Here is an 895500-nt window from a genome sequence, read left to right as displayed (position 1 = left end):
ATTCCGCTGGCCTGCCTGGCGGCCATCCTGCTGCACGTGGCCTGGAACATGGGCGAGTGGCGCGCGTTCGCGCATCTGCGCCGCTTTCATGCGCCCTACGGCGCCACGCTGCTTGCCGTGTTCTTGCTGACTGTGGTGTTTGACCTGACCGTGGCGGTGCAGGTGGGCATCCTGGCTTCATGCGCGGTGTTCATCTACCGCATGGCCCACCTCACCCATGCCGAGCGCCTGAACCCGCCGGAACTGGCCGCAGCCGCGCCGCAGGTGCATGCGTGGCGTCTGCAAGGCGCCTTGTTCTTCGGCTCCGCTACCGCCTTCGAGGAACTCTCGTCGCAACTCCCCGCGCGCGCGCTGGTGCTGGACCTGGCGAGCCTGCTCTACATGGACAGCTCCGGCAAGGAAACGCTCAAGGCGCTGCTCGCCCAGTGCACGCAGCGCGGCGTGCGCGTGCTCATGGCCGGGCTGCGCGGCCAGCCGCTGGCGCTGGTGCAGCGCAGCGGCCTGCATGCGCGGCTTGCGCCCCACCTCTACCCCGATCTGGCCCAGGCGATGCAGGCGGCGCTGGCGCTGGCGGACAGCGCTGAATGAGTCCGCGCGATGTGGGGCATGCCGCATCGGAATCATTGGCGAGACGCAGGGACAGGGTTGCCTTAGACTGGCGCGGCTCTCACGGAAAGGAAGCCCCGATGTCCACCCTCGATCGACGCACCCTTTTGCAACTGGCCGGCGCGGCAGGCCTCGCCTCGGTGCTGTCGCCCGCCCAGGGCGCCGAAGCCGATCTGGCGGCCGCGCGCGCGGAAGGCAAGGCGGTGTTCTACGCCAACATCACCGCGGTCAAGCCCATCATGGAAGCCTTCGGCAAGGACACCGGGGTGCAGGGCGAATACACGCGCATCTCCAGCTCCAAGTTCGTCTCCACCGTGGCGACCGAGGCGCGCGCGGGCAAGCTGCTGGCCGACGTGGTGCAGGCGCCGCTGCCGGTGCTGGAGCTGCTCAAGGCCAACGGCGTGCTGGCGCCCTACCGCTCGCCCGCCGCCGCCGACTACCCCGAGTGGACGCGCCCGGACGACACCATCCAGCTCTTTGGCATCGAGTACGTCTCCTACCTGTACAACACCAAACAGGTGGCGGCGGCGGACGCGCCAAAGAAGTACGAGGACCTGGCCGACGCCAAATGGAAGGGCCGCATCGTCATGGCCGACCCCGCCACGCATTCGTCCACCATCTCGTGGCTGGTGGGCCTGAAGGAGAAGGTCTTCGCCTCCGAGGGCGAGTGGACGAACTTCGTCAAGGCGCTGGCCGCGAACCAGCCGATGTTCGTCGCCTCCTTCGGCCCCACGCCCGCGCCGATCGAAAGCGGCGAGAAGGCGATCGCCATCTCCATGCCCAAGTACATCGTGACCAAGGCACCGGCGCCGCTGGCCTGGGGCCCGCGCGGCGGTGGCCAGCCGCTACTGGGCACGCCGCGCGCCATGGCGCTCACCGCCAAGGCGCCGCACCCGGCGGCGGCTCGCGCCTTCATGGACTACTGGCTGTCGAAGAAGGCCGCCGGCATGCTGGCCAAGGACGTGGGCGAATACGTGGCCGCGCCGGGCGTCTATCCGCCGGTCGAAGGCATGGACCAGGTCAAGGTGCTGGCGATCCGCGACCTGGGCGACGCCGAGATCCAGAAATGGGGCGCCGAGTTCAAGCGCATCTTCAAGGGCTGAGCCCGACCGGAAGCCGCCGATGGAAATCCGCGTCACCGGCCTGACCAAGCACTACGTCTCCGAAGGCCGCGTCGTCAAGGCGCTCGATGGCGTTGACCTGACGATCCCGGCCAAGCGCATCTTCACGCTGCTGGGCCCGAGCGGCTGCGGCAAGACCACGCTGCTGCGCTGCATCGTCGGGCTGGAGACGCCCGACGAGGGCGAGATCCGCATCGGCGGCGACGTGGTCTGGTCGCGCGACCAGGGCATCGCCGTGCCGACCGAGAAGCGCGGCCTGGGCATGGTGTTCCAGACCTACGCGATCTGGCCGCACATGAGCGTGTTCGACAACGTCGCCTACCCGCTCACCGTGCGCGGCATGCCCCGCGCCCAGATCGGCGCCAAGGTGGCCGAGGTGCTGCGCTTCGTACAGCTCGCGGGCTTCGAGGACCGGCCCGCCACGCGCCTGTCGGGCGGGCAGCAGCAGCGCGTGGCGCTGGCGCGCGCGCTGGTGGCCGAGCCGCGCGTGATCCTGTTCGACGAGCCGCTCTCGAACCTGGACGCCAAGCTGCGCGAGGAAACGCGCAAGGAGCTGCGCCGCTTCATGGGCCAGCTGGACATCACCGCCATCTACGTGACGCACGACCGCGTCGAGGCGCTGGCGCTGTCCGACTCGATCGCGGTGATGCGCGCCGGGCGCATCGTCGAGATCGGCACGCCGCGGCAGATCTACTTCCAGGCGCGCCACCGCTTCGTCGCCGACTTCATCGGCCGCGCCAACCTGATCGACGCCACCGTGCGCGGCCACGCCGATGGCGCCACGCAGATAGCCTGCGCGCTGGGCAGCCTGGCCTGCGCGGCCAGCGACTACGCCGCGGGCAGCCCGGTCACGCTGTGCCTGCGCCCCGAGTTCCTGCACGTGCAGGGCGGCGCAGCGCCCGGCCCCAACGTGGTGCACGGCACCATCGAGGCGCTGGACTTCGTCGGCGAGGTGAACGAGGCCGAGATCCGCGTGGGCGATACCCTGCTGCTGGCGCGCACCGCGCCCGACGCCGCTCTGGCGGTGGGCAGCCAGGTGAGCATCCGGCTTGCGCCCGAGCACTGCCTGCTGGTGGCGGCCTGAGCATGGCCATGGACACGCGCCACCAGGGCCTCACGCTGGCGCTGATTCTCATCGTCGGCGTGCTCACCGTGGCGCCGGTGGCGATGCTGGCGCTGGGCAGCGTCTCCGAGGGGCTGGACGCCTTCGGCCAGTTCACGCTGGCCAAGTACGCCAGCGCCTACACCGACCCGGGGCTGTGGCAGGTGCTGGGCAACACCGCCGTGTTCGTCGTCGGCTCGACGCTGCTGGCCACTGCTCTGGCGCTGGTGCTCGCGTATCTGAACACGCGCACCGACATCCCGTTCAAGTTCCTCTTCGGCGTGCTGGCGATCGTGCCGATGATGATTCCGCACGTGCTGTTTTCGGTGAGCTGGGCGCTGCTGGCCAATCCGTCCAACGGCCTGATGAACCTGGCGCTGATGCAGGTCTTCGGCCTGGAGCAGGGGCCCTTCAACATCTACTCGATGCCCGGCATGATCCTGGTCGAGGGCTTGCTCAACATGCCCGTGGCCTACCTGATCATCGCGCCGGCCATGGCCTCATTCGACGTGTCGCTGGAGGAGTCCTCGCGCGTGTTCGGCGCCGGCACCTGGCGCACGCTCGTGCGCATCACGCTGCCGGTGCTGCGCCCGGCCATCCTCGCGGCCTTCGTGCTCGGCGTGGTGCGCGCGCTGGCCTCCTACGCGGTGCCGCGCGTGCTCGGCATGCCGGGCCAGGTGGACGTGCTGGCCACTTATTTGTACGAAATGATCTCGGTGGGCTTTGCGCCCGACTACGGCAAGGCGGCGGCGCTGGGCATGAGCGCGCTGGCGCTGGCCGTGGTGCTCATCTGGCTGTACCGGCGCCTGACCGGCGAGGGCAGCCGCTTCGTCACCATCTCCAGCCGCGGCTGGCGCCCCGCCGTGGTGCCGCTGGGGCGCTGGCGCCTGCCGCTGTTCGCGCTGGTGGCGCTGTTGTCCTTCGTCGTCATCGTGCTGCCGGTGGCGGTGCTGCTCTACACCTCCTTCGTGCCCTATGCGATGGTGCCGGGCAGCGAGGCGTTCGCGCAGATGAGCCTCAAGCACTGGCACGAGGTGCTGCACGATGCCACCTCGCTGCTGGCACTGCGCAACAGCCTGTTCCTGGCGGTGGTCGGCGCCACGCTGGGCGTGCTGCTGTCGCTCTTCGTCGCCTACGTGATCGTCAAGCTGCGCACACGCGGCGCGGCGCTGCTGGAGACGCTGACCTATTTGTCGTTCTCGTTTCCGGGCATCGTGATCGGCATCGGCTTCATGTGGTTCTTCGTGCAGACGCCGCTGTACGCCACGGTGACGGCGCTGCTGATCGGCTACGTCGCCACCTACCTGCCCTACGGCGTGCGCCCGCTGGCCAGCGCCTTCGTGCAGGTGCACGACCACCTGGAGGAATCGTCGCTGGTGTGCGGCGCGAGCCACCTGACGACGCTGCGCCGCGTGATCGCGCCGCTCCTGGTGCCGGGCATCGTCTCGGCCTGGATCCTGATGGCGACCATGTTCCTGCGCGAGCTGACGCTCTCGGTGGTGCTCTCGCGCCCCGGCAGCGAGGTGCTGGCGGTGCAGGTGCTGTCCTTTGCCGACGACGGCCTGTGGGGCCAGCTTTCGGCGCTGGGCATTCTCATGATCGCGATCTCGACGCTGCTGGTGGTCGGCGCGCACCTGCTCGGTCGGCGCTTCGGCGCACGCGCCGGCTGAACGGCGGGCCGGGGCGCTGCAGCTACTTGCAGCGAAGCGGAATTTGCAGGGTTTTTGGCCTCCAGCCCTTGCCAGTCAAGCGTTGTCAGCTATTAAAATGAATAGTCCGCGGCGCAAGGTGCCGTGCGCGCAGCACGCGCCCCTCGCCGGCTCAGTCCACCGGCGGCCCCAGCCGGCGGCGCACCGGGAACAGCTCCCAGCCAACATAGCGCGTCCACAGCCCCCACAGCCCGCGCTCGAAGAACAGCATGACCACCATGGTGGTCAGGCCCAGCGTGATCAGGTAGATGCTGCCCAGGTCCGCCAGCCATTCGCGCAGCAGGAAGTAGGCGATGGTGCCGATGATCGGGCCCTCCAGCGTGCCTATGCCGCCGATCACCACGATGAAGAACATGGTGGTGGTCCAGTCGATGGAAAACGCCGGGTCGGGCGCCACGCGCAGCTTGGTGATGAAGAGCAGCGCGCCCGTCATCGCGCAGACCCCTGCGGCCGCCACCCACACCGCCCACTTGATGCGACCCACGCGCACGCCCAGGCTGCGCGAGGCGCGCTCCGAGTCGCGCACCGCCATCAGCGCCAGGCCCCAGCGCGAGCGCAGCAGCAGGTAGACCGCGAGCGTCGCCCCCGCGCCCAATGCCAGCGCCCACCACAGCGTGAGGCCCATGCGCGTGGCCGCATTCATGCCCATCACCGTCCTGGCCACGCTGGTGCCCGAGCCGCCGCTGACAAAGGGCAGATTGGCCATGACGAGGCGAAACACCTCCGCCACCACCCAGGTGCCTATGGCGAAGTGCGCGCCGCTCAGGCGAAACACCAGCGGCGCCACCAGCGCGCCGGCCAGTGCGCCCACGACGCCGGCAATCGGAATGACCCAGAAGGCGCCCAGCCCCGCCTGCAGCCCGAAGACCACCAGCGCATAGGCGCCCAGGCCGATGAAGCCCTGCTGGCCCACCGACAGCAGACCGCCGTAGCCCGCCAGCAGGTTCCACATTTGCGCCAGCGCCAGCGTGGCCAGCACCTCGATGGCCAGCGCCAGCGTGGCGCGTTCGGCCCACCAGGGCATGCTGGCGATGGCGGCGATGGACAGCACGCCCAGGACGGCGGCCACGCGGGCAGGCAGCAGATCGCGCTTCATCATCATCGGTCCCGCGTGGCAGGGAACAGGCCCTGGGGCCGCGCCCACAGAATGCCCAGAAACGCCAGATGCCCGGCCAGCGTGCCCCAGCCCGGGTCAAGCCGCGAGCCTATGGCCTGGGCCACGCCCAGCACCACGCCGCCGGCCACCGTGCCCCAGAGCGAGCCCAGGCCGCCGATGATCACCGCCTCGAAGGCGTAGATCAGCCGCGCCGGCCCGTCCGAGGGGCTGACCGTGGTGCGCATCACCAGGAAGGCGCCGGCCAGCGCCACCATGGCGCTGCCGAACACCATGGCCAGCGCGTAGACGTGCTTGCGGTTGACGCCCATGAGCGAAGCGGTGTCCGCATCGTCCGAGGTGGCGCGAAACGAGCGGCCCATGGCGGTGCGGCGAAACAGCCACTGCAGCGCCGCGATGCACGCCAGGCCCACGAGCATCACGAGCAGCGGCAGCACGCCGACGTTCACCTGAGCGCCCAGACCCCAGGTGGCCGTGGCCAGCGGCCCCACGTCCACGCTGCGCACGTCGGCAGAGAACACCGCCTGCAGGCTCTCGCGGATCACGATGGACAGTCCGAAGGTCAGCAGCAGCGGGCGCAGCAGGTCGGCGCCCAGCGTGCGGTTGAACACCAGGCGCTGGGCCGCATAGCCGAGGGCGCTGAGCACGCAGACCACCAGCACCACGGTCAGCGCCATCGGCAGGTGCAGGTAGTTGGCGCCAACGATGGTGGCGTAGCTGGCCAGCACGATCATGTCGCCGTGGGCGATGTTGATCATGCGCATCACGCCGAAGCTGATCGACAGGCCGGCCGCAAACAGCGCGTACAGCCCGCCCAGCAAGACGCCCTGCAGCAGGGTGTTGAGCCATTCCGCGATCATGGCGCTGCCCCCGCCACAGCGCCGAAATAGGCCTGCGCGATTTGCTCGCGCGTGAGCTCGGCGGGCGCGCCCGCCAGCACCACGCGCCCTTCGCGCATGCACACCACATGCCGGGCCACGCCCAGAGCCTGGCTGATGTCCTGCTCGACCACGATGACCGAGACGCCCTGCGCGCACACCGTCGGCAGCGCGCGGTAGATGTCGCGCACCACCACCGGCGCCAGGCCCAGGGAGAGCTCGTCGCACAGCAGCAGGCGCGGATTGCTCATCAGCGCGCGCCCGAGCGCCACCATCTGCTGCTGCCCGCCCGAAAGCTCGGTGGCCGGGCGCTGGCGAAAGTCGCTCAGGATGGGAAACAGCGCATACACCGCCGCCAGGTCCCAGGGACCGGGGCGTCGCACATAGGCGCCCATCTGCAGGTTTTCCTGCACGCTCAGGCTGGGAAAGAGCCGGCGCCCCTCGGGCACGAGCGCAACGCCGGCCGCACACACCTGGTGCGCGGGCAGGCCGCCGATGGCGCGGCCAGCGAAGCGCACGCTGCCCGAGCGCAGCGCCAGCGCCCCCGCCAGGGTGCGCAGCAGCGTGGACTTGCCCGCGCCATTGGCGCCGATGATGGCCAGCACCTCGCCCTCGGGCAGGCTGAGGTCGATGCCGTGCAGCGCCTGGAAGTCCCCGTAGCCCGCGGTCAGGCCCTGCACCTGCAGCAGCGCGCTCATGCGGCGGCCTCCTCGGCAAGGTCTATGCCCATGTAGATCTCGCGCACCGCCGGCTCGTTCATCACGTCCTGGGGCGCGCCCTCGGTGACCTTGCGCCCGAAGTCCAGCGCCACCAGCCGAGCGACCACCGCCACCAGCGCATGCACGATGTGCTCTATCCAGATCAGCGTCACGCCGCTGGCATGGATGGCGCGGATGGTCTGCAGCAGCGCATGCACCTCCTGCTCGGTCAGCCCGCCCGCGATCTCGTCGAGCAGCAGCAGGCGCGGGCGGCTGGCCAGCGCGCGCGCCAGCTCCAGGCGCTTGCGGTCGAGCAGCGGCAGCGCACCGGCGAGGCGGTCCGCCTTGTCCAGCAGCCCGGTCTGCTCCAGCACCTGGCGCGCCTGGGCGCGCGCGGCCTTCTCGCCCGCGCCGGCGCCGAAGATCGCCCCCACGAGCACGTTCTCGAACACCGTCAGGCCGCCAAAGGGCTGGGGCACCTGGTAGGTGCGCGCGATGCCGGCGCGGCAGCGCTCCTGCGCGGGCAGCCCGGTGAGGTCGCGCCCGGCAAAGAGCACCTGGCCGCCATTGGGCGGGATGTCTCCAGCTATCAGATTCATGAGCGTGGTCTTGCCCGCGCCGTTGGGCCCGATCACGCCCAGCGCCTCGCCCTCGGCCACCTGCAGGTCGAGCCCATCGACCACGCGCAGCGCGCCAAAGCTGCGGCTGAGCGCGCGCAGCTCCAGCAGCGGCACGCCCGCCGCGGTGTCTGCCACAAGCCCCATGGCCTCAGGCAATCGGCTTGAGTTCGCCGCCCACCGGCACCATGCCGGCCTGGCTGTTTTCCACGATGACGAGATCGAAGCCGTCGCCCTTCTTGTGCCACTGGCCGCCCGCAAGCGGCGTCTTGCTGACCGAGGGCACCGGCCCCCTGGTGAAGTTGACGTGGCCGACGATGGTGTCCAGGTCGCTCGCGCGCAGCGCGTCGCGAATCGCCTCCGGCCCCTTGCCCCCGCTTTGCTTGAGCGCCGCCAGCGCCACCTCGAACAGCGAATGCTTGAAGCCCAGCGTCATGTTCCAGGGCTTGCCCGTGGCCTTGGTGTAGGCGGCGGCCAGCTCGGCCGCGCTCTGGCCGGTGAGCGAGCTCTTGAACGGGTGCTGGGGCGACCACCAGACCTCGACCGACAGCCCGTCGCTGCGCGGCCCGAAGGCCTGCACCGCGGCCGGGAACTCGGTCGCCTTGGCCACGGTGACGATCTTGGGCTTGAAGCCCTGCTGCGCGCACTGCGCCCAGAAGTTGCCGAAGTCCGGCGGCGGTACCACGCCGGTGACGATCTCCACGCCGGCCTTCTTGAACTCGGAGATGTAGCTGGTGAAGTTGTCGTTCGGGCTCTGGTAGCGGCCCGGGTCGACGAACTTGAGCTTCTTGGCGCCCGCGACGGCGGGGAAGCCCATCTTGGCGTCGCCCCAGGCGTTGCCGTCGGGGTCGTTGGGCCAGAGAGCGCCCACGGTGCGGTTGGTCGGCAGCTTGTCCCAGATGCCGGTGAACACGCCGATGATGTCCTCCAGCCCCCAGAAGAAGTGGTTGGTCCACTCGAAGCCCTTCTTGGGGTCGCCGCCGCGGCCGAAGAAGTGCGGCTGCCAGGGCGTGTCGTTGGTCACGCAGGGCACGCCGTTGAGCTCGCACTGGTCGGCCACCGGGTTGGTGGTCTCGGGCGTGCAGCCGGAGACGACGATGTCCACCTTGTCCTTCATGATCAGGTCGCCGGTGACGTCGGCCGCGCGCGCCGCGCTGGACTGCGAGTCCTTGTAGATGATCTCCACCGCGTAGTTCTTGCCGCCGCTCTGGATGCCGCCCGCCACCAGCTTGCGTATCGCCTCCAGCGTGAACGGATCGGGTTCGGCGAAGACCGACAGCGGCCCGGTCTGCGGCGCCACGTAGCCGATCTTGAAAATCTGGGCCGCATGCACCCAGGGTGCGGGCAGCAGGCCGGCGGCAGCGATGCCGCCCAGGGTGCCGAGCGCGCGGCGGCGTGAGGGATGGTTCATCTGTGTGTCTCCTTGTGGTGATGGTTCAGGGCGGCCGCGCGCCTGCGCCGCGGCCCGCCCGCAAGTTCAGCGGCCCAGCTCCCTTGCGCTGACGCCGCCTATGCCCCAATGCTCCTTGGGCACTTCCTGGATGAGCACGCGCACCGCGCTGGCCGGCACGCCCACGGCTTGCACCAGGGCCTGGGTGACTTTCTCTATCACTGCCTTCTTCTGCTCGGGCGTGCGCCCTTCGAGCATGTGGATCTGTACGAATGGCATGGCCGTGCTCCCGCCGGGGTTTCAGACGAAGCGCAGCGACACGCTGCCCATGCCCTGCATCCTGAGCGTGACGTGGTCGCCCGCCTGCACCGCGACGGCTTCGGTCGCGCCGCCCGAGAGGATGAGCGAGCCCGCGGGCAGGCTCTTGCCCCGGCGGCCCAGGTGGTTGACCAGCATGGCCACGGCGGCGGCGGGGTGGCCGAGCACCGCCGCGCCCGCGCCCAGGGCCACGGGCACGCCGTTCTTTTCCAGCACGATGCCGGTGGTGCGCAGGTCCACGCTGCGCGCATCGACCGCGCGCCCGCCGACGACGAAGCGCGCGGCCGAGGTGTTGTCGGCCACCACGCTCTTCAGGTCGAACTTGAAGTCGCGGTAGCGGCTGTCGATGACCTCGATGCCGGGCAACACCACGTCGCTGGCAGCCAGCACGCTGGCGATGCTGCAGCCCGGGCCGGTGAGCTCGGTGCGGGTGACGAAGCAGATCTCCGGCTCGACCTTGGGGTGGATCAGCTCGCTCACCTTCACCTCGCCGCCGTCGGGCACGGTGAATTCATCAGCGAGAAAACCGAACACCGGGTCGGTCACGCCCATCTGGCGCATCTTGGCGTGCGAGGTCAGGCCCGCCTTGTAGCCGGCGATGCGGGCGCCGCCCTTGAGCTTGGCCGCGAGGATGCGGTCCTGGATGGCGTAGGCGTCGTCCCAGTCCATCTCGGGGTGCTCGTCGGTGATCTTGGGCGTGTCGCGCGCCTCGCGCTGGCAGGCGTGCAGGTGCTTGGCAAGCTGGTCCAGGGTTTTGGAAGAAAGGGCCATGAGTTTGAGGTCCGTAGCAAGGAAAAATCAGGAAGCGCGAGCCAGCGCGGTGCTGGCCGCGGCGGCGGGTGAGCCGCGCTGGCGCGCACGCCGCTGCCGATCGGCAAGCGGCGCCAGCGCCTGTTTGGCCGCGTCGTAGGCCTGGCGCACCGCGCCGGGGATGAAGCTGCGCACCTCGTCGAAGCGCCCGGCCTGGGCCAGCGCCAGCGCCTGGCCGCGCACCGTGCGGTAGTGCGCCAGCGCATCGGCAAAGGCACGCGCCGCATCCGCGGCCTGCGCCTTGCGCCCGACGCGCCGCTGCCAGCGCTGCCATGCGGCGTCCAGACGCTGGTCGAGCTGGGCAATGCGCTGCAGCACCGGCGCAAGTTCTGCGGCCGAGGCCGAGTTCATCACCAGGATGTTGCAGGCGCGCATCTCCTCTATGCAATCGGTGAGCACATCCACCTCGCGCTGGCTGGCGAGCAGCGCGCTGGTGTCCTGCTTGAGTTCGCCGATCAGGCCTTGCACCACGCGCAGCTGGGCGTTGCTCTTGCCCACCCATTCGAGCGACTGGCCGGCGGCCGAGGCCAGCCGGCGCGCGCCATCGACCAGGCGCTCGCTCACCGCGTCCTGGGTCTGCGCGGCTTCGGCCATGCTGCTGGCGGCCTGCAGCGTGCGGCCCGAGCGCTCGCGGATGTCGGCCAGCGCGGCGCCGGTCTCGCGCGTGCGCTGCACGCTCTCGTGCACGCCCTCGAGCACGGTCCTCAGGTGCGCATCGGCGGCGCTCGCGCTGCTGGTGATGCCGGCGATCGTCTGCTGGATCTGCTGCGTGGCTTCGCCGGTGCGCACCGCCAGCTTGCGCACTTCGTCGGCCACCACCGCGAAGCCGCGGCCCTGCTCGCCCGCGCGCGCTGCCTCCACCGCCGCATTGAGCGAGAGCAGATTGGTCTGCATGGTGACGTTCTGGATCACCGCCAGCAGCCCCTTGATCTCCTGGGTGTGGCGCATCACCTCGCGAAAGCGCGCATCCAGCCCGTCGGCCGACTGCGCCAGCGCCTCGATGCCCGCGGCCGCATGGTGCAGCAGCGTGTCGCCCTGCTCGGCCAGGCCGTGCATGCTGCTCACCTCGTCGTGCGTGACGTCGGCCGACTGCACCACGGTCTGCACGCTGGCGGACAGCGCATCGACCTCCTGGTGCAGGCCGGCAAGCAGGCTCTGCTGCTCGCGCGAGGCGGCCACCACGCGGGTGAAGGAAGACATCATGCCGGCGTTCTCGGCAATCACCGCAAGCGCATGCCGGTCGGCGCGCGCGACCGCGCTCCGGGCCTGGCTGCCCCGGGGGTGGGTGCGCGCCAGGGCCGCCAGGCAAAGCAGCAACAGGGCCAGCAGCGCCCACGGCCGCAGCGCCAGCCAGGGCACCAGCGGCGACGCCAGCGCGGCGAGCACCAGCGCCAGCAGACCTGCGAGCAAGCGTTTTGCCAGCACGCCGCCCCCTCAGGCCACCTTCAGGCCGCGCTGGCGCGCGAGCGTGAGCGCGGTGTCCTCGATCATGTCTTCCTGCCCGCCGACGCAGCCCCGGCGCCCCATCTCGACGAGGATCTCGCGCGCGGGCACGCCGTACTTCTTCTCGGCGCGCTTGGCGAACAGCAGGAAGGAACCGTAGACACCCGCGTAGCCCAGCGTGAGCGCATCGCGGTCGATGCGGATGGGGAAGTCCATCATCGGCACGATCAGGTCTTCGGCCACGTCCTGGATCTTGAACACGTCCACGCCGGTTTGCACGCCCATCAGGTCGAGCACCGCGACCAGCACCTCCATCGGCGTGTTGCCCGCGCCCGCGCCCAGACCGGCACTGGCCGCATCCACCCGATTGGCGCCCATCTCGATCGCGGTGATGGAGTTGGCCACGCCCATGGCGAGGTTGTGGTGCGCGTGAAAGCCGAGTTCCGTCTCGGGCTTGAGCGCGCCCCGCACCGCGCCGAGCTTGGCGCGCACATCCTCGGGCAGCATGTGACCGGCCGAGTCGGTGACGTAGATGCAGTTGGCGCCGTAGCCTTCCATCAGCTTCGCCTGCTTGACCAGGCCCTCGGGGCTGTTCATGTGGCTCATCATCAGAAAGCCCACGGTGTCCATGCCGAGCTTGCGCGCCATGGTGATGTGCTGCTCGGAGACGTCCGCCTCGGTGCAATGGGTGGCCACGCGGATGGTGTGCACGCCGACCTCGTGCGCCAGCTTCAGGTGATCGACGGTGCCTATGCCGGGCAGCAGCAGGGCCGAAACCTTGGCCTGCTTCATCAGCGGGATCACCGCCTTGAGGTATTGCTCGTCGGTGTGCGCGGCAAAGCCGTAGTTGACCGAATCACCCCCCAGGCCGTCCCCATGGGTGACCTCGATCAGCGGCATGCCGGCCGCGTCCAGCGCGGTGGCGACCGCCTTCATCTGCTCGATGCTGATCTGGTGCTGCTTGGGGTGCATGCCGTCGCGCAGCGCCATCTCGTGCAGGGTGACTTTCTTGCCTTTGATGCTCATGTTCATGTCCTTTCTGTCTTGGCTCCTTCCCCCTTTGGGGGAAGGTCGGGATGGGGGCTTGGGCTCAACCAAGACAACTTGCCTGTGCGAGCGCCGTCAGCCCCCACCCCTGCCCTCCCCCAGCGGGGGAGGGAGAAAATTCGTCAGGCTGCGATGGCGGGCTCCAATTTGAGGCGCCCGGCCAGAATCTCTTCGGCGAACATCTCGGCGGTGCGCGCGGCGGCGGCCGTCATGATGTCCAGATTGCCCGAGTACTTGGGCAGGTAGTCGCCCAGGCCCTCGACCTCCAGGTACATGGAGACGCGCTTGCCGTCGAACACCGGGCCGTTGACCATGCGATAGCCGGGCACGTACTTCTGCACCTCGGCCATCATCTCTTCGATGCTCTTGCGGATGGCCGCCTCGTCCGGCTCGGTCTCGGTCAGGCAGTGCACGGTGTCGCGCATGATGAGCGGCGGCTCGGCCGGGTTGATGATGATGATGGCCTTGCCTTTCTTGGCGCCGCCCACGCGCTCGATCGCGCCCGCCGTCGTGCGGGTGAATTCGTCGATGTTCTTGCGCGTGCCCGGGCCGGCGGACTTGCTCGACACCGTGGCCACGATCTCGCCATAGGCCACTGGCTGGATGCGGCTGACCGCGGCCACCATCGGGATCGTCGCCTGGCCGCCGCAGGTGACCATGTTGACGTTCATCTCCTGCTTGCCCACGTGCGCCTTGAGGTTGACCGGCGGCACGCAGTAGGGCCCGATCGCGGCGGGCGTGAGGTCCACCATCATCGCGCCCTCGGCAATCACCTTGCGCGAATTTTCCGCGTGCACGTAGGCGCTGGTGGCGTCGAAGACGATCTGCACGCCGTCCGCCTTGATGTGCGGCACCAGGCCATCGACGCCCTGGTCGGTGGTCTTGATGCCCATCTCGCGGGCGCGCTTGAGACCGTCGGAGCTAGGGTCTATGCCCACCATCCACACGGGTTCCAGCACCGGGCTGCGCTGCAATTTCGCCAGCAGATCGGTGCCGATGTTGCCGGGGCCGATCAGGGCGCATTTCACTTTCTTGCTCATCACTTCACTCCTTTGTTCCTTGGCGGCTCAGACAAACCGCACCGAGCAGCCGCCGATGCCGCCTATGGTCACACGCAGGTTGTCGCCCGTCTTGACCGGCACCATCGCGCCCAGCGAGCCCGAGAGCACCACTTCGCCCGCCTCCAGCGCGGTGCCATGCGCGCCCAGGGTGTTCGCGAGCCAGGCCACCGCATTGGCCGGGTGACCGAGCGCGGCGGCGCCCGCGCCGGTGGCGACGATCTCGCCGTTCTTCTCCAGCACCATGCCGCAGGTGGTGAGGTCCACGTCGCGCACGTCCACCAGCCGGTCGCCGAGCACGAAGACGCCGCAGGAGGCGTTGTCGGCCACGGTGTCCTGGATCCTGATCTTCCAGTCCTCGATGCGCGAATCGACGATCTCGAAGCAGGCCATCACGCCCTCGGTGGCGGCCAGCACGTCGGCCACGGTCACGCCCGGGCCCTTGAGCGTCTTCCTGAGCACGAAGGCGATCTCGCCCTCGGCCTTGGGCTGGATCAGGCGGCTCATCGGGATGGCCTCGCCCTCGTTGTAGACCATGGCGTCGGTGAGCCAGCCGAAGTCGGGCTGGAACACGCCCAGCATGTCCATCACCGCCTGGCTGGTCACGCCGATCTTCTTGCCAATGACGCGCTCGCCCGCGGCCAGGCGCAGCTTCATCAGCTGCTGCTGGATGGCGTAGGCGTCGGCAAGGGTGATCTCGGGGTGGCGCTGGCTCAGCGGCGCCAGCACGGTGCAGTCGTTGAGCGCCTGGTGCAGCTCGCGGCCCAGTCGCTTGTGGATGGCAGGGGTCATGGTTCTCTCGTCTGTGCGGTTCGGTTCAACGGGGCAGCGGCAGGGGCTCGTCGGGCCCGGCCTCGGCCAGGAAGTCGCCCACCAACCGGGCGAAGCGCGCGGCGTGCTCGATCTGCGTCCAGTGCCCGCAGCGTCCGTAGACGTGCAGTTGCGCCCGGGCAAGCAAGGCGGTGAGGCGATAGGCATTTTCCAGCGGGATGACCTGGTCCTCGCGGCCATGCACGATCAGGGTTTCATGCGGGATGCGGCGGATGTCGGCCTCGCTGCTGGCCAGCGCCTGCACCCAGCGCTGGCGCGGCGCGGGGAACATGGCGGCAAACGATTCCTGAAACCCCGGGCGGATGCTGGCTTCGTAGCGCAGCTGCGCCAGCTCGTCGCTGACCAGCGTGCGGTCGAAGGCGAAGATGTCCAGCAGCGCGCGCATCGCGGCCACCGAGGGCTCGTAGCCCCAGACCGCGTCCAGCCCCGGCGTGATCGGGAAGGACACGCCCACGCTGCCCATGAGCACCAGGCGGCGTACGCGCTCGGGGTGGCGGATGGCCAGCGCCAGCGCCAGCGCCCCGCCGAAGGAATTGCCAACCAGGTCGGCGCGGGCGATCTGCAGCGCGTCCAGCAGCCCCACCGCCTGGCGCACCCAGGCATCCATGCCGTAGACGAAGCCGACCGGGCGCTCGCTGTAGCCAAAGCCCGCCATGTCCGGCGCGATGACGCGCGCACGCTCGGCCAGCGCCGGCATCACCGTGCGCCAGTTGGCCCAGGCCGAGACGCCCGGACCGGAGCCGTGGATCAGCAGCACCGGCGCGCCGCTGCCTCTGTCGTGGTAGTTGGTGCGCAGGCCCGCTGCATCGATGCTGTGGGCGATTTCCGGGTTGGCGGCGCAGGGCTCGGTCATTGCTTTCCTGTATTGCTCATTGTCTTGATAGCTTGCAGCGCTTGCCAGGCAAGCGTTTGAGCCACTTTTTTCTTACAACTTCACCATCACGTTGCGCAGCTCGGTGTAGAACTCCAGCGAGTGCACGCCGCCCTCGCGCCCTATGCCGGACTGCTTGGAGCCGCCAAACGGCGTGCGCAGGTCGCGCAGGAACCAGCTGTTGATCCAGGCCAGGCCTACCTCGATACCCTGGGCCATGCGGTTGGCGCGGCCTATGTCCTGGGTGAAGATGGCCGTGGCCAGGCCGTAGCGGTTGGCGTTGACCTTGGCCAGCACCTCGTCCTCGGTGTCGAACGGCGCGATGTGGCAGCAGGGGCCGAAGATTTCCTCGGTGACCACGCTGGCCGTCTCGCTCAATCCGGTCCAGATGGTGGGCTGCACCCAGCAGCCGTCCTTGAGCGCCTCGGGCATCTCGGGCACGCCGCCGCCGGTGACCACGGTCGCGCCTTCATCGACCGCCTTCTGGTAGTAGCCCAGCACCTTGGCCTGGTGCTCCTTGCTGATGAGCGGGCCGATTCTGGTGGCGGGATCAAACGGCAGCCCGGGCGTCATGGCCTCGGCCCTGGCCTTGAGCGCGGCGACGAACTTGTCGAACAGCGGACGCTGCACGTACACGCGCTCGGTGCCCAGGCAGACCTGGCCGCAGTTTTCGAAGGCGGAGCGCGTGACGGTATCCACCGCCACCTGGAAATCGCAGTCGTCGAACACCACGGCGGCGTTCTTGCCGCCCAGCTCCAGCGACACCGGGCGTATACCCTCGGCCGCGGCCTTCATGATGGCCGTGCCGGTGCGCGTCTCGCCGGTGAAGGTGATGCCGTTCACGTCGGGGTGGCGGGTGAGGAATTCACCGGCCGAATCCGGGCCGAAGCCGTGCACCACGTTGTACACGCCCGCGGGCATGCCGACCGCGTTCATCACCTCGCCCAGCAGCGTGGCCGTCGCCGGTGTTTCTTCCGATGGTTTGACGACCACGGTGTTGCCGCAGGCCAGCGCCGGGCCCACCTTCCACGTCATCAACAAGAGCGGCAGGTTCCACGGACAGACCACGGCGATCACGCCGCGCGGGGTGCGCACGCCGTAGGACAGCGCCGTCTTGCCGTCGTGCGTGCGCATGTTGAAGGACTCGGTCGACACGCTCTTGATGGTGTCGATGAAGATCTGGAAATTGGCCGCGCCGCGCGGAATGTCGACGTGCGAGGCGAGGTGGTTGGGCTTGCCGGTGTCGGCGATCTCGGCCTGCAGGAAGTCGTCGAAACGCTGGTTGATGCCGATGGCCAGCGCATCGAGCAGCTTGCAGCGCTCCACCACCGACATGCGGCCCCAGTCGCCCTTGAGCGCGGCCTTGGCGGCGGCGACGGCGGCATCCACTTCTGGCTGGCCCGCCTCCCAGACCTTGCCGATCAGGCCGTTGTCCACCGGGTTGCGGTTCTCGAAGGTCTTGCCGCTGGCGTTCCTCACGTATTCGCCATTGATGAAGTTCAGAAACTCTTTCATGTACTGCTCTCGTTGTGTTCAAACTGCTCTGAACCGGTCACTGATCCAGACCCAGCGCGGCCAGGCCCGCGCGGGCACATTCGGCGTCCTGCTCGGCCGAGCCGCCCGAGACGCCGATGCCGCCGATGAGCACGCCCGCCTCGCGGATCGGCAGGCCACCGCCGAACACCACGTTGCGCGGGCGCACCGGCATGCCCAGGCGCAGCGCCTCGTCGCCCTTGAGCACCTGGGCCCACTCGGCGGTGGCAAAGCCGAAACCGGCCGCGGTGTAGGCCTTGTCGATGGCGATGTCCACCGAATGCAGAAAGGCGCCGGGCATGCGCAGGAAGGCCGCGAGCACGCCCGAGGCATCGGTGACTGCGGCATTGATGCGTATGCCCAGCTCCCGCGCCCTGGCCACGGCTGCGACGACGGCGGCGTTGGCCGCCTCGGCGGTGATGGCGCGTTGTTCCACACTGTGACTCATGCACGATCTCCAGATGGCAAACCCGTCTCCACGGGGCGCGTTGGTTCACTCCCTTCCCTTTTGGGGGAGGGTTGGGGTGGGGGCCGGGGGCGCATCCAAGCTCCGGAGCTGGTCATGGCCCCCGCCCCCATCCCTGCCTTCCCCCAAAGGGGGAAGGAGAAAAAACCTCAGGTCACTACGCTCAGGAAAGCGTCGTTGAGCTTGCGGTCGTGGTAGAAGATGCCCGCACCCACTTCATCCCAGGTCCAGGTGATGGGCTTCATGTCCGGGTAGTGGTCGTAGCCGCCGCTGAAGGTCTCCAGACGATTGCCCGAGGGTTCGAAGAAATAAATCGTCGTGCCGTTGGTGATGCCGTGGCGCGTCGGTCCGATGTCGATGGACACGCGGTTCTTGCTCATGATGTCGGCCGCGCGCAGCACCTGCTCCCAGCTGCCGAGCTGGAAGGACACGTGGTGCAACTTGTCCTTCTCGCCGTGGCGCACGATGGCGATGTCGTGCGCCTTGGCGCTGCAGGTGAGCCACACGGCCAAGTCGGTCTTGCCGTCTTCCAGCTTGACGCGCTCCACCAGCGTGAAGCCCAGCACCTTGGTGAACAGATCCAGCGCACCTTCGAGGTCATCACCGTAGATCAGGCAGTGGTCCAGGCGGATGGGAATGATGCCCGGCTGGTCGATCACGTCCATGTCGGGGTTGGTCGTGCCACAGGCGCTGCCGACGTCAGCCTTGTCGGCGTACAGCTCGATGGTGTGCCCGGTCGGGATCTTGAAGCGCACACGCTCGCCGGTCTCCAGCAGGTCGCCGGCCGGCATGCGCTCGGTGGCCACCCCGTAGGCCTGCAATTTCTTCTCCAGGTCATCCAGCGTGGCCTTGTCCAGCACCTTGAAGCCGAAGAAGTCCATGCCCGCCTGGTCGGCCTGGCGCAGGATGACGCTGTTGTGGTCGCGCTCGGCGCGGGTCTTGAAATAGGCCCGGCCCTGCTTGTCGCGGCCCTGGTACTGCAGGCCCATGACGTCGGTGTACCACTTCACCGATTCTTCCAGGTCCAGCACGCGTATCTGTGCATGCCCTGGACGCAAAACACCGGTCAATGCCATAGCGATCTCCTTCTTGACTTTCAGGTTGGGTAAACGGGGGTGGTGCCGGTCGTGGGCGCTGGCCGGCAAACGTTTTTCTTCATCGCGCCGAGCACGCTCACGCTCAGGTCGCTGGTGGGTTTGATGCAGCACGAGAGCACGCGGCCCGCGGCCTCGTCTTCGGCGCTCACGTGCGCGCGGCTCATCACCCGCTGCGAGTAGCTGCCCGATTCGACCTGCACCTTGCACACGCCGCAGCCGCCGTTGCGACAACCCACGGGAATGCCCTTCTTGCCCAGGGCTTCCATGCCCTTGAGCACCGAGCGCTCGTCCGGGCAGCGGTAGCTCTCCCCGGTGTCGACGATGGTGACGGTGTGGTAGGCGGGCATTGCTTCAGACCCGGTGGAACAGCGGGCTGCGCACCTGCTGCGCGTCGGCCGCGGAGATGAACTTTTCGGTGTAGATGTCGCGCTCGAACAATCGCCCCTGCATCAAGGTGCTGATGCAGGCTTCGATCATCAGGGGCGGGCCGCACAGATAGGCCTTGTGGCCGCGAAAGTCGTTGCCAAAGTGCGCCTTGGCCGCGTCGTGCACGAAGCCGCGCGCGCCGCTCCAGTCGCTGCCTTCGGGCTCGTTGGAGAGCGCGGCGACGTAGGTGAAGTTGGGGTGCTCTGTCGCCAGGCGGGTGAACTCGTCGTGGTGATAAAGCTCCTCGCGCGAGCGCGCGCCGTTGATCAGCGTGATCGGCTTGTCGCAGCCACTTTCCAGCAGCTCCAGCACCATGGAGCAGGGGCTGGACAGGCCCGAGCCGCCGGCCAGGAACAGATAGCCCAGGCCCTCCTTGTCGTGCGCGCTGCGGCGCACGAAGAAGCGCCCGTAGGGGCCGGCCAGCTGCACGCGCTCGCCCGCCTTGAGCTGCTCGTGCACCCAGCCGGTGCCGCGCCCGCCCGGCACGTGGCGCACGTTGAGCTCGATCTCGTGCGCGCGCGCCGGGCTGCTGGCGATGGAGAAGGCGCGCGCGCCGTGCTCGCCCGGTATCTTCAGGTTGATGTACTGCCCGGCCTGGAATTCGATGGGCGCATCGAGCTTGATCCACACGCCCTTGATGGTGGGCGTGAGGTTCTCGATGCGCGTGACGGTGCCGCTGTAGTCCTGTACCAGCAGGTTGCGCGCGTCGGGTTCCTCGTCCACCTCGGCTTCGATGACCACGTCGGACTCGAGCATGGCGCAGCAGGCCAGGGCCTTGCCCTCTTCGCGCTCGTACTCCATGAGCGCGAAGCTGCTTGCTTCGCCATGGTCGATCTCGCCATCGAGGACCTGGATCTTGCAGGTGCCGCACAGGCCGTGGCAGCAGGCGTGGGGCAGGTAGATGCCGGCCCGCAGCGCCGCGTCCAGGATGGTCTGACCGTCCTCGACGTCCAGCGTCTGGCCCAGGGGTTCGATGGTCAGTTGGTAGCTCATACGACTCGGTTGACTTCTGTTTTCATAGCTTCCAGCGCTTGCCTGTCAAGCGCTGGAGCCATATTTCGCTCAAATTCCAATCAGAAGCAGCTGCCGCCCAGCCCGGTCAGGCCCGGGGTGCGAAAGCGGATCACGCTCTTGTGGCCGATGCCGTTGTCGGCCATGGTCTTGGCCATGTCGGGCGTGAAGGGCCGGCCCGAGCTGAACCACTCGGCCTGACTCCAGTCGACCTTGGCGAAGTCCGGGTGAGCGCCGTACATGTCGGGCAGCACGTTCTTCACGAAGTCGCCGAACACGGTGGCGGGCGGCATGGGCACGCAGTGCGGCGCGCAGAACATCTTGTGGTCTTCCCAGCCCACGTAGAGCAGCGGGGCGGGAAATTTCTCGGGGGCATCCTTCGCTTCAAACTCGTAGGCGCCCAGGGATACGACGGCCATGGTGTGTGTCTCCTTCAATCAGTTCGTGGTGGCCTGGGCGCGCCAGGTGTCGAAGTTCTTCTTGTCCTGCGAGTCGGCGTAGTCCAGGTTGTCGCGGCCGAACTCCATCTTGTAGTAGCGCAGCACTTCCATCAGCGGGTCGAAGTCGGGCTTGGTCGGATCGACGTCCTCGGGGAAGCAGTTGCCCTGGTAGATCTGGTGCACCGGCAGCCAGCTCTGCTTGAACTTTTCGGGTTCGTTGTCGAAGATGTGCTTGCAGCCGTCCGAGCAGAAGTGGTACTTCATGCCCTGGTAGTCGCTCTCGCGGTAGGCGATCTTGGTCGGGTCGTCGGGCTCGGTGAAGAACATCGGCACCTGGCAGACCTGGCACAGCATGGGCAGGGTCTTGTTGTAGAAGCGCCGACCCTCCTTCTGCTCGCTGGCGTAGTGCTCCCAGAGGGGCCGGTAGTACTTGTCGAAGCTGTCCGGGTACTTGGCCGAGAGCCACTTCATGTCCTCTTCGCTCGGCGCCCAGGTGTGGAAGGGGGCGGCGGCGCCGTAGTTGTAGAACACGTTCCACGCCATGTGCGAGAGGTGGTCCTTTTCCTTGCACGCCTGCTCCCAGCCCAGCGGCACCTTCACGCCGTAGCGCGCCAGGTCGCGGAACAGCGCGCCGCCGTTTTCCTCGGCATAGATCTCCCAGGCTTCCTTCCAGCTCATCACGCGCTTGGGCAGCATGTAGTCCATCATCATCGCCACCAGCGTCAGCACGCGGTAGCCGCGCCAGAACCACTTGTCGATCCACTTCTGCACGATGGGCAGGTTGTCCGGGTCTTGTTCGAGCACGAACTTGATGACTTCCAGGCCCAGCGTCATGTGGCGCGATTCATCGGACTGCGCCGAAAAGCCGAAGGCCATCGCGCCCATGTCGCCGTTGTAGGCCGCGCCCGAAATGAAGGGCACGAACAGCAGGTTGGTGAGCACGTACTCGAAGGCGAAGCTGATCGAGAGGATGTACTCGAACGGCCCGGAGGTGACGGCATCCTCGAAGAAGCTCTTCGGAACACTGAGATACCACACGCGGTGGTGCATGTGCTGCCAGTCCTGGAAGCCGTTGTAGTACTTGTTGTAGTTGCTCATCGCGTGGATCTGCGTCTGAGCGTGGCGGATCTCGTCGAGCGACTGCATCTGGCAGGCCACGCGCGGACCCGCGCCCTGGAACTGGCGCCCCAGCATCGCAAAGCCCTTGTGCGACATGTATTCCAGCGGCGAGACGCCCGTGAGGAACAATTTCAGCGTGTTGATGTAGCGCGCGTCGGTCACGCCCAGGTGGCCGTTGTTCTGCGCGAACGCATCGAGGATGGCGTAGAGCTTGCGCTCCTTCTCGCCCTGGTACTTCCAGTAGGCGTCCATCGTCATGCGGAAGGGGTCCTCGAACTTGTCCCAGTCGTGGATCTTGATGCCCTCGTATTCGAGGTAGGGGTAGATGTCCTTGAGCGACTGGTAGCTGGGCGTCCAGTTCAGGTCGCGCGTCATGCGGTTGTAGCGGTCTTTCAGGCCCAGCTTCTTGTTGACTTTCATGTCCATGATCGGTCTCCTTGGGGTGGATGTTTCTGGTGTCGCGGGCGGCTCAGTGCACCCAGCTCAGCACGAACTCGTCGTCGGATTCATCGATGTGGCCGGTCAGCGTGATCAGGTTCACGTGCAGCTCCTGCAGGTCGAAGTCGCGCCCGATCTCCTGCTCGATGGTGCTGCGGCGCACCACCAGGCGCCCGGGCACGTTGATCTTGACCATGGCCGGCTGCTCGTCGAGCAGGGCGCCGGGGTTGTCCGCCAGGATCGCATCGACGATCGGGCGGGTTTCCTCATTGCGCTGCAGCGCGATGAAGACGTTGGGTACTTGGGTCATCTCGTCTGTCTCCTTCTTCGTGAATGCGGGGACGGGCGTTTACACCGCCAGGCCGGCCTTGGCCATGCGGGCGTCGAGCTGGGCGCGCACGCGCGCGAGGGCCTCGCCGGCCTCCTCGCCCAGCGCCAGCTGGGCCACGGGCGCGAGCGCCTCCTGCGCACGCGCCACCCAGTGCGCGTACCACTTTTCGAGCAGCGCCTTGTTCTCCGCGCTTTCGGCGGCGGTGGCCTTGACCACGGCATCGACCCACTTGCTGGTCTCGGGGAACCACTCGGCCGGAAAGCGCGTGAGCATGGAGATCGTCGGGCCGGCACGCTCGTTGAGCTTGCGGTCCACCTCGCGGTAGGCCAGGCCGAAGAGCAGGCCGTCGAGCGCCATGTTCTGCGCCACGAAGTTCTCGAACCAGTCCTTGATGACGAAGCTGTCTTCGACGTATTTGCGCAGCGGCTGCCAGGCCGGGGCGTTGAGCCAGGCGTGCTTGCCCGCCTCCAGCTCGGCCTCGTTGCCCATGAGCAGGCCCAGGCGCGTGAGGTATTGGGCGATGCCGAGCTGGTCCATGCTCGCGTAAAGGCTGGCCTGCGTGATCGCGGTGCCGTAGCCGTAGGCGCTCTGGTAGCCGCCGTTCAGGTTGCCGCCCCACGCGACGTGGCGCAGCGGAATGTAGAAGTCCAGCGCCGCGCGGCGCGCGCCGTCGTCGTAGCTCTCGGCCAGGCCGCGGCTCTCGACGAAGTCGAAGTCGCTCTCGGCCGTCTCCTGCATGCGGGCCCGGGCCTGCGTGTAGCTGCCGTAGTAGTACTGGCGCGGATCCTTGAGCACGTACCAGTCCTTCATCTTGATCGCGGTGCGGCGCTCGTCGAACATCTCGCGCTCGGGATCCCAGGTGGGGCGGTAGTGGAAGTTGGTCGTGCCCTGCACGCCCATGGTCGCCTCGACGTAGCGCGACGCCGCCTTGTCGGCGCCGAGGTAGTCGGCGATGTGGTTGTAGGTCTGGCGCAGCGGCGTGATGCTGACGGTACGCAGGTCGATTTGCATGAAACAGGTCTCCTCGTTTTGCTATGAATGGGGAAGGCGATTCAGGACGGCTGGCGCAGGTGGTGCTCGCGCGCATCGCGCAGGTTCCAGTCCCAGTGCGCATCCAGGCTGTCGTGTTCGTGCTGGGGCAGGCGCCCGTGCGTGGGCTCCACGCCCTGCATCCGGCAGAAATCCTCGAACTCCGCGCGTGGCAGGATCAATTCGACGTACAGGTCGGGTTCGCCCGCGGCAAACTCGAACTCGACCAGACCATTGCGGTGCTCCTCCACGATGCGGATGAAGCGCAGCGACACGTCAAAGTGCTCGGGGGTGGGGGTTTGGGCTGCTTCGGTCATGCCCATGACCATGCAGCTAGCGTGCCAGTTATCGAGAAAATGACCGAAAGCCCGAAAATTCGCGGGTAAACCCCTAAGCCGCCGAGGCCCAAGTTGAGGAAGATCAAATTTCTGCCAAGCCGCTGGCAAAGGCCTTGCGTTTTGAATTGATCATTTGCATCATTGCTGCACTACGGATTTCATGATTTCATCAATTTCCGGTCGCTCAGCACCTCAACTTATCGAGATTTGAACACCCATGCCCGCCACCCTGCCGTCGGATGCCGACCTGCGCCGCCAGGTGCGCTTCTCGTCGGCCGACGGTCGCATCTGGCTTGCCGGCCAGCGCATGGTGTTGATGCATGCGGCCTCGCTCGGCACGCTGCGCCGCGAGATGGTGCAGGCCCTGGGCATGGCGGGCACGCGCCGGCTGCTGTTGCGCGCGGGCTACGCCTCGGGCGAGCGCGACGCGGCGCTGGCACGGCGTTTGCGTGCCAGCGAGGACATTTTCTCGATGTTTGCCGTGGGGCCGCAATTGCACATGCTCGAAGGCGCCGTCCAGGTCACGCCCGAACTGCTGCAGCTCGATGTCGGCGAAGGGCGCTTTCACGGCATCTTCCGCTGGGACCATTCCTGGGAGGTGGAGTCGCACCTGCGCGATTTCGGGCCGCAGAAAGACCCGGTGTGCTGGATGCTGCTGGGCTATGCCTCGGGCTATACCAGCGCCTTCATGGGGCGCCCCGTGCTCTACAAGGAAGTGGCCTGCGTGGGCAGCGGCCATGCGCACTGCCGCATCGAGGGCTGGCCGGTGGCCGATTGGCCCGACGGCGAGGGCGAGCTGCTGGCGCGCGACTACGACAGCGACGCCCTGCCGCCGAGCGAAGGCACGCCCGCCGTCGCCGCCTGGTTCAGCCGCATGCCGGCCGACGACGCGCCCGAAACCCCGGTGGACGCGCTGGGCCCGATGATCGGGCGCTCGCCGGGCTTCACCGCCGCCACCACGCTGCTGCGCAAGGCCGCGGACACCCAGGTCACCGTGCTGCTGACGGGGGAGACGGGCACCGGCAAGGAGCGTTTTGCCCGCGCCCTGCACGCCCTGGGCCCGCGCGCGGCCAAGCCCTTCGTGGCGGTGAACTGCGCGGCGCTGCCCGGCGATCTGGTTGAATCCGAACTCTTCGGCACCGAAAAGGGCGCCTACACCGGCGCCGACGCGGCGCGCGCCGGGCGCTTCGAGCGCGCGCACGGCGGCACGCTGTTCCTGGATGAGCTCGGCGAGCTGCCGCTGCCGGCGCAGGCCAAGCTCTTGCGCGTGCTGCAGGACGGGCAGGTGGAGCGCCTGGGCTCCTCGCAGCCGCGCCAGGTGGACGTGCGCCTGGTCGCCGCCACCCATGTGGACCTGCTGGAAGCGGTGCGCGCCGGGCGCTTTCGCGAAGACCTGTACTACCGCATCAACGTCTATCCCATCCGCATCCCGCCGCTGCGCGAGCGCAGGCAGGACATCGAGGCCTTTGCCCAGCACCTGCTGCAGCGCTTTGCCAGCCAGCACGACAAGCATGTGAACGGCTTCACCGACGAGGCCCTGCTGGCGCTGCGCGAATACGCCTGGCCGGGCAATGTGCGCGAGATGGAAAACCTGATCGAGCGCGGCGTGATCCTGGCCGACGTGGGCCAGCCGCTGCAGGCACAGCACCTGTTTGCCCAGCACGCCCGGCTCACCGACAGCGCCGGCGCGCATACGCTGGAGGCCTCGGGACGGCTGCGCTCGGCCCAGGCCAAACCGGCGGGCGGCGCGCTGCTGGAGCAGGTGCTGGGCCAGGGCCTGGGCCTGCAGCAGATGGAGCGCGGCCTGATCGAGGAAGCGGTGACGCGCAGCAAGGGCAACCTGGCGGCGGCGGCGCGGCTGCTGGGCCTCACGCGCGCGCAACTGAGTTACCGCCTGAGCAAGATCCGAGAAAGCTGAGCGCCATGGCCAAACGCAGCATCACCCCCCACAGCCTTGGCGCCAACGGCCAGAACGGCGGCGCGCGCACGCTGATAGAGCGCGCCTACGAACAACTGCGCGCCGACATCATCGAAGGACGCCTGGCGCCCGGCGAGAAGCTGCGCGTGGAGCACCTCAAGGACCATTACGAGGTCAGCGCCGGCACGCTGCGCGAGGCCATCACCCGGCTGGTGAGCGACGCGCTCGTCGTCGCCGAGGGCCAGCGCGGCTTTCGCGTCGCGCCGATCGCGCTGGAAGAGCTGGAAGACATCACCCGGCTGCGCGTGCAGATCGAGACCGAGGCGCTGCGCCAGTCCATCCAGGCGGGCGACAGCGCCTGGCGCGAGGCGGTGCAGGCCGCCTACGCCGCGCTGTCGCACGCCGAGCCCATCGTGCCCGCGCGCCGGCGCGAATGGGAGCTGCTCAACCTGCGCTTTCACGAGGCACTGCTCTCGGGCCACGCCTCGCCCTGGACGCTGCGCGTGCTGCGCCTGCTCTCGCGCCACAGCGAGCGCTACCGCAGCGTGGGCATGCACCTGCCCGGCAGCCAGCGCGAGGTGCATGCCGAGCACACCGAGATCTACGAATACGCAATGGCCGGCCAGGACGCGCGCGCCGCGCTGGCGCTGGAAGCGCACATCCGCGCCACGCCCGACGCGCTGATCCGCGCGCTGCGCGAGGGCCGCATCACCCTGCCCAGCGCCGACGCCCACCAGGTCGGCGAGGCGCTGCTGGCCTGATTCCGATTCCAGATGATCGACCGGGCACGCGAAGGCGAAGCGCAGACAGGGCTGCTGCCGCACGGCAAGCGAAGCCGACAAAGCGATCGGCTGATCTGGAATTCGAAGGCTGCCTACTGCCCCGCCTGCCGGGTACGCGCCTGCTCGTACAGCGGCTGCACCTTGGGCAGGTTCTTCTGCAGGCTGGCGATGCGCTCGGGCCCCGCCGGGTGGGTGGAAAGAAAACCCGCGCCGCCCGCACCGCTCACCTCGCCCATCTTGCGCCACAGGCTCAGCGCGGCCTGCGGGTCGTAGCCCGCGCGCGCGGCCAGCTCCAGGCCGACCAGGTCGGCCTCGCGCTCGTCGGAGCGGCTGAACTTGAGCGTGAGCAGCTGCCCGCCCAGGTGCGCCGCCATGCGCCCCAGGTCGCCCAGCCCGAGCAGCTGGGCGCCGAGGTTGATGCCGATGTTCGTCGCCTGCGTCTTGGCCAGGCGTTCGCGCGCATGCTCGCGCAGCGCATGCGCCATCTCGTGGCCCATCACCATCGCGATCTCGTCCTCGCTGAGCCGCAGGCGGTCGAGGATGCCGGCATGGAAGACGATCTTGCCGCCCGGCATGCAAAAGGCGTTGACCTCGCGGCTGCGAATCAGGTTGACCTCCCAGCGCCAGGCGCGGGAGCGCTCATTCCATTGCAGGGCGAAAGGGATCAGCTTGCGCGCCACCGCGTGCAACTGCAGCAGCTGCGGATCCTGCATGCGCGCCAGCACCCCTTGGCGGCGCGCCTGCGCCAGCAGCTCGGCGTATTGCTCGGCGGCGGCCCGCTCCAGCGTCTGCGCCGGCACCAGCCGCGCCATGGACGAGGCCGAACCCACGTCCACCTGCGCGAGCGCCGAGCCCGCCCCCAGGCCGCCCAGGCCCAGCACGAATGCGCGCCGTCCCACCATCTGCCGTCTTCCTGCTTTCGTTTCTTGTCTCTTGCCCTGAAACTTCATCGTGCCGCGCCGGCCCTGAGCTCGGCGCGCACCACCATCAACAGCCCAGCGACCACGCCGGCCAGCCCCAGCCAGGCAGCAAGCGGCTGAAATTCGCCGACCACCAGCACCGCCAGCACGAAGGCCGTCACCGGCTCGGCCAGGGCCAGCGTCACGCCGGTGGCGCCCGAAATATGGCGCAGCCCGCTGGAAAACAGCAGATAGGCCAGGCCCGTGCTCACCAGCCCGAGGAACAGCACCACGCCCCAGCTGCCGCCGAGCGCGGGCAGCGGCCCGCTCAGCCACCACGCGGCCGGCACCGACAGCAGCCCGGCGACGCCGAACACGCCGAGGTTGGTCCAGGCCGCGCCCAGATGCAGCACCAGGCCCTTGTTCAGCAGGGTGTAGCTGGCATAGGACAGGCCCGCCGTCAGGCACAGCGCCACGCCCGCGGGCGTGAGCTGCAGCTGCTCGCCCTGCGCCAGAGTCATCAGCGCGCCGCTGGCCACGCTCACCAGGGTGCCCAGCCACCACAGCGGCGGCGGCAGGCGCCGTTGCACCAGGGTTTGGATCAGCCCCGCCCAGATCGGCGCGCTGCCCACGGCAATCGCCGTGCCCAGCGCCACGCCGCTGGCGCGCACCCCGGCGAAAAAACTGAGGTTGTAGGCCGCGATGCACACCGCCGCCAGCAGCAGCCGCGTCCACGGCCAGGGCCCGCGCTGCACCGGCGAGCGCAGCGCCAGCAGCACGAAGAAGCCTGCCGCCAGCGCCACGCGCAGCGCCCCCACCCAATAGGACGACAGCCCCGAGGGCGCGAGCGCCTGCGCCGTGCCGGTGCTGCCCCAGAGCATGGCGGCAAACAGCACCAGCAGAACGCCGCGCGAGGAGGTGGGGGCTGTCGTCATGAAACAGGGGAATGGGGCACACGCCTGGGGCAAGGGGCGAAATATCCCATAAATCGAGAGCGCACCAGGAGTCGCCAGGACTTGCTGATGCAGCCTGAAATGCTAGCTCTCCCATAGCTTTCAGCGCTTGCCCCACAAGCGCTGGAGCCCAATTTCATCCAGATTGAGCCAGAGAATCCCGATCGCGCGACCCGGCCCCTGCATTGCGCGGCCGCTGGCCCAGCTCCGTGCAAGGTCAGCGCGGCGCCGATGGCCAACGGGATGCGGGGCAGTTGCTCGGCCCGCCCCGGGCGGCGAACAGGTGCCGCGCCCCTCGCGGGGCACCTGTTCGCGCAAGCGCCTCAGCTCTTGCGCAGCTCTTGCGGCCTGGTGAAAGCCAGCGCGCGCTGCGGGTTGTTCTTGAGGATGTCGTCGATGACGCCCGCGCTGACCCTGCCTTCCAGCAAAGGCACGACCTTTTCCAGGATGTAGGCGTAGCCACCGCCCTGGTTCATGTACAACTGGTCCTGAATGCAGATGTCATGGGACAGCAGAATGCGCTTGGCGTACTTGTCCCCCCTGGCCGCCAGTTCAACGACCCAGTCGGCGACCTGCTCCGGCCTGGAGCCGCCCATGGCAGAGCCAGGCGCCTGCCCGAGGAAGTCGCGCTCGACGTACACGCCGCGGTCTATCAACCTGACGATCGCATCCATGTCGAAACTGGCGCTGCCGCCGACGTGCGACATGGTCACGTGGTTCAGATCGACGCCTTCTTTCTCCAGGATGTCGAGCACCTCGTGCGCAGCCCGCTCGGTCACGAAGGTGTGCAGGTTGATCGGCGCCCCGGTCAGGCGCGAAGCGCGCGCGGCGGCGGTCACGCTCTTGACCTCGTTGTCGATCAGCGTGTCGGGCGTGGAGAAATCGCCAAGGCCGATCTCTCCGATGACGCCGGAGCGGATCTCCGTCCCCTGCGCGCCGACCGTCACATCGTCGACGATGATTTGCGTCAATTCCTCGACCGTCACCTTGTCCATGTCGGCCGGGTGAAATGGCCGCATATAGACGCCCGCGCCCATGATGACATTCAGGCCGGATTCGTCCGATATTTTCTTCAGCGCGTTCGGATCGCGAGACAGGCCGAAATTCGTCACGTCGACAATCGTGCCACCGCCGAAATCCTTGAAACGCTCAATTTCCTCCAATGCGTCGGGATAATAGGTCAGGCCGCCCGGGTTTCTGTCCGGCGTCAAGACGTTGATATCCGTCGGCTCCGGCACGATATGGTCGAGCGGCGCGAAGTTGATGAAAATATGCTCATGCGGCAAGGTAATGCCCAGTTTGGCCGGCTCCATGGGTCCATTCACGGTCAGCACTTTCCCGCTGATATCCGGCAGGGCATTGCCATCGGACCCGCCGCCGCAGGCAACCAGGGCCGCGCCGACGACCAGCGGCAACCACAGTGTTCTCATTCTCATGCTATCTCCTTGATCATGGATTGAAATGGATGGATACGGTGCGCCGTCCGTCCCGGGAAATTTCGTGAGGCATTTGCCCTATTTCCCACAGCGGACAAAAGAAGTACCGGCTGCACCATTGCACAAGCTCTTGCCATCGATGTCGGGCCCAGCCCGTCGGGCTGCAACATTGCTCTTTTTGCCGATAACCGCCGCGACCGGCTGCAAAAAGCACCGCCCCTCCCCGAACTGCCCCGACTCCGACATGCGAGGTGCATGCAGACCGCCCTGGGGCAATGCATGTGCCCGACAACATGCAGGGAAATCGTCAGAACCAGGCAAGGCCTTCGCCGCAGGCGGCGCCAATCGCCTGGTCTTCCATCCGGCGGAGCCGGTGACAGGCCTTTCGAGACCGACCCCGCAAAAAACGGCCCCCGGGGCGCAAAACGTGCCGCCACGCAAAGAACCACATCCATGGGCCGGGCGCAGCCCGTTCACAGCCCCTCCGCGCCTGGCCAGCGCCTGCCGATAATGGACGGCCCCGCCCGCGCCGGTTCACGCCCATGTCCAGTCCCCCTCCCGCTTCAGCCTCCACGCCCGCATCGGGCGGGCGCCGCTCCTGGCTTGCCGCCTGGCGCGTCTATCTGGAGCCCGCCAGCCTGCGCATGCTCACGCTGGGTTTTGCCGCCGGGCTGCCGCTGCTGCTGGTGCTGGGCACGCTGTCGTTTCGACTGCGCGAGGCGGGCATCGACCGCACCACCATCGGCTACCTCTCCTGGGTGGGCCTTGCCTATGCCTTCAAGTGGGCCTGGTCGCCGCTGGTGGACCGGCTGGCGCTGCCCGGGCTCACGCGCCTGCTCGGGCGCCGGCGCAGCTGGCTGCTGCTGGCGCAGGGCGTGGTGGTCGCGGGCCTCGTGGGCATGGCACTGGTCGATCCGCGCGAGGCGCTCGGACCCATGGTGTGGTTTGCGCTGCTGGTGGCGTTTGGCTCGGCCACCCAGGACATCGCGCTGGACGCGTTTCGCATCGAATCGGCCGACACCGACCGCCAGGCGGCGCTGGCGGCCACCTACCAGACGGGCTACCGGCTCGCGATGATCTGGGCCGGCGCTGGCGTGTTGTGGATTGCGGCGCGCGCCGAGGTCGCGGACGCGGGCGGCTACCAGCTCGCCGCCTGGCGCGCCGCCTACCTGGTCATGGCCGCGTCGATGCTGGTCGGCACGCTCACCGTGCTGCTCTCGCCCGAGCCCGCGCCGCGCCCGCTCGCGCCGGCGAAGAACCTGGGCGAATGGCTCAGGGGCGCCGTGCTCGCACCCTTTGCCGACTTCATCCAGCGCTACCGCTGGCAGGCGGCGCTGATCCTGGCGCTCATCGCCATCTACCGCATCAGCGACGTGGTGATGGGCATCATGGCCAACCCCTTCTACGTGGACATGGGCTACACCAAGGACGAGGTGGCGGCCGTCACCAAGGTCTTCGGCGTGGTGATGACGCTGGCCGGCGCCTTCATGGGCGGCGTGCTCTCGATGCGCCTGGGCGTGATGCGCGTGCTCATGCTCGGCGCGGTGCTCTCGGCCGCCAGCAACCTGCTGTTCGCCTGGCTGGCCACGCGCGGGCACGACCTCACCGGCCTGATCGGCGTGATCTCGGCCGACAACCTCGCGGGTGGCATTGCCTCGGCCGCCTTCATCGCCTACCTGTCGGGCCTGACCAACGTGCGCTATTCGGCCACGCAGTACGCGCTGTTCTCCTCGATGATGCTGCTGCTGCCCAAATGGCTGGCGGGCTTTTCGGGGCAGTTCGTCGATGCCCACGGCTATGGGCCGTTTTTCATCGGCACGGCGCTGCTGGGCTTGCCGGTGCTGGTGCTGGTGGCGCTGGCGGCACGCGCGCAGACCTGCGCTAGCCGATCCCCCTTACCAGCGGCTGACTACTAGGCAAATCCGCGGCAAAGGCCTACAGTACCCCGCCGCACACGCGGTCAAGGGGAGACACAGGACAAATGCAGGCCGGGCCCGCAGGGCGAGTCAGCCTTGGTGCTGGCATGCGGCGCGTGCTGCTCGGCAGCGACGCGCGGCTGCGCCGACCGCTGGCGCTCACGCTGCTGACCTGCGCCGTGATGGCGGCGAGCATCGTGTCCATGGAATGGGTGGCCGCCGCCGATCTGGCGCAGGCCCGGCCGGTGCACTGGTGGGCCTTGGCAAGCGGCCTGTGGGCGCTGGTCTGCTTTGCGCTGATCCGCAGCGGCCGCACGCGCCGCTGGCGCGACCCGGCCTTCACCGCGGTGCAGATCGGCGCCGCCTTCACGAGCAACGCCGCCGCCTACGTGATCGCGGGGCAGGCGCGCGGCATCGTGCTGCCGCTGCTCGCTCTGGTGATGGTGTTTGGCGTGTTCAACCTCAGCGAGCGCCAGATCAAGGCGCTGCTCGCCTACAGCCTGACGCTGTATGCGGTGGCCGGCGCGGTGATCCAGTGGGGCACGCAGGACGCCCCGGCCCCGGCGCTGGCCACGGTCTACATGCTGGCCGTCATCGTGGTGCTGACCAGCAGCACGGTGCTGGCGCTGCGCATCCGCGCCATGCGCCAGCTGCTCAAGCGCCAGAAGCAGGAGCTGGCCAGCGCCGTGCGCCACATCCACGCGCTGGCCACGCGCGACGAACTCACCGGCCTGCCCAATCGCCGCTACATGCAGGAGGCGTTGCGCGTGGCCTGCCTGAGCGCCCAGCGCAGCCGGCGCCCCTTGCTGCTTGCGCAGCTGGACCTGGACCATTTCAAGCAGATCAACGACACCCACGGGCATGCGGTCGGCGATCAGGTGCTCAAGGCCTTTGCCGCCGCGGCGCAAAAAAGCCTGCGCGCAAGCGACGTGCTGGCGCGCTGGGGTGGGGAAGAATTCGTGCTGATGCTCGTGGATACCACGCCCGAGCAAGGCCGGCGCCTGCTCGAGCGCCTGCGTGCGGCGGTGGCGGACGCGGCGCTCACCCTGGAGGGCGGCGTCCGCGTCGCGGTGACGGTCTCGATCGGTGTGGCGCTGCTGGGCGGCGACGAGGCGTGCGGCGCCTTGCTCAAGCGCAGCGACGATGCGCTCTACCGCGCCAAGCGCCTCGGGCGCGACCGCATCGCCTGCGCGGAGCCGGCGCCTCCAGTCTGCGCCGCCGCAGACGCGGCAGCCTGCGCCTGATCGGGCTGCAAGGCGGCACTGGCACCACCCTCGCGCACCAGCCGAAAGCCCACCAGCACATAGCGCGTCTGCGGCGTGTTCCAGTTGCGAAACGCCACGCGCGCATACAGCGGCCAGGTGTGCCAGGAGCCGCCGCGGCGCACGCGCACCTGGCCTTCGCCCGGGCCCTGGGGGTCGTCGAGGGGCGAGCGCGCGTAATAGTCCTCGCCATACCAGTCCGCGCACCACTCCCAGGCGTTGCCGATCATGTCGTACAGGCCCCAGGCATTGGGCGCCAAGCTGGCCACCGGCGCGGTGAAGACAAAGCCGTCTTCACCCGGCGCGGCCTCGTCCCGCCACTGCGGCCAGAGCTGCGCGGTTTCGCGCGCGAAGGTGTTGGCGCTGGCCAGCAGCGCGTCCAGCTCGTCGCCCGCCGGGTAGCGCGTGCGCGTGCCGGCACGCGCGGCGTACTCCCATTCGGCCTCGGTGGGCAGGCGATAGGCCACGCCTTCCTGCTTGCTCAGCCAGCGGGCCATGGCAAGCGCGTCGTTGTAGCTCACGTTCACCACCGGGTGCGCGTCGGTCTGCGCAAAGCCCGGGTTCTGCCAGGAATAGCGCGGATCACGCCCCTCGAAGGCGTCATGGCGCGGGCTGCGCGCGGCGTCGTAGGCCGGGTTGTAGCCATAGCCGCCCGTGCCATCGCGCACCGATTCGGGCACGTAGCCCGAGCGCTGCACGAAGCGGCGAAACTGCCCCACGGTGACCTCGGTCTTGCCCATCCAGAAGGTGCGCGTGATGCGCACGCGGTGCACCGGCGCTTCGTCGGCCAGGCCGCGCAGGCGGCGCATCTCGGCATGCGGATAGACCCGGGCCAGCTGCCCCGGGTCTTCATCGCTGCCCATGAGGAACTCCCCTGCGGCAATGGCGACGAAGCGCAGTCCGAGGCTGTCGACCAGGCCCGTGCCCGGCGTCGGTGGCGCGGCGCAGCCCGGCAGGGCCGCCGCAAGCAGCGCCATGCCCAGCCTCACGGCAAATTGCACAAATCGGCCTGCAGCGCTTGTCCGGCAAGCGCCTCCAGCTATCAATCCAGAAGTCATCTTTTACTCCGGCTTTACACTGGCTTCAACACCGCGAGAAGGCAGGCACGCAGGATAAGGCCATGAGCGCACAGCTGTTGATGATCGAAGACGACCACCGCCTCGCGCAGATGGTGGTGCAGTACCTGCAGCAATCGGCGCTGCAGGTCGAGCACGTGGACAACGCCGCGGCAGGCCTCGCCCGGGTGGAGACCCCGGGCGCACAGACCCTGCCCGACCTGGTGATCCTGGATCTGATGCTGCCCGACATGGACGGACTGGAGGTCTGCCGGCGCCTGCGTGCGCTGCCGGGCAACACCGGCAAGGTACCGATCCTCATGCTGACGGCCAAGGGCGATCCCATGGACCGGGTGATCGGCCTGGAAGTGGGCGCGGACGACTACCTGCCCAAGCCGTTTGAGCCGCGCGAGCTGCTGGCGCGCATCCGCGCCATCCTGCGCCGGCGGGGCGGCGGCGCGCAGCAGGAGGCCAACGTGATGCGTTTCGGCAGCCTGGAGATCGACCGTGACGCCCGCACCGTGAGCGTGGCCGGCGCACCGGCCGAGCTCACCTCCTACCAGTTCGACCTGCTGGTGACGCTGGCCGAACGGGCCGGGCGCGTGCTCACGCGCGACCAGATCATGGAGGCCGTGCGCGGGCGCGAGCTGGAGGCGTTCGACCGCTCCATCGACGTGCACATGGGCCGCATCCGCGCCGCGATCGAGGCCGACGTGAAGAACCCCAAGCGCATCCTCACCGTGCGCGGCGTGGGCTATGTCTTTGCCAAGCACCAGGACTGAGCATGCTTGAGCCGCGTCAACCGGGCGTTCAGCCAGCCAAGGCCCGCTCGCGCTCCATGTCCTCTCCACACCCGAGCCGCGAGGCCTGAAGCCGGGGCGCCTTCCGCCATGCTTGGACCCTTTTCCCGCCGTCTCTATCTGCGCATCTGGCTGGCCACCGTAGGCGGCGTGCTGGTGTTCGCGCTGGTCGTGGGCTGGGCCTGGCGCGTCGCTGCCGAGCACAACGCGCAGACCTTCAACGCGCCGGCCCCGCGCGAGCTGAAACTGAGCGACGCCCAGGGGAAGACCCTGGTGCAAGGCATGGCCACGCGCGAGCCCGGGCCCTGGGAGGCCGGCGTGAGCTACCAGATCGAAGCCGCCGACGGCACGCTCTATACCTTGCAGATGGCCCCGCGCGTGCGCCCTGCGGGGGGGCGCGGCAGCCACCGCAATGGCCCCTTCTGGCTGGCCCCGCCCTATGGTTTTCTCTGGATACTCGCGCTCGTTGGCCTGGCGGTCACGCTGGGCGTTTTCCCCATCATCCGCAGGCTGCTGCAGCGCCTGGAGCGCCTGCAGCGCAGCGTGCAGCGCTTTGGCGAAGGCAAGCTGTCGGTGCGCGTGCCCGAGCAGGGGCACGACGAGGTGGCGCAGCTGTCGCGCCAGTTCAATGCCGCGGCGGCGCGCATCCAGGCGCTGGTGCAGTCGCACAAGTCGCTGCTGGCCAATGCCTCGCACGAGCTGCGCTCGCCGCTGGCGCGCATCCGCATGGGCATGGGCTTGCTGGAGAACGGGCAGCCCTCACCCGATGCGCTCGCCGAGATGCAGCGCAACATCGCCGAGCTCGATCAGCTGATCGACGAGATCCTGCTGGCCAGCCGCCTGGACGCCGGCGCCGACAACGTCGGCACGGTGGAGATGGTGGACCTCGTGGGTCTGGCGGCCGAAGAGTGCGCGCGCGTGGACGCCGAGCTGCAGCTGGACGAAGGCGCCGCCATCCCCGAGCTGCCCGGCATCGTGCGGCTGCTGCGCCGCGCGGTGCGCAACCTGCTGGAAAACGCGCGCCGCTACAGCGAAGGGCCGGTGCAGCTCAGCCTCAGCCGTGGGCCCGGCGTGGTGCGGGTGCGCGTGAGCGACCACGGCCCCGGCGTGCCCCCGGCGCAGCGCGAGCGCATCTTCGAGCCCTTTTACCGCCTGCCCGGCGCCAGCGAGCGCAGCGGCGGTGTGGGCCTGGGCCTGGCGCTGGTGCACTCCATCGCCCAGCGCCACGGCGGCAGCGTGCGCTGCGAGGCCCGCCCCGACGGGGCGCGGGGCGCAAGCTTCGTGCTGCAGCTGCCCCTCTCCACACCCTGAAGCCACTGCCCGCAACGCGGGTACCGCCAGAGCGCAGATGGGCAAGTCCTACCATGGCCGCCCACAGGAGGCTCCATGAAGTTGCTACGCTGGTGCGCCGTGCTGGCGCTGCTGGGCGCACTCGCCCTGGCGGCGGCGCTGGGCCTGGCGCCCAGGCCCACCGATGCCGAGCCGCTGCACTTGCGCGGCGCGATGCAGCAAATGCAGACGGACACCGAAGCCGTGGCGGCCGGCATCCAGCGGCAGGACTGGCCGGCGGTGGCCCGCCATGCCGGGCGCCTGGCCCACCACGCAGAGCCGCCGCCCGCCGAGAAACTGCGCATACTGGGCTGGCTGTTCACCGACGCGCCCGCCTTTCGCAACCACGACCTGCAGGTGAAAGCCGCGGCCGGCCGACTGCAGGCCGCCGCGCAAGAGCACGATGGCGCGGCCGCCGCGAGCAGCTACGACAAGATGCAGCAAAGCTGCGACGGCTGCCACATCGGTTTCCGTGCGAAGTTCCTGGCGCACTTCTACGGCCCGTGAAGCCCGGCCTGGCGGTTTTTTCTCTCCCCTTTCGGGGTCAGGCTTGGGCGAGAGGCTGCGTGACGACGACGGCGGGCCCGCGCGCGCCCGTGGCGCTCACACCAAGCCTTTCCCTGAGGGAGACGGCGCAAGCTTCGCGAAATCCTGCAGCGATCGCCCTTGCGCGGCCAGCAAGGCCTCGACGGCCGCGGTGAGCGGCGCCAGGCGTTCGCGCACCGCCTCGTGCACGGTATCGACCATCACGGCGGTGGTGCGCTCCACCTCGACGTTCAGCACGTCGCCCTCGCGCTTGTGCTCGAACACCGTGGCGCGGCGCGTTTCGGGGATCAGCCAGACTTCGAACCAGCCCGCCTCACGGTCGCATTCGGCCACCGTGAGGCTGGCGCCATTGACCGCGATGTAGCCCTTGGCAAACACATAGCGCATGTGGCTGGCCGGCATGGCGATGCGCCAGACCAGGTTGTTCTCCAGCGCGCGCACCTGCGCCAGGCGCGCGCTGCAGTCGACATGGCCCGACAGCGGGTGTCCGCCGATCTCCGCCCCCTCGCGCGCGGCGCGCTCCACGTTCACCTGCTGGCCCACGCCGTAGCCGCCCAGCGTGGTGACCGCAAGGCTTTGCTGCATCACGTCAAAGCGCGCCCGAGTGGGCGATTCGATCCGTGTCACGGTAAGGCACACGCCGTCCACCGCCACGCTCGCGCCCAGCGTCAGGCCCTCGCAGAAACCGTCGGGAAAATCGATGCTCAGGCTGCGCAGACCGCCGAGGTCTTCAATGGTGGCGATGCGCGCCACCGCCTGGACTATGCCTGTGAACATGGCACCATGCAGAAAAAAGCCAAGGCCCACGATTGTGCCAGCGCCCCCGCCCGCACCGCCACCAGGAGACAACGCCATGCAAGAACACGAACTCGCGCGCCCCGACGGCGAACGCCTGCATGTGGCCGACTGGCCACTGCCCGAGGGCCAGCGGCGCGCCAGCGTGCTGCTGGTGCACGGCCTGGGCGAACACAGCGGGCGCTACGCCGCGCTGGCGCGCCAGCTGCGGGGCTGGGGCTGCGCGGTGCGCGGCTACGACCACTACGGCCACGGACGCTCCAGCGGCGTGCGCGGCGCGCTGCCGCAGCCCGACCGCCTGCTGGACGACCTGGCCGTCATGGTGGACGCCACGCGCGCGGCCATGCCGGCGGGCGAACCCCTCATCCTGCTGGGGCACAGCATGGGCGCGCTGGTGGCCGCCAGCTTCGCGGCGCGCGGACTGCGCCCGCTCGATGCCTGCGTGCTGTCCGCGCCGGCACTGGCGGTGTCGGCCAGTCCGCTGCTGCGCCTGCTGGTGCCGCTGCTGGTGCGGCTGGTGCCGGACCTGCGCATGGGCAACGGCCTGAACCCCGCGGATCTGTCGCACGACCCGGCGGTGGTGGCGGCCTACGTGAACGACCCGCTGTGCCACGATCGCATCAGCGTGCGCCTGGGCCACTTCATCACCGGCAGCGGCGCCGGTGCGCTGGCGGCCGCCCCCCGCTGGCCCGTGCCCACGCTGTTGATGTGGGGCAGCGGCGACCGCATGATCGACCCTGCGGGCTGCCGCCAGCTCGCGCAGCAGGCGCCCGCCGCCGTGCTGCAGGCGCGCGAGTTCGACGGGCTGTACCACGAGATCTTCAATGAACTGGACCGCGGCCCGGTATATGCCGAGCTGCAGCGCTGGCTGGACGAATTCTTGAAGAAAAGAGGCTCCAGCCCAATCCAGGCAAGCGCCAGCAGCTAGCGTTTCAATAGTCTGCCAATTGCGCCGCAGCAGCAAGGGCGGCGGTCTCGCTGCGCAGCACGCGCACGCCCAGGTGGGCCGGGACAAAACCGAGGGCGAGCGCGGCGCCCTCCTCCTGCGGCGTGAGGCCGCCTTCGGGCCCCAGCAGCAGCGACACCACCGGCGCCGGGCCGGCCGCCTCGCGCACCGGGCGCCCGCCCGGCTGCGGCGAGAGCAGCACCCGCCGCCCCGCTGGCCCGCTCCGCAGCGCGGCCTCCAGCGGCAACGGCGCCGCCATCCGGGGCAGGCGGTTGCGCCCGCACTGCTCGCAGGCCGCCGCGGCAATCGCCTGCCAGCGCGCCAGGCGCTTGGCCGCGCGCTCGCCTTCCAGGCGCAGCACGCTGCGCTGGGTGATCACGGGCTGGATGCCGGCGACGCCGAGCTCGGTGGCCTTTTCCACCAGCCAGTCCATGCGCTCGTTGGCCGGCATGCCGACGATCAGGTGCAGCGCGCGCGCCGCCTCGCGCTCGACGGCCGCGTGCGCCTCCACGTCCACCGTCACCTCGCTGCGGCCCATGCGCGTGACCCGCGCGGCCCATTCGCCGCCATGCCCATCAAACAGGGTCAGCGCGTTGCCCGGCTGCAGGCGCAGTACCTGCAGATGGCGCGCGGCCTCCCCGCCCAGGCGCCGCTCGCCCGGCGCGAGGGCCTCAGCGCAAAAGACCCGGGGCATATCCAGATAGATAGCTGCTTGCGCTTGCCCAGCAAGGGTTTGAGGCCGATTTCATTCAAATCCTGCCGAAAGCATAAGCTTGCAGTGCCTGGGTGCCTTCGATCTGGTCGATGAGGCGCAGCAGCGGGGCAAACTCACGGTAGCGCGCGCAGGTGGCGCGGATGTAGCCGATGAAGCGCGGCGCATCCGCCAGGTACCGGGGCTTGCCGTCGCGCAGCGTGATGCGCGCGAAGATGCCGGCCACTTTGAGGTGGCGCTGCAGCGCCATCCAGTCCACCGCGCGGTAGAACTCGCCAAAGTCCGCGCCCCAGCCGCTGCTGCTCGCCGCACCCAGCAGGCCGGCCTTCCTCGCCTTCTCCCAGTAGCGCACCGTGAGGTCGATGACGAAGTCTTCCTCCCAGCTGATGAAGGCGTCGCGCATCAGGCTGGCGATGTCGTAGGTGACGGGGCCGAAGACCGCATCCTGAAAATCCAGCACGCCCAGGCGTTCGCCGGTTTCGCCGCCGGGCCGCCCCAGGGCGACACGCGCGCCCCCGGGGGGCAGCGAACCACGCGCAGCGGCGAGCGCGGGGGCCGCATCCGCGACGATGAGGTTGCGCATCATGTAGTCGCGGTGCACGAAGACGCGCGGCACGGCGAGGTTCTGCGCCACGATGGCGTCAAACGCCCTGGCCAGCACCGCCTGCTGCTTCTCGTCCAGCGCCACGGCGCGGTGGCGCGTCACGTACCAGTCGGGGAAGAGCTGCAGCTCGCGGCGCAGCAGCGCCTCGTCGTAGGGCGGCAGCACGCCCTCGCGGCTGGCCTTTTGCCAGTCGACCAGGATGTCGATGGCCTGCAGGTACCAGGCGTGCGCTTCTTGGGGGCGTTCTTCATCGAGCCGGCTGATCGCCGTCTGCGCGCCCAGGTCGCTGAGCAGCATGAAGCCATGCGCCTGGTCCCAGGCGAGGATCTGCGGCACGCGCAGGCCGGCCTGCTGCATCAACGCCTGCACCGCGGCAAAGGCGTGGCAGTCTTCCTTGTCGGGCGGCGCGTCCATGATGACGAGCGAGGTGCCGTGCGCGTCGTCGATGCGCAGGTAACGGCGAAAGCTCGCGTCGCTGCTGGCCAGACGCAGACTGGGCGCCTGCAGGCCGTGAGCGGCCATGAGCGGCGCCAGCCAGGCATCGAAGGCCTGCTTGCGCGCGCGATCGGTCCATTCGGGCACTGGGGAGGCGGCGGGTGCTGGCATGGCGCTCATGGATAATGGCCGATTGTATGGGTCAGGCACGGCGCCACATGGGCGCGCAGCAGCCTCTCTGGCCCGCCTCTGCGCTGGATTCTTGCCCTCGTGCCGTCGCACCCGCCCGCCCGCCTTCGCCGTCTGTGCCATCTGGCCGCCTGCGCCCTGCTGCTCTGCGGCCAGGGCGTGCTCGCGCAGAGCGGCGCGCTCAAGAGCACGCCGATGCTGCAGGAACAGGCCCCTGGCCCGGCGGACACCCTGCCCACCTTCGTGCGCGGCCAGCATGTCCAGGGGCAGACCGACGTGCGCGTGGGCATCGAAGGCGACGCCGAGCTGCGCCGCGGCGACACCGTCATCCACGCCGACCGCATGGACTACGACATACCCGAAGACCGCGCGCGCGCCAGCGGCCATGTGCGCATCAACCGCGGCGGCAACCGCTACGACGGCACGCTGCTGGATCTGAAGGTCAACGCCTTCAGCGGCTTTTTCACCGACATCGACTACGCGCTGCTGGAAAACGGCGGCCACGGCAGCGCCGCGCGCATGGATTTCATCGACCGCGAGCGCTCGGTGGCCCACGAGGGCAGCTACACCACCTGCCAGAAGGACGACGAGGAAAGCTGGCAGCCGGACTGGGTATTACGCGCGCGCACGCTGCGCATCGACAAGGTCGAGGACACGGGCACGGCCATGAACGCGGTGCTCGAATTCAAGGGCGTGCCGATACTGGCCACGCCCTGGATCAGCTTTCCGCTGTCGAGCAAGCGCAAGACCGGGCTGCTGCCGCCCACGCTGGCGCTGGACAGCACCAGCGGCTTCGTCTACGCCCAGCCCTGGTACTGGAACATCGCGCCCAACCGCGACGCCACCTTCACGCCCACGCTGATGACGCGCCGCGGGCTGGGGCTGGAGACGCAGTTTCGCTACCTCGAGCCGCGCTACGGCGGCGAGCTCGGGCTGAACTTCATGCCCGACGACAAGCTGCGCCAGCGCAGCCGCTGGCTCGCCAGCGTCAAGCACACCGCGCGGATCGGCTCGCCCTGGGGCGACCTGGGCCTGTCGCTGAACGCCCGGCGCGCGAGCGACAACGACTACTGGCGCGATTTTCCGCAGCGCGGCTCCAGCAGCTACAACCCGCTGGACGTGACGGCCGAGCGCCTGCTGCCCGCGGACGCGAACCTGAACTGGTCGGGCGGCGCCCACACGCTGAGCCTGCGCACGCTCAAGTGGCAGACGCTGCAGGACGCGAGCGCGCCCATCACCCCGCCCTACGACCTGCTGCCCCAGCTGCACTGGAGCTATGCGCCCAGCGCGCTGCGCTCGGGGCTGGACCTGCGCCTGGACGCGGACCACACCAACTTCCACGGGGACCGCAGCTTCTACAACCAGCCCAACGCCCGGCGCAGCTACTTCGTCGCCCAGCTCAGCCGCCCCTGGCTCACGCCGGCAAGCTTCGTCACCCCGCGCCTGCAGCTGCACGCCACGCGCTACGGCTTTGACGCGCCGCTGGGCAGCGGCCAGCGCAGCGTCACGCGCGTGCTGCCCACCTTCAGCCTGGACAGCGGCCTGGTCTTCGAGCGCGACGCGCGGTGGTTCGGGCGCGACTTCCTGCAGACGCTGGAGCCGCGCGCCTTCTACACCTACACGCCCTACCGCGACCAGAGCATGCTGCCGGTGTACGACAGCGCACAGACGGACTTCAACTTCGCCTCCATCTACACCGAGAATTCCTTCGGTGGCAACGACCGCATCGCCGACAACAACTTGCTGACCCTGGGCGTGACCACGCGCCTGCTCGACCCCGGCACCGGCGCCGAGGCGGTGCGCCTGGGCATCGCCCAGCGCCTGCGCTTTTCCGATCAGAAGGTGACCATGCCGGGCATGCCGCCGGTGAGCGAGCACCTGTCGGACGTGCTGCTGGGCGCGGGCATCCACTGGACGCCGCAATGGGGGCTGGACGCCGTCTTCCAGTACAACCCCAAGGAGCGCCGCTCAATGCGCGCCACCATCGCGGCGCGCTACACCCCGGCCAAGTACCACACGCTCAGCCTCGCCTACCGCAAGCAGGAAGTGACCGGGCCCTACACGGTGGCCTCGCGCCAGGTGGACCTGGGCTGGCAGTGGCCGATCGGCGAGCTGCTCTCGCTCGCGCGTGAAGACAACGCCCGGCGCTCGGGCGGGCGCTGGTACGGCGTGGGCCGCATCAACTACAGCCTGCCCGACCGGCGGGTGGTCGACGCCATCGTCGGCGCCGAATACCAGAGCTGCTGCTGGACCGGGCGTCTGGTGCTCGAACGCCTGCAGACGGGCCTGGCCAGCTCCAACACCCGCATCCTGCTGCAGCTGGAGCTCAAGGGCTTGTCGCGCCTGTCCTTCGGCAACAATCCGCTCGCCAGCCTGCAACAGAACGTGCCGGGCTACCAGACGCTGGAGAGCGACACCCCCGCCCCCAGCCGTTTCACCCGCTACGATTGAGCGCTTGACACGGCACCTTACGATCCGCCATGACACCACGTGTACGCTTTCTCGCCCTGGGCTGCCTGATGACGCTGGCGCTTGCGGCCTTGCCGCCCGCCTGGGCCCAGGGCCGCACGGCGCCGCGCAAGCCGGCCGCGCCCGCGGCCTCTGCGCCGCCCCCCGCGGCCAAGCCGGCACCTGCAGCCGTCGGCACCGCAGCGGCCGCAGCGGCGGCGCCGGCCAATGCCTCCGCCGTGGCGCAGCCAGCCGACTACATCGTGGCCGTGGTCAATTCCGAACCCATCACCAACAACGAAGTGCGCGCGCGCACCGCCCGCGTGCTCGAGCAGCTGCAAACCCAGGGTCTGGCCACGCTGCCACCGCGCGAGCAGCTCATGCACGAGGTGCTCGAACGCCTGATCAGCGAACGCATTCAGGTGCAACTGGCGCGCGAGGCCGGCATCAAGGCGGACAGCTGGGCCGTGGACCAGGCCGAGCGCTCGGTGGCGCAGCAGAACGGCATCGGCATCGAGGGCCTGCACCGCCAGCTCGCGCAGGACGGCATCAGCGTCGCGCAGTTCCGCCAGGAGCTGCAGAACCAGCTGCTGATGCTGCGCATCCGCGAGCGCGACGTGGAGTCGCGCGTGAAGGTCAGCGACGCCGACATCGACCAGTTCATGCAGCAGCAGGGCGCGGCAGCCGCGAGCGCCCAGGCGCTGAACCTGGGCCACATCCTGATTGAAGTGCCGGAGAACGCCAGCCCCGCCGAAGTGCAGCAGCGGCGCGAGCGCGCGCAGGAAGTCGTCACCAAGCTGCAGGCCGGCGGCGACTTTGCCGCGCTGGCGCGCGAGTATTCGGACGCGCCCGAGGGGCGCAGCGGCGGCGAAACCGGCCTGCGCCCCATGGACCGCTACCCCGAACTCTTCCTGGAAGCGACGGCCAGGACAGCGGTCGGCGACTTCGTCGGCCCGGTGCGCTCGGCCGCGGGCTTTCACATCCTCAAGGTGCTCGAGCGCTCGCGCAGCGGCATGCCCACCATGGCGGTGCAGACGCACGCGCGCCACATCCTGCTCAACACTGGCCCCAAGCTGAGCGAGGCGCAGGCGGCCGCGCAGCTGGGCGAGCTGCGCCAGCGCATCGAGCGCGGGCAGGCGAGCTTTGAATCGCTGGCGCGCGAGTATTCGCAGGACGCGAGCGCGTCGGAAGGCGGCGACCTCGGCTGGTCCTTCCCGGGGCGCTTCGTGCCCGAATTCCAGCAGGCGCTCGACCAGCTGCAGCCCGGCGAGGTCAGCCAGCCGGTGGTGACGCGCTTTGGCGTGCACCTGATCGAGCTGGTGGATCGCCGCCAGGTACAGCTGACCCAGCGCCAGCAACGCGACATGGTGCGCGAGGCGGTGCGCGAGAAGAAGCTCGAAGAGGCCTACGCCAACTGGCTGCGCGAGGAGCGCGCCCGCGCCTACGTGGAGCTGCGCGAGCCGCCGCGGTGAAACACCTGCCGCGCAAGCGCTTCGGCCAGCACTTCCTGGCCGACCTTTCGGTCATCGACGCCATCGTGCGCGCGATAGCGCCGCAGCCCGGCCAGGCCATGGTGGAAATCGGCCCGGGCCTGGCGGCGCTGACCGAGCCACTGCTCGAGCGCCTGGGCGAGCTCACCGTGATAGAGCTCGACCGCGATCTGGCCGCGCGCCTGCGCCGCAACGCGCAGCTCACGGTGATCGAGGCGGACGTGCTGAAGGTGGATTTTTCACCGCTGGTGCCGCCCGGGCGCAAGCTGCGCGTAGTCGGCAACCTGCCCTACAACATCTCCACCCCGATTCTGTTTCACCTGCTGGAGTTTGCCGAACAGATCGAGGACCAGCATTTCATGCTGCAAAAAGAGGTGGTCGAGCGCATGGTCGCGCCGTGCGACAGCCACGACTATGGGCGCCTGGCGGTGATGCTGCAGTGGCGCTACGAGATGGAGGACCTGCTGCGGGTGCCGCCCGCCAGCTTCGAACCGCCCCCGAAGGTGGACAGCGCGGTGGTGCGCATGGTCGCGCTGCAGCGGCCCGCGCCGGTGGACGCGCGGCTGCTGTCCGCACTGGTGCAGGCGGCCTTCAGCCAGCGGCGCAAGCTGCTGCGCCACCCGCTGCAACCGTGGCTGGCGGCGCGCGGCTACGAGGGCGAGTTCGATTTGCAGCGGCGCGCGCAGGAGGTGCCGGTGCACGAATACGTGGCGCTGGCGCAGGCGCTGCAGGCGGTCGCCGGCCCGCACTGAGCTCTCAGGCCGCGTCCACCAGCCAATAGCTGCTGTTGAAGGGGCTGCTCATGCGCAGCGCCAGGGGGGAGACGTCGAGGAGCTTGTCGGTGGGCAGCTTCTCGCCCGTTTCCGCGTCGGTGCGCAGCTCTTGCACGGCCAGGGAGGCGAGCGCACCGGGCTGCTCGGCCTCGTCAGCCCGTTCCGCAGGGCCAAAGGTGGCGGAACGGGCTACAGAAAAGAATAGAAGCAGCGAAACGCGATGCGCCTCTCGCCCCAATATTCGGCAGCGTCGCGGAAGATGTCGAGCAGCTGCTCGCGCGCTTCCTTGTCGAACTTCACGGTGGCCGGAATCTGCTCGAGCACCACCACGAATCCCGGCTGCGGCCCCGCCTTGTGCAGCGGATCGGTCATGCAGTCGTAGAGCGCATCCAGGTTCTTGCCGAAGTGCGCCGGCAGCAGGAACTGCTCGCCCAGCAGATCCAGCACATCCTGCTTGGTCTGCGCATGGGCCAGGTTGGCATAGAGAAAGTGGTGGCCCAGGCGCGCGGCCGTCTCCTGCAGATCGTGCACGCGAAACGCACGGATCGACTGCACGATGTTGGGCCGCACGTTGCGCAGCAAGTTCTCATCGTCCTGACGAAGTGGCATGTCCATCTCCGCTGCTCTTTCTTTCAAAAGTCCAAAAAAGGGTTCGGCCTCGGTCACGATGGGTCTCAAGGCATGAATCGCTGGCATGGTGTGTTCCCGCAACATGGGCGCAGTACTACTGCGCGATCAATCGAAAACTGGCGTAGTGATCGCCGGTGTAGTAGCAGGCATCCGGAGTGCGCGGCGCGCCGCCGCAAACGATGCGCCGCGCGCCCCGACCACGGACTCCCGGGGTGCGCACGGTGTATTCGCGGTAATAACCTCGCCGGCGCGCGGGCAGCTGCCGCTCGTAATTGCCAAACACGGAACCATCCTTGTCATGGGGGAAAGGGCCACCCTGGTGGATGCGCACATAGGTGCTGCGCGCTGGCGCCGGCAGCTCGGCCAGGGCCACGCTTGCCGCTGCCGGGACCACGGGTGCGGGGTGACGGGCGCCGACGGACCCCCACAAGCAGAGGCTGCCCAGCAGCGCGGCCGCGACCCACTGGCGCCCACCGGTGGTGAATGCATTCGACATCGACGACGGCCCTCGACCAACCCGGGCGCCACCACGTGGCTAGGGTTTACCCGAAATCAAAACGTGCTAGTGTGACAAGTTCCTGCTCAAAAATCAAGCGATTGCACGGTTTTTAGGCAATAAGCCCAGGGTTTTCCCGGAGAAAGGGCCGACGATCCCTCACTGCGCGGCGTTGGCATCCGTCACGGTCAAGGCAACCATATTGACGATGCGCCGCACCGTGGCGCTGGGGGTGAGCACCTGTACCGGCGCCGCCGCGCCCAGCAGCATCGGGCCGATCGCGATGCCGCCACCGGCCGCCGTCTTGAGCAGGTTGTAGGCGATGTTGGCCGCATCGATGTTGGGCATCACCAGCAGGTTGCAGCTGCCGGTCATGGTGGTGTTGGGCATCAGCATCTGGCGCGCCTGCTCGTCCAGCGCCACGTCGCCATGCATCTCGCCCTCGACATCGAGCCACGGCGCCTGGGCCTGCAGCAGCTCCAGCGTGCGGCGCATCTTGACCGCGCTGGGCTGCTGGCTGGAGCCGAAGTTGGAGTGCGACAGCAACGCAGCCTTGGGCGTGATGCCGAAACGCAGGATCTCCTCGGCCGCCATGACGGTGATTTCAGCGAGCTGCTCGGCGCTGGGGTCGTAATTCACGTGGGTGTCCACGATGAATACCTCGCGCTCGGGCAGCAGCAGCGCGTTCATGCAGGCATAGGTGTTGACGCCGGTGCGCTTGCCTATCACCTGATCGATGTATTGCAGGTGGTGCGCGGTATTGCCCCAGGTGCCGCAGATCAGGCCGTCGACCTCGCCGGTGTGCAGCAGCATGGAGCCGATCAGGGTCAAACGCCGGCGCATCTCGATGCGCGCGATCGGCACCGTCACGCCCTTCCTCTCGGTCATGCGGTGGTAGGTCTGCCAGAAGCCGCGGTAGCGGTCGTCGTGCTCGACGTTGACCACGTCGTAGTCGCGCCCTTCCTGCAGACGCAGGCCGAATTTCTCGATGCGCTGGGCAATGATGGCCGGTCGCCCGATCAGCGTGGGCCGGGCGATGCGCTCGTCAAAGACGATCTGCGCAGCGCGCAGCACGCGCTCTTCCTCGCCTTCGGAGAAGGCCACGCGCTTGAGCTCGGCCTGGCGCGCGGCCATGAACACCGGCTTCATCATCGTGCCCGAGGCATAGACGAAGGTCTGCAGGTGGTCGCGGTAGGCCTCGATGTCGGCGATCGGGCGGCTGGCCACCCCGCTGTCCATCGCCGCCTGCGCCACCGCGGGCGCAATCTTCATCATCAGACGCGGATCGAAAGGCTTGGGGATCAGGTATTCGGGGCCGAAGGAGAGCTGCTCGCCCGCATAGGCCGCCGCCACCACTTCGCTCTGTTCGGCGCGCGCGAGCTCGGCAATGGCGCGCACCGCGGCGATCTCCATCTCGGTGGTGATCGTGGTCGCCCCGCTGTCCAACGCGCCGCGAAACACGTACGGAAAGCACAGGACGTTGTTGACCTGGTTGGGGTAGTCGCTGCGGCCGGTGGCGATGATGGCATCGCCGCGCACCGCCTTGACTTCCTCCGGCGTGATCTCGGGATTGGGATTGGCCAGCGCGAAGATGAGCGGGTTGGCCGCCATCTTGCGCACCATCTCCTGCTTGAGCACGCCGCCGGCCGACAAGCCGAGGAAGATGTCCGCGCCGTCGATGATCTCGGTCAGCTGGCGCGCCTCGGTCGGCTGCGCGAACTGCGCCTTGGCCTCATCCATCAGCTCGGTGCGGCCCTGGTAGACCACGCCGGCGATGTCGCTGACCCAGATGTTCTCGCGCGGCAGGCCGAGCTTGACCAGCAGGCCCAGGCAGGCCAGCGCCGCCGCGCCCGCGCCCGAGGCCACGAGCTTGACCGCGCCAATGTCCTTGCCCGCCACCTGCAGCGCATTGAGCACCGCGGCACCGACGACGATGGCCGTGCCATGCTGGTCGTCATGGAACACCGGAATGTTCATGCGCTCGCGCAGCTTGCGCTCCACGTAGAAGCAGTCCGGCGCCTTGATGTCTTCGAGGTTGATGCCGCCAAAGGTCGGCTCCAGCGCCGCGATGATTTCGACGAGCTTGTCCGGGTCCTTCTCGTTGATCTCGATGTCGAAGACGTCGATGCCCGAGAACTTCTTGAACAGCACCCCCTTGCCTTCCATCACCGGCTTGCCGGCCAGCGGTCCGATGTCGCCCAGGCCCAGCACCGCCGTGCCATTGGTCACCACGCCCACCAGGTTGCCGCGCGCGGTATAGCGAAACGCCGCGGTCGGGTCCTTGACGATCTCCTCACAGGGCGCGGCCACGCCGGGCGAATAGGCCAGCGCCAGGTCGTGGCGGCTGACCATCTGCTTGGTCGGGTGGATGGAAATCTTGCCGGGCTTGGGGTGTTCGTGGTATTCGAGCGCAGCGCGGCGCAGCACTTCGCGCTTGTCGGCGGCGGAGGTATCGGAAGCGGACATGTCTGGCATGGATGAAGCCCCTTGGTGGCTGGCCGCGCGCGGGCGCCAGCGGTTCAGCATGGTTTTGTATACGTTTTTGTATACGATATTCGCGCTTGGGCGTCAACCGTCGCGGGTAGGCACCGCGAGAACCCGGCGGCGCCCAGCCGATCCGCGCAGCCCGCCGAAGCCGCATACGCAAGGGCGACGGGCCCGCCGGGCAAGGCAGGGGGTCGGCGCCGCTGCGCTTGCGGCCTCAGGCCGTCTGCTGCAGCGATTCTCCCAGCGCGTCGAGCAGGCGCTCGAGCTCGGCCTCGGTGCTGATGAAGGGCGGAGCAAGCTGGATGCTGTCGCCACCATAGCGCACGTAGAAGCCCTTGCGCCAGCACGCCATGGCGATCTCCCAGGGGCGCCGTCCCGGCTCGCCCGGCAGCTGCTCGATGGTAAAACCCGCCGCCAGGCCGTAGTTGCGAATGTCTTGCACATGCCGTGCGCCCTTGAGCCCATGCACCAGGTTTTCAAACACCGGTGCGAGCGCGCGCACCCGCGCCGGCGCATCCTCGGCTTCGAGCAGCTGCAGCGTGGCATTGCCCGCGGCGCAAGCCACCGGATGGGCCGAGTAGGTGTAGCCGTGCGGGAATTCCAGCAGGTAGTCGGGGCCCGCGGTGCGCAGGAAAGTGTCGTAGATCTCCTTGCTCGCCACGCACCCGCCCAGCGGCTGCGCACCATTGGTGACCTGCTTGGCAAAGTTCAGGATGTCCGGCGTCACGCCAAAGACCTCCGAGCCGGTCCAGCCGCCGGCGCGACCAAAGCCGGTGATCACCTCGTCGAAGATCAGCAGGATGTCGTTTTGCGTGCAGATCTCGCGCAGGCGCTGCAGATAGCCCGCGGGCGGGATCACCACGCCGGCCGAGCCGGAGAAAGGCTCGACGATGACCGCGGCGATGGTGCTCGCGTCGTGCAGCGCAATCACGTCCAGCAGCCGGTCTGCCAGCGCCTGGCCGTCGAGCGGCGGCATGCCGCGGTGAAACGAGCCCGGCGGCGGCTGGGTGTGCGGCAGGTGGTCGGCCTCGATGCCCTGCCCGAAGGCCTTGCGGTTGCCCGCCATGCCGCCCACCGAGATGCCGCCGTAGTTCACGCCGTGGTAGCCCTTCTCGCGGCCGACCAGGCGCGTCTTGCCCGCCTGCCCCCGGGCGCGCCAGTAGGCGCGCGCCATCTTCAGGGACGTGTCGGCCGCTTCCGAGCCCGAGCAGGTGAAGAACACGTAGTCCAGGCCCTCGGGCATGTGCGCCTTGATGCGGTTGGCCAGCTCGAACGACGCGGGGTGGCCGAACTGGAACGCGGGCGCGTAGTCCAGCGTGCCCACCGCCTGGCTCACGGCTTGGGTGATCTCCTTGCGGCCGTGCCCCAGGCCCGTGGTCCACAGGCCCGAGAGGCCGTCGAAGATCTTGCGGCCGTCGGCATCGGTGTAGTAGGCGCCCTGGCCGCTCACGATCATGCGCGGCTGCGCCTTGAAGTCGCGGTTGGCCGAAAACGGCATCCAGTGCGCCTGCAGCCACGCCGCATCGCGGCGAGGCGTGGCGGCGGATGCGGGGGCTTCATCCATCACGGCGAAATTCATGGCGGTTCTCCTGTGGTCAAACCTCGGGGCGGGCCCGCGCAAGGCACGCCACCGCGAAAACGTTGATCCGGTGTCGACATTGTGCGCCGTGGCATGCTCGCACGCATGTCAGGGGCCTTCAAGGCCATACCGGCCATCGATCTGGAGCGCTGCACCGGCTGCGGCTGGTGCGTGGCGGCATGCCCGCCGCACGTGCTTTCGCTGCACCCTCTGGAGGAAGTGCCGGGCGCGGCCAAGCGCTCCTTCCTGGACGACGCCGACGCCTGCACGGGCTGCGCCCTGTGTGCCGTGCGCTGCCCCTTCGATGCCATCGCCATGGTGCGCCGCAATCCTCCGAACTGACACAGACCCAGGCGTCTTCGCGGTCACCTGCACTGGTCCGGACAAAACCGGACACGCGGGCGCCATGCCGGGCACGCGGCTTCAGGGTGAAATGGCGGGCACGCGAAAAGAGTGTTCTGCCTTGCCTTAGCATCCCGGTCATGTGTTTCCCGCGGACAGTTCGTTGACGCCAGGCTCTTCCCTTGACGCCGAGGCCCTGCGGCAGTTCGACGCCGTGGTCGCGTCGACGCCGGGCCTGCGCGCGCGCGCGGGCCAGCGGGAGATGGCGCGGCAGGTGGCGCAGACCCTGGCGCAGGCGCAGCTGCGACGTGAGGTGGACGACGGCGAGAGCGCCCAACGCGCCATCGCCGTCATCGAAGCCGGCACCGGCGTGGGCAAGTCGCTCGCCTACGCCGCGCCCGCGATCCAGATGGCGCTGGCGCGCGGCACGCGGGTGCTGATCGCCACCGCCACCGTGGCGCTGCAGGAGCAGCTCGTGCACAAGGACCTGCCCGCGCTGGCCGCCGCCCTGCCCCAGCCCTTCACCTTTGCCCTGGCCAAGGGGCGCGCGCGCTATGTCTGCAAGCTCAAGCTCGAACGCCTGGCGGGGGACGATCCCGCCCAGGAAGACGGCCTCTTCCCGGACGAGGCCGCGCCCGGCGATGCGGAGTCCGCACCGTCGCGCGGCGCGTTCTACAAGGGCCTGGCCGACGACCTGGCCAGCGGCCAGTGGGACGGCGACCGCGACCAGCTCGCGACGCCGCCCGACCCCGCGCTGTGGGCGCCGGTGGCCGCCGTGGCGCACACCTGCACCGGCCGGCACTGCCCGCTGTTTTCCGTCTGCACCTATTACGAGCGCCGCAAGGAGCTGGTGGCGGCGCAGGTGATCGTGGCCAACCACGACCTGCTGCTGTCCTCCATCGGCGCGCGGCTGCTGCCCGACCTGGACAACTGCCTGCTCATCATCGACGAGGCCCATCACCTGCCGAAAACCGCGCTGGCGCAGTTCGCCTGCGAGATGGACGTCTCGCGCCTGGCCTGGCTGCAGCAGCTCGCCGCCCGCGCGCTGCGCGTGGGCACCCAGGTGCGGGTGGACGACGGCAGCGACGTGGCGGCCAGCAGCAGCCGCTTGCGCGTGGCCCTGCAGGACACCGAGCGCCTCGTCATCGACCTGTACGGCGCGCCGCTGCGGGACACCGCGGCCCGCACGCCTGGCCACGGCGCCAGCCACCGCGCGCGCGTGCCGCAGGGGCAGCTGCCCGAGGCACTGTCCACGGCACTCGCCCAGGTGCTGCAACACGCTGGCGACTTTCTGGAGGGCCTGCGCGCCATCTCCAAGGCCTTGCGCGAACACATCCGCGAGGAACCGCACGACGCACGGCGCCTGTCGCAGCTGTATGCCCAGGTGGGCCAGCTCGCACCCCGGCTCGAAGCCGTGCACGCGACCGCTTCCCTGCTGCTGCAGGAGCCCGGCGAAGGCGGCGCCCCGGCGGCCAAGTGGTTCACCCTGCACAGCGACGGCGGCGCCATCGTGGTGCGCGCGCACGCCAGCCCCCTGCTGCCCGGCGCGGCGCTCGCCACGCACTTGTGGTCATCGGTGCGCGCGGCGGTGCTGACCTCGGCCACGCTCGCCAGCTGCGGCAGCTTCGACTTCTTCCTGCGCGAAGCCGGTCTGGCCGATTGCCCGGACGTGACGGCCCTGCAGGTCGCCAGCCCCTTCGACTACCCCCGCCAGGGCACCCTGACGGCCGGCGGCACGCTCGCCGCGCCGCGCGAAGTGGCGCTCTTCACCCGGCAGATGATCGAGGCCCTGCTGCAGGACCTCGCGCGGGTGCAAAGCGGCGCGCTGGTGCTGTTCACCTCGCGCGAGCAGATGCGCCAGGCCGTGGAGCAGCTGCCGCACGCGCTGCGCGCCACGGTGCTGGTGCAGGGACAGCTGCCGCGGCTGAAACTGCTGGCGAAGCACCGCGAGCGCGTGACGGGCGGCCTCGCGTCCATCATCTTCGGTCTGCAGTCGTTTGGCGAGGGGCTGGACCTGCCGGGGCGGCTGTGCGAATCGCTCTTCATCACCAAGCTGCCCTTCAGCCCGCCCGACGAACCCGTGGACGAGGCGCGCGCCGAATGGCTGCGCGCCAGCGGCGGCGACCCCTTCATGGACCTCGTCGTGCCCGCCACCGCCATGCGGCTGGCGCAATGGGTGGGCCGCGCGATCCGCAGCGAGGACGATCACGCGCAGGTGACCTGCTACGACAAGCGCCTGCTGCACACCGGCTACGGCCGCCGCCTGCTGCGCGGCCTGCCCGCCTTCACGCTGCTCGAACGCCCCGCACTGGCCGACGCATCCGAATGACCCCATGCACGTCGCGCGACGCCTTCATCACTTCGGCCACGGACTGGCCCTGATGGCCGCCGCGCTGCTGCTGGGCTGCTCCAGCCCCGCGCCGACGACGCGCGGCGAGGTCCATGGCGCCCCGGCCAGCCAGGGCGAACTGGCGCAATCCGAACTCAACCGCGCGGCGACGCTTGCCATGCACGAGAACCTGCGGAGCCTGATGCGCCTGGCCGACAAGCTCTACCGGCGCAACCCCTCGCAGTGGCGCGCGGGAGGCGCCGCCAGCCGCGAGCAGGCACTGCGGCGCATCCAGACCGCGATCGATTCGCACCAGGCGTGGGCGCCGCTGCAGGGGCGGCGCGACATCGACGCCATGGCCTACGCCATGTCCGGCGAGTTCGCCGGGGATCGCGTCGCGGCCATCGTCCTGGCCACCGCGGACATGCTGATCACGGCGCACGGCGGCAAGACGAGCTTCTACCTGCTCGACGGCATCGATCCGCAGCACGTCTACAACGCCGCGCGCAACGTGGAAACCGCTGCCTGGATCCTTTCGCAGCGGCGCGACGCGCGCGGCCAGCCGCTGCTGCTGGCCAACGAGATCGCACCCGACGGCACGCGCAACCTGAGCTTCGAGCGCGAATTCGGCAAGATCATCGCGCGCCTGGATCTGCTGGCCCAGCTCGCCGACGAGCGCATGCGCCGCGCCGCGATCAACTACGTGCAGAGCCTGCTGGGCGCGGGGCTGCTGCAGTTCCTGCCGGTGCGTTGATGAACGCTCAAGCCACCCATGCGCCCACGCCAATCCGGTAGACGTCATCCATGAGATCGACCGCCGGATCGCGCCTGTTCCTTGCCGGGTACGCCTGCTGCGTGCTTGCCTCGTTGTACCTGTTGGCGTGGTCCGTGCTGCCGCCCCTGCTGATAGACAGCCTTCCCCTGGACGTGACCGAAAGCCTGACCTGGGGCCGCGAATGGCAATGGGGTTATTACAAGCACCCGCCCCTGGCCCCCTGGGTGCTGCATGTGTTCCACATGCTGCTGGGAAAGACCGGTCCGTTTCTGCTGAGTCAGCTATGCATCGCGCTGACGCTGTGGCTGGTATGGCGCACGGCCCTGCGCGTGATGGATCGTGAGCGCGCTTTCCTGGCCGCCGCGCTGACCATGGCGGTGGCCTACTACACACGGCCAGCGCTGGAATTCAACCACAACATCGCGCAAATGCCCTTGTGGGCGGCCCTGGGCTACAGCCTGCTGGCGGCGCTGCAGGACGGACGTCGGCGCGATTGGCTGCTGTGGGGGCTGTGCGCCGGGCTGGGCATGCTGACCAAATATTCCGTGGCGATTCTGCTGGCGGTACAGGGGCTGTACCTGCTGTTCGCGCGGCGACAGGTCTTTTCGCAGCCCGGGCCGTATCTGGCGGCGCTGGTCGGGCTGGCGGTGTTTGCCCCGCATCTATATTGGCTGTGGCAAACCGATTGGCTTCCCATGGCCTATGCCAGCGCGCGCGCCGAGGCCACCACGGCCCATCCTCGCTGGGCGGCCCTTGGCTTCCTGGGCACGCAAGTCTTGAACCACCTGCCTCTGGCGGTGATCGCCCTGCTGGCGCTATCGGGTGCAAGGCGCGCGGGCGCGGCGCAGTGGCGATGGCACTGCCGCTGGCCAGGGTACGTGCTGACGCTGGCCCTGGGATCGGGCGTGCTGGTCACCTTGCTTGGCGTGGTCACGGGTGCGCGTTTGCGCGGCATGTGGGGCGTGCCGATGTGGGCCTTCAGCGCAATGCTGCTGATGGCTCTTTGGCCCCAGTCCTGGCTGGCCCCGGCACGGCCCCGCTTGTTGCGCGGACTGGCGCTTTGGCTGGTGTCCGTTTCGGTCTTGAGCGGCCTGGCCCTGGCCTACGGCGCCCAGTGGCGCCAGCGCCCCGCGCGTACCGATTGGCCGCAGGCGGCCCTGGCGCAAAATGCCCAGCGCACCTGGCAAAAGCTCAGCCACTGCCCGTTGGACGTCGTGGCCGGAGACGACTGGCTGTCGGGCCTGGTCGCGGCCACCCGGGCGAGCGGCCCGTCGGTCCTGATCGGCGGCGACGCCCGTTTATCCCCCTGGGTCACTCCGGAGCGCCTGCGAACGCGCGGTGGGCTATGGCTGTGGCAGACGGGCGATGACCCGTCAGGGCATGCGGCGCTGATGGATCGGCTTCCCGCCGATGGCTCCTGGCACGGCGGCCAATGGCAGTTGCGCTGGCCCCATGACGGCGAGCCCTGGACACTGCACTGGCGCGCCTACGTGCCCGCGGCTTGCGCGCGATGAGACTCGCGCGGGTCGATCAGGATTTCCTGCGCAGGAGGCCGTAAATCAACAGCAGCACGATCGCTCCGACCACCGAGGCGATCCAGCCCGCCGACTGCCCCACCTGGTACCACCCCAGGGCCTGCCCTGCATAGGTGGCGGCGAACGAGCCCGCGATGCCCAGCACGCAGGTCATGATCCAGCCCATCTTGTCGTTCCCGGGTTTGATGGCCCGGGCGATGAAGCCGACGACGAGTCCGATAAGCGCGGTTCCAAGCAAGCTGAGCATGATGAGGCCTTGTGATGTCTGGCAAAACGATGAGGCATCTTACGGCGCCTCATTGGCCCCTGCACTGCAGCGCGCGCCACTCATCGATAAAATTGCCTAACCTTTTCAAGGAGCGCTGCAGCGGGCCATTCGTGCCCGTCAGGCTTGAAAACGCGGATTTCCTCCAACGGCGCTCACCTGTTTACGTCGCGCACGTTCCGCGCAGGTGAGATCGATGTCTGTCGCTGCCCCCCCTCCCATGAAGCTCTCCGGCCTGGAGCCGGTGTTCATCGACGACGATTCGCTGTTCGTCAACGTCGGCGAACGCACCAACGTCACCGGCTCCAAGGCGTTCGCGCGCATGATCATCGCCGAGCAGTACGAAGAGGCGCTGTCGGTGGCGCGCCAGCAGGTGGAAAACGGCGCGCAGATCATCGACGTGAACATGGACGAGGCCATGCTCGACGGCAAGGCCGCGATGGTGCGCTTCCTGCGCATGCTCGGCTCCGAGCCCGACATCGCCAAGGTGCCGGTGATGGTCGATTCCTCCAAGTGGGAGGTGATCGAGGCCGGCCTTCAGTGCCTGCAGGGCAAGGGCATCGTCAACTCCATCAGCATGAAGGAGGGCGTGGAGGAGTTCAAGCAGCACGCGCGCCTCGTCAAGCGCTACGGCGCTGCCGCCGTCGTGATGGCCTTCGACGAGCAGGGTCAGGCCGATACGCTGGCGCGGCGCATCGAGATCTGCGAGCGCGCCTACCGCATCCTGGTCGACGAAGTCGGCTTCCCGCCCGAGGACATCATCTTCGACCCCAACGTCTTTCCCATCGCCACCGGCATCGAGGAGCACGCGCGAAACGGCATCGACTTCATCGAGGCCACGCGCTGGATCAAGCAGAACCTGCCGGGCGCCAAGGTCTCGGGCGGCATCTCCAACGTGAGCTTTTCGTTTCGCGGCAACGACCCGGTGCGCGAGGCCATCCACACGGTCTTTCTCTACCACTCGATCAAGGCGGGGCTGGACATGGGCATCGTCAACGCCGGAATGATCGGCGTCTACGACGACCTGGAGCCCGAGCTGCGCGAGCGCGTGGAAGACGTGGTGCTCAACCGCCGCCCCGACGCGGCCGAGCGCCTGCTGGAAATTGCCGAAAGCGCCAAGGGCGCCGCGCGCGACGAGGGCAAGAAGCTGGAGTGGCGCGGCACTCCCGATGCGCCGGCGCCGGTGGGCGAGCGCCTCACGCATGCGCTGGTGCACGGCATCACCGACTTCATCGTGGCCGACACCGAGGAGGCCTACCAGCAGATCTGCGTGCAGGGCGGCGCCCGCCCGCTGGCGGTGATCGAGGGGCCGTTGATGGATGGCATGAACGTCGTCGGCGACCTGTTCGGCGCGGGCAAGATGTTCCTGCCCCAGGTGGTCAAGAGCGCGCGCGTGATGAAGCAGGCCGTCGCCCACCTCGTACCCTATATCGAGGCCGAGAAAGAGGCGCAAAAGGCGGCCGGCATCGACATCTCCAGCAAGGGCAAGGTGGTGGTGTGCACCGTCAAGGGCGACGTGCACGACATCGGCAAGAACATCGTCACCGTGGTCTTGCAATGCAACAACTTCGAGGTGGTCAATCTCGGAGTGATGGTGCCTTCGCACGAGCTGCTGGCCAAGGCCAAGGAGCTGCAGGCCGACATGGTCGGCGTCTCGGGCCTGATCACGCCCAGCCTTGAAGAGATGCAGCACGTGGCCGCCGAGATGAACAAGGACGAGTACTTCACCAGCCGGCAGATTCCGCTGCTGATCGGGGGCGCCACCTGCTCGCGCGTGCACACCGCGGTGAAGATTGCGCCCAAATACGACGGACCGGTGATCTACGTGCCCGACGCCTCGCGCAGCGTGGGCGTGGCGCAGAGCCTGCTGGGTGAGGGGCGCGCCGATTACCTGGCCGAGATCCAGACCGACTACGCCCACGTGCGCGAGCTGCACGCCAAGAAGAAGCGCGTGCCCCTGTGGTCGCTGGAGCGCTCGCGCGCCAATGCCACGCCGGTGGACTTCACGCATTTCAGGCCCACGGCGCCGCGGGTGCTGGGGCGACGCACCTTCGTGAATTTCGACCTGGCCGAAATCATCAAGTACCTCGATTGGGGACCGTTCTTCCAGACCTGGGACCTGGCGGGCGGCTACCCGCGCATCCTGCAGGACGAGGTGGTGGGCGAGGAGGCGCGCAAGGTATTCGCCGACGGCCAGGCCATGCTCAAGAAGATCGTCGAAGGCCGCTGGGTGCAGGCCAACGGCGTGATCGGGCTGTATCCGGCCAACCGCGTGGGCGACGACATCGAGTTCTATACCGACGAGTCGCGCACCGAGGTCCTGATGACCTGGTACGGCCTGCGCCAGCAGACCGAAAAGACACCGGTCAATGGCGTGATGCGCCCCAGCCGCTGCCTGGCCGACTTCGTGGCCCCCAAAGAGTCAGGCATCAAGGACTATGCCGGCATGTTCGCGGTGACGGCCGGCATAGGGGCGGAGAAGAAGGAGCAGGAATTCCTCGCGCAGCTCGACGACTATTCCAACATCACCTTCAAGGCGCTGTGCGACCGCCTGGCCGAATCGTTCGCCGAATGCCTGCATGCACGGGTGCGCCGCGACCTCTGGGGCTATGCCAAGGATGAAGCTCTGGATCGCGACGCGATGATCGCCGAAAAGTACCAGGGCATCCGCCCGGCGCCGGGCTATCCGGCCTGCCCCGACCACACGGTCAAGAGCACGCTGTTTGCCACGCTGGATGCACCCGAAGTCGGCATCGAGGTGACCGACAGCTTCGCGATGATCCCGCCCTCGAGCGTCAGCGGTTTCTACCTGGCGCACCCGGAATCGACCTACTTCAGCGTCGGCCAGATCGGCGAGGACCAGGTCCAGGACATGGCCGCACGCCGCGGCATGGACCTGGACGGGTTGCGCCAGCGCCTGGCGCAGAACCTGGGCTGATACCGCTCGTCAGAGTCGCAGTTCATCCACCGTCTGCAGGTCGATGATCTGCAGCGCCCCATCGGCCTCAAGTGCGCGCACTTCGGCCAGGATGCTTGCTCCCTCGCTGGGCTTGAAGTGAGACAGGTAGATCGGGAAGCGCCCCCTGGGCTGCAACTGGGCCAGCTCCTGCGCCAGGCTGGAAGGCGACAGGTGCGCGCTCTTGCGCGCCAGCACCTGCTCGCGGTCGCTGAAGGCGGTTTCGATCACCAGCGCGCCGACGCCGGGCGCCTCGGCCTGCAGCGCGTTGACGCGCTGCCAGAAGGCCGGCTCCTGCCCTTCGGTGTCGCCGCTGAACACCCACCACGCGCCCTGGCCGCGCGCCGCATAGCCCACGGCCGGCACGCTGTGGCGCGCGGCCAGCACCTCCAGCGTGATGCCGGCCGCCACCAGCACGTCGCCCACGCCGATGGGGTGCAGCTGCACCATGGGCGCCCGGGTGCTGGGGATGCGCGTGAAGTCGGGCCAGATGACGTCGTTGAACACATGCCGGCGCAAGGCCTCGATGGTCTGTGGCAAGGCGAACACCTGCAGGGGCGCGGCGCGGCGGCTGCCCACGGTATCGAGCAGCAACGGCAGCGCGGCGATGTGGTCCAGGTGCGAATGGCTCAGAAAGACGTGGCTGACCGCGCGCATCTGCGCCACGCTGAGCTCACCCACACCGGTGCCGGCGTCGACCAGCACATGCTCGCCCAGCAGGAAGGCGGTCGTGCGGCAACCGCGGGCGATGGAGCCACTGCATCCCAGCACGCTTACCTTCATGGTTTGCTACCCACACTTCATGCTCATGCCATACAGCCTGCAAACAGCGTGCCGGCGCCCGCCACCGCTCAGCGCGCCGCCCGGGCACTGGGCGGCATTATCCGTGGGGAATGCCCGCAAGAGGCCTCACCGCAGCGTGAACTCCATCTCCACGTCGGCCAGCCGGATGCGGTCGCCGTGCGCGAGCGCGCGGGGTTCGGCCACGTCCTGCCCGTTGACCGAAGGCGGCGTATTGCCGTCGACCTGCGCCAGCACATAACCGTGCGGGCGGTGCGTGATGGAGGCCACCGACTCGCCGGGCTTGCCCAGCGTGGTCACGACCTTGGTCAGCTGCACCTCGCGTCCCGCACCCGGCCCGGTGAGCACGCGCACCAGGGCACTCTGGGGAGCGGATACCGGCGCCGCTACCGCCGCCGGCTGCGGCGCGCTGGCAAAGCGCTGGCGCGCGTCGGCAAAGCGCACCTCGTACTTGCCGATGATGATCTGGTCGCCGTCGCGCAGCAGCTGGCGCTCGACCGGCTGGCCGTTGACGAAGGTGCCGTTGGTGCTTTGCAGGTCTTCGACCTCCACCGCATGCCCCTGCATGTGCAGCACCGCGTGTTCGCCGCTGACGGTGAGGTTGTCGATGACGATATCGTTGTTGGGGCGTCGCCCGAGCGTCGTGCGGGGCTTGACGAGCTCGACCTCCTTGACTACCGCTCCGTCAAGCAGAAAAACCAGACTGGGCATGCAATGTTTCCTCTCTCTTGCGCAATTATCCGGGATCGCCAGGCGCCGCAGCGCCCGGCTCAATGGCGCGCACCAGCAGGACGCTGATGTTGTCGCGCCCGCCCAGGGCGTTGCCCTGCTGTATCAGTCGCTCGGCAAGTCTGGGCAGCGGCAGCGGGTCGCGCAGCAAGATGGCCAGCTCGGCGTCGTCGATGCTGTCGGTCAGGCCGTCGGAGCAAAACAGGAACAGATCGGCGTCCTGCACGGGGAATTCGTTGATCTCCAGCCGAACCCTGGGGTCCACGCCAATGGCGCGCGTGAGCAGGCTGCGCATGCCCGAGCGCTGCGCCTGCTGCGGCGTCATCACGCCCTTGTCCACCTGTTCCTGCAGCCAGGTGTGGTCGCGCGTGAGGCGGCTCAGGCGGCGCCCGCGCAACAGGTAGGCGCGTGAATCGCCGATGTGGCCGATGATGACCCGCTCGTCGCCGAACAGACCGGCCACCAGCGTCGTGCCCATGCCGGCGTAGTGGGCATGCGCCTTCGCTGCCTGGTAGATCGCGGCATTGGCGCGCTCCACGCCCGTGGCCAGCATCTCGCGCACCAGCTCTCCGTCGGCGGCGCCGCCGGCGGCCACCAGGCGGTTGCGCAGCTCCCGGTTCAGGATCTGCACTGCCATCACGCTGGCCACCTCACCGGCGTTGTAGCCGCCCATGCCGTCGGCCACGATGACCATGCGCGCGTCGCGGCTCACGGCCACCGAGTCCTCGTTGTTGCTGCGCACCCGGCCTGTGTCGGTGCGCGCGCAAAACTCGTAGGTCAGGGGCAAGGGCATCGGTCAAGCCGGTCTGGATGAACGGAGGTTTGTAACACCGCCGGGCGCCGGATCTGCAAAAGATTGCAAATCATGCCGCCCCATGCGAAAAAAGCCAGCTGAATGCACAGCTGGCCTTGTCTCCTTCAGGTTCCGCAGCGCTCAGATGAGCGTCTTGAGCAGGCGCCCCATCTCCGAAGGGTTGCGCGTGATCTTGAAGCCGCACTCTTCCATCACCGCCAGCTTGGCCTCGGCCGTGTCGGCACCGCCCGAGATCAGCGCGCCCGCGTGGCCCATGCGCTTGCCGGCCGGTGCCGTCACGCCCGCGATGAAGCCGACGATGGGCTTCTTCATGTTGGCCTTGCACCAGCGCGCGGCGTCGGCCTCGTCGGGGCCGCCGATCTCGCCGATCATGATCACGGCGTCGGTGTCGGGATCGTCGTTGAAGGCCTGCATCACGTCAATGTGCTTGAGGCCGTTGATCGGGTCGCCGCCGATGCCGACGGCGGTGGACTGGCCGATGCCCAGCTCGGTCAGCTGCGCCACGGCCTCATAGGTGAGCGTGCCCGAGCGCGACACCACGCCGATGCGGCCCTTCTTGTGGATGTGGCCGGGCATGATGCCGATCTTGATCTCGTCGGGCGTGATCAGGCCGGGGCAATTGGGGCCGAGCAGCAGGGTTTTCTTGCCACCCTTGGCTTCCTTGGCCTTCATCTGGTTGCGCAGCTGCAGCATGTCGCGCACCGGTATGCCTTCGGTGATGCAGATCGCCAGGTCCAGGTCGGCTTCCACCGCTTCCCAGATGGCCGCGGCGGCGCCCGCCGGCGGCACGTAGATCACGCTCACGGTGGCGCCGGTTTCCTTCGCCGCTTCCTTTACGGTGCCGTAGATCGGGATGTCGAAGATCTTCTCGCCAGCCTTCTTGGGGTTGACGCCGGCGACGAAGCAGTTCTTGCCATTGGCGTATTCCTGGCACTTGGCGGTATGAAACTGGCCCGTCTTGCCGGTGATGCCCTGGGTGATGACCTTGGTGTCTTTGTTGATGTAAATCGACATGAAATGCTCCCGGTCTTACTTGACGGCTTCGACGATCTTGGTGGCCGCTTCGGCCATGGTGTCGGCACTGATGATGGGCAGGCCCGACTCGGCCAGCAGTTTCTTGCCCAGTTCCTCGTTGGTGCCCTTCATGCGCACCACCAGCGGCACCGAGAGGTTCACGGCCTTGCAGGCGGTGATGACGCCGGTGGCGATGGTGTCGCACTTCATGATGCCGCCGAAGATGTTGACCAGGATGCCCTTGACCTTGGGGTTCTTGAGCATGATCTTGAACGCCTCGGTCACCTTCTCGGGGGTGGCGCCGCCGCCCACGTCGAGAAAGTTGGCCGGTTCGGCGCCGAAGAGTTTGATGGTGTCCATCGTTGCCATGGCCAGGCCCGCGCCGTTCACCAGGCAGCCAATGTTGCCGTCCAGGCTGATGTAGGCCAGGTCGAACTTGCTCGCCTGCACTTCGGCCGGATCTTCTTCATCGAGGTCGCGCAGCGCAACGATCTCGGGGTGGCGAAACAACGCGTTGCTGTCGAAGTTGAACTTGGCGTCCAGCGCGATGATGTGGCCCTTGCTGTCGCGGTTGAGCGGGTTGATCTCCACCAGCGAGGCGTCGGTTTCCATGTAGCACTTGTAGAGCTTCTGGCAGACGTCCACGAACTGCGCGGTCGACTCCTGCGGCATGTCCACGCCGCGGGCCAGCTCCTGGCCCTGCGCCTCGGTCAGGCCGACGAGCGGATCGACGAAGACCTTGATGATCTTCTCGGGCGTCTTGTGCGCCACTTCCTCGATGTCCATGCCGCCTTCGCTCGACGCGATGAACGCCACCTTCTGCGTTTCGCGGTCGGTCACGACGGAAAGGTAGTACTCTTTCTGGATGTCCGCGCCGTCCTCGATGTACAGGCGCCGCACCTTCTGGCCTTCCGGCCCAGTCTGGTGGGTGACGAGCTGCATGCCCAGGATCTGGCCCGCCAGGGTCTTGACCTCGTCGATGCTCTTGGCCACCTTCACGCCACCCCCCTTGCCACGGCCGCCGGCATGGATCTGGGCCTTGACGATCCAGACCGGGCCGCCGAGCTTTTGGGCGGCTTCGACGGCCTCTTGCACCGTGAACGCCGGAATGCCCCGTGGAACGGGCACGCCGAAACTGCGCAAGATTTCCTTGCCTTGGTATTCGTGAATCTTCATGAGGGCTCTCTCAATGGAAGGATGGTGTCTTACCCGTGCTGCCGAAGAGCGCTTGCCAGGAGCGCGGGATCGGGTCAGGGGTCGTGGCGCGGCTGCGAGCGCAGGGGCACGACGACCTCGGCAATCGGCAAATGTATCATGTTGCGACGCAACACAGGCAAGGCGCCCGGCACCCGCCTTGCCCCACCGCCCCAAGGAGCACACCCATGGCCAAGGTATTCATTGATGGCGAAGCCGGCACCACCGGCCTGCAGATTCGCGAGCGCCTGCAACAGCTCGCCGGCGTCGAGCTGGTCAGCATAGACCCCCTGCTGCGCAAGGACGCGCAGGCCAAGCGGACCCTGGTCGCCGGGGTGGACCTGGTCATCCTGTGCCTGCACGACGATGCGGCGCGCGAGACGGTGGCCATGGTGGATGCCATCGCCGCCGAGGGCGGGCGGCGCATCAAGATCATCGACGCCTCCACCGCCCACCGCACCGCCGAGAGCTGGGTATTCGGCTTTCCCGAACTCGCCCCCGGGCAGCTCGAAGCGATCCGCAGCGCAGAGCGCGTGGCCAACCCCGGCTGCTACGCCACCGGCGCCATCGCATTGCTGCGCCCGCTGGTGGACGCCGGACTGATCCCCGACGACTACCCGCTGGTGCTGCCCTCGGTCAGCGGCTATTCGGGTGGCGGGCGCAGCATGATCGAAGCCTATGAAAAAGGCGAGGCCGCACCCTACGAGCTCTACGCGCTGGGCCTGTCGCACAAGCACTTGCCCGAGATCATGAAGTACACCGGCGTGAAGCGCCGCCCGCTGTTCGTGCCGGCCGTGGGCAATTTCCGCCAGGGCATGCTGGTGGAGCTGCCGCTGCACCTGGACCTGCTCAGCGGCGCGCCCAGGGCCTCCGACCTGCATGAGGTGCTGGCCGCCCACTACGCCCGCACCAACACGCCCGAGCACTTCGTCCAGGTGCTGCCCGCCACCGAGAGCGGCAAGCTCGATGCGCTGGCCCTCAACGACACCAACCACCTGGAGTTGCGCGTCTACGGCAATGAGGACTACCGCCAGGCGGTGCTGGTGGCGCGCCTGGACAACCTGGGCAAGGGCGCGAGCGGCGCGGCGGTGCAGAACCTGAAGATCATGCTGGGCATGTAGTCTGGTCAGGTTTGCAAGCCAAACAAGGCTTTGACGCTTGCCAGGCGGTCGCCACCAGCTATCAAAAGCAGCTTCACGCCTCGGCCGGATAGAACAGCCGGCGCGTAGCCACCGGCGCGACCGCCTGGGCGATGGCCTGGATGTGCTCGGGCGTGGTGCCGCAGCAGCCGCCGACGATGTTCACCAGCCCCTCGGCGGCGAATTCGTGCAGCAATCGGCTCGTCACCTCGGGCGTTTCGTCAAAGCCGGTGTCGCTCATCGGGTTGGGCAGGCCGGCATTGGGGTAGCAGCTGATGAAGGTGTCGGGCGCGGCCTTGGCCAGCTCCTGGATGTAGGGGCGCATGAGCGCCGCGCCCAGCGCGCAGTTCAGCCCCACGGCCAGCGGGTTGGCGTGGCGCACGCTGTGCCAGAAGGCGGTGACGGTCTGCCCCGAGAGGATGCGGCCTGACGCGTCGGTGACGGTGCCGCTGATGATGAGCGGTAGGCGCTCGCCGGTTTCGTCGAAGACTTCTTCGATCGCGAACAACGCCGCCTTGGCGTTGAGCGTGTCGAAGATGGTCTCGACCATCAGCACATCGGCGCCGCCCTCGATCAGCCCGCTGGTCTGCTCATGGTAGGCCGCGCGCAGGTCTTCGAAGGTGATGTTGCGCGCACCGGGATCGTTCACGTCGGGGCTGATGCTGGCGGTCTTGGGCGTGGGGCCCAGCGCCCCGACGACGAAGCGCGGTTTTTCGGGCGTGCTGAACTTGTCGCAGGCGGCGCGCGCCAGCCGGGCGGCGGCAACGTTCATCTCGCGCGCCAGATGCTGCATGTCGTAATCCGCCTGGGCGACGCTGGTGGCGCCGAAGGTGTCGGTCTCGATCAGGTCGGCGCCGGCGGCCAGATAGCCTTCGTGGATGTCGGTGATGCATTGCGGCCGGGTCAGCACCAGCAGCTCGTTGTTGCCCTTGACGTCCTTGCGCAAGTCCTTGAAGCGCTCGCCGCGAAACTGCGCCTCGGTCAGCTTCAGGCGCTGCACCATGGTGCCCATGGCACCGTCCAGGATCAGGATGCGCTGGCGCAGCAGCGCGGGCAGTTGCTGCGCTCGGGTGTAGGCGGGAAGAGTCATGCGGCGATTGTAGGAAGGCAAGGCTGCGCGCGTGCCGGACAATAGGCGCCGCACCCGGTCACCACGACCCCATCGGATTTTTTGAAAGAAATATGGCTCAAACGCTTGCCCCGCAAGCGCTGGCAGCTATCTTTCGGATAGTTTTCTTGTCTTCTTCACTTTACATCCTGCACGAGGTTTTCGGCTACGAGGCTTTCCGTGGCCCGCAGGCGGACATCGTCGAGCACGTCAGCGCCGGCGGTGACGCCCTGGTGCTCATGCCCACGGGCGGAGGCAAAAGCCTGTGCTACCAGATTCCGGCGATTGCACGCCAGCGCGCGGGGTGCGGCATCACCGTCGTGGTCTCGCCGCTGATCGCGCTGATGCACGATCAGGTGGGCGCGCTGCGCGAGGCGGGCGTGGCCGCGGCCTTTCTCAACTCCACGCTGGACTGGCCGCAGACGCTGAAGGTGGAGCAGCAGACGGCCGAGGGCGAACTCACGCTGCTCTACGCCGCGCCCGAGCGCGTGATGACCGAGCGCTTCCTGGCGCTGCTGGACGGCTTGCACGCGCGCGGGCAGCTGGCGCTGCTGGCCATCGACGAGGCGCACTGCGTGAGCCAGTGGGGCCACGACTTTCGCCCCGAATACCGCCAGCTGGCGCTGCTGGCCGAACGCTATGCGGGCGTGCCGCGCATCGCGCTCACGGCCACCGCCGACGCGCTCACGCGCGCGGACATCCTCGAAGGCCTGCAACTGCAGGCGGCGCGCCTGTTCATCAGCAGCTTTGACCGGCCCAACATCCGCTACCACGTCGAGGAAAAGAAGGAGCCGCTGGCCCAGCTGCTGCGCTTCATCGCTCAGGAACACGCGCACGAGGCCGGCATCGTCTACTGCCAGTCGCGCCGGCGCGTGGAGGAAATGGCCCGGGCGCTGGCGGACGCGGGCGTGCAGGCGCTGCCCTACCACGCCGGCATGCCGTCCGAGCTGCGCCAGGCCCACCAGGACCGCTTCCTGCGCGAGGACGGCATCGTGATGGTGGCCACCATCGCCTTCGGCATGGGCATAGACAAGCCGGACGTGCGCTTCGTCGCCCACGTGGACATGCCGCGCAACATCGAGGGCTACTACCAGGAAACCGGGCGCGCGGGGCGCGACGGCCTGGCGGCCGACGCCTGGATGATCTACGGCCTGCAGGACGTGGTGAACCAGCGGCGCATGATCGACGAAGGCGAGGCGGCCGAGGAATTCAAGGCGGTGCTGCGCGGCAAGCTCGACGCGCTGCTGGCGCTGGCCGAAGCCACGGACTGCCGCCGCCAGCGGCTGCTCGCCTACTTCGGCGAGACGTCCGGGCCCTGCGGCAATTGCGACAACTGCCTGCACCCGCCCGCCGTCTGGGATGGCACCGACGCCGCCCGCAAGCTGCTGTCCACCATCTACCGCGTGCATCAGGCCAGCGGCCTGAGCTTCGGCATGGGGCACCTGATGGACATTGTGCGCGGCCAGGCCAGCGACAAGGTGCGCCAGTTCGGCCATGAAGGGCTGTCCACCTTCGGCTTGGGCGCCGCCTATTCCGAAAGGCAGTTGCGCGCGGTGCTGCGCCAGCTGCTCGCCCTGGGCGCGGCCGAGGTGCGCCGCGTCGTGCTCGACAGCGGGCACGCCTTCGACACGCTGACCCTGGGCGCCCAGGCGCGGTCCCTGCTGCGCGGCGAGCAGCAGGTGCTGCTGCGCCAGTCCAGCGCCGCGGCCCGCGGCAAATCCCGGTCACGGCGCGCGGGCGTGGCAGCCGCGGCGGCCGCGCTCGGCCCCGAGGCCCAGGTGCGCTTCATCAACCTCAAGGCCTGGCGCGCCGAAGTGGCGCGCGAGCACGGCCTGCCCGCCTACGTGGTGTTCCAGGACACGACGCTGGCGGCGATTGCCGAGCGCAACCCGCGCGCGTTGCCCGATCTGGACGGCATTGCCGGCATGGGGGCCAAGCGCCTGGACGCCTACGGCGCGCAGGTCATCGAGGTCTGCCGCTCGGCGCAGGACTGAATCAGGGCGGTTTTTTCGCGATTGTGTTGCGTATTGCACGATTTCCCCGAAAAAACCGCTTGCGCCGCCCCGCGAATTGCAGAACAGTAACGTATTGGTGGGCGTGCGCCCGCCAAGAAGGTTACGGTGATCCGTCGGTTTTCGCGCATAGGGCTTCTTAGGTGATTCACTGGTGGCGGTTTCGGGACTCCGTGGTTCCATTTTTTGTTTATTAGGAGTCCCATTTCATGGGCAACAAACTGTACGTCGGCAATCTGCCTTATTCGGTGCGCGACGAAGATCTGCAACAGGCCTTTGGCCAATTCGGTGCGGTCACCAGCGCCAAGGTCATGATGGAGCGCGACACCGGTCGCTCCAAGGGCTTTGGCTTCGTCGAAATGGGCAGCGACGCCGAGGCGCAGCAGGCCATCAACGGCATGAACGGCCAGCCTCTGGGCGGGCGCAGCCTGGTGGTCAACGAGGCCCGTCCGATGGAGCCGCGCCCTCCGCGTTCCGGCGGTTTTGGCGGTGGCCGCAGCGGTGGCGGTGGCTTCGGTGGCGGCCGCGGTGAAGGCGGCGGCGGTTTTCGCAGCCCCTACGGCGGCGGTGGTCGCAACGGCGGTGGCCGCGGCGGCTACGACGGCGGCGGTTACTGAAACGCGCGCTCTGCTTGAAAAGAGGCTCCTGCGGGAGCCTTTTTGCTGTCCGCGCCGCTCGCCAACCTCACTCCCCCGCGCGCCGCTTGCGCGGCTGCGCGGCCATCAGGCGATCGAACACCGCATCGGGCAGCAGCGGCAAGATGCGCGCAAGCAGCCCCATCTGCCAGGGGATGACGCGGTAGCTGGCGCGTCCGGCTATCGCACGGCGCGCCCGCCGGGCGAATTCCGGCGCATCGAGCAAAAAAGGCATCGCATAGCGGTTGCGCGCGGTCAGCGGCGTGGCAACGAAACCCGGACACAGCGTGAGCACGCGCACGCCGCTGCCGGCCAGCTGGCTGCGCAGACTCTCGCAATAGCTGATCACGGCCGCCTTGCTGGCGCAATACGCCGCATGCCCGGGCAGGCCGCGCACGCCGGCAACGCTGGCCACGCCCACGAGGCGCCCATGCCCGCGTTGCATCATGGGCGCGACGAAGGGCTGCAGCGTCGCGGCCAGGCCGCCCACGTTGGTGCCTAGAAGCTGTTGCAGTACCGCAAGGTCCTCGGCCCGGGCCGGGTCCATGCCGACGCTGATGCCGGCATTGGCGATGACCACGTCGGGCACGCCCTGATGCTGCATGCAGGCCTGCGCGGCCCGCGCGACGGCCGCAGCGTCGGTGACGTCGGCCACATGGATGGTGCAGCGCTCGGACCCTGCGCCGGCGCCCTGGCGCCAGGCCTGCAGCGCTTCGCCCCGGCGCGCCACCAGCGCCAGGCGCCAGCCGTCGGCCAGGTAGCGTTCTGCCAGCGCCTGGCCAATGCCGCTGGAGGCACCGGTGATGAAGACCAGGGGCGCGGGCGCGCTCATCGCGGCGCGGCCCCGGCGCGCCGCGGTTGCACCAGGCCGCGCACGTTGCCATCCATCTTGAGCACGCCGGACTTGTTGTCGTAGTCCATGGTGTCGGCCGTCACCCGGTCGCCGCCCTGGATCAGCGTGACCGGCTCGTGCGACTGCACCCGCTCCTGTTCCACCCAGGCGTGCAATGCCTGGCCCTCCAGGCGCAGCGCCGGCCTGCTACGCTGCCCGGCCACGGCCGGCGCGTTGCGCTCGACCACCGCGTCGCCCAGCAGGCTCACTTCGGAGCCGTCGGCATTGCTCAGGCCGCGCTGCGCGATGGCGGTCATCACGCGGCCATCGGCACCGGTGGAGCGGATGTCCACCTGTTCGATCTCCAGCGTGTCGGTGTCCGGAAAGTGGCGTGCCAGACCCCCTTTGATCACGCTTTGCAGCCGTCCTTCGGCGTCGAAGGAGCGCACTGCGAAGTCGCGCATGTAGTAGTCCGCTTCGTGGCGCGGAGCGCTCTGGGTCTGGGCCGGCAGCGCCTGCGGAGCATTGCGCACCAGCCACCAGGTGCCCAGCGCCAGCAAACCCATGAGGCTCAATGGCAGATACAGCGTGATGCGCTCCCACGCCCGCGGCCAGCTCAGCACCTTCATGGCAGCTGCGCGAGCAGCCGCGCGTAGTGGCCGCCCGCGGTCAACAGCAGGTCGCACAGTTCGCGCACCGCGCCGTGCCCGCCCGCGGCCAGCGTGCGGTAGTGCGCCAGTGCGCGTGCCTGCGCATGCGCCTGCGCCGGCGCGCAGGCCAACTGGGCGCGGCGCAGCAAGGGCAGGTCCGGCCAGTCGTCGCCGATCACCGCCACCTCGCCCCAGCCCAGCGCCAGCTCGGCCAGCAGGGCCTGCGCGGCAGGCAGCTTGGCCTCGACGCCCAGGCGCTGGTGCGTGATGCCCAGCGCGGCCAGGCGCACGCGCAGCGCCGGCGCGTCGCGCCCGCTCACCACCACGGGCGTGATGCCGGCCTGCTGCAGCAGCTTCAGGCCGTGGCCGTCCAGCGAATCGAAGCGCTTGAGCACCTCGCCCTCGCCCGAAAAGTACAAACCGCCGTCGGTGAGCACGCCGTCGACGTCGAGGATGAGGGCGCGCACCGGCTGGGTGCGCAGCAGCAGCTGCGGCGCGAATTCGGGCACAGGCACCAGCGGCGGCAACGGCTCGGCCATCAGATGACCTTGGCGCGCAGCAGGTCGCCGATGTGCACGATGCCCACCAGCTTGCCGTGCGCATCGACCACCAGCACGCTGGTGATGTGGTGCTGCTCCATGAGCTGGGCCGCGTCGGCGGCCAGCGCGGTGGCCGCGATGATGCGCGGCGCCGCATGCATGAGCTGTGCGGCCTGCAGGTGCAGCAGGTCGGCCCCGGCCTCGATGCGCCGGCGCAGGTCGCCGTCGGTGAAGATGCCCAGGGGCGCGCCATCGGCATCGATCACGGCGGCCGCGCCCACGGCCTTGGCGCTCATTTCGCGCATCAGCGTGCTGAAGTCGGCCTGGGGCGGCACGCGCGGCACCTGCTCGCCCGCGCGCATGACGTCGCGCACCAGGGTCAGCAGCCGCCGGCCCAGCGCGCCGCCCGGATGCGAACGCGCGAAGTCTTCGGAGCGGAAACCGCGCGCATCCAGCAGCGCCACGGCCAGTGCGTCGCCCATGGCGATCTGCGCGGTGGTGCTGGCGGTGGGCGCGAGGTTGAGCGGGCAGGCTTCGCGCTGCACGCTGCAGTCCAGCACGATGTCTGCATGGCGCGCGAGCGACGACTGCAGGCCGCCGGTGAGCGCCACCAGCGGCACGCCCTGGCGCTTGAGCACCGGCAGCAGCAGGGTGATCTCGTTGCTCTCGCCGCTGTAGGACAGCGCCAGCACCAGGTCGTCGGCGGTGACCATGCCGAGGTCGCCGTGGCTGGCCTCGGCCGGATGCACGAAGAAGGCCGGCGTGCCGGTGGAGGCGAGCGTGGCGGCAATCTTGCGCCCGACGTGCCCGCTCTTGCCCATGCCCATGACCACGACCCGCCCGCGCGTGGCCAGGATCCGCTGCACCGCGGCCACGAAGGGCGCGCCCAGGCGCTGGCCCATCTGCTCGAGCGCCAGGGCCTCGATCGCGCAGGCTTCGCGCCCGAGCCGCAGGATGCGCGCGGCGTCGACGGGCAGGGTGTCGGTGGCAGGGGTCATGGGCAAATTCTATCGGCGCAGCATCGCACAATAGCGCCTGCCACAGCCCCGACACCGGCCGGCCCGCCGGCCACCACCCCAGGACGCCATGCCCACGCCCAGCATCACCGACTACCTGCGCTCACACATCCGCACCGTGCCCGACTGGCCGGCGCCGGGCGTGCAGTTTCGCGACATCACCCCGCTGCTGCAGGACCCGCGCGTCTTTCGCGTGCTGATCGACACCTTCGTGCACCGCTACATGGACCGCGCTCAGCGTCCGGACGTGGTCGCCGGGCTGGACGCCCGCGGCTTCATCATCGGTTCGGTGCTGGCCTACGAGCTCGGCCTGGGCTTCGTGCCGATACGCAAGAAGGGCAAGCTGCCCTTCACCACGGTGCAGGAAACGTACGAGCTGGAATACGGCAGCGCCACGGTGGAACTGCACGCCGACGCGGTGCGCCCCGGCGACCGGGTGCTGGTGGTGGACGACCTGATCGCCACCGGCGGCACCATGATGGCCGGCAAGAAGCTGCTGGAAAAGCTCGGCGCCGAGGTCTTCGAGGGCGCGGCCATCGTGGACCTGCCCGAGCTTGGGGGCTCGCAGCGGCTGCGCGAAGCCGGTCTGGCGCTGTTTACGCTGGTGGATTTCGGCGGCGGGAACTGAGCGGGCCGGGTTCAGCGCAGCTCGCCGTACTGGGTTGCGCCCAGACGCGAGGCGCGTTCTTCCTCGTCCACGATCAAGGTATCGACGAAACCGTCGGCCGCCGCGCCGCCTTCGCTGCGACCCGGCTGCACCTTGGGCGGAGCCACGGGCGCGGGCGGTGGCGCGGACCTGCGCAGCGCCTGCTTGAAAGCCTCGACCTCGTCCGGCGCGATGGGCTCGAAGTCGGCGTCGTCTTCGGATGCGGGCTCGGGGGCGGAAGGCGCAAGCGGGGCGGGGGCGGGCGCAGCCACCGCCGGCGCGGGCGCCTGGACGGGAGCTGGCGGCGGCTCCGGAGCCATCGCCACCGAGGGCGTGACCACCAGCGGCCGGTCCGGCCCCGCCAGCGCCGTGTTCAGGCGCCAGTAGACCGCCGACACCTCCACGTGAAAACGCGACTTGGCGGTGCGCACCAGCAGCTCTTCCATCTGGCCCTGGCGCGCGGTGTCGGCACCGTAGCCCGGAGCGATGTCTATCATCACCAGGAACTGGCGCCCCTCCGTGTCGAGCGAGAGGACCTTGAACTTGTAGCCCGAGGAGAGCACCGCCGAGCGCACCATGGCATCGCGCACCGCCAGGTACAGATGCTCGCGCCGCTGCGTGCGTTCACTGGCCGAGCGCTCGGCCCCGGCCTGCGCGGCAGGCGACGCATTGCGCACCGCGCCTTTGGTTTTGGACGGGAAAAGCCAGCTCAGCAGCGACATGCTTACCTCTGAAAACGTATGGGTCGGCAGCGGTGCAGTTTAACGTCCGACCCGCGAATGCCCAATCAAGTTGCCGCCACCCGCAGGCGCCGGTTCGCCAGGCGCTTGGCCAGCACGCCGCCGACGGCCATCACCAGCGCCAGGGCCGCGGTCGGCTGGCGGTTGGACAACTCGCCGAAACGCAATGGCGTCAGGCCCCACAGCCGGCTCACGCCATTGGATTGCACCGTGGCGCTGCGTGCCCGGTGCGAAAAGAAGGCCCCCTCGCCCACCACCGAGCCGCTGCCGACGATGGCCAGGCGCACGCGTTGCTTCGCGTCCTGGTAGTGCACGCTCAGCGAGCCGCTTTCGATCAGGTAGAGCGAGCGGTCGGTGCTACCCTGGTCGAACAGCACCTGGCTCGGTCCCAGCTCCAGCGGCTGCAGGTAGGGCGCCACCAGCGCCCACTGGGCCGCGCTGAGCCCGCCGCCCAGGCTGTCGCCCTCGGGCGCCTGCTGGATCGCGCTCACCAGCGCCTGCAGCTGGTCTATGGTCGTCGGGGAGTAGTGCTCGCTGGACATGGCTCCACAAGGTAGCGCGACTGCGCCACTCTGGCAAGCGAAAGCAGTGTCCGCCGCCGCCCACCGGGGAGCGCGTCGCGCCGGCACGACAGCGCGCGCCAGCCAGCACGCCTACTTGCCGATGCAAAAACGCGAAAAAATCGTGCCCAGCAGATCATCGGCGGTGAATTCCCCGGTGATCGCGCCCAGCGCCTGCTGGCCCAGGCGCAGCTCCTCGGCCAGCAGGTCGAGCGCCGGCTCGGGCGCATCCAGCCACTTCAGCGCCTGGCGCAGGTGCTGCCGCAGCGCCTGCAGGGCCTGCAGATGCCGCTCGCGCGCGATGAACACGCCTTCGGGCGCGGCCTGCCAGCCCACGGCCTGCAAGAGCGCGCGGCGCAGCTCGGCCAGCCCCTGGCCGGTGCGCGCCGAGAGCACCACGCCCGCCGTGCCCGACCCCACGACGCCTTCGGGGGCGGCGTCGGCCTTGTTCCAGACGTCGATCACGCGGGTGGCGCGCCCCGGCCCCTGGCCCAGCTCGGCCGCCAGCTGCGCCTCGGCGCGCTCGTAGCCGGCGTCACCGCGGCGCGTCAGGTCGTGCAGGAACAGCAGGGCATCGGCCTGGCGGATCTGCTGCCAGGCGCGCGCGATGCCCATGCGCTCGACCTCGTCGGCGCTCTCGCGCAGGCCGGCGGTGTCGATCACGTGCAGCGGCACGCCCTCGATCTGTATGGTCTGGCGCACCATGTCGCGCGTGGTGCCGGCGATCGGCGTGACGATGGCCAGCTCCGCCCCGGCGAGCGCATTGAGCAGCGAGCTCTTGCCCACGTTGGGCTGCCCCGCGATGACCACGGTGATGCCCTCGCGCAGCAGCGCGCCCTGGCGGGCCTGGCGCAGCACCGCCGCCACCTGTTCCTGCAATTTTGATAGCTGCCCGCGCGCGTCGGCCTTGCGCAAGAAGTCGATTTCCTCCTCAGGAAAATCCAGCGTCGCCTCGACCAGCATGCGCAGGTGCACCAGCGCGTCGCGCAGCACGTGTACCTCGGTGGAAAACGCGCCCGACAAGGATCGCGCCGCGCTGCGCGCCGCCGTCTCGGTGCTGGCGTCGATCAGGTCCGCGACGGCTTCGGCCTGGGCCAGGTCGAGCTTGTCGTTGAGGAAGGCACGCTCGGTGAACTCGCCCGGCTCGGCCAGGCGCAGGCGCGGCAGCACGCCTTGCGCCACCTCCAGGCAGCGCGAGAGCAGCAGTTGCAGCACCACCGGCCCGCCATGCGCCTGCAACTCCAGCACGTCCTCGCCGGTGTAGCTGTGCGGCGCGGGAAACCACAACGCCAGACCCCGGTCGATGGCCTCGCCGCGTGCATCGGGGAAGGGCAGGTAATGCACCTGGCGCGCGGCCAACTCGCGCCCGAGCAGCGCACTTGCGAACGCCGCCAGGCCCTGGCCGGACACCCGCACAATGCCCACCGCGCCGCGTCCGGGTGCGGTGGCGATCGCGGCGATCGGGTCGCCATGGCGCGCCAGCGGCGTCATCGTGCGGCCTTCCACGCCAGCGCCGACGCGACGTAGATCAGCGCGCCCAGCACCAGCGCCAGCGCCGCGAAGGTGAGCCCGAGCACGAAGCCGCGCGCCTGCCCATGCGCCGCCAGCAGGGCGGCGGTGATCGGCGGGCCGATGATCTGGCCCAGGCCGTAGACCGCGGTGATCAGGCTCATGAAGCTGTCCGCCGCCGCCGGCCACAACCGCCGCGCCTCCTGCATCGCATAGAACACCAGCGCCAGGAAGGGCAGGCCCAGCAGCGCGCTGCCTGCCGCGAAGCCCACCGCCGTCGGCCACCACAGGCCGAGTGCGATGCCCAGCGCCTGCACCAGATAGCACAGCGCCAGCAGCCAGCGCCGGTCCCAGCGCTCGGGCGTGCGCGCGCTCAGCACCGCGCCGACGGTGGCGCCGACGCCGAACATCGGCCAGAACAGATCGGGCCAGGGCGAGTCGGGCGCCAGCGCCGTGCGCGCGATCACCGGCAGGAAGGTGGCGGTGACGATGTAGCCCAGCCCCGCCAGGCCATAGCCCAGCGCGTGCAGGCCGCGCGCCAGCCGCGTGCCTGCGGCGGCGCCGGTGTTTTTCGGGACGGCGGACGGTGTGGCGGCCGTGGGCGCACGGAGGTCGGCGCGCCCGCGCATCACCGGCCAGATCGGCAGGCACCAGAGCACGGCCAGCGCACCGAAGACCAGCCAGCCCGTGGCCGCGCGCCAATCGAGCCACACCATCAGGCTCGCCACCAGGCCGGTCAACACGATCCCGAGACCCGGCCCGGCGAAGATCAGCCCACCCATGCCTGGCCGCCCCAGCGCCGTGAGACGCACCATGCACCACGCCGCCACGTTCAGCAGCACGAAGGCGCTGGCCACGCCCGCGGCAAAGCGCAGCGTGGGCCAGCTCGCGGGCAGTGGCAGGGCCATCGCCGCGGTCAACGCCACGGTGGCCACCAGCCCGGCGCGCGCCAAGGGCGCCGGCCCCAGGCGCGCGTAAAGGCCGGGCGCCAGCCAGGGCAGCGCGCTGCAGGCGATGGCCCCCGCCAGGTAACCGATGTAGTTGGCCGTCGCCAGCCAACTGCCTCCGGCCAGCGTCACCACGCCGTCGTGCAGCATCATCGGCAGCAGCGGCGTGAAGGCAAAGCGCCCGACCCCCATTGCCACCGCCAGCGCCAGCAGCCCCGCCAGCGCCACGGCCCAGGGGCGCTGGTGCCAGCGCGGGGCGGTGTGGGCAAGCGGCAGGGTGGGCATGAAGGAGCGGATCGCGCCGTAAGATGGCGGCGGAAATCATCGCATACCAAGGAGGCTGTCGGACCTGGACATCGACGCTCCAGGTCCGACAGGCTCCAAGCCCCTTCTCCAGACCCCTTCGAGACCCGGACCATGACGGCTACACCGCACCTGCTGCAACGCATAGGCATCACGCTTCCCATCATCCAGGCGCCGATGACGGGCTCGGACACGCCCCGTCTGGCGGCGGCCGTCTCGCGCGCCGGGGGGCTGGGGTCGCTCGGCTGCGGCGCGCGCTCGCCCGCCGCGATGCGCGAGGCCGCGGCCGAGGTGCGCGGGATGACCGACCGGCCCTTCGCGATGAACCTCTTCGTTCTTGAAAACCCCGCGCCCGAACCGGCCGAGGTGCAGGCGGCGCTGCAACGCCTGGCGCCGCTGTACGCGCGCTTTGATCTGCCTTTGACGCCGCCCGCGCGCTGGTGCCAGGACTTCGACGCGCAGTGGCAGGCGCTGCTGGAACTCAGACCGGCGGTGGCCAGCTTCACCTTCGGCCTGCTCTCGGCGGCGCAAGTCGAGCAATTGCATCGCGCGGGCTGCCTCGTCGTCGGCACCGCGACGACGGTGGCGGAGGCACTCGCCTGGCAGAACGTCGGCGCGGACGCGGTGGTCGCCAGCGGCGTCGAGGGCGGCGGGCACCGCGGCACCTTTCTCGCACACACGGCGGACGATTGGACGGCGAGCCAGATCGGCACGATGGCGCTGGTGCCCGCATGCGTCGATGCGCTCTCCATTCCGGTGATCGCGGCCGGCGGCATCATGGACGGGCGCGGCATCGCGGCGGCATTGGCGCTGGGCGCGCAGGCGGCGCAGCTGGGCACGGCCTTTCTCGCCTGCCCGGAGTCGGCGCTGGTGCCCGCCTGGCGCGAGGCGCTGGCGCAAGCCCAGGGCAGCGACACGCGGCTGACCCGCGCTTTCTCGGGCCGCTGGGCGCGCGGCATCGTCAACGCCGCGATGCGCGAGCTGGGGCCCGAAGAAGACGCGCTGCCCGCCTACCCGATCCAGAACGCGCTGATGGGTCCGGTGCGCAAGGCGGCCGCCGCCGCGGGCGATGGCGGGCGCATGGCGCTGTGGGCCGGGCAGGGCGTGGGCGCATCGCGGGTGCTGCCTGCGAGAGAGCTGGTGGAGGTGCTGGAAAAAGAGTGGCGCGCGGCATGAGGTGATCAACTTGCGCGAGAACCCCCATGCTCTTGGGACAAACGTCCCCTTCGGTGACCGAAGGGGACGCAGATGGCGGCCCGGGACCGCCTTGCGCCGGGCTTTCAACTTCAGTACAGGTAGACGGCGCCGCTAAGCGGCGCGCTGTTGTCTGCCTGGTCGCCACCAATACCGGCGGATTTGCTGTCTTCTTGGTAGGCGCCCACGGCCATCGTGCGACCGTCGGAAGTGAGGGCAAGGCCTGGGCCGAATATGTCGTCCATGCCAGTGTTACTGGCCTTGACGTAAGCCTGCTGGCTCCAGGTGCTGCCGCTGCGGGTGAAGACGTAGACGGCGCCTGCGCCGAAAGCTGAATTGTCGGCCTGGTTGCCGCCGATGCCGGTGGCCTTGCTCCGTTCTCCCCTGGCACCGACAGTCATGGTGTTTCCATCGGCCGACAGGGCCAAGCTATAACCGAACTCAGCGCCGGGGCCGGTGTTGCTGGCCTTGACGTAAGCCTGCTGATTCCAGGTACCTCCGCTACGGGTGAAGACATAGACGGCGCCAGCGCCGAAGGCTGAATTGTCGGCCTGGTTACCGCCAACGCCGGTGGCGTTACTCTGCTCATAGGCCGCGCCTACGGTCAGCGTCCCGCCATCGGCTGACAGGGCCACGCTTGCGCCGAAGTTGTCACCCGCATTGGTGTTGCTGGCCTTGACATAGGCTTGTTGGCTCCAGGTGCTCCCGCTGCGAATGAAGACGTAGACGGCCCCAGCGTTGCTGGCGGAATTGTTGGCTTGATTGCCGTCGACGCCGGTAGCGTTGCTGTCTTCAAAGATGGCACCTACGGCCAGGGTGTGCCCATCGGCCGACAGCGCAAGGCTGTGGCCGAACATGTCCTCCTCGTCCGTGTTGCTGGCCTTGACATAGGCTTGTTGGCTCCAAGTGCTCCCGCTGCGAATGAAGACGTAGACGGCCCCAGCGTTGCTGGCGGAATTGTTGGCTTGGTTGCCGCCGATGCCGGTAGCGTTGCTGGCTTCGGTAACGGCACCTACGGCCAAAGTGTTTCCATCGGCCGAAAGGGCAAGACTGTAGCCGAACCGGTCGTCCCCGTTGGTGTTGCTGGCTTTGACATAGGCTTGTTGACTCCAGGTGCTGCCGCTGCGGATGAATACGTAGACGGCCCCAGCGTTGCCGGCGGAATTGTTGGCTTGGTTGCCGCCGATGCCGGTAGCGTTGCTGGATTCAGAACTCGCGCCCACAGCCAGCGTGTTGCCGTCGGCTGAGAGAGCTAAAGCGGCGCCGAAATAATCTCCGGTACCTGTATTGCTGGCCTTGAAGTAGCCGATGGCCTGCGTCAGGTCGGGCACCAGCGGCGCGCTCCAGTCGCTGCAGCCGCCGATGTTGCAGGCGCGCACGCGGTAGCTGGCGTTCAGGCGCTGGTGCAGCAACTGGGGTGCCAGGCTGTGCTTGTAGCTGGCGCTCGCCAGCGGGCCACCGATGGGCGATTCGGGCAGGGGGCCGGCGCCGTCGGGGTCTTCGGCAAGCTCGTAGTAGTCGGCGTAGACCGCCGGATCCCAGGTGAACTGGTAGCCCTTGACGTGGTAGCCGACCGACAGGTTGGCGGGGACGGTCGGTTTCGGCGAAACGGCGGGTGCCGGGGCCGGTGCCGAAGGCCCGCCATCGACGGTGACGCAACTGACGCCGACGTGCAGGGCATCGCCCCGCATCGTGCCGTTGCCGCCGGTGATGAGGCACAGGGGGCCGCCGGCCTGGTTGAGCACGGTGATGTTGTATTCCTGCTCCCAAAGCAAGGTTTGCCTGAACTGGAAGGGGCCGGCGGCGTTCAGCGCGATCACCTCGCCGGTGGCGCTGTTGCGCAACTGCACGCTGGCGCCCGCAGGCAGGCTGGCCAGCAGCCCGCCCAGGCGGTAGCTCAGGTCGGTGCAGCTCACCTGCACCGGCGCCGTGCCGGCAGCCAGCGTGCCGCTGGCGGGACTGAGGGCGCAGTCCTGGCCGTCGGGCAGGCGCTCCAGTGCAGCCCGAAGCCGCCCGCAGGGCCGGCATGGAGCGTGCTGAGGCCGTTTTCGGTGAGCGTGCGTTCAACCGGCGCTGCCTGGCCGTCGAGCGTGATGCGCAGGCTCAGACTGCGGTCCGCGCGCAAGCCGCTCAGCTCGGTATCGAGCTTGAAGGTGCCAGCGGATGGCGGAGATGGGGGAAGGGATGGGTCGGTGGCGTCGCCGCCACCACCACAGGCGGAGAGGGCTGCGGCGCTGGCCAGCAGGGCGGACATCAGCCAGCGGCCGACAGGGTGGCGGGGTCTCTCTCTCATGGCGGCGCTCCTTTGCGAATGGATACAGGATTGCGGCCATGGTGGGCCAGCGCGCCGGGCTGCGCCATTCCCCAAAGTGAATGAAAAGGGCGTGCCCGTGCCCGCGCGGCGCCATCGAGAACGCGGCAATGCCCGGGTTCGCCGTCACGCTGCGAATGCGGGCGCCACGCAAGCGCCATCAGATCACCGGGTCGAATCTTCGGGCCTGAATCGGCTTCAGGTCTCGCCACGCTATGGCATGGGCGTGGTGTTCAGCAGCAAGGAAAGCTGGGTGCGGTTCATCACGCCAAGCTCGCGAAAGGCTTGCTTGAGGTATTGCTTGACCGAGCCTTCGGACAGCCCCAGCTCGCCCGCGATCTGGGCGTTGGACAGGCCCTGCGCGGCCAGACGCGCCACGCGCGCGACCCGCGCCGACAAGGCGGCCAGTGCGTCGAGATGACCCCAGACATCGGGCGCGGGCAGCGCGATGGAGGCTGGCGACGGCGCGGCTCCAGCCAGCGCCAGATCGATGGCGGCGCGCAGCCCATCCAGCGGGCCGGATTTGTGCAGGATGGCGCGCACGCTGGGCCAGCGCCGCCACTGGCTGGCGTGCGGCAGGGTGCTGGCGCCGCTGAGGATGATGAGCGGCAGATGGGGATGGGCTTCACACAGGCTGGCCAAACCCTGCCCGGCGCCCATGCCCGGCATGTAGACGTCGACGATGGCGAGGTCGCAACCCGGTGGTTGGGCGGCGGCCTGCAGCAGGGTGGTCAGGCTCCAGGCGTGAACGAATTCGTAGCAGCCCAGCAGGCCCAGCTGCGCGGCCAGCCCTACGCGCACGATTTCGTGGTCGTCGGCCAGCAGGATGCGGATTGGCGTGGTTTGCATGCTTGGCATTTCCGGATCGTGAAGACGCACTTACGAACGAGGCAACTGGGCCAACCAGGTGTGCAGGGTGTCGGGCTTGAGGGGTTTGCGCCAGAAGCGGGCGCCGTGCCGGGTGATGGCGTCGACATCCTGGCTGCTGGCGCCGCCGCTGACGACCGCGGCGGCCAGACCGGGCCAGCGCTGCCGCGCCCAATCGAGCACCTCATGCGAGCGCCTGCCCTGCCCCAGCCAATGATCGGTGATGAGGCCGTGCACATGTAGCGTGTCGGCAAGGCCGGTCTGCGGCAGGGCCGCCTGCGCCTGCTCCAGGCCGGCGCAGATCGTGGCCCGCACGCCCCAGCCCTGCAGCAGGGTGCTCAGGGCCAGCCGCGCGGCCGGGTCGTCGTCGACCACCAGAACGTGCAGGCCGGGTGGCAGCATGGTGCGCTGCAAAGGCGCGGCTTGCGCGGGTTCGGCGGGCACGGTGGCGGTGAGGTCGGCACGTGGCAAGGTGATGGAGAACACGCAGCCGCGACCCCGCTCGCTGGCCGGGTGCAAAAGCACGCGCGTGCCCATCCGGGCGGCCATGCGCTGGGCCACTGCCAGGCCCAGGCAGTGGCCCTTGTTCAGATGGGTACGGTCGTCGTCGTGCGCGCGATAGAACTCGTCGAACACGGTGGCGCGATGGAGCGCGGCAATGCCGGGGCCGCTGTCGCGGACCTCGAAGCGCCAGGCGGGCAAGCCGCTGGCGGTACGGGCGCGGCGCACGGCCAGCATGACGCCGCCCGTCTGGGTGTAGCGCAAGGCGTTGGACAGCAGATTGCCCAGCACACGCCACAGCAGGGCGGGGTCGGCCAGCACGGCGGGCAGGGTGCCGTGCCGGGGCGTGCGCAGCCACAGCGTCAGGCCGCCTCCGCGCGCGCCAGCATGGTGCGCAAGGGCGTCGGCATCAGATGGGCCTGGATGGCCTGGGCATCGATGTGCGCCAGATCCATGATTTCGTCGACCAGTTCGGAAAACTGGGCGACCCCGGTGTTCATCTGCCGCATCAGCGGCGCCTGGCGCGTTCCGGCGAGTTGCTCGCCCAGCGCGGCGCCGAGCAGCTGCATGGCGTGCACTGGCTGGCGCAGGTCGTGGCTGGCGGCGGCCAGAAAACGGGTCTTGGCATGGCTGGCGGCTTCGGCCTGCACGCGGCGCTGGTCCAGCTCGGCCACCAGGGACTCGTTGCGCAGGCGAGTGACCAGATCGTCGAGCATGGCACGCGAGAAACGCTGCGTGGCGCGCAGCAGCACCCACCACAGGATCACCATGTACGCGGCGATGACGGCGTGGCCAAACCCTGGCGTGCGCTGGCCGATCCACAGCAACTGGGCCGCCAGGCCGAGCATCAGCGGCGCGGTGATGGCCCAGACGGCTGGCTGCCAGAGGCAGTACTGCGTCATGACCACCGCCGAGACAATGACCGCCAGCGAAAGAGCGTACAGCATGGCCAGCGGGTCGGACGACATGATGGGCCCGTGCGTCCAGGTGCCAAACGCGACGCCCATCAAGGCCATGCGCCACAGCAGCGAGAAGGGCCAGGTGGCTTGCAGGCTGTCGCCAGACGCCAGCCGGGCCGAAATGCGGCGCTGGAAGAACCAGCGTTCGATGGCCAGTGCGCTGATCGCCAGCGCCGGCCCCCAGGCCCACAGCCAATCGACAAAGGAGACCAGCAAACCGGCCACCAGCCAGACCGCCAGCAAGGTGGCGCGCATGGAGGTGCGCACCCCGTCCATCAAGAGTGCGGCGACCTGGCGCTCCAGCTTGTGCTGTTCGATCGGGTCGTCGCTGACGATGGGGAACTGGCGCAGATGCGCCCACGGCCGCCCCGGCCAGCGCGCGGCGGCAGTGGGCTGGGGCGAGGCAGCGGACGGCATGGCAACGCAGGAAGCGGATGCGCGGGGATGATAGGGCAGTCGGCCGCCCATCCACCCTTCTCGCATTCACGCCAGGTCGCCGCCCAACGCGGCGCTGCGTTGCAAGTTCTCAGCCGCGAAAAAACGCCAGGTACTCTTCGCGCATGCGCTCGCGACTGAAGGTTTGCTGCACGTGCTGCTGGCCGGCAGCCGCCACGTGCTGCGCCAGCGCATCGTCTTGCAGCAGGGCGGCAAGCCGGCGCGCCAGCGCATCGGCATCCTTGTGCGGCACGAGAAAACCCGTCTCGCCGTCGGCGAGCACCTCCTGAATGCCCTCGACGTCCGTGCCGACGCCGCAGCAGCCGCTGGCCATGCCTTCGATCAGGCCCAGGCCCAGGCCTTCGTAGTGGCTGCTGAGCACGCAGAACTTCACCCGGCCCAGCAGCGCCGGCAGCTCGGGCACGTGGCCGAGAAAGCGCACCTGCTCGCGCAGACCCAGACGCGCCGCCAGATGCTGCGCACGCCGACGCCATGAGGACCTGCCCTCGCCCGCGAGATAGATGGTCGGCTTGAAACCCAGCTCGGCCAGGCGCGCGGCCGCGCGGATCAGCGTGAGGTGGTCTTTCTGCGCGGCAAAGCGCGCCGGCATGACGATGGCGTTCTCGCGCTCGTGCCAGGGCAGGCTCGCCGTCCAACGCGCCAGGTCGATGCCGTTGAGCACCACCGTGCACTTGTGCGCCGGGTGGCCGCGGCGCACCAGCGCGTCGCGCACCGCGCGCGAGACGCCGATGATGCGCTCCGTGCGCCGCGCCAGCCACAGCGACTGTCGCAGCCGCCACCAGCCATAGCGCTCGCGCGTGTTGTGCTCCACCTGGATGAGGCGCGCCACCCCGGCCACCAGCCCAGCGTAGCGGCCCCAGAGGTGTTCGCTGAAACCGTGGGCAACCAGCACGTCGGGCTTCCAGGCGCGGCACAGCCGCGCGAGGGCGACGATGGTCGCCAGGTGCGGCCAGCGCGGCACCACGGCGACCTCTATGCCTTGCGCGCGCAGCTGCGCCATGCGCGGCGCCGGGTCGACGGAGCGGCGCCGGAGCACCAGAAAGGTCTGCTGGCCCGACTGCGGCCCGCACAGGTCTATGGCCACCTGGGTGGCACCAGAGAAACCGCCGGAGACGAAGTGCAGCACGCGCAGCGGCGGTGCGCCATTGGGTGGGGAAGGCTGGTCCATGGGCAGGGTCCGGTCGGCGCGCCAGCGGCGGCGGGCATCAGTCGGCGCCGCGATTGTGCCGCAGGCCCATGCCGCTGGCCGCGAGCCATATCGACACCGACAGCAGGTACATCAGGTTGCCGTTGTTGTGCGCAAACATCACCTGCGTGGCGCCAAAACCGGCAAAACCCAGCACCGTCACCAGCCCGCACAGCGCGGCGGCCCGCTGCGCCGACGGCACCGGGGCAGCGCGGTCCCGCCGCTTGAGGGCCTGCCAGAACCACCAGGCAGGCAGGCCGAAGAAGACCAGCAATGCGATCACGCCGGGCAGGCCGCGCTTGGCAAACAGGTCCAGCCATTCATTGTGTGCGTGGTTGAGCATGACCATCTCCGCCGGCGCCTCCCCGCTTGCCACGGCGGCCTGTTGAGCCGTCTCATAGCCTTTTTGGCCGACGCCCCACCATGGGTGCGCCGCGCCCTGGCGCCAGGCGAACCGCCATTCTGCCAACCGCAGCCCTATGGAAGTACCTTCGCCCTCGATCGCAGATGCGGCCAGTTCCGAGACCGCCAGCTGTATGCGCTCGTGCACCGGCGAGATGAAGACCAGGGGCAGACAGAGCATCAGCGTGAAACCCAGCGCCCGGGCCAGTGGCGCCCAGCGACTGCCGCCCGCGCGCGGCAGGCCCAGGTAGAGCACCAGCAGCAGGCACAGGGGCAGCACCACCCAGCCGCCGCGCGTGCCCGAGGCAACGCTGGCCAGCAGGCCCATGGCCGCACCCAGCCAGGCGAGCGCGCGCCACGCGCGCTGCGGCACGTGCAGCGCCCAGATGCTGCACCAAAGGCCAAGCAGCAGCGCGAGGTTGCCGAACTGGATCGCATTGGTATAGCCCTGCGCGCGCGGCCAGTCCAGGCCGGCGGTCTGCCACAGGGCGGTCAGCCCGGCGCCGATGGCGCCCAGCACGCAGCCCCAGAACAGCGCCCAGGTGGCCGGCACGCGCGCGAGTAACGCCGGCAGCAGCAGCAGCACCATCCAGTATTTGCTGACCCGGTCCAACCCCAAGGTGCTGGTGATGAGCTGCCCGTCCTCCACGATGTGCATGGTCCATGCCAGTGCCATCAGCACGATGGCCGCGGCCCATTGCGCCATGGCGCGCGGCACGGCCAGCTCGCCGCGCAGCAGCGCGGGCCAGCGCCACAGCCCGACCAGCAGCAGCATGAAAGCGCCGATGGAATAGCCCGAGCGCACGCTCACCGACAGCGCCAGCAGCGCCCAGACCGCCAGATCGACGGGGCGCAGCGCCGATGCGCTCAGGGGACGCAATTGCACTCAGGGCCTGTCCAGTGCCGTGCCCCGAAAGCACGGCCCGTGGCCGCCATCAGTGCCCACCCTTGAAAACCTCGCCCTCCTTGAGCCGGTAGATGGTGCTGCAGTAGGGGCAGCGCGCCTGGTGCTGGCGCGCGATCTCCAGGAACACGCGCGGGTGGCCGTTCCACAGTTGCATATCGGCCTTGGGGCTGGGGCAATGGATGCCGCCGTTGCCGTCCAGGTCCTTGGCGAGCAGCTCGACGATGGTTTCGGGCATGGCGTTCAGACCCGGGTGAGCCAGTGGGCGTACTTGGCGTTGCGCCCGCCCACGATGTCGAAGAAGGCCGCCTGGATCTTCTCGGTGATGGGGCCGCGCGCGCCGGCGCCGATCTGCAGCCGGTCGTATTCGCGGATCGGGGTGATCTCGGCGGCGGTGCCGCTGAAGAACATTTCGTCGGCGATGTAGCACTCGTCGCGCGTGATGCGCTTTTGCACCACCTCGATTCCCAGATCCTTGCAGATGTGCAGCACGGTGTTGCGCGTGATGCCGTTGAGCGCGCCGGCCGACAGGTCGGGGGTATAGACCACGCCGTCCTTGACGATGTAGACGTTCTCGCCCGAGCCTTCGCTCACGAAACCGGCGTTGTCCAGCAGGATGGCCTCGTCGTAGCCGTCGTCGGTGGCTTCCATGTTGGCCAGGATGGAGTTGGTGTAGTTGCTCACCGTCTTGGCCTGCGTCATGGTGATGTTGACGTGGTGGCGCGTGTAGCTGCTGGTCTTGACGCGGATGCCCTTGTTCATGCCCTCTTCGCCCAGGTAGGCGCCCCAGGCCCAGGCGGCCACCATGATGTGGATGTCGTTGCCCTTGGGCGAGACGCCCAGCTTCTTGTCGCCGATCCAGATGAGCGGGCGCAGGTAGCAGGACTTGAGCTGGTTGGCGCGCACTACCTCGCGTTGCGCCTCGTTGACCTGCTCGATGCTGAAGGGGATGTGCATGCGCAGGATCTTGGCGCTGTTGAACAGGCGCTGGGTGTGCTCGTGCAGGCGGAAGATGGCGGTGCCGCCCTCGGCCTCGTAGGCGCGCACGCCTTCGAAGGCGCCGCAGCCGTAGTGCAGCGTGTGGGTGAGCACGTGGATCCTGGCGTCGCGCCAATCGACCATCTGGCCATCCATCCAGATCTTTCCGTCACGATCAGCGAGCGAAGGAGCTGTGGAACTCATCTGTATCCCCTGTAAACTGAATCAGAATAACCGGGCATTCTACGATCCGCGCGGGCTGGCGCCGGTTTCGGCGCGCTCGATGTGCCAGTGCGTCAGGCGCCCGGCGGAGAATTCGCAGACCACGCGCGCGCCGCCAGCGTCGCGCCAGGCCCAGCGCTCGGGCTGCTCGCCCTCGGCGCCCAGGCGCTCGCCCAGCGCCTGCGCAAGCGCCACCACATGCAGCAGATTGACCCCGCGGCGCAGGCGGGAATGCAGCATCACCGCGCTGGCCACCGTGCCCATGGGGCGCGCCGCCGCGCGGCGCATGACGTGCATAAGGCGCGTGAAGTGCAGCAGCAGCCACAGCAGCGCGCCGCCCGCGCCGGCCAGCACGCCAGGCCAGCCCCAGGCGCGCCAGCACAGCGCGATCAGCGCGGCCAGCGCCAGCGGGGCGGCAAAGCGGCGCAGCGCCATGGCTCAGGCGAGGGTGCGCACCGCGTCCAGGGCCTGCTCCACGCGGTCCACGGCGTGGATGCTCAGGCCCGCAATGGGTTTCTTGGGTGCATTGGCCTTGGGCACGACGGCGACGGTGAAGCCGAGCTTGGCGGCCTCCCTGAGCCGCTCCTGCCCGCGCGGGGCCGGTCGCACCTCGCCGGCCAGGCCCACCTCGCCAAAGGCGAAGAAACCCTTGGGCAGGGGCTTGGCGCGCAGGCTGGAGGTGATGGCCAGCAGCACCGCCAGGTCGGCCGCCGGCTCGCCTATGCGCACGCCGCCCACGGCGTTGACGAACACGTCCTGGTCAAAGCAGGCCACGCCCGCGTGCCGATGCAGCACGGCCAGCAGCATGGCCAGGCGGTCGCGGTCCAGACCGACGGACAACCGCCGCGGACTGGGGCCACCGCCATCGACCAGGGCCTGGATTTCCACCAGCAGCGGGCGCGTGCCTTCCAGCGTGACGAGCACGCAGGAGCCGGGCACGGGTTCGCTGTGCTGGCTCAAGAAAATTGCGCTCGGGTTGGATACGCCCTTGAGGCCGTGTTCGGTCATGGCGAAGACGCCGATCTCGTTCACCGCGCCAAAGCGGTTCTTGATCGCGCGCACCAGACGAAAGCTCGAATGCGTGTCGCCCTCGAAGTACAGCACCGTGTCCACCATGTGCTCGAGCACGCGCGGGCCGGCGATGGCGCCTTCCTTGGTGACGTGGCCGACCAGCACCACCGCGATGCCGCTGGCCTTGGCCAGGCGCGTGAGGTGGGCCGCGCATTCGCGCACTTGGGCAACGCTGCCGGGGGCGCTGGCGAGCTGGTCCGAATACATCGTCTGGATGGAGTCGATCACGCAGACGGCGGGCTGCACCGCATCGACGGTGGCGAGGATTTTTTCCAGCTGGATTTCGGCCAGCACCTGCACGCCGCTGGCCGCCAGGCCCAGGCGGCGCGCGCGCAGCGCCACCTGGGCGCCGCTTTCCTCGCCGCTCACGTAGAGCACCGGCAGGCCCAGGCGCTGCAGCGCGTCGAGCGCCTGCAGCAGCAGCGTGGACTTGCCTATGCCCGGATCGCCCCCGATCAGCGCCACGCCGCCCTCGACGATGCCGCCGCCCAGCACCCGGTCCAGCTCGGCGATGCCGGTGGCCGTGCGCGCGACTTCGGTCGCCTCGATGCTGGACAGCGGCACGACCTGCTGCGCCGGCGCCAGGCCCGCGTACGACGCGCCGCCCAGGCGGTTCTTGCCCGCGCCGGCAGCCTCGGCGGCCGTTTCCACCAGCGTGTTCCAGGCGCCGCAGCCGGGGCATTTGCCCAGCCAGCGCGGGCTGCTGGCGCCGCACTCATTGCAGGTGTAGAGGGTCTTTTCCTTGGCCATGACCGATGCTAGCCGCCCGGGGAAGGATCAATGAATTGATAGCTTTCAGCGATTGTCCACCAAGGTTTTCAGATATAAAAATACCCGAGATCATTGCTACACGAGCGCTAAAAGCTATTGTTTTTGATAATATCTATCGTGGTGCCGCAAGGTGCAGCGCCCGCAGCGCCTCGGGCAGGCTGCGCGCCTGGGGCAGCCAGTGGTCCACCGCCGCGCCCAGGGCCACGGCGCCTTCGTCCACCGCGCCGGCCAGGCCCAGCGCCTCGCCAAGCTGGGCCGCGCCCTGCGCCGCGTCGCCGCCCTGCGCCTCGGGCAGCAGCGCGCGCAGCCCCTGGGCCGCATCCACGCCGGTTTCGGCCGCGTCCAGCGCGTCACCTGCCCGCACGCGGCCAGCGCTGGCCGGCCGCAGCAGCCACAGCGCCCAGCAGCGCAGCACCAGCAGATAGGCGCCATAGCCCACGGCCAGCGCCAGCAGGTAGCGCAGCGCCAGGCTGTGCACGCCCGCCTGGCGCAGCAGCGCCGAACCGCCCCAGGTGAGCGCCAGCGTGAGGGCGCCGATCAGCCAGCCGTGCAGGCGCAGGCTGTGGCGGCGGCGCAGATCCTGCTCCAGCGCCCGGCGCTGCAGGCGCAAGACGCTCCAGCGGCTGCGCGGGGCGGGCATGGCGCAGACCCTCGCGCCCGTCAGTCCTGCACCAGCACCGGCACGCGCGGCGCCAGCGCGCACAGCAGTTCGTAGCCTATGGTGCCGGCGGCGGCGGCCACTTCTTCCACGGCCAGCACGGCGCCGCTGGCGGCGCGCCCCCACAGCGTCACCTCGCTGCCCAGGCCGGCGCCGGGCAGGGCGGTGAGGTCCACGGCCAGCATGTCCATGCTCACGCGCCCCAGCGTGCGGCTGCGCGCGCCGTCGACCAGCACCGGCGTGCCGGTGGCTGCGTGGCGCGGGTAGCCGTCGGCATAGCCACAGGCGACGGTGCCGACCACCATGGGCCGCTCGGCAATGAAGGTGGAGCCGTAGCCCACGCTGTCGCCCGCCTGCAGCTGCTGCACGCCGATGACGCGCGCGGCCAGCGTCATGCCCGGCTGCAGGCCCCAGTGCTGCAGGTCGTGCTCGGGAAAGTCGGGCGCGCTGCCATAGACCATGATGCCGGGGCGCACCCAGTCGGCGCGCACCGCGGCGTCGTGCGCATGGCGCAGCAGCGCGGCGCTGTTGCTCAGGCTGCGCCCGCCGGGCAGGTCGCGCGTGACGGCCTCGAAGGCGGCCACCTGGTGGGCGATGCCGCGCGCGCCGTCGGCGTCGGAAAAATGCGTCATCAGCGTGATCTCGTCGACCTGCGCCAGCGCGTTCAGCCGCGCCCAGGCGCCGCGATAGCGCCCGGGGGCAAAACCCAGGCGGTTCATGCCCGAGTTCATCAAGAGGAAGACGTGGTGCGGCGCCTGCGTCTTGTGCTGGCCGAGCCAGTCGATCTGCGCATCGGTGTGCACCGCGTGCCACAGCGACAGGCGCGAGCACAGCTCCAGGTCGCGCGGCTCGAACACGCCCTCCAGCAGCAGGATGGGCCCGCGCCAGCCCAGCTCGCGCAGCAGCTGTGCCTCGGCCAGGTCCAGCAGCGCAAAGCCGTCGGCGCCGCGCAGCGCATCGAACACCCGGGCGATGCCGTGGCCGTAGGCATTGGCCTTGACCACGGCCCAGACGCGCGCGCCCCGGGCACGCTCGCGCGCGGCTGCAAGGTTGTGGCGCAGCGCGCCGAGGTGAATGGTCGCTAGGATGGGGCGTGGCATGTCTATCCAGGGGCAACGGGGCAAAAGCGCGGGCATTCTCGCACCGGCTGCGCCGGGTGCTGCGTGATATAAACCCGCGCGTCGCTCCACGGAGTTCCCCAAGTTCTACTTCGCCCCCCCGGCCGGGGCGGTCTGCCAACTCCTGATGAAGCGCGGTTTCTACACCATCATGTCGGCGCAGTTCTTCAGCTCGCTGGCAGACAACGCCTTGTTCGTCGTGGCCGTGGAACTGCTGCGCACCGACGGCGCGCCCCCCTGGCAGGCGGCGGCGCTGGTGCCGATGTTCGCGCTGTTCTACGTGCTGCTCGCGCCCTGGGTGGGCGCGTTCGCCGACTCGCTGCCCAAGGGGCGGGTGATGTTCTACAGCAATGCCGTCAAGGCGCTGGGCTGCGTGCTGATGCTCGCCGGCTCGCACCCGCTGCTGGCCTACGGCGTGGTGGGCCTGGGCGCGGCGGCGTATTCGCCGGCCAAGTACGGCATCCTCACCGAGCTGCTGCCGGCCTCGCGGCTGGTCAAGGCCAACGGCTGGATAGAGGGGCTGACGATAGCCTCCATCATCCTGGGCGTGGTGCTGGGCGGCCAGCTGGTCGCGCCCGAGGTGTCCGAGCTGCTGCTGGCCGGGCAGTGGCCGGGCATCGAACTGCCGGCCGAAGGCGCCATCTTCGCGCTGATCCCGGTCTACCTGCTGGCCGCCTGGTTCAACCTGCACATCCCGCTGACGCGCACGCGCCGCCGGCCGATGCCGCGCAACCCGCTGGCGCTGCTGCCCGACTTTCGCGAATGCAACCGGCGCCTGTGGCGCGACAAGCTGGGGCAGATCTCGCTGGCCTCCACCACGCTGTTCTGGGGCGTGTCGGGCAACCTGCGCTACGTGGTGCTGGCCTGGGCGGCGGCGGCGCTGGGCTATGGCACCACCAAGGCCGCGGCGCTGGTGGGCGTGGTGGCGCTGGGCACGGCCAGCGGCGCGGTGTTCGCCTCGCTGCGCATCCGCCTGGACCGCGCGCCGCGCGTGATCCCCTGGGGCATAGGCATGGGCGTGCTGGTGATGGCGATGAACCTGATCGACAGCATCTGGGTGGCCGTGCCCTTCCTGGTCTTCATGGGTGCGCTGGGCGGCTTCCTGGTGGTGCCGATGAATGCGCTGCTGCAGCACCGCGGCCACCACCTCATGGGGGCGGGGCGCTCCATCGCGGTGCAGAACTTCAACGAACAGCTGGCCATCCTGCTGATGGGCGCGGCCTACAGCATCGCCAGCAGCTGGGGCCTGTCGGCCTTCGGCGCCGTCACCGCCTTCGGCGCGACGGTGACGCTGGTGATGTGGCTGATCCAGCGCTGGTACGCCTGGAATTTGCGCGCCTACCGCGAAGAGATGTCGCGCCTGAAGGTGATCGCCCGGCGCGACAAATGATTTTTCATAGCTGCAAGCGCATGACAATCTTGCGTTTGCGGCAGTTTTCATGCACAAGTCCCTGCCCGTTTTCGCCCTGCTGTGCAATGCCCTGATCTGGGGCGTTTCCTGGTGGCCGCTGCGCCGCATGTACGAGGCCGGCCTGCACCCGCTGTGGGCCATCGCCGCGATGTTCGCGCTCATCACCCTCACGCTGCTGCTGCTGCGCCCCGGCGCGCTGCGCCAGCTGCTGCGCGCACCCGGCCTGTGGCTGCTGGTGCTGGTGGCGGGGCTGACCAACGTCGGCTTCAACTGGGCGGTGACCATAGGCGACGTGGTGCGCGTGGTCATCCTGTTCTACCTGATGCCCGCCTGGTCCATCCTGCTGGCCTGGCGCTTTCTGGGCGAGCGGCCCACGCGCGGCGCGATGGCGCGCCTGCTGCTGGCGTTTGCCGGCGTGGTGCTGGTGCTCTGGCCGGCGGACGGCGAGCTGGCGCACTTCACCCGCGGCTTTTCGCTGGCCGATGCGCTGGCGCTGCTGGGCGGCTTCATGTTCGCCGCCACCAACGTCACGCTGCGCCGCCTGCGCGACGAACCCACGCAGGCGCGCGTGCTGGCCATGTTTGCCGGCGGCGCGCTGCTGGGGGGCCTGGCGGCCGCGGCCGGCCAGGGCCTGGGCGCCGTGCCCGCGCTGCCCGGCGCCAACGCCGCCTGGCTGGTGCCGCTGCTGGTGTGGGCCGGGGCGCTGATGCTGGCCAACTGGGCGCTGCAGTACGGCGCCACCCGCCTGCCCGCGGGCACGACGGCGCTGGTCATGCTGTGCGAGGTGCTGTTTGCCAGCGCCTCGTCGGTGGCGGCCGGCGCGGCCCAGCCGACGCTGCGCACCTGGGCCGGCGGGGCCTTGATCGTCTCGGCCTCGCTGCTGGCGGCGCTGCAGGCGCGCCGCTGAAGCCCGCGCCCGCCGCGGCGGGCCGCGTTGCACCGCCGCGGGGCCGGGCACGGCATCCGTGCTACCTCCCTACCCCTTCCACGGCGCTTCCGTGGCGCTTCCCTGCGCACGGCATGCGCCTTCCGGTGCGCCTGCGCGACCGCTGCGCACCCCGGCGCTGCCCCACGCGCAAGGCCCGACGCAAGTGCAGGTCGGTTTATTGTTTCCATAGACGAAACAATGTAATTCGTTTCAGGGTCTTTTTTTAACCAGGGTTAACCCTGAAACTACGAGGCATCGGAGGACGCAACCAAGGTGCTCCGTAAGAAGGCGATCAGGCCGCAGCCGCTTTTGCGACAGCCCGGGCGCCCTGTTTGAACCGTTTTGTCTCAGGAGAAAAAAATGATCCGCATGAACCACACCCTCACCGCTCTGGCCGCTGGCCTGGTGCTTTCGGGCAGCGCCCTGGCCGCCGGCCCGGCCGCGGGCGAAGGCCCCTTCTTCCAGTTCGACAGCCTGCCCGTGGCCAGCCAGCTGCAGCGCGCCGAGGTGCGGGCACAAGCCGCGCATGAGGCGCCCCTGGCCGGCGAACTGCCCGCCGCCCCGCTGCAGCTGGCCACCAGCGTGCTGACGCGCCAGCAGGTGCGCAGCGAAGCCGTGGCGCACAAGCCCGCGGCCGGCCTTGCGCCCTTTGGCATCGCGCTGCCGGCCAGCGCCAGCGTGAAGGCGCGCGCCTCGGTGGCGACGCCGCTGGCGCTGCAAACCCGGCCGGCCGCGGGCAACCTGCCCCTGGCCCAGGCGCCGATGAACGCCAGCACGCTGGCGCGGGCCGAGGTGCGCAGCCATGCCTTGGGCGCCGCGCCCGCCGCCGGTGAGTTCACCGCACGGCAGGCGGCGCTGCCCGCCAGCGCGCTGAGCCGCGCCGAGGTGCGCGCCAGCACCCGCGAGGCGCTGGCCAGCGGTTTTCACGTGCAAAGCGGCAATCTTTCCTGAGGCCACGGCGCGGCGCGACCCGGGCCTCGACCAGGGACGCAGCCGCCGGCCGGCGCAAGAGAGAAATGCCAAGGGCATGCAGCAGGGGCTGCATGCCCTTTTTTCATGGGCGCGCAGCCGCAGGCAATACACCTGGTACGGCAAGGCGAGGCAACGCAGTTGTCTTTTTGCTTGCGAAGCCGCATCAGGCCGGCTGGCCGAGGGTGCGCAGCTGGCGCGCGCGGGCCAGCTGGCGCTGCACCAGCGGCAGCGCCAGGCCGTAGTCGGCGGCAAAGCGGGGCAGCTCACTGCCCGCGGCCTCGAAGGCGCGCAGCAGCGCCTCGGCGCGCGCGTCGTGTTCGCCCGCTTGGGCCAGCGCGGCATCAAGGTCGGCGTCGGCACCGGCGCGCGGGCCGCGCACGCGCTCGGCATAGGCCTCGCGCGTCAGGCCCGAGGCTTCGTAGGCGCGCACGATGCGCTGGCGCAACTGCGGCCCCAGGTCTTCCTGGCTGCGCCGCTGGCGGCGGCGAAACACCTCGACGAGCGCCTGGTACAGGTGCTCCGGCGCGACCGGCTCCACTACCTTGCCCTGCAGGTCGTGGCGCGGCTGGCCGCTGGCCATGGCCACGAGGTAGCGGGTGGAGCGCGTGTGCCAGGCCAGCGCCTGCTTGAGCTCGTCCTTGTCGGGCGCATGCGCGGCCATCAGGTCCTGGAAGATGCCGCGCTTGAGCGGCAGCGGCCGCTCGCCGAACAGGCGCGGATGCCACTGCGCCAGCTGCGCCATCAGGGCGGGCGGCGTGCGCGCGGGCCGGCGGGCGGCCTTGGCGGCGGCGGAGGGCGCGCCGGCTGTGTCGGTACTGTCGGCTGGCGTGGCCGGGGCGGTGTCGGTGGCGGTTTCGTCGGTCATGGCGCGAGTGCTTCGTCCAGCACTTCTATCCAGTGGCGCACCGGGATGTCGGTGCCGTTTTGCAGATGGGTGATGCAGCCGATGTTGGCAGACAGGATGGCCTGCGGCGGCTGGTCCTCGAAAGATTGCGCAAGGTGCGCGAGTTTACGGTCACGCAGCTGGTGCGCGGTCTCGGGCTGCAGCACCGAATAGGTGCCGGCCGAGCCGCAGCACAGGTGCGCCTCGCTGGCCGCCAGGCGCAGTTCGAAACCGAGCGCGCGCAAACCGGCCTCGACCCCGCCGCGCAGCTTCTGGCCGTGCTGCAGCGTGCACGGCGGGTGCCAGGCATAGGGCCGCCCGCCGGCGCGCACCTTGCCCTTGAGCAGCGCGGCCAGCTCGGGCAGCAGCTCTGAAATGTCGCGCGTGGCCGCGCTCACCTTCGCGGCGCGGGCGGCGTATTCGGGGTCGTGGCGCAGCAGGTGGCCGTATTCCTTGACGGTGACGCCGCAGCCCGAGGCGTTCATCACGATGCATTCGACCTCGCCGCTCTCCAGATGCGGCCACCAGGCGTCGATGTTGGCGCGCATCTCGTCCTTGCCGCCCGCCTGGTCGTTGAGGTGGAACTTCACCGCGCCGCAGCAGCCGGCCCTGGGCGCGACCAGGGTCTGGATGCCCGCGGCGTCGAGCACGCGCGCGGTGGCGCCGTTGATGCCCGGCGCCATGCTCGGCTGCACGCAGCCGGCCAGCAGCAGCACCTTGCGCGCATGCGCCGCCGTGGGCCAGGCACCGGCGTCCTGGCGCGGCGGCACCTTCTCGCGCAGGCGCGGCGGCAGAAGGCCGCGCACCGCCTGCCCCACCTTCATCGCCGGGGCGAAGAGCGGCGAGGGCAGGCCCTGGGCCAGCGCCCAGCGCAGCGCCTTGTCCACCGGTTTGCGCCCCACTTTCTCTTCGACCACGCGCCGGCCGATGTCGAGCAGCTTGCCGTACTCCACGCCGCTGGGGCAGGTGGTTTCACAGTTGCGGCAGGTCAGGCACCGGTCCAGGTGCAGCTGGGTCTTGTCGCTCGGCTCCTGGCCTTCGAGCATCTGTTTCATCAGGTAGATGCGCCCGCGCGGGCTGTCCAGCTCGTCGCCCATGAGCTGGTAGGTCGGGCAGGTGGCCAGGCAAAAGCCGCAGTGCACGCACTTGCGCAGGATGGCTTCGGCCTCCTCGCCCTCGGGCGTGCCGGCAAATTCGGCGGACAGATGGGTTTGCATGGCTCAGGCCCTCCCGGTGTTGAAGATGCCCGCGGGATCGAAAGCCTGTTTGAGCCGCTCATGGATGGCCCGCAGGCCGGGGTTTTCCGGGTCAAAACCGGCTCCAGCCCTTGCCCCGACTGCGCCCGCAGCTCTGAAAATCGATGCGCTTCCACCCACGGCGCGCGCAGCGGCGCGCAGGGCCTCCCCCGCAGCCGCACTCGCCTGCACCCAGCGCAGCCCGCCATGCCATTCGACCAGCGGCGCATCCACGCCCGGCGGCAGTGCCAGCACCGGCGCGGTCTGCGGCAGCGACAGGCGCCACAGCGCATGCTGCGGCCGGCGCGCGGCAAACCAGGGCAGGCCGTGGTCGCGGCAGGCGTCCCAGTCGCCCTGCACCTCATGCAGGCGCTCACCGCCCATCTGCTGGCAGGCCGAGCGCACCGCTGCCGCGGCGCCGCGCAGGCGCACGTACAGCACGCCGCGCCCCTCGTCCTGCACCCAGCAGCTGGCGTTCAGCGCCAGCGCCTGGCCGCCCCAGCGGTGCAGTTGCGCGAGCGCCTGGGCCTGGTCCAGCTCGAAGCGCAGCGTGGCCTCAGCCGGCGCCATGGGCAGCACCTTCAGGCTCACTTCGGTGATCACGCCCAGCTGCCCCCAGCTGCCAGCCATGAGGCGCGAGACGTCGTAGCCCGCCACGTTCTTCATCACCTGCCCGCCAAAGCGCAGCAGCTCCCCCTGGCCGTTGAGCAGCTCCACGCCCAGCACGAAGTCGCGCAGCGCACCCACGCTGGCGCGCGCCGGCCCCGACAGGCCCGCGGCCACCATGCCGCCGACGGTGCCGCCGGGTGCGAACTGCGGCGGCTCGAAGGCCAGGCACTGGCCGTGGCGCGCAAGCAGCGCCTGCACTTCATCCACCCGCGTGCCGGCGCGCACGGTGACCACCAGCTCCGTTGGCTCATGCTCCAGCACGCCGGCGAGCGCGCCCACGTCCAGCGCCTGGCCCGACGCGGGCGCACCCAGCGGATGAAAGCCTTTGGTGCCACCACCCCGGATGGCCAGCGGCGTCTGCTGCGCATGCGCCTGGCGCACGCAGTCCTGAAGTTGGGCAAGGGTGTCTGGCATGGGCGCATGGTAGCGCCGGCGCCCTGCCTGCGTGGCAGGCAGGACGGCAGCACCGGGTTTCGCGCCGGGCCCGCAGCAGGCCCCTTGGGACGGCAACGCCGCCTCGCCGGCGCCGGGCGCGCAAACCAGGGCGCCTGGTCCGTCCTGTTGCTTTCACGCATATCCATGCAATGCGCCGCCCCGCCCGCTACAGTGCCGCCACCCCCTGAACAAACCCGTCCCATGAGCCTTGCCCTGGTCCAAAGCCGCGCCCTGCTGGGCCTGGCCGCACCCGCCGTCACCGTGGAGGTGCACCTGGCCAACGGCCTGCCGGCCTTCACGCTGGTGGGCCTGGCCGACGTGGAAGTGAAGGAAGCGCGCGAGCGCGTGCGCGCGGCCATCCTCAACAGCGGGCTGGAGTTCCCGTCGAACAAGCGCATCACGGTCAACCTGGCGCCGGCCGACCTGCCCAAGGACTCCGGGCGCTTCGACCTGCCGATCGCGCTGGGCCTGCTGGCGGCCAGCGGGCAGATAGCCGCCGACCGGCTGGCGGGCTGGGAGTTTGCCGGCGAGCTCTCGCTGTCCGGCCAGTTGCGCAGCGTGCGCGGCGCGCTGGCCACCGCGCTGGCGCTGCGCGGCCAGGGTGAGGCGGCGCGCCTGGTGCTGCCGCTGGACAGCGCCCGCGAGGCCGCGCTGGTGCCCGACGCGCCAATCTACGGCGCCGAGCACCTGCTGGACGTGGTGGCGCAGTTCCTGCCGCCCGGCGCCGAGGGCCAGGCGGGCGAGCCCAGCGGCTGGCAGCGCGTGCTGCCCGCGCCCGTCGCCGACGCCGAGCCCGGCGCGGATCTGGCCGACGTCAAGGGCCAGGCCGCCGCCCGCCGCGCGCTGGAGATCGCCGCCGCCGGCGGCCACGGGCTGCTGCTGGCCGGCCCGCCCGGCTCGGGCAAGTCCATGCTGGCGCAGCGCTTCGCCTCCATCCTGCCGCCGATGACGGTGCAGGAGGCGCTGGAGAGCGCGGCGCTGGCCAGCCTGGCCGGGCGCTTCACGCCCGCGCGCTGGATGCGCCGGCCCACCGGCAGCCCGCACCACAGCGCCAGCGCGGTGGCGCTGGTGGGCGGCGGTTCGCCCCCGCGGCCGGGCGAGATATCGCTGGCGCACCACGGCGTGCTGTTTCTGGACGAATTCCCCGAGTTCGCGCGCAGCGCGCTCGAAGCCCTGCGCGAGCCGCTGGAAAGCGGCCACATCACCATCGCGCGCGCCGCGCAGCGCGCCGAATTCCCGGCGCGCTTTCAGCTCGTCGCGGCGATGAACCCCTGCCCCTGCGGCTTCGCCGGTTCGCGCCAGCGCGCCTGCCGCTGCACGCCCGAGCAGATCGCCCGCTACCAGGGCAAGCTCAGCGGCCCGCTGCTGGACCGCATCGACCTGCACGTGGAAGTGCCGCACCTCCCCGCCGAAGAACTGCTGGACGCGCCCCCGGGCGAGAGCAGCGCCGCGGTGCGCGCGCGCGTGGTGGCCGCGCGCCAGCGTGCCATCGCGCGCCAGGGCCAGCCCAACCAGGCGTTGTCGGGCCAGGCGCTGCAGGACGCGGCCGGCCTGGACGAAGCCGCGAGCCGCTTCCTGCAGACCGCCGCCACCCGCCTGGCCTGGTCGGCGCGCGCCACCCATCGCGCGCTCAAGGTAGCGCGCACCATCGCCGACCTGGGCGGCTCTGAGCACGTGGGCGTGGCGCACGTGGGCGAGGCCATCCAGTACCGGCGGGTGCTGTCGGCAAAGTAGCGGGCCATGCACCCCTGCTCCTCCCGACGCAACCGCTCCCGCCGCGCGCTGCGGCGGGGCGCAACCATTTTTTGACACGGGAATGAACACATGAGAGCCGGCCCCACGCTCGTCATCAAGGCACCTGGCTGCAAGCAGTTGCTGCGCCTGGGGACCCTCGCTTCGGTGAATTTCCTGCGCGCCACCCTGTGGACCGACGGCCAGGACAGCGGGCCGATGTGCCCTCTCTACGACGCGCTGAGAAAGCATCCGACGGAAGGCGTCCTGTTCTGGGTTGACGACTGCGAGGAGGTCGGGCGCATCGAGCGCCCGTACAAGCCTGGGCCGATACGCTGGTTCAGCCATGTCGAGGGCTTCAAGGAACTGCAGGAGCTGTGTCCCGACCCGCCCCCTCCGCCACCGGTGCCCGCCGAGTGGCACGATTTGCCGTATGCGCTGCATCCGTCCGCGATGGACCATCTGGCCGCGCTGGCCCGCGGCCTGGGGGACACGCCGGGCAAGCGCCAATACCTGCGCACGCGTTTCTGGTGGGCCGGCAACGACCCCATCCGCGGCAGCACGGGGCGGCGCCTGAACGGTCTGCATGTCCACAATCTGCAAATATTGATCGGGCTGCTGGATGAAGAGCATCCCCACAAGCGCTGCAGCAAGGCCGAAGCCCTGCGCGAGCTGGGCCGCTTTGACGAGGCGCTGGCGCTGCTGGACTTCGACTTCCCCGAGGGCTTCGGTCACTGGCCAGCGCGCGTGCGCGAACTCGCCTTGGCGGGCAACGCGACGGTGGCGGAAGTTCCCGTCAAGCCCGGCCCCTAGGATGGCGCCGATGCAGGCCATCGCGTTCGACGGGGCGGCTTCGGGTGCCTCCTGGCTTCGCCCGGCCTGCAGGCGCCGGAGCAGCCGCATCGCCGCGCACCCCTGCACACCGCCGGCCGCCGCACGCGTGTCGCGATGGTGGCCACCGCATCCGCAGTGCCCGAACCTCCAGGCCGGGCGCACATCGCGGCGTGGGCGCTTGCCTGCGCAAGCAATGCCCTGGAGCACAACGCGCAGTCATGGCCACCAGCACGCAGTTCATTGACCACCTCACGGAGCAACTGGCGCTCGGCGACCGGTTCACCGTGCGCAAGATGTTCGGCGAGTACGCGCTCTACCTGGATGGCAAGGTGGTCGCCCTGGCCTGCGACAACAGCCTGTTCGTGAAACCCTCCGAAGCGGGAACGCGGCTTGCCCCCACGCTGCCGCGGCGCCCGCCCTACCCCGGCGCCAAGGCGTATCCGGTGGCGGACGAACTGCTCGATTGCCCGCAAGCGCTGCAAGAGCTGTTGGTGCAAACCGCCTTGCTCATGCCTGCACCAAAGCCGCGCAAGCCCGCAGCCGCCCGGCGCCCGCGCGGCAAGGGCCCGCCAGCGCGTTGAACTGCAGCGGGGGGTCGATCGACGTGCTTGCGGCGCAAGGCGCCAGGGGCAGCGCCCGCAAGGGCGGCGGGCGCCGCAAAGAAAGGAATCACGCATGCCCCAGCAGTCTCATCCGCATTCACGCCCGCACGCGCCGCACGGCGAGCACGCGCACCACCGCCCCTACCTGATGCTGTGGGTCAATCTGGCCCTGAGCCTCGTCGTCATGTATGTGGTGATGTTCACCATGATCAATGGCTGGGTCGACTTTCACAACAACATCAACATGCTGTACATGGCGGTGACGATGTGGGCGCCGATGGGCATCTTCATGCTGCTGACCATGGCCGGGATGTACCCCAACCGGCAGGCCAATCTGGCGCTGTGCGTGCTGTTCGCCGTGCTGACGGCGGGCTCCTTCTGGGCCACGCGGTCGCAGGCGCTGGTGCACGACCGCCAGTTCATCCTGTCCATGGTTCCGCACCACTCCGGCGCGATACTCATGTGCCGCAAGGCGGCGCTGCAGGACGCCGAGCTGATCGCGCTGTGCCGGCAGATCGAGGCGGGGCAGCGCGCCGAGATCGAGCAGATGCAAGACATCCTGACGCGGCTTGAGGCGCAGAGCCGCTGAGTTCGCTTGCCCCATCGGGCGCGCATCGGCGGACAATGGCTTGCCCTGCCACCCCCCGCGGCTGGCGCCGCGCGGACGCCGGGCGGCGCCAGCCACAATCGCCGGGAGAACCCATGCCCTACATCCAGCTTGACGTGAACGCCCATTACCCCGCGCCGATGAAGCAGCGCCTGGCCGGGGCCTTGATGGCGAGTTACGCCGAAATCATGGCGACGGACCCGCGGCGCATTACCGTGGCGATCCGGGAACTGGGCGAAGGCGGCATCTGGCGCACGACGCAAGCGGGCGCCGACCCCGAGCCGGCAGCAATGCTGGTGCTGGACATCCGGCGCGGGCGCCCGCCCGAGCAGCGGCTGCGCGTGGCCCGGGCGCTGTGCGCCCATTGCGTCGAGATGCTGGACATCGCACCCGAGCGATTGAACGTGGAATTCACCCAGCACGCGGGCGACGAGATGCTGCACCCGGCGCTGGGCGGCTTCAGTCCCGAGTGGCAACCGGGCGGGCAGTGACAAGCCCGCGCCGCAGGAAGGGGAAGACATGGTCGGAGCGATTGCAACGCTGCTCCTGATGCAGCTGGCGGGCACCTTGCTGGTGCAGTTTCTGCGCCTGCCGCTGCCGGGGCCGGTGCTCGGCATGTTCCTGCTGTTCGCCTGGCTGGCGTGGCGCCGCCAGGTGCCCGAGGCGCTGTCGCGCACCGCGCAGACGCTGCTGGAAAACCTCTCGCTGCTGTTCGTGCCCGCCGGCGTGGGCATCGTCGCGCATTGGCATGAAGTGGCCGGGCAGGCCGGACGCATCACCGTGGTGCTGGTGCTGGGCGCGGCGATCACGCTGGTGACCACCGCCTGGACGCTGCACTGGCTGCTGGCGCGCGCCCGCGCGCGCGGCCCGCGGGACTAACCCATGCGGCTGAATGCCATCTGGGTCTACCTGGCCAGCCAGCCGCTGCTGTGGCTGGCGCTCACCGTCACGCTGTTCTGGCTGGCGCGACGCCTGTATCTGGCCGTGGGCGGACTGGCCTTGTGCAACCCTGTGCTGGTGTCGATCGCGGCCATCGTCTGCCTGCTGCTGCTGACCGGCACCGGCTACCAGACCTATTTCGACGGGGCACAGTTCATCCACTTTCTGCTGGGGCCAGCCACGGTGGCGCTGGCGGTGCCCCTGGTGCAGCAGTTGCCGGTGCTCAGGCGCAGCCTGGCGCCGCTGTCGGTGGCGCTGCTGGTGGGCGCGCTCGCGGGCATCCTGTCCACGGTGGCGTTGTGCTGGCTGCTGGGCGTGGACGGGCGCACGCTGCTGTCGCTGCTGCCGCGCTCGATCACCACGCCGATCGCCATGGGCGTGTCCGACCAGATCGGCGGCAGCGCGGAGCTGACGGTGGTGTTCGTCGTGATCACCGGCGTGCTGGGCGCCGCCTTTGGCGTGCCGCTGCTGGGCCGCCTGGTGCGCAGCGACCCGGTGGCCGGCGGCTTTGCGCTGGGCGTGACGGCGCACGGCATAGGCACGGCGCGGGCGTTTGAAGTGAATGAACAGGCCGGCGCCTTTGCCGGCCTGGGCATGGGGCTCAACGGCGCACTGACGGCAGTCCTGATCCCGCTGGTGGTGTGGGCGCTGGGCTTGCAGGGCGCGGCCTGAGCCCGCCCGGGTTTCAGCGGCCGGGCAGCGCGAGCCGGGTGAAGCTCCTGGCCTCGCGCACGCTCTGCCCCAGGCCGATCTGGCCCGAGCCGTTGCTGCCCGCCACCCACACGCTGCCGTCTTGCCTGAGCGCCAGCGTGTGCGACCCGCCGGCCGCGATGTGCGCGACACCGCTGGCCACCTGCACGGGAGCATGCCGGTCTGCGGCATCCCCGGTACCCAGACGGCCGCTGTCGTTGTAACCAAAGGCCCAGACCGTGCCATCCTGCGCCAGCAGCAGGCTGTGCAGCTCGCCCGCGCCGACGGCGGCGATGCCACCGGCGCGCAACGGGAACGGCGCATTGCGGTTGGTGTTGCCGCCATCGCCGAGCTGCCCGCCGCCGTCGAAGCCGAAGGCCCAGGCGCTGCCGTCCGTCTTGCGCACCAGGCTGTGCGCGGCGCCGGCGCTGATCTGCGCCACGCCCTCCATGATCTTCACGGCTTGACTGCGATCGGCGCGGTCGCCCGTGCCCAGCTGCCCGTTGCGGTTCTGGCCCACGCTCCACAAGCTGCCGTCGTGCTTGAGGATCAGGCTGTGGGCCTCGCCCGCGCTGGCGGCGCGCACGCCGTCCATCACCTTGACGGGACTTGAGCGGTTGTCGGCGTCAGCCGTGGCCAACTGCCCGAAGGTGTTGCGACCGAAGGCCCAGAGGCTGCCGTCCTGCTTGATGGCCAGGCTGTGCGCACGGCCGGCGGCGAGCGCCACCACGCCGTCCATGACCTTGACGGGCTGGCCCGCCGTGCTGGTGCCGCCGTTGCCGACCTGGCCGAACTCGTTGTTGCCGCAGGCCCAGAGGCTGCCGTCCTGCCTGAGCACCAGGCTGTGCTGCCCACCCGGCGCCACGGCGCGCACGTCGGCCAGCACCTGGACCGGCGTGCGCTTGGCCACCGTATCGCCATCGCAAAGCTGCCCATAGGCGTCGTTGCCCATGGCCCAGAGCTGGCCGTCCCTGGTCAGCAGCATGCCGTGCATGCCGCCGGCGGCGATGGTGGTGACTTTCATGCTTGGGGTCCGGGTGGGCGGCACGGCGGATGCGCCGATGCCAAAGAACAGGGCGAGGGCGCACGCGACGGTGCGTCGGGGTGGCTGCATGGGATCACCTGCCGTTTTCCGGTTCAATCGATCAGCTTCTGGCTGAGCACATCACAACGCCCGCGTGGCCAGCCTTTTTGCGACCAGAGAAATTCGCAGGCGTAGTCCTGCTGCTGGCCGCAGCCGCTGGCGCGGTAGAGGAGAAAGCGCTCATCGATCCATTGCCGGATGCGCGCGGCCTCGGCTTGCTGCGCTTGCCACAGCGCGAGCCGGGCCGGGTCGGCGCGAACGTCGTCGGGGGCTTGCACCGCGTTTGTCATCCGCTTTTTCTCGCGCCTTGCATGCAGCGTGAGGCCTTCGAGTTCACGCACCTGCACACGCTCGGCGGGGCAGGTCTTTGCCTGCATGAACAGATCGCGCGCCGCGTCCATGCGGCTGGTGCAGCCCTGGGTCATCAGACCCGTGAAGAGCAGCAGGACGGGGCGCACCATTTCCTTCGCTCTACAGGCGGCTCAGGATGTCCGCGCGCTTGGCCTCGTATTCCGCGCCGGTCACGAGGCCCTGATCGCGCAGCGCCTGCAAGGCCCGCAGGCGGCTGGCGGCGTCTTGCCCACCGCCCTGGAGGATGTGCGTGCCTCCGTCGATGACGATGGGCCGGCCGTCGCGTGGCTGGTTCCTGGCTTGCTCCAGTGCTTCGCCAACCATTTCGGCCATCTTGCCGCCCAGGGTCTGGCGCAGCACATCGCTCAGCCCGGCGAGGCCCTGCAGCTTCGCGGCGTCATCGACGGACACCGTCGTGCGCATGGTGGTGAAGGCGCCGGGTGGGTTGGTGTGGCCCTGCGGCGACCCGGTGAACGAGGGGCCGGCGGGCGGCGCACCCAGGCCCGGCAGGCTGAAGTCCTGCGCATCGTCGTCGCCCTTGCGCAGGGCGGCGCTGCCCAGCAGGTGCCACAGCGAAGCCAGCGCGAAGAGGGCGGCCGAATACCCCAGCCAGGCCACGCCGATGGTGGCCAGCGTGATGGCTTCACTGCGGCCGTCGGCCTGCGTGCAGGAGATCACATGGCTCACGCCGCGCTGGCCGGGCTTGTACGAGTAGCCCTGCGAGTGCAGCTCGACGGCGCCATCGCAGATCAGCGATGCGGCGGGCAGGACGACGGGCGGGAACACCGCGCCGACCGCGGTGGCGATCATCAGGCCGGCAAACAGGCTCAGGCCCGCGCGCACGATCCAGCGCGCTTTCGGAAACAGGCGGCCCGGCAGCGAGCCGCCGATGCGAAAGCCCGCCAAGCCGAACACGCGGGCAAACACGCGCCGCATCACCAGCGCGACGACAAGCCAGATCAGCACCGGGATCACCAGCCCGGCGAGGCCGAGCCATTCAAAGAGGTGGCTGTCGCTCATCGTGTTCTCTGTTTCAGGGGCGCGGCGTGTCGAGCACCGCGCTGCAGCGCTGCGGACCGAGCCGCTCGCCGCCTTCGGTGATGCCGCACAGGCGCGGGCTGGTCCAGGCGAGCTCGCGCGTCGCGGGGTTCCAGGCCAGCGGCAGGTCGCCCGCCGCGGTCTGGCGGATGCGGTGCGCGCGGCCCGTGGCCAGGTCCAGCCACATCAGGCCGTCGTCGCTCGGGTAGATCAGGTGGCTCTGGTCGTGCAGCAGGTGCTGCAATTCCCAGCCGCCGCGCTGCAGCTCGGCAGTGCCGGGCTGGCCCTGGCGCCGCATGCGCAAGACGAGCCTGCCCCGCCCCTGGTCGCTCAGCCAGATGAGGTGCGGGCCCAGCAGCAATGCGCTGCCTGCGACCAGGCCTTCATCGCCGAGCACCCGGATGGCGGCCACGGCCCGGGGGTCGGCGGCGCGCGGCGGCGGCGCGCGCTCGGCCATGGCGGCATCGGCCGGGCGGCCCTGCAGGCGGGTGAAGCCGATGTCGGGTGCCACCTGGCCGCGCAGCAGGCGGATGCGCGCGCCATAGCGCTCGCGCAAGCAGGCATCGACGGCCAGGTTTGCGCGCGCCTGCGCCAGCGTTTGGCCCGCGATGCAGCCTTGATCGCGCTCGCGCAGCCAGTCGGCCTGCTGTTTTTTCAGGGCGCCCGGGTTGGCGCCGCGATCGAGCGCCTGGCGGTACAGCCCGGCCAGCTCCACGTCGAGCGCCGCCAGCGGCGCGCGCTCGCACAGCAGGTGCTCGGTGGTGCTGCGCGCCCGGGCGCAGTCGAAGCTGGGCTGGGCGTCGGCCGTGGGCGCGGCGGGCGGCAAGGCGGCCGTGCGGGCCACGGCGGGCAGGCAGGCATGGGCCGTGGCGCTTTGCGCGGCGGCCGCATCGCAGCCGTCCTCGGGGCGATAGATCAGGCCCGTGACCGTGGCCAGGCACAGAGCCGGTGCTCGCGGGGCCTGGGGCGTGCCCTTTGCCGCGCCTCGGGATTCGTCGCAGGGGCGCGCGCTGAGCCAGGCCAGCCGGTGGCTCTGCCCGGTTTGCCGCCACGCCAGCGGCATGTCGCCTTTGCTGGTGCCGGGGATGCGCCAAGTCCGGCGCTCCAGCATCTCATGCACTTGCAGCCCCTGGGCCGAGGGGTAGACCACGCTCCAGTTGGCGGCGCGAAACTGGCCCAGTTCAGGCCCGCCGCGCGCCAGCTCGGTGGCGGGCGGCGGCTGGTCTTGCCGGGCTTGCGTCAGCAGGGCGTAGCGGTCTTGGGGCAGCGCGCGCAGCCAGAGCACGCGCTTGGCGTGGACGAGATGGCCGCGCGCGTAGCGGGACTTCGGACGGCTGTCGATGGTGCGACCCAGCAGCCGGACGGTGTCGGCGACGGCGTCGGGGTCATCGGTCAGCTCGTCGGGTGCGTAGCCGATCAGGCCTTGCAGGCGCTCGTTGTAACGCGGCAAGACGTCCTCGGGCAGGCTCACGATCTCCTTCACGCCGCGCGCGACGCTGGCGCTGAAGCGCCGCGGTGTCCAGGTGTCGGCATGCTGCTTGTCGCCGCGCATCGAGGTGATGGTGTAGAGCGTGGGCCCGTCCCAGAACAGATGGGTGCCGGTGGCGAAGACCGCCTCGCCGTTCGGGTCGCCCGCGCCGAGCGCCGGGGTGGCGGGCAGCGCGCGCTCGCCGCGCTCGATCAGCCACACGCGCCGCCCGGCGTCGGCCGCGTCGCAGTTGACTTCGATCGCCAGCATCTGGCCGCTGTCATCGAACGCGCCTTGCGCGGCGATGCAGCCTGGTTGCATCAGGCCGATCTGCCTGAGCAGCGCGGGCGGGACGCTTTGCACTTCGGTGGGCAGGGGCGGCGCGGCGTGTATCGGCGTGGCACAGCAGCCCAGGGCCAGGCCGATCAGCGCGGCGCTCGCGCGGGAAAGACGGGGCGGGTGCGAGGGCATCAGTCGTTCCCGGGTTCGCTCTCGCGCTCCTGCACGGTGCAGCGGCCGCTGCCGGGCATGAGGTCGATGAAGCCGGCGGTCTGCGCGCTCTGGCCGCAAAAGCTGCCGGGCAGCAAATGCGCCATGTTGAGCGCGTAGCCGTCGCCCTCGCGCGTGACGCGCAGGCTGGACGCGCTGTCCGGCTCGTCCGTCCGTCCGTCCGGCCAGGTGATGGTGGTGGCGTCGGCGGCATCGCGCCAGGTGGTGGCGCCGTCCTCGCGGTCGGCGTCCACGGCGCAATTGCCGCCGGGCGTGGCGGCGGTGTAGCTCAGGCCTTGCAGGCGGCCTTGCGCGCCCACGCGCAGCGTGAGGAAGTGGGCGTTGCCGGGCTCCTGCAACGCGCACTCCAGGGTTTTCATGCCGGGCGGCATGCCCGCTTGCGCGCTCGTCGGCAGCGGCACGGTTGGCAACTCCGCGAGTGCCACCGCCTTGCCGGTGCTGCTGACGAGCACCGGCTCGCCCCGGCCCCAGACGATATGCATGGTTTCTTCGTCGCCGCTGTCGTAGCCGCGCACGCTCAAGCGCAACTGGCCATCCACCAGCTCGCCGATGACCAGGCTGCCGCCGCGCTCCTGCACCAGCTCTTGAATGAACCACTGGTCCGCGCAGACCTGGGTCTGCGCCGGGTCCTCGCCCGGCGCGTTGGTGACGGCGGCGGCCATCTCCACCGGCAGCTGTACGGCTGCGGAAAACTGCGCGCCCGCCCGCTGCACGCTGAAGCGCAGCTCGTAGCGCTGGTCGTCGGCGCTGTCGCTCACCTCCAAGCGCCCCTTGCCTTGTGCTTGCCAGGCCTGGGCGGAGACGCAGGCAGAGTCCGGCGCGGGAGCGGTCTCGGCAGGTTTGCCACAGGCGTTCAAACCCAGACAGGCAGCAAGAAGCCAGAGGTGCGAGGGGCGCGGCATGGGCAGGCGCAGCTGTCAAAAACCGCATCCTAGGCCCGGCCGGGCAGCCCGACCAGTGACTTTCGTCACCCGCCGGCCGTTTGCGGAGGGCGATGGCGCGGTGCGGATGCCTCGGCGCCGAAACGCGCTCGGCAGAGTGCGCTGGCGCTACAGGCCCAGGTGCCTGCGGCGCAGGGCCGCGTCCGCCATGAAGCCGGCCATGTCGCCCGCGTGCACCACGCGGCCCTGCTCCAGCACCACCACGTGGTCGGCTACGGCCTGGGCAAAGGCCAGGTTCTGTTCGCACAGCAGGATGCCCATGCCCTGGGCCTTGAGCTCGCGCACGGCACGCGCCATCTGCTCGACGATGAGCGGGGCCACGCCCTCCGAAGGTTCGTCGAGCAGCACCAGGTAGGGCTGGCCCATCAGGGTGCGCGCCACGGTGAGCATCTGCTGCTCGCCGCCGCTCATGCGCGCGCCGCGGCGCTCGGGCATTTCACCGAGATTGGGGAAGAGCGCGAACAGGCGTTGCACCGTCCACGGCGGCAGCGGCGTGCCGCCTGGCCAGCGGCGCGGGCTCTGGCGGCCGGCCTCCAGGTTCTCCAGCACCGTGAGGTCGCCGAAGATGCGCCGCTCCTCGGGCACGTAGCCAAGGCCCGCGCGGGCGATGCGGTGGGCGCTCCAGCGGCCGATGTCCTCGCCCATGAAGTGGCGGCTGCCGCCGCTGCGCGCCATCAGCCCGGCAATCGCCTTGAGCGTGGTGGATTTGCCCGCGCCGTTGCGCCCCATCAGGGCCAGTACTTCGCCGGGGCGCACCGTCAGCGATACGCCATGCAGCGCCTGCGCCGCGCCGTACCAGGCCTGCAGATCGCGCACGCGCAGCAGCGGGGCTCGCTCCATGGGCTGTTCGGCCACGGGCAGGGTGGGCGGTGATCCGGGCGCTTGCAGACCGCTGCCCAGGTAGGCCTGCTGCACCTGGCTGTTGGCGCGCATGGCGGCGGGCGGGCCCTCGGCCAGCAGTTCACCGCGCACCATGACGGCCACGCGGTCGGCATGGGCGAAGACCACGTCCATGCTGTGCTCGGTGAACAGCACGCCGATCTGCCGCTCGCGCGCGAGCTCGCGCACCAGCTGCATCAGCGCGCCGCGCTCGGCCGGGGCCATGCCGGCGGTGGGCTCGTCCATCAACAGCAGGCGCGGCGTGCCCGCCAGGGCCAGAGCCAGCTCCAGGCGCTTGACGTCGCCGTAGGCCAGCTCCCTGCAGGGGCGATCGGCCTGTGCCTGCATGCCCACCTGGGCCAGCAGGGCGAGCGCGTCTTGCCTTCGGTAGCCGCCCGCGCCGCGCCACAGGCCACGCCAGCGGCCATCGTGCGCCAGCAGGGCCATCTGCACGTTGGCCAGGGCGGTGAAGCTGGCGAGGGTTTCAGCGATCTGGAAGGTGCGGCCCACGCCCCGGCGCGCCAGCTCGCGCGCGGCTACGCCGGTGATGTCCGCGCCGTCCAGCAGCACACGGCCCGCATCGGGGCGCAACTGGCCGCCAATCAGCTGGAAGGTGGTGCTCTTGCCCGCGCCGTTGGGGCCGATCAGCGCCAGCAGCTCGCCCGCCCGCACCTGCAGCGACACGCCTTGCACCGCATGCACCCCGCCAAAGGATTTGCGCAGGCCGCTGGCCTGAAGCAGGCTCATGGGCGCACCTCTTTTGCTCTTCTTCTGGAAGCTGCCAGCGCTTGCAGGCTCTGCGTTACACCCGAAATTCCTTGTGGAAATACCAGAATCAGCAGCAGTACCACGCCACCCAGCACCGCCCGCCACCAGGGCAGGGCGCGGGCCACGCTGTCGTGCAGCCAGGTGAAGGCGGCCGCGCCCACCACCGGGCCGGCCAGGGCGTGCACGCCGCCCAGCAGCACCATGACCAACGCATCCACCGAGGCGCTGACGGAGAGCACGTCGGGCGCCACCCCGCCTTTGGAGAAGGCAAACAAGGCCCCGGCCAGCGCCGCCGCCGCCCCGGCCAGCGTGAACGCGGCCCACTGCACGCGCCGCGTGGGCAGGCCCATGGCCTCGGCACGCGGCACCGAATCGCGCGCGGCGCGCAGCGCCCAGCCAAAGGGTGCGTGCAGCACGCGGCGCAGGCCGTAAATGGCGGCGGCGCACAGCAGCAGCACCAGCCAGTAAAAGCCCGCGCCGTCGCTCAGCCAGGCGGGCGGCCACACGCCGGTGATGCCGTTGCTGCCACCGGTGAAGTCGTCCCACTGGAAGGCCACGGCCCAGGTGATTTGCGCAAAGGCCAGGGTGAGCATGGCAAGGTAGATGCCGCTCAGGCGCATGCAGAACCAGCCATAGACCAGGGCCCCCGCCGCGCCCACCAGCACGGCCAGGGCCAGGGCGGCGAGCAGCGGCAGATGGGCCGCATGCACCAGCAGCGCGGCGGCATAGGCCCCGAGGCCGAAATAGGCCGCATGGCCAAAGGAGTGCAAGCCGCCCGGCCCGACGATGGCCTGCAGGCTGGCGGCAAACAGCGCGGCGATGGCGATTTCGGTGAGCAGCACCACGGTGTAGCTCTGGCTGCCTGCCAGCAGCGGCAGCGCGGCCAATCCCGCGATCAGCAACCACCAGGCCCAGCGGCCCCAGGCATCGGCCTGCATCAGGCCGGGCTGGACGGCGTCGCCCCGCACCACGGCATCCGGGCGGCCCATCAGGCCCCAGGGGCGCCAGACCAGCACCACGGCCATGACGAGGAATTCCGCCACCAGCGTGAGCTTGGGAAAGGCCACGGTGAATGGCCCGAGCTGCACCACGCCCAGCCAGATGCACACCGCCTTGAGCTCGGCAATCAGCAGGGCGGCGACGAAGGCGCCGGGCAGCGAGCCCATGCCGCCCACCACCACCACCACGAAGGCGCTGGCCACCATGGGCAGGTCCAGCTCCAGATTGGCCGGTTCGCGCGGCAGCTGCAAGGCCCCGGCCAGGCCGGCCAGCAGCGCGCCCAGGGCAAACACCGCGGTGAACAGCCAGGCCTGCTGCACGCCGAGCGCGGAGAGCATCTCGCGGTCTTGCGTGGCCGCACGCACCAGCGTGCCCCAGCGCGTGCGGCGCAGCAGCAGGGTGAGTGCCAGCAGCACCAGCGGCCCGGCGGCGATGAGGAACAGGTCGTAGGTGGGAAAGCGCCGCCCCAGGATGCTGACCGCGCCCGCGAGCCCCGGCGCGCGCGGGCCGAACAGGTCTTGCGCGCCCCAGAGCCAGAGCGCGGCGTCGCGGATGACCAGCACCAGCGCGAAGGTGGCCAGCAGTTGCAGCAGCTCGGGCGCGTGGTAGATGCGGCGCAGCAGCGCAATCTCGATCAGCGCGCCAAGCAGCCCGACGGCCAGGGGCGCGAGCAGCAGCGCGGGCCAGAAGCCGATCGCGCCGCCGAGCCGCTCCACGCTGCTGTAGGCCACGTACAGCCCCAGCACGTAGAGCGAGCCGTGGGCGAAGTTGACGATGCGCGTGACGCCGAAGACCAGCGACAGGCCGGCCGCCACCAGAAACAGCGTGGCGCCACCCGCCAGGCCGTTGAGCAGCTGGACGAGCAGACCCGACAAGTCCATGCGGCGGCGCGCGCGTGCCGGGCGCGGCTTACTGCGCGGCGGGGCGCAGCTTCTTCACTTCTTCGTCGGAGGGCTGGAACTTCGCGCCGTCTTCATAGCGGAAGTCCACCATCACGCCCTTGCCATCCTGGACTGCCGTGGTGCCCACGTAGGCCCCCATGGTGGACTGGTGGTCCTGCGCGCGGTAGGTGATCTGGCCGAAGGGCGTGTTCACCTGCAGGCCGGTGAAGGCGGCGATCAGCTTTTCGGTGTCGCTGCTGCCGGCTTTCTTCAGGCCCGCGGCGATCGACAGGATGGCGTTGTAGCCGACGACGGAGCCGTTGCGCGGGTAGTCGTTGAAGCGCTTGCGGTAGGCGTCCAGGAAGGCCTGGTGCTCGGGCGTGGTGATGGAATACCAGGGGTAGCCAGTGACGATCCAGCCCACGGGCGCCTCGGCCTTGAGCGGGTCGAGGTAGTCGGGCTCGCCGCTGAGCAGCCCCACCACCTTGCGGCCCTCGAACAGGCCGCGGGTTTCACCCTCGCGCACGAACTTCGCGAGGTCGGTGGCAAACAGCACGTTGAAGATGGCGTCCGGCTTGGCGTCGGCCAGCGCCTGCACCACGCTGCCCGCGTCCACCTTGCCCAGCGGCGTGGCCTGCTCGGCGACGAATTCCACGTCCGGCTGGGCGGCCTTCAGCAACTGCTTGAAGGTGGCCACGGCCGACTGGCCATATTCATAGTTGGGATAGACCAGCGCCCAGCGCTTCTTGTTCAGCTTGGCTGCCTCGGGCACCAGCATGGCCACCTGCATCCAGGTGGAGGGACGCAGGCGGAAGGTGTAGCGGTTGCCCTGCTCCCAGACGATCTTGTCGGTCAACGGCTCGCTGGCCAGGTAAAAGCGCTTCTTCTGCAGCGCGAAGTCGGTCAGCGCCAGGCCCAGGTGCGACAGGAAGCCGCCGGTGAGCACGTCCACCTTCTCGCGCGTGATGAGTTCCTCGGCCGCGCGCACCGTATCGCCGGGGTTGGCGTTGTCGTCGCGCGTGATCAGGACCAGCTTCTTGCCGTCTATGCCGCCCGCGGCGTTCACCTGCTCGACGGCCAGCTCCATGCCCTTCCTGTAGGGCTCGAGAAAGGCCGGCTGCGCCTTGTAGCTGTTGATCTCGCCGATCAGGTAGCGCCCGCTGTCAGCATGCGCCGCGCCCGCCACCATCGCCCATGACGCCAGTACCAGCGCCGTCCACTTGCCCATGTCACTGCCCCCCTTGGACTGCCAAAGTTGCCGGAGGGGTAATGTACTGCGCCGGGGGGCGCCGCCGCGGTTTGAACGACAATTGGGGTTTTCCCGGTTCACGTCAGGCAGGCGACAGGCGCGCGGCGCGCACCTGAGCCCATGCCGCGGCAATACCCTGCCGCGCCTGGCCGTTCACACCCACACAACGATGTTCTTCGAAGAGCGCGTCCTCTCGGTACACCACTGGACCGAGCGGCTGTTTTCCTTTACCACCACGCGCGACCAGGCCCTGCGCTTTTCCAACGGCCACTTCACGCTGATCGGCCTGAAGGTGGACGGCAAGCCGCTGCTGCGCGCCTACAGCGTGGTCAGCCCCAACTGGGAAGAGCACCTGGAATTCCTCTCGATCAAGGTGGCGCACGGGCCGCTGACCTCGCGCCTGCAGCACATCCAGGTGGGCGACAGCATCATCGTCGCCAAGAAGCCCACCGGCACGCTGGTGACCGACTACCTGCTGCCGGGCAAACGCCTGTACCTGCTGGCCACCGGCACCGGCATCGCGCCCTTCATGGCCATCGTGCGCGACCCCGACACCTACGAGCGCTTCGAGCAGATCGTCCTGGTGCACGGCGTGCGCGAAGCGGCCGAGCTCGCCTACCGCGACTACCTCACGCACGAGCTGCCACGCCACGAGCTGCTGGGCGAGCTGGTACGGGACAAGCTGCGCTACTACCCCACGGTCACGCGCGAGAGCTTCATCCACCAGGGCCGCATCAATGCGCTGATCGAAAGCGGCCAGCTTGCGGCCGACCTGGGCCTGCCGCAGCTCGACCCGGCCAACGACCGGGTAATGCTCTGCGGCAGCCCGGAGATGCTGGCCACGCTCAAGGCGCTGCTCACGCGCATGGACTTCGCGGAAGGCAGCACCACGCGCCCGGGCGACTTCGTCATCGAGCGCGCCTTCGTCGAAAAATAGGCCCGCCAGGTGCCTGCGCAGCCTACCTCGCACGGCCTGAACGGCGCCACCGTGGGCGCCCTGGTGGCCAGCGGCGAGGCGTGGCTGCAGGCTGCCGGCGCGGGCTTTGGCCACGGCACCACCAACGCGCACGACGAAGCCGCCTGGCTCGTGCTCTGGAGCCTGGGCCTGCCGCTGGACAGCCCCCTGGGCAGCGGGCCGGATTCCATACGAAATCGGCCCGTAACGCCCGCCCAGCAAGCGCAAGCAGCTTCGCTTTTTGAAGAGCGCATACGCCGGCGCGTGCCCACCGCCTACCTCACGCGCGAGGCCTGGCTCGCGGGCATGCCGTTCTACGTGGACGAGCGCGCCATCGTGCCGCGCAGCCTAATCGCCGAGCTGATGGCCGACGCCGGCATCGACCCCTGGCTGAGCGCACAGACCCGCCAGGTGCTGGACCTGTGCACCGGCAACGGGAGCCTCGCGGTGCTGGCCGCCCTGGCCTGGCCCGAGGTGGCGGTCACCGGCGCCGACCTCTCGCCCGAGGCCCTGGCCGTGGCGCGCATCAACGTGGAGCGGCACGGCCTGCAGGAGCACGTGCGGCTCGTCCAGTCCGACGGCCTGGCACGCTGCCCCGGCCCCTGGGACCTGATCCTGTGCAACCCGCCCTACGTCAACGCGCAAAGCATGGCGCAGCTGCCGCCCGAATACCGCGCCGAACCCGCGCTGGCGCTGGCCGGCGGCGAGGACGGCATGGACTTCATCCGCCGCCTGCTTCGCGATGCCCCGGCTTGCATGAGCGAGGATGCGGTGCTGGTGCTGGAGATCGGCCACGAGCGCGCGCACTTCGAGGCGGCGTTTCCCGAATTGCCGGTGTTCTGGCTGCCGACCAGCGCGGGCAGCGAGCAGGTGCTGCTGATCACGCGCCAGGCCCTGGCCGGCGTGTGATCAGGTCTGGGGCAAGGCTGAAAAATCCCTCGCGCGTCGCGCATCCCGGCCTGCGGCGGCCTGCGACCTTGCAAATCCTCGCAATAGCCCCTGCTATTGCCGCGGTTTGCGCCTTGCAGCCCATTCCATGCCCGGCGAGCACCATCGCGGGGACTGGTTCAAGGTCGCTCTAACCCGGCGCACCCTTGCGCATCGCCGCCAGGCGCCGGTAGATGGTGGCGCGGCTCACGCCGAGCTTGCGCGCCGCTTCGGCCACGCGCCCGCCGGCATCGCGCACCGCCTGGTCGATCAGCGCCGACTCCAGCGCCTTGAGCGAACGCTGCGGCGTCACCGGCGCGCGGTGGCGCCGCTCGGCGCGCAGCTGCAGCCGCAGGCCGGACCACAGCGGCACGGTGCGCGGCCCGTCCTGCGCCGCACCGTCGAACAGTCCCGTCCAGGGCAGCGCGAACAGGTCGGCCGCATGCAGCGGCGCGCCCGCCAGAGTGTGCAGCGCCGGCAGCATCTGGCGCGCGCTGCTGTTGGCGCCAACCACCTGGCCGTCGGCGTCCAGGCACAGCAGGCCTTCGGCGCCGCCGCTGCCCCCGCTGACCTGCCAGCCCTCGGGCCAGGACAGGCGCAGGCGCAGGCTGTGGGGGCGCGCCAGGATCAGCGCGTCCTCGATCTGGCGCGCGGTGTGCGCCACCAGGTGCTGCAGCTCGGGGCGTTCGGGCACGTCCACGCCGGTCACGTCGATCATGCCCAGGCAGCTGCCATCGGGGCCGAACAGCGGTGCGCCGGCGCAGCTGTAGACGCCGGTGTCGGTGAAGAAATGCTCACCCCGGTGCAGCCAGACCGGCGCGCGCTCGGCGAGCGCCGCGCCGATCGCGCTGGTGCCTATGCTCTGCTCGGACAGGTCGATGCCGATGCGCGCGATCGCGTGCGTGGCACGGTTGCGGTGGTCTATGGCGCCGGCCGTCTCTATCACCGTGCCGCGCGCGTCGGTGAGCAGGGCGAAGTAGCGCACCGGCGCGATCTGCCTGGCCAGGCGCTGCAGCCCCGGGCGCGCCAGCGCCAGCAGCTCGGCATGCTGCTCGGCGGCGTCGGCCCCGGCGCGCCGGGGCGCGGGCTCGAACACCACCGGGCGATCGGGCCGGGCGCCGCGCGCCAGGCAGCGCTGCCAGCTGCGCACGATCCAGGCGCGGTCCAGCCAGGCGCCGACCAGTGCATCGGTCAGCTCGGCGCCGCCCTGCGCCAGCGCCCGGCGCGCCAGGGCGATCTGGTTCAGGCGAAGGTCGGAGGAGGTCATGGCCATGGCTTGCGGCCCGAGCGCTGCCGCGGGGCGTCTCATTCTGAGAATATTGCATGCGGGCAGGCGCAGTCTCAGGGTTTGTACTAGGGCTGGGTGGGGCACTTGATCCAAGAATGGACAGTCCACACAGGTTCATGGATCAGAAGGAGACAAGCGCATGCAGATCGAGCTCAAGGTCAACGGACAGGCCGTCAGTGCGGACGTGCCGCCCAACACGCTGCTGGTGCAGTTCATCCGCGAACACCTGCGCCTCACCGGCACCCACGTGGGCTGCGACACCGCCCAGTGCGGCGCCTGCACGGTCATGGCGGACGGGCGCTCCATCAAGTCGTGCAACGTGCTGGCGGTGCAGATGAACGGCTGCGACATCACCACCATCGAGGGCGTGGCTGCGCCCGACGGCACGCTGCACCCCATCCAGGCGGCCTTCAAGGAGTGCCACGGCCTGCAATGCGGCTACTGCACGCCGGGCATGGTGATGAGCTCCATCGACCTGCTGGCGCACCACCCGCACGCCAGCGAGCGGGAAATCCGCGAGCTGCTGGAAGGCAACATCTGCCGCTGCACCGGCTACCAGAACATCGTCAAGGCCATCCAGACCGCTCAGGCGGCCGTGGCCGCCTGAGCACATCAAGGAGACAAGACCATGGGTGCCAATGAATTTGCCAAGCTGCCGCACATCGGCGAATCGCTCAAGCGCAAGGAAGACCTGCGCTTTCTCACCGGCCAGGGCAATTACACCGACGACGTGCAGCTGGACCGCCAGCGCCACGGCTACTTCGTGCGCTCGCCGCATGCGCACGCCACCATCAAGAGCGTGAACGCCGCCGCCGCCAGCAAGATGCCCGGGGTGGTGCGCATCTTCACCGGCGCGGACATCGAGGGCAAGCTCGGCTCCATCCCCTGCGCCTGGCAGATCCACTACCCCGACGGCAGCCCGATGCGCGAGCCGCCGCACCCGGCGCTGGCCAGCAAGAAGGTGCGCTACGTGGGCGACCAGGTGGCCCTCGTCGTGGCCGACACGCACGAGCACGCCAAGAACGCCGCCGAGGCGGTGCAGGTCGAATACGAGGAACTGCCCCCCGTCGTCGACATGCTCAGCGCCAAGGACGGCCCCGCGCTGCACGACGAGGCGCCGGACAACCAGTGCTTCAAATGGACGCTGGGCGACAAGGCCGCCGTGGACGCGGCCTTTGCGGGCGCCGCGCACGTGACGAAGATCGACGTGGTGAACAACCGGCTCATTCCCAACGCGATGGAGCCGCGCGCGGTCAACGTGCGCTACAACCGCTCGACCGACGAGACCGAGCTCTACGTCTCCAACCAGAACCCGCACGTGGAGCGCCTGCTGCTCACCGCCTTCGTGATGCAGCTGCCCGAGCACAAGGTGCGCGTGATCGCGCCCGACGTAGGCGGGGGCTTCGGCTCCAAGATCTACCTGTATGCCGAGGACGTGGCCCTGACTTATGCCGCGCGCGAACTCAACTGCGCGGTCAAGTGGACGGCCGAGCGCAGTGAATCCTTCGTGAGCGACGCGCACGGACGCGACCACCTGAGCCACGCCGAGATGGCGATGGACAAGGACGGCAAGTTCCTTGCCGCGCGCTTTCACACCCACGCCAACCTGGGCGCCTACCTCTCGACGTTTGCCAGCGCCATCCCCACCTACCTCTACGGCACGCTGCTGGCGGGCCAGTACGCCACGCCGCAGGTCTATGTGGAGGTGGACGCCTGGTTCACCAACACCGCGCCGGTCGATGCCTACCGCGGCGCAGGCCGGCCCGAGGCCTGCTATCTGGTGGAGCGGCTGGTCACGCGCTGCGGCTGGGAGCTGGGCCTCACGCAGGACGAGATCCGCAAGCGCAACTTCGTCACGGCCTTCCCCTACCAGACGCCGGTGGCGCTGCAGTACGACACGGGGGACTTTCACGCCTGCATGCGCGACGCGCAAAAGCTCGCCGACGTGGCCGGCTTCGATGACCGGCGCAAGGCCAGCGAGGCCAGGGGCCTGCTGCGCGGCATGGGCTATTCCAGCTACATCGAAGCCTGTGGCCTGGCGCCGAGCAACCTCGCGGGCGCTTTGGGCGCGCGCGCCGGCCTTTTTGAAGCCGGCGAGGTGCGCGTGCACCCCACGGGCAGCGTGACGGTGTTCACCGGCTCGCACAGCCACGGCCAGGGGCATGAGACGACGTTTGCGCAGCTCGTCGCGGCGCGTCTGGGGCTCAACCCGGATCAGGTCGAGATCGTGCACGGCGACACCGGGCGCATCCCCTTCGGTCTGGGCACCTACGGCAGCCGCTCGCTGTCGGTGGGCGGCGCGGCCATCATGAAGGCGCTGGACAAGATCGAGGCCAAGGCCAAGAAGATCGCCGCGCACCTGATGGAGGCCAGTGACACCGACATCGAATTTGCCAACGGCGAATTCACCGTCAAGGGCACGGACAAGAAGATCCCCTTCGCCCAGGTGGCGCTCACCGCCTACGTGCCGCACAACTACCCGCTGGACAAGCTGGAGCCGGGCCTGAACGAGACCGCCTTCTACGACCCGACCAACTTCACCTACCCCGCGGGCACCTACATCTGCGAGGTCGAGATCGACCCCGAGACCGGCGTGGTGCGCGTGGACCGCTTCTCCTGCGTGGACGACTTCGGCGTCATCATCAACCCCATGATCGTCGAGGGCCAGGTGCAGGGCGGCGTGGTGCAGGGCATGGGCCAGGCGCTGTACGAGCACGGCATCTACGACAAGGACACGGGGCAGCTGCTCACCGGCAGCTACATGGACTACACCATGCCGCGCGCGGCCAACTTCCCCAATATCCAGATCGGCCATGTGTGCACGCCGTGCACGCACAACCCCATAGGCAGCAAGGGCTGCGGCGAGGCGGGCGCGATCGGCGCGCCACCGGCGGTGATCAACGCGGTGCTCGATGCCCTCAAGCCCCTGGGCATCGACGACATCGACATGCCCGCCACGCCCGACCGCGTGTGGGCCACGATCCAGCAAGCCAAGCAAGCCTGAAAGGAGCACCCAGATGTACGCATTTACCTATGAGCGCCCAAGCACCCAGGCCGATGCCCTCAAGCTCGCCAAGGCGGGCGGCAAGCTGCTGGCGGGCGGGCAGACGCTGCTCGCCTCGATGAAGCTGCGCCTGGCCGCGCCCGAGCAGGTGGTGGACCTGGGCGGCATCCAGGAGCTGGCCGGCATCCGCAAGGAGGCGGGCGCCATCGTGATCGGCGCGATGACGCGCCACTGCGAGGTGGCCGAGAGCGAAGTGGTGCGGCAGGCCATCCCCGCACTGGCGGGCCTGGCCAGCGGCATAGGCGACAAGCAGGTGCGCGCGCGCGGCACGATCGGCGGCTCGGTGGCCAACAACGACCCGGCCGCCGACTACCCGGCCGCGCTGCTGGCCCTGGGCGCGACGGTGCACACCAATGCGCGCGCCATCGCGGCCGACGACTTCTTCCAGGGCCTGTTCAGCACCGCGCTGGACGAGGGCGAGATCATCACCGCGGTGAGCTTTCCCATCCCGCAAAAGGCGGCCTACATGAAGTTCCCGCAGCCGGCCTCGCTGTTCGCGCTGATCGGCGTCTTCGTCGCGCAGACCGCGGGCGGCGTGCGCGTGGCCGTGACGGGCGGGGGCAACGGGGTGTTTCGCCATGCAGCGATGGAGCAGGCGCTGTCGGCCAGCTTCACGCCCGAAGCCGCGGCCAAGGTGGGCACCGATGCGGGCGAGCTCTCGGGCGACCTGCACGGCTCCAGCCAGTACCGCGCCCACCTGGTTGGCGTGATGGCCCAGCGCGCCGTGGCGCAGGCCTTGGCCTGATCGAGCCGCCCTCACCCCAGCGCTCTCCCAGCGGGAGAGGGCGCAAAGCCGGCCCGGTATTTCGTCCTCGCCCCTTTGGGGAGAGGGAGGGGTGAGGGGCCTGTACGGCTTGAAAACTTTCAAGCCTTTTCGGCCTCAAACGCTTGCCTGGCAAGCGCTGACAGCTCATTTTTCAGAAGTCATTCATGCCCGACACCCCACCCTGCGAATGCAACACCATCGACGAGCTCACCGCAGGGCTGCGCCAGCACGGCTACTTTGCCGACCGGCGCCTGGCGACGGCGGTGTTCCTCGCGCTCAAACTGCAGCGCCCGCTGCTGCTGGAGGGCGAACCCGGCGTGGGCAAGACGGAACTGGCCAAGGCGCTGGCCAGGGTGCTGGGCCGCCCCTTGATTCGCCTGCAGTGCTTTGACGGTCTGGAGCAGCGCGAGGCGCTCTACGAATGGAACTACGCCGCGCAGCTGCTGCATCTTCGTGCGGCTGAAATGACGGCCCCCACGCCTCCTGCCGCGCAAGACGCGCGGCCCGGCGACGGCTTGGGCCTGCACATCGAAACGCTGGAGCAAGAGGTCTATCAGCCGCGCTACCTGGTGCGCCGCCCGCTGTTGCAGGCGCTGGAAACCCCGGCGCCGGGCGCGCTGCTCTTGATCGACGAGATCGATCGCGCCGACGAGCCCTTCGAGGCCTTCCTGCTCGAATACCTGGGCGAATACCAGGTCAGCATTCCCGAGTTGGGCACGGTGCGCGCCAGCGTGCCGCCCGTGACCCTGCTCACCAGCAACCGCACGCGCGAGCTCAACGGCGCGGTCAAGCGCCGCTGCCTCTACCACTGGCTCGACTACCCCGAGCGCGAGCGCGAGCTGGCCATCGTCCACGCCCTGGTGCCCGAGGCGCCACGCCAGCTCACCGAGCAGGTCGCGGCCTTCGTGCAGCAATTGCGCAGCGCGCCGTTTGATGGGCACTTCCAGCGCGCCCCCGGCATCGCCGAAACCGTGGAATGGGCGCGTGCGCTGGTCGCGCTCGACACCCTGGCGCTGGACCCCGAAGTGGTGCAGGACACCGCCGGCATCCTGTTCAAGCAGCGCGACGACGTGGCCGCGCTCAACCAGGCGCTGGCCGCCGAGGTGCTGCAAGTCGCCCTGCCCGACGGCGGGGCGAACTGAGGACGAGCGCATGCCCGCCAGCGCAGCCCCGGCCCCCGACCGCGTCGTCCAGCTCGGTGATGCGCGCCACGGCAAGCTCGCGGGCAACCTCGGCGCGTTCTGCCGCATGCTGCGCCGCGCCGGCGTGCCGGTGGATGCCGCGCGCATGGCGCTGGCCCAGCAGGCGCTGCAATGGGTGGGTCTGGCACGGCGCGAGGACGCCAGCGCCGCGCTCGAAGCCGTGCTGGTCGCGCGGGAACAAGACCGCGCGGTATTCCGCGAACTGTTCGACGCTTTTTTCCGCGACCCCAAGCTGGCCAACAAGCTGCTCGCCCAGATGCTGCCGCGCGCCGATGGCCACGCCAAGGGCCCCAAGCGCCGCCCGCGCGTGAGCGAAGCGCTCTCGCCACCCAAGCCACCCAAGCCCGCGCAAAAGGAAGACGCCGTCGACCTGGACGCGGCCATGACCGCCAGCCAGACGGCGCGGCTGAAGACCGCCGACTTCAACCAGCTCAGCGCCAGCGAATACCAGCTGGTGGAGCGCCTGGTGCGCGACATCCCGCTGCCCCTGCCCACCGTGGCCGCGCGGCGCACCCGCGGCGGCATGCGCGGCGCGCGCATCCACTGGCGGCGCACCTTCGGGGCAGCAGCCCAGTGCGGCGGCGACATCATGGCCCTGCACCGCCTGCAGCGCCGCCGCCAGCCGCTGCCGCTGCTGGTGCTGGTCGATGTCTCGGGCTCCATGGAACGCTACGCCCGCCTGCTGCTGGCCTTTTTGCACAGCGCCACCGCGCGCACCCAGGTGGGCAGCCGGGGTTTGGCGGTGCGCCGCGACGTCTTCGCCTTCGGCGCGCACCTGACCGACCTGAACACCGCCTTTCACCTGAGCGATACCGACGCCATGCTGCTCGTCGCCGGCCAGGCCATCGATGACTTCGCCGGTGGCACGCGCCTGGGGGCATCACTGGCCGAGCTGCGCCAGCACCACTGGCGCCGCCTCGTCGGCCGCCGCACCCTGGTGCTGCTGGTCAGCGACGGGCTGGACACGGGCGAACCGGTGCAACTCGCCACGGAGCTCAGCTGGCTCAAGCGCCACACCCGCCAGCTCCTCTGGCTCAACCCGCTGCTGCGCTTTGGCGGCTACGAGCCCATTGCACGCGGCGCGGCCGAACTGCACAAGGCGGCCGACGGCATGCTTGCGGTGCACAACGTCACCAAACTGCACGAGCTGGCGAACGCCATCGCCCGCCTGCTCCAACACCACTGAACCCGCGAAGGAGACCCCCCCATGGAAATGCAAGGCTCACGCCCGCTTGCCATCACCCAGCAACAAGCCTGGGAGTCGCTCAACGACCCCGAGGTGCTCAAGGCCTGCATCCCGGGCTGTGACAGTATCGAAGCCACGGGCGAAAACGCCTATGCGATCACGATGGCGCTGAAGATCGGCCCGGTGAGCGCCAGGTTCAAGGGCAACATCGCGCTGTCGGACATCGAGCCGCCCAGCAGCTACACGCTGGGCTTCGAAGGCTCGGGCGGGCCGGCCGGTTTCGGCAAGGGCAGCGCCAAGGTCACGCTCACACCGCAGGACGCGGGCTGCGAGCTCAGCTACAGCGCCAGCGCCAGCGTGGGCGGCAAGATCGCCCAGGTGGGCCAGCGCCTGATCGACGGCGTTGCCAAGTCCATGGCCGAAAAGTTCTTCACCCGCTTTGACGAGGAGATGCAGCGGCGCTTCGGCCCGCCGCCCGAGGACGCCGGCGAGGAACCCAGGGAAGGCGGCACACTCAAGAAACTGTGGGGCAAGCTCAAGGGCGGCAGCCAGGAAGACGCCGCCGCGCCCGACTGAAGGCAGGAGGCGCAAGGCATGGAAAACCTCGATCTCACGGTGCTGCGCGCGCTGGCCAGCTGGCGCGCCGCGGGCCAGGACGCGGTGCTCGCCACCGTGGTGCACACCTGGGGCTCTTCGCCGCGCCCCGTGGGCTGCATCATGGCGCTGCGCGGCGACGGCATGGTGGTCGGCTCGGTCTCGGGCGGCTGCATCGAATACGACCTGATCGACCGCTACACCAAGCCCGGTGTGGGCGACGCGCTGGCGCGCACCGGGCCGCCGCAGTTCGTCAAGTACGGCATCACCGCCGACGAGGCCCACCGCTTCGGCCTGCCCTGCGGCGGCACGCTGCAGATCCTGGTGGAATTCAACCCCGAGCCTGCAGCCATCCAGCAGCTGCTGGCGCAGCTCGACGCCGGCCGGCTCATGCACCGGCGCGTGCGCCTGGCCGACGGCGCCGTCACGCTGGAGCCCGCCGAGCACCCGGCCGACCTCATCGTCGGCACGCAGGAGGTGGTCAACACCTTCGGCCCGGGCTACCGCATGCTCATCATCGGCGCCGGGCAGATGAGCGAATACCTGGCCACCATGGCCTTGTTCTGCGGCTTTTCCGTCACCGTGTGCGATCCGCGCGAGGAATTCGCCGGCAGCTGGAGCGTGGCCGGCGCGCGTCTCGTCACCACCATGCCCGATGACACCGTGGCCGAGATGCAGCCCGACGGGCGCACCTGCGTGATCGCGCTCACGCACGACCCCAAGCTCGACGACCTGGCACTGCTGCAGGCCCTTGACACCCCCGCCTTCTACATTGGCGCCATCGGCAGCCGGCGCAACAGCGCCTTGCGCCACCAGCGCATGATCGAGCATCTGGACCAGACCGAGGAAAGCCTGAAGAACCTGCGTGGCCCCGTGGGCATCTACATCGGCAGCAAGACCCCGCCCGAGATCGCGGTCAGCGTGATGGCCGAGATCCTCGCGGTGAAGAACGGCGTGCCGCTGCCGCGCGACATGGACGTGGCCCACGTCAAGGACCTGCAGGAGATCACGCCCAACGACGCGGCCAACGTCTGCTTCGTGATCCATGACGACGCCTGAGGCCGCGCGCCCATGCGGCGCGGTGCTGCTCGCCGCCGGCGCCGGGCGGCGCATGGGAAGCCGCCCCAAGGCCCTGCTGCTGCGCGATGGCGAGCCACTGCTGCTGCGCCAGGCACGCCTGCTGGCTGCGGCGGGCTGCGCGCCCGTCGTCGTCGTGCTCGGCCACCACCGCGAGGCCATCCTGCAGGTGTTGCAAGCTGCCCAGGGCAGCCACCCCCACTTGCAATGGACCACCAACCCCACACCCGAGGAAGAGCCCGCCTCGTCGCTGCGCTGCGGCCTGGCCGCACTGCCCGCCAGCCTCACCACCGTCCTCGTCGCACTGGGCGACCAGCCCCTGCTGGAACTGCCGGACTTCAGCGCCATCCTGCACGCTTGGCGCGCGCGCCAACCGGGCACCGAGCTCGTCGTGCCCACCCACCACGGCCAGCCCGGCCACCCGCTGGTCTTTGGCGCCCTGCTGCGCCAGGCGGTGCAGCAGGGCGACTCCGTGCGCCAGTGGCGGCGCGCCCACCCCGAACGGGTGCAGACGCTCGCCGCCGACCATGCACGCTATACCACCGATGCCGATACGCCCGAGTCGCTGCAAAGCTTGCAGCAAGCGCATGGCGTTGCCTTGACCTGGCCTGCCTGACCCTGCCCCTGCCCCGGTCTTGCCTCACGCCCGCGACCGCTTTGGCATAATGCCCCGCGAGAGACGCGCCGATTTGCACCGCTTGCGGGCGCTTTAGAAATTCCGCTAAAGACGTGACCGACAGCGTGCAAGACCCGGCCCCGTTCTTTGGCGGCGCCGGGTTTTTCATGTCCTTCATCGTCCAGCCTCAACTGATGCAGTTCCCCGGGGAGCTGGCGCTCACCTCGGGCGCCGTGCTCAGGGACTACCACCTCGCCTACGAAACCTACGGCGAGCTCAACGCCGACAAGAGCAATGCCGTACTGGTCTGCCACGCGCTCAACGCCTCGCACCACGTGGCGGGCTACTACCCCGGCAAACCCAAGAGCGAAGGCTGGTGGGACAACATGATCGGCCCGGGCAAGAGCCTGGACACCAACCGCTTCTTCGTCATTGGCATCAACAACCCCGGCTCCTGCTTTGGCTCCACCGGTCCGATGGATATCAACCCGGCCACGGGCGAGGTCTATGGCGCCCAGTTCCCCGTCCTCACCGTGGAAGACTGGGTCAATGCCCAGGCCCTGCTGCTGCAACGCCTGGGCATCACGCAGCTGGCCGCCGTGATGGGCGGGAGCCTGGGCGGCATGCAGGCGCTGTCCTGGACGCTGCAATACCCCGATCGCGTGCGCCACGCCATCGTCATCGCCAGCGCTCCCAACCTGTCGGCGGAGAACATCGCCTTCAACGAGGTGGCGCGCCGCGCGATCGCCACCGACCCGGACTTTCACGGCGGCGACTACTACCGCCACGGCGTCGTCCCCAAGCGCGGTCTGCGCATCGCCCGCATGATCGGGCACATCACCTACCTGAGCGACGACGTGATGAACGCCAAGTTCGGCCGCAGTCTCAGGGCCCCCACGCTCCCCGCTGCGCGTGGTTCGCTGCCCCCCGAGGGGGCTGAGCCGGCTCGGGGCGGCCCAGCGCCGGCTCTGCGCGAGTATTTGTACAGCACGCAGGACGTGGAATTCCAGATCGAAAGCTATCTGCGCTACCAGGGCGACAAGTTCAGCGACTACTTCGACGCCAACACCTATCTGCTGATCACCCGTGCGCTCGACTACTTCGATCCGGCACGCAAGACCGGCGGCAACCTGACCCAGGCGCTTGCGCTCACCCAGGCCAGATTCCTGCTGGTGAGCTTTTCCACCGACTGGCGCTTTGCGCCGGCGCGTTCGCGCGAGACCGTGCACGCCCTGCTGGAAAACCGCCGCAGCGTCAGCTACGCCGAAATCGACGCGCCCCACGGGCACGATGCGTTTTTGCTCGATGACGCCCGCTACATGGGCGTAGTGCGCTCCTATTTTGATGGCATTGCGAAGGAGCTTGCATGAGCGATCACTCCACCATGCAAAGCATCGCCCGCCTGGTGCCCGAGGGCAGCCGCGTACTCGACCTGGGTTGCGGCGACGGCGCGCTGCTGGAGCTGCTGACGCGCGAGCGCGGCTGCAGCGGCTACGGCATAGAGATCGCCGATGCCAACGTGCTCGCCTGCGTGCGCCGCGGCGTGAACGTGATCCAGCTCAACCTGGACGAGGGCCTGGCGATGTTCGCCGACAACAGCTTCGACGTGGTGCTGCAGATCGACACCCTGCAGCACCTGCGCAATGCCGAAGTCATGCTGCAGGAGACGGCGCGCGTGGGCCGCAGCGCCGTCGTCGCCTTTCCCAACTTCGCGCACTGGCCCAACCGCCTGTCCATCCTGCGCGGCAGGATGCCGGTCACCAGCCGCCTGCCCTACCAGTGGTACGACACGCCCAACATCCGCGTGGGCACCTTCAAGGACTTCGAAGTGCTGGCGCGGCGCAACAAGCTGCGCATCCTGGACGCCTTTGGCCTGGATGAGGGGCGCGAGGTGCGCACCTGGCCCAACCTGCTCGCCAGCACGGCGGTGTTTCGCTTCGAGCACGACTGAGCCAAGGCGCTACTGCCACCATGGTTTCGCCCTGAGCCACGGCCGGTGCGGCGGCGGCGCTTCTAGACTGGCCACACCACTGAACCGACCACCCGCTTTTGCACAGGAGTACGCGAACATGCATGAACAACGTCTGGACTACACCAAGGCAGCCCCCGAAGCCTTCAGAGCCCTGCTCAACACCGAGATGCAGGTACACAAGACGGGGCTGGAAGAGTCGCTGATCGAACTCGTGAAGATGCGCGCCTCGCAGATCAACGGCTGCGGCTACTGCCTGGACATGCACAGCAAGGACGCGATCGCCGATGGCGAAAGCGTGCAGCGCCTGGTGCTGCTGTCCGCCTGGCGCGAGGCCCCCAGCTTCTACAGCGAGCGCGAGCGCGCCGCCCTGGCCTGGACCGAGGCCATCACGGAAATTGCCACCCGCGGCGTGCCCGACGAGCTGTACGACGAGGTGCGCGGGCACTTCGACGAAAAGGGCATCGTGGACCTGACGCTCGCCGTGATCGCGATCAACGGCTGGAACCGCATGGCGATCGCCTTTCGCTCCAAGGTGGGCGACTACGTGAGCCAGCGCGGCAAGAAGTAGCCCCGCGCGGGGCCCCGCCTCAGCGCCGGGCGGCAGGCAGGCTGCCGTGCGTCAGGCGCCCGTTCATCATCGTTGCCACCACCGCCACCTTGTGGATGTCGTGCGGCGCCACCTCGAACAGGTTGCGCCCCAGCACCACCAGATCGGCGCGCTTGCCCACTTCCAGGGAGCCGACCTGCTTGTCCAGGCCAATCTGGTAGGCCGGGTCCAGCGTATAGCCCTTGAGCATCTGCGCCAGCGTCATGCGCTGGTCCTCGGGCGGCAGGATGGGCGCGTCGGGCTTGCCGATGAGCTGGCGCGTCATGCCGATCTGGATCACGTCCAGCGGCTTGTAGGTGGAAAAGTAGCCCGCGGCGGCCCAGTCGGTGCCCAGGGTGACGCGCGCACCCGACTCCACCAGCGCGCGCGCCGGATAGACGTTGTTCTCGAAACGCTGCGATCCCAGGCGCAGGCGCAGCACGCCCAGGCTGTCGGGGTCGGCCGTGGCCCAGTTCACGCCCACCTGGGCCAGCACGCCGAGCTTGCCGAAGCGCGGCACGTCGGCCGGGTCAATGCTCACCAGGTGGCAGATGGTGTGGCGCCGGTCGCGCGGCGGGTTGGCCGCCATCGCCGCCTCCACCGCGTCGAGCACGGTGCGCGTGCAGGCGTCGCCGTCGCAGTGCACGTGCACGTTGACGCCGGCCTTGTCCGCCTCGGCAATGAGCGCGTGGAACTGCGCGGTGGGGAAGGTGGTGGCGCCGCGCGTCTCGGGCTTGTCGGCATAGGGTTCGAGCAGGGCCGCGGTCCAGCCGCCTTCGGTGCCGTCGCCCATGATCTTGAGCGCCGCCACGTGCACCAGTTCGGAGTGGATGCGCGCCCTGACCGCCTGCAGCCCGGGCAGCGGCGGCGGGTCGTCCGGCCCGCGCGTGGCGTAGGAGACGCCCAGGCGCATCAGCAGCTCGCCGCGGCGTTCCAGCTTCAGGTAGGCCGAAAGCAGGTCGCCCTGGTCGGCCACCGGCGGCACGCCGGCGTCGAAGCCGCCCGTCAGACCCGCGGCCGCCGCCCTGGGCATCCACTTGCCGACGTAGGCGCCGAAGGTTTCAGGCGTCAGCGGCACCAGCTTGTTCAGCGCCTCCATGTAGGTGGCGGGCTCGACCGCGTAGCCGGTGGGTTCGCCGTCCTTGTCGCGCTGCCAGAAGGCAAAGCCCGGCGCCGGGTCTCTGGTGTTGCGGTCCACGCCCACCATCTCCAGCGCCCGGCTGTTGAACCACATGCTGTGGTAGTCGATGTTGAGCATGTAGGCCGGGCGGTCGGGAAAGATGCGGTCGAGCTCGCGCCGGTCCGGCCCCTCGGGGCCGAACATGTCGGTGCGCCAGCCGAAGCCGCTCACCAGCCCCGCGGGATGGGCGCGCGCATAGTCCTCCAGCGCGCGCAGCATTTGCTCGCGCGTCTCGTGCTGCAGGTCGGCGCCGGCGGTCATGAAGCTGCTCAGCAGCGGGTGGATGTGGCTGTCGATGAAGCCGGGCACGACCATCTTGCCCTGCAGGTCCACCACCCGGGTGCCCGCGCCGATGTGCGCCTTCAGCGCGGCATCGTCGTCCTGGCCGACATAGACGATGTCCTTGCCGCGCACCGCCAGCGCCTGGGCCCAGGGCTGCTGCGGGTTGACCGTGTAGATCCTAGCGTTGCGCAGCACGTAGTCGGCACCGGCCGCATGCGCGGCGACGGCCAGCAGGCAGGACGCCGCCAGGAGGAGGGAGCGGAGCATGGTGTTTACCTTTGCGTGGATCGCCGCTGCGGCGCGGGTCAGGGGGTGGGTCGGAATGACGGCCGGTGGGTCTGCGGCATTCAATGCACGCTGGTTCTGGACAGCAGGTTCAGGACCAGCACGCCGGCGACGATGAGCGCGATGCCGAGGAAGGCCCAGGCATCGAGCGCCTGCCCATGCACCACCCAGGCGATCAGCGCGACCAGCACGATGCCCAGGCCCGCCCAGACCGCATAGGCCAGGCCCACGGGGATGGTCTTGAGCGCCAGCGACAGGAAGTAGAAGGCCAGACCATAGCCCACGACCACCACCAGCGAAGGCAGCGGATTGGTGAAATTGTTGGCCGACTTCAGCGCCGAGGTGCCTAGGACCTCGCCCACGATGGCGATCGTGATGTACCACCAGCTTTGCATAGGGGTGTTCCCTTTTTCTCCGGCGCGGCCGCCAAGGGCCGCAGGTGTCGCGATGATGGCAGAGAAAAGGCCCTGCGCCAGCTGATTTTTCCGTCGGCGCGCACTTCAGTGCGCCAGGCACTGCCCGTCGACGAAGGCGCGCAGGACATGGGGCGCCAGCGGCGTCCAGCGTTCGTTGCGTGTCAGCGGCGCGGTGGCGATCACCGCCACGCGGTCGCTGGCGGTGGTGCAGCTGGCAAAGTCCACGCTCAGCTCTTCGTCACTGAGCTGCGCCACCGTGAACGGGTGCCGGCGCTCGATGTAATGCAGCTGGGTGCTGGCATGCGCCCACAGCGCCTGGCCATTGGAGAGCAGGAAATTGAAGCTGCCGTGCGGCGCGATGTGCGCGGCCAGCTCGCGCAGCGTGAGCGTGAGTTCGGCCACGCTGGGTACGCCGGCGTGCGACTTGGCCAGCTCCTGCATCAGCCAGCAGAAGGCATGCTCGCTGTCCGTCGTGCCGACCGGGTGAAAACCGGCATGCAGGCGCGGGCGGAAGTCCTTCAGGTCGCCGTTGTGCGCAAACACCCAGTAGCGCCCCCAGAGCTCGCGCACGAAAGGGTGGCAGTTGGCCAGGTTCACCTCGCCCTGCGTGGCCTTGCGGATGTGCGCAATCACGTTGCGGCTCTTGATCGGGTAGCGGCGGATGAGTTCGGCCACGGGCGAATCGAGCGCACGCTGGTGGTCCACGAAATGCCGCAGGCCGCGGCCCTCGAAGAAGGCCACGCCCCAGCCGTCGACGTGGTCGGCCGTGCCGCCCGCGCGCCGGGCAAAGCCGGTGAAGCTGAAGGCAAGATCGGTAGGGGTATTGGCGTTCATGCCGAGCAGCTGGCACATGGCACGGATTATCGGGGCAGCGCCCATGGGTATTGCCGGCAACGGCGCCCAAGCGCGGCTGCGCAGCGTCCGCCCGCCCCCGGACGCACGCGGCCGGCCGGCGCGCAACTGCCTTGCAAATAGGCGAACGATCGTGCTTTTCGTGTAAGCTGCGAGTAAGACGTCACACCATTCGTGCCGCCAGCCGCAGCGCACGCAGGAGTCATCATGATGCTAATTGGAGTACCGGCCGAGACACTGGCTGGTGAAAAACGCGTGGCCACCGTGCCCGAGGTCGTGGAAAAACTCGTCAAGCTGGGTTTCTCCGTGGCGGTGCAGTCTGGCGCGGGCGAGGCCGCCAGTTTCAGCGACGAGACCTACCGCGGCGCCGGCGCCCAGGTGCTGCCCGATGCCGCCGCGCTGTGGGCGCAGTCCGACATCGTGCTGAAGGTGCGCCCGCCCACCGAGGCGGAAGTGGCGCAGCTGCGCGAGGGCGCCACGGTGATCGGCTTCATCTGGCCAGCGCAAAACCCCGGGCTGATGGAGCAGCTCGCCGCCAGGAAGGCCACGGTGCTGGCCATCGACTGCCTGCCGCGCACGCTCTCGCGCGCGCAGAAGATGGATGCGCTCACCTCCACCGCGGGCGTTTCCGGCTACCGCGCGGTGATCGAGGCGGCCAACGCCTTCGGGCGTTTTTTCAACGGCCAGATCACCGCCGCGGGCAAGGTGCCGCCGGCGCGCGTGTTCATTGCCGGAGCGGGCGTGGCCGGGCTGGCAGCCATCGGCACCGCGGCCAACCTGGGCGCAGTCGTACGGGCCAACGACACACGCGCCGAGGTGGCCGACCAGGTCAAGTCGCTCGGCGGCGAGTTCGTCAAGGTGGACTACGAGGAAGAAGGCTCGGGCGGCGGCGGCTACGCCAGGGTGATGAGCGAGGGCTTTCAGGCCGCGCAGCGCCAGATGTATGCCAGCGAGGTGAAGAACGCCGACATCGTCATCACCACCGCGCTGATCCCGGGCAAACCCGCACCCAAACTCATCAGCGCCGAGATGGTGCAGAGCATGAAGCCCGGCAGCGTGATCGTGGACATGGCCGGCGAGCAGGGCGGCAACTGCGAGCTCACGGTGCCCGGCGAGGCGGTGGTGCGCCACGGCGTGACCATCATCGGCTACACGGACCTGGCCTCGCGCCTGGCGCGCCAGTCTTCCACGCTGTACGCCACCAACCTGCTGCGCCTGATGGAAGAGCTTTGCAAGGCCAAGGACGGCGTCGCGGTGGTGAACATGGAGGACGATGCGATCCGCGGCCTCACGGTCATCAAGGAGGGCGAGATTACCTGGCCCGCGCCGCCGCTCAAGCTCGCGCCGCCGCCGGCCCCCAAGCCTGCGGCAGCGCCGGTGGCAGAGAAAAAATCCGCCCACGGCAGCGGCGCGCCGATGTCGGGCAAGGCGCTCACCATCGTGTTTGCGGTGCTGGCGGTGCTGTTCTGGGCCATCGGGGCGTACGCGCCGGCGGCCTTCCTCGGACACTTCACGGTCTTCGTGCTGGCCTGCTTCATCGGCTACATGGTGGTGTGGAACGTCACGCCCTCGCTGCACACGCCGCTCATGAGCGTGACCAACGCCATTTCCAGCATCATCGCCATCGGTGCGCTGATCCAGATCGCGCCGCCGGGCGCGGGCATGAACGGGCGGCCGGATACGCTGATTCTCTGGCTCGCCTTTGGCGCGCTGGTGCTCACCGGCATCAACATGTTCGGCGGCTTCGCCGTCACCAAGCGCATGCTGGCGATGTTCCGCAAGTAAGCCCCGCCCTCGCTATCCGAGAAAGAGAACAACCATGTCCGCAAGTCTCGTGACGGTGGCCTACCTGGGCGCTGCCATCCTGTTCATCCTGAGCCTGGGAGGGCTCTCCAACCCCGAAACCTCGCGCCGCGGCAACCTGCTGGGCATGGTCGGCATGGCGATCGCGGTGCTCGCCACGGTGCTGGGCCCGCGCGTGCATGCCTCGGGCATCGCCTGGATCATCGCCGCGCTGGTGATCGGCGGCGGCATCGGCCTGTGGGCCGCGCGCATCGTCAAGATGACGCAGATGCCCGAGCTGATCGCGCTGATGCACAGCCTCGTCGGCCTGGCCGCCTGCATCGTGGGCTTTGCCAGCTACGTCGATACCTCGATCCAGTTCGCGGGCGCGGAGAAGGTCATCCACGAAGTGGAGATTTACCTCGGCATCCTGATCGGCGCCTACACCTTCTCGGGCTCCATCATTGCCTTCGGCAAGCTCTCGGGCAAGATCGGCGGCAAGCCCGTGCTGCTGCCCGCGCGCCACTGGCTCAACCTCGCCCTGCTGCTGGTCATCGTCTGGCTGGGCAGACAGTTCCTGGCCGCGCCCGATGCGCAGGCCGGCATGGCGCCGCTGCTCGCCATGACGGTGCTGGCGCTGCTGCTGGGCGTGCACATGATCATGGCCATCGGCGGGGCGGACATGCCGGTGGTGATCTCCATGCTCAACAGCTATTCGGGCTGGGCGGCGGCGGCCACCGGCTTCATGCTCAGCAACGATCTGCTCATCGTCACCGGCGCGCTGGTGGGCTCCTCGGGGGCGATCCTCTCCTACATCATGTGCAACGCGATGAACCGCAACTTCGTCAGCGTGATTGCCGGGGGCTTTGGCTCCGGCGGCGGCGCGTCGGCGGCCAAGAAGGGCGACGGCGGCGAACCCCAGGGTGAAGTCACGCCGATCAGCGCCCAGGAGACGGCCGAATTGCTGCGCGAATCCAAGAGCGTCATCATCGTGCCCGGCTACGGCATGGCGGTGGCGCAGGCGCAGCACACGGTGTTCGAGATCACCCAGACACTGCGTGAACACGGCGTGCAGATGCGCTTTGCCATCCACCCGGTGGCGGGGCGCATGCCAGGCCACATGAACGTGCTGCTGGCCGAAGCCAAGGTGCCCTACGACATCGTCATGGAGATGGACGAGATCAACGAGGACTTCCCCGACACCGACGTGGCCATCGTCATCGGCGCCAACGACATCGTCAACCCCAGCGCGGCCGAGGATCCGTCGAGTCCGATTGCCGGCATGCCGGTGCTCGAGGTCTGGAAGGCCAGAACCAGCATCGTGATGAAGCGCTCCATGGCCTCGGGCTATGCCGGCGTGGACAACCCCCTGTTCTACAAGGACAACAACCGCATGCTGTTTGGCGACGCGAAGAAAATGCTCGACGAGGTGCTGGCCGCCCTGAAGGCATGAGGGCCGCCAGCGCCTCCCACACCCCATGCACAACGCCCCCGCAGGAGACTCCCCCATGAACGAACGCCCCTGGCTTGCCGCCTACCCGCAAGGCGTACCCGCGGACATCGACGCCTCGCAGTACCAGTCGCTGGTGCAGCTGATGGAAGAGGCCTTCACCAAATACGCCACGCGCACCGCCTACACCTTCATGGGCAAGGACACCACCTTTGCCCAGACCGATGCGCAAAGCCGCCAGATGGCCGCCTACCTGCAGAGCCTGGGGCTGGCGCGCGGCGCGCGCGTGGCGCTGATGATGCCCAACATCCCGCAATATCCCATCGCCATGGCGGCGGTGCTGCGCGCCGGCTACGTGGTGGTCAACGTGAACCCGCTCTACACCCCGCGCGAGCTCGAGCACCAGCTCAAGGACTCGGGCGCCCAGGCCATCGTCATCCTGGAGAACTTCGCCACCACGCTGCAGGCCTGCCTCGGCGCAACGGCGGTCAAGCACATCGTGCTGTGCGCCATGGGCGACCGCCTGGGTCTGCTCAAGGGCGCGCTGGTCAACTACGTGGTGCGCAATGTCAAGAAGCTGGTGCCGCACTTCGAGCTGCCCGGCGCGGTGCGCTTCAACGACGCGCTGGACAAGGGCGCGAGCCTCACGCTGGACAAGCCCGAGCTCAAGCCCGACGACATCGCGCTCTTGCAGTACACCGGCGGCACCACCGGGGTTTCCAAGGGGGCGGTGCTGCTGCACAGCAACGTCATTGCCAACGTGCTGCAGTCGGAAGCCTGGAACGAGCCGGTCATGAAGCAGGTGCCGGCGGGCGAGCAGCCCACCTCGGTGTGCGCGCTGCCGCTCTACCATATCTTCGCGTTCACGGTGAACATGATGCTGTCCATGCGCACCGGCGGCAAGACCATCCTGATCCCCAATCCGCGCGACCTGCCGGCCACGCTCAAGGAGCTGTCCAAGCACACCTTCCACAGCTTCCCGGCGGTCAACACCCTGTTCAACGCGCTGGCCAACCACCCCGACTTCGACACCGTCAACTGGAAGAACCTGAAGGTGTCGGTGGGCGGGGGCATGGCGGTGCAGGCGGCCGTGGCCCAGCTCTGGCTGGACAAGACCGGCTGCCCCGTCTGCGAAGGCTACGGGCTGTCCGAGACCAGCCCCTCGGCCAGCTGCAACCCGGTCACCGCCAAGGAGTTTTCCGGCACCATCGGCGTGCCGATTCCCAGCACCTGGATGCGCATCCTGGACGACGCCGGCAACGACATCACCGCCAGTGGCGAGCCCGGCGAGATCGCGATCAAGGGCCCGCAGGTGATGGCCGGCTACTGGCAGCGACCGGACGAGACCGCCAAGGTGATGACGGCCGACGGCTACTTTCGCACCGGCGACATCGGCACCATGGATGCGCGCGGCTATTTCAAGATCGTCGACCGCAAGAAGGACATGGTGCTGGTGAGCGGCTTCAACGTCTATCCCAACGAGATCGAAGACGTGGTGGCCAGGATGCCCGGCGTGCTCGAGTGCGCGGTGGTCGGCGTGCCGGACGAGAAGACCGGCGAGGCGGTCAAGCTCGTCATCGTGCGCCGCGACCCCTCGCTGACCGAGGAGGCGGTGCGCCAGTACTGTCACGACAACCTGACGGGCTACAAACGCCCGCGCCACATCGAATTTCGCACCGAGGAGCTGCCCAAGTCCCCCGTGGGCAAGATCCTGCGGCGCGAGCTGCGCAAGAAGAAATGAGCGCCGGCCGGCCGCAGCCAGGCGCCCTGGCCCGCCGCGCAGAGCCCGCCCGCGCGTGCCCATAGCCATCGTCAGCGCCCTGGCCGAAGAGCAGGGCAATCTGCTGCAGGCGCTGCGGCAGCCCCAGCGCCTGCGGCACGCGGGGCGCGAGTTCTGGCGCGGGCAGCTCGGCGAGCGCGAGGTGGTGCTGGTGCTTTCGGGCATAGGCAAGGTGGCGGCCGCGACCACCGCGGCGGTGCTGCTCGAATGCCTGCATGCGCGCTGCATCGTCTTCACCGGCGTGGCCGGCGGCCTGGGCGAGGGCGTGCAGGTCGGCGACGTGGTCGTGGCCACGCACTTCCTGCAGCACGACATGGACGCTTCGCCCATCTTCCCGCGCTGGGAGGTGCCGGGCTACGGGCGCGCACTCTTCCCTTGCGACGCTGCCTTGAGCGCTCCTTTGTTGGAAGCTGCCAGCGCTTGCCTGGCAAGGGATAGAGCCACATTTGACCAAGAATTTTCAGCCGCGCGGGGCGCACGCGCCTACCACGGCTTGATCGTCAGCGGCGACCGCTTCGTCAGCACCTCGGCCGAATCGCAGGCGCTGCGCGGCGCGCTCGCCGGCGCCGGCCATGCGGCGCTGGCGGTGGAGATGGAAGGCGCGGCCGTGGCCCAGGTGTGCGCGGACTACGGCGCCCCGTTTGCCGCGCTGCGCACGATCTCGGACCGCGCCGACGACGACGCGCCGACGGACTTCAGCCGTTTCGTGCGCGAGGTGGCCAGCCGCCATACCGAGCGCATCGTGCGGGCGGCGCTGCCACAGCTGCCGCGCTGAGGCGCGCCGTGCGGCCCGGCACTGCGGGGCCGGGCGCGAATCGTCTCAGGCCAGCCAGCCGCGCTTGCGAAAGTACAGCATGGGCACGAGGGCGCTGGCGGCCATCAGCACGATGGCATACAGGTAGCCGTGCTCCCACTCCAGCTCGGGCATGGCGCGAAAGTTCATGCCGTAGACGCTGGCGATCAGCGTCGGCGGCAGCAGCGCGACGCTTGCGACCGAGAAGATCTTGATGATCTTGTTCTGGTTGATGTTCAGGAAACCGACCGTCGCATCCATCAGGAAGTTGATCTTGTCGAACAGGAACTGCGTGTGGCTGTCCAGCGACTCGATGTCGCGCAGGATCTGGCGCGCGTCCTCGAACTGCTCGGCGTTGAGCATGCGGCTGCGCATCATGAAGCTCACGGCGCGGCGCGTGTCGAGCATGTTGCGCCGGATGCGCCCGTTCAGGTCTTCTTCCCAGGCGATGTCGGCCAGCACCTGCTGCGCGTGGCTGTCGGTCATCTGGCCTTCGAGCACCTGGGTACTGACTTTTTTCAGCTCGTCGTAGATGCCCTCGAGCGTGTCGGCAGAATACTCCACGTCGGTGTCGAAGAGGTTGAGCAGCGCCTCCTTGGCGTCGGCGATCAGGCCCGGTGCGCGGCGCGCACGCATGCGTACCAGGCGAAACACCGGGATGTCTTCCTCATGGATGGAGAAGAGTACGCCGCAGCTCTTGAGCTCGGTGTTGTGCTGGTTCAGGATGAAGGCCACGCGCACCGAGCGCGGGTCGTCGTCGTCATCAATGAGGAAGTCGCTGCGGATGTGCAGCTCGCCGTTGTCTTCCTCGTAAAAGCGCGCGGACTCCTCGATGTCGTCGTCCATCGCGTCCTCGGGAATGGACAGGCCGTAGTACTGCGACACCCAGCGCTTTTCCTCGCGCGTGGGCGACTCCAGGTCCACCCAGACGGGCTGGAAGCGCGCGAGCTCGTCCAGCGATTCGATTTCTTCCTGCACCAGCCGGCCGTTGACCAGCGAAAAAACGTTGAGCATGGATGCTGCTCTCCCTGACGATTTGGTGTTGTAGCGATGGCTTGGGGGGCGCTTTCAGGCCCCCGCTCAGGCTATGCGGCCAGGGAGGCTGAAAGCCGCCGACTCGGGCTGGCTTCCACGACAGCTGTCTCCTTTGATGTGCAGCCGGCAATTATCGCACCCGCTCAGGGCGCGCCCTGCTGGCCGGCCAGCGCCATGGCACGCTGCAGGTCCTGCCAGGCGGCGCGCTTGGCCTCGGGGCGGCGCAGCAGGTAGGCCGGCGCATAGCTGACCAGCGCCGGGGTGCCATCGGCCAGGCGGTGCGCGCGCTGGCGCAGGCTTTGCAGCGGCTCGGTGCTGCCGAGCACGCAGGAGGCCGCACTCGGCCCCAGCGCCAGCACGACGGCCGGGCGCAGTGTCTGCAGCAGTTGCGCAAGCTCGCTGCCTGTGCCCGCGCGGCGCACCGTGGCGACATGGACGCCGCCGTGGTCCTTGAGCCCCATGGCGGCGAGCATCTTGTGCAGCAGCGCGCCGTCCTCACCGCCGCCCGGCTCATCGGGCGTGGTGCTGTCCAGCGCAATCAGCCACGTCGGGCCATCCGCGCCCTTGTCCGCCTGCGGGTACAGCGGCTGCGCCGGTCCCAGCTGCCAGCCGCGCTGCACGGCTGCGGCGGCCCTCGGCGTGGCTGCGCCCGGCTGTGCAGGGCGGCCCGCCACAGGTGCGGAGACCGCCGCACGCGCTGGCGCGGGCGACGGCACAAGAGCCGGAGCGAAGGCGGGTGCGGGCGCGTCGGCCGGGGAGCGGGGCGGCGGCAGCCACACCCGTATGCCCATTTCGGCCAGCATGGCGCGCTGGCGGGTATCTAGCGTCATAGCGTCAGGCACATTACCACCGCATCCTCGCGCTGTCCCGCCGCCGCCGGATAGTAGTTGCGCCGCAGCCCCACGCTGTGGAAACCACAGGCCGCATAGACGGCGCGCGCCCGCGCATTGCCCACGCGCACCTCCAGCCACAGGCTCTGCGCGCCGCCACCGCGCGCCCACAGGCCCAGGGCCTGCAGCATCAGGCGGGCGCAGCCCTGGCGCTGACAGGCGGGCGCGACGGTGATGTTGAGCAGGTGCGCCTCCTGCACGCCCATCATGGCGACGAAGTAGCCCAGCATCTGCTCCCCCGCCATCAAGGCCTGGCAGTGGTAGCCGGCGTTGATCGAGTCGAGGAAGTTGCCGCGCGTCCAGGGCTGGGCATAAGTCTGGCTTTCGATGGCCATCAGCGCATCCAGGTGCGCCAGCGTCAGCGGCTCCAGCCGGGCCGGCGCGCTCATGCGGGGCGCGCGGCCTGCGCGGCCGCGGCGCGCTCGGCGCTGGTCTGCGCCACCTTGTCGCGCACGTACAGCGGCAAAGCCTGCTGCGCCGTCACCGCCCGTCCCTGGCGCAGCAGCGCCGGCGCCAGCGCCAGCAGCGCACGGGCCGTGGGCAGTGCCGCCACGTCGGGCGTGCCCGCGGCCAGGGCCTGCCCATGGACGGGCCGGGCGTTGCCCGCACTCGCCCAGCCTTCGGGCACCCGCACCTGGCGGGGCGCGAGCAGCTGCGCGGCCTCGCTCTCGTGCCAGCAGCCGGCTTCGGCCAGCCACACATAGGCGCCCACATAGACTTCACCCATGCGCGCGTCGAGCATCGCCAGCATGCGGCCGCAGCCGTGGGCCATGCGCGCCTCCTCGGCCACCGCCATCAGCGTGGGCACGGGCAGCAGCGGCAGGCCCGCGCCCCCCCGCGCGCCGAAGGCCAGCCCCTGGGCGACGGCGCAGGCCGTGCGCAAGCCGGTGAAGGAGCCCGGCCCCTGGCCGAAGGCGATGGCATCGAGCTGCGCCAGCTCCAGGCCCGCCTGGGCGAGCAGCGCACGGACGGCGGGAATCAGCGTGTGCGAAGCTTGCGCGCCGCCCGCGCCCTCGTGTACCCAGACGCGCTCGCCCGCCTGCACGGCCACGGACAGGGTTTCGGTACTGGTATCGAAGGCGAGCAGCTGCATGGTGCGCCGATTATCCGGTCAGCCCCGCCTCGGCGCCGGGCGCTGGCGCCGGCGGCGAGGCGATGGGCGGGCGCTTCTTTACACTTGCGGCCATGTCCCGGTTTCTGCCTCTGCTGCGCCTGGCGCTGCTCGCAAGCTGCTGCCTGGCGGGCGGCGCGGGCTTTGCCTCTGCGCCCGCACCGACGCCCGCAGAGCCGGTGCACGCCGGCGCGCAGGCCGCATTGCCCGCGCCGGTGCTGGCGGCGCTGCAGCGGGCCAAGGTGGCGCCCGAGGCGCTGTCCGCAGTGGTGCTGCCGGTGCAGGGCGAGAGCGGGCGCCTGCTGTGGCAGGGTGAGCTGCTGCGCAACCCCGCTTCGGTGATGAAGCTGGTGACCACCTATGCCGCACTGGAGCTGCTCGGCCCGGCCTACACCTGGCAGACGCCGGTCTACGTCGACGGCCAAATGCACGGCGACACGCTCAGGGGCTCGGTCTACATCCAGGGCCGGGGCGACCCCAAGCTGGTGGTCGAGCGCGTCTGGCTGCTGCTGCGCCGTCTGCAGGCCCAGGGCATACGCAAGATCGACGGCGACATCGTGCTCGACCGCAGCGCCTTCGTGCTCGAGCCGCACGACGCCGGCGAGTTCGACGGCGAACCCTGGCGCCCCTACAACGTCGCGCCCGACGCGCTGCTGGTGAACTTCAACGCGCTGACGCTGGACTTCATTCCCGACGTGGCCGCCGGCGTGGCGCGCATAGGCCACGAGCCGCCGCTGGCGGGCATGGAGATTCCGGCGACGGTGCCGCTGGCCGCGCCGGGCAGCGCCTGCGGCGACTGGCGCGCGCAGCTGCAGGCCGACTTTGCGCAGCCCGGACGCATCACGCTGGCGGGCAGCTACCCGGCGGCCTGCGGCGAGCGCCTGTGGTCGGTGGCGCCGGCGGACCCGGCCAGCTTTGGCCCCCGCGCCATCGCCGGCATGTGGCGGGCGCTCGGCGGCACGCTCGGCGGCATGGTGCGGCAGGGCAGCGTGCCAGCCGGGCTGCAGCCGGCCTTTGCCAGCACTTCGCCCGCGCTCTCCGAGATCGTGCGCGACATCAACAAGTACAGCAACAACGTGATGGCACGCCAGTTGCTGCTGAGCCTGGCGCTGGAGCAGGGCGGCAGCGGCACGCTGCAGGCGGCGCAGGCGGTGCTTGGCCAGTGGTGGAGCGGGCACGGCGGGCAAGCGCAGGAGCTGGTGCTGGACAACGGCGCCGGCCTGAGCCGCGAAGGCCGCATCAGCGCCCTGGCCCTTGCGCGTCTGCTGCAACAGGCCTGGGCCTCGCCGGTGATGCCCGAGCTGCTCTCGTCGCTGCCGATCACCGGCGTGGACGGCACGCTGCGCCGGCGCAAGGGCCTGGCGCAGGGCGCGGGGCACCTGAAGACCGGCAGCCTGCGCGACGTCGCGGCCATCGCCGGCTACACCCAGGGCAAAAGCGGGCGCCGCTACGTGCTCGTCGCCATCGTCAACCATGCCAACGCGCTCGCCGCGCGTCCGGCGCTGGACGCGCTGGTGGACTGGGTCTGGGCCGAGCGCTGAGCGCCGTCCCCGCGGTTGCCGGCCGCGGGGCAGCCATTGCTGCACAATACGGCGACAGAACAAGACAAGACGAGCCATGGACCCCGCCCATGCGCCGCGCGCGATCCCGAAACGAAGGCCCGCGCCAAGGAGACCCGGCATCGATGCAACCATTGCTGCAAAACCTGGCCGAGATGACCACGCATCGGGACCATCTGCGGCTGGAGGTTTCGGTTCTTTCGACCATCTTCTCGCTCGGGCGCATGCTGCAAGTGCGCTCGCTCGAGCTTTTCTCGCTGGCCGGCACGGTGCGCGTGCGCCCGCGCTGCTGGAGCGAGGACGGGCGCATCGTCTGCAGCCCGCATGAGGCGGCCGAAGACCCCAACACCATGGAGCTCGAACAGATGCCCGAGCTCGCACAGTGCATCCACGAACGCGGTGCCTCGGCCCAGCGCAGCACGCGCGGGGAGCACGTGCTGTGGCTGCCGGTTTGGCTCGGGGACCACGTCGCCACCTGCCTGGAGGTGACGCGCTCGCAGAAGATCACCCAGCACCAGCACGAGGTGATCACCGGCGTGTTTCTGGTCTACCAGAACTACCAGAGCCTGCTGGACTACAGCGAGCGCGACGCGCTCACCGGCCTGCTCAACCGCAAGACCTTCGACGAGCAGTTCGCCCGCTACAGCGAGCTGCCGGGCAGCGACAAGGAAAGCGGCCAGTGGCTGGCGGTGATAGACATCGACCATTTCAAGCTGGTCAACGACCGCTACGGGCATCTGTATGGCGACGAGGTGCTGATCCTGCTGGCCAACCGCCTGCGCGCGCAGTTTCGCAGCCAGGACCGCATCTTTCGCTTTGGCGGCGAAGAATTCGTGGTGCTGCTGCGCTCCATCAGTCTGGAGCACGCGCGCGCCGCGCTCGAACGCCTGCGCGCGGCCATCGAGGCGCATGAGTTTCCGCAGATCGGCCACATCACGATCAGCATAGGTTTTGCCGCAGCCACACCGGACACGCCGGTGGAGATCATCGGCCGGGCCGACCAGGCGCTCTACCACGCCAAGGAGCACGGACGCAATCAGGTACGCTTCTACGACGACCTGGTGGCCAGCGGCGAACTGCAAAGCAAGGTGGCGCACAGCGACATCGAGCTTTTCTGAGAGCCCGGCAGCGCCGGCAAAACCCCAACTGCACGCAAGGAGAACACGCATGCGACGCAAGATGCACTGGATCGTGGTGGTGGCGACGGCTGCCCTGATGGCCGCCTGCGGCGGCGGCAGTTCCGAGCCCGAATTCGGCGCCGTCAAGGTAGCGGGCGACAGCCTGGCCGACAGCGGCACCTTTGGCCTGAAGTTCACCGTGCAGGGCAGCAAGCCCGTGGGCGCGGGCGCCACGCCGATCTGGCCCGAGCTCGTGGCCGCAGACTACGACATCGACCTGTGTCCGCACTACCTGGCCAGTGGTGCCAATACCTTCAGCGTCAACGCCGGCTGCAGCAACTACGCCATCGGCGGCGGGCGCATCAACAACCTGAGCGCGCCGAGCTCGCCGGTTTCCATCACCGAGCAGCTCAAGGCGCTGGGCAGCGCGGGCTTCGGCCAGCGCGACCTGGTGCTGATCGACGGCGGCGGCAACGACGTGGCGGACCTGATCAAGGCCTTCCTGGCCGCATCGAACGACCGCGGCGCCGCCCTGGCCGCCATGCTCTCGACGGTGCTCGACGAAGCCACGGTGCAGTCGCTCCTGTCCCAGGGCCAGAGCGGCATGGCGCAGGCGGGTGGCGCCTACATGCAGGCCCTGGCGGCGCAGTTCGCCGGCACCATCCAGACGCAGGTGCTGGACAAGGGCGCCAAGCGCGTCGTCGTGCTGAACATGCCGGACGTCACGCTGACGCCGCAATTCGGCTTCGTGCTCGCGGCGGTCGCGCAGGCCCAGGGACCGGCGGCGGCCGAGCAATTGCGCCAGCTCTTCGGCAGCTGGGTGCAGGCCTTCAATGCGACGCTCGCCGCGCGCTTCAAGGACAGCAAGACGGTGGCGATCGCCGACTTTGACGCGCGGCTCAAGGCCCTGGTGGCGCAACCGGCAAAGTACCAGTTGAGCAACGTCCTCACGCCCGCCTGCCCGGTGGTCGGCCAGGATGGCTCGGGCCTGCCGAGCTACGACTTCCCGAGCTGCACCGCCGAGGCGCTGTCCAGGCAGACCCCGCCGCCCGGGGCGAGCGGCGGCGCCGACTGGTGGCAGGGCTATCTGTTTTCCGACTCCTTCCATCCGACACCGCGCGGCCACGGCATCCTGGCCGACCTGGTGCGCGAGGCGCTACGCTGAAGCGCCAGGCTCGGGCAGCGGCGGCGCGCACCAGAGCGCGCCGGAAATAGGGCTGCCATGGCCGGCGCCAGCCTGCTCGCCCTGCTCGACGACATCGCGACGCTGCTCGACGACGTGGGCGCGATGGCGCAGCTGGCCGCGCGCAAGAGCGCGGTCATGGCAGACGACGTGGCGGTGCTCACCAAGGTGGCGGCGCAGAAGACCACCGGCGTGCTCGGCGACGACCTGGCGCTCAGCGCCGAGCAGGTCAACGGCGTGCGCGCCGAGCGCGAGCTGCCGGTGGTCTGGGCCGTGGCCAAGGGTTCGCTGCTCAACAAGGCCATCCTGGTGCCGGCGGCGCTGCTCATCAGCGCCTGGCTGCCCTGGCTGATCACGCCGCTGCTCATGGCCGGCGGCAGCTTTCTGTGCTTCGAGGGCATGGAAAAGCTGGCCGAAAAATGGCTGCATCCCACACGCCCGGCCGCCGCCGGCGGCGCGGCACAGCCTGCGCAGGCCGAGGCGCTGGCCGACCCCGCGGCCTTCGAGCGCCGGCGCATACGCGGCGCCATCCGCACCGACTTCATCCTGTCCAGCGAGATCATCATCATTGCGCTGGGCACCGTGGCCAGCGCGCCGATCAGCGAGCAGCTGGTGGCGCTGGTGGCGATCGCGCTGTTGATGACCGTCGGCGTCTATGGCGCGGTGGGCGCGATCGTCAAGACCGACGACCTGGGGCTATGGCTGCGCCGCAAGCCCTGGCGCCCGGCGCAGGCGCTCGGGAGCGCGCTGCTGGCGCTGGCGCCGCGCCTGCTGCGCCTGCTGTCCTGGGCCGGCATGCTGGCCATGTTCCTGGTGGGCGGCAGCCTGATCGTGCACGGCATCGCGCCGCTGAGCCAGGCCATCGAGCAGGCCAGTGCGTCGCTGGCCGCTCTGCCGCTCGGCGGGCTGTGGCGCCTGCTGGCCACGGGCGCACTGGACATGGTGGTCGGCGCGCTGGTGGGCGCGCTGGTGCTCGCCCTGGTGAGCGCGGTGCGCAGGCTACGCCAGCGATTTTCATGATCAAATTAGCCGGGAACGCATACTGCGTTTGCGGTAGTAGCTATATTTATTGAAGCTTACTTGCCTGTGCCCGCCTTGACCTTCTGACGCGCCGCATGCAAGAGCGGCTCGGTGTAGCCGCTGGGCTGGGTCAATCCCTTGAACACCAGGTCGCACGCCGCCTGGAAGGCGATGGACTCGTCGTAGCGGTCGTGCATCTTCCGGTAGAGCGGGTCGCCCGCGTTCTGCTGGTCCACCTTGGCCGACATGCGGGCAAAGGTGGCGCGCACCTGGCCTTCACTCACCACGCCGTGCAGCAGCCAGTTGGCCACGTGCTGGCTGGAGATGCGCAGCGTGGCGCGGTCTTCCATCAGGCCGACGTCGTTGATGTCGGGCACCTTGGAGCAGCCCACGCCCTGGTCCACCCAGCGCACCACGTAGCCGAGGATGCCCTGGATGTTGTTGTCCAGCTCCTGCTGCTTTTCCTCGTCGCTCCAGTTGGGGTTGGCCGTCACCGGCACGGTGAGCAGGCCGGTGAGCAGGTTGTCGCGCTCGGCCTCAAGCGAGGTCTTTTCCAGCTCGCGCTGGATGGCGGCGACATCCACCTGGTGGTAGTGCAGCGCGTGCAGCGTGGCGGCCGTGGGGCTGGGCACCCAGGCGGTGTTGGCGCCCGCCCTGGGGTGGGCGATCTTCTGCTCGATCATGGCCTTCATCAGGTCGGGCATGGCCCACATGCCCTTGCCGATCTGCGCGCGGCCAGCCAGGCCCATGGACAGGCCCACCAGCACGTTGTTCTTCTCGTAGGCCTGGATCCAGGCGCTGGTCTTCATGTCGCCCTTGCGGACCATGGGGCCGGCGTGCATGGAGGTGTGCATCTCGTCGCCGGTGCGGTCCAGAAAGCCGGTGTTGATGAAGGCGATGCGGCTGGGCGCGGCGGCGATGCAGGCCTTGAGGTTGACACTGGTGCGCCGCTCCTCGTCCATGATGCCGAGCTTGACGGTGCTCTCGGGCAGGCCCAGCACCTTCTCCACGCGCGCGAACACTTCGCTCGCGAAGGCCACTTCGGCCGGGCCGTGCATCTTGGGCTTGACGATGTAGACGCTGCCGGTGCGCGAGTTGCGGATGCCGTTGTCGCCCGCCAGGCCCTTGAGGTCGTGCAGCGCGATGGCCGTGGTGACCATGGCGTCGAGGATGCCCTCGGGAATTTCCCCGCCTTCGCCGCCCCAGAGGATGGCTGGATTGGTCATCAGGTGGCCGACGTTGCGCACGAACAGCAGCGAGCGCCCGGGCAGCACCACGTCCTTGCCGTTCGCGCCGGTGTAGCGACGGTCGGGGTTCAGGCCGCGGGTGACGGTCTTGCCGCCCTTGTCAAAGGTCTCGGTCAGCGAACCGCGCAGGATGCCCAGCCAGTTGCGGTAACCGAGCACCTTGTCTTCGGCGTCCACCGCGGCGATCGAGTCTTCCAGGTCAAGGATGGTCGAGAGCGCCGCCTCCACCACCACGTCGGCCACGCCCGCCGCATCGTCCTTGCCTATGGGCGTGGCGCGGTCGATGCGGATGTCCACGTGGATGCCGTTGTTCACCAGCAGCACCGAAGACGGCTGCGCCGCCTCGCCCTGGTAGCCGACGAACTGCGCCGGGTCCTTCAGGCCGGTGCTGCCGCTCGCCAGGCGCACCACCAGCTTGCCGCCGTCGACCGCATAGCTGCTCGCGTCCTTGTGTGAACCGCTTGCCAGCGGTGCGGCCTGGTCGAGGAAGTCGCGCGCATAGGCGATCACCCTGGCGCCGCGCACCGGGTTGTAGCCCCTGCCCTTTTCGGCGCCGCCGTCTTCGCCGATCACGTCGGTGCCGTAGAGCGCGTCGTACAGGCTGCCCCAGCGCGCATTGGCGGCGTTGAGCGCATAGCGGGCGTTCAGGATCGGCACCACGAGCTGCGGGCCGGCCTGGATGGCCAGCTCGGCATCGACGTGCTCGGTCGTGGCCTGCACGCCCTGGGGCGGCGCCACCAGATAGCCTATGGTCTCCAGGAACTTGCGGTAGGCCGCCATGTCGCGGATCGGGCCCGGGTTGGCCCTGTGCCAGGTGTCCAGCTCCGACTGCAGGCGCTCGCGCTCGGCCAGCAGCGCGGCGTTGCGCGGCGCCAGATCGGCCACCAGCGCATCAAAGCCCTTCCAGAAGCCCTCTTGCGTGACGCCGGTGCCGGGCAATACCTCGGCGTTGATGAACTGGTAGAGCTCGTCGGCCACCTGCAGGCCGTGGATGCGAGTGCGTGCGGTCATGTTTCACCCCCTGAAAGACCCGATACAAAATGCCTTGCCCTGGTTGCCAAGGCTTGCATACACTGTATTAGAAATATTTGTGTGAATAAATTCAGTAAATATCCTATAACTAGTGACTTTTTTGCAAAACTCCAGACAATACGAATCCAGAGAAAGCGCAACTTCATTGAATTGATAGCTGGCAGCGCAGCATACACGGGCGCTACAACCGTTTTTCATGGATAAATTCAAGGCCTTTGCCTCATTCGTCTCCATCGCCACGCGCGGCAGCCTGACGGCGGCGGCGCGCGCCGAAGGCGTGGCGCCGGCCATCATGGGGCGGCGCCTGGACGCGCTGGAAGAGCACCTGGGCGTCAAGCTCCTGGTGCGCACCACGCGGCGCATCACGCTCACGCACGAAGGCAGCGCCTTCCTGGAGGACTGCCAGCGCCTGCTGGCCGACGTGGCCCAGGCCGAGGCCAGCGTCTCCGCCGGCGGCGCCAAGGCCACCGGCCACCTGCGCATCACCGCGCCGGCCGGCTTCGGGCGGCGCCACGTCGCGCCGCTGGTGCCGCTGTTTCGCGACCAGCATCCGGAGGTGACGATCTCGCTCAACCTCTCGGACCGCGTGGTCGACCTGGCCGGCGAAGGCTACGACTGCGCGGTGCGCGTGGGCGACCTGCCCGACTCCTCCCTGGTCAGCGTGCGCCTGGCCGACAACCGGCGCCTGTGCGTGGCCACGCCCGGCTATCTGGCGCGCCGGGGCACGCCGCGCCACCCCTCGGAGCTGGCGCAGCACGACTGCCTGGCGCTGTCCAGCGACGCCTCGCAGACCCGCGGCTGGGCCTTTCGCGTGCCGCGCGAGAGCGGCGGCAGCGAGGTGGTGCACATCAAGCCCGGCGGGCCGCTCGATTGCTCGGACGGCCAGGTGCTGCACGACTGGTGCCTGGCCGGCGGGGGCATCGCCTGGCGCTCCACCTGGGAGGTGGAGCGCGACATTGCCGCCGCCCGCCTGGTAGCGGTGCTGGAAGAGTTTGCCGCGCCGCCCAACGGCATCTTCCTGCTGCTGCCCCAGCGCAAGCACCTGCCTCTGCGGGTGCGGCTGTGGATGGACTTGCTGCGCGCGCACTATGCCCGCCCGACCTTCTGGTCAGGGGGGGCTTTGGGCCCGGGCAATACTTCGGGCTCCGCCCCGCGAAAGGACATTGCCCCGTGATACTCGAAAGCGTGCTGGCCTTTGCCCACATCATGGCCTTCATCATGCTGGCCACCTTCATGACCACCGAAACCGCGCTGTGCCGCGCCGACTGGGTCAACCCCAAGGTGGTCGACCGCCTGGTGCGCATGAATGCGCTCAGCCTGCTGTCGGCCGCCATCGTGCTGGCCACGGGCTGGGCGCGCACCTTCTGGGGCGTGAAGGGTTCGAGCTGGTACTGGGCGCAGCACCTGCTGCACGGCAAGATCGCGCTGCTCGTCGCCATGACCGTGCTGCTCTACCTGGCGCGCCGGCACTACCTTGCCTGGCAGGGGCGCCTGGCGCAGGGCGGGCCGCTGCCCGATGCGGCCGAACTCAAGCGCGCGCGCGTGCTGGTGATGTGGTCGGCGCACCTGATGATCGTCGTCGTGGTGCTGGCGGTGCTGCTGGCGCGCGGCGTGGGCACGCGCTGAAACGACGGTCCAGGAAAGACGGCCCAGAGGCGCTCGCGCCCGGGGCCGTCTGGTCTTGCGCGGATTCGGGCTCAGGCGGCCTTGGCCAGGCAGCCCTTCATGAAGGCCTTGCGCTCGTCACCCTTGAGCGCCTTGGTCTTGGCCTCGGCGTTGCAGCTCTTCATCTTGTCCTGCTGGGTGCCGGCGGCCGCCGCAGGCGCTTCCTTCTTCTTGCTCAGGCACTCCTTCATGAAGGCCTTGCGCTCGTCACCCTTGAGCGCCTTGGTCTTGGCCTCGGCATTGCAGGTGGTCATCTTCTGCTGCTGCGCCGTGGGCGCCTTCTTGGCCGGCGCGTCGGCGGCCTGGACGGCAAAGGAAAGGACGCAACTGGCGGCAGCCAGCATGGCAAGCCATTTTTTCATGCAAGTCTCCCAAAGGGTGTGTGTGCTTCCCCGGCGCTCACACGGCGCCGGGGTGGGCGCAGCATAGCGCTGCCGCCGGGCCGCGCAAGCCCCGGGCGACCCGTAAAATCCCTAGCCCTATGCTCAGCGTCAAACAAGAATTGCTCGCGGCGCTGGCCGCCGAACTGGAAAAGCTCTCGCCCGGCGCGGGCGCGCGCGCGGCCTTCGAATCACCCAAGGTGGCGGCGCATGGCGACTGGGCCTGTACCGCGGCGATGCAACTGGCCAAGGCGCTCAAGACCAACCCGCGCCAGCTGGGTGAACGGCTGCAGGCCGCATTGCTGGCAAGCGAGGCCTGCCGCCGCTGGGTGGAGGCGATCGAGCTGGCCGGGCCGGGCTTCCTGAACTTTCGCCTCACGCCGGCTGCGCGCCAGCAGGTGGTGCGCGAGGTGCTCGCCACCAGGGAGCGCTTCGGCTGCCAGCCCGAGCGGGGGGAGAAAATCCTCGTCGAATTCGTCTCGGCCAACCCCACGGGGCCGCTGCACGTGGGCCACGGCCGCCAGGCGGCGCTGGGCGACGCGATCTGCAATCTCTACGCCACCCAGGGCTGGCAGGTGCATCGCGAGTTCTATTACAACGACGCGGGCGTGCAGATCGACACGCTGACCAAGAGCACCCAGTTGCGCGCCCGGGGCGTGAAGCCGGGCGACCCCGGCTGGCCCGAGGCGGCCTACAACGGCGACTACATCCGGGACATCGCCGAGGCCTTCCTCGCGCGCGCCACGGTCAAGGCCGACGACCGCGAATTCACCGCCAACGGCGACATCGACGACTACGACAACGTGCGCCAGTTCGCCGTGGCCTACCTGAGGAACGAGCAGGACAAGGACCTGCAGGCCTTCAACCTGCGCTTTGACGAGTACTACCTCGAATCCAGCCTCTACGCCGACGGCCACGTCGAAGACACCGTGCAGCGCCTGATCGCCCAGGGCAAGACCTATGAGCAGGACGGCGCGCTCTGGCTCAGGAGCACCGACTACGGCGACGACAAGGACCGGGTCATGCGCAAGAGCGACGGCCACTACACCTACTTCGTGCCCGACGTCGCCTACCACATCCAGAAATGGCGCCGCGGCTACGAGCGCGCGGTGAACATCCAGGGCATGGACCACCACGGCACCATCGCGCGCGTGCGCGCCGGGCTGCAGGCGGTGGACCTGGGCATCCCCCGGGGCTACCCCGACTACGTGCTGCACACCATGGTGCGCGTGGTCAAGGGCGGCGAAGAGGTCAAGATCAGCAAGCGCGCGGGCTCCTACGTGACGCTGCGCGATCTGATCGAATGGACCAGCAAGGACGCGGTGCGCTTCTTCCTGCTCTCGCGCAAGCCCGATACCGAATACACCTTCGACGTGGACCTGGCGATCGCGCAGAACAACGACAACCCGGTGTACTACGTGCAGTACGCCCATGCGCGCATCTGCTCGGTGCTGCGCGGCTGGCGCGAGGACTGGGACACCGCGGCGCTCGCGCAGGCCGATCTTGCGCCGCTCACCAGCGAGGCTGCGCAGGCGCTGATGCGCGAGCTGGCCAAATACCCCGACATGCTCGCCGCCGCCGCCGCGGGCCATGCGCCGCACGATGTCAGTTTTTACCTGCGTGACCTGGCGGCCAGCTACCATAGCTATTACGACGCCGAGCGCATCCTCGTCGACGACGAGGCCCTCAGGCTCGCCCGGCTGGCATTGGTGGCCGCCACCGGCCAGATACTGCAAAACGGCCTGGCGCTGCTGGGCGTCTCGGCACCACAAAGAATGTGAACACCATGGGCAAGGCACGACGAAGCGGACAGCGGGGCGGGACGTTTGCAGGCTTGGTCCTGGGCGTGGTGGTGGGTCTGGGCATCGCCTTCGTGGTGGCCGCCTACGTGAGCAAGGTGCCGGTGCCCTTCCTGAGCAGCGGCTCGCGCCTGGCCGACCAGGACGCCAGGGAGGCCGAGCGCAACAAGGACTGGAATCCCAACGCCGGCCTGGTGACCGGTGCCGGCGGCAAGCCTGCGCCGGCCCCCGCGCCGCAGCCGGCCGGCCACGAAACCACCGTGCCGGCGGCCAGCGACGACCCGCTGGGCGACCTGGCGCGCGCCAAGGCCCAGGGCGGCACGCCCGAGTCCACGGCCACCGCTGCGGCGTCCGCCAGCGCCGCGGCCGGCCCCACCGGCAACTACTACATCCAGGCCGGCGCCTTTCGCGCGCCCGACGAAGCCGACGCCCAGCGCGCGCAACTCGCCATGCTGGGCTGGGAGGCGCGCGTGAGCGAGGGCCAGCAGAACGGCCGCGCGGTCTACCGCGTGCGCATAGGCCCTTTTGCCCGGCGCGACGACGCCGACCAGCTCAAGGGCAAGCTCGATGGCGCCGGCATCACCTCCATCCTGGTGCGCGTGAGCGCCAGCCGTTGAGCCCATGTTGAACCTTTGCAGGTCTTGCCGCATCAGAGCGAGCCTGCAGCCCTTTCGGAGCCCCAGCGCATGAACCGTCGCGATTTTTCCCTGGCCGCCAGCGCCGCCCTGACCCTGTCGGCCGGCCTGGCCGTGCCCGCCCATGCCAAGGACGGCAAGTTCGAGGAAGGCATCGAGTACCTGGAGCTGAAGAAGCCCGCCCTCACCGAAGCGCCCAAGGGCCAGATCGAGGTGGTCGAGTTCTTCTGGTACAGCTGCCCGCACTGCAATGCCTTCGAACCCTCGCTGTCGGCCTGGAAGAACAAGCTGCCGGACTACGTGTTCTTTCGCCGCGTGCCGGTGGCCTTCAACTCGAGCTTCGTGCCGCAGCAAAAGCTCTACTACGCGCTCGAAGGCATGGACAAGGTCAACGAGCTGCACGCCCGGGTGTTCCGCGCGGTGCACGTGGAGCGCCTGCCGCTGAACAAGGACGAGCTGATCTTCGACTGGGTCGCCAAGCAGGGCGTGGACGCGGCCAGGTTCAAGCAGATGTACACCTCCTTCACCGTCGCCAACCAGGTGCGCAGGGCGACCGAGCTGCAGGCGGCCTACCAGGTCGAGGGCGTGCCCTCCATGGGCGTGGCCGGGCGCTACTACACCGACGGCACGCTCACCGGCAGCATGGCCACGGTGCTGCAGGTGGTGGATCACCTGGTGCAGCAGCAGCGCAAGGCCTGAACGCGCGGCGGGCCCCGGGCCAACCCAGGCGCGTGCGGCACGCGCCTTTTTTCTTCCCGCGGCCCGGGCGCAGGCGCGCCGGGGGCGGTCGCTACAATCATTTGCAAGAACCGTGCCTCGCCCGCGCCATGAAACACCGCACCGCCCTGTTGCCCGCCGTCCTGCTGCTGCTTGCACTGGCCGCGGGCGCGCGGGCCGAGCGCGCCGACCGCGACCAGCCCATGCACATCGAGGCCGACAGCCTGGTGCACGATGAGGCCAGGCAGACCAGCGTCTTCAGCGGCAACGTCATCATCACCAAGGGCACCATCGTGCTGCGCGGCGCCGAGGTGCAGGTGACGCAGGACGACGCGGGCAACCAGAGCGGCCTGGTCACCGCCGCGCCGGGCAAGCGCGCCTATTTCCGCCAGAAGCGCGACACGCCCAAGGGGGCGCCGGTGGAGATCATCGAGGGCGAGGCCGAACGCATCGACTGGAACGGGCGCACCGAAGTGGTCAAGCTCACGCGCCGCGCCGAGCTGCGCCGCCTGCGCGCGGGCACGCCGACCGACGACGTGAGCGGGGCCGTCATCACCTACAACAACGCCACCGACGTGTTCACCGTCGATGGCGCGCCGCGCCGCGCCGGCGACAAGAGCGACACGCGCGTGCGCGCCACGCTCGCGCCCAAGGAACAGCCGCCCGCGGCCGCGCCGCAGGGCGCCCGGGATGCACCCGAGCTGCGCCCCAGCCGCGCGCTGGACGCACCGCCGCAGTGAACGCGATGAGCAGCCCGGCGACGCCCGCCAGCGCCGACGCATCCAGCCTGCTGCAGGTCCGGCACCTGAAGAAGAGCTATGGCGGGCGCACCGTGGTGCACGACGTCTCGCTCAACGTGCCGCGCGGCGAGGTGGTCGGCCTGCTCGGGCCCAATGGCGCGGGCAAGACCACCTCGTTCTACATGATCGTCGGCCTGGTGCGCTGCGACGGCGGCAGCATCGCGATCGACGGGCACGACGTCACGCGCATGCCCATCCACCGGCGCGCGCACCTGGGCCTGTCCTATCTGCCGCAGGAAGCCTCGATCTTTCGCAAGCTCAACGTGCAGGAGAACGTGCGCGCGGTGCTCGAGCTGCAGCGCGGCGAGGACGGCCGCCCGCTCGCCCGCCCGGTGATCGAAGAGCGCCTGAGCGCGCTGCTGCAGGACCTGCACGTGGAGCACCTGCGCGAGACGCGCGCGCTGGCGCTCTCGGGCGGCGAGCGCCGGCGCGTGGAGATCGCGCGGGCGCTGGCCACGCAGCCGCGCTTCATCCTGCTCGACGAGCCCTTTGCCGGCATCGATCCGATCGCGGTGATCGAGATCCAGCGCATCATCGGCTTCCTGAAGGAGCGCGGCATCGGCGTGCTGATCACCGACCACAACGTGCGCGAGACGCTGGGCATCTGCGACCACGCCTACATCATCAGCGAGGGCCGGGTGCTGGCGCGCGGCGCGCCCTCGGAGATCGTGGACAACGCCGAGGTGCGCCGGGTCTACCTGGGCGAGCACTTCCGGATGTAGCGCGATGAAGGTCGGCCTGTCGCTGGGCGTCTCGCAACACCTTGCACTGACGCCGCAACTGCAGCAGTCCATCCGCCTGCTGCAACTGTCCACGCTGGAGCTGGCCCAGGAGGTGGAGGCCATGCTGGTGGACAACCCCTTCCTTGAACGCGCGAGCGAAGAGGCCCCTGCAGCCGGCGCCCCCGCGCCGGAGCGGCGCACCGAACGCAGCGAGATCGCTCCTATTTCAGAAGCTTTTGACGCAGACCCTGCAAGCTCTGGAGGCCAAAATGATGCCGAAACCCGGAGCGACTGGGAAGGCGACCGCGAGCTCGACCCCAGCGGCAGCGACAGCCCCTGGAGCGCCGACGCCCCGAGCCGGGCCGCCCGGCGCGAGGACGACGAGGGCGAGGCGAGCGAGCACGAGAGCGCGCACGAAACCCTGGCCGAGCACCTGCACCGCCAGGCGCTGCTGCTGCGCCTGACGCGCGCCGAACGCGCGGCGCTGTCCTGGCTGATCGATTCGCTCAACGACGACGGCTACCTCGAAGACGCCATCGAATCGCTGGTCGAAACCCTGGTCGGCCCCGAGAACACCGAATACCTGCTGGAGATGAGCGAGCACTTCGCGCTGGCGCTCAAGCTGCTGCAAAGCCTGGAGCCCGCAGGCGTGGGCGCGCGCGATTTGCCCGAGTGCCTGCGGCTGCAACTGGCGGCGCTGCGCGACACGGGCGCCTGCCCCCGGGCGGTGCTGGAGGCGGCCATGTGCATCTGCGAGCAGCCGCTCGAATGGCTGGCGCGGCGCGACGCACGGCGGCTGGCGCAGGCCTGCGGCGCCAGCGAAGAAGACACGCGCGCCGCCATGGCGCTGATCGCCCGGCTCGAACCGCGCCCGGGGCGGCGCTTTGCCCAGGTGCAGCACAACCTCGTCACGCCCGACGTGATCGTGCGCCGCCGCCTGGAGGGCGGGCAGGTGCGCCTGGACGTGCAGCTCAACCCCGAGGTGGTGCCGCAGCTGCGCGTGCACGACGCCTACGCCCAGGCGCTGCGCCAGCACCGCAAGGGCGAGGGCCACGCCGCGCTGCAAAGCCGCCTGCAGGAGGCGCGCTGGTTCGTCCGCAACATCGAGCAGCGCTTCGACACCATCCTGCGCACCGCGCGCGCCATCGTGGACAAGCAGCAGGCCTTCTTCCTGCACGGCGAGCTCGCCATGCGTCCCTTGGTGATGCGCGAGATCGCCGAGGAGCTGGGCCTGCACGAATCGACCATCTCGCGCGTGACCAGCGCCAAGTACATGGCCACGCCCCAGGGCACCTACGAGCTCAAGTACTTCTTCGGCTCGGGTCTGGTGACCGATACCGGCGGCAGCACCTCCAGCACCGCGGTGCGCGCGCTGCTGCGCCAGTTCATCGCCGCCGAAGACCCGGCGCGGCCGCTGTCCGACGGGCAGCTGGCCGACATGCTCAAGGAGCAGGGCATCGCCTGCGCGCGGCGCACCGTGGCCAAATACCGCGAACAGCTCAAGATCGCGCCCGCCAGCCTGCGCAAGCAAATCTGAGTTCACACTTCCCCCATGGCCCGCGTTCTTTTCGACCTCCCCGACCGCTTCTGCTTCGAGACCACACTGCAGGTCTACATCAGCCACGTCAACCAGGGCGGGCACCTCGATAACGCGCAGCTGCTCAGCCTGGTCTCCGAGGCGCGGCTGCGCTTTTTTCAGGCCATGGGCATGACCGAGGCCAACGCGGGCGGCGCGGGCATCGTCGTTGGCGACATGCTGGCGCAGTACAAGTCCGAGGCCTTTCATGGCGAACAGCTCATCGTGCGCATGCGACCCATGGATTTCAACCGCTACGGCTTCGATCTGGTGTTCCAGATGACCGAATCGACCACCGGCCGCGAGGTGGCGCGCGGCAAGACCGGCATCGTCTTTGTTTCGCACGAAACGCGCCGCGCGACGCCCATCCCGCCGCTGGCGCGCGAGCGGCTCGATGCGCTCCTGGCGCACATGGGACGTCAGCCATGAACCGGTTTGAACTCTTTTTGCCCTGCGCCGCCGGTGTCGAGGGTTTCCTGGCCGACGAGGTGCGTGCGATCACCGGCTGCCCTGACGTGCAGGCGCTGCGCGCGGGCGTACGCCTGGCCGCGCCCTGGCGCACGGTGCTGCAGCTCAATTTGCACAGCCGCCTTGCGCAGCGCGTGCTGGTGCAGCTTGCGTACCGACCGTATCGTGGCGAAGACGATCTGTACGAACTTGCCAGCAGCGTGCGCTGGGAAGACTGGTTTACCGCCCGCCAGACCTTCAAGATCGAGGTGACCGCGCACGCGAGTCCCTTGAAGAGCCTGAACTTCGCCGCGCTGCGCGTGAAGGACGCGGTCGCCGACCGCTTTCGCCAGCAGAGCGGCACGCGCCCCGATGTGGACACGCACCGCCCCGACGCGCGCATCCACCTGCACCTGACGCCGGAAACCGCCACGCTCTCCATCGACACCTCGGGCGAGCCGCTCTTCAAGCGCGGCTGGCGCGAGGACAAGGGCGACGCGCCGCTCAAGGAGACCCTGGCCGCCGCGATGATCGCCGCCTGCGGCTGGACATCTGAGAGCGGCCTGCCGCTGTACGACCCCTGCTGCGGCAGCGGCACCGTCGTCATCGAGGCGGCGCAGATCGCCTGCCGCATCGCGCCGGGCCTGAAGCGCCGCTTCGCCTTCGAGCGCCTGCTGCCGCACGACCGCGCGGCCTGGGATACTCTCAAAAAAGAAGCTCCTGACGCAGTACAGACAAGCACTACACCCATATTTGGAAGTGATATTTCGCACCGCATGGTGGACTTCGCCCGGCGCAACGCCGAGCGCGCGGGCGTGGCCACCGCCGTGCAACTGCGCGGCGGCGACGCGCTGGAACGCCTGCCACCCTGCGAGCTGCCCGGCGTGATGCTGCTCAACCCGCCGTATGGCGAGCGCATCGCCGCCGCCGGCGCCGCCGGGCAAAGCAGCCGCGAGCGCGCGCTGCAAGGCGCCCGCCCCGGGCGCGAAAGCGCGCAAAACAGCGGCGATGAAGACTTTTTCAAGCAGCTCGCCACGCACTGGAAGCGCCATTACGCCGGTTGGCAGGCCTGGATACTCTCGCCCGATCGCGAGCTGCCCTCGGCCATGCGCCTGAAGGCGTCCCGCCGCGTGCCGCTGTTCAACGGGCCGATTGAATGCCGCTTGTTGCGCTTTGACATGGTGGCGGGTAGCGCGCGCGGGCCCAAAGGCCCGGAAACGTCAAGCAAGCCGGACTCACCCGCACCCGTCAGCGCCCCATGAAGCTAGCCGCATCGCGCCCGTGGTCAGGCACTGCCACCCTGGCGGCCGCCGCCGTGCTGGCCAGCCTGCTCACGGCCTGCGCCGCCACCGCGCCCGGTGCGCACAATGAACTCGTGCCGCTCAGCCGGCTTGCCCCCACCGTGGTGCAGGACATGCGCTACTTTGGCGCCAACAACTTCGTCGGCCGTCCCATCGCCGGGTACGAGGCCCCGCAGTGCTGGCTGAGCCAGGCGGCGGCACACTCGCTCGCCCGGGTGCAGCACGACCTCGCCGCGCACGGCCTGGGCCTGAAGGTCTTTGACTGCTACCGCCCGCAGATGGCGGTGGATGATTTCGTGCGCTGGGGCGCGGACCTCGCCGATCAGCGCACCAAGGCCGAGTACTACCCGCGCGTGCCCAAAGATGAGCTGTTCGCGCGCGGCTACATCGCCGAAAAATCCGGTCACAGCCGCGCCAGCACCGCCGATCTGACGCTCGTCGTGCAAGACGCGACGCGCGCCACCCAAGTCATCGCCGGGCCCGTGGCGTTGGGGCAGGAAGTGGACATGGGCACACCGTTTGATCTGTTTGACGAGCACTCGCACACCGAAGACGCCGAGCAGCCGCCCGCGGTGCGGCGCAACCGCCTGTGGCTGCGCGCGCTGATGCAGTCGCACGGCTGGCGCAATCTGCCCGAGGAGTGGTGGCACTACACGCTGGCCGATGAACCCTGGCCACAGCGCTATTTCACCCGGCCGGTACGCTGACGGCGCTTGCACCCGGACCGCCATGCAGGCTGGCACCCCAACCGCCGGACACGCTGCGCTGGTGATAGACACCAACATCGTGCTGGACCTCTGGGTCTTTGAAGATCCGGCCGCTGCCACCCTGCGCGTGCAGCTGGGCCAAAGTGACATGCCCTGGTATGCCACCCAGGCCATGCGCGATGAGCTGCAGCGCGTGCTGGACTACCCGGCGATCGCCCTCTGGCTGGCGCGTGCGCTGCGCAAGCCCCAGGACGTGCTGGCGCAATGGGATGCGCACACCACGCTTGTTGCCGCTGCACTCGAAGCGCCCTGGCGCTGCAAGGATGCGGACGACCAGAAGTTCATCGACCTGGCAGTGCAACAGCGGGCGTTGCTGCTGTCCAAGGACAAGGCGGTGCTGTGCCTGGCCAAGCGCTTGCAAGCCTCTGGCGTGCGCATCGCCCGCACTTTGGATGATGCAACAAGCATAGCTGCCAGCGCCCTGCCACAAAGCGTCAGCGCTGGGTTTCATTAATATTTCACCACGCCCAAGACAAACCCTCTACCATCGCGCCACCCTGACAAAGCAAGGAGAAGACGATGGGGTTTTTCAATTGGAGAGCGGTGCCCACCGAGGTGCTGGCGGGCGGCGGCGTGATCGGCCCGGACGAGCGCCTGCCGTGGAAGGAAACCGGCCTCATGGGCATACAGCACGTGATCGCCATGTTCGGCTCCACGGTGCTCGCGCCCATCCTCATGGGGTTCGACCCCAACCTGGCGGTGTTCATGAGCGGCATAGGCACGCTGATCTTCTTCCTGGTGACGGGCGGCAAGGTGCCCAGCTACCTGGGTTCGTCGTTCGCCTTCATCGGCGTGGTGATTGCCGCCACCGGCTACGCGGGCCAGGGGCTGAACGCCAACATCGGCGTGGCGCTGGGCGGCATCATCGCCTGCGGCGCGGTGTACGTGCTGATCGGCCTGGTGGTGCACGCGATAGGCACGGGCTGGATAGAGCGCTTCATGCCGCCGGTGGTCACGGGCGCGGTGGTGGCGGTCATCGGGCTGAACCTGGCGGGCATCCCGGTGAAGAACATGGCGGCGAACAACTTCGAGAGCTGGATGCAGGCGCTGACCTTCCTGTGCGTCGCCGCCGTGGCGGTGTTCACCCGGGGCATGGTGCAGCGCCTTTTGATCGTCGTCGGCCTCTTGATCGCCACCGTGCTCTACGCGCTGCTGACCAATGGCATGGGGCTGGGCAAGCCGTTTGACGCGTCGGGCATCGTTAGCGCGCCGTGGCTGGGCATGCCGCAGTTTCACGCGCCGGTGTTCGAAGGCGCGGCCATGGTGCTGATCGTGCCCGTGGTCATCATCCTGGTGGCGGAAAACCTGGGCCACCTCAAGGCGGTGACCGCGATGACCGGCAAGGACCTGGACCCCTACCTCGGCCGCGCCTTCATCGGCGACGGCATTGCCACCATGGTCAGCGGCGCGGGCGGCGGCACCGGCGTGACCACCTATGCCGAGAACATCGGCGTAATGGCGGCCACGCGCATCTATTCCACCGCGGTCTTCCTGGTGGCCGCGCTGATCGCGCTGCTGCTGGGCTTCTCGCCCAAGTTCGGCGCGCTGATCCAGGCGATCCCGCTGCCGGTGATGGGGGGCGTGTCCATCGTCGTCTTCGGCCTGATCGCGATCACCGGCGCCAAGATCTGGGTCGACAACAAGGTGGACTTCTCGCAGCCGCGCAACCTCATCGTCGCGGCGATTCCGCTGGTGCTGGGCACGGGAGAATTCACGCTGAAGTTCGGCGACTTCGCGCTGGGCGGCATAGGCACCGCGACCTTTGGCGCCATCCTGCTCAACGCGCTGCTGCGGCCCGCCAGGTAACGCGCGCGCGACAGCCGGCGGCCGCCTGAACTTCTATCATGGGCCGTCTGCATACCCGAAGCTAGCCATGTCCATCTGGAAAAAGACCTTCTCGCTGGAAGAACTCGCCACCTGGCACCGGGGCACGGCCATCGCGCACCTGGGCATCGAGTTCATCGAAATCGGCGAGGACTTCGTGCGCGCCCGCGTGCCGGTGGACGAGCGCACGCGCCAGCCCTTCGGCCTGCTGCACGGCGGCGTGAGCGTGGTGCTGGCCGAAACCCTGGGCTCCACCGGCGCCTACTACGCCAGTCCCGAAGGCCACCGCGCAGTGGGGCTGGAGGTCAACGCCAACCACCTGCGCGCGGCCACCAGCGGCTGGGTCACCGGCACCGCCCGGCCCATCCACATCGGCCGCACGACGCAGGTCTGGCAGATCGAGATGGTGAACGACGCGGGCGAGGCGACCTGCATCTCGCGCATCACCATGGCGGTGCTCTCTCCCAAGTGAAATACGCTTCAAACGATTGCCTGGCAAGCGTTGGCAGCTATCTTTTCAGCTAGCGCCGTCCTGCTGCGAACGCTTGAGCTTTTCACTCTGCCAATAGACTTCCGTGCCGTCGTCCATGCGGTTGAGCACGCGCGAGAGCACGAAGAGCAGGTCCGACAGACGGTTCAGGTACTGGCGCGGCGCGGGCCGCATGTCCTCGCTCTCCTGCAGCGCCACCACCGCACGCTCGGCGCGGCGCGCCACGGTGCGCGCCACGTGCGCCTGGCAGGCGGCGCGCGTGCCCGCGGGCAGGATGAATTCCTCCAGCCGCGGCAGCGTCTTGTTGTAGTGCGCGAGCGCCTCGTCCAGTTGCGCGAGCGCCTCGTCCTTGAGCAGCGCAAAACCCGGGATCGACAGTTCCCCGCCGAGGTTGAACAACTGGTCCTGGATGTCGGTCAGCAGCGCGCGCACGTCCTCGGGCAGGGGCTCGCACAGCAGCAGGCCGATGTGGCTGTTGAGCTCGTCCACGTCGCCCATGGCGTGCGGGCGGCCGCTGTTCTTGGAGACGCGGGTGTTGTTGCCCAGTCCGGTCGTGCCGTCGTCGCCGGTGCGCGTGGCGACGGCGCTTACGCGTTTGCCCATGGCTTCACTCCTTTTGTTCGATCCTGCGATTGTGCGTCCCACCGTGCGTCCCGCCGCGCGCGTCCCTAGAATGGTCGCTCCCGCACCCGGAGACATCCATGAACGCACCCCAGGACAGCGCCCAGTTGCTGCCGCAGATCGCCCCGCGCCCCGTGCCCCAGCCGCTGATCGACGCGCTGAGCGCGCGCTTTGGCGCCCAGTGCTCCACCGCGCTGGCGGTGCGCGAGCAGCACGGGCGCGACGAATCGCCCTTCACCACGGTGCCGCCACCGGCGGCCGTGGTGTTTGCCGAAAGCACCCGGGACGTGGCCGACGCGGTGCGCCTGGCCAGCGAGCATGCGGTGCCCGTCATCCCCTGGGGCGTGGGCTCCTCGCTCGAAGGCCACGTGCTGGCCGTGCAGGGCGGCATCAGCATCGACGTGGGCCGCATGGATCGCGTGCTTTCGGTCAATGCCGACGACCTCACCGTGACGGTGCAGCCCGGCATCACGCGCAAGGCCCTGAACGACGCCGTCAAGGACACCGGCCTGTTCTTCCCGATAGACCCGGGTGCGGATGCGAGCATAGGCGGCATGACCGCCACGCGCGCCAGCGGCACCAATGCGGTGCGCTACGGCACCATGCGCGAGAACGTACTGGCGCTGGAGGTGGTGACCGCCAGCGGCGAGGTGATCCGCACCGGCACCCACGCGCGCAAGAGCAGCGCGGGCTATGACCTCACGCGGCTGATGGTGGGCAGCGAAGGGACACTGGGCATCTTCACCGAGATCACGGTGCGCCTGTACCCGCTGCCCGAGGCGGTGAGCGCGGCGATCTGCTCGTTTCCGAGCGTGGAGGCGGCGGTGCGCACCGTCATCCAGACGATACAGCTGGGCGTGCCGATCGCGCGCGTGGAGCTGATCGACGCCAACAGCGTGCGCGGCGTCAACCGCCACAGCAAGCTGAACCTGCGTGAAGCGCCGCTGCTGCTGATGGAGTTCCACGGCTCGCCGGCGGGCGTGAAGGAGCAGGCCGAAACCGTGCAGGAGATTGCCAGCGAGCATGGCGGCGCGGATTTCGAATGGGCCGACACCCCGGAGGAGCGCACGCGGCTTTGGACCGCGCGGCACAACGCCTACTTTGCCGCGGTGCAAAGCCGCCCAGGCTGCCGCTGCATCACCACCGATACCTGCGTGCCGATCTCGCGCCTGGCCGACGCGCTGCTCGACAGCGTGGCCGAGGCCGACGCCAGCGGCATCTCCTATTTCCTGGTCGGCCACGTGGGCGACGGCAACTTCCACATGGGCTACCTGATCGACCCGGACGACCCGCAGGAGCGCGCGCTGGCCGAACAGCTCAACCACCAGCTGGTGCGGCGCGCCCTGCGCCTGGGCGGTACCTGCACCGGCGAGCACGGCGTGGGCGTGCACAAGATGGACTTTCTTGCCGAGGAAGCGGGCGCGGGCGCGATCGAGATGATGCGCGCGATCAAGCGTGCGCTCGACCCGAAGAACATCCTGAACCCGGGCAAGATCTTCCTGCTCTGAGATGGGCGGGCGGCACGGCCGCCCGCGGCGCTCACATCGCCTCGATGCGCGGGTAAAACTCGCGGTTTTCCTGCTGCATCCGGTCCCACACGGGCTTGAGCGTGAGGTTGGCCGCACGCCGGAAGCCGTCGAAGTCGGCCGCGATCTTGGCGCCGACGTTCCAGTTGCGCGCAAATGCCATGAAGCGCTGGGCGATGTCGGCCATCTCGCGCTCGAAGCGCTGGCTCATGGCCACGATCTGTGGATCCTGCGATTTTTCCAGCGACGGATAGAGGAACTTGTCCTCGGCCGCAAGGTGCAGGCGGATGGTGGTGGAGAACTTGACCAGCGCGGCGGCGATCTCGTCGGCAGCAGGCACACCCAGGCGGGTGAGGTCGCGCAGGCGCTGGATCCCGCTCAGGATGGCCAGGTGGTCGGCCTTGAATTTGTCGATGTTCATGGTGCAGCTCCTCGGCAGGCAGGGTGGTGAGGGGCGCCGTGTTCAATGGCACCCGCTGCGGCGATGCTACATTTGCACACGTTTTTATGCATGCAAATGATTCGCATCCACAAACATTTCAGGGGATTTGCCTGAACACCGCGCACCAGGGCTGCGCCGGTGCGCGCGCCCACTGCTCCAGGCGGCCCCAGAGCCATTGCAGCCCGTCGCGCCCGGGTGACTGCAGGCCGTGGTCGGCACCGGGCAGGGCCACCGCGCAGTAGGGTGCGCCGCGCGCCTGCGCCAGCGCCCGAAAGCGCGCGTAGGCCTGCTGCGGCACCAGAGCGTCGTGCTCGCCCCAGACCTGCACCAGAGGCCAGGGGCCGGCGAGCAGCGGCTCCTGCACCGGCCAGCGCCAGAGCGCGCGCCAGTAGCGCAAGCTGCGGCCTTCGAGGACCTCAGTGTCCGCCCCGCTGCCGGCCTGGGCGCGCGCCAGCGCCTCCCAGGCGCCGGCGGCGCCCAGGCGCTGCGCCTGCAGCCGACCGGCCTCGACCGGGTCCAGGCCGCTGCCCGCTACCAGCACCAGGGCCGCGGGCTGCAGCCGCGCGGCGAGCGGCGCCAGCAGTTCCGCCCCTTCGGAAATGCCCAGCAGCACCAGGGGCGTGCTGCCAGGGCGCTCGGCTAGCCAGTGCCGGGCGGCGGCCAGCGCGTCGGCCTGCCACTGCGGGTGGGCGTCCTGCTGCACGAAGTCCGGCGGGCACTCATGCGCCGCGGTCGTGGCGTCGGCGCGCACGCCGCGCTTGTGCAGCACCAGGACGCGCGCATGCAGCAGCGCGGCGAAATAGCGGTCGGCGATGGCGCCCATGCCGGCGCAGCCCGAGCCGGGCAGCACGATGAGGCGCAGGCGCTCGGGCGCGGCGCGGGCCGGGCGCTCCAGGGCCTGCAGCAGTGCGCCGCCCTCGCCCGGCAGGGCCAATGGCGTAAAGCCGGTGCCGGCAAGCGCCCCCGCGCTGGCCGCCAGCAGCAGCGCGCAGGCCAGCCGGCGGCGCACGGCCCGAAGGCTCAACGCAGGATGAGAACCTGCTCGGGCTGGGGCGCGGGCACCGGCTGGCCGGCCGGGTACACCGTCGGCGCTCCAGGCCGCTGCACGGCCATGCCGGGCGCCGTGAGGCCAAGCTGCGCCATGAGCTGCTGGTAGACGTCCTGGGCGAGCGAGAGCGAGGTCTCGCGCATCACCTTGGCGCGGTTGGGCGGCGCCACGTCACCGCGGATCGAGAGGATCCTGGTGTCGTTGCCCTCGCCCTGGGCCGAGAACGCGGCCTTGATCTCGTGCGTCCTGGTGTGGATCAGCGAAAAGTCCGCGAGCAACTGCAGCCCGTACTGGCGCGTGGCACTGGTCGTGCCCTGCAGCGGCGAGAGCGCGTCGGTGAAATCGATGGAACTGACCGAGCCGAACAGCACGTAGTCGGCGCCCTGGAATTCGCCCTTGCGGATGCGCGCGACGATGTCGGTCACCGAGGGCTGGGCGCGCGGCGCGGCCATCTTGCCGCCCTGCACCTGGCCGAGCACCTGCTCGGCCTTGCTCGCCTGCGGCGCGCCGGCGTCAAAGCCCTTGCCCTGCACCAGCTTGAAGAAGCTGCCCTGCAGTAGCGCGCCCTTGATGTCGTTGGTGTAGCCGGCCAGGTCGCGCTGCTCGATGTAGCTGTAGCGCCCCGCCACATAGGTGCCGCTGTGCTGCTCCGAGGCCTGCAGCGATTCGCTGCCAGAAGATGAATGCGAGCTGCTGAAGCGACCATGGCTCGCGCTGTCACGGTAGTTGCTGCGCGCATTGACCTGGCTGCTGCCCTGGTGCGTGCCGACGATGAAGTACTCGGACACCTGCTGGGCATAGGCCAGGTTGGTCACCGCGATGCGTACCGGCGCGCCGCCGTGCTGCGCCCGGGCCGCGCCGCCGATGCTGCCCGCGGCCATCAGCGCACAGGCCAGGCCCAGAGTGGTTCTGCGTTGCATGGTGGCTTCCTCCCTCAGCGCTGGCTGGTCTTGCGGATTTCCTTCTCGTCCTGCCATTCGATCGTGCCCTCTTCCACGTCGAACATCTTGAGCGTGAACTTGTAGAACACGTCCTTGGTGCTGGCAGACTGCTTGACGATGCTGGTCAGCTCGCCTTCGAGCTGGTACCTGGCCGCGGTCATGCGCCCGAGCTTGGCGGTGGAGCCCTGCTTGTACAGGCCGCTCTGGTTCTGGCGCTGCAGCTCATCCACGCCCTCCTGCATCTCGGCAATCGAGCGGGTGAAACGCACCTTGCCCGACTTGACCAGCGTGGTCTGGATGGAGTTCATGATGTTGGTGGTGTCGATGTACTCGCTGGTCTTGTTCTTCACGCGCGAGATCGTCACCGTGGGGCGGCCCTGGAAGATGCCGGTTTCCAGCAGGCTGCCGGTCATCCGCTCGGCGATCATCTGCAGGTCGGTGGAGCCGAATTCATTGGTCACGAGCTCCACCGCCTTGGCATCGCCATAGTTGACCTGGCGGTCAAAGCGCACCACGGGCGAAGAAACGTAAGTGGTCTGGCAAGCGGCCAGCGTCAGGGTGGCGCCGGCCAGCGCGATGCGCGCGCCTAGGCGAAACGGGGTATTCATGGGCTCTGTCCCTCCTGTGGTTGCGACGCGCTCAGCGCGACTCGACGTTCATTTCCAGGCGCAGATCCACGGCCATGGCGTGCGGGGCCACGCTCTTGATCGTCTGCTGCGCCAGGCCAAGCAGGCGGATCTGCTTCCAGACCTCGCCGTCGCCGACCTGGTTGCCCACGCTGTCGAGCCACTTGAAGCGGTAGAAGACGGTGCGGTCGGGCTGCTCCATGTTGGTCAGATCGGCCTGCACAGTGAGTACGTCGTTGCGCCGCAGCAGGCGCATCTCGGTCACTGCAACGCCCTCGGCCGGCCCGCGCAGCGCCATCTTCGCGGCCACCGCCGGCGGCGTTGCGGGGTCGTGCTGGGCCAACGCCGGCAGGCCCATGGTGGCGGCGCCCACGGCGATGGCGCCGAGTACGGTGCGAAATCGCATGGTGACTCCCTCTCTGGATTGAACCCTATTTGTTCTGCGCGGCGACGGAGCGGCCTGCGGGCTGCGGTGTTGCCGCCACCGACGCGAGCTGGCCGATCTTCGCCACCTCGCCGACCAGCACCCGGTCACCGTAGATGCGCAAGGGTACCAGCGCATACTGGCCGGCGATGTCCACGGTGCCGGTGATCGGCCGGCCGTCGATCGCAAGCTGGTGCGAGCCCGGCGGCAGGTAGCCGCGCGCGACATAGATGCGGCCGGGCAGCATGCGCCACATGCGGTCGTCGGCCTTCTCGGTGGCCACCGAAGCGACGGCGCCGATGAGGGCGCCCAGCAGGCCGGCATTCTTCTGCAGCTGGTCCTGCATCACGCCCTTAGCCAGCGCCCGCGTGAAGCCACGCAGCACCATGCCGGGCATCTGGTCCTTGAGCGCGCGGCGAGCCATCACGTTCACGTCCACCACGAGCTCGAGCGCAAGCTCGTGCTGGTCCATGGAGAGCCGGCCCAGCATGGCGTCCTGCGAGGGCTGGATCACGGGGTAGGAGATGCTCGCCGTCACCAGCCCGCGCCCCGTGGGCACCGGCAGCGTGAAGGCCTGGGGCTTGCGCGCGGGCGCGTCGCCGGCCTCGACGATGAACAGCACGTCGGTCATCTGCTGGCGGCGCTTCCAGGTAAAGCTCGTGCGCTCGTCCAGACCGCGCAGGCCCTCGTCAAGCACCGCCGTGCCGGGCTTGAGCTCGATGGCGTGGCGGTAGCCCGGCGCCGCCAGGTCGGGTTCATTGAGCACTTCATAGAGGAAGCCCGACAGGTAGTGGCTCAGGGCGTTGGAATAGCCGTTCTTGAGCTCCAGCACCTCCGGGTCGTCGAGGGTTTCCACCGGGTAGCCATTGAGCTCCATGCCGCCCTTGGTCGCACCCTTGGACTCGGCTTCGCTTTCGGCCTCGGCGACCTCCTTGGCGCGGAACTCGGCAATCACCGCTTCGCGTTCATGCGTGCGCTTGACGTCCACCCGCGCACCGTCCAGATCACCCAGCGCGATGCGGTTGAGCGCCAGGCGCGTGGTCAGGAAGACTTTTTCGTAGTCCTCGCCCTCGTAGGTCTTCAGGCGTTCGCTGATGAGCGCGGCGCCGACGTTGCCCATGAGCTTTTCGGGCTGGGTCTTGGCGGTGTCTTCCCACTCCCTGACGCGCTCGTCGGCCACGAGGAAGGATGCGGTGCTGGCCGCGTAGCGGTTTTCCAGCCGCAGCAATTCACCACGCTCGAGGTTGTAGAGCAGTGCCTTCTTGTCGTCTTCCGACGGGGCCGAGGCATCGAGGCGGGCGATCGCCGCGGGAACGCCGCCTGCGCGGCTGGCGGTCTGCACTTCACTGGCCAGTTCGTCGTGGCTGGCCATGTTGGCGCAGCCGGCCATGAAGGCCGCAAGACACAGCGTCGCCCAGACGCGGGCCGCCGGCAGGGGGCGTGGGATCCTCATGGTGCTCTCTCCTCTCTTGGGGCCTTGCTTGCGGCGCGCCCCGCGCCCAGCCGGCCCCTTCGACGTTGTTTCCCGCACTCTCCCGGTGCGTGACAGGGCGCCGAGGATACCAATTTTTACCGGTTGCGCAGCGAATATCCCCACCGCTGCCGGCAGGCAATTTCCCTCACCCCCGAGCCTCTTCGCCTGTCGCCAGGGCCGCAAGACAAGGCGCCCGGTAAATCCAGAGAGGGCGCCCTGCAGGCGTACGCACACAGGCATGCTCCCGCACGTCGGGCAGCGCGAATTCCAGGCTGACCAGCCAACTGCCGGGCGCCATCTCGGCGCTCTTGATGAGCGCGCGGCTCATGCTCTCGGGGCGCTGGAACAGGTAGACCAACTGGTAGCCGCTCCAGTCGGCGGCCCAGATGTCCGCGCGGCGCACGCGCGCCCAGGGGCAGCGCAGCGCACACAGCCAGCGCAGCGGCCAGCTCCACTCCAGTCCGTCCAGGCGCGCCTGCGGGTAGGCGCGACGCAGCGCGCGCAGGCCATCGCCCAGGCCGCAGCCGGCGTCCAGGATGCGTGCCCCCGCCGGTAGCGGCGCCACCGTGCCCAGCGTATCGAGAGCGCCGGGCGGTGTGGGAAACAGCGGCGCGTCGCGCCAGGCATGCAGCGGATAGATGAGGAGCAGCATCGCCATCGGCAGCAGCCAGAGCCAGGCGGCAAACAGAGCGTGGCCGCTGAAGGCGAGCGACAGCGGAAAGCCTGCGGCCACCAGAACGCGGCGCCACCAGTGGCGCGCGACCACACTGGCGACGAGGCCCGCGAACGTGGCCAGCAGCATGGCCGCGAGCGCGCCAAGCGCCCGCCACGAGAGCAGGTAGAGCAGCCAGCACAGCGCCCAGGCCAGCAGCGCCGGCACCGGCCAGGGCAGACTGCGGCGTGCCATGGTGCGCCGCCTAGAGGGGATCTGCCGCGCAAGGCGCGCGCGTCGGGGGCGGCGCAGACCGCCCGAGGCTGCGCTGGCACCGGACGCAGGCAGGCGCGCAGGGCATGCCTAGCCGCGCAGCCGCTCGATCAGGCCGGTGAGCGCGTCGAGCGAACCGAACTGGATCGCAAGCTCGCCCATTTCGTCCACCCGCGTACCGCGCTTGACGCGCTTCTTCACGCGCACCTCGACCTCGGCGGTCAGCAGGTCGGAGAGCTCTTCTTCCACTCGGCGGATGTCGCGCGATTTTTCCTTCTTGGGCTTTTGCGGCACCAGGTTGAATTCGGCGCCCAGCTTCTTCACCAGCTGCTCCGTCTCGCGCACCGAGAGCTTGCGCGCCACGATCTGGTTGCCCGCGGTGATCTGCGCGGCCCGCTCCAGTGCCAGCAGCGCACGCGCATGGCCCATGTCGATGTCGCCCGCCATCAGCATGGTCTGCACCGGCGCCGCCAGGTTGAGCAGGCGCAGCAGGTTGCTGGTGGCGCTGCGCGAGCGCCCCACCGCCTGCGCCACCTGCTCATGGGTGTAGCCGAACTCGCGAATCAGGCGTTGCAGGCCCTGGGCCTCTTCCAGCGGATTGAGGTCTTCGCGCTGGATGTTCTCGATCAGCGCCATCGCTGCGGCCGCTTCGTCGCTGACCTCGCGCACCAGCACCGGCACCTCGGCCAGACCCGCGAGCTGCGACGCGCGAAACCGCCGCTCGCCCGCGATGATCTCGTAGCTGCCGGCGTTCTCTCCGGCGGCAAGCCGGCGCACCAGGATGGGCTGCATCACGCCCTGGGCCTTGATGCTTTCGGCCAGCTCATAGAGCGCGCCCTCGTCCATGCGCGTGCGCGGCTGGTAGCTGCCGGGCACGAGGGCGTCGAGCGGCAGCGCAGTGGGCGGGTCATCCCCTGCCGCAGACTGCGGCGCGGCATCGGCAACCTTGGGGCCGAGCAGCGCTTCAAGGCCTCGGCCCAGGCCCTTGGGTTTCTTGCTTGCCATCACTCGTCCCTCATTGCATGCGCTGCACGCGTTGCACCATCTCTTGCGCGAAGGCCAGGAAGGCCTGGCTGCCCCGCGCACCCGCATCGAACACCACGCCCGGCAAACCATAGCTCGGTGCCTCGGCCAGACGGACGTTGCGCGGTATCACGGTGTCGAACACCTTGTCGCCAAAATGGCCCTTGAGCTGCTCACTGACCTGCTGCTGTAGCGTGATGCGCGGGTCGAACATCACGCGCAGCAGGCCGATGATCTGCAGCTCGGGGTTGAGGTTGGCATGCACCTGCCGGATGGTGTTGACCAGATCGCTCAAGCCTTCGAGCGCAAAGTATTCGCACTGCATGGGCACGATCACGCCGTGCGCGCAGCACAGGCCATTGAGCGTGAGCAGGCTGAGCGCGGGCGGACAATCGATGAGGATGAAGTCGTAGTCCTGCTGCACGGCGGCCAGCGCTTGCTTGAGCCGGCGCTCACGCTCCGGCAAGTCGACCAGTTCCACCTCGGCACCCGCCAGTTCGCGGTTGGCGCCCAGCACCTGGTAGCCGCAGGCCTCGGAATCCACGCGCGCCTGAGCCACCTCGGCCTCGCCGAGCAACACGTCGTACACGGTCTTTTCGAGCGCGCGCTTGTCCACCCCCGAGCCCATGGTCGCATTGCCCTGCGGGTCCAGGTCCACCATCAGTACCCGCTGCCCTATCCGGGCAAGACCCGCAGCCAGATTGACCGTGGTCGTGGTCTTGCCAACGCCACCCTTCTGGTTGGCGATGCAGAAAATTCTGGCCATGCTGCTGTCTGTGGAAATCTCTGAACCAAGGGCTGCGCCGCGCCGGCGCGAAGCAACCGAGTGTATGCGCTAAGGCGCCGGCCGCATCCATACGAGGCAACGCTGCGCCTGCAGTTGCGGCACCTGCAGAGGTTCCACGTGGAACACGCGGACCTGCGCGGGCAGAGCGTCGATCTCGTCCTGCGGATGCTTGCCCTTCATCGCCAGCCACACCCCCTCGCCAGGCGCCAGCAGATGGCGCGACAAAGCCGCAAAGTCGGCCAGCGACGCAAAGGCGCGGCTGCAGACCACCTCGAAGCGCCCGTCCAGCGCCTCCACCCGGCCATGCAGCGCATGCAGATTGGGCAGTTTCAGCGCGCCCGCGGCCTGGCGGATGAAGGCCGCCTTCTTGGCCACCGCATCGATGCAGGAGACATCGAGTTCGGGCAGGCAGACGGCGAAGACCACGCCGGGCAGCCCGCCTCCGGAGCCCACGTCGAGCAGCCGAAGCCCGGCCGCCACCTCCCTGCCCTGCAGATGGGCGCGCAGTGGCGCGACGGCGGCCAGGCTGTCCAGCAGGTGGTGGCTGAGCATCTCGGCGGGATTGCGCACCGCCGTCAGGTTGTAGACGCGATTCCATTGCTGCAGCAGCGCCAGGTAAGCCAGCAACTGTTTCTGCTGCCTCGGCTGCAGGTCCAGATTCAGCGCGCACAGCCCGTCGAGCAGCACCTCATGCAAAGACACGGTCATGCGCGCGCGAGCGGCTCAGCCATCTTGCGGAAATGTCCCTTCTTGAGGTGAACCAGCAGCAGCGATACCGCCGCCGGGGTCACACCCGAGATGCGCGACGCCTGGCCCAGAGTGTGCGGGCGATGTCTTTGCAACACCTGGCGCACCTCGAAGGACAGGGCTGGCACCTGGCTGTAGTCCAGGTCGTCGGGCAGCGGCAGGTTTTCATGCTGCACGGCGCGCTGCACCTCCTCCTTCTGGCGGTCGATGTAACCCGAATACTTGGCGGCAATCTCTACCTGCTCGATCACCGCATCATGCAGCGTGCCCAAGGTTTCACGTGAAACATCGGGGCTGGCAAAACGCCCGTCCGAAAGACCCATCAGCGCTTCATGGTCGACGCCGGGACGACGCAACAGATCGAAAAGGCTGTATTCATGCTCCAGCGCCTTGCCCAGCACGCGCTCGCTCTCTTCGGCGGCGACGATGGAGGGGTTGACCCAAGTGGACTTGAGCCTTTCGGTCTCGCGCGCCACCGCGTCGCGCTTGCGGCAAAACGCGTCCCAGCGCACGTCGCCCACCAGGCCCAGGCGCCGGCCAATTTCGGTCAAGCGCATGTCGGCATTGTCCTCGCGCAGCTGCAGGCGGAACTCTGCCCGGCTGGTGAACATGCGATAGGGCTCGGTCACTCCCCGGGTGATGAGGTCGTCGACCAGCACGCCCAGGTAGGCTTCGTCGCGCCGCGGCAGCCAGGGTGCCTCACCCCTGCACTGCAGCGCGGCGTTGAGCCCGGCAAACAAGCCTTGGGCCGCCGCTTCCTCATAGCCGGTGGTTCCGTTGATCTGGCCGGCGAAGAACAGGCCGGCGATGGCGCGGGTCTCGAAGCTGGGCTTGAGTGCGCGCGGGTCGAAATAGTCGTACTCGATGGCGTAGCCGGGGCGCAGGATGTGCGCCTGCTCCAGGCCTTCGATGCTGCGCACCAGCTGGTACTGGATGTCGAACGGCAGGCTCGTCGATATGCCGTTGGGGTAGAACTCGTGGGTGTCCAGGCCCTCGGGCTCGAGAAAAATCTGGTGGCTCTGCTTGTCGGCAAAGCGGTGGATCTTGTCCTCCACGCTCGGGCAGTAGCGCGGGCCGGTGCCCTCGATCACGCCGGTGAACATGGGGCTGCGCTCCAGCCCGCTGCGGATGATTTCGTGGGTGCGGGCGTTGGTGTTGGTGATCCAGCAGGGCATTTGCCGCGGGTGCATCTCGGCGCTGCCCAGATAGCTGAACACCGGCAGCACGCCCTCGTTCACGCCGCCGGGCATGCCGTCGCCCGGCTGCAAACTGCAGCGCGAGAAGTCGATGCTGCGCCCGTCCAGGCGCGGCGGCGTGCCGGTCTTGAGCCGCCCCTGGGGCAGTTGCAGCTCCTTGAGGCGCTGCGCCAGGCCGAGGGCCGGCGGGTCGCCGGCACGCCCGCCCTGGTAGTGGCTCAGGCCCACGTGGATCTTGCCGTTCAGGAAGGTGCCCGCGGTAAGCACCACGGCGCGGGCGCGAAAGCGCACCCCTACCTCGGTCACTGCCCCCGCCACGCGCTCCCCTTCCAGCAACAGATCGACCACGGCCTGCTGGAACAGCCACAGGCCAGGCTGGTTCTCCAGCCGCGAGCGAACGGCCGCGCGGTACAGCGCCCGGTCCGCCTGAGCACGCGTGGCGCGCACGGCAGGACCCTTGCTGCTGTTGAGGATGCGAAACTGGATGCCCGCTTCGTCGGTGGCCAGCGCCATCGCGCCGCCGAGCGCATCGACCTCCTTGACCAGGTGGCCCTTGCCTATGCCGCCTATGCTCGGGTTGCAGCTCATCTGGCCCAGGGTCTCGATGTTGTGCGTCAGCAGCAGCGTCCTGCAGCCCATGCGCGCGCTGGCCAGCGCCGCCTCGGTGCCGGCATGGCCGCCGCCCACCACAATGACATCAAATTCCTCGGGATACCACATGCCCATGCACACCAAAAAACCAGAGGCTGTATTGTCCCACTGCACCGGCTTTGCCGTGTTTCACGTGAAACATACTCTCCATCAATCGAATGACCACGCTTTTTGACCCCTTGGAAACGGGCAAGTTCAGCCTTGCCAACCGCATCGCCATGGCGCCCTGCACGCGCAACCGCTCGCCCGGCGGCGTGCCGGTGGCATTGAATGCCCAGTACTACGCCCAGCGCGCCGACATGGGTCTGTTGATCACCGAAGGCACCGCCATCAGTGCCCAAGGCCAAGGCTATGCGCATGTGCCCGGTCTGTATACGCCCGAACAGCTTGCCGGCTGGCAGCAGGTCACGCGTGCGGTGCATGAGCGCGGCGGCTGCATCGTCACCCAGCTCTGGCATGTTGGCCGCGTGTCGCACACCAGCCTGCAGCCGGGCGGCGCGGCGCCCGTGGCGCCATCGGCCATTACCGCGCAGGCGCGCACCTACATCCTCGACGGCGACAGTGGCGAAGGGCACTTCGCCCCCACTTCGCCGCCCCGGGCACTCGCTACCGGCGAGTTGCCCGCGCTGGTGCAGGACTTCGCCCACGCCGCACGCGCCGCGGTGCAGCAGGCAGGCTTTGACGGGGTAGAGTTGCACGGAGCCAACGGCTATCTGCTCGACCAGTTTCTCAAGGACGGCGCCAACCAGCGCCGCGACGACTACGGCGGCGGCACGGCCGCGCGCATGCGCTTCATGCTCGAGGTGGTGCAGGCGGTGGCGGCTGCCGTTGGCGGCGGGCGGGTGGGCATCCGGCTGTCGCCGGTGACCCCGTCCAACGACATCCGCGACAGCCAGCCGCAGCCGCTCTTCGAGCAGCTCGCGCAAGCGCTCGCACCACTGGGCCTGGCCTACATCCACGTGATCGAGGGCGCCACCGGGGGTGCGCGCGAGCTGGCCGATCGGCCCTTCGACTATGCTGCCTTCAAGGCCGCCTACCGCGATGCGGGCGGACGCGGCGCCTGGATGGTGAACAACGGCTACACGCGCGCGATGGCCATGGAGGCCGTCGCCAGCGGCCGGGCCGACATCGTCGCCTTCGGGCGCGACGCCATCGCCAACCCCGATCTGGTGCGGCGGCTGCGCCATGGCGCAGCACTCAACCCCTGGGACAAGAACACCTTCTACGGGGGCGATGCGCGCGGCTACACCGACTACCCGGCGCTGCCCTCCTGAGCGGCAGCGCCGGGCGCGGCCAGTTCGTCCAGGATGGGACATTCGGGACGCTCGTCGCCATGGCAGCAATCGACCAGTGCCTGCAGGCTGCGGCGCATGTCCTGCAGCGCGGCGATGCGCCGCTGCAGCTCCTGCGCGTGCCGCTGGGCGATCTCCTTGACCTGGCTGCTGGCCCGGCCGCGGTCCTGCCAAAGCCCGAGCAACGCGGCAATCTCCTGCATGGAAAAACCCAGCTCGCGCGCGCGGCGGATGAAGCGCAGGGTGTGCACGTCGGCTTCGGTGTACTGGCGGTAGCCGCTGTCGGTGCGCGCCACCTGCGGCAGCAGCCCGAGCGATTCATAGTGGCGCACCATGCGCGCCGACACACCCGAACGCGCCGCCGCCACGCCTATGGCCACCGGCCAGTGCGCGGCGGCGCGCGCCCTCACTGCGCCACCTCGTAGCCCTCCTCGCGGATGGCGGCGGCGATGGCCTCGCGCGACTTGTCGCTTTGCACATCCACGCGGCCGCTGGGCAGATCCACCTTCACCAGGGCCTCGGTGTCGACCTGGCGCACCGCGTGCACGATGGCGCGCTCGCAATGGCCGCAGGTCATGCCTTTGACGTCAAACTGGTATTGCATGGTTTCCGATCCTCCTGAAAAACCGCGCCCCGGGGGCAGCAGGACACCATGATTCGCCCTGACATTGTGTCAAGGTCAAGCGCGTCTGCAAGCCCGACCGCGGCTTTCAGGGATAGACCAGTATCTTGTTGACCGCCGGAAAGTGCTTCTCCAGCTTCAACGGCAGCTGGTCCATGTACGGCGTGTGGCCCTCCTCGCCCTCGCGCGCCGAGACCATGATGAGCAGCTCGGTGTCCGACATCTTGCGAAAGACGATGAGGAAATCGTCCCAGTCGCTGAAATCGCTGTGCTCCAGCGGCACCGCGAGCTTGCTTTTCTTGAGGAAGTCCTTGACCGCCTGCGCGGTGGCGCTGCCGCAATTGAGGTGCACCGTGGCCGAATGCTCGACCGCGAGCCGCGCGATCTTGCGCCAGTACAGCTCGAAGTGCTCCGACGCCTCTGCCTGCGGCGGCAGGATGACGAAGATGCCGGTGTACTTGCTCAGTGGCGTATCGAGGTTGCAGACCCAGAGCATCTTGCGTGTCTGGTAGAGCACGCTGCCGAACTTGTTGCCGATGAAGCCGGCGAGGAAGCCATTCTTCTGCGGCCAGTTCATCACGATCAGGTCGGCACCGATCTCGCGCGCGGTGCGCCCTATGCCGGTGCCGGGGTTGTGGTCGATGGTGGCCACGACGTTGACCTCCACGTCGGCGCCGCTCGCTTCGGCGCGCACCTCCTCCAGCGCCTGCTTGGCGCGCGCGACGTTTTCTTCAGCCTCGTCGGTATTGGGCACCACCGTCACCACGGTCAGCGGGGTGCTCGCCTTCTTGTCGCGGATCAGCACCGCCAGGCGCACCAGGTTCTCGAACTCGGTGGTCTCGGACAGCGGAATCAGGATCTGCTCGTCGTTCTGGTTGCCGTTGCGCGCGAGCTCCTGCACATCCTCGGGCTTGCTTTCGAGCTTGCGCGCCGCCTTCTCGGTCACCACCGAGGCGATCACGCAGGAAGCCAGAATGATCACGATGATGGCGTTGATCACGTGGTCGTCCACGATGCCCGCGCGGTAGCCGACGATCACCACCGCCAGCGTGGCCGCGGCGTGCGCCGAGCTCAGGCCGAAGATCAGGTCGCGCTGCGGGCCCTTCAAGCGGAAGATGCGCGCCGTCAGGTCCGCCGCCAGGTATTTGCCCGCAAAGGCGGTGATGGTCAGCGCCAGCGCCATCAAGAGCACGGTGAAGCCGTCGAACACCACGCGGATGTCCACGATCATGCCTACGCTGATCAGGAAGAAGGGGATGAAGAGCGAATTGCCGATGTACTCGATGCGGTTCATCAGCGCCGAGGAGTTCGGTATCTGGCGATTGAGCGCCAGGCCCGCGGCAAACGCCCCGATGATGGGCTCCAGGCTCGCCACCTCCGACAGGAAAGCCGACAGGAAGACGATGGCCAGCACGAAGATGTAGTGCGAATGCTTCTGGTGCGCCTGCTTTTCAAAGAAGCGCTTGGCCAGCCAGGGCACCACCAGCGCCATGAAGGCGACGAAGACGATGAGCGAGACGACCAGCCGCATCCAGAACTCGGACGTCAGGCCATCGCCACGCGCGCCCAGAATCACCGCCAGCACCACCAGCACCCCGGTGTCGGTCAGGATGGTGCCGCCCACGGTGATGGCCACTGCCGGGTCCTTGGTCACGCCGTATTTGCTCGCGATCGGGTAGGTCACCAGCGTGTGCGTCGCGAAGATGCTCGAAACCAGCAGGCTGCCCCAGACGTCCATGCCCAGCAGGTAGTGGCAGACCGGAAAGCCCACCGCGAATGGAATGGTGAAGGTGGCCACCCCAAAGACGATGCTGCGGTTGGCATTGGCCTTGAACTCGATCAGGTTCAGCTCCAGCCCCGCGAGGAACATGATGTAGAGCAGCCCTATGGTCGAGAACACGTCGACGAACAGGCTCTTTTCCAGGATGTTGAAGCCATGCGGTCCGATCAATATGCCCGCCAGGATCAGGCCGATGATGTCCGGAGTGCGCACCTTCTCCAGCAGGATGGGCGAGGCCAGGATGATGAACAGGATCAGCGAAAAGATCAGGACCGGGCTTTGCAGCGGCAACTGAAACTGCTCAGCCAGCTTCGCGATGATGGGTTCCATGGGGAAAAGGCGGCCTTGAAAGACCAACGGGAGACAAGCGCGCGATTGTGGCACGGGGGCCGCCGTCAAGGTACTTGACTCTGCCAAGGTGTCAAGGTTTAGTCTGGCCGCCCGGCAACCGTACCGCAAGGAGAAGCGATGAACGTCGCCACCGCAAGCACCACCGCCACCCTGGACCTGGGTGTGGGCGGCATGACCTGCGCCAGCTGCGTCGCCCGCGTGGAGCGGGCGGTGCGCAAGCTGCCCGGCGTGCAGGACGCCAGCGTGAATCTGGCCACCGAATCACTGCACCTGAGCTACGACGGTGCCGAGCCGGACATGGAGCTGCGTGCGCGCCGCGCGGTGCGCAGCGCCGGCTACGAGCCGCGCAGCCTGCAGGAGCAGCAAAGCGAGGCGGCGCGGCAAGGCCCGTGGACCGGATTTTTCCCGGTGGCCGCCGGCTTGCTGTTGTCGGCCCCGCTGGTGCTGCCCATGTTTGGCGACCTGTTCGGCCGCTCCTGGACACTGCCCGCCTGGCTGCAGTTCGTGCTGGCCACCCCGGTGCAGTTCATTCTGGGCGCGCGCTTCTACCGCGCCGGCTGGCATGCGGCCAGGGCGCTCAGCGGCAACATGGACCTGCTGGTGGCTCTGGGCACGAGCGCCGGCTACGGCCTCTCGCTCTGGCTGTGGTGGAGTGCACCCGAGGGCCATGCGCCGCACCTGTACTTCGAAGCCTCGGCCGTGGTCATCAGCCTGGTGCTGCTGGGCAAGTGGCTGGAGGCGCGCGCCAGGCGCCAGACCACCACAGCCATACGCGCCCTGCACGCGCTGCGCCCGGACACCGTGACCCTGCTCACGCCGGACGGCGAGGTGCAGGTGCCGATCGCCGAAATCATGGTGGGCGACCAGCTCGTGGTGCGCCCGGGCGAGCGCATCCCCACCGACGCACTGGTGCGCGAAGGCGAATCGCAGGTGGACGAATCCATGCTCACCGGCGAGCCGCTGCCGGTGCCGCGCGCCAGGGGCAGCAGCGTCACTGGCGGCGCAATCAACGGCGAAGGCCGGCTGGTGCTCGAGGTCAGCGCCACCGGCAGCGAAACCGTGCTGGCGCGCATCATCCGTCTGGTGGAAGACGCTCAGGCCGCCAAGGCGCCGATCCAGCGTCTGGTGGACAAGGTCTCGGCGGTCTTCGTGCCGGTGGTGCTGCTGATCGGGCTGCTCACCCTGCTCGCCTGGCTCTGGGCCGGCGCGGGTCTGGAGACCTCGCTGATCCATGCGGTCGCGGTGCTGGTCATCGCCTGCCCCTGCGCGCTGGGCCTGGCCACGCCCGCGGCCGTCATGGCCGGCACCGGCGTGGCGGCGCGACACGGCATCCTGATCAAGGACGCGCTGGCGCTGGAGCTCGCCCACCGGGTCGCCACCGTGGCCTTCGACAAGACCGGCACGCTCACCGAAGGCAAACCGCGCGTGAGCGCCTTCGTGGCCGCCGAGGGCGAGGACGAGAACGCGCTGCTGGCGGCGCTCGCCAGCCTGCAAAGCGGCAGCGAACACCCGCTGGCGCGCGCGGTGGTGCGGGCGGCGCGTGAACGCGGCCTGCAAGTGGCTGCGCCCGAGGCAGTGCGCGCCGTGCCCGGCCGCGGCACCGAGGGACGGGTGCAGGGCCACGGCTATCTGATCGGCAGCCTGCGCTGGATGCAGGAACTCGGGCTCGCGCTCGGCAGCCTGGACGAGCGCGCGCAGGCGCTGCAGGCCCAGGGCGCGACGCTGTCCGTCATGGCCGAGCGCGGCGCCAACGGCCTGCAGGCGCGCGCCCTGCTCGCCTTCGGCGACGAAGCCAAGCCCGGCGCGCGCCAGGCGCTGGCCACGCTGCGCGCGCGCGGCCTGCGCAGCGTGATGATCTCGGGCGACAACCGCGGCGCGGCCGAGGCGATGGCGCGCCGCCTGGGACTGCGGCCCGAAGAAGGCGAGGTATTGGCCGAAGTGCTGCCCGGCGACAAGGCCGCCGCCATCCGCAGGCTGCAGGCGGGTGGCCAGGTCGTGGCCATGGTGGGCGACGGCGTGAACGACGCCCCGGCGCTGGCCGCGGCCGACGTGGGCATGGCCATGGGCAACGGCACCGATGTGGCCATGCATGCGGCCGGCATCACGCTGATGCGCGGCGACCCGGCCTTGGTGGCCGCAGCGCTGGACATCTCGCACCGCACGGTACTCAAGATCCGCCAGAACCTGTTCTGGGCCTTCATCTACAACGTGGCCGGCATACCGCTGGCGGCGCTGGGCTATCTGAGCCCCGTCGTGGCCGGCGCCGCCATGGCGCTGAGCTCGGTCAGCGTCATGGCCAATGCCCTGCTGCTGCGCCGCTGGCGCCCGCAGGGCGAGAATCAGGCCCCCGGCGCTCCCTACTGAAGTCCCATGCAAGCCCGCGTCCTCGGCACCCTTCACACCGTCCTGCGCGGACCCGCGCGGCCCTACTCGCGCCTGGACGGCCGAGATGGCGGCCTGAGCGGCATCGCCAAGCACGCGGTGGACGGCCCGGTGCAGATCGGCAGCGAAGGGCTTGCGGGCGACGAACAGGGCGACCGGCGCGTGCACGGCGGCCCGGACAAGGCGGTGCACCACTACGCGCTGGAGCACTACGACGTCTGGCGTCGCGAGCTCGGGCCGCTGGCGGTGCTGCAGGCGCCGCCCGCCTTTGGCGAAAATTTCTCCGGCACCGGCGTCACCGAAGCCGGCATTTGCCTGGGCGACCGGCTGCGCGTCGGCAGCTGCGTGCTGCAGGTCTCGCAAAGCCGCCAGCCCTGCTGGAAGCTCAACACCCGCTTCGGCCGCCCCGACATGGCGCTGCGCGTGCAACAGAGCGGACGCACCGGCTGGTACTACCGCGTGCTCGAACCCGGCCAGGTCCAAGCCGGCGACGCGCTGACCCTGCTCGAGCGCCCGCATCCCGACTGGCCGCTGTCGCGCATCATCGGGCTGCTCTACGTGCAGGTGCTGGACTTCGCCCAGCTGCGCGAGCTGGCCCGCCTGCCGCTGCCGCCGTCCTGGCAGAAGCTGGTGCGCCACCGCCTGGAGCGCCAGAGCGTGGAAGACTGGGACCGCCGCACCCTGGGCTGAAGCGCCGTCTGCTGCTACCCTCGCGCCCATGCTTCGCCGCAGTTTCCTGACGTGCTCCTTCGCCGGCCTGCTCGCCGCCTGCGGCGCACCGAGCCTGGCGCCGCCCGGGGCCGAATGGGACACGCTGAGCCCGCCACCGCCCAGCCGCATCACGGATGAAGAGGCGAGCGACATCGCCATCCATGCGCTCGGCCTGGTGGGCACACCCTACCGCTACGGCGGCAACACGCCCGAGGGCGGCTTCGACTGCAGTGGCCTGATCGGCTACGTCTATGGCAAGAGCGCCACCGGCATGCGCCCGCCGCGCACCGTGGCCGGGCTCAGCGGCTATGGCGCGCCGCTGGGCCGCGCCGGTCTGCGCAGTGGCGACCTGGTACTGTTCGGCGGCGGGCGGCCGACGCATGCGGGCATCTACGTCGGGCAGGGGCGCTTCGTGCATGCGCCATCGACCGGCGGCACCGTGCGGCTGGACCGGCTCGACGGCCCTTACTGGTCGCGCCAGCTCACGAGCTACCGCCGCCCCTGAGGACGTCCGCGCCTACCAGTGCACCGCATAGCGCAGTTGCACCAGGTTGATGCCGGGGTTGGGCCGCTTGATGCGCGCATTGGAGATGTGCTGCACGCTGAGCATCAGCTCCTGCTGCCGGTGCTCACCCAGACGCAGGCCCACCCCGAGGTGGGAAGCGAAATTGAAGGCCGTGCTGAAGGACTTGCCCGGCTTCTCGTAGAGGTGGTCCATGAGCGTCACGCCGATGCCCGCCTGCACGAACCAGGCGGACCGTCCGCCGTCCGGCGTCCAGCGCAGCACCGGCGTGAGGCCCAGCAGCCACAGACCGCTGCGCTGCACGCCCCGGTAGTTCCAGTAGCTGGCGTAGGCGTCCCAGTGGCCGCTGAGCGCGCCGCTGCCCAGCTGCCAGCCGGAGGTGTGCCAGGGCAGGGTGGTGCCCAGCGTCAGGATGTGGGTGCCCCCGGCGGAGGCGCTGCCCTGCAGGTAGAGCATGTTCCGCGCGGCGGCCGGCTGGGCCATGGCGCCCGTCGCAAGCAGCCCCAGAAGGGCTGCAGGGAGAAAGCGAAACAGGGGCATGGGGAGCGTGCGGCGAGACTGTCGGGGCCGCTAGTCTACGGCCAATGCCGCTGGCCGGCAGGACGCTCCCCGCGCCTGCCGGCCCGGCGCGAGAACGCGCCTTACGAAGCCGAGGACGCGCCGCGCTGGTGCTGCCCGTGGTGGCGGTCGCCATGGCCCTTGCGCGCGCCACGCATGCCCTGGGCGTCGAACACCTTTTGCTGCTCGGCATTGAGCTGGGCGTAGAAGGCCTTGACCGCTTCATCGCGCTGGTCCATGCGCGCCATGCGCTCCTGACGCTGCGCACGCATGCGGTCAATGCGCTCGGGGGTGCTCAAACCCTTGAGCTCGCCGCGCTGCGCCCTCGCATGCCCGGAAGGCTGCAGGGCCTGCTGAAAGCGCTCCCAGGCGGGCAGCTGCGCATCGGTCAACTGCAGCTTTTCCTTGAGCTTTTGCGCGCGCTGCTCGCGTTTTTGCTGCCAGCGTGCGCGCTGCTTGGCATGGCGCTCGGCGGCCGCGGGGGTGGCGCCTTGCACCTGGGCCTGCGCCTGCGCCTGCGCGGGCACCTGGTCGGCGGCTTGCACGCCGGCAGCGCCCAAGGCCAGGGCCGCCGCGGCCAGCGCGGTCCAGACGGGGGTGGTGAGTTTCTTCATGGTGCATCCTTTGCATGCGGTTGTTGATGGCAGCCAGTGTGCGGCGCGCGTGTAAGCCCACCGTGTGCGCGTGCTGCAGCTGTGTAAAGTTGCGAAAACCGGCAACCGGCCGCCATCCCCGCACCCCGTTTCATCAATAAAAACCAGCTCTATCCCTTTGCTGACAAGCGCTGGCAGCTATCACAAGAGTAGTCCCTTGTTCAAGAATCTCATCGTCTATCGCGTCCATCCCACCTGGACCCCCGACCTTGCAGCGCTGCAGTCCGCGCTTGCCGCCCTGCCCTTCGTGCCCTGCAGCGCCACCCAGGAGCAATCCGCCGGCTGGGTGGCGCCGCGCGGGCAGGAGCATGGCCTGCTGGCTGAAAGCGTCGCCGGGCAATGGCTGCTGTGCTGGCAGACCGAAAGCCGCATGCTGCCCGCCGGCGTGGTGGCCCAGCGCGTGCAGGAGAAGATAGAGGCCATCACCCGCGACAGCGGCCGCGTCCCGGGCCGCAAGGAAAAGCGCGATTTGAAAGACGAGGCCCGCCTGGACCTGTTGCCCCAGGCCTTCACGCAGCGGCGCAGCCTGCGTGTATGGATCGATCCCCGGGCGCGCTTGCTGGCCCTAGATACCAGCAACCAGACGCGCGCCGACGCGGTGACCACGGCGCTGGTGAAGGCGCTCAGCGGCCTTTCCCTCACGCTGCTCGACACGCGCACCAGCCCCCAGGCGGCGATGAGCGCCTGGCTGACCGAACAGGAAGCGCCGGCCGGCTTCAGCATCGACAACGAGTGCGAGCTCAAGTCCGGCGCGGCCGACAAGGCGGTGGTGCGCTACGCCCGCCACCCGCTGGACATCGCCGAAGTGCCCGAACACATCCGCGCCGGCAAGCTGCCCACGCGCCTGGCCATGAGCTGGCAGGGGCGGGTCAGCTTCGTGCTGACCGAGGGCCTGCAACTGCGCCGCCTGGCGCTGCTGGAAACCGAAACCCAGGAAAACCAGCGCAGCGAAGACGACTTCGACGCCAACCTCGCGCTGTTTACCGGCGAACTCAGCCAGATGCTGCCCGCGCTGATCGAAGCCCTGGGCGGCGAGCAGCCCGCCGCCTGAACCGGCACAGCCCACCCATGGCGCTCAACTTCGTCTGGGTCGGCTTCTTTCTGCTGGCCTTTGCCAGCGCCTGCGTGCGCTGGTGGCTGGGCGAGGCGGACATCTTCCAGAGCCTGCTGACCGCCATGTTCGACGGCGCGCGCTCGGGCTTCGAGATCTCGCTCGCCCTGGCCGGCATCATGGCCTTGTGGCTGGGCCTGATGCGCGTGGGCGAGAAGGCCGGCATGGTGGAGCTGCTGGCGCGCCTGGCCCAGCCCCTGCTGCGCCGCCTGTTCCCCGAAGTGCCGGCCGGCCACCCGGCGCAGGGCGCGATGACGCTGAACATCTCGGCCAACCTGCTGGGCCTGGACAACGCCGCCACGCCCCTGGGATTGACCGCGATGAAGGAGCTGCAGACGCTCAACCGCGAGGCCGAAGGCACGGCGAGCAACGCCCAGATCATGTTCGTGGTGATGAACACCGCCGGGCTCACGCTGATTCCCACCTCGGTCATCGCCATCCGCCAGAGCGTGGCGCTGCAGCAGGGCATCACCAGCGGCTTCAACGCCGCCGACATCTTTCTGCCCACGCTCATCGTCACCTTCATAGCCCTGCTGGCCGGCGTGCTGGCCGTGGCCAGCGCCCAGCGCCTGCCCCTGTGGCGCGCGCGCCTGCTGCTGCCGGTGCTGGCCGTGGCGGGCCTGCTGCTGGGCAGCGTGGCGCTGCTCGCGCGCCTGCCGGCCGAGCAGGCCGCGCGCATCGCCGGCACCATCGGGGCGGCGGTGATCCTGGCCATCGTCGCGCTCTTCCTGATCGCGGGCGTGTGGCGGCGCATCAACGTGTATGACGCCTTCATCGACGGCGCGCGCCAGGGCTTCGATGTGGCGATTCAGATCGTGCCCTACCTCGTCGCCATTCTGGTGGCCATCGGCGTGTTTCGCGCAGCCGGCGGCATGGACGCCATCCTTGCGGTACTGGCTTACGCGATCGGCGGGCTCGGCTTACCCACCGACTTTCTGCCCGCCCTGCCGGTAGGGCTGATGAAGGTGCTCTCGGGCGCCGGAGCGCGCGGGCTGATGATCGACGTGCTGCAGACCCATGGCGTCGATTCCTTCGTCGGGCGCCTGGCCAGCATCATCCAGGGATCGACCGAGACCACCTTCTACGTGCTGGCGGTGTACTTTGGCAGCGTGGGCGTCAAGCACACGCGCCATGCGCTAGCCTGCGCGCTGTTTGCGGACCTGGTCGGGCTGGTGGCGGCAATTTTCGTGGGGTATGCAATGCTGCGCTGAAGCGGCAGGCAAGGCGCGTGCGGCGGGCGCCGTTTTCTCTTGAAGGTATTCATTCAAACTAGTCGTAGTAGTAGGGGAGGCCAAAAGCCCGGGACAAGTGCGGAAAGCGCTGGAAATTCAAAGGTTTGGCGCAAGGACAAGAGGGCCTTGCGGCGGGCTGGACGGTGTAGCGGTTTTGGGGACAAGTTGGACCTTGGGCCCAGTCCTGTGGACAAGTGGCAGCTTGTCCCCTTCCGATTCAGGACTTATCCACAGGCCGTGAAAACCAGCCGGGGTGTGGCGTCTTCTGCGCTGAAAATCAGCGCAGTTTGCCCCCATTGCCCGGCCAGTTGTCGTACGCAGCCCAGCCCGAGGCCGGGCACCAGCCAGCTGGCTTCCGCGGGCCAGCCGTTGCTCGGGTGTTGACCCATGCCCGGCAGCGGTGCGTAGCCCATGCGGCGCAATTGCGTTCCCAGGGCCTGCTGCCGCTCGGCATTGGTGGCGGCATCCTGCAGCTGGCTGCCAGGGTTGGCAGCGGTAATGAAACTGCTGCAGCGCACGCGGCGGCGCAGGTGCAGCGCGCGCAATTGCGCGCTGGCCTGGCCTATGCGCAGCACGAAGGGCGCGTCGCCGCCCACCCGGTATTCGGTCTCCAGGTAGGCGGTGCGCAGTTCGGGGGAGATCGCGGTCATGGCCGCGCTGGGTTTACACCCGCTCGAAGATGGCGGCGATGCCCTGGCCGCCGCCTATGCACATGGTCACCAGCGCGTAGCGTCCGCCGGTGCGGTGCAGCTCGGCAATCGCCTTGGTGGTGATGATGGCGCCGGTGGCACCCACTGGGTGGCCGAGCGAGATACCCGAGCCGTTGGGGTTGACCTTGGCCGGATCCATGCCGAGTTCTTGCGTGACGGCGCAGGCCTGGGCGGCAAAGGCTTCGTTGGCTTCGATCACGTCCAGGTCGGCCAGCTTCAGGCCCGTGCGCTGCAGCACCTTTTGCGTGGCCGGCACCGGGCCTATGCCCATGTAGTTGGGGTCCACGCCGGCGTGGGCGTAGCCGACCAGGCGGGCCAGCGGCTTGAGGTTCAGCGCCTGCACGCGCTCGCCTGCCACCAGCACCACGGCACCCGCGCCGTCGTTGATGCCCGAGGCGTTGCCGGCGGTGACGGTGCCGCCTTCCTTCTTGAACACCGGCTTCATGCCCGCCAGCGCCTCCGCCGTGGTGCTGGCGCGCACGTGCTCGTCGGTGTCGAAGACAACGGTGCCCTTGCGCGTCTTGATCTCGATGGGGACGATCTGCTCCTTGAAGCGGCCTGCGGCAATTGCGGCGGCGGCGCGGCGGTGGCTTTCGGCGGCGAGCTGGTCCTGCATCTCGCGGCTGATCTTGTAACGCTCGGCGACGTTTTCGGCGGTCACGCCCATGTGCAGTTTTTGCCAGGGGTCGTGCAGGATGCCGATCATGTAGTCGATCAGCTTGGCGTCGCCCATGCGTGCGCCCCAGCGCGCGGCGGTGTCGAAGAAGGGGCCGCGGCTCATGGATTCGGAGCCGCCGCCCACTGCCACGTCGCAGTCACCCAACTGGATGGCCTGGGCCGCCGAGACGATGGCCTGCAGGCCCGAGCCGCACAGGCGGTTGACGTTGAAGGCCGGGGTTTCTATGGGGCAGCCGGCGTCGATGGCGGCCACGCGCGAAAGATAGGCGTCGCGCACGTCGGTGGGGATCACGTTGCCGATGACCACGTGGCCCACGGCCTTGGGGTCGACCCCGGCGCGCTCCATGGCTGCCTTGACCACGGTGGTGGCAAGCGTGGTGTTGGGCACGTCTTTCAGCGAACCGCCAAAGCTGCCGACCGCAGTGCGTGCGGTACCGACGACGAAAACTTCACGTTGGGACATGGGGAAACTCCATTCATCAGAAATCATTGGCCGCGAAACACCGGTTTGCGCCGCTCGAAGAAGGCGTTGAGCCCTTCGCGCAGGTCGTCGGTGTGGGTACAGGCTTCAAAGGATAGTGCCTCGGCCTGCAGTTGGCTTGCCAGGTCGCGCTCCAGACTCTCGCGCATCAGGCGCTTCATGCGGCCGTAGGCCAGGGTGGGGCCGCTGGCCAGACGTTCGGCCAGCGCCCGCGTGGCGGCGGGCAGTTCGTCCGCGGGCAGCACGCGGTTGATCAGGCCCAGGCGCAGGGCTTCCTCGGCGCCGAGGTTGTCGCCCAGCAGGGCGATCTCCAGCGCATGGCGCAGGCCCACCAGGCGCGGCAGCGCCCAGGAGCCGCCCAGGTCGCAATTGGTGCCGAGATTGATGTAGGCCAGGTTGAATTTGGTGCCTTCGGCCGCGAGGATGAAGTCGCACATCAGCATCAGCGACATGCCGCCCCCGGCGCTGGCACCGTGCACCTGGGCGATGACCGGCGCGTCCATCGCGTGCATCAGCGTGATGGCCTCGTTCAGGGGAGTGAGCAGCGAGCGCACGCCTTCGGTCGGGTTGGCGCGCAGCACGGCCAGGTCGCCCCCGGCGATGAAAGCGCGGCCCGCGCCCTTGAGAACGAGGGCGCGCACGGTCTTGTCGGCGGCGATGCCGCGCAGGGCGGCGAGCAAGGCCTGGGCCATCTCCACGTTCAGTGCATTGAGCGCGTCGGGGCGGTTGAAGGTGAGGGTGACGATGGCTCCGTCGCGCTCGGTCAGCAAGGTGTTTTCCATCTTCATCATCCTGAAAGAATAGCTGTCAACGCTTGCATGGCAAGCGTTTGGGCCGGATTTCGTTCAAATTTTCATGTTGCGGGGTTCTCAGCGGTACAGCGCCTCGATCTCCTCGGCATAGGTCTTGTAGATGCTGGCGCGGCGCACCTTCATGGTGGCGGTCACCTCGCCGTCGTCATGGTCCAGCTCTTTGGTCAGCAGGTGGAACTTGCGGATCTGCGCCACCTGCGCAAGCTTGGCATTGCCGTGGGCGATCTCCTCGTCCACCAGTTGCTGCACCTCGGGCGTTTGCACCAGCGAGCGGAAGTGCGTGAAGGCGATGCGCCGCGCCTCGGCCCATTTGCCCACGGTCTCGAAGTCGATCATCACCAGCGCCGCGACGAACTTGCGCGCGTCGGCCACGATGATGCACTCCTTGATGAAAGGGCTGGCCTTCATGGTGTTTTCGATCTCGGACGGCGTGATGTTCTTGCCGCCGGCGGTGATCATGATGTCCTTGAGGCGATCGACGATACGGATCTGGCCGCCCTCCTCGCGCACCACGTCGCCGGTGTGCAGCCACCCATGGACGATGGACTGCGCCGTCGCCTCGGGGTTCTTGTAGTAGCCGGCAAACACCATGTCGCCCCTGATCTGGAATTCGCCGTTGTCGGCAATGCGGTACTGGACCCCTTCGGTGACCGGGCCGACGGTGCCTATCGCCACGTCGTCGATGCGGTGGCCGGTGACCATGCCGGTGGATTCGGTCAGGCCATAGACCTCGATCAGCGGCACGCCCAGGGTGCGAAAGAAGCGCACCACGTCGGGCGCGATGGGCGCGGCGCCGGTCAGGGCCACGCTGGTCTGGCGCAGGCCGATGAAGTTCTGCAGCGCGCGCAGGATCAGCCAGTAGTACAGGCCGAAGCGCAGCTTTTCGCCCAGGCTCCAGGCCTTGCGCGGCTTGTCCGCCAGCGGCCCGCAGGCCGTCAGGGCGTGCTGGAACAGCCGCTGGCGCAGCGCGCCGGTTTCCTGCATCTTGATGTTGATCGCCGCGTGCAGCTTTTCCCAGATGCGCGGCACGCCCAGGAACATGCTGGGCGCCACCTCGCGCAGGTCTTCCTGCACGGTGCGGATCGATTCGCCGAAGTTCACGGTCGAGCCGAGGTAGATCGGCGTGAAGGTGGTCAGCATCTGCTCGGCCACGTGGCACAGCGGCAGGTAGGACAGGTGCGAGGCGTCCGGGGTCAGGCGCATGCGCTCCACGATGCCCGGCACCACGCCGCGGATGTTGCGCCAGGAGATCATCGCGCCCTTGGGTTTGCCGGTCGAGCCCGAGGTGTAGATCATCAGCCCGATGTCGTCCATCGTCTGGCGCGCCAGCGCCTCGTCGATCAGCGCGGCGTTGGCGCTTTCGCGCCCGAGCTGCTCGACCTCGTCGAAGGTGGCGATCAAGGCGCGCTGCTCGGGCGTGAAGCTGCGCAGGCCCTTGGTCTCGACGACGATGATCTTCTTGAGATGCGGCAGCTCGGCCAGTGCATCCAGCACCTTGTCGGTCTGCTCCTGGTCTTCGCAGACCACCATGTCCACGTCGGCGTGGCCGATGACGTAGGCCACCTCGGGCGAGGGGCTGGTCGGGTAGACGCCGACGGTGATCGCGCCCAGCAGCCCCGCGCCCATCTGCGCCAGCACCCATTCGATGCGGTTCTCCGAGATCACGCCCAGATGCCCGCCGCTGGCCAGACCCAGTGCCGCCAGGCCCTGGGCGAAGTGGCAGGCGCGCTCGTGGTAGCGCTGCCAGCTGCAGGGTTTCCAGATACCGAAGTCCTTTTGCCGGATCGCCACGCGAGTGGCGTCGCGGCGGGCGCGCTCGCGCAGCATCTGCGGCAGGGTGAGTTCGGGGAGATTCATGACAGCCAGCGCTTCCTGCGCTTGTAGTGTTTCAGGTGCTTGAAGCTCTTGGCCTCGCCGCCGCCGCCCATGCCGAGGTAGAACTCGCGCACGTCGGCGTCGCTGGCCAGGCGCTCGGCAGGGCCGTCGATCACGATCTTGCCGCCTTCCATGATGTAGCCGCGGTGCGCCACCGCCAGCGCCACGGTGGCGTTCTGCTCCACCAGCAGCATGCTCGTGCCGCGCTCGGCGTTGATGCGCGCGATGATGGTGAAGATGTCCTCGGTGAGCTTGGGCGAGATGCCCAGCGAGGGCTCGTCCAGCAGCATCAGCGTGGGCTGGGCGATCAGGGCGCGGCCGATCGCCAGCATCTGCTGCTCGCCGCCCGAAAGGTAGCCGGCCAGGCCAGTGCGCCGCTCATGCAGGCGTGGAAAGTATTCGTACACCAGATCGAAGTCAGGTTTTCCGGCGTTGGCCCGACCGGTCAGTGCGTAGGTGGAGGCCACGAGGTTCTCTTCCACCGTCAGGTCTTCGAAGACGTGGCGCCCCTCCATCACGTGCGACACGCCGTGGCGCACCAGCTGCTGGGGCGCAAGGCGCGCGGTGTCCTGCCCCTGAAAGCGGATGCTGCCCGAGGCGAGCAGCCCGTCTTCCAGCGGCAGCAGGTTGGAAATCGCCTTGAGCGTGGTGCTCTTGCCCGCGCCGTTGCTGCCCAAGAGCGCCACGATCTCGCCGCGCGGCACCGCCAGCGACAGGCCGCGCAGGGCCTGCACCACCTTGTTGTAGACCACCTCGATGTTGTTGACTTCGAGGACGAGGTCGGCGGGGCTTGTACTCATGGCATGGCTTCAGGGGTTTTGCCCCTTCCCCCTCGGGGGGAAGGCGGGGATGGGGGTCTTGCGCTGCCGGGGCTGCCTTTCAGCGCTGCTGGCCCCCACCCCGGCCCTCCCCCAAAGGGGGAGGGAGCAAGAAGGTTCAGAGCTTGATCCAGTCGGAGACGGCCACCATCTTCTGCGCCTTCATGTCCGCCTGGTAGACCCGGCCCACGGGAATCGAGTTGCCCGGGATGCTGATCGGCACGCCGATCAGGCCGCCGGTGTCGTAGTCCTTGATGGAGTTGAGCGCCGCCTTCATGGCGTCGCCCGTGAGCGGCTTGCCCGCATCCAGGCAGCGCTTCACGGATTCGAGGAACAGCATGGCCGCCAGCATGCCCTGGGTGTAGGCGGTGCTCTGGTACTCGGGGCGCATGGCGCGGATCTTCTCCAGCATGGGCGCGGGCTCCGTGTCGTAGTAGTAGCGGTAGGGCATCACGCCCATGAAGCCGTCGCCGTCCGGGCCCATCTTCATCACGGTGGAGCTGTCCATGGTCCAGAAGGTGCCCATCCACTTCGTCGTCATGCCCTGCTGCTTGCCCTGGGTGATGAACTCGGGGATGGGCGCGAGGATGTAGCCGTGAAAGATGGTGTAGTCCGGCTTGGCGCGGCGCAGCTTGATGACCTCGCCCGAAACGTCCACGCTGCCCGCCGCCGTCATGATCTTGATAGCCACCGACAGGCCGAGCTGCTTGGCCGCGGCCTCGCTCTTTTCGATCGGGTCGCGCCCGAACTCGGAGTCGGAATAGACGAAGGCCACCTTGGCGCCCGGCTTTTCCTTGGCGATGTGCTTGAGCAGGATGCCGAACATCTCGGTGTAGTCGGGGCCGACGAGGAACTGGTGCGGGTATTTCTTCGGGTCGTTGAGCTCGCTGGCAAACGACGCGCCGGCCATCAGGATGTTGCCGTTCCTCTCCAGCTCGGGGTTGATGGTCTTGGCAAAGCCGGTGGAGTCGCCGTAGTAGACGTTCACCTTGTTCTGGCTGGTGATCTTCTTGAACGCGGCCACCGACACGTCCACCTTGTAGGCCGTGTCCTCGGGCACGTACTTGACCTTGCGGCCCTTGATGCCGCCCGCGTCGTTGATGATCTTCACGTAATCCTGGATGCCGTCGTTGATGCCCACGCCGGCAAAGGCGAACACGCCGGTCATGGGGATGGAGCCGCCGATGACGATTTCATCCGCCCCCTGCGCCAGCACCGACAGCGGCTGCGTCAGTGCCGCGACGCCGCTGGCGGCGGCGCCCAGCATCAGGCTGCGGCGGCGGGTGGATATCTGCTTGTGCTCCATGGCTGTCTCCTTCTCGGATGGGTCGTTGCGCGTGGCCGGGTTCAATTGCGGAAGGGCCACAGGTGGAAAAAGCGGCGCGTGCGCCGCCACATTTCTGCGAGCCCCAGCGGCTCGAAGACCAGAAAGACGATGATCAGCAGGCCGAAGATCACCAGGCGCACCGGCGCCAGAAAAACCGTCAGGTCGGCGCCGCCCGGCAACAGATCGAAGATCAGCTTGAGCAGCTCGGGCACCATGGTCATGAAGGCCGCGCCCAGAATGCTGCCCAGGGTCGAGCCCATGCCGCCGACGATGATCGCCGCCAGAAAAAAGATCGACATCGACAGCGGAAAGCTCTCGGGCGTGATGACCCGGAAGAAGTAGGCGAACAGCCCACCCGCCACGCCGGCGTAGAACGACGACAGGCCGAACGACAGCAGCTTGTACCTGAGCAGCGCGATGCCCAGCACCTCGGCCGAGATGTCGCGGTCGCGGATGGCGATGAAGGCGCGCCCGATGCGCGTGCGAAACAGGTTGGCGGCGCCGAAAAGCATCAGCACCGTCACGGGCACGATCAGCCAGTACAGCCGAAACGAAGTGTCCAGGTCCGTGCCGAAGACGCGCGCCGGACGCATCGACAGCCCCGTGGTGCCGCCGGTGAAGTCGAAGTTGGCGAACAGGAAATGCGCGATGAAGGTGGCCGCGATCGTCACGATGGCCAGATACAGTCCCTTGACGCGCAGCGAGGGCACGCCCACGACGATGCCGCCCAGCATGGCCACCACGCCCGCGGCCAGCAGGTTCAAGGCCAGCGGCGTGCCCCAGCGCAGCTGCAGGATGGCCACCGTGTAGGCGCCCAGCCCCATGAAGGCCGCCTGCCCCAGGCTCACCAGGCCGGTGTAGCCGGTGAGGATGTTCAGCCCCGCGCTGCTGGCGACGTTGATCGCCACCAGGCAGGCCAGGTACAGCCAGTAGTCGTTGGCGAGGAAGGGAAACAGGCACAGCGCCGCCGCACCGATCGCCAGCCAGACATGCTGCGTGCGCGAATCGAACAGCGCCGCGTCGGCGACATAGCTTTCCTTGAGGGTTCCGATGCGCATCAGAGTCTCTCGATTTCGTGCGTGCCAAACAGCCCGTAGGGCCGCACCATGAGGATGAACACCAGCACGATGAAGGTGGCCAGCAGCTTGTATTCGCCGCCCAGGTAGCCGCCCGCCAGGCCCTCCACCAGACCCACGAGCAGGCCGGCGACCAGCGCGCCCAGTACGCTGTCCAGCCCGCCGACGATGACCACCACCAGCACGGTGAGGCCGAACACGCCCATGCTGCTGGAGATGCCGCCGATCGAGCCGACGATGATGCCCGACACCGCCGCCAGCATGGCCGAGACCACCCATGAGAGCGAAAACACCCGCGGCACGTTGATGCCCACCGCATAGGCCGCGGCCTGGTCGCTGGCCGTGGCGCGCAGTGCCACGCCGCCGCGCCAGTAGCGAAACACCAGCAGCACCGCCGCGATGAAGACTGCCGCAATCACCGCGCCCCAGAACACCTTGGGCGCGAGGAAGGCCTCACCTATCGTGATCGCCTGCGTGGGCATGAAGTCGGGCAGCCGGCGCTGGTCGGCCGACCAGATCATCTCCACCAGGCCGACCAACACCGAGCCCAGGCCGATGGTCACCATGAAGGCGGAGATCGGCGGCTCGCCCAGCAGCGGGCGGATCATGCATTGCTCGATCACCGCGCCGAGCACGCCGCTGGCCAGCACCGCGGCGGGAATGGCCAGCCACAGCGGCAGCGCCCACATCGCGGCGAAGGTGAAGAACAGGTAGCCGCCGGCCATCAGCATCTCCCCAATGGCCAGGTTCACCACCCGCGTGGCCTTGTAGACCATGACGAAGGCCAGCCCCGCCAGCGCATACAGGCCGCCGCCCATGACGCCGGTCAGCGAGACCTCGAACAGATAGCCCCAGTCCATCAGGCGGCCTCCGCCCGGCCGGTGGCCGCGGCGCGCAGCTTGGCGCGCAGGCTCTGCACGTCGCCCGAGCCGAGGTAGGCGCGCGCCACCTCCGGGTTGGCCTGCACCTGGGCCGGCGTGCCGCTGGCGATCACCTGGCCGAAGTTCAGCACCACCACGTGGTCGGACAAGTCCATCACCATGCCCATGTCGTGCTCCACCATCAGCACCGTCACGCCCCATTCGGCGCGCACGTCCAGGATGAAGCGCGCCATGTCCTCGGTTTCCTCGCGGTTCATGCCGGCCACGGGCTCGTCCAGCATCAATATTTCCGGCTGCATGGCCAGCGCCCGCGCCATCTCCACGCGCTTTTGCAGACCGTAGGACAGGGCCGAGACCGGCGCGTGGCGGATGTGGTCGATCTCCAGGAAGTCGATGATGCGCTCCTCCACCTCGCGGCGCAGCAGCGCCTCTTCGCGCCGTGCGCGGCCCACGTAGAGCAGGGCGTCGAGCACGTTGGTCTTCAGGTGCGCATGGCGCCCGAGCTTGATATTGTCCAGCACCGTCATGCCGCGAAACAGGGCGATGTTCTGAAAGCTGCGCCCCAGCCCCATCTTTGCCCGCCGCGGCGCCGGCACGCGGGTGATGTCCTGGCCCTTGAACACGATGCTGCCCTGGGCCGGCCGGTAAAAACCCGAAATGGTGTTGAACAGCGAGGTCTTGCCCGCGCCATTGGGGCCGATGACGGCGGTGATGGTGCCGGGCTGCACCGCAAAGCCCACGTCCGAGAGCGCGCGCACGCCACCGAAGGCGAGCGTCACGCCACGGGCTTCAAGCAGGGGGGAGGCGCTTGCGGCCTCCCGGTGTGGTGGGGTCTGCATCTCAGGGTTTGTTCGCGTATGGAAAAATCTACCCGGGCGTAAACTTGTTACTTGAAAGTAAATTCTGGACAAAGTCCCGCCCCAAGGCATCAGGACTTACCCGAATGAGGTCAGGAAGGCGACATGGCTGAACAGCGAAAAGTGCCGCCCCGCAGCGTGGGTGCGCGCGGGCGAGCGGCAGATCCGGCAGCGCACGTGGTTTCCCCCTGGGCCGCGCCGACCGGACGCGCGCAGCAGCGCGAGGCCAAACGCAATGCGGTGCTCACCACCGCCGCCCAGATGTTCAACGAGCGCGGCTTTCACGCCACCTCGCTGGACGACATCGCCGCGCGCCTGCACGTCACCAAGCCCACGCTCTACTACTACGTCAAGAACAAGGACGAAATCCTGCTCGAATGCGTGCGCAAGGGCCTGCACATGACGCTCGACGGCATAGAGGCCTCGCGCCAGGCGGGCGGCAATGCGCTCGATCAACTGCGCGCCTGCATGCAGGTCTATGCCGAGATCGTGGTGCAGCCCTTTGGCATGTGCCTGATCCGCGTGGGCGATGAAGAGGTGCCCGAACCCAGCCGGCGCGAGCTCAGGCGCATGAAGTCGGAGATCGACCTGGCCTTTCGCCGCCTGGTCGCGCAGGGTGTGGAAGAAGGCTCGATCGCGCCCTGCGACCCCAAGATCATGGCCTTCGTGATCGCCGGCGCGCTCAGCTGGATAGGGCGCTGGTACCAGAGCGACGGCGCCTACAGCGCCGAAGAGGTGATAGAGCAGTGCCTGGCGGCGCTGCTCGGCGGCGTGCTCACGCGCCCGCCTGCGCCGAAGCGGGCAGCCCGAAAAAGTGGTCGAACACCCAGTTGAAGACATAGGTGTAGACAAGAAAGAAGACCACCAGCGCGCCTTCCATCACCAGCGCCTGCCAGAGCGTGACGCCAAACCACCAGGCCATCAGCGGAATCAGGATCAGCGCCAGCCCCCCTTCGAAGCCGATCGCGTGCGCCACGCGCCGCGCGACCGAGCGGCCCTTGACCGCCTGGCGCGTCTCCCACCATTCGAAGGCAGCGTTGAAGGAGACGTTCCAGACCACCGCGATGACCGAGGCGGCCACCGCCATCACGCCGGACTCGCCTGGCTGCTGCCCTATGGCGATGAAGAGCAGGCCGGATGCGATGATGGCGATGATCTCGTAGATGGTGACGTAAATCACCCGGCGCCAGGGGCCTTGCAGCCCCGTGGCCTGATGGGAAGCGGACATCGGGCGAGTATAAAAAGCGTCGCGCGCCCCGCGCGGGCGCGCGAGCGACAGCAACTTTTGACGGAGCATAGGCTATGGCAACGCGCTGCACCCTGGTGGGCATGCCGGGTTCGGGCAAATCCACGGTGGGCCGCCACCTGGCGCGGCGGCTGGGCTGCGACTTCGTGGACATGGACCAGCAGCTGGAGCAGCGCCTGGGCTGCAGCATCCGCAGCTACTTCGAAGCCCGGGGCGAAGCCGCGTTTCGCGCGCACGAAGCCGCGCTGCTGGCCGAGCTGGCTGCGCAGCCCGGCCCCATCGTGCTGTCCACTGGCGGCGGCGTGGTGCTGCGCGCCGACAACCGCGCGCTGCTGCGCACGCACTGCGCGCCGGTGTTCTACCTGCGCGCCAACGCCGACGAGATCTTTCACCGCCTGCGCCACGACCGCAAGCGCCCGCTGCTGCAGGTGGACAACCCGCAGGAGCGCCTGCGTCTGCTGTTTCGCGAGCGCGACCCGCTGTACCGCGAGGTGGCGCACTACGTCATGGAGACGCGCCGCGCCAGCGTGCAGGCGCTGGTGAGCCGGGTGCAGATGCAGCTGGAGATGGCTGCGCCGGACGGCGCCGGCGGCCCCGTGCCGGGCTGAGCGCGGCGCCGGCGGGCGCGCCGGTGCGCGGCTTCAGGGCGCGCAGCCGGGTTCGGGCTCTGGTCCGGATTCGGGCTCGCCGGCCCGCGCCAGCGCGCGGCGCACCGTTTCGCCGGAAAACCCGCGCGCCGCGAGAAAGCGCATCTGCCGCGCCCGTTCGCGGGCATCGGCGGGCGCCGGGCCGCCGCCAAAGCGCTTGCGCCAGACCGCCAGCGCGCGCGCCACCTCCGTGCCCGTCAGCTGCTCGGCGCTGGCGCGCAGCAGCTCTTCGCTCAGTCCCTTGCTGCGCAGCTCCTGCAGCACGCGCTGGCTGCCCAGCAGCGGCGCGCGCCGGTGCAGCAGCGATTCGGCCACCCGCGCCTCGTCGATGAAGCCCTTGGCCGCCAGCGTGTCCAGCAGCGCGCTCAGGTCTTCGCCCTCCTGCACATGGCGCGAGAGCTTGGCCATGAGCTCGGCGCGCGAGTGCTCGCGCTGCGCGAGCAGGCGCAGCGCGCGGGCCTTGAGCGTAGGAGGAGATTTCATCTACAAAAAGGAGAGCTGTTTGCGCCTGACCAGCAAGGGTTTGAGGCGGTTTTGACCAGAATTCCAGACCTGTGGGTCTTCGTCCGGGTCCGCGCCGCAGCGGCGCGGGCCGCGGCCTACGGCTCTGCCGCCACCGGTGCGTCCTTGCCCGCCTTGTCGGCTTTTTCGCCCTTCTTGGGCTTGCCCAGCGCGGGCAGCAGCGCGATGCCCAGGCCCTCGCGCACCTTGTTCTCGATCTCGTGGGCCAGGTCGGGGTTCTCACGCAGGAATTCGCGCGCGTTGTCGCGCCCCTGGCCGATCTTCTCGCCGTTGTAGGCATACCAGGCGCCGCTCTTTTCCAGGATGCGCGCGTTCACCCCCATGTCGATGATCTCGCCCTCGCGCGAGATGCCCTCGCCGAACAGGATGTCGAACTCGGCCGTCTTGAACGGCGGGCTGACCTTGTTCTTGACCACCTTGACGCGGGTTTCGTTGCCTATCGCCTGGTCGCCCTTCTTGAGCGTGCCTATGCGCCGGATGTCCAGGCGCACCGAGGCGTAGAACTTGAGCGCGTTGCCGCCGGTGGTGGTTTCGGGGCTGCCGAACATCACGCCGATCTTCATGCGGATCTGGTTGATGAAGATCACCATGCAGTTGGTCTTCTTGATGGTGGCGGTGAGCTTGCGCAGCGCCTGGCTCATGAGGCGCGCCTGCAGGCCGGGCAGGCTGTCGCCCATGTCGCCTTCGATCTCGGCCTTGGGCACCAGGGCGGCGACCGAGTCGACCACGATCAGGTCGACCGCGCCGGAGCGCACCAGCGAATCGACGATTTCCAGCGCCTGCTCGCCGGTATCGGGCTGGCTGATCAGGATGTCGTTGACGTTCACGCCGAGCTTTTGCGCATAGCTGGTATCGAGCGCGTGCTCGGCGTCGATGAAGGCGCAGGTGCCGCCCTGCTTTTGCATCTCGGCAATCACCTGCAGCGTGAGCGTGGTCTTGCCCGAGCTTTCCGGCCCGTAGATCTCGACCACTCTGCCGCGCGGCAGGCCGCCCACGCCCAGCGCGATATCCAGGCCGAGCGAGCCGGTGGAGACGACCTGGATGTCCTCGATGGCTTCGCCTTCGCCCAGGCGCATGATGGTGCCCTTGCCGAACTGCTTTTCGATCTGCGCGAGCGCGGCGGCCAGGGCCTTGGCCTTTTCGGTTTGTGCGGGGGTGGTCTTGCTTGCCGTGTCCATGCTGAACTCCTGCTGAAGGACGGTGAATACTGGATGGTTGAACAGTAGTGTAGGGGTGATAAAAGAAATTTCCACTAATAATTGGTCAGTTTGCCTGACAATCAAGCCGTGCCTGAACCGACCCCGCCCGACGAGCGCTGGCGCCAGTCCCACCTGGGGCGGCTGCTTGGGCATGCCGCCCGGCGCTTCGACGCGCGCGTGCTGCAGCTCATGGCGCGCGATGTGCAGGTGCCGCTGGCGCTGTCCAACCTGGCGGCGCGCGAGAAGGTGGGCGCGGCGCACATCCACATCACGCGCCACCTGTCGCTGCGCGGCGACCGGCTGACCGACCTGGCCGAGCGCGCCGGCATGAGCAAGCAGGCCATGGCCACGCTGGTGGCGCAGTGCGAAGCCTGGGGCCTGGTGGTGCGCGAGCCCGATCCACTCGACGCGCGCGCCCGCATCGTGCGCTTTACCGCCACGGGCCTGGCCTGGCTGGCGGCCTTTCGCGCCAGCGTGGAGCGGGCCCAGGAGGAATTTCGCGCCGAAGTGGGTGACGAGGTGGCCGCGGTGGTTCTGCTCGGCCTGGAAGCCTACGGCGCGGCCGCGGGGCGCTGAACCGGGGGGTGCCGGGCTCGCCTAGAATTTGGGCACTCGAAGGCGCTCCAGCGCCCGCCGTGCTGCCCCCAGCATTTCGCACCAGGAGACAGTCCCGCATGCGCATCCTCATCGCCGAAGACGACCAGGTCCTCGCCGACGCCCTGTTGCGCTCGCTGCGCGCGGCCGGCGCCGTGGTGGACCATGTGGCCAACGGCAGCGAAGCCGACGCGGCACTGATGACCAACCACGAGTTCGACCTGCTGATCCTCGACCTGGGCCTGCCGCGCATGCATGGCCTGGAAGTGCTCAAGCGCCTGCGCGCGCGTTCCTCGCCGCTGCCGGTGCTGATCCTCACGGCGGCCGACAGCGTGGAAGAGCGCGTCAAGGGTCTGGACCTGGGCGCCGACGACTACATGGCCAAGCCGTTCTCGCTGCAGGAGCTCGAGGCGCGCGTGCGGGCGCTGACCCGCCGCAGCCTGGGCACGACCACCAATGTGCTGCGCCACGGCCCGCTGACCTACGACCAGGTGGGCCGCATGGCCAGCATCGATGGCGAGGTGGTGGAGCTGTCCGGGCGCGAGCTCGGCGTGCTGGAAATCCTGCTGCAGCGCACCGGGCGCCTGGTGTCCAAGGACCAGCTCGTCGAGCACCTGTGCGAATGGGGCGAAGAAGTCAGCAACAACGCCATCGAGGTCTATGTGCACCGCCTGCGCAAGAAGATAGAGCGCGGCCCGGTGCGCATCGCCACGGTGCGCGGCCTGGGCTATTGCCTGCAGAAAATCGAGCCATGATGCTGCAAAAATCAGAGGGGCCAGCGCATACCTGACAAGGGTTTGCACCGGTTTTTGCATGAAACGCACCGAGCAGCGCTCGCTCTTTGGCGAGATCCTGGACTGGATGCTCACCCCGCTGCTGCTGCTGTGGCCCATCAGCCTGGCGCTGACCTGGTTCGTCGCCCAGGACCTGGCCAACAAGCCGTTTGACCGCACGCTGGAATACAACGCCTACGCGCTGGCCGAGCTGCTCAGCGTGCAGGACGGGCTGGTGCGCGTGAACCTGGCCAATACCGACGCCGGCGTGCTGCGCGCCGACGAGTCGGACGTGGTCTACTTTCAGGTGCGCGCGCCCAGTGGCGCGGTGCTTGCCGGCGAACGCGACCTGCCCCAGCCGCCGGCCGACGCCCTGGTGGCCGCCGACGAGGTGCAGCTGCGCGACGATGAGCTGCGCGGCGCCGACGTGCGCGTGGCCTACATCTGGGTGCATCTGCCCAAGGCGGACTTCCATCCGGCGCTGGTGCAGGTGGCGGAGACGCGCTCCAAGCGCAGCGTGCTGGCCACGGAAATCATCAAGGGCGTGCTGCTGCCCCAGCTCTTCGTGCTGCCGCTGGCGCTGCTGCTGGTGTGGCTGGCGCTCACGCGCGGCATCAAGCCGCTGCACCAGCTCGAAGACCGCATCCGCCGGCGCAAGCCCGGCGACCTCTCGCCGCTGGACAACAAGGCGGTGCCGCTGGAGGTGGCGCCGCTGGTCGATTCGGTCAACGACCTGCTCGAGCGCCTGCACGAGTCGGTGGCTACGCAAAAACGCTTTCTGGCCGACGCCGCGCACCAGCTCAAGACGCCGCTGGCGGGGCTGCGCATGCAGGCCGACCTGGCCCAGCGGCGCGACACCAGCGCGGAGGAGCTCAAGAAGTCGCTGCTGCAGATCGGCCGCGCCTCGGTGCGCGCCACGCATGCGGTCAACCAGCTGCTGGCGCTGGCGCGTGCCGAGGGCGGCGCGAGCACCCTGCAGCGCCAGCGCCTGAACCTGGCGCAGCTGGTGATCGACGTGGTGCACGACAGCGTGCCGCGGGCGCTGGCCAAGCACATCGACCTGGGCTACGACGGCGCGCCGCCCGAAGCCCCGGGCGTGTGGATGGAGGGCAACGCCACGCTGCTGTCCGAGCTGGTGCGCAACCTGCTGGACAACGCCATCAACTACACGCCCTCGAGCGACGCCAGCCCCGGCGTGGTCACCGCGCGCGTGGTGACCGACCCCTTCGGCCAGGTGCTGCTGCTGCAGGTGGAAAACTCCGGGCCGGGCATTGCCGAAGAGGAGCGCGAACTCATCTTCCAGCCGTTCTACCGCTCGCTCGGACACGAGGCCGATGGCTCGGGCCTGGGCTTGCCCATCGTGCGCGAGATCGTGCGCCAGCACCGCGCCAGCGTGCAGCTGGACCAGCTCCACCCCGGCAGCGCGCAGCCGGGCACGCGCTTCACGGTGCGTTTCGCGCCGCTGGCTCAGCCGCGCGGACTGCCCATCGCCTGACGGCTGGCTGCAGCCTGGCTCCTCAGGTACAAACCTGCAGCGGCGTGTCGTCCCAGCGCAGCGCCAGCGCGTCGAGCTGCGCGCGCAGCGCGGCGGTGGCCGCGGGCAGCACCAGCGTGTAGCGCGGCTGCGCGGCACGCTCCTGCACCACGCGGGCGGTGCGCACCCCGCGCGCCACCAGGTCGGCCAGTCCGCGCTGCGCCGCCTCTTCACTGGCAAAACGCCCGAGCGACAGGCCCGGCTCGAAGGCCGCCCCCGGGCGGTCGAAGGCGAGCTTGAGCGCGCGCAGCTCGGCGCGCTTCCTGGCCAGCGTTTCCTCGTCGGCAAAGCGCCCCATGTAGACCATCCAGCGCGCAGGCACCTCGCCCGGTTCCAGCGTCCAGCTGCCCGCCGGCAGGCTGGCCAGCGCAGTGCGCAGGCCCTGGGCGCGCGCCTCGTCCATGGGTCCGGCCTGAAGGCAGGCCACGGGCTCCGCCGCCACCTGCGCCGGGGCGGGCGGCGTCTCAGCAGGGACCGGGGTCGCCGGCGGCGCGGCGGGCGGCGGCGTGGATCTGCCGGCGGGCAGCAGCTCCAGGTTCTGCGGCGCGATCTGGCGCTGCAGGCGTTCGGGCTCGCCTTCGCTCTGGGGCGCCAGGCCCCAGGGCTGCAGCTGGCCGCTGCTCCAGGCGTAGTAGCCCAGGTTGGCCAGCAGCAGCACGAGTACGGCCAGGCGCAGCATGGCTCAGGCTCCGGCGCCGCAGCTGCTCGCCGGGCGCACGCTCACTTCGAAGCTGGTGATGCGCTGCAGGCCGCCCCGCGTGGACAGCTGCAGCGCGCCATCGTCCTGCACGCCACAGGCCGTGCCCTGCACGCCGTTGCTCAGCTGCACCGCCCGGCCCTTGAGGTAGTCGCGCCGCGCAAAGCGCGGCTGGAAGGGGGCGAAGCCGCTTTCGGCAAAACCGAGCAGCGTGCGCACCACGGGTGCGGCATAGCGCAGCAGGGCCGCGGGGCCGTCCAGGCGCGCATCCAGGTCCTGCAGGCAGGCGGCGGGCGTGCGCAATCCCTGCGCCGGCGGCGGCTGCAGGTTGATGCCGACGCCCACGATGACGCAGCGCCGGCCGCTGCCGTCGGCCATTTCGGTGGTTTCGATCAGTACGCCGGCAAGCTTGCGCCCGTCCTCCAGCCACAGGTCGTTGGGCCATTTGAGCAGGATGCGCGGCTGCCCGCTGCCCTGCGCGGGCCATTGCGGCTGCAGGCTTTCGGCCAGTGCCACGCCCACGGCCAGCGACAGGCCCGACCAGTCGCGCGGCGCATAGGGCAGGCCGATGGAGACGGCCAGCACGTCGCCCGCACCGCTGTACCAGTTGCGTCCCTGGCGTCCACGCCCGGCGGTCTGTTCCTCGGCAATCAGGAGCGTGGGCGCGAGCGTGCCCCTGCGCGCGCGGCGCAGCAGCTCGGAGTTGCTCGAATCGATGCTGGGCGCCACCTCGATCACAAGATCCGGCAGCAGCGGCGCAAGCTGCGCGCGCAGCGCCGCCAGCGGCCAGTCGCCCGCGCTCATGCGCGCCGGCCCCCGGGCGCAGGCTGCAGCGGGCGCCAGCCGCGCTTGGGCGCGAGCATGGTGCCGCGGCAGTGCGGGCTGGCGCAGCGGCAGGCGTACTGCGCCTTGAGCTTCTTGGTGTAGCGCTCCTCGATGATCAGGCCGTAGTCGTAGTTGAGCTCTTCGCCCGCGGCGATGTCGCGCAGCGCGGTGATGAAGATGCGGCCCTGCACCTCGTCGGCCCAGCAGTTGGGCTCGCAGCTGTGGTTGATCCAGCGCGCGGCGTTGCCGCCCACGTTGGCGTCGATCACGTGGTCTTCATCCACGTGGAAGTAGAAGGTGTGGTTGGGCTGGGCCGGGTCGTGCGGATGGCGCTCCTGCGCCTCGTCCCAGGAGATCACCTCGCCCAGGTATTCGATGATGACCTCGCCCTCGGCGATGGCCTGCAGCGCAAACACCCCCTTGCCGTGCACGCCCGAGCGGCGCACCTGGATGCGGCGGCCGCGCGGGGCCTGGGGGCGGGGGGCGGGGGGCTGGGACAAAATCTCTGCTACCTTGTATGCATACACACCTGCGCGCGCGTGCGCGTGGGGCCACACATTGTAGAAGTGCTGCACAAGACACCATGAGCAAACAACTGGTCATTGCGGAAAAACCCTCGGTCGCGCAGGACATCGTGCGCGCCCTCACGGCCACCACCGGAAAGTTCGACAAGCACGAGGACCATTTCGAGAACGAGCGTTACGTCGTCACCAGCGCCGTCGGCCATCTGGTGGAAATCCAGGCGCCGGAAGAATTCGACGTCAAGCGCGGCAAGTGGAGCTTTGCCCATCTGCCGGTCATCCCGCCGCGCTTTGACCTGAAACCGGTGGACAAGACCAAGAGCCGCCTGGCGGCCGTGGTCAGGCTGGCCAAGCGCAAGGACGTGAGCGAACTCATCAACGCCTGCGACGCGGGGCGCGAGGGCGAGCTGATCTTTCGCCTGATCGAGCAATACGCCGGTGGCGCCAAGGGCACGCTGGGCAAGCCGATCCGCCGCCTGTGGCTGCAGAGCATGACGCCGCAGGCGATCCGCGACGGTTTCGAGCGCTTGCGGAGCGAGCAGCAGATGCAGGGCCTGGCGGACGCCGCGCGCAGCCGCTCCGAGGCCGATTGGCTGGTGGGCATCAACGGCACGCGCGCCATGACCGCGTTCAACTCCCAGGGCGGGGGCTTCTTCTTGACTACCGTGGGGCGGGTGCAGACGCCCACGCTCTCGCTGGTCGTGGAGCGCGAGGAAAAGATCCGCGCCTTCAGAAGCCGTGACTACTGGGAGGTGCACGGCACCTTCGCCGCGCAGGCGGGCGACTACCTGGGCAAGTGGTTCGACCCGGCCTTCAGGAAGGGTGACGACCCGGAGGCCCGCGCCGACCGGCTCTGGAACGAAGCCCAGGCCCGTGCCATTGCCGAGGCGGTGCGCGGCCAGGCCGCCACGGTGACCGAGGAGGCCAAGCCCACCACCCAGGCCAGCCCGCTGCTGTTTGACCTGACTAGCCTGCAGCGCGAGGCCAACGGGCGCTTCGGCTTTTCCGCCAAGACCACGCTGGCGCTGGCCCAGGCCCTGTATGAAAAGCACAAGGCTCTGACCTACCCGCGTACCGATTCGCGCCATCTGCCCGAGGACTACCTGGGCACCGCGCGCCAGACGCTGGAGGTGCTCGCTGCCAGCACTTTGGGCCACCTGGCCCCGTTTGCGCGCCAGGCGCTGGAGCAAGGCTATCTGCGCCCCAGCCGCCGGGTGTTCGACAACAGCAAGATCAGCGACCACTTCGCCATCATCCCCACCACGCAGGCGCCGCACGGCCTGTCGGAGGCCGAGCAGAAACTCTACGACCTGGTGGTGCGCCGCTTTCTGGCGGTGTTCTTCCCGAGCGCGGAATTCCAGGTCACCACGCGAATCTCGCAAATCGCCGAGCACCACTTCAAGACCGAGGGCAAGGTGCTGGTCAAGCCCGGCTGGCTGGCCATCTACGGCAAGGAGGCCGCCGTGGATGCCGAAGGTGGCAAGGACGGCGACAAGGGCCAGCCGCTGGTGGCGGTGCAGCCGGGCGAGCGCCCGCTGGCCGCCCAGGTGGATGCCAAGGGCCTGAAAACCAAGCCGCCGGCACGCTATTCCGAAGCCACGCTGCTGGGCGCGATGGAGAGCGCGGGCAAGCAGATCGATGACGACGAACTGCGCGAGGCCATGCAGGAGAAAGGCCTGGGCACACCCGCCACGCGCGCGGCCATCATCGAAGGCTTGCTGACTGAAAAATACATGCTGCGCGAAGGCCGCGAACTCATCCCCACGGCCAAGGCCTTCCAGCTCATGACGCTCCTGCGCGGCCTGCAGGTCAATGAGCTGTGCAAGGCCGAGCTGACCGGCGAGTGGGAATACAAGCTGGCGCAGATGGAAAAGGGCCAGCTCTCGCGCGCCGCCTTCATGCAGCAGATTGCCGAGATGACCGAGCGCATGGTCAGGAAGGCCAAGGAATACGACCGCGACACCATCCCCGGCAACTACGCCACCCTGCAATCGCCCTGCCCCAACTGCGGTGGCGTGGTGAAGGAAAACTACCGCCGCTACGCCTGCACCGGCAAGGACGGGGGCGAGGGCTGCGGCTTCTCGTTTGGCAAGTCGCCCGCCGGGCGCACCTTCGAGGTGGCCGAGGCCGAGCAGCTTTTGCGTGAACGGCGCATCGGGCCGCTCACGGGCTTTCGCTCCAAGGCCGGCTGGCCCTTCACCGCCGAGATCGCCATCGTCGCCGATGCCGAGGCGGCGGGGGGCTACAAGCTGGAATTCGACTTTGGCGACGACAAGAACGAAGGGGAGACTGGTGAGCTGGTGCAGTTTGCCGACGCCTCGCTGGGCGCCTGCCCGGCCTGCGGCGCCGAGGTGCACGAGCATGGCAGCAACTACGTCTGCGCGCGCGCCGTGCCCACGGCCGAGCAGGCCGTACCCAGCTGCAGCTTCAAGAGCGGCAAGACCATCCTGCAGCAGCCGATAGAGCGCGAGCAGATGCAAAAGCTGCTGGCCACGGGCAAGACCGACCTGCTGGACAAATTCATCTCCAACCGCACGCGCCGCCCCTTCAAGGCGCGCCTGGCCTGGGACGCTGGGGCGGGCAAGGTCAACTTCGAGTTCGAGCCGCGCGAAGGCAAATTTCCGCCGCGCAAGACGGCTGCTTCAAAAACAGGAGCTGTTGGCGCAGGCAGGGCGGGCGCTACAGCCAAAAAAGCTGCCAAACCCGCGGCCAAAAAGACCCCGCGCAAGACCACGGCGGCCAGCGGCAAGGCGCCCAGCGCGGCCCTGGCCGCGGTTATCGGCACCGAGGCGGTGAACCGGCCGGCCGCGGTGAAGAAGCTCTGGGAATACATCCGCACCCACGGCTTGCAGGACCCGCAGGACAAGCGCCAGATCGTCGCCGACGAGAAGCTGCGCGCGGTCTTCGGCAAGGAGCGCGCGGGCATGTTCGAACTCGCGGGCATCCTGGGTCAGCATCTGGGGTGATGGCCCATGCTCAGCCGGGGCGAGCGCATCACCTGGGCGGCCGTCGCCGTGCTGGTGCTCGCGGGCGCCGCAGCCGCCTGGCATACGCGCGCGGCCTGGCTGCCCGAAGCCGGCCCCTGGCTTGAGCAGCTGTGGCGCAAGAGCACCCGGCCCGGGCCCGAGAGCCTGCCGCCGGGCAAGCGCCCGGCCGGCGCCGGCGCGCGCCCCGGCGCGGACCTGGAACCTCCCCCGCCGCCGCCGCGCAAGTGCCTCGCGCAGGACGGGCGGGTGGTCTATACCAACCAGCCCTGTCCGGCGGGCACGCGCGAGCAGGCGCTCGACGGCGCCCTCAGCGTGCTGCCTGCGGGCCCGGGCGGCGGTGCGCAGCCGCCTCGGCCCTGAGGGCCGCGCCAGCGCCCACGCCGCGCTGCCGCTACCATCGAGGCGCAAACCGAATCACCATCCCAACCTTGTCGGAGACCCGCCCCCATGTTCAGCCACGTCATCCTGGGCAGCAACGATCTTGAGCGCGCCAAGCGCTTTTATGACGCCTTCTTCGGCGCGCTGGGAGTAGGCCCCGCGGTGTTCGACCGCTACCGCTACTTCTACCGCAGCGGCGGCGGCACCTTCGGCATCACCACGCCGATCGACGGGCAACCCGCCAGCGTCGGCAACGGTGGCACCCTGGGCTTCGCCGCCGCGTCGCCCGAACAGGCCCAGGCCGCGCACGACGCCGCCGTCGCCGCCGGCGGCAGCAGCTGCGAAGACCCGCCCGGCTGGCGCGAGAGCGGCAAGCACCGCATCTACCTGGCCTATCTGCGCGACCCCGACGGCAACAAGCTTTGCCTGCTGCACCGCCCCGCAAGGGAAGCCCACTGAGGAAAGAGACATGACCTGGACCCACCCCATCGCCGCCAAATGGCCGGCCGAATTCCCCGAACGCCTGCAGCTGTATTCCCTGCCCACGCCCAACGGCGTGAAGGCATCGATCGCGCTAGAAGAACTGGGCCTGCCGTATGAGCCGCACCTGGTGAGCTTCGAGACCAACGACCAGCTCTCGCCCGAGTTCCTGTCGCTGAACCCGAACAACAAGATACCGGCCATCCTCGACCCCGACGGTCCCGGCGGCAAGCCGCTGGTACTGTGGGAATCGGGCGCCATCCTGATCTATCTGGCCGAGAAGACCGGCAAGCTGCTCAGCCGCGATCCGGCGCAGCGCTATGAAACCCTGCAGTGGCTGATGTGGCAGATGGGGGGGCTGGGGCCGATGTTTGGCCAGCTCGGCTTCTTCCACAAATTCGCCGGCAAGGAATTCGAGGACAAGCGCCCGCGCGACCGCTACGTCAACGAGTCGCGCCGCCTGCTGGGCGTGCTGGACAAGCACCTGAAGGGCCGCCAGTGGCTGGTGGGCGACGCCTACGGCATTGCCGACATCGCCATCTTCCCCTGGGTGCGCAACCTCATCGGCTTTTATGAAGCCGGCGACCTGGTCGCCTGGGGCAGCTACCCCGAGGTGGCACGGGTGCTCGATGTCTTCCTGGCGCGGCCGGCGGTGCAGCGCGGGCTGAACATTCCGGCGCGCGGCTGAGGCCGCCGCCCGTGGCCCGGATGCGCCGCCGTCGCTGGCTGGCGGGGAGCCTCGCGTGGCTGGCGGGCGCCGCTGCCTGCACCACGGGGCGCGGCGGGCCGCGCAGCGTCACCGTGCCGCTCGAGCGCCTGCAGGCGGCGGTGGACGGGCACTTCCCCCGGCGCCTGAGCGTGCAGGGCCTGCTGGACGTGGTGGTGCAGGCGCCGCGCCTGCGGCTGCTGCCCGCGCTCGATCACCTGGGCGCGCGGCTTGAGCTCGGCGCCAGCGGCCCCTTGCTGGCGCGCGCCTACACGGGCGAGGCCGACCTGGACTTTGCGCTGCGCTATGAGGCGAGCGACCGCAGCCTGCGCGCCACCGGGCTGCACCTGAACGCGCTGCACCTGGCCGAGCTGCCGGCGCCCGCGCAGCAGTTGCTGCGCCAGAGCCTGGCCGAGGGGCTGCGCCAGTCGCTGCGCGAGGTGGTGCTCTACCGCCTGCGCGAACAAGACCTGCTGCTGGCCGACACCCTGGGCCTGCAGCCTGGCGCGATCAGCGTCACGCCCGAGGGCCTGCGCATCGCGCTGGTGGCCAAGGGCCAGACCGAGTAACACGGGCAACAGCGCGAAAGCGGGCGCGCCGCTACCATTGAGGGTTCGTTTGCACGCCGCCCACCATGCCGCCCGCCGCCACTGCCACCCTCGCCGCAGCCAACCCCACGCGCTACCGCGTGCTGGGCGCGATCAGCTTCTCGCACATGCTCAACGACATGATCCAGTCGTTGATCCTGGCGATCTACCCCATCCTCAAGGGCGACTTCAACCTGAGCTTCCTGCAGATCGGGCTGATCACCCTGACCTACCAGCTCACCGCCTCCATGCTGCAGCCGCTGGTGGGCCTGTACACCGACCGGCACCCCAAGCCGCATTCGCTGGCCTTCGGCATGGGCTCGACGCTGTGCGGGCTGCTGCTGCTGTCGGTGGCGCCCAACTTCATCGTCATCCTCATCGCGGCGGCGCTGGTGGGTACCGGCTCGTCGGTGTTCCACCCCGAGTCCTCGCGCATCGCGCGCCTGGCCTCGGGCGGGCAGCACGGGCTGGCGCAGTCGATCTTTCAGGTCGGGGGCAATACCGGCTCGGCGCTCGGGCCGCTGCTGGCCGCCCTCATCGTGCTGCCCCACGGACAGGGCGCGATCGCCTGGTTCGCGCTGGCGGCGCTGGTGGCCATCGCGGTGCTCTGGCAGATCGGCAACTGGTACCAGCGCCAGTTCCTGAGCCGCCCCGCCGCGGCCAGGAAGGTGAGCGAGGCCGCCAGCCCTGTCCCGCACCGCCTGGTGGTGCGGGCCATCGCGGTGCTGCTGGTGCTGATCTTCTCCAAGTACTTCTACCTCGCCGGCATCACCAGCTACTACACCTTCTACCTGATACAGCATTTCGGCGTCTCGGTGCAGGCCTCGCAGATCCACCTGTTCGTCTTCCTGTTCGCGGTGGCGGCGGGCACGCTCGCCGGCGGGCCGATCGGCGACCACATCGGGCGCAAGCCGGTGATCTGGGTGTCCATCCTGGGCGTGGCCCCGTTCACGCTGGCGCTGCCCCACGTGAACCTGATGTGGACCGGCATCCTGATCTTCATCATCGGCCTGGTGATCGCCTCGGCGTTTTCGGCCATCCTGGTCTATGCGCAGGAGCTGATGCCCGGCAAGATCGGCGCCGTCTCGGGCATGTTCTTCGGCTTTGCCTTCGGCATGGGCGGCATCGGCGCGGCGGTGCTCGGCGTGGTGGCCGACAGCCACGGCATCGAGTTTGTCTACCAGATCTGCGCCTTCCTGCCGCTGCTGGGGCTTTTGACGATTTTCCTGCCGACGATAGAGCATCCGCGGCGCAAGGCTGCCTGAGCTTCTCGGGCCTGGCGGCGCCCGTGAACCTGCCGCCCATGCCCGTGTCGTGCTCGCAGCGGCGCACGCCGCCGACCTTGGGCAAGGCGTGGTGATTCGGCTGGTGAGCGCGGCCGCATTGAGAACTTTCCGAGGGCCCGCATTGAAACCCTGGTTTTCCGCCACCGACACCAACGCCAGCGCCAGCGCCGCCTTGGCAGCGCCATCGGACAGACCAGGGCGCGCCCGCAAGCCCGGCCTCGCAAACGCCATCGCCCGGCGCGCCGTCGTGGTGACTTGGCTGTGCGGCCTCGGTGCCATGAGCGCCTTCCTGCCTTCTCTACCCGAAGCGGCCATGCCGGACAGTCTGCGTTGGCTGGCGGGTCTGGTTTCGCATTGGCAATGGTTGTACGCAGGCCTGGCGCTTGCCGGCGCCTTGCTCGCAGTGTCCTTGCGCTCTCGCCGCCCATCCTTGGCCCTGCTGCCGCCGCTGGCCATGGTTGCGGCGGCGTGGTTGCACGCGTCGCCCGGTGCCAGTGTGCGCACCGCGTCGGGCAAGGCCGCCGCCACGCTCACCGTGGCCAGCGCCAACCTGAACTTCGAGCGCAGCGAGCACGCCGCACTCGCAGCCTGGCTGCTCTCGGCAGACGCGCCGGATGTCATCGCACTGCAGGAGTTCACCCCGTCTGCCATGGCCCTGGTGACGCGCCCCGAACTGCTGGCGGCCTACCCCTACCGTGCGCTCGAACCGAGCGAGGATCAATTCGGGCTGGGCGTGCTGTCCAAGCACCCCATCGCCTCGACCCAGAGGGTGCTGCCTGCGGATACCCTGGCGACGCTGAAACTGCGCCTCGTTCTGGATGTGAACGGCCACGGATTGGCCCTGACCGCCGTGCACCCGATGCCGCCCATCAGCTCTGCCTACGCCCGCGAGCGCGATGCAAGCCTGCGACAGGAAGCCGGGCTGCTGACCGGTGGGGGCATGCCCGGCATCCTGTTGGGCGACATGAACGACTCGCCCTGGTCCACCGGCCTGCGGGGCGCCGCCCCCTTGCTGCGCGCCAGCGGCCTTGCACCCACCTGGCCCAATCTGGGCGGCTGGCTTTCCATCCTTCCGCTGGACCATGTCCTCGTAACGCCCGGCCTGCGGGTCGAGGATGCGGCCCTGGGCGCGGATCTGGGCAGCGACCATCGTCCGGTGCGGGTGCGGCCGGCACTGCACAAATGACGGCTGGCCGGCCCTCGCCTGACACAATCGCCCCATCCCCACCTCCTGCAGCCCACCGCCATGCAAATCACCAAAGACTCCGCCGTCACCCTGCAATACAAGCTCACCGACCCGCGCACCGGCCAGACCCTGGACAACGGCCACACCGCCTACCTGCACGGCGGCCATGAGGGCATCTTCCCCAAGGTGGAGCAGGCGCTGGAAGGCCAGGGCGTGGGCCACGCCAGTGCCATCGAGCTGGCCATCGAGGAAGCTTTCGGCCCGCGCGACGAGGCCCTGGTGCTCACCATCCCCAGGAGCGAATTTCCGCCGGGCGTGAAGGTCGGTGGCCACCTGCAGCGCATGGGGGACGACGGCCAGGCGCGCCACTACCGCGTGGTCAAGATCAAGGGCCCCGAGGTGCATCTGGACGGCAACCACCCGCTGGCGGGCAAGGCGCTGCGCTTTGCCTTCAAGGTGACCGAGGTGCGCGCCGCCACGGCGGAGGAAATTGCTCACCGCCACGTGCACGGCGGCCACGGTCACCACCACTGAAAACATAGCTGCAGGCGCTTACCAGGCAAGCGTTTGCGGCCGATTTGACCAATATTCTGGCCAGTACCTAGAAACGTCTGAGCAGCGCCTGGCGCAGCAGGCGCGAGGCGCGGTCGCGGATGTGCAGGGGACTGCTGCCCGGCCAGCGGTGGTGGCGCGCGCGCTCGCAGGCATCCAGAAAGTCGTGCAGGATGGGCGCGTCGTCCAGCGTCACGTCGGCGCGGGTGCGAAATTCCGGGTGCCACTGCGTGGCGGCGATGTAGCCGCGGCCGTGGCGCGCGGTGCGCCGGATGGCCTCGGGCACCTGGTCGGGCATGCTCCAGGCCTCGACGGCGAAGCCCGGCGCCAGGGTCTTGATGCCCTGGTGGTGGATGCTGTTGACCGTGGCCTGCACGCGCCCCGGGTACAGCCGCGCCAGGCGGGTGCGCGGCTCGATGCGGATGTCGTGCACATGGCGGTCGTACTCCAGCGGGTCGCGGTGGCGCTGGGCGCCGGCCAGCTGGCTCTCGATGTCCTGGTAGAGCGTGCCGCCAAAGGCCACGTTGATGATCTGCAGCCCGCGGCAGACGCCGAAGACGGGCTTGCCCGCCTGCTCGAAGGCCTCGATCACCGCCAGGTCGTAGAGGTCGCGCACGCGGTCGCCCTCCCACTCGGGGGCGAGCGCCACCTCGCCGTAGTGACCGGGCCAGACGTCCGAGCCGCCGTGCAGCACCACGCCGTCGAGCCAGCGCGCGTAGTGCTTGAGCGTGACGTCGCCGCGCGCCGTCTCGCCGGTGGGGCAGGGAATGACGACCACCAGCGCGCCGGCGGACATGATCCAGTGCGCGATCGACTGTTCGATGTACTGCAGCGTCTTGCCGGTGAACAGGTGGCGCTGCGGGTCGGCATAGGAGAAGCAGGCCGACAGGCCGATCTTGAGGCGTACCGATTCGGGCATGTCTGCCGTTGTATCACCGCCCGCATGCCAGTGCGCACTGCTGCGGCACTTGCCTGGCGCTTTGAGCGCCTCTGTTGTTTTCGCGTCCGCGACACTGGCGCCGCCGCCGGGACGCGGCCGCGCCGCGCAGACGGTAAGCTAGCCCTGAGCGGCCCGGACCGCGGGCCGTGTGAAAGGAGTCAACCATGCAAGTGCAAGTCAATACCGACCGGCAGATCCAGGGCGGCGAGTCGCTCGCACGCTGGGTGGAGCAGGAAACGCTCACGCGGCTGGCGCGCTTTCGTGAATACCTCACGCGCGTCGAAGTCTTCCTGAGCGACGAAAACGCCGGCAAGGCCGGCGCCAGCGACAAGCGTTGCCGCATGGAAGCGCGCCCCGCCGGGCGCCCGCCCGTGACGGTGACGGCCACCGCCGACAAGGTGGCCGATGCCTTCATCGCCACCACCGACAAGCTGGTGCGGGCGCTGGAGACCGACATCGGCCGTGGCAAGAACCACAAGGGCAGCGACACGATACGCACCGCAGACGGCGAGTGAGCCCCTGTGCTGGCGTGCGCGGGCAGAGGCCGAGCGCCGGCCCAGGCAATCAATGCGGCGGGCAAGAAGAAAGGCCCGTTTCCCCGGCGGGAAACGGGCCTGTGCCAACAGAAACCAGGTTTGGCGGCAATCAGAAGGGAATGTCGTCTTCCATGTCGTCAAAGCCCGAGGCGGCCGGCGGCTGGGGCGCGGCCACCGGGGCGGGCGCCGGGCGCTGCATGGGCGCAGGGCGCGCCGGTGCCGCGCGGCGCGCGGGCGCGTCGAAGCTGCCGGCGTCGCCAAAACCCTCGTCGTCGCCATAGCCGCCCGAGCCACCACCCTGGCCGGGCCGGCTGCCCAGCATCTGCATCACGTCCACGCGGATTTCCGTGCTGTAGCGCTCCTGCCCGTCCTGGGCCTGCCACTTGCGCGTGCGGATGCTGCCTTCCACATAGATCTGGCTGCCCTTGCGCAGGTATTGGCCGGCGATCTCGGCCAGCTTGCCGTTGAACACCAGGCGGTGCCATTCGGTGTGTTCGCGCGCCTCGCCGGTCTGCTTGTCGCGCCACTTGTTGGTCGTGGCCAGCGTGACGTTGGTGACCTGGTCGCCGCTGGGGAAAGTGCGCGTCTCCGGGTCGCGCCCGAGGTTGCCGACGAGGATGACTTTGTTGACCGATGCCATGGGGTGTGTCCTTGGAAGTAGCCCGGGTGATGACGCAGAGAAGCCCGGGCCAATGATGAAGCTGGCGGCCTCTGCCAGACCGCAGGTGCGCAGCATAGCGGCTTTGCGCGGCGCCGTGAACTGCCCGGCGCGGGGCTTCAGCGGGCTGCTTCGCGCCCTATGGGCTTGAGCGGCCAGGTCCAGGCCAGCCAGGCCAGCGTGATCAGCGAGGTGGCGACGAACAGACCCGTGTGCCCGCCCCACTTGACCAGCGCGCCGCCCGCCGCGCCGCCCAGAAACAGGCCGATGGACTGCAGCGTGTTGTAGGTGCCCAGGGCCGCGCCGCGCAGGTTCTCGGGCGCCATGCGCGAGGCCAGGCTGGGCTGCGTCGCCTCCAGCACGTTGAAGCCGCAGAAGAAGACGAAGAGCATGCCCCCCAACGCCCACAGCGGGGCCGCGCCGGCGCCGCCCGCCAGCAGGGCGAAGCCGACCTGGCCGACGAGCACCAGGCCTATCGAGAGCAGCAGCGCCCCGCGCAGCCGGCCGCGGCGCTCCATGGAGAACAGCGCGCCCATGGCGATCAGCGACAGCACGATGGCCGAGAGGTAGATCTGCCAGTGCTGCGCCTTGGGCAGGCCGGCCTGCACCAGCATGGCCGGCACCGCCACCCACATCGACATCTGCACCGTGTGCAGCGCGCACACGCCCAGGTTCACGCGCATCAGGTCGCCGTGGCGCAGCACCTCGGAGTAATGCCCCGGCGGCGCATCGGCAGGGCGCGCCGTTTCCGCCGGCACCACCCAGAGCACCACCACGATGCCCGCCAGCGTGAGCGCGAAGGTCAGCCCGAACAGCCCCGACAGCCCTATCCAGGCGGTGAGCAGCGGCGCGGCCACCAGCGCCAGCGCGAACATCAGCCCGATGCTGATGCCCACCAGCGCCATCGCCTTGGTACGCACCACCTCGCGCGTCTGGTCGGCCAGCAGCGCGGTGACCGCGGCCGATACCGCGCCCGCGCCCTGGATGGAGCGCCCCACCAGCAGCCCCATCAGCGTGTCGGCCAGGGCCGCGATCAGGCTGCCGGCGGCAAAGACGACGAGACCGATGACGATCACGCGCTTGCGCCCGAAGCGGTCGGAGGCCATGCCCATGGGCAGCTGCAGGAAGGCCTGCGTCATGCCGTAGCTGCCCATGGCCAGGCCGACCATGGCGATGTCCTCGCCGCCCGGGTATCGGCCGGCTTCGAGCATGAAGACCGGCAGCACCAGGAAAAGGCCCAGCATGCGCAGCGCGAAGATCAGCGCCAGGCTGATGGACGAGCGCCGCTCGGCGCCGGTCATGCGCCGGTCGGCGGCTTCGGGCGTAAGAGGCTTGGAGGAGGAAGCGGACATGGGCGTGCAGCGCGTGGGCGGGCCTGTCGCCAGCCAAGTCGGCTATTGTCGTTGATAGCGGCCATGTCCCCTGCCGCCATGCTGGCATGCCGTTTGCACCACGCCGGCGCCGTGCGCGGGCGCGCGCCCGTGCGGCAGCACAATGGCACGGGAGCGGCGGCGTCCATGGAACACTTCGTCAACCAAGCGATCGCGCTGCGGCCTGCTTGCCGTCGTCCTCGGCTGCCTGGCCGAAGGGCGAACCGCCGCCCCGCCCCGCGGCCATTTCGCGCACCGGCGGGCGCCCCGCCGGTGGCTGGCGCTGGCGTGGCTCGGGGCGGCCTTCCCGCTGAGCGCCCGGGCATGGCGGTGTCGGCGCCTGTGATAGTTTGCACACCATGAAGAGAAAACGCCCCGCCCCTCGCCCGCCCACCCCGCGCTATCGCCACGGTCACTACCTGGGCCGCCTGCGTCCTGGCGCCACGCCGGGCTCGCTCAGGGACGCAGAAACTCCGGCGCGCGGGGGCGCCAGCCTGAGCCTGTTGCGCTACGACGCGCATGGCATGGTGCAGGAGCAAAGCGCGGTGCAGCCCAATGCCCAGTTGCTGCCCCAGCCCGGCGAGACCGGCGTGAGCTGGCTGCACCTGCAGGGGCGGCCCACGGCGGCGCAGATGCAGGCGCTGGGCCAGGTCTTCGGCCTGCATCCGCTGGCGCTGGAGGACGTGCTGCAGGAAGAGGCCCTGCCCAAATGCGAGGTGTTCGACGGGCAGCTCTTCGTCGTGCTGCAGCTGGTGCAGCGCGAGGCCGACGGCGGCTGCTCGGCCGAGCCGGTGGCCTTCTTCCTCGGCCCGGGCTACGTCATCAGCATAGGCGACGGCCCGAGCGCGCTGTTCGAGCCGGTGCGCCAGCGCATTCGCGGCGGCGCGCACATCTGCAGCTTCGGGGCCGACCACCTGCTCTATGCGCTGATCGACGTGGTGGTGGACAGCGCCTTCGGGCTGCTGCAGCAGCTGGGCGAGCGCCTGGATGCGCTGGAAGACGAGATCCTGGAGTACCCGGGGCGCGAGTCGCGCCGCCAGATCCACTACGCGCGGCGCGAACTGGTGCTGATGCGCCGCGCCTGGTGGCCGCAGCGCGAGGTGATCGCCACGCTCACGCGCAACGACGAGCGCCTGCTCTCGCAGGCCACCCGCGTGTACCTGCGCGACTGCCACGACCACGCGGTCATCGTCGTGGACCTGGTGGAGAGCTGCCGCGAAATGGCCTCCAGCCTGCTGGATGTGTACCTGTCGGCGGTCAACCAGCGCATGAACGACATCATGAAGGTGCTCACCATCATCGCCACCATCTTCATGCCGCTGTCCTTCATCACCGGCGTGTACGGCATGAATTTCGACACCGACAGCCCCTGGAACATGCCCGAGCTGCACTGGCGCTTCGGCTACTGGTATGCGCTGGGGCTGATGGGCACGGTGGTCCTCGTGATGCTGGCGTATTTCAAGCACCGGCGCTGGTGGTAGGCAGCTTTGCGCCCGGGGGCCGATAATGACCGGTTCCCCATGAACGACCTCACCGACCCCCTGACGCCCGCCCACTCCCAGCCGCATTCCGATTCGAGCGAAGGCCTGCCGCTGGCCGCGGCGCTGCGCCGCCAGCGCATCGGCATACGCGGCGCGCGCACGCACAACCTGAAGAACATCGACCTGGACATCCCCAGCCACCAGCTGGTGGTGGTCACGGGGCTGTCGGGCTCGGGCAAGTCCAGCCTGGCGTTCGACACGCTCTACGCCGAAGGCCAGCGGCGCTACGTGGAAAGCCTCTCGACCTACGCGCGCCAGTTCCTCGGGCGGCTGGACAAGCCCGACGTGGACCTGATCGAGGGCCTGTCGCCCGCCATCGCCATCGAGCAGAAGGCCACCAGCCACAACCCGCGCTCCACCGTGGGCACGGTGACCGAGATCCACGACTACCTGCGCCTGCTGTATGCGCGCGCCGGCACGCCCTGGTGCCCGGAGCACGACCTGCCGCTGGCCGCGCAGACCGTCAGCCAGATGGTGGATGCGCTGCTGCAGCTGCCCGAAGGCACGCGGCTGATGCTGCTGGCGCCGCTGGCGCGCCAGAAGAAGGGCGAATTCACCGAGGTCTTCGCGCAGATGCAGCAACTGGGCTACGTGCGCTTTCGCGTGGATGGGCAGATCGTGCAGGCGCAGGAGCTTGCGCCGCTCAAGAAGAACGAGAAGCACGACCTGGACGTGGTCGTGGACCGGGTCAAGATCCGCCCCGACCTCGCCCAGCGCCTGGCCGAGAGCATCGAAGCGGTGCTGCGCGTGGGCGGCGACGGCGGCGCGGGCAGGGTGGTGGCGCTGGACATGGACAGCGGCGCGGAGCACGTCTTTTCCAGCAAGTACGCCTGCCCGGTCTGCAGCTATGCGCTGCCGGAGCTGGAGCCGCGGCTGTTTTCCTTCAATTCGCCCACCGGCGCCTGCCCGGCCTGCGACGGCCTGGGCCAGCAGGAGGTGTTTGACACCGCGCGCGTCGTCGCCCATCCCGAGATCAGCCTGGCCAGCGGCGCGATTGCCGGCTGGGACCGGCGCAACGCCCTGTACTTCGGCATGCTGCAGGCGCTTGCGGCGCACTACGGCTTTGCCGCGGACACCCCTTTCGAACAACTGCCCGAAGCGGTGCGCGAGGTGATCCTGCACGGCTCGGGCGAGGAAGAAATCGCCTTCACCTACTTTGCCGACGGCGGCAAGCCGGTGCTCAAGCACCACCCCTTCGAGGGCGTGCTGCCCAACCTGGCGCGCCGCTGGATCGAGACCGATGCGCCGGCGGTGCGCGAAGCCCTTGCGCGCCTGCGCAGCGTGCGCCAGTGCAGCGAATGCCACGGCGCGCGCCTGCGCCGCGAGGCGCGCCACGTCTTCGTCGGCGAGGGGGCCGCGCGCCGCGCGATCCAGGACATCGCGCGCATGACGCTGCAGGACGCCCACGCCTGGTTTCTGCAGCTGCGCCTGAGCGGCGCCAAGGCCGAGATCGCGCGCAAGATCGTGCACGAGATCGCCACCCGCCTGTCCTTCCTGAACGACGTCGGCCTGCCCTACCTGAGCCTGTCGCGCAGCGCCGACACGCTCAGCGGCGGCGAGGCGCAGCGCATTCGCCTCGCGAGCCAGATCGGCTCAGGCCTGACGGGCGTGATGTACGTCCTGGACGAACCCAGCATAGGCCTGCACCAGCGGGACAACGACCGCCTGATCGCGACCCTCAAGCACCTGCGCGACCTGGGCAACAGCGTCATCGTCGTCGAGCACGACGAGGACATGATCCGCGCCGCCGACCACGTCATCGACATGGGCCCGGGCGCGGGCGCGCACGGCGGGCGCGTGATGGCCCAGGGCAGCTGGCAGCAGCTGTGCGCGGTGCCGGCCTCGCTCACCGGGCAGTACCTGTCGGGCGCCAGGGCGATCGCCGTCCCCGCGCGGCGCACGCCCTGGCTGCCTGGCGAGGAAGCAGGCACCACCCAGGCCATCCGCATCGTGGGCGCCAGCGGCCACAACCTCAAGGACGTGAGCGTGGACGTGCCCGTGGGCCTGTTCACCTGCGTGACCGGCGTCTCCGGCTCGGGCAAATCCACGCTGGTCAACGACACGCTGTACCGCGCCAGCGCGCGCCAGATCCACCGCGCCCAGGCCGAACCCGCGCCGCACGCCGCCATCGAGGGGCTGGAGCTGGTCGACAAGGTGATCGCGGTGGACCAGTCCCCCATAGGACGCACGCCGCGCAGCAACCCCGCCACCTACACCGGGCTGTTCACCCCGATCCGCGAGCTGATGGCCGAAACCACCACCGCGCGCGAACGCGGCTACGGCCCGGGGCGCTTTTCCTTCAATGTGGCGGGCGGGCGCTGCGAGGCCTGCCAGGGCGACGGCGTGGTGAAGGTGGAAATGCACTTCCTGCCCGACGTCTACGTGCCCTGCGACGTCTGCCACGGCGCGCGCTACAACCGCGAAACCCTGCAGGTGCAGTGGAAGGGGCTGAACATCGCGCAGATCCTGGAGCTGACCGTCGAAGACGCCTGGGCCTTCTTCAAGGACGTGCCCGCCATCGCGCGCAAGCTGCAGACCCTGCTCGACGTGGGCCTGTCCTACATCCGCCTGGGGCAGAGCGCCACCACGCTCTCGGGCGGCGAGGCCCAGCGCGTGAAGCTGGCGCAGGAGCTCTCGCGCCGCGACACCGGGCGCACGCTCTACATCCTGGACGAACCGACGACCGGCCTGCACTTCGCAGACATCGCGCTGCTGCTCGACGTGCTCGCGCGCCTGCGCGACGCGGGCAACACCATCGTCGTGATCGAGCACAACCTGGACGTGATCAAGACGGCCGACTGGATCATCGACATGGGCCCCGAAGGCGGCGCGGGCGGCGGCACCGTGGTGGCCACCGGCACGCCCGAGCAGGTGGCGGCGAACCCGGCCAGTTTTACCGGGCGGTATCTTCGTCGGTATCTGGAAAAATCATAGCTGCCGGCGCTTGGCTGACAAGGGTTAGGGCAGGATTTGACCAAAAATCAAAGCAGGCTGCCCTGCACCAATGCATCCACCACCGGCCGCAGCCGCGCACAGTCCAGCAACTGCGCCAGATGGGCGTGCTTGGCCTGCCATTCCCGCACCGCGCTCTCGCCCGGCAGCACGTAGTGCCAGGGCAGGTGCTGGCGCTGTTCCGGGGCCAGCGTGTTGATGCGCTCGCACCAGGTGAGCGCTGCGCGAAGCTTTCCGTGCCGTGGCTCTCCACCCCTCAGCGCCAGTTGTCTGGCACGGACGGTCAGGGCGGTGGAGAGGGCAAGGGGATTTTGAGCATCAGTCATCACAGAGAACCCGCATGGCGCGAATAAACAAATTGTTTAGAATGACGCATGATCGAGAGCTTCGCCAGCGACGAAACCGAGCGCCTGTTTGCCACCGGCAAGTCGCGGCGGTTGCCCCCTGACATCCTGCGGCGCGCGGTGATGCGGCTGGCCCAACTGGATGCCGCCGTGACGGTGGACGATCTGCGCCAGCCGCCGTCCAACCGGCTGGAAGCGCTGGGCGGTGACCGCGCAGGGCAATGGAGCATTCGCATCAACAACCAATGGCGCGTGTGCTTCCGGTTCGACCGGGGCCATGCACAGGAAGTTGAAATCGTCGATTACCACTGAGGAACGAACGCCATGACCACGCCCCACAACGGCCTGCCCGCCATTCACCCCGGCGAATACCTGCGCGAGACGCTGGACGAACTGGGCCTGACCCAGACGGCTTTTGCGCAAGCCCTGGGCGTCTCGCCCATGCGTGTATCGCACCTGCTCAAAGGGGACCGGCCCGTCACCGCCGAGCTGGCCCTGCGCCTGGGCCGCGCCCTGAGCCAATCGCCGCAGTACTGGCTGAACCTGCAAACCAGCTACGACCTGAAAGTGGCGCAGGCCGCCATGAAGGACAGCCTGAAGGCCGTGCGGGAACTGGCGGCGGTCTGACGCCTGAAGAAATCGCACGGCTGCGTGCCAGCAAGCGTGAGCTGGCGGCCTTGGCGTCCGCCGCACCCCGGCAGCAGCCCGCCACCCACTAACGCGGCTCATGCCGGCGCTCCGCTGCCCACGTCCTGCACCCTACGCGCAGCGCGTCGCCATCATTGGCGGCCAAACGCGACATATTGCCCCGGTAGTCCTACCAGACCGAGCGGAACACCTGCCCGTCGCAATCCGGGTCCACCGCCCAGTACTCGATCAGCGTCAGCGGATCGGCATTGGCCACGCGCTCGATGAGGTGCAGCGTCAGGTACCGCAGGCTGGAAAAGCGCAACTGCCCGCGCCGCAGCGCAAGCTGATTCGGGAGGTGATCCTCACCTTTGCCAAGGCGCATGCCGCGGCGCAGGAAGATGCGGCAGACCCGGCGGGGCGAGGCAAATAAAAAGAGAGCTACTAGCCTTAGTCCACATTGATTTTCAGATACAAAACATTCTGAAATTCAATACCAAAGCGCGCTAACAGCTCCTGTTTTTGAGATTCTGCCTTGCTGTGGCCGATGTGCGCCGCCCCCTCCGCCCTCAGGCGTGCGGCGTGGCCCTGGGCCACCTTGGGCGGCGGCCGGTGAGCTGGCTCACGATGGCGGCCTTGAGCGGGGGGAAGTTCTGCGAGGCGCTGAGCACCGCGCGGCGCAGCAGGCGCGCGGGGGGGCGCTCGTCGGTGTACAGGCGCACGATGGCGTTGGTGCCGGCAAAGATGGGCCAGGCGTGCAGGCGGTGGCGCCGTTCGTAGCGCGTCAGCGGCCAGGTGCTGCCGATGTCCAGGCCGCGCCGGCGCGCGAGGCTGAGCGCCTGCACGAGTGTGCGCACGCCCGACAGGCCGATGTTGAAGCCGTGCGCGGTGACCGGGTGCGTGCCCACGGCCGCGTCGCCCGCCAGCGCGCAGCGCGGCCCGGCGAAGTGGTGCGCCCAGACGGCCACCAGCGGGTAGCTGATGCGCTCGCTCACGAGCTGCATGGCGCCCAGGCGGTGCTGGAACTGCGCCGCGATGCGCGCCGCGTAGTCCTCGGGCGCCAGTTCCAGCAGCCGCTGGGCCTGCGCGCCGTCCACCGTCACCACGGCGGAGACCTGCGGGTGGCCGTCCTCGGGGCCCCGCGGCAGCGGCAGGATGGCGAGCGTGCTGTGGTGGTCAAAGCATTCGTGGGTGATCTCGCCGTGGTCTTTTTCCACGCGCATGCGGCAGACGATGACGCTGCGGCCAAAGTCGTGCATCGATGCGCCGATGCCGAGCATGCGGCGCACGCCGGAAAAACGGCTGTCTGCGGCGACCAGCAGCGGCGCCTGCACGCTGAAGGGTCGCTCGCCCTGGGTGAAGCTCACGCGCGCCTGGGCTGCGTCGGTTTGCACCTGCTGCACGCGCGCCTCGGTGACCAGCTCGATGCCCGCGGTGGTCGAGGCGAGCTCCCAGGCGCTGCGGCGCAGCGCGTGGTTGGGCACGATCCAGCCCAGGTTGTCCGCGCCGGTGCCGCCCGCATGCAGTTGCATGGGCCGGTGGCGGCCTACGGCGGCGTTGTGGACCTGTGCTTCGCGCAGCAGCCCGACTTCATGCGCCGCCAGCCGCTGCCAGCTGCCCAGCTGCATGAGCAGCGCGCGGCTGGGGTGGGTGAGCGCAATCTCGCGCCCGTCAAACGCCGGGCTGGCCAGCGCCTGGGCCGGCTGCTGCTCCAGCACGGTGCTGGAAAAGCCGGCGCGGGCGAGGGCGAGGGACAGCGTCAGGCCGACGGGGCCTGCGCCGACGATGAGGACATCACTGTGCTGCATGGCGGACGGGCTTGCGCTAAAGCCCTGATTGTGACCCCCTGGGCGCAAGCCCGCCCGCGCCGCTGGCGGACGCGGCTACCCCAGCGCCGCCAGCAGCGTGCCCTGGCATTCGCCGAAGCCGATGCGCGCGGCGCCCGGCGCCTCGCACCAGCCGCGCAGGATGACGGTGTCGCCGTCGGCCAGAAAGCCGCGCTCTTCGGCCCCGCCGATGTCCACCGGCTCTTGCCCGCCGCGCGCCAGCTCGATCAGCGCGCCGGCTTCGCCCTTGGTCGGGCCGGAGATGGTGCCGGTGCCGATCAGGTCGCCCGGCTGCAGCGCGCAGCCGCCGGCGGTGTGGTGGGCGAGCATCTGCGCCGCCGTCCAGTACTGGTGGCGAAAGCTGGTGCCCGACAGGCGCGCCGGAGCGCGCCCCGCCTGGCGCGCGGCCTCGCTGTGCAGCAGCACTTCGAGCCGGATGTCGATCGCGCCGTGCTCGCGGTTGGCCGGCGCGTCCAGGTAGGGCAGCGGCTGCACGTCGTCCGCGGCGCGCGTCCAGGGCAGGCGGTAGGGCGCGAGCGCGTCCATGGTGACGATCCAGGGCGAGAGCGTGGTGGCGAAGTTCTTGGCGTGAAAGGGCCCCAGCGGCTGCATCTCCCAGACCTGGATGTCGCGCGCCGACCAGTCGTTGAGCAGGCTGATGCCGAACAGGTGCTGCTCGGCCTGCGCCAGCGCGATCGGCTGGCCCGCCGCGTTGCCCGGCCCGACCCACAGGCCGAGCTCGCATTCGTAGTCCATCGCCGCGCAGGGCGCGAACACCGGCGTGCTGGCGCCGCGCGGCAGGTACTGGCCGTGCGGGCGGCGAAAGCGCTGGCCGCTCACGCCCAGCGTGGAGACGCGCCCGTGGTAGGCCTGGGGCAGCCAGCGGAAGTTGGGCGTGACGTCGGCATCGGGGTACATGATGCGCATGCAGTTGCGCGCATGGTCCAGCGAGGTATAGAAGTCGGTGTAGTCGCCGACCTGGGCCGGCAGCGCGTATTCCACGTCCGCCAGCGCCAGCATGCAGGTGCGCAGCGTGGTCTGCTGCGGCGCGCCCTCGCGCAGCAGGGCAAACAGCGCATGGCGCAGCGCGCGCCAGGCCGTGGGGCCGGCGGCCATGAAGGCGTTGAGCGTGGGCTGTGCGGCCGCTTGCAGCGCGGGCGCGGCCTCGGCGCCGACCAGGCCGGTGGCGGCCAGCGCCGCCAGGTCCAGCGCCTGGTCGCCTATGGCCACCGCGCCGCGCAGCGCCTGGCGGCTGTCGCGCGGGCGCAGCAGGGCAAAGGGCAGGTTCTGCACGGGGAAGTCGCAGCCGTCTTCATTGGCCGCGGCAAGCCAGCTGCGGGCGGCGGGGTCGTGGGTGTGGTCCAGGGGCATGGGGAGTATCAAAATAGTAGCTTGTAGCGCTTGATGGACAAGGGTTGGAGCCGGATTTGGCTTGCAAACCGCCTACGGCGAGGCGGCCATTAGCGCGTCGTCGAAGATGGCCACGGCGCGCGTCCAGCCGGCCGAGGCGCCGCGGATCTTGTGCGGGAAGCAGCTGATGTAGAAGCCGCTGGCGGGCAGCGCCTCCAGGTTGTGCAGCTTTTCCAGGTGGCAGTAGCCGATGTCGCGCCCGGCCTTGTGGCCTTCCCAGATCAGGCCGGCGTCGCGGCTTTGCGCGTACTTTTGCGCGGTGTAGACGAAGGGCGCGTCCCAGCTCCAGGCGTCGGTGCCGGTCAGGCGCACGCCGCGCTCCAGCAGGTACATCGTCGCCTCGTAGCCCATGCCGCAGCCGGCGGCGACGTAGTCGTCGTGGCCGTAGCGGCTGCCGGCGCGGGTGTTGACGACGACGATCTCCAGCGGCGCCAGCGTGTGGCCGATACGCCCCAGTTCCGCTTCGACGTCCGCGGCCGTCACCACGTAGCCGTCGGCGAAGTGGCGAAAGTCCAGCTTCACGCCGGGCTGGAAGCACCACTGCAGCGGCACCTCGTCGATGGTCCAGGCTTTTTTCTTCTCGCCCAGCGCCTTGTCCATGGTGCTGTGAAAGTGATACGGCGCGTCCAGGTGGGTGCCGTTGTGCGTCGACAGCTGCACCATCTCCACCGCCCAGACCTCGCCGTCGGGCAGGTCTTCCTGCTTCAGGCCGGGAAAGAACGGCGCCATCTGCTCGAAAGAGTTCTGGTGGTTGAAGTACTGGATCCTGGGCGCGAAGGCCGGCGGATCGGAGATGACGTCGTTTTCCAGGTAGATCGACAGATCGACGAATGTGCGTGCCATGTCAAGAGCTCCTTTGCTTCCAGTGGACCATGGGCAGCCCGGCGACGGGCGCGGTGAAATACGGAATGGTGCTGCCCATGAGGCTGCCCAGGTAGACGGTGCCGAGATCGGGCCCGCCGAAGGTGATGCTGGCCATCCAGGGGGCAAGCGTGCCGCGCGCGGCCAGCATGTCCTCGCTGGTCACGGTGCCAAGAGCCATGTGCTCGAGCAGCCTCTTGGACGCGGCCGGCTCGCCGTCGTCCAGCAGCAGCAGCTTGTCGCCCTCGGGCGTGAGCGCGATGAGCTGATCGACCATCACCAGCGTGCACCACAGGTTGCCGAAGGCGTCGAACGCGATGCCGTCCGGGTAGCCGCCCAGGTGGCTGGGGCCGAAGACCTCGCGCTCGGTCAGCTGCACGCCCTGCGCGCCCTCGATCAGGCGCATGCGCGTGATGCGCGGGCCGGTGGTTTCGGCGATGTAGAGCCACTCTTCGCGCGCATCGAGCCGGATCTCGTTGGTGAAGTAGAAACCCTCGGCCACCACGCGCAGCACGCCGCGCTCGAGCACCGCGATGTAGCCGTCGCGCACGCGCGAGCTGGCCGCCTGCGTCCAGGGGTTCACGCGCGTGGAGACGGTGATCCAGACGCGGTCGTGGCTGTCGCGCAGCACGAAGTTGACCTTGCCGATGGGCTGGCCGTCGATCGCATCGAACAGCACGCGGGTTTCGCCGCCGCGCGTCATCACTTCCAGGCGGTCGGTGCCGAAATTGCTGATCAGGATGTCGCCGTTGGCGGCAAACGCCAGGCCGTTGGGCAGGGTGCCGGTGGTGAACTTGTGTTCGAGCTCGGCGCTGCTTGCGGCGGTATCCGCAAAGCGCGGATCGGCATGCTGGCCGATGAAGCGCTGGCTGCCGTCGGCGGCGATGCGCACCACGCCGCCGCGCGCGTCGGCGGCCCACAGCGTGCCGTCGGGCTCGGCCAGGATGCATTCGGGGCGTTGCAGGTCCCGGCCTGCCGTCTTGATCTGGGCGCGGTCGACGGTGAAGCCGCGCAGGGGGTTGCTTGCCATGGTCAGCCTCCGGGGGTCTTGAGCAGCATCAGGGAAAGTTGGGGCACGAAGATGAGCAGCAGCAGCACCGCCACCATCATCACGGTGAAGGGCGCGGTGCCGCGGAAGATGTCGCCCAGCGTGATGCGCTGGTCCTGCAGCGTGCTCTTGATGACGAACACCGACAGGCCGAAGGGCGGCGTGAGCAGGCCGATCTCGACCGCCACCACCGTCACCACGCCGAACCAGATCAGGTTCAGCCCGAGCTGCTCGGCGATCGGCAGCATCAGCGGCAGCATGATGAGCAGGATGGAGGACGAATCGATGATGGTGCCCAGCAGCACGCAGAAGCTCACGTAGATGATGAAAAAGCCCGTGGGCCCTAGGCCCAGCTGCGTCATCCATTCGACGAGGAACTGCGGCATGCCCGACATCGCCAGCATGCGCGTGTAGATGGTGGCGCAGATGATGAGAAAACTCACCGACACCGTCACGTGGCCGGTTTCCACCAGCACGCTCCACAGCGACTTCCAGTTGAGCTTGCGGCGCAGCACGGCAATCGCCAGCGCCACCGCCGCGCCCGTGGCGCCGGCCTCGGTGGCGGTGAAGAAGCCCGCGTACAGGCCGCCGAGCACCGAGGCGATCAGGAGCACGCTGGGCAGCAGCTTGCCGGCCAGCGTGGTGAGCGGCATCAGCGCCTCTTGCGTCACCGGCTGCGGCGTGCCGCCTGCGTACACCGTGCGCGGCCAGAAGGTGGCCATCAGCACGATGCCTGTCGAATACGCCAGCGCCAGCACCAGGCCGGGCAGGATGCCGGCGGTGAACAGATCGCCCACCGACTGGTTGGCCAGGAAGCCGTAGAGGATCATGAGCAGGCTGGGCGGGATCAGCATGCCCAGCACCGACGAGCCCGCCACCACGCCGACGGCGAAGCGCGGCTGGTAGCCGAAGCGCAGCATCTCGGGCACGGCCACGCGCGTGAACACCGCCGCGGAGGCGATCGAGATGCCGGTAATCGCCGCAAACACCGCGTTGGACGCCACGGTGGCGATCCCCAGGCCGCCGCGCAGGCGGCGCAGCACCTGGTTGGCGACCTCGAAGGCGTCCTTGCCGACGTCGGCGATCGCCACCAGAAAGCCGGTGAGCACGAACAGCGGCACCACGCCGAAGATGTGGCTGGCGATCGCGTCCTGGCTGGCCTGCGCCAGCAGGTTGGCGGCGATGGTCGGGTCGCCGCGGATCAGCCAGACCCCGGCGAACGACACCACCGCCAGCACGATGGCCACGTGCATGCCGGCCCAGATCAGCCCCAGCATGGCCAGCAGCGACAGGCTGGCGACGAGGATGGGGCTCATCATGCGCGGGCCTCCCGCAGCGCGAGCGAGCGGCGCAGATCAAGCCAGGCGAGCAGCACGAAGGTGACGAGCGTGGCCACCATGCCCACCAGCATGATCAGGCGCACCGGCCACACCGGCGCGGTGAAGTCGCCCAGGGCGCCGACGTATTCCTGGATGCGGATGGACTCGACCAGCGGCTCCCACGCGGCCCACAGGATCACCGCCATGAGCAGCGCGCCGACCGCGTGGTAGAGCGCCTGGAGCAGTGCCGCGAGCCAGGGCGTGGTGCGCTTGAGGCGATCGAGCAGCACGTCCGCGCGCGTCATGCGCCCGGCCGCCAGCGTATCGGCCAGCTGCAGGAAGACGATGCCCACGATGGACAGCGACACCAGCTCGGTCACGCCGCGCACCGGCGCGTCGATCAGCTCGCGCCCGAGCACGTCGGTGTTGATCAGCAGCATCAGCGCCACGATCCACAGCGTGCCCAGCGCGTTGAGCAGCCGTGTCAGGCGAGCGAAGCCGCCGGGCAGCGGCAAGCCGTAGGAGTCCGCGGGCACCCCCTGCGCGGTGCTCGTGCCAGGCGTCGTCATCGCATCGGCCTTACTTGGCGGCCCAGTCGCGCGCCGGGTGGGCGCCGGCCTGCTTGAGCCCGTCCATGAAGCCGTTCAGCACTTGGTCGCCGGGCAGACCCTTGGCCTGCAGGTCGGCGGCGAAGGTCTTGGCGATCGGCGGCAGCGTGTCGGCCCAGCGCTTGCGCTCGGCGGCACTCAGTTCGCTGATCGTGGCGCCGGCCTCTTGCATCTTCTTCATCAGGCCCTCGGCGGCGGCGGTCTGCGCGGCGGCAAAGCGCTGGCTGTATTCGGCGCCCACTTCGCGCAGGATCTTCTGCAGCTCGGGCGGCAGCTTGTCGAAGCGGCGCTTGTTGATCGCCAGGCCGCCGGCGTATTGCGCGCCGAAGTTCACCTTGGTGATGTAGGGCGCCACCTCGTGCACCTTGGCGCCCCAAGCGCCGGTGGCAAAGGTGATCACGCCGTTGGACACGCCCGACTTGATGTCCTCGTAGTAGGTGTTCAGGTTGCCGGCCACGGCCACCGCACCGGTGTCCTTGATCCAGTTGGCCGCCGGGCCGGGCGCGGTGATCTTCTTGCCCTTGAGATCGTCGACCGAGTGGATCGGGAAGTTGGTCCAGATGTGGTAGGCGTCGAGCGCCGCGCCGCCCAGGTAGGTCAGGTTGTTCTTGCTCCAGGCCTGGCCCATGGCGGGGATGTTTTCCTGCATGCGGTTGAGCACCTGCGTGACCACGCCGATGTCGTCGGTGCCAAAGGGCGCGTAATAGCTCACGTTCTGGCTCGGGAAGCGCGCCGCCTCGAAGATGGTGCTGACGAAGCCCAGGTCGGCCACGCCGTCGGCGATGCCCTTGGACTCGGCGCCCAGCTTGATCAGGGTGCCCCCCCAGGCCTTGGTCCATTCGATCTTGTGCTTGTTGCCCGCGGCCGCCAGGCGCTTGTCGACCTCGGGGATGAAGAATTCATCGACCAGCTTGACCCACAGGAACACCGGCGGGTGGCCGGCGGCGGCCGTGAGGCGGATGGTCTGCTGGGCGTGCGCGGGGGCCGTCAGCGCGGCGGCGCTGGCCAGCAGTGCGGCGGCGGCGATCAGTCGGCGGGTCATCATGGTGGGGTCTCCTTGGAGGCGGGCGTTGGCAGGGCGGCTTGGATGCCGGCGGTGATGAAATCGATCAGCAGCGGCGCGGCGGCCGCGTCGTTGGGCGTGTTCTCGCCGTTGGACAGGCGCTGCACGCGGTAGTCGACCAGGTGGTGCAGGAGCGCGCCCATCGCGAACTGGTAGGCCCAGGCGGCGCGCGCGCGCGGCCATTCGGGACGCAACTGGTGCAGCGCGTCGATGAAGGCGTGCGCCATCGGGTCGAACATCTCGGCCAGCACGCGGTCGGTGTCGGGCGTGCGGTACATCAGTTCACGCGCCACCAGCAGCGCGTAGTACTCGCCCTCGGGGCTGGCGCGTAGCTGCAGCACCGGTTCGGCGAAGGCCTGCACCACGTCATGCACCGTCGGACGCGGCCCGTCCAGGGCCGCGCGCAGCAGCGACAGGCGCTCGTCTATGGTGGAGCGCCAGTGCGCGAAGATGGCATGGAACATCTCGTGCTTGGCGCCCCAGTAGTAGCCGACCAGCGCGGGCGGCACCCCGGCCTCGGCCGCGATCTGGCGGATCGAGACCGCGTGGTAGCCATATTGCGCGAACAGCTTTTCCGCCGCCAGCAGGATGGCCGCCTTGCGGTCGGGCCGGGAGGCGGCGTCGGGTGCGTGGGCGCGGCGGGCTCGGGTCTGGGGCATGCGGGTATTGGACAGTCGTCCAAACATTTGGACAACCGTACAAACCCTGATTGCCGGCGCCGCCGCAAGCCTTCGGACGCTGCCCGCCTGCAGCGCCGATGCGCGCGCCGGCTCAGCGGCAACTCTTCTGCCCGTTGAAAAACACCCCCTGCCAGGTCCAGCCGGACTCGGTCACCAGCTCGGCCAGCAGGTGCGCCAGCTGCTGCGGCCGGGCGGCAACCTCGCCCTGGCTCTGGCCGAGCGCGACCTGGTCGCCGTGGATGCTCAGCCCCAGCGCACGCCGCGCGGCGGCGCTCGGCGGCGTCAGGCTCAGGCGCGGCGCGCCCAGCACGATGAGCGCGGCCAGGCCCAGCGGCTCGGGCCTGCCCCCCGCGCAGCCACAGCCAGCCCAGCGCCACGGCGCCCAGCACGGTCAGCACCAGCTGCGCCCCGAGCAGCGGCGCATTGAAAGACCGGTTCATCGCGCTCCCCCTTTCATGGCCCAGCGGCCGATGGTGGGGCGGGGGGTCGGGGGACGCAACCCTACTTTTGATAGCTTGCAGCACTTGCGCAGCAAGCGTTTGAGGCCAAAAACAGCATGAATTTCCGAGGTGTCAGGTGCCGTGCGCTGTCACCCAACAGGTGCATCACGCCGAAGCCAGCAAACTCAAGGTCAACCATACCTTGTTGATACCAACCAGCGATCAGCTGCCGTCTTGAGGTTGAAACAGCACCCACGGCTGGCCCGGCCGGTCGGGATGATCGAGCACGCGCGCGGTCAGGTCGTAGACGGCTTGCAGGTTCGCGACGCTGAGCACCTCGCGCGGCGCGCCCTGGCCCTGCACCCGGCCCGCGCCCAGCAGCAGCAGGCGGTCGCACCAGGCGGCGGCCAGGTTGACGTCGTGCAGCACCACCAGCGCGGCCACGCCGTGCGTGTGTGCCAGGCTGCGCACGGCGCCCAGCAGCGCGATCTGGTGGCGCGGGTCCAGGCTGGCGGTGGGCTCGTCCAGCAGCAGCGCGCGGTATTCACCGGGCGTGCGGCAGGCCAGCAGCTGCACCACCACGCGGGCGAACTGCACGCGCTGCTGCTCGCCGCCCGAGAGCGCGCCGTGGCGCCGCCCCGCCAGGTGGCCCGCGCCGGTCAGGGCGAGCGCCTCGTCGGCCAGCGCTGCGAGTGCCGCGGGTGCCAGTTCGGGAAACGGGTAGGCGCCCATGCGCACCACTTCATGCACGCCCAGGTCGAAAGCCAGCGCGGGCGACTGCGGCAGCACCGCGCGCCGGCGCGCCAGCGCCGCCGCGCTCCACTGCGCCAGCGCCCGCCCCTGCAGTCGCACGGTGCCACCAGCGGGCGTGAGTTCGCCCGCCAGCGTGGCCAGCAAGGTGCTCTTGCCCGCGCCGTTGGCACCCAGCACGCCCAGCACCTCGCCGGGGTGCAGCTCCAGCGAAACGCCGCGCAGCACGGTGCGCGCGCCGCGTTGGCAATCGAGTGCGCTGGCCTGCAGCATTTCAGGTGCCCCGGCGCGCCAGCAGCCACAGCAGGAAAGGCCCGCCGACCAGGCTGGTGACGATGCCGATCGGCAGCTCGGACGGGATTGCCACCACGCGCGCCAGCCAGTCCGCCAGGGTCAGCGCGATGGCCCCGGCCAGCAGCGATGCGGGCAGCAGCGCGCGGTGATCGGCGCCCAGCGTCAGGCGCACCAGGTGCGGCACCACCAGGCCGACGAAGCCTATGGTGCCCGTGACGGCCACCAGCGGACCCACCAGCAGCGCCACCAGCAGCACCAGCCGACGGCGCAGCGGCGCCATGGCAAAGCCCAGGTGCTGGGCCTCGCGTTCGCCCAGCAGCAGCGCGTTCATGGCGCGCCAGTCGCGCAGCAGCAGTGCCGACAGCAGCGCGACCCAGGGCGCGAGCGCCGCCACCAGCGGCCAGCGCGCGCTGGCCAGGCTCCCCAGGCTCCAGAAGGTCAGGCTGCGCAACTGCACGTCGCTCGCCTGCCAGGTGAACAGGCCGATGACCGCGCCGCACAGCGCATTGATGGCGATGCCCGCGAGCAGCACCCCGGCCACGCCCGGGCCGCGCCCGCCCAGGCGCCAGGCCGCCAGCGTGGCCGCGAGGCTGCCCACGAAGGCCGCCGAGCCGACGGCCGGCAGGCTGGCCGCGCCCAGCACGATGGCGGCCACGGCGCCCAGCGCGCCGCCGGCGGACACGCCGATCAGCCCCGGCTCGGCCAGCGGGTTGCGAAACAGCGCCTGCATGGCGGCGCCGGAAATGGCCAACCCCGCGCCGACCAGCACCGCCAGCGCCACCCGCGGCAGGCGCACCTGCAGCAGCACGTTGCGCCACAGCGCCTCGTCGCCGCCGCCCGCGCCCAGCAGCAGGGCCGGCATGCGGGGGAGCGGAATGTGCATCGCCCCGCTGCAGGCCGCCGCCAGCGCCAGTGCAAGCAGCGCCGCACCCAGCGCCAGCAGCGCACCCGGGCGGCCCGGCCGCGCCGCACGCACTGCCGGGCGCGGGATCTGCGCGTGCGCCGTCAAGCGGCCCCGCGCGCCGCTGGGCCGAACAAGCCGCTGCGCACCTGCGCCAGCGCCAGCGGCAGGCGCGGGCCGAAGCCCAGCAGCAGCAGGTCGTCGAGCACGATGATGCGACCGCTTTGGGCGGCGGGCGTCATGGCGATGCCTGGCTGAGCGGTGAAGCCGGCCAGGCCGCCGGCGGCGTCGATGGACAGCGTGGAAGTCAGGATGGCATCAGGCTGCGCGGCAGCCACGGCCTCGGCGGAAATAGCCTTGTAGCCCGGCTGGCCGAAGGCATTGGCGCCACCCGCCAGCGTGAGCAGCGCATCGGGCGCGCTGCCCGCTCCGGCGGCCTGCAGGCGCCCGGTGTGGCTGCTCAGGATCAGCACGCGCGGCGGTGCGCCATCGTGCGCCACGGGCCGCGCGGCCTCGTCCAGTTGCTGGCGCAGACGGCGTGCCCGCGCCTGGCCCTCGGCATTGAGCCTGAGTGTCGCGGCCACGGTGTCGATGGCGCTTTCCAGCGCCGAGACCTTGGGCGATGAAGCGACCAGCACCACCGCCACCCCGGCCGCGCGCAGCTGCTCCAGCGCATGCGGCGGGCCGGCCTGCTCCGAGGCCAGCACCAGATCGGGGCGCAGGCTGAGCACGCCTTCGACGGCGAAGCTGCGAAAGTAGCCCACCTGCGGCAGCGCGCGCGCCGCCGGCGGGTACAGGCTGGACTGGTCCACGCCCACCAGGCGCTCGTCCGCGCCCAGCGCGTGCACGATCTCGGTGACCACGCCGCCCAGGCTGACCACGCGCTGTGCCTGCGCCGCGCGTGCGCCCGCGCCCAGCGCCAGCAGCGGGGTGGCCAGCAGAAGACGCCGGCGCAGCCTCATGCCAGTGCCGGCTCGGCGCTGGCCAGGCCGTCGGCCAGCTGGGTCCAGGCTTCGATCTCGGGGCGCCCGGGCAGGCGCTGGCCGAAGAACTGCACGATCTGCCCGCCCTGGGCGTCGTACAGCTCCAGCGAGGTCACCGGGCCGTCGGCGGTGGGCTTCTTCACCACCCAGCTCTCGGCCACCTGGTCCAGGCGCAGGTGCAGGTTGAAGTCCTCGTCGAGCACGTTCAGCCACGGCCCCATGGGTTTGATGCTGCGCACCGGGCCGGAGTGGATCTGCACCAGTCCGGGCGAGCCGACGAAGACCATGATGGGCAGGCCGGTGCGCGCGGCCTCGGTGAGCACGCGTTCGGCTGCGTTCTGGCCGGCGCGGCGCGCGAACTCGCTGCCGGCCACGTGCAGTGCCTGCAGGCGCGTGGTCTTCAGGCGCTTGAGCAGGCCATAGAACTCATGCGGCCCATAGCCCATGGTGCGCCAGCCTTCGCGCAGGGCCTGGGTGTCCACCTCCTCGTCGCGCAGCAGGTGCGACAGCGGGTCAACGACGGGCTGCACCGCCATGCCCGGGGTCTGGTCGGGCGCGGTATGGCGCGCCAGCAGCTGCTGCCAGGCGGCGGCGTCGGTCTGCTCCAGCCGATACACCTTGTGCACGGCGGTGCCGTCGGCGTCGAAGAACTGCAGGCTCTCGCGCCGCTGGCCCTGGCGCTCTTCGGTGACCGCGTAGCCATGCTTGAAGTGCGTGAGGAACACGCGCAGATCGATCGCGCCGCCCACCACGGCGCCCATGGCCTGGCCCAGGTTCACGCCCTCGAACCAGCCTTTTTTCTCGTGCACGCAATGCTCGTTGCGCGTGAGCACCATCACGCGGCCCACGGCGCGCAGGCCGCGGAAGATGTCGCCCCAGTCCTGCGTGTGCAGGCGGGTGACGCCGTCGCCGGTGCGGCAGGCGACGAGTTCGCCTTCGCTCACCGCGAGGCGCTGGGCGATGGTGCGCGCGTACAGCTCGGGCTCGGCGGTGCGCAGCGCGCTCCAGGATTGTTTCAGTGCGGCCGCGGTGGCAGCGGGGGATGCGGTTTCGGTCATGGGGTTTCCTTTGGACGACAGGGTTGGGCACGGCCGCCGGGACGTGGTCGGCGGTGCGTGGCGCGGGTGCGCGCCGGCTTACTTCGGCGGCTGGACGTCGAAGGCGATGGTCCAGGTCTGCGCGCCAGCGTAGGGCGGGTCGGCCGGGGCGTAGGCGATGTCGGTCACGTGCATGCGCGCGTAGCTGTTGCCTTCGCCCGAACGGACCAGCGTGGCCGCCTCGGGGTTGGGTTTGAGCATGTGCTGGTGCAGGCCCACGGCGGTGGCCCCCGCCTCGGTCGGGTAGTAGCTGTACCAGCCGAAATCGAGCGGGTTGGGGTAGGCGCCGCGGTAGTCGGGGCCGAGCAGCGAATGGAAGCTGTCGGCCACCCATTTGTTGGCGGCCGCGGGCACGGCGATGTCGGCGGCGGTCAGGTCGGCCAGGGTGTCGGCCGGCTTGGCGCTGGCAAAGCGCTCGACCACCGGCTGGCCGTCGGCGCCGTAGAAGCCGGCCGGCGTCTTGCCGACGAAGCCGGCCACCTTGCCACTGCCCGAATCGCCGCCGTTGAGCTTGATGTTGTAGCGGTTGAAGGCGATGTGCCATGGGCCGCTGGCACTGGTGATGGTGCCGCTTTGCAGGTCGAGGTAGGCCCAGTCGGTGTCGCTGCGCGCGTCCACCGTGGCGGTGCGCACGTTGGCGGGGTCGGCGCGATCCACCCAGCGCAGCGACACGTAGCCCGAAGCCACGCCGGTCGGTCCGCCGTAGTAGCCCGTCACCTGCAGCGCGTACACCGGCGCCGCGGGGGTGCCGGTGGCGTCGGCCGAGCTGCTGTCGGAGGTGACCAGGAACACCCGGTAGTTGGGGTAGAGCTGGTGGTCGCCCTTGAGGTCGTATTCGAAGGCCGCCGAGGCGATGGCATTGCCGCCCGTGAAGGCGCCGTGCACGCTGTCCTTGAAATAGACCGCGTCGGGCAGTGCGCCGTCCACCGGGTCGATGGTCGCATCCTTCCAGACCGACAGCGCCGTCCAGGTGTGGTCGAACGGCCCGCCGAAGGCGCCGCCCTTGCCGGGGCCGCTGGTGCCGCTGTTGGTCCACAGCGTGGCCGAGCGCCCGCCGCTGGTGACCTTCACGTCCCACGCGCTGCCGGCGCAGCCGGCCACTTCGGCGCCGGCGTCGAAGTCGTAGCACACCGAGCCGCCGCTGTCGGGCAGCACGAACTTCCAGCTTGCGCTCTTGGTGAAGGCGCTCGTGGGCGTCGGCTCGGGTGCGGGGGTGTCGTCGCTGCCGCCGCCGCAGGCGGCCAGCAGTGCGCTCGCCAGGGCGGCGGCGGTGATTGCCAGGGGTTTGCGTTTCATGCCTCAGGTCTCCATGGAAAAAAATCAGGGCGTCTTGCCGAATTCGTGGCGGATGCCGGCATAGACGAAGCGGCCGGCCAGTGGACCAAAGTCGGTCGGGTCGCCGAAGTTGCGCTGGCGGTTGAACAGGTTGTTCACGCCGACGAAGGCGGTTGTCGCCCGGTCCAGCTGGTGGTTGAACATCAGGTCCAGCGTGGTCCAGGCCGGCGAGCGGCCACCGCTGGCGGTATCCACCAGCTCGCTGCTCTGGTAGCGCGCGCGCAGCGACAGCGTGTCCGCGGGACTGGGCTGCCAGTCCAGCCCCAGCCGCAGGCTCTGTCGCGGGCGGCGCGTGAGCTCGGTGCCGGTATCGAGGTTGCGCGTCTGCGTGAAGGTGTAGCCGGCGCGCAGCCTGAGGCCGGCGTGCGCGCGCCAGGTGGCCAGCGCCTCCAGTCCGCGGGTGCGCGCGCGGGCGATGTTCTGGTAGGTGAAGTGGGTGATGCCGTTGACCGAGGTGGCGTTGGCCTCGTCCACCTGGATCAGGTCGCTCACGCGGTTGTCGAACAGGTTCACGTCCAGGTTGAGGCGCTCGCGCAGCGACAGCTGTGCGCCCAGCTGCAGGCTGGTGGACGATTCCGGCTTCAGGTTCGGGTTGCCGATGACCATGTAGCCCAGCGCGCTGTGGTCAAACAGGAAGTAGCGTTCCTTGAGGTTGGGCACGCGGTAGCCGCGCCCGAAGCTGGCGCGCAGCGCGCCCTTCCAGTCCGGGCCATCCCAGAGCTTGGCACGCAGGCTGGCCTTGGGCGCGAAGTGCGCGCCGAAGTCCGAGTCGTGCTGGCCGCGCAGGCCCAGCAGCAGCTCCCAGGTGTCGCTCCACAGGATGTCGTTCTGCGCGAACAGCTCGTTGCTCGCGCGGCGCACGCGCCCGCCGCTCAGTTCGGTGCTGCCGTCCGCGCTCTGCGCCAGGCTTTCGCGGTGCAGGTCCAGGCCGAACTGCCAGAGCTGGTTTCGCCAGGCGGGCAGATCCACCTGTGCGGTGACGTGGTCGGTGCGCTGCGCGGCCTGGCGCGATTGCTGCAGAAACGCGTTGGAGTAGGTATCCGAGTCGCTGGCGTAGCGCTCGGACACGCCCTTGACCTCGGCGCTCAGGCCGCCGTCCCCGCGCCAGCGGCCGCCCCAGCCGAGGCGGTTGCGGGTGATCGCCTCGTCCTTGCTTTGCGGCACGTCGTTGGGCGGCGCGAAGTAGTTGAAGCGCTGGCTGTCGTTCTCCTGGTAGCGGCTGGCGTCCAGCCACAGGCGGGTGGATGCGGCGGGCAGCCATTCCAGCCGCGCGCCGAGCTGGCCGCGGCGCACCGCGTCGCCCTGGCGCGCCCAGGCCGAGGGGTCGATGGCGAAGCCCGCGTCGTGCAGCACGTCGCCGCTGAGGCGGTAGCGCCAATTGACGTTGCCGCCGTCGAGGCGCACGCGCGCATGGCGGCTGGCCGGGTCCAGGCTGCGCCCCGAGGGGTTCTGTCCGTCATGGCTGCCCAGGTCCAGCACCGCCTCGCCCGAGAAGCCGGGCGCTATCGGCCGCGTGATGACGTTGATCACCCCGCCCATGGCCGAGCTGCCGTACTGCGCCGAGGCCGCGCCCTTGACCACCTCGACGTGATCGACCTCGGTCAGCAGGTACTGGCTCAGGTCCACCGTGGAGCCGGTGCTGGCGGTGATCGGCAGGCCGTCGATCAGCACCAGCACCTGGTCGCTGGTCAGGCCCTGCAGCGACACCTCGTAGCCCGACTTGCCGTGCACCTCGCTCAGCTGCAGGCCGGGCACGTCCTCCAGCGCCTGCTTGAGCGTGCGGGCGTGGGTGCGCTGAATTTCGGCGCCGTCCACCACCTCGGTGCGGATCGGCGTCTCGTCCAGCGGTTTTTCGCTGCGTGTGCCGGTGACCACCACGGGCGCGAGGGTGGGCGCGGCCCCGGGCGCGGGGGGCTGCTGGGCGCCGGCCAGCGCGCAGGCCCCGGCGCAGGCCAGCGTGACCGCCAGCCGGGCCGCGGGATGCCTGTCGAGGGGGCGGACGGGGGAGGCCGGCAGCTCGGTCGGGTACATTTGTGAATGCTTATGTGAATGAGAATGATTCTCGATAGTATAACCCTGAATCCCGTGAGGGAATAGGGTTGTTGGCACGGGGCCGCCGTCAGGGCGCGCGCGGCGCAGGGGCTGTCGGGCGCCTCTGCCCCGGGCCGTTCGCCTGCCTGTCCGCGGCTGGCCCGTCGCCGCGGCGCTGGAGGCATGCCCCGACACCGCGAGCGCCGGCCGGTTCGCGGCGGGGCGGACGCTTCCGCATGCCCTGCGCGCCGGGGGGCCTGCAGCCTGCCGTCCTTGCGGGCTGTCCCGAAAAAAGCGTGGACAGGCTCTCAGAGCTTGAGAGGAAATTGTCCGTGCCCGAAAGGCGCGTCAAAACGCCGCCAATCGAGACGCAAAACGCAGTCATGGCTGGGGCCATGGCGAGTATTTGCAACGAAGAGTGGTGGTGTTTTGGCGTGCAGGGCGGGCATGGGGGATTGCCTCTCAAGCTCTCAGACCGGCATCGGCAGGCGCTGGCCGCTGTTGCTCAGCAGTGCGGCCAGTTCGCGCACGCTGTCTTCCAGGGTCTTGCGCAGCGGCCGCCAGGCCAGCCAGCTCAGGTGCGCCTGCAGGGTCGAGGGGCAGTCGTTCTGCGCGGCCGCCACCAGCGTGAGCATGCGCACCTCGTCGGTGGTCAGCGCGTGCTGCCCCGGCGGGTTGACGGTGAGGCAGCGGCGCTGCGCCACCGCCAGTGCGCACAGGAAGGTGCAAAAGGCGGTGAAAACCTCGCGCCCCTGCGCGCCGCAGCCGCAGCGAAACTGCTGCGCGATCAGCGGACAGTCGATGCCATGCACCATGGTCTGGCGCCAGGCGTTGACCAGCATCTGCGCGCAATCGTTGTACCTTGCCTCGTCTTCGTGCCTGGGCGTGGCCTGCATGGTGGTTACCTCGTGGAACTCGCGTAGGGCGTCAATATATATGAGAATCATTCTCATTTCAACAGGGGTTTACCGGCCCTCTTTGCCCGTCGGCGGGTCGCCTGGGCGTCCACGTCGATTGGCAAGCAGGGGTTTGATTTCGATAATCCGGCGATGACCACGCCCCCTGCATTCCCCCCTTGCGTCCCGCTGATCCGCCGCTATCAGGACTGGCTGCGCCGCAGCCGCGGCCTCGAATTCGCCGACTACCACGCGCTGTGGCAGTGGTCGGTCACCGAGCTCGATGCCTTCTGGCAGAGCATCTGGGACTGGGCCGATCTGCAATCCCCCACCCCGCACCGGGCGGCGCTGGGCAGGAACGTGATGCCCGGCGCAGAGTGGTTTCCCGGCGCGCAGGTGAACTACGCGCAGCAGGTGCTGCGCCACACCGATGCCGCCCATGCCGCCGGGCAGCCCGCCCTGATCGCCGAGGACGAGCGCGGCCGCGTGCGCGAACTCTCCTGGCCCGAATTGCGCCGCCAGGTGGCGGCGCTGGCGCTGCACCTGCAGGAGGTTGGCGTGCAGCCCGGCGACCGCATCGCCGCCTATCTGCCCAACATTCCCGAGACCATGGTCGCCTTCCTCGCCTGCGCCAGCATCGGCGCAGTCTGGAGCGTGTGCGCGCCCGACATGGGCAGCCATGCGGTGCTCGACCGCTTGCGCCAGATCGAGCCCAAGGTGCTGATCGCCGTCGACGGCGTCACCTGGGCGGGCCGCGCACTGGAGCGCAGCGACACCGTCGCTCAACTGCGCGCCGAGCTGCCCAGCGTGCAGCACGTGCTGGCGGTGCGCCATCTGCAAGATACTGAAACCATAGCTGACAGCGCAGACTGGGCCAGCGTTACAGCCCGAAATGATGCACAAACCGCGGCGTTCACCCCGCTGTGGCTGGACTTTGATCATCCGCTGTGGATCGTCTATTCCAGCGGCACCACCGGCCTGCCCAAGCCCATCGTGCATTCGCATGGCGGCATCCTCGTCGTGTCCATGACCACCGGCCTGCACAGCGACGTCGGCTGCAGCTACGCGCCGAACAATTTCGGCGAGCGCTTCTGCTGGTATTCCTCCACCGGCTGGATCATGTGGAACATCCAGGTCGGCGGCCTGCTCACCGGCACCACCTGCGTGATCTTCGACGGCAGCCCCGGCGGCCCCAGGGATGCGCCCGACTGGGGCACGCTCTGGCGCTTCGCCGCGCGCCACGGCGTCACCTTCCTCGGTTCGGGCGCGGCCTTCTACGCGGGCTGCGTCAAGGCGGGCGTCGATCTGGCGCAGTGCGGCGACCTGTCGCGCATCCGCGCCATCGGCACCACCGGCTCGCCGCTTTCGCCCGAGGTGCAGCAATGGGGCACGGAGCAGTTCCGGCGCATCGCCAGGACGCCCGCGCAGCAGGACATCTGGTGGTTCAACGTCTCGGGCGGCACCGACTTCGCCGGCGGCTTCATCGCCGGCACGCCCGAATTGCCGCAGCGCCCCGGCGTGATGCAGTGCCGCATGCTCGGCGCCGCGGTCGAGGCCTGGGACGATGCCGGCCGCCCGGTCAAGGGCCAGGTGGGCGAGCTGGTCTGCACCCAGCCGATTCCCTCGATGCCGCTCACCTTCTGGAACGACCCGGGCAAGGCCCGCTACCTGGCAAGCTACTTCGAGATGTACCCGCCGGGGCATGGGCGCAAACCCGGCGGCGGCGACCTCGGCCCCGAGGCCGGCAGCGTCTGGCGTCATGGCGACTGGCTGCGCGTGGGCGACGAGCACGGCGAGGGCGAATGGTGCGTGATCTACGGGCGCTCGGACGCCACCATCAACCGCCAGGGCTTGCGCATGGGCACGAGCGAGGTCTACAGCGCCGTCGAGGCCCTGCCCGAGGTGCTCGACTCCATGGTGGTGGACCTGGAATACCTGGGCCGCGAGAGCTGGATGCCGCTGTTCGTCGTGCTGCGCCCCGGCCACGCGCTGGACGAGGCTTTGACGGCGCGCATCAACGACGCCATCCGCCGCTCGCTGAGCCCGCGTTTCGTGCCCAACGAGATCTTTCAGGTGCCGGAAATCCCGCGCACGCTGTCGGGCAAGAAGCAGGAGCTGCCGATCAAGAAGCTGCTGCTGGGCCAGACGATCGAGAAGGTGGTGAACCGCGAGGCCATGGCCAACCCGGGCTCGCTCGCGTGGTTCGTGGAGTTTGCGGCGCGGCGCGCGTCCGTTTGATAACGTTTGACGTTAATACTGCGGCCCGTTAATATCGGTGCCAATGATCCTCGATTTCCGCTGTTCGGACACGAAAGCGCTCTTCGAGCAAAAAAGGGTGGCGCGTTTCGTCGCCATTGAAGCGGTGGCGCTGCGGCGCCTGGCGCAACTGCACGCGGCGACATCGCTGGACTTCTTGCGCGTGCCGCCAGGCAATCGGCTGGAGGCGCTGCGCGGCGACCGCAAAGGCCAATACAGCATCCGCATCAACAGCCAGTGGCGCTTGTGCTTCCTCTGGTCGGACGGGCACGCTAGCCAGGTCGAGATCGTCGGCTACCACTGAAAGGATTTGGTATGACCACGCATCCCCAATGGCCCCATCCGGGCGAGATCCTGCAGGAAGACTTTCTCGTCCCCATGGGCATCAGCCAGTACCGCATCGCCAAGGCGATTGGCGTGCCTGCGCGTCGCATCAACGAAATCGTCAAGGGGCAGCGCGGCATCACCGCCGATACCGCGCTGCGCCTGGCGGCGTTTTTCGGCACCGAGGCGCAGAGCTGGCTCAACTTGCAGAGCGAGTACGACCTGCGCCGGGCACGCCAGTCGATGCGCGAGGCGCTGGCCGCAATAGAGCGCTATTCGACACAAAGCGCCTGATCAGAGCCAGGTGCCCGAACCCTGCGGCATCTGGATCTGCAGTGCCGGGTCGCCCCCCGTCACCGTCGCGCCGATCAGCATGCTCAAGAGCGAGACGAAGAGGCTGGCGAACAGCGCCGTCCAGAAGCCCGAGAGCCGAAATCCCTTGACCAGCGCCGACACCAGCAGGATGACCAGCGCATTGATCACCAGCAGAAACAGGCCGAAGGTGATGAGGGTCAGCGGCAGCGTGAGCACGATGAGCAGCGGGCGCACGATGGCGTTGGCAAACCCGAGCAGCAGCGCGGAGACGAGCAGCGCGCCGGCGCTGTCGAACTTCACGCCCTTGAAGATGTAGCTTGCCACCCAGAGCGCCAGCGCTGTGATCGCCCATTGGGTGAGAAAAGGCGTGAGGTTCGTGAACATGCCCGCCATGATATCGGCCCGCTGCCGGCGCGCTCAAGCGCTTTTGGCAGCGCGCGCCCGGGCGCTGCGCAGCCACAGCAGCACACCCGCCAGCAGCAGGTAGGCCAGGCTCCACAGAACGCTGGCGGCCAGCAGCGGCGCGGGGCCCTGGCCCCCGATGCGCAGCAGCGCCGCCAGTCCCAGCAGCAGCGCGCCCAGGTAGGCCCAGCGCAGGTGCAAGGTGTTGCCGGTGACGCGGAACATGCGCGTGCGCAGCATCACCGTATGGGTCAGCGTGCCCAGCGCCCCGGCGGTGATCGCGTGCAGCGCGGTGGTGGCCGGGCGCTGCGCCAGCAAGGCGGCGCCGGTCAGCAGCCAGCCGGCAATCAGCCAGAGGTAGCCCGCCAGCAGCGCCAGCAGGTCGGGCTGGTCGTGGCACAGCCAGGCGTGCCAGCGCAGCACGCGCACCAGCGCCAGCGCGGCGGCGGCGAGCAGCAGCGCACCCGCCAGGCGCATGCCCCAGGCGATGCCGCCAGCCGCCAGCAGCACGGCGGCGCCCAGCAGGCACAGCACGGCCAGCTCCAGCGCCGGCTGCACCACGTGCACCAGCGGCGCGCGCCGGGTGCGCACGTGGCCGGCCACCGCCGGAGCCAGAATGCGCCCGCCCATGAAGAACATCAGTGTGCTCAGCAGCAGCACCGCCACCAGCACCGCGCTGTGGCGCCCGCCCGCCTGGCCCGCCAGGTGAAAGGCCAGCAGTGCGAGCGCCAGTGCGCCGATGACCAGCGCCACCGAGCGGTTGCTCCACTTGCTGGCCCTGAGGTAGGTGGGCGCCACCAGCAGCGCCAGCCCGGCAACGAACAAGCCGTTCAGGCCGAAGGCCACGCGGCTGGCCGGGGCCAGCACGAAGGCCAGGCGCGCCAGCGCCCAGGCCAGCAGCAGCAGGGCGCTGCGCCCCATGGTGCCGGGCTTGAGCGTGTAGCCCGCCACCACCGCCAGCGCGAAGCCGAAGAGCATCTCGTGCGCATGCCCCAGCCCGGTGCGCAGCGCCGCCGGAGCGGGCAGCAGACCGATCTGGCCCAGCACCGACCAGGGCAGCACGATGGCGCCGTACAGCGCCGCCAGCGGGAACCAGTAGCTGCCCGGAAAGTGCCAGGCGCTCCTGGCGCCTCGGGTGCTTCGGGCTGCGGGCGGCGCTGCGGCCATGGCCTGGGCGCGCCAGCGCCTACTGCTGGCCCAGGGGCTTGACCTTGCCGCAGTCGGCCGACAGCCACTTGCCCTGCTGGCTGAAGTCCATCTGCTCGGGCTGCCCGTCGGCGGTGGTGCGCATCTTGTACTGGCCGCGGTAGGCGGTGGGGCTGTCCAGGTTCACCGTGCCTTCGCCCGAGCTCGGGCCGCTGCCGTCCGAGCCGGTGCACTGAAAGCTCATCTGCAGCGTCTTGGGGCCGCTGCGCCTGACCTTGTGCGTGCAGTCGTCGCTGGACTTGATCTGGTCCAGATCCACGTCCTTTTGCGTCATGCAGATCTTGACCGTGTGGTTCATCGCGTTGCCGCCCGCGCCCATGCCGTTGGCGCGCATCATCTGCTCCATCTGGCGGCGCTGCTCGGGCGGCATCTTGGCCAGTTCCGCCTGCATCTGCGCCATCGCGGCTTCCAGGCGGCCGCTGCTGGTCTTCATGCTGCCCTGCACCTCCCACAGGCCGGGCTTGAGCTTGATGTCCTGGGCAAGGGCGAGGCTGCTGCCCAGCGCAAGCAGCAGCAGTGTCAAAAGGGCTCGCATGGCGGTCATGGGGTACTCCTGAGGGTGGTGCGGGCGCGCCGCGGTTCGGCACAGCGGGGCATTCTGGCGCAAGAGTAGCGCCGGGGGCAAAACCGCACGGCCTGCGGGCGTGGCCGGCCCGCACGTACGGTCTTGCGCGGCTGCATACACTGGGGGCCTGGACAGCGGCGGGGAAGCACAGGCATGGCGGGTTTCGACTTTGATCTTTTCGTGGTGGGCGGCGGCTCGGGCGGGGTGCGCGCCGCGCGCTTTGCCGGGCAGCGCGGGGTGCGCGTGGCGCTGGCGGAATCGGGGCGCATGGGCGGCACCTGCGTGAACGTGGGCTGCATTCCCAAGAAGCTCTACAGCTACGCGGCCGAATACGCCGAAGGCTTTGCCGATGCGCGCGGCTACGGCTGGAGCCTGCCGGGCGAGCCGGTGCTGGACTGGGAGCTGCTCAAGGCCAACCGCGCCCGCTCCATAGGCCAGCTCAACGCCATCTACGAAAACCTGATGACCAGCGCCGGGGTCGAGCGCATGCAGGGCCATGCACGGCTGGTGGATGCGCACACCGTGCAGGTGCAGCATGCCGACGGGCGCGTCACGCACCACAGCGCCGCCACCATCGTGCTGGCCACGGGCGGCGCGCCCTGGGTGCCCGAGCTGCCCGGGCGCGAGCTGGTCATCACCTCGGACGACATCTTCGACCTGCCGCGCTTTCCGCGCCGCCTGGCGGTGGTCGGCGGCGGTTACATCGCCAGCGAGTTCGCCAGCATCTTCCGCGGCATGGGCAGCGAGGTGGTGCAGTTGTACCGCGGCGAGCAGATCCTGCGCGGCTTCGACGACGAGGTGCGCAACTTTGCCGCGCAGGAGATGGGCAAGGCCGGCGTGGACATCCGCTGCCATGCCGACGTGGTGCGCGTCGAAGCCGCGGGCGAAGGCCGGCGCCTGATCCTCAAGGACGGCAGCGCGCTGGAGGCGGACGTGGTGCTCTACGCGACCGGGCGGCGCGCCGCGACGGCGGACCTGGGCCTGGAGGTGGCGGGCGTGCGCCTGGCCGACAACGGCGCGATCGAGGCCGATGCGCGGTTTGCCACCAGCGTGCCCGGCATCTATGCGGTGGGCGACGTGGTCGGGCGCAAGGAGCTCACGCCCGTGGCCCTGGCCGAGGCGATGGCGCTGGTGGACCAGCTCTTCGGCCCGGCGCCGGGCAAGGCGGCGCGCACGATGGACTACGACAACATCGCCACCGCCATCTTCACCCACCCGCCGATAGGCACGGTGGGACTGAGCGAGGCGCAGGCGCGCGAGCGCTGCGCCAAAGTGCGCATCTACCGCAGCGACTTCCGGCCGCTGCAGCACAGCCTGTCGGGGCGCAGCGAGCGCACGCTGGTCAAGCTCGTCGTCGACGACGCCAGCGATCGCGTGCTCGGCGCGCACATCGTCGGCGCCGACGCGGGCGAGATCATCCAGGGCTTTGCGGTGGCGCTGCAGTGCGGCGCGACCAAGGCGCAGTTCGATGCGACCATAGGCATACACCCGACCAGCGCGGAAGAGTTCGTCACCCTGCGCGAGCTGACGCGCACCTGAGCGCGCTTTCTGCCCGAGGAGCCCCGAACGTGACCCCGACCCTGCTTGACCACCTCGTCGTCACCTGCCACTCGCTCGACGCGGGCGCGGCCTGCGTCGCCCGGCTGCTGGGCGTGGCGCCGCTCGCCGGCGGCGAGCACCCGCGCATGGCCACGCACAACCGCCTGCTGCGCCTGGGCGAGAGCAGCTATCTGGAGGTGATCGCGCCCAACCCGGCGGCGCCGCCCCCCGGCCGCGCGCGCTGGTTCGGGCTCGATGCCTTGCCGCCCGGGGCACCGCCGGCGCTGCGCACCTGGGTGGCGCGCAGCAGCGCGATCGACGGCGCCCTGGCGGCGGCCTCGGAGCCGCTGGGCGCGGCCGAACCCATGAGCCGCGGTGCGCTGAACTGGCTGATCAGCCTTGGCGTCGACGGCGCCATGGTGCTGGACGGGGCGGCGCCGGCGCTCATCGAATGGCAGTGCGCCGAGCACCCCGCGGCCCGCATGCCCGACATGGGCCTGGCGCTGGAGCAACTGGAGATCTTCCATCCCGAGCCCGATCGCGTGTCGCGCCTGCTGACCTCGCTCGCGCTGCAGGCGCCAGTGCGGGTGCGCGCGGGCGAGGCGGCGCGGCTGGTCGCGCACATCCGCACGCCGCAGGGGCTGCGCCTGCTGTCTTCGTCCTGACGGGCAGGCCTGCGGTGCAGATGCAGCTTGGGGTCCAGCCGATGGTTTTTGAGTGCTTTCGGGCTGTAACGCCCTGTGGCCGGGCGCTGACAGCTATATTGTTTGTAGTCAACAAGTCTTGCCGGGGCATGCTGTGACTGGACGCAGGGCGCCGGGCGGGGCCGGCAACCAGGCAAAGGAGTGAAGCGAGATGGCGCGGGATTTCAAGGAAGGTGCAGGCGCGCCGGCGCAGGCGGTCAGCGCCATCGTCGGCACGGGGCCGGGCAATGGCGCGGCGCTGGCGCGGCGCTTTGGCGCGCAGGGCGCACCGGTGGCGCTGCTCGCGCGCAGCAGCGGCTTTTCGGCGGCGCTGGCGCAGGAGCTGCCATCGGCGCGCGCCTATGCGGTGGACGCCGGCCAGCCCGAGCCGCTGCAGACCGCGCTGGCGCAGGTGGCGGCCCGGCAGGGGCCGGTGGGCACGCTCATCTACAACGCCGGCTCGGGCGCCTGGGGCAGCGTCGAAGAGGTGACGGCGTCCGACCTGGAGCAGTGCTGGCGCGTGAACACCCTGGGCCTGTTTGCCGCCGTCCAGGCGCTGCTGCCGGGCATGAAGCGGCTCGGCGGGGGCAACATCATCGTCATCGGCGCCACCGCCTCGCGCCGCGGCGGCGCGGGCGCGGCGGCCTTCGCCCAGGCCAAGGCGGCGCAGCGCACGCTGGCCGAATCCATGGCGCGCCAGCTCTGGCCGCAGGGCATCCACGTGGCGCTGATCGTGATCGACGGCATCGTCGACCTGCCGCGTTCGCGCCAGCGTTTTGCGGACAAGCCCGACGACTTCTTCGTGCAGCCCGCGGCCGTGGCCGAATCCGCCTGGTGGCTGGCGCAGCAGCCGCGCTCGGCCTGGTCCTTCGAGATCGAGGCGCGCCCCTTTGGCGAGAAATGGTGAGCGGCCCCGGCGGCACAGCGCGTACCGCACAGCTTGACGGAACGAAGCCATGGCGCTGGTCGTGATTTCGGTGATGGGCCTGGCCTGGCTCTACGTGGTGCTGCGCGGCGTGCGCCTGCTGCCCCTGGGCAAGGGCGGCAAGCTGGCCTTGTCGCTCGCCCTGCTGCCGCTGGCCGAGTACTACCTGCTGGTGATGCTGGTGGGCGGCAACCTGGCCGACGTCGAGGCGCCGCGCCCGCTGCTGGTGGCGCTGGGCTGGGCCTTTGGCAGCTTCCTGCTGCTGGCGCTGCTGCTGCTCGCGCGCGACCTGCTCGCCGCCGTGTTCGGCGTGCTCTCGCGTTCGCTGGCGCGCGCGCTGTGGCGCAGCGGCGCACTGACGCAGGCCCTCGTCGCATCGGCCCTGCTGCTGGGCGCCTGGGGCAGCTGGCAGGGCCTGAAGCTGCCCGAGATCAAGCGCGTGGACATCACGGTGCCGGGCTTGGGCGCGGCCTTCGACGGCTACCGCATCGCCCAGCTGTCCGACCTGCACGCCACGCGCCTGCTGCCCGCCGACTGGCAGCGCGCGGTGGTGCAAAAGACCAATGCGCTGCGGGCCGACCTGATCGTGATCACCGGCGACCTGCAGGACGGCGCCCCTGCCGCGCGCGCGGCCGACGTCGCGCCGTTTGCCGGACTGCACGCGCCGGACGGCGTGCTGGCCGTGCCGGGCAACCACGAGTACTACGTGGACTATGCCGGCTGGATGGCGGCCTTCAAGGCGCTGGGCCTGAACATGCTGGAAAACCGCCATGTGGTGCTGGAGCGCGCCGGCGCGCAGCTGGTGGTGGCGGGTCTGACCGACCCGCAGGCCGCGGCCTTCGGCCAGGCGCCGCCCGATTTGTCCGCCGCCCTCGCCGGCGCGCCCCGGGGCGCGCCCGTGCTGGTGCTGGCCCACCGCCCGGGCGGCGCGCCCGAGCATGCGCGCGCCGGCGCCAGCCTGCAGCTGTCGGGGCACACGCACGGCGGACAGATCTTGGGTGTCAACCTGCTCACCCGGTGGGCCAACCGGGGCTTTCTCGCCGGGCTCTACCAGGTGGGGCGCATGCCGCTGTACGTGAGCCGCGGCACCGGCCTGTGGCACGGGCTGGTGCTGCGCCTGGGCGCTCCCTCGGAGATCACCGAGGTGGTGCTGCACGCACCCCGATAGGGCCACCGCGGCGGCGTCAGCGCGCCTGCGCCAGCCGCTGGCCCCAGCGCGTGGCGGGCCGCGTAGCAAAGGCCAGCGCCATCATGATGGCCAGCACCACAACGCCGCGCAGCACCAGGATGATCCAGATGTTGGCGCCCAGCGCGGCAATCAGGAGCGTGTCTTCCAGCACCGCGTGGAACAGCGACAGCCAGCACAGCGCCAGCAGCAGCGTGCGGCGGTCGTAGTTCTCGCGCTCGCTCGCTTCGATGATCAGCGCCCCGCCATAGGCCAGGCCCATCAGCATGCCTATGGTGGTGAGCGGCGCGGCCGCCTCGCTCAGGCCGGTCAGGCGCAGCACCGGCGCGAGCCGGCGCGTGAGCCAGCGCGTGAAGCCCAGGCGTTCGAGCAGGTCGAGCAGCACCACCAGCGCGCAGATGATGAGCCAGATCAGCAGCAGCGAGCGCACCGTGCCCACCAGCCAGGGCCAGAGCGCCGGCGGCCCGGCCGGGGCGCCGGCGCCGCTGCCCGACAGCCAGCCGAGCGCGACCGGCTCCTGCAGCCAGCCGCCCAGGTGGCAGGCCCAGGCCACCGCCGCGCCATAGGCCGCGCCGACCACGAGGCGCAGGCTGCCGGTGAACAGCGCGCTGGCGCCGGCGCGGCGCACCACCGCCTGCTCGGTGGGCAGGTTGTGCGCGAACAGCATCATCGCGCCCAGGGCGCTCATCTGCGCCACGGTGAGCTGCATCTCGCCCGACAGCGCCGCCACCACCGCGATGCCGCCGTAGATGTTGGTGATCACCGTCGTGGCCCAGACGATGCCCGCCTGCGCCGGCAGGCCCAGCCAGGCCATGGCGGGCGACAGCGCTTCGCCCGCCAGGCGCACCAGCCCCAGGCGCTCGGCCACATAGACCAGCACCATCACCGGCACCATGATGCGCGCCACCGTGAGGAACATGTGCGTGGCGCGGCGGCCGAGGTCGTGGAGGTAGCGCAGCATGGTGCGGTGGCGGGCAGGTCGTGGCAAGGCCGGCGATTGTCGGCGATGCACCGCGCGCAGGCGCAGGCGGGGGTGCTACATCTTGCCCGGCAGCGCGGTGGCCAGGCCCGGGAAGTACCAGAGGATGACCAGCATCAGCACCATCAGGCAGAAGTAGGGCAGGCAGGCGCGCGCGATCCAGGTCACCTGCTTGCCCGTCATGCCCTGCAGCACGAAGAGGTTGAAGCCCACGGGCGGCGTGATCTGCGCCGACTCCACGGTAATCACCAGGAAGATGCCGAACCACAGCGGATCGATGCCCGCCGCCTGGATGATGGGCAGCACCACCCCCATGGTCAGCACGATGGTGGAGATGCCGTCCAGAAAGCAGCCGAGCACGATGTAGAACACGCCCAGCGCCACGACCAGCATGGCGGGCGAAAGCTGCAGGCTGCCGACGAACTCGGCCAGCTGGCGCGGCAGACCCATGTAGCCCATGGCCAGCGTGAGAAAGGCCGCGCCCGCCAGGATCAGCGCGATCATGCAGTACAGGCGCGTGGCGCCCATGAGCGCATCGCGGAAGTTCTGCCAGGTGAGCGACCTCTGCCAGGCCGAGAGGATCAGCGCGCCCAGCACGCCGATGGCGGCCGCTTCGGTGGCCGTGGCCACGCCGGTGTACATGGAGGCAATCACCGCCACGATGAGCAGCACCACCGGGATCAGGTGGCGTGCCTCGGCGAGCTTTTGCATGAAGCTCAGTTCATCGTCCGCCTTGGGCACCTGATCCGGGTGGCGCAGCGCCCAGAGCATGATCCAGCCGCTGAACAATGCCGCCAGCAGCAGGCCGGGCAGCACGCCTGCCATGAACAGCTTGGCGATCGACAGCTCGGCCGACACGCCGTAGATGATGAGGATGATGGACGGCGGTATCAGCAAGCCCAGCGTGGCCGGCCCGCCCAGCGTGCCTATCACCTGGCGCTCGGGGTAGCCGCGGCGCAGCAGCTCGGGCAGATTCATCTTGCCCACGGTGACGCAGGTGGCGGCCGAGGAACCCGAGACGGCGGCAAAGATGGTGCAGCCCGCCACGTTGGCGTGCAGCAGCCGCCCCGGCAGCTTGTTTACCCAGGGCGCAAGGCCGCGGAACATGTTGGCCGAGAGGTTGGTGCGGTAGAGGATCTCGCCCATCCAGACGAACAGCGGCAGCGCGGTCAGCGTCCAGCTGCTGGTCGAACCCCAGATGGTGATGGCCATGGCGTCGCCCGCCGCGCGCGCGGTGAACATCGCCATGCCGAACCAGGCCACGCCGGCCAGCGTCAGGCCGACCCAGACGCCCCCGGCCAGCATCGCGAAGAGCACCACGAGCAGCGTGGCGCTGGCGGCGATCTCACTCATGGTGTGCGTCCTCCTGGCTGGGTGGCAGGCGCCGGCCCAGCAGCTCCAGCACCAGTTCGTCGCAGAAGGCGATGAAGAAGACGATGGTGCCCAGCGCCATCGGAATCTGCGGTATCCACATGGGCGTGGCGTCGATGCCGACCGAGATGTCGTTGATCTCCCAGGACTGCCAGACCAGCGACACCGAATACCAGGCGAGAAAACCCGCCAGCAGCGTGGCCAGGCCCAGCGCCAGCAGCTCCAGCGCCTTGTGCGCGCCGCCCCGGAGCGCGGACAGCAGCAGCGTCACGCGGATGTGTTCGCCGTGCTTGAGCGTGGAGGCGAGCGCCAGAAAGCCCGCGCCCGCCGTGGCATAGCCCGCATAGGCGTCGCTGCCGGTGGCGGAAAAGCCGAAGAAGCGGCTGGCGATGGTGAGCAGCACCATCAGGAACACGCCCACCATGAAGGCGCCCGCCAGCCAGGCGCTGGCGGTGTACAGGCCGTTGAGCCAGCTGCGCATCGGGGTCTCCCAGGCTGGGCCCGCGCGGGGGCGGGCCCCGGCGGTTTACTTGCTCTTGTTGAAGGCTTCGATCAGCGCCTGGCCGTCGGCGCCGGCCTTCTCCAGCCATTCCTTGATGACCACGTCGCCCACCTTGGACAGGTCGCCCATGAGCTGGGCCGAGGGTTCGATGATCTGCATGCCGCCCTTCTGCAGGGTTTCGAGCGAGCGCTCATCCACCTCACGCGAGGACTTCCAGCCGCGCTCCTCGGCAGCGGCGGCGGCCTTGCGCACGGCATCCTGCTCGGCCTTGGACAGGGCGTTGAAGGCCTTCTTGTTCACGGTGACCGCGTTCTTCGGGATCCAGGCCTGCACCTTGTAGAAGTACTTCAGGTTCTCGTAGAGCTTGTTGTCCGCGCCGGTGGCGCTGGAGGTGATCAAGGCCTCGATCACGCCGGTGGCCAGCGCCTGCGACAGCTCGGCCTCCTGGATGGTCACGGGCTGGGCGCCCACCAGCTCGCCGATGCGCGCGGTGGTGGGCGAATACACGCGCCACTTCAGGCCCTTGAGGTCGGCGGCGGAGTTGATCTGCTTGTTGCTGTAGATGCTCTGCGGCGGCCAGGCCACCGAGTACAGCAGCGTCTGGCCCTGCTTGTCCAGAATGCTTTCCAGGTAGGGCTTTTGCGCCTGGTAGAGCTTGAACGCCTCGTCGTAGTCCTTGACCAGGAAGGGCAGGCCGTCGGCGCCGAAGATCTGCGCCTCGTTCTGGAAGCTCACCAGGAAGAATTCGCCCATCTGCGCATTGCCGGTCTGCACCGCGCGCTTGATCTCGGGCATCTTGAACAGCGAGGCGCCAAAGTGCGGCTGGATCTTGAGCGCGCCATTGGTGGCCTTGGCCACCTCGTCCACGAAGGCCTGGTTGTTCTTGGAGTGGAAGTTGATCGCCGGGTAGGCCGTGGCGAAATCCCACTTGGTTTCGGCCAGCGCCGGGGCGGTGAGCCCCAGGCCGGTACTGGCCAGGGCGGCGGTGGCACAAAAGTCGCGACGTTTCATAGCGTTCTCCATGGCGAGACGGGCGGTACGGAAAGCGGGACGGGCCCGCCGGGCGGTGCGCTGCGCGCGGGCAGCGGCAGAAGGCAAAGATAGCGGGGTGGGGCGGCCCGGTCTATTAGGGTTTTCAACAATACGATCATCGTGTTGATGATGTAAGTTTGAATTGTTCAACGATTCAGGAGCTCACCCCTTGGCCCCCGGGCTCTCGACCCGCTCAGCGCACCTCGCGTGCGTACACCGCCAGCACCATGCGCTCGGACTGCACCAGGTAGGCCTCCAGTTCGCGTGCGGCGGCGCTGGTCTGGCCCTGCATGAACAGCTGCAGCAGCTGCGCATTGTGGTCCACGAAGGGCGCGTGCAGGTATTCCGGGTCGTCCAGCAGCCCGAAGGCCAGGCGCAGCTCGGCCGCGATGTCGGCGAACATGGCCGACAGGCGCTCGCTGTCGCTCAGCGCCACGATGCCCGCGTGAAACGCCATGTTGGCCGAGCCCACCTTGCGCCAGTCGCCGGCGGCGCGCGCGGCGTCGGCGTCTTCCACCGCCTGCTTCAGGCGCTTGTGCGCTGGGTGCAGCGGCCAGGCCTTCTCCAGCGCCTGGCATTCGATGAGCCGGCGCACGCGGTAGATGTCGATGATGTCGGCGATCGAGGGCACGACCACCGACACGCCCCGGTTGGGCTCGTGCAGCAGCAGGCCCTCCTTGATCAGGCTGCGAAACACCTCGCGCAGCGTGTTGCGCGAGATCTGCAGCTGCTCGCTCAGCGCCGCCTCGGACAGGCGCTGGCCGGCGCGCAGCTCGCCCTCGATGAGCTGGCGGCGAATGGTCTCGGCCACGTGGTCGGCCAGGTTGGCGGGCGGGTTGTGGCTGGTGAAGCGGCGGCTGGGCATGGGGCGCGTCCTGCGGTGGCGGGAAATTGTTGAACAATCCAGACGCATTTTGTATCAGGAGCAAGCACACCATGGACATCAACAGCGATTTGGGCGAAAGCTACGGCGCCTGGCGCATGGGCGACGACGCGGCCATGCTCTCCATCGTCACCAGCGCCAACGTGGCCTGCGGCTTTCATGCGGGTGACCCGGCGGGCATCTTGCGCACGCTGCGCGCCGCGGCCAGGCAGGGCGTGGTGGTGGGCGCGCACGTGGCCTACCCCGATCTGGTGGGTTTTGGCCGGCGCAACATGGACCCCACGAGCGAGGAGCTGGTGGCCGACGTGATCTACCAGATCGGCGCGCTGCAGGGCCTGGCCGCCGCGGCAGGCACGCGCGTGGCCTACGTCAAGCCGCACGGCGCGCTGTACAACACCATCGCCCACGATGCGCGCCAGGGCGACGACGTGATCGCGGCGCTGCTGGCCGTCGACCCCGCGCTCACCCTGCTGGCGCTGGCCGGCTCGCCGCTCATCGCCCGTGCCCGGGAGCGTGGCCTCACCGTCGTGGCCGAGGCCTTTGCCGACCGCGCCTACAACCAGGACGGCACGCTGGTGTCGCGCCGCCTGCCGGGCGCGGTGCTGCACGACGCCGAGCAGGTGGCCGAGCGCATGCTCCACTGGGCGCAGACGGGCGAGATCACCGCCATCACCGGCGAGCGCATCCGCCTGCAGGCCGACTCCATCTGCGTGCATGGCGACAGCCCCGGCGCGGTGCAGATGGCGCAGCGCATCCGCGCGCGGCTGGACGCCGCCGGCATCGCCCTCGCGCCCTTTGCCGCACCATGATGCGCATCCTGCCGGCCGGTGACGGCGCGCTGCTGCTGGAGCTGCCCGACCTGGCGCAGACCCTGGCGCTGTACCGTGCGCTGCAGGCCACCCCGGTGGACGGCGTGCGCGAGCTGGTACCGGCCGCCCGCACCCTGCTGCTGCATTACCGGCGCGAGCGCACCACGGCGCAGACCCTGGCCCGCGCGGTACGGACGGTGGCCGCCACCCTGGAAGACCAGGCGCAGCCGGCGCCGCCACCGGACCGGCGCGTGCAGATCGCGGTGCACTACGACGGCGAGGACCTGGCCGAACTGGCCGAGCACCTGGGCCTGACGGCGCGCGAACTGGTGCAGCGCCACTGCGCCCAGCCCTGGCAGGCGGCGTTTGCCGGCTTTGCGCCGGGCTTCGTCTATCTGACGGGCGGTGACGACTGCTTTGCCCGCGTGCCCCGGCGCAAGACGCCGCGCACCCGTGTGCCCGCGGGCTCGGTCGCGCTGGCCGGGGGCTTCAGCGCCGTCTACCCCAAGGCCAGCCCCGGCGGCTGGCAGTTGATAGGGCGCACCGAGGCCGTGATGTGGGACACCGCGCGCCCCGAGCCCGCGCTGGTGCAGCCGGGCTTCGAGGTGTGCTTCGTCGAGGCCGGGCGGGTCGGCGTGGCGCTGGGCGGCCCCTCACCCCGGCCCTCTCCCCAGAGGGGCGAGGGAGCACCCCGCGCCACCGCTACCGGGGTCTCTCTCCCTCTCCCTTTGGGAGAGGGCAGGGGTGAGGGCTTGCCTGAAGAACACAAGCCAAATCCGAAGCAAACCATTGCCAGACAAGCGCTGACAGCTATTGAAATAGTGAATACCGGCCTGCAAACCCTGATGCAGGACCAGGGTCGCCACGGCCTGGCCGGGCTGGGCATTTCCGCCTCCGGCGCGCTCGACCTTGCGGCCATGCGCCAGGCCAACCAGCTGGTCGGCAACCCGCCGGATGCGCCGGTGCTCGAACACCTGCTGGGCGGCCTGCAACTGCGCGCCCACGGCCGCGTCACGCTGGCCCTGGCGGGGGCCGACATGCCGCTCACCCTGCAAGCGCTTGACGGCCGCCGCTGGCCATTGGCCAACCATGCGGCGCTGGCGCTGGACGATGGCGACGTGCTCACCGTTGCCGCCCCGCGCGCAGGGGTGCGCGGCTATCTGGCGGTGCGTGGCGGCTGGCAGATGGCCCCCGAACTGGGCAGCTGCGCGCGCGACACGCTGGCCGAAATCGGCCCCGCCGCGCTGCAGCCCGGCCAGCGGCTGGCGGTGGGCCGTGCGATCGCGGCGCAGCGCCTGAGCGCCTGTGCGCCAGCGCAGGCACCGCGCACCGAATTGCCCCGCCCCGGCGACGAGGTGGTGCTGAACGTGCTGCTCGGCCCGCGCACCGACTGGTTCACGCCCGAGGCCGTCGCGCTGCTGCAGGCCCAGGCCTGGCGCGTCACCCCGCAGTCCAACCGCGTGGGCATGCGCCTCATGGGCGCCGAGCCGCTCACGCGCAGCCGCCACGACGAGCTGCCCAGCGAGGGCACGGCCGTCGGCGCCATCCAGGTGCCGGCCAGCGGCCAGCCGGTGCTCTTCCTGGCAGACCATCCGCTGACCGGCGGCTACCCGGTCATCGCCGTCGTCGCCAGCCACCACCTGGGCCTGGCGGCGCAGATTCCGGTGGGCTGCAGCCTGCGCTTTCGCGCCATCGCGCCGTTTGAGGAGATTCACGAATGATCCGCAAAGTATTGATCGCCAATCGCGGGGAGATCGCGGTGCGTGTCGCCCGCGCCTGCCGCGATTACGGCGTGCGCTCGGTCGCCGTCTATGCCGACCCCGACGCCGACGCGCTGCACGTGCGCGCGGCCGATGAGGCCTGGGCGCTGGAAGGCACGCGCCCGGCCGAAACCTACCTCGACATCGCCAAGCTGCTCGCCGTGGCGCGCAAGAGCGGTGCCGACGCGGTGCACCCCGGCTATGGCTTTCTGTCCGAGCGCGCGGAATTCGCCCAGGCAGTCATCGACGCCGGCCTCACCTGGATAGGCCCGCCGCCCGCCGCGATGGCGCAGCTGGGCGACAAGGTGGCCGCGCGCAAGGTGGCGCTGCAGGTCGGTGCGCCGCTGGTCGCGGGCACGGCGGAGCCGGTGCAAAGCGCCGACGAGGTGCTGGACTTTGCGCGCACGCACGGCCTGCCGATCGCCATCAAGGCGGCGTTTGGCGGCGGCGGGCGCGGGCTCAAGGTGACCTGGCATATGGACGAGGTGGCCGAGCTCTACGCCTCCGCGGTGCGCGAGGCGACGGCCGCGTTTGGTCGGGGCGAATGCTTCGTCGAGCAGTTCCTGGACCAGCCGCGCCACATCGAGGCCCAGGTCATCGCCGACCGCCATGGCCACGTCCTCGTCGTCGGCACGCGCGACTGCTCGCTGCAGCGGCGCAACCAGAAGCTGGTCGAAGAAGCGCCCGCGCCCTTTCTCACGGACGAGCAGAGCGCATCCGTCTGCCGCGCCGCGCGCGACATCTGCGCCGCCGTCGGCTACGAGAGCGCGGGCACGGTGGAATTCCTGCTCGGCCAGAGCGGCCAGATTTCCTTTCTTGAAGTGAACACCCGTCTGCAGGTGGAGCATCCGGTGACCGAGGAAACCACCGGCATCGACCTGGTGCTGGAGCAACTGCGCGTGGCCGACGGCCTGCCGCTGTCCTTTGGCGCCACCCCGCCGGTGCGCGGGCATGCCATCGAGTTTCGCCTGAACGCCGAAGACCCGGGGCGCGGTTACCTGCCCACGCCCGGGCGCATCACGCGCTTCGATGTGCCCGGCGGCCCCGGCGTGCGCCTGGACAGCGGCGTCGCCGCGGGCTCGCTGGTGCCCGGCAGCTTCGATTCGCTCATGGGCAAGCTCATCGTCAGCGGCAGCACACGCGCGCAGGCGCTCGCCCGTGCGCGCCGTGCGCTGGCCGAGCTGCGCATCGAGGGCGTGGCCTCGGTGCTGGCGTTTCACCGCGCTGTCGTCGATGACCCGGCCTTCACCGCCGAGCAGGGTTTCGGCGTGCATACGCGCTGGATCGAGACCGGGATGCAGGCAGAGTTTGAGCCCGCCGCGCGCCCCGGCCCCGAAGACAGCGCGCCGCTCACCCGCACCTGGATGGAGATCGAGGGCAAGCGCCTGCGCCTGGGCCTGCCCGCTGGCCTCGCGCTGCAGGCCGCCGGCGAGCCCTCCGCCGCAGCGCAGGACGAGCGGCCGCAGCAGCCCGGCGATGTGCCCGCGCCGCTGACCGGCAACCTGGTGCGCTGGCACCAGCAGGAGGGCGCCCCCGTCGGCGCCGGCGAAATCATTGCCACGCTGGAGGCAATGAAGATGGAGACGGCTGTCGCTGCGCCCCGGGCGGGCACGCTGCATTGCCTGGCCGACGCCGGTGCATTGGTGCAGGTGGGCGACGTGATGGCGCGCATCGTTTGAAAGATCGCCGCGGTGGCTGCGGCTGTGTGCCGCCCCGCACGGTTTGAAATATCAGGATAAAAAGTGGCGCAAACGCTTGCTGGACAATCGCTGACAGCTACTTTTTTGGTAATGCAAGCGCCGCCGCCCTGTCCCTTGCCTGCATCGGCCGGGTGGCTCCGGTGCCCTCATGCGGCGGCGGGGCGGCGCAGCGCCAGCCACCCCAAGGCCAGGGCCATCAAGACCAGCGCCGGCATCGAGCCATAGTTGAGCCAGCTCCAGCCCTGCGTCGTCACCAGCGCGCCCGAGGCAAACGAGGTCACCGCCATGGTGGCGAAGACGCAAAAGTTGATCGCCGCCTGCGCCCGGTCTTTCTCTTCGGGGCGGTAGGCCTGCAGCGCCAGCGTCGTGGCGCCGGTGAACAGGAAGTTCCAGCCCACGCCCAGCAGTACCAGCGCCGCCAGGAAGTGGTGCAGCGCCACGCCCGACAGCGCCACCGCCACGCACAGCACGTTCAGCAGCACGCCCGCGCCCATGACCCGGAGCACGCCAAAGCGGCGGATCAGGTGCCCGGTGAAGAAGCCCGGCGCATACATGCCGATCACGTGCCATTGCAGCACCAGGGCGGTGGCGCCGAACTCGAAACCCATCACCTGCATGGCCAGCGGCGTGGCGGCCATCAGGAGGTTCATGACGCCGTAGCCTATGGCCGCGCCCAGCGTGGCCACGATGAACACTGGCTGGCGCATGATCTCGCCCATGGGGCGACCCTGGGGCGCATGCCGGGTGCGCACCGGCGCGGGCGGGAACCGGATCAGCGCCATGACCCCCATGGCCAGCAGCGCGACCAGCGCCAGCGTGAGGTAGGCGGCGACGAAGGGTGTGGGCAGCAGGGTACGCGTCCAGGCCGCCATGTTGGGGCCGACCACCGCGCCCAGCAGACCGCCGGCGAGCACCAGCGAGACCGCCTTTTCCTGCCAGTGCGGCCGGGTCAGCTCGGCGGCGGCGAAGCGGTAGAGCTGGCCGTTGGCGTTGTAGTAACCCGCCACCACGGTGGCCAGCATCAGGAGCGAAAAGCTGCGCGTCTGCGCCGCGTAGGCGGCCAGCAGCGCCGAGCCCAGCGCTACCGCCAGCCCGATCTGAAACGACACCGCGCGCCCGTAGTGCGTCTGGGTGCGCGCCACCAGCGGCGCGGCCAGCGCCCCGCCCACCACATAGCCCATGACCGGCAGCGTCGCCATCCAGCCCTCGGGCGCGAGCTGCAGCCCCACCAGCCCGTTGATCGCGATGAAGGTGACGTTGTTCACCAGGAACAGGCCCTGGCACAGGGCCAGCAGCAGCAGGTGGCGGTTCATGCCGAGCCTTTGGCCTGCCCGGGCGCGGCCAGCGCGCCGCGCCGGTTCACCAGCACGATGCCGGCGGCCACCAGCGTGAGCGCGCCCAGCAACGTGGGCGTGACCGGTTCGCCCAGCCAGGCGGCGCCGATCAGCAGCGTGAACACCGGCGTGAGAAAGATGAACACCGACATGCGCGTGGCCGGGTAGCGCGTGAGCATCCACATCCAGACCAGATAGCTCACGAAGGCGCCAATCAACCCCTGCACCAGCAGCGAGAACCAGGCGAAGACGCTGAAGTCGAGCTGCCAGTGCTCGCCCAGCAGCCAGGAGACGGGCGGCAGCACCAGCGTGGTTACGCCCATCTGCCACAGCAGCTGTTTTTCCGGGCGCGCGTGCTGCAGCGGCGAGGCGCGCAACATGCAGGTGGTCAGGCCCCAGAGCAGGCCCGCGACCACCGCCAGCAGATCGCCGATCCAGGCGTCGGCGTGGGCCGCGTCGTCGCCGCGCCAGCCGTCGCCCAGCGCCAGCAGCACGCCGAAGAAGGCGCACACCAGGCCCACCCACTGCAGGCGGTTCAGACCCTCGCTGCGCACGAACCAGGGCAGCACCAGAGCCACCCAGAAAGGCGAGCAGTACAGAAACAGCGTGGCCCGCGACGCGGTGGTGTACTTGAAGGCCAGGAACAGGAAGATGAATTCGCCGGCAAACAGCAGCCCCGCCTGCACCCCGGCGCGCGACACCCCGCGCGGCTGCGCCGGCCCCGCGAGCGAGATGCCGCGCAGCCGGCACCACAGCAGCAGCGCCAGCGTGCCCAGCGCAAAGCGCCAGAAGGCCTGGTAGATGGGCGCCACCTCGACCAGCGTGGCCTTGGACAGCGCCTGCTGAAAGCCCCAATAGAGGCAACAGGCGAGCAGCAGCCCGACGGCCAGGGAGTCGAGCTGGGATTTGCGGATGGCGGGCATCGCGCGATTATCCGGGCGCGCCGCGCGCGCGCCGGGTCACCTGCGTTACCCGCGGCCGGGCCGCCGGCAGGCGCACAGTACACTTGCCGGATTTGCTCTCCCGGCGACCGCTGAGCCGCATTCCATGGCCGTTGAACCATCGGGCCAGGCCCGTACCAGTTTCGATCTCAAGAGCGCCCGGCTGCCCGTGGTGGCGCTGGTGCTCAAGAACACCGACGGCGCGCAGATCGAGGCGGAGTTCGAACGCCAACTGGCCGACGACCAGTCCTTCTTCGATGACGACCTGGTGGTGATCGACCTCGCGCAGGTGCGCGAAGACCCCGCACCCATCGACTTTGCAGCGCTGGTGGCGCGCCTGAAGCAGCACCGCACCTGCCCGGTGGCGGTGCGTGGCGGCAGCGCGGCGCAGATGCAGGCCGCGCTGGCCTGCGGCCTGGCGGCCGCGCCGGAGGCGGTGGAGCGCAGTGTGCCGGCGCATGCGCCGGCATCGCCCCCGGCAAATGCCGCCCCGGCCACCGCCACCGAAGAGGCAAGTCCGGAGCCCGCCGCCGCGACGATGGTGATCGACAAGCCGGTGCGCTCGGGCCAGCAGATCTACGCGCGCGGCGGCGACCTGGTGGTGCTGGCCATCGTCAGCTTTGGCGCCGAGGTGATTGCCGACGGCAGCATCCACGTCTATGCGCCGCTGCGCGGGCGCGCCATGGCCGGTGCCCGGGGTGATGCCGGCGCGCGCATCTATACCACCTGCCTGGAGCCGCAGCTGGTGTCGATTGCCGGCATGTACCGCACCACCGACAATGCGCTGCCCGAGGACGTGCGCGGCAAGCCCGCGCAGGTGCGCCTGGAGGGCGAGAAACTGATTTTCGAGCCGCTGTAAGCACGGCGGCGCAGACACAACGCAAGGAAGTTCCACACATGGCCAAGATCGTCGTCGTCACCTCCGGCAAGGGAGGCGTGGGCAAGACCACCACCAGCGCCGCATTCGCCGCCGGCCTGGCGCTGGCCGGGCACAAGACCGCGGTGATCGACTTCGACGTGGGCCTGCGCAACCTGGACCTGATCATGGGCTGCGAGCGTCGCGTGGTCTACGACTTCGTCAACGTGATCCAGGGCGAAGCCAACCTGAACCAGGCGCTGATCAAGGACAAGCAGTGCGACAACCTCTTCATCCTCGCCGCGAGCCAGACGCGCGACAAGGAGGCGCTGACCATAGAGGGCGTCGAGAAGGTGCTCAAGGACCTGGCCGAGATGGGCTTCGAGTACATCGTCTGCGACTCGCCCGCCGGCATCGAGAGCGGCGCGCTCGCGGCCATGCACTTCGCCGACGAGGCGCTGCTCGTGACCAATCCCGAGGTCTCCAGCGTGCGCGACTCCGACCGCATCCTGGGCATGCTTTCGTCCAAGACCCGGCGCGCGGTCGAGGGCGCCGAGCCGATCCGCGAGCACCTGCTCATCACGCGCTACAACCCCAATCGGGTGGAAGACGGCCAGATGCTGAGCCTCACCGACATCCAGGACATCCTGCGCATCAAGCTGATCGGCGTGATCCCCGAATCCGAAACCGTGCTGCAGGCGTCCAACCAGGGGCTGCCGGCGGTGCACATGAGCGGCTCCGACGTCTCCGAGGCCTACAAGGACGTGGTCGCGCGCTTTCTCGGCGAAGAGCGGCCGCTGCGCTTCACCGATGCCGTCAAGCCGGGCCTGTTCAAGCGGCTCTTCGGCGGGAGGTAAGCGGCCATGTCCCTGCTGTCATTCTTCCTGGGCGAGAAGAAAAAGTCGGCCGCCGTGGCCAAGGAGCGGTTGCAGATCATCCTGGCGCACGAGAGGAGCGGGCGCAACGCCGGCCAGCCCGACTACCTGCCCGCGCTGCAAAACGAGCTGGTGGCGGTGATCTCCAAGTACGTGCACATCAACCCCGAAGACCTGAAGGTGCATTTCGAACGCCAGGACGAGCTCGAAGTGCTGCAGGTGAAGATCGAGCTGCCCGAGACGGCCCGCGGCTGATCAGCGTTTGGGCCGCGCCGGGTAGCTGACCGAAAGGACTTCGAGCGTGCGCGGCCCCGCCGGGGTCTGCAGCTGCACCTCGTCGCCCTCGCGCGCCTTGAGCAGGGCACGCGCCACGGGCGAGACCCAGCTCACCTGCTGGCGCGCGCTGTCCACTTCGTCGATGCCGAGGATGGTCACGGTGCGCTCCTCGCCAAGGTCGTCCACATAGGTGACGGTGGCACCGAAGAACACCTGGTCGCTGCCGGCGTGTACCGAAGGGTCCACCACCTCGGCCTTCTCCAGCCGCCTGGTCAGGAAGCGGATGCGCCGGTCGATCTCGCGCAGGCGTTTCTTGCCGTAGAGGTAGTCGCCGTTTTCCGAGCGGTCGCCGTTGAGCGCGGCCCAGTGCACCACTTCCACCACCTTGGGACGCTCCTCGTCGATCAGCGCGAGCAGTTCGCCGCGCAGGCGCTCGTAGCCTTCGGTGGTGAGGTAATTCTTCGCTCCGGCCGGAATCTGCAGCGCCGGGACGAGGTCTTCGTCCTCGTCGCCGTCACCGTCGTTTTCGCGGGTGAAGGCCTTGCTCATGGCACGGCCTTCACGGCCGCGCCGCGCGGCAGTGCGCCCAGCGGATGCTCGGTATAGAACATGCCGCCGTGGTAGAGCAGCGGCGCCTCGTGCGCGCTGTGGCCGCAGTGCAGCACCTGGCCGACCAGGATGGTGTGGTCGCCCTCCGGGTAGCGGCTGCGGTTGGCGCATTCGAATACCGCGATGGCGCCGCCGAGCACCGGCATGCCGGTGTGCCCGGGCTGCCAGGCTACGTCGTCCCAGCGCTTGGGCCCGCGCGTGGCAAAGCGCACCGCCAGCTCGCGCTGGTGCACGCCCAGCACGTTGACGACGTAGTGCGTGGCCTCGGAGAAAAGCGCCAGCGACGCCGCGTTGTGCGACAGGCTCCAGAGCACCAGCGGCGGTTCGAGCGAGACCGAGTTGAAGGAATTGACGGTGAGCCCGATGGGGCCGCCATCGGGCGCGAGCGTGGTCACGATGGTCACGCCCGTGGCGAACATGCCCAGCGCATCGCGCAGCGCACGCGGGGCCGGCGGCGGCGCGGTGGGTGGGATGGCGGTCACGGAGCGGGCGAGCACATGGATGGCAGGGAAAACAAGTCCTGATTATCCCGAGCTCGCCGCCCGGGCGCAGCGCGCTGCTGCGGGAGACCCTGCGCGGCGCCGCGGCAAAGGCCGCGGGAGGGGGCGTTCAGCGTCCCGGCCGCAGGTTCCACTCGGCGCGGTCCAGGTCGCCGCGTGCCTGGGCAATGCGCCAGTCGAGGTCGCGCAGCTGCTGGCGCAACTGACGGAGCACCGCCTCGTCCTTGCTCAGGCCCAGCTGGCGCTGCAGGCGGTCCTGCTCGGCCTGCAGACGCCGTAGCGCCTGCTCGGCATCGTGGGCGCGCCGGCCCGCGCGGTAGCGCTCCAGAAAGCCGGCTTCGATCTGCGGCGGGCAGGAATTGAGGTAGGCACGCCCGTCGCGGCCCCAGCGCGCGCCGTTTTCCGGCGTGCAAAAACGCGCGATGCCGGCGTTCCAGCCGCTGCGGTACAGCGCCTCGTCGGGCACGACCCCACCTTCGGCACAGGCCTGGCGGATGTCTTCCAGGCGTGCGCGCGGATAGCCGTTCATGGCGTCGCGCATGCCTTGCTCGCCCCAGTTGGCGCTGCGGCATTCCTCCACGCTCATGGCAGCGCAGGCCCCCAGCAGGCCGGTGGCCAGACAGACGGTGGCCAGAGCGGCCAGGCGGACGATCGGCCCGCGGGCCAGGTTCATGCCTGCCATGGCCCTCACCGTACCAGCAGCACCGGCACGCTGCACCTGGCCAGCACCTTGGTGCTGACCGAGCCCATGACCAGCTTGCCCAGCGCCCCGTGGCCCTGCGTGCCCATGACGATCAGATCGAAAGGGCCCGATTCGGCCATGGCCGCGATGGTCTCGGCCACCAGGCCGACCTTGGCAACGGTTTGCACCTGCACGCCCTTGCGCGCCACGAACTCGCGCACCGGCTGCATCACCGCCTCGGCCTCTTCGTCGTAATAGCTTTGCACCAGCTCCTTGCTCAGCGCGCCGCGGGCGCGCGGCGGCAGTGCCGTCTGCACGGTGAGGGCGGTGTACTGGTGCTCGGGGCCGAGCATTTCATCGTGGCTGGCCAGGTAGTCCAGCATCTTGCGGGTGTAGGGACTGCCGTCGACGGCAAGCAGAATTCTCATCGGAGCTCCTGTGTGCGCGGCTGCGCGGGTGGCTTCAACACCTCATCATACGGGCTCCCGCGCCACCTTCAGGGGCGCGCGGCCGTCAGCAGCGCGGCAAATTCGGCATGCGCGATCACGAAGTCAAGCAGCTGGCCGCGCGGCGTTCCCAACTGCAGCCGCCAGTTGCCGGGCACGCCCTCGCGGTAGCGCGCGGCCAGTGACTGCGCCAGGTCTTCGGGCAGGTCCAGCCGCAGTTCTTCGCGGTATTGGCATTGGCCCGAGAGCAGGTCGCGCACGCCGCAGGTGTTGCCGCTCGAGACCTTGGTGAGCGCGACCGTCTGCTCGCCGTCCAAGCCTTCGAAGCGCGCCTTGTCGTAGCCGCGCATCACCTCGTCCACATAAGTGAGCGCGATCACCGCCTGAAGCTGCAGGCCGGCGGACGTGGCGCTGCTGCGCGCGCTCAGGTAGATGAGGTTCTGCTCGTCGGGGTTTTCCTGCGGGTGGGCGCCGCGCGTGCTCCAGACGGCGCCGCCGCCCGGTTCAGTGTCCTTGCCCAGGCGCGCGGCGTAGTAGCTGGCGCGGTAGCGCAGCGCCAGCGCGTCGAACAGCTCGGCGCTGGCGACGGCGCGAAACAGGTACTGCCCGTCCTTCCAGCCGCTGCGCTTTTGCACCAGCGCGTAGTTGTCCATCGCGCCCTTGGCGAAGAAGGCGTGGTAGCTGATCTGCTGCGCGCCGCCGCCCGCTTCCTGCACGCTGCTGCGCTCGGTGCCGCGGCATTGCACCGGCGTGCCGTCGGGCGCGGCCAGGGTGTCGATGCTCGCCTCGCACAGGCCGTCGCTGCTGGTGGTGCAGGACCAGTCGCTGCGGTGTCTGGTCGGGTTCCAGAACGAGCCCAGGCGCGACTCGCACCGGCCCCAGAGCCTGAGCCCCGCCATCGGCAGCTCATCGGCATCGAGGAACAGAAAATGGATCTTGCCCTGCACCAGGGGCGCGGCGGTCTGCGCCTGCGCCGGGCCGGCGAGCGTCAGCAAGGCGGCGGCGCACAGAAAGTAGCGGAAGTTCATCGAAGATCAAGGTGGCGCCCACGGCGCCCGTGCGCCGTGCAAGCCGGCGATGGTAACGACCCGCGCGGCTGCCGGTGCCAGAGAGGCCCGGCCGGCAGGCGGGCCTTTGCCCCGGGGCCCGGGACGACGCTGAACAGGTCCCCGCGATGGCGCGCGCCCGGCCTGCTGACGGGTTGCAAGACGCCAGGCGCAGCGAGCCGAAGCTGTTGCGAAGACTTGCAACGCCGCAGGCTGGGATGCGCGCCGCGCGAGGGGCTTTTTCAGCGTTGCCCCTAGATCGCGCGGATGCGCTCGGCCAGTGCCGCGCGTATCTGCAGCAATTGTGCCGGCAGGCGCTGCGCCAGCCGCTCAAAGTGCGCGTCGTGCAAGGCCAGCTCTTCTTCCCAGGCGCCGGGGTCGATGTGGGTGACGCTGGCGAACTGCGCCTCGGAGAAATCAAGTCCTTGCCAGTTGATTTCGCGGTAGTGCGGCGCGATGCCAAACGGCGTCTCCTGTCCCGCAGCCTGGCCCTCGATGCGGTCGAGCATCCACTTGAGCACGCGCATGTTCTCGCCATAGCCGGGCCAGACGAATTTGCCGTCCGCGCCCTTGCGAAACCAGTTCACGCAGTAGATGCGCGGCAACGTGGCTCCCTGGGCCGCGAGCTTCTCACCCAGGCTGAGCCAGTGCGCGAAGTAGTCGCTCATGTGGTAGCCGGTGAAGGGCAGCATCGCGAAGGGGTCGCGACGCACCACGCCCTGCTGGCCGACGGCAGCGGCCGTGGTCTCCGAGCCCATGGTGGCAGCCATGTATACGCCCTCCTGCCAGTTGCGCGCCTCGGTCACCAGCGGCACGGTGGTGGAGCGCCGCCCGCCGAAGATCAGGGTGTCGATCTGCACGCCCGCCGGGTCGTCCCAGGCGGGATCGAGCGCCGGGTTGTTCGTCGCCGCGCAGGTGAAGCGCGCGTTGGGGTGTGCGGCCTTGGCGCCAGTCTCCCTGGCGATCGCCGGGGTCCAGTCCTGGCCCTTCCAGTCCAGCAGGTGCTCGGGCAGCCGGCCGCTGTCCTTTTCCATGCCTTCCCACCAGACGTCGCCGTCGTCGGTCAGCGCCACGTTGGTGAAGATCACGTCGCGCTTCAGGCTGAGCATGCAGTTGGGGTTGGTCTGCATGTTGGTGCCGGGCGCCACGCCAAAGTAGCCCGCCTCGGGGTTGATCGCGCGCAAGCTGCCGTCGGCCTGCGGCTTGATCCAGGCGATGTCGTCGCCGATGGTCGTGACCTTCCAGCCGTCGAAGGCCTGGGGCGGCACCAGCATCGAGAAATTGGTCTTGCCGCAGGCGCTGGGGAAGGCGGCGGCCACGTGGTACTTCTTGCCCTCGGGGTTTTGCACGCCCAGGATCAGCATGTGCTCGGCCAGCCAGCCTTCGTCCCGCCCCATGGTGGAGGCGATGCGCAGCGCCAGGCACTTCTTGCCCAGCAGCGCATTGCCGCCATAGCCCGAGCCGTAGCTCCAGATCTCGCGCGTTTGCGGGTAGTGGACGATGTACTTGGTGGGGTTGCAGGGCCAGCTCGTCTTGTCCGTTTCGCCCTCGGCCAGTGGCACGCCCACGCTGTGCACGCAGGGCACGAACTGGCCCTCGGTGCCGATCACGTCATGGACCGCCCGGCCCATGCGCGTCATCAGTTTCATGTTCACCGCGACGTAGGCGCTGTCGGAAAGCTCCACGCCGATCTGCGCGATCGGACTGCCCAGCGGCCCCATGGAGAACGGAATCACGTACATCGTGCGTCCGGCCATGCAGCCGTCGAAGAGCGGCTTGAGCGTCGCGCGCATTTCTGCCGGCGCCATCCAGTGGTTGGTGGGTCCGGCGTCTTCTTGCTTCTCGGAGCAGATGAAGGTGCGCCCTTCGACGCGCGCCACGTCGCTCGGGTCGGACCATGCAAGGTAGGAGTTGGGGCGCTTGGCCGGATTCAGGCGCTTGAAGGTGCCGGCTTCCACCAGCTGCCGGCACAGCTGCTCGTATTCTTCCTGGCTGCCGTCGCACCAGTGGATGCGCGCCGGCTTGCACAGCGCCGCCATGTCGGCGACCCAGGCGATCAGGCGGGCGTTCTTGACGTAGGCGGGCGCCTGCACGTGCAGGCCTTGCATGGTCGGTGCGTTCATCGCGGGAGCTTCCTGGAGTTGAAAAACGGTCTTTTCAAAGGAAGCCAGCCCGCCCTGCAGGGTGCGGGGTGAGTCTGGACGCGCGCCGCCTTTGAAAAAAGGGCTTTTCACCTGCCAGCATGCAGCGCATCGGCCGGGTCGAGATCGATTCTAGGAAGTGCGCCCCGATTTGTCCGTCACCACACCCCCAAACCCATGAAAATGATGCATGACCTCATGCACGGCATATGCCCGCCGGACATGAAAAAGCCCCGCGTTGCGGGGCTCTTGTGGGCGGCGCGCGGCGCCTCAGCCGACGGTGACCGCGATCATCGCGAGGATGAAGATCAGCATCGCGCCGTACATCGGGATGATGAAGGGGATCACGTTGGTGACGCTTTCCACCGGATCGACTTCGGTGCTGGTTTCGGGGCTGGGGTTTTGCTCGGACATGGTGCGGCCTCCTGGCAATTCTTGTCGTCTGTAACCCGCAAGTGTAGCGCCAAGCGTGCGCGGACGCCTTCCGCGGGGCTGCCGCGCGTCGGGTCCAACGCCGGCCGTGCGCGTGCCTCAGGTGCTGGCGGTCTGCTGAAACAGGCCACCGGGCAGGCGCGCAACGTTGCCCGCCAGTTCCAGCTCCAGCAGGCGCAACTGCAGGCTGGCCGCGTCCATCCCGGTGCGGGCCATCAGGGCGTCGATGCCGAGCGGATCAAACCCGAGCGCGCGCAGCACCGGGTCCTGCGCTTCGGGCGCGCCCGCTCCGGCTTCCGGGGCGGGCTGCGCCTGCGCCCGCAGGCCCGGCAGCGCGAGTTCTTCCAGGATGTCCTGCGCGGTCTCCACCAGCTTGGCGCCCTGGCGGATCAACGCGTGGCAGCCGCGCGACTGCGGCGCGTGGATGGAGCCGGGTATTGCAAACACCTCGCGCCCCTGTTCGCTGGCCAGGCGGGCCGTCACGAGCGATCCCGAGGCCAGAGCCGCTTCCACCACCAGTGTGCCCCGCGTCAAACCGGAGAGGATGCGGTTGCGCCGCGGAAAGTTTGCCGGCAGGGGCGGCGTGCCCAGCGGGTATTCGCTCAGCAGCAGGCCGCGCTCGGCAATGCGCCGTGCCAGAGCCTGGTGCGCGCGCGGGTAGACCTGGTCGAGCCCGGTGCCCACCACGGCGACGGTGTCCGGGCCCGTGCCCGGCGCCGCTGCCAGCGCGCCCTCATGGGCCGCGCCATCCACGCCTCGCGCAAGGCCTGAGACGATGCACAAACCGGCCTCGCGCAGCGCGCGGCCGAATGCGCGGGCGTTTTGCACGCCCTGGGCGCTGGGGCTGCGGCTGCCGACGATCGCCAGGCTGGCGGCGGGCACCAGGGCGTCGGCATGCAGGCAGGCTTCGCTCCCTTCGGCATAGAGCAGCACCGGCGGGTCTTCGGTGCACAGCAGTGCGTGGGGATAGTTGCCGTCGGCCAGGGTGACGAGGGCGCGGGCGATGCCTGGGCCTGGCGAGGTTTCAAGCCATTGCCGGGTGCGCTGGACCAGGGCGTCCAGTTCGGGGCCGTGATGTCTCGCCAGGGAGGAGGCCTGGGCGCCGTTCAGGCAGTTGCCCCAGTCCGGTACTCCGTGCGCAAAAACGGCCTCTGGCAGGCCGAAGTGGCCGAGCAGCCGCCGCGCCGCCGCAGCTCCCAGGCCCTTGGCCGTGGTCAGGCGCAGCCAGGCCGCGAGTTCACCCGGCTGCATTTCGGCAAGAACCTGCGGCAGGTTTTACTGCTGCGGATTGACCAGGTGGTCACCCACTTGCACCGCGTCGCTCACGCGCAGCAGCAGCACGTAGGAGACGCGCTCGAAGGTGCGAAACACCATGGCGATGCCGTTGATCTCGCTGGGCAGTTTGATGGTGGGCTTGTTCTCGTGGGTCTTGTCCTGCACGCGCTCGCCGCCGCTGAGCACGGTGAGCACCTGCCCCACCTCGATGCCATCGGCCGTGCCGCGGTTGATGGCCACCACCTGGTTCTGGCCGGCGTAGCGCACCGCGGTGCTGCCGTACAGCGACACCACCTGCGCGTCCACCGGTACCTGCGGCGCATGCGGCACGTAGTTGGCAAAGCCCTGCCTGACCGCGGGCAGCAGGCGATCGCCGGGGCGCACCTCCTCCTTGGCTCCGGAGAGGCTGACCGTGGCGGGCACCGGCACGACCTCGATCTTGCCCTCTCCCGCCGGGTTTTCCTGTTCGGACTCGCCGCGCACCAGCGTGGCGCGTGCGACGTACTGCGCCTCGTAGCCGAGGATCTCGCCACTGGCCGGGTCCTTCATCGGCACCAGGTTGCGGTACACCCGCCACTGGCGCGGCGTGTCCGCGTCCAGCTCGACCGGGCTGCCTTCTGCGCCGCGCACGTAGGCCAGGTCGCCATTGCCGATGATGGAATGCGAGCCGCGCGTGGCGACGATGCGCGGCGCCTGCTCGAAGGCCAGTTCCTGCACCACTTCGGGCTCAACCAGGAAGGGCTCGATCAGCTGCGGGTTGAGCGTGGGCAGCGCGCTGTCGGCCAGGCCTTCGTAGCGGGTGCGCGGCGAGATGCGGATGGTCTCCCCGGGTCCGCCGGTGTGCAGCCGGGCGTAGCCGCCGCTGCGCTCCAGGTACAGGGTCTGGCCCGGGTAGATCAGGTGCGGGTTGGCGATGGTCCTGAGGTTCATGCCCCAGAGCTCGGGCCAGCGCCAGGGCTGGCGCAGGTACACGCCCGAGATGCCCCAGAGCGTCTCGCCGCGCTTGACGACGTAGCGATCGGGGGCGCCGGGCGAGAGCTCGGACTCGGGGATGCCGCGGGCGGCCGTCTGCTGCGCGGTGGCGCGCGCCTGGTCGGTGATGGGAAACTTTTGCGCCCATGCGCTACCCGAAGGCAAGGTGCAGAGCAGGGCGGTGGCCAGGAGCGAGGCGGCCACTGCGCCGCGGGCCTGTGTGCTTGTCCGTCCCGCCTTGTTTTTGTCCAGCATGTGAAGATCCCTCTTGCCTGTTTCGTCGCATCGCTGCGCTCGAGCGATGAGCACAAATCAAGAGAGATTCTCGATCCAAGCTCTTGATTGGGCAACGATTATTGCCCCTGAGCCAACGTCCGCGCCCGAAAGTGGCGAGAATAACGACATATTCCACACCCTGCCATGGCCATTCTTCCCATCCTCCGTTACCCCGATCCGCGCCTGCACAAGGTGGCTCAGCCGGTGCAGCAGGTTGACGAGCGCATACGCACGCTGGTGGCCGACATGATCGCCACCATGTACGAGGCCGACGGCATAGGTCTGGCCGCCACCCAGGTGGACGTGCACGAGCGCGTGATCGTGATCGACGTGTCCGAAGCGCGCGACCAGCCCATGGTGCTGATCAACCCCGAGACGCTCTGGCTCAGTGAGGAAAAGCACCTGGGCGACGAAGGCTGTCTTTCGGTGCCCGGCGTCTACGAGCGCGTCGAGCGCTCGGTGGCGGCGCGGGTGCGCGCGCTCGACGCCGCGGGCGAGCCGCGCGTGATCGAGGCCGAGGACCTGCTGGCGGTGTGCATCCAGCACGAGATGGACCACCTCATGGGCCGGGTCTTCGTCGACTACCTCTCGGCGCTCAAGCGCGGACGCATCAAGACCCGGCTGCTCAAGCAGGAAAAGGAGCTGCGCCAGCAAGCAGTGCACGCATGAGGGGCGCGCGCACCATCGCTGGCATGCGGCGGCGCCGGGCGCTGTGTCTGGCGGCGGCCGCGCTGCTTGCGGCCTGCGCCGCGCCGCGCTGGCAGCAGCCGGGCACACCGCTGCCCGAGGTGCTGGCCGCGCTCGGACAGCCCACGCTCACGGTGGCCTTGCCGGGCGGCGGGCAGCGGCTGATCTACAGCAGCCAGCCCGCGGGCCGTCAGGTGCTGCAGGCGGAATTCGACGCCGGCCAGCGGTTCGTGGCCCTGCATCAGGTGATGAACGAGGCGCGCTTCATGGCGCTGCGCCCCGGCGTGGACACGCGCACCACGGTGCTGCAGACCTTCGGGCCGCCGGCGCTGGTGGAGCAGGTGGCCAGCTTCACGGGCGACATCTGGACCTACCGCCTGCTGGAAAACTTCATCGCGCGCCAGGCGCATGTGCACATCGACCCGGCCGGCGTGGTGCGGCGCGTGATGTTCACCGACGAAGAGCCGGACGAACGCTTCCTGCGGCTGCGCTGAGGACCGCCCTGCCATGCGCCTGGCCTTTGCCGGAACCCCCGAATTCGCCCAGCAGGCCCTGCAGGCGCTGCTGGACGCGGGCCTGGAAGTCGCGCTGGTGCTGACCCAGCCCGATCGTCCCGCGGGGCGCGGCATGCAGCTGCAGGCCTCGCCCGTCAAGCAGTGCGCGCTGCGCCATGGCCTGGCGCTGGCGCAGCCGCGCAGCCTGCGCCTGGACGGACGCTACCCCGAGGACGCGGCGCAGGCGCGCGCGGCGCTGCTGCAGGCCGACGTCGACGCCATGGTGGTCGCCGCCTACGGCCTGATCCTGCCGCAATGGGTGCTCGACGCGCCGCGCCTGGGCTGTCTGAACATCCACGCCAGCCTGCTGCCGCGCTGGCGCGGCGCCGCCCCGATACACCGTGCGATCGAGGCGGGCGACGCCGAAACCGGCGTGACCATCATGCAGATGGACGCGGGCCTGGACACCGGCCCCATGCTGCTGCGCGAAGCGCTGCCGATCGCGCCGCGCGAGACCACGGGCAGCCTGCACGACAAGCTGGCGCGCCTGGGCGGCGAGTTGATCGTGCGCAGCTTCAAGGAACTGGCCGAAGGCGGCCTGCAGCCCACGCCCCAGCCTGACGATGGCGTCAGCTATGCGCACAAGGTCAGCAAGGCCGAGAGCCTGATCGACTGGTCGCGCCCGGCCGCGGCGATAGAGCGGCAGGTACGCGCCTTCAACCCCTTCCCGGTGGCGCAGACCGAGCATGGGGGCACTGCGCTCAAAGTCTGGGATTGCGAAATTGATAGCTGTTTGCGCAATAGTGGCGGGCGTTACGGCCATATTTTGCTTGCAAACGAGGCCGGTATCCGCGTGGCCTGCGGCGAGGGCACGGCGCTCAGGCTCACCGCCCTGCAGCGCGCGGGCGGCAAGCGCCTGGCGGCGGCCGAATTCCTGCGCGGTCACCCCATGGCCGCGGGCGACATGCTCGGCGGGCAGCGCGCGTGAGCCGGCGCGCCCACATCTGGCCCGCGCTGCTGCCGCTGCTGCGCAGCCCGCACTACCGCCTGGGCGTGCTGGACATGGCGGGTCTGGCGCTCGGCATCTCCGCCTGGGGCCTGGTCACCGGCGTGGCCATGGTCAAGACCGGCATGGGTGTGACCATGGCCGTCATCATGACGCTCACCGTGTATGCCGGCAGCGCCCAGCTGGCGGTGCTGCCGCTCATGGCTTCGGGCGCGCCGCTGTGGGTCATCTGGCTCACCGCCGCCTGCGTGAACCTGCGCTTCGTGATCTTCAGCAGCCTGTGGCGCGACTATTTCGGTGGGCTGCCGCGCTGGCATCGCATCGCCCTGGGTTATGTGAGCGGCGACGTGATCTTCGTCGGCTTTCTCAAGCGCTTTCCCAAACCCGAGCCCCGGCCCGAGCAGGTACCGTATTTCTGGGGCGCGGCCACGACGCTGTGGCTGGCCTGGCAGCTGTCCTCGCTCGCCGGCATCGTGCTGGCCAATGCGATCCCGCTGCACTGGGGCCTGGGCTTTGCCGGCGTGCTGGCCCTGCTGGGCATCCTGCTGGCGATGCTGGTGGACCGCCCGAGCTGGCTCGCCACGCTCACCGGCTGCAGTGCGGCGGTGGCGGCCTATGCGCTGCCGCTCAAGCTCAACATCCTGCTGGCGGTGGCCGTCGCGGTGGCCGTGGGCCTGGCGGCCGAGGCGCTGGAGCGCAGCCTGCGGCGCAGCCGCCAGCGCGCGGGAGCGCAGACGCCGCCATGAACCAGCCGTGGTGGCTCCTGCTGCTCACCATCGCCGGGCTCACGCTGGTGACGGTGCTCACGCGCGCCCTGTTCCTCATCCCCGAGCGCGAGCTGCCGCTGCCCGACTGGCTGCGCCGCGGGCTCAAGTACGCGCCGCTGGCGGCCATCGCGGCGGTCGTCGCGCCCGAGGTGCTGATGCAGGACGGGCAGTTGATCCATACGCTGGCCGACGCGCGCCTGCCGGCGGTGCTGCTCGCCAGCGCCTGGTACTTCTGGCGGCGCAGCATTCTGGGCACCATCGTGGTCGGCATGGCGGTCTACCTGCCGCTGCACATCCTGCTGGGCTGGTAGCGCCGGGGCTTTCCTACAATCGCCGCGCCCCATACCCATCGATACCGCATGCACATCCTTCGTTTCTCCGACCTCTGCGCCCAGGGCCAGGCCCGCGGCCGGCGCGTGTTCATCCGCGCCGACCTGAACGTGCCGCTGGACGGCGCGCGCATCACCGAAGACACGCGCATCCGCGCCTCGCTCCCCTGCATCCGGATGGCGCTGGAAGCAGGCGCCGCCGTCATGGTCACGAGCCACCTGGGGCGCCCCACCGAGGGCGAGCTCAGGAGCGCCGACTCGCTGGCCCCGGTGGCCCGGCGCCTGGGCGAACTGCTTGGGCGCGAGGTGCCGCTGCGCGACGACTGGGTGGACGGGGTGCAGATCGCGCCCGGCGAGCTGGTGCTGCTGGAGAACTGCCGCGTCAACCCGGGCGAGAAGAAGAACGACCCGTTGCTGGCGCGCAAGATGGCCGCGCTGTGCGACATCTACGTGAACGACGCCTTCGGCACCGCGCACCGCGCCGAGGGCACGACCTACGGCATCGCCGAATACGCGCCCGTGGCCTGTGCCGGCCCGCTGCTGGCCGCCGAGATCGACGCCCTCACGCGCGCGCTGGCAAGCCCCAGGCGTCCGCTGGTGGCCATCGTCGCGGGCTCCAAGGTGTCCACCAAGCTGACCATACTCAAGAGCCTGGCGCAGAAGGTGGACCAGCTCATCGTCGGCGGCGGCATTGCCAACACCTTCCTGCTGGCGGCCGGCCTGCCCATAGGCAAGAGCCTGGCCGAGCCCGACCTGGTGGGCGAGGCGCGCGCGGTGATCGATGCCATGGCTGCGCGCGGCGCGCAGGTGCCGATCCCGAGTGACGTGGTCGTGGCCAAGACCTTTGCCGCCGACGCCGCAGCCAGCGTCAAGCCCGCCGCCGAGGTCGCCGGGGACGAGCTGATCCTGGACATCGGCCCCGATACCGCCGCGCGCCTGGCGGGACAGCTTGAAGCGGCGGGCACCATCGTCTGGAACGGCCCGGTGGGCGTGTTCGAGTTCGACGCTTTCGCCCATGGCACCGAAACCATCGCCCGCGCGATCGCGCGCTCGAGCGCCTTCAGCATCGCCGGCGGCGGCGACACGCTGGCGGCGATCGCCAAGTACGGCCTCGCCTCGCAGGTGGGTTACATCTCCACGGGAGGCGGCGCTTTCCTGGAGGTGCTCGAAGGCCGGCAGCTGCCGGCATTCGAAATCCTCCAGCGCCGCGCCGACTTGCCGGCGCAAGTTGCGAGCGCGTGCAAACAAAACAACACAATCGCCTGAGCGCGCAGGGCAAATCCCCCACGCGTGTTTGCCTTTCACGGGTTTGGTGCTAAAAATGCCGTTCGAGCCCGTGGGATGCGTGTGATTGCACCGTGTGGCGTCATCAATTGGAGGAGAGGATCATGTCCTTGACCAGGGCTCTCACATGGGCTGCCGCCGCTGCCGCCGTCGTGGCACTCACGGCCTGCGAAACCGCACCGATCCCGGTGGCGAAGAACTTCGAATACACCAGCCAGTACAAGGTGCGCTCGGCGGGCCACTGGGACCTGGTGGCGCGCGACGTCGCCGAACAGACCCGGGCCATGCTCGGTTCGGTGGGCGTGGCGGACAACACCGCGTTGCACGTGGTGGCGCCGGCCAACCCCAGCCCCTTCGACCTGGGCTTCCGTGACTTCCTGATCACCGAGCTGGTGCATGACGGCGCCCATGTGCGCGTCGACCCGGCGGCGGCGCTCGCCGTCAGCTACAGCACCCAGGTGGTGCGCCACAACAGCGATCGTCCGCACTTCATTCCAGGGGCCTTCACCATGCTGGCCGGCGGGCTGGCCGCGGCCTATGGCCTGCGTCTGCAGCACGTGGACACCAAGATCGTCGCCGGCCTGGGCTTGGCCGTGGGCCTGGACTATGCCAACAGCATCAATTCGGGCGGCCCGACCAACACCGAGCTGATCCTCACGACGACCGTCACGCGCGACGGCCAGTACCTGGCGCGCAAGACCGACGTCTACTACCTCGAGAACGTGGACATGCCGCTGTTCATGAAGCAGCCGCAGTACTACCGTGCAGTCAACATGAAGGTGGTCTCTCAATGAAACGCGCACTTGCACTGAGCCTCGTCGCCGCCCTGTTCGCCGCGGGTTGCGCCCAGCATTCCACCCAGATCCGCGTGGAGCCCACCTACAAGCAGGCGGCCGAAGCGCCGATGCTGCAAAGCAGCCGCGACGCGGTCAACCGCCTGCTTGCCGGCCTGGACATCGGCGCCACCGGCCCGGGCCCGGTGCTGGTGGCCACGGTGGTCAACGTCAATGACCTCAACCGCGCTGCGCCGCTGGGGCGCACGCTGTCCGAGCAGTACGCCAACGCCATGGCGATGAGCGGTTTCGACGTCAAGGAGATCAAGCTGCGCGGCGCCGTGTTCGTCAAGCAGGACGCGGGCGAGCTGCTGCTCTCGCGTGAAATCAAGGACATCGCGCGCCAGCACAATGCCTCGATGGTGCTCGTGGGCACCTATTCGGCCGCGGCCAATTTCACCTACGTGAGCCTGAAGCTCGTGCGCATGGAAGACAGCCGCATCATCCGCGGCTACGACTACGCGCTGCCGGTGGACCGCGACGTCAAGCAGCTGCTCACGCAGGCGCGCTGAGCGCCTTGCGCCCCCATGCCTGATGGCCGCCTTCGGGCGGCTTTTTCATGGCCGCGGCGCGGCACGCGCGGGCCGCAGCACCGAGGCGATCGCCAGCACGATGAGCGCCATGGCGCTCCAATCCTGCCAATGCAATGCCTCGCCCAGCCACCAGCTGCCGGCGAAGACCCCGATGACCGGAATCATCATCACGCTGAGCGTGGAGGCGACGGGTGGCAACGTGCGCGCCAGATAGAACCAGGCCACCTGCGCAAAGGCCAGCGCCAGCACCGCGTTGTAGACGATGCCGAACCCCGTGGCCGCGCCGGGCCAGTGCCAGCTGCCGGATTCCAGCAGCCAGGCCAGCACGGCGAGCACGCCCACGGTGAGCAGCGTCATCCACAGCGTGAGCGTGATCAGCGGCATGGCCAGCTCGCTGCGGCGCAGCAGCTGCGTGCCCAGCGCCCAGCAGGCCGCGGCGGCCAGCATCAGCGCCACGCCCGTGGCGCTGCCGCCCAGGCTGCCCATCTCGTTGGCCAGCAGCAGCGATACGCCCCCGGCGGCCGCGGCCACGCCCGCCCAGGCGCGCAGGCCCAGCCGGTCGTGGAACAGCAACTGACCCAGCACCGCCGAGAAAATCGGCATGGTGTAGCCCAGGATGGCCGCGCGCCCGCTGGCCAGGCGCGGAATCGACAGGATCATCAGCGCATTCCACAGCACCATGTTCCACAGCGCCAGCCAGCCGAGCTGACCCCAGTGGGCGCGCGCTATCGTCAGGGGCAGGCGCTGCTGGCGCAGCACCAGCACGTAGAGCGGCACGCTCAGCGCCAGCGAGAGTGCACGAAACGTGAGCGGCGGGAAGTCGGCCACGCTGATCTTGAGCACGGGCCAGTTCAGGCCCCAGACGAGGGTGAGCAGCAACAGCACCACGAGCTGGCGGCGGGTGAAGGCGGGCATGGGGCGCGATTGTGCCCGCCGCCCGCGCCCGCCGGCAGTCACCGGCGCGCCTGCCCGGGGTGCGCTTCTCTACAATCGCCGCCCATGGATTTCCTCGAGCTGCTGGGCGCTGCCACGCGCCGCAACGATTCCATGCTGTGCGTCGGCCTGGACCCCGACCCGGCGCGCTTTCCCGCGCAGCTGCGCGGCGACGGCGGCCGCATCTACGACTTCTGCGCCGCCATCGTCGACGCCACGGCCGACCTGGTCTGTGCCTTCAAGCCGCAGATCGCCTACTTTGCTGCCCAGCGCGCCGAAGACCAGCTTGAGCGGCTGATGCAGCACATGCGCGTGAACGCGCCGCAGGTGCCCATCATCCTGGACGCCAAGCGCGGCGACATCGGCTCCACAGCCGAGCAGTACGCGCGCGAGGCCTTCGAGCGCTACGGCGCGGACGCGGTCACGCTCTCGCCCTTCATGGGTTTCGATTCGGTCGAACCCTATTTGCGCTACCCCGGCAAGGGGGCCTTTCTGCTGTGCCGCACCTCCAACCCCGGTGGCGCCGACCTGCAGGCACAGCGCCTGGCGGATGCGCCTGGCCAGCCGCTGCTCTATGAACACCTGGCGCAGCTGGTGCAGGGGCCGTGGAACACCAACGGTCAGCTGGGCCTGGTGGTCGGCGCCACCTACCCCGCCGAAATCGAACGCGTGCGCGCGCTCGCTCCCACGGTGCCGCTCCTGATCCCGGGCGTGGGCGCGCAGGGGGGCGATGTGCGGGCCACGGTGCGCGCGGGCTGGCGCGAGAGCGGCCCCATCGTCGTCAATTCCTCGCGCGCCATCCTCTATGCGGGCGGCGAGGCGGACTTCGCGGCGGCGGCGCGTGCCGCCGCGCAGTCCACGCGCGAGCAGCTCAACGCCGCGCGCGCACTCACCTGAATCGCGCGGGCGCGAGTCGCGTGGCCATGGCGGGCGTGATGCCCTGGGCCCGCAGGCACTCGTCGAGCCGCTCGCCCAGCAGCAGGTTGCGCGCCAGCAGCGCATAAGCCGCGGCGCTCTGGATGCCGTAGCCGCCTTGTGCGGCGAGCCAGAAAAAGCCCTCCAGCGCGTCGTCCCGGCCGATCACGAATTCGCCGTCGGCCACGAAGGAGCGCAGGCCCGCCCAGGTGTGCGTGGGGCGGCGGATCTTGAGCCGGCTCACCGCCTCGATGTGCGCGATGGCCATGGCCACGTCCAACTCCTCGGCCACCACGTCGTGCGGTTGAACCGGGTCGGCGTTCGCCGGTGAGCCCAGCAGTTGCCCGGCGTCGGGTTTGAAGTACCAGTTTTCCGCTACACCGATCGCGGACGGCCAGTGCGCGGCGTCCATGCCCGCGGGCGCGGGAAAGGTGAAGGCGGTGCGTCGCTTGGGGACCAGCCCCACGGGCGCCGCGCCCGCGCGCTGCGCCAGCACATCGGCCCAGGCGCCGGCGGCGTTGACCACGCGGCGTGCCGCCACCGTTGCGCCCTGGGGAAGCTGCAGCAGCCAGTGGTTGTCCCGGCCCTGCAGGCCCAGCACTTCGCTGTCGCAGCGCAGCGCGCCGCCCAGCTGGCGCAGGCCGCGCAGATAGCCCTGGTGCAGCGCGTGCACGTCGATGTCGGCGGCGCCGGGATCGAGCAGGCCTTGCGCCACCACCTCGGGGCGCAGGCAGGGCAGATGCCCGAGCAGCGCCTCGCGGTCCAGGGCCTGCAGATCGGGCGCGTGCGGCTGCAGCTCGGCCCGCAGCGCCGCCAGCTCGGCCTGCTCGCCCGACGTGGCCACATAGGCCACGCCGCGCGGCGTGAGGATGGGGGCGTTGGCGAAGCCTGCAGGAGGCGTCTCGTAGAAGGTGCGGCTGGCGCGCGTGAGCGCGCGGATCGCCTCGGTGCCATAGGTCTCGATGAAGAGCGCGGCCGAGCGGCCGGTGCTGTGGTAGCCGGGCTGCGATTCGCGTTCGAGTACAAGCACCGACACGCCGGCGCGCGCCAGTTCCCAGCCGAGCGAGGCACCCGCCATGCCCGCACCGACGATGGCGACATCCCAGGTCTGCATACGGTTTACTCCTTTTGGTATAGCTGGCAGCGCTTACCTGGAAAGCGTTTGAGCCATATTTCGTTATTATTCATGAACCAGGACCATACTCGCCCCATGAACGACACGACGATCCCCGCGGCCAGCGTGTTGGCCTTCTGGTTCGACGAGAGCACACCTCAGCAATGGTTTGCCAGGGACGAGGCCTTCGACGCCGCGATCCGTGTGCGCTTTGCCGCGCTGCACGAGGCCGCCGCGCGCGGTGAGCTGTGGCGCTGGCGCGTGGATGCGCCGGGGCGCCTCGCGGAGATCATTGTGCTCGACCAGTTCTCGCGCAATCTGCACCGTGGCAGTGGCCTCGCCTTTGCACAGGATGCGATGGCGCTGGTGCTGGCACAGGAACTCGTGGCGCAGGGGCTGGACCGGCGCCTGCCGGTGGTGCAGCGCGCGTTCGCCTATCTGCCTTTCATGCACAGCGAATCGGGCGTGGTGCAGCGGGAGTCGCTGCGCCTGTACACCGCGCTGGCGCAGCCCGTGAACCTCGATTTCGCGCAGCGGCACGCGGACATCGTCGCGCGCTTCGGCCGCTACCCGCACCGCAACGCGGCGCTGGGGCGCGAGAGCAGCGCCGAGGAAATCGCGTTTTTGAAACAGCCGGGCAGTTCGTTTTAGTCCGTTCAAGCCACTGAATGCTGGTACTTACTGTCAACTCGGTGCTCCTTCCGCTCTTGGCGATTAGTCCGTTGAGCCCATTGCGGGGTACGCGTACGCAATGCATCATGTTGACGCTACGTGGCGTTAGTTACATGGACGAAGGAGCGCCGGATGACGACACATTGGACTTTTTCACGAGCCATTGCAGGTGTGGCAATAGGCGCAGCGTTTGCACTGTCTGCTGCAACGGCATCGGCTGCGAGCTGCTCCGCATCCAGTGGCAAGCAAACCATCAACTACGATCTCACGCAAACCATCAGCGGAACACCCGAGGGCTTGTCCGCTACGTATTGCGAGTCCAATAGCAACGACAAGAACACGCTGGACGATCTTGGTTGGACACTGGGGTATTCCACTGACGACGGCTTTGCCGCAGGGCCCGTTGCCGGATTGAATATTTCAGGCATTGGTGCAACTACAGGGCCCGGAGAGTGGGGCATCACATGGAGTAATCCCCCTGTGAGCTATGGCAGCCTCTTGCTCACCATCGTGCAGGGCAATTCATTTGCGGGCTATCTGCTGGATCTGGCGGGATTACCAACACTCAGTGGAACGTGGGAAACGAGCGGGCCGGGCAAGGCCCACAACTCCATATCTCATTTTTCAGTTTGGTACCAGCCGGGAGAGATCCCCCCGGTGTCGACCGTGCCGCTTCCCGGCGCTGCCCCGCTGCTCTTGGGGGCATTGAGTAGTCTGGGCGGGCTCGCCGCCCTGCGTCGACGCAAGACCAAGAAGAACTGAGCCGCCTGGCTTGGCCGATTACGCATGCATGAGGGGCCCTTGATGGCCCTTTTTTTGCGCGAACACGAGCTGTCTAGCCGCCGTCCGAGGCCTCGATCACTCCGCCGCCCAAGCACACCTCGCCGTCGTAGAGCACGGCAGACTGCCCCGGCGTGACGGCCCATTGCGCCTCTGGGAATGCCAATACGAAGCCGTTTTGCTCTGTATTTGATAGCGCGCAGCGCGCATCCTGCTGGCGGTAACGCGTCTTTGCGCTGTAATTGCCGGAGGCAGGCGCGTGGCCCGCGACCCAGCTTGCGTCCTGCGCGGCGAGCTGGTGCGAAAGCAGCCAGGGGTGGTCGTGCCCCTGCACCACAATGAGCGCGTGGCGCGCCAGATCCTTCTTCGCGACGAACCAGGGCGCGTGATCGCCCGCGTCGCGCGCCGACTGGCCGGGCGGCGCTTTGATGCCTGCGCCCTTGTCCTTCACCCCGCCTATGCCCAGGCCCTGGCGTTGGCCCAGCGTGTAAAACGACAGCCCCATGTGCCGCCCAAGCGTGCGCCCCCGGTCATCGATGATGGGGCCGGGCTCGCGCGCGATGTAGCGGTTGAGGAATTCGCGAAACGGCCGCTCGCCGATGAAGCAGATTCCGGTCGAGTCCTTCTTTTTCGCGTTCGGCAGCTTCAGTGCCTCGGCGATGCGCCGCACCTCGGTCTTCTTCAGTTCGCCGACGGGGAACAGGCTCTTGGCCAGTTGCGCCTGCGTCAGGCGGTGCAGAAAGTAGCTTTGATCCTTGGTCGCATCCAGCCCCTTGAGCAGCTCGTGCAGGCCGGTGGTTTCATTGAAGCGCACGCGCGCGTAGTGGCCGGTGGCGATTTTCTCGGCACCCAGGCGCATCGCGTGATCGAGGAAGGCCTTGAACTTGATCTCGGCGTTGCACAGCACGTCGGGGTTGGGCGTGCGCCCGGCCTGGTATTCGCGCAGGAACTCGGCGAACACCCGGTCCTTGTACTCGGCAGCGAAGTTCACGTGCTCGATCTCGATGCCGAGCACGTCGGCGACGCTGGCGGCGTCCAGGAAATCCTGGCGGCTGGAGCAGTATTCATCGTCGTCGTCATCTTCCCAGTTCTTCATGAAGATGCCGACGACCTCGTGACCCTGCGCTTGAAGAAGATGGGCGGTGACGGCGGAATCGACGCCGCCCGACAGGCCCACCACGATGCGGTGCTTGTGCATGCCACGGATTATCGGCGGCCCGAATGCCAATCCCTGCGGCGCATGATGGATGGGATGTGCCGTACCAACCTGATCGTGGAGGGAATCGGCGTCATGCCCGTCGTGCCGCACCACGGGTGGAGCCGTCGGCCACGGTGGCCGGATGCGGTGAGGTGGTCGATGGCGTGCGCAACGGGCATGCCGAGGCCAGGCGTGCGGCCAGGTCTTCGCGCAGGGATTGCAGTGCCTTAATGCGCTGATCGATGTCGGCCAATTTGTTCTGCAAAACCTGCGCGATGTCGGCGCCCGAAACCTCGCCTTGCCAAAATCGGGGGATTTCGCGCCCGATCTCGGACAAGGTGAAGCCGAGTTGTTGGGCGGTCCGGATGTACATGACGAGCGTCAGAGTCTCGGGGATGTACCGACGATAGCCGTTGGGCAGTCTGCGGGAATGGATCAGGCCGAGTTTCTCGTAGAACCGCAGCGTCTCACGAGATAGACCGCTGGCGGTGGCCAATTCGCCGATGAGCATGGATTGCCTTCGAAAACGCTTGACATTGAAGCATGGTCTAAGGTTGACACTGCGGTCTTTGCACTTCACGGGAGCTCGCGATGCAACAAGACCGCTTCATCCGCATGGTACGGTACAGCGCATGGTACGACCTGCTGGCCACCTGGATGTTCGTTTTGCCATGGACATTCATCTGGATTTACACGCTACTCGCCTGGACGGCCAGAAGCTTGGGCCTTCCGGGAGCAATCCCTGAATTGGAGCCCATGCACATATTGTTCGCCAACTTGCTGGGGTCGGTGGTCGTAGTCTGGGCGCTGGCGCGCATTCTTTATCCTTCGGTGGCCTTGGGAAGGCTGGATGCCGTGGCGCGACTGCTTTTCATGACGTGGCAAATCCATGCGGTCTTCTCTGGAGCCAGCGCCATCATTCTCGGGTTCACTGCGTTCGAACTGCTTTTTGGCATATTGCAGCTGATGCCTGTCGAGACCCGGGACGAGGGCGTGCGCGAACAGGGTGCCGCGGCATGAGTCGCGAGGGCGTGCAGAACCATCACCAATCAAGGAGGCCAGTTCTTATGTGGAAGAAAACCCTCGGTGCCCTGCTGATCTTCGTCCTCGTCCTGGCGTCGGCCGTGGCGCTCAACACCTGGCGCAAGGGCTCGCGCCAGTTGGAGGTGGCGCCGCTCGCGCCACTGGCCGTCGACGAAGCGGCTGCGGCGGGGCGCTTGGCGCAGGCGGTCCGGCTCAAAACCATCTCGTCGGCCACGGACGCCGATTTGAGCCGGGATCAGTTCCTTGCGCTGCACGCCCTGCTCGAAAAAGAATTTCCCCGGGTGCATGCCACGCTCCAGCGCGAGGTGGTGAACGGCCTGTCGCTGCTGTACACGTGGCAGGGGCGGGACCCCAAGGCCAAGGCCATCCTGCTGGCCGCGCACCAGGATGTGGTGCCGATCGCGCCGGGCACCGAGGGCGACTGGCAGCAGCCGCCGTTCGCCGGGCAGGTCTTGGACGGCTACATCTGGGGCCGCGGCTCGTGGGACGACAAGGGCAACCTGCTCTCGCAACTGGAAGCGGTGGAGATGCTGATCGCCAGCGGCTACAAGCCGCCGCGCACCATTTACCTGGCTTACGGCGCCGACGAGGAGGTGGGCGGCCACCGTGGAGCGGCCCAGATCGCCGCGCTGCTCAAGAGCCGGGGCGCGCAGCTCGACTTCGTGCTCGACGAGGGCCTGCTGGTGCTCGACGGCGTGATGCCCGGCCTGAAAAGTCCGGCGGCGCTGATCGGCGTGGCGGAGAAGGGCTACATGTCGGTGGGCCTTGATGCCAGCGCCACGCCGGGCCATTCCTCGATGCCGCCCAAGGCGGGCACGAGTGCCATCGCGATGATGGCGGCGGCGCTGAACGCGCTGGAAAATGATCAGATGCCCGCGGCCATCCGCGGCGTGGCCGGCGAGATGTTCGACGTGCTGGCGCCCGAGATGGGCGGTTTTTCTCGCGTGGCGCTGTCCAATCTCTGGCTCTTCGGGCCGGTGGTGCAAAAGCAGCTTGAAGCGGCCGGCAGCACCAATGCCATGCTGCGCACCACCACGGCGCTGACCATCGTGCAGGCCGGCAACAAGGACAACGTGCTGCCCGGTCGCGCCCAGGCCACGGTGAACTTCCGCATCCTGCCCGGCGACACCCGTGACGGCGTGATGCAGCACGTGCGGCAGGTGGTAGGCAAGGTGGCGCCGGCCGGCCAGCTCGAGGCCAGCGTACTGCCCGGCGCCAAGGAGGCGTCCAAGGTGGCGCCCACCGCCTCGGCCCAGTACCGCCTGCTGAACCAGACCATCCGCGAGGTCTTTCCCGACGTGCTGGTGGCGCCCGGCCTGATGGTGGCCGCCACCGATTCGGTGCACTACGAGGGCATCAGCGACCACATCTTCAAGTTTTCGCCGGTACGCGCCGACAGCGAGGACCTCAAGCGCTTTCATGGCACCAACGAGCGCCTGTCGGTCCAGGGCTACGCCGACGCGATCCGCTTCTACCAGCGCCTGATCACGCAGCTCACGGCCGGCCTGTAGCCCCGCGGCGGGGCGCTGGCTCAGCGCAGCACGCTCGGATGGGTGTGCACCAGCGCGAGCGCAAAACGCTGGCCGGCCAGGTAGTCTTCCATGCTCTGCAGCACCAGCGGGCTGCGGTGGCGTTCGGGGCAGGCGCGGATCTCCTCGGGACTGAGCCAGAGCGTGCGCACGATGCCGCTGTCCAGTTCGCGCCAGGGGTGGTGTGCGCCCGCCCGCCCGCAAAAGGCCAGGCGCAGGTAGGTGACGTCCTCACCGGTGCGGGTCTTGGTGAAGCGGTTCAGGTACACGCCCACCAGCGCCTCGGGCGTGAAGTCGTAGGCGGCCTCTTCCAGCACCTCGCGGATGCAGCCCTGGGCCGGGGTTTCGCCCGGCTCCAGATGGCCCGCGGGGTTGTTCAGCTTCAGGCCGTCGCTGGTGTGCTCCTCGATCAGCAGGAAGCGCCCGTCCCGCTCGATCACCGCCGCGACGGTGACGTGGGGTTTCCAGCGCTCGCGCGCGCCCGAGGTCATGACAGGAGGACGGCGCACCGCCTCAGCGGAACTTGGGCAGGTGCAGGCGCGGGGGCACGCCCATGCGGGTGTTGATCACCCACTGCTGCGCGATCGACAGCAGGTTGTTGGTTAGCCAGTACAGCACCAGGCCAGCCGGGAACATGAAGAACATGAAGCTGAAGGCCAGCGGCATGATCCACATCATCTTGGCCTGCATGGGGTCGGGCGGCGCGGGGTTGAGCGCCGTTTGCAGCAGCGTCGAGAGCGTCATCAGGATGGGCAGGATGAAGTAGGGGTCCTTGGTGGACAAGTCGCTCACCCAGCCTATCCAGGGCGCATGGCGCATCTCCACGCTGGACAGCAGCACCCAGTACAGCGCGATGAACACCGGAATCTGGATCGCGATCGGCAGGCAGCCGCCCAGCGGATTGACCTTTTCCTCGCGGTAGATCTTCATCATCTCCTGCTGCATCTGCTGGGGCTTGTCCTTCAGGCGCGTGCGCATTTCCTGGATGCGCGGGTTCAGCGCCTTCATCTTGGCCATGCTGGAATAGGCCTTGGCGTTGAGCCAGTAGAACGCCAGCTTGAGCAGCAGCACCAGCCCGACGATGGACCAGCCCCAGTTGCCGACCACACTGTGGATCTTGTCCAGCAGCCAGTACAGCGGCTTGGCCAGGATGGTCAGGTAGCCGTAGTCCTTGATCAGCTCCAGGCCGGGCGCGAGGTTTTCCAGCGTCTTTTCCACCTGCGGGCCGGCGAACAGGCGGGCATCCACCGCCTTGGCCTGTCCCGGGGCCAGCTCGCCCACGGGCGTGATCGCCTGCACGCGGTAGCAGCAGTCGGGCGCGGCCGAGCCGATGTCGGCGGCGTTCACGTGCAACTGGCGCGGCGTGCCCTCGGGCAGCAGCCAGGCGGTGGCGAAGTAGTGCTGCACCATGGCGATGTAGCCATCGGTGGACTCGGCCGGAATGTCCACCTTCTTTTCCTTGATCTCCTTGAAGGTGATCTTCTGGAACTTCTTGGCGCTGGTATAGACCGCCGGGCCGGTGAAAGTGGAATAGAAGGGCACCGCGCCGTCGGGCTGGTTGCCGTCGCGCACCAGCTGCAGGTACAGCTGCGGCGTGACCGGGGCGCTGCCGGTGTTCACCACCTCGTGGCGCACGCCGATGGCGTAGTCGCCGCGCTGCAGCGTGTAGGTCTTGACCAGCTTGACGCCGCCCAGGTCGGGCGACTCGAAGCGCAGCGTCAGTTCATTGTCGCCCTCGCCCAGCTCGCGCGGGCCCGGGACCACGTGCATGAAGGTCTTGTGGTTGGGGAAGGCCCCGCCGATCAGGCCGGTCTGCGCCACGTAGACATGCTTGCTGTCGTCTTCCAGCAGCACGAAGGGCTGCGGGTCGTCCTGGCTGCCCTGATGGTGCAGCAGCTCGGCGCCCACCAGCGAGCCCCCCTGGTTGTCGAAAGTCAGGCGGAACACGTCGGTGGTCAGGGTCACGCGCTCGTGGGCCACGGCCGGGGCCTCGGGGGCGGGTGCGGCGGCGGGCGTTGCCGCGCTGTCGTCGGTGGCTGCAGCCGGGGTGGGCGCCGCTGCGGGCGGCGTCGGGGCCGCGGCCGGGCTGGCGGAGGCGGCGCTTTGCGTGACCGGGTCCGGGAAGAAGGTGGCGGGCTTGCCGTTGTGGATCTGCCAGCGGTCCCAGAGCAGGACCATGGAAAAGCCAAAGATCACCCACAGGATGGTGCGGCGAATGTCGTTCATGAGGGGTCGCGTGTGCTGGAAGAGGGGGCGTGGGCGCGGTCGCGTTCGCTCAGGCGGGAAAACAGCCGCTGGCTGCGCGGCAGCACGTCCGGCACGGGGTCATGGCCGCCGGCGCACCAGGGATGGCAGCGCGCCAGGCGCCGCAGTGTCAGGTAACTGCCGGTGCCCGCGCCGTGGCGGCGCAGCGCGCCCAGCGCATAGTTGGAGCAGGTGGGCTCGAAGCGGCAGTTGTTGCCCAGCCAGGGGCTGAGCAGCAACTGGTAGCCGCGCACCAGCTTGATCAGCAGGCCTTGCATCATGGTTGCACCGCCGCACGCGGCGCGCGCTCGAACAACTGCACCAGTTCCTGGCGCACCGCCTGCTTGAGTGCGGGCGACGCGGCGCTGGGGAACTTGCGCCGGTCGAAGGCCGTGCGCAGGCGCACCACGTAGGCGGCGCAGGCCAGCTGCGGCGCCGCGTCCGCGCCCAGGGCGTAGATCTGGCGGCGTACCAGGTTGCGCGTCACCGCGCGGCGCGCCCAGCGCTTGGGCACGAGCGCGCCCAGATGGCAGTCGGCGCCGGCAAACAGCGGGTGGGCGCCGTCCAGCCCCAGCGCGTGCAGCGCGAAATGCGCGGTGCGCGCCACCACCGCCGCGGCCAGCACGGCCTGGAACTGGGGGCGGGTTTTCAGCCGATGCATGGCGGCAACGGCATTGCGACAGTGCGGCCGCAGGCGCGTCGGCGTGCAGCCACCCGGCTCAGACGGCCAGGCGCTTGCGGCCCTTGGCGCGGCGTGCGTTGATCACGGCGCGGCCGCCGCGCGTCTTCATGCGCACGAGAAAACCGTGGGTGCGCGCGCGGCGCGTCTTGGAAGGCTGGTAGGTACGTTTCATGTTGGATCCTCGAGGAGTTCGGCGCCGCCCTCTCGCCGGGCAGCGCCTTGCGCGAACGCGGCCTGCGCCGCGGTGCACGCGGGCCGGGCGCCGCAACAGGGCTTTCCCTGCAATTGAAGGGAAACGGGCGATTATCGCAGCAGTCCGGGGGCGCGGCAACTTTTGCAGGCAGGGCGGGTGCCGCCCGGCCCCCGCGCAGCGGACGCTCCAGCTTGTGGATAACTTTGCGCAAGGTTAAAATGGACGGTCTTGCCTTTCGCCCCCTACAACTAGAAGAATCGCCCCGATGTACGAGGGAAATCCCCTGACTCCCAGCGCCAAGCGCCCTGCCCCGGCGGCTGCCTCCCATGCGGGCGAGCAGCTGTGGCAGGCCTGTCTGGCGCAGCTCGCGCAGCAGCTGCCCGAACAGCAGTTCAATACCTGGATCAAGCCGCTCAAGGCCGAGGTGGCGGACGATTTTTCCCGCGTGACGCTGCTCGTTGCCAACCGCTTCAAGCTCGACTGGGTGCGCGCCCAGCACGGGGGGCAGATCGCCAGCGCGCTGCAGGCGGTGTATGGCGAGCCGATCGCGCTGGAGCTCGCGCTCGCGCCGCGCCGCGCCGCGCAGCGCGTGAACGCCGCCGAGCGCCGCGCCGACGCGGCCGGGCCCGCTGGTGTAGGCGCCGAGGCCGCGCAGGCAACGCGCCCTGGCGCAACCCCCGAGACCCCGACGCGCTCGCGCCTGAACCCCCAGCTCACCTTCGCCACGCTGGTGGAAGGCAGCGCCAACCGCATGGCGCGTTCGGCCGCGATGCATGTGGCCGCGCAGCCCGGGCAGATGTACAACCCCTTGTTCATCTACGGCGGCGTGGGCCTGGGCAAGACGCACTTGATGCATGCGGTGGGCAACCAGCTGCTTGCCGACCGTCCCGGCGCCAGAGTCAGCTACATCCACGCCGAGCAGTTCGTCTCCGACGTGGTGCGCGCGGTGCGGCACAACGCCTTCGACGAATTCAAGAACGCCTACCACTCGCTGGACCTGCTCTTGATCGACGACGTGCAGTTCTTCGCCAACAAGGAGCGTACGCAGGAAGAGTTCTTCAACGCCTTCGAGGCGCTGCTGGCCAAGAAGAGCCACATCGTGATGACTTCGGACACCTATCCGAAGGGCCTGGCCAACATCCACGAGCGCCTGGTTTCGCGCTTCGACGCCGGGCTGTCGGTGGCGATAGAGCCGCCCGAGCTCGAAATGCGCGTGGCGATCCTCATCAACAAGGCCCAGGCCGAGGGCGTGGTGATGCCCGAAGAGGTGGCCTTCTTCGTCGCCAAGAACGTGCGCTCCAACGTGCGCGAGCTCGAAGGGGCGCTGCGCAAGGTGCTCGCCTATGCGCGCTTCAACGGCAAGGAGATCTCGATTGCCGTGGCCCGCGAGGCGCTGCGCGACCTGCTCTCGATCCAGAACCGCCAGATCAGCGTGGAGAACATCCAGAAGACCGTGGCCGACTACTACAAGATCAAGGTCGCGGACATGTACAGCAAGAAGCGCCCGGCGAGCATCGCCCGTCCGCGCCAGATCGCGATGTACCTGGCCAAGGAGCTCACGCAAAAGAGCCTGCCCGAGATCGGCGAGCTCTTTGGCGGGCGCGACCACACCACCGTGCTGCATGCGGTGCGCAAGATCGGCGCCGAACGCCTGCAACTGACCGAACTCAACCAGCAGCTGCACGTGCTCGAGCAGACGCTCAAGGCTTGAGCCCGCCTTCCACCACTTCACTCACCAAGGTTCACCGATGATTGTCCTGAAGAGCACCCAAGACAAATTCCTGGCGGTACTGCAAGCGGTCTCCGGCATCGTGGAGCGGCGCCACACCGTGCCCATCCTGGCCAATGTGCTCATCCGCAAGACGGGCAGTGCGCTGCAGTTCACCACCAGCGACCAGGAGATCCAGATCCGCACCACGGTGGAGCTCGGCGGTGACGTGGGCGACTTCGCCACCACCGTGGGCGCAAGAAAGCTCATCGACATCCTCAAGACCCTGCCGGCTGACCAGACGGTGAGCCTGGATTCCGGTCCCTCCAAGCTGGTGCTCAAGGGCGGCAAGAGCCGCTTCACGCTGCACACCCTGCCGGCCGAGGACTTTCCGCTGGTGCAGGAAGCGGCCGCCTTCGGCCCGGCCTTCAGCGTACCGCAGAAGGTGCTCAAGCAGCTGCTCGCCCAGGTGTCGTTTGCCATGGCGGTGCAGGACATCCGCTACTACCTGAACGGCATCCTGTTCGTTGCCGAGGGCAAAACGCTCTCGCTGGTGGCCACCGACGGGCACCGGCTGGCCTTTTCCAGCAGCGAGCTGGAGGTCGAGGTGCCGCGCCAGGAGGTCATCCTGCCGCGCAAGACGGTGCTGGAACTGCAACGCCTGCTCTCGGACGGAGAGGGCGCGATCCAGCTGCAGTTCGCCGGCAATCAGGCGCGCTTCAACTTCGACGGCATGGAGTTCGTCACCAAGCTGGTGGAAGGCAAGTTCCCCGACTACAACCGCGTGATTCCGCGCAACTACCACAGCAGCATCACGCTGGGGCGCGCGCCGCTGCTGGCTAGCCTGCAGCGCTCGGCCATCATGACGAGCGAGAAGTTCAAGGGCGTGCGCCTGAACATCGAGCCCGGCAGCCTGCGCGTCTCCAGCAACAACGCCGAGCAGGAAGAGGCCATGGACGAGCTCGACATCGACTTCGACGGCGAGCCCATGGAGATCGGCTTCAACGTCACCTACCTGATCGATGCGCTTGCCAACATGGGCCAGGAGATGGTGCGCATCGACCTGCAGGACGGCAACAGTTCCGTGGTCTTTCAGATCCCTGGCAACGAGCAGTTCAAGTACGTCGTGATGCCCATGCGGATTTGATAGCTTGAGGCGCTTGCTGCACAAGCGCTGGAGCCCGATTTCTTATGAATACTGGGGGAGCGTGCGCGCCCCCCTGAAGCTGTTTTGATGACCCAAGAAAACCCCGAGAATCACCACGCCGCGCCCCAGGGCCCCGGCAATGCCAGCGGCTACGGTGAGTCCGCGATCCAGATCCTCGAAGGCCTGGAGGCGGTCAGGAAGCGCCCCGGCATGTACATCGGCGACACCTCGGACGGCACCGGGCTGCACCACCTGGTGTTCGAGGTGGTGGACAACTCCATCGACGAGGCGCTGGCCGGCTACTGCGACGACATCGCCGTCACCATCCATGCCGACGGCAGCTTGAGCGTGAGCGACAACGGCCGCGGCATCCCCACCGGCGTGAAAATGGACGACAAGCACGAGCCCAAGCGCTCGGCCGCCGAGATCGCGCTGACCGAGCTGCACGCGGGCGGCAAGTTCAACCAGAACAGCTACAAGGTCTCGGGCGGATTGCATGGCGTCGGGGTTTCGTGCGTGAACGCCCTCTCCAAATGGCTGCGCCTGACGGTGCGCCGCGAGGGCGAGGTGCACCAGATCGAATTTGCGCGCGGCTTCGTGCAAAACCGCCAGATCGAGCTGGTGGACGGCTTCGAGACCTCGCCGATGCGCATCGTCGGCACCACCGAGGACCGCGGCACCAGCGTGCGCTTTCTGCCCGACGTGGAAATCTTCGGCGACAACCACGACTTTCATTACGACACCCTGGCCAAGCGCCTGCGCGAGCTTTCGTTCCTGAACAACGGCGTGCGCATCCGCCTGATCGACGAGCGCACCGGCAAGGAGGACGACTTTTCCGGCGCCGGCGGCGTGCTCGGCTTCGTCAAGTTCATCAGCACCGGCAAGCGCGTGCTGCACCCCACGCCGTTTTGCGCCAGCGGCACGCGCCCGGCGGAAACCTATGGCGGCATCCCCGGCACCGAGATCGGCGTCGAGGTGGCGATGCAGTGGAACGACGGCTACAACGAGCAAGTCCTGTGCTTCACCAACAACATTCCGCAGCGCGACGGCGGCACCCATTTGACCGGCCTGCGCGCGGCGATGACGCGCGTCATCGGCAAGTACATCGCCGACAACGACCTGGCCAAGAAGGCCAAGGTGGAAGTGACCGGTGACGACATGCGCGAAGGCCTGTGCTGCGTCTTGAGCGTGAAGGTGCCCGAGCCCAAGTTCAGCAGCCAGACCAAGGACAAGCTGGTTTCCAGTGAAGTGCGCGCGCCGGTGGAAGACATCGTCGGCAAGCTGCTGGCCGAATACCTGGAAGAAAAACCGCAGGACGCCAAGATCCTCTGCGGCAAGATCGTCGAAGCCGCGCGCGCGCGCGAGGCCGCACGCAAGGCGCGCGAGATGACGCGCAGGAAGGGCGTGCTCGACGGCATGGGCCTGCCCGGCAAGCTGGCGGACTGCCAGGAAAAAGACCCGGCGCTGTGCGAGATCTACATCGTCGAGGGCGACAGTGCCGGCGGCAGCGCCAAGCAGGGGCGCGACCGCAAGTTCCAGGCCATCCTGCCGCTGCGCGGCAAGATCCTGAACGTGGAAAAGGCGCGCTATGAAAAGCTCTTGTCCAGCCAGGAAATCATCACGCTGATCACCGCCCTGGGCACCGGCATAGGCCGCACCGCCAGCGACGACGAGAACGGCAATGGCAACGGCAAGAGCGGCGCCGACGACTTCGACATCGCCAAGCTGCGCTACCACCGCGTGATCCTGATGACCGACGCCGATGTGGACGGCGCGCACATCCGCACTTTGCTGCTGACCTTCTTCTACCGCCAGATGCCCGAGCTGGTCGAGCGCGGCCACATCTATATCGCCCAGCCGCCGCTGTACAAGGTCAAGAACGGCAAGGAAGAGCTCTACCTCAAGGACGGCCCGGCGCTGGACCAGTTCCTGCTGCGCGTGGCGCTGGTGGGCGCGAGCGTCGATACCGGTGGCAGCCAGCCGCGCGTGCTCGAAGGCACGGAACTGGCAGACCTCGCGCGCCAGCACCAGCGTATGGAAGCCATCATCGAGCGCCTCTCGGCCTACATGGACGCCGAGGCGCTGCGTGCCGTGGCCGATGGCGTGGTGCTCGATCTCTCCAGCATGGAGGCGGCCCAAGCCAGCGCCGAGCGCCTGCAGGCCAAGCTGCGCGAGCTCGACACCGCCGGCACCGAAGCCGAGGTGAGCGCCGAAACCGACCCGCGCCACGGCGGCCTGCTGCTGCGCATCAGCCGCCACCACCACGGCAACGTCAAGAGCTCCATCCTGCCGCAGGACTTCGTCACCGGCAGCGACTACGAGGCCTTGTCCGAGGGCGCCAAGAGCTTTGACGGCCTGCTCTCCGAAGGCGCGCGCGTGATGCGCGGCGAGGGCGAGCGCAAGAAAGAAGAAAAAGTCCAGGATTTCAGGCAGGCCATGCGCTGGCTGCTATCGGAAGCTGAGCGCACCACCAGCCGCCAGCGCTACAAGGGCCTGGGCGAGATGAATCCCGAGCAGCTCTGGGAAACCACCATGGACCCCGCCACCCGCCGTATGCTGCGCGTGCAGGTGACCGACGCGGTCGAGGCCGACCAGGTCTTCACCATGCTCATGGGCGACGATGTAGAACCGAGACGGGAATTCATCGAAACCCACGCCTTGCAGGCGGGCAATATCGACGTGTGAGCGCGAAAAATTTTCCACCCGCCCTCGTCCGTTTGGGCTGAGGCTGCGGGTTGGCTGAGCGACACGCCCCCGATTTTCGTCAAATCAGGCTGAGACGCCCTCTGGGCAAGCGCGAACAGCTCCTCTTTCAAGAGCGATTTGCCCGATCCTGTTCGCGGCGCGGGCCGCAAGCGCCGTTCAGTGCTCCGTGCGGTCGTGCTTGCGCCGGCGCCGTAGCGCCGCCGCGCTCCCCAGCGCCAGCAAACCCGCGAGCGTGATCTGGCCCCACTGGGTCAGCGTGGGAATGGCGGAGGGTACGGGCGCGGCCATCAGCGCAAGGATGGCGATGCTGCCATCACCACCCGGCGAGCCGGCCGCCCCCCCGTTGGCGCCGGCGCCGGCAGCGATGCCCTGTGAGCCGCCCGGGTCCGTCCCACCGGGTGGCGTGGTGCCATCCGGGCCTGCACTGCCATTGGCGCCGGACAGGCCTGCACTGCCATTGACGCCTGCGCTGGCGGAACCCCCATCGCCGGCCCGCGGTCGCCGCCGTGCCGCCTGGACTTCGTGGTGCTGAACCGGGCTGCGGCGGCGATCAGCGCCATGGCGCAGGCGAGCTTCGAGCGGCGGGGGCGTGCTTGCATGAAAACCTTCCAGTGGTTGAAGCAATGCAGGTCGCGGTGGCAGGACTCAGTGCATGGGCCCAGGGTCTTGCCAGTCCGCGGCCCGGACCGTTTTCCCTCAGGCGGCGCACACCTGCAAGAGCGCCAGCGCCGGGCGAGTATGCCCGGGCTTGCGCAGGTCTGCCGATGGGCGGTCCATGCAAGGCGCGCGCGCTCCGGGTGCAGCCGGGTCGTGGAGTTTGCCGGCCCTGCCGCAGTTGCCGTCCAGCACCCGCTACGGCTTGTCTTCAGACTGCGCCAGGATGGCGCGCACCAGATTGCGGCTGTGCGCGCCGAAGTGGCGCATCAGCGCGGCGATGCTCGCCTGCAGCGCGGCCTGGGCTTCGGGGCTCTGGCGGGCCATCTCGGCCATCAGGTCGATGCGCCCGCCCTCGATGCCGAAATCAAAGCGCGGGTCGTCCACGTAGCGCGCGGGGGCCGAGGCGAGCATTTGCGCGGTCACCGCCTCGCCCTGGGCCGCGGCTTCGCCCGCGACCAGGTCGCGCAGGCTGGTTTCGCCCCAGGGGCCGTAGCCCGCGTCGCGGGTGCTGTCGTGCAGCACCTGACGCAGCGCCTGGCCGGCGGGGCTGTCCCGGCCGGTCTGGATCATCTGGCTCTCCAGCCGTTCGAGCACGAAGTGCCGGTTGGAGAGCAGCACGATCATGTCGTTCTTGCCGCCCTCCATGCCCGCCAGCGCCAGCAGCTGGATGCCGATCAGGCGCGCGCTGGAAAAGCCTGGCGCCAGGCTGGCGTGGTAGGGCTGGGTGAGGTCTTGCACGTAGTGCGCGGCCAGGCCGGCAAAGCGCCAGCCCCAGTAGGGGTGGCCGCTGCGAAAAGCCAGTTCGGCCAGGCCATGGTACTGGTGTACGCGCAGCAGCGGGAAGGTGCGTTTGAGGAAACCGGCCGCGGCGTAGATCAGCCTGGATTCGTGGTAGTAGCCCATGTGAAACGGCGCCTGCGTGGCGAAGTCCAGCGCCGGGTTGCCGAAGGGCAGCTTGCCGAAGCCGTAGCGCGGGCCCCAGTCGGAGGGGCTGTCCTCGAACAGATTCACGTCCATGCCGTAGTCGGGCTCGTCGCTGGCCGAGGCCAGCACCGCCAGCGGCGCCACTGTCTCGCCGGGGGCCAGGCGCACGAAGTGGTGTTTTTCCCCGTCCTTCTCGCGCAGCGGCAGGGCGCTGACTTCGTCGTGCGGCATGCGCTCGGCCGCAGGGGGCGGGGCCAGAGGGTCGGGCTGCAGGTACAGCGCCAGGCGGCTCTCGGGCGAGACGCGCAGCGCCATCAGGAAGGCGCGGCGCAGCGCCTGCGGCCCTGCGTTCACGATGGCCGGGTCGAAGCGCAGCGCCTCGGGCAGCGGCGGGTAGTGGGCGATGTGCGCGCGCGCCCAGGCATCCTGGGCGGTCAGCAGCTCGGCGATCGGCTGGGCCTCGGCGGCGAGGAAGTCCTCCAGCGGCTCGGCCTTGACCGGGGCGGCCTGTGCGACCTCGGGCAGCACCTCGAAGGCGCGGTAGGCGGCCAGCGCATGGTTGCTCCAGGCCCAGGCGGGGGCGGCGCTGGCCGCCAGCACGGCGGCGGCGAGCAGCAAACGTTGCAGGATGGGCATGGGCGATGGCCTTTCAGGCGCGGGCAAAGGGGCTCGGCGGCGTGGTTGTCGCAGCGGCAAGCATGCTGCGGGCGGCGGTCAATGGTCGCTGGACGGGTAGCCGGTGATCGCGCGCAGCGCCCGGTACAGCGGCTGCAGGCGATCGTACATGCGTAGATAGACCTGGCGGTAGAGCTGCTCGTAGGTCTGCACGTGCTCGGGCTGGGGCTGGAACACGCGGCCGGTGCGCACCATGGCGCGCACCGCGCTGGCGTAGTCCGGGTGCAGGCCCAGGCCGACGCTGGCGATGATGGCCGCGCCCAGGCCGCTGGTCTCGAACAGCTCGGGGCGCTCGGCCGGCAGGTTGAAGACGTTGGCGGTGATCTGCAGCGCCGCGTCGCTCTGCGAGCCGCCGCCCGAGACGCGCAGGCGCGTGATGCGCGCGCCGCCGCGCCGCTCTATGCGCTCCTTGGCCTCGCGCAGCGCGTAGGCCAGCCCTTCGAGGATGGCGCGGTACAGGTGCGCGCGGGTGTGCACGTCGCCAAAGCCGATGATGGCGCCCTTGGCTTCGGGGCCGGGGCGCTTGATGCCGGGGTTCCAGTAGGGCTGCAGCGTCAGGCCCAGCGCACCGGGGGGTACCTGCTCGATCAGCGCGTCGAACAGGCTTTCGGGCACCACGCCCAGGCGCGCGGCTTCGCGGGTTTCGTCCTGGCCGAACTGCTCCTTGAACCAGTTGACCATCCAGAAGCCGCGCGTGATCTGCACCTCGGTGTTGTAGTGCCCGGGGATGGCTGCGGGGTAGGGCGGCACGAAGCGCGTGGCCTCCAGGTAGCGCGCGGTGGTGGTGTTGAAGGTGGCGGCCGTACCGTAGGACAGGCACCCGATCTCGGGCGTGAGGCAGCCCGCGCCCAGCACCTCGCAGGCCTTGTCGGCCGCGCCGGCCACCAGCGGCAGGCCGGCGGGCAGGCCACTGTCGAGCGCCGCCTGCGCGCTGACCCGGCCGATCACGCTGCCCGGCGCCACCAGCTCGGGCAGCATGGCGCGGCGCACCGGCAGCGCGTGCCACTTCCAGTCCCAGGCCGCGGCCCAGCGCCCGCGCCTGTAGTCGAACGGCACATAGCCCACCTGCGAGGCGCTGGAGTCGACCATGCGGCCGCTCAGGCGCCAGTGCAGCCAGCCCGACAGCAGCAGGTAGTGGGCGGTGCGCGCCCAGACTTCGCTCTGGTGCTGGGCGATCCAGTTGGCCTCGGCCTCGTGCTGGAAGTGGCGCACCGTCTCGCGCATGCCCGTGCTGCGCAGCGCCAGTTCCCACCACCAGGGCAGGCGCGCGGCATGGGCGGCGCGGCGCTGGTCCAGCCAGATCATCGAGGGGCGCAGCGGCCGGCCCTGCGCGTCCAGGCTCACCGGCGTGGCGCGCTGCGTGGTCAGGACGACGCCGGCGATCGCCCCCCGGGGCACGCTGGTGCGCTGCAGCAGCTCGCGGGTGGCGGCGCACAGGGTCTGCCAGAAGGCTTCGGGCTCGTTTTCCATCCAGCCCGGCTGGGGCGAGCGGTAGCTGGTGACCGGCACCTGCGCCTTGTCCAGCAGCCGCCCCCGCAGGTCGAAGAGCAGCGCGCGCACGCTTTGCGTGCCGCTGTCGATCGCGAGCACGCAGGGCTCAGGCATGGGCGGGCGCTGGCGCGGGCATGGCCGGCATTGTGTACCGGCGCGGCGCTCAAGTCGGGCGCGCCGCCGCCGATAACATGGCCATGTCCTCCCTCGCGTCCATCGCCCGATCCGGCCTGCAGGCCGCGCATCTGCGCATGGAGGTGAGGGCGCACAACATCGCCAACCTGAACACCCCGGGCTTCACGCCCCAGCGGGTACAGGCCCAGGCGCAGGCGCCGCGCGCGGGCGTCAGCGCCCGGGTGCAAGGCGGCGAGCGGCCCGGCGTGGTGCTGGAAGAAGAAATCGTGCAGCAGCTGGCCGCGCGCACCGCCTGGCGCGCCAACCTCTTCGCGCTGCGCAGCGCTCAGGACGCCACGGGCACGCTGCTCAGGCTGTTTGCCTGAGGGTTGCGGCGCCGGGCCGCGCGCTCCCAGGCTTTTTCATGGAAGAAGAAGGCCACGGCCTGCACCGTCGGCTCCAGCAGGCTGAGCGTGAGCGAGGCCCAGAGGTTGCCGGTGACGGCGTAGGCTACCAGGGCGGCCACGCAGACGTGGATGACGTAATAACTGCCGGTTTTAGCCAGGGTGTGGCCGTGGTGGCGGGCGATGCGGCGGATGCGGGACATGGCGGATTCCTTGGGAGAATACCTGAATGATAATGATTCTCATTGGAAATAGCCATGCATTCTTGCTATCGCGGTGATGGGTAATTTCCGTGCTGCAGCCGTCCGGGGGGCTGTGCCTGCCCATTAGGCGGATGCAGGGCCCCCCGCTATGATGGCCGCCTTCCCGTTTTCCCCCGGAGCAGCGCCATGGCCCTGATGGATTTCCTCAAGAAACAGTTCATCGACGTCCTGCAGTGGACCGAGGACGGCGACGGCACGCTCGCCTGGCGCTACCCGATGCGCGACATGGAAATCCAGACCGGCGCGCAGCTCGTGGTGCGCGAGTCGCAGATGGCGATGTTCGTCAACGAGGGCCAGGTGGCCGACGTGTTCGGCGCGGGCACGCACAAGCTCGTCACGCAGAACCTGCCGCTGCTGACCAACCTGAAGAACTGGGACAAGCTGTTCGAGTCGCCCTTCAAGAGCGACGTCTACTTCTTCAGCACGCGCCAGCAGCTGGACCAGAAGTGGGGCACGCCCCAGCCCATCACCATCCGCGACGCGGAGTTCGGCGCGGTGCGCCTGCGCGCCTTCGGCAACTACGCCTGGCGCATCGTTGATCCGCGCCTGTTCTATACCGAGGTGTCGGGCACGCGCGAGAAATACGGCACCGAGGAGGTCGAGGGCCAGCTGCGCGGCCTGGTGCTGCAGAACATCAGCAACGCCATTGCCGCTTCGGGCGTGCCCTTTCTGGACCTGGCGGCCAACCAGAGCATGTTCGCCCAGGCGCTGGTCACGCAGCTCGCGCCGGAATTTGCCCGGCTGGGCATCAAGATCGAAGGCTTCACGGTGCAGAACCTCTCGCTGCCCGACGAGCTGCAGAAGGTGCTGGACCAGAAGATCGGCATGGGCATGGTCGGCGGCGACATGGGCAAGTTCATGCAGTACCAGACCGCGCAGGCGATCCCCGAGATGGCCAAGGGCGTGGGCAGCGGCGGCGACGGCGGGGGCCTGGCGGGCGCCGGCCTGGGCATGGGCGCGGGCGTGGCCATGGGGCAGATCCTGGCGCAGAACATGCAATCCGCGCTGCAACCCCAGGCACCGGCCGCGGCGGCCGGCTCGGCGGCAGCGGGCGCGGGCGCCGCTGGCGTGAAGGCCGAGGACGTGATGGCCATGCTGGAAAAGCTCGGCGAGCTCAAGTCCAAGGGCATCCTCACCGACGAAGAATTCGCCGCCAAGAAGGCCGAGTTGCTCAAGAAGCTCGTCTGAGCTTTCCTTTCGATAGCTGTCAACGCCCGCTGGACGGGCGCCAGAGCCCGAAAAGGCTGGTAAACGCATGGCCACTTCGCAGCAACGCCACTACAGCGCGCCCTGCCCCGGTTGCGGCGCGCCGGTGGAGTTCCTGAGCGCGCAGTCCAGCTACGCCGTCTGCGGCTATTGCCACAGCACCGTGGTGCGCCGCGGCGAGGTGCTCGCGCGCGTGGGCAAGATGGCCGAGCTGTTCGAGGACCACAGCCCGCTGCAGCTCATGGCCAGCGGCAAGTGGGAAGGCACTGCGTTCACGCTGATCGGGCGCATGCAGTTTCGCGGCGAGGAGGGCGGCTGGACCGAATGGAACGCCTGGCTGGACGACGGCCGGCGCGCAACCCTGGGCGAAGACAACGGCGCCTACGTCTTCACCCAGCCGCTGCAGCCGCCGCCCGCGGACCTGCCCGCGCCCGAGCAGCTCGGCCTGGGCGCGAGACTCACGCTGGCGGGCCAGCGCTGGAGCGTGGCCGCACACCTGCAGGCCCACCTGGCCGCGGCTGAGGGCGAGCTGCCCCGGCTGCCGCCGCCGGGCCAGCAATTCCTGGTGGTGGAGCTGCGCAGCGACGACGGCCAAGTGCTCTCCATCGACTACGGCGGCACGACGCCGCGGCTGGAGATCGGCCGCTCGGTGCAGCTGGCCGAGCTGCAGCTCAAGGGCCTGAAGGACGCATCGCTCAAGCAGGAGCAAGGCCGCCATTTCGACTGCCCGCACTGCGGCGCGCCGGTGCAGGTGCAGCTGCAGAGCACCAAGAGCATCACCTGCGGCTCCTGCCACAGCCTGATCGACCTCAGCGGCGGCATCGGCGCCGAGCTGCTCAGCGCCACGCAGCAGGCGGGCGCGGCCCCCTTGATCGCGCTGGGCAGCATCGGCCAGTTCGAGGGTGTGCCCTGGCAGGTGGTCGGCTACCAGCGCCGCCTGGGCCAGGAACCGGACGACGACGAGCAGTTCGGCTGGGACGAATACCTGCTGTACAACCAGCAAAAGGGCTTCATCTTCCTGGTGGACGCCTCGGACGGCTGGAGCCTGGTGCGCCCCGCCACCGGCGCGCCCAAGCTCGGTGCGCTGGGCGCGGCCGCGTCCTATCTGGGCATGAGCTACGTGCGCACCAGCGGCTACCGCGCCGAAACCGCCTACGTGGCCGGCGAGTTCTACTGGCCGGTGGAGCGTGGCCAGCAGACCGACAACGTGGACTACGCCGCCACCCAGGGCAAGGGCATCCTGTCGCGCGAGAAGAGCGACAAGGAAATCACCTGGTCCTACGGCAGCCGCCTGGCCAGCGCCACCGTGGCCCAGGCCTTCGGGCGCGAAGCCGAGGCCGACAAGTTCAAGCGCGACGAGGTCGGCCCCTTCGTGGCCAGCGGTGGCTCGGGCTGCGGCCTGACCGTCCTGATCCTCATCGTCTTCATCATGGTCGTCATCATGCTCAGCACCTGCACGGATGGTTCATCCTCATCCGGCAGCTACAACCGCAGCTCGGGCGGCTCCTTCGGGGGCTATTCCAGCGGCGGCAGCCACAAGTAAACCTGCAACGGAGGTCTCTCACCATGGAATGGCTCAAACCCGCCGCCTTTCTCGGCTCCATCCTCTACGCCGTCATCGGCGTGGCCATCTTCTGGCTGTGTTTCGTCCTCATCGACAAGATCACCCCGCACGACCTCTGGGGCGAGATCGTCGAGAAGCAGAACCGCGCCCTGGGCATGGTCGTCGCGGCCATGTGCCTGGGCATCAGCATCATCGTGGCAGCGGCGATACATTGATATCGCATTGATAGCTGCAAGCGCTTGCCAGACAAGCGTTTGGACAGGTTTTGACTGATATTTTCATGGCGCAAGCCCCCGCCGCTGCCGCGCCGCCGCGCCCCATCGCCGTGGCGCTGCTGGCCAGCGTCTTCGTGATCGCCGCCTGCGGGCTGCTGTACGAGCTTGCGGCCGGGGCGCTGGCCTCCTACCTGCTGGGCGACTCGGTCCTGCAGTTCTCCACCATCATCGGCACCTACCTGTTCGCCATGGGCGTGGGCTCGTGGCTGTCGCGCTACCTGGAGCGCCAGCTGCCCGCGCACTTCCTGCGCATCGAGCTGCTGGTGGCGCTCATCGGCGGCATGCTGCCCGGGGTGCTGTTCGTGGCCAATGCCTGGCTGCCCGAGGCGTTTCGCCTGCTGCTGTACGGCATCGTCTTCGTGGTCGGCGCGCTGGTGGGGCTGGAGATCCCGCTGGTGATACGCATCCTGCAGCGCGACGTGGCGCTCAAGACCCTGGTCAGCCAGGTGCTCACCTTCGACTACCTCGGTGCGCTGGCGGTGTCGCTGGCGTTCCCGCTGCTGCTCGTGCCCTACCTCGGGCTGATCCGCTCGGGGCTGCTGTTCGGCCTGATGAACGCGGCCGTCGCGGTCTGGGCGCTGTGGCTGTTTCGCCATGAGCTGCCGCGCTTTGCCGAGCACGTGGCGGCCTGCGTGATGGTGGTCGTGCTGCTGGCCGCGGGCATGTGGGGCGCGGGCACCATCACCACGCTGGCCGAGGACCACTTCTACCAGAGCCCGATCGCGTTCGCCGCGACCTCGCCTTACCAGCGCATCGTGGTCACGCACGGGCGGCGCGGCCACCGGCTGTATCTCAACGGCAACCTGCAGTTCGCCGAGAGCGACGAATACCGCTACCACGAGGCGCTGGTGCACCCGGCCATGGCCGCGCACGGCGCGCCCCGGCGCGTGGCGGTGCTGGGCGGCGGCGACGGCATGGCGGTGCGCGAGGTGCTCAAGTACCCCTCGGTGCAGTCGGTCACGCTGGTCGAGCTGGACCCGGCGATGACGCAGCTGTTTCGCGACACGCCCCAGCTCGCCCGGCTCAACCACCACAGCCTGTCGGACCCGCGCGTGCAGGTGGTCAATGAAGACGCCTTCCAGTGGCTGCAGCGGGGGGCGCCCGGCGTCGCCGGTCCGTCCCGGGACGCGGGGACTCCCTCGGGGGGCGGCGAGCCAGCGCAGCGGCGCAGCAGGGGGGCGGACGATTTTTTCGACGTGATCGTGGTGGACTTCCCCGACCCGACCAACTTCGCCATCGGCAAGCTCTACACCAACAGCTTCTACGCGCTGCTGGCCGAGCGCCTGGCGGCCAGCGGCTACGCGGTGATCCAGACCACCTCGCCGCTGATCGCGCGGCGCAGCTTCTGGACGGTGGTGCAGAGCGTGGAGGCGGCGGGTCTGGCGACCACGCCCTACCACGTGCACGTGCCCAGCTTCGGCGAATGGGGCTTCGTCATCGCCAGCCGCCGGCCCTGGCGCATGCCGCCCGGCCTGCCCGGGGGGCTGCGCTTCCTGGACCTGGGCGCGTTGCCCGCGATGCTCGAATTTCCGCTGGACATGGCGCGCGTTCCCGCCGAGGTCAACCGCCTGTCCAACCAGGTGCTGGTGCACACTTACGAGCAGGAATGGGGACGTGTATCGCCCTGAACCAGACCCCTTCCACAAGAGGACACATCCACATGCTTCAATTTGCCGACATCCAGCAGGCCGCCGAGCGCGTGGCCGGGCAGGTGCTCAACACGCCGTGCGTCGAGTCGCGCACGCTCTCCGAAATCACCGGCGCGCAGGTTTTCCTGAAGATGGAAAACCTGCAGTTCACCGGCTCCTTCAAGGAGCGCGGCGCCTGCAACAAGCTGGTGCAGCTGTCCGATGAAGAGCGCGGCCGCGGCGTGATCGCGATGAGCGCGGGCAACCATGCCCAGGGCGTGGCCTACCGTGCGCAGCAGCTGGGCATCCCTGCCACCATCGTCATGCCGGGCTTCACGCCCAGCGTGAAGGTGATGCGTACCCAGGGCTTTGGCGCGCGCGTGATCCTGCACGGCAGCTCGCTGGAAGAGGCGGCGGTGCACGCGCGCGAACTGGCCGCGAGCGAGCAGCTCACGCTGGTGCACCCCTACGACGACCTGGCCATCATGGCCGGGCAGGGCACGCTGGCGATGGAGATGCTCGCGGCCCAGCCTGAGCTGCAGGTGCTGGTCGTGCCGGTGGGCGGCGGCGGCCTGATAGCAGGCATCGCCACCGCGGCCAAGGCGCTCAAGCCATCGATCGAGGTGGTGGGCGTGCAGGTGCAGCGCTTTCCGGCCATGGTCAATGCCATCCAGGGCACGCACTACGAGCAGGGCAGCAGCACCATCGCCGAAGGCATCGCGGTGGGCGCGCCCGGCGTGCACTGCGTGGAGGTGATCCGCGAACGCGTGGACGAGCTGCTGCTGGTGGACGAGGGCGACATCGAGCAGGCCATCGTGCTGCTGCTGGAGATCGAAAAAACCCTGGCCGAGGGCGCGGGCGCGGCCTCGCTCGCCGCGCTGGTGCGCCACCGCGAGCGCTTTGCCGGCAAGCAGGTCGGCATGGTGCTCTCGGGCGGCAACATGGACCCGCAGCTGCTCGCGCAGATCATCGGCCGCGCCATGGTGCGCTCCGGCCGCCTGGCGCGCGTGGTGGTGAGTGCGCGCGACGTCCCCGGCAGCCTTGCGCGCATCACCGCGCTGGTGGCCGAGGCCGGGGCCAACGTCGACGAGGTGCACCACCAGCGCGCCTTCACGCTGCTGGCGGCGCAGAACGTCGAGATCGAGATGGTGCTGCAGACGCGCAGCCGCGAGCACGCCGCCGAGGTCATCGAACGCCTGCGCGCCGCGGGGCTGGAGGTGCGCCAGGTGCAATGAGCGCGCCGCCGGGCACGCCATGCAGCGCCGCCACTTCCTGAGCCTGCCCGCCGCGGGGGCGCTGGCCGCCTGCGCCCCCGCGGCGCGCGAGTTGCCCGGGGGCTATACCGGCATCGACCTGGCGCGCGGCCATCAGCTTCGCGACGCGCTGGCGCGTGGGCGCCTGCCCGCGCCCGCGCGCTCGCTGCGCACCCGCGTGGTGATCGCCGGCGGCGGCATCGCCGGACTGGCGGCGGCGCGCGCCCTGCGCCTGGCCGGCGTGCAGGACCTGGCGCTGCTGGAGCTGGAGGACGAGGCCGGGGGCAACAGCCGAGGCACCGAGGTCGCCGGCGTGGCCTGCCCGCGCGGCGCGCACTACCTGCCGCTGCCCGGCGACGACGCGCGCGAGGTGCAGGACCTGCTCGAAGAGCTGGGCCTGCGCCGGCGCGTGGCCGGGCGCTGGCAGTACGACGAGCGCCACCTGTGCCACAGCCCGCAGGAGCGGTTGTACTGGCGCGGCGCCTGGCACGAGGGCCTGCTGCCGGTGGAAGGTGTCGGCCCCGCGACGCTGCAGCAATACCACCGCTTTGCCCGGCGCGTGCGCGAGCTCTCGGGCGCGGCCCGCTTCGCCATGCCCACGCTCAAGCTTTGGCAGGAAAATCACGGCCTGGCGCCCGCCCATCAAGCGCTGGATGCTCTGGTTTTTGCCGATTGGCTGGAGCGCGAAGGCCTGGACGACGCGCACCTGCGCTGGTATCTGGACTACTGCTGCCGCGACGACTACGGCGCGGACACCCGCGGGGTGTCGGCCTGGGCCGGCATCCACTACTTTGCCAGCCGCCACGGCTTCCAGGCGCCGGGCGAGGCGCTGGACGAAGAGCGCGACGCGGTGCTCACCTGGCCCGAGGGCAACGCCTGGCTGGCCCGGCGCCTGGCCGCGCCGCTGCAGCAGGGCGGCCAGTTGCATACCGGCATCAGCGTGCTGCGCATCCAGGAGCAGCGCCATGGCGTGGCGGTCGATGCGCTGGTGCACGCCAGCGGCGAGCTGCTGCGCTGGCAGGCCGAGCGCTGCGTGGTCGCGCTGCCCGTGTTCGTCGCGGCGCGCGTGCTGCAGAGCCCGCCGCACTTTCTGCGCGAAGCCGCCGCGCGCCTGGCCTGGGCGCCCTGGCTGGTGGCCAACATCCACATCGACCGCCCGCTGCAGGACCGCCCCGGCGCCGCGCCCGCCTGGGACAACGTGATCCACGACGAGCAGATGCGCGGCGGCCTGGGCTATGTCGATGCGGGCCACCAGCGCCTGGACCTGGGCGCGCAGACCGCCGGCCCCACGGTGCTCAGCTACTACCAGGCGCTGGGCGACTGGCCCGATGGCCGCGCGCAGCTGCTCGACCGGCCGTGGACGCATTGGCGCGACGCCATCCTGGCAGCGCTCGCCCGCCCGCACCCCGACATCGCCGAACGCGCCACGCGCATGGAGATCACGCGCTACGGCCACGCCATGGCCATGCCGCGCCCGGGCCTGCAGCAATTTTTAAGTCAAATCGGGCTCCAGCCCTTGTCGGGCAAGCGCTACCAGCTATTGAACGGAGAGCGCGTTCGGCTGGCGCCCACGCCCGCCACCGCGCGCCTGGCGTTTGCGCACGCCGACTGGTCGGGCTATTCGGTGTTCGAGGAAGCCTTCACGCGCGGCACGGCCGCCGGCCTGCTCAGCGCCTGAGGCGCGCCGCTGCCTGGCGGGTGCGGGGCGCGCCGAAAGACGTGCTTCACTGCAGGAGATGGCGCTCCTGCACGCGTGCAGAGGACAGCCCTGGGCATCGATGCTATAAGCGTGGGCAGACGCCCGCGCGCGGCCTGCAGTCGCTTGCGAAGACACCGGGCGCAGGAGACGCCTTTGGACACTCGGGGCATGCAGCTCAGCCTGTCGGCCCACGGCGACGTGGTGCTGCGCATGGAACCCTGCGCCGAACGCGCGCCAGCCACCCGCGCCGGACTGCTCGCCTGGCTTGAAGAGCATGGCTGGGGTGCGCACCGCATCAACGAAGAAGCGCTCGAACGCGTGCTGCGCGAGGGCGCTGACGCCAGTGCGCGCATGGTGTTGATCCTGGCGCACGCGGTGGACGCCGAAGTGCAGGTGCAGGTGGCGCGCGACGCCATGCAGGCCACGCTCGGCATCGTGCCCGCGCAGGGCGGCGCGCCGGCCACCGAGGCGATGGTGCAGGCGGCGCTGGCCGCTGCCGGCGTGGTGGCGGGCATCGACGCCGAGGCCATCGCGCAGGCACTGAACGATCCGGCCGCGCCGCCGCAGGTGGTCGCGCGGGGCGTGGCGCCGGTGGACGGGCGGGACGCGCAATTCCTCGAACTCATCGCCGCCGTGCCTGACCGCACGCCGCGCGTGGACGCGCAGGGGCGCATCGACTACCGCGAGCACGACGGCAACATCGTGCTGGTGGAATCGGGCGCGCTCCTGATGCGCCGCGAGCCGGCCACCGAAGGCACGCCGGGCGTCAACGTGCTGGGCGTCGCCCTGCCCGCGCGGCCCGGGCGCGACGAGCCGTTTGCGCCGCAGCTCAGCGGCGCCGCGGTGAGCGAGCAAGACCCCAACCTGCTGGTGGCCGCCATCACCGGCCAGCCGGTGCTGGTGCGCGCCGGCATGACGGTGGAGCCGGTGCTGCGCGTGGCCGAGGTGGACGTGGCCCAGGGCAACATCCGCTACGACGGCACGGTGCACGTCGAGGGCGACGTGGCCCAGGGCATGCAGATCCACGCCAGCGGCGACATCGTCGTCGGCGGCACGGTGGACGGCGCCCTGCTGAACACGCAGGGCAGCATCATCGTTCAGGGCGGCGTCATCGCGCGCGCCCGCCTGCACGCCGAGTGCGCGGTGCAGGCGCGCTTTGCCGAGGTGTCCTACCTGCGCGCCGGCACCGAGCTGACGGTGCGCCAGAACGCCCTGGGCTGCGAGCTGCACGCGCTCGAGCGCATCGCCGTCGGCGCCGAGGCGCCGCGCCGCGGGCGCCTGGTGGGCGGCAGCGCCAGCGCCATGATGGCGATTGCCGCGCCCCTCATCGGCTCGGTCGATGGCGGGCTCACGCGGCTGGTGCTGGGGGTCAACCCGGTGCTGCAGGCCCGGCTGCAGCAGGCGCGCCAGGACGAGGCCGCGCAGCACGGGCGCGGTGAGAGCCTGCGCAAGCTGATCGAGCAGTTGCGCACCCATGGCGACCCCAAGGGGGTGCTGGAGCGCGCCCAGGCGTCGCTCGAGGACGCGCAGGCGAGCGCGGCCCGCCTGCAGGCCGAATGCGCGCAACTGCAGCAGCAGCTCGAGCGCGCGCGCGAGGCGCGCCTGGAGATCGGCGTGGCGCTGGAGGGCGCGGTGGACCTGAGCCTGGCCCACCAGCGCCTGGCGCTGCACCGCGGCCTGCGGGCGGGCAGCGTGCGGCTGGACCCCGACGGGGTGCTGGTGCACGTGGACGCTCAGGGTTTTTCCGAGCCCCTGCAGCCCTGAGGGAATTACCCTGCCGGGCGCCGAGGAATTCGGTTACCCTTGCGCCCCATGCGATTTTGGCTTGCTCCCCTGCTGCTGGTTTGCGCGAGCAGCGCCTTCGCCGCCCCCGACACCCCGCTCGAAGCCGTAGCCGAGCCGCAGGCCGTCTCGTGGACGCAAGACCTGCGCGGCCATCTGTCTCAGCTCGGCCACGGGGTGGCCGACCAGGCGCAGGACGCGGCCGAGCGCACCGGCGACCTGGTGGCCACCGCCATGGGGTTTCTCGGCGCGCCCTACCGGCGCGGCGGCAGCAGCGCCGAGACCGGCTTCGATTGCAGCGGCTTCGTGCGCAGCATCTATGAGCAGGCGCGCGGCCTGGTGCTGCCGCGCAAGGCCTCGGAGCAGGCCGCCAGAACCGCCAAGATCGACCGCAAAGACCTGCAGCCTGGCGACCTGGTGTTCTTCAACACCATGCGCCGCGCCTTCAGCCATGTCGGCATCTACGTGGGCGACGGCAAGTTCATCCATTCCCCGCGCAGCGGCGCGCGCGTGCGCGTCGAGAGCATGCACCAGAGCTACTGGCAAAAGCGTTTCAACGGCGCGCGCCGCGTAGTCGCCGGGCCGACCGACTATTCCCTGCGGTAAACACCGCGCGGCCCACAGATGCGTTCACCACCGCGCATGGCCTTTGGGCTCATGCGCGCGAGCGTGGCATCGCCCAGCAGCCAGTGGTGCATCAGCGCCGCCGCCGCATGCCCGCCGATGAGCCAGTAGCCCGCGGTGGCGATGGCTTCATGGATCTCCTTGACGCCGGGCGCGAGCAGCTTGTCGGGTGCGATCAGCGCGGGCAGCTGCAGACCAAAGAAGGGGACAGGCGTGCCCTTGGCGCTCAGATACAGCCAGCCCAGCAGCGGCGTGCAGAGCAGGAACAGGTACAGCAGCCAGTGCATCGCGAGCGCCGCCCTGCGCTGCCACTGCGGGCCGGACAGCTGCGGGGGTGCGCCCAGCAGCAGGCGCAGCGGCAGGCGCACCAGCGCCACGACCAGCACGGCGAGGCCCATCATTTCGTGCCAGTGCTTGGCCAGCGCGCGCAGCCCGCTGGTCTTGGGCAGGGCGTCGTGCCATTCGATCAGCGCGTACACCGCAAGCAGCAGCGCCAGCGTGAGCCAGTGCAGGGCGATGAGTGCGCCCGGGTAATGCGTGCGCGGCGGGTGCGAGGTGCGCAGGGGGTACTCCGATGGGTTCATGTTCGTGCGGCTTGAATGCAGCGCATCGTGCGCAGCGGGTGGTGAATGCGTTCGGACTTGTCGTTCATTGGCCATTCACGGGATGTGTGTCGTGCAGCGCGCACCCCAGAGGGCTTAGGCGGAGGCAATCCAGCGCAGCCCTTGGCCCCGGCCGTAGTAGTAGTCGCCCTCGGGGCTGATGACCACCGAGTGCAGCGACACCGGGTCGTGAAAATACTGCCAGCCGTGGCCGATCTCGCCGGATGCGGCCTCGTGCGCCACGGCTTGCCAGGGGCCGGTGGCGATGTGTGTGTGCGGCGCATCGTGGCGCTGGTGTTTTGCGCGGTGGTGGTCGCCCGCCAGCGCGTTGCCGGCGAGCACGGCGGCGGTCAGGGCGGCGGCGGTCAGGGCGGCGGCGGTCAGGGCGGCGGCGGTGGTTCTGGTACGTCGGTTCATTGCACACTCCTTGAACAGGTTGAAGGCCAGTGTGCGTGGCCGGTGGTGAACCAACGCTGAAGTGGGCGTTCATTACCCGTTCATCTGCCACTCAGGCAGGTTTTACCCGGGCGTGCGAGCGCTTGTCGCTCCAATGGCCTGGTACAGCGCTACGCTGTCGCTCAGGCGCTGGGCCTGCGCGGCCACCCGTTGCAGGGCGCTTTGCTGCGCCTGCTGCTGTGCTATCAACAACTGCACTTCACTCACTGCGCCCAGGCGCAGGCGCTCTTCGGCCAGCTGCACGCTCTGGCGCGCGCTGGCGTCGGCGCTCATCAGCGCCTGCTCGGTCTGTGCGTCGTGCTCGATGGCGCGCAGCACGTCGGCCACCTCGCGCAGTGCCTGCAGCACCACGCTCTGGTAGTTGGCGCTGGCGGCATCCAGCGCCGCCATCGCGGCTTGCTCTTCGGAGGGCTGCGCAGCGTTGAACAAGGGCGCGCTCAGCTGCGCGCCCAGCGCCCAGACCGCTGAGGCACCGCCAAACAAGGCCCCGGCGGCAAGCGCCTGGCTGCCCAGACTGGCGCTGAGCGTGAGCTGCGGGTAGCGCCGGGCCACGGCGGCGCCGTGTTCGGCGTGTGCGGCGTGCAGCAGCGCCTCGCTGGCCTGAATGTCGGGGCGCTGGCGCACGAGTGCGGAGGGCACGAGCAGCGGCAGCTCGGCGGGCAGCGTGAAATCGGCCAGCACGAAGGCGGGCACTTGCGCCGTGCCCGGCGCCTGCCCGCAGAGCAGCGCCAGCAGGTGCTCGGTTTGCTGCAACTGGCGGCGCAGCGGCGGCAGGCTGGCGCGGGTTTGCTCGGCCTGGGTGGCGAGCGCCAGCGCCTCGTCGGGCAGGGCCTGGCCCAGGCGTTGGCGCTCATGCGCCAGGTGCAACTGCCGCAATTGGCCAGAGAGCAGCGCATCGCTGGCTTCGACCTGCGCTGCAAGGCGTGCGCGGGTGATGGCGGCCTGCGCAATCTGCCCGGCAAGCATCAGGCGTGCGGCGTCAAGCTCATGGCGGCGCCAGGCGGTGCGGTCGGCGAGTTGCTGCAGGGTATGGCCCTGCACACCCGAAAGATCGAACTGATAGCGCACGCCTACGCTGGCGCTGTACAGGCCAAATTCACGCCCCGTGCCCTCTTGGCCCTGGGAGGCACCGGTGGCGCGTTGCTGCTGCATGCCAAGGCCGGCGTCGACCTGCGGCATCTGCATGCTGTCCGCCTGGGCCTGTTGCCGCGCTTGCGCCTGGGTGAGCAGCGCCTGGGCGGCAGCCAGCGTGGGGCTGGCCTTCAAAGCCTGTTCGATCAGGTCGTCGAGATCGGGCGATTGCAGCGCCCGCCACCATGCTGACTCAGGCGCCTGCACGACGATGATTCGCTGCGCGCCGCTGGCCGCAGGGGCTGTCGCTTCATTGGCAGTGGGCGTGTAGCTTTGCACCGTGGGTGCGGCGGGCCGGGTAAACGGGGCGGTGGTACTGGCGCAGCCCGCGAGCGCGGCAGCAGCCAGCACGGCCGTCAGGGAGCTTGGAAACCGGGGCATCAGCAGCTCCTTCCTTCACCCGCCTCTTCGTGCGTGACGCCGTCGCGGATGTGGTAAATGCGTTTGAAGGTGGGGATGATTTTTTCGTCGTGCGTGACCACGACTACGGCAGTCTGGTAGCGCTGCGCCATCGCGTTCAGGATGCGCACCACGGCCATGGCCCGCTCGGAATCGAGCGGCGCCGTGGGCTCGTCGGCCAGGATCACCGGCGGGCGGTTGATCAGGCCGCGTGCAATCGCCACGCGCTGCTGCTCGCCGCCCGAGAGCAGGGCCGGCATGGCACTTGCGCGGTGCTGCACGTCCAGCGCGGTAAGCAACTCCATGGCCCGCCCGCGTGCCTGGGCATTGGGCACGCCCGCAAGCATGGGCAGCAGCGCCACGTTGTCCAGCACGTCCAGAAACGGAATCAGGTAGGGCGCCTGAAACACGAAGCCGATCTTGTCGCGGCGCAGCGCGCGCAACTCGCGTACCTTCCAGCCGTTGTCGAAAATGGTCTCGTTGCCCAGCGCCATGCGTCCTGTCGTCGGGTCCGTCACCGCGCCCAGGCATTTGAGCAGCGTGCTCTTGCCCGAGCCCGAGGGGCCGATCAGTCCCACCACTTCGCCGGGTGCCACGTGCATGTTCACGTCCTTGAGTGCAAGCACGGCCGAGTCGCCCGAGCCGTAGCGCTTGGACAGGCCGGCTATGTATATGCCTTTGTCCTGGCTCATGTCAGCCTCCGATGGCTTCTGCGGGGTCCACGCGCAGCGCCATGCGGATGGCCACCACGCTGGCGAGCGCACAAATGGCCATCACCGCGAAGAAGCCGATCACCGAATCCTGTGCAATCAAGAGCACGTACTTGGGAAAGATGGGCGCCGACCAGCTGGCGCTGATCTTGCCCACGGCAAAACCGATCATGCCCAGCGCCAGCGCCTGCTGCAGGATCATGGCGGCGATGGTGCGGTTCTTGGTGCCTATGAGCTTGAGCACCGCGATCTCGCGGATCTTGTCCATGGTGAGCGTGTAGATGATGAAAGCGACGATGGCCGCGCTCACGATGGCGAGGATGGCGAGAAACATGCCGATCTGCTTGGCCGAGGTGGCAATCAGCTTGCTCACCAGGATGTCCTGCATCCGCGCGCGGGTGTGCACGCTGAGCTGCGTGCTGCGCTCGATCGCGCTGGCCGTGGCCTCGGGGCTGGCGCCGGCTGCCAGGCGTACCAGGATGGCGTTGACCGAGGTGCTGGCCGATTGGCTGGCGTTGATCGCCTCCAGCAGGCCGGGCACGCCCGGGCGATTGAACGCCGGGTTGGCTGCGCTGCGCCGGCGGGCGGCGAGGATGGCGTCGTTGTCCTTCAGGAACTGCGCCTGCTGCGCGTCTTTCAGCGGGATGAAAACCATGGGGTCGCCGCTGGAAGACACCATGCGCCGGGTCAGTCCTACCACCTCGTAGCGGTGGCGGCGAATGGCGAGCACGTCGCCCAGGCGAAAACCGCTCGCGATGTCGGCCACCGCTTCGTAGTGCCCGCGCGTGATTTGCCGCCCGGCCACCAGATACGGCGGCCAGCCGGGCGTGCCTGCGGCCTCATCGGCGGCAATGCCCACCACCGTGGCGCGCGTGTCGTCTGCATCGCCTTCCTTGCGCACCTGCATGGTGAAGTAGGTGACGTTGGCGGCGCGCGCCACGCCGGGCAGTGCTCTCACCTGGCGCCAGGCGTCGTCGGCGAGGCTGGACGATTCCGCGTAGGGCCCCAGCGTGCCCTGCTGCACGACCCAGAGGTCGGCGCCGCTGTTGTCCAGCAGCGCCTGGCCGTCGTCCACCATGCCGCGGTAGACACCTGCCATCACCAGCGTGACGCCGATCAAGAGGCCCAAGCCGAAACCGGTGAAGATGAACTTGCCCCAGCTGTGCAGGATGTCGCGCCCGGCGAGCGAAATCACGGTTGCACCCCGGCGATGCGCGTCACCTGCTGCACGCGGCGCTCGTCGGTCAGCGCGCGTTCGCTGTGCACGATGACAGTGTCCTCGGCTTGCAAGCCCGCCACGATCTGCACGCGTCCCTGCAGATCGCTGCGGCCGGTTTTCACGGGTACGAAGCGCGCCCGGCCATCGGCCACTTGCCACACTCCGGTTTCACCGCGCCGGTGGTGCAGCGCGGCGTTGGGCAGCACCGGCGTGGCCGCCAGCGCAGGCAATTGCAGCGTGACCTCGGCGAGTTCGCCCAGCGGCGGCAACGGCGTGGGCAGTTGCTCGAACACCACCTTGGCCAGCAGCTCCTCGGTCACCACATCGGCCTTGGGCTCCACGCGCAGCACGCGACCGGTGAGTGGTTCGCTGCGGCGCGAGCGCAGGCGTATCTGCGCGGGCAGCCCCGGCGCAAGCCCTGCGGCGCTGATCTGATCGAGCCGCAGATTGATCCAGAGGCTGGCCGGGGCGATCACCTCCAGCACCGCTTGACCGGCCACCACGGTGCTGCCGGGTTCTGCTTCGCGCGCGCTCACGATGCCGTCCTTGTTTGCCACGAGGCGCAGCTGGCCGCGCTGGGCGCGCAGCGCGGCGATGTCTGCCGTGGTGCGGACAAGGTCTTCGCGCGCCGCAGCCAGGACGGCATCGGCCACGGCCAACTCCTGGCGCTTCGTGAGCAGCAGCTCTTCGCTGGTGGAATGCGCGGCCAGCAACTGGGCGTAGCGCTCGGCTTGCGCGCTGGCAAAACCCCGGCGCGCAGTGGCCTCGCGCAGGGCGGCTTGGCTGCGCTTGCGCAGCGCCTGCAGGGCTTGCAGGCGCTCGTCCAAGTCCACCGGCTCCATTTCACCAAGCACTTGCCCGGCGCGCACCACATCACCCACATCCACATCGAGGTACTTGACGCGCGCGGCCACGGTGGGCCCCAGGCGCGTGGTGTGGCGCGCCTCCACAGTGCCTATGCCAAAAAGCGCCGGGGCAAGCTGAGCGCTCTCTACCCTGGCCTGCGTGACCTGTACCGGCGCCATGGGTCCCGAACGCAGCGCCACCCAGGCCAGCAGGGCGGCCAGGGGCAGCAGCACGGCAAACAGCGCCAGCGTGCGGCGCTTGGGCAGGGCGAAGTTCATTGCGCGGCTCCGGTCATGGCGTGGCGGTAGAGCAGGAACACGCCGGGTGCCTGGGTGCGCATCTGGCGCACGTCGCCTGCCAGCATGGACTGCATCACCAACCCCTGCACCGTGCCGACAAAGAGCAACGCCGCGGCCTGGTTGTCAACGTGTGCGCCGATCTCGCCCTGCTGCTTGCCCTTGATGATCAGGCGCTGCAGGCGCTCGCCATAGTGCTGGATCAGGGTCTGCGCCGCGCGTTTGGGCGCGCTGGCCTCGGCGCGCTGCAGCTCGCCAAACAGCATGCGCGGCACGCCGGGGTGCTCGACGATGAAGCGCACATGCGTCATGAACACGGCCTCCAGCGCAGCGAGCGGCGAGGGCGTGGCGGCAATCGCCTTGTCCACGCGCGCCAGCAGCCGCTCGGCCACCCAGCCCATGACGGCTTCGAGAATCGCTTCCTTGGTGGGGAAGTGCTTGAATAGCGCACCCTGGGTCACGCCCATGTGCCTGGCGATCGCGGTGGTGGAGATCTCGCTCGGATTGTGCTGGCCCGCCAGTTCGATCACCGCCTCGACGGTGGCGGCGCGCCGTTCGTTGGCGGAAAGGTATTGACCGGAAGTGCTCATCGCATTGCTGAAAGAAAGTAAATTATTACTATCTTATGTGGCGCCGAGCTAAGCTGTCAAGCGACGCACGCACTATCGTCGTTCATGCCCGGTTCATGGATGGCGCGCTATACATTGCAGCCATGAACACCATGCGCTTTCCCCTCCTTCGCCGCCTTGCCTTGGCTGGCCTGCTGCTGGCTGCGCTCGGCGGCTCGGGGGTTTTGCTCGCAGGCGATGACGACCACGAACGCGCGCGCCAGGCGCTGACCAGCGGCCAGGTGTTGCCGCTCGCCGAGGTGCTTGCCAGAATGCAGCAGGAGGGTTTCTCCGGCCAGGTGCTCAAGGTTGAATTCGAGCGTGAGCATGGTCGCTTCATCTACGAAATCCGCCTGCTGCAAGCCGACGGCCGTGTGGCCAAGCTGGTGGTGGATGCGGTTGATGGCCGGGTGCTCAAGGTCAAACGCAAGGACAGGGACAGGCACTGATGCGCCTCCTGGTGGTGGAAGACGAGCCCGTGCTGCGCGAGCAACTCGTGCAGGCGCTGCGCGATGCCGGTCACACGGTCGAGGAGACCGGCGATGGCCGCGAGGCGCATTACCTGGGCGACGCCGAGAATTTCGACGCCGTGGTACTCGACCTGGGCCTGCCGCAGATGGACGGCCTCTCGGTGCTGCGCCGCTGGCGCAGCACGGGGCGACGGATGCCGGTGCTCATCCTCACCGCGCGCGGCAGCTGGCAGGAGAAGGTGGAGGGCATGGATGCCGGCGCCGACGACTACCTGGCCAAGCCCTTTCACATGCAGGAGCTGCAGGCGCGACTGCGTGCCCTCCTGCGCCGCCAGACGGGGCACGCGAGCAGCCAGTGGCAGTGCGGCGAGATCGCACTCGATACCCGCAGCGCCCGCGCGGCGGTGGCTGGCCAACCGCTGGCACTGACCAGCCACGAGTTCAAGCTGCTCGCGCTTTTGATGCAGAAGAAGGGGCAGGTGCTCTCGCGCACCGAACTCTCCGAGCACCTGTACCCGCTCGATGAGGACCGCGACTCCAACACCATCGAAGTCTTTATCGCGCGCCTGCGCAAGAAGCTGCCCGAAGGCTGCATAGAAACCGTGCGCGGGCTGGGCTATCGCCTGGTGGAGCCTGCGGCCAGCGGCGCATGAAAGGTTCACTGCGCTGGCGCCTGCTGGTGGGCACGCTCGCATGGGTGGCCATTACCCTTGCGGTGGCGGGTTGGGGCTTGGCAGCCTTGTTTCGCGAGCATGTGATGGCGCAATGGCGGGCGCAGCTGGTGCAGCAGCTCGACCAGTTGAGCGGCGCGCTCGATTGGGTGGATGGCGAGCCCAGGCTGGGCGCAATGGCGGGCGACGCCAGGCTCTCCACCCCGCTCTCGGGCTGGTACTGGCAGATCGACCGTTTGGGCGCGCAGCCGCAAGCCGCCATCGCGCGTTCGCGTTCGCTCTGGGATCAGAGCTTGGCGCTGCCTGCCGCATTGGGCAAGACCACGGGCGACAAGGTTTTGCATTTGAGCGACGCCCAGGGCCATGCGCTGCTGGCGGTAGCGCGTACGCTGGAGCTGCCCGACGCAGATGCGCCGCCCTTGCTTGTCACGGTGGCCGGCGATGAGGCGCTGGTGGCGCAGCCGATTGCGCGCTTCGCCCACTTGTTGTGGATCACGCTCGCCATCCTCGCCACTGGCCTGTTGCTGGCCGTTGCCCTGCAGCTACAGCTGGCGTTGCGGCCACTGGCGCTGCTGCGCCAGCGTCTGGCTGCGGTGCGCGCGGGCGCAAGCGGACAGCTCCCGGGGCAGTTTCCACAAGAGCTGCAGCCGCTGGTGGCCGAGTTCAACCACGTGCTGGCTGAAAACGCCGAGATGGTGCAGCGGGCCCGCGCGCAGGCAGGCAACCTCGCGCACGCGGTGAACACGCCGCTGGCCATCATCGCCAACGCCGCCGAGCAGGACGACAGCGCGCTGGCCCTCCTGGTGCGCGAGCAGGTGCAAAGCGCCCGCCGGCAGGTGGACTGGCACCTGGCGCGGGCGCGCGCAACGGCAGCGGTGCGCGCCACGGGCCTGGCCACACCGGTGCTCGCGCCGCTGCAGGCGCTGCTGCGCACCATGCAGCGCCTGTATGCGGGTCGCGGACTGCGCTTCGAACTGGCCGATGGCGTGCCGCCGGCGCAATTTCGGGGTGAAGCGCAGGACTTGTACGAAATGCTCGGAAACCTGCTGGACAACGCCGGCAAGTGGGCACGCTCGTGCGTGCGGGTGGCGGTGCATTGCGAGGGTGCCCAGCTTGTCTTCACCATCGACGACGATGGTCCCGGCATACCCGAGGCCGAACGCCAGCGCATGTTCGAACGCGGCGTGCAACTGGGCGATGTGCGCAGCGACACGCAGGGCGCGCGCGGGGGCGCCGGCCTGGGGCTGGACATCGTGCGCTCGCTGGCGCAAACCTATGGGGGCGAGGTGCACGCCGGCATTGCGCCGCTGGGCGGCTTGCGCATGTGCCTGAGTCTGCCCGCCAGTACTTGAGCGGATCGGGCGGCAGGCAATTGGTCAGCCCGCGCCCGGTGGCCGGGCGCTGGCCCAGGTGCTGGCAGGCATCGGTCCGGGTTTTCGGCTTCGTCGCTGTCCGGCATGGATGGCTTGCTCGGACGCAGCGGCGCAGCCTTGCGGCGTGAGAGCGCCAGCGCGCCGGATTTGCCGCAAGCCTCAGCTGGCGCGATTCACTGCGTCACTGCGCGAGGCCGGTGTGCTGCTGGCGCCAGCTGCTCGAACGTGCAAGCGGCCCCCAGGCAATCCAGTGCGGCCCGGCGCCGCGGCTGTAGTAGTAGTCGCCCAGCGGGCTGATGGCCACGGCGCGCGGCGTGCCCGGCCCGTTGAAGAACTGCCAGCCGTAGCCGAGTTCGCCCGCCTGCGCGCCGTTGCCCACGGTGCGCCAGCGAAACGTCGGCGCCTTGCTGCCTTGCTGCTGGGCGAGCGGCTCGCTCGTGTGCGCGCTGCCTTGTGCCTGCTCGTCGTTTGGCGCGGCGCAGCCCGCCAGTGCGAGCAGCAACACGCCGGCGATCAAAGGGGTGGTATGCATGGGCAATCTCCTTGGGGTCTGCAAGCGCGAGGGTGCAGGGCGGGCAGCAATCGGCGTGCCCGGCGCGGTCCTTCGCGCGGTCTTGCCCCGCGCCGTCTGCCCGCTGCGGCGCGCTCGGCGCGGCCCGGTCTGGCAGCGCAGCGGCGCAGGCGGCATGATCGGCGCATCGACCATCAAGGGAGCATGCGCATGGATCTGGATATCGCCGGCCGCTGGGCACTGGTCTGCGGCGCCAGCAAGGGTTTGGGACGGGGCTGCGCGCAGGCGCTGGTGGCCGAGGGCGTGAACCTCGTGGTCAACGCGCGCACCGAGGTGCCGCTGATGCAAGCCGCTTCAGAATTGAGAGCTTATGGCGCAGAATGGGCAAGGGCTAGAGACCAAAAACACCCTGAAGTCATCGCCGTGGACTGCGACATCACCACGCCCGAGGGGCGGGACGCGGTGTGGTCCGCCCCCGGTGGGCCGGGCAAGGATTTCGACATCGTGCTGACCAACGCCGGCGGTCCGCCCACGGGCGACTGGCGCGGCTTTTCGGCGCAGGACTGGCAGCGCGCCGTCAACGCCAACATGCTCACGCCGATCGAGCTCATCCGCGCGGTGGTGGATGGCATGGCGGCGCGCGGCTATGGGCGCGTCCTGAACATCACCTCCAGCGCGGTGAAGGCGCCGATCGACGTCCTTGCGCTGTCCAACGGCGCAAGGAGCGGCCTGACCGGCTTCATCGCAGGGCTGGCGCGCTCGGGCATTGCGGCCCGCGGCGTGACGGTGAACAACCTGCTGCCCGGCAAGTTCGACACCGACCGGCTCAATGCCACGCTGGTGGCGGCGGCCGAAAAAACCGGCAAGACGCTCGAAGAAATCCGCCGCAGCCAGACTGCGCAGATCCCGGCGCGCCGCTTTGGCACGCCAGGCGAATTCGGCGCGTTCTGCGCCTTCCTGTGCAGTCCGCTGGCAGGCTACATCAACGGGCAGAACCTGCTGCTCGATGGCGGGCTGTATCCGGGGACGTTCTGAACCGGTTGCGATGTTCCAAGCGTATCTGAACGGAGGTGGGGCAGTGGCAAAACGGAGGAAGCGCAGCACGGCTAAGGACTTGTTCGATTTGGTAGCGGTACTGCCGTGGTGGGTGGGCGTGATTTTGGCGATCTTGGCTTATGTACTGTTGCATCGCTTCGCCGTGGGGCAGGTGGCTGTCGGGGTTTCGATGAATCAGATCGGGAACACCGCTGCCGCTCATCTGCTCGGGGCCTTGGCCTTTTGGGGGCAATACCTTGTTCCCCTGATCTTCCTGGCGGCTGCTCTGGCGTCGGCCCTCAAAAGGCGCAGACGCCAAGGCCTGGTCGCGAGCGCGGCGGCCGATTCTGGCGGTGCAAACTTGCGCGCCTTGGCGTGGAGGGATTTTGAGCTGCTTGTCGGCGAAGCGTTTCGCATGCGGGGCTACACCGTCATCGAGACGGGAGGCGGCGGCGCCGATGGCGGCGTCGATTTGCGTTTGGTCAAAGGGCGTGAAACCTTTCTGGTGCAGTGCAAACACTGGAAGGCATTCAAGGTTCCGGTTCAGGTCGCGCGCGAGTTGTTTGGCGTGATGGCCGCAGAAGGTGCAGCAGGAGGCTTCGTGGTCACTTCTGGCGCGTTTACCAGCGAAGCCCTGGCTTTCGTCAAGGGCTGCAACATCGAACTGATTGACGGGCCCAAACTCAAGGCGATGATCGATGCCGCGCTGCCGACACTTGGTGATCGCACGCAAGATCAACCGGCTGCGACGTCGGCGGCCACGCCCAGCGTGCCGCCATGCCCCCGTTGCAGCAGCCCCATGGTCAAACGCGTGTCCAGGCGGGGTGAGCACGCGGGTGAGATGTTTTGGGGTTGCAGCACCTACCCCAAGTGCCGTGGAACACGCGCGCTGTCGGAGCCTTGAGATTGCTCGCAGTCCAGGTGGAGCGAGCGCCTACTTGAACATGTTGATCGTCGTGATGATGATCGGCATGCCGAACACGTCGATCAGGAAGGCGCCGGCAATCGGCACGATCAGGAAGGCCTTGCGCGAGGGGCCGAAGCGTTCGGTGATAGCGGCCATGTTGGCCATGGCGTTGGGCGTGGCGCCCAGGCCGTGGCCGAGGAAGCCCGAGACCATCACCGCGGCGTCGTAGTTGCGTCCCAGCAGGCGGAACATCACGAAGAAGGCCAGCAGCACGATGAAGACCACCTGCGCCGCGACGATGACGACGAGCGGCAGCGCCAGCTCGGCCAGCTCCCAGAGCTTGATGCTCATCAGCGCCATCGACAGGAACACCGCCAGCGCGACGTCGCCGATCAGGTTGATCTCGTGCATGTTGACGGCCTGCGGACGCACGCGGTCGATCAGGTTGCGCAGCACCACGGCGGTGAACATGGCCCCGACGTAGCCGGGCAGCACGAAGCCCGTCAGGCGCGAGAACAGGTCGCCCAGCGCCACGCCGACGGCCATGCAGATGGTGATCAGGAACACCTGCACCATGAAGGAGTGAAAGCCCACCTCCTGCCGTTCCGCCTGGGTGAATTCCTCGGCTTCCTCGGCGTCGGGCTTGAGGTCGAACTTGCGGATCAGGTACTGCGCCACCGGCCCGCCCGCGAGGCCCCCGGCCACGAGCCCGAAGGTGGCGGCCGCAAGGCCTATGGTCACGGCCGATGGCACGCCCAGAGATTCGATGGTTTGTCCATAGGCAGCGGCGGCGCCGTGGCCGCCCTCCATCGACACTGCGCCGGCCATCACGCCGATCAGGGGGTGGATGCCCATCAGTTCGGCCAGCGTCACGCCGATCACGTTCTGCCCCAGCGCCAGCACGCCGCACATGATCCAGTAGACCACCAGCAGCTTGCCGCCGAGCTTGATGAGCCTGAAGCTCGCGCCCAGGCCGATGGTGGTAAAGAAGGTCACCATGAAGAGCGATTGCAGCGAGGTGTCGAGCACGACGCTCAGCGCGCCGCTGCTCTTGAGCAGCGTGACGGCGATGGCGAAGATCAGCCCGCCGACCACCGGCGCCGGGATGCAGAAGCGGTTGAGCACGCCAATGCGCTTGACCAGCTGATCGCCCATCAGGTACATCGCCACCGCGATGCACAGCGTGGAGACGGCATTGAATTCCATCGGACTCTCCTCGGGTTGAGGCAACGCTGAAAAAGTCCCCGCGATGGTGCGCGCCCAGACTGGGGATGGGCTGCAAGGTGCGAACCGCAGCAACAGCTCAAGCCATTGCGAGGATTTGCAACGCCGCAGGGCGGGATGCGCGACGCGCGAAGGGTTTTTTCAGCGTTGCCTTGGTGCTCAGGGTTGCAGCAGCTGCCAGGCCAGGCGAGCCACGGCGCGTGCGGTGTGGCCGTCGATGTCGTACTGCGGGTTGAACTCGGCAATGTCGGCCAGGCGCAGCTTGCCGCTGGCCTTCACGCGCTGCAGGCAGGCCTCAACCACGGACAGCGGCACGCCGTAGGGCGCGGGGGCCGAGACGCCGGGCGCCACGCTGGCTGGCAGCACGTCGGTGTCTATGGTCAGGTAAACGTGCTCGGCTTCGGCGAGCAGGCGGTCGATGTCGGCCAGGCGCGCGTCCAGCTGGCTCTCCTGCATCTCGGTGTCTTCGCGCCAGTACACATCGAGCTCGTTGGCGCGCTGGTACAGCGCCGGAGTGTTGCTCAGCAACGAGATGCCCAGACAGGCGTAGCGCACCGGCAGGCTGCGTTCGCGGGCGTTCTGCAGGATCTGGTCAAAGGGTGTGCCCGAGTTGCCGGGGCGGCTGGTGCGCAGGTCGAAATGCGCGTCCAGGTTCAGCACCAGCAGCCGCCCGCCGGGCCCCTGGCTGCCGTACAGATGCTCGCGCAGGCCCTGGTAGTCGGCCCAGGCGGTCTCGTGGCCGCCGCCGAGCACCACGAGGCGTGCGCCGCAGCCCAGGATCTGCTCCACGCGCTGCGCCTGCGCGCTCTGCGCGGCTTCCAGTGCGTCGCCCTCGCAGAGCACGTCGCCCGCGTCCCAGAACGCATGCAGCGCATGCGCGGGCAGGTTGGCAAGCGCCCGACGCGCCACCAGCGGCGCCTCGCGGGCGCCCGCGCGACCCTGGTTGCGCGCCACGCCCGCGTCGCTCGCAAAACCGGCCAGCACCGCATCGTCCGGGCCGTAGTCCTCATCGCGGCGCACGATCTGGTGCAGGCGGCGGGTGTCGCCCGACTCGCCCGAGTCGTCGCGGCCCTGCCAGGGGTTTTGCGGTGTCATGGTGCTCCTTTCTCTGCGATGGTAGCGCCGCGCCGCCCGGCCCGGCTCAGATATGGCCGGTGAAGCGGTAACGCTTGGCAGGGTGCCACATGGCCGCTACCGACGCCACCTGGCCCATGGAATAGGTGGTGCGGCGCAGGACCAGGCAGAACTCGCGGGCCTGCATGCGCAGCAGCTGGCGCACCGCCTCGGTGGGGGTGTCGGCCTCGATCTCGAAGTCCACGCCTTGCAGTGGCGCCACCTTCATCAGGTAGGCATTGGGCGTGCCGCGCGTGAAGTCCTGGGCCAGGTAATCGGGCGCGACCCGGGGGTTGACCCAGCGGTCTTCCACCTGCAGCGGCAGGCCGTTTTCGAAATGCACGATGACCGAATGGAACACCGGGGCGCGCGCCGCCAGGCCCAGCCGGTGCGCCAGCGCGTCGCTGGCGCGGGTGCGCTCCAGCAGCTGCAGTTCGCTGGAATGCCGGTGCCCGCGCGCGGCGATCTCGTCGGCGATGTTGCGCAGCTCCACCAGCGTGGCGAGGAACTTCTGCTGCGCCACGAAGGTGCCCGAACCCTGCACGCGCTCGAGCACCTGCTCGCTGCTGAGCTCGCGCAGCGCGCGGTTCACGGTCATGCGCGAGACACCGAATTCGCGCGCCAGCGCCTCTTCGCCCGGGATGGCGTCGCCCTCGCGCCAGCGGCCTTCGTGGATCTGGCGCAGCACGTGCTCCTTGATCACCTGGAAGGCCGGGGCCCGCTTGGGACGAGGAGCGGCGTCGGGCGAGGTGGTCGGAAAATTCATCAGGGTAAACCCGTAATTTGGCGCGGCCGGTGTTGACAGCGACCAGTTTGGCATCTAAATTCGTTTTTCGCGAGATGTATATACAACATGCGTTGAAAACGCGGTCCTTGTATAGGCATTAAACAACGAGTCGGCGCCCCGCGTCCAGAGGTCCATCCCCAAGGAGAAGCTCATGAAGTCCCTGTCCCCCTTTGCTCCCAAGCTGCTGGTTGCAGCGCTGGCCTTTGCCCTGCCCGCGGGCGCGGCCTGGGCCGACATCAAGATCGGCTTCAACGTGCCGTCCACCGGCTTTGCCGCGGCCGACGGCAAGTCGGCGCTCGAAGGCGCGAAGCTCGCGGTGGCCGAGGCCAACGCCGGCGGCGGCGTGGCCGGCCAGAAGCTCGAACTCGTGGTCTATGACGACCAGGCTTCGGCCAAGGAGGCCGTGCCGGCGGTGACCAAGATGATCGAGAAGGACAAGGTGGTGGTGGGCGTTTCCGGCTCCTACTCGGGCTCCACGCGTGCGGCCGCGTCCATCTTCCAGAAGGCGCAGGTACCCTACGTCGTCGCCTACTCCATCCACCCGGACGTGACGCTGGCGGGCGACTACATGTTCCGCGTCTCCGCCATGGGCGAGGTGCAGGGCCGCGGCGGCGCCAAGCTGGTGCAGGAGCTGGGCAAGAAGAACGTGGCCTTGATCACCGTGAAGAACGACTTCGGCCAGTCGCTGGCCGCGGGCTTCAAGGACGGTGCCAAGAAGCTCGGCCTGAACGTGATCAACGAGTACGAATACGGCATGGCCGACCGCCAGTTCGGCCCGCTGGTGAGCAAGGTCAAGGCGGACAATCCCGAGGTCATCTACGCCTCGGGCTACTACTTCAATGCCGGCCCGCTGGTCAGTCAGCTGCGCGCCGCCGGCATCACCGTGCCCATCATCGGCCAGGAGGGCTACGACTCGGAGAAGTTCATCGAGATCGCCGGCCCCGCGTCCGAAGGCACGCTGGTGACCACCTCGCTGGACCGTGACTCCGACTCGCCCGTGACGCAGACCTTCCTGACCGACTACCGCAAGGCCACCGGCGTGGGCGCGGACATGGTGGCCGCGTCCAGCTACACCGCCACGCAGGTGGCGATCGAAGGGCTGAAGAAGACCGGTGGCAAGGGCGGCGCCGCGCTGCGCGACGCGATCGCCGCGGGCAGCTACGACACGCCGATCGGCAAGCTCTCGTTCAATGACCTGCACGAGGTGCAGAAAGACCTGCAGGTGCAGATCGTCAAGGACAAGGCCTTCCACCGCCACAGCGTGATCCACGACCCGGTGCTGCTGGCCCCGCCGACCAAGGCCAAGTAAGCAGCGCGACGCGAAAGGCGCCGGCAGACCATGCTGTATGTCGAACTTGTCGTCCAGGGGCTGGTACAGGGCAGCATCTACGCGATGATCGCCCTGGGCCTGACCCTGGTGTATGGCCTGCTGCGCATCCTGCACGTCGCGCACGCCTCGCTGTTCACGCTGGGCGCCTACGCCGGCGTCTTGATCACCAACGCCAGCGGCAGCCTGGCGCTGGCCTTCGTCGGCGCGGCGCTGATCGCGGGCCTGGCGGGGGTGCTGATGTACCGCCTGGCCTACCAGCCGCTGCTGAGCCAGCCGCCCTTCGTCGCGCTGATCGCCTCGATCGGCCTGTACATCGCCTCCGAGGAGGCGTTTCGTATCGCCTTCGGCGCTCAGGGCCTGTCCTTTGCCACGCCGCAGATGCAGGGCCAGGTGGCGCTGGGCGGTGGGCTGCAGCTCAGCCGGATCGAGATCTGGATGATGGTGGGCACGGTGCTGATCATCGGCGTGCTCGCCTGGCTGCAGTCGCGCACGCGCATCGGCGTGGCCTGCCAGGCGACGGTGACCGACCCGCAGATGGCCGAGTCCTTCGGCATCTCGCTGCGCCAGGTGCGCGACATCAATTTCTTCGTCGGCTCGGCGCTCGCGGGTTTCGCCGGCGTATGGGTGGCGCTGCTCAACAACCTGGTCGAGCCGACGATGGGCAGCGTGCCCTCGTACAAGGCGCTGGCCATCATCGTGCTCGGCGGCCTGGGTTCGGTGCCGGGCACGCTCGCGGCCAGTCTGGTGCTGGGCGTGGTCGAGGCCTTCGGCACGATCTACATCGGCCAGTTTCTGGACCGCAACGCGATCGCGTTCGCCTTCCTGATCGTGGTGCTCATGGTGCGCCCGCAAGGCCTGTTCGCGCGGCGCTGAGGTGATCGGACATGGACTACGAAATCACCTTGCTCACCACCATGGCGATCAGCGTCATCTTTGCGCTGTCGCTGAACCTGATCACCGGCTTTTGCGGCCAGATCAGTCTCGGGCATGCGGCCTTCCAGGGCGTGGGCGCCTACGCGGCGGCCATGCTCGGCAAGGCCGGCTGGCCTTTTCTGGCCACGCTGCCAGTGGCCATGCTGCTGGCCTGCGTGCTGGGCGTCGTCGTCGGCCTGTCTTCGCTGCGCGTGCGCGACGACTTCCTGGCCATCACCACCATGGGCGTGGTCTTTCTCTTCGTCGGCTTCGTGCGCCAGCAGGACTGGCTGGGCGGCGAGATGGGGGTCTCCTCGATTCCGGACCACGGCATGGGCAAGCTGGGTTTCATGGTCTTCGGCATCGTGCTCGCGGCCTTCGTCGCGGGCCTCTCGGTTTACATCCGCCGCACCTGGATGGGGCGGGTGTTCAACGGCATTGCCGAGGATGAGGACACCATGCGCGTACTCGGCATCGACGTGCCGCGCTACAAGCTGGCGGCGTTCGCCATCGGCACGGCGCTGGCGGGCCTGTCGGGCGCGCTGCTGGCCTACCACCTGCAGTTCATTGGTGCGGAGAACTTCGGCTTCATCGAATCGATCACCGTACTCTCCATGGTGGTGTTCGGCGGCATCGGCTCGGTCGCGTGGGTGGTGATCGCCGCGGCGGTGCTCTCGGCGCTGCCCGCGTGGTTCCAGGTCATCGGCGACTACAAGCTGCTGGTCTATGGCGGCTTGCTGTTCCTGATGATGCGCTTTTCGCCGGGTGGCATCGCCGGCCTGGTGCGGCGCGTGTTCGCACCCGGCAAGGCGCGGGAGGGCAAGGCATGAGCGCCCACCCCCTGCTGGCCATCGAATCCGTCACGGTGCGCTTTGGCGGCCTTCTGGCGGTCGATGATGTGTCCTTCACCGTCGCCGAGGGCGAGTTGCTCGGCCTCATCGGCCCCAATGGCGCGGGCAAGACCACCATGCTGCGCGCGATCACCGGCGTGGTACGTCCCACCAGCGGCCAGGTGTTGCTGGACGGCAAGCGCCTGAACGAGCACGCGATCAACGAGCGCATCCGCATGGGCCTGGCGCTGTCGCAGCAACTGGTGCGGCCGCTGCGCGGCATCTCGCTGCAGGACAACGTGGCCATGGCCGCGGCCAGCAGCAAGACGCGCCGCCCGCTGGGTGCGCTGCTGCAGGTGTCCGATGCGCACGAACTCGCACAGGCACGCCAGGAACTGGAGCGCGTGGGCATTGCCCACCTGGCCGAACAAAGCCCGGCAACGCAGCCGCTGGGCGTGCTCAAGCGCTTGGAGCTGGCGCGCGCGCTGGCACTCAAACCGCGCCTGCTGCTGCTCGACGAACCCCTGGCCGGCCTCAATTCCAAAGAGGCGCACGGCCTGGCCGACACCATTGCCGAGATCAATGCCCAGGGCGTCACCGTCGTGCTGATCGAGCACAACCTGGGCGAGGTGCTGCGCATCTGCAGGCGCCTGGTGGTGCTGGACAACGGCCGCAAGATCGCCGAGGGCGAGCCGCAGGCGGTTATGGCGCAGCCCGTGGTGCGCAGCGCCTATCTGGGCAGCGAAACCCGGGCCGAGGAGGAGGCAGACCATGCTTGAACTGCGCGATTTCTCCTGCGGTTACGGTGCGTTTCAGGCGGTGCACGGGCTGAATCTGAAGCTGCGCCCCGGCGCGATCACCGGCTTGCTTGGACCCAATGGCGCGGGCAAGTCGTCCACGCTGATGTGCGTCGCCGGGCATGTGCAGCAGCAGGGGGGAGCCATGCTGTTCGAAGGCCGCGACATCAGCGGCCTGCCCGCCACCGAGCGCGTGCGCCTGGGGCTGGCCATCTCGCCCGAGGGGCGGCGCCTGTTCAAGGACCTGAGCGTGCAGGACAACCTGCGCGTGGGCGGCATGGTGCAGCCCGCCAAGGTGTTCGCGCACGACCGCGACCGCGTGCTGGCGTTGTTCCCGCGCCTGGCCGAGCGCCTGGATTCGCTGGCCGGCAACCTCTCGGGCGGCGAGCAGCAGATGCTGGCCATAGGCCGCGCGCTGATGACGCGCCCGCGCCTGTTGATGATCGACGAGCTCTCGCTTGGACTCATGCCCAAGGTGATCGACCTGTGCTACCTGGCGCTCGATACCCTGCGCGCCGAGGGCCTGACGGTGCTGCTGGTCGAGCAGAACACCGAGCGCGTGCTCAAGGTGGCCGACGACATCTGCGTGCTTGAATCCGGCCGCTCGGTCTGGCAGGGCACGGCCGCCGAAGCCCGCCAGGACCCCTCTCTCACCGAAGCCTACCTCGGCCTGCATTGACCGGCCCCGGCGGCTTCCCTTTTGCCTTGGAGATTCTGATGACCACCGCCAACGACCCTCGCCACGACCCGTCCCGCCACATCCGCGCACCGCGCGGCAGCCAGCTCACGTGCAAGAACTGGCTGATCGAGGCGCCCTACCGCATGCTCCAGAACAACCTGGACGCCGAGGTCGCCGAGCGCCCGCAGGACCTGGTGGTCTATGGCGGCATCGGCCGCGCCGCGCGCGACTGGGCCTGCTTCGACCAGATTCTGGAATCGCTGCGCCAGCTCGAAGCCGATGAATCCCTGCTGGTGCAGTCGGGCAAGCCGGTGGGCGTGTTCAAGACGCACGAGAACGCGCCGCGCGTGCTGATCGCCAACTCCAACCTGGTGCCCAAGTGGGCCGACTGGGAGCATTTCAACGAGCTTGACCGCAAGGGCTTGTTCATGTTCGGCCAGATGACGGCGGGCAGCTGGATCTACATCGGCAGCCAGGGCATCGTGCAGGGCACCTACGAGACCTTCGTGGAAGCCGGTCGCCAGCACTACGGCGGCGATCTGGCGGGGCGCTGGGTACTCACCGCCGGGCTGGGCGGCATGGGCGGCGCGCAGCCGCTGGCGGCCACGCTGGCGGGGGCCTGCTCGCTGAACATCGAATGCCAGCAGGCCAGCATCGATTTTCGCCTGCGCACGCGCTACGTGGACAAGCAGGCCAGGGACGTTGACGAGGCACTGGCCCTGATCCAGCAGCACACGGCGAACAAGGAGGCGGTGTCCATCGCCCTGCTGGGCAATGCCGCCGAGATCCTGCCCGAGCTGGTCAAGCGTGCCAGGGCGGGTGCGATCCTGCCCGATCTGGTGACCGACCAGACCAGCGCGCACGACCTGATCAACGGCTATCTGCCCACGGGCTGGACGGTGCAGCAATGGCGCGCCGCCGCTGCCGACCCCGCGCGGCATGCCGAACTGAAGAAGGCCGCGGGTCAGAGCTGCGCGCTGCACGTGCAGGCCATGCTGGACTTTCAGGCCATGGGCGTGCCGACGTTCGACTATGGCAACAACATCCGCCAGGTGGCGCTGGACGAGGGCGTGAAGAACGCCTTCGACTTCCCCGGCTTCGTGCCCGCCTACATCCGCCCGATGTTCTGCGAGGGCAAGGGGCCGTTTCGCTGGGTGGCGCTCTCGGGCGACCCCGAGGACATCTACAAGACCGATGCCAAGATCAAGGAGCTGTTCCCCGAGAACAAGCACACCCACCGCTGGCTGGACATGGCGCGCGAACGCATCGCCTTCCAGGGCCTGCCGTCGCGCATCTGCTGGCTCGGCCTGGGCGAGCGCCACGTGGCGGGCCTGGCGTTCAACGAGATGGTGCGAACGGGCGAGCTGAAAGCCCCGATCGTGATCGGGCGCGACCACCTCGATACCGGCAGCGTGGCCAGCCCCAACCGCGAAACCGAGTCCATGAAGGACGGCACCGACGCGGTGAGCGACTGGCCGCTGCTCAACGCGCTGCTCAACACCGCCGGCGGCGCCACCTGGGTCAGTCTGCACCACGGCGGCGGCGTCGGCATGGGCTATTCGCAGCATGCGGGCATGGTGATCGTGGCCGACGGGACGGATGCCGCCGCCGAGCGCCTGGCGCGCGTGCTGGTCAACGACTGCGGCTCGGGCGTGATGCGCCATGCCGATGCCGGTTACGAGAAGGCGATGGAAACCGCCCGGCGTTTTGGCCTCAAACTGCCGATGCTGGCCTGAGCACCGGCGCGACCCTTCCATGCATCGCTTCGACCTGAACACCCTCACGAGCACGCCCTGGAAAAATGGTGCGGGCAGCACGCGCGAAATCGTGCGCTGGCCCGCGGGCAGCACGCTCGACGACTTCGAGTGGCGCGTGAGCGTGGCCACGCTGCAGGGCGCTGCGCCGTTTTCTTCCGTGCCCGGGGTTGATCGCCAGACCATGCTGCTCGACGGCGAGGGCGCCCGGCTGCAGGCCGACGACGCCCACCCGCTGTTTGACCTGCGCGAGCCCGGACAGGTGCTTGCCTTTGCGGGCGAGGCGGCGATCACCGCCCGGCCGCACGGCGGCGCCTCGCGCGACTTCAACCTGATGCTGCGCCGCGGCCATTGGCAGGGCCAGATGCAGCGCGTGGCGGGCCCTCGGCAGCCGGGCAGCACGCCCGCGGGGCTGTGCATGGTGCTGGCGGGGCGCTGGCGTCGGGGTGCGGACGTTTTCACCGCCGGCCAGGGGCTGTGGTGGTCGGCGCCGGCGCCGGGCGAGGCGCTGGTGCCCGAGGCAGCGGGCGCGGAAGGCGAACCGCAACTGGCCTGGGTCGCGCTCTCGCCGCTGGCGCCGGCCAGCCTTGGCCGCCAGCACAATGCCGCGCAGCTCACGGTGGAGCCCGGGGGCCTGACGCTTGCGCAACTGCGCGCGCTCTGGCAGCAGCCGCTGCGCGTGACGCTGGCCGCGTCGGCCCAGGCGGCGATTGCGGCCAGCGCCGCCGCGGTGCAGACCATCGTGGCGCGCGGCGAGCCCGCCTACGGCATCAACACCGGCTTTGGCAAGCTGGCCAAGACGCAGATTGCCGACGCGCAACTGGCGCAGTTGCAGCACAACCTCATCCTCTCGCACTCGGTGGGCACGGGTGCGCCGCTGCCCGACGCGGTGGTGCGCCTGGTCATGCTCATGAAGGCGGCGAGCCTGGCGCGCGGCTACTCGGGCGTGCGCCCGGTGGTGATCGATACCTTGCTGGCCATGCTCGATGCCGGGGTGCTGCCCGTCATTCCGTCCAAGGGTTCGGTCGGCGCCTCGGGCGATCTCGCGCCGCTGTCGCACATGACCCTGGCGCTCACCGGCCAGGGCCAGGTGCACTGGGCCGGGCGCAGCATGGCGGCAATCGACGCGCTGGGCGCCGCCGGCATCGCGCCGCTCACCCTGGCGGCCAAGGAGGGGCTGGCGCTGATCAACGGCACCCAGGTGTCCACCGCGCTGGCGCTGCACGGCCTGTTCCTGGCCGAGCGGCTGCTCGACGCCGGCGCCGTGATCGGCGCGCTCTGCGTCGATGCGGCCAAGGGCAGCGACGCGCCGTTCGACCCGCGCGTGCACGCGCTGCGCGGGCAGCCGGGGCAGATCGCGCTGGCCGAGGTCACGCGCGCGCTGCTGGCAGGCAGCGCCATACGCCAGTCCCACCTGGTGGGCGACGAGCGCGTGCAAGACCCCTACAGCCTGCGCTGCCAGCCCCAGGTGCTGGGCGCCTGCCGCGATCTGATCACCCAGGCCGCGCGCGCCCTGCTGATCGAGGCGAACGCGGTCACCGACAACCCGCTGGTGTTTGCCGACACTGGCGAGGTACTCTCCGGTGGCAACTTTCACGCCGAGCCCGTGGCCTTCGCGGCCGACACGCTGGCGCTGGCGATCAGCGAGATCGGCGCGATTTCCGAGCGGCGCATTGCCCTGCTGATCGACAGCACGCTCTCGGGCCTGCCGCCCTTCCTGGTGCACAACGCGGGGCTGAACAGCGGCTTCATGATCGCCCACGTGACGGCGGCGGCGCTGGCGTCCGAGAACAAGTCGCTTGCCCACCCCGCCAGCGTGGACAGCCTGCCCACCAGTGCCAACCAGGAAGACCATGTGAGCATGGCCACGTTTGCCGCGCGGCGCCTGGCCGAGATGGCGGACAACACTGCCGGCATCCTCGGCATCGAATGGCTGGCCGCCTGCCAGGGTGTCGACATGCACCAGCCGCTCAAGACTTCGCAGGCGCTGCAGCGGGCCCACGCCACGCTGCGCGCCCAGGTGCCGTTCTATGCCGAAGACCGGCTGTTTGCTCCTGATATCGAAGCGGCGCGCACTCTGGTGCTGAACGGCAGCGCGGCCGACGGCAACCGGGCGTTGCTTGCGCGCCTGTGGGTCGACTGAAGCGCAAGCGCGGGAGCACCTGTGATGCAAAAACTCTGGCGCAACGCACGACTGGCCACGCTGGCGGGCGAAGATTGGGCCCTGGTGGAGGACGGCGCCATCGTCACCGAGGGCGAACTGATCCACTGGCTGGGCCCGGTGTCGGCCCTGCCCGCGGGACTCCAGCCCGCGCAGGAGATTGACTTGGGCGGCGCGCTGCTCACGCCCGGCCTGGTCGACTGCCACACCCATCTGGTCTACGGCGGCGACCGCGCGCGTGAAGCCGAGATGCGCCTGAACGGCGCCAGCTACGAGGAGATCGCGCGCGCCGGCGGCGGCATACGCTCCACCGTGGCCGCCACGCGCGCCGCACCGGAGGACGCCCTGCTGCAAAGCGCCCGCCAGCGTGCGCAGGCGCTGATGGCCGGGGGCGTGACGACGCTGGAGATCAAGTCCGGCTACGGCCTGTCGCTGGAGGCCGAAGCCAGATGTCTGCGCGTGGCCCGCCGCCTCGGTCGCGAGCTTGCGCTCGAGGTACGCACCAGCTTCCTCGGTGCGCATGCACTGGCCCCTGAATTCGAGGGCTGCGCGGACGACTACATCGATGCCGTCTGTGCCTGGCTGCCCGCTCTGCATGCCCAGGGGCTGGTGGATGCGGTCGATGCCTTCTGCGAAACCATAGGCTTCACCAGCGCGCAGGTGGCCCGGGTGTTCGAGACCGCACGCTCCCTGGGCCTGCCGGTCAAGCTGCATGCCGAGCAGCTCAGCGACCAGGGCGGCGCGCAGCTCGCGGCGTCCTTCGGCGCGCTCTCCGCCGACCACCTCGAGCACCTGGGCAGCGAGGGCATCGCGGCGATGCAGGCCGCGGGCACCGTTGCGGTGCTGCTGCCCGCCGCCTACTACATGCTGCGCGAAACACGCCAGCCGCCGATTGCCGAATTGCGTACCGCGGGCGTGCCGATGGCGGTGGCCAGCGACCACAACCCCGGCACCGCGCCCGGCCTGTCGCTGCTGCTGGCCGCGCACATGGCCTGCACCTTTTTCCGGCTCACGCCGCGCGAGGCCGTAGGCGGCATCACCCATCAGGCGGCGCGCGCGCTGGGTCTGCCCGACCGCGGGGTGCTGCGTGCGGGCCTGCGCGCCGACTTTGCGGCGTGGGAGCTCAACCACCCGAACGAACTCGTCTACTGGTTCGGGCACAATCCCTGCCGCCTGGTGGTGCAGGGCGGGCGCCGGCGCGATTGAAGCGGGGTGCGCAGCCCGCGCACGCAAGCGGCTCGGCGAATGCGGGCTTGTCCTACATGTCAGGACGCTGCAAACGGGGCACACTCGGACTGCGGGCCGCACGCTGCCGGCCCGGTCCCGCGCCGCCGCGCGGGGGTGCATGCCATGATGATTTCACCCGAAGTTTCTCCCACCGCCGCCCCTGCCCCGGGGGCCGGCGCCGAGCGCCGCCTGCGCACCTACCTGGTCGAAGACAGTCCGACGATACGCGAGAGCCTGCAGGCTGCGCTCGATGAGCTCGTGGGCATCACCTTGGTCGGCTTTGCCGGCGATGAGCGCAGCGCCAGCGACGCGCTGCAGCATCCCAAGACCGATTGGGATCTGGCCATCGTGGACATCGCCCTGCACGAGGGCACGGGCTTTGGCGTGCTGCAGGCCTGCAAGGACCGGGACAGCGGCCGCAAGATGGTGGTGCTGAGCAACTACGCCACGCCTGCGGTGCGCGAACGCTGCCTGGCGCTGGGCGCGGACGCGGTGTTCGACAAATCCACCGACATCGACGCCCTGATCGACTACTGCCGCGGCCTGCCTGCCTGAGGCCAGCGGCGCGCGCCGCCGGTCACTGGATCAGGTGGTTCTTGAGCGCGTAATAGGTCAGATCGCTGTTGGAGTGCAGTTGCATCTTCTCGAGCACCCGCGCGCGGTAGGTGCTGATGGTCTTGACCGAGAGCGACAGGGTCTCGGCGATTTCACCCACGGTGGCACCGCGCGCCAGGTGCAGGAAGACCTGCAGTTCACGCTCCGAGAGCTGTTCATGCACCGGCCCCTCGCCCGGGCTGCTCAACTGCTGCGCCAGCAGCGCCGCCACGTTGGCCGATATGTAGCGGTTGCCCGCGGCGATGGTGCGCACCGCGGTGACGATCTCCTGCGGCTCGCATTCCTTGTTGAGGTAGCCGTTGACGCCCATGCGGATCAGGTTGATCGCGTAGTGCTCCTCGGAGTAGGACGAGAGCACCAGGATGCCCAGATCCGGCGCCTTGGCGCGCACCATGGTGAGGGCATCCATGCCGCTGGCCCCGGGCATGGACAGGTCCAGCAACAGCACGTCCATTTCGGTGCTGCGCACCAGGTCTATGGCTTCGCGCGCGCTCGCCGCCTCGCCGACCACGCGCAGGTCAACCTGCTCCGAGAGAAACTGCCGCAGACCCGTGCGCACGATGGCGTGATCGTCCACAATGCCTATCGTGATCATTGCAAGCCTGCCCTCCCGGCGTGTGGCGGCGCCCCCGCGGGCCGCTCGCCCGATTCTATGCAGCCCGGCGACGACACGCTGAATGGGCCGGCGCCGACGCCTGCCCCGCGGCGCCTGCGCGGCACACGTTCGCTGCGCGTGGCGCTGGTGATCGCGGTCACCTGTGCGGTTGCGCTGCTGGCGCTGATCAACCAGTCGTACCAGAAATTCATTGATCTCAACGGCGAGCGCATCGACATCCAGGCGATACGCGAGTCGGTGGACGCGGTCAACAACCAGCTCGATATTGCCGAGTCGGCGCTGCGCGCCATCCTGCTGACCGATGAGCCGGTCTACCACCAGCGCTTCGACCGCACCGAAGGGCATGTGCGCGAATTGCTCGCGCAGCTGACGGCCAGCGCGGCGCATACCCCCTTGGACGCGGGCCCGCTGTCGGCCTTCGGCGTCGATGCGCGCCGACGCATGACCGAACTGTCGCGTGTGGTGCAGCTCGCGCGCAGCGGCAAACCCGAGGCGGCGCTGTTCGCCGGCACCTCCGAGGCCGCGATGGAGCTGCGCGCCAGCGGCGAGCGCATCATGGCCGATGCCGACGCGCTCATCACCGACAAGAATCGCGATTTCGCGCGCTTCGTCAACTATTTCCGGCTGGCCTTTCTGGCGGCGGTCATGGCGCTGCTCAGCGGCTTCGTGCTCTACATCCAGCAGCGCTTCCGGCTGCGCGAGGCCGACCTGCACGAGCGCCAGCTGCTGCTTGCCCAGCGCAACGAGCTGGAGAGCGAGGTGCGCCGGCGCACGCATGCGCTGGCCATGCTCGCAACCTACCTGCAGGAAGCGGTGGAGAACGAGCGCGCCCGCCTGGCACGCGAGCTGCACGACGAGCTCGGCGCGCTGATGACGGCAGCCAAGCTGGACGTGGCGCGCCTGCGCTCGCGTCTGGCCGGCGAGCCTGAACAGGTGCGCGAGCGTCTGGAGCACCTCAGGGACAGTCTGAACCAGGCGATTGCTCTGAAGCGCCGGATCATGGAGGGCCTCTACCCTTCGGCGCTGCGCAACCTCGGGCTGGTGCCGGCGCTGGAGATCTTGCTGCGCGAGTTTGCCCAGGCCTCCGGGCTGCAGATGCAGGTGCAGCTGCAAGCGGTGGAGCTCGACCCCGGGGTGGAACTGACGATCTACCGCATGGTGCAGGAGGCGCTGACCAACATCGGCAAATACGCGCGAGCCGGCCGGGTCAGCGTGGACATGCGCGTCGAGGCGGGCCGGGTGCGCGTGGGCGTGTGCGACGACGGCGTGGGTTTCGACCCGCAGCCGCTGGCGCAAGGTACGCACGGGCTGGCCGGCATGCGCCACCGCCTGCTCTCCTGTGGCGGCGAACTGCAGCTCAAGACCCGCCCGGGCGCTGGCTGCGAGCTCATTGCGCTGATTCCCCTGACCGCCGGCGCTCCCGCCTGAAGCCGACGCTGGCGACGGCGGCTCGGCCGCCCGGCGTCAGACAGCGCCTACAGGGGCGCCGTACCGCGTCCGACGCGGCAAAGCGCGCGCCGCCTATGTTGCGCCGGGCCGTCTCCTCCTATTCTGAAAGCCATGCACAGAGCGCAGTGCGTCAAGCCGCCCGGCATGCGCGCTGCACCATCCACTACAACATCGAACGGAGTAAGCATGAACAAGCTAGAAGCCGCGCACGGAGCCACTGACGCGACATCCCGGACAACGACCGCCGGCATGAGTGCCGCCGACATGGTCGCACCGCTGCGCGAAGACCTGCAGCCGGGGATTGAAGGGCTGGAGCAGAGCGGTCGCCGGCTCGCCCGCCACGGCAAGGCCTTGGCCCGCGACGCCTACGAACAAACCACCGAGACGCTGCAGCAGGCGCATGAGCGCGCCAGCCACTGGGTCGGCGCCCGTCCGTGGCAGTCCACGGCGGTGGCCGCGGCCACCGGGGCCGCTCTGGCGCTGCTGCTGGGACGCCGGCACTGAGGCAGCCACCTACCTACCGAATCACCCTTTGTTCAACGCAGGAGATGTCAAATGAAAGCAATACGTACCGTTCTTCTCGCAGCCATGACGAGCATGGCCCTGGTGGCCACGGGCTGCTCCGTGATCCGCGGTCAGGAAACCGCCAGCGATTACATGGATGACGCCTCGATTACCGCCAACGTGAAGGCCAAGATGATCGAGGACAAGACCGTCGACGCCGGCGCATTCAATGTGCAGACCCTCAACGGCGAAGTGGCTCTGAACGGCTTCGCCAAGAGCGCCGCCGAGCGCGCCCGTGCTGGCCAGATTGCCAGTGCCCAGAAGGGTGTGCGCGCAGTGCACAACAACCTCGTGATACGTCCCGCGAACAAGTAGGCCGTTGCACCGAGGCAAATCCATTCAACCAACAAACGACCAGGAGGTCACATGAACGAAGACACCATCAAGGGCAACTGGAAGCAATTCAAGGGCAAGGTCAAGGAGCAGTGGGGCAAGCTCACCGACGATGACCTGGACGTGATCGCAGGCCGGCGCGACCAGCTGCTGGGCAAGCTGCAGGAACGCCACGGCATGGCCCGCGACGCCGCCGAAGAGCAGGTGCGCGACTGGGAAACCCGCAACCACTACGTCTGGTAAGCAGCTTCCCGCCGGTCTCCCTGCAGGGGGCCGGCGGGCCAGCACGGCCCCGAGCCGTGCATCCCAAACACACGGAGGGCCACCATGCTCAAATGGGCCATCATTTTCGGAATTGTCTCGGTGATCGCCGGGGTGCTGGGCTTCAGCGGTTTGAGTGCCGGCACGGCGTCGATCGCCAAGACGCTTTTCTATCTGTTCGTCGTCATCACGATCGTGCTGATCGTGCTGGGATTCCTCGGCGTGGGCATGGTTGCCTAGCGCTGTCCGGGCTCCGCTGGCCCGATTTCAGTCTCTCTCCTGCGCGCGTCGCCACCCCCGGTCGTCGCGCGCTTTTTTGTGGGCGCGGCCCATGGCCGTCGCCGGTGCCATGACGCCGGTTTTGCGCTGCGCACGAGAGGGGTTTCAACCGCGAAGGCCCTTTGCGGCCCCCGCCCTGCCCCGTGCCGGGCGGGTGGCTGCGGATCAATGCGGCGCGTGCGTGGACATGCGCATCAACACCTGGGCCACCGCCGCGGTGAGTCGCTTGGCGTAGGGCAGGTGCAGGAACTCGTTGGGTCCGTGGGCATTGCTGCGCGGGCCGAGCACGCCGCAGACCATCATCTGCGCCCGCGGAAAACCGCGGCTCAGGATGTTCATCAGCGGAATCGTGCCGCCCTGGCCGATGTAGCCGCAGGGCGCGCCGAAATGTGCCTGGCTGGCTTCGTCCAGGGCGCCCGCCAGCCAGGGGGCCACGGCCGGTGCGTTCCAGCCATTGGCGGCGCCGTCCACATGGAAGGTCACGCGCGCCTGGTAAGGCGCGTTGTCTTCCAGGATGCGCTGCATTTCGGCCACGCAGGCGCCTGCGTCCACCGTGGGCGGCGTGCGCAGGCTGAGCTTGAATGCCGTGTAGGGCCGCAGCACATTGCCCGCATCCTTGAGTGCGGGTAGGCCTTCGGCGCCGGTGACCGAGAGCGTCGGCTCCCAGGTGCGGCGCAGCAGCGCCTGCACCGGATTGCTCGTGGTCGCGAGCGCCTGCTGGCTGCCGCCGGCGCAGTCGTAATGCGCCCAGGGGAAGTTGGATATCACCGAATCGCCCAGGATGGCGGCCGTTGCCTGCGCCTGCGCCAGGCGCTCGGGCGGTACGGGCACATGAAAACCCTCGGGCAGCAGGCGCCCGGTGCGCGAGTCTTCAAGCCGATCGAGCACCTGGCGCATGATGCGAAACGACGAGGGCACCAGGCCCGAGGAGTCGCCCGAATGCACGCCTTCGGTGAGGATTTCGACCTTGAGCGTGCCGCTGGCCATGCCGCGCAGGCTGGTGGTGAGCCACAGTTGCTCGTAGTTGCCCGCGCCCGAGTCCAGGCAGACCACCAGCGCCACTTCGCCCAGGCGCGTGCGCAGCGCGTCCACATAGGGCAGCAGGTCGTAGGAGCCGCTTTCCTCGCAGGTTTCGAACAGGCCGACGATGCGCGGATGCGCCACGCCCTGGCGCTGCAGCTCCTTGATGGCAGCCACGCTGGCGTAGATGGCGTAGCCGTCGTCCGCGCCGCCGCGCCCGTAGAGCTTTTCGCCCTCGATCACCGGCGTCCACGGTCCGAGGTGGCTGCGCCAGCCTTCGAACTCGGGCTGCTTGTCCAGGTGGCCGTACATCAGCGCGGTCTCGCTGCTGGCGGTGTGCGCCGCGGGCACCTCGAAGAAGATCACCGGCGTGCGCCCGGGCAGGCGCACCACCTCCAGCGCCAGGCCCGCCACCTGCTGCTGCTCCACCCAGGTACAGGCGCGGCGCACCACGGTGTCGATATGGCCCTGGGCCTGCCAGTCGGCGGCGAAGGCCGGCGATTTGGCCGGGATTTCGATGTAGTCGCTGATCTGCCGCGTCAGGTCTTCGTCCCAGGCGCGCTCCAGGCGCTCGCGCGCCAGAGTGCTGTCAAAAGTGTGCATGGCTGTTTCTCGTTCTGTCCAAGATGGCGTTCAGGAAGCATGGCGCGAGGGCGCCGCCTGCGCGCCGCGCAGCAGGTGCATGCGCGGCAGCGAGGCGCTCTCCACCCGGTTGCGCCCGGCGCGCTTGGCCGCGTACAGCGCCTTGTCGGCGGTTTCTACCAGGTGCTCGGGCTCGTCGCCCGGTTCGAGCACCTCGGCGCAGCGGCCTATGCTCACCGTGAGGGCGATGCTGTGGCCCAGGTGCGCGCCGGGCGTCCTCTCCACCAGCTGGCGCAGCTTTTCGGCCACCAGCTGGGCGCCTGTGGCCGTGGTGGCGGGCAGCAGCACCAGAAAATTTTCTCCACCCCAGCGGCCCACCAGGTCCTGCTGGCGCAGCGGCTGCTGCAGCAAATGCGCCACGTGGCGCAGCGCCATGTCGCCGCCCGCATGGCCGAAGCGGTCGTTCACCGCCTTGAAGTGGTCCACGTCCACCAGCAGCAGCGCATAGGGCTGGCGCTCACGCACCGCGCGGGCGACGTCGCGCGCCAGGGTGCGCCGCAACTGGCGCCGGTTCGGGATCTCGGTCAATGGGTCGTTGCTGGCCAGGTGCAGATTGACCGCATCGGCCCTGTCCTTGGTCAGCAGGATGAAGCCCAGCGAGGCCAGCACCAGCACCGCATGCGAGCAGATCAGCGCCAGCGCATCGAAGTCGCCACCCTGCAGAAAGCCCGCGCCCGGCGGCGTATGGCCGACGAACCACAGGCCGCGCGCGACCAGCAGCAGCGCCTGCACGCCCAACGCACCGCTCAGCAGCCAGGCGCCGCGCGACTGCGCCGGCCGCTGCGGGCGCCACAGCGCGTGCACCACCAGTGTGATCTGCAGCGACCAGACGGCGCTCGTCACGAGGATGCGCGCTCGGTAGTCCTGCGCAAACCATGCGGCCAGCAAGAATACCGTCAGCACCGGCAGGGCCACGGGCATGCGGGGCAGGGGCCGCGCGTGAAAGCCATGCACTGCGCCCAACAACAGCGCCAGGGCCAGGCTCAGGCTGGCGTTGGATAGCGCGAGCCCCAGGCCGTCCGGCAGCAGCGCGTGGGTCAGCAACAGCACATAGGCCAGCGCGTGGGCCACCAGCGCCAGCGCCCACAACCCCAGGCCTTCGCGGCGCGCGGGGCGCACCACGGCGATGGCCAGGGCCATGGCCGCCGTGGCCACGATGATCATCACGAGCATCGAGGGTGTGTCGAAGCGAAACGGGAGGTTCATGCGGGCCTGGAGGCGCTGCCTGCCACGGGCATCGCGCTCAAGTGTATCGGCAGCGCGGCGCCGCCGTGCGGCCAGCGTGGCGCCAAGCGCCGCGCTCAACCCTGCGCAGGCACCGGCTTGCCCGGGCGCAGCAGCGGCGCCTGCTCGACACTGTTGCGCCCGCGCTCCTTGGCTCGGTACAGCGCCTTGTCGGCCGCATCCACCAGCCATCTGGCGCGGTCGCCAGGCTGCAGCGTGGCGGCGCACACGCCTATGCTGATCTGCGCGGGAATCAGCATGCCCTCGTAGCGGCAGGGCGTGTCCTGCACCAGCGTGCGCAGCTCCTGCGCCAGACGGCTGGCGCCGCTGACATCCGTGGCCGGCAGCAGCAGCAGGAACTCTTCGCCCCCCCAGCGGCCGACCATGTCCTGGCTGCGCAGGCGACTGTGCAGCAGCTGCGCCACGTGGCGCAGGACGGCGTCGCCCGCCAGGTGGCCGCGGCTGTCGTTGATGGCCTTGAAATGGTCGATGTCCACCATCAGCACCGCATAGGCCTCGCGCTGGCGCATCGCATGCTGGGCGTCGCGCTGCAGGGTCTGCTGCAGCAGGCGCCGGTTGGCAATGCCGGTGAGCAGATCGTTGTTGGCCAGTTCGTGGTTGATGGCTTCGGCGCGGTCGCGCGTCATCAGGACGAAGCCGAGCGAGGCCAGCAGCACGACGATGAAGGCCGAGAGGAAGGTGATGCTCTGCGCGGTGCCGTTGCCGCCCAGGCCCTGGACCGCCGTGGGCTGCGAAAGATACCAAATCCCGCGCAGCAGCAGGATCGCGCCCTGCGTGGACAGCGCCAGGGTGATCAGGATGGCACCGCGCGGCTGGTTCGGCCGCGTGGGGCGCCACAGCGCCCAGACGATGAGCACGATCTGGATGCTCAGCATGAAGCTGCTCGTGAGCAGCCGCAGGCGCAGGTCTTGCAGGAACAGGCCGTTGAGCAGCGCCGTGGCTGGTATCGGTGCAAGCAGCCACATCCATGGCTGCGCGCGACCGTGGAACGCGGTCACGGCGGCCAGCAGCAGGGCGAAGGTACCCGCCAGGATGGTGTTGGCCAGCACGATGCTGAGCCAGTCGGAAATCTGGCCGCGCAGCATGAACAGCAGATAGGTGCCGGCGTGCGTGAGCAGCGCCCAGGCCCAGAAGCCCGTGCCCTCGCGCCGCGGGGTGCGCACGAAGGCCATGGCCAGGGCCATGCTCAGGGTGCCGGCAATCACCATCACCATCATGGTCCGGGTATCGAGGGGCGCAAGCGAGGCCATGTCCATGGTCCGTGGGAGCTGTCTGCTGGCAAAAGTGTAGCGTAGCGGTTGCCTGCACGCCATGGCGGCAAAGCGGCGTGGCCACCCGCGCGGCTTGCTTCAGTGCAAGATGGGCGCATGCAAAGACCCGCCTGGCTGCCCGATCCCTTCATCCTGACGCTGATTGCGCTGATCGCCCTGGCCAGCTTCTGGCCGGTACGCGGTTCGGCGGCTCAGGGCGCGACGGTACTGACGAATGTGGCGATCGCGCTGCTGTTCTTTCTGCACGGCGCCAAGCTGTCCTTGGCCGCTGTGCTGCAAGGCCTGGCGCAGTGGCGACTGCAGGGCTTCGTGCTGGCGCTGGGTTTTGTCGCCTTCCCGCTGCTGGGCTGGGCTGCGCAGCCGCTGCTCGTGCCTTTGCTTGGGGCGGACCTGGCACGCGGCGTGCTGTACCTGTGCGTGCTGCCGTCCACGGTGCAGTCGGCCATCGCGCTCACTTCGATGGCGCGCGGCAACGTGCCGGCTGCCGTCTGCGCCGCCGCCGTCTCCAGCCTGGTCGGGGTGTTTGCCACGCCGGCGCTGGTATTGCTGCTCATGGGCTCGGCGGTGCAGGGTCTGGACTTCGGCCAGGCGCTGGCGCGCGTGGCGCTGCAGTTGCTGCTGCCCTTCGTCGCCGGCCAGTGGGCGCGGCGCTGGCTGGGCCAGTGGGTGCAGACGCACCGCGGGCTGTTGCGCCACGTGGACCAGTCTTCCATCTACCTGGTGATCTACACCGCCTTCAGCAAGGCGGTGGTCGACGGCCTGTGGCACCAGTTGCCGGCGCAGCGCCTGGCGCTGCTGCTGCTCTGTTGTCTGGCGCTGCTGGCGCTGGTGTTGTGGGGCTGCCACCGGGCCACGCTGCGGCTGGGCTTCGGGCCGGCCGAGCGCATCACCGCGCTGTTTGCCGCGTCGCAGAAAAGTCTGGCGACCGGTGTGCCTATTGCCCAGGTGTTGTTCGCCGGTGGCACCATGGGGGCCTTGCTGCTGCCGCTGATGGTTTACCACCAGGTGCAACTGATGGCCTGTGCGGCGCTGGCGCGGCGTTTTCAGGCGCGCCCGGCGGTAGCGACCGATCCCGGAGGAATCCCATGAGCTGGCACACCCACGACGTCTTCAACCAGGTCAGCGAGTTGCGCGACTACGACCTGCTGGCCACCGACCCCGCGCTGAGCGAGGCCATCCGGCGCGACGGCGCCGAATGGGCCATGCCGCGGCTGTCCCGCTACGCGCAGTTGCTGGGCCAGACCGACACCTATGAGCTCGCCGCCATGGCCAACCGCCACACGCCCGAGCTGCACGCGTTCGACACCCGCGGGCGGCGCATCGACCAGATCGAGTTTCACCCGAGCTGGCACCAGCTCATGGCCATGTACCGGGAAGAGGGCCTGATCTCGCTCACTTTCAAGGAGCGCAAGGCGGGCCGCTGGACGGCCTGGGCGGCCGGTTTCTATCTGCATGGTCAGGTGGAGCAGGGCACGCTCTGCCCGGCGACGATGACCCAGGCCTGCATCCCGCTGATCAAGCGCGAGGAGACGCTCTGGGCGCAGCTGGGCGCCAAGCTCTACAGCGACGCCTACGACCCGCGCGACCTGCCGGTGGAGCAAAAGGACAGCATCTGGGTGGGCATGGGCATGACCGAGAAGCAGGGCGGCTCGGACGTGCGCGCCAACACCACCGTGGCCACGCCCGTGGGTGCGGGCGGGCGCGGGCAGGAGTATCTGCTGCGCGGGCACAAGTGGTTCTTTTCCGCGCCGATGTGCGACGCGCACCTCGTCGTCGCGCGCGTGGGCGAGGGCGGGCCGTTTGCCTGCTTCTACGTGCCGCGCTGGCGCCCGGACGGCACGAAGAATGCGGTGCACATCCAGCGCCTGAAGGACAAGGTGGGCAACCGCAGCAACTCCAGCAGCGAGGTGGAATTCCACGACGCCTGGGGCATCTTGATGGGCGAGGAAGGCAAGGGCATACGCACCATCATCGAGATGGCCACCTTCACGCGCCTGAACTGCGTGGTCGGCAGTGCGGCCATCTTCCGCCAGGCGCTGGTGCAAGCCATCGCCTACACGCGCGAGCGCCATGCCTTTGGCAAGGCGCTGGCCGAGCAGCCGTTGATGCGCGCGGTGCTGGCCGACATGGCGCTGGAGAGCGAGGCGGCGCTGGTGCTCCTGATGCGCCTGGCACGGGCGTATGAGAGGGACGACACGCCCGCCGAGCGTGCCTGGAAACGCATGATGACGCCCGCCGCCAAGTTCTGGGTCTGCAAGCGCGGCGTGGAGCTGACCGGCGAGACCATGGAGGTGCTGGGCGGCAATGGCTACATCCTGGATGGCATCGTCGGGCGGCTGTTCCTGGAGGCGCCGGTCAATTCGATCTGGGAAGGCTCGGGCAACGTGATGTGCCTGGACGTGCTGCGCGCGCTCGCGCGCGAGCCCGATGCGGCCAAGGCGCTGCTCGCGGAACTGGCCCCGGTCGCCATGGCGGAACCCGTGCTCAAGGCCTTGATGCAATCGCTCGGCGCCCTGCTGGAGCTGCCGCCCGCGGAACTGGAGGCGCTGGGGCGTGTCTTCGTGCAGCAGCTCGTGCTGCTGGCCCAGGGCTGCCTGCTGCGCCAGCACGCGCCCGCCTTCGTGGCCGACGCCTTCATTGCCACGCGCCTCGGTTCGGCCGGAGTGAACGCGCGCGTGGCCGGCGCGGTGGACTTGCGCGGGTTTGACGTGGGGGCGATCTTGCAGCGGGCGCTGCCGCAATAGCCGGCTCCGCGCCGAACGGCGTGCTCAGGCGGCAGGGGGGCGGCGCAGGAAGCTGCCCGACTTGCCCCCGTGCTTTTCCAGCAGGCACACCCCCTCGATCACCATGCCCCGGTCCATGGCCTTGCACATGTCGTAGATGGTCAGCAGCGCCACCTGCACCGCGGTGAGCGCTTCCATCTCCACGCCCGTGGGGCCCACGGTTTCGGCGCGGGCGCTGCATTGCACGGCGCTCTCGCCGTGCAGCAGCTCGAAGTCCAGCGCTACGCGCGTGAGCGCGATCGGGTGGCACAGCGGAATCAGCTCGCTGGTCTTCTTGCTGGCCATGATGCCGGCGACGCGCGCCACGGCCAGCACGTCGCCCTTCTTCGCGTTGCCGGCGCCGATCTGCTGCAGCGTGGCCGGCTGCATGGTGATGCGGCCCGTGGCCAGCGCGACGCGGTGCGTGGCGCCCTTGGCGCCGACGTCCACCATGTGGGCCTGGCCCTGGGCGTCGAAGTGGGTGAGCGGCGAGTCGGTCATGGCGGGGAAACCTTCAGGGGGAGCGGGCATCATACGGTTTTGCCTGCGGGCAGATCCCTGAGCCTGGTGTGAAATATTTCAAGGAAAATCGCGCCCTATCCCTTGTGTGGCAAGCGCTAACAGCTATCTTTATCGTAGTTACAGCAGCGCTGCCCACGCAGAGCCATGCGCAGGCGCTGCCTTCGCTCGGCGATGGCGACGAGATGTCGCTGGCCAGCGAGCGAGCGCTCGGCGAGCGCATCGCCGCCGAGATCTACCGCGACCCGGCCTACGTGCAGGACCCGGTGCTGCAGGACTATGTGCAGGGGCAGCTTGCGCGGCTGATCCAGGCGGCGCTCGCACGCGGCGAGATGACGCCCGAGATGCACGAGCGCTTCGCCTGGAAGGTGATGCTGGTGCGTGAGCGCACGGTCAACGCCTTTGCGCTGCCCGGGGGGTTTTTCGGCGTGCACCTGGGGCTGCTGGCGGTGGTGGATGCGCCCGAGCAGCTCGCCTCGGTGCTGGCGCACGAGCTCTCGCACGTCACCCAGCGCCACATCCCGCGCCTGATCGCGCAGGAAAAGCGCCAGACGCCCCTGATGATCGGCGCGATGATCCTGGGCGCGATCGCCGCCACGCGCAGCCCCGACGCCGGCCAGGCGCTGATGGTGGGCGGGCAGGCGCTGGCGGTGCAGAACCAGCTCAATTTCTCGCGCGGCATGGAGCGCGAGGCCGACCGCGTGGGCCTGTCGCTGATGCAGCCCGCGGGCTTTGCACCGCAGGGCTTCGTGGCGATGTTCGACAAGCTGCAGGCGGCCAACCGGCTCAACGACAACGGCAGCTGGCCCTGGCTGCGCAGCCACCCGCTGACCAGCCAGCGCATCGCCGACATGCATGCGCGCCTGCCGCGCGAGCTGGCGCCGGCCCCGCCCGCGCCACTGGTGCACCTGATGGCGCAGGCCCGCGCGCGCGTGCTGATGCGCCCCGGCGTGGCGCAGTGGCGCCAGTGGCTGGAAGACGGCCAGGACGCCGAGCTGGCCGGCCGCGCGCTGCCCCGGCGCGTGGCGGTACGCACCCAGGCGGTGCTGGCCGCGATGCAGCTGGGCGAATGGAAAAACGCCCGGGCCATGCTGCAGCCGCTGCAGGCCGACCTGCAGGGCGACGCGCCGGCGCTGCAACAGGCGCGCTGGCTGGCCGCCGAGCTGGAGCTGGGTGCGGGCGATGCGCCCGCGGCGCTGCGGGCGCTGGGCCCGGCCAGCGCGGAGGCCACGCGCGCCGAATTGCTGCTGCGCACCCGGGTGCTGCTGGCCAACGGCCAGGGCGCCACGGTGGCCGACGCGCTGCAGACCCGGGTCAGCCTGCACCCGGACGATGGCGGCGCATGGCAGGCGCTGGCCCAGGTGTGGCGCCAGGACGGCCAGCCGCTGCGTGCGGTGCGCGCCGAGGCCGAGGCGCAGGCCGCGCACTACGACTACGCCGGCGCGGTGGACCGGCTGCGCGCCGGGCAGGACCTGGCGCGCAGGAGCGCGGGGGCGCAGGACTACATCGAGGCGTCGATCATCGACACCCGCCTCGCGGCGGTCAAATCACTGCTTGAGGAACAGACGCGCGAGCGCCGACTCGATGACTAGCCCCAGCAGCGAATACAGGAGCGAGCCGATCAGCGCCGCGGCAAAGCCGTGCACCTGAAAGCCCGTGCCCAGCAGGCCGGAGGCGGCCCAGAACATCAGCGCGTTGATCACGAACAGGAACAGCCCCAGCGTGACGACGGTCACCGGCAGCGTCAGGACGACGAGCACCGGGCGCAGCACCGCGTTGAGCAGCCCGATGACGAAGGCCGCGCCCAAGGCCGCGGCGAAGCTGTGCACTTCCACCCCGCTGTACAGGTAGGCCACGCACAGCAGTGCCACCGCGTGCAGGGCCCATTTGATGAGTATGCGCATGGCCTCAGGATAGCATTTGCGGGTGGCGGGTGCGCTCAGCCAGCGGTGGCCTGCGTGGCCCGCCGCTGGCGTGCCAGCAGCCATTTGCCCAGGGCCAGCACCAGCAGCGCGCCCGCCGCGTGGGCGCCGTAGTAGATCGCGGCGCGCATGTCGGCCAGGCCGTCGGCGCCGAGCGTGCCGAACTTGGGTGCCCACAGCCATTGCTGCGGGTGGGTGAAGACCGGGTCACTCACCAGCATGCCGCCGGCAATCCAGCCCAGCAGCATGCCGCCGAGCACGATGACCACCGGAAAGCGCTCCATCAGGCGCATCACCAGCGCGGAGCCGCCGACGATGATGGGCACCGAGATCAGCAGGCCCAGGACGACCAGCACCAGCTCGTGCGACTGGCCGGCGTTCTTGGCCGCGGCGGCGATCGCGATCACGTTGTCCAGGCTCATCACCACGTCGGCGATGACCACGGTCTTGATCGCGGCCAGCAGCTTGTCGCTGCCCTGAATGCCCTCATGCCCCTCTTCCTGCGGCGCGATCAGCTTCACGCCTATCCAGACCAGCAGCAGCGCGCCCGTGAGCTTGAGGAAGGGCAGCGTGAGCAGCGACATGGCAAAGACGATGAGCACCACGCGCAGCCCGATCGCCGCCGCCGTACCCCAGACGATGCCCTTGGTGCGCTGCGCCGGCGGCAGCTTGCGGCAGGCGAGCGCGATCACCACCGCGTTGTCGCCGCCCAGCAGGATGTCGATGACGACGATCTGGCCCAGCGCGATCCAGAAGGGCGCATGCAGGAAAAATTCAAGATCCATGGTTGCTGTGTCCAAAAAAACCCGGTGCCCCGCTTGCGGCGGTGTCTTCCGGTGGGGTTGCGGGTTTTTCCGGCTTGGCCCGGGGGCAAATCACGTGCCTTGCGCACACGGACACCTTGGGCCGGGCACGGATCGCCCCGGGGCCCAAGGGTCTTGCTCGGCGCCGCACGTGCCGCGCCTGACGGGCCGGAAGCGCGCCACGCGCTTCGTGATGACGGCCCTGCCATCCGCCCACGCCGGCACAGGCCGCGGCGGGCGGGGAGCTACTCCCCCTTGAAGGGTCCGCATTAGACCACAGCGCGGCCTATGATGCCCGCATCACCGCATCCCCTCCTCACCGCATGCAGCGCCTGACCCAAGCCCCGAACATCGCGATCGCCACCGTCTGGCGCGATCTGCTGTGCGAGGCGGGTTTTGCGGCGACGGTGCAGCGCCAGTACCTGAGCTCGGCTGCGGGGCAGCTGCCACCCAGCGAATGCCTGCCCGAGATCTGGCTGGAACACGCCGAGCACCTGGCGCAGGCGCGCGCGCTGCTCGATCAATTGCAGCGCCTTCCACAGCGGCGCTGGTGCTGCCCCTCCTGCGGCGAGATGGTGGAGGGCGGTTTTGAGCAGTGCTGGAACTGCGGCGCGCTGATGCCGCGCTGAGGGCCGCGCCTACTGCCAGCGCAGCGGCTCCAGCATGACGCTGGCGTGCGTGTTGCCCAGGGTGAGCACACCCTCCTGCACCGTGGCCTGCAGGGCCATGTTGCGTGCGGCCAGGGCGGCCAGCTCGCGCGCGCCCGCATCGGGCAGGCGCCAGACCTGCAGCTTGCCCAGGCGCGCCAGCTTCGGCCCCATGGCGCGCCACCAGACGTCGGCCGCGTGCTGGTAGGCATAGACCAGCACCGCGTCGGCCTGGCTGCAGGCCTTGAGCAGCGGTTTTTCCTCGGGCTGGCCCACCTCCAGCCACAGGCGGATGCGGCCGGTGAAATCGCGCAGCAGCACGTCGGGCTCGTCCGGGTTGGACAGGCCGGCGCCAAAGCCCAGCTGCCCGTCGCCGCCGCACAGCTCCTGCAGCTGGTGCGCCTGCAGCGCCAGCGCGGCCAGGCGCACCATCATGCGTTCGTCGGTTTCGCTGGGGTGGCGCGCCAGGGTCAGCGCGTGGTCGGCGTAGTAGCCGTGGTCGATGTCGGCCACGGCCAGCTGCGCCTTGAAGATGGTGGATTTGAGCGCCATCGCGGAGAGTTTCTCTAAAACAATAGCTGTTAGCGCGCGTGGGTATTGATTTTCAAAATGTTTTATATCTGAAAACAAGTACCTGAGCGCGCTACCAGCTATGCTTTCAGATGCGCCGTGCCAGCTCGGCCGCCTTGCCGATGTAGCCGGCGGGCGTCAGCGCCAGCAGTCTGTCCTTGTCCGCGCGCGGGATGTCCAGCCCTGCGATCAGCGCATGCAGCGCCTGGGCGTCGACGCTCTTGCCGCGCGTGACGGCCTTGAGCTTTTCGTAGGCGCCGGGCACGCCGTAGCGGCGCATCACGGTCTGGATGGGCTCGGCCAGCACCTCCCAGGCGTGGTCCAGGTCTTGCGCCAGGCGCTCCTCGTTGAGTTCCAGCTTGCCCAGGCCCGTGGACAGCGAATGGCAGGCCAGCACCGCGTAGCCCAGCGCCACGCCGATGTTGCGCAGCACGGTGGAATCGGTCAGGTCGCGCTGCCAGCGGCTGATGGGGAGTTTTTCCGCCAGGTGGCGCAAGAGCGCGTTGGCCAGCCCGAGGTTGCCCTCGGCGTTCTCGAAGTCGATCGGGTTGACCTTGTGCGGCATGGTGGAGGAGCCGATCTCGCCCTCCTTGAGCTTTTGCTTGAAGTAGCCCAGGCTCACATAGCCCCAGACGTCGCGCGAAAAGTCGATCAGGATGGTGTTGGCGCGGGCGATGGCGTCAAACAGCTCGGCCATCCAGTCGTGCGGCTCGATCTGGATGGAATAGGGCTGGAAGGCCAGGCCCAGGCCCTCGGGCTCGGGCGACTCGATCACGCGGCGGGCGAAGGCCTCCCAGTCGAAGTCCGGCCAGGCCGCCAGGTGGGCGTTGTAGTTGCCCACCGCGCCGTTCATCTTGCCCAGGGGCTGCACGCCGGCAATGCGCTCGCAGGCGGTCTGCAGGCGCGCCAGCACGTTGGCGATTTCCTTGCCCACCGTGGTCGGGCTGGCGGTCTGGCCGTGGGTGCGGCTGAGCATGGGCACGGCTGCGTACTGGTGCGCCATGGCGCGCAGCGTGGCGATGATGGCCCGCAGCGCGGGCAGCAGCACCTGGTCGCGCCCGGCCTTGAGCTGCAGCGCGTGGCTGGTGTTGTTGATGTCCTCGCTGGTGCAGGCAAAGTGCACGAACTCCGCCGCCTGCTCCAGCGCCGGGCGGCCCTGGAACTGCGCCTTGATCCAGTATTCGACGGCCTTGACGTCGTGGTTGGTGGTTTTCTCGTACTGCTTGATGGCCGCGCAATCTTCTTCATCAAAATCAGCCACCAGGCCCAGCAGATAAGCGCGGTCAGCTTCGGAAAGAGGAGCAAATTCGGCAAAGCCCGCGTCCGACAAGGCGATGAACCAGGTGACTTCCACCTGCACGCGCCGGTGCATGTAGCCGTATTCGCTCAGCAGCGGGCGCAGGGTGGCGAGTTTGGCGGCGTAGCGCCCGTCCAGGGGAGAGAGCGCGGTCAGGGCAGAGGTTTTCATGGGCGGCGATTGTAGGAGCCGGCCAGCGACGGCCTTGCCCGGCGCCCGAGAAGGCGGGCAAGCTCTCTAGAATGCCTGTTCCATCACAGCAGCGCTCTGTCCGGCAGGGACGGCGGCCCTACATGAAGCTCATCGGAACCCTGACCAGCCCCTACGTGCGCAAGGTGCGCGTGGTGCTGGCCGAGAAGAAGCTGGACTGCCAGTTCGAACTGGACGACGTGTGGTCCGGGGACACGCACATCGCCCACTCCAATCCGCTGGGCAAGGTGCCCTGCCTGGTGCTGGACGGGGGCGACGCGATGTTCGATTCGCGCGTGATCGTGGAGTATCTGGACACGCTCTCGCCGGTCGGGCGGCTGATTCCGGCTCCGGGGCGCGAACGCGCCGAGGTCAAGACCTGGGAGGCGCTGGCCGACGGCGTGCTCGACGCCGGCGTGCTGGCCTGGCTGGAAGCCAACTGGCCGGGGCGCTCGCCGGGCGAACGCAGCAACGCCTGGCGCGAGCGGCAACTGGGCAAGGTGCGCTCCAGCCTGCAGGCCCTGGACCAGGGCCTGGGCGACAAGGCGTTTTGCGTGGGCATCCATCTGAGCCTGGCCGACATCGCCGTGGGCTGCGCGCTGGGCTGGCTCGCGTTTCGCCTGCCCGAGCTCGACTGGCGCACCGAGCACGCCAACCTGGCGCGCCTGCACGACAAGCTGGCCGAGCGCGCGAGCTTTGCCGAAACCCGTCCGCGCCTGGCCTGACAGGACCACGCCCTGGCCCCTGGCGGCGCGCCGGCCCGCCGCGGGCGCGCGCCGCAAACCACAAGGCGCGCCTTCATCTGCTGAAGGCGCGCCTTGGGGGTGCATAAAAAAGCTGCGAAGCGCCCTGAAACGAAGGAAGAGAGGGAGGGAGGAGAGGCCGCCTCAGGATTTCAACCGGACGCGCCGGAAGGCTTCGCAACTGTAAAACGCCAAATTCTTCTGTGTGATGCTAACGCAGAAAACGTTCTGCCGCCGTCCTGTTCTGGGAGCGGGGCCCCAATCCAAAGTTCCGGCGGCGTCGGGCTTTTTTTTGTTTCAGGGAAGTTTCAAAAGTCGCTCCAGTGCAACCTGCAGGCGCAGCTCGTGCGGCGCGAGCGAGGCGACGATGCGGTGCGCCTCCTGCGCGCTGTCGCGCGGAATCGGCTCGCCCGTGGGCATACCCGAGCGTCCGAGCACCACCGCCACGCGCGGCGTGGTGGCGCTGGCACCGCGGCGCAGCACCACCGCCACCTCGTCGCTGGCCAGGCGCACGAAGGCGCCCGGCGGGTACACCCCCAGGGTGCGCAGCAGCGCGGCCCCGGCCTCATCCACCGCGCGCCGCTCGTCGTAGTAGATGGCCTGCACCGCCGCGGTGACCGGCATCGCGTGGCGCGTGGCCCGCGGGGCGATGCGCGCACCGAACACGTCGGCGCGCTGGATCAGCCGGGCCATCTGCTCGCCCGGCGCCTGCGCGGCCAGCGCCGCGCCGGTGGGCGGCTGGTGGTGCAGCGCCACCGCCTGCAGCCACAGCGGGTCGTCCACGCCGCATTCGGCCAGCAGCGCGCGCGAGGCCTGCGCATGCGCCTGGATCTGCTGCAGCTGGCCGGCGGTGAGCGGCTCGGTCTGCAGCGCCAGCGTGTCCTGCAGCGCCGTCATCGCCAGGTTCATGGTCAGCGCCGCCTGGCCCAGCGTGCGCACCCGCGCGGCGGGCCACTGCAGGGTCTGGCGCGCGGTCAGCATGCAGGCGCTGGCCACCAGCAGCGCGTGCGTGGCGCTGTACTGGTGCGGCGCCTGGCCCGAGAGGTAGATCAGCGCCAGCAGCGTGGCGTCGGCATTCTCCTGCCCGAGCTGTTCGAGCTCGAGCACCATGTCCTGCACGCGCTGCACCAGCCGCCCCTGGGCGGGGGTGTGCAGCAGCTGGCTGGCGCGCTGCTGCAGCTCGTGCCAGTCCTGGCGCCCCTGCCCCGGCGCCGCCCTGGGGCTGCCGGTCGCCAGCCGCAGCTTCATCGCCGCGATCTGCCCCAGCGGCGTGTCCTTGCGCAGCATCTGCTGCAGCTGGCCCATGAAGTTGCGGTGGCTGGCCGCGGCCTCGTCGATGTCCACGCAGACTTGGACGCCGCGGCCCTCGATGGCGGCGAGTTCGGCCGGCGAGCCGATGCGGTAGCCGCGCGGCGCCAGCAGCACGCCCTTGGCCGAATGCAGCGCGAAGGGCAGCGGCTGGCCTATGGGCAGCGAGCGGATGTCGATGGCAACGAGGTTCATCGGGCCGCCGGCGCGAGGCGTGGCGCGCGGCTCAGCGCGGGGCGGCGGGGGTGGTACCCGCGTCCGTGTCCGCCCCCGCGCCCGCGCGCCGCAGGCCGCGGCGCAGCCAGTGCTCGAAGTCGTCCACGTAGGTGAACACCGCCGGCACCACCAGCAGGCTGAGCACGGTGGAGGTGAGCAGCCCGCCGATCACCGCCATCGCCATGGGCGAGCGAAAGCTCATGTCCGCCCCGCCCAGGCCCAGCGCCACCGGCGCCATGCCCGCGCCCATGGCCAGCGTGGTCATGATGATGGGGCGCGCGCGCTTGTGGCAGGCGTCCAGCAGTGCCGCGAGCCGCCCCATGCCCAGCTCGCGCTGGGCGGTGATGGCGTATTCCACCAGCAGGATGGAGTTCTTGGTGGCAATGCCCATGAGCATCACCAGGCCGATCAGCGAGGGCATGGAAAAGCTCTGGTGCGCCAGCAGCAGCGCGACGAAGGCCCCGCCCAGCGACAGCGGCAGCGCCACCAGGATGGTGAAGGGCTGCAGCAAGTCCTTGAACAGCGTCACCAGCACGATGTAGATGCAGACCACGCCGGTGAGCATGGCGATGCCGAAGCTGCCGAACAGCTCGGTCATCATCTCCGCATCGCCCACGTCCACCAGCCGCACGCTGGCCGGCATGGCCTGGATGGCGGGCAGCTGGCGCACCGCCTGCGTCACCTCGCCCAGGCCGCGGCTGCCCAGCTCGATCTCGAAGCGCACGTTGCGCGCGCGGTCGTAGCGGCGGATCACCGCCGGCCCGCCCGACAGCGTGAGCGTGGCCACCTCGCCCAGGCGCACCGGGCCCTTTTGCCCCGGCACCTGCAGGCGCTCGAGCACCGAGAGGTCTTCGCGCGCCGCATCGTCGAGGCGCACCACGATGGGCACCTGGCGCTGCGCCACGTTGAGCTTGGCCAGGTTCTGCTCGTAGTCGCCGACGGTGGCCACGCGCAGGGTTTCGGCGATCGCGGCGCTGGTCACGCCCAGGTCGGCCGCGCGGGCGAAGTCGGGCTGCACGTAGATCTCGGGGCGCACCAGGCTGGCGGTGGAGGTGACGCCGCCGATGCCGGCGATGGTGCGGATGCCGCGCTCCACCTCGCGCGCGCTGCGGTCCAGCGCGGCCGCATCGTCGCTGGAGAGCGTGAGCATGTACTTGTCGTTGGAGCCGCCCAGGCCCACGCGCACGCGCGCGCCGGGCAGGTCGGCCATGGCCGCGCGCAGGCGCTCTTCCATCACCTGCTTGGTCGGGCGCTCGCCGCGCGGCGTCATGCGCAGCGTGAGCGTGGCCTGGCGCGGGTCGGCCGCGCCGGCGCCGGTGGCGGGGTCGGCGCCGGCGCTGCCCCCGCCTATGGTGCTGTAGATGGTCTCGATGTGGCCCACCTGCATGGCGCGGCGCGTGGCCTCGCGCACCAGCGCCTCGGTCTCGGGCAGCAGCGTGCCCGGCGGCAGCTCCAGATTCACCTGGGTCTGGGCGTTGTTGTCCGCCGGCATGAAGCCCGAGGGCAGCAGCGGGATCAGCGCCAGCGAACCGGCGAAGAACAGCAGCGCCAGCACCAGCGTGGCGAGGCGGTGGTGCAGGCACCAGCCCACGGCGCGCATGTAGGCACTGAGCCAGCGCGGCTCCGCATGCGCCTGCTTGACCGGCTTGAGCAGGTAGGCGCACATCATGGGCGTGAGCAGGCGCGCGACCACCAGCGAGGCGAACACCGACAGCGCCGCCGTCCAGCCGAACTGCTTGAAGAAGCGCCCCGGGATGCCGCTCATGAAGGCCGTGGGCAGGAACACCGCGATCAGCGTGAAGGTGGTGGCGACCACCGCCAGGCCAATCTCGTCGGCCGCTTCCATGGCCGCCTGATACGGGCTCTTGCCCATGCCCTGGTGGCGCACGATGTTTTCCACCTCGACGATGGCGTCGTCCACCAGGATGCCGACGACGAGCGACAGCGCCAGCAAGGTCAGGATGTTGATGGAAAAGCCCAGGTAGTGCATGCCCACGAAGGCCGGAATCATGGACAGCGGCAGCGCCACCGCCGAGATCAGCGTGGCGCGAAACGAGCGCAAGAAGAGCCACACCACCACCACCGCCAGCAGTGCGCCCTCGTAGAGCAGGCGCATGGAGCTGTCGTACTCCTCCTGCGCGATGTCCACGAAGTCCACCGTCCTGGTGAGCGTCAGGTGCGGGTAGTCGGCCTGCAGTTGCTGCAGCACCTGCTGCACGCCCGCGCCCACCTCCACCTCGCTGGCGCCCTTGCTGCGCGAGATCTCGAAACCGATGACCTTGTCCTGGCCCAGCAGCGCGGCGGCGCGCGGCTCGGCGTGGGTGTCCTGCACGCTGGCGAGCTGGTCCAGGCGCGCCGTGCGCCCGCCGGCCAGCGGAATCTGCAGCGCGGCGATCTCCTCGGCGGTGCGCACCGTGGCCAGGGTGCGCACGGGCTGCTCGTTGCTGCCCAGGTCGGCGCGCCCGCCGGCGCTCTCCAGCTGCACCATGCGCAACTGGCGCGAGACGTCGGCCGCCGTCGCCCCCAGCGCCTGCAGCCGGAGCGGATCGAGCAGCACGCGCACCTCGCGCGTGACGCCGCCCACGCGCGCCACCGCGCCCACGCCGGGCACGGCCAGCAGGCGCCGCTGCAGCGTGTCGTCCACGAACCAGGACAGCGCCTCGTCGTCCCAGCGGCTGGAGGCGATCGCATAGGCCAGGATGGGCTGGCTGTTCAGGTCGAACTTGGCAATGATGGGATCGCGCACGTCCGCCGGCAGGTCGGGGCGCACGCGGGCGACGGCGGTGCGCACGTCGTCCACCGCCTCCTGCCCGGGTTTTTCCAGCACGAATTCGGCGGCGATGGTGACCATGCCGTCGGTCAGCGTGCTGGTGATGTGCTTGAGCCCCTGGGTGGTGGCGATGGCGTTTTCCAGCCGCTGGGCGACGTTGCTCTCCAGCTGCTCGGGCGCGGCGCCCGGCAGCGCGGCGGTGACGATCACCACCGGCAGGTCCATGTCCGGGAAGTTCTGCACCTTCATGGAGCGAAAGGACATCAGCCCCGCCAGCGTCAGCAGCACGAACAGCATGGCCGCCGGCACGGGGTTGCGTATGGCCCAGGCAGAGACGTTCATGGCTTACTTTGTTTTCGTAGCTGCTGGCGCTTGGCTGGCGGGAGTTTGGGCCGGATTTTGTTCAGATTCCTGAACCACCCGTACCAGGTCGCCGTCGTTCAGGAAGGTGCCGCCGCGCTGCACGATGTGCGCGCCTTCGGCCAGGCCCTCGGTCACCTCGATGCGCTCACCCGTGCGCTGGCCGGTGTGCACGCGCCGCAGGATCACGTGGTCGCTGCCCTGCAGCTCGAACACGCTGGGAAAGCCGTCGCGCACCACCACCGCCGACAGCGGCACGGTCAGCGCCTGCCTGTCGCCCAGCACGAAGCGGCCGCTGGCGTACATGCCGGCGCGCAGCCGCGGGTCTGCCGGCAGATCCACGTAGACCAGGGCGTTGCGCGTGTTCACGTCCACCGTCGGCCCGAGCATGCGCACCTTGCCCTGCACCTGGCCGCCACCGGCGGTGCCGACCAGGGCGCGCACGCCCGGCGAAAGCAGCGCCAGGTCGGCGGCGCCGACTTCGGCGCGCCACTCCAGGCGGCCCTGGCGCACCATGCGAAAGAGTTCGGTGCCCGCGCCCACCACTGCGCCCACGGTGGCGCTGCGCGCGGAGACCACGCCGGCGTCGGGCGCGCGCACCTCGGTGTGCGCCAGGCGCAGCTGCTGGGTGCCCAGCTGCGCCTTGGCCGACGCCACGCTGGCCAGCGCGCTCTGCTCGGCGGTGGCGTACTGCTGGATCTGCTGCTGGCTCATCGCGCCGCTGCCGGCCAGCGCGCGGGCGCGCTCGGCATTGGCGCGCGCCTCGGCCACGGCCGCCTCGGCCTGCTGCAGCGCCGCGCGCGCCTGCGCCACGTCGCCCTGCACCAGGTCGGTGGCAAAGCGCGCCAGCACCTGGCCCTTGCGCACCACGTCGCCCACGTTGACCAGCACCTCGGCGATGCGCAGGCCGCCGATCTCGGCGCCTATGCTCGCCTCCTGCCAGGCGGCGATGTTGCCGTTGGCGGAAAAATGCGTGGTCAGCTCGGTGCGCTGGGCGGTGGTGGTGGTGACCGTCAGCGCCGGCTGCGCCTTCGGGGGAGCGTCTTGCGCCAGGCTCGCGCCACAGCCGAGCGCGGCGAGCAGGGCGATCGCTGGGAACAGGGAAGGCGGCATGGGCGGCAAAAAATGCAAAACCGTTAGTGTCGCATGCAAGCCGCATGCCGGGCCGGCGGGCCGCGCCACCGTGCGCGCGGCGATGGCGCCGCGCGCGCCGGGCTTACCAGCCGGCGATGATCGAACCCTTGAACTGGGTGTCGATGAACTGGCGGATCTCGTCGTTGTGGTAGCTCTTGACGAGCTGCGCCACCCAGGGCTGGTTCTTGTCGGCCTCGCGCACCACCAGAATGTTCACGTAGGGGCCGTTGGGCGCCTCCATGGCGATGGCGTCGCGCTTGGGATCGAGCCCGGCGGAGATGGCGAAGTTGGTGTTGATGGCCGAGGCGTCCAGGTCGTCGAGTGAGCGCGGCAGCTGCGCCGCGTCCAGTTCGACGAACTTGAGTTTTTTGGTGTTTTCCACCACGTCCAGCGGCGTGGCCTTCAGGCCCGCGCCGTCCTTGAGCTTGATCAGCCCCTGGGCCTGCAGCAGCAAGAGCACGCGCCCGCCGTTGGTCGGGTCGTTGGGGATGCCGAAGCGCGCGCCTTCCTTGAGTTCGCCCAGCTGCTTGATCTTTTTGGAGTACAGCCCGATCGGGAAGGTCACGGTGTCCGCGGCCACCGCGAACTTGTAGCCACGGTCCTTGATCTGCGCGTCCAGGTAGGGTTTGTGCTGGTAGCTGTTGGCCGCCAGGTCGCCCGAGGCCAGCGCGGCATTGGGCTGCACGTAGTCGCTGAACTCCACGATCTCGATCGCCAGGCCGTTGCGGGCGGCCACCTTCTTGACCTGCTCCATGATCTGGGCGTGCGGACCGGCCGTCACGCCGATCTTGATCGGCTTGTCCTGGGCCAGCGCGGGCTGTCCCAAGGCCAGGGCGCCGGCCAGTGCCAGCGCGGTCTGCAGGAAGGAACGTTTGGAATGCATGGTGGGCACCTTGGAAACAATCAAACACACGATGCTAGCGGTTCATGCTGCGTTGCAAAAAGAATCTTTCGCCATGACCTCATAACCGCCGCGCATGTGCCCGCTCAACGGTGCGACAGGCGGCGCACGGCCCAGTCGCCAAAACTCTGTATGGCCTGCACGAAGACGATGAGAATCAGCACCACCGCCAGCATCACGTCCGGCAGAAAGCGCTGGTAGCCGTAGCGTATTCCCAGGTCGCCCAGCCCCCCGCCGCCCACCGCACCGGCCATGGCCGAATAGCCCGTCAGGCTCACGAAGCTGATGGTCAGGCCGGCCACGATGCCGGGCAGCGCCTCGGGCAGCAGCACCTTCCAGACGATCTGCCAGGTGCTTGCACCCATGGACTGCGCGGCCTCGATCAGGCCGTTGTCCACCTCGCGCAGCGCGGTTTCCACCAGCCGCGCGATGAAGGGCGCGGCCGCCAGCGTCATCGGCACGATGGCGGCCCAGGTGCCTATCGAGGTGCCGGTGACCAGCCGCGTGAACGGGATGATGGCCACCAGCAGGATGATGAAGGGCGTGGAGCGCACCGCGTTCACCAGGGCGCCCACCAGCGCGTTGGCCGGGCGGTGCGCCAGCACGCCGCCCTGATCGGTCAGGCGCAGGAACACGCCCAGCGGAATGCCGATCAGCCCGCCTATGCCGCCGGAGATGCCGACCATCACGATGGTCTCCCACAGCGAGGTGCCGAACAGCGCCAGCATCATGGGCGAAAAATTCTCAAACATGCGCTGCCTCCCCGGCCTGCACCGCATCCACATGGGCCAGCACGCCGCGCGCGTGCAGAAAGTCGCCGGCCCGCGCCAGGTCGGTCGCCGCCCCGCTCACGTACAGCGCCAGCGAGCCGAAGGCCTGCTCCTGGATCTCGTCGATCTGCCCGTGCAGGATGGACACGTCCAGCCCCAGCTCGCGGATCAGGTGCGCCAGGATGGGCTCGTAGGCCTGCTCGCCCGCGTAGGACAGGCGCAGCAGCTTGCCCGTCTGCCCCGCGGGCAGGTTCTGGCTGAGTGCATGCACGCGCGCCAGCACCGTTTCGGGCAGGGTCTGCGGCACGATCTCGTCGATCAGGCTGCGCGTGATCGCCTCGCGCGGGTGGGTGAAGAGCTGCAGCACGCTGCCCATCTCGGCAATTTGTCCGGCGTCGATCACCGCCACGCGCTCGGCAATCTGCTTGATCACCTGCATCTGGTGCGTGATCAGGACCACGGTCACGCCCAGCTCGCGGTTCACGCGGCGCAGCAGGTCGAGGATGGAGCGCGTGGTCTCCGGGTCCAGCGCGCTGGTCGCCTCGTCGCTCAGCAAGACCTTGGGCTGGCTGGCCAGCGCACGCGCTATGCCCACGCGCTGCTTCTGCCCACCTGAAATCTGCGCCGGGTAGCGCTCGGCCAGCTCGGCCAGACCGACCAGCTCGAGCAGCGGCTGCACGCGCGCGCGGATCGCCGCCTTGTCCATGCCCGAAAGCTCCAGCGGCAAGGCCACGTTGCCATACACCGTGCGCGAAGACAGCAGGTTGAAGTGCTGGAACACCATGCCGATGTCGCGCCGCGCCGCGCGCAGCTCGGCCTCGCTCAGGCGCGTCATGTCGCGCCCGTCCACCAGCACCTGGCCGCTGCAGGGGCGGTTGAGCAAGTTGATCACGCGCACCAGCGAGCTCTTGCCCGCGCCCGAGCGGCCGATGATGCCGAAGATCTCGCGCGGCGCCACGCGCAGCGTGATGCCGGCGAGGGCGGTGACGGGCCCTTGCGGGCCGGGGTAGTTCAGCGTGATGTCCCTCAGGTCGATCATGGGCGTGCGGGCAAGGGGCTGCCGGCGCGGTGGGCGCGCGCGGCGGGCGGGGTCGGGCTGATTCTAGAGTGGCTGATGCTGCACCGCAGCAAAGGTGGCATCCCAGAGCGCCAGCACGGTGTGGCGCTCCATCGCCAGCCGATCGGGCGCGACGCGCGTGGCTTCCTCGTTCAGGCGCGCACGGTGCTGCATCTGGCGCAGCTGGCGGTAGGCATTGGCCGCCGCGTGGCCCACGCCCGCGGGCAGCAGGCCGGCCTGCTCGGCACGTTCGAGCAGGCCGATGTTGCCCTTGTTCTCGCGCAGCTCGGGGTGCGCGCCCGAATGCGCGAGCACCAGGTATTGCACCGCGAACTCCACGTCCACCATGCCGCCGCGGCTGTGCTTGACGTCAAACAGCGCGGGACTGGCGCGGTGCGCGCCGTGCAGGCGCTCGCGCATGGCGATGATCTCGCTGGCCAGCCGCACCAGGTCGCGCGGCGCGGTGATCACCGCCTCGCGGATGGCGTCGAAGCGCTGGCGCAGCAGGGGCGAGCCGAGCACGCAGCGCGCGCGCGTCATCGCCTGGTGCTCCCAGGTCCAGGCGGTGTTGCTGCCGCGCTGCTGCTGGTAGGCCGCGTAGGCCTCGAAGGAGGTGACGAGCAGGCCGGAATTGCCATTGGGGCGCAGCTGGGTGTCGATCTCGAACAGGTCGCCCTCGCCGGTCTTCACCGTCAGCCAGGACAGCAGCTTGCGCACGAAGGCGGGGTAGATCTCGGCGGCATTGTCGTCAGCGTCGTCGTAGGCGAAGACCAGGTCCAGGTCGCTGCCGTAGCCGAGTTCCTTGCCGCCGAGCTTGCCGTAGCCGATGATGGACAGTTGCGGCACCTCGCGGTGGCGGCCCTTGAAGTGCTCCCAGCACCACTGGGTCGCCAGCGCCAGCACGCTGTCGGCCAGCAGCGACAGGTCGTCGGCCACCTCCTCCACCGTCAGGCGGGCGTCCACGTCGCGCGCCAGGGTGCGAAACACCTCGGCGTGGTGCGCGCGGCGCAGCAGGTTCAGCAGGCTTTCCTCATCGTCCTCGCCGGTGGAGCGCAAGGAGGCGTGGCGCTCCTGCAGCTCGCGCGTGAAGGCGCGGGCATCGAAGCGCTCGACGAACAGCGCCTCGCTGGCCAGCTCGTCGATCACGCCGGGGTGCTGCTGCAGGTAGCGCGCGGGCCAGCGCGCCGCCCCCAGCAGCGTGAGCAGGCGGCGCAGCACGAGCGGGCGCTCGACCAGCAGCGCCAGGTAGCTTTCGCGGCGCAGCAGCTGCTCCAACCAGTCCAGCAGACGCAGCGCCCCCTCTTCGGTGGCGCCGCCCTCGGCCAGCCATTGGCCGGCCTGGCGCAGGATGCGCATCAGCCGTTCGGTCGATTTGTCGCTGAGCTGGCGCACCCGCGGCTGCTGGTGCCAGTCCTGCATGCGCCGTCCCACGGTGGCCGGCTGGGCTTCGATCACCGCGTTCCAGTCGGCCGGGGGCTCTTCGCGCTGGCGGCAGCCGGGGCCTGAGCAGGTCTTCTTCTGCGGTCCGCCCAGCAGCGCGTCGAACTCGTGCGCCACGCGCTCGCGGTGGGCGTCGAGCTCGCGCAGGAACTCGCAGCTGTCCATGCCCATGGTCTGCGCGATCCAGGCCAGGTCGCGGTCCTGCGTGGGCAGCACATGGGTCTGCTGGTCGTCCAGGTACTGGATGCGGTGCTCGACCTGGCGCAGGAAGACGTAGGCCTGAGCCAGCGCCTCGCTGCTTTCCTGCGGCATCAGGCCGGCGCGCGCCAGGCGCTGCAGCGCCTCCAGCGTGGGGCGGCAGCGCAGCTCGGGGAACTGCCCGCCGCGCACCACCTGCACCAGCTGCACGGTGAATTCGATCTCGCGTATGCCCCCGCGCGAGAGCTTGACGTCGTTGGCCCGCTCGGGGTGGCCGGCGCAGCGGCGCTGCGCTTCCTGGCGGATCTGGCGGTGCAGCACGCGCAGCGCATCGAACACCGCATAGTCCAGGTAGCGGCGGAACACGAAGGGCAGCACCACCTGGCGCAGCGCCTGCACGTTGGGCGAGGCGATGCAGGCCGTGGGCGCAACCACCCGACTCTTGAGCCAGGCGAAACGCTCCCATTCGCGCCCCTGCAGGCGCAGGTAGTCCTGCAGTGCCGCGAGCGACATCGCCAGTGGCCCTGAGTTGCCGTGCGGGCGCAGCGCCAGATCCACGCGAAAGACGAATCCGTCCTGCGTCTGCTCGCCGACGAGGGCGCTGATGCGCCGCACCGCCTGCACGAAGTATTCATGGTTGGAGATGCGCCCGCGCCCGTCCGCCAGCCCGGTGGTTTCCCCGTCGCTTTCGTAGATGCAGATCAGGTCGATGTCGCTGGAGACATTGAGCTCGCGCGCGCCGAGCTTGCCCATGCCCACCACCCAGAGCTGGGCCACCTGGCCATCGGCGCCCAGCGGCGCACCGTGCGCCGCGTCCAGCTGCTGGCGTACCTGCAGGCAGGCACGGTCCAGCGCCAGCTCGGCCAGCGTGGTCAGGGCGGTGCAGATGTCCTCCAGCGGAGCCTGGCGTTCGCAGTCGAGCACCATCAGCCGCTCGACCACCAGTTGACGCAGGATGCGCAGCGCGCCCGCCAGGTCCTGCCCCCGCGCTTGCAGTGCGTCGCAGCAGGCGGCCATGGTGGCGCGTTCGGGCAGACCGGGCGCCAGCAGCGTCCAGACGTCGGCATAGCGCCGGTGCAGGCGCTGGTACAGACGCGAATGGGCGGCAAGACCAGCGGCGCGGACCGTGGTCTGTGGCGAGGGGCCCATGTTCAGGCGCCCCCGTGCCAGCGCGCAAGCGCCTCTTCGGATTCACTGGTGCGGGTCATAATTCCTGACACTGCAATCCGATGTCATGACCGAGGCGTGCCCACACATTCTCCCCGTTGGCTGAGATATCTGGCGAGCACGGCACGATGGGCCCTGGGAATTTTGCTGGCGTTCTGGCTGTTGCTCGCGCTGGCATGGGCGACGTTGCATTGGTGGATTGTGCCGCGTATCGATGATTGGCGTCCGCTGCTGCAGCAACAAGCCCAGAAGGCGCTGGGTTTGCCGGTCAGGGTGCAGGCGCTGCGCGCGCACAGCAACGGCGTGTTGCCCACGCTGGAGTTGCAGGGCGTGCAGCTGCTCGACGCCGGGGGCCGTCAGGCGCTGCAGCTGCCGCGCGTGCTCATTGCGCTGTCGCCGCGCTCGCTGCTGCGTCTGGGCCTGAGCCAGCTGTACGTGGAGGCGCCCGCACTGCAGCTGCGCCGCGATGCGCAGGGCCGGGTGTTCGTCGCGGGCCTGCCGCTTACCCAGGGCTCGGACGACGGCTCGGTGCTGGACTGGCTGCTGTCGCAGACCGAGGTGGTGGTGCGCGGTGGCAGGCTCGAGTGGCTGGACGAGCAACGCGCTTTGCCCGCGGTGCAGCTCAGCGACGTGGACCTCGTGCTGCGTGGCGGTGCCTGGCGCCATGTGCTGCGCCTGGACGCGACGCCGCCTGAGCACTGGGGTGCGCGGTTTTCGCTGCGCGCGCGCCTGCAGGAGCCGCTGTGGGGCCCATTGGGCAAGGCCTGGACAGGCTGGAGCGGTCAGTGGTATGCCGAGCTGCCCGAGGTGGATCTGGTGCGCCTGGCGCCCTATCTCGACCTGCAGGGCGTGCAGGTCCAGGACGGGCGTGGCGCGCTGCGCGCCTGGGCCGACGTGCAGCAGGGGCGCGTGGCCCGCGTCGTGACCGACCTGGCGTTGCGCCGTGCGCAAGTGCAATGGGCCCGCGCCCTGCAGCCTCTGGCGCTGCAGGAGCTGACGCTGCGCGCGGTGGCCGAGCCGCTGGACGACGGCTTGCAGCTCGGCGCCGAGAACCTGCGCGTGCGCACCGGCGACGGCCTCGCCTGGCAGAGCAAGGCGCTGTCCTGGCGTGTGCAGGGCCAGGGGGCGCAACGCCAGCAGCGCCTGCAGGCCGAAGTGCTCGATCTGGCGCTGCTGGCGCGCATCGCCGAGCGCCTGCCGCTGGACGCGTCGCTGCGCGAGGCGCTCGCGCAATACGGCCCCGAAGGTCGCATTCATGACTTGCATGCGCAGTGGCGGGGCGAGGACGACGCGGTTTCGGCCTACGCGGTGCGCGGCCGCGCCTCGGGCCTGGCACTGGGGCGGGACGCGGCCGGCGGTTGTGCGCCCGAGGTCTTCGGGTTGCGCGGCGCCAGCGGCAGCTTCGAGCTGACCGAAGCCGGTGGCAGCGCCGAACTGAGCATTCGCGACGGCCAGCTGCTGCTGCCCGGGGTGTTTGAAGACCCCTGCGTGCCGGTGCAGAGCCTGCAGGCCGGGGTGCGCTGGCAGATCGATGGTGACAGGATCCGCGTGGACAGCGAGAACCTGCGCTTTGCCAACGCCGATGCCGAGGGCCGCGCGCGGCTGCATTGGCGCACCGGCGAGGGCGCGCAGTCGCGCCTGCCCGGCGTGCTCGACCTGTCGGGCACGCTGGTACGCGCCGACGGTACGCGCGTGCACCGCTACCTGCCGCTGGCGGTGGACGCCGAGGCCCGCCACTACGTGCGCGACGCGATCACGGCGGGCGCCAGCAAGGAGGTGAACTTCCGGGTGCGCGGCGATCTTGCCGACCTGCCCTTCGCCAATGGCGAAGTGGGGGAATTCCACATCGCCGCACGGATCAGGAATGCCACGCTGGTGTATGTGCCGCGTGCCCTGCAGGCGCCGGGCGACAAGCCCTGGCCCGCGCTCAGCGGTCTGTCGGGCATGCTGGTGTTCGACCGCGCCAGCATGCGCGTCGATGGTGCCGCCGGCCAGGTGCTGGGCCGCCCGCGCCTGAAGGTGCTGCAGGTCAATGCGCGCATCCCCGATCTGGAGAGCCCGCAGCTGCAGGTGCAGGGTGAAGTGCAGGGGCCGCTGGCCGAGATGCTGGCCTTCGTGCGCGGCTCGCAGGTGGCCGACCTGACCGAAGGCGCGCTCGATCAGATGCAGGCGCGCGGCGAAGCCGCCTTGCAGTTGCAACTGCGCCTGCCGATTGCCGCGCTGCAGCGCAGCCGGGTCGAAGGCCGCATCGAACTGGCGGGCAATGAGCTGCGCCCGGCGCCCGGCGCGCCGCTGCTCACCCAGTTGCACGGCGCGGTGGTTTTTTCCGAGCGCGGCTTCACGCTCGAACAGGTGCGCGGCCAGGCGCTTGGCGGCGCATTGCGCCTTGCCGGCGGCCTGCAGCCGCCGCCCGACGGCGGCGCGCCGCTGCTGCAGCTGCAGGCCAGCGGCAGTGCCAGCAGCGCCGGCCTGCAGGCGGCGGCCGGGGAGGGCGGGCTGACGGCCCGGCTGGCGGCGCGCATGCAGGGCAGCACCGACTACACGCTGACGCTGGGCATGCACCATGGCCTGCCCGAGCTGCTGCTGGTCTCGGACCTGCGCGGCATGGCGCTCGATCTGCCGGCACCGCTGGGCAAGACGGCAGAGCAGACGCGGGCACTGCGCTATCAGAACAGGGTGAGTAACGCGGGCGGCGAACTGCGCGAGCACCTGCAGCTCGACGCCGGCGCGGTGCTCTCGCTCAGCTATCTGCAAAAACCAGGCGCGCCCGGCCAGGCGCCGCAGGTGCTGGCCGGCCAGGTGGTGCTGGGCGAAGGCAGGGCGGTGGCGGGTGCCAGCGGCGTGCAGGCCGTGGTCAGGCTCGACGCGCTGGACCTGGACGCCTGGGAGGCGCTGGAGGCGCCCGCTGCGGGCCCGCGGCCGCCGCGCTCGCCCTGGCAACCCGACACCCTCGACCTGCAGGTGGGCACGCTCACCGTGCGCCAGCGCCAGCTGCATGAGGTCAGCGCCCATGCGCGCGCGCGCGGCGAAAGCTGGAGCGCCGATCTCGTAGCGCGCGAGCTGCAAGGCCAGCTCGCCTACCACGCGCCCGACGCCGCGCAGCCGCAGGGCCTGGTGCGGGCGCGCCTCGCGCGCCTGTCCTGGCCCCGGGCCGAGCAGGCGCAGATGGACCGGCTGCTCGATGCCGAGGCGGGCGAGCTGCCGGCGCTCGACGTACAGGTGCAGGACTTCGAGCTGCACGGACACCATCTGGGGCAGCTCGATCTGCAGGCGGTCAACCGCAACACCGAGGACGGGCAGCGCGAATGGCGTCTGTCGCGGCTGAATCTGGAGATGCCCGAAGCCAGCTTCAGCTCCAGCGGCAACTGGGCGCTGCTGGGCCACGCCGGGCCCGACGCGCGCCGGCGTACGGTGCTCAAGTTCGAGCTCAGGGTGCGCGATTCGGGCGAGCTGCTCGCGCGCCTGGGCATGCCCGGCGTGTTGCGCCGCGGCGCGGGCGAGCTGCAGGGGCGCATAGGCTGGCTCGGCTCGCCGGTGGCGCCCGACTACCCGAGCATGACCGGCGCGATGAAGCTGGACATGCAGTCCGGCCAGTTCCTCAAGGCCGACCCGGGCCTGTCCAAGCTGCTCGGCGTGCTCAGCCTGCAGGCGCTGCCACGGCGGTTCTCGCTGGACTTTCGCGACGTCTTCAGCGCCGGTTTTTCCTTCGACTTCGTGCGTGCCGACCTGCAGATCGAAGAGGGCGTGGCGCGCACCAACAACCTGCAGATGAAAGGGGTGAACGCCGCCGTCCTGATGGAGGGCACGGCCGACATCGCGCATGAGACGCAGGACCTGCACGTCGTGGTGGTGCCCGAGCTCAACACCCTCACGGCCTCGCTCGTGGCCACGGCCATCAACCCGGTGGTGGGGCTGGGCAGTTTCCTTGCGCAGTTCGTGCTGGGCGACCGGCTGGTGAAGGCCGCCACGCGCGAATTTCAGATCGAGGGCACCTGGAGCGAGCCGCAGGTCCGTGCGCTACGCTCGGGTGCGGACGGCGCCGCAACGAACAAGGAGGAACAGCCGTGAAGGTCGCAGCCCTGCAGATGGTTTCGGGCATTGCCCCCGAAGCCAATTTCGCCCAGGCCCGCCCCTTGGTCGAGCAGGCCGTGCGCGCCGGCGCCGAGTTGCTGGTGCTGCCCGAGTACTTCGCCGCCATGGGCCTGCGCGACACCGACAAGCTGGCATTGGCCGAAGCGCCGGGCGCCGGGCCGATACAGCGCTGGCTTGCGCAGACCGCGCGCGAGTATGGCGTATGGCTGGTGGGTGGCACGCTGGCACTGCGCTGCAGCGAGCCGGCGCGGGTGCGCAACAGCTCGCTGGTGTTCGACCCGCAGGGGCGGCAGGTGGCGCGCTACGACAAGATCCACCTGTTCGTGCTCGACCGCGCGGCCGAGCAGTTCGACGAGGCGCGCACCATCGCCCGGGGCAGCGAGCCGGTGCAGTTTGTGCTCACCGCGCGCGACGCCAGCCGCTGGCGCGTGGGCCTGTCCGTCTGCTACGACCTGCGCTTTCCCGAGCTCTACCGCGCCCATGCCGCCGCCGGCTGCGATCTGCTGCTCGTGCCCAGCGCCTTCACCTGGACCACGGGCCGGGCCCACTGGGAGTTGCTGCTGCGCGCGCGGGCCATCGAAAACCAGGCCTACGTGCTGGCCGCGGCACAGGGCGGGCAGCATGAAAACGGCCGGCGCACCTGGGGCCAGAGCATGGTGGCGGACCCCTGGGGCGAGGTGCTGGCGCAGCAGGCCGAAGGGCCGGCCGTGGTCATCGCCGAGCTGGATGCCGCGCGCCTGGCGCAGGTGCGCGGCCAGCTGCCGGCGCTGCGCCACCGGGTGCTGTGATCAGGTAATCAGCCCCGCTGGCGTTCGCCGACGTAGATCTCCACGCGGCGGTTGCGCGCGCGGCCTTCGGCGCTGTCGTTGCTGGCGATGGGTTCATAGGAGCCGCGGCCGTCCACCTGCACGCGCATGGGATTGACGCCGCGGTCGGCCAGGAAGTTGCGCGTGCTGGTGGCGCGCTGCAGCGACAGCGGGTCGTTGATCGCGTCCGAGCCGGTGGAGTCGGTGTGGCCGATGATCAGCACCTCGGTGCCGGGGTTGGCCCGCAGGCTGCGCGCGAGGCGTTCCAGGACCGGGCGGAAGTTGGGCTGGATGTCGGAGCGGCCGGTGGCAAACGAGATGTCGCTCGGAATGTCCAGCTTCAGGCGGTTGTCCGCCGTCTGCGTCACTGCCACGCCCGTGCCCTGGGTGGCCATCTGCATGTCGCGTTTTTGCTCTTCCATGTGCTGCGACCAGATGTAGCCGCCCAGTGCGCCCACGCCCGCGCCTATGACCGCTCCCGTACCCACCGAGCCGCCGGTGACCGCGCCCAGCGCGGCTCCGCCCAGCGCCCCGATGCCGGCGCCGGTGGCGGTGTGGCGCTGGGTGTCGGTCATGTTGGCGCAGCCGGCGAGCATGGCCGCCGCCGCGACGGCGCAAAGAATGGGTTGATGTCGCATGATCAGCTTCCTTTCCTGTTACGTGTCCTCTTCTGGTGGCGATGGGGCGTCGGGGCTGCCGTCGTCCCTGGTGCGCAGCTCGCCGCGCTTGCGCCCGGAAAACATGGTCCACCAGATCAGACCCAGGAACAGCGCCAGTGCCAGCATGGCTTCAAGGAAAATCAGCAGCATGTTGCCCAGCTTAATGCGTCAAGTCATCGTCGCCTTCATTGTAGGAGTCCTGGCCGCTTGTGCCAGCCGCGCGCCCGCGCCGGCTCCCGGCGCGCCCGCGGCGCAGGAGCCCGCACCGGTGCGGCTCGGCCCCCTGGGTGGGCCGCTGGCCGTGCCCGGCACCCTGAGCCAGTACCGCAGCCATTGGGTGCCGGTGGCCTGGGAGGAGCTGCCCGGCTGGCAGGACGATGCGCTGCACGAGGCCTGGGAAGCCTGGCTGCGCAACTGCGAGCGCCCGGCGCCGGCGTTTGCGCCGCTGTGTCCCGAAGCCCGTCGCCTGTCGATCGCCAGCGAGGAAGAGCAGCGCGCCTGGATGCAGGAGCGCCTGCGCCCCTACCGCATCGAGTCGGCCGACGGCAACGCCAACGGCCTGCTCACGAGCTACTTCGAACCCGAGCTGCAGGCCGCACGCGTGCGTGGGGACGGCTACGAGGTGCCGCTGTACGCGCCGCCGCCGGGCCTGCCGGCCAGGCAGCCCTGGTACACCCGCGAACAGATCGAGACCCGTCCCGAGGTGCAGGCCCAGCTGGCCGCCCGCGTGATTGCCTGGGTGCGCGACCCCATCGAGGCGCTGGTGCTGCACATCCAGGGCACGGGGCGCCTGCGCGTGCAGGAGGCCGACGGCAGCACGCGGCTGGTGCGCGTGGCCTTTGCCGGCACCAACAACCAGCCCTACCAGAGCGTGGGCAAATGGCTGCTGGAGCGCGGCCTGGTGCGCGACGCCACCTGGCCGGGCATCAGCGCCTGGGCACAGGCCAACCCGGATCGCGTGCAGGAGATGCTCTGGGCCAACCCGCGCTACGTCTTCTTTCGCGAGGAACCGCTCGATGCGCTCGCGGCCGACGCCGGCCCGCGCGGCGCGCAGGGCGTGCCGCTCACGCCGGGGCGCTCGATCGCGGTCGATCGCAGCAGCATCCCCTACGGCACGCCGGTATGGCTGGCGAGCGACGGGCCGAGCGCCCACCTGGCGCGCCTGGTGATGGCGCAGGACACCGGCAGCGCCATCGTCGGTGCGGTGCGGGCCGACTACTTCGCCGGCTCGGGCGAGGCCGCGGGCGAGCTGGCGGGCCGGCTCAAGCAGAACCTTCGCCTGTGGGCGCTTTGGCCGCGCCAGTAAAATGCCGGGTTTACCTCAATTGCGCGCAGTCTTGCGCTTGTTTTCTCCATGGCCAATGCCCAGCTGATGGCGAACGCGATACGCGCGCTCGCGATGGATGCCGTTCAACTCGCCAACTCGGGCCACCCCGGCGCGCCCATGGGCATGGCGGACATGGCGGTGGCATTGTGGGGCCGGCACCTGCGCCACAACCCGGCCGACCCGCACTGGGCCAACCGCGACCGCTTCGTGCTCTCCAACGGGCACGGCTCCATGCTGCTGTATGCGCTCTTGCACCTGACGGGCTACGAGCTGCCGATCGAGGAGCTCAAGAATTTCCGGCAGTTGCACAGCAAGACCGCCGGCCATCCCGAAGTGGGCGTGACGCCGGGTGTGGAAACCACCACCGGGCCGCTGGGCCAGGGCCTGGCCAACGCGGTCGGCATGGCGCTGGCGGAAAAGCTGCTGGCCGCCGAATTCAACCGTGAAGGCCATGCCGTCGTCGACCACCACACCTATGTATTCCTGGGCGACGGCTGCCTCATGGAGGGCATCAGTCACGAGGCCTGCGCGCTCGCCGGCGCGTGGAAGCTCAACAAGCTGATCGCGCTGTACGACGACAACGGCATCAGCATCGACGGCCAGGTCAGCCCCTGGTACGTGGACGACGTGGCCCAGCGCTTCAATGCCTACCAGTGGAACGTGATCGGCCCGGTCGACGGGCACAACCCCGAGGTGGTCTCGGCCGCCATCGCCCAGGCGCGCGAGGAAACCGACCGGCCCACGCTCGTCATCTGCAAGACGCACATCGGCAAGGGCAGTCCCAACCGTGCCAATACCGCCAAGGCGCACGGCGAGCCGCTGGGCAGCGACGAGATCGCGCTCACGCGCGCGGCGCTGGGCTGGAAGTACGCGCCGTTTGAAATCCCCAGGCGCGTCTACGCCGACTGGGACGCCCGGCGCGCCGGCGCCAGGGCCCAGGCTGCCTGGAACAAGCGCTTTGCCGCCTATGTCAGGGCCTGGCCGGAACTGGCGGCCGAATTCACCCGCCGCATGGCGGGCGAACTGCCCAAAAGCTTTGCCCAGACCGCCGTCGACGCGGTGGTCGAGGCGCACGCCAAGGCCGAGACCGTGGCCAGCCGCAAGGCCAGCCAGATCACGCTGGAGGCCTTCACCGCGAAGATCCCCGAGCTGCTGGGCGGCAGCGCCGACCTCACCGGCTCCAACCTCACGCATACCGCCAGCACGCCGCAGCTGCGCTTTGACAAGGCGGGCGCGGTGGTGCGCGACGCCGAGGGCCGCGGCGGGCGCCACATCAACTACGGCGTGCGCGAGTTCGGCATGGCCGCCATCATGAACGGCATTGCGCTGCATGGGGGCTTCATCCCCTATGGCGGCACCTTCCTCACGTTCAGCGACTACAGCCGCAATGCGCTGCGCATGGCGGCGCTGATGCGCCAGCGCGTGGTGCACGTCTTCACCCACGATTCCATCGGCCTGGGCGAGGACGGCCCGACCCACCAGGCGGTCGAGCATGCGGCCAGCTTGCGCCTGATTCCCGGGCTGGACGTCTGGCGCCCGGCCGACACGGCCGAGACGGCGGTGGCCTGGAGCGTGGCGCTGACCAATGCCGGCCGCCCCACGGCGCTTTTGCTCAGCCGCCAGAACCTGCCCTATCTGCCCAAGAAGGCGGTGGGCGACATCTCGCGCGGCGCCTACGTCCTGGCCGAGCCGCAGGATCTGGGCCTGAAGAAGCCCGCGCAGGCGGTGATCATCGCCACCGGCTCCGAGGTGTCCCTGGCGCTGGCGGCGCAAAAGCTGTTGGCGGAAAAAAAGATAGCTGTTCGCGTCGTATCCATGCCGAGTACCACGACTTTTGATCGTGAAAGCCTCAAGTACAAGAAGCTGGTGCTGCCCGAAGGGCTGCCGCGCATCGCGGTAGAGATGGGCGTGAGCGAGGGTTGGTGGAAGTACGGCTGCGCGGCGGTGGTCGGCATTGACCGCTTCGGCGAATCGGCCCCGGCCAAGGTGCTGTTGCCGCACTTCGGCTTCACCGCCGAGAACGTCGCCGCGACGGTGCAGGCGGCGCTCAGGCGCAAATAGTTTTCAATGGCTCCAGGAGAAATGCAATGACGATCAAGATAGGCATCAACGGGTTTGGCCGCATCGGCCGCAACGTGCTGCGCGCGGCGGTGCAGAACTTCCCGGACATCGAGGTGGTGGGCATCAACGACCTGCTCGAGCCCGAGTACCTGGCCTACATGCTCAAGCACGACAGCGTGCACGGGCGCTTCGATGGCGAGGTTTCGGTCGAGGGCAACACCCTGAGCGTCAACGGCAAGAAGATCCGCCTCAGCGCCGAGAAGGACCCGGCCAGGCTCAACTGGGGCGAGGTGGGCGCCGAGATCGTGATCGAATCCACCGGCCTGTTCCTGACGGCGGAACTGGCGCAAAAGCACATCGACGCCGGCGCGAAGAAGGTGCTGATGTCCGCTCCCTCCAAGGACGACACGCCGATGTTCGTCTTCGGCGTGAACGACAAGAGCTATGCCGGCCAGGCGATCGCCTCCAACGCCTCGTGCACCACCAATTGCCTGGCGCCCGTGGCCAAGGTGCTGAATGAAAAATGGGGCATCAAGCGCGGCCTGATGACCACGGTGCATGCCGCCACCGCCACGCAGAAGACCGTGGACGGCCCTTCCAACAAGGACTGGCGCGGCGGGCGCGGCATTCTGGAGAACATCATCCCCAGCAGCACCGGCGCGGCCAAGGCGGTGGGCAAGGTGATTCCCGAGCTCAACAAGAAGCTCACCGGCATGAGCTTTCGCGTGCCCACTTCCAACGTCTCGGTGGTGGACCTGACCGTGGAGCTGGACAAGAGCGCAAGCTACGACGAGATCAAGGCCGAGATGAAGGCGCAGTCGCAGGGCGCGCTCAAGGGCATCCTGGGCTATACCGAGGACAAGGTGGTGGCCACCGACTTCCGTGGCGATGCGCGCACCTCCATCTTCGACGCCGACGCCGGCATCGCGCTGGACGACAACTTCGTCAAGCTCGTGGCCTGGTACGACAACGAATGGGGTTACTCCAACAAGTGCCTGGAGATGGTGCGCGTGATGCACGCCCGCTGAAGCCCTTGCAGCCCAAAAAAACGCACCCCCGGGTGCGTTTTTTCATGGCCGGGCAGCGCGGGGGCGCTCACCAGGTTTCGCGCAGCACGTCGTTGTAGGCGTGCTCGCCCAGCTGGCGCTGGGACGCGGGCGAGACATAGACCTGGTCGGCAAACTCGTAGGTGTTCACGTCCGCGCCGGGCACCACGGTGGCGCTGGTGCACAGTGCCGAATTGACCTGGTTGGCACCCGTGCCTATGCCGGCGCCGGGGTCCACCGAGGTGCACACCGGGCTGGTGCTGTTGGCAAAGCCGATGTAGTTCCAGGGGCGGTGGTAGGTGTCGTCGATCGGGTTCACGTAGCCGGCCATCTCGATGTAGCGCACGCGCTCGCCCAGCGGCTCGATCTTGAGCAGCAATTGCTTGTTGAACTCATCGCTTGCGCTGGTGAGCAGCGCCTCCTGGTTCAGCGTCCTGGCCCAGGGCGTGCGCCCCAGGCGGTACACGCCGGCCACCACCACGTGCATGCCGGCGTCGTACAGGCGCTGCACCTGTGTGGCCAGGTCGGCGCCGGCCTGGCCTGCCTGGGCCAGGTACTGCGCCTGGCTCTGGCTGCCGTCGAGCACCGCGCGCATGCCGACGATGAGGTCGGCCGTGCCGGCGCTGAGCATCACCATGTCGTCCGGCTGCACGCTTTGCGTGGCAAAGAACTGGTCCACCTGCTCGGCCACGGTGGCGGTCGCCGGGTTGCCTGCCGCATCGGGCTTGGCGCTGATGCGCGCATTGCCCCGGGCATAGCTCAATCCGCCCGCAGCGCTCGAGGCGAGCGGCCGGTTGTAGCGCTGGGCCACCTGCAGCGTCCAGTTGTTCACGCTGCCGTCGTTGACCGTGTAGCGGCCGTTGCCCCCCGCGTCGCCCAGATAGGCCATGCTGTCGCCGAAGGCGATGAGGCGCTGGGGTTGAAAGGCTTTCTCCACGCTGGAGCCGCAGGCGGCGAGCCAGGCGGTCGATGCGCAGGCCACGACGAGCAGGGTGCGGCGCAACCAGAATGCTGGCATGGGGTGATTCTCCGAAGGTTTGGTGGTCGAGTGTAAGGGATGGCTCGCCCGCCTTCAGCCCGCGGCGGCGGCGCGCTGCAGGCGGTCGCGCACGCCGTCCCAGGCGGGAGCGGGCGGCGGCGTCTCGACCCAGATCAGCCGCGCGCCGGCCTCGTCGAAGGCGCGCAACTGGGCAAACAGCGCGTGGGCGGCGGCGCCGGCTTCGTCGGGCATGGGTTGCAGCAGCACCCCGGGCGAGGCCGCACGCAGCGGCGTGCGCGCCCAGACCGCAATGCGCGCGTCTTCGCTTCCCAGCAGGTCCAGCGCCGCCTGCAATTGGCGGGCGTCCATCAGCCGCACCGGTGCCTTGGGTGCATAGTGCATCAAAAGCGTGCCTGAGGCCCGCGGCTGCTGCGCAGGAAGCTCCTCTTTCGAGAGTATTCTTTGGCCGCAGGCGCGCGCCAGCGCCGCCACCTCCAGCACCCCGGGGCGCAGCAGTACCGGCGCGCCGCGCGTGCAGTCGACGATGGTGGATTCGATGCCCACCGCGCAGGCACCGCCGTCGAGCACCAGCAGCGCGTCGCCGAATTCCTGGCGCACGTGTTCGGCCGTGGTCGGGCTTACGCGCCCGAAGCGGTTGGCGCTGGGCGCGGCCAGGCCGTGGATGGGCGGCTGGTGCGCGGCGCAGGCGGCCAGCAGCTGCTGCGCCACCGGGTGCGCGGGGCAGCGCAGGCCCACGCTGTCCTGGCCGCCGGTGGCGGCGCCTGCTATGTCCGCGCGGCGTGGCAGGATGAGGGTCAGCGGCCCGGGCCAGAACGCGTCCATGAGCTTGTCGGCAAAGTCGGGCACGCTGGCGGCGTAGCGGCTGGCGGCGGTGCGGCCCGTGACATGCACGATCAGCGGGTGGTTGCTGGGCCGGCCCTTGGTGCTGAAGATGCTTGCCACGGCCGCGGCGTTGTCGGCGTCGGCTGCCAGGCCATAGACGGTTTCGGTCGGCAGCCCCAGCAGCTCGCCGCGCGCCAGCGCCTGCACCGCGGTGGCGATGGATTCGGGCAGCGCGCCGTCCAGCACCATGGCTCAGAAGGGCGCGATGCCCAGCACCTCGGCGGCGCGCAGCGCGGTGGCTCGCACCGTGTCGATGTGCGCGCCGGTCACCGTCAGGTGGCCCATCTTGCGCCCGGCGCGCGCCTCGGCCTTGCCGTACAGGTGCAGGTGGCAGCCGGGCAGGGTCAGCACCTGTGCCCATGGCGGCGTGCGCGGCGCGCCGCCGCCCTGCAGCCAGAGATCGCCCAGCAGGTTGAGCATGATGGCCGGGCTGTGCTGGCGCGGCGTGGCAAGTGGCAGCCCCGCCATGGTGCGCACCTGCAGCGCGAACTGCGAGCTGTCGCAGCCGTCGATGCTCCAGTGCCCGCTGTTGTGCGGGCGCGGCGCGATCTCGTTGACCACCAGCGAGCCATCCTGCAGCACGAAGAATTCCACGCAGAGCACGCCCACGTAGTTCAGGCCTTCAGCTATGGATTTGGTAGCTGCAAGCGCTTGACCAGCAAGCGTTTGAGGCATATTTCCTTTGTGAACTTCGGTCACGGCCAGGATGCCGCCGCGGTGCAGGTTGCGCTGTACCGGCAGGCTCACGCAGCTGCCGTCCCTGCCGCGCGCCAGCACCACGGAGCATTCAAAGTCCAGCGGCAGGCGCTTTTCCAGCACGCAGGGGGCTTGTTTCAACTGTTGCCAGGCAGCGGCCAGCTCCCGCGGCGTGCCGACCTGCAGCTGCCCCTTGCCGTCGTAGCCCAGAGTGGAGGTTTTCAGGATGCCCGGCAGCAGCTGCGCGTCCACGGCTGCCAGTTGCTCGGCGGTTTCAATCACCGCGTGCGGCGCGACCGGCACGCCACAGCGCACGAAGTGCGCCTTCTCGCGCGCACGGTGCTGGGCCACGGCCACGCTGGCGGCGGCAGGGGCCACGGGCAAGCGGCTGGCCAGTTGTTCCAGCGCCGCCGCCGGCACGTTCTCGAATTCGGTGGTCACTGCGGCGCACAGCCGCGCGAGCTCGGCCAGGCCCCGCGGGTCTTCGTAGCCGCTGTGGATGTGGTGGTGGCTCACGCGTCCGGCGGGGCTGTGCGCGTCCGGATCGAGCACGGCGGTGAAATAGCCCATGCTCTGCGCGGCATGCACGAACATGCGCCCGAGCTGTCCGCCGCCGAGCACGCCCAGCGTCGCGCCGGGCAGGATGGGGTGGCTGCGCGCGGGCGTGCTCATGCCTGTGCGGGGGGCAGCGTCATGGCGCGCGCCGCCTCCGTCTGCTGCGTGCGAAAGGCCTGCAGCTGCGCGCGCAGCGGCGGCGCTTCATTGGCCAGCAGCGCCACGGCGAACAAGGCGGCGTTGGCCGCGCCCGCTGCTCCGATCGCGAAGGTCGCCACGGGCACGCCCCTGGGCATCTGCACGATGGAGTAGAGCGAATCCACGCCCTGCAGCTGGCGGCTGGCCACCGGCACGCCCAGCACCGGCACGCAGGTCTTGGCCGCCAGCATGCCCGGCAGGTGGGCCGCGCCGCCCGCGCCGGCGATGATGGCCTTCAGGCCGCGGCCTTCGGCCGCTGCGGCGTAGGCAAACATCTCGTCGGGCATGCGGTGGGCCGAGACCACGCGCGCTTCATGGGCGATGCCGAACTGCTGGAGGATGGCGACGGCGTGCTGCATGGTCTCCCAGTCGCTGGAAGAGCCCATGACCACACCGATCTGGATGGGGTTCATGTCCGTGGAGAGCGGCGCGCACGACGGGCCGCAGGGCGAAAACAGCGGATTTTAGGGCGCGGGCGGACAAGCGGGCGCGCGCCCGCCGGTCGTGACGGCGGGCGGCCGGTGATCGCGCCTGCGGGATACAGGACAATTCAGGCAGTTTGCGCGGCAGAAGGTTTGCCGCCACCGATTTGCAGGAGCCTACTCATGATCGACGTGACCGTGGCGAACTTCGAGGCCGAAGTCATCACCGCATCCCAGCAGCAGCCCGTGCTGGTGGATTTCTGGGCCCCCTGGTGCGGCCCGTGCAAGACCCTGGGCCCGATCCTGGAGAAGCTGGAGACCGAGTACGCCGGGCGCTTCAAGCTCGCCAAGATCGACTCCGACCAGGAGCAGCAGCTCGCCGCCATGTTCGGCGTGCGCAGCATCCCCACCGTGGTGCTGATGGTGGACGGCCAGCCCGTCGACGGTTTCATGGGCGCCCTGCCCGAAACCCAGGTGCGCGCCTTTCTGGACAAGCACCTGCCCAGCGCCGAGGAGCAGCAGGCCCAGGGCGAACATGAAGAGGCGCAGCAGGCGCTGGAGGGCGGCGACGCCGCCGGTGCGCTGGACAAGCTGCAGGAGGCGGTGCAGGCCGACCCGGACAACGACGAGGCGCGCTTTGACCTCGTGCGGCTGCTGCTGCAGCGCGGCCAGGTCGACGCGGCCCGCGCGGCCTTCGCGCCGGTGGACGCCAAGGCCGAGGGGGTGCAGCGCCTGGCGGCGCTGAAATTCTGGCTGTCTGCTATGGATTTCGTTGCTGAACACGCTGACGGGCCGGGGGCCATAGATCAATTCGACCAGAAGATTGCAGCAAACAAGCGCGACTTCGCCGCGCGTTTTTCCCGCGCCCGCTTCCTCGCCGCCGGGCAGCGCTTTACCGAGGCCATGGACGAGCTGCTCGAGATATTGATGCGCGACAAGGGCTGGGAAGAGGGCGCGGCGCGCAAGGCCTACGTGGCCGTGCTTGACCTGATCGAGCCGCCGCGCGCCAAGGTGGCCGACGGCCAGATTCCGCCCCAGGACCCGGTGGTGGCCAGCTACCGCAGGCGCCTGTCCAGCGTCGTGCTGAGCTGATGGCGCGGCGCCGCGCGGGCGCACCGGCGCTGCTCGCGGCGCTGCTGCTCGCCGCCTGCGCCAGCGCGCCGCCGCCCGATGCGCAGCTCAGCGGTCTGGCGCTGACACGCGCCCCCCTGCTGCTGCCGCCCGATACGGTGTTCGAAGCGGTCCTGCTCGCCTGGCCGCGCGAGGGCGCGCCGCCCGTGGCGCTGGCGCGCCAGCGCATCGAGGACGCCGGTTCGCCCCCCTATGCCTTGCGCCTGCCCTACCACCAGGGCGACATCCGCACGGGCGGCCGCTACACCGTGCAGGCGACGGCCCTGCGCGACGGCCGGCTGCTGCTCGAAACCCGACCCGAGGTGGTGGTGCTGCTCGACCCCGGCCTGCGCCATGTGGACCTGCGCCTGAGCCCCGTGCCCGCGCTGCCCGCGAACGCCCAGGCCGAGGTCGCGCTGACGCAGACCTGGTGGGAGCTGAGCGCGATTGCCGACATGCCCGCGGGGGCTGATGTCCCATCCACCGGCACCGAAGACGCCGACCCGGCTGAGGCGCCGCACCTGCTGCTGGACGGAGCGAGCGGGCGCCTGAGCGGCTCGGGCGGCTGCAACCGCCTGGCGGGCAGCTACAGGCTGCAGGGCGCATCGCTGCGCTTCGAGGGTTTGAGTTCCTCGCTGCGCCTGTGCCTGGGCTCAGGCCTGCGCGAGGCGCTGTTCTTCGAGCGCCTGCCGCGCGTGGCTTCATACTGGCAGCGCGGGCGCACGCTGGAGCTGCGCGCGGGCGACGGCACGCCGCTGCTGCGCTTTGCGGCGCGCCAGGACGGCATGGCGCCGCTGCCGCAGACGCCGCGGCTCAGCCAGTGAGCCGCTCGTAGGCCTCGCGGTATTTGGCGGCGGTTTTGGCGATCACCTCGGCCGGCAGCTGCGGCGCCGGTGCCGTCTTGTTCCAGGGCTGGCCGTCCACCCTGGCCTGCTCCAGCCAGTCGCGCACGAACTGCTTGTCGAAACTCGGCGGGTTCCTGCCGCTGGCCAGCGCCGCCTCGTGCTCCTGCACCGGCCAGTAGCGCGAGCTGTCGGGCGTGAGCACCTCGTCCATCAGCACCAGCGCGCCATCGCGGTCGAGACCGAACTCGAACTTGGTGTCGGCAATGATCAGCCCCCTGGTCAGGGCGTAGGCGGCCGCCTCTTCATACAGGCGGATGCTGGTGTCGCGGATCCTGGCCGCCAGCTCGCTGCCCACCATCTGCACCGTCTGCTCGAAAGTGATGTTCTCGTCGTGGCCCGAGGCCGCCTTGGCCGCCGGCGTGTAGATCGGTCGCGGCAGGCGCGAGGCATTGCGCAGCCCCTCGGGCAGCGGCACGCCGCAGACCTTGCGCCCTGCCTGGTACTCCTTCCAGCCGCTGCCGGCAAGATAGCCGCGCACCACGGCCTCGATGGCAATCGGGCGCAGGCGCTGCACCAGCATCGCGCGCCCTTGCACCTGGGGCAGCTCGTCGGGCGCGACCACGCTCTCGGGCGCCTCGCCGGTCAGGTGGTTGGGGACGATGTGGCCGAGCCGGTCGAACCAGAACAGCGCCATCTGGGTGAGCAGCTGCCCCTTGCCCGGAATCGGCTCGCCCAGGATCACGTCGAAGGCCGAAAGCCGGTCGCTCGCCACCATCAGCAGGCGGTCTTCGCCCACTGCGTAGTTGTCGCGCACCTTGCCGCGCGCGAGCAACGGCAGGGAATGCAGGGACGAGGTGTGCAGGGCGGGGGCAGCGGCGGCGGTCATGGGGGAGAAGAAAAAAGCCGCCGGCATGCGCGGATGCGGCGCGGCGGCGTTGCAGGCAATCCCGCCATTGTGCAGCGTTTTTCGCCGCCGCAGGGCCATGCCCACGTGCACCGCTCGGGCGTCCTTGCCCTGGGCGCGCGCCGGTGCATAGTGGCAGTTCCACGCAGAACGGATTCGTCAGCCGCTGCGGTTTGCACTGCAGTGGCGTTTTTCAGCTGTGCATCACAGGAGAGTTCCATGAATTTGACGATCAGTGGCCATCATCTCGAAGTGACGCCCGCCTTGCGCGGCTACGTTACCTCCAAGCTGGACCGGCTCACTCGGCATTTCGATCAGGTGGTCGACATCAAGGTCTTGCTGACCGTGGAAAAGCAGAAGGAAAAGGAAAAACGCCAGCGCGCCGAATGCAACGTGCGCGTGAAGGGCACGGACCTGTTCGCCCAGGCCAGCCACTTCGACCTGTACGCGGCCATCGACGCGCTCATGGACAAGCTCGACCGCCAGGTGGTGCGCCACAAGACGCGCACCCAGGACCACCAGGCCGAGCTGCGCCGCAGCACGCTGCAGGCCGCGGGCGCCGTAGGCTGAGCAATCCCCCGCGCCCACCGGAACCACCCGGCAACGGGTGGTTTTTTTTGTGTCTGGATGTCTCGCGTCTCAGGGTTTACTCTGATTGTGCATAATTGCCCCCCATTCGCCATGAACCGACTCGCTTCCATATTGCCTCCCGCGCAGGTGCTCGTGGGCGTTGACGTGACCAGCAAAAAGCGCGCCTTTGAGGAGGCGGGCCTGCTGTTCGAGAGCCAGCATGGGCTCTCGCGCGCGCTCATCACCGACAGCCTGTTTGCACGCGAGCGCCTGGGCTCCACCGGCTTGGGGCACGGCGTGGCGATTCCGCACGGGCGCATCAAGGGCCTGAAGGCGCCCATGGCGGCGGTGTTCCAGCTGCGCCAGCCCATAGGGTTCGATGCCCCCGACGAGCTGCCCGTCACTCTGCTGATCTTCCTGCTGGTGCCCGAGGCGGCGACGCAAAAGCACCTGGAAATCCTGTCCGAGATTGCCGAGCTGCTGGGCGACACGCCAACGCGCGAGCGCATCAAGGCCTGCCAGGACGCCGCCGAGCTGCACGGCCTGATCGCCGGCTGGCAGAGCACCCAGGCGGCCCACAGCGCCTGAACCCCAACACAGGCGGCGGCGCACATGCAAGCCAACGTCGTCAGCGCCGATGCCTTGTTCCAGGAGTTTTCCAGCCTGCTGCGCTGGCAGTGGCTGGCAGGCCAGGGCGCTGCCGAGCGCCGCTTCGAAGACGTGGCCGTGCGTGCCGCCAGCTCCAGCGCGGATCTGGTCGGGCACCTGAACTACATCCATCCCTACCGCGCGCAGATCATCGGTCAGCGCGAGGTCGCCTATCTCACCAACGGCAGCGCCGCCGACTGCCAGCGCCGTCTGGCGCGCATCCTCACGCTGGAGCCGCCGGTGCTGGTGCTGGCCGACGGCCAGGCGCCGCCCGGCGAGCTGCTGCGCATGTGCGACCGTGCGCAACTGCCGCTGTTCGCCACCGCCGAGTCCTCGGCCTTCGTCATCGACGTGCTGCGCGGCTACCTGGCCAAGCACTTTGCCGAGCGCACCTCGATGCATGGGGTGTTCATGGACATCCTGGGCTTGGGCGTCCTGATCACGGGCGAGTCGGGCCTGGGCAAGAGCGAGCTGGGGCTGGAGCTGATCACGCGCGGCAACGGCCTGGTGGCCGACGACATCGTCGACCTGTCGCGCATCAACCAGAGCACCATCGAAGGGCGTTGCCCCGAGCTGCTGCAGAACCTGGTGGAGGTGCGCGGCATCGGGCTTTTGGACATCCGCGCCATCTTCGGCGAAAACGCGGTGCGCCGTCGCATGCGGCTGCGTCTGATCGTGCATCTGGTGCGCAAGGAGACGCTGGAGCGCGACTACGAGCGTCTACCCGGCGAGCCGCTGACCCAGGACGTGCTGGGTGTGCCGATCCGCAAGGTGATCGTCGAGGTGGTGGCGGGACGCAACATCGCGGTGCTGGTGGAAGCTGCGGTGCGCAACACCATCCTGCAGTTTCGCGGCATCGACACCTACCAGGAGTTCGTCGCCCGCCACCGTCAGGCGATGCTCGACGGGCATACGGGCCCGAGTTAGCCCGACAAGCGCTTCAGTGGCCGGCCGCGCACTTGGCGCACAGGCCGTAGAGCGACATCGCGTGGTCGTGCACCTGCCAGCCGCGCTGCTTGGCAATCAGCTTCTGGCGCGCCTCGATCTCGTGGTCGAAGAATTCTTCGACCTTGCCGCAGCCGGTGCAGATGAAGTGGTCGTGGTGCTGGCCCTCGTCGAGCTCATAGACCGCCTTGCCACCGTCGAAATTGCTGCGCATCAGGATGCCGGCCTGCTCGAACTGGGTGAGCACGCGGTACACGGTCGCCAGGCCGATGTCCGAGCGCTCCTCCAGCAGCACGCGAAAGACGTCCTCGGCCGTCATGTGCCGCTGCTTGCTCTGCTGGAAAACTTCCAGGATCTTCAGCCGCGGCAGCGTCGCCTTCAGGCCTGTGCTTTTGAGCTCTTCGATATTGCTGGTCATGGTGCGGGACATGTGTCGCCGGCAGACAAAAGCCTGTCGCTACAATGAAACCGATCATAGTCCGGATACCGAAAACCATGTCAGTCACCTTCCGATCGGGCGTCCGCCTGGGCGCCCTTGCCCTGCTTGCCGCGGGTTTGCTGGCGGGCTGTGCCGGTTCGGCAGACCGCCTGGCCAGCATGGTCACGCCCTACCGCGCCGACGTGGTGCAGGGCAATTTCGTCTCGCGTGAACAGGTGCAGGCGCTGCAGCCGGGCATGAGCCGCCAGCAGGTGCGCGAAATCCTGGGCACGCCGCTGATGACCAGCCTGTTTCACGCCGACCGCTGGGAGTACGTCTTCACCATTCGCCGCCAGGGCGTGCAAGACCAGGCGCGCCATCTCACGGTGTACTTCAAGGACGAGCGCTTCGACCGCGCCGAGGGCGACGAGATGCCGACCGAGGAGGAATTCGTCGCCTCGCTAGGCTCCAGCGTCAAGGCCTCGAAGGTGCCACAGCTGCAGGCGAGCGAGGAGCAGCTCGCGCGCTTTCCGAAGAGCGAGACGCCGCCCGACACGGCAACGGCAGCGCCCAGGCCGCCGGCCGGCAGCCATTACCCGCCGCTGGAGCAGGCGGGCCAGTGAAGCCAGGACAAGGCGGCGGGGCGCCTGCCACCGCGGCACACCCCAGATGAGCGAGGACGGCATGACATTCACCACCGCACGGCGCGTCGCTGTGGCCGGAGCCAGCGGTCGCATGGGCCGCATGTTGATCGAGGCGGTGCTCGCCAGCACCGATGGCGTGCTGGCCGGCGCGCTCGACGTCGCGGCCAGCCCGGCCGTCGGCGCGGACGCCACCGCCTTCCTCGGGCGCAGCAGTGGCGTGCCCGTCACCGCCGACCTGCGCGCCGGCCTGGCGGGCTGCGACGTGCTGATCGACTTCACCCGCCCTGAAGGCACGCTCGCGCACGCCAGGGCCTGCGCCGAGTTGGGCGTGCAGATGGTCATAGGCACTACGGGTTTTGACGACGCGGGCAAGGCGGCGCTTGCGCAAGCGGCCGAAAAGGTCGCCATAGTGCTGGCGCCCAACATGAGCGTGGGCGTGAACGTCACGATGAAACTGCTCGAACTCGCCGCCAGGGCGCTGGGCGACGGCTACGACATCGAGATCATCGAGGCGCACCACAGGCACAAGGTGGACGCGCCCTCGGGCACCGCACTCAAGATGGGCGAAGTCATTGCCGAGGCCCAGGGCACGCGGCTGGCGGAGCGCGCGGTCTACGAGCGCTATGGGCACACCGGCGAGCGCCCGGCCGGCGCCATCGGCTTTGCCACCGTGCGCGGTGGCGACATCGTGGGCGATCACACCGTGCTGTTTGCCGGTACCGGCGAGCGCGTGGAGATCACCCACCGCTCCGGCAGCCGGGCCGGCTACGCCCAGGGCAGTCTGCGCGCGGTGCGCTGGCTGGCGGACAAGCCGCGCGGGCTGTTCGACATGTTCGACGTGCTCGGCCTGCGCTGAGCGGCTGCCGGCAAGACGCATGAACGCATTGCAGTGGCTGCGCGAGGCCGACGCCGTCATCCAGGTCTGCGCCGTGGTCCTGCTGGCCATGTCGGTCGCCAGCTGGGTGGTCATCCTCTACAAGCTGCGTCTGATGGCGCAGGCGCGCACCGACGTGGCGCGCGCCGGTGAGGCGCTGTGGGCGGCGCCCGCGTTGGAGCCGGCGCTTGGGCGCATCCGCGCGCTCGATCGCCACGCCCTGGTCTGGCCGCTGGTGGTCGCTGCCGCACAGCTGCAGGGCGCGGGCCGCTCCGACGCGCTGACACACCAGGCGCCGCTGGCGCAACGTGCCACCCGTGCGCTGCGCGGCGCGCTGCATGCGGCGCTGGCCCGGCTGCGCTGGGGCCAGGTGCTGCTGGCCACCGTGGGCGCCACCGCGCCCTTCGTCGGGCTGCTGGGCACCGTCTGGGGCATTCAGCATGCGCTCACGCAGCTGGCGGTCGGCGGTCAGATCAGCATCGAACGCCTGGCCGGCCCGGTGGGCGAGGCGCTCATCATGACCGCGGCGGGCCTGGCGGCGGCGATCCCGGCGGTGCTGGCCTACAACGGCTTTGGCCGCTGGGTCGGCGAGGTTGAGGCCGAACTCGAAGGCTTGGCGCACGACCTGCACGCGCTGGTGCTCGACCCGCCCGCGCCGGAGCGCTGAGATGGCCTTCGGTCGCTTCGCCGAACCGGCCCGCCCGCGCCCGATGAGCGAGATCAACGTCACGCCGCTGGTGGACGTGATGCTGGTGCTGGTCGTGATCTTCATCCTGGCGGCGCCCTTGCTTGCCAGCAGTATTCGGCTGGAGCTGCCGCGCGCCGCGTCCGCCGAGCCGCCCGGGGGTGCCGCTTCCGTGCTGCTGGCCCTGGACAAGGCCGGACAGGCCTACCTTGATGGCGATGCCCTGCCGCCCGAGGCCTTGGCCGAACGCCTGCGGCACATCGCCTCCAGTGAGCCAGACGCCGAACTGCGCCTGAGCGCCGACGCGGCCGTGCCCTATGGTCGCGTGGTGCAAATCGTTGGTGCGGCCCAGGCTGCGGGCTTGACGCACATCGGCTTTACCGCTCTGCCCGAGGAGCGGTAAAAACGATAGCTTGCCCTCAATGGGTTCAAGTGGTTTTTGGCACCGAAACTTGCGGTGCTGCCGTACCGGCCTCGCGCAGCAGGCGCTCCAGCGCCGGCGCGGACAGTGGCGGCGACAACAGGTGGCCTTGTGCCAGCGCGCAGCCGTGGGCGCGCAGGAATTGCTGCTGCGCGCGAGTCTCCACGCCCTCGGCGACCAGGGGCAGGCCCAGGCCGTGCGCGATGTGCAGCATGGCGCGGATGAGGGCGCGGGCCGTGGCGCTGGTCTCGATGTCGCGCACGAAGCCGCCGTCCAGCTTCAGTTCGTCGACCGGCAGCAGATGCAGCGTCCCCAGGTTGCAGCAGCCGGTGCCGAAGCTGTCCAGCGCCAGCGCGATGCCGTGGCGGCGCAGCGCGTGGGCGCTGTTCAGCACCACGGGGTCGGATGAGCACAGGACGTCCTCGGCGATTTCCACCGCCAGGTCCGCAGTCTGCAGACCGTGTGCGCCGAGCGGCTGCGTCAGCCACTGCATCAGTTCGGGCTCGTGCAGATCGGCACCCTGCAGGTTCACCGACACCCGCGGCACGGCCACGCCACGGGCGCGCCAATCGGCCATCTGGCGGCAGGCTTCGCCTACCACCCAGCGCGTGAGTTCGGCGCGCAGGCCGCATTCGTCTGCGGTGCGCGTCAGGCGCTCGGGCGCGATGGCGCCCAGAGTGGGGTGCTGCCAGCGCAGCAGCGCTTCGACGCCGTGCAGGCCGCCACCCTGCATCTGCGGCTGGTAGTGCAGCGCCAGGCCGCCCGCGGCCAGCGCCTGGCGCAGGTCGGCTTCCAGCAGTGACAGGCGGCGGGCCTGGTCGTTCATCGCTGCGTTGTGAAAGCGCCAGCACTGGCCGCCTGCGGTCTTGGCCTGGTACATCGCCAGGTCGGCGCAGTGCAAGAGGGTGTCGGCATCGGCCCCGTCGTCGGGAAACAGGGCGATGCCCATGCTGGCGCGTGGCTGCAGCGTGGCCTGAGGCAACGACACCGGCCGGCTGAAGGCGTTCAACAGCCGCTCGGCGGCAAGGGCCGCCTGGCGCGCGTCGCAGCGCGTGAGCAGCAGCACGAACTCGTCGCCTCCAAGCCGGGCGGCCAGGTCGCTCGCGCGAGCGCTGTCTTGCAGGCGCGCCGCCACGGCACGCAGCAGCGCGTCGCCGGCCAGATGGCCGTGCGTATCGTTGACCTGCTTGAAGTGATCCAGGTCGATGAACACCAGTGCCAGCGCGGCGCCGCTGCGCTGCGCCTCGTGCAGCATGCGCGCGGCCTGCGCATTGAGCATGCTGCGGTTGGCCAGACCGGTCAGACCGTCGTAGTAAGCAAGCTGGTGGATGCGCGCGCGTTCGTGCTCGCGCTCCAGCAGCAGTGTGCACAGGCGCAGGCCGGCGTTGGCAAGTTGCCCGTGCCAGCCGTCCGTGTCCAGGGTCTCGGGGCAATAGAGTGCGAAAACGCCGAGCACCGCGCCTTCGCGGCTGGCGACGGGGTAGGCGTGGCAGGCCTGGAGCCCGTGGGCGACGAAGGCGCCGCCCACGGCGTCCCAGCGCGGGTCACTGGCGATGTCGGCAGCCCGCACGGCCTGGCCGGTGGTGGCGGCCGTGCAGCAGCCGCACCGGGCGCCGCCGGCATGGCCGTCGACGAGGCTTTCGAGCGCCGGCGGCAGGCTGGGCGCGGCAACGATGCGCAGCCGGCCTTGTGCGTCGCGCGCCAACAGCACGGCGGTGCATCCGGGGACGGCCTGTTCCATTTCGCGGCAGAGCAGCCGCGCCGCGTCGTGCAGGGGTGCACCCTGAGCCATGGCGTCGAGTACCAGGTGCTGCAGCGCAGCGTGGTCGCCGACGTGGGTGACCTCGTCCAGGACGACCACCGAGTGCGGCGCAGCGCCACCATCGCCACGCAGCGCGCTGGCACTGACGGCCATCCACCGCGCCGCTCCGTGGGCGGTGTGGATCAGCAAGACGGTCTGCCATTCCTGCCCCGAGGCAATGGCAGCGCACAGCGCCTGCAGCGATGGCTCGTCGGTATCGGGGCCCCGCAGCAGTTCGTCCAGGCGCCGGCCCCGCGCCTGGATGGGGGCGTGGCCGAGCAAGCGCGTGAAACCGGCCGAGACGCCGCTCACGTGCAGCCCGGCGCCGATTGTGGCGATCACGGCGCCGGGTTTCGCCGGCACCGGTGCGCAGCCCGGCACCAGCGCGGTTGCCGATGCAAGGCAGGAGCCGGTCGCCGGCGGCTGGTTCAGCATTGCGCCGCCCTGCGGGTCCGCTGGCGTGCATGCACGGCGCGCGGACATCCATGCGCGCCCGCGCGAAGGCCGGGACGGTCCGGGAAGCCAGAGATCGCGGGCATGATCTGTTAGCAATTGCTACCATCGCATGATAGCAAATGGAGAAATGCCGCATGCTACGTTGCCTCGATGGACGAGAGCCAGATTCAGGAATCGCGCCGTATGCGCTTGGCCGATGCGGTAAACAAGCTGGCCGAAGGCAATGTGGCGTCTTTCGGCCGGCTGCTGGGGTATCGGGGCGGCGCCTTCGTGCGCCAGATGCTGCTCGGTCGGCGCGCCATCTCGGACAAGACGGTGCGCCGCATCGAATCCCTGCGCGGCATGCGCGGCTGGTTTTCACCGGCGCTCGCGCACGCGCAAGAGGACGCGGCGCCGGCCTACGACTATGGCGCGGGGCCTGAGGTGTATCAGCTCTATCCAGTGCAGCTGCGGGTGCGCACGGGTATCGCTGGCTATACCGTGGTGCCCGACGAGAGCGACGAAGACGCACCGCTGTCCCTGCATCGCCACTGGCTGGCGCGGCGGGGCTACCGGCCTACGCGGCTGCTGGCGCTGCGCATGGCGGCTGCAGGGATGGAGCCGGCCCTGCACGTGGGCGATGTCTTCGTGCTGGACACCGCCGAGACCACACTGCGCGATGGCCAGGTGTTTGCCATCAATTTCTACGGCGAGGTGCTGGTGCGCCGCGTGCAACGCGACGGCGACGGCTGGTGGCTGGTGGCGGACAACCTCGACCAGGCGCGCTATCCGCGCAAGGCCTGTGCCGGGCCGGACTGTGTGCCCATCGGGCGCGTGGTCTTCAAACAGGGCGAGAACATATGAAAAACAGAGCTGGTACCGCATGCAGGCATTGGATTTCAGATATAAAAATACCTGAAATCCTTTGTATGCAAGCGTAGGTAGCTATTATTTTAGATATTCGCCTCCCGGGCGGCTGCGGCGCGCACACGTCCTAAAATGGCCGGTTCGCGACCTGCGCGCGCCCGCGCGCGGCGCTTGGCCCCTTCCCAGCTTTCATGCAAGACCGATACGATCCCGCCGCCGTGGAGCGCGCCGCGCACGCCCACTGGACAGCCACCGACGCCTACCGCGTCACCGAGGACGAGCGCAAGCAGAAGTTCTACGCCTGCTCCATGCTGCCCTACCCCAGCGGCAAGCTGCACATGGGGCACGTGCGCAACTACACCATCAACGACATGCTCACGCGCAGCCTGCGCATGCGCGGCTACAACGTGCTCATGCCGATGGGCTGGGATGCGTTCGGCCTGCCCGCCGAGAACGCGGCGCTGAAAAACAAGGTGCCGCCTGCCCAGTGGACCTGGGACAACATCGCGACCATGAAGGGCCAGATGCAGGCCATGGGCCTGGCGATCGACTGGAGCCGCGAGGTCGCTACCTGCGACCCCGCGTACTACAGGTGGAACCAGTGGCTGTTCCTGAAGATGCTGGAAAAAGGCATCGCCTACCGCAAGACGCAGGTGGTCAACTGGGACCCGGTGGACCAGACCGTGCTGGCCAACGAGCAGGTGATCGACGGGCGCGGCTGGCGCACCGGCGCGCTGGTGGAAAAGCGCGAGATCCCGGGCTACTACCTGAAGATCACCGACTACGCGCAGGAGCTGCTCGACCACGTGCAGCCCGGCGGCGACAGGGCGACGTTGACCGGCTGGCCCGACAAGGTGCGGCTGATGCAGGAGAACTGGATAGGCAAGTCCAGCGGCGTGCGCTTTGCCTTCACGCACGACATCCAGGGCGCGGATGGCGAGCTGATCCAGGGCGGGAAGATGTACGTCTTCACCACCCGTGCCGACACCATCATGGGCGTGACCTTCTGCGCCGTCGCGCCCGAGCACCCGCTGGCCGCACATGCCGCCAGCGGCAACCCCAGGCTCGCCGAATTCATCCAGCACTGCAAGGAAGGCGGCACCACCGAGGCCGAACTGGCGCTGAAGGAAAAAGAGGGCATGCCCACGGGCCTCACGGTCACGCACCCGCTCACCGGCGAGGCGGTCGCGGTCTGGGTCGGCAACTACGTCTTGATGGGCTACGGCGACGGCGCGGTGATGGGCGTGCCGGCGCACGACGAGCGCGACTTCGCCTTTGCCAAGAAATACAAGCTGCCGATCCGGCAGGTGGTGGCGGTCGAGGGCGAGGCCTTTTCGCTCGATGGCTGGCAGGACTGGTACGGCGACAAGGCGCGCGCGCACTGCGTCAACTCCGGCGTGCTCGACGGTTTGAGCCACGCGCAGGCGGTGGACAGGGTCGCCGCGCTGCTGGCGGGAAAAGGCCTGGGCGAGAAGAAGACCACCTGGCGCCTGCGCGACTGGGGCATCTCGCGCCAGCGCTATTGGGGCACGCCGATTCCCATCATCCATTGCGCATCCTGCGGCGTGGTGCCGGTGCCCGAGAAGGACTTGCCGGTGGTGCTGCCCGAAGGCCTGGTACCCGATGGCAGCGGCAATCCCTTGAACAAGTGCGAAGCCTTCCTCAAGGTGGCCTGCCCCTGCTGCGGCAAGCCGGCCCGGCGCGAGACCGACACCATGGACACCTTCGTGGACAGCTCCTGGTACTTCATGCGCTACTGCGACCCGAAGAACGACCAGGCCATGGTGGCGGACGGCGCGCGGTACTGGATGCCGATGGACCAGTACATCGGCGGCATCGAACACGCCATCCTGCACCTGCTGTACGCGCGTTTCTGGACCAAGGTGATGCGTGACCTGGGCCTGGTCAAGGTCGACGAGCCCTTCACCCGCCTGCTCACCCAGGGCATGGTCTTGAACCATATCTACAGCCGGCGCAACGCCAAGGGCGGCAAGGACTATTTCTGGCCCAAGGACGTGGAGCACGTGTTCGACGAGGCCGGCAAGATCGTCGGTGCCAAGTTGAAGAACCCGGCAGACAGTGGCGATGGCCTGCTGCCCGTGGGCACCGCCATCGATTACGAGGGCGTGGGCACCATGTCCAAGTCCAAGAACAACGGCGTCGATCCGCAGGACCTGATCGAGAAGTACGGTGCCGACACCGCGCGGCTGTACACCATGTTTACCTCGCCGCCCGAGCTCACGCTGGAGTGGAACGACTCGGCGGTGGAGGGCAGCAGCCGTTTCCTGCGCCGCGTCTGGGGTTTCGGCAGCAAGCTCGTTGCCATGGACATGCAAGCTGCCATCGCAAGCGTGGCGGGGGCTACAGCACTAAAAGATGTGAAATTCGGCAAGGCGGCAAAGGCCTTGCGGCTGGAGATCCACGGCGTGCTCAAGCAGGTGGACTACGACTACCAGCGCATGCAGTACAACACCGTGGTCTCGGGCGCGATGAAGATGCTCAACGCGCTCGAAGGCTTCAAGGCGCTGGAGGATGCGGGCGCCCAGGTGGCGCTGATCGAGGGCTACGGCATCCTGCTGCGCGTGCTCTACCCGGCCACGCCGCACATCACCCATGTGCTCTGGCAGGAGCTGGGCTACGCCGGCGTGCTCGGCGAGCTGCTGGACGCGCCCTGGCCGCAGGTGGACGAGGACGCCCTCAGGCAGGACGAGATCGAGCTCATGCTGCAGGTCAACGGCAAGCTGCGCGGCGCCATCCAGGTCAGCGCCACGGCCGACAAGGCGACCATCGAGCAGGTGGCGCTGGCCAGCCCCGAGGCGCAGAAATTTACCCTGGGCGCGGCGCCGAAAAAGCTCATCGTCGTGCCCGGGCGCCTGGTGAACATCGTCGTCTGAGCGCCATGCCCCAGCGCCGCACCCTGCTTGTCCTGCTCGCCGCCGCGCCGCTGGCCGGCTGCGGCTTTCACCTGCGCGGCGCGCCCGAGTTCGCCTTCTCCTCGCTCTACCTCGCGCCCGGCGGCACCTCGCTGAACCAGCCGCTGATCCGCACGCTGCAGGGCGCGGGCGGGGGCCTGCTGCTGCATACCGACCCCGGGCAGCAGGCCCAGGCCGAAGTGGTGCTGGAACTCTTTGGCGAGCAGCGCAGCCGCACCGTGGTCGGCATGACCACGGCCGGCCAGGTGCGCGAGCTGCAGCTGGGGCTGTCGGTCCATTTTCGGCTTCGGGACCAGCGCGGCGGCGTGTGGATAGGCGACACGCGCCTGGCGCGCACCGAGGACGTGAGCTACAGCGAATCCGTCTCGCTCGCCAAGGAATCGGAAGAGGCGCTGCTTTACCGCAACATGCAGATGGACCTGGTGCAGCAGATCGTGCGCCGCCTGGCGGCGGTGAAGGCGCCGCGCTAGCCGGGGGCGCGCCATGCAGCTTGCCCTGAACCAGCTTGACGCCCACCTGCAAAAGGGCCTCAAACCCCTGTACCTGCTGCATGGCGACGAGCCCTTGCTGCAGCAAGAGGCGCAGGATGCGATCCGCACCGCCGCACGCGCGCAGGGCTATGCCGAGCGCAGCAGCTTCACCGTGAGCGGTGCGCACTTCGATTGGGGTGCGGTGCTTGCGGCGGGCGGCAGCTTGAGCCTGTTTGCCGACAAGCAGGTTATCGAGCTGCGCATTCCCGGCGGCAAGCCGGGCAAGGACGGATCGGCCGCGTTGCAACAGATCGCTGCCGCCGCGCAGGGCAACGACAGCACGCTCACCCTGATCAGCCTGCCGCGCCTGGACAAGGCCACGCGCACCAGCGCCTGGTTCAGCGCGCTGGAAGCCGCCGGCGTCGGCATCGCCATCGAGCCCATCGCGCGCGAGCAGCTGCCGCGCTGGATCGCCGAGCGCCTGGCCGTCCAGGGCCAGCGCGTGGCGGCCGGCAGCGAGGGCCAGCACACGCTGCAATTCTTCGCCGACCGCGTCGAGGGCAATCTGCTGGCGGCGCACCAGGAAATCCAGAAGCTCGCACTGCTGTATCCGCCGGGCGAACTTTCGGCCGGACAGGTCGAATCCGCCGTGCTCAACGTCGCGCGCTACGACGTGTTCCAGCTTGCCGAAGCGGTGCTCGCCGGGCAGGTGGGGCGGGTGCAGCGCATGCTCGACGGCCTGCGCGCCGAAGGCGAGGCCGAGGTGCTGGTGCACTGGGCGCTGGCCGAGGACATCCGCCAGCTTGCGCGGGTGCGCGCCGCCATCGACGCCGGCCGCCCCCTGGGCGCCGCGCTGCGCGAGGCGCGCGTCTGGGGCAAGAAGGAGCGCCTGTACGAGCGCCTGCTGCCGCGACTGAGCGCGCGGCGCCTGGCGCAGCTCTTGATGTCCGCGCACCGCGTGGACGGCATCGTCAAGGGTTTGAAGATACCCGACTGGCCTTCCGACCCCTGGCTCGCGCTGGCGCGCCTGGCGCAGCAGCTCGCCCGAGTGGCGCAGGGCGAGGCCGCCAGGGGCTAGTGCGCCGCCTGGCGCGGGCGATGGCCTCCGGTCGGTGTTTGTGCTCTGGCAAACGCCGGCGGTCGTTGGTATCCTGAGCAGCCATGAGCGATGCACCGTTGCCGCCGCCTGCCGACGACGGCCCCGACGCGCCAGCGCGCGGTGGTCGCAGGCAGGCGCTGCTCGCGCTGCTGCAGCAGGCCGGGCGCATGGCGGGCCTGGGCGTTTGGGAGATCACCACGGGCCGGGGTGTCACGCTCTGGACCGACACCTGCAATACCCTGCTGGGCCTGGCGCCGGGCAGCCCGGTCGATGCCGGGCTCATCGACACCCATGTGGCGCCGCCCTGGCGCGCCGAGCTGCGTGCGCGCCTGCTGAGCGGCCTGCGTGCGGGGGCGTCATGGTCCATGCCGCTGCAGATCCTGCGCGCCGACGGGCGCCTGTTGTGGGTGCTGGTGGCCGCCGAGCCGGCGCTGGAAAACGGGCGCGTGCGCTGCCTGCGCGGCATCCTGCAGGACATCGATGAGGCGCGTCGGCGCGAAGAACAGCTGCGCGAGTCCGAACGCCATCTCTCGCACATCTTTCGCATGGTGCCGCTGCCCATGGGCATCTCGCGGCGCAGCGACAACAAATACCTGCTGGTCAACCCCGCCTGGGAGGCGATGACCGGCATCCACCAGGAAGAGACCAGCGGCCTGAGCGCGATCGAGATGGGCCTGTACGACCCCGAGGACCGCGCGCGCATGATCGCCGCCATCGATGCCAAGGGCCAGCTGGACAACCACGAGATCAAGCTCTACATCCGCGGCGGCCAGCAGCGCACCGTGGTGCAGTCGATACGCGAGCTCGACTACCACGGGGAGCCCTGCTGGCTGTTCTCCGCGCACGACGTGACCGAGCGCATCCGCAACGAAAAGCGCATCCGCGAGCGCGAGGAGCTGCTGTCACTGACCGTCTCGGCCGCGGCACTGGGTCTGTGGGACTGGGACCTGGTCAGCGGCCAGATCACCGGCGATGAGCGCTGGCGCGCCATGCACGGCCTTGCGCCGGGGCGCGGCCCCTGGGCCTGGCCGGCCTGCAGCAGCGGCATCACCGAGGCCGACCTGCAAGCCATAGAGCAGGCGGCGCAGGCCCATGGCGAACACCCGACGCAGCCCTTCGACCAGACCTGGCGCGTGGTGCTGGGCAGCGGCGCGGTGCGCTGGATACGCAATCTGGGCAAGATCGTGCGGCCCGACGGCCAGGGCCCCGGCCTGCGCATGCTGGGCGTGAGCCTGGACGTGACGCAGCAGCTCGAGCAGCAGGAGCAGCTGCGCCACCTGGCGCACTACGACGTGCTCACGCAGCTGCCCAACCGGCTCAAGCTGGCCCAGCACCTGCAGGAGGAAATGGCGCTGGCGCGGCGCAGCGGCTCCCTGCTGGGCGTGGTCTACCTGGACCTGGACCGCTTCAAGCCGGTCAACGACACGCTGGGCCACGACGTCGGCGACCAGCTGCTGGTGGGCGTGGCGCGGCGCCTGGGCGCTGCGCTGCGCAGCGGCGACCGCACCGCGCGTCTGGGGGGCGATGAATTCATCATCCTGTTGCCCGGCCTGAACAGCCGCGGCGACTGCGAACGCAAGCTGCGCCAGCTGATGCAGCGGCTGTGTCGCCCCTACATGCTCGGCGTGCACCAGGTGCGCGTCACCGCCAGCATGGGCTACACGCTGTACCCGCTGGACACGCCCGACGCCGACGCCGACACCCTGCTGCGCCACGCCGACCAGGCCATGTACCAGGCCAAGCAGGCCGGGCGCAACCGTTTTTGCAGCTTCGACGCGCTGCACGCGCGCGACCAGCAGGAGCAGCAGGCGCGGCTGCAGCACTTGGAGCAGGCGCTGCAGCGGCGCGAGTTCGCGCTCTATCTGCAACCCAAGGTGCACGTGGGCACGCGCCAGATCGTCGGCGCCGAATGCCTGATCCGCTGGAACCATCCGCAGGACGGCGTGCTCTCGCCGGCCGCCTTCCTGCCCGCACTGGCCGGCAGCGCGCTGGAGATCGCCTTCGATCGCTGGGTCTTCGACGAGGCCCTGCGCTGCATCGGCCGCCTGCAGGCCGCCGGCTGGCCGCTGGCGCTGAGCGTGAACATCTCCGCCCAGTACCTGCAGCACGAAGGCTTTGCACAGTGGGTGCTGCAGTGCCTGGAGCGCTATCCGCAGGTGGATGCTTCGCTGATCGAGCTGGAGATCATCGAAAGCGCCGCGCTCTACAACATCGAGCACGTCTCGGCCGAGCTCACGCGCCTGCGCGCCAAGGGCATGCGCGTGGCGCTGGACGACTTCGGCACCGGCTATTCGTCGCTGACCTACCTGCGCCGCCTGCCCATGGACGCGCTCAAGATCGACCAGAGCTTCATCCGCGACATGCTCAGCGACCCCGACGACATGACCATCGTGCAGAGCATCATCGGCCTGGCGCAGGCCTTCCATTGCGAGGTGATAGGCGAAGGGGTGGAAACCGCCGAGCAGGCGTGCGAGCTGCAGCGCCTGGGCTGCGCGCTGCAGCAGGGCTACCACTGGGCGCGCCCGATGCCGCTGGACGCCTTTCTGGAATGGGCGCGCCAGTACGCGCCGGCCCAGGGGCAGGGCGCGCGCTGAGCGCGCCGCCTCGGCGATGTCCGACGACGTGCAGGCGCTGGCCGCACTGCTGCGGCGCCATCCGCGCCTCGTGGTGCTGACCGGAGCCGGCTGCAGCACCGAAAGCGGCATCCCCGACTACCGCGATCTGCAGGGCCAATGGAAGCGTCCCGCGCCCATGAGTTTCCAGGCCTTCACGCGCGAGGCGGCGGCGCGTCAGCGCTACTGGGCGCGCTCCCTGGTCGGCTGGCCGCGCATCGCCGCCAGCCGCCCCGGCCCCGCGCACGTGGCGCTGGCGCAGCTGGAGGCGGCGGGGCGGGTGGCTCTGCTGGTCACGCAGAACGTGGACGGCCTGCACCAGGCGGCTGGCAGCCGACGGGTCATTGACCTGCATGGCCGGCTGGACGCGGTGCGCTGTCTGACCTGCGGCCACACGCTGGCCCGTGCGGATTTCCAGGCTCGGCTGCAGTCCGCCAATCGCGGCTGGTTGCCGGCGCACCTGCCACCCGACGTGCGTAGCGCCCCCGACGGCGACGCCTGTCTGGAGGGACTGGACTTTTCCAGCTTCGTGGTGCCCGCCTGCCCGGCCTGCGGCAGCGGCGTGCTCAAGCCCGACGTGGTGTTCTTTGGTGAAAGCGTGCCGCGCGAGCGGGTGCAGGCAGCGATGGCCGCGCTGCGCGAGGCCGACGCGCTGCTCGTCGCCGGTTCCTCCCTCATGGTGTTTTCCGGCTATCGCTTCGCCCGGGCCGCCGCCGAATGGGGCAAGCCCCTTGCCGCGGTCAATCTGGGGCGCACGCGTGCCGATGAATTGCTGGCACTGAAGCTGCGCCAGCCGGTGGGGCAGGCGCTCGGGCAATTGGCCGCGCTGCTGGAAGCGGGTGTCTGACCGCGCACTGCGCCGAAGCACACTGCACTAAGATCGCCCCTTTGACGCGGGGTGCACGGAGCTGGTCCGTGCTGAGAGCACACCCGTTGAACCTGATCCAGATCATCCTGGCGTAGGAACGTCCTCATGAGCCCCTCCCCGTCTTTCGATTCCCTGCAGCCGCGGCAGTTTGCCGATGCCTTGCACGCCCTGCGCGAGCGCGCGCCGCTGGTGCAGTGCCTGACCAACATCGTCGTCGCCAACTTCACCGCCAACGCGCTGCTGGCGGCTGGCTGCGCCCCTGCCATGGTGGACAACGCGCGCGAGGCCGAGGGCTTTGCCGCGATCAGCGCCGGCGTGCTGGTCAACCTGGGCACGCCGTACGAGGAGACCGCACAAGCCATGCGCGCGGCGGTGCGCGGGGCAGAGGGCGCAGGCGTGCCCTGGGTGCTCGACCCCGTGGCCGCGGGCGCCGTGCCCTGGCGCACCTCCATCGCGCTGGAGCTGTTGGGCGCGCACCACCCGGCCGTTGTGCGTGGCAACGGCTCGGAAATCCTGGCGCTCGCCGGCGGCCAGGGCGGCAAGGGCGTGGAATCCACCGCCGCAGCCGACCAGGCGGTCGATGCCGCCGTGATGCTCGCGCGCACGCACGCCTGCGTGGTGGCGGTGAGCGGCGCCGTCGACCAGATCACCGATGGCCAGCGGCTGGTGCGCATCGCCAATGGCCACCCGCTCCTCACGCGCGTGACCGGCGCGGGCTGTGCGCTGGGTGCGTTGATGGCGGCGTTTGCGGGCGTCACGGGCGATGCGCTGCTGGCGGCTGCGGCAGCCACCGCGCTGCTGACCGTGGCGGCGGACGGGGCGGCGCAGTCCAGCCACGGCCCGGGCAGTTTTGCCGTGGCGCTGCTCGACGAGCTGCATGCGCTCACGCCCGAGGCGCTGGCCGCGCGCCTGAAGCTCGCATGACCGCACCGGCGCGCGCGCCGCTCGACCTGCGGCTGTACCTCATCACCGACACTGGCCTGTGCGGCGCCCACGGCGTCGCGCGTACCGTGGCCGAGGCCGTCGCGGCGGGCGCGACGCTGGTGCAGCTGCGCGAGCCGCACGGCAGCGATGCCGAATTCGTCGCGCTCGGGCGCGCGCTGGCGCAGGTGCTGGCAGGCAGCGGCGTGCCGCTGATCGTGAATGACCGCGTGCACCTGGTGGCCGAGATCGGTGCCGATGGCGCGCACGTGGGCCAGGGGGACATGGGTGCGGTGCAGGCGCGCCGCCTGATCGGCCCTGCGCGCTGGCTCGGCCTGTCGGTGCAGACACCGGCCCACTTGCAGGCCGCGTTGGCGCTGCCCGCAGGCACGCTGGACTACCTGGGCGTGGGCCCGGTCTGGGCGCAGCAGACCAAGCCCGATGCGGCGCCCGCCGGCGGCCCCGAAGTTCTGGCCGACATCGCCCGCGCCAGCCCCTGGCCCTGCGTGGCGATTGGCGGTATCGACATCGGCCGCGTGGCGCAGGTGCGCCGCTGCGGCGCGGCGGGCGTGGCGGTGGTATCGGCCATCTGCGGCCAGCCGGATGTGGCGGCGGCGACGCGGCGGCTGCGCGCGGCCTGGGGCTGAACGCCACCTGCCGGTCAACCGCCGGGTTTGGGCTCAGGATTCTTCCCAGAACGCCTCGATCAGCTCGCCCTGGGCGTCCAGCAACCACCACTCGATCACCACGTCCTGCCGAGCAGTGCCAAAAAACCCGAAGCCTCCACGCCGGGCCCCCAGGCGCGGGCAGCGCCACAGCGTATCGCCCGGCTGCATCATCGCCAGCACGTCGCGGCGCAGCGCGGGTGGCACCTGCGGATCGTGCACATCAACCTGATGGTCTTCGCCGTCTCCGATTTCGGAAGGCGTTGCGGGGCGGGGGCGGGTCATGGCGCACTTTCGGTTTGGGTGCGCTGCCGGTTCAGCGCCAGCAGTCGGCGCAGGATGTCCTCGTCAGGCATGTCGTTGCGCCAGTCCGTCCAGCCGTAGACGGCGGCCACGGCAGCATCGAGTTGCGCGTGCGCCTGCGCGAGCCAGGCGGGGCGCAGGTTGTAGAGCTTCGTCAGCGTGCGCGCCTTGAGCGCCTTGGCGTCGGCTTCAGAGAGGCCGGGGCGCGGCGCCATGCGGTCGGGGTAGGGCGAGGTGCTCATGCCCAGCGGCACCACCTCGGGCAGGCCCTGAGTCCATTCGGGCGGGTTGAGCCAGTTTCTGCGCAGCGCGTCGAGCCGGTGCGCGGCGCAGGCGATGGCGCAGGCGTGTTCGCGCAGCGTCGCCGGGGCGGTTGCGGGTGATTTTGAATTGATAGCTGGTTGCGCTTGACTGGCAAGGGCTGGAGGCTGATTTGGCTTGAAATTCTCGAAAGGAACTTCAGGCAGGTCGGCGGGGATCAGCGCGCCGCCTTCGATGGGCTCGGTGCGCTGGTGGGCGGTGTCTGCGGGCGCGAGGCCGACGGGGAAGGGGAAGGTTTCAAAGCAGGTGGTGGGGGTGTAGCGCGGGCGGTCTTCCAACGAGGTGCCCATGCGCAGCGACCAGAGCTCGTGCATGCGGCTGTGCAGGATGCCGAAGGTGGTGTCGTCGGCGCGGGCGATGGCGACGCAAAGGTTCTCTGGAATTTGGCACGCGGGCAGCCACGCGAACAGGCGGTGCTTGGCGACCATGGGCGTGACGATCAAGCGCTCGATGTTCGCGGCCAGCTTGCGCAGCCCGGGGCGAGAGTCGCCGAACAACCACCAGTTCGTCCGGTGCCAGTCTCGCCTGACGTTCACGCGGGTGGGCTTGACGTGCGTCAGCACGTGTTGAAACGGCGTTTCAAACAACGCCGCCTGGTCTTGCGGCATGTCCACGCCAAAGTCGATCACCCAACGGTCTTGCGGGCGCCTTGTGATATCGAGGCCGTTGGCCCACGGGCGAACGACGATGGCGTTGGATTGCCCATGCGGATTGGGCAAGGCCAGCCACGCGCGCGCGACATCGCCCGGTACATCGAATGGTCCGTTTTTTTGCGTGCCGATGAATGAGGCGTCGGCGTTCTCGCGCAAGCGCGTGGCGTGCGTGAGGTCGCTTTCGGGGTGGCTCAGGTTCGTCAAGTCTGAAGCGATCGCTGGGACCTGATCGCCGTTCAAGGTCGCGGCTTGGCTGAAGTGGCCGAATGCCACCAGCGACACGCGCACCGCTGCGCCTTCGTTCACCCATGGCTCGTCGCTCCACGCTTCGAAGATGCGGCTATCCCGCACGATGGCGTCGAGCACCTTGCGGTTGGCGCCGCCCCGGATGGAATTGGTGGCCACGAAACCAGCCGCGTTCAGTGCTTGCCCGGCCATGGCCGCGCGCGCTTTTTCAAACCAGTAGCACACGAGGTCGGCGCCGCCCGGAACGCGGCCTTCGTAGGTCTTGCGCAGCGCGAAGGTGTAGGCCTCGCCCAGCTCCCGGATCATCTTTCGGTCCCCCAGAAACGGCGGATTGCCCACCACCACGTCAGCGCGCGGCCAGGCGGCTTCGATGGGGGTGGGCTGGCCCCCATCCCGGCCTTCCCCCAGAGGGGGAAGGGGCCAAGTCAGCAGCGCGTCGCGGCATTCGATTTGCTCAAGCGGCTCCAGCACCGGGTTGGTCTTGGCGCCGTAGCCGTGGGCGATGCGCCACTGGATTTCGCCGATCCAGACGCTCACGCGGGCGAGCTCGGCCGCGTAGTCGTTCAGCTCGATGCCCAACAGGTTGTGCACGCCGGTCACCAGGTCTTGCTCGCGATCGAGCCCCAGGCGCGCGGCCTCGGTGATGGCGTGCAGTTCCACGTCCTTGAGGGCCTTGAGGCCCATGAAGAGGAAGTTGCCGCTGCCGCAGGCCGGGTCGAGGATGCGATACGCCCGCAGGCGCTCCAGCCATTGCACGAAGCGCTGGTGCGTCTTCTTGTACGCAGCGTCGCCGTTCTTCCTGATTTTGGCCGCAAGCTGGCTCAGGTCTTGCGCCACCAGCGCCCATTCTTGTAGTAGTGGGCGGGTGATGACGGGTTCGGTGATGCGCGCGATCGTCGCCGGGTCGGTGTAATGCGCGCCGAGCTGGCTGCGCTTGGCGGGGTCGAGCCCGCGTTCGAACAGCGTGCCGAAGATGCTGACGTCGATCGCGCTCCAGTTCAGGCTGGCGGCCTTGCGCAGCTCGGTGATGTCAACGATTTCGAGCTTGGGCACGTCGATGCGCGCGAACAGCCCGCCGTTGAACCAGGGGATGTCGTCGGCGCCGTACAGGCCGCCGGTCTGCATGGTGGTGAACAGGCTGGCCAGCCCCTGCGTGAGCCGCTCGCTGGTGAGCTGGCGGTTGCCCACCAGGCGCTCGAACATGCGCGCGGGCAGCAGCCCCACGTCTTCGGCAAAGAAGCAGAACAGGCATTGCGTGAGGAAGTGCGCGACGGCATCGGCGCCGTGGCCGCGCGCGCGCAACTGCTCGGCCAGGGTGGCAAAGCTGCGCGCGGCTTCCTCGGTGATGTCGCGGCTGGTCAGCCGCGGGCGAAAGCTCTCGGGGTCGCTCCAGACGCGGCGCAGCAGCTCGCGCACGGCGGGGTCGGCCAGCTCTTCGATGCGGATGGTGTGCGTCTCGCTCGGGTGGCCGGTGAACTGGGTGTGGATGCGGATGACGAGCCGGTCGCAGACGACGAGCAGCGGCGGGTTGCTGAGCGCCAGGCTGTATTGCAAGAGCTGGCGCAGCGCGGCGTCCAGGTTCTTGCCCGGGGCCTTGTTCTCCCACGCGAAGTGGTCGCGGTAATACACGTCGGCATAGCCGCGCGCCTCGCCGATCACGCGCGAGCGGCGCTCGAACAGGTATTCGTCCGCTACCTCGGGGCTGCCGGGCTTGGGCACGCCCAGCAGCTCGCACAGGCCGAGGAAGTGGCTTTGCGCGCCCTGCTCCTCGTTCAGGTGGGCGCTGGCGCCGCCCGGACCCCATTGGGCGATGAAGTCGGCAGGGGTCATGTCGGAAACATTGTTTCGATAGCTGTTCGCGCTTGTCTGGCGCCACATTCAGGCAAATATCACTTCAACAACCCCCGTCGTCTCTACTTGCGGATCAGGGCCGATCACGATCTGGACTCTGCGCCCCAAACGGGCCAGGCACGCCATCAGCTTGGCCTCGCTGATGCCCCGGAACTGCCCGCGCAGCATGTTCGACAACTTGGGCTGCGGCATGCCCAGCACCTGCGCGGCCTCTTGCTGAGTCCAGCCGTGCGCCTTGATGATCTCCCGGATCTTCGTTACCAGCCTGGCCTTCACCAGCATCTCATCGGCCCCCGGCAAGCCCAGGTCGGCATAGACATTGCCCGAGCCGCGCTCTACCTCGATACCTTCAACGATTCGCTTTTTCATGTTCCAACTCCCGTGCTATCGCCTCGGCCACCTTCAACCGGGCATGAACCATGTCCATGTCTTCCTTGGGCGTAGCCGTGCCGCGCCTGGACTTTTTCTGAAAGCAGTGCAGCACAAAGACCGCCTCGGCGAACTTGACCGTGTACACGGCGCGGTACGTGCCGCCTTCATCGCTTTCCACCACCTCCAGCACGCCCGCCCCGCCAAAGCCCTTGAGCACCTTGGCGGCATCAGCCTTGTCACCCGTCTGGGCCAGATGCAAGGCATATCCGAAAGTGTCTTGCACCTCGCGGGGCATCGCCATCAGGTCTTTCTTGCTTGAAGCGATCCATTCCAGTGGTTTGATGCCTGGTTCGTGCATGCCGACAATTATCTCCATTTGGGTATTGCCAACAAGCGCCGCCCTCTTGCTGCGTGTCAGTTTTTTCGGACGCATTGGCAACGGTACCGGGGCAGACATCCGGTCGCAGCGTCGGGGCTGCCGGGCTTGGGCACGTTGAGCTACTTGTATCGCGGGTTCACATCGTTTCGGGTGGCCAGACATTCGGATACAACGCTGGCGCCGCTTGGCGTTAGCGTGAACGCTTTGCCAAGAGGAGCCGCGCATGCCATCCACCGTTTTCATCACCGGCTGTTCCTCGGGCATAGGCGCCGCCGCGGTGCGCCACTTTGCCGCGCAGGGCTGGAACGTGGCGGCGACGCTGCGCGATCCGGCCAAGGCGCATTTCGAGCCGGGCGCGGGCCGTGTCGAGGCGTTCGCGCTCGATGTGACCGGCGCGGCCTCGGTCGATGCGGCCGTCGCTCAGGCGCAGCAGCGCTTTGGCCGCATCGACGTGCTGATCAACAACGCCGGCTACGGCCTGTTCGGGCCGTTCGAGACCGCCACGCCCGAGCTCGTGCGGCGCCAGTTCGCGACCAATGTCGAAGGCGTGTTCGCCGTCACCCGCGCGGTGCTGCCCGGCATGCGCATGCAGGGCAGCGGGGTGGTCATCAACATCGCCTCGCTCTCGGGCCTGGTGGCGATGCCGCTGTATTCGCTGTATGCGGCCTCCAAGTACGCGGTGGTCGGGTTTTCCGAATCGCTCAGCCACGAGCTTGCGCCCCTGGGCATCCGCGTGAAGGTGTTTGCGCCGGGCGCGGTGGATACCGACTTTTCCGGGCGCTCGCTGGCGCGCACCTGGGAGGGCGACGGCGGGCCGTATGCGCCCGCCATCGCCAGCGTGCAGGCGGTGTTTGCCGCCAACCGCGCGGGCGGCGGCGCGGCGTCGACCCCCGAGGCGCTGGCCCGCGCCCTGTACGGCGCCGCGACCGACGGCAGCGCCCAGGTGCGCTACGTGGTGGGCGCGGACGCCGAAGAGGTGCTGCGCGCGCGCCAGCAGCTGGGGGACGAGGCCTTGCTTGCCGGGCTGCGCCAGCGCTTTGGCCTGGCCGCCTGAGCGCCTGCGCCATGTAGTAAGGGAGTAACACCCGCCGCGCCCGCAGCGCACCAACAATGGGCTTTTGCTGAAAACCCAGGGAGACGAGCGATGGCGGCGAAGAAGATACTGATGGTCTGCGGCGACTATGGCGAAGACTACGAAACCATGGTGCCCTTCCAGGCGTTGCTGGCCGTGGGCCACCAGGTGGACGCGGTGTGCCCGGACAAGAAGGCCGGCCAGCAGGTCAAGACGGCGATCCACGACTTCGAGGGCGCGCAGACCTACAGTGAAAAGCCGGGCCACAACTTCACGCTGAACGCCAGCTTCGACCAGGTGCGCGCGCAGGACTACGACGCGCTGGTGGTGCCCGGCGGGCGCGGGCCGGAATACCTGCGCACCTATCCGGCGGTGGTGGCGCTGGTGCGCCACTTCTTCGACGCCGGCAAGCCGGTGGCCTCGATCTGCCACGGCGCGCAGCTGCTGGCCGGCGCGGGCGTCCTCAAGGGGCGCACCTGTTCGGCCTACCCGGCGTGCCGCGCCGAGGTGGAGCTGGCCGGCGGCACCTATGCCGACATCGCCGTCGATCAGGCGGTCACCGATGGCAACCTGGTCTCGGCCCCGGCCTGGCCCGCGCACCCGGCGTGGATCGCGCAGTTCCTGAAGCTGCTGGGCACGCGCATCGAGCTCTGAGACGGCGGACCAGCCCTCACCCCCGCCCTCTCCGGGAGGGAGAGGGAGCACAACCGGCGCGGCATTTCGCCCTCGCCCCTTTGTGGAAAGGGAGCGAGATGGGGCCGGGTTGGCTCCTCGCCCCTTTGGGGAGAGGTTGGGAGAGGGGCTTGCGGCGCGTGCACAATGCGCCGCAAGCCCGTGACCCGGAGACATCGCGATGTGCCAGATTTTCATCAGCGCCGACCCGCAGCTCTACGACAGCCGCGCGCGCTCGGTGCGCCTGCATGGGGTGGCCACCAGCCTGCGGCTGGAGAACTTCTTCTGGCAGGTGCTCGAAGAGATCGCCGGGCGCGACGGCCTGTCCGTGCCGCAGCTGTGCACCCGGCTCTACGACGAGCTGGTGCAGGAGCGCGGCGCGGTGGACAACTTCACCTCCTTCCTGCGCGTGTGCTGCGGGCGCTATCTGGCGCTGCAGCTGGCGGGTGGCATACCGCCGGACACGCGGGTGGCCATCCGCAGCCTGAACCCGCAGGCGGTGCTGGCGCGCGAGCGCACGGCGCAGGCGGCGCTGCAGCCGGCCTGAGGCGGGTAGGCGCGGACGTGGGCGTTTCGCTTGCCTTTCTGGGCGGCGCCGGCACCGTCACCGGCTCCAAATACCTGGTGCGCCACGGCGGCCAGGCGCTGCTGGTCGATTGCGGGCTGTTCCAGGGCTACAAGCTGCTGCGCGAGCGCAACTGGCAGCCGCTGCCGGTGGCGAGCGCCGCCATCGATGCGGTGCTGCTCACCCATGCACACCTGGACCATTCGGGCTATCTGCCGCTGCTGGCGCGCGGCGGCTTCGCGGGCGCCGTGCATTGCACCGAGGCCACGCGCGACCTGTGCGCCATCCTGCTGCCCGACAGCGGCCACCTGCAGGAGGAAGACGCCGCCTTCCTGAACCGCCACCGCCTGAGCAGGCATGCGCCGGCGCTGCCGCTCTACACCCGCCAGGACGCGCTGCACAGCCTGCGCCTGCTGCGCGCCCAGCCCTGGCATGCGCCGTTTGCGCCGCTGCCCGGCTGGCGTGCCGAGCTGCGCGGCGCGGGCCACATCCTGGGCGCGGCCAGCATCCTGCTGGAGGTGGGCGGGCGGCGCGTGCTGTTTTCCGGCGACCTGGGGCGGCCCGACGACCTGTTGATGCATGCGCCCGAGCCACCGCCCGAGGCCGACGTGGTGCTGGTCGAATCCACCTACGGCGACCGCAGCCACCCGGGCACGAACGTGCTCGACGAGCTGGCTCCGGCGCTCGCGCGCCTGGCCGCGCGCGGCGGCGTCGCCGTGGTGCCGGTGTTTGCCGTCGGGCGGGCGCAACTGCTGCTGCACGCGATTGCCCAGCTCAAGCAGCAGGGCCGGGTACCCAAGGGGCTGCCGGTGTATCTGGACAGCCCCATGGCGCTGGATGCGACCGAGCTGTTCGGCCGCCACCGCGATGCGCACCGGCTGGGGCAGGAGCAACTCGTCGCCATGGCACGCGGCACGACGCTGGTGCGCAGCGTGGAGGAATCGAAGGCGCTGGCCGGCCTGCACGGGCCGCGCGTCATCCTCTCGGCCAGCGGCATGGCCACGGGCGGACGCGTGCTGCACCACCTGGCGCTGCATGCGGGCGAGCACCGCAACATGGTCATCCTCACCGGCCACCAGGCGGGCGGCACGCGCGGTGCGCGCATCGCGGCCGGTGAGGCCAACGTGCGCATGCTCGGGCGCGATGTGGCGATCCGCGCCGAAGTGGTGCAGCTCGGCAGCGCCTCGGCGCATGCCGACGGTGCGCAGACCCTGGCCTGGCTCTCGCGCATGCCGGGCGCGCCGCAGACCGTGTACGTGGTGCATGGCGAGCCGCAGGCCGCGCAGGCGCTGCAGGCACGCATACATGCCGAATTGGGTTGGCGCGCCGAGCTGCCCGAGCATGGCCAAAGCGTCGCGCTTTGAGCCCGCGCCCTTGCAGCGCCGCTCTTGCGCCAGAATCTGCCCCATGAACGCCCTGAACATCGCCGAATACACCGAGACGCTGGGTTTGCAGGCAAAAGCGGCTGCAGCCCTTATGGCATCTGCGTCGGCAGCTATCAAAAACAAGGCATTGCGCACACTGGCGCGGCTGCTGCGCGAAAGCGGCGAGCCGCTGGCCCGGGCCAATGCGCAAGACCTGGCCGCCGCCGAGGCCGCGGGCCTGGCCGCACCCCTGCTGGACCGCCTGCGCCTCACGCCCAAGGTGATAGAGACCTGCGCGCTGGGCTGCGAGCAGCTCGCGGCCATGCCCGACATCATTGGCGAAATCATCGGCATGACGCAGCAGGAAAGCGGCATCCGCGTGGGCCAGATGCGCGTGCCCATCGGCGTGTTCTGCATGGTCTATGAAAGCCGCCCCAACGTGACCATCGAGGCGGCGAGCCTGTCGATCAAGAGCGGCAACGCCGCCATCCTGCGCGGCGGCTCGGAGGCCATCCACTCCAACCGCGCGCTGGCCGAGCTGGTGGTGCGTGCCCTGCAGGAAGCCGGCCTGCCCGGACACGGCGTGCAACTGGTGCAGACCACCGACCGCGCGGCCGTCGGCCGCCTCATCGCCATGGCGCAGTACGTGGATCTGGTGATACCGCGCGGCGGCAAGGGGCTGATAGAGCGCATCAGCGCCGAAGCGCGGGTGCCCGTCATCAAGCACCTGGACGGCAATTGCCACAGCTATGTGGACGAGCCCTGCGACCTGGACCTGGCAGTGAAGGTGGTGGACAACGCCAAGACGCAGAAATTCAGCCCCTGCAACGCCACCGAGAGCCTGCTCGTTGCGCGCGGTGTGGCGCAGGACTTTCTGCCGCGCATGGCCGCGGTGTTCGCGACCAGGGGCGTGCAGATGCGCTGCGATGCCGAGGCCTTGCAGATATTGAAGGAAAAACTGCCGAAAACGCTTGCAGGACAAGCGCTTGCAGCTATCAATGTAGAAGAATTTCTGCAGCCCGCCCAGGAGTCGGACTGGTCCGAGGAGTACCTTGCGCCCATCATCAGCGTGAAGGTCGTCGCGGGGCTCGATGAAGCGATCGCCTGGATCAACCGTTACGGCAGCCACCACACCGACGCCATCCTCACCACCGACCAGCGCCACGCCCGGCGCTTCGTGCGCGAGGTCGATTCGGCCAGCTGCATGGTCAACACCAGCACGCGCTTTGCCGATGGTTTCGAGTACGGCCTGGGCGCGGAAATCGGCATCAGCACCGACAAGTTCCACGCGCGCGGGCCGGTGGGCATCGCGGGCCTGACCTCGCTCAAGTGGGTGGTGCTGGGCGAGGGCGAGGTGCGCAGCTAGCGCCGCCGGGCATGAAGATCCTCATCGTCGGGGCCGGCCGTGTGGGCGCGGGCGTGGCCGAAAGTCTGGTGTCGGAGAAGAACGACATCACCGTGGTGGACCACGACGCCGACGGCCTGCGCGAGCTGCAGCAGCGCCTGGACTTGCGCGGGGTGGTGGGCAGCGGCACCGACCCGCTGGTGCTGGCCGAAGCCGGCGCGCGCGACACCGACCTGCTCATCGCCTGCGCGGCGCAGGACGAGGTCAACCTGGTGTGCTGCAAGCTCGCCTGGATGCTGTTCAACATCCCCACGCGCATCGCCCGGGTGCGCGCCCACGCCTACGAGGACGGCAGCGCGCTGCTGTCCAAGGAGGGCTTCGCGGTGGACCATATCCTCTGCCCCGAAGACCTGCTCACGCGCTACATCGGCCTGCTGGTGCAATACCCCGAGGCGCTGCAGGTGCGCGAATTCGCCGGCGGGCGCGCCTGCCTGGTGTCGGCGCGCGCGCGCATGGGTGCGCCCGCCGTGGGCGTGCAGATCAAGACGCTGCGCGAGCAGATGCCCGAGGTGGCCATGCGCATCGTTGCCATCTACCGGCGCTTTACCGAAGGGCCCGACCGTTTCGTGCCCTGCGGTGGCGACACCTTGATCGAGCCCGGCGACGAGGTCTTCGTGCTCGCCGGGCGCCAGCGCATCGCGCGGGTGCTGGCCGCGCTGCACCGGCGCCAGGACCAGCCGGCCCAGCCTGTGCGCCGCCTGATGGTGGCCGGCGCCTCCAGCGTGGGCGAGCGCCTGGCGCAGGAGCTGGCGAGCCAGCAGGGGCGCTTTCACATCAAGATCATCGAAGAGGACGCCGAGCGCTGCGAGCAGCTGGCCGCGCGCGTGCCCGAGGGCGTGCTGGTGCTGCACGGCGAAGCCTCGGATGAGTCGCTGCTGGAGGAGGAGGGCGTGCAGGAGACCGACCTCTTCCTCTCGCTGTCCGACGACGACGAGAACAACATCATGGCCAGCCTGCTGGCCAAGCGCATGGGCGCGCGCCGCGTGCTGGCGCTGATCAACCGCGACACCTACGCCGACCTGATGCACGGCACGCAGATCGACATCGCGCTCTCGCCCACGCAGACCATCCTGGGCGAGTTGCTCACCTACGTGCGCCGCGGCGACGTGCAGGCAGTGCACAGCCTGCGCCGCGGCGTGGCCGAGGCGCTGGAGGTGGTGGTGCGCGGCGACCGCAAGACCTCGCGCGTGGTCGGGCGGCGCGTGCAGGACCTGTCGCTGCCGCCCGAGGTGCACATCGGCCTGATCGTGCGCGGCCTGCCCGACCCCGAGGCTCTGCCGCCCGCCGACGACGAGGCCCCGCGCGCCCCGCCTGCGGCCGAGCCCGAGATCATCATCCCGCGCAGCCACACCGTGCTCGAGAGCAACGACCACGTGGTCTTCTTCCTGCCGCGCAAGCGCCTGGTGCGGCAGGTGGAAGAGCTGTTTCGCGTGCGCGCCACCTTTTTCTGAACCCTTTGCCCGCGCATGAAAGACCTGGCCATCGTCGCGCGCGTGCTGGGCATGCTGCTGTGCATGTTCTCGGCGGCGCTGCTGCTGCCGCTGGTGGTATCGCTGGCCTGGCAGGACGGGCTGTGGCGGCTCTACGCCGTGTCGGGCCTCGCGATCGCGGCCTGCGGCGGCGCGCTGTGGTGGCGGCTGCGCCGCCAGAGCCGCGACCTGCTGCCGCGCCACGGCATCATCCTGGTGACGCTGTCCTGGGTGGTGCTGCCGCTGGCGGCCAGCCTGCCGCTGTGGCTGGCGCTGGCCTGGGCGGGGCATGTGCTGTCGTTCACGCACGTGTACTTCGAGGCGGTCTCGGCCCTCACCACCACCGGCGCGACGGTGATCGAGGGGCAGGACGCCTTGCCGCTGTCGCTCAATGTCTGGCGCACCTTCCTGCAGTGGATAGGCGGCATGGGCATTCTCATCATGGCCATGGCGGTGCTGCCCATGCTGGGCGTGGGCGGCAGCCAGCTGTTTCGCGCCGAAGCCGCGGGCCCGATCAAGGACGCCAAGCTCACCCCGCGCATCACCGAAACCGCCAACGGCATGTGGGGCGTGTACCTGGCGATCTCCACCGTCTGCGCGCTGGCCTTCTGGCTCGCTGGCATGCGGCCGATGGACGCGCTGATGCACATGTTCACCACCATGAGCCTGGGCGGGCTGTCACCGCACGACGCGAGCTTCGCCTGGTTCAACTCGCCGCTGCTCGAAGCCATCGCGGTGGTCTTCATGGTGCTGGCCAGCTGCAACTTCACCCTGTACTTCGTGGCGCTGCGCCGGGGCAAGTGGTTCGCGCTGTGGCGCGACCCCGAGGCGCGCGCCACCGTCATGGCGCTGCTCGGTGGCGGGTTGCTGGTGTCCCTCATCCTCTGGGCCAAGGGGGTGTATGCGCCGCTGGACGCGCTGCGCTACGGCATGTTCCACACCGTCTCGGTGGCCACCACCACGGGCTTTGCCAGCGTGGACTATCCGCACTGGCCGGTGTTCGTGCCGGTGTTTTTGCTGCTGCTGTCGGGCGTGGCCACCAGCGCGGGCTCCACGGGCGGGGGCATCAAGATGGTGCGCATGCTGATTCTGGTCAAGCAGGCGCGCCGCGAGCTCACCCGCCTGGCCCACCCGCGCGCCATGCAGCCGGTGCTGCTGGGCGGCAGCGTGGTGGACAACCGCATGATCTTCTCGGTGCTGGCCTTCATCCTGGTCTATGGCGCCACGGTGTTCGTGCTCTTCATGGCGCTGCTGCTCACCGACGTCGATCCGCTGACCGCGTTTTCCATCGTGCTCTCCAGCGTCAATTGCACCGGCACCGGGCCGGGCACGCTGGGCATGGATGCGGGCTATGGCCAGCTCAGCGACTTCCAGATGTGGGTCTGCACCCTGGGCATGCTGCTGGGGCGGCTGGAGATCTTGAGCTTCGTGACGCTGCTCTCGCCGGCCTTCTGGCGCGGGTGAAAAAGCCCGCATAGCGGGCCCGGCCGGCTCAGGCGGGGGTTCGCGCAATGGCGCCCAGTTGCTCGCCCATGGGCAGCAGGTGGCGCTTGAGCTCCTCGATCCCTGCGGAGCCGTTGGCTTCCAGCAGAATGTCATTGGGCAGCAGCATGGCCAGCTCGGCGCTGCTGCCATCCTTGGCATAGCGCTCCTGGATGGCGGTCTTGCCCTGGCGGTAGACGCGCTCGATGCTGTCGGTCTTTTCGCTGTCCACCTCCGAGCTGGACCAGGCGGCCAGGCCGATGCGCAGGGCCGGCGAAGCGCCCAGGTCCCTGATCTTGATCTGCACCGTCTGCCCGCCGGCGCCATAGCTGGCGCTGGCGGTGCTCATCTTCATGCCGAGTGCGGTATCGGAGCGCGCTTCGACCTCCGTGCGGGGCAATCCGCCCAGACTTTCGGGCAGGGCCTTGCGCAACTGCTGCGGCTCCAGCGCCTGGGTGGCGCCGCCCAGGCCGAGCGCGGCGCCGATGGCCTCGGTGGCGGCCTTGGCCGCGGCGTCCGCATCGCCCTTGGCCTGGGCCGCTTCGATCTTGCGGCTGGCTTCTTGCATGCCCCGGGTGTCGATCGTGATATCCGTGCCCGGTACCTTCAGCGTGACCGATTCGCCGCCCGCGCCTGCAAGGCCACCGCCCGCCCCGCGGCTGGCTGGCGTGAACACGCTCATGGCCAGACCCACGACGAGGGCGGCGATCACCCCGCAGACGAGCACCGCGCCGGTGTAGCCCAGGGCCTTTTCCTGCGGCGCCTTCATCAATACCGGAATGCCGGTATGGACGAGATAGATGGAGTACAGCGCGGCAAGCAGCCCCAGCATGGACAGCATGGGCAACAGGTTGAACACGCCGCCGAGCATTCCCGCGGTCGATGCATAGGCCACCAGCTTGAAGGCGCTGCCCATGTCCTGGCGCGCCTGAAAGCGCGGCGCGAGCTGATTGACGATCAAGGCCAGCACATAGGCCATGGCGAGCGAGAGCACATAGCCCACCACCATGCTCACCAGCCCCGCCGCGATGGGCGTGCGCACCGTGACGCCGAAGACACTGGCGCCGATCAGGCTGTAGCCGATGAACCCGGCCACGGCCGGGATGGCCGCGAGGTAGATGAGGTAGTTCTTGTAGATGGCCGGTGGATTGCCGTCTTCCGCGTCGATCTGCGGCCAGGTCTCGCGCGGGCGCAGCAGGATGTCGCCCACCCGCTTGAGCAGCGCCGCGCGAGCGCCGGCATCAGAGACGATGTTGTTCATGGATTCCCCTCCAGTCAGACTTCATGGATCCCGGGCATGGCGTGCCGCTTGCCCGCGCTCTGGTACATAACCTCCGCGCCCGGCCTGGCATCAGGCAAACCGTGCGCTGCCGGGGTTTCGGTTTCGCGCCCGAAGCGCCCGCCCGGGCCTTCGAGGTCCTGTCAAGGTTACCCGATGATGCCTGTGCCACCCCGTTGCAGCGCCATGCGCCACCATCTTTCGCTTGCCTGTTCCCTGCGCGACTACGGTTGGCCGGCAGAGAACGCTTTCTACAATGGCGGCCACCCATTCCCGCCACAAGAACACACTCGCATGGTTCCCCACCTCATCACCGCACTGACCGGGCCGATCAATGAACTCGAGCAACGCATGCTCGATGCCATGCCCGCCATCGAGCGCTGGTTCCGTCTCGAATGGATGGAGCACACGCCGCCGTTCTACACCTCGGTAGATCTGCGCAATGCCGGTTTCAAGCTCGCGCCGGTGGATACCAGCCTGTTTCCCCACGGCTGGCACCACCTCACGGCCGAGATGATGCCGCTGGCGGTGCAGGCGGCGATGGCGGCCATCGAGAAGATCTGTCCCGAGGCGCGCAATCTCTTGATCGTGCCGGAAAACCACCTGCAGAGCCCCTCGGACGTGGCCGACCTGGCCCAGTTGCAGCGCATCTTCAACCTGGCCGGACTGAACGTGCGCGTAGGCTCCATCGATCCGGAGCTCAAGAAGGCCACCACTTTTCAGCTCGCCGACGGCCAGAGCGTTGCGGTGGAGCCGGCGCTGCGGGTGCGCAAGCGCGTGGGCCTGCGCCATTTCGACCCCTGCACCATCTTGCTCAACAACGAGCTGCCCGCCGGCCCGCCGGGCATCCTGGAAGACCTGTACGAGCAATACCTGCTGCCGCCCCTGCAGGCCGGCTGGACGGTGCGCCGGCGCAGCCGCCACACGCGCTGCTATGAAGAGGTGGGCAAGCGCTTTGGCAAGATGCTGGGCATTGACCACTGGCTGATCCACCCGATCAGTCACAGCGCCGAGGCCGGCAAGACCAAGGCCAGGCGCATGGAAGCGCTGCGCGCCGCGGTGGACCAGACCTTCTCCAAGGTGCGCCGCAAGTACAAGGAATACGGCATCGGCGAGAAGCCCTTCGTCGTGATCAAGGCCGACGATGCGGGCGATGAAGCCGGCGTGGCCGTGCTGCGCGACGCCAGGGACCTGCCGACGCTGGAAGAAAGCGGCCAGTTGCCGCGCAGCGGCCACTGGCTGGTGCAGGAAGGGGTGCTCACGCAAGAGCGCGTGCACGAGGCGGTGGCCGAGCCGGTGGTCTACACCATGGACCGCTACGTGGTCGGCGGTGTCTACCGCATGCACCCGGGCGAAAGCGCGGGGCTGGGCGGGCGGGCCCGCGGCGCGTCTTACGTGCCGCTGGCCTTCGAGCACAGCACCCAGCTGCCCCAGCCGGGCGAGCGCCCCGGCGCCAGCGCCCCGAACCGCTTCTACATGTACGGCGTGGTCGCGCGCCTGGCGATGCTCGCCGCGAGCTACGAGCTCGAAGCCACCGACCCGGAGATGCTGGAGCTGGCCTGAGTTCGTCGCCCAGGTGCCAGGGCGCCGGCGCCATGCGGCGCACAATGGCGCCCCCACCCGTTCGCGTCTTGCGGCATGTCTGAATCACGCACCTCCCTGCCCACGCTGATGGTGGGCGCCATCGGCGTGGTGTTTGGCGACATCGGCACCAGCGTGCTCTACACCGTCAAGGAGGTGTTCGGCAGCGGCCACGTGCAGTTCACGCCAGGCAATGTCTACGGCGTGCTGTCGCTGATCTTCTGGACGCTGACCATCGTCGTCTCGGTCAAGTACGTGAGTCTGGTGCTGCGCGCCGACAACAACGGTGAGGGGGGGCTCGTCGCCATGCTCACGCTGGCTTCCAGCGCGGTGGCGGACAGGCCGCGACTGCGCGCGGGCATGCTGCTCGTGGGCATTTTCGGCACCTGCCTGTTCTATGGCGACGGCGTCATCACCCCGGCCATCACCACGCTGGGCGCGATGGAGGGGCTGCAAGTGGTATCGCCCTTGCTGGGTGACTATGTCATCGAGCTCACGCTGCTGGTGCTGCTGGCGCTGTTCGTGGTGCAGAAAAAGGGTACGGCCGGCATAGGGCGCTACTTCGGCCCGGTGATGCTGCTGTGGTTTGCCGTGATTGCGCTGCTGGGCGTGCGCCAGATCCTGCACCATCCGCAGGTGCTCTGGGCGTTGCTGCCCGGTCATGCGGCGCGCTTTGCGCTGGACAGTCCCGGCGTCACCTTCATCATTCTGGGCGCGGTGGTGCTGTGCGTGACCGGTTGCGAGGCCTTGTATGCCGACATGGGCCACTTTGGCCGCCGCCCGATCCGCCTGGCCTGGTTCTTCGTCGCCATGCCGGCGCTGGTGCTCAACTACTTTGGCCAGGGTGCGTTGCTGCTGGCCCGCGGACGCGAGGTGGTGGACAACCCCTTCTTTCACCTGGCGCCGCCGTGGGCCACGCTGGCGCTGGTGGTGCTGGCCACGGCGGCGGCGGTGATCGCCTCGCAGGCGTTGATCTCGGGCGCCTTCAGCGTCACCAAGCAGGTGATCCAGCTGGGCTTCCTGCCCCACTTCAAGCTGGTGCATACCAGCGTGCGCGACCTGGGGCAAATCTACGTGCCGCTGGTCAACTGGGGGTTGTTTGCACTCATCGTGCTGGCGGTGGCGATGTTCCGCTCCTCGGGCAACCTGGCGGCGGCCTACGGCATCGCGGTGACGACGGACATGCTGATCACCACGGTGCTGACCTTTTTCGTGGTGCGCTACGCATGGAAGGTGTCGCTGCTGCTGTCGCTGGCGGCCACCGGCGTCTTTCTGGTCGTTGACCTGCTGTTCTGGAGCTCCAACCTGCTCAAGCTGCTGCACGGCGGCTGGTTCCCGCTGGCGATTGCGGCGGGCGTTTTCGTGCTCATGCTCACCTGGCGCGACGGGCGCGAGCTGCTGCACCGTGCGCTGCAGCAGACGGCATTGACGCTGGAGGACTTTCTCGAATCGCTGTTCCTCGCGCCGCCCTCGCGCGTGGAGGGCACGGCCGTCTTCATGAGCGCCGACCCGCGCATCGTGCCCAATGCCCTGCTGCACAACCTCAAGCACAACAAGGTGCTGCACGAGCAGAACCTGTTCGTGAGCGTGCAGCAGCACGAGGTGCCCTGGATAGGCATGGACAAGCGCGTGCAGGTCGAGGCGCTGGGGCACGACTGCTGGCGCGTGGTGCTGCACTACGGCTTCAAGAACGACCCCGACCTGCCAAAGGCGCTGGGGCTGCTTGCGGGTCGCGGCATCAAGCTGGAGCCCATGAGCACCAGCTATTTCCTCTCGCGCCACATCGTCGCGCCCGGCATGGCCACCGGCCTGGCGCCCTGGCGCGAAAAACTGTTTGCCTACATGCACCACAGCGCCACCGCCGCGGCCGAATACCTGAACCTGCCCGGCAATGCGGTGGTCGAGCTGGGCTCCAAGGTGGAAATCTGAATGCGGCGCCCGCGCCCTTCCCTGCACACACTCTCTCAAAGACATGGCATGCGTTGGATCAAGGACCTGAGTTTTTCCGCCCTGGTGGCGGGTTTCGTCGCGGTACTCGTGGGATTCACCAGTTCGGTGGCGCTGGTGTTCCAGGCGGCGCAGTCCTTTGGCGCCACGCCCGAGCAGATCACCTCGTGGATGTGGGCGCTGGGCCTGGGCATGGGTCTGTGCACGCTGCTGCCTTCGCTGTGGCTACGCCAGCCGGTGATGATTGCCTGGTCCACGCCCGGCGCCGCGGTGCTGGCGGCGGCCGGCGCTGCATCGGGCTTCACCATGGCCGAAGCGGTGGGTGCGTTCCTCGTGAGTGCGCTGCTGATCACGCTGGCCGGCCTCACCGGCTGGTTCGAGCGCGTGATGAACCGCATTCCGGACGAGATCGCGTCCGCGCTGCTGGCGGGCGTGCTGGCGCGCTTTGGCATGCAGGCATTCTCGGCGCTGCAGACGGCCCTGGGTCTGGTGCTGGTCATGCTGGCGGCCTATCTGCTGGCGCGGCGCCTGCTGTCGCGCTATGCCGTCATCCTGACGCTGGCGGTGGGCATCATCTGGGCGGCACTGGGCGGCCAGATGCGCTGGTCCGAGGTGTCCTTTGAACTGGCCATGCCGGTCTTCACGGCCCCGAGCTTCACCTGGCAGGCCACCATGAGCCTGGCCCTGCCGCTGTTCATCGTCACCATGGCTTCGCAGAACCTGCCTGGCGTAGCGGTGATGCGTGCCACCGGCTACCCCGAGATGCCGGTATCCAAGCTGATCACGCTTACGGGCGTAGCCACCGCGGTGTTGGCGCCGTTTGGCGGCTATGCACTCAATTTCAGCGCCATTACCGCCGCCATCTGCATGGGCCCGGAGGCGCACCCCGATCGCGACCGGCGCTACATCGCCTCCGCCGCCTGCGGGCTGCTCTACATCGTGGTCGGCATCTTCGGCGCCGTCGTCACCGGGTTGCTTCTGGCCTTTCCGCAGGAACTCGTAGTGGCCATCGCAGGGCTGGCGCTACTCGGCGCGATCGGCGGGGGGCTGGCATCCTCGCTGCGCGAAGAACGCCACCGAGAAGCCGCGCTCATCACCTTCCTCGTCACGCTCAGCGGCGTGACCATCGCTGGTGTCGGCTCGGCGTTCTGGGGCGTGGTCGCGGGCAGTGCAGCGCTCTTTGTGCAACAGTACGGCAGATCGCGCACCGCGTCGGTGCGCTCCTGATGCCTGAACCGCCGCCATGCACCTGCTGTTTGTCGCCGACCCGCTGGAACACTTCAAGACCTACAAGGACACCACCTTCGCCATGATGCGCGAGGCTCAGCGGCGCGGACACCGCGTCGCCGCCTGCGAGCCACGTGACCTGCATTGGCGCACGGGCAGTCAGGTCGAGGCCCGAGTGCGCGAGATCCATCTCACCGGCCGGCCCGACGCCTGGTTCGCTGAATCCGCCACGCCCACCGTGGCGCTCAAGCGCTTTGATGCCGTGCTGATGCGCAAGGATCCGCCCTTTGACGCCGAATACATCTACGCCACCCACCTGCTGGAGCAGGCCGAGCGCGAAGGCGCGCGGGTCTTCAACCGGCCCGCGGCACTGCGCAACCACCCGGAAAAACTGGCCATCATGGAATGGCCCGAGTTCATAGGCCCAACCCTCGTTACGCGGTCTGCCGAGGAAATCCACCGCTTCCACCAGGAGCAGCGCGACATCATTCTCAAGCCGCTCGACGGCATGGGTGGCATGGGCATCTTTCGCGTCGGGCCGGATGGCCTGAACCTGGGCTCGATCATCGAAACCCTGAACAAGGGAGGTGCGCAAACCGTCATGGTGCAGCGCTATCTGCCCGAGATCGTCGAAGGTGACAAGCGCGTGCTGATCATCGGCGGCCAGCCCGTTCCGTATTGCCTGGCGCGCGTGCCCCAGGGCGACGACATCCGCGGCAACCTCGCAGCCGGGGCGCGGGGGGAGGCACGCCCGCTGTCCGATGCCGACCGGCACACCGCCGAAACCATGGGCCATGCACTCGCTCCGCGTGGCCTGTTGCTCATAGGCCTGGACATCATCGGCACCCATGTAACTGAAATCAACGTCACCAGCCCGACCTGCTTTCAGGAGATCACCGAACAGACCGGCTGCGACGTCGCCGCCCTGTTCCAGGATGCGCTGGAAGCGGCGCTGCAGGCCTACTGAAACTTTTTCTCTCCATCTCTTGCGCGTGGTGCAAAACTTGGTATAGAATTCATGGCTTCGCTGATCGCAGCGCCTTTCTTGATCCGGGGTTCTTGCAGTAGGACTTTTGGGGTTGAGGTGGGGTAGGGTTCGTTAACAACACACAGCCGATAAGCGTGGGCGTTTGGTTGGATGCACCTGCGGTGGTGCGCCTGTCTTGGCGGGGAGAGGGTTTGGCTTTTGTGGTGATGGTGGCGTGCAAGCGCTGGCTCACTGCGGGAGGCGATCTCTCCTTGTGCTCGAGCAAACCAAACGCTCATGAGAAAAGGAAGTGAGGATTCACTTCAATTTCCGTTTTTGAGTGAGCAAAGCAAAGAGATCGAACTGTAGAGTTTGATCCTGGCTCAGATTGAACGCTGGCGGCATGCCTTACACATGCAAGTCGAACGGCAGCGCGTCCTTCGGGATGGCGGCGAGTGGCGAACGGGTGAGTAAAGCATCGGAACGTGCCCGGTAGTGCGGGATAGCTCGGCGAAAGCCGGATTAATACCGCATGAGATCCGTGGATGAAAGCAGGGGACCCCTTGTGGGCCTTGCGCTACTGGAGCGGCCGATGTCGGATTAGGTAGTTGGTGGGGTAAAGGCCTACCAAGCCTGCGATCTGTAGCTGGTCTGAGAGGATGATCAGCCACATCGGGACTGAGACACGGCCCGAACTCCTACGGGAGGCAGCAGTGGGGAATTTTGGACAATGGGGGAAACCCTGATCCAGCCATGCCGCGTGCAGGATGAAGGCCCTCGGGTTGTAAACTGCTTTTGTACGGAACGAAAAGTTCTTCTCTAATACAGGAGGGCGATGACGGTACCGTAAGAATAAGCACCGGCTAACTACGTGCCAGCAGCCGCGGTAATACGTAGGGTGCGAGCGTTAATCGGAATTACTGGGCGTAAAGCGTGCGCAGGCGGTCTTGCAAGACAGTGGTGAAATCCCCGGGCTCAACCTGGGAACTGCCATTGTGACTGCAAGGCTGGAGTACGGCAGAGGGGGGTGGAATTCCGCGTGTAGCAGTGAAATGCGTAGATATGCGGAGGAACACCGATGGCGAAGGCAGCCCCCTGGGCCTGTACTGACGCTCATGCACGAAAGCGTGGGGAGCAAACAGGATTAGATACCCTGGTAGTCCACGCCCTAAACGATGTCAACTGGTTGTTGGGGATTCATTTCTTCAGTAACGAAGCTAACGCGTGAAGTTGACCGCCTGGGGAGTACGGCCGCAAGGTTAAAACTCAAAGGAATTGACGGGGACCCGCACAAGCGGTGGATGATGTGGTTTAATTCGATGCAACGCGAAAAACCTTACCCACCTTTGACATGGCAGGAATCCTTCAGAGACGAAGGAGTGCTCGCAAGAGAGCCTGCACACAGGTGCTGCATGGCTGTCGTCAGCTCGTGTCGTGAGATGTTGGGTTAAGTCCCGCAACGAGCGCAACCCTTGCCATCAGTTGCTACGAAAGGGCACTCTGATGGGACTGCCGGTGACAAACCGGAGGAAGGTGGGGATGACGTCAAGTCCTCATGGCCCTTATAGGTGGGGCTACACACGTCATACAATGGCCGGTACAAAGGGCAGCGAAGCCGCGAGGTGAAGCCAATCCCATAAAGCCGGTCGTAGTCCGGATTGCACTCTGCAACTCGAGTGCATGAAGTCGGAATCGCTAGTAATCGTGGATCAGCATGTCACGGTGAATACGTTCCCGGGTCTTGTACACACCGCCCGTCACACCATGGGAGCGGGTCTCACCAGAAGCAGGTAGCCTAACCGCAAGGAGGGCGCTTGCCACGGTGGGGTTCGTGACTGGGGTGAAGTCGTAACAAGGTAGCCGTATCGGAAGGTGCGGCTGGATCACCTCCTTTCTGGACATATACAGAAAAAAACGCAAGAGCAAAAGCAAGGCAGGAGCCACGCAGCGCTGCGCAAGCGCTGGCCAGGCGCCCACACTTATCGGTTGTTGGACAGCACAAGGGGTGTGTGTCGCCAGCGGTCCGGGCCCCGGTGGGCTCGCATGCAGTTTGACCGATTGGGGTCTGTAGCTCAGCTGGTTAGAGCACCGTCTTGATAAGGCGGGGGTCGTTGGTTCGAGTCCAACCAGACCCACCAATCCCTGGGCACAAAAGATCGTGACAACAATGAACGATCAAGATTGCGGATGACAGGCAAGGCGTGAGGAAGGGCAAGTAGCAGAGCGTGCTACACAGCCGGCCGAGCAACGCAGCATGGCGCCCGCCAAGGGGATTAGCTCAGCTGGGAGAGCACCTGCTTTGCAAGCAGGGGGTCGTCGGTTCGATCCCGTCATCCTCCACCAACGCACACACGGGCGTGCAGTGGCAATCTCAAAGCAAGACAAGAGCCTGCTTTGACATTGGCATATGCCAAGAACTGGAAGCTGCAAGGCTTCCCGGCTGTTCCTTAAAAATTCACAGAGTCGAATCAGCGCTGCTGATGGAAAGCATCCGAGAGGATGCGCCGTGCCATCGGCGGCAAGAATTTGATTGCGTCAAAACGAACACGAGATTCGAAAGAAAATCTGTTCAAGTAATGACGAATGGTTCTCGAGGGCACTGCCAGAAATGGTAGAGCCAGGAAGAAAGATTCGCGTTACGGCATGAAACGCGCGAGGTGCGAGACCTCGCAAGTTGACTTGAAAGCAAACCTTGGGGCTGCAAGGCTTCAAAGTTATAGGGTCAAGTGAACAAGAGCATGTGGTGGATGCCTTGGCGATGATAGGCGAAGAAAGACGTGGTAGCCTGCGAAAAGCTTCGGGGAGCTGGCAAACGAGCTGTGATCCGGAGGTCTCTGAATGGGGAAACCCACCCGATGAGGGTATCGGCATCTGAATACATAGGATGCACGAGGCAAACCAGGGGAACTGAACCATCTCAGTACCCTGAGGAAAAGACATCAACCGAGATTGCGAAAGTAGTGGCGAGCGAAATCGCAGCAGCCTTCTAGAGATAGTCAAGCGGTTAGCAAAGCGGCATGGAAAGGCCGGCCATAGTGGGTGATAGCCCCGTATGCGAAAACCGTTTGGTGGTACTAGGCTAGAGACAAGTAGGGCGGGGCACGAGAAACCCTGTCTGAACATGGGGGGACCATCCTCCAAGGCTAAATACTCATCATCGACCGATAGTGAACCAGTACCGTGAGGGAAAGGCGAAAAGAACCCCGGGAGGGGAGTGAAATAGATCCTGAAACCGCATGCTTACAAAAAGTCGGAGCCTCGCAAGGGGTGACGGCGTACCTTTTGTATAATGGGTCAGCGACTTACATTCAGTGGCAAGCTTAACCGAATAGGGAAGGCGCAGGGAAACCGAGTCCGAACAGGGCGTTTTTAGTCGCTGGGTGTAGACCCGAAACCAGGTGATCTATCCATGGCCAGGATGAAGGTGTTGTAACAGGCACTGGAGGTCCGAACCGACTGGTGTTGCAAAACCAGCGGATGAGCTGTGGATAGGGGTGAAAGGCTAAACAAACCTGGAAATAGCTGGTTCTCTCCGAAAACTATTTAGGTAGTGCCTCGCGTATTACCTTCGGGGGTAGAGCACTGTTTAGGCTAGGGGGTCATGGCGACTTACCAACCCTAGGCAAACTCCGAATACCGAAGAGTACAGCGCGGGAGACAGTGCACCGGGTGCTAACGTCCGGACACAAGAGGGAAACAACCCAGACCGCCAGCTAAGGTCCCTAAAATTGGCTAAGTGGGAAACGAAGTGGGAAGGCTAAGACAGTCAGGATGTTGGCTTAGAAGCAGCCATCATTTAAAGAAAGCGTAATAGCTCACTGATCGAGTCGTCCTGCGCGGAAGATGTAACGGGGCTCAAGCCAGTTACCGAAGCTGCGGATGCACAGTTTACTGTGCGTGGTAGGAGAGCGTTGTGTAAGCCTGTGAAGGTGTCTGGTGACGGATGCTGGAGGTATCACAAGTGCGAATGCTGACATGAGTAGCGTTAAAGCGGGTGAAAAGCCCGCTCGCCGTAAGCGCAAGGTTTCCTACGCAACGTTCATCGGCGTAGGGTGAGTCGGCCCCTAAGGTGAGGCAGAGATGCGTAGCTGATGGGAAACGGGTCAATATTCCCGTACCGCTCAATGGTGCGATGTGGGGACGAAGAAGGTTAGCTCAGCCAACTGTTGGACATGTTGGTTCAAGCCTGTAGTCGTGGTCCTTAGGCAAATCCGGGGATCTGAGATGAGGGGTGATAACGAGGGCACTTGTGCCTGAAGTGAGTGATACCCTGCTTCCAGGAAAAGCCACTAAGCTTCAGCCATTGACGACCGTACCGCAAACCGACACTGGTGCGCGAGATGAGTATTCTAAGGCGCTTGAGAGAACTGCGGAGAAGGAACTCGGCAAATTGATACCGTAACTTCGGGAGAAGGTATGCCGCGAGTAGGTGATGCCTGTACAGGTGGAGCCCAAAGCGGTTGCAATAAATCGGTGGCTGCGACTGTTTAATAAAAACACAGCACTCTGCAAAGACGAAAGTCGACGTATAGGGTGTGACGCCTGCCCGGTGCTGGAAGATTAAGTGATGGGGTGCAAGCTCTTGATCGAAGTCCCAGTAAACGGCGGCCGTAACTATAACGGTCCTAAGGTAGCGAAATTCCTTGTCGGGTAAGTTCCGACCTGCACGAATGGCGTAACGATGGCCACACTGTCTCCTCCGCAGACTCAGCGAAGTTGAAATGTTTGTGATGATGCAATCTCCCCGCGGAAAGACGGAAAGACCCCATGAACCTTTACTGTAGCTTTGTATTGGATTTTGAACGGATCTGTGTAGGATAGGTGGGAGGCTTTGAAGGGTGCTCGCTAGAGTGCCTGGAGCCAACGTTGAAATACCACCCTGGTGCGTTTGAGGTTCTAACCTTGGGCCCTGATCGGGCTTGGGGACAGTGCATGGTAGGCAGTTTGACTGGGGCGGTCTCCTCCCAAAGCGTAACGGAGGAGTTCGAAGGTACGCTAGTTACGGTCGGACATCGTGACGATAGTGCAATGGCACAAGCGTGCTTGACTGCGAGACTGACAAGTCGAGCAGGTGCGAAAGCAGGACATAGTGATCCGGTGGTTCTGTATGGAAGGGCCATCGCTCAACGGATAAAAGGTACTCTGGGGATAACAGGCTGATACCGCCCAAGAGTTCATATCGACGGCGGTGTTTGGCACCTCGATGTCGGCTCATCTCATCCTGGGGCTGTAGTCGGTCCCAAGGGTATGGCTGTTCGCCATTTAAAGAGGTACGTGAGCTGGGTTTAAAACGTCGTGAGACAGTTTTGTCCCTATCTTCCGTGGGCGCTGCAGATTTGAGGAGACCTGCTCCTAGTACGAGAGGACCGGAGTGGACGCACCGCTGGTGTACCTGTTGTCACGCCCGTGGCATCGCAGGGTAGCTATGTGCGGAAGAGATAAGCGCTGAAAGCATCTAAGCGCGAAACTCCCTCCAAGATGAGATCTGCCGGGGGCTAGACCCCCCTGAAGGGTCGTTGTAGACCACAACGTTGATAGGCTGGGTGTGCAAGAGCAGCAATGCCCGCAGCTAACCAGTACTAATTGCCCGTGAGGCTTGACCCTATAACCTTGAGGCCCATAACCAAAAACCCCAAGGTACATGCCAAAGACACAATCAAATTCCCAACCGATTCGACTGCTGTGAATCAGCTGCACAAAAAAGGCACCACAACGCCCCCCCGTGCAGCTACCCTTTACGCCTGATGACAATAGCAAGCCGGAACCACCCCTGCCCATCCCGAACAGGACCGTGAAACAGCTTCGCGCCAATGATAGTGCGGAATCCCGTGTGAAAGTAGGTCATCGTCAGGCACCATTTGATCAACAACCCCCTGCCAAAAGCACCCTACAGGTGCAGACAGCAGGGGGTTGGTGTTTGAGGGGCATGAACACCGAGGCATGGCCCCCGCTTGTCTTGGAGGGGAGGTGTTCGGACGGGGCAGGCCTGCCGGCACAGGATCGGCATGGGCCGCCCGCGGGTCAGCACAAATTTTCCTGGCGCGGCGCGCAGCATGTCCAAAAAATCGGCTACAATGCCCGATTGCGCGGAGGAGTGCCCGAGTGGTTAAAGGGGGCAGACTGTAAATCTGTTGGCTTGCGCCTACATTGGTTCGAATCCAATCTCCTCCACCAAAATTTGCGGATGCTGAAGACGTTGGAATCGCGCTTGCGGGCGGTTGTCGCCTGCGGGAGTAGTTCAATGGTAGAACCTTAGCCTTCCAAGCTAATGACGCGGGTTCGATTCCCGTCTCCCGCTCCAGCTTCGGGGCGCCGCGCCTGCGGCGGGCGCCTCAGGCCCTTGTGGCTCAGTGGTAGAGCACTCCCTTGGTAAGGGAGAGGTCGTGGGTCCGATTCCCACCAAGGGCACCAAGTATCGAAGACGGCCGGCGCAGCCGGCGCCATGAACTGATCGGTGTAGTTTTTTCGGAGTCGAAAAGATGGCAAAAGGAAAATTCGAGCGTACCAAGCCGCACGTGAACGTGGGCACCATTGGTCACGTGGACCACGGCAAGACGACGCTGACTGCGGCGATCGCCACGGTGCTGGGCAAGAAGTTCGGCGGTGACGTCAAGAGCTACGACCAGATCGACAACGCCCCCGAAGAGAAGGCCCGCGGCATCACCATCAACACCTCGCACGTCGAGTACGAGACCGCCGCGCGCCACTACGCGCACGTGGACTGCCCCGGCCACGCCGACTACGTCAAGAACATGATCACCGGTGCCGCGCAAATGGACGGCGCCATCCTCGTGTGCTCGGCCGCCGACGGCCCCATGCCCCAGACGCGCGAACACATCCTGCTGGCCCGCCAGGTGGGCGTGCCCTACATCATCGTGTTCCTGAACAAGTGCGACATGGTGGACGACGCCGAACTGCTCGAACTCGTCGAGATGGAAGTGCGCGAACTGCTGTCCAAGTACGAATTCCCCGGCGACGACACCCCCATCATCAAGGGCTCGGCCAAGCTGGCGCTCGAAGGCGATACGGGCGAGCTCGGCGAGCAGGCCATCATGAAGCTCGCTGAAGCGCTGGACAGCTACATCCCCACGCCCGAGCGCGCCATCGACGGCGCCTTCCTCATGCCCGTGGAAGACGTGTTCTCCATCTCCGGGCGCGGCACCGTGATCACCGGGCGCGTGGAGCGCGGCATCGTCAAGGTCGGCGAGGAAGTGGAAATCGTCGGCATCCGCGACACGCAAAAGACCACCGTCACCGGCGTGGAAATGTTCAGGAAGCTCCTGGACCAGGGCCAGGCGGGCGACAACGTCGGCATCTTGCTGCGCGGCACCAAGCGCGAAGACGTCGAGCGCGGCCAGGTCGTGGCCAAGCCCGGCTCGATCACCCCGCACACGCACTTCACCTGCGAGGTGTACGTGCTGTCCAAGGACGAGGGCGGGCGCCACACGCCGTTCTTCAACAACTACCGCCCGCAGTTCTACTTCCGCACCACCGACGTCACGGGCGCCATCGAGCTGCCGGCCGACAAGGAGATGGTGATGCCCGGCGACAACGTGTCCATGACCGTCAAGCTCATCCACCCCATCGCCATGGAAGAGGGCCTGCGCTTTGCCATCCGCGAGGGTGGGCGCACCGTGGGCGCGGGCGTGGTGGCGAAGATCATCGAATAGCAGGAGTACTGCAGGGGTATAGCTCAATTGGCAGAGCGTCGGTCTCCAAAACCGAAGGTTGTAGGTTCGATTCCTACTGCCCCTGCCACCACCGGGTGGCGCCTCTGAAGAGCCCGTCAGCCTTGACGGGCTTCGGCGTCTGTGTGGTGCATTGAATCAGGATAACGAATGGCGACTTCCCAGGTACAAACGGTGTCCAGCGCGGCGGACAAGGCCAAACTGACCTTGGCCGGCTTGCTGGTCGTGGCCGCATTGGCGGGGTTTTATTTCCTCGGCAAGCAGGGTCCGCTGGTGCAGTGGGGTTCGCTGGCGGGCGGCCTGGCGGCGGCCTGCGTGGTTTTCTTCCTCTCCGAAACCGGGCGCCAGCTGATCGCCTTTTCGCGCGATGCCTGGCGCGAGGTGGGCAAGGTGGTGTGGCCCACGCGCAAGGAAACCATGCAGATGACCGCCTATGTGTTTGCCCTGGTGGTGCTGATGGCGGCTTTTCTCTGGTTCACCGACAAGACGCTGGAGTGGGTGCTTTATGACCTCATTCTGGGGTGGAGGAAGTGATGGCTGAGATGAACGAAAACGCCCCGGAGCTCACCGCTGCCGAGGCAGCGCCCGCGTCGCGGCTGCGCTGGTACATCGTCCACGCCTATTCCGGCATGGAAAAGGCGGTGGAACGCAACATCCTCGAGCGCATCAAACGCGCTGGCATGCAGGAGAAGTTCGGCCGCATCCTGGTGCCGACCGAGGAGGTGGTGGAACTGCGCAATGGCCAGCGCCGCACCACCGAGCGGCGTCTCTACCCGGGCTATGTGTTCGTGCAGATGGAGATGGACGACGACACCTGGCACTTGATCAAGCACACCAACAAGGTGACCGGCTTCGTCGGCGGTGCCAAGAACCGGCCGGCGCCGATTTCCGACGAGGAAGTCAGCAAGATCGAGAACCAGGTGCAGGAGGGGGCGGACAAGCCGCGCCACAAGATCGAATTCGTCACCGGCGAGGTGGTGCGCGTCAAGGATGGTCCGTTCACCGACTTCAACGGTACGGTAGAGGACGTCAATTACGAAAAGAGCCGCCTGCGCGTGGCGGTCATGATCTTTGGCCGCTCCACCCCGGTGGAACTCGAGTTCGGTCAGGTGGAAAAGTCCTGATCGCGAATTGGAAATCGGATGGGCGGCTTTACGGCTCGGCTGCGCATCTGTCGAAAGCAAGAGAGCTGATCACCCCCGGGGAGCTTGACGCCAGACCGTCAGGCGCTTGACCCGCAAGGAGTATTCATGGCGAAAAAAATCGTCGGCTTCATCAAGCTGCAAGTGCCAGCTGGCAAGGCCAATCCGTCCCCCCCGATCGGTCCGGCACTGGGTCAGCGCGGGCTGAACATCATGGAGTTCTGCAAGGCGTTCAATGCCCAGACCCAGGGTGTGGAGCCGGGCCTGCCCCTGCCGGTGGTGATCACCGCGTTTGCGGACAAGAGCTTTACCTTCATCATCAAGACGCCGCCTGCGACGGTGCTGATCAAGAAGGCCATCAAGCTGGACAAGGGCTCGGCCAACGCCAAGGCGAGCAAGGTGGGCAAGATCACGCGCGCGCAGCTTGAAGAGATTGCCAAGACCAAGCTCAAGGACATGAATGCCGCCGACGTGGACGCCGCCGTGCGCACGCTCGCCGGTTCGGCCCGCTCGATGGGCGTTGCGGTGGAGGGCGTGTAAATGGCCAAGCTCACGAAAAAGCAGAAGGCCCTGCAGGGCAAGGTGGACAGCGGCAAGCTCTACCCGCTGGTGGATGCGCTCGCCCTCGTCAAGGAAGCCGCGACCGCGAAATTCGATGAATCCATCGACGTGGCGGTGCAGCTCGGCGTGGACGCCAAGAAGTCCGACCAGGTGGTGCGCGGCGCCGTGGTGCTGCCCAACGGCACCGGCAAGGTCAAGCGCGTGGCGGTGTTCGCTCAAGGAGCGAAAGCCGAAGAGGCCACGGCCGCAGGTGCCGACGTCGTCGGCATGGACGACCTGGCGGCGCGCGTGAAGGCCGGCGACATGCCGTTCGACGTGGTGATTGCCGCGCCGGACGCGATGCGCGTGGTCGGCCAGCTCGGCCAGATCCTCGGCCCGCGTGGCCTGATGCCCAACCCCAAGGTGGGCACGGTGACGCCGGACGTGGCCACGGCGGTGAAGAACGCCAAGGCGGGCCAGGTGCAGTTTCGCGTGGACAAGGCCGGTATCGTGCATTCGACCATCGGCCGCCGCTCGTTCGAGACCGACAAGCTGCAGGGCAACCTGGTGGCGCTGGTCGATGCGCTGAACAAGGCCAAGCCGACCAGCAGCAAGGGCGTGTACCTGCGCAAGGTGGCGGTTTCCAGCACCATGGGCCTGGGCGTGCGCGTGGACACGCAGAGCCTGAACGGCTGAAGCGCAAGGAATGGGGGCGCCCTCGCGGGTGCCCCGGAGGTGGGCGGCGCGCCAGCGCGCTGGCCATCCAAGACCGTTGGTGTGCTTGCCGGGAGCACTTAAACCCTGAAGGGCCAACGCAGATGGCGATCCCGCTGAGAACGGAATGAAGGTTCCCCAACAGTTGGTCGCTGCAAACCAAGCGCGCATCGAAGGTTTCACCCCGAGGTGCGCATATGAAGGAGTAGACCTTGAGTCTGAATCGCAGTGAGAAAGAAGCGGTCATCAGCGAAGTGACCGAACTCGCCGCCAAAGCTCAAACGCTCGTGATCGCCGAGTACCGTGGCATCACGGTGGCCGACATGACGAAACTGCGCGCCAATGCCCGCAGCCAGGGCGTTGCCTTGAGTGTTCTGAAGAACACCCTGGCGCGCCGGGCGGTGGCCGGTGGCAGTTTCGACGTGCTGGCCGACCAGATGACCGGGCCTCTGATCTACGGCTTCTCCGAAGACGCCGTGGCCGCCGCGAAGGTGGTGGCCGATTTCGCGAAGACCAACGACAAGCTGGTGATTCGCGGCGGTGCCTTCGCGGGCAAGACCCTGGACGTGAACGGCGTGAAGGAGCTGGCCAGCATTCCCTCCAAGGACGTGCTGCTGGCCCAGCTGTGTGGCTTGCTCATGTCGCCGATCTCCCGCACCGCCGTGGTGCTGGGCGCGCTGGCGACGAAGAAGGGCGAAGGTGCGCCGGCAGCCGCCTGAGGCTGTGCGCACACGGGTATCCAACAACCAACATTCCTAGGAAATCAAAATGGCATTCGACAAAGACGCATTCCTGACCGCGCTGGACGGCATGACCGTGCTGGAACTCAACGACCTGGTCAAGGCGATTGAAGAGAAGTTTGGCGTGAGCGCCGCGGCGATGGCCGCGCCGGCCGCCGGTGGCGCCGCCGGTGGTGCTGCTGCCGCCGCTGAAGAGAAGACCGAGTTCGACCTGGTGCTGTCCGAAGTCGGCGCCAACAAGGTCTCGGTCATCAAGGCGGTGCGCGAGATCACCGGCCTGGGCCTGAAGGAGGCCAAGGACCTGGTGGACGGTGCGCCCAAGACCGTCAAGGAAGCGATGCCCAAGGCCGATGCCGAAGCCGCTGCCAAGAAGCTGACCGAAGCCGGCGCCAAGGCCGAGCTCAAGTAAGACGCACCGCCTGCACCGGGCTGGAGGTCTTGCAAGAGGCCTCCAGCCCTTGGTGCTTGTAGGTGCCCGCGCTGCGAAGCGCACCAGAAAGCGGCCCGCGGGCTGTTTTCTAGTGTCTTTCGCTCTTGTCCGACAACGAAAGACGCCTTGGTTCGGGCGATGTGCAATGCATCGCCGTCCGCCATGGTTGGTAGTGGCCAACCGCCAAGCCCGTGGAGCCCGCAAGTCCACGGGAGCAGTCGTCGAAGACCATCTCTCATGTCTTTGCCCGGAGTATTCATGGCCCCAACATCCACGTACAGCTATACCGAACGCAAACGCATCCGCAAGAACTTTGGCACACGCGAGAGCGTGCTTCAGGTGCCCTATCTGCTGCAGATGCAAAAGGACGCCTACACGGCGTTCCTGCAGGCCGATGTTCCTCCGAAGAAACGCACTGCCGAGGGTCTGCAGGCCGCCTTCCTGTCGGCCTTCCCTATCGTCTCGCACAACGGCTTCGTCGAGATGAAGTTCGTCGAGTACAACCTGGCCAAGCCCACCTTTGACGTGCGCGAATGCCAGACGCGCGGCCTCACCTACGCTTCGGCGGTGCGCGCGCGCGTGCAACTCATCATCTACGACCGCGATGCCTCGACCAAGGATTCCAAGGTGGTCAAGGAGGTCAAGGAGCAAGAGGTCTACATGGGCGAAGTGCCGCGCATGACGGACAAGGGCTCCTTCGTGATCAACGGCACCGAGCGCGTGATCGTCAGCCAGCTGCACCGTTCGCCCGGCGTGTTCTTCGAGCACGATAAGGGCAAGACGCACAGCTCGGGCAAGCTGCTGTTCTCGGCGCGCATCATTCCCTACCGCGGCTCCTGGCTGGACTTCGAGTTCGACCCGAAGGACATCCTGTACTTCCGCGTGGACCGCAGGCGCAAGATGCCGGTGACCATCCTGCTCAAGGCGATCGGCCTGAACAACGAGCAGATCCTGGCGCACTTCTTCGTCAACGACAACTTCCGCCTGATGGACAGCGGCGCGCAGATGGAATTCGTGCCCGAGCGTCTCAAGGGCGAGGTGGCGCGTTTTGACATCACCGACAAGTCGGGCAAGGTCATCGTGGCCAAGGACAAGCGCATCACCGCGCGCCACACGCGCGAGCTGGAGCAGTCCAAGACCACGCACATCAGCGTGCCCGAGGACTTCCTCATCGGCCGCGTGCTGGCGCACAACGTCGTCGACGCCGATACCGGCGAGATCATCGCCAAGGCCAACGACGAGCTGACCGAGGCGCTGCTCAAGACGCTGCGCACCGCGGGCGTGCAGGAGCTGCCCTGCATCCACACCAATGAGCTGGACCAGGGCTCCTACATTTCGCAGACGCTGCGCATGGACGAGACCAGCGACGAGTTCGCCGCGCGCGTGGCCATCTACCGCATGATGCGCCCCGGCGAGCCGCCGACCGAGGACGCGGTGCAGGCCCTGTTTCAGCGCCTGTTCTACAACCACGACACCTACGACCTGTCGCGCGTGGGGCGCATGAAGTTCAACGCCAAGGTCGGCCGCGAGGAATCGACCGGCCCCATGGTGCTGTCCAACGAGGACATCCTGGCCGTGGTCAAGATCCTCGTCGATCTGCGCAACGGCAAGGGCGAGGTGGACGACATCGACCACCTGGGCAACCGGCGCGTGCGCTGCGTCGGCGAGCTGGCCGAGAACCAGTACCGCACGGGCCTGGCGCGCATCGAGAAGGCCGTGAAGGAGCGCCTGGGCCAGGCCGAGCAAGACCCCCTGATGCCGCATGACCTGATCAACTCCAAGCCGATTTCCGCGGCGCTCAAGGAGTTCTTCGGCGCCTCGCAGCTGAGCCAGTTCATGGACCAGACCAACCCGCTGGCCGAGATCACGCACAAGCGCCGCGTCTCGGCCCTGGGCCCGGGGGGCCTGACGCGCGAGCGCGCGGGCTTCGAGGTGCGCGACGTGCACGTCACGCACTATGGCCGCGTGTGCCCGATCGAGACGCCGGAAGGCCCGAACATCGGCCTGATCAACTCGCTGGCGCTGTACGCCCGCCTGAATGAATACGGCTTCATCGAGACGCCCTACCGCCGCGTGGTCGATGGCAAGGTGACCGACGAGATCGACTACCTCTCTGCGATTGAAGAGGGCAAGTACATCATTGCCCAGGCCAATGCGGCGCTGGACGACAAGGGGCGCCTGACGGGCGAGCTGGTGTCGGCGCGCGAGCAGGGCGAGTCCACGCTGGTGTCGGCCGACCGCGTGCAGTACATGGACGTCTCGCCCGCGCAGATCGTCTCGGTGGCGGCCTCTCTCGTGCCCTTCCTGGAGCACAACGACGCCAACCGCGCGCTGATGGGCGCCAACATGTCGCGCCAGGCGGTGCCGGTGCTGCGCCCCGAGAAGCCGCTGGTGGGCACGGGCATAGAGCGAGTGGCCGCGATCGACTCGGGCACGGTGGTGACGGCCGATCGTGGCGGCATCGTCGATTACGTGGACGCGACCCGCATCGTGATCCGCGTGCACGACGATGAGGCGGTGGCTGGCGAAGTGGGCGTGGACATCTACAACCTGATCAAGTACCAGCGCTCCAACCAGAACACCAACATCCACCAGCGCCCCATCGTCAAGAAGGGCGACGTGCTGGCCAAGGGCGACGTAATTGCCGACGGTGCATCGACCGACCTGGGCGAGATCGCCATCGGGCAGAACATGCTGATCGCCTTCATGCCCTGGAACGGCTACAACTTCGAGGATTCGATCCTGATCTCCGAGAAGGTGGTGGCCGACGACCGCTACACCAGCGTGCATATCGAGGAGCTGGTGGTGATGGCGCGCGACACCAAGCTCGGCGCCGAGGAAATCACGCGCGACATTCCCAACCTGTCGGAGCAGCAGCTCAATCGTCTGGACGATTCGGGCATCATCTACGTGGGCGCCGAGGTGCAGCCGGGCGACACGCTGGTGGGCAAGGTCACGCCCAAGGGCGAGACCACGCTGACGCCGGAAGAAAAGCTGCTGCGCGCGATCTTCGGCGAGAAGGCCTCCGACGTGAAGGACACGTCTTTGCGCGTGGAGCAGGGCAGCCAGGGCACGGTGATCGACGTGCAGGTGTTCACCCGCGAGGGCATCCAGCGCGACAAGCGCGCGCAGCAGATCATCGACGATGAGCTCAAGCGCTATCGCCTGGACTTGAACGACCGCCTGCGCATCGTCGAGGCCGACGCGTTCGACCGCATCGAGAAGCTGCTCACCGGCAAGGTCGCCAACGGCGGGCCGAACAAGCTGCCCAAGGGCAGCAAGCTGGACAAGGCCTATCTGGCCAGCGTGGACCGCCACCACTGGTTCGACATCCGCCTGGTCGACGACACCGTGGCCGCGCAGCTCGAATCCATGAAGAACGCGATGGAGCACACGCGCCACGAGTTCGACCTGGCGTTCGAGGAAAAGAGGAAGAAGCTCACCCAGGGCGACGAGCTGCCCGCGGGCGTGCTCAAGATGGTCAAGGTGTACCTGGCCGTCAAGCGCCGCCTGCAGCCCGGCGACAAGATGGCTGGGCGCCACGGCAACAAGGGCGTGGTCTCCAAGATCGTGCCGGTCGAGGACATGCCCTACATGGAAGACGGCACGCCGGCCGACATCGTGCTCAACCCGCTGGGCGTGCCCTCGCGCATGAACATCGGGCAGGTGCTGGAAGTGCACCTGGGCTGGGCCGCCAAGGGCCTGGGCCAGCGCATTGCCGCCATGCTGGAGCAGCAGGCCAAGGTGGCCGAGCTGCGCAAGTTCATGGAGAAGATCTACACCACCCGCGGGCGCAAGGACGGCCTGGCGCTGCTGGGCGACGAGGATCTGCTGGCCATGGCGCAGGAGCTGCGCTCGGGCGTGCCGTTTGCCTCTCCGGTCTTCGACGGCGCGACCGAAGAAGAGATCAAGGAGATGCTGCAACTGGCCTACCCCGAAGAGATCGCCCAGGCCAAGGGCCTGACCGCGCCGCGCACCCAGGCCTGGCTGTACGACGGGCGCAGCGGCGAGCGCTTCGAGCGCCCGACCACCGTGGGCTACATGCACTACCTGAAGCTGCACCACCTGGTGGACGACAAGATGCACGCGCGTTCCACCGGCCCCTACTCGCTGGTCACCCAGCAGCCGCTGGGCGGCAAGGCGCAGTTTGGCGGCCAGCGTTTCGGCGAGATGGAAGTCTGGGCGCTGGAAGCCTACGGCGCGGCCTACGTGCTGCAGGAAATGCTGACGGTGAAGTCCGACGACGTGCAGGGCCGCACCAAGGTGTACGAGAACATCGTCAAGGGCGAGCACTCGATCGAGGCGGGCATGCCCGAATCCTTCAACGTGCTGATCAAGGAGATCCGCTCGCTGGGTCTGGATATCGAGTTGGACCGCTCCTGAGACCGAGTGGATTTAGGTAAAAAGTGAGCTGCTCGCGCTGGTGCGACAAGGGTTTGAGGATGTTTTGCATCTCAAATCGTTGCCTGGCGCGCGCAGACAGCTAGTATTTTGGATGCAAGGGAAAGAGTCACATGAAATCGCTACTCGACCTGTTCAAGCAATTCACGCCCGATGAGCACTTCGATGCCATCAAGATCGGCCTGGCGTCGCCCGAGAAGATTCACTCCTGGTCCTTCGGTGAAGTCAAGAAGCCCGAGACCATCAACTACCGCACCTTCAAGCCCGAGCGCGACGGCCTGTTCTGCGCCAAGATCTTCGGCCCGATCAAGGACTACGAGTGCCTGTGCGGAAAGTACAAGCGCCTGAAGCACCGCGGCGTGATCTGCGAGAAGTGCGGCGTGGAAGTCACCCAGGCCAAGGTGCGCCGCGAGCGCATGGGCCACATCGACCTGGCCGCGCCCTGCGCGCACATCTGGTTTCTCAAGAGCCTGCCCAGCCGTCTCGGCCTGGTGCTGGACATGACGCTGCGCGACATCGAGCGCGTGCTCTACTTCGAAGCCTACGTGGTCACCGACCCGGGCATGACGCCGCTCAAGAAGGGCAGCATCATGAGCGAGGACGACTACGACGCCAAGGTGCAGGAATACGGCGACGAGTTCATCGCCAAGATGGGCGCCGAGGGCATCAAGGACCTGCTGCAGGGCATCGACCTGGAGCCCGAAATCGAGCGCCTGCGCGGCGACCTGACCGGCTCGGAAGCCAAGGTCAAGAAGAACACCAAGCGCCTGAAGGTGCTGGAAGCCTTCAAGAAGTCCGGCATCAAGCCCGAGTGGATGATCCTGGAAGTGCTGCCGGTGCTGCCGCCCGACCTGCGCCCGCTGGTGCCGCTCGATGGTGGCCGTTTCGCCACCTCCGACCTGAACGACCTGTACCGCCGCGTCATCAACCGCAACAGCCGCCTGCGCCGCCTGCTGGAGCTCAAGGCGCCGGAGATCATCGCGCGCAACGAAAAGCGCATGCTGCAGGAAGCCGTCGATTCACTGCTGGACAACGGCCGCCGCGGCAAGGCGATGACCGGCGCGAACAAGCGCGCGCTCAAGTCGCTGGCGGACATGATCAAGGGCAAGGGCGGGCGCTTCCGCCAGAACCTGCTGGGCAAGCGCGTGGACTACTCGGGTCGCTCGGTCATTACCGTAGGCCCGCAGCTCAAGCTGCACCAGTGCGGCCTGCCCAAGCTGATGGCGCTTGAATTGTTCAAGCCCTTCATCTTCTCGCGCCTGGAGGCCATGGGCATCGCGACGACGATCAAGGCCGCCAAGAAGGAAGTGGAAAGCGGCACGCCGGTGGTGTGGGACATCCTCGAAGAGGTGATCCGCGAGCACCCGGTGATGCTCAACCGCGCGCCTACGCTGCACCGCCTGGGCATCCAGGCTTTCGAGCCCATCCTGATCGAAGGCAAGGCCATCCAGCTGCACCCGCTGGTCTGCGCCGCCTTCAACGCCGACTTCGACGGCGACCAGATGGCCGTGCACGTGCCGCTGTCGGTGGAAGCGCAGCTGGAAGCGCGCACGCTGATGCTGGCGTCCAACAACGTGCTCTTCCCGGCTTCGGGCGAGCCCTCCATCGTGCCCTCGCAGGACGTGGTGCTGGGCCTGTACCACGCCACGCGCGAGCGCGTGAACGGCAAGGGCGAAGGCATGGGCTTCATGGACGTGGCCGAGGTGCAGCGCGCGCTGGACGCCGGCGTGGTCGAGCTCACCAGCAAGATCCGCGTGCGCCTGACCGAATGGAACAAGAACAAGGACAGCGGCGAGTTCGAGGCATCCACCTCGGTGGTGGAAACCACCGTGGGCCGCGCGCTGCTGTCCGAGATCCTGCCCCGCGGCCTGGCGTTCTCCAACCTGAACAAGGCGCTCAAGAAGAAGGAAATCTCCAAGCTCATCAACGCGTCTTTTCGCAAGTGCGGCCTGAAGGAAACCGTGGTGTTCGCCGACAAGCTGCTGCAAAACGGCTTCCGCCTGGCCACGCACGCCGGCATTTCCATCTCGGTGGACGACATGCTGGTGCCGCCGCAAAAGGCCGACATCCTGGCCCGCGCCGAGGCCGAGGTGAAAGAGATCGAGCAGCAGTACGTCTCGGGCCTGGTCACCGCCGGCGAGCGCTACAACAAGGTGGTGGACATCTGGGGCAAGGCCGGAGACGACGTCTCCAAGGTCATGATGGACCAGCTCAAGGTCGAAAAGACCCTGGACCGCAACGGCAAGGAAGTCGAGCAGGAGTCCTTCAACTCCATCTACATGATGGCCGACTCGGGCGCGCGTGGTTCGGCGGCGCAGATCCGCCAGCTCGCGGGCATGCGCGGTCTGATGGCCAAGCCCGACGGCTCCATCATCGAGACGCCGATCACGGCCAACTTCCGTGAAGGCCTGAACGTGCTGCAGTACTTCATCTCCACGCACGGCGCGCGCAAGGGCCTGGCGGACACGGCGCTCAAGACCGCCAACTCCGGCTACCTCACGCGCCGCCTGGTGGACGTGACGCAGGACCTGGTGGTCACCGAGGAAGACTGCGCCACGCACAACGGCGCGCTGATGCGCGCGGTGGTCGACGGCGGCGAGGTCATCGAATCGCTGCGCGAGCGCATCCTCGGGCGCGTGGCGGCCGACGACGTGCTGCACCCCGAAACCCGTGCGGTGCTGGCCACGGCCGGCACGCTGCTGTCGGAAGACGTCATCGACGAGCTGGAACACGCCGGCGTGGACGAGGTCAAGGTGCGCACGCCGCTGACCTGCGACACCCGCTACGGCCTGTGCGCCAAGTGCTACGGCCGGGACCTGGGCCGCGGCGGCCTGATCAACCTGGGCGAGGCCGTGGGCGTGATTGCCGCGCAATCCATCGGCGAGCCGGGCACGCAGCTGACCATGCGTACCTTCCACATCGGGGGTGCGGCATCGCGCGCGGCCGTGGCCTCGGGCGTGGAAGCCAAGAGCAACGGCAACGTGGGCTTCAACGCCACCATGCGCTACGTCACCAACTCCAAGGGCGAGCTGGTGGTGATCTCGCGCTCGGGCGAAATCGTCATCCACGACGAGCACGGCCGCGAGCGTGAGCGCCACCGCGTGCCCTACGGCGCGACGCTGCACGTGCAGGCCGACCAGCAGATCAAGGCCGGCACGCACCTGGCGCACTGGGACCCGCTCACGCGCCCCATCATCACCGAGTACGCCGGCCGGGTGAAATTCGAGAACATCGAAGAAGGCCTGACCGTGGCCAAGCAGGTGGACGACGTGACCGGCCTGTCCACGCTGGTGGTCATCGACCCCAAGCGCCGTGGCTCGGCCAAGGTGGTGCGCCCGCTGGTCAAGCTCATCGACGCCTCGGGCAACGAGGTCAAGATCCCCGGCACCGACCACGCGGTGGCCATCGGCTTCCAGATCGGCGCGCTGATCCAGGTGCGCGACGGCCAGGACGTGGGCCCCGGCGAGGTGCTGGCGCGCATTCCGGTCGAAGGCCAGAAGACGCGCGACATCACCGGGGGCCTGCCGCGCGTGGCCGAGCTGTTCGAAGCCCGCAGCCCCAAGGACAAGGGCATGCTGGCCGAGATGACCGGCACCATCTCCTTCGGCAAGGAAACCAAGGGCAAGGTGCGTCTGCAGATCACCGACCCGGACGGCCACGTCTGGGACGAGCTGGTGCCCAAGGAAAAGAACATCCTGGTGCACGAAGGCCAGGTGGTGAACAAGGGCGAGCACATCGTCGACGGCCCGGCCGATCCGCAGGACATCCTGCGCCTGCTGGGCATCGAGGAGCTGGCGCGCTACATCGTCGATGAGGTGCAGGACGTCTACCGCCTGCAGGGCGTGAAGATCAACGACAAGCACATCGAGGTGATCGTGCGCCAGATGCTGCGCCGCGTCGTGATCGACAACCCCGGCGAATCGAGCTACATCCAGGGCGAGCAGGTCGAGCGCTCCGAGGTGCTCAACACCAACGAGGCATTGCAAAAGGACGGCAAGATCCCCGCGACCTACACCAACCTGCTGCTGGGCATCACCAAGGCTTCGCTGTCCACCGACTCGTTCATCTCCGCCGCGTCCTTCCAGGAAACCACGCGCGTGCTGACCGAAGCGGCCATCATGGGCAAGCGCGACGAGCTGCGTGGTCTGAAGGAGAACGTCATCGTCGGGCGCCTGATCCCCGCCGGCACCGGCCTGGCCTACCACAAGGCGCGCAAGGTCAAGGACCAGATGGACGAGGCCGAGCGCCGCGCCATCGAAGAGGCCGAGGCCGCCGAGCTGGCCGCCGCCGGCGAAGACGAAGCCGCCACCGCCCATGACGAGGGCGGCGACGCTGCCCGCTAAGCACGGGTCCAGGCTCTGAAGACAGGCCCGCTGCAGCGCATGCTCGGCGGGCCTTTTTTCGGGCCGGCCCGGTTCAAGCCATGAGCTGGATGCATGTCGCCATCTTCGCGCTCGCCATCGCGGTGTTCTGGATGGTGGGTGCCTACAACCGCCTGGTGCGCCAGCGCGCGGCGGTGCTGCAGGCCTTCGGTGCGCTGGACGCTTTCTACCTGCGCTGGATTACCTTGACCGGCGAATGCCTGGCGGCGCTGCGCGAACCGGAGGGCGACGCCGGCCTTGCCGACGCCCGCGCCGCGGTGGATGCGGCCACCGGCCAGCTGGGGGCGTCGCTCGCGGTGGCGCGCGCGCGCCCGCTGGACGGCGCGGCGATCGCCGCGCTGGGTGCCGGCACCCAGGCGCTGGCCGCCGCCTGGCAGGGCCTGCGCCAGCAGGCCGAGGGCGCGCCGCAGGCAGCGCGCACCGCCCTGGCCTTGTGGGGCCGGCAGTACGAGGCCCTGCGCCAGCAGAGCCTGCCCACGCGTGAGGCCTTCAATGCCGCGGTGCAGGCCTACAACGCTGCGATCGGCCAGTTTCCGGCCAATGTGCTGGCCTGGCTGTTCAGCTTTCGCCGCAGCCAGGGTCTATGATGCAAGAACACCGCGCGCCGCCGCTGTGGCAGCTGCTGAACGCCAGCGCCGCAGCCCTGCGCGCGGTGATGGCGGGCACTTCCGCCACCAGCGCCCTGGCCGCCGTGCCCGCCGCGTTGCGCCCTGCGGTGCAGGCGCTGCTGTTTCAAGCGCTGCGCCAGCTCGGGCGTGCCCGCGCGCTGGCGCGCCTGCTGGCGCAGCGCCCGCCCGCGGCCGATGCGCAGGCGCTGCTGCTGACCGCGCTGGCCCTGGCCTGGGACGATCAGGCCGCGCCCTACACCCCTTTCACGCTGGTGAGCCAGGCGGTGGAAGCGGCCAAGCGCCAGCCGGCCACGCGCGCCCAGGCCGGTTTCATCAACGCCTGCCTGCGCCGCTTCCTGCGCGAGCGCGATGCGCTCGTGGCCGCGACCGACAGCGACGAGGTCGCGCGCAGCAACCACCCCGCCTGGTGGCTGCAGCGCCTGCGCGCCGACCACCCCGAGCACTGGCAGCGCATCGTGCAGGCGAACAACACCCAGGCCTCGATGGTTCTGCGTATTTCAGAGTCAAAAACCACTGTAGCCCAATACCAGCAAGCGCTGACAGCTATCGGTATGCAAGCGCAGACGCTGGGCGGTACGGCGCTGGCCCTGCGGCGCGCGGCGCCGGTGCAGGAACTGCCGGGCTTTGCCGCGGGCTGGTTCGCGGTGCAGGACGCGGCCGCGCAGCGCGCCGCGCCGCTGCTGCTGCAGGGACTGGATCGGGGCGCGCCGCTGCGCCTGCTCGACGCCTGCGCCGCGCCCGGTGGCAAGACCGCCCACCTGGCGGACTGGGCACTGGCGCGGCGCGCTCCATGGACCGTGACCGCGCTGGAGGTGGACGCACGGCGCGCCGCGCGCATCCACGACAACCTGCAGCGCCTGGGCCTGCAGGCGCAGGTGCTGGTGGCCGACGCCGCCCAGCCCGCGCAGTGGTGGCAGGCCGCGGGCGGGCAGCCGTTTGACGCCATCTTGCTGGACGCGCCGTGCACCGCCTCGGGCATCGTGCGCCGCCACCCCGACGTGCGCTGGCTGCGCCGCGAGAGCGACATCGCGCAACTGGCGGCGCAGCAGGCACGCCTGCTCGACGCCCTCTGGCCCTGCCTGCGCCCCGGCGGGCGGTTGCTGTACTGCACCTGTTCGGTATTCCGCGCCGAAGGGCAGGCGCCAGTCGCGGCGTTTCTTGCGCGCAACGCCGATGCGCGGCTGCTGCCCTCGCCGGGGCATTTGCTGCCCGCGCCGGCGCACACCGGGGGCTCGCTCGGGGACAATGCCGAGGGTGAGCACGATGGTTTCTTCTATGCCCTGCTGCACAAGACGGCGCCTTGATGCGCCCCGCCCGTGCCTGCGTGCGCGGGCGGTGCTGGCGGCGCTGCTGTGGTGCGTCGGCAGCTTCGCCGGGGCGCAGACCGCGGCCGCGCCCGGCGCGCTGCAGCTGCAGGTACAGCGCGACGCGCAAGGGGTGTACCTGTCGGCGCTACTACCGCTGCAGCTGCAACCGGCGGTGCAAGACGCGCTGCTCAAGGGCATCGCCATGCACTTCACCGCCGAGGCGCAGATCCTCAGCCCGCGCTGGTACTGGAGCGACAAGCTGGTCGCCGAGGCCCGGCGCTACCTGCGCCTGAGCTATCAGCCGCTCACGCGCCGCTGGCGCCTGGTGCAGTCGCCCGAGCCCATTTCGCCGAGCGGCCTGGGCATCGTGCTGGGCCAGAACTACGACAGCCTGCCCGAGGCGCTGGCCAGCATGCAGCGCGTCTCGCGCTGGCAGGTGGCCGAGGCCGAGGCGCTGCAGGACGACGCCAGCTACACGCTGCGCTTTCACTACCGGCTGGACACCTCGCAGCTGCCGCGGCCGCTGCAATGGGGCACGGTGGGCGGGGCCAACTGGAGCCTGCACTTGCAGGGCAGCGCGGCGGTGCCGCCCCTGGGCGCACCCGCGCCGGAGGCGCCGCCCGTGCCGGCGCAGGGTTCATGAGCATGCGCGAGCAGCGCCCGGCCGGCTCGGCGCGGCGCGCCGCCACCCGGGCGCGCGGCATACGCTGGGCGCTGGGGCTGGGCGCGGGCTTCATGTCGGCCATCGCCATCGTGCTGCTGTTCCTGCTGACGCTGGCGACCAACAACCGCGCGCTGTACGAGCGCAACTTCAACTGGCTGGTGGCGGTCAACGTGCTGGTTGCGCTGGTGCTGCTGGTGGTGCTGCTCTGGGGCGGCGCGCGGCTGCTCGGGCGGCTGCGCAAGGGGCGCTTCGGCAGCCGGCTGCTGCTCAAGCTGGCGGCCATCTTCGCGCTCGTGGGCGTGGCGCCGGGGCTGCTGATCTATGTGGTGTCCTACCAGTTCGTCTCGCGCTCGATCGAGACCTGGTTCGACGTCGAGGTCGAAGGGGCGCTCAACTCGGGCGTGAACCTGGCGCGCGTTACGCTGGAGACCCTCGCCGGCGACATGGCCGCCAACACCCGCAGCGCCGGCAGCCAGCTGGCCAAGGTGCCGGACGCCGGCGCCGGTCTGGTGCTCGAGCGCATGCTCGACCAGCTCGGCGCCTCCGACCTGGTGCTGTGGAGCGCGGCCGGCCAGCCGCTGGCCAGCGCAGGGCAGTCGCTGCTCACGCTCAGCCCGGTGCGCCCCAGCGCGCAGATGCTGCAGCAGGCGCGCCAGCAGCGCGCGAGCTGGCAGATCGAGGGGCTCGAAGACGTCACCCGCGCCTCCGACGCGCCGCATGCGCGCGTGCGCGTGCTGGTGCCGGTGGTCAACCCGCGCGTAGGCCTGCTGGAAGAGCCGCGCTACCTGGAAGCGGTGCTGGAGCTGCCGCCGGCGCTGGTCACCAACGCGGTGGCGGTGCAGCAGGCCAACCGCGAATACCAGGAGCGGGCGCTGGCGCGCGTCGGCCTGCGGCGCATGTACATCGGCACGCTGACCCTGAGCCTGTTCATGGCGGTATTCGGCGCGGTGCTGCTGGCGGTGATCCTGGGCAACCAGCTGGCGCGCCCGCTGCTGGTGCTGGCCGACGGCGTGCGCGAGGTGGCGGCCGGCAACCTCGCGCCCAAGGCCGCGCTGGAGAGCCACGACGAACTCGGCCAGCTCACGCGCGCCTTTGCGCTGATGACCCAGCAGCTCGCGGACGCGCGCCAGCAGGCCACGCACAGCATGCAGGCGCTGGACAGCGCGCGCGCGCACCTGCAGACCATCCTGGACAACCTCACCGCCGGCGTCATCGTGCTCGACCCCGAGGGGCGCATGCGCACCAGCAACCCCGGTGCCACGCGCATCCTGCGCGTGCCGCTCGCGGCCTGGCAGGGCCAGCGCCTGGCCGACGTGCCCGAGCTCGCCGACTTCGCGCTGGCGGTGCGCCAGCAGTTCGACATCTTCCTGGGTAACACCGAGCGCCACGGGCTGGACCACTGGCAGCACGCCTTCGAGCTGCACGGCAGCGCCAGTGCGCCGGCCGGCATGCCCAGCCAGGGCGTGAGCCTGGTGGCACGTGGCGCGGTGCTGCCCGACAACGGCCGGCTGCTGGTGTTCGACGACATCTCGGAGATCGTCTCGGCCCAGCGCACCCAGGCCTGGGGCGAGGTCGCGCGGCGCCTGGCGCACGAGATCAAGAACCCGCTCACGCCCATCCAGCTCTCCGCCGAGCGCCTGGCGCTCAAGCTCGACGGCAAGCTCGCGGACCCCGAGCAGGCCATCCTGGGCAAATCGGTCAAGACCATCGTCGAGCAGGTCGATGCCATGAAGCGCCTGGTCAACGAGTTTCGCGACTACGCCCGCCTGCCCGCGGCCAACCTGCAGTTGCTCGACCTCAACGCGCTGGTCAGCGACGTACTGCATTTGTATGGCGAGGAGACGGCCGCCGTCCCGGTGGTCGCCGAACTGGATCCGCGCTGTCCGCCGATTGCCGGCGACGCCCAGCAGCTGCGCCAGGTGGTGCACAACCTGCTGCAAAACGCCCAGGACGCCACCCTGCAGGCGCGCGGCGCCGGTGCGCGGCAATGCCCGCCGGTGCGCCTGCAGACCGTCTGGAACGAGGCCGGCCAGCGCGTGCGCCTGACGGTGAGTGACGGCGGCGCGGGCTTTCCGGAGCACATCCTGCGTCGCGCCTTCGAACCCTATGTCACCACCAAGCCGCACGGTACGGGCCTGGGCCTTGCGGTGGTCAAGAAAATCGCCCAGGAACACGGCGCGCGCGTGGACATTGCCAACCGCGTCCACGAAGGCGTGATAGAGGGTGCGCAAGTCTCGTTATCATTCGAGGCGAGGCCACAGGCGGCCACCTGACAAGACCGCCAAGGCGAATCGAGAGGGTGCAAACAAAGACATGGCAAATATTCTGGTGGTCGACGACGAATTGGGGATACGCGACCTGCTGTCCGAAATCCTCAATGACGAAGGCCACAGCGTGGACCTTGCCGAGAATGCCGGCCAGGCGCGCAGCGCCCGCGAATCCGCCAGCTACGACCTGGTGCTGCTGGACATCTGGATGCCCGACACCGACGGCGTCACCCTGCTCAAGGAATGGGCCACCAGCGGGCAGCTGACCATGCCCGTCATCATGATGAGCGGCCACGCGACCATAGAGACGGCGGTGGAGGCCACGCGCATCGGCGCCTTTTCCTTCCTGGAAAAACCCATCACGCTGCAAAAGCTCCTCAAGGCCGTGGAGCAGGGGCTCACGCCCGCCGCGCCCGCTGGCGCCAAGGGCAAGGCCGGCGCACGCGGCGGCGCGCACAGCGGCGATGCGGCCGCGGCCACTGCGGTGGCCAGCACCGGCGCGCCGGCCGGTGCCGCCCAGCCCGAGCCAGGCCCGCTGCCCCACCAGGGCTTCGACCTGGACCGCCCCTTGCGCGAAGCGCGCGACGGCTTCGAGAAAGCCTATTTCGAGTTCCACCTCGCGCGCGAAGGCGGCTCCATGACGCGGGTGGCGGAAAAAACCGGCCTGGAGCGCACCCACCTGTATCGCAAGCTGCGCCAGCTCGGCGTGGACCTGGGCCGAGGCAAGCGCAACAACTGAAGCCCGACCGCCCCATGGGCGGCCGTTTTTTGCCCCTATAATCACGCGCTCTGGCCCGGTAGCTCAGTCGGTAGAGCAGAGGACTGAAAATCCTTGTGTCGGTGGTTCGATTCCGCCCCAGGCCACCATTCATCTACGCCTAGTCCCTCCCGACTAGGCGTTTTTGTTTGTGGGTCAAGGACTTAGCTCCAAAATCCCGCTCAGAACGCCCCAGACGGTTCCGTTACATCCCGGAAGTGCCCGTACCCCGATCCGTACCCTAGAGTGATTTCATCGAAATCGACCTTTTTGCGGTACGGGTGCCATGGGACAACTGACCGACACGTAGATCAAGGCCATCAAGCCGGGGCCAAAGAAGTCTTCTTCAACGACGGCGACAACCTGTTCCTGCGCGTGCGCAGCACGGGAAAAGCCTGGGTCTACCGCTACGAGAAAGCCGGCAAGACCATCAAGCTGGGACTGGGGCCATACCCGGCGGTGACGCAGGCGCAGGCGCAGGCGCGCGCCAAAGCCTGCGAGGCCAACAGCCAGCGTGGGAACGGGCTCGACCCCAAGGAAGCCCGCCGGGATCAGGCCGAGCAGGTGCGTGTTGCCCAGCTCAATACCTTCGAGCGCTTGGCGCGTGCCTGGCACGCCAGTGCGAAGAAGGACCGGGAGTGGTCCGAGGGTTATGCCGAGAAGGTCATTCGGCATCTGGAGATTCATGTCTTCCCGTGGGTCGGTGATCGGCCCATCGAGACCATCCCTCCGACCGAGATCGTCCGCTGCCTGCACCGGATCAAGGATCGGGGCAACCTCGAGACGGCCCAGCGCGTGCGCGAGGCTGTGCAGCACGCGTACCAGTATTCGGTCGATGTCGGCGCCCTTGAGCCCGCCAAGAACTTCGTGAACAAGAATACCGGTGGTCTCTTGCGGCGTGCTGAGCTGAGTTGTCCGGAAATTGTTGGCATATTTCGGACAATGTGTGCTTGCTTGGAGTCCGAAAAAAATATACAAATATCGGACATGCCCGATCTCAAATCCCAAATCGCATCCATGGTGTCCGCTGCGCCGCCCGGTAGTGTCTGGACGCCCGCCGACTTCGCCGCGCTGGGCGGCCGCAACGCGGTGGACAAGGCGCTGCAGCGTCTGGCGCTGGCGGGTGAGCTGCGCCGGATCGATCGGGGGCTTTACGACCGGCCCGTGGTCAGCCGCTTGACCAAGAGGCCCACGACGCCCGACTACCGCGCCGTGCTCGATGCCATCGCGCGCCGGGATCAGTTGCGCATGCTGGTCGATGGCATGACCGCCGCGAACGATCTGGGCATGACCGACGCCGTTCCGGCGCGTGTGACCATCCACACCGATGCGCGGCGGCGTTCGATCCAGCTCGACAACCTCGTCATCGAGTTCAAGCAGACGGCGCCCAGCCGCCTTTATTGGGCCGGGCGGCCCGCCATGCGGGTGGTGCAGGCGCTGCACTGGCTCAAGGACACGCTGGGCTCCGACCGGGATCGCGTCCTGCGGCGTCTCGGCAAGATCCTCGCCGAGCCCGTGCACGGGCCTGCGATCCGGCAGGATCTGATCGAGGGCTTCGCGGCGCTGCCCGCATGGATGCGGGAGCTGCTACGTGAACTGCCGAGCTTCGATCCTCTGGCCACGCGGCATGTCGCCCCGAGGGAGCGTTCGCCAGTCACGCGAGGCGTCGTGAGAAAGGCGAGGGTGCCTCGATGAACGAGGCCTTCAACGCCGTCATTGCGGCCGACGATGGGGAGCGGCGCGATCTGTTCCTGGCGGCCTCTACCCGCCTTGGTACGGCAGTGCAGAACGTGGAAAAGGACTTCTGGGTCTGCTGGACGCTCGATGCGCTGTTCAACGGTCTGCCTGCTGGCGGACCGAGGCTGCTGTTCAAGGGCGGTACGTCGCTGTCCAAGGCCTTCGGCCTGGTGCCGCGCTTCTCGGAGGACATTGACGTCACGGTGTTCCGCGATGATCTGGGACAGTCGGTCGACGTTGTTGAACTGGATGCCCTCAGCGGCAAGAAGCTGCGCGCTAGGCTGGATGCGGTTCGCACCGCCTGCCAGGCCTACATCGCGGGTCCGCTGCTGGACCAGCTTGGCGAGTTGGCCGTATCGGTGATGCCGACCGATCGCTTCCGGCTGGAACTCGATGCCGAGGACCGGGACGGGCAGACGATCCTGTTCTGGTATCCGGTGGTCACGGCGCGCGGCGAGAACGGCTACATCCGCTCGGCGGTGAAGATCGAGTCCGGAGCGAAGTCGGCGCTGGACCCGCATGTCTCGGCAACCGTTGTGCCCTATGTCGCGCAGGACCTGCCCGACATGGATCTGGCCGTCGGCGGTGTCACGACCGTCAAGCCCGAGCGCACGTTCTGGGACAAGGTGGTCATCCTCCATGGGCTGCGTCAGTGGCATGAACGCCGCGGCGAGTTGCGCCATGGCGGGCAGCGGGTATCGCGCCACTACTACGACGTGCATCAGATGATGCGGTCTGGTGAGGCGGCGCAGTGGGCGAACGACCACGCGCTCGCACTCGACTGCGCGCGCCATGCACGGCTGTTCTTCGGCAGTACGGACCTGAGGCTGGATGCCGCTGCGCCGGGCTCCTTCACGTTGACGCCGAGTGCGGTGATGCGCGACGCGCTCGCCAGGGACTACGAGGCGATGGCCGGCATGGTGTTCGGCGATGTGCCTCGCCTGGAGGATGTGCTGGAGAGCGTGCGACAGTTGGAAGAAGCCATCAACGTCGCCTCGAACTAGGACCCGGTTCTTGGACGGGTCTTCATAGACCCACTGCGTTGGATAGCCATGCATGCACTACGCATCCAGTCGTGTTTTTGGTACTGTATGAACACCAAAAAAAACAGCCTCTAAAAATAGCTTTCCGAGGGGCTTTCCCCAGATGGTTCCCTCGTCTATCTATCGATTTTTCAAGAGGCTGCCCTCATGCTGGTTAGACAATCTTTTGGGATTGGGTCCCAGGCCACCAAACCAGATAAGGAAACCCCGCTACATAAACACTAGCGGGGTTTTTCTTTTTCCGCCCGCCCTGGACGCGGCTTGCCGGCATTTTGGGTCAATATGGCCCGGCTTGATGCGCGCTTCGGGTTCGCCCGCGGGCCGGCCGGTGGCTGCAACGGGATGGGGTGACCAGGCTGCGCGCACCAAGACCGCCCATACCGGCTTCAACTACCACCTGACCAAACCGATCAATCTGGAAGAACTGGTCCGCATCCTGGAACGCCCCGTTGCCGAGATTCCGCCTGTGGCATCCTGAGCGGGCCGCGTCCCCGCCTTGTCTGAGCGGGACCGGGCCCCTGCGTCAGGCGCGCCGGTCGCCGGTTGCAGCGAAGGCCACCAGCGCCCGCACCCGCTCTTCTATGGAGTCTGCGGCCCGTGCGGAAAGTTGCTGGCCGATGATGGCGCGGGCCAGTGATTCGAACGGTGTGAGCTTGCGGTCGGCCAGGGTGCAGGCGCCGAAACGGGCGACCAGCGTATCCATTACCGGGCAGGCGCGGCGCAGGTGCGCCTGGGCGGCGGCCAGGCTCTGGCGGTTCAGGCGGGCGGGAGCGGGCATGGCGAATTTCCAGCGTGGGCAGAGGGGCCAAAGCGGCCGGCATGCGGTGGTGCACCGGGCCGCCGCAGGGCCGAGGTTACACTCGCGCGGTCATTGGGGAGTAGCCGCGCTTTCCTTGCGGAAGTGGCTGACGTCAACATCCTTGGCCCGCAGGCCATGGCGTCAGCGGTGCGCCACCTGGCAAGACCTTTGACTGCCGTGCACCCGCCCTGGCCGGAGGTGCGCGGCGGTCAATCGTTCTTGATCCGGCCCGGGAATGTGCATGGAAGCTTTCCTCGTCTCCACCGGGGTGGTCGCGCTGGCAGAAATCGGCGACAAGACCCAGCTGCTGGCTTTCATCTTGGCCGCGCGCTTCAAGAAACCCCTGCCCATCGTTTTGGGCATCCTCGCGGCCACCCTGGTCAACCATGGCCTGGCCGGTGCCCTGGGCGCCTGGATCACTGCGGCGGTGGATCCGGGCGTGCTGCGCTGGGTGCTTGGCCTGTCCTTCCTTGCGATGGCCGGCTGGACGCTGGTGCCCGACAAGATGGACGATGAAGAGACCGCCGTCGCGCGGCGCTTCGGGGTGTTCGGTACCACGCTGCTCACCTTCTTCCTGGCCGAGATGGGCGACAAGACGCAGGTCGCCACCGCGGCCATGGCCGCGCACTACGGCCTGCCGTTGCTGGTGGTGCTCGGCACCACGTTCGGCATGCTGATCGCCGACGTGCCCGCGGTGTTCATGGGCGACAGGCTGGCCGCAAAGATCCCGATGAAGCTGGTGCATGGACTGGCGGCGGCGGTATTCGCGGCGCTGGGCGTGGCAACGCTGCTGGGCGCGGGGGCCGGCTGGGGGTTTTGAGGCGGCGCATCAGTCGGGCGCCGCCGGCCGTTCGCCCACCTTGCGGCGTACGTCCAGGTGGATCACGTCCCAGGTCTGCGGCGCCTGCGCATGGCGCACCAGCACGCGGCAGCAGTCGCCCGCCAGGCGCAGCGCAGTTGCTGGCGCCGGCAGCGGCGTGCGCCGCGGGTGCAGCAGGCCGGGCTGCGCCAGGCCTTCGCCCATGCGGTAATCGTGCACCAGGCCGTCGAAGACGGGCTCTGCCTGCGGGTCGTAGGAAAGCTCCCACAGCTCCCGCAGTTGCGAGAACGCGATGATGAAGCTGCGCCGCGCCGGCATGTCCAGCACTTGCAGCACGCCCGAGGGCTGCTGGCCATCGAGCCGCTGCACCGGCAAACTCTTGACGGGGCGCAACCGGGCGTCAAACACCTGCAGTTCGGGGCGCCGGCTGCTTGCCGCCAGCAGCCAGCGGCCGTCCGAGGACAGGGCCAGCTGCTCCCAGGGGCCGCTCTCGCGCTCCTGCGCCAGCGGCTGCAGCGTGCAGCCGTCCAGCCGAGTGATGCGGCCAGACTGCGTCAGCACGTAGTGCCACCTACCGTCCGCGCGGCTTTGCCAGCTCGCGGCAAGCCAGGGCTCTCCCGCGTCGGCGCTGGCTTGCGCCGGCGTGCGGCATGCGGGGGCGGCCAGCGCCACCAGGGGCAGGCAGGCGCACAGCGCAAGCTGGCGCGCGCGTTGCAAGAGGGTCGGGGACATGCGGTCAGGGGCTGGGCAGGCTGCCCGCTTTGTACCAGAGGCGATGCGCCGGGCGCGCTCTGTCGATAATCTGCGCCATCCATGGACAGCCGCCCCTTCCACCCTGCTGGCGATGCACCGCCGCCGTCTGCGCTGCAGATGGCGCTGATCGTGCGGGCGGTGCAGCGCATCGAGCGCGAGGGCCCGCTCGATGATGCCGCCGAACTGCGCCGGGCCTGGGGCGCCGGTGGTACGCGGGCGCGGCAGGTGGCGCTGCGTGCCTGGCTGCTCGGTGACCGCCTGGGCCTGCCGCAGGAGCTTGCGCGCTGGCGCTCCTGGGGCGGCTTCGCGGTGCTGCTGCTGGCGCTGCTGCTGGCGCTGGCGGGCCTGGCCGCGGCCCGCAGCGTGCTCACGCCCGAGCGCAGCATCAACGCGGTGGCGGCCTTCGTCACGCTGCTGGGCCTGCACCTCGTGACCCTGTTGCTCTGGCTCCTGGGCCTGGCCTGGTCGGCGCGCGGCGGCATGCTGTCCATGCCCGGCCCCTCGCTCGGGCGTTGGGTGCTGGCGGCCAGCGCCCGCCTGGCGCCGGGGCGCGGACGCCACGCGCCGCTGTTGTGGCAGGCCCTGGCCGGCGTGCTCGGGCGCGAGCGGCTCTGGCCCTGGCTCGGGGGTCTGCTGAGCCACGGCATCTGGGCGCTGTCGCTCGCCCTCACCTTGCTGGTGCTGGCTTTCGCCTTTGCCTTTCAGTCCTACCGCCTGAGCTGGGAGACCACGATACTCAGCGCCGGTTTCTTCGAGGGCTTCGTGCGCGCCACCGGTGCCCTGCCCGCACTGCTGGGCTGGCCGGTGCCCGGCCCCGAGGCGGTGCTTGCCGCCGGCCGCGGCGCGCCCGCGGACGCGGCCAGCCAGCATGCCTGGGCGATGTGGCTGCTGGGCTGCGTGCTGTTCTATGGCCTGCTGCCGCGCGGGGTGCTGGCGCTGTGGAGCTGGCGGCGCTGGCGCCGCGGCAGCGCGCAGGCGCAGGCCGTGGACATGGCGGACCCGGCGGTACAGGCCATCGTGCGCCGGCTCGATGCGCTGGAGCCGGTGCCGCAGGTGCTCGACCCTGAACACAGGGCCGCCGCCCCCACGACGGCGCAGGCGGCCGCTGGCGCGGTGCCCGGCGCGGGTGCGCCGCTGGTGGTGGGCTTTGAACTGCGCCCGCAGCAGCCCTGGCCCCTGCCCGAGCTCGCCCACCTGGCCAGCGAACGCCTGGACGGCAGCGGCGCACAGCGCGAACGCTTCTTTGCCCGCCTGGCGGCCGAACGCCCGGCCAGCCTGCTCTGGGTGGTGCATGCCGGTGCCAGCCCGGACCGCGGCACCGCCCGGCTGCTGCGCGAGGCCAGCCAGAGCGTGCCACGCATGGCCCTGTGGCCGCTGGGCGAGCCGGGCCGCGAGCGCTGGCGGGCTTGGCTGAAATCTGAAGGTTTTTCGGGTCTGGCGCTTGTGGAGCAAGCGCAACCAGCTATCGAGTGGATAGCAGACCGGGAGCGGCCATGAGTGCGCCCCTGGTGCTTGCCGTGGTGGGCCACACCAATGCGGGCAAGACCTCGCTGCTGCGCACGCTCACGCGCCGGGTGGACTTTGGCGAGGTGTCGGATCGCCCGGGCACCACGCGCCACAGCGAGGCCATCGCATTGCGCGCCGACGGCCAGGTGCTGGCGCGCTTCATCGACACGCCGGGTCTGGAGGATTCGGTCGCGCTGCTTGAATTCCTGCAGCGCCAGCCGGGCCAGACGCGCCTCGCGCGGGTACGCGCCTTTCTTGCCGGGCCCGAGGCGCAGGCCTGTTTCGAGCAGGAAGCCAAGGTGCTGCGCGCCCTGGTCGATGGCGCCGACTGCGCCCTGCTGGTGATCGACGCACGCGAGCCGGTGCTGCCCAAGTACCGCGCCGAGATCGAGATCCTGAGCTGGTGTGGGCGTCCGGTGATGCCACTGCTCAACTTCCTGCGCGAGGCCGGCGGCCATGCGCAGCACTGGCACGCGGCGCTGCAGGAATGCGGCCTGCACGCGCGCGCCGAGTTCGACGTGGTGGCGCCGCTCGATGGCAGCGAGCAGCAGCTCTACACCGACCTGGCCACGCTGCTGCCGGCGCAGCGCGCGCAACTGCATGCGCTGGCCCAAGCGCTCGCCCGCGGCGCGCGCGAACGCGAACGGGCGGCGCTGCGCACCCTGGCCGACACCCTGGTCGACGTGGCCGCCATGCGCCGCAGCGTATCGGCCGCGGACTTTGCCGATGCCGCCGAGCGCGCCGCCGTGGTGCGGCGCTTTCAGGACGAGGTGCGCGCCCATGCGCGGCGTGCGGTTGCGGCCCTGCTCGCGCTGCACGCCTTTCGTCCTGGCGACGCGGAGCTGGCCGAACTGCCGGAGCTCTCCGGCCGCTGGGAGGACGACCTGTTCAACCCGGTGCTGCTGCGCCAGGCCGGCAGCCAGCTCGGGCTGGGCGCGGCCATCGGTGCGGGCCTGGGCATGGCGGCCGACCTGGCGCTGGCCGGGCTGTCGCTGGGCGCGGCCACCACGCTGGGCGCGACGCTGGGCGGCGCTGCCTCGGGCGGCTGGAAGCCCGTGTGGCGCAAGCTGGAAAACCGCTGGCAGGGTGTGCAGGAGATGAGCGTCGAAGACCCGGTGCTGCTGCTGCTGGCCCGCCAGTTGCTGCGGCTGGCCCGGGCGCTGGCGCAGCGCGGCCATGGGGCGGTGCAGGTGCTGCAACTGGCCGATGAAGACGCGGGCGAGCCGCTGTCCGGCGCGCGCGAACTGCTGCGGCTGCTGGCGCCGGCACGCGCCCATGCGCGCTGGGAACGGGGTGCGGGCGCAGGTGGGGCGCAGGGCGAGCAGCGCGAGCACACCGTGCGCGCCGTGGCCCAGTGGCTGCAGCGCCAGCAGGGGCCGGATGCGCCCCTTGTGCCGGCGCCGCCCTGAGGCGTGGCCGGCCGGCTCTTCAGGCCGGCACGCCCATGGCGTCCAGCGCGCGCGACAGGCGCGCCACCGTCGCGTCCACGTCGGCCCACTTGTCCAGGCCGAACAGGCCCAGGCGGAAGGTGTGAAAGTCCGCACCCTCGTCGCATTGCAGCGGCACGCCCGAGGCGCTCTGCACGCCCGCCTGCAGGAATTTCTTGCCGCTCTGGATGTCGGGGTCGCTGGTGTAGCTCACGACCACGCCCGGCGCCTGCCAGCCCTCGGCCGCCACGCTGGGAAAGCCGCGGCGCGCCAGCAGCGCGCGTACCTTGGCGCCGAGCTCAATCTGCTGTGCGCGCAGCGTCTCGAAGCCGCGCTCGCGCGCCTCCTGCATGGTGTCGCGCAGCTGCACCAGCGGATCGGTCGGCATGGTGGTGTGGTAGGCGTGGCGGCCCTGCTCGTAGCCCTCGGCGATCTGCATCCACTTCTTGAGGTCGCAGGAAAAGCTCGAGCTCCTGGTGTGCTCGATGGCGCTGCGCGCGCGCTCGGACAGCATCACCATGGCGCAGCACGGCGAGCTGCTCCAGCCCTTTTGCGGCGCGGTGATCAATATGTCCACGCCGGTCTTGCGCATGTCCACCCAGACCGCGCCCGAGGCCACGCAGTCGAGCACGAAGAGCGCGCCCGCCTCATGAGCGGCGCTGGCCAGCGCGCTGATGTAGTCTTCGCTCAGCATGATGCCGCTGGCGGTTTCCACGTGCGGCGCGAACACCACCTTGGGTTTTTCGGCGCGTATCGCCTGCACCACTTCATCGATCGGGCAGGGCGCCCAGGGTGCTTGCGCACCTTCGCCCTGGCGGCGCGCCTTGCACACCACCGCGCCGCCGCCCAGGCCGCCTTCTTCGAAGATCTGCGTCCAGCGGTAGCTGAACCAGCCGTTGCGCACGATCAGCACCTTCTCGTGGTTGGCGAACTGGCGCGCCACCGCCTCCATGCCGAAGGTGCCGCTTCCCGGCAGGATGACCGCGGTATGCGCCGCATACACCTCCTTGAGCGTGGCCAGGATGTCCTGCATCACGCGCACGAAGCGCTGCGACATGTGGTTGAGCGAGCGGTCGGTATAGACCACGGAAAATTCCAGCAATCCGTCCGGATCGACGTGGGGCAACAGTCCTGGCATCTTCTTGTCTCCTGCGGGTGTGATCGGGTGGTTGAGGCGCTGCACTGTGGCAGTCGCCGGGGTTTTCAGCCGGGGGCATCGGCATGGGCAGGTTCGGTTTGCGCGCTCGCCTGGCCAGCCGGGTAGTGGCGCGCACCGAAGATGCCGCTGCCCACGCGCACCAGGGTGCTGCCGGCGGCAATTGCCGCCTCCAGGTCGGCCGTCATGCCCAGCGACAAGGTGTCAAAGCCGGTGTGCCCGGCCGGCAGGCGCGCGGCGATGGCGTCGAAGACGGCGCGCGCGCGCTCGTGCACCTGACGCTGCGCGTCGAAGTCGGGCAGGGCATCGGGAATGCTCATCACGCCGCGCAGCTGCAAGCGTGGCAGCCTGGCCACGGCGAGCGCGAATTCCACGGCCTCGTCCGCAGCCACGCCCGACTTGGTGGCGCCGCCGTCCACGTTCACCTGAACGCATACGCACAGCGGCGGCAATTCGGCTGGGCGCTGCTCGCTCAGCCGCTGCGCAATGCGGGGGCGGTCAAGCGTCTGCGCCCAGTCGAAGTGGCGCGCGACCAGCGCGCTCTTGTTGCTCTGGATCGGCCCTATGCAATGCCATTGCAGCGCGGGCAGTGGCCGGCGCGCCAGCTCGCCCATCTTGTCCAGCGCTTCCTGGATGTAGTTTTCGCCAAACGCGTGCTGGCCGGCCTGCACCGCCTGGGCCAGCGCGTCCGGTCCGAAAGTCTTGGAGACCGCCAGCAGGCGCACGCCCGCAGGGTCGCGTGCGCAGGCCGCACAGGCCCGCGCGATGCGCCCGCGGATGGCTTGTAGGTTGTCGCTGATCATCGTCATAATGACTGCCAGAGCGTACCCCAAACCGGTTCCAAGAGGGAGCACACGTGGACATCACCCAGCTACTAGCCTTCAGCGTGAAGAACAACGCCTCGGACCTGCACCTGTCCGCGGGCCTGCCGCCGATGATCCGCGTGCATGGCGACGTACGGCGCATCAACGTCGATGCGCTGGACCACAAGACGGTACATGCCATGGTGTACGACATCATGAGCGACGCGCAGCGCAAGATCTACGAAGAATTCCTCGAGGTGGACTTTTCCTTCGAGATCGACGGCCTGGCGCGTTTTCGCGTCAATGCCTTCAACCAGAACCGCGGTGCGGCAGCGGTGTTCCGCACGATTCCGAGCAAGATCCTGACGCTCGAGCAGCTCAATGCACCCAAGATCTTCGCCGACCTGGCGCTCAAGCCGCGCGGCCTGGTGCTGGTGACCGGGCCCACGGGCTCGGGCAAGTCCACGACGCTGGCGGCCATGGTCAACCACCTGAACGAAACCGAGTACGGCCACATCCTGACCATCGAGGACCCGATCGAGTTCGTGCACGAATCGCGCAAGTGCCTGGTGAACCAGCGCGAAGTCGGGCCGATGACGCTGTCGTTCTCGGCCGCGCTGCGCTCGGCGCTGCGCGAGGACCCGGACGCCATCCTGGTGGGCGAGATGCGCGACCTCGAAACCATCCGCCTGGCGATGACGGCCGCCGAAACCGGGCACCTGGTGTTCGGCACGCTGCACACCTCGTCGGCGGCCAAGACCATAGACCGGGTCATCGACGTCTTTCCGGCCGAGGAAAAGGACATGGTGCGCGCCATGCTGTCCGAATCGCTGCAGGCGGTGATCTCGCAGACGCTGTGCAAGCTCAAGGACGGCTCGGGCCGTGTGGCCGCGCACGAGATCATGCTGGGCACCAGCGCGATCCGCAACCTGATCCGCGAGGCTAAGGTGGCGCAGATGTATTCCACCATCCAGACCGGCAACAGCCAGGGCATGCAGACGCTGGACCAGAACCTCACCGAGCTGGTGCGGCGCAACATCATCAGCCCGGCCGAAGCGCGCAGCAAGGCCAAGATACCGGAGAATTTCCCCGGTTGAGGGTCACAGCGCGGTCGCGCACGCGGCCGCCACCGTTTCAGCCCCCAAGGGGAGTCATCAAGCAATGGGAGAGACAGCCATGAAAGGCATCCTCGGCCTGCTCAAGGCGAAGTACGGCAAGACCCCGGAAGACGCGCCGGAGTCGGCGTTTTTCACGACGGCATTCGTGGGCCAGGGGGTGGACGACGCGCTCCTCATTCCCTGGGAGGCGCGCGCCACCGAGATTGGCGCCAAGCGCCTGCCCAAGAGCCGCGGCGGCAAGCTGCTGGAGGCGCTGTGGTCCAAGGACAAATACATGTCGCATCTCGATCAGGACGCGGTCGAGCGCATGGAGCGCTTCTTTCAGTTCGCTTCGGTGCCGCCCAATCGCGACGTGATCCGCCAGGGGGAGTACGGCAACTTCATGGTGGTGCTGCTCAATGGCACCATTGCGGTCGACCGGCTGCAGCCCTGGGGCGAGCAGCTGCGCCTGGCGGAGACGCGCCCGGGCGACATCCTGGGCGAGATGTCGCTGCTGGACAGCGGCATCCGGTTCTCTTCCTGCACCACGCTCACCGACTGCGAACTGGCGGCGCTCAACGCCGAATCCATGGACGAGATGATGGCCAAGGACCCGCAGCTGGCCGCCAGTCTCGTGGCCCTGCTGGCGCGCAAGCTCTCGCAACGCCTGCGCGTGGTGAGCGCCCGCCTGAGCGACCATCAGAACTGATGCTCCGGCCCGCACCGGGCACATGCAAGGAAGGGACAGACCATGGAACGCGATCAGGCAAGCAAATTCATCAACGACCTGCTCAAGCTGATGGTCAGCCGCGGTGGCAGCGACCTGTTCATCACCGCGGATTTTCCGCCGGCCATCAAGGTGGACGGCAAGATGACCAAGGTCTCGCCCCAGCCGCTCACGGCCATGCACACGCTGACCCTGGCGCGCTCCATCATGAGCGACAAGCAGGTGGCCGATTTCGAGCGCACCAAGGAATGCAACTTCGCCATCTCGCCCGTGGGCATAGGGCGCTTTCGCGTCAACGCCTTCATCCAGCAGGGCAACGTCGGCATGGTGCTGCGCACCATCCCGCTGAGCCTGCCGTCCATCGACAGCCTGGGCTTGCCGCAGGTGCTCAAGGAAGTGGCGATGACCAAGCGCGGCCTGTGCATCATGGTCGGCGCCACCGGCTCGGGCAAGTCCACGTCGCTCGCGGCCATGGTGGACTGGCGCAATGAAAACTCCTACGGCCACATCGTGACGGTGGAAGACCCGATCGAGTTCGTGCATGCGCACAAGAACTGCGTGGTGACGCAGCGCGAGGTGGGGCTCGATACCGACAGCTGGGAGGCGGCGCTCAAGAACACCTTGCGCCAGGCGCCCGACGTGATCCTGATGGGCGAGATCCGCGACCGCGAGACCATGGAGCATGCGGTGGTCTTTTCCGAGACCGGCCACCTGTGCCTGGCTACGCTGCACGCCAACAGCGCCAACCAGGCGCTGGACCGCATCATCAACTTCTTCCCTGAAGAGCGGCGCGCGCAGTTGCTCATGGACTTGTCGCTGAACCTGCGCGCACTGGTCTCGCAGCGCCTGGTGCCCAAGCAGGACGGCAAGGGGCGCATCGCGGCGGTGGAGATCATGCTCAATTCGCCCCTGATTGCCGACTTCATCTTCAAGGGCGAGGTGGCCGAAATCAAGGACGTGATGAAGAAGAGCCGCAACCTCGGCATGCAGACCTTCGACCAGGCGCTGTTCGACCTCTTCGAGGCCAACCTCATCAGCTACGAGGATGCGCTGCGCAACGCCGATTCGCTCAACGACCTGCGCCTGCAGATCAAGCTGTCGAGCCAGCGCGCCAAGTCGGGCGACCTGGCGGCGGGCACGGAACAATTCGCCATCGTTTGAAGAAGGAAAATCGCGTCAATGACGGGCAGCATAGAGTCGCGCACATACGCGCAAGTGGCACCGCGCAGGCTGGCATTTCTGGGGCTGGGCGTCATGGGCTACCCCATGGCGGGGCATTTGCTCAAGGCGGGCCATGCGGTTGCCGTCTATAACCGAACCGCTTCCAAAGCGATAGCTTGGTGCGCAGAATACACGGGCGCTGGAGCCGTAAAGCATGCTCAAACCCCGCGCGAGGCCGCCGAGGGTGCCGAGCTGGTGTTCTGCTGCGTGGGCAACGACGACGACCTGCGCTCGGTGGTGCTGGGGGGCGATGGCGCCTTTGCCGGCATGCAGGCCGGCGCAATCTTCGTGGACCACACCACCGCATCGGCCGCGGTGGCGCGCGAGCTGCACGGGGGCGCGCTGGAGCTGGGCCTGCAGTTCGTCGACGCGCCGGTCTCGGGCGGCCAGGCCGGTGCGCAAAAGGGCGTGCTCACGGTGATGTGCGGCGGCGACCAGGCCGCGTTCGACGCGATGCAGCCGATTGCCATGGCCTACGCGCGCGCCTGCACCCGCATCGGCGCCAGCGGTGCGGGGCAGCTTGCCAAGATGGTCAACCAGACCTGCATTGCCGGCATGGTGCAAGGCCTGTCCGAGGCGATTGCCTTCGGCCTGCGCGCGGGCCTGGACATGCCGCTGGTGCTGGACGTGATAGGCAAGGGCGCGGCCCAGAGCTGGCAGATGGACAACCGCGGCAAGACCATGGTGCAAGGCGAATTCGACTTTGGCTTTGCCGTGGACTGGATGCGCAAGGACCTGGGGCTGGTGCTCGACGAGGCGCGCCGCAACGGCGCGCTGCTGCCCGTGACTGCGCTGGTGGACCAGTTCTATGCCGATGTGCAGCAGCGCGGCGGCCAGCGCTGGGATACCTCCAGCCTGATCACGCGCCTGCAGCCCGAGCCCAAGGCCGGCTGAGCGCCGCGGTGCCGCCGGCGGCGCTTGCCCCGGGCCGCGCTGGCCTTCAGTTTTCCGTGCGGATGTTCGTCGCCGGAATCGGCGTGATTGTCACGCCGCCGCTCTCGGCCGGGCTCGTGACGGGCGCGGGCGCGGCAGCAGGGCTGGCGGCGGGCGCGGCTGCCGACCCGGGGACGATCTCGAAGACGCGCACTACCTTGCGCACGCCGTCGATGCTGCGCGTGGCTTCGGTGAGCTGGGCGGCCTGGTACTGGGTCACATGCCCCATCAGGAAGACCTCGCCGCGCTCGGTCACGACCTTGAAGGCGTTGGTGGCCACGAGGTCGTTCAGGTCGATGAGCTTGGCGCGCACCTTGCCGGTGATGTAGGTGTCGTTGGAGCGCTCGGAGAGTGAGGAGTTGGGCATGATGCCCAGCGCATTGACCACCGATTTGACGTTGGCTACCTCGCGCACGATGTTCTGCACGCGCTGCTTGTCCGCTTCGGTGGGCACCTCGCCGGTGATCAGGACCTGGCGGCTGTAGCTGGTGATATTCACGTGCACCCTGTCGCCCAGCGTGTCGCGGATCTGGCTGGAGGCGCGCAGCTCTATGCCTTCGTCTTCCAGTTGGGTGCCGGTGGTGCGCGGGTCGGTGGCCACCATGGCGCCGACGGCGGCGCCGGTGCCAACCACCAGCGGCACGCAGGCGCTCAATGCGCTGGCCAGGCCGGCGCCGACCAGCACGATGCGAAGCAGGGAAGAAAAACGTAGCGTCATGGCAAGGGGCGGTGGTGTGGGGAGGGCGGCGGGCGGTGGATGTCGAAAGTGGACAATCATAGCCACGCGCCGCCCCCGCGGTGTAGCAAACCGTTCCCGCCGCCTCGTCTTCCAGGCTGTCTGCGCTCCGGCTTGCCTTGCCCTGCCGCCGCTGTCCGGCGCCTCCTACGGTTTCAGCCGGAAGGCAGGCCGCATCAGAAGTCCAGCAGGCTCAGGCCCACGCTGAACACCGTGCGCCTGCGGTTGTAGTCCAGCAGGCTGTCGCCATAGCCCGAGAACAGCGCGGTGTGCAGCCGCAGGTTGGAGCTGTCGCCGATGCGGTGCATCCATTCAAGGCGCAGCGAGCCGCGGGCCTGCGCCCGCAGACTGTGGCGGGCGGCAAGCGACAAGGTGTCGTTGGCGCCCAGGTTCCAGCCCAGGTTGAGTTCGGCGCGACCCACGTAGTCGCTGATGTGCGGATTGTCGTCGTTGGCGCTGGCTTCGTGCAGGCGCTGCCAGAGGCGGGCGGTGAGCCACCAGTCCTGGCCGCGCTCCAGCCCCGCCATGAGGTAGACGCGGTTCCAGCTGCGCGACAGCGGCAGGCTCTGGCCGTTGGACTGGTGCACCAGCCCGATGCCGCCGAAGCGCCAGCGCCAGCCCCAGGGCAGTTCGGCGCTGACGGGGTGGATGTAGATGAGCTCGGGCTCGTGGTCGGTATTGCGAAACGGCCGCGAGATGGCGGGGGAAAACAGCTGCCAGTAGGACTGCTGCGTGTAGCCGAACCAGAGCGAATCGAGCGCGCGCTCGCGCCCCTGGGTGAGCAGGCCCTGGGCCAGCTTGGTGCGTACCGACAGCTGAACGCGCATCTCGGTGCGCCGGTAGGGTACGGCGCTGTCGGCGTTGTTCAGCGGGTTGTCCGAGCCTGGCTGCTGGTTCACCGTGTCGGCGGTGACGACGGAGACGCTCAGGGGCCGGTAGCCGCGAAAGCGCAGCGTGCCGCAGTCGCTGCCGCGCTCGAGCTCCCAGAAGCGCGACAGCGTGGTGTAGGAGGCGCTGCGGCAGCCGTCGCCCAGGCCTTGGTCTTCGGGCAGATCCGGCAGGGCGGGAGCATCGGGCGGCTGCTCTGGCCCGCTGGCCATGCCCAGCGCCGGTTCGGGCGCCGGCGGCTGCGTTGCGGCCCCTGCGGCACTCGGCTGGCGGGCGGCCCAGCGGTCGTAGCAGGCCAGGCGCTCCCCGCCGCCCGGCAGCGCCGCGCAGGCCTGCCAGCCGGAATCCGGCCCGCCGCCCGAGGCGCCGGCGGGCGCCGCCGCGGCCAGAGGGCCGAGCATCGCCACGGCAAGGGTGCAGGCGCGAAACATGGCGGGCAGGCCGTGCGCGAGCGGATTCACGGCAGCGCGGCGCCCGCCGCCTTGCGCGCGAATTCGGCGCGCAGCTGGCGCAGCTTCTCGCGCGGGTCCTCGCGCTGCGTGGCACTATCCAGCTGCATTTCGGCAATGAAGCGGCTGGGCTGGCAGGCGACCATCTCGCGGCCCTTCTTGCGCCTGCGCGTCCAGCTCACCACCAGGGTGCGCCGGGCGCGGGTGATGCCCACGTACATCAGCCGGCGCTCTTCTTCCAGGCGCGTGTGCAGCGTCTCGGGCGCGCCGCCGTCCTCGAGGCGAAACGGCAGCATGCCTTCGGTGACCCCGACCAGCACCACGTGCGGCCACTCCAGCCCCTTGGCCGCATGCAGCGTGGACAGCGTCACCATGTCCTGTTCCTGCTCGCGCTCGGAGATGGTGGACAGCAGCGCGATGTTGCGCGCCACGTCCAGCAGGCTGCGCTCCTGCGCCGTCGCACCGGCCGCGACCGCGTCGGCGATCTGCCCGCCCGCGCGCTGGGCCATCCAGTCGCAGAACTCCAGCACGTTGCTCCAGCGCGCAGCGGCCACCTTGTCGCTGTCTTCGGCGTCGTGCAGGTAGCGCTCGTAGCCGATCTCGGAGAGCCATTCGGCGAGAAAGCCGCGCGCCGCCTCGGCGCCCAGGGTGTGGCGCGCACGGTATTCCTGCTCGTTGACCGCGCGGCCGAACTCCGCCAGGCCGTCGCGCGCCTTCTGCGGCAGGGCGGCGGCCAGCGCCGGGCTGAACAGGCTCTCGAACAGGCTCACCTTGCGCTGGCTGGCGAACTCGCCCAGGCGCGCCAGCGTGGTGTGTCCCAGGCCGCGGCGCGGCGTGGTGATGGCGCGCACGAAGGCGGGGTCGTCGTCGTTGTTGCTCCACAGGCGAAACCAGGCGCAGAGGTCGCGGATCTCGGCGCGGTCGAAGAAGCTGGTGCCGCCCGAGACCTTGTAGGGAATGCCCGCCCGGCGCAGCGCCTTTTCCAGCGGCTTGGCCTGGTGGTTGGCGCGGTAGAGCACGGCGAAGTCCTTCCACGCCGGCGGCGGATTGCTTGCCGCGTGCAGCGTCTGGATGCGCGCGACGACGCGCTCGGCCTCATGCTCTTCGTGGTCGCATTCCTGCACGCGCACCGGCTCGCCCTCGCCCAGTTCGGAAAACAGGGTCTTGGGAAAAAGCTTGGGGTTCGGGGCGATCACGTGGTTGGCCGCGCGCAGGATGGCCGAGGTGGAGCGGTAGTTCTGCTCGAGCTTGACCACCTTGAGCGCGGGGAAGTCCCGGGGCAGGCGCTTGAGGTTTTCCAGCGTTGCGCCGCGCCAGCCGTAGATGCTCTGGTCGTCGTCGCCTACCGCGGTAAAGCGTGCCTGCTCGCCGACCAGCAGCTTGAGCAGTTCGTACTGGGTGGCATTGGTGTCCTGGTATTCGTCGACCAGCACGTGGCCGAGCTGGCGCTGCCACTTTTCGCGCACCCCGGCGTGTTCGCGCAGCAGGCGCAGGGGCAGCCCGATCAGGTCGTCGAAGTCCACGCTCTGGTAGGCCGCCAGGCGCTCTTCGTAGCGCTGCATCAGCACGGCCGTCTGCCTTGCCTGCTCGTCCTGGGCCTGCGCCAGCGCCTGGCGCGCATCCAGCCCGGCGTTCTTGAGCGCGCTGATCGCCCATTGCCATTGGCGCGCGGTGGCCAGATCCGTGGCGGCGCCCGCGCAGTCCTTCAGGATGGAGGCCACGTCGCCCGTGTCGAGAATGCTGAAATTGGGCTTGAGGCCCAGCGCCTGCCCGTCCTCGCGCAGCAGGCGCACGCCCAGCGCGTGAAAGGTGCAGATCAGCACCTGGCGCGCGTGCCTGCCCGCCAGGCCGGCGGTGCGCTCGCGCATCTCGGCCGCGGCCTTGTTGGTGAAGGTGATCGCGGCGATGCGCTGCGGCGCCAGGCCGCTGTCGATGAGGTGGGCGATCTTGTGCGTGATGACGCGCGTCTTGCCCGAGCCCGCGCCGGCCAACACCAGGCAGGGGTGGTCGGTGACATGCACCGCCTGGAGCTGGGCGAGATTGAGTGCGGACATGCTGGGCGAAAAACCGCCAATCATACGAGTGCGGCGACTGCGACAATCGCCCACCGTGTTCGCCGTCCTTGCCGTCACCTTCCCGTTCTTCGCGCTCGTGCTCTGCGGCTGGCTCGCGGCGCGCCTGCGCGTGGTGCCGCTCTCGGCCATCGCCGGGCTCAACACCTTCGTGCTGTATTTCGCGCTGCCCTGCCTGCTCTATCGTTTTGGAGCGGGCACGCCGCTGGCGCAGCTGCTGGACCCTGTGGCGGCGGGTGTGTATTTCGGCGTCGCGCTGGTGCTGGTGGCGGCCACGGTGGCGCTGACGCGCCGGCGCTGGGGCTGGAGCGACGCTTCGTTCGCCGCGCTGGTGACGGCCTTTCCGAACTCCGGTTTCATGGGCGTGCCGCTGCTGGTGGCGCTGGTCGGGCCGCACAGCGCGGGCCCGGTGATCCTGACGATCGCGGTCGACATGTGCCTGACCTCCTCGCTGTGCGTGGCCTTGTCGCGCCTGGGCGTGGGCGGCATGCAGGGCATGGCGGCGGCGCTGCGTCAGGCGCTGCGCGGCGTGGCGGCCAATCCGCTGCCGATTTCGATAGCGCTGGGCGCCATGGCCTCGGCCTGGGGCTGGCGCTTGTGGGCGCCACTGGAGCGCAGCGTGGCCATGTTGGCCGATGCCGCCTCGCCGGTGGCGCTGTTCACCATCGGGGCGGTGCTGGCGCGCTCGCAGCTGGACCGCCACGAGGCGGTGGCGCCACGCGAATACCTGCCGCTGGCGCTGGTCAAGCTGCTGGTGCATCCGGCGCTGGTCTGGGCCGGCGGCTGGCTGGCGATGCGTCTGGGCCTGGCGCTGGCGCCCGCGACCCTGGTCGTGCTGGTGCTGGTGGCGGCCCTGCCCAGCGCGAGCAACGTGGCCATGCTGGTGGAGCGCTTTGGTGCGCACACCGGGCGGGTGGCGCACATCATCCTGGTGAGCACCGCGCTGGCCTTCCTGAGCTTTTCGGCGCTCGTGGCCTGGCTGGTCTGACCGGGCCCTGAAGCCGGGCGCCGGCCCCGGCTCAGATGGCCTGCGGGTCCACGTCCACCAGCCAGCGCACCAGGCCCTTGTGGTGCGCGCGTTCGGCGTGCAGCAGCGGCTGCCAGGCCGTCAGAAAGTGCTGCAGCGCGCGGCGGTTGCCGCTTTCCAGCAGCATCTGCGCGCGCTCCACGTTGGCCACGCGCTGCACCGCCAGCGGCACCGGCGGGTAGAGGAAGACCTGCGCCAGCCCCGGCAGCTGCGCCGCGCGGGCGGCCTCCACCGCGGCCTGCAGGAAAGCCTGGGCGGCCTCCTGCGTGCGTGCGTCGGCGCGCAGCAGCGCCTGGTGGGACCAGGGCGGCATGGCGGCGGCTTCGCGTTCGGCCAATTGGCGCGCGGCAAAGGCGGGGTAGTCGTGCTCGCGCAGCGCGGCGAACAGCGGGTGTTCGGGGTGCCAGGTCTGCACCCACAGTTCCGGGGCGCTGCCGTGGGCGGCCATGTAGCCGGCGTCGCGCCCGGCGCGCCCGCCGGCCTGCATCAAGAGGGCGAAGAGGCGCTCGGGTGCGCGGAAGTCGCTGGAAAAGAGCGCACTGTCCGGCTGCACCGCGGCCACCAGGGTGATGCGCCGGAAGTCGTGTCCCTTGGCCACCATCTGCGTGCCCACCAGCACGTCGATGTCGCCCGCATGCACCTGGGCCAGCTGCGCTTGCAGGGCGCCCCTGGCGCGGGTGGTGTCGGCATCGATGCGTGCCACGCGCGCGGCGCGCCGCTCGGGCGTGATGACGTTGCGCAGCAGCTGTGCCAGCTGCTCTTGCAGCTGCTCGGTGCCGCGGCCCACGGGCAGGATGTCGGGATTGCCGCAGTCGGGGCAGGCGCGCGGCACGCCGCTGGCCAGACCGCAGTGGTGGCAGCGCAGGCTGCGGTCCGTCTTGTGAAAGACGCGCGTGGCCGAGCACTGCGGGCAGTCGCTCTTCCAGCCGCAGGCATGGCAGTGCAGCACCGGGGCGTAGCCGCGGCGGTTGAGCAGCACCAGGCATTGCTCGCCACGTTCCACCCGTTCGGTGATGGCGGCGAGCAGCGCCGGGGCGAACACCGCCTTGCGCGGCTGCTGCCCCATGTCCACCAGGCGCAGGCGCGGCAGGCAGGCGGCGCCGATGCGGCTGGGCATGCACAGGCGCCGGTAGCGGGCTATGGCCGGCTCGCTGGCGTGCCAGCTCTCCAGCGACGGCGTGGCGCTGCCCAGGATGAGCTTGGCGCCCGCATCGCGCGCGCGCCAGACCGCCAGATCGCGGGCCGAGTAGCGCGCGCCTTCCTGCTGCTTGTAGCTGGCGTCGTGCTCCTCGTCCACGACGATCAGGGCCAGGCGCGGCAGGCTGGCGAAGATGGCCATGCGCGTGCCCAGCACGATGCGCGCGCTGCCAGTGTGCGCGGCCAGCCAGCTCCCGAGGCGCTGCGGATGCGTCATGCCGCTGTGCAGACTGACGATGGCCGCCTGACCGTACAGGGGCGCAAAGCGCGCGCGAAAGCGCGCCTCCAGCTGCGGCGTGAGGTTGATCTCGGGCACCAGCACCAGCACCTGGTTTTCGCCGTCGGCAGCCAGGGCTGCAGCCACCGCCTGCAGATAGACCTCGGTCTTGCCGCTGCCGGTGCTGCCGAACAGCAGGAAGGGGCCGGTTTGGGCATCAATTTCGGCTGTAACGCTTTCCTGCTCTGCGCTAAGCGCTATGGAAACAAGATTACCCTCATCCGCTTGCGCGCAAGCACGGATGCCTGCGACACGGGCATCGGGCTTGCGCCGCAGGCGCCGTGCCAGTTGCTCGGCGCTGAGCCCACGCAGCGATGGAGGCAAGGCCATCAGCGCGATCTCGCCCAGGTTGCGCTGGTAGTAGCCGGCGGCAAAGCCCACCAGTCGGCGCCAGCCGTCGTCGAGCGGCGCCAACCCCTGCAGTACGGCGGTGATGGCGCGCAGACGGGAGGGCTCGGCCTGCGGCGCGTCTTCGCTGCGCGGGTCCCAAACCACCCCGAGTACCTCGCGCGTGCCCAGCGGCACGCGCACCAGCGTGCCGGCGGGCAGCGGCTCGGTGTGGGTGTAGGTCAGGGTGGCGGCGACGCCGCTGTGGGCGGGCGTCTGCACCACGACCTGCAGCGGGACGAGGAAGGTGGACAAAGCGCTCTGCTGCTATTGAGTTACGACTTCAAAAAGGCCTGCAAGTGCTTGAATTGCGTGGCCTTTTCCGACTATCCACGGCCGCTGTGGATAACTTTGTGGGTATCTTGCGGCCAACCGCCGCCATGGCGCATGTTTGCTGGGTCCAGCGGTTTTGCATGGAAAACAGGCAGTTTGGAAAAGTCTTTCAAATCAGGCACTTAGCTTGCACAGCCGAATCCGGTCCGGCGGACTGCCCAGTGCAGGCCGCTACGCTTTTTTTGTGCATAAGTCCTTCCCCGGCGTCTGTCAAGACTCGGGTTAACCCAGGGGTTTGCGCAGCGTTTTGCCGTATTCGTGCACCGTGTCCACCAGCGTGCTCACATGCTCGGGCGGGGTGTGCTGGCTGATACCGTGGCCCAGGTTGAAGATCTGGCTGGGGCCGCTGCCTTCGGCGGGCACGGGGCCAAAGCTGTCCAGTACCGCGCGCACCTGGCCGGCGATGGCCTCGGGCGGGGCGAACAGCACGTTGGGGTCGATGTTGCCCTGCAGGGCCTTGACGTCGCCCACCAGCGCGCGGGCACGAGCCAGGTTCACCGTCCAGTCCAGGCCCAGCACCTCGCAGTCCAGCGCGCGCATGTCATCAAGCCACAGGCCGCCGCCCTTGGTGAAGACGATGCGCGGCACCGGCGCGCCGTCCGCTCCGGTGCGCTGCAGCAGCGCGAGCACTCTTTGCGTATAGGCCAGGCTGAAGGCCTGGAAGGCCCCATCGGCCAGCACGCCGCCCCAGCTGTCGAACACCATCACCGCCTGGGCGCCGGCGTCGATCTGCGCGTTCAGGTAGCCGGCCACCGCCTCGGCATTGACCTGCAGGATGCGGTGCATCAGGTCGGGGCGGGCGTACATCATGGTCTTGATCTGGCGGTAGTCCTGCGAGCCGCGCCCTTCCACCATGTAGCAGGCCAGGGTCCAGGGGCTGCCGGAAAAGCCGATCAGCGGCACGCGGCCATGGAGCGCCTTGCGGATGCTCGTGACGGCGTCGAACACGTAGCGCAGCTTGTCCAGGTCGGGCACGGCCAGGCGCGCCACGTCGGCCTCGTCGCGTATCGCATGGGCAAAACGCGGGCCCTCGCCCTCGGCAAAGCTCAGGCCCAGGCCCATGGCGTCGGGCACCGTGAGGATGTCGGAAAACAGGATGGCCGCGTCCAGCGCGAAGCGCTCCAGGGGCTGCAGGGTGACTTCGGTGGCGTAGTCCACGTTGGTGGCCAGCCCCATGAAGCTGCCTGCCCTGGCGCGCGTGGCGCGGTATTCGGGCAGGTAGCGGCCGGCCTGGCGCATCAGCCACACGGGCGTGGTGTCGGTGGCCTGGCGCCAGCAGGCGCGCAGGAAGCGGTCGTTTTTCAGCGCAGGGAAGGGGGAGGTCATCCGGCGATTGTCGCAGGGCAGGCCAGCCCGCCGGGGCGGGCGGGCGCTCAGCGCTGGATACGAACGCTGCCCTGCAGGCTGAGCTGGGTGAATTCGTCGAGCAGAATGTCCACGCGCACGTCCCAGAGTCCGGCCACCGGGACCAGCACCGCCGGCGCACGCCAGCGACCGTCGGACAGGGGTTGGGCGTCAGCCCGCAGCGAGGCTATGCCCGCCGCGGGGTTGGAGAGCGTGAATTGCACCGCCTGCGCGGCGAGCGCGTCCGAGGCGCCATCGTCGATGGCCGCCGTGATCGAGACCGGCCCGACGCGCGCGGGGCTGAGCCGCAGCTCGGCCATGGCACGCGCGCCATGCAGCCGCAGCACCTGGGGGCTGTCCGCGGCCTGCGCGGCCTGCGCCAGCGCGCGCGGCGGCGGCGTGAAACGCCACAGCCCCACCACCGCGAGCACGGCCAGCACCAGCACCGCCTCCACCGCGATGGAGCGGCGCAGGCGCCGCGCCGCGCCCGTTTGCCCCTGCAGCACCGCGCCCGTCAGCTGCCAGCGGTGCCAGGCGGCCAGCAGCAGCAGCGCCGCCACCAGCGCGAGCTTGAGCGCCAGCACCCGGCCGTAGTCGGTCGTGAGCAGGGCGCCGGGGCGTCCGAGCTGCACCGACGCCAGCAGCACCCCCGCGCCCACCAGCACCACCAGCGGATAGACGATCCAGCGCGAAAAACGGGCCAGTGTGCGCAGGGCGGCGGTGTCGCCCCGGCGCAGCGCCTGCGCCAGCGGCAGCAGCGCGCCCAGCCACAGCGTGGCCGCCACGCCATGCAGCCAGACCGCGGGGCGTGTGGCCCACTGCGGCGGCGCGGTGCTGGCATGGCCGCTGGCTGCCAGCGCCAGCCCGGTGCAGGCCAGCGCCAGCAGGCTCACGGCGCGCGCCGCGCCCCGCCCAGGCAGATGGCGGGTGAGCCCGGCGAGCAGCAGTGCGGCCGCCGCCAGCGCCAGCGTCAGACCGTAGGGGCTGGCGGCGCCGGTCCGCCAGGCCTGCGCGCTCAGGCCCCGGGCCGCGTCCAGGCCCAGCATGTCGGCGCCTTGCAGGCCGGGGGCCAGACAGACGCCGGCCAAGCCGATGAAGAGCGCCACGCCGACGGCAGGCGGTGGGCGGCCGGGGTTCTGTGCACCATCGGCCACCCAGGCGCGAAAGAACACGCCGCCGACGCCGAAGAAAAGCCCCAGATACACCGCGACGCGCGCCAGCCAGATGGCCGCGGCCAGCGTCCTGGGCATGTGCGCTGCGGTTGCGCCTGCCGACGGCGCGACCCCGGGCGTGCCGATCGAAAACGCCAGCACGCCGCTGACCGGATGCCCGTCGGCGGACACCACATGCCAGGCCAGCGCGTGGCTGCCCTGGCCGAGCGCGGGCAACTGCACCGTGAGCGTGGCCCCCTCGGCATGCACGGCAGGGGGCGCGCTGGCGTGGCCGTCGGCGTCGACGAGCTCGATGCGGGTGGGCGTGACGTCTTCATTGAAGAGCAGCGTGGCGTTCGCGGGCGCCTGCGCCAGCACGCTGGCGTTGGCCGGTTCGGCATGCACCAGGGAGGCGTGCGCCAGCGCCCGCCCGCCCGCCAGCAGCAGCGCGAGCACGAGGGCCAGAGCCAGCAGCCGCCGCACCGGGCTGGTCCGCCCGCCGACGCTGCCGCCCGCGGCCGCGGCCACGCTCATTGCCCTTCTCCACCCGTCACTTTCAGCGCGGGCGCGGGCATTTCGGGCCGTGCGGCCTGGCCGTCGGCGGGGATTTCTATCCACCGCTGCACGCCCTGCTCGCAGGTCTGCACCACCGGGAAGTACAGCACCGTGCCCGGCGGCAGCGACGAGGCGATCTGGCTGCTGAAGACGAACTCGTCGTAATAGGCATCGGGCAGCGGCCCGCCGGACCAGGTGAGTGTGCGCACCCCCTCGCTCAGCTGCGCGCCGTGGTAGCGGTAGGCCTGCGCGTATTTGCCGCGTTGGATCTCGATCTGCCAGCCCGGCTTGGGCTGGGGCTTGACCGCGATGACGCCGGCGGGGATCTGCACGCTCACGCGCACCGTGGCCGAACCCTTGCAGCCGTGGGGCAGGCGCAGCACCGCCTTGTAGCCGCTGCCGGCCTGCGCCTGGGGGGTCTGCAGCGTCACGTGCGCCTGCGCGGTGCTGGCGCACAGCAGTGCGCCGGCCAGCAAAGACGGGGCGGCGAGGGCCGCGGTGCGGATGGTGGGAAGGCTCATGGCTGGCTCCTTGCGTGGGTGAGCGGGTGTTCAGAATTCATAACGCATGCCGGCGTGCAGGCTGCGCCCCGTGCCGGGATAAAAGGTATTGACCGGCGCGGCGCGGGCGTCGAGCACCGGCGCGAAGTCGGCCACGTAGCGCCGGTTGGTGAGGTTGCGCAAGTCCACGTAGAACGACAGGCCGTCGCGCAGTGTCGCGCCCAGCTTCAGTCCCAGCAATGCGTAGCCGGGCGTCTTCAGCGTGTTGGCATAGTCCACCCAGGCGCCGCCGGGTACCCAGTCCAGCGTGGGCGTGACGTAGAAGCCGTCGGCGCGCCTGTAGCTGAGTGTGGTGCGCAACAGGTGGCGCGGCAGGCCGGGGATGGCGCCGTTGCCATGCTGCGCGTCACACTGGAAGCGCAAGTCGCTCCAGTTCCAGGTCTGCTGCAGCACCAGCCTGTCGCCGGCGTGGTCCGCAAGCAGGTTGCGCGCCAGCTCCAGCGTGGCGCCCAGCTCCACCCCCTGGTGCAGCGTGCGTCCGGCGTTGAAGGTGGCGGCGGGCACCGCGGGGTTCACGCTGTACTGCAGCAGCTCGCCGCGCACCTGCGAGCGGTAGTAGCTCAGGTCCCAGCGCAGCGGCCCGTGGCTGCCGCGCGTGCCGATCTCGGCCGTCCAGGCGCGCTGCGCGGCCAGCGGCACGAAGCGGCTGGTGGCGCCGAAGGTCTGCGTCAGGTCGGTGAAGTCGGGCACGTCCTGGCTGCGCGTGAGATTGGCGAACACCTGCAGCTGCGGGCGCGGCTGCCACAGCAGGCCGACTCTGGGGTTCAGCCCGCTGTAGATGGCGGCGTCGCCGCTCGGCGCACCGGCGCCCGGCAGGCCGCGGTTGTCGTAGCGCCGTTCGTGGCGCAGCGCCTTCAGCCCTGCCACCAGCGCCAGCTGCGGCGTGAGGAAGGTGCGGTTCTCCAGATAGGCCTCCTGGTTCAGCGCCCGCTGGCGCGAGTCCAGCGTGGGCGCGCCCGCGGCGCCGCCGGCGTTGGCAAAGCGCAGCGCTTCATAGTCGCCGGCGTACAGGCGTGCGCCCAGGGTCACCTCGTTGCGCATGCCACCCGCCTGCCAGGCGCGGGTATAGCGCGGCGCGATGCCCCAGGTGTTGCCCTTGGTGGTCAGCACCTGGAAGATGGGGTGGAACATGTCGGTGTGGATCAGCCAGCTGTCCACGTCCAGGCGCCCGCCGCCCCAGGGCAGGCTGGTGCGGTTGGCCAGGCGCTGCACGCGCATGTCGCGCGCCTGGTCCTGCGCCACCACGCCGGCGCCGGCCTGGCGCGGGTCGGCCAGAGCGTCCCTCAGGCTCAGCGTGCCGGGCAGCCGCTGGCGCGTGTCGTACGCGCCCAGGTAGAAGCGCGTCTCCGCCGCCGCGCCCAGCCGGTAGCCGAGGTTGGCGTTGAATTGCCCGTAGTCGCCGCGTTCGTGCGCGCGCTAGCCGTCGGCGTGGGTGACGGTGGCGTTGAGCAGGAAGTCCAGATCGCCGCGCACGCGCGAGACCTGGCCGCTCACCTGCCCGCTGCCGAAGCTGCCGCCCGAGAGTTGCACGATGTTGGGCGCGAGCGCCGTGCGGGCCGTCGGGGTGATGAAGTTGACCGCGCCGCCGAGGGTGGACGAGCCCAGCCCCAGCGCGTTGCCGCCCTTGTAGATCTCGGTGGCGCGCAGACCCATGGGATCGATCTCGTAGAAGTCGCCGCTGCCATCGGCCAGGTTGGTCGGGATGCCGTCCTGCAGCAGCTCGATGCCGCGCACGTGGTAGGCGCGCGCAATGCCCGAGCCGCGGATCGACAGGCGCAGCTCCTGCCCGTAGCGGCTCTGGGTGAACACGCCGGGCGCATCCTGCAGCACGTCGCGCAGGTTGGCCTGGTAGCGGTCCGCCAGCGTGGCGTTGTCGATGAAACCGACCGAGCCGGCGGTCTGCTCGATGCGCTGGCGCAGCGCACCGGTGCCGGGCGCGGCGGGCGATCCCGGCTCGGCGCCGGTGACCGTCATCACCGGCAGCGTGGGGGCCGCGTCGGGCGCGGGTGTCTGCGCACCGGCGCAGGCGGCGAAGCCGCACAGCGCCGTCGCAAGTGCGGCGACGCCCGGCGCTCGCCGACGGACGGGTGCGGGCCAGGGGGGTATGGGATGCAGGCACATGAAACTCTCCTCGACCGGGCTGGGCGCGGGCACGGTGGTGCGTCCGCCCGGGGCATGAAAACGCGTCGGATGCCACCCGGGCCGCGCTGCGGGCAGAGCCGGGCGGCCGGGGGGCGCATGGCGAAGCGGCCGCTTCGCGGTGCGCGGATTTCGCTTTCGGCGGCAGGAGGCTGCGGGCTTGCGTTGACGTGCTGGCGCACGGTCTTGGGCTTGCGCGCGGCCGCCCGGCCGAATGCAATCCGGCTCAGGTCGAGGTGGGGGGCGGCCCGCGCGGGGCGGCAAGGAGCAGGAAGCGGGTTCCGGGCAGGCACGCCGGATCGGCCTGCGCCCGCCGCAGGGGCTGGGCGGTCTGCACGCCGGGCAGCACCAGCGCGGTCGACGGCAGGGGCGGGCCGTGGTGCGCGCTGCAGCCGGGCAGGCAACACAGGGCATGCGGACAGGTGGACGGGTCGGGTGCAGGGGACTGCGGCGCGCCGTGGCTTTGTGAGCAGACGTCGCCGGCCCAGGGCGGCAGCCCCGACTGCGCCAGCGCCGGCAGCGGCGCGAAGGCCACCGCCACCGCGTACAGCAGCCACAGGCAGGCGCAAAGGGCGGCGAACCATCGCCGCCTGCCTGCGCTGAAATACCCCGTGGCCGTCAATCTGTCTCCCGTCGCCTGCTGGTGCCGGGGCAAGCGCGCTGGCGTGCCGCCGCCCCTTGGGCCGCCATTGTGCGGGAAAACGCCGCCACCGGCATGCTTGCGCTAAGGTGCGCGCATGCAGCACGACGCCCCCCGCCCCGAGCACCTGCGGCCCACCGCCGTGATCGACAGCGACCATCCGGCCGTCGCGGCCTTCGCACGCGAGCATGCGCGCGGCAATGGTGCGCGCGAGCGCGCCGTGGCGCTGTACCTGGCGGTGCGCGACGACTTCCGCTACGACCCCTACCGCATCGACCTCAGCCTGCAGGGCATGCGCGCCAGCACGGTGCTGGCCCGGGGCTATGGCTGGTGCGTGCCCAAGGCGGTGCTGCTGGCGGCGGCGGCGCGCGCCGCGGGTATCGCCGCCCGCCTGGGTTTTGCCGACGTGCGCAACCACCTGAGCACCGAGCGCATGCGCCGCACCATGCAGACCGACGTCTTCTACTGGCACGGCTACACCGAGCTGTGGCTGGACGGCGCCTGGCGCAAGGCCACGCCGGCATTCAACCTCGGGCTGTGCGAGCGCTTCGGCCTGCTGCCGCTGGAGTTCGACGGCGTGCACGATTCGCTCTACCACGCGTTCGACCGCAGCGGCCAGCGCCACATGGAATACGTGCACCAGCGCGGCAGCTTCGACGACCTGCCGCTGGCGGAGTTGCTGGCCGACTTTCGCCGGCATTACCCGGGCTGGGAAGCGCTGGCCCAGGCCGATTTCCAGGCTGAGGTGCAGCGCGAAGCCGGATCATGAAGCAGCGCGCGGCGGTTTTTCGCGCCGATGGCAGGGCCACGACCACGCGCCGCGGACCGTAAGATGCGGCATCCCTTTCACAGCCCTTCAGGAGCGCGCATGTCTGATCTCAACTCCCTGTTCGAGGCCGCCGTGGCCAATTCCAAGATGCTCAGCGAGCGCCCCGACAACGCCACGCTGCTGAAGATCTACGCCCTCTACAAACAGGCCACCGTGGGCGACAACGCCGAGAAAAAGCCCAGCCTGACCGACCTGGTGGCGCGTGCCAAGTGGGATGCCTGGGCCAAGCTCAAGGGCACCGCCGCCGATGCGGCCAAGCAGCAGTACGTCGACCTCATTGCGTCGCTGCGCGACTGAGCGGCAGCAGCGCCTGCAGGCGTGCGTGGCGCTCGGCTCGCGTCAGCTCGGCCAGCTCGGCGACGGCGGCGTGAAAGCGCCGCCAGTCGCGCCCCTGCTCCTGGAACAGCGCGATGAATGCGGGCACGAGGTCGTCGTAGGCGCCTTGCGCGGCGAAGCTGGCGTTGTTGGCTTCGCGCACCCAGCGATCCAGCGCGGCCAGCTGGGCATCGCTGCTGCCTTGGGCTTGCCACTGCGCGCGCAGGCGTGCGTAGTTGGCGGTGAAGTCGGCAAATACTTCTTTTTTCATAGCTTGTAGCGATGGGCTGGCTTGCGCTGGGGCCGAATTTTGCTTGTAAATGTGGGCCAGGCGTTCGCGCGTCTTTCGGGTCAGCTCGCGCCATTGGGCGCGGCGCTGGCCGGCCGCTGCATGGGCCGCGCGCGCCGCGTCGTCGGCATGCTCGGAGAGCCAGAGCCGCGTGCCCAGACGCCCGACCGCGGTGGCATAGGATTCGTTGAACGCGGTGTCGCCCGCGGCATAGACCTTCTGGTGCGCGAGCTCATGCAGCATCAGGCGCACGAAATCGCCCTCAGGCCAGTTCGCCCAGGTGGACAGCAGCGGGTCGCCGCCCAGCCAGTTGCTGTAGCCCAGGGTGGAGTAGGCTGGCACGCCATAGACGCTGGTCTCCAGGCCACTGGCCGCCAGCCGCGCGGCCTCGGCGCGCGCATCCGCTTCATCGAAATAGCCGCGGTAGCCGACGCAGCCGGTGATGGGGAAGCACCAGGTGTACAGACTCAGTGAATAGGGCGGCGCGGCGACCACGTTCCACACCGCGGCACTGCGCTTGAGCTGTGCATAGCGCGTATAGCTGGCATTGTCGGGCAGCGCCAGCGCGCTGCTGGCAAAGCGGCGTACCCGCAGCGCAAGCGCCAGGCGCTCGCGCAGCGGCGGGGGCGTCTGCGCTTCGGCCACCCAGTCGCTGACCGGGCGCGCCGCGTGCAGCAGGGCCCAATGCCCGCGCAGCGACTGCCAGTAGTAGCCGGCGCTGCTGCAGCCCGCGAGCATGGCGCCCGCCAGCACGGCAAGCGCCAGTCGCTGCCAGCGCCGGTTCATGGCTCGGCCCTCCGATCGCGCACAATCGCGCCATGGGGCAAACGCAAGACGAGACCGGCCTGGCGCAAGGACCCGATGGCCTGCACCGCTGCGCCTGGTGCGCGGCCACGCCGGCCTATCGGCACTACCACGACGAGGAATGGGGCTACCCCGTGGCCGACGAGCGGCGGTTGTTTGAAAAACTCTGCCTCGAAGGTTTTCAGGCGGGCTTGAGCTGGCTCACCATTCTGAACAAGCGCGCGGCGTTTCGCGCTGCCATGGCCGATTTCGAGGCGCCGGCGCTGGCGCGTTTCGGCGCGGCCGAGGTGCGCCAGCTGCTGGCCAACCCGGCCATCGTGCGCCACCGCGGCAAGATCGAGTCGGCGATCAACAACGCGCGCCAGCTGCTGGTGCTGCAGCGCGAATTCGGCAGCTTCGCGCACTATGTCTGGTCCTATGCGCCGCTGGCCGAAGAAGGCCGGCCGGCGCGCATCAGCGTCGCGGCACTGCGCGCCATGACGACTTCGCCCGCCTCGCACGCGCTTTCGCGCGATCTGAAAAGGCGCGGCTTCAGCTTCGTCGGTCCCACCACGCTGTATGCCTTCATGCAGGCCATGGGGCTGGTCAACGACCACGCGCCGGGCTGCGCGGTGCATGCCCGGGTGGCCGCTGCGCGCGCGGCCTTCGTGCGCCCCTGAGCGGCCAGCCCTCTTCAGCCCCCCGCGTGGGTGCGCTTGCCGGGGTTTTTCTTGTAGTGGGTGTGGACGCCGCGCTCCAGGCTGCGGCGCTGCCCGCCGCCATTGCGCACCAGCGGCATGCCGGGCATCGGGGTGGGAGGCGGCGTGCGCTTGCGGTCGGCTTCGGTGACGATTTTCTTGCCCATGGTGAAGTGCTCTTGCGTTGATTGGAAAAAGAACCCTCTATTATGGCAAGGCAGGCTGCGCCCTCGTGCGCGAGGGCCGGATTTGGCGTCTGCCGGTGCAGCGGCTAAGCTGGGGCTTTTTCCGGGTCACCGCCATGCTGTACAAATTCAAGTCGCGCGCCACCTCCGACCTCATCATGCTCGAGCCCGTGGGCCGGCGGGTGCTGGAGATCATCGGCAAATCGCCCGATGCGCCCCAGGGCATCATCACCGCCGAGCAGATTCCCGCGGCCATTGCGGCGCTGCAAAAGGCCGTGCAGGAGGAAGAAAGCGGCCAGGTGGCCCCTCCCGCTGCTGCCGAGGCTGGCGCCGATCCGGCGCAGGAAGCGCAGGAGCCCAGCGAGCGCGTCTGGCTGCGCCAGCGCGTGGCGCCTTTCATCGAGATGCTGCAGACCAGCGCCGCCCATGGCCGCGAAGTGGTCTGGTAGGGCGTGCTTTTCCTGGCCTGCAGGCGCGCACGGGCGCCGGCTGCCGACCCGGGGCCAGGAAGGAATTGGCAACAACGGCTGACCCGCCCGGTGTCAAAATCACCCCTTGTCGCGCGGCTCGGTGCAGCGCGGCCCTACCAGTTTCTGTCTTGCCGGGTGTGCAGGACGCCTGTCCGGGTGCGCCGCGCCCGCCCGCGGGGTATCGCGCCCGGCGGCTGGCGCGCGTCTTGACGGCAGTTTGACGCACCCGGTCTGCCTTTTTGTGGAGCCCCTTCGCCATGCAACGTGAAACCACCGACCTCGCCCCCAGCCTGGACGTGCAGCCCATCAGCCTGGATGTCCTGCAGGAAAAATATTTCAAGAATGGCGAGCAGACGGTGCACGAGCTTTATGCGCGCGTGGCGCGGGCGCTGGCCTCGGTCGAGGCGCCCGAGCAGCGCGCCCACTGGGAGGCGCGCTTTCACGAGAACCTGCAGGCGGGCGCGATCGGCGCGGGCCGCATCATGAGCGCCGCCGGCACCGAGATCCAGGCGACGCTGATCAACTGCTTCGTGCAGCCGGTGGGCGACTGCATCCAGGGCGTCGATGACGAGGGCTTCCCGGGCATCTACGAGGCGCTGCGCGAGGCGGCCGAGACCATGCGCCGCGGCGGCGGCGTGGGCTACGACTTTTCGCGCATCCGCCCGCGCGGCGCCGAGGTCAAGGGCACGCACTCCATGGCCTCGGGCCCGTGCAGCTACATCAACGTGTTCGACCAGTCCTGCTCGACGGTGGAGAGCGCCGGCGCGCGCCGCGGTGCGCAGATGGGCGTGCTGCGCATCGACCACCCGGACGTGCTCGACTTCATCACCGCCAAGCGCACGCCGGGGCGCTGGAACAACTTCAACGTCTCGGTCGGCGTGCCCGATGCCTTCATGCAGGCGGTGGAGCAGGACGGCAACTGGGATCTCGTGCACAAGGCCAGGCCCGGCGCCGAGGTACTGCGCCAGGGCGGGCGCCAGCGCGCCGACGGGCTGTGGATCTACAAAACGGTGCGCGCGCGGGAGCTCTGGGACACCATCATGCAGTCGGCCTACGACTTTGCCGAGCCGGGCATCCTGTTTCTGGACCACATCAACACGGACAACAACTTGGGCTACACCGAGCGCATCAACGCCACCAATCCGTGTGGCGAGCAGCCCCTGCCGTCCTACGGCTGCTGCGACCTCGGGCCCATCATCCTCACGCGCTTCGTGCGTCATCCCTTCGGTTTTTCGGGCGAGGCGGCGTTCGACTTCGCGCGTTTTGCGGAGGTCGTGGCCACGCAGGTGCGGGCGCTGGACAACGTGCTGGACGTGACCTACTGGCCGCTGGAACAGCAGCGGGCCGAGGCCGCGGCCAAGCGGCGCATCGGCGTGGGCTTTACCGGCATGGGCAACACCCTGGCGATGCTCGGGCTGCGCTACGACCGCCAGGAGGGGCGTGACATGGCGGTGCGCATCGCCCAATGCCTGCGCGACAGCGCCTACCGCGCCTCGATAGCGCTGGCGCGCGAAAAGGGCGCCTTCCCCAAGTTCGACGCCGACGGTTACCTGCGCGCCGGCAGCTTTGCCAGCCGCCTGCCCGAGGACATCCAGGCGCAGATCCGCGAGCACGGCATCCGCAACAGCCACCTGCTGTCGATCGCGCCCACGGGCACGGTGAGCCTGGCCTTTGCCGACAACGCCTCCAATGGCATAGAGCCGCCGTTCTCCTGGACCTATACGCGCAAGAAGCGCGAGGGTGACGGCAGCATGAGCGAGTACGTCGTCGAGGACTACGCCTGGCGCCTGTACCGTACGCTGGGCGGCGATGTGCAGCAGCTGCCCGACTACTTCGTCAACGCGCTGCAGATGTCGGCTTCGGACCACGTGGCCATGATGGAGGCGGTGCAGCCCTACATCGACACCGCGATCTCCAAGACCGTCAACATTCCGGCCGACTACCCCTACGACGATTTCAAGGGCTTGTACCTGCAGGCCTGGCATTCGCGCCTCAAGGGCCTGGCCACCTACCGGCCCAACAGCATCCTCGGCGCGGTGCTGGAAGTTCCGGTGCCGAAAAAGGCCCAGGCGCCGGCGCCGGCCGCGGCGCCCGAGCCGCAGGCGCCCGTCGATCCGATGCGCGCCATGATCGAGAGCCGCCCCAAGGGCGGCCTGCCGGCGGTGGCCGAGAAGGTGGAGTACTGGACGCAGGAAGGGCACAAGACGCTTTACCTCATCGTCTCCTTCCTGCCGGTCAAGGACGGGCATGGCGGGCTGGTGGATCGCGCCATCGAGTTCTTCATGCCCGTGGGCCAGAGCAACGAGTCGCAGCAATGGATCACCTCCAGCATGCGCCTGCTGTCGCTGGCCGCGCGTGGGGGCTTTCTGGAGCGGGCGCTGTCGGACATGCGCAAGGTCGCCTGGGACCGCGGCCCGGTGCGCCTGGGCCACTACGCCAAGGCCGACGGCACGCTGGTGCCGCTGTGGCACGACTCGGAGGTGGCGGCGCTGGCCTACGCCATCCAGAACATCCTCGCACGCCGCGCCGACGCGCCCCTGCAGCAGGAGCTGCCTCTGGAAGAACCCGAAGCCCCGCGCGGCCTGCCGCCCGCGATGGCCGGCAAGAAGTGCTGGGAATGCGGCGCGCACGCGGTGATACGCAAGGACGGCTGCGACTACTGCACCCAGTGCGGCGCGCTGGGCAGCTGCGGCTGAGCGGCGCCCCTGATCGACGTGGGGGCGCTCGCGCTGCGCTATGGTCGGGCATTCCTCTTGCCATGGATCTGACATGAATACCTGCTATCGGGCGGCGCCGCCGCGGGAGGCTCGCCATGGGTGATGCCATCCACCAGGCCGGCTCCGGCCTTGATCTGGATCCGCACTGGCGCCTGCGCTACACCTTGCTTGCGCCGCACCGGCTGGGTTTCTCGCTCGCCGTGGTGATGCTGCTGGCGGCCAGCCTGTGGTGGGCGCTGGTGCAGCTGGAGCGCGCAAGCGGCGTGCTCGGCCTGCCGGGCGCGATGCCGGAATTCCTCACGCACGCGGCGGCCATGGGCTTTGGCTTCATGCCGCTGTTCTTCGCCGGCTTCCTGTTCACCGCGGGGCCGAAGTGGCTCGACGTTGCGCCGCTGTCGGTGGCGCAGATCCAGTGGCCGTTGTTCATGCAGTGCCTGGGCTGGCTGCTCTGGCTGCTCGGCGGCCTGTGGAGCCGCCCGCTCGCGCTGGCGGGCTTGGCGCTGGCCTGGGTGGGCCTGGTGTGGATGTCGCTGCTCTACGCCGGCCTGGTGCGTGCCAGCCGCGCGCCCAACCAGCTGCACGGCAAGATGGCGCGCGCGGCCTTCTTCGTGGGCTGCATCAGCGTCGCGGCCCTGGGGCTGAGCATGCTTGCTGGCCGCGACGACCTGGCACGCGCCTGGGCGCTGACGGGCATCTGGGGCTTCATCGGCGTGGTCTTCATGACGGTGGCGCACCGCATGATTCCCTTCTTCACCCACGGCAAGATTCCTGGCGTCGAGGCTTGGCGCCCGACTTGGGTGATGGCGCTGCTGGCCGTGGCGGTGGGCGCGCAGGCGGTGTTCGTCTGGCTGGGCATGCTGCCCTGGCCCGAGGGGCTGGCAAGCGCCGGCCTGTGGCTGCGCGGCGCCTTTGAGTGGGCCATCGGCCTGGTGCTGATCTGGCTGGCGGTGCGCTGGGGCCTGGTCCCGGCGCTGAAGATTCCGCTGCTGGGCATGCTGCACATCGGCTTTCTCTGGCTCGGGCTGTCCAATCTGATCGCCGGCACAGCCGATTGGTGGAGCGCCAGCGCAGGCGCACCGATGTGGCAGCTCGCGGCCTTGCACGCCTTCACCATGGGTTGCCTGGGCTCGCTCATCCTGGCCATGGTCTCGCGCGTGGCGGCCGGGCACAGCGGACGCCCGCTGGTGGCCGGCGCGCTGGTCTGGAGCCTGTTTCTGCTGCTGCAGCTCACGGTGGTAGTGCGCGTGGTCGCGGCGCTGCCGATGGCGGCCGGTGCCGCGCTGCTGGCGCTGGCGGCCGTGCTCTGGCTCGCGATCATGGCCGTCTGGGGGCTCAGGCTGCTGGGCTGGTGGGGCCGCGTGCGCATCGACGGCAACCCCGGGTGATGCTATCCAAGGGATAGCTGCTGACGTACTGTTGACGGGCGCTAGAGCCCTGAAACACTCAAAAAATCAGAGCGTTCCGCCAGCGCCCGGCTGGCGGGCGCGGTCTCAGTGCAGCACCACCGGGTTCTGGGCCAGTCCGGCATAAGCGTCCAGCGCGCTTTCCACCTCGTCCTGCGTCGGCGTGCTGCGCTGCCAGGCCATGATCTGCTGCTGGAACAGCTCGGCCCAGGCGCCGTCGAGATAGACCTCCTTGCCCGAGCGCTTGTCCACGATCTCGAAACCATGGCGCAGCAGCTGGCGTTCGGGCAGCGCTGCGGTCTCGCCGGTGCCGGCGTCGGGCAACGGCAGCATGTGCACCACCACAAAGGATTCCGAGTCGTAGAGCATGTGCATGGCAGTTCCTCCTGTCGCTGCACGGCAGATGGCGGCGGTCCGCCGCGCTTCAATACCGCGACAGTATTCCACGGATGGGCAGCGCCGGCCCGATCAGGGGGTTTCGTGGCCCAGAAGCTGCAGATCGACATGGTCGCCGCCGCCCTGGGCCAGGCGGATGCGCACCGGCAGGTAGTGCAGCGCGCTGCCCAGCCACAGCTCGTCGACCTGGTCGTCGCCGGGCTGGGGCAGGCGCTGCAGCTTGAGCGCCGGCGTCTCGCCCGCCGGCAGCGACAGCAGCTGCGGGCCGATCACGCGGAACACCCAGCGGTCCACGCGGCGCGCGCCCACGGTCTCGAAGGCCAGCTCGCTGCCCGGCGGGTAGTCGGCGGGGGCGGCGGCGATCATTGCCCCGAGCTGCAGGAACACGCTCATCCTGTCCTGCGCTCCCGCAGAGATCGGCGCCTGGGGACTCGCGCCGTCGCTGAAGTGCGCAACGCCGGCGGCAAAGTCCAGCTCCGCGCTGCGGTCCTTGCGCGCTTCATCGACGAAATGTTGCGGTTGCAGGCCGCCCGCGCCCACCAGGCCTTCGCTTTGCTGCGCACGCGAGCCCAGGAACAGGGCGCTGATCTGCTGGCGCAGGCTGTAGTGCTGGCCGTCGGTGAGCCAGAGCAGCTCGCCGCGGGCGCGATAGTCAAAGCCCTTGACGTGGCCCGAGACATCAAAGCGCAGCCGCGTCGGGGGCGCAAAGCTGAGCGTGGGCGTGGGCGCGGGTGTCTGAGCGGGCCCGGAGGCGGCTGCGGCGGCGGTTTCAGCGGCTGCCGCGGGATCGGTGGCCTGGGGCGTGTCCGCGGGGCGCGCCGGCCGGTCCGCTTCTGGGTGCGGCTTGCCGGCCCCATCGGTGTGCGTGGGCGCAGCCGCGTCCGCGCTGGCCAGCGTGCTGCCGCGCGCCGCGGCCAGCTCGGCAAGCCAGGCCTCGTAGGCCGCGTCGTCGCCGGCCTCGTCATGCAGGTCGGTGTCGGCTGCTGCTGCGGCGGGCGCGGGCGCGGGCGCACGGGCGATGGCCTGCGGCTTGCTCGGGGCGCGCTTGCGTGCCGGCGCCGGACGTGCCGGGGGCGCGGCCTTGGCGCGTGGCGGCTCGGGCGCCGCCTGCGCAGGCGCGGCGGCCCTGGCCGGCGCTGGCGGGGCGGCGAGTACGCGCGTGTGCAGCCTGCGCTCGGGCAGCCGGGTGCGGCCTGCCTCAGGCAGCGACAACCAGCCCAGCGCGAGCAGGTGCAGCGCCAGCACCAGCGCGCCCAGCAGCCAGATGCCGTGGCGTGCTCGGGGGGGCGCTAGGATGCGGGATTCGTTCATGGATGCAGGCGGACGGCGCCGGGGACCGCCCGGGCTGTCTCCGGGGAGGAAAACGATGAAGCTGGCAACGCTGCGCGATGGCTCACGCGACGGGCAATTGGTCGTGGTCTCGCGCGACCTCGCTCAGGCCCATTATGCGAGCGGCATCGCCGACTGCCTGCAGCAGGTGCTCGACGACTGGAATTTTCTCGCGCCGCAGCTCCAGGAGCTCTGCGCTCAACTGAATGCCGGCCGCGCGCGCCATGCGTTTGCCTTCGATCCGTCGCTGTGCCTCGCGCCCCTGCCCCGTGCCTTTGGCTGGGCGCGCTGCGACGCCTACGCCGCGGCGGAGCCGGCAGCGGCCGCATGGACGCAGGAGGCGGGCGCACCCCTGCTGCCGCCGCGCGCGAGTTGGCCGATGGGTGATCTGCAGGAGCTGGGCTTTCTCGCCGGCTGGGCCGCGCTCACCGGCGAGTTGGAGCGCGCTTGCACGGCCGAGCAGGCGAGCGAGAGCGTGCGCCTGCTGACGCTGGCGCTGGGCCTGCTGGCCCCGGGCGGGCGCAACCTGCTGGCGAGCGCCTTTGCGCCGGTGGTGCTGACGCCCGATGAGCTCGCGCACGGCTGGCACGCGGGGCGGCTTGCCCTGGGCCTGCAGGTGCAGCTCAATGGGCGCAGCTTCGGGCTGTGCGACATGGCCGCGCAGATGCCCCACGGCCTGGGCGAATGGCTGGCCGCGCTGGCGCAGGCGCGCCCGCTGGCCTGCGGCGCCCTGGTGGGCGCGCTGCCGGTGCGGGACGCGGATGCCGGCAAGGGCCATGGCAGCCTGGCCGACAAGCGTGCGGCCGAGGTGGCCGGCGAGGGGCAGGCGCGCACCCCCTGGCTGCGCGCGGGCGACGTGCTGCGCGTGCAGGCGCGCCAGCCCGGGACGGAGGCCGGCCCGTTCGGCGCGATCGAGTTGCAGATCACCTGAACGACGACCGCTGCCTGGCGCAGGCGGCCTTGGACGGGGGATTGGCTTGGGTTGGCCCCAGGCCTGACCAGGTGAGGCGGTTCAACCCGCCGGCCGCTGGCGCGCGGCCAGCTGCGCCAGGTAGCGCTCGGTGGCGTCGCGCGCGACGGCGACCGAGCCCAGCGCCTTGCCCTGCTCGTCGCAGACGATGGCAAAACTCATGTCCACATAGAGCTTGCGCCCCTGCTTGTGCACGCCGCGCGTGGTGCGCACCTCACGACTGCGGGTGTGGCCGGCGGTGACGGCGTGGCGAAAGCCGCGCCAGTGCGCCTCGCGCAGGTGCGCCGGGATGATCAGGTCCACGCTCTGGCCCACGGCTTCTTCGGCGCTGAAGCCAAAGAGTGCGGCGGCCATCGCGTTCCATACACGTATCGTGCCTTCGGTGTCAATGAAAATGAGGGCGTCGCCCAGGTCCAGGGCAAGGCGCTCCCACGGGGGCGCGCTGACATCGGTGCTGTGCATGTGCGCCATTGTCGCGCAGGGTGCCGTGACCCTGCCGCCGTCAGGCTGTGCCAACCGCGGCAGCAGGCAGCGGCGAATGGCAATGCACCTGGTCGCGCCCGCTCTTCTTGGCGTGGTACAGCGCGGCGTCGGCCTCGGACAGCAGGCGCTCGAGCGTGTCGTCCGGGCGCACGGGCCAGGCGGCGCGCAGCCCCATGCTCACCGTCACGTACAGCGGTATGCCGTCGCGTTGGCCGAAGGGGTGTTCGCGCATCTGGTTGCGGATGCGCTCGGCCACGGCCAGCGCCTGCTCGGCGCTGGCCTCAGGCAGCACCAGCGCAAATTCCTCGCCGCCGATGCGCCCGAACAAGTCCTGCGCACGCAGATTGCGCAGCGCCAGCGCGGTGAAGTGGCGCAGCACCAGGTCGCCCTGGGCGTGTCCATAGCTGTCGTTGATGCGCTTGAAATGGTCCAGGTCGGCCATCAGGATGGCCACCGCGCCGCCTTCGCGCGCCATGCGCTGCACCAGACGCCGGCCGCGCTCCATCAGGGTGCGTCGCGACAGCGCGTTGGTCAGCTCGTCGTGGTTGAGCGCAAAGCGCAACTTGCGCAGGGCCCGCGCGCGCAGCTCGTGCGCCACCGAGACGGTGAGCGGTGCCAGCGAAATCAGGCCCACGCCCACCTGGAACGAAGTGGCGCCATGGATGAGCGTCTGCGAAAAACCCACGACCCCGCCCGCCAGCAGCAGGGCGGTGGCGCTGGTGCAGGCCAGCAGCGTGAGCAGCGCCGTGCCCCATACGCCGTAGCCCATTGCGCACCACACCAGCGCCGGCACCAGATAGCCCACGGCGCCCGGACCCTGCAGCAGATGCACCAGGGCGATGGACACCAGCAAGGCCGCCAGCGGCGCACGCGGCGCCGCTCGCGCGCCCTTGAGCAGCAGCGTCCAGCGCCACTGCCACATCCAGCCTTGCGGCGCCCTCAGGAGCACCGGCAGGATCAGCAGCATGTCGAAGAGCTCGCCGGCAAACCAGCGCTGCAGCGTCGGCCAGAGCGGGGCGCCGAAGAAGTGCCCGCTCGCCAGCGCCCCGGGCAGCGCGCTGGCGAGCGCCGCCACGGCGCTGCCGGCCAGCAGGTGCAGCACCGAATGCTGGCGCTTGAACTCCAGCATGGAGGCGCTTTGCCGGCGAAAGTAGAGCCAGCCCGCGGCCACGCCCAGCAGATTGGCCAGATTCATGCTGAGCGCGACCCCGAAGTCTGAGCCGGTGACCAGGTCGGCCACGAGATAGGCGCTGAACGCCAGCAGCCAGCTAAGCGGTTGCAGCGCAAGCGCACGGTTGCGCAGCAGCAGGCCCAGCAGCAGGGCGTTGGCCGGCCAGATCACCGCGATGTAGCCTGCGGGCCGGCTCAGGATGCCCAGCACGCATGCGACGAACACGACCGCCGTCAGCACCAGCTGATCGCGCGTGGCGGCAGAGACCGACAAGGAAAGAAAGCGCTGGGAGGACATCGCGAACCGCCAGGAAAGCGATTTTGCGACATTTTGCAAACGGCGCCAGTCCGGGCCCCGCTTGCCTGCCCGGGCTGGTATCGGTGCGGCGCCGCGCGCGCCCTCAGACGCCGCGCGCGCGATCGGCCTGAAACTGCGCGCGCAAGGCCGCAAAGCTGCCGGCCTGCAGGGCGTCGCGCACCTCCTGCATCAGGTTCAGGTAGTAGTGCAGGTTGTGGATGCTCGCGAGCATGGGCCCGAGCATTTCGCCACAGCGGTCCAGGTGGTGCAAATAGGCACGCGAGAAACCGCCCCGGCCGCCGTCGTTCCAGCTCACGCCGGCGCTGCCGGCGCAGGTGTGGCAGGTGCAGCTCGGGTCCAGCGGCTGGTGGTCCTCGCGGTGGCGGGCGTTGCGGATCTTGAGGTCGCCGTAGCGCGTGAACAGCGTGCCGTTGCGCGCATTGCGCGTGGGCATGACGCAGTCGAACATGTCCACGCCGCTGGCCACGCCCTGCACCAGGTCTTCGGGCGTACCCACGCCCATGAGGTAGCGCGGCTTGTGCGCGGGCAGGCGATGCGGGGTGTGCGCCATGATGCGCAGCATCTCCTCCTTGGGCTCGCCCACCGAGACGCCGCCGATGGCGTAGCCGGGAAAGTCCATCGCCGCGAGCGCGCCGAGCGACTCCTCGCGCAGGTGCTCGTACATGCCGCCCTGCACGATGCCGAACAGCGCGTTGGGATTGGCCAGGCGCGCAAACTCCTCCTGCGAGCGCCGTGCCCAGCGCAGGCTCATCTGCATGCTCTTGCGCGCCTCGTCCTCGCTGGTGGGCACGCCCGCGGTCTCGTAGGGCGTGCATTCATCGAGCTGCATCACGATGTCGGAGTTCAGCGCCGTCTGGATCTGCATGCTGACCTCGGGCGAAAGAAACAGCTTGTCGCCGTTGACCGGCGAGGCGAAGTGCACGCCTTCTTCGGTGATCTTGCGCATCGCCCCCAGGCTCCAGACCTGAAAGCCGCCCGAATCGGTCAGGATGGGTTTGTGCCACTGCTCGAAGGCGTGCAGGCCGCCAAAGCCCTTGACCACGTCCAGCCCCGGGCGCATCCACAGGTGAAAGGTATTGCCCAGAATGATCTGCGCGCCCATCTCGGCAAGACTCCTGGGCATCACGCCCTTGACGGTGCCGTAGGTGCCCACGGGCATGAAGATCGGGGTTTCGACCACGCCGTGGTTCAGTGTCAGGCGGGCGCGCCGGGCGTGGCTGTGCGGGTCGGTGGCAAGCAGTTCGAAATGCAGCATAGGGGCGAGATTGTCCCAGAGCGGGCGCGCGCCCGCGCTGGCCTACACTGGGGAGCAACGAGATCAACAGGAGGCAGTCATGCTGAGGATACTGGTGGCGGTCGACGGCTCCGAGCGGGCGCTGGATGCCGTGCGTTTTGCACTCAGGCTGGTGCAGGACGGCGCGCTGCGGGCCACGCTGGTGCTGGGCCACGTGCAGGAAGAGGCGTCGCTGCTGGAGCTGGCGACGCACGACGCCGACGCGATCGCGCAGGCCAGTGTCCAGGCGGGGCAGGACCTGATGGCTTCGGCCGTGGCCCTGGTGGCTGCGGCCGGAGTGCCGCTGCAGACCGAGATTGCGCTGGGTTCGCCCGCCGCGGCGCTGGCCGACATGGCCGAGACCGCCGGCTGCGCTCTGATCATCGTCGGGGCGCGGGGCCTCGGGGGCTTGCGCGGTACGCTGCTCGGGTCGGTGTCACAGGCGCTGGTGCGCGACGCCACCGTGCCGGTGACGGTGGTCAAGCACACCGAGCCCGAAGGGGAAGAGGCGCCGGCCTCGGAGCGCGCGCCGCTGTAGGAAGGCTTCAGCCCGGTGCGGCCAGCCGCGCCGTGGCGACCGGCGCCGCCAGAGCCTCGCCAGCCACCGCCTGCGGCTGCAGCTTGAACTGGCGCACCGCCAGCGTGAGCTGGCTGGCCTGCTCGCGCAGCGACTGCGAGGCGGCCGCGGACTCTTCCACCAGCGCGGCGTTCTGCTGCGTCATCTGGTCGAGCTCGCGCACCGACTCGTGCACCTGGCCGATGCTGTCGCGCTGCTCGTTGGCCGAGGCGGTGATCTCCGCGATCGTGCCCGAGACACGGCGCACGCTCTGCACCAGCTCGGTCATGGTTTCGCCCGCCTGGGCCACGAGGCGCGCGCCGTCTTCCACCTTGGCGCTGGAGCTGCCGATCAAATCCTTGATCTCGCGCGCCGCCTCGGCGCTGCGCTGCGCCAGGCTGCGCACCTCGCTGGCCACCACCGCAAAGCCGCGGCCCTGTTCGCCCGCGCGCGCTGCCTCCACCGCGGCGTTGAGCGCAAGGATGTTGGTCTGAAAGGCAATGCCGTCGATCACCCCGGTGATGTCGCCGATCTTGTGCGAGCTCTGCGAGATCTCGTTCATGGTGTCCACCACCCGCGCCACGACCTCGCCGCCGCGCTCGGCCACCTGGGCGGCCGAGGCCGCGGAGCTGCTGGCATGCTGCGAGGATGCTGCGCTGTTTTGCAGCGCCGTGGCCAGCGTGTCCATGAGCGAAGCCGCTTCCTGCAGGCGCGCGGCGGTCTGTTCGGTGCGCTGGCTCAGGTCCTGATTGCCCATGGCGATCTCGCCGCTTGCGGTATCTATGTTGCCCGTCGCTTCCTGCACCCGGCGCACCAGGGCGCGCAGCTCGCCTTGCATGCGGCCCATGGCCTGTACCAGCTGGCCGACCTCGTCGCCGTGCAGCACGTTCACGTCGCGCGTGAGGTCGCCCGCGGCGATGTGCTGGGCCAGCTCGCGCGCACGGGCGAGCGAGACGGTGATCGAGCGCACGCTCGCCAGCGTGAGCGGCACCAGCACCAGCAGCGCCAGCAGCAGCAGCGCGGCGATGATGGCGGACATCAGCGAGCTGCGCGCGTCGATGTCCTGGCGCGCCTCGTCCATGTGGGCGCGCGCCTGCTGCGCCAGTTCCGACAGCAGCTGGTCGCTGGTGTCGGTGTGTTGCTTGAATTCGCCCGCGTAGGCTGCGGCCGCGGCGCCGTCGATCTGCGCGTCCTGCACGCGCTGGAACACCGGGTCTATGCTTTCGGCGTAGGCCTTGAGTTCGCCGAGCGTGCGGTCGACCAGCGTGGTGAATTCGGCGTTGTCCGCCTGCTGGGCGCGCACCTTGGCCAGTTCGGCCTGCATTGCGGCCAGGGTCTTGTGCCAGTGCTCGCGCAAGCCGCCGACCTCCAGCACGTTGCTGGCATTGATGACGATGTCCTGCTCGGCGCGGCGCAGGTCACCGAGCGCGGTGCGCAGGTCCGCCACCTGGGTGAGCGTCTGTACCTGGTTGGCGAACAGGCCCTGCAGCGTGCTGCGCGTGCGGTCCAGCGCCCCATAGCCCAGCGCGCCGACCAGCACCAGCAGCGCCAGCGAAAACACCGTACCGAAGTACAGCCGGGTGCGTATCGAAAAACGGCCTAACAATCCCATGTCTCTTCTTCTCGATCGGACGCGGTCGGGACCGCAGAGGCCGCAAGAATAGCGTAAGAGTGGATCGACTCAGGCGGCGCTGCGGTAGGGCGCGGGCTTGCGCTGCAGCTTGCCGTGCGGCAGGGTGGGCAGGCGCTTGAGCAGCCGGCGGCAGTAGCCGCGTATGCCCAGGCACTTGTTGAGCTCGTCGACCGGCAGCGGACCAGAGACGACGACGATGTCGTTGGCCTGCAGCAGCGCCCCGGCGGCGCGCAGGCGCCGGCGCTGGTGCGCGGCCCAGGACTGGATGCGCACCGGGTTGCCGTGGCGGTGCACCTCGCCGGTGTGGGCGTCGAAGGCGATCGCCACGGTCTCCGTCTTGAGCTTGAAACGGCGCTCGCCGGTGACCTTGCTCGGCGCCTCGCGCATGTCGTAGAGGTAGTAGCTGCCCGCCTTGAGCTCGTATTGCAGGTCCATGGTCGTGAGTCTCCTTGCCTTGATTGTCCAAACGATGGCGCCGTCTGAAGGCGGGTAAAGCAAGGGCAAACACGGGCTTATCCGTGCAAGCGCCGGTAACCTTCGGCAGGGCACCGACGCCGATTGTCGGGGAGGGTGCGCCCGCGGGATGTTTCAACGTGTAGCCCGTAGCGGCATCGCCGCGTGCGGGCGGAGGCAAGCTACCGGTAGTCGCGCGCGTCCTCGATCACCTTGCCGTCGTTGGCCAGGCTCCCGGGGGCGAGCATCTGCACCTCGCCGCGCAGCTTGGTGACTTCGCGCAGGCAGGCGGCGAGCTGCTCGGCCAGGCCGGCAGCGGTCTCGCGCGTCTCCACCTGCAGGGTCATCAGATCGTTGCCGGTCTGGCCGCTGACCACCAGGCGCGCCTTGAGCACCTGCGGAAAGCGCCGGGCCACGTCGGCCACCTGTTCGGGGTGCACGAACATGCCGCGCACCTTGGTGGTCTGGTCGGCGCGGCCCATCCAGCCCCTGATGCGGGTGTTGGTGCGTCCCGTGGGGCAGGCGCCGCTCAGCACGGCGGAGAGGTCGCCGGTGGCAAAGCGGATCAGCGGATGCACCGGGTTGAGCGTGGTGACGACGAGCTCGCCCACCTCGCCCTCGGGCACCGGGTCGCCGGTGCCGGGGCGCACGATCTCGACGATCACGCCCTCGTCGAGCACCAGGCCTTCGCGCGCGCTGGTTTCATAGGCGATCAGGCCCAGGTCTGCCGTGCCATAGCACTGCAGGCCGTGCACGCCGCGTTCGGCCAGCCAGTCGCGCAGCGAGGGCGGAAAGGCCTCGGCCGACACCAGCGCCTTGCGCAGGCTGGGCAGCTGCACGCCCAGCTCGGCGGCCTTTTCCAGGATGATCTTGAGAAAGCTCGGCGTGCCGGCGTAGCCCGCCGGCCTGAGGTCGGCCATGGCCTGCACCTGCTGCTCGGTCTGGCCGGTGCCGCCGGGAAAGACGCTGCAGCCGAGCGCGTGCGCGGCGGTCTCCATCATCGAGCCGGCGGGCACGAAATGGTAGGAAAAGCAGTTGTGGATCAGCTCGCCGGCGCGAAAGCCGGCCGCATGCAGGGCGCGCGCCATGCGCCAGTAGTCGCGCTGGCGGCCTTCGGGCTCGTAGATCGGGCCGGGGCTGGCGAAGACGTGGGACAGCTCGGCGCCCCAGCCCACGGTGGCAAAACCGCCGAAGGCATCGCCGCCGGCGGCGCGCGCGGCCTGCTGGCGCGCGTGCAGTTCGCTCTTGCGCGTGACGGGCAGCTGCGCCAGCGCCGCGCGGCTGGTGATGGCGCGCGCATCCACGCCCGCGAGGATCTGTGCAAACGCCGGCGCATGCTGCTGGGCGTGGGCCACCTGCGCCGGCAGGGCGGCCATGTGCGCAGCCTCGCGCGCTTCGGGCGAGCGGGTTTCCAGGGCGTCGTAGAACTCGGTCATTGCGCTGGTCTTTCCGTGGAAAATTCAATACAAATCGGCCTCAAACGCTTGCTCAACAAGCGCAAGAAGCTATTAAAACAATATTAGGCCAGCCAGCGCTTGCGCCGCTTGTAGCTCTTGACGTCGCGAAAGCTCTTGCGCTCCGCGCCGCCCACGCCCAGGTAGAACTCCTTGACGTCCTCGTTGCTGGCCAGCTCGGCGGCCGAGCCGTCCATCACCACGCGCCCGCTCTCCATGATGTAGCCGTAGTTGGCGTACTTGAGTGCCATGTTGGTGTTCTGCTCGGCCAGCAAAAAGGTGGTGCCCTCCTTGGCGTTGAGCTCGCGCACGATGTTGAAGACTTCTTCCACGAGCTGCGGCGCCAGGCCCATGGAGGGCTCGTCCAGCAGTACCAGCGCGGGCGCGCTCATCAGCGCGCGGCCGATGGCGCACATCTGCTGCTCGCCGCCCGAGGTGTAGGCGGCCTGGCTCTTGCGCCGCTCCTTCAGGCGCGGGAAGTAGCTGTAGACCTTCTCCAGATTGGCGGCGATCTCGGCCTTGCTGGTGCGCGTGTAGGCGCCGGTGTAGAGGTTTTCTTCGATGGTCAGGTGCGCAAAGCAGTGGCGCCCTTCCATCACCTGCACGACGCCGCGCCTGACGAGGTCGGACGGGGTGAGGTTCTCGATGCGCTCGCCCCGGTATTCGATGCTGCCCTTGGTGACTTCGCCGCGTTCGCCCTTGAGCAGGTTGGAGATGGCGCGCAGCGTGGTGGTCTTGCCCGCGCCGTTGCCGCCCAGGATGGCCACGATGCCGCCCTCGGGCACGGTGAGCGAGACGCCCTTGAGCACCAGGATCACGTGGTTGTAGATGACCTCGATGCCGTTGACTTCGAGCATCGTCTTGGCGGGCTGTTCGCTCATCTTGTCTTGTCCGTGTTCAGGCCGTGGATGCGCCGGGGCGGCGCTGGCCGGCCCCGGCGCCGTGGCTTGCGCTCAGTTGGCGCACTGGCGCTGTTCGATCTTGTTGTCGGCGGCGTACTTCTCGGCGAACTGCTTGATCAGCGGATCGATGATCTCGCGGTTGCCCTCGTACCAGTCGCTGTTGATCTTCCACTCCTTGCCGTCCCACACCGACATGCGCGCGGCGTACGAGCCCATGTGCTGGGCGCAGGTGGTCTTCATCGGCTGGATGATGCCGGTGAAGCCCAGCTCCTCGATGCGCTCGGGCGTGAGCTCGAAGTTCTCCAGCGCCCACTGCGCCTGCTCGCCGGTGATGGGCTTGCCCTTGCCGAACTTCTCCTGCGCGATGCGCACGGTCTCGGCCGTGAGCATGCCGGTGATCAGGCCGCGCACGTAGAGCACGTCGCCCACGGTCTTGGCATCCTGCGCCGTACCCTGGCCCTTGGCGTAGAGCGTCTCCTGCACATCCTTGATGACCTTGGCGTCGCGGTTGGCGCTGGCCTGCAGGGCCACGGCGTTGTAGCCCTTGGAGGCTTCTTCCACGCCCTTGACGTCGGACTCGGAGCCGGCCCACCAGAAGCCGTACATCTTGTCGCGCGGGTAGCCCACGGCCTGCGCTTCTTTCAGCGCCGTCGGGTTCATCACGCCGTAGCCCACGTACAGCAGGTAGTCGGGCTGGTCGCGGCGCACCTGCAGCCAGGTGGACTTCTGGTCCAGCCCCGGCGCGGTCACCGCCAGCTTGTTCAGCGTGAAGCCGTACTTGGCGGCGTAGGCGTCGAACACCGGCATGAACTCGTGGCCAAACGGCGCGTCCATGTAGACGTAGTTGATCTTCTTGCCCTTGAGCTTGTCCAGCCCGCCTGCCTTCTCGCCCACCGACTGCATCATCACGTCGGCGGCGACGAAGTAGTTCGGGATCATGGGGAAGACCCACTTGAACACCCGGCCGTCCGCCGCCGCGGGCGTGCCGTAGCCGGCGATGATCAGCGAGATCTTGTCCTCGGGCGCCTTCTTCAGCAACGCGGCCGTCACGCCGGTGGAGATGGACTGCACGATGGCAGCGCCGCCGTTCTGGCCCTTCATGCGTTCATAGCATTCGATGCCCTTGGCGGTATCGAAGGCGAATTCGCACTCCTCGATCTTGAACTTGACGCCGTTGATGCCGCCCTTGGCATTGACCAGCTTGAGGTAGTCGGCGGTGCCGTTGGCCACCGGGATGCCGTTGGGCGCGTAGGGCCCGGTGCGGTAGGAAAAGATGGGAGCGTATTGCTCCTGCGCCACGGCCGGCGCCGCGGTCATGCCCGCTGCAACCGCCAGCGTGGCCAGCAGAGTGTGGATGGGCTTCATGCTTGTCTCCTTCGTAGTGAGTTGCCAGGGGAAAAAAACCTCGATGCCTGCGCGACCTGTCCCCTCAGTGAGGGAAGGGCCACAGCCGCAGCTTCTGCTTGCCCGTGGACCACAGGCGCGCCAGGCCGTGCGGCTCGACGATGAGAAACCAGACGATGAGCACGCCGAACAGCATCAGCTCCAGGTGCGCGGCCTCGGCCGTGCCCAGTTGCATGCCCAGCACGCTGCCCAGCGCCGGCAGGCCCAGGCGGATCAGTATGGGCAGCACCACCATGAAAGCCGCGCCGATGAAGTTGCCCATGATGGAGCCCAGCCCCCCGATGATGACCATGAACAAGAGCTCCAGCGACATGTCCAGTCCGAAGGCGGCGGGCTCCCACGATCCAAGATAGAAAAACCCCCAGAGCGCGCCCGCCACGCCGATGATGAAGCTGCTCACGGCAAAGGCGGTGAGCTTGGCGTAGGTGGGGCGTATGCCGATGACGGCGGCGGCCACGTCCATGTCGCGGATCGCCATCCACTCGCGGCCTATGGCGCTGCGCACCAGGTTCTTGCAGGCCAGCGCCAGCAGCACCAGCAGCGTGAGGCAGAACAGGTACTTGGAGGCATAGCTGTCCAGCGCGATGCCGAAGACGGACACGTCGGGCGCGGTCACCGAGATCGAGGGGCTGTCCATGGTCAACCACTTGACGCGGTAGAACATCCAGTCGGCGAAGAACTGCGCCGCCAGCGTGGTCACCGCCAGGTACAGGCCCTTGACGCGCAGGCTGGGCAGCCCGAAGAGCACGCCGAAGATGGCGGCAAACACCCCGCCCAGCAGCAGCGCGCCTATGAGCGGCATGCCCGGCACGCGCATGATCACGTTCCAGGCGCCGTAGGCCCCCACCGCCATGAAGGCGCCCGAGCCGAGCGAGATCTGCCCACAGTAGCCGATCAGGATGTTGGTGCCCAGCGCCGCCAGCGCCAGGATGACCACCGGGATCAGGATGGCCGAGAACACGTAGCTGCTGGCGGTGAGCGGCACCACGACGAAGGCGACGAGCAGCAGCGCGAGCATGACCCAGCGGTCCTGCGCGATCGGGAAGATCTGCTGATCCGAGCGGTAGCTGGTCTTGAATTGGCCGTTTTCGCGGTAAATCATGTTTATGAGTCTTTTCTGCTTCTAGCCCTTGCCCAGCAAGCGCCACAAGCTATCAAATCGAGGATCAAACGCGGTCGATGATCTTCTCTCCAAAGAGTCCCTGGGGCCGCACCAGCAGCACCAGCAGCGCCAGCACGTAGGCGAACCACACCTCGATGCCGCCGCCGACGAAGGGCCCGAGGTAGATCTCGGAAAGCTTCTCGCCCGCGCCCACGATCAGGCCGGCCACGATGGCGCCGGGCACCGAGGTGAGGCCCCCCAGGATGACCACCGGCAGCGCGCGCAGCGCCAGCGTGGAGATGGAAAACTGCACCCCCAGCTTGCTGCCCCAGACCATGCCGGCCACCAGCGCCGACAGGCCCGCGACGAACCAGACGATGACCCACATGCGCGCCAGCGGGATGCCCACCGACTGCGCCGCCTGGTGGTCGTCGGCCACCGCACGCAGCGCCCGGCCGGTGGAGGTTTTCTGGAAGAACAGCACCAGTGCCGCCACCAGCAGCGTGGCGATCAGCGCGGCCACGAGCTCCTGCGAATCGATCAGGATGCCGCCCTCGAACAGGCCCTGGGCGACGAAGAGCGGGTCCTTGGGCATGCCGATGTCGATGTTGTAGACGTTGCTGCCGAACACCGACTGGCCAAAACCCTCCAGGAAGAAGCCTATGCCTATGGTGGCCATGAGCAGCGTCGCCTCGGGCTGGCTCACCAGGTGGCGCAGCGCCAGGCGCTCCACCAGCCAGGCCAGGATGAGCATCAGCACCGCCGCAACCATGAAGGCGAGCACGTTGGCCAGCACCTTGCTCTCGATGCCGGTCCACTGCGGTATCCATTCGGAAAACCGCGCCATGGCCAGCGCGGCGAACAGCACCATCACGCCCTGCGCGAAGTTGAACACGCTGGACGCCTTGTAGATCAGCACGAAGCCCAGCGCCACCAGCGAATACAGCACGCCGGTCATCAGGCCGCCGATCAGGGTTTCGAGAAAAAAGCCCATCTGCCTGCCCCCGTCTCAAGCCGCCGTGCCCAGGTAGGCACGGATGACGTCTTCGCTCTGCTGCACCTCGGCCGGCGCGCCGTCGCCGATCTTCTTGCCGTAGTCCAGCACCACCACGCGGTCGGAGATGTCCATCACCACGCCCATGTCGTGCTCGATCAGCACGATGGTCGTGCCGAACTCGTCGTTCACGTCCAGGATGAAGCGGCTCATGTCCTGCTTTTCTTCCACGTTCATGCCCGCCATGGGTTCGTCGAGCAGCAGCACCTGCGGCTCCATCGCCAGCGCCCGGCCCAGGTCCACGCGCTTTTGCAGGCCGTAGGGCAGTTGCCCCACGGGTGTCTTGCGGTGTGCCTGGATTTCCAGGAAGTCGATGATGTGCTCGACGAATTCGCGGTGCGCAAGCTCTTCGCGCTCTGCCGGGCCGATGCGCAGCGCCTGCATGAGCAGGTTGCTTTTGATCTTCAGGTTGCGCCCGCTCATGATGTTGTCCAGCACGCTCATGCCCTTGAACAGGGCCAGGTTCTGGAAGGTGCGCGCCACGCCCATCTCCGCCACCTGGCGGCTGTTCATGTGGCTGAAGGTCTGGCCACGGAAGGTGATCGAGCCCTCCTGCGGCGTGTACACCCCGTTGATGCAGTTGAGCATCGAGCTCTTGCCCGCGCCGTTGGGGCCGATGATGGAGCGGATCTCGTGCTCGCGCACGTCAAAGCTGATGTCGGTGAGCGCGCGCACGCCGCCAAAGCGCAGGCTGATGTGCTTGACCTCCAGAATCACGTCGCCGATGGTTCTGGGGCCATTTTGGCCTGTAGCGCCCGACTGGCCTGCGCTTGCAGCTACTGTTGGCATAGCATTGTGGTTCATGCCGCCTTCCTCGTGACGGGGTGGACCTGGGCCTTCAGGATCTTCAGCGTGGCCGATACCGTGCCGCTGCGCCCGTCCTCGAACTTGACCCTGGTTTCGATGAACTGCTCGTCCCTGCCCCCGTACAGGGCGTCGATCAGCACCGCGTATTTCTCGGCCACGAAATTGCGCCGCACCTTGCGCGTGCGCGTGAGCTCGTCGTCGTCGGGATCGAGCTCCTTGTGCAGCACCAGGAAGCGCGCCACCTGGGTCTCGCCCATGCCCTCCTCGGCGGCCAGGTCGGCGTTCACCTGGGCCATGCATTCGCGCATCATCTCCAGCACCTCCGGCTTGCCCGCCAGGTCCACATAGCCGGCGTAGGGCAGGCCGCGGCGCTCGGCCCAGTTGCCCACCGCGTCGAAGTCGATGTTGACGAAGGCGCAGACCTCGTCGCGGTCGTGGCCGAAGCACACCGCCTCCTTGATCTGCGGGAAGAACTTGAGCTTGTTCTCGATGTAGTTGGGCGCGAACATCGCGCCGCTACTGAGCTTGCCCACGTCCTTGGCGCGGTCGATGATGCGCAGCTGTCCGGCCGCGTCGATCAGGCCCGCGTCGCCGGTGTGAAACCAGCCCTCGGCATCGAGCACCTCGGCGGTGTCCTCGGGGCGCTTGTAGTACTCCTTGAGCAGCGCCGCGCTTCTCACCAGCACTTCGCCGTTGTCGGCAATGCGCACCTCGACGCCCGGCGCGGGCTGGCCCACGGCCGACAGTTCCACCTGGCCGTCGCGCTGGATGCAGACATAGGCCGAGGTTTCGGTGGAACCGTAGAGCTGCTTGAGGTTCACGCCGATGGAGCGGAAGAAGCGAAACAGGTCCGGCCCTATGGCCGCCCCCGCGGTATAGGCCACGCGGATGCGCGACAGTCCCATGACGTTCTTCAGCGGCCCGTAGATCAGCAGGTCGGCCGCGCGGTATTTGAGCCGGTCCCAGGCGCCCACGGGCTTGCCGTCCAGGATGTCCGCGCCCACGCGCTTGGCCAATTGCATGCAGCGCTCGAACAGCCAGCGCTTGATGCGCGCCGCGTCTTCCATGCGGATGGAGACCGAGGTCAGCAGCCCTTCGAAGATGCGCGGCGGCGCGAAGTAATACGTCGGGCCGATCTCGCGCAGGTCGATCGCCACGGTGCTTTCGTCTTCGGGGCAGTTGATGGTGAAGCCCACCGCGATCCACTGCGCGACGGAAAACAGGTAGTCGCCCGCCCAGGCCGGCGGCAGGTAGGAGACCACGTCTTCGGCCGGCGTGAGGGCGTCCACTTCCTGCCCGCCGCGTGCGGCCAGCACGAAGCCGGCGTGGCTCAGGCACACGCCCTTGGGCCGCCCGGTGGTGCCCGAGGTGTAGAGGATGATGGAGGTGTCTTGCGCATCGAGCTGCGCCAGCCCCGCCTCCCACGCGCCGGGGTGGGCCGCGTCCCAGGCGCGGCCTTTTTCCAGCAGCGCCTGCACGCTGACGAGGCCGGGCTGGTCGTAGTGGCGCAGGCCGCGCGGGTCTTCGTAGAGGATGAATTCAAGGCCGGGCAGGCTCTCGCGGATCTCCAGCAGCTTGTCCACCTGCTCCTGGTCTTCGGCGTAGGCAAAGCGCACCTCTGCGTCTTCCAGCACGAAGGCCATCTCGCCTGCCACCGCATCCTGGTACAGCGGGATCGGCACGCCGCCCAGGCTTTGCACCGCGATGAAGCCCATGTAGCAATAGGGCCGGTTGCCGCTCACGAAGGACAGGTTCTCGCCGCGGCGAAAGCCCAGCGCCGCCAGGCCGCAGGCCATGTGACGCACGTCGCGCGCCACCTCGGCCCAGCTCCAGGTCTGCCAGATGCCGTACTCCTTCTCGCGCAGCGCCGGCGCCCCGGGGCGCTCCTTGGCTTGCTGCAGCAGCAGATGGGGGAAGGTGCTCGTCATGCCTGTGGTCGGTTCGGTTAACACGTACAGCTACCGATGGTGCGATCTGGTTTGACGGAATTTTGTCTTTGCAACGACAATTTAGGGGTTAATGCCCCCTGGGTAAAACCCTTGGTTTCCGGCCCGGGGCCGGGCAGGCGCCCCCGCTATCCTCAGCCCATGTACGCAGCCTATTTCGGCCTGGAGCAGCTGCCCTTCTCCATCGCGCCCGATCCGCGCTATCTCTTTCTGAGCGAGCGCCATCGGGAGGCGCTGGCGCACCTGCTCTACGGGCTGGACGGCGGGGGCGGCTTCGTGCTGCTGACCGGCGAAGTGGGCGCGGGCAAGACCACGGTCTGCCGCGGCTTTCTGCAGCAGATGCCCGCGCACTGCAGCGCCGCCTACATCTTCAACCCCAAGCTCAGCGCGCAAGAGCTGCTGGGCACGGTGTGCGACGAATTCGGCGTGGCGCTGCCCGCAAACCGGCGCGGGCCGCCCACGATCAAGCAGTGCGTGGACGCGCTCAACGCCTGGCTGCTGGCCCAGCACGCGGCGGGCAAGAGCTGCGTGCTGGTGATCGACGAGGCGCAAAGCCTGCCCAGCGACGTGCTCGAGCAGCTGCGCCTGCTCACCAACCTGGAAACCGACGAGAAGAAGCTGCTGCAGATCGTCCTGATCGGCCAACCCGAGTTGCGCGCGCTGGTTGCGCGGCCCGAACTCACGCAGCTGGCGCAGCGCGTGATCGCGCGCTACCACCTGGGCGCGCTGAGCAAGGGTGAGACCGCGCAGTACGTCGCCCACCGCATGGCCGTGGCCGGCTGGCAGGGGCCGCTGCCCTTTGCCCCGGCGGCGCTGGCGCGCGTGCACGCGCTCTCGGGCGGCGTGCCCAGGCGCATCAATCTGCTGTGCGACCGCGCGTTGCTGGCCGCCTATGCGGGCGGGCACAAACAGGTGGATGCGCACACGGTGCGCGCCGCCGCGCGCGAAGTCTTTGACGGCGCCGCAGAGCCCGTCGGCACCCGGAGCCGTTGGCCTGCGGCAGCGCTGGGGCTGGCGGCAGGCGTGCTGCTGACCGGCGCGGCGCTGGCGCTGTCCGGCCACTGGCCCTGGGGCGGCGCTGCCCCGGGCGCCACGCCCGCGGCCGTGGCGGCGGCCCCGGCGGGCGCGCAAGCCGGCGCCGCCGGCGCGCCATCGGTGCCTGCGGCGGACGAAAGCGCGCTCTGGCGCCGCCTGGCCACCCTCTGGGACGCGGAGCTGCCCGAAGGCGCCTTGCCCTGCACCGGCCCGCTGCCGGGCGCGCTCGCTTGCTGGAGCACCACGCAAGGCGACGAAGCCCTGTTGCGCCGGCTGGACCGCCCGGCGCTGCTGCGCCTGCAAGGCACCGGTGCGCCTGCCGGCTTGGTGCTGCTGCGCACGCTGCACGAGGGCCGCGCACAACTGCTGGACGCGCGCGGGCAAGCCAGCGAGCGGCCCTGGAGCGAACTGGCCGCCGCCTGGAGCGGCGCCGCCTTCACCCTGTGGCGCAGCCCGCCGGGGCTGGATGCGGGCGGCGTCGACATCGCCGCGACCGAATCCGGCGCCCAATGGCTGGCCGCGCAGCTGGATCGCGCGGGCGTGGCCGGCGCGCCGGCGCTGCGTACCCGCGTGCGCCAGTTCCAGCGCGCCCAGGGCCTGCAAAGCGATGGGCTGGCCGGGCCGCTGACTTTGATGCGGCTGAACCGCGCATTGGGTACGGACGGGCCGCGCCTGCTGGCGCCACCCGCCGCACCGGGGGAGCCTTGAGCCATGTCCACGATCCTTGACGCCCTGCGCCGCGCCGAGCATGAACGCCAGCGCGGCAGCGTGCCCAGCCTGCATGCCCAGGCGCCCCTGCTGGCCGGCATGGGCGGCGCGCGCGACCCTGTTCGCGCGCCGCGCTGGCCCTGGGCGCTGGCGCTGCTGGCCACCGCCGCGCTGGCCGCTGGCCTGGCCTGGCGGCTGGCATCCACGCAGCCCGCCGCCGACCCGCAGCCGCGGACCGCCGTCCAAGGCCGTCTGCCTGACGCGTCCGCGTCCGCGTCCGCACCTGCACCGGCTTCCGCTTCGTCTGCGGCGGCAGACGCCGGGGCACCAGCGCCTGATGCCCTGGCCCCGGCCGTGCCGCCGGCGCCACGCAAGCGCGCGGCGGCGCGCAGTGCCGCAGCAGGCACTGCGCCCAAGCCCGCAGGGGTCGCCAGCGCCGCGGCAGCGCCACCGGTGCCGCTCGCCGGCATCCCTGCTGCGCCGCCGGCGCATGCGTCGAAGGCGCCACCGGCGCCAGCCACCGGTTCGGTGTTCGCGCCGCAAGACCTGCCGGCGTCGGTGCGCGCCGCGCTGCCCGGCCTGCACCTGGCGGGCGTCACCTGGTCGGATGATCGGCGCCTGCGCATGGCCATCGTCAACGGGCAGGTGCTGCACGAGGGCGAGGCCGCGGCCCCCGGACTGGTGCTGCAGTCCATCGAGCAGACACGTACCGTCTGGGCGTTTCAAGGTTACCGCGTGGCCTTGCCGGCGCAGTAGGGGAGGGCAGATGCTGGGCGACTCACCGATCTACCAGCGCCGGCGCGCGCCAACCCCGCGCGAGCTGGCCGACATCCCCTGGCTTGCGCGCCTGACGCCCAGCGAGGGCGCGCGCGCGCGCGCCGCGCTGGTGGTCGGCGACGCCTATCCCGGCGACTACGTTTGCCGCACCGGCCGGCCCGTGACCTACTGGTTCGGCATCATCGACGGTCTGCTCAAGATGACCATAGACAGCGCGCGCGGCGATGCGGTGACCATCATCGGCGTGCCTCCGGGCGGCTGGTTCGGCGAGGGCACGGTGCTCAAGCGCGAACCCTATCGCTACAACATCCAGGCGCTGCGCAAGAGCCTGGTGGCGGGCTTGCACATCGACACCTTCCACTGGCTGCTGGACCATTCGATAGGCTTCAACCGCTTCATCATGGACCAGCTCAACGAGCGTGTGGGCCAGTTCATCGCCGCGCGCGAAACCGACCGCCTGCACAACCCCGACGCGCGCGTCGCGCTGAGCCTGGCGGCGCTGTTCAACCCCGTGCTTTACCCCGGCGTGCGCCAGGTGCTGCGCATCACGCAGCAGGAACTGGCCTACCTGGTAGGCCTGTCGCGCCAGCGCGTGAACGAGGCGCTGGCGCGGCTGCAGGACGAAGGCGCCATCCGCGTCGAATACGGCGGCCTGCGCGTGCTGGACGTGCAGGCCCTGCGCGCGCACCTGCAGCCCGAGGTGCGGCCGGACGCGCACGGGCGTTGAGGGCGGCGATGTCGCCCGCGCCGCGGCATTCCCCCTCCCCCTCCGGGGGAGGGTTGGGATGGGGGCCAGCAGCAGTACCGCGCCCACGTCGCCGCGATGGCTGCGTCAGCAGCCCCCATTCCTGCCTTCCCCCCAGAGGGGGAAGGAGCGCCCGGCAGGGCAAAGATCAAATGGGAAATCGGCCCCCAACGCTTGCTGTACAAGCGTTAACAGCTATCGTTTTATAAAATTCCCGTCATGCCAAGCCGATCAGCCCAGCCTGGCAGGCCGCCTGCCTCAAGCGGTTGAAATCGCCGCGCCTGCCCTTATCTGCCACACGCCGTGCCCGTTCGCCGGCCGCAAGACGGTGGCAGCGGGCGCTTTTCTCAGGTCCATTCGTCGTGTCATCCATGAGCAAACAACACCATTCCTTTCAGGCCGAAGTCGCGCAACTGCTGCACCTGGTCACGCATTCGCTGTATTCCAACAAGGAGATCTTCCTGCGCGAGCTGGTCTCCAACGCCAGCGACGCCTGCGACAAGCTGCGCTTCGAGGCGCTGAACGACGCCAGCCTGTATGAGGACGCACCCAATCTGGAAGTGCGCGTCTCCTTCGACAAGGACCAGCGCACCATCACCATCCAGGACAACGGCATCGGCATGAGCGCGCAGGAGGCGATCGACAACCTGGGCACCATCGCCAAGAGCGGCACGCGCGACTTTCTCAGCCGCCTGTCCAGCGAACAGAAGGCCGACGCCACCGAGCAGGGCCAGCTCATCGGCCAGTTCGGCGTGGGCTTTTACTCGGGCTTCATCGTCGCCGACAAGATCACCGTGGAGTCCCGCCGCGCCGGCCTCAAACCCGAAGAGGGCGTGCGCTGGACCAGCGGCGGCGCGGGCGATTTCGAGGTCGAAACCATCACCCGGCCCGAGCGCGGCACCGCCGTCACCCTGCACCTGCGGGGCGACGCCGACGAATACTTGAACGCCTGGAAGCTCAAGAGCGTCATCGGCAAATACTCCGACCACATCAGCCTGCCCATCCTGATGGAAAAAGAGGAATGGAAAGAGGCCGAAAAGGAAGGCGAGCCGGGCGCCATGGTCAAGACCGGCGAATGGGAAGCGGTCAACAAGGCCAAGGCCCTGTGGGCGCGCCCCAAGAAGGACATCAGCACCGAAGAGTACGAGGAGTTCTACAAGGCCATCAGCCACGACTTCGAGAAACCCCTGACCTGGAGCCACAACCGCGTCGAGGGCAACACCGAATACACCCAGCTTTTGTACATCCCGGCCAAGGCCCCGTTCGACCTCTACACCCGCGACAAGCACGCGGGCATCAAGCTGTACGTCAAGCGCGTCTTCATCATGGACGATGCCGAGGCGCTCATGCCCGGCTACCTGCGCTTCGTCAAGGGCGTGATCGATTCGAGCGACCTGCCGCTGAATGTCTCCAGAGAGCTGCTGCAGGAAAGCCGCGACGTGCGCCTGATCCGCGATGGCTCGGTCAAGCGCGTGCTGGGCATGCTGGAAGACCTGGCCAAGCACGACAAGCATGAAGCGTCCACCGACGCCGACGGCGTGACCGACGTGGTGAGCGACGAAGACAAGGCCAAGGAAGGCAAGTACAGCCAGTTCTACGCCGAATTCGGCGCCGTGCTCAAGGAAGGCCTGGGCGAAGACTTTGCCAACCGCGAGCGCATCGCCCGGCTGCTGCGCTTTGCCTCCACGACGGGCGACACGGCAAGCGTGAGCCTGGCCGACTACAAGGCACGCATGAAGGAAGGCCAGGAGGCCATCTACTACATCACCGCCGAGACGCTCGCCGCCGCCAGGAACAGCCCGCAGCTCGAAGTTTTCAAGAAGAAGGGCATCGAGGTGCTGCTCATGACCGACCGCGTGGACGAATGGGCGCTCGGTTATCTGCAGGACTTCGACGGCACGCCGCTGCAATCCGTCGCCAAGGGCGCGGTGGATCTGGGCAAGCTGCAGGACGAAGCCGAAAAGAAGGCCTTTGATGAAGCCGCCGAAACCTTCAAGCCGCTGCTGGCCAAACTCAAGGAAGCGCTGAAGGACAAGGCCGAAGACGTGCGCGTGACCACCCGCCTGGTCGATTCACCCGCCTGCCTGGTCGTCAAGGACGGCGACATGAGCAACCAGCTTGCGCGCCTGCTGAAACAGGCCGGCCAGAAGGCGCCCGAGGTCAAACCCGTGCTCGAAGTCAACCCCGAGCACCCGCTGGTCAAGAAGCTGGACGCCAGCGTGCACTTCAACGACCTGGCGCAAATCCTGTTCGACCAGGCCCTGCTGGCCGAGGGCGGCCTGCCCGAGGACCCGGCGGCGTATGTGAGAAGGGTGAATGCGTTGTTGGTGTGAGCCATTGAATTGCCAATGAATGTCAATAGGGGCCGTGCAGGTTGAAACTGCACGGTCACACAGGTGACAAATGACATAAAGTAAGCCGGTACTGACCATTGTCACGGCTACTGTATATGTCGATAAGAAGCATTCTGGGGGGGTTGGCGCTGCTGCCCTGCGTCGCATTCGCGACGACCACCATCAACCAGTCTTTCGTGCCGGACACGCTCTTTCAGGGCGACCCCAGCACCTACACGGTCAAGATCTGGAACGACAGCACACAGGTGGCGGTGACGGATGTGGCGTTCACCGCGCTGCTCGATCTGCCGGGGGCCTTGCCGGCTCCGAAGATTTCGGTGATCACGCCGCTGGACACCACTATCAGTGGCTGTGGCGCGGGTGCTGCGCTGAACGCCGATCCTGGGACCAACACCGTGCAACTCACCGGCGCCACTGTCGCTGCCGGCACGGGGTCGGGCAGTCCGGGGGAGTGTGTGGTCACCGTGAAGGTGAGCGCGGCAGTGTCGGGCAACCACATTGTCAGCATCCCGGAAAATACCGATCCGACGCCTACCATCTCCGGTTTCACCTACACCGAAAACGGCAAGAAGGAATACAACACCACCGACGCCAAGGCCACGCTGCTGGTGCGTTCCATGGCTGCTCCCAGGGGCAGCAAGACCTTCAGCCCCTCGCCCAGCTTCACCGGTCGCCCCACTACGCTCACCATCACGCTGACCAACCCGAACGTCGGGGAAGGTCAGACCATCCCGCTTACTACCTTTACCGACACCCTGCCCACGGGCATGGTCGTTGCGCCCGTGCCGAATGCGTCGGTGACCTGCACTGGCACCGGGTTCAGCAATGGCACGTTCAGCCCCGGCGTGGGCGACACCGCCGTGACCCTCGCGGGCGGCACCATCGGGGTGAACGGCACCTGCGAGATGAAGGTCGACGTGGTCGTCAACGCGCTCACGCCCGCGAACGCCGCCTCGCAGACGTTTGACAACATCGTGGCCGCGGGCGCCATCGGCAATATCCGCGGACTCAGCAGCCCGACGTTCCACCGGCAGGTACAGGTGAGGCAACCCATCTCGATGGCCAAGTCGTTCACGCCATCGACCATCCCGGTCAATGCGCCCTCGATGATGGAGATCGTCGTCACCAACAATGGCGGCACGGCGCTGACCAACGCGGGTTTCGTAGACAACTTCCCGGCCGGACTCGTGGGCGCGGGTGGCGCGGCTTCGGTCACGTGTACCAGCGGCACCGACGGCATTGCGACGGTGGATACGGTCTCCAACCCGAACAAGGTCACGCTCACCGGCGCCACCGTCGCGGCCAATGGCGGCACCTGCACGATCGAGGTGCCGGTCACGTCCACGACCGAGGGGGCGTACAAGAACGAACTCCCGGCGAATGCCGTCACCAACGACCAGGGCATCAGCAGCCCGGCGATCGACGCCACGCTCAACGCCTATGCGCAGTTGCAGGTGGAAAAGACGGTGACGCCGGCCAACGTGGCGCCCGGTCAGTGGGCCACCTTCACGGTGAACATCCGCAATTACGCCAATGGCCCCGTGAACAACTTGCAGTTCACCGACGTGCTGCCCACCGTGAATGGCCATCCCATGCTGGTGGATGCTTCGCAAGGGCCTGCCGGTTGTGGCATGGGTTTCAGCGGAATCGGCACCAACACGCTCAGCGGCACCAATGGCAGCATTGGCGGCGCCACGATGACGGCGCCGCCATCCCCCGGCCTGTGCACCGTCACCTTCCGCGCGCTGGTGCCCGCGGACGCGGCCACGGGCGAGACATTCGTCAACACTCTGCCGACCAGCACCGCGGCCTCTGGTACCGGCCCTGGCGGGGCGACCAGCAACACCAACACCGTGTCGCGCAATGTCGCGGTGGTAGATGCGGTCGATCTGACCAAGGCCTTCAGCCCGACGAGCATCGCCTCGGGCCAGACCTCGCAGCTGACCATCACGGTATTCAACCGCACGGTGAGCCCGATGACGGCGATCGACCTGACCGACAACCTGCCCGCCGGCCTGGTGCTCGCGGCCAACCCGGCAGCGAGCACCACCTGCGGCGCCGGCGCGCTGACGGCGGTGCCGGGGGACAACAAGATCAAACTGACGGGTGGCTCGGCCCTCGCGCGTCCCGGTGCCAGCGAATCGGCCTCCTGCACCATCACCGCGCTGGTGACGGCGACCGCGCCCGCTACATACACCAACACCCTGCAACCGGCTGATTTCACATCGAGCGCGGGCAAATTCGTCGGCCCCCGCTCGGCCAATCTCGCGGTCACCGCCGGCCTTGCCGCGGTCAAGAGCTTCGTGCCTGCCAGCGTGGGCGAGGGCGGCGTGGCGCGAGCCACGGTCACGCTGACCAACCAGACCAATGGCGTGCTGACCAATGTGTCGATCAACGACACTGGCCTCTCCGGCGGGCTGACGGTGGCCAATCCGGCGAATGCCGCTACTTCCTGTGGCGGCGCGCCGATGATCACCGCCAACCCCGGTGCCACCAGTGTGCGCCTGGACGGGGTGCGACTCGACGGCGCGCAAACCTGCGATTTATCGTTCGACGTACTCGCCAACGGTGTGGGGCCGTGGGTCAACACCATCCCGATCAATCAGATCACCAGTGCCGAAGGGCCGAGCAACGCCGCGCCGGTGACGGCGACTCTGGGTAAGGAAAGTGCCGACCTGTCGCTGAACAAGGCCTTCAATCCGCTGCTTGTCACCGGCAACGAGCCGTCGGTACTGACGATCACTGTCATCAACAATTCGGCACAGGCGATCAACAACGTCTCTTTCACCGACGTCTTCCCCAGCGGCATCCAGGTGTATTCGGCGCCTGATGCGCAAACCACCTGTACTGGCGGCACCGTGGCGGCGACGCCCGGCGGCACCCAGGTCGGGCTGACCGGGGCAGCGCTGGCGGGCAACGGCGCCTGCACGGTCACGCTCAAGGTGACCTCGGTGGCCTACCTGAACCTGACCAATACCATCCCGGCGGGCGCCGTGACCAGTCAGGGCGGCTACACCAATCTCACGCCCACGTCGGCCACGCTGTCCACGCTGCAGGGGCTGGGCGTCTCCAAGGGGTTCGAGCCCACCTACGTCGCTCCCAATGAGGTTTCGCGTCTGAAGATCAAGCTGGTCAACACCTTTGATCCGAACATCCAGAACCCGGTGGTGCTCACGGGCCTGACGTTCACCGACGTCCTGCCCTCGGGCCTGGTGTTCGCCGCCGTGCCCAACCCGGCGGCCACCTGCATCGGCGCGCAGATCAACGTGAACACGCTCACGCAGGCGCTCACGCTCTCGCACGTCACGCTCAGCCCGGGCGCCACCTGCGACGTGGAGGTGAACGTCACCGCCGCCAGCCTGGGGGCCTATCTGAACAACATTCCCGCCGGCGCGATCACGACCGACCAGGGCGTGACCAATCCGACGCCAGGCGAGGCCACGCTGAACGTGGTCGACGGCCCGACGGTGGGCAAGTCCTTCAGCCCGGCGACGGTGACGGTGGATCAGACCTCGCAGCTCATCGTCACGGTGAACAATCCGGCGGCGGTGGCGCTCACCGGCGTGGCGCTGACCGACAACCTGCCGCCGCATGTCGCGGTGGCCAATCCGGCCAATACCACCACTACCTGCACTTCGGGCAGCGTCACGGCTTTGCCGGGTGCGTCCACCGTGTCGCTCTCGGGCGCCAGCATCCCGGCCGGCGGTTCGTGCCAGTTCCGGGCGATGGTGGTCGCCTCCCAGGCGGGCACCTTCAAGAACACCATCGGTGCGAAGGCCGTCACCAACCAGCAAGGCCTGACCAACGGCAACCCGACCGATGCCGACCTGAACGTGCTGGCCCCGCCCGAAGTGAGCAAGCGCTTCGCGCCGTCGCAGATTGCATCGGGGGGCGATATCAGCACGCTTTACATCCGGCTCGAAAACAGCAACGCCACGCCGATCACGCTCACTGCTGCGCTCGTGGACGCGCTGCCCGGCCTGCCTGCGCCTGGTCCTGGACAGATTTCGGTTGCACCCGTGCCGAATGTGAACGGCCATGTGCCGGGTGGTGAAACGGCCTGTACCGCAGGCTCCGTCACTGCGGGGGCGGGTGCCAACAGCATCACCTACGGCAGTGGCGCCACGATCCCTGCTGGCGGCTGCACCATCACGGTGGACGTGGTGGGCTCGCACACCGGCAACTACCTGAATACCATCGCCGCCGGTCAGCTCAAGACCAGCGCGGGCAACAACCCCGAACCGGCCAATGCCACGTTGGGTGTGGATAAACCCGCCGCGCCGACGGTGCTCAAGGCCTTCAACCCTACGCAGATCGCGGCCAATGGCGTCTCGCGCCTGACCATTACGCTGGGCAACCCGAACGCCACGGCGCTGACGCTGGCTGGCGACATGACGGATACCTTGCCCACGGGCGTGCTGGTCGCTCCCACGCCTGGCATCGGCGGGACTTGCCCCGGCGCCGTGACGGCGGCTGCGGGCACCGGTACCGTGGTCTATGCCACTGGTGCCAGCATCCCGTCCGCAGGCTGCACGATCGAGGTGAACGTGACGGCGGCTGTGGCTGGCTCCTACACCAACACCATTCCTGCGGGCGGCTTGGTCACCAATGAAGCTGGCTCCAACCCCACGCCCGCCGTCGCCGGCCTGGTGGTGACTTCGCCAAACAACCCGACGGTGCTCAAGGCCTTCTCGCCCGGCACCATCAACCCCGGCGGCGTCTCCACGCTCACCATCACGCTGGGCAACCCCAATGCCGCCGCGGCCACGCTGACCGCGGATCTGGTCGATACGCTGCCGGCCGACGTATTGGTGGCCGACCCGCCCGCGCTTGGCGGTAGTTGTACCGGCACCAAGGAAGCGGCGGCTGGCGGTGGGGCCGTGACGTACAAGAGCGGTGGCACCATCCCTGCAAATGGCTCGTGCACGATCACGGTGAACGTCACCTCCGCCGCCCCGGGCGGGCCGTATGTCAACACCATTGCGGCGGGTGATCTGAAGACCAGCGTCGGCAACAACGGCGCGCCGGCCACGGCCAATCTGCTCGTGAACCCCGGCCAGCCGCCGAGCGTGAGCAAGAGCTTCTCTCCGGCGTCCATCGCCTCGGGCGGGCAATCGACGCTCACGATCTCCCTGGGCAACGGCAACGCCAAGGCGCTTACGCTCACGAGCGACATGGTTGACACCCTCAACAACATGGAGGCAGTGATGCCAGCCGTGACCACGGGCACCACCTGTGATGCCGCCTCGGTCGAGGTGGCAGCGGGCAACGTGACCTACAAGACGGGCGGCACGATCCCGGCGGGTGGCTGCGTGATCGCGGTGCGCGTGACCTCCTTGACGGCGGGCACGTGGGCCAACACCATTGCGGCAAACGCCCTGAAAACCGATGGCGGCAACAACCCGGTGGGCACGGCGGCTGATCTGACGGTGGTCACTGTCGCTCCCGGCACCACCGCCTCGCTCAGCGGCAACGTCTACCACGACCGCAACGACAACGGCCTGATCGACCCGGGCGAGGAAGGCATAGGTGGCGTGACGATCAATCTGCTGCAAGGCGGCAGCGTGATTGCCACGACGACGACCAACGGCGCGGGTCAGTACAGCTTCACCAACCTGCCGCCGGGCACCTACACGGTGCAGGAAGTGCAGCCGGCCGGCTGGACCGACGGCAAGGACACCGCGGGCAGCAACGGTGGCACGGTGACCAACGACTCCATCAGCGGCATCGTCCTGGTGGGCGGAGACGCAGCGACCGACTACAACTTCGGCGAGCACAAGATCGCCAGCCCGGCGAGCATCCCCACGCTCTCCGAGTGGGGCCTGATCCTGCTGTCGCTGATGCTGGGCCTGCTCGCCTGGCGCCAGCACGCGGGTGCACGCCGCCGGCGCATGTAAACGGCACGCTCGGCAGACGGGAAAACGGCAGACCTTGCGGGGCCTGCCGTTCTCATTTCATCGGCCAGAATACGCCCATGCTGCGCTTCTTCCTGCTCTTTCTCGGCATCCAGCTCTCGCTGTTTGGCGTGAACATGCTCAACTGGGTGCAGCAGCATGCGGTGCTGCCCTGGACGGCGCTGCTGGCGCGCATCAGCGCGGGGCTGGTTACCTGGTTTGACGCCAGCGCGGCCGCGCAGGGCAAGGTGTTGTGGAATACCGCCACGGGGTTTGGCGTGTCGATCGAGCCCGGCTGCAACGGCATCGAGGCCTGCATCGTGCTGGCTGCGGCCATCCTGGCGTTTCCCGCGCCCTGGCGCAGCAAGCTGCGCGGCCTGCTGATCGGCAGCGTGGCGGTGCAGGCGCTGAACGTGGTGCGCGTGATCAGCCTGTTCTACATCGGGCAATGGAACACCGCGGCCTTCAACTTCGCGCACGAGTTTCTGTGGCAGGCGCTGATCATGCTGGACGTGCTCGTGGTCTGGTTGCTGTGGGTGCGCACCACCACGCGCGCCGGGGCGCAGGAAGGCGACGGTCCGCCGCCCAACGAGCCGCCCAACGAGCCACCCGCGGCGCCGCCGTCGCCCCCGCGCCCGGCAGCGCCGCGCGGTCAGGGTGTGGTCAGCCATTCGCCCGACCTGTCGCTGCCCCACGCCCGCGCATGACCGCCGCCGCGCCACCCCGACCTGGCCCCGTGCTGCTGCGCTTTGCCTTGATTGCGGCCGCGGCCATCGTGGTGCTGACGCTGGCCTGGTCCAAAGCCTCACCCTGGCTGTCCTATCCGGTGGCGGCGTTGTCGCACGTGGTGCTGGAACAGGGCGCGCCGATGTGGGTGCGCAGCGTGCACAAGGCGCCCGGCAGCATAGAGGTGGATACGGCGGTGAGCGTGCGGGATCCGCAGTCCGGGCGCCTGGGCGACGTGGTGCTGGAGGCCGACCCCGGCCGCTATGCCTATGGCCTGCCGATCTTCCTGGCGCTGTTGCTGGCCGCCTGGCTGACGCACCGCACGCCGGGGCGCCTGGGGCGGGCGCTGCTGGGTTATCTGTTGCTGTTGCCGGCGCAGGTTTTCAGCCTGGTGATGTATTTGTGGATGCAGCTTGCGGGCGCGGCGCAGTACCAGGCGCGGCTGCTGTTCATCGACCCGTGGCAGCTCGAACTAATCGTCTACGGCTACCAGCTGGGCGTGCTGGTGCTGCCTACGCTGGCGCCGGTGCTGGTGTGGCTGCTGCTTGACCAGCGGTTTTTCAAGGACGTGATCATCCCGGGCTGGAAGCGGCGGCCCTAGCGGCGGCTGCGCCCGCTTGCCAACAGGCCCTGCGGGGCGATGGCAAGCGTGCTAGTGTCCCGCGTCGCCACCGCCGCGAAGGCTGTGTGCGGATTCGCCCCTGGCTTCATGCACGAGGGCGCCAGAAACTCCGTTTTTCGCATTGCATGCTGATACCTGCTTCCTCCCTGCTCGCCCGCATGGCCCCGCGCCACTGGCTGCTGGTGTCCATCGCGGTGGCGGTGCTCACCATCGTGCTCAAGACGCTGGCCTGGTGGGTGACCGATTCCGTCGGGCTGTTGTCCGACGCGCTGGAGTCCTTCGTCAATCTGGCAGGGGCGGTGTTTGCGCTGGCCATGGTCACGGTGGCCTCGCGGCCGGCGGATGAAGACCACCCCTTCGGCCACCACAAGGCGGAGTATTTTTCATCGGGTTTCGAGGGGATCCTGGTCGTGGGGGCGGCCATTGCCATCCTCTGGGCAGCGGTGCTGCGCCTGCTGCATCCGCAGCCGTTGCAACAGCTTTCCTGGGGGGTGGGCCTGGCGGTGCTCAGCTCGGTCTTCAACGGGCTGCTGGCCTGGGGCATGCTGCGCGCGGCGCGCACGCGCCGCTCGGTGGCGCTGGAGGGTGATGCGCGCCATCTGATCACCGACGTGTGGACCTCGGGTGGCGTGGTCGTTGGCCTGTTTGCCGCAGGCGCCACCGGCTGGCATTGGCTGGACCCGGTGGTGGCGCTGCTGGTGGCGCTGAACATCCTGAAAGAGGGCGGCGCGCTGGTCTGGCAGGCCTCGCAAGGGTTGATGGACAAGGCGCTCGCGCCGGGCAAGCTCGAACGCATCGACGCGCTGCTGCAGCGCTACGCCCAGGCCAGCGGGCGGGTGGTGTACTTTGACAGCCTGAACTCCCGGCGCGCGGGCAGCCGCAGCTTTGTGCAGTTGCACATGCACGTGCCTGCCCACTGGACGCTGGGGCGCGCGGCCACGGAGCGCGCCACGGTCGAAGCCGAACTGATGGCGGCCGTGCCGGGTCTGGTCGCCACGATAGAGCTGCTGCCCATAGGCAGCAACACCGTGTTCGAACAAATGGAGGTGCAGGAGTAGGCCGGTGCGTGGCCCACGCCCGGGCTCAGCCTGCTTCAATGCACGGTCTGGGCTTGCTGATCCATCAGGCCGTCGAAGCGCGCGAGCCAGGGCTCGGCCAGCAGGCGGATCTGCGCGTCGTTGCGCAGGATGCGCTGCATGATCCGGCTTTTTTCGCGGCGGTGCGCGGGCGCGAGTTTTTGCGTCTGGGCGTGGTAGCGCAATTGCTCGATCAGCACCGAGCAGGTGCTTTCGCAGCGCACCACCTCGTCCCAGTTTTCCACCTGGGCTGCCTGCAGCATGCGCTGGCTGCTTTCCTCGATGGCCTTGTAGTAGTCGATGAGCGTTTCGGGCATGGCGTGTTCAGGCGTTGGCGACCATGGGATGGTGGATGGCGTGCGGCGCTGCCCCGGCTGCCATGCTTTCGTGGTTGGCGGCCGACGGCTGCTTCATGGCCTTCCAACCCTGGGCGATGGGTTCGATCAGGCGCGCCACTTCCGCCAGCATGGCGTCGTCGTTCTTGACGTTGGCCTCCAGCAGGCGACGCAGCGCATAGTCGTAGACGGTTTGCAGGTTGGCGGCGATCTCGCCACCGTTGTCGGTGTCCAGTGCCGTCATCAGCCCTTCTTCAACGATGCGCACCGCCTTGCCGATGCTCGCGCATTTTGCCGGCACGTCCTGGCGCGCCAGCGCGCCCCGGGCGGCGGCCACCGCGCCCAGCACGCCGTCCAGCAGCAGGCTGACCAGCTGGTGCTGGTCCATGGTGTGCATGCTGGTTTCGACGTTGATGCGCTGGTAGGCGGAAGCGGCGCGGGGAGGGAAGGCGGTGAGCATGGCGGCTGTCCTGTGGCTGTCTTCTAGGCCTGATATCGGCAACTGGCCGGGAAACTGAAGCCCGCCCTCACATCTTCTGCTTGTTCCAGGTTTCCACCTGCTGCGCGATATAGGCGTTGAGCGCGTTGAGCTTGCTCATCTGCGTGTCCAGCGCGGTGTAGCGCGCCTTGAGCAGCGCCTCGGTGCTGTCGGCCCGGTCGTTGATCCGGGCGATCTCCTTGGCGTTGCGCTCCATGGTGGCCTTGAGCTGTTTGTCCTTGGAGGCGAAGAAGCCGTTGGTATCGAGCAGCTGCGCCGTCGCCGCCTTGATCTTCTCGGCCACGCCGTCCACTGTTGCCGCGCTGCCGTCGGCGCCGATGAACAAGGCCTTGACCGCGTCCGGGTTCTTGAGCGCTTCGTCGAGTTTGGCATTGTCGATGGACAGGTCGCCACCCTGGATCATGCCCAGGCCTATGCTCGACAGCGTCTTGTAGGGCCCGGTGCTGCTGGAGATGGATTGCACCACGTTGCGCAGCTGGTTCTGCAGCGTCACGGCGGCAGAGTCACCCTGCAGCAGGCCGCCCTTGCCCGTGGCGCTGTCGAATTTGGTCAGGTCATTGAGCGCCTGGTTGGCGGCGTTGTAGGCCACCACGAAGTCCTCGATGTTCTTCTTGACGGCCTGTGCGTCCTTGCTCACCGTGATTTCGACGGGTGCCGTGGTCAGCTCGGTCACCTTGAAGGTGACGCCGGCAATGGCGTTTTCGAAGGTGTTGGTGCTGGAGCTGACGTCAAACAGCCCGTTGATCCGGGCCATGGCATTGGCGCCCGCATTCGCGCCGGGGTCGCTGGAGAGCCCGTTGGCCAGGCGGGAAAGGCCGGCGCCGTCGTCCATGTCGCCATCGGCATCGGTCACCGACATGCGAAAGCCCGCGTCCTCGCCCGTGGTCTTGCTGCGCAACATCAGGCGCTGGCCGGTCACGTCCGTCACGATGGTGGCGGTGACGCCGGCGTTGGCACCATTGATCTTGCCGGCGATGTCCGACAGCGTGTCGGTGGCGCCGATCTCGATGTTCACCGCGGCCGTGTCGCCGGCCGTGAAACTGCCGCCGTCCCAGCGCCCGATCTCAAGCGTGAGTGAACCCGCGCCCACCGCCTGGTTGCCGGCAAGGGAGGCCGAGGTGGACACCTGGGCCTTGGCCAGCTGGCTCACCTCCACGCTGAAGGTGGTTTCCACGGTGCCGCCGATGGCGGTGGCGGTGATGGCCTTGTCGTTGGATGAGGTGGCCGCCACCGCATTCCAGCCGGTCACGCTGGCCAGCCTGCCTGCGGCCAGTTGCAGCGACGACACCAGCGACTGCAATTGGCCGAAGGTGGAAATCCTGGCTTCGGCGAGCTTGTTCTGGTCGTTCAGGCCGTTGGCGCGCGTGATCGGCAGCTTGACCGCGTCCACCGACGCCTGAATCAGCCCATTGACATCGACGTTGCCGCCCAGGCCGACCCCGATGGATGAAAAACTGGCCATTTCCGCCTCCCTGCACTTGCGCCCGCCGAGCAAGCGGACATTATCAAACCAGCGGGTGCGCACGTGTCCGGGAAAAGCCCGGTGCATCTGCGCTACTTTGCCCCACCTGCGCCGGAATGCGCCAATGCGGCCGGAGCCCCGTGGCCCCTGCCGCATTGCATCAAACGCTCTCCGGGGAGAGGGCCGGGCGCCGTTTCAAACGGCCACCCCGCCCCTCGCCCCCGCGCTGTCTCAGCGCAGCAGGGCCAGTACGCCTTGCGGCAACTGGTTGGCCTGCGCCACCATGGCGGTACCGGCCTGCTGCAGGATCTGGGTGCGCGACAGGTTGGCGGTCTCCGCCGCGAAGTCGGCGTCCAGAATGCGCCCGCGGGAGGCGGACATGTTCTCGGACGTGACCTGCAGCGCGGCGATCGAGGTCTCGAAGCGCGACTGCAGGGCGCCGAGCTTGGCGCGTTCACCGGCGATGTAGGACAGGGCCGAGTCCACGGTCTTGAGGGAGTGCGTAGCCTTGTCGAAGTCGGTGATGTCCAGGTCGGAGACCTTCTTCAGGTCCGAGTTCTGCACGCCGGTGGCAATCACGTTGGTCGTGGTCGAATCGATGCTGAAGGATTTGTCCGAATCCAGCATGATGTAGCCGCTGACAGCCACCGCCACCGCTGTAGTGCCGGTCCCGGTCAGCGTCTGGGCGGAGCCAGCGGCATCGAGCCCACCGCTGCCATCGCTGGCCATCTTCGTGGCCCCGATGTTGCCTGCATTGACTGCGGCGGTCTTGCCCACTGCGATCGTGTCACCGGTCTCATTGGTCAGCACGATGGCCGTAGCGTCCGCATTGAGCGCGGCGATGACTCCGGTCTTGGAAGACTGCTCGTTGATGGCCTGAACGGCGGCGGACAGGCCTTCGGCGCCCTGGGTGGCCGTCAGCGAGAAGGAGATGGTCTTGGCATCGCCCTTGTTGGTGCCGGTCTCCAGCGTCATCGCGTAGGAACCAGCGGAACTGAAAGTCAGTTCCACGGCCGTGCGAGCTGTGGCAGTAACCCCCGTCGACTGGGTCTGCTGATTGATGGCCTGGGCCACGTCCTTGGCGTGTGCCGCCGAGGCCACGTTGACATCCGCGCTTCCAAGCGCGCCGTTGATGGCAATCGTGCCACCCACCACGCCGTTGGAGCTATAGGCGTTGGCAGCAGTGGCGGCGGCTTGGGCGGCTACACCGCCGGCGGCCGTGCCCGACACCTGGTTGTTGCCGTAGACATTGGTGCGCAGGTTGGCCGTGGCCGCCACGATGGTCTGGTTGGCGTTGGCGCCCACCTGGAACCGCTGGGTGCCGAAGTTGCCATCGAGCAGCTTTTGCCCGTTGAATTCGGTGGTTTGCGCCACGCGGTCCAGTTCGGATACCAGCTGATTCACTTCCTGCTGCAGCGCCTGGCGGTCAGATGCACTGTTGGAGGCGTTGGCAGACTGCACGGCCAGCTCGCGGATGCGCTGCAGCATGTCGCCGGCGGCCTTCATCGCGCCTTCAGCGGTCTGCGCCAGCGAAATGCCGTCGTTGGCGTTGCGCGCCGCCTGGTTCAGGCCGCGGATCTGGCTGGTGAAGCGCTCGGAAATGGCCATGCCGGCCGCATCGTCCTTGGCGCTGTTGATGCGCAGGCCCGACGACAGGCGCTGGATGGAGGTATTGAGCGAACTCTGGCTCAGACCCAGGTTGCGCTGGGCGGTCAGCGAGGCGACGTTGGTGTTGATAGTGGCGGCCATTGCAAATTCTCCTTCAAGGAAGCTGATGAATATGGCGGTGTCGCCATGTGGGCCCATGGCTGAATGGCCCAGCCCACAGTGCCCGGAGGGGCCTTCTGGTGGCGGCGGAGGTGTTACGCCCCGTTGCAAGCTATTTCGACCGGCCGGCGTGGAACTTTAGGCCTGAATTTGCAAGCTGCCCGTGGTTTGCCCGGCTTATCCGGCGACTGCAGCGCGCTGGAATTTTCACAATCTGCCCATCTTCCCGTCTTGTCTGCCGGACGGTGTGTTGGCCACCCAGTGCGGACGTACAGCCCTCAGCCATCAGGAGCATGAGCCATGGCCGCGACCATCAATACCAATGTGGCTTCACTGACAGCGCAGCGCAATCTGGGCATCAGCCAGGGGTCACTCAACACATCCATCGAGCGCCTGTCGTCGGGCTTGCGCATCAACAGCGCCAAGGACGATGCGGCCGGCATGGCCATTTCCGAGCGCTTCACCAGCCAGATCCGCGGTCTGAACCAGGCGGCGCGCAACGCCAACGACGGCATTTCGCTGGCGCAGGTGGCGGAAGGCGCGATGAAGGCAGCGGGAGACATCTTGCAGCGGGTGCGTGAACTGGCGGTGCAGTCGGCCAATGCGTCCAACTCAATCAGCGACCGCCAGGCGCTGCAGCAGGAAGTGAACCAGCTGGTGGCCGAACTGGACCGCGTGGCGCAAACCACCGAATTCAATGGCCAGAAGCTGCTGGACGGCAGTTTCGGCACGTCGCAATTCCAGGTGGGCGCCAACGCCAACCAGACCATCGTGGCGGCCACGGCCAACCTGCGCACCAATGTCTACGGCAACAACCAGGTGTCGGGTACGGCCGCCGGCGGTACCGGGGCACAGGCAGCCATAGCGGCGGCAAGCGCTTATGGTTCCAACGGCGTGGCCGCTGGCTCACTGGTCATCAACGGCGCCCTGGGCAGCAGTGAGACCATCGCCGTGGCCACGGGAGCGCACGCCAAGGACGTGGCGCGCGACATCAACCAGCAGACGCAACTGACCGGTGTGAGCGCCACGGCGCGCACCGAAGCGCAGCTGGCTTTCGACACCGCGGGCTCCTACGCCATCACGCTGGAGTCGGACAATACGCCCGACCTCAAGACCATTTCGTTTTCGCTCACCTCGCCGACCGGCTCCGAGGGCTTGTCCGCCGCCGTGCAGGCCATCAACGAGCAATCCTCGAAAACCGGGGTGATCGCCTCCCTGAACAAGGATGCGTCGGCCATCGTGCTGACCAATGCCACCGGCAACACGATTGCGGTCGGGCACACGTCCTCGGACAACGCGGGCATCGTCTCCGTCACCAAGATGGTGGGAGACGGCAGCGGCGGCACCGCCGTCCTGGGTACGCCGCAGACCATGGCAACCAACGCCGGCGCGGTGGCGGTTGCGGTCAGCGGCTACATCACTCTGGATTCGGACAAGTCTTTCAGCGCGGCGTCCACGACCACCAGCGTGCTGGATGGCGCCGGCACGGGTACGCTCAATTCGGACCTCAAGAAGGTCTCCGAGCTGGACATCACGGACTTCTCCAAGGCCACCCATTCGCTCAAGACCGTCGATTCGGCCTTGTCCTACATCGCCGGGGAGCGCGCCAAGCTCGGCGCCCTCCAGTCGCGCTTCGAAACCAGCATCGCCAGCCTGAACATCACGTCGGAAAACATGTCGGCATCGCGTTCGCGCATCCTGGACGCGGACTTTGCGGCGGAAACCGCCAACCTGACGCGCACCCAGATCCTGCAGCAGGCCGGCACCGCCATGGTGGCGCAAGCCAACCAGATCCCGCAGGGCGTGCTGGCGCTGCTGAAGTAGGGCGCCGCGCTGCGCCACTCCGGGTCTGAAACCCGCACCCGGTGCACTACCATGGCGCGGCGGCGCCAGTGTGGCCCGCGCCCGGCGTGAAGACTGCCACCATGAAGCAACACCACCACGACCCCATGGCAGAGCGACTGCAGGCGGCCCGGGCCGGCGGCGACTGGCCCTTGCTCATCCGCCTTTGCCGTCAGGCCCTGCGCAAGAATGGTCGCCACCAGATGGCCCACCGCCTGCTGGGCTTTGCGCTGGGACAAAAAGGTGAAGTCGATGCAGCCCTGCAGGCTTTCGGCAGGGCCGCCATCCTGTATCCGCACGATGCGGAGCTGCTGATCAACTATGCCAACCTGCTGGTCGGCCAGGAGAGGCCACGAGAGGCTCTGCCCCTGCTGGAAGGGGTGGTGCGACTGCGCCCCGAGCGCAGCATCTGCTGGATGAAGCTGGCCCAGTGCTGCTATCCCATCAATCTGCACCAGAGGGGATATGAGGCGAGTGAACACGCACTGAGGTGCGCTGGCGACGACTTGGAACGCGTCAACGCCCTGACACAGCGCGCCATACATCGGCGGGAACTGGGGCAGATACGCGAGGCGGTGCAGGACTGTACCGAAGCCATCGCCCTGGCGCCCCAGTTCGCCGCCAACCATTCCAACCGCCTGCTCTTCATGCTGGCGGACCCCGAGACCAGCCCGCAGGCGCTGACCGCTGCCGCCAGGGAATTCGGCAATACGTTCGAGCCGCAGTTCAAGCCCCACTGGCCCAGCTACGAAGAGCGCCGCGGCGATCCTTGGCGCAGACTGAAGGTGGGCTTCATCTCGCCGGACTTTCGCAAGCATGCGGTGATGTGTTTTGCCGAGGGCATCCTGGCGCAGCTGGACCGTCGCCAGTTCGAGGTGTACGGGTTCTACACCTACCCGCAGGACGACAACGTGACCGAACGGGTGCGTTGCCACGTGGACCACTTCATCCGCCTGCATGACCAGGACGAAGAGCAGCGCGCCCTGACCATACGCCGCCATGCGATCGACATCCTGGTCGACATGAGTGGTCACACCGGGCACCATTCGCTGCTCACCCTGGCGCGCAAGCCCGCGCCGGTGCAGGCTACCTGGGTGGGGTTCGTGGCCACCACCGGCCTGACCGCCATCGACTATTACCTGACGGACGAGGTCATCAATCCGCCGGGGGTGGAGCATCTGTTCACCGAGCGGCTCTTTCGCGCGCGGGGCTTCGCGGCCACCTATCGGGCGCACAGCCGCAATCCGCTTTGGCGCTATCAGCCGCGCTACGCCGTGCAACCCACGCCGGCATTGCGCAAGGGGTTTGTCACTTACGGCTCATGCAACAACCTGGGCAAGCTGACCGACGAGGTGCTGGCGCTGTGGGGAGAGCTGCTGCGGCGCATGCCTGCGGCGCACCTGCTGATCGAAGGCAAGGGGTTCGAGAAACCAGAGTTTGCCGGGGAGTACGAGGCGCGCTGCGCCAGGCTTGGCATTGACGCCAAACGGCTCGTGCTCCTTCCCCTGGATACCGACCGGCAATACCTCGCCTACCACGACATCGACATTGCCCTGGACCCCTTCCCGCTTACGGGTGGTACCACCACGCTGGATACGCTCTGGATGGCGGTGCCTCTGGTGTCCATGGAGGGCACCAGCTCGCCCTCGCGCATGAGCACCGAGGTGTTGACCTACCTGGGCCGCAAGGAGTGGCTGGCCGCAGACAAGGATGAGTATCTGGCCATCGCCATGGGCTTGGCCGCGGATATCGAGCAACTCAATGCCCTGCGCCAGGGTTTGCGTCGCGAAATCGAGCAATCCCCTCTGATGCGCGACGATATTGCGTGCCCGAACTTTGCCCAAGCCTTGCGCACCATGTGGCTGCGCTGGCAGGCGGAGCGTGAACACCCGGGCAACGTGCCTGCTCAAGACCGCGCCGTGGCTGCCTGGGAGGCAGCTTGCCCTCCCACCCTGATGACGGCACCCGTACCTCGTGTAGGGCTGATGGACGGTACCGAGCTGACGCTGCACGAGGCCCATGATCGATTGCAGCAACTGGTCACTTGCGCCCTGGCGAGTTGCACCCGCAAAGACCATGAAGGTGCCAAGGGTGAAATGGCACCGCGCTGGCGCAGCGTGACCGAGTTTGCAGAGCTGGTGTTGAGTGCCGTACCCAACGATCCCGTGGCCTTGGCTTGTCTGGCTGAAGTGGAGCACGCCAATGGCCACACGGAGTTTGCCGTGACCTATTTGCGCTACGCGACCGAGGCCATGGCCTGATCCAAGCGGTGCATGTACCCGGCCGCTTCGGTGATACCCGGCGGCTGTCCCGGGTATCGGGGCCCAAGAGCAGCTTTTGAAGCCTTGTGTCTATCCTGGCGGCCAATCAGACCCTGCCGTCTGAGCTGGACCCCGCAAGGCTTGCAGCATGTCCATTGGCCGGCTCAAGCTGCGGGATGGCGACAGGCAGATGGCCCCGCCGTAACCCCACGACGCCCATAAAAAAGGCATGCCACTTGCTTGAGCTGCCTTGGCATCTTCGGCGCGGTCGCCAACATACAGGGGTGGTGCGGGGGCGGTACCCATCTCATGGCGCAGACGCTGCAGCAAGGCAGTTTTGTCTTGCAAGGCGGGAGCGTAGGAATCCAGCGCATGTACGCCGCAAAAGAAGTTGTCCCAACGCAGGTGTTCGATGATGCGCAGCGCGGGCAGGATGCGCTTGTTGGTCGCTATGTGCAGGCGCAGCGGCAGGTGCCGCAGGGCTTGCAGCATCTCGGGCACGCCGGGATAGACGCGCAACTGCCGGTAACCGACGGCGTCGTAATGGCGTTTGAAATTCTCGGCGAGCACAGGCAGGGCCTGCCCCGACGTGCCCCTTGGCAGCAGCGCGCGCAAGGTCTGAACCAGCGGCGGGCCGATCAGCGTGCCGGTCAGCGGCAGGCGCGGCGCGATGCCGGCCTGATCGAACGCGGCTTGCATGGACGAGAGGATGGAAGGCGCCGAATCGATCAGGGTGCCGTCCAGGTCGAAAACGATGTCGCGCAGGTTCACGTCGATGTGTCTCCTTGCTCCATGTTGCGTCAATCACGCGTGAGTGGCATCAGAGCTTACATGTTGGGAATCAGGTGGCTGCAGAGAAGATTTGTGTTTTGGGTTGTTTGCAATTATTTGAATAATTTTATTGCTGCCATTTAATTCTTTCTTGAATTCAATAGAGGTTGATTGAATTTTAATAATATTAAATCCGCATATACTTAACAAATATTGCATGGAAGAAATAGAGAAAAAATTAATATGCTCATGCCAATATTTTTTCTCCGAGGAGGATATGCATTGATTTTCAACCATGAGTCTCTCGTGCGGCAACTCAATATACAATATTGCCTCGTTATGCATAGCATTACGTATTTCAATTAACACCTCTGATGGATAAGGTACGTGCTCAAGGACATGGCGACAAACAATCAAATCATATGCTAATGATGGAATTTTATTTTTAGAGATATTTTGTGCTCCATGCGTGATCTCTCTATTTCCAATGTCAAATATATCCACATGCGCACCTTTATTGGCAAAGGGTGTATTTATTCCGGTGCCACCGCCCCAGTCCAATATGTTTTTTGGATTGATATAAGGGATAATAAACTCTTCAGCAAGATGCAAAAAATGGTGCTGTGCTTTTAATAATTTATTCCTATCGCGAAAGCCGGGCTCATAAAATTCTCGTAAATCTTCATATTCCTTTCCAAGATAATCGTTATAATAGCGCTCCATTTCCAAATCGCTAAATCGAATATCCAGAAAAAGCAAATCGCATTGCAAGCAATGGAGAGTATTGCATATGCAATAAGCCATTCCTTGCGGGATAGTTTGCATTCCCCAGCTAGCATCAATGGCTACGGGCGGCCAGCCAAGTGCCCGATGCGACACAAATGGCATGAGAATGGCGGGGGATTTTTGAAGATTTGAGCTACCACAACAAATGCATTGTGTGGCAATGCGCTCACGATGTGGCGTAGAAAGTAAATCTTTGGTCACGATTTTTTGTGGATTTTCAAGGTGCGAACAGCGTAGCGCGCGGTTTCGCGCACCGCGTCATCCAGCGTGTAGCGCAGCTCTAGCCCTAGTTCGGCGCGCGCCTTGGCGATGGTGGGGACGTAGCGCTGGCGCAGGCCTTGCGTCGCCGCCGCCGCGATTCGTACCGGCTGGCCCGGCGCCAGCAGGTCGCGCACGCGGTGGGCCAGCGCGGCGATGTCGATGGCCTCGTCCGAGCCCACGTTGTAGGCCTGCCCCGCCCGGCCGTGCTGCAGCAATGCCTCCAGCCAGCACGCCAGGTCGCGCTGGTCCATGTAGGAGCGCACGGGCGTGCCATCGCCCTGCACGGTGATGGGGCCACCCGCCAGCGCATCGCGGATGAAGTTGCCGATGGCGAAGTGCGCCCCCAAAGGCAGATCGCGCCCGACGAAGGCGAAGCAGCGCGCGATCACTATCTCAATGTCATGCTGCTGCGCATACAGCGCGCACAGGTGTTCGGCGCAGCGCTTGGCGACGCCGTAGGCGCTCTGCGCGTCCAGCGGGTCGGGTATGCCGAGGTAGTCCTCGGGGATGCGCGCCATGTCGTGTGGCTGCGGGCCGTAGGCCCCGCCCGAGCTGACGAGCAGAAAACGAGGAATCCGCTGTGCCACCGCGTAATCGAGCAGGTGACGCGTGCCGTCGACGATTTGCGTGGTGCGCTGCAGCGGCGTCAGTTGCGGCCCCAGGGTCGAATCGGCCGCCGCATGCAGCAGGTGCGTGAACCGTGCGCCTGCGGGCAGGCTGGCAGGCACCAGGATGTCGCCCGCATGGAAGCGCAGCCAGGATAGCTCCGCGAATTCCGGGTGCTGGCGCAAGAAGGCCCCAGGGTCGCGGCTCAGGACGGTGACGGCCAGCGCCGCATCACCACGGCTATGCGCCGCCTGCCAATGCCGCAGCAGCGCCTTGCCGAAGAAGCCGGTGCCGCCGGCGAGCAGTAGCTCCATCAGTCCTTGATGCAGTACGCCGTCGGCGTCAGGCACCAGTTGAACTTCTGGAGCCGGAGGTTCAGCTTGCGCTCGGAACGGAATTTGTCGAAGGCCGTGGCTTCGCCGCCCCACGGCGGGAGGCCATATTCGTCAAAAACGACGACGCCCCCCGGAACCACCAGATCCCACAAGGTATTCAGCGTGTAATAGGTCGGCTCGTACAAATCCAGGTCGAAATGCAGCAGATTGATCCGCAGTCCCGGCGTCTGCTCCAAGAAAGGCTCCAGCGTGTCCTGCACGCGGCCCTTGATCAGCCTCGACCGCTCCCGCGCAAGAATGTTGTCCTGGTTGGCCAATGCGCACAGCTCGAAGACCTCCCCCTCCACGGCCTGCGCCGACCATCCGCCGACCTTTTTGTCACTCGCCAGATCCGCCTGCGAAATACCATCTTCCTGCGTGAAATCGGCAAGTCCTTCGAAGGAGTCAAAACCATAGACCTTCTTGGACGTATCCGTCGGGCAAAAGATTTCCAGGAACTTGTGGAATGAGAAAAAAGAAATCCCCCGCGACACCCCGAGCTCGACGATGCTGCCGGGCAGCTCCTGGGTCAGCTTGAACAGTTCATAGTGCGCCAGATAGCGCGTCATCAAGATGCGCTTGGTATAGGCAGGCCAATGGGTCAGCTTGTGCAGGTCGGAATGCGGATAGCGCTGCTGTATCGCCTCGAATTTTTCCCAATACGCCTTGTCTTTTTCCGAATGAACGCCATACATCTGCTCTAGCGGCGCATCGAATTTCGTCAAACCCCAAACACTCATGGCATTCCCCTTTTTACATAATCGATGGTTGTGGAGTTGATGGTTCCCGGCCGGAATTTTTCGCTGATGAAACCAGGATCCATGAAATCCGCGAACCGGAGCTGGACCGTGAACCTCGACCGACGGGTCGATTGAACGGGGACGGACTTGTGCAACACATTGAAGGCAAAGAACAACATGTCCCCTGGATTCATCTCGTTGACATCGACCACGGGAACCGCTGGAATTTTTTCATCAAGCACCACCGCATCCGCATAGGAGTGGTAGTTGCCGCTGGTTTTCGTCTTGAACAGACGGCCGCCGGTATGGGCATTGCTGATGACCTGCAACCCTCCCAGGTCTGGAGTCAAGGGCATGATGGGAACCCAGACCACCACGGCACACGGCGAGCAAATAGAAAACCAATAATCCTGGTGCCAACCGAACAGGTATTTTTCTTCGCCCGAAGAATCAATCCGGCAATTGACGTCGACAAGCGCAGGGAATTGAATCCCGCAGACCGTGTCCAAGTACCGATGCATCGCCTCGGACGAAGCCAGCCGCTGGATGGATGCCAGGTATTTGAACCCGTTGTAGAGGGCGGAAGCACGGCTCCTGTCGCTTTCCCTGTGGAAATTCCACAGCGCGTCCAAATCCTGAAACTCCCCCGCAGCGCCCAAGACATTCCCTACTTTCAGGAGCTCATCGCGTATCGAATCGACGGCTGAAGCTTGGAACGCTTGCTTTTCCAAGTGGAAACCATTGGTTTGAAAATCCTGCATCTGGTTCATAGAAGCATCTCAATCCATCATCCATTTGACGGCCGCAGGGCGCGCAGTGCCAACGCCTGATTCCGCACCCCGGCCACCTCGGCCGGGTCCAGGAAGGGGTGCATGTCGTCGAGCTCGGGCGTGACGAACTGGCCTTGCCCGTCCACGCGCGACTTGATGCGCGGGGCGAATTCCTGCTCGGGGTCAACGTGCAGGTCGATCAAGAGCGGGCCATTGCCGTGCAGCAGGGCGTCCAGCCGGGGCAGATCGGCTTCGGTGGCGATGGTTTCAGCGCGTAGGCCGTAGGCGCGGGCCACGGCGGTGAAGTCGGGGAAATCGACGCCCGACGCCGGCGTAGCGCCGATGACACGGCCAAAAAAGTTCTGGTGCGTCTGCCAGATTGACAGGTAGCCGCGGTTGTTGAGCACCACGACGATCAGGTTCAGCCCCGTGGTCTTGAGCGTTTGCAGCTCCTGGATGTTCATCTGCAGGCTGCCGTCGCCGGCAAAGCAGATCACGCGCCGCGCGCGCCCTGCGGCAGCGGTCGCGGCGCCCAGCGCGGCGGGCAGGTCGTAGCCCATCGATGCCGCACCCGAGTTGCTGAACAGGCGCTGGTCTTTTTGCAGCGCGCCCATCTGGAAGGGCAGGATGCAGGCCGAGGCGTTGCCGCAGACGACGATGTCGTCGGGCCGCAGCTGCTCGAAGATGCGGCTGACCATCACGTAGGGGTTGAGCGGCTGGCCGGGGCGCTGCTGGTGCTCGGCGGCGGCGTTGTAGCGCCGGCCCACGTCCTGGCACCACCGCACCCAGGGCTGGTAGCCGGGCAGCGCGGTGGCGGCGAGCTCTTGTTCCAGCGCGTCCAGAAAATCATTCAGGTCGGCGGCCACCCCCAGATCGGGTTGCAGCGTGGGTTTGCGCAGCTCGGCCTCGTCGATGTCGACCTGGGCCAGCCAGGCGTTCTTGGCGAAGGCCTGCCAGTTGTAGCTGGTCTGGCGGATGTTCAGGCGCGAGCCCAGCACCAGCACGCAATCGGCCGCCTGCAGGCAGAAGTTGCCCGCGCGCGTGCCGATGGTGCCGGGGCGGCCGGCGAACAGCGGGTGGTCGGAGGCGATGAGGTCGTGCGTCCAGGCCGTGGCCAGCGGGATGCCGTGGCGTTCGACCAGCGCCAGCAGGCGGCCTTCGGTGTGCGAGAGTCGCACGCCGGTGCCACCCAGGATCAGCGGGCGGTGCGCCTGGCGCAGCTTGTCGGCGATGAAGCGGCAGGCGGCGCGCAGCGCGTCCGCGGGGGGCTTGGCGGCAGGCGGGGGCGGCGCGGGGATCTGCAGCGCCTCGGTGGACTGCTGGATGTCCAGCGGAATGTCCAGCCACACCGGGCCGGGGCGCCCGCGCGTGGCCTCGGCATACGCCCGAGGCAGCAGGGTTTGCAGGTCTTGCGCCGAGCGCACGAGCCTCGCGAGCTTGCACACCGGACTGGCCATGGAGATGGTCGGACCCTCCTGGTCGCCCAGCTGGCGTAGGCCGTGCACTTGCCGCGGGTCCTGGAAGTCGATGCAGGTCTCGCGCTTGATCTGGCCCGAGAGGACGATCATCGGGATCGAGTCGGTGAAGGCACCGTACACGCCGTTGAGCGCGTTCACCGCCCCCGGCCCGGTGGTCGGCATGACCACCGCCGGCTTGCCAGTGATGCGGGCGTAGCCCTCGGCGGCCATGGCGCAGGCCTGCTCGTGGTGCATGAAGGTGCAGCGCAGTTTGTCATGCCCGCCCAGCGCCTGGTTCAGGAACATGGCGCCGCCGCCGGTGACGGTGAAAACCTGCTCCACGCCCTGCGCGGCGAGCCAGTCGGCGATCTGCTCGGAGACGCGCTTCACCTCACAGGCCCCGGTTCAGGATCAGGCTCTTGAGGCCCGCGTTCTGGCTGTAGGGACCGTCGATGTGCCCGATGGTCAGGCGCTCGTCGGCCGCGATGGGCTGGAGCAGCCGCTCGCCGTTCATCACCTCGCGGCAGGACAGCTGGCCCTTGTGCAGCGGGATGGCGAGGTAGAAATCCTTCTCGAAGTTGTCCTTGTCGAAGACGTAGCCCGGCTCCAGCGGGCGGCGCGCATACACGCCGCGCACCAGGGCGTTGAGGTATTCGGTTTCCTTGCGCGAGATCACGCGCCGGGTGTGGGCCACGCCGCCGCACATTTCCTTGGCCTTGTGAAAGGCCTTGAACCAGACGTCGCACTGCTCGGGCAGCGAGCAGTAGCTGGAGACGGGCACGTCCTCGTACTGGATGTCGATGTGGCGCTCCCAGGTGCGCGCGCCCTTGCCGTAGGAGATCAGCATCGACGAATGCCAGTCGTGGTACTCGTGCGTGGACAGGCCGATGATGTGGCTCGGATAACGGCTCTTGAGGTAATCGATCTGGTCCAGGTGCAGCTCGCCGTCTTCGCTCGGGTAGAGCGAGACGCAGTGGTTGATGGCCAGCGGGATGTCACGCCGCTCGAAGAAGCGCACGATGTCGTCCAGGTCTTTCTCCGACGCGCCGCCGGTGGAGATGATGGTGGGGCGGCGGGTGGAGGCGATTTTCTCGATCAGCGGCCAGTCGTTCATGTCCGAGCTGGCGATCTTGACGATGGGCATGTCGAATTCGACGCATAGATCGACCGAGGCCTCGTCGAACGGCGTCGCCATGGGGATGCAGCTGAGGTTCCTGATCTCGTCGACCATGCGCGTGAAGTCGGCGCGCGAGAGCCGGGTGTCCTCGGTCTTCTTGACGTAGCGCAGCTCCTCGTTGCCCTTGAAATCGGGGTGGATGAATTCATCGACGTCACGAAACTGGAGCTTGATGGCGGCCTTGACGTTGTTGTGGCGCACCACGGCGGCATGGTCACGCACGATCTTCAGGCCGCGCTCAATCCGGCCCCAGTGGTTGTTGGCCAGCTCCAGGACAAACAGGTTTTCGAACAAGTCCCTGTCGCGTTGGCTGATGGATCGCATGGCCTCCCTCCGATTCGGTTATTCAAAGTCGACGCCCAGATAGGCTCTGATGCTTTTGGCGGCAAATTCCAGCATCTCCCGCGTCAGCGCCGGCTGCACGCCGATCCAGAAGGTGTCGTTCATCACCTTGTCGGTGTGCTCCAGCGTGCCGCTCACGCGGTAGTCGCGGCCCAGCATATACGGCTGGCGCGTGAGGTTTCCTGCGAAAAGCAGGCGGGTTCCCACCTTGTTCTGGTCCAGGTAGGTGAGCAGGTCCAGACGCGAAACAGGGGCGTTGTCGCGCAGGGTGATGGGAAAGCCGAACCACGATGGCTCGCTGCCCGGTGTCGCCTGGGGCAGGATGAGGAATTCCTCGCAGTCGCGCAGCCGCTCGTGCAAATAAGCAAAGTGGGCCTTGCGCCGGGCGATGAACTGGTCGGCCTTTTCCAGCTGTGCCAGGCCGCAGGCGGCCTGCATGTCGGTGATCTTCAGGTTGTAGCCCAGGTGGCTGTAGGTGTATTTGTGGTCGTAGCCCATGGGCAGGGTGCCGAACTGCTGGGCAAAGCGCTTGCAGCAGGTGTTGTCCTTGCCGGGCGCGCAGTAACAGTCGCGCCCCCAGTCGCGAAAGCTCTCGGCGATCAATTTGAGTTCATCGTTGTTGGTGAAAACCGCGCCGCCCTCGCCCATGGTGATGTGGTGCGCGGGGTAGAAGCTCAGCGTGCCGATGTCGCCGAAGCTGCCTACCTTGCGCCCCTGCCAGGTGGAGCCGAGCGCGTCGCAGCAGTCCTCGATCAGCCACAGGCCGTGCTGCTTGCACAGTGCGGTGATGGCGTCCAAATTGAAAGGGTTGCCCAGGGTGTGGGCCAGCATGATGGCGCGGGTTTTCGGGCCAATGGCCGCCTCGATCCGGCTGGCATCGATGTTGTAGGTGCCCAGCTCGATGTCGACGAACACCGGCACGGCGCCAAATTGCAGGATGGGGTTGACCGTGGTGGGAAAGCCCGCAGCCACGCCGATGACCTCGTCGCCCGGGCGGATGGCGCGGCTGCCCAGTCGCGGGCTGGTCAGCGTGCTGAACGCGACCAGGTTGGCCGAGGAGCCCGAATTGACGGTGATGGCATGGCGCACGCCCAAAAAGGCCGCCAGCTTGAGCTCGAAGGCGGCGTTGAAGCGGCCGGTGGTCAGCCAGCCGTCCAGGCTGGCCTCGACCATGTATTTCAGCTCTTCTGCACCCAGCAGCTTGCCCGAGGGCGGCACCGGCGTGCTGCCGGGCTCGAAGGCCTGCGGGCGCAGGCTGGCGGCGACGTATTGCTCGACCAGCCGGGCAATGTCGGCGCGAATTTCTTGCGGGGTCATGGGGTTTCCTCGAAGGCACGCAGGTCGGCCAGGCACAGCGTGCGGGCGTCCTGCCCCGCGGCCTGGGCGCGGTACCAGGCCATGGTGCGCGCCACGGCCTCGCCCAGCCCCCAGCGCGGCGCCACGCCCAAGGCGGCGCGGGCCTGGGCGGTTTCCAGTGTCAACCAGCAGGCCTCATGCGGCTGAGAAATGCTTTTTTGATAGCTGATTGCGCTTGATGGGTAAGCGCTGGAGGCCAATTTCAATACAAATTCAACCGTCGCCGCCTCGTGCGGCAGCGGTCCGAAGTTGTAGGCCCCCGCCAGCTCGGGCTGCGCCCAGAGGCGCTCGGCCAGTCTCAGATAGGCGGCCAGCGGTTCGAGTACGTGCTGCCAGGGGCGGGTGGCCTGCGGGTTGCGAATGACCAGCTCCTGCCCCGCGGTCCAGGCGCGCACGGCGTCGGGGATGAGCCGATCCTCGGCCCAGTCGCCGCCGCCGATCACGTTGCCCGCGCGCGCGGTGGCCAGCGCAAGGCCTTGCGCAGCCAGGAAGGCGCTGCGGTAGCTGGCGGCAACGATCTCGGCGGCAGCCTTGCTGGCGCTGTAGGGGTCGTGGCCGCCGAGCGCATCGTCCTCGCGGTAGGGCCAAGGCCATTCGCGGTTGCGGTAGACCTTGTCGGTGGTGACGACCACGGCCACGCGCGCATCCGCCCGGCCGCGCAGCGCATCGAGCACATGGGCCGTGCCCTGCACATTGGTGGCCCAGGTGGCCAGAGGCTCGGCATAGCTCTTGCGTACCAGAGCCTGCGCAGCCAGGTGCAGCACGATCTGCGGGCGCGTTTGCTGCACGATGGAGGCCACGGCCTGCGCGTCGCGGATATCGGCGCAATGGCTGGCCTGCAAGTCGTCCGCGACCCTGGCCAGGGTGAACAAATTGGGTATGCCGACCGGTGCGAGCGACAGGCCCGTGACCTCGGCGCCGAGCTCTGTCAGCCACAGCGCCAGCCACGCGCCCTTGAAGCCGCTGTGGCCGGTGAGCAGCACGCGCTTGCCCCGCCAAAAGGCCGGCGACGGGGCAGGGGTGGCGCTCACCAGCATTTCCAGGGCGCCTGGCCGCTGGCCCAGAGTTCCTCAAGCAGGTTCTTCTCGCGCAGCGTGTCCATGGGCTGCCAGAAGCCATGGTGCTCGAAGGCGCGCAACTGGTCCTGACTCGCCAAGGTCTTCATCGGCATGGATTCCCACGGGCTTGCGTCGCCATCGATGAGTTCGATGACCTCGGGTTGCAGCACGAAGAAGCCGCCGTTGATCCAGCCGCCGTCGCCGGCCGGCTTTTCTTCAAAACCGGTGACCGCGCCGCCCTCGTACGCCAGCGTGCCGAAGCGCCCCGGCGGCTGCACGGCGGTGATGGTGGCCAGCCGCCCGTGCGCGCGGTGAAAGGCGAATTGCGCCGCCATGTCCAGGTCGGCCACGCCGTCGCCGTAGGTGAAGCAGAAGGTTTCGCCGGGGTTGAGGTATTCGCGCACGCGGCGCAGCCGTCCGCCGGTCTGGGTGTTTTCGCCGGTGTCCACCAGCGTCACGCGCCAGGGCTCGGCGTGGCGGTGGTGCACCTGCATGCGGTTTTCCGCCATGTCGAAGGTGACGTCGGACATGTGCAGGAAGTAGTTGGCGAAGTACTCCTTGATGACATAGCCCTTGTAGCCCAGGCAGACGATGAAGTCGTTCACGCCGTGGGCGGAATAAATCTTCATGATGTGCCACAGGATGGGCCGCCCGCCGATCTCGATCATGGGCTTGGGGCGCAGGTGCGACTCTTCGGCGATGCGGGTTCCAAGCCCGCCGGCAAGGAGGACGGCTTTCATGGCGGGCAGCATACCCAGTGCACGGCGCGGGCAAAAGCCGCTGGGATGGGCGAAAACCCGGGTATCTTGCGCGATCGCGCCGCATGTACTTGCGGGGCCTGGACCCTGCAATAGCGCCAAATGGCCGTGCTTTACAGTTCAAGTGAGGGGAACGGCTGCCGATACCCTTGCTAGGATCGGTGCGCCTTTGCGGGGTTTGCGCGCTCAACCAAGTCAACGCTCATGTTCATCATCATCGGCTATGCCGTCGTCTTCGGAAGCGTCTTCGGCGTGTTCGTGGCGCATGGCGGAAACATCCATGTGCTCATGGAGGCCTTGCCGTTCGAGATGGCCACGATCGGCGGCGCGGCGGTGGGGGCCTTCGTGGTCAACAACCAGCCCAAGGTGCTCAAGGGCACGCTGACGGCGCTGCCCAAGCTGTTCAAGGGCAGCCAGTACACCAAGGCGCGCTACATGGAGCTGCTGGCCATGCTCTACGAGATCTTGCAGAAGGCGCGCAAGGAAGGCCTGATGGCCATCGAGGCCGACGTCGAAGAGCCGGAGAAATCCGAGCTGTTCAAGAAATTCCCCACCGTCGGCAGCGACCACCACGTGCTCGAATTCACCACCGACTACCTGCGCATGATGGTCTCGGGCAACCTGAACGCGCACGAGATCGAGGCGCTGATGGACAGCGAAATCGAAACCCACCACCAGGAGGCGCACGGCCCGGTGGCGGCGCTGACTCGTCTGGCGGGCGCGTTGCCGGCCTTCGGCATCGTGGCGGCGGTGCTCGGGGTGGTCAACACCATGGGCAACGTCGGCCAGCCGCCGGCGGTGCTCGGCGCCATGATCGCCTCGGCGCTGGTGGGCACCTTCCTGGGCATCTTCCTGGCCTATGCGGTGGCCGAGCCCCTGGCCGGCCTGCTGGAGCAGCGCAACGAGGACGCGAGCAAGGAGCTGGTGTGCATCAAGTCCACGCTGCTGGCCAGCATGCAGGGCTACAACCCGGCGACGGCCATCGAGTTCGGGCGCAAGGTGCTGTTCTCCGACGTGCGCCCGAGCTTCATCGAACTGGAATCGCACGTGAAGGGCAAGAAGCAGGCCTGAGGCCCGCGGGAGTGCGCCATGGCGGACAACAAGCTGCAGCCCATCATCATCAAGCGCGTGAAGAAGGCGGACCACGGCGCGCACGGCGGTGCCTGGAAGATCGCCTATGCCGACTTCGTGACCGCGATGATGGCCTTCTTCCTGCTGATGTGGCTGCTGGGCTCCACCAGCAAGGGCGACCTGCAGGGGATTGCCGAATACTTCGCCTCGCCGATGAAGGTGGCGATGCAGGGCGGCGACGGCGCGGGCAACAGCTCCAGCGTGATCCAGGGCGGCGGCACCGACCTGGCGCGCGTCTATGGCCAGATGAAGCGCAGCCAGGACAGCGACGCCGACAAGGGCCGCACCAGCCAGCAGGCCCGGCCCCAGAGCATCGAGGCCCAGCGCGCCGAGCGCGCGCGCATCGACGCCCAGCGCATCAAGGAGCTGCAGGGCAAGCTCGAATCGGTGATCACCCAGGACATGGCGCTCAACGAATACCGCTCGCAGATCCGCATCGATGTCACGCCCGACGGTCTGCAGGTGCAGATCGTGGACGAGCAGAACCGCCCCATGTTCGACAGCGGCAGCGCGCTGGTCAAGAACTACATGCGCAGCATCCTGCGCGCCATCGGCGGTGCGCTGGGCGGGGTGGAGAACCGCATCAGCATCGCCGGCCATACCGACGCCACGCCCTACGGCAACGGCGAGCGCGGCTACAGCAACTGGGAGCTTTCCGCCGACCGCGCCAACGCCTCGCGGCGCGAGCTGGTGGCCGGGGGCATGCCCGACGACAAGCTGATCCGCGTGGTGGGCCTGGCCGCCAGCGACCCGCTGCAGCCGCAGGAGCCGCGCGCCGCGGTGAACCGGCGCATCACCATCACGGTGCTCACGCGCGAGGCCGAGGAGCGCCTGATGGGCCATGATCTGCCGGCGCTGGACCTGCCTGGCGGCCCTGCGGAGAAAAACCCGGACAATGCGGCACCTGGGGCTGCCGGGTAAGCGCCGATGGCGGGCAGCGACGGTGGCCGCAATAATCCATTACATGTGTTCGACCGAAAGGGTCCCTAGTGTCCTCAGCCCTTCGTTTCCTGATAGTTGACGATTTTTCGACGATGCGCCGCATCGTGCGCAACCTGCTCAAGGAGAGCGGGTTCACCGAAGCCGATGAGGCGGAAGACGGCGTGGTTGCCCTGCAGAAGCTGCGCAACAGCAAGTTCGACTTCGTCGTCTCCGACATCAACATGCCCAACATGAACGGCTTTCAGTTGCTGGCGGAGATCAAGAAGGACGACGCGCTCAAGCACCTGCCGGTGCTGATGGTGACGGCCGAGGCGCGCAAGGAAGACATTGTCGCCGCCGCCCAGGGCGGGGCCGCGGGCTACATCGTCAAGCCCTTTACCAAGGCCACGCTCGAAGAAAAGGTCACGCTCATCCTCAAGAAACTGGGCCTGTAGGCATGGCGAGCGAGGATCTTGCCGCCACGCCTGCGGCCCTTGACGCCGAGGACGTGCACACGCGCATCGGCCAGCTCACGCGCCAGCTGCACACCGCGCTCTCCGAGCTCGGCTACGCCAACCAGTTGCGCAGCACCATGAGCGAGCTGCCGGATGCGCAAAGCCGCCTGTCCTACATCTCGCGCCTGACCGGCCAGGCGGCGGAAAAGGTGCTGGGCCGCGTGGAGATGGCCAAGGCCATCCGCGACCGCGTGGCCGACGAGGGTGAGCGCACCTTCGACGCGCTGGTGGCCGACCCGGTGGCGGCCGTGGCGCGCGGGCAGATCTACAACTTCCTCGTCGACCTGCGCCAGGCGGGCGAGGAGCTCGACGGCCACCTGACCGAAATCATGATGGCGCAGGACTTTCACGACCTGACCGGCCAGGTGATCGCGCGCGTGGTGAACCTGGCCGCGACCATCGAAGAGCAGCTGGTGCAGCTGGTGATCCAGACCGCGCCGCCGGGCACCATGGTCCAGGCGGCGCCCGCCGAGCCGCCGCGCCTGCAGGGCCCGGTGGTCGAACCCGAGAAGAACCCCGGCGAGGTGGTCACCGACCAGTCCCAGGTGGACGATCTGCTGGCCAGCCTGGGTTTTTGAGCGGGCTGCAGTTTCATCCATCAAATCGGCCGCAAACGCTTGCTGGACAAGTGTTGACAGCTATGATTTTGAAGAAGCCGGCCTTGTGCAGGCTGGGCTGAACAAGGGCCGAGCAGCCCCGCTGTTCGGGCTTTAGCCTTCGCCCCATCTTCCGACAATGGCCTGACCCCACGGGCAGGCCGAGATGGATTCAAGTCAGGACAAACAACTCCCCGCAACCGAGCGCAAGCTGCAGAAGGCGCGTGAGGATGGGCAGGCGCCGCGTTCGCAGGAGCTGTCGCACCTGGCGGTGCTGGGCGTGCTCGGCCTGATGCTGTGGTCCTTCTTCCCGACGCTGCTGGACGTGCTCACGCGCGAGATGGGGCGCCAGCTCAGCTTCGACGCCGTCGCCCTGCGCGCGCCGGCGGACATGTTCACCCGGCTGCAGGCCATGCTGCTCGTGGGCCTGGCGATCAGCCTGGTGCTGGCGCTGCTGGCGGCGCTGGCGGCGGTGGCGGCGAGCCTGGGCTCGGGCGGCTGGATCTGGAGCCTGAAGGCGCTGCAGCCGCAGTTCAGCCGGCTCGACCCGCTGCAGGGCGTGAAGAACCTGGTGTCCAAGCAGAAGCTGTCCAACCTGGGCAAGATGCTGCTGCTGGCGACGGCGCTGATCTACGTGGCCTGGAAGTACATGTCCACCAGCGCCGAGAAGATGGCCCAGCTGGTGCTGCAGCCCGCGGCCCCGTCGCTGCGCGATGCCGGGCAGTGGGTGGGCACGGGCGTGGCGCTGCTGCTGCTCGTCGTGCTGCTGTTCGCGGTGGTGGACGTGCCGCTGCAGCAGTACCTGCACCGCTCGCGCCTGAAGATGAGCCATGAAGAGGTCAAGCAGGAGCACAAGGACTCGGACGGCAACCCGCTGATACGCCAGCGCATCCGCCAGAAGCAGCGCGGGGTGGCCGAGCGCGCCAGTGTCAGCGCCGTGCCGCGCGCCGACTTCGTGGTGATGAACCCCACGCACTACGCGGTGGCGCTGCGCTACGACGAAGCCACCATGGGCGCGCCGCAGGTCATCTCCAAGGGCACCGACCTGGTGGCCTTTCGCATCCGCGACCTGGCCGGCACGCACGACATTCCGGTGCTGCGTTCGCCCATGCTGGCGCGCGCGCTCTATGCCCATGCCGATCTGGACCAACCCATCCCGGCGCAGCTGTACACCGCCGTCGCGCAGGTGCTGGCCTACGTCTATCGCCTCAAGGCCGCGATGCGCGGCGAAGGCCGCATGCCCGATGCCCCGCCGGTTCCCGATGCGCACATTCCGCCGCAGCTCGACCCCCATTCACCCCAGGCGCAACACAGGTAAAACACGATGACGACGCCTTCCATCCAGACCGCCCGGGCCTGGGCCAGCGACAACCGCTCGCTGCTGCAGGGCCTGTCCATTCCGGTATTGGTCGTGGCCATCCTGGCGCTGATGGTGCTGCCCTTCCCGCCCTGGCTGCTCGACACCTTCTTCACCTTCAACATCGCGGTGGCGCTGATGGTGATGATGGTGGCCGCCTACATGATCAAGCCGCTGGACTTCGCGGCCTTCCCCGCGGTGCTGCTGCTCACCACCTTGATGCGCCTGGCACTGAACGTGGCCTCCACCCGCGTGGTGCTGCTCGAGGGCCACACCGGGCCGGGCGCGGCCGGCGCGGTGATCGAGGCCTTCGGCCACTTCCTGATCGGCGGCAACTTCGCCGTCGGCCTGATCGTCTTCGCCATCCTCGTGGTCATCAACTTCATCGTCGTCACCAAGGGTGCCGAGCGCATCGCCGAGGTCTCGGCGCGCTTCACGCTGGACGCCATGCCGGGCAAGCAGATGGCGGTGGACGCGGACCTCAACAGCGGTCTGATCGACGAGTCCGCGGCCAAGCAGCGGCGCCTGGAGATCCAGGACGAGGCCAACTTCTTCGGCGCCATGGACGGCGCGAGCAAGTTCGTGCGCGGCGACGCGATCGCCGGCATCCTGATCCTGATCATCAACATCATCGGCGGCTTTGCCATCGGCATGCTCTCGCACGACCTGTCGGCCAGCCAGGCGGCCAACAGCTACATCCTGCTGGCCGTGGGCGACGCGCTGGTGGCGCAGATTCCGGGCCTGTTGATCTCGGTGGCCGCGGCCATGGTGGTGTCGCGCGTGGGCGCGCGCGACGTGGACGTGGGCCGCCAGATCGTGCAGCAGGTCTTCATGTCGCCGCGCGTGCTGGGCATGGCCGCCGCCATCCTGGTGCTGCTGGGCGTGATACCCGGGATGCCGCACACGGTGTTCCTCATCATGGGCTCGGCCCTGGGCTGGATCGCCTGGATGCTGCTGCAGGCGCAGCGCAAGCCCGCGCCGCAGGAAGAGGCCGCGCCGGCGCCGGTGAGCGACGGCGAGGCGAGCTGGGACGACCTGCAGCCCGTGGACCTGCTCGGCCTGGAGCTGGGCTACCGCCTGATCGCGCTGGTGGACAAGGCGCGCCAGGGCGACCTGCTCACGCGCATCAAGGGCGTGCGGCGCAAGTTCGCGCAGGAGGTGGGCTTCCTGCCGCCCGCAGTGCACGTGCGCGACAACCTGGAGCTCAAGCCCAGCAGCTATCGCATCCTGCTGCGCGGCGTGGTGGTGGGCGAGGGCGAGGCCTTCCCCGGCATGTTCCTCGCGATCAACCCGGGCGGCATCTCCACGCCGCTGATCGGCACGCCCACGACCGACCCGGCCTTCGGCCTGCCCGCGCACTGGATCGACGCGGCGCAGAAGGAAGCAGCGCAAATGGCGGGCTTTACCGTGGTTGATTCGGAAACCGTCATGGCCACCCATTTGTCACACTTGATGCAGGTGCAGGCGGCGCGGCTCCTGAGCCGTACCGAGACGCAGCAGCTCGTGGAACACGTGATGCGCCTTGCACCCAAGCTGATTGAAGAAGTGGTGCCCAAGATGGTCTCGATCACGACGTTCCAGAAAGTGCTGCAGCTCCTGCTGGAAGAGGCGGTGCACATCCGCGACATCCGCACCATCATTGAAACCCTGGCCGAGTTCGCCGGCACCACGCAAGACCCGGCAGAGCTGGTCCGGCAGGTGCGCATCGCCCTGGCGCCGGCCATCGTGCAGCAGATCTACGGGCCGACCAGCGAGCTCAACGTGATCGCCATCGAGCCCGACCTGGAGCGCCTGCTGGTGCAGGCCCTCACCGGCAGCAACGGCCCGGCGCTGGACCCCGGCGTGGCCGACCTGCTCACGCACAAGGCGGCCGAGGTGGCCACCCGGCAGGAAGAGCTGGGCATACCCGCCTGCCTGCTGGTGCCCGACGCCATCCGCAGCAGCATCGCCCGCCTGGTGCGCCGCCTGGCGCCGCGCCTGCAGGTGCTCTCGCACAGTGAAATCCCTGAAACCCATTCCATCCGCATCGGTCCCGTCCTGAAAGGTGCAACGCCATGAACATCCAGCGCTTTCACGCTCCCACTGCACGCGAGGCCTTGGCCAAGGCACGCATGACCTTCGGCGACGGCACGCTCATCCTCTCCAACCGCCCGGTCGACGGCGGCGTGGAGGTGGTGGCCACGGCCGAAGACTCGCTGCCCGAAGCCCAGCCGCGCGCGCAGCTGCAGCCGGCCGCGCCGGCGGCACGCCCGCGCCTGCACGAGCGCGCGGCCGACCTTGCCGCCAGCCCCGTGCGCAGCCTGCAGGGCGGCGAGGGCTTTGCGCGCAGCTCGGTCGCCAAGGACACCGAAAAGCTGGCGATGAGCACGCTGTCCTTCCAGGACTACGTGCGCGAGCGCATGCTGCGCCGCCGCCATGAGGCCTTGCACGGCGCCGACGGCGCAGGCGCTGCCGCGCAAGTGCAGGAAAGCCCGGCCGCCAGCGCCGGCACGCGCCGCCCCGCTGCTGCCGAGCCGCCGCCCGCGCGGGCGCACACCGGTGCGGCCCAGCGGCGCAGCGGCGCGGCCACCGCCCCCACGCTGGCGGCCGGCGCCGGCCAGCAGAACGTGATGCATGAGCTGCAGGCGATGAAGGAGCTGATCGAAGAGCGCTTCAACACCCTGGCCTGGCTGGGTCAGGCGCGCCAGAACCCGGTGCAGTCCAGCCTGATGCTCAAGCTGATCCGCTCGGGCTATTCGCCCGCGCTGGCGCGCGCGATGCTCGAACACCTGCCCGAGAGCCTGCCCGCGGCCAAGGCGCTGCAATGGCTGATGCAGGTGCTCGAGCGCAACCTCAGGACCGATGCGCTGGCCCTGCCGCTGCACGAGGAAGGCGGCATCCACGCTCTGGTGGGCGCCACCGGCGTGGGCAAGACCACCACCGCCGCCAAGCTTGCCGCCATGTGCGCGCGCACCCATGGGCCGGGCAGCGTGGGCCTGATCACGCTGGACACCTACCGCGTGGGCGCGCACGAGCAGCTGCGCCAGTACGGGCGCATGCTCGGCGTCGTCGCCCACCTGGCGCACGACCGCGCGGCGCTGCAGGATCTGCTCGGCCTGCTCTCTTCCAAGAAGATGGTGCTGATCGACACCACCGGCGCCGCGCCGCGCGACCCGCGCCTGCAGGAGATGCTGCAGGTGCTGGACCTGCCCGATGTCAACCGCCTGCTGGTGCTCAACGCCTGCAGCCACGGCGACACCTTCGATGACGTGCTCACCGGCTTCAAGAGCAGCGGCACGCAGCAGGCCATCCTCTCCAAGACCGACGAGGCGGTGAAGCTCGGCCCGGCGATCGACGCGCTGGTGCGTCACCAGATGGTGCTGCGTGGCGTCACCTGCGGCCAGCGCGTGCCCGAGGACTGGGAGGCAGCCGATGCGCGCCAGCTCGTGGCCGCATCCATGCGCAGTTCGGTCAAGTCGGCCTTCGATCCGCGCGAGATCGAGCTCAACTACTTCTTCACCCAGGCCCCGTCCGGCCTGGCCGAAGAGGCGGAGCTCGCGGATGTGGCCTGAGACGCACCAGGCGGCCGGTCTGCTCGGCTTCGCGCGTGCGCCCGGCGTGCGCCTGATCCCCGTGCTCAGCCACCCCGAGGCGACGCTGGAGCTGGAGGTGCTGTGGCAGCTCGCCCTGCGCCTGCAGCAGCTCGGCCATGCCACGCTGGTGCTGGATGCCACCTCGACCGAGCATGGCGCCGAACCCGGCCTGCTGCAGTGGCTGCATGCCGGCGCCGGAGTCCGCCCCGACCCCGCGGGCCAGCCCGTGGTGGCCGCAGCCGCGCACGGCCTGCAGGCGCTGCGGCGGCAGCCCGGCGGTGATGCGCTGGCGCTGCTCGAACCCCTGCTGCGCCCCTTTGCCGCGGTACTGCTCCATGCCCCGCCGGCGGACGTGGCGGCGCTGCTGGGCGCGCGCGGTGCAACGGCCCTGGTGCTGAACGTGCCGGGCGACGCGGCGGTGCTGCGCAGCTATGCGCTGCTCAAGCAGATGGCCGCCTTGCCCGGCCTGGACGCCAGCCTGGCCACGGTGATGGCGGCACCCGCGCAGGCAGAGCGGGCCCAGCGCAGCCTGCAGGCGCTGCGCGAAGGCTGCGCGCGCTGGCTGGGCGCCAGCCCGCGCGCGGTGCTGGTCAACGGCGCGGACGCGCAGGCGCTGGGTGCGCTGGCGCTGCGCCTGATGGAGCAGGCCTGTACCCTCGCGCCGCAGGCCCCGCGCCGCGCCGTCGCCCAGGGTGGCAGCGCCGTGATAACGCGCTACCATGGCCTTTCCGTGTAGCGACTTTGCATGATGTATACCGCCAAGGGCCAGCTCGACCGTGATGCGCTGTTTCGCCAGCACGTCGGGCTGGTGCAGCGCATTGCGCACCACATGATCGCCAAGCTGCCCCCGAACGTGGAGGTGGACGACCTGATCCAGGTCGGCCTGATCGGCCTGAGCGATGCGCTCACCCGCTACGAGGTGACCCAGGGCGTGCAGTTCGAGACCTTCGCCAGTCAGCGCATCCGCGGCGCCATGCTCGACGAGCTGCGCGACAACGACTGGATGAGCCGCAGCTCGCGCAAGAGCCAGAAGGACATCGAACGCGCGGTGCAGCGCGCCGAGCAGCGCCTGGGGCGCACGCCGCTGGAGTCCGAGATCGCCGGGGAGCTCGGCATGGAGCTGGCCGACTACCAGTCGCTGCTGGGCCGGGTGCGCGGCGCGCAGCTCGTCTACCTGGAGGACATGGGCCACGGCGGCGACGAGGACGGCGCGGGCGAGGGTTTCCTCGAGCGCAACGTGGCCGACGAGGGCGCGGACCCGGTGGCGCTGCTGCGCGACCAGGGCATACGCAGCGCGCTGGTGGCCGCCATCGGGCAACTGCCCGAGCGCGAGCAGTTCATCATGGGCATGTACTACGAAGAGGACATGAACCTCAAGGAAATCGCCGCGGTGCTGGGCGTGACCGAGTCGCGCGTATGCCAGTTGCACAGCCAGGCGATTGCGCGCCTGCGCACCAAGATGCGCGGGCATTGAGCGCCGCCGCACCCGCCCTGCAGCGGCGGATGTGCTATTATAATACTAGCTTTCAGCGCTTGCCCAGCAAGCGTTTGGGCTGTATCTGGTTCAAATTTTCAGGAGAGTGAGCGCCAGGCCTGCGCCTTGCCGCTGGCGCCTGGCCCGTAGGTGAGCTCCTGCGTGTGCGGCAGCAGCGAGGCGGCCTGCTGCGCGGTGATCGCCAGCACGCGGGCCAGCTGCTCGCGCGTGCTTGCCAGGCGCGCGCCGACCGCATGCAGGCGCCGCGCGGCGTCCGGTGGCCAGGCGGCGGGTGTGCCGTCCAGCGCGTCGGCGCAGGCGGTCATGGCCTGGCGCAGCGCGTGGGCGCGCTGCTCCAGCATGTGCGGGGGTGAAGCGGGGTCCGCCAGCGCGGCCTGCAACTCGGCCAGCGCGGCTTCGAGGGTGTCCAGGGCAGGGGCGGGGACCATGCCTAAGGGGTGGGTGTGCGCGGGGTGCGGACCCCGGTGCGGGCGGGCATCAGTGGCTGCGTTGCTGCTGCGCGCGCGAGAGGGTTTCGTAGGCGTTTTCCAGCATCTTGTCGGCCACGGCCTCGGCGTTGACGCGGTAGCTGCCGTTGCTGATGGCGGTCTTGATCGCATCCACCTTCTCGGCGTTGAAGTCGGCGTTGGCGCGGCCCACGGCGGCGCCGCGCACGTTGTGCGACAGCGTGACCGGCACGCCCGCCGCCGCTGCGCGCGAGGCCGAGCGCGGCGCGGCCTCGCCTGCCGGTGCGGCGGCGGCCGGCTTGGCCTGCTGCTTGTTGGCCGCGGCACGCGCCAAGGCCTGGGCGGGGTCTGCGTGGTTGTCGATTTTCATGTCACTCTCCGCCGGCCCCGAACCAGGTGCGGGGCCTCTAGGCAGATTAACGGCAGTTGGGGCGCAAGCTTGAGCGTGCGCCGCAAAAAAACGGGTTTCGCATCATAAAGCGGCTTCAATTGTTCCGTCGGCATTCACGATGCCGGTAATCATCTTGCCATTGGTCATGCGGATGCGCACATTTTGCCCGGCCGAGCCGGCCATCATCGCCTGGCCCGACGAGGTGACGGCATAGCCCGGGCCCTGCACCCGCACCTGCACCGGGTTGCCCGCCTTGAACAGGTGGGGCGCGCGCACCATGTGCTGGCGCAGCGTCTGGCCGGCCACGAGCTGGCGCGCGGCCACCTGGCCCAGCCAGGCCTCGCGGCTCGCCACCACGGCGGCGGGCTCGGCCGCCCAGTCCACCTCGGCCTGCACCGCGTCGGCTTCGGTGAGCGCATGGCCGGTGGCGACGTTGCCGGTCAGCACCCAGGCCGGGCCGTAGGCCTGCACCGTCAGCGGCAGAAAGACGTTCCAGCGGGTTTCGCCTTCCAGGCAGCGCAGCCCCAGGCGGGTGCGGCCCCACAGGCGCGCGCCCGGCGGCAGGTAGGGCTCGACCCGCGCGCAGGGCGTGAGGCGCAGGCGCGCATCGAGCTGGCCCACCGTCACCTCCATGCGCAGCGTGGACGATTCGGCGGGCAGTTGCGCCAGCGCCTGGTCCACCCATTGCTGGGTCAGCGTGACCAGGTCCTGGGCGGAGCTGGCCTGCTGCGCCTGCGCGGGGCCGATCAGCACCGCGGCCAGGGCGGCGGCCAGCGCTTGCAAGAGGCGAATCAATGACATGGCGGCAGCTCCTCGGGGCTTGCTTGCGCCGGGGCGCAGAGGCTTTGGGACGCCTGTGACTTTAGGGCCGGGTGCTGCCGCGCAATGCGTGAAACAGCGGCCGGCGCGCTGTCCTTATCGCGCTTTAGAAAAGCGGTGCGGTTTTCATAATCGACGCACGCCAGACAGCCTGCCTTGGCGCCATCCCCGAGAGGCACGCCATGCTCGACAAACTGACTTCCACCCTGAACCTGCACGGCAATGCGCTGCTGCTGCGTTCCGAGCGTCAGCGCGTGATCGCCAGCAACATCGCCAACGCCGACACACCGGGCTACAAGGCGCGCGACTTCCGGTTTTCCGAAGCGCTCAAGCAGGCCGGCGCCGTGCCCGACGAGCGCGCCCCCGCGGCCCGGGGCGTGCGCAGCAGCGGCCACATTCCCCTGCGCCCGGGCGGCTCGGGCGACCAGGCCGGCAAACCCGGCTACGCGCTGCAGACCGAGCCGGCGCTGGACGACAACAGCGTGAACATGGACCGCGAGCGCGCCGCCTTCATGGACAACGCGGTGCGCTACGAGGCGACGCTGCGTTTCATCAACTACCAGTCGCGCACGCTGCAAAGCGCGATCACCGGCCAGTAAGCCAAGAGGCTTCGAGGAGCTGCCATGTCGATGTTCTCCATCTTCAACATCTCGGCCAGCGCCATCGGCGCGCAGGCCCAGCGCCTGAACGTGGTGGCCAGCAACCTGGCCAACGTGGATGCGGTGGCCGGCCCCGACGGGCAAAGCTACAAGGCGCGCCAGGTGGTGTTCCAGACCACGCCCATGGGCGAGGAGGGCGGCGCGGGCGTGCGCGTGTCCGCCATCCAGGAAAGCGACACCCCGGGGCGGCGCGTGCTCGACCCGGCCAACCCGCTGGCGGACGCCGAGGGCTACGTCACGCATTCCAACGTCAACGCGGTCGAGGAGATGGTCAACATGATCTCCGCCTCGCGCGCCTACCAGAACAACGTCGAGGTGATGAACACGGCCAAGGGGCTGCTGCTCAAGACCTTGCAGATGGGGCAATAGAGATGACCATCACCGCCATCGATACCAGCGCGCTGGATGCGGGTGCCAGCACCACCGCCAGCCGCAGCACGACCGGCCCGGCCGCGATGCAGGACACCTTCCTGAAGCTGCTGGTCGCGCAGCTGACCAACCAGGACCCCATGAACCCCATGGACAACGCCCAGATGACCACGCAGATGGCGCAGATCAACACGGTGACGGGCATCCAGGAGCTGAACCTGTCCATGCAGACCCTGGCCGAGCAGTTTTCGGTCATGCAGACGCTGCAGGGCACGCAGATGATCGGCCGCTCGGTGCTGGTGCCGGGCGACCGGCTGGCCCAGGGCGAGGACGGCGCGGCCACCGGCGCCTTCGACCTGGCGGGCGCGGCCGCGTCGGTCAAGGTGGAGGTGCTCACGCCCGGGGGCGCGGTGGTCGCCGCCGTGGACATGGGGGCGCTGGAGCAGGGCCGGCACAGCTTCAGCTGGGACGCCAGCGGCTACGACGGCGACCCGGGCGCCCTGACGTTTCGCGTCGCTGCCACCAACGCGGGCGATGCCGTGGCCAGCACGGCGTTGACGCAGGCCAGGGTCACCGGCACCGGCGCGCAGGCCGGCGCGCTCACGCTGACGCTGGACGACGGCAGCGTGGTCAATTACGCCAACATCAGCGCCGTGCTCTGAGGGCCGGGCCGCATCCATTCACCGACAAGGAGCACACCATGGGTTTCCAGCAAGGCCTCTCGGGCCTGAACGCCTCCAGCAAGAACCTGGACGTGATCGGCCACAACATCGCCAACTCCAGCACCGTGGGCTTCAAGGCCTCGCGCGCCGAGTTCGCCGAGATGGTGGCCACGGCCATAGGCACGGCCAGCACCGGCAACGCCGGCATCGGCGTGCAGGTGGACGCCATCGCCCAGCAGTTCACGCAGGGCAACATCACCGTCACCGGCAACAACATGGACCTGGCGATCAACGGCGACGGCTTCTTCAAGATCCAGCAGCCCGACGGCAGCTACGCCTACACGCGCGCCGGCAATTTCAAGCTGGACAACCAGGGCTACGTGGTGACCAACAACGCCGGCAAGGTGCTGGGCTACCCGGTGGACCCGGACACCGGCCTGCGCAGCTCCAGCACGCCCGAGCCGCTGGTCTTTCCCACGGGCGCGCCGATCCCGGCCAAGCAGACCGAGAACGCCAGGATCAGCTTCAACCTGGACGCGCGCGCCACCGACGCGGCTGGCGATCCCACCGCCACACCGCCGATAGACCCGACGCCGCGCTCGACCTACGGCACCTCGATCAACGTCTACGACAGCCAGGGCGTGGCCACCACGGTGAGCCTGTATTTCGAGAAGAACGGCTCCAACACCTGGGACGTGTACACCGAGCTGGACGACCCGGGCGCCACGCCGCCGGTGGTGGCCACGCCCGTGGGCCAGCTCGTGTTCGACGGCACCGGCAAGATCACCAGCGGCTCGCCGCTGTCGCTCAGCGTGGACCCGGCCAGCGCCAACCCGAACAACCCGCCGACGTCGTTCACCGTCTCGGTGGATCTGAGCGGCTCGACCCAGTTCGGCACCAAGTGGTCGGTCTCCGAATCGACCCAGGACGGCTACACCGCCGGCCAGCTCACTGGCATCAACATCGGCAACGATGGCACCATCATGACCAGCTACTCCAACGGCGTGACGCGCGCCGAGGGGCAGATCGCGCTGGCCAGCTTTCGCAACACCCAGGGCCTGGCCGACATCGGCAACAACCTCTGGGTGGAGACCTACGCCTCGGGCCAGCCCACCATGGGCGCGCCCACCGACGGCGCCTTCGGCTCGCTGCGCTCGGGTGCGCTGGAGGACTCCAACGTCGACCTGACGGCCGAGCTGGTGAACATGATGACCGCGCAGCGCGCCTACCAGGCCAACGCGCAGACCATCAAGACGCAGGACCAGATCATGTCCACGCTGGTCAACCTGCGTTGATGCAACAGGGCTGAGGAGGGCGCGCCATGGACCGCATCATCTACACCTCGATGACCGGGGCCAATGCCTCGATGCAGCGCCAGGCGGTGCTGGCGCACAACCTGGCCAATGCCTCGACCACCGGGTTTCGCGCCGAGATGGCGAACTTTCGCGCCGTGCCCATGCAGGGCGAGGGCGCCAAGACGCGCGTGTTCGCGCTGGAGGCCACCTCGGGCCACCGCAGCGCGGCGGGTCCGGCGCAGACCACCGGCCGCCCGCTGGACGCCATGGCCGTGGGCAATGCCTGGTTCGCGGTGCAGGGGCTGGACGGCACCGAGGCCTATACCCGCGCGGGCGACTTCCAGCTCACCGCCCAGGGGCAGCTGGTGACGGGCAACGGCCTGGCCGTGCTCTCCGACGGCGGCGCGCCCATCGACGTGCCCCAGGGCGCCGAGCTGGTGCTGGGCGGCGACGGCACGCTCACCGCGCAACTGCCGGGCCAGCCGGCGCAGGCGATCGCCCGCCTGAAGCTGGCCAGCGAAACCGCGGATACGCCGCTGCAGCGCGGCGACGACGGCCTGTTTCGCACCGCCGGCGGCGAGCCGCTGGCGCAGGACCCCAACGCCCAGCTGCGCGCCGGCATGCTGGAAGGCTCCAACGTCAACGCGGTGGAGTGCATGGTCGGGATGATCGCCGCGGCGCGCCAGTTCGAGCAGCAGGTCAAGCTGCTGCAGACCGCCGAGAGCGACGACAAGAGTGCCGGGCGCCTGCTCAGCCTCACTGCCTAAGGAGTTTTTGCCATGATGAATTCGCTGTGGATCGCCAAGACCGGCATGACGGCGCAGCAGACCAACCTGGATGTGATCTCGCACAACCTGGCCAACGTCTCGACCACCGGCTTCAAGCGCAACAACGCGGTGTTCGAAGACCTCGTCTACCAGAACCTGCGCCAGGTGGGCGCGCAGGCCGACGAGCAGAACCAGCTGCCCACCGGCCTGCACCTGGGCCTGGGCGTGAACGTGGTGGCCACCAGCCGCAAGTTCACCCAGGGCAGCCTGCAGCAGAGCGAAAACAACCTGGACGTGGCGATCGACGGCAAGGGTTTTCTGGAAATCACCATGCCCGACGGCACCACCGCCTACACGCGCGACGGCTCCTTCAAGCTCGATTCGCAGGGCCGCGTGGTCACCTCCAACGGCCTGCCGGTGGCGCCGGGCCTGATGGTGCCGCCCGACACCAAGAACATCAGCATCGCGCAGGACGGCAGCGTCTCGGTCACCGTGGCGGGCAACCCGCAGCCGCAGCAGATCGGGCAGTTGACCATGTCCAGCTTCATCAACCCCGCGGGGCTCGAGCCCGTGGGGCAGAACCTGTTTCGCGAGTCCGCCGCCTCGGGCGCGCCGCAGCAGGGGCAGCCCGGCACCAATGGCCTGGGCATCCTCAAGCAGGGCTTCGTGGAGAACTCCAACGTCAACGTGGTCGAGGAGCTGATCAGCATGATCCAGACCCAGCGCGCCTACGACCTCAACTCCAAGGCGGTGCAGACCAGCGATCAGATGCTGGCGCGCCTGTCGCAACTGTGAGCGCGATGACGGAGGCCCCCATGCGCGTGCTTGCCCTGTTCCTCCCCGCCGCCATGGCGGCGCTGCTGGCCGCCGGCTGCGCCAGCGTCAACCCCGCGCCGCCGATCGACGTGCTGCCCACCGAGCCGCCGCGCCTGGCGCCGCCGGCGCCGGTCAGCGGGCCGGCCACCGGCAGCCTGTTCAACGCCGCCACCTACCGCCCGGCGATGGAAGACCAGCGCGCGCGCTTCGTCGGCGACCTGGTCACCATAGAAATCAACGAAACCATAGACGCCAAGCAGAACAGCCAGTCCGAGGTGGCGCGCAACGGCTCCAACAGCGGCGGCATCACCGCGCTGCCGCTGGTGCCCGCCAGCATCCTGGGCAAGGCCAGCATAGGCGCGGGCTACGAGAGCGACTTCAACGGCAAGGGCAACACCAGCAGCAACAACCAGTTCAAGAGCAGCGTCACCGCCATGGTCACCGAGGTGCTGCCCAACGGCAACCTGGTGATCGCCGGCGAGAAGCAGGTGGGCGTGAACCGCAGCGTGGACGTGCTGCGCTTCTCCGGCACCATCGACCCGCGCCACCTGCGCCGCGGCGCGGGCGGGCACACCGGCAACGTCATCGACTCGCAGTACGTGGCCAACGTGCGCGTGGTCTCGCGCGGCCTGGGCGAGCAGGCCGAGGCCCAGGCCATGGGGTGGCTGGCGCGCGCCTTCAATTCGATCACTCCTTTCTGAGGGCGGGCGATGCGCGGCATGGGCAGGTGGCGTGGCTGGCTGCTGGCGCTGGTACTCGGCGCCACGGCGCTGGGCGCCGGCGCGCAGGGGCAGCGGCCCGTGGTGGTCTGGCCCAACATCCCGCTGATCCGCGCGGCCGACCTCGCGGAATACGCGCAGGACCGCCAGGCGATCGCCGACCTGCACGCCGGCAAGGCCGAGCCGGAAAAGCTGCTGGCCGCGCTGCAGGCGATGGACGCGCTGCAGACGCATGCGCAGCAGAGCGCCCTGGCGGAGCTCGGGCGCAGCCTGAACGTGCAGCTGATCGCCGAGCTCGACGCCCTGGCGCGGCGCCACGGCATCACCGAGCCGCGGCTGCGCTTCGACTTTTCCGGCATCACGCCCCAGCAGCTGCAGCGCCCGCTGGTGCTGGACGCGCTGCAGGAGCGCCTGGCGCAGATCCAGATGGCCGGCTACATCACCTACACCCGCCTGGACGGCACGCTGGTGCAGGCCACGCTGACGCTGGTGCGGCTCGCCAGCGGCGCGGCGCAGAGTTTTTCCGCCACCGTGCCGGTGCAACTGCTGGCGCGCACGCTGGCGCAGGACGTGTTCGACCACTTCGAGGGCGCGCGCCTGGCGCCGCACCGCCGCCCGGGCGAGGCGGGCCACTGGCTGGCTTCGGCTCCCGGCCATGCCGATCGGCTGGTCTCGCGCGAGGCGGCCCTGGGCTATTGCCGCTCGCAGGGCGCGGTGCTGCCCACGGCGCAGGAACTGCAGGCCGCCGAGGCCGCGGGCTTCTACGGCGGCGGCCTGGCACTGCGCGCAGGCGGCGTCTACCACGTGCAGACCGGCCTGTACGACACCGCCCTGGCCCAGGACGGCGACGCGCGCGTGCGGCCCAACTTCATCGCCAGCGTGCCCAACGGGCTGTACTACTGCCTGCGCCATGCGGCGCCGGCTGCGGCGCGCAGGCAGCGCTGAAAATCACGGTATTTTTGGCCTCAAACGCTTGCTGGGCAAGCGCTGACAGCTATGTATTACATAGTTGGCGGCATAGGCCTGGACGGCGCGCCGCTTCTGTGCGCCGGCGGCTGGCGCACGGTGGAAGCGCCGGACGCGGCAAAGCCGGCAACAGCCCGCCCGAGCGTGCGCTTTTCGGGCTTTAGAAATTTGCCGCCGTGCCCACAATGGGCGCATGAAACCCCTGTCCGCGCGCTCCCTGTTGCCCTGGCTCGTGGCCATGCTCGTGCTGGCCTGGCTGGCGCCGGCGCAGGCGGCGCGGATCAAGGAGATCGCCGCGGTGCAGGGCGTGCGCAGCAACCAGCTCTCGGGCTACGGCCTGGTGGTGGGGCTGGACGGCACGGGCGACCAGTCCACGCAGATGCCGTTCACCGCGCAGGCCATGGCCAACTACCTGCAGCAGATGGGCATCTCGCTGCCGCCGGGCACCACCGCGCCGCAGCTCAAGAACGTGGCCACCGTCGTCATCACGGCCGAGCTGCCGGCCTTTGCCCAGCCGGGCCAGGCGATCGACGTGGTGGTCTCCTCCATCGGCAACGCCAAGTCGCTCAAGGGCGGCACCCTGATCGCTACGCCGCTGCGCGGCGCCGACGGGCAGATCTACGCCCTGGCCCAGGGCAACGTGGTGGTCAGCGGTGCGGGTGCGGCCGCGGGCGGCTCCAAGGTGCAGATCAACCACCTTGCCGCCGGGCGCATCCCGGAGGGCGCGCAGGTGGAGCGCAGCGTGCCCACGCCGCTCAACGAGGGCGACACCATCACCCTGGGGCTGAACGCTTCGGACTTCCAGCTGGCGCGCAAGGTGGCGCTGGCCATCAATGCGCGCTCGGGCCCGGGCACGGCCATGGCGCTCGATGGGCGCACGGTGCAGGTGCGTGCGCCGACGCAGCCGGGTGCGCGCGTGGCCTTCATCGCCGAACTGGAAGAGCTGCAGCTGCCCGACTCCACGCCCGCGGCCAAGGTGGTGATCAATGCGCGCACCGGCTCGGTGGTGCTCAACCAGGCGGTCACGCTCGGGCCCTGCGCCATCGCGCACGGCAATCTTTCGGTGACCATCAGCTCCATCCCGGTCATCAGCCAGCCCAACGCCTTCGGGCAGGGGCAGACCGTGGTGGCGCAGCAAAGCGCCATCACCATCCAGCAGCAGGGCGGGCAGGTGCAGCAGATGCCGGCCGCGCCGCAGCTCGCGGACGTGGTGCGCTCGCTCAATGCGCTGGGCGCCACGCCGCAGGATCTGCTCGCGATCCTGCAGGCCATCAAGGCCGCCGGCGCGCTGAACGCGGAGCTGGAGGTGATCTAGCGATGGGCATCGCTTCCACCGGCATGGGCGCGCCAGGGCTGGCCGCCGACGGTCGCGGTCTGGACGCGCTCAAGCTGCAGGCCGGCACGGGCGACGCCCAGGCCCGGCGCGCGGCGGCGGCGCAGGCGGCGCGCCAGCTCGAATCGCTCTTCATGCGCGAGCTGCTCAAGAGCATGCGCGAATCGACCCGCCAGCTCAACCCCGACAGCGGCAATGAAGGCAGCCTGGCCACGGACCTGTTCGACCAGCAGATGTCGGTGCAGATGGCCGGCCAGCCCGGGGGGCTGGCGCAGATGATCGAGCGCGAGCTCACGCGCCAGCTCGGCGCCAGCGCCGCGGCCAGCGCGCCCGCCGGCTCGGGCGTGCTGCCCAAGAGCACCTTCGGTTTTGCCGGCGCCGCGCCGCCGCCGTCCCCGAGCTTTGCGCCCTCCAGGAGCCGCGACGACTTCGTGCAGCAGCACCGCGCGGCGGCGCAGGCCGTGGCGCGCGAGAGCGGCATACCGGCGGCCTTCATGCTCGGCCAGGCGGGGCACGAGACCGGCTGGGGCAGGAGCGCGATCCGCACCGCGGACGGGGGCAATTCGCACAACCTCTTCGGCATCAAGGCCACGGGTGGCTGGGGCGGCAAGGTGGCCGAGGTCACCACCACCGAATACATCGATGGCAAGCCGCGCAAGCTGGTGGCCAGGTTCCGCGCCTACGACTCGTACGAGGAGTCGTTTCGCGACTATGCCCGTCTGATCACGCAGAACCCGCGCTACGAAAAGGCGCTGGCCAAGGTCGATTCGGTGCAGGGCTGGGCCACCGAACTGCAGCGCGCGGGCTACGCCACCGACCCCAACTACGCCAGCAAGCTCAGCCGCGCCATCCAGAGCACCATGGCGCTGGCGCGCCCGGCCGGCGCCGACCAGGCCTGAAACGGAGCTGAACCATGAGCCTGCTCAACGTCGGCGCCCGCGCCCTGCTGACCAACCAGGTGGCGCTGCAGACCACGGGCCACAACATCGCCAACGTCAACACGCCGGGCTATTCGCGCCAGAGCGCCCAGCTCGTCACCGTGCAGGGCCAGTACACCGGCAGCGGCTACATCGGCCAGGGCGTGGCAGTGCAGACCATCCTGCGCAACTACAACGAGCTGCTCACGCGCCAGGCGGCCATGGCGGGCTCGGTGCAGGCGGCGGACCAGGCGCGCTCGGACAAGCTCAACCAGCTGCAGGACGTCTTCAGCGGCGGCGCCAGCGGCCTGGGCGCGGCGATCACCGACATGATGAACGCGCTGTCGGACGTGGTGCATTCGCCCACCGACCTGACGGCGCGCACGGTGGCGCTCACGCGCATGGACGAGACGGCGGCGCGCATGCGCGCCTCGGCGCAGCAGATCGACGACCTGCAGTACACCGTCAACGAGCAGCTGCGCAACGACGTCGTCAAGATCAACAGCCTGGCAAGCAACATCGCCGGGGTGAACGAGCAGATCGCGCGGGCGCGCGGCAACGGCCAGACGCCCAACGACCTGCTGGACCGGCGCGACCAGCTCATCCGCGAGCTCAACCAGTACATCCAGACCACCCAGGTGCCGGCCGACGACGGCACCATGGGCCTGTTCGTGGGCGGCAGCCAGCCGCTGGTGCTGGGCACGACGGCCACGCAACTCTCCGTCAGTGAAAGCACGAGCTATCCGGGCAGCGGCCAGCTGGCGCTGTACTTCGGGCGCAGCGGCGGCACGCCCATCGAGCTGAACCCCGACATGCTCGGCGGCGGCGAGGTGGCCGGGTTGATGCGCTTTTCCAACAACGACCTGGCCGAGGCGCGCAACCTGCTCGGGCGCATGGCCCAGGCCATGGGCATGGCCCTGAATGCGCAGAACCGGCTGGGCCTGACGCTGGACGGCAGCCAGGGCGGCGACCTGTTTGCGCTGCCTGCCAGCGCCATCGGCTACACCAGCAGCGCCACCGCGGCGGGCAGCGTGAGCTACACCGACGCGACGCAGTTCGCGGCGTCGGACTATGAAGTGCGCTTCACCGGACCCAACGCCGGCCAGGTGGTGCGCCTGTCGGACGGCAAGACCACCGCGTTCACCAGCCTGGCAGATCCGGCGCTGCAGGCCATCGACGGCCTGAGCTTCAACCTCACCGGCAGCGGCAACGCGGGCGAGAGCATCCTGTTCAAGCCCTTCTCGGGCTCGGCCTCCAACGTGCAGGCGCTGGTCTATTCACCGCGCGACCTGGCGGCGGCCAATCCGGTGAACGCGGCCATGGGCACGTCCAACGGCGGCACGCTGCAGCTGCTGGGCCTGCAGGCCACGGGCCAGCCCGACCCGCCCGGCCTGGTGCTGCCGGCCGACGCCGATCCCGCCGCCACCCCCCCGATCGTCGGCGGCGTGCTGCTGGAATTCCACGCCGGCCCGCCACTGACCTACGACGCCTACGACCAAAGCACGCCGCTGCCGACCCTGCTGGCCACGGGGCCCTACGTCTCGGGCCAGCCCATCGACCTCAATGGCTGGCGCATCACGCTGCAGGGCACGCCCCAGGACGGCGACACCGTGACCGTGGGCAACGCGCTCGACCCGCAGTACGGCGACATCTACACCCGCGACGCGGGCAACGCCCAGGCGCTGATGGACCTGCGCGACGTGCAGATGTTTGACAACGCCACGCTGCAGGACGGCTGGGCCGGCGCCATGGCCCAGGTGGGCACGCGCGTGCAGAGCGCGCAGTACGCGGCCGCGCTGTCCTCGGCCATCGCCGACAACCTGGAGGGCGACCGCAGCGCCGTCTCGGGCGTGAACCTGGACGAAGAAGCCGCCAGGCTGATCCAGTACCAGCAGGCCTACCAGGCCTCGGCCAAGGTGCTGCAGGTGGCGCAGAGCATTTTCGATACCCTGATCCAGACCATGGGTCGTTGAGCACGGAGAGCGCCATGAGCAGCAACACCATCCAGCGCGTGGCCAGCGCCAGCATGTACGACAGCGCCATCCGCAACCTGAGCCAGCGCCAGGGCGCGCTGGTGAACCTGCAGGAAAACCTCACCAGCGGCAAGCGCGTGGTGCGCGCCAGCGACGACCCGGTGGCCGCCGCGCAGGCCGAGCGCGCGCTCACCCGCCTGTCGCGCCTGCAAAGCGAGCAGCGCCAGCTGGAGCTGCAGCGCGGCGTCGTGGCGCAGGCCGAATCCACGCTGGGCGACGCCATAGGGCTGGTGCAGGAGATGCGCCAGCTGCTGGTGGCCGCGGGCAATGGCTCACTCAAGCCCGAAGACCGCCAGACCTATGCGGTGCAGCTGCAGAGCCTGCAGGACCAGCTCAAGGAGGTGATCAACCGCAAGGACGTCAACGGCATGCCGCTGCTGGGCGCGCTGGGCAGCGCGCTGGCGCCCTTCGTCGGCCCGGTCTCGGGCGCGGCCGACTACCTGTACAACGGCCTGCCGGGGCAGGCGGGCAGCCAGGGCAGCGGCATCGCCGCGCAGTTCGACGGCCATGCCGCGCTGATGTTCGATCCCCAGCGCGACGGCATGTACGGCGCGGCGATTTCCACCACCAACGCGGCCAACCCCCTGAGCGGGCGCCAGTTCAGCACCACCGAGGTGAAGGTGGAGCACCCCGAGCTGATCCCGCGCAACACCACGGCCGGCGGCCAGCCCTATGCCTACCAGGTGGTCTTCGGCGCGACCACGCTGAACGCGGACGGCAGCTACGACATCAGCTACCAGGTGCTGCGCGACGACGGCACCACCCTGGTCGGCCCCACCACCATCGGCAACCTGGAAGCGGACAAGGCCCAGGAGCTGCCGATCGGTTTCACCGACGGCGGGGCGAGCTTCAGTTTCACCCTCAAGGCCCTGCCGCAGCGCGACGCCAGCGGCGCCCTGATCGCCTCGCCGGAAAACGGCGACACCATAGACATCGCCGCCACGTCCAGCCTGATGGGCACGCTCGACGACGTGATCGGCGGGCTGCGCAAGGCCGGCAACAGCAACGCCGGCATCCAGGCCGTGGGGCAGGCGCTGGCGCAGGTGGACTACGCCATGGACCAGCTGAACAACGTGCGCGGCTACGCCGGCGAGCTGCTCAACCGGGCCGAGCGCATTTCGGGCGACCAGGGCAGCCGCGCCATCCAGCTGGAGGCCGACCGCTCGCGCGCCGAGGACCTGGACATGGTCAAGGGCATTTCGGACTTCCAGAACGCCAGCGTCGGCTACCAGGCGGCGCTGCAGTCCTACGCCATGGTGCAGAAGCTGTCGCTGTTCAACTACATCGGCTGAGGGGTCGCCCGCAGGCGGCGCGCGCCTTGGTTGACAATAGCCGCAGCATCCGCGCGCACGCCCCATGGTTCAATCGGTTCTAGGCAGTCTGGTCCTCGGCTACCGCCCCTTGTGGAACGGGGCGCGGCGCATGGCCGGCGTGCAGCTGTTCGTCGCCGGCGACGACAACGTGCAGGTGGACGCGCTGCACCTGCTGCGCACCATCGAGGAGCTCTGGGACGCCAGCTCCCCGCCGCTGCTGCTGGCGCCGCGCACGCCGCAGATCCTGGCCGAATGGCTGGAGCACGCGCCCCCGGGCTCGCCCTCGATCGAAGTGACCGACGCCTGGCTGGTGGACCCGGCGCTGCTCGCGCGTGCGCGCGCCGCCCAGCGCCGCGGCCTGAAGCTGGTCTGGCACGGGCCGCTGGGGCGCCTGCCCGAGCCCGAGGTGGCGGCGCTGTTTCACACCAGCGTGCTGACGCTGGACGCGCAGGACGCGGTGGCCGCACTGCGCGCCGGCAAGGCGCAGGCGGCGCGCGGCGCCGGCGCCAGCGCCAGCCCCATCATCGCCGGGCAGATCTACGAGGGCGTGGACAGCCGGGCGCTGATGCGCCATTGCCTGGACGGCGCCGGTGCGCTGGCGCTGGCCGGCTGGCCCGCGGACGACGTGCTCTACAGCCTGCGCCACCAGAGCCCGGCGCCGGCGCACGAGGTGGTGCTCAAGCTGCTCAAGGCGATCGATGACGAGCAGTCCATCGACGCGCAGGAGCAGGTGCTGGGCGAAGACCCGCTGCTCGCCTACCGTTTCATGACCTATACCAACTCCGCCGCGCTGGGCCTGCGCACCGGGGTCGATTCGGTGCGCCGCGGCCTGGTGATGATGGGCTATGGCTCGATCCAGCGCTGGCTCGGCGACCAGCTGCCCGGCGCCAGCACCGAGGCGGACCTGCGGCCGGTGCGCGAGGGCGCGGTGCTGCGCGCGCGCCTGGCCGAGCAGCTGATCGAAGCCGGCGTGGGCAAGGAGCTGCGCGCCGAGATGTACCTGTGCGCGCTGTTCTCGCGCCTGGACGCGCTGCTGGGCGAGCCGCTGGGCGCCATCCTGCGGCGCCTGCCGCTGTCCGACCGGGTGTACGACGCGGCGGTGCTGCACGCCGGCCCCTATGCGCCCAGCCTGGACCTGGCGGTGGCGCTGGAGGGCGAGGACGCCGCGTTCATCCGCAAGCTCTGCGAAGACCACGGGCACGACCGCGAGCAGGTCAACCGCTCGCTGCTGCACGTGCTGCGCGCCTGGGTGGTGCCGCGCACCCCGACTGGGGCATGATCGGCCTTTTTCCCCGGGAGCCCTGAGATGCCTGTACGCCCTGCGCTGGCGGCCACGCCGCTGTGCGAACTGCTCGGTTGCCGCTACCCGCTGGTGCTTGCCGGCATGGGCGGCGTGGCCCGCGCCGAGCTGGCCGCGGCGGTCAGCGGCTTCGGCGGCCTGGGCATCCTCGGGATGGTGCGCGAGCCGCTGGCGCTCATCGAGCGTGAAGTCGCCGAACTGCGCCGGCGCACCGACCGGCCTTTCGGCGTCAACCTGATACCGGCGGGCACGGCGCGCGCGCTGCTGCGCTCGCAGGTGGATCTGTGCATCGCCCTGCAGGTGCCGGTGGTCGAGCTGTTCTGGGAGGTGGACGAGCCCACCATCGCGCGCCTGCGCGGCGCCGGCATCGTCGTGCTGCACCAGGTGGGCAGTGCGCAGGAGGCCCTGCAGGCGCAGGCCGCGGGCGCGCACGCCATCGTCGCCCAGGGCGTGGAGGCGGGCGGCCACGTGCGCGGGCGCCAGCCGCTGATGCAGCTGCTGCCCGAGGTGCTGGGCTGCGTGCAGTTGCCGGTGGCCGCCGCCGGGGGGCTGGCCGACGGGCGCGACGTGGGCCGTGTACTGGCGATGGGCGCGCAGGCCGCGGTGCTGGGCACGGCGCTGATGATGACCACCGAATCCTTTGCCCACGAGGTGCACAAGCAGCGCCTGGCGCGGGCCGAAAGCCGCGAGGTGCTGCTGACCGAGGACTTTCACGTCAACTGGCCGCCGCTGGCCGCGGTGCGCGTGCTGCCCAACGCCGTCACGCGCGGCGAGCGCGGCGACCCCTTCACCAGCGCGCCGCAGGTGATCGGCGAGGAAGAGGGCCGCCCCATCTACTGCTTCAGCACCGACTCGCCCCTGCGCTCCATGACCGGTGATCTCGAAGCCATGGCGCTGTACGCCGGGCTGGGCGTGGGGCGCATCAGCGACATCGTGCCCGCGGCCGAGCGCCTGCAGGCCCTGGCCGCGGGCGCGGCCGCGCACCTGCAGCTGGTGGGCGCGCCGCCCCAGCCCCTGGCCTCGCCCGTGTGCTATGCGCCCGAGCAGCAGCAAGAGCAACACGCCCGGCTGGCCGGGCGCCTGGGTGCGCTGCTCGCGCCCGAGCGCGCGCTGGCCGCTGCGCTGCATGCGTTGGGGCTGCAGACGCGCGCCGGGGTGCACGCGCAGCACCTGGCGCCGCTGCTGCAGCTCCAGACGCAGCTGGCCGGCGTGCTGGTGCGTGCGCTGCGCCGGGCCGATGCGCCGGTGGCGGCCGCCGAGGACGGGGCGCCGGCGGCAGCGGCGCAGCCGCTGGCCGCGCTGCTGGCCAGCGCCGCGGCCTTGCAGGCCGAATGGAAGGCGCTGCTCGAGGAGCTCGACGCAGAGCTTGCCCAGCAGGCCCGCGCGCTGCTTGCGGCGCGTGCGCAGGCGCTCGATGCGCTGCTGGCCGCCACCCCACAGGGCTGAAGTGGCTGACCCGATGACCACCGATATCGTGCGAGCAGGGGCGGCACATGCCCTGGGCTGAATTCACCGCGCTGTTCCTGCTGGCCACGGCCATGAGCTTCACGCCCGGGCCCAATACCTCGCTGGCCACGGCGATCGCCGCCAACCGGGGCCTGGGGCCGGCCATGCGCTTCGTGCTCGCGGTGCCGCTGGGCTGGTGCCTGATGCTGGTGCTGTGCGCGGCCGGGCTGGGCGCGGCCGTCACCGCGGCGCCGGCGCTGCGCTGGTTCATCAAGCTCGCCGGCATCGCCTACCTGCTGTGGCTGGCCTGGCGGCTGGCGCGCTCGCGCCGGCTGGCGCAGGCCGACGGCTCGCACCTGTCGGTCGGCTTCTGGGAGGGCGTGCTGCTCCAGTTCGTCAACATCAAGGCCTGGCTGATGCTGCTGGCCATCGTGGCCAGCTGGATCATCGGGCGCGAGGACGCCTTCGCGCGCCTGCTGCTGGTGCTGCCGGTGATGGCCGGCTTTGCCTTCGCCAGCAACCTGGCCTATGCCAGCGTCGGCGCGCTGGCGCGCCGCTGGTTGGCGCACGGCAGCCGGCTGCTGTGGTTCAACCGCGCGATGGGCCTGGTGCTGGCCATCACCGCGCTGTGGATGCTGGGCGCCTGATACGGCTTCGCCCTGCGGCGCCGCGTCGCCGCCGGGACAAGGGGCGCACCTGCGCGTTCGCACAATCGGCGGCCATGGGAACCCTCTACCTCGTGCGCCATGCGCAGGCTTCGCTGGGTGCGAGCGACTACGACGAACTCAGCGCCCGCGGGCAGCTGCAGGCGCAGCGCCTGGGTGCGTGGTGGCAGGCGCACGGGCAGCGTTTTGACGCCGTCTGGAGCGGCACGCTGCGCCGCCATGCCCAGACGCTGCAGGGCCTGGGCGTGGCGCTGCACGGCCTGCCCGCGGCGCAGCGCTTTGCCGCGCTGGACGAATACGACGGCGCCGCGCTGGTGCGCGCGGTCCACCCCGGACCCTTGCCGGCGGTGCAGTCGCCCGAAGGCTTTCGCAGCTACTTTCGCCTGCTGTGCGACGCGCTGGCGCAGTGGATGGCCGGCACCCTGAGTCCCGAGGGCATGCCCGACTGGCAGACGTTTTCCGCCGGCGTGCGCGCCTTGCTCGAACAGGCGCGCGCGCAGCATGCGGGCCAGCGGCTGCTGGTGGTCTCCAGCGGCGGCCCGATCTCCACCGCCATCGCCCAGGTGCTGGGCAGCGCGCCCGAGGTCGGCATCGCGCTGAACATGCGCCTGCGCAACACGGCGGTGAGCGAGCTCGGCGTGAGCGCGCGGCGCCTGGCACTGCAGACCTTCAACACCCTGCCGCACCTGAGCGCGCCCGAGGACGTGGCCCTGCAGACCTACGCGTAAAAGCGGATCGGGTCGGGCGTCCGGCATCGGACGGCCGCAGCCCGCGGGGCGCTCAAGTCCCCGCGGGCAGCGGCAAGCCCTGCAGCTCCACCATCAGCTGCGCCAGCGCCTGCCCCGCGGCCTGCACCAGCTGGCGGCCCTTGTCGGCGCTGGCGGCGCTGGCGTCGCCCACGGCGCCGCTGGGGTTGTAGTCCTCGATCATCCAGCCCAGGCGCACGCTTTTGCCGTTGCCCGCGATGGGGCAGCGCTCTGCCCGGTCCTGCGAGCTCGAGCGCCAGTGGCGCGCCTGCGCCATCCGCACCGTCTCGGGCGCCAGGTGCAGCATCATCGAAGTCTCGACCGCGCCGCCGTGGATGCCGAAGCGCCACTCCTCCTCGCTGAACAGCGCGCGCACCGGCGCGGGCAGCGGCAGGTCAGGCCAGCTGCAGCGCCACACCTGCAGGCCCAGGCGCTGGCGCAGGCTGCGCGCGGCGATGTCCATGGGCGCGACGTTGCCGCCGTGGCTGTTGAACAGCAGCAGCCGGCGCACCCCGGCGCGCGCCACCGCCTCGCCCAGCGCGTCCCACAGCGCCAGCAGCGTGGCCGGCGGCAGGCTGAGCGTGCCCGGGTAGGACAGGTGCTCGGTAGACAGACCGACGTTCTGCGCCGGCAGCACCAGCAGCGCCAGCGTGGGCGGCAGCTGCGCCAGCGCCGCGTCGAGCACGCCCTGCGCCAGCACCGCATCCACGCCGAGCGGCAGGTGCGGACCGTGCTGCTCCAGCGCCGCCAGCGGCAGCACCGCCAGGGTCTGCGCCGCCAGGCCGCTGTCGCGCGCGGCGGCAAAGTCGCGCGTGCCGAGCGCTTGCCAGTAGCGGGAAGGGTAGGGCATGGCGTGCGTGCGGTGCGTCAGGAGCCGTGGTGGTCGTGGGTGTGGGTGGCGTCGTGCTCGTGGCTGGCGCCGGCCGCGCCGTCGGGGGCATTTTGCCGCACCGGCACCTGCACCGTCTGGCTCAGCTTGGCGCCCTGGGCGTCGCGCAGCTGCAGCGTGATGTCGATCTGCGTGCCGGCCTTGAGCGGCTGCCTGAGGTCCAGCAGCATGATGTGGTGGCCGCCGGGCTTGAGCGTGACGCTCTGGCCCGCGCCCAGCTTGAGCGAGGGCACCGGATGCATGCGCATGGTGTTGCCCTCCAGCTTCATCTCGTGCACCTGGGTGACGCCGGCCACCGGGCTGCTGGCGCCCACCAGCTCCAGGTCGTGGTTGGCCTGCAGCGTCATGAAGGCGCCGGTGCCGCCCTGGCCCGGCACGGTGGCGCGCGTCCAGGCGTCTTGCACCTGCACGCGCGCTTCGTGCGCGAGCGCGCCCGCGGGCGCCAGAAAACACAAGGCCAGCGCCAGCAGCGCGGGGCGAATGGAAAAGGAAAGTGCTTGCATGGTGTTCAGGATTCGTTGAAAGACGGGACGGTGCGCCGCCCCGCCGCGGGCCGCAGCCGGGCGGAGTGGACGCGCTGGAATGCGATGGTGCGTTCTCAGGCGCGCGGCGGCCCGCGGGCGGGTGGCACGTCCACATCGTGGCCGCCCGCCAGGGCCGTGGGCCGCGAGCGCAGCCATTGGCCGAGCGGCGGCGCGGCGCAGGGCAGGCCCGCCCAGGCGGGCGGCGGCGGCACCACCGGCAGGCACAGCGGGCAGTCCAGGTGGCTGTGCCCGGCCGGCGCGCTGCCGGTATCCAGGCCGCCCGCGTTCCAGGCGGGGGCGCTGGTGCAGATGTCGGGTGCCATGCCCGACTGCACGCCCGGCGCGGCCGCGGCCGCGCCCAGCGCCAGGGCGAACCACAGCAGCAGCACGCGGCCCGGCAAGCGGGTGGCGCTGCGGCGAAGGCGGGCAAGCAGGCTCATGGCGGGCGGTCATGATACCCAAGCCGCCGGGGTCTCTGCCCTGGTCCTAACATCGGCGCTCCCCGGAACCAAAGCCGGGGCCCGCCCTCCAAGCCGCACCATGTTTGCCCGACTTCGCCTCTTTCTGCCGCGCGCTCTGTTATTGATAGCTGCAACCGCAATCGGCACCAGCGCCGCAGCCCAATTTCAATTGAAGAGTACGTCGGGGGCCGCGGCCGGCAGCGTGGTGACTACGCCGCACGTGCGCGCCGAGCTCGTGGCCCAGGCGCCCGAAGGCGTGGCGCCGGGCAAGCCGCTGACCCTGGGGCTGCTGCTCAGCCACCAGCCGGACTGGCACACCTACTGGCTCAACCCGGGCGATTCCGGCCTGCCCACGCGCCTGCAGTGGACGCTGCCCGCCGGCGTGGATGCGGGCGAGATCGCCTGGCCGCTGCCGCGCAAGATCCCGATCGGCACGCTGGCCAACTACGGCTACGAGGGCCAGGTGCTGCTGCCGGTGCCGATGAGCGTCTCCAGCCTGTTCGCGCCGGCGCCGGGGCAGACGCAGGCGAGCTTCACGGTGCATGCCTCCTGGCTGGTCTGCCGCATGGAGTGCGTGCCCGAGGAAGGCACGCTGACGCTGCAACTGCCGCTGGCGGGCACGACGGCGCTGAACGCCGACGCCTTTGCCGCGGCCGAGCGCGCGCTGCCGGCGCCGCTGGCCCCGGGCCAGAGCACGGCGCGGGTGAGCGAGGACGCGATCGAGCTGCAGGTGCAGGGCCTGCCCGCTGCCTGGCGGGGCCAGGTGCTGGACGTGTTCCCCGAAACGCCCGAGGTGGTGCAAAACGCCGCCGAGCCGCGCCAGCAATGGCAGGGCGAGACCTGGACGGCGCGCGTGCCGCTGTCGCCCGAACGCGCCGCCAGCCCGGCGCTGATGCCGGTGGTGCTGGGCTGGCAGGGCGCGGGCCGGCGCGTGCCGCTGCCGGTGCAGGGCAGTTGGCCGCCGCTGCCCGAATTCCCCGCGCCGCTGCCGGTGGCGGCCGCGGCGGCGGCATCGGCGGCGCCGCCCGCGCTGGCGCCGCGCGCACCGCCCGCGCCCGGCGTGTGGCTGCTGGCGCTGGGCGGGGCGCTGCTGGGCGGACTGTTGCTCAACCTCATGCCCTGCGTCTTCCCCATCCTGGCGGTCAAGGTCGCCGGCTTTGCCCGCCATGCCGACGACCGGCGCGCGCGCCGCGCCGCCGGGCTGGCCTATGGCGCCGGCGTGGTGCTGTCCTTCATGGCGCTGGGCGCGCTGATGCTGGCGCTGCGCTCGGCGGGGCAGGCGGTGGGCTGGGGCTTTCAGCTGCAGTCGCCGCTGGTGGTGGCGCTGCTGGCGGCGCTGTTCACGCTGATCGGGCTGAACCTGGCGGGTGTGTTCGAGGTCGGCATGCTGCTGCCGTCCCGCTGGGCCGCGGCGCAGGCGCGCCATCCGGTGACCGACGCCTTCCTCACCGGGGTGCTGACGGTGGCCGTCGCATCGCCCTGTACCGCGCCCTTCATGGGGGCTTCGCTCGGGCTCACCCTGGGCCTGCCGGCGGCGCAGGCGCTGGGCATCTTCGCCGCCCTCGGCCTGGGCCTGGCCGCGCCCTATCTGCTGGCCAGCTGGTGGCCGGCGGTCGCGCGCCTGCTGCCCCGCCCGGGCGCATGGATGCAAGTCCTGCGCCGGGTGCTGGCCTTCCCGATGTTCGCCACCGTCGTCTGGCTGGTCTGGGTGCTGGGCCAGCAAAGCGGCATCGACGGCGCGGCGGCGCTGCTGGCCCTGCTGGTGGCCATGGCGCTGGCGGTCTGGAGCCTGACGCTGCGCGGCAGCGCACGCGGCGTGCTGGCTCCGCTTTCAATAGCTGTTGGCGCTTGGTTGGTAACGATTTGGGGGCCAAAAATAGTTGAAATGCAGGCCCCGCCTGCGCTGGCAGCTACACAATCTGCAAACGGCTGGCAAGCCTGGCGCGCCGGCCTGCCCGAGGAACTGCTGGCCCGGGGCCGCCCGGTGTTCGTCGACTACACCGCCGCCTGGTGCGTGACCTGCCAGTACAACAAGCGGACCACGCTGGCCAATGCCGAGGTGCGCCGCGACTTCGCCGCCAGGAACATCGCGCTGCTGGAGGCCGACTGGACGCGCCAGGACCCGGCCATCACCGCCTCGATCAACGCCTTCGGGCGCAGCGGCGTGCCACTGTACGTGCTCTACGCGCCGGGCCGCGCGCCGGTGGTGTTCAGCGAAATCCTGGGCGTGCGCGAACTGCGCGAGGCCATGGCCGCGCTTTAAGGCAAGGCTGAAGAAGCCCCTCGCGCGGCGCGCATCCCACCCGGTGGCGGTCTGCGGCGTTACAAATCCTCGCAATAGCTTCGACTATGGCTGCGGTTTGCGCCTAGCAGCCCATCCCCAGGCTGGGCGCGCACCATCGCGGGGACTTCTTCAGCCTTGCCTCAGCCGGGTGGGCCGCTTTCCCGCCGCAGGGCCAGCGCGCGTTCATAGAGCGCGTTGCGCCCTTCGCCGGTGAGGGTCGCGGCCAGTTGCACCGCGCGCTTGAGCGCGAGTTCGGGCAGCAGCAGGCGCAGCACCTCGTCGCCGCGCGACGGCTGGCTGCCTGCGCCGGCGGCCTGCGGGTGCAGCACGATGGCGAATTCCCCGCGGCTGCGCTGGGCGCTGTGCTGCAGCCAGGCGGCGCAGTCGCGCGCGGGCAGCGTGGCGACTTCCTCGAACTGCTTGGTCAGCTCGCGCGCCAGCGTCACGCGCCGCTCGCCCAGCGCGGCCAGCTCGTGCACCAGCTCGCCCATGCGGTGCGGCGCTTCCAGCAGCACGGTGGTGCGCGGCTCGGCGGCCAGCTGCGCCCAGGCGCTCTGGCGCTCGCCCGCGCGCGTGGGCAGAAAGCCGTGGAAGACGAAGCCCTGCGGGGCGTCGGCGGGCGCGACGGCGCCGGCCACGCTCAGGCTGGCGGTGAGGCTGCTGGCGCCGGGCAGCGGGATGCAGCGTACGCCCGCGGCCTGGGCCGCGGCCACCAGGCGCGCGCCGGGGTCGCTGATGGCGGGCGTGCCGGCGTCGCTCAGATAGGCCACGCGCTCGCCCAGCGCCAGGCGCTGCAGTACGGTCTGGGCGGCCTCGGCCTCGTTGTGCTGGTGCAGCGCCAGCCACTGGCCGGCGCGCTTGTCCAGGCCATAGGCGCGCAGCAGCTGCTGGCTGTGGCGCGTGTCCTCGCAGGCCAGCAGGTCGGCCAGCTGCAGCACCTGCAGCGCGCGCAGCGTGATGTCGGCCAGGTTGCCTATCGGCGTGGCCACGACGTAGAGCGCGCCCTGCGGATAATCTTGCGCACCGGCCGCCTCGCGCGCGGCGACAAGGGCAGTGAGGTAGGAGACGCTCAATGGGATTCCTCGGTAACAAGAACGCGGCCGGCCCGAAGCCCACCACGCGCCTGCGCGGCCAGCAGGCGGAAGACGCGGCGCTTGCGCACCTGCAGGCGGCGGGCCTGAAGCTGGTGCAGCGCAATTATCGAACCCCGGGCCGCGGCGGCGGCGAGATCGACCTGATCCTGCGCGACGCCGACGGCACGCTGGTCTTCGTCGAGGTGCGCAGCCGCGCCTCGGCCGGCTTTGGCGGCGCCGCGGCCAGCGTCGGCGCGCTCAAACGCCGGCGCCTCGTCTTCGCGGCGCGCCACTACCTGATGCGCCTGCCGACGCTGCCGCCCTGCCGCTTCGACGTGGTGGCGCTCGGTCCGCAGGGCCTGCAATGGCTGCGCGCGGCGTTTGACGCGCAGTAGTGCGAGGCGCTCGGCCAGGGGTGCTTGCGCGCCGCCGCTACACCTGCATGTTCATGATGTCGGTATAGGCCTGCACCAGGCGGTTGCGCACATGCAGCGTGGCCTGGAAGCCCACCTGGGCCTTCTGGATCGCGACCATGGTCTCTTCGATGCTGACCTTGGGGTTTTCCAGCTGCACCTGCTTTTGCAGCTCGTCGGCCTGGTTCTGCGCCTGGCTCACGGCGCCCAGAGCCCCCTTGAGCGCGCTGGAAAAACCGGCCTCGGGCGTGGCGCCCTGGGGCTGGGCCATGCGCCGCGCCGCCAGCGCGCTGGCAAGCGGCATGGGGGTGGTGGAGATGCGCAGGTCCATGGTGTGCTGCCCGGTCGTGGTGCGAAGTGGCCCTATCCTAGGGCACAGGCGTGCCGGCGGAAGAGGGAACAGCCGGCCAAATCCGCGCCTTATTGGCGCAACGCTGGCAGGGGGGGCGTGAATAATCGTCGCACCGCCCCTGCCTGCCCGGGGCGCAAGCCATTGCCTGGAAAGCCGCACGATGCCCAATGCCGCCGTTGCCGAAATGCCGATCGCCGCGCCGCTGGCGCAGGGGCCGTGGGCGCAGCGCTTTTCCTCGCTCGACCGCGCGGCGCGCCTGCGCCTGGGGGTGGGCCTGGCGCTGTTCGTGCTGATGGCGGTGGCCGCGGCCTGGTTCGCCGCGCGCCCCGACTACCGCGTGCTGTTCGCCAACTTGAGCGACAAGGACGGCGGCGCCATCGTCGCGCAGTTGGCGCAGATGAACGTACCCTACAAATACACCGAAGGCGGCGGCGCCATCATGGTGCCGGCCGACCGGGTGCACGACGTGCGCCTGCGCCTGGCCTCGCAGGGGCTGCCCAAGGGCTCGGTGGCGGGCTTCGAGGTGACCGAGACCAGCCGCTTCGGCGTGACCCAGTTCCAGGAGCGGCTGAACTTCCAGCGCGGGCTCGAGGGCGAGCTCACGCGCTCCATCCAGGCGCTGGCACCGGTGCAAAGCGCGCGCGTGCACCTGGCGCTGCCCAACCAGAACGGCTTCTTTCGCGAGCAGCAGAAACCCTCGGCCTCGGTGCTGGTGAGCCTGTACCCCGGGCGCTTCCTGGACCGCGGCCAGATCGCCGGCATCGTGCACCTGGTGGCCGCGAGCGTGCCCGAGCTGGCGCCGCAGGCGGTGAGCGTGCTCGACGACAGCGGCAAGCTGCTGTCGCAAAACCCTGAGGGCATGGGCGGCGCGCCCACCGGCGAGCAGCTGGCCTATGCGCAAAAGCTCGAGCAGCAGTACACCCAGCGCATCGTGGACATCCTCGCGCCGGTGGTCGGGCGCGACAACGTGCGCGCGCAGGTCACGGCCGACGTGGACTTCAGCCAGACAGAATCCACCATGGAGCAGCACCGCCCCAACCTGGCCGCCGACGCCAGCGCGGTGCGCAGCCAGCAGGTGATAGAAAACGCCGCCAAGCCCGGTGACAAGCTGCCCGCCGGCGTGCCCGGCGCGGTGAGCAACCAGCCGCCGCAAAACGCCAGCGCCCCGGTCAACGGCGCCAACCCCGCGCCCGACGCCGGCGCCCAGGGTGGTGCGGCGGCGGGTGGTGGCAGCGTGGGGCACCGCGAGATCACCACCAACTACGAGGTGGACAAGACCACCAGCGTGACGCGCGCCGCGCAGGGCGTGGTCAGGCGCGTGAACGCCGCCGTGGTGGTGAACTACCGCATGGTGGCGCAGCCCGGCGGCAAGCCCGCCGTGGCCGAGCCGCTGTCGAGCGAGCAGATCGAGCAGATGACCGCGCTGGTGCGCGAGGCGGTGGGCTACAACAAGGAGCGCGGCGACTCGGTCAACCTGATGAACGCCCAGTTCCAGAGCGACGCGCTGGCGCCGGCCGAGCTGCCGCTGTACAAGCAGCCCGAGGTGCTAGAGCTGGCGCGCAGCCTGGGCCTGCCCATAGGCCTGTCGCTGGCCGCGGTGCTGCTGCTGATGGCGGTGGTGCGCCCCGCGCTCAGGGCCGGCCGGCGCGTCGAGAAGCTGCAGGCCACGCCGATGCACAAGGTGGATGCGCTGGCGGCCGAGCAGATCGAGCGCCCGGCGCTGGCCGCGCCCGTGACGCAGCCCGAGCAGCCGCCGACCGAAGAGCAGCTGCGCTTGCAGGAGGCACGCTCGCTGGCCAAGGAAAATCCGGTGGCCGTCGCCAACATCGTCAAAACCTGGGTCAACGGCGAATGAGGCCGGGGCCACTGCAGAGAGAACACCATGGACGAGCAAGGCCTCAATGACGCAGCCGTCCTGCTGATGTCGCTCGGCGAGGAGGAGGCCGCGGAAGTCTTCAAGCACCTCTCGCCCAAGGAGGTGCAAAAGCTCGGCGAGACCATCGCGCGCATGCGCACCATCTCGCACGAGCGCGTGCAGGAGGTGGTCGCGCGCTTCACCAACGAGGCCGCGGCCCAGAGCCTGCTGGTGTCGGACACCGGCAACTACGTGCGCGCGGTGCTCAAGCGCGCCCTGGGCGACGACAAGGCGGCGCTCTTGATCGACCGCATCCTGCAGGGCGGCGACGTCTCGGGCATAGAGAGCCTCAAGTGGATGGACCCGCTGGCGGTGGCCGAGCTGCTGCGCAACGAACACCCGCAGATCGTCGCGGCCATCCTGGTGCACCTGGACCCGGACCATGCGGCCGACATCGTGATGCAGTTGAGCGAGCGCCAGAGGGGCGAGATCATGCTGCGCGTGGCCACGCTCGAAGGCATACAGCCGACGGCGCTCAAGGACCTGAACGAGGTGCTGTTCAAGGTGCTGGCCGGCGGCGACAAGGTGCGCAAGAGCTCGCTGGGCGGGGTCAAGGCGGCGGCCGAGATCGTCAACCTGTTTCGCGGCGGGGTCGATGGCACGGTGCTCGAGAGCATCCGCGAGCAGGACGCGGAGCTGGCGCAAAAAATCATGGACAAGATGTTCGTGTTCGACGACGTGATGAAGCTCGACGACCGCGCCATCCAGACGGTGCTGCGCGAGATCGCCTCCGAAACCCTGGTGGTGGCGCTCAAGGGCGCGCAGCCCGAGCTGCGCGAGAAATTCCTCAAGAACATGTCCACGCGCGCCGCCGAGGCCATGCGCGAAGACCTGGAATCGCGCGGCCCCATCCGCCTGTCCGAGGTCGAGGCGCAGCAGAAGGAAATCCTCAAGACGGTGCGGCGCCTGTCCGACGAAGGGCAGATCGCCCTGGCCGGCAGCGGCGACGACGCCTTCGTCTGACTGCGGGGTGCAAGCACATGCCTGGATCGAACCTGCGCAACTACACCCGCTTCATCCCCGGCGAGGAGATCTCCGAGGCGGTGCGCTGGCAGTTCGGCGCGATCGGGGACGACGGCCTGGAGCTGCTCGATGCCGCACCCGCCGCGGGCGAGCAGGAGGCGCCCCCCGCCCCCGCGCCGGTGGACGAGGCGCAGCTGCAGCAGGCCCGCGATGAAGCGCTGGCCGAGGGCCGGCGCCAGGGCCGCAGCGAGGCCGCCCAGGAATGGCAGCAGCGCCTGGACGACTACGTGCGCGGCCAGGGGCGCCAGGCGGGTGAACAACTGGCCGCGCTGGTGCAGCGCCTGCAGGAGAGCTTCGCCGGCCTGCAGCAGCAGATGGCCGATGAGCTGCTGCAGCTCGCTTGCGAGATCGCGCGCCAGGTGGTGCGCCAGGAGCTGCAGTCCAACCCGCGCGCCCTGCTGCCCGTGGTGCGCGAGGCGCTGGCCACCTTCGTGCAGGACAGCCGTCCGGCCACGGTGCGGCTGAACCCGGCGGACTGGAAGCTGCTCGAATCGCAGCTGCGCGAGGAATTCGGCAACCAGCGCGTGCAGTGGCAGCCCGACCCGGCGGTGCAGCCTGGCGACTGCAGCGTGGAGAGCGCGGGCGCCCTGGTGGACGGCGCGCTGGACACCCGCTGGCGCCGTGCGGTGGGGGCGCTGGGGCTGGTGTCGGCCTGGCGGGAGATGGGCGATGGCGATTGAAGACGCCGGCGCCTGGCAAGATTTCATCGAGCGCGCGCGCGCACGCGCCGCCGAGCCGCAGGCGCTGGCTGCCAGCGGCACGCTCACGCGCCTGACCGGCCTGGTGCTGGAGGCCGCGGGCCTGCGCGTGCCCGTGGGCGCGCAATGCCTGGTGCGCCAGGGCGCCCAGGAGCCGGTGCTGGCCGAGGTGGTCGGCTTCGCCGGCGAGCGCGCCTTCCTCATGCCCGCGGGCGACGTGCACGGCCTGTCCAGCGGCGCCAGCGTCACGCCCGCGCCGGCCTACGCGGCGCCGTTGCGCCTGGGGCCCGAAGGCCCGGCGCAGGAGGCCAGCGGCATCGGGGCGCTGCGCCTGCCGCTGGGCGAGGGGTTGCTGGGCCGCGTGGTCGACGCCCAGGGTCTGCCGCTGGACCATGCGGGCGCGCTGCAGGACGTGGCCGCCAGGGCGCTGCCGCGTGAGCCGATCAACGCCATGGAGCGCGCCCCGGTGCGCGAGCCGCTCGATACCGGCGTGCGCGCCATCAACGCGCTGCTCACCGTCGGGCGCGGCCAGCGCCTGGGGCTGTTCGCCGGCTCGGGCGTGGGCAAGAGCGTGCTGCTCGGGATGATGGCGCGCTACACCAGTGCCGACGTGATCGTCGTCGGCCTGATCGGCGAGCGCGGGCGCGAGGTCAAGGAATTCGTCGAAGACATCCTCGGCGCCGAGGACCGCGGCCGCGCCGTGGTGGTGGCCGCGCCGGCGGATGCGCCGCCGCTCCTGCGCATGCAGGGCGCAAGCTACGCCACCGCCGTGGCCGAATACTTTCGCGACCAGGGCAAGCACGTACTGCTGCTCATGGATTCGCTCACCCGCTACGCCATGGCCCAGCGCGAGATCGCCCTGGCGATCGGCGAGGCGCCGGCCACCAAGGGCTATCCGCCGAGCTGCTTCGCCAAGCTGCCGGCGCTGGTCGAGCGCAGCGGCAACGGCCTGAACGGCGTGGGCTCGATCACCGCCTTCTACACCGTGCTCTCCGAGGGCGACGACCAGCAGGACCCGATCGCCGACGCCTCGCGCGCCATCCTGGACGGCCACTTCGTGCTCTCGCGCGAACTGGCCGAGTCAGGCCACTACCCGGCGATCGACGTCGAGCAGTCGGCCTCGCGCGTGATGGTCAACGTGGTCGGCCCCGGGCACTTCGAGCTGGCGCGGCGCTTTCGCGCCACCTGGTCGCTCTACCGCAAGAGCAGCGACCTGATCCAGGTCGGCGCCTACGTGGCCGGCTCGGACGCGCAGCTGGACGAGGCGATACGCCTGTACCCGCGCATGCAGGCCTTCCTGCAGCAGGGCATGCGCGAGGCGGCGCCGCTTGCGGACAGCGTCGCCGCCATGGCCGCGGCGCTGGACGAGGGCTGAGGCGCGCGGCCATGGCATCGAACCACGCCTTTGAAGTCGCCATCGACCTGGCCGCGCGCCAGCGCGACGCCGCGCGCAACGCCCTGGTGCAGTTGCGCGGGCACCTGGCCAGGGCGCAGACGCAGTTGCACCAGCTTGCCAGCTACGCGCAGGAGACGCGCCAGCGCTGGGGCCCGCGCGAAGGCGCGCAGCTGCAGCCCGAGGTGCTGCGCCACCAGCGCCAGTTCCTGCAGCGCCTGGAGCACACGATGCAGCTGCAGCAGGGCGTGGTGCATGAGCATGAACAGCGCCTTGCGCGCGCGGTGGCGGCGCTGGCCGCGGCCGAGGCGCGTCTGGCCAGCCTGCGCCAGGTGCTGGAGCGGCGCCTGCGCGCGCTGGCACTGCAGCAGGCGCGCCGCGAACAGAAACAGACCGATGAGCTGGCCATGCAGCGCCACGTGCGCGGCGCCGGCCGGCAATTGACCCAGGGGATATGAGCCATGGACCCGCTACGCACGCCACCCGCCCAGCCACAGGCTGCTGCCCAGCCCGCCCCCCAGGCCGGGGCAAGCGCCGAAACCGGCGCCGCCGCCCAGGGCGCGCAGGAGCCGGGGACAACGCGCGAGGGCTTCGCGCTGCTGCTGGCCGCGCTGGGCGAAGGCGCGGCGCAGCCGGACCTGCCGGGCGACGGCGCGCCGGCGCCGGCTTCAGCGCCGCTGGAGCTGGACGCGCCGGCCGATGCCGATGCCCCCGATGCCCTGGCCCCCGATGCCCTGGGTCTGCCCTTGTCCGAGCACCTGGCCTTGCTGCTGCAGCAGGGCCAGCACGCGCAGGCCGAGCGTGCGCAGGCGGCGGGCGCGGCGGATCTGGCGCGTACGCAACCGAGTGAGCAAGTGCGCCAGCAACAGGCCGTGGTGCTCCTGGGACAGGAGCTGCATGCGCAGGTGGGACAAGGGCTGGCGCCGAGTTTGATGACAAAGGAGACAGGCCGGATCGATGCGGCCCAGCCGAGCGCGGTTGGCCCGCGCCGCAGCCCTGGCGCCGCGCCGGGCGCAGCCGCCGGCATGGCCGCGGCCTTGTCCGCGACCGGTGCGCAGACCGCGACGGCTTCGGGTCTTGCGGTGGCCCCAGGCGCTGGCGCGGATGCGGGCGCGGCGCTGGCCGACCTGCCCCCGGGCCTGCAGGCGCTGGCCCAGGGGCTGGAGAAGGCCGCCGAGGCGCAGCCGCGCGTGGCCCTGGCCCCCCTCGCCACCGGCGCACGCGGCGCCGAAGGCGCGCCATCGCCCGCGGTGGCGGTCGCGGCGGCGGCTGGCCTGGACGGGCCGGGGCGCAGCGCCGGCTCCGGCGGCGGCTCGGGCGCGCAGGGCGGCGCACACGCGGGCGGCCAGGGCGCGCTGGCGGCCGCGGCCCAGGCGCCGGGCGGCGCCGACGGCGCGGGCGCGGCGGGGGCGGATGCGGGCCTGGACACCAGCTTCCTGCAGGAGCTCGGCGAGCAGGTGGCCTTCTGGGTGCATCAGAAGAGCCAGCGCGCCGAGTTCACGCTGGACCGCGACGGCCAGGCGGTGCAGGTGCAGGTGGTGCTGGCCGGCGACGTGGCCAGGGTCAGCTTCCTGAGCGACCACGAGGCTTCGCGCCTGGCGCTGGACGCCGGGGTGGAGCAGCTGCGCAGCCTGCTGCAGCAGCAGGGCCTGGCGCTGGCCGACGTGAACGTCGGCGTGGCCGGCGAGCAGGGCGGCGCCGGTGCGCAGCACCCCGGCGGCGGGCGGCCCCCGGCCGGGCGGGGCGGCGGCGCCCAGGCCCGCGTGCTGGCCGAGGGCGACGCGCTGGCGCCGCAGCGCACCCGGGGCGATCGGGCGCTGGACGTCTTCGTCTGAGGCGAAGCGCGCGGGCCCGCCGGCGCGCGCGTAAGCGCCCGGTTTGCAGGCCTATTCTGGCTATCACCGCCCGCCACCCTGCCCAATAATGCGGTCACGGCAAGGGCGCGCACAGGCTGCGGCCGCGCCGACCGAACCCAGGCGCCCGCGCGGCGCGAGAAAGTGTGCACGTGGCCGAAGAAGAAACCGCTCCCCCGGTAGCTGCCAAAGCCAAGAAGAAGTGGCTGCTGATCATCCTTGCGCTGCTGGTGGTGTTGGCCATCGCGGCGGCCGGGGCGCTGTGGTTCATCGCCAAGCAGCGCAGCGCCAGCCTGGATGAGGACGCGGACGAGCCCGTGGCCCAGGTCGAGGACGACAAGACGCCGCCCGCCTTCCTGCCCATGGACAACATGGTGGTGAACCTGGCCGACCCCGGCGGCGACCGTTTCGCCCAGGTGGGCATCACGCTGCAGCTGGACAACGGCAAGACCGCCGAGCGCGTGAAGGCGCACATGCCCGCGATACGCAGCGGCGTGCTGCTGCTCTTGTCGCAGCGCACCTCCGACGAGCTGCTCTCGCGCGAAGGCAAGGAAAAACTGGCCGCCGACGTGCGCGCCGAGGTGCTGGACGCGCTGGGCTACGCGCCGCCCAAGCCGCGCAAGAGCAAGAAGCGCGCGGCCGAGGAGGACGATGACGAGGACGAAGTGCGCCCGCGCAAGCCGGCGCGCGACGGCAATGCGCCGGTGCGCGCGGTGCTGTTTTCCAGCTTCATCGTCCAGTAGCCGCGGGCCGCACCAGGAGAGCACAGACCATGGCCGACTCGTTCTTGTCCCAGGAAGAGGTGGATGCCCTGCTCGAAGGCGTGACCGGCGAGAGCCAGAAGCGCGTCGAGGAAGAGGTGGACGCCAGCGCCATCCGCACCTACGACATCTCCAGCCAGGAGCGCATCGTGCGCGGGCGCATGCCGACGATGGAGATCGTCAACGAGCGCTTCGCGCGCAACCTGCGCGTGGGCCTGTTCAACTTCATCCGCCGCAGCCCCGAGATTTCGGTGGGCACGGTGTCGGTGCAGCGCTACAACGCCTTCCTGCGCGAGATCGTGGTGCCGACCAACTTCAACATCGTGGCGATCCGCCCGCTGCGCGGCAGCGGCCTGGTGGTGTGCGAGCCGTCGCTCGTGTTCGGCATCATCGACACGCTCTACGGCGGTGCGGGCAAGTACCAGACGCGCATCGAGGGGCGCGACTTTTCCGCCACCGAGCAGCGCGTGATCCAGCGCATCGTGGACGTGATCACCAGCGAGTACAAGAAGGCCTGGCAGGGCATCTACCCGCTGGAGCTCGCCTACCAGCGCTCGGAGATGCAGCCGCAGTTCGCCAACATCGCCACGCCCAGCGAGATCGTGGTCTCCACCGCCTTCCACCTGGAGATCGGCGACCTGGCCGGCTCCATCCACATCTGCATGCCCTACGCCACGATGGAGCCGATCCGCGACGTGCTGTATTCCACCGTGCAGGGCGACGCCATCGAGGTCGACCGGCGCTGGGTCAAGGTGCTCTCGCGCGAGGTGCAGGCGGCCGAGGTGACGCTGGTGGCGGAGCTGGCGCGCGCCGACGCCACGGTGGAGCAGCTCCTGGCCATGCGCCCGGGCGACTTCATCGAGCTGGAGCGCCTGCCGCGCATCCGCGCGTCGGTGGGCGGCATCGATCTTTTCGAGTGCCAGTACGGCACGCACAACGCCAAATACGCGATCCGCATCGAGGAACGCCTGTACACCGGCGACAGCGCCGGCACGGGGAATGACTATGGCCACTGAGACCGAAACCCACAGCACCGAGGCCGAGGGCGGCCAGGCCGCGGCCGACGACGCCTTCGCCGACTGGGCCGAGGCGCTGAACGAACAAAAGGCCGCCGAGGGCGGCGCGGGCGCGCCCGAGGCCGAGCAGGGCGGGCCGCTGTCGGGCGGGCCGGCCATGCCCTCCTACGCCGGGGGCGACCCGGGCGTGCACGACATCAACATGGTGCTGGACATCCCGGTGCAGCTGTCGGTGGAGCTGGGGCGCACCAAGGTGCCGATCAAGTACATCCTGCAGCTCGCCCAGGGCTCGGTGGTGGAGCTGGACGCGCTGGCGGGCGAGCCCATGGACGTGCTGGTCAACGGCTACCTCATCGCCCAGGGCGAGGTGGTGGTGGTCAACGACAAGTTCGGCATCCGCCTGACCGACGTGGTCACGCCTTCGGAGCGCCTGCGCCGTGTCAGCCGGGGTTAGTTCGCTGTCGCTGCTGTGGGTGGTGCTGTTCATCGGCGCCATCGCCTGCCTGCCCTGGCTGGCGCGGCGCTGGCAGCGCGGGCGCGGCGCGCCGGCGCTGAGCGCGGGCGGGGCCGGCGCGCGCGTGCTCTCTTCGCTCACCATAGGCCCGCAGCAGCGCGTGGTCACCATGGAAACCGGCAGCGCCGAAGAGCGCGTGGTGCTGGTGCTGGGCGTGACGGCGCAGGCCATCACCTGCCTGCACGTGCTGCCCGCGGCCTCGTTCGCCGGCGCGGTGGCGGCCGCGCGCACCGAGCCTTCGCTGGATTGAGCATGGCCGCGGTACGTGCAGGCAGACCGTGGCTGGCGGCGCTGGCGCTGCTGGCGCTGGCGGGAGCGCAGGGCGCGCTGGCGCAGGAGGCGCCGGGCACGCTGCCGCTAGTGATCGGCTCGGGGCCCGGGGGCAACAGCTATTCGGTGCCGATACAGACGCTGCTGTTCTTCACCGCGCTGTCCTTCCTGCCGGCGGTGCTGCTGCTCATGACCAGCTTCACGCGCATCGTCATCGTGCTCTCGCTCTTGCGCCAGGCGCTGGGCACGCAGGCGGCGCCGCCCAACATGGTGATCATCGGGCTGTCGCTGTTTCTCACGCTCTTCGTGATGGGGCCGACGCTGGACAAGGTCTATCAGGACGCCTACGTGCCCTACACGCAGAACCAGCTGACGTTTGAGGACGCGCTGCCCCGGGCCGAGGCGCCGATGCGCGCCTTCATGCTCAAGCAGACGCGCCAGAGCGACTTCGGCCTGTTCGCCCGCCTGGCCAGGCTGCCCGCCGAGGTCACGGCCGAGACCGCGCCGCTGCGCGTGCTGGTGCCGGCCTTCGTCACGAGCGAGCTCAAGTCGGCCTTCCAGATCGCCTTCATGGTCTTCATCCCCTTTCTCATCATCGACATGGTGGTGGCCAGCGTGCTGATGTCGCTGGGGATGATGATGCTCTCGCCGGTGCTGGTGGCGCTGCCCTTCAAGCTGATGCTGTTCGTGCTGGCCGACGGCTGGAACCTGCTCATGGGGTCGCTGGCGGCCAGTTTTTCCGGCTGACGCAGGAGGCTTTCGATGACCGCGCAATTCGTTCTCACCTTCGGCCACAACGCGCTCATGCTGCTGCTGGCCATTGCCCTGCCGGCGCTGGGCGCGGTGATGGTGGTGGGGCTGATCGTGAGCATCTTCCAGGCCGTCACCCAGGTGCACGAGGCCACGCTGTCCTTCGTGCCCAAGCTGGTGGCGGCGGTGCTGGTGTTCGCGCTGGCCGGGCCCTGGATGGTGAGCACGCTGGTGGACTACCTGCGCACCACGCTGGAGACGATTCCCTCCGTCGTCGGCTGAGGCCGGGCCGCCATGCTGACCTTCGACGAAGCGCAGCTCATGGCCTGGGTTTCGCCCATCCTGTGGCCCTTCCTGCGCGTGCTGGCGATGTTCACCGCCGCGCCGATCTTCTCCACCCGCGCCATTCCCGTGCGGCTGAAGGTGGCGCTGGCCTTCCTGGTGGCGGTGTGCGCGCAGGCGGCGCTGCCGCCCCAGCCGGTCATCGCGCTGGACACGGCCGCCGCCTGGAGCGCGGTGGCGCAGCAGGTGGGCGTGGGCCTGGCGATCGGCTTTGCGGTGCGCCTGGTGTTCACCTGCGTGGAGCTGTCGGCCGAGGTCATCGGCCTGCAGATGGGCCTGAATTACGCCTCCTTCTTCGATCCGGCGAGCAATTCGCAGCGCGGCGCGCTCACGGGCTTCTACAGCAACGTGGCGCTGTGGCTGTTCATCGTGGTCAACGGCCACCTGATGGTGCTGATGGCGCTGCTGCAGAGCTTCAAGAGCTTTCCGCTCGACGGCAACGTGCTGCAGTCGCTCGCGCAGATGCGCCTGCACGAGCTGGGCGCGGGGCTGTTTTCCAGCGCGCTGTGGCTGGCGCTGCCCCTGATCGCGCTGCTGCTGTTCGTCAACCTCACCATGGGCGTGATCTCGCGCGTGGCGCCGCAGACCAACATCTACGCGGTCGGCTTTCCGGTGACCATCACCGTCGGGCTGCTGGGCATCACCGCCACGCTGCCGATGCTGGAGCAGCCGCTGTACACGCTGCTGCAGCAGACCATGGACCTGTTCGGCCCTGGTTGAAAAAAGAGAGCTGAAAGCGCGCTATAGGCAAGGATTTCAGCATGTTTCATATCTGAAACCCTTTGCCATTCAGCGCAAGCAGCTATGCTTTTCAGACGAGCTGGTTGCGTATCGCGTACACCGTGAGCTCGGCGTTGTTGCTCAGCCCCAGCTTGGCCAGCACCCGTGCGCGGTAGACGCTCACCGTCTTGGGGCTGAGCACCAGCTCCTGGGCGATGTCCGACAGGCGCTTGCCCGAGGCGATCTTCACCAGCGTCTGCAGCTCGCGCTCCGAGAGCTGCGCGTGCGCCAGCTCGCGCTCGGGCTGGGCCAGGCTGTCGGCCAGCAGCTGCGCCACTTCGGGCGTGAGGTATTTGCGCCCCTGCATGACGGTGTGCACCGCGGTGATCAGCTGCAGCGGATCGGCCGCCTTGTTCGCGTAGCCGTGCGCGCCGGCCTTGAGCGCGCGCAGCGCGTACTGGTCCTCGGGGTACATCGAGACGATCAGCACCTTGGTGCGCGGATGGCTCTCCTGCAGGCTGGCCAGCACCTCGATGCCGCTGCGTCCGGGCAGGTTCAGGTCCAGCAGCAGCACGTCGCAGGGGGCGTGGCGCAGCAGCTCGCGCAGTTCGGTATAGCTGCCCGCCTCGCCGCTCACGCGGATGTCGGGCGCCTCGGCCAGGGTGTCGCGGATGCCGCGGCGCACCAGCGCGTGGTCGTCACACAAAATCACGTCGATCATGGCGGCGATTGTCCGGTGTCGGCGCCGCCCGCGACCGGCAGGGTCAGCACCACGCAGGTGCCGCGCCCCTGCTGGCTGCTCACGTCCAGCCAGCCGCCGGCGCGCCGCGCGCGCTCGCGCAGCCCGCGCAAGCCGAAGGAGTGGCTCTTGCCCAGCGCGCCGGGCGCCACGCCCATGCCGTCGTCGCACACCTCCAGCAGCATCAGGCCCTCGTGCTCGGACAGCTCCACGCGCACCTGGCGCGCCTGGGCGTACTTCTGCACGTTGGTCAGCGCCTCCTGCACCGTGCGGTAGGCGACGAGCTGCAGCGCCTGGGCGATGGACAGCGGCTGCTGCGGCGCCAGCACGGCGCAGCGCATGCCGGTGCGCCGCTCGAAGGTCTGCGCCAGCCAGCGCACCGCCGCCACCAGCCCCTGGTCGAGCACCGGCGGGCGCAGGTTCATCATGATGCGCTGGCTCGCGCCCAGCGCGTGCTGCAGCATCTCGTTGGCGCTGTGCGCATGCTCGGCCATGGCGGCGTCGCCGCCGGCGTGGCGCGCGATCCAGGCCAGGTCGAAGCGCGCAGCGGTCAGCGCGCCGCCCACGTCGTCGTGGATCTCGCGCGCGATCGCCGCGCGCTCTTCCTCGATCGTCGCCTGCAGGTGCTCGGCCAGCTCGGCCAGGCGCCGCTCGGAAGCCGCCAGCTCGGCCGCCGCCTGTTCGCGCGCGCACCGCGCCTCGGCCATCTCGATGGCGCGCGCGATCACGTGCGGCAGGCGCGCCATGTCGTCCTTGAGCAGGTAGTCGGCAAAGCCCAGGTGCAGCGCATTGACCGCCGCCGCCTCGCCGATGGCCCCCGACAGCAGCACGAAGGGCGGGTGCGCCGCCAGCGTCTGCGCCTGCTGCCAGGCGTCGATGGCGGTGAAGCCGCGCAGCCGGTAGTCGGCCAGCACCAGGTCGAACTGCCCGCCGCGCAGAGCCTGCATCAGCGCCGCCAGCGTGTCCACCTGCGTGAGCTCGTGCGCCACCGGCGCGCGGCGCAGCGCCAGGCGGGCCAGCTCGTGGTCGGCGGCCGAGTCCTCCAGATGCAGCACGCGCACGGGTTTGTTCGCGGTGTCAAAGTCTGCGGGAGTAGCTATCATGTTTGTCATTCAGACTCACAGAGGGCGCGATGCCGCCACAGGTACCTGGGCACACATGCGTCGGCTGCGGGGATGTTAGTCGCTTGCCGGGCCCGGCCCGCCAACCGGGCCGGACTGCCGCGCGGCCACGCTGGAGACATGATGGCGTCAACCCCTGATCCTTCGACCGATCCCGTGCTCGCCATCCCGGTGCTGGTGGCGGCCGACATCCAGGACGCGCTGCTCACCTCGCTGCACGACCTGCACCGCCTGCAGGGCCTGCTGGACCATGCGGCGGGCAACCTGATCCAGCGCTTTGGCGACGCTGACGCGGTGCTCACGCCCGAGCTCACGCAGGCGCACCCGCGGCTGCTGGCGCTGCGCGAGGCGCTGCGCAACGCGATCACCGAGCTGCAGTTCCACGACATGGCCACGCAGCTCGTGGCGCACACCGGCAAGGTGCTCGAAGCCTGCTCCTCGCAGCTCAGCGCCGAGGCCATGGGCTCGGACGAGGGCGAAGAGCCCGCGGTGGTGCAGGGCGTGCCGCCCGAGCGGCCCAACCCCGTCACGCAAAGCGAAATGGACGCCGGCTCCATCGAGCTTTTCTGACTTGTATCAAGACCGTTACCGGTTAACCTACTAACTTCGGAGTGATTGGAGCCCCGCATGCAGTCGATACTGGCCGTCGATGATTCGCCCTCGATGCGCAAGATGGTGTCGTTCACGCTCACCAGCGCAGGATTCAAGGTGGTCGAGGCGGTGGACGGCGAGGACGCGTTCGAGAAGGCCATGGCGCACGACATCGACCTGATCCTGGCCGACCAGAACATGCCGCGCCTCGATGGCATCGGCCTCACGCGCCGGCTGCGCGAGCATCCGCGCTTCAAGGACAAGCCCATCCTGATCCTGACCACCGAATCGAGCGACGTGATGAAGCAGGCCGGGCGCAGCGCCGGGGCCACCGGCTGGCTGGTCAAGCCCTTCGATCCCACGCGTCTGGTCGAGGTGATCCGCAAGGTCATCCGCTGAGCGCGGCCACGGCCGGCCCGCACGTCAACGCACTGAAGCAAGAGGAAAGCAAACCATGGCAGACACCCACGCCCAGACCGGCGCCGGTGGCTCGGACTTCGACCTGAGCCAGTTCTATGGTGTCTTCTTCGAAGAGGCGGCCGAGAACCTCGACCAGATGGAGCAGATGCTGCTGGCGCTGGACGTGAGCGCGCCCGACGACGAGGAACTCAACGGCATCTTCCGCTGCGCCCACTCGATCAAGGGCGGCTCGGCCACCTTCGGCTTTGCCGACGTGGCCGAACTCACGCACAAGATGGAGTCGCTGCTGGACCGCCTGCGCCGCCACGAGCTGCAGCTGACCCCGCCGATGGTGGACGCGCTGCTCGAATCGGCCGACGTCTCGCGCAGCCTGCTGGCGCGCCACCAGGGCGGCGAGCAGGGCGCGGCCGTGCCCACGGCCGAGCTCGTGGCGCGCATCCGCGCGCTGGCCGAGGGCGCGGCCCCGGCTCCCGCGGCGGCCGCGCCCGAGCCCGCGCCGGCGGCTGCGCCGCAGGCAAACCCTGCGCCCGCCCCTGCCGCGGCGCCCACGCCGGCGCCCGCCCCTGCGGCCGCGCCCGGCGAGCGCGCGCTGCAGATCCGCATCGGCCCGCTGCCCCAGCCCGAGCTGGCCGACGCCATCAAGGACCTGTTTCGCGACATCGAAGGCCTGGGCAGCATCGAGGACCTGCCCTCGGACGAGCCGGGCGTGCGCGCCTACGCGGTCAAGACCCGTTCCTCGGACGCGGAGCTGCTCGACCTGTTCGTCTTTCACGTCGCGCGCGAGCAGGTGCAGATACACGAAGCGGGCGCGGGCGCCGCCGCGCCGCCGGGCAGCGACGGCGAACGCGAGGAGTTCGGCTTCTTCGACGGCGCCCCCGGCGCGCCCCGTGCCGGTGGCGCGGCGGCGCCCGCGGCTGCGGGCAGCGAACCCGCGCCGGCAGCGCCCGTGGCCCCCGCCCCGGCAGGGCAGCACAAGGCGGCGGCGCACGGCGCGATCGAGTCGAGCAGCATCCGCGTGGCGGTCAACAAGGTGGACCAGCTCATCAACCTCGTGGGCGAGCTGGTCATCACCCAGGCGATGCTGGCGCAAAACAGCCGCGACCTGGACCCGGCGCTGCACCAGCAACTGCTTGCCGGCCTGGCGGATCTGGACCGCAACACGCGCGACCTGCAGGAATCGGTCATGTCCATCCGCATGATTCCGATGTCCACCGTGTTCAGCCGTTTCCCGCGCATGCTGCGCGACCTGGCCAGACAACTGGGCAAGAAGGTCGAATTCGTCACCCACGGCGAGGCCACCGAACTGGACAAGAGCCTGGTGGAAAAGATCACCGACCCGCTGACCCACCTGGTCAGGAACAGCTGCGACCACGGCATCGAGCTGCCCGCCGAGCGCCTGGCCGCGGGCAAGACCGAGCACGGCACGCTCACGCTGTCGGCGGCGCACCAGGGCGGCTCCATCGTCATCGAGGTGCGCGACGACGGACACGGCCTGTCGCGCGAGAAGATCCTCAAGAAGGCGCGCGAGCGCGGCCTGGACGCGCCGGATTCCATGGCCGACGCCGACGTCTGGAACCTCATCATGCTGCCGGGCTTTTCCACCGCCGAGGTGGTCACCGACGTCTCCGGGCGCGGCGTGGGCATGGACGTGGTCAAGAAGAACATCGCCGCGCTCAATGGCACGGTGGAGATCGACTCGGTCGAGGGCGCGGGCACGCGCGTGTCGGTGCGCCTGCCGCTGACGCTGGCCATCATGGACGGCATGTCGGTCGGCGTGGCCGACGAGGTCTACATCCTGCCGCTGTCCTCGGTGGTCGAGTCCTTCCAGGTCAGGCACGAGGACATCAACACCGTGGCCCAGGGCTCGCAGCTGGTGAAGGTGCGCGAGGAGTACATGCCCGTGGTCTCGCTCGAGCGCATCTTCCAGGTGCCGCGCGCCGAGCCCGGCAGCGGCAACGACATCATGGTGGTGGTCGAGGCCGAAGGCTCGCGCGTGGCCGTGCTGGTCGACGAGCTGCTCGGCCAGCAGCAGGTGGTGGTCAAGAACCTGGAGACCAACTACCGCAAGGTGGCCAACGTCTCGGGCGCCACCATCATGGGCGACGGCAACGTCGCCCTGATCCTCGATACCAGCGCGCTGGTGCGCCGCGCGCGCCACTGAGGCGCGCGGGCAAGGAGAAGCAGCATGAGTGCAGTCCTCAAGAAGATCGAAGAAGCCAGTGGCCCCGGGGCCGGCGAATACCTGACCTTCCGCCTGGGCAAGGAAGAGTACGGCATCGACATCCTGAAGGTGCAGGAAATCCGCGGCTACGAAGACCCCACGCGCGTGGCCAACGCGCCGCCCTTCATCAAGGGCGTGTCCAACCTGCGCGGCACCATCGTGCCCATCGTGGACATGCGCCTGCGTTTCGGCTGCGAGAGCGCCGAATACAACCACCTCACCGTGGTCATCATCCTGAACCTGCGCGAGCGCGTGGTCGGCGTGGTCGTCGATTCGGTCAGTGACGTGATCGAGCTCGGCGAAGAGCAGCTGCGCCCCGCCCCCGACATCGAAAGCGCGATCGATGCGCGCTGCATCCGGGGCCTGGGCGCGGTGGGCGAGCGCATGCTGATCCTGCTGGACATCGAGCGGCTGATGAACAACCCCGACATGGGGCTGGTGCTGGCACAGGCCTGAGCTTTGCGGCGCGCCACCGGCATGCAGGCGCAGGGGCGAGGCAGAGGCGATCGATCGGGCGGCGTGCCATGAAAGGCTACAAGACTTCAGCCAGAAGGGCGGCAGCGCCCGTGGTGCCGCCCATGGCCGCCGCGGCGCCCGAGGCGCCCGAGGCGGGCGGTGCGGGCGAGGTGCGCGAGTTCGACTGGACCACGGCCGACTTCAAGCGCGTGCAGGCGCTGATCTACCAGCGCGCCGGCATCAGCCTGCACGACGGCAAGCACGCCATGGTCTACAGCCGCCTGTCGCGGCGCCTGCGCGAGACCGGCCACAGGCGCTTTGCCGACTATCTGGACTGGCTGCAGGGCCAGGACGGCCCCGAGTGGCAGGAATTCATCAACGCGCTGACCACCAACCTCACCGCTTTCTTTCGCGAGCGCCACCATTTCGAGCATTTCGCCACGCTGCTGGGCAGGCGCCCGGGCGGCCCCTGGCGCATCTGGTGCGCGGCCGCCTCCACGGGGGAAGAGCCGTACTCCATCGTCATCAGCGCGCTGCAGTCGCTCAACGCCGGCGCGCCGCTGCAGGTGCTGGCCAGCGACATCGACTCGCGCTGCATCGAGCTGGCCGAGCGCGGCGTCTACCGCGCCCAGGGCCTCAAGGGCCTGGCGCGCGAGCAGCTGCAGCGCTACTTCCTGCGCGGCAAGGGCGGCAATGAAGGGCTGGTGCGCGTGCGCCCCGAGCTGCGCCAGCCGGTAAGCTTCCTGAGCGTGAACCTGATCCGCGACGACTGGCCGTTTCGCGAGCCCTTCGACGTGGTGTTCTGCCGCAATGTCATGATCTACTTCGACGCCCCCACCCAGCGGCGCGTGCTCGAGCGCATCCACCGCGTGCTCAAGCCCGGCGGCACGCTGTACGTGGGCCATGCGGAGAACTTCAGCGAGTCGCGCGACCTGTTCGCGTTGCGCGGAAAGACGGTCTATGAGCGCCTCTGACGCCGCCCCCGCCGGTGTGGAACGCCGCCGCGCCCCGCGCATCGGAGCGGCCACGCCCGAGCCGGCGCGCGCCCCGGCGCGCACGCCCAGCCTGGATGAGCTCAAGAACGCCCCGCGGCGCAGCGGCGAGGCCGCGTTCTTCTTCTTCGACCAGCGCTTCCAGTTCAACGCGGTCAAGGTGCTGCCAGGCGAGTATTTCGTCTCCAACGAGAACCTGGTGATCCAGACCGTGCTCGGCTCGTGCATCGCCGCCTGCCTGTGGGACAGCCGCTCGCGCGTCGGCGGCCTGAACCACTTCATGCTGCCCGAAGGCAGCGGCGCCGACCAGTCGGGGCGCTACGGCTCGTATGCGATGGAGCTCTTGATCAACGAGATGATGAAGCTGGGCGCGCGCCGCGAAACCCTGCAGGCCAAGATCTTCGGCGGCGGCCAGGTCATGGCCAACTTCACGGCGCTGAACGTGGGTGAGCGCAACACCGCGTTTGTGCAGAATTACCTCGCCACCGAGCGCATACCCATCATTGCCGAGGACGTGCTGGACATCTACCCGCGCAAGGTGGCGTTCTTCCCCGCCACGGGCAAGGCCATGGTCAAGCGCCTGGCGCACGCCCACCCCGACCTGCTGCTTGCCGAGAGAACGCAGGGCAGCGCGGCGGCGGTGGTGCGGGCCCACCACGGTGGCTCGGTCGATCTGTTTTGAGGACAAGGAGTGAGGCTGGAGATGGGACGCAAGATCCGCGTGGTGGTGGTCGATGATTCCGCGCTGGTGCGCAGCCTGCTCACGGAGATCATCAACCGCGAGCCCGACATGCTGTGCATAGGCGCGGCCAACGACCCGTTGCAGGCGCGCGAGATGATCCGCAACCTCAACCCCGACGTGATCACGCTGGACGTGGAGATGCCGCGCATGGACGGCATCGACTTCCTGGGCCGGCTGATGCGCCTGCGGCCCACGCCGGTGGTGATGATCTCCACGCTGACCGAGCGCGGCGCCGAGGTCACCATGCGCGCGCTGGAGCTGGGCGCGGTGGATTTCGTCGCCAAGCCGCGCATCGGCCTGGCGTCGGGCATGACGCAGCTGGCGGCGCAGATCACCGACAAGATCCGCATCGCCGCGCAGGCCCGTGTGCACCGGCTGGTGGCGCCCGCGCCCGGCCCCGAGGGGCAGGCGCCGGCCGGCGCGCCCGCGCGCCCCGGCCTGATCGGGCGCCTGTCCACCGAAAAGATCATCGCCATCGGCGCCTCCACCGGTGGCACCGAGGCGATCCGCGAAGTGCTCACCCGCCTGCCCGCCGACTGCCCGGCCATCGTCATCACCCAGCACATGCCGCCGGGCTTCACCACCAGCTTTGCCGCGCGCCTGAACGGCCTGTGCCAGATGACCGTCAAGGAAGCGCGGGACGGCGAGCGCATCCTGCCCGGCCATGCCTACATCGCGCCCGGGGGCACGCAGTTTCACCTCGGCCGCAGCGGCGCCAACTACGTCGCGGTGGTGGACGACGGCGCACCCGTCAACCGCCACAAGCCCTCGGTGGAGGTGCTGTTCAAGTCCGTGGCCGCGCAGGTGGGGCGCAACGCCTGCGGCATCATGCTCACCGGCATGGGCGACGACGGCGCCGCCGCCCTGCGCGAGATGCGCGACGCGGGCAGCTACAACTACGTGCAGGACGAGGCCAGCTGCGTGGTCTTCGGCATGCCGCGGGAGGCGATTGCCCACGGCGCGGCCGACGAGGTGCTGCCGCTCAGGGAGATTGCCGGCGCGCTGCTTGCCCGCCTGGGCAGCGGCGCCGACCGTCAGCACAACCGCATCTGAGCGCCATGGCTCCGGCGCAATACGTGCGGTTCAGGCACTCCGCGCGGGGAGCGCGTACAGGCCACGGGCCTAGTCATGTTGCTCATCGCGGCTGTCCGCCGCCAGATGGCCGGTGTCGGCCCAGCCGACCAGGGTCAGACCGGTGCCGGGGTTCCACAGCAGGCGGTTGACCGCGGCGTTGGGCAGCTGCCAGGTGCGCGCCGCCTGCAGGTGCTGGCGCGTGGCCAGGCGGTAGAGCATGTCCATCACCCCGCCGTGCGCCACCAGCACGATCTGCTCGCCCGCGTGGCGCGCGGCCAGTTCGTCGACGGTGGCGGCAATGCGCTGGCGCAGCGCGCTCAGGTTTTCGCCACCTTCGGGCGCGTAGTGCGGGTCGCGTTCGCGCCAGCGCCGGGCGTGCTCGGGCGCCTCGGTCTGCACCTGCATGAAGCGCAGGCCCTCGTACCGGCCGAAGCTGCGCTCGCGCAGGCGCGGCTCGGTGACCAGCGGGGCGCCGGTCGTCTGCGCGAGGGCCTGCGCGGTCTGCAGCGCGCGCTGCAGGTCGCTGCTGTAGATGCAGCCCACGGTTTCCCGGCGCAGCGCCTGGGCGAGCCGGCGCGCCTGGCGCAAGCCGGTGGCATTCAGCTCCACGTCCTGGTGACCCTGGATGCGGCCCTGCACGTTCCAGTCGGTCTCTCCGTGGCGAATGGCAATGATGCGGGTAGGTTCTTGCATGCGTGAGCGCGGCTGCAAGCGCAGCGTAAATTGTCAGGATTTTGCTTCTGAAATCATAATGCCTGGCGCTTGAAGGGCAAGCGCCGGAGGTCGTTTTGATGGACAGGTTTTCACTATGAATTCGATAGTGTTTCCGCTTTGGGCAAAGGCCTTGGGTTGTGGTGCCCGGCAGCCCCAAGGGTCAATCAAGAATAAATCTCATTATCATGCGGTCTTTCGCACACCGGGCGGACGCTGCGGACACACGCCGTGCAAACGGGTGCAGCTTCCTGGGTGGGTCTATGGTGAATGATCGCAAAACCGGCGGGCAGACGCGCCGCCGCTGGATGGCCGGGGCCGTGGCCCTGTCCGCGCTCGGGGCGCTGGGCCGGGCGCCGGGTGCGGCGGCGCAGGGCGCGCGCCGCGCCAGGCTCACGCTCTCGGGCCCGTTTGCGCTGGTGTCCTACCCGCTGATGCGCATCGCCGACAGCGGCGCACTGGCCGATTTTGCCGACCAGGTGGAATTCATCGCCTGGAAGAGCCCCGACCAGCTGCGCGCCATCGCCATCGGCCAGACGGCGGACTTCATCGCCGCGCCGAGCAACGTGGCGGCCAACCTCTACAACCGCGGCGTGCCGCTCAAGCTGCTGGACATCAGCACCTGGGGCCTGCTGTGGATGGTCTCGCGCGAGGACGGCCTGCGCACCCTGGCCGACTACCGCGGCAAGGAGGTGGTGATGCCGTTTCGCGGCGACATGCCCGACATCCTGTTTCAGCTGCTGGCGCAAAAACAGGGCATCAAGGTGGGCACGGACATCAAGCTGCGCTACGTCGCCTCGCCGATGGATGCGATGCAGCTGCTCATCACCCGCCGCGCGGACCATGCGCTGCTGGCCGAACCGGCCGTCTCCATGGGCCTGCAGAAAAGCCATTCCTTCCCGGCCAAGGTGATCGCGCCCGACCTGTTTCGCAGCGTGGACTTGCAGCAGGAATGGGGCCGGGTGTTTCAGCGTGCGCCGCGCATTCCCCAGGCCGGCATCGCCGCACTCAAGAGCGTGCATGAAGACGCCGCGCTGCTTGCGCGCTTCGAGCAGGAGCACGCCAAGGCCCTGCTCTGGTGCAAGGAGCACCCGAAGGAGTGCGGCGAAATGGCCGCGCGCCACGTGAGCATGCTCACCCCCGAAGGCGTGGCTGACGCGATTGCCGCCACCCGCGCCACCATGGAGGTGATGCCCGCCCGCCAGGCCCGCGCCGACCTGGAGTTCTTCTACCAGCACCTGCTCGATCGCCAGCCCGGCCTGGTCGGAGGCAAGATGCCCGCTGCCGATTTTTACGGCTGACCGCTGCTCCCGCCCATCCCCATGTCCTTGCTGCGCCGCTGGTTCACCGGCATTCCGGCCTATCTCTGGAGTGGCTGGGGCGCGGTCGCCAGCTTGTTTCTGATGGTTGCCCTCTGGGAGGCCGTGGCCCAGATCTACGGCCCGCTGGTGCTGCCCACGCCGCTGGAGGCCGCTGACACCCTAGCACGCTGGGCAGAGCAGGGCGGCATGCTGTGGCCGGCGCTGGCCATCAGCGCGCGCCGCGCCTTCATGGGCCTGGCGCTGGCGCTGGCGGCGGGCAGCCTGCTGGGTGTGCTGGCGGGCGTGTCGATGACGGCCTCCATGATGTCGCGCCCCTGGGTTACCGTGCTGCTGGGCACGCCGCCCATCGCCTGGCTGGTGCTGGCCATGCTGTGGTTCGGCACGGGCGACGGCACGCCGGTCTTCACCGTCTTCATCGCCTGCTTTCCCGTGGTCTTTCTCGGTGGCCTGCAGGGCGCGCGCACGCTGGAGCACCACTGGCGCGACTTGGCGCGCGCCTTTGCGCTGCCCTGGCACATGCGCGTGCTCGACGTGTATTTGCCGCACGTCATCTCCTACCTCTTCCCCGCCTGGATCGTCGCCCTGGGCAGCAGCTGGAAGGTGGTCGTGATGGCTGAACTGCTGGCGTCCGACACCGGCATAGGCGCCGAGCTGGCCGCCAGCCGCGCGCAACTGGACATGGCCGCCACGCTGGCCTGGATAGGCGCCATCGTGCTGGTGCTGCTGGCGCTGGAATACCTGCTGCTGGAGCCCGTCAAGCGCGAGATCGAGCGCTGGCGCGACGCAGGAAGCGCCCGCGCGGGAGGGCAGCCGTGAGCGCCGCCGCCGCACTCACAGTGCAGGCGCTGTCCCACGCCTTCGGCCCGCGCGAGGTGCTGCAGGAAATTGCCCTGCAACTGCCCGCCGGGCATACCCTGGCGCTGGTCGGCCCTTCGGGCAGCGGCAAAAGCACCTTGCTGCACCTGTGCGCCGGCCTGCTCACGGTACGCGCGGGGCGGGTGGACAACGGCTTTGCGCGCACCGCCATGCTGTTTCAGCAGCCCCACCTGCTGCCCTGGAAGACGGTGCTGGACAACATCGCCCTGGGCCTGAAGGCGCGCGGCCTGCGTGCGCCCCAGCGCTTGGCCCAGGCCCGCGCCATGGGCGAGGCCATGGGCCTGGACGCGCTGGCCCTGGCGCAGTTTCCCGGCCAGCTCTCGGGCGGCATGCAAAGCCGCGCCGCCCTGGCGCGTGCACTGGTGCTGCAGCCTGATCTGCTGCTGCTCGACGAGCCTTTTTCCGCCCTGGACATCGGCCTGCGCGAGCAAATGCACCAGCTGCTGCTGGCCGAGCAGGCGCGCCGCCAGCTTGCCGTGTTGATGATCACCCACGACCTGACCGAAGCCGTGGCCCTGGCCGACAGTGTGCTGGTGCTTGCTGGCTCCCCCGCGCGCATCTGCTGGCGGCTGGACCTGGCCCTGCCCGCGCTGCAGCGCGACGACGACTGGGTGCACCGCCAGACTGCGCTGCTGCTGGCCCAGCCCGTGGTACGCGCAGCCTTTGAACTGCCCCCCGCCAAGCGGGAGGCTGCGCGCCAGCCCGCCGCGGACGTCACCGGCCTGCAGCCCGGCCAGGCCGTATTGCAAACGCCCGCGCTAGACACCCACCGCTGCGAGGTGCCGCTGTGAACGCCATGACTCTGCGCCGCGCCGCGCTCTGGCAGTTGCAGCACCCGCTGTGGCTGTGCCCGTTTCGCCCCTTCTTCGCGCTGGCGCTGATCTGGGCCTGGCTGGTCATGCTGCTGTGGGGTGGCTTTCTCTTCATGGGCTGGCCGCTGCCCGCCGTGCTCGGCGGCCCCTTCGTCTGGCATGCGCATGAGCTGCTGGTGGGCTTTGGCACCGCCGCCATCGCCGGCTTCGTGCTCACCGCCGTGCCGGAATTCACCGACACCCCGGCGTTTGACGCCGCGCCGGTGCGCCGCTTCGTCGCCCTGTGGCTGGTCGGCCGCCTGGCCTTCTGGTGCAGCGGCTGGTGGCCCACGGCGGGCCTGGCCCTTGCGGGTATCGCGCACCTCGCCCTGCTGCTGGGCCTGGCCCGCCTGCTTGCTCCGCGCCTGTGGCAGGACCCGGACCGCCGCCACCTTTCCTTCCTCTGGATGCTGGCCCTGCTTGCCGCGCTGCTGGCCGGGTTTTACGTCGATGCCCTGCGCGCCGGCGAGCCGCTGCGCTGGCTGCACGCCTGGCTGGGTGCGCTGGTGGCTCTCATCATCGTCGCCATGAGCCGCATCTCCATGAGCGTGGTCAACGCCAGCATCGACGCCCAGGTGCTGCTGGACAGGCTGGACCGCCCGCCCTACCTCGCCCGCCCGCCCCGGCGCAACCTGGCCCTGCTGGCCGTGGCGCTGTGTACCGCGGCAGAGTTCATCCAGGCACCGGGGCAGGTCACCGCCTGGCTGGCGCTGGCCGCCATGTGCGCCGTGCTCAACCTGCTCAATGACTGGCACGTGGGCCGCCCCCTGCTGCGCCGCTGGCCGCTCATGCTCTACGGCGTCTACGGCTTCATGGCCCTGGGCTACGGCGTCGGCGCGCTGGCGCGGCTCACCCAGGCCTTCAGCCCCAACGCCGGGGTGCACCTGCTGACCACCGGCGTGCTGGGGCTGAACATCTACATCGTGATCTGCATCGCCGGCTACACCCACGCCGGGGTGGAAAAGGATGGCCGCCCCTGGGTGCTTTGGGGCGCGCTGGCGCTGATGCTGGCGGCCGTGCTGCGGGCACTCGCCTACGTCGCCGCGCCCACGGCCCTGTGGATGGGCCTGGCCGCCGCCCTGTGGTGCGCCGCCTTCGCGCTGCAAAGCACGCGCATGCTGCCGGTGTTCCTGCGCCCGCGCGCCGATGGGCGCGAGGGCTGCGCCGGTGTGCTGGGCAAGCCCGGCTGAAGGCCGCCGGCCTGCAACCTTGATTCGTTTGTGGACAAGCCAAATTTGAATAATGGTGCCCATCGCGCCGCATGGCAGATCCGCCGGCGCAAGGCTTGGTCCGGCCCCTTGAAGCTTGCACTGCCGCTGGTTTTGGCCGCGAACCGTTTTCGCGGCTGAAACCGCTGCTGCAAGTCCAGGCGTCGCCGGGCCCGACCCTCACACTGAGACAGGAGCTTGAAGTGGGTGTTTCTTCGCGTGACCAGGACTTCCCGGCCTTCTTTGCCGACGTGCCCAGCCTCACCGTGCGTGACAAGCTGGCCCAGTTCCTCGGCGCTGCCGTGCACGGCGGTGCCATCACCTACGAATACGCCGACGCGGTGCGCCTGGCCGGCCATTCCTGCCCCACGGTGGCGGGCACCTGGCTGATGGTCCTGAACGGCCTGCGCGCGCTCTACGGCGACGAGCTGCCGGTGCGCGGCGAGATCGAGGTCTTCATGAGCGAGGGGCGCGACAGCGGCGCCAACGGCGTGGTGGCCAGCGTGGTGCAGCTGCTGACCGGCGCCGCGCCGGAAACCGGCTTCCATGGCATAGGCGGGCAGTTTTCGCGCGCCGATCTGCTCAAGTTCGACCAGCCGGTGCAGGGCGTGTTCGCCCTGCGCCGCATGGACACCGGCCGCGCGGTGCAGGTGTCGCTCAACGCCGCCGTCGTGCCCTGGACGGACGAGATGCGCGAAGTCATGCCCAGGGCCGTGGGCGGCTACGCCAGCGATGCAGACCTGGCCCGCTTCGGCGAACTCTGGCAGGGCAGGGTGTGCAAGATGCTCACCGAACACGCCACCGACCCCCAGATGATCCACGTGAGCGACTGGCAGCCGCGCGCCTGAGCCGCCCGTCGAGGCCGCCACAGCGTGGCTACCAATGAAAAACGGCACCGGGCCTGCAAAGCCCGGTGCCGTCCGGTCTGCGGCTTCGCAGCGCTTACTGCACCACTTGCGCCAGTGCGCCCGAGGCGTAGCGCTCGGCCATCTGCGCAAGACTCAGGCCCTTGACCTTGCTGCCCTGGCCTTCGCAGCCAAACTCCAGGTAGCGCGCCTTGCATACCGCCTTGGCCGCTTCACGCGCGGGCTTCATCCACTCGCGCATGTCGAACTTCTCCGGGTTTTCCACCTGGAACTTGCGCACCGCGCCGGTCATGGCCATGCGGATGTCGGTGTCGATGTTGATCTTGCGCACGCCGTGCTTGATTGCCTCCTGGATTTCCTTGACCGGCACGCCCCAGGTCTGCTTCATTTTGCCTCCATGCTCGTTGATGATGGCCAGCAGCTCCTGCGGCACGCTGGAGCTGCCGTGCATCACCAGGTGGGTGTTGGGCAGGCGGGCGTGGATTTCCTTCACGCGCTGGATCGAGAGCACGTCGCCGGTGGGCGGGCGGGTGAACTTGTAGGCGCCGTGGCTGGTGCCAATGGCAATCGCCAGCGCATCGAGCTGCGTGGCCTTGACGAACTGCGCCGCCTCCTCGGGGTCGGTGAGCAGCTGGTCGTGGCTGAGCTTGCCCACCGCGCCTATGCCGTCTTCCTCGCCGGCCTCGCCGGTTTCCAGCGAGCCCAGGCACCCCAGCTCGCCTTCCACCGTGACGCCCACCTTGTGCGCCATGGCCACCACCTCCTGCGTCACGCGCACGTTGTAGTCGAAGGACGACGGCGTCTTGCCGTCTTCCATCAGCGAGCCATCCATCATCACCGAACCGAAGCCCAGCGCGATCGCGCCCTCGCAGACCTTGGGGCTGGTGCCGTGGTCCTGGTGCATCACCATGGGAATGTGCGGCCAGGCCTCGCAGGCGGCGGTGATCAAATGCTTGATGAAGGGCTCGCCCGCGTACTTGCGCGCGCCGGCGCTGGCCTGCAGGATGACCGGCGCGCCCACTTCGTCGGCGGCGGACATCACGGCCTGGACCTGCTCCAGGTTGTTGACGTTGAAGGCAGGAATGCCATAGCCGTTTTCGGCGGCATGGTCCAGAAGTTCACGCATCGAGACTAGGGGCATGGAAAGCTCCGTTGGGTAGTTGCAAAAATCGGGTATTCGTAACGGCCGATTCTAGGAGGCCGGCGCGCATGGCATCGGTGGCGGTGGCCGCAGCCGCTCACCCGGGCAGGGCATGCGCCGCTCAGGCCGGGGTGGCGGCCGGCGCGGGCAACAGGGCCATCAGCGCCTTCTTCATCCCGCTGCCGCTGGGGCTGTCCACGAAGATGCAGCGCTTGCCAGTGCGCTTGCAGTGGTCCTTCACGCGCCAGTAGGCGTCATGGCTGATGCAGCCCGTCTGGCAGATCACGAGGTCCGCCGCCGCCAGCGTGGCGTCCAGCTTTGCCGGGTTGTGCTCCTCGCCGCCGTCGTGGTGCAGGAAGCGCCCGCCGGTCTGCTCGATCAGCTGGCGGTAGACCGGTACGCTGGCCTGGCGGCCGCCGACGCAGAGCACGGCGCATGCGGCCAGCCGCTCGGCCAGCGGGCAGGTGGCGCCAGACCCGTTCCCGCCGGTGGCGCCTTCCGCGGCCGTGCAGGCCTGGCGGCGCTGCAGGGCCTCGCCCAGTTCGTCCGCGCGGCGGCGCCAGCGTTCGGCTTCCTGGCGGGCCTGCAGCAGCGCGCGCTGCAGCTCACCGCGCTGCTCGCTCAGCTGCTGCACTTCCCGCGCCAGTTCCACGCGCGCCTGCAGCCCGGCCGCTGCCGCCTGCAATTGCTGCAGCGCATGGGCCTGTGCATCGCGCGCCAGCAGCTGCGCACGCAACTGCGCGTTGGCCGCCTCCAGCGCCTCGGTGCGCCGCGCATGCTCTTGTGCCTGGCGCTGGGCGCGCAGGGCGCTGGCATCCAGTTCCCGGGCCAGCTCGGCCACCCGTTCCTGCAGGGCTTCCAGGCGGTCGTGCTCCACGCGCGTGGCGGTGCCCACCTGGTGCTGCAGCATGTGCACCTGGCCTTCCATGCGGTGTGCCAGTTCCGCGCTGCAGCGGGCGTGCGTGAGGGTGGCCCAGAAGGGGCCGGCAATGTCCTGGGAGCGCAGCGCCCGCTCCCACCACGCGGCCAGCGCCTGCGTGGTCTTCAGGCGCGCGGCCTGCTGCAGCGCCAGCCGGTAGCGCTGGTCCAGCGTGCGCTGCAGCGTCTGGGCCACGGCGCTGCGGCTCTTGCACTCCGACACGGCAAGGCAATGCAGGTCGTAGTCGTCCTCCAGGGCCTGCCTGTCCAGCGCCTTGCCGAGCACCTTGCGCAGCAGCGGCAGTGGCATGCACACGCCCAGCACCGGGCAGTGGGCGTGGGAGTCGAGCTCCCACAGGCGCTTGCGGCGCGAGCTGCGGTCCGGTGCGACCCGATCTTCCGTGGCCGGTGTGCCCCGTTCGGCCGTGGCCGATGCGCCCGGCGCCCGGGTGAACAAGCCCAGGGTGCCTGTCCAGCCCGGGAGCGTGGTGGGCGTGCTTTGCTGCAGGAGATTCACGGCAGGCTCCTCGTCACGGGCGCCTTACGGGCGCGCGTCCGCCGCCTTGCCGGGCGTGGAGGGCGGGTCCGGCAACCGAGCGGCTGTCGTGCGCGGCGCGGCGCGGATGGCGCTTTCATGCAAACAGGCTTCAGGGCATGGGCCATGGCAGCTATCCGATCTCGGTCAATTAAATGATAACGATTCTCGTTCGTAATTCTACAGTCGGTCCACTTTTGGCGTGGTGCGTACTGCCGGTGCTGGCCGCGGCTGCCGTTGCATCGGCAATAATGAGAACGATTCCCATTTGATTTCATGAGACAGCGCCGCTGGCCGCCGCCTCGCCCCCTTGTATCCACGGCCGTCCCGTGCTCGAACGCCATTACCGCGAACTGCTGAACTTCATCGCCCGCGCCGTGAACAGCCGCAAGGCTGCGGCCGACCTGACGCAGGAGAGCTACGCCCGCGTGCTGGCCGCGCAGCAGTCGGGCCGGCCGGTGCGCAACCCGTGCGCGCTGCTGTACCGCACGGCACGCAACCTCGTGGTGGACCGCTACCGCCGCGCCGAAGTACGCGCCGCGGCCGGCATGGGCGCCTCGCTGGACGACCGGGAACTGGGCCTGGAAGACCTGCCAGGCCCGCCGTCGCGCCAGCCGGACGCCATCGTGGCCGAGCGTGAAAATCTGGCGGCCGTCACCGCCGTCATCGAGCAACTGCCACCGCGCTGCCGTGAAGCCTTCATCCTGTACAAGTTCGACGGCCTGTCCTACGCCGAGATCGCTGCACGCATGCAGATTTCGCCGCGCACCGTGGAAATGCAGTTGCGCATTGCCATGCAGGCCTGCTGGCAGTGCCTGCAGGAGCGCGAAGGCGCCGAAGCGCGCCCCGCACCGGCGCGGGGGCGCAAGAAACGCCCCGCGCCATGACGCGGCGAAAATCCCGCATGGGCCGCTGGCGCGCTACCGTATTGCGCGTCGCTGGTACGTCTACATCCACAGGCAGCCTTCTTTTTCCATGACCGCCCAGCCCACTCCACCCGAACCCGCCCAGTTGCCGGTCAGGCCGTGGTCTTTGTGCCGCATTTCCAGCGGCACGTCGAACATCAGCCGTCCGAGCACCAGGGCCAGTTCTTCACGCAGCGCCTTGTGCTGGCCGGCGTACTCGCGTTGCAGGTCTTTCCTGAACTGGCTGGAGACGAAAAGATCGCGCATCAGCCGCGCGTCTTGCCGGAGGGGAGTTCCAGATCGACGTCGCGGCTGGCCCGCAGGGCCTGGCCGGCTTCGATCTCATCGACCACCGACTGGTTGACCGGGCTCAGGCCCACCTCGAAGGGGATTTGCCGGGTTTTGGCCGTCCTGATGACGGTCATGCGCAGCAGGTCGGAAATGGTCAGGCCCATTTCACGCAGGACTTCCGCGGCGGCCAGTTTGTCGGCCTCGGTCACTCTTGCCTTGACGACGGTATCCATGGGGTTTCTCCTTGAGGGCTTCATTGTGGCCCTCATGTGTCCACGGCGGGGCCACATTTTCCAGTGGCACGCGCAGCGCGCCGCCCGGCTGGCGCACGCCAAAGAGGTAGTGGCTGCCGACGGCTTTGACACGCAGGCGGGGCAGCAAGTGGCCCCAGTCCTTGCAGGGGCCTTGGTCGGCGGCCAGGGCGGTGGTGGCGGTCTGGAACTGCCGGACGTAGGTTTGCCGCTGGGCCTCGCCTCACTTCGCGGCGGTGTGGAGGCTGATGTGGCTCAGGTCGGCACTTGCGCGGCAGGTGAGCGTGTAGGGGCGCTGCCGGGTCATGCCGCGCTGGTTTCGCGCGCTACTTCGTCGGCGATTTCAACGGCGCTGAGCGGCGAGACTTCGCCGCGCTCGGCCTCGGCCAGGCGCTCCAGCAGCAGGGCTTTCAGCTCTTGCAGGGCCTGCTCTTCATCCAAGGACAGCAGCCGCTCCGGCGCATATTGCTGGATGGTCTTGCCCGCCAGCGCGGCCATGGCCTTGCGGCTCTGGTGCTGCTGCTCGGTCACGTCGATGGTCAGGCGGCTCATGGTGCGGCTCTCGCAGGGTGCTGGTGATGGCGTTCACCCTAACCCGCAAATGTGGGTTTGTCGATTTCTTGGCCCGAAAGCGGGTTGGGTATCCGTGAACGGGTATTCCCGAAAAGAGAGCTGCTGGCGCTGATGGCCGTCGTCTTCATCGGCGGGGGCGTGGCGGCGCTGCAGGAGGCGGGCGTCATCGATGCCACGGCGGTGCGCTTCGTTTCGCTGCCGCTACTGGGCATCCACCCGACGGCCGAGGGGCTTGGCTTGCAGGCGCTGGCGCTGGTGCTGATCGCGGGCGGGCTGTGGGCGAACCGCAGGAAAGCGGCGCGGACGCCGGGGTGGCGGAGCTGTCCGCTCTGCGGCGCGAACCGGGGGGGCGCCGGCATTTGCATGGGGCCAGCGCACGCGGCAAGCCTTGACGCGCGCAGGCCGAGCTCCTGGAGCTGGCATCCACCGGGTCCATAGCCCCGTGCGCGTGTCCCGTCGGTTCAAACCATGCCGCTGGTGGGTGCGTCACCCGGCGTGTGCTTGCCCACCCCCATCCCGACGCCCATCCCCATTCCACCACTTCCTCCTCCAGCACCACCACCACCCCGTCCTCCCGAGGCGCCACCTCCCGCCGCCGCGCCCCGCGTACCGCGGGCACCGCCGCCTCCCGCGCTGGGCCGCAAGGGGCCTTGATCGGGGACATGCACGTCGTGCGGGATGGGCTCCAGCCACAGTGCCGCACGGATGAAGTCGCGCAGCGAATGCACCAGTGCTGCCAGGTGCACCGTGCGGCCCATCACCATGTCGTTGGCGGCGGTGGCGGCCAGGCGCACCTGCTCTTCGGTGCCCAGCAGGATGATGTCGGACAGCGCCGCCTCGACCGCGTCGCGGGTGCGCCGCCGGCGTTCGGCCACGCTTTCAGAGGGCAGCGATGGATCGGCCGAAGCGGCGGAGTCGGGTTCGCTGTCTGGTGCCTGGTCGGCGTTGGTGGCGCTGGCTTGGCCGTCGCTGGCGCCATCAGGGGCCGCACCCGCCTCGGTGCGCTGGTCGCGCTTGTGGGCGGGGTCTACCGACAGGTCGCCCGTGAACGAGCCGCCCAGTGTCTTGTAGGCTGCAATCAGCGTGCGCAGGCGCTCGTTGATCTGCCGGTTCTCGCGTTCACGGCGGCGCTGCAGGGTCTGCATCAGCACCAGCCGGATGCCGACCATCAGCAGGGATGCGAGCAGGAGGCCGATGGCGGTAGTCAGCAGAGTGTGCCAAGAGGTGAAGTCGAGAATGTTGCGCATGCGCGGCCCCGGAAAGCGTGCCTGGCAAGTTGAGGGCGTGGCGCCATGCTCCCCGCGCCGGGCGCGAGGCGCCTGGCATGGCCTGCTGCGGCGCGAGCCGGTGCCGGGGTGCGCGCAGTCGTACCCGGTCAGCGCACCTTGCAGATCTTGAGCATGTTGGTGCCGCCGGGCTGGCCCATGGGTTCGCCGCAGGTGATGGCGTACAGGTCGCCCGAGCGCACGATGTTGCGCTCCTTGAGCTGCACTTCGGCCTGGGCCAGGGCGGTGTCGCGGTCTGCGCTGGTGTCCATCAGCAGCGGGCGCACGTTGCGATAGATGGCCATGCGCCGCTGCGTGCTGATCTTGGGCGTGAGCGCGTAGATGGGAATATGCACGCGCTTGCGGCTCATCCACAGCGCGGTGGAGCCGCTGTCCGTCATCGCCACGATGGCCTTGGCGCCGAGGTGCTGCGCCGTGAACAGCGCGCCCATGGCGATGGACTGGTCCACGCGCCCCAGGGCCTGCACGCCGAAATCGGCGTCGTGCTCCAGGTCTTCGGCGGCTTCGGCGGCGGCGCAGATGCGCGCCACCTGCTCCACCGTCTCCAGCGGGTATTTGCCTGCGGCGGTTTCGGCGCTGAGCATCACCGCGTCGGTGCCGTCGAGCACCGCGTTGGCCACGTCGCTGACCTCGGCGCGCGTGGGTACGGGGTTGGTGATCATGCTCTCCATCATCTGCGTGGCGGTGATCACCACCTTGTCCATGCCGCGCGCCGCGCGGATCATCTTCTTTTGCAGCGCCGGCACCGTCGCATTGCCCACCTCCACCGCCAGGTCGCCGCGCGCCACCATGATGCCGTCGGAAGCCTGCAGTATTTCCTGCAGGCGCGGCACCGCCTCGGCACGCTCGATCTTGGCGATCATGCCGGGCTTGTGCCGCCACTGGGCTCCGGCCACGTTGCACAGTTGGCGCGCCATCTCCATGTCGGTGGCGTTCTTGGGAAAACTCACGGCCACGTAGTCTGCCTGGAAGGACATGGCGGTGCGGATGTCTTCCATGTCCTTGGCGGTCAGGGCCGGCGCGCTCAGGCCGCCGCCCTGGCGGTTGATGCCCTTGTGGTCCGAGAGCTCACCGCCTATGACCACGCTGGTGTGCACCGCATCGCCCTCGATGTCTTCGACGCGCAGCACGATCAGCCCGTCGTTGAGCAGCAGCACATCGCCACGGCGCACGTCGTGCGGCAATTCCTTGTAGTCCAGCCCCACGGCCGTGACGTCGCCCGGCGTCTGGCGCGCCGCATCGAGCGTGAAGTCCTGGCCTTCGCGCAGCAGCACCTTGCCCTGCTCGAAAGTGCCGACGCGGATCTTCGGGCCCTGCAGGTCGGCCATGATTGCGACTTCGCGCCCGGCGCGCGTGGAGGCTTCACGCACCATGGCCGCGCGCTCCTGATGTTCGCGCGCCTGGCCGTGGCTGAAGTTCAGGCGCACCACGTTGACGCCGGTAGCTATCATTTTCTCCAGCAAGGAAAGATTGCCGGAGGCGGGACCCAAGGTGGCCACGATCTTGGTGGCCCGTCGTATGTGGGCGGACATGTGCGCTGCTTCCGTGAAAAGGGAGTTGCGGCCATTGTGCCCGGCCCGACCGGGGCCAGGCACGGGCTGCGCCCCTTCAGGCGGCCTGGTGCGTGGGCCTGGGCGCGGCAGCCGGGCGGCGCAGCAGGACGGCCATCAGCAGCCAGTAGGCGGCATAGACCAGCACCGTCATCAGCGAGGGCTGGGCGCGGTAGCCCGTGATGCCGGCCACCAGACCGCCCACGCGCCCCATGTCGGGCAGCAGCCAGGAAGTGTCCCAGATGCCGTCCGCCAGCGTGGGCAGCCATTCCAGCATCTGCAGCTTCTCCACCCCGGTGACGATGAGCGAGGCCGCCAGCAGCAGCAGCAGGATCTCGGTGATGCGGAAAAACCGGGGCCAGGTCAGCACTTTGCCGCCCAGCTGCAGCAGCCAGAAGGTGGCCAGCGCCGCCGCCAGGCCGCCCAGCGCGGCCAGGCCCATCCAGGGCAGCTCGCTCGCGGGCGCGGCCGCCAGCGTTCCGTACAGGAAGACCACGGCTTCGCTGCCCTCGCGAGCGATGGCCAGTGCCGCCAGCACCGCCACGCCCCACCAGTTCTGCTGCTGCAGGTTGCGCGTCAGGCCCTGCTCCAGCTCGCGTTTGAGCGTGCGTCCGTGCGCGCGCATCCACAGCACCATCTGCACGATCAGTGCCGCGGCCACCAGCACCATCAGGGTCTGGAACTGGTCCTGCCAGTCCATCAGCAGCTCCTGCGCGCTGTAGATGCCCAGGCCCAGCAGGCCGGCCAGCAGCAGGCCGGCCACCACGCCGCCCCAGAGCCAGCGGCGGCCCGATTCGGCCCCCGGCGTGCGTGCGAGCCAGCTGTACAGGATGCCGACGACGAGCAGCGCTTCCACGCTCTCGCGCCAGATCACGAAGACGACTTGTTCCATGGCTATTTCATGACGAGGTGGCCCTGCGTCGTCTCCATGTGGAAGTCGTCGAAGAAGGGGTATTTGCCTGCGAGCTTGGGCGGCATGCGACGCGTGCGCGTGGCGCCGGGCGGGATGACGATTTCCACGCCCAGCGAGCGCGACTCGAATTCGGCCGGGGTCTTGCCCGTGTTCACCATCTCCAGCATGAAGCGTTTGCCGGCGGGCAGCTCGATCAGACGGGTGTTCACCGCGCCGTCGTTGAACTCGACGCGTGCGACGGGGAGGTCCTCGGCCGCGGCGGCAGCGGCCCGACCGGCCAGCGCCGCGGCCAGACCCTGCAGCAACCTGGTGTTGAAAGAGCGTCGATGCAGCATGAAAAAGGCTTTCTGTGTTCGGGAAAACGTCCGGACTGTCGATTGTGAGTCAAAAATGACAATGCCATCGATTCGCATTACGGGCAAAAGATTCCCTGAGCCTTGTCTGCATCGGCGCCGACGCCGTCCGCATCGGGCGGCGGCTGCAGTGTCAGTCCTTCATCAGGGCTTCGATCGCCTCGGGCTCGACCGGCACGCCCCGGCTCACCAGTTCGCAGCCCTCATCCGTCACGATGGCGTCGTCTTCGATGCGTATGCCCATGCCGTGAAAGGCCGGTGGCGCGCCGCTGTCCGGGCGCACATAGATGCCCGGTTCTATCGTCAGCACCATGCCGGGGCGCAGGATGCGGCTGGGGCGCCGGAGCAGCGCCTGGCCGCTGAGCGCGTCCGTCTCCTCGCGCGCCTGATTGGCCTCGCCGGGCTCGCCGTAGCTGCCGCAGTCGTGCACGTCCATGCCCATCCAGTGGCTGGTGCGGTGCATGTAGAAGGGGAAATAGGCGCGGCTGGCGATCACGTCCTGCGCATTGCCCACGGTGTTCGCATCGAGCAGCCGCAGGTCCAGCATGCCCTGCGCCAGCACGGCGAGCGCCGCGTCGTGCGGGTCGTCAAAGCGTGCTCCGGGGCGGGTGGCGGCAACCGCGGCCTGCTGGCTGGCCAGCACCACGTCGTAGAGCGCGCGCTGCGGCCCGGTGAAGCGCCCGTTGGCGGGGAAGGTGCGGGTGATGTCGCTGGCGTAGCCATCGAGCTCGCAGGCGGCGTCGATCAGGACCAGTTCGCCGTCGCGCACCGCTGTGTCGCCGGCGCGGTAGTGCAGCACGCAGGCATTGGCGCCGGCGGCCACGATAGAGTTGTAGGCTGGGGCCTGCGCGCCGTGTTCGCGAAAGGCGTGCAGCAGCTCGGCTTCGAGGTGGTATTCGCGCACGTCTTCGCCCTGGCGCAGCATGCGGGCGCTGCGCCGCATGGCGCGCACGTGGCCCAGGGCACTGATCTGCGCCGCCCGGCGGATGGTCTCCCGTTCACCGCTGTCCTTGATCAGGCGCATCTCATCGAGCAGCGCGCAGACGTCGCTCTGGTGCGCGGGGCAGAGCACGCCGGTGCGCGCGCGTGCCCGCACTTGCGCGAGCCAGCCTTCGAGCCGCGCGGCAAGACCGCGGTGCACCGCAAACGGCCACCACACGGTGCGGCGGTTTTCCAGCAGCGCGGGCATGCGCTGCTCGAGTTCCGCGCTGGAAAACGCCTCGTCCACGCCCAGGCTCTGCACCGCGGCCTGTGGCCCCAGGCGGTAGCCGTCCCAGATCTCGCGCTCCATGTCCCTGGGCTGGCAAAACAGGCTGCTGTGGCCGCTGCCATCCAGCACCAGCCAGGCGTCGGGTTCGGTGAAGCCGCTCAGGTAGTAGAAGTAGCTGTCGTGCCGGTAGGGAAAGTCGCTGTCGCGGTTGCGCAGCGCCACCGCCGCCGTGGGTATGAGCGCGATCGCGCCTTCGCCCAGCTGGGCAGCCAGGCGGGCACGGCGCTGTGCGTAGATGGAGGTCATGGGGCCGCATCGTACTGCGCCGACGGGGCGCCGGCCGCGGGCCTTAAACTGCCCGCGCCATGAGTGCCGCCGCGCCGTTTCAGGTTCCCGCGATGCTGCTTGCCGCTGGCCGCGGCGAGCGCATGCGGCCCTTGACCGACACCTGCCCCAAGCCATTGCTGCAGGTGCGCGGACGCCCGCTGCTGCACTGGCATTTGCGGGCGCTGGCTACGGCCGGCGTGCGCAAGGCCGTGATCAATACCGCCTGGCAGGGCGATGCAATCGGTCGGGTGTTTGGTGATGTTTTTGCGCCTTTCCCCTTGATGGACAAGCGCCAGAAGCTATCGATTTCATATTCGAACGAAGGGCGGGATTTTGGCCGCGCACTGGAGACCGCGGGCGGCATCGTCCGGGCCCTGCCGCGCTTGTCCGAGGTGTTCTGGCTGGCAGCGGGCGACGTCTTTGCGCCCGATTTCGACTATCCGGCGCAAGCGGTCGAGCGGTTCATGCACAGCCATGCGCTCGCGCACCTGTGGCTGGTTCCCAACCCCGAACACCACCGCGAGGGTGATTTCGGCCTCTCGGCAGACGGTCGCGCGCTCGATCTGCCGCCAGGCCATCCCGGCCCGCGCCATACCTACAGCACCATCGCCTTGCTGCGCGCGCAGCTCTTCATGCCGCCCTGGTGTGGCCTTGCCTGCGGCAACCCCGAGGGCCGCGCGGCGCCGCTGGCACCGCTGCTGCGCGCGGCCATGGCGGCAGGACGCGTCAGCGCCGAGCTCTACCGCGGCCTCTGGGTCGATGTCGGCACGCCGGCGCGGCTGGCCCAGCTCAACGGCCAGCCTTTCGGGCCAGCGCCTTGAATGTTCACGGCACGCGGCATGCCCTGCGTGTATGGGGGCAGGTCCGCCCTGCGGCGGCACGCCGGGCGCCGGACCGGGTGACGAATACAATTGCCGGTTCGCCGCTGCCCGCGCCGTTTGCCCGGGGCCCAGCCGGCCCACATGACCCCTCCTGGAGTAAACCGTGTTGATTTCTTCCGCATATGCCCAGACCGCGCCGGCCGCAGCCGCCGGCGGTGGTGACCTGATGAGCTCGCTCGGAGGCATGCTGCCTCTGGTGCTGATGTTCGTGGTGCTCTACTTCATCATGATCCGCCCGCAGATGAAGCGCCAGAAAGAGCACCGCAGCATGATCGAGGCGCTGGCCAAGGGCGACGAGGTGGCCACCGCTGGCGGGGTTCTGGGCAAGGTCACGCGTCTGAACGAATCGACGCTGCATGTCGAGATAGCGCCGGGCGTGGAAGTCCAGGTGCAGCGCAGCGCCGTGTCGCAAGTCCTGCCCAAGGGCACGATCAAGTAAACCGCGCCCCGTGCGGGTGCGGCGTGGCCCGGCCACGTCGAGAGAGCATGAAATGAACCGTTATCCGGCCTGGAAGTACGTGATCATCGCGGTCGCGCTGCTCGTCGCGGCGCTGTACACGCTGCCCAATTTCTATGGCGAGGCTCCGGCCGTGCAGGTCTCTTCGGCGAAGGCGACGATCAAGATCGACGCCGCGGTGCTCGAGCGCGTGCAGCAGGCCATCCAGGCGGCGGGGCTGAAGTCCGACTCGGTGGTGCTCGAGGGCAGCTCGGTGCGCGCGCGCTTCGACACGCCCGACGACCAGCTCAAGGCCAAGGACGCGATCGAGAAGGCGCTGATCCCCGACCCGTCGGACCCGCCCTACATCGTGGCGCTGAACCTGGTGTCGCGCTCGCCGGACTGGCTCACCGCGATCAACGCGCGCCCCATGTATCTGGGGCTGGACCTGCGTGGCGGCGTGCACTTCATGCTGCAGGTGGACATGCAGGCGGCGCTGACCAAGAAGGCCGAATCCTATGCGGGCGACCTGCGCACCTCGCTGCGCGAGAAGGGCATCCGTCACGGCGGCATTTCGCGCGAGGGCCAGAGCATCCGCGTGCGTCTGCGCGACGACGCGGCGGTGGCTGCGGCGCGCAATCTGGTCGGTGATCAGTTCCCCGACCTGCAGGTGGCTGTGGCACCCGACGGCGAGGCGCAGCTGCTCACGGCCACGATCAAGCCCGAGTCTCTGCGCAAGGTGCAGGAGCAGGCGCTCAAGCAGAACATCGTCACGCTGCACAACCGCATCAACGAGCTCGGCGTGGCCGAGCCGGTGATCCAGCAGCAGGGGCTGGACCGCATCGTGGTGCAGCTGCCCGGCGTGCAGGACACCGCCAAGGCCAAGGACATCCTCGGGCGCACCGCCACGCTGGAAGTGCGCATGGTGGATGAATCCACCGAAGGCCGTGCTGCGGAAATGGGCACCGGCCCGGTGCCGTTCGGCGACGAGAAGTACCTGGACCGCAACCAGCAGGCGGTCATCGTCAAGAAGCAGGTGATTCTGACGGGTGAAAACCTCACCGACGCCCAGCCCGGCTTTGACGGCCAGACGCAGGAACCCACCGTGAACCTGACGCTGGACGCCAAGGGCTCGCGCATCTTCAAGGACGTCACGCGCGAGAACGTGGGCAAGCGCATGGCCATCGTGCTGTTCGAGAAGGGCAAGGGTGAGGTCGTCACCGCGCCGGTGATACGCACCGAGATCGGGGGCGGCCGGGTGCAGATTTCCGGGCGCATGACCACGGTGGAAGCCAACGACACGGCGCTGCTGCTGCGCGCGGGCTCGCTCGCCGCGCCCATGGAGATCATCGAGGAATACACCATAGGCCCGAGCCTGGGGGCGGACAACATCCAGCGCGGCATCCACTCCGTGGTCTGGGGCATGGCGGTGATCGCCGCCTTCATGTGCATCTACTACCTGCTGTTCGGCGTGTTCTCCACGCTGGCGCTGTCGGTCAACGTGCTGCTCCTGATCGCGGTGCTGTCCATGCTGCAGGCCACGCTCACCTTGCCGGGCATCGCCGCCATGGCGCTGGCGCTGGGCGTGGCGATCGACTCCAACGTGCTGATCAACGAGCGCATCCGCGAGGAGCTGCGCGCTGGCGTTGCACCCCAGTCCGCCATCCACGCAGGCTACGAGAACGCCTGGGCGACGATCCTTGACTCCAACGTCACCACGCTGATCGCGGGTCTTGCGCTGCTGGCCTTTGGCTCCGGCCCGGTGCGTGGCTTTGCCGTGGTGCACTGCATCGGCATTCTCACCAGCATGTTCTCGGCGGTGTTCTTCTCGCGCGGCGTGGTCAATCTCTGGTATGGCAAGAAAAAGAAGCTCAAGAGCATCTCGATCGGCCAGATCTGGAAGCCCGAGGACGGCAGCGAGCTGCGCTCCGTGGCCGGTCGCGGCTACAACAACTGAACCGGCGGGAGCCAGAAACCATGGAATTTTTGGCTCCATCTCCCCATGCGTCGTGCGCATGCGGACTTCCGCCGAAAACGCTGGATAGAGGATAAAAAATGGAGTTCTTCCGCATCCGCAAGGACATTCCGTTCATGAAGTACGCGTTGGTCTTCAACGTGATTTCCTTCGTGACCTTCGCTCTTGCCGTCTTTTTCCTGCTCACGCGCGGGTTGCACCTGTCGGTGGAGTTCACCGGCGGCACCGTGATGGAGGTGGCCTACGAGCAGACTGCCGACATCGGCAAGGTGCGCGAGGCCATCTCCGGCCTGGGCTATCAGGACGTGATCGTGCAGAACTTCGGTACCTCGCGCGACGTGATGATCCGCCTGCCCGTGCAAAAGGGCGTGACCTCCGCGCAGCAGAGCGAGGACGTGATGGCGGCGCTCAAGGCGCAGGATGCCGGCGTCACGCTGCGGCGCACCGAATTCGTCGGGCCGCAGGTGGGTGATGAACTGGTGCACGGCGGCCTGATGGCGCTGGGCATGGTGGTACTGGGCATCGTCATCTATCTGTCGATCCGCTTCGAATGGAAGTTCGGTGTGGCCGGCATCATCGCCAACCTGCACGACGTGGTGATCATCCTGGGCTTCTTTGCCTTCTTCCAGTGGGAGTTCTCGCTCTCGGTGCTGGCGGGCGTGCTGGCGGTGCTCGGTTACTCGGTCAACGAGTCGGTGGTGATCTTCGACCGTATCCGCGAGGCTTTCCGCAAGTTCCGCAAGCTGACGCCGCACGAGGTGATAGACCATGGCATCACCAGCACCATGAGCCGCACGGTGATCACCCATGCGTCCACCGAGGCCATGGTGTTGTCGATGTTTTTCTTCGGCGGCCCCAGCCTGCACTACTTCGCGCTGGCGCTGACCATAGGCATCCTGTTCGGCATCTACTCTTCGGTGTTCGTTGCCGCCGCGATCGCAATGTGGCTCGGTGTCAAGCGCGAGGATCTGGCCAAGGTGCACACGCACAAGGGCGGTGACCCCAACGATCCGAACGCCGGAGCAGTGGTCTGAAGGTCTGGATGGCGGTGTCGCGCTGGTGACTATCGGCAGCGGGTAATATGCGGCTTCCATGGCCTCGACACCTATGTACCGCCCATCCAGCGACCTTGCCGGCGCAGCGCGCCGGCATTTCGTGCAGAGCTTGTGCGACAGCCTGCCGGGCGTGGACAAGGCGCTCTTTGATGCCTTGAACGAACTGGTCGGAGAGGTCGCCACGCACCAGGTGATGCAGCGCCGCCGCGACACCTGGCTGCATTACCGCAGCCACCACCAGAAGTGGGCAGACGGGGTCGCCCAGGCATGGCGTGACGCTGAAGGTGGCGCCCAGCGCAAATCCGCGCCGCATGGGCTCTCCGGCGGCGGGCTCGATGGTCTGCAGCTGGTGAGTGAAGATGCGGTGGAAAACCGCTTGCTCGGTGCGCGGCTTGCGCGTGCGATTGCCGCCAAGGCGGACAGCACGCTGGAGGCGGTGCGCCAGCGCACCAAATACCTCGAGGGTCGTGAGCTCGAGGCGGACGACGTGCTGCGCCCCGAAGTCGCATGCCTGGCGCTGGTGGACCAATGGTTTGACGCCGGCTTGTCGCGCGACGAGCTGGATCTCGTGTTCGATTCGCTCGAAACCGCCCTGACCAAGGCGGCAGTGCCGGCCTATGAAGCGGTGGTCGAGCTCTATGACAAACAAGGCGTGCCCGACCTGGCGGCGCTGCGCAGCCGAGTAGTCCGGCCGCCGTCGGCCACCTCACGCGCGCACGCGGGCGCAGCGGCGGCTTTTGCCGCCAGCCAAGCCGCGACTTCGGGCTATGGGGCGCTGGCCAGTGGCTCCCAGCTCGGTTCGGCGGGGGCGCATCTGGCGCCGCCCCCGGGCATGGTGGCTCCCTCGGCCTACGGCAGTTTTCCCGGCAGCGCCCAGGCGGTCGATGCGGCGCAGGCCTACGGCTGGTCGCAGCTGGACATGACGCGCCAGCGTGCCGAGGAGGTCATGGTGCAGCTGCAGCATTTGCTGATCCAGTCATCGACGGGGTTCAGCCCGGTGCACGCCCCGCCCGCAACCATGGCCTTGTCGCAGGCGCTCGGTTCCATGCAGGTGCAGGCCAATGCCTTCTATGGTGGTGCCGGGCCGCACATGCTGGTTTCCGCCTACACGCCGGTCGCCGTGGCCCAGGCGGTGACCGAAGTGCGCCAGCGCGCTGTCGAACTCAAGGAAAAGGCGGAAACGGCCAGCGAGAAGGCGATCATCGAAATCGTCGCGTTGATGTTCCAGAGCATTCTGGACGAGGATCGCATCCCGCCTTCGGTGCGCGTATGGTTCGCGCGCCTGCAGGTACCGGTGCTCAGGGTGGCGCTGGCCGAGCCCGAATTCTTCAACCAGGTGGACCACCCGGCGCGCAAGCTGATCGACCGCATGGGCTCGTGCGTGCTGGGCTTTGACGCCAATGCGATCAATGGCAGCGCGCTGGAGAAGGAGATCCGCCGGGTGGTCCAGGTCATAGAGCAATATCCGGAGACGGGCAGCAAGGTGTTTCAGATCGTCCACGACGAATTCGAGAAATTCCTTGCCGACTCGCTCGTGAAGGCGCAGAAGACCAGCTCCGAGATCGTGGGTGTGGCCCAGCAGATGGAGCAAAAGGAGACGCTCACCGTCCAGTTCACGATCGAGCTGCGCACCATGCTGCGCGACATGCCGGTGCGCGAGGAGATACGCGACTTCCTGTTTCGCACCTGGGCCGAGGTGCTGGCCATGGCGGCGGTGAAGTATGGGGTGCAGGACAAGGAGACCACGCAGTACAAGCGGGTGGCGGCCGACCTGGTGTGGGCATCGGGCGCCAAACCCAACCGCAGTGAGCGTAACCAGGTGATCCAGATGCTTCCGGGTATTCTCGAACGCCTGCGCCGGGGCTTGGCTCTGGTCGGCATGGAAGGTGAAGCGCAGGACGCGCAAATCAAGGAATTGACCGACACGCTGGCCGAAGCCTTCGTCGCCAAGACGGCGGTGATCGCCCAGGAGCGCATCGACGAGATGGCCCAGCGCCTGGTGGACCTGGAAGACTTCATCAGCGACGAGAGCCTGGGCGACATTCCGCTGAACGCCGAGAACATCGAGCTGCTGCTTGGCATCGATGCCTCCGCCATCGACGTCATCCCGGACACCGATGCGCCGGTTCAGAGCGAGGCGCTCAAGCGCGCCAACGAACTGCCTCTGGGCACCTGGTACACGCTGGACCACAACGGCGGCACCATGCGAGTGCAATACGTCTGGCATAGCCAGCGCAAGCAGTTGCATTTGTTCATTGCGCCGAGCGGGCAGAATTACCTCTTTCAGGCGCGGCGGCTGGCGGCCTATCTCCAGGCGCGGCTGCTCACGCCGCAGGATGTCGAAGGCATCACGGTGCGCGCCACGCGCAACGTGGTGGCCAAACTCAACGCCAACCCGGAGCGTCTGTTGAGCTGAGAGCTCGAGCCAGCGCATTCCTGCGGCGCGCCTTTCCTGCCCGTAGCTCAACTGGACAGAGCAATTGCCTTCTAAGCAATAGGTCGGGGGTTCGAGTCCCTCCGGGCAGGCCATCAGGGTCCGCAGGGTCCCGTTTCGGGACGTGGCTTGCGGGGCCGGGTGCGCGGTGCTAGATTGTCTGCGGGTGGGCGACCACCCCCCGCTTTCCTCCCTGAGCGGGGCCTCGGGCCGCATGCGGCCACAGAGGCTTGTCTGCCCGGCCATGTGCCGGGCTCCTTTTTATGGATGATGCCGCCGCATGCTGTGGGTCAAGTCTTTGCATATCGTTTTCGTGGTCAGCTGGTTCGCCGGGCTGTTCTATCTGCCGCGCATCTTCGTCAACCTGGCCATGGTGGCGCCAGGATCGGTGGCGGAGCGTCAGCGCCTGCTCCTGATGGCACGCAAGCTCATGCGGTTCATGAGTCTGCTGGCCGTGCCGGCGCTCGCATTGGGGCTGTGGTTGTGGCTGGGCTACGGCATAGGCCGGGGGCCTGGCAACGGCTGGCTGCACGCCAAGCTGCTGGTGGTTCTTGTTCTGTTGGTCTATCACGGGTGGTGCATGCTGGAGCTGCGCCGCCTGGCGCAAGGGTCCAGCCGCCATGGCCATCGGTGGTATCGCTGGTTCAACGAGGCCCCCGTGGTGCTGCTGCTGGCCGCGGTGGTGCTGGTCGTGGTCAAACCATTTTGAGCGGCTTTCTACAATGGCGGGCATGAACGATTCCCGATCCGCGCCGTACTATGGGCGGCATATCTTCTTTTGCCTCAATCAGCGCGACAACGGCGACTATTGCTGCGCCCAGCATGGAGCGCAGGAGGCATTTCAACACTGCAAGGGCCGCGTCAAGGACGAGGGCCTTGCGGGCAAGGGCAAGGTCAGGGTCAACAAGGCGGGCTGCCTGAACCGCTGTGCGGGCGCCCCGGTCGCCGTCGTCTACCCCGAAGGCGTTTGGTACACCTATGTGGATCTGGCCGACATCGATGAGATCGTCGAAGCGCACCTCAAGCACGGACAGATCGTTGAGCGTCTGGTGTTGCCTGACGAGGTGGGCCGGTGAACGCCATCGCCCCGCAAACCACGGTCTGATGCGCCATGCAGTCGCAGCGTCTTGAATTGGAAGGCCCCGCCGGGGCGATCGAAGCGGTGCGCAGCGCACCGGACGATGGAACGCAGCTGCGCGGTACGGCGGTCGTCGCTCACCCGCACCCGCAGTTTGGTGGCACCATGGACAACAAGGTCGTCCAGACGCTGGCACGCGCCTTCGTGATGGCCGGATTTGCCGCGGTGCGTTTCAATTTCCGGGGTGTCGGTGCTTCCGCCGGTGCCTACGATGGGGGCCGTGGAGAGTTGGAAGACATGCTCGCGGTCGTGCAGCAGGTCGTTCCCTCAGGGCCGCTGGCCGTGGCCGGCTTTTCCTTCGGCGCCTTTGTGGCAAGCCAGGCACTGCACGCGCTGTGGGAGGAACGCACCCCAACGCATGCAGTGCTGGTGGGCGCAGCCGCCAGCAATTTCGACGTTGCCCAAGTGCCCGAGCCGGCGCGCATGCGGACACTGGTGGTGCACGGTGAACACGATGATGTCGTGCCGCTTGCCGCCGTGTTCGACTGGGCTCGGCCTCAGCTACTCCCTGTCACGGTTGTACCCGGCGGTGCACACTTCTTTCACGGACAATTGCCGCTGCTCAGGGCGCTCGTCGGACGGCACCTGCAGGCCGTGTTCTGACGCTCGCATCGCGGGTGCGGCCCGTTTTTTCTTTCACAGACCCAGGCGCTCGCCCGCTGCGCGAACGCCACGCAACATGAAATTTCCTTTTGCTTTTCTTACACGGTGGGTGGCTCTGCTTGCGCTCGCGCCGCTGCTGAGCTTTGCGCAACTGCCGCCGGCCCCCGAGATTGCGGCGCGCAACTACCTGGTGATGGACCTGACCTCGGGCCAGATTCTTGCCGCCAAGGACATCGACGCGCCCATCGAGCCCGCTTCCCTGACCAAGCTGATGACGAGCTATGTGGTGTTTGACGCCTTGCGCGCCAAGAAGATCACGCTCGACCAGCGATTTTCGGTCAGCGAGCTCGCCTGGAAGATGCCCGGCTCGCGCATGTTCATCGATCCCAAGATGCAGGTGCCGGTGGACGACCTGCTCAAGGGCATGATCGTGCAGTCGGGCAACGACGCGTCCATGGCCTTGGCCGAAGGCGTGGGCGGCAGCGCAGAAAACTTCGTGCGCATGATGAACGATCAGGCCAAGGCGCTCGGGCTCGCCGGCACCTCGTACAAGAACCCGGAGGGCCTGACCGAGGCGGGCCACCATACGACCGCGCGCGACCTGGCGGTGTTGTCCAAGCATCTGGTGCAGGATTTCCCCGAGTACATGCATTACTTCGGGATCAAGCAATACCGCTATGAAGGCACGCCCAAGGCCAACGCCAACAACCGCAACGTGCTATTGTTTCGTGACCCCACGGTGGACGGACTCAAGACCGGTCATACCGCGGCGGCAGGTTACTGCCTGGTGGCGACGGCCAAGCGGGAATTCCCCCAGCTCGGCGAGCGACGGGTCGTGGCGGTCGTCCTCGGCGCCGACAGCGACAACATCCGCGCCAACGAAACGCAAAAGCTCCTGAACTGGGGCTACAGCGCTTTCGACGACGTCAAGCTCTTCGACGCGGGACAGGCCGTCGCGACGCCCCAGCTCTGGAAAGGGGCGCAGAACACGCTCAAGATCGGCCGCTCGCAAGCTACCGTGGTGACGGTGCCAGCCGGCAGCGCCGGAAAGATCACGACGCAGATCGTGCGCCCCGACCCCTTGGTCGCGCCCTACGCCAAGGGGCAGGAGGTGGGCGTGCTGCAGGTGATGCTGGGTGAGCAAAAACTCGCCGAGCTCCCCTTGGTTGCGCTCGAAGCGGTGGAGCAGGCCGGCCTGCTTGGCCGCGCCTGGGACGCGCTGCGCTTGTGGATCAAATAGGCGCGTAGCGCAGCTGCGGCGCCGCGCGGCTGCTATTATTCTGCCGATATCCGCAGCGCCCATCCCGCAGCCCAGGGGCCGAGGAAGGCCGCCAGCGCCAGAATCGCTCCCATCAACGAGAGGTGCGCTGAAACCCCCATGCCGGCCGCGCTCGACTGCACGGCGGCGGCGCCGAAGACGAGCACGGGGATGTACAGCGGCAGCACCAGCAGCGCGAGCAGAACACCCCCGCCGCGCGCCCCGAGGGTGAGCGCAGACATGATGGCGCCGATCAGGCTCAGGGCCGGGGTTCCGAGCAACAGCGACAGTGTGAGCACCGCCACGGCCTCTGCGGGCAGGTCGAACTGCAGCGCCAGGACGGGGGAGAGCAGGGTGAGCAACAAGCCCGAGCTCAGCCAATGGGCCAATATCTTGGCGGTCACCAGCATGGGCAAGGGCGTGGCGGCCAGCAGCATCTGCTCCAGGCTGCCGTCCTGGTGGTCATCGGCAAACAGGCGGGACAGCGACAGCATGGCTGCCAGCAGGGCCGCGACCCAGATCACGCCGGGCGCGATGGCACGCAGCAGCTGCGCCTCGGCACCGATGCCCAGCGGGAACAGGCTGACCACGAGAAAGAAGAAGACGATGGCGGCCGCAGAGTCCGTCTGGCGACGCAGGGCAATGCGCAAATCGCGCATGAACAATTGCCAGATGCCGGTCAGAGGCCCGGCAGGCGCGCCGGCTTGCTGCGCGGGCAGCGGGGCGTCCGTCATAGCGTCAGCACCTGCTGCGGCACCGTGGGTTCGAGAGTCACGCTCTGGTGGCTCGTAAGCACCACCAGGCCACCGCCGGCGACATGCCGCGCAATCAACCCGAGCAGCCACTGTGTCGCCACCTGGTCGAGCGCGTTGAAGGGTTCGTCAAGCACCCACAGCGGTGCGTGGCTCAGTACCAGTCGTGCGAGGGCCGCGCGGCGGCGCTGGCCTTGCGAAAGCGTGCGTACCGGCGCGTGTTCGTGACCTGCCAGGCCGGCCGCCTGCAGAGCGGCGAGAGCCGCGGACGCCTTGGGCCGCATGCCGCTCAGCGCAAGCAGCAGCTGCAGGTTCTCCAGCGCGGAAAGCTCGGGCTTGACACCCGGCAGATGCCCGAAAAACACCAGTTGGCGCCCATATTCCTCACGCAGACGAGCAATGGGCTGGCCCTGCCACAACACTTCCCCGGCGCTGGGTGACAGCAGACCGCAGACCATGCGCAGCAGGCTGGTCTTGCCGGCACCATTGGCGCCTTGCACGCGCAACACCTGACCGGCCGGCAGATCGAGGTGAAGGTCGGAAAAGAGAACACGACGCGCCCGTATGCAGCCCAGACCCACGAGTTGCAGGGCCGCAGTGCCAGCCCGGGCGGCGCGATCGGGCGGCGCGGTTGTAGCGGCCTCCACTTTGGGCGCCCTCAGTGCGCTACGACGCGATCGAGCACGATATGCACGCCGCTGCTGCCGGCGGCCACCCCATCCACATGCCCCTCGATATCTCCCGGCTGCGGCGTGGCGCTGCCACTCTTGGAAACCCGCGCCACCAGATTGACCTGGGTAAAGCGTGACAGCCGCAGCTCTTGGGCCATGGCGCTGCTGTCGTCGAGCGTGAAGGCCACGGGCCAACCCGTGGCGGATACGCGCAGCGCGGCCAGGGGCATGGGCGGACCCTTGGGGGCACGCGCGAAGACGAACAAGGTATCGGTGCTGGCAATCCGGTCGGCGATGCTCGGATCCACCGTGACGGAGCCGCTGATGGCAGCCCCACCGGCGGGGGCGGACGAAGATTGCGCGGTGGGCGCTTCGCCGCGCGCCCGCGCAATCAGCTGATCTATGGTCTCGGCGTCCTTTGCGCCTTCGGGCAACAGGGTCTTGAGGTGCTCCCAGTGCTGCAGCGCCGTCTTCGCGTCGCCCTGCTGCAATGCCGCCAGGCCGGCAAACGCCAGCGCATTGAGGTTGTTCGGGTCGATCTTCAAGGCCCGCTGAACCATGACGGTCGGCTCTCCCGAGAGGTCGCGCCCGTGCGCAACCGCAAGGGTATTGGCGTACTCGACCCACAGGTCGGGACTGTCGTCCACGAGTGCCGTGGCCTTGGCGTAAGCGGCCAAGGCCTCGTCGGCGTGTCCAAGCTGCATGCTCGCGCGGGCCAGCAAGACCCAGGAAGATGCATCCTGGGCATCGGCCGCCACACGCGCCCGCAAGGCCGCGAGCGTGGTTTCATCGGGCGCCTGGGGCGCTGCGTCACTGGCCTGGACGGCGACATGTTTGCTGCTGATCGCTCCCGGTTGCCCCACCGTCAGATAGACGCTCACCGCCAGCAGGGGCAGCGCCACGGCCGTGGCCAGGGCGACGGCCCAATTGGCCTGCTGGCTTGACTGGGCCCGCGCGTGCGCCGCCTGATCGGCCTGCAGCGCCTGGCGCTGCAGTTCCAGGCGCGCTCTCTCGTGTTCGGCCGCGCCCACGTCGCCCGCAGCCAGCGCCGCATCGAGCTCGCGCAGGCCGTCGGCGAGCACCGCCAGATCTTCGCCGCGCTGCAGCGGGCGCTGGCTGCGACGCAGCAGGGGAAGCAGTACCGCACCCAGCGCAGCGAGCACCATGACCGCGGCCAAGGCCACAAAACCGGACATCAATCCTTCTCCTTGGCAAGGCCAAGCAGTTGCTGTGCCTTTTGCTGTTCCTGGGGTGTGAGCGCACCTGGTTCAGGTGCGCCCGGGCGGCTTCTGAGTGCGCGCCACAGCACGAACAGGCCAAGCAGCAGCAAGACAAAGGGCCCACCCCAGAGCAGCAGCGTCTTGGCGCTCAGGCGCGGGCGATAGAGCACGAACTCGCCGTAGCGCTGCACCATGAATTCGCGAATCTGCGCGGGCGTGCGCCCCTGCCCAAGCTGGCTGCGTATCTGCTGGCGCAAATCGACCGCCAGATCGGCATGTGAGGCGGCAATGGTTTCGTTCTGGCACACCAGGCAGCGCAGCTCCTGCGCGATATCCATCATCTGTGCCTCCAGGGCCGGGTCGGCGGCCAGCGTGGGCGCCTCGCTGGCCCAGCCGCTGGCGCCAAGCCAGGCCAGGACGACGAGCATCAGGCGGGCAAGGTAGCTACGCACCGAGCTTCCTCATCAGCGGCAGGATGGTCTCTTGCAGCGCCTCGGGGGTGACGGGGCCGATGTGCTTGTAGCGGATCACCCCTTGGCGATCGATGATGAAGGTCTCGGGCACGCCATAGACCCCGAGGTCGATGCCCACCAGCCCCTGCGTGTCCGAGAAGGATTCCAGATAGGGATTGCCCAGACGCGCAAGCCAGCGCAGCGCGTCCTCGCGCTGGTCCTTGTAGTTGAGCCCGTAGATCAGGATGGACTTGTCGTTTCGAGCCAGATCCACGAGTACCGGGTGCTCCACGCGGCAGGCTACGCACCAGGAGGCCCAGACGTTGAGCATCCAGACCTTTCCGGCCAGATCCTTGGCGGCCACCGTCTGCTGCGGATCGCTCAACTGGGGCAGGGCAAAGGCGGGCAGGGGCTTGTCGATGAGCGGCGAGGGCAGCTCGCGCGGCTTGAGCGTGAGTCCTATACCCAAAAACACCATCAGAACGGCAAATACCGCCAGAGGCACGATGCCTTTTCTCATGGCGCAGCCACCTTGGCCGCACCCGGCAGGGGCAGTGCGCCCGGGGGCATGCCCGGCGTGCCGCCCGCGGCAGCGCGCGCCGGAGCGCTCTGGCGCCGCTTGAGCCGATAGCGCCGGTCCATCACCGCCAAGCCTCCACCCAGGGCCATCATCAAGCAGCCAAACCAGATCCAGTCTACGAAGGGCTTGAAGTACACCCGCACGATCCAGCGGGTGTTGGTCAGTCTGTCGCCCAGCGCCGCATACAGGTCGCGCGTGAGCCCGGGGTGGATCGACGCCTCGGTCATCGGCGTAGGGTTGGCCCCTGCGGTGTAGATACGCCGCTCGGGGCGCAGCGTGGTCACGCTCCGGCCGTCGCGCGTGACGCTGAGCACGCCCACGTCGGCGCTGTAGTTGGGGCCGCGCTTGTCGTGCGTACCTTCAAACAAGAAGGTGTAGCCGGCCAGCGTCACGCTCTCGCCCGGCTCCATGGTCACATCTTTCTCGATCTCATAGCCGTTGACGATGCTTACGCCGACGATGAACACCGCCACGCCCAGGTGCGCCAGCAGCATGCCGTAGTAGCTGCCCGGCTGCGTGCGTACACGCCGGCCCCAGCTCGGCGAGGGGTGGTTCTTGAGGCGCTCGTAGAGGTTGTAGAAGGTGGTGGCCGCGATCCAGAAAGCCAGGAACAGACCAAAGCCCACCAACGGCTTCCAGTTGCCCAGCAGCCACGGGGAGATGAGCGCGGCCAGCAGGCTCACGATGAGCGCCCAGCGCAGCTTGCGCACCAGCGCCATGGCGCGGTCTTCGCGCCAGCGCGTGAGCGGACCCACGCCCATGAGAAACAGCGCCGGGGCGATGAGCGGAACGAATACCGCTTCGAAGTAGGGCGGGCCCACCGAGAGCTTGCCCAGGCCCAGGGCATCGATGATGAGAGGGTACAGCGTGCCCAGCAGCACCGCGGCAAAGGCGACCAGCAGCACGACGTTGTTGAGCAGCAGCATGGCCTCGCGCGAGACCATGGCGAAGCGCGCGCCCAGGCCCACACGCGGTGCGCGCCAGGCAAACAGCAGCAGCGAGCCGCCCACCACCACGCTCAGAAAGGCCAGGATGTAGATGCCGCGCGAGGGGTCGGTGGCAAAGGCATGCACCGAGGTGAGCACGCCCGAGCGCACCAGGAAGGTACCCAGCAGCGACAGGGAGAAGGCGATGATCGCCAGCAGTGCGGTCCACAGCTTGAAGGTGTTGCGTTTTTCCGTCACGGCCAGCGAGTGCAGCAGCGCGGTGCTCACCAGCCAGGGCATGAGCGAGGCGTTTTCCACCGGGTCCCAGAACCACCAGCCACCCCAGCCCAGCTCGTAGTAGGCCCAGGCGCTGCCCACGGCAATGCCCAGCGTGAGAAAGGCCCAGGAGACGGTGGCCCAGGGGCGCGACCAGCGCGCCCAGGCCGCGTCCAGCCGCCCCGCCAGCAGCGCGGCCATGGCAAAGGCGAAAGCCACGACGGTGCCTACGTAGCCCATGTACAGCAGCGGCGGGTGCGCGATCAAACCCGGGTCTTGCAGCTGCGGGTTCAGGTCCTGCCCATTGGCCGCGGCGGGCAAGAGGCGCTCGAAGGGGTTGGAGGTGAACAGAATGAACAGCAGCAGACCCACGGAGATCAGGCCCATGATGGCCAGGATGCGCGCGCGCGTCTCGTCGTCGAGGTTGCGCGAAAACAGCGACACCGCCAGGGTCCAGCACGCCAGGATCAGCACCCACAGCAAGATGGAGCCCTCGTGCCCGCCCCAGACCGCGCAGATGCGGTAGATCAGCGGCAGCTGCGAGTTGGAGTGCTGCACGACGTAGAGCACGGAGAAGTCGTTGACCACGAACAGGTAGCTCAGGCAGGCAAAGGCGCCGGCCACGAAGAGGAATTGACCCCAGGCGGTGGGACGGGCAAGCGCCATCCAGTCGGCGTTGCCGCGTGCTGCCCCGATCAGTGGCACTGTGCCTTGCAAGAGGGCAAGGCACAGTGCCAGCACCAGGGCCAGTTGACCGACTTCGGCGATCATGGCCGCGCTCCGCCGCTGCCCGTCTCCAGCGAGGTGGTCTTGAGCATGTCCGCCACTTCCTTCGGGGTGTAGTTCTCGTCGTGCTTGGCCAGGACTTGCTCCGCGCGAAAACTGCCGTCCGCCTGCAACCGCCCTTGGGTGACTACGCCTTTGCCCTCGCGAAACATGTCGGGCAGCAGCCCGTCGTAGGTGACGGGGATGGCCTGGGCGCCGTCGGTGACGACAAAGTGCACGGCCAGGCTGTCGCTGCTGCGCTGCACGCTGCCTTCCTGCACCAGCCCGCCCAGGCGAAAGCTGCGATCGACGGGAGCCTCGCTGCTGGCCACCTGCGAGGGGCTGAAGAAGAACACCAGGTTGTCCTGGAAGGCGTTGAGCACCAAGGCGCTTGCAACGCCCAGCGCCGCCAGGCCACCAACGATGATCAGCCCGCGTTTGGTTCTGCTTCTCATGCTCTTACTCCATGTGCCGGCGACGGCTGCGAAGCTGCCAGATCTCGGCAGCAATGACCACCATCATCACCGCTAGCGAGCCCCAGACGTAGCGGCCGTAGCCGCCCATGTGCAGGAACTCGGACCAGCTCGACCAGTAAATCATGTGGGGGCTCCGGGGGGCGGCGAGGAAGGGGAGGATTCCAATGGACTTGCTCCGTGCCCTTGCAGTTCCCGTTGCACCCAGCTTGCATGGCGCTCGCGTTCAAGCATGATCAGCCGCACCCGCGCCAACACCACCGCAATGCAGTAGCACCACACGGCAGCCGAGCTGATCAACATGCCAGCCAACATCGGAGTGGCAATGCTCGGGGCGCTGGTCAGGCTCACCGAGGCCCCCTGGTGCAGCGTATTCCACCACTGCACCGAGAAATAGATGATCGGAACGTTGACCACTCCCACCAGCGCCAGAACGGCGGTGGCGCGGTCGGCGCGGCGCTCGTCATCGATGGAGGCATGCAGCGCGAGAAAGCCCAGGTACAGGAAGAGCAGGATCAGCTCGGAGGTGAGCCTCGCGTCCCAGACCCACCAGGTGCCCCAGGTCGGTTTGCCCCAGAGCGCGCCGGTCCACAGCGCCAAAAACGTCATCAAGGCGCCTGTGGGTGCCAGCGCCCTTGCCATCATGGAAGCCAGGCGCGTGTTGAACACCAAGCCTACACCGGCCCAGAATGCCATGGCAACATAGATGACCATGGACAGCCAGGCGGTAGGCACGTGCAGGAAGATGATGCGATAGGCGTCTCCCTGCTGCGCATCGGTCGGCGCCACCGCGAAGCCGATGAACAGCCCGAGCGCACCCAGCAGCACCGCAAGCACCGAAAACCACACCACCGCGCGGCCCGCGAGCGGGTAAAAGCGCGCGGGAGCAGCATATTTGAACCAGTTGATGGAGTTGCGTGGTGCCGTCGGTGCCGTCATGTGACTGGCTTTTGTATCGCGTTGGAGGTAATCCCGTATTGTCTGTGTTTGTCCGCAAAGCCCTCAAAGACCCTTCGTGCAGCTACACCAATGCCCGCGGCGCGCCGTGGGTCCCCGCAGGCCCTGTGGAACAGGCCGCATGCAGAGATTGCATTGGCGCGCAGAGCATAGTACACTTTCGGGCTTTTCCGGATTTCTTTGGCGGTTGGCTTGCGCGCGGCGCGGGTCGTGCCGCGGATTCACGCTTTAGGGACACGTAACTGCATGCCAACCATTAACCAACTCGTGCGCCAGGGCCGCACGGTCGAAGTTGTCAAATCCAAAAGCCCTGCAATGGAGAACTGCCCGCAGCGCCGGGGGGTGTGCACGCGTGTGTACACCACCACTCCGAAGAAGCCGAACTCGGCTCTGCGCAAGGTGGCCAAGGTGCGCCTGACCAATGGTTTCGAGGTCATCTCCTACATCGGCGGCGAAGGGCACAACCTGCAGGAGCACAGCGTGGTGCTGCTGCGCGGCGGTCGTGTCAAGGACCTGCCGGGCGTGCGCTACCACATCGTGCGCGGTTCGCTGGACCTGCAGGGCGTGAAAGATCGCAAGCAGGCGCGCTCCAAGTACGGCGCCAAGCGCCCCAAGGCCAAGTAATACATCGGCGCAAGCCGGCAAGGTGCTGCCCCCTGCGTGGCGCAGGGAGTGGCGTAATGGCCCCGCGTGCCGGGGTCGAGTAAGTGGAGGTCCCGGTTTGGCCTCCGTGGCGCCCGCAAGGCGCCAGCTGAAGCAATCGAAAGGTGAAAAATGCCACGTCGTCGCGAAGTCCCCAAACGTGAAATCCTGCCGGATCCCAAGTTCGGCAACGTAGAGCTGTCCAAATTCATGAACGTGATCATGGAGGGCGGCAAGAAGGCGGTTGCCGAGCGCATCATCTACGGCGCTCTCGAGCTGATCGAGAAAAAGCAACCCGAAAAGAATGCCCTTGAGGTGTTCACCACTGCCATCAACAACGTCAAGCCCATGGTCGAGGTGAAGTCTCGCCGTGTCGGCGGCGCCAACTACCAGGTGCCGGTCGAGGTGCGTCCCATCCGCCGCCTGGCCTTGTCGATGCGCTGGATCAAGGAGGCTGCGCGCAAGCGTGGCGAGAAGTCCATGGCGCAGCGTCTTGCCAACGAATTGATGGAAGCCACGGAAGGCCGTGGCGGCGCCATGAAGCGCCGCGACGAGGTGCACCGCATGGCCGAGGCGAACAGGGCCTTCAGCCACTTCCGTTTCTGAATTTCGCCCCTATTTCCCTCGAAGGCAACAAGCCCGACGTGCCGGTTTTCGGCGGCCGGGCTGTTGTCCGTTAACGAAAGATCATCATGGCCCGCACTACTCCCCTGGAGCGTTATCGCAATATCGGCATCTCTGCGCACATCGACGCAGGCAAGACCACGACCTCCGAGCGCATTCTGTTTTACACGGGCTTGACCCACAAGATCGGGGAAGTGCATGACGGTGCGGCCACGACCGACTGGATGGAGCAGGAGCAGGAGCGCGGCATCACCATCACCTCTTCGGCGGTGACCTGTTTCTGGAAGGGCATGGATCTGTCGCGTCCGGCCCATCGCATCAACATCATCGACACCCCCGGGCACGTGGACTTCACCATCGAGGTGGAGCGTTCCATGCGCGTGCTCGACGGCGCCGTCATGGTGTACTGCGCCGTGGGCGGCGTGCAGCCGCAGTCCGAGACCGTCTGGCGCCAGGCAAACAAGCACAAGGTGCCGCGCATTGCCTTTGTCAACAAGATGGACCGCACGGGGGCCAACTTCTTCAAGGTGCACGACCAGATGAAGACGCGCCTGAATGCGCATCCGGTGCCGGTGGTCATTCCCATCGGTGCGGAAGACGGTTTCCAGGGCGTGGTGGACCTCATCAAGATGAAGGCCATCATCTGGGATGAGGCCTCCCAGGGGATGAAGTTCGAATACCGCGACATACCTGCCGATCTCGTCGATCAGGCCACGGAATGGCGCGAGAAGATGGTCGAATCGGCCGCCGAAGCCAGCGAAGAGCTGATGAACAAATACCTCGAGGAGGGCGAACTCAGCGAGGAAGACATCATCGCCGGCCTGCGCCAGCGCACCATCGCCACCGAAATCCAGCCCATGTTGTGCGGCACCGCCTTCAAGAACAAGGGTGTGCAGCGCATGCTGGACGCGGTACTCGACTTCCTGCCGGCGCCGACCGACATCCCCGATGTCGCCGGCACCGATCCGGACGAGGAGGACAAGAAGCTGACGCGCAAGGCGGACGACAACGAGAAGTTCTCGGCGCTGGCGTTCAAGCTCATGACCGACCCCTTTGTCGGCCAGCTCACCTTCGTGCGTGTCTACTCGGGCGTGCTGACCAAGGGCGACACGGTCTACAACCCCGTCAAGGGCAAGAAGGAGCGCATCGGCCGCATCGTGCAGATGCACGCCAATGACCGCCAGGAAATCGAGGAAATCCGCGCCGGCGACATCGCCGCCTGCGTGGGCCTGAAGGATGTGACCACGGGTGACACCCTGTGCGACCTGAACGCCCACATCATGCTCGAGCGCATGGTCTTCCCCGAGCCGGTGATCGCCCAGGCAGTGGAGCCCAAGTCCAAGGCCGACCAGGAGAAGATGGGCATCGCGCTGTCGCGCCTGGCGGCCGAAGACCCGTCGTTTCGCGTGCGCACCGACGAAGAGTCGGGTCAGACCATCATCGCCGGCATGGGCGAGCTGCACCTGGACATCATTGTCGACCGCATGAAGCGCGAGTTCGGCGTCGAGGCCAACGTCGGCAAGCCCCAGGTGGCCTACCGCGAGACGGTGCGCAAGAGCGTCTCCGACGTGGAAGGCAAGTTCGTGCGCCAGTCGGGCGGCAAGGGGCAGTACGGCCACGTGGTGTTCCGCCTGGAGCCCAACGAGCCGGGCAAGGGCTTCGAGTTCCTCGACGAGATCAAGGGCGGCGTGGTGCCGCGCGAATACATCCCTGCGGTGCAAAAGGGCGTGGAAGAAGCGCTCACCGCTGGCGTGCTGGCCGGCTACCCGGTGGTGGACGTGAAGGTTGCGCTCACTTTCGGTTCCTACCACGACGTGGACTCGTCCGAGCAGGCGTTCAAGATGGCGGCCATCTTCGGCTTCAAGGAAGCCGCACGCAAGGCCGACCCGGTCATCCTGGAGCCCATGATGGCCGTGGAGGTCGAGACGCCCGAAGACTACGCCGGCACGGTGATGGGCGACCTCTCCAGCCGCCGCGGCATGGTGCAGGGCATGGACGACATGGTAGGCGGCGGCAAGGCCATCAAGGCCGAGGTGCCACTGTCCGAGATGTTCGGCTACGCCACGCAGTTGCGCTCCATGACCCAGGGCCGTGCCACCTACGTGATGGAGTTCAAGCATTACGCCGAAGCTCCGCGCAACGTGGCCGAAGCCATCATGGCTGCACGCGCCAAGTGATCCGAATGAAAACGGCTATCAGCGCTTGTCAGTAAAGCGCTGATAGCTATGTTTTTAATAGTATCTTGACGGTCTGCGATTCGGTGCCTCCCGGTGGTCCTGTGCCGGGGGAATCAGCAATCGGGTGCAGACCTTAAACCCTCGCACAGGCATTGCTCTTTTGGAGTTGGAACATGGCAAAAGGAAAATTCGAGCGTACCAAGCCGCACGTGAACGTGGGCACCATTGGTCACGTGGACCACGGCAAGACGACGCTGACTGCGGCGATCGCCACGGTGCTGGGCAAGAAGTTCGGCGGTGACGTCAAGAGCTACGACCAGATCGACAACGCCCCCGAAGAGAAGGCCCGCGGCATCACCATCAACACCTCGCACGTCGAGTACGAGACCGCCGCGCGCCACTACGCGCACGTGGACTGCCCCGGCCACGCCGACTACGTCAAGAACATGATCACCGGTGCCGCGCAAATGGACGGCGCCATCCTCGTGTGCTCGGCCGCCGACGGCCCCATGCCCCAGACGCGCGAACACATCCTGCTGGCCCGCCAGGTGGGCGTGCCCTACATCATCGTGTTCCTGAACAAGTGCGACATGGTGGACGACGCCGAACTGCTCGAACTCGTCGAGATGGAAGTGCGCGAACTGCTGTCCAAGTACGAATTCCCCGGCGACGACACCCCCATCATCAAGGGCTCGGCCAAGCTGGCGCTCGAAGGCGATACGGGCGAGCTCGGCGAGCAGGCCATCATGAAGCTCGCTGAAGCGCTGGACAGCTACATCCCCACGCCCGAGCGCGCCATCGACGGCGCCTTCCTCATGCCCGTGGAAGACGTGTTCTCCATCTCCGGGCGCGGCACCGTGATCACCGGGCGCGTGGAGCGCGGCATCGTCAAGGTCGGCGAGGAAGTGGAAATCGTCGGCATCCGCGACACGCAAAAGACCACCGTCACCGGCGTGGAAATGTTCAGGAAGCTCCTGGACCAGGGCCAGGCGGGCGACAACGTCGGCATCTTGCTGCGCGGCACCAAGCGCGAAGACGTCGAGCGCGGCCAGGTCGTGGCCAAGCCCGGCTCGATCACCCCGCACACGCACTTCACCTGCGAGGTGTACGTGCTGTCCAAGGACGAGGGCGGGCGCCACACGCCGTTCTTCAACAACTACCGCCCGCAGTTCTACTTCCGCACCACCGACGTCACGGGCGCCATCGAGCTGCCGGCCGACAAGGAGATGGTGATGCCCGGCGACAACGTGTCCATGACCGTCAAGCTCATCCACCCCATCGCCATGGAAGAGGGCCTGCGCTTTGCCATCCGCGAGGGTGGGCGCACCGTGGGCGCGGGCGTGGTGGCGAAGATCATCGAGTAATTCTTGGGACGACTGAGGATTATTCATGTCCAAGCAAAAAATCCGCATTCGCCTGAAGGCGTTTGACTACAAGCTGATCGACCAGTCGGCCGCCGAGATCGTCGATACCGCCAAGCGCACCGGCGCCATCGTCAAGGGTCCCGTGCCCCTGCCCACGCGCATGAAGCGTTTCGACATCCTGCGCTCGCCGCACGTCAACAAGACGAGCCGCGACCAGCTGGAAATCCGCACGCACCAGCGCCTGATGGACATCGTCGATCCGACGGACAAGACCGTCGACGCGTTGATGAAGCTCGACCTGCCCGCGGGCGTCGACGTGGAGATCAAGCTGCAGTGAACCCCCGCTGGCCGCCCAGCGCCCCAAGGCGCTGGGCGGCCAGCACTTGTTCTTGCAAAACGATTGGGTTAGAATCGCCGGCTTCGCGCAGAGAGCGTCTTCGCGAAGCTTGAACAACCTTCTTTCACGCGCCGGTGCGAATACGCGATACCTCGCGGATTCGCACCGGCGCAAACGTCAAGGCCAATTGAAGTCGGGACGGTGAAAGTTCTGGAGAATAAACATGAGTCAGAGCAACTCCCTGGGGTTGCTGGGGCGCAAGGTGGGCATGATGCGTCTGTTCGCCGATGACGGGGTTTCCATCCCCGTTACGGTGGTGGACGTCTCGGGCAACCGCGTTACCCAGGTCAAGACCCAGGACAACGACGGCTACGTGGCCTTGCAGGTCACCTATGGTGCGCGCAAGGCATCGCGTGTGACCAAGCCGCAGGCAGGGCACCTCGCCAAGGCGGGCGTCCAGGCGGGGCAGATCATGCGCGAGTTTCGCGTCAGCTCCGAAACTGCGGACAAGTACCCGGCCGGCAGCGCCTTGCCGGTCGCCGACGTCTTCGCCGCGGGCCAGAAGGTGGATGTGCAGGGCACGTCCATCGGCAAGGGCTACGCTGGCACCATCAAGCGCCACAACTTCGGTTCGCAGCGCGCTTCGCATGGCAACAGCCGCTCGCACAACGTACCCGGCTCCATCGGCATGGCGCAGGACCCGGGCCGCGTGTTCCCCGGCAAGAAGATGACCGGCCACATGGGCGACGAAACCGTGACCACCCAGAACCTGGACGTGGTGCGGGTCGACGAGGCACGCCAGTTGCTGCTCATCAGGGGCGCGGTCCCCGGGTCCAAGGGCGGCTTCGTGACCGTCCGTCCGGCCGTCAAGGCGCTTGCAACGAAAGGAGCGAACTGATGCAGCTCGAACTCCTCGATGAACAGGGCAATGCCGCATCCAAGGTGGATGTGCCCGAGACCGTGTTCGATCGTCAATACAACGAAGACCTGATCCATCAGGTCGTGGTTGCCTACCGTGCCAATGGCCGTCAGGGCACGCGTGCGCAAAAGGACCGTCAACAGGTCCGTCACTCCACCCGCAAGCCGTTCAAGCAAAAAGGGACGGGCAACGCCCGCGCCGGCATGACCTCCTCGCCCTTGTGGCGTGGGGGCGGTCGCATCTTCCCGAACCTGCCGGACGAGAATTTCACGCACAAGCTCAACAAGAAGATGTACCGCGCCGGCATGGCTTCCATCTTCTCGCAGCTGGTGCGCGAGGGGCGCCTGGCGGTGGTCGATTCGATCAAGCTCGATTCGCCGAAGACCAAGGCGCTTGCCAGCCGCTTCAAGGCAATGAACCTCGATTCCGTCATGGTGATCGCCGAAGAGGTGGACGAGAACCTGTACCTGGCATCACGCAATCTGAAGAACGTGTTCGTGGTCGAACCGCGCTACGCCGACCCGGTTTCGCTGGTGCACTACAAGAAGGTTCTCGTCACCAAGGGCGCCATTGACCAGCTCAAGGAGATGTTTGCATGAGCACGTCCAAATTCGATGAAGGTCGTCTGATGCAGGTGCTGATCGCCCCGGTGGTGTCGGAGAAGGCCACCATGGTGTCGGAAAAGTCGAACGTGGTGACTTTCAAGGTGCTGCAGGGCGCGACCAAGCCGGAGATCAAGGCGGCAGTCGAGCTGCTTTTCAAGGTGGAAGTCACCGGCGTGTCCGTGGTCAATGTCAAGGGCAAGACCAAGCGCTTTGGCAAAACCACCGGCCGGCGCGACAACGTGCGCAAGGCCTATGTACATCTCAAGGAAGGCCAGGACCTGAACCTGTCCGGGGAGGCGGCATAACCATGGCTGTCATCAAAATCAAACCGAACACTCCGGGCCAGCGTGGCGCGGTGAAGATTTCGCGCAATCACCTGCACAAGGGTGAGGGCTACGCGCCGCTGCTGGAGCCCAAGTTCCAGAAGGCCGGTCGCAACAACCGCGGTTGCATCACCGTGCGCCACAAGGGCGGTGGTCACAAACACCACTACCGCGTGGTGGACTTTGTCCGTGCCAAGGATGGCATCCCGGCCAAAGTGGAGCGTATCGAGTACGACCCCAACCGCTCGGCGCACATCGCGCTGGTGTGCTACGCCGATGGCGAGCGCCGCTACATCATCGCGCCGCGCAACATCGAAGTGGGCGCCACCGTGGTGAGCGGCTCCGAGGCGCCGATCCGCGTGGGCAATACCCTGCCGATCCGCAATATCCCCGTCGGCTCGACCATCCACTGCATCGAGCTCAAGCCGGGCAAGGGTGCGCAGATTGCGCGCTCCGCCGGCACTTCGGCGACCCTGCTGGCGCGCGAAGGGGTTTACGCTCAGGTGCGCATGCGGTCCGGCGAAGTCCGCAGGATCCACGTCGAATGCCGCGCCACCATTGGCGAAGTCGCCAATGAAGAGCACAGCCTGCGTCAACTCGGCAAGGCCGGTGTCAAGCGCTGGATGGGCATACGCCCGACGGTGCGCGGCGTGGCCATGAACCCGATCGACCACCCCCAGGGCGGTGGTGAGGGCAAGACCGGGGAAGGACGCCACCCTGTGGACCCGTGGGGCAATCTGACCAAGGGCTACCGTACCCGCAACAACAAGCGCACACAGAACATGATCGTGTCGCGTCGCAAGAAGTAAGGGGTAGCCAATGTCTCGCTCTGTCAAAAAGGGTCCGTTTGTTGACCATCACCTGTTGGCCAAGGCCGAGAAGGCCGTGGCTACCAAGGACAAGAAGCCCGTCAGGACCTGGTCGCGCCGTTCCATGGTGCTGCCCGAGTTCATCGGCCTGACCATTGCCGTGCACAACGGCAAGCAGCACGTGCCCGTCTACATCACCGATCAGATGGTGGGCCACAAGCTCGGTGAGTTTGCCCTGACGCGCACGTTCAAGGGTCACCCGGCGGACAAGAAAGTCCAGAAGAAGTAAGGAACGACCATGTCTGAAACACGTGCAGTCCTGCGGGGCGTCCGCTTGTCCGTGGACAAGGGTCGTCTCGTGGCAGATCTCATCCGCGGCAAGAAGGTGGACCAGGCCCTCGACATCCTGACTTTCACCCAGAAGAAGGCAGCCGGCATCGTCAAGAAGGTGCTGGAGTCGGCCATTGCCAATGCCGAGCACAACGACGGCGCCGACATCGACGAACTGAAGGTCAAGACCATCTACGTCGAACAAGGCACCACGCTCAAGCGTTTCACGGCGCGCGCCAAGGGCCGCGGCAACCGCATCAGCAAGCCGACGTGCCACATCTACGTGACCGTGGGCAACTGAAGGCGAGAGGAACACCATGGGACAAAAAATTCATCCTACCGGCTTTCGCCTCGCCGTCAGCCGCAACTGGGCCAGCCGCTGGTACGCCGGCAACCGCGATTTCGCGGGCAAGCTGGCCGAAGACATCAAGGTGCGCGAATTCCTGCGTCGCAAGCTCAAGAACGCCGCCGTCTCGCGCGTGCTGATCGAGCGTCCGGCCAAGAATGCGCGCATCACCATCTACTCGGCTCGTCCGGGAGTGGTGATTGGCAAGAAGGGCGAGGACATCGAGAACCTGAAGAAGGAGCTCGCAGTCATGCTCGGTGTGCCGGTGGCGGTCAACATCGAAGAGGTGCGCAAGCCCGAGATCGACGCCAAACTGATCGCCGACTCCATCACCCAGCAGCTGGAAAAGCGTATCCAGTTCCGCCGCGCGATGAAGCGCGCCATGCAGAACGCCATGCGCCTGGGCGCCCAGGGCATCAAGATCATGTCCTCGGGGCGCCTCAACGGCATCGAAATCGCTCGCACCGAATGGTACCGAGAAGGCCGTGTGCCGCTGCATACCCTGCGTGCCGACATCGACTACGGCGTGTCCGAAGCGCACACGACCTATGGCGCCATCGGCGTGAAGGTCTGGGTCTACAAGGGCGACACGCTCGGCCGTGGCGACTTGCCTGCCGTCGAGACCCCGCGCGAAGACGAGCGCCGCCCTCGCGGTGCGCGACGCGATGGCCGCCGCGACGCCCGCGGACCGCGCCGTACTGGCGGCACCAATACGGCGCCCGTGGACGGTAGCGACAAACCCGAAGGTGCTGCTGGCACCGACGCAACCACCGTTAAGCGCGTTGCCAAGGACGCGCCCGCTGCTGCAGCGGCGGACGGCAAAGGAGAATAAACATGCTGCAACCTGCTCGCCGCAAGTTCCGCAAGGAACAAAAGGGCCGCAACACGGGCATAGCCACGCGTGGCAATGCCGTGTCCTTCGGTGATTTCGGCCTCAAGTGCACCGATCGCGGCCGCCTGACGGCCCGCCAGATCGAAGCCGCACGGCGCGCCATTTCCCGCCACGTCAAGCGCGGCGGACGCATCTGGATTCGTGTGTTTCCGGACAAGCCCATTTCCAACAAGCCCGCCGAAGTGCGCATGGGCAGCGGGAAGGGAAATCCGGAGTACTACGTGGCCGAGATCCAGCCGGGCAAGGTGGTTTTCGAGATCGTTGGTGTCCCGGAGGAGCTGGCGCGCGAGGCTTTCCGCCTGGCTGCGGCCAAGCTTCCGCTGCGCACCACCTTCGTCTCTCGCCATATTGGCGCGTAAGGAATTTTCAACATGACGAAAGCTGCTGAACTCCGCCAGAAGGATGAGAGTGCTCTGTTGGAGGAAGTGAAGTCGCTGCAAAAGGCCCACTTTGGCCTGCGCATGCAAAAGGCAACCCAGCAACTGGGCAATACCGCGGCCCTCAAGACGACGCGACGCGACATAGCGCGCGCCAAAACCATACTTGCTGAAAAGCAGGCCGCCAAGTAACCAGGAGCGAACATGACGGAAGCAAAGACATCCCTCAAGCGCACCTTGGTTGGCAAGGTGGTCAGTGACAAGCGTGCGAAGACGGTCACCGTTCTGGTGGAGCGCCGTGTGAAGCACCCGATCTACGACAAGATTGTGATCCGGTCGAGCAAGTTCCATGCTCATGACGAGAACGGCGAGTACAAGCAGGGTGATACGGTGGAGATCGCCGAAAGCCGCCCGCTGTCCAAGACCAAGAACTGGGTGGTGACACGCCTGGTGCAGAAGGCTACTCTGGTCTGAGAGGCCGGTCCCGCTGCCAATGCAGCGGTGGCATGCTCATCGCTCTGCAGACGACCCACCTCGTGGGTCGTTTTTTTTTCCTTGCTGATTCGATTCAGCAACTCGCGGTTCATAGCGGCTATCGCCCGCTCAGCCAGACATCCCATACGCCGCAGGGTCGCGCTCAATGACGGGTTCAGCCCAGGGTCGCTTTCAGATAGTGCGCTCCCGGGTAAGGGCTGTGGTAGTAGGGCGGGATCTCGACGAAGCCCAGCTCTTCATACAAGGAACGCGCGGCCTCCATGTCGTCCAGGGTATCGAGCAGAACCGTGGCATAACCTTGGCGACTGGCCTCTTGCACAATAGCTTCTGCGAGAGCCCGGCCCAGGCCGAAGCCGCGAAACGCCTTGCGCACGTACAGCCGCTTCATCTCTGCCGCGTTCGGGTAATCGCATTCGTCGATCGGGCGCAGAGCGCAGCAGCCTGCAACACTGCCATCCACTTCGGCCAGATACAGGCAGCCGCGGGGCGGGGCGTACTCGCCGGGCAGCCGGGCGATCTCCTCTTCCAGGCCCTGCAGGCTCAGGTCCACCTCCAGAGACAGGGCATATTCCCTGAACAGCTCTCTGGCAAGCGCCATGTCATCTGCATGCGAGGCCACGAACAGGCGGAAAGAGGGGCGCTGCACTTTCTTCGAGGCAAGTGGTCAAGGGCTCGAGTGTAGCCGGCGCCGTCGCACGCCTGCCTCGCTGCGTGCCGTGTTCAGCAGCGGGGTGCAGGCGGGGTGATAATGCAGTGTTACCCTTTTGCCGGCCATGAAGACCTGTATCGTCCTTATCGCTCACGTACCGCTGGCCAGTGCGCTGCGCTCCTGCGTCTTGCATGTGTTCCCCGAATGCGAATCGGAGGTGCTGGCACTGGACGTTCCGCCCTGTGCCCAGCCGGCTGAGATGCGCGACGCTGCGCAGGATCTGATGAACCGCAGCGGTGCGCAGCAGTTTCTCCTGGTGTCCGACGTGGCTGGTGCCACGCCGCACAACATCGCCTGCGGCCTGGTACATGAGCCAACGGCAGGCCTGATCACGGGGGCGAATCTGCCGATGTTGCTGCGGGCCGTCAACTACCGCCATGAAGACCTGGATTCGCTGATCGAACGGGCGTTGGCGGGCGGCAGGCAGGGGATGCTGCGACCGCAGCTGCAAGCGAGCTGCGCTCACCAGTAGCCCAACGTGATCAAGACAAAGGCAACCATCGTCAACAGGCTGGGATTGCATGCGCGCGCGTCGGCCAAGCTGACCAAGCTTGCCAACAGCTTCGATTGCCAGGTCTGGCTCAGCCGAGGCGAGCGGCGGGTGAACGCCAAGAGCATCATGGGCGTGATGCTGCTGGCGGCGGGCATGGGAACGGAAATCGAGATCGAAACCGAAGGCGCGCAGGAAGAGGTGGCCATGCCGGCGCTGCTTGCCTTGATTGCCGACAAATTCGGCGAAGGGGAGTGAACGTGGGCGGCGTATCCGTGTACATGTTCATCGTTTGGATAGCGGGGCGGGAAGCCGCACGAGCGTGACGGTACGTGTGCATGGTCTGGCGATAACGGGAGGTGTTGCGCAGGGCCGGGCTGTGCTGGTGGGGCATAGTGGCTCGCAGATTCGCCGGTATCGTGTCGAAGTGGCGCAGGTCGACTCCGAGTTGGAGCGTTTGCGCAACGCGCGCGATGCGGTTGCGCGGGAGCTCTACGGCCTGCAGGCTTCGCTACCTGGCGATGCCCCGGTTGAACTTTCAGCCATGATCGATGTGCATCTGCAGATGCTGCACGACGAGGTGTTCAAAGCCGCCATCGCTCATTGGATCACGCGACACCACTACAACGCGGAGTGGGCGTTGTCGGCTCAACTGGACGTTCTTGTACGTCAATTTGACGCCATGGATGATCCTTATTTGCGAGAACGCAAGGCGGACCTTGAACAGGTAGCGGAGCGGGTTCAGCAGCACCTGCGCGGAGCAGCACAGCCTGTATCGGATATCGAGGAGGGAGGGGCGCGCATTCTCGTGGCGCAAGACCTGTCGCCGGCGGACTTGCTGAGGTATCGGGAGGGTGCCTTCGCCGGCTTCGCCACAGATGCGGGAGCGCTCACGAGCCATACGGCCATCGTCGCGCGCAGCATGGGGATCCCCGCCGTCGTGGCTGTGCGCGGGATCAGCCAGCAGGTCCGGCCCGATGATTGGCTGATCATCGACGGGGATGCCGGAGTCGTGATCCTGGAGCCTACCGTGGAAGAAAGAGCCGCGTATCGGGAGCGTGAACGCGACCAGATTCGATGCAAGGTGGAGCTTGAAGCGCTTGCATCGGTATCCGCCCGCACGAGTGACGGAGAAGCGGTTCATTTGCTGGCCAACATCGAAGGTCCGGAAGACGTTGCTGCCGCCTTGCACGTCGGTGCTGCGGGCATTGGGCTTTTTCGTAGTGAATTTCTTTTCATGGGGCGCGGCGCTGACCTGCCTTCCGAAGAAGGGCAGTACCACGCCTATCGCGCCGTGGTGCAAGGCATGCGGGGCCTGCCGGTCACGATACGCACGATTGACATCGGCGCAGACAAACCGTTGGATGGCGCGAGTCACCCGCATGCGGACAACCCGGCGCTAGGCTTGCGTGCCATACGCTGGAGCCTGGCCGATCCGGAGGCGTTTCGCACCCAGTTGCGTGCAATCTTGCGCGCGGCGGCCCATGGGCCGGTGAGCGTGCTCTTTCCCATGATTGGCCAACTGGGCGAAATCCACCAGGTGCTGGCTCAATTGCAGCTTGCGCGGGAAGAACTGGCCGCCCGCGCAGACGTGGCAGGGATCGTGCGTGTGGGAGCGATGGTCGAAGTGCCCGCTGCGGCGCTGCTCGCCGACGAATTCTTTCAATACTTTGACTTCCTGTCGATAGGCACCAACGATCTGATCCAGTACACCCTTGCGATCGATCGTACCGATGAGTCGGTGGCATACCTCTACGATCCCCTGCACCCCGCCGTCTTGCGCTTGATTGCAAGAGTGATTGCTGCGGGGGTCCGGTCGGGAAAAGAGGTGAGCGTCTGCGGAGAAATGGCCGGAGACGTCGCGTTGGCGCCCTTGCTGCTGGGTCTGGGCTTGCGCCACTTCTCCATGCAATCCGCGCAAATTCCACTCGTCAAACAGCGCATCTTGCGCAGTGATGCCACAGCGCTGAAGGAGTGGGCGGAACGGGTGATCGCGGCGCCGCAGCCGCGCCTGCTGATGGACAGCTGCCCTTCTTGAATGCGCGAATCGCGCGTGAGTTGGCTGCGCCAGCCATCTCTTGTGCTGGCGGTGCGGGTTGCAGCGGGCCCTTCAGGTCGCGAGGCTGGCACGTACATGCCCTGATTGCCTGCAAGGTTTGATTTGGAGGGCGTACAGCTCCCCGCCGCGCTAGCGCAGCTCTGGCAAATACGCTTCCGTCAACTGCAGGCGCCGCGACGTCACGCGCAGGAAAAGCATCAACAATTTGTTGCCCAGACGCGGCAGCGTGAGCAGGACATCCCGGAATGCGTCGCGCGAAAGTACGACCAGATCGACCGGTTCGCTGGAAATGCACGATGCGCGCAAGGGTTCGTTGTCCAGCATGGCCAGTTCGCCAAAGGTGTCGCCCGGTCGCAAATTGTGCAGCCAGATATCTTTGCCGTTGTCGTCGGTGCGCACTGCCTTGGCCATGCCAGTCAGCAAAATGATCATGTAGGCTGGCGAGCCGCCCTGATTCAGCAGTGTCGTGTTCGTGTGTGTGGAGTACACCGCCATGAAGTTGCACAGCAGCGTCGTCTCGGCAATGTCAAGAGGCTCGAAGAGCGGGGCGCTGACGAAGATGTCATGGATGTCGGCAGCGTAGTCCTGTGCGTTACCCAGGTACTCAAAGTGGGACGGCAGCGCTTCAAGCATTTATGGACAGTCTTGGCGGATGGACTGGTGTGATCCTATCGCCTTCTCCTGGCGGCGCAATAGCTCGATCAGATACCTTTTCCCCGCAGGTGATACCGATCCGGCTGAGCCATAATGCAAAACCGTGAATTGATTTACCTGTCATGGGGCCATCAAACACCATCACCTTTAGCGCCGAGCATCTCAGTCACCAGGGTTTCCTGACCGCCATGGAGCGAGACCTGCTAGCGGGAGATGCGCACTTCCCTACCGGACTCAAGTTGCTTGCCGCATTGCGGCGGGTGCTGGATGACCCCAATGCTTCGATAGCGCAGGTCACCAAGCTTGCCGGCGCAGAGCCGCTTGTGACCGCGCAGATTCTGCGCTTGGCCAACTGCGCAACGTTCAATCCTGGTGGGCGGGAGATCCTCAGCGTGGACAAGGCCATTCAGCGCGTGGGTTTCAACATGGTGCGTACCGCAGCCACTGCAGTTGCGGTGGCGCAAATGCGTGCGCTTGTGGGTGCGCCACACTTCAACGCGATGGCCGATGCCGCATGGCAGCGGTCGGTGCAACTCTCGGTGCTGGCTCGCATGCTGGCGCCTGGTTACGGCGCCGTGATGCCCGATGAAGCGGCACTGTGCGGACTGGTTTCGGATCTGGGTACTTTCTATCTGCTGCAGCGCGCCAGCCATGATCCAAGGTACAGCCTCCCGTCGGAAGAAGCCGTTTTGCGCAATCTGCTGGATTTGCATGCGCCGCAGGTCACCGCACGCCTTGTGCAAATCCTGGACATGCCCGCTGACATCGTGGCGGTGCTCAGCGCGTGGCATCAGAGTCGCGAGGTCGCCGAACGGGCGCAGGCGTTGATGGCCTGCATGCTCCATGCCGATGCTTTGATGCCGGGCGTTTTTGATCGCTCGCCCCACAGCGCCGATGTGCCAGATACCACAGCGTTTGCACCCATGACCGCCGAGCAGGTGGATGAACTCGTCCAACGGGCCACGGCAGCTTTCGATGATCTGCTGGAAGCGCTTGACGGCTGATGAGTAATCTGGGGGGGAACCGCTCCGTACTGCAGCGACGCGGCAATTTCAGCAACGCACTGCAGGCGGCGCTTGACGGCGCCGCCGTGCTGACGATTGCCTACCTGTTGATCCAGCGCCAAATCGGTGCATTGACCGCCCACTACACGGTGCTGGTGATGACGCTGCTCGTGATCATGGGTTTGCTCTACGATCAGTTTGCCATCTACCGCAGCAACTCCAACTTCACCGGCAAAGCCGTTCGGCTGATTCAAGCCTGGAGCCTGGCGTTTGCCGTACTGCTGCTGCTCGGCTTTCTGACCAAGCAGACCGATGTCTTCTCGCGTCGCCTGATCGCTCAGCTGTACGTGCTTGGCTTGTTCGTGCAACTGCTGTTGCACCTCATCGTGCGTTCGCTGCAGAAGTATTTCGTGCGCCACGCGGTCGAAACCGACAACGTGATCATCGTCGGCACCAGCCAGCTGGCCTCCTATCTGCATCAGCGGATTTCGCACAACCCGTGGCTGTCCGAGCGCGTTGTCGGGTGTGTCGCCCTGCAGGAGGATGCCGACAACACCAGCACTTCGCCGGTGGACGGGTTGCCCCCCGTGCTCGGGACGCTAGATCATCTGCTTGAACTGATAGAGCGCCACGGCGTCCGGACGGTGTATTTCGCCATCCCGCTGCATGCATCAGCGGTGGTTGAAGAGCTCTATTTCAAGCTGCTCGATGAGCATGTCGCCATTCATTGGGTGCCGGACATCTTCTCTTTGCGGCTCATCAACCACAGTGTGCGCGAGATCGCTGGCGTGCCCGTGCTCACCTTGTCCGAAACGCCCCTCACGGGCACGAGACGTCTGGTGAAGTCGCTGGAAGACGTGATTCTGGGCTCGCTGATCTGTCTTGCGGCTGTGCCTGTCCTCGGTCTGGTTGCCTTGGCGGTAAGGCTTGACAGCCCCGGCCCCGTGTTCTTCCGCCAGTCGCGCATGGGCTGGAATGGCGCCACATTTCGCATCTGGAAATTCCGCAGCATGTATGTGCATCCGGTGGAACAAGGCGTAGTGCGCCAAGCCACGCGGGGCGACCCCCGCGTCACCCGCGTGGGCGCATTCATTCGGCGCACCAGCCTGGATGAATTGCCGCAGATCTTCAACGTGCTGCGCGGCGAGATGTCGCTTGTGGGGCCACGCCCTCATGCGGTGCAGCACGACCAGGAGTATTCAAGCCGCATCCAGCAGTACTTCGCACGCCACAACATCAAGCCAGGGATCACGGGCTTGGCGCAGGTGCGGGGCTACCGTGGCGAGACACGGGACATCAATGAAATGGTACTGCGCGTCCAGTCTGACATCGAGTACATCAACAACTGGTCGCTGTGGCTGGACCTGTCCATCCTGCTGCGTACCTTCAGTGCGTTCACGGGCAAGAAGGCGTATTGACAGCCTAACGGAATAGTCCCAATGGGCCATTGCTGCCGCCCCCGGCCATGGCTACGCTTGGCCCCGTCTCAGATTAACCTTTTTGCGTAGTGTCTCTCGTGTTCAAGAACGTGATCCGAACCTTGGCTGCTTGCGTCGCCTTGGGGCTGGCTGGTGTGGCAGGCGCGGTACAAGTCAATGTACTTGATTCCTACAGCGTCGCCAGCGGGCAGCCGTTTTCGATTGTCACGACGGCAAGTGATCGTGACGCCAACGGCCAGCCCAACGGGCAGGCCTACACCGCCAACTACTTCTACGAGTTGGTGGCGGGTGCATTCGATACCTTGACCACGTTTGTTCTTGGCTCAACACGCGACGAGACCGTGCCAGTGCGCTATTTCCTTTGGCTGGATACCAATCCGACATTGCGCACGGCGCAGATTGCCGCCATCGGTACCGCCGGCAACGGTCTTGCCCAAGGCGCGCTCGCCGAGACCGTGCCCTATTTGACGGTGGGGCAGGGGTTTCAGTACGCGCTGCAATCAGGCCAGCAGTACGTTTTGCAGGTTCAGAAGAACGTCCCCGGGTGGGAGGCTGTCACCACGGATGTGACAGCGGTGCCCTTGCCTGGCGCGCTCTGGATGTTTGGGGCCGCACTGATGGGGTTCGTCGGTTTTTCCAGCCGCCGCAAGGTTTGACAACAGGTTTTTCAGCTTTTTTGGAGGGCACATGGCACTTGGCAAATTTTTCTGTGGCGCCGCCGTCGTGGCTACGATGGCGTTTGCCGGCGCAGCGCAGGCCAGCAATATCGTGGTGAACGGCTCGTTCGAGAATCCGGTCGTCGCGAGCGGTTCTTTCGTCTACACCGATTTCCTGCCGGGATGGAAGATGACTGGCGACGCAATGGTGGAGGTGCGCAACAACGTGGCAGGCCAGGCGTACGACCAGGACAACTATGTCGAGCTCGATTCCACCAAGAACATGAGCATCTGGCAGGACTTGGCGACGGTGATTGGCCAGACCTACCAGATCAGCTTCATGTACTCGCCCCGGATGAATCAACCCGCGAGCACCAACCCGATCGCAGTCACCTGGAATGGCGTCGCTCTGCCTGGGTCGCCTTATACCGGTACCGGGGGCAGCACCGGCAACGAGTGGGTGATGTATACCTTCAACGTGGTCGCTGATTCGGTGCTCTCGACGCTCAAGTTCAGCGCTGGCGGTACTTCGGATTCATTTGGCGGTGGCCTGGATGCCGTTTCCGTGAGCGCCGTGCCTCTGCCTGGCGCCGCGCTGCTGTTCGGCTCGGCCATGCTCGGTGCGGGCGTGTTGCGGCGCCGCAAGGCCGCCAATGAAGCAGAAGCTGACGCCTTGGCTGCTTGAAGCCGCTCGAGCATCTGTATGATCAGGGGGCGCTCAGGCCCCCTTTTTTGTTGTGTCGAACCTGCCTTCGACGCCGTTCTTGCAAACCACAGGCTTACGCTCATGCGCATCGTCTCATTGCTCAAGCAAACTCTGTTCGTTCTGGCCATCGCCACCATCTGGAGCGGATCGGCGTGGTCTGAGGCTCTGGCTCCGTACACCTTGCATCCAGCGGACAAGCTTCAGGTTTCGGTCTGGCGCGATACCGCGCTGCAGCGAGAGGTGCGCGTGCTGCCTGACGGCAGCATCACGCTGCCTTTGGTGGGCCGCGTCGTCGTGGCGGGCCTGGATACCGACACCGTGGAGAAAGAACTGGTCGAGCGACTCAAGCCCTACATGCCTGATCCCATCGTGACGGTATCGGTGGTTGCCGCCGAAGGCAATGTGGTGTACGTGGTGGGCAAGGTGGCCAAGCCGGGCGTGGTGCCGTTGATCGCGGATTCCACCACCGTGATGCAGGCGCTCAGCCTGGTTGGCGGGCTCGATCGTTTTGCCGACGGCAACGCAGTGCGCGTTCTGCGTCAGGACGCGGGCAAGCACACGGTTCTGGACGTGCGTTACAACGATCTGATCAAGGGCAACGACTTGCAGACCAATGTGGTTTTGCAGGCGGGCGATACGATACTCGTTCCGTGATGGCGCCGCGATCGGCAGCTCCTTTCGCGTTCTGCGCAGCGCTGCTCGCGTGGCCGGTATCGACGCTGCATGCACAGTCCCTGTACCAGCAAAGGATAGAGGTGTCGTCAGGCATCGAGCACGATGCCAACCCCGCCTTGACATCCGTTTCCAAGGGCGGCGTCACCCGCCTGCGTGTCAGCCCCAGCTACAGCCTGCTGCGCCGTGATGGCCCGGACGACTTGAGCCTGAAGCTGGGCGCCACGCTAGAGCAAAGCAGCAATACGGCACTGAGCCGTAACCGCCGCGACGGCACTGCGCTGGGCGAGTGGCAACATGCCAGCGAAAGAACGCTCTACGTGCTGCGTGCCGGTGTGGAGCAGTCGGCGTTGCGCGATGCGCTGCTGCAGGAAACCGGGCAACTGAGCACCACCGATGGCACGCGGACCACGCGCCGCGCCGATGCTACGGCGGTGCACCAGTTGGACGACATTCACATGCTCAGTGGTAGCCTGAGCGCGCGCTGGGATCGCTATACATCGCGCGCGGCCCCTGATGGAAGGCAGTACGGCCTCAATGCCGAGTTCAGCCGTGCGATCGGGCCAGGCAAAGATGTTTATCTCTCTGGCAGTTTGTCCAGTTTTGCCTCTGACCCGCTGGCACCTGGTACATCGGGCAGCCTCAACACCTTGATGCGCGGCCTCTCGATCGGCAACCGCTATGCAGCCCCCGACGACCCCTGGTCATGGGATGTGCGCGTGGGCGCAAGTCGCCTGTCGGGCGCCACGGGCGGCACCCAGGCTACCGCCGTGGGTCTGCTGGGCTACAAGGCGCCGCGCTGGAGCGCGGCTGTCTCGATCGCGCGCCAGCCTGTGCCCGACAGTTTGCGCGGCACCTTCTCACCCAGCCAGCAGGTGCGTGTCACGCTGGACTACGCGTTGACCGAATTCACGCGCGTGGCGCTCGATGCATCGTACAACCGAACCAGGAACACGCAGGTCGACACCTCGCGCGAGCTCGGCCTGCGCGTATCCACCGAACTCAGCCCCGCCTGGAGCATGGCGCTGCAGGTGCGCCGCATTCGCGTCAACCATGATGCGATCGCACTGCCTACACGCGCTGGTTCCACCGTCACCGGGCTGGTGTTTACCTACCTGAACCCGGATTTCTGACGCCAGCCGGCGTCAGCTCATCGTGCCTCCTGCCCAGCGCATGCCCCAAGAAGACTATCAGCCGTCGCTGCGCGACTACATCGCCATTGTTCGGCGCCACTTGCTGCTCATCGTGGCGACTTTTGTCAGCGTCTCCGCGCTGGCCATCGTCGTTGCCTTGCTCGTGCCGCCGGTCTATCAGTCCACCGGCACCATCATGATCGAATCGCAACAGATCCCGACCGATCTGGTGCAGGCCACGGTCACCAGCTTTGCCGATGAGCGCATCCAGGTCATCAAGCAGCGCGTGATGACGCGCGAGAACCTGATGCGCATCATCGACAAATACCAGTTGTTCAAGGATCGCTCCATCACATTCACACCGTCCGAGCAGATCGACGAGATGCGTGATCGCATCGGGGTCACCCTTGTCAACGCCAACCTGCAGGCCGGCAGTCGCGGCTCGGCAACCATCGCCTTCAAGGTTTCCTTTGAAGACCGCCGACCCGATATCGCGCAGCGCGTGGCCAACGAACTGGTGACGCTGTTTCTGAACGAGAACGTCAAGGTCCGTACCGAGCGGGCCACGCAGACGACCGAGTTCCTCACCCAGGAAGCCAACAAACTCAAAGCCGAGCTCACGACCATCGAGAGCCAGATCGCCAGCTACAAGCAAGAAAATGGCGCCGCGCTGCCGCAGAACAGCTTGCTGAGCATGAACGCCATCCAGCGCCTGGAAACCGATCTGCGCACTTCGCAGCGCGATTACAGCGCCGCAGAAGAAGAGGCCCGTTCGCTCGATGTCGAGCTGGCGAGCGCCAAGGCCGCAGTGGCCAGCGCGGCTGCCGCCGTGAGCGGCGGCGTCTCGGCCCCTGGTGGCGCCAATGCCGACGAGCTTGAATTGCAGAAGCTGCGTGTGCAATTGGCGCAGATGCAGGAGCTCTACACCGACAGCTATCCTGATATCCGCATTGCCAAACGCCGCATTGCGGCACTGGAAAAATCCATCGCCGAAGCGGCCAAACAGGCGGCAGCGGCGCCCGCCGATGGCGATCCGGCCACCAAGGCGCTGCCCATGGCCCCCAGCGTGGCAGCGGCACAGATGGTCGTGGCAAAAATCGAGTCGCGCATCAGCAGTGCGCGTTCGCGCATGACGGCACTGCGGGCAGAGCAGGGCCAGTTGCAGGCGCGCCTGCGCGACGCCGAAAGCCAGATGCTCAAGGCGCCGCAGGTCGAGCGCGGCCTTGCGTCGCTCATGCGTGACCACGAAACCGCACAGCGTAAGTACGAAGAAATCCGCGCCAAGCAAATGAGCGCCCAGGTCGCCGAGAACCTGGAGGGTGAGCAAAAGGCAGAGCGCTTTTCGCTGCTGGAGCCGCCCATAGCGCCAGATCGGCCAATCAAGCCCAATCGCAGGAAGATGATTGCGCTGGGTCTGGCGCTGGCCGCCATGGCGTCTGTGGGCATGGTGGTGCTGCTCGAGACCTTGCGCGGCACCGTGCGCGGCGCCGGCGCTTTGACCGCCATCGTCGGGCAGCGCCCGCTGGTCATCGTGCCCTACATCACCATTGCGCAGGAGGGCGTGCGCAAGCGCAAACTCATGGTGCGCGCCGCAGGCGCTGCGCTGGTGGCGCTGGTGGCCGCGTTGGTGGCCATCCATTTTCTGTACATGCCCCTGGATACGCTGGCGCTCAAGGTGCTCCTGCGGCTTTCGTAGATCGGTAGTGCCTCATGGAACGCATCAAACAGGCTCTGGAAAAAGCCCGCGCGCAGGCCGGCAGTAACACCCAGCACGTGCAGCCCGGGCCGAGACGCGCAGCGCCTGCAACTTTGCAACCCGCAGCGCCGCCCCTGGGTGATGGCGGCATCGATGTGAATTACACCCAGACGCAGGTCGTCACGCTCGACCCCGTGCATCTGGAGCGCCAGCGCATCGTCGCATTCAGCAAGACCAATCCCAACAACTGGGCGTTTGATGTCCTGCGCACGCAAATCCTGCAGAAAATGGATGAAAAAGGCTGGCGCACACTGGCCATCACGTCACCCACCGCCGAATCGGGCAAGACGGTGATTGCCATCAACCTGGCGATCAGCGTGGCGCACCACACGCAGCGCACCGCGATGTTGGTGGACTTCGACTTGCGCCGCCCGCGGGTCGGCAGCTACCTCGGCGTGCGCAAGACGCCATCGCTCAACGAAGTGTTGGCCGGCACGGCCCCGGTGGCCGAAGCCTTGATCAACCCTGACCTCCCGCGTCTGGTGGTGCTGCCGACCAACGAACCAGTCCAGCGTGCCGCCGAAGTGCTCACCTCCGCTCCGGTGGCCAGCCTCGTCTCCGATCTGCGCGAACGCTACCAGGACCGCACCGTCATCTTCGATCTGCCGCCGATGATGGCGGGCGACGACGTCATGGCCATCCTGCCGCGCATGGATGCCGTGCTGATGGTGGTGGGCAACGGCAACAGCACGCAACGCGAGATTGAAGAAAGCATGCGCCACATCCCGGCTGGACAGCTGCTCGGTGTAGTGCTGAACAAGGCGGACGCTGAAGTGCGCAGAGGCTACGAGTACGGCTACGGCAATGCGTGAAGGAGCACCATCGCGCTAGCAGGATGTGAAAGGCCAACGGCGACGGCGTGTCCATGTGCTACAAAACGCCATCAGCGCCCTCGTCCAAGACCAACATCCTGTGCTGGAAGCGGCCCTCACTGGCATGCCCGTGGACCTGGCCGTGCAACCGGCCGCGTCATCGACAGCACCCCGGTCACTTCGAGTGCGGCAATGATCACCTTGCGTGAAGGCCTTTCTGTGGTGTGCAGTCACGTCGAGATGGGGCCGGAGGGCTGGCTGCGGGATTCGGTGCTGGTAGAGACAGGCAACTGCATCGACCTCTGAGAGGCCACACCGCCGCAGACCTTGGCGGGTGAGGGCCGAGGCAGCATCTGGTCGGTCGGGCTGCGGCACAATGGTTTTCTTGTTCTATCCCAAAGCCCCTGAAGTCCACGCCCGACAAGCGTGGCTTGTTGTATGAGTGGCAAAACCATGCGCAGAAACTCTTCCCATCTCCTTCATCATCTGAGACTTTTTGTCGTCCCTTTGGTGGTTTTGTTATTGGCATGTGGCGGTGGTTCTGACGAAGCGGCTGCTGGCAAGCCGCCTGCCCAGGTGCAAGGTTCGGCGGGGCAGGTGGGGATCAACCTGCCGCAACTGAGCTACTGGGACCAGAGTTTTGCGATGGCTGACGTGGTGCGCCAGTCCAGCATCACCAACTCGGCGGGCGGCCTCGATGCGGATGGGGCTCCGCTGTCGGACTTCAACCTGTTCGTCAGCTCGACCAATATCGGCGCAGGCACCTACAAGCTGTCGTTTGCCGGGCAGGCGGTTCTAGGTATTAATGCGCAACCCGAGCGCGGGCGCATTGAAAACCAGCGCTACGACGCCGCGAGCAACCTCACCACGGCAGACGTCGTGTTGCCCGGAATCAGCGTACGCAACACTTGGCTCACCTTTCGCGACACCAAGCGCAGTGCCCAATCCAGCACCGCAGATGGCGTGACGAAACTTCACCTGTGGCGTCCCGGGTACGCGCCCAGCAACGACATCGTTTTCACCAGGGAGTTCATCCAGGCGATGCAGACCGTGCAGGTCCTGCGTGCGATGGACTCGCTGAACACCAACACCGACAACGTGACCGTCTCGTGGGCGGATCGGACGCGCCCGGATTACATCGGCAGAACAGACCCCCGAGGGCAATCCATAGAGTGGCTCGTCGCACTGGCCAACGCGACCGGGCGAGACATCTGGGTGAACGTTCCCATCTTTGCCAACGAAGACTACATGACCAAACTGGCGCAATTGCTGCGCTACGGCTCGGACGGCAACCTGCCCTACACCACCGCCCAGGCCCACCCGGCCTACCCACCGCTCAATGCCGGACTCAAGGTCTATGTCGAATACGCCAATGAACTGTGGAACTGGGGCTTTCAGGCCACGCACTGGCTCACGCCCATCGTCGATGCGGCCGCGGCCGACCCCAGCCACCCCATCAACTTCGATGGTGCTGCCAAGGGCAGGGAGAGGGCGCGCTACATCGCCTGGCGCTCGGCCCTGATCAGCGAGAAGTTCCGCGCGGTCTGGGGTGCGGAGAACATGGGCAGTCGTGTCCGCCCGATACTGGCCTCGCAAGTGGGCAATGCCAACGCGTTGCTCTCCGAAGGGCTGATCTGGGCCGCCGGGTATTACAAAACCAATGACCTCTCAGGCATCTGGTGGGGCGGGGGCGGCGCGCCGTACTACGGCGGTGGTTCCGTTGACATCAAAAATCCTACGGCGGTACAAGACTACTTTGACGCGCAGCCAGAGCAGAAGGTCGTTGACAAGATCAAGCTCGATACCGTATGGACCCAGGGTTTTGGCCTGCGCAACGTGGCGTACGAGGGCGGGCCGGAGCCTGGCACGGGTGTGAAGGGAGAGGCAGGCAAGGCGATCGCCAACACGCTCAACACCGACCCGCGCATGGCGCAAGCGATGAGCCGGATGCACGATGCATGGAATGCCAACGGTGGTGACTTGTTCGTGTACTACAACTACACCAGCATGGGAGATCCATGGCGCTTTGTGGACGAGACCAAGAACCCCACGGCCTCGGACACCAGCAGCGTGAAGATGCAATTTCTTGCCAGCCTGGCTACGCGCCCTGTTGCCGCGCTCACCCTGGGCGGCGCGGTGCCGGGCACGGTGGCGCTGCGCGATCCGGCGGCGGAGGTCGTGCACCGGGGAGATTCCAGCGGAAGCTGGGCGAACAATGGTGCGTGGTTGTTGAGGGAAAACGGCGCAAATGCGCACAACGAATTCTTGCTCGTGCCGGTGCGCACAACGCGAGCTGGACGCTACGCCGTGTCGGTGGTGACGCTGGCAAAGAAGGAGCGGCCCTCGCTCGAGTTGCTGGTCAACGGTCAATCGATCGACGTGGTCACGCAGCCTCCTGCGGACGCGGGCGCAGCCGTTGCGTCAAGCGCCGCCGAAGTGAATTTGCCCGAGGGCCTGTCGGTAGTGCGCATTCAACTGAAGGAGGGCGCAGAGGCCTGGCCTCGTGACCTGGTCTTCGCAGCACGGTGAGGGCGGCCTTTGGTCGAGCGGTGCGAGGTCTCGTGACACTTGGATGGCCCGTCCACTAGCTGAACACGCGAGGCTTACTTGAGAAGACTGGGACCACGTGGGACGCTGATCGGCGTGCTTTCGGCGTGGTTGCTGCTGTTCTGCCCGCGCCTGCTATCTGGCATCGACCTCAAATCGCTTGCGTGGCTTGCAATCTCGGCTTTCTTGTTCTGGCCGCTCGCGTTTCGGCGCTGGTCGCTGTGCTTGGCCGTTGTCGTGCTGGCGGTGGCCGCGGTGCTGGATATCTTTCATGTCTACTACTTTGGCAAGCTGACGGACGAATACCTGTTTGCCACGGCGCTGCGCACCACGCCAGCGGAGCTCACCGATTTCTTTTCGATGTTGCCGCTGCGGCCGGTGATGCTCAGTGCGCTGTGGCTGGTCTGGTGCGTGCTGGCAGGGCGGTGGCTGGGCCGTGTGGCGCCGGACGGGCTTCGCGGCCACCGTTTGCTGCGATGGACTTGGTTGGCGCCGGTTCTGGTCTGGCTCGCGTTGGCGGTGGCAAATGTTTGGGGCAGCGACGCGCTGCGCTGGCAGATTCACGACAAGACATACAAGATCTATCCGACGCACCTGGCTTGGTCAGCGTGGAAGTACCACTTGATGGGCACGGCAGTGATGGACCCGCCACTGCTGCCCGAGGCAACCGCAGCGCCCGCGCAGGCGGATACCGTCGTGGTCATCCTCGGCGAAAGCGCCTCTGCACAGCGCTGGTCCTTGTTGGGCTACCAGGGCGACGACACCAATGCGCCGTTGCGCCATCTTGACGGGCTTGCTGCGACCACGGTGCTCGCGCGCGGGCTCAATACCGCCGGTGCGCTGCCCTTTGTGCTGACCGGTCAATCGAGTGTGGACAGCGTCCGCCACCGGGCGCCGTCGTTTCTCGATCTGGCGCACCAGGCGGGCTACAAGGTCTTTGTTCTCAGCAATTCACGCAACGCACCGGTCGCGGACTTCTTCGATCAGGTGCTGCGCCGTTCTACCGCCGTTTATCGGAAGCTGGGGGACGGCGGGCCACGTGACAGCATCCTCACGCCTGCCTACGAACAGGCGCTGGCCGACCCGGCCCCGCGCAAGCTGATCGTGCTGCATACCTTTGGCAGCCACGAGATCGTGCAAGACAGATATCCGCCCGAGCTGGCGGAGTTTGCAGATCCCTACGACAACTCCATTTTCTACACCAGCACGCTGCTCAAGCAGTGGATAGGCATGCTCGACGCCTCCGGCGCGCGCCGATCAGTGCTGCTCTACACCAGTGACCACGGGCTGATCATGCCGCCATGCAGCAGCGACTATCGCCATGGCCGCAGCATGGCGAGCCTGGAGGTGCCGTTTCTGGCGTGGGTCAATGCGGGTGCGAGAGCGCTTTTGCCTGCCTTGCTGCCAAAGGGTGAGCACAGCAATGCGCTGATGGCCGAGGGGGTCATCCGCGCCGTCGGCTACGGCGCTCTGATGCAGCAACCAGGCTGGCCCGGCAGTGCCAACCCCACGTTTGAAGGCCACGACTGGCAGGCCCTGCGCAGGCTGGATGCGTGCACGCTGCGCTGAAATGATCGTTGCCTTTGCCTGCCGGCCCAGGCCTTGGTGGGTGCGCCCGAGCTTGCAATGACTGAATTATCAAAAAAGCTAGCTGTCGGCGCATACCCAGAAAGGGCTAGGGCCATAAAACACCATCAAACGAAGTCCCCTCCACGCTCCTGGGCGCGCTACCCTGCTTGGCGCAGCGCAATCCACTGCACGGGCAGCTTGCCGTCCAGCTCGATCTGGTAGCTGCCATCCTTGTATGTGGCGGGCAGTGCTATCCACTGGTTGAACGGGCCGTTGCGCCAAGCCTTCAAGCCTGCCGGGGCCTTTACCGTAATGCTGCCGGCCAGCGGCTCTACCGCGAAGGGCGCGCGGTTACCTTTCTGGGGCAGCGAGCGTGTGCCGATGGAGACCATCACGTTGGCCGATGCGCCCAGCGCCGCGTCGTCCAGGCTTTGCACCGCCACCGAGGCATTGCCGGTCTGCAGGTTCAGCCGCACGGCGGGCAGACGCAGCTCGGCGCCGCCGATCCAGCCCATCGCCGCCTGGGTGCGAGCTGTGTTGATGGTGTAGGTGCCCTTGGCCCAGTCGCGCGTCAGCTCACCGGTGTCGCTGGTCACTGCTTGCGCGCCTTCGGGCAGCAGTGTCTTGGAAGGGTCCTTGATGACGATGGCCCCCGCCGGCGGCGCGCGGCGCGTGAGCCAGGGCAGCTGCGGCGTGGCAGGCATGGCGATCAAGAGGCGCCCCATCTCCGCGGCCGTGCGCAGCGCGGGGGCGTTGCCCGCAGAGGTGGCCTGGCCAAAGAAGGCCTCGGCGCCCGGGTCATACACATAGGTGGTTTTTGCCGGGTGCACGTCGCCACGCCGATACATCAGCGCGGCCGCGCTCAGCATGGGCAGCAAAGAAGGGTCGTTGTACGAGTGCCAATTCCCGGCGCCGCCGTCCTCGCGCGGGCTCTCCTGGGTGTAGGCGTAGTGCATCAACGCACTCCAGCCCTGGTGTGACGCCATCGCCGCCACCAGCAGTGGCAGCGTGTGCCTGTCGTACGCGGGGAAGGGCTCGGCGTTCCATTCGCTCACCGCCAGCGGCATGCCCACCACCTGCGCCGCCGCCATCCAGTGGCCAAGGGTGGCAGACCAGGCAGGGTCTTTTTCCAGTTGCCCCGGGCCGCCGTAGCTGTGCGCGTCGATCATGTCGCCACTGGTGAGCGCAGGCAAGGAGAACAGCGGGTTGTTGCCCCAGGTGTTGGTGGTGGCGATGGCCTGCCTGGCGCCCAGGTTGCGCAGTTGTCCGATCATGTCTTCGTCAAAACGCTGCTCCAGGTCATTCAAGAAGATCTTGCTCGGCCCCGGCTCCCAACTGCGCCAGGTCTTGTTCTGCGGAAGATCGTGCCGGCGCGCAAAGGCATCGGCCGCGTTCATGTAGAGTTTGCTGTGCAGCGGCACCTTTTTGTCGGGCAGCATCGCGTTGCCGAAGTGGTGCGTCACATCGTCCTCGTTGGTGATCAGCAGCGCAACGATGGCCGGGTCGTCCTTGTACGCCAGGTGGGTGTAGGCGTTGCGGTGCGTCACGTAGGCTTCGTTGAAGCGGCGCATGGCTTGCTGCAGCGTGATGTTCACGTAGTTGAAGCCCTTGATGTCCGCGCTGTCCTTGCCTTTGGCGATCTCGTCAAAGCCGTAGATGTCGTCTCCCCGCTTCACGGCGCGGCCCACATGCAGGTCCAGCCAGATGGCAATGCCCTCGTCCTTCAGGCATTTGATCCACCAGTCCAGCCTGTCCAGCGCCTCGGCATCCAGCGTCTGCGTGTCGGCCGTGGTCTTGGGGTTGCCAAAAACATTGGGGTTGACCCAGGGTGAATCGTGGTGATGCAGCCGCACCAGGTTGTAGCCCAGTTGGGCCATGCGCCGGGCCTGCTGCTGCACCACCTCGCGTGGGGTGTTGAACAGTGCGTAGGCAGTGACGTTGGTGCCCCAGTAGCGGGTCTGCGTCTTGCCCTCGCCCGCGCCCGCGTGCAAGGGGGCAAAGGTCTGGAAGTCTTTGAGTGCCGTGCCCAGCAGATCCGCGGGTGCGGTGCGCACATCGATCGCATCCCTGGGCCACTGCGCTGCCGGCGGGCCGCCCAGGCGCTCGGCCAGCGGTGCCTGCCAGCGGGCGTCCCCCGTCCAGCTCAGCGTCACGGTGTAGCGCTGTTCACCCGCATTGATCGAGCCGTCGTAGAAATAGGCGCGTATCTCGGCCGGGTTGTCGCGTTCAAAAAACACCTTGGGAAGCGCCGGGGAGAAGCGCAAGGTCATTTGTGCCGAGCCTTCGCGCCCCCACTGCCAGCCGGTGTTGCCCGGCAGCAGCGTGGGTTGGCCCATCGCCGCGCCAAAGGTTGGCAGGTCGAACTTGAAGACCGCGCCGCCGCCAATCACGCCCGTTTGCGCGCCGCGCGCGGCCATGCGCAGGTCGTAGGTCAGCGTGTGTTCGTCGGGGCGCTGGGTCTGGGCCATCCAGGCCACGCCCAGATCCGCCGCTTCGCCCGCCAGCCGATAGTCGCCCTGGCCATTGCCCGCCAGAGCGGCGCGCGTGCCCACCCATTTCCACTGGGCGCCCCAGAAGTTCCAGCTCGCCGCCACGCCAGTCTGACCGCCTGCGCTGGCAAGCGGCAGGCCATCGCGTTCGCTGAGTTGAACGTGCCACGTGGGCGCGGCCGTGGCCAGAGCGCTCAGCAGCGTCAGCAAAAAAGCCATCCCTAACGGCAGCAGGCGCATATGCTTGATCCTCCGGATGACAGTATGCGGTCTGTGTGCGGTCGTGTGTGATTGATCACCATTCAGCAGCCATCCGTGCTGAACCACGACGGAGGCTATGTGCGACGTCTGTTCTTGTTCCTGCAAAATGCGCATCCTCCGCCAGAGTTGAGAAGCGATGCATGCGCGCTTAGCAAGCGCGCCGCCTGGGGCCATGAGATCCTCGCGTGCGCTTCCTTGTCCAAGCTAGCCCGCGCTGACCATAGATGACTGTCTGCAATGCCCAATTACCTCAAAGCGTACATCGTTGTCATGGCCGTGGGATGTCTTTGTTATCTCTTGTGGACGAAAGCCGGGAGAACGCTGCAGTTGGACGGCGTGCCGTCGACGGGCCCCAGTTCGGTCAGCAAGCGCTATTTCGTGGCATGGGCGCTGGTGACGTCTGCAGCCTTCTTGGCTTCAAACTATTACGTTTTCATTCTGCTGGCCTTGCTCGTCGTTCCCTTCGTCAAGAACCGAGTGCCCGTGCATGCGCAGGGCGGCCTCTTTGTCGTGCTGCTGCTGTCCGTTCCGTCGTTGGGCCGGGTCATGCAGGGCTTCTTCGGGTTGAACAAGATCGTCGAATTGTCTTGGCCCATGGTCTTGGGCCTGAGCTACCTCTTGTCTGGAACGCGGCGCCGTACGCCTGTCGGCCGGGAGCGCGTTTCGCTGGCGGTGATTTTGCTGTTTGTGTTGATAGCGCTGCTGTCGTTTCGCGACACGACCGTGTCGGATGGATTTCGCGAGACGTTTGTCTATTTCAATCTCATTTTGGTGCCTTATCTCATTGCTAGAAAAACTTCGTTCGAATTGAGAGACGCAAGGTATATTTATTTTGGTTTTACTTTCATCGCAATTATTCTGTCTGGGATGGGAGTGTTTACCATGTTAAAGCACTGGAATGTTTATGATGAATTACGCGGTGCGCTTGATTTGCCCGATTTGATGATTACGACTTATAAATACCGTGGGGGTTTTCTGAGAACTTCCGCAACCGTGGGGGCCATCCATTTGGCGGCGATTGGTAGCTGCGCGATGGTGGTGTTTGCGTATCTTATCAAAGATGTCCAAAAATCGGCAGTGCAAAAGTTATTGTTTTTATTGTTGCTTTTATCGGTGGTTTTTACGTTTTCTCGCGCGCCTTGGATTATAGGTGCAGGGATGGTTGTGTGGTATGCGATACTCAGTTATAGGTCACGCGGGATTTACTATGTTTTCATTGGGGTAATATTCGTTTCCGTGTTGTTATTTGCTACCGGCCTTTTCGATTCCGTGGCTGATGGCCTGATGCTGAAAGATTCTGGCAACGTGGATTATCGGCAACGCTTGTTGGAGCTTGGGATGCAGGAAATCATGCAACATCCATTGACGGGAAATCCCCATTTCATGAGTGCACCTCGCTTGCAGGTACTGCGCCAAGGCGAAGGCATCATAGATATTGTCAATACCTATCTTCAGGTAGGTTTGCAGTATGGCTTGGTCGCCATGGTCTTGTTCGCCGGCCTGATATTTGCTTGGCCGCTTGCGGTCTACCGGCGAGCCAAGCGTGGTGGTGATGGTGAGGTTCTTGACGCCGCGCGGGTCTACATGGTGATTATGGTGGGTCTGGGAATGGTGATATTTACCGTCAGTTCTTTTGGCAAAGGGAGTGTGTTTTTCCCGTTGTTGATGTTCCTGGTTGGGATGGGTCATGGCATCCGGAAAAATTGAACTGCTCATATTTGCGCCAAGTGTTCCACTGGAAGAAACGCCGAATGGTGTGTGCACCTATGCAAGGAATCTGATGGCCCTTTTGCAAGGGCTGGGGGCCATCAAGGCCGGCTTGGTTGCCAAGAGTGGTAGTCCGCCCGGTCTGCAACACGATGGGACATATGGCTACTATCTGTCGCAGCGCTCGTTGTTGCGACGTCTGACCCTCAGGATGTTTGGCGTCGATGCCTATGAATCCATGATGGCATGGAAGTTCGGCCGTTTCGTCAAGAATGGGCCGATGCAAAACAGCCGATGCGTCATCGAAATGGAAGAGGCATTCGGGCAGTCTCGCGCGGTTGCCACGCACGCCGGCGCCCCTGTCGTCGTGAGGCTGCATGGCCCTTGGTTTCTTGTGGGGCGCGCGCAGGGCGTTCTTGATGATGCCCGCTACCGAGCACGCGTTCAGAGGGAAGGGGAAGCCATTTTTTCTGCGGCGGCGGTCTCGGCGCCGTCCCGGTTCGTGCTGGATGCGGTCGAGAAATTTTATGAAAAGAAGATTGACAAGAAAACCGTCTTGCCCAATCCCTTACCGGTTTATGCGAGCGATGAGCAGTGGAAATTTGACCCAGAGAACAAGACCGTGGTCTTCGTCGGTCGGTTCGACAAGGTCAAGGGCGCGGATATTTTCATCGAGGCCATGTTCAAGCTCGCATCCAGGCGGGAGGCGGTGCGTGCGATTTTTGTCGGTCCGGACGATGACCGAATGCAGATCGGCGATGGCACACCGCAAAGTCGGAAGGATTTTGTCGCGTGGTGCGAGGAAAGGTATGCGATCGCCTGCCCCATCGAGTTCCTCGGCAGGAAGAACGGACCTGAGGTGACGCGCATCAGAAAAGCGGCGGCGGTATGCGTGGTGTCCTCGCGCACGGAAATATTCTCGTACGCCGTAGCCGAGGCGTTCGCGCAGGGAGTGCCGACGGTGGCAAGCCGCGTTGGCGGCATTCCCGAAATCATCGAGGACGGGCGCACCGGGCTTTTGTTCGAGAGCGAGGATGCCGATGGGCTGGGCGCATGCGTGCAGGCCGTGCTGGACGCCCCGGAGCTTGCCCTGCGGTTGTCGGAGAATGCCAAGAAGGTTGCGCGCAAAAAGTTTTCGGGGCAAGCCTTGGCCGATGCCTATCTGGCGTTTTACCAAGAAGTGGCCGATGTCCGAGCGGGGGGGGCGTAAGCGCCTGCGATGCGCTGCCGATCGCGCTGACGCCGCTGCCCTTTTTTCGTTTTGCTTGCTGTTTGATGATTCAACTGATTTCCACCGTCTGGCATCACCTTGGCCACAAGCGCCGCCTGCAATTGGCGACGGTGGCGCTGCTGATGGTGGCCGGTGCCTTTGGCGAGGTGTTCACGCTCGGCGCCATCGTGCCGTTTCTCGGCCTGCTCGCCAGTCCCGAGTTCGTGGACAAGGCCCCGTGGTTTGCTCATCTGCTCGATGCGGTGGCGGGTCTCATCGGGGGCACGCGCCTGTTGGCCGCGTCCCTGCTGTTCGGCTGCGTCGCGTTCATCGCCGGGGCGCTGCGCTTGCTCCTCACCTGGGCCAGCAATCGGGTGATCTTTGCCATTGGTACCGACTTGGGTGTGCAGGTGTTCGGCCGGGTGCTGCATCAGCCCTATGCCTACCACTTGGGTCGCAGCAGTAGCCAGACGCTTTCAGCGATGGAGAAGGTCGGCCACCTGACCGCGGGGGCGTTGGCGCCGCTCATGCTGATGATGGTGGCCGCAGTGATGGCGAGCTCGATTCTCGCGGCCCTGCTGTGGGTGGATGCGGTGGTGGCGCTGGTGGCGGGCTGCCTGATTGGCGGGATGTACGTCGGTGTCAGTCTGTGGGCCAAGCGGCGCCTGCAGCACAACAGCGAGACGGTGGCGCGCAATGGCATCCTGCGGTTTCAGTACCTGCAAGAAGGCCTGGGCGCGATCCGAGACATCACGCTGGAGCACAACCAGGAGGTGTATGTGCACCAGTTCGCCTACGTGGATCGCGAGTTGCGTGCGGCCCAGGCGACCAATCTCACGCTGGGCGGCGCGCCCAAGTACGTGATCGAGAGCATCGCCATCATCCTGGTGGTGGCGCTGGCCAACTGGCTGGTGCGCGGCCCTGGCGGTGTGGTGGATGCCCTGCCGGTGCTGGGCGCGCTGGCGCTGGGCGGCCAGCGGTTGCTGCCGCACGTGCAAGTCATTTACAACGGGTACGCGAGCTACCGCGGCAGCCTCGCCACCGTGCAAGAGACGCTGGCGCTGCTGGATTTGCCGATGCCCCGGCCAGGCCCCACCGTGCACGCAAGGACTGGCGTATCCGAGGCGGGGGTTTCCGCCATCGAACTGCGAGAGGTTCGATTCGCCTACGGACCAGACCAGAAAACCGTGCTCGATGGGGTGAATCTGCGCATCAATGCCGGAGAGCGCGTGGGTTTCGTCGGCGTGACAGGCGGCGGCAAAAGCACGCTGCTCGACATTTGCATGGGCCTTCTGCGACCCACGAGCGGCGTGGTGGTCGTCAACGGCGAGCCCATCACCGAGGCGAATTTGCCCTGGTGGCACAAGCGCATCGCCCACGTGCCGCAGGCCATTTTCCTGGTGGACAAGTCGATTGCCGAAAACGTGGCACTGGGCGTGCCCCCCGGCGAGATCGATCATGCACACCTGGCGCAAACGCTGGAGGCGGCCCAGCTCTCCGAGTTCATCCGGCAATTGCCCGAGCGCACGCGCACGCGCGTAGGTGAGCGCGGCATCCAGCTCTCGGGCGGGCAGCGCCAGCGCATTGGCATTGCCCGCGCCTTGTACAAGAAGGCCGATGTACTGGTGCTGGATGAGGCCACAAGCGCACTGGATGGCGAAACCGAGACCAAGGTGATGGATGCGATTTATCGGCTCAACCCCAGCCTCATCATCCTGATGATTGCCCACAGGGTTTCCACGCTGGCGCGGTGTCATCGAATCTTCCACTTGGAAGGCGGATTGATTCGAGAGACTGTATCGAAAGATATCAGGCGAAATTAAATCCAAACGTCTGTTGGACAAATGTAAGCAACTATGGAATATATAGTGGGTAATATTTTGTATAGTCACCCGCTGTAGTTGCGTATTTGTGATTTCAATCTGAATCTCAGAAAATTTGACATGTTGGAACGAAGTTCTGAAGATACGGCCTTGTCAGGGTATGGCTCTGTGTCCGCCTCTCCCGGATTTCTAGCGTTATGGGGCGCTATAGCACACTGAGCATTATTTTGCAGAGCCATCGCCAGCATCCGACATTAAGACCTGAAGGCTTAGAGTTCTTTATCCTTAACAGGTCGTTGAAATACTAGGTTGTCTATTGACTTGTCCAAAATATCAGCCGCCAAAAAAGGAATGCAAGCGATTTTTTCAAGCTTGGCAAAAGATGAGGCGCTCTCAAAAGTGTTGTGTTGTTTCCGAGTATTCCAGTTATAATGCAATAGCCTGCTAGGCCGAGATTGATGAAAATAATTTGGCGAGTAGAAATTGATGAACCAAAAAAAAGAAGTTAATTACAATGGTGTCGAAAAGATATTTTGAATATGAAGATTATGGATTATTGACAAATGGGGAAAATTGCAATCGTCATCATCAATCACAAAACTCCAAAACTTGTGACGGAGTGCCTCGTTTCATTGGTGCGTGAGCGGGATGCTGAAAATCGCTTTAAAATCTATGTGGGAGATGCAGATTCTGGCGATGATTCCTTGAGTATCATTAATTGCTTCATAAAAGAGAAAAATTTCGATTTTGTAACCTGTTTTCCTATTGGAGGGAATTATGGATTTGCGTACGGCAATAATTTTGTTTTAATAAATTATGTTTTGTGTGATAAAGAAATAGAATATGTCTATTTTTTAAATCCGGATACATATATTAGAGCCGGTGCGGTTGATGCGCTCGAAGATGCCTTGCGAATTTACCCGAAAATTGGTGTTGTCGGGAGCCGTCTCGAAAATCCAGATGGAACTGTGCGTGCGTCCGGTTTTCGTTTTCCGACTCCGTGGAGAGAATTTTTTTGTGGTGTGCGATTGTCTTTCTTGGGACGTATGTTTCCATTTACAGAGGTGATGGTTTCGGAACTTGAGAATGCACAAAAGGTTGATTGGGTAACTGGTGCGAGTTTTATGATGCCGCGCACGGCGCTTCAGGAAATCGGCTTGATGGATATCCAATATTTCTTGTATTTCGAAGAGGTTGATCTAATGGCTCGGATGAAAAAGGCAGGATATGAAATATGGCATATCCCCGAAAGCCGCGTCGTCCACCTGCAGGGTCAAGCGACAGGAGTACGTGCGCAAGACGCCGTTAAGCGCATTCCGGATTATTGGTATCAATCCAGATTTAAATTTTTTAATGATTACCACGGGCGTGTTGGTGCTATATTTGCCAATGTGCTCTATCTAATCGGCGATGTGTTCTATAGAATTCATCGTGGCCTGCGATTTAAGCCGATCATGGATCCACCATATCTTTGGCATGACATGCTGACACATGGTTTCGCCTTGCCAAAGGCGAAAGGCACCTCACAGTGAAAAACCCCTTTGATACTCTCGAAACTGTTGGCGTCATTGCATCTAACAGCACTGACTATGTCAGACGGCTACTGTCTAATTTAGCTCAGGGGTTGGTATCCGTTCCGCTGACCGGATCGGGTGACGAAGAGCGTTTGGCTTTCACTCATACCAACATCATTCAGCGTACTGACACGGAAGGAGGATGGATTGCCGAAAAATTCACTTCACGAAGTGGCGATGATGCGGCGCAGATTTCATTTACATCTGGCACACAGGGCAAACCCAAGGCCGTACTTTTGAGTCATGGCAACCTGCATGACGCAGTTTGTCGCGTAACCGAAACGATGGAAATTGACAATGAAATACGGGAGTACGTGGGTGTTCCGGTGTATCACAGTTTTGGTTACGGGCGCTGTCGCGTGGTACTCAATGCCAGCGGGGCATGTTATGTGCCATCAGGCGGTTTTGATTTGGCGGAAATACGGCACATGCTGATTGCCGGTGAAATCAACGCGATTTCCGCCGTTCCAAGTTTGTGGCGTGTGTTTTTGGCTGGGCTTGATCGGTTTGGTGGCGAACTTAAGCGTGTGCGTTGGGTCGAAATTGGCAGTCAATATATGTCTGCGACCGAAAAGGCCGCGTTGCGTTCTGCATTGCCTAATGCGCGTATCGTGCAACATTACGGGCTGACCGAAGCTTCGCGCACGACGTTACAACGGATTCATGAGGAACCCGCTGAGACATTGGGTTCGGTCGGCCAAGTGTCAGGCGCTGTACGTGTGCGTATCGGAGACGACGGGCGCATCGAGATCAGTGGGCCGCACGTTGCCCTTGGCGTGGCCGAAGGTGAGTATTGGAGGGCATTGGGTCACGAAGTTTGGTTGCAAACTTCGGATTTGGGGCGAATTGATGATGGTCGCTTATATTATTTGGGCCGAGCCGACGATGTGATCAATTGCGGCGGAATCAAGCTTTCGCCGGACTTGATGGAAGCGGCTGTCCGCACGGAACTGCTAGCGCGCAATTTGGATGTGGGCGAATTTGCCATACTAAGGCGGCCCGATCCGATGCGTGGAGATGGCATTGGCGTGGTTGTGACGTCCCCGGTTAAGCTTGTTCAGGATACGTTGGTGGATGCGGTAGCGATGCAAGCGGGAGCACAAGGTGCAAATGCACGTGGTGCGATCAGTGTCCATGAAGTGCAAAGCTTGCCTCGGACCGCGACTGGGAAAATTCAGCGAGTAGAGCTCGCGCATGTTCTGGAGGCGCGGCTGACTTTGGAGGAAAGCGGTCGCGACGAAACCAACGATACGTTTAGTCAGTTCTTAGAGCGGCTGGTCGGCCATCCGATATCATTAGACATGCTCTTTGCCGATTTGGATGGTGATTCTTTGATTCATTTGCAGGTTGGCATTGCTCTGGAACGCGCTTTAGGAGACATCCCTGCCGGATGGGAGTCTTGGCCGTTGCGTCGGCTTGTTAGCGTGATTGAAGGTGCTGGCTATTATCATTTCCGTATGGCGGCGGGGGAAAACGCTCCGCCTCTGCCCGATGGCTCGCGCAACATGAATCCGGATAATATTTCTTTCTGGAATTTGGTGCGCGAGGATTACCGGACAAATGAAAAGAAAATTATGAGCCAAGGCTTTCTGATGCTTTTTGTTCATCGGTTCGGTAATTGGCGTATGGGTGTGAGAAAAAAAATTTTCCGGGCACCACTGACGATCATTTATAGGATACTGAATAAAACAGCGCAAATTGTCTGTGGAATTAAGCTTGATTACACGGTCCAGCTTGGGCGTCGTGTTAAACTTGAGCACTTTGGTGGAATGATTTTAGGTGCTCGAAAAATTGGCAATGATGTTATTATTCGTCAAAATACAACATTTGGCATTCGTAGTATTGATGATTTGAATGCTAAGCCAATCATAGGCGATTTTGTAGATATTGGTGCTGGAGCGGTAATTGTTGGAAATATAGAGATAGGTGAAAATACCATCATTGGGGCGAATTCAGTGGTATTTGTTGATATCCCGCCTAATTCGATAGTCATGGGTAATCCTGGGCGCATAATTGGTGTTAATCGGCGCAAAAATCTGGCGGCGTATAGTGAGTCGAGCAAGGTTGACAAAAATGCAGGTAGTTCAAGAGGTTTGGAGTGAACAGGTCAGGGTTGGGGCGTCGGTGGATGGATCGGCAAGGCGCTATAAGCCTTTGTATGGCAATGGTTTAGTTTCCGCATGGGGAACAACATGGAATCAGACGCCTGTGCGGTGCTGGCGGATGCCAGCGCTCAAGTGCCGGATTGGTCCCGCGAGGCACGGCGCCCCGGCGAGTGGAATCCAGGCAAGTGTCTGCTCGCCAGCCTGCGCGACTATCAGCGGCTGGCCGCATCCCCTGGTGCATGGGCGATGTTGTGCAAAAAATGGGCGGTGCTGCGTCATCGGTTCTGGAGCGCGGTGAGCGGGGCCGATATTCCGCTGAACACGCAGATCGGTGGCGGCCTGTTGTTGCCGCATCCCAATGGCGTGGTGATTCACCCTGACGCGCGCATCGGCCCCAATTGCCTGATTTTTCAGCAGGTAACGCTGGGCACACGCGGCGATGGCGGGGCGCCGGTGCTGAAAGGGCACGTGGATGTGGGCGCAGGCGCCAAGTTGCTGGGGGGCATCACTGTGGGGGCGCATGCGGTGGTCGGTGCCAATGCGGTGGTGTTGGTCGATGTACCGCAGGGGGCGGTAGCGGTGGGAATTCCAGCAGTCATTTCAGGTTCTAGCGCCCATGAATAAAGCGCAACAAGCTATTGGAATCGTAGTGATTGGCCGCAACGAAGGCGAACGCTTGCGTGTGTGTTTGCAGTCGGTGGCGTACAAGGCGAACACGGTGGTGTATGTCGATTCGGGCTCGACCGATGATTCCGTGGCGCTGGCGCGCAGCCTGGGTGTGGTGGTGGTGCCCTTGGACATGAGCGTGCCCTTTACGGCAGCGCGCGCGCGCAATGCGGGGTTCCAGGCGCTGCGGCAGACAGATCCTGAAATGGCATTGGTGCAGTTTGTTGATGGTGATTGCGAAGTGGTTGGCAGCTGGTTGTTGGCGGCCAGCGAGTTTTTGACAGAGTCAGGACATGAACGGTACGCCGTGGTGTGCGGCAGACGTCGTGAGCGCCATCCCGCACGCTCGATCTATAACCGGTTGTGCGATGTGGAGTGGGACACTCCGGTGGGCGACGCAAAGGCCTGTGGCGGCGATGCCATGATGCGCACGGATGCGCTGCAGGCTGTGGGCGGCTACCGCGATGATCTGATTGCGGGCGAAGAGCCCGAGTTGTGCGTGCGCCTGCGTGCGGCGGGCTGGAAGGTGCGTCGCCTGGATCAAGAGATGACCTTGCACGACGCCGACATCACTCGTCTAAGCCAATGGTGGCGACGCGCTACGCGCGGGGGTTACGCGTTTGCGCAGGGTGCCTGGCTGCATGGTGCATCGCCTGAGCGGCACTGGGTGCGTGAGACGTACAGCGCGCTGTTTTGGGGTGTCGCATTGCCGCTCATCGTGGCGACGGCGACGTTATGGCTGGGTGCAGGCGCGTTGTTGCTGCTCTTGGTGTATCCGGCGCAGGTGTTGCGCTTGTATTGGCGGCACAACGATTGGGAGCGCGCGTTGTTTCTGGTATTGGGCAAGTTCGCCGAAGGCTGGGGCGTACTGAAGTTTGTTTTCAAGCGCGTGTTGCACCAGCGCCAAACCATCATTGAGTACAAGTGAGCCATGGCCCACTCCGTGCTGACCGCTATCAACGTGCCGGATTTGAGCCCGGTTGATGACGCATTCACACAGTTGCAAACGCGCCATGTGCTGCGCTGGGTGGGTTTGAGCGGGCAACCGGCCAATGCGCTGGAGCGCCGCATCTGGGGCGTGCGGCTGTCGCGCTACCGCGCTGCCGCGCAGGCGGCGCTGCGTGCCGGGCCGCGCAGCTTTGTCATCTCGCATCTGCCCTTGATGACCGCCGCCGTTGCCCATTTGCTGCGTCTGCGCGGCGATGTGCCGCATCTGGGTTTTGCCTTCAATTTCACGCGGCTGCCGACGGGCAGGCGCTTGCAGTATCTTCGGGGTGCTTTGCGACGTGTGGACAAGATGGTGGTCTTCTCTCGTTACGAACAGGGACTGTATGCCGAGCACTTCGGGATCGAGCGCGAGCGCTTTCAACCGGTAATCTGGACGCAAGAGCCGCCGCCGGTGCAGGCCGAAACGGGCTTGGGTGATGTCAGACCCTATCTGTGCGCCATTGGCGACGAAGGGCGAGATTTTGCCTTGCTGATGCAGGTGGCGCGCAGGCTGGGGCCAACCACGAAGATGGTGGTGGTGGCGCGCTCGCAAAGCCTGACAGGCATGGAAGTACCCGAAAACGTCACCGTGCTCACCAACATCTCGCTGGCGCGGACCTGGGCGATTGCGAATGGCAGTTGCGGCGTGCTGGTGCCGTTGCTGAGCCGCGAGACTTGCTGTGGCCACATCACGCTGGTGGGTGCCAAGCTGTTGGGCCTGCCATTGGCAACGACGCGTACCCACGCCGCGCATGAGTATGTCGAGGGGCGAGCCGCTGTGTTGCTTTGCGAGCCTGGCGACGTTGCGGAATTTACGTTACATGCCCAGCGAATGATTGATGATGCGCAAATCATGCGATCGCTCGCAAAATCACAGGTCGCACGCGAGACCGCCATTCACGACCGCAAGCACTGGGCGAGTTGTCTTGACGCATTTATTGAGTGCCAAGTAGTTGGGTCGGTGGAATAAGTTTCCGATCATTCGAAAGAAGATGATGGCATTATCTTTCTTTGACAATTTTGGAAAAATCTGGATCATCAACCTCCCTCACAGGGTAGATCGCCGGCGGGAGATGGAGCGGCAATTAAGGAGGGTAGGGGTATTAGCACATGATCCGCGGATCACTTTTTTCCCTGCCATCAGGCCGGATGATGCGGGTGGCTTCCCCACAATAGGCACGCGCGGTTGTTTTATGAGCCATCTGGCGGTATTGCGTGAAATTCAGACATCCGATGCCAAATTTGCGTTGATTTTGGAGGATGATTGTAATTTCGATTTGCGCGCTGTGAATAATCTGACGAATCATATTCTATTAAAAAACACCATGATGTATGGTGGTGTGCTAAATACGGTCAAATCCCAACCGCAGGGAAAAGAGGGGTTCGTTGCAGTAGGGGCTGATATGGCGCTGATGGGGGCCCACTGCATCGCCGTCGAACCAAAAGTGGCTAAAGACATCGCAGATTATTTTGAGAAAATACTGCGCCGACCACCGGGAGACCCCGAAGGAGGGCCGATGCATGTTGATGGTGCTTATTCGTGGTATAGAAAGATGCACCCCGAGCGTGCGACAGTACTTGCGGTACCCGAAATTGCATATCAAAGAAGCTCGGCTACGGATATACATGAAGGTAGGTCTATCCGTCGATCGATATTGCCTGTGCCGCTGATCTCTTTTTTGAGGAAGATGAAAAACACGGTACGACAAGTTTTCCGATAATGATTGAAGCCAAATGATTACGTTCAGCAAACTTGGAAACTATGGGCGGCTCGGCAACCAACTTTTTCAATATGCCTATCTACGAAGCATGGCGTTGAGATTGGGGACGGATTTTTGGTGCCCTCAGTGGGATGGAGACCGAATTTTCGATTTGCATGATGAGGGGGTTCGAATAAACACCGCGCCTGAAAAGTTGGGTGACTTGTACGATCAGGGGGTGCAGGCCGGGTTTTCGATGTCTGCGTTGATGATCAAAGATGGCGTGGATATTCAAGGATATTTTCAATCGGAAAAATACTATCAAAGTCGCAACGTTATCAGAGAATGGTATAAATTTAGTGAGGCTATCGTTAAAGGAGCGGGTGCTAAATTTGATGTCGGTCAGGCGACTGATTCTGTGAGTATATCACTTCGCTTGGACGAAGATTATGCGAAAACGCGGGAATTTTTTCCAATGTACCCGCCGGAATACTATTCTGAAGGCATCGCTAAGGCGGCGAACGCTCGGCGAGTCTTGGTGTTTGCCGACAGGATTGACTTGGCTAAGAAATTTGCTGAAAAAATTGAATGTGAACTTCCGTTGATGTTTGTCGAAAAATTGAGCCCACCGGAACAACTTTGGCTGATGACCCGATGTACTGAAGGAAACGTGCTTGTCAATTCTACTTTTGCGTGGTGGGGTGGCTATTTGAACGCTAATGAAAATGCGGTGATTGTTGCTCCAAAAGAGTGGGTGCGGCCCGGCGTTCCTGTACCTATTGTGAATATTGTTCCTGATGGCTGGATTAAGATAGATTCGTTACATCCGATTTGGGACAATTTTCAGATCTGGCGAATAACTCATCCCGGAGAGACTTTGAGGAGAGTTTTGAGAAAGTTTGAAAAATAGTGCGCGCCGCCTACTTCGTCAACCAGTACCCCAAGGTTAGTCACAGCTTCATCCGCCGCGAAATCCTGGCGCTGGAGCGCCAGGGCGTGCAGGTGCAGCGTTATGCGCTGCGCGGCTGGGGCGATGCCGTGGCCGATCCGGAAGACGCGGCCGAACAGCCGCGTACACGCTACCTCTTGCGTGGGGGCTTGATGGGCCTGGCGAGGGCCAGCGTGCGTGTGGCGATGACACGTCCGCGCCACTGGGGCCGTGCCTTCATGCTGGCGCTGCGCATGGGCTGGCGCGCCGACCGCCCTCTGCCCTTGCATCTCGTGTACTTGGCGGAGGCTTGCCAGCTTTACCTGTGGCTGGTGGATGCTGGCGTGCGGCACGTGCACGCGCACTTCGGCACCAATTCGGCCGAGGTGGTGATGCTGGCGCACGCACTGGGCGGGCCGGGTTACAGCTTCACCGTGCATGGGCCTGAAGAATTCGACAAGCCGCAGGCGCTGCACTTGGGCGAGAAGATGCAGCGCGCACGATTTGTCGTCGCAATCAGCTCGTTCGGGCGCAGCCAGCTCTACCGCTGGTTGCCGGTGGCTGAGTGGTCCAAGGTGCAGGTGGTGCATTGCGGCGTCGATCAGGCGTTTTATCAGGGGGCCACGCAGCCGGTCCCTTTGACTGCCCGGCTGGTTTGTGTGGGGCGCCTGTGCGAGCAGAAGGGTCAGTTGCTGCTGGTGCAGGCGCTGGCTTTGCTCAAGGCGCGCGGCGTGGGCTGTGAGCTGGTGCTGGCGGGTGATGGCGAGATGCGCGGCGTGGTCGAGGCAGAGGTCGCGCGCCTGGCGCTGCAGGCGCAGGTGCGCATCACCGGCTGGATCGCGTCTGCGCAAGTGCGAGAGGAGCTGCTTGCCGCCCGCGCGCTGGTGCTGCCCAGCTTTGCCGAGGGCCTGCCCGTGGTGATCATGGAGGCGATGGCGCTGTGCCGCCCGGTGCTCAGCACCTATGTGGCCGGCATTCCCGAGCTGGTGCAGCCGGGGCGCACCGGTTGGTTGTTCCCCCCGGGGGATGTGGGTGCCTTGGCCGATGCGATGCAGGCCTGCCTGGCCGCGCCCCCTGGTGAGTTGCAGGCCATGGGTGACGCAGCGCGCGAGCGCGTGCTGAAGCGTCACGACGTGGACGCCGAAGCCGCCAAGCTGCATGCGCTGTTTGCGCGGTACGCGGGGCAGAGGTGATGGGGCAATGGCCTGGCTGATGGTCTTCCTGTGGGCCGCCTTGCTGCTGCTGGGCGTGCCCGTGCTGGTGCTGGCGCTGCAGGTGGGGGCGGCCTGGCCCCGGCGCGCGGATGGTCTGCCGCTGCAAATGCCGGACGTGCCCGTGGGCCCTACGCCCCGCATCGCGGTGCTGGTGCCCGCGCATGACGAGGCGGTGGTGATAGGCCAGACGGTGCGGCGCCTGCGCGACGCGCTGACGCCCCAAGACGTTCTTTGCGTCGTTGCCGACAACTGCGGTGACGACACCGCGCGCATCGCGCGTGAGGCGGGTGCGCAGGTGGCCGAACGTTTTGATGCGCAGCGCCGCGGCAAGGGTTATGCGCTGGACCATGGGGTGCGCCATCTGTCGGCGTTGGAGTGGGCGCCCGATGCGCTCTTGATCGTTGATGCCGACTGCACGGTGGCCACCGCTGGCGGCCTGCACGGCCTGGCGCGGCTGGCACTGGCGCAGGGCAGGCCGGTGCAGGCGCTGGACCTGATGCATGCCCCCGAGGGCGCGGGCCTGAAGCTGCGTGTGGCGGCTTTTGCCTGGCGGGTGAAGAATTGGGTGCGGCCGCTGGGCGCGTTGGCCATGGGCTGGCCGTGTCAGTTGATGGGGACCGGCATGGCCTTTCCCTGGGCCATGGCACGGCAGATGCCTTTGGCCAGTGGTGAGTTGGTGGAAGACATGCAACTGGGCATGGCGCTGGCCCTGACGGGCACGCCGCCGCTGTTTTGCCCGCAGGTGCTGGTCAGCAGCGAGTTCCCCGATGCGGCGTCGGCCGTGCAAAGCCAGCGCCGCCGCTGGGAACATGGCCATCTGGGCATGATCGTGCGCCACGTGCCGCGCCTGTTCGGACAGGCCATTGCGCGGCGCGACGGACGCTTGCTGGCACTGGCGCTGGATCTGGCGGTGCCGCCGCTGGCGCTGCTGGTGTTGCTGCTGCTGGCGGTGAATGCGCTGGCGCTGCTGACGGCCCTGCTGGGTGGCGGCGCCGCACCGCTGGTGCTGGCCATGGCGTGTCTTGCATTGCTGGCGGCGGGCATCCTGGCGGCGTGGTGGGGCTGGGGGCGCGCGGTGGTGTCGGCGCGCGACTTGTTGGCGGTGCCGTGGTATGTGCTCTCCAAGTTGCCGCTGTATCTTGGCTATTGGTTCAAAAGGCAAAAAGAATGGGTGCGTACGGATCGGGAGTGAATGGATCAGGGCTGCTACTGGGTGCCGAGGCATCGGGTTGGAGTGCAAATTGGTGACAATTTGCCACCAATTTGCTAGACTGCGACCGTTGAATTGATGGAGCCTGAACATGACCACCACGGCGCTTGAGCGTGGGCGCATCACGGCCCGTGTGCCGATGGCGGTGCAGGAGACCCTGGAGATGGCCGCCAGCCTGACCGGGGCGACCTTGAACCAGTTCGTCGTCCAGACAGCCTTGCGCGAGGCTGAACGCATCATCGAGCAGGAGCGCGTCATCCGCCTTTCCGTCCGTGACACGGAGGCGTTTCTGGCTGCACTGGACCATCCGCTGCCGCCCAATGCCGCGCTGAAGGCGGCCCTCGAAAACTTCACCGCACGACGCAATGATCAGACTGGAACCCTTGACTGGGCGCCACGACCGAAGCGAGTTTGATTGTGGTGTCGAGGCGCTCGATGCCTGGCTGAAGCAGACCGCGCTGCAACATCAGACCAAGGGGATTTCTCGTACCTTCGTTGCCGTACCTGCTGATGAGGCGGGACTGCGGTCGTGGGCGCAGCTCGGGTTCATGGTTGATGCCTGCAGCATCCTCGGCTTTTACGCGCTGACCTCGGCTTTCGTGCTGACCGATGATCTGCCGGCAAAGCAGGCCAAGCGTTACCCACGCCAGATTCCGGTCACGCGCCTGGGCCGTCTGGCCACGCGAGTCGACATGCAGGGGCAGGGCTTGGGCCGGTTGCTGCTCGCCGATGCCGTGAACCGTGCCCGCACGGCGGCGCAGGCTGTGGGTGGTGCAGGCTTGTTCGTGGACGCCAAGAACGAAGAGGTTGCACGTTTTTACCAACGCTACGGGTTCGCACCCGGCGCTGACCAGCCGCTGAAGCTGTTTCTGCCGCTGTGGTGAATGGTGTGTCATTGGGCGTGGCTTCGAACGGATGCCCTCCAAACACTTCAATGTTGGCAACAACATCATTTCCCCTTTTGAATCAGCAGGCGGCGCTGGCCTGCTTGTCTGGCTCCAAACCTGCATGGCTTTTCTGACGCAATGATGGCCGACCCGTATCCCCCTGTTTCTTCCCCGCTTGTTCAAGCGCCGCCCGCAAGGCAATGCGTGACCGTGGCCGGGCTGCCCTTCGATGTGGTCGATGCCGCAGGTGCCGTCGAACGGCTGTGCGCGGCGATGGTCGATGGCCAGCGCATGTTTTTGTCCACGCCCAATCTCAATTTTCTCGTCGCGGCGCAGCGCGATGCCGCCTTTCGACAATCGGTGCTGGCCAGCGATCTGAGCGTGGCCGACGGCATGCCCGTGCTGTGGCTGGCGCGCCTGCAGGGCACGCCGCTGCCGGAGCGGGTGGCGGGCTCTACGCTGTTCGAGCGCCTGCGCGCGGGCGAGGGACAGGCGCTGCTGGCGCGGCCCATCAAGGTGTATTTTTTTGGCGGCCCGCCGGGCGTGGCGCAAAAGGCCTGCGATGCATTGAATGCCGAAGGCGGGCACATGCGCGGCGTGGGTGCGCATAGCCCGGGCTTTGGCACGGTCGAGGACATGTCTGCGCCCGAGGTGATCGATGCCATCAATGCCAGCGGTGCGGATTTTCTGGTGGTGGCTCTCGGCGCGAAGAAGGGGCAGGCCTGGATCATGCACAACCTCGGCCGGCTCACCGTACCGGTGGTGAGCCATCTGGGTGCGGTGGTGAACTTCGTTGCCGGGACGGTAGAGCGCGCGCCGCTGGCCTGGCAGCGCTGGGGGCTGGAGTGGCTGTGGCGCATACGGCAGGAGCCCGCGCTGTATCGCCGCTATGCGGCCGATGGTCTGGTGTTGCTCAAGCTGATGCTGTGCGCGCTGGCAGGGAAAGCGTTGGGGCCTAAACCGTTGGAGCGGTGAGCCGCGCATCGCGCGGGCGTGCGGCACAATGGCCCGCCTGTTTTGTCGCCCGCCGGGCCGACTGATCTGCACATGACCGCTGATAAACCCTCCCTTGTTCCCGTCATCCTGTGCGGCGGCAGCGGCACGCGGCTGTGGCCGCTGTCGCGCGAGCATTACCCCAAGCAGTTTCTGGCGCTGGGGCAGGAGGGGCGCAGCATGCTGCAGGACACCGCCACGCGGCTCGACGGCGTCTCGGGCGCGATCGCGCGCGCGGCGCCCATCGTGGTGTGCAATGCGGAGCATCGCTTTCTGGCGGCCCAGCAACTGCAGGAAGCGGGCGTGCAGGACTCGCGCATCGTGCTCGAGCCCGTGGGCCGCAATACCGCCCCCGCACTGACGCTGGCGGCGCTGGTGGCCGAGCCGCACGCCGTCATGCTGGCCATGCCGGCCGATCACGTCTTTACCCGGCCGGGTGAATTGCAGCGGGCCGTAGAGCGGGCGTGGCCGCTGGCGGTCGAAGGGGCCATGGTGACCTTTGGCATCACGCCCAGCCGCCCGGAAACCGGTTATGGCTATATCGAGAAGGCCGCGCCGGTGGCGAATGGCGCGGCCTTTGCCATAGCCAGTTTTGCCGAGAAGCCTGACGCCGGACGCGCGCAAGACTATCTCGCGAGCGGCCAGTACCTGTGGAACAGCGGCCTCTTCATGGTGCGCGCCGATCAATGGCTCAAGGCCATGCAGGCGCTGCAAGCGCCCATGCTGCGCGCTTGCCGGGCGGCCATGGCGCAAAGCCGCGAGGACATGGACTTCATCCGCCCGGGCGCGCAGGATTTTGGCGCCTGCCCGGCCGATTCCATTGACTACGCGGTGATGGAGCATCTGCCCGCGCAGCCGGCGCTGGGCGTGCCCGCGTGCGTGGTGCCGCTGGATGCGGGCTGGTCCGACCTGGGCGCCTGGGATGCGCTGTGGGACGTGATGCCGCGCGATGCCAACGGCAACGCCACGCGGGGCCAGACCCTGGCGGTGGACACCCGGGGCAGCCTGCTGCTGTCCGAGACCAGCCTGATCGCCACCGTCGGCGTGGACAACCTGGTCGTGGTCGAGACGGCGGACGCCATCCTGGTAGCGGACCGGCGCAAGACGCAGGACGTGAAGAAGATCGTGGCCGAGCTCAAGGCGCAGCGGCGTGAACTGGTCACGACCCACCGCAAGGTGCATCGCCCCTGGGGCTGGTATGACTGCATCGACCATGGCGAGCGTTTTCAGGTCAAGCGCATCGTCGTCAAGCCCGGCGCCAGTCTGAGCTTGCAGATGCACCACCACCGCGCCGAACATTGGGTGGTGGTGCGGGGAACGGCCGAAGTCACACACGGAGAAAAGGTTTTTCTGCTCTCCGAGAATCAGTCCACCTTCATCCCGCTGGGCCACACGCACCGCTTGCGCAACCCCGGCAAGGTGCCGCTGGAGATCATCGAGGTGCAGTCGGGCAGCTATCTGGGCGAGGACGATATCGTGCGGCTGGAAGACAGCTTTGGCCGGATGGCCGAACTGCCGCAAGACGGCGCGCCTCAGGCGTAGCCGTTGGGGTTCCGGCTCTGCCAGCGCCAATGGTCCAGGCACATCGTTGCCAGCGTGCGTTCGGCCTTCCAGCCCAGATGCTCCCGCGCCAGCGACGCGTCGGCGTAGCAGGTGGCGACGTCACCGGCGCGACGGGGTGACAGTTCAAAGGGCACGGCACGGCCGCTTGCGGCTTCGAACGCGCGCACCACCTCCAGCACGCTGTAGCCCACCCCGGTTCCAAGGTTGATCGCCGTGCAGCCGGGCTGCCTAAGCCACTGCAGCGCCTTGAGATGGCCGAGCGCGAGGTCGGTGACGTGGATGTAGTCGCGCACGCCGGTGCCGTCGGGCGTCGGATAGTCGCTGCCCCAGACATTCAGATGCGCACGGCGGCCCACCGCGACCTGGGCGACGTAAGGCATCAGGTTGTTGGGCGTGCCTTGCGGGTCTTCGCCGATGAGGCCGCTGGCATGCGCCCCCACCGGGTTGAAGTAGCGCAGGATGGCGATGCGCCATTCCGGTTGCGCGTGAAACAGGTCACGCAGCATGTCTTCGATGAAGAGCTTGCTGCGGCCATACGGATTGGTGGCCGAGAGCGGATGCGATTCGTCCAGCGGCAAGCGCTGCGGTTCGCCGTAGACCGTGGCCGAAGAGCTGAAGACCAGCGTGCGCAGCCCGCAGCGCTGCATCGCGCACAACAGGCGGTGCGTGCCGATGATGTTGTTGTCGTAATAGGCCAGCGGCTGCGCCACCGATTCGCCTACCGCCTTCAGCCCCGCGAAATGGATCACCGCGTTGCACTGGTGCTGGCGCAGCGCGGTCTCGATCGCGGCCTGGTCGCGGACGTCGCCTTCAACCAGCTTGGGGGTGGTTCCGGCTATCTGCGCCACGCGGTGCAGCGCCTCGGGGTGGCTGTTGCTGAAGTTGTCGAAAACGACGACCTTGTGGCCCGACTGCAGCAGTTCAACGCAGGTGTGCGAGCCGATGTAGCCGGCGCCGCCGGTGACGAGGATGTTCATGCGGCTATTTTGCTTGTAGCGGCGTGCATGTGAAGCTTGGGCGTGCTACGGATGGCCCCATTGGCCTATGCCGGACGCTTGACGTTCCGGGGTGTACGCGGGCAAGCTCGCTCCTTGGGTTGAAAGCCTAAGAACGGGAGCCTGATTTCAATGAACACGCGGATTGCACTTGACAAGCTGGGGCCGCAAACGGTGGTGCGTGAGCCGTTCCCTCATCTGTGTGTGGATGACATCCTGGATGCGCAGTTTGCGCAGGAGGTGTGGGCTGCGTTCCCGTCGTATCAGGAGGCGCGCCAGAGCGGCAGGGAATTTGCCACGGTGAACGAGAAACGCAAGATTCAGATCACCGACTTTCGCAAGTTCCCGGCGCCGATTCGCGAGCTGCATGACCTGCTTGCCAGCGATGCCTTCGTGGCCCTTGTCGGGCGCATGTTCGGAATCGAGAACCTGCTGGCCGACCCCGATCTCAATGGCGGTGGCATTCACGAAACCAATTCTGGCGGGCACCTGGACGTGCACATCGATTTCAATTTCCTCAAGGAAAAGCAGTGGCACCGCCGGGTGAATCTGCTCTTCTATTTCAACAAGGACTGGAAAGAAGAGTGGGGCGGTTACCTTGATTTGTGGGACAAGGATGTCAAGCAGCGCATTGGCTACTATGCGCCGCAGTTCAACCGCATGGCGGGCTTTGCCACGGGTGCGCAGAGCTGGCACGGTGTGACGCCGGTGGCGTGTCCCGAGGGGCGGATGCGCCAGTCCTTTGCGGTGTACTACTACACCAAGGAGCCGCCGCTGGGCTGGGATGGTCGGCAGCATTCGACCATATTCAAGGCGCGCCCTGATGAGTGGATGAAGGGCAGGGTGGCGATGCCGGCCGAAGCCGCGTTGCGCGGATTGCAGGATGGCGTGCGGGGGCTCAAGCGGGGGGTCAAGGGCCTGATCGGGCGGCAGTAAGCGCTCTTTCGGCACTGCTGGCGGGTTGCTTGTTCCCGAGCCCCGGTGCGGGTTCTGGTGCTTTCCTGATGGCGCAGACCTGCATCAGGTGCCAGCCGTCGCTAGCTCCATCGGCCTATCGCGGTGAACTTCGCGACTCGGATACGCTCGGTTTCCGCTGTTAGCATGCCACTCGCCTGCAGAATCACCTTTGCCACGTGCCTTTTCATTTCCGTCTTCCGCGCAATGAGCAGTTGCTGCTGCTCGGTGTCCTGCTGGCCATTGCGGCGTTCTGGGGCGGGCTGTCCGAGTTGGTGGGCCGCTGGTACCGACAAGAGGAATACAGCCACGGCTTTTTCCTGCCGTTGATTTCGCTGTTTTTGCTTTGGTACCGGCGCGATGTCTTGCGCAAGAGCCGGGGCGCGCCTTCGGGCTGGGGCCTGGTGCTGCTGGTGGTGAGCGCGTTGCTTCTGGTGCTGGGCGAGGTCACCGCGCTGTTTCTGGCGGTGCAGATCGGTTTTTTGATAGCACTCGTCGGACTGGTGTTGTGCTACGGCGGTGTCTCGCTGCTGCGCGTGGCGTGGATGCCGATCGCGTTCTTGCTGTTCGCGATCCCGCTGCCATATTTCATCGATTCGCAGATTTCCTGGCGCCTGCAGCTGATGTCGTCCAGCCTGGGTGTGGGTTTGCTGCGGCTGATGGGCTACGCGGTCTATCTTGAAGGCAACGTGATCGACCTGGGCAGCTACAAGCTGCAGGTGGTCGAAGCCTGCAGCGGCCTGCGCTACCTGTATCCGCTGTTGAGCCTGAGCTTTTTGATGGCCTACATCTATCCGGCGAAGATGCGCTGGCGGGTGCTGGTGTTTCTCTCGGCGGTGCCGATCACGGTGCTCACCAACAGCGCGCGCATCGCGATGGTGGGTGTGCTGGTGGCGCGCTGGGGCAGCGGCATGGCCGACGGCTTCTTGCACTATTTCGAAGGCTGGGTGATCTTTCTCGTCTGCCAGCTCATCCTGATGGCCGAGATCTGGGTGATCGAGCGCTTTACGCTGCGTCGCGGCTTGCTGGAGGTGCAGCAGCAGATTCCTCTACCGCCGGTGGCACGGCCCACGGGGATCTACAGCGCACGTTGGTCACGCCCGCTCGTGGCGGCGATGGTCTTGCTGGCGGCGGGCATGGCGGCGGCGCTCACCGTGGGCGGGCGCACCGAGGTCAAGCCGCTGCGTCACAGTCTGGTCACTTTTCCGCTGGAGCTGGGCAACTGGCGCGCCACCGAATCGTCGCTTTCCATCGAGGTGGAGCAGGCGCTGGGCTTCAGCGACTACGTGCTTGCCGATTACCGCGATGAGGCGGGCGATGTGGTGAATTTTTATACCGCGTATTACGCCTCGCAGCGCAAGGGCGTGTCGCCGCATTCGCCACAGGTCTGCATTCCCGGTGGTGGCTGGGTGATATCGGATATCCATGGCGACGTGATCGAACTCAACGACGGCTCGCCGCTGGAAGTGGTGCGTGTCGTGATCTCCAAGGACAATCGGCACCAGCTCGTGTACTACTGGTTCGAGCAGCGCGGCCGGCGCATTGCCAACGAGTACCTGATGAAGTGGTATCTGCTGGAAGATGCCCTCCTGCGCAATCGCACCGATGGCGCGCTGGTGCGCATGGTGACGCCGATGCGCCCGGGTGAGGCGGCGGGGGCGGCGGATGCGCGGCTCACCGCGTTTGCCCGCGTGGCGGTGCCGCTGCTCGGGCCCTTTGTGCCCAAATAGCGGGTGCGTGGGGCGGGACAAGGTACTCGCCATTTTTTGAATGAAATTGGGCTCTGGCGCTTGTCTGTATTGCGCGATCAGCTATCAATTGACGTATCGGCCCGAGTGATGGGGCCGGGGAGTAAGAGATGCCCAGGCTATCGATGATGAACAGGGGCGGCGTGCGCCGCGGAGTGTCGGCGGCGCTGCTGGCGCTGTCCGCGCTGGCGTTGGTCGCTTGCTCTTCGCCCGAGGAAAAGGTGGCTTCGTTTGCCAAGAAGGGACAGAGCTATTTGCAGGCGGGAGACGTGGTGAAGGCGCGGCTCGAATTTCAGAACGCGCTGCAGATCAACCCGAACAACGTGCCATCGCTCTATGGCCTGGCCGAGATTGCCGAGCGGGGCAGCGACTGGAACCGCACCTACGGCCTGCTGAGCAAGGTGGTGGAACTCGACCCGACAAATCTGGCGGCGCACCTCAAGCTGGGCAAGCTGCTGCTGGCCGCCGGCCAGATGGACAAGGCGCTGACGGCAAGCGAAGCGGCGTCCAGGCTCAAGGCGGACGATGCCGATGTGCTTGCGCTGCGTGCGGCGGTGATGTTCAAGCTCGGGGATCGCAAGGCCGCGGTAGATCTGGCGCAGCAGGCGCTGAGCCGCAACCCCAAGCAGTCCGATGCGCTGGTGGTACTGGCATCCCAGCGCCTGATGGACGGCGATGGGGATGGCGCACTCAAATACCTGGACCAGGCGCTGGCGGACAATGAGCGCGACGTGGCGCTGCAGCTCATCAAGGTGCAGGCGCTGGAGAAGATGTCCAGGCTCGACGGCGCGCAAGAGGTCTTTCGCAAGCTGATTGCGTTCTACCCCGACAACAAGGTGCTGCGCCACATGCTTGCGCAGTTCTTCATGACGCACGGCATGCCTGCGCAGGCTGAAGACACCTACCGCGACATCGTCAAGGCCCAGCCCAGGGACACCGAGGCCAAGCTGGATCTGGTGCGTTTCGTCGGGCAGCTCAAGGGCCCGGCGGCAGCCGCTGCCGAGTTGCAGGAGTTCATCAAACAAGACCCCAAGGCCTGGGACCTCAAGCTGATGCTCGCCAATCTGCGGCAGCAAGAGAACAAGCCTGAGGCAGCGCGGGCTCTGTGGAACGAGGTGGTGGCCGAGGCCGGCAAGGATCCGGCCGGGCTGCGCGCCCGCGCCGCGCTGGCCGCCGACCTGCTGGGCAACGGCAAGCGGGCGGAAGCAAACGAGCTGATCGCGCAGATCCTCGAGGCCGATGCGCGCAATGAACAAGGCCTGTTGCTGCGCGCCGGCGTGGCGCTCGATGAGCGGCGGCTGGACGACGCGGTGGCCGACTTGCGCACCATCTTGCGCGATACGCCTTCGTCGGCGCAGGCACACGCCATGCTTGGGCGCACGCTGGAGATGCAAGGCTCCAAGGACCTGGCACAGGACGAATACGCGCGCGCCGCGCAAGAAGGCAAGTTCGCGCCGCTCTATGCGATGCCTTACGCGGAGTTCCTGATGCGCGTGGGCAAGCCCCGGCTGGTTGAGCCCGCGCTGCGCGAGACCCTGCAGGTGGCGCCGCACTACCTGCCGGCCTACCAGTTGCTCGCACAGTCCTACCTGAATGTCGGCGAACTCGTCTCGGCGCAGAAGGTGGCGGACCTGGTGGCCAAGCTCGGAAACCAGCAGGTAGCGGCCAACCAGCTCCAGGGCGCGGTGGCGGCGGCGCGCAACCAGTTCGACAGCAGCATCGCCGCGTACAGGAAGGCGTATGAACTCTCGCCCGACGAAATGCAGCCCATGGTCGCACTGGTCGGCACCTATCTGCGCGCGGGCAAGCTCAAGGAGGCGCAAGGCTTTTTGCAGTCGGTCATCGCGGCGTCGCCCGACAACGTGGGCGCGCGTCTGCTGCAGGCGCGGCTGGCGGCGCAGTCGGGCGATGCGGCCGGCGCAAAACAAGGCTTTGAGGAAGTGCTCAAGCGGAATCCCGAGAGCGCCCAAGCCTACCTTGGACTGGTGGGTTTGCTCAGCGATGCGGGCCAATTCGACGAGGCCGACGCCCTGCTGGTGCGCGCTCTGGAGCGCATGCCCGGGGACTTTGGCTTGCGCCTTTCGCGCGCCAGCTTGTACGAGCAGCGCGGCAAGGTGGACGACGCGCTGGCCCTGTACGAAAAGCTCAACAAGGAGCGGCCCAATGCCGAGGTGGTGGTCAACAACCTGGCCAGCCTGCTCACCGACGCGCGCACCGACGAGGCCAGCCACAAGCGCGCCTACGAGTTGGCGCAGGGCCTGCGTTCAAGCAACGTGCCGCAGTTCAAGGACACCTTTGGCTGGGCGGCGTACCGGGTGGGCAGGTATTCAGAGGCCGCGACGCCCCTGCGCGATGCCGCCAAGGCCATGCCCGACTTGCCGGTGCTGCACTACCACCTGGGCATGAACCTCTTGGCACAGGGCAACAAGACCGGAGCGCGTGAAGCCTTGCAGCACGCACTGGACCTGGCCACCAGGGGCGCCCCCTTTGCCCAGGCCGACGAGGCCAAGAAGGCCCTGGCCGGGATCTGATGCAAGCATGTACGAAGCTTATTACGGGCTGCGCGAGAAGCCGTTTTCCATTCAACCCGATCCGGAATTCCTCTACCTCGGCAGGCGCCACGCGCTTGCTTTCACGATGCTGCAATATGGCATCCAGAACCGGGCAGGCTTTTCCGTCATTTGCGGCGAGATCGGCTGCGGCAAGACGACGCTGATCCGCCACCTGCTCAATACCTTGGGCGATGAGCTCACCGTCGGCCTGGTCTACAACACGCACAGCGATATTGCCGACCTGCTGGAATGGATCATGCTGGCGTTTGGTCAGCCCTACGAAGGCATGTCGCCGGTGGCGCGCTATGACGCGTTTCAGCGCTTTCTCATCAAGGAATACGCCGCGGGACGACGCGCGGTGCTGATCGTCGATGAGGCACAGAACCTCTCGGCGGGGGCGCTGGAGTCGCTGCGCATGCTCTCCAACATCAATGCAGACAAGGACCAGTTGTTGCAGGTGATCCTGGTCGGCCAGCCGCAACTGCGCGATCTGCTCAAGCAGCCGCAGCTGCAGCAGTTTGCGCAGCGCGTGGCGGTGGACTTCTTCATTCCGCCCCTCACGACGCAGGAAGCGGCGCGCTACGTCCAGCATCGTCTGCACGTCGCGGGGCGCGATGAACCGCTCTTTACCGAAGGCGCGATCGCGCTCATCGCAAAGGCCGCACGTGGCATACCGCGCAGCATCAACATCCTCTGCGACATGGCGCTGGTCTATGGTTTTGGCGCAGACGCTCAGACCATAGACGCGATGTTGGTCGGGGAGGTGTTGGCTGATCGGCGCGACTTCGGCGTGCTCGGGACCACCGACCCCGTCGGTTGACCGCCGGCGATCCGTTTGGCAATGACGTTTCGGCAACAGGATGTAGTCCGATAGGCTCATTGAAAACGATTGAAGCGGTCGATAGCATTCGTCCACTTTCTGTATTTGCGGACGGGTGTCCAAAGGACGAAGAACCATGAACTTTGCCATCAAGAGCCTTGGCGCGTCGTTGTGCGCTGCGGCATTCGTTTTTGCGGCGCCGGCCGTTTCGGCGTCGACCGTCACGATGAAATTTACCGGGGTTGCTCCCGGCATTTCGGGACAGGTGGACACCAATCTCGGTTCGGGTACGCATTGGCAGTCGACGAAGATGGGCGCCCTCAACTGGAATGTGACCGGTCACTCTGGCAGCAGCGTGCTCGATGGCCTGTCGTCGCTGTTGACCTGGTGCATAGAGTTGACCCAGGGGGTCTCGCAAGGGTCGAGCTACACCTACAACGTCGTGGAAGATGTCACCGACAGCTGGGTGAACCAGGTGGAGCGCCTGTACACGGCGAACCAGAGCGCAATCGGCACGAACGTCGGCGCAGCGGCGATGCAGATGGCGATCTGGGAGCTGACGCACGCCGGCGGCGACAACGGCAACGTCACGAGCGGGAACATCAAAACCAGGGCGAACGGAAACGCAAGCGTCTACAACCAGGCAGCGACCCTGGCGAATTCATGGCTTGCCGATCTGGAAAACGCTACCGCGGTCGGCTGGAAGGTGGTCAAGCTGACGAACGACAAGGCGCAAGACCAGATCACGTTCCAGCAGGTGCTTGCTACCCCGCTGCCGGGTGCCGCCTTGATGTTCCTCTCGGCGCTGGGCCTGGGTGGCATGGCGCGGCGCAAGAAACGCGTAGCCGAACCATTGGCAGCCTGAGTTCAGCCGGGTTGCTCCATCCCCGTCAAGCCCGCCACCGGCGGGCTTGCGCACTTTCGGCGGCAGTACTTTTCCTTAGTCCATTCGAGCCATTGCGGTAGTTGGTCGCTTTCGTATACTGCGGATGCATAGATTTTCCTAATCCTTCTGAAGGATGACCATGAAAGCTTTTACCAAGACTCTGGCAGCGTCGCTCTGTGCCGGGGCGCTGTCGCTGGCTGCTGCTTCAGCCTCTGCGGCAACGGTCAATCTCACCGAGACCGGGCAGCTCTTCAACGGCACCGCGCCGGAAATGGTGGTGCGTACGCCCGGCAACCCGGCAACCCAGATGTGGGTGGGCGGTTACACCGAGTTGGTCAACAGCGTCTCGGGCACGTCGCTGTTTGCGGCAGGCCAGTCCATCATTTCGTGGTGTCTGGACGTCGCCTTGGGCAAGGGGACGACGGCGGATTACACGGTCACCGAGGTCACCGGCGACACCACGCCGTCCTGGGTTTCCAAGCTCGGCCAGTTGTTCACGCAGTTTGGCAGCCAGGTGACGGATGTCATCAGCTCTGCGGCAATGCAATTGGCCGTTTGGGAGATCGTTGGGGACACGGGGACGACGGGCACCCCGACTTACTCGCTTGGCAGCGGCAATTTCCAGGCCTCCGCGATGACGACAGGCGATTACATCGCGTCCAGCACCGCTGCACGCGACCTGGCGGAGAGCTGGCTTGGCGCGATGAACGCCAACCCCAATGCGTGGGGCGACGGCTACAGGATTGTCAAGTTGACCTACGGCGATATTCCCGACAAGCAGGATCTCGTGACCTTCATCCCCACGCCGCTGCCGGGTGCTGCGTTGCTGTTCCTCTCGGCTTTGGGCCTTGGGATCTTCTCTCGCCGCAAAGGCGGCACGGACAAAGGCGCCTTGGCCGTCTGACGCATTCAAGATATTGATGAAAAGGCCCGCTGCAAGCAGCGGGCCTTTTCATTTCTGGGTTGCCGCCGCGTGACGATAGGTGTCGATCTTGGCAACGGCCTGAGTGCGGTTCAGCACATCGAGCTTCTTGAAGATCCGTTGCATGTGATTTTTCACGGTGAATGCGCTGATGTCCAGAATCATGCCGATCTCGGGATTGGTTTTGCCTTGGCGCACCCATTCCATGATCTCAAGCTCGCGCACGCTGAGTTCTCCCGCTGGCATCGATGCGGTCGCCACTTCCGCTCCGAGCGGATTCCGACCCCCATTTTCGCGTTCGAGCGGTTGTTTGTAGTACTGCCCAGGCAAATGCGCAATCTGCCGAAATGACGCATCGATGTAAGGGAGCAGGAAGCGCAGGGACGCCAGTTTCTTGTCTCGATCGTCAGGCGCGTCATCGCTGAGCAGCACATACAGGCAGTCGTGACGACCACGCTGATCCTTGATGCCGTGCACGAGCCGGACGTGCATTTTCGTGAACGTGTGGACCGTGTCGTCATCGTCCAGGCGCTGGAATGCGGAATCACCCAGTGTTTCGTTGATGAAAGGTTTGCTGCCGTGCTCGATCCAGCGCTTGAACAATGAACAGGTGAAGGGACGCAAGGCCTCATTGCTGAAGCTGCGCGTGCGCATGCCTTGCAGAGAAGAGACCACATCGTGGCAGACAAGGCCAATCGAGAAATCTCCCCATGCGGCGATGACGATCTCATGCGGCAGCAAACGCTGGACGTCGTTGCGCAGCCAGTTGAATAGCGCGTAGTGGCTGTCCACCTTCAGCGAATGCTGCATGGCTTCCAGCAAATGACCCAATTCTTCAACCGACAACCGGCCCAGCAGCGGCATCCGTGTCGTCCTTCGCGTACGTGTTGTATTCGTGAGAGCCAGAGCGCCCTGCAAGGCGTTCGGGCCGAGAACCTTGCATTATGCGACGGCGCTTGATTTTGAGCCTGCTGTGCGAATTGCAAGGGTACGAAGCGGGGCAGGGCCCATGGGGGAGCCATCCGTCACGTGCGCTCGACGAGCAATTCGGCGCCATGGGTGCGCAGCCAAGTGGCGGTCTCGGGCGTCACGGTGCCTGCGACCAAGGTGGCCAGCGCCAGATGACGCGCCGTTTCCAGCATGGCAATCAACAATTGGCGTGTTCCGGGACTGGTTGACGCGCGCTCGACGAAGTCGCCCCCCAGCTTGACGAACCGCAGTTTCACCTGGTGCAGTTGGTTGAGCGCCATGGGCGATTGATCGAGCCTGCGCAGGGCGACTTCCGCGCCGTAGCGGGCGACCTCCGGGGCAAATTCGGTCACCTCCTCCGTCTCGGCTTGCAGCGCGTAGGCGTCGAACTCGAATACCAGTCGCGCGGCGATCCCCTCCGGTGCCGATTGCAATGTTGTTTTCACTTGCGGGAGGAACGAGGCGGATTGAATGGACGCAAGAGAGATGCGGATGACCAGGGTTTCATGGGTGTTTTGCCGCAGCCAATCGAGAGCAAGTTCGATTGCCTTGAGGTCGAATCCCGCTGAAAGCCCCAGTCGCAGCGCAACTGGCAGAAAGAGTGTCCCGGCAAGGGTGGTTTTGGCATCGGGGTGAGCCATGAGTGTGGCTTCGTGATGCAACACCGGGCCCGTGGCGCGCGACGCGAACGCGCGCAATTGCAGCGAGAGTGCGCCAGGCGTGGTCAGCGCGCTGTGCAGCAGGTGCTGCCATTGACGTTGCGCCTGATGGTCGTTGACGTGGTTTTCACTTTGCAGCGGCGCGTACTCGACCTCGTCGCTGCCGGCGCTTTCTGCTCGCATCAAGGCTTGGTCAAGCCTGGCAAGGGTGCTGCCGACGCTGCCGCCGGGGAGGTAGTCCGTCAGCGCGTAGGCCCAGCGGCAGCGCTCTCCATGCGGGAGCGGGATGCGCAGGCTTTCCAAGGCCTGGCGTATCGTTTCAACCAGCACCAGCGCCTCGGGCCCCGCCAGCTGCGGCAGCAGGACGATGAAATCCGAACCGTTGAGGCGCGCAAACTGCGAACCCGGCGTAGTCGGGGACGATTGCGTGAGGATGTTGCTCACTTGTCTGGCCATCCGGGCAAGCCACGCATCGGTCTGCGCATGGTTGAGTTGCGCGTTGACGGCCAGCAGGTCGCGTTGGCGAAAGAGCATCAAATGCCCCGTCGCCATCTCTTCGTCGGATTCGGCCTCCAGCACGCGGCGCAACTCGTTGATGAAATAGCGCCGATTGGGCAGGCCCGTGACGGGGTCGGTGTGCAATTCCAGTTGCAGTGATTCGATCTGGTCGCTCTGCTCCCGGGCGGTCGCACGCACCCTCTCTCGCGTTGCCTGGATGGCGCTGACCACTGCCGCAAGTTCGCTTACGCGGGCGGGCTCGGAGTGCCCGCTCTCAGCGTGCGCTGAACGGCTGGCTTGTCCGGCGATGGCCATGACCTGGTCTTCGACCTGCTGATGCAGCACCCGGCGAAACCACCGAAGAAGTACGGCCACAAAAATGGCCCATGCCAGTCCGGCGACGATGACCAGCAGGGAAATGCGTGTGCTTGAACGCCATAGCGCGTCGTAAGCGTAGCCGTTGTCTACCGTAAGGCTCAGTTGCCCCACCTGTTTCCAGCCGTCGCTGATGGCTCGTTGCGCTTGCGGCGCACGCAGGGGCAGCAGAGCCACGAACCAGCCCGGTGCCTGGCCGCGGTAGCGTGACTGCGGGGTCTGTCGCCGCTCGAACAGCGACTTTCCGTCCAGGCCCGTGAGCGTGATCGCGCTGAACTTGCCGGTGTCGAACAAGGCCATCATCAGCAAGTCGCGCGTGACCGGATCCTGGTTTGCGGGCTGGGAAAGCGAGAGCGCAAGCGCGGATACCGCGTTGTCGCCTTCGGACTGCAGTTGGCTGTCGAGATATTGCCGCGCCGATGTGACGCTCCAGCCGAGCGTGCCCATCAGGATGGTGGCAATCGCCAGAGTCACGCTGAACAGCAAACGATTGAGCAAAGACATGGAGTAGCCCTTTCAAGGCAAGAACCCTTCCTGCTGCATGCGCGCCAGCAGGTCGGGCCAGCGACTGATGCGATCGGCAGGCGTGGGTTGTCGGCCGGGCAGATAGATGCCCTGGCCGTTGAAGCTGAACACGGGGATGAGATCGGGGCGTTCCGTGGCGGGCAGGATGTCGCTGGTGAGGCTGTCGAGCACCAGCGGTTCGGCTTGCGGGGTGGCGTAGTAGCCCAGCACCATGTGAGCGATGCTTTGCGTGCTGCCGCTTCCGCCGATGCGCGCGCGCACATAGATGAAGCGCAACCTCTCGGTCGGAACGCGCAGATGGAGCAATGAAAAATATTTTCCGATGACGTAGTCGTCGCAATCACCCGCTCGTTTGCCGAGCGACTCCAGCGGCGTCGCCCAGTAGTCGACTTGTCCCCAGACGCTGAGGTCATCGGATGCCACCACGATGCGGTTCCAGAATTCGTTGATGGCGATCAACTGGGCGTTGAGCGGTCGCGCGGCCTGCGTATCAAGCAGCGAGAACCATTGGTGCAAGGCTTGCACGCCGGCCTCCCCGAAGCGCGAGCGCATGCTGCTCTCCAGCCGATCGCGATCCAGAGTGACGGCGTTGGCGCTTGCACTGAAACGCAACACCAGGGAGGCAATGGCACCTGCGCCTGCGCACAGCACCACACGGCGACGCCGGGGGGCGATGTCTGCACCGTCTTCGTCTGCCATGGGTCGCACGATCGGCATGGTGGGCTGGAGATGAGTTCGGCCCGCAAACTGGTGTTGGCGTGGGCGTCGCTCGAATGCCGACGATAGCCGATATGGCGGCTATTGCGAAAGGGCCGTGGCCAGAAGCACCGGCCGACTGCGCACGCGGGGTTCGCGTGCGCAGCGGGGGGACGGCCCCGCGATTCAGCCCTGATCCATGCCGTGCTTGCCTTGGTCGATCACGGACTGAATCATGGTGTTCACGTTGCCTGCCGCGTCGGGCAAGGCGAGGTCAACGGAGCCACCGCCTGCGTCACCTGCGCCCCCGGCTTGGCCGGCGCTGCCTGCATCCCCGCTTCCGGCACCTGCACCTGCGCTGGTATCGCTGCCTCCGCTGCCGGTGTCCGCAGGTGGCGGTAGCAGATGGCCGATATCGTCGGGCTGAGCCGGGTCAGACAACAGATCCGCAATGGCCAGGGGGCCACCTTGTCCGCCGGCGCCATCGTTGCCGCCCGTCGCCTCGTGATCGGTGAGACTGTCGGCAGTCTGCGTGCCTTGGCCGGCATCGATGCCATCGCCCAGTGTGCCCCCGTCGTCAGCGAGCAGGCCATGCAGGCTCGCCGTCGCCATGAGTGGCGCCAACGGAGTGTGTGCTGCGGCTGTTTCGGGAGGCGGCGTGATGATGAAGGCCCCGTCCACGAACTCGGGTTGGCCCACGTCGCCAGTCACCGTCTGGTTCGGGTTCACGACCAGGTTGCCGTTGCTGTCCAGCGTGCGGTCGTCCAGTGTCGCCGTATCCATCCCTGCAACATCGGTGTTGTCAAAGAACTTCAGGTAGGCCTGATCCACCGTGTCGCCGATGCCAATGGCATGTACCTTTCCGCCGTTTTCAGTCAAGGGTGCGAAGGCGTCCAGCGCCAGCTGCATGTCCCTGTAATCGGTAGAGCCGGCAAAGTAATCGGTCTGGCCGTTGTACACCGTCGGGTTGCCGTCGGTAAGGAAGTAGGTGATGTTCTGGAAGTTGTTGTCCGGCGTTGGTGTGGTCTGGCTGCCCAGCCAGCTGGCCGCCGCGTCGAACGCTGCTTCATAGTTGGTCGCACCCTCCGGTGTCAGGCCATTGATGGCATCCACCAGTGCAGACACGTGAGCGGCCACATCACCGGACGTGAGCCCGGTGACGCTGTGCACCAGACTGGCACCGGTGCTGAAGCTGACCAGGCCGATGTTGACCTGTCCGTCGTAAGCCGACAGCGTCGTCACCAGCTGATGCAGCGCATCTTTCGTGATCTCCATCCGGGTTTGTGTGAACCCGGCAGGGGTTTCATCCATGCTCCCTGAAATGTCGACCAGCAGCGCGATGTTGTAGTTGAGAGGCAGCGGTGGCTCGACGGGAGGAGGCGGCGGCTCAACGGGAGGAGGCGGCGGCTCAACGGGAGGAGGCGGCGGCTCAACGGGAGGAGGCGGCGGCTCAACGGGAGGAGGCGGCGGCTCAACGGGAGGAGGCGGCGGCTCAACGGGAGGAGGCGGCGGCTCAACGGGAGGAGGCGGCGGCTCAACGGGAGGAGGCGGCGGCTCAACGGGAGGAGGCGGCTCGACGGGAGCAGGCGGTTCGACGGGAGGAGCAGGCGGCTCAATCGTGGTTTCGTCCACGTCCACGGCCGCTTGCGGACGGGGTATTTCGTCACCCGGCATGCTTACCGGGTAATTGAGCGCGAGCGGCGTGGTGAGCTCGATCACGCTGGCCAGACGCACGAAGGAGTGCTCTCCTCCTCCGCCGCCACCCAGCATGGCAGCCGTGGGATCAAGCTGTGCCAGCGGGTCTTGTCCGGCATTGATCGCGTTGATGACGTCGTTGACGGCCGCATCGCTTGGCTGGGTGACCGAGGCCTCATTGGATGGCGGGGGTGAAACCAGGTCAGCGGTCAGAAGAATGTCCTGCCCTTCGCCTATCGTGACCGATGGCATGTTGTCGGCCTGCACCTGCACGCTCGCTCCCGTGGCGGTGACGATTTCTGCATCAGCGGCGATGCGCATGCCCTCTCGCAGGGGGGTGAGCATGCCATCGGCGCCGCGGACCCAGGCTTGACCGGTGAGATGGGTAACGAGAACGGTGGTTGCAGCGGCCATGGTGGTAATCGTGTGTGGATTGAACTGAATCGCTGCCCTGCGAGCGCTTGGGCCGGGTGGCAGCGCCTTCGCGGGGACGACGGCCGTCATCCTATGAAGGGACGCCCACCCTGTCTATTGGCGCCAGCGCCAATGCGGGGCGAGTGGCGCGAGCTCAGCGGCTGATGCCGTGGACCTTGAGGGCCAGTTGCAGGCGGTCGCTGACTTGCAGCTTTTCGAAGGTGGCGGACAGGTGGGCCCGCACGGTGCGTTCGGTGATGTTGAGTTCTTGTGCGATGTCGCCGTTGCTGCGGCCCAGCGCCGCCCGCTCCGCGACCATGCGTTCACGCGCCGTGAGGGCGGCGGTCCACGCAGCCTCGTGCCATGGCGATTCAACCGGGGGCAGGCGCTCACCCACGTCGGCGAGCAGGCGTTCAAGCAAGGCGCGACCGGTCCAGATGCCGCCGTGGGCGATCGTCTCCAAGATGTGGTTGAGCGCTTTTGTGGGCGTGAGGGCGTGTGCGTAACCGCTGGCCCCCTGGGCAAGCGCGTGGTGACCTTGTTCGACACTTGGGCGGGTGCTCAGCACGAGGATGTGTTGTTGACGAAAGAGGGTGCCGTGAGCACGTTCGGCCCACGCGGGTAGGCCGGGCAGGTCGGCGTCGAGCAAGGCCCAGCGCTGCGCTTGCGTGCACCACGCCTGCAGATCGGCGGCGGTAGCGCCATGTTGCGGTAGCCATCGGTCGTTGCGCAAGGTCTGCCAGTGTCGCCACAAGACGGCGTTGGCGGTCAGCATCAGGATGGGTTCGGCAGCTTGCAACATCGGTGGCAGTGGGGTCAGCGCTCGGTCAGGGCGTTGGCTCTGGCGCGCAGGATGGGCTTGAGCAGGTAGTGCATCAGCGTGCGCTGACCGGTCAGGATGTTCACGTCGGCCTGCATGCCGGGGATGATGGGGCGCGAGTTGTCTCCCACGTGCACGCCCTCGGTGCGTACCTTGATCACATAGTAGGACGTGCCGTGTTCGTCGGTGACGGTGTTGGCGCCGATCTGCTCGACCTTGCCCTTGAGGCCGCCGTAAACCACGAAATCGTAGGCGGTGAACTTGACCTGGGCCTGTTGTCCGTCGTGCAGAAAACCGATGTCCCGCGGGCTGATCCGCACCTCGAGCAGCAAGGTGTCGTCGGCCGGAACGATGTCAAGGATTTCCTTGCCGGGCTGTACCACGCCACCGACGGTATTGGCCATGAGGGTGTTGACCGTGCCGCGCAGGGGGGCGCGAACTTCCGAGAGTTTCACGCGATCGGCCAGCGCCACCTGGCCCTGTTCCAGCGAGGAGAGCTTGGCGCGCACATCCGAGAGCTCGATGCGCGCCTGGTTGCGCACGTTGAGCTCGGCCTCGCGGATCTTGCGTTCGGCTTCGTTGATCGCCGCTGCGATGCGTCCGAGCTGCGCCTCGGCCGATTTGGCCTCGCCACATGAACGCGCCACGTCGCGCTGCAGTCTCAGCAGATCGACCTCGGAGACCGCACCGGTGCTCAGCAGCGGGCGGGTGACCTTGAGCTCTTCGGCCGTGAGTTGGCAGCTGCTCGTGGCTTGGTCGCGGGTAGCCTGGGTCGCGCGCAGCTCCTGCTGGCGCTGGCGCAGCTGGTCCCGTGCAATGCTGACGGTGTTTTCCAGCTCCTGGGAGCGCGATTGCCACAGGCGCCGCTCCATCTCCACGACCTGGGGCGCGTCGCGCACGAGTTGGTCGGGTACGTGAAACGCTTCGCTCGTAGCCAGCGCCGTCAGCCGTGCGGCCTTGGCCTGCAGTGCAAAGCGCTCGACCCGGTTTTCTCCCAGCGAGGCGGTGAAGCGCGTCGGATCAATGCGCAGCAGCACTTGGCCTTGTTCGACCTGTTCGCCCGGGTGCACGAGGATCTCCTGCACGACGCCACCATCCAGGCTTTGCACCACTTGGACCTGACGTGATGGCACTACCTTGCCCATGCCGCGCACGACTTCGTCGATTTGCCCGACGCTCGCCCACACCAGCAATGCGACCACGGCGGCGAGCGAAGCCCAGATCAGCAGCCGCGAACCGCGAGCCTGCTCGTGGCTGGCTGCCCACTGTGCATCCACGGCCAGGTCGCACGTTTGCACGCGCTCGCTCATGCGTGGCCTCCGGCGCGGCCGATGCGCCCCTGCTTGAGCGCGTCGATCACCTGCTGTTTGGGCCCGTCGGCCATGATGCGCCCGCCGTCGATCACCACCAGGCGGTCGATCAGCTCCAGCATGGCCGTACGGTGCGTCACCAGCACGAGCGTCTTGTCCGTGCAGGCCTTGCGCAAGCGCTGCTTGAGTTGCGCCTCACTCTGGTTGTCGAGATTGCTGCTGGGCTCATCGAGCAGCAGCACCGGCGGGTCGTTGATCAGCGCGCGAGCCACGGCGATCGCCTGACGCTGACCGCCCGACAGCGACTCGCCACGCTCGCCTATCGTCATGTCGTAGCCTTGGGGGTGGCGTGCGGCGAACTCGTCGACACCCGCGATGCGGGCGGCATGCAACATCTCGTCTTCGGTGGCCCACGGCGCGCCCATCAGCAGGTTTTGCTTGAGGCTGCCATAGAACAGCATCGCGTCCTGAGGGACATGGCCTATCGCGCGGCGCAGGTCGATGGGGTCGATCTGACGGGCATCCACATCATCAATAAAGATAGCTCCTTGCGTAGGCTGGTAAAGGCCTAGCATCAATTTTTCAATGGTAGTTTTGCCCGAACCTATGCGCCCGATGATGCCGACCTTTTCGCCAGCGGCGATGCGCAGGTTGATGCCTGCGAGCGCCGTCTGCGTGCTGCCGGGATAGTTGAAGCTGACATCGCGCAGCTCCAGCGTGCCGCGCAGGTCGGGGCGGGCCACGTAGTCTTGCGCTTCGTCATGCTCGATGGGCATTTTCATGTAGCCGTCGATCGATTCGAGCGACAGGCGAGCCTGATGGAACTGCATCATCAGGCCCGCCACCTGACCGAGCGGAGCAAGGCAGCGGCCGGCAATCATGGATGCGGCGATGATGCCGCCCATGGACATTTGCTGCTGCTGAATTTCATACACGCCGATGATGATGACGGCGACCGAAACCAGTTGCTGCATGGCGGCGACAAAGCCGACGGTGAAGGCCGACGTGAGCTTGAGCTGGGTGCCTATGTGGGCGATGAACTCGGTGGAGCTTTCCCACTGGCGCTGCACGCTGCCCTGGGCGTTGAGTGTCTTGACGGCTTCCAGATTGGTCAATGATTCCACGAGCAAGGCATTGCGCTGGGCACTGGCCTGGAAGGTCTTGAGAGTGAGCGCCTCCATTCGCGCCTGCGCAACGAAGGACACCATGAGTGCCAGCACGATGGCGACGATGGGCGGGATCAGCATCCACGGCGAGATCCACCACATCGCCAGCAGGAACAGCAGCACGAACGGCAGGTCGACCAGCGTCGTGAGGCTGGCCGAAGCGATGAAGTCACGTACCGACTCGAATGCACGCAGGTTGGAAGCGAACGATCCCACCGATGCGGGTCGTCCCTCCATGCGCAAGTCAAGCACGCGTTCCATGATCTGCGCGCTCAGGCGCACGTCAACGCGTTTGCTGGCGGTATCGACCACGTAGGCGCGTATCGTCGTGAGCGCGTAGTTGAACAGCACGATGAGACCGATGCCCACTGCGAGCACCCACAGCGTGTCGATGGCATTGTTGGGCACGACGCGGTCGTACACGTTCAGGTTGAACAGCGGCAGTGCCAGCGCAAAGAGATTGATCAGCACCGCGGCGACCAGCGCGTCGCGGTACAGCCGCCAGTTGTCGAGGATGGCGGACCAGAACCAGTGCCCGGCGCGTGGGGCCTGGCCTTTGACAAGCGCTCGGCGTTCGAAACGGTACCGGGGCCGCACAAAACACATCACCCCCGTGTAGGCGTTCAGCAGTTCGTCGCGCGGCATTTCGACGGGGCTGGCCGATTCGGGATGCTGGATCAGCCAGCCGCGCTCACCCCTGTCCTCCAGCAGCAGGCAGGCGCGGTTGCCGTGCAGGATCAGGATGGCGGGCAGCAACCCAGGGGGGACGCCCTCAAGCGTTCGGCGCACGATGCGCGTGGTGCAATGCGCGCGGGCGGCGGCGCGTGCCAGCAACGCCGGGGTCAGCCGCTGATCCACCAGCGGCAGTCCACTGGTGAGCGCCTGAGCGGTGAACGGGGCGCCATGCAGGCGGGTGATTTCGACCAGGCAGGCCAGGAGCGGATCGTCGTGCGTGAGGTGTGAAGGCACACGCCAAGCTTCTTCCCGCTGTGCAGGGAAGGTGGTTTCTTCGGAAGCCATGCGTTTGGATTGTGGTGGATCAGAGCAAGGGTTCGTCGTCTCCGATCAGGTCCAGACTGTTGCGCAGGCGTTCGCGCGCTCTCCTGCGCTGGTCGAGTTTGGCCAGCGCTTGCGGGGGCAGGTCGGTCAGGCGCAAGGTGCCGTTGGCCAGCAAGGCGTCAACCAGATCTTCCAGGACGCGGATGAAGTCTGCATCGAGTGCAGACAGCTGCAACAGCTCCGCCTTGGAGGCGTCCTGATCCTTGGCGCTATCGGACACCGCTTGCGCTCTCCGGCCCACTCGGCCCGTGACTCAGTGTTTGCCCGTTTCAGCGGTGCTTGCAGTGGCCGTTGTCGCCGGCACTTGCGTGGCCGTTGTCGCCGGCACTTGCGCCATCGGTGTCAGGTTGCTGATGTCTGGCACGACGCCTTCGCAGGATTTGAGCACTTCGTCGGGCAGTACCAGCTCGTTGTATTCATCGGGTTGTTGGTCGGCATACGGTTGTGCCAGACCCAGCGCCTGAAGAATCTGGCTGGCATTGACCATCCATTGATACTCGTATTTTTTCAGGTCGCTTTCCGCGTTGACCTGCGCGATGCGTGCCTGAAAAAGCTCGTTTTGGGTGTCAAGCAGATCAAGCAGCGTGCGCTGGCCAATCTGGAACTGCTGGATGTACGCCGTATGGACCTTGGAGGTGGCCAGTACGTGTTCGCGCAGAAATGGCAACTGCTGGCGCAGGCGCATGATGTTGTCCCATGCGATGGATAGGTTTTGCTGGACGTTGCGGCAGGTGTAGTCGCGCACGTCCTGCGCGGCATAGCGTTGCGCGGCAGTCTGGCGGCTGCGCGCGTCGTCGGCGCCACCGCGGTAAAGGTTGTAGGTCAGCAAAAGCTGAATGCTCGAACTTTGAATGTTGCCCCGTGGGTCTGATGCCGCGGCCATGGTGCGGTCGCGACCCGTGGATGCGACCAGCTGGAGCTTGGGCGCGTAGTTGGCCTTGGCCATCTCTTGCACCGCCTCGGCAGCCTGCACGAGTGCCTGTTTGGACAGCACCGTGGTGTTCTCGCGCAGCGCCTGCTCGAAGTCCTGCGTCGTGCCGGCGGGCAGCTTGACGACGTCCGTTGCGGGCACCGGGTCAAGCGTGGCTGCCGGGTATTCACCGACCAGGCGGCGATAGCGTTGCGACACGTCGTTGAGGTTGCCGCTTTCGGTCATCAGATTGACCTGAGCCAGCGCGAGACGCGCATTGGCTTGCTCCAGATCGACTCCACGACCAACGCCCGATTGTTGGCGCTGGCGGATCTGATCGAGCGTCGTCTTGTGGACTCCATAGTTGTTCTCGGCCAACGCACGGGTCTGGCGATAGCGCTGCACATCCAGGTAGGCGATGGCCACTTCGTTGGCCAAGGATTCGCTGGTGGCGCGCAGGTCGTAGAACTTCGAGAGCTTGGTGAAACCGTAATTGCGCGTCAGGTTGCTCGTCAGGCCACCGTCGTACAGCAGCTGGGTCAGCGTCAGGCCCCAACCCGGGCGGTTCCAGTCAAACGATGGCGATGCCGGGACGTTGCTGCGCCATTCGTGGCCCACCCAGGCTTGGGCATCGACCCGAGGGCGCCAGCCGGCACCGGCGATGTTCTTGTCTTCAAGCGACGAGGTGAAGTCGTGAAAGCGCGCTTGTACTTCAGGGTGTGAATGGATGGCCTTTTTGACCGCATCGGGTAGCGTCTGCGCCGGCCCCGCTGTCGCGGCAGCTTGCGGTGCGCTTTGCGCGTTGACCATGCACGACAACGCGGCTGTCCCCAACGCTGCGACCACCTGTACCACGATATCCTTCATTACCGCCTACTTTCCATGATTTTTGCCAACGACGTATTTTGCCGAATGATCTGGCCTGCTCAATGGGTCGAAGCGACTAACCGGTGGGCTTCGCACGCGCGCCGTGTGCACGCCAAGACAAGATGCCGGCGCATTGCGCGCTTGCCCTAGGCTCGCTTGGCCGCCACCTCAGTTCGACAGCCGGGCTTGGAGGTGCCGTGCCAGCTGGCGGGCCACGTCGAGCCAGGAGGCCTGCACGCCCGCCGTCGCAAGGTCCACCGTCTGCAATCCGACGTAGCCGCAGGGATGAATGCGCTGGAAGGGCTCCAGGTCCATCGCCACGTTGAGCGCCAGCCCGTGGTAGGTGCAGTGGTTCGCAACCTTGATCCCGATGGCGGCGATCTTGCCCACGTCGGTAAAGTCCGGCACGGGCGGCGGACTGCCGGGCAGGCGCAATTGCGGGCGCTGGGGCAACAGCGCGTGGCTGGCGGGTTCGCTCAGGCGCACGTAAATCCCCGGAGCGCCGGCGACCCGATGGCCGGTGACGCCAAAGTCTGCCAGGGTCCGGATCACCGCCTCTTCGATCCGGTACACGTACTCCTTGACGTAGTAGCCCGCTTGCCGCAGGTCCATCAAGGGGTAGGCAACTACCTGTCCCGGACCATGGTAGGTGACTTGTCCGCCGCGGTTGGTCGCCATCACCGGAATGCCTCCTGCATGCAGTACATGTTCGGGCTTGCCGGCAACGCCTTGGGTGAAAATGGGTTTATGCTCGCAAACCCATAGCGCATCGGCCGTGTCGGAACTGCGCGAAAGGGTGAAAGCCTGCATGGCGCGCAGTGTCGCCGCGTACTCCACCTGGCCCAGCCAGCAAAGCCGGGGAGCAGTCACAGCACGACTTTGACCATGGGGTGCGAGGTCAAGGCCCGGTACAGACCATCGAGCTGTTCCCGGCTCGTTGCCGTCACCGTGACGGTTACCGCGAGGTAGTGTCCCTGGCGACTGGGCCGCAGTTCCACGGTGCTGGCATCAAACTCCGGATCAAAGCGGCGTGCGATCTCCGTCACCGCTCCCACGAACCCGTCCGCGCGCGGTCCCATCACCTTGATCGGAAAAGCACTCGGGTACTGGATGAGGCTTTCCCGTGCTGAGGACGGGTGTTCGCTGCCGACGACCGCGAGTGAGGGGGGTATTTTGGCCATGCGTGCAAGGATAGCAGTGCCCGGCGCCGAGCGCCGCCTCGGCAGCGGGGTGCGGTTTCCGGTGAATGCCCGGTCTGCAACGTCGGAGACCATCGGGTTTTTACGTATAATCGCAAGGTTTTGTAATCCGGTTCGGGTGTTGTGGCCGTGTCCATCGATGCGAGTGAGGGCGGTCCGGGCCGCAGCGGGATTGCAAGCGGGTCTGGGACCGGCAGGTCTTTCGGCGCCGAGGATGACTTCAAGGCCTTGACGCCTGAAGAAGCCAGGCAGTGGCGCTTGCGCCATCCGCAGGTGCCGGTGTCGCGGGCCCTGCGATGGCAGCTGATCATCGGTGTGGTGGCAGCGTCGGCAACGGGGCTGTTGACCCGCCGTCCCGAGCTTGCATGGTCGGTGGCCTACGGGGCCTTGGCAGGCTTTCTGCCCGCAGCCATTGCGGCGGCAGGCACCATGCGCTGGGCTCGGCCGGGGTTTCCGCCGACCGCTGCGCTGGCGGGCCTGCTGTTGTGGGAGGTTGTCAAGCTGGTCTTGACGGCGGGGTTGCTGCTGGCGGCCCCGAGATTTCTGGGTGCGCCGAACTGGCCGGCTTTGCTGATCGGTTTGGTGCTGACAATCAAGATGTACTGGGTTGGTCTCCTCTGGGTCCGACCGCTGAAGTCTGGCAAGGTACAGACGCAGAAAGAGCATACCGATGGCTGTTGAAAACGCTGTGGCATCTACTGTGGAAACGGGACCGACCGCCGGGGAATACGTCATTCACCACCTGCATTTCTGGCAGAACAAGGCGTCGGATGCGGTGTTCGACATGTCGGTGATTCACATCGACACCGTCTTTTTCTCCGTGCTGCTGGCGGCGTTGACCTTCTGGATCCTCTGGGCCGCGGCGCGCAAGGCCAGTTCGGGCGTCCCCGGACGCTTTCAGGCAGCGGTGGAGATCCTGGTCGAGTTCGTCGACAACGAGGCCAAGGGCATCATCAAGAATGCCGAGAGCCGCAAGTATGTGGCGCCTCTGGGCCTGTCGATTTTTGTCTGGGTCACGCTGATGAACACCATGGACCTGCTGCCGGTGGACCTGATTCCAACGGTGTGGGCCTGGCTGGTCGGCCTGTTCGGCGGCGACCCTGCGCACGCCTACATGCGCGTGCTGCCTACTGCGGACGTCTCCGGTGCCATGGGCCTGTCGGTGGCCGTGCTGCTGATTTGCCTGTATTACAACATCAAGATCAAGGGCATGGGTGGCTGGGCGCACGAACTGGTGACGGCGCCTTTTGGCACCAGCAAGAACCCGATCGTCGCGGTGCTGCTCGGCATCGTCAATTTCGCGATGCAGCTGATCGAGTTCGCCTCCAAGACGCTGTCTCACGGTCTGCGACTTTTCGGCAACATGTATGCGGGCGAGCTCATCTTCATGCTGATCGCCCTCATGGGGGGCGCGTTCGCGCTCACCGGTACGGGCATCGGTTTGGCCGTGGGCCATATCATCGCGGGTCTGGCCTGGGCCATCTTCCACATCCTGATCATCATCCTGCAGGCCTTCATCTTCATGATGCTGGCGCTGGTGTACATCGGGCAGGCGCACGACCAGCATTGATCGCGGTCGGCCCCGTGCCGACCGGGATGCATCCTTTCCTTCTCGTTTCCTTTCTCAACCAACCTTGTTCCTTTAGGAGTCATCATGGAAGTTATCAGCTTTGTTGCCCTGGCCGCCGGCCTGATCATTGGTCTGGGCGCCGTCGGTGCGTGTATCGGCATCGGCCTCATGGGCAGCAAGTTCCTCGAGTCGGCCGCTCGCCAGCCCGAGCTGATGGGCGAACTGCAAACCAAGATGTTCCTGTTGGTCGGTCTGATCGACGCGGCCTTCATCATCGGCGTGGGTATCGCGCTGTGGTTCGCCACGGCCAACCCCTTCCTGGGTCAGATCGCCCTGATCGCCAAGTAAGTTCCGGATCGGGTTGGGAAGGGCGGCGCTTCCGTGTGTTGCGCCAGCCCGGCCACTGAGTATCGCGGCTTCGTGCCGCTGCAATCCAAGGAACCAAAGTGAGCATCACCGCTACCCTCATCATTCAAATCATCGTGTTTCTGCTCCTCGTGGCATTCACGATGAAGTTTGTGTGGCCGCCGATTGCCAATGCATTGGACGAACGGGCGCAGAAGGTCGCCGATGGCCTGGCAGCGGCCGACAAGGCCAAGACCGAGCTGGCAGCGGCCAATCAGCGGGTCGAGCAGCAGCTCGCCGAAACGCGCAATGAAAGCGCGCAGCGCCTGGCGGACGCGGAAAGCCATGCGCGCGCCATCATTGAAGAGGCCAAGGCCCGTGCCGCCGAAGAGGGCAACAAGATCGTTGCCGCTGCTCGGGTGGAAGCCGAGCAGCAGGTCATCCAGGCGCGCGAAGCGTTGCGCGAACAGGTCGCCCAGCTGGCCGTCAAGGGCGCCGAGCAGATTCTGCGCAAGGAAGTCAATCCGTCCGTGCACTCCGAATTGCTCACCCGTCTGAAGACCGAGCTGTAGGAAGGGGACGAACATGGCGGAACTTGCCACTATTGCCCGTCCCTACGCGGAGGCCTTGTTCAAGGCCTGTTCGAGCCAGAAGGCCGACTTCGCTGCTGCCGTGCAGTGGCTTGACGAGCTGGCTGCCATTGCGGCGAACCCGCAGCTGCTGCAGATGGCCGAAAGTCCGAAAGTGACGGCGTCGCAAATTCTGGAGATCATGACCGGCGTGGCTCGCAGCAAGCTGCCCGCGAGCGCGACCAACCTGCTGACTGCGGTGGTCGAGAACGGACGTCTGCGCGTTCTGCCGGAAATCGCGGCGCAGTTTCGTGCGCTGGTCAATCAGACGGCGGGTTCGTCGGACGCCCTGGTAGTCAGCGCCTTCGACCTGTCGCCGCAGCAACTGCAGGAGCTGGGCGTGACGCTGGAGAAGCGTTTCGGGCGCAAGCTGAATTTGTCGCTGAGCGTGGATCCGTCATTGATCGGCGGCGTGCGCGTGGTGGTCGGTGACGAGGTGCTTGATACTTCGGTCAAGGCCCGTCTGGAACAAATGAAAGCGACGCTGCTGGCCTGAGGGCGGCGGGCGTGGCAACTTAAGGAAAGAAGGAAAGAGTCATGCAACTCAATCCCGCAGAAATCTCCGAGCTCATCAAGAGCCGCATCGAAGGACTGGCTGCTGGTGGCGACATTCGCAACCAGGGGACCGTGGTTTCGGTGACCGACGGCATCGTGCGCATCCATGGCCTGTCGGACGTGATGCAGGGCGAAATGCTCGAATTCCCGGCCGATGCCGAAGGCCAGCCCAGCTACGGCCTGGCCCTGAACCTCGAGCGCGACTCCGTCGGCGCCGTGATTCTGGGTGGCTATGAACACATCTCCGAAGGCGACACGGTCAAGTGCACCGGACGCATTCTGGAGGTGCCCGTGGGTCCCGAACTGGTGGGCCGGGTGGTGAACGCGCTGGGCCATCCCATCGATGGCAAGGGTCCGATCAACGCCAAGATGACCGACGTGATCGAGAAGGTCGCCCCGGGCGTGATCGCGCGCCAGTCGGTGGATCAGCCTCTGCAGACCGGTCTGAAGTCCATCGACTCGATGGTGCCGATCGGGCGCGGTCAACGTGAGCTGATCATCGGTGACCGCCAGACCGGCAAGACGGCGGTGGCCATCGACACCATCATCAATCAGAAGGGACAGGACGTCACCTGCGTGTATGTGGCGATTGGCCAGAAGGCCTCGTCGATCAAGAACGTGGTGCGCTCGCTGGAGCAGGCGGGTGCGATGGACTACACCATCGTCGTGGCGGCTTCTGCTTCGGAATCGGCGGCCATGCAGTACGTGTCGGCCTATTCGGGCTGCACCATGGGCGAATATTTCCGCGATCGCGGTCAGGACGCGCTCATCATTTATGACGACCTTTCCAAGCAGGCCGTGGCCTACCGCCAGGTTTCGCTGCTGCTGCGCCGTCCGCCGGGACGTGAGGCTTTCCCGGGCGACGTGTTCTATCTGCACAGCCGTCTGCTCGAGCGCGCCGCGCGCGTCAACGCCCACTACGTGGAAGAGTTCACCAAGGGTGAGGTCAAGGGAAAGACCGGCTCACTCACCGCGCTGCCCGTCATCGAGACCCAGGCGGGGGACGTGTCGGCCTTCGTTCCGACCAACGTGATTTCGATCACCGACGGCCAGATCTTCCTGGAAACCAGTCTGTTCAATGCCGGCATCCGCCCGGCCATCAACGCCGGTATCTCGGTGTCGCGCGTGGGTGGCGCCGCGCAGACCAAGCTGATCAAGGGGCTGTCCGGTGGCATCCGTACCGACCTGGCACAGTACCGTGAGCTGGCCGCGTTTGCACAGTTCGCCTCCGATCTGGACGAAGCCACGCGCAAGCAGCTTGACCGCGGTGCGCGCGTGACGGAACTGCTCAAGCAGGCGCAATACCATCCCCTGCCCATCAGCCTGATGGCGGCGTCGCTGTTCGCGGTGAACAAGGGCTTCCTCGATGACGTCGATGTCAAGAGGGTGCTGGCGTTCGAGTCGGGCCTGCACCAGTTCCTCAAGGCCAGCCACGGCGAGCTGCTGGAGCGTCTGGAGAAAAGCCGTGCGTTCGACAAGGAAGGCAAGGATGAGGCAGAGCTGACCCAGGCCATCACGGCGTTCAAGAAATCCTTCGCCTGAGTGCAGGGGGAGATCCGACATGGCAGCAGGCAAGGAAATACGCGGCAAGATCAAATCGGTGGAGAACACCAAGAAGATCACCAAGGCCATGGAGATGGTGGCCGCGTCCAAGATGCGCAAGGCGCAGGACCGCATGCGCGCTGCTCGTCCGTACGCCGAGAAGGTACGTTCGATCGCCGCGCATCTGGGGGATGCGAATCCCGAATACGTGCACCCCTTCATGAAGCTCAACGACGCCAAGGCGGCCGGCATCATCGTGGTGACCACCGACAAGGGTCTGTGCGGCGGCTTGAACACCAACGTGCTGCGCTCGGTCACCAACAAACTGCGCGATCTGCAGGGCGAGGGCAAGGAAGTGCAGGCGGTCGCCATCGGCAGCAAGGGCCTGGGCTTTCTCAACCGCATTGGTGCCAAGGTGGTGTCGCAAGCGACCTCGCTGGGCGACACGCCACACCTGGACCGGCTGATAGGCCCCGTCAAGGTCTTGCTCGACGCCTACGCCGAAGGCAAGGTGAGCGCGGTGTACCTGAGCTACACCAAGTTCATCAATACCATGAAGCAGGAGGCCGTCGTCGAGCAGTTGCTGCCGCTGTCTTCCGAAGAGATGCGCAAGCACAAGAGTGGCCCGGGCTGGGACTACCTGTATGAGCCGGATGCGCAGAGCGTGATCGATGAACTGCTGGTGCGCTACGTCGAGTCCCTGATCTACCAGGCGGTTGCCGAGAACATGGCCAGCGAGCAGTCGGCCCGCATGGTGGCCATGAAGGCGGCGACCGACAATGCCGGCAACGTGATCGGCGAGCTCAAGCTGGTCTACAACAAGACACGCCAGGCGGCGATCACCAAAGAACTTTCAGAAATCGTTGCCGGCGCGGCGGCGGTCTGAATCCGGTTTTACCTATTTTTGGAGCAAACAAGATGGCTCAAGAGAATACCCAAGCAAGCGCTGGCGTTCAGGGCAAGATCGTTCAATGCATCGGCGCCGTGGTGGACGTGGAGTTCCCCCGTGAGCACATGCCCAAGGTCTATGACGCGCTCAAGCTCGAAGGCTCGGCGCTGACGCTGGAAGTGCAGCAGCAGCTGGGCGACGGTGTGGTCCGCACGATCGCGCTGGGCTCAAGTGACGGCCTCAAGCGCGGGCTGATGGTGTCCAATACCGCGGCCCCGATCACCGTGCCGGTGGGCAAGGGCACGCTCGGACGCATCATGGACGTGCTCGGCAACCCGATCGACGAGCGCGGTCCCATCGACCAGACCCTGACCGCCTCCATCCACCGCACTCCGCCCGCCTATGACGAGTTGTCCCCGTCCCAGGAATTGCTGGAAACCGGCATCAAGGTGATCGACCTGGTGTGCCCGTTCGCCAAGGGTGGCAAGGTGGGCCTGTTCGGCGGCGCCGGCGTGGGCAAGACCGTGAACATGATGGAGCTCATCAACAACATCGCCAAGGCGCACTCGGGCCTGTCGGTGTTCGCCGGCGTGGGTGAGCGCACCCGCGAGGGCAACGACTTCTACCACGAGATGAGCGACTCCAAGGTCGTGGTCCAGGAAGATCTGAGCCAGTCCAAGGTTTCCATGGTTTACGGCCAGATGAACGAGCCCCCGGGCAACCGCCTGCGCGTGGCCCTGACCGGTCTGACGATCGCCGAGTCGTTCCGCGACGAAGGCCGCGACGTGCTGTTCTTCGTGGACAACATCTACCGCTACACCCTGGCCGGTACCGAAGTGTCCGCCCTGCTGGGGCGCATGCCCTCCGCCGTGGGCTACCAGCCGACGCTGGCCGAGGAAATGGGCAAGCTGCAAGAGCGCATTACCTCGACCAAGGTGGGTTCGATCACGTCCATCCAGGCGGTGTACGTGCCCGCGGACGACCTGACCGACCCGTCTCCCGCGACCACTTTCGCCCACCTGGACTCGACCGTGGTGCTGTCACGCGACATCGCCGCGCTGGGCATCTATCCGGCCGTGGACCCGCTGGATTCCACCAGTCGCCAGCTCGACCCCCACGTCGTGGGTGAAGAACACTACAGCGTGGCCCGCGCGGTGCAGGGCACGCTGCAGCGCTACAAGGAACTGCGCGACATCATCGCCATTCTGGGCATGGACGAACTGGCCCCCGAGGACAAGCTCACGGTGGCGCGCGCGCGCAAGATCCAGCGCTTTCTGTCGCAGCCCTTCCACGTGGCCGAGGTATTCACTGGAACGCCTGGCAAGTATGTGCCGCTGGCCGAGACCATCCGCGGCTTCAAGATGATCGTCGATGGCGAGTGCGATCACCTGCCCGAGCAGGCGTTTTACATGGTCGGCACCATCGACGAAGCCTTCGAGAAGGCGAAAAAGCTGGCTTCCTGACGGGCGACGAGCCCGGGCGCGGTACGGTGTTTTTACCGTCCTTCGCCTCGGGGTTGTCACTACAGTGAAGCATCCAAGGAGTTTGCATGAGCACCATACACGTGGACGTCGTCAGTGCCGAAGAGTCGATCTTTTCGGGTGAGGCGAAGTTCGTCGCTCTGCCCGGTGAAGCGGGCGAGCTGGGCATCCTGCCCAAGCACACGCCCTTGATCACGCGCATCAAGGCGGGCTCGGTGCGTATCGAGCTCGCCAGCGGCGGTGAAGAATTCATCTTCGTGGCAGGCGGCATTCTCGAGGTGCAACCTGATCGCGTGACGGTGCTTTCCGATACCGCCATCCGCGGTCGCGACCTCGACGAGCAGAAGGCCGAAGAAGCCAGAAAGCAGGCGCAGGAAGCCTTGTCGCACGCCAAGAGCGAGATCGATCTGGCCCGGGCCCAGTCTGAACTGGCCATCATGGCGGCCCAGCTTGCCGCCTTGCGCAAGTTCCGCGAGAAGCGCTGAGCGCGCGCCGTTCAGCCACTGACGAAGGGCCCGCTTTTGCACGGGCCCTTTTTTCATTTGCACGATGGATCCGTAGCCGTTTGTCGCCAACCTCCGGGCATGGGTTTCCGCTGGCTCCCGTGGATATCCGCATGGCGAGCGCTGGTCCATGCGGCGGCCCGAGTGACGCCGTGGGAAAAAGCGGCAGGATGGCTGGGGCAAAATTGCCTGCATGGACGAGATCGTCAAGCGTGCACTCGAGAAGTGGCCTGAGGTTCCCCACTGCTTCGGCTGGCTGGGGTTGGATGCCCGTGGGCAGTGGTATTTGCGCGATGCCTCGGTTCAGGCGTGCGGACCCTTCCCCTTATGCAGGGGCGAGCGCCTGCAACATCAGGGCTTGCTGGATTTCATCGCACGCAACTACCTGCACGACGACAAGGGGCAGTGGTTCTTTCAGAACGGACCGCAGCGCGTCTACGTCGAACTCGAGGCTGCGCCCTGGGTCTGGCGCGTCGGTGCGGATGCGCAGCTGGTTTCCCATACCGGGCAGCGCACGCGCGCCGGACAGGCCATCTGCGATGAACACGGCAGGCTCTATATTGCGACCCCGCTGGGGCTCGGGCTGATGCACAGCCTCGATGTGGTGGTGGCTGCGCAGTTGCTGGAGCAGGGGGTGTGGACAGCGCCAGAGCCGGTCGACGACAGCGCATTGCCCGCGCGCTACCGGTTCGTACGCAGCCCGCAGCAGCAGGGCATTGCGGGAATGAAAAAGCCGGCAGGCTGAGAGCACTGCCGGCCAAGGGCGCGGAGGGCGCGGAAAGCGCACTTACCGGGCGGAATTCACCAGGTATTCAACCGCAGCCTTGAAGTCCGCGTCGGAGGCGTTCGAGCCGCCCTTGGGCGGCATGGCGCCCTTGCCGTGGGTGGCGATTTTCAACACCTCGTCGAAGCCCGCCGCCAGCCGGGGCGCCCAGGCAGCCTTGTCGCCGAACTTCGGGGCGCCAGCCACGCCGGTACCATGGCAGGCTGCGCAGGTGGTGTCGTAAATTTTCTTGCCTGCGGCGGCATGCGCGTCATCTTCAGCGCTGGCCGTCTGCGTGGGGGCGGGCGATGCGGCAGCCGGGGTGGCAGACGATTCCCCGGCCGCCGGCTGTTCGGGGGTAGGCGCAGGGGTTGCGGACGACTCTCCAGCTGCCGGCTTTTCCGCCGCGGCCGAGGCCGCAGGTGCCGGAGCACTCGCGGGTGCGGCAGCTGCCGGCTCGGAAGCGGCGGAGGCGTCGTCGCTCGCCGCTGCGGGTTCTTCGAACTTGGCCCCGGCGGCATTGGCCATGTAGACCACGGCGCGGGCAATCTCGGTGTCGTCGAACTGGCCACCGGCCTGCGGCGGCATGGCGCCCTTGCCCTTGAGCGCGGAATGCTCCAGCGCTTCCAGGCCCTGCTTGATGCGCGGTGCCCAAGCCGCGGCATCGCCGAACTTGGGCGCGCCGGCAGCGCCGCTGGCGTGGCAGGCGGCGCACTGCGCCTTGTAGACCTCTTCAGCGCTGTGCGCGGCACGCGGGCTGTTGTCGCTGACTTCCAGCTTGCCTACTTTCTGGATGCGCTGATCAATGGACTGGGCGCTGTTGTCGCCGCCCGGCGCCATTTTGGGTGCAGAAGAGTAGTAGTACACCAGACCCATGATGACGAATACGGGCGCCAGAAACCCCAGCGAAGCGGCCAGCAGGGTCTGGCCCGGGGTCTTGATCAATCCGTGGCTTGTCTCTTCATTTTCGTTGGTCATTGTTTTCTCGCATTTGACGGACGGATCGCCTGCGCAATCCATTCTCCATTATAGGAGCGTGCCTTTGTTCCCTGCTGCCGGGCAGCGAGCCCACCGGCCCAGGGCTTCAGCCGCGCCCGGTGGCCGCGGTGGTGTCTTCCCCCGCGCTCCATCCTCCGCCCAGCACCTTGTACAACACTACCTGGTTTTGCAGCTGCTGCAGCCGCGTGAGCACCAGTGCCTGCTCGGAAGCGAACAGCGAGCGCTGGGCGTCGAGCAGGTCGAGGTAGCTTGCCACGCCATTGCGATAGCGCAAATCCGACAGTTCGAAGCGGCGCGTGTCCGAGCGCGTCTGCGCCATCTGGGCGTCCAGCTGGTCCTGCAGCGTGGCGCGACCGGCCAAGGCATCCGCCACCTCGCGGAAGGCCGTCTGTATGGACTTTTCGTACTGGGCTACCGCGATCTCGCGGCCGACCTGCGCCGCCCTGAGGTTGGCCTGGTTGCGCCCGGCATCGAAAATCGGCAGTACCGCCTGCGGTGCCAGCGAAAAGGCCCAGCTGCCGCCCTTGAACAGGCCCGACAGTTCGGTGCTGGTGCTGCCGAACTGTGCGGTCAGCGCGATGCGCGGGAAGAACGCCGCGCGCGCCGCCCCTATGCTGGCGTTCGCGCCGATCAGCTGCTGTTCCGCCGCCATGATGTCCGGGCGGTGCTGCAGCAGCTCCGAGGGCAATCCGGCCGGCAGGGGCTGCATGGGCGCGGTCCCCGCCAGGCGCCTGTGGCCGGGCCGGGTCAGGAGCTCGTCCGGGATGGCCTGGCCCACGAGCAAGGCCAGGGCATTTTCATCCAGCATGCGCTGGCGCTCCTGCTGCGCCAGCGTCGCACGCGCCTGTTCAGCCAGGCTTTCCGCCTGGCGCAGGTCCAGCTCGGAACTGACGCCATGGTCCAGGCGCAGGCGCGTGAGCTTGACCGACTCCTCGCGGGTCTGCAGGGTGCGCCGCGACAGGTCCATCAGTTCTTCGTCGGCCACCAGTGCGAGCCACCCGGAGGCGACCGCCGCAACCAGGCTGATCTGGCCGGCCTTGCGGGCTTCGTCGGTGGCGAGGTATTGGGCCAGCGCCTGTTCCTTCAGCGCCGCGATGCGCCCGAAGAAGTCGATCTCCCAGCCCGTGACGGCCAGGCCCGCCTGATAGACCGAGCCGTACTTGTTACCGTTGGCCGGGTTCGGCTGGCGCGTGAAGGTGCCCATGGCATTGACCGTGGGCAATTCCGCGGAACGCTGGATGTCGAACTGCGCGCGCGCCTGCTCGACGCGAAGCATGGCCACGCGCTGGTCGCGGTTGTTTTGCAGCGCCAGCCCGATCAGGGCCTGCAGCTGCGGGTCGGTGAAGTAGTCCTGCCAGCGGATGTCTGCGGCGGCCCTGGCGCCTTGCGCGTCCGCGGGGACTGCACCGGGATAGCTGGTGGGCAGCGGGGCCACTGGGCGCTCGTAGTTCGGAATGAAGCTGCAGCCGGCCAGCACGGCGGCCGCCAGGGCTGTTCCGGCGGCGCGCGTGCGCAGGAAGGGAGTGCTTTGGGTCATGGTTGGATTGCTCTCAGTGCACGTTGCCATGCAGTTGTGCCTGCTCGGCGTCATGGGCCTGCTGGCGCTTGCTGCCTTTGAAATAACTGCGCACCAGTACGAAGAAGACCGGCACGAAGAACACCGCCAGCAGCGTGCTCGTGATCATGCCTCCGACCACGCCGGTGCCGATGGCGCGCTGGCTGGCCGAACTGGCCCCCGTGGCCAGGAAAAGCGGCATCACGCCCAGGGTAAAGGCCAGCGAGGTCATCACGATGGGGCGAAAACGCAGGTGGGCCGCGGCGACGGCAGCCTCGAACACGCTCTTGCCCGAGGCATGCAGGTCCTTGGCGAACTCGATGATCAGGATGGCGTTCTTGGCCGACAACCCGATGATGGTCACCAGGCCGATCTGGAAATACACGTCGTTGGCCATGCCGCGCAGCAGCGTGGCCAGCAGCACGCCAAGCACGCCCAGCGGCACCACCAGCAGCACGGCAAACGGGATCGACCAGCTCTCGTACAGCGCCGCCAGCGCCAGGAAGACGGCCAGCAGCGAGAAGGCGTAGAGCACCATGGCCTGGCCGCTGGCCAGTTTTTCCTCGCGCGACTGGCCGGTCCATTCATAGCCGAAGCCTTCAGGCAGTTGCGCGGCGATGCGCTCCATCTCGGCCATGGCTTCGCCGGTGCTCAGGCCCGGGGCCGGTCCGCCGGCGATCTTCATCGCCGGGTAGCCGTTGTAGCGCACGGTCTGGGTGGCGCCCGTGACCCAGCGCGTGGTGGCGAAGGTGGACAGCGGAACTACCTGCCCCTTGTCGTTGAGCACCGGCAGGTCCAGCACCGCCTCGGGTTGCATGCGTGCGGCGCTGTCCGCCTGCACGACGACGCGCTGCAGCCGCCCCTGGCTGGGGAAGTCGTTGATGTAGGCCGATCCGAGCGCGGTGCCAAGCGCGCTGCCTATGCTGTCGAAGCCCACGCCCAGCGACGCTGCCTTGTCGCGGTCGATGTCGATCTGCATCTGCGGCGCGTCTTCCATGCCGTCCGGACGCACGCCGGCCAGCAGCTTGCTTTGCGCCGCCATGCCCAGCAGCTGGTTGCGCGCTGCCAGCAGCGCCTCGTGGCCCTTGCCGCCGCGGTCCTGCAGGCGGAAGGTGAAGCCGGCGGCGCTGCCCAGTTCGGGGATGGGCGGCGGGTTGATGGCGAAGAGGAAGGCGTCGCGGAAACCGTACAGCGCCATGGTGGCCCGCTGGGCAATGGCCTCGGCGCCGTGTTCCGGGCCGGGACGCTCGTCCCAGGGCTTGAGCGTCACGAAGGCCAGGCCCGCGTTCTGGCCCTGGCCGGAGAAGGAAAAGCCGGCGACGGTGACGATGTGCTGCACCTCGGGCTGGGCCAGCATGTACTCTTCCACGGCCTTGAGCGCCACTTCGGTGCGCGCAATGGACGCACCGGCGGGCAGTTGCACGTTGGTGATCAGGCTGCCCTGGTCCTCGTTGGGCAGGAAGGAGGTCGGCAGCCGGGTGTAGATGAGCGACACCACCCCCACCAGCACGGCGTAGACGATCATCATGCGCCCGCCGCGGTGCAGCAAACGCCCCAGCCCCGATTCATAGCGCGTGGTGGTGCGCCGGAAACCCCGGTTGAACCAGCCGAAGAAGCCGCGCTTCTGGTCGTGTCCTTCTTCCATGGGCTTGAGCAGTGTGCCGCACAGTGCCGGCGTGAGCGAGAGCGCGAGAAAGGCCGAGAAGGCGATGGAGGTGCCCATCGTGGCGGCGAACTGCCGGTAGATGTTGCCCGTCGAGCCCGGGAAGAAGGCCAGCGGCACGAAGACTGAAACCAGCACCACGGTCACGCCGATGATCGCACCCGAGATCTGGCCCATGCCCTTGCGCGTGGCTTCCAGCGGGGACAGGCCTTCCTCGGCCATGATGCGCTCGACGTTTTCCACCACCACGATGGCATCGTCCACCACGATGCCGATCACCAGCACCATGCCGAACATGGTCAGCACGTTGATGGAAAAACCCAGCGCCAGCAGCGTCGCGAAGGTGCCGAGCAAGGCCACCGGCACGACGATGGTCGGGATGATGGTGTAGCGGAATTTCTGCAGGAACAGCAGCATCACCAGGAAGACCAGCGCCACCGCCTCGAACAGGGTCTCGACCACCTTCTGGATGGATACGGAGATGAACACCGAGGTGTCGTAGGGGATTGCGTAGGCCACGCCCTTGGGGAAGAACTGCTGCAGCTCGTCGAGCTTGGCGCGCACGGCCTTGGCGGTTTCCAGCGCGTTGGCTGTGGGCGTCAGCTGCACGCCCATGCCCACGGCCTCGGCGCCGTCCAGCCGCGCGCCACCGCTGTAGTTCTGCGAGCCGATCTCGATGCGTGCCACGTCCTTCAGGCGCACCGAGGCGCCGTCGGTGCGCGCACGCAGCACGATGTCACCGAACTGCTCGGGGGTGTTCAGCTGGCCGCGCACCACGATGGTGGCGGTGGTGGCTTGCCCGGGTACGCTGGGCTGGTCGCCGAGGTTGCCGGCCGGAATCTGCACGTTCTGCGCGCGGATGGCGGCGTTGACCTGGTCGAGCGAGAGGCTGAAACCCTTGAGCTTGGCCGGGTCGATCCAGATGCGCATGGCCCGCTCGGCACCGAACTGCGTCACCGCGCCGACGCCGGGCAGGCGCTGCAGCTCGGGCACGATGTTGCGCGCGGCGTAGTCGTTCAAGGCCTCGATGTTGACGTCCGGCGTCTGCGTGGTCAGCATCGAGAACAGCAGGAAGTTGGAGCGCGACTTTTCCACCCGCACGCCTTGCTGCACCACCACCGCGGGCAGGCGCGGGGTGGCCCGCGCGAGGCGGTTCTGCACGTCCACCTGCGCCAGGTCGGGGTTGGTGCCGGGCTCGAAACTCAGCGTGATCGTGCCGGTGCCGTTGGCCTGGCTGGTGGTTTCGACGTACACCAGACCCGTGGCGCCGTTCATCTCGCGCTCGATGACGGCGAGCACCGAGTCCTCCAGGGTCTGCGCGGTGGCGCCCGGATAGACCGCCGAGATCTGGATCGTTGGAGGTGCGACCGCGGGGTATTGGGCGATCGGCAGTTTGGTGATCGAGACCGCGCCCGCCACCATGATGAAGATGGCGATGACCCATGCAAAGATGGGTCGTTCAATGAAAAACTTGGCCATGTGCTCGGCTCCGGGCGGTCAGGACTTGGCGGCGGGGGCCGCAGCCTTGTCGCCCGCGGCGCCGGGTGCCTTCCATGGCACGGGCTGCACGATCACCGGCTCGCCCGGCTTGCTGCGCGGCAGCTTCTGAAAGCCGTCCACCATCACCTGCTCGCCCGCCGTCAGGCCGTCCAGCACCACCCAGTTGTCGCCCTGGCTGGGCCCGAGCTTGACCGGGCGCGGCGCCAGCTTGCCGCCTTCGCCCACCACCAGCACCGAGTCGCCGGCCGCCGTGCGCGTGACCGCCTGCTGGGGCAGCAGCACGGCGTTGTCCGCCTGCGCCTGCTCCAGCCGCACGCGCACGTACAACCCCGGCAACAGCGCGTGCTCGGGGTTGGGCACTTCGGCGCGAAGCATCACCTGACCGCTGCTCGGGTCCACGGAGAGGTCGGTGAACAGCAGCTTGCCGGGGTGCGGGTAGATGCTGCCGTCTTCCAGCACCAGCGTTACCTTGGCGGCGTCGGCGCCGGCGGCCTTGTATTTGCCGCTGGCCAGCTGGGCGCGCAGCTTGAGGGCGTCGGCCGCCGACTGGGTGAAGTTGATGTAGAGCGGATCGATCTGCTGGATCAGGGCCAGCTGCGTGGGGCTGCCCTGCCCGACCAGCGCACCCTCGGTCACCAGCGCACGGCCTATGCGCCCCGAGATCGGCGCCGTCACCCTGGCGTAGTCCAGGTTGATCTGCGCGGCGGTCACGGCCGCCCTGGCCGCTGCCACGTTGGCTTCGCCTGCCTGGCGCGCGGCCACGGCGTTGTCGTAGTCCTGCTTGCTCACCGCGTTTTGCGCCACCAGCGGCGCATAGCGCTCGGCCAGCGCGCGGCTTTGCGCCAGGCTGGCCTCGGCCTGGGCCAGGCTGGCCTTGGCCTGCGCGACGCTCGCGCGGTAGGGGGCGTTGTCGATCAGGAACAGCTGCTGCCCGGCCTTGACCTCGCTGCCTTCGGTGAAGGTGCGCTTTTGCAGGATGCCGGCGGCGCGTGCGCGGACCTCAGCCACGCGCGATGCTTCCAGCCGGCCCGGCAGCTCGGCAACCAGGCCGACGTCGCCCGGCTGCACCGTCACCACGCCGACCTGTGGCGCAGGGGGCGCATTGCCGCCAGCCGGAGCCTGTGCCCCCGAAGGCTTGCAGGCGCTGACGATCAGGGCGCAGGCCAGCGTCAGCGCCAGGGCGCCGGCGTGCGAGCGCTGGGCGGAGCCGGCCGTGAAAGGCAGTCGAGACATTGCTTGTTTCCAGTAAGAGGGTGCGGCCCGCCGTTCCAGCCCATTGCGTCTGGAAGGGCCGAAAACACCGAAGGGTCTTCGGGCAAGGGCGCGATTATACATACATCAATGAATGTATAATCAAACCCACTGCATCAAACCGCGCATTTTCCCTGTTCCTGAAAAAATTGTCCGATGGCCCGACGCACCAAGGAAGAAGCCGACGCCACCCGGCAGGCACTGCTGGACGCAGCCGAGCGCGTGTTCTACGACAAAGGCGTGGGGCGGGCCTCGCTGGCCGAGATTGCCCAGGCGGCGGGCGCCACGCGCGGCGCGATCTACTGGCACTTCAAGGACAAGGTGGACCTGTTCAACGCCATGATGGACCGCGTCACCCTGCCACTGGAGGCGGCCATGGCCGATCCCCCCGCCGGGCTGGACCCCTTGCAGCGTGTACGCAGCGTGGTGCAGGGCCTGCTGCGCAGCCTGGCCGAGGATGAACACACCCGGCGGGTGTTTGAAATTGCCATGTACCGGGTGGAATACGTAGCCGAACTGGCGGGCGTGCGCGAGCGCCACCAGGCGGCGCTGCAGCGCCTGCACGCACAGCTGATGCGCGACATGACGCTCGCCGCCAGGCAGCAATCCGTGCGGCTGCCGCTGGCGGCGGCCGATGCCGCGCTGGGCCTGCAGGCCTTGTTTGACGGCCTGCTGCAGGCCTGGATCCTGGGCGGCGGCGCATTCGACCTGCAAGAGGCCGGTGCGGCGATGATGGAGGTCTATCTGAGTGGTCTGGGCTTCGCCACCCAGGGGCGCATGCGATAATTTGCGGCTTACTCCCAGCGGCTGTAGCTCAGTGGATAGAGTATTGGCCTCCGAAGCCAAGGGTCGTGGGTTCGATCCCCGCCAGCCGCGCCACCCCTCCTGCCCGCGCCGCCGCTAGCCGCGCAGCGGCAGCAGCGCCCCCAGGGCCATGAACACTCCCCCGCAGGCGCGGTTGAAGCGCCGCCCCGCCCGCGCCAGCCAGGGGCTGATGCGCTGGGCGGCGCTGGCCAGCAGGTATTCGGTCAGCAGTTCGGTGGCGGCAAAGGTGCCTGCCAGGATGGCAAACTGCAGCAGCAGGCTGTGCTCGGCATTCATGAACTGCGGCAGGAAGGCGGTGAAGAAGAGCAGCGCCTTCGGGTTGGTGGTGGCCGACAGCACGCCCTGGCCGAACATGCGCCGGGCACTGCCCGGGCCGGACTGCGAACGTTCCACCAGGGTGACCGGCGGAGCGCGCCAGACCTGGATGCCCAGCCACACCAGGTAAAGGCCGCCGCCCCATTTCAGCACCGTGAGCCATTGCGCGGAGGTACGGATCAAGGCGCCGATGCCGAACATCGACAGCGCGATCACCGCCACGAAGCCCAGCACCCCGCCGGCGATGGTGAACAGCGTGCGCCGCTGGCCGTACATCGCGCCATGCGTGAGCGCCAGCAGCCCGTTGGGCCCGGGCGAAAGCGACAGGCCGATGCTGGCCAGCAGGTAGATCAGCCAGGTATTGAGCGACATCGCGGCTCCCGCTTCTGAAGGGCGCGATGTTAGAGCCTGGGCGATAGCCGGTGGCAGCCGGCTCGCATACAGTTGGTCCATGACCGAAACCGACCGCGCCCTTGCGCTGCAAGGGGCCAGCAATTTCCGTGATCTCGGCGGCTATGCGGCGGCCGACGGCCGGCGCGTGCGCTGGCGCCGGCTGTTTCGCTCCGACCACCTGGCGGCATTGACGAGCGAGGACGCCCAGGCGCTGGCCGCGCTGGGCCTGGCGCGCGCCGTGGATTTTCGCGGCCAGGCCGAGCGTGCGCAGCATGCCTACGCGCTGCCCGGCGTGGCGCAGCTCGCGCTGCCGATAGAGCCGACCGTGGTGCGTCGCTTTCGCGAGCTGAGCGCGCGTGGGGAACTGCTCGATGCAAGCCATGCCGAGCGCCTGATGCACGACACCTACCTGGGTTTCGTGGCCGACGATGCACCGCAGCTTCGGGCCTTCTTCGGGCAATTGCTGGAAGACGGCGCGCCGCTGGTGTTTCATTGCACCGCCGGCAAGGACCGCACGGGCTACGCCGCCGCGCTGCTGCTGCTGGCGCTGGGCGTGCCGCGCGAGACGGTGATGCACGACTACCTGCTGACCAACCGGCTCTACCGCCGCCCGCCCGCGCCGGCCGACGACGCGCGCACGCGCGCGGTGCACGCGGTGATCTGGGGCGTGCATGCGGGCTATCTGCAGACGGCGCTCGATGCGATCGAACGCGAGCATGGTGGCGTACAGACCTATCTGCGCGAACGCCTGGGTCTGAGCGAAGCAGCGCGCCAGCAGCTGGCCCGGCTGTACCTGCAGCCGCCCGCGCGCTAAGCTGGCGGCCTGACGGCCACTTCAGGAGCGAACATGAGCAGCGACACATCCCCCTTCGGCTTCGGGCGTTTCGTGCCCGGTTTCGACTTCCTGCAGAAGCTCTCGGAAGGCGCGGCCAGCGCCATGCCGGCCATGCCGCCGCTGGCCGGCTGGGTCGCGCCGACGCTGAGCCTGCCCGAGATCGACCAGCGCATCCGCGAACTCAAGACCGTGCAGTTCTGGCTGGAACAGAACGCCGGGGCGCTGACGGCCACCATCCAGGCCCTGCAGGTCCAGCGCATGACACTGGCGACGCTGCAGGGCATGAACGTGGCGATGACCGACCTGGCCCGGGGTGCCTTCACTGCGGGCTCCGCCGCGCCCGAGCCTGCTCCGGCGGCTGAGCCTGCGCCTGAACCCGCGGCGCCGGAGCAGGGCGCCCGCACGGCAGCGCAGGCCCGGCCCGATGCCGATGAGGATGCGGCGCAGGCGCCCGCAGCGGCGGGCGTGGACCCGCTGCAGTGGTGGGGCGCGCTGACGCAGCAATTCCAGCAGCTGGCCAGCCAGGCCATGGGCGACGCGAACGCCCAGCAGGCGGCGCTCGATGCCTCGCGCCAGATGACGGCCGGGGCCGTCAAAGCGGCGCAGGAAATGGCTTCGGCGCTGAGCGCCGCGCCGGCGCCCGCCGCCCAAAAGGCGGCCAAGGCGCGCAAGCGGCCGGCCGCCGGCAAGGCCGTGCCCGCCAAGGCGGCGCGCAAGGCCGGCGGGAAGTCCGGCAAATAAACCGGTTTTGATAGCTGGCAGCGCTTGATGGACGGGCGTTAGAGCCCGTTTTGACCATAAAATCAAAAGCGCGGCAGTTCGGGGTGTGCGAGCCGCCCGCCACGCACCAGCATCTTGCCGTACTCGGCGCAGCGCGACAGCGTGGGGATGAGCTTGCCGGGGTTCAGCAAGCCCTCGGGATCGAAGGCATGCTTGAGCGCCAGCATCTGGGCGCGCTCCGCGGGCGAGAACTGCACGCACATGGAGTTGAGCTTTTCCACGCCCACGCCGTGCTCGCCGGTGATGGTGCCGCCCATGGCCACGCTAGTCTCCAGGATGTCGGCGCCGAAGGCTTCGGCGCGCTGCAGCTGGTCGGCGTCGTTGGCGTCGAACAGGATCAGCGGGTGCAGGTTGCCGTCGCCCGCATGGAAGACGTTGCAGCAGCGCAGGCCGTATTTTTTCTCCATCTCGGCAATCGCCAGCAGGATGTCGGCCAGGCGCTTGCGCGGGATGGTGGAGTCCATGCACATGTAGTCGGGGCTGATGCGCCCGCTGGCCGGGAAGGCGTTCTTGCGCCCGCTCCAGAAGCGCAGGCGCTCTTCTTCGCTCTGGCTCACGGCGATGGCGGTGGCGCCTGCGGCGCGCAGCACCTGGCCCATGCGCGCGATCTCTTCCTCGACTTCCTCGCTGGTGCCATCGCTTTCGCACAGCAGGATGGCGGCGGCCGCGAGGTCGTAGCCGGCATGCACGAAGTCTTCCACCGCGCGCGTCATGGGGCCGTCCATCATCTCCAGGCCTGCCGGGATGATGCCTTCGCCGATCACCGCCGCCACCGCGTTGCCCGCGTCGCGCACGTCGGCGAAGCTGGCCATGATGCAGCGGGCGGTCTGCGGCTTGGGAATCAGGCGCACCGTCGCTTCGAGCGTGACGGCCAGCATGCCCTCGCTGCCGATGACGGCGGCCAGCAGGTCCAGGCCCGGCGTGTCCAGCGCCTCGGAGCCGAACTCGACGGGCTCGCCCTGCACGGTGTAGCCGCGCACGCGCAGCACGTTGTGCAGCGTCAGCCCGTACTTCAGGCAGTGCACGCCGCCCGAGTTTTCCGCGATGTTGCCGCCTATGCTGCAGGCGATCTGGCTTGACGGGTCGGGCGCGTAGTACAGACCGTGGCGCGCCGCCGCTTCGCTGATCGCCAGGTTCCTCACCCCGCATTGCACCCGTGCGGTGCGCGCCAGCGGGTCGATCTGCACGATGCGGTTGAACCGGGCCAGCGACAGCGTCACGCCCATGGGGTGCGGCAGCGCGCCGCCCGACAGGCCGGTGCCTGCACCGCGCGCCACCACTGGCGCCCGCAGGCGGTGGCAGGTCTGCAGTATGGCCCGCACCTGCTCTTCGGTTTGCGGCAGGCAGACGAGCAGCGGGCGCTGGCGGTAGGCGGTCAGGCCGTCGCATTCGTAGGGCGTGGTGTCCTCGGGCTGGTAGAGCAGCGCATCGGCCGGCAGGCAGGTGGCCAGGGCTTGCACGAGCTCGCTTTGGCGCGCAGCGCGCTCGGCCGGGGTGGGTTCGGACTGCATGCGGCAACTCTAGCGCAAGCAGGCACGGGTAGCACACAATCCCGGAGTACCGACACCCCGGCCGACGCCGCGCACGCCATGCACTCCGCCGCATCCATAGTTTCCACAACCGTGCGCGGCCCGAAGCTGCTGGGCCTGCTGCCCATGCCGGCGGCCGCAGCGCTGGCGCTGGCCTGGGGCACGCGCGGCGACCTGCCGTGGTGGCTCATCTGGTGCGCCGCCCTGCTGGCCTGCCTCGTGGCCCTGGGCGCGGCATGGCACGGCGGGCTGGGCTTGTGGGAAGCACTGATGGCGCAGGCCGGCGCGATGGCCACCGCTACCGGCGCGCTTGCGCTGCCGTCCTGGCATTGCCTTGCCAAACCCGCTGCCATGGTGTTTGCTATCGCCGCGGTAGCTGCTGGCGCAAGTGGCACAAGGGGAAACGGCCGATTTTCCTTCAAACCCTTGCATGCCTGGCTGCTGCTTGCGCTGGGCGCATCGCTGGCGGGCGACGTCTTCCTCATGCTGCCCGACCGCTTCATTCCCGGCCTCGTGAGCTTTCTGCTTGCGCATCTTGCCTACATTGCGCTGTTTCGCCGGGGCAGCCGCTGGCTGGCCCAGCGCGCGGCGCTCGCGGCCACGCTGGCGCTGGGTGCGGGCATGTACGCCTTCCTGTGGCGCGGCGGGCTGCCGCCTGAATTGCGTCTGCCGGTGGCGGTTTACGTGCTGGCCATCGTGCTGATGGCGGCACAGGCCTGGGCGCGCTGGCAGGCGCTGCGCGGGCCGGCGCCGCTGTGCGTGGCGCTGGGCGCCTGCTGCTTCATGCTCAGCGACGCCTTGCTGGCCACCAGCCGGTTCGTGCAGCCCCTGCCCTGGGCGCCGCTGTGGGTGCTCAGCAGCTACTACGCGGCGCAGTTGCTGATCGTTGCCGGTGTGCTGCGCAGTGCCGACCGGGCAGCGCGCTGAAGTCGCCCTTCCATTGCGGTCGCCGGCGCGCGGGTGGGCCGCGCTGTGCCGGGGCAGATGGGCCTGCAGGCCCTACTTGCCGCTGCGCGGTGGCGCCGGTGCCAGCGCGGCGATGGGCTGCAGGGACGCGTCCGCCAGCCCGGCAAGCAAGGCCTTGCCGCCGGGCAGCACCCGAAACTCGCCGTAGCGCGCCCGGCTGAAGCGCTCGCCCTGGCCTTCGGGGAAGAAGTAGGCGTCGGTCACCAGCGTCCAGCGGCCCTTGAGGTAGCGCAGCGGCAGCAGCAGCTCATCGGCCGCCAGGGGCTCGTCCAGGCGGGCCAGGCGCTGCAGCTCGGCCACCCCCTGCGGGCCGAGCCGCGCCACGGCATGCCGGCGGGCATTCCAGTCGCGCCCGTCGGCTTGTCCAAGCTGCTCGCGCAGCCCGGCTGGCAGCGCAAAGTTGAGCGCCATGTAGTCGCCCTGCATCAGGGAGCGCGGATCGACCGGCGCCAGCGCCACGAAGACCTTTTGCCCCTGGGCGAGGAGCTGCTGCTTGTGGCGCGCGTCCTGGTGCACCAGCGCGACGGCGAGCAGCGCCACCGCCAGCGCCGTGAACGCCGCCGCCCGGCCGCGCCGCCCCGCTGCGGCCTCGCTCTGGGGGGCCGGCGCAAGCGGCCTTTGCCCAGAGGTGCGCGACAGCGCGGCCACGGCCAGCGCCAGCAGCGCGCCGGCGCCCGCGAGCAGCAGGGCCTTGTCGCTCAGCGACCACTGCAGCAGGTAATAGAACTGCGCCAGTTGCGCCAGCAGCACGGCCAGCGCCAGCCACCACAGGCGCCGGCGGCCCGTGCCCAGCGCCACCGTGCCGACCACGGCGGCCGTCTCCACCGGCAGGACCCAGCAGGCCAGCAGGAGCAGCGCATAGACCAGGGCCAGCAGCGGGCGGGCGGCGCGCATTTCGGCGGCCGCCTCGGCATCCGGCTGGCGCCGGCCCAGCAGCCAGGCGGCGCTGGCCGCTACCAGCAGGGTGCGCAGCGCGATGCGGCCGTTGAAGTCAAACAGCGCCGACAGGGTCTCCAGCGGCGACTGTGCGTCCATGCCGACCAGCCCCTGGGCCAGGCCCTGCAGCGCCATCAGCAGCGGAGCCGCCAGCAGCAGTGCCACCGCGGCGCCGTCGGCCAGCGCGCTCAGCCTGAGCGAGCAGGCGCGCGGGCGCATGCGGGCTTGCCTCAGGCACCACAGCGCCCAGGCGGCGGTGAGCAGCCAGAGGTTCAGACTGGCGCCGTCCGCGAGCGAACCCGTGAGCACGCTGTCGACGAGGTTGGCATCGGCATGCAGCCCAAGCGGAATGAAGACAAAGGTCCACGCCGCCGCCATGCCCAGCAGGCGCTGCACCCAGACCACGCGCGCCAGCCATGCCGCGCCCAGCTGCAGCGCCAGCAGGCCCAGCAGCGGCCCGACAAGCGCCGCGTGGTCCTGCGTCCACCAGTGAAGGCCCCAGCTCAGCAGCCACATCACCTGGCCGACGAGCAGCAGGCTGAAGGCCATCTGCGCGGCAAACAGGCCGCGTCGCGTGCGCAGCAGATACACCGCGGCGGCGGTGAGAGCCAGACAACTCAGCAGCGAGCCGGGCGGGCGAAAGATCGCGCCCCAGGACAGAAGCGCCAGCACGCCCAGGCCCAGCACCGTCACCAGACTGGCGCCGAGGTAGCCCAGCACCATCACCGGCCAGGAAGGCTGCGCCCCCTGCTGCGGCCCCTGCAAGGCCTGCGCGGGCAGCAGCCCCTGGGCGACGCCCTGCTGCAGCAGCTGCGCCTGTGCCTGTGCCTTCATGCCGGGGCGTCCCTGGCTTGCAGGCGGTAGAGCCAGCGCATGCTGAGCCCGGTGCTGACCGCCGCGACCAGCGTCAGCGCCAGCATGCGGCCCGCCGCAAAGTCGTTGCCGCCCTGAAACAGCCACCAGCCCAGCGTGCTCAGCCCCATCGCGTTGGCGGCCATCAGCGCCAGCGCCAGCACGCTGTATTCACGCGGCTGGCGGCGCCAGGCCAGCAGCACGGCCCCGGCGACGAGCAGCGCGCACAGCAGGAACTGCGCATCGGTATGGCGGCCAAGCAGATTGAAGATGCCGTCGGCGCTCCAGGCGGTCAAGGCCAGCAGGGCGGCGGTGGACCAGCTCAGCGTCGGGCGCTGCTGGCGCATCAGCCCGGTTGCGGACAAGGCCAGGGGCAGCAGGAACAGCGCCGCCCACAGCAGCAGTTCCAGGTAGCGGCGCAGCGAGGTGGGGCCGTCTTGCGCCCAGAGGACCTGCAGGCCCAGCGGCGCGCCGGCCCAGGCGAACAGGCCCGCGCCCGCTATCAACAGCCACAGCGCCCACAGCCCGTCGTGGCGCGCCAGCAGCGCCCAGGGCAAGGCGAGCAGCGCCCAGGTGGCAAACAGCTGCCAGGCGTCCGCGCCGGTCTGCCAGGTCTGGCCGACGAAGGCGAGCAAGGCGCCCAGCGCCAGCGTCGTCAGCAGCAGCAGGGCGGTGCGCGCACGCGCGAGCAGCGCAAGCAGCACGGCGGGCGCCAGCACCGCCGCCTCCAGCAGGTGCAGCCGGGTCTGCAGCGCCATGTGCTGCCAGTTGGCGGCCACCCAGAAGATCAGCGCCGCGCCCAGCAGCAGCGCCGCCGTCACGGCAAGCCCCCGTTGCAGCCCGGTGCGCAGCTGCGGTGGCGGCGCGTCCAGGCGTGCAAGCTGCCACAGGCGCTCGGCCTGCGCGGCGTCCAGCGCGTGGCGCCGGATCAGCTCTTCGATGAAGGTGTGCATGGGCCGTGGTGGAGCGGGGCGCGGCGCGGCTCAGGGGGCGGCCCGTGTCAGCGGTAGAGCAGCGTGGGCAGCCACATGGTCAGCGGCGACCAGAGCGCGGCGATGACCAGGTCCACCATGGAAACCAGAACCAGCGGCGCAATCGCCCGCGAAACCTTGCCCAGGCTGACCTGTGCGATGCCGCAACTGACAAACAGGCAGATGCCCACCGGCGGCGTGAGCATGCCGATCGCCAGGTTCACCACCACCAGCACGCCGAACTGCACCGGATCGACCTGCATCTGCGGCGTCAGCAGCGCCAGCACCGGCACCACCAGCAGCAGCGCGGCGGTGGTCTCCATCACGCAGCCGATGACGAGCAGCAGCAGCATCACCAGCAGCAGCAGGCCTATGGGCGGCAGCGCCAGCGAATTGACGAAGGTGTTGAGCAGCTGTGCGCTCTGTTGCATCGCCAGCAGCCAGCCGAAGACCTTGGCCATGGCGATGATGAACAGGATGCTGCCTGCCGTCGCCTGCGAGCGGATGACGAGCCGGGGCAGCTCGCGCCAGGACAGCTCGCGGTTGATCACGGTGCCTACCAGCAGTGCGTAGAACACCGCCAGGGCCGCGCCTTCGGTGACGGTGACGATGCCGCCCAGGATGCCGCCCAGCACGATGACCGGCGCGCCCATGGACCACAGCGCCGCGCGCCCGGTCGCGGCCACCTGCTTCCAGGTGAAGGGCTGGCGCTCGCCATAGCCCTTGCGCCAGGAGATGAACACCGCCACCGCCATGAAGGAGAAGCCCAGCAGCGCGCCCACCAGGATGCCGCCGGCGAACAGCTGCGAGGTGGAGATGTTGGTCATGAACCCGAAGAGAATCATCGGGATCGACGGCGGGATGATGATGCCTATGGCCCCGCCCGCCGCGACCACGGCCGCGGCAAAGGCCGGCGGATAGCCCTGGCGCACCATGGTGGGAATGACCACCGCGCCGATCGCCGCCGTGTCGGCCGCGGCCGAGCCCGAAATGCCGGCGATGATGATGGACGCGCCTATGGCCGCCGCCGCCAGCCCGCCCGGCGCCCAGCCCACCAGGCTGTTGCAGAAGTCGATCAGGCGGCGCGAGATGCCGCCCACTTCCATGATGGCGCCCGCAATCATGAACAGCGGCACCGCCAGCAGGTCGAAGGAATCGACACCGGAAAACAGCTGCTGCACCACCGTCTGCCCGAGCGCCGCCAGCGTCACCGAATCGGGGAACACGCCCGGCGTGATGATCAGGCCGATCGCCGGCAGGCCGATGCTCAGGGCAACCGGCAGGCCCAGGGCCATGAGGAAGAACATCAGCCCGAAGAGCAGGACGATGATCATGTGGACGCGGCGTGTTTGACGGGGCCGGTCAGGTCCACCAGCACGTGCAGCAGGAAGATGGCGGCCGAGACCGGCAGCACGGAGATCGGCAGCGACATCGGCATCTGCACCGCGGACGAGGTCTGCTCCCAGGCCTTGAGCGTATAGCCCACGCCGAACCAGGTGATCAGGCCGAAGCAGGCCAGGGTGAGCAGCTGCAGCAGGCGCACGATGGCACCCTCGACCACCGGGCCGAAGCGTGCGCCCAGCCCGGCCAGGCCGATGAATTCCGCGCGCTTGTAGGCCACGGTGGCGCCCAGGAAGCTGGTTGCCACCAGCATGTAGCGGCCCACCTCTTCGGACCAGCTCAGGGAATTGCCCATGTAGCGCGCCACCACCTGGGCAAACAGGATGAGCGAAAAGGCCACGCCGATCATCAGCAGCAGCCACTCCACCAAGCGGTTGGCGTGGTCACTGGCCCGGCGCAGCGCCTCGTGCAGTTTCATGCAGCGTATTGGCCTTCAACCCTTGATGCGCGAGCGCTGATAGCTCATTTTTCGCTAGCAAGAATCTTGTCGACGATGGTTTTGGTGTCGCCCTTGAGCGAGGCGTAGACCGGTTGTGTCCTGGCGCGGAAGGCCACGACGTCGGGATCCGTGACCACCTGCACGCCGGCCGTCTGCAGCGCGGCAAGCTCCTTGGCCTCGTTGTCGCGCACCTGGGCGCGCCCGTAGGCCGAGGCCTGGGCGGCCGCGTCCATGAAGGCCTTCTGGTCGGCCGCGGGCAGCTTGTCGAAGAAGGGCTTGCTGCCGACGAAGACCAGGGCCGAATACACGTGGCGCGTGAGCGTCAGGTACTTTTGCCCCACCTCGCTGAGCTTGGCCGCGGCGATCACCGAGATCGGGTTTTCCTGGCCGTCGAGCACGCCCTGCTGCAGCTGGGTGGTGATGGGCCAGGCCATGGGCGTGGGGTTGGCGCCGATGCCGCGCCAGATCGCCAGGTGGGTGGGCGACTCCATGGTGCGGATCTTCAGGCCCTTGACGTCCTCGGGCTCCTTGACCGCGTGCTTGGAGTTGGTCAGGTTGCGAAAGCCGTTGTCCAGAAAATGCATTCCCACCAGGCCCGCCTTGCCGAAGCGCGCGAGCAGGTCCTGGCCGATGGGGCCGTCGAGCACCTTGTCCGTCTGCTCATAGGAGCTGAACAGGAAGGGCATTTCTATGGCCTTGATCTCGGGCACGAAGGCTTCCACCGGGCCGGTGGTGCACACGCACATCTGCACCGTGCCCAGCTGCAACTGCTGCAGCACCTGGGTTTCGCTGCCGAGTGCGCCCGAGTGGTGGATGATCACCTCGTACTTGCCGGGCAGCTCCTTGTCCAGTACTTCCTTGAACTTCTGCGCCGACAGGGTATGCACGAAGGAGGGCGCGGTGACGATGCCGATGTTGACCTGCACCGGCGCGGCGGCCGCTGTCGTGGCCCAGGCCAGTCCGATGGCGCATGCCGCGGCGGCGAATGTGCGTGATATCCGGTTCATGTTTGCTCCTTTGGTTGGTGGATGCGGCTCTTCGCGGCGCTGTGGATCGGGACCGGAAAGTGATGCTATCACCGACCGCGGGGAGTCATGCGGTGCATCCTAAGCGCGCTTCTGCCGATCAACCGCGATTGTCGCAAGGGCTGCGTGGACTTTGGCGTCTTGCGCTTCGCCCGCGCGTGCCGCATCCGGCCAGAGCCACAGGCCGTCGTACACGCGCGTGGCGGGGCCAAGCATGGACACCGGATGCCCTTCGCCGGGCCAGGTGACCTGCAGCTCTCCGCCCGGCAGCCCCACCGTGACGTCCCGGCCCAGCCAGCCCAGGCGCCGTCCGGCCACGACAGCCGCGCAGGCGCCCGTGCCGCAGGCCAGGGTCTCGCCCGCGCCGCGCTCGTGAACGCGCAACCGGATGCGCTCGGGTGTCAGGATCTGCATGAAGCCGACGTTGACGCGGGCCGGAAAACGCGGGTGCCGCTCCAGCAGCGGCCCCAGCCTGGCCACGGGAGCGCGCCCCAGGTCGTCCACGCGCAGCACGGCATGCGGATTGCCCATGTTCACGACAGCCAGTTCCAGAGCCTCGCCCTCGACGGTGATCGGGTAGCTCAGCGCGGGTGCTGGCGCATCGAAGGGGATCTCGGCCGGCAGCAACCGCGGCACGCCCATGTCCACGCGCACGTCGCCGTGGCCGGTGATGTGCAGCTCGATCGCCCCGCCGCAGGTCTGCACGCGGATGTGGTCCTTGTCCGTCAGGCCCTGCTCGCGCACGAAGCGGGCGAAGCAGCGCGCGCCGTTGCCGCACTGCTCGACCTCGCCGCCGTCGGCGTTGAAGATGCGGTAGCCGAAGTCCACGCTCGCATGCGGCGCGCGCTCGACCAGCAGCAACTGGTCGAAGCCCACGCCGAAATGCCGGTCGGCCATGGCGCGGATGTCGCCGGGCGCGAGCGCGATGGCCTCGCGGGTCGCGTCGAGCACCATGAAGTCGTTGCCCAGCCCGTGCATCTTGGTGAACGGCAGGGGTGGGCGACGGGCGATTGACGGTGTCGTCATGGCGTGGCGGGCAGCGCGCGCTTGTGGCCGCTGGCCTCGAAGGCGCGCACGATGCGCTCGAAGTCCCGGGCGTCGACGTCCTGGCCGTGCAGGAAGGCGTCGATCGCGGTGTAGCCGACGCCGTGCGCGGCCTCGTCGGGCAGGCCGGGCCGGCTGTCCTCCAAGTCGGCCGTCGGCGTCTTGTGCACCAGGTGCTGCGGGGCGCCCAGCGCCTGTGCCATGGCGCGCACCTGGCCCTTGACCAGGCCGGCCAGCGGCTGCAGGTCGCAGGCGCCGTCGCCGAACTTGGTGAAGAAGCCCATCACCGCCTCGGCCGCGTGGTCGGTGCCGATCACCAGCCCATCGCTTGCGTTGGCGATGGCGTACTGCGCCACCATGCGCATGCGCGCCTTGACGTTGCCCAGCACCCGGTCGCGCAGCGCCGGGGGCAGCGGCTGCAGCAGGTCCACCAGCGGCCCCGCGAGCGCGGCGACGCCGGCCTCGATCGGCACGGTGCGCACCTCATCGGCGCGGACGAAGGCGAGCGCGGCCTGCGCGTCGGCCTCGTCGAACTGCGCCTGGTACGGCAGTCGCACCGCGATGAAGCGCCACGCGCCGCCGCCGCTGCGCTGGCGCAGGTCTTGCACTGCGAGCTGCGCCAGCCGGCCCGCGACCGACGAGTCCACGCCGCCGCTGATGCCCAGCACCAGGGCTTGGGCGTGGCTCGCCTGCAGCGTCTGCTGGATGAAGGCGATGCGCCGCGCGATCTGCGCCTGCGCGTCCTGCGGACCGGTGAACGGCGGCACGACGTGCAGGCTGCCGATGATGGCCTGTTGCGCGGGGTGCATGGTCTCAGGCGGCCGCGCCCGGCTGCCAGGCGTCGGGCGCGAAGTGCAGCGTGGCGAAGTGGTCCTGCAGCGTCTCGGCGCGGCGGATGCGCTCGACGCGGCAGTCCGCGGTGAGCAGCAGCTCCTGCGGGCGCAGGCGGCCGTTGTAGTTGAAGCCCATCGCGTGGCCGTGCGCGCCGGTGTCGTGGATCACGAGCAGGTCGCCGTCGGCCACGGGCGGCAGCGGTCTTTGCGTGGCGAACTTGTCGTTGTTCTCGCACAGCGACCCGACCACGTCCACCGGCGCGTCGTGCGCGCCGGCCGGCTTGCCGACGACGTCGATGTGGTGGTAGGCGCCATACATGCCCGGGCGCATCAGCGCCGACATGCAGGCGTCCACGCCCACGTACTCACGGTAGCCGTGCTTGTGGTTGATCGCGCGCGTGACCAGCACGCCATGCGGGCCGGTGACGTAGCGCCCGCTCTCCATGAACAGCGCCGGCGCCCAGCCGTGCAGCGCGTGGAATTGCGTGAACTGCTGGGCGGCCTGGCGGCCCAGCGCCTCGACGTCGAATTCCGGCTCTTCGGGCCGGTAGGGAATGCCCAGGCCGCCGCCCATGTTGACGAAGTCGAAGCGCACGGAGAGTTTTTCACTCAGCGCGCGTACCACGGACAGCAGCATGGCGATGGTCTTGACCATGTAGCGGCGGTCGAGCTCGTTGGACGCCAGCATGGTGTGCAGCCCGAAGCGCCGGGCGCCGCGCGCAATGGCTGCGCGGAAAGCCTCTTCGATCTGCTCGTGCGGCACGCCGTACTTGGCCTCCACCGGGTTGCCGATGATGGCGTTGCCGCTGCGCGCGGGGCCGGGGTTGTAGCGAAAGCAGATGCGCTCGGGCATCCGCGGCACTTTGTCCACCAGGCTGATGTCGTCCAGGTTCAGGATGCTGCCGCCGCCGTCCAGCGCCGCCGCGAACTCGTCGGAGGCGGTGTTGTTGGAGGTGAACATCAGGTCGTCGCCATGCGCGCCGATGCCGCGCGCCAGCTGCAGCTCGGCCACCGAGCTGCAGTCGAAGCCGAAGCCCAGGCTGCGCGCGATGGCGAGGATGCGCGGGTTGGGCAGCGCCTTGGCGGCGTAGTACTCGCGAAAGCCGGGTACGCCGGCGAAGGCGCGATTCAGGCGCTCGCCGGTCGTGCGGATGCCGGCCTCGTCGTAGATGTGGAAGGGGGTGCCGAAGTGCGCGGCGATGCCGGGCAGCAGCGGGTACAGGCGCTGGCGCAGCGATGCGGATGCGGGCATGGGGCTCTCTCGGAGGTCAGGCCAGTGCCTGGGCGATGCGCTGCATCGCCGCTTCGACGTTGGCCTGGCTGTTGAACGCGCTGATGCGCACATGGCGCCGGCCGCAGCGCCCGAAGCCCGCACCCGGTGTGCAGACAACGGCGGCCTTGTCCAGCAGCAGGCCGAAGAACTCCCAGGCGTCGCGCCCGGTGTCGACCCAGATGTAGGGCGAGTTGTCGCCGCCGGTGCAGGGCAGACCCATGGCCTGGAAGCCGGCGCGGATGGTGGCGGCGTTGCGCAGGTAGCCGTCGGTGAGCGCGCGCACCTGCTGGCGGCCCTCGGGCGAATAGACGGCCTCGGCGGCGCGCTGCACCGGGTAGGAGACGCCGTTGAACCTGGTCGTGTGGCGGCGGTTCCAGAGTGCGTGCAGCGATACGGCCTTGCCGTCGGCCTGCCACGCCATGCAGTCCCTGGGCACCACGGCGTAGGCGCAGCGCACGCCGGTGAACCCGGCGGTCTTGGAGTAGCTGCGAAACTCCACCGCCACCTCGCGCGCGCCGGGGATTTCGTAGATCGAGTGCGGCAGGCCGTCGTCACGGATGAAGGCCTCGTACGCGGCGTCGAACAGGATCAGCGCCCGGTACGCGCGGGCGTAGTCCACCCAGGCCTGCAGCTGCGCGCGCGTCATCGTCGCGCCCGTGGGGTTGTTGGGCGAGCACAGGTAGACCAGGTCGACCGGTGCGTCGGGCAGCTGCGGCACGTAGCCGTTTTCGGCCGTGCAGGGCAGGTAGGCGAGTCCTTCGTAGCGGTCCTGCATGGCGGCGCCAGTGCGCCCGGCCATCACGTTGGTATCCACATAGACCGGATAGACCGGGTCAGGGATGGCGACGCGGATGTCGGTGGCGAAGAGCTCCTGGAAGTTGCCCACGTCGCACTTGGCGCCGTCGCTGACGAAGATCTCGTCGGCGGCGATGGGTGCGCCGCGCGCCTGGAAGTCGTGCCGGGCGATCGCCTCGCGCAGGAAGTCGTAGCCCTGCTCCGGCCCGTAGCCGCGGAAGCTGCTGGCCCGCGTGAGCTCATCCACGGCCGCGTGCAGCGCCTGGATGCATGCGGGCGGCAGCGGCTCGGTCACGTCGCCGATGCCCAGGCGGATCAGCTCGGCGTCGGGGCGGCGCTGCTGGAAGGCGCGCACGCGCTGCGCGATGTCGGCGAACAGGTAGCTCGCCTGCAGTTTCTGGTAGTGCGGATTGACGTGGATCATGGAGGGGTGGTTTTCAACGGGGCAGGTCGGTCTGGCCCATGAGGAAGAAATCGATGGCGCGCGCGGCCTGGCGGCCTTCGCGGATGGCCCAGACGACGAGCGACTGGCCGCGGCGCATGTCGCCTGCGGCGAACACGCCGGGTTGGTTGGTGGCGTAGCCCGTGGCTTCGTCGGTGCCGGCCCGTGCGTTGCCGCGTGCGTCGGTGGCGACGCCGAAGCTCGCGAGCACGCTCGCGGCAGGGTGCACGAAGCCCATGGCGAGCAGCACGAGGTCGGCCCGCCAGAGCTGTTCGGTGTTCTCGACTTCGACGAAGCGGCCCGCATCGCTCGTCACCTGCGCCGTCTTGAGGGCCGTCAGGCGCCCCTCCCGGCCGACGAATTCCCTGGTGGCGATGGCGAACTCGCGCTGGCAGCCTTCGAGGTGGCTGGACGAGGTGCGCAGCTTGCAGGGCCAGTACGGCCAGGTCAGCGGCTTGTTTTCCTGTGCGGGCGGCATGGGCATCAGCTCGAACTGCACCACGCTCGCGGCGCCCTGGCGGTGCGCCGTGCCGACGCAGTCGGAGCCGGTGTCGCCGCCGCCGATGACGATGACGTGCTTGCCCGCGGCGGTGATCTGCCCGGGGACCGGGATGCCCGCGTTGACGCGGTTCTGCTGGGGCAGGTATTGCATCGCGAAGTGCACGCCGTCGAGCCCGCGCCCCGCTACCGGCAGGTCACGCGACTGCTCCGAGCCGCCGGTGAGCAGCACGGCGTGGAACTCCTGGCGCAGCTGCTGCGCGGTGATCGTGTGCGCTGCCTGGTGGGCGATCCCGCTGTCCGCGGGCAGTTCGCCCACCAGCGTGCCGGTGCGGATCTGCACCCCCTCGGCCACGAGCTGCTGCATGCGGCGGTCGATGTGCGACTTGTCGAGCTTGAAATCCGGAATGCCGAAGCGCAGCAGCCCGCCGACGCGCTCGTTCTTCTCGAACAGCACCACCTCGTGCCCGGCGCGGGCCAGCTGCTGCGCCGCTGCCAGCCCGGCGGGGCCCGAGCCGACGATGGCGACGCGTCGGCCGGTGCGTGTGGCGGGCGGTTGCGGCCGTACCCAGCCTTCGGCCCAGCCGCGGTCGATGATGGCGTGCTCGATCGACTTGATGCCCACGGGCTGGGTGTTGATGTTGAGCGTGCAGGCGGCCTCGCACGGCGCCGGGCAGATGCGGCCGGTGAACTCGGGGAAGTTGTTGGTCGACTGCAGCACCTCCAGCGCGCGCCTCCAGTCATCGCGGTACACCAGATCGTTGAAGTCCGGGATGATGTTGTTGACCGGACAGGCATGGTGGCAGAACGGCGTGCCGCAGTCCATGCAGCGCGCGCCCTGCTGGCGCGCCTGCCCGGTGCTCAGCGGATGGACGAATTCCTTGTAGTTGCGCACGCGGCTCTCGACGGGGTCGCAGGACTCCTCGATGCGCTCGAGTTCCAGGAAGCCGGTGATTTTTCCCATGGCGGTTCTCGTGTGTTCAGTCAGGCATGGGCCGGTTCGGAGATGTCCGCAGGCGACGCAGTGGCATCCTCTGACCGCGCCTGCAGCGCGCGCCGGTATTCGTGCGGGAACACCTTGACGAAGCGCGCGCGGGCGGCGGGCCAGTCGTCCAGGATGGCCTGCGCGCGCCCGGATCCGGTCCACTGCGCGTGCGCGCGCAGCAGCGCCAGGAGCAGCGCCTCGTCGCTCTGTCCCTCGTGCTGCACGATGCCGGCCGCGTCCTGCGCCTGCGCGCCCAGCACCGGCTCCAGCGCCACCTGCGCGGTGTTGCAGCGCGGGGCGAAGGCGCCGTCCTCGTCGTAGACGAAGGCGATGCCGCCCGACATGCCGGCCGCAAAGTTGCGCCCCGTCGTGCCCAGCACCACGACGGTGCCGCCGGTCATGTATTCGCAGCCGTGGTCGCCCACGCCCTCGACCACCGCGCTGGCGCCCGACAGGCGCACGCCGAAGCGCTCGCCCGCCACGCCGCCGAAGAAGGCCTCGCCGGAGGTGGCGCCGTACAGCACGGTGTTGCCGACGATGATGTTGCAGGCCGCATCGCCGCCGAACGCGCTGCTGGCACGCACCACGAGGCGCCCGCCCGACAGGCCCTTGCCGGTGTAGTCGTTGGCCTCGCCGCTCAGGCGCAGGGTGATGCCCCGGGCCAGGAAGGCGCCGAAACTCTGCCCGCCGGTGCCGCTGGCCTCGATGCGGACGCTGTCGTCGGCCAGGCCCTCGGGGCGCAGGCGGATCAGCTCGCCCGAGAGCAGGGCGCCGACGCTGCGGTGGACGTTGCGCACCCGCGTTTCGATCCGTACCCGTTCGCGGCGCTCCAGGCTTGCGCGCAGGGCCTCGATCCAGGGTGCGTCCAGCGCGTATTCCAGGCGATGGTCCTGGCGTTCCTCGTGGCGGCGCGCGACGCTTGCCGGTGCCGTGGGCAGTGCCAGGACACGGCTGAAATCGAGTCCCCTGGCCTTCCAGTGCGTGATGCCGGGGCGGGTGTCGAGCAGATCGGCGCGGCCGATCAGCTCCTCCAGCCGGCGCACCCCGAGCTGCGCCATGATGCGCCGCGCCTCCTCGGCGACGAAGAAGAAGAAATTCACCACGTCCTCGGGCGTGCCGGTGAAGCGCTTGCGCAGCACCGGGTCCTGCGTGGCCACGCCCACCGGGCAGGTATTGAGGTGGCACTTGCGCATCATGATGCAGCCCGAGGCCACGAGCGGCGCGGTGGCAAAACCGAATTCGTCGGCGCCGAGCAGCGCGCCGATGACCACGTCGCGCCCGGTCTTGAGCTGACCGTCCACCTGCACGCGCACGCGGGCGCGCAGGCGGTTGAGCACCAGCGTCTGCTGCGTTTCCGCCAGGCCCAGCTCCCAGGGAGTGCCCGCGTGCTTGATCGAGGTCCAGGGCGCAGCGCCGGTGCCGCCGTCGTGCCCGGCGATCACCAGGTGGTCCGCCTTGGCCTTGGCGGCACCGGCGGCGACCGTGCCCACGCCGACCTCGGAGACCAGCTTGACCGAGACGTCGGCGCGCGGGTTCACGCTCTTGAGGTCATGGATCAGTTGCGCCAGGTCTTCGATGGAGTAGATGTCGTGGTGCGGCGGCGGCGAGATCAGCCCCACGCCCGGCACCGAGTGGCGCAGCCGGCCGATGTAGCCGGAGACTTTTCTGCCCGGCAGCTGTCCGCCCTCGCCGGGCTTTGCGCCCTGCGCCATCTTGATCTGGATCTGGTCGGCCGAGACGAGGTAGCCGGTGGTCACGCCAAAGCGCCCGGACGCTACCTGCTTGATGCGCGAGCGCAGGCTGTCGCCCTGCTGGAGCGTGTAGTCCGCCATCACCACGCCGTCGCCGAGCAGGCTGCTCAGGCGTGTGCCCTGGGCGATGGTCTGTCCGCGCATTTCCTGGCGGTAGCGCGCCGGGTCCTCGCCGCCTTCGCCGGTGTTGCTCTTGCCGCCGATGCGGTTCATCGCGATCGCCAGGTTCATGTGCGCCTCGGGCGAAATCGAGCCCAGTGACATCGCGCCGGAGGCGAAGCGCTTGACGATCTCCGCCGCGGGCTCGACCTCTTCCAGCGGGATGGCGCGCGCCGGGTCGATGCGCAGCTCGAACAGGCCGCGCAGCGTCATGTGGCGGCGGCTCTGGTCGTTGATGATGCGGGCGTATTCCTCAAAGGTTTCGTAGCGGCCCGAGCGCGTGCCGTGCTGCAGCAGGGCGATCGCGTCGGGCGTCCACATGTGCTCCTCGCCGCGCGTGCGCCAGGCGTAGTCGCCGCCGTCGTCGAGCATGGACGCAGGCGCCGGCTCGTCGCCAAAGGCGCGCCGGTGGTTGCGCAGCACCTCCTCGGCCAGGTCGAAGATGCCTATGCCGCCGATCTGGCTGGTCGTGCCCGCGAAGTGGGAGCGCACCAGCGACTCATCGAGGCCGATGGCCTCGAAGATCTGCGCGCCGCAGTACGACATGTAGGTGCTGATGCCCATCTTGGACATGGTCTTGGACAGGCCCTTGCCGACCGCGTGGATGAAGTGCTGCATCGCCTCGTCGGCCGTCGTGCCGAGCGCGGGGGCCATGTCGCCGACGCTCTGCAGCGCCAGCCAGGGGTGCACCGCCTCGGCGCCGTAGCCGGCGAGCACCGCGAAGTGGTGCACCTCCCAGGCACTGCCGGTTTCCACCACCAGGCCGGCCGCGGTGCGCAGGCCGGTGCGCACCAGATGGTGGTGGATGGCCGAGAGCGCGAGCAGCGCGGGGATGGCCACGTGCTCGCGGTCCATGCGGCGGTCGGTCAGGATCAGGATGTTGTCGCCCGCCTCGATCGCCTCGGCCGCCTTGGCGCACAGCGCGGCCAGGCGCGCTTCCATGCCTTCGCGGCCCCAGGCGGCGGGGTAGGTGATGTCGATCTCGTGGCTGCGCAGCTTGCCGCCGGTGTGGCGGGCGATCTGGCGCAGCCGCGCCATGTCGTCCGTGCCCAGCACCGGCTGCAGCACTTCGAGCCGGATCTGCGGGTTGACCGCGTTGATGTCCAGCAGGTTCGGGCGCGGGCCGATGAACGACACCAGCGACATCACCACCGCCTCGCGGATCGGGTCGATCGGCGGATTGGTCACCTGCGCGAAGAGCTGGCGGAAATAGTGGTACAGCGGCTTGCTGCGCTCGGACAGCACGGCCAGCGGCGCGTCGTCGCCCATCGCGCCCATGCCCTCGCCGTCACCGCGCGCCATCGGCGCGAGCAGGAACTTGAGGTCTTCCTTGCTCATGCCGAAGGCCTGCTGGCAGGCGGTCAGCGCCGCGGGTTGGGCCGGGGCGGCGGGCAGAGCGGGCGCGGGGATGTCGTCGAGCCGGATGCGCACGTTGTCTATCCACTGGCGGTAGGGCCGCGCCGAGGCGTGCAGGTTCTTGATCTCGTCGTCCTCGACGATGCGGCCCTGCTCCAGGTCGATCAGGAACATGCGCCCCGGCTGCAGGCGCCACTTGCGCACGATGCGCTCCTCGGGGATCGGCAGCACCCCGGCCTCGGAAGCCAGCACGACCAGGTCGTCGTCGGTGACGATGAAGCGCGCCGGGCGCAGGCCGTTCCTGTCCAGCGTCGCGCCGATCTGCCGGCCGTCGGTGAACACCATGGCCGCCGGGCCGTCCCAGGGTTCGAGCATCGCGGCGTGGTATTCGTAGAACGCGCGGCGCTGCGCGTCCATCAGCGTGTGCTGCTCCCAAGCCTCGGGGATCATCATCATCACCGCCTGCGCCAGCGGGTAGCCGGCCATCACCAGCAGCTCCAGCGTGTTGTCGAAGGTGGCGGTGTCGGACTGCCCCTCGAAGGTGATCGGGTAGAGCTTTTGCAGGTCGCTGCCCAGCACCGGCGAGCTCATCGATCCCTGGCGCGCGCGCATCCAGTTGAAGTTGCCCTTGACGGTGTTGATCTCGCCGTTGTGCGCCACCATGCGGTAGGGGTGGGCCAGCGGCCAGGAGGGAAAGGTGTTGGTGGAAAAGCGCTGGTGCACCAGTGCCAGCGCCGAGACCACGCGCTCGTCCTGCAGGTCCAGGTAGTAGCGGCCCACCTGGCCGGCCAGCAGCAGGCCCTTGTAGATCACGGTGCGGCACGACATGCTGGGCACGTAGTACTCGGTGCCGTGCGTGAGCGCGAGGGCCGTGATGCGTGCCGACGCGGTCTTGCGGATCACGTAGAGCTTGCGCTCCAGCGCGTCGGGCACCAGGATCTCGGCCCCGCGGCCGATGAAGATCTGGCGCACCACCGGCGCGCTGGCGCGCACCGCGTCGGACATCGGCAGGGCGTCGTCCACCGGCACCTCGCGCCAGCCGAGCAGCACCTGCCCCTCGGCGTGCACCGCGCGCTCCAGCGCATCCACGCAGGCCTCGCGCGAGGCGGCCTCCTTGGGCAGGAAGACCATGCCCACGCCGTACTCGCCCGGCGGCGGCAGCTCCACGCCCTGTTGCCGCATCTGCGCGCGGTAGAAGGCGTCGGGGATCTGGATCAGCAGGCCGGCGCCGTCGCCCATCAGCGGGTCGGCGCCGACGGCGCCCCGGTGGTCCAGGCTCTCGAGGATGCGCAGCCCCTGCGCGACCACGGCATGCGACTTGACGCCCTTGATGTGCGCCACGAAGCCGACGCCGCAGGCGTCGTGCTCGGCCTGCGTGTACAGGCCTCGTGCGTGTGCCATGTGGATTTCCTCGGGGCTGGCCGGGGCTGCGGCCTGCAAGGCGTCGGCGAGGGAGGTTTCCAAAACCGTCAGGGACATGTCGGGGCGCTCCGCATCCTTGATTGAAACGACGTGGTCGTCAGGAAGCCGCGCGGGTGCGGCGGCTCTTTTCAGATCGGTTTTGCAAGGAGCGTGCCAGGCCTTGGCGTGCAGTCAGGGCCTTGTTTTTCCAGGGCTGCCCGCCTTTGGCCAGGTGTTTTGCCTGGTTCCATGCACCATCGCGGTGCATCCCCGCATCAATACCGTGCGTGCATTCATCTATGCATATATCGCATAGTGAGGCCGATGGCGGCGTTTTACCGGGTGTAGGCGCGCTCGCCGTGCGAGGCGATGTCCAGACCCTCGCGCTCGGCTTCTTCCGGCACGCGCAGCCCCACGGTCAGGTCGGCCGCCTTGCAGGCGATGAAAGCCGCCGCGCCCGACCAGACCACGGTGAGCAGCACGCTCTTGAGCTGTACCCAGACCTGCGCGCCCATGGCGAAGGTGTCGGGCGTGGGGCCGCCGGTGCCGCCCAGGCCCTGCGCGGCGAAGATGCCCGTCAGGATGGCACCGGTGATGCCGCCCACGCCGTGCACGCCGAACACGTCGAAGGCGTCGTCCACCCCCAGCAGGTGCTTGAGCCCGCCCACGCCCCACAGGCACAGGGGGCTGACGACCAGGCCCATGGCCATCGCCCCCATCGGGCCGACGAAGCCCGCCGCCGGCGTCACCGCGACCAGGCCCGCCACCGCGCCGGAGGCGGCTCCCAGCATCGAAGCCTTGCCCTTGTGCAGCAGGTCGCCCGCCAGCCACGAGAGCGTGGCCGCCGCCGTGGCCAGCACGGTGTTGATGAAGGCCAGGCCCGCCGTGCCGTTGGCCGCGCCGGCCGAGCCCGCGTTGAAGCCGAACCAGCCCACCCACAGGAGCGATGCGCCCACCATGGTCAGCGTCAGGCTGTGGGGCGTCAGCGCCTCCCGGCCGTAGCCGATGCGCCGGCCCACCATGCGCGCGCCCACCAGCGCGGCGATGCCGGCGTTGATGTGCACCACGGTGCCCCCGGCGAAGTCGAGCGCGCCGTCCCGGCCCAGCAGGCCGCCGCCCCAGACCATGTGCGCCATCGGGACGTAGCTCAGGGCGAACCACAGCACCGAGAAAATGAGCACGGCCGAGAAGCGGATGCGCTCGGCCCAGGCTCCCACGACCAGCGCCACGGTGATGGCCGCGAACGTGCCCTGGAAGGCCACGAACACGTACTCCGGCACCGTTGGCAGCACGACCGAGAGCGTGTCGGGCGCGATGCCGCGCAGGAACAGCCGGCCCGCGTCGCCAAGGAACCGGCCTTCGCCGTGGAAGGCGAAGCTGTAGCCGAAGAGCGCCCACAGCACGCTGACCAGCGCGAAGACGACGAAGACCTGCACCAGTACGGACAGCATGTTCTTGGCGCGCGCCAGCCCGCCGTAGAACAGCGCCAGGCCGGGAATGGTCATCAGGATGACGAGCAGCGTGGAGGTGAGCATCCAGGCGGTGTCGCCCGCGTCGAGCCGGGGTGCGGGCGCGTCGGACGCCCGGGCCAGCGGCACCAGGGACAGCAGCAGGAAGGCGATGGGCGCTCTCATAACGCGTCTGCTCCGGTCTCGCCGGTGCGGATGCGGATGACCTGCTCGAGCGCCGAGACGAAGATCTTGCCGTCGCCGATCTTGCCGGTGCGCGCAGCGCCTTCGATCGCGTCGATCGCACGCTCGACCAGCACGTCGTCCATGGCAGCCTCGACCTTCACCTTCGGCAGAAAATCCACCACGTATTCGGCACCGCGGTACAGCTCGGTGTGGCCCTTCTGGCGCCCGAAGCCCTTGACCTCGGTCACCGTGATGCCGTGTACGCCGATATCCGAGAGTGCATCGCGCACCTCGTCGAGCTTGAAGGGTTTGATGATGGCAGTCACCATTTTCACGATGCGGCTCTCCTTTGAACGGGCTTGTCCGGGTTGGCGAGCAGGGTTTTGAGGGATTCGGGGACCATGGCCATTCCTGTGGGCGAAGCGTGCCCCGTGAGCAGCATGGACCGTGCCAGGCAAGAAAAATTTACAGTGTTTTAGGGCTCTAACGCTTGTTCCATAAGCGCTGCCAGCTACGGTATCGGGAGCGACGTGGCATGTGTCGCGGCGGCGTGCGCGCGCCTGGCGGGCAGGACGGCGCACGGCACGCACCATGGCGGGGAGCCCGGTGCGCACTGTGCACCGATCGGGCGCGCTCAGCCGTCCTGGTCGTCGTCGGCCGCGTCCTGGTGCAGCCCCAGTTCCTTGAGCTTGCGCGTCAGCGTGTTGCGTCCCCAGCCTAGCAGGGCGGCCGCGTCCCTGCGTGCGCCCGCGGTGTGCTGCAGCGCGGCGGTGATCATGGTGCGCTCAAAGGCCGGCAGCGCCTGCCCCAGCAGGTCTTGCGCGCCGTGCGCCAGGGCGTGGGCCGCCCACTGGCCCAGCGCGCGCTCCCAGGCGGCGGTCGAGGCGCCGCCGCCTGCCTCCCCGTCCTGCGCGGCGTGGGGCGCGAGCAGTTCGGGCGGCAAGTCCTCGACGTGGACTTCGCGGCTGGCGGCCATCACCGTGATCCAGCGGCAGGCGTTCTCCAGCTGGCGCACGTTGCCCGGCCACGGCAGCCGTGCCAGGTACTGCTGCGTCGGGGGCAGGAGTGTGCGTGGCGACATGCGCAGCTCCCGCGCCGCCTTCTGCAGGAAGAACGCCGCCAGCCGGGCGATGTCCTCGCGCCGCTCGCGCAGGGCGGGCAGCTGGATGCGGATGACGTTGAGCCGGTAGAACAGGTCTTCCCGGAAGCGCCCGTCCCGCACCAGCGCCTCCAGGTTCTGGTGCGTCGCGGCGATGATGCGCACGTCGGCGCGCACGCTGGCATGACCGCCCACCCGGTGGAAATTGCCTTCCGCGAGCACGCGCAGCAGGCGGGTCTGGGTATCCAGCGGCATGTCGCCGATCTCGTCGAGGAACAGGGTGCCGCCCTGCGCCTGCTCGAAGCGGCCCTGGCGCTGGGCCGTGGCGCCGGTGAACGCCCCTTTCTCGTGTCCGAACAGTTCCGATTCGATCAGGTCCCGCGCAATCGCCGCCATGTTCAGGGCGACGAACGGCCCCGCGCCGCGCGGGCTGTGGCGGTGCAGCGCGCGCGCCACCAGTTCCTTGCCCGTCCCGGATTCGCCGTTGATCAGCACCGTGATCTCCGATTGCGACAGGCGGCCGATGGTGCGGAAGACCTCCTGCATCGCCGCGGCCTCGCCGATCAGCCCATCCGCCTGCCAGACCACCGGCGCAGAGGGTATGGAAACCGCCTTGTGCGCCAGCGCCCGGCGCACCAGCGCCACGGCTTCGTCCACGTCGAAGGGCTTGGGCAGGTACTCGAAGGCGCCGCCCTGGTAGGACTGAATGGCGCTGTCCAGGTCGGAGTGTGCGGTGGTGATGATGACGGGCACGCGGGAGCCGGCCGTCTTCAGGTGCTGCAGCAGCCCCAGGCCGTCCTGGCCGGGCATGCGGATGTCGCTGACGATGGCGTCGGGCCATTCGCCGGAGGGCACCTGCAGCGCCGCGTCGGCGCTGTCGAACGAGCGCGTGGCCAACCCGGCCTGGCCGAGCGCCTTCTCCAGCACCCAGCGGATGGACTTGTCGTCGTCGATGATCCAGACCAGCTCAGGGGTGGGCATGGATAGGGGCTCCTGTGTTGCCGTCCGCGACGCGGCGAAAGGGGATCAGCACTTTGAAGACGGTCTTGCCCGGCCGGCTCTCGCACTCGATCAGGCCGCCGTGCTGCTGCATGATGGCCTGCGCGATCGGCAGTCCCAGGCCCGTGCCCTGCGAGCGCCCGGTGACCATGGGGTAGAACAGCATCTCGCGCAGCTCTTCGGCGATGCCGGGGCCGTTGTCCTGCACCTCGATCAGGCACAGCAGCGGGTAGCGCCGGGTGCCGATGGCCGACTGGCGCAGCACCCGCGAGCGCAGGGTGATGCAAGGCGGCTCGCCCGCGGCGGTGCTCCCCCCGGGGCGCGGCATCTCCAGCAGGGCCTGGGCCGCGTTGCGCATGATGTTGAGCATCACCTGGATCATCTGGTCCGCGTCGGCCCAGACCTCGGGCAGGCTCGGGTCGTAGTCGCGCACCCACCGCAGGGCGTCCCCCACCTCGGCCTGCAGGATGACGCGCACCCGCTCCAGCACCTCGTGGATGTTGACCTCGCGAAAGCTCGGCGGCCTGCGCGCATCGAGCATCCGGTCGGCCAGTGCGCGCAGACGGTCGGCCTCGCCGATGATGACTTGCGTGTATTCGCGCAGCTCGGCGCGGGCGAGCTCGCGCTCCAGCAGCTGGGCAGCGCCCCGGATGCCGCCCAGCGGGTTCTTGATCTCGTGCGCCAGACCCCGCACCAGAGCGCGCGTGGCCTGGTTGGCGGTAAACAGGTTGTCTTCGCGGTTGATGTGCAGGAGCCGGTCCAGCGGCAGCAGCTCGATGAGCAGCTGCGGCGCATGTTCCCGCCCTGGTGGCACGGGCGTGACGACGTAGTCCACCGTGACCGGCAGCGTGCTGCCCAGGCGGTGCAGCCGCGCCTCGCGTTGCGTGTAGGCCTGCTGCAAGTCCAGCGCATGCCGCAGCGCCGCCGCGCTCCAGTCGGCGCCGTCGAAGAACGCGTCCAGCGGCTGTGCGTGCAGGTGGGCGAGGCTGGTGGCCAGGAGTTGCTCCGCCGCGTGGTTGGCGTAGTCCACGCACAGCTGCCCGTCCAGCAGCAGCACGGCTGTCGAGAGGCTGTCCAGCAGGTGTGCGGGCCGGGCCGCCTGCGGGCGGCGCCGGTGCTGGGGATCGACCGTGTTCACGCCTGCTCCGCGCCCTGGGAAAAAGACTCAAAGACTGTAATACATGTCGAATTCCACTGGGTGCACGGCCTGCCGCAGGCGGCTCACCTCGTCCATCTTGCATTCGATGTAGGCCTGCAGCATGTCTTCGGTGAACACCCCGCCCGCGAGCAGGAACTGGTGGTCCGCGGCGAGCGCGTCCAGCGCCTGGTCCAGGCTGTGCGCCACGCGCGGGATGCCCGAGGCTTCTTCGGGCGGCAGGTGGTACAGGTTCTTGCTCATCGCATCGCCGGGGTGCCTTTTGTGGGCGATGCCGTCCAGCCCCGCCATCAGCAGCGCGGAGAACGCCAGATAGGGGTTGGCCGTGGGGTCGGGGAAGCGGCACTCGATGCGCCGCGCCTTCGGGCTCGCGACGAAGGGGATGCGGATGGCCGCCGAGCGGTTGCTGGCCGAGTAGGCCAGCATCACCGGCGCCTCGAAGCCCGGCACCAGCCGCTTGTAGGAGTTGGTACCCGGGTTGGTGATGGCATTGAGCGCGTGCGCGTGGTGGATGATGCCGCCGATGTAGTACAGCGCCAGTTCCGAAAGGTTGGCGTAGCCTTCGCCCGAGAACAGGTTTCGGCCACCCTTGACCAGCGACTGGTGCACGTGCATGCCCGAGCCGTTGTCGCCCACCAGCGGCTTGGGCATGAAGGTGGCGCTCTTGCCGCTGGCGTGCGCGGCGTTGTGCACGCAGTATTTGAGCATCTGCACCTCGTCGGCCTTGCGCACCAGGGTGTTGAAGGCCACGCCGATCTCGCACTGGCCGGCCGTGGCCACCTCGTGGTGGTGCACCTCGATCTTCAGGCCCATGGCCTGCATGGCGGTGCACATCGCGGTGCGCACGCCGCCGAGCGAATCGACCGGCGCCACGGGGAAGTAGCCGCCCTTGACGCGCGGGCGGTGGCCCGGGTTGCCGCCTTGCATGTCCAGCTCGCTGGCCCAGGCGCCCTCGGCCGAGACGATCTTGTAGGCCGCCTCCTGCATCTGCGATTTCCACTGCACCGCGTCGAAGATGAAGAACTCGGGCTCGGGCCCGAAGTAGGCGGTATCGGCGACGCCGGTGGAGCGCAGGTACATCTCGGCACGCCGGGCGATCGACCGGGGATCGCGCGCGTAGCCCTGCATGGTGGCCGGCTCGAGCACGTCGCTGCGCACGATGACCGTGGGCTCCTGAGCGAACGGGTCCATCACGGCGGTCTCGTCGTCGGGCAGCAGCACCATGTCGGAGGCCTCGATGCCCTTCCAGCCCTGGATGGACGAGCCGTCGAACATCTTGCCGTTCTCGAAGGCGTCTTCCTCCATGGCTTCCGCCGGGAAGGTCATGTGGTGTTCCTTGCCCATGGTGTCGGTGAAACGCAGGTCGACCCAGCGGGCGCCGTGCTCTTGGACGAGGGAGTGTGTTTTCGATGACATGGTCGTGCTTCCGTCGGAATTGGGGTGGTCTACCAGGTGGCAACCACTCAAAGCAACAACCATGCCGCGCCGGGCTGGCGGCGCATTTTCGCGGACCGCCGCAGTGCAGCCGGCGGCGCAGCGGTTCATCAGGGTGCGTGCGTGGGCGCCGCTGCACCAATATGGAACACGACCCGATTCAGGCCGACTCGAACAGCCCCCCCGCCGCTCCCGGCGGTTGCAGGCCCAGGTGTCGCCAGGCGGCGAGCGTGGCCACGCGCCCGCGCGGGGTGCGCTGCAGGAAGCCCTGCTGGATCAGGTAGGGTTCGATCACGTCCTCGATGGTGTCGGCTTCCTCGCCGATGTTGGCCGCGATCGTGTCCAGCCCCACCGGCCCGCCGTCGAAGCGCTGCACCACGGCTTCGAGCAGCTTGCGGTCCATCACGTCAAAGCCCTGCGGGTCCACGTCCAGCATGGCCAGGGCGCGCTGCGCGATGTCCTGCGTGATGCGCCCGTCGCCCTTCACGTCGGCGTAGTCGCGCACGCGGCGCAGGAGCCGGTTGGCGATGCGCGGCGTGCCGCGCGAGCGCCGTGCGATCTCCATGCTGGCATCCTGGTCGATGGGCGCGCTCATCAGGCCGCTGCTGCGCGTGACGATGCGCGAAAGTTCTTGCGGCGTATAGAACTCCAGCCGCGCGACGATGCCGAAGCGGTCGCGCAGCGGGTTGGTGAGCATGCCGGCGCGCGTGGTCGCGCCCACCAGCGTGAAGGGCTGCAGGTCCAGCTTGATCGAACGCGCCGCAGGGCCTTCGCCGATCATGATGTCGATCTGGTAGTCCTCCAGCGCCGGGTAGAGGATTTCCTCGACCACGGGCGAGAGGCGATGGATCTCGTCGATGAAGAGAACGTCGTTCCTCTCCAGATTGGTCAGCAGTGCCGCCAGGTCCTTGGGCTTTTCCAGCACCGGGCCGCTGGTCTGGCGCAGGTTGACCCCGAGTTCGTGCGCGATGATGTGGCTCAGCGTGGTCTTGCCCAGGCCGGGCGGGCCGAACAGCAGCACGTGGTCCAGCGCCTCGGCGCGCTTTCCGGCCGCCTTGATGAAGATCTCCAGCTGCTCGCGCGCCTTGGTCTGGCCCACGTATTCATCCAGCAGCTTGGGGCGCAGTGCCCGCTCCAGCGCTTCTTCCTGCGGCGAGGCCGCCGCCGCGGAAACCGTGCGCAGTGCCGCCGGGGGCGCGGGTGCGAAGTCGTCGGTGTGGATGCTCATGTGCCGCGCATTGTCCGTCAGGGCTTGAGCCAGCGGTGCAGCGCCTGCGCGAAGCTCAGCTCGAAGCGACCGAAGTAGTCGCGGCCCGCGGGATTGCTGCAGCTGGAGGTGCCGCCAAAGAGCTGTCCCACCAGATAGCGGCGCTGCCCCAGCGTGATGAAGGCCCCGGCGCCGCTGCTGCCCGGCTCCACCACGCCCTGCTGCCAGTTCACGGCGAGGAAGGTGGCGCTGGTCGCGTCGCCCGCGATGCACAGATTGGTGCTGGTGTTGCACACGCTGTAGCCGGTGAGCGTGCCGCGGCTGAGCTGCTGCAGGTCGCCTTGCGGATGGTGCACGACGGAGACGGCGGTCCCGGGCAGCGCTTCGGAGCCGAAATAGGAGCCGGCGTAGACCACGCCGGGCGGGGCGCTGTCGTTCAGCCGCAGGAAGCTAGTGTCGCTGCCCTCGTCGGCATACAGCAGCGTGGCGCCGCCGGTGCGCTGCACGTGACCCGCCGCGGTGCTGCTGGCGCCGCAGGCGCTGGCGCGCAGCAGCCAGTCGGTGCTCAGCGTGGAGGCCGTGCCCTGGTCGGCGATGCAATGGCGCGCGGTGAGCAGCCAGGGCGTGCCGCTGGAGCCCATGTCGTTCATCAAGGTGCCGCTGCACTGGTAGGCGCGGCCGTCGGCTTCGACGTAGCGCAGGCGCGCGACCGAGCGGCCTTGTTCGATGAATTCCGGGCTGCAGCTGACGCTGGCTTCGCAGCTGCCTGCGGCCTTGGCCAGGCCCAGCTGCTGCTCTGGCGTGACGGTGGTGTGCGAGAGCAGCGGCACTGCCAGACGCACCTGGGCGGTGGGCGCATCGGCCGGGATCTCGAGGATGAGCGTGGCCTGTTCGCCGGCCAGCTCGGGGCTCCAGTAGCGGCGGGCGCTGTCCTCGTCCATGCCGGCTGCGGTGTTGCGGGCGGCCAGGGCCTGCCATTGCGCGGCGGTGCCCAGCTGCGCTTGGCCCGTGGCGTCGACGAACCACAGCCGGGCGTCGGCCGGCAGGGCCTGCACCTGCAGGCCGAGGCGCAGACCCTGCGCGCCCCGGGCCACGAAGCGCAGCGCGGCGATGCGCGTGCCGCGGCCGCTGTCCTGCCAGTGCAGCAGTGCGGTGGTGCGCTCGGTGCTGGCCGTGGCTGTCAGGCTGCGGCCTGTGCCGATCTGCAGTGGCGCGCCCGCATCCGCATCAACTCCAGCCGGCGGCGTTGGCGCGAGCGGTGGCAGCGTCAGCTGCGTGATCTGCGCCGTGGCGGGCAAGGCCGGGGCAGCCGGTTTGGCCATGGGCGCCTGCTTGGCCGCGAGACCCGGGTCGAAGGGCTCGATGCGGTCGGTCGCGGCGGGTGGCGGAGCTGGCGGCTCAGGGGCGGGCGCGGGTGCAGGGGGCTGCGGTGCGGGCGGCGACTCGGAGCTGCCGCCACCGCAGGCGGTCAATGCCAGCAGGCAGGCCAGCAGGGCGAGTCGGGTGGCGTGGGAGTGCATGAAAACTGCGTCCTTCATTTGGCAAGCGCCTTGAGCGCGAGCTTGATGCCTTCGCTCACGCCCACGTCGGGCGGCAGCGCCTTGAGGCTGCTGGCCGCTTCCTTGTCGTTGTAGCCCAGCGCCAGCAGGGCTTGCAGGATGTCGTTCTGGGCCGCGCTGCCCGGCTGGGCACGCGCGCCGATGTCGGCGCCGAGCTTGCCCCTGAGCTCGAGCAGCAGGCGCTCGGCCGTCTTCTTGCCTATGCCCGGCACCTTGACCAGGCGCGCGCTCTCCTGCAGCGTGACGGCCTGGGCCAGGTCGGCGGCGTCTATGCCCGAGAGGATGGCCAGCGCCGTGCGCGGGCCCACGCCGCTGACCTTGATCAGTTCGCGAAAGGTGCGCCGCTCCGCCGCCGTGCCGAAGCCGTAGAGCAGTTGCGCGTCCTCGCGCACGATGAGGTGGGTGAGCAGGCCGATCTGCTCGCCCGCCGCCGGCAGGTTGTAGAAGGTGCTCATGGGCACCAGCACCTCATAGCCCACGCCGTGGCAGTCGATCAAGACCTCGGGCGGGTTCTTCTCGAGCAGCCGGCCCGTCAGTTTGCCTATCATTCACATCCTCTGCCGCCTGAGCGCGGCGCCTGCCGGAAATTATCCGCGTGATCCTGCGCCATACCTTCACCCCCCTGAGCAATCTGCGTCTTGCACATCTGTGCGGCCCGGCCGACGAGCATCTGCGCCAGATCGAGCTGGCGCTGCAGGTGAAGATCTCGCACCGCCAAGAGTACTTCAGGGTGGAAGGCCCCAAGGCGGCGGCCACGCGGGCGATGGAGGTGCTGCAGGCCCTGTACGAGATGGCGGCGCGCCCGCTGCGCCCCGAGCAGGTGCAGCTGCTGCTGGCCAGCGAGGTGGCGCTGGCGCAGGACGAGGATGGGGCGCTGCGCCTGTCCACGCGGCGCAGCGACCTGAAGGCGCGCACGCCCAACCAGAGCGGGTACCTGCAAAGCATCGCGGGCCACGACATCACCTTCGGCATCGGGCCGGCCGGCACCGGCAAGACCTACCTGGCGGTGGCCTGCGCGGTGGACGCGCTGGAGCGCCAGGCGGTGCAGCGCATCGTCCTCACGCGCCCGGCGGTGGAGGCGGGCGAGCGCCTGGGCTTCCTGCCGGGCGACCTGACGCAGAAGGTCGATCCCTACCTGCGCCCGCTCTACGACGCGCTCTACGAACTGATGGGGTTTGACCGCGTGCAAAAGGCCTTCGAGCGCGCGCAGCTTGAAATCGCGCCGCTCGCTTTCATGCGCGGCAGGACGCTGAACAACGCCTTCGTGATCCTGGACGAGGCGCAGAACACCACGCCCGAGCAGATGAAGATGTTCCTCACGCGCATAGGCTTTGGTTCGCGCGCGGTGGTGACGGGCGACGTCAGCCAGATCGACCTGCCGCGCGGCGCCACCAGCGGCCTGGTGGATGCCGAGCGTATCCTCAGGCGCGTGGCCGGCATCGCCATCACCCACTTCACCAGCGCCGACGTGGTGCGCCACCCGCTGGTGGCGCGCATCGTCGATGCCTACGACGCGCAGCGCAAGGCGCGCGCCTGAGACCGTCTTTCCTTTTTTCTTCCCATGATCCTTACCCTGCTCAAATCCAAGATTCACCGCGTGCGCGCCACGCATTGCGACCTGCACTACGAGGGCTCCTGCGCCATCGACGAAGATCTGCTGGACGCCGCCGGCATCGTCGAGAACGAGCAGGTGCACATCTGGAACGTGGACAGCGGCCAGCGCTTCGTCACCTACGCCATCAAGGGCGAGCGTGGCAGCGGCATGGTGTCGGTCAATGGCTCGGCCGCGCGCCGCGCCTGCGTGGGCGACCTGCTCATCATCGCGGCCTTTGCCCAGGTGAGCGAGGAAGAACGGGCCACGCACCAGCCGCGCCTGGTCTTCGTCGACGAGAAGAACCGCCAGGTTTCGCTCAGCCACCGCGTGCCCACGCAGATGATGGATTCCTGATTTTGATAGCTGCCAGCGCTTTATCCACGGGCGCTAGAGCCGTTTTTCATTGAAAATGTCCCTCGCGCAACTGGCCCTGTCCCTGCAGTTTGCCCGCGACGCCGCGCAGCACCGCGCGCTGCTGGCCCGCCACCGGGTGGCGCGCTGGTTGCGCCATGCGCTCGATGCCGACGCCGAGATCACGGTGCGCATCGTGGGCGAGCCCGAAGGCCGCCAGCTCAACGCCACCTACCGCCGCAAGGACTACGCCACCAACGTGCTCACCTTCGACTACCAGCAGCAGCCCGTGGTGGTGGCCGACCTGGTGCTCTGCGCTCCGGTGGTCGAGCGCGAGGCGCGCGAGCAGAACAAGACGCTGCAGGAGCACTACGCGCACCTGCTGGTGCATGGCGCGCTGCACGCCCAGGGCTGGGACCACGAAACCGGCGAGGAGGATGCGCGCGCCATGGAAGCGCGCGAAACCGCCATCCTGCTGCGCCTGGGCTTTGCCGACCCCTATGGGGGCCCTGGGCACTGAACGCCTGGCGCCGGGCTTGATTCCTGCGCGGGCCTGCCTCCCGAACCGACGCCCCCATCGACCACACGACCATGGACATTGCCCTGCTGCTCATCGCCGCCTTCTTCGCCGGCACCCTGAACGCCGTTGCCGGGGGCGGCAGCTTTCTCACGCTGCCCGCGCTGATCGCCGTGGGCGTGCCCTCCGTCACTGCCAACGCCACGGGCACGGTGGCGCTGCTGCCGGGCTACGTGGCCAGCATCTTTGGCTCGCGCGAGGACATGGAGCCCGCGCCCGGGCTGTCGATGCGCCTGGTCATCGTGCTGTCGCTCGTCGGGGGCGTGCTGGGCGCGGCGCTGCTGCTGGTGACCTCCAACGCCGCCTTCAACCGGCTCATCCCCTGGCTGCTGCTGGCGGCCACGGCGATGTTTGCCTTCGGTCCGCAGCTGCGCCGCTGGGCCGATAGCCACCGCGCCGAAGGCGCCCAGCCTTCGCGTGCCAAGGCGGTGGCCGGCTTGCTGCTGGTATCCGGCTACGGCGGGTATTTCAACGGCGGCATGGGCATCCTGATGCTGGCGCTCTTCGGCCTGCTCGGGCAGACGCGCCTGAACGCGATGAACGCGATCAAGAACCTCGTCTCCACGCTGCTGACCGCGATCGCGGTGGCCATCTACGCGGCGGGCGGCATCGTGCAGTGGAAGGAGGCCTTCATCATGATGGTCGCGGCCACGCTGGGCGGCTACCTGGGCGCGCGCGGCGCGCGCAAGCTGCCCGCGCCGGTACTGCGCTGGGGCATCGTCGTCATCGGTCTGGTGATGACGGTGCTGTTCTTCCTCAAGCTCTGATGGCCCCGCGCCGCGCCAGCCAGGCGGGCAGCTCGGCCATGTCGGTGAGCACATCCACCACGCCCGCGTCACGCAGTTGCTCGGCCGTGTTGACCGCGCCGCGTACCGGGCGGTAGCCGACCACGGTGGCGCCCGCGTCCACGCCCGCGCGCACGCCGATGGCCGTGTCTTCCACCACCAGGCAGCGCTCTGGCGCGACGCCCAGGCTGGCAGCGGCCGCCAGGTAGACGTCCGGCGCGGGCTTGCTGCGCGGCAGGTCGTGGCCGCTGAAGACGTGCGGCCCGAACCAGGGTGCCAGCCCGGTCTTGGCGAGTTGCATCAACACCTTGGCGCGGTCGGCGCCCGAGGCGCAGGCGATGCGCCCATCGAGGTGCGCGTGCACCCTCCGCACGGCCTCAAGCGCCCCGGCGATGGGCTCAAGCTCGGCTTGCAGACGCGCGTTGCGCCGCTCGTAAAACGTGGTCATCCAGGCATCGGTCAGCGGCCGGCCGGTTTCGCGTTCGATGCGCGCGGCCTCGCTGCGCACGGCCTTGCCGATGAAGATGTCGAGGCACTCCTGGGGCGACAGTGCCCAGCCGGATTCGTTGAGCATCTGGCACAACACGCCGTTGGTGATGGCTTCGCTGTCGACCAGCACGCCATCGCAATCGAACAGCACCGCGGTGAGGGTTCCCGTCATGCTTTCAGTGTCTCGAATTTGGCGGTGAGGCGTGCATCATCGTTGGTTGCCAGACGCACACCTGGTCTCGCCCGGCCTGCTTGGCAACGTACAGCGCGGTGTCGGCGCGGCGCACGAGTTCGGCGGCGCGCTGCAACAGCGTGTGCGCGTCATCGCCCGCCGCCAGGGCCAGCGGCTGCACGCTGGCCGCGCCGACGCTGATGGTGATGATGCCGTCGACCATACCCTCGCGGTGCGCCATGCGCAGTTCGCGGATGGCCTCGCGCAGGCGCTCGCCCACCGCCTGGGCCTGCTCATCGGTGGCGCCGGGCAGCAGCACGGCAAATTCCTCGCCGCCATAGCGCGCCACCATGTCGCCCGCGCGCCCGGTGGCCGAGGCCAGCGTGAGCGCCACGCGGCGCAGGCATTCGTCGCCCGCCAGGTGGCCGTAGTGATCGTTGTAGGCCTTGAACAGGTCGATGTCGATCATCAGGATCGCCAGCGAGGTGCGCCCGCGCTCGGCGCGCTCCCACTCCTGGCCCAGCGCCTCGTCCAGCGCCAGCCGGTTGGCCACCTGCGTCAGCGGGTCGATGCGCACCTGCGCCTCCAGTGCCGAGCGGTAGCGCTCCAGCGCTTCCTCGGTCTGCTTGCGTTCGGTGATGTCCTGGACGGTGCCGACGATGCGTTGCCGCTGCGTCTCCTGATCCTCGGTGTAGTCGCCCAGCACCTCGATCCAGCGCGTCTGCCCGTCGCCCTGGCGCAGGATGCGGTGCTGCATGTGCAGGGGCTGGCGCGTCAGGATGGCTTGGCGGTTTTTCTCCCAGACGCGGTCGCGGTCGCGTGGGTCAACCCGTGCCAGCCATTGATCGCGCGTGGGTGTCAGGCCGGGTTCGATGCCGAAAATTTCACAAGCCATGGGAGAGGCGCGATAAGTCTTCGCGCTCAGGTCGTAGGCGTAGTAACCGATGGCCGCGGCCTTTTGCGCGGCATCGAGCCACAGCATGTGCTCTTGCAAATCGCGCTTGAGCGTGCGTTCGCGCTGCCACGCGCCGCGCAGCCACAGCAGCGCCAGGCTGCCCGAGAGCAGCAGCACCAGGCTGGCGCCGAGCCCCAGCACCTGCCAGTTGCGCTGCTGCACCTCGGCGAAGGCCTCGGCCGTGTCCATCTTGGAGACCACCAGCCAGGGGCTGTCGGGCACCGCGCCCGCCGTGGCCACCACGCCATGGTGGCGGTAGTCATGCGCGTAGAACACGCCGCGCACGCCGCGCATCAACTGGTCGGAGAGGGCGCCGGCCGCGTGCCCCGTGGCCATGTAGCGCGTGAGTGGCGCGTCGTCCCATTGGCGCAGGGGGCTGGCGTACAGCAATCCCTGTTCATCCTGCTGCACCAGCAGCGATTCGGCGCTGTGGCTGGTGGTGGGCCAGCCCTGCAACAGCGGGTACAAAGTGGTGCTCGCGTCCATCACCAGCCAGACGGCGGCCAGGCTTTGCCCGTCCATGTCGAAGAGGGGAACGAGCATGCTGAAGTAGGCGAAATCGAAGCTGCTGCTCCGGCGCAGGCCGACGATGACCGGCCCTGCCTGCGCGAAGACCTGCGCCAGCGCCTCGGCCTCCACGGCGGGCAGTTGTCCATCGGTGGGGCCCTGTGCGCCCAGGAGCCGTCGCCCCTGGGGGTCGACGAGAAAGGCGCCGCTGTACTGCAAGCGCTCCACCAATGACCGCAGCCGCGTGCGCAGCAGCGCTTCATGCGTCGGGTCACGCTGTTTGAGCCACAGCGAAGCTGCGGTGGCCAGAGTTTCGTCGTCGCTGAGCATTTGCGCTTCCGCCAACTCATGGGCGCGCCACGCGCCAATCGCGCTGATCTGCAACTGGTTGACCGCGTTCAACCCCGCCTCCACCTGGTGGCGGAAACGCACCTCGCGCGCCGCGTAGGTGTTCCACAGCGCCCAGGCCATCACCGCGAACGCCGTGACCAGCAGCAGCGCCCACCCGAACATCGCGTGTCGGGTGGCTGTGTGTCGACGCGGTTGCCAACGCATGATTGTTTCTGGATATTTCAGAATACCGGGCGCGCAGCGTACCATGGTGCATGGGCGAACGAATGCACGCGCATGCTCAGGTGCATGGGTCGCCCGCCATCTCAAGACATGGAGTTTTCGGATGACGGTTGCTCGCTCGGATCATGGAACGCATATCACGGGGGCTGCGCTTGATCGGCGTCAGTGGCTGGCCCGGGCGGTGGCGGCGGGCGCGGCCTCCATCGCTGGCGGGCTGCCCCCGGCGTGGGCCGCCAGCGGCTCGCGCGGCGTCACGCTCAGCACCACGCAGGAGCCCTCCAGCCTCGATCCCACCACCGACGCGCTGGCCGCGGTGGGCGGCGTCACGCACTACAACATCCTGGAGGGGTTGACCAAGATCGAGGAAAACGGCAGCGTCTCGCCGCTGCTGGCCGAACGCTGGAGCACCAGCGCCGATGGCCTGCGCCATACCTTCGAGCTGCGCCAGGGCGTGCGCTTTCACGATGGTGCCGCCTTCACGTCGGATGCCGTGCGTTTCAGCTTCGAGCGCTCGGCCGCGCCCGGCTCGACCAACAAGGCGCGCAAGGCGCTGTTTTCCAACATCGCCCGCATCGAGACCGAGGGCCCGGGGCGCATCCATCTGACCTTGCGGCACGCCGACGCGCAGTTCCTGTTTCACCTGGGCGAATGCACGGCCGTCATCCTGCACCCCCAAAGCGCGGGCCAGGTCGCGACGCAGCCCGTGGGGACCGGCCCCTACCGGATGGCCGAATGGCGCAAGGGCCACAGCCTGCGCCTGACGCGCGTACCGAGCTACTGGGGTGAACGGCCCAGGATGGAAGAGGCGGTTTTTCGCTTCATCACCAGCGCCGACGCGCAGGCCGCCGCGCTCGATTCGGGCGAGGTCGATCTGCTGTTCCAGTTCGCCACGCCCATCGTGCAGCGTTTTCGCGGCAACCCCGATTTCCAGGTGCTGGTCGGCGGCTCCAGCGGCAAGACCATGCTGGCGCTGAACCATGCCCGCAAGCCGCTCAATGACTTGCGGGTGCGCCGCGCGATCACGCACGCGATCAACCGCGAGGCGATCATTCGCCGCGCCTTCGAAGGCCGGGGTGACCCCATCGGCAGCCACTTCGCCCCGACCGACGCGGGCTACCTGCATCTGGAAAACCTCTACCCCCACAGCCCGGAGCGCGCGCGCGCGCTGCTGGCCGAGGCCGGAGTGCGCGTGCCGCTGCACCTGCGCTGCGCCTTGCCGCCCACGCCCTACGCGATCACCGGCGCGCCGCTGCTGGTGCAATACCTGGCCGAGGTTGGCATCACGCTCGAACCCGTCCCCATGTCCTGGAAGGAGTGGCTGGCCGGGCCGTTCAAGGGCGACTTCGATACCACCTTCATCAACCATGTCGAGCCGCTCGATTACCTGATCTACACCGATCCCGACTACTACTTTCATTACGACAGCGCCGCCTTCCGCGAACTGGTGGCGCAGCATGCGACGGCCGCTAACCCGCGTCTGCGCCAGCAGATGTTCCAGCGCATCCAGCGCCACCTCGCGCAGGACGCGGCCAACGTGTGGGTCTACACCCCTCAGGTGGGCACCGTGGTGCGCAAGGGCCTGCGCGGCGCGTGGGTGAATTACCCCATCGTCGCGCACGATGTCGCGGCGTTGTGGTGGGGGTGAATTCAAGCAAAAAGTGGCTGTAACGCAGTACAGTAAAGCGCCACCAGCTATCAATTTGAATAATCAATGCGGCATCTGGTCCGAGGGGGAACCCGTGCCTGCTGCGACAATCCGGGTCATGAACCACACCTATGTGCTGACCTTGTCCTGCCCGGACCGCCTCGGGCTGGTGCATGCCGTCTCGGGTTTCCTGCTCGAGCACGACGGCAACATCGAAGAAGCGGCGCAATACAACGACCCGGCCACGGGCCTCTTTTTCATGCGCGTGCAATTCGCCTGCGAGCGCCACGATCACGCGACGCTCGCCGCGCGCCTGGCCACCTTTGCCGAGCCCCATGCGATGCGCTGGAGCCTGCACGATCTGGCGCGGCCCATGAAGACCGTCATCCTCGTGAGCCAGCAAGGCCATTGCCTCAACGACCTGCTGTTTCGCGTCAGGAGCAGCCTGCTGCCCATTGAGGTCGCCGCGATCATCAGCAATCACCGCGATTTCTACCAGCTCGCCGCCAGCTACGACATCCCGTTCCACCATCTGCCGGTCACCGCGGCGACCAAGGCGCAGGTCGAGCAGCGCCAGCTCGAGATCATCGAATCCGCCGGGGCCGAGCTGGTGGTGCTGGCGCGCTACATGCAGATTCTCTCGAACGACTTGTGCGGCAAGCTGGCCGGGCGCGCGATCAACATCCACCACAGCTTCCTGCCCAGCTTCAAGGGGGCCAAGCCCTACCACCAGGCCCACCAGCGCGGGGTCAAGCTCATCGGCGCCACGGCGCATTACGTGACCGCCGACCTGGACGAAGGGCCGATCATCGAGCAGGACGTCGCGCGCGTGGACCACACCCACACCGTGGAAGACCTGACCGCGCGCGGGCGGGACACCGAAAGCCAGGTGCTGGCGCGCGCCGTCAAGTGGCACAGCGAGCACCGCGTGCTGCTCAATGGCCACAAGACGGTGGTGTTTCGCTAGCTCGACAGTTCTTCCCAGCGCTGCAGCGCCTGCATCAAGAGCTCTTCGATCTGCGCGTCGCGCTGGTGCAGCGACACCGCGCGTGCGTTGTCGCGGCTGTAGAGCGTGCCGTCGGCCAGTTCGTCGCGCAGCGCCCGCTGCTCGGCTTCCAGCGCATCGATCTGGTCGGGCAGTTGTTCGAGTTCGCGCTGCTCCTTGTAGCTGAGCTTCTTCTTCTGCGGCGGCGCCTTGGCGGTTTGCGTGCGTGGCGCGTCGACCTTGGGTGCGGCCGCCGCCGGGGCCTTGGCCGCGGCCCATTGCGCACTGCGCCGGGACTGCGCAAGCCAATCCTGCACGTTGCCTTCGTATTCGCGCCAGCGCCCCTGGCCTTCGCTGGCGATGATGCTGGTCACCACGTTGTCCACGAAGCGCCGGTCGTGGCTGACCAGGAAGACCGTGCCCTCGTAGTTCTGCAGCAGCTCTTCCAGCAGCTCCAGGGTGTCTATGTCCAGGTCGTTGGTCGGCTCGTCGAGCACCAGCACATTGGCCGGGCGCGCGAACAGGCGCGCGAGCAGCAGCCGGTTGCGCTCGCCGCCCGACAGTGAACGCACCGGAGAGTGCGCGCGCGCTGGCGAGAACAGAAAGTCCGCCAGATAGCTGCGCACGTGCTTGCGCTCGCGTCCGATCTCTATCCATTCGCTGCCCGGGCTGATGAAATCCTCCACCGTCGCATCCAGGTCCAGCTGCGCGCGCAACTGGTCGAAGTAGGCCACCTGCAAGGTGCTGCCCAGGCGCACCGTGCCGCTGTCGGGCTGTAGCTCGCCCAGCATCAGCTTGAGCAGCGTGGTCTTGCCTGCACCGTTGGGCCCGAGCAGTCCGACCTTGTCGCCGCGCAGGATGATGGCGCTGAAATCCTGCACCACCCGCTTGTCGCCGAAGGCCTTGGACACATTCTCGAGTTGCGCCACCACCTTCCCCTGGTAACCGCCACTGGCCGAATCAACATCCATCCTCACGCGCCCCAGCGTCTGGCGGCGCTGCGCATGTTCCTGGCGCAGCGCCTGCAGGCGGGCGATGCGGCTCTGGCTGCGGGTGCGCCGGGCCTCCACGCCCTTGCGTATCCAGACTTCCTCCTGGGCCAGCAGCTTGTCGGCCTTGGCGTGAATGAGTTCCTCGCGTGCCAGCTGCTCGGCCTTCTGACGTTGGTAGGCGGCAAAGTTGCCGGGGTAGGAAAGCAGCTTGCCGCGGTCCAGCTCGACGATGCGTGTGGCGATCGCGTCCAGAAAGCTGCGGTCGTGCGTGATCGTCACCACGCTCCCTGCAAAGCCCAGCAGCAGCTCTTCGAGCCAGGCGATGGCATCCAGGTCGAGGTGGTTGGTCGGCTCGTCCAGCAACAGCACCTGTGGCCTGGCCACCAGAGCCTGCGCCAACGCCACGCGTTTTTGCATGCCGCCGGAAAGCTCGCCCATGGGCTGTTCACCAGGCAGATTCAAGCGCTGCAGCGCTTCCTGCACGCGCTGCTCCCAGGTCCAGGCATCGAGCGCTTCGATGCGTGTTTGCAGGTTTGCAAGCTCGACCGCGTCGCTGGTCTGCTGGTAACGCTCGCGCAATGCGATCGCCTCCTGCAGGCCCAGGGCCACGGTGTCAAAGACCGAAGCCTGCGGCTCGAAGCGGGGTTCCTGTGCCACGTAGGCCACCCGCGTGCCTTGCTCCAGCACCAGCGCGCCATCGTCGAGCGTCGCCAGACCCGCCAGCACCTTGAGCAACGAGGACTTGCCCGCCCCATTTCGCCCGATCAAACCCACGCGCTCGCCCGCCTCAAGCGAAAAACCCGCCTTGTCCAGGAGCGGCCAGTGCCCGAAGGCAAGCTGCCCCTCCATCATCGTGATCACTGCCATGCGGCCAGTTTATAGGGGCGGTCCTGATCTCCTGAAACTTTTTCTCTCCATCTCTTGCGCGTGGTGCAAAACTTGGTATAGAATTCATGGCTTCGCTGATCGCAGCGCCTTTCTTGATCCGGGGTTCTTGCAGTAGGACTTTTGGGGTTGAGGTGGGGTAGGGTTCGTTAACAACACACAGCCGATAAGCGTGGGCGTTTGGTTGGATGCACCTGCAGTGGTGCGCCTGTCTTGGCGGGGAGAGGGTTTGGCTTTTGTGGTGATGGTGGCGTGCAAGCGCTGGCTCACTGCGGGAGGCGATCTCTCCTTGTGCTCGAGCAAACCAAACGCTCATGAGAAAAGGAAGTGAGGATTCACTTCAATTTCCGTTTTTGAGTGAGCAAAGCAAAGAGATCGAACTGTAGAGTTTGATCCTGGCTCAGATTGAACGCTGGCGGCATGCCTTACACATGCAAGTCGAACGGCAGCGCGTCCTTCGGGATGGCGGCGAGTGGCGAACGGGTGAGTAAAGCATCGGAACGTGCCCGGTAGTGCGGGATAGCTCGGCGAAAGCCGGATTAATACCGCATGAGATCCGTGGATGAAAGCAGGGGACCCCTTGTGGGCCTTGCGCTACTGGAGCGGCCGATGTCGGATTAGGTAGTTGGTGGGGTAAAGGCCTACCAAGCCTGCGATCTGTAGCTGGTCTGAGAGGATGATCAGCCACATCGGGACTGAGACACGGCCCGAACTCCTACGGGAGGCAGCAGTGGGGAATTTTGGACAATGGGGGAAACCCTGATCCAGCCATGCCGCGTGCAGGATGAAGGCCCTCGGGTTGTAAACTGCTTTTGTACGGAACGAAAAGTTCTTCTCTAATACAGGAGGGCGATGACGGTACCGTAAGAATAAGCACCGGCTAACTACGTGCCAGCAGCCGCGGTAATACGTAGGGTGCGAGCGTTAATCGGAATTACTGGGCGTAAAGCGTGCGCAGGCGGTCTTGCAAGACAGTGGTGAAATCCCCGGGCTCAACCTGGGAACTGCCATTGTGACTGCAAGGCTGGAGTACGGCAGAGGGGGGTGGAATTCCGCGTGTAGCAGTGAAATGCGTAGATATGCGGAGGAACACCGATGGCGAAGGCAGCCCCCTGGGCCTGTACTGACGCTCATGCACGAAAGCGTGGGGAGCAAACAGGATTAGATACCCTGGTAGTCCACGCCCTAAACGATGTCAACTGGTTGTTGGGGATTCATTTCTTCAGTAACGAAGCTAACGCGTGAAGTTGACCGCCTGGGGAGTACGGCCGCAAGGTTAAAACTCAAAGGAATTGACGGGGACCCGCACAAGCGGTGGATGATGTGGTTTAATTCGATGCAACGCGAAAAACCTTACCCACCTTTGACATGGCAGGAATCCTTCAGAGACGAAGGAGTGCTCGCAAGAGAGCCTGCACACAGGTGCTGCATGGCTGTCGTCAGCTCGTGTCGTGAGATGTTGGGTTAAGTCCCGCAACGAGCGCAACCCTTGCCATCAGTTGCTACGAAAGGGCACTCTGATGGGACTGCCGGTGACAAACCGGAGGAAGGTGGGGATGACGTCAAGTCCTCATGGCCCTTATAGGTGGGGCTACACACGTCATACAATGGCCGGTACAAAGGGCAGCGAAGCCGCGAGGTGAAGCCAATCCCATAAAGCCGGTCGTAGTCCGGATTGCACTCTGCAACTCGAGTGCATGAAGTCGGAATCGCTAGTAATCGTGGATCAGCATGTCACGGTGAATACGTTCCCGGGTCTTGTACACACCGCCCGTCACACCATGGGAGCGGGTCTCACCAGAAGCAGGTAGCCTAACCGCAAGGAGGGCGCTTGCCACGGTGGGGTTCGTGACTGGGGTGAAGTCGTAACAAGGTAGCCGTATCGGAAGGTGCGGCTGGATCACCTCCTTTCTGGACATATACAGAAAAAAACGCAAGAGCAAAAGCAAGGCAGGAGCCACGCAGCGCTGCGCAAGCGCTGGCCAGGCGCCCACACTTATCGGTTGTTGGACAGCACAAGGGGTGTGTGTCGCCAGCGGTCCGGGCCCCCGGTGGGCTCGCATGCAGTTTGACCGATTGGGGTCTGTAGCTCAGCTGGTTAGAGCACCGTCTTGATAAGGCGGGGGTCGTTGGTTCGAGTCCAACCAGACCCACCAATCCCTGGGCACAAAAGATCGTGACAACAATGAACGATCAAGATTGCGGATGACAGGCAAGGCGTGAGGAAGGGCAAGTAGCAGAGCGTGCTACACAGCCGGCCGAGCAACGCAGCATGGCGCCCGCCAAGGGGGATTAGCTCAGCTGGGAGAGCACCTGCTTTGCAAGCAGGGGGTCGTCGGTTCGATCCCGTCATCCTCCACCAACGCACACACGGGCGTGCAGTGGCAATCTCAAAGCAAGACAAGAGCCTGCTTTGACATTGGCATATGCCAAGAACTGGAAGCTGCAAGGCTTCCCGGCTGTTCCTTAAAAATTCACAGAGTCGAATCAGCGCTGCTGATGGAAAGCATCCGAGAGGATGCGCCGTGCCATCGGCGGCAAGAATTTGATTGCGTCAAAACGAACACGAGATTCGAAAGAAAATCTGTTCAAGTAATGACGAATGGTTCTCGAGGGCACTGCCAGAAATGGTAGAGCCAGGAAGAAAGATTCGCGTTACGGCATGAAACGCGCGAGGTGCGAGACCTCGCAAGTTGACTTGAAAGCAAACCTTGGGGCTGCAAGGCTTCAAAGTTATAGGGTCAAGTGAACAAGAGCATGTGGTGGATGCCTTGGCGATGATAGGCGAAGAAAGACGTGGTAGCCTGCGAAAAGCTTCGGGGAGCTGGCAAACGAGCTGTGATCCGGAGGTCTCTGAATGGGGAAACCCACCCGATGAGGGTATCGGCATCTGAATACATAGGATGCACGAGGCAAACCAGGGGAACTGAACCATCTCAGTACCCTGAGGAAAAGACATCAACCGAGATTGCGAAAGTAGTGGCGAGCGAAATCGCAGCAGCCTTCTAGAGATAGTCAAGCGGTTAGCAAAGCGGCATGGAAAGGCCGGCCATAGTGGGTGATAGCCCCGTATGCGAAAACCGTTTGGTGGTACTAGGCTAGAGACAAGTAGGGCGGGGCACGAGAAACCCTGTCTGAACATGGGGGACCATCCTCCAAGGCTAAATACTCATCATCGACCGATAGTGAACCAGTACCGTGAGGGAAAGGCGAAAAGAACCCCGGGAGGGGAGTGAAATAGATCCTGAAACCGCATGCTTACAAAAAGTCGGAGCCTCGCAAGGGGTGACGGCGTACCTTTTGTATAATGGGTCAGCGACTTACATTCAGTGGCAAGCTTAACCGAATAGGGAAGGCGCAGGGAAACCGAGTCCGAACAGGGCGTTTTTAGTCGCTGGGTGTAGACCCGAAACCAGGTGATCTATCCATGGCCAGGATGAAGGTGTTGTAACAGGCACTGGAGGTCCGAACCGACTGGTGTTGCAAAACCAGCGGATGAGCTGTGGATAGGGGTGAAAGGCTAAACAAACCTGGAAATAGCTGGTTCTCTCCGAAAACTATTTAGGTAGTGCCTCGCGTATTACCTTCGGGGTAGAGCACTGTTTAGGCTAGGGGGTCATGGCGACTTACCAACCCTAGGCAAACTCCGAATACCGAAGAGTACAGCGCGGGAGACAGTGCACCGGGTGCTAACGTCCGGACACAAGAGGGAAACAACCCAGACCGCCAGCTAAGGTCCCTAAAATTGGCTAAGTGGGAAACGAAGTGGGAAGGCTAAGACAGTCAGGATGTTGGCTTAGAAGCAGCCATCATTTAAAGAAAGCGTAATAGCTCACTGATCGAGTCGTCCTGCGCGGAAGATGTAACGGGGCTCAAGCCAGTTACCGAAGCTGCGGATGCACAGTTTACTGTGCGTGGTAGGAGAGCGTTGTGTAAGCCTGTGAAGGTGTCTGGTGACGGATGCTGGAGGTATCACAAGTGCGAATGCTGACATGAGTAGCGTTAAAGCGGGTGAAAAGCCCGCTCGCCGTAAGCGCAAGGTTTCCTACGCAACGTTCATCGGCGTAGGGTGAGTCGGCCCCTAAGGTGAGGCAGAGATGCGTAGCTGATGGGAAACGGGTCAATATTCCCGTACCGCTCAATGGTGCGATGTGGGGACGAAGAAGGTTAGCTCAGCCAACTGTTGGACATGTTGGTTCAAGCCTGTAGTCGTGGTCCTTAGGCAAATCCGGGGATCTGAGATGAGGGGTGATAACGAGGGCACTTGTGCCTGAAGTGAGTGATACCCTGCTTCCAGGAAAAGCCACTAAGCTTCAGCCATTGACGACCGTACCGCAAACCGACACTGGTGCGCGAGATGAGTATTCTAAGGCGCTTGAGAGAACTGCGGAGAAGGAACTCGGCAAATTGATACCGTAACTTCGGGAGAAGGTATGCCGCGAGTAGGTGATGCCTGTACAGGTGGAGCCCAAAGCGGTTGCAATAAATCGGTGGCTGCGACTGTTTAATAAAAACACAGCACTCTGCAAAGACGAAAGTCGACGTATAGGGTGTGACGCCTGCCCGGTGCTGGAAGATTAAGTGATGGGGTGCAAGCTCTTGATCGAAGTCCCAGTAAACGGCGGCCGTAACTATAACGGTCCTAAGGTAGCGAAATTCCTTGTCGGGTAAGTTCCGACCTGCACGAATGGCGTAACGATGGCCACACTGTCTCCTCCGCAGACTCAGCGAAGTTGAAATGTTTGTGATGATGCAATCTCCCCGCGGAAAGACGGAAAGACCCCATGAACCTTTACTGTAGCTTTGTATTGGATTTTGAACGGATCTGTGTAGGATAGGTGGGAGGCTTTGAAGGGTGCTCGCTAGAGTGCCTGGAGCCAACGTTGAAATACCACCCTGGTGCGTTTGAGGTTCTAACCTTGGGCCCTGATCGGGCTTGGGGACAGTGCATGGTAGGCAGTTTGACTGGGGCGGTCTCCTCCCAAAGCGTAACGGAGGAGTTCGAAGGTACGCTAGTTACGGTCGGACATCGTGACGATAGTGCAATGGCACAAGCGTGCTTGACTGCGAGACTGACACGTCGAGCAGGTGCGAAAGCAGGACATAGTGATCCGGTGGTTCTGTATGGAAGGGCCATCGCTCAACGGATAAAAGGTACTCTGGGGATAACAGGCTGATACCGCCCAAGAGTTCATATCGACGGCGGTGTTTGGCACCTCGATGTCGGCTCATCTCATCCTGGGGCTGTAGTCGGTCCCAAGGGTATGGCTGTTCGCCATTTAAAGAGGTACGTGAGCTGGGTTTAAAACGTCGTGAGACAGTTTTGTCCCTATCTTCCGTGGGCGCTGCAGATTTGAGGAGACCTGCTCCTAGTACGAGAGGACCGGAGTGGACGCACCGCTGGTGTACCTGTTGTCACGCCCGTGGCATCGCAGGGTAGCTATGTGCGGAAGAGATAAGCGCTGAAAGCATCTAAGCGCGAAACTCCCTCCAAGATGAGATCTGCCGGGGGCTAGACCCCCCTGAAGGGTCGTTGTAGACCACAACGTTGATAGGCTGGGTGTGCAAGAGCAGCAATGCCCGCAGCTAACCAGTACTAATTGCCCGTGAGGCTTGACCCTATAACCTTGAGGCCCATAACCAAAAACCCCAAGGTACATGCCAAAGACACAATCAAATTCCCAACCGATTCGACTGCTGTGAATCAGCTGCACAAAAAAGGCACCACAACGCCCCCCCGTGCAGCTACCCTTTACGCCTGATGACAATAGCAAGCCGGAACCACCCCTGCCCATCCCGAACAGGACCGTGAAACAGCTTCGCGCCAATGATAGTGCGGAATCCCGTGTGAAAGTAGGTCATCGTCAGGCACCATTTGATCAACAACCCCCTGCCCGTTTACAATGGCAAACGACAGGGGGTTTGGTTTTTTCTGGATACCCGAGACGTGCAATTGGCGGATGCGCTTTATTCCCAGGGTTTCGGAACTCGCCGGTACTGCCGCGCGTTGATCGAGAGCGGCCGTGTTGCGCTCCATGGGCGAGGTCCGGCGCCGCATACCGTGCGGGAGCCCGGCCAGGAGGTGGACGAAGAAGGCCTGGTGCTGCGCGTCGAAGGCCAGGATTGGCCGTTTCAGCGCAAGGCCTATCTGATGCTGCACAAACCGGCCGGCACCGAGTGCTCCCAACGGCCGCGGGCCCACCCCAGCATCTACAGCCTGCTGCCTGCACCGCTGCGCCAACGGCCGGTGCGGGGCGGCACGCCGGGCGTGCAGGCGGCCGGCCGCTTGGACCAGGATACGACCGGGCTGCTGCTCTTGAGCGACGATGGGCAGTTTTTGCACCGCATGAGCTCGCCCCGGCACCATGTGCCCAAGCGTTACCGGGTCTGGACGCGGCACCCGGTCGACACGCGCCAGACCGATGCGCTGCGCGCTGGCGTGGTGCTGGATGATGATCCCGGGCCGGTGGCCGCCGCCGCGTGCGAGGCTTTGGCCGAGCGCGTGCTCGATCTGACCCTTACCCAGGGCAAATACCACCAGGTCAAACGCATGTTGGCTGCCGTCGGCAATCGTGTCGAACGGCTGCATCGCGTGCAGATCGGCGCGCTGGCTTTGCCGGACGATCTCGCACCCGGCCAGTGGCGCTGGCTGGACGCCGAACAATTGCGCCTGGCTGGCACCGCGGCGCTGCCCTGATTTGGCCTGCGGTCGCGGCCTCCCTAGAATCGGACTGGCGGCCCCGCTCCCGGGGCCTGTTCGAGACTATGTCCGTAACCTACACCATCAGCGACCTGGCGCGCGAGTTCGACCTGACTACGCGTGCCATTCGTTTTTACGAGGACATGGGCCTGCTGCGGCCCACGCGTTCCGGCCCTGGCGGACGTTCGCGCGTGTACAGCGGGCGCGACCGCACGCGCCTGAAGCTGACGCTGCGCGCCAAGCGGCTGGGCCTGTCGCTGACCCAGGCCAAGGAAATCATCGATCTGTACGAGAGCCCGCGCGACACCGGCGCCCAGCTGCGCAAGTTCCTGCAGGTGCTCGGGCAGCATCGGCGCGAACTGGAAGCGCAGATGCAGGATCTGCAGGCCAACCTGGACGAGGTGCAGGAGCACGAGCGCGAGGCCCTGGGTCTGCTGTCCAGGCTGGCGCAGGCACAAGAAAGAAATGCCGGATAATTGACGTTTACGTAAACGTAACTTAACTGCCGGCATCGCCCGGCTTTCAGGAGGACACCATGGCGACTGCACACTCTCTGCCGGGCCTGAACTTTCAGTTGGGCGAGGACATCGACGCGCTGCGTGACGCGGTGCGGGACTTCGCGCAGGCCGAGATCGCGCCCCGGGCTGCCGAGATCGATCACAGCGACCAGTTTCCCATGGACGTCTGGCGCAAGCTGGGAGATCTGGGCGTACTGGGCGTCACGGTGCCCGAGCAGTATGGCGGCGCCAACCTCGGGTACCTGGCGCACATGATTGCGATGGAGGAAATCTCGCGCGCCAGCGCTTCGGTGGGTCTGTCCTACGGCGCGCACAGCAACCTGTGCGTGAACCAGATCAACCGCAACGGCAGCGAGGCGCAGAAGGCCAAATACCTGCCCAAGCTGGTTTCCGGCGAGCACGTGGGCGCGCTGGCGATGAGCGAGCCGGGTGCCGGTTCGGACGTGATCAGCATGAAGCTCAAGGCCGAGGACAAGGGCGGCTACTACCTGCTCAACGGCTCCAAGATGTGGATCACCAACGGGCCGGACGCCGACACCCTGGTGGTCTATGCCAAGAGCGAGCCTGAGCTCGGTGCGCGCGGCGTGACCGCTTTCCTGATCGAGAAGGGCATGAAGGGCTTTTCGATCGCGCAGAAGCTCGACAAGCTGGGCATGCGCGGCAGCCATACGGGCGAGCTGGTGTTCCAGGACGTGGAAGTGCCGGCGGAGAACGTGCTGGGCGGCGTGAACAACGGCGCCAAGGTCTTGATGAGCGGTCTGGACTACGAGCGCGCGGTGCTCACCGGAGGGCCGCTCGGCATCATGCAGGCGGTGATGGACAACGTCATCCCCTACATCCACGACCGCAAGCAGTTCGGCCAGAGCATAGGGGAGTTCCAGCTCATCCAGGGCAAGGTGGCCGACATGTACACCGTGCTGCAGGCGGCGCGCAGCTTTGCCTACACCGTGGCCAAGAACCTCGACATGCTCGGCAAGGACCACGTGCGCCAGGTGCGCAAGGACTGCGCCAGCGTCATCCTCTGGTGCGCCGAAAAGGCCACCTGGATGGCGGGCGAGGGCATACAGATCCATGGCGGCAACGGCTACATCAACGAATTTCCGCTGGGGCGCCTGTGGCGCGACGCCAAGCTTTACGAGATTGGCGCGGGCACGAGCGAGATTCGCCGCATGCTGATTGGCCGCGAATTGTTCGCGGAAACCTGTTGAGCAGCAGTTCTGCCCGAAAACCCATAGGAGAGGCTTGATGCCTACGACGAATATTGCCGATCTGTTCGAGAACAACCGCGCCTGGGCGGCGCAGATGGAGAAAGAGCGCCCGGGCTTCTTCACCAAGCTCAAGGCGCAGCAGAAGCCGCGCTACATGTGGATAGGCTGCTCGGACAGTCGCGTGCCGGCCAATCAGATCTCGGGCCTGGAGCCGGGCGAGGTCTTCGTGCACCGCAACATTTCCAACGTGGTGGTGCCCACCGACCTGAACTGCCTGTCGGTGGTGCAGTACGCGGTGGACCAGCTCAAGGTTGCGCACCTGATGATCGTCGGCCACTACGGCTGCGGCGGCGTGCTGGCGGCGCTGCAGGACCAGCGCATCGGCCTGGCGGACAACTGGATCCGCCACGTGCAGGACGTGCGCGACAGGCACCTGGCGCTGCTGGAAAAGACCCCGGTGCAGTGGCGCCACGACGTGCTGTGCGAGCTCAACGCCATCGAACAGGTGGTGAACATCGCGCACTCCACCGTGATCCAGGATGCCTGGGCGCGCGGACAGAAGCTCGAACTGCACGCTTGGTGCTACGGCCTGAGCGATGGCTTGATCACCGACCTGAAGATGTCCGTGCCCAGCGTCAACGGGCTGCAAGCGGCCTACCGCGACGCCGTCGCGCTCGTAGGCACGCGCGGGCGCGGCTGAACTGCTGCCGGCGGGGCGCGCCATGCCTTCCGAGCGCCTCGATGCCCCGCAGGCCTGGGAGATCGCCCGGGCCATGGTCGATGGCTTCAACCGGCACTACTCGCTGTTTCGGCTGGAATCGGCGCGCGCCAAGCACCGTTTTGAAACACGGGACTGGCACGGCCAGCAGCGCGCCCAGCGCGAGCGCATCGAGTTCTACGATCTGCGCGTGCTCGAATGCGTGCGCCGGCTGAACAAGGAGTTCGATGCCGCCAGCCTGCCCATGGCGCTGTGGCACCAGGTCAAGCTGCATTACATCGGCCTGCTGGTGGAGCACCGCCAGCCCGAGCTGGCCGAGACTTTCTTCAACTCGGTCACGACCAAGATCCTGCACCGCACGCACTTTCACAACGACTTCATCTTCGTGCGCCCGGCGGTGAGCACCGACTACCTGGAAGACCACGCCAGGGACGCGCGCCCCAGCTACCGCGCCTACTACCCGCAGGCACAAAGTCTGCGGGAGACGCTGCGGCGCATCGTCGAAGACTTCGATCTGCAATGTCCCTTCGAGGACCTGGAGCGCGACATGGCGCTGGTGCACTCGGCCCTGGCGCCGCGCATTGCGGCCTTCACGCTGCGCGCCAACTTCCAGATCCAGGTGCTCGCCAGCCTGTTCTATCGCAACAAGGGCGCCTACCTCGTGGGCAAGGTGATCAATGGCTATGCCGAACTGCCTTTTGCCCTGCCCATCCTGCACGCCGAGGACGCCCGCCTGTACATCGACGCGATGCTGTTTGGCGAGGACGACCTGCTGGCGCTCTTCAGCTTTGCCCGCGCCTACTTCATGGTGGACATGGACGTGCCCAGCGCCTGCGTGCAGTTCCTGCGCAGCCTGATGCCGAGAAAGCCCGTGGCCGAGCTGTACAACGCCATTGGCCTGGCCAAGCAGGGCAAGACGCTGTTCTACCGCGAGTTCCTCTCGCACCTGAAGCATTCCAGCGACCAGCTGCGCATCGCGCCCGGCATCAAGGGCACGGTGATGCTGGTGTTCGACCTGCCGAGCTTTCCCTACGTGTTCAAGCTCATCAAGGACAGGTTTGCGCCGCAAAAGGAGACCACGCGCGCGCAGGTGCAGTCCAAGTACCTGCTGGTCAAGCACCACGACCGCGTCGGCCGCATGGCCGACACGCTGGAATACAGCCTGGTGGCGCTGCCGCGCGAGCGTTTTTCCGACGAGCTGATGGCCGAGCTGCTGGCCGAGGCGCCCAGCCAGATCGAGCTCAGCGAACGCGACGGGCGTGAAGAGGTGATCATCCGCCACCTCTACATCGAGCGGCGCATGGTGCCGCTGAACCTGCATCTGAAAGAGCTGCTGGACGCCGGAATCGAGCGGCCCGAGGTCGGCGCGCAGCTCGAGCGCGTCGTCATCGAATACGGCAAGGCGCTCAAGGACCTGGTGGCGGCCAACATCTTCCCGGGCGACATGCTGTGGAAGAATTTTGGCGTGACGCGGGGCGGGCGCGTGGTGTTCTACGACTACGACGAGATCGAGTACCTGACCGATTGCCGCTTCCGCGCCGTACCCGAGCCGCGTACCGAAGAAGAAGCCTTGTCCGGCGAGGTGTGGTACCCCGTCGGTCCGCGCGACGTGTTTCCCGAGACCTTTGCGCCCTTCCTGCTCGGCCATCCTGCCGTGCGGGACATTTTTTTGCGCCACCATGGTGAGCTGCTCACGCCCGAATACTGGCAGGCGCACCAGGAACGCATACGCCAGGGCCACCTCTATGATGTTTTCCCCTATGGCGTGGAGCGCCGCTTCGATACGCACCGCGTCGCGGTGTGAGACTTTCCGTTGATTCCCTCAGGAGATTGAAAATGCAAGATCCCATCGTCATCGTCGGTGCCGCCCGTACTCCCATGGGCGCCTTCATGGGCGATTTTTCCGCGCTCGCCGCGCACGACCTGGGCGGCGCGGCGATCAAGGCCGCCGTCAAGCAGGCCGGCATCGCCCCCGAGAAAGTGGACGAGGTGCTGTTCGGCAACTGCCTCATGGCCGGGCAGGGCCAGGCGCCGGCGCGCCAGGCGGCGCACAAGGCGGGGCTGCCGCGCAGCACCGGGGCGGTGACGCTGTCCAAGATGTGCGGCTCGGGCATGGAGTGCGCCATCCTCGCGCACGACCAGCTGGTGGCCGGCAGCCGCGACGTCATGGTCGCCGGCGGCATGGAAAGCATGACCAACGCACCCTATCTGCTGCAAAAGGGCCGCGGCGGCTACCGCATGGGGCACGACAAGGTCTATGACCACATGATGCTCGACGGCCTGGAAGACGCCTACGAGCCGGGCCGCTCCATGGGCACCTTTGGCGAGGACTGCGCCGCCAAATACCAGTTCACGCGCGAGCAGCAGGACGCGTTTGCGGTCGAGAGCGTCAAACGTGCGCAACACGCGGCGCAAAGCGGCGGCTTCGACGCCGAAATCGCCCCGGTGAGCTTTACCACACGCAAGGGCGAGGTGACGGTGTCTATTGATGAAGGCCCGGCCAAGGCCAGGCTGGACAAGATCGCCTCGCTCAAACCCGCGTTCAAGAAGGACGGCACGATCACCGCAGCATCGAGCTCCAGCATCAACGACGGCGCGGCGGCGCTGGTGCTGATGCGCGAATCGACGGCCAAGGAATTGGGCTGCAAGCCGCTGGCGCGCATCGTCTCGCACGCCACGCACGCGCAGGAGCCCAACTGGTTCACCACCGCCCCGATCGGCGCGACCGAGAAGGCGCTGAAGAAGGCCGGCTGGAGCGTGGCCGACGTCGACCTCTGGGAAGTGAACGAGGCCTTCGCCGTGGTGCCGATGGCGCTGATGCGCGACCTGGAGGTGGCGCACGAGAAGGTCAACGTCAACGGCGGCGCCTGCGCGCTCGGCCACCCGATCGGTGCCAGTGGCGCGCGCATCATGGTGACGCTGCTGTATGCGCTGAAGGCGCGCGGCTTGAAGAAGGGCCTGGCCACGCTGTGCATAGGCGGCGGTGAGGCCACGGCGGTAGCGCTGGAAGTACTTTAGTATTTATTTGATAGCTGCTGGCGCTTGTCCACCAAGGGTTTGCGCCACTTTTTATTGGAAATACGGCGATGGCCAGGGTTTTGATAATGGGGGCTTCGCGGGGCTTGGGGCTGGAGCTGGCGCGCCAGTACCTCGCCGCGCGCGATGAAGTGTTTGCCACGGCGCACAGCGACGCGGGCGTTCAGGCGCTGCAGGGGCTCGGCCTTGCGCCGCTGCGCCTGGACGTGCGCGACGCGGCCAGCGTGCAGCAGTTGGGCGAGCGGCTCAAGGGCGAAAAAATCGACATCGCCTGGCAGGTGGCCGGCGTGATGTGCAGCCGCCGCGACGCGCGCCATGCGCCCAGCCTGCAGGAGTTCGATCGGGTGATGCACACCAACGTGCTGGGCGCGATGCAGACCATTCCCGTGGTGGCGCCGCTGGTGGAAGCGACGCAGGGGCGCTTTGGCTTCCTCACCAGCATCATGGGGCAGGTCGGCAGCGCCAGCGCCAGCAACGCCTGGCTGTACCGCACCAGCAAGGCAGCGCTGAACATGGCGGTGGCCTCGGCGCGGCACAGCTACCCCAGGGCCTTGTTTGCGCTGTTTCACCCCGGCTGGGTCAAGACCGACATGGGCGGCGAGAAGGCCCCTTTGGGGGTGCGCGACAGCGCGACGCGGCTGCGCGTGACGCTGCAGAGCGCGGGCGCCGCCGACAATGGCGCGTTCTTCGACGAGGAGGGCGCGCGCCTGGGCTCCTGGTAGCGGCGTTCAGTGCGCGCCAGGCGGCGTGCCGGCCGGCTTCGGCGCATCACGAATCAGCAGCTGCGCGGCGCGCGCCGCCTGCACGTAGATGCCGGGCAGCTGGTAGCCGCGCCGGGCCAGGGGCTGCAGCCCCACGCCGACCGCGAAGTCCTCGCTGTCCTGCGGCGCGGGCAGCGCCGCGTCGTGCAGGGATCGCAGCGCCAGGCGCCCGGCCTGCTCGCCCAGGCCTTCGGCCGAGGGCGCGATGGCTAGCGCCCCGCCGCCCTGCACGAAGCGCTCGCGCACGCTGATGGCCAGCGGGCCGGCGTTCGCCTCGGTCCAGCGCGCAACCTCCAGCGAATCGACGACGCCAGGCTCGCCCGCCGAGCGCGGCATGCCGGCAAAGCTCAGCACCAGCAGCACGTCGGCCTTGCCGTCCGCGTCACGCACCGCCTGCTGCCACTGGGCGTAGGTGTCCACCAGTTGCACCGGCGCAAGCAGGTGGCGCTGCCAGTCGAAGGCCTGAACCTGGTCGCGCTCGACCTCGCCCGTGGGGTCTGCCATGCCCAGCGCCTGAATGCGCAGCGGCCGTCCTTCCAGCACCTCCAGCAGGTCGCGGATCTGCGCCAGCGGCAGCAGCTCGCGCACGCCGGTGACGTTGGCCGCGCCCGGGTAGCCAAAGCGCTGCGGGTCTTCGCCGGTGGCATAGACCAGGCGCTGCGCCCGCGGGTCCTCGGAGACGTAGCGGTAGCCCAGCCACTGCTGCGCCTCTTCGCCGACGATGAGCAGCACGTCGGGCTTCCAGGAATTGACCACCGCGCGCGCCCGGGCGCTGGCCGCCTGCCATTCCGCGCTGCTCTGCACCTCGGCGTCGGAAAAGCTCATGTAGTGCCAGCGCACGGCCAGCGGCTGGCGGTTGCCGGCCAGCGCGCGCCGCACGCCGCCGTCGAACAGCTGCTCCCAGTTCCCGTCCTCGGAGGAGGTGTGCAGCACCAGCAGCCGCGGCTTGGCGTGGTTGAACGCGATCAGGAGCGCAAACAGCAGCAGCACGAAGGCGCACAGGCAGGCGACGAGGATGCGGCGCGGCGTCATCCGTCCAGCCCCAGCCAGCGCCACCAGGGAATGCTGGCAAACGCCAGCAGCACGCGCACGCCGTTGAGCCACCAGGCGTAGCGAAAGAACAGGCCTTCATCGCAGCGCTGGCGCATGCCCGCGCCCTGCAGCTGCGCAAACGAGGACTGCTGGTGGGGCATGAACCAGATGTCGGAAAACAGCGAGGTCAGGAACACCACGATCCACGGGTGGATGCCGTTGGCCAGCCCTATGGGCAACAGCAGCGTGGCCGCAAGAACCATGCCGGCCGTCGTCGGCAGCGCCAGGCGCAGCGCTACGGTGACGAACAGCGCCAGCAGCGTGAACCAGACCAGGTCGCCGTGGATCCAGCCCAGCAGCGGCATCAGCACCTGCAGCATGGCCTTGTCCAGCTGCAGGTAGCCGATGGCGTCGGTGAAGCCGTCCAGGCACAGCAGGAAGAAGATCGTGGGCCAGTCGATCTTGCTCTGGAAGCCGCTCTTGTCCAGCAGGCCCAGCACCATCAGAGCGACCAGCACCAGCCCCGCCAGCCAGGCGGCCTGCGACTGGTGCCACTGCGGCAGCGCCGCGCCCAGCACGAAGGTGGTGAAGGCCAGCGCCGCCGCCCATTCCGCCGGCTGCAGTGGCCCGAGCGTGGCCAGCTGCGTGCGGATGCGCGCCAGCGGCAGGGCCGTGCGCTGGCCCGGCTGCCAGGCGCGGCGCATGACGAAAAAATGCACCAGCATGAAGCCCAGCGCCACCACCGCCGCGCCCAGCAGCCAGGTGATGCCCTGGAAGTTCAGCCGCACCTGCGCGGGCAGCATCGCGAAGGCCGCGAGGTTGGAGCTCTTGGCCGTGAGCAGCAGCGGCGAGAACAGCGTCGCGCCGGTGAAGGTGGCCACCACCAGCGCGCTGGCCTCGGGTGAATGGTTGCGCGCGCCCAGGCTCGCGTCCATCTCCTTGTACAGCGGCAGCATCAGCGCCAGGCGCGCGTTGGACGACGGCATGACGATGGACAGCACCATGCCGAAGAAGGTCAGCGCCGAGCGGTGCCAGAACGGCGTGTCCGGCAGGCGCAGCAGCGTCCAGAGCATGAGCCGGTAAGCGAGCCCTGAAGCCACCACCACGGCCGACACCGCATAGACCCCGAGCAGCAGGATGAAGGTGCGTGAATAGAACCCGTGCAGTGCCACGCGCGCCGGCACCAGCTCGATGAACAGCATGGCGACGACGGCGATCAGCGGCGGGATGTATTCGTCCACCAGCGCAAACAGCCACATCAGCGCGGCCATGGTGAACAGGCCCAGATAGACCGCCGCCTGCGGGGTGAGCCCGGCCCGCTGCCCCATCCACCAGGCCAGCGGCGACAGCAGCATGGTGGCGAGCCACCCGAGCAGTGCCTTCCAGGGCAGGGGCGCGTCCGCCAAGGCACCGCCCGCGCCGGCAGTGGGGGCGGCAGGCGCGGGCGGCGCCAGTTCCCCCAGGGAGCGGGCCAGTTCCGCCAGCGCAGCCGACTTCAGCTGCGGCCGGCTGGCCAGCAGCGTGCGCAGCGCGCCGCGCTCCAGGCGCAGCGCGCTCACGTCGGTCAGCGCCGTGGCGCTGGCCAGGTAGCGGTTGTCGCTGGCGGTGCCGTCGGCGAAGGCCTCGGCGCCCAGGCCGTCGCCCGGCCCGGCGGTCTGCGAGCGGGTGCTGGACAGCTTGGCCGTGCCGGCGGTGATCCAGTAGTAATGCTCGGACGGCGCGCCGGCCTCGAACAGGCGCTCTCCCGCCTTGAACTGGCAGGCCGTGGCGGCCGCCAGCAGCCGCGCGTGGTCCAGCCGCGAACAGCGGGCAAACAGCGGATGGGCGCGCAGCAGGGCGGCAGTGTCGGCGGGCATGGGCGTCGGGCAAAGGCGGCCGGGCGGACTCGCAAGGCGGGGGCAATCCTACAGTCCCCGGGCGCCGTCTGGCAAAGCGTGGCGCGGCCGCTGCGGTGCTGTGAAAGAATCGGCCTGTTTGCGCGCTGCCCCGCAGCGCCCCCACCTATGCAGGCTGCCCCATGTTGTTGACCCAAGACCAGGAAATGATCCGCGACGCCGTGCGCGACTTCGTGCGCGAGCAGATCACGCCCCACGCCGCGCGCTGGGACAAGGAGCACCACTTTCCGCGCGAGGTGCATCAGGGCCTTGCCACGCTGGGTGCCTACGGCATCTGCGTGCCCGAAGAATACGGCGGCGCGGGGCTGGACTACCTGACGCTGGCGCTGGTGCTGGAGGAAATCGCCGCGGGCGATGGCGGTACCAGCACGGCGATTTCCGTGACCAACTGCCCGGTCAACGCCATCCTGATGCGCTACGGCAATGAGGCGCAAAAACGCGACTGGCTCACCCCGCTGGCGCGCGGCGAAATGCTGGGCGCCTTCTGCCTGACCGAGCCGCACGTCGGCTCGGACGCCTCCGCGCTGCGCACCACGGCCACGCTGGAAGGTGGCGAGTACGTGATCAACGGCGTCAAGCAGTTCATCACCTCTGGCCAGAACGGGCAGGTCGCAATCGTGATCGCCGTGACCGACAAGGCCGCGGGCAAGCGCGGCATGAGCGCCTTCATCGTGCCCACCCGCACGCCGGGCTACACCGTGGCGCGGCTGGAGGACAAGCTGGGCCAGCACAGCAGCGACACGGCGCAGATCCAGTTTGACGACTGCCGCGTGAGCGCCGCCAACCTGATCGGCGCCGAGGGCGAGGGCTACCGCATCGCGCTCTCCGCGCTGGAGGGCGGGCGCATCGGCATCGCCGCGCAAAGCGTGGGCATGGCGCGCGCGGCGCTCGATTGCGCGCTGCAGTACAGCAAGGAGCGGGAGAGCTTCGGCACGCCCATCTTCAACCACCAGGCCGTGGGTTTTCGCCTGGCCGACTGCGCCACGCAACTGGAGGCGGCGCGCCAGCTCATCTGGCACGCGGCCAGCCTGCGCGACGCCGGCCGCCCCTGCCTGAAGGAGGCGGCCATGGCCAAACTGTTCGCCACCGAGATGGCCGAGCGCGTGTGCAGCGCCGCCATCCAGACGCTGGGCGGCTACGGCTACGTGAGCGACTTCCCGGTGGAGCGCATCTACCGCGACGTGCGCGTGTGCCAGATCTACGAAGGCACGAGCGACGTGCAGAAAATCATCATCCAGCGCGCGCTGGCATGAGCCAGGCCTGCCCCTGCGGCCGGTTGGGCGCACGCGGCCAACCCCTGGCATATGCCGAATGCTGCGGGCGCTACCTGGACCACTTCGACACCACGCCCGCGCCCGACGCCGAAAGCCTGATGCGCTCGCGCTACAGCGCCTATGTGCGCGAGGACGAAACCTATCTGTGCGCCACCTGGCATGCAAGCAAGCGCCCCTCGCGCGTGCGTTTCGATGCGGGCGTGAAGTGGCTGGGCCTGGAGGTGCGCCTGCATCGGCAGACGGGCGAGCACGGCGCCGAGGTGCAATTCATCGCCCGTTGCCGGGGTGCAGACGGCAAGGCCACGCGCATGCATGAGCTCAGCCGCTTCGTGCGCGAGGGTGGGCGCTGGTATTACGTGGATGGTGATTGGCGGTAACTCGCCCGGTATTGCTGCGGCGAGCAGCCGGCCCAGCCGCGAAAGGCGCGGGCGAAGCTCTTGTCGCTGGCAAAGCCGGCCGCTTGCGCCACCTGCTTGACGGGGCGTTCGGTGTGGCGCAGCAGGTGTTCGGCCTGGGCGCGGCGCACTTCGTTCTTGAGCTGCTGCAGCGAGGCGCCTTCCTGCTGCAGCTGGCGGTGCAGCGTGCGCTCTGAAAGGTGCAGCGCATCGGCCACCAGCACCGCGCTTTGCAGCATGGCCGGGTCGCTGCCCAGTAACTGGCGCACGCGCGCCACCAGCAGGCGGTCGCGCTGGTATTGCCAGACGGTGAGCGGCAGCGCGCGCTGCAGCATGCGCTGCAGGGCGGCCTCGTCGCGCGCCAGTGGCAGGGTGAGGTGGCGCGCGTCAAATTCCAGGGCGGCCTGGGGCGCGCCAAAACGCACCGGGCCGGGGAACAGCAGCGGGTACACCCCGGCGTGCGGCGGTGCGGCAAACGGGAATTGCACCTGCATGAGCCGCAGGCGCGTGTCGATCAGCCAGCAGGCCAGGCCGTGCAGGTTGCGCAGCGTGGACAGCAGGCACATTTCGCGCAAGGTGTCGCCCCGGCCCAGCGGGCGGTGCTGCGTGATGGCTATGCGTGCGCTGCTGCGTTCGTGGCTCAGGTGCAGGCGGATGTCGTCGGTCAGCAGCGCATGGTGGCGGCACCAGCGCGCCAGTGCCAGCCCCAGATGCGCCGAGGTGATGGAGGCGCGCGCCAGCATGCCGTAGCTGCCCCAGGGCAGGCGACGGCTGAACCAGCCCAGGGCCTCGTCGTCCAGCTCGCGCATGGCGGCGGCGCACAGGCGCTCGAACTGCGGGGCGGTCACGTAGCCGCCGCTGCGGTCCAGCTGGTTTGGCGTGATTTGTGCCTGCGCCAAGGCATCGCCGGGGTCCATGGCACGGGCCTCGTAGGCTCGAAGCACATCCAGGACCAGAGCGACGGGGGTGCGGGCCTGGGGACTGCGTGCGGAGCGGACATCGGGCATGCGCCAGTGTGCATTGGGGTGGCAGGATTTGCAACTTGTCTGGCGCCCCGCAGGGGGCGACAAGCGCTAAAGTCCTTCAGGTGCGGCGCCGGGAGCATCGCCAGGAATATGGGTCAAATCGGCCTCAAACGCTTGCTGGACAAGCGCTAGCAGCTCTCAAAACGATAGATGAAGGACATCCCATGTCGGTTTTGCAAACCAAGCTCAACCCGCGTTCGGCCGATTTCCAGGCCAATGCCCAGGCCATGCGTGCGCTGGTCGATGACCTCCAGGCCCAGGTGGCCAAGGTGGGGCAGGGCGGCGGCGAGGCGGCGCGCAAGAAGCACCTGGGCCGTGGCAAGCTGCTGCCGCGCGTGCGCGTGCAGATGCTGCTGGACCCCGGCACGCCGTTTCTGGAGATCGCCCCGCTGGCCGCGCTGCACATGTACCCCGACCGTGACGGCAGCGACAGCGCGCCGGCGGCCGGTCTGATCGCCGGCATAGGCCGCGTCTCGGGCGTGGACTGCATGATCGTGTGCAACGACGCCACGGTGAAGGGCGGCACCTACTACCCGATGACGGTGAAGAAACACTTGCGCGCGCAGGAGATCGCCCAGCAAAACCGCCTGCCCTGCATCTATCTGGTGGACTCGGGCGGCGCCAACTTGCCCAACCAGGACGAGGTCTTCCCCGACCGCGACCACTTCGGCCGCATCTTCTACAACCAGGCCAACATGAGCGCGCAGGGCATTGCGCAGATCGCCGTGGTCATGGGTTCGTGCACGGCGGGCGGTGCCTATGTGCCGGCGATGAGCGACGAGTCCATCATCGTCAAGAACCAGGGCACCATCTTCCTGGGCGGCCCGCCGCTGGTGAAGGCCGCCACCGGCGAGGAAGTGAGCGCCGAAGACCTGGGCGGGGGCGACGTGCACACGCGCCTGTCGGGCGTGGCCGACCACCTGGCGCAGAACGACACCCATGCGCTGGCCCTGGCGCGCGAGGTGGTGGCGCACCTGAACCACACCAAGACGCCCGCCGGCGCGCTGCGCAAGCCCGCGCCGCCCAGGTACGCACCCGAAGAGCTCTATGGCGTGATCCCCAAGGACACGCGCAAGCCCTTTGACGTGCACGAGATCATCGCCCGCATCGTGGACGAGAGCGTCTTCCAGGAATTCAAGGCGCGCTTCGGCACCACGCTGGTCTGCGGCTTTGCGCACATCGAAGGCATGCCCGTGGGCATCATCGCCAACAACGGCATTTTGTTTTCGGAATCGGCGCAAAAGGGCGCGCACTTCATCGAGCTGTGCTGCCAGCGCAAGATCCCGCTCGTCTTCCTGCAGAACATCACCGGCTTCATGGTCGGGCGCAAGTACGAGAACGAAGGTATCGCGCGCCACGGCGCCAAGCTGGTCACGGCGGTGGCCACGGCCAACGTGCCCAAGTTCACCGTCATCATCGGCGGCAGCTTCGGCGCGGGCAACTACGGCATGTGCGGGCGCGCCTACAGCCCGCGCTTTCTCTGGATGTGGCCCAACGCGCGCATCAGCGTGATGGGCGGCGAGCAGGCCGCCACGGTGCTGGCCACCGTCAAGCGCGACGGCATCGAGCGCAAGGGCGGGCAGTGGAGCAAGGAGGAAGAAGAAGCCTTCAAGACCCCGATCCGCCAGCAGTATGAGGAGCAGGGCCACCCGTATTACGCCAGCGCCCGTCTGTGGGACGACGGCGTGATCGACCCCGCCGACACCCGCCGCATGCTGGCGCTGGGCCTGTCGGCGGCGCACAACGCGCCGATCGGAGACGTGAAGTTTGGCGTGTTCCGGATGTAAACCTCGACCTTGGTGTTGAAATGGATCCGCATTCCCACTTCGCCACTCTGGCCCGCTACAACGCGTGGGCTACGCGCCGTGTGCTGGACGCCGTGGCGACCCTGCCCGAGGCGGACTACCGACGTGACGCAGGGCTATTTTTCAAGAGCATCCACGGCACGCTGGGCCACCTGCTGGTGGGTGAGCATTTGTTGTGGTTTCGGCGTTTTGCCGAGGGCGTATCCCCCCGCGTGGCCTTGAACGACGAAGTCGAGCCCGATCGCACGCGCCTGGCCGAGCGCCTGCTCGAAGGCGCCGCGCGCTGGCAGCCGTTGATCGAAAGCTGGCCAGCGGAACGCTTTGACGGCGCGCTCGACTACACGACGATGCGCGGCAGCGCGGCCTCGCTGCCCTTCGCCGCCACCCTGGCCCACGTGTTCAACCACGGCACGCACCACCGCGGGCAGGTGACTGCGGTGCTCACGGCGCTGGGGCAGCCCTGTCCTGAACTGGATCTGGTCTACATGCTGCAAGAGGAAACCCCGACATGACGACGGCTGTTCATACCGACATGCAAGGCCATGTGGCCACCATCACGCTCACGCGGGCCGAAGTGCGCAACGCCTTCAACGACGAAGTCATCGCCGAGCTCACGCAGGCCTTCACCGATCTGGGCGGCCGCGCCGACGTGCGCGCCATCGTGCTGGCCGCCGAGGGCCCGGCGTTTTGCGCGGGCGCCGACCTGAACTGGATGCGCCGCATGGCCGACTACACGCGGGGCGAGAACCTGGCGGACGCCGCCAAGCTCGCCGAGATGCTGCGCGTGATTTACGAATGCCCCAAGCCCACCATTGCCCGCGTGCAGGGCGACGTGTACGCCGGTGGCATGGGGCTGGTGGCCGCCTGCGACCTGGCGGTGAGCGTGGACAGCGCGCACTTCTGCCTGAGCGAGGTGCGGCTGGGCCTGGCCCCCGCCACCATCAGCCCCTACGTGATCCGCGCCATGGGGGCACGCGCGGCGCACCGCTACTTCCTGACGGCCGAGCGCTTCAGCGCGGCCGAGGCGCACCGCATCGGCTTCGTGCATGAGGTGGTTGCGGCCGAGCAGCTCGATGCCACCGTGGCCGCCTGGCTCAAGGCGCTGACCAGCGCCAGCCCGAACGCGGTACGCGTGTGCAAGCAACTGGTGCGCGACGTGGCCGAGCGCGAGATCACGCCCGCGCTGGTCGCCGCCACGGTGCAAGGCATTGCCGACATCCGCGCCAGTGATGAAGGCAAGGAGGGCGTGCAGTCCTTCCTGCAAAAGCGCAAACCCAACTGGCTGGTGTCTTGAGAAAGTGTGCCGTGTTGTTTCAAGCAAAATCGGCCTCAAACGCTTGCCTGGCAAGCGCTGACAGCTATCGAATTGATGGAATTGCCCCTCTCCCCTCTGGGGAGAGGCCGGGTGAGGGGCTGCAGGCGCTGGATTGGACGGGCGGTGTCCGCCGAGGCCCCGGCCCTCACCCCAGCCCTCTCCCAAAGGGAGAGGGAGCAAATGCCGGGGCGGGCAAGGTTTGAGAAGCCATGAGCACGCCCATCGGCACTTTCGTCCAATGGCTGCACGGCCTGGGCATTCACGTTGCGCCGCAGGCAGCGGACGCGGCAGGGCAGGTCGCGGGCCAGGTGGGCGATGCGGTGGGCCGCGCTGCCGCCACGCTGGACATGCCCGGGCTGGTGGCGCTGGCGGCGGCGTTGGGCTGGGCCAGCGGGTTGCGGCTGTATGCGGTAGTGTTCCTGGTCGGCGGCATGGGCGCCTTGGGCTGGATTGCGCTGCCCGCGGGACTGCAGGTGCTGCAGCATCCGGCGGTCTTGACGGCGGCGGGCTTCATGATGTTCGTGGAATTCTTCGCCGACAAGATTCCCTGGGTGGACAGCGCCTGGGACGCGGTGCACAGCGTCATCCGCATCCCCGCCGGGGCGCTGCTGGCGGCCGGCGTGTTTGGCGCCGATTCGGGCACCCTGGGGCTGGTGGCGGGGCTGCTGGGCGGCTCGCTGGCGGCCACCTCGTTTGCCACCAAGGCCACCACCCGCGCGGCCATCAACACGTCGCCCGAGCCGTTTTCCAATGGCCTGGCTTCGCTGTTCGAGGATGGCCTGGTGGTGGGCATCGTCTGGCTGGCCATCGCGCACCCGCTGTGGTTTGGCGTGGCGCTGGTGGTGATGGTGCTGGTGTCTGCCCTGCTGCTGGTGCTGCTGTTTCGTTTTCTGCTGGCCGTCTGGCGCCGTTTGAAATCCTTCTTCGGCGTGTCGGCGGCGCCTGCGCCATTGAATTGATGAGGAGAAATCCATGTTTGAAAAAATCCTGATTGCCAACCGCGGCGAAAACGGCTGCAACGCAGACGTTTCACCAAATTGCGTGGCACGCGCCAGCGTGCAGCAGGCGATGAGCCGCGGAGGGCGCCATGTTTGAAAAAATCCTGATCGCCAATCGCGGCGAAATCGCCTGCCGCGTCGCCGCCACCGCGCGGCGCATGGGCGTGAAGACCGTCGCCGTCTATTCCGATGCCGACGCGCACGCCAAGCACGTGCTCGCCTGCGACGAGGCGGTGCACATCGGCGGCAATGCGCCGGCAGAGAGCTACCTGCAATGGCAGCGCATCATCGACGCCGCCAAGGCCACGGGCGCGCAGGCCATTCACCCCGGCTACGGCTTTCTGAGTGAAAACGAAGCTTTTGCCCACGCCTGCGCCGATGCCGGCGTGGTCTTCATCGGCCCGCCCGCCAGCGCCATCCAGGCCATGGGCCTGAAGGCCGAATCCAAGCGCCTGATGGCCAAGGCCGGTGTGCCGCTGGTGCCGGGCTACCAGGGCGAAGACCAGGACCCGCAGCTCTTGCAGCGCGAGGCCGACCAGATCGGCTACCCGGTGCTGATCAAGGCCAGCGCTGGCGGCGGCGGCAAGGGCATGCGCGAGGTGTTCAAGAGCGAGGACTTTGCCGATGCGCTCGCCTCCTGCAAGCGCGAGGCGGCCAACAGCTTTGCCAATGACGCGGTGCTGATCGAAAAACTGGTGCAGCAGCCGCGCCACATCGAAATCCAGATCTTTGGCGACACCCAGGGCAACTACGTCTACCTCTTCGAGCGCGACTGCTCTACCCAGCGCCGCCACCAGAAGGTGCTGGAAGAGGCCCCGGCGCCCGGCATGACGCCCGAGCTGCGCCGCCAGATGGGCGAGGCCGCCGTGGCGGCGGCGCGCGCCGTGGGCTATGTGGGCGCGGGCACGGTGGAATTCATCGTCGAGCAACCCGGTGGCTACGCGCACCCGGAGCAGATGCAGTTCTACTTCATGGAGATGAACACCCGCCTGCAGGTGGAGCACCCGGTGACCGAGGCCATCAGCGGGCAAGACCTGGTGGAGTGGCAGTTGCGCGTGGCCGCGGGCCAGCCGCTGCCTTTGGCGCAAGAGCAGCTCGTCATCCACGGCCACGCCATCGAGGCGCGCATCTGCGCCGAAAACCCGGACAAGGACTTCCTGCCCGCCACCGGCACTTTGCATGTGTACCGCAAGCCCGCGCACGTGGCGTTTGAAATCGGCGCGGTGCGCTTTGACGACGGCGTGCGCGAGGGCGACGCCATCAGCCCCTACTACGACAGCATGATCGCCAAGCTCATCGTGCACGGCAAGACACGCCAGGAGGCGCTGGCCAGGCTCGATGCCGCGCTGGCCGCCACGCACATCGCCGGGCTGCAGACCAACGTGCAGTTCCTGCGCCATCTGCTGGCCACAGCCTCCTTTCGCCAGGCGCGGCTCGATACCGCGCTGATCCCGCGCGAGGCCGACCACCTGTTCAACCAGGACCCGCTGGGGCGCGACCTGGTCGTGGCCGCCGCCGTGGCGCAAACCGTGCTGGCCGAGCGCGCCGCCGAAACCTTCGACCCCTTCAGCCGCACCGACGGCTTTCGCTCGCACGGCGTGGCCACGCGCCGGGTCGATCTGCAATACCAGGGCGAGCCGGTCGTCGCCAAGCTGCGCTACCTGGACGATGGCCTGCAACTGCAGGTGGGCGATTCCGAAGCCCGGCCGCTGTCCATCACCGCGCTGCCCGATGGCCGCATCGACCTGCGCTACGGCGACCGGCGCGAACTGGTGCAGGTGCATGCGCTGGGCGAGGAGGAATACGTCTTTGCCACCCACGGAGCGGCGCGCATCACCGAGCTGGACATGCTCTCGCGTGCCGACGAAGGCGCGGCCGAGGGCGGGCGCCTGACCGCGCCCATGCCGGGCAAGGTGGTCTCGATTGCGGTGCAGGCCGGCGACAAGGTCACCAAGGGCCAGGCGCTGGCCGTGATGGAAGCCATGAAGATGGAGCACACCATCGCCGCGCCGCAGGACGGCGTGGTGCAGGAGGTGCTCTACGCGCCCGGCGACCAGGTGGCCGAAGGCGACGAGCTGCTGCGCCTGGGCCAGCCCGCGTGAAACTGCTGCTGCACGACGCCAGCGAAGCCCGCCCCGACGGCTGGCTGGGCGCCTTGCGCGCCGTGCTGCCGCAAGCCGACATCACCGTCTGGCAAGCCGGCCTGCCCAGCGACTGCGAGGTGGCCCTGGTCTGGAACCCGCCGCAGCAGTTGTTTGACGAGCAGCCGCAGCTCAGGCTCATCTTCAACCTGGGCGCGGGCGTGGACCAGCTCCTGGCCTTGCGCCTGCCGCCCCACGCCAAGGTGCTGCGCCTGCAGGACGCCGGCATGGCGGTGCAGATGGCCGAATACGTCTGCCATGCACTGATCCGTTGGTACCGCGAGCTGGATCGCTACGGCGCCCAGCAAGCGCAGGGGCAGTGGCTGCGCCACCCCCTGCAGCCGCGTGCGGACTTCACCGTGGGCCTGCTCGGCCTGGGCGTGCTGGGCCAGCGCGTGGCGCGGGCGGTGCAGGCGTTTGAATTCCCGCTGGCGGGCTGGAGCCGCACGCCGCGCCAGCTGGATGGCATGCGCTGCTTCGCGGGTGCGGCCGGGCTGGACGCCTTTCTGGCCACCACCCGCATGCTGGTCTGCCTGCTGCCGCTGACGCCGCAAACCCGCGGCCTGCTGAACCACGAGCGCCTCTCGCGCCTGCCGCGCGGCAGCTACCTGATCAACATCGCACGCGGCGCGCTGGTGGTGGAAGATGCGCTGCGCGCCCTGCTGGACAGCGGCCACATCGCCGGCGCCGCGCTGGACGTGATGGCCGAAGAACCCCTGCCCGCCGGCCACTGGATGTGGACGCACCCGCGCGTGGTGCTGACCCCGCACATCTCGGGCATGACGCGGCGCGATGCCGCCGCCGCCCAGGTGGCGCAGGCGCTGCAGGCCCATGCCGCGGGTGCGCCGCTGCCCGGCCAGGTCGATCTGGCGCGGGGGTATTGAGGCCGGCGGCAGTGCAGCCCCGGGCCGATCGCCGCACAATCGTTCCCCCATCTCTTGCCATCCGAGTGAACGCCATGTCTCTTCCCTCCCGAGTCCGCCTCATCGACGTCGGCCCGCGCGACGGCCTGCAAAATGAGAAGCAGCCGGTGGCCAGCAGCGACAAGATCGCGCTGGTCCACAAGCTGCAAGAAGCTGGCCTCGCCGAAATCGAAGTCACCAGCTACGTCAGCCCCAAGTGGGTGCCGCAGATGGCCGACAACCACGCGGTGATGCAAGGCATGCAGCGCCAGGTGGGCGTGCGCTACAGCGTGCTGGTGCCCAACCTCAAGGGCTGGGAGGCGGCGGTGCAGGACCGGCCCGACGAAATCGTCGTCTTCGGCGCGGCCAGCGAGGCCTTCAGCCAGCGCAACATCAACTGCTCGATCGCCGAGAGCATCGAGCGTTTTGCCCCGGTGGTGCAGGCCGCGCTGGCCGCCGGCGTGGCCGTGCGCGGCGCGATGAGCTGCACCGTGGGCTGCCCCTACGAGGGCGACATCGCCCCCGAGCGGGTGGCCTACCTTGCCGGTTTGATGAAGGGCATAGGCGTGCAGCGCGTGGACGTGGCCGACACCATAGGCGTGGGTACGCCGCTCAAGGTGCAGCGCGCCATCGAGGCCGTGCTCAGGCACTACGACATCGATCACGTGAGCGGCCACTTTCATGACACCTACGGCCAGGCGCTGTCCAACACCCTGGCCGCGCTGCAGATGGGCGTGTGGAATTTCCAGTCCTCCGTCGCTGGCCTGGGTGGCTGCCCCTACGCCAAGGGCGCGACGGGCAATGTGGCGACCGAAGACGTGGTCTATCTGCTGCACGGTCTGGGCGTGGAAACCGGCATCGACCTGGACAAGCTGGTGGACGCCGGGGCCTTCATCAGCGGCGTGCTGGGCAAGCGGCCCCAGTCGCGCGTGGCCGTGGCCATCCTGAACAAGCGCGCGGGCTGAATCATGACCTTGCATCTCTGGCTCGCCTACCTGGTGGCGGCGATCGCCATCGCGCTCTCGCCCGGGCCGGGCGCGGTGCTGGCTATGAGCCACGGCCTCTCCTGGGGCGTGCGCGCGGCCAGCGTCACCATCCTCGGGCTGCAGGCGGGGCTGGCGCTCATCCTGCTGGTGGCCGGAGCGGGCGTGGGTGCGGTGCTGCTGGCCTCCGGCACCGCGTTCACCGTCGTCAAGGTGCTGGGCGCGGCCTACCTGCTGTGGCTGGGGCTGCACCAGTGGCGCGCCCCCGTGGCGCTGGCAGGCGGGGTGGATGGCGCTGCCGCCCGGACATCGCCCGTCCAGGCACCGCTGCTGAGCGCGCGCCAGCGCTTCCTGCGTGGCCTGCTGACCAACGCCACCAACCCCAAGGGCATCGTCTTCATGGTGGCGGTGCTGCCCCAGTTCATGGCTCCCACGCGCGCGCTGGTGCCGCAATTGCTGGTGCTGCTGGCCACCACCATCACGGTCGATTTCATCGTGATGCACGGCTACGCACTGCTGGCCGCCAGCCTGCGCGGATGGCTCAACTCGGCGCGCGCGCAGCGCACGCAAAACCGCATTGCCGGGGCGGTGCTGATGGCCATGGGCGCAAGCCTGGCCTTTGTAGGTCGGGTGGCCAGAGCGTAAAGGGCGCTGGCCTTGCTCTAAAGTCGCTTCATGGCTGAAACCACTTCCCTCCCCTTGAACGACAGCGTGCAGCGCGTGGTGGCGGCGCTGGCTGCCGCCGGCCACCCCCACGCCCCGCAAATGCTCGACAGCTCCGCGCGCACCGCGCAGGAGGCGGCCGACGCGCTGGGCATCACCGTCGGCCAGATCGCCAAGAGCATCATCTTCCGGCGCAAGAGCGACGATGCCGCCGTGCTCGTCATCACCTCGGGCGACCGGCGCGTGGATGAAAAAAAGGTCAGCGCCCTGGTCGGCCCCACAGGCCGTGCCGACGCCGACTTCGTCAAGCGCGCCACCGGCTTCACCATCGGCGGCGTCTCGCCCGTGGGGCACACCACGGCGCCGGTCACCCTGATCGACCGCGAGCTGCTGCGCTTCGACGAGATCTGGGCCGCGGCCGGGCACCCGAACGCGGTGTTTCGCCTGAAGCCGCAAGACCTGGAGCGCCTGACCGGCGCGCCCGTGGCCGACGTGGTGCAGGCGCCCAAGGCCAGCGCCTGAAAAAGTGTGGCGGCTGGCGCGGCCCCTCACCCCGGCCCTCTCCCCAAAGGGGCGAGGGTGAAATACCGTACCGGCTTTGCCATCTCTTTTCAAAGGGGCGAGGGTGAAATACTGCACCGGTTTGCCCCTCCCCCCAAAAAAGGCGAGGCGAAATACAGCCTCGGTTTTTTTCCCTCTCCCTCTGGGAGAGGGCAGGGGTGAAGGCCTGCGGCCTGTGCGCTACCCTCCTGATGTTCACCGCCAGAGTCCACCCCGCCATGCACGAAATCACCTTCTACCTGGACTTCGTCTCCCCCTACGCCTGGCTCGCCTTCGAGCAACTGCCGCGCACCCTGCAGGGCCTGAGCGCGCATGTGCGCTACCGCCCGGTGCTGCTGGGCGCGCTGCTGCAGCACGCGGGCAACCCCGGCCCGGCCGCCATCGCCCCCAAGCGCGCCTGGACGGCGCGGCACGTCGCCTGGCTGGGGCAGTCGCTCGGCTGCGGGCTGGACCTGCCCCCGCACTTTCCCTTCAACAGCCTGCCCCTGCTGCGCCTGGCGCTGGCGCACAGCCCGGACGGCTGCATCAACCGCTACACCGCGGGCAGCGTGCTGCGCCACGTCTGGCTGGGTGGGCAAGACCCGCTGGCGCCAGAGCGCATCGCGGCGCTCACCCAGGCGCTGGCCGAGCAATGGCAGCCCGAGGGCGACGCCGCCGCCCACGCCAAGGCGCTGCTGCGTGCCAACACCGACGAAGCCGCCGCGCGTGGCATCTTCGGCGTGCCCATGCTGGAGGTGCAGGGCAGGCACTTCTGGGGGCTGGACAGCCTGCCCATGCTGCGCGCCGCACTCGATGGCGATGCGTGGTTCGACGGCCCGGCGTGGGAGGAAGCAGCGCAGCGGCCTTCCGGCGTGCCGGGGATCCAATAGGGTTTCAATCTGCTTTCAAGACAATAGCTGATGGCGCTTGCTGGACAAGCGTTTGATCCGTATTTCATTGAAAATCCATGCCCCTGTCCTGGAACGAAATCAAATCCCGCGCGCTGGCCTTCAGCCGCACCTGGCAGGACGCGGCCAATGAGGACTCCGAGGCCAAGCCCTTCTGGATCGCCTTCTTCGAGATCTTCGGCATCACCGACAAGCGCGTCGCCACCTTCGAACTGAACGTCAAGAAGCACGGTGGTGGCCAGGGATTTGTCGATTTGTTCTGGCCCGGCATGCTGCTGGTGGAGCAGAAGTCGCGCGGGCGCAGTCTGGATGCCGCCTTCGACCAGGCGCTGGGCTACTTCCCCGGCATTCTTGAACGCGACCTGCCGCAGATCATCATCGTCTGCGACTTCGCGCGCTTTCGCGTGCACCAGCTGGCCAGCGGCAAGACCACCGAATTTGCCCTGGCCGACCTGCACAAGCACGTGCGCCTGTTCGGCTTCATCGCCGGCTACCGGGTGCAGGAGATCACCGCGCAGAACCCGGTCAACATCCACGCCGCAGAGCGCATGGGGCGGCTGCACGACGCGCTCAAGGCCAGCGGCTACGGCGGCCATGCGCTGGAGGTGCTGCTGGTGCGCCTGCTGTTTTGCCTGTTCGCCGACGACACCGGCATCTTCCAGCCCGCGCAGGCGCTGCGCCTGTGGGTGGAAGAACGCACCGCGCCCGACGGCAGCGACCTGGGCCCGCGCCTGGCCCAGCTCTTTCAGGTGCTCAACACGCCCGAACACCTGCGCAGCAAGCACCTGGACGAGCAGCTTGCCGCCTTCCCCTACGTCAACGGCCGCTTGTTCGAGGAACCCCTGCCGCTGGCCGACTTCGACGCCGACATGCGCACCGCGCTGCTCGACGCCTGCGCGCTGGACTGGTCGGCCATCAGCCCCGCCATCTTCGGCAGCCTGTTCCAGAGCATCATGGACGCCAGGGCGCGGCGCAACCTGGGCGCGCACTACACCAGCGAAGAGAACATCCTCAAGCTCATCAAGCCGTTGTTTCTCGATGCGCTGTGGGCCGAGTTCCACAAGGTCAGGAACAACCGCAACCGCCTGTTTGAATTCCACAAGAAGCTGCGCCAGCTGACCTTCTTCGACCCGGCTTGCGGCTGCGGCAACTTCCTCGTCATCAGCTACCGCGAACTGCGCCTGCTGGAGCTGGAAGTGCTGCGCGCCAGCTACCAGAGCGGCCAGCAGACGCTGGACGTGCACCAGCTCATCAGCCTGGACGTGGACCAGTTCTTCGGCATCGAGATCGAGGAATTCCCCGCGCAGATCGCACAGGTGGCGCTGTGGCTGGTGGACCACCAGATGAATTTGCGCGTGAGCGAGGAATTCGGCCTGTACTTCGCACGCATCCCGCTCAGAAGCAGCGCGCGCGTGGTGCATGGCAATGCGCTGACGCTCGATTGGAACGAGGTGCTGCCCATGGAGCAGTGCAGCTACGTGCTGGGCAACCCACCCTTCGTCGGGGCCAAGTTCATGGACGTGGCGCAGCGTGAAGACACCCGCGCGGTGTTCGAAGGCATCCCCAACGCCGGCCTGCTCGACTTTGTCGCCGCCTGGTACGTCAAGGCCGCGCGCTACCTGCAGGGCGTTTCAACTCCCTCCCCCTCTGGGGGAGGGCAGGGGTGGGGGCCGACGGCGCCCGCACAACACCCCCCCTTCGCCAGTGCCGCCAGCCCCCATCCCAACCTCGGTGCTGGCGGCGAGACGCCGCCGCTCTTCAGGCCGTCCCGTTCCGCGCAGGCGGAACGGGAGCCGCGGCCTTCAGCCCCAAAGGGGGAGGGGGCAAAACCCCGCGCCGCCTTCGTCTCCACCAACAGCATCACCCAGGGCGAGCAGGTCGGCGTGCTCTGGGGCTGGCTGCTGGCGCAGGGGGTGCGCATCCACTTTGCCCACCGCACCTTCTCCTGGAGCAACGAGGCCAGCGGCAAGGCCGCGGTGCACTGCGTCATCGTCGGCTTTGGTCTGCAAGACGTGGCCGACAAGGTGATCTACGAATACGAGGACATCAAGGGCGAGCCGCTGGCGGTGCCGGCCGCCAACATCAATCCCTATCTGGTGGATGCGCCCGATGTGGTGCTGCCCCGGCGCAGTCGGCCGATTTGTGCCGTGCCCGAGATTGGCATAGGCAACAAACCCATCGACGACGGCAACTACCTGTTCACCACCGAAGAGCGCGATGCCTTCATCGCCAGGGAACCGACCAGCGCGCTCTGGTTCCGGCGCTGGCTGGGCGCGATCGAGTTTCTGAACGGCTACGAACGCTGGTGCCTGTGGCTGGGCGACTGCCCACCCGCCGCGCTGCGCGCCATGCCCGAGGCCTTGAAGCGCGTGCAGGCAGTGAAGAACTTTCGCCTTGCCAGCAAGAGCGCACCCACGCGCAAGCTGGCCGATACGCCGACGCGCTTTCATGTGGAGAACATGCCCGACGCGCCCTATCTGGTACTGCCTGAAGTGTCTTCCGAGCGTCGCGCCTTCATCCCGTTCGGTTTCGAGCAACCCGAAACCCTGTGCAGCAATCTGGTCAAGATGGCACCCGGCGCCACGCTGTTTCACTTCGGCGTGCTCTCCAGCACCATGCACAACGCTTGGGTACGAGCCGTCTGCGGGCGCCTTGAAAGCCGTTACCGCTACTCCGCCGCCATTGTCTACAACAATTTCCCCTGGCCCGATCTACCGCCAAAATCAGAGCCAAATCGGCCTCCAACGCCCGCCCATAAAGCGCAAACAGCTATCGAAACCGCTGCGCAAGCCGTGCTCGATGCCCGCGCCCAGTTCCCCGCCAGCAGCCTGGCCGACCTGTACGACCCGCTGACCATGCCGCCCGCCTTGCTCAAGGCGCACCAGAAGCTTGACGCTGCGGTGGATGCCGCCTACGCCCTGTGCGGCGGCAAGAAAACCTGGAAGAGCGACGCCGAGCGCGTGGCCTTTCTCTTTGAACGCTACCAGCAGCTCACCAGCCTGCTGCCGGTGGGCAAGGCCAGGGCCGGGCGCAAGCGGGCCTCAGCAAGCGGCAGAAGTCCCGAGGTGTGACGTGCCTGTCATCTTCCGCCACCAAGCGTTTCGCTTTTTCTTCTACTCCAACGAAGGCAATCCGCGTGAAGCCATGCATGTGCATGTACGCAGTGGCGAGGGCGAAGCAAAATTCTGGCTGGCGCCGGAGGTCTATCTGGCCGACAGCGATGGCTTTGATGCCAGCACCTTGCGTAAACTGCGCGAACTGGTGGTCGAGAACCAGACTTTGATTGAAAGGGCGTGGAATGACCATTTCGCCTAAAGCCGTGCGGTTTGATGCGGACATGCTGTGGGTCGATTTGTCCGATGGGCGCACCATCGCCGCACCGCTGGCCTGGTTTCCGCGTCTGCTGGGTGCCAATCCGCAGCAACGCGCTCAGGTCGAGCTGAGCCGCTACGGTCTGCATTGGGAGGCTCTGGATGAAGACATTTCGGTCGAGGGTCTGCTCGCAGGGCAAGCCGATCGGACGCGCAGGGTGCAGCACGCGCCGGTGTGAGTCATGCCCACCATCGCGATCTTCTTCGGCATCATCGTGCGCATGTGGCACGACGATCATCCGCCGCCACACATTCACGTTGAATCTGGACCGCATTCAAGGAGCAGATCGTGATCAAGTTGCTTGAGGTCACTTCATTTGGCAAACACCGGCTGGCGCTGGTGTTCAGCGATGGCGTGCATGGCGTTTTTGATGGCGGCGCCTACCTCGCCACCCGCCAGGGGCCGTTGCTTGAGCCTTTGCGCGACGCGGCTTGCTTTGCGCGCTGCTTTGTCGACGCGGGTGCGCTGTGCTGGCCCAACGGACTGGAATTGTCTGCCGCGCGTCTGCATGGCCTGGTGGAAAACGCGCAAACCGCGTGATCGGGCACGTCTGGGGGCGGCGCACCCCGTGAAGTCTTCAGCTTTGGACTTCGCGTGCTCAAAGCTACACTGAAACCGTGGGCCGACGTATCGGCATCCGATGGATCCACACCCGGAGTACGACATGACATCCGCCGTTCAAACCCTCAGTGCACAGGCCTTGAAGTTGCAGCCGAAGGAACGCCTGCAGGTAGTCGAGCAGATTCTGGACAGTCTCGACCAGGCTGATGCGTCCATCCGCGATCTGTGGGCGCAGGAAGCCCAGGCCCGCCTGGCTGCTTACCGGCGTGGAGAAATCGGCGCGGTGGCGTTGCCGGATGTGATTGCGAAGTACGCGATCAGCACCTCTGGCGCATGAGCCTTCGGCTGCTTGAGCCTGCGCAGGCGGAGCTGGATGAAGCCGTTGCGTGGTATGCCGATCAGGCACCGGGTTTGGGCGAGCGCTTTTTGCTTGAATTTTTGCAGGCGCTGCGGCTGACCGAGCAGTTTCCGCTGGCCTGGCATCCGTTGACGCCTGATCTGCGGCAGTGCCGTCTGCGGCGTTTTCCCTACAGCGTGATCTACGCCACAGACGATGCGGGGGTGTTGGTGCTTGCGGTTGCGCACCAGCATCGCAAGCCCGGCTATTGGCGTGATCGGCAGCGCACGCCGTAGCGCATGGGCTTTTCCGTGCGATGGCGTTTGTCTGCTGGCTTGCCACAGCATCGAGTAACCCCAGTTCCAACCCTTCCTGCGTCTACGGCCTAGAATTTTTGCCCCACCCACCCACAGGCCAGCCGCATGTCCCAGGGACGCATCCGCATACGCGGAGCCCGCCAGCACAACCTCAAGAACCTCGACCTCGATATCGCCACCGGCACGCTGACGGTGGTCACCGGCCCGAGCGGCAGTGGCAAATCCAGCCTGGTGTTCGATACGCTGTACGCCGAGGGGCAGCGGCGCTATGTCGAGACCTTCAGCCCCTACGCGCGCCAGTTTCTGGATCGCATGGACAAGCCGGCGGTGGACAAGGTGGAGGGTGTGCCGCCCGCGATCGCCATCGACCAGACCAACCCGGTGCGCTCCAGCCGCTCCACCGTGGGCACGATGACGGAGCTCAACGACCACCTCAAGCTGCTGTTCGCACGCGCCGGCCAGCTTTTTGACCGGCAGACCGCGCTGCCGGTGCGCCACGACAACGTGCAGAGCATCCATGACGAACTGCAGCGGCGCTGCGGATTCACCGCCGGGCCGCCCCAAGGCGAATCAGCCCCCTTGGGGGGCGGCGAACCACGCGCAGCGGGGAGCGTGGGGGCGCATGGCCTCGCGGGCGACCCGCGCATCGTTCTGACCTTTGCCACCGAGCTGCCGGGCGGCACCACGGCCGAGCAGATGCAGCAGTGGCTGTCCGCCAGCGGCTTCACGCGCGTGCAGGCCGAGCGCGAGGTGGAGGGCAAGAAGCTGCTGGACGTGGTGGCCGACCGCTTTCGTTTTTCCAGGGTCGAGCGCGCGCGCGTGATGGAGGCGCTGGAAACCGCGCTGCTGCGCGGCGGCGGGCGCATGGCGGTGTATGTGCTGGGTGAGGAGGGAGAGACGCAGGATATCTGGCGTTTTTCCACCGGCCTGCACTGCCCGGAGAGCGACATCCGCTACGCCGAGCCCATCGCCTCGATGTTCTCTTTCAACTCGCCCGTGGGCGCGTGCGAGACCTGCCGTGGGTTTGGCCGCGTGATCGGCGTGGATTGGGGGCTGGTCATCCCCGACGAAAAACTCACGCTGCGCGCCGGGGCCATCAAGGCCATCCAGACGCCCGCGTGGAAGGAAATCCAGGACGACCTGATGCGCTGGGGTGAGGCCGCCGGCATCCCGCGCGACACGCCGTGGAACAAGCTCACCGAGGCGCAGCGGCGCTGGGTCATCGAGGGCACGCCGGACTACCGCGAGGGCAACTGGAACCGCCAGTGGTATGGCATCCGGCGCTTCTTCGCGTATCTGGAGACCAAGGCCTACAAGATGCACATCCGCGTGCTGCTGTCCAAGTACCGCAGTTACACCCCCTGCCCGGTGTGCAGCGGTGCGCGGCTCAAGACCGAGAGCCTGCTGTGGCGCGTGGGCAGCAAGGAGGATGCGGACGCGGTGCTGGCACCCGCCGCGCGCTTCATGCCGCAGGGGGTGCAGTGGAGCCGGGCGCAGCTGGAGGCGCTGCCGGGGCTGTGCTTGCATGACCTGGTGATGCTGCCGCTGGTGAAGTTGCGGCAGTTCGTGCAGCGGCTGCTTCTTTCTCCCTCCCCCTTTGGGGGAGGGCAGGGGTGGGGGCTGACGGTGCCAAGTTCAGGCGATCTTGTGGATGTGGACGCCGCTGGCCCCCACCCCCACCCTCCCCCAGCGGGGGAGGGAGTCAATGCGCAGGCGCAGGCGCGCGCGCAAATCCTCGAAGAAATCGCTACCCGCCTCAAATACCTCTGCGACGTCGGCATCGGCTACCTCACGCTCGACCGCCAGAGCCGCACGCTCAGCGGCGGCGAGGTGCAGCGCATCAACCTGACCACGGCGCTGGGCACCTCGCTGGTGAATACGCTGTTCGTGCTCGATGAGCCCAGCATCGGCCTGCACCCGCGCGACATGGACCGCATCAACGTGGCGATGCGTCGCCTCGTCGATGCGGGCAACACCCTCGTCGTCGTCGAGCACGACCCGGCCGTGATGCTTTGTGCCGACCGCATCATCGACATGGGCCCGGGGCCCGGCGAACGCGGCGGGCAGATCGTCTTCGATGGCGCCGTGGCTGCGCTGCGCCAGGCCGACACGCTGACCGGTGCCTACCTTGGTGCGCGCAAGTCCGTCGGCATGGGCTTCAAGCGGCTGGTGGCGGAGTCCACGCCGCGCCTGATTCTGGAAGGCGCGCGCGAGCACAACCTCAAGGGCATCACGGTGCAGTTCCCGCTGCAGCGGCTGGTGACGGTGACCGGCGTGTCCGGCTCGGGCAAGTCCACGCTGATTCAGGACGTGCTCGCGCCCGCGCTGATGCGCCACTTCGGCAAGGCTACCGAGGCGCCGGGCCGTCACGACAGGCTGCTGGGCGCGGACTTTCTGAGCGATGCGGTCTTCGTGGACCAGTCGCCCATAGGCAAGACGGCGCGCTCCAACCCCGCGAGCTACGTCGGCGCGTGGGACGGCATCCGCGAGATTTTTGCCGCCGCGCCACTGTCCAGAGAGCGCGGCTACACCGCCGCCAAGTTCAGCTTCAACAGCGGCGACGGGCGCTGCCCGACTTGCGGCGGCTCGGGCTTCGAGCATGTGGAGATGCAGTTTCTGTCGGATGTGTATCTGCGCTGCCCCGACTGCAATGGCCAGCGCTACCGCCCCGAGGTGCTGGAGGTGCGCGTGGAGCGCGGCGGGCGGCTGCTCAACGTGGCCGACGTGCTCGACCTCACGGTGAGCGAGGCGGCGCAGCTTTTTGCCGCCGACGCGGAGGTCAGGCGCGCGCTGGCGCCCATCATGGACGTGGGCCTGGAATACGTGCGCCTGGGCCAGCCCGTGCCCACGCTCTCGGGCGGCGAGGCGCAGCGCCTGAAGCTTGCCGGTTTTCTTGCCGAAGCCGCGCGCGTGCGCAGCAAATCGCGCCAGCCAGTGGCGCGCAAGGGCCAGCTTTTCCTGTTCGACGAGCCGACCACGGGGCTGCACTTCGACGACATCGCCAAGCTGATGCGGGCGCTGAGAAAGCTGCTGGATGCCGGGCATTCGCTGATCGTGATCGAGCACAACCTCGACGTGATCCGCGCGAGCGATTGGGTGATCGACCTCGGCCCCGATGGCGGCGATGCGGGTGGCGAGCTGGTGGCCGAAGGGCCGCCCGAGGAGCTGCGCCAGCACCCGGGCTCATACACCGCGCAGGCGCTGCGCGAGTATGAGGCGGCGCTGGGGGTGGGACTGCAGACGGCGCGTGAGTTTTCACCCCTTCCCCCTTTGGGGAAAGGCAGGGATGGGGGCCGGGGCGTATCAAGGGCGGCGGTTTCTTCTGCAAGCGCCGCTGGCCCCCACCCCCACCCTCCCCCAAAGGGGGAGGGAGACATACAGATCGTCAACGCCCGCGAGCACAACCTGCGGCACCTCTCGGTCAACATCCCGCGCGGCAAGTTCAACGTCATCACCGGCGTCTCCGGCTCGGGCAAATCCACGCTCGCCTTCGACATCCTGTTCAACGAAGGCCAGCGGCGCTACCTCGAATCGCTCAACGCCTACGCGCGCTCCATCGTGCAGCCGGCCGGCCGGCCCGAGGTGGATGCGGTCTATGGCATTCCGCCGACGGTGGCGATCGAGCAGCGCCTCTCGCGCGGCGGGCGCAAGAGCACCGTGGGCACGACCACCGAGATCTGGCACTTCCTGCGCCTGCTCTACGTCAAGCTCGGTGTGCAGCATTGCATCCACGACGGCGCGAAGGTAGCGCCGCAGAGCGTGGAAAGCATCGTCGCGCAGGTGCTGCGCGACTACCGCGGCCAGCACGTCGGCCTGCTCGCGCCGCTGGTGGTGGGGCGCAAGGGTGTCTATACCGAACTGGCCGACTGGGCGCGCCCGCGCGGCTACACGCATCTGCGCGTCGATGGTGAATTCCTGCCGACCACGGGTTTTCCGCGCCTCGATCGCTTCAAGGAGCACAACATCGAACTGCCGGTGTTCAGCCTCGACGTGGTACCCAGGGATGAAGCCCTGCTGCGCGAGCAATTGGAAAAGGCGCTGGCGCTGGGCAAGGGCGTGGTGCAGGTGCTGAGCCAGATGCAGGGGCTGGAGGCCGCGCTGGCGCAGGGCCGGCCCACGGCGGGCATAGGCAGGGTGCAGGTCTTCTCCACCCAGCGCGCCTGCCCGGTCTGCGCCACCAGCTATGCCGAGGCCGATCCGCGACTGTTCAGCTACAACAGCAAACACGGCTGGTGCCCGGACTGCATGGGCACCGGCGTGCAGCTCACGCGCGCGCAGCGCAAGGTGATCGACGAATCCCTGCACGCCGACCGTGAGCTCGGGCGCGAAAAGACCTTTGGCGAGCCTGAGCTGGAAGATCTGGAAGACGTGCCTTGCCCCACCTGCCACGGCACGCGGCTGAACCCGGTGGCGCGCGCCGTGCTGTTCGACGGCCGACCCATCACCGACGTGGCGCAGCTCTCGGTAGCCGACGTGCGCGCCTGGGTGCGGGGGCTCAAGCTCGATGGCCGCGACGCCGAGATCGCGCGCGACCTGCTGCCCGAGATCGAGAGCCGTCTGGCCTTTCTGGAGGAGGTGGGCCTGTCCTACCTCACGCTGGACCGCGGCGCGCCCAGCCTGAGTGGTGGCGAGGCGCAGCGCATTCGTCTGGCGGCGCAGCTGGGCAGCAACCTGCAGGGCGTGTGCTACGTGCTCGATGAGCCGACCATAGGCCTGCACGCGCGCGACAACCGCATCCTGCTGAACGCATTGCAGAGCCTGAGCGACAAGGGCAACACCCTGGTCGTCGTCGAGCACGACGAAGACACCATCCGCAGGGCCGAGCACCTGATCGACATCGGCCCCAGCGCCGGCAAGCGCGGCGGGCGGCTGATCGCCGAAGGCAGCGTGGCCGACATCGAGGCCGCGCCCGATTCGCAGACCGGGCGTTATCTGCTGCATGCGATGCGCCACCCGTTGCAAGCGCGCCGGACGGTATTACCCCCTCCCCCGTCGCAGGAGGGCGCTCTCTTGCTCCCTCCCCCTCTGGGGGAGGGCAGGGGTGGGGGCCAGCCCGGTGCCGCCTCTGGAAAATATCAGTCAAATCAGCCCCAAACGCTTGCCCAGCAAGCGCGATCAGCTATCAAAGCGGAAGCTTCCAGCCCCCACCCCAACCCTCCCCCAAAGGGGGAGGGAGTGGATGCCGCTGCGGTTTTCGCTCCCTCTTCCCCCGCCCTGCGCTGGCTCACCGTGCACGACGCCAGCCTGCACAACCTGCAGCACCTCACCGCCCGTGTGCCGCTCAACCGCCTCGTCGCCATCACCGGTGTTTCCGGCTCGGGCAAATCCACGCTGGCGCGCGACGTGCTGCTGACCAACGTGGCGGCCTGGGTGGCCCAGCGCCAGACCAGGGCCGGGCGCGAGGCCATGGACAGGGACGGCAAGGCACCGCCGCTGATCGGCTGCACCGGCCTCTCGGGCTTCGAGGCGATAGACCGCGTGCTGGAAGTGGACCAGACACCTATAGGCAAGACGCCGCGCTCCTGCCCCGCGACCTACATCGGTTTCTGGGACCTGATCCGCAAGCTCTTTGCCGAAACCCTGGAAGCCAAGGCGCGCGGCTACGCCGCCGGGCGCTTCAGTTTCAACACCGGCGCGGGCCGCTGCCCGTCCTGCGAGGGGCAGGGCATGCGCACCATAGAGATGAGCTTCCTGCCCGACGTGAAGCTGCCCTGCGAGGTCTGCCACGGCGCGCGCTTCAACCCCGAGACGCTGGCCGTCACCTGGCGCGGCAAGAGCATAGGCGAGGTGCTGCGCATGGAGGTGGACGAGGCGGTCGACTTTTTCGCCAGCATGCCCGCCATCGCGCACCCGTTGCAGCTCCTGAAGGACGTGGGCCTGGGCTACCTCACGCTGGGCCAGCCCTCGCCCACGCTCTCGGGCGGCGAGGCGCAGCGCATCAAGCTGGTGACCGAACTCACCAAGGTGCGCGATGACGTGACCCGCCGGGGGCAGAAGACGCCGCACACGCTCTACGTGCTCGATGAACCTACCGTCGGCCTGCACATGGCCGACGTGGACAAGCTCATCCGCGTGCTGCACCGCCTGGTCGATGGCGGCCACAGCGTGCTCGTCATCGAGCACGACCTGGACGTGATCGCCGAGGCCGACTGGGTGATCGACCTCGGCCCCGAAGGCGGCGCGGGCGGCGGGCGCATCGTGGCCAGCGGCACGCCGGAAGAACTGGTGCGCCTGGGCACACACACCGGGCAGGCGCTGGCGCCGGTGCTGGCGCGCGGCTGACTACGCCGTGCGGCCCCCTGCGGCTTCGGCGTGCGCCGCCATCTGGTCGATCGCCAGCGCCGAGTGCGCATAGGCGCCGCCCGCGCGCATTTCGGCCGCGACCCAGATCGCTTCCATGATCTGCCCCTCGGTGGCGCCGGCCTTGAGCGCGCCATCGGTGTGGCCGCGGATGCAGTACGGGCACTGCGTGACGTGCGCCACGGCGACGGCGATCAACTGCTTGGTCCTGGCGTCCAGCTCGCCTTCGGCAAAGGCCGCGGCGCTGAACGCGCGAAAGGCCTCGAGCTGCCGGGGTGCCAGTTCGCGGCGCTTGCGGGCGATCTGGACGTCGCCCAGGCCGGGGTACATCGGGTGCTGCATGTCGCTCTCCTTCATTTGACGTCCAGGCCGCCCGCGCCGAGCAGATAGCCGCGCAGGGCCACGGCGTTGTTCACTTCCTCGTCGTGCGCGCCATAGACCAGCGTGACGACGCCCTTGCGCGCGCGCTCGCGCAGCGCCTCGAAGGCCTCTGGGTGTTCGGCCAGTTCGGCGGCGTAGCGGCGGCGGAATTCCGGCCAGCGCTCAGGGTCGTGATCGAACCATTTGCGCAGTTCGGCGCTGGGTGCCAGATCCTTGTTCCATTCGGCCAGCTGCAGTGCCTCCTTCTTCACGCCGCGCGGCCACAGGCGGTCGATCAGGATGCGTTCGCCGTCGTCGGGCGCGGGGTCCTCGTAGGCGCGCCGGGTGCGCACGTGGCTGGCGGGAATTTTCTGGCTCATGGCGTGGTCTCCACGCCCTTCAGGATACGCCGGCGCGCCGGGCATGTCGCCCCCATGGGCATGGCGCGCGGCCGGGGCGCGCTCAGCTGCGCCAGCGCAGGCGCAGCCAGAAGGTGGGCGGCACGCGCCCGTCCAGCGGGCCCTGGATCGAGGTGACGAGCGACCAGCGCCGCTCGCGCAGGTCCATGGAATGCATCAGGCCCAGCGTCCAGCCCGCCCCTTCGACGGTCTGGTTGGACATCTGCGTGAAGCGGCCGCTGCGATAGACCAGCGACAGCAGCGTGTAGTCGCGCCCGCCATGCTTCCAGACGTTGACCAGCACCCCGGTGTGGCGCGGGAAGCCGGGCAGGGCGTTGCCGGGAAAGTATTCGCCGGTGTTGCGCGAATGGCTCCAGGTGTAGCCCGTCAGCACGCTCCAGCGCGGCGACAGGATGCGGTTGTAGGCGACAGCCACCTGGCTGAGCCTGCCCCGGTCGAACTGCGGATCGCCGTTGTAGGCGTCGATGACGGTCTGCGCGGTCTGGATCAGCGGACCGAGCGAGCCGACCTTGTCGCTGTAGAGCACTTCCAGCGGGTAGAGCATGCTGCCGTTGTCGTACTGTGCATTGGTGATTTTCTGGTGCGACAGGCTCAGCCAGGCAAAGCTGCGCCGGTCGATTTCCCAATCGAGCTGCATGGCCAGCTTGCGCGCCAGGCTGCCGGGGATCTGGTACTGGTAGTCGATCGGGATGGCGCCCACGGACACGGGGGCGAGCGTGTGCGAGGTCGGCGAGTACATGCTTTCGACGTAGGCGAAATGCAGCGCGCGCCCCGGCGCGAAGCGGTAGGACAGGCCCAGGCGGGGGCGCAGCCGGCGCCGCTGGCGGCCCGCGTCGTCGTAGGGTTCGGACAGGTCTTCACCGGTCTGGCCCAGGTATTGGCGATGGCGGTAGCGCATGTTCAGGCGCGGCCAGCTGGCCATGGCCGAGCCGCTCCATGGCCCCTGGCCGTATTCCCAGGCCAGCCAGGGCATGTCGTAGCGCAGCCGCGAGTGCTCGGCACCCGTCACCAGGCTGTAGCTGAGCGCGCTGTCCAGGTCCACGCTGGCCCATTCCCAGCCTGCCGACCAGCGCATCGGGCCCTGCTGCACGGTGTGGCGCAGCATCCATGCGCTGTGCGCGTCCGCGCCGCGGTAGCTGTAGGGCCCGGCCGCCTCGTCGTTCGCGAGGTAGCGGGTGCCAAAGCGCGCGCGGCTCCACTGCAGCCAGGTTTGGCTGTCCGCCGACCAGCGCCAGGAGCCGCCCACGTCGGTGCGACTGAACGGCTGGCGTATGGCGCCGTCGAGCGTGCCGTCGGAGAAGCTTGCGCTGCCGGGGATCCAGGTGCGCGCGCGGTCTTCGTCGTGCAGCAGCAGCAGGCTGAGCCGGTCGCTGGGCTTGATGCCCAGGCCCAGACGCGCCGCGCCCGAATTCATGCGCGGGCTGAAAGGGCCGCCGCGAGGGTGGAAGTCCATCGCGTCCAGGCCCACGCGCCAGGCCATGGGCACGGGCTGGGTGGTCAGACCCCGGTGGCCCAGCTCCACGGCGCCCGTGTGGCGGTCGGGATTGCGCTCGGCGCTCATGCCCGCGATCCATTCGCTGCCTTCCACCGGGAGCACGGGGGCGGTCCTTTCACTGGCGCCAAAGGCAAGCGGGTCGGCCAGGTAGCCCTGGTGCATTTCCGAATCGCGGGCAAAGCTGCTTTCGTAGCGGTCGGCCATGAAGAAGTGGCTGCCGGCCCACAGCGGGTAGTAGGACTGCTGGGCATAGGCGCGCGCCCAGTGTTCCAGGCCGAAGTCGGCCAGTGCCTTGCCCAGGTTGGCCGAGCCCTGGCTGTCGCTCTTGAGCGGCTCCAGCGACTTGAGGTAGGGCAGGCGCACCAGGGCCTGGCGGGCAGCGGCGATCGCCTCTTCGGCCTGGCCGTCGTCGTTGCGCAGGATGGATTCGATCTGCCAGGGCAGCGGGTCGTTCGGGTCGGCCAGGCGCGCCCGCGCCAGCGCGTCCAGCGCCGCCGGCAGGTTGCCCAGCTGGTATTCCGCCACCGCCAGCCAGACCTGCGCCTGGGCGTAGCGCGGCTCGATCACCAGCGCCTTGAGCAGCTGGGTGCGGGCCAGCTCGGCTTCGCCGCGCTGCAGCGCCAGCAGGCCGTCACCGGCCAGCGCCACGTAGTCGTCGCCCGATTGCGCCAGGGCCGCGGCGAAGCCCTCGGCGGCCTCGGCGTGGTGCAGCGCCTGGGTGTCCGCGGTCGCGGCGCGCGCGCGGATTTCGGCGTTGTCGCCCTGGCGCTGCACCGCCCGCGCCAGGGTCTCGCGTGCCGCGGCCAGGTCGCCGCGCTCCAGCAGGGCACGCCCCAGACCGGCTTCGGCCTCGGCCTGCTCGGCTTCACCCCGTGCCTGGGCCACGGCCTGGCGGTACAGTGCCAGCGCGGCCTCGCCCTGGCCCTGCAGGCGCCGGGCATCGGCGTCGGCCAGCAGCAGGGCGAAGGCCTGCGGGGCCTGCCGGCGCGCATCGGCGATGAACTCGCGCGCCTCATCGCCCCGGTCCAGCGCCTGCAGCAGCTGCGCGCGCCGCGCCGCCGCGCGGCTGTCGCGCTGCGCCTGCCACAGCGCCAGCAGGCTCTGCTGCGCCGCCTCCAGCCGGCCGTCCTGCGCCTGCAGCTCGGCGCGCAGGCGCAGCGCCAGTGCGTCGTCGGGGGCCGTGGCCAGGCGCGCATCCACCTGTTGCTGCAGCGCCTGCAGCTGGCCGGCGCGCAGCGCCTCGCCGGCCCGCGCCCGCCAGGGCGGTGCGGCGGCGTCCAGTTCGGGCCACAGCGCCGGCACCAGCGCCGGGGCCATGACCCACTGCACGCGCTCGCGCGGGTTCACCAGCCGGTGCTTGACGGGCGCCTGTCCCGGCGCGACGCTGGCCTGCTCGGACGGGCCGACCTCCACGCTGCCCTGCGCGTTGGAGACCGCTATCAGGCCCGAGAGCACGGTCAGCGTGGTGTGCCCCTGCGCATCCACCTCCACGTCCCAGTCGGTGCCGCGCACCGCCGCCACGGCCGCGGGGGTCTGCAGCTGCAGGCCGGCGGCCTGGCCCTTGGTGCGCGTCCAGATCCGCCCCAGCCCCAGTTCCAGCCGCGTCTGGCCGGGTCGGGCGTCGCAAAGGCGGATGCGGGCCTGCGCGGCCATGCGGATCTGCGTGCGGTCGGCCAGCAGCAGCGCGGCCGAGGACAGCGCCAGCGTGCGCATGTCCGCGCCCGGGTACAGGCGCTGGGAAAGGGTGGCGGCGGTCCAGGGCGCATCGGCCTGTGCCCGGGCCTGCCCCTGACCGCTCAGCGCGACGATCTGCGCCGCCGCGCCGTCGGCATCGGCCACGGCCGTGCAGGGCGGGGTTTGCGCCCAGGCGACGCCCAGACACCCGAACATGGCGGCCCACACGATTGCCAGGCGCTTGCGCATGCGCTTTCCTCGTCGAATTGGAGCGCGTCCACCTTAGGGGCGCGCGGCATCGGCGTCAATAGGACACATCCCTTGCAAAGGGTCACAGTTTGTCGAGCGCCACCGCGGCCGACCAGGGGGCGTCCGCCGGCAGTTGCGCCAGCGCGCGGGCGCGCTCGGCCAGGCGCTGTGCGGCGCGGTCGCTGGGCAGCCGAGCCAGCAGCGCGGCCAGATGCGCCTGGGCCGAGGGAGCGTCGCGCGCATGCAGCGCATCCAGCGCCGCCCGCGACAGGCGGCAGACCTCGGCGTCCGCGCAGGGCGTGAACACCCGCACGGGCGTGCTGCGCCCTTGCACGATGACGTCGTCCAGCGGCCGCAGGGCGATGTCCGGCGGCAGCCGCGCCGCGGTTTGCGCCGAAACCAGGATCCCGGTGCCGAAGGCCTTGTTCGCGCCTTCCAGGCGCGCCGCCAGGTTCACCGCGTCGCCGATGGCGGTGTAGGCAAAACGCTGGCGCGAACCGACGTTGCCCACGACCACACGCCCGGTGTGCACGCCGATGCGCATGCGCAGCGCCGGCAAGCCGCGCGCGCGCAGGTGCTCCGCCAGCGGCTGCATGGCCTGCTGCATCGCGACCGCGGCGTGCACCGCGTGCGCCGCGTGCGCCGCGTCGGCCAGGGGTGCGCCCCAGAACGCCATGATGGCGTCGCCGATGTACTTGTCCACCGTGCCGCCGCTGGCGTGGATCAGCGGCGTCATGGCGTCGAAGTAGGCGGTGAGCACCTCCACCGTCTGTTCGGCGCTCAGGCGCTCGGCCATGGCGGTGAAGCCGGCAAGGTCGGTGAACAGCAGCGTCACCTCGCGCACCTCGCCGCCCAGGTGCAGCAGCCCGGGCTGCTCGACCAGGCGCGCTACCACTTCGGGCGGCACGTAGTGCGCGAACATCTCCCGCGTCTGGCGCGCGCGCCGGCGTGCCGCGGCCCAGGCCGTCAGCGCGGTGGCCGCATAGAGCGCCAGCATGGACGCGGCCGGCCACAGCGGGGCCAGCCACCAGCGCTGGCGGCTGAACAGCCACCAGGACAGCGCCAGCGTGCCCAGCACCAGCGCCGCGGTCAGCGCCGCCGTCGCCCCCGGATGCCAGCGCGCGCCCGCGCCGAGCAGCAGGGCCGCGGCCAGCAGCACCAGTACCATGCCGGCGGCCGCCGGCGCAATGCGCAGCCCGTCGCCCTGCAGGCGGTTGTCCAGCAGCGTGGCCTGCAGCTCGACGCCGGGCATCAGGCGCTCGCCCCCCAGCAGGCCGAAGGGTGAGTTGAAGGTGTCGGCCTGCAGGCCCTGGGACCCGCCGCCCGCAACCAGCGCCTGGCCCACCAGCACCACCTTGCCCTGGAAGAAACCTGCGGGCAGCAGGCCGGGTTCCACGGCCTGGTAGTAGGAGCGGGTGTCGAAACTGCCGCGCGGGCCGCGGTAGGCGATCAGCTCGGCGTTCGCGCCGCCGTCCCGGCCCAGGGCCCGCGCCAGGCTGGCGGAAAAGCTGTCTTCGCCAGCCGGCGGCCGGCGCACGACGAAGTCCTCGTCCGGCTGCACGCCCGCATCGCCCGTGCGGGCGCCCGCAGCCAGCAGCTGCGGCAGCGGCGCCACCTCGGTCCAGAGCAGGGCGTTGGCATTGCGCGCCTGCTCGCGCGCCGAAGCCAGCACCAGTGGCACGCCGGCGCGGGTGGCGCGCGCGATGGCCGCCGCCAGCGCGGCGTCCTGCGCCGGGTCGCCCGAGGGCTCGGCAAACACCACGTCGAAGGCGATGGCGGCGGCGCCGTCCTGCACCAGCCGGTCGATGAGGCGGGCGTGCAGGCTGCGCGGAAACGGCCAGGGCAGGCCGACCTGCTGCAGGCTGGGCTCGTCGATCGCCAAGATCACCAGCGCCGGCGCGCCCCGGCCGGGGGCGGCCAGCGTGCTCCAGAGGTCGAAGGTCTTGAATTCCAGCGCATGCCAGGGGCGCGTGAGCGAGGCGGCCCAGATCAGCGCCAGGGCCAGCAGGGCGACGCCCCAGCGCATCAGGGGCGCGCGCGGCATGCTCGCGTGTGCGGCGCGCGGCCGCTGCCCGGGAGGTGAAGGCCGGTGCGCCGGCACGCCCCGGAGCGCTGGTGCTGGGCCCTGGCGGCGCGGCGGACCATGGCCCGGCGCTACAGCCGAAACAGGTTGGTCGCGGCCAGCGTCAATACCTCGCGGCCGTCCTGCTTGCTCAGCGCCCAGTCCCAGCGCAGCACGCCCAGGCCGGACTTGGAGATGCGCTTGTCCACGACGGTGATGGCCAGGCGCAGCGTATCGCCGGGGCGCACCGGCTGCAGCCAGCGGATGTTCTCCAGCCCCGGGGAGACGTAGGACTCGGAGCCCGCGAGAAAGGCGTCGACCGCCAGGCGCATGGCGATGCAGCAGGTGTGCCAGCCGCTGGCGATCAGGCCCTCGAAGGGGCCGCTGGCGGCCGCCTCGGGCTGGGTGTGAAACCACTGCGGGTCCCATGCTCTGGCGAAGGCGAGGATTTCCTCCTCGCTCACGGTGGCCGGGCCCGCATGCAGCACCTGGCCGACTTCATATTCCGCGAATTTCATCGTGCGCTCCTTGGTTCCTGCGCGATGCTGCCACACTTGCGCGCATGCGATGCGCCCGTGCGGACCTGTCTTGACCACGACGCCCGACTTCTTTGCCGACGAGCTCCCGCTGGCCGGCAGCTGCGCGCCGCTGGGCGTGGCGGCCGTGGTCTTGCGCGGCTTTGCGCTGGCGCGCGTGGACGTGCTCTGGCCGCTGCTGCAGGCGGTCGTCGCCCAGGCGCCGTTTCGGCACATGGTGACCCCGGGCGGTCTGAAGATGTCGGTGCCGCTGACCAGCTGCGGTCCGCTGGGCTGGACCAGCAGCCGCGCAGGCTACCGCTACCAGGGCGCGGACCCGGCCAGCGGCCGTCCCTGGCCGGCCATGCCCGCAGCCTTTGCGGCCCTGGCCCGGGACGCTGCCGCCGAAGCCGGCTTCACCGGCTTCGCGCCCGACGCCTGCCTGATCAACCGCTACCTGCCGGGCAGCCGCCTGGCGCTGCACCAGGACAGGAACGAGCGCGATTTTTCCCAGCCCATCGTCTCGGTGTCGCTGGGCGTGCCGGCGGTCTTCCTCTGGGGCGGCCTGCAGCGCGGCGCACGGGCACGGCGCGTGCCGCTGTTTCATGGCGACGTGGCGGTCTGGGGCGGCGCCGACAGGCTGCGCTACCACGGCATTGCGCCGCTGCGCGAAAGCGTCCATCCCCTGACGGGCAGCGAGCGCATCAACCTCACCTTTCGCAAGGCGGGGCCGGCCTGAGGGCCGGGCGCTCAGACGTTGAACAGGAAATTCATCACGTCCCCATCCTTGACGACGTAATCCTTGCCTTCGGCGCGCATCTTGCCGGCTTCCTTCGCGCCCTGTTCGCCCTGGTACTGGACGAAGTCGTCGAAGGCGATGGTCTGGGCGCGGATGAAGCCGCGCTCGAAGTCGCCGTGGATCACGCCGGCCGCCTGCGGCGCGGTGTCGCCCTGGTGGATGGTCCAGGCGCGCACTTCCTTGACGCCGGCGGTGAAGTAGGTCTGCAGCCCCAGCAGGCCGTAGCCGGCGCGGATCAGGCGGTTCAGGCCGGGTTCCTCCAGGCCCATTTCCTGCAGGAACATCGTGCGGTCTTCGTCGTCCATTTCGGCCATTTCAGCTTCGATCTTGGCGCAAATGGCGACAACAGGCGCATTTTGCTCGGCAGCATAGGCCTGCAGGCGCTGCAGCAGCGGGTTGTTCTCGAAGCCGTCCTCGGCCACGTTGCCCACGTACATCGCGGGCTTGGCGGTGATCAGGCACAGCGGCTTGAGCAGGGGGGCGTCTTCCTTGCTCACGGGCACGCTGCGCGCGGGCTTGCCTTCGTTGAGCGCGGCCTGCAGCGGGGTGAGCAGGGCGACGAGCTTGGTGGCTTCCTTGTCGTTGCCGCTCCTGGCCGCCTTGGTGTGGCGCTGCAGCGCCTTTTCCACGGTGGCCAGGTCTGCCAGGCAGAGCTCGGTCTGGATAACCTCGATGTCGGCGATCGGGTCCACGCGGCCGGCGACGTGCACCACGTTCTCGTCTTCGAAGCAGCGCACCACGTTCACGATGGCGTCGGTTTCGCGGATGTGCGCGAGGAACTGGTTGCCCAGGCCTTCGCCCTTGCTCGCTCCGGCCACCAAACCGGCGATATCGACGAATTCGACGATGGCCGGCACGACGCGCTCGGGCTGCACGATCTGCGCCAGTTGCGCGAGGCGCGGGTCGGGAACTTCCACCACGCCGGTGTTGGGTTCGATGGTGCAGAAGGGGTAGTTCTCGGCGGCAATGCCGGCGCGGGTTAAGGCGTTGAACAGCGTGGACTTGCCGACGTTGGGCAGCCCCACGATGCCGCATTTGAGGCTCATGGCAAGGAACTCCGGGAATCTGGGAAAACCCTCGATTCTATGGACCGGCGCCCGGCCCGCGCCGGCCTGCGCCTGGGCGCCCGCGCGGCCAGGGCCGGGCGGGGGTGGCTCCTACAATCGCCGCCATGGCGCAAAGCTTTGATATCTGCATCCGCGGCGCGGGCATCGTCGGCCGCACGCTGGCCTTGCTGCTGGCCCAGAGCGGCCTGCGCGTGGCGCTGGTGGCGGCGCCGGCGCGCCAGGGCGCGGACGTGCGGGCGTATGCGCTCAATGCGGCATCGCGCGGCACGCTGCAGGCACTGCGCGCCTGGCCGCAACCAGAGCACGCGACGGCCGTCGCGCAGATGCAGGTCTGGGCCGATGGCGAGGGCAGCGTGGCCTTCGACGCCGCGCGCCAGGGCGTGGAGGCGCTGGCCTGGATCGTGGACGTGCCGGCGCTGGAGCAGCGCCTGCAGGACGCCATCGGCTTCCAGTCCCAGGTGCAGATGCTGGACGCGCCGGTGGCCGCGCCGCTGACCGTCGTCTGCGAAGGGCGCGCCAGCGCCGCGCGCGCGCAGTTGGGCGTGGAGTTTGCCGCCACGCCCTATGGGCAGGATGCGATCGCCACGCGCCTGCGCTGCGAATTGCCGCATGCGGCGGTGGCGCGCCAGTGGTTTGGCGCGGACGGCAGCATCCTGGCCTTCCTGCCGCTTGCCGGGAGCCAGGGGAACTCCGTGGCGGTGGTGTGGTCAGTTGCCCATGCCTCATCCTCCCACTGGCTCGCCTGCGACGAGGCGCAATTCCTCGCGGCGCTGCAGGCAGCCAGCCGGCAGGCGCTGGGCCGCCTGGAACTGGCCGCGCCGCGCGCGTGCTGGCCGCTGGTGCAGGCGCGCGCGCTGCGCTGGAGCGGCACCGTGAGCGGCACGCGCGAGCAGGCCTGGGTGCTGGCCGGCGACGCGGCGCACGCGGTGCATCCGCTGGCCGGGCAGGGCCTGAACCTGGGCCTGGCCGACGCCGTGGCGCTGGCGCACACCCTGCGCACGCGCGAAACCTGGCGCGGCCTGGCCGACCTGCGGCCGCTGCGCGCCTACGAGCGTGAACGCAAGGCGCAGGTGCAGCTGGCCATGCTGGCCATGGACGGCCTGCAGCAGCTGTTTGCCCGCGACGGCGCGCTGCCGGGGCGGCTGCGCAACCACGGCATGACGGCGTTCGACCATTGCGCCCCGCTCAAGCGCTGGGCCAGCCGCCACGCCATGGGCGTGGCCTGAATTCATCCACTCGGGCGCGCTGCCCTGCTCAGGAACCCATGAAGACTCTTGCACGCACCATTCCCTTTCTGCTGGCCGCCTTGCTGCTGGGTGCGCAGGCCGCGCATGCGCAGGAGGCGCAGATCCGCAAGACCCTGGGCGAGCGCATCCCGCAGTTGGCGCAGATCGACGAGGTCAGCACCACGCCGATGAAGGGGCTGTACGAAATCCGCCTGGGCACCGACGTCTACTACACCGACGCCAGCGGCAACTTCCTGATCCAGGGCGAGCTGATCGACACCGGCGCGCGGCGCAACCTGACCGAAGACCGCGTGAACAAGCTCACCGCCATCGACTTCAAGTCGCTGCCGCTGCAGGACGCCTTCAAGGTGGTGCACGGCAAGGGCGAGCGCCAGCTGGTGGTGTTCGAAGACCCCAATTGCGGCTATTGCAAGCGCTTCGAGAAGGACATGCAGAAGGTGGACAACGTCACCCTGCACGTCTTCCTGTACCCCATCCTGAGCGCCGATTCGGCCGAAAAGTCGCGCAACATCTGGTGCGCCAAGGACCCCGCCGCCGTCTGGCAGGACCACATGCTGCGCGACGTGGCCCCGCCCGCCGCCAGTTGCGACGTGGGCGCGCTGCAGCGCAACCTGGCGCTGGGGCGCAAGCACAAGATCACCGGCACGCCCACGCTGATCTTCCCGGATGGCTCGCGCGTGCCCGGCGCCATCGCCGGCGCCGAAGTGGATCAGCGCCTGAATGCGCTGGCCAGCACCAAGTAGGGCTTGCCGATTTCGATAGCTGTTTGCGCAGGCCAGACAAGGGTTTGAGAATGAAAAATATCCGAAATCGTTTGTATACAAGCGCTGGCAGCTACGGTTTTTGAAATGGCCACATCTGCCCTGCCGCCCGTGCACTACCGCGTCGACCTGCCCGACCCGCGCACCCACCGCTACCACCTCACGCTCACCATCGCGCGGCCGGCGGCGCGCCAGAACGTCTCGCTGCCGGTGTGGATCCCGGGCAGCTACCTGGTGCGCGAATTTTCACGCCACCTGGTGAAGCTGCGCGCGCGCCAGGGCGGGCGCGCGGTAGTGCTCACGCAGCTGAGCAAGTGCCAGTGGCAGGCGCTGTGCCGCCGCGGCGAGCCGCTGGTGCTGCACTACGAGGTGCTGGCCAGCGACCGCTCGGTGCGCGCCGCCTGGCTGGATGCGACGCGCGGCTTCTTCAACGCCACCAGCGTGTGCCTGCGCGTGCACGGCCAGGAAGAGCAGCCGCACGGCCTGCAGGTGCTGCGCCCGGCCGCCTGCGGCAACTGGCAGCTGGCCACCGCGCTCAGCCCCGTCAAGGCCGCGCGCCACGGCTTTGGCAGCTACCAGGCGGCGGACTACGATGAATTGGCCGACTGCCCGGTGGAGATGGGCGTGTTTCAGAGCCTGCGCTTCGTCGCCTGCGGCACGCCGCACCGCCTGGTGGTGAGCGGCGCGCCGGCGTCGTTTGACAGCGCCCGCCTGCTGCGCGACGTGCGGCGCATCTGCGAAGAGCAGATCCGCTTCTGGGACGAAGACGCCCGGGCGCCGTTCGCGCACTACACCTTCTTGCTCAACGCGGTGGACGAGGGCTACGGCGGGCTGGAGCACAAGAGCAGCACCGCCCTGATCTGCAACCGCCGCGACCTGCCGCGCCTGGGCGAGGCCAAGGCCTCCGAGGGCTACACCACGCTGCTGGGCCTGTTCAGCCATGAGTACTTTCACGCCTGGAACGTCAAGCGCATGCGCCCGAGCGAATTCACGCGCTACGACTACACGCAGGAGAACTACACCGAGCTGCTCTGGTTCTTCGAAGGTTTCACCAGCTACTACGACGACCTGCTGCTGCGCCGTGCCGGCCTGATCGACCAGGCCGGCTACCTCAAGCTGCTCGCCAAGACCATCAACCAGGTGCTGCAGACCCCCGGGCGCCAGGTGCAAAGCGTGGCCCAGGCCAGCTTCGACGCCTGGGTGCGCTACTACCGCCCGGACGAAAACACCCCTGGCACCACGGTCAGCTACTACACCAAGGGCGCGCTCGTTGCGCTCTGCCTCGATCTGTCGCTGCGGCGCAGCGGCCGCTGCACGCTCGACGACGTCCTGCGCGCGCTGTGGCGCACGAGCAAGGGCGGCCCCATCACCGAAGCCGCCGTGCGCCAGCAGCTGCGCCGCTGCTCCGGCCGGCACTGGGGCGACGAACTGCACGCCTGGGTGCACGGTACGGGCGAGCTGCCGCTGGCCGAACTGCTGGCCGCGCACGGTGTGCAGATGCAGGGCGACACCGACCAGCCGGCCCAGCGCCTGGGCCTGCGCGTGCAGGAGTCGGGCGGCGTGCGGGTCAAGCTGGTGCTTGCCGGCAGCGCCGCCGAGCGCGCCGGCTTCATGGCCGGCGACGAATGGCTGGGCGTGGAGGTGGCCGGCCAGGGCTGGCGGCTGAACAAGCTCGACGACCTGGCGCTGTACGCCGGCGCGCAGCCCGAGCTCACCGCGCTGGTGGCGCGCGACGCCCGCCTGCTGCGCCTGGCGCTGAGCTTGCCCGCGCCGCAGGCCCCCGCCAGCAGCGTGCGGCTGGCCGTTGCCGAGCCTGCGCTGGCCGACCAGTGGCTGGGCCTGCCCTGAAGAGCGGCCGCCGCCCGCCATGCGCCGGCCGGGCGCGGCCCGCCGCTCCCGCGGGCCCCGGGCCACTCGCTATATTCAGGCGTTCGAATCGAAAAACACCGGAGTAAACCATGGCCTACGAATGCATCCTCACCCGTGTCGAAGCCGAAAGAGTCGGCGTCATCCAGCTCAACCGCCCCAAGGCGCTCAACGCCCTGAACGACCAGCTCATGGACGAGCTGGGCGCGGCGCTCAAGGCCTTTGACGCCGACGAGGCCATAGGCTGCATCGTGCTCACCGGCAGCGAAAAAGCCTTTGCCGCCGGCGCCGACATCACCATGATGGCCAAGTACAGCTTCGCCGACGCCTACAAGGGCGACTACATCACGCGCAACTGGGAAACCATCCGCTCCATCCGCAAGCCCGTCATCGCCGCGGTCAGCGGCTATGCCCTGGGCGGCGGCTGCGAGCTGGCGATGATGTGCGACTTCATCATCGCTGCCGACAACGCCAGGTTCGGCCAGCCCGAGATCAAGCTCGGCGTCATCCCCGGTGCCGGCGGCACCCAGCGCCTTCCGCGCGCCGTCGGCAAGTCCAAGGCCATGGACATGGCGCTCACCGCCCGCATGATGGATGCGCAGGAAGCCGAGCGCGCCGGGCTGGTCAGCCGCATCGTCGCGCTGGACAAGCTGATGGAAGAGACGCTTGCCGCCGCCATCACCATCAGCGGCTTCTCGCAGATCGCCGTCATGGCCGCCAAGGAATCGGTCAACCGCGCCTTTGAAGGCACCCTGAGCGACGGCGTGATGTTCGAGCGCCGCCTGTTCCATTCCCTCTTCGCCACGCAGGACCAGAAGGAAGGCATGGACGCCTTCGTGAACAAGCGCCAGGCCAAGTTCACCCACCAATAAAATATCGGTCAAATACGGCTCTGGCGCTTGCCGGGCAAGCGCTGGCAGCTATCAATTCAGTGGTGAATCATGGACAAGGATCTCGCGGCCCCGTTTCGCATCGCCTTGCTGATCGACGCCGACAACGCGCCGGCGGAGCTGATCGACGAGATCCTCACCGAGCTCTCCACCCTGGGCGTCATCAACATCCGGCGGGCCTACGGCAACTGGACCAAGCACGCGCTGGAAGGATGGCGCTCGCGGCTGCTGGAGTTTGCCATCCGGCCGATGCAGCAGTTCGACTATTCCCGGCAGAAGAACGCCAGCGACATGGCGATGACCGTGGACGCGATGGAGCTGCTCTACACCGAACGCCCGGACGCGTTCGGCATCGTGTCCTCGGACGCGGACTTCACCCCGCTGGTCATGCACCTGCGCGCCAAGGGAGCCGCGGTGTTCGGCTTTGGCGCGGCGCAGACGCCCAGGCCCTTCGTCAACGCATGTTCCCGCTTCCTGTACCTGGAGGCCTTGCGCGATGCGGCGGCAGAAGCCGAGGCGGACGCCGCCCCCGCTGCCGCTGAACGCGCGCCAGCGGCTGGCGCCAGTGCGCCCGCCCGGCCCTCGCGTTCGGGTGTCCATGCCGATGCGCCCGCTCCCGCTGCAGCGCCCGTCGCCGCGGCGCAACGCATGCGCGTGCCCACGGCGCAACTGCGCCAGGACACCGCGCTGATGAACCTGCTGCGCGACGCGGTGAACGCGATGCAGGACGAATCGGGCTGGGCCAAGGTGAGCGCGGTTGGCACCCAAATCGGCAACAAGGCCAGTTTCGATCCGCGCAACTACGGCTACGCCACCTTGAGCAAGCTGCTGGCGGCGATCGGTGCGTTCGACTTCCGCGACGAGGGCACGTCCCGCGTCAGCGTGCGCGACAAGCGCCACGGCGCCTGACCTGGGCTGCTCCGCCCAGCCCGCGATCGGGCGAGCGCAGGCGCTGGAAGGAAAGCGCAACGACCGCACGCAGCTGCCGGAAAGCGCGGTCTTTTCGGCTAGAATGCGCGCCTTCGGTGGTATAGCTCAGTTGGTTAGAGCGCAGCATTCATAATGCTGATGTCCCAGGTTCAAGTCCCGGTACCACCACCAGACAGAAATAGGAAAGCCCGGCGTGTTCCGGGCTTTTTTGTGCGTACTGCTGGGGCCTCAGCCCGAGGCTTCGCTACCCAGCCGCACCATCCCCGCAGCCGCCGTCTGGTGGCTGGCGTCGTCGATCAGGATGAAGGCGCCGGTGCTGCGTTCGCTGTCGTAGTCGTCCAGCGCCAGGGTGTCGCGCGTGCGGATGCGCACCCGGCCGATGTCGTTGCTGGCCAGCGGACCGTTGTGGGGCACGCTGCGCAGTTCGCTGATGTCGCGCTTGGCCTTCACCGCCGTGATGCGTGCCTGGGTCAGGCGTGCGCCCTGCTTGAGCCAGTACCAGCGCGAGGGGTTGAGCGTCTGGCGGTCCAGCCAGCACAGGTCGGCGTCGAACTCGCGTGCCACCTGGGGCGGCTGGCCACCGGCCACCAGCAGGTCGCCGCGCGAGATGTCGATCTCGCGGTCCAGCGCCACGGTGATGCTGTCGCCCGCGGCGGCGATCTGCAGCGCCTGCTCGCCCAGCTGGATCGCTTGCACCTGGGCGGTTTCGCCGCTGGGCAGCACCGTCACCGCATCGCCCACGCGCAGCGGGCCGCCTTGCACCTGGCCGGCGTAGCCGCGAAAGGCGTGGGTGCTGCTGCCCTCGTGGCGTATCACCCATTGCACGAAGAGGCGGGTGCCTTGCTGCGCGGTGGCGCCTCGGTCCAGCGGCAGGGATTCCAGCAGCGGCAGCAGCGGCTGGCCCTGGTACCAGGGCATGTGCGGGCTGGGTTGCACCACGTTGTCGCCGGTCAGGGCCGACAGCGGCACGCAATGCGGCGTGGCCATGCCCAGGCGCTGTGCGAGCTGCTCGGCGGCCGTGCGGATGCGCTGGTACACCGCCTGATCCCACTGCACCTGGTCCATCTTGTTGATGGCGATGAGGGTGTGGCGCAGGCCCAGCAGTTGGGCCAGCGTGGCGTGGCGCTTGGTCTGGGGCAGCAGCTCGCCGTCTTGCGCGCGCGCGGCGTCGATCAGGATGACGGCGGCATCTGCCGTGGAGGCCCCGGTGACCATGTTGCGCGTGTACTGCTCGTGCCCCGGCGCGTCGGCAATGATGAATTTGCGCGCCGGGGTGGCGAAGTAGCGGTAGGCCACGTCGATGGTGATGCCCTGCTCGCGCTCGGCTTCCAGGCCGTCGGTGAGCAGCGCCAGGTCCAGCGCGTCGGCCGGGGCGCGCGAGTAGCGCGAGCCCGAGATGGCGCTGAGCTGGTCGGCGAACACGCCCTTGCTGTCCAGCAGCAGGCGGCCGATCAGGGTGGATTTGCCGTCATCGACGGAGCCGGCGGTGACGAGGCGCAGCACGCCCTTGTTGCGCGCTTCGGGCCAGAGATCGTTCACGGCGTTCATCAGAAGTACCCCATTTTCTTGCGGCGTTCCATCGACGCCTCGTTGAGCTTGTCGTCCATGCGCGTGGCGCCGCGTTCGGTGATGGTGGTGACGGCGGTTTCGGCAATGATGTCGGTGGGCGTGGCGGCGCTGGATTCCACCGGGCAGGTGCAGGACACATCCCCCACGGTGCGAAAGCGCACGCGCACTTCTTCCACCACCTCGCCCTCGCGCGCGGGGGTGAGCGGCGTGACGGGGGCCAGCAGCCCCTTGCGGCGCACGACCGGGCGCACGTGGCTGTAGTAGATGCTGGGCAGGGCGAGTTCCTCGCGCGCGATGTACTGCCAGATGTCGAGCTCGGTCCAGTTGGAGATCGGGAAGACGCGGATGTTTTCGCCCGGGTGCACGCGGGTGTTGTAGAGATTCCAGAGTTCGGGGCGCTGGTTTTTCGGGTCCCACTGGCCGAATTCGTCGCGCAACGAGCAGATGCGCTCCTTGGCGCGGGCCTTTTCCTCGTCGCGGCGCGCGCCGCCAATGCAGGCGTCGAAGTTGAATTCGGCGATGGCCTCCAGCAGCGTGGTGGCCTGCGCGGCGTTGCGCGAGTCGTTTTCATGGCGCAGCACCACGGTGCCGCGCGCGATCGAATCTTGCACGCTGCGCACGATCAGCCGCTCGCCGAGCTCTTGCGCGCGCTGGTCGCGAAAGGCGATGACTTCGGGGAAGTTGTGCCCGGTGTCCACGTGCAGCAGCGGGAAGGGGAACTTGCCGGGGCGAAAGGCTTTTTCCGCCAGGCGCAGCAGCACGCAGGAATCCTTGCCGCCGGAAAACAGCAGCACGGGCCGCTCGCATTCGGCGGCAACCTCGCGCAGGATGTGGATGGACTCGGACTCCAGCCAGTCCAGATGGGTACGTTGGGGGGCGGTGATGGCAGTCATGGCTTCAGGCGGCAGGGGTGGGGTCGCTGGGTTCGAGGTGGCTGGCGGTGTTGACCGTGGTGTGCAGGCCGCACTCGGCGTTGTTTCTCTGCTCCCACCACCAGCGGCCGGCGCGGATGTCCTCGCCGGGGCGAATGGCGCGGGTGCAGCATTCGCAGCCTATGGAGGCATAGCCCCGGTCGTGCAGGGGGTTGTAGGGAATGCCCAGCGCACGCACCACGGCCCAGACTTCGTCGGTGTGCCAACTGGCCAGCGGGTTGTATTTGTGCAGGCCGAAGGCTTCGTCCCACTGCGCTTCGGGCAGTTCGGCGCGCGTTGCCGACTGTTCACGCCGCTGCCCGGTGATCCAGGCGCTGTGGCCCGCAAGCACGCGGCGCAGCGGCTGCACCTTGCGGATGTCGCAGCACAGCTTGCGCAGCTCCACGCTTTCGTAGAAGGCGTTCAGGCCGTGGGTTTGCACGTAGTGGCGCACGGCCTCGGGCTCGGGGTGCAGCACCTGCACGGTGATGCCGTAGCGCTGCTCGATGGTGCCGACCATGGCCAGTGTTTCCTTGTGCAGGCGGCCGGTGTCCAGCATGAAGACGCCCAGGCGCCTGGGCAGTTGCATCAGCGCGTGGATCAGCAGTGTGTCTTCCACGCCCATGGAGGAGGCGAGCAGCGCGTCCGGGTGCTCTTCGGCGATGCCTTGCAGCAGGGTGAGCAAGGCGTTCCAGCGCTGCGCCAGCGGGGTGGTCAGGGTCGTTGCCATGAAGGTGTCCTTTCTATGCGACGAGCAGCGCGGCGTCTTCGGGCGCGCTGGCTGCGGCGGCGCTGCCCTGCGGCGTCAGCGTCTGGCCAAACCAGGCGAGCTCCTGCCCCAGCGCGGCGACCGCGCCGACGATGAACAAGGCGGGTGAGGCGATGGCGTGCGTGCGCGCCTCGTGCGCCACGCTGGCCAGCGTGGCGTGCAGCGTGCGCTGCCCGGGGCGCGAGCCGTTTTCCACCATGGCGCAGGGCGTGTCGGGTGGCAAGCCTTGCCGCAGCAGCTGCGCGGCCAGCGTGGCCAAGCGTTCCACACCCATGTAGAAGACCTGCGTGTGCTGGCGCGGGCTGCGGGCCTGCTCGGCCGCTTCGCGCCGGTGGGCGGTGGCCAGTGTCAGGGTGTCGGCCAGGCCGCGGTGGGTCAGCGGTATGCCGGCGTAGGCACCGCAGGCCAGCGCCGCGGTGATGCCGGGTACGACTTCGTAGGCGATGCCGTGCGCACGCAGCAGTTGCAACTCTTCGCCGCCGCGCCCATAGACCAGCGGGTCGCCGCCCTTGAGGCGCACCACCGTCTGGCCCTGGCGGGCGTGTTCCACCATCAGCGCGTGGATGCGCCGCTGCGTGGCTTCGTGGTCTTCGCCGGGGGTCTTGCCCACGCTGATGCGCAAGGCGTCGCGCCGGGCCAGCTGCAGGACGTCCTCGCTCACGAGGCGGTCGTGCAGGATGACGTCGGCCTCATTGAGCGCGCGCAGGCCGCGCAGCGTCAGGAGCCCGGGGTCGCCGGGGCCGGCACCGACGAGCAGCACCTTGCCTGGCGCCGGTGGTTCGCCCTGGCTCAGGGCTTGCGTGAGCAGGTCCGCAGCCTGCCGCGGCCGGCCGGCGCGCAGCGCGGCGTGTACCGGGCCGTCCAGCAGCCAGTGGTAGAAGCGCCGCCGCGCGGACAGCTCCGGGCGGGCGCGGCGGATGGCGGCGCGCTGGCCCTGGGCCAGGGCGGTGAGCGCACCGATGGAGGGCGCGACGAGCGATTCGATGCGCTCGCGCAGGCGGCGCGCAATCACCGGGGCGCTGCCGCCCGAGGAGATGGCGATGGTGATGGGCGCGCGGTCCACGATGGCGGGCACCTGGGCGCTGGAGCGCGCGGCGTCGTCCACCACGTTGCACCACAGCTGGCGTGCGGCGGCGGCTTCGGCCACGCCGTGGTTCAGCGCTTCATCGTCGGTGGCGGCGATCACCAGCCACATACCCTGCAGCCAGCGCGGCTCGAAGGCCGTCAAATGCAGTTCGATCTCGCCGCGATCGGCCTGCACCTGCACGCTGGGGTGGGCTGCCTTGGCCACCACGGTGACGTGGGCACCGGCCGAGCGCAGCAGCGCGATCTTGCGTGCAGCGATGAGGCCTGCGCCAACCACCAGCACGCGGCGCCCGCGCAGGTCGAGAAACAGGGGAAAGTGTTGCACGGCGCAGGCTCTCAATACTGGATGGCGGGGCGGCGCTTGGGCGGCTCGACCACCCCGGTGCGCGCCACGAAGTCGCCAAAATGCTCGCCCGGCTGGCGCTCGGCGGCAAAGCGGCCAAAGAGCGCGTCGAGCGAGGCCAGAATCACCTCTTCGCCCACATTCTCCTTGTAGAGCGCATTCAGCCGTTCGCCCAGATGGTCGGCCCCCAGGCGCAGGTCGTACTTGCCGATGGCGCGACCCACGAGGGCGATCTCGCCGATGTAGGGGCGCGAGCACCCGTTGGGGCAGCCGGACATGCGAAAGTGGATGGGCTCGTCACGCAGGCCGTGTTTGGTGAGCAGCGCTTCCATCTTGCGCACGATGGTGGGCAGGTAGCGTTCGGATTCGGCCATCGCCAGGCCGCAGGTGGGCAGGGCCACGCAGGAGATGGCGTTCAGGCTCAGGCCGCTGGCCTGGATGTGGTCATCCAGCCCGTATTCCTTGACCAGTGCATCGATTTGGGCCTTGTCCCTGGTGGCTACCTTGGCGACGATGACGTTCTGGTCGCAGGTCATGCGCAGCTCGCCCTTGTGGATGCGCGCAATCTCGCGCATGCCGCTCTGGCGCGGGTGGCCCGGCACGTCCAACAGGCGGCCGCTGGGGATGCGCAGCGTGAGGTTCCATTGCCCCTTGCCGGCCTCGACCCAGCCGAAGCGGTCGCCGTTGTGCTCGAAGTGGTAGGGCCGGGGCGGCTCGATCTTGAAGGGCAGGCGCGACTGCAGTTCGTCGTGATACCACTGCAGGCCGCGGTCGTCGATGGTGTACTTCAGGCGCGCGTGCTTGCGCTCGCTGCGGTCGCCAAAGTCGCGCTGCACGGCGATCGCGTGCCAGCAGGTTTCCAGCAGGTGCTCCTTGGGCACGTAGCCGATCAGGTCGCCCAGGGCGGCATAGGTCTTGGCATCGCCCGCGGTGGCACCCATGCTGCCGCCGGGGGCGAGGTTGAAGCCCTGCAGTTCATTTTTGTCGTCAAAGATGGCGATCAGGCCGAAGTCCTGGGCAAAGACGTCGATGTCGTTGTACGGCGGGATGGCAATGCCGAACTTGAACTTGCGCGGCAGGTAGCTCTTGCCCAGCAGCGGCTCTTCGTCCTGCGCGCCGTCGCTCACGCGCTCCAGTTTGTCCAACCACAATTCCTTGTAGGCGGTAGTCTGGGGCTTGACGTGGTGCATGAGCTTGAGCGCCCATTCATAGGCCTGTGCCTGCATGGCGGGCACGAGAGGGTTGACCGAGCAGATCACGTTGCGCACGTCGTCGCCGCAGGCGGCCAGCGTGGACAGGCCGGTGGCGTTGATGCCGCCGATCACGTCGCGCAGGCGTTCTTTCTTGATCTCGTGAAACTGGAAGGTCTGGCGCGTGGTGATGCGCAGGCCGCCCTTGGAGTGCTCGGTGAGCGCGTCCAGGTCCAGCCACTGCCGGGGCGTGAGCACGCCGCCGGGCAGGCGCACGCGCACCATGAAGCCGTAGTCCGGCTCCAGCTTCTGGCGGCGGCGCTCGTCGCGCACGTCGCGGTTGTCCTGCATGTAGCTGCCGTGGAATTTCAGCAGCTTGGTGTCGGGCTCGCTGATGGAGCCCGTCGTGCGGTCCAGCAGGCCAAGGTCTATGGTGCCGCGCAGGAAGCGGCTTTGCTCCTTGATGTGCTCAAGGGCAGAGAGCTTCTTGTTCTTGGTGATGGTGAGCGTATCGGTCATGGAAAGGGTGCACAAGGCTGGCGAAGGCGGCGCTGCGCCTTCGCTGAAACAGAAAATCGGATGGCGTTTCGAGGGGCTTGGCGCTCAATAAACGTCGCGGGCGTAGCGGCCCTCGACCAGCAAGGTCTTGACCCAGTCGGCGGCGTCCTCGGGCGTCTTGCCGCCGTGCGTCACGGCAATTTGGGCCAGCGCGCGCTGCACGTCGCCAGCCATGCGTTCGGCGTCGCCGCAGACGTAGAAGTGCGCGCCGCCCTGCAGCCATTGCCAGACTTCACTGCCGTGTTCGATCAGGCGGTGCTGCACGTACACCTTTTCAGACTGGTCGCGCGAGAAGGCCACGTCCAGATGGGTGAGTGCGCCCTCCTTGGCGGCTTGCAGCCATTCGGCCTGGTAGAGGAAGTCGCTGTGCCGATGCGGGTTGCCGAAGAACAGCCAGTTGCGGCCCGTGGCCTCGTCGGCCTGGCGCTGCTGCACGAAGGCGCGAAACGGCGCGACGCCGGTGCCGGGGCCCACCATGATGACGTCACGGGCAGGGTCCGCGGGCAGGCGGAAGCGCTCGTTGGCCTCGATGAACACCGGCACCTGCGCGCCTTCTTGCGCCGCGCTCAAATAGCGGCTGCCCACGCCCCAGCGGGCCTCTCCATCTCTGTCGAACTGCACCAGGGCCACCGTCAGGTGCACCTCTTCATCCACCAGCGCCTGGCTGCTGGCAATGGAATACATCCGGGGTGCCAGCGGCCGGAGCGCGGCGACGATGGCATCGGCGCTCCACTGGGCAGGCCAGGCGCGCAGCACGTCGATGAGCTGCGAGGTGTTGAGCAGCCTGGCCAGCTCCGCGCTGCCTTCGGGCTGCAGCAGGGCCTGGAGCGCCGCATGCCCGCCACGCTCGGCCAGCGCGGCGATGAAGGGGCGGGTGAGCACGGTGAGCTCGCGCCGGTGGCTCAGCCATTCGGTCAGTGCCAGGGTTTCGCCGCCGTGGGTGGCGGCGGTGTCGCCGCTCAGGTTCAGAACGTCCAGCACGCGGTGCACCAGCTCGGGCGCCTGCGTGGGCCAGACGCCCAGCGCATCACCCGGCTGGTAGTGCAGGCCGCTGCCCGCCAGGGACAGTTCGATGTGGCGCACGTCCTTTTCGCTGCCGCTGCCGACGATGCGCTGGTTCACCAGCACCTCGGCCAGGTAGGGCCGCTCGCGCGACCAGGCGGCGTGCGTCGGGCGCAGCGCCAGCACCTCGGCGCCGGCCGCGCTTGGCACGCTTGGTTGCTGGGGGGCCAGCACGGTCCTGGCCTGCTGCAGCGCCTGGGCGGCCCAGGGGGTGGCGACGTAGTCCACGTCCACGTCGGCGTCGGCACGTTCCAGCACGCGCCTGGCGCCCAGGGCGGCCAGGCGTTCGTCGATCTGGCGGCCGATGCCGCAGAAATCGACGTAGCTGGAATCGCCCAGCGCCAGCACGCCATAAGAGAGATGGGGCAGTTGCGGCGCGCGCTTGCCGGTGAGGAATTCATAGAAGCCGCGCGAATCGTCCGGCGGCTCGACCGCGTCGCCCTCGCTGTGCGTGCTGATGACGATGTAGAGGAATTGCTCTTTCTTCAGCTCTGCCGTGCGGTAGGCGTCGGCGCGCACGATGCGTACCGGCAGGCCCGCGGCCTGCACTTCGGCCGCGAGCTTTTCGGCCACGCGCTTGGCGTTGCCGGTCTGGCTGCCGTAGAGGATGGTCAGCTGCTGCTGCACCGCGGTGCCCGCGGCCAGCGCGACCGGCGTGGCGGCCTGCGGTGCATCGGCCCGCAGGCGCGCTGCCGCCCCCGCCATGAAGCCGGCCAGCCACTCCAGTGCGGGGCGGTCCAGCCCCTGCACCAGGTCGGCCGCGGTTTGCGCTTTCTCGCGCGAGATGGGCAGGACGTCGAGTACGGCGTCGGCTATCTGTGTCATCGGGACCCTCTGCTGCTGATTCGTTTGGCACCGCGCGCGGCGGGCGTCTTGTCGACTGTAGTAAGCGGCCCGGCAAAGGGGAAGAATTGATTTCTCATAACCAAAGCAGTCGTATGCATAAGGAAAAAAGTAGCTGGCAACGCAAGCGGGACAAGGGTTTCAGCCCAAAAACACCCTGGAGTTCTGGGGCCGTGCGATGAAGTGCTGGCATCCGCGCGCGCGGATGCGGTCGAACTCCTTGCTGGGCATCACCACTTCGATGATTTCCTGGGTGTCCTCGCGCGTCAGTTCCAGCTGCGCCAGCGGCCCCAGCGCCTGCGCGCGGTGCAGGCTCACGCGCAGCTCGCTGTCGTGCCTGGGGCGGCGCTGCGGCTCGCAGGGCTCGATCTCGATCTCGTGCGGGCGCACGTAGGCGGTGCCGCTGGCGTCCGGGCTGCCCTGGCCTGCGGGCAGGGCAAAGTGCATGCTGCCCGAGCGCAGCTGCCCGCCCTGCACCCGCCCGTGGAACAGGTTCATGTGGCCCAGGAAGCCGCAGACAAAGGCGGTGGCCGGCTCGTCATAGACGGCCTGCGGCGCGCCGCGCTGCTCCACGCGTCCCTTGTGCATGATGACCACCTCGTCGGCCACTTCCAGCGCCTCTTCCTGGTCGTGGGTGACGAAGATGCTGGTCACCTGCAGCTCGTCGTGCAGGCGGCGCAGCCAGCGGCGCAGTTCCTTGCGCACCTTGGCGTCCAGCGCACCGAAGGGCTCGTCCAGCAGCAGCACGCGCGGCTGCACGGCCAGCGCCCGCGCCAAGGCGATGCGCTGGCGCTGCCCGCCCGAGAGCGCGGCGGGGCGGCGGTCGGCCAGCCAGTCGAGTTGCACCAGCTGCAGCAGCTCCATGACCTTCTCGCGGATGCGTGCCTCGCTCAGGCGTTCGCGCCGGGGCTTCATGCGCAGGCCGAAGGCGACGTTGTCGAACACCGTCATGTGCTTGAACAGCGCGTAGTGCTGGAACACGAAGCCCACCTGGCGCTCGCGCACGTCGGCATGCGAGGCGTCTTCGCCGCCCAACAGCACCTGGCCGCTGTCGGGCGGCTCCAGCCCCGCGATGATGCGCAAGAGCGTGGTCTTGCCGCAGCCCGAGGGGCCGAGCAGGGCGGTCAGCTGCCCGTCGGGAAAGTCCAGCGTGACGTCGGACAGCGCCGTGAAGGCGCCGAACTGCTTGTGGATGGCACGCACCGCAATGCTCATGGGAACTCCTTGTGTGCCTGGGCGGCCTGCGTGCGCAGGCGCCATTCGGCCAGCGACTTCAGGCCCAGCGTCACCAGCGCCAGCAGCGCCAGCAGCGAGGCGACGGAAAACGCGGCTGCGCCCTGGTATTCGTTGTAGAGAATCTCGACGTGCAGCGGCAGCGTGTTGGTCAGGCCGCGGATGTGACCGGAGACGACCGAGACCGCGCCGAACTCGCCCATGGCGCGCGCATTGCACAGCACCACGCCGTAGAACAGTCCCCAGCGGATGTTGGGCAGCGTCACGTGCCAGAACACCCGCCAGCCGCTGGCGCCCAGCACCAGGGCCGCTTCCTCTTCCTCGCTGCCCTGCGACTGCATCAGCGCGATCAGCTCGCGCGCCACGTAGGGGAAGGTGACGAAGAGCGTGACCAGCACGATGCCGGGCACGGCAAACAGCACCTGCAGGTCGTGGCGCTGCAGCCACGGGCCCAGCCAGCCGTGCGCGCCGAACAGCAGCACCCAGGCCAGGCCGGCGATCACCGGCGAGACGGAAAACGGCAGATCGATCAGCGTGGTGAGCGCGCCCTTGCCGGGGAATTCGAAGCGCGCTATCGCCCAGGCCGCGCATACGCCGAACACCACGTTGACCGGTACCGCGATCAGCGCGACCAGCAGGGTCAGGCGCAGCGCGGCGAGCGCGTCGGGCTCGGTGACGGCCGCCAGGCTTGCCGCCCAGCCGCGTGCCAGCGCCTCGCTGAACACCGCGGCCAGCGGCAGCAGCAGGAAGATGAACAGGAAGACGAAGGTCAGCGCCAGCAGCAGGCGCTGCAGCCAGGGAGCGCGGACCGCGCCCGCGCGGCGTGGGGCCGTGGTGCGGGACAGGGCCATGCTCATGGCGCGCTCCGGCCCGATGCGTGGCGGCGGCTGCCGGCCTGCAGCAGGTTGATCAGCAGCAGCAGCGCAAACGAGATGACCAGCATCACCAGCGCGATGGCGGTGGCGCCGGCGTAGTCGTATTGCTCTAGCCGCGTGACGATGAGCAGCGGCGCGATTTCCGACGCCATGGGCATGTTGCCCGCGATGAAGATCACCGAGCCATATTCACCCGCCGCGCGCGCGAAGGCCAGCGCAAAGCCGGTGAGCAGCGCCGGCAGCATGGCGGGCAGCAGCACATGCGCAAAGACCTGCAGACGCGAGGCACCCAGGCTGCGCGCGGCCTCTTCGTACTCGGGCGAGAGGTCCTGCAGCACCGGCTGCACCGTGCGCACCACGAAGGGCAGGCCGATGAACACCAGCGCCACGATGATGCCCGCCGGCTGGAAGGCTACCTGCAGGCCCAGCGGAACCAGCCAGCGCCCGAGCCAGCCCTGCGGTGCATACAGCGCGGTCAGCGCGATGCCGGCCACGGCCGTGGGCAGGGCGAAAGGCAGGTCCACCAGCGCGTCGACCAGCTTCCTGCCCGCAAAGCGGTGGCGCACCAGCATCCAGGCGGTCATGCCGCCAAACACCAGATTCACCAGCGCGGCCAGCAGGGCGCTGCCAAACGACAGCTTGAGCGCGGCGAGCACCCGCGGCGTGGCCACGGTCTGCCACAGCGCCCCCCAGCCCGGCGCGCTGGCCGTCAGCGCCACGGCGGCGAGCGGCAGCAGCACCAGCAGACCGAGCCAGGCCAGGGTCAGCCCCAGGGTCAGCGTCTGCCCGGGCAGCACCGGCGGGGTGCGGCGCAGGCGCGGCGCTGCGGCAGGGGCAAGCGTGGTGCTGGACATCGGCGGCCTCAGGTGGATGCGCGGGCGCCGCCCTGGTAGATCTGGTCGAACACGCCGCCGTCGGCGAAATGCCGCTGCTGCGCCTGCGCCCAGTTGCCGGCCACCTCTTCCAGCGTGAAGGTCCGCAGCGGCGCAAAGCCCGTGGCCGGCTGCAGGCAAGGGCGCAGGAAGTAGCGCGCCGCCAGCGCCTGCGCTCCCGGGCTGTAGAGGTAGCGCAGATAGGCCAGCGCCAGCGCGCCGGTGCCGCGGCGCGTGGCCACCTGGTCGACCACCGCGACCGGCAGCGCCGCGCGGATACTGCGCGCGGGCGTGATCAGCTCGAAGCGCCGCGTCCCGAAGGCGCGCTGCGCCAGCAGCGCCTCGCATTCCCAGGCGAGCAGCACGTCGCCGATGCCGCGCTCGACAAAGCTCATGGTGGCTGCGCGCGCCCCGGAATCAAGCACCGGCACCTGGCGAAACAGCTGGCCGACGAACTCGCGCGCCGCCGTTTCGCTGCCGCCGGCGCGCAGCGCGTGGCCCCAGGCGGCAAAGTAGTTCCAGCGCGCGCCGCCGGAGATCTTCGGGTTGGGCGTGAGCAGGCGCAGCCCCGGTTGCAGCAGGTCGTCCCAGCCGCGCACGCCCAGCGGATTGCCCGGGCGCACCATGAACACGATGGTCGAGCCCCAGGGGCAGGCCTGCTCGGGCAGCGCCGTGCGCCAGTCGGTGCGCACCAGGCCGCGGCGCGCCAGCATGTCGATGTCCGGTGGCAGCGCCAGCGACACCACGTCGGCCTGCAGGCCGTCGAGCACCGAGCGCGCCTGCTTGCCCGAGCCCCCGTGCGACCGGTAGATGGTCAGCGGCTCGCCGGTGCGCTGCTGCCACTGCGCTGCAAACGCGGTGTTGGCGGCGGCGAAGAATTCGCGCGTGGCGTCGAAAGCCGCGTTCAGCAGCGTGCGCTGCTGCGCAGCCGCGCTGCCCAAGGGGGCAAGCGCAAGAGGCAGGGCGAGACAGGATCGACGCAGCATGCACGGACGGCGGGGTAGCAAAGCCCGCAAGCTTAGGCAGCGGCCGCGGCAAAACGAACGATTAGTTTGCTTGAACCTTATGTGCGCGGCGCATTAGGGCGACATGCGCATGCGCGCCGCGCAGCCCGGCTTTGCACTCACAGGCCGAGCAGGGGCCACAGCCACACCAGCGCCACGGTCATCACCAGATAGCGTGCGAATTTGCCCACGGCCATGTACAGCACGCAGGGCCAGAACGGCAGGCGCAGCCAGCCCGCCACGGCGCACAGCGGGTCGCCCACCACCGGCAGCCAGCTCAGCAGGCAGGCGCGCGGGCCGAAGCGCTTGAGCCAGGCGAGCGCGCGCGTCTCGGTGCGCCGCCCGCGCAGGTGGTCCACGGCGCGGTGCGCGCCCAGGCCCATCCACCAGCTGATCGCGCCACCCGCGGTATTGCCCAGCGTGGCCACGGCGATCGCCGGCCAGAAGAGTCCGGGGTTGAGCTGCACCAGCGCGAAGACGGCCGGCTCCGAACCCAGCGGCAGCAACGTGGCCGAGACCAGCGCGACGACGAAGACCGTCACCAGGCCGTGCTGCGGCAAGGCCAGCCAGTGGGCCAGTTCGATCATCCAGGCGTCCATGGGCGCTCAAGTGTAGGCCGGCCGCGCGCGACGTCTGCCCAAAAAACGGGCATCTACAATGGCAGGCTTTGCAGGCCGGCGCGCTGGCCCGTTTTGCCCCATGAACCCGCTTTCCATCGGTCCCGTCGTCCTGCCCAACCGCGTGTTCGTCGCGCCCATGGCGGGTGTGACCGACCGGCCGTTCCGGCGCCTGTGCCGCGAGCTGGGTGCGGGCCATGCGGTCAGCGAGATGGTCACCTCGCGCAGGGAACTGTGGGACAGCCTCAAGACCAGCCGGCGCGCCAACCACGAGGGCGAGCCGGGCACCATCGCGGTGCAGATCGCCGGCACCGACGCGGCCATGATGGCCGAGGCCGCGGCCTACAACATCGATCGCGGCGCGCAGCTCATCGACATCAACCTGGGCTGCCCGGCCAAGAAGGTCTGCAACAAATGGGCGGGCTCCGCGCTGATGCAGGACGAGCCGCTGGCGCTGGCTATCGCCGGGGCGGTGGTGGCGGTGTGCGCGCCGCGCGGCGTGCCGGTCACGCTCAAGATGCGCACCGGCTGGAGCGAGGCGCACAAGAACGCGGTGCAGCTTGCGCGCCGCTTCGAGCAGGCGGGCATCCAGATGCTGACGGTGCACGGGCGCACGCGTGAGCTTGGCTACCGGGGTGAAGCGGAATACGACACCATCGCCGCGGTCAAGCAGGCGGTGGCCATACCGGTGGTAGCCAACGGCGACATCACCGGCCCGCGCAAGGCGCGTGCGGTGCTTGCCGCCACCGGAGCGGACGCGCTGATGATCGGCCGTGCGGCCCAGGGGCGCCCCTGGATCTTTCGCGAAGTGGCGCACTTCCTTGACACCGGCGAGGAGCTCGCGCCGCCGCTGGTGGCCGAGGTGCGGCGGCTGCTGCTGGCGCATCTGCAGGACCACTACAGCCTGTACGGCGAATCCACCGGCGTGCGCAGCGCGCGCAAGCACATCGCCTGGTACGTGCATGGCCTGCCGGGTGGCGATGCGCTGCGCCGCCACATCAACCAGGTACAGGAAAGCCGCGCGCAGTGGTGCGCGGTGAACGACTACTTCGAGCGGCTGGAGCAGCAGATGGAGCGCCTGCCGCGCATGAACGAGGCCCCGGCCGTGTCCGAACAAGCCACCGCCGAGGGCGTGCACGCATGAGCCCGGCCAACACCAACATCGAAGCCTGCGTGCGCGACAGTCTGCTGCGCTATTTTGAAGACCTCGGCGGTGAATCGCCCGAGGACTTGTACGAGATGCTGCTGCGGCTGGTGGAAAAACCGCTGCTGGAGGTGGTGATGCAGCACGCCGGCAACAACCAGTCGCGCGCCGCCGAATGGCTGGGCTTGAACCGCAACACGCTGCGCAAGAAGCTGGTGGACCATCGCCTGCTGTAATTTTCTATCGAATTAATAGCTGCTCGCGCTTGTGTGGCGGGCGCTAGAGCCCTATTTTGTTTGAAAGTCTGGAGCCACAAGAGTGACCAATGCATTGATATCCGTCTCGGACAAGAGCGGCATCGTGGACTTTGCCCGGGCGCTGCATGCCCGGGGCGTGCGGCTGATTTCCACCGGCGGCACGGCCAAGCTGCTGGCGGCCGAGAACCTGCCAGTGACCGAGGTGGCCGAGCTCACCGGCTTTCCCGAGATGCTCGACGGCCGCGTCAAGACCCTGCATCCCAAGGTGCATGCGGGCCTGCTGGCCCGGCGCGAGCTGCCGGCCCACATGGCGGCGCTCAAGGACCACGGCGTGGACACCATAGACCTGCTGGTGGTCAACCTCTACCCCTTCGAGGCGACGGTGGCCAAGGCCAGCTGCACGCTGGCCGACGCGATCGAGAACATCGACATCGGCGGCCCGGCCATGGTGCGCAGCGCCGCGAAGAACTGGAAGGACGTGGGCGTGGTCACCGACGCGGGCCAGTACCCCGCGGTGCTGGCCGAGCTGCAACAGCACGGCCACCTGACGCACGCGCTGCGCTTTCAGCTGGCGGTGGCGGCGTTCAACCGCATTGCGCAGTACGCCGGGGCGATCAGCGACTACCTCTCCTCGGTCGAGTTCGAGCCTGAAAAGCTCTCGGACACCTACGTACCGCGGCGCCAGACCTTCCCGGCCCAGAGCAATGGCATCTTCACCAAGGTGCAGGACCTGCGCTATGGCGAAAACAGCCATCAGAGCGCCGCGCTGTACCGTGACCTGTGCCCGGCGCCGGGCTCCATCGTCACCGGCGAGCAGCTGCAGGGCAAGGAGCTGTCCTACAACAACATCGCCGACGCCGACGCTGCCTGGGAATGCGTCAAGAGCTTCAAGCTGCCCGCCTGCGTCATCGTCAAGCACGCCAACCCCTGCGGCGTGGCCGTGGGCACCAGCGCGCGCGAGGCCTATGCCAAGGCCTTCCAGACCGACCCGACCAGCGCCTTTGGCGGCATCATCGCCTTCAACCGCCCGGTGGATGGCGCGGCGGCAGAACAGGTGGCCAGGCAGTTCGTCGAGGTGCTGATGGCGCCCGATTTCACGCGTGAGGCGCTTGCCGTGTTCCAGGCCAAGGCCAATGTGCGCCTGGTGAAGATTGCGCTGCCCGCCGCGGGCGGCGCCAGCGCCTGGAGCCAGGGCCGCAACCTGATGGACGCCAAGCGCGTGGGCTCGGGCCTGCTGCTGCAAAGCGCCGACAACCACGAACTGCAACTGGCCGACCTGAAGGTGGTGACCGAGCGCCAGCCCACGCAGGAGCAGATGCAGGACCTGATGTTCGCCTGGAAGGTGGCCAAGTTCGTCAAGAGCAACGCCATCGTGTTCTGCAAGGGCGGCATGACCATGGGGGTCGGGGCGGGGCAGATGAGCCGGCTCGACTCCGCGCGCATCGCCAGCATCAAGGCCGAGGCCGCGGGCCTGTCGCTCAGGGACACGGTGGTGGCGAGCGACGCCTTCTTCCCCTTCCGCGACGGCCTGGACGTGGTGGTCGACGCCGGCGCCACCTGCGTGGCCCAGCCCGGGGGTTCGATGCGCGACCAGGAAGTGGTAGACGCGGCCAACGAACGCGGCGTCGCCATGGTCTTCACCGGGGTGCGCCATTTCCGCCACTGAGGCGCTGCCCGCCGCGCCGCCGCGGCGCCAGGTCATCGGCCTGGGCCATCTGTTGCTGGGCCTGCTGATCGTGGCCATCTGGGGCAGCAACTTCGTGGTCATCAAGGTGGCGCTGGGCTCCTTTCCGCCCATCCTGATGGCGGCGCTGCGTTTTGCCAGCGCCACCGTGCCCGCGATCTTCTTCTTTCGCCGCCCGCAGGTGCCCTGGCGCAACCTGGCCGCCTACGGCCTGCTGATCGGCGGCGGGCAGTTCAGCCTGCTGTACCTGGCGATGCAATCGCAGATCTCGCCGGGCCTGGCTTCGCTCGTGGTGCAGGCGCAGGTGCTCTTCACCGTGGGCCTCGCGGTGCTGCTGCAGGGCGAGCGGGTGCGGCCCTTCCAGCTGCTCGCGGCCTTGCTGGCGCTGGCGGGCTTTGCGGTGATCGGCCTGCACACTGACGGCACCACGACCTGGCTGGGCATCGTCATGGTGCTGGGTTCGGGCCTGTGCTGGGCGCTGGGCAACATGGTCGGGCGCAGCGCAGGGCGCGTGAACATGCTGGCCTACATGGTCTGGACCAGCGCGTTCTCGGCGCCGCCGCTGGTCGCACTCTCGCTGCTGGTGGAGGGCGGTCCGGCGGTGCTCGGGCAGTCCATGGCCGATGCGCCGCTGCTGGCCTGGGGCGCGATCCTGTGGCAGTCCATGGCCAATACCCTGCTCGGCTATGGTCTGTGGGCCTGGCTGCTGGTGCGCTACGACGCGGCCACGGTCACGCCGCTGGCGCTGCTGGTGCCGGTCTTCGGCATGGCCAGCTCGGTGGCGCTGCTGGGCGAGCCTTTTCCGGCATGGAAGGCGGCGGCCATGCTGCTGGTGATGGCGGGCCTGAGCCTGAACGTGCTCTGGCCGCGCCTGCGCGCGGCCTGGCTCGCGCGCTCAGGCTGAGGCCAGCTGGCGAAACACCGCACGCGCGGCGGCCACGGTCTCTTCGATGTCGCCCGCGCTGTGCGCGCTGCTGACGAAGCCCGCCTCGTAGAGTGCGGGCGCGGTGTAGACGCCGCGCTCCAGCAGGCCGTGGAACAGCCGGTTGAAGCGCGCGCCGTCGCTCTGCAGCACCTCGGTGTAGTTGCCCGGCAGCTCGGGCAGCAGGAAGTAGCCCATCATGCCGCCCTCGCTGTCGCCGCACAGCGCCACGCCCTCGTCGGCCGCCGCGCGCGCGAGACCTGCGATGAGCGCGCGCGTGCGCTCGGCCAGGCGCGCATGGAAGTCCGGCTGGGCCACCTCCCGCAGCGTCGCCAGGCCGCAGGCCGTCGCCACCGGGTTGCCCGACAGCGTGCCCGCCTGGTAGACCGGGCCCAGCGGCGCAAGCTGCTCCATCACCTCGCGGCGCCCGCCAAAGGCCGCCAGCGGCATGCCGCCGCCCACCACCTTGCCCAGCATGGTGAGGTCGGGCGCAAAGCCCGCAATCTCCTTCGCGTACAGGCTTTGCGCACCACCGAGCGCCACGCGAAAGCCGGTCATCACCTCGTCGATGATGAGCAGCGCGCCGTGCTTCGTGCACAGCTCGCGCGCCGCGCGCATGAAGGGGATGCTTGCGCGCACGAAGTTCATGTTGCCCGCGATCGGCTCCATGATCACGCAGGCGATCTGCGCGCCGTGCAGCGCGAAGGCCTCTTCCAGCTGCGCCACGTCGTTGTACTCGAGCACCAGCGTGTCCTGCACCACCACCTCGGGCACGCCCGCGCTGGTGGCGTGGCCGAAGGTCGCCAGGCCCGAGCCGGCCTTGACCAGCAGCGCGTCCGCATGGCCGTGGTAGCAGCCGTTGAATTTGACGATCTTGCTGCGTCCGGTGGCGCCGCGCGCCAGGCGGATCGCGCTCATCCCCGCCTCGGTGCCCGAGCTCACCAGGCGCAGCATTTCGATGGCGGGCATGTGGCGCACGATCTCCTCGGCCAGTTCGCTTTCGCGTTCGGTGGGCGCGCCGAAGGACATGCCCTGGTCGACCGCGCGGTGCACGGCCTCGAGCACCGCGGGGTGGCCGTGGCCCAGGATCATCGGCCCCCAGGAGCCGACATAGTCGATGAGGCGCCGCCCGTCGGCGTCCCAGAGGTAGGCGCCCTGGCCGCGCGTGATGAAGGCGGGCGTGCCGCCGACCGCGCGAAAGGCGCGCACGGGCGAATTCACGCCGCCCGGGATCAGGGCCCTGGCATGGTCGAAGAGGGCGTCGTTGGGGTCTTGGGCATGTGTCATGGTCCGCATTTTCGCTTCAGCCGCGCCGCGGGCGGGCAGCCGGCTCGCTGCGGCCGGTGTTGCACCGATGAGGCGCCGCGGAATTTGCGGCGCGCACATTACGTAGAATCGTTGCAATTGGGAGAAAGCACCTATAAGCTTGCTGAAGCTGCACTTGCGCGATGGTCTTCATGAACAGGTGCAAGAGCAATATCCAAAGGAGCGGGACAAATTGGCGACAGCGACTACCGGTCCCACGATCAAGGTGCTCGTGGTGGACGACAGCAACACGATCCGGCGCAGCGCCGAGATATTCCTCAAACAGGGTGGTCACGAGGTCTTGCTTGCCGACGACGGCTTTGACGCGCTGTCCAAGGTCAACGACTACCAGCCCCAACTCATCTTTTGCGACATCCTGATGCCCAAGCTCGATGGCTACCAGACCGTGGCCATCATCAAGCGCAATCCGCGTTTTGCCGACACCCCGGTGGTCATGCTGTCCTCCAAGGACGGTGTCTTCGACAAGGCGCGCGGGCGCATGGTGGGCTGCCAGGACTACCTCACCAAACCCTTTACCAAGGATCAGTTGCTGCAGGCGGTGCAGCAATTTGGCCGTGTGCAACCAGGAGCTCAGTAATGGCGATCAAGAAAGTGCTGGTCGTGGATGATTCCAAGACCGAATTGGTGTTTCTGTCCGACCTGCTGCAAAAGCAGGGTTATGAAGTGGCCACGGCGGAAAATGCCGACGAGGCCTACCGCGCGCTGGAGACGGCCAAGCCCGACCTCATCCTCATGGACGTGGTCATGCCGGGCAAGAACGGCTTTCAGCTCACCCGCGCGCTCACCAACGACCCCAAGTATTCGGACATCCCGATCATCATGTGCACCAGCAAGAACCAGGAAACCGACCGGGTCTGGGGCATGCGCCAGGGCGCGCGCGGCTACATCACCAAGCCGGTGGACGCGGCCGAGCTGCGCGAGAAGATCAGCGCGCTGAACTGAGCCCACCACACCCTTTGCCATGGCAGAACGCGAAACACTCAAGGACGTTCAGCTGCGCCTGCTCGCCCGCCTGCAGGCGGCCAGCGCCGAAAACGTGGCCGTGGCTTCGTGGCTCGCCGTCGAATGCGCCGACTTGCGGCTCTTGCTGCCGCTGACGCAGGCGGGCGAGATCTTCTCCTGGTCGGGCACGCAACCCGTGCCCCACGCCCGCCCCTGGTTTCTGGGCGTGGCCAATTTGCGCGGCGTGCTCGCCGGCGTGATCGATCTGGCCATGCTGCTGGGCGCGCCGGTGCAGGCGCGCTCGGAGCAGGCGCTGTCCGAATGCGCGCTCGTGACCATGGGAGCGGCGCTGGAAGTCAATGCGGCGCTGCTGATCGACCGTTTTGCCGGCCTGCGCGGCGCCCAGGATTTCGTTGCGACGCAGCCACCGGCGCCAGATGCCTTGCCATGCATGCGAGCGGTGCAGATCAATGCGCGCGACGAACACTGGCAGATCCTCGACTTGCAGACGCTCGCACAGGATGCGGCGTTTTTGAACATCGGCGCTTGAGAGCGGGCGCACCGTCGTGATTGGGGGAGCACTATGTCCTTGGTTGATGCACTGAACAGACTCCTGGGGCGGGCGCCGGCGCAAGCCGAGGCCCAGCCCAGCCGGGTCGATCTCGGGGTGGACCCGCAGCATGGCGAAGGCCTGTCCACGGCGTTTCGCTCGGACGGCGCCGAGAGCATCCGCGGCGAGGGTGGAGAGCCCGCCGCACCGGACGCTGCCTCGAGCGAAGACGACAAGATCACGCTGCCGGTGCTGGGCCGCGCCACTGCGGCGACCCACCAGCGCCACCTGCTGGCCCTGCTCGGCATGGGCGTGCTCGTTCTCGTGCTGTTCGGCGGCTGGCTGGTGCAGCGCGCGCAGACCTCCGCGCGCCAGTTGACCGCCGTGGGTGAAGCCCTGACGCAGTCGCAGCGCCTGGTCAAGGCGTTCGACGAGGCGCTGGGCGGTCGGCCCAAGGCCTTTGAAGAACTGGCCGACAGCTCGCGCGGCTTTTCGCGCAACATCCAGGCGCTCACCAGCGGCAACAGCGAGCTCGGGGTGAAGGCGCTGGGCGCGTCCTTCCGCGCCGAGCTCGAGGACATGCGCCCGATCATGGAGCGTGTGGAGCGCTACGTCTCGGCCATGCAATCGCAGACCTCCACGCTGGTGGAAACGCGCAAGGCCATGCAGGCGATGAACCAGGAGTCGGGCGACTGGCTGCGCGCGGCCCGCGCGGTCGCGGCACGTGCCTACCAGGACGGCGACATCGCGGCCATGGACGCCGCCGGGCGCCTGGCCACGCTGACCCAGCGCATCATCCTGGACGCGAACCTGGTGTATGGCGGCGCCGGCGTCGGCGTGCAGGCGCAGCTCGACGAGGACGTGGCGAACTTCCGTGCGCTCACGCAGCGCAATTCCCAGCTGCTGGTCGGCTCCGACGGCGCGGCGCTGCTGGCGCTGTACGACGAGAACGAGCCGCGCGCCACGCTGCTGCTGGACAGCGCCTCCGAACTCTCGGCCTCGCGCAGCGCGCAGTCGGTGCTGCTGGCCGACGCCGAGCCCGCGCGCGAGTCACTGGAGTCGATCCAGGCCAAACTCACGGCGCAGGCCGGTTACGGCATCAGCGAGATCGCCCTGCTGGCTGTGCTGGCCCTGTTCGTGCTGCTGTGCGGCGTGGGCATTGCACGCGTGCAGCTGCGTGAAAGCGAGCGCCGCCAGCTGCTGTCCGAGCAGCAGCGTCAGGAAGCGCGCCTGCAGGAGCTCGAGGCCAAGCGCATCAACGACGCCAACCAGGCGGCCATCTTGCGCCTGATGAACGAGCTGCAGTCGGTGGCCGAGGGCGACCTGACGCAGGAAGCCACGGTGACCGAGGACATCACCGGCGCGATCGCCGACTCGGTGAACTACACGGTGGAAGAGTTGCGCGTGCTGGTGGGCAGCGTGCAGAACACCGCCACGCGCGTGGCGCAGACGACCACGCAGGTGGACGGCACCTCGACCGAGCTGCTGGCGGCCTCCAGCGAGCAGCTGCGCGAGATTCGCGAGACCGGCCAGTCGGTGCTCGACATGGCGGCGCGCATCAACCAGGTGTCCTCGCAGGCGCAGGAATCGGCCTCGGTGGCCCAGCAGTCCAGGCAGGCGGCCGATGAGGGCCTGAAGGCGGTGCAGAACGCCATCGGCGGCATGAACGCGATCCGCGACCAGATCCAGGACACCTCCAAGCGTATCAAGCGCCTGGGCGAATCGTCGCAGGAGATTGGCGAAATCACCGAGCTGATCTCGGGCATTACCGAACAGACCAACCTGCTGGCCCTGAACGCCGCCATCCAGGCGGCATCCGCCGGCGAGGCGGGGCGCGGCTTCTCGGTGGTGGCCGAGGAAGTGCAGCGCCTGGCCGAGCGCTCGGCGGACGCCACGCGCCAGATTGCCGCGCTGGTGAAGGCGATCCAGACCGACACCCAGGACGCGGTGGCCGCCATGGAGCGTTCCACGCGCGGCGTGGTCGAGGGGGCGCGCCTGTCCGACAGCGCCGGTACCGCGCTGTCCGAGATCGACAACGTCTCGCGCAAGCTCGCCGAGCTCATCGAGAGCATCTCCTCATCCACGCTGCGCGAAGCCAGCCTGGCCAACGGCGTGGCCGAGAACATTCAGCACATCTTCGCGGTGACCGAGCAGACCGGTGAGGGCACGCGCACCACGGCGCACCAGGTGCGCGAGCTGTCCAAGATGGCGGAGGAATTGCGCCAGTCGGTCGCGCGGTTCAAGATTGCCTGATCGCAGGGAAGCCATGCCTCAAGCGACCACACTCGGAGGGCAAGCCATGTCACCCACGGGGGCCCCGCACGCAGCGGTGCGCGACGTTCGTTATGAGGAGCAGGACCTGGGTCCCCTGGCATGGGTACACGCCGAGCTGCGCAAGATGCTGGACGGCGCAGTCAAGCAGCTGCGCCATTTCGCGCATGAAATCGAGAGTTCGGGCGAATCCGACCTTGCATCGCACGACGTCACGCCGCTGCGCAACGTGCGCCTGACGCTGCACCAGTGCACCGGCGCGCTGGTCATGGTGGGCATGGAGCAGACCGCACTGGTGCTGCAGGCCATGGAAGCGGCGCTGCAGCGGCTGACCCAGCAGCCCGAACTGTGCCGCAACGAGGCCGTCTCGATGCTCGAGGGCGCGAGTTTCGCGGTCATCGAATACCTGGACAGCATCCTGGCGGGCAAGAGCACTTCGCCGGTGGCGCTGTTCCCGCAGTACCGCCAGGTGCAGCAGCTTGCGGGCGTGCCGCACGTGCATCCCATGGACCTGTGGCCGGCCGAGCGGCGCATGCGCGAGCCGGTCTTTCCCGGCTCGGTACTGCCCCTGCCCTACAGCCCCGAGGTGCGCACGCATCTGGATTCGGCCGTGCTGCGCATCGTCAAGAATGGCGACGTGGATGCGGCCATGGACATGCAGCATCTGTGCATGGGTTTCGCCGCGGCGCAGCAGCAGACCCAGCCGCGCCTGTTCTGGAAGGCTGCCGCGGGCTTCTTCGAGGCCATAGGTCGACGCTGGCTGCCGGTCGACGCCTACGTCAAGCGCACCACCTCGCGCGTGCTGATGCAGTACACCGCGCTCGCGCGTGGTGACACCGCGCTGGCCGAGCGCCTGCTGCCCGAACTGCTCTTCTTCTGCGCCCAGGCGCGCATGCCCGAGGACGCCACGGGCGTGACCGCCCTGCGCTCGGTGCGCCACGCCTGGGACCTGCAGCGCAGCGCACCGGTCGACTACGAATCGCCGCGCTTCGGCCTGTGCGATCCGGCGCTGCTGGCCCAGGCACGCAAGCGCATTGCGGCGGCCACCGAAACCTGGTCGGCGCTGGCGGGCGGCGACAAGCACAAGATCAAGCTCGCGGCCGACCAGTTCAGCCTGGTCTGCGATTCGCTGCGCAAGCTGCAGCTCGATAGCGAGCCGCTGGCCGAAGCGCTGATGCGCGCCGTGGCCGTGCCGCTGCATTCGGCGCAGCCGCCTGCTCCCGCATTGGCGATGGAGGTGGCCACCGCGGTGCTCTATCTGCAGGCCGCGTTCGAAGAGCTCGACGCGGCGCGCGAACACATGGCCGAGCGCGGCAGCAGGCTGGCCGGGCGGCTCGACGGCGTCACGCTGGGGGGGGAATCCCAGCCGCTCGAACCATGGATGGAAGAGCTGTACCGGCGCGTGAGCGACCAGCAGACCATGGGCAGCGTGGTGGGCGAGCTGCGCGTGACCCTGGCCGACGTGGAAAAGTCGCTCGACCAGTACTTCCGCAAGCCCGAAGATACCGCGGTGCTTGCCCCGGTGCCCGGGGGCATGCAGCAGATGCGCGGCGTGCTGTCGGTGCTTGGGCTGGAGCAGGCCTCGCTGGCAGTGCTGCGCATGCGCGACCTGATCGAGCAACTGATGCTGCACGAAGTGCCGGCCCAGGAGCAGCCGCGCGTGGTAGAGCGCCTGGGCAACAGCCTGGGGGCGCTGGGCTTTCTCGTGGACATGCTGGGTTACCAGCGCGCCATGGCCGCCAAGCTCTTCGTGTACGACGAAGAGCTGGGCGAGCTCAAGATCGTCATGGGCTCCACTGCCCGCACCCGCATGGAAGACAGCCAGGACGACGCCGAGCACGTCCTGGCGGCGCGCGCGAGCGATGCGCCGGAGTTCGAAGTCGATCCGCAATTGCTCGCGCCGACCGAGGCGCCGTCGACACCCGCGGACCCCCTGACGCCGCAGGCCTCCGATACGCCGGCTGCAGAAGCCCCGGGCGCGTCTGCGCTGCTGGACTTGGACTTGCCCACGCTGGACCTGGGAGGGCATTTGGATGCCGCGCCGGCCGCCCCCGCGCCAACGCTGGCGGCCGACGAGGCACCGGCCCCGCTCGTGCCGGCCGTCGCCGATCCGGCGATGGTGCCCGAGCAGGCTGCGGCGCCGCAAGAGCGTGCGAGCGAAACGCCCGCCGCCGAACCCGAGCAGGCGCAGATCGACGAAGAACTGCTGGAGATCTTCATCGAGGAAGCGCGCGAGGTCATCGCCAATGGTCTGGCGGCCGTGCAAGCGCTGCATGAGCAGCCCGGCGACATCGAAGAACAGACCACGCTGCGCCGGGCGTTTCACACGCTCAAGGGCAGCTCGCGCATGGTCGGCCTGCAGGAATTCGGCGAAGCCGCCTGGGCCATGGAGCAGGTGCTCAACGACTGGCTGGTCCACCAAAAACCGGCGTCGGTGGAGCTCAGAACCCTCTGCCACGACGCCTTGCAGGCTTTTGCCGCCTGGATCCAGGACCTTGCGCAGGGTGGTGCCCGTGCCTGGAGCGCCGCGGACTTCCAGGGTGTGGCCCAGGCCATGCGCGCCGAGGGTGTGCTGCGGCCCTGGGTGCATGCCGGGACCGGTGCGAGCGCGGACGCCGCGCACGCCGAAGTCGATGGTGCGGTCGACCCGATGGTGGGCACCGCACCGCTGCCGACGCCCGTGCCCGAAGCGCCAGGCGAGAGTGCGCACGATTCGGGTTTTGGTTTTGCCGACACCCTGATCGAAGGCCCCCTGGATGCCGCAGCCGAGGCCGCGGCGCCAAGCGCATCCGACGTGCCCGGGCACTCCGCGCTGCTGCCCGAGGACCTCTTCGCGCCGGCGACCGAGGCGGGCACGCCGGCGGCCGAAACCGAGCCCGAACCGACCGAGTTTGCGCCGGCGCTGCCGAGCATCGTCGACGGGGAGTTCAAGGAGGTCGGGCACCTGCGCGTGCCTGCCGCCCTGTACAACGTCTATCTGAGCGAAGCGGAGGAATGGTCGGGGCGCCTGGTCGCCCAGGTGCAGGAATGGGCGAGCGCGGTCTCGCCCGCCGTCTCGGAAGAGGCGGTGGCGATGGCGCATTCGCTGGCTGGCAGCTCCGCCACGGTCGGCTTTGTGGATCTGTCCGCTCTGTCGCGCACGCTCGAGCATGCGCTGCAGCACCTGCAACTGCTGGGGCACGTGCCGGCCGAGCACCTGGGCACGCTCAGTGAGGCGGTCGATGAGATCCGCCGCCTGCTGCACCAGTTTGCGGCCGGCTTCCTCAAGGTGCCGCAGGTCGCGGTGCTGCAGCAGCTCGATGCATTGTTGCAGACCGATATCAGCAGCGGCTCGCAGTCCCTGGCGGCGCAGGCGCCGCAGGACGAGGCCGACCTCGAGGAAACGCTGATCAACCGCCTGCAGGAATGGCGCGACTCGCAGATCGGGGCGCTGTCCGCCCCGGCCGAACCCGAGGCGCCCGCGCAGCCCGAGCCGGCCGGTGGGCCCGCACCAGAGGCGCTCATCGAGCCCGAGGCTGACGCCGACGCGATTCCCGAGCATGCCCCGGCTTCCGAAACGGAACCAGATGCTGCAGGCGAGCCCCAAGCTGCATCGGAACAGGACGATCAGGCTGCTCCTGCAATCGAGGCTGCCGCCCCGGCCCTGCTGGCGGTCGACGAGGTGTCCGACGACCCCTTCCAGCACGATCAGGAGATCGACCGCGCCATCGCCCAGGCCATCGCCGCCGATGCCGACGAAGACGAAATCGATGTCATAGACACCATCGATCCCGATCTCTTTCCGATTTTCGAAGAAGAGGCGCAGGAGCTGTTGCCGACTCTGGGCGGCGCCTTGCGCCAGTGGCTCGAGCAGCCGGCCGACATGGCGGCGCGCGCCGAATTGCTGCGCGCGCTGCATACGCTCAAGGGCAGTGCGCGCCTGGCGGGCGCCCTGCGCCTGGGCGAGATGGCCCACCGCATGGAATCGGCGGTCGAGGGGGTCGATGCCGAGTCCGCGACGGTCGCGGACATCGACCCCTTGATGACGCGCTTTGACGGCCTGCAGGCCACCTTCGACGCCTTGCGCGCGATGGGGCAGGAGCCCGCCGAGCCGGCGTCGCAGGCGAGCGCCGGCGCGACCGATGCACCAGAGAGCGCCCTTGGCGCCGACGACGCCCATACCGCAGCCAAGCCGCTGGTGGCCCAGGCGGCGGTAGTGCGGCCGGTGGAGCTGGTGCGCGGTTCCGCGCGCACCGGCGGGGGGCAGCAGGTGCGCGTGCGCTCGCAGCTGCTCGACCGCATGGTCAACGACGTGGGCGAGGTGCTGATTGCGCGTTCGCGCCTGTCCACGCGCGTGCTGCAGATGCGCGGCTCGCTCGACGACCTCAGCGGCAACCTGGAGCGCCTGCGCGCCCAGCTGCGCGACATCGAGGTGCAGGCCGAATCGCAGATGCAATCGCGCCAGGCGCAGTCGCGCGAGAGCGCGGCGGCGTTCGACCCGCTGGAGTTCGACCGCTTCACGCGCATGCAGGAGCTCACGCGCATGATGGCCGAATCGGTCAATGACGTGGCGACGGTGCAGCGCGCGCTGCAGCGCTCGGTGGAAGGCGCGGAAGACGACCTCACTGCCCAGGGCCGCCAGGCGCGCGAGCTGCAGCGCGAGCTGCTGCGCACGCGCATGGTGGAGTTCGATTCGCTCTCCGAGCGTCTGTACGCGGTGGTGCGCCAGGCCAGCCGCGAGACCGGCAAGCAGGTGCGCCTGGACATCGTCGGCGGCACGATAGAGATGGACCGCGGCGTGCTCGAGCGCATGGCCCCGGCTTTCGAGCACCTGCTGCGCAACTGTGTCGGCCACGGCATCGAGTCGGCTGCGGCCCGCGAAGCGGCGGGCAAGCCGGTGGCCGGCACCATCGTGGTGACGGCCGGTTACGAAGGCAACGACGTGTCGGTGGAGTTCCGCGACGACGGCGCGGGGCTGGACGTCGAGCGCATCCGCGAGCGCGCGCTGGCCCAGGGCCTGATCGCGCCGGACGAGGCCATCGACGTGCAGCGCGCGGCCGAGCTCATTTTCCAGCCGGGTTTTTCCACCGCCGCCGAAGTGACCGAGCTGGCCGGGCGCGGCATAGGCATGGACGTGGTGCGCACCGAGGTGCAGTCGCTGGGCGGGCGCATCGAAACCACCAGCACGGCGGGGCAGGGTACGGCATTTCGCATGGTGTTGCCCCTGACCACGGCGGTGACGCAGGTGGTCATGGTGCGCCTGGGCAAGCTCAGCATGGGCATACCCGCAAACATCATCGAAGTGGTGCGCCGCGCCAGCTCCGAAGAACTGGAGCAAGCCTACGCCGCTGGCGCTTACCTGGAGGCGCCGCTGTACTGGGCGGGAGCGCTGCTGCAGGCTTCGGCCGGCAGCACGCAGGCGGCCGAGAAGACGCGCCCCGTCGTCATCGTGCGCAGCGCCTCGCAGCGCCTTGCGCTGCATGTGGACGAAGTGCTCGGCAACCAGGAAGTCGTGGTCAAGAACCTGGGGCCGCAGCTGTCCACGCTGCCTGGCCTGGCAGGCATGTCGGTGCTCGCTTCGGGCGCGGTGGTGCTGATCTACAACCCGGTGGCCCTGGCCACGGTGTACGGCGAGCAGGCGCGTGCGGTGATGCGCTCGCCCGAGGCGCTGCGCGGCAAGGCCGCGCCGGCCCAGGCGCTGCCCGCAGCGACGGCGCTGCAGTCCACCGCGGCCGTGCCTCTGGTGCTGGTGGTGGACGATTCGATCACGGTGCGCCGCGTCACCCAGCGCCTGCTGCAGCGCGAGGGCTACCGGGTGGCGCTCGCGGCCGACGGCCTGCAGGCGCTGCAGCGCCTGCGCGAGGAGCGCCCGGTGGTGGTGCTCTCCGACATCGAGATGCCGCGCATGGATGGCTTCGACCTGGCGCGCGCGATACGGGCCGACGACAAGCTCGCCGACCTGCCCATCATCATGATCACCTCGCGCATGGCCGAAAAGCACAAGGAGCACGCGGTGGCCCTGGGCGTGAGCCACTACCTGGGCAAGCCCTATTCGGACGAGGTGCTGCTCGGCCTGGTGCAGCGTTACGCGGAAATGGAGCAGGCGGTGGCCCAGGACTGAGGCGCCGGGCAAGGCGGTGCGCCAGCGCGGTGCGTGAAAGCCGCGCAGGGTTCAATAAAATGGGTCCATGTCCGCCGATCCGACGACCGTCAACCTGACCAACCATTTCCTGATTGCCATGCCCGGGCTGCGCGACCAGACCTTCGCGCACAGCGTGGTCTATGTCTGCGAGCATGGCGCGGGCGGCGCGCTGGGCCTGGTGATCAACAAGCCGACCAAGCTCGACATGCAGGACCTGTTCGAGCGCGTGGAGCTGTCGCTCGGGCGCGAAGACCTGACGCGCCAGCCGGTGTTCCACGGGGGGCCGATGCAGATGGAGCGCGGCTTCGTGCTGCACGAAGTCATGCGCCCGGAGGTACTCGATTCGCCCCACCCGGCGAGCACCATGGTGGAAATGGAGGACGAGCCCACGCCGTACGCTGCAACGCTGGCCGTACCGGGCGGGCTGGAGATGACTACCTCGCGCGACGTGCTCGAGGCCCTGTCGCATGGCGCCGGCCCACGCCGGGTCCTGGTGATGCTCGGCTATTCCGCCTGGGGCGAAGGCCAGCTCGAATCGGAGCTTGCGGCCAACGCCTGGCTGACCGTGCTGGCCGACCCCGAGGTGATCTTTGAAGCGCCCATCTCCGAGCGCTACGACCGCGCGCTGGCGCTGCTGGGCGTGAGCGCGGCCAGGCTCTCGCCCGAGGCAGGGCGGGCATGAACGCCGGCCCGGGGCGGCCCTTGCCGCCCGCCACGCTGCAGTCCTTCCTGGCCTTCGACTACGGACTCAAGCGCACCGGCGTGGCCACGGGCAATCGCCTGCTCGCGCGCGCCAGCCCGCAAAAGAGCATCCATGCCGAGGGTCAGGCGCGCCTGGAGCAGGTGGCGCGCTACGTCAGGGAATGGCAGCCCGATGCGCTGGTGGTCGGCGTACCCTTTCACCCCGACGGCGCCGAACATGAAAACACGGTGCGCGCGCGGCGCTTCGCTCGCCAGTTGCACGGGCGCTTCGGCCTGCCGGTGTACGAGGTGGACGAGCGTTACAGCACCACCGAGGCGCTGTCCAGCGGCGCGCGCGATGCGGATGCGGCCTCGGCCTGCATCATCCTGGAGCAATTTCTGAGGAGTCTCGAATGAAGCCAACGGCGGCCACCGCCGGCCATCTGGCGCTGGATGCACAGGCGCTGTACCTGCAGTTGCGCGAAGCCGTGCGCCGCATGCTCGAACCGGGCACGCGCCTGGTCGGCATCGCCTCGGGGGGCGCCTGGCTGGCCGAGCGCCTGCAGCCGGAGCTGTCGCTGGCGCACGAGGCGGGCGTGCTGTCTTCGTCTATGCACCGCGACGACTATGCCCAGCGCGGCCTGGCCGCCAGCGTGCAGACGCGCCTGCCCTTCGACGTCAATGGCGCCGACATTCTGGTGCTCGACGACGTGCTCTACACCGGGCGCACGATACGCGCGGTGCTCAATGAGCTGTTCGACTACGGCCGCCCGGCACGCGTGCGCCTGGCGGTGCTGGTGGACCGCGGCGGGCGCGAGCTGCCGGTGGCCGCCGACTTCGCGGCGGCGCGCATCAGCCTGCCGCCCGGGCTGCACCTGGGTCTGGCGCGCACCGCCGAAGGCGACTTTCACTTCGACGTCAAGGAGGTCTGAGCGTGCCCAGTCCGCGCAATCCCCAGCTCAACCAGCACGGCGAGCTGATCCACCTGCTGTCGCTCGACCGCCTGCCGCGCGACATCCTCACGCATATCCTGGACACCGCCACGAGCTTCGTCGGCATGAATGAGCGCGAGGTCAAGAAGGTGCCGCTGTTGCGCGGCAAGAGCGTGTTCAACCTGTTCTTCGAGAACAGCACGCGCACGCGCACCACCTTCGACATTGCGGCCAAGCGCCTGTCGGCCGACGTGTTCACGCTGGACATCGGCCGCTCGTCCACCTCCAAGGGCGAGACGCTGCTGGACACCGTGGACAACCTCTCGGCCATGGCCGCCGATCTGTTCGTGGTGCGCCACAGCCAGTCGGGCGCACCCTACCTGATCGCGCAGCACGTGGCGCCGCACGTGCATGTGGTCAACGCCGGCGATGGCTGGCATTCGCACCCCACGCAGGGGCTGCTGGACATGTACACCATCCGCCACTACAAGCAGGATTTCTCCAACCTGGTGGTGGCCATCGTCGGCGACGTGCTGCATTCGCGCGTGGCGCGCTCGGACATCCATGCCCTGAAGGTGCTGGGCTGCCCCGAGGTGCGCGTGGTCGGGCCGCGCACGCTGGCGCCCGCGGGTTTCGAGAGCATGGGAACGCGCGTCTTCGACAACCTGCAGGAAGGCATCAGGGATGCGGACGTGATCATCATGCTGCGCCTGCAAAACGAGCGCATGAGCGGCGCGCTGCTGCCCTCGCGCGAGGAGTACTTCAAGACCTTCGGCCTCACGCCGGAGAAGCTCGCCTGGGCCAGGCCGGATGCCATCGTGATGCATCCGGGGCCGATCAACCGCGGCGTGGAGATCGACTCCGCCGTGGCCGACGGGCCGCAGGCGGTGATCCTCTCGCAGGTGGCATTCGGCATCGCGGTGCGCATGGCGGTCATGGCCATCGTGGCCGGTAACGACGCATGAGCCCTCTTGTTTTGATAGCTGTCAGCGCTTGCTGCACAAGCGCTAGAGCCTGTTTTTGCTTGAAACCATGAAACTACGCATAGACAACGGCCGCGTGCTCGATCCGGCCACGGGTCTGGACCAGGTCTGCAGTCTGGCGGTGGCCGCGGGGCGCATCGTCGGCCTGGGGCGCATTCCCGAAGGCTTCACGCCTGCCCGGATCATCGATGCCCGGGGCTGCCTGGTGCTGCCCGGCCTCGTGGACCTGGCGGCGCGCCTGCGCGAGCCCGGGCACGAGCACGAAGGCATGCTCGAGTCCGAGATGGGCGCGGCCGCGGCCGGCGGCGTCACCAGCCTGGTGTGTCCGCCCGATACCGACCCGGTGCTCGACGAGCCCGGCCTGGTGGAGATGCTCAAGTTCCGCGCCGAAAAGCTGCACCAGTCGCGCCTGTTCCCGCTGGGCGCGCTGACCCGCGGGCTCAAGGGCGAGGTGCTCACCGAGATGGTGGAGCTCACCGAATCGGGTTGCGTGGGCTTTGCCCAGGCCGACGTGCCGCTGCCCAGCAACCAGGTACTGCAGCGCGCGCTGCAGTACGCGGCCACCTTCGGCTACACGGTGTGGCTGCGCCCGCAGGAGCTGAGCCTGGGCAAGGGCGTGGCGGCCAGCGGGGCGATGGCCACGCGCCTGGGGCTTTCCGGCGTGCCCGTGGCGGCCGAGACGATCGCGCTGCAGACCATCTTCGACCTGGTGCGCGCTACCGGCGCCCGGGTGCACCTGTGCCGCCTCTCCAGCGGTGCGGGCGTGCAGCTGCTGCGCGCGGCGCGGGCCGAGGGCCTGGCGGTGAGCGCCGACGTGAGCATCAATTCACTGATGTTCACCGACGAGGCCATAGGCTATTTCGACAGCCGCGCGCGCCTGGTGCCGCCGCTGCGCCAGGAGGCGGACCGCGCGGCGCTGGCGGCGGCGCTGGCCGATGGTTGCATCGACGCGCTGGTGTCCGACCACACGCCGGTCGTCGAAGACGCCAAGGTGGTGCCCTTCGGCGAAGCCGAGCCCGGTGCCACCGGGCTGGAGCTGCTGCTGTCGGTCGCGCTGCACTGGGCCGGGACGCAGCAGGTGCCGCTGGCGCGCGCGCTCGCGGTGGTGGGCAGCTCGGCCGCGGGCGTGCTGGGCAATGCGCTGGGTACGCTGCAGGCCAGCATGGGCCGCCTGGCGGAGGGCGGCGTGGCCGACCTGTGCATCGTCGACCCGCAGGCGCGCTGGAGCGTCGCGGGTGCCCGGCTGGTCAGCCAGGGTCGGCATACCCCCTTCGAAGGGCAGACGCTGCCGGGGCGGGTGCGCTGGACCATCGTGGGCGGCCAGGTGGCCTACGAGGGGCGCTGAACGGGTCGGCGCAGCCTGCGGCGCGTCGGATCGGCGGGCGTGCCCGGCGTCGCTTCAGGCCTGGCGCGCGAAGGTCACCACATGGTCCACCTGCGGGCGTATGCCTATCCATTCACCCACCGCATGGTCGTGGTGGCTGGGCACGTGGGCCAGCACCACCAGGCCATTGGCCAGCTGCAGCGTATAGAGAAACTCCGAACCGCGAAACGACTTGCGCAGCACCTTGGCCTTGACCGGCGCCGCGTCGTCGTGCACCAGGTCGTCGGGGCGCAGCAGCACGTCGCATTCGCCGCCCGGGTACTGCGAAGGCAGGGGGCATTCCTCCAGGTCGCGCAGCTCGCCCAGCGGCGTGTGCGCGACCACGCCCTGGGCCGACTGCACCAGCGTGGCCGGCGCAAACACGCCGTGACCGATGAAGTCGGCGACGAAGCGCGTGGCCGGGCGGTGGTAGAGCGCGTAGGAGCTGTCCCACTGCTGCAGCTGCCCGTCGCTGAGCACGCCGATGCGGTCGCCAATGGCAAAGGCCTCCAGCTGGTCGTGCGTGACGAAGAGTGCGGTGGCGCCGGCGTTCTTGAGGATGGCGCGCACCTCGTGGGCCAGGCGTTCGCGCAGGTCGCTGTCCAGGTTGGAAAACGGCTCGTCGAGCAGCATCAGCCGCGGGTGCGGCGCCAGCGCCCGGGCCAGCGCCACGCGCTGCTGCTGCCCGCCCGAGAGTTCATGCGGAAAACGCGCCTCGCTGCCGGCCAGGCCCACCAGCTCCAGCACCTCGGCCACGCGCCGCTGCTGCTGCGCGCGCGGCAGCTGATGGATGCCGAAGGCCACGTTGCGTCCCACGTTCAGGTGGGGAAAGAGCGCATAGTCCTGAAACACCATGCCGATACGCCGCACCTCGGGCGGCACGCACAGGCCGCAGCAGCCGACCAGCTCGCCGTCGAGGTGGACGGCGCCCTCGGCAATCGGCTCCAGGCCCGCCACCGCGCGCAGCAGTGTGGTCTTGCCGCAGCCCGAGGGACCGATCAGCACCCCGATCTCTCCGGCTGCAAGGCCCAGGGAAACATGGTCCACGGCGGGGCGCGCCTGGCCCGGGTAGTGCACCTGCAAATCGGAAACTTGAAGAAACATGCAGCGATTCTAGGGATGTGCGGTGCGTAGAATAATTCGCATTTGCAACCGGGAGGCCCATTGACCGTCCACGCCCTGGCAGGCGCGCGCAGCGCCGTGCGCAGCCTGCCTCTGCTGCTGCTGGCCGGCGCATTGATGCTGCCCGTGCTGGCCCTGCTCGGCGCATGGTTGCCCCTGGGGCCTGAAGGCGCGCAGGCCGGCGCGGTGCTGCGCGAGATGGCTGCCACCGTGCTGCCGCAGTACGTCTGGACCACGCTGTGGCTGGGGCTGCTGGTTGCCGTGGGCGCGGCGGTGGTGGGCAGCGCCGGCGCGGTGGCGGTGACGCTGTACGACTTTCCCGGCCGGCGGCACATGGAATGGCTGCTGCTGCTGCCGCTGGCGCTGCCGGCTTACGTGATTGCCTACGCCTATACCGATTTTCTGCAGTTCAGCGGGCCGCTGCAGAGCTGGTTGCGCGAGAGCCTGGGCCTGCAGGGGCGCATGCTGCCCGACATCCGCAGCCTGGGCGGGGCGGTGTGGGTCTTCATCTTTGCGCTCTACCCCTACGTCTATCTGCTGGCGCGCACCGCCCTGGGCGAGCGCGCCGCCCAGCTGGTGGAGGCGGCGCGGCTGCTGGGCGCTTCGCCCGCGCGGCGCCTGCGCAGCGTGGCCCTGCCGCTGGCGCGCCCGGCGGTGGCCGCGGGCGTGGCGCTGGTGCTGATGGAGACGCTGGCCGACTTCGGCGTCACCAGCTACTTCGGCATCCAGACCTTCACGGTGGGCATCTACAAGGCCTGGCTGTCCATGGACGACCGGGTGGCGGCGGCGCAGCTGTCCACCTTTCTGCTGCTGCTGGTGGCCGTGCTGCTGCAGCTGGAGCAGCGCGCGCAGCGGCGCATGCGCTTTGTCGGCAATGCGGTCAACCGCGCGGGCGCGGGCAGCGGCCAGCCGCAATGGCTGCGCGGGCGCCACTGCGTGCTGGCCTGGCTGGTGTGCCTGCTGCCGGTGCTCATGGGCTTCGTGCTGCCGGTGCTGTTCATGCTGCGGCCGCTGGCGGCCGACTGGTCGGTGCTGCCCTGGTCGCGCTTTCTGCAATGGGCCGGCAACAGCGTGCGCCTGGGTGCGATCACCGCGGTGCTGGGCGTGGCGATCGCGCTGCTGCTGGCCTATGCGGCGCGGCGCAACCAAGGCCGGCTCACGCGTGCGGTGGTGCGCCTGGCGGGTCTGGGCTATGCGGTGCCCGGTGCGGTGATCGTGGTGGGCATCCTGCTGCCCGTGGGCTGGATGCAGCTGGCGGCGCCTGGCCTGGGGCTGACGGCGCTGGTGACCACCACGGCCTTCGGCATCGTCTGGGCCTATCTGGTGCGCTTCAGCGCGGTCAGCCTGCAGGCGGTGCAAAGCGGCTATGCGCGCATTCCGCTCAGCATGGACGATTCCGCCCGCATGCTGGGCGCGGGGCCGCTGCGCTTGCTGGCGGGCGTGCACTGGCCCCTGCTGCGGCGCTCCACCGCCGCTGCCGCGCTGCTGGTCTTCGTGGATGTGATGAAGGAGTTGCCCGCGACCATCGTGCTGCGCCCCTTCAACAGCGACACCCTGGCCGTGGTCGCCTACCAGCTGGCACGCGACGAGCGCCTGGGCGAAGCGGCGCTGCCCTCGCTGGCACTGGCGCTGGTCGGGTTGGTGCCGGTGATCATGCTCAGCCGCACGCTGCGCGCGGGCCGCGGCTGAGCGCCTGGCCGCGGCAGCGGGCAAGCGCGCCGCTTGAACCTACACTTCAGGCCATGAAGGTCACGATCTACCACAACCCGCGCTGCAGCAATTCGCGTGGCGCGCTGGCGCTGCTGCGCGAGCGCGGCATCGAGCCCACCATCGTCGAATACCTGCACCACCCCTGGGACCTGGCGGGCCTGAAGGCACTGGTGCAGCGCACCGGCGAGCCGCTGCGCGCGCTGCTGCGCACCAAGGAGGCGGCGTACGCCGAGCTCGACCTGGGCAACCCCGCGCGCACCGAGGACGAGCTCTACGCCGCGGTGCTGGCCCACCCGGTGCTGCTCAACCGCCCCATCGTGCTCACGCCCAAGGGTGCGCTGCTGTGCCGCCCGCCCGAGCGCGTGCTGGAGCTGCTGTGATGGATCGCCTCACCCTGCGCCGGCCCGACGACTGGCATCTGCATCTGCGCGACGGCGCGCAGCTGGCGGCGGTGGTGCCGCACAGCGCGGCGCAGTTTGCCCGCGCCATCGTCATGCCCAATCTGCGCCCGCCGGTGACCACGACCGCGCAGGCACTGGCCTACAAGGCGCGCATCCTGGCTGCGGTGCCGCAAGAGCTGAAGTTCGAACCGCTGATGACGCTCTATCTCACCGATGCGCTGCCGGTGCAGGAGATTGCCCGCGCGCGCGCGGGCGGCATCGTCGCCTGCAAGCTCTACCCCGCGGGCGCGACGACCAACAGCGACGCCGGCGTGACCGACATCCGCAGGATAGAGCCGGTGCTCGAAGCCATGCAGAAGGCCGGCCTGCTGCTGCTGGTGCATGGCGAGGTGGCCGACCCCGAGATCGACGTCTTCGACCGCGAGGCGGTGTTCATCGAGCGCCAGCTGATTCCCCTGCGCCAGCGCTTTCCCGAGCTCAAGATCGTCTTCGAGCACATCACCACGCGCGAGGCGGCGCAGTACGTCGCCGAAAGCGGCCCGCATACCGCCGCCACCATCACGGCCCACCACCTGCTGTACAACCGCAACGCCATCTTCACGGGCGGCATCCGCCCGCATTACTACTGTCTGCCCATCCTCAAGCGCGAGCAGCACCGCCAGGCGCTGGTGCAGGCCGCCACCGGCGGCAGCGCGAAGTTCTTCCTCGGCACCGACAGCGCGCCGCACCCGGCGCAGCTGAAGGAGCACGCGAGCGGCTGCGCCGGCTGCTACACCGCCCATGCGGCCATCGAGCTGTATGCCGCGGCCTTCGAGGCGGCTGGCGCGCTGGAGCGGCTCGAAGGCTTTGCCAGCCTGCACGGGCCGGCCTTCTATGGCTTGCTGCCCAACGAAGAACGAATCACGCTGCGGCGGCAGCCCTGGACGGTACCCGAGCATCTGGCCTTCGGCGAGGGTGAACTCAAGCCGCTGTGCGCCGGGGAGACGCTGCACTGGCGGCTGCAGCCGCCCGCTGGCGCCTGATGCGCGCTTGCCGTCCCGGCCGCTGCCACCCTGGCTCGCCTGGGGGCGCCCGGACGGCGGCTGCAGGCTCCCGCTGGTTCGGGGCTGGACCGCGGGCCCGTGGCAAGGGCGCTGGCGTATGCCCCGATGCCGATAATGCCAGCCCATGCGCCTGCGGCACATAGAAGTCTTCCACGCCATCATGCTCAGCGGCAGCGTCAGCGGGGCCGCGCGCATGCTCAACGTCACCCAGCCGGCGGTCAGCCGCACCCTGCAGCATGCCGAGCTGCAGCTCGGGTTCGCACTGTTCCAGCGTGCGGGCGGGCGCCTGCAGCCCACGCCCGAGGCCCAGGCGCTGTTCCCCCAGGTGGAGCGCCTGTTCGCCCAGCTGGGCGACGTGCAGCGCCTGTCCGCCAACCTCAAGGCGGGGCGCGAGCAGGGCGTGTTGCGGATACTGACCGTGCCCGGACTGGGCCTGGAGGCCTTTCCGCGGGCGGTGCAGCGTTTTCGCGTCCGCCACCCGCGCGTGCTGCTGCACCACCAGACGCTGCACACCGCGCAGATCCTGGCCGCGCTGGTGCTCCAAGAGGCAGACCTGGGCTACGTCTTCAACGTGGGCGCCCACCCGGCGCTGGTCTCTGAGGCCATGGTCCAACAGGACGTGGTGTGCGTGGCGCCCAAGGCCATGCTGCCCGACGAGGTGGTGCGTTCGGGCAAGGTGGCGCTTGCGCAGCTGGCCGGCCTGCCGGTCATCGGCATCGACCACGGCGACCCGCTCGGGCGCGTACTCGGCAGGGCCTTGGATGAAGCGCAACTGCGGCTGGACGTGGTGGTCTCGGTGCAGACCTATCACGTGGCGTTGGCGCTGGCGCACCACGGAGTGGGCGTGGCTCTGGTGGAAGCCTGCACCGCCGTGTCGGCAGACCGCGGCCGGGTGGACGTGCTGCCGTTGCTCCCCGACCTGCATACCGCGGTGCATGCGCTGCGGATGAAGGTGCAGGCGCCATCCCAAGCCATGCGCACGTTCACGCGCTGCATGCAGCAGACGCTGCGGCAGATGCTGGACGAGCGCGTGTAAGCAAGCGCGCCACGCGCCGGGCGCTGCCGAAGGCCAGCGTCAGGCCCAGTGCTCCGTGGCCGGTATTCAGGCAAAGGTTGCCGGGCGCGCCCGCGATCGGGCCGATGACGGGCTCGCCCAGCGGCGTCGCCGGACGCAGGCCGGCCCAGGGCGTAAGCTGATCGTAGCGCCCACCCTGAGGAAAGATGTCGCGTGCCGCAGCCTGCAGCGAGGCGATGCGCACCGGGTCGATCGACCAGTCTTCGCCGGCGAGTTCCGCCATGCCGGCAATGCGCAGGTGCTGCCCGAGACGGGCAAAGACCACCTTGCGTGCCGCATCGGTGACGTTCACGCGCGGCGATGCGGCCCTGCCGTCGCCGGCGGGCACGGTGATGCTGTATCCCTTGAGCGGATAGACCGGAACCTGCCACGCCACGGCCAGGCCCAGCGGGCGCAGCAGCGCCGGCGTGCCCGTTCCCAGGGCCAGCACGAAGGCGTCGGCCGTCTGCACGTTGCCGTCTGCCAGCCGCGCGCCACTGACCCGCCCGCCATGCAGCTGCAGCCGCGTGACGGCCTGGCCGGTGATGAAGTGCACCCCGCGCTCGCGCAACAGGGCGGCGAGCCTTTGCGCCAATGCATGGCAGTCGATCGCACACTCGCCCGGCGTGTAGATCGCGCCCGAGATGCGCGGCGCGTAATGTGCCAGCGCCGGCTCGATGGCGGCGCATTCGCCTGGCGTCACCGCGCTCTGCTGCACGCCCAGCGACTGCTGCAGCGCAAGCTGCTCGCGCGCATGCGCGAAGGCGGTATCGCCCGTGTACAGCACCAGCTTGCCGGTCGCCGAAAAATCGCAGTCGCTCCCTGTGCCCTGGCGGAACGCGTCGAACGCGGCGCGGCTTTCGGCCGCAAGCTGCAGCAGCCGCACGGTGGTGCGGCGCGAGACGCGGCCGCGGCAGGCGGCGAGGAAGCGCAAGCCCCAGGCCCATTGCCAGGGGTCGAAGCGCAAGCGCAGGCTCAGCGGGGAATCGCGTGCAAGCAGCAGACGGGGCAACTGCGCCCAGATGGCAGGGTCGGCCAGTGGCTGGACGTAGGCATAGCTCAACTGGGCGCCGTTGGCGCTGCTCGTGCCCTCGCCGGGCGGCCCGCGGTCGACGACCGTGACCTGCGCGCCTGCCTGCAGCAGTTCCCAGGCCGTCGCCAATCCGACGATGCCTGCGCCCAGAACGCAGACGTGTGCTGGGGAGGGGTGCACGCTTGTCATGGCCGGCCCACTGTAGCCGGCGCGCGGAACGTGTGCCAATACCGTTTGCGCCACCATCCATGACCGCAGATCATGCGCCCAGGGTGTCCGCGGCCTGGGCGCATGGTGCGCCGCCGCATAACCCACGGGCATGGGCGTGGCTCGTAAAAGCATGGCGCAGGCAGCGCGCATGCATGCATACTCTTTTCGGATGGTATGCGGCTGCGGACCCGATTCCCCCTCATTACTGGTTAACCCGATGGGTACTGCAGCCATCTGCCGTTATGGTGTCCGCGTGCCGCTTGACCAGCCTCTTGCCCGCGGGCGGGCCGAGCGGGCCGCCGGGCCTTGCTGGCAGGGGGGCAGCCCTGCCGGCGAGCCGCGGCATCCGGCATGGAAAGCGCTTTTTGCCAACTGAATCGACCACCAAGGAGTCCTGCATGCACGTCCGAACCGCCTTCAAGATCACGACCCAGATTCTTGCCCCCGTTGCCCTGGCCTGCGCCGCACTGGCCAGCGCCCCGGCCGCAGCGCAACAGAAGTTCGTCACGATTGGCACGGGTGGCGTCACCGGCGTGTACTACGCGGCCGGCGGGGCGATCTGCCGCCTGGTCAACAAGGACCGCGCCAAGAATGGCCTGCGCTGTTCGGTGGAGTCCACCGCGGCCTCAGTGTTCAACGTGAACGCCATCAAGGCCGGTGAACTGGATCTGGGCTTTACCCAGTCGGACGTGCAGTACAACGCCGTCAAGGGGCTGGCGCAGTTCAAGGATGGCGGCGCGGTTTCCGACCTGCGTGCGGTGTTTGCCGTGCACCCCGAACCTCTGGTCGTGGTGGCGCGCAAGGAAGCCAACGTCAGCAAGTTCGAGGACTTCAAGGGCAAGCGTTTCAACGTAGGCAACCCCGGCTCGGGCACGCGTGCTTCCATGGAGGAACTGCTCGACGCCATGGGCTGGAAGATGTCCGACTTCGCGCTGGCTTCCGAGCTCAAGGCCGACGAGCATGGCCCGGCGCTGTGTGACGGCAAGATCGACGGCTTCGTCTTCGCGGTGGGCAACCCCAGTGCCAACATCCAGGACCCGACGACGACCTGCGGCGCCAAGCTGGTTTCGCTGAAGGGCGCTGCCGTGGACAAGCTGGTTGCCGAAAAGCCGTACTACGCCAAGACCACCATCGCTGCCGGCCTGTATCCGAACAATCCCCAGGCGACCGACACCTATGGCGTGTTCGCGACCGTGGTCGCCTCGAGCAAGACGCCCGACGACACGGTGTACGCCATCACCAAGGCGGTGTTCGACAACTTCGACGAGTTCAAGAAGCTGCATCCGGCGCTGGCCCATCTGAGCCCCGAGAGCATGATCAAGGACGGCCTGTCGGCGCCCTTGCATGACGGCGCGCTGCGCTACTACAAGGAAAAGGGCTGGATCAAGTAACTGGCCCACCCGGCCTGATTGCGTGAAGGGGCGAAGCCTGTCGTTTCGCCCCTTTTTTGTTGCCCAGCCAGGAGCACGACCATGGCTTCCGAAATGGACAAGGCGCCCGACGCCTTGCAGCAGCTCGTCGCCGAGACCGACACCGGCGGCCGTCAGCCCGAGGGCTTGACCAAATACCTGATTTTCGGCGTGGCGCTGGTCTGGGCGCTGTTCCAGTACTGGTACGCCTCGCCGCTGCCCTTCGCCCTGGGTTTCGGCATTCTCAACGACACCGAGGCGCGCGCCATTCACCTGTCGTTCGCCATGTTTCTGGCGTTCACGGCCTGGCCTGCGTTCAAGCGTTCGCCGCGCAATCGGGTGCCGCTGGCGGATTGGGCCATGGCCCTGGTGGGGGCGTTTGCCGCCGCCTACATGATGCTGTTCTATGCCGACCTGGCCAACCGCCCCGGCAACCCCATCACCCAGGACATCGTGGTGGCCTGCGCCGGCTTGATCTTGCTGCTGGAGGCCACGCGCCGCTCCGTGGGCTGGCCCATGGCGGTGCTGGCGATTGCCTTCATCGCCTACAGCATGGCCGGGCCGTGGCTGCCTGACGTGATTGCGCACAAGGGCGCTTCGCTCAACCGCATGCTGACCCACATGTGGCTGACCACCGAAGGGGTGTACGGCATTGCGCTGGGGGTGTCGGCCACTACCATCTTTGCCTTCGTGCTGTTTGGCGCGCTGCTGGATCGCAGCGGCGGCGGCAACTACATGATGCAGGTGAGCTTTGCCGCGCTGGGGCATTTGCGCGGCGGCCCGGCCAAGGTGGCGGTGGCGTCTTCGGCGCTCAACGGCATGATCTCCGGCTCATCGGTGGCCAATGTGGTGTCCACCGGCATTTTCACGATACCGTTGATGAAGCGGGCGGGCTACGGCCCGGTGAAGGCCGGTGCGATCGAGACCATGTCTTCGGTGGACGGGCAGATCATGCCGCCGGTGATGGGCGCGGCCGCCTTCCTGATGGTGGAGTACGTGGGCATACCGTATTCGGACATCGTCAAGCACGCCTTCCTGCCGGCCATCCTGTCCTACATCGGCCTGTTCTACATCGTGCACCTGGAAGCCTTGCGCATGGGCATGCAGCCGATCGCGCAGCGCAGGCACCGGGCCTGGCGCGATCGCATCGTGCGCAACCTGTTTGGCGTGCTGGGCACGGTGATCGTGGTGGGGGCGCTGTACTACGCCATCGGCGCGATGAAGGCGCTGCTGGGCGCGGCCGCTCCCTGGGCGGTGGGCGCGACGGTGCTGGGGTTGTACCTGGTGGCCGTCTACCAGGCGGCCCAATGCCTGGACCTGCCCACGACCATCGAAGGGGCGGTGGTGGACGGGCACCTGCGCGACACCTGGCCCACCGTGCGTGCGGGCCTGCACTTCATCATGCCCATCGGCATCCTGGTGTGGTGCCTGATGGTGGAGCAGATGTCGCCGCCGCTGTCGGCCTTCTGGGCCGTGACCTCGCTGGCGGTGCTGATGCTGACGCAGCAACCCTTGACCGCGCTGTTTCGCGGCAAGACCCTGAAGGGCAGCTGGCACGAGGGCGGCAACGCGGTGGTGGAAGGTTTTCACAACGGTGCGCGCAACATGATAGGCATAGGCATTGCCACGGCCACCGCGGGCATCGTGGTGGGCGGCATCACGCTGACCGGCCTGGGCCTGCGCATGACCGAGTTCGTCGAGTTCATCAGCCAGGGCAACGTCATCATCATGCTGCTGTTCGTGGCGGCCACCTGCCTGATCATCGGCCTGGGCGTGCCGACCACGGCCAACTACATTCTGGTGGCCACGCTGATGGCGCCGGTGGTGGTGGAGCTGGGCGCGCAGTCGGGCATGGTGATACCGCTGATCGCGGTGCACATGTTCGTCTTCTATTACGGCATCATGGCCGACATCACGCCGCCGGTAGGGCTGGCGACCTTTGCCGCTTCGGCCATTTCCGGCGCCGGCTCCATCGAGACCGGGCTGCAGGGCATCATCTACGCCTCGCGCACGCTGATCCTGCCCTTCATCTGGATCTTCAACCCGCAGCTGCTGATGCTCACCATCGACAACGGCTGGGAGGCCTTGCGCGTGATTCTGGCCAGCGTTGGCGCGATGCTGCTGTTCGCGGCGGTGACCATGGGCTGGTTCCGGGTCAAGAGCCGGTGGTGGGAAGCGGCCTTGCTGCTGCTGGCGGTCACCTTGCTGTTTCGCCCCGACCTGTTCATGGACCGCATGGCGCCGGAGTACACCAGCGCGCCCGCGGCCAGCGTCTACGACGTGGCCCGGGACCGGCCCGACGACGGGCGGCTGATCCTGCGTATCCATGGCATGAACCTCGAAGGCGAGGAGCGCAGCAAGACGGTGGCGGTGCAGCTCGGGGGCAAGCAGGGCGAAGACGGACGCAAACGCCTGGCGCAAGCCGGCGTGCAGCTGGTCCCGCTGGGCGAGCAGTGGCAGATCGGCGCGGTCCGGTTCGGTTCGCGCGCGGCCAAGGGCGGCTTTGAGCAGGGCTGGGACGTGCAGGACGTGCAGGTGCGCACCGACCGGCCTTCCACGCACTGGTTCTACCTGCCGGCGATCTTCCTGGTCTGGCTGGTGTGGTGGTTGCAGGGTCTGCGCATGAAGCCGGTCCCGGCGCAGCCGCGGCTCCCCTGAGGCCGCGGCCCCCGATGCCGGGGGTTATGCATCTGCTGCATGACAGGGGGAAACCCGGGGAAGATTCAATGGGTTTGCGAGATCAGTCCGTGCACAATCGAGGAATCCGTCTACGCGGGAGTCTGCCGGCACCTGCCGGCGCGCGCCGACGGCGGGAACTTTCATTTCAACTTTCAGGAGTCCTCCATATGAAGAAACTGTTGCTCGCGGCAGCCGTGACCTTTCTGGCCAGTGGTGCCGCCTTGGCGCAGGCACCCGACACCCTGGCCAAGATCGGCGAACGGGGCGCGGTGAACCTGGGCGTGCGCGACTCCTCCGGCCTGGCCTTCACGCTGGGCGGCGGCAAGTACGTGGGCTTCCACACCGAGATGGCCGAGCGCATCGTGGACGACATCAGCAAGCAGCTGGGCAAGCCCTTGACGATCAACTACCAGGTGATCACCTCGCAGAACCGCATCCCGCTGATCCAGAACGGCACCATCGACTTCGAGTGCGGCTCGACGACGAACAGCCGCGCGCGCCAGAAGGACGTGGACTTCGCCTACACCACCTACGTGGAAGAAGTGCGCATGGCGGTGAACACCAAGTCGGGCATCAAGTCGATCAACGACCTGGGCGGCAAGACGCTGGCGGTGACCACCGGCACCACGTCGGTGCAGCACATCCGCAAGAAGGCGCGTGACGCCAACCTGGACTTCAAGCAGGTCATGGGCAAGGACCACGCCGACAGCTTCCTGCTGCTCGAGTCGGGCCGCGCCGACGCCTTCGTGATGGACGGCTCCATCCTCGCGGCCAACATCGCCAAGGCCAAGAACCCCAAGGACTTCGCCATCGTCGGCGAGGTGCTCTCGGTGGAACCCATTGCCTGCATGCTGCCCAAGGGCGATGCCAAGCTCAAGAAAGCCATCGACGATTCGATCGCGCGCCAGGTCAAGGACGGCTCGCTGGCCAAGCTCTACGACAAGTGGTTCATGCAGCCGATTCCGCCCAACAACGTGAATCTGAACATGCCCGCGTCCGAGAGCACGAAGAACGCCTGGGCCAATCTCAACGACAAGCCGATGGAAGACTACGGCAACTGAGGATGCCACCGGTGCCCTCGTCCTGAGGGCGCCCAGCGCCCGCCGGGCACGATGCCGGTGGGCGTTTTGCGTTTGACGCTGCGGCGCCCGCACGCCGCGAAAGGAATGCAATGGCCATGGATTGGGAAGTGTTCTGCAAGGACACCCTGGACGGGGTGGTGCAGTCGGGCTGTTTCGGCCACGGCCGGGACATCACCTACCTGGACTGGCTGCTGTCGGCCTGGGGCTGGACGGTATCGGTATCGCTGACGGGCCTGGCGATTGCGCTGGTGGCCGGCTCCATCATCGGGGTGATCAGAACGCTGCCCGCCAGCCCCTGGCTGGTGCGCTTTGGCAATGCCTGGGTGGAGCTGTTTCGCAACATCCCGCTGCTGGTGCAGATCTTCCTGTGGTACTTCGTCGTGCCGGCGCTGGTGCCGCCGATGAAGGCCTTTCCGCCCTTCATCCTGGTGGTGCTGGCGCTGGGCTTCTTCACCTCGGCGCGCATCGCCGAGCAGGTGCGCGCAGGCATACAGGCGCTGCCCAAGGGCCAGCGCTACGCCGGCATGGCCATGGGTTTCACGACAGTGCAGTACTACCGCTACGTGCTGCTGCCCATGGCGTATCGCATCATCATCCCGCCGCTGACCAGCGAATCGATGAACATCTTCAAGAACTCGGCCGTGGCCTTTGCGGTGTCCATCCCCGAGCTCACGCAGTACGCGCTGCAGGTGGGCGAGGAGACCGCGCGGCCGATCGAGGTCTACATCGCGGTGACCATCCTCTACGCCATCTCGGCTTTCGTGATCAACCGCATCTTCGCCTTCATCGAACGGCGCGCCCAGGTGCCGGGCTTCGTCGTCGCCGGCACCGGCGCGGGGGGGCACTGAGATGCTCAACCTCGATTTCTCCTTCCTGAACTGGACCTTCATCCAGGGTTTCATCCTCAAGGGCCTGTGGTTCAGCATCATCCTCACGGTGGTGGCCACCGCGGGCGGCATCTTCTTCGGCACGCTGCTGGCGCTGATGCGGCTGTCGGGCCGCAAGTGGCTGGTGCTGCCCGCGGCCTTCTACGTCAACGTGATGCGCTCGGTGCCGCTGGTGATGGTGATCCTGTGGTTCTTCCTGCTGGTGCCCTTCATCATCGGCCGTCCGGTGGGGGCGGAGTATTCCGCCTTCATCACCTTCATCGCCTTCGAGGCGGCGTATTTTTCCGAAATCATGCGCGCGGGCATCCAGTCGATTCCGCGCGGCCAGGTCTATGCCGGCATGGCCATGGGCATGAGCTACGGTCAGAACATGAAGCTGGTGATCCTGCCGCAGGCCTTTCGCAACATGATTCCGGTGCTGCTCACGCAGACCATCATCCTGTTCCAGGACACCTCGCTGGTCTACGCCATCGGCGCCTACGACCTGCTCAAGGGCTTCGAGACCGCGGGCAAGAACTTCGGCAGGCCGATCGAGACCTATCTGATGGCCACCGTGGTGTACTTCATCATCAGCTATTCGCTGTCTTCCGTGGTCAAGCGCGTCCACGGCAAGATCGCCATCATCCGCTAAAGGAGTCCGGCATGGCCGACCGCATGATCGAGTTGAAGAACGTCTCCAAGTGGTATGGAGCCATCCAGGTGCTCAACGACTGCAACCTGAGCGTGGACAAGGGCGACGTGGTCGTCGTCTGCGGCCCATCGGGTTCGGGCAAATCCACGCTGATCAAGACCATCAACGCGCTGGAGCCGGTGCAAAAGGGCGAGATCGTCGTCAACGGCACCGTGGTGACCGATCCGCGCACCGATCTGCCCAAGCTGCGCAGCCAGGTCGGCATGGTGTTCCAGCACTTCGAGCTGTTTCCCCACCTTTCGGTCACCGAGAACCTGACGATCGCCCAGGTCAAGGTGCTGGGGCGCAAGCTCGACGATGCCAGGGCGCGTGGCCTGAAGATGCTCGACCGCGTGGGCCTGATGGCGCACAAGGACAAGTTTCCCGGCCAGCTCTCGGGCGGTCAGCAGCAGCGCGTGGCGATCGCGCGCGCGCTCTCGATGGACCCGATCGTGATGCTGTTTGACGAGCCCACCAGCGCGCTCGACCCCGAGATGGTCGGCGAGGTGCTCGACGTCATGGTCAAGCTCGCCAGCGAAGGCATGACCATGATGGTGGTCACGCACGAGATGGGTTTCGCGCGCAAGGTGGCAAGCCGCGTGATCTTCATCGACGTCGGCGGCCACATCCTGGAAGACTGCGGCAAGGAGGAATTCTTCGGCCACCCCGAGAACCGCCAGCCGCGCACCAAGGACTTCCTGAGCAAGATCCTGCAGGGTTGAAACCCTCAGAAAAGAGAGCTGCCTGCGCTTGTTGGATAAGGGCTAGAGCCTGTTTTTATTCAAAATGACGCGTGCCAGCTCGGCAAACCCCGCGCCGCGCTCGCCCTGGGTCACGTAGCGCGGCAGGTGCCTGAGCTGCGGCAGAAAGCGCGCGATGTTGGCCACACCCACGCTGTGCGCGAAGTGCTCGAACATGCGCTCGTCGTTGGTTGAATCGCCCACGTAGACCCAGCGCTCCAACTCTGCATCCAGATCGCGCCCGAGCAGCTCGCGCACGATCCAGCGCGCGCCCTCGAGCTTGTCGTGGCTGCCGTACCAGCCGTTGATGTGGATGCTGCTCACGCTGGCATTCATGCCCGCCGCGCGCATCATCGCGACGCATGCGTCGATGGCGTCCTGGGGCAGGTGGGTGAACTCGCTGTGGTCTATGGCGATGTCGCATTCGCGCCCCGCCGAGTCCTGCGCCCGCCGCGCGCCCGGCACCTGAGCCTCTATCGCCGCCAGAACCTCTTGCATGCGCGCGTACTGACGTGCGCGCGTGGCGGCGTCTTGTTGGTATGTTTTTCGTAGCTGCCGGCGCGCGCCCCGCGGGCGGTTAAGGCCATTTTTGTCCTTATTCTCAGGCAGGAGCGCCACGGCGCCATTCTCGGCCACGATCGCATCCACCGGCCAGGTGGTGGCAAAGGGCGCGCTCCAGCCCACGGGCCGCCCGGTGATCGCGATCAGGTGCAGCCCCGCGGCTTTCAGATCGCCCAGCGCGGCCAGGGCGTCGGCGGTGATCGCGCCGTCCGTGGTCAGGGTGTCGTCGATGTCGGTGAACAGGCCCGCGAGCGGGCCGGGGTGCCATTGGTTCAGCGGTTTCACGAAAGCAGCTTCAGCAGAGGGCGCTCCACCCAGCGATACCAGAGCAGGCTGAGCAGCACGATGACGATGGGTAGCGCAATGAGAAAGGCCAGCAGCAGGCGCGGCGACTGGATGTCGAGGTGGAACCGCCACCGGCCGCTGGCGTCGAGCAAGAATGTGTGCAGCAGATAAAGACTGTAGGACGCGTCCCCGATCGCGACCAGCACTCACGGTACCGGCGGCGGCTACCCGCGCGCTCGCCATCACTTCGAATGACGCTGTGGGCCAGCATACCTTGACTGAGGGCTGCGTCAGCGCTCGTCATCCACCAGCGTCGGTGTCAGGGCATCGCGCGGGACGTTGCTGACGTCGTAGTGCAGAAAGGCGATCAGGAACTGGATGCCTATGATCAGCGGCAAGGCGGCGAGCATGACCGTGCCGCTGCTGGCCGCCCGACCAGTGAGCAGACTGTCGAGCCAATGCACGCCGCCGAAGACGGCACCCACCAGACACAGCATGGCGCCGAGCAAGCTGTAGAGGCTGCCGATGTTGAAGTCGCGCAGCAGGTACAGGTAGGCGTAGCGTTTGACCAGCCGCACCGCGTGCTTGCCCAGGAACTCGGGCAGCACCTTCGATACCTTCAGGTTGGACGCCTCCTCGCCATACACCGCATCCATGGGGACGTCGTGCACCACGGCGCGTATGGTGTTGAGGTGGTAGAGCATGTCCGTTTCGAAGAAATAGCGGCGCTCCAGCTTTTGAAGCGGCAGCTTGCGCAGCACCGCCGTGTGCACCGCGGTGTAACCATTGGTCGGGTCCATGGACGACCAGTAGCCGCAACTGAACTTGGTCATCAGCGACAGCACGGCATTGCCGAACAGGCGCACCGGCGGCATGCCACGCAGCGATTCAGGGCGGTAGAACCGGTTGCCCTTGGTGTAGTCGGCCTGGCCACGTGCGATCGGCCGTACAAACTGTGGCAGCAGCGCGGGGTTCATCTGCCCGTCGCCATCCACCTTCACCACGACGTCCATGCCGTCTGCAATGGCCGCTTCGTATGCCGTCACGACTGCGCCGCCGACACCCCGGTTCTCGGCGTGGTAGAGCACGCGCACCCGGGGATCGCGGTTGTTCTCTTCGATGAAGCGGCCGCTGCCGTCGGGGCAGGCGTCATCGACAGCGTAGATGGCCTGCACCTCGGGGCCGATGGCGGCAATCACGCCGAGCACGTGCTCGGTGACCTTGTAGCAGGGGATGGCGACGGCGATGCGCATCGGACGGGGCCCTTCAACTTGTGGAAGCCAGCGCCACGCCGGCCATGATGAGCGCCCCGCCCGCGAGCGTGCGCCAATGCAGCGGCTCTCCCAGAAACATCCAGGCCAGGGTCGGCACGATCAGGAAAGCCAGGCCCATGAACGGGTAGGCAAGATGCAGCGGGGCGTGGCGAAGTATCCAGATCCAGCCGAGGGTGGTGGCACCGTAGAGTGCGAGGGATGCAATGAGCCAGCCATTCAACACCCAATCCATGGTGTGGGCGTCCGCAGGCAAAGCGAGCGCTGCCTTCTTGAACAAGATTTGACCGGCGGAAATGCAAAAGACGCAAAGCAGTGTCGCTAAAACAGTCAGGCTTGGCATGGGCGCTTTCTGCAGTCAGGGGGTGCTCGTCACAGGCTGTCTGGTCGAGCGACTCCGCGGACATTTCTGGCAAGGAAGAGGGTCGCGATTCTGCTGAATGAATCTGATGGGAAACAGCAATAGCGGCGCATAAAAGAAGGCCAGAAGATATCTGTATTCCGCGGCAATCGAGAACAGGAAAATGCCGCCCAATTGAAGCAGCAGCGTACTGCTGATTACCAGCTCGTCCAGATGGCGTTCTTGCAGGGCCCGTTTGAAAACCAGCAGCACGAGAATAATCCCGACAAAAGGGCTCCACAGCACAAAGCGCCAGTTGTAGCTGGTTTCGTAAATCTCATTCAGCGTATTTGGCAATGAACTCAAATTAAAGGGGTTGTACGTTGAGAGTGTGGTGACGCCGGCGAGGCCATGGCGGGCGTTGTCCGGACCGACCATGCCGCCTTGTGCCAGCGCGGAAGCAAGGAATATGTTGATTCGACTGGCGGTAAATGCAGGAATGTTTCGCCACAGGTTGTAGGTAAAAAAATCCGATCGTAGGTGGCGAAAATCAATCCTGCTCATCTCGCGAAACCGAACGCGATCCTGATTGAGGTGCCACAACGTGTCCCAATAGTCGCGATCGTAGAGGCTATCAATATCTTCTTGACTGATGTAACGGTGCATGATCTCCTTGGTACGATCGGTCACCATGTGGCGCGTTTCCCACAAATTCATCGGCCGCGTTTGCATGAAGTTGGTTGTCTCAAACAGAATGAGTGGCCGTAGTGCGCCGTGCCCATGACCCAGATTAGCCACCGTACCGCCCCATTGAATGGCTGCCGACCATGACAAGACGATGGCCACGATTACCCATCGTGAGGTTGTCTTCAGCCGTATTGCCAAATAAAGCATCGGCAGCAAGATGATGATGCCGTTCGCCTTGAAATAACAGGCAGCAGGGAACAAGATCGCAAGCCATGCGATGGACCAGGTGCTCAGGCGTCGATGGCCCAGAATCAGCCAGATCTCAAACAGCAGCGCAACGAAGGCCAGACTGAAGACCGCATCGGGATACAAGCTGCTGCCATAGTTGAGGACATGCGGTGTGCAGGCGACCAGCAGCAGCAAGGCCGTGGCCGTGATCGGATACCTGCGAACGTAAATCCAACCAATAATGCGCGCCAGGGCAGCGACCTGAAGCAGCAACAAGGGCAACACAAGTACTTCGACCCGTTGACTCAGGCCGTAGGTGGCCAAGGCATACAAAAGCCATGCCGGATCCTTGCCGGTATACCGGGGAGCGCTCTGGTTGATGTTGGCGATCAGCGAATAACCGTCCTGACCCAGCGGCCCCGGCCATACGCCGGCATACCAGATGCCGTATGCCAATAATAAAATCAGGGTCGTGCAAAGATAAATCCGAATGATGCGCAGCCTTTCGGCACCCCCTTGACGGGGCAATGAAGACGGCATCATGAGCGTCCCTGCAACGCCAACCCCGCATGCTCGCGCAGCGGGTGAAAGTGGATCTTCGGAAACCGCTCCTGCGCCAGGCGCACGTCATACGGGCTGGTGCACAGGTAGGCCAGCGCGTCGGCCGCGTCGCGGGCCATGCGCAGGGGGTAGGCGTCCTCGAACTGGCGCAGCTCGGCGGGGGTGTCGGCCGTGATCCAGCGCGCGCCGGTGTACTGGCAGCCCTCCAGGCGCACGTCGCAGTCGTACTCGGTCTTCAGGCGGTGCTGCACTACCTCGAATTGCAGCTGGCCGACGGCGCCCAGCAGCATGTTGCCGCCGGCGTCGGGCTTGAAGACCTGGATCGCACCTTCCTCGCCCAGCTGCATCAGGCCCTGCTGCAGCTGTTTGGTGCGCAGCGGGTTCTTGAGCACCACGGTCATGAACATCTCTGGAGCAAAGAAGGGCAGGCCGGTGAACTGCAGCGCCGGGCCGTCGGTGATGGAGTCGCCCAGCTGCACGCCGCCGTGGATGGTAAAGCCGATGATGTCGCCCGCGTAGGCCTCTTGCACCGCCTCGCGGCGCTGGCTCATGAAGGTGACGACGCTGGTGGGGCGCAGCTCCTTGCCGGTGCGCTGCACGCGCATCTTCATGCCCGGCGTGTACTTGCCCGAGGCGATGCGCACGAAGGCGATGCGGTCGCGGTGGTTGGCGTCCATGTTGGCCTGCACCTTGAAGACCACGCCGGCGAAACCGGGGTCTTCGGGGCGGATGGTGACCTCCTCGCGCTGGTGGTTCACTTCCCGGTAGGCCAGGCGTGGGCCCGGAGGGGGCGACATGTCCACCACGGCATTGAGCACCTCCTGCACGCCGAAGTTGTTCACGCCCGAGCCGAAGAACACCGGGGTGAGCTTGGCGGCCAGAAACTGCTCATGGTTCCATTCGGCCGACGCCCCCACCGCCAGCTCCATGCTCTCCAGCGCCTCGTCAAAGGCGCTGCCAAAGCGCCGGCGCAGCGTCCCGGTTTCGCTCAAGGGGATGACCTCGAAGTCCTGCGGGCGTTTTTCCGTGCCGGCCTGAAAGACGGTCATGGTCTGGGTGCGCAGGTCGATGATGCCGCCGAAGCTCTTGCCGTGGCCCACGGGCCAGGTGACGGGGCAGCAGGGCATGCCCAGTTCGCGCTCCACCTCGTCGAGGATGTCGAGCGCGTCGCGCACCTCGCGGTCCATCTTGTTCACGAAGGTGATGATGGGCGTATCGCGCTGGCGGCAGACCTCGATCAGGCGGCGCGTCTGCGCCTCCACGCCGTTGGCCGCGTCGATCACCATCAGGGCCGAGTCGACGGCGGTGAGCACGCGGTAGGTGTCCTCGGAAAAATCCTTGTGGCCGGGGGTATCGAGCAGGTTGATGACGTGATCGCGCCAGCTCATCTGCATCACGCTGGAAGCCACCGAGATGCCGCGTTGCTTTTCGATCTCCATCCAGTCGGAGGTGGCGTGGCGGCTGGCCTTGCGGCCCTTGACCGCGCCGGCGATCTGGATCGCGCCGGAGAACAGCAGCAGCTTTTCCGTCAGCGTGGTCTTGCCGGCGTCGGGGTGGGAGATGATGGCAAAGGTACGGCGGCGCCGGGTTTCTGAGGCGAAGGACACGGGTATTGGGTGTGGAGGCTGCGCGCAGTGCGCCGCGACAAGGCGATGGCGGGCCAAGGCCCGCCCCGAAAGCCCGCGATTTTAGGCGTTCCGTATAATTTGCCCCTTCTCCGAGGAGCGTTGCAGCACCCCCAGCACGCGGGGCGCGAGGCTCGGAAACTCCCCCTTTGCAACGACGCTCACCCACGCTGTGCCGGTGCGGTGAATCGTGATTCCAGATGCTGGCGGCGTGGATCGTTTCATTTGAAGGACCACACCATGAGCGCTGTTCTCTCCGCCACGCCCGATCACGTGATCGCCGATATCTCCCTGGCCGGCTGGGGCCGGCGCGAGATTGCCATCGCCGAAACCGAAATGCCCGGCCTGATGGCGATCCGCGAGGAGTTCGCGGCCAGTCAGCCCCTGAAGGGCGCGCGCATTGCCGGCAGCCTGCACATGACGATACAGACCGCCGTGCTGATCGAGACCTTGAGGGCGCTCGGCGCCGAGGTGCGCTGGGCTTCGTGCAACATCTTTTCCACCCAGGACCACGCGGCCGCGGCGATTGCCGAAGGCGGCACGCCGGTGTTCGCGGTCAAGGGCGAGAGCCTGGCCGACTACTGGGATTACACCCACCGCATCTTCGAGTTCGGCACCAAGGGCGCCAAGGGCGAAGGCCCGAACATGATCCTGGACGATGGCGGCGACGCCACGCTCTTGATGCACCTGGGCCAGCGCGCCGAGAAGGACGCCTCGGTGCTCGCCCACCCCACGAGCGAGGAAGAGCGCGTGCTCTACGCCGCGATCAAGGCCAAACTGGCGCAAGACCCCGGCTGGTACACGCGCAAGAGTGTTGACATCATCGGCGTGACCGAAGAGACCACGACCGGCGTGCACCGCCTCAACGACATGTCGGCCAAGGGCACGCTGCTGTTCCGTGCGATCAACGTCAACGATTCGGTCACCAAATCCAAGTTCGACAACCTCTACGGCTGCCGCGAGTCGCTGGTGGACGGCATCAAGCGCGCGACCGACGTGATGATCGCCGGCAAGGTGGCGCTGGTCGCCGGCTATGGCGACGTGGGCAAGGGCTGCGCGCAGGCCCTCGCCGCCCTGCGCGCGCAGGTCTGGGTGACCGAGATCGACCCGATCAACGCGCTGCAGGCGGCGATGGAGGGCTACAAGGTCGTGACCATGGAATACGCCGCCGACAAGGCCGACATCTTCGTGACGACGACGGGCAACAAGGACGTGATCCGCCACGAGCACATGGCGGCGATGAAGAACGAGGCCATCGTCTGCAACATCGGCCACTTCGACAACGAGATCGACGTGGCCTCGCTGGAAAAATACCAGTGGGAAGAGGTCAAACCGCAGGTGGACCACATCATCTTCCCCGACGGTCACCGCATCACGCTGCTGGCCAAGGGGCGCCTGGTGAACCTGGGCTGCGCAACTGGCCACCCGAGCTATGTGATGAGTTCGAGCTTTGCCAACCAGACGCTGGCGCAGATCGAGCTCTTCACCAGGCCCGATGCGTACGAGCCGGGCAAGGTCTACGTGCTGCCCAAGCTGCTCGACGAGAAGGTGGCGCGCCTGCAGCTCAGGAAGCTGGGCGTTGAGCTCACCACGCTCACGCCGGAGCAGGCGGCCTACATCAACGTGCCCGTGGAGGGGCCGTACAAATCCGACGCCTACCGTTATTGAGGGTGCAGCGCCATGGCTGTACCCCTCAGTTTCGAGTTCTTCCCACCCAAGACGCCCGAAGGCGTGAACAAGCTGCGCGCGGTGCGCCAGCAGCTCTATGCGCTGGCGCCCGAGTTCTGCTCCGTCACCTACGGCGCGGGTGGGTCCACCCAGGCGGGCACCTTCGCCACGGTACAGGAGATACTGGGCGAGGGCGTGGCCGCCGCCTCGCACTTTTCCTGCATCGGCGCCACGCGCGCGGGCGTGCGCGCACAACTCGCGCAGCTGCGTGCCATGGGCGTGAAGCGGCTCATCGCCTTGCGCGGCGACCTGCCCAGCGGCTACGGCACGGGCGGGGAATTTCAGTACGCCAGCGACCTGGTGGCCTTCATCCGCGCCGAGACCGGGCGAGACTTTCAGATCGAGGTTGCCGCCTACCCCGAGATGCATCCGCAGGCGCGCTCGCCCGAGTCGGACCTCAAGGCCTTCGCCGCCAAGGTGCAGGCCGGCGCCGATTCCGCGATCACGCAGTACTTCTTCAATGCCGACGCCTATTTCCGCTTCGTCGACGAGGTGCGCGCCGCAGGGCTGCAGCTGCCCGTCGTGCCCGGCATCATGCCCATCCTGGGCTCCACCCAGCTGCTGCGCTTTTCCGACGCCTGCGGCGCCGAGGTGCCGCGCTGGTTGCGCCTGCGCCTGCAAGGCTTGGGTGACGATGTGGCCAGCATACGCGCCTTTGGCCTGGATGTGGTGGCGCGCCTGTGTGAACGCCTGGTGGCCGGCGGTGCGCCGGCGCTGCACTTCTACACCATGAACCAGAGTGCGGCGACGCTGGAGCTGTGCCGCCGCCTGGGGCTGGGGCGAGGCTGATGCCCGGCGGGCGCGGCGGGCGGCGCAGCGCCGGCCTGGCATGGCTGGCCCTGCTGCTCGCGGCCTGCGCCGTCGCGCCACAAGGTGTGCCCGTGCCGCAGGCGCCAGATACGCCGCGCGCTGCGTCCGGGCTGGATGCGGCCGCGAACGCGCCGATGCCGGCCCCGCGCACCGCAGAAAGCCCACCCTCGGCGCCCGCGCTGGCGGACCAGGCGGCGGCGCAAACCGCGCTCGCCGTGCAGGCCGCACCCGGGGCGCAGGCGCGGCGGACGGCACCCGAGCCGCCCGAGCCGGACGATGACGAGGCAGCCGACGCGCTGCTGCTCGACGAAGGCCTGGCTTCATGGTACGGGCCGGGCCTGAACGGGCGGCGCACCGCCAGCGGCGAGCGCTTCGACCGGCTGGACTTCACCGCCGCGCACCGTACCTTGCCGTTTGGCACCCGGGTGTGCGTGCGCAGCCTGGCCGACGGCAAGGCGGTGCTGGTGCGCATCAACGACCGCGGGCCGTTCTCGGGCAATGGCGAGCGGGTGGTGGACCTGAGTCAGGCGGCGGCGCGCGAGCTCGGCATGACCGGTCTGGGCATCAAGGCGGTGCAGCTGTGGCAGGTGGATGAAGACGGCAGCGGCTGCGTGCCCGCGCTGGGCGCTGCGCCGGCGCCGCCCGCTGCCCGGCGGTGATACGGCGGGCCCGGCTCAGCCGGCTTCCAGCAGATGGCCGGCGTGCCCGTCCTGCGCCAGCAGGCGGGCCAGCGCCGGCAGGGCCACCTGCAGCTGGGCCTGCAGGGTATAGGGTGGATTGACCAGGAACATGCCGCTGCCCGGCAGACCCGGGCGCTGCTCGCTGCCGTCCTCGCGCCGGCGCACGCGTGCCGACTTCACGGTCAGGCTGGCATGCAGCCAGGGCTTGCCCGCGCGCGTGGCCAGCGCCTTCAGGCGCCGCGGCAGTTCGTGCGCCTCGGGGCGCGCAATCACCGGGTACCAGATGGCATAGCAGCCCGTGGCAAAGCGCTTGAGCCCCTCTTGCAGCAGACCGTGCACGCGCGCGTAGTCGCTCTTCAATTCATAGCTCGGGTCGCAGAGCAGCAAAGCGCGGCGGGGCTGCGGGGGCAACAATTTCTTGATGCCCTCAAAACCATCTTCGGAGAGCACGCTGATCTGCCGCTCGGCCTGCAGCTGCGCCACGTTGCGCACCAGCGTGGGCAGGTCGCTGGGGTGGATCTCGAACAGGCGCAGGCGGTCTTGCGGGCGCAGCAGGCGCTGGCTGATGAAGGGCGAGCCCGGGTAGATGCGCAATCCGCCCTGGGGGTTGAAGCTGCGCACCACCTCCAGATAATCCTGCAGCAAGGGCGCCAGCCCAGCGGCCTGCGCCAGGCGCAGGACGCCGTCAACGGCCTCGCCGCTGGTGCGCGCATAGTCGCCATCTAGCCGGTACAGGCCGGCGCCCGCGTGGGTGTCTATCACCGTCAGGCCGGTCTCCTTGTGCGTGAGGTGGCGCAGGCAGGCGATGAGCACGGCGTGCTTGAGCACGTCGCCGTGGTTGCCGGCGTGAAAGGCGTGGCGGTAGCTGAACATAGGGGCGCAATGGTAGCTGCAGCGGTCTCGGGGACGGCGCGCGAGCAGGGCCGATGTGCGATGCTTCGCCTTTGCCGGAAAGGGACGCATGCGCAAGACGATACTGGAGCTGCAGGCTTCGCAGATACGCGAGGTGGCCAACCTGGGCATGGGCAGGCCCGAGGTGTTGCCCTTCTGGTTTGGCGAGAGCGATGAGGCCACGCCCGAGGCGGTCCGCGCCGCGGCCATGGCCTCGCTGCAGGCGGGCGAGACCTTCTACACCCACAACCTGGGCCTGCCCGCGCTGCGCGAGGCGCTGGCGGCCTATGTGAGCGGCCTGCACGCGCCGGTGGCGGCCGAGCGCATCGCCATCACCTCCGGCGGCGTGAACGCGCTGATGCTGGCCGTGCAGGTGCTGGTCGACGCGGGCGACGAGGTGGTGGTGCTCACGCCCGTCTGGCCCAACCTCGTCGGGCAGCCGCAGATCATGGGCGCACGGGTGCGCTGCGTGGCGCTCAAGCCGCGGGCCGATGGCGCCTGGGCGCTGGACCTGCCCGAGCTGCTGGCGGCGATCACGCCGCGCACCCGGCTGCTGGTGCTCAATTCACCGAACAACCCCACGGGCTGGACGCTTACGCAGGGCGAGCAGCAGGCGATTCTTGCGCACTGCCGCGGCACCGGCACCTGGATACTGTCCGACGAGGTGTATGAGCGCCTCTACTACCGCGATGACACCGCCAGCGGCGCGGCGCCCTCCTTCCTGGATCTGGCGCAGTCCGAGGACAGGCTGGTGGTGGTGCAGAGCTTTTCCAAGGCCTTCCTGATGACCGGCTGGCGCCTGGGCTGGATGGTGATGCCGCCCGCCATGGCGGCGCAGATGGGCAAGGTGATCGAGTTCAACACCTCGTGCGCGCCGGTCTTCGTGCAGCGGGGGGCGCTGGCGGCGCTGGCCCAGGTGGACGCGATCACGCCGCGCATCGTCGCCCACATGCGCGCCTGCCGCGACGCGCTGGTGCCCGCGCTGCAGGCGCTGCCCGGCGTGCGCACCAGCCGGTCGCCCGGGGGCATGTATGCGTTTGTGCAGATAGCAGGCTTTGCCGATTCGCTGGCCTTGGCCAAGCGCCTGGTGCTGGAGGCGGGCGTGGGCTTGGCGCCCGGCGCGGCCTTTTCGCCCGAAGGCGAGGGCTGGCTGCGCTGGTGCTTTGCTTCGCGCGACCTGGCACGGTTGACTCAGGGGGTGGAGCGCCTGGGCCAGTGGCTGCGCACTCAGCGCGGCTGATGCGGTTCAGTTCAGGGCGGTGATGCGCGCCTGCGTGGGCAGCGCCATGGGGGCGCTGCCGCTTTGCTGGCGCAGGTAGTCGGCCAGCGCGTCCACGTCCAGCCCGCCGCCCACGATGTCGCGCCCTTCGGCAAACACGCTGAAGTTGTCGCCGCCCGTGGCCAGGTAGTTTTGCAGGCCGATGCGGTAATCCTGCGTGGGCACGATGGCCTGGCCCTTGAGCTGCATCTGGCTGATGCGCTGCCCGGTCGGCTGGCTGCGGTCAAACGCGTAGCTGAAGCCTTGTGAAACCTGCAGGATGCGCGGGCTCTGCACGGTGTTGGTGCCGCTGTCGAACTGCTGCTCCAGCACGGCCTGCAGCTGCGCACCGCTGAGGGTCAGGCTCAGCAGGGTGTTGCCAAAGGGTTGCACGGCGTACACCTGTCCGTAGCTCACCGTGCCATCGCTTGCGGGGACAAGGTCGGCGCGCACGCCGCCGGAGTTCATGAAGGCGATTTGCGCGCCACCAGCCTCCGGGGCTTGCGTGGCGGCCAGCACCGCGTCGGCGGTGATGCGGCCCAGCACGCTTTCGCCGTTGGCCAGCAGCTCGCGCGTGGCGGTGGCGGCCAGCCGCCCGGCGGGTGCGCTGGCCAGCGGGGCGGCTGCTGCGGCGTAGCGGTCTATCAGGCTGGTGACCGCGGGGTCGGCCGGGTAGGCGGGGTAGCTGGTGGCGGCGTCGGCGTCCTTGTTCGCCCTGGCTGCGCGCACCACGTGCTGGCGTGCGCTGTGCGCGATCACGCGGCGCCGGGTGGTGTCCACCGTCAGATTGATTTCGGTCAATTGCGTGCCGTACAGGCCGGCGCTGGTGAGCAGCAGGGGCCTGGCCGGGTCGATGCGGCGGTAGTCGCACAGGTAGGACTGGTGGGTGTGGCCGGAGATGACCACGTCCACCTCGCCCGACAGGCGCTGCACGATGGGCAGGATGTCGCCCGAAAGGCCGGCGCAGCTGGTGTCCTGCAGCGGCTGGGTGCTGCTGCCGCCCTGGTGGATCAGCACCACGATGACGTCGGCCCCCTGCGCGCGCAGCGGTGCGATCTGGGCGTTGGCGGCGTCGGCCTCGTCGGTGAAGCTCAAACCCGCCACGCCGCTGGGGCGCACCATGTTGGGGGTGTTCTTCAGAGTGAGGCCGATGAAGCCCACGCCGATGCGCGCCTTGCCTTCCTCAAAGAATTTCACGCCCGTGGGGGGGAACAAGGTGCCGCCGTCCCCGGTCTGCGTGTTGGCCGCCAGGTAGCGAAACTGCCCGCCCGCGAAGGCGGGGTTGAGTTGGCAGGGTGTCTTGCTGGTGTATTGCGCGCAGCCGCCGTCCTGCATGCGTTGGAGCTCCTGCCAGCCCTGGTCGTATTCGTGGTTGCCGGTGGAGGCGAAGTCCAGGCCGATGAGGTTCAGCGCCTCGATGGTGGGCTCATCCAGAAACAGCGAGGACACCAGCGGCGAGGCGCCGATCAGATCGCCCGCCGCCACCACGGCGGTGTGCGGCTGCGCCGCGCGCCGGGCGGCCACCAGCGAGGCCAGGTAGGCCGCGCCGCCTGCGGGCACGGGCTGGGCCGGTTCGCCTGCCTGGGCGATGTTGACGCTCAGCCCCGGCGGCTGCAGGTTGCCGTGAAAGTCGTTCAGGCCCAGCAGCGTGATCTGCATGCGCTCGGGCTGGACGATGTCCGACGAGCTGCCGCAGGCGGCCAGCCCGAGCAGGGCGGTGGTGGCGGCCAGGCCCAGCAGCCAGCGCTGCGCACCGTGGAGGCGGGTCGTGGCTGGCATGGGTGTTTCGGCAGGTTCCAATATTTGAAAGAAATACGGCTCAAACGCTTGATGGGCAAGCGCTGGCAGCTATCAAATCAGTGAATCCGCATGCCGGGCTGCGCGCCGGGGAAAGGCTCGAGCACATAGATGCCGGGGTGCGCCTTCTCGTCGGCGTGGCTGGCCGCCAGCACCATGCCTTCAGACACGCCGAACTTCATCTTGCGCGGCGCCAGGTTGGCCACCAGCACGGTGAGCTTGCCCTGCAGCTGCTCGGGCTGGTACATGCTGGAGATGCCCGAGAACACCTTGCGCAGCCGCCCCTCGCCCGCGTCCAGCGTGAGTTGCAGCAGCTTGGTCGAACCTTCCACCGCCTTGCATTCGACGATTTTGGCGATGCGCAAATCGACCTTCGCGAAGTCGTCGATCTTGATCTCGGGGGCGATGGCTTCGCCGCCGGGCAGCACTTTTTCTTCCACTGGCTCGGGCAGCGCGAACAGCGCATCGAGCTGCTCGGTGGTCACGCGCTGCATCAGGTGCTGGTACTGGCCTATGGCCTGGCCGGTGCCCAGCAGGGTTTGCGCATCGTCGAACGCAAGCGGCGCCACCTTCAGAAAGGCTTCGACCTGCTGCGCGGTGTGCGGCAGCATGGGCTTGAGGTAGATCGTCAGCAGACGGAAGGCCTCGATGCAGGTGCTGCAGACCTCGTGCAGGCGCTGCTCCATACCTTCCTTCTTGGCCAGCTCCCAGGGCTTGTTGGCGTCCACATAGCTGTTGACCTTGTCGCACAGCAGCATGATGTCGCGCGCGGCGCGGGCGGTGTCGCGCTCTTCGTAGGCTTGCACGATGGCCGGGCGGTGCGCGCGCAGCTCGGCCAGCAGCGCCTCGCCGTCGCTGCCCGGCTGGCCCAGCCGTCCGCCAAAGCGCTTGGCGATGAAGCCGGCGGCGCGCGAGGCGATGTTGACGTACTTGCCCACCAGGTCGGCGTTGACGCGCGCCATGAAGTCATCGGGGTTGAAGTCGATGTCTTCATTCCTGCCGTTGAGCTTGGCGCCCAGGTAGTAGCGCAGCCACTCGGGGTTCATGCCCAGCGCCAGGTACTTGAGCGGATCGAGCCCCGTGCCGCGGCTCTTGCTCATCTTCTCGCCGTTGTTCACCGTCATGAAGCCGTGCACGCAGATCTTGGTCGGCGTCTTGCGGCCTGAAAAATGAAGCGTGGCGGGCCAGAACAGGGTGTGGAAGGTGATGATGTCCTTGCCGATGAAGTGGTACTGCTCAAGCATGGGGTCGGCCATGTAGGCCTCGTAGTCCTCGCCGCGCCGGTCCAGCAGGTTCTTGAGCGATGCCAGGTAGCCGATGGGCGCATCGAGCCAGACGTAGAAATACTTGCCCGGCGCGTCGGGAATCTCGATGCCGAAGTAGGGCGCGTCGCGCGAGATATCCCAGTCGTCCAGCCCCGTGCTGGTGGAGCCGTCGGGGTTGGTGCGCGTGCCGAACCACTCCTTGACCTTGGCGGCCACTTCGGGCTGCACGTGCTGGCCGTTTTGCGTCCACTCTTTCAGGAATTCCACGCAGCGCGGGTCGGACAGCTTGAAGAAGAAATGCTCCGAGGTCTTCAGCTCGGGCTTGGCGCCCGAGAGCGCCGAATAGGGATGGATCAGTTCGGTGGGCGCATAGACCGCGCCGCAGACCTCGCAGTTGTCGCCGTACTGGTCCCTGGCGTGGCAGCGTGGGCACTCGCCCTTGATGAAGCGGTCGGGCAGGAACATGCCCTTTTCAGGGTCGTAGAACTGCTCGATGGTGCGGGTTTCGATCAGGCCGGCCTGTTTCAGATCGAGGTAGATCTGCTGCGCCAGTTCGTGGTTTTCCGGCGCGTCGGTGCTGTGCCAGTTGTCAAACGCGATGTGAAAGCCGTCCAGGTATTCCTTGCGCCCGGCGGCAATCTCGGCGACGAACTGCTGCGGCGTCTTGCCGGCCTTTTCGGCGGCGATCATGATGGGCGCGCCGTGCGCATCGTCGGCGCCGACGAAGTTGACCTCTGCCCCCATCATGCGCTGCGCCCGCACCCAAGTGTCGGCCTGGATGTATTCCATGATGTGGCCGATGTGGAACCTGCCGTTGGCGTACGGCAGGGCGGTGGTGACGAAGATCTTGCGCGCGGACATGGCTGAGGAAGGGGCAGGGCAAAACCGGGCATTGTAGAAAGGGCCCGGCGCGGCCTCAGCGCTCTTCGTCCACGGGCTTGTCGCGGTACATCGCTTCGTCGGCGCAGCGCAGCAGGTCGCTCGGGTTCTCACCGTCGCGCGGAAACAGCGCATGGCCTATGGCGGCGCCCACGCTCAGCGTCCGGCCCGCGGCCTCGCCCTTGAGCGTGCGCAGCGGCGCGCCGATGGCCAGGCGCAGCGCCTCCATCAGCTGAAGCGCCTGGTCGTCGTCGCCCACGCCCTGGGCGACGACGACGAACTCGTCGCCCCCCAGGCGCGCGAGCGCGTCGCCCGCGCGCAGCTGCGCGCGCAGGCGCTGGGCAATCTCGCGCAGCGCCCGGTCGCCGTTGTCGTGCCCCCAGCGGTCGTTGAGCGGCTTGAAGCGGTTGAGGTCGATGAACACCAGCGCGAACGGCACCAGCTGCCCGTCGACCGCGCTTTCCTGCGTCAGCCTGGCCAGCAGGTGGTTGAGTGCGCCGCGGTTGCTCACGCCGGTGAGCGGGTCCGTGAACAGGCTCTGGCGCATGGCGCGGAAGTTGCGCGCCAGCTCGCCGATCTCGTCGCCGCGCTGCAGCCGTATGGGCGCATCCATGTCGCCCGCGCCCATGCGGCGCATCGCGTGGGTGAGGGTGCGCATGTCCCGGGCCACGCCGCCGAAGATGTGCAGGCCTATGGCCAGCGCAAAGCCCAGCACCAGCAGGCCGAGCGCGCCCAGCAGCAACAGGTCGCGGCGCACGCCGGCGAGCATATCCTTGTGCGGCAGCGCCACCACGGCCAGCCAGTTCAGCCCGGCCGAGTCGGTGATGCGCTGCCAGGCCACCTGCACCTTGTCGCCGCCGGCCTCGATCACCAGGTTCGCGCGCCGGCCTGCAGCGCCTTGGCTGACGGCGTCGCGCAGAGCCGCATGGCTTTCCCTGAGCAGGGTATTGGCGCTGCCCGCGGCGTGCACACGTTCGGGCCGCCCGTCGCTGCCGGGGCGCATGTTGGCCGCGCCGGAAATCGCGATCACGGCGCCGTCGGGCTCCAGCAGCATGGCCTGGCCGCCGGGCACCATGGGCAGCTCGTCGACGAAGCGCTGCAGCGCATTCAGGAACAGGTCGGTGGCCACCACGCCCTGGGCCTGGCCGTCGGGGCCGGGCACGCGGCGCGCGCGCGTCATCACCAGGTCGCGCGCGTTGAAGTCGATGTAGACCGGCGTCCAGACGTCGGTGGCGGCCTGCCGGGCGGCCTTGAACCAGGGCCGGGTGCGCGGGTCGAACACCGTCGCCTCGGTGGATACCGCGCGCGCTCGGGCGTCAATGCCGTCCAGCCGGTAGTAGGTGCGCGGCTCCTGCGCGCGCGTCTTCATGCGCAGTTCGGCCTGCGTCGGCGTCAGGCGCAGCAGCCCGATGTTCTGCCCCGCCACGTTGCCGTAGTGCACGTAGTCGCCCATGCGCCCGCTGAGCGACGTGGCGGCCCACAGCCGGGTGCGCAGGCTGGCCAGGTCCTCGCGGATGTCGGGGCCGGCCGCCAGTCCTTCGGGGTAGACCGCCTGCAGCATGGCGCCCGAGTTGTGCAGGTGCGCGCCCACGGCCTGCACCATGCGCTCGACCATCTCCTGCATGAGGTGGCGCGAGAGGTCGGTCGCGGTGCGCGAACCCGACCAGTACCACATGACCCCCAGGCCCCCGGTGAGCAGCGCGATCAGGCTGACGAAGGGCAGGATGAGCGACAGGCGCAGCGTGCGCTGGCGCGGACGCGCCGTCGGGGGCGTCCCGTGCGCGGGTGCGGCTGGCGGGCGCTGGCGCTCAGGCATGGGCCTCCTGCGGGGTCTGCGCGGGCAGGGTCCAGCCGAAGAAGGCCAGCACCTCGTCGCGGCGCGCGGCCACGTCGGCGCGGCCCAGCGCCATCAGCTCGCGCGTGTAGCTCTCTTCGAACAGCAGGTAGCTGGCCAGCGCCGCGCTGCGGATCTCGTCCCGCTGCGAAGACACGCCTATGCTGCCCAGCAGCGTGCGCAGTGCCACCGGCAGGCACTGCACGTGGCGCGCGGCCACGGCATCGAGGCGCTGCGAGGGCGCGATCACCAGCAGCTGCATCGGACGCAGCACGCTGCTGGCGCGCAGGTGCGGCGGGATCAGCGCCAGCGTCTTGTTGATGCGCTGCATGCGCTCCACGTCCACCCACAGCGCGTCCAGGAAGATGTTGGACAGCGCATGCCCCGCCACCTGCGCGAGCGAGGGATAGCCCGAAGACGGCGCGGCCGTGGGGTCGCGCCCCGACTCGTGCATGCGCCCCGCGCCCACCACCAGGATGCGTTCGGCCCCGAGGTGGATGGCCGGCGCGATGGGCGCGGACTGGCGCATGGAGCCGTCGCCGAAGTATTCGGTCGCGCCGTCGATCTCTATGCCCTGCGCCGGAAAGATGAAGGGTATGGCCGAGGACGCCAGCAGGTGCTCGTGGCGGATCTCGTCGCGCACCGAGCGCCGCTGCGAGCGCGCCCAGGGCACCAGCCGGTCGCCCGCCTCGAAGAAGGTGATGTGCTCGCCCGAGCTGTAGCTGGAGGCGGTGATGGCCAGCGCATGCATGTGCCCCTGGCGCATCAGCAGCGGCAGGCGCACCAGCGGCACCAGCTGCTGCAGCAGCTGGGCCAGCGGCGCGTTGTCCAGCAGCGAGCGCGGGCGCATGCGCTTCCAGCGCGCGAGCATCCAGCCCAGCGAGAGCAGCGTGAGCCAGCTGGCGCCGCTGCGCAGCATGCTGATGGAGTCCGAGCGGTAGATGTGGTGGGTGTGAAAGTGGCTCCAGACGCGCGCCACGCGCCGCACCGCGCGGTCGAACTGGTCGGCCCCGCAGGCCAGCGCGGCGGCATTGATCGCCCCGGCCGAGGTGCCGGCCATGACGGGAAAGGGGTTGCCGCGCGCGCCCGGCTCGCACAGCCGGCGCAGCTCGGAGATGCCCTGCAGCACGCCCACCTGGTAGGCCGCGCGGGCGCCGCCGCCGGTCAGCACCAGCCCGGTCAGCGGCGTGTCGGGGCGGGGCGCGCTGGAGGCGTTGGGCAAGCCTTGCATGGAGGGTGGCGGGGCGCCGTGGAGTCAAACCCGCCTCTTATAGGAGATTTGCCTGTTTGTGAACAGTTCGGGCGAATACGGGGTTGCGGTGGGTAAAATCGCCGCCGTCACTGCCCGCACCACGCGATCGGCGTGGTCCGCGCGGCCGTCCACTTGATCCCACCAGGAGCGTGCATGCTGTTCGGAAAATTATTGCCCCGCGAGGGCAATTTTTTTGAGATGTTCAACCAGCATGCCCATTGCATCGTCGATGCCTCCAATGCCTTTTCGGCGCTGGTGGCCAACTACGCCGATCCGCGCATGCGCGAGAAGTACCAGCACGAGGTGGACGACGCCGAGCGCGCCGCCGACCGCGTCACGCACGAGGTCAATCGCGCGCTGCACCGCACCTTCATCACGCCGATCGACCGCGAGCAGATCCACCTGCTCATCAACAGCATGGACGACGTGGCCGACCTGCTGCAGGACACCGCCGAGGCCATGGCCCTGTACGACCTGCAGCATGTGACCGAAGAGGTGGTGCTGCTGTCGGACCTCAGCGCCAAGTGCTGTGCGCTGGTGCAGGAGGCGGTGCAAAAGCTGGGCCGCATCGCCGACCCGGCGGTGACCGAGCAGGCGCTCAAGCTGTGCGAGGAGATCGACCGCCTGGAGGGCGATGCCGACCGGGTGCTGCGCAGTGCCATGAGCAAGCTGTTTCGCGACGCGGTGGACGCGCGCGAGATCATCAAGCTCAAGGAAATCTACGAACTGCTGGAGAGCGTCACCGACAAGTGCGAGGATGTGGCCAACCACATCGAGGGCGTGATCCTCGAAAACTCCTGAACCCTTCCTCCCGCCTTCTGGCCCTCTTCGCAAAGCGCACATGGATACCGTACAGACCGCCCTGTGGGTCGTGACCCTGCTGGTGGCGCTGGCCATCGCCTTCGACTTCATGAACGGCTTTCACGATGCGGCCAACTCGATCGCCACCGTGGTCTCCACCGGCGTGCTCAAGCCCACGCAGGCGGTGCTGTTCGCCGCCTTCTTCAACGTGGTGGCGGTCTTCGTCTTCCACCTGAGCGTGGCGGCCACCATAGGCAAGGGCATCGTGGACATCCACGTGGTGGACACGCACGTGGTCTTCGGCGCGCTGGTGGGCGCCATCACCTGGAACGTCATCACCTGGTACTACGGCATACCCAGCAGCTCATCGCATGCGCTGATCGGCGGCATCGTCGGCGCGGTGATCGCCAAGACCGGGGCCGAGGCGCTGGTGGCCAGCGGCATCTTCAAGATCGTGGTGTTCATCTTCGTCTCGCCGCTGCTGGGCTTTGCGCTGGGCTCCATGATGATGGTGCTCATGGCCTGGCTGCTCAGGCGCGTGCGCCCGCAGCGGGTGGACCGGTGGTTTCGGCGCCTGCAGCTGGTCTCGGCCGGCGCCTACAGCCTGGGGCACGGCGGCAACGACGCGCAAAAGACCATAGGCATCGTCTGGCTGCTCTTGATTGCCACCGGCTACGCCTCGGCCTCGGACGCCGAGCCGCCGCTGTGGGTCATCGGCGCCTGCTATTCGGCGATGGGGCTGGGCACCATGTTCGGCGGCTGGCGCATCGTCAAGACCATGGGGCAGAAGATCACCAAGCTCAAGCCCGTGGGGGGCTTTTGCGCCGAGACCGGCGGCGCGATGTCGCTGTTCCTCGCGACATGGCTGGGCATACCGGTGTCGACCACGCACACCATCACCGGCGCCATCGTCGGCGTCGGCTCGACCCAGCGCGCCAGCGCGGTGCGCTGGGGCGTGGCGGGCAACATCGTCTGGGCCTGGATCCTGACGATTCCGGCCAGCGCCTTCGTCGCCGGCGTGGCCTATCTCATCAGTCTGCAGCTCTACTGAAAAACACCCAAAAAGATAGCTGCCAGCGCTTGTACAGCAAAGGCTGGAGGCGTTTTCGGCCAGTGTGCACCGGCGACGCGGACTGCGCGCGCGGCGCCTATTGCGAGATCTTGCGCGCTTCCTCGATCTGGTACTGCCAGAAATGCTCGAAGCCGAAGGCGATCGTGGCCATCAGCACCGCGGCGCCCACCAGCAGCGCGGCGGCCACGCCGAATACCGTGAGCCAGTAGGTGCGCCCCGCCGGGTGTTCGGCCGGCGCGCCGGGGTTGTGGCGCGCATTCCATTTTTCCTGCGGCGCCAGGCCGTAGACGATGGCGGTGAGCGCGCAGGCCGCGATCACCAGGCCCAGCAGCGGCACCAGCACCCAGCTGAGCTGGTCGTCCACGCCGAGCTGGCGGATGCGCTCCACGCCGAACAGGCCCAGCGCCGTGGGTACGGGCAGCAGCCAGCCCAGCCAGTCGCCCGGCCCGTGCAGATAGAAGCGGTGCAGCCCGAGCGGACCGCCGAGAAATGCCAGCCAGGTGGCGAGGGTCTTGCTTTTCATGGCGGCGATTATTCCCCGAGTTGGCCAGCCGCTATAATGCCGGGCTTTGCTGCGTGTCGCTGGCCGGGTGGCCAGTTGCGTGTCTCAACGCCGCAAGATCCGCCGCCCCCGGCATGGGCAGGGACGCGGCAACCACCCGAAGGATACAAACATGGTCGTCATTCGACTCTCGCGCGGCGGTGCCAAGGGCCGTCCGTTCTTCAACATCGTCGTGGCCAACAAGCGCGAGCGCCGTGATGGCCGCTTCATCGAGCGTCTGGGCTTCTACAACCCCTCGGCCAAGGGCGGCGAAGAAACGCTGCGCGTGGTGCAAGACCGCGTCACCTACTGGAAGGGCGTGGGCGCGCAGCCCTCTCCCACCGTGGAGCGCCTGCTCAAGCAAGCCGCCAAGCAGGCTGCCTGAGCACGGCTTCAGCGGCCAGCACGCACAGCGGGTTCGTCGGCAGGGCTGACGGACCCGTTTTGTTTTCACGCCCGTCCGGCTTCACCTTGCGCGATTGCCACCCATGAACGAAACCCCGCTGCTGCCCGCGGCCTCCCTGCCGCACGACGCCGTCGAGGTCGGGCGCATTGGCCAGGCCTGGGGCGTCAAGGGCTGGTTCAAGGTGTTTGCCCACAGCCCCGAGCCCGAGGCGCTGCTCGCCACGCGCGACTGGTTCCTGCAGGCCGCGACGCAAGGCCCCAAGAGCCCTTTCACCGGTACGGTGCACCTGGCGGTGCGCGAGGCGCGGGTGCACGGCGACGCGCTGGTCGCCAGTGCCGAGGCCATTGCAGACCGCTCGGCCGCCGAAGGCCTGCGCGGTGCGCGCGTGTTCGTCTCGCGCGCGGCCTTCCCCGCACCCGCGGATGACGAGTTCTACTGGGTGGACCTGATCGGCCTGGCGGTGCGCAACCGCGAAGGCCAGGCGCTGGGCACGGTCAAGGGCCTGATGCCCTCGGGGCCGCAGACCACGCTGGTGCTGGAATACGCGGACGAGGAGGGCAAACCGCGCGAGCGCCTGATTCCCTTCGTCTCCGCCTTCGTCGATCGCGTGGACCTGCCGGGCGGGTGCATCGGCGTGGACTGGCAGGCCGACTACTGAGCCGGTGCGCCCGGGCCGCCCATGCGCTTTGACCTCATCACGCTGTTCCCCGAGCTGTTCGCGCCCTTTCTGGCCAGCGGCGTCACGCGCCGCGCCTATGTGTCGGGGCAGGTGCAGGTGCGGCTGTGGAATCCGCGCGATTACGCCGAGGGCCATTACCGCCGGGTGGATGACCGCCCGTTTGGCGGCGGGCCCGGCATGGTGATGCTCGCCGAGCCGCTGGCGCGGTGTCTCGCCGCCATCCGCGCCGACCGCGCCGAAGCGCCCGGGGCGCAGGCGCCGTGCGTGCTGTTTTCACCCGCGGGCCGGCGCCTGGACCAAGCCGGCGTGCAGGCCTGGGCGGACAGCGCGGGCGCCATCTTGCTGTGCGGGCGCTACGAGGGCGTGGACCAGCGCTTCATCGACGCCTGCGTGCAGCAGCAGATCAGCCTGGGCGACTTCGTGCTCTCGGGCGGCGAGGTGGCCGCGATGGCGCTGCTCGACGCGCTGGCGCGCCTGCAGGAGGGCGTGCTGCACGACGCCCGCAGCGCCGTGCAGGACAGCTTCAGCCCCGCTTTGCAGGGCCTGCTCGACTGCCCGCACTACACCCGCCCCGAGGTCTGGCGTGGCCAGCAGGTGCCGCCCGTGCTGCTGGGTGGCAACCATGGCGAGATCGCGCGCTGGCGCGAGCAGCAGCGGCTGGAGCTGACGGCGCGCCTGCGCCCCGACCTGCTTGGCGCACCGGCGCACGCCCCGCCTCCGGCCGGGCGCGGCCCGGCGGGTGGCGGGCGGTGAATCCGCTTGTATAATCACCTGTTTTTTTGATCCTCTGCCCGGCCGGCGCGCCAACGAGCGCCCACCACAAGGCACCATGGTGGTGCCGCAGCCAATCATGGCGCGGACATGATCAAGGGATGCAGCCATGAATTTGATCCAGACCCTGGAACAGGAAGAAATCGCCCGCCTCAATTGCACGATTCCGTCCTTCGCCCCCGGCGATACCGTCATCGTCAGCGTGAACGTCGTCGAAGGCACGCGCAAGCGCCTGCAGGCCTACGAAGGCGTGGTGATCGCCAAGCGCAACCGCGGCCTGAACAGCGCCTTCACGGTGCGCAAGATCTCCAGCGGCGAAGGCGTGGAGCGCACCTTCCAGACCTACAGCCCGCTGATCGCCAAGATCGAGGTCAAGCGCCGTGGCGACGTGCGCCGCGCCAAGCTCTACTACCTGCGCGGCCTGAGCGGCAAGAAGGCGCGCATCAAGGAAAAGCTGCCTTCGCGCGTCAAGGTGGACGACGCCAAGGCCTGATCCCGCCACCGGCAGCCCTGCCTGCAAACCGCTACAGTGCATGTGCCTGTGGCGGTTTTTTTGTTTCACGATGACTCCAGCCCGGTACTCCGCTGGACTACGCCAGAGCCAGATACAGCAGGTTTATCAATCACTTAGGCGAGTTCAACATATGCCGGTGCTTTCTGAAACCTGACCCGGCTTCCGCTCTCATGGCTCCCATGTGGCTCTTGGAAACCGGGCGTTCCGAGGAGTCATCATGGCCAAGATCAAGCTCACCAAAACCACCGTGGAAACGGCGCAACCCCAGGCGCAGGCCGTCGAACTGCGTGATACCGTGGTGCCTGGCTTCCTGTGCAAGATTACCCCAGCGGGCCGCCGCGTGTTCATGCTCCAGTACCGCACGAACGCGGGCGAGCGCCGCAAGCCCGCCCTGGGCCTGTTCGGGGAACTCACCGTCGAACAGGCCCGCGTCATGGCGCAGGACTGGCTGGCCGAGGTTCGTCGGGGCGGCGATCCCGGCGGCGCCAAGGCCGAGGCGCGCAAGGCGCCCACGATGGCCGAGTTGTGCAAGAAGTTCATGGAGGACTACTCCAAGAAGCGCAACAAGCCCAGCACCCGGCGCGGTTATCAGGCGGTCATCGACCGCTGCATCGTCCCGGTACTGGGACGCAAGAAGGTGCAGGACGTGAAGCGGCCCGACATTGCCGCGTTCATGGAAAAGTTTGCCTACAAGCCGGCCGAGGCGAACAACGCCTTCGGCGTGCTGCGCAAGATGTTCAACTTGGCCGAAGTGTGGGGCTATCGCCCGGACGGCACGAATCCGTGCCGTCACGTCCCGATGTTCCCGCCCGGCGAGGAAACCCGGCTCATCGTGGACGACGAGATGGCACTGATCTTCCGCCAATTGGAGAAGCTGGAGGCGGAAGGACTAGAGAACTACGTCATCCCGCTGGCGATCCGCTTGCAATTCGAGTTTGCCGGCCGTCGCTCCGAAATCTGCACGCTCGAATGGAGCTGGATCGACCTGGAAAACCGACGTGTCGTGTGGCCGGACAGCAAGACGGGCGGCCTGTCCAAGCCCATGAGCGCGGAAGCCTATCGGCTGCTTTCGACGGCCCCACGTCGGGAAGGCTGCCCCTATGTCCTGCCGTCACCCAACGATCCGGCCAAGCACCTGACCTTTGGCGAGCACTACGGCGGCTGGTGTCGGGTGCTCAAGGCCGCCGGCGTGCCGCACGTCGGCACGCACGGCATTCGTCACCGCTCGACCACCGACATTGCCAATTCGGGTGTGCCGACCAAGGTGGGCATGAAGCTGACCGGGCACAAGACCGTGGCGATGTTCATGCACTACGTCCACACCGAGGACCAGCCAGTACGCGACGCGGCCGAACTGGTGGCAAGCCGTCGCCAGGCCATCACGGGCGCACGGCAGGCCCAACCGCAGGAGGCCGTGGCATGAAAGACAAGACGCTTTCCGCCCCACCGGCCAAAAGTGCCGCCTTGCCTGCCGGCTACGCCGGCATCCACGGCGGCATCGTGGAACTGCTGGACGCTGCACGCCAAGCGGCGGCGCGCAGCGTCAATGCGCTGATGACGGCCAGCTATTGGGAAATCGGCCGCCGCATCGTGGAAGCCGAGCAACAGGGCAAGCGGCGTGCGGGGTATGGCGAACAGTTGATGGCTCGGCTGTCCGCCGATCTGACCGCGCAGTTCGGGCGGGGATTTGGCGTCAACAACTTGGAGAACATGCGGCGGTTCTTCCTCGCGCATCCCCGTTCCGAGATTTCCCAGACACTGTCTGGGAAATTGGGTAGCCGTCTGCCTCTGGAGAAATCCGAGACGGTGTCTGGGAATTTGAGCCTGACCGTGCTGGCCCAGGCGTTTCCGCTGCCGTGGTCGGCCTATGTCCGACTGCTATCGGTTAAGGACGCCCATGCGCGCCAGTTCTACGAGACCGAAGCGCTACGCGGCGGCTGGAGCGTGCGCCAGCTCGATCGGCAGATCGGTAGCCAGTTCTACGAGCGCACCGCGTTGTCAAAGGACAAGGCGGCGATGCTGGTCAAGGGCGCAGTGCCCAAGCCCGAGGATGCCGTCACGCCCGGCGATGCGATCAAAGACCCGTATGTGCTGGAATTCCTCGACCTCAAGGATGAGTATTCGGAGTCCGATCTTGAAGCCGCCTTGATTCGGCGGCTGGAAGATTTCTTGCTGGAACTCGGCGAAGGATTCACCTTCATCGGGCGGCAGCGACGCTTGCGCATCGACCAGACGTGGTATCGGGTGGATCTACTGCTGTTTCACCGCAAGCTGCGGTGCCTGGTCATCATCGACTTGAAGCTGGGCAGCTTGACCCATGCGGACGTGGGCCAGATGCATATGTACTGCAACTATGCCAAAGAGCAATGGGCCTACCCTGATGAGAACCCGCCCGTGGGTCTGATCCTGTGTGCGGATAAGGGTCACGCGCTGGCGCGATATGCCTTGGAAGGCTTGCCGACGAAGGTGATGGCGGCGAACTACCGCACGGTACTGCCGGATGCCGAACTGTTGCAGAAGGAGTTGGAGGACACGCGGTGCCTGCTCGAATCTCGCGGGACGATCCTCCCCAAGAAGCGCAAGCCATAGCGGGTGTCAGATACGAGGTTGCCAGGTTTCGCTAACGACGCCTGCTTCGCCCTGGCCACGGCAGTTGTCCCGTAAGTTCAGCCAAGCCGCCATCGTCTTCGACGCGTGCACCGAAGCGATTCACTTCGATCTCAGGTAAATCGTCGTTGTCAAACCACAACAGCGAGGTCGTGGTGTCGGTGCGTGCGTAGTGCCTGGAAAGCTCCCAGAGGTCGAGCCCCTTTTCCCAGTTGTCGAACCAGATGTCTTGTGAAACCTCATCCGTTTCGGCAGCACTAATGCCCGAAGAACGTAGTCGGTGAGCCACGGAGCCGACCGGGATGACGGATTTGGGAGATATCCAGGCTCCTGCCTGCCGCAAGCTGGTGGAGCGTGCTGCGTAACGCACAGCACCTCGCTCCATGGTGACGAATGCGCACGGCATATCGCTGAGACTGGCAAACCTTGATGCCGCTGCAGGAAAAGATGTGCCAAACGAGTCAGCCATGCGCTGGATAAGCTCCAGCGATGGCTCTTCCTTGGGCACCAGCGATAGCCATTGCTGATACGGCATCAGCAATTCAGCGGCGAAGGTGTCGCAGGCAATTTCGTTCGGGTGCCGCTTGGCATAAGACCAGGACGGCACCTCTTCGTGACTCGACTCCAAATCGAGCACGATATGCGCTATCTCATGGCATACGGTGAAGCGCTGGCGTTCTTCCGTTTCCAGAGAGTTCACCGTGATGACGTGCTTCCCGTTCGGCTTGGTGATCGTGTAGCCGGACTCCCCCTCTCCAAGCTCATCCTTCCTGACCTTGGCGTTCACTGCGACCACATAGGGCGTCAGGTCTGCTCGGATATCCGACACATCGACCTTCGCCACAAAGGCGCGCGCTTTCTGCCTGACATCCGCTTCATCCATGTTCAGTCGTCCTCGTCCTCGAATGCCTTCTGTATCCGAGCGATCAGAGTCGCAGGATCTGGCCTGACGTTTCCACGATGCCTCACTCCCGCTGCCGCCGAAAAAATGTCGATGCTGATGGAAGGATCGTCTAGCACGAATTCGACAAGGCGGGTATCGGCCTCCGCGTGGTCAACAAGCCACATTACAAGTTCAGCGTCTCTTTCGCCCGGTTTGAGAACCCTCAGTAGTTTCTCGATCAAATCCGGTGACGGATTCGTCTTCTCGCCAGACTCCAGCCGGTGGACATAGGCATGGTCCACCGAAGAGAGTTGACCGATTTCACGTAACGAGAGGGTTCTGCGCTCGCGCAGCGTCTTGAGGGCGACGCCAAGGCCTGTTTGTGACATCCGATCCGTTCCTTGCCGCTACGGGCGGCCGCTGCTAAGCGGCCGCCCTCGCAGCAGTTGTGTTCTGAGGCACCAAGCCCACCATTTGCAGCTTGGCACCAACTCTGATACATTGTTGTCCAGCCAGACAACAGATGTGGGTTCTACGACTCCAGCAAGTTGATTTGGCTTGATGCGCCCGTTGCCTGCAGGAACAACATATTTTGCTACAGCGGGTGCTCATTGGCAACCTGGCCGGATGGCCGGGCTCTCGATAGTTCAACTTCAGGAAATTAGCCATGACAGGCAAAAATCAGCACGTAGTTCCTCACCAGGACGGTTGGGCCGTCAAGGGCGCCGGCAATCAGCGGGCAACCTCCGTGCACGACACGCAGCAACAGGCTATTGACGCCGCACGGGATATCGCACGCAACCAGCACTCCGAACTCGTCATCCATCGCCCGGATGGCCGTATCCGTGACAAGGACAGCCACGGCCACGACTCCTTCCCGCCGAAGGGCTGAAGTGGCATGACGGGCATCCCTACCTACCATGTGCTCGCCCTGTCAGGAGGCGGTTATCGCGGCCTGTACACGGCGACGGTTCTTGCCGAACTCGAAACCGTGCTGGGTCGTCCTATCGCTTCGCACTTTGATCTGATTTGTGGCACATCGGCAGGAGGGATGCTGGCCTTGGGGCTGGCTGCGGAAATTCCGGCCAACGAGCTCAAGGCACTGTTTGAAGACAAAGGCAGCCGCATCTTTGGTTGCCGCAGTCTTGCAAGGCGGCTTCTGGGATTCTGGTTGACCGCAAAGCACGACTCAGCGGGACTGCGAGGAGTGCTAACCGAGCGCTTCCAAGAGGCCACGATCGGCAATTTGAAGCATCGTGTTCTCGTACCGGCAGTCAACTACTCGACGGGTCGTGGGCAGTTCTTCAAAACGCCTCACCATCCCTCCTTTGAGTTGGATCACCGCATGAAGATCGTCGATGTTGCGTTGGCGACCGCCGCCGCGCCCGTCTACTTTCCTTTGGCACGCAACGACCGTGGTGTTTTCGCGGATGGTGGGCTGGTGGGCAACGCCCCTGGCCTGTTCGGGTTGCACGAAGTCAATACATTCTTGGCGCCGAAACAAGATGCGCTAGTTCGAGTCCTCTCCATTGGCACGATGACGATCGGTGCAACTGTCCGCGGCGGTGCCAGCCTTGACCGCGGATTCGGAAAATGGCGCGGGGGGCTCTTCGACCTCGTGATCTCCGCACAGGAGTCGTCCGTGGACTACATGCTGCGGCAGACGCTGGGGAGCAACTATTTCCAAATCGACGACAAGGCAACGCCTGATCAGAGCAAGGACGTGAAAGCGCTGGATAGGGTTTCCGTTGGCGCCACGAATACGCTCAAGGATCGCGGCAACCACGCGGCGCAGCGTGCGCTCGGCGATCCTCTTTTCCAACCGTTTCGAGCGCACCAGGCCGGCGCTCCCATCTTCTATCACGGCCCCAACAAAAATGTTCCGGAGGCCGCGTGCTGAACCTGAGCCCACTCTTCTTCACCACCGTTGACGACGAATCGTGCATGCATGACGAGTTGGAACTGACGCTTGAGCAACGCTCTTGGATAGCCAGCGCACGCACTGACGTCAGGAACTGTCTGCGCACAGGCATCCCCAGGGTGCTGAAAGCGAACGGCTACACCGAGGACGTGCCGCAGCCTCGTTTCTTCACGCAAGGTTCGTGGGCATACAAGACGCTGAACTCGCCGGCACAACATCCGCAGCAGGCGGACGTCGATGATGGCTGCTATCTGCCATTGAGTTTCGTCTCGCAGACGAAGCGCCCCAGCACTGCAACAACCGTGTTCTTTGCTGCAGCGGAAGAAGCCTTGAAGCCGCTGGTCGAGGAAAAGAGATGGAAGCTTGTCACTGACAAGCCGACGTGCATCCGCATCATCATTGCCGCGTATGCCCACATTGATATTCCTTTGTACGCCATTCCCGACGCGGAATTTCTCATGCTTGCAAAGGCTTCGATGGAGCGGTATGGCTACGACTCGCTCACAGAAGCGGTGAACATGGCGGAGCGCGATGCTTGGACGGCGCTTCCCGCTGACGAGGTGCTCCTGGCCCATCGTGAATGCAACTGGATGCCGTCCGACCCTCGGCCCGTAAAAGAGTGGTTTTTGGGTGAAGTGGAGGCCAAGGGGGAGCAGTTCCGCCGTGTGGTCCGCTACTTGAAGGCGTTCCGTGATTGGAGGTGGTCCAGCGGCGGGCCTGCTTCGATCTTGTTGATGGCCGCCGCAGCCCCGCTTTTCGAAAAGCGCGATCGGCGCGACGACCTCGCCTTGCTGGATGTCGTCGCAGCACTGCCAGCCCGGCTGCGTGCGGGAGTGAACAATCCTGTGGAAGAGTCCGAGTCGCTCACGGCAAGACTCGGCAAGGCTGGAGTCGAAGAAGCGGCGAAGGCGTTTGAAGAGTTCGAAAATGTGCTTCGCGGAGCCACCGACGCTGGCAGCCCTTCACAGGCTTGCATTTGGATGCGAGGCGAGTTCGGCCCACGCTTCCCGAACGACCCAGATCGGGTTAAGACGGTATCCGTCGCGGCCACCATTGCCGCGGCCCCGGCCATGGCTGGTCCGAGTGAGCTTGTCGGGCGAACGAAGGCTGGATGAACAGCGCCACTGCGACCGCAGACGTGATCGAAGCCTTCAAGCAGCGAGGCTTCGATTTCGTTGGTAAGACGGATGACGGTTGGTTCAGACTGCATGGGCGGCTGGTGCCGCCGCACGCAGACAAAGGCTGGCCGTGCGAAGTCCATCTTGACCCCACGTTCTTTGACTTGCCTCGCATCCGGCTGCTGGAAATCCCTCCCGAGTTGCCCGCAGCGGTTCCTCATCTTGGTGCAGATGGCGGGCTTTGCTATCTCGCCAAGGGTACGGTCGTTCTAGACATCTACGATCCCGTCGGACAGTCGCTGGCGTGCCTGCAACGCGCAGCCGCCGTGTTCGGGCAGATCCTAAAGGGGGAGATGATTGAGGATCTCGCGGAAGAGTTCTTCGCTTACTGGCACGGCTTGCTTTGCTTCGTGGATATGCAAGGTGAGAATTTGGGGCGACAGAATTGCATAGTCGCGCAAATAAATGGAAATCCGTTGTGGTTCATCACTGACAACGAAGATCGAACTACAAACAAACTGAAGTCGCTTGGCTACCAAGTCACCGATAGAACGGTGCTGACTTACAGGGTAAAGACCGGTGCTCAACCCCGTCCTCTGACCAGCCACTGGCCCCCTAAAACGGTGCGGGATATCTTGGCGTGGCAAAGCACTCTTGACCCTCGATGCCGGCGGAAGATTCACGAGCGTATCCAGGAAGGGGAAAGGAAAAAGGCCAACGGCGTTCTGATCGTCATTGAGTCTCCGTTGATGACGTATGGCTTTGTGGTTCTCTATGACCGCCAGCGTCAGGTCCGAAAGAACAAGCTCGCAGACCGCAGGGATTCCAGCTATGGATTGAAGGTGATACCCATCTCGGTGGTCAGAATCGACGATCGCTACCTTGCCCAGCGGAACATCCCTAAGTCAAAGACGCTTGCAGGTAAGAACCTGGCCGTTGTGGGATGCGGCACGATCGGCGGATATCTGTCAGATATGCTGGTTAAGGCCGGAGCAGGAACATGCGGTGGAAGACTCACATTAGTGGATTTCGATTGCCTTCTTCCGCAAAACATCGGGCGTCATCGCCTGGGATTCCCAGACCTGTTGTCGAACAAAGCCGAGGCTATGGCGAAGGAGCTTAAGCGCTTGGCGCCGGGTGTCGAGATTCGCGCACTTCCCGTGGATGTCAGGCAGGCCCAATTGGGACCACTGGACCTGCTCATCGATGCCACGGGCGAAGAGTCGCTAGGACATTGGCTGTGCGACCACTATCCGTCTCCGATGCCCATGCTGTCGGTCTGGATTGAGGGGCCGGGAACGGCTGTCCGAGCACTCCTGAGGGCGAATACATCTGGCGCGTGCTATCGATGCCTTTGGCATAGCAACAGAAGAGGCGAACTCCGTTCCACCCTTGATCCTCTTCCTGTCATTTTGGCGGGGCATGGATGCGAGGGCTTGTACGTGCCATTCCCTGCTTCGGTGTCGGTGCATGCCGCCAGCTTGGGGGCGGAGACGGCACTTGACTGGGTCAATGGCGTCTATTCCCCTGCGTTGCGCACCAAATTGATCGACCGTTCCCATCAGCTTGCTACGCCCGATTGCGATCCGATCCCGGATTGGGAATGTCCTCTATGCAATTCCTGAATTCCTGGGCGACCAACGACAAAAGAACTCTGCTGCATTTCTCGATGTCCACGCTGGAGATTTTCTGTCAGCATGTTCAGGCCAGTGATGCTGACTGCGAAGCTGGCGGGCTTCTGCTCGGTTCGGTTCATGGTTCTCATATGCTCGTTGAGCAAGCGACCGTTCCCACCGCATGGGACAAGCGGTTTCGCTATTTGTTCGAGCGGATGCCGTTTGGCCACGAAGCCATTGCTCTGTCTCGATGGACTACGAGCCAAGGAACCATCCGCTATCTGGGCGAATGGCACACCCATCCGGAAGATCATCCTCATCCTTCTGGTCTCGATAGGTCGGAATGGAACCGCTTATCAGCAAAGCGTCGGGACAAGCGGCCAATGCTTGCTGTCATCGTCGGGCGAAAATCTCTGTATGTGGAGTTGGCGCCGAGTTCAGGCTGCGGTTCGGTGCTTACCCCGGTGGAATAGCGGCCAATCAAACCAACACCGTCCCGGCGTGCCGCCGTCGGGCTCGCGGGCTGCGCCCCGCGCTTCGTGTCGAATCGCGGCCATTCGGCTTTGATCCCTGACGCTTCCGGCCCGGCTCGCTGATCCGGGCCTGCGCGCTCCGCTTGCCTCAAAGGCAAAAGCGGGGCGTGTGCAGTGGGAGGGTGTGGGCGGTCTTGCTGTTCCCTTCACCGTATCACGGCGTCGGGTAGCAGCGGCGCATTACTGCGCCGCCGCCCCCTAAGAACCGGACGTGCGAGTCACCCCGCATCCGGCTCAAGCCATTCTTCAGCACCACAGGCTGGCACCGAACAGTTTGACGGAACGTTTCGAGGCTCGACGGCGGTCCAAGTATTCAGTCCATGCCGGGTCGAACGGGTTGGCGGCTGCAGGGATTTTGACGTGGCGCGTGATTGCCACCGTCATCGCACGAAAGAGCTGGATACCAACAGTTTTGCCGTCGGCAGAGCCCCTTGTTGCGAAGTCCCCGTTCCGATTCCCGATCGTCCGGAAGTACCGCTTCTTGATCCACCATGCACTTTTGGCGGGATGCCTGCGCTTTGCCCACCTCCAAAGCATGTGCCAGATGAAGTCATCGACTCTATTAAAGGTTGTTTTCGCGGCAGCGTGGCGGTGGTACATGGCCCAACCACGGATCACCGGGTTGAGCAGTCGTATCACTGCCGCTTGCGTGGCGGTTGCATTCCCTTTAATGATTGCCCTCACCTTGTCCAGCAGCGACTTGATGCTCTTCTTTGCTGGCTTGGTCAGGCACTGGCGACCGTACTTGCGCACGTTCTGACCCAGGAAGTCGAACCCTTGCTCGATATGCGTGATCCGGGTCTTCTCCTCCGACAGTTCCAGTCCGCGTTCCGCCATGAAGCGGCGGATAGCAGGCAGAACCTGGGATTCGAGCACGTCTTTCGACGCGCCTGTGACCACGAAGTCATCGGCGTAGCGGATGACGTTGAACTTGGCCCTGCGATGTGCGCGCTCCGATCCTCCGGCGCTCGCGAGAACCGCAGCCTCCAGGCCGTCCAACGCCATGTTCGCGAGCACGGGCGAGATGATCCCTCCCTGGGGTGTGCCAGCCCGACTCTCGAACAGGGCCCCTTCATCGACATAGCCAGCTTCCAGCCATTGGCGCAGGATCGCCTTGTCCATCGGTATGTGCTTCAGGAGCCAGGCATGGCTGAAGTTGTCGAAACAACCTCGAATATCGCCTTCCAGAACCCACTCTGCCGACGTGCGATGCGACAGGCAGTTGAAACACTGTTCGATGGCATCAGCGGTCGAACGTCCTGGCCGGAAGCCATAGGAGTTCAGGTCCGCTCGCGTCTCCGCGATGGGTTCCAGGGCGAGCTTCCACAAAGCCTGCATCGCCCGGCACCGCATACATGGAATTCCCAACGGACGCATCTTCCCATTGCTCTTGGGGATGTAGACCCGTCTCAGCGGCATCGGGCGGTAGCCACGATGCCGCATCGACAGCATCCCTTTCCATCTGGCCGCCGGGGTCAGCCAGACCTTCCCGTCTACCCCCGGCGTTCTCTTGCCTCTGTTTTCCGTCACTCGCTTGACGGCAAGCAGCTTGCCGCTGTGCGAGCGGGTCAGCAGACGCTGCAGGGCTTTCGCCTTGCCCCACCTGCCTTCCCGAACTGCCTTGGCGATACGCATCTGAAGCCGTTTCACCTCTGCCTCGATGCGGTTCCAGTTCACCAGATCCCACATCAATGCATCGGGCAAGGACGCACCAGCGCCTGACACCGGAATGTCGTTTGCCGTCATCTGCTTTTCCTCGTACAACGGTTTGTCAAGACTCTCTCGCCATGAATGACCTCGCGGAAGTCTGCCCGCTTTCGCGTCGGGCGATGTCGCAGCCCGTATCCCGGCCATTACAGCCGGGCATTCGCTTTCTCCGCGTTCCTTTACCCACCACGCCCACAGCGTCCCTCGCGGTTCGCCTGCCGTTGCCGGCAGCGTGATGGGCTTACCCTGTTCCGCATGAATTTCCGGATGGTGCGGACCCGTCCTGTGCGCCGGCGGCATTCCTGTCCATGATGGTCCAGAGAACGAAGACCATGCCTTGCCGCGTACCTTTTGGTTCGAGCCTGTCAGCACATTTGGCTCGATAGACGTTACGGCGCTTTTGCGGACGTTCACATGTGTTGGTCGTACCCATCCATCCCTTGCTCCGATCCGCATTTGTGCTAGCAGATTCCACCTTGCCTCGCGGCTCGGCGTACCGGTTAGACCGGCGGCTACGTTGTCCCCGGAGCTTCACACCGAGCCGTTGCCAGCTCCGCATGTCCGGGTAGGGAACAGCTGATGGAACAGCCGGTTTCATCAAGTCATTTCTTCCTCCTGAAACAGAAATTCAAGCGACCTCAGGTCGCACGTTCTCGCTGTCAAGGGCTGCGCGCGCCCTGCGCGCTTGCGTCCTGGCGGCCGTCGTTGACCCCTGACTGCTCGCGCTGCGCCGTGCCCCGGAAGGGTCGGGCAATTCCGCCCGGCAACCTTTCAGGAGTTCACCATGAACAACGTACTCATCACTGCCGAGCAGCGCATCGTGCTGCTGGCCAACGGCCGCGCATCGCTGGAGGGCCCGGACTTCGATCCGGCCCCGGTGGTCAAGCTGTTCACGCCAGACGGCGGCGCGACCTGGCTGCTGACCGAGATTGATCCCGATGACCACGACCACGCTTTCGGCCTTTGCGACCTGGGCCTGGGGGAGCCGGAAATCGGCTGGGTCAGCTTGAACGAGCTGGCGACCGTGCGCGGCGGGCTGGGCCTGCCGATCGAGCGCGACCTGTCTTTTCAGGCCAAGAAGCGGTTGAGCGCCTACGCGCGCGATGCGCGGCTGGCCGGGCGGATCGTCGTCTGACTTCGCCCTTGGAGCGCCGCAAGGCGCTCCTTGCGCTTTCTCGACCATCACAGGAGATCAATGCCATGAGCAGCCATCACGACTACATCATCGAAATCACCGCGCAGCACGATGCGCTCAAGCCATTCGCGCCGGAGAACGGCCAGCCTCTGCGCGTCAAGACCGGTGACGCGATGATCTGTGCAGTTCCGTCGCTGCGTCACTGGGTTCTCCAACCCAGCACGCTATCTGCTGAACTCGACTTCGCCGTCGTGTCTGTTGCGGAATCCAGCCTGCGCCCTGACAACTCGGCCTGATGCCTTCGCGCCCCTACCGAGGCGCTGTGCGCTGCGTTTGCCTCATAGGGAGTGCAGATGTTAGTCGGGATGACCATGCCGTCCACTCGAAATTTCAGCTTGCATCTATATCTACTATAGGTTCTATGCTCTTGAGCCGAACCTATTGCACATGGTCGGCATGCTGGGGCAGAACGCCCTCCGCTCGCCGTCCGAACACTGATTGAACTGAAGGCGAAGGCCAACCCATGCTGTATCCATTCCGTCGCTTCCCTGGCTCGCTGATCTTGGGTTTGTCGCTTGTTGTGGCGGCAGGTGCCTGGGCGCAGGAGTACCGGCAGGGTTCGATACGTATCGACCGCCCCTGGACGCGAGCGTCCCCACCCGCCGTACCGACCGGCGCGGGCTATCTCTCGCTGACCAACGAAGGGCGCGAGGCCGACCGGCTGATCGAGGTTGCATCTCCCATCGCCGGCCGCGCCGAGATCCACACAATGGAAACCGTCGGTGACGTGGCGCGCATGCGCTGGCAGAAAGACGGTGTGCCGCTGCCGCCGGGCAGGACCATCGAGTTCAAGCCCGGCGGCACCCACATCATGTTCCTGGACCTGGCCCAGCCCATCCGGCCAGGCGCGCGCGTGCCCGTGACATTGGTGTTGGAGCGCGCGGGCAAGGTCAAGATCGAACTGGTGGCGGCGCCGATGGGCGCCACGAGCGCGCCGGACGGAAGCAAGGCAGGAGCGGCCCATCATGGGAAGCATTGACCGCTCCCCGCAGCCCATGCCGGCGCTGGCCTTGAAAGTGCCACCGTTGGCACTGGTGGCGCTTTCCGCATTGGCGATGTGGCTTCTGCCTCCTATCGCTGCCTTGCCGCGTCTTGGCCCCTGGCACATGACGCTGTGCATCGCCCTGGCGTTGCTGGGCGCCGCCGTCTGTCTGGCCGGCGTGCTGGCCTTCCGCCTGGCCCACACCACCGTGGACCCCATGCGGCCCACCGCTGCCACGTCGCTGGTCGTGCGCGGCATCTACCGCTACACGCGCAATCCAATGTACCTGGGCTTTCTGCTCATGCTGCTGGCCTGGGCGCTGTACCTGGCCAAGTTGTCGGCGCTTCTGGTGCTGCCGTGCTTCGCCGTTTACCTGACCGTCTTTCAGATCAAGCCCGAGGAAGCCGCGCTGCGTGAACGCTTCGGCAGCGACTTCGATGCCTACGCCGCGCTGGTGCGGCGCTGGCTCTGAACCCTCATCTTCCAGTGCCCATCAGGAGTACCCCATGACCCAAACCTCCAACCTGCAAAGCCTTACCTTGCCCGTGGCCGGCATGGATTGCGGCGGCTGCGTGCGCAGCGTGGACAAGGCCGTGCGCGCACTGCCCGGCGTGGCCGATGCCCAAGCCTCGCTGGCGCCGCCCCAGGTCGTGGTGCAGTTCGATCCCGCTCGCGTCACGCGCGAGGCACTGGTCACGGCCATCGAGGACGCCGGCTTCGACGTGCCGGCCGCGCAGCCATGATCCAGACCCTGGAGTTGCCCGTCTCGGGCATGGACTGCGCGGCCTGCGCCCGCAAGGCACAGCGCGCCCTGATGCGCGTGCCGGGGGTGCAAACCGCCGATGTGCTGCTCAATGCCGAGAAGGCGGTGATCCAGTTCGATGCCGACACGGCGACACCTGATGCGCTGCGCGCCACCATCGAGAAAGTCGGCTTCTCGGTGCCGCAACCGATGGCTGCCCCAGAGGACGAGGCCCCGGACCACCTGCTGCAAGCCAAGGCGCTGCAACGCCAGCTTTTTGCGACGCTGGGCCTGTTGTTCGGCACTATCCTGTTCGTGGTGGTCATTGGCGAGGGCCTGGGCCTGTTCGAGAAGATCACCGAGAGCGTGCCCTGGTGGGCCGGCCTGTTGGCGGTGCTGGCCTTCGGCTACCCGATCTTCAAGGACGTGCTGGCCAGCGCGCTGCGCCGGGAGGTCACCAGCCACACGCTGATGAGCGTGGGCGCGGTGGCGGCGCTGGCCATCGGCCAGTGGGCCACGGCCGCCATCGTGGTGTTCTTCATGCGCGTCGGCGAATTCACCGAGCGCTTCACCAGCGAGCGAGCCCGCAAGCTGCTCAAGGAGATGACCGCGCTGGTGCCGCAAACCGCGCGCGTGCAACGCGATGGCGTGGAGCGCGAGGTCGCCATCGAGGCCGTGGTGCCGGGCGATGTGGTCATCGTGCGCCCAGGCGAGCGCGTGCCGGTGGACGGCGTGGTGCTCGAAGGCCAGGCCACACTGGATCAGGCCGCGATCACCGGCGAGAGCATGCCCGTGGAGGCCGAGGCCGGTGATCGGGTCTATGCGGCCGCGCTGGCCCGGCTCGGCCACGTCAAGCTGCGCGCCGAGCGTATCGGCCGCGACACCACCTTCGGCCGCGCCCTTCAACTGGTGGAGGACGCCGAGGCCAACCGCGGCAAGGTGCAGCGCGTGGCCGACCGCTTCAGCGCCTGGTACCTGCCCGTGGTCGCCACCATCGCGCTGCTGACCTGGCTGCTCAGCGGCAACATCCTCGCCACGGTGGCGGTGCTGGTGGTCGCCTGCTCATGCTCGTTTGCCCTCGCCACACCCATTGCGATGATGGCCTCGGTCGGCGCCGCCGCGCGCCAGGGCTTGCTGATCAAGGGCGGCAAGGTCATCGAGGCCCTGGTGCAGTGCGACGTGATGCTGGTGGACAAGACCGGCACGCTGACGACCGGGAACCCGCGCATCACCGACGTGGTGCCGCTGGGCACGCTGGATGAAAACACGCTGCTGCGCCTGGCCGCTGCGGCCGAGCAGCATTCCGAGCATCCACTGGCCGAGGCCGTGCGCGCCCTGGCCGCAGAGCGCGGCATGCCCGCGCAGGAGCCAGATCGTTTCGAGGCACTGCCCGGGCGCGGCGTGCGCGCTGAGATGGAGGGGGTGACCGTGCAGATCGGCAACCGCCGCATGCTGGAAGATGCCAGCGCCAATACCGGTGCCAGCGCCGCCGCCGACGCAGCCCAGCGCCTCGAAGGCGAAGGCAAGACGCTGCTGTTCATGGTGGTGGACGGCCAACTGGCCGGCCTATTCGCCGCGCAAGACACGCTGCGCCCCGAGGTGGCCGACGCGCTGGCCGCCGTGCGCGCTGCCGGCATCCAGCGCATCGAGTTGCTGACCGGCGACAACGAGCGCACGGCGGCCGCCATCGCTGCGCCGCTGGGCCTGGGCTACCGGGCCGGCCTGCTGCCCGAGGACAAGATCAACATCGTGCGCGAATGGCAGCAACAGGGCCACCGCGTCGTGATGGTCGGCGATGGCGTCAATGACGCCCCTGCGCTGGCCCAGGCCGACGTGGGCATCGCCATGGGCGGCGGCACCGACGTGGCGATGGAGGCGGCGCAGATCGTGCTGATGCGCGAGGACTGGCGGCTCGTGGCCGAGTCCGTGCGCATCGCGCGGCGCACCATGGGCGTGGTGCGCACCAACATCGGTTTCACCGCGCTGTACAACCTCGTGGGACTGTCGCTGGCGGCCTTCGGCCTGCTGCCGCCCATCTACGCGGCGGCGCTTCAATCCATTCCGGACATCGGCATCCTGGCCAACTCGTCGCGGCTGATCCGCAACCGGGGAGCCACTGATGACTGATGCAGCGGTTCAGGCAAACCGCACCGCCTGGGCGTCACTGTTCGCGGCCTGGCTGATCGCCTTGCTCGCCTCGCTCGCGGTGCTGTTCGTCGGCGAGGTCATGGGCCAGACGCCCTGCAACCTGTGCTGGTTCCAGCGCGCCTTCATGTTCCCGCTGGCGATCGTGCTGGGCGTGGCGGCCCTGCGCATCGAGGGGGCCGTCTGGCGCTACGCGCTGCCGCTGGCCGTCGGCGGCGCGCTGGTGGCGGCCTTCCACAGCCTGCTTTACCTGGGTGTGATCCCCGAGCGCATCACGCCGTGCAGCCAGGGGGTGTCGTGCAGCAGCGCCGACATGACCATCCTGGGCGGTCTGCCGCTGCCCATGCTGGCGCTGGCGGCCTTCTGTGCCATCGCCGTGCTGCTTCTCGTGACCCGTTCAAGGACTTCTACATGACCCGACGCACCACCGTCATCCTTACCGCGCTTGTTGCCTTGGTGGCCTTTGCCGCTGCCGTCTTTCTCTACCAGCGCCACGAGCGGCAGCAAATGACCGAGCAGGCTGCCGCGCAGTTCGATGTGATGGTGCGGGAGCACTCGCCTGTCCTGGGGCCGGTCACCGCGCCGGTGACCATCGTCGAGTTCTTCGACCCAGCCTGCGAGGCGTGTCGCGCTTTCTACCCCTACGTCAAGCAGATCCTTGCGGCCTATCCGAAGGATGTGCGGCTGGTGATCCGCTATGTGCCTTTCCATCGGGAGCCATCGATTGCCGGTGTGCAGATCCTCGAAGCGGCGCGCCAGCAGCAGCGTTTCGAGCCGATCATGGATGCGCTGATGGAATCGCAGCCAGTATGGGCCAGCCACAGCACCCCGGCCACCGAGCGGGCCTGGGAGTTCGCGCGCGCCGCTGGCCTGGACCTGAAACAGGCCCGCGCTTACGTAGATACCGGCGCAGTGGACAAGCTGCTGGAACAGGACGTGGCGGACCTGAAGGCCGTGGGCGTGCGCGCCACGCCCACCTTCTTCGTCAACGGCAAGCCGTTGCCCGAGCCGGACCCGCGCGTGCTGCTCGACATGGTCAAAAGTGAGGCGGAGCGTATCCGCCAGGCGCGATGAGCGGCAAGTGGCACAGGCGCAGCGGACGCCGAAGCTGGCTCATGGCCGGCGGCGCCATGGTGGCTTTGGCGCTGGCCGGCTGTGAACGCAGTCCGCCGAGCTACCTGGCCATCGATCTGACGGGGGCGGACTTCGGACGCACCTTTGCGCTTCAGGATCCAGGAGGCCGCACACGCACGCTTGATGAGTTCAAGGGCCGCTATGTGATGCTGTTCTTCGGCTTCACGCAGTGCCCCGACGTGTGCCCCACCGCGCTGGCGCGAGCCGTCGAAGTACGCCGGCTGCTGGGGCCGGACGCCGACAAGTTGCAGGTGCTGCTGGTCACGGTCGATCCCGAGCGCGAAACGACCGAAGTCCTGCGCAGCTACACCGCCGCCTTCGATCCCGGCTTCATCGCTCTGCGCGGGGACGCTCAGGCCACCGAGGCGGTCGCCAGGGAATTCAAGATTCACTACGCCAGGGTGCCAACGGGCAACGCCTATACGATGGACCACACGGCACTGACCTACATCCTTGATGTCGAGGGGCGGCTGCGTTTGGCAGTCCGGCACGAGCAGACGCCGCAGGAGGTTGCGCAGGATCTGCGCACGCTGATGAAGGCGGCTCGTTGAAGAGCCAAGACAGGGACGCAAGCCATGAAGATCGGTGAGTTGGCCGCCAGGGCCGAATGCGACGTACAGACCGTGCGCTTTTACGAGCGCGAGGGGTTGCTGGAAGCCCCGGCGCGTGAGTCCTCGAATCACCGGCTCTATGCCGAGCGCCATCTGGAGCGGCTGCGCTTCATCCGGCACTGCCGCTCGCTGGACATCCCCTTGCCGGAAATCCGCGAACTGCTGGCCTTCGCGGCTGCGCCGTCCCAGTCCTGCGCCCAGGTGGATGCGCTGCTGGACAAGCACATCGTGCATGTACGGCGGCGCCTAAAGGCGCTGCGCGATCTGGATCGCCAGTTGGTGGCGCTGCGTGCGCGCTGCGACGGCGATACCTCGCACGACTGCGCCATCCTCGCGGCGTTCATGGATGCGTCGAGTGAATCCAGGCCCGCATGCTGTTCCGCTGACACATAGTCTTCCGGGCTAACAAGCGTTTGAGCGCCTGCGCGCGATGCGCGACTGGCCTGGCGCATCGTTGTCTGACCCGGCCTTGGGGCGTCGGCAGACGCCCCTTTTTGCATCCCACTCGTGCGTGCGATGCCTTCACGCCTGCGGCGTTGCGCGCTTCGCTTGCCTCCAGGGGAAAGCCCTGCGGGCTATCCCCGCCGCGCGATGCTTGGCGCCCCTCGATACCGCCGAACCGGCTGCGCCAGCTCGGCCAGACAGTGCAGCCAACCTGCTCATGCCTGGGTCATGGGGCCGATCTCGGGTGTGCTGCTCATTGGACTCTGAGGTCTGAGCGTCCCCGGCCACCTGGGAGATGGCCGGTCGCGCTGTCGTGCGCGTAGCGCATCGAGCCGCCTACGGCGTCTCGCCCCTGTCGGGCTTCCATCGTTCCCTCGCTCCGCTCGGCTGACGCCTTCGGCCCGGCTTCCAGATCCGGGCCTGCGCGCTTCGCTTGCCGTGCAGTCAGCGCAAGGGGAAGGCCGTTGCCATGTCCAGCCGTCTCCCCTGACTTCATCACCTTGTCCGCGACTGTAGCCCGCGCCCGTGTGCCATCAAGGCGCGCAGGGCCGTGTCCTCGGCTGCGCCTGCGGGCCGCACCAACCCTGCGCTTTTCTCCTTGACGGCACCCGTTCGCGCGCTCCTGACCGTCGCGGGCGATGAACTCAGGAAAGACGGTGGCAACAGGGCCAACCGGGTTCCTCGTGCCGACCGCACCAAACAGCCGAAAGGCTGGGCTCCGAATCTAGGAATCCGGTGTGCGGTGAACAGCAAACCCTTTTTTCTTTGTCAGGAGAAATGAAATGCAACTCGCATCCCGATTCGCTTCCCGCTCCCCCTCGCTGCGCAGTGACTACCCGCTGTCCGATGACCAGATTCACCGCGTAGCGCCGTCCATCTTCGCGGACGCGCCGCATGAAAGCCGCTCCGAGCGGTACAGCTACATCCCCACCGCCGCAGTGCTGACCGAGCTTCGCAAAGAAGGGTTCCAGCCCTTCATGGTGACGCAGACCCGCGTGCGCGACGAAGGCAAGCGCGAGCACACCAAGCACATGATTCGCCTGCGCCACGCCAGCCAGATCAACGGCGCGGAAGCCAATGAAATCGTGCTGCTGAACTCGCACGATGGCACGAGCAGCTATCAGATGCTGGCCGGCATGTTTCGGTTCGTGTGCAGCAATGGCCTTGTGTGCGGCGACACCGTGGCCGATGTGCGCGTGCCCCACAAAGGCGACGTGGCCGGTTCCGTTATCGAAGGCGCTTTCGAGGTGTTGAGCGGCTTCGAGCGCGTGAAGGAATCCCGCGACCTGATGCGCGGCATCACGCTGGAAGATGGCGAAGCCGAAGTATTCGCCCGCGCTGCGCTGGCCCTCAAGTACGACCCCACCGACAACAAGCCCGCACCCATCACCGAATCGCAAATCCTGATGCCGCGCCGGTTCGACGACCGCCGCCCCGACCTGTGGAGCGTGTTCAACCGCACGCAAGAAAACCTGACCAAAGGCGGACTGCATGGCCGCAGCGCCAACGGACGCCGCCAGCAGACCCGCCCCGTGCAGGGCATTGATTCCGATGTGCGCCTCAATCGCGCCCTCTGGATGCTGGCCGATGGCCTGCGCCAGTTGAAAGCCTGATTCCCCCTGTGTCCCAACCCGGCAGGGGCAGGCAGCAGCCCTTGCCGCATCCCTCGCTGCTGCATCCCTGAACCGTTAGGAGTTATCACCATGAACGCCATCACCCAAACCGAAGCCCGCGCCGTCAATGCCGCCACTGCTATCCCGCTGGAAGCCGCCGACCCGACCAAGAACCTGATTCTGGTTCCGCTATCGCGACTGGTGCTGCGACCCACGGGCCGCAACGTGCGCAAGACCCCGCGCATGTCCATCCCCGAACTGGCCGCGAGCATCCAGCGCGTGGGCCTGCTGCAAAACCTGATCGTCATTGCATCCGCCGATGGCGAGCATTACGAAGTCGTGGCCGGTGGCCGCAGGCTGGCCGCGTTGAAGCTGCTGGCGAAGAAGCACCGCATCAGCAAGGAATGGGAGGTGCCTTGCCTGCTGGTGGCCGATGGCACGGCCCGAACCGCCAGCCTCACCGAGAACGTGCAGCGCGAAGCCATGCACCCCGCAGACCAGTTTGAAGCCTTCGCCGCGCTGGTGGCCGAAGGCCGACCCATCGAGGACATTGCGGCGGATTTTTCCGTCACGCCGCTGGTGGTGCAACGCCGTCTGAAACTCGCCAATGTCTCGCCGCGCCTGATGGCCGACTATCGGGCCGATGCCGTGAGCCTTGACCAGTTGATGGCCCTTGCCATCACCGACGACCACGCCGCGCAGGAAGCCGCCTTCTACGATGCGCCGACGTGGCAACGCCAGCCGTCCGCGCTGCGCGAACGCCTCACCGAGCGGGAAATCGACGCCTACCGGCATCCGCTGGTGCGCTTCGTCGGGCTGGACACCTACGAAGCCGCAGGCGGTGGCGTGCGCCGTGACCTGTTTGCGGAAGGTGACGCGGGCGTGTATCTGACCGATGCCGCACTGCTGGAACGGCAGGCGCAAGACAAGCTGGCGGGCATCGCCGCCGAGGTGAAGGCCGAAGGCTGGGCGTGGGTGGATGCCGCGCCCGCCGTGACCCATGCCGACCTGCACGCTTTCCAGCGTGCGCCGAGGGAACGGCGCGAGCCGACCAAGCGCGAAGCGCAGCGCATCGAGAAGCTGCAATCCAAGATGCAGGAACTGGCCGCAGCCGTGGATGACGCGCTTGAAGCCGAGGACGAGGACAAGGCCGATGCACTGCAAGAGGAAGGCGAAGCCGTGGGCGAGCAGTTGCAGGCGCTGGAAGATGGCTTGCAGGACTACAGCCCGACCGTGAAGGCCGCAGCCGGTGCCATCGTCACCATCGACCGCAACGGGCAGGCCGTGATTCATCGCGGGCTGATGCGCGAGGCCGAGGCCAAGGCGCTGCGCACGCTGGAACGCCTGCGCCAAGGTTTCAGCGGCGAGGATGCCGGGAACGACGACGAAGGCGAGGACGGAGACGGCGACGGGCAGCCCAAGACCGCCACCATGTCCGACCGGCTGGCGCAACGGTTGAGCGCCCACCGCACCGCCGCGCTGCAAATCGAAGTCGCCCGGCATCCGCAAGTGGCGCTGGCCGCGCTGGTGCATGGCATGGTGCAGACCGTCTTGCAGGGAAGCCGCTACGGCCACGACCTGCCGCTGGGCGTGAGCCTGAAAGTGCAAGACCGGCTGGAAGGCATGGCCCCGGACTGGCCGGAATCGCCTGCTGCCGTGGCGCTGCGCGAACTGCAACAGGTAGCGGGCGAAGCCTTGCCCGAGGACAGTGCCGAACTGTTCGCCGCGCTGCTGGCGAAGTCGCAAGACGAACTGGTGCGGCTGCTGGCGGTATGCGTGGCCGTCACGGTGGACGTGGTGACACCCCGCGCCACGCGGCAGCGGCCGGGCGAGGAACTGGCGCAGGCCGTGGGGCTGGATATGGCTGCATGGTGGAAGCCCACCGATGAGGGTTATTTCCGGCATGTACCGAAGGCCGCGATTCTGGAAGCCGTGGAGCAGTTCGCACCGTCACACGTCACCCGGCTGGCGAAGTTGAAGAAGGCAGACATTGCCAGCGAAGCCGAGCGGCTGGCGGATGGAACCGGATGGATGCCCGCCATCTTCGCCACCGAAGGCACGCAGGAGGCCACGCAGGCAGAACCGCAGGCGCAGGACGACGCCACGGAAGATGCCGAGGCAATGGCGGATGAATCCGCCGTGGCACTGGCCGCTTGACCTGCGCCGACAGCAAGCGCCCCGGCCTTGAACCGGGGCGCTTCGCTTGAAGGAGAACGCCCCATGACCCGCAGCACCACCCGCCGCCCACGCATGGCGGCGATCTACGCTCCCGGCACGGTACGCGCCCGTCGCTGGCACGGCGATGGCGACGTGCGCGGCTACCGCCCGCCCTCGGGCTGGTCAGCCCGCGCTGACCTGACCGACATACACCCCATCACGGGCCGCGCCTTGCCGCGTGCCGTGTAGTGGCTCATCGAGACAAAGGAATAACCCGAACAGAACCGCGCCCAGGCCGTTCCGTCTTGAGCGCGGTGAAATGCAAATCCGGGCGCGGCGGTGGCCGCGCCCGGTGTTCAAGGCCAACAGCCGAATCAGAACGCCGCCGCCTTCGCGCTCGCTCAGGCGGCGGCGTTGAAGGCATCGCTGTAGTGCGCGACGCCTTCCGGCACTGGCCCGTGCAGGGCCAGCGCCATGAAATGGCCGGGCGGCACGCCCGGCAGTTGCAGGCCCGCGTGGGCCTCAAAACCAAAGAGCGCGTAATACGCGGGATCTCCCAGCAGCACGCAGCCTGCGGCCTGCCTGGCCCGCAGTTCGGACAGCGCCTGTTCCATCAGGCGCGAACCGATGCCGTTTCCCTGCCTTTGCGGCAGGACGGAGATTGGCCCCAGGCCGTACCAGCCTTGGGCCTCTCGCCCGTGGTCATCGGTGATCGTCACCGGCGACAGCGCGACGTGGCCGACGACCTGGCCACGTTCTTCGGCCACGATGGAAAGCGTCAGTTCGCCGGCGGCTCGCAAGGCCCGCACGATGAATTGCTCGGTGTGGCTGGTATGTGGTGCATCGGCGAAGGCGGCCACCGTAACTGCCTCGATGGCGGCAACGTCGTCCGGGGTTTCGTGTCGGAGCTGGAGGGTCATGGACTGGTCTTGGTTTTCTTCCTGAGAGCATAAAACGGCCTGGGCGTGTCGGCGCGATGCGCCGCCGGGCTTTGCGGGCTTCGCCCCGTGCCGACTTCGCTGTCACGGCCATTCGGCTTCAATCCCTCACGCCTTCGCGCCTGCGGCGCTGCGCGATGCTTGGCACCCCTTGATACCGCCGAACCGGCCTACGCCGGATCGGCCCAGCCAGCGCCCCGCCGCGATGGGCGCGGCGCTGGCGAACACGCTGGCGCTTGCTGCGGCAGGTTGTGCAAATGCGTGCCGTCCTCAACGCTGGCGGTTCCTGCCTGTCACGTCACGAAGGACGGTTCACGGACAACCCGCCCGGCATCGCAATGGAGCTTCCACGCCACGCCTCAAGACCGGCACCGCAAGGTGCGGCAGGGGCGTTCTCGCCTGTCGTCGGGTGGTTGACCTGGCCCGCGTCAGCGGGCGAGCCAGTGAAGCCTTCATGCGGGGATGCCGAGCCGGCCCCATCTCCTTTCGGAGCGGTTCGGCCCAAGGCGTCCTTGTCTCGTTGTGAATCCTGGCGGTGGCACGGCTGCGCCTCGGGCTTCATGGCTGCAACCGTCCGGCGAAAACAATTTCCCCGCCGCTGCGCGGCTTCCTCGCGCAGCAAATTCTTTTCGCCTCCCGGCTCTCCACTACGTTTCGACCGCAAGCGGTGCAGCCAGCCCGTCCCCCGCCGGCCGGATCACAACAAGGACGCGATGGGCGCGAACCTTGTTCAACCGAAAGGAAAACATCATGGCCAACATCGGCACCTTCACCGCAGACAAAGACGGCTTCGCCGGCACGCTTCGCACCCTGACGCTCAACGTCAAGGTCAAGCTGGTTCCCAACGACAAGGGGGACAACGAGAAGGCCCCTGACTTCCGCTTGCAGGCGGCCAGCCACGACATCGGCGCGGCGTGGAAGAAGACCAGCGAGGCCGGGCGGGAGTACATCTCCGTGACCCTCGACGATCCATCGTTCCCAGCCACCGTCTATGCCCGCCTGATTGAAGGCGAGGACGGCACGCACGACCTGATCTGGTCGCGCAGCAAGCCCCAGGCGGCGTGACCGCCGCCCGCAGCGCCCCGCCACACGGCGGGGCGCTGCGCTGTTGGTTCGTTCCGAACTTGGCGGCAGGCAGTGGCCCGTATGGGGTTGCGTTTCCATTGGGTGCAGCGATGTTTACCGTTGCAGTCAGGGCATGGCGTGTCGGCGCGATGCGCCGCCGGGCTTTCGGGCTGCGCCCCATGCCGCCAATGGCGTCACGGCCATTCGGCTTCAATCCCTCACGCCTTCGCGCCTGCGGCGCTGCGCGCTGGCGCTTGCCTCCAGGGGAAAGCCCTGCGGGCTATCCCCGCCGCGCAATGCTTGGCACCCCTTGATACCGCCGAACCGGCTGCGCCGGATCGGCCGGGCCTGCGCCTACGGCTGGGCCGCTGCTGCTGCGAGCTGGCTTTCAGCCTCGCTCATCAGCACCGCCGTGCTGCATTCGAGCGCGCCAGCGATCTTGAAGATAAGCGCCAGCGTGGGCATGTGTTCGCCGCGCTCGACCTTGCCCATGTGCGAACGCTCGATGCCGGCCAGGTGCGCCAGCGATTCCTGCGCGATCCCCCGTTCCGTCCGTAGCGCGCGCACCGCCGCGCCGAAGGCTTGCGCCAGTTCGGCATCGAAGGTGGTGGCACCGGCCGGGCGGCCAGGTTGGACGGATCGCTTCTGCATGGACAGAAGCGTCAAATCGCAGGACAATTAAAACCACGTTATCTTTAACTCAGTTCCCAAAAATCGCTGTTCCGTGCTTTTACGGAAATCTGCATTTACGGATTTCCACAGAACCGGGGAATCGCATCCGTGTCTTTCCGGCTTCCTGCAATTGCGCTTCTGCGCTTCCGTTCTTCTACGGATGCGATGGCTTGTGCATCCGTGTTTCCACACGCATCCTCGGTTCCGTGGGAGTTCTGCCCATGACCCTGCCGCTTGTCACCACTGATGAACGCGCCCGGCTGCTGGCCCACGGCGCGGCGCTCGCCGCTGGCCAGCGCCTCGACCCGCTGCCGGTGGTGCGCCTGTTCACCCCCGACGCGCATGTGACCTGGCTGCTGGTGTCGCTCGACCCCGCCGATGGCGATACGGCCTACGGCCTAATCGACCTCGGCATCGGCATGCCCTCGCTGGGAACGGTCAGGCTGTCCGACCTGGCCGACATCGTCGGGCCGCGCAAACTGCCGGTGCAGCGGGATCGGTATTTCCAGGCGGTGCGCCCACTGTCGGAGTACGTCCGGCTGGCGCAGGAGAACGACGCGATCACGGACTGATGAACGCCAGCGCGGCCCGGCCAGTCGGGGCGCACTGTGACTATTTCAGTCTTGGTCAAGACCGGGTAGGTCTGAATCGGCATTGATGCACCGAAGCGATGCCCGTCTGATGCAAACAGTCCTGATCTTTGGCGCGGGCTGCGGCACGGTATCCGGTGCCGCGCACCATTTCCGGGTGGCGCAGCCGTCGCATTCAGACGATTTTCCCAACACGCCAGCGCCAAACGGTCTTGACACCGACAGTTACAGCTTAACCGCTTTTGATGATGACCTGATGGCGTTTCGATAGCTCCCGCATCGCGGAAATCGTGGCGACGCATCCCAAGCACAGGGAGCTTTCGCCATGACCGATCGCAGCGCCGACCACTGGTATCCGACAGCCGCCTATCTTTACGTCCTGCACCTCGACGACCCCGCGCTGGCCTGGGAATACCTGCGCAGGAATCCCGACTACCGCCGCGACTGGCTGCGCCGTCGCCGCCGGCCGGACGCGGCGCAGGCTTGGAGCCTGCGCCTGATGGAAGACCCGGCCCTGGATGCGCGCGACGCGCATCCAGCCTGGTTCCCTGACCACGATGCCGTGGTGCAGCTCTATCCCGACGCCGACCCGCCACCCGAAGCCCATACCTTCGAGTTCTGGCGCGTTCCCGGCCGCAAGCAACTGATCCACGATGGCAAGCGCCTGGTGCTGGTGTCGCATTGGCCCGGCTGCTGCCTGCGGCTCGCGCTCGCGACGGGCCTGGAGGACGGCGTGGCCTACGTCTACGCCACTCGCGCTTGCGCCACGCCCTGCGCGCGCTATCGCACGCTTGCGGCGGAACTCGACGCCCTGGCCGCCGCCACGGTTGCCGCGCCTGCGGCGGCGGCCCGTTCGCGGCCCACGCCTGCCGCACTGCTGGAGCTGCACACCTTGCAGGCGCTCGACGCGACCCTGGCGGGCGCGTCCTTGCGCGAAGTGGCCGAAGGGCTGTTCGGTGCCGATGCCGTCGCGGGCGACTGGCACAAGGACGGTGCCTTGCGCGCCCGCGTGCGCCGGCTGGTGCGGCGTGGCGAGGCGTTGATGCGCGGCGGTTATCGCAGCCTGGCGCAGCTTCCGCCAGTTGCAGCGCAGTAAGGGGGGACGTTTTGCAGCTCCTGCAATTCGTCCCTTAGCAGGAAGCCTGAATTTCTTGAAAGTGCCTTCATCCGGCCGCGTGGTGTGGCCGGGCTTGATGGAGGTTCATCCCATGCGACCCGCTCCTTTACGGCCTGCCGCCACTGTCTCGACCGCTGCCGCGCAGCCGCAGCGTTATCTCACCAACGACGAAGCCGCCGAGTACCTGCGCCTGTCGCCGCGCACGCTGGAAAAGCAGCGCGTGATCGGCGGCGGCCCGCGCTTTCGGAAGTTCGGCCGTCGCGTCATGTACGCCGTGGCCGACCTCGACGCCTGGGCTGCCGACCGCAGTTTCGAGACGACTTCCGATCCCGAGTACGCCGAGCAGCACTCGGCCGATAGCCGTGCGCGCTGACCGGCAGCGTGCGGCCAGCCATCGCCATGTCCAGCCCCGCGTTGCCATCCCGGCAGCGGCCCTCGCAGGAGCGCGAACAGCTCGACCTGTTCCGCGCGTTGCCGGGCGACATGGCGCCGCGCGACAGCCAGGACTTGATGGCCTTTCCGTTCTTCTCGCTGGCGAAGTCGCGGCGCGTTGCGCCGATCGACTTCCGGGCGGGCAACGTCACGATCCGCGTGGAGGGCACTGCCGAGCACGGCATCGCCACGATTTGGGATGCGGACGTGTTGATATGGGCAGCCTCGCAGATCGTGGAAGCCCGCGACGCGGGCCTGCGGCCGTCGCGGCTGATGCAGGCCACGCCCTACGAGATCCTGCGCTACATCGGCCGCGGCACGTCGCTGCGCGACTACCAGCGCCTCAAGGCGGCCTTGGATCGCCTGCAATCGACCACGGTGGCCACGTCCATCCGCGAGACGACCGGACGCCGCCTGCACCGCTTCTCATGGGTGAACGAATGGCGCGAGCTGGCCGATGCCCGAGGCGTGCCGCTGGGTATCGAGCTGATCCTGCCCGACTGGTTCTATGCGGGGGTGATGGATGCCGCCCTGGTGCTGACCATCGACCCGGCGTATTTCCGGCTGACCGGCGGCATCGAGCGATGGTTGTACCGGCTGGTGCGCAAGCACGGCGGGCGGCAGCAACACGGCTGGCAGTTCGATTTCCGACACCTGTATCGGAAATCCGGCAGCACCGCCAAGCCCTACGACTTCGCCTGCGACTTGCGCGCGCTCGTCGCGCGGCAGTCGCTGCCCGGTTACGTCCTGGGCATCGAGCGGATGCCGGACAGCGGCGCCGAGCTGCTGACCTTCCGGCCCGTGCCGCATACGGCACGGGGATAACTCCGGGAGAGCCTGTGAATCGTGTCGTGCTATCAGGCGTGCGGGGTATCGTGCTATCAGGCGTGGGACTATCGTGCTATCAGGCGTGCCAATCGGCCGCAAACCCGCACCAGCACTGGGTTTGCGCGCCCTCTAACTTCCCTAACTTAAATTCTCTAACTTGTAGTAGGGAAACGCCGCTGCGGTGGACAACCGCCACGCGGCACGAAACGCAGCAGCAACAGCCAGGCTTTCCAGCAGGGAGGGCCAGGCCATGATCGTCGCGCTGCTCAACCAGAAAGGCGGCGTAGGCAAGACCACACTCGCCACGCACATCGCCGGTGAACTCGCCCTGCGCGGTCAACAGGTGATCCTGCTTGATGCCGATCCGCAGGGTTCATCGCTGGACTGGACGCAGCGCCGCAGCCAGCAGGGCTTGCCACGGTTGTTCAGCGCCGTGGGCCTTGCACGCGAAACGCTGCACCAGGAAGCGCCAGAACTCGCCAGGCGGGCCGATCACGTCGTCATCGACGGGCCACCGCGCATCGCCGCCCTGGCGCGCTCCGCGCTGCTGGCGGCCGAGCGCGTGCTGATCCCGGTGCAACCCAGCCCCTATGACGTGTGGGCCAGCGCCGAGATGGTGGCGCTGATCCGCGAGGCGCAGGTGTTCCGGCCTGCGCTGCGCGCGGCCTTCGTCATCAACCGGCGCGTCAGCACCACCATCATCGGCCGCGAGGCACGGCAATCGCTGGCCGAACAGCCCCTTCCTGCGCTGCGCTCGGAAGTGCATCAGCGCATCGTATTCGCCGACAGCGTGGCCGCTGGCCGACTTGCACGCGAGACGGCACCCGACAGCGCCGCCGCCCGCGAAATCACCGCCCTGATGGACGAACTGCTGCGGTGGCCGACATGACAGAGAAGCAGCCACCCAACCACAAACGCACGGGCAAGCGCGTCGGCATCGGCACACGTCCGCCCGCGAATCCACACGCCGAGGCGTGGATTCGGCAAGGCGACGCCGATGCACTCAACAGAGGCGACCTCTACACGGCCCGCCTGACCCTCGACATCACGCCCGCGATGCGCGCCCTCATCAAGGTGTCGGCGTTCACGCAAGGCGTGACCGTGGCCGACCTGTTGCGCGCGCTGCTGGAACGCGAGTTCCCGGAGAAGACCCCATGAATGCGCAACTCTCGGCGACCACGGCTGCGCCGCCGCCATCGTTCGCGGTGCGCGCCGGTCTGGGCAGCGCCGCGCCATTGACCCGCGTTTCGCTCGCCTACATCGAGCAGCGCATCGACCTGTATCTGCGCTTCGGCGAACCGGCGCGCATCGTCCGGCTCGACCGCTGGCGGCGCGTGGCGGTGTTTCTGCCGAACGCGATGTTCTGCCGCATCCGCTGGCAGGCCAACGACTACGGCACGATCCGCTGGCAGCTCATGGTGATGCAAGCCTGCACACCGCTGGACGCGGCGCAGCGCATCCCCGGCGTGCAGCCGGGCGCGCGCCTGCTGCTGCGCGCCGAAGGTGAAAGAGCCGTGCGCGCCGTGCTGGAACGCATCGACAGTATCGAAGCGCTCTGCATCGCGCCCGCTGACGCTTCACCCGCGTACTGGCGCACGCTCGCCAACCGGCTCGCCGCGCGCCTGCCGCTGCCCGAATACACCGCCGAGCGGCACGCCGCCTGGCTCGCCGGGAAGGTGCTGTCATGACCGCTTCGACCAGCACAGCCAGCACTACGGGCGCCGCGCCGCGTCATCGCTCACGCCTGCGCGCTCGCATCGTCGTGGCGACACTGGCCGCTCTCGGCCTCGCTGCGCTGGCCTGGGCGGCTTTCGTGTCGCCGCTGCCGCGCCTGACCTACAACCCGTCCGACAGCGTGGCAGTCGGCTGGTATCGCATCGACCCATTCGACCCGCGCACCGCCTCGCTGCCACGTCCGTTGTCCGTGGACAGCATCGTGCTGGTGCCGCTACCGGCCACGGCCGCCGCGCTCGCTGCGCAGCGCGGCTACCTGCCGGTGCGCGTGCCACTGCTCAAACGTGTGGGCGCGGTCGCGCCGCAACACGTTTGCATCGTCGCCGGTCAGGTACGCATCGACGGCGTGCCGGTGGCCGCCGTGCTGCCCGCCGACCGGCTGGGTCGGGCACTGCCGTCCTTGCCGCTTTGCCGCCGCCTCGAATCGGGCGAGCTGTTCCTGTTGAGCGTGACCAATCCGGCGTCGTTCGATGGCCGGTACTTCGGGCCGGTGCGCGCATCCGCCGTGATCGGCGTCGCGCACCCGGTCTGGCTGGAGAAGCGCCCATGATCGCCGCCGATTCGCTGCGCGTCATCGTGCTATCAGGCGTGTCGATCCGGTGGCGTTTCGCGTGTCGGCGCGCGTGCAGTGCGAGCGCATCCGCGCCGCACGTTGCGCTGCCTTCCCATGTGCAGGCGTCTTGCCTCGAACGCGCCCGGCCTATGGCCGTCGCCGCGTTCGCCGGCGCGCTGGCTGCTTGCGCAGCAGCGCCGCCGGGCCGCCGCTGCCCGGAGCGCCAGCGAGGGGCAAAGGCGGAAGGCAAGACAAAAGGACGCGGCACCGGCCCGCGTCGAAAGCCAGTCTGCACGTGGGGATGGCGCAGCACGGCGCGGCTTCGCCGCCGTGCCGCGTGTGGCGCGAGGCCCGCGCCATTGCAGGCATGTCCGCGTGCTTCGCACTACAGGACACGCCGCAGCTTTCAGGGAGCGCAGCCATGAGCGACCGCCGCGACGACGATTTCCGGGTGCGCCCGAACCCTCCAAAGGCCCCGAAGAACCGGGGCAAGGGCCAGGGACAGAGCTTCGTTTCCAAGGTGCTCAAGCAGGCAGGCAAGGCCAGCAGCGGCAAGTCCACGGTGCGCCGCCCAGCATCGGCGCGAGGCACCGGCCAGCGCCCCGGCTCGCGCCTCGGGCGCGGCCACACGGTGGCGCGTTTCGCGGGCGCGAAGCTGACGCCCATGTCGCGGCGCATGACCATCAAGACGCTGCTGGTCAATCACCAGCGGGCCAGCCCGCAATCGCTCGCCAAGCATCTGCGCTATGTTGAGCGCGACGGCGCGGGCCGCGATGGCGAACCGGGCCGGGCCTACGGGCCACAGGCCGACGAAGCCGACCTGGACGCCTTCAAGGAACGCTGCACCGATGACCGCCACCATTTCCGCTTCATCGTTTCCCCGGAAGACGGGGGCGAGCTGGACGACCTGCGCACCTACACCCGGCATCTGGTGAACCGCATGGAAGCCGACCTGGGCATACGGCTGGATTGGGTGGCGGTCGATCACTGGAATACCGACAACCCGCACACCCACCTGATCGTGCGCGGGCGCGACGACACCGGCAAAGACCTCATCATCGCGGGCGACTACATCGCCCACGGCTTCCGCCATCGCGCCGCCGAACTGGCGACGGAGTGGCTGGGGCCGCGCACCGAACTGGAGATTCAGCAGACCTTGCAGCGCGAGGTGGAGCAAGAGCGGTGGACGAGCCTGGATCGCACCTTGCAGCGCGAGGCCGGCGACGATGGCCTTGTGCATGTGGAACACCTCAACGAACCCCGGCTGCAACGCCAGCGCCTGCTGCTGATCGGCCGCCTGCAACGCTTGCAGCGCCTGGGCCTGGCCGACGAGACGCAGCCGGGCACCTGGGCCGTCCATGCCGATGCGGAGAAGACCCTGCGCGCCTTGGGCGAGCGTGGCGACATCATCCGCACCATGCAGCGGGCCATGCGCGGCGAGCCGCGCGAGCTGGCGGTGTTCGAGCCTGGCGACGATGGCCGAACCATCCTCGGGCGCGTGGCCGCGAAAGGACTGGCCGACGAGCTGCGCGACCGCGGCTATCTGGTCATCGACGGCGTGGACGGCAAGGCGCACTACGTCGCGCTCAACGCCCGCGACGAGCTGGCGAACTATCCGGCCGGGGCCGTGGTGGAGGTGAAGGGATCGGCCGACGTGCGCGCTGCCGACAGGAACATCGCCGCGCTGGCGAGCGATGGCCTGTACCGCACCGACCACCACCTCGCCATCGCGCAGGGCCAGGCCGTCCCCGGACGCGACCCGCAGGAGGTCGTGGCCGCCCATGTCCGCCGTCTGGAAGCCCTGCGCCGCGCGGCCATCGTGGAGCGCGTGGCCGAAGGGCTATGGAAGGTGCCGGGCGACCTGCCCGAGCAGGGCCGCCGCTACGACGCGCAGCGCCTGGGCGGCGTGGCCGTGGAGCTGAAATCGCACCTGCCTATCGAGCGGCAGGCGCGCGTGATCGGCGCCACTTGGCTGGACCAGCAGTTGATCGGCGGCGGCTCGGGCCTGGGCGACCTGGGCTTTGGTGCGGAGGCCAAGCAGGCGATGCAGCAGCGCGCCGACTTCCTGGCAGAGCAGGGGTTGGCCGAGCGGCGCGGACAGCGCGTGATCCTGGCGCGCAACCTGCTGGGCACGCTGCGCAACCGGGAGCTGGCCCAGGCCGCGAAGGACATTGCCACCGAAACGGGTCTGGAGCACCGGCTCGTGGCCGACGGGCAGCGCGTGGCGGGCATCTACCGGCGCAGCGTCATGCTCGCCAGCGGGCGCTACGCAATGCTCGATGACGGCATGGGTTTCTCGCTGGTGCCGTGGAAACCGGTGATCGAGCAGCGGCTGGGCCAGCAGCTTGCCGCCACGGTGCGCAGTGGCGGGGTGTCGTGGGAAATCGGGCGGCAGCGTGGGGTTTCTTTGGGATAGCTACTTGAGACTGTGCGCCCCATGAACATGACCCCTGCGCGTTGCCAGCTCATGTACATGGCGGGATGCCGAGGACAACTCGGTCAGGATGCCGCATTGGCTAGCCTGCCTGGATTCACGGCAGCTTTCCCGCAAGGTCTTGAGCTGCCGCTCCAGCGCTCTCAACTCCTTGATGCGGGCAGCCACATGACCGATGTGTTCGTCGAGCAGGTCGTTCACCTGCTCGCAGTTCTCGTGCGGCGAATCCTTGAAGCGCAGCAACACCCGGATCTCGTCCAGTGTCATGTCCAACCCTCGGCAGTGCCGAATGAATGACAACCGGTCAACGTGTTCGCTGGCGTACATCCGGTAGTTGCCGTCTGTCCGGGCTGTTTCGGGCAACAAGCCTTCACGCTCGTAGTACCGGATCGTTTCTACCTGCGTGTGCGCAGCCTTGGCCAACTCGCCGATTTTCATAGCTTCACCTTGAGCGATGGCGTTTTCTTCACAGGCTTTATTGTAGGTTCTTGACTCTGTAGCGGGTATAGGGTTTCCAATCCACCTGACAAGGAAGTTTTCATGAATTCTGCCCACCCACACCAACACGCCGACGCTGCCTGCTGCGGGAGTGACTGTGCAGCAGCGCCCGCAATGTTTCAGCCAGCAGCATCTGGGGCGACGCCTGTCGAACCGCAGCGCTTTCGCATAGCGAACATGGACTGCGCTTCGGAAGAATCGGAAATCCGCCGGGTGCTGGAGGGCATGGAAGGGATTCATGGCCTGCAATTCAACTTGGGGGATCGAGAACTGGCTATTGTGGCCGATGATCATTCGCTGCCTCTAGCCTTGGAAGCAATCCGCAAGGCAGGCTTCAAGCCGGAGCCTCTCGATACAGACCCGTCCGCTGCCGTTGCCGCTGCTGCCTCACCAACGGGTTTCTGGATGACCTGGGGCAAGTCGTTGGGTGCCTTGGGATTGGCCGTGGCGGCTGAAGGCCTAGCATTCGCCTTTCCAGACAGCCAGCCGATCAAGGTACTAGGGATGGCGCTGGCCGCAGCGGCCATCGCGCTGTCGGGCTTTTCTGTCTATGGCAAGGGGCTGGCTGCGTTGCGGCAGGGGCGCTTGAACATCAATGCCCTGATGACCGTGGCCGTGACCGGCGCTTTTCTGATCGGTCAGTGGCCTGAAGCGGCGATGGTGATGGCCCTGTATGCCATCGCGGAAGCCATTGAGTCGCGCGCCGTCGATCGTGCGCGCGGCGCCATCAAGAGTCTGCTGGCACTCGCACCCGAGCAAGCGGAAGTGCGTCAATTGGATGGCAGTTGGGAGCGCATCGGTGTCAAAGTGGTCGCCGTGGATGCGACCGTGCGCATCCGTCCCGGTGAGCGCGTTCCGCTGGACGGCATCGTGACACTGGGCCAGAGCGCCATCGACCAGTCTCCCGTGACCGGCGAAAGCTTGCCGGTGGACAAGGTGCCCGGCGATGAGGCCTTTGCCGGCACCATCAACCAGTCTGGAGCGCTGGAAATCCGCGTCACGGCCCCAGCTTCCGACAGCACGCTGGCGCGCATCATCCATGCGGTTGAGCAGGCTCAGTCTTCCCGTGCGCCCACCCAGCGCTTCGTGGATCGCTTTGCAGCAATCTACACGCCTGCAGTGTTCATCCTGGCAGTCGCTGTCGCCCTCCTGATGCCGTGGTTCATGGGGCTGACCTGGATGCAGGCCGCCTACAAGGCTCTGGTGCTGCTGGTTATCGCCTGTCCCTGCGCCCTGGTGATTTCCACGCCCGTCACCGTCGTCAGCGGGCTGGCGGCGGCGGCGCGGCGAGGCATTTTGATCAAAGGCGGCGCTTATCTGGAGGACGCACGCAAAATCAAAGCCGTGGCACTGGACAAGACTGGCACCATCACCGAAGGCAAGCCCAGGCTAGTGGCCTTCGAGGCAGTGGACACTCGTGTTGACCCGCAGGTTCTGGAAGGGCTGGCCAAAAGCCTTGCGTCGCGCTCGGATCACCCGGTGTCCAAAGCCATCGCGGACGGCGTATCAAGGGCCGTTCAAGAGGTCGGCGAGTTTCAGGCGGTTGCCGGTCGTGGCGTGCAGGGGGTGATGGAAGGTCAGCCTTACGTGCTGGCCAATCACCGCTGGATCGAAGAGCGCGGGCAATGTTCGGCTGAACTCGAAGCCCGCCTTGCGATACATGAACAAGCGGGCCGCACCGTCACGCTGCTGGCCAGCAGCGAACGGGTCATGGCGATCTGCGCGGTGGCCGACACCATCAAACCCTCGTCCGCGCAGGCCGTGGCCGACCTGAAGGCGCTGGGCGTGACGCCGGTGATGCTAACGGGGGATAACGTGGCGACGGCACAAACCGTCGGAAAGCAGGCGGGCATTTCCGAGGTGCGCGGCAACCTTCTGCCCGAAGACAAACTGCGCGCCATCGGCGAGCTTCAGCAACGCCTAGGCGCCACGGCGATGACGGGTGACGGCATCAACGATGCCCCCGCACTGGCCCAGGCCGACATCGGCTTCGCGATGGGCGGTGCGGGTACCCACACAGCGATGGAGGCCGCCGACGTGGTGGTCATGAACGATGACCTGCGCCGCCTGCCCGAAACGATCCGGCTGTCCAAGCGCACCCACGCCGTGCTGTGGCAGAACATCGCGCTCGCGCTGGGCATCAAGCTGGTGTTCCTGCTGCTGGCCATCTTCGACGATGCCTCCATGTGGATGGCCGTGTTCGCTGACATGGGGGCGAGTTTGCTGGTGGTGTTCAACGGGTTGCGACTGCTCGGGAAGCGGGCGGGCAAATAGACCGAAGTCTGGAGTATTGAAAATGGGAATCCTGGATCGAATTTTTGGCGGACATGGCGGTGGGCATGGCAGTTCCCACGGGCATGGAAATAGCCACGGCTACGGCGGCAGTCCGAGCGGTCACGACTGGGGACGCAATCCAGCGCCTTCGAGCAGCGGCATTCCGTGCCCGCAATGCAAAGCGATCAATCCGCAGGGTTCTCGTTTTTGCAGCCAGTGCGCAGCATCGCTGGTGCCGGCATCGTGCGCGAAGTGCGGTAGCGTCGTTCAGACCGGTGCGAAATTCTGTGCTCAGTGTGGCAATGCGGTGATCTGAATCATGGTGATCTCGGCCTGGGTGTACACCTTGATCCCAGCAGTGGCCGCCATCATCGGCGCTGCGATCGCGGTGAGCGTGCGCCCAGGGCCAACGCTGGTCAGCGCGATTCAACACTTTGCCGCTGGCGTCGTGTTCGCGGCGGCAGCCGGCGAAGTCCTGCCCGACATCATGCACCGGGGCTCGCCCTGGGCAACGTTGATCGGCGGTACAGTCGGCGTCGCCACCATGCTGCTGGTGAAGCAGTTGGAAGCGTGGGCAAAAGGGCCGACCGGTCTTTTGACGGCGATCGGCATCGACATTCTGATTGATGGCCTGGTGCTCGGCATCGGGTTTGCGGCTGGCCCGAAGGTCGGCCTGCTGCTCACCATCGCTCTGACCATCGAGGTGCTGTTCCTTGGCCTGACGGTGGCGACGAAACTCGGTGAGAGCGTTCGCTCTCGTGCCAAGATCGTTGGGATAACGACCGCGCTCGTGTTCTTGCTGCCGATCGGGGCTTTGCTCGGAGCGCCGGTGGCGTTTTTACCCAGCCCCGTCCTGACCGGCTTCTTCGCGTTTGGTCTGATTGCGCTGCTCTACCTCGTGACCGAAGAACTGTTGATTGAAGCGCACGAGACGCCGGATCGCCCCTGGGTAACGGCGATGTTCTTTGCCGGCTTTCTGGCCTTGCTATTGCTGGAGGAAGCTATTGGTTAATGGAAGCGCCTGTTGGTGATACTCACGCAGGTGTAGCTATTGCGTGTGGTAGATCGGACACTGCGAGCCCGATGGACGTGACGCCAGCGCTCGAATCGACCATAGTCCGCCCTCCGTGCATGCGGGCGATGGCGGCCACGATGGCCAAGCCCAGTCCATGGTTGCGAACGGCGTCCGGCCGCGCTACATCCACTCGGTAGAAGCGGTTGAACAGATAGGGCAGATGCTCTGCCGGAATGCTGTGACCTTGATTGACCACTCGCAAGGACACCTCGTCACCCAGTCGATTGATCTCTACGACTACTGTGCTGTGTGGGCGAGCATGCCGGGTCGCATTGTCGATCAGATTGGACAGTCCACGCTGCAATAGGCGTATGTCGGCCATGCACGTGGCGTCGCCGTCGACACGCAACTGAAGGCCAGCCTCCTCGATGGTCGCCTCGTGCAGATCCGCCACTGCGGTCGCGACATCGGCCAAGCTGGCAATGTATTCGCGGCGAGCCGTGGCACCGCGGTCGGCCTGCGACAGAAAGAGCATGTCCTGCACGATCATCGACATGCGCTGGAGGTCTTCGAGTTGCGAGCCCAGTACATCCCGAAGCGAGTCGACATCGCGTGCCTTACGCAAAGCGATCTCAGTGCCTCCCATCAGGGTTGCCAATGGCGTGAATAGTTCGTGAGCAACATCGGCATTGAACGCCTCCAGTTGTTCGTATGCCTTTTGCAGGCGCTTCAGAAGCTCGTTGACATGGGCCACCAATGGCGCCAACTCGTCGGGCTGTGTGAACCGCCCCGGGAATGAACTGACCCCCAGAAGTTGGACGAACTTCAAGGGGTCTCATGAAGAAGTACACAACAGAGTTCAAGCTGGAAATCGTCCAGAGCTTCTTGGCAGGCGAAGGCGGCGCCAAACTGTTGGCTCGGCGGTGGTCGGTGCCCGAGGAGAAGATCCGCACGTGGGTGAACCATTACCGGCTCTTTTCGCGAATACTGATGATGCACTCATCTGCCGATGGCCAGCGCAAGCAGCGCAGCGGGCTGCGGCCCCGTGGGCGCAAAGCGGTCGAGCATGCGAAACCATCCCAGATACGAATCGAGGTACTTGGTAGCCACGCCCTTGAAGCGGCGCATCCACCCGCGCAGGCGGCTGACAAAGGCGTTGACGTTTTGCACATGCCAGGGGCCTCTGACGCGTATGCCTCCACTGACGTTGACGCCCTGGTGCTCGACACCCAGGGCGCGCGCAGCACTGGCCAGGGTGACGCTGCCATCGGTGCACAAGACCGTGTCAGGGGGCAGTATGGGCGCGAGTGCCGCCTGCACGCTGGCTGCCTTGTGGGAGTCCAGGATGACATTGGCCGTCGCACCCGCGCGGTCGCGCGCCATCAGCACGGGCGTGTATTCCCAGCTCCTGGCGCCCGCCAGTGCCTTGTCGCCACGCGCTCGCGCTTTGCGCAGCAAGCCTCTTTGGCCCTTGCACGAAATGCGGAAATAGGACTCATCGGCCTCGGCAATGCCGCGCAGCTGGCGCGCCTGCACGCCCTTGGGGCAGGCCAGAAAGCGGTGGCGCCAGCGAAAGGCGGTGCTTTGGGCTATGCCCAGACGCCGGGCCACCTGAGCCAGCGGCAGGCCCTCGTCCAAAGCGGCAGCGTGCGCCATCCATTTGTCACGCAGGTGCAGCCGCGCCAGGGGCGTGCCGCTCAAGGCGTTGAAGGTGCGCTTGCACTGGCGGCACTTGAAGCGCTGCAGGGCGTTGGCCGAGCCGTTCTTGACGACTGCCGTGCTGTGGCAGTGCGGGCATCCGGGGTGCTCGCCGGCGCTCGCTTCGATGACGCCGCTCACCTGGCTGCGCGCGCTCAGCAGTCCAAGGGCGGCCGCCAGTTGCTGGCGCTGCGGGTGCGTGAGCGCGAGCAAGCTGTTGATCAAGCGAGTCATTTGCTGTTGTCTCATCACGTTCTCCTGAAGCGGGCGCGCTCGCGCTATGTCTCCAAGATGGGGGCTAGGAGACGCAGGAAAAGTACCTGTCACTAGCATTCGCGAAAAGAGCCCCATTACCGCCTGCATGGCATCGACGGGTTGCTCCCCAAGCGCAGCGCGTACAGTGCGCAGTTCAAACTGCAGGTGCTGGCCCATCAGGATCGGGAGCAGCTTTCGAGTCGCCAGGTCGCGGCGCTCTATGACATCCGCAACTCCAACCAAGTCGTGGTCTGGCGACGCAGTCTCGATCAAGGCCGCTTGCAGACTCTTGAGATCCAGAAGGAAGAGCGCCCCAAGATGGAGCCAGAACGAAGCCGTGAAGTGCCGCCAAACATGGTCGCACCTGATGCGGCGCGAACCCTGCGAGAAGAGAATGAACGACTGCGCGCCGAAGTCGCGTACCTAAAAAAATTGCAGGCCTTGATCCGGTCCAAGAGGTCAGCTGCGCCGACAACCGCTTGCGCCATGGCCTGCGGGCCACGCGTGTTGACGCAAGCCTCTTCGATGTGAAGAGCGGCTACTCCCCAATGACGGCGCGAGTGTAGCAGTGCTGCGGCGCGCGCATGGTCGCCGACCGGTGGTTTTTGGTTCGCGTTCTGTTCCGGGCGTTGCTCCGACGGCTCGACCACACCGCCATCAGCCGATCACCCCAAATCAACTGTGACCATAATTTGATCGTCATTCGAGTGCGCCGTCGCCGATCCATCATGCATACGCGCGATGGCCGCCACGATGGCCAAGCCCAGACCATGATGGCGCGTGGCGCCAGCACGAGAGTCATCTATTCTGTAAAAGCGATCGAACAGACGCGGTAGCTGTTCACGCGCAATCGGTGTGCCCTGGTTGGTCACTTGCAAGTTGACCCGGTCGTTTCGTTCCGCGATTTCCACTCGGACCAGCGAACCGTGCTCGGCGTACTGAGCGGCGTTGGACAGAAGGTTCGAGACAGCTCGCTCGATCAACGGCTGGTCAAACTCCCCTTGGGCATCGCCGTCGATGGATAACCGTAAATCACGCTCGGCGAAGATGGTTTCGTGGTACTCGGCAATTTTTCCGACAAGTGCGGCAAGACTGGGCACCGGTGTACGCCGTGCCAGCGCCCCGCAGTCGGCCCGCGACAAGAACAGCATGTCCTGGACGATGCTGGACATCCGTTGCAACTCCTCCAAATTCTCGCCGAGGAGATCGCGTAGCTCCTGCTCGCTTCGAATTCTGCGCAGTGCCAGTTCCGTGCCAGTGATCAAATTGGACAGTGGCGTGTTGAGTTCGTGCGCGACATCGGCGTTGAAGGCCTCCGATTGCTCGTAGGCACGCTGGAGTCGTGCCAGTAGATCATTAAACTGCGCGACCAGTGGCTCAAGTTCGTCGGGTTGCGCGGAACCGTCGAATCGTCTGTGCAAGGTATCCGCGGTCAGACGTCGTGTCTGTTCTACCAGCTCGCGCATCGGCCTCAGCCCGCGGCGCACCAGCACATAACCGCCTGCAGACACCAGCGCGGCGCCGATCAACGCGGCCAGTGCCAGTGTGACACCGATGCGGCGAAGCAGAATGCGGTCACTGAGCGTGTTCAATGCAAGTTCAGCGGTCAGAACACCCTTTGGGGCGCCGGTCAGGTCCGCAGTAAAAACGCGCAGACGCGTCGATGTTGTGCCGGTCGCGGTGGTCACCGGCCGTCCGTACAGCAGCGCGCCGTCGGCGCGTTGCAACGTCAGTGAAAGATCTCGATGCCCGACCAGCACGTCGTCGAGCGCGTGACGCAGCGCGTCCGGGTCTGCGGCGATCGAGGCTTCTGACAGGATGTGGCGTACCTGCGCTTCCTTTTCCTGCAGCGTGCTGACTTGCTGAGTTTCAAAACCCAACAGGGTCGCAATGTAGACCGCCGCGCAAACCGCGGTCAGCCCCGCCAGGCTCTGCAAGGCCAGCCATATGGACAAGCGGCCCCCAAGCGACGACAAGCGCGCAAACCTCACAGCGGGCGCGGCTCCAGCACGTAGCCCATGCCGCGCACGGTGTGCAGCAGGGGCTGGTCGAACGGGGCATCGATCTTGCCGCGCAGGCGGCGCACGGCCACATCGATGATATTGGTGCCGTGGTCAAAGTTGACATCCCAGACCTGCTCGGCAATCTCCGTGCGCGACAGCACCTGTCCCGAACGCCGCATCAACAGCGCCAGAAGCTGGAACTCCTTGGCCGACAGGTCCAGCCGCTGGCCGGCGCGGGTCGCGCGCCGCCGTGCCAGGTCCACCCGCAGGTCAGCGACGGACAGCAGCACGCCGCCGTCGAGCGGCCTTGACGCCCCGGCCCGCTTGAGCAGCGTTTCGATGCGCGCCACCAGCTCGGAGAACGCGAAGGGTTTGACCAGGTAGTCGTCCGCTCCGGCCTTCAGGCCACGCACGCGATCTTCGACTCGAACACGCGCCGTCAGCATCAGCACCGGGGTTTGCCGAGACTGGCGTAGCGCAGCCAGTACTGCCATGCCGTCGAT

General features: G+C 67.9%; 840 protein-coding genes, 11 tRNA genes, 6 rRNA genes, 2 pseudogenes and 5 riboswitches (2 of these 864 only partly in view). Of the genes and pseudogenes, 488 read left to right on the top strand and 371 right to left on the bottom strand.

The window, feature by feature from the left end:
• The 4 genes from FOZ74_RS08375 to FOZ74_RS08360 form a co-directional block, all read left to right on the top strand.
• Positions 1-588, top strand: partial view of a SulP family inorganic anion transporter gene (locus FOZ74_RS08375; protein ID WP_146912639.1) — the final stretch only. It extends 1077 nt beyond the left edge of the window; the window shows 588 of its 1665 coding nt (coding positions 1078-1665); the start codon falls outside the window, past its left edge; the stop codon is at positions 586-588.
• 98 nt (positions 589-686) lie between these two features.
• Positions 687-1709, top strand: coding sequence for an ABC transporter substrate-binding protein (locus tag FOZ74_RS08370; RefSeq protein WP_146912638.1), 1023 nt, complete (start codon positions 687-689; stop codon positions 1707-1709).
• A gap of 19 nt (positions 1710-1728) precedes the next feature.
• Positions 1729-2811, top strand: a complete 1083-nt coding sequence (locus FOZ74_RS08365; RefSeq protein WP_146912637.1) for an ABC transporter ATP-binding protein — start codon at positions 1729-1731, stop codon at positions 2809-2811.
• An 8-nt stretch (positions 2812-2819) separates the two neighbouring features.
• Complete coding sequence (locus FOZ74_RS08360) at positions 2820-4499, top strand: ABC transporter permease (RefSeq protein ID WP_146912636.1); 1680 nt, start codon at positions 2820-2822, stop codon at positions 4497-4499.
• A gap of 151 nt (positions 4500-4650) precedes the next feature.
• Here the strand turns inward: FOZ74_RS08360 and FOZ74_RS08355 are convergent, their stop codons facing one another.
• The 22 genes from FOZ74_RS08355 to FOZ74_RS08250 all read right to left on the bottom strand — a co-directional run bounded on the left by FOZ74_RS08355 (position 4651) and on the right by FOZ74_RS08250 (position 23820).
• Entirely contained in the window at positions 4651-5640 is a 990-nt protein-coding gene (locus FOZ74_RS08355) for a branched-chain amino acid ABC transporter permease (RefSeq protein WP_146912635.1), read from the bottom strand.
• The gene (locus FOZ74_RS08350) at positions 5637-6512 is read right to left on the bottom strand and encodes a branched-chain amino acid ABC transporter permease (RefSeq protein WP_146912634.1); all 876 of its coding nucleotides are present in this window, start codon (positions 6510-6512) and stop codon (positions 5637-5639) included. The genes FOZ74_RS08355 and FOZ74_RS08350 overlap by 4 nt, the downstream gene beginning before the upstream one ends.
• Positions 6509-7228, bottom strand: coding sequence for an ABC transporter ATP-binding protein (locus FOZ74_RS08345; protein WP_146912633.1), 720 nt, complete (start codon positions 7226-7228; stop codon positions 6509-6511). The genes FOZ74_RS08350 and FOZ74_RS08345 overlap by 4 nt, the downstream gene beginning before the upstream one ends.
• Positions 7225-7992 carry an ABC transporter ATP-binding protein gene (locus FOZ74_RS08340; RefSeq protein WP_146912632.1) on the bottom strand — a complete coding sequence of 256 codons (768 nt, stop codon included), beginning with the start codon at positions 7990-7992 and terminating at the stop codon, positions 7225-7227. Before FOZ74_RS08340 ends, FOZ74_RS08345 begins: the two co-directional genes overlap by 4 nt.
• A 4-nt stretch (positions 7993-7996) precedes the next feature.
• On the bottom strand, positions 7997-9256 hold the full coding sequence (locus FOZ74_RS08335; protein WP_146912631.1) for an ABC transporter substrate-binding protein: 1260 nt from the start codon (positions 9254-9256) through the stop codon (positions 7997-7999).
• 66 nt (positions 9257-9322) lie between these two features.
• Positions 9323-9514, bottom strand: coding sequence for a 4-oxalocrotonate tautomerase (locus tag FOZ74_RS08330; RefSeq protein WP_146912630.1), 192 nt, complete (start codon positions 9512-9514; stop codon positions 9323-9325).
• A 21-nt stretch (positions 9515-9535) separates the two neighbouring features.
• Positions 9536-10324, bottom strand: coding sequence for a 2-oxo-3-hexenedioate decarboxylase (gene dmpH / locus FOZ74_RS08325; protein ID WP_146912629.1), 789 nt, complete (start codon positions 10322-10324; stop codon positions 9536-9538).
• 27 nt (positions 10325-10351) lie between these two features.
• The gene (locus tag FOZ74_RS08320) at positions 10352-11788 is read right to left on the bottom strand and encodes a methyl-accepting chemotaxis protein (protein ID WP_146912628.1); all 1437 of its coding nucleotides are present in this window, start codon (positions 11786-11788) and stop codon (positions 10352-10354) included.
• A 9-nt stretch (positions 11789-11797) separates the two neighbouring features.
• Positions 11798-12832: a 4-hydroxy-2-oxovalerate aldolase gene (dmpG, locus tag FOZ74_RS08315; protein ID WP_146912627.1), complete on the bottom strand. Its 1035-nt coding sequence runs from the start codon at positions 12830-12832 to the stop codon at positions 11798-11800.
• Positions 12833-12975: 143 nt separating this feature from the next.
• Positions 12976-13893: an acetaldehyde dehydrogenase (acetylating) gene (locus FOZ74_RS08310; protein ID WP_146912626.1), complete on the bottom strand. Its 918-nt coding sequence runs from the start codon at positions 13891-13893 to the stop codon at positions 12976-12978.
• A gap of 27 nt (positions 13894-13920) precedes the next feature.
• Complete coding sequence (gene dmpE, locus FOZ74_RS08305) at positions 13921-14703, bottom strand: 2-oxopent-4-enoate hydratase (protein ID WP_146912625.1); 783 nt, start codon at positions 14701-14703, stop codon at positions 13921-13923.
• Positions 14704-14728: 25 nt separating this feature from the next.
• Positions 14729-15595 carry an alpha/beta fold hydrolase gene (locus FOZ74_RS08300; protein ID WP_146912624.1) on the bottom strand — a complete coding sequence of 289 codons (867 nt, stop codon included), beginning with the start codon at positions 15593-15595 and terminating at the stop codon, positions 14729-14731.
• Between the two features lie 72 nt (positions 15596-15667).
• Positions 15668-17128 carry a 2-hydroxymuconic semialdehyde dehydrogenase gene (locus tag FOZ74_RS08295; protein WP_146912623.1) on the bottom strand — a complete coding sequence of 487 codons (1461 nt, stop codon included), beginning with the start codon at positions 17126-17128 and terminating at the stop codon, positions 15668-15670.
• 37 nt (positions 17129-17165) lie between these two features.
• Positions 17166-17594 (bottom strand): GlcG/HbpS family heme-binding protein, encoded by a 429-nt coding sequence (locus tag FOZ74_RS08290; protein ID WP_146912622.1) that lies wholly within the window; start codon positions 17592-17594, stop codon positions 17166-17168.
• Positions 17595-17761: 167 nt separating this feature from the next.
• The gene (locus FOZ74_RS08285) at positions 17762-18688 is read right to left on the bottom strand and encodes a catechol 2,3-dioxygenase (protein WP_146912621.1); all 927 of its coding nucleotides are present in this window, start codon (positions 18686-18688) and stop codon (positions 17762-17764) included.
• Between the two features lie 20 nt (positions 18689-18708).
• The gene (locus FOZ74_RS08280) at positions 18709-19056 is read right to left on the bottom strand and encodes a 2Fe-2S iron-sulfur cluster binding domain-containing protein (RefSeq protein WP_146912620.1); all 348 of its coding nucleotides are present in this window, start codon (positions 19054-19056) and stop codon (positions 18709-18711) included.
• Between the two features lie 4 nt (positions 19057-19060).
• Complete coding sequence (locus FOZ74_RS08275; protein WP_146912619.1) at positions 19061-20128, bottom strand: NADH:ubiquinone reductase (Na(+)-transporting) subunit F; 1068 nt, start codon at positions 20126-20128, stop codon at positions 19061-19063.
• Positions 20129-20208: 80 nt separating this feature from the next.
• Positions 20209-20565: a phenol hydroxylase subunit P4 gene (locus tag FOZ74_RS08270; protein ID WP_146912618.1), complete on the bottom strand. Its 357-nt coding sequence runs from the start codon at positions 20563-20565 to the stop codon at positions 20209-20211.
• 18 nt (positions 20566-20583) lie between these two features.
• Entirely contained in the window at positions 20584-22131 is a 1548-nt protein-coding gene (locus FOZ74_RS08265; RefSeq protein ID WP_146912617.1) for an aromatic/alkene/methane monooxygenase hydroxylase/oxygenase subunit alpha, read from the bottom strand.
• Positions 22132-22174: 43 nt separating this feature from the next.
• A complete protein-coding gene (locus FOZ74_RS08260) occupies positions 22175-22453 on the bottom strand; it encodes an MmoB/DmpM family protein (RefSeq protein WP_146912616.1) in 279 nt (92 codons plus the stop codon).
• Positions 22454-22492: 39 nt separating this feature from the next.
• Complete coding sequence (locus tag FOZ74_RS08255) at positions 22493-23485, bottom strand: aromatic/alkene monooxygenase hydroxylase subunit beta (protein WP_146912615.1); 993 nt, start codon at positions 23483-23485, stop codon at positions 22493-22495.
• A 41-nt stretch (positions 23486-23526) separates the two neighbouring features.
• Positions 23527-23820, bottom strand: coding sequence for a phenol hydroxylase subunit (locus FOZ74_RS08250; protein WP_222434162.1), 294 nt, complete (start codon positions 23818-23820; stop codon positions 23527-23529).
• Positions 23821-24058: 238 nt separating this feature from the next.
• On the opposite strand from FOZ74_RS08250, the gene FOZ74_RS08245 reads away from it, so the two are divergent.
• Both FOZ74_RS08245 and FOZ74_RS08240 read left to right on the top strand, forming a co-directional pair.
• Positions 24059-25759: a sigma-54-dependent Fis family transcriptional regulator gene (locus FOZ74_RS08245; RefSeq protein WP_146912613.1), complete on the top strand. Its 1701-nt coding sequence runs from the start codon at positions 24059-24061 to the stop codon at positions 25757-25759.
• Between the two features lie 5 nt (positions 25760-25764).
• A complete protein-coding gene (locus FOZ74_RS08240; RefSeq protein ID WP_146912612.1) occupies positions 25765-26520 on the top strand; it encodes a GntR family transcriptional regulator in 756 nt (251 codons plus the stop codon).
• Positions 26521-26633: 113 nt separating this feature from the next.
• Here FOZ74_RS08240 and FOZ74_RS08235 read toward each other — a convergent pair whose 3' ends face one another.
• The 3 genes from FOZ74_RS08235 to FOZ74_RS08225 form a co-directional block, all read right to left on the bottom strand.
• Positions 26634-27443: a M48 family metallopeptidase gene (locus FOZ74_RS08235; RefSeq protein ID WP_255437516.1), complete on the bottom strand. Its 810-nt coding sequence runs from the start codon at positions 27441-27443 to the stop codon at positions 26634-26636.
• Positions 27444-27487: 44 nt separating this feature from the next.
• Complete coding sequence (locus FOZ74_RS08230) at positions 27488-28375, bottom strand: DMT family transporter (protein ID WP_146912610.1); 888 nt, start codon at positions 28373-28375, stop codon at positions 27488-27490.
• Between the two features lie 341 nt (positions 28376-28716).
• Complete coding sequence (locus tag FOZ74_RS08225; protein ID WP_186764555.1) at positions 28717-29823, bottom strand: phosphotriesterase family protein; 1107 nt, start codon at positions 29821-29823, stop codon at positions 28717-28719.
• A gap of 548 nt (positions 29824-30371) precedes the next feature.
• Between FOZ74_RS08225 and FOZ74_RS08220 the strand changes: the two genes are divergently transcribed.
• Both FOZ74_RS08220 and FOZ74_RS08215 read left to right on the top strand, forming a co-directional pair.
• Positions 30372-31745 carry an AmpG family muropeptide MFS transporter gene (locus FOZ74_RS08220; RefSeq protein ID WP_146912608.1) on the top strand — a complete coding sequence of 458 codons (1374 nt, stop codon included), beginning with the start codon at positions 30372-30374 and terminating at the stop codon, positions 31743-31745.
• 107 nt (positions 31746-31852) lie between these two features.
• On the top strand, positions 31853-32989 hold the full coding sequence (locus FOZ74_RS08215) for a GGDEF domain-containing protein (protein WP_255437512.1): 1137 nt from the start codon (positions 31853-31855) through the stop codon (positions 32987-32989).
• Here FOZ74_RS08215 and FOZ74_RS08210 read toward each other — a convergent pair.
• Positions 32896-33984, bottom strand: coding sequence for a formylglycine-generating enzyme family protein (locus FOZ74_RS08210; RefSeq protein ID WP_186764688.1), 1089 nt, complete (start codon positions 33982-33984; stop codon positions 32896-32898). The genes FOZ74_RS08215 and FOZ74_RS08210 overlap by 94 nt on opposite strands.
• A 143-nt stretch (positions 33985-34127) precedes the next feature.
• Here FOZ74_RS08210 and FOZ74_RS08205 point away from each other — a divergent pair, with 143 nt between their 5' ends.
• The 3 genes from FOZ74_RS08205 to FOZ74_RS08195 all read left to right on the top strand — a co-directional run bounded on the left by FOZ74_RS08205 (position 34128) and on the right by FOZ74_RS08195 (position 36698).
• Entirely contained in the window at positions 34128-34844 is a 717-nt protein-coding gene (locus FOZ74_RS08205; RefSeq protein ID WP_146912606.1) for a response regulator, read from the top strand.
• 108 nt (positions 34845-34952) lie between these two features.
• Positions 34953-36173 (top strand): HAMP domain-containing sensor histidine kinase, encoded by a 1221-nt coding sequence (locus FOZ74_RS08200; protein ID WP_146912605.1) that lies wholly within the window; start codon positions 34953-34955, stop codon positions 36171-36173.
• Between the two features lie 75 nt (positions 36174-36248).
• Complete coding sequence (locus FOZ74_RS08195; RefSeq protein WP_146912604.1) at positions 36249-36698, top strand: cytochrome c; 450 nt, start codon at positions 36249-36251, stop codon at positions 36696-36698.
• A 96-nt stretch (positions 36699-36794) separates the two neighbouring features.
• Here the strand turns inward: FOZ74_RS08195 and FOZ74_RS08190 are convergent, their stop codons facing one another.
• Complete coding sequence (locus tag FOZ74_RS08190; protein WP_146912603.1) at positions 36795-37514, bottom strand: riboflavin synthase subunit alpha; 720 nt, start codon at positions 37512-37514, stop codon at positions 36795-36797.
• Positions 37515-37590: 76 nt separating this feature from the next.
• Between FOZ74_RS08190 and FOZ74_RS08185 the strand changes: the two genes are divergently transcribed.
• Positions 37591-38460: an alpha/beta hydrolase gene (locus tag FOZ74_RS08185; protein WP_146912602.1), complete on the top strand. Its 870-nt coding sequence runs from the start codon at positions 37591-37593 to the stop codon at positions 38458-38460.
• 4 nt (positions 38461-38464) lie between these two features.
• Here the strand turns inward: FOZ74_RS08185 and FOZ74_RS08180 are convergent, their stop codons facing one another.
• On the bottom strand, positions 38465-39172 hold the full coding sequence (locus FOZ74_RS08180) for a 16S rRNA (uracil(1498)-N(3))-methyltransferase (RefSeq protein WP_146912601.1): 708 nt from the start codon (positions 39170-39172) through the stop codon (positions 38465-38467).
• A 55-nt stretch (positions 39173-39227) separates the two neighbouring features.
• The gene (locus FOZ74_RS08175) at positions 39228-40400 is read right to left on the bottom strand and encodes an aminoglycoside phosphotransferase family protein (RefSeq protein ID WP_146912600.1); all 1173 of its coding nucleotides are present in this window, start codon (positions 40398-40400) and stop codon (positions 39228-39230) included.
• 99 nt (positions 40401-40499) lie between these two features.
• Here FOZ74_RS08175 and FOZ74_RS08170 point away from each other — a divergent pair, with 99 nt between their 5' ends.
• Genes FOZ74_RS08170 through rsmA form a run of 3 tightly spaced genes read left to right on the top strand, consistent with a single transcriptional unit; the run spans position 40500 to position 45108 of the window.
• Complete coding sequence (locus tag FOZ74_RS08170; RefSeq protein ID WP_349291068.1) at positions 40500-42869, top strand: LPS-assembly protein LptD; 2370 nt, start codon at positions 40500-40502, stop codon at positions 42867-42869.
• Positions 42870-42898: 29 nt separating this feature from the next.
• Positions 42899-44338 (top strand): peptidylprolyl isomerase, encoded by a 1440-nt coding sequence (locus FOZ74_RS08165; protein WP_146912598.1) that lies wholly within the window; start codon positions 42899-42901, stop codon positions 44336-44338.
• On the top strand, positions 44335-45108 hold the full coding sequence (gene rsmA / locus FOZ74_RS08160; protein WP_146912597.1) for a 16S rRNA (adenine(1518)-N(6)/adenine(1519)-N(6))-dimethyltransferase RsmA: 774 nt from the start codon (positions 44335-44337) through the stop codon (positions 45106-45108). The genes FOZ74_RS08165 and rsmA overlap by 4 nt, the downstream gene beginning before the upstream one ends.
• Before the next feature lie 4 nt (positions 45109-45112).
• On the opposite strand, the gene FOZ74_RS16305 is transcribed toward rsmA, so the two are convergent.
• The 5 genes from FOZ74_RS16305 to aptA all read right to left on the bottom strand — a co-directional run bounded on the left by FOZ74_RS16305 (position 45113) and on the right by aptA (position 50321).
• Positions 45113-45244 (bottom strand): hypothetical protein, encoded by a 132-nt coding sequence (locus FOZ74_RS16305; RefSeq protein ID WP_255437508.1) that lies wholly within the window; start codon positions 45242-45244, stop codon positions 45113-45115.
• 74 nt (positions 45245-45318) lie between these two features.
• A complete protein-coding gene (locus FOZ74_RS08155; RefSeq protein ID WP_146912596.1) occupies positions 45319-45744 on the bottom strand; it encodes a barstar family protein in 426 nt (141 codons plus the stop codon).
• A 109-nt stretch (positions 45745-45853) separates the two neighbouring features.
• Positions 45854-46255, bottom strand: coding sequence for a guanyl-specific ribonuclease (locus tag FOZ74_RS08150; RefSeq protein WP_146912595.1), 402 nt, complete (start codon positions 46253-46255; stop codon positions 45854-45856).
• Between the two features lie 159 nt (positions 46256-46414).
• Positions 46415-48730, bottom strand: a complete 2316-nt coding sequence (locus FOZ74_RS08145; protein ID WP_146912594.1) for an NADP-dependent malic enzyme — start codon at positions 48728-48730, stop codon at positions 46415-46417.
• A gap of 226 nt (positions 48731-48956) precedes the next feature.
• On the bottom strand, positions 48957-50321 hold the full coding sequence (gene aptA, locus FOZ74_RS08140) for an omega-aminotransferase AptA (protein WP_146912593.1): 1365 nt from the start codon (positions 50319-50321) through the stop codon (positions 48957-48959).
• Between the two features lie 93 nt (positions 50322-50414).
• Here aptA and FOZ74_RS08135 point away from each other — a divergent pair, with 93 nt between their 5' ends.
• The 4 genes from FOZ74_RS08135 (at position 50415) to FOZ74_RS08120 (ending at position 55281) form a co-directional block, all read left to right on the top strand.
• Positions 50415-50663, top strand: a complete 249-nt coding sequence (locus tag FOZ74_RS08135; RefSeq protein WP_146912592.1) for an ATP-binding protein — start codon at positions 50415-50417, stop codon at positions 50661-50663.
• A 163-nt stretch (positions 50664-50826) separates the two neighbouring features.
• Positions 50827-52992 (top strand): ATP-dependent DNA helicase DinG, encoded by a 2166-nt coding sequence (gene dinG, locus FOZ74_RS08130; protein WP_146912591.1) that lies wholly within the window; start codon positions 50827-50829, stop codon positions 52990-52992.
• A gap of 4 nt (positions 52993-52996) precedes the next feature.
• Positions 52997-53746: a hypothetical protein gene (locus FOZ74_RS08125; protein ID WP_146912590.1), complete on the top strand. Its 750-nt coding sequence runs from the start codon at positions 52997-52999 to the stop codon at positions 53744-53746.
• 50 nt (positions 53747-53796) lie between these two features.
• Complete coding sequence (locus tag FOZ74_RS08120) at positions 53797-55281, top strand: glycosyltransferase family 39 protein (RefSeq protein WP_146912589.1); 1485 nt, start codon at positions 53797-53799, stop codon at positions 55279-55281.
• Positions 55282-55297: 16 nt separating this feature from the next.
• Here FOZ74_RS08120 and FOZ74_RS08115 read toward each other — a convergent pair whose 3' ends face one another.
• Positions 55298-55549, bottom strand: coding sequence for a GlsB/YeaQ/YmgE family stress response membrane protein (locus FOZ74_RS08115; protein WP_146912588.1), 252 nt, complete (start codon positions 55547-55549; stop codon positions 55298-55300).
• Between the two features lie 101 nt (positions 55550-55650).
• A riboswitch (S-adenosyl-L-homocysteine riboswitch) is annotated at positions 55651-55731 on the top strand.
• A 32-nt stretch (positions 55732-55763) separates the two neighbouring features.
• Between FOZ74_RS08115 and metH the strand changes: the two genes are divergently transcribed.
• A complete protein-coding gene (metH, locus tag FOZ74_RS08110) occupies positions 55764-58505 on the top strand; it encodes a methionine synthase (RefSeq protein WP_222434193.1) in 2742 nt (913 codons plus the stop codon).
• 9 nt (positions 58506-58514) lie between these two features.
• Here metH and FOZ74_RS08105 read toward each other — a convergent pair whose 3' ends face one another.
• The 5 genes from FOZ74_RS08105 to sucC form a co-directional block, all read right to left on the bottom strand.
• Positions 58515-59306: an MBL fold metallo-hydrolase gene (locus FOZ74_RS08105; RefSeq protein WP_146912587.1), complete on the bottom strand. Its 792-nt coding sequence runs from the start codon at positions 59304-59306 to the stop codon at positions 58515-58517.
• 126 nt (positions 59307-59432) lie between these two features.
• Complete coding sequence (locus FOZ74_RS08100; protein WP_146912586.1) at positions 59433-60035, bottom strand: FHA domain-containing protein; 603 nt, start codon at positions 60033-60035, stop codon at positions 59433-59435.
• A gap of 25 nt (positions 60036-60060) precedes the next feature.
• Positions 60061-60846: a Stp1/IreP family PP2C-type Ser/Thr phosphatase gene (locus FOZ74_RS08095; RefSeq protein WP_146912585.1), complete on the bottom strand. Its 786-nt coding sequence runs from the start codon at positions 60844-60846 to the stop codon at positions 60061-60063.
• Positions 60847-60987: 141 nt separating this feature from the next.
• Positions 60988-61881, bottom strand: a complete 894-nt coding sequence (gene sucD / locus FOZ74_RS08090; protein WP_146912584.1) for a succinate--CoA ligase subunit alpha — start codon at positions 61879-61881, stop codon at positions 60988-60990.
• Between the two features lie 15 nt (positions 61882-61896).
• Positions 61897-63057 (bottom strand): ADP-forming succinate--CoA ligase subunit beta, encoded by a 1161-nt coding sequence (gene sucC / locus FOZ74_RS08085; RefSeq protein WP_146912583.1) that lies wholly within the window; start codon positions 63055-63057, stop codon positions 61897-61899.
• 206 nt (positions 63058-63263) lie between these two features.
• Here sucC and argC point away from each other — a divergent pair, with 206 nt between their 5' ends.
• Positions 63264-64196: an N-acetyl-gamma-glutamyl-phosphate reductase gene (argC, locus tag FOZ74_RS08080; protein ID WP_146912582.1), complete on the top strand. Its 933-nt coding sequence runs from the start codon at positions 63264-63266 to the stop codon at positions 64194-64196.
• 73 nt (positions 64197-64269) lie between these two features.
• On the opposite strand, the gene FOZ74_RS08075 is transcribed toward argC, so the two are convergent.
• Complete coding sequence (locus FOZ74_RS08075; protein WP_146912581.1) at positions 64270-65304, bottom strand: homocysteine S-methyltransferase family protein; 1035 nt, start codon at positions 65302-65304, stop codon at positions 64270-64272.
• Between the two features lie 92 nt (positions 65305-65396).
• Here FOZ74_RS08075 and recQ point away from each other — a divergent pair, with 92 nt between their 5' ends.
• Positions 65397-67316: a DNA helicase RecQ gene (gene recQ, locus FOZ74_RS08070; RefSeq protein ID WP_432417475.1), complete on the top strand. Its 1920-nt coding sequence runs from the start codon at positions 65397-65399 to the stop codon at positions 67314-67316.
• Positions 67317-67543: 227 nt separating this feature from the next.
• A complete protein-coding gene (gene rbp / locus FOZ74_RS08065) occupies positions 67544-67951 on the top strand; it encodes an RNA-binding regulator (RefSeq protein ID WP_146912579.1) in 408 nt (135 codons plus the stop codon).
• A 67-nt stretch (positions 67952-68018) separates the two neighbouring features.
• Here rbp and FOZ74_RS08060 read toward each other — a convergent pair whose 3' ends face one another.
• From FOZ74_RS08060 to FOZ74_RS08045, 4 genes are read right to left on the bottom strand one after another with little or no spacing between them, the layout of a single operon-like run.
• Entirely contained in the window at positions 68019-68801 is a 783-nt protein-coding gene (locus tag FOZ74_RS08060; protein WP_146912578.1) for an SDR family oxidoreductase, read from the bottom strand.
• Positions 68798-69430, bottom strand: a complete 633-nt coding sequence (lptC, locus tag FOZ74_RS08055) for an LPS export ABC transporter periplasmic protein LptC (RefSeq protein ID WP_146912577.1) — start codon at positions 69428-69430, stop codon at positions 68798-68800. The genes FOZ74_RS08060 and lptC overlap by 4 nt, the downstream gene beginning before the upstream one ends.
• Positions 69427-69990 carry a KdsC family phosphatase gene (locus tag FOZ74_RS08050; protein WP_146912576.1) on the bottom strand — a complete coding sequence of 188 codons (564 nt, stop codon included), beginning with the start codon at positions 69988-69990 and terminating at the stop codon, positions 69427-69429. Before FOZ74_RS08050 ends, lptC begins: the two co-directional genes overlap by 4 nt.
• Positions 69990-70988, bottom strand: coding sequence for a KpsF/GutQ family sugar-phosphate isomerase (locus FOZ74_RS08045; protein ID WP_146912575.1), 999 nt, complete (start codon positions 70986-70988; stop codon positions 69990-69992). Before FOZ74_RS08045 ends, FOZ74_RS08050 begins: the two co-directional genes overlap by 1 nt.
• 88 nt (positions 70989-71076) lie before the next feature.
• Between FOZ74_RS08045 and FOZ74_RS08040 the strand changes: the two genes are divergently transcribed.
• The gene (locus FOZ74_RS08040; RefSeq protein ID WP_146912574.1) at positions 71077-71634 is read left to right on the top strand and encodes an adenine phosphoribosyltransferase; all 558 of its coding nucleotides are present in this window, start codon (positions 71077-71079) and stop codon (positions 71632-71634) included.
• 11 nt (positions 71635-71645) lie between these two features.
• On the opposite strand, the gene FOZ74_RS08035 is transcribed toward FOZ74_RS08040, so the two are convergent.
• The 4 genes from FOZ74_RS08035 to FOZ74_RS08020 form a co-directional block, all read right to left on the bottom strand.
• Positions 71646-72374, bottom strand: coding sequence for a hypothetical protein (locus tag FOZ74_RS08035; protein WP_146912573.1), 729 nt, complete (start codon positions 72372-72374; stop codon positions 71646-71648).
• A 65-nt stretch (positions 72375-72439) separates the two neighbouring features.
• Positions 72440-72934: a Crp/Fnr family transcriptional regulator gene (locus tag FOZ74_RS08030; protein ID WP_146912572.1), complete on the bottom strand. Its 495-nt coding sequence runs from the start codon at positions 72932-72934 to the stop codon at positions 72440-72442.
• Between the two features lie 111 nt (positions 72935-73045).
• Positions 73046-74443 (bottom strand): tRNA uridine-5-carboxymethylaminomethyl(34) synthesis GTPase MnmE, encoded by a 1398-nt coding sequence (gene mnmE / locus FOZ74_RS08025; RefSeq protein ID WP_146912571.1) that lies wholly within the window; start codon positions 74441-74443, stop codon positions 73046-73048.
• Complete coding sequence (locus FOZ74_RS08020; RefSeq protein ID WP_146912570.1) at positions 74440-75693, bottom strand: YbfB/YjiJ family MFS transporter; 1254 nt, start codon at positions 75691-75693, stop codon at positions 74440-74442. The genes mnmE and FOZ74_RS08020 overlap by 4 nt, the downstream gene beginning before the upstream one ends.
• A gap of 132 nt (positions 75694-75825) precedes the next feature.
• On the opposite strand from FOZ74_RS08020, the gene FOZ74_RS08015 reads away from it, so the two are divergent.
• The gene (locus tag FOZ74_RS08015) at positions 75826-76887 is read left to right on the top strand and encodes an NAD(P)H-dependent flavin oxidoreductase (protein WP_146912569.1); all 1062 of its coding nucleotides are present in this window, start codon (positions 75826-75828) and stop codon (positions 76885-76887) included.
• Positions 76888-76997: 110 nt separating this feature from the next.
• On the opposite strand, the gene FOZ74_RS08010 is transcribed toward FOZ74_RS08015, so the two are convergent.
• The 13 genes from FOZ74_RS08010 to alr form a co-directional block, all read right to left on the bottom strand.
• A complete protein-coding gene (locus FOZ74_RS08010) occupies positions 76998-78821 on the bottom strand; it encodes an FG-GAP repeat protein (RefSeq protein ID WP_222434192.1) in 1824 nt (607 codons plus the stop codon).
• Positions 78818-79198, bottom strand: coding sequence for a hypothetical protein (locus tag FOZ74_RS08005; protein ID WP_146912568.1), 381 nt, complete (start codon positions 79196-79198; stop codon positions 78818-78820). Before FOZ74_RS08005 ends, FOZ74_RS08010 begins: the two co-directional genes overlap by 4 nt.
• A 231-nt stretch (positions 79199-79429) precedes the next feature.
• On the bottom strand, positions 79430-80065 hold the full coding sequence (locus tag FOZ74_RS08000; RefSeq protein WP_186764675.1) for a response regulator transcription factor: 636 nt from the start codon (positions 80063-80065) through the stop codon (positions 79430-79432).
• Positions 80066-80095: 30 nt separating this feature from the next.
• Complete coding sequence (locus FOZ74_RS07995; RefSeq protein WP_186764674.1) at positions 80096-80905, bottom strand: hybrid sensor histidine kinase/response regulator; 810 nt, start codon at positions 80903-80905, stop codon at positions 80096-80098.
• 41 nt (positions 80906-80946) lie between these two features.
• Positions 80947-81960, bottom strand: coding sequence for a sensor histidine kinase (locus FOZ74_RS07990; protein ID WP_186764673.1), 1014 nt, complete (start codon positions 81958-81960; stop codon positions 80947-80949).
• 109 nt (positions 81961-82069) lie between these two features.
• The gene (locus FOZ74_RS07985; protein ID WP_255437823.1) at positions 82070-83167 is read right to left on the bottom strand and encodes a glycosyltransferase; all 1098 of its coding nucleotides are present in this window, start codon (positions 83165-83167) and stop codon (positions 82070-82072) included.
• A 37-nt stretch (positions 83168-83204) separates the two neighbouring features.
• Complete coding sequence (locus FOZ74_RS07980; protein ID WP_146912564.1) at positions 83205-84473, bottom strand: O-antigen ligase family protein; 1269 nt, start codon at positions 84471-84473, stop codon at positions 83205-83207.
• A 49-nt stretch (positions 84474-84522) separates the two neighbouring features.
• A complete protein-coding gene (locus FOZ74_RS07975) occupies positions 84523-84729 on the bottom strand; it encodes a zinc-finger domain-containing protein (protein WP_146912563.1) in 207 nt (68 codons plus the stop codon).
• Positions 84730-84734: 5 nt separating this feature from the next.
• Complete coding sequence (locus tag FOZ74_RS07970) at positions 84735-85673, bottom strand: branched-chain amino acid transaminase (protein WP_146912562.1); 939 nt, start codon at positions 85671-85673, stop codon at positions 84735-84737.
• Between the two features lie 39 nt (positions 85674-85712).
• Positions 85713-86126, bottom strand: coding sequence for a glycerate kinase (locus tag FOZ74_RS07965; RefSeq protein ID WP_146912561.1), 414 nt, complete (start codon positions 86124-86126; stop codon positions 85713-85715).
• A gap of 3 nt (positions 86127-86129) precedes the next feature.
• A complete protein-coding gene (radA, locus tag FOZ74_RS07960) occupies positions 86130-87512 on the bottom strand; it encodes a DNA repair protein RadA (RefSeq protein WP_146912560.1) in 1383 nt (460 codons plus the stop codon).
• Between the two features lie 133 nt (positions 87513-87645).
• A complete protein-coding gene (locus FOZ74_RS07955) occupies positions 87646-88173 on the bottom strand; it encodes a hypothetical protein (RefSeq protein ID WP_146912559.1) in 528 nt (175 codons plus the stop codon).
• A gap of 20 nt (positions 88174-88193) precedes the next feature.
• A complete protein-coding gene (gene alr, locus FOZ74_RS07950) occupies positions 88194-89291 on the bottom strand; it encodes an alanine racemase (protein WP_146912558.1) in 1098 nt (365 codons plus the stop codon).
• Positions 89292-89436: 145 nt separating this feature from the next.
• Between alr and lplT the strand changes: the two genes are divergently transcribed.
• The 3 genes from lplT to FOZ74_RS07935 all read left to right on the top strand — a co-directional run bounded on the left by lplT (position 89437) and on the right by FOZ74_RS07935 (position 92599).
• The gene (gene lplT / locus FOZ74_RS07945; RefSeq protein WP_146912557.1) at positions 89437-90699 is read left to right on the top strand and encodes a lysophospholipid transporter LplT; all 1263 of its coding nucleotides are present in this window, start codon (positions 89437-89439) and stop codon (positions 90697-90699) included.
• Positions 90700-90748: 49 nt separating this feature from the next.
• Positions 90749-91627, top strand: a complete 879-nt coding sequence (locus FOZ74_RS07940; protein WP_146912556.1) for a DMT family transporter — start codon at positions 90749-90751, stop codon at positions 91625-91627.
• 390 nt (positions 91628-92017) lie between these two features.
• Positions 92018-92599 carry a hypothetical protein gene (locus tag FOZ74_RS07935; RefSeq protein ID WP_186764672.1) on the top strand — a complete coding sequence of 194 codons (582 nt, stop codon included), beginning with the start codon at positions 92018-92020 and terminating at the stop codon, positions 92597-92599.
• A 184-nt stretch (positions 92600-92783) separates the two neighbouring features.
• Here FOZ74_RS07935 and FOZ74_RS07930 read toward each other — a convergent pair whose 3' ends face one another.
• The 3 genes from FOZ74_RS07930 to glcE are packed head-to-tail and all read right to left on the bottom strand — an operon-like array spanning position 92784 to position 95821.
• On the bottom strand, positions 92784-93485 hold the full coding sequence (locus FOZ74_RS07930; RefSeq protein ID WP_146912554.1) for a ProQ/FinO family protein: 702 nt from the start codon (positions 93483-93485) through the stop codon (positions 92784-92786).
• A complete protein-coding gene (gene glcF, locus FOZ74_RS07925; protein WP_146912553.1) occupies positions 93482-94720 on the bottom strand; it encodes a glycolate oxidase subunit GlcF in 1239 nt (412 codons plus the stop codon). The genes FOZ74_RS07930 and glcF overlap by 4 nt, the downstream gene beginning before the upstream one ends.
• 3 nt (positions 94721-94723) lie before the next feature.
• Complete coding sequence (gene glcE / locus FOZ74_RS07920) at positions 94724-95821, bottom strand: glycolate oxidase subunit GlcE (RefSeq protein WP_146912552.1); 1098 nt, start codon at positions 95819-95821, stop codon at positions 94724-94726.
• Positions 95822-96043: 222 nt separating this feature from the next.
• Here glcE and FOZ74_RS07915 point away from each other — a divergent pair, with 222 nt between their 5' ends.
• The 7 genes from FOZ74_RS07915 to FOZ74_RS07885 all read left to right on the top strand — a co-directional run bounded on the left by FOZ74_RS07915 (position 96044) and on the right by FOZ74_RS07885 (position 101227).
• Positions 96044-97576, top strand: a complete 1533-nt coding sequence (locus tag FOZ74_RS07915; RefSeq protein WP_146912551.1) for a YifB family Mg chelatase-like AAA ATPase — start codon at positions 96044-96046, stop codon at positions 97574-97576.
• A gap of 90 nt (positions 97577-97666) precedes the next feature.
• A complete protein-coding gene (locus FOZ74_RS07910) occupies positions 97667-98386 on the top strand; it encodes a hypothetical protein (RefSeq protein ID WP_146912550.1) in 720 nt (239 codons plus the stop codon).
• A 239-nt stretch (positions 98387-98625) separates the two neighbouring features.
• Positions 98626-98988 carry a TfoX/Sxy family protein gene (locus tag FOZ74_RS07905; protein WP_146912549.1) on the top strand — a complete coding sequence of 121 codons (363 nt, stop codon included), beginning with the start codon at positions 98626-98628 and terminating at the stop codon, positions 98986-98988.
• Between the two features lie 94 nt (positions 98989-99082).
• Entirely contained in the window at positions 99083-99598 is a 516-nt protein-coding gene (locus FOZ74_RS07900; RefSeq protein WP_222434191.1) for a DUF305 domain-containing protein, read from the top strand.
• A gap of 113 nt (positions 99599-99711) precedes the next feature.
• Positions 99712-100107, top strand: coding sequence for a tautomerase family protein (locus FOZ74_RS07895; RefSeq protein ID WP_146912548.1), 396 nt, complete (start codon positions 99712-99714; stop codon positions 100105-100107).
• Between the two features lie 28 nt (positions 100108-100135).
• Positions 100136-100495, top strand: coding sequence for a CidA/LrgA family protein (locus FOZ74_RS07890; RefSeq protein WP_146912547.1), 360 nt, complete (start codon positions 100136-100138; stop codon positions 100493-100495).
• Between the two features lie 3 nt (positions 100496-100498).
• The gene (locus FOZ74_RS07885) at positions 100499-101227 is read left to right on the top strand and encodes an LrgB family protein (RefSeq protein ID WP_146912546.1); all 729 of its coding nucleotides are present in this window, start codon (positions 100499-100501) and stop codon (positions 101225-101227) included.
• 13 nt (positions 101228-101240) lie between these two features.
• Here FOZ74_RS07885 and FOZ74_RS07880 read toward each other — a convergent pair whose 3' ends face one another.
• From FOZ74_RS07880 to FOZ74_RS07845, 8 genes are all read right to left on the bottom strand, one after another.
• Positions 101241-102269 (bottom strand): RCC1 domain-containing protein, encoded by a 1029-nt coding sequence (locus FOZ74_RS07880; protein WP_186764671.1) that lies wholly within the window; start codon positions 102267-102269, stop codon positions 101241-101243.
• 113 nt (positions 102270-102382) lie between these two features.
• On the bottom strand, positions 102383-102790 hold the full coding sequence (locus FOZ74_RS07875; protein WP_146912544.1) for a hypothetical protein: 408 nt from the start codon (positions 102788-102790) through the stop codon (positions 102383-102385).
• A 10-nt stretch (positions 102791-102800) separates the two neighbouring features.
• On the bottom strand, positions 102801-103700 hold the full coding sequence (locus FOZ74_RS07870) for an SHOCT domain-containing protein (protein ID WP_146912543.1): 900 nt from the start codon (positions 103698-103700) through the stop codon (positions 102801-102803).
• Positions 103701-103713: 13 nt separating this feature from the next.
• The gene (locus FOZ74_RS07865; RefSeq protein WP_146912542.1) at positions 103714-105657 is read right to left on the bottom strand and encodes a lysozyme inhibitor LprI family protein; all 1944 of its coding nucleotides are present in this window, start codon (positions 105655-105657) and stop codon (positions 103714-103716) included.
• On the bottom strand, positions 105657-106454 hold the full coding sequence (locus FOZ74_RS07860; RefSeq protein WP_146912541.1) for a hypothetical protein: 798 nt from the start codon (positions 106452-106454) through the stop codon (positions 105657-105659). The genes FOZ74_RS07865 and FOZ74_RS07860 overlap by 1 nt, the downstream gene beginning before the upstream one ends.
• A 291-nt stretch (positions 106455-106745) precedes the next feature.
• The gene (locus FOZ74_RS07855; protein ID WP_146912540.1) at positions 106746-108263 is read right to left on the bottom strand and encodes an ATP-binding cassette domain-containing protein; all 1518 of its coding nucleotides are present in this window, start codon (positions 108261-108263) and stop codon (positions 106746-106748) included.
• Entirely contained in the window at positions 108260-110164 is a 1905-nt protein-coding gene (locus tag FOZ74_RS07850) for an ABC transporter permease (RefSeq protein ID WP_146912539.1), read from the bottom strand. Before FOZ74_RS07850 ends, FOZ74_RS07855 begins: the two co-directional genes overlap by 4 nt.
• Before the next feature lie 28 nt (positions 110165-110192).
• Complete coding sequence (locus FOZ74_RS07845) at positions 110193-111353, bottom strand: ABC transporter substrate-binding protein (protein ID WP_255437845.1); 1161 nt, start codon at positions 111351-111353, stop codon at positions 110193-110195.
• A 229-nt stretch (positions 111354-111582) separates the two neighbouring features.
• Here FOZ74_RS07845 and FOZ74_RS07840 point away from each other — a divergent pair, with 229 nt between their 5' ends.
• Both FOZ74_RS07840 and prmB read left to right on the top strand, forming a co-directional pair.
• On the top strand, positions 111583-112350 hold the full coding sequence (locus FOZ74_RS07840) for a ferredoxin--NADP reductase (RefSeq protein ID WP_146912537.1): 768 nt from the start codon (positions 111583-111585) through the stop codon (positions 112348-112350).
• A 9-nt stretch (positions 112351-112359) separates the two neighbouring features.
• Positions 112360-113277, top strand: a complete 918-nt coding sequence (gene prmB / locus FOZ74_RS07835; RefSeq protein WP_186764670.1) for a 50S ribosomal protein L3 N(5)-glutamine methyltransferase — start codon at positions 112360-112362, stop codon at positions 113275-113277.
• Positions 113278-113446: 169 nt separating this feature from the next.
• Here prmB and FOZ74_RS07830 read toward each other — a convergent pair whose 3' ends face one another.
• Complete coding sequence (locus FOZ74_RS07830) at positions 113447-114568, bottom strand: helix-turn-helix domain-containing protein (RefSeq protein ID WP_255437822.1); 1122 nt, start codon at positions 114566-114568, stop codon at positions 113447-113449.
• 154 nt (positions 114569-114722) lie between these two features.
• Between FOZ74_RS07830 and FOZ74_RS07825 the strand changes: the two genes are divergently transcribed.
• The 11 genes from FOZ74_RS07825 to FOZ74_RS07775 all read left to right on the top strand — a co-directional run bounded on the left by FOZ74_RS07825 (position 114723) and on the right by FOZ74_RS07775 (position 125628).
• A complete protein-coding gene (locus FOZ74_RS07825) occupies positions 114723-115190 on the top strand; it encodes a (2Fe-2S)-binding protein (RefSeq protein ID WP_146912536.1) in 468 nt (155 codons plus the stop codon).
• Positions 115191-115211: 21 nt separating this feature from the next.
• Entirely contained in the window at positions 115212-117587 is a 2376-nt protein-coding gene (locus tag FOZ74_RS07820; RefSeq protein ID WP_146912535.1) for a xanthine dehydrogenase family protein molybdopterin-binding subunit, read from the top strand.
• 13 nt (positions 117588-117600) lie between these two features.
• On the top strand, positions 117601-118392 hold the full coding sequence (locus FOZ74_RS07815) for an FAD binding domain-containing protein (protein WP_146912534.1): 792 nt from the start codon (positions 117601-117603) through the stop codon (positions 118390-118392).
• A 185-nt stretch (positions 118393-118577) separates the two neighbouring features.
• A complete protein-coding gene (locus FOZ74_RS07810) occupies positions 118578-119555 on the top strand; it encodes an AAA family ATPase (protein WP_146912533.1) in 978 nt (325 codons plus the stop codon).
• 10 nt (positions 119556-119565) lie between these two features.
• Entirely contained in the window at positions 119566-120801 is a 1236-nt protein-coding gene (locus FOZ74_RS07805) for a vWA domain-containing protein (RefSeq protein ID WP_146912532.1), read from the top strand.
• A 21-nt stretch (positions 120802-120822) separates the two neighbouring features.
• Complete coding sequence (locus tag FOZ74_RS07800) at positions 120823-121377, top strand: SRPBCC family protein (RefSeq protein ID WP_146912531.1); 555 nt, start codon at positions 120823-120825, stop codon at positions 121375-121377.
• Positions 121378-121395: 18 nt separating this feature from the next.
• Positions 121396-122454, top strand: coding sequence for an XdhC family protein (locus FOZ74_RS07795; protein WP_146912530.1), 1059 nt, complete (start codon positions 121396-121398; stop codon positions 122452-122454).
• On the top strand, positions 122441-123088 hold the full coding sequence (locus FOZ74_RS07790) for a nucleotidyltransferase family protein (RefSeq protein WP_146912529.1): 648 nt from the start codon (positions 122441-122443) through the stop codon (positions 123086-123088). The genes FOZ74_RS07795 and FOZ74_RS07790 overlap by 14 nt, the downstream gene beginning before the upstream one ends.
• Positions 123089-123255: 167 nt before the next feature.
• Positions 123256-124458, top strand: a complete 1203-nt coding sequence (gene metX / locus FOZ74_RS07785; protein WP_146912528.1) for a homoserine O-acetyltransferase MetX — start codon at positions 123256-123258, stop codon at positions 124456-124458.
• A complete protein-coding gene (gene metW, locus FOZ74_RS07780; RefSeq protein ID WP_146912527.1) occupies positions 124455-125039 on the top strand; it encodes a methionine biosynthesis protein MetW in 585 nt (194 codons plus the stop codon). Before metX ends, metW begins: the two co-directional genes overlap by 4 nt.
• 118 nt (positions 125040-125157) lie before the next feature.
• On the top strand, positions 125158-125628 hold the full coding sequence (locus FOZ74_RS07775; RefSeq protein WP_146912526.1) for a carboxymuconolactone decarboxylase family protein: 471 nt from the start codon (positions 125158-125160) through the stop codon (positions 125626-125628).
• 19 nt (positions 125629-125647) lie between these two features.
• Here FOZ74_RS07775 and FOZ74_RS07770 read toward each other — a convergent pair whose 3' ends face one another.
• The 3 genes from FOZ74_RS07770 to FOZ74_RS07760 all read right to left on the bottom strand — a co-directional run bounded on the left by FOZ74_RS07770 (position 125648) and on the right by FOZ74_RS07760 (position 128661).
• Complete coding sequence (locus FOZ74_RS07770; RefSeq protein ID WP_222434190.1) at positions 125648-127375, bottom strand: amidohydrolase; 1728 nt, start codon at positions 127373-127375, stop codon at positions 125648-125650.
• Positions 127376-127455: 80 nt separating this feature from the next.
• On the bottom strand, positions 127456-127788 hold the full coding sequence (locus FOZ74_RS07765; protein ID WP_146912525.1) for a DMT family transporter: 333 nt from the start codon (positions 127786-127788) through the stop codon (positions 127456-127458).
• 105 nt (positions 127789-127893) lie between these two features.
• Positions 127894-128661, bottom strand: coding sequence for a class II glutamine amidotransferase (locus tag FOZ74_RS07760; protein ID WP_146912524.1), 768 nt, complete (start codon positions 128659-128661; stop codon positions 127894-127896).
• Between the two features lie 210 nt (positions 128662-128871).
• Here FOZ74_RS07760 and FOZ74_RS07755 point away from each other — a divergent pair, with 210 nt between their 5' ends.
• Genes FOZ74_RS07755 through FOZ74_RS07740 form a run of 4 tightly spaced genes read left to right on the top strand, consistent with a single transcriptional unit; the run spans position 128872 to position 134448 of the window.
• Positions 128872-130446 (top strand): Re/Si-specific NAD(P)(+) transhydrogenase subunit alpha, encoded by a 1575-nt coding sequence (locus FOZ74_RS07755; RefSeq protein WP_146914125.1) that lies wholly within the window; start codon positions 128872-128874, stop codon positions 130444-130446.
• Between the two features lie 34 nt (positions 130447-130480).
• Positions 130481-131896, top strand: a complete 1416-nt coding sequence (gene pntB / locus FOZ74_RS07750; protein ID WP_146912523.1) for a Re/Si-specific NAD(P)(+) transhydrogenase subunit beta — start codon at positions 130481-130483, stop codon at positions 131894-131896.
• A 55-nt stretch (positions 131897-131951) separates the two neighbouring features.
• Positions 131952-133634 (top strand): long-chain-fatty-acid--CoA ligase, encoded by a 1683-nt coding sequence (locus FOZ74_RS07745; protein ID WP_146912522.1) that lies wholly within the window; start codon positions 131952-131954, stop codon positions 133632-133634.
• A 55-nt stretch (positions 133635-133689) separates the two neighbouring features.
• Positions 133690-134448, top strand: coding sequence for a 5'-methylthioadenosine/adenosylhomocysteine nucleosidase (locus FOZ74_RS07740; RefSeq protein WP_146912521.1), 759 nt, complete (start codon positions 133690-133692; stop codon positions 134446-134448).
• Positions 134449-134493: 45 nt separating this feature from the next.
• On the opposite strand, the gene corA (FOZ74_RS07735) is transcribed toward FOZ74_RS07740, so the two are convergent.
• The 4 genes from corA (FOZ74_RS07735) to tsaB all read right to left on the bottom strand — a co-directional run bounded on the left by corA (FOZ74_RS07735) (position 134494) and on the right by tsaB (position 137484).
• Positions 134494-135480: a magnesium/cobalt transporter CorA gene (corA, locus tag FOZ74_RS07735; protein WP_146912520.1), complete on the bottom strand. Its 987-nt coding sequence runs from the start codon at positions 135478-135480 to the stop codon at positions 134494-134496.
• A gap of 164 nt (positions 135481-135644) precedes the next feature.
• Complete coding sequence (locus FOZ74_RS07730; protein WP_255437821.1) at positions 135645-136331, bottom strand: uracil-DNA glycosylase family protein; 687 nt, start codon at positions 136329-136331, stop codon at positions 135645-135647.
• Positions 136328-136780, bottom strand: coding sequence for a ribosomal protein S18-alanine N-acetyltransferase (rimI, locus tag FOZ74_RS07725; protein ID WP_146912519.1), 453 nt, complete (start codon positions 136778-136780; stop codon positions 136328-136330). Before rimI ends, FOZ74_RS07730 begins: the two co-directional genes overlap by 4 nt.
• Positions 136777-137484, bottom strand: coding sequence for a tRNA (adenosine(37)-N6)-threonylcarbamoyltransferase complex dimerization subunit type 1 TsaB (gene tsaB, locus FOZ74_RS07720; protein ID WP_146912518.1), 708 nt, complete (start codon positions 137482-137484; stop codon positions 136777-136779). The genes rimI and tsaB overlap by 4 nt, the downstream gene beginning before the upstream one ends.
• A gap of 92 nt (positions 137485-137576) precedes the next feature.
• On the opposite strand from tsaB, the gene dacB reads away from it, so the two are divergent.
• The 4 genes from dacB to FOZ74_RS07700 all read left to right on the top strand — a co-directional run bounded on the left by dacB (position 137577) and on the right by FOZ74_RS07700 (position 142382).
• Positions 137577-139043 (top strand): D-alanyl-D-alanine carboxypeptidase/D-alanyl-D-alanine endopeptidase, encoded by a 1467-nt coding sequence (gene dacB, locus FOZ74_RS07715; protein WP_146912517.1) that lies wholly within the window; start codon positions 137577-137579, stop codon positions 139041-139043.
• 143 nt (positions 139044-139186) lie between these two features.
• Complete coding sequence (locus tag FOZ74_RS07710) at positions 139187-140179, top strand: GGDEF domain-containing protein (RefSeq protein ID WP_146912516.1); 993 nt, start codon at positions 139187-139189, stop codon at positions 140177-140179.
• A 49-nt stretch (positions 140180-140228) separates the two neighbouring features.
• Positions 140229-141344 (top strand): SGNH/GDSL hydrolase family protein, encoded by a 1116-nt coding sequence (locus FOZ74_RS07705; RefSeq protein WP_146912515.1) that lies wholly within the window; start codon positions 140229-140231, stop codon positions 141342-141344.
• 57 nt (positions 141345-141401) lie between these two features.
• Positions 141402-142382 (top strand): DUF808 domain-containing protein, encoded by a 981-nt coding sequence (locus tag FOZ74_RS07700; RefSeq protein ID WP_146912514.1) that lies wholly within the window; start codon positions 141402-141404, stop codon positions 142380-142382.
• Positions 142383-142438: 56 nt separating this feature from the next.
• Here FOZ74_RS07700 and FOZ74_RS07695 read toward each other — a convergent pair whose 3' ends face one another.
• Entirely contained in the window at positions 142439-144640 is a 2202-nt protein-coding gene (locus FOZ74_RS07695; protein WP_146912513.1) for a malate synthase G, read from the bottom strand.
• Between the two features lie 217 nt (positions 144641-144857).
• On the opposite strand from FOZ74_RS07695, the gene FOZ74_RS07690 reads away from it, so the two are divergent.
• Entirely contained in the window at positions 144858-145835 is a 978-nt protein-coding gene (locus FOZ74_RS07690) for a LysR family transcriptional regulator (RefSeq protein ID WP_146912512.1), read from the top strand.
• Complete coding sequence (locus FOZ74_RS07685; protein WP_146912511.1) at positions 145832-146287, top strand: DUF2214 family protein; 456 nt, start codon at positions 145832-145834, stop codon at positions 146285-146287. The genes FOZ74_RS07690 and FOZ74_RS07685 overlap by 4 nt, the downstream gene beginning before the upstream one ends.
• 71 nt (positions 146288-146358) lie before the next feature.
• On the opposite strand, the gene FOZ74_RS07680 is transcribed toward FOZ74_RS07685, so the two are convergent.
• Complete coding sequence (locus FOZ74_RS07680) at positions 146359-146688, bottom strand: PsiF family protein (RefSeq protein ID WP_146912510.1); 330 nt, start codon at positions 146686-146688, stop codon at positions 146359-146361.
• A 119-nt stretch (positions 146689-146807) separates the two neighbouring features.
• Here FOZ74_RS07680 and argS point away from each other — a divergent pair, with 119 nt between their 5' ends.
• The 12 genes from argS to FOZ74_RS07620 all read left to right on the top strand — a co-directional run bounded on the left by argS (position 146808) and on the right by FOZ74_RS07620 (position 157766).
• A complete protein-coding gene (argS, locus tag FOZ74_RS07675) occupies positions 146808-148487 on the top strand; it encodes an arginine--tRNA ligase (protein ID WP_146912509.1) in 1680 nt (559 codons plus the stop codon).
• A gap of 5 nt (positions 148488-148492) precedes the next feature.
• Positions 148493-149122 carry an SPOR domain-containing protein gene (locus tag FOZ74_RS07670; protein WP_146912508.1) on the top strand — a complete coding sequence of 210 codons (630 nt, stop codon included), beginning with the start codon at positions 148493-148495 and terminating at the stop codon, positions 149120-149122.
• A gap of 69 nt (positions 149123-149191) precedes the next feature.
• Complete coding sequence (locus tag FOZ74_RS07665) at positions 149192-149839, top strand: thiol:disulfide interchange protein DsbA/DsbL (protein WP_146912507.1); 648 nt, start codon at positions 149192-149194, stop codon at positions 149837-149839.
• A 128-nt stretch (positions 149840-149967) separates the two neighbouring features.
• The gene (gene lptA, locus FOZ74_RS07660) at positions 149968-150597 is read left to right on the top strand and encodes a lipopolysaccharide transport periplasmic protein LptA (RefSeq protein ID WP_146912506.1); all 630 of its coding nucleotides are present in this window, start codon (positions 149968-149970) and stop codon (positions 150595-150597) included.
• A gap of 5 nt (positions 150598-150602) precedes the next feature.
• Complete coding sequence (lptB, locus tag FOZ74_RS07655) at positions 150603-151379, top strand: LPS export ABC transporter ATP-binding protein (RefSeq protein ID WP_146912505.1); 777 nt, start codon at positions 150603-150605, stop codon at positions 151377-151379.
• Positions 151380-151383: 4 nt separating this feature from the next.
• Positions 151384-152916, top strand: coding sequence for an RNA polymerase factor sigma-54 (gene rpoN, locus FOZ74_RS07650; RefSeq protein ID WP_146912504.1), 1533 nt, complete (start codon positions 151384-151386; stop codon positions 152914-152916).
• 15 nt (positions 152917-152931) lie between these two features.
• Complete coding sequence (locus FOZ74_RS07645; RefSeq protein ID WP_146912503.1) at positions 152932-153384, top strand: acyl-CoA thioesterase; 453 nt, start codon at positions 152932-152934, stop codon at positions 153382-153384.
• On the top strand, positions 153381-154664 hold the full coding sequence (locus FOZ74_RS07640; RefSeq protein ID WP_146912502.1) for a THUMP domain-containing class I SAM-dependent RNA methyltransferase: 1284 nt from the start codon (positions 153381-153383) through the stop codon (positions 154662-154664). The genes FOZ74_RS07645 and FOZ74_RS07640 overlap by 4 nt, the downstream gene beginning before the upstream one ends.
• Complete coding sequence (locus FOZ74_RS07635; RefSeq protein WP_146912501.1) at positions 154661-155410, top strand: M15 family metallopeptidase; 750 nt, start codon at positions 154661-154663, stop codon at positions 155408-155410. The genes FOZ74_RS07640 and FOZ74_RS07635 overlap by 4 nt, the downstream gene beginning before the upstream one ends.
• Positions 155411-155432: 22 nt before the next feature.
• Positions 155433-155924, top strand: coding sequence for a putative toxin-antitoxin system toxin component, PIN family (locus FOZ74_RS07630; RefSeq protein WP_146912500.1), 492 nt, complete (start codon positions 155433-155435; stop codon positions 155922-155924).
• A 65-nt stretch (positions 155925-155989) separates the two neighbouring features.
• Entirely contained in the window at positions 155990-157276 is a 1287-nt protein-coding gene (locus FOZ74_RS07625; protein WP_146912499.1) for a solute carrier family 23 protein, read from the top strand.
• A gap of 67 nt (positions 157277-157343) precedes the next feature.
• Positions 157344-157766, top strand: coding sequence for a hotdog fold thioesterase (locus FOZ74_RS07620; RefSeq protein ID WP_146912498.1), 423 nt, complete (start codon positions 157344-157346; stop codon positions 157764-157766).
• Positions 157767-157811: 45 nt separating this feature from the next.
• On the opposite strand, the gene FOZ74_RS07615 is transcribed toward FOZ74_RS07620, so the two are convergent.
• Positions 157812-158387 (bottom strand): cob(I)yrinic acid a,c-diamide adenosyltransferase, encoded by a 576-nt coding sequence (locus FOZ74_RS07615; protein WP_146912497.1) that lies wholly within the window; start codon positions 158385-158387, stop codon positions 157812-157814.
• A 98-nt stretch (positions 158388-158485) separates the two neighbouring features.
• Between FOZ74_RS07615 and FOZ74_RS07610 the strand changes: the two genes are divergently transcribed.
• On the top strand, positions 158486-159913 hold the full coding sequence (locus FOZ74_RS07610; RefSeq protein ID WP_146912496.1) for an FAD-binding oxidoreductase: 1428 nt from the start codon (positions 158486-158488) through the stop codon (positions 159911-159913).
• A gap of 31 nt (positions 159914-159944) precedes the next feature.
• Here the strand turns inward: FOZ74_RS07610 and FOZ74_RS07605 are convergent, their stop codons facing one another.
• From FOZ74_RS07605 to mnmG, 11 genes are all read right to left on the bottom strand, one after another.
• Positions 159945-160352 (bottom strand): hemerythrin domain-containing protein, encoded by a 408-nt coding sequence (locus tag FOZ74_RS07605; RefSeq protein WP_146912495.1) that lies wholly within the window; start codon positions 160350-160352, stop codon positions 159945-159947.
• Positions 160353-160470: 118 nt separating this feature from the next.
• On the bottom strand, positions 160471-161397 hold the full coding sequence (locus tag FOZ74_RS07600) for an alpha/beta hydrolase family protein (RefSeq protein WP_146912494.1): 927 nt from the start codon (positions 161395-161397) through the stop codon (positions 160471-160473).
• Positions 161394-162341: a hypothetical protein gene (locus tag FOZ74_RS07595; protein WP_146912493.1), complete on the bottom strand. Its 948-nt coding sequence runs from the start codon at positions 162339-162341 to the stop codon at positions 161394-161396. Before FOZ74_RS07595 ends, FOZ74_RS07600 begins: the two co-directional genes overlap by 4 nt.
• Before the next feature lie 14 nt (positions 162342-162355).
• Entirely contained in the window at positions 162356-162970 is a 615-nt protein-coding gene (gene lpoB, locus FOZ74_RS07590; RefSeq protein ID WP_146912492.1) for a penicillin-binding protein activator LpoB, read from the bottom strand.
• Between the two features lie 31 nt (positions 162971-163001).
• A complete protein-coding gene (locus FOZ74_RS07585) occupies positions 163002-163394 on the bottom strand; it encodes a YcfL family putative periplasmic lipoprotein (protein ID WP_146912491.1) in 393 nt (130 codons plus the stop codon).
• Between the two features lie 25 nt (positions 163395-163419).
• Positions 163420-164865, bottom strand: a complete 1446-nt coding sequence (locus FOZ74_RS07580) for a COG3014 family protein (RefSeq protein ID WP_255437820.1) — start codon at positions 164863-164865, stop codon at positions 163420-163422.
• A gap of 166 nt (positions 164866-165031) precedes the next feature.
• Positions 165032-165793, bottom strand: coding sequence for a class I SAM-dependent methyltransferase (locus FOZ74_RS07575; RefSeq protein WP_146912490.1), 762 nt, complete (start codon positions 165791-165793; stop codon positions 165032-165034).
• Positions 165794-165901: 108 nt separating this feature from the next.
• Positions 165902-166816 carry a ParB/RepB/Spo0J family partition protein gene (locus FOZ74_RS07570; RefSeq protein ID WP_146912489.1) on the bottom strand — a complete coding sequence of 305 codons (915 nt, stop codon included), beginning with the start codon at positions 166814-166816 and terminating at the stop codon, positions 165902-165904.
• Positions 166817-166826: 10 nt separating this feature from the next.
• Positions 166827-167600: a ParA family protein gene (locus FOZ74_RS07565; RefSeq protein WP_146912488.1), complete on the bottom strand. Its 774-nt coding sequence runs from the start codon at positions 167598-167600 to the stop codon at positions 166827-166829.
• A 69-nt stretch (positions 167601-167669) separates the two neighbouring features.
• Positions 167670-168329: a 16S rRNA (guanine(527)-N(7))-methyltransferase RsmG gene (gene rsmG, locus FOZ74_RS07560; RefSeq protein ID WP_146912487.1), complete on the bottom strand. Its 660-nt coding sequence runs from the start codon at positions 168327-168329 to the stop codon at positions 167670-167672.
• Positions 168326-170284 carry a tRNA uridine-5-carboxymethylaminomethyl(34) synthesis enzyme MnmG gene (gene mnmG / locus FOZ74_RS07555; protein WP_146912486.1) on the bottom strand — a complete coding sequence of 653 codons (1959 nt, stop codon included), beginning with the start codon at positions 170282-170284 and terminating at the stop codon, positions 168326-168328. Before mnmG ends, rsmG begins: the two co-directional genes overlap by 4 nt.
• Positions 170285-170373: 89 nt before the next feature.
• On the opposite strand from mnmG, the gene FOZ74_RS07550 reads away from it, so the two are divergent.
• The gene (locus tag FOZ74_RS07550; RefSeq protein ID WP_146912485.1) at positions 170374-171489 is read left to right on the top strand and encodes an alkene reductase; all 1116 of its coding nucleotides are present in this window, start codon (positions 170374-170376) and stop codon (positions 171487-171489) included.
• Here FOZ74_RS07550 and cueR read toward each other — a convergent pair.
• The 3 genes from cueR to FOZ74_RS07535 form a co-directional block, all read right to left on the bottom strand.
• On the bottom strand, positions 171468-171917 hold the full coding sequence (gene cueR, locus FOZ74_RS07545; RefSeq protein WP_146912484.1) for a Cu(I)-responsive transcriptional regulator: 450 nt from the start codon (positions 171915-171917) through the stop codon (positions 171468-171470). The genes FOZ74_RS07550 and cueR overlap by 22 nt on opposite strands.
• A complete protein-coding gene (locus FOZ74_RS07540; protein ID WP_146912483.1) occupies positions 171914-172111 on the bottom strand; it encodes a heavy-metal-associated domain-containing protein in 198 nt (65 codons plus the stop codon). Before FOZ74_RS07540 ends, cueR begins: the two co-directional genes overlap by 4 nt.
• Before the next feature lie 106 nt (positions 172112-172217).
• Positions 172218-174239 (bottom strand): cation:proton antiporter, encoded by a 2022-nt coding sequence (locus FOZ74_RS07535; protein ID WP_146912482.1) that lies wholly within the window; start codon positions 174237-174239, stop codon positions 172218-172220.
• A gap of 138 nt (positions 174240-174377) precedes the next feature.
• Between FOZ74_RS07535 and FOZ74_RS07530 the strand changes: the two genes are divergently transcribed.
• Genes FOZ74_RS07530 through FOZ74_RS07520 form a run of 3 tightly spaced genes read left to right on the top strand, consistent with a single transcriptional unit; the run spans position 174378 to position 177858 of the window.
• Positions 174378-176624, top strand: coding sequence for a heavy metal translocating P-type ATPase (locus FOZ74_RS07530; protein ID WP_255437819.1), 2247 nt, complete (start codon positions 174378-174380; stop codon positions 176622-176624).
• A gap of 6 nt (positions 176625-176630) precedes the next feature.
• Positions 176631-177332 carry an MOSC domain-containing protein gene (locus tag FOZ74_RS07525; protein ID WP_146912481.1) on the top strand — a complete coding sequence of 234 codons (702 nt, stop codon included), beginning with the start codon at positions 176631-176633 and terminating at the stop codon, positions 177330-177332.
• Between the two features lie 28 nt (positions 177333-177360).
• Complete coding sequence (locus FOZ74_RS07520) at positions 177361-177858, top strand: C40 family peptidase (RefSeq protein ID WP_146912480.1); 498 nt, start codon at positions 177361-177363, stop codon at positions 177856-177858.
• A 12-nt stretch (positions 177859-177870) separates the two neighbouring features.
• Here FOZ74_RS07520 and FOZ74_RS07515 read toward each other — a convergent pair whose 3' ends face one another.
• Positions 177871-178416 (bottom strand): acyloxyacyl hydrolase, encoded by a 546-nt coding sequence (locus FOZ74_RS07515; protein ID WP_146912479.1) that lies wholly within the window; start codon positions 178414-178416, stop codon positions 177871-177873.
• A 101-nt stretch (positions 178417-178517) separates the two neighbouring features.
• Positions 178518-179048 carry a Spy/CpxP family protein refolding chaperone gene (locus FOZ74_RS07510; RefSeq protein ID WP_146912478.1) on the bottom strand — a complete coding sequence of 177 codons (531 nt, stop codon included), beginning with the start codon at positions 179046-179048 and terminating at the stop codon, positions 178518-178520.
• 196 nt (positions 179049-179244) lie between these two features.
• On the opposite strand from FOZ74_RS07510, the gene FOZ74_RS07505 reads away from it, so the two are divergent.
• Positions 179245-180138: a recombination-associated protein RdgC gene (locus FOZ74_RS07505; protein WP_146912477.1), complete on the top strand. Its 894-nt coding sequence runs from the start codon at positions 179245-179247 to the stop codon at positions 180136-180138.
• A gap of 17 nt (positions 180139-180155) precedes the next feature.
• Positions 180156-181409, top strand: a complete 1254-nt coding sequence (locus tag FOZ74_RS07500; protein WP_146912476.1) for a nucleoside recognition domain-containing protein — start codon at positions 180156-180158, stop codon at positions 181407-181409.
• A 245-nt stretch (positions 181410-181654) separates the two neighbouring features.
• Here FOZ74_RS07500 and FOZ74_RS07495 read toward each other — a convergent pair whose 3' ends face one another.
• The 9 genes from FOZ74_RS07495 to FOZ74_RS07455 form a co-directional block, all read right to left on the bottom strand.
• Complete coding sequence (locus FOZ74_RS07495) at positions 181655-182080, bottom strand: DUF3293 domain-containing protein (RefSeq protein ID WP_146912475.1); 426 nt, start codon at positions 182078-182080, stop codon at positions 181655-181657.
• Positions 182081-182093: 13 nt separating this feature from the next.
• Positions 182094-183281, bottom strand: a complete 1188-nt coding sequence (locus tag FOZ74_RS07490; protein ID WP_146912474.1) for an acetyl-CoA C-acyltransferase family protein — start codon at positions 183279-183281, stop codon at positions 182094-182096.
• A 23-nt stretch (positions 183282-183304) separates the two neighbouring features.
• Positions 183305-184081 carry an enoyl-CoA hydratase/isomerase family protein gene (locus FOZ74_RS07485; RefSeq protein WP_146912473.1) on the bottom strand — a complete coding sequence of 259 codons (777 nt, stop codon included), beginning with the start codon at positions 184079-184081 and terminating at the stop codon, positions 183305-183307.
• 87 nt (positions 184082-184168) lie between these two features.
• Positions 184169-185968 (bottom strand): AMP-dependent synthetase/ligase, encoded by a 1800-nt coding sequence (locus FOZ74_RS07480; RefSeq protein WP_146912472.1) that lies wholly within the window; start codon positions 185966-185968, stop codon positions 184169-184171.
• The gene (locus tag FOZ74_RS07475) at positions 185965-186786 is read right to left on the bottom strand and encodes an ABC transporter ATP-binding protein (protein ID WP_146912471.1); all 822 of its coding nucleotides are present in this window, start codon (positions 186784-186786) and stop codon (positions 185965-185967) included. Before FOZ74_RS07475 ends, FOZ74_RS07480 begins: the two co-directional genes overlap by 4 nt.
• A gap of 136 nt (positions 186787-186922) precedes the next feature.
• Entirely contained in the window at positions 186923-188110 is a 1188-nt protein-coding gene (locus FOZ74_RS07470; RefSeq protein ID WP_146912470.1) for an ABC transporter substrate-binding protein, read from the bottom strand.
• Positions 188111-188151: 41 nt separating this feature from the next.
• On the bottom strand, positions 188152-189189 hold the full coding sequence (locus FOZ74_RS07465) for a branched-chain amino acid ABC transporter permease (protein ID WP_146912469.1): 1038 nt from the start codon (positions 189187-189189) through the stop codon (positions 188152-188154).
• A complete protein-coding gene (locus FOZ74_RS07460; protein WP_146912468.1) occupies positions 189189-190067 on the bottom strand; it encodes a branched-chain amino acid ABC transporter permease in 879 nt (292 codons plus the stop codon). The genes FOZ74_RS07465 and FOZ74_RS07460 overlap by 1 nt, the downstream gene beginning before the upstream one ends.
• Positions 190067-190927 carry an ABC transporter ATP-binding protein gene (locus tag FOZ74_RS07455; protein WP_146912467.1) on the bottom strand — a complete coding sequence of 287 codons (861 nt, stop codon included), beginning with the start codon at positions 190925-190927 and terminating at the stop codon, positions 190067-190069. The genes FOZ74_RS07460 and FOZ74_RS07455 overlap by 1 nt, the downstream gene beginning before the upstream one ends.
• Before the next feature lie 123 nt (positions 190928-191050).
• On the opposite strand from FOZ74_RS07455, the gene FOZ74_RS07450 reads away from it, so the two are divergent.
• Positions 191051-191779, top strand: coding sequence for a TetR/AcrR family transcriptional regulator (locus FOZ74_RS07450; RefSeq protein ID WP_146912466.1), 729 nt, complete (start codon positions 191051-191053; stop codon positions 191777-191779).
• Here the strand turns inward: FOZ74_RS07450 and FOZ74_RS07445 are convergent.
• Positions 191721-192173: a PACE efflux transporter gene (locus FOZ74_RS07445; RefSeq protein WP_146912465.1), complete on the bottom strand. Its 453-nt coding sequence runs from the start codon at positions 192171-192173 to the stop codon at positions 191721-191723. The two genes, FOZ74_RS07450 and FOZ74_RS07445, sit on opposite strands and share 59 nt — an antisense overlap.
• 74 nt (positions 192174-192247) lie before the next feature.
• Here FOZ74_RS07445 and FOZ74_RS07440 point away from each other — a divergent pair, with 74 nt between their 5' ends.
• Positions 192248-192799, top strand: coding sequence for a shikimate kinase (locus FOZ74_RS07440; protein WP_146912464.1), 552 nt, complete (start codon positions 192248-192250; stop codon positions 192797-192799).
• Positions 192800-192832: 33 nt separating this feature from the next.
• Here FOZ74_RS07440 and recX read toward each other — a convergent pair whose 3' ends face one another.
• Both recX and recA read right to left on the bottom strand, forming a co-directional pair.
• Complete coding sequence (gene recX, locus FOZ74_RS07435; protein WP_146912463.1) at positions 192833-193321, bottom strand: recombination regulator RecX; 489 nt, start codon at positions 193319-193321, stop codon at positions 192833-192835.
• Between the two features lie 116 nt (positions 193322-193437).
• Positions 193438-194538 carry a recombinase RecA gene (gene recA / locus FOZ74_RS07430; RefSeq protein WP_146912462.1) on the bottom strand — a complete coding sequence of 367 codons (1101 nt, stop codon included), beginning with the start codon at positions 194536-194538 and terminating at the stop codon, positions 193438-193440.
• Between the two features lie 108 nt (positions 194539-194646).
• On the opposite strand from recA, the gene FOZ74_RS07425 reads away from it, so the two are divergent.
• The 3 genes from FOZ74_RS07425 (at position 194647) to FOZ74_RS07415 (ending at position 197421) form a co-directional block, all read left to right on the top strand.
• Positions 194647-195135 (top strand): MarR family winged helix-turn-helix transcriptional regulator, encoded by a 489-nt coding sequence (locus tag FOZ74_RS07425; protein ID WP_146912461.1) that lies wholly within the window; start codon positions 194647-194649, stop codon positions 195133-195135.
• A gap of 98 nt (positions 195136-195233) precedes the next feature.
• Complete coding sequence (locus tag FOZ74_RS07420; RefSeq protein ID WP_146912460.1) at positions 195234-195908, top strand: response regulator transcription factor; 675 nt, start codon at positions 195234-195236, stop codon at positions 195906-195908.
• Between the two features lie 58 nt (positions 195909-195966).
• A complete protein-coding gene (locus tag FOZ74_RS07415) occupies positions 195967-197421 on the top strand; it encodes a sensor histidine kinase N-terminal domain-containing protein (protein ID WP_146912459.1) in 1455 nt (484 codons plus the stop codon).
• Positions 197422-197443: 22 nt separating this feature from the next.
• On the opposite strand, the gene FOZ74_RS07410 is transcribed toward FOZ74_RS07415, so the two are convergent.
• Genes FOZ74_RS07410 through FOZ74_RS07400 form a run of 3 tightly spaced genes read right to left on the bottom strand, consistent with a single transcriptional unit; the run spans position 197444 to position 199482 of the window.
• A complete protein-coding gene (locus tag FOZ74_RS07410; RefSeq protein WP_146912458.1) occupies positions 197444-198139 on the bottom strand; it encodes an SPOR domain-containing protein in 696 nt (231 codons plus the stop codon).
• A 3-nt stretch (positions 198140-198142) separates the two neighbouring features.
• A complete protein-coding gene (locus FOZ74_RS07405; protein ID WP_146912457.1) occupies positions 198143-198961 on the bottom strand; it encodes a biotin--[acetyl-CoA-carboxylase] ligase in 819 nt (272 codons plus the stop codon).
• Entirely contained in the window at positions 198958-199482 is a 525-nt protein-coding gene (locus FOZ74_RS07400) for an SET domain-containing protein (RefSeq protein ID WP_255437818.1), read from the bottom strand. The genes FOZ74_RS07405 and FOZ74_RS07400 overlap by 4 nt, the downstream gene beginning before the upstream one ends.
• 83 nt (positions 199483-199565) lie before the next feature.
• Here FOZ74_RS07400 and FOZ74_RS07395 point away from each other — a divergent pair, with 83 nt between their 5' ends.
• The 8 genes from FOZ74_RS07395 (at position 199566) to FOZ74_RS07360 (ending at position 207647) form a co-directional block, all read left to right on the top strand.
• Positions 199566-202469 (top strand): DNA topoisomerase III, encoded by a 2904-nt coding sequence (locus FOZ74_RS07395; RefSeq protein ID WP_146912456.1) that lies wholly within the window; start codon positions 199566-199568, stop codon positions 202467-202469.
• A gap of 6 nt (positions 202470-202475) precedes the next feature.
• Complete coding sequence (locus tag FOZ74_RS07390) at positions 202476-202850, top strand: DUF4124 domain-containing protein (RefSeq protein ID WP_146912455.1); 375 nt, start codon at positions 202476-202478, stop codon at positions 202848-202850.
• An 87-nt stretch (positions 202851-202937) separates the two neighbouring features.
• Positions 202938-203327, top strand: coding sequence for a VOC family protein (locus tag FOZ74_RS07385; protein WP_146912454.1), 390 nt, complete (start codon positions 202938-202940; stop codon positions 203325-203327).
• 10 nt (positions 203328-203337) lie between these two features.
• Positions 203338-204036, top strand: a complete 699-nt coding sequence (locus tag FOZ74_RS07380) for a glutathione S-transferase N-terminal domain-containing protein (protein ID WP_146912453.1) — start codon at positions 203338-203340, stop codon at positions 204034-204036.
• A gap of 20 nt (positions 204037-204056) precedes the next feature.
• Positions 204057-204623, top strand: a complete 567-nt coding sequence (locus FOZ74_RS07375; protein ID WP_146914121.1) for a DUF1439 domain-containing protein — start codon at positions 204057-204059, stop codon at positions 204621-204623.
• A 65-nt stretch (positions 204624-204688) separates the two neighbouring features.
• Positions 204689-205906, top strand: coding sequence for an MFS transporter (locus tag FOZ74_RS07370; RefSeq protein WP_146912452.1), 1218 nt, complete (start codon positions 204689-204691; stop codon positions 205904-205906).
• Between the two features lie 142 nt (positions 205907-206048).
• Positions 206049-207113 (top strand): endonuclease/exonuclease/phosphatase family protein, encoded by a 1065-nt coding sequence (locus FOZ74_RS07365; protein ID WP_146912451.1) that lies wholly within the window; start codon positions 206049-206051, stop codon positions 207111-207113.
• 60 nt (positions 207114-207173) lie between these two features.
• Positions 207174-207647, top strand: coding sequence for an FKBP-type peptidyl-prolyl cis-trans isomerase (locus FOZ74_RS07360; RefSeq protein WP_146912450.1), 474 nt, complete (start codon positions 207174-207176; stop codon positions 207645-207647).
• Positions 207648-207714: 67 nt separating this feature from the next.
• Here the strand turns inward: FOZ74_RS07360 and FOZ74_RS07355 are convergent, their stop codons facing one another.
• On the bottom strand, positions 207715-208584 hold the full coding sequence (locus FOZ74_RS07355; protein WP_146912449.1) for a gamma-glutamyl-gamma-aminobutyrate hydrolase family protein: 870 nt from the start codon (positions 208582-208584) through the stop codon (positions 207715-207717).
• 185 nt (positions 208585-208769) lie between these two features.
• On the opposite strand from FOZ74_RS07355, the gene FOZ74_RS07350 reads away from it, so the two are divergent.
• Positions 208770-209120 carry an HPF/RaiA family ribosome-associated protein gene (locus tag FOZ74_RS07350; RefSeq protein WP_146912448.1) on the top strand — a complete coding sequence of 117 codons (351 nt, stop codon included), beginning with the start codon at positions 208770-208772 and terminating at the stop codon, positions 209118-209120.
• Positions 209121-209250: 130 nt separating this feature from the next.
• Here the strand turns inward: FOZ74_RS07350 and ssb are convergent, their stop codons facing one another.
• Together ssb and FOZ74_RS07340 are read right to left on the bottom strand one after the other, a co-directional pair.
• The gene (ssb, locus tag FOZ74_RS07345; protein ID WP_146912447.1) at positions 209251-209781 is read right to left on the bottom strand and encodes a single-stranded DNA-binding protein; all 531 of its coding nucleotides are present in this window, start codon (positions 209779-209781) and stop codon (positions 209251-209253) included.
• A gap of 137 nt (positions 209782-209918) precedes the next feature.
• Positions 209919-211100: an MFS transporter gene (locus FOZ74_RS07340; protein WP_146914120.1), complete on the bottom strand. Its 1182-nt coding sequence runs from the start codon at positions 211098-211100 to the stop codon at positions 209919-209921.
• A gap of 428 nt (positions 211101-211528) precedes the next feature.
• Between FOZ74_RS07340 and corA (FOZ74_RS07335) the strand changes: the two genes are divergently transcribed.
• Positions 211529-212650, top strand: coding sequence for a magnesium/cobalt transporter CorA (gene corA, locus FOZ74_RS07335; protein ID WP_146912446.1), 1122 nt, complete (start codon positions 211529-211531; stop codon positions 212648-212650).
• A 39-nt stretch (positions 212651-212689) separates the two neighbouring features.
• Positions 212690-215644, top strand: coding sequence for an excinuclease ABC subunit UvrA (gene uvrA, locus FOZ74_RS07330; RefSeq protein ID WP_146912445.1), 2955 nt, complete (start codon positions 212690-212692; stop codon positions 215642-215644).
• Positions 215645-215691: 47 nt separating this feature from the next.
• Here uvrA and FOZ74_RS07325 read toward each other — a convergent pair whose 3' ends face one another.
• Positions 215692-215988, bottom strand: coding sequence for a hypothetical protein (locus FOZ74_RS07325; RefSeq protein WP_146912444.1), 297 nt, complete (start codon positions 215986-215988; stop codon positions 215692-215694).
• A 48-nt stretch (positions 215989-216036) separates the two neighbouring features.
• On the opposite strand from FOZ74_RS07325, the gene FOZ74_RS07320 reads away from it, so the two are divergent.
• The gene (locus FOZ74_RS07320) at positions 216037-216318 is read left to right on the top strand and encodes a type II toxin-antitoxin system RelE/ParE family toxin (RefSeq protein ID WP_146912443.1); all 282 of its coding nucleotides are present in this window, start codon (positions 216037-216039) and stop codon (positions 216316-216318) included.
• Between the two features lie 12 nt (positions 216319-216330).
• A complete protein-coding gene (locus FOZ74_RS07315) occupies positions 216331-216633 on the top strand; it encodes a HigA family addiction module antitoxin (RefSeq protein WP_146912442.1) in 303 nt (100 codons plus the stop codon).
• A 190-nt stretch (positions 216634-216823) separates the two neighbouring features.
• On the opposite strand, the gene FOZ74_RS16150 is transcribed toward FOZ74_RS07315, so the two are convergent.
• The 17 genes from FOZ74_RS16150 to FOZ74_RS07230 form a co-directional block, all read right to left on the bottom strand.
• A complete protein-coding gene (locus FOZ74_RS16150; RefSeq protein WP_222434189.1) occupies positions 216824-217018 on the bottom strand; it encodes a hypothetical protein in 195 nt (64 codons plus the stop codon).
• Between the two features lie 184 nt (positions 217019-217202).
• Entirely contained in the window at positions 217203-218441 is a 1239-nt protein-coding gene (ubiM, locus tag FOZ74_RS07305; protein ID WP_146912441.1) for a 5-demethoxyubiquinol-8 5-hydroxylase UbiM, read from the bottom strand.
• A 75-nt stretch (positions 218442-218516) separates the two neighbouring features.
• Complete coding sequence (fahA, locus tag FOZ74_RS07300) at positions 218517-219830, bottom strand: fumarylacetoacetase (protein WP_146912440.1); 1314 nt, start codon at positions 219828-219830, stop codon at positions 218517-218519.
• Between the two features lie 72 nt (positions 219831-219902).
• A complete protein-coding gene (locus tag FOZ74_RS07295; protein WP_146912439.1) occupies positions 219903-220712 on the bottom strand; it encodes a cyclase family protein in 810 nt (269 codons plus the stop codon).
• Position 220713: 1 nt separating this feature from the next.
• Positions 220714-221760, bottom strand: a complete 1047-nt coding sequence (locus tag FOZ74_RS07290) for an SMP-30/gluconolactonase/LRE family protein (protein ID WP_146912438.1) — start codon at positions 221758-221760, stop codon at positions 220714-220716.
• Positions 221761-221762: 2 nt separating this feature from the next.
• Positions 221763-223097: a TRAP transporter large permease gene (locus FOZ74_RS07285; RefSeq protein ID WP_255437817.1), complete on the bottom strand. Its 1335-nt coding sequence runs from the start codon at positions 223095-223097 to the stop codon at positions 221763-221765.
• Positions 223094-223666, bottom strand: a complete 573-nt coding sequence (locus FOZ74_RS07280; protein WP_146912437.1) for a TRAP transporter small permease subunit — start codon at positions 223664-223666, stop codon at positions 223094-223096. The genes FOZ74_RS07285 and FOZ74_RS07280 overlap by 4 nt, the downstream gene beginning before the upstream one ends.
• A gap of 10 nt (positions 223667-223676) precedes the next feature.
• A complete protein-coding gene (locus tag FOZ74_RS07275; RefSeq protein WP_146912436.1) occupies positions 223677-224750 on the bottom strand; it encodes a C4-dicarboxylate TRAP transporter substrate-binding protein in 1074 nt (357 codons plus the stop codon).
• Positions 224747-225427: a TetR/AcrR family transcriptional regulator gene (locus FOZ74_RS07270; RefSeq protein WP_255437816.1), complete on the bottom strand. Its 681-nt coding sequence runs from the start codon at positions 225425-225427 to the stop codon at positions 224747-224749. The genes FOZ74_RS07275 and FOZ74_RS07270 overlap by 4 nt, the downstream gene beginning before the upstream one ends.
• Positions 225428-225539: 112 nt before the next feature.
• Positions 225540-225758: a hypothetical protein gene (locus FOZ74_RS07265; protein ID WP_146912434.1), complete on the bottom strand. Its 219-nt coding sequence runs from the start codon at positions 225756-225758 to the stop codon at positions 225540-225542.
• Between the two features lie 352 nt (positions 225759-226110).
• Positions 226111-226866: a heme ABC transporter ATP-binding protein gene (locus FOZ74_RS07260; RefSeq protein WP_432417480.1), complete on the bottom strand. Its 756-nt coding sequence runs from the start codon at positions 226864-226866 to the stop codon at positions 226111-226113.
• A 46-nt stretch (positions 226867-226912) separates the two neighbouring features.
• A complete protein-coding gene (locus FOZ74_RS07255) occupies positions 226913-227854 on the bottom strand; it encodes a FecCD family ABC transporter permease (RefSeq protein ID WP_186764685.1) in 942 nt (313 codons plus the stop codon).
• An 83-nt stretch (positions 227855-227937) separates the two neighbouring features.
• Positions 227938-228795: a heme/hemin ABC transporter substrate-binding protein gene (locus tag FOZ74_RS07250; RefSeq protein WP_146912431.1), complete on the bottom strand. Its 858-nt coding sequence runs from the start codon at positions 228793-228795 to the stop codon at positions 227938-227940.
• Complete coding sequence (locus FOZ74_RS07245) at positions 228792-229874, bottom strand: hemin-degrading factor (protein WP_146912430.1); 1083 nt, start codon at positions 229872-229874, stop codon at positions 228792-228794. Before FOZ74_RS07245 ends, FOZ74_RS07250 begins: the two co-directional genes overlap by 4 nt.
• A gap of 78 nt (positions 229875-229952) precedes the next feature.
• The gene (locus FOZ74_RS07240; protein WP_146912429.1) at positions 229953-231209 is read right to left on the bottom strand and encodes an HmuY family protein; all 1257 of its coding nucleotides are present in this window, start codon (positions 231207-231209) and stop codon (positions 229953-229955) included.
• A 24-nt stretch (positions 231210-231233) separates the two neighbouring features.
• On the bottom strand, positions 231234-233279 hold the full coding sequence (locus tag FOZ74_RS07235) for a TonB-dependent receptor plug domain-containing protein (RefSeq protein WP_146912428.1): 2046 nt from the start codon (positions 233277-233279) through the stop codon (positions 231234-231236).
• Positions 233280-233749: 470 nt separating this feature from the next.
• Positions 233750-234175 carry a hypothetical protein gene (locus FOZ74_RS07230; protein WP_146912427.1) on the bottom strand — a complete coding sequence of 142 codons (426 nt, stop codon included), beginning with the start codon at positions 234173-234175 and terminating at the stop codon, positions 233750-233752.
• A 153-nt stretch (positions 234176-234328) separates the two neighbouring features.
• Here FOZ74_RS07230 and FOZ74_RS07225 point away from each other — a divergent pair, with 153 nt between their 5' ends.
• Genes FOZ74_RS07225 through FOZ74_RS07215 form a run of 3 tightly spaced genes read left to right on the top strand, consistent with a single transcriptional unit; the run spans position 234329 to position 237049 of the window.
• Positions 234329-236413 (top strand): acetoacetate--CoA ligase, encoded by a 2085-nt coding sequence (locus FOZ74_RS07225; protein ID WP_146912426.1) that lies wholly within the window; start codon positions 234329-234331, stop codon positions 236411-236413.
• A gap of 43 nt (positions 236414-236456) precedes the next feature.
• Positions 236457-236735 carry a type II toxin-antitoxin system RelE/ParE family toxin gene (locus FOZ74_RS07220; protein WP_146912425.1) on the top strand — a complete coding sequence of 93 codons (279 nt, stop codon included), beginning with the start codon at positions 236457-236459 and terminating at the stop codon, positions 236733-236735.
• Between the two features lie 11 nt (positions 236736-236746).
• Complete coding sequence (locus FOZ74_RS07215) at positions 236747-237049, top strand: HigA family addiction module antitoxin (RefSeq protein ID WP_146912424.1); 303 nt, start codon at positions 236747-236749, stop codon at positions 237047-237049.
• On the opposite strand, the gene FOZ74_RS07210 is transcribed toward FOZ74_RS07215, so the two are convergent.
• The 3 genes from FOZ74_RS07210 to FOZ74_RS07200 are packed head-to-tail and all read right to left on the bottom strand — an operon-like array spanning position 237050 to position 239222.
• Positions 237050-237454 carry a phage holin family protein gene (locus tag FOZ74_RS07210; protein ID WP_146912423.1) on the bottom strand — a complete coding sequence of 135 codons (405 nt, stop codon included), beginning with the start codon at positions 237452-237454 and terminating at the stop codon, positions 237050-237052. It abuts the gene before it with no gap.
• A gap of 33 nt (positions 237455-237487) precedes the next feature.
• Complete coding sequence (locus tag FOZ74_RS07205; RefSeq protein ID WP_146912422.1) at positions 237488-238639, bottom strand: NnrS family protein; 1152 nt, start codon at positions 238637-238639, stop codon at positions 237488-237490.
• Between the two features lie 19 nt (positions 238640-238658).
• Entirely contained in the window at positions 238659-239222 is a 564-nt protein-coding gene (locus FOZ74_RS07200; protein WP_146912421.1) for a DUF3617 domain-containing protein, read from the bottom strand.
• A 174-nt stretch (positions 239223-239396) separates the two neighbouring features.
• Between FOZ74_RS07200 and gorA the strand changes: the two genes are divergently transcribed.
• The 4 genes from gorA (at position 239397) to FOZ74_RS07180 (ending at position 243558) form a co-directional block, all read left to right on the top strand.
• Positions 239397-240782 carry a glutathione-disulfide reductase gene (gorA, locus tag FOZ74_RS07195; RefSeq protein ID WP_146912420.1) on the top strand — a complete coding sequence of 462 codons (1386 nt, stop codon included), beginning with the start codon at positions 239397-239399 and terminating at the stop codon, positions 240780-240782.
• 29 nt (positions 240783-240811) lie between these two features.
• Positions 240812-241447, top strand: coding sequence for a VOC family protein (locus FOZ74_RS07190; RefSeq protein ID WP_146912419.1), 636 nt, complete (start codon positions 240812-240814; stop codon positions 241445-241447).
• A gap of 190 nt (positions 241448-241637) precedes the next feature.
• Positions 241638-242372, top strand: coding sequence for an SDR family NAD(P)-dependent oxidoreductase (locus FOZ74_RS07185; RefSeq protein ID WP_146912418.1), 735 nt, complete (start codon positions 241638-241640; stop codon positions 242370-242372).
• 49 nt (positions 242373-242421) lie between these two features.
• Positions 242422-243558 carry a metallophosphoesterase gene (locus FOZ74_RS07180; RefSeq protein WP_146912417.1) on the top strand — a complete coding sequence of 379 codons (1137 nt, stop codon included), beginning with the start codon at positions 242422-242424 and terminating at the stop codon, positions 243556-243558.
• A 16-nt stretch (positions 243559-243574) separates the two neighbouring features.
• Here the strand turns inward: FOZ74_RS07180 and FOZ74_RS07175 are convergent, their stop codons facing one another.
• The 5 genes from FOZ74_RS07175 to FOZ74_RS07155 all read right to left on the bottom strand — a co-directional run bounded on the left by FOZ74_RS07175 (position 243575) and on the right by FOZ74_RS07155 (position 248325).
• Positions 243575-244537 carry a hypothetical protein gene (locus tag FOZ74_RS07175; protein ID WP_146912416.1) on the bottom strand — a complete coding sequence of 321 codons (963 nt, stop codon included), beginning with the start codon at positions 244535-244537 and terminating at the stop codon, positions 243575-243577.
• Positions 244538-244612: 75 nt separating this feature from the next.
• Positions 244613-245908: a TRAP transporter large permease gene (locus tag FOZ74_RS07170; RefSeq protein ID WP_146912415.1), complete on the bottom strand. Its 1296-nt coding sequence runs from the start codon at positions 245906-245908 to the stop codon at positions 244613-244615.
• On the bottom strand, positions 245901-246407 hold the full coding sequence (locus tag FOZ74_RS07165; RefSeq protein ID WP_146912414.1) for a TRAP transporter small permease: 507 nt from the start codon (positions 246405-246407) through the stop codon (positions 245901-245903). The genes FOZ74_RS07170 and FOZ74_RS07165 overlap by 8 nt, the downstream gene beginning before the upstream one ends.
• Before the next feature lie 45 nt (positions 246408-246452).
• Complete coding sequence (locus tag FOZ74_RS07160) at positions 246453-247439, bottom strand: TRAP transporter substrate-binding protein (protein ID WP_146912413.1); 987 nt, start codon at positions 247437-247439, stop codon at positions 246453-246455.
• A 214-nt stretch (positions 247440-247653) separates the two neighbouring features.
• Positions 247654-248325, bottom strand: a complete 672-nt coding sequence (locus FOZ74_RS07155; RefSeq protein ID WP_146912412.1) for a GntR family transcriptional regulator — start codon at positions 248323-248325, stop codon at positions 247654-247656.
• A 71-nt stretch (positions 248326-248396) separates the two neighbouring features.
• On the opposite strand from FOZ74_RS07155, the gene FOZ74_RS07150 reads away from it, so the two are divergent.
• The 3 genes from FOZ74_RS07150 to FOZ74_RS07140 are packed head-to-tail and all read left to right on the top strand — an operon-like array spanning position 248397 to position 252591.
• Positions 248397-249152, top strand: coding sequence for a LamB/YcsF family protein (locus FOZ74_RS07150; protein ID WP_146912411.1), 756 nt, complete (start codon positions 248397-248399; stop codon positions 249150-249152).
• Entirely contained in the window at positions 249152-250873 is a 1722-nt protein-coding gene (locus FOZ74_RS07145; protein ID WP_146914118.1) for a 5-oxoprolinase subunit B/C family protein, read from the top strand. The genes FOZ74_RS07150 and FOZ74_RS07145 overlap by 1 nt, the downstream gene beginning before the upstream one ends.
• Positions 250873-252591, top strand: a complete 1719-nt coding sequence (locus FOZ74_RS07140; RefSeq protein WP_146914117.1) for an acetyl/propionyl/methylcrotonyl-CoA carboxylase subunit alpha — start codon at positions 250873-250875, stop codon at positions 252589-252591. The genes FOZ74_RS07145 and FOZ74_RS07140 overlap by 1 nt, the downstream gene beginning before the upstream one ends.
• A gap of 167 nt (positions 252592-252758) precedes the next feature.
• Here FOZ74_RS07140 and FOZ74_RS07135 read toward each other — a convergent pair whose 3' ends face one another.
• Complete coding sequence (locus FOZ74_RS07135; RefSeq protein WP_146912410.1) at positions 252759-253925, bottom strand: MFS transporter; 1167 nt, start codon at positions 253923-253925, stop codon at positions 252759-252761.
• Positions 253922-254869 (bottom strand): DMT family transporter, encoded by a 948-nt coding sequence (locus FOZ74_RS07130; protein WP_146912409.1) that lies wholly within the window; start codon positions 254867-254869, stop codon positions 253922-253924. The genes FOZ74_RS07135 and FOZ74_RS07130 overlap by 4 nt, the downstream gene beginning before the upstream one ends.
• Before the next feature lie 124 nt (positions 254870-254993).
• On the opposite strand from FOZ74_RS07130, the gene minC reads away from it, so the two are divergent.
• The 3 genes from minC to minE are packed head-to-tail and all read left to right on the top strand — an operon-like array spanning position 254994 to position 256873.
• Positions 254994-255746 (top strand): septum site-determining protein MinC, encoded by a 753-nt coding sequence (gene minC / locus FOZ74_RS07125; RefSeq protein ID WP_146912408.1) that lies wholly within the window; start codon positions 254994-254996, stop codon positions 255744-255746.
• 38 nt (positions 255747-255784) lie between these two features.
• Positions 255785-256600, top strand: a complete 816-nt coding sequence (gene minD, locus FOZ74_RS07120; protein ID WP_146912407.1) for a septum site-determining protein MinD — start codon at positions 255785-255787, stop codon at positions 256598-256600.
• 6 nt (positions 256601-256606) lie between these two features.
• Entirely contained in the window at positions 256607-256873 is a 267-nt protein-coding gene (gene minE / locus FOZ74_RS07115; RefSeq protein ID WP_146912406.1) for a cell division topological specificity factor MinE, read from the top strand.
• On the opposite strand, the gene greB is transcribed toward minE, so the two are convergent.
• From greB to FOZ74_RS07075, 9 genes are all read right to left on the bottom strand, one after another.
• A complete protein-coding gene (gene greB / locus FOZ74_RS07110; RefSeq protein WP_146912405.1) occupies positions 256874-257443 on the bottom strand; it encodes a transcription elongation factor GreB in 570 nt (189 codons plus the stop codon).
• On the bottom strand, positions 257440-257985 hold the full coding sequence (locus FOZ74_RS07105; RefSeq protein WP_255437815.1) for a flavin reductase family protein: 546 nt from the start codon (positions 257983-257985) through the stop codon (positions 257440-257442). The genes greB and FOZ74_RS07105 overlap by 4 nt, the downstream gene beginning before the upstream one ends.
• Before the next feature lie 127 nt (positions 257986-258112).
• Entirely contained in the window at positions 258113-258685 is a 573-nt protein-coding gene (locus FOZ74_RS07100; protein ID WP_146912404.1) for a DUF2799 domain-containing protein, read from the bottom strand.
• Positions 258686-258690: 5 nt separating this feature from the next.
• Positions 258691-259113 (bottom strand): universal stress protein, encoded by a 423-nt coding sequence (locus tag FOZ74_RS07095; RefSeq protein WP_146912403.1) that lies wholly within the window; start codon positions 259111-259113, stop codon positions 258691-258693.
• A 68-nt stretch (positions 259114-259181) separates the two neighbouring features.
• The gene (locus FOZ74_RS07090; RefSeq protein WP_146912402.1) at positions 259182-260159 is read right to left on the bottom strand and encodes a hypothetical protein; all 978 of its coding nucleotides are present in this window, start codon (positions 260157-260159) and stop codon (positions 259182-259184) included.
• A gap of 272 nt (positions 260160-260431) precedes the next feature.
• Entirely contained in the window at positions 260432-262300 is a 1869-nt protein-coding gene (locus FOZ74_RS07085; RefSeq protein WP_146912401.1) for a phosphoenolpyruvate carboxykinase (GTP), read from the bottom strand.
• A 288-nt stretch (positions 262301-262588) separates the two neighbouring features.
• A complete protein-coding gene (locus FOZ74_RS16055; protein ID WP_186764668.1) occupies positions 262589-262732 on the bottom strand; it encodes a hypothetical protein in 144 nt (47 codons plus the stop codon).
• Between the two features lie 117 nt (positions 262733-262849).
• Complete coding sequence (gene dprA, locus FOZ74_RS07080) at positions 262850-264001, bottom strand: DNA-processing protein DprA (RefSeq protein WP_146912400.1); 1152 nt, start codon at positions 263999-264001, stop codon at positions 262850-262852.
• Between the two features lie 24 nt (positions 264002-264025).
• Positions 264026-265252: a LysM peptidoglycan-binding domain-containing protein gene (locus tag FOZ74_RS07075; RefSeq protein WP_146912399.1), complete on the bottom strand. Its 1227-nt coding sequence runs from the start codon at positions 265250-265252 to the stop codon at positions 264026-264028.
• A 165-nt stretch (positions 265253-265417) separates the two neighbouring features.
• Between FOZ74_RS07075 and def the strand changes: the two genes are divergently transcribed.
• From def to FOZ74_RS07035, 8 genes are all read left to right on the top strand, one after another.
• Entirely contained in the window at positions 265418-265942 is a 525-nt protein-coding gene (def, locus tag FOZ74_RS07070) for a peptide deformylase (protein ID WP_146912398.1), read from the top strand.
• A 23-nt stretch (positions 265943-265965) separates the two neighbouring features.
• Positions 265966-266454 (top strand): hypothetical protein, encoded by a 489-nt coding sequence (locus FOZ74_RS07065; RefSeq protein ID WP_146914115.1) that lies wholly within the window; start codon positions 265966-265968, stop codon positions 266452-266454.
• Between the two features lie 13 nt (positions 266455-266467).
• The gene (gene fmt, locus FOZ74_RS07060) at positions 266468-267442 is read left to right on the top strand and encodes a methionyl-tRNA formyltransferase (RefSeq protein WP_146912397.1); all 975 of its coding nucleotides are present in this window, start codon (positions 266468-266470) and stop codon (positions 267440-267442) included.
• A gap of 74 nt (positions 267443-267516) precedes the next feature.
• On the top strand, positions 267517-268206 hold the full coding sequence (locus FOZ74_RS07055) for an AzlC family ABC transporter permease (protein WP_146914114.1): 690 nt from the start codon (positions 267517-267519) through the stop codon (positions 268204-268206).
• Positions 268203-268538 carry an AzlD domain-containing protein gene (locus tag FOZ74_RS07050; RefSeq protein ID WP_146912396.1) on the top strand — a complete coding sequence of 112 codons (336 nt, stop codon included), beginning with the start codon at positions 268203-268205 and terminating at the stop codon, positions 268536-268538. The genes FOZ74_RS07055 and FOZ74_RS07050 overlap by 4 nt, the downstream gene beginning before the upstream one ends.
• A gap of 48 nt (positions 268539-268586) precedes the next feature.
• The gene (locus FOZ74_RS07045) at positions 268587-269822 is read left to right on the top strand and encodes a phosphoglycerate kinase (RefSeq protein ID WP_146912395.1); all 1236 of its coding nucleotides are present in this window, start codon (positions 268587-268589) and stop codon (positions 269820-269822) included.
• Between the two features lie 122 nt (positions 269823-269944).
• A complete protein-coding gene (locus FOZ74_RS07040) occupies positions 269945-270634 on the top strand; it encodes a hypothetical protein (protein WP_146912394.1) in 690 nt (229 codons plus the stop codon).
• The gene (locus FOZ74_RS07035) at positions 270631-271185 is read left to right on the top strand and encodes a FlgO family outer membrane protein (protein ID WP_146912393.1); all 555 of its coding nucleotides are present in this window, start codon (positions 270631-270633) and stop codon (positions 271183-271185) included. The genes FOZ74_RS07040 and FOZ74_RS07035 overlap by 4 nt, the downstream gene beginning before the upstream one ends.
• Before the next feature lie 45 nt (positions 271186-271230).
• Here the strand turns inward: FOZ74_RS07035 and FOZ74_RS07030 are convergent, their stop codons facing one another.
• The gene (locus FOZ74_RS07030) at positions 271231-272121 is read right to left on the bottom strand and encodes a DMT family transporter (RefSeq protein ID WP_146912392.1); all 891 of its coding nucleotides are present in this window, start codon (positions 272119-272121) and stop codon (positions 271231-271233) included.
• Between the two features lie 84 nt (positions 272122-272205).
• On the opposite strand from FOZ74_RS07030, the gene pyrF reads away from it, so the two are divergent.
• Positions 272206-273036 carry an orotidine-5'-phosphate decarboxylase gene (gene pyrF / locus FOZ74_RS07025; RefSeq protein ID WP_146912391.1) on the top strand — a complete coding sequence of 277 codons (831 nt, stop codon included), beginning with the start codon at positions 272206-272208 and terminating at the stop codon, positions 273034-273036.
• Here the strand turns inward: pyrF and FOZ74_RS07020 are convergent.
• Positions 273029-274168: an NAD(P)/FAD-dependent oxidoreductase gene (locus FOZ74_RS07020; RefSeq protein ID WP_146912390.1), complete on the bottom strand. Its 1140-nt coding sequence runs from the start codon at positions 274166-274168 to the stop codon at positions 273029-273031. The genes pyrF and FOZ74_RS07020 overlap by 8 nt on opposite strands.
• A 96-nt stretch (positions 274169-274264) precedes the next feature.
• Here FOZ74_RS07020 and FOZ74_RS07015 point away from each other — a divergent pair, with 96 nt between their 5' ends.
• Entirely contained in the window at positions 274265-274819 is a 555-nt protein-coding gene (locus FOZ74_RS07015) for a DUF924 family protein (protein WP_146912389.1), read from the top strand.
• A gap of 153 nt (positions 274820-274972) precedes the next feature.
• Entirely contained in the window at positions 274973-275602 is a 630-nt protein-coding gene (locus tag FOZ74_RS07010; protein WP_146912388.1) for a hypothetical protein, read from the top strand.
• A gap of 73 nt (positions 275603-275675) precedes the next feature.
• Here the strand turns inward: FOZ74_RS07010 and mnmA are convergent, their stop codons facing one another.
• The gene (gene mnmA / locus FOZ74_RS07005) at positions 275676-276818 is read right to left on the bottom strand and encodes a tRNA 2-thiouridine(34) synthase MnmA (RefSeq protein WP_146912387.1); all 1143 of its coding nucleotides are present in this window, start codon (positions 276816-276818) and stop codon (positions 275676-275678) included.
• A 91-nt stretch (positions 276819-276909) separates the two neighbouring features.
• On the bottom strand, positions 276910-277329 hold the full coding sequence (locus FOZ74_RS07000; RefSeq protein ID WP_146912386.1) for a MerR family DNA-binding transcriptional regulator: 420 nt from the start codon (positions 277327-277329) through the stop codon (positions 276910-276912).
• 80 nt (positions 277330-277409) lie between these two features.
• Here FOZ74_RS07000 and FOZ74_RS06995 point away from each other — a divergent pair, with 80 nt between their 5' ends.
• Both FOZ74_RS06995 and FOZ74_RS06990 read left to right on the top strand, forming a co-directional pair.
• Positions 277410-277838, top strand: a complete 429-nt coding sequence (locus FOZ74_RS06995) for a hypothetical protein (protein ID WP_146912385.1) — start codon at positions 277410-277412, stop codon at positions 277836-277838.
• Between the two features lie 47 nt (positions 277839-277885).
• A complete protein-coding gene (locus tag FOZ74_RS06990) occupies positions 277886-279373 on the top strand; it encodes a M20 family peptidase (RefSeq protein WP_146912384.1) in 1488 nt (495 codons plus the stop codon).
• A 20-nt stretch (positions 279374-279393) separates the two neighbouring features.
• On the opposite strand, the gene FOZ74_RS06985 is transcribed toward FOZ74_RS06990, so the two are convergent.
• From FOZ74_RS06985 to rpmH, 5 genes are read right to left on the bottom strand one after another with little or no spacing between them, the layout of a single operon-like run.
• Entirely contained in the window at positions 279394-279882 is a 489-nt protein-coding gene (locus FOZ74_RS06985; RefSeq protein ID WP_146914113.1) for an NUDIX hydrolase, read from the bottom strand.
• Positions 279883-279904: 22 nt separating this feature from the next.
• Positions 279905-281617, bottom strand: a complete 1713-nt coding sequence (gene yidC / locus FOZ74_RS06980; protein WP_146912383.1) for a membrane protein insertase YidC — start codon at positions 281615-281617, stop codon at positions 279905-279907.
• On the bottom strand, positions 281614-281916 hold the full coding sequence (gene yidD / locus FOZ74_RS06975) for a membrane protein insertion efficiency factor YidD (RefSeq protein ID WP_146912382.1): 303 nt from the start codon (positions 281914-281916) through the stop codon (positions 281614-281616). The genes yidC and yidD overlap by 4 nt, the downstream gene beginning before the upstream one ends.
• Positions 281913-282296: a ribonuclease P protein component gene (locus tag FOZ74_RS06970; RefSeq protein WP_146912381.1), complete on the bottom strand. Its 384-nt coding sequence runs from the start codon at positions 282294-282296 to the stop codon at positions 281913-281915. Before FOZ74_RS06970 ends, yidD begins: the two co-directional genes overlap by 4 nt.
• 58 nt (positions 282297-282354) lie before the next feature.
• Entirely contained in the window at positions 282355-282489 is a 135-nt protein-coding gene (gene rpmH, locus FOZ74_RS06965) for a 50S ribosomal protein L34 (protein ID WP_005798102.1), read from the bottom strand.
• A gap of 286 nt (positions 282490-282775) precedes the next feature.
• Between rpmH and dnaA the strand changes: the two genes are divergently transcribed.
• The 3 genes from dnaA (at position 282776) to gyrB (ending at position 288050) form a co-directional block, all read left to right on the top strand.
• Positions 282776-284221, top strand: a complete 1446-nt coding sequence (gene dnaA, locus FOZ74_RS06960) for a chromosomal replication initiator protein DnaA (protein ID WP_146912380.1) — start codon at positions 282776-282778, stop codon at positions 284219-284221.
• A gap of 37 nt (positions 284222-284258) precedes the next feature.
• On the top strand, positions 284259-285365 hold the full coding sequence (gene dnaN, locus FOZ74_RS06955; RefSeq protein ID WP_146912379.1) for a DNA polymerase III subunit beta: 1107 nt from the start codon (positions 284259-284261) through the stop codon (positions 285363-285365).
• An 87-nt stretch (positions 285366-285452) separates the two neighbouring features.
• A complete protein-coding gene (gene gyrB, locus FOZ74_RS06950; RefSeq protein WP_146912378.1) occupies positions 285453-288050 on the top strand; it encodes a DNA topoisomerase (ATP-hydrolyzing) subunit B in 2598 nt (865 codons plus the stop codon).
• A gap of 177 nt (positions 288051-288227) precedes the next feature.
• On the opposite strand, the gene FOZ74_RS06945 is transcribed toward gyrB, so the two are convergent.
• The 3 genes from FOZ74_RS06945 to FOZ74_RS06935 all read right to left on the bottom strand — a co-directional run bounded on the left by FOZ74_RS06945 (position 288228) and on the right by FOZ74_RS06935 (position 291932).
• Complete coding sequence (locus FOZ74_RS06945) at positions 288228-288359, bottom strand: IPTL-CTERM sorting domain-containing protein (RefSeq protein ID WP_146912377.1); 132 nt, start codon at positions 288357-288359, stop codon at positions 288228-288230.
• A 564-nt stretch (positions 288360-288923) separates the two neighbouring features.
• On the bottom strand, positions 288924-290288 hold the full coding sequence (locus FOZ74_RS06940; RefSeq protein ID WP_146912376.1) for a phospholipase C/P1 nuclease family protein: 1365 nt from the start codon (positions 290286-290288) through the stop codon (positions 288924-288926).
• A gap of 78 nt (positions 290289-290366) precedes the next feature.
• Complete coding sequence (locus tag FOZ74_RS06935; protein WP_146912375.1) at positions 290367-291932, bottom strand: FGGY-family carbohydrate kinase; 1566 nt, start codon at positions 291930-291932, stop codon at positions 290367-290369.
• An 83-nt stretch (positions 291933-292015) separates the two neighbouring features.
• Here FOZ74_RS06935 and FOZ74_RS06930 point away from each other — a divergent pair, with 83 nt between their 5' ends.
• Positions 292016-292318 (top strand): flagellar basal body protein, encoded by a 303-nt coding sequence (locus FOZ74_RS06930; protein WP_146912374.1) that lies wholly within the window; start codon positions 292016-292018, stop codon positions 292316-292318.
• Here the strand turns inward: FOZ74_RS06930 and FOZ74_RS06925 are convergent.
• Positions 292279-292539, bottom strand: coding sequence for a DUF2061 domain-containing protein (locus FOZ74_RS06925; protein ID WP_146912373.1), 261 nt, complete (start codon positions 292537-292539; stop codon positions 292279-292281). The genes FOZ74_RS06930 and FOZ74_RS06925 overlap by 40 nt on opposite strands.
• Positions 292540-292725: 186 nt before the next feature.
• On the opposite strand from FOZ74_RS06925, the gene FOZ74_RS06920 reads away from it, so the two are divergent.
• The 8 genes from FOZ74_RS06920 to FOZ74_RS16050 all read left to right on the top strand — a co-directional run bounded on the left by FOZ74_RS06920 (position 292726) and on the right by FOZ74_RS16050 (position 302612).
• On the top strand, positions 292726-293787 hold the full coding sequence (locus FOZ74_RS06920) for an SPFH domain-containing protein (RefSeq protein ID WP_146912372.1): 1062 nt from the start codon (positions 292726-292728) through the stop codon (positions 293785-293787).
• A gap of 67 nt (positions 293788-293854) precedes the next feature.
• The gene (locus FOZ74_RS06915; protein WP_146912371.1) at positions 293855-295348 is read left to right on the top strand and encodes a DUF4178 domain-containing protein; all 1494 of its coding nucleotides are present in this window, start codon (positions 293855-293857) and stop codon (positions 295346-295348) included.
• Positions 295349-295371: 23 nt separating this feature from the next.
• Positions 295372-295584 (top strand): DUF350 domain-containing protein, encoded by a 213-nt coding sequence (locus FOZ74_RS06910; protein ID WP_146912370.1) that lies wholly within the window; start codon positions 295372-295374, stop codon positions 295582-295584.
• A 65-nt stretch (positions 295585-295649) separates the two neighbouring features.
• Positions 295650-297272, top strand: coding sequence for a polyamine aminopropyltransferase (locus FOZ74_RS06905; RefSeq protein ID WP_146912369.1), 1623 nt, complete (start codon positions 295650-295652; stop codon positions 297270-297272).
• A 32-nt stretch (positions 297273-297304) separates the two neighbouring features.
• A complete protein-coding gene (locus FOZ74_RS06900) occupies positions 297305-298507 on the top strand; it encodes a threonine ammonia-lyase (RefSeq protein ID WP_146912368.1) in 1203 nt (400 codons plus the stop codon).
• Between the two features lie 19 nt (positions 298508-298526).
• A complete protein-coding gene (locus tag FOZ74_RS06895) occupies positions 298527-300203 on the top strand; it encodes an NAD(P)-binding protein (protein ID WP_146912367.1) in 1677 nt (558 codons plus the stop codon).
• A gap of 189 nt (positions 300204-300392) precedes the next feature.
• Positions 300393-301988, top strand: coding sequence for a flagellar assembly protein A (locus FOZ74_RS06890; RefSeq protein WP_146912366.1), 1596 nt, complete (start codon positions 300393-300395; stop codon positions 301986-301988).
• A 48-nt stretch (positions 301989-302036) separates the two neighbouring features.
• Complete coding sequence (locus FOZ74_RS16050; RefSeq protein ID WP_186764667.1) at positions 302037-302612, top strand: C40 family peptidase; 576 nt, start codon at positions 302037-302039, stop codon at positions 302610-302612.
• Here FOZ74_RS16050 and FOZ74_RS06880 read toward each other — a convergent pair.
• The 7 genes from FOZ74_RS06880 to FOZ74_RS06850 form a co-directional block, all read right to left on the bottom strand.
• Positions 302597-303214: a cytochrome b gene (locus tag FOZ74_RS06880; protein ID WP_146912365.1), complete on the bottom strand. Its 618-nt coding sequence runs from the start codon at positions 303212-303214 to the stop codon at positions 302597-302599. The two genes, FOZ74_RS16050 and FOZ74_RS06880, sit on opposite strands and share 16 nt — an antisense overlap.
• 114 nt (positions 303215-303328) lie before the next feature.
• The gene (locus FOZ74_RS06875) at positions 303329-303649 is read right to left on the bottom strand and encodes a hypothetical protein (RefSeq protein ID WP_146912364.1); all 321 of its coding nucleotides are present in this window, start codon (positions 303647-303649) and stop codon (positions 303329-303331) included.
• A gap of 102 nt (positions 303650-303751) precedes the next feature.
• A complete protein-coding gene (locus FOZ74_RS06870; protein ID WP_146912363.1) occupies positions 303752-305200 on the bottom strand; it encodes an efflux transporter outer membrane subunit in 1449 nt (482 codons plus the stop codon).
• The gene (locus FOZ74_RS06865; RefSeq protein WP_146912362.1) at positions 305200-305910 is read right to left on the bottom strand and encodes an ABC transporter ATP-binding protein; all 711 of its coding nucleotides are present in this window, start codon (positions 305908-305910) and stop codon (positions 305200-305202) included. Before FOZ74_RS06865 ends, FOZ74_RS06870 begins: the two co-directional genes overlap by 1 nt.
• Position 305911: 1 nt before the next feature.
• Positions 305912-307123, bottom strand: a complete 1212-nt coding sequence (locus FOZ74_RS06860; protein ID WP_146912361.1) for an ABC transporter permease — start codon at positions 307121-307123, stop codon at positions 305912-305914.
• On the bottom strand, positions 307120-308271 hold the full coding sequence (locus tag FOZ74_RS06855) for an efflux RND transporter periplasmic adaptor subunit (RefSeq protein ID WP_146912360.1): 1152 nt from the start codon (positions 308269-308271) through the stop codon (positions 307120-307122). Before FOZ74_RS06855 ends, FOZ74_RS06860 begins: the two co-directional genes overlap by 4 nt.
• Positions 308268-308879: a TetR/AcrR family transcriptional regulator gene (locus FOZ74_RS06850; protein WP_146912359.1), complete on the bottom strand. Its 612-nt coding sequence runs from the start codon at positions 308877-308879 to the stop codon at positions 308268-308270. The genes FOZ74_RS06855 and FOZ74_RS06850 overlap by 4 nt, the downstream gene beginning before the upstream one ends.
• Positions 308880-309001: 122 nt before the next feature.
• On the opposite strand from FOZ74_RS06850, the gene FOZ74_RS06845 reads away from it, so the two are divergent.
• The 3 genes from FOZ74_RS06845 to FOZ74_RS06835 are packed head-to-tail and all read left to right on the top strand — an operon-like array spanning position 309002 to position 311390.
• Positions 309002-309346 carry a PepSY domain-containing protein gene (locus tag FOZ74_RS06845; protein WP_146912358.1) on the top strand — a complete coding sequence of 115 codons (345 nt, stop codon included), beginning with the start codon at positions 309002-309004 and terminating at the stop codon, positions 309344-309346.
• The gene (locus FOZ74_RS06840; RefSeq protein WP_146912357.1) at positions 309346-310020 is read left to right on the top strand and encodes a response regulator transcription factor; all 675 of its coding nucleotides are present in this window, start codon (positions 309346-309348) and stop codon (positions 310018-310020) included. Before FOZ74_RS06845 ends, FOZ74_RS06840 begins: the two co-directional genes overlap by 1 nt.
• On the top strand, positions 310017-311390 hold the full coding sequence (locus tag FOZ74_RS06835; protein WP_146912356.1) for a sensor histidine kinase: 1374 nt from the start codon (positions 310017-310019) through the stop codon (positions 311388-311390). Before FOZ74_RS06840 ends, FOZ74_RS06835 begins: the two co-directional genes overlap by 4 nt.
• Before the next feature lie 202 nt (positions 311391-311592).
• Here FOZ74_RS06835 and FOZ74_RS06830 read toward each other — a convergent pair whose 3' ends face one another.
• On the bottom strand, positions 311593-311943 hold the full coding sequence (locus FOZ74_RS06830; RefSeq protein ID WP_146912355.1) for a hypothetical protein: 351 nt from the start codon (positions 311941-311943) through the stop codon (positions 311593-311595).
• 189 nt (positions 311944-312132) lie between these two features.
• Between FOZ74_RS06830 and FOZ74_RS06825 the strand changes: the two genes are divergently transcribed.
• Together FOZ74_RS06825 and FOZ74_RS06820 are read left to right on the top strand one after the other, a co-directional pair.
• The gene (locus tag FOZ74_RS06825; protein ID WP_146912354.1) at positions 312133-312957 is read left to right on the top strand and encodes an SDR family oxidoreductase; all 825 of its coding nucleotides are present in this window, start codon (positions 312133-312135) and stop codon (positions 312955-312957) included.
• A 43-nt stretch (positions 312958-313000) separates the two neighbouring features.
• A complete protein-coding gene (locus FOZ74_RS06820; protein ID WP_146912353.1) occupies positions 313001-313861 on the top strand; it encodes a restriction endonuclease in 861 nt (286 codons plus the stop codon).
• A gap of 30 nt (positions 313862-313891) precedes the next feature.
• Here FOZ74_RS06820 and gltS read toward each other — a convergent pair whose 3' ends face one another.
• From gltS to hutC, 3 genes are all read right to left on the bottom strand, one after another.
• Complete coding sequence (gene gltS / locus FOZ74_RS06815) at positions 313892-315070, bottom strand: sodium/glutamate symporter (RefSeq protein WP_146912352.1); 1179 nt, start codon at positions 315068-315070, stop codon at positions 313892-313894.
• A gap of 177 nt (positions 315071-315247) precedes the next feature.
• Entirely contained in the window at positions 315248-316183 is a 936-nt protein-coding gene (gene hutG, locus FOZ74_RS06810) for a formimidoylglutamase (protein WP_146912351.1), read from the bottom strand.
• Between the two features lie 46 nt (positions 316184-316229).
• Positions 316230-316967 carry a histidine utilization transcriptional repressor HutC gene (gene hutC / locus FOZ74_RS06805; protein ID WP_146912350.1) on the bottom strand — a complete coding sequence of 246 codons (738 nt, stop codon included), beginning with the start codon at positions 316965-316967 and terminating at the stop codon, positions 316230-316232.
• 172 nt (positions 316968-317139) lie between these two features.
• On the opposite strand from hutC, the gene FOZ74_RS06800 reads away from it, so the two are divergent.
• From FOZ74_RS06800 to FOZ74_RS06760, 10 genes and pseudogenes are all read left to right on the top strand, one after another.
• Complete coding sequence (locus FOZ74_RS06800) at positions 317140-318297, top strand: ABC transporter substrate-binding protein (RefSeq protein ID WP_146912349.1); 1158 nt, start codon at positions 317140-317142, stop codon at positions 318295-318297.
• A gap of 30 nt (positions 318298-318327) precedes the next feature.
• A complete protein-coding gene (locus tag FOZ74_RS06795; protein WP_146912348.1) occupies positions 318328-319191 on the top strand; it encodes a branched-chain amino acid ABC transporter permease in 864 nt (287 codons plus the stop codon).
• Positions 319192-319202: 11 nt separating this feature from the next.
• Complete coding sequence (locus FOZ74_RS06790; RefSeq protein ID WP_222434188.1) at positions 319203-320060, top strand: branched-chain amino acid ABC transporter permease; 858 nt, start codon at positions 319203-319205, stop codon at positions 320058-320060.
• Entirely contained in the window at positions 320057-320839 is a 783-nt protein-coding gene (locus FOZ74_RS06785) for an ABC transporter ATP-binding protein (protein WP_146912347.1), read from the top strand. Before FOZ74_RS06790 ends, FOZ74_RS06785 begins: the two co-directional genes overlap by 4 nt.
• The gene (locus tag FOZ74_RS06780) at positions 320832-321536 is read left to right on the top strand and encodes an ABC transporter ATP-binding protein (protein ID WP_146912346.1); all 705 of its coding nucleotides are present in this window, start codon (positions 320832-320834) and stop codon (positions 321534-321536) included. Before FOZ74_RS06785 ends, FOZ74_RS06780 begins: the two co-directional genes overlap by 8 nt.
• Before the next feature lie 38 nt (positions 321537-321574).
• The gene (gene hutU, locus FOZ74_RS06775) at positions 321575-323272 is read left to right on the top strand and encodes a urocanate hydratase (RefSeq protein WP_146912345.1); all 1698 of its coding nucleotides are present in this window, start codon (positions 321575-321577) and stop codon (positions 323270-323272) included.
• A pseudogene (locus FOZ74_RS16300) lies at positions 323199-323726 on the top strand (HutD/Ves family protein); the annotation flags it as partial. The gene hutU and the pseudogene FOZ74_RS16300, both read left to right, overlap by 74 nt.
• A 135-nt stretch (positions 323727-323861) precedes the next feature.
• Positions 323862-325433 (top strand): histidine ammonia-lyase, encoded by a 1572-nt coding sequence (gene hutH, locus FOZ74_RS06770; protein ID WP_255437843.1) that lies wholly within the window; start codon positions 323862-323864, stop codon positions 325431-325433.
• Positions 325434-325457: 24 nt separating this feature from the next.
• Positions 325458-326657, top strand: a complete 1200-nt coding sequence (gene hutI / locus FOZ74_RS06765; protein ID WP_146912343.1) for an imidazolonepropionase — start codon at positions 325458-325460, stop codon at positions 326655-326657.
• Positions 326658-326801: 144 nt separating this feature from the next.
• Positions 326802-327233 carry a response regulator gene (locus tag FOZ74_RS06760; protein ID WP_349291081.1) on the top strand — a complete coding sequence of 144 codons (432 nt, stop codon included), beginning with the start codon at positions 326802-326804 and terminating at the stop codon, positions 327231-327233.
• 22 nt (positions 327234-327255) lie between these two features.
• On the opposite strand, the gene FOZ74_RS06755 is transcribed toward FOZ74_RS06760, so the two are convergent.
• Complete coding sequence (locus FOZ74_RS06755; RefSeq protein ID WP_146912342.1) at positions 327256-327888, bottom strand: response regulator; 633 nt, start codon at positions 327886-327888, stop codon at positions 327256-327258.
• A gap of 57 nt (positions 327889-327945) precedes the next feature.
• Here FOZ74_RS06755 and FOZ74_RS06750 point away from each other — a divergent pair, with 57 nt between their 5' ends.
• The 5 genes from FOZ74_RS06750 to FOZ74_RS06730 all read left to right on the top strand — a co-directional run bounded on the left by FOZ74_RS06750 (position 327946) and on the right by FOZ74_RS06730 (position 330756).
• Positions 327946-329337 (top strand): sensor histidine kinase, encoded by a 1392-nt coding sequence (locus FOZ74_RS06750; RefSeq protein WP_146912341.1) that lies wholly within the window; start codon positions 327946-327948, stop codon positions 329335-329337.
• 270 nt (positions 329338-329607) lie between these two features.
• Positions 329608-329862, top strand: a complete 255-nt coding sequence (locus tag FOZ74_RS06745; RefSeq protein WP_146912340.1) for a glycine zipper domain-containing protein — start codon at positions 329608-329610, stop codon at positions 329860-329862.
• 51 nt (positions 329863-329913) lie between these two features.
• Entirely contained in the window at positions 329914-330237 is a 324-nt protein-coding gene (locus tag FOZ74_RS06740) for a BON domain-containing protein (protein ID WP_146912339.1), read from the top strand.
• Between the two features lie 51 nt (positions 330238-330288).
• Positions 330289-330498 carry a CsbD family protein gene (locus tag FOZ74_RS06735; protein WP_146912338.1) on the top strand — a complete coding sequence of 70 codons (210 nt, stop codon included), beginning with the start codon at positions 330289-330291 and terminating at the stop codon, positions 330496-330498.
• Positions 330499-330582: 84 nt separating this feature from the next.
• The gene (locus FOZ74_RS06730) at positions 330583-330756 is read left to right on the top strand and encodes a DUF1328 domain-containing protein (protein ID WP_146912337.1); all 174 of its coding nucleotides are present in this window, start codon (positions 330583-330585) and stop codon (positions 330754-330756) included.
• 204 nt (positions 330757-330960) lie between these two features.
• On the opposite strand, the gene FOZ74_RS06725 is transcribed toward FOZ74_RS06730, so the two are convergent.
• The 3 genes from FOZ74_RS06725 to FOZ74_RS06715 all read right to left on the bottom strand — a co-directional run bounded on the left by FOZ74_RS06725 (position 330961) and on the right by FOZ74_RS06715 (position 334952).
• A complete protein-coding gene (locus FOZ74_RS06725; RefSeq protein WP_146912336.1) occupies positions 330961-332418 on the bottom strand; it encodes a M20/M25/M40 family metallo-hydrolase in 1458 nt (485 codons plus the stop codon).
• A gap of 30 nt (positions 332419-332448) precedes the next feature.
• Complete coding sequence (locus FOZ74_RS06720; RefSeq protein ID WP_146912335.1) at positions 332449-333663, bottom strand: GGDEF domain-containing protein; 1215 nt, start codon at positions 333661-333663, stop codon at positions 332449-332451.
• Positions 333664-333758: 95 nt separating this feature from the next.
• Entirely contained in the window at positions 333759-334952 is a 1194-nt protein-coding gene (locus FOZ74_RS06715) for a GGDEF domain-containing protein (RefSeq protein ID WP_146914109.1), read from the bottom strand.
• 117 nt (positions 334953-335069) lie between these two features.
• Between FOZ74_RS06715 and FOZ74_RS06710 the strand changes: the two genes are divergently transcribed.
• Together FOZ74_RS06710 and FOZ74_RS06705 are read left to right on the top strand one after the other, a co-directional pair.
• Positions 335070-336062 carry a bile acid:sodium symporter family protein gene (locus FOZ74_RS06710; RefSeq protein ID WP_146912334.1) on the top strand — a complete coding sequence of 331 codons (993 nt, stop codon included), beginning with the start codon at positions 335070-335072 and terminating at the stop codon, positions 336060-336062.
• Complete coding sequence (locus FOZ74_RS06705; protein ID WP_146912333.1) at positions 336059-337717, top strand: isovaleryl-CoA dehydrogenase; 1659 nt, start codon at positions 336059-336061, stop codon at positions 337715-337717. The genes FOZ74_RS06710 and FOZ74_RS06705 overlap by 4 nt, the downstream gene beginning before the upstream one ends.
• 24 nt (positions 337718-337741) lie before the next feature.
• On the opposite strand, the gene moaC is transcribed toward FOZ74_RS06705, so the two are convergent.
• Positions 337742-338236 carry a cyclic pyranopterin monophosphate synthase MoaC gene (moaC, locus tag FOZ74_RS06700; RefSeq protein ID WP_146912332.1) on the bottom strand — a complete coding sequence of 165 codons (495 nt, stop codon included), beginning with the start codon at positions 338234-338236 and terminating at the stop codon, positions 337742-337744.
• A 104-nt stretch (positions 338237-338340) separates the two neighbouring features.
• Here moaC and FOZ74_RS06695 point away from each other — a divergent pair, with 104 nt between their 5' ends.
• Complete coding sequence (locus FOZ74_RS06695; RefSeq protein ID WP_489884451.1) at positions 338341-339846, top strand: M48 family metalloprotease; 1506 nt, start codon at positions 338341-338343, stop codon at positions 339844-339846.
• Here FOZ74_RS06695 and FOZ74_RS06690 read toward each other — a convergent pair.
• Entirely contained in the window at positions 339802-340158 is a 357-nt protein-coding gene (locus tag FOZ74_RS06690; RefSeq protein ID WP_146912331.1) for a phage holin family protein, read from the bottom strand. The genes FOZ74_RS06695 and FOZ74_RS06690 overlap by 45 nt on opposite strands.
• A gap of 35 nt (positions 340159-340193) precedes the next feature.
• Positions 340194-340961 carry a TerC family protein gene (locus FOZ74_RS06685; RefSeq protein WP_146912330.1) on the bottom strand — a complete coding sequence of 256 codons (768 nt, stop codon included), beginning with the start codon at positions 340959-340961 and terminating at the stop codon, positions 340194-340196.
• Between the two features lie 341 nt (positions 340962-341302).
• On the opposite strand from FOZ74_RS06685, the gene FOZ74_RS06680 reads away from it, so the two are divergent.
• Positions 341303-341608: a putative signal transducing protein gene (locus FOZ74_RS06680; protein WP_146912329.1), complete on the top strand. Its 306-nt coding sequence runs from the start codon at positions 341303-341305 to the stop codon at positions 341606-341608.
• A 9-nt stretch (positions 341609-341617) separates the two neighbouring features.
• On the opposite strand, the gene FOZ74_RS06675 is transcribed toward FOZ74_RS06680, so the two are convergent.
• Both FOZ74_RS06675 and purB read right to left on the bottom strand, forming a co-directional pair.
• A complete protein-coding gene (locus FOZ74_RS06675) occupies positions 341618-342178 on the bottom strand; it encodes a YaeQ family protein (RefSeq protein ID WP_146912328.1) in 561 nt (186 codons plus the stop codon).
• Positions 342179-342284: 106 nt separating this feature from the next.
• Positions 342285-343664, bottom strand: coding sequence for an adenylosuccinate lyase (purB, locus tag FOZ74_RS06670; RefSeq protein WP_146912327.1), 1380 nt, complete (start codon positions 343662-343664; stop codon positions 342285-342287).
• Positions 343665-343786: 122 nt separating this feature from the next.
• Here purB and FOZ74_RS06665 point away from each other — a divergent pair, with 122 nt between their 5' ends.
• Entirely contained in the window at positions 343787-344407 is a 621-nt protein-coding gene (locus tag FOZ74_RS06665; protein ID WP_146912326.1) for a glutathione S-transferase N-terminal domain-containing protein, read from the top strand.
• Positions 344408-344722: 315 nt separating this feature from the next.
• Here the strand turns inward: FOZ74_RS06665 and FOZ74_RS06660 are convergent, their stop codons facing one another.
• From FOZ74_RS06660 to glnE, 7 genes are all read right to left on the bottom strand, one after another.
• Positions 344723-345928 (bottom strand): HD-GYP domain-containing protein, encoded by a 1206-nt coding sequence (locus FOZ74_RS06660; RefSeq protein ID WP_146912325.1) that lies wholly within the window; start codon positions 345926-345928, stop codon positions 344723-344725.
• A 31-nt stretch (positions 345929-345959) separates the two neighbouring features.
• On the bottom strand, positions 345960-349061 hold the full coding sequence (locus FOZ74_RS06655) for an efflux RND transporter permease subunit (protein WP_146912324.1): 3102 nt from the start codon (positions 349059-349061) through the stop codon (positions 345960-345962).
• 3 nt (positions 349062-349064) lie between these two features.
• Positions 349065-350192 (bottom strand): efflux RND transporter periplasmic adaptor subunit, encoded by a 1128-nt coding sequence (locus FOZ74_RS06650; RefSeq protein ID WP_146912323.1) that lies wholly within the window; start codon positions 350190-350192, stop codon positions 349065-349067.
• A 103-nt stretch (positions 350193-350295) separates the two neighbouring features.
• Positions 350296-351096, bottom strand: a complete 801-nt coding sequence (locus FOZ74_RS06645; RefSeq protein WP_146912322.1) for a MetQ/NlpA family ABC transporter substrate-binding protein — start codon at positions 351094-351096, stop codon at positions 350296-350298.
• 104 nt (positions 351097-351200) lie between these two features.
• Positions 351201-351866, bottom strand: coding sequence for a methionine ABC transporter permease (locus tag FOZ74_RS06640; RefSeq protein WP_146912321.1), 666 nt, complete (start codon positions 351864-351866; stop codon positions 351201-351203).
• Entirely contained in the window at positions 351859-352923 is a 1065-nt protein-coding gene (locus FOZ74_RS06635; protein ID WP_146912320.1) for a methionine ABC transporter ATP-binding protein, read from the bottom strand. The genes FOZ74_RS06640 and FOZ74_RS06635 overlap by 8 nt, the downstream gene beginning before the upstream one ends.
• Before the next feature lie 63 nt (positions 352924-352986).
• Entirely contained in the window at positions 352987-355728 is a 2742-nt protein-coding gene (glnE, locus tag FOZ74_RS06630; protein WP_146912319.1) for a bifunctional [glutamate--ammonia ligase]-adenylyl-L-tyrosine phosphorylase/[glutamate--ammonia-ligase] adenylyltransferase, read from the bottom strand.
• 48 nt (positions 355729-355776) lie between these two features.
• On the opposite strand from glnE, the gene FOZ74_RS06625 reads away from it, so the two are divergent.
• Both FOZ74_RS06625 and FOZ74_RS06620 read left to right on the top strand, forming a co-directional pair.
• Positions 355777-359814, top strand: a complete 4038-nt coding sequence (locus FOZ74_RS06625) for a YhdP family protein (RefSeq protein ID WP_489884450.1) — start codon at positions 355777-355779, stop codon at positions 359812-359814.
• Positions 359811-360626, top strand: a complete 816-nt coding sequence (locus tag FOZ74_RS06620; protein ID WP_146912317.1) for a carbon-nitrogen hydrolase family protein — start codon at positions 359811-359813, stop codon at positions 360624-360626. The genes FOZ74_RS06625 and FOZ74_RS06620 overlap by 4 nt, the downstream gene beginning before the upstream one ends.
• A gap of 8 nt (positions 360627-360634) precedes the next feature.
• On the opposite strand, the gene FOZ74_RS06615 is transcribed toward FOZ74_RS06620, so the two are convergent.
• Positions 360635-361282, bottom strand: coding sequence for a YiaD family glycine zipper/OmpA-like lipoprotein (locus FOZ74_RS06615; protein ID WP_146912316.1), 648 nt, complete (start codon positions 361280-361282; stop codon positions 360635-360637).
• A gap of 18 nt (positions 361283-361300) precedes the next feature.
• On the bottom strand, positions 361301-361453 hold the full coding sequence (locus tag FOZ74_RS16045; RefSeq protein ID WP_186764666.1) for a hypothetical protein: 153 nt from the start codon (positions 361451-361453) through the stop codon (positions 361301-361303).
• Here FOZ74_RS16045 and mltA point away from each other — a divergent pair.
• From mltA to gap, 3 genes are read left to right on the top strand one after another with little or no spacing between them, the layout of a single operon-like run.
• Positions 361386-362609, top strand: coding sequence for a murein transglycosylase A (mltA, locus tag FOZ74_RS06610; RefSeq protein WP_146912315.1), 1224 nt, complete (start codon positions 361386-361388; stop codon positions 362607-362609). The two genes, FOZ74_RS16045 and mltA, sit on opposite strands and share 68 nt — an antisense overlap.
• A gap of 48 nt (positions 362610-362657) precedes the next feature.
• Entirely contained in the window at positions 362658-364691 is a 2034-nt protein-coding gene (gene tkt / locus FOZ74_RS06605; RefSeq protein ID WP_146912314.1) for a transketolase, read from the top strand.
• Between the two features lie 26 nt (positions 364692-364717).
• Positions 364718-365719, top strand: coding sequence for a type I glyceraldehyde-3-phosphate dehydrogenase (gene gap, locus FOZ74_RS06600; RefSeq protein WP_146912313.1), 1002 nt, complete (start codon positions 364718-364720; stop codon positions 365717-365719).
• Between the two features lie 67 nt (positions 365720-365786).
• On the opposite strand, the gene FOZ74_RS06595 is transcribed toward gap, so the two are convergent.
• From FOZ74_RS06595 to purE, 4 genes are read right to left on the bottom strand one after another with little or no spacing between them, the layout of a single operon-like run.
• The gene (locus FOZ74_RS06595) at positions 365787-366755 is read right to left on the bottom strand and encodes an SGNH/GDSL hydrolase family protein (RefSeq protein WP_146912312.1); all 969 of its coding nucleotides are present in this window, start codon (positions 366753-366755) and stop codon (positions 365787-365789) included.
• A 54-nt stretch (positions 366756-366809) separates the two neighbouring features.
• Positions 366810-367808 (bottom strand): L-threonylcarbamoyladenylate synthase, encoded by a 999-nt coding sequence (locus FOZ74_RS06590; protein WP_146912311.1) that lies wholly within the window; start codon positions 367806-367808, stop codon positions 366810-366812.
• Between the two features lie 3 nt (positions 367809-367811).
• Entirely contained in the window at positions 367812-368987 is a 1176-nt protein-coding gene (locus FOZ74_RS06585) for a 5-(carboxyamino)imidazole ribonucleotide synthase (protein WP_146912310.1), read from the bottom strand.
• Entirely contained in the window at positions 368984-369481 is a 498-nt protein-coding gene (gene purE, locus FOZ74_RS06580; protein WP_146912309.1) for a 5-(carboxyamino)imidazole ribonucleotide mutase, read from the bottom strand. Before purE ends, FOZ74_RS06585 begins: the two co-directional genes overlap by 4 nt.
• Before the next feature lie 192 nt (positions 369482-369673).
• Between purE and trxA the strand changes: the two genes are divergently transcribed.
• The gene (gene trxA / locus FOZ74_RS06575) at positions 369674-370582 is read left to right on the top strand and encodes a thioredoxin (RefSeq protein ID WP_146912308.1); all 909 of its coding nucleotides are present in this window, start codon (positions 369674-369676) and stop codon (positions 370580-370582) included.
• Complete coding sequence (locus FOZ74_RS06570) at positions 370582-371424, top strand: META domain-containing protein (RefSeq protein WP_146912307.1); 843 nt, start codon at positions 370582-370584, stop codon at positions 371422-371424. Before trxA ends, FOZ74_RS06570 begins: the two co-directional genes overlap by 1 nt.
• Here the strand turns inward: FOZ74_RS06570 and FOZ74_RS06565 are convergent.
• Positions 371414-372331 (bottom strand): phosphoribosylaminoimidazolesuccinocarboxamide synthase, encoded by a 918-nt coding sequence (locus FOZ74_RS06565; protein ID WP_146912306.1) that lies wholly within the window; start codon positions 372329-372331, stop codon positions 371414-371416. The two genes, FOZ74_RS06570 and FOZ74_RS06565, sit on opposite strands and share 11 nt — an antisense overlap.
• 237 nt (positions 372332-372568) lie before the next feature.
• Between FOZ74_RS06565 and hpf the strand changes: the two genes are divergently transcribed.
• The 3 genes from hpf to hprK all read left to right on the top strand — a co-directional run bounded on the left by hpf (position 372569) and on the right by hprK (position 374494).
• Positions 372569-372919 (top strand): ribosome hibernation-promoting factor, HPF/YfiA family, encoded by a 351-nt coding sequence (gene hpf, locus FOZ74_RS06560; protein WP_146912305.1) that lies wholly within the window; start codon positions 372569-372571, stop codon positions 372917-372919.
• A gap of 111 nt (positions 372920-373030) precedes the next feature.
• Positions 373031-373507, top strand: coding sequence for a PTS sugar transporter subunit IIA (locus FOZ74_RS06555; RefSeq protein ID WP_146912304.1), 477 nt, complete (start codon positions 373031-373033; stop codon positions 373505-373507).
• A gap of 24 nt (positions 373508-373531) precedes the next feature.
• Complete coding sequence (gene hprK / locus FOZ74_RS06550) at positions 373532-374494, top strand: HPr(Ser) kinase/phosphatase (protein WP_146912303.1); 963 nt, start codon at positions 373532-373534, stop codon at positions 374492-374494.
• Between the two features lie 13 nt (positions 374495-374507).
• Here hprK and fur read toward each other — a convergent pair whose 3' ends face one another.
• Complete coding sequence (gene fur / locus FOZ74_RS06545; protein WP_146912302.1) at positions 374508-374930, bottom strand: ferric iron uptake transcriptional regulator; 423 nt, start codon at positions 374928-374930, stop codon at positions 374508-374510.
• A 77-nt stretch (positions 374931-375007) separates the two neighbouring features.
• On the opposite strand from fur, the gene FOZ74_RS06540 reads away from it, so the two are divergent.
• From FOZ74_RS06540 to FOZ74_RS06525, 4 genes are all read left to right on the top strand, one after another.
• Positions 375008-375553, top strand: a complete 546-nt coding sequence (locus FOZ74_RS06540) for an outer membrane protein assembly factor BamE (protein ID WP_146912301.1) — start codon at positions 375008-375010, stop codon at positions 375551-375553.
• A gap of 61 nt (positions 375554-375614) precedes the next feature.
• The gene (gene dapB / locus FOZ74_RS06535) at positions 375615-376430 is read left to right on the top strand and encodes a 4-hydroxy-tetrahydrodipicolinate reductase (RefSeq protein WP_146912300.1); all 816 of its coding nucleotides are present in this window, start codon (positions 375615-375617) and stop codon (positions 376428-376430) included.
• A 19-nt stretch (positions 376431-376449) separates the two neighbouring features.
• The gene (locus FOZ74_RS06530) at positions 376450-377115 is read left to right on the top strand and encodes a MotA/TolQ/ExbB proton channel family protein (protein WP_146912299.1); all 666 of its coding nucleotides are present in this window, start codon (positions 376450-376452) and stop codon (positions 377113-377115) included.
• Position 377116: 1 nt separating this feature from the next.
• Complete coding sequence (locus FOZ74_RS06525) at positions 377117-377536, top strand: ExbD/TolR family protein (RefSeq protein WP_146912298.1); 420 nt, start codon at positions 377117-377119, stop codon at positions 377534-377536.
• A gap of 25 nt (positions 377537-377561) precedes the next feature.
• On the opposite strand, the gene FOZ74_RS06520 is transcribed toward FOZ74_RS06525, so the two are convergent.
• Entirely contained in the window at positions 377562-379697 is a 2136-nt protein-coding gene (locus FOZ74_RS06520; RefSeq protein ID WP_255437813.1) for a putative bifunctional diguanylate cyclase/phosphodiesterase, read from the bottom strand.
• A gap of 297 nt (positions 379698-379994) precedes the next feature.
• On the opposite strand from FOZ74_RS06520, the gene FOZ74_RS06515 reads away from it, so the two are divergent.
• From FOZ74_RS06515 to thiE, 8 genes are all read left to right on the top strand, one after another.
• Positions 379995-380654, top strand: coding sequence for a S24 family peptidase (locus FOZ74_RS06515; protein ID WP_255437812.1), 660 nt, complete (start codon positions 379995-379997; stop codon positions 380652-380654).
• A gap of 194 nt (positions 380655-380848) precedes the next feature.
• Positions 380849-383551 carry a leucine--tRNA ligase gene (gene leuS, locus FOZ74_RS06510; protein ID WP_146912295.1) on the top strand — a complete coding sequence of 901 codons (2703 nt, stop codon included), beginning with the start codon at positions 380849-380851 and terminating at the stop codon, positions 383549-383551.
• A gap of 5 nt (positions 383552-383556) precedes the next feature.
• A complete protein-coding gene (locus tag FOZ74_RS06505) occupies positions 383557-384060 on the top strand; it encodes an LPS-assembly lipoprotein LptE (protein ID WP_146912294.1) in 504 nt (167 codons plus the stop codon).
• A 13-nt stretch (positions 384061-384073) separates the two neighbouring features.
• Positions 384074-385138 (top strand): DNA polymerase III subunit delta, encoded by a 1065-nt coding sequence (gene holA / locus FOZ74_RS06500; RefSeq protein WP_146912293.1) that lies wholly within the window; start codon positions 384074-384076, stop codon positions 385136-385138.
• Between the two features lie 83 nt (positions 385139-385221).
• Positions 385222-387753 (top strand): sensor domain-containing protein, encoded by a 2532-nt coding sequence (locus tag FOZ74_RS06495; RefSeq protein ID WP_146912292.1) that lies wholly within the window; start codon positions 385222-385224, stop codon positions 387751-387753.
• A gap of 16 nt (positions 387754-387769) precedes the next feature.
• Positions 387770-388618, top strand: coding sequence for an NAD-dependent protein deacetylase (locus FOZ74_RS06490; RefSeq protein WP_146912291.1), 849 nt, complete (start codon positions 387770-387772; stop codon positions 388616-388618).
• 37 nt (positions 388619-388655) lie between these two features.
• Positions 388656-388754, top strand: a riboswitch (TPP riboswitch).
• Positions 388745-389563: a hydroxyethylthiazole kinase gene (thiM, locus tag FOZ74_RS06485; protein ID WP_146912290.1), complete on the top strand. Its 819-nt coding sequence runs from the start codon at positions 388745-388747 to the stop codon at positions 389561-389563. Its footprint overlaps the riboswitch before it by 10 nt.
• The gene (gene thiE, locus FOZ74_RS06480) at positions 389560-390207 is read left to right on the top strand and encodes a thiamine phosphate synthase (RefSeq protein ID WP_146912289.1); all 648 of its coding nucleotides are present in this window, start codon (positions 389560-389562) and stop codon (positions 390205-390207) included. The genes thiM and thiE overlap by 4 nt, the downstream gene beginning before the upstream one ends.
• A 33-nt stretch (positions 390208-390240) precedes the next feature.
• Here the strand turns inward: thiE and FOZ74_RS06475 are convergent, their stop codons facing one another.
• From FOZ74_RS06475 to FOZ74_RS06460, 4 genes are read right to left on the bottom strand one after another with little or no spacing between them, the layout of a single operon-like run.
• Positions 390241-390510 (bottom strand): hypothetical protein, encoded by a 270-nt coding sequence (locus FOZ74_RS06475; RefSeq protein ID WP_146912288.1) that lies wholly within the window; start codon positions 390508-390510, stop codon positions 390241-390243.
• A complete protein-coding gene (locus tag FOZ74_RS16295) occupies positions 390507-393578 on the bottom strand; it encodes a class I SAM-dependent DNA methyltransferase (RefSeq protein WP_146912287.1) in 3072 nt (1023 codons plus the stop codon). Before FOZ74_RS16295 ends, FOZ74_RS06475 begins: the two co-directional genes overlap by 4 nt.
• 48 nt (positions 393579-393626) lie before the next feature.
• Positions 393627-393968, bottom strand: a complete 342-nt coding sequence (locus tag FOZ74_RS06465) for a helix-turn-helix domain-containing protein (RefSeq protein WP_146912286.1) — start codon at positions 393966-393968, stop codon at positions 393627-393629.
• Positions 393949-394329: a type II toxin-antitoxin system RelE/ParE family toxin gene (locus tag FOZ74_RS06460; protein ID WP_146914107.1), complete on the bottom strand. Its 381-nt coding sequence runs from the start codon at positions 394327-394329 to the stop codon at positions 393949-393951. Before FOZ74_RS06460 ends, FOZ74_RS06465 begins: the two co-directional genes overlap by 20 nt.
• Before the next feature lie 244 nt (positions 394330-394573).
• On the opposite strand from FOZ74_RS06460, the gene FOZ74_RS06455 reads away from it, so the two are divergent.
• From FOZ74_RS06455 to FOZ74_RS06425, 7 genes are all read left to right on the top strand, one after another.
• Positions 394574-395404, top strand: a complete 831-nt coding sequence (locus FOZ74_RS06455) for an SDR family oxidoreductase (protein ID WP_146912285.1) — start codon at positions 394574-394576, stop codon at positions 395402-395404.
• Between the two features lie 90 nt (positions 395405-395494).
• Entirely contained in the window at positions 395495-396076 is a 582-nt protein-coding gene (locus tag FOZ74_RS06450; RefSeq protein ID WP_146912284.1) for a DJ-1/PfpI family protein, read from the top strand.
• Between the two features lie 199 nt (positions 396077-396275).
• Positions 396276-396641, top strand: coding sequence for a ribbon-helix-helix domain-containing protein (locus FOZ74_RS06445; RefSeq protein WP_146912283.1), 366 nt, complete (start codon positions 396276-396278; stop codon positions 396639-396641).
• Between the two features lie 17 nt (positions 396642-396658).
• On the top strand, positions 396659-398023 hold the full coding sequence (locus FOZ74_RS06440; protein WP_146912282.1) for an MBL fold metallo-hydrolase RNA specificity domain-containing protein: 1365 nt from the start codon (positions 396659-396661) through the stop codon (positions 398021-398023).
• A 43-nt stretch (positions 398024-398066) separates the two neighbouring features.
• On the top strand, positions 398067-399389 hold the full coding sequence (locus tag FOZ74_RS06435; protein ID WP_255437811.1) for a glutamate-5-semialdehyde dehydrogenase: 1323 nt from the start codon (positions 398067-398069) through the stop codon (positions 399387-399389).
• 11 nt (positions 399390-399400) lie between these two features.
• Positions 399401-400879, top strand: a complete 1479-nt coding sequence (trkA, locus tag FOZ74_RS06430) for a Trk system potassium transporter TrkA (RefSeq protein WP_146912280.1) — start codon at positions 399401-399403, stop codon at positions 400877-400879.
• A gap of 15 nt (positions 400880-400894) precedes the next feature.
• The gene (locus tag FOZ74_RS06425; RefSeq protein WP_146912279.1) at positions 400895-402361 is read left to right on the top strand and encodes a TrkH family potassium uptake protein; all 1467 of its coding nucleotides are present in this window, start codon (positions 400895-400897) and stop codon (positions 402359-402361) included.
• A gap of 28 nt (positions 402362-402389) precedes the next feature.
• On the opposite strand, the gene FOZ74_RS06420 is transcribed toward FOZ74_RS06425, so the two are convergent.
• Complete coding sequence (locus FOZ74_RS06420) at positions 402390-403640, bottom strand: Yip1 family protein (protein WP_146912278.1); 1251 nt, start codon at positions 403638-403640, stop codon at positions 402390-402392.
• A gap of 312 nt (positions 403641-403952) precedes the next feature.
• On the opposite strand from FOZ74_RS06420, the gene gshA reads away from it, so the two are divergent.
• From gshA to FOZ74_RS06265, 30 genes are all read left to right on the top strand, one after another.
• Entirely contained in the window at positions 403953-405221 is a 1269-nt protein-coding gene (gene gshA, locus FOZ74_RS06415) for a glutamate--cysteine ligase (RefSeq protein ID WP_146912277.1), read from the top strand.
• Between the two features lie 75 nt (positions 405222-405296).
• Complete coding sequence (locus FOZ74_RS06410; RefSeq protein WP_146912276.1) at positions 405297-407168, top strand: potassium transporter Kup; 1872 nt, start codon at positions 405297-405299, stop codon at positions 407166-407168.
• A 48-nt stretch (positions 407169-407216) separates the two neighbouring features.
• On the top strand, positions 407217-408413 hold the full coding sequence (locus FOZ74_RS06405; protein WP_255437810.1) for a benzoate/H(+) symporter BenE family transporter: 1197 nt from the start codon (positions 407217-407219) through the stop codon (positions 408411-408413).
• A gap of 16 nt (positions 408414-408429) precedes the next feature.
• Positions 408430-409380 carry a glutathione synthase gene (gshB, locus tag FOZ74_RS06400; RefSeq protein WP_146912274.1) on the top strand — a complete coding sequence of 317 codons (951 nt, stop codon included), beginning with the start codon at positions 408430-408432 and terminating at the stop codon, positions 409378-409380.
• A gap of 360 nt (positions 409381-409740) precedes the next feature.
• Positions 409741-411274 (top strand): 16S ribosomal RNA (locus tag FOZ74_RS06395).
• Positions 411275-411441: 167 nt separating this feature from the next.
• Positions 411442-411518 (top strand) — tRNA-Ile (locus FOZ74_RS06390).
• Positions 411519-412100: 582 nt separating this feature from the next.
• A 23S ribosomal RNA gene (locus FOZ74_RS06380) occupies positions 412101-414984 on the top strand.
• A 136-nt stretch (positions 414985-415120) separates the two neighbouring features.
• Positions 415121-415233: ribosomal RNA gene (rrf, locus tag FOZ74_RS06375) — 5S ribosomal RNA — on the top strand.
• The 16S, 23S and 5S rRNA genes sit together here with 4 tRNA genes alongside, the layout of an rRNA operon.
• A 235-nt stretch (positions 415234-415468) precedes the next feature.
• Positions 415469-415554 (top strand) — tRNA-Tyr (locus FOZ74_RS06370).
• A 53-nt stretch (positions 415555-415607) separates the two neighbouring features.
• Positions 415608-415681, top strand: a tRNA-Gly gene (locus FOZ74_RS06365).
• Positions 415682-415716: 35 nt separating this feature from the next.
• Positions 415717-415791: transfer RNA gene (locus tag FOZ74_RS06360), tRNA-Thr, on the top strand.
• A 68-nt stretch (positions 415792-415859) separates the two neighbouring features.
• The gene (gene tuf / locus FOZ74_RS06355; protein WP_146912112.1) at positions 415860-417050 is read left to right on the top strand and encodes an elongation factor Tu; all 1191 of its coding nucleotides are present in this window, start codon (positions 415860-415862) and stop codon (positions 417048-417050) included.
• Positions 417051-417062: 12 nt separating this feature from the next.
• Positions 417063-417138: transfer RNA gene (locus tag FOZ74_RS06350), tRNA-Trp, on the top strand.
• An 80-nt stretch (positions 417139-417218) separates the two neighbouring features.
• Positions 417219-417602, top strand: coding sequence for a preprotein translocase subunit SecE (gene secE, locus FOZ74_RS06345; protein ID WP_146912273.1), 384 nt, complete (start codon positions 417219-417221; stop codon positions 417600-417602).
• Positions 417603-417610: 8 nt separating this feature from the next.
• On the top strand, positions 417611-418192 hold the full coding sequence (gene nusG / locus FOZ74_RS06340) for a transcription termination/antitermination protein NusG (RefSeq protein ID WP_146914106.1): 582 nt from the start codon (positions 417611-417613) through the stop codon (positions 418190-418192).
• Between the two features lie 126 nt (positions 418193-418318).
• A complete protein-coding gene (rplK, locus tag FOZ74_RS06335) occupies positions 418319-418750 on the top strand; it encodes a 50S ribosomal protein L11 (protein ID WP_146912272.1) in 432 nt (143 codons plus the stop codon).
• Complete coding sequence (rplA, locus tag FOZ74_RS06330; protein WP_146912271.1) at positions 418751-419446, top strand: 50S ribosomal protein L1; 696 nt, start codon at positions 418751-418753, stop codon at positions 419444-419446.
• 230 nt (positions 419447-419676) lie between these two features.
• Positions 419677-420183: a 50S ribosomal protein L10 gene (gene rplJ, locus FOZ74_RS06325; protein ID WP_146912270.1), complete on the top strand. Its 507-nt coding sequence runs from the start codon at positions 419677-419679 to the stop codon at positions 420181-420183.
• Between the two features lie 49 nt (positions 420184-420232).
• On the top strand, positions 420233-420613 hold the full coding sequence (gene rplL / locus FOZ74_RS06320; RefSeq protein WP_146912269.1) for a 50S ribosomal protein L7/L12: 381 nt from the start codon (positions 420233-420235) through the stop codon (positions 420611-420613).
• Between the two features lie 279 nt (positions 420614-420892).
• The gene (gene rpoB / locus FOZ74_RS06315) at positions 420893-425017 is read left to right on the top strand and encodes a DNA-directed RNA polymerase subunit beta (RefSeq protein WP_146912268.1); all 4125 of its coding nucleotides are present in this window, start codon (positions 420893-420895) and stop codon (positions 425015-425017) included.
• A gap of 131 nt (positions 425018-425148) precedes the next feature.
• Positions 425149-429378: a DNA-directed RNA polymerase subunit beta' gene (gene rpoC / locus FOZ74_RS06310; RefSeq protein ID WP_146912267.1), complete on the top strand. Its 4230-nt coding sequence runs from the start codon at positions 425149-425151 to the stop codon at positions 429376-429378.
• Between the two features lie 80 nt (positions 429379-429458).
• Complete coding sequence (locus tag FOZ74_RS06305; protein ID WP_146912266.1) at positions 429459-430004, top strand: LemA family protein; 546 nt, start codon at positions 429459-429461, stop codon at positions 430002-430004.
• Positions 430001-431350 carry a 16S rRNA (cytosine(967)-C(5))-methyltransferase RsmB gene (gene rsmB / locus FOZ74_RS06300; RefSeq protein WP_146912265.1) on the top strand — a complete coding sequence of 450 codons (1350 nt, stop codon included), beginning with the start codon at positions 430001-430003 and terminating at the stop codon, positions 431348-431350. The genes FOZ74_RS06305 and rsmB overlap by 4 nt, the downstream gene beginning before the upstream one ends.
• A complete protein-coding gene (locus tag FOZ74_RS06295) occupies positions 431322-431996 on the top strand; it encodes a DUF4390 domain-containing protein (RefSeq protein ID WP_146914105.1) in 675 nt (224 codons plus the stop codon). The genes rsmB and FOZ74_RS06295 overlap by 29 nt, the downstream gene beginning before the upstream one ends.
• Entirely contained in the window at positions 431993-434290 is a 2298-nt protein-coding gene (locus tag FOZ74_RS06290; protein WP_146912264.1) for a sensor histidine kinase, read from the top strand. The genes FOZ74_RS06295 and FOZ74_RS06290 overlap by 4 nt, the downstream gene beginning before the upstream one ends.
• A gap of 40 nt (positions 434291-434330) precedes the next feature.
• Positions 434331-435023 (top strand): response regulator, encoded by a 693-nt coding sequence (locus FOZ74_RS06285; RefSeq protein WP_146912263.1) that lies wholly within the window; start codon positions 434331-434333, stop codon positions 435021-435023.
• A 52-nt stretch (positions 435024-435075) separates the two neighbouring features.
• Positions 435076-435151, top strand: a tRNA-Phe gene (locus FOZ74_RS06280).
• 136 nt (positions 435152-435287) lie between these two features.
• The gene (locus FOZ74_RS16290) at positions 435288-436736 is read left to right on the top strand and encodes a DUF6088 family protein (RefSeq protein ID WP_255437809.1); all 1449 of its coding nucleotides are present in this window, start codon (positions 435288-435290) and stop codon (positions 436734-436736) included.
• Positions 436733-437782: a nucleotidyl transferase AbiEii/AbiGii toxin family protein gene (locus tag FOZ74_RS06270; RefSeq protein ID WP_146912262.1), complete on the top strand. Its 1050-nt coding sequence runs from the start codon at positions 436733-436735 to the stop codon at positions 437780-437782. Before FOZ74_RS16290 ends, FOZ74_RS06270 begins: the two co-directional genes overlap by 4 nt.
• 331 nt (positions 437783-438113) lie before the next feature.
• On the top strand, positions 438114-438299 hold the full coding sequence (locus FOZ74_RS06265; protein ID WP_146912261.1) for a response regulator: 186 nt from the start codon (positions 438114-438116) through the stop codon (positions 438297-438299).
• A gap of 45 nt (positions 438300-438344) precedes the next feature.
• On the opposite strand, the gene FOZ74_RS06260 is transcribed toward FOZ74_RS06265, so the two are convergent.
• Complete coding sequence (locus FOZ74_RS06260; RefSeq protein ID WP_146912260.1) at positions 438345-438599, bottom strand: DNA glycosylase family protein; 255 nt, start codon at positions 438597-438599, stop codon at positions 438345-438347.
• 83 nt (positions 438600-438682) lie between these two features.
• Positions 438683-438853: riboswitch (yybP-ykoY riboswitch) on the top strand.
• Positions 438854-438861: 8 nt separating this feature from the next.
• Between FOZ74_RS06260 and FOZ74_RS06255 the strand changes: the two genes are divergently transcribed.
• Positions 438862-439440 carry a TMEM165/GDT1 family protein gene (locus FOZ74_RS06255; protein ID WP_146912259.1) on the top strand — a complete coding sequence of 193 codons (579 nt, stop codon included), beginning with the start codon at positions 438862-438864 and terminating at the stop codon, positions 439438-439440.
• A gap of 9 nt (positions 439441-439449) precedes the next feature.
• Here the strand turns inward: FOZ74_RS06255 and FOZ74_RS06250 are convergent, their stop codons facing one another.
• Positions 439450-440172, bottom strand: a complete 723-nt coding sequence (locus FOZ74_RS06250) for a cytochrome D1 domain-containing protein (protein WP_146912258.1) — start codon at positions 440170-440172, stop codon at positions 439450-439452.
• 81 nt (positions 440173-440253) lie between these two features.
• Between FOZ74_RS06250 and FOZ74_RS06245 the strand changes: the two genes are divergently transcribed.
• Both FOZ74_RS06245 and FOZ74_RS06240 read left to right on the top strand, forming a co-directional pair.
• Positions 440254-441690 (top strand): DUF2868 domain-containing protein, encoded by a 1437-nt coding sequence (locus FOZ74_RS06245; RefSeq protein ID WP_146912257.1) that lies wholly within the window; start codon positions 440254-440256, stop codon positions 441688-441690.
• Positions 441687-443108 carry a GTPase/DUF3482 domain-containing protein gene (locus FOZ74_RS06240; RefSeq protein ID WP_146912256.1) on the top strand — a complete coding sequence of 474 codons (1422 nt, stop codon included), beginning with the start codon at positions 441687-441689 and terminating at the stop codon, positions 443106-443108. The genes FOZ74_RS06245 and FOZ74_RS06240 overlap by 4 nt, the downstream gene beginning before the upstream one ends.
• A gap of 19 nt (positions 443109-443127) precedes the next feature.
• Here the strand turns inward: FOZ74_RS06240 and FOZ74_RS06235 are convergent, their stop codons facing one another.
• Both FOZ74_RS06235 and FOZ74_RS06230 read right to left on the bottom strand, forming a co-directional pair.
• The gene (locus tag FOZ74_RS06235) at positions 443128-444264 is read right to left on the bottom strand and encodes an aminotransferase class V-fold PLP-dependent enzyme (protein ID WP_146912255.1); all 1137 of its coding nucleotides are present in this window, start codon (positions 444262-444264) and stop codon (positions 443128-443130) included.
• 65 nt (positions 444265-444329) lie between these two features.
• Complete coding sequence (locus FOZ74_RS06230) at positions 444330-445091, bottom strand: YggS family pyridoxal phosphate-dependent enzyme (RefSeq protein ID WP_146912254.1); 762 nt, start codon at positions 445089-445091, stop codon at positions 444330-444332.
• A gap of 47 nt (positions 445092-445138) precedes the next feature.
• Here FOZ74_RS06230 and FOZ74_RS06225 point away from each other — a divergent pair, with 47 nt between their 5' ends.
• From FOZ74_RS06225 to FOZ74_RS06210, 4 genes are all read left to right on the top strand, one after another.
• Positions 445139-446182 (top strand): type IV pilus twitching motility protein PilT, encoded by a 1044-nt coding sequence (locus FOZ74_RS06225; protein ID WP_146912253.1) that lies wholly within the window; start codon positions 445139-445141, stop codon positions 446180-446182.
• A 79-nt stretch (positions 446183-446261) separates the two neighbouring features.
• Positions 446262-446891, top strand: coding sequence for a cyclic nucleotide-binding domain-containing protein (locus FOZ74_RS06220; RefSeq protein ID WP_146912252.1), 630 nt, complete (start codon positions 446262-446264; stop codon positions 446889-446891).
• 42 nt (positions 446892-446933) lie between these two features.
• The gene (locus FOZ74_RS06215; RefSeq protein WP_146912251.1) at positions 446934-448070 is read left to right on the top strand and encodes a PilT/PilU family type 4a pilus ATPase; all 1137 of its coding nucleotides are present in this window, start codon (positions 446934-446936) and stop codon (positions 448068-448070) included.
• 18 nt (positions 448071-448088) lie between these two features.
• Positions 448089-449024 (top strand): NAD(P)-dependent oxidoreductase, encoded by a 936-nt coding sequence (locus tag FOZ74_RS06210; protein ID WP_146912250.1) that lies wholly within the window; start codon positions 448089-448091, stop codon positions 449022-449024.
• A 46-nt stretch (positions 449025-449070) separates the two neighbouring features.
• On the opposite strand, the gene FOZ74_RS06205 is transcribed toward FOZ74_RS06210, so the two are convergent.
• From FOZ74_RS06205 to FOZ74_RS06195, 3 genes are all read right to left on the bottom strand, one after another.
• Positions 449071-449781, bottom strand: a complete 711-nt coding sequence (locus tag FOZ74_RS06205; RefSeq protein ID WP_146912249.1) for a BON domain-containing protein — start codon at positions 449779-449781, stop codon at positions 449071-449073.
• A gap of 194 nt (positions 449782-449975) precedes the next feature.
• The gene (locus tag FOZ74_RS06200) at positions 449976-451088 is read right to left on the bottom strand and encodes a phospholipase A (protein ID WP_255437842.1); all 1113 of its coding nucleotides are present in this window, start codon (positions 451086-451088) and stop codon (positions 449976-449978) included.
• Between the two features lie 56 nt (positions 451089-451144).
• Positions 451145-453190: an ATP-dependent helicase gene (locus FOZ74_RS06195; RefSeq protein ID WP_146912248.1), complete on the bottom strand. Its 2046-nt coding sequence runs from the start codon at positions 453188-453190 to the stop codon at positions 451145-451147.
• A 55-nt stretch (positions 453191-453245) separates the two neighbouring features.
• Between FOZ74_RS06195 and FOZ74_RS06190 the strand changes: the two genes are divergently transcribed.
• Positions 453246-454196 carry an AEC family transporter gene (locus tag FOZ74_RS06190; RefSeq protein ID WP_146912247.1) on the top strand — a complete coding sequence of 317 codons (951 nt, stop codon included), beginning with the start codon at positions 453246-453248 and terminating at the stop codon, positions 454194-454196.
• A 31-nt stretch (positions 454197-454227) separates the two neighbouring features.
• Here FOZ74_RS06190 and priA read toward each other — a convergent pair whose 3' ends face one another.
• From priA to FOZ74_RS06160, 7 genes are all read right to left on the bottom strand, one after another.
• Positions 454228-456351: a replication restart helicase PriA gene (gene priA, locus FOZ74_RS06185; protein ID WP_146912246.1), complete on the bottom strand. Its 2124-nt coding sequence runs from the start codon at positions 456349-456351 to the stop codon at positions 454228-454230.
• 300 nt (positions 456352-456651) lie between these two features.
• Positions 456652-457755: a uroporphyrinogen decarboxylase gene (hemE, locus tag FOZ74_RS06180; RefSeq protein ID WP_146912245.1), complete on the bottom strand. Its 1104-nt coding sequence runs from the start codon at positions 457753-457755 to the stop codon at positions 456652-456654.
• A 47-nt stretch (positions 457756-457802) separates the two neighbouring features.
• The gene (locus FOZ74_RS06175) at positions 457803-459458 is read right to left on the bottom strand and encodes a copper resistance CopC/CopD family protein (protein ID WP_146912244.1); all 1656 of its coding nucleotides are present in this window, start codon (positions 459456-459458) and stop codon (positions 457803-457805) included.
• On the bottom strand, positions 459455-460000 hold the full coding sequence (locus FOZ74_RS06170) for a YcnI family copper-binding membrane protein (RefSeq protein WP_146912243.1): 546 nt from the start codon (positions 459998-460000) through the stop codon (positions 459455-459457). The genes FOZ74_RS06175 and FOZ74_RS06170 overlap by 4 nt, the downstream gene beginning before the upstream one ends.
• 30 nt (positions 460001-460030) lie before the next feature.
• On the bottom strand, positions 460031-461284 hold the full coding sequence (locus tag FOZ74_RS16130) for a TonB-dependent receptor family protein (RefSeq protein ID WP_349291080.1): 1254 nt from the start codon (positions 461282-461284) through the stop codon (positions 460031-460033).
• Between the two features lie 171 nt (positions 461285-461455).
• Positions 461456-462160 carry a TonB-dependent receptor plug domain-containing protein gene (locus FOZ74_RS16125; RefSeq protein WP_222434187.1) on the bottom strand — a complete coding sequence of 235 codons (705 nt, stop codon included), beginning with the start codon at positions 462158-462160 and terminating at the stop codon, positions 461456-461458.
• A gap of 244 nt (positions 462161-462404) precedes the next feature.
• Positions 462405-462800 (bottom strand): hypothetical protein, encoded by a 396-nt coding sequence (locus FOZ74_RS06160; RefSeq protein ID WP_146912242.1) that lies wholly within the window; start codon positions 462798-462800, stop codon positions 462405-462407.
• 115 nt (positions 462801-462915) lie between these two features.
• On the opposite strand from FOZ74_RS06160, the gene FOZ74_RS06155 reads away from it, so the two are divergent.
• Both FOZ74_RS06155 and FOZ74_RS06150 read left to right on the top strand, forming a co-directional pair.
• Positions 462916-463587 carry a transglutaminase domain-containing protein gene (locus FOZ74_RS06155; RefSeq protein WP_146912241.1) on the top strand — a complete coding sequence of 224 codons (672 nt, stop codon included), beginning with the start codon at positions 462916-462918 and terminating at the stop codon, positions 463585-463587.
• 99 nt (positions 463588-463686) lie between these two features.
• Entirely contained in the window at positions 463687-463944 is a 258-nt protein-coding gene (locus tag FOZ74_RS06150) for an acyl-CoA-binding protein (protein WP_146912240.1), read from the top strand.
• Here the strand turns inward: FOZ74_RS06150 and FOZ74_RS06145 are convergent.
• Positions 463922-465037: an aminopeptidase gene (locus tag FOZ74_RS06145; protein ID WP_146912239.1), complete on the bottom strand. Its 1116-nt coding sequence runs from the start codon at positions 465035-465037 to the stop codon at positions 463922-463924. The two genes, FOZ74_RS06150 and FOZ74_RS06145, sit on opposite strands and share 23 nt — an antisense overlap.
• Positions 465038-465069: 32 nt before the next feature.
• On the opposite strand from FOZ74_RS06145, the gene FOZ74_RS06140 reads away from it, so the two are divergent.
• A complete protein-coding gene (locus FOZ74_RS06140) occupies positions 465070-465714 on the top strand; it encodes a DNA-3-methyladenine glycosylase I (protein ID WP_146912238.1) in 645 nt (214 codons plus the stop codon).
• A gap of 14 nt (positions 465715-465728) precedes the next feature.
• Here the strand turns inward: FOZ74_RS06140 and FOZ74_RS16040 are convergent, their stop codons facing one another.
• On the bottom strand, positions 465729-465899 hold the full coding sequence (locus FOZ74_RS16040; RefSeq protein ID WP_186764665.1) for a hypothetical protein: 171 nt from the start codon (positions 465897-465899) through the stop codon (positions 465729-465731).
• 134 nt (positions 465900-466033) lie between these two features.
• Here FOZ74_RS16040 and FOZ74_RS06135 point away from each other — a divergent pair, with 134 nt between their 5' ends.
• The 3 genes from FOZ74_RS06135 (at position 466034) to FOZ74_RS06125 (ending at position 470489) form a co-directional block, all read left to right on the top strand.
• Entirely contained in the window at positions 466034-466366 is a 333-nt protein-coding gene (locus tag FOZ74_RS06135; RefSeq protein ID WP_146912237.1) for a DUF1840 domain-containing protein, read from the top strand.
• 278 nt (positions 466367-466644) lie between these two features.
• Positions 466645-469083: an adenosylcobalamin-dependent ribonucleoside-diphosphate reductase gene (locus tag FOZ74_RS06130; RefSeq protein ID WP_146912236.1), complete on the top strand. Its 2439-nt coding sequence runs from the start codon at positions 466645-466647 to the stop codon at positions 469081-469083.
• A 116-nt stretch (positions 469084-469199) separates the two neighbouring features.
• A complete protein-coding gene (locus FOZ74_RS06125) occupies positions 469200-470489 on the top strand; it encodes an NnrS family protein (protein ID WP_255437808.1) in 1290 nt (429 codons plus the stop codon).
• 105 nt (positions 470490-470594) lie between these two features.
• Here FOZ74_RS06125 and FOZ74_RS06120 read toward each other — a convergent pair whose 3' ends face one another.
• Both FOZ74_RS06120 and FOZ74_RS06115 read right to left on the bottom strand, forming a co-directional pair.
• Positions 470595-470882, bottom strand: coding sequence for a BTH_I0359 family protein (locus tag FOZ74_RS06120; protein ID WP_146912235.1), 288 nt, complete (start codon positions 470880-470882; stop codon positions 470595-470597).
• Between the two features lie 93 nt (positions 470883-470975).
• Positions 470976-472214, bottom strand: a complete 1239-nt coding sequence (locus FOZ74_RS06115) for a DUF3108 domain-containing protein (protein ID WP_146912234.1) — start codon at positions 472212-472214, stop codon at positions 470976-470978.
• 55 nt (positions 472215-472269) lie between these two features.
• Here FOZ74_RS06115 and FOZ74_RS06110 point away from each other — a divergent pair, with 55 nt between their 5' ends.
• Positions 472270-473163 carry a fumarylacetoacetate hydrolase family protein gene (locus tag FOZ74_RS06110; RefSeq protein ID WP_146912233.1) on the top strand — a complete coding sequence of 298 codons (894 nt, stop codon included), beginning with the start codon at positions 472270-472272 and terminating at the stop codon, positions 473161-473163.
• An 81-nt stretch (positions 473164-473244) separates the two neighbouring features.
• Here FOZ74_RS06110 and FOZ74_RS06105 read toward each other — a convergent pair whose 3' ends face one another.
• The 3 genes from FOZ74_RS06105 to tgt form a co-directional block, all read right to left on the bottom strand.
• Positions 473245-473664, bottom strand: coding sequence for a PAS domain-containing protein (locus FOZ74_RS06105; protein ID WP_146912232.1), 420 nt, complete (start codon positions 473662-473664; stop codon positions 473245-473247).
• A 40-nt stretch (positions 473665-473704) separates the two neighbouring features.
• Positions 473705-475153, bottom strand: coding sequence for a GGDEF domain-containing protein (locus FOZ74_RS06100; protein WP_146912231.1), 1449 nt, complete (start codon positions 475151-475153; stop codon positions 473705-473707).
• 103 nt (positions 475154-475256) lie between these two features.
• A complete protein-coding gene (gene tgt / locus FOZ74_RS06095; protein ID WP_146912230.1) occupies positions 475257-476429 on the bottom strand; it encodes a tRNA guanosine(34) transglycosylase Tgt in 1173 nt (390 codons plus the stop codon).
• A gap of 79 nt (positions 476430-476508) precedes the next feature.
• Here tgt and FOZ74_RS06090 point away from each other — a divergent pair, with 79 nt between their 5' ends.
• Entirely contained in the window at positions 476509-476985 is a 477-nt protein-coding gene (locus tag FOZ74_RS06090; RefSeq protein WP_146912229.1) for a universal stress protein, read from the top strand.
• A 7-nt stretch (positions 476986-476992) separates the two neighbouring features.
• Here FOZ74_RS06090 and FOZ74_RS06085 read toward each other — a convergent pair whose 3' ends face one another.
• From FOZ74_RS06085 to FOZ74_RS06045, 9 genes are all read right to left on the bottom strand, one after another.
• Positions 476993-478615 carry a methyl-accepting chemotaxis protein gene (locus FOZ74_RS06085; RefSeq protein ID WP_146912228.1) on the bottom strand — a complete coding sequence of 541 codons (1623 nt, stop codon included), beginning with the start codon at positions 478613-478615 and terminating at the stop codon, positions 476993-476995.
• Between the two features lie 69 nt (positions 478616-478684).
• A complete protein-coding gene (locus tag FOZ74_RS06080) occupies positions 478685-479071 on the bottom strand; it encodes a hypothetical protein (protein WP_146912227.1) in 387 nt (128 codons plus the stop codon).
• Positions 479072-479271: 200 nt separating this feature from the next.
• Positions 479272-480525: a phenylacetate--CoA ligase family protein gene (locus FOZ74_RS06075; protein WP_146912226.1), complete on the bottom strand. Its 1254-nt coding sequence runs from the start codon at positions 480523-480525 to the stop codon at positions 479272-479274.
• A gap of 83 nt (positions 480526-480608) precedes the next feature.
• Positions 480609-481424 carry an ABC transporter ATP-binding protein gene (locus FOZ74_RS06070; RefSeq protein ID WP_146912225.1) on the bottom strand — a complete coding sequence of 272 codons (816 nt, stop codon included), beginning with the start codon at positions 481422-481424 and terminating at the stop codon, positions 480609-480611.
• Positions 481425-481496: 72 nt separating this feature from the next.
• The gene (locus tag FOZ74_RS06065; RefSeq protein ID WP_146912224.1) at positions 481497-482810 is read right to left on the bottom strand and encodes an ABC transporter substrate-binding protein; all 1314 of its coding nucleotides are present in this window, start codon (positions 482808-482810) and stop codon (positions 481497-481499) included.
• Positions 482811-482874: 64 nt separating this feature from the next.
• Positions 482875-483951: a branched-chain amino acid ABC transporter permease gene (locus FOZ74_RS06060; protein ID WP_146912223.1), complete on the bottom strand. Its 1077-nt coding sequence runs from the start codon at positions 483949-483951 to the stop codon at positions 482875-482877.
• A 64-nt stretch (positions 483952-484015) separates the two neighbouring features.
• Positions 484016-484945: a branched-chain amino acid ABC transporter permease gene (locus FOZ74_RS06055; protein WP_146912222.1), complete on the bottom strand. Its 930-nt coding sequence runs from the start codon at positions 484943-484945 to the stop codon at positions 484016-484018.
• Positions 484946-484960: 15 nt separating this feature from the next.
• A complete protein-coding gene (locus FOZ74_RS06050; protein ID WP_255437840.1) occupies positions 484961-485794 on the bottom strand; it encodes an ABC transporter ATP-binding protein in 834 nt (277 codons plus the stop codon).
• Positions 485795-485805: 11 nt separating this feature from the next.
• Complete coding sequence (locus tag FOZ74_RS06045) at positions 485806-487740, bottom strand: AMP-dependent synthetase/ligase (protein ID WP_146912221.1); 1935 nt, start codon at positions 487738-487740, stop codon at positions 485806-485808.
• A gap of 159 nt (positions 487741-487899) precedes the next feature.
• On the opposite strand from FOZ74_RS06045, the gene FOZ74_RS06040 reads away from it, so the two are divergent.
• From FOZ74_RS06040 to FOZ74_RS06005, 8 genes are all read left to right on the top strand, one after another.
• A complete protein-coding gene (locus FOZ74_RS06040) occupies positions 487900-489501 on the top strand; it encodes an ExeA family protein (protein ID WP_146912220.1) in 1602 nt (533 codons plus the stop codon).
• 3 nt (positions 489502-489504) lie between these two features.
• Positions 489505-490257, top strand: coding sequence for a general secretion pathway protein GspB (locus tag FOZ74_RS06035; protein WP_146912219.1), 753 nt, complete (start codon positions 489505-489507; stop codon positions 490255-490257).
• Between the two features lie 10 nt (positions 490258-490267).
• The gene (locus FOZ74_RS06030; RefSeq protein WP_146912218.1) at positions 490268-491005 is read left to right on the top strand and encodes a Crp/Fnr family transcriptional regulator; all 738 of its coding nucleotides are present in this window, start codon (positions 490268-490270) and stop codon (positions 491003-491005) included.
• 389 nt (positions 491006-491394) lie between these two features.
• Positions 491395-493356 (top strand): molecular chaperone HtpG, encoded by a 1962-nt coding sequence (gene htpG, locus FOZ74_RS06025; RefSeq protein ID WP_146912217.1) that lies wholly within the window; start codon positions 491395-491397, stop codon positions 493354-493356.
• A 116-nt stretch (positions 493357-493472) separates the two neighbouring features.
• Positions 493473-499274: a beta strand repeat-containing protein gene (locus tag FOZ74_RS06020; RefSeq protein ID WP_146912216.1), complete on the top strand. Its 5802-nt coding sequence runs from the start codon at positions 493473-493475 to the stop codon at positions 499272-499274.
• Positions 499275-499351: 77 nt separating this feature from the next.
• Positions 499352-499978 carry an exosortase H gene (xrtH, locus tag FOZ74_RS06015; protein ID WP_146912215.1) on the top strand — a complete coding sequence of 209 codons (627 nt, stop codon included), beginning with the start codon at positions 499352-499354 and terminating at the stop codon, positions 499976-499978.
• The gene (locus FOZ74_RS06010) at positions 499975-500598 is read left to right on the top strand and encodes an exosortase H-associated membrane protein (RefSeq protein ID WP_255437807.1); all 624 of its coding nucleotides are present in this window, start codon (positions 499975-499977) and stop codon (positions 500596-500598) included. The genes xrtH and FOZ74_RS06010 overlap by 4 nt, the downstream gene beginning before the upstream one ends.
• A 146-nt stretch (positions 500599-500744) precedes the next feature.
• Positions 500745-501677 (top strand): cation diffusion facilitator family transporter, encoded by a 933-nt coding sequence (locus FOZ74_RS06005; RefSeq protein WP_255437806.1) that lies wholly within the window; start codon positions 500745-500747, stop codon positions 501675-501677.
• A gap of 35 nt (positions 501678-501712) precedes the next feature.
• Here FOZ74_RS06005 and FOZ74_RS06000 read toward each other — a convergent pair whose 3' ends face one another.
• From FOZ74_RS06000 to FOZ74_RS16460, 4 genes are all read right to left on the bottom strand, one after another.
• The gene (locus FOZ74_RS06000; protein ID WP_146912214.1) at positions 501713-502012 is read right to left on the bottom strand and encodes a flagellar protein FliT; all 300 of its coding nucleotides are present in this window, start codon (positions 502010-502012) and stop codon (positions 501713-501715) included.
• 7 nt (positions 502013-502019) lie between these two features.
• Positions 502020-502490 (bottom strand): flagellar export chaperone FliS, encoded by a 471-nt coding sequence (gene fliS / locus FOZ74_RS05995; RefSeq protein WP_146912213.1) that lies wholly within the window; start codon positions 502488-502490, stop codon positions 502020-502022.
• A gap of 67 nt (positions 502491-502557) precedes the next feature.
• Entirely contained in the window at positions 502558-503991 is a 1434-nt protein-coding gene (gene fliD / locus FOZ74_RS05990; RefSeq protein ID WP_146912212.1) for a flagellar filament capping protein FliD, read from the bottom strand.
• Between the two features lie 231 nt (positions 503992-504222).
• Positions 504223-505740: a flagellin N-terminal helical domain-containing protein gene (locus tag FOZ74_RS16460; protein WP_146912211.1), complete on the bottom strand. Its 1518-nt coding sequence runs from the start codon at positions 505738-505740 to the stop codon at positions 504223-504225.
• Between the two features lie 318 nt (positions 505741-506058).
• Here FOZ74_RS16460 and FOZ74_RS05980 point away from each other — a divergent pair, with 318 nt between their 5' ends.
• A complete protein-coding gene (locus tag FOZ74_RS05980) occupies positions 506059-507582 on the top strand; it encodes a flagellin N-terminal helical domain-containing protein (RefSeq protein WP_146912210.1) in 1524 nt (507 codons plus the stop codon).
• Between the two features lie 101 nt (positions 507583-507683).
• The gene (locus FOZ74_RS05975; protein WP_255437805.1) at positions 507684-509861 is read left to right on the top strand and encodes an O-linked N-acetylglucosamine transferase, SPINDLY family protein; all 2178 of its coding nucleotides are present in this window, start codon (positions 507684-507686) and stop codon (positions 509859-509861) included.
• 90 nt (positions 509862-509951) lie between these two features.
• On the opposite strand, the gene FOZ74_RS05970 is transcribed toward FOZ74_RS05975, so the two are convergent.
• From FOZ74_RS05970 to rfbF, 10 genes are read right to left on the bottom strand one after another with little or no spacing between them, the layout of a single operon-like run.
• Positions 509952-510632, bottom strand: coding sequence for an HAD family hydrolase (locus FOZ74_RS05970; RefSeq protein ID WP_186764664.1), 681 nt, complete (start codon positions 510630-510632; stop codon positions 509952-509954).
• Between the two features lie 33 nt (positions 510633-510665).
• The gene (locus FOZ74_RS05965) at positions 510666-511619 is read right to left on the bottom strand and encodes a class I SAM-dependent methyltransferase (protein WP_146912208.1); all 954 of its coding nucleotides are present in this window, start codon (positions 511617-511619) and stop codon (positions 510666-510668) included.
• Positions 511616-512635, bottom strand: coding sequence for an NAD-dependent epimerase/dehydratase family protein (locus FOZ74_RS05960; protein ID WP_255437804.1), 1020 nt, complete (start codon positions 512633-512635; stop codon positions 511616-511618). Before FOZ74_RS05960 ends, FOZ74_RS05965 begins: the two co-directional genes overlap by 4 nt.
• The gene (locus tag FOZ74_RS05955) at positions 512599-513399 is read right to left on the bottom strand and encodes a TylF/MycF/NovP-related O-methyltransferase (RefSeq protein ID WP_146912207.1); all 801 of its coding nucleotides are present in this window, start codon (positions 513397-513399) and stop codon (positions 512599-512601) included. The genes FOZ74_RS05960 and FOZ74_RS05955 overlap by 37 nt, the downstream gene beginning before the upstream one ends.
• Positions 513396-514169: a phytanoyl-CoA dioxygenase family protein gene (locus tag FOZ74_RS05950; protein WP_146912206.1), complete on the bottom strand. Its 774-nt coding sequence runs from the start codon at positions 514167-514169 to the stop codon at positions 513396-513398. The genes FOZ74_RS05955 and FOZ74_RS05950 overlap by 4 nt, the downstream gene beginning before the upstream one ends.
• Positions 514170-514186: 17 nt before the next feature.
• Positions 514187-516016, bottom strand: a complete 1830-nt coding sequence (locus FOZ74_RS05945; protein WP_146912205.1) for a thiamine pyrophosphate-binding protein — start codon at positions 516014-516016, stop codon at positions 514187-514189.
• 1 nt (position 516017) lies between these two features.
• Positions 516018-517127, bottom strand: a complete 1110-nt coding sequence (locus FOZ74_RS05940) for an N-acetylneuraminate synthase family protein (protein ID WP_146912204.1) — start codon at positions 517125-517127, stop codon at positions 516018-516020.
• Between the two features lie 18 nt (positions 517128-517145).
• Entirely contained in the window at positions 517146-518462 is a 1317-nt protein-coding gene (gene rfbH / locus FOZ74_RS05935) for a lipopolysaccharide biosynthesis protein RfbH (RefSeq protein ID WP_146912203.1), read from the bottom strand.
• Entirely contained in the window at positions 518459-519538 is a 1080-nt protein-coding gene (rfbG, locus tag FOZ74_RS05930; RefSeq protein WP_146912202.1) for a CDP-glucose 4,6-dehydratase, read from the bottom strand. The genes rfbH and rfbG overlap by 4 nt, the downstream gene beginning before the upstream one ends.
• Complete coding sequence (gene rfbF / locus FOZ74_RS05925) at positions 519529-520299, bottom strand: glucose-1-phosphate cytidylyltransferase (protein ID WP_146912201.1); 771 nt, start codon at positions 520297-520299, stop codon at positions 519529-519531. Before rfbF ends, rfbG begins: the two co-directional genes overlap by 10 nt.
• Before the next feature lie 222 nt (positions 520300-520521).
• On the opposite strand from rfbF, the gene motA reads away from it, so the two are divergent.
• From motA to FOZ74_RS05880, 9 genes are all read left to right on the top strand, one after another.
• Positions 520522-521388 carry a flagellar motor stator protein MotA gene (motA, locus tag FOZ74_RS05920; RefSeq protein WP_146912200.1) on the top strand — a complete coding sequence of 289 codons (867 nt, stop codon included), beginning with the start codon at positions 520522-520524 and terminating at the stop codon, positions 521386-521388.
• A gap of 18 nt (positions 521389-521406) precedes the next feature.
• The gene (gene motB, locus FOZ74_RS05915; RefSeq protein ID WP_146912199.1) at positions 521407-522369 is read left to right on the top strand and encodes a flagellar motor protein MotB; all 963 of its coding nucleotides are present in this window, start codon (positions 521407-521409) and stop codon (positions 522367-522369) included.
• A gap of 68 nt (positions 522370-522437) precedes the next feature.
• Positions 522438-522824: a chemotaxis response regulator CheY gene (cheY, locus tag FOZ74_RS05910; RefSeq protein ID WP_146912198.1), complete on the top strand. Its 387-nt coding sequence runs from the start codon at positions 522438-522440 to the stop codon at positions 522822-522824.
• A 2-nt stretch (positions 522825-522826) separates the two neighbouring features.
• Positions 522827-523462, top strand: coding sequence for a protein phosphatase CheZ (locus FOZ74_RS05905; protein ID WP_146912197.1), 636 nt, complete (start codon positions 522827-522829; stop codon positions 523460-523462).
• A 184-nt stretch (positions 523463-523646) separates the two neighbouring features.
• On the top strand, positions 523647-524798 hold the full coding sequence (locus tag FOZ74_RS05900) for an EscU/YscU/HrcU family type III secretion system export apparatus switch protein (RefSeq protein WP_146912196.1): 1152 nt from the start codon (positions 523647-523649) through the stop codon (positions 524796-524798).
• 6 nt (positions 524799-524804) lie between these two features.
• Entirely contained in the window at positions 524805-526895 is a 2091-nt protein-coding gene (gene flhA, locus FOZ74_RS05895) for a flagellar biosynthesis protein FlhA (protein WP_146912195.1), read from the top strand.
• Positions 526892-528388, top strand: coding sequence for a flagellar biosynthesis GTPase FlhF (gene flhF, locus FOZ74_RS05890; protein ID WP_146912194.1), 1497 nt, complete (start codon positions 526892-526894; stop codon positions 528386-528388). Before flhA ends, flhF begins: the two co-directional genes overlap by 4 nt.
• The gene (locus FOZ74_RS05885; RefSeq protein ID WP_146912193.1) at positions 528378-529145 is read left to right on the top strand and encodes a hypothetical protein; all 768 of its coding nucleotides are present in this window, start codon (positions 528378-528380) and stop codon (positions 529143-529145) included. The genes flhF and FOZ74_RS05885 overlap by 11 nt, the downstream gene beginning before the upstream one ends.
• Positions 529146-529157: 12 nt before the next feature.
• The gene (locus FOZ74_RS05880) at positions 529158-529883 is read left to right on the top strand and encodes an RNA polymerase sigma factor FliA (RefSeq protein WP_146914096.1); all 726 of its coding nucleotides are present in this window, start codon (positions 529158-529160) and stop codon (positions 529881-529883) included.
• 98 nt (positions 529884-529981) lie between these two features.
• On the opposite strand, the gene FOZ74_RS05875 is transcribed toward FOZ74_RS05880, so the two are convergent.
• The 3 genes from FOZ74_RS05875 to flgA all read right to left on the bottom strand — a co-directional run bounded on the left by FOZ74_RS05875 (position 529982) and on the right by flgA (position 531542).
• Positions 529982-530332, bottom strand: coding sequence for a hypothetical protein (locus FOZ74_RS05875; protein WP_146912192.1), 351 nt, complete (start codon positions 530330-530332; stop codon positions 529982-529984).
• A gap of 49 nt (positions 530333-530381) precedes the next feature.
• Positions 530382-530720, bottom strand: a complete 339-nt coding sequence (flgM, locus tag FOZ74_RS05870; protein WP_146912191.1) for a flagellar biosynthesis anti-sigma factor FlgM — start codon at positions 530718-530720, stop codon at positions 530382-530384.
• A gap of 102 nt (positions 530721-530822) precedes the next feature.
• The gene (gene flgA / locus FOZ74_RS05865) at positions 530823-531542 is read right to left on the bottom strand and encodes a flagellar basal body P-ring formation chaperone FlgA (RefSeq protein ID WP_146912190.1); all 720 of its coding nucleotides are present in this window, start codon (positions 531540-531542) and stop codon (positions 530823-530825) included.
• A 200-nt stretch (positions 531543-531742) separates the two neighbouring features.
• Between flgA and flgB the strand changes: the two genes are divergently transcribed.
• From flgB to FOZ74_RS05785, 16 genes are all read left to right on the top strand, one after another.
• Entirely contained in the window at positions 531743-532159 is a 417-nt protein-coding gene (gene flgB, locus FOZ74_RS05860) for a flagellar basal body rod protein FlgB (protein ID WP_146912189.1), read from the top strand.
• 24 nt (positions 532160-532183) lie between these two features.
• Positions 532184-532588: a flagellar basal body rod protein FlgC gene (gene flgC / locus FOZ74_RS05855; protein WP_146912188.1), complete on the top strand. Its 405-nt coding sequence runs from the start codon at positions 532184-532186 to the stop codon at positions 532586-532588.
• Positions 532589-532590: 2 nt separating this feature from the next.
• A complete protein-coding gene (locus tag FOZ74_RS05850) occupies positions 532591-533250 on the top strand; it encodes a flagellar hook assembly protein FlgD (protein WP_146912187.1) in 660 nt (219 codons plus the stop codon).
• 38 nt (positions 533251-533288) lie between these two features.
• Positions 533289-534545: a flagellar hook protein FlgE gene (gene flgE / locus FOZ74_RS05845; protein ID WP_146912186.1), complete on the top strand. Its 1257-nt coding sequence runs from the start codon at positions 533289-533291 to the stop codon at positions 534543-534545.
• Between the two features lie 26 nt (positions 534546-534571).
• Positions 534572-535312, top strand: a complete 741-nt coding sequence (locus FOZ74_RS05840) for a flagellar basal body rod protein FlgF (protein ID WP_146912185.1) — start codon at positions 534572-534574, stop codon at positions 535310-535312.
• 12 nt (positions 535313-535324) lie between these two features.
• Entirely contained in the window at positions 535325-536107 is a 783-nt protein-coding gene (gene flgG / locus FOZ74_RS05835) for a flagellar basal-body rod protein FlgG (RefSeq protein WP_146912184.1), read from the top strand.
• 5 nt (positions 536108-536112) lie between these two features.
• Positions 536113-536829 (top strand): flagellar basal body L-ring protein FlgH, encoded by a 717-nt coding sequence (locus FOZ74_RS05830; RefSeq protein WP_146912183.1) that lies wholly within the window; start codon positions 536113-536115, stop codon positions 536827-536829.
• A gap of 18 nt (positions 536830-536847) precedes the next feature.
• Positions 536848-537792 carry a hypothetical protein gene (locus FOZ74_RS05825; protein WP_146912182.1) on the top strand — a complete coding sequence of 315 codons (945 nt, stop codon included), beginning with the start codon at positions 536848-536850 and terminating at the stop codon, positions 537790-537792.
• 214 nt (positions 537793-538006) lie between these two features.
• Entirely contained in the window at positions 538007-539128 is a 1122-nt protein-coding gene (locus FOZ74_RS05820) for a flagellar basal body P-ring protein FlgI (RefSeq protein WP_146912181.1), read from the top strand.
• 2 nt (positions 539129-539130) lie between these two features.
• A complete protein-coding gene (gene flgJ / locus FOZ74_RS05815) occupies positions 539131-540045 on the top strand; it encodes a flagellar assembly peptidoglycan hydrolase FlgJ (RefSeq protein ID WP_146912180.1) in 915 nt (304 codons plus the stop codon).
• Between the two features lie 14 nt (positions 540046-540059).
• Complete coding sequence (gene flgK, locus FOZ74_RS05810) at positions 540060-542036, top strand: flagellar hook-associated protein FlgK (protein WP_146912179.1); 1977 nt, start codon at positions 540060-540062, stop codon at positions 542034-542036.
• Between the two features lie 14 nt (positions 542037-542050).
• Positions 542051-543388 (top strand): flagellar hook-associated protein FlgL, encoded by a 1338-nt coding sequence (flgL, locus tag FOZ74_RS05805; RefSeq protein ID WP_146912178.1) that lies wholly within the window; start codon positions 542051-542053, stop codon positions 543386-543388.
• Between the two features lie 64 nt (positions 543389-543452).
• Positions 543453-544688 (top strand): HDOD domain-containing protein, encoded by a 1236-nt coding sequence (locus FOZ74_RS05800; protein WP_146912177.1) that lies wholly within the window; start codon positions 543453-543455, stop codon positions 544686-544688.
• A 27-nt stretch (positions 544689-544715) separates the two neighbouring features.
• Positions 544716-546155, top strand: a complete 1440-nt coding sequence (locus tag FOZ74_RS05795; RefSeq protein ID WP_146912176.1) for an NAD(P)H-dependent flavin oxidoreductase — start codon at positions 544716-544718, stop codon at positions 546153-546155.
• Between the two features lie 47 nt (positions 546156-546202).
• Positions 546203-546802 (top strand): LysE family translocator, encoded by a 600-nt coding sequence (locus tag FOZ74_RS05790; protein ID WP_146912175.1) that lies wholly within the window; start codon positions 546203-546205, stop codon positions 546800-546802.
• A 74-nt stretch (positions 546803-546876) separates the two neighbouring features.
• Positions 546877-547548 (top strand): histidine phosphatase family protein, encoded by a 672-nt coding sequence (locus tag FOZ74_RS05785; protein ID WP_146912174.1) that lies wholly within the window; start codon positions 546877-546879, stop codon positions 547546-547548.
• A gap of 52 nt (positions 547549-547600) precedes the next feature.
• Here FOZ74_RS05785 and FOZ74_RS05780 read toward each other — a convergent pair whose 3' ends face one another.
• From FOZ74_RS05780 to FOZ74_RS05770, 3 genes are all read right to left on the bottom strand, one after another.
• Positions 547601-548416, bottom strand: coding sequence for a creatininase family protein (locus FOZ74_RS05780; protein WP_146912173.1), 816 nt, complete (start codon positions 548414-548416; stop codon positions 547601-547603).
• 17 nt (positions 548417-548433) lie between these two features.
• A complete protein-coding gene (locus tag FOZ74_RS05775) occupies positions 548434-548958 on the bottom strand; it encodes a copper chaperone PCu(A)C (RefSeq protein ID WP_146912172.1) in 525 nt (174 codons plus the stop codon).
• 95 nt (positions 548959-549053) lie between these two features.
• Positions 549054-549419: a hypothetical protein gene (locus FOZ74_RS05770; protein WP_146912171.1), complete on the bottom strand. Its 366-nt coding sequence runs from the start codon at positions 549417-549419 to the stop codon at positions 549054-549056.
• A gap of 100 nt (positions 549420-549519) precedes the next feature.
• On the opposite strand from FOZ74_RS05770, the gene FOZ74_RS05765 reads away from it, so the two are divergent.
• Positions 549520-551703, top strand: a complete 2184-nt coding sequence (locus FOZ74_RS05765; RefSeq protein WP_146912170.1) for a protein-disulfide reductase DsbD family protein — start codon at positions 549520-549522, stop codon at positions 551701-551703.
• 161 nt (positions 551704-551864) lie between these two features.
• Here FOZ74_RS05765 and rsmI read toward each other — a convergent pair whose 3' ends face one another.
• Entirely contained in the window at positions 551865-552797 is a 933-nt protein-coding gene (gene rsmI, locus FOZ74_RS05760; protein ID WP_146912169.1) for a 16S rRNA (cytidine(1402)-2'-O)-methyltransferase, read from the bottom strand.
• On the opposite strand from rsmI, the gene FOZ74_RS05755 reads away from it, so the two are divergent.
• Positions 552797-553192 carry a YraN family protein gene (locus FOZ74_RS05755; RefSeq protein WP_146912168.1) on the top strand — a complete coding sequence of 132 codons (396 nt, stop codon included), beginning with the start codon at positions 552797-552799 and terminating at the stop codon, positions 553190-553192. The genes rsmI and FOZ74_RS05755 overlap by 1 nt on opposite strands.
• A gap of 37 nt (positions 553193-553229) precedes the next feature.
• Here FOZ74_RS05755 and fliE read toward each other — a convergent pair whose 3' ends face one another.
• The gene (fliE, locus tag FOZ74_RS05750) at positions 553230-553541 is read right to left on the bottom strand and encodes a flagellar hook-basal body complex protein FliE (RefSeq protein ID WP_146912167.1); all 312 of its coding nucleotides are present in this window, start codon (positions 553539-553541) and stop codon (positions 553230-553232) included.
• A gap of 181 nt (positions 553542-553722) precedes the next feature.
• Here fliE and fliF point away from each other — a divergent pair, with 181 nt between their 5' ends.
• The 13 genes from fliF (at position 553723) to fliR (ending at position 564817) form a co-directional block, all read left to right on the top strand.
• Positions 553723-555417: a flagellar basal-body MS-ring/collar protein FliF gene (gene fliF / locus FOZ74_RS05745; RefSeq protein ID WP_146912166.1), complete on the top strand. Its 1695-nt coding sequence runs from the start codon at positions 553723-553725 to the stop codon at positions 555415-555417.
• 27 nt (positions 555418-555444) lie between these two features.
• Positions 555445-556440, top strand: coding sequence for a flagellar motor switch protein FliG (fliG, locus tag FOZ74_RS05740; RefSeq protein ID WP_146912165.1), 996 nt, complete (start codon positions 555445-555447; stop codon positions 556438-556440).
• A 17-nt stretch (positions 556441-556457) separates the two neighbouring features.
• Positions 556458-557180, top strand: a complete 723-nt coding sequence (locus FOZ74_RS05735; protein WP_146912164.1) for a FliH/SctL family protein — start codon at positions 556458-556460, stop codon at positions 557178-557180.
• On the top strand, positions 557170-558573 hold the full coding sequence (fliI, locus tag FOZ74_RS05730) for a flagellar protein export ATPase FliI (protein ID WP_146912163.1): 1404 nt from the start codon (positions 557170-557172) through the stop codon (positions 558571-558573). Before FOZ74_RS05735 ends, fliI begins: the two co-directional genes overlap by 11 nt.
• An 11-nt stretch (positions 558574-558584) precedes the next feature.
• Positions 558585-559049: a flagellar export protein FliJ gene (fliJ, locus tag FOZ74_RS05725; protein WP_146912162.1), complete on the top strand. Its 465-nt coding sequence runs from the start codon at positions 558585-558587 to the stop codon at positions 559047-559049.
• A 3-nt stretch (positions 559050-559052) separates the two neighbouring features.
• Positions 559053-560426 carry a flagellar hook-length control protein FliK gene (locus tag FOZ74_RS05720; protein ID WP_146912161.1) on the top strand — a complete coding sequence of 458 codons (1374 nt, stop codon included), beginning with the start codon at positions 559053-559055 and terminating at the stop codon, positions 560424-560426.
• Between the two features lie 170 nt (positions 560427-560596).
• Entirely contained in the window at positions 560597-561187 is a 591-nt protein-coding gene (locus tag FOZ74_RS05715; RefSeq protein WP_146912160.1) for a flagellar basal body-associated FliL family protein, read from the top strand.
• A gap of 29 nt (positions 561188-561216) precedes the next feature.
• The gene (gene fliM / locus FOZ74_RS05710; protein WP_146912159.1) at positions 561217-562221 is read left to right on the top strand and encodes a flagellar motor switch protein FliM; all 1005 of its coding nucleotides are present in this window, start codon (positions 561217-561219) and stop codon (positions 562219-562221) included.
• Entirely contained in the window at positions 562211-562675 is a 465-nt protein-coding gene (gene fliN, locus FOZ74_RS05705) for a flagellar motor switch protein FliN (protein WP_146912158.1), read from the top strand. Before fliM ends, fliN begins: the two co-directional genes overlap by 11 nt.
• Positions 562659-562985 (top strand): FliO/MopB family protein, encoded by a 327-nt coding sequence (locus FOZ74_RS05700; RefSeq protein WP_146912157.1) that lies wholly within the window; start codon positions 562659-562661, stop codon positions 562983-562985. Before fliN ends, FOZ74_RS05700 begins: the two co-directional genes overlap by 17 nt.
• Before the next feature lie 2 nt (positions 562986-562987).
• Positions 562988-563752 carry a flagellar type III secretion system pore protein FliP gene (gene fliP / locus FOZ74_RS05695; protein ID WP_146912156.1) on the top strand — a complete coding sequence of 255 codons (765 nt, stop codon included), beginning with the start codon at positions 562988-562990 and terminating at the stop codon, positions 563750-563752.
• A gap of 15 nt (positions 563753-563767) precedes the next feature.
• Positions 563768-564037 carry a flagellar biosynthesis protein FliQ gene (gene fliQ / locus FOZ74_RS05690; RefSeq protein ID WP_146912155.1) on the top strand — a complete coding sequence of 90 codons (270 nt, stop codon included), beginning with the start codon at positions 563768-563770 and terminating at the stop codon, positions 564035-564037.
• A gap of 12 nt (positions 564038-564049) precedes the next feature.
• Complete coding sequence (fliR, locus tag FOZ74_RS05685; protein ID WP_146912154.1) at positions 564050-564817, top strand: flagellar biosynthetic protein FliR; 768 nt, start codon at positions 564050-564052, stop codon at positions 564815-564817.
• A gap of 91 nt (positions 564818-564908) precedes the next feature.
• Here the strand turns inward: fliR and FOZ74_RS05680 are convergent, their stop codons facing one another.
• Together FOZ74_RS05680 and FOZ74_RS05675 are read right to left on the bottom strand one after the other, a co-directional pair.
• Entirely contained in the window at positions 564909-565538 is a 630-nt protein-coding gene (locus tag FOZ74_RS05680) for a response regulator (RefSeq protein ID WP_146912153.1), read from the bottom strand.
• Positions 565535-566659 carry a hybrid sensor histidine kinase/response regulator gene (locus tag FOZ74_RS05675; protein ID WP_146912152.1) on the bottom strand — a complete coding sequence of 375 codons (1125 nt, stop codon included), beginning with the start codon at positions 566657-566659 and terminating at the stop codon, positions 565535-565537. The genes FOZ74_RS05680 and FOZ74_RS05675 overlap by 4 nt, the downstream gene beginning before the upstream one ends.
• A 141-nt stretch (positions 566660-566800) precedes the next feature.
• Between FOZ74_RS05675 and FOZ74_RS05670 the strand changes: the two genes are divergently transcribed.
• The 7 genes from FOZ74_RS05670 to FOZ74_RS05640 all read left to right on the top strand — a co-directional run bounded on the left by FOZ74_RS05670 (position 566801) and on the right by FOZ74_RS05640 (position 573152).
• Positions 566801-567247: a hypothetical protein gene (locus tag FOZ74_RS05670; RefSeq protein WP_146914095.1), complete on the top strand. Its 447-nt coding sequence runs from the start codon at positions 566801-566803 to the stop codon at positions 567245-567247.
• Positions 567248-567304: 57 nt separating this feature from the next.
• Positions 567305-567667 (top strand): response regulator, encoded by a 363-nt coding sequence (locus FOZ74_RS05665; protein WP_146912151.1) that lies wholly within the window; start codon positions 567305-567307, stop codon positions 567665-567667.
• A 55-nt stretch (positions 567668-567722) separates the two neighbouring features.
• Positions 567723-569849: a chemotaxis protein CheW gene (locus FOZ74_RS05660; protein WP_146912150.1), complete on the top strand. Its 2127-nt coding sequence runs from the start codon at positions 567723-567725 to the stop codon at positions 569847-569849.
• A 24-nt stretch (positions 569850-569873) separates the two neighbouring features.
• Positions 569874-570365: a chemotaxis protein CheW gene (locus tag FOZ74_RS05655; protein ID WP_146912149.1), complete on the top strand. Its 492-nt coding sequence runs from the start codon at positions 569874-569876 to the stop codon at positions 570363-570365.
• A gap of 68 nt (positions 570366-570433) precedes the next feature.
• Positions 570434-571339 carry a CheR family methyltransferase gene (locus FOZ74_RS05650; RefSeq protein ID WP_146912148.1) on the top strand — a complete coding sequence of 302 codons (906 nt, stop codon included), beginning with the start codon at positions 570434-570436 and terminating at the stop codon, positions 571337-571339.
• Positions 571326-572039 carry a chemoreceptor glutamine deamidase CheD gene (cheD, locus tag FOZ74_RS05645; protein WP_146912147.1) on the top strand — a complete coding sequence of 238 codons (714 nt, stop codon included), beginning with the start codon at positions 571326-571328 and terminating at the stop codon, positions 572037-572039. Before FOZ74_RS05650 ends, cheD begins: the two co-directional genes overlap by 14 nt.
• A 21-nt stretch (positions 572040-572060) precedes the next feature.
• Positions 572061-573152, top strand: a complete 1092-nt coding sequence (locus FOZ74_RS05640; RefSeq protein ID WP_146912146.1) for a protein-glutamate methylesterase/protein-glutamine glutaminase — start codon at positions 572061-572063, stop codon at positions 573150-573152.
• Between the two features lie 69 nt (positions 573153-573221).
• Here FOZ74_RS05640 and FOZ74_RS05635 read toward each other — a convergent pair whose 3' ends face one another.
• Positions 573222-573866 carry a histidine phosphatase family protein gene (locus FOZ74_RS05635; RefSeq protein WP_146912145.1) on the bottom strand — a complete coding sequence of 215 codons (645 nt, stop codon included), beginning with the start codon at positions 573864-573866 and terminating at the stop codon, positions 573222-573224.
• A 281-nt stretch (positions 573867-574147) separates the two neighbouring features.
• On the opposite strand from FOZ74_RS05635, the gene FOZ74_RS05630 reads away from it, so the two are divergent.
• From FOZ74_RS05630 to FOZ74_RS05610, 5 genes are all read left to right on the top strand, one after another.
• Positions 574148-575185, top strand: a complete 1038-nt coding sequence (locus tag FOZ74_RS05630; RefSeq protein ID WP_222434186.1) for an ABC transporter substrate-binding protein — start codon at positions 574148-574150, stop codon at positions 575183-575185.
• Positions 575186-575206: 21 nt separating this feature from the next.
• The gene (locus FOZ74_RS05625; RefSeq protein WP_146912144.1) at positions 575207-576022 is read left to right on the top strand and encodes an ABC transporter permease; all 816 of its coding nucleotides are present in this window, start codon (positions 575207-575209) and stop codon (positions 576020-576022) included.
• Positions 576019-576873, top strand: a complete 855-nt coding sequence (locus tag FOZ74_RS05620) for an ABC transporter ATP-binding protein (protein ID WP_146912143.1) — start codon at positions 576019-576021, stop codon at positions 576871-576873. Before FOZ74_RS05625 ends, FOZ74_RS05620 begins: the two co-directional genes overlap by 4 nt.
• Before the next feature lie 5 nt (positions 576874-576878).
• Complete coding sequence (locus tag FOZ74_RS05615; protein ID WP_186764681.1) at positions 576879-578123, top strand: NnrS family protein; 1245 nt, start codon at positions 576879-576881, stop codon at positions 578121-578123.
• Positions 578124-578344: 221 nt separating this feature from the next.
• Positions 578345-578989, top strand: a complete 645-nt coding sequence (locus FOZ74_RS05610) for a hypothetical protein (RefSeq protein WP_146912142.1) — start codon at positions 578345-578347, stop codon at positions 578987-578989.
• 94 nt (positions 578990-579083) lie between these two features.
• On the opposite strand, the gene fba is transcribed toward FOZ74_RS05610, so the two are convergent.
• Positions 579084-580148, bottom strand: a complete 1065-nt coding sequence (gene fba, locus FOZ74_RS05605) for a class II fructose-bisphosphate aldolase (protein ID WP_146912141.1) — start codon at positions 580146-580148, stop codon at positions 579084-579086.
• Positions 580149-580269: 121 nt separating this feature from the next.
• Entirely contained in the window at positions 580270-581583 is a 1314-nt protein-coding gene (locus tag FOZ74_RS05600) for a DUF2325 domain-containing protein (protein ID WP_146912140.1), read from the bottom strand.
• A gap of 347 nt (positions 581584-581930) precedes the next feature.
• On the opposite strand from FOZ74_RS05600, the gene FOZ74_RS05595 reads away from it, so the two are divergent.
• Positions 581931-582488 (top strand): RNA polymerase sigma factor, encoded by a 558-nt coding sequence (locus FOZ74_RS05595; protein WP_146912139.1) that lies wholly within the window; start codon positions 581931-581933, stop codon positions 582486-582488.
• Between the two features lie 60 nt (positions 582489-582548).
• Here FOZ74_RS05595 and FOZ74_RS05590 read toward each other — a convergent pair whose 3' ends face one another.
• From FOZ74_RS05590 to FOZ74_RS05580, 3 genes are all read right to left on the bottom strand, one after another.
• Positions 582549-582773, bottom strand: coding sequence for a type II toxin-antitoxin system YafQ family toxin (locus FOZ74_RS05590; RefSeq protein ID WP_146912138.1), 225 nt, complete (start codon positions 582771-582773; stop codon positions 582549-582551).
• The gene (locus tag FOZ74_RS05585) at positions 582773-583030 is read right to left on the bottom strand and encodes a type II toxin-antitoxin system RelB/DinJ family antitoxin (RefSeq protein ID WP_186764663.1); all 258 of its coding nucleotides are present in this window, start codon (positions 583028-583030) and stop codon (positions 582773-582775) included. Before FOZ74_RS05585 ends, FOZ74_RS05590 begins: the two co-directional genes overlap by 1 nt.
• Positions 583031-583351: 321 nt before the next feature.
• On the bottom strand, positions 583352-583600 hold the full coding sequence (locus FOZ74_RS05580; RefSeq protein WP_146912136.1) for an antitoxin: 249 nt from the start codon (positions 583598-583600) through the stop codon (positions 583352-583354).
• 51 nt (positions 583601-583651) lie between these two features.
• Here FOZ74_RS05580 and FOZ74_RS16035 point away from each other — a divergent pair, with 51 nt between their 5' ends.
• Positions 583652-584059 (top strand): hypothetical protein, encoded by a 408-nt coding sequence (locus tag FOZ74_RS16035; RefSeq protein WP_186764662.1) that lies wholly within the window; start codon positions 583652-583654, stop codon positions 584057-584059.
• Positions 584060-584082: 23 nt separating this feature from the next.
• On the opposite strand, the gene FOZ74_RS05570 is transcribed toward FOZ74_RS16035, so the two are convergent.
• From FOZ74_RS05570 to FOZ74_RS05550, 5 genes are all read right to left on the bottom strand, one after another.
• Entirely contained in the window at positions 584083-584868 is a 786-nt protein-coding gene (locus FOZ74_RS05570; protein WP_146912135.1) for a hypothetical protein, read from the bottom strand.
• A 128-nt stretch (positions 584869-584996) separates the two neighbouring features.
• Positions 584997-586439 carry a pyruvate kinase gene (gene pyk, locus FOZ74_RS05565; protein WP_146912134.1) on the bottom strand — a complete coding sequence of 481 codons (1443 nt, stop codon included), beginning with the start codon at positions 586437-586439 and terminating at the stop codon, positions 584997-584999.
• 76 nt (positions 586440-586515) lie between these two features.
• Complete coding sequence (locus FOZ74_RS05560) at positions 586516-587349, bottom strand: FTR1 family iron permease (RefSeq protein WP_146912133.1); 834 nt, start codon at positions 587347-587349, stop codon at positions 586516-586518.
• Between the two features lie 2 nt (positions 587350-587351).
• Positions 587352-587705: a cupredoxin domain-containing protein gene (locus tag FOZ74_RS05555; protein WP_146912132.1), complete on the bottom strand. Its 354-nt coding sequence runs from the start codon at positions 587703-587705 to the stop codon at positions 587352-587354.
• 151 nt (positions 587706-587856) lie between these two features.
• The gene (locus tag FOZ74_RS05550) at positions 587857-589239 is read right to left on the bottom strand and encodes an aminopeptidase P N-terminal domain-containing protein (RefSeq protein ID WP_146912131.1); all 1383 of its coding nucleotides are present in this window, start codon (positions 589237-589239) and stop codon (positions 587857-587859) included.
• A gap of 92 nt (positions 589240-589331) precedes the next feature.
• On the opposite strand from FOZ74_RS05550, the gene FOZ74_RS05545 reads away from it, so the two are divergent.
• From FOZ74_RS05545 to FOZ74_RS05500, 10 genes are all read left to right on the top strand, one after another.
• Positions 589332-590081 carry a nucleotidyltransferase family protein gene (locus FOZ74_RS05545; RefSeq protein WP_432417473.1) on the top strand — a complete coding sequence of 250 codons (750 nt, stop codon included), beginning with the start codon at positions 589332-589334 and terminating at the stop codon, positions 590079-590081.
• A gap of 163 nt (positions 590082-590244) precedes the next feature.
• Entirely contained in the window at positions 590245-590580 is a 336-nt protein-coding gene (gene yajC / locus FOZ74_RS05540) for a preprotein translocase subunit YajC (protein WP_146912129.1), read from the top strand.
• Positions 590581-590632: 52 nt separating this feature from the next.
• A complete protein-coding gene (gene secD, locus FOZ74_RS05535) occupies positions 590633-592534 on the top strand; it encodes a protein translocase subunit SecD (protein ID WP_146912128.1) in 1902 nt (633 codons plus the stop codon).
• 98 nt (positions 592535-592632) lie between these two features.
• Complete coding sequence (gene secF, locus FOZ74_RS05530; protein ID WP_146912127.1) at positions 592633-593586, top strand: protein translocase subunit SecF; 954 nt, start codon at positions 592633-592635, stop codon at positions 593584-593586.
• A gap of 58 nt (positions 593587-593644) precedes the next feature.
• Positions 593645-596023: a DUF1631 family protein gene (locus FOZ74_RS05525; protein ID WP_146912126.1), complete on the top strand. Its 2379-nt coding sequence runs from the start codon at positions 593645-593647 to the stop codon at positions 596021-596023.
• Between the two features lie 36 nt (positions 596024-596059).
• Positions 596060-596136, top strand: a tRNA-Arg gene (locus FOZ74_RS05520).
• Positions 596137-596321: 185 nt separating this feature from the next.
• Complete coding sequence (locus tag FOZ74_RS05515; RefSeq protein WP_146912125.1) at positions 596322-596750, top strand: CopD family protein; 429 nt, start codon at positions 596322-596324, stop codon at positions 596748-596750.
• A gap of 22 nt (positions 596751-596772) precedes the next feature.
• Positions 596773-597117: a (2Fe-2S) ferredoxin domain-containing protein gene (locus tag FOZ74_RS05510; RefSeq protein WP_146912124.1), complete on the top strand. Its 345-nt coding sequence runs from the start codon at positions 596773-596775 to the stop codon at positions 597115-597117.
• A 35-nt stretch (positions 597118-597152) separates the two neighbouring features.
• Complete coding sequence (locus FOZ74_RS05505) at positions 597153-597782, top strand: alpha/beta hydrolase (protein WP_146912123.1); 630 nt, start codon at positions 597153-597155, stop codon at positions 597780-597782.
• A gap of 76 nt (positions 597783-597858) precedes the next feature.
• The gene (locus tag FOZ74_RS05500) at positions 597859-599022 is read left to right on the top strand and encodes a D-alanyl-D-alanine carboxypeptidase family protein (RefSeq protein ID WP_146912122.1); all 1164 of its coding nucleotides are present in this window, start codon (positions 597859-597861) and stop codon (positions 599020-599022) included.
• A 35-nt stretch (positions 599023-599057) separates the two neighbouring features.
• Here the strand turns inward: FOZ74_RS05500 and ccmB are convergent, their stop codons facing one another.
• The 9 genes from ccmB to ccmC form a co-directional block, all read right to left on the bottom strand.
• Positions 599058-599774 carry a heme exporter protein CcmB gene (gene ccmB, locus FOZ74_RS05495; RefSeq protein ID WP_146912121.1) on the bottom strand — a complete coding sequence of 239 codons (717 nt, stop codon included), beginning with the start codon at positions 599772-599774 and terminating at the stop codon, positions 599058-599060.
• A complete protein-coding gene (ccmA, locus tag FOZ74_RS05490) occupies positions 599771-600373 on the bottom strand; it encodes a cytochrome c biogenesis heme-transporting ATPase CcmA (protein ID WP_255437802.1) in 603 nt (200 codons plus the stop codon). Before ccmA ends, ccmB begins: the two co-directional genes overlap by 4 nt.
• A gap of 77 nt (positions 600374-600450) precedes the next feature.
• On the bottom strand, positions 600451-601659 hold the full coding sequence (gene ccmI / locus FOZ74_RS05485) for a c-type cytochrome biogenesis protein CcmI (RefSeq protein WP_146912120.1): 1209 nt from the start codon (positions 601657-601659) through the stop codon (positions 600451-600453).
• Complete coding sequence (locus FOZ74_RS05480) at positions 601659-602135, bottom strand: cytochrome c-type biogenesis protein (RefSeq protein WP_349291079.1); 477 nt, start codon at positions 602133-602135, stop codon at positions 601659-601661. The genes ccmI and FOZ74_RS05480 overlap by 1 nt, the downstream gene beginning before the upstream one ends.
• The gene (locus FOZ74_RS05475) at positions 602128-602655 is read right to left on the bottom strand and encodes a DsbE family thiol:disulfide interchange protein (protein WP_146912119.1); all 528 of its coding nucleotides are present in this window, start codon (positions 602653-602655) and stop codon (positions 602128-602130) included. The genes FOZ74_RS05480 and FOZ74_RS05475 overlap by 8 nt, the downstream gene beginning before the upstream one ends.
• Positions 602652-604688, bottom strand: coding sequence for a heme lyase CcmF/NrfE family subunit (locus FOZ74_RS05470; protein ID WP_146912118.1), 2037 nt, complete (start codon positions 604686-604688; stop codon positions 602652-602654). The genes FOZ74_RS05475 and FOZ74_RS05470 overlap by 4 nt, the downstream gene beginning before the upstream one ends.
• The gene (gene ccmE / locus FOZ74_RS05465) at positions 604685-605137 is read right to left on the bottom strand and encodes a cytochrome c maturation protein CcmE (RefSeq protein WP_146912117.1); all 453 of its coding nucleotides are present in this window, start codon (positions 605135-605137) and stop codon (positions 604685-604687) included. Before ccmE ends, FOZ74_RS05470 begins: the two co-directional genes overlap by 4 nt.
• Positions 605138-605141: 4 nt before the next feature.
• On the bottom strand, positions 605142-605282 hold the full coding sequence (gene ccmD, locus FOZ74_RS05460; RefSeq protein WP_255437801.1) for a heme exporter protein CcmD: 141 nt from the start codon (positions 605280-605282) through the stop codon (positions 605142-605144).
• A complete protein-coding gene (gene ccmC / locus FOZ74_RS05455; protein WP_146912116.1) occupies positions 605279-606094 on the bottom strand; it encodes a heme ABC transporter permease CcmC in 816 nt (271 codons plus the stop codon). The genes ccmD and ccmC overlap by 4 nt, the downstream gene beginning before the upstream one ends.
• Before the next feature lie 264 nt (positions 606095-606358).
• On the opposite strand from ccmC, the gene rpsL reads away from it, so the two are divergent.
• The 16 genes from rpsL to FOZ74_RS16030 all read left to right on the top strand — a co-directional run bounded on the left by rpsL (position 606359) and on the right by FOZ74_RS16030 (position 616501).
• Positions 606359-606736, top strand: coding sequence for a 30S ribosomal protein S12 (rpsL, locus tag FOZ74_RS05450; protein WP_146912115.1), 378 nt, complete (start codon positions 606359-606361; stop codon positions 606734-606736).
• A gap of 150 nt (positions 606737-606886) precedes the next feature.
• Positions 606887-607360, top strand: coding sequence for a 30S ribosomal protein S7 (rpsG, locus tag FOZ74_RS05445; RefSeq protein WP_146912114.1), 474 nt, complete (start codon positions 606887-606889; stop codon positions 607358-607360).
• Positions 607361-607446: 86 nt separating this feature from the next.
• Positions 607447-609555: an elongation factor G gene (fusA, locus tag FOZ74_RS05440; protein ID WP_146912113.1), complete on the top strand. Its 2109-nt coding sequence runs from the start codon at positions 607447-607449 to the stop codon at positions 609553-609555.
• A gap of 173 nt (positions 609556-609728) precedes the next feature.
• Positions 609729-610919: an elongation factor Tu gene (tuf, locus tag FOZ74_RS05435; RefSeq protein WP_146912112.1), complete on the top strand. Its 1191-nt coding sequence runs from the start codon at positions 609729-609731 to the stop codon at positions 610917-610919.
• A gap of 25 nt (positions 610920-610944) precedes the next feature.
• Positions 610945-611256 carry a 30S ribosomal protein S10 gene (rpsJ, locus tag FOZ74_RS05430; RefSeq protein WP_005796953.1) on the top strand — a complete coding sequence of 104 codons (312 nt, stop codon included), beginning with the start codon at positions 610945-610947 and terminating at the stop codon, positions 611254-611256.
• Between the two features lie 223 nt (positions 611257-611479).
• The gene (gene rplC, locus FOZ74_RS05425) at positions 611480-612154 is read left to right on the top strand and encodes a 50S ribosomal protein L3 (RefSeq protein ID WP_146912111.1); all 675 of its coding nucleotides are present in this window, start codon (positions 611480-611482) and stop codon (positions 612152-612154) included.
• Positions 612154-612774 (top strand): 50S ribosomal protein L4, encoded by a 621-nt coding sequence (gene rplD / locus FOZ74_RS05420; protein WP_146912110.1) that lies wholly within the window; start codon positions 612154-612156, stop codon positions 612772-612774. The genes rplC and rplD overlap by 1 nt, the downstream gene beginning before the upstream one ends.
• On the top strand, positions 612771-613085 hold the full coding sequence (gene rplW / locus FOZ74_RS05415; RefSeq protein ID WP_146912109.1) for a 50S ribosomal protein L23: 315 nt from the start codon (positions 612771-612773) through the stop codon (positions 613083-613085). Before rplD ends, rplW begins: the two co-directional genes overlap by 4 nt.
• Before the next feature lie 2 nt (positions 613086-613087).
• Positions 613088-613912 carry a 50S ribosomal protein L2 gene (gene rplB / locus FOZ74_RS05410; protein WP_146912108.1) on the top strand — a complete coding sequence of 275 codons (825 nt, stop codon included), beginning with the start codon at positions 613088-613090 and terminating at the stop codon, positions 613910-613912.
• Positions 613913-613922: 10 nt separating this feature from the next.
• Positions 613923-614201 carry a 30S ribosomal protein S19 gene (rpsS, locus tag FOZ74_RS05405; RefSeq protein WP_146912107.1) on the top strand — a complete coding sequence of 93 codons (279 nt, stop codon included), beginning with the start codon at positions 613923-613925 and terminating at the stop codon, positions 614199-614201.
• 9 nt (positions 614202-614210) lie between these two features.
• The gene (gene rplV, locus FOZ74_RS05400; RefSeq protein WP_146912106.1) at positions 614211-614543 is read left to right on the top strand and encodes a 50S ribosomal protein L22; all 333 of its coding nucleotides are present in this window, start codon (positions 614211-614213) and stop codon (positions 614541-614543) included.
• Between the two features lie 16 nt (positions 614544-614559).
• Entirely contained in the window at positions 614560-615420 is an 861-nt protein-coding gene (rpsC, locus tag FOZ74_RS05395; RefSeq protein WP_146912105.1) for a 30S ribosomal protein S3, read from the top strand.
• Between the two features lie 2 nt (positions 615421-615422).
• On the top strand, positions 615423-615839 hold the full coding sequence (rplP, locus tag FOZ74_RS05390; RefSeq protein ID WP_146912104.1) for a 50S ribosomal protein L16: 417 nt from the start codon (positions 615423-615425) through the stop codon (positions 615837-615839).
• A 12-nt stretch (positions 615840-615851) separates the two neighbouring features.
• A complete protein-coding gene (gene rpmC / locus FOZ74_RS05385; RefSeq protein ID WP_146912103.1) occupies positions 615852-616049 on the top strand; it encodes a 50S ribosomal protein L29 in 198 nt (65 codons plus the stop codon).
• A gap of 12 nt (positions 616050-616061) precedes the next feature.
• Positions 616062-616331 (top strand): 30S ribosomal protein S17, encoded by a 270-nt coding sequence (gene rpsQ, locus FOZ74_RS05380; protein ID WP_146912102.1) that lies wholly within the window; start codon positions 616062-616064, stop codon positions 616329-616331.
• A gap of 32 nt (positions 616332-616363) precedes the next feature.
• Positions 616364-616501: a hypothetical protein gene (locus tag FOZ74_RS16030; protein WP_186764661.1), complete on the top strand. Its 138-nt coding sequence runs from the start codon at positions 616364-616366 to the stop codon at positions 616499-616501.
• Between the two features lie 5 nt (positions 616502-616506).
• Here the strand turns inward: FOZ74_RS16030 and FOZ74_RS05375 are convergent, their stop codons facing one another.
• The gene (locus tag FOZ74_RS05375; protein ID WP_146914089.1) at positions 616507-616950 is read right to left on the bottom strand and encodes a GNAT family N-acetyltransferase; all 444 of its coding nucleotides are present in this window, start codon (positions 616948-616950) and stop codon (positions 616507-616509) included.
• Positions 616951-617125: 175 nt separating this feature from the next.
• On the opposite strand from FOZ74_RS05375, the gene FOZ74_RS05370 reads away from it, so the two are divergent.
• The 3 genes from FOZ74_RS05370 (at position 617126) to ptsP (ending at position 619589) form a co-directional block, all read left to right on the top strand.
• Positions 617126-617533: a PTS sugar transporter subunit IIA gene (locus tag FOZ74_RS05370; protein ID WP_146914088.1), complete on the top strand. Its 408-nt coding sequence runs from the start codon at positions 617126-617128 to the stop codon at positions 617531-617533.
• Between the two features lie 6 nt (positions 617534-617539).
• Entirely contained in the window at positions 617540-617809 is a 270-nt protein-coding gene (locus FOZ74_RS05365; RefSeq protein WP_146912101.1) for an HPr family phosphocarrier protein, read from the top strand.
• 64 nt (positions 617810-617873) lie between these two features.
• A complete protein-coding gene (gene ptsP, locus FOZ74_RS05360; protein WP_146912100.1) occupies positions 617874-619589 on the top strand; it encodes a phosphoenolpyruvate--protein phosphotransferase in 1716 nt (571 codons plus the stop codon).
• Between the two features lie 150 nt (positions 619590-619739).
• Here ptsP and FOZ74_RS05355 read toward each other — a convergent pair whose 3' ends face one another.
• Positions 619740-620243, bottom strand: a complete 504-nt coding sequence (locus FOZ74_RS05355) for a cyclic nucleotide-binding domain-containing protein (protein WP_146912099.1) — start codon at positions 620241-620243, stop codon at positions 619740-619742.
• Between the two features lie 143 nt (positions 620244-620386).
• Here FOZ74_RS05355 and FOZ74_RS05350 point away from each other — a divergent pair, with 143 nt between their 5' ends.
• The 10 genes from FOZ74_RS05350 (at position 620387) to FOZ74_RS05305 (ending at position 632558) form a co-directional block, all read left to right on the top strand.
• On the top strand, positions 620387-621268 hold the full coding sequence (locus FOZ74_RS05350; protein ID WP_146912098.1) for an HDOD domain-containing protein: 882 nt from the start codon (positions 620387-620389) through the stop codon (positions 621266-621268).
• Complete coding sequence (locus tag FOZ74_RS05345; RefSeq protein ID WP_146912097.1) at positions 621268-622686, top strand: undecaprenyl-phosphate glucose phosphotransferase; 1419 nt, start codon at positions 621268-621270, stop codon at positions 622684-622686. Before FOZ74_RS05350 ends, FOZ74_RS05345 begins: the two co-directional genes overlap by 1 nt.
• A gap of 98 nt (positions 622687-622784) precedes the next feature.
• On the top strand, positions 622785-623363 hold the full coding sequence (locus FOZ74_RS05340; protein ID WP_146912096.1) for a PEP-CTERM sorting domain-containing protein: 579 nt from the start codon (positions 622785-622787) through the stop codon (positions 623361-623363).
• 31 nt (positions 623364-623394) lie between these two features.
• Positions 623395-624048 (top strand): carbohydrate binding domain-containing protein, encoded by a 654-nt coding sequence (locus tag FOZ74_RS05335; RefSeq protein ID WP_146912095.1) that lies wholly within the window; start codon positions 623395-623397, stop codon positions 624046-624048.
• A gap of 102 nt (positions 624049-624150) precedes the next feature.
• On the top strand, positions 624151-624723 hold the full coding sequence (locus tag FOZ74_RS05330; RefSeq protein ID WP_146912094.1) for a polysaccharide biosynthesis/export family protein: 573 nt from the start codon (positions 624151-624153) through the stop codon (positions 624721-624723).
• Complete coding sequence (locus tag FOZ74_RS05325) at positions 624723-625874, top strand: hypothetical protein (protein WP_146912093.1); 1152 nt, start codon at positions 624723-624725, stop codon at positions 625872-625874. The genes FOZ74_RS05330 and FOZ74_RS05325 overlap by 1 nt, the downstream gene beginning before the upstream one ends.
• Before the next feature lie 40 nt (positions 625875-625914).
• Entirely contained in the window at positions 625915-627570 is a 1656-nt protein-coding gene (locus FOZ74_RS05320) for a GumC family protein (RefSeq protein ID WP_146912092.1), read from the top strand.
• Positions 627571-627584: 14 nt separating this feature from the next.
• Positions 627585-628442: a CpsD/CapB family tyrosine-protein kinase gene (locus tag FOZ74_RS05315; RefSeq protein WP_146912091.1), complete on the top strand. Its 858-nt coding sequence runs from the start codon at positions 627585-627587 to the stop codon at positions 628440-628442.
• A 438-nt stretch (positions 628443-628880) separates the two neighbouring features.
• Positions 628881-630971 carry a hypothetical protein gene (locus FOZ74_RS05310; RefSeq protein WP_146912090.1) on the top strand — a complete coding sequence of 697 codons (2091 nt, stop codon included), beginning with the start codon at positions 628881-628883 and terminating at the stop codon, positions 630969-630971.
• Positions 630972-631049: 78 nt separating this feature from the next.
• Complete coding sequence (locus FOZ74_RS05305) at positions 631050-632558, top strand: sulfatase-like hydrolase/transferase (RefSeq protein WP_146912089.1); 1509 nt, start codon at positions 631050-631052, stop codon at positions 632556-632558.
• A gap of 158 nt (positions 632559-632716) precedes the next feature.
• Here FOZ74_RS05305 and FOZ74_RS05300 read toward each other — a convergent pair whose 3' ends face one another.
• A complete protein-coding gene (locus FOZ74_RS05300) occupies positions 632717-635266 on the bottom strand; it encodes a hypothetical protein (RefSeq protein WP_222434185.1) in 2550 nt (849 codons plus the stop codon).
• A gap of 279 nt (positions 635267-635545) precedes the next feature.
• Here FOZ74_RS05300 and FOZ74_RS05295 point away from each other — a divergent pair, with 279 nt between their 5' ends.
• The 16 genes from FOZ74_RS05295 (at position 635546) to FOZ74_RS05220 (ending at position 653854) form a co-directional block, all read left to right on the top strand.
• Complete coding sequence (locus FOZ74_RS05295; protein ID WP_146912087.1) at positions 635546-637015, top strand: O-antigen ligase family protein; 1470 nt, start codon at positions 635546-635548, stop codon at positions 637013-637015.
• Positions 636996-638225 (top strand): glycosyltransferase family 4 protein, encoded by a 1230-nt coding sequence (locus FOZ74_RS05290; RefSeq protein ID WP_146912086.1) that lies wholly within the window; start codon positions 636996-636998, stop codon positions 638223-638225. The genes FOZ74_RS05295 and FOZ74_RS05290 overlap by 20 nt, the downstream gene beginning before the upstream one ends.
• 65 nt (positions 638226-638290) lie before the next feature.
• Positions 638291-640048 carry an ABC transporter ATP-binding protein gene (locus FOZ74_RS05285; RefSeq protein WP_186764660.1) on the top strand — a complete coding sequence of 586 codons (1758 nt, stop codon included), beginning with the start codon at positions 638291-638293 and terminating at the stop codon, positions 640046-640048.
• A 563-nt stretch (positions 640049-640611) separates the two neighbouring features.
• On the top strand, positions 640612-641580 hold the full coding sequence (locus tag FOZ74_RS05280; protein WP_146912084.1) for a glycosyltransferase: 969 nt from the start codon (positions 640612-640614) through the stop codon (positions 641578-641580).
• Positions 641577-643724: an AMP-binding protein gene (locus FOZ74_RS05275; protein WP_146912083.1), complete on the top strand. Its 2148-nt coding sequence runs from the start codon at positions 641577-641579 to the stop codon at positions 643722-643724. The genes FOZ74_RS05280 and FOZ74_RS05275 overlap by 4 nt, the downstream gene beginning before the upstream one ends.
• Positions 643725-643814: 90 nt before the next feature.
• Positions 643815-644351: a serine O-acetyltransferase gene (locus FOZ74_RS05270; RefSeq protein ID WP_146912082.1), complete on the top strand. Its 537-nt coding sequence runs from the start codon at positions 643815-643817 to the stop codon at positions 644349-644351.
• Positions 644344-645321 (top strand): glycosyltransferase family 2 protein, encoded by a 978-nt coding sequence (locus FOZ74_RS05265; RefSeq protein WP_146912081.1) that lies wholly within the window; start codon positions 644344-644346, stop codon positions 645319-645321. The genes FOZ74_RS05270 and FOZ74_RS05265 overlap by 8 nt, the downstream gene beginning before the upstream one ends.
• A gap of 3 nt (positions 645322-645324) precedes the next feature.
• Positions 645325-646350, top strand: a complete 1026-nt coding sequence (locus tag FOZ74_RS05260) for a glycosyltransferase family protein (RefSeq protein WP_146912080.1) — start codon at positions 645325-645327, stop codon at positions 646348-646350.
• A 22-nt stretch (positions 646351-646372) separates the two neighbouring features.
• Positions 646373-647101, top strand: coding sequence for a glycosyltransferase family 25 protein (locus tag FOZ74_RS05255; RefSeq protein ID WP_146912079.1), 729 nt, complete (start codon positions 646373-646375; stop codon positions 647099-647101).
• 13 nt (positions 647102-647114) lie between these two features.
• Positions 647115-647990 (top strand): alpha-1,2-fucosyltransferase, encoded by an 876-nt coding sequence (locus tag FOZ74_RS05250; RefSeq protein WP_146912078.1) that lies wholly within the window; start codon positions 647115-647117, stop codon positions 647988-647990.
• Positions 647990-649201, top strand: coding sequence for a glycosyltransferase (locus FOZ74_RS05245; RefSeq protein WP_146912077.1), 1212 nt, complete (start codon positions 647990-647992; stop codon positions 649199-649201). The genes FOZ74_RS05250 and FOZ74_RS05245 overlap by 1 nt, the downstream gene beginning before the upstream one ends.
• 7 nt (positions 649202-649208) lie before the next feature.
• Positions 649209-650414: a glycosyltransferase family 2 protein gene (locus tag FOZ74_RS05240; RefSeq protein ID WP_146912076.1), complete on the top strand. Its 1206-nt coding sequence runs from the start codon at positions 649209-649211 to the stop codon at positions 650412-650414.
• A gap of 109 nt (positions 650415-650523) precedes the next feature.
• Positions 650524-650847: a type II toxin-antitoxin system TacA family antitoxin gene (locus tag FOZ74_RS05235; protein WP_146912075.1), complete on the top strand. Its 324-nt coding sequence runs from the start codon at positions 650524-650526 to the stop codon at positions 650845-650847.
• Entirely contained in the window at positions 650798-651316 is a 519-nt protein-coding gene (locus tag FOZ74_RS05230) for a GNAT family N-acetyltransferase (protein ID WP_222434184.1), read from the top strand. The genes FOZ74_RS05235 and FOZ74_RS05230 overlap by 50 nt, the downstream gene beginning before the upstream one ends.
• A 207-nt stretch (positions 651317-651523) precedes the next feature.
• On the top strand, positions 651524-652294 hold the full coding sequence (locus tag FOZ74_RS05225; RefSeq protein WP_349291078.1) for a WecB/TagA/CpsF family glycosyltransferase: 771 nt from the start codon (positions 651524-651526) through the stop codon (positions 652292-652294).
• A gap of 72 nt (positions 652295-652366) precedes the next feature.
• Positions 652367-653854 carry a mannose-1-phosphate guanylyltransferase/mannose-6-phosphate isomerase gene (locus FOZ74_RS05220; protein ID WP_146912074.1) on the top strand — a complete coding sequence of 496 codons (1488 nt, stop codon included), beginning with the start codon at positions 652367-652369 and terminating at the stop codon, positions 653852-653854.
• On the opposite strand, the gene galE is transcribed toward FOZ74_RS05220, so the two are convergent.
• The gene (galE, locus tag FOZ74_RS05215; protein ID WP_146912073.1) at positions 653845-654852 is read right to left on the bottom strand and encodes a UDP-glucose 4-epimerase GalE; all 1008 of its coding nucleotides are present in this window, start codon (positions 654850-654852) and stop codon (positions 653845-653847) included. The two genes, FOZ74_RS05220 and galE, sit on opposite strands and share 10 nt — an antisense overlap.
• Before the next feature lie 150 nt (positions 654853-655002).
• On the opposite strand from galE, the gene FOZ74_RS05210 reads away from it, so the two are divergent.
• The 6 genes from FOZ74_RS05210 (at position 655003) to FOZ74_RS05185 (ending at position 662734) form a co-directional block, all read left to right on the top strand.
• Entirely contained in the window at positions 655003-655806 is an 804-nt protein-coding gene (locus FOZ74_RS05210; protein WP_146912072.1) for a 2OG-Fe(II) oxygenase, read from the top strand.
• A gap of 197 nt (positions 655807-656003) precedes the next feature.
• Positions 656004-657554: a VPLPA-CTERM-specific exosortase XrtD gene (gene xrtD / locus FOZ74_RS05205; RefSeq protein WP_186764659.1), complete on the top strand. Its 1551-nt coding sequence runs from the start codon at positions 656004-656006 to the stop codon at positions 657552-657554.
• A 128-nt stretch (positions 657555-657682) separates the two neighbouring features.
• The gene (locus tag FOZ74_RS05200; RefSeq protein WP_146912070.1) at positions 657683-660103 is read left to right on the top strand and encodes a tetratricopeptide repeat protein; all 2421 of its coding nucleotides are present in this window, start codon (positions 657683-657685) and stop codon (positions 660101-660103) included.
• Between the two features lie 7 nt (positions 660104-660110).
• The gene (locus tag FOZ74_RS05195) at positions 660111-660944 is read left to right on the top strand and encodes an ExeA family protein (RefSeq protein ID WP_146912069.1); all 834 of its coding nucleotides are present in this window, start codon (positions 660111-660113) and stop codon (positions 660942-660944) included.
• 136 nt (positions 660945-661080) lie between these two features.
• Entirely contained in the window at positions 661081-661809 is a 729-nt protein-coding gene (locus FOZ74_RS05190) for a VPLPA-CTERM sorting domain-containing protein (protein WP_146912068.1), read from the top strand.
• A 160-nt stretch (positions 661810-661969) separates the two neighbouring features.
• Positions 661970-662734, top strand: coding sequence for a hypothetical protein (locus FOZ74_RS05185; protein WP_146912067.1), 765 nt, complete (start codon positions 661970-661972; stop codon positions 662732-662734).
• A 48-nt stretch (positions 662735-662782) separates the two neighbouring features.
• On the opposite strand, the gene epsA is transcribed toward FOZ74_RS05185, so the two are convergent.
• From epsA to FOZ74_RS05130, 11 genes are all read right to left on the bottom strand, one after another.
• Positions 662783-663616, bottom strand: coding sequence for an XrtB/PEP-CTERM-associated transcriptional regulator EpsA (gene epsA, locus FOZ74_RS05180; RefSeq protein ID WP_146912066.1), 834 nt, complete (start codon positions 663614-663616; stop codon positions 662783-662785).
• A 161-nt stretch (positions 663617-663777) separates the two neighbouring features.
• Positions 663778-665757, bottom strand: a complete 1980-nt coding sequence (locus tag FOZ74_RS05175; protein WP_146912065.1) for a bifunctional diguanylate cyclase/phosphodiesterase — start codon at positions 665755-665757, stop codon at positions 663778-663780.
• A 12-nt stretch (positions 665758-665769) separates the two neighbouring features.
• Positions 665770-666477, bottom strand: a complete 708-nt coding sequence (locus tag FOZ74_RS05170; RefSeq protein WP_146912064.1) for a transglutaminase-like cysteine peptidase — start codon at positions 666475-666477, stop codon at positions 665770-665772.
• A gap of 183 nt (positions 666478-666660) precedes the next feature.
• Positions 666661-668583 (bottom strand): retention module-containing protein, encoded by a 1923-nt coding sequence (locus FOZ74_RS05165; RefSeq protein ID WP_186764658.1) that lies wholly within the window; start codon positions 668581-668583, stop codon positions 666661-666663.
• Between the two features lie 154 nt (positions 668584-668737).
• On the bottom strand, positions 668738-669385 hold the full coding sequence (locus FOZ74_RS05160; protein ID WP_255437800.1) for a response regulator transcription factor: 648 nt from the start codon (positions 669383-669385) through the stop codon (positions 668738-668740).
• A 14-nt stretch (positions 669386-669399) separates the two neighbouring features.
• Positions 669400-670713, bottom strand: coding sequence for an HlyD family type I secretion periplasmic adaptor subunit (locus tag FOZ74_RS05155; protein WP_146912062.1), 1314 nt, complete (start codon positions 670711-670713; stop codon positions 669400-669402).
• Entirely contained in the window at positions 670710-672899 is a 2190-nt protein-coding gene (locus FOZ74_RS05150) for a type I secretion system permease/ATPase (protein WP_146912061.1), read from the bottom strand. Before FOZ74_RS05150 ends, FOZ74_RS05155 begins: the two co-directional genes overlap by 4 nt.
• Before the next feature lie 19 nt (positions 672900-672918).
• A complete protein-coding gene (locus FOZ74_RS05145) occupies positions 672919-673158 on the bottom strand; it encodes a hypothetical protein (protein WP_146912060.1) in 240 nt (79 codons plus the stop codon).
• A 33-nt stretch (positions 673159-673191) separates the two neighbouring features.
• Positions 673192-674715 carry a TolC family outer membrane protein gene (locus tag FOZ74_RS05140; protein ID WP_146912059.1) on the bottom strand — a complete coding sequence of 508 codons (1524 nt, stop codon included), beginning with the start codon at positions 674713-674715 and terminating at the stop codon, positions 673192-673194.
• 168 nt (positions 674716-674883) lie between these two features.
• Positions 674884-675525, bottom strand: a complete 642-nt coding sequence (lipB, locus tag FOZ74_RS05135; RefSeq protein WP_146912058.1) for a lipoyl(octanoyl) transferase LipB — start codon at positions 675523-675525, stop codon at positions 674884-674886.
• A 56-nt stretch (positions 675526-675581) separates the two neighbouring features.
• Complete coding sequence (locus FOZ74_RS05130; RefSeq protein ID WP_146912057.1) at positions 675582-675896, bottom strand: YbeD family protein; 315 nt, start codon at positions 675894-675896, stop codon at positions 675582-675584.
• A 147-nt stretch (positions 675897-676043) separates the two neighbouring features.
• Between FOZ74_RS05130 and FOZ74_RS05125 the strand changes: the two genes are divergently transcribed.
• From FOZ74_RS05125 to FOZ74_RS05080, 10 genes are all read left to right on the top strand, one after another.
• On the top strand, positions 676044-676595 hold the full coding sequence (locus FOZ74_RS05125) for an ATP synthase subunit I (protein ID WP_255437799.1): 552 nt from the start codon (positions 676044-676046) through the stop codon (positions 676593-676595).
• A complete protein-coding gene (gene atpB / locus FOZ74_RS05120; RefSeq protein ID WP_146912056.1) occupies positions 676585-677484 on the top strand; it encodes a F0F1 ATP synthase subunit A in 900 nt (299 codons plus the stop codon). Before FOZ74_RS05125 ends, atpB begins: the two co-directional genes overlap by 11 nt.
• Before the next feature lie 84 nt (positions 677485-677568).
• A complete protein-coding gene (atpE, locus tag FOZ74_RS05115) occupies positions 677569-677832 on the top strand; it encodes a F0F1 ATP synthase subunit C (RefSeq protein ID WP_146912055.1) in 264 nt (87 codons plus the stop codon).
• A gap of 98 nt (positions 677833-677930) precedes the next feature.
• On the top strand, positions 677931-678401 hold the full coding sequence (locus tag FOZ74_RS05110; RefSeq protein WP_146912054.1) for a F0F1 ATP synthase subunit B: 471 nt from the start codon (positions 677931-677933) through the stop codon (positions 678399-678401).
• A gap of 13 nt (positions 678402-678414) precedes the next feature.
• Positions 678415-678954, top strand: coding sequence for a F0F1 ATP synthase subunit delta (locus tag FOZ74_RS05105; RefSeq protein ID WP_146912053.1), 540 nt, complete (start codon positions 678415-678417; stop codon positions 678952-678954).
• 41 nt (positions 678955-678995) lie between these two features.
• The gene (atpA, locus tag FOZ74_RS05100) at positions 678996-680555 is read left to right on the top strand and encodes a F0F1 ATP synthase subunit alpha (protein WP_146912052.1); all 1560 of its coding nucleotides are present in this window, start codon (positions 678996-678998) and stop codon (positions 680553-680555) included.
• A 19-nt stretch (positions 680556-680574) separates the two neighbouring features.
• Positions 680575-681441, top strand: a complete 867-nt coding sequence (atpG, locus tag FOZ74_RS05095) for a F0F1 ATP synthase subunit gamma (protein ID WP_146912051.1) — start codon at positions 680575-680577, stop codon at positions 681439-681441.
• A 32-nt stretch (positions 681442-681473) separates the two neighbouring features.
• The gene (gene atpD, locus FOZ74_RS05090) at positions 681474-682907 is read left to right on the top strand and encodes a F0F1 ATP synthase subunit beta (RefSeq protein ID WP_146912050.1); all 1434 of its coding nucleotides are present in this window, start codon (positions 681474-681476) and stop codon (positions 682905-682907) included.
• A gap of 86 nt (positions 682908-682993) precedes the next feature.
• On the top strand, positions 682994-683410 hold the full coding sequence (locus tag FOZ74_RS05085; RefSeq protein WP_146912049.1) for a F0F1 ATP synthase subunit epsilon: 417 nt from the start codon (positions 682994-682996) through the stop codon (positions 683408-683410).
• A gap of 211 nt (positions 683411-683621) precedes the next feature.
• Complete coding sequence (locus FOZ74_RS05080) at positions 683622-684173, top strand: DUF2946 family protein (protein WP_146912048.1); 552 nt, start codon at positions 683622-683624, stop codon at positions 684171-684173.
• 42 nt (positions 684174-684215) lie between these two features.
• On the opposite strand, the gene FOZ74_RS05075 is transcribed toward FOZ74_RS05080, so the two are convergent.
• The 4 genes from FOZ74_RS05075 to FOZ74_RS05060 all read right to left on the bottom strand — a co-directional run bounded on the left by FOZ74_RS05075 (position 684216) and on the right by FOZ74_RS05060 (position 691141).
• Positions 684216-685169, bottom strand: a complete 954-nt coding sequence (locus FOZ74_RS05075; RefSeq protein ID WP_146912047.1) for a c-type cytochrome — start codon at positions 685167-685169, stop codon at positions 684216-684218.
• 106 nt (positions 685170-685275) lie between these two features.
• Positions 685276-686727, bottom strand: coding sequence for an efflux transporter outer membrane subunit (locus tag FOZ74_RS05070; RefSeq protein ID WP_146912046.1), 1452 nt, complete (start codon positions 686725-686727; stop codon positions 685276-685278).
• Positions 686728-686740: 13 nt separating this feature from the next.
• Positions 686741-689887, bottom strand: a complete 3147-nt coding sequence (locus FOZ74_RS05065; protein ID WP_146912045.1) for an efflux RND transporter permease subunit — start codon at positions 689885-689887, stop codon at positions 686741-686743.
• An 18-nt stretch (positions 689888-689905) separates the two neighbouring features.
• Positions 689906-691141, bottom strand: a complete 1236-nt coding sequence (locus FOZ74_RS05060; RefSeq protein WP_146912044.1) for an efflux RND transporter periplasmic adaptor subunit — start codon at positions 691139-691141, stop codon at positions 689906-689908.
• Positions 691142-691315: 174 nt separating this feature from the next.
• Between FOZ74_RS05060 and FOZ74_RS05055 the strand changes: the two genes are divergently transcribed.
• Entirely contained in the window at positions 691316-691945 is a 630-nt protein-coding gene (locus FOZ74_RS05055; protein WP_146912043.1) for a TetR family transcriptional regulator, read from the top strand.
• A gap of 17 nt (positions 691946-691962) precedes the next feature.
• Positions 691963-692038: transfer RNA gene (locus FOZ74_RS05050), tRNA-Arg, on the top strand.
• Between the two features lie 21 nt (positions 692039-692059).
• Here the strand turns inward: FOZ74_RS05050 and FOZ74_RS05045 are convergent.
• On the bottom strand, positions 692060-692671 hold the full coding sequence (locus tag FOZ74_RS05045; protein ID WP_146912042.1) for a LysE family translocator: 612 nt from the start codon (positions 692669-692671) through the stop codon (positions 692060-692062).
• Between the two features lie 79 nt (positions 692672-692750).
• On the opposite strand from FOZ74_RS05045, the gene FOZ74_RS05040 reads away from it, so the two are divergent.
• The gene (locus tag FOZ74_RS05040) at positions 692751-693506 is read left to right on the top strand and encodes a tyrosine-protein phosphatase (protein WP_146912041.1); all 756 of its coding nucleotides are present in this window, start codon (positions 692751-692753) and stop codon (positions 693504-693506) included.
• Positions 693507-693539: 33 nt separating this feature from the next.
• On the top strand, positions 693540-694268 hold the full coding sequence (locus tag FOZ74_RS05035; protein WP_146912040.1) for a PhaM family polyhydroxyalkanoate granule multifunctional regulatory protein: 729 nt from the start codon (positions 693540-693542) through the stop codon (positions 694266-694268).
• 62 nt (positions 694269-694330) lie between these two features.
• On the opposite strand, the gene FOZ74_RS05030 is transcribed toward FOZ74_RS05035, so the two are convergent.
• Positions 694331-695818, bottom strand: a complete 1488-nt coding sequence (locus tag FOZ74_RS05030; protein WP_146912039.1) for an FAD-linked oxidase C-terminal domain-containing protein — start codon at positions 695816-695818, stop codon at positions 694331-694333.
• A gap of 111 nt (positions 695819-695929) precedes the next feature.
• Between FOZ74_RS05030 and FOZ74_RS05025 the strand changes: the two genes are divergently transcribed.
• Positions 695930-696763, top strand: coding sequence for a lysoplasmalogenase (locus tag FOZ74_RS05025; protein ID WP_255437798.1), 834 nt, complete (start codon positions 695930-695932; stop codon positions 696761-696763).
• Positions 696764-696835: 72 nt separating this feature from the next.
• On the opposite strand, the gene FOZ74_RS05020 is transcribed toward FOZ74_RS05025, so the two are convergent.
• The 19 genes from FOZ74_RS05020 to ruvA all read right to left on the bottom strand — a co-directional run bounded on the left by FOZ74_RS05020 (position 696836) and on the right by ruvA (position 722599).
• Entirely contained in the window at positions 696836-698572 is a 1737-nt protein-coding gene (locus FOZ74_RS05020; protein ID WP_146912037.1) for a GDYXXLXY domain-containing protein, read from the bottom strand.
• Entirely contained in the window at positions 698569-699543 is a 975-nt protein-coding gene (locus FOZ74_RS05015) for a DUF2157 domain-containing protein (RefSeq protein ID WP_146912036.1), read from the bottom strand. Before FOZ74_RS05015 ends, FOZ74_RS05020 begins: the two co-directional genes overlap by 4 nt.
• Before the next feature lie 47 nt (positions 699544-699590).
• Complete coding sequence (locus FOZ74_RS05010) at positions 699591-700895, bottom strand: TRAP transporter large permease (protein ID WP_146912035.1); 1305 nt, start codon at positions 700893-700895, stop codon at positions 699591-699593.
• Positions 700892-701380 (bottom strand): TRAP transporter small permease, encoded by a 489-nt coding sequence (locus FOZ74_RS05005; RefSeq protein WP_146912034.1) that lies wholly within the window; start codon positions 701378-701380, stop codon positions 700892-700894. Before FOZ74_RS05005 ends, FOZ74_RS05010 begins: the two co-directional genes overlap by 4 nt.
• Positions 701381-701424: 44 nt before the next feature.
• Positions 701425-702408 carry a DctP family TRAP transporter solute-binding subunit gene (locus FOZ74_RS05000; RefSeq protein ID WP_146912033.1) on the bottom strand — a complete coding sequence of 328 codons (984 nt, stop codon included), beginning with the start codon at positions 702406-702408 and terminating at the stop codon, positions 701425-701427.
• A 99-nt stretch (positions 702409-702507) separates the two neighbouring features.
• Positions 702508-703452 carry a diaminopimelate epimerase gene (gene dapF / locus FOZ74_RS04995; protein WP_222434183.1) on the bottom strand — a complete coding sequence of 315 codons (945 nt, stop codon included), beginning with the start codon at positions 703450-703452 and terminating at the stop codon, positions 702508-702510.
• Entirely contained in the window at positions 703449-704279 is an 831-nt protein-coding gene (nadE, locus tag FOZ74_RS04990) for an NAD(+) synthase (RefSeq protein ID WP_146912032.1), read from the bottom strand. Before nadE ends, dapF begins: the two co-directional genes overlap by 4 nt.
• 4 nt (positions 704280-704283) lie before the next feature.
• Positions 704284-705555, bottom strand: coding sequence for a diaminopimelate decarboxylase (locus FOZ74_RS04985; RefSeq protein ID WP_146912031.1), 1272 nt, complete (start codon positions 705553-705555; stop codon positions 704284-704286).
• A 16-nt stretch (positions 705556-705571) separates the two neighbouring features.
• Entirely contained in the window at positions 705572-706795 is a 1224-nt protein-coding gene (locus tag FOZ74_RS04980) for an LL-diaminopimelate aminotransferase (protein ID WP_146912030.1), read from the bottom strand.
• A gap of 13 nt (positions 706796-706808) precedes the next feature.
• Positions 706809-708275, bottom strand: a complete 1467-nt coding sequence (locus FOZ74_RS04975; RefSeq protein ID WP_146912029.1) for a glutamate synthase subunit beta — start codon at positions 708273-708275, stop codon at positions 706809-706811.
• A 20-nt stretch (positions 708276-708295) separates the two neighbouring features.
• Entirely contained in the window at positions 708296-712963 is a 4668-nt protein-coding gene (locus FOZ74_RS04970; RefSeq protein WP_146914082.1) for a glutamate synthase-related protein, read from the bottom strand.
• Between the two features lie 335 nt (positions 712964-713298).
• Complete coding sequence (locus FOZ74_RS04965; protein WP_146912028.1) at positions 713299-714597, bottom strand: ammonium transporter; 1299 nt, start codon at positions 714595-714597, stop codon at positions 713299-713301.
• Positions 714594-714932: a P-II family nitrogen regulator gene (locus FOZ74_RS04960; protein WP_146912027.1), complete on the bottom strand. Its 339-nt coding sequence runs from the start codon at positions 714930-714932 to the stop codon at positions 714594-714596. Before FOZ74_RS04960 ends, FOZ74_RS04965 begins: the two co-directional genes overlap by 4 nt.
• Before the next feature lie 299 nt (positions 714933-715231).
• Entirely contained in the window at positions 715232-716677 is a 1446-nt protein-coding gene (gene glnG, locus FOZ74_RS04955; RefSeq protein ID WP_146912026.1) for a nitrogen regulation protein NR(I), read from the bottom strand.
• On the bottom strand, positions 716664-717833 hold the full coding sequence (gene glnL, locus FOZ74_RS04950) for a nitrogen regulation protein NR(II) (RefSeq protein WP_255437797.1): 1170 nt from the start codon (positions 717831-717833) through the stop codon (positions 716664-716666). Before glnL ends, glnG begins: the two co-directional genes overlap by 14 nt.
• Before the next feature lie 27 nt (positions 717834-717860).
• Positions 717861-719267, bottom strand: a complete 1407-nt coding sequence (glnA, locus tag FOZ74_RS04945; protein WP_146912025.1) for a type I glutamate--ammonia ligase — start codon at positions 719265-719267, stop codon at positions 717861-717863.
• Positions 719268-719445: 178 nt separating this feature from the next.
• Complete coding sequence (ruvB, locus tag FOZ74_RS04940) at positions 719446-720513, bottom strand: Holliday junction branch migration DNA helicase RuvB (protein WP_146912024.1); 1068 nt, start codon at positions 720511-720513, stop codon at positions 719446-719448.
• A gap of 17 nt (positions 720514-720530) precedes the next feature.
• Positions 720531-722030 (bottom strand): trypsin-like serine peptidase, encoded by a 1500-nt coding sequence (locus FOZ74_RS16455; protein ID WP_284698428.1) that lies wholly within the window; start codon positions 722028-722030, stop codon positions 720531-720533.
• Positions 722027-722599: a Holliday junction branch migration protein RuvA gene (gene ruvA / locus FOZ74_RS04930; RefSeq protein WP_146912022.1), complete on the bottom strand. Its 573-nt coding sequence runs from the start codon at positions 722597-722599 to the stop codon at positions 722027-722029. Before ruvA ends, FOZ74_RS16455 begins: the two co-directional genes overlap by 4 nt.
• Positions 722600-722646: 47 nt before the next feature.
• On the opposite strand from ruvA, the gene FOZ74_RS04925 reads away from it, so the two are divergent.
• The 4 genes from FOZ74_RS04925 (at position 722647) to FOZ74_RS04910 (ending at position 725340) form a co-directional block, all read left to right on the top strand.
• On the top strand, positions 722647-723588 hold the full coding sequence (locus FOZ74_RS04925) for a PhoH family protein (protein ID WP_146912021.1): 942 nt from the start codon (positions 722647-722649) through the stop codon (positions 723586-723588).
• A gap of 24 nt (positions 723589-723612) precedes the next feature.
• Positions 723613-723999, top strand: a complete 387-nt coding sequence (gene panD, locus FOZ74_RS04920) for an aspartate 1-decarboxylase (protein ID WP_146912020.1) — start codon at positions 723613-723615, stop codon at positions 723997-723999.
• A gap of 55 nt (positions 724000-724054) precedes the next feature.
• Positions 724055-724516 (top strand): rRNA maturation RNase YbeY, encoded by a 462-nt coding sequence (gene ybeY, locus FOZ74_RS04915; RefSeq protein WP_146912019.1) that lies wholly within the window; start codon positions 724055-724057, stop codon positions 724514-724516.
• Positions 724517-724587: 71 nt separating this feature from the next.
• Positions 724588-725340: a sulfite exporter TauE/SafE family protein gene (locus tag FOZ74_RS04910; RefSeq protein WP_146912018.1), complete on the top strand. Its 753-nt coding sequence runs from the start codon at positions 724588-724590 to the stop codon at positions 725338-725340.
• On the opposite strand, the gene FOZ74_RS04905 is transcribed toward FOZ74_RS04910, so the two are convergent.
• Positions 725330-726019 (bottom strand): HAD family hydrolase, encoded by a 690-nt coding sequence (locus FOZ74_RS04905; protein ID WP_146912017.1) that lies wholly within the window; start codon positions 726017-726019, stop codon positions 725330-725332. The genes FOZ74_RS04910 and FOZ74_RS04905 overlap by 11 nt on opposite strands.
• 4 nt (positions 726020-726023) lie before the next feature.
• Positions 726024-727994 (bottom strand): sensor domain-containing diguanylate cyclase, encoded by a 1971-nt coding sequence (locus FOZ74_RS04900; RefSeq protein WP_146912016.1) that lies wholly within the window; start codon positions 727992-727994, stop codon positions 726024-726026.
• A gap of 163 nt (positions 727995-728157) precedes the next feature.
• Here FOZ74_RS04900 and FOZ74_RS04895 point away from each other — a divergent pair, with 163 nt between their 5' ends.
• Positions 728158-729699, top strand: coding sequence for an ABC transporter substrate-binding protein (locus FOZ74_RS04895; RefSeq protein WP_146912015.1), 1542 nt, complete (start codon positions 728158-728160; stop codon positions 729697-729699).
• 118 nt (positions 729700-729817) lie between these two features.
• On the top strand, positions 729818-730666 hold the full coding sequence (gene purU, locus FOZ74_RS04890; protein ID WP_146912014.1) for a formyltetrahydrofolate deformylase: 849 nt from the start codon (positions 729818-729820) through the stop codon (positions 730664-730666).
• Here the strand turns inward: purU and FOZ74_RS04885 are convergent.
• Positions 730663-732543, bottom strand: a complete 1881-nt coding sequence (locus FOZ74_RS04885; protein ID WP_146912013.1) for an ATP-binding cassette domain-containing protein — start codon at positions 732541-732543, stop codon at positions 730663-730665. The two genes, purU and FOZ74_RS04885, sit on opposite strands and share 4 nt — an antisense overlap.
• Before the next feature lie 395 nt (positions 732544-732938).
• On the opposite strand from FOZ74_RS04885, the gene FOZ74_RS04880 reads away from it, so the two are divergent.
• The 12 genes from FOZ74_RS04880 to FOZ74_RS04825 all read left to right on the top strand — a co-directional run bounded on the left by FOZ74_RS04880 (position 732939) and on the right by FOZ74_RS04825 (position 745463).
• Positions 732939-734472, top strand: a 16S ribosomal RNA gene (locus FOZ74_RS04880).
• Positions 734473-734640: 168 nt separating this feature from the next.
• A tRNA-Ile gene (locus FOZ74_RS04875) sits at positions 734641-734717 on the top strand.
• Positions 734718-734847: 130 nt separating this feature from the next.
• Positions 734848-734923, top strand: a tRNA-Ala gene (locus FOZ74_RS04870).
• A 377-nt stretch (positions 734924-735300) separates the two neighbouring features.
• Positions 735301-738182: ribosomal RNA gene (locus tag FOZ74_RS04865) — 23S ribosomal RNA — on the top strand.
• Between the two features lie 136 nt (positions 738183-738318).
• Positions 738319-738431 (top strand): 5S ribosomal RNA (gene rrf / locus FOZ74_RS04860).
• Positions 738432-738508: 77 nt separating this feature from the next.
• The gene (locus FOZ74_RS04855) at positions 738509-739258 is read left to right on the top strand and encodes a pseudouridine synthase (RefSeq protein ID WP_146914080.1); all 750 of its coding nucleotides are present in this window, start codon (positions 738509-738511) and stop codon (positions 739256-739258) included.
• Between the two features lie 68 nt (positions 739259-739326).
• Positions 739327-739737, top strand: coding sequence for a MerR family transcriptional regulator (locus FOZ74_RS04850; RefSeq protein WP_146912012.1), 411 nt, complete (start codon positions 739327-739329; stop codon positions 739735-739737).
• A 59-nt stretch (positions 739738-739796) separates the two neighbouring features.
• Entirely contained in the window at positions 739797-740987 is a 1191-nt protein-coding gene (locus FOZ74_RS04845) for an isovaleryl-CoA dehydrogenase (protein WP_146912011.1), read from the top strand.
• A gap of 37 nt (positions 740988-741024) precedes the next feature.
• Positions 741025-741687, top strand: coding sequence for a carbonate dehydratase (gene can, locus FOZ74_RS04840; RefSeq protein WP_146912010.1), 663 nt, complete (start codon positions 741025-741027; stop codon positions 741685-741687).
• A 22-nt stretch (positions 741688-741709) separates the two neighbouring features.
• The gene (aceK, locus tag FOZ74_RS04835; protein ID WP_146912009.1) at positions 741710-743509 is read left to right on the top strand and encodes a bifunctional isocitrate dehydrogenase kinase/phosphatase; all 1800 of its coding nucleotides are present in this window, start codon (positions 741710-741712) and stop codon (positions 743507-743509) included.
• Between the two features lie 32 nt (positions 743510-743541).
• Positions 743542-744723: an acetyl-CoA C-acyltransferase gene (locus FOZ74_RS04830; RefSeq protein ID WP_146912008.1), complete on the top strand. Its 1182-nt coding sequence runs from the start codon at positions 743542-743544 to the stop codon at positions 744721-744723.
• 86 nt (positions 744724-744809) lie between these two features.
• Entirely contained in the window at positions 744810-745463 is a 654-nt protein-coding gene (locus tag FOZ74_RS04825) for an SDR family NAD(P)-dependent oxidoreductase (protein WP_255437796.1), read from the top strand.
• A 6-nt stretch (positions 745464-745469) separates the two neighbouring features.
• Here the strand turns inward: FOZ74_RS04825 and FOZ74_RS04820 are convergent, their stop codons facing one another.
• Positions 745470-746534 carry a hypothetical protein gene (locus FOZ74_RS04820; RefSeq protein ID WP_146912006.1) on the bottom strand — a complete coding sequence of 355 codons (1065 nt, stop codon included), beginning with the start codon at positions 746532-746534 and terminating at the stop codon, positions 745470-745472.
• Complete coding sequence (locus FOZ74_RS04815; RefSeq protein WP_146912005.1) at positions 746531-748390, bottom strand: SLC13 family permease; 1860 nt, start codon at positions 748388-748390, stop codon at positions 746531-746533. Before FOZ74_RS04815 ends, FOZ74_RS04820 begins: the two co-directional genes overlap by 4 nt.
• A gap of 161 nt (positions 748391-748551) precedes the next feature.
• On the opposite strand from FOZ74_RS04815, the gene FOZ74_RS04810 reads away from it, so the two are divergent.
• Positions 748552-749682 carry an acyl-CoA dehydrogenase family protein gene (locus FOZ74_RS04810; protein ID WP_146912004.1) on the top strand — a complete coding sequence of 377 codons (1131 nt, stop codon included), beginning with the start codon at positions 748552-748554 and terminating at the stop codon, positions 749680-749682.
• A complete protein-coding gene (locus FOZ74_RS04805) occupies positions 749679-750080 on the top strand; it encodes a YchJ family protein (RefSeq protein WP_146912003.1) in 402 nt (133 codons plus the stop codon). The genes FOZ74_RS04810 and FOZ74_RS04805 overlap by 4 nt, the downstream gene beginning before the upstream one ends.
• Here the strand turns inward: FOZ74_RS04805 and FOZ74_RS04800 are convergent.
• Entirely contained in the window at positions 750056-751105 is a 1050-nt protein-coding gene (locus FOZ74_RS04800) for an AraC family transcriptional regulator (RefSeq protein ID WP_146912002.1), read from the bottom strand. The two genes, FOZ74_RS04805 and FOZ74_RS04800, sit on opposite strands and share 25 nt — an antisense overlap.
• Positions 751106-751287: 182 nt before the next feature.
• Here FOZ74_RS04800 and FOZ74_RS04795 point away from each other — a divergent pair, with 182 nt between their 5' ends.
• The 19 genes from FOZ74_RS04795 (at position 751288) to FOZ74_RS04705 (ending at position 772247) form a co-directional block, all read left to right on the top strand.
• Entirely contained in the window at positions 751288-752910 is a 1623-nt protein-coding gene (locus FOZ74_RS04795) for a carboxyl transferase domain-containing protein (protein ID WP_146912001.1), read from the top strand.
• A gap of 20 nt (positions 752911-752930) precedes the next feature.
• Positions 752931-753440 carry a DinB family protein gene (locus FOZ74_RS04790; RefSeq protein ID WP_146912000.1) on the top strand — a complete coding sequence of 170 codons (510 nt, stop codon included), beginning with the start codon at positions 752931-752933 and terminating at the stop codon, positions 753438-753440.
• Positions 753437-754222, top strand: a complete 786-nt coding sequence (locus FOZ74_RS04785; protein ID WP_146911999.1) for an enoyl-CoA hydratase/isomerase family protein — start codon at positions 753437-753439, stop codon at positions 754220-754222. Before FOZ74_RS04790 ends, FOZ74_RS04785 begins: the two co-directional genes overlap by 4 nt.
• 230 nt (positions 754223-754452) lie before the next feature.
• Entirely contained in the window at positions 754453-755202 is a 750-nt protein-coding gene (locus tag FOZ74_RS04780) for a DUF4126 domain-containing protein (protein ID WP_146911998.1), read from the top strand.
• Positions 755203-755215: 13 nt separating this feature from the next.
• The gene (locus tag FOZ74_RS16270) at positions 755216-755338 is read left to right on the top strand and encodes a hypothetical protein (RefSeq protein WP_255437795.1); all 123 of its coding nucleotides are present in this window, start codon (positions 755216-755218) and stop codon (positions 755336-755338) included.
• Entirely contained in the window at positions 755331-757343 is a 2013-nt protein-coding gene (locus tag FOZ74_RS04775; RefSeq protein WP_146911997.1) for an acetyl/propionyl/methylcrotonyl-CoA carboxylase subunit alpha, read from the top strand. Before FOZ74_RS16270 ends, FOZ74_RS04775 begins: the two co-directional genes overlap by 8 nt.
• Complete coding sequence (locus FOZ74_RS04770) at positions 757340-758266, top strand: 2-hydroxyacid dehydrogenase (protein ID WP_255437794.1); 927 nt, start codon at positions 757340-757342, stop codon at positions 758264-758266. The genes FOZ74_RS04775 and FOZ74_RS04770 overlap by 4 nt, the downstream gene beginning before the upstream one ends.
• Before the next feature lie 74 nt (positions 758267-758340).
• On the top strand, positions 758341-759249 hold the full coding sequence (locus tag FOZ74_RS04765; protein ID WP_146911996.1) for a hydroxymethylglutaryl-CoA lyase: 909 nt from the start codon (positions 758341-758343) through the stop codon (positions 759247-759249).
• Positions 759250-759252: 3 nt separating this feature from the next.
• Entirely contained in the window at positions 759253-759912 is a 660-nt protein-coding gene (locus FOZ74_RS04760) for a LysE family transporter (RefSeq protein WP_146911995.1), read from the top strand.
• 30 nt (positions 759913-759942) lie between these two features.
• Positions 759943-760452 (top strand): YbaK/EbsC family protein, encoded by a 510-nt coding sequence (locus tag FOZ74_RS04755; RefSeq protein ID WP_146911994.1) that lies wholly within the window; start codon positions 759943-759945, stop codon positions 760450-760452.
• Between the two features lie 257 nt (positions 760453-760709).
• Positions 760710-761360, top strand: coding sequence for a 2-hydroxychromene-2-carboxylate isomerase (locus FOZ74_RS04750; RefSeq protein ID WP_146911993.1), 651 nt, complete (start codon positions 760710-760712; stop codon positions 761358-761360).
• Between the two features lie 77 nt (positions 761361-761437).
• On the top strand, positions 761438-764449 hold the full coding sequence (locus FOZ74_RS16265; protein ID WP_255437793.1) for a class I SAM-dependent DNA methyltransferase: 3012 nt from the start codon (positions 761438-761440) through the stop codon (positions 764447-764449).
• Position 764450: 1 nt separating this feature from the next.
• A complete protein-coding gene (locus FOZ74_RS04735; protein WP_146911992.1) occupies positions 764451-764693 on the top strand; it encodes a DUF4160 domain-containing protein in 243 nt (80 codons plus the stop codon).
• On the top strand, positions 764677-764928 hold the full coding sequence (locus tag FOZ74_RS04730) for a DUF2442 domain-containing protein (RefSeq protein ID WP_146911991.1): 252 nt from the start codon (positions 764677-764679) through the stop codon (positions 764926-764928). The genes FOZ74_RS04735 and FOZ74_RS04730 overlap by 17 nt, the downstream gene beginning before the upstream one ends.
• Positions 764929-764931: 3 nt before the next feature.
• Complete coding sequence (locus FOZ74_RS16545; protein ID WP_146911990.1) at positions 764932-765042, top strand: DUF4160 domain-containing protein; 111 nt, start codon at positions 764932-764934, stop codon at positions 765040-765042.
• On the top strand, positions 765039-765290 hold the full coding sequence (locus FOZ74_RS04720; RefSeq protein WP_146911989.1) for a DUF2442 domain-containing protein: 252 nt from the start codon (positions 765039-765041) through the stop codon (positions 765288-765290). Before FOZ74_RS16545 ends, FOZ74_RS04720 begins: the two co-directional genes overlap by 4 nt.
• Positions 765291-765414: 124 nt before the next feature.
• Positions 765415-765648: an addiction module protein gene (locus FOZ74_RS04715; RefSeq protein ID WP_146911988.1), complete on the top strand. Its 234-nt coding sequence runs from the start codon at positions 765415-765417 to the stop codon at positions 765646-765648.
• Entirely contained in the window at positions 765645-765944 is a 300-nt protein-coding gene (locus FOZ74_RS04710) for a type II toxin-antitoxin system RelE/ParE family toxin (protein WP_146911987.1), read from the top strand. Before FOZ74_RS04715 ends, FOZ74_RS04710 begins: the two co-directional genes overlap by 4 nt.
• Before the next feature lie 126 nt (positions 765945-766070).
• Positions 766071-772247, top strand: coding sequence for an excinuclease ABC subunit UvrA (locus tag FOZ74_RS04705; protein WP_146911986.1), 6177 nt, complete (start codon positions 766071-766073; stop codon positions 772245-772247).
• On the opposite strand, the gene FOZ74_RS04700 is transcribed toward FOZ74_RS04705, so the two are convergent.
• The 5 genes from FOZ74_RS04700 to FOZ74_RS04680 form a co-directional block, all read right to left on the bottom strand.
• Positions 772248-772607 (bottom strand): carboxymuconolactone decarboxylase family protein, encoded by a 360-nt coding sequence (locus FOZ74_RS04700; protein ID WP_255437792.1) that lies wholly within the window; start codon positions 772605-772607, stop codon positions 772248-772250.
• A gap of 11 nt (positions 772608-772618) precedes the next feature.
• Positions 772619-773005, bottom strand: coding sequence for a DUF488 domain-containing protein (locus FOZ74_RS04695; protein ID WP_146911985.1), 387 nt, complete (start codon positions 773003-773005; stop codon positions 772619-772621).
• An 82-nt stretch (positions 773006-773087) separates the two neighbouring features.
• Positions 773088-776462 (bottom strand): FecR domain-containing protein, encoded by a 3375-nt coding sequence (locus tag FOZ74_RS04690; protein ID WP_146911984.1) that lies wholly within the window; start codon positions 776460-776462, stop codon positions 773088-773090.
• An 82-nt stretch (positions 776463-776544) separates the two neighbouring features.
• On the bottom strand, positions 776545-778506 hold the full coding sequence (locus FOZ74_RS04685) for an adenylate/guanylate cyclase domain-containing protein (protein WP_146911983.1): 1962 nt from the start codon (positions 778504-778506) through the stop codon (positions 776545-776547).
• Positions 778507-778616: 110 nt separating this feature from the next.
• Positions 778617-779042: a MaoC family dehydratase gene (locus FOZ74_RS04680; protein ID WP_146911982.1), complete on the bottom strand. Its 426-nt coding sequence runs from the start codon at positions 779040-779042 to the stop codon at positions 778617-778619.
• Between the two features lie 70 nt (positions 779043-779112).
• Between FOZ74_RS04680 and alkB the strand changes: the two genes are divergently transcribed.
• Positions 779113-779778, top strand: a complete 666-nt coding sequence (gene alkB, locus FOZ74_RS04675) for a DNA oxidative demethylase AlkB (protein WP_255437791.1) — start codon at positions 779113-779115, stop codon at positions 779776-779778.
• 11 nt (positions 779779-779789) lie between these two features.
• Here alkB and ychF read toward each other — a convergent pair whose 3' ends face one another.
• On the bottom strand, positions 779790-780884 hold the full coding sequence (gene ychF, locus FOZ74_RS04670) for a redox-regulated ATPase YchF (RefSeq protein WP_146911980.1): 1095 nt from the start codon (positions 780882-780884) through the stop codon (positions 779790-779792).
• Positions 780885-781009: 125 nt separating this feature from the next.
• Here ychF and FOZ74_RS04665 point away from each other — a divergent pair, with 125 nt between their 5' ends.
• The 6 genes from FOZ74_RS04665 to FOZ74_RS04640 all read left to right on the top strand — a co-directional run bounded on the left by FOZ74_RS04665 (position 781010) and on the right by FOZ74_RS04640 (position 786770).
• Positions 781010-782131 carry an FAD-dependent monooxygenase gene (locus FOZ74_RS04665; protein ID WP_146911979.1) on the top strand — a complete coding sequence of 374 codons (1122 nt, stop codon included), beginning with the start codon at positions 781010-781012 and terminating at the stop codon, positions 782129-782131.
• A 38-nt stretch (positions 782132-782169) separates the two neighbouring features.
• The gene (locus FOZ74_RS04660) at positions 782170-782895 is read left to right on the top strand and encodes a DsbC family protein (RefSeq protein ID WP_146911978.1); all 726 of its coding nucleotides are present in this window, start codon (positions 782170-782172) and stop codon (positions 782893-782895) included.
• Between the two features lie 105 nt (positions 782896-783000).
• On the top strand, positions 783001-784761 hold the full coding sequence (locus tag FOZ74_RS04655; protein ID WP_146911977.1) for a M61 family metallopeptidase: 1761 nt from the start codon (positions 783001-783003) through the stop codon (positions 784759-784761).
• 110 nt (positions 784762-784871) lie between these two features.
• The gene (locus tag FOZ74_RS04650; RefSeq protein ID WP_146911976.1) at positions 784872-785651 is read left to right on the top strand and encodes an enoyl-CoA hydratase; all 780 of its coding nucleotides are present in this window, start codon (positions 784872-784874) and stop codon (positions 785649-785651) included.
• 69 nt (positions 785652-785720) lie between these two features.
• Complete coding sequence (locus tag FOZ74_RS04645; protein ID WP_146911975.1) at positions 785721-786578, top strand: NYN domain-containing protein; 858 nt, start codon at positions 785721-785723, stop codon at positions 786576-786578.
• A gap of 115 nt (positions 786579-786693) precedes the next feature.
• Positions 786694-786770, top strand: a tRNA-Met gene (locus FOZ74_RS04640).
• Between the two features lie 57 nt (positions 786771-786827).
• Here FOZ74_RS04640 and FOZ74_RS04635 read toward each other — a convergent pair.
• From FOZ74_RS04635 to FOZ74_RS04585, 11 genes are all read right to left on the bottom strand, one after another.
• Entirely contained in the window at positions 786828-788147 is a 1320-nt protein-coding gene (locus FOZ74_RS04635; protein ID WP_146911974.1) for a sulfate adenylyltransferase subunit 1, read from the bottom strand.
• The gene (gene cysD, locus FOZ74_RS04630) at positions 788147-789061 is read right to left on the bottom strand and encodes a sulfate adenylyltransferase subunit CysD (protein WP_146911973.1); all 915 of its coding nucleotides are present in this window, start codon (positions 789059-789061) and stop codon (positions 788147-788149) included. The genes FOZ74_RS04635 and cysD overlap by 1 nt, the downstream gene beginning before the upstream one ends.
• Positions 789062-789065: 4 nt before the next feature.
• Positions 789066-789809, bottom strand: coding sequence for a phosphoadenylyl-sulfate reductase (locus FOZ74_RS04625; protein WP_146911972.1), 744 nt, complete (start codon positions 789807-789809; stop codon positions 789066-789068).
• A 13-nt stretch (positions 789810-789822) separates the two neighbouring features.
• Positions 789823-791259, bottom strand: a complete 1437-nt coding sequence (gene cysG / locus FOZ74_RS04620) for a siroheme synthase CysG (protein WP_146911971.1) — start codon at positions 791257-791259, stop codon at positions 789823-789825.
• Between the two features lie 11 nt (positions 791260-791270).
• The gene (locus FOZ74_RS04615; protein ID WP_146911970.1) at positions 791271-792986 is read right to left on the bottom strand and encodes an NADPH-dependent assimilatory sulfite reductase hemoprotein subunit; all 1716 of its coding nucleotides are present in this window, start codon (positions 792984-792986) and stop codon (positions 791271-791273) included.
• A gap of 84 nt (positions 792987-793070) precedes the next feature.
• Positions 793071-794912 carry an assimilatory sulfite reductase (NADPH) flavoprotein subunit gene (locus FOZ74_RS04610; RefSeq protein WP_146911969.1) on the bottom strand — a complete coding sequence of 614 codons (1842 nt, stop codon included), beginning with the start codon at positions 794910-794912 and terminating at the stop codon, positions 793071-793073.
• 159 nt (positions 794913-795071) lie between these two features.
• A complete protein-coding gene (locus FOZ74_RS04605) occupies positions 795072-796145 on the bottom strand; it encodes a sulfate/molybdate ABC transporter ATP-binding protein (protein ID WP_146911968.1) in 1074 nt (357 codons plus the stop codon).
• Positions 796142-797014: a sulfate ABC transporter permease subunit CysW gene (cysW, locus tag FOZ74_RS04600; protein WP_146914076.1), complete on the bottom strand. Its 873-nt coding sequence runs from the start codon at positions 797012-797014 to the stop codon at positions 796142-796144. The genes FOZ74_RS04605 and cysW overlap by 4 nt, the downstream gene beginning before the upstream one ends.
• Positions 797015-797016: 2 nt before the next feature.
• A complete protein-coding gene (gene cysT, locus FOZ74_RS04595) occupies positions 797017-797892 on the bottom strand; it encodes a sulfate ABC transporter permease subunit CysT (protein ID WP_146911967.1) in 876 nt (291 codons plus the stop codon).
• A gap of 8 nt (positions 797893-797900) precedes the next feature.
• Positions 797901-798896 (bottom strand): sulfate ABC transporter substrate-binding protein, encoded by a 996-nt coding sequence (locus tag FOZ74_RS04590; protein ID WP_146911966.1) that lies wholly within the window; start codon positions 798894-798896, stop codon positions 797901-797903.
• Between the two features lie 137 nt (positions 798897-799033).
• Positions 799034-799513: a YqaA family protein gene (locus FOZ74_RS04585; protein ID WP_432417472.1), complete on the bottom strand. Its 480-nt coding sequence runs from the start codon at positions 799511-799513 to the stop codon at positions 799034-799036.
• Positions 799514-799613: 100 nt separating this feature from the next.
• Here FOZ74_RS04585 and dusB point away from each other — a divergent pair, with 100 nt between their 5' ends.
• From dusB to FOZ74_RS04565, 4 genes are all read left to right on the top strand, one after another.
• Positions 799614-800675, top strand: coding sequence for a tRNA dihydrouridine synthase DusB (gene dusB, locus FOZ74_RS04580; RefSeq protein ID WP_146911965.1), 1062 nt, complete (start codon positions 799614-799616; stop codon positions 800673-800675).
• A complete protein-coding gene (locus tag FOZ74_RS04575) occupies positions 800672-800911 on the top strand; it encodes a helix-turn-helix domain-containing protein (protein ID WP_146911964.1) in 240 nt (79 codons plus the stop codon). Before dusB ends, FOZ74_RS04575 begins: the two co-directional genes overlap by 4 nt.
• A gap of 82 nt (positions 800912-800993) precedes the next feature.
• Positions 800994-802598 (top strand): bifunctional phosphoribosylaminoimidazolecarboxamide formyltransferase/IMP cyclohydrolase, encoded by a 1605-nt coding sequence (gene purH, locus FOZ74_RS04570; protein ID WP_146911963.1) that lies wholly within the window; start codon positions 800994-800996, stop codon positions 802596-802598.
• Positions 802599-802632: 34 nt separating this feature from the next.
• Positions 802633-803520: an EamA family transporter gene (locus FOZ74_RS04565; protein WP_146911962.1), complete on the top strand. Its 888-nt coding sequence runs from the start codon at positions 802633-802635 to the stop codon at positions 803518-803520.
• Here the strand turns inward: FOZ74_RS04565 and hemL are convergent.
• Positions 803512-804825 (bottom strand): glutamate-1-semialdehyde 2,1-aminomutase, encoded by a 1314-nt coding sequence (hemL, locus tag FOZ74_RS04560; protein WP_146911961.1) that lies wholly within the window; start codon positions 804823-804825, stop codon positions 803512-803514. The genes FOZ74_RS04565 and hemL overlap by 9 nt on opposite strands.
• Positions 804826-805036: 211 nt before the next feature.
• Here hemL and FOZ74_RS04555 point away from each other — a divergent pair, with 211 nt between their 5' ends.
• The 10 genes from FOZ74_RS04555 to FOZ74_RS04510 all read left to right on the top strand — a co-directional run bounded on the left by FOZ74_RS04555 (position 805037) and on the right by FOZ74_RS04510 (position 818689).
• Positions 805037-805441 (top strand): response regulator, encoded by a 405-nt coding sequence (locus FOZ74_RS04555; protein WP_146911960.1) that lies wholly within the window; start codon positions 805037-805039, stop codon positions 805439-805441.
• Positions 805441-805806: a response regulator transcription factor gene (locus FOZ74_RS04550; RefSeq protein WP_146911959.1), complete on the top strand. Its 366-nt coding sequence runs from the start codon at positions 805441-805443 to the stop codon at positions 805804-805806. The genes FOZ74_RS04555 and FOZ74_RS04550 overlap by 1 nt, the downstream gene beginning before the upstream one ends.
• 19 nt (positions 805807-805825) lie before the next feature.
• The gene (locus FOZ74_RS04545; RefSeq protein ID WP_146911958.1) at positions 805826-806356 is read left to right on the top strand and encodes a chemotaxis protein CheW; all 531 of its coding nucleotides are present in this window, start codon (positions 805826-805828) and stop codon (positions 806354-806356) included.
• A gap of 33 nt (positions 806357-806389) precedes the next feature.
• Positions 806390-808609, top strand: a complete 2220-nt coding sequence (locus tag FOZ74_RS04540) for a methyl-accepting chemotaxis protein (protein ID WP_146911957.1) — start codon at positions 806390-806392, stop codon at positions 808607-808609.
• Between the two features lie 46 nt (positions 808610-808655).
• Entirely contained in the window at positions 808656-814727 is a 6072-nt protein-coding gene (locus FOZ74_RS04535) for an Hpt domain-containing protein (RefSeq protein ID WP_186764656.1), read from the top strand.
• Positions 814728-814794: 67 nt separating this feature from the next.
• Complete coding sequence (locus tag FOZ74_RS04530) at positions 814795-815430, top strand: YqgE/AlgH family protein (RefSeq protein WP_146911956.1); 636 nt, start codon at positions 814795-814797, stop codon at positions 815428-815430.
• A complete protein-coding gene (gene ruvX, locus FOZ74_RS04525) occupies positions 815427-815846 on the top strand; it encodes a Holliday junction resolvase RuvX (RefSeq protein WP_146911955.1) in 420 nt (139 codons plus the stop codon). The genes FOZ74_RS04530 and ruvX overlap by 4 nt, the downstream gene beginning before the upstream one ends.
• The gene (gene pyrR / locus FOZ74_RS04520) at positions 815843-816361 is read left to right on the top strand and encodes a bifunctional pyr operon transcriptional regulator/uracil phosphoribosyltransferase PyrR (RefSeq protein ID WP_146911954.1); all 519 of its coding nucleotides are present in this window, start codon (positions 815843-815845) and stop codon (positions 816359-816361) included. The genes ruvX and pyrR overlap by 4 nt, the downstream gene beginning before the upstream one ends.
• A 2-nt stretch (positions 816362-816363) precedes the next feature.
• Entirely contained in the window at positions 816364-817326 is a 963-nt protein-coding gene (locus FOZ74_RS04515; RefSeq protein ID WP_146911953.1) for an aspartate carbamoyltransferase catalytic subunit, read from the top strand.
• 67 nt (positions 817327-817393) lie between these two features.
• Positions 817394-818689 (top strand): dihydroorotase, encoded by a 1296-nt coding sequence (locus FOZ74_RS04510; RefSeq protein WP_146911952.1) that lies wholly within the window; start codon positions 817394-817396, stop codon positions 818687-818689.
• A gap of 54 nt (positions 818690-818743) precedes the next feature.
• Here FOZ74_RS04510 and FOZ74_RS04505 read toward each other — a convergent pair whose 3' ends face one another.
• Entirely contained in the window at positions 818744-819811 is a 1068-nt protein-coding gene (locus FOZ74_RS04505) for an ABC transporter ATP-binding protein (protein ID WP_146911951.1), read from the bottom strand.
• A gap of 135 nt (positions 819812-819946) precedes the next feature.
• Here FOZ74_RS04505 and FOZ74_RS04500 point away from each other — a divergent pair, with 135 nt between their 5' ends.
• The 4 genes from FOZ74_RS04500 to FOZ74_RS04485 all read left to right on the top strand — a co-directional run bounded on the left by FOZ74_RS04500 (position 819947) and on the right by FOZ74_RS04485 (position 824019).
• Positions 819947-821518: an ABC transporter permease gene (locus tag FOZ74_RS04500; RefSeq protein WP_146914073.1), complete on the top strand. Its 1572-nt coding sequence runs from the start codon at positions 819947-819949 to the stop codon at positions 821516-821518.
• Between the two features lie 53 nt (positions 821519-821571).
• Positions 821572-821919: an arsenate reductase (glutaredoxin) gene (arsC, locus tag FOZ74_RS04495; RefSeq protein ID WP_146911950.1), complete on the top strand. Its 348-nt coding sequence runs from the start codon at positions 821572-821574 to the stop codon at positions 821917-821919.
• A complete protein-coding gene (gene pyrC / locus FOZ74_RS04490) occupies positions 821919-822962 on the top strand; it encodes a dihydroorotase (RefSeq protein ID WP_146911949.1) in 1044 nt (347 codons plus the stop codon). Before arsC ends, pyrC begins: the two co-directional genes overlap by 1 nt.
• A gap of 145 nt (positions 822963-823107) precedes the next feature.
• Positions 823108-824019: a LysR family transcriptional regulator gene (locus FOZ74_RS04485; protein ID WP_146911948.1), complete on the top strand. Its 912-nt coding sequence runs from the start codon at positions 823108-823110 to the stop codon at positions 824017-824019.
• On the opposite strand, the gene FOZ74_RS04480 is transcribed toward FOZ74_RS04485, so the two are convergent.
• Positions 823967-825259 (bottom strand): D-amino acid dehydrogenase, encoded by a 1293-nt coding sequence (locus tag FOZ74_RS04480; protein ID WP_146911947.1) that lies wholly within the window; start codon positions 825257-825259, stop codon positions 823967-823969. The genes FOZ74_RS04485 and FOZ74_RS04480 overlap by 53 nt on opposite strands.
• Before the next feature lie 419 nt (positions 825260-825678).
• Here FOZ74_RS04480 and FOZ74_RS04475 point away from each other — a divergent pair, with 419 nt between their 5' ends.
• The 6 genes from FOZ74_RS04475 (at position 825679) to FOZ74_RS04450 (ending at position 832729) form a co-directional block, all read left to right on the top strand.
• Positions 825679-826671, top strand: coding sequence for a TAXI family TRAP transporter solute-binding subunit (locus FOZ74_RS04475; RefSeq protein WP_146911946.1), 993 nt, complete (start codon positions 825679-825681; stop codon positions 826669-826671).
• A gap of 81 nt (positions 826672-826752) precedes the next feature.
• Positions 826753-829347 (top strand): TRAP transporter permease, encoded by a 2595-nt coding sequence (locus tag FOZ74_RS04470; protein WP_146911945.1) that lies wholly within the window; start codon positions 826753-826755, stop codon positions 829345-829347.
• A gap of 188 nt (positions 829348-829535) precedes the next feature.
• Complete coding sequence (locus FOZ74_RS04465; protein ID WP_146911944.1) at positions 829536-830429, top strand: transporter substrate-binding domain-containing protein; 894 nt, start codon at positions 829536-829538, stop codon at positions 830427-830429.
• A 110-nt stretch (positions 830430-830539) separates the two neighbouring features.
• Entirely contained in the window at positions 830540-831298 is a 759-nt protein-coding gene (locus tag FOZ74_RS04460; RefSeq protein WP_146911943.1) for an amino acid ABC transporter permease, read from the top strand.
• A gap of 1 nt (position 831299) precedes the next feature.
• Positions 831300-831968, top strand: coding sequence for an amino acid ABC transporter permease (locus FOZ74_RS04455; protein ID WP_146911942.1), 669 nt, complete (start codon positions 831300-831302; stop codon positions 831966-831968).
• Positions 831969-831991: 23 nt separating this feature from the next.
• On the top strand, positions 831992-832729 hold the full coding sequence (locus FOZ74_RS04450) for an amino acid ABC transporter ATP-binding protein (RefSeq protein ID WP_146914072.1): 738 nt from the start codon (positions 831992-831994) through the stop codon (positions 832727-832729).
• Between the two features lie 42 nt (positions 832730-832771).
• Here FOZ74_RS04450 and FOZ74_RS04445 read toward each other — a convergent pair whose 3' ends face one another.
• The 6 genes from FOZ74_RS04445 to FOZ74_RS04420 form a co-directional block, all read right to left on the bottom strand.
• Positions 832772-833593: an HAD-IIB family hydrolase gene (locus FOZ74_RS04445; RefSeq protein ID WP_146911941.1), complete on the bottom strand. Its 822-nt coding sequence runs from the start codon at positions 833591-833593 to the stop codon at positions 832772-832774.
• Positions 833590-833799, bottom strand: coding sequence for an acyltransferase family protein (locus tag FOZ74_RS04440; protein WP_146911940.1), 210 nt, complete (start codon positions 833797-833799; stop codon positions 833590-833592). The genes FOZ74_RS04445 and FOZ74_RS04440 overlap by 4 nt, the downstream gene beginning before the upstream one ends.
• 84 nt (positions 833800-833883) lie before the next feature.
• The gene (locus FOZ74_RS04435) at positions 833884-834846 is read right to left on the bottom strand and encodes a glycosyltransferase family 2 protein (protein ID WP_146911939.1); all 963 of its coding nucleotides are present in this window, start codon (positions 834844-834846) and stop codon (positions 833884-833886) included.
• 13 nt (positions 834847-834859) lie between these two features.
• Positions 834860-835207, bottom strand: coding sequence for a DMT family transporter (locus FOZ74_RS04430; protein ID WP_146911938.1), 348 nt, complete (start codon positions 835205-835207; stop codon positions 834860-834862).
• Positions 835208-835222: 15 nt separating this feature from the next.
• Positions 835223-836662 (bottom strand): hypothetical protein, encoded by a 1440-nt coding sequence (locus tag FOZ74_RS04425; protein ID WP_146911937.1) that lies wholly within the window; start codon positions 836660-836662, stop codon positions 835223-835225.
• Positions 836659-838287 (bottom strand): peptide chain release factor 3, encoded by a 1629-nt coding sequence (locus FOZ74_RS04420; protein WP_146911936.1) that lies wholly within the window; start codon positions 838285-838287, stop codon positions 836659-836661. Before FOZ74_RS04420 ends, FOZ74_RS04425 begins: the two co-directional genes overlap by 4 nt.
• Before the next feature lie 106 nt (positions 838288-838393).
• Positions 838394-838475: riboswitch (S-adenosyl-L-homocysteine riboswitch) on the top strand.
• Between the two features lie 70 nt (positions 838476-838545).
• Between FOZ74_RS04420 and ahcY the strand changes: the two genes are divergently transcribed.
• Genes ahcY through FOZ74_RS04405 form a run of 3 tightly spaced genes read left to right on the top strand, consistent with a single transcriptional unit; the run spans position 838546 to position 841502 of the window.
• Entirely contained in the window at positions 838546-839973 is a 1428-nt protein-coding gene (gene ahcY / locus FOZ74_RS04415; RefSeq protein WP_146911935.1) for an adenosylhomocysteinase, read from the top strand.
• Between the two features lie 12 nt (positions 839974-839985).
• The gene (metF, locus tag FOZ74_RS04410; RefSeq protein WP_146911934.1) at positions 839986-840822 is read left to right on the top strand and encodes a methylenetetrahydrofolate reductase [NAD(P)H]; all 837 of its coding nucleotides are present in this window, start codon (positions 839986-839988) and stop codon (positions 840820-840822) included.
• Positions 840822-841502 carry a septal ring lytic transglycosylase RlpA family protein gene (locus FOZ74_RS04405; protein WP_255437785.1) on the top strand — a complete coding sequence of 227 codons (681 nt, stop codon included), beginning with the start codon at positions 840822-840824 and terminating at the stop codon, positions 841500-841502. The genes metF and FOZ74_RS04405 overlap by 1 nt, the downstream gene beginning before the upstream one ends.
• A gap of 15 nt (positions 841503-841517) precedes the next feature.
• Here the strand turns inward: FOZ74_RS04405 and FOZ74_RS04400 are convergent, their stop codons facing one another.
• Entirely contained in the window at positions 841518-842396 is an 879-nt protein-coding gene (locus FOZ74_RS04400) for a 23S rRNA (adenine(2030)-N(6))-methyltransferase RlmJ (protein ID WP_146911933.1), read from the bottom strand.
• An 88-nt stretch (positions 842397-842484) separates the two neighbouring features.
• On the opposite strand from FOZ74_RS04400, the gene FOZ74_RS04395 reads away from it, so the two are divergent.
• Positions 842485-843654, top strand: coding sequence for a pyridoxal phosphate-dependent aminotransferase (locus FOZ74_RS04395; RefSeq protein WP_146911932.1), 1170 nt, complete (start codon positions 842485-842487; stop codon positions 843652-843654).
• Between the two features lie 6 nt (positions 843655-843660).
• Here FOZ74_RS04395 and FOZ74_RS04390 read toward each other — a convergent pair whose 3' ends face one another.
• The 4 genes from FOZ74_RS04390 to FOZ74_RS04375 form a co-directional block, all read right to left on the bottom strand.
• Positions 843661-845451 (bottom strand): bifunctional metallophosphatase/5'-nucleotidase, encoded by a 1791-nt coding sequence (locus FOZ74_RS04390; RefSeq protein ID WP_146911931.1) that lies wholly within the window; start codon positions 845449-845451, stop codon positions 843661-843663.
• Between the two features lie 77 nt (positions 845452-845528).
• Complete coding sequence (gene metG / locus FOZ74_RS04385; RefSeq protein WP_146911930.1) at positions 845529-847595, bottom strand: methionine--tRNA ligase; 2067 nt, start codon at positions 847593-847595, stop codon at positions 845529-845531.
• Positions 847596-847650: 55 nt separating this feature from the next.
• A complete protein-coding gene (locus tag FOZ74_RS04380) occupies positions 847651-849429 on the bottom strand; it encodes a sensor domain-containing diguanylate cyclase (protein WP_146911929.1) in 1779 nt (592 codons plus the stop codon).
• Positions 849422-850678: a patatin-like phospholipase family protein gene (locus FOZ74_RS04375; RefSeq protein ID WP_146911928.1), complete on the bottom strand. Its 1257-nt coding sequence runs from the start codon at positions 850676-850678 to the stop codon at positions 849422-849424. Before FOZ74_RS04375 ends, FOZ74_RS04380 begins: the two co-directional genes overlap by 8 nt.
• 174 nt (positions 850679-850852) lie before the next feature.
• On the opposite strand from FOZ74_RS04375, the gene FOZ74_RS04370 reads away from it, so the two are divergent.
• Both FOZ74_RS04370 and FOZ74_RS04365 read left to right on the top strand, forming a co-directional pair.
• Positions 850853-851500 carry a DUF47 domain-containing protein gene (locus FOZ74_RS04370; protein WP_146911927.1) on the top strand — a complete coding sequence of 216 codons (648 nt, stop codon included), beginning with the start codon at positions 850853-850855 and terminating at the stop codon, positions 851498-851500.
• 40 nt (positions 851501-851540) lie between these two features.
• Positions 851541-852551 (top strand): inorganic phosphate transporter, encoded by a 1011-nt coding sequence (locus FOZ74_RS04365; RefSeq protein WP_146911926.1) that lies wholly within the window; start codon positions 851541-851543, stop codon positions 852549-852551.
• 97 nt (positions 852552-852648) lie between these two features.
• On the opposite strand, the gene FOZ74_RS04360 is transcribed toward FOZ74_RS04365, so the two are convergent.
• Positions 852649-853095 (bottom strand): TM2 domain-containing protein, encoded by a 447-nt coding sequence (locus FOZ74_RS04360; protein ID WP_146911925.1) that lies wholly within the window; start codon positions 853093-853095, stop codon positions 852649-852651.
• Between the two features lie 151 nt (positions 853096-853246).
• Here FOZ74_RS04360 and rpsP point away from each other — a divergent pair, with 151 nt between their 5' ends.
• The 6 genes from rpsP to FOZ74_RS04330 all read left to right on the top strand — a co-directional run bounded on the left by rpsP (position 853247) and on the right by FOZ74_RS04330 (position 858072).
• Positions 853247-853498, top strand: coding sequence for a 30S ribosomal protein S16 (gene rpsP / locus FOZ74_RS04355; protein ID WP_146911924.1), 252 nt, complete (start codon positions 853247-853249; stop codon positions 853496-853498).
• Between the two features lie 103 nt (positions 853499-853601).
• Positions 853602-854177 carry a ribosome maturation factor RimM gene (rimM, locus tag FOZ74_RS04350; protein ID WP_146911923.1) on the top strand — a complete coding sequence of 192 codons (576 nt, stop codon included), beginning with the start codon at positions 853602-853604 and terminating at the stop codon, positions 854175-854177.
• Positions 854178-854198: 21 nt separating this feature from the next.
• Positions 854199-854951, top strand: a complete 753-nt coding sequence (gene trmD, locus FOZ74_RS04345; protein WP_146911922.1) for a tRNA (guanosine(37)-N1)-methyltransferase TrmD — start codon at positions 854199-854201, stop codon at positions 854949-854951.
• A 127-nt stretch (positions 854952-855078) separates the two neighbouring features.
• Complete coding sequence (rplS, locus tag FOZ74_RS04340) at positions 855079-855462, top strand: 50S ribosomal protein L19 (RefSeq protein WP_146911921.1); 384 nt, start codon at positions 855079-855081, stop codon at positions 855460-855462.
• A gap of 238 nt (positions 855463-855700) precedes the next feature.
• Complete coding sequence (locus FOZ74_RS04335) at positions 855701-856906, top strand: tyrosine-type recombinase/integrase (RefSeq protein WP_146911920.1); 1206 nt, start codon at positions 855701-855703, stop codon at positions 856904-856906.
• Positions 856903-858072 (top strand): PDDEXK nuclease domain-containing protein, encoded by a 1170-nt coding sequence (locus FOZ74_RS04330; RefSeq protein WP_146911919.1) that lies wholly within the window; start codon positions 856903-856905, stop codon positions 858070-858072. Before FOZ74_RS04335 ends, FOZ74_RS04330 begins: the two co-directional genes overlap by 4 nt.
• Before the next feature lie 31 nt (positions 858073-858103).
• Here FOZ74_RS04330 and FOZ74_RS04325 read toward each other — a convergent pair whose 3' ends face one another.
• Both FOZ74_RS04325 and FOZ74_RS04320 read right to left on the bottom strand, forming a co-directional pair.
• A complete protein-coding gene (locus tag FOZ74_RS04325; RefSeq protein WP_146911918.1) occupies positions 858104-858973 on the bottom strand; it encodes an ImmA/IrrE family metallo-endopeptidase in 870 nt (289 codons plus the stop codon).
• A 2-nt stretch (positions 858974-858975) separates the two neighbouring features.
• A complete protein-coding gene (locus FOZ74_RS04320) occupies positions 858976-859362 on the bottom strand; it encodes a helix-turn-helix domain-containing protein (RefSeq protein WP_146911917.1) in 387 nt (128 codons plus the stop codon).
• A 278-nt stretch (positions 859363-859640) separates the two neighbouring features.
• On the opposite strand from FOZ74_RS04320, the gene FOZ74_RS04315 reads away from it, so the two are divergent.
• The 5 genes from FOZ74_RS04315 to FOZ74_RS04295 are packed head-to-tail and all read left to right on the top strand — an operon-like array spanning position 859641 to position 864101.
• Complete coding sequence (locus tag FOZ74_RS04315) at positions 859641-859865, top strand: DUF2188 domain-containing protein (RefSeq protein ID WP_146911916.1); 225 nt, start codon at positions 859641-859643, stop codon at positions 859863-859865.
• A 6-nt stretch (positions 859866-859871) separates the two neighbouring features.
• Positions 859872-860873 (top strand): CBASS cGAMP-activated phospholipase, encoded by a 1002-nt coding sequence (locus FOZ74_RS04310; protein WP_146911915.1) that lies wholly within the window; start codon positions 859872-859874, stop codon positions 860871-860873.
• Complete coding sequence (locus tag FOZ74_RS04305) at positions 860867-862009, top strand: CBASS cGAMP synthase (protein WP_146911914.1); 1143 nt, start codon at positions 860867-860869, stop codon at positions 862007-862009. Before FOZ74_RS04310 ends, FOZ74_RS04305 begins: the two co-directional genes overlap by 7 nt.
• The gene (locus FOZ74_RS04300; protein WP_146911913.1) at positions 862006-863637 is read left to right on the top strand and encodes a ThiF family adenylyltransferase; all 1632 of its coding nucleotides are present in this window, start codon (positions 862006-862008) and stop codon (positions 863635-863637) included. The genes FOZ74_RS04305 and FOZ74_RS04300 overlap by 4 nt, the downstream gene beginning before the upstream one ends.
• Positions 863625-864101 carry a Mov34/MPN/PAD-1 family protein gene (locus tag FOZ74_RS04295; protein WP_146911912.1) on the top strand — a complete coding sequence of 159 codons (477 nt, stop codon included), beginning with the start codon at positions 863625-863627 and terminating at the stop codon, positions 864099-864101. The genes FOZ74_RS04300 and FOZ74_RS04295 overlap by 13 nt, the downstream gene beginning before the upstream one ends.
• Positions 864102-864407: 306 nt before the next feature.
• On the opposite strand, the gene ltrA is transcribed toward FOZ74_RS04295, so the two are convergent.
• Positions 864408-865907, bottom strand: coding sequence for a group II intron reverse transcriptase/maturase (ltrA, locus tag FOZ74_RS04290; RefSeq protein ID WP_106447946.1), 1500 nt, complete (start codon positions 865905-865907; stop codon positions 864408-864410).
• A 745-nt stretch (positions 865908-866652) separates the two neighbouring features.
• On the opposite strand from ltrA, the gene FOZ74_RS04280 reads away from it, so the two are divergent.
• From FOZ74_RS04280 to FOZ74_RS04220, 13 genes are all read left to right on the top strand, one after another.
• Positions 866653-867003, top strand: a complete 351-nt coding sequence (locus FOZ74_RS04280) for a DUF2958 domain-containing protein (protein WP_146911911.1) — start codon at positions 866653-866655, stop codon at positions 867001-867003.
• 65 nt (positions 867004-867068) lie between these two features.
• On the top strand, positions 867069-867299 hold the full coding sequence (locus FOZ74_RS04275) for a hypothetical protein (RefSeq protein WP_255437781.1): 231 nt from the start codon (positions 867069-867071) through the stop codon (positions 867297-867299).
• 227 nt (positions 867300-867526) lie between these two features.
• Entirely contained in the window at positions 867527-868042 is a 516-nt protein-coding gene (locus FOZ74_RS04270; protein WP_146911910.1) for a copper chaperone PCu(A)C, read from the top strand.
• Entirely contained in the window at positions 868029-868517 is a 489-nt protein-coding gene (locus FOZ74_RS04265) for a methyltransferase family protein (RefSeq protein WP_255437779.1), read from the top strand. The genes FOZ74_RS04270 and FOZ74_RS04265 overlap by 14 nt, the downstream gene beginning before the upstream one ends.
• 34 nt (positions 868518-868551) lie before the next feature.
• Complete coding sequence (locus FOZ74_RS04260) at positions 868552-868788, top strand: heavy-metal-associated domain-containing protein (RefSeq protein ID WP_222434182.1); 237 nt, start codon at positions 868552-868554, stop codon at positions 868786-868788.
• Complete coding sequence (locus tag FOZ74_RS04255; protein WP_186764655.1) at positions 868785-870914, top strand: heavy metal translocating P-type ATPase; 2130 nt, start codon at positions 868785-868787, stop codon at positions 870912-870914. The genes FOZ74_RS04260 and FOZ74_RS04255 overlap by 4 nt, the downstream gene beginning before the upstream one ends.
• Positions 870907-871347, top strand: a complete 441-nt coding sequence (locus FOZ74_RS04250; RefSeq protein ID WP_146911909.1) for a disulfide bond formation protein B — start codon at positions 870907-870909, stop codon at positions 871345-871347. Before FOZ74_RS04255 ends, FOZ74_RS04250 begins: the two co-directional genes overlap by 8 nt.
• A complete protein-coding gene (locus tag FOZ74_RS04245; protein WP_146911908.1) occupies positions 871344-872006 on the top strand; it encodes a DsbA family protein in 663 nt (220 codons plus the stop codon). The genes FOZ74_RS04250 and FOZ74_RS04245 overlap by 4 nt, the downstream gene beginning before the upstream one ends.
• 41 nt (positions 872007-872047) lie before the next feature.
• Entirely contained in the window at positions 872048-872617 is a 570-nt protein-coding gene (locus FOZ74_RS04240; RefSeq protein WP_349291077.1) for an SCO family protein, read from the top strand.
• Positions 872618-872641: 24 nt separating this feature from the next.
• On the top strand, positions 872642-873070 hold the full coding sequence (gene cadR, locus FOZ74_RS04235) for a Cd(II)/Pb(II)-responsive transcriptional regulator (RefSeq protein ID WP_146911906.1): 429 nt from the start codon (positions 872642-872644) through the stop codon (positions 873068-873070).
• Positions 873071-873903: 833 nt separating this feature from the next.
• On the top strand, positions 873904-874734 hold the full coding sequence (locus tag FOZ74_RS04230) for a DUF932 domain-containing protein (protein WP_146911905.1): 831 nt from the start codon (positions 873904-873906) through the stop codon (positions 874732-874734).
• Between the two features lie 90 nt (positions 874735-874824).
• Positions 874825-876891, top strand: a complete 2067-nt coding sequence (locus tag FOZ74_RS04225; RefSeq protein ID WP_146911904.1) for a ParB/RepB/Spo0J family partition protein — start codon at positions 874825-874827, stop codon at positions 876889-876891.
• A 63-nt stretch (positions 876892-876954) separates the two neighbouring features.
• Positions 876955-877140, top strand: a complete 186-nt coding sequence (locus FOZ74_RS04220; protein ID WP_146911903.1) for a hypothetical protein — start codon at positions 876955-876957, stop codon at positions 877138-877140.
• A 152-nt stretch (positions 877141-877292) separates the two neighbouring features.
• On the opposite strand, the gene FOZ74_RS04215 is transcribed toward FOZ74_RS04220, so the two are convergent.
• On the bottom strand, positions 877293-877811 hold the full coding sequence (locus FOZ74_RS04215) for a GNAT family N-acetyltransferase (protein WP_146911902.1): 519 nt from the start codon (positions 877809-877811) through the stop codon (positions 877293-877295).
• Between the two features lie 768 nt (positions 877812-878579).
• Between FOZ74_RS04215 and FOZ74_RS04205 the strand changes: the two genes are divergently transcribed.
• Positions 878580-878894: a DUF736 domain-containing protein gene (locus FOZ74_RS04205; protein ID WP_146911901.1), complete on the top strand. Its 315-nt coding sequence runs from the start codon at positions 878580-878582 to the stop codon at positions 878892-878894.
• Between the two features lie 354 nt (positions 878895-879248).
• On the opposite strand, the gene FOZ74_RS04200 is transcribed toward FOZ74_RS04205, so the two are convergent.
• Positions 879249-879545, bottom strand: coding sequence for a helix-turn-helix domain-containing protein (locus tag FOZ74_RS04200; protein ID WP_016254210.1), 297 nt, complete (start codon positions 879543-879545; stop codon positions 879249-879251).
• Between the two features lie 242 nt (positions 879546-879787).
• On the opposite strand from FOZ74_RS04200, the gene FOZ74_RS04195 reads away from it, so the two are divergent.
• From FOZ74_RS04195 to FOZ74_RS04140, 10 genes are all read left to right on the top strand, one after another.
• On the top strand, positions 879788-880138 hold the full coding sequence (locus FOZ74_RS04195; protein ID WP_146911900.1) for a DUF2958 domain-containing protein: 351 nt from the start codon (positions 879788-879790) through the stop codon (positions 880136-880138).
• Between the two features lie 109 nt (positions 880139-880247).
• Positions 880248-880427 (top strand): hypothetical protein, encoded by a 180-nt coding sequence (locus FOZ74_RS04190; RefSeq protein WP_146911899.1) that lies wholly within the window; start codon positions 880248-880250, stop codon positions 880425-880427.
• A gap of 54 nt (positions 880428-880481) precedes the next feature.
• A complete protein-coding gene (locus FOZ74_RS04185; RefSeq protein WP_146911897.1) occupies positions 880482-881252 on the top strand; it encodes a DUF2285 domain-containing protein in 771 nt (256 codons plus the stop codon).
• A gap of 112 nt (positions 881253-881364) precedes the next feature.
• Entirely contained in the window at positions 881365-881646 is a 282-nt protein-coding gene (locus FOZ74_RS04180; protein ID WP_033987191.1) for a helix-turn-helix transcriptional regulator, read from the top strand.
• Positions 881647-881672: 26 nt separating this feature from the next.
• Positions 881673-882530 carry a replication initiator protein A gene (locus tag FOZ74_RS04175; RefSeq protein WP_146911895.1) on the top strand — a complete coding sequence of 286 codons (858 nt, stop codon included), beginning with the start codon at positions 881673-881675 and terminating at the stop codon, positions 882528-882530.
• A gap of 253 nt (positions 882531-882783) precedes the next feature.
• A complete protein-coding gene (parA, locus tag FOZ74_RS04165; protein WP_146911893.1) occupies positions 882784-883422 on the top strand; it encodes a ParA family partition ATPase in 639 nt (212 codons plus the stop codon).
• Complete coding sequence (locus FOZ74_RS04160) at positions 883419-883691, top strand: chromosome partitioning protein ParB (protein ID WP_146914067.1); 273 nt, start codon at positions 883419-883421, stop codon at positions 883689-883691. The genes parA and FOZ74_RS04160 overlap by 4 nt, the downstream gene beginning before the upstream one ends.
• On the top strand, positions 883688-884221 hold the full coding sequence (locus FOZ74_RS04155; protein ID WP_146911892.1) for a DUF2840 domain-containing protein: 534 nt from the start codon (positions 883688-883690) through the stop codon (positions 884219-884221). Before FOZ74_RS04160 ends, FOZ74_RS04155 begins: the two co-directional genes overlap by 4 nt.
• Positions 884218-884817: a S26 family signal peptidase gene (locus tag FOZ74_RS04150; protein WP_146911891.1), complete on the top strand. Its 600-nt coding sequence runs from the start codon at positions 884218-884220 to the stop codon at positions 884815-884817. Before FOZ74_RS04155 ends, FOZ74_RS04150 begins: the two co-directional genes overlap by 4 nt.
• 424 nt (positions 884818-885241) lie before the next feature.
• Entirely contained in the window at positions 885242-887236 is a 1995-nt protein-coding gene (locus FOZ74_RS04140; RefSeq protein WP_146911888.1) for a relaxase/mobilization nuclease domain-containing protein, read from the top strand.
• Here FOZ74_RS04140 and cadR (FOZ74_RS04135) read toward each other — a convergent pair whose 3' ends face one another.
• Entirely contained in the window at positions 887237-887692 is a 456-nt protein-coding gene (gene cadR / locus FOZ74_RS04135) for a Cd(II)/Pb(II)-responsive transcriptional regulator (RefSeq protein WP_146911887.1), read from the bottom strand.
• Positions 887693-887794: 102 nt separating this feature from the next.
• Between cadR (FOZ74_RS04135) and FOZ74_RS04130 the strand changes: the two genes are divergently transcribed.
• Genes FOZ74_RS04130 through FOZ74_RS04120 form a run of 3 tightly spaced genes read left to right on the top strand, consistent with a single transcriptional unit; the run spans position 887795 to position 891038 of the window.
• Positions 887795-890026 carry a heavy metal translocating P-type ATPase gene (locus tag FOZ74_RS04130; protein ID WP_146911886.1) on the top strand — a complete coding sequence of 744 codons (2232 nt, stop codon included), beginning with the start codon at positions 887795-887797 and terminating at the stop codon, positions 890024-890026.
• A gap of 22 nt (positions 890027-890048) precedes the next feature.
• Complete coding sequence (locus FOZ74_RS04125) at positions 890049-890342, top strand: double zinc ribbon domain-containing protein (protein WP_146911884.1); 294 nt, start codon at positions 890049-890051, stop codon at positions 890340-890342.
• Positions 890343-890345: 3 nt separating this feature from the next.
• Positions 890346-891038, top strand: coding sequence for a ZIP family metal transporter (locus tag FOZ74_RS04120; RefSeq protein WP_146911883.1), 693 nt, complete (start codon positions 890346-890348; stop codon positions 891036-891038).
• 22 nt (positions 891039-891060) lie between these two features.
• Here the strand turns inward: FOZ74_RS04120 and FOZ74_RS04115 are convergent, their stop codons facing one another.
• Positions 891061-891870, bottom strand: coding sequence for an ATP-binding protein (locus FOZ74_RS04115; protein WP_349291076.1), 810 nt, complete (start codon positions 891868-891870; stop codon positions 891061-891063).
• Between the two features lie 8 nt (positions 891871-891878).
• On the opposite strand from FOZ74_RS04115, the pseudogene FOZ74_RS16540 reads away from it, so the two are divergent.
• Positions 891879-891953, top strand: a pseudogene (locus FOZ74_RS16540) (hypothetical protein); the annotation flags it as partial.
• Positions 891954-892040: 87 nt separating this feature from the next.
• On the opposite strand, the gene FOZ74_RS04110 reads toward FOZ74_RS16540, so the two are convergent.
• From FOZ74_RS04110 to FOZ74_RS04095, 3 genes are all read right to left on the bottom strand, one after another.
• Positions 892041-892988 carry an IS1595 family transposase gene (locus FOZ74_RS04110; protein ID WP_146911882.1) on the bottom strand — a complete coding sequence of 316 codons (948 nt, stop codon included), beginning with the start codon at positions 892986-892988 and terminating at the stop codon, positions 892041-892043.
• A 435-nt stretch (positions 892989-893423) separates the two neighbouring features.
• Positions 893424-893553, bottom strand: a riboswitch (yybP-ykoY riboswitch).
• A 106-nt stretch (positions 893554-893659) separates the two neighbouring features.
• A complete protein-coding gene (locus FOZ74_RS04100) occupies positions 893660-894949 on the bottom strand; it encodes a heavy metal sensor histidine kinase (RefSeq protein ID WP_255437772.1) in 1290 nt (429 codons plus the stop codon).
• Between the two features lie 32 nt (positions 894950-894981).
• On the bottom strand, positions 894982-895500 hold the 3' portion of the coding sequence (locus tag FOZ74_RS04095; protein WP_146911878.1) for a heavy metal response regulator transcription factor. 168 nt of this gene lie beyond the right edge of the window; 519 of the gene's 687 nt are visible here — the last part of the coding sequence; the start codon falls outside the window, past its right edge — the gene reads right to left on this strand; its stop codon occupies positions 894982-894984.

This window comes from Comamonas flocculans, assembly GCF_007954405.1.
GTDB lineage: Bacteria > Pseudomonadota > Gammaproteobacteria > Burkholderiales > Burkholderiaceae_C > Comamonas_C > Comamonas_C flocculans.
This window is presented reverse-complemented; position numbering and strand designations above follow the sequence as displayed.

Excerpts from the sequence above, each read along its gene's own strand:
- FOZ74_RS08370 (WP_146912638.1), top strand. The coding sequence starts at position 687 with ATGTCCACCCTCGATCGACGCACCCTTTTGCAACTGGCCGGCGCGGCA.
- FOZ74_RS08365 (WP_146912637.1), top strand. The coding sequence starts at position 1,729 with ATGGAAATCCGCGTCACCGGCCTGACCAAGCACTACGTCTCCGAAGGC.
- FOZ74_RS08360 (WP_146912636.1), top strand. The coding sequence starts at position 2,820 with ATGGACACGCGCCACCAGGGCCTCACGCTGGCGCTGATTCTCATCGTC.
- FOZ74_RS08355 (WP_146912635.1), bottom strand. The coding sequence starts at position 5,640 with ATGATGATGAAGCGCGATCTGCTGCCTGCCCGCGTGGCCGCCGTCCTG.
- FOZ74_RS08350 (WP_146912634.1), bottom strand. The coding sequence starts at position 6,512 with ATGATCGCGGAATGGCTCAACACCCTGCTGCAGGGCGTCTTGCTGGGC.
- FOZ74_RS08345 (WP_146912633.1), bottom strand. The coding sequence starts at position 7,228 with ATGAGCGCGCTGCTGCAGGTGCAGGGCCTGACCGCGGGCTACGGGGAC.
- FOZ74_RS08340 (WP_146912632.1), bottom strand. The coding sequence starts at position 7,992 with ATGGGGCTTGTGGCAGACACCGCGGCGGGCGTGCCGCTGCTGGAGCTG.
- FOZ74_RS08335 (WP_146912631.1), bottom strand. The coding sequence starts at position 9,256 with ATGAACCATCCCTCACGCCGCCGCGCGCTCGGCACCCTGGGCGGCATC.
- FOZ74_RS08330 (WP_146912630.1), bottom strand. The coding sequence starts at position 9,514 with ATGCCATTCGTACAGATCCACATGCTCGAAGGGCGCACGCCCGAGCAG.
- dmpH (WP_146912629.1), bottom strand. The coding sequence starts at position 10,324 with ATGGCCCTTTCTTCCAAAACCCTGGACCAGCTTGCCAAGCACCTGCAC.
- dmpG (WP_146912627.1), bottom strand. The coding sequence starts at position 12,832 with ATGAGCATCAAAGGCAAGAAAGTCACCCTGCACGAGATGGCGCTGCGC.
- FOZ74_RS08310 (WP_146912626.1), bottom strand. The coding sequence starts at position 13,893 with ATGAGCAAGAAAGTGAAATGCGCCCTGATCGGCCCCGGCAACATCGGC.
- dmpE (WP_146912625.1), bottom strand. The coding sequence starts at position 14,703 with ATGACCCCTGCCATCCACAAGCGACTGGGCCGCGAGCTGCACCAGGCG.
- FOZ74_RS08300 (WP_146912624.1), bottom strand. The coding sequence starts at position 15,595 with ATGACCGAGCCCTGCGCCGCCAACCCGGAAATCGCCCACAGCATCGAT.
- FOZ74_RS08295 (WP_146912623.1), bottom strand. The coding sequence starts at position 17,128 with ATGAAAGAGTTTCTGAACTTCATCAATGGCGAATACGTGAGGAACGCC.
- FOZ74_RS08290 (WP_146912622.1), bottom strand. The coding sequence starts at position 17,594 with ATGAGTCACAGTGTGGAACAACGCGCCATCACCGCCGAGGCGGCCAAC.
- FOZ74_RS08285 (WP_146912621.1), bottom strand. The coding sequence starts at position 18,688 with ATGGCATTGACCGGTGTTTTGCGTCCAGGGCATGCACAGATACGCGTG.
- FOZ74_RS08280 (WP_146912620.1), bottom strand. The coding sequence starts at position 19,056 with ATGCCCGCCTACCACACCGTCACCATCGTCGACACCGGGGAGAGCTAC.
- FOZ74_RS08275 (WP_146912619.1), bottom strand. The coding sequence starts at position 20,128 with ATGAGCTACCAACTGACCATCGAACCCCTGGGCCAGACGCTGGACGTC.
- FOZ74_RS08270 (WP_146912618.1), bottom strand. The coding sequence starts at position 20,565 with ATGGCCGTCGTATCCCTGGGCGCCTACGAGTTTGAAGCGAAGGATGCC.
- FOZ74_RS08265 (WP_146912617.1), bottom strand. The coding sequence starts at position 22,131 with ATGGACATGAAAGTCAACAAGAAGCTGGGCCTGAAAGACCGCTACAAC.
- FOZ74_RS08260 (WP_146912616.1), bottom strand. The coding sequence starts at position 22,453 with ATGACCCAAGTACCCAACGTCTTCATCGCGCTGCAGCGCAATGAGGAA.
- FOZ74_RS08255 (WP_146912615.1), bottom strand. The coding sequence starts at position 23,485 with ATGCAAATCGACCTGCGTACCGTCAGCATCACGCCGCTGCGCCAGACC.
- FOZ74_RS08250 (WP_222434162.1), bottom strand. The coding sequence starts at position 23,820 with ATGACCGAAGCAGCCCAAACCCCCACCCCCGAGCACTTTGACGTGTCG.
- FOZ74_RS08245 (WP_146912613.1), top strand. The coding sequence starts at position 24,059 with ATGCCCGCCACCCTGCCGTCGGATGCCGACCTGCGCCGCCAGGTGCGC.
- FOZ74_RS08240 (WP_146912612.1), top strand. The coding sequence starts at position 25,765 with ATGGCCAAACGCAGCATCACCCCCCACAGCCTTGGCGCCAACGGCCAG.
- FOZ74_RS08235 (WP_255437516.1), bottom strand. The coding sequence starts at position 27,443 with ATGGTGGGACGGCGCGCATTCGTGCTGGGCCTGGGCGGCCTGGGGGCG.
- FOZ74_RS08230 (WP_146912610.1), bottom strand. The coding sequence starts at position 28,375 with ATGACGACAGCCCCCACCTCCTCGCGCGGCGTTCTGCTGGTGCTGTTT.
- FOZ74_RS08225 (WP_186764555.1), bottom strand. The coding sequence starts at position 29,823 with ATGAGAACACTGTGGTTGCCGCTGGTCGTCGGCGCGGCCCTGGTTGCC.
- FOZ74_RS08220 (WP_146912608.1), top strand. The coding sequence starts at position 30,372 with ATGTCCAGTCCCCCTCCCGCTTCAGCCTCCACGCCCGCATCGGGCGGG.
- FOZ74_RS08215 (WP_255437512.1), top strand. The coding sequence starts at position 31,853 with ATGCGGCGCGTGCTGCTCGGCAGCGACGCGCGGCTGCGCCGACCGCTG.
- FOZ74_RS08210 (WP_186764688.1), bottom strand. The coding sequence starts at position 33,984 with ATGGCGCTGCTTGCGGCGGCCCTGCCGGGCTGCGCCGCGCCACCGACG.
- FOZ74_RS08205 (WP_146912606.1), top strand. The coding sequence starts at position 34,128 with ATGAGCGCACAGCTGTTGATGATCGAAGACGACCACCGCCTCGCGCAG.
- FOZ74_RS08200 (WP_146912605.1), top strand. The coding sequence starts at position 34,953 with ATGCTTGGACCCTTTTCCCGCCGTCTCTATCTGCGCATCTGGCTGGCC.
- FOZ74_RS08195 (WP_146912604.1), top strand. The coding sequence starts at position 36,249 with ATGAAGTTGCTACGCTGGTGCGCCGTGCTGGCGCTGCTGGGCGCACTC.
- FOZ74_RS08190 (WP_146912603.1), bottom strand. The coding sequence starts at position 37,514 with ATGTTCACAGGCATAGTCCAGGCGGTGGCGCGCATCGCCACCATTGAA.
- FOZ74_RS08185 (WP_146912602.1), top strand. The coding sequence starts at position 37,591 with ATGCAAGAACACGAACTCGCGCGCCCCGACGGCGAACGCCTGCATGTG.
- FOZ74_RS08180 (WP_146912601.1), bottom strand. The coding sequence starts at position 39,172 with ATGCCCCGGGTCTTTTGCGCTGAGGCCCTCGCGCCGGGCGAGCGGCGC.
- FOZ74_RS08175 (WP_146912600.1), bottom strand. The coding sequence starts at position 40,400 with ATGCCAGCACCCGCCGCCTCCCCAGTGCCCGAATGGACCGATCGCGCG.
- FOZ74_RS08165 (WP_146912598.1), top strand. The coding sequence starts at position 42,899 with ATGACACCACGTGTACGCTTTCTCGCCCTGGGCTGCCTGATGACGCTG.
- FOZ74_RS08155 (WP_146912596.1), bottom strand. The coding sequence starts at position 45,744 with ATGGACATGCCACTTCGTCAGGACGATGAGAACTTGCTGCGCAACGTG.
- FOZ74_RS08150 (WP_146912595.1), bottom strand. The coding sequence starts at position 46,255 with ATGTCGAATGCATTCACCACCGGTGGGCGCCAGTGGGTCGCGGCCGCG.
- FOZ74_RS08145 (WP_146912594.1), bottom strand. The coding sequence starts at position 48,730 with ATGCCAGACATGTCCGCTTCCGATACCTCCGCCGCCGACAAGCGCGAA.
- aptA (WP_146912593.1), bottom strand. The coding sequence starts at position 50,321 with ATGAATTTCGCCGTGATGGATGAAGCCCCCGCATCCGCCGCCACGCCT.
- FOZ74_RS08135 (WP_146912592.1), top strand. The coding sequence starts at position 50,415 with ATGCTCGCACGCATGTCAGGGGCCTTCAAGGCCATACCGGCCATCGAT.
- FOZ74_RS08125 (WP_146912590.1), top strand. The coding sequence starts at position 52,997 with ATGCACGTCGCGCGACGCCTTCATCACTTCGGCCACGGACTGGCCCTG.
- FOZ74_RS08120 (WP_146912589.1), top strand. The coding sequence starts at position 53,797 with ATGAGATCGACCGCCGGATCGCGCCTGTTCCTTGCCGGGTACGCCTGC.
- FOZ74_RS08115 (WP_146912588.1), bottom strand. The coding sequence starts at position 55,549 with ATGCTCAGCTTGCTTGGAACCGCGCTTATCGGACTCGTCGTCGGCTTC.
- metH (WP_222434193.1), top strand. The coding sequence starts at position 55,764 with ATGTCTGTCGCTGCCCCCCCTCCCATGAAGCTCTCCGGCCTGGAGCCG.
- FOZ74_RS08105 (WP_146912587.1), bottom strand. The coding sequence starts at position 59,306 with ATGAAGGTAAGCGTGCTGGGATGCAGTGGCTCCATCGCCCGCGGTTGC.
- FOZ74_RS08100 (WP_146912586.1), bottom strand. The coding sequence starts at position 60,035 with ATGCCCAGTCTGGTTTTTCTGCTTGACGGAGCGGTAGTCAAGGAGGTC.
- FOZ74_RS08095 (WP_146912585.1), bottom strand. The coding sequence starts at position 60,846 with ATGCCCTTGCCCCTGACCTACGAGTTTTGCGCGCGCACCGACACAGGC.
- sucD (WP_146912584.1), bottom strand. The coding sequence starts at position 61,881 with ATGTCGATTTACATCAACAAAGACACCAAGGTCATCACCCAGGGCATC.
- sucC (WP_146912583.1), bottom strand. The coding sequence starts at position 63,057 with ATGAAGATTCACGAATACCAAGGCAAGGAAATCTTGCGCAGTTTCGGC.
- argC (WP_146912582.1), top strand. The coding sequence starts at position 63,264 with ATGGCCAAGGTATTCATTGATGGCGAAGCCGGCACCACCGGCCTGCAG.
- FOZ74_RS08075 (WP_146912581.1), bottom strand. The coding sequence starts at position 65,304 with ATGACTCTTCCCGCCTACACCCGAGCGCAGCAACTGCCCGCGCTGCTG.
- recQ (WP_432417475.1), top strand. The coding sequence starts at position 65,397 with ATGGCTCAAACGCTTGCCCCGCAAGCGCTGGCAGCTATCTTTCGGATA.
- rbp (WP_146912579.1), top strand. The coding sequence starts at position 67,544 with ATGGGCAACAAACTGTACGTCGGCAATCTGCCTTATTCGGTGCGCGAC.
- FOZ74_RS08060 (WP_146912578.1), bottom strand. The coding sequence starts at position 68,801 with ATGAGCGCGCCCGCGCCCCTGGTCTTCATCACCGGTGCCTCCAGCGGC.
- lptC (WP_146912577.1), bottom strand. The coding sequence starts at position 69,430 with ATGAAGGTGCTGAGCTGGCCGCGGGCGTGGGAGCGCATCACGCTGTAT.
- FOZ74_RS08050 (WP_146912576.1), bottom strand. The coding sequence starts at position 69,990 with ATGGCCGAGCCGTTGCCGCCGCTGGTGCCTGTGCCCGAATTCGCGCCG.
- FOZ74_RS08045 (WP_146912575.1), bottom strand. The coding sequence starts at position 70,988 with ATGACCCCTGCCACCGACACCCTGCCCGTCGACGCCGCGCGCATCCTG.
- FOZ74_RS08040 (WP_146912574.1), top strand. The coding sequence starts at position 71,077 with ATGCCCACGCCCAGCATCACCGACTACCTGCGCTCACACATCCGCACC.
- FOZ74_RS08035 (WP_146912573.1), bottom strand. The coding sequence starts at position 72,374 with ATGTCGCTGCTGAGCTGGCTTTTCCCGTCCAAAACCAAAGGCGCGGTG.
- FOZ74_RS08030 (WP_146912572.1), bottom strand. The coding sequence starts at position 72,934 with ATGTCCAGCGAGCACTACTCCCCGACGACCATAGACCAGCTGCAGGCG.
- mnmE (WP_146912571.1), bottom strand. The coding sequence starts at position 74,443 with ATGACGCCGCTGGCGCGCCATGGCGACCCGATCGCCGCGATCGCCACC.
- FOZ74_RS08020 (WP_146912570.1), bottom strand. The coding sequence starts at position 75,693 with ATGCCCACCCTGCCGCTTGCCCACACCGCCCCGCGCTGGCACCAGCGC.
- FOZ74_RS08015 (WP_146912569.1), top strand. The coding sequence starts at position 75,826 with ATGACGGCTACACCGCACCTGCTGCAACGCATAGGCATCACGCTTCCC.
- FOZ74_RS08005 (WP_146912568.1), bottom strand. The coding sequence starts at position 79,198 with ATGAGAGAGAGACCCCGCCACCCTGTCGGCCGCTGGCTGATGTCCGCC.
- FOZ74_RS08000 (WP_186764675.1), bottom strand. The coding sequence starts at position 80,065 with ATGCAAACCACGCCAATCCGCATCCTGCTGGCCGACGACCACGAAATC.
- FOZ74_RS07990 (WP_186764673.1), bottom strand. The coding sequence starts at position 81,960 with ATGCCGTCCGCTGCCTCGCCCCAGCCCACTGCCGCCGCGCGCTGGCCG.
- FOZ74_RS07985 (WP_255437823.1), bottom strand. The coding sequence starts at position 83,167 with ATGGACCAGCCTTCCCCACCCAATGGCGCACCGCCGCTGCGCGTGCTG.
- FOZ74_RS07975 (WP_146912563.1), bottom strand. The coding sequence starts at position 84,729 with ATGCCCGAAACCATCGTCGAGCTGCTCGCCAAGGACCTGGACGGCAAC.
- FOZ74_RS07970 (WP_146912562.1), bottom strand. The coding sequence starts at position 85,673 with ATGAGTTCCACAGCTCCTTCGCTCGCTGATCGTGACGGAAAGATCTGG.
- FOZ74_RS07965 (WP_146912561.1), bottom strand. The coding sequence starts at position 86,126 with ATGGCGCTGCGCCGCTTTGCCGCCCCGCTGGCGCTGGCCGCGCTGATC.
- radA (WP_146912560.1), bottom strand. The coding sequence starts at position 87,512 with ATGGCCAAGGAAAAGACCCTCTACACCTGCAATGAGTGCGGCGCCAGC.
- FOZ74_RS07955 (WP_146912559.1), bottom strand. The coding sequence starts at position 88,173 with ATGCCCGCCCCGCGCAGCCGCTGGAGCGTCTTGCGCCTGCAGCGCCGG.
- alr (WP_146912558.1), bottom strand. The coding sequence starts at position 89,291 with ATGCCACGCCCCATCCTAGCGACCATTCACCTCGGCGCGCTGCGCCAC.
- lplT (WP_146912557.1), top strand. The coding sequence starts at position 89,437 with ATGAAGCGCGGTTTCTACACCATCATGTCGGCGCAGTTCTTCAGCTCG.
- FOZ74_RS07940 (WP_146912556.1), top strand. The coding sequence starts at position 90,749 with ATGCACAAGTCCCTGCCCGTTTTCGCCCTGCTGTGCAATGCCCTGATC.
- FOZ74_RS07935 (WP_186764672.1), top strand. The coding sequence starts at position 92,018 with ATGAACCACACCCTCACCGCTCTGGCCGCTGGCCTGGTGCTTTCGGGC.
- FOZ74_RS07930 (WP_146912554.1), bottom strand. The coding sequence starts at position 93,485 with ATGACCGACGAAACCGCCACCGACACCGCCCCGGCCACGCCAGCCGAC.
- glcF (WP_146912553.1), bottom strand. The coding sequence starts at position 94,720 with ATGCAAACCCATCTGTCCGCCGAATTTGCCGGCACGCCCGAGGGCGAG.
- glcE (WP_146912552.1), bottom strand. The coding sequence starts at position 95,821 with ATGCCAGACACCCTTGCCCAACTTCAGGACTGCGTGCGCCAGGCGCAT.
- FOZ74_RS07915 (WP_146912551.1), top strand. The coding sequence starts at position 96,044 with ATGAGCCTTGCCCTGGTCCAAAGCCGCGCCCTGCTGGGCCTGGCCGCA.
- FOZ74_RS07910 (WP_146912550.1), top strand. The coding sequence starts at position 97,667 with ATGAGAGCCGGCCCCACGCTCGTCATCAAGGCACCTGGCTGCAAGCAG.
- FOZ74_RS07905 (WP_146912549.1), top strand. The coding sequence starts at position 98,626 with ATGGCCACCAGCACGCAGTTCATTGACCACCTCACGGAGCAACTGGCG.
- FOZ74_RS07900 (WP_222434191.1), top strand. The coding sequence starts at position 99,083 with ATGCCCCAGCAGTCTCATCCGCATTCACGCCCGCACGCGCCGCACGGC.
- FOZ74_RS07895 (WP_146912548.1), top strand. The coding sequence starts at position 99,712 with ATGCCCTACATCCAGCTTGACGTGAACGCCCATTACCCCGCGCCGATG.
- FOZ74_RS07890 (WP_146912547.1), top strand. The coding sequence starts at position 100,136 with ATGGTCGGAGCGATTGCAACGCTGCTCCTGATGCAGCTGGCGGGCACC.
- FOZ74_RS07885 (WP_146912546.1), top strand. The coding sequence starts at position 100,499 with ATGCGGCTGAATGCCATCTGGGTCTACCTGGCCAGCCAGCCGCTGCTG.
- FOZ74_RS07880 (WP_186764671.1), bottom strand. The coding sequence starts at position 102,269 with ATGAAAGTCACCACCATCGCCGCCGGCGGCATGCACGGCATGCTGCTG.
- FOZ74_RS07875 (WP_146912544.1), bottom strand. The coding sequence starts at position 102,790 with ATGGTGCGCCCCGTCCTGCTGCTCTTCACGGGTCTGATGACCCAGGGC.
- FOZ74_RS07870 (WP_146912543.1), bottom strand. The coding sequence starts at position 103,700 with ATGAGCGACAGCCACCTCTTTGAATGGCTCGGCCTCGCCGGGCTGGTG.
- FOZ74_RS07865 (WP_146912542.1), bottom strand. The coding sequence starts at position 105,657 with ATGCCCTCGCACCCGCCCCGTCTTTCCCGCGCGAGCGCCGCGCTGATC.
- FOZ74_RS07855 (WP_146912540.1), bottom strand. The coding sequence starts at position 108,263 with ATGAGCCTGCTTCAGGCCAGCGGCCTGCGCAAATCCTTTGGCGGGGTG.
- FOZ74_RS07850 (WP_146912539.1), bottom strand. The coding sequence starts at position 110,164 with ATGGACTTGTCGGGTCTGCTCGTCCAGCTGCTCAACGGCCTGGCGGGT.
- FOZ74_RS07845 (WP_255437845.1), bottom strand. The coding sequence starts at position 111,353 with ATGGTGGCGGGCGCGGCGCATGCTGACAGCGGGCGCTACCTGATCGGC.
- FOZ74_RS07840 (WP_146912537.1), top strand. The coding sequence starts at position 111,583 with ATGTTCTTCGAAGAGCGCGTCCTCTCGGTACACCACTGGACCGAGCGG.
- FOZ74_RS07830 (WP_255437822.1), bottom strand. The coding sequence starts at position 114,568 with ATGGCCATGACCTCCTCCGACCTTCGCCTGAACCAGATCGCCCTGGCG.
- FOZ74_RS07825 (WP_146912536.1), top strand. The coding sequence starts at position 114,723 with ATGCAGATCGAGCTCAAGGTCAACGGACAGGCCGTCAGTGCGGACGTG.
- FOZ74_RS07820 (WP_146912535.1), top strand. The coding sequence starts at position 115,212 with ATGGGTGCCAATGAATTTGCCAAGCTGCCGCACATCGGCGAATCGCTC.
- FOZ74_RS07815 (WP_146912534.1), top strand. The coding sequence starts at position 117,601 with ATGTACGCATTTACCTATGAGCGCCCAAGCACCCAGGCCGATGCCCTC.
- FOZ74_RS07810 (WP_146912533.1), top strand. The coding sequence starts at position 118,578 with ATGCCCGACACCCCACCCTGCGAATGCAACACCATCGACGAGCTCACC.
- FOZ74_RS07805 (WP_146912532.1), top strand. The coding sequence starts at position 119,566 with ATGCCCGCCAGCGCAGCCCCGGCCCCCGACCGCGTCGTCCAGCTCGGT.
- FOZ74_RS07800 (WP_146912531.1), top strand. The coding sequence starts at position 120,823 with ATGGAAATGCAAGGCTCACGCCCGCTTGCCATCACCCAGCAACAAGCC.
- FOZ74_RS07795 (WP_146912530.1), top strand. The coding sequence starts at position 121,396 with ATGGAAAACCTCGATCTCACGGTGCTGCGCGCGCTGGCCAGCTGGCGC.
- FOZ74_RS07790 (WP_146912529.1), top strand. The coding sequence starts at position 122,441 with ATGACGACGCCTGAGGCCGCGCGCCCATGCGGCGCGGTGCTGCTCGCC.
- metX (WP_146912528.1), top strand. The coding sequence starts at position 123,256 with ATGTCCTTCATCGTCCAGCCTCAACTGATGCAGTTCCCCGGGGAGCTG.
- metW (WP_146912527.1), top strand. The coding sequence starts at position 124,455 with ATGAGCGATCACTCCACCATGCAAAGCATCGCCCGCCTGGTGCCCGAG.
- FOZ74_RS07775 (WP_146912526.1), top strand. The coding sequence starts at position 125,158 with ATGCATGAACAACGTCTGGACTACACCAAGGCAGCCCCCGAAGCCTTC.
- FOZ74_RS07770 (WP_222434190.1), bottom strand. The coding sequence starts at position 127,375 with ATGCTCCGCTCCCTCCTCCTGGCGGCGTCCTGCCTGCTGGCCGTCGCC.
- FOZ74_RS07765 (WP_146912525.1), bottom strand. The coding sequence starts at position 127,788 with ATGCAAAGCTGGTGGTACATCACGATCGCCATCGTGGGCGAGGTCCTA.
- FOZ74_RS07760 (WP_146912524.1), bottom strand. The coding sequence starts at position 128,661 with ATGTGCCAGCTGCTCGGCATGAACGCCAATACCCCTACCGATCTTGCC.
- FOZ74_RS07755 (WP_146914125.1), top strand. The coding sequence starts at position 128,872 with ATGCTAATTGGAGTACCGGCCGAGACACTGGCTGGTGAAAAACGCGTG.
- pntB (WP_146912523.1), top strand. The coding sequence starts at position 130,481 with ATGTCCGCAAGTCTCGTGACGGTGGCCTACCTGGGCGCTGCCATCCTG.
- FOZ74_RS07745 (WP_146912522.1), top strand. The coding sequence starts at position 131,952 with ATGAACGAACGCCCCTGGCTTGCCGCCTACCCGCAAGGCGTACCCGCG.
- corA (WP_146912520.1), bottom strand. The coding sequence starts at position 135,480 with ATGCTCAACGTTTTTTCGCTGGTCAACGGCCGGCTGGTGCAGGAAGAA.
- FOZ74_RS07730 (WP_255437821.1), bottom strand. The coding sequence starts at position 136,331 with ATGACGCTAGATACCCGCCAGCGCGCCATGCTGGCCGAAATGGGCATA.
- rimI (WP_146912519.1), bottom strand. The coding sequence starts at position 136,780 with ATGAGCGCGCCGGCCCGGCTGGAGCCGCTGACGCTGGCGCACCTGGAT.
- tsaB (WP_146912518.1), bottom strand. The coding sequence starts at position 137,484 with ATGCAGCTGCTCGCCTTCGATACCAGTACCGAAACCCTGTCCGTGGCC.
- dacB (WP_146912517.1), top strand. The coding sequence starts at position 137,577 with ATGTCCCGGTTTCTGCCTCTGCTGCGCCTGGCGCTGCTCGCAAGCTGC.
- FOZ74_RS07710 (WP_146912516.1), top strand. The coding sequence starts at position 139,187 with ATGCAACCATTGCTGCAAAACCTGGCCGAGATGACCACGCATCGGGAC.
- FOZ74_RS07705 (WP_146912515.1), top strand. The coding sequence starts at position 140,229 with ATGCGACGCAAGATGCACTGGATCGTGGTGGTGGCGACGGCTGCCCTG.
- FOZ74_RS07700 (WP_146912514.1), top strand. The coding sequence starts at position 141,402 with ATGGCCGGCGCCAGCCTGCTCGCCCTGCTCGACGACATCGCGACGCTG.
- FOZ74_RS07695 (WP_146912513.1), bottom strand. The coding sequence starts at position 144,640 with ATGACCGCACGCACTCGCATCCACGGCCTGCAGGTGGCCGACGAGCTC.
- FOZ74_RS07690 (WP_146912512.1), top strand. The coding sequence starts at position 144,858 with ATGGATAAATTCAAGGCCTTTGCCTCATTCGTCTCCATCGCCACGCGC.
- FOZ74_RS07680 (WP_146912510.1), bottom strand. The coding sequence starts at position 146,688 with ATGAAAAAATGGCTTGCCATGCTGGCTGCCGCCAGTTGCGTCCTTTCC.
- argS (WP_146912509.1), top strand. The coding sequence starts at position 146,808 with ATGCTCAGCGTCAAACAAGAATTGCTCGCGGCGCTGGCCGCCGAACTG.
- FOZ74_RS07670 (WP_146912508.1), top strand. The coding sequence starts at position 148,493 with ATGGGCAAGGCACGACGAAGCGGACAGCGGGGCGGGACGTTTGCAGGC.
- FOZ74_RS07665 (WP_146912507.1), top strand. The coding sequence starts at position 149,192 with ATGAACCGTCGCGATTTTTCCCTGGCCGCCAGCGCCGCCCTGACCCTG.
- lptA (WP_146912506.1), top strand. The coding sequence starts at position 149,968 with ATGAAACACCGCACCGCCCTGTTGCCCGCCGTCCTGCTGCTGCTTGCA.
- lptB (WP_146912505.1), top strand. The coding sequence starts at position 150,603 with ATGAGCAGCCCGGCGACGCCCGCCAGCGCCGACGCATCCAGCCTGCTG.
- rpoN (WP_146912504.1), top strand. The coding sequence starts at position 151,384 with ATGAAGGTCGGCCTGTCGCTGGGCGTCTCGCAACACCTTGCACTGACG.
- FOZ74_RS07645 (WP_146912503.1), top strand. The coding sequence starts at position 152,932 with ATGGCCCGCGTTCTTTTCGACCTCCCCGACCGCTTCTGCTTCGAGACC.
- FOZ74_RS07640 (WP_146912502.1), top strand. The coding sequence starts at position 153,381 with ATGAACCGGTTTGAACTCTTTTTGCCCTGCGCCGCCGGTGTCGAGGGT.
- FOZ74_RS07635 (WP_146912501.1), top strand. The coding sequence starts at position 154,661 with ATGAAGCTAGCCGCATCGCGCCCGTGGTCAGGCACTGCCACCCTGGCG.
- FOZ74_RS07630 (WP_146912500.1), top strand. The coding sequence starts at position 155,433 with ATGCAGGCTGGCACCCCAACCGCCGGACACGCTGCGCTGGTGATAGAC.
- FOZ74_RS07625 (WP_146912499.1), top strand. The coding sequence starts at position 155,990 with ATGGGGTTTTTCAATTGGAGAGCGGTGCCCACCGAGGTGCTGGCGGGC.
- FOZ74_RS07620 (WP_146912498.1), top strand. The coding sequence starts at position 157,344 with ATGTCCATCTGGAAAAAGACCTTCTCGCTGGAAGAACTCGCCACCTGG.
- FOZ74_RS07615 (WP_146912497.1), bottom strand. The coding sequence starts at position 158,387 with ATGGGCAAACGCGTAAGCGCCGTCGCCACGCGCACCGGCGACGACGGC.
- FOZ74_RS07610 (WP_146912496.1), top strand. The coding sequence starts at position 158,486 with ATGAACGCACCCCAGGACAGCGCCCAGTTGCTGCCGCAGATCGCCCCG.
- FOZ74_RS07605 (WP_146912495.1), bottom strand. The coding sequence starts at position 160,352 with ATGAACATCGACAAATTCAAGGCCGACCACCTGGCCATCCTGAGCGGG.
- FOZ74_RS07595 (WP_146912493.1), bottom strand. The coding sequence starts at position 162,341 with ATGCAACGCAGAACCACTCTGGGCCTGGCCTGTGCGCTGATGGCCGCG.
- lpoB (WP_146912492.1), bottom strand. The coding sequence starts at position 162,970 with ATGAATACCCCGTTTCGCCTAGGCGCGCGCATCGCGCTGGCCGGCGCC.
- FOZ74_RS07585 (WP_146912491.1), bottom strand. The coding sequence starts at position 163,394 with ATGCGATTTCGCACCGTACTCGGCGCCATCGCCGTGGGCGCCGCCACC.
- FOZ74_RS07580 (WP_255437820.1), bottom strand. The coding sequence starts at position 164,865 with ATGAGGATCCCACGCCCCCTGCCGGCGGCCCGCGTCTGGGCGACGCTG.
- FOZ74_RS07575 (WP_146912490.1), bottom strand. The coding sequence starts at position 165,793 with ATGGCACGCCGCAGTCTGCCCTGGCCGGTGCCGGCGCTGCTGGCCTGG.
- FOZ74_RS07570 (WP_146912489.1), bottom strand. The coding sequence starts at position 166,816 with ATGGCAAGCAAGAAACCCAAGGGCCTGGGCCGAGGCCTTGAAGCGCTG.
- FOZ74_RS07565 (WP_146912488.1), bottom strand. The coding sequence starts at position 167,600 with ATGGCCAGAATTTTCTGCATCGCCAACCAGAAGGGTGGCGTTGGCAAG.
- rsmG (WP_146912487.1), bottom strand. The coding sequence starts at position 168,329 with ATGACCGTGTCTTTGCATGAGGTGCTGCTCGACGGGCTGTGCGCGCTG.
- mnmG (WP_146912486.1), bottom strand. The coding sequence starts at position 170,284 with ATGTGGTATCCCGAGGAATTTGATGTCATTGTGGTGGGCGGCGGCCAT.
- FOZ74_RS07550 (WP_146912485.1), top strand. The coding sequence starts at position 170,374 with ATGACCACGCTTTTTGACCCCTTGGAAACGGGCAAGTTCAGCCTTGCC.
- FOZ74_RS07540 (WP_146912483.1), bottom strand. The coding sequence starts at position 172,111 with ATGCAATACCAGTTTGACGTCAAAGGCATGACCTGCGGCCATTGCGAG.
- FOZ74_RS07535 (WP_146912482.1), bottom strand. The coding sequence starts at position 174,239 with ATGGAACCCATCATCGCGAAGCTGGCTGAGCAGTTTCAGTTGCCGCTG.
- FOZ74_RS07530 (WP_255437819.1), top strand. The coding sequence starts at position 174,378 with ATGAACGTCGCCACCGCAAGCACCACCGCCACCCTGGACCTGGGTGTG.
- FOZ74_RS07525 (WP_146912481.1), top strand. The coding sequence starts at position 176,631 with ATGCAAGCCCGCGTCCTCGGCACCCTTCACACCGTCCTGCGCGGACCC.
- FOZ74_RS07520 (WP_146912480.1), top strand. The coding sequence starts at position 177,361 with ATGCTTCGCCGCAGTTTCCTGACGTGCTCCTTCGCCGGCCTGCTCGCC.
- FOZ74_RS07515 (WP_146912479.1), bottom strand. The coding sequence starts at position 178,416 with ATGCCCCTGTTTCGCTTTCTCCCTGCAGCCCTTCTGGGGCTGCTTGCG.
- FOZ74_RS07510 (WP_146912478.1), bottom strand. The coding sequence starts at position 179,048 with ATGAAGAAACTCACCACCCCCGTCTGGACCGCGCTGGCCGCGGCGGCC.
- FOZ74_RS07500 (WP_146912476.1), top strand. The coding sequence starts at position 180,156 with ATGGCGCTCAACTTCGTCTGGGTCGGCTTCTTTCTGCTGGCCTTTGCC.
- FOZ74_RS07495 (WP_146912475.1), bottom strand. The coding sequence starts at position 182,080 with ATGACCGCGATCTCCCCCGAACTGCGCACCGCCTACCTGGAGACCGAA.
- FOZ74_RS07490 (WP_146912474.1), bottom strand. The coding sequence starts at position 183,281 with ATGTCCCAACGTGAAGTTTTCGTCGTCGGTACCGCACGCACTGCGGTC.
- FOZ74_RS07485 (WP_146912473.1), bottom strand. The coding sequence starts at position 184,081 with ATGGAAAACACCTTGCTGACCGAGCGCGACGGAGCCATCGTCACCCTC.
- FOZ74_RS07480 (WP_146912472.1), bottom strand. The coding sequence starts at position 185,968 with ATGAATCTCCCCGAACTCACCCTGCCGCAGATGCTGCGCGAGCGCGCC.
- FOZ74_RS07475 (WP_146912471.1), bottom strand. The coding sequence starts at position 186,786 with ATGAGTACAAGCCCCGCCGACCTCGTCCTCGAAGTCAACAACATCGAG.
- FOZ74_RS07470 (WP_146912470.1), bottom strand. The coding sequence starts at position 188,110 with ATGGAGCACAAGCAGATATCCACCCGCCGCCGCAGCCTGATGCTGGGC.
- FOZ74_RS07465 (WP_146912469.1), bottom strand. The coding sequence starts at position 189,189 with ATGCGCATCGGAACCCTCAAGGAAAGCTATGTCGCCGACGCGGCGCTG.
- FOZ74_RS07460 (WP_146912468.1), bottom strand. The coding sequence starts at position 190,067 with ATGGACTGGGGCTATCTGTTCGAGGTCTCGCTGACCGGCGTCATGGGC.
- FOZ74_RS07455 (WP_146912467.1), bottom strand. The coding sequence starts at position 190,927 with ATGCAGACCCCACCACACCGGGAGGCCGCAAGCGCCTCCCCCCTGCTT.
- FOZ74_RS07450 (WP_146912466.1), top strand. The coding sequence starts at position 191,051 with ATGGCTGAACAGCGAAAAGTGCCGCCCCGCAGCGTGGGTGCGCGCGGG.
- FOZ74_RS07445 (WP_146912465.1), bottom strand. The coding sequence starts at position 192,173 with ATGTCCGCTTCCCATCAGGCCACGGGGCTGCAAGGCCCCTGGCGCCGG.
- FOZ74_RS07440 (WP_146912464.1), top strand. The coding sequence starts at position 192,248 with ATGGCAACGCGCTGCACCCTGGTGGGCATGCCGGGTTCGGGCAAATCC.
- recX (WP_146912463.1), bottom strand. The coding sequence starts at position 193,321 with ATGAAATCTCCTCCTACGCTCAAGGCCCGCGCGCTGCGCCTGCTCGCG.
- recA (WP_146912462.1), bottom strand. The coding sequence starts at position 194,538 with ATGGACACGGCAAGCAAGACCACCCCCGCACAAACCGAAAAGGCCAAG.
- FOZ74_RS07420 (WP_146912460.1), top strand. The coding sequence starts at position 195,234 with ATGCGCATCCTCATCGCCGAAGACGACCAGGTCCTCGCCGACGCCCTG.
- FOZ74_RS07415 (WP_146912459.1), top strand. The coding sequence starts at position 195,967 with ATGAAACGCACCGAGCAGCGCTCGCTCTTTGGCGAGATCCTGGACTGG.
- FOZ74_RS07410 (WP_146912458.1), bottom strand. The coding sequence starts at position 198,139 with ATGCTGCGCCTGGCCGTACTCGTGCTGCTGCTGGCCAACCTGGGCTAC.
- FOZ74_RS07405 (WP_146912457.1), bottom strand. The coding sequence starts at position 198,961 with ATGAGCGCGGGCGACTGGCCGCTGGCGGCGCTGCGCGCGCAGCTTGCG.
- FOZ74_RS07395 (WP_146912456.1), top strand. The coding sequence starts at position 199,566 with ATGAGCAAACAACTGGTCATTGCGGAAAAACCCTCGGTCGCGCAGGAC.
- FOZ74_RS07390 (WP_146912455.1), top strand. The coding sequence starts at position 202,476 with ATGCTCAGCCGGGGCGAGCGCATCACCTGGGCGGCCGTCGCCGTGCTG.
- FOZ74_RS07385 (WP_146912454.1), top strand. The coding sequence starts at position 202,938 with ATGTTCAGCCACGTCATCCTGGGCAGCAACGATCTTGAGCGCGCCAAG.
- FOZ74_RS07380 (WP_146912453.1), top strand. The coding sequence starts at position 203,338 with ATGACCTGGACCCACCCCATCGCCGCCAAATGGCCGGCCGAATTCCCC.
- FOZ74_RS07375 (WP_146914121.1), top strand. The coding sequence starts at position 204,057 with ATGCGCCGCCGTCGCTGGCTGGCGGGGAGCCTCGCGTGGCTGGCGGGC.
- FOZ74_RS07370 (WP_146912452.1), top strand. The coding sequence starts at position 204,689 with ATGCCGCCCGCCGCCACTGCCACCCTCGCCGCAGCCAACCCCACGCGC.
- FOZ74_RS07360 (WP_146912450.1), top strand. The coding sequence starts at position 207,174 with ATGCAAATCACCAAAGACTCCGCCGTCACCCTGCAATACAAGCTCACC.
- FOZ74_RS07355 (WP_146912449.1), bottom strand. The coding sequence starts at position 208,584 with ATGCCCGAATCGGTACGCCTCAAGATCGGCCTGTCGGCCTGCTTCTCC.
- FOZ74_RS07350 (WP_146912448.1), top strand. The coding sequence starts at position 208,770 with ATGCAAGTGCAAGTCAATACCGACCGGCAGATCCAGGGCGGCGAGTCG.
- ssb (WP_146912447.1), bottom strand. The coding sequence starts at position 209,781 with ATGGCATCGGTCAACAAAGTCATCCTCGTCGGCAACCTCGGGCGCGAC.
- FOZ74_RS07340 (WP_146914120.1), bottom strand. The coding sequence starts at position 211,100 with ATGACCGGCGCCGAGCGGCGCTCGTCCATCAGCCTGGCGCTGATCTTC.
- corA (WP_146912446.1), top strand. The coding sequence starts at position 211,529 with ATGAAGAGAAAACGCCCCGCCCCTCGCCCGCCCACCCCGCGCTATCGC.
- uvrA (WP_146912445.1), top strand. The coding sequence starts at position 212,690 with ATGAACGACCTCACCGACCCCCTGACGCCCGCCCACTCCCAGCCGCAT.
- FOZ74_RS07325 (WP_146912444.1), bottom strand. The coding sequence starts at position 215,988 with ATGACTGATGCTCAAAATCCCCTTGCCCTCTCCACCGCCCTGACCGTC.
- FOZ74_RS07320 (WP_146912443.1), top strand. The coding sequence starts at position 216,037 with ATGATCGAGAGCTTCGCCAGCGACGAAACCGAGCGCCTGTTTGCCACC.
- FOZ74_RS07315 (WP_146912442.1), top strand. The coding sequence starts at position 216,331 with ATGACCACGCCCCACAACGGCCTGCCCGCCATTCACCCCGGCGAATAC.
- FOZ74_RS16150 (WP_222434189.1), bottom strand. The coding sequence starts at position 217,018 with ATGCGCCTTGGCAAAGGTGAGGATCACCTCCCGAATCAGCTTGCGCTG.
- ubiM (WP_146912441.1), bottom strand. The coding sequence starts at position 218,441 with ATGCAGCACAGTGATGTCCTCATCGTCGGCGCAGGCCCCGTCGGCCTG.
- fahA (WP_146912440.1), bottom strand. The coding sequence starts at position 219,830 with ATGCCCCTGGACCACACCCACGACCCCGCCGCCCGCAGCTGGCTTGCC.
- FOZ74_RS07295 (WP_146912439.1), bottom strand. The coding sequence starts at position 220,712 with ATGGCACGCACATTCGTCGATCTGTCGATCTACCTGGAAAACGACGTC.
- FOZ74_RS07290 (WP_146912438.1), bottom strand. The coding sequence starts at position 221,760 with ATGGCAAGCAACCCCCTGCGCGGCTTCACCGTCGACCGCGCCCAGATC.
- FOZ74_RS07285 (WP_255437817.1), bottom strand. The coding sequence starts at position 223,097 with ATGATGAGCCCCATCCTCGTCGCCAGCCTGTCGCTGCTGGCCATGCTG.
- FOZ74_RS07280 (WP_146912437.1), bottom strand. The coding sequence starts at position 223,666 with ATGACGACGCCTGGCACGAGCACCGCGCAGGGGGTGCCCGCGGACTCC.
- FOZ74_RS07275 (WP_146912436.1), bottom strand. The coding sequence starts at position 224,750 with ATGATGACCCGCCGACTGATCGCCGCCGCCGCACTGCTGGCCAGCGCC.
- FOZ74_RS07270 (WP_255437816.1), bottom strand. The coding sequence starts at position 225,427 with ATGCCCCAGACCCGAGCCCGCCGCGCCCACGCACCCGACGCCGCCTCC.
- FOZ74_RS07250 (WP_146912431.1), bottom strand. The coding sequence starts at position 228,795 with ATGAGGCTGCGCCGGCGTCTTCTGCTGGCCACCCCGCTGCTGGCGCTG.
- FOZ74_RS07245 (WP_146912430.1), bottom strand. The coding sequence starts at position 229,874 with ATGACCGAAACCGCATCCCCCGCTGCCACCGCGGCCGCACTGAAACAA.
- FOZ74_RS07240 (WP_146912429.1), bottom strand. The coding sequence starts at position 231,209 with ATGAAACGCAAACCCCTGGCAATCACCGCCGCCGCCCTGGCGAGCGCA.
- FOZ74_RS07235 (WP_146912428.1), bottom strand. The coding sequence starts at position 233,279 with ATGTACCCGACCGAGCTGCCGGCCTCCCCCGTCCGCCCCCTCGACAGG.
- FOZ74_RS07230 (WP_146912427.1), bottom strand. The coding sequence starts at position 234,175 with ATGCAGGCCACGCCCAGGCACGAAGACGAGGCAAGGTACAACGATTGC.
- FOZ74_RS07225 (WP_146912426.1), top strand. The coding sequence starts at position 234,329 with ATGACCACGCCCCCTGCATTCCCCCCTTGCGTCCCGCTGATCCGCCGC.
- FOZ74_RS07220 (WP_146912425.1), top strand. The coding sequence starts at position 236,457 with ATGATCCTCGATTTCCGCTGTTCGGACACGAAAGCGCTCTTCGAGCAA.
- FOZ74_RS07215 (WP_146912424.1), top strand. The coding sequence starts at position 236,747 with ATGACCACGCATCCCCAATGGCCCCATCCGGGCGAGATCCTGCAGGAA.
- FOZ74_RS07210 (WP_146912423.1), bottom strand. The coding sequence starts at position 237,454 with ATGTTCACGAACCTCACGCCTTTTCTCACCCAATGGGCGATCACAGCG.
- FOZ74_RS07205 (WP_146912422.1), bottom strand. The coding sequence starts at position 238,639 with ATGGCCGCAGCGCCGCCCGCAGCCCGAAGCACCCGAGGCGCCAGGAGC.
- FOZ74_RS07200 (WP_146912421.1), bottom strand. The coding sequence starts at position 239,222 with ATGACCGCCATGCGAGCCCTTTTGACACTGCTGCTGCTTGCGCTGGGC.
- gorA (WP_146912420.1), top strand. The coding sequence starts at position 239,397 with ATGGCGGGTTTCGACTTTGATCTTTTCGTGGTGGGCGGCGGCTCGGGC.
- FOZ74_RS07185 (WP_146912418.1), top strand. The coding sequence starts at position 241,638 with ATGGCGCGGGATTTCAAGGAAGGTGCAGGCGCGCCGGCGCAGGCGGTC.
- FOZ74_RS07180 (WP_146912417.1), top strand. The coding sequence starts at position 242,422 with ATGGCGCTGGTCGTGATTTCGGTGATGGGCCTGGCCTGGCTCTACGTG.
- FOZ74_RS07175 (WP_146912416.1), bottom strand. The coding sequence starts at position 244,537 with ATGCTGCGCTACCTCCACGACCTCGGCCGCCGCGCCACGCACATGTTC.
- FOZ74_RS07170 (WP_146912415.1), bottom strand. The coding sequence starts at position 245,908 with ATGAGTGAGATCGCCGCCAGCGCCACGCTGCTCGTGGTGCTCTTCGCG.
- FOZ74_RS07165 (WP_146912414.1), bottom strand. The coding sequence starts at position 246,407 with ATGCGCAGCTGGCTCAACGGCCTGTACACCGCCAGCGCCTGGCTGGCG.
- FOZ74_RS07160 (WP_146912413.1), bottom strand. The coding sequence starts at position 247,439 with ATGAAACGTCGCGACTTTTGTGCCACCGCCGCCCTGGCCAGTACCGGC.
- FOZ74_RS07155 (WP_146912412.1), bottom strand. The coding sequence starts at position 248,325 with ATGCCCAGCCGCCGCTTCACCAGCCACAACCCGCCCGCCAACCTGGCC.
- FOZ74_RS07150 (WP_146912411.1), top strand. The coding sequence starts at position 248,397 with ATGGACATCAACAGCGATTTGGGCGAAAGCTACGGCGCCTGGCGCATG.
- FOZ74_RS07145 (WP_146914118.1), top strand. The coding sequence starts at position 249,152 with ATGCGCATCCTGCCGGCCGGTGACGGCGCGCTGCTGCTGGAGCTGCCC.
- FOZ74_RS07135 (WP_146912410.1), bottom strand. The coding sequence starts at position 253,925 with ATGAACCGCCACCTGCTGCTGCTGGCCCTGTGCCAGGGCCTGTTCCTG.
- FOZ74_RS07130 (WP_146912409.1), bottom strand. The coding sequence starts at position 254,869 with ATGCCCGCCATCCGCAAATCCCAGCTCGACTCCCTGGCCGTCGGGCTG.
- minC (WP_146912408.1), top strand. The coding sequence starts at position 254,994 with ATGGCCGTTGAACCATCGGGCCAGGCCCGTACCAGTTTCGATCTCAAG.
- minD (WP_146912407.1), top strand. The coding sequence starts at position 255,785 with ATGGCCAAGATCGTCGTCGTCACCTCCGGCAAGGGAGGCGTGGGCAAG.
- minE (WP_146912406.1), top strand. The coding sequence starts at position 256,607 with ATGTCCCTGCTGTCATTCTTCCTGGGCGAGAAGAAAAAGTCGGCCGCC.
- greB (WP_146912405.1), bottom strand. The coding sequence starts at position 257,443 with ATGAGCAAGGCCTTCACCCGCGAAAACGACGGTGACGGCGACGAGGAC.
- FOZ74_RS07100 (WP_146912404.1), bottom strand. The coding sequence starts at position 258,685 with ATGGCAGGCATGAACCTGGCCCGCGGGCCGATCGTCCGCCTGGCCGCT.
- FOZ74_RS07095 (WP_146912403.1), bottom strand. The coding sequence starts at position 259,113 with ATGAGAATTCTGCTTGCCGTCGACGGCAGTCCCTACACCCGCAAGATG.
- FOZ74_RS07090 (WP_146912402.1), bottom strand. The coding sequence starts at position 260,159 with ATGAACTTCCGCTACTTTCTGTGCGCCGCCGCCTTGCTGACGCTCGCC.
- FOZ74_RS07085 (WP_146912401.1), bottom strand. The coding sequence starts at position 262,300 with ATGAACGCACCGACCATGCAAGGCCTGCACGTGCAGGCGCCCGCCTAC.
- FOZ74_RS16055 (WP_186764668.1), bottom strand. The coding sequence starts at position 262,732 with ATGTCCGAGCAAAACCCCAGCCCCGAAACCAGCACCGAAGTCGATCCG.
- dprA (WP_146912400.1), bottom strand. The coding sequence starts at position 264,001 with ATGCAGCCGGGTGAACTCGCGGCCTGGCTGCGCCTGACCACGGCCAAG.
- FOZ74_RS07075 (WP_146912399.1), bottom strand. The coding sequence starts at position 265,252 with ATGCTGGACAAAAACAAGGCGGGACGGACAAGCACACAGGCCCGCGGC.
- def (WP_146912398.1), top strand. The coding sequence starts at position 265,418 with ATGGCCATTCTTCCCATCCTCCGTTACCCCGATCCGCGCCTGCACAAG.
- FOZ74_RS07065 (WP_146914115.1), top strand. The coding sequence starts at position 265,966 with ATGCGGCGGCGCCGGGCGCTGTGTCTGGCGGCGGCCGCGCTGCTTGCG.
- fmt (WP_146912397.1), top strand. The coding sequence starts at position 266,468 with ATGCGCCTGGCCTTTGCCGGAACCCCCGAATTCGCCCAGCAGGCCCTG.
- FOZ74_RS07055 (WP_146914114.1), top strand. The coding sequence starts at position 267,517 with ATGGCGGGTCTGGCGCTCGGCATCTCCGCCTGGGGCCTGGTCACCGGC.
- FOZ74_RS07050 (WP_146912396.1), top strand. The coding sequence starts at position 268,203 with ATGAACCAGCCGTGGTGGCTCCTGCTGCTCACCATCGCCGGGCTCACG.
- FOZ74_RS07045 (WP_146912395.1), top strand. The coding sequence starts at position 268,587 with ATGCACATCCTTCGTTTCTCCGACCTCTGCGCCCAGGGCCAGGCCCGC.
- FOZ74_RS07040 (WP_146912394.1), top strand. The coding sequence starts at position 269,945 with ATGTCCTTGACCAGGGCTCTCACATGGGCTGCCGCCGCTGCCGCCGTC.
- FOZ74_RS07035 (WP_146912393.1), top strand. The coding sequence starts at position 270,631 with ATGAAACGCGCACTTGCACTGAGCCTCGTCGCCGCCCTGTTCGCCGCG.
- FOZ74_RS07030 (WP_146912392.1), bottom strand. The coding sequence starts at position 272,121 with ATGCCCGCCTTCACCCGCCGCCAGCTCGTGGTGCTGTTGCTGCTCACC.
- pyrF (WP_146912391.1), top strand. The coding sequence starts at position 272,206 with ATGGATTTCCTCGAGCTGCTGGGCGCTGCCACGCGCCGCAACGATTCC.
- FOZ74_RS07020 (WP_146912390.1), bottom strand. The coding sequence starts at position 274,168 with ATGCAGACCTGGGATGTCGCCATCGTCGGTGCGGGCATGGCGGGTGCC.
- FOZ74_RS07015 (WP_146912389.1), top strand. The coding sequence starts at position 274,265 with ATGAACGACACGACGATCCCCGCGGCCAGCGTGTTGGCCTTCTGGTTC.
- FOZ74_RS07010 (WP_146912388.1), top strand. The coding sequence starts at position 274,973 with ATGACGACACATTGGACTTTTTCACGAGCCATTGCAGGTGTGGCAATA.
- mnmA (WP_146912387.1), bottom strand. The coding sequence starts at position 276,818 with ATGCACAAGCACCGCATCGTGGTGGGCCTGTCGGGCGGCGTCGATTCC.
- FOZ74_RS07000 (WP_146912386.1), bottom strand. The coding sequence starts at position 277,329 with ATGCTCATCGGCGAATTGGCCACCGCCAGCGGTCTATCTCGTGAGACG.
- FOZ74_RS06995 (WP_146912385.1), top strand. The coding sequence starts at position 277,410 with ATGCAACAAGACCGCTTCATCCGCATGGTACGGTACAGCGCATGGTAC.
- FOZ74_RS06990 (WP_146912384.1), top strand. The coding sequence starts at position 277,886 with ATGTGGAAGAAAACCCTCGGTGCCCTGCTGATCTTCGTCCTCGTCCTG.
- FOZ74_RS06985 (WP_146914113.1), bottom strand. The coding sequence starts at position 279,882 with ATGACCTCGGGCGCGCGCGAGCGCTGGAAACCCCACGTCACCGTCGCG.
- yidC (WP_146912383.1), bottom strand. The coding sequence starts at position 281,617 with ATGAACGACATTCGCCGCACCATCCTGTGGGTGATCTTTGGCTTTTCC.
- yidD (WP_146912382.1), bottom strand. The coding sequence starts at position 281,916 with ATGATGCAAGGCCTGCTGATCAAGCTGGTGCGCGGCTACCAGTTGCTG.
- FOZ74_RS06970 (WP_146912381.1), bottom strand. The coding sequence starts at position 282,296 with ATGCATCGGCTGAAAACCCGCCCCCAGTTCCAGGCCGTGCTGGCCGCG.
- rpmH (WP_005798102.1), bottom strand. The coding sequence starts at position 282,489 with ATGAAACGTACCTACCAGCCTTCCAAGACGCGCCGCGCGCGCACCCAC.
- dnaA (WP_146912380.1), top strand. The coding sequence starts at position 282,776 with ATGTACGAGGGAAATCCCCTGACTCCCAGCGCCAAGCGCCCTGCCCCG.
- dnaN (WP_146912379.1), top strand. The coding sequence starts at position 284,259 with ATGATTGTCCTGAAGAGCACCCAAGACAAATTCCTGGCGGTACTGCAA.
- gyrB (WP_146912378.1), top strand. The coding sequence starts at position 285,453 with ATGACCCAAGAAAACCCCGAGAATCACCACGCCGCGCCCCAGGGCCCC.
- FOZ74_RS06945 (WP_146912377.1), bottom strand. The coding sequence starts at position 288,359 with ATGGCCGCGCCCGTACCCTCCGCCATTCCCACGCTGACCCAGTGGGGC.
- FOZ74_RS06940 (WP_146912376.1), bottom strand. The coding sequence starts at position 290,288 with ATGCCCATCCTGCAACGTTTGCTGCTCGCCGCCGCCGTGCTGGCGGCC.
- FOZ74_RS06935 (WP_146912375.1), bottom strand. The coding sequence starts at position 291,932 with ATGCCTGAGCCCTGCGTGCTCGCGATCGACAGCGGCACGCAAAGCGTG.
- FOZ74_RS06930 (WP_146912374.1), top strand. The coding sequence starts at position 292,016 with ATGTCCTCCCTCGCGTCCATCGCCCGATCCGGCCTGCAGGCCGCGCAT.
- FOZ74_RS06925 (WP_146912373.1), bottom strand. The coding sequence starts at position 292,539 with ATGTCCCGCATCCGCCGCATCGCCCGCCACCACGGCCACACCCTGGCT.
- FOZ74_RS06920 (WP_146912372.1), top strand. The coding sequence starts at position 292,726 with ATGGCCCTGATGGATTTCCTCAAGAAACAGTTCATCGACGTCCTGCAG.
- FOZ74_RS06915 (WP_146912371.1), top strand. The coding sequence starts at position 293,855 with ATGGCCACTTCGCAGCAACGCCACTACAGCGCGCCCTGCCCCGGTTGC.
- FOZ74_RS06910 (WP_146912370.1), top strand. The coding sequence starts at position 295,372 with ATGGAATGGCTCAAACCCGCCGCCTTTCTCGGCTCCATCCTCTACGCC.
- FOZ74_RS06905 (WP_146912369.1), top strand. The coding sequence starts at position 295,650 with ATGGCGCAAGCCCCCGCCGCTGCCGCGCCGCCGCGCCCCATCGCCGTG.
- FOZ74_RS06900 (WP_146912368.1), top strand. The coding sequence starts at position 297,305 with ATGCTTCAATTTGCCGACATCCAGCAGGCCGCCGAGCGCGTGGCCGGG.
- FOZ74_RS06895 (WP_146912367.1), top strand. The coding sequence starts at position 298,527 with ATGCAGCGCCGCCACTTCCTGAGCCTGCCCGCCGCGGGGGCGCTGGCC.
- FOZ74_RS06890 (WP_146912366.1), top strand. The coding sequence starts at position 300,393 with ATGCAGCTCAGCCTGTCGGCCCACGGCGACGTGGTGCTGCGCATGGAA.
- FOZ74_RS16050 (WP_186764667.1), top strand. The coding sequence starts at position 302,037 with ATGCGATTTTGGCTTGCTCCCCTGCTGCTGGTTTGCGCGAGCAGCGCC.
- FOZ74_RS06880 (WP_146912365.1), bottom strand. The coding sequence starts at position 303,214 with ATGAACCCATCGGAGTACCCCCTGCGCACCTCGCACCCGCCGCGCACG.
- FOZ74_RS06875 (WP_146912364.1), bottom strand. The coding sequence starts at position 303,649 with ATGAACCGACGTACCAGAACCACCGCCGCCGCCCTGACCGCCGCCGCC.
- FOZ74_RS06870 (WP_146912363.1), bottom strand. The coding sequence starts at position 305,200 with ATGCCCCGGTTTCCAAGCTCCCTGACGGCCGTGCTGGCTGCTGCCGCG.
- FOZ74_RS06865 (WP_146912362.1), bottom strand. The coding sequence starts at position 305,910 with ATGAGCCAGGACAAAGGCATATACATAGCCGGCCTGTCCAAGCGCTAC.
- FOZ74_RS06855 (WP_146912360.1), bottom strand. The coding sequence starts at position 308,271 with ATGAACTTCGCCCTGCCCAAGCGCCGCACGCTGGCGCTGTTTGCCGTG.
- FOZ74_RS06850 (WP_146912359.1), bottom strand. The coding sequence starts at position 308,879 with ATGAGCACTTCCGGTCAATACCTTTCCGCCAACGAACGGCGCGCCGCC.
- FOZ74_RS06845 (WP_146912358.1), top strand. The coding sequence starts at position 309,002 with ATGAACACCATGCGCTTTCCCCTCCTTCGCCGCCTTGCCTTGGCTGGC.
- FOZ74_RS06840 (WP_146912357.1), top strand. The coding sequence starts at position 309,346 with ATGCGCCTCCTGGTGGTGGAAGACGAGCCCGTGCTGCGCGAGCAACTC.
- FOZ74_RS06835 (WP_146912356.1), top strand. The coding sequence starts at position 310,017 with ATGAAAGGTTCACTGCGCTGGCGCCTGCTGGTGGGCACGCTCGCATGG.
- FOZ74_RS06830 (WP_146912355.1), bottom strand. The coding sequence starts at position 311,943 with ATGCATACCACCCCTTTGATCGCCGGCGTGTTGCTGCTCGCACTGGCG.
- FOZ74_RS06825 (WP_146912354.1), top strand. The coding sequence starts at position 312,133 with ATGGATCTGGATATCGCCGGCCGCTGGGCACTGGTCTGCGGCGCCAGC.
- gltS (WP_146912352.1), bottom strand. The coding sequence starts at position 315,070 with ATGGAATTCAATGCCGTCTCCACGCTGTGCATCGCGGTGGCGATGTAC.
- hutG (WP_146912351.1), bottom strand. The coding sequence starts at position 316,183 with ATGACACCGCAAAACCCCTGGCAGGGCCGCGACGACTCGGGCGAGTCG.
- hutC (WP_146912350.1), bottom strand. The coding sequence starts at position 316,967 with ATGAATTTTCCGACCACCTCGCCCGACGCCGCTCCTCGTCCCAAGCGG.
- FOZ74_RS06800 (WP_146912349.1), top strand. The coding sequence starts at position 317,140 with ATGAAGTCCCTGTCCCCCTTTGCTCCCAAGCTGCTGGTTGCAGCGCTG.
- FOZ74_RS06795 (WP_146912348.1), top strand. The coding sequence starts at position 318,328 with ATGCTGTATGTCGAACTTGTCGTCCAGGGGCTGGTACAGGGCAGCATC.
- FOZ74_RS06790 (WP_222434188.1), top strand. The coding sequence starts at position 319,203 with ATGGACTACGAAATCACCTTGCTCACCACCATGGCGATCAGCGTCATC.
- FOZ74_RS06785 (WP_146912347.1), top strand. The coding sequence starts at position 320,057 with ATGAGCGCCCACCCCCTGCTGGCCATCGAATCCGTCACGGTGCGCTTT.
- FOZ74_RS06780 (WP_146912346.1), top strand. The coding sequence starts at position 320,832 with ATGCTTGAACTGCGCGATTTCTCCTGCGGTTACGGTGCGTTTCAGGCG.
- hutU (WP_146912345.1), top strand. The coding sequence starts at position 321,575 with ATGACCACCGCCAACGACCCTCGCCACGACCCGTCCCGCCACATCCGC.
- hutI (WP_146912343.1), top strand. The coding sequence starts at position 325,458 with ATGCAAAAACTCTGGCGCAACGCACGACTGGCCACGCTGGCGGGCGAA.
- FOZ74_RS06760 (WP_349291081.1), top strand. The coding sequence starts at position 326,802 with ATGATGATTTCACCCGAAGTTTCTCCCACCGCCGCCCCTGCCCCGGGG.
- FOZ74_RS06755 (WP_146912342.1), bottom strand. The coding sequence starts at position 327,888 with ATGATCACGATAGGCATTGTGGACGATCACGCCATCGTGCGCACGGGT.
- FOZ74_RS06750 (WP_146912341.1), top strand. The coding sequence starts at position 327,946 with ATGCAGCCCGGCGACGACACGCTGAATGGGCCGGCGCCGACGCCTGCC.
- FOZ74_RS06745 (WP_146912340.1), top strand. The coding sequence starts at position 329,608 with ATGAGTGCCGCCGACATGGTCGCACCGCTGCGCGAAGACCTGCAGCCG.
- FOZ74_RS06740 (WP_146912339.1), top strand. The coding sequence starts at position 329,914 with ATGAAAGCAATACGTACCGTTCTTCTCGCAGCCATGACGAGCATGGCC.
- FOZ74_RS06735 (WP_146912338.1), top strand. The coding sequence starts at position 330,289 with ATGAACGAAGACACCATCAAGGGCAACTGGAAGCAATTCAAGGGCAAG.
- FOZ74_RS06730 (WP_146912337.1), top strand. The coding sequence starts at position 330,583 with ATGCTCAAATGGGCCATCATTTTCGGAATTGTCTCGGTGATCGCCGGG.
- FOZ74_RS06725 (WP_146912336.1), bottom strand. The coding sequence starts at position 332,418 with ATGCACACTTTTGACAGCACTCTGGCGCGCGAGCGCCTGGAGCGCGCC.
- FOZ74_RS06720 (WP_146912335.1), bottom strand. The coding sequence starts at position 333,663 with ATGAACCTCCCGTTTCGCTTCGACACACCCTCGATGCTCGTGATGATC.
- FOZ74_RS06715 (WP_146914109.1), bottom strand. The coding sequence starts at position 334,952 with ATGGCCTCGCTTGCGCCCCTCGATACCCGGACCATGATGGTGATGGTG.
- FOZ74_RS06710 (WP_146912334.1), top strand. The coding sequence starts at position 335,070 with ATGCAAAGACCCGCCTGGCTGCCCGATCCCTTCATCCTGACGCTGATT.
- FOZ74_RS06705 (WP_146912333.1), top strand. The coding sequence starts at position 336,059 with ATGAGCTGGCACACCCACGACGTCTTCAACCAGGTCAGCGAGTTGCGC.
- moaC (WP_146912332.1), bottom strand. The coding sequence starts at position 338,236 with ATGACCGACTCGCCGCTCACCCACTTCGACGCCCAGGGCCAGGCCCAC.
- FOZ74_RS06690 (WP_146912331.1), bottom strand. The coding sequence starts at position 340,158 with ATGCGCATACTCATCAAATGGGCCCTGCACGCGGTGGCACTGCTGTGC.
- FOZ74_RS06685 (WP_146912330.1), bottom strand. The coding sequence starts at position 340,961 with ATGGATCTTGAATTTTTCCTGCATGCGCCCTTCTGGATCGCGCTGGGC.
- FOZ74_RS06680 (WP_146912329.1), top strand. The coding sequence starts at position 341,303 with ATGCAGCGCCTGACCCAAGCCCCGAACATCGCGATCGCCACCGTCTGG.
- FOZ74_RS06675 (WP_146912328.1), bottom strand. The coding sequence starts at position 342,178 with ATGGCGCTCAAATCCACCATCTTCAAGGCGCAGCTGGCCGTGGCCGAC.
- purB (WP_146912327.1), bottom strand. The coding sequence starts at position 343,664 with ATGAAAACCTCTGCCCTGACCGCGCTCTCTCCCCTGGACGGGCGCTAC.
- FOZ74_RS06665 (WP_146912326.1), top strand. The coding sequence starts at position 343,787 with ATGAAGCTCATCGGAACCCTGACCAGCCCCTACGTGCGCAAGGTGCGC.
- FOZ74_RS06660 (WP_146912325.1), bottom strand. The coding sequence starts at position 345,928 with ATGAACCTCGTTGCCATCGACATCCGCTCGCTGCCCATAGGCCAGCCG.
- FOZ74_RS06655 (WP_146912324.1), bottom strand. The coding sequence starts at position 349,061 with ATGAACGTCTCTGCCTGGGCCATACGCAACCCCGTGCCGGCGGCCATG.
- FOZ74_RS06650 (WP_146912323.1), bottom strand. The coding sequence starts at position 350,192 with ATGCCGCCTTCCCTGTTCCCAGCGATCGCCCTGCTCGCCGCGCTCGGC.
- FOZ74_RS06645 (WP_146912322.1), bottom strand. The coding sequence starts at position 351,096 with ATGCATTCCAAACGTTCCTTCCTGCAGACCGCGCTGGCACTGGCCGGC.
- FOZ74_RS06640 (WP_146912321.1), bottom strand. The coding sequence starts at position 351,866 with ATGTTTGAGAATTTTTCGCCCATGATGCTGGCGCTGTTCGGCACCTCG.
- FOZ74_RS06635 (WP_146912320.1), bottom strand. The coding sequence starts at position 352,923 with ATGATCGACCTGAGGGACATCACGCTGAACTACCCCGGCCCGCAAGGG.
- glnE (WP_146912319.1), bottom strand. The coding sequence starts at position 355,728 with ATGGGCCCCTCGCCACAGACCACGGTCCGCGCCGCTGGTCTTGCCGCC.
- FOZ74_RS06615 (WP_146912316.1), bottom strand. The coding sequence starts at position 361,282 with ATGCGACATCAACCCATTCTTTGCGCCGTCGCGGCGGCGGCCATGCTC.
- mltA (WP_146912315.1), top strand. The coding sequence starts at position 361,386 with ATGGTCCACCAGATCAGACCCAGGAACAGCGCCAGTGCCAGCATGGCT.
- FOZ74_RS16045 (WP_186764666.1), bottom strand. The coding sequence starts at position 361,453 with ATGCTGCTGATTTTCCTTGAAGCCATGCTGGCACTGGCGCTGTTCCTG.
- tkt (WP_146912314.1), top strand. The coding sequence starts at position 362,658 with ATGGCCAATGCCCAGCTGATGGCGAACGCGATACGCGCGCTCGCGATG.
- gap (WP_146912313.1), top strand. The coding sequence starts at position 364,718 with ATGACGATCAAGATAGGCATCAACGGGTTTGGCCGCATCGGCCGCAAC.
- FOZ74_RS06595 (WP_146912312.1), bottom strand. The coding sequence starts at position 366,755 with ATGCCAGCATTCTGGTTGCGCCGCACCCTGCTCGTCGTGGCCTGCGCA.
- FOZ74_RS06590 (WP_146912311.1), bottom strand. The coding sequence starts at position 367,808 with ATGGTGCTGGACGGCGCGCTGCCCGAATCCATCGCCACCGCGGTGCAG.
- FOZ74_RS06585 (WP_146912310.1), bottom strand. The coding sequence starts at position 368,987 with ATGAGCACGCCCGCGCGCAGCCACCCCATCCTGCCCGGCGCGACGCTG.
- purE (WP_146912309.1), bottom strand. The coding sequence starts at position 369,481 with ATGAACCCCATCCAGATCGGTGTGGTCATGGGCTCTTCCAGCGACTGG.
- trxA (WP_146912308.1), top strand. The coding sequence starts at position 369,674 with ATGATCGACGTGACCGTGGCGAACTTCGAGGCCGAAGTCATCACCGCA.
- FOZ74_RS06570 (WP_146912307.1), top strand. The coding sequence starts at position 370,582 with ATGGCGCGGCGCCGCGCGGGCGCACCGGCGCTGCTCGCGGCGCTGCTG.
- FOZ74_RS06565 (WP_146912306.1), bottom strand. The coding sequence starts at position 372,331 with ATGACCGCCGCCGCTGCCCCCGCCCTGCACACCTCGTCCCTGCATTCC.
- hpf (WP_146912305.1), top strand. The coding sequence starts at position 372,569 with ATGAATTTGACGATCAGTGGCCATCATCTCGAAGTGACGCCCGCCTTG.
- FOZ74_RS06555 (WP_146912304.1), top strand. The coding sequence starts at position 373,031 with ATGAACCGACTCGCTTCCATATTGCCTCCCGCGCAGGTGCTCGTGGGC.
- hprK (WP_146912303.1), top strand. The coding sequence starts at position 373,532 with ATGCAAGCCAACGTCGTCAGCGCCGATGCCTTGTTCCAGGAGTTTTCC.
- fur (WP_146912302.1), bottom strand. The coding sequence starts at position 374,930 with ATGACCAGCAATATCGAAGAGCTCAAAAGCACAGGCCTGAAGGCGACG.
- FOZ74_RS06540 (WP_146912301.1), top strand. The coding sequence starts at position 375,008 with ATGTCAGTCACCTTCCGATCGGGCGTCCGCCTGGGCGCCCTTGCCCTG.
- dapB (WP_146912300.1), top strand. The coding sequence starts at position 375,615 with ATGACATTCACCACCGCACGGCGCGTCGCTGTGGCCGGAGCCAGCGGT.
- FOZ74_RS06530 (WP_146912299.1), top strand. The coding sequence starts at position 376,450 with ATGAACGCATTGCAGTGGCTGCGCGAGGCCGACGCCGTCATCCAGGTC.
- FOZ74_RS06525 (WP_146912298.1), top strand. The coding sequence starts at position 377,117 with ATGGCCTTCGGTCGCTTCGCCGAACCGGCCCGCCCGCGCCCGATGAGC.
- FOZ74_RS06515 (WP_255437812.1), top strand. The coding sequence starts at position 379,995 with ATGCGCTTGGCCGATGCGGTAAACAAGCTGGCCGAAGGCAATGTGGCG.
- leuS (WP_146912295.1), top strand. The coding sequence starts at position 380,849 with ATGCAAGACCGATACGATCCCGCCGCCGTGGAGCGCGCCGCGCACGCC.
- FOZ74_RS06505 (WP_146912294.1), top strand. The coding sequence starts at position 383,557 with ATGCCCCAGCGCCGCACCCTGCTTGTCCTGCTCGCCGCCGCGCCGCTG.
- holA (WP_146912293.1), top strand. The coding sequence starts at position 384,074 with ATGCAGCTTGCCCTGAACCAGCTTGACGCCCACCTGCAAAAGGGCCTC.
- FOZ74_RS06495 (WP_146912292.1), top strand. The coding sequence starts at position 385,222 with ATGAGCGATGCACCGTTGCCGCCGCCTGCCGACGACGGCCCCGACGCG.
- FOZ74_RS06490 (WP_146912291.1), top strand. The coding sequence starts at position 387,770 with ATGTCCGACGACGTGCAGGCGCTGGCCGCACTGCTGCGGCGCCATCCG.
- thiM (WP_146912290.1), top strand. The coding sequence starts at position 388,745 with ATGAGCCCCTCCCCGTCTTTCGATTCCCTGCAGCCGCGGCAGTTTGCC.
- thiE (WP_146912289.1), top strand. The coding sequence starts at position 389,560 with ATGACCGCACCGGCGCGCGCGCCGCTCGACCTGCGGCTGTACCTCATC.
- FOZ74_RS06475 (WP_146912288.1), bottom strand. The coding sequence starts at position 390,510 with ATGACCCGCCCCCGCCCCGCAACGCCTTCCGAAATCGGAGACGGCGAA.
- FOZ74_RS16295 (WP_146912287.1), bottom strand. The coding sequence starts at position 393,578 with ATGACCCCTGCCGACTTCATCGCCCAATGGGGTCCGGGCGGCGCCAGC.
- FOZ74_RS06465 (WP_146912286.1), bottom strand. The coding sequence starts at position 393,968 with ATGAAAAAGCGAATCGTTGAAGGTATCGAGGTAGAGCGCGGCTCGGGC.
- FOZ74_RS06460 (WP_146914107.1), bottom strand. The coding sequence starts at position 394,329 with ATGCACGAACCAGGCATCAAACCACTGGAATGGATCGCTTCAAGCAAG.
- FOZ74_RS06455 (WP_146912285.1), top strand. The coding sequence starts at position 394,574 with ATGCCATCCACCGTTTTCATCACCGGCTGTTCCTCGGGCATAGGCGCC.
- FOZ74_RS06450 (WP_146912284.1), top strand. The coding sequence starts at position 395,495 with ATGGCGGCGAAGAAGATACTGATGGTCTGCGGCGACTATGGCGAAGAC.
- FOZ74_RS06445 (WP_146912283.1), top strand. The coding sequence starts at position 396,276 with ATGTGCCAGATTTTCATCAGCGCCGACCCGCAGCTCTACGACAGCCGC.
- FOZ74_RS06435 (WP_255437811.1), top strand. The coding sequence starts at position 398,067 with ATGAACGCCCTGAACATCGCCGAATACACCGAGACGCTGGGTTTGCAG.
- trkA (WP_146912280.1), top strand. The coding sequence starts at position 399,401 with ATGAAGATCCTCATCGTCGGGGCCGGCCGTGTGGGCGCGGGCGTGGCC.
- FOZ74_RS06425 (WP_146912279.1), top strand. The coding sequence starts at position 400,895 with ATGAAAGACCTGGCCATCGTCGCGCGCGTGCTGGGCATGCTGCTGTGC.
- FOZ74_RS06420 (WP_146912278.1), bottom strand. The coding sequence starts at position 403,640 with ATGAACAACATCGTCTCTGATGCCGGCGCTCGCGCGGCGCTGCTCAAG.
- gshA (WP_146912277.1), top strand. The coding sequence starts at position 403,953 with ATGGTTCCCCACCTCATCACCGCACTGACCGGGCCGATCAATGAACTC.
- FOZ74_RS06410 (WP_146912276.1), top strand. The coding sequence starts at position 405,297 with ATGTCTGAATCACGCACCTCCCTGCCCACGCTGATGGTGGGCGCCATC.
- FOZ74_RS06405 (WP_255437810.1), top strand. The coding sequence starts at position 407,217 with ATGCGTTGGATCAAGGACCTGAGTTTTTCCGCCCTGGTGGCGGGTTTC.
- gshB (WP_146912274.1), top strand. The coding sequence starts at position 408,430 with ATGCACCTGCTGTTTGTCGCCGACCCGCTGGAACACTTCAAGACCTAC.
- tuf (WP_146912112.1), top strand. The coding sequence starts at position 415,860 with ATGGCAAAAGGAAAATTCGAGCGTACCAAGCCGCACGTGAACGTGGGC.
- secE (WP_146912273.1), top strand. The coding sequence starts at position 417,219 with ATGGCGACTTCCCAGGTACAAACGGTGTCCAGCGCGGCGGACAAGGCC.
- nusG (WP_146914106.1), top strand. The coding sequence starts at position 417,611 with ATGAACGAAAACGCCCCGGAGCTCACCGCTGCCGAGGCAGCGCCCGCG.
- rplK (WP_146912272.1), top strand. The coding sequence starts at position 418,319 with ATGGCGAAAAAAATCGTCGGCTTCATCAAGCTGCAAGTGCCAGCTGGC.
- rplA (WP_146912271.1), top strand. The coding sequence starts at position 418,751 with ATGGCCAAGCTCACGAAAAAGCAGAAGGCCCTGCAGGGCAAGGTGGAC.
- rplL (WP_146912269.1), top strand. The coding sequence starts at position 420,233 with ATGGCATTCGACAAAGACGCATTCCTGACCGCGCTGGACGGCATGACC.
- rpoB (WP_146912268.1), top strand. The coding sequence starts at position 420,893 with ATGGCCCCAACATCCACGTACAGCTATACCGAACGCAAACGCATCCGC.
- rpoC (WP_146912267.1), top strand. The coding sequence starts at position 425,149 with ATGAAATCGCTACTCGACCTGTTCAAGCAATTCACGCCCGATGAGCAC.
- FOZ74_RS06305 (WP_146912266.1), top strand. The coding sequence starts at position 429,459 with ATGAGCTGGATGCATGTCGCCATCTTCGCGCTCGCCATCGCGGTGTTC.
- rsmB (WP_146912265.1), top strand. The coding sequence starts at position 430,001 with ATGATGCAAGAACACCGCGCGCCGCCGCTGTGGCAGCTGCTGAACGCC.
- FOZ74_RS06295 (WP_146914105.1), top strand. The coding sequence starts at position 431,322 with ATGCCCTGCTGCACAAGACGGCGCCTTGATGCGCCCCGCCCGTGCCTG.
- FOZ74_RS06290 (WP_146912264.1), top strand. The coding sequence starts at position 431,993 with ATGAGCATGCGCGAGCAGCGCCCGGCCGGCTCGGCGCGGCGCGCCGCC.
- FOZ74_RS06285 (WP_146912263.1), top strand. The coding sequence starts at position 434,331 with ATGGCAAATATTCTGGTGGTCGACGACGAATTGGGGATACGCGACCTG.
- FOZ74_RS06270 (WP_146912262.1), top strand. The coding sequence starts at position 436,733 with ATGAACGAGGCCTTCAACGCCGTCATTGCGGCCGACGATGGGGAGCGG.
- FOZ74_RS06260 (WP_146912260.1), bottom strand. The coding sequence starts at position 438,599 with ATGCCCGCTCCCGCCCGCCTGAACCGCCAGAGCCTGGCCGCCGCCCAG.
- FOZ74_RS06255 (WP_146912259.1), top strand. The coding sequence starts at position 438,862 with ATGGAAGCTTTCCTCGTCTCCACCGGGGTGGTCGCGCTGGCAGAAATC.
- FOZ74_RS06250 (WP_146912258.1), bottom strand. The coding sequence starts at position 440,172 with ATGTCCCCGACCCTCTTGCAACGCGCGCGCCAGCTTGCGCTGTGCGCC.
- FOZ74_RS06245 (WP_146912257.1), top strand. The coding sequence starts at position 440,254 with ATGGACAGCCGCCCCTTCCACCCTGCTGGCGATGCACCGCCGCCGTCT.
- FOZ74_RS06240 (WP_146912256.1), top strand. The coding sequence starts at position 441,687 with ATGAGTGCGCCCCTGGTGCTTGCCGTGGTGGGCCACACCAATGCGGGC.
- FOZ74_RS06235 (WP_146912255.1), bottom strand. The coding sequence starts at position 444,264 with ATGCCAGGACTGTTGCCCCACGTCGATCCGGACGGATTGCTGGAATTT.
- FOZ74_RS06230 (WP_146912254.1), bottom strand. The coding sequence starts at position 445,091 with ATGACGATGATCAGCGACAACCTACAAGCCATCCGCGGGCGCATCGCG.
- FOZ74_RS06220 (WP_146912252.1), top strand. The coding sequence starts at position 446,262 with ATGAAAGGCATCCTCGGCCTGCTCAAGGCGAAGTACGGCAAGACCCCG.
- FOZ74_RS06215 (WP_146912251.1), top strand. The coding sequence starts at position 446,934 with ATGGAACGCGATCAGGCAAGCAAATTCATCAACGACCTGCTCAAGCTG.
- FOZ74_RS06210 (WP_146912250.1), top strand. The coding sequence starts at position 448,089 with ATGACGGGCAGCATAGAGTCGCGCACATACGCGCAAGTGGCACCGCGC.
- FOZ74_RS06205 (WP_146912249.1), bottom strand. The coding sequence starts at position 449,781 with ATGACGCTACGTTTTTCTTCCCTGCTTCGCATCGTGCTGGTCGGCGCC.
- FOZ74_RS06200 (WP_255437842.1), bottom strand. The coding sequence starts at position 451,088 with ATGCTCGGCCCTCTGGCCGCGGCGGCGCCCGCCGGCGCCTCGGGCGGC.
- FOZ74_RS06195 (WP_146912248.1), bottom strand. The coding sequence starts at position 453,190 with ATGTCCGCACTCAATCTCGCCCAGCTCCAGGCGGTGCATGTCACCGAC.
- hemE (WP_146912245.1), bottom strand. The coding sequence starts at position 457,755 with ATGACCTCCCCCTTCCCTGCGCTGAAAAACGACCGCTTCCTGCGCGCC.
- FOZ74_RS06175 (WP_146912244.1), bottom strand. The coding sequence starts at position 459,458 with ATGAGCGTGGCCGCGGCCGCGGGCGGCAGCGTCGGCGGGCGGACCAGC.
- FOZ74_RS06170 (WP_146912243.1), bottom strand. The coding sequence starts at position 460,000 with ATGAGCCTTCCCACCATCCGCACCGCGGCCCTCGCCGCCCCGTCTTTG.
- FOZ74_RS16125 (WP_222434187.1), bottom strand. The coding sequence starts at position 462,160 with ATGTGCCTGCATCCCATACCCCCCTGGCCCGCACCCGTCCGTCGGCGA.
- FOZ74_RS06155 (WP_146912241.1), top strand. The coding sequence starts at position 462,916 with ATGCAGCACGACGCCCCCCGCCCCGAGCACCTGCGGCCCACCGCCGTG.
- FOZ74_RS06150 (WP_146912240.1), top strand. The coding sequence starts at position 463,687 with ATGTCTGATCTCAACTCCCTGTTCGAGGCCGCCGTGGCCAATTCCAAG.
- FOZ74_RS06145 (WP_146912239.1), bottom strand. The coding sequence starts at position 465,037 with ATGAACCGGCGCTGGCAGCGACTGGCGCTTGCCGTGCTGGCGGGCGCC.
- FOZ74_RS06140 (WP_146912238.1), top strand. The coding sequence starts at position 465,070 with ATGGGGCAAACGCAAGACGAGACCGGCCTGGCGCAAGGACCCGATGGC.
- FOZ74_RS16040 (WP_186764665.1), bottom strand. The coding sequence starts at position 465,899 with ATGGGCAAGAAAATCGTCACCGAAGCCGACCGCAAGCGCACGCCGCCT.
- FOZ74_RS06135 (WP_146912237.1), top strand. The coding sequence starts at position 466,034 with ATGCTGTACAAATTCAAGTCGCGCGCCACCTCCGACCTCATCATGCTC.
- FOZ74_RS06130 (WP_146912236.1), top strand. The coding sequence starts at position 466,645 with ATGCAACGTGAAACCACCGACCTCGCCCCCAGCCTGGACGTGCAGCCC.
- FOZ74_RS06125 (WP_255437808.1), top strand. The coding sequence starts at position 469,200 with ATGGGTGATGCCATCCACCAGGCCGGCTCCGGCCTTGATCTGGATCCG.
- FOZ74_RS06120 (WP_146912235.1), bottom strand. The coding sequence starts at position 470,882 with ATGCACATGCTCTACGACTCGGAATCCTTTGTGGTGGTGCACATGCTG.
- FOZ74_RS06115 (WP_146912234.1), bottom strand. The coding sequence starts at position 472,214 with ATGAACGAATCCCGCATCCTAGCGCCCCCCCGAGCACGCCACGGCATC.
- FOZ74_RS06110 (WP_146912233.1), top strand. The coding sequence starts at position 472,270 with ATGAAGCTGGCAACGCTGCGCGATGGCTCACGCGACGGGCAATTGGTC.
- FOZ74_RS06105 (WP_146912232.1), bottom strand. The coding sequence starts at position 473,664 with ATGCACAGCACCGATGTCAGCGCGCCCCCGTGGGAGCGCCTTGCCCTG.
- FOZ74_RS06100 (WP_146912231.1), bottom strand. The coding sequence starts at position 475,153 with ATGTCCTCCCAGCGCTTTCTTTCCTTGTCGGTCTCTGCCGCCACGCGC.
- tgt (WP_146912230.1), bottom strand. The coding sequence starts at position 476,429 with ATGCTGCATTTCGAACTGCTTGCCACCGACCCGCACAGCCACGCCCGG.
- FOZ74_RS06090 (WP_146912229.1), top strand. The coding sequence starts at position 476,509 with ATGCTGAGGATACTGGTGGCGGTCGACGGCTCCGAGCGGGCGCTGGAT.
- FOZ74_RS06085 (WP_146912228.1), bottom strand. The coding sequence starts at position 478,615 with ATGGGATTGTTAGGCCGTTTTTCGATACGCACCCGGCTGTACTTCGGT.
- FOZ74_RS06080 (WP_146912227.1), bottom strand. The coding sequence starts at position 479,071 with ATGGACCTGCAATACGAGCTCAAGGCGGGCAGCTACTACCTCTACGAC.
- FOZ74_RS06075 (WP_146912226.1), bottom strand. The coding sequence starts at position 480,525 with ATGACCGAGTTCTACGACGCCCTGGAAACCCGCTCGCCCGAAGCGCGC.
- FOZ74_RS06070 (WP_146912225.1), bottom strand. The coding sequence starts at position 481,424 with ATGAGCGAACAGCCCGCCAAGACGATGCTCGAAGTCAACGGCATCGAG.
- FOZ74_RS06065 (WP_146912224.1), bottom strand. The coding sequence starts at position 482,810 with ATGAAGCCCATCCACACTCTGCTGGCCACGCTGGCGGTTGCAGCGGGC.
- FOZ74_RS06060 (WP_146912223.1), bottom strand. The coding sequence starts at position 483,951 with ATGATTTACCGCGAAAACGGCCAATTCAAGACCAGCTACCGCTCGGAT.
- FOZ74_RS06055 (WP_146912222.1), bottom strand. The coding sequence starts at position 484,945 with ATGGGCTTTTTTCTCGAAACCCTGATCGGCGGCCTGATGACCGGCGTG.
- FOZ74_RS06050 (WP_255437840.1), bottom strand. The coding sequence starts at position 485,794 with ATGCCAACAGTAGCTGCAAGCGCAGGCCAGTCGGGCGCTACAGGCCAA.
- FOZ74_RS06045 (WP_146912221.1), bottom strand. The coding sequence starts at position 487,740 with ATGACGAGCACCTTCCCCCATCTGCTGCTGCAGCAAGCCAAGGAGCGC.
- FOZ74_RS06040 (WP_146912220.1), top strand. The coding sequence starts at position 487,900 with ATGTACGCAGCCTATTTCGGCCTGGAGCAGCTGCCCTTCTCCATCGCG.
- FOZ74_RS06035 (WP_146912219.1), top strand. The coding sequence starts at position 489,505 with ATGTCCACGATCCTTGACGCCCTGCGCCGCGCCGAGCATGAACGCCAG.
- FOZ74_RS06030 (WP_146912218.1), top strand. The coding sequence starts at position 490,268 with ATGCTGGGCGACTCACCGATCTACCAGCGCCGGCGCGCGCCAACCCCG.
- htpG (WP_146912217.1), top strand. The coding sequence starts at position 491,395 with ATGAGCAAACAACACCATTCCTTTCAGGCCGAAGTCGCGCAACTGCTG.
- FOZ74_RS06020 (WP_146912216.1), top strand. The coding sequence starts at position 493,473 with ATGTCGATAAGAAGCATTCTGGGGGGGTTGGCGCTGCTGCCCTGCGTC.
- xrtH (WP_146912215.1), top strand. The coding sequence starts at position 499,352 with ATGCTGCGCTTCTTCCTGCTCTTTCTCGGCATCCAGCTCTCGCTGTTT.
- FOZ74_RS06010 (WP_255437807.1), top strand. The coding sequence starts at position 499,975 with ATGACCGCCGCCGCGCCACCCCGACCTGGCCCCGTGCTGCTGCGCTTT.
- FOZ74_RS06005 (WP_255437806.1), top strand. The coding sequence starts at position 500,745 with ATGCTGATACCTGCTTCCTCCCTGCTCGCCCGCATGGCCCCGCGCCAC.
- FOZ74_RS06000 (WP_146912214.1), bottom strand. The coding sequence starts at position 502,012 with ATGCCCGAAACGCTCATCGACTACTACAAGGCCATCGAGGAAAGCAGC.
- fliS (WP_146912213.1), bottom strand. The coding sequence starts at position 502,490 with ATGCTCACCGCCTTCCCTCCCCGCGCCGCTTCCGCCTACCAGCGCATC.
- fliD (WP_146912212.1), bottom strand. The coding sequence starts at position 503,991 with ATGGCCAGTTTTTCATCCATCGGGGTCGGCCTGGGCGGCAACGTCGAT.
- FOZ74_RS16460 (WP_146912211.1), bottom strand. The coding sequence starts at position 505,740 with ATGGCCGCCACTATCAACACCAACGTCGCCTCGCTGACCGCCCAGCGC.
- FOZ74_RS05980 (WP_146912210.1), top strand. The coding sequence starts at position 506,059 with ATGGCCGCGACCATCAATACCAATGTGGCTTCACTGACAGCGCAGCGC.
- FOZ74_RS05975 (WP_255437805.1), top strand. The coding sequence starts at position 507,684 with ATGAAGCAACACCACCACGACCCCATGGCAGAGCGACTGCAGGCGGCC.
- FOZ74_RS05955 (WP_146912207.1), bottom strand. The coding sequence starts at position 513,399 with ATGAGTGTTTGGGGTTTGACGAAATTCGATGCGCCGCTAGAGCAGATG.
- FOZ74_RS05950 (WP_146912206.1), bottom strand. The coding sequence starts at position 514,169 with ATGAACCAGATGCAGGATTTTCAAACCAATGGTTTCCACTTGGAAAAG.
- FOZ74_RS05940 (WP_146912204.1), bottom strand. The coding sequence starts at position 517,127 with ATGCGATCCATCAGCCAACGCGACAGGGACTTGTTCGAAAACCTGTTT.
- rfbH (WP_146912203.1), bottom strand. The coding sequence starts at position 518,462 with ATGACCCCGCAAGAAATTCGCGCCGACATTGCCCGGCTGGTCGAGCAA.
- rfbG (WP_146912202.1), bottom strand. The coding sequence starts at position 519,538 with ATGCTGGTGAGCGCCACCCCTGCCCCGTCGCCGGCCTTTTGGCGGGGC.
- rfbF (WP_146912201.1), bottom strand. The coding sequence starts at position 520,299 with ATGAAAGCCGTCCTCCTTGCCGGCGGGCTTGGAACCCGCATCGCCGAA.
- motA (WP_146912200.1), top strand. The coding sequence starts at position 520,522 with ATGTTCATCATCATCGGCTATGCCGTCGTCTTCGGAAGCGTCTTCGGC.
- motB (WP_146912199.1), top strand. The coding sequence starts at position 521,407 with ATGGCGGACAACAAGCTGCAGCCCATCATCATCAAGCGCGTGAAGAAG.
- FOZ74_RS05905 (WP_146912197.1), top strand. The coding sequence starts at position 522,827 with ATGGCGAGCGAGGATCTTGCCGCCACGCCTGCGGCCCTTGACGCCGAG.
- FOZ74_RS05900 (WP_146912196.1), top strand. The coding sequence starts at position 523,647 with ATGGATTCAAGTCAGGACAAACAACTCCCCGCAACCGAGCGCAAGCTG.
- flhA (WP_146912195.1), top strand. The coding sequence starts at position 524,805 with ATGACGACGCCTTCCATCCAGACCGCCCGGGCCTGGGCCAGCGACAAC.
- flhF (WP_146912194.1), top strand. The coding sequence starts at position 526,892 with ATGAACATCCAGCGCTTTCACGCTCCCACTGCACGCGAGGCCTTGGCC.
- FOZ74_RS05885 (WP_146912193.1), top strand. The coding sequence starts at position 528,378 with ATGTGGCCTGAGACGCACCAGGCGGCCGGTCTGCTCGGCTTCGCGCGT.
- FOZ74_RS05880 (WP_146914096.1), top strand. The coding sequence starts at position 529,158 with ATGTATACCGCCAAGGGCCAGCTCGACCGTGATGCGCTGTTTCGCCAG.
- FOZ74_RS05875 (WP_146912192.1), bottom strand. The coding sequence starts at position 530,332 with ATGGTCCCCGCCCCTGCCCTGGACACCCTCGAAGCCGCGCTGGCCGAG.
- flgM (WP_146912191.1), bottom strand. The coding sequence starts at position 530,720 with ATGAAAATCGACAACCACGCAGACCCCGCCCAGGCCTTGGCGCGTGCC.
- flgA (WP_146912190.1), bottom strand. The coding sequence starts at position 531,542 with ATGTCATTGATTCGCCTCTTGCAAGCGCTGGCCGCCGCCCTGGCCGCG.
- flgB (WP_146912189.1), top strand. The coding sequence starts at position 531,743 with ATGCTCGACAAACTGACTTCCACCCTGAACCTGCACGGCAATGCGCTG.
- flgC (WP_146912188.1), top strand. The coding sequence starts at position 532,184 with ATGTCGATGTTCTCCATCTTCAACATCTCGGCCAGCGCCATCGGCGCG.
- FOZ74_RS05850 (WP_146912187.1), top strand. The coding sequence starts at position 532,591 with ATGACCATCACCGCCATCGATACCAGCGCGCTGGATGCGGGTGCCAGC.
- flgE (WP_146912186.1), top strand. The coding sequence starts at position 533,289 with ATGGGTTTCCAGCAAGGCCTCTCGGGCCTGAACGCCTCCAGCAAGAAC.
- FOZ74_RS05840 (WP_146912185.1), top strand. The coding sequence starts at position 534,572 with ATGGACCGCATCATCTACACCTCGATGACCGGGGCCAATGCCTCGATG.
- flgG (WP_146912184.1), top strand. The coding sequence starts at position 535,325 with ATGATGAATTCGCTGTGGATCGCCAAGACCGGCATGACGGCGCAGCAG.
- FOZ74_RS05830 (WP_146912183.1), top strand. The coding sequence starts at position 536,113 with ATGACGGAGGCCCCCATGCGCGTGCTTGCCCTGTTCCTCCCCGCCGCC.
- FOZ74_RS05825 (WP_146912182.1), top strand. The coding sequence starts at position 536,848 with ATGGGCAGGTGGCGTGGCTGGCTGCTGGCGCTGGTACTCGGCGCCACG.
- FOZ74_RS05820 (WP_146912181.1), top strand. The coding sequence starts at position 538,007 with ATGAAACCCCTGTCCGCGCGCTCCCTGTTGCCCTGGCTCGTGGCCATG.
- flgJ (WP_146912180.1), top strand. The coding sequence starts at position 539,131 with ATGGGCATCGCTTCCACCGGCATGGGCGCGCCAGGGCTGGCCGCCGAC.
- flgK (WP_146912179.1), top strand. The coding sequence starts at position 540,060 with ATGAGCCTGCTCAACGTCGGCGCCCGCGCCCTGCTGACCAACCAGGTG.
- flgL (WP_146912178.1), top strand. The coding sequence starts at position 542,051 with ATGAGCAGCAACACCATCCAGCGCGTGGCCAGCGCCAGCATGTACGAC.
- FOZ74_RS05800 (WP_146912177.1), top strand. The coding sequence starts at position 543,453 with ATGGTTCAATCGGTTCTAGGCAGTCTGGTCCTCGGCTACCGCCCCTTG.
- FOZ74_RS05795 (WP_146912176.1), top strand. The coding sequence starts at position 544,716 with ATGCCTGTACGCCCTGCGCTGGCGGCCACGCCGCTGTGCGAACTGCTC.
- FOZ74_RS05790 (WP_146912175.1), top strand. The coding sequence starts at position 546,203 with ATGCCCTGGGCTGAATTCACCGCGCTGTTCCTGCTGGCCACGGCCATG.
- FOZ74_RS05785 (WP_146912174.1), top strand. The coding sequence starts at position 546,877 with ATGGGAACCCTCTACCTCGTGCGCCATGCGCAGGCTTCGCTGGGTGCG.
- FOZ74_RS05780 (WP_146912173.1), bottom strand. The coding sequence starts at position 548,416 with ATGCCCTACCCTTCCCGCTACTGGCAAGCGCTCGGCACGCGCGACTTT.
- FOZ74_RS05775 (WP_146912172.1), bottom strand. The coding sequence starts at position 548,958 with ATGCAAGCACTTTCCTTTTCCATTCGCCCCGCGCTGCTGGCGCTGGCC.
- FOZ74_RS05770 (WP_146912171.1), bottom strand. The coding sequence starts at position 549,419 with ATGAGCCTGCTTGCCCGCCTTCGCCGCAGCGCCACCCGCTTGCCGGGC.
- FOZ74_RS05765 (WP_146912170.1), top strand. The coding sequence starts at position 549,520 with ATGTTTGCCCGACTTCGCCTCTTTCTGCCGCGCGCTCTGTTATTGATA.
- FOZ74_RS05755 (WP_146912168.1), top strand. The coding sequence starts at position 552,797 with ATGGGATTCCTCGGTAACAAGAACGCGGCCGGCCCGAAGCCCACCACG.
- fliE (WP_146912167.1), bottom strand. The coding sequence starts at position 553,541 with ATGGACCTGCGCATCTCCACCACCCCCATGCCGCTTGCCAGCGCGCTG.
- fliF (WP_146912166.1), top strand. The coding sequence starts at position 553,723 with ATGCCCAATGCCGCCGTTGCCGAAATGCCGATCGCCGCGCCGCTGGCG.
- fliG (WP_146912165.1), top strand. The coding sequence starts at position 555,445 with ATGGACGAGCAAGGCCTCAATGACGCAGCCGTCCTGCTGATGTCGCTC.
- FOZ74_RS05735 (WP_146912164.1), top strand. The coding sequence starts at position 556,458 with ATGCCTGGATCGAACCTGCGCAACTACACCCGCTTCATCCCCGGCGAG.
- fliI (WP_146912163.1), top strand. The coding sequence starts at position 557,170 with ATGGCGATTGAAGACGCCGGCGCCTGGCAAGATTTCATCGAGCGCGCG.
- fliJ (WP_146912162.1), top strand. The coding sequence starts at position 558,585 with ATGGCATCGAACCACGCCTTTGAAGTCGCCATCGACCTGGCCGCGCGC.
- FOZ74_RS05720 (WP_146912161.1), top strand. The coding sequence starts at position 559,053 with ATGGACCCGCTACGCACGCCACCCGCCCAGCCACAGGCTGCTGCCCAG.
- fliM (WP_146912159.1), top strand. The coding sequence starts at position 561,217 with ATGGCCGACTCGTTCTTGTCCCAGGAAGAGGTGGATGCCCTGCTCGAA.
- fliN (WP_146912158.1), top strand. The coding sequence starts at position 562,211 with ATGGCCACTGAGACCGAAACCCACAGCACCGAGGCCGAGGGCGGCCAG.
- fliP (WP_146912156.1), top strand. The coding sequence starts at position 562,988 with ATGGCCGCGGTACGTGCAGGCAGACCGTGGCTGGCGGCGCTGGCGCTG.
- fliQ (WP_146912155.1), top strand. The coding sequence starts at position 563,768 with ATGACCGCGCAATTCGTTCTCACCTTCGGCCACAACGCGCTCATGCTG.
- fliR (WP_146912154.1), top strand. The coding sequence starts at position 564,050 with ATGCTGACCTTCGACGAAGCGCAGCTCATGGCCTGGGTTTCGCCCATC.
- FOZ74_RS05680 (WP_146912153.1), bottom strand. The coding sequence starts at position 565,538 with ATGATCGACGTGATTTTGTGTGACGACCACGCGCTGGTGCGCCGCGGC.
- FOZ74_RS05675 (WP_146912152.1), bottom strand. The coding sequence starts at position 566,659 with ATGATAGCTACTCCCGCAGACTTTGACACCGCGAACAAACCCGTGCGC.
- FOZ74_RS05670 (WP_146914095.1), top strand. The coding sequence starts at position 566,801 with ATGGCGTCAACCCCTGATCCTTCGACCGATCCCGTGCTCGCCATCCCG.
- FOZ74_RS05665 (WP_146912151.1), top strand. The coding sequence starts at position 567,305 with ATGCAGTCGATACTGGCCGTCGATGATTCGCCCTCGATGCGCAAGATG.
- FOZ74_RS05660 (WP_146912150.1), top strand. The coding sequence starts at position 567,723 with ATGGCAGACACCCACGCCCAGACCGGCGCCGGTGGCTCGGACTTCGAC.
- FOZ74_RS05655 (WP_146912149.1), top strand. The coding sequence starts at position 569,874 with ATGAGTGCAGTCCTCAAGAAGATCGAAGAAGCCAGTGGCCCCGGGGCC.
- FOZ74_RS05650 (WP_146912148.1), top strand. The coding sequence starts at position 570,434 with ATGAAAGGCTACAAGACTTCAGCCAGAAGGGCGGCAGCGCCCGTGGTG.
- cheD (WP_146912147.1), top strand. The coding sequence starts at position 571,326 with ATGAGCGCCTCTGACGCCGCCCCCGCCGGTGTGGAACGCCGCCGCGCC.
- FOZ74_RS05640 (WP_146912146.1), top strand. The coding sequence starts at position 572,061 with ATGGGACGCAAGATCCGCGTGGTGGTGGTCGATGATTCCGCGCTGGTG.
- FOZ74_RS05635 (WP_146912145.1), bottom strand. The coding sequence starts at position 573,866 with ATGCAAGAACCTACCCGCATCATTGCCATTCGCCACGGAGAGACCGAC.
- FOZ74_RS05630 (WP_222434186.1), top strand. The coding sequence starts at position 574,148 with ATGGTGAATGATCGCAAAACCGGCGGGCAGACGCGCCGCCGCTGGATG.
- FOZ74_RS05625 (WP_146912144.1), top strand. The coding sequence starts at position 575,207 with ATGTCCTTGCTGCGCCGCTGGTTCACCGGCATTCCGGCCTATCTCTGG.
- FOZ74_RS05615 (WP_186764681.1), top strand. The coding sequence starts at position 576,879 with ATGACTCTGCGCCGCGCCGCGCTCTGGCAGTTGCAGCACCCGCTGTGG.
- fba (WP_146912141.1), bottom strand. The coding sequence starts at position 580,148 with ATGCCCCTAGTCTCGATGCGTGAACTTCTGGACCATGCCGCCGAAAAC.
- FOZ74_RS05590 (WP_146912138.1), bottom strand. The coding sequence starts at position 582,773 with ATGCGCGATCTTTTCGTCTCCAGCCAGTTCAGGAAAGACCTGCAACGC.
- FOZ74_RS05585 (WP_186764663.1), bottom strand. The coding sequence starts at position 583,030 with ATGGATACCGTCGTCAAGGCAAGAGTGACCGAGGCCGACAAACTGGCC.
- FOZ74_RS05580 (WP_146912136.1), bottom strand. The coding sequence starts at position 583,600 with ATGAGCCGCCTGACCATCGACGTGACCGAGCAGCAGCACCAGAGCCGC.
- FOZ74_RS05570 (WP_146912135.1), bottom strand. The coding sequence starts at position 584,868 with ATGCGCAACATTCTCGACTTCACCTCTTGGCACACTCTGCTGACTACC.
- pyk (WP_146912134.1), bottom strand. The coding sequence starts at position 586,439 with ATGTCCGCCCACATACGACGGGCCACCAAGATCGTGGCCACCTTGGGT.
- FOZ74_RS05560 (WP_146912133.1), bottom strand. The coding sequence starts at position 587,349 with ATGGAACAAGTCGTCTTCGTGATCTGGCGCGAGAGCGTGGAAGCGCTG.
- FOZ74_RS05555 (WP_146912132.1), bottom strand. The coding sequence starts at position 587,705 with ATGCTGCATCGACGCTCTTTCAACACCAGGTTGCTGCAGGGTCTGGCC.
- FOZ74_RS05550 (WP_146912131.1), bottom strand. The coding sequence starts at position 589,239 with ATGACCTCCATCTACGCACAGCGCCGTGCCCGCCTGGCTGCCCAGCTG.
- FOZ74_RS05545 (WP_432417473.1), top strand. The coding sequence starts at position 589,332 with ATGCTGCTTGCCGCTGGCCGCGGCGAGCGCATGCGGCCCTTGACCGAC.
- secD (WP_146912128.1), top strand. The coding sequence starts at position 590,633 with ATGAACCGTTATCCGGCCTGGAAGTACGTGATCATCGCGGTCGCGCTG.
- secF (WP_146912127.1), top strand. The coding sequence starts at position 592,633 with ATGGAGTTCTTCCGCATCCGCAAGGACATTCCGTTCATGAAGTACGCG.
- FOZ74_RS05525 (WP_146912126.1), top strand. The coding sequence starts at position 593,645 with ATGGCCTCGACACCTATGTACCGCCCATCCAGCGACCTTGCCGGCGCA.
- FOZ74_RS05515 (WP_146912125.1), top strand. The coding sequence starts at position 596,322 with ATGCTGTGGGTCAAGTCTTTGCATATCGTTTTCGTGGTCAGCTGGTTC.
- FOZ74_RS05510 (WP_146912124.1), top strand. The coding sequence starts at position 596,773 with ATGAACGATTCCCGATCCGCGCCGTACTATGGGCGGCATATCTTCTTT.
- FOZ74_RS05505 (WP_146912123.1), top strand. The coding sequence starts at position 597,153 with ATGCAGTCGCAGCGTCTTGAATTGGAAGGCCCCGCCGGGGCGATCGAA.
- FOZ74_RS05500 (WP_146912122.1), top strand. The coding sequence starts at position 597,859 with ATGAAATTTCCTTTTGCTTTTCTTACACGGTGGGTGGCTCTGCTTGCG.
- ccmB (WP_146912121.1), bottom strand. The coding sequence starts at position 599,774 with ATGACGGACGCCCCGCTGCCCGCGCAGCAAGCCGGCGCGCCTGCCGGG.
- ccmI (WP_146912120.1), bottom strand. The coding sequence starts at position 601,659 with ATGTCCGGTTTTGTGGCCTTGGCCGCGGTCATGGTGCTCGCTGCGCTG.
- FOZ74_RS05475 (WP_146912119.1), bottom strand. The coding sequence starts at position 602,655 with ATGAGAAAAGGCATCGTGCCTCTGGCGGTATTTGCCGTTCTGATGGTG.
- FOZ74_RS05470 (WP_146912118.1), bottom strand. The coding sequence starts at position 604,688 with ATGATCGCCGAAGTCGGTCAACTGGCCCTGGTGCTGGCACTGTGCCTT.
- ccmE (WP_146912117.1), bottom strand. The coding sequence starts at position 605,137 with ATGAGAAGCAGAACCAAACGCGGGCTGATCATCGTTGGTGGCCTGGCG.
- ccmD (WP_255437801.1), bottom strand. The coding sequence starts at position 605,282 with ATGATTTACTGGTCGAGCTGGTCCGAGTTCCTGCACATGGGCGGCTAC.
- ccmC (WP_146912116.1), bottom strand. The coding sequence starts at position 606,094 with ATGACGGCACCGACGGCACCACGCAACTCCATCAACTGGTTCAAATAT.
- rpsL (WP_146912115.1), top strand. The coding sequence starts at position 606,359 with ATGCCAACCATTAACCAACTCGTGCGCCAGGGCCGCACGGTCGAAGTT.
- rpsG (WP_146912114.1), top strand. The coding sequence starts at position 606,887 with ATGCCACGTCGTCGCGAAGTCCCCAAACGTGAAATCCTGCCGGATCCC.
- fusA (WP_146912113.1), top strand. The coding sequence starts at position 607,447 with ATGGCCCGCACTACTCCCCTGGAGCGTTATCGCAATATCGGCATCTCT.
- tuf (WP_146912112.1), top strand. The coding sequence starts at position 609,729 with ATGGCAAAAGGAAAATTCGAGCGTACCAAGCCGCACGTGAACGTGGGC.
- rpsJ (WP_005796953.1), top strand. The coding sequence starts at position 610,945 with ATGTCCAAGCAAAAAATCCGCATTCGCCTGAAGGCGTTTGACTACAAG.
- rplC (WP_146912111.1), top strand. The coding sequence starts at position 611,480 with ATGAGTCAGAGCAACTCCCTGGGGTTGCTGGGGCGCAAGGTGGGCATG.
- rplD (WP_146912110.1), top strand. The coding sequence starts at position 612,154 with ATGCAGCTCGAACTCCTCGATGAACAGGGCAATGCCGCATCCAAGGTG.
- rplW (WP_146912109.1), top strand. The coding sequence starts at position 612,771 with ATGAGCACGTCCAAATTCGATGAAGGTCGTCTGATGCAGGTGCTGATC.
- rplB (WP_146912108.1), top strand. The coding sequence starts at position 613,088 with ATGGCTGTCATCAAAATCAAACCGAACACTCCGGGCCAGCGTGGCGCG.
- rpsS (WP_146912107.1), top strand. The coding sequence starts at position 613,923 with ATGTCTCGCTCTGTCAAAAAGGGTCCGTTTGTTGACCATCACCTGTTG.
- rplV (WP_146912106.1), top strand. The coding sequence starts at position 614,211 with ATGTCTGAAACACGTGCAGTCCTGCGGGGCGTCCGCTTGTCCGTGGAC.
- rpsC (WP_146912105.1), top strand. The coding sequence starts at position 614,560 with ATGGGACAAAAAATTCATCCTACCGGCTTTCGCCTCGCCGTCAGCCGC.
- rplP (WP_146912104.1), top strand. The coding sequence starts at position 615,423 with ATGCTGCAACCTGCTCGCCGCAAGTTCCGCAAGGAACAAAAGGGCCGC.
- rpmC (WP_146912103.1), top strand. The coding sequence starts at position 615,852 with ATGACGAAAGCTGCTGAACTCCGCCAGAAGGATGAGAGTGCTCTGTTG.
- rpsQ (WP_146912102.1), top strand. The coding sequence starts at position 616,062 with ATGACGGAAGCAAAGACATCCCTCAAGCGCACCTTGGTTGGCAAGGTG.
- FOZ74_RS16030 (WP_186764661.1), top strand. The coding sequence starts at position 616,364 with ATGCTCATCGCTCTGCAGACGACCCACCTCGTGGGTCGTTTTTTTTTC.
- FOZ74_RS05375 (WP_146914089.1), bottom strand. The coding sequence starts at position 616,950 with ATGGCGCTTGCCAGAGAGCTGTTCAGGGAATATGCCCTGTCTCTGGAG.
- FOZ74_RS05370 (WP_146914088.1), top strand. The coding sequence starts at position 617,126 with ATGAAGACCTGTATCGTCCTTATCGCTCACGTACCGCTGGCCAGTGCG.
- FOZ74_RS05355 (WP_146912099.1), bottom strand. The coding sequence starts at position 620,243 with ATGCTTGAAGCGCTGCCGTCCCACTTTGAGTACCTGGGTAACGCACAG.
- FOZ74_RS05350 (WP_146912098.1), top strand. The coding sequence starts at position 620,387 with ATGGGGCCATCAAACACCATCACCTTTAGCGCCGAGCATCTCAGTCAC.
- FOZ74_RS05345 (WP_146912097.1), top strand. The coding sequence starts at position 621,268 with ATGAGTAATCTGGGGGGGAACCGCTCCGTACTGCAGCGACGCGGCAAT.
- FOZ74_RS05335 (WP_146912095.1), top strand. The coding sequence starts at position 623,395 with ATGGCACTTGGCAAATTTTTCTGTGGCGCCGCCGTCGTGGCTACGATG.
- FOZ74_RS05330 (WP_146912094.1), top strand. The coding sequence starts at position 624,151 with ATGCGCATCGTCTCATTGCTCAAGCAAACTCTGTTCGTTCTGGCCATC.
- FOZ74_RS05325 (WP_146912093.1), top strand. The coding sequence starts at position 624,723 with ATGGCGCCGCGATCGGCAGCTCCTTTCGCGTTCTGCGCAGCGCTGCTC.
- FOZ74_RS05320 (WP_146912092.1), top strand. The coding sequence starts at position 625,915 with ATGCCCCAAGAAGACTATCAGCCGTCGCTGCGCGACTACATCGCCATT.
- FOZ74_RS05315 (WP_146912091.1), top strand. The coding sequence starts at position 627,585 with ATGGAACGCATCAAACAGGCTCTGGAAAAAGCCCGCGCGCAGGCCGGC.
- FOZ74_RS05310 (WP_146912090.1), top strand. The coding sequence starts at position 628,881 with ATGAGTGGCAAAACCATGCGCAGAAACTCTTCCCATCTCCTTCATCAT.
- FOZ74_RS05300 (WP_222434185.1), bottom strand. The coding sequence starts at position 635,266 with ATGGCTTTTTTGCTGACGCTGCTGAGCGCTCTGGCCACGGCCGCGCCC.
- FOZ74_RS05295 (WP_146912087.1), top strand. The coding sequence starts at position 635,546 with ATGCCCAATTACCTCAAAGCGTACATCGTTGTCATGGCCGTGGGATGT.
- FOZ74_RS05290 (WP_146912086.1), top strand. The coding sequence starts at position 636,996 with ATGGCATCCGGAAAAATTGAACTGCTCATATTTGCGCCAAGTGTTCCA.
- FOZ74_RS05285 (WP_186764660.1), top strand. The coding sequence starts at position 638,291 with ATGATTCAACTGATTTCCACCGTCTGGCATCACCTTGGCCACAAGCGC.
- FOZ74_RS05280 (WP_146912084.1), top strand. The coding sequence starts at position 640,612 with ATGGGGAAAATTGCAATCGTCATCATCAATCACAAAACTCCAAAACTT.
- FOZ74_RS05270 (WP_146912082.1), top strand. The coding sequence starts at position 643,815 with ATGGAATCAGACGCCTGTGCGGTGCTGGCGGATGCCAGCGCTCAAGTG.
- FOZ74_RS05265 (WP_146912081.1), top strand. The coding sequence starts at position 644,344 with ATGAATAAAGCGCAACAAGCTATTGGAATCGTAGTGATTGGCCGCAAC.
- FOZ74_RS05260 (WP_146912080.1), top strand. The coding sequence starts at position 645,325 with ATGGCCCACTCCGTGCTGACCGCTATCAACGTGCCGGATTTGAGCCCG.
- FOZ74_RS05255 (WP_146912079.1), top strand. The coding sequence starts at position 646,373 with ATGATGGCATTATCTTTCTTTGACAATTTTGGAAAAATCTGGATCATC.
- FOZ74_RS05250 (WP_146912078.1), top strand. The coding sequence starts at position 647,115 with ATGATTACGTTCAGCAAACTTGGAAACTATGGGCGGCTCGGCAACCAA.
- FOZ74_RS05240 (WP_146912076.1), top strand. The coding sequence starts at position 649,209 with ATGGCCTGGCTGATGGTCTTCCTGTGGGCCGCCTTGCTGCTGCTGGGC.
- FOZ74_RS05235 (WP_146912075.1), top strand. The coding sequence starts at position 650,524 with ATGACCACCACGGCGCTTGAGCGTGGGCGCATCACGGCCCGTGTGCCG.
- FOZ74_RS05230 (WP_222434184.1), top strand. The coding sequence starts at position 650,798 with ATGATCAGACTGGAACCCTTGACTGGGCGCCACGACCGAAGCGAGTTT.
- FOZ74_RS05220 (WP_146912074.1), top strand. The coding sequence starts at position 652,367 with ATGACCGCTGATAAACCCTCCCTTGTTCCCGTCATCCTGTGCGGCGGC.
- galE (WP_146912073.1), bottom strand. The coding sequence starts at position 654,852 with ATGAACATCCTCGTCACCGGCGGCGCCGGCTACATCGGCTCGCACACC.
- FOZ74_RS05210 (WP_146912072.1), top strand. The coding sequence starts at position 655,003 with ATGAACACGCGGATTGCACTTGACAAGCTGGGGCCGCAAACGGTGGTG.
- FOZ74_RS05200 (WP_146912070.1), top strand. The coding sequence starts at position 657,683 with ATGCCCAGGCTATCGATGATGAACAGGGGCGGCGTGCGCCGCGGAGTG.
- FOZ74_RS05195 (WP_146912069.1), top strand. The coding sequence starts at position 660,111 with ATGTACGAAGCTTATTACGGGCTGCGCGAGAAGCCGTTTTCCATTCAA.
- FOZ74_RS05190 (WP_146912068.1), top strand. The coding sequence starts at position 661,081 with ATGAACTTTGCCATCAAGAGCCTTGGCGCGTCGTTGTGCGCTGCGGCA.
- FOZ74_RS05185 (WP_146912067.1), top strand. The coding sequence starts at position 661,970 with ATGAAAGCTTTTACCAAGACTCTGGCAGCGTCGCTCTGTGCCGGGGCG.
- epsA (WP_146912066.1), bottom strand. The coding sequence starts at position 663,616 with ATGCCGCTGCTGGGCCGGTTGTCGGTTGAAGAATTGGGTCATTTGCTG.
- FOZ74_RS05175 (WP_146912065.1), bottom strand. The coding sequence starts at position 665,757 with ATGTCTTTGCTCAATCGTTTGCTGTTCAGCGTGACTCTGGCGATTGCC.
- FOZ74_RS05170 (WP_146912064.1), bottom strand. The coding sequence starts at position 666,477 with ATGGCAGACGAAGACGGTGCAGACATCGCCCCCCGGCGTCGCCGTGTG.
- FOZ74_RS05165 (WP_186764658.1), bottom strand. The coding sequence starts at position 668,583 with ATGGCCGCTGCAACCACCGTTCTCGTTACCCATCTCACCGGTCAAGCC.
- FOZ74_RS05160 (WP_255437800.1), bottom strand. The coding sequence starts at position 669,385 with ATGTTGCAAGCTGCCGAACCCATCCTGATGCTGACCGCCAACGCCGTC.
- FOZ74_RS05155 (WP_146912062.1), bottom strand. The coding sequence starts at position 670,713 with ATGAGCGAGCGCGTGCAAACGTGCGACCTGGCCGTGGATGCACAGTGG.
- FOZ74_RS05150 (WP_146912061.1), bottom strand. The coding sequence starts at position 672,899 with ATGGCTTCCGAAGAAACCACCTTCCCTGCACAGCGGGAAGAAGCTTGG.
- FOZ74_RS05140 (WP_146912059.1), bottom strand. The coding sequence starts at position 674,715 with ATGAAGGATATCGTGGTACAGGTGGTCGCAGCGTTGGGGACAGCCGCG.
- lipB (WP_146912058.1), bottom strand. The coding sequence starts at position 675,525 with ATGCAGGCTTTCACCCTTTCGCGCAGTTCCGACACGGCCGATGCGCTA.
- FOZ74_RS05130 (WP_146912057.1), bottom strand. The coding sequence starts at position 675,896 with ATGGCCAAAATACCCCCCTCACTCGCGGTCGTCGGCAGCGAACACCCG.
- atpB (WP_146912056.1), top strand. The coding sequence starts at position 676,585 with ATGGCTGTTGAAAACGCTGTGGCATCTACTGTGGAAACGGGACCGACC.
- atpE (WP_146912055.1), top strand. The coding sequence starts at position 677,569 with ATGGAAGTTATCAGCTTTGTTGCCCTGGCCGCCGGCCTGATCATTGGT.
- FOZ74_RS05105 (WP_146912053.1), top strand. The coding sequence starts at position 678,415 with ATGGCGGAACTTGCCACTATTGCCCGTCCCTACGCGGAGGCCTTGTTC.
- atpA (WP_146912052.1), top strand. The coding sequence starts at position 678,996 with ATGCAACTCAATCCCGCAGAAATCTCCGAGCTCATCAAGAGCCGCATC.
- atpG (WP_146912051.1), top strand. The coding sequence starts at position 680,575 with ATGGCAGCAGGCAAGGAAATACGCGGCAAGATCAAATCGGTGGAGAAC.
- atpD (WP_146912050.1), top strand. The coding sequence starts at position 681,474 with ATGGCTCAAGAGAATACCCAAGCAAGCGCTGGCGTTCAGGGCAAGATC.
- FOZ74_RS05085 (WP_146912049.1), top strand. The coding sequence starts at position 682,994 with ATGAGCACCATACACGTGGACGTCGTCAGTGCCGAAGAGTCGATCTTT.
- FOZ74_RS05080 (WP_146912048.1), top strand. The coding sequence starts at position 683,622 with ATGGACGAGATCGTCAAGCGTGCACTCGAGAAGTGGCCTGAGGTTCCC.
- FOZ74_RS05075 (WP_146912047.1), bottom strand. The coding sequence starts at position 685,169 with ATGACCAACGAAAATGAAGAGACAAGCCACGGATTGATCAAGACCCCG.
- FOZ74_RS05070 (WP_146912046.1), bottom strand. The coding sequence starts at position 686,727 with ATGACCCAAAGCACTCCCTTCCTGCGCACGCGCGCCGCCGGAACAGCC.
- FOZ74_RS05065 (WP_146912045.1), bottom strand. The coding sequence starts at position 689,887 with ATGGCCAAGTTTTTCATTGAACGACCCATCTTTGCATGGGTCATCGCC.
- FOZ74_RS05060 (WP_146912044.1), bottom strand. The coding sequence starts at position 691,141 with ATGTCTCGACTGCCTTTCACGGCCGGCTCCGCCCAGCGCTCGCACGCC.
- FOZ74_RS05055 (WP_146912043.1), top strand. The coding sequence starts at position 691,316 with ATGGCCCGACGCACCAAGGAAGAAGCCGACGCCACCCGGCAGGCACTG.
- FOZ74_RS05045 (WP_146912042.1), bottom strand. The coding sequence starts at position 692,671 with ATGTCGCTCAATACCTGGCTGATCTACCTGCTGGCCAGCATCGGCCTG.
- FOZ74_RS05040 (WP_146912041.1), top strand. The coding sequence starts at position 692,751 with ATGACCGAAACCGACCGCGCCCTTGCGCTGCAAGGGGCCAGCAATTTC.
- FOZ74_RS05035 (WP_146912040.1), top strand. The coding sequence starts at position 693,540 with ATGAGCAGCGACACATCCCCCTTCGGCTTCGGGCGTTTCGTGCCCGGT.
- FOZ74_RS05030 (WP_146912039.1), bottom strand. The coding sequence starts at position 695,818 with ATGCAGTCCGAACCCACCCCGGCCGAGCGCGCTGCGCGCCAAAGCGAG.
- FOZ74_RS05020 (WP_146912037.1), bottom strand. The coding sequence starts at position 698,572 with ATGAAGGCACAGGCACAGGCGCAGCTGCTGCAGCAGGGCGTCGCCCAG.
- FOZ74_RS05015 (WP_146912036.1), bottom strand. The coding sequence starts at position 699,543 with ATGCACACCTTCATCGAAGAGCTGATCCGGCGCCACGCGCTGGACGCC.
- FOZ74_RS05010 (WP_146912035.1), bottom strand. The coding sequence starts at position 700,895 with ATGATCATCGTCCTGCTCTTCGGGCTGATGTTCTTCCTCATGGCCCTG.
- FOZ74_RS05005 (WP_146912034.1), bottom strand. The coding sequence starts at position 701,380 with ATGAAACTGCACGAGGCGCTGCGCCGGGCCAGTGACCACGCCAACCGC.
- FOZ74_RS05000 (WP_146912033.1), bottom strand. The coding sequence starts at position 702,408 with ATGAACCGGATATCACGCACATTCGCCGCCGCGGCATGCGCCATCGGA.
- dapF (WP_222434183.1), bottom strand. The coding sequence starts at position 703,452 with ATGACGACACCGTCAATCGCCCGTCGCCCACCCCTGCCGTTCACCAAG.
- nadE (WP_146912032.1), bottom strand. The coding sequence starts at position 704,279 with ATGCACCCCGCGCAACAGGCCATCATCGGCAGCCTGCACGTCGTGCCG.
- FOZ74_RS04985 (WP_146912031.1), bottom strand. The coding sequence starts at position 705,555 with ATGCCCGCATCCGCATCGCTGCGCCAGCGCCTGTACCCGCTGCTGCCC.
- FOZ74_RS04980 (WP_146912030.1), bottom strand. The coding sequence starts at position 706,795 with ATGATCCACGTCAATCCGCACTACCAGAAACTGCAGGCGAGCTACCTG.
- FOZ74_RS04975 (WP_146912029.1), bottom strand. The coding sequence starts at position 708,275 with ATGGGAAAAATCACCGGCTTCCTGGAACTCGAGCGCATCGAGGAGTCC.
- FOZ74_RS04970 (WP_146914082.1), bottom strand. The coding sequence starts at position 712,963 with ATGGCACACGCACGAGGCCTGTACACGCAGGCCGAGCACGACGCCTGC.
- FOZ74_RS04965 (WP_146912028.1), bottom strand. The coding sequence starts at position 714,597 with ATGAGAGCGCCCATCGCCTTCCTGCTGCTGTCCCTGGTGCCGCTGGCC.
- glnG (WP_146912026.1), bottom strand. The coding sequence starts at position 716,677 with ATGCCCACCCCTGAGCTGGTCTGGATCATCGACGACGACAAGTCCATC.
- glnA (WP_146912025.1), bottom strand. The coding sequence starts at position 719,267 with ATGTCATCGAAAACACACTCCCTCGTCCAAGAGCACGGCGCCCGCTGG.
- ruvB (WP_146912024.1), bottom strand. The coding sequence starts at position 720,513 with ATGAGCATCCACACCGACGACTTCGCACCCGCGCCCCCGGCGGCACTG.
- FOZ74_RS16455 (WP_284698428.1), bottom strand. The coding sequence starts at position 722,030 with ATGAAGGACGCAGTTTTCATGCACTCCCACGCCACCCGACTCGCCCTG.
- ruvA (WP_146912022.1), bottom strand. The coding sequence starts at position 722,599 with ATGATAGGCAAACTGACGGGCCGGCTGCTCGAGAAGAACCCGCCCGAG.
- panD (WP_146912020.1), top strand. The coding sequence starts at position 723,613 with ATGATCCTTACCCTGCTCAAATCCAAGATTCACCGCGTGCGCGCCACG.
- ybeY (WP_146912019.1), top strand. The coding sequence starts at position 724,055 with ATGTCCCTCGCGCAACTGGCCCTGTCCCTGCAGTTTGCCCGCGACGCC.
- FOZ74_RS04910 (WP_146912018.1), top strand. The coding sequence starts at position 724,588 with ATGGACATTGCCCTGCTGCTCATCGCCGCCTTCTTCGCCGGCACCCTG.
- FOZ74_RS04905 (WP_146912017.1), bottom strand. The coding sequence starts at position 726,019 with ATGACGGGAACCCTCACCGCGGTGCTGTTCGATTGCGATGGCGTGCTG.
- FOZ74_RS04900 (WP_146912016.1), bottom strand. The coding sequence starts at position 727,994 with ATGTTCGGGTGGGCGCTGCTGCTGGTCACGGCGTTCGCGGTGATGGCC.
- FOZ74_RS04895 (WP_146912015.1), top strand. The coding sequence starts at position 728,158 with ATGACGGTTGCTCGCTCGGATCATGGAACGCATATCACGGGGGCTGCG.
- purU (WP_146912014.1), top strand. The coding sequence starts at position 729,818 with ATGAACCACACCTATGTGCTGACCTTGTCCTGCCCGGACCGCCTCGGG.
- FOZ74_RS04885 (WP_146912013.1), bottom strand. The coding sequence starts at position 732,543 with ATGGCAGTGATCACGATGATGGAGGGGCAGCTTGCCTTCGGGCACTGG.
- FOZ74_RS04850 (WP_146912012.1), top strand. The coding sequence starts at position 739,327 with ATGTCCGTAACCTACACCATCAGCGACCTGGCGCGCGAGTTCGACCTG.
- FOZ74_RS04845 (WP_146912011.1), top strand. The coding sequence starts at position 739,797 with ATGGCGACTGCACACTCTCTGCCGGGCCTGAACTTTCAGTTGGGCGAG.
- can (WP_146912010.1), top strand. The coding sequence starts at position 741,025 with ATGCCTACGACGAATATTGCCGATCTGTTCGAGAACAACCGCGCCTGG.
- aceK (WP_146912009.1), top strand. The coding sequence starts at position 741,710 with ATGCCTTCCGAGCGCCTCGATGCCCCGCAGGCCTGGGAGATCGCCCGG.
- FOZ74_RS04830 (WP_146912008.1), top strand. The coding sequence starts at position 743,542 with ATGCAAGATCCCATCGTCATCGTCGGTGCCGCCCGTACTCCCATGGGC.
- FOZ74_RS04825 (WP_255437796.1), top strand. The coding sequence starts at position 744,810 with ATGGGGGCTTCGCGGGGCTTGGGGCTGGAGCTGGCGCGCCAGTACCTC.
- FOZ74_RS04820 (WP_146912006.1), bottom strand. The coding sequence starts at position 746,534 with ATGACGCCGCGCCGCATCCTCGTCGCCTGCCTGTGCGCCTTCGTGCTG.
- FOZ74_RS04815 (WP_146912005.1), bottom strand. The coding sequence starts at position 748,390 with ATGCCCGCCGACACTGCCGCCCTGCTGCGCGCCCATCCGCTGTTTGCC.
- FOZ74_RS04810 (WP_146912004.1), top strand. The coding sequence starts at position 748,552 with ATGTTGTTGACCCAAGACCAGGAAATGATCCGCGACGCCGTGCGCGAC.
- FOZ74_RS04805 (WP_146912003.1), top strand. The coding sequence starts at position 749,679 with ATGAGCCAGGCCTGCCCCTGCGGCCGGTTGGGCGCACGCGGCCAACCC.
- FOZ74_RS04800 (WP_146912002.1), bottom strand. The coding sequence starts at position 751,105 with ATGCCCGATGTCCGCTCCGCACGCAGTCCCCAGGCCCGCACCCCCGTC.
- FOZ74_RS04795 (WP_146912001.1), top strand. The coding sequence starts at position 751,288 with ATGTCGGTTTTGCAAACCAAGCTCAACCCGCGTTCGGCCGATTTCCAG.
- FOZ74_RS04790 (WP_146912000.1), top strand. The coding sequence starts at position 752,931 with ATGGATCCGCATTCCCACTTCGCCACTCTGGCCCGCTACAACGCGTGG.
- FOZ74_RS04785 (WP_146911999.1), top strand. The coding sequence starts at position 753,437 with ATGACGACGGCTGTTCATACCGACATGCAAGGCCATGTGGCCACCATC.
- FOZ74_RS04780 (WP_146911998.1), top strand. The coding sequence starts at position 754,453 with ATGAGCACGCCCATCGGCACTTTCGTCCAATGGCTGCACGGCCTGGGC.
- FOZ74_RS16270 (WP_255437795.1), top strand. The coding sequence starts at position 755,216 with ATGTTTGAAAAAATCCTGATTGCCAACCGCGGCGAAAACGGCTGCAAC.
- FOZ74_RS04775 (WP_146911997.1), top strand. The coding sequence starts at position 755,331 with ATGTTTGAAAAAATCCTGATCGCCAATCGCGGCGAAATCGCCTGCCGC.
- FOZ74_RS04765 (WP_146911996.1), top strand. The coding sequence starts at position 758,341 with ATGTCTCTTCCCTCCCGAGTCCGCCTCATCGACGTCGGCCCGCGCGAC.
- FOZ74_RS04760 (WP_146911995.1), top strand. The coding sequence starts at position 759,253 with ATGACCTTGCATCTCTGGCTCGCCTACCTGGTGGCGGCGATCGCCATC.
- FOZ74_RS04755 (WP_146911994.1), top strand. The coding sequence starts at position 759,943 with ATGGCTGAAACCACTTCCCTCCCCTTGAACGACAGCGTGCAGCGCGTG.
- FOZ74_RS04750 (WP_146911993.1), top strand. The coding sequence starts at position 760,710 with ATGCACGAAATCACCTTCTACCTGGACTTCGTCTCCCCCTACGCCTGG.
- FOZ74_RS16265 (WP_255437793.1), top strand. The coding sequence starts at position 761,438 with ATGCCCCTGTCCTGGAACGAAATCAAATCCCGCGCGCTGGCCTTCAGC.
- FOZ74_RS04730 (WP_146911991.1), top strand. The coding sequence starts at position 764,677 with ATGACCATTTCGCCTAAAGCCGTGCGGTTTGATGCGGACATGCTGTGG.
- FOZ74_RS16545 (WP_146911990.1), top strand. The coding sequence starts at position 764,932 with ATGCCCACCATCGCGATCTTCTTCGGCATCATCGTGCGCATGTGGCAC.
- FOZ74_RS04715 (WP_146911988.1), top strand. The coding sequence starts at position 765,415 with ATGACATCCGCCGTTCAAACCCTCAGTGCACAGGCCTTGAAGTTGCAG.
- FOZ74_RS04710 (WP_146911987.1), top strand. The coding sequence starts at position 765,645 with ATGAGCCTTCGGCTGCTTGAGCCTGCGCAGGCGGAGCTGGATGAAGCC.
- FOZ74_RS04705 (WP_146911986.1), top strand. The coding sequence starts at position 766,071 with ATGTCCCAGGGACGCATCCGCATACGCGGAGCCCGCCAGCACAACCTC.
- FOZ74_RS04700 (WP_255437792.1), bottom strand. The coding sequence starts at position 772,607 with ATGCAGCACCCGATGTACCCCGGCCTGGGCGACGTCCAGATCGCCCGC.
- FOZ74_RS04695 (WP_146911985.1), bottom strand. The coding sequence starts at position 773,005 with ATGAGCCAGAAAATTCCCGCCAGCCACGTGCGCACCCGGCGCGCCTAC.
- FOZ74_RS04690 (WP_146911984.1), bottom strand. The coding sequence starts at position 776,462 with ATGCGCAAGCGCCTGGCAATCGTGTGGGCCGCCATGTTCGGGTGTCTG.
- FOZ74_RS04685 (WP_146911983.1), bottom strand. The coding sequence starts at position 778,506 with ATGCCGCGCGCGCCCCTGATGCGCTGGGGCGTCGCCCTGCTGGCCCTG.
- FOZ74_RS04680 (WP_146911982.1), bottom strand. The coding sequence starts at position 779,042 with ATGAAATTCGCGGAATATGAAGTCGGCCAGGTGCTGCATGCGGGCCCG.
- ychF (WP_146911980.1), bottom strand. The coding sequence starts at position 780,884 with ATGAGCCTCAAATGCGGCATCGTGGGGCTGCCCAACGTCGGCAAGTCC.
- FOZ74_RS04665 (WP_146911979.1), top strand. The coding sequence starts at position 781,010 with ATGGCGCAAAGCTTTGATATCTGCATCCGCGGCGCGGGCATCGTCGGC.
- FOZ74_RS04660 (WP_146911978.1), top strand. The coding sequence starts at position 782,170 with ATGAAGACTCTTGCACGCACCATTCCCTTTCTGCTGGCCGCCTTGCTG.
- FOZ74_RS04655 (WP_146911977.1), top strand. The coding sequence starts at position 783,001 with ATGGCCACATCTGCCCTGCCGCCCGTGCACTACCGCGTCGACCTGCCC.
- FOZ74_RS04650 (WP_146911976.1), top strand. The coding sequence starts at position 784,872 with ATGGCCTACGAATGCATCCTCACCCGTGTCGAAGCCGAAAGAGTCGGC.
- FOZ74_RS04645 (WP_146911975.1), top strand. The coding sequence starts at position 785,721 with ATGGACAAGGATCTCGCGGCCCCGTTTCGCATCGCCTTGCTGATCGAC.
- FOZ74_RS04635 (WP_146911974.1), bottom strand. The coding sequence starts at position 788,147 with ATGAACGCCGTGAACGATCTCTGGCCCGAAGCGCGCAACAAGGGCGTG.
- cysD (WP_146911973.1), bottom strand. The coding sequence starts at position 789,061 with ATGACTGCCATCACCGCCCCCCAACGTACCCATCTGGACTGGCTGGAG.
- FOZ74_RS04625 (WP_146911972.1), bottom strand. The coding sequence starts at position 789,809 with ATGGCAACGACCCTGACCACCCCGCTGGCGCAGCGCTGGAACGCCTTG.
- FOZ74_RS04615 (WP_146911970.1), bottom strand. The coding sequence starts at position 792,986 with ATGACCGATACGCTCACCATCACCAAGAACAAGAAGCTCTCTGCCCTT.
- FOZ74_RS04610 (WP_146911969.1), bottom strand. The coding sequence starts at position 794,912 with ATGACACAGATAGCCGACGCCGTACTCGACGTCCTGCCCATCTCGCGC.
- FOZ74_RS04605 (WP_146911968.1), bottom strand. The coding sequence starts at position 796,145 with ATGAGCATTGCGGTGCGTGCCATCCACAAGCAGTTCGGCGCCTTCACG.
- cysW (WP_146914076.1), bottom strand. The coding sequence starts at position 797,014 with ATGGCCCTGTCCCGCACCACGGCCCCACGCCGCGCGGGCGCGGTCCGC.
- cysT (WP_146911967.1), bottom strand. The coding sequence starts at position 797,892 with ATGTCCAGCACCACGCTTGCCCCTGCCGCAGCGCCGCGCCTGCGCCGC.
- FOZ74_RS04590 (WP_146911966.1), bottom strand. The coding sequence starts at position 798,896 with ATGCTGCGTCGATCCTGTCTCGCCCTGCCTCTTGCGCTTGCCCCCTTG.
- FOZ74_RS04585 (WP_432417472.1), bottom strand. The coding sequence starts at position 799,513 with ATGGACGCCTGGATGATCGAACTGGCCCACTGGCTGGCCTTGCCGCAG.
- dusB (WP_146911965.1), top strand. The coding sequence starts at position 799,614 with ATGAACCCGCTTTCCATCGGTCCCGTCGTCCTGCCCAACCGCGTGTTC.
- FOZ74_RS04575 (WP_146911964.1), top strand. The coding sequence starts at position 800,672 with ATGAGCCCGGCCAACACCAACATCGAAGCCTGCGTGCGCGACAGTCTG.
- hemL (WP_146911961.1), bottom strand. The coding sequence starts at position 804,825 with ATGACACATGCCCAAGACCCCAACGACGCCCTCTTCGACCATGCCAGG.
- FOZ74_RS04550 (WP_146911959.1), top strand. The coding sequence starts at position 805,441 with ATGGCGATCAAGAAAGTGCTGGTCGTGGATGATTCCAAGACCGAATTG.
- FOZ74_RS04545 (WP_146911958.1), top strand. The coding sequence starts at position 805,826 with ATGGCAGAACGCGAAACACTCAAGGACGTTCAGCTGCGCCTGCTCGCC.
- FOZ74_RS04540 (WP_146911957.1), top strand. The coding sequence starts at position 806,390 with ATGTCCTTGGTTGATGCACTGAACAGACTCCTGGGGCGGGCGCCGGCG.
- FOZ74_RS04535 (WP_186764656.1), top strand. The coding sequence starts at position 808,656 with ATGTCACCCACGGGGGCCCCGCACGCAGCGGTGCGCGACGTTCGTTAT.
- FOZ74_RS04530 (WP_146911956.1), top strand. The coding sequence starts at position 814,795 with ATGTCCGCCGATCCGACGACCGTCAACCTGACCAACCATTTCCTGATT.
- ruvX (WP_146911955.1), top strand. The coding sequence starts at position 815,427 with ATGAACGCCGGCCCGGGGCGGCCCTTGCCGCCCGCCACGCTGCAGTCC.
- pyrR (WP_146911954.1), top strand. The coding sequence starts at position 815,843 with ATGAAGCCAACGGCGGCCACCGCCGGCCATCTGGCGCTGGATGCACAG.
- FOZ74_RS04510 (WP_146911952.1), top strand. The coding sequence starts at position 817,394 with ATGAAACTACGCATAGACAACGGCCGCGTGCTCGATCCGGCCACGGGT.
- FOZ74_RS04505 (WP_146911951.1), bottom strand. The coding sequence starts at position 819,811 with ATGTTTCTTCAAGTTTCCGATTTGCAGGTGCACTACCCGGGCCAGGCG.
- FOZ74_RS04500 (WP_146914073.1), top strand. The coding sequence starts at position 819,947 with ATGCTGCCCGTGCTGGCCCTGCTCGGCGCATGGTTGCCCCTGGGGCCT.
- arsC (WP_146911950.1), top strand. The coding sequence starts at position 821,572 with ATGAAGGTCACGATCTACCACAACCCGCGCTGCAGCAATTCGCGTGGC.
- pyrC (WP_146911949.1), top strand. The coding sequence starts at position 821,919 with ATGGATCGCCTCACCCTGCGCCGGCCCGACGACTGGCATCTGCATCTG.
- FOZ74_RS04485 (WP_146911948.1), top strand. The coding sequence starts at position 823,108 with ATGCGCCTGCGGCACATAGAAGTCTTCCACGCCATCATGCTCAGCGGC.
- FOZ74_RS04480 (WP_146911947.1), bottom strand. The coding sequence starts at position 825,259 with ATGACAAGCGTGCACCCCTCCCCAGCACACGTCTGCGTTCTGGGCGCA.
- FOZ74_RS04475 (WP_146911946.1), top strand. The coding sequence starts at position 825,679 with ATGCACGTCCGAACCGCCTTCAAGATCACGACCCAGATTCTTGCCCCC.
- FOZ74_RS04470 (WP_146911945.1), top strand. The coding sequence starts at position 826,753 with ATGGCTTCCGAAATGGACAAGGCGCCCGACGCCTTGCAGCAGCTCGTC.
- FOZ74_RS04465 (WP_146911944.1), top strand. The coding sequence starts at position 829,536 with ATGAAGAAACTGTTGCTCGCGGCAGCCGTGACCTTTCTGGCCAGTGGT.
- FOZ74_RS04460 (WP_146911943.1), top strand. The coding sequence starts at position 830,540 with ATGGCCATGGATTGGGAAGTGTTCTGCAAGGACACCCTGGACGGGGTG.
- FOZ74_RS04455 (WP_146911942.1), top strand. The coding sequence starts at position 831,300 with ATGCTCAACCTCGATTTCTCCTTCCTGAACTGGACCTTCATCCAGGGT.
- FOZ74_RS04450 (WP_146914072.1), top strand. The coding sequence starts at position 831,992 with ATGATCGAGTTGAAGAACGTCTCCAAGTGGTATGGAGCCATCCAGGTG.
- FOZ74_RS04435 (WP_146911939.1), bottom strand. The coding sequence starts at position 834,846 with ATGCGCATCGCCGTCGCCATCCCCTGCTACAAGGTCACCGAGCACGTG.
- FOZ74_RS04430 (WP_146911938.1), bottom strand. The coding sequence starts at position 835,207 with ATGCCAAGCCTGACTGTTTTAGCGACACTGCTTTGCGTCTTTTGCATT.
- FOZ74_RS04425 (WP_146911937.1), bottom strand. The coding sequence starts at position 836,662 with ATGATGCCGTCTTCATTGCCCCGTCAAGGGGGTGCCGAAAGGCTGCGC.
- ahcY (WP_146911935.1), top strand. The coding sequence starts at position 838,546 with ATGAGCGCTGTTCTCTCCGCCACGCCCGATCACGTGATCGCCGATATC.
- metF (WP_146911934.1), top strand. The coding sequence starts at position 839,986 with ATGGCTGTACCCCTCAGTTTCGAGTTCTTCCCACCCAAGACGCCCGAA.
- FOZ74_RS04405 (WP_255437785.1), top strand. The coding sequence starts at position 840,822 with ATGCCCGGCGGGCGCGGCGGGCGGCGCAGCGCCGGCCTGGCATGGCTG.
- FOZ74_RS04400 (WP_146911933.1), bottom strand. The coding sequence starts at position 842,396 with ATGTTCAGCTACCGCCACGCCTTTCACGCCGGCAACCACGGCGACGTG.
- FOZ74_RS04395 (WP_146911932.1), top strand. The coding sequence starts at position 842,485 with ATGCGCAAGACGATACTGGAGCTGCAGGCTTCGCAGATACGCGAGGTG.
- FOZ74_RS04390 (WP_146911931.1), bottom strand. The coding sequence starts at position 845,451 with ATGCCAGCCACGACCCGCCTCCACGGTGCGCAGCGCTGGCTGCTGGGC.
- metG (WP_146911930.1), bottom strand. The coding sequence starts at position 847,595 with ATGTCCGCGCGCAAGATCTTCGTCACCACCGCCCTGCCGTACGCCAAC.
- FOZ74_RS04380 (WP_146911929.1), bottom strand. The coding sequence starts at position 849,429 with ATGCCTGAGCGCCAGCGCCCGCCAGCCGCACCCGCGCACGGGACGCCC.
- FOZ74_RS04375 (WP_146911928.1), bottom strand. The coding sequence starts at position 850,678 with ATGCAAGGCTTGCCCAACGCCTCCAGCGCGCCCCGCCCCGACACGCCG.
- FOZ74_RS04370 (WP_146911927.1), top strand. The coding sequence starts at position 850,853 with ATGCTGTTCGGAAAATTATTGCCCCGCGAGGGCAATTTTTTTGAGATG.
- FOZ74_RS04365 (WP_146911926.1), top strand. The coding sequence starts at position 851,541 with ATGGATACCGTACAGACCGCCCTGTGGGTCGTGACCCTGCTGGTGGCG.
- FOZ74_RS04360 (WP_146911925.1), bottom strand. The coding sequence starts at position 853,095 with ATGAAAAGCAAGACCCTCGCCACCTGGCTGGCATTTCTCGGCGGTCCG.
- rpsP (WP_146911924.1), top strand. The coding sequence starts at position 853,247 with ATGGTCGTCATTCGACTCTCGCGCGGCGGTGCCAAGGGCCGTCCGTTC.
- rimM (WP_146911923.1), top strand. The coding sequence starts at position 853,602 with ATGAACGAAACCCCGCTGCTGCCCGCGGCCTCCCTGCCGCACGACGCC.
- trmD (WP_146911922.1), top strand. The coding sequence starts at position 854,199 with ATGCGCTTTGACCTCATCACGCTGTTCCCCGAGCTGTTCGCGCCCTTT.
- rplS (WP_146911921.1), top strand. The coding sequence starts at position 855,079 with ATGAATTTGATCCAGACCCTGGAACAGGAAGAAATCGCCCGCCTCAAT.
- FOZ74_RS04335 (WP_146911920.1), top strand. The coding sequence starts at position 855,701 with ATGGCCAAGATCAAGCTCACCAAAACCACCGTGGAAACGGCGCAACCC.
- FOZ74_RS04330 (WP_146911919.1), top strand. The coding sequence starts at position 856,903 with ATGAAAGACAAGACGCTTTCCGCCCCACCGGCCAAAAGTGCCGCCTTG.
- FOZ74_RS04325 (WP_146911918.1), bottom strand. The coding sequence starts at position 858,973 with ATGGATGAAGCGGATGTCAGGCAGAAAGCGCGCGCCTTTGTGGCGAAG.
- FOZ74_RS04320 (WP_146911917.1), bottom strand. The coding sequence starts at position 859,362 with ATGTCACAAACAGGCCTTGGCGTCGCCCTCAAGACGCTGCGCGAGCGC.
- FOZ74_RS04315 (WP_146911916.1), top strand. The coding sequence starts at position 859,641 with ATGACAGGCAAAAATCAGCACGTAGTTCCTCACCAGGACGGTTGGGCC.
- FOZ74_RS04310 (WP_146911915.1), top strand. The coding sequence starts at position 859,872 with ATGACGGGCATCCCTACCTACCATGTGCTCGCCCTGTCAGGAGGCGGT.
- FOZ74_RS04300 (WP_146911913.1), top strand. The coding sequence starts at position 862,006 with ATGAACAGCGCCACTGCGACCGCAGACGTGATCGAAGCCTTCAAGCAG.
- FOZ74_RS04295 (WP_146911912.1), top strand. The coding sequence starts at position 863,625 with ATGCAATTCCTGAATTCCTGGGCGACCAACGACAAAAGAACTCTGCTG.
- ltrA (WP_106447946.1), bottom strand. The coding sequence starts at position 865,907 with ATGACGGCAAACGACATTCCGGTGTCAGGCGCTGGTGCGTCCTTGCCC.
- FOZ74_RS04280 (WP_146911911.1), top strand. The coding sequence starts at position 866,653 with ATGAACAACGTACTCATCACTGCCGAGCAGCGCATCGTGCTGCTGGCC.
- FOZ74_RS04275 (WP_255437781.1), top strand. The coding sequence starts at position 867,069 with ATGAGCAGCCATCACGACTACATCATCGAAATCACCGCGCAGCACGAT.
- FOZ74_RS04270 (WP_146911910.1), top strand. The coding sequence starts at position 867,527 with ATGCTGTATCCATTCCGTCGCTTCCCTGGCTCGCTGATCTTGGGTTTG.
- FOZ74_RS04265 (WP_255437779.1), top strand. The coding sequence starts at position 868,029 with ATGGGAAGCATTGACCGCTCCCCGCAGCCCATGCCGGCGCTGGCCTTG.
- FOZ74_RS04260 (WP_222434182.1), top strand. The coding sequence starts at position 868,552 with ATGACCCAAACCTCCAACCTGCAAAGCCTTACCTTGCCCGTGGCCGGC.
- FOZ74_RS04255 (WP_186764655.1), top strand. The coding sequence starts at position 868,785 with ATGATCCAGACCCTGGAGTTGCCCGTCTCGGGCATGGACTGCGCGGCC.
- FOZ74_RS04250 (WP_146911909.1), top strand. The coding sequence starts at position 870,907 with ATGACTGATGCAGCGGTTCAGGCAAACCGCACCGCCTGGGCGTCACTG.
- FOZ74_RS04245 (WP_146911908.1), top strand. The coding sequence starts at position 871,344 with ATGACCCGACGCACCACCGTCATCCTTACCGCGCTTGTTGCCTTGGTG.
- FOZ74_RS04240 (WP_349291077.1), top strand. The coding sequence starts at position 872,048 with ATGGCCGGCGGCGCCATGGTGGCTTTGGCGCTGGCCGGCTGTGAACGC.
- cadR (WP_146911906.1), top strand. The coding sequence starts at position 872,642 with ATGAAGATCGGTGAGTTGGCCGCCAGGGCCGAATGCGACGTACAGACC.
- FOZ74_RS04230 (WP_146911905.1), top strand. The coding sequence starts at position 873,904 with ATGCAACTCGCATCCCGATTCGCTTCCCGCTCCCCCTCGCTGCGCAGT.
- FOZ74_RS04225 (WP_146911904.1), top strand. The coding sequence starts at position 874,825 with ATGAACGCCATCACCCAAACCGAAGCCCGCGCCGTCAATGCCGCCACT.
- FOZ74_RS04220 (WP_146911903.1), top strand. The coding sequence starts at position 876,955 with ATGACCCGCAGCACCACCCGCCGCCCACGCATGGCGGCGATCTACGCT.
- FOZ74_RS04215 (WP_146911902.1), bottom strand. The coding sequence starts at position 877,811 with ATGACCCTCCAGCTCCGACACGAAACCCCGGACGACGTTGCCGCCATC.
- FOZ74_RS04205 (WP_146911901.1), top strand. The coding sequence starts at position 878,580 with ATGGCCAACATCGGCACCTTCACCGCAGACAAAGACGGCTTCGCCGGC.
- FOZ74_RS04200 (WP_016254210.1), bottom strand. The coding sequence starts at position 879,545 with ATGCAGAAGCGATCCGTCCAACCTGGCCGCCCGGCCGGTGCCACCACC.
- FOZ74_RS04195 (WP_146911900.1), top strand. The coding sequence starts at position 879,788 with ATGACCCTGCCGCTTGTCACCACTGATGAACGCGCCCGGCTGCTGGCC.
- FOZ74_RS04190 (WP_146911899.1), top strand. The coding sequence starts at position 880,248 with ATGCAAACAGTCCTGATCTTTGGCGCGGGCTGCGGCACGGTATCCGGT.
- FOZ74_RS04185 (WP_146911897.1), top strand. The coding sequence starts at position 880,482 with ATGACCGATCGCAGCGCCGACCACTGGTATCCGACAGCCGCCTATCTT.
- FOZ74_RS04180 (WP_033987191.1), top strand. The coding sequence starts at position 881,365 with ATGCGACCCGCTCCTTTACGGCCTGCCGCCACTGTCTCGACCGCTGCC.
- FOZ74_RS04175 (WP_146911895.1), top strand. The coding sequence starts at position 881,673 with ATGTCCAGCCCCGCGTTGCCATCCCGGCAGCGGCCCTCGCAGGAGCGC.
- parA (WP_146911893.1), top strand. The coding sequence starts at position 882,784 with ATGATCGTCGCGCTGCTCAACCAGAAAGGCGGCGTAGGCAAGACCACA.
- FOZ74_RS04160 (WP_146914067.1), top strand. The coding sequence starts at position 883,419 with ATGACAGAGAAGCAGCCACCCAACCACAAACGCACGGGCAAGCGCGTC.
- FOZ74_RS04155 (WP_146911892.1), top strand. The coding sequence starts at position 883,688 with ATGAATGCGCAACTCTCGGCGACCACGGCTGCGCCGCCGCCATCGTTC.
- FOZ74_RS04150 (WP_146911891.1), top strand. The coding sequence starts at position 884,218 with ATGACCGCTTCGACCAGCACAGCCAGCACTACGGGCGCCGCGCCGCGT.
- FOZ74_RS04140 (WP_146911888.1), top strand. The coding sequence starts at position 885,242 with ATGAGCGACCGCCGCGACGACGATTTCCGGGTGCGCCCGAACCCTCCA.
- cadR (WP_146911887.1), bottom strand. The coding sequence starts at position 887,692 with ATGAAAATCGGCGAGTTGGCCAAGGCTGCGCACACGCAGGTAGAAACG.
- FOZ74_RS04130 (WP_146911886.1), top strand. The coding sequence starts at position 887,795 with ATGAATTCTGCCCACCCACACCAACACGCCGACGCTGCCTGCTGCGGG.
- FOZ74_RS04125 (WP_146911884.1), top strand. The coding sequence starts at position 890,049 with ATGGGAATCCTGGATCGAATTTTTGGCGGACATGGCGGTGGGCATGGC.
- FOZ74_RS04120 (WP_146911883.1), top strand. The coding sequence starts at position 890,346 with ATGGTGATCTCGGCCTGGGTGTACACCTTGATCCCAGCAGTGGCCGCC.
- FOZ74_RS04110 (WP_146911882.1), bottom strand. The coding sequence starts at position 892,988 with ATGAGACAACAGCAAATGACTCGCTTGATCAACAGCTTGCTCGCGCTC.